The sequence below is a fragment of the Saprospiraceae bacterium genome (genome assembly GCA_016712145.1).
GTDB lineage: Bacteria > Bacteroidota > Bacteroidia > Chitinophagales > Saprospiraceae > Vicinibacter.
The window spans coordinates 2,326,201-3,004,938 of record JADJRO010000001.1 but is presented as its reverse complement, the minus strand read 5'-3'; the positions used below and the strand labels follow the sequence as shown (position 1 = coordinate 3,004,938).

General features: G+C 35.7%; 530 protein-coding genes, 3 tRNA genes and 15 pseudogenes (1 of these 548 only partly in view). 263 read left to right on the top strand and 285 right to left on the bottom strand.

Annotated features, from left to right (window positions below):
* The 6 genes and pseudogenes from IPK91_12340 to IPK91_12315 all read left to right on the top strand — a co-directional run bounded on the left by IPK91_12340 (position 1) and on the right by IPK91_12315 (position 4,386).
* Positions 1-1,429: pseudogene (locus IPK91_12340) on the top strand (N-6 DNA methylase).
* A complete protein-coding gene (locus tag IPK91_12335) occupies positions 1,393-2,232 on the top strand; it encodes a hypothetical protein (GenBank protein ID MBK8298041.1) in 840 nt (279 codons plus the stop codon). The pseudogene IPK91_12340 and the gene IPK91_12335 overlap by 37 nt, the downstream one beginning before the upstream one ends.
* 245 nt (positions 2,233-2,477) lie before the next feature.
* Entirely contained in the window at positions 2,478-2,795 is a 318-nt protein-coding gene (locus IPK91_12330) for a GNAT family N-acetyltransferase (GenBank protein ID MBK8298040.1), read from the top strand.
* A gap of 25 nt (positions 2,796-2,820) precedes the next feature.
* A complete protein-coding gene (locus tag IPK91_12325; GenBank protein ID MBK8298039.1) occupies positions 2,821-3,042 on the top strand; it encodes a DUF4238 domain-containing protein in 222 nt (73 codons plus the stop codon).
* Positions 3,043-3,210: 168 nt separating this feature from the next.
* On the top strand, positions 3,211-3,546 hold the full coding sequence (locus IPK91_12320; protein MBK8298038.1) for a hypothetical protein: 336 nt from the start codon (positions 3,211-3,213) through the stop codon (positions 3,544-3,546).
* A gap of 294 nt (positions 3,547-3,840) precedes the next feature.
* On the top strand, positions 3,841-4,386 hold the full coding sequence (locus IPK91_12315; protein ID MBK8298037.1) for a hypothetical protein: 546 nt from the start codon (positions 3,841-3,843) through the stop codon (positions 4,384-4,386).
* Positions 4,387-4,493: 107 nt separating this feature from the next.
* Here the strand turns inward: IPK91_12315 and IPK91_12310 are convergent, their stop codons facing one another.
* From IPK91_12310 to IPK91_12290, 5 genes are all read right to left on the bottom strand, one after another.
* Positions 4,494-4,709 carry a hypothetical protein gene (locus IPK91_12310; protein MBK8298036.1) on the bottom strand — a complete coding sequence of 72 codons (216 nt, stop codon included), beginning with the start codon at positions 4,707-4,709 and terminating at the stop codon, positions 4,494-4,496.
* 53 nt (positions 4,710-4,762) lie between these two features.
* Positions 4,763-5,119 (bottom strand): hypothetical protein, encoded by a 357-nt coding sequence (locus tag IPK91_12305; protein MBK8298035.1) that lies wholly within the window; start codon positions 5,117-5,119, stop codon positions 4,763-4,765.
* A 1,084-nt stretch (positions 5,120-6,203) separates the two neighbouring features.
* Entirely contained in the window at positions 6,204-6,518 is a 315-nt protein-coding gene (locus IPK91_12300) for a hypothetical protein (GenBank protein MBK8298034.1), read from the bottom strand.
* A 569-nt stretch (positions 6,519-7,087) separates the two neighbouring features.
* Positions 7,088-7,720, bottom strand: a complete 633-nt coding sequence (locus IPK91_12295; GenBank protein ID MBK8298033.1) for a hypothetical protein — start codon at positions 7,718-7,720, stop codon at positions 7,088-7,090.
* Between the two features lie 1,902 nt (positions 7,721-9,622).
* A complete protein-coding gene (locus IPK91_12290; protein MBK8298032.1) occupies positions 9,623-10,666 on the bottom strand; it encodes a T9SS type A sorting domain-containing protein in 1,044 nt (347 codons plus the stop codon).
* A gap of 264 nt (positions 10,667-10,930) precedes the next feature.
* On the opposite strand from IPK91_12290, the gene IPK91_12285 reads away from it, so the two are divergent.
* From IPK91_12285 to IPK91_12250, 8 genes are all read left to right on the top strand, one after another.
* Positions 10,931-11,533, top strand: a complete 603-nt coding sequence (locus tag IPK91_12285; GenBank protein ID MBK8298031.1) for a histidine phosphatase family protein — start codon at positions 10,931-10,933, stop codon at positions 11,531-11,533.
* A gap of 321 nt (positions 11,534-11,854) precedes the next feature.
* Positions 11,855-12,628 (top strand): hypothetical protein, encoded by a 774-nt coding sequence (locus IPK91_12280; protein ID MBK8298030.1) that lies wholly within the window; start codon positions 11,855-11,857, stop codon positions 12,626-12,628.
* A 624-nt stretch (positions 12,629-13,252) separates the two neighbouring features.
* On the top strand, positions 13,253-14,116 hold the full coding sequence (locus tag IPK91_12275; GenBank protein ID MBK8298029.1) for a tyrosine-type recombinase/integrase: 864 nt from the start codon (positions 13,253-13,255) through the stop codon (positions 14,114-14,116).
* Positions 14,117-14,242: 126 nt separating this feature from the next.
* Positions 14,243-15,301 carry a hypothetical protein gene (locus IPK91_12270; GenBank protein MBK8298028.1) on the top strand — a complete coding sequence of 353 codons (1,059 nt, stop codon included), beginning with the start codon at positions 14,243-14,245 and terminating at the stop codon, positions 15,299-15,301.
* Positions 15,302-15,341: 40 nt separating this feature from the next.
* Complete coding sequence (locus IPK91_12265; protein MBK8298027.1) at positions 15,342-17,447, top strand: hypothetical protein; 2,106 nt, start codon at positions 15,342-15,344, stop codon at positions 17,445-17,447.
* A 42-nt stretch (positions 17,448-17,489) separates the two neighbouring features.
* The gene (locus IPK91_12260) at positions 17,490-18,092 is read left to right on the top strand and encodes a hypothetical protein (GenBank protein MBK8298026.1); all 603 of its coding nucleotides are present in this window, start codon (positions 17,490-17,492) and stop codon (positions 18,090-18,092) included.
* 205 nt (positions 18,093-18,297) lie between these two features.
* Positions 18,298-18,642: a hypothetical protein gene (locus tag IPK91_12255; GenBank protein MBK8298025.1), complete on the top strand. Its 345-nt coding sequence runs from the start codon at positions 18,298-18,300 to the stop codon at positions 18,640-18,642.
* Between the two features lie 141 nt (positions 18,643-18,783).
* Positions 18,784-22,905, top strand: coding sequence for a gliding motility-associated C-terminal domain-containing protein (locus IPK91_12250; GenBank protein ID MBK8298024.1), 4,122 nt, complete (start codon positions 18,784-18,786; stop codon positions 22,903-22,905).
* A gap of 185 nt (positions 22,906-23,090) precedes the next feature.
* Here the strand turns inward: IPK91_12250 and IPK91_12245 are convergent, their stop codons facing one another.
* Entirely contained in the window at positions 23,091-23,504 is a 414-nt protein-coding gene (locus IPK91_12245; GenBank protein MBK8298023.1) for a hypothetical protein, read from the bottom strand.
* A gap of 302 nt (positions 23,505-23,806) precedes the next feature.
* On the opposite strand from IPK91_12245, the gene IPK91_12240 reads away from it, so the two are divergent.
* The 3 genes from IPK91_12240 to lysA all read left to right on the top strand — a co-directional run bounded on the left by IPK91_12240 (position 23,807) and on the right by lysA (position 27,563).
* Positions 23,807-24,943 carry a hypothetical protein gene (locus IPK91_12240; GenBank protein MBK8298022.1) on the top strand — a complete coding sequence of 379 codons (1,137 nt, stop codon included), beginning with the start codon at positions 23,807-23,809 and terminating at the stop codon, positions 24,941-24,943.
* Positions 24,944-24,966: 23 nt separating this feature from the next.
* Positions 24,967-26,265 carry a hypothetical protein gene (locus IPK91_12235; GenBank protein ID MBK8298021.1) on the top strand — a complete coding sequence of 433 codons (1,299 nt, stop codon included), beginning with the start codon at positions 24,967-24,969 and terminating at the stop codon, positions 26,263-26,265.
* Between the two features lie 62 nt (positions 26,266-26,327).
* Complete coding sequence (gene lysA, locus IPK91_12230; GenBank protein ID MBK8298020.1) at positions 26,328-27,563, top strand: diaminopimelate decarboxylase; 1,236 nt, start codon at positions 26,328-26,330, stop codon at positions 27,561-27,563.
* Between the two features lie 113 nt (positions 27,564-27,676).
* Here lysA and phoU read toward each other — a convergent pair whose 3' ends face one another.
* From phoU to IPK91_12200, 6 genes are read right to left on the bottom strand one after another with little or no spacing between them, the layout of a single operon-like run.
* Positions 27,677-28,351, bottom strand: coding sequence for a phosphate signaling complex protein PhoU (gene phoU / locus IPK91_12225; GenBank protein MBK8298019.1), 675 nt, complete (start codon positions 28,349-28,351; stop codon positions 27,677-27,679).
* A gap of 11 nt (positions 28,352-28,362) precedes the next feature.
* Positions 28,363-29,121: a phosphate ABC transporter ATP-binding protein gene (locus IPK91_12220; GenBank protein MBK8298018.1), complete on the bottom strand. Its 759-nt coding sequence runs from the start codon at positions 29,119-29,121 to the stop codon at positions 28,363-28,365.
* A 4-nt stretch (positions 29,122-29,125) separates the two neighbouring features.
* On the bottom strand, positions 29,126-30,007 hold the full coding sequence (gene pstA / locus IPK91_12215) for a phosphate ABC transporter permease PstA (protein ID MBK8298017.1): 882 nt from the start codon (positions 30,005-30,007) through the stop codon (positions 29,126-29,128).
* A gap of 3 nt (positions 30,008-30,010) precedes the next feature.
* Positions 30,011-31,213 carry a phosphate ABC transporter permease subunit PstC gene (gene pstC, locus IPK91_12210; protein MBK8298016.1) on the bottom strand — a complete coding sequence of 401 codons (1,203 nt, stop codon included), beginning with the start codon at positions 31,211-31,213 and terminating at the stop codon, positions 30,011-30,013.
* Between the two features lie 4 nt (positions 31,214-31,217).
* Positions 31,218-32,066, bottom strand: a complete 849-nt coding sequence (locus tag IPK91_12205; GenBank protein ID MBK8298015.1) for a phosphate ABC transporter substrate-binding protein — start codon at positions 32,064-32,066, stop codon at positions 31,218-31,220.
* Positions 32,067-32,077: 11 nt separating this feature from the next.
* Positions 32,078-33,313, bottom strand: a complete 1,236-nt coding sequence (locus IPK91_12200; GenBank protein MBK8298014.1) for a hypothetical protein — start codon at positions 33,311-33,313, stop codon at positions 32,078-32,080.
* A gap of 120 nt (positions 33,314-33,433) precedes the next feature.
* Between IPK91_12200 and IPK91_12195 the strand changes: the two genes are divergently transcribed.
* Entirely contained in the window at positions 33,434-34,795 is a 1,362-nt protein-coding gene (locus IPK91_12195) for an FAD-dependent oxidoreductase (GenBank protein ID MBK8298013.1), read from the top strand.
* Positions 34,796-35,007: 212 nt separating this feature from the next.
* Here the strand turns inward: IPK91_12195 and IPK91_12190 are convergent, their stop codons facing one another.
* From IPK91_12190 to IPK91_12175, 4 genes are all read right to left on the bottom strand, one after another.
* Positions 35,008-35,424, bottom strand: a complete 417-nt coding sequence (locus tag IPK91_12190) for a hypothetical protein (GenBank protein ID MBK8298012.1) — start codon at positions 35,422-35,424, stop codon at positions 35,008-35,010.
* Positions 35,425-35,761: 337 nt separating this feature from the next.
* Entirely contained in the window at positions 35,762-36,511 is a 750-nt protein-coding gene (locus IPK91_12185) for a hypothetical protein (protein ID MBK8298011.1), read from the bottom strand.
* A gap of 141 nt (positions 36,512-36,652) precedes the next feature.
* Positions 36,653-38,269: a hypothetical protein gene (locus tag IPK91_12180; protein ID MBK8298010.1), complete on the bottom strand. Its 1,617-nt coding sequence runs from the start codon at positions 38,267-38,269 to the stop codon at positions 36,653-36,655.
* Between the two features lie 178 nt (positions 38,270-38,447).
* A complete protein-coding gene (locus tag IPK91_12175; GenBank protein MBK8298009.1) occupies positions 38,448-38,723 on the bottom strand; it encodes an HU family DNA-binding protein in 276 nt (91 codons plus the stop codon).
* Positions 38,724-38,775: 52 nt separating this feature from the next.
* Between IPK91_12175 and IPK91_12170 the strand changes: the two genes are divergently transcribed.
* From IPK91_12170 to IPK91_12155, 4 genes are all read left to right on the top strand, one after another.
* A complete protein-coding gene (locus IPK91_12170) occupies positions 38,776-39,117 on the top strand; it encodes a hypothetical protein (GenBank protein ID MBK8298008.1) in 342 nt (113 codons plus the stop codon).
* Between the two features lie 83 nt (positions 39,118-39,200).
* The gene (locus IPK91_12165; protein MBK8298007.1) at positions 39,201-39,605 is read left to right on the top strand and encodes a hypothetical protein; all 405 of its coding nucleotides are present in this window, start codon (positions 39,201-39,203) and stop codon (positions 39,603-39,605) included.
* Between the two features lie 212 nt (positions 39,606-39,817).
* Complete coding sequence (locus tag IPK91_12160) at positions 39,818-40,105, top strand: AraC family transcriptional regulator (GenBank protein MBK8298006.1); 288 nt, start codon at positions 39,818-39,820, stop codon at positions 40,103-40,105.
* 247 nt (positions 40,106-40,352) lie between these two features.
* Positions 40,353-40,658 carry a cupin domain-containing protein gene (locus tag IPK91_12155; protein ID MBK8298005.1) on the top strand — a complete coding sequence of 102 codons (306 nt, stop codon included), beginning with the start codon at positions 40,353-40,355 and terminating at the stop codon, positions 40,656-40,658.
* A 113-nt stretch (positions 40,659-40,771) separates the two neighbouring features.
* On the opposite strand, the gene IPK91_12150 is transcribed toward IPK91_12155, so the two are convergent.
* Positions 40,772-41,644 (bottom strand): hypothetical protein, encoded by an 873-nt coding sequence (locus tag IPK91_12150; protein MBK8298004.1) that lies wholly within the window; start codon positions 41,642-41,644, stop codon positions 40,772-40,774.
* Between the two features lie 859 nt (positions 41,645-42,503).
* Between IPK91_12150 and IPK91_12145 the strand changes: the two genes are divergently transcribed.
* From IPK91_12145 to ric, 16 genes and pseudogenes are all read left to right on the top strand, one after another.
* A complete protein-coding gene (locus IPK91_12145; GenBank protein MBK8298003.1) occupies positions 42,504-43,886 on the top strand; it encodes a hypothetical protein in 1,383 nt (460 codons plus the stop codon).
* A gap of 14 nt (positions 43,887-43,900) precedes the next feature.
* Positions 43,901-44,230 (top strand): DUF4286 family protein, encoded by a 330-nt coding sequence (locus IPK91_12140; protein MBK8298002.1) that lies wholly within the window; start codon positions 43,901-43,903, stop codon positions 44,228-44,230.
* A complete protein-coding gene (locus tag IPK91_12135) occupies positions 44,196-44,708 on the top strand; it encodes an isoprenylcysteine carboxylmethyltransferase family protein (GenBank protein MBK8298001.1) in 513 nt (170 codons plus the stop codon). The genes IPK91_12140 and IPK91_12135 overlap by 35 nt, the downstream gene beginning before the upstream one ends.
* On the top strand, positions 44,705-45,124 hold the full coding sequence (locus IPK91_12130; GenBank protein MBK8298000.1) for a hypothetical protein: 420 nt from the start codon (positions 44,705-44,707) through the stop codon (positions 45,122-45,124). Before IPK91_12135 ends, IPK91_12130 begins: the two co-directional genes overlap by 4 nt.
* Positions 45,125-45,133: 9 nt before the next feature.
* Positions 45,134-46,243 (top strand): PrsW family intramembrane metalloprotease, encoded by a 1,110-nt coding sequence (locus tag IPK91_12125; protein ID MBK8297999.1) that lies wholly within the window; start codon positions 45,134-45,136, stop codon positions 46,241-46,243.
* A gap of 118 nt (positions 46,244-46,361) precedes the next feature.
* Complete coding sequence (locus IPK91_12120) at positions 46,362-48,785, top strand: heavy metal translocating P-type ATPase metal-binding domain-containing protein (GenBank protein ID MBK8297998.1); 2,424 nt, start codon at positions 46,362-46,364, stop codon at positions 48,783-48,785.
* 77 nt (positions 48,786-48,862) lie between these two features.
* Entirely contained in the window at positions 48,863-49,024 is a 162-nt protein-coding gene (gene ccoS / locus IPK91_12115) for a cbb3-type cytochrome oxidase assembly protein CcoS (GenBank protein MBK8297997.1), read from the top strand.
* Positions 49,021-51,144: a cytochrome-c oxidase, cbb3-type subunit I gene (gene ccoN, locus IPK91_12110; protein ID MBK8297996.1), complete on the top strand. Its 2,124-nt coding sequence runs from the start codon at positions 49,021-49,023 to the stop codon at positions 51,142-51,144. Before ccoS ends, ccoN begins: the two co-directional genes overlap by 4 nt.
* Positions 51,145-51,149: 5 nt before the next feature.
* Positions 51,150-51,329, top strand: a complete 180-nt coding sequence (locus IPK91_12105) for a CcoQ/FixQ family Cbb3-type cytochrome c oxidase assembly chaperone (protein ID MBK8297995.1) — start codon at positions 51,150-51,152, stop codon at positions 51,327-51,329.
* Entirely contained in the window at positions 51,326-51,844 is a 519-nt protein-coding gene (locus IPK91_12100; GenBank protein MBK8297994.1) for a hypothetical protein, read from the top strand. The genes IPK91_12105 and IPK91_12100 overlap by 4 nt, the downstream gene beginning before the upstream one ends.
* Positions 51,845-51,988: pseudogene (locus IPK91_12095) on the top strand (cytochrome C oxidase subunit III).
* Positions 51,968-52,459 carry a c-type cytochrome gene (locus tag IPK91_12090; protein MBK8297993.1) on the top strand — a complete coding sequence of 164 codons (492 nt, stop codon included), beginning with the start codon at positions 51,968-51,970 and terminating at the stop codon, positions 52,457-52,459. Before IPK91_12095 ends, IPK91_12090 begins: the two are co-directional and overlap by 21 nt.
* Positions 52,460-53,863 carry a cytochrome c oxidase accessory protein CcoG gene (ccoG, locus tag IPK91_12085; GenBank protein MBK8297992.1) on the top strand — a complete coding sequence of 468 codons (1,404 nt, stop codon included), beginning with the start codon at positions 52,460-52,462 and terminating at the stop codon, positions 53,861-53,863.
* A gap of 5 nt (positions 53,864-53,868) precedes the next feature.
* Entirely contained in the window at positions 53,869-54,312 is a 444-nt protein-coding gene (locus IPK91_12080) for a FixH family protein (protein ID MBK8297991.1), read from the top strand.
* The gene (locus tag IPK91_12075) at positions 54,309-55,022 is read left to right on the top strand and encodes a sulfite exporter TauE/SafE family protein (protein ID MBK8297990.1); all 714 of its coding nucleotides are present in this window, start codon (positions 54,309-54,311) and stop codon (positions 55,020-55,022) included. The genes IPK91_12080 and IPK91_12075 overlap by 4 nt, the downstream gene beginning before the upstream one ends.
* A gap of 21 nt (positions 55,023-55,043) precedes the next feature.
* Positions 55,044-55,755, top strand: a pseudogene (ric, locus tag IPK91_12070) (iron-sulfur cluster repair di-iron protein).
* 187 nt (positions 55,756-55,942) lie between these two features.
* On the opposite strand, the gene IPK91_12065 reads toward ric, so the two are convergent.
* Both IPK91_12065 and IPK91_12060 read right to left on the bottom strand, forming a co-directional pair.
* Positions 55,943-56,722 carry an undecaprenyl-diphosphate phosphatase gene (locus IPK91_12065; GenBank protein MBK8297989.1) on the bottom strand — a complete coding sequence of 260 codons (780 nt, stop codon included), beginning with the start codon at positions 56,720-56,722 and terminating at the stop codon, positions 55,943-55,945.
* A gap of 430 nt (positions 56,723-57,152) precedes the next feature.
* The gene (locus IPK91_12060; GenBank protein MBK8297988.1) at positions 57,153-57,815 is read right to left on the bottom strand and encodes a hypothetical protein; all 663 of its coding nucleotides are present in this window, start codon (positions 57,813-57,815) and stop codon (positions 57,153-57,155) included.
* A gap of 158 nt (positions 57,816-57,973) precedes the next feature.
* Here IPK91_12060 and IPK91_12055 point away from each other — a divergent pair, with 158 nt between their 5' ends.
* The 5 genes from IPK91_12055 to IPK91_12035 all read left to right on the top strand — a co-directional run bounded on the left by IPK91_12055 (position 57,974) and on the right by IPK91_12035 (position 67,272).
* Positions 57,974-61,351 (top strand): methylmalonyl-CoA mutase family protein, encoded by a 3,378-nt coding sequence (locus IPK91_12055; protein ID MBK8297987.1) that lies wholly within the window; start codon positions 57,974-57,976, stop codon positions 61,349-61,351.
* A gap of 177 nt (positions 61,352-61,528) precedes the next feature.
* The gene (locus IPK91_12050) at positions 61,529-63,985 is read left to right on the top strand and encodes a TonB-dependent receptor (GenBank protein ID MBK8297986.1); all 2,457 of its coding nucleotides are present in this window, start codon (positions 61,529-61,531) and stop codon (positions 63,983-63,985) included.
* 410 nt (positions 63,986-64,395) lie between these two features.
* Positions 64,396-66,078, top strand: coding sequence for a gamma-glutamyltransferase (ggt, locus tag IPK91_12045; protein ID MBK8297985.1), 1,683 nt, complete (start codon positions 64,396-64,398; stop codon positions 66,076-66,078).
* Between the two features lie 124 nt (positions 66,079-66,202).
* Complete coding sequence (locus IPK91_12040) at positions 66,203-66,688, top strand: hypothetical protein (protein ID MBK8297984.1); 486 nt, start codon at positions 66,203-66,205, stop codon at positions 66,686-66,688.
* Positions 66,689-66,753: 65 nt separating this feature from the next.
* Positions 66,754-67,272: a hypothetical protein gene (locus IPK91_12035; GenBank protein MBK8297983.1), complete on the top strand. Its 519-nt coding sequence runs from the start codon at positions 66,754-66,756 to the stop codon at positions 67,270-67,272.
* Between the two features lie 172 nt (positions 67,273-67,444).
* On the opposite strand, the gene IPK91_12030 is transcribed toward IPK91_12035, so the two are convergent.
* Genes IPK91_12030 through IPK91_12015 form a run of 4 tightly spaced genes read right to left on the bottom strand, consistent with a single transcriptional unit; the run spans position 67,445 to position 70,941 of the window.
* Positions 67,445-68,788, bottom strand: coding sequence for a hypothetical protein (locus IPK91_12030; protein MBK8297982.1), 1,344 nt, complete (start codon positions 68,786-68,788; stop codon positions 67,445-67,447).
* Between the two features lie 56 nt (positions 68,789-68,844).
* Entirely contained in the window at positions 68,845-69,204 is a 360-nt protein-coding gene (gene vanZ, locus IPK91_12025; protein ID MBK8297981.1) for a VanZ family protein, read from the bottom strand.
* A 12-nt stretch (positions 69,205-69,216) separates the two neighbouring features.
* A complete protein-coding gene (gcvH, locus tag IPK91_12020; GenBank protein ID MBK8297980.1) occupies positions 69,217-69,609 on the bottom strand; it encodes a glycine cleavage system protein GcvH in 393 nt (130 codons plus the stop codon).
* 15 nt (positions 69,610-69,624) lie between these two features.
* Entirely contained in the window at positions 69,625-70,941 is a 1,317-nt protein-coding gene (locus IPK91_12015) for a citrate (Si)-synthase (GenBank protein MBK8297979.1), read from the bottom strand.
* 164 nt (positions 70,942-71,105) lie between these two features.
* On the opposite strand from IPK91_12015, the gene IPK91_12010 reads away from it, so the two are divergent.
* A complete protein-coding gene (locus IPK91_12010; GenBank protein MBK8297978.1) occupies positions 71,106-71,684 on the top strand; it encodes a DUF3109 family protein in 579 nt (192 codons plus the stop codon).
* A 175-nt stretch (positions 71,685-71,859) separates the two neighbouring features.
* Here the strand turns inward: IPK91_12010 and IPK91_12005 are convergent, their stop codons facing one another.
* A complete protein-coding gene (locus IPK91_12005) occupies positions 71,860-73,038 on the bottom strand; it encodes an aspartate aminotransferase family protein (protein ID MBK8297977.1) in 1,179 nt (392 codons plus the stop codon).
* A 235-nt stretch (positions 73,039-73,273) separates the two neighbouring features.
* Here IPK91_12005 and IPK91_12000 point away from each other — a divergent pair, with 235 nt between their 5' ends.
* Positions 73,274-74,467, top strand: a complete 1,194-nt coding sequence (locus IPK91_12000) for a thioredoxin family protein (GenBank protein ID MBK8297976.1) — start codon at positions 73,274-73,276, stop codon at positions 74,465-74,467.
* Positions 74,468-74,512: 45 nt separating this feature from the next.
* On the opposite strand, the gene IPK91_11995 is transcribed toward IPK91_12000, so the two are convergent.
* From IPK91_11995 to IPK91_11985, 3 genes are all read right to left on the bottom strand, one after another.
* Positions 74,513-74,959, bottom strand: a complete 447-nt coding sequence (locus tag IPK91_11995; protein ID MBK8297975.1) for a hypothetical protein — start codon at positions 74,957-74,959, stop codon at positions 74,513-74,515.
* 350 nt (positions 74,960-75,309) lie between these two features.
* Complete coding sequence (locus tag IPK91_11990; protein MBK8297974.1) at positions 75,310-76,836, bottom strand: aldehyde dehydrogenase family protein; 1,527 nt, start codon at positions 76,834-76,836, stop codon at positions 75,310-75,312.
* A gap of 2 nt (positions 76,837-76,838) precedes the next feature.
* The gene (locus IPK91_11985) at positions 76,839-79,169 is read right to left on the bottom strand and encodes an immune inhibitor A (GenBank protein MBK8297973.1); all 2,331 of its coding nucleotides are present in this window, start codon (positions 79,167-79,169) and stop codon (positions 76,839-76,841) included.
* 56 nt (positions 79,170-79,225) lie between these two features.
* Between IPK91_11985 and IPK91_11980 the strand changes: the two genes are divergently transcribed.
* Both IPK91_11980 and IPK91_11975 read left to right on the top strand, forming a co-directional pair.
* On the top strand, positions 79,226-79,825 hold the full coding sequence (locus tag IPK91_11980; protein ID MBK8297972.1) for a ribonuclease HII: 600 nt from the start codon (positions 79,226-79,228) through the stop codon (positions 79,823-79,825).
* Positions 79,822-80,340: a hypothetical protein gene (locus IPK91_11975; GenBank protein MBK8297971.1), complete on the top strand. Its 519-nt coding sequence runs from the start codon at positions 79,822-79,824 to the stop codon at positions 80,338-80,340. Before IPK91_11980 ends, IPK91_11975 begins: the two co-directional genes overlap by 4 nt.
* A gap of 171 nt (positions 80,341-80,511) precedes the next feature.
* Here IPK91_11975 and IPK91_11970 read toward each other — a convergent pair whose 3' ends face one another.
* From IPK91_11970 to dnaE, 6 genes are all read right to left on the bottom strand, one after another.
* Complete coding sequence (locus tag IPK91_11970; protein MBK8297970.1) at positions 80,512-83,742, bottom strand: type I restriction endonuclease subunit R; 3,231 nt, start codon at positions 83,740-83,742, stop codon at positions 80,512-80,514.
* A complete protein-coding gene (locus tag IPK91_11965; protein MBK8297969.1) occupies positions 83,739-84,704 on the bottom strand; it encodes a virulence protein RhuM/Fic/DOC family protein in 966 nt (321 codons plus the stop codon). Before IPK91_11965 ends, IPK91_11970 begins: the two co-directional genes overlap by 4 nt.
* Before the next feature lie 44 nt (positions 84,705-84,748).
* A complete protein-coding gene (locus tag IPK91_11960) occupies positions 84,749-85,933 on the bottom strand; it encodes a restriction endonuclease subunit S (protein ID MBK8297968.1) in 1,185 nt (394 codons plus the stop codon).
* Positions 85,930-88,002, bottom strand: coding sequence for an SAM-dependent DNA methyltransferase (locus IPK91_11955; protein MBK8297967.1), 2,073 nt, complete (start codon positions 88,000-88,002; stop codon positions 85,930-85,932). Before IPK91_11955 ends, IPK91_11960 begins: the two co-directional genes overlap by 4 nt.
* Before the next feature lie 307 nt (positions 88,003-88,309).
* Positions 88,310-89,275: a hypothetical protein gene (locus IPK91_11950; GenBank protein MBK8297966.1), complete on the bottom strand. Its 966-nt coding sequence runs from the start codon at positions 89,273-89,275 to the stop codon at positions 88,310-88,312.
* Between the two features lie 2 nt (positions 89,276-89,277).
* Entirely contained in the window at positions 89,278-92,826 is a 3,549-nt protein-coding gene (gene dnaE / locus IPK91_11945; protein ID MBK8297965.1) for a DNA polymerase III subunit alpha, read from the bottom strand.
* A 220-nt stretch (positions 92,827-93,046) separates the two neighbouring features.
* On the opposite strand from dnaE, the gene IPK91_11940 reads away from it, so the two are divergent.
* The 4 genes from IPK91_11940 to IPK91_11925 all read left to right on the top strand — a co-directional run bounded on the left by IPK91_11940 (position 93,047) and on the right by IPK91_11925 (position 99,721).
* On the top strand, positions 93,047-96,094 hold the full coding sequence (locus IPK91_11940) for a T9SS type A sorting domain-containing protein (protein ID MBK8297964.1): 3,048 nt from the start codon (positions 93,047-93,049) through the stop codon (positions 96,092-96,094).
* Positions 96,095-96,306: 212 nt separating this feature from the next.
* Positions 96,307-97,767 (top strand): T9SS type A sorting domain-containing protein, encoded by a 1,461-nt coding sequence (locus tag IPK91_11935; protein ID MBK8297963.1) that lies wholly within the window; start codon positions 96,307-96,309, stop codon positions 97,765-97,767.
* 196 nt (positions 97,768-97,963) lie between these two features.
* Positions 97,964-98,590 (top strand): hypothetical protein, encoded by a 627-nt coding sequence (locus tag IPK91_11930; protein ID MBK8297962.1) that lies wholly within the window; start codon positions 97,964-97,966, stop codon positions 98,588-98,590.
* Positions 98,591-99,046: 456 nt separating this feature from the next.
* On the top strand, positions 99,047-99,721 hold the full coding sequence (locus tag IPK91_11925; GenBank protein MBK8297961.1) for a glucosaminidase domain-containing protein: 675 nt from the start codon (positions 99,047-99,049) through the stop codon (positions 99,719-99,721).
* An 81-nt stretch (positions 99,722-99,802) separates the two neighbouring features.
* Here the strand turns inward: IPK91_11925 and pdxA are convergent, their stop codons facing one another.
* A complete protein-coding gene (gene pdxA / locus IPK91_11920) occupies positions 99,803-100,861 on the bottom strand; it encodes a 4-hydroxythreonine-4-phosphate dehydrogenase PdxA (protein ID MBK8297960.1) in 1,059 nt (352 codons plus the stop codon).
* A gap of 123 nt (positions 100,862-100,984) precedes the next feature.
* On the opposite strand from pdxA, the gene IPK91_11915 reads away from it, so the two are divergent.
* Both IPK91_11915 and IPK91_11910 read left to right on the top strand, forming a co-directional pair.
* Complete coding sequence (locus IPK91_11915) at positions 100,985-101,824, top strand: transketolase (GenBank protein ID MBK8297959.1); 840 nt, start codon at positions 100,985-100,987, stop codon at positions 101,822-101,824.
* A 100-nt stretch (positions 101,825-101,924) separates the two neighbouring features.
* On the top strand, positions 101,925-102,875 hold the full coding sequence (locus tag IPK91_11910) for a transketolase family protein (GenBank protein MBK8297958.1): 951 nt from the start codon (positions 101,925-101,927) through the stop codon (positions 102,873-102,875).
* A 355-nt stretch (positions 102,876-103,230) separates the two neighbouring features.
* On the opposite strand, the gene IPK91_11905 is transcribed toward IPK91_11910, so the two are convergent.
* Positions 103,231-104,229, bottom strand: a complete 999-nt coding sequence (locus IPK91_11905; protein ID MBK8297957.1) for an IS110 family transposase — start codon at positions 104,227-104,229, stop codon at positions 103,231-103,233.
* Between the two features lie 204 nt (positions 104,230-104,433).
* Here IPK91_11905 and IPK91_11900 point away from each other — a divergent pair, with 204 nt between their 5' ends.
* Positions 104,434-106,227: a CHRD domain-containing protein gene (locus IPK91_11900; GenBank protein MBK8297956.1), complete on the top strand. Its 1,794-nt coding sequence runs from the start codon at positions 104,434-104,436 to the stop codon at positions 106,225-106,227.
* Positions 106,228-106,351: 124 nt separating this feature from the next.
* Here the strand turns inward: IPK91_11900 and uvrA (IPK91_11895) are convergent, their stop codons facing one another.
* The 5 genes and pseudogenes from uvrA (IPK91_11895) to IPK91_11875 form a co-directional block, all read right to left on the bottom strand.
* The gene (gene uvrA, locus IPK91_11895; GenBank protein ID MBK8297955.1) at positions 106,352-109,195 is read right to left on the bottom strand and encodes an excinuclease ABC subunit UvrA; all 2,844 of its coding nucleotides are present in this window, start codon (positions 109,193-109,195) and stop codon (positions 106,352-106,354) included.
* Positions 109,196-109,232: 37 nt separating this feature from the next.
* On the bottom strand, positions 109,233-109,631 hold the full coding sequence (locus IPK91_11890) for a GNAT family N-acetyltransferase (GenBank protein MBK8297954.1): 399 nt from the start codon (positions 109,629-109,631) through the stop codon (positions 109,233-109,235).
* A gap of 3 nt (positions 109,632-109,634) precedes the next feature.
* Positions 109,635-111,180 (bottom strand): annotated as a pseudogene (locus IPK91_11885) (glycine--tRNA ligase).
* Between the two features lie 52 nt (positions 111,181-111,232).
* Positions 111,233-113,167: a DNA topoisomerase (ATP-hydrolyzing) subunit B gene (gyrB, locus tag IPK91_11880; protein MBK8297953.1), complete on the bottom strand. Its 1,935-nt coding sequence runs from the start codon at positions 113,165-113,167 to the stop codon at positions 111,233-111,235.
* Positions 113,168-113,297: 130 nt separating this feature from the next.
* Positions 113,298-113,789: a TlpA family protein disulfide reductase gene (locus IPK91_11875; protein MBK8297952.1), complete on the bottom strand. Its 492-nt coding sequence runs from the start codon at positions 113,787-113,789 to the stop codon at positions 113,298-113,300.
* A gap of 80 nt (positions 113,790-113,869) precedes the next feature.
* On the opposite strand from IPK91_11875, the gene IPK91_11870 reads away from it, so the two are divergent.
* The 4 genes from IPK91_11870 to IPK91_11855 all read left to right on the top strand — a co-directional run bounded on the left by IPK91_11870 (position 113,870) and on the right by IPK91_11855 (position 120,102).
* On the top strand, positions 113,870-115,516 hold the full coding sequence (locus IPK91_11870; protein ID MBK8297951.1) for a hypothetical protein: 1,647 nt from the start codon (positions 113,870-113,872) through the stop codon (positions 115,514-115,516).
* A 183-nt stretch (positions 115,517-115,699) separates the two neighbouring features.
* Positions 115,700-116,530 carry an Omp28-related outer membrane protein gene (locus tag IPK91_11865; protein ID MBK8297950.1) on the top strand — a complete coding sequence of 277 codons (831 nt, stop codon included), beginning with the start codon at positions 115,700-115,702 and terminating at the stop codon, positions 116,528-116,530.
* 133 nt (positions 116,531-116,663) lie between these two features.
* On the top strand, positions 116,664-118,457 hold the full coding sequence (locus IPK91_11860; GenBank protein ID MBK8297949.1) for a tetratricopeptide repeat protein: 1,794 nt from the start codon (positions 116,664-116,666) through the stop codon (positions 118,455-118,457).
* 226 nt (positions 118,458-118,683) lie between these two features.
* Positions 118,684-120,102 carry a hypothetical protein gene (locus IPK91_11855; GenBank protein ID MBK8297948.1) on the top strand — a complete coding sequence of 473 codons (1,419 nt, stop codon included), beginning with the start codon at positions 118,684-118,686 and terminating at the stop codon, positions 120,100-120,102.
* Here the strand turns inward: IPK91_11855 and IPK91_11850 are convergent.
* The 4 genes from IPK91_11850 to IPK91_11835 form a co-directional block, all read right to left on the bottom strand.
* Complete coding sequence (locus tag IPK91_11850) at positions 120,073-120,735, bottom strand: DUF937 domain-containing protein (protein MBK8297947.1); 663 nt, start codon at positions 120,733-120,735, stop codon at positions 120,073-120,075. The two genes, IPK91_11855 and IPK91_11850, sit on opposite strands and share 30 nt — an antisense overlap.
* A gap of 254 nt (positions 120,736-120,989) precedes the next feature.
* Complete coding sequence (locus IPK91_11845; protein MBK8297946.1) at positions 120,990-121,334, bottom strand: alkylphosphonate utilization protein; 345 nt, start codon at positions 121,332-121,334, stop codon at positions 120,990-120,992.
* Between the two features lie 470 nt (positions 121,335-121,804).
* Complete coding sequence (locus tag IPK91_11840; protein ID MBK8297945.1) at positions 121,805-123,073, bottom strand: hydroxymethylglutaryl-CoA reductase; 1,269 nt, start codon at positions 123,071-123,073, stop codon at positions 121,805-121,807.
* Positions 123,074-123,160: 87 nt separating this feature from the next.
* Positions 123,161-124,171 (bottom strand): type 2 isopentenyl-diphosphate Delta-isomerase, encoded by a 1,011-nt coding sequence (locus tag IPK91_11835; GenBank protein ID MBK8297944.1) that lies wholly within the window; start codon positions 124,169-124,171, stop codon positions 123,161-123,163.
* Between the two features lie 214 nt (positions 124,172-124,385).
* Between IPK91_11835 and IPK91_11830 the strand changes: the two genes are divergently transcribed.
* The 5 genes from IPK91_11830 to rsgA are packed head-to-tail and all read left to right on the top strand — an operon-like array spanning position 124,386 to position 128,843.
* Positions 124,386-125,837, top strand: a complete 1,452-nt coding sequence (locus tag IPK91_11830) for a S8 family serine peptidase (protein MBK8297943.1) — start codon at positions 124,386-124,388, stop codon at positions 125,835-125,837.
* Complete coding sequence (locus IPK91_11825) at positions 125,815-126,012, top strand: T9SS type A sorting domain-containing protein (GenBank protein ID MBK8297942.1); 198 nt, start codon at positions 125,815-125,817, stop codon at positions 126,010-126,012. Before IPK91_11830 ends, IPK91_11825 begins: the two co-directional genes overlap by 23 nt.
* A gap of 13 nt (positions 126,013-126,025) precedes the next feature.
* Complete coding sequence (locus IPK91_11820; GenBank protein MBK8297941.1) at positions 126,026-127,075, top strand: rhodanese-related sulfurtransferase; 1,050 nt, start codon at positions 126,026-126,028, stop codon at positions 127,073-127,075.
* A gap of 51 nt (positions 127,076-127,126) precedes the next feature.
* Entirely contained in the window at positions 127,127-127,894 is a 768-nt protein-coding gene (locus tag IPK91_11815) for a geranylgeranylglyceryl/heptaprenylglyceryl phosphate synthase (protein ID MBK8297940.1), read from the top strand.
* Between the two features lies 1 nt (position 127,895).
* Entirely contained in the window at positions 127,896-128,843 is a 948-nt protein-coding gene (gene rsgA, locus IPK91_11810) for a ribosome small subunit-dependent GTPase A (GenBank protein MBK8297939.1), read from the top strand.
* A 146-nt stretch (positions 128,844-128,989) separates the two neighbouring features.
* Here the strand turns inward: rsgA and IPK91_11805 are convergent, their stop codons facing one another.
* Positions 128,990-129,670: an Abi family protein gene (locus tag IPK91_11805; protein MBK8297938.1), complete on the bottom strand. Its 681-nt coding sequence runs from the start codon at positions 129,668-129,670 to the stop codon at positions 128,990-128,992.
* Between the two features lie 523 nt (positions 129,671-130,193).
* Here IPK91_11805 and IPK91_11800 point away from each other — a divergent pair.
* The gene (locus IPK91_11800; GenBank protein ID MBK8297937.1) at positions 130,194-131,363 is read left to right on the top strand and encodes an acyl-CoA dehydrogenase; all 1,170 of its coding nucleotides are present in this window, start codon (positions 130,194-130,196) and stop codon (positions 131,361-131,363) included.
* A gap of 8 nt (positions 131,364-131,371) precedes the next feature.
* A complete protein-coding gene (locus IPK91_11795) occupies positions 131,372-132,457 on the top strand; it encodes a site-2 protease family protein (GenBank protein ID MBK8297936.1) in 1,086 nt (361 codons plus the stop codon).
* Positions 132,458-132,641: 184 nt separating this feature from the next.
* Here IPK91_11795 and IPK91_11790 read toward each other — a convergent pair whose 3' ends face one another.
* The 10 genes from IPK91_11790 to uvrB form a co-directional block, all read right to left on the bottom strand.
* Positions 132,642-135,083, bottom strand: coding sequence for a phenylalanine--tRNA ligase subunit beta (locus IPK91_11790; protein MBK8297935.1), 2,442 nt, complete (start codon positions 135,081-135,083; stop codon positions 132,642-132,644).
* Between the two features lie 348 nt (positions 135,084-135,431).
* Positions 135,432-136,745 (bottom strand): UDP-N-acetylglucosamine 1-carboxyvinyltransferase, encoded by a 1,314-nt coding sequence (murA, locus tag IPK91_11785; protein ID MBK8297934.1) that lies wholly within the window; start codon positions 136,743-136,745, stop codon positions 135,432-135,434.
* A gap of 114 nt (positions 136,746-136,859) precedes the next feature.
* A complete protein-coding gene (locus IPK91_11780; GenBank protein MBK8297933.1) occupies positions 136,860-137,474 on the bottom strand; it encodes a CoA pyrophosphatase in 615 nt (204 codons plus the stop codon).
* A 63-nt stretch (positions 137,475-137,537) separates the two neighbouring features.
* A complete protein-coding gene (locus tag IPK91_11775; GenBank protein ID MBK8297932.1) occupies positions 137,538-138,326 on the bottom strand; it encodes a uroporphyrinogen-III synthase in 789 nt (262 codons plus the stop codon).
* 12 nt (positions 138,327-138,338) lie between these two features.
* Positions 138,339-139,262: a DUF4271 domain-containing protein gene (locus tag IPK91_11770; GenBank protein ID MBK8297931.1), complete on the bottom strand. Its 924-nt coding sequence runs from the start codon at positions 139,260-139,262 to the stop codon at positions 138,339-138,341.
* Positions 139,253-139,942, bottom strand: coding sequence for a response regulator transcription factor (locus tag IPK91_11765; protein ID MBK8297930.1), 690 nt, complete (start codon positions 139,940-139,942; stop codon positions 139,253-139,255). The genes IPK91_11770 and IPK91_11765 overlap by 10 nt, the downstream gene beginning before the upstream one ends.
* Entirely contained in the window at positions 139,939-141,210 is a 1,272-nt protein-coding gene (locus tag IPK91_11760) for a HAMP domain-containing histidine kinase (GenBank protein MBK8297929.1), read from the bottom strand. The genes IPK91_11765 and IPK91_11760 overlap by 4 nt, the downstream gene beginning before the upstream one ends.
* A gap of 54 nt (positions 141,211-141,264) precedes the next feature.
* A complete protein-coding gene (locus tag IPK91_11755; protein MBK8297928.1) occupies positions 141,265-143,124 on the bottom strand; it encodes an ABC-F family ATP-binding cassette domain-containing protein in 1,860 nt (619 codons plus the stop codon).
* Between the two features lie 402 nt (positions 143,125-143,526).
* A complete protein-coding gene (locus IPK91_11750; GenBank protein MBK8297927.1) occupies positions 143,527-144,453 on the bottom strand; it encodes an MBL fold metallo-hydrolase in 927 nt (308 codons plus the stop codon).
* Positions 144,454-144,455: 2 nt separating this feature from the next.
* Positions 144,456-146,474 carry an excinuclease ABC subunit UvrB gene (gene uvrB / locus IPK91_11745; protein ID MBK8297926.1) on the bottom strand — a complete coding sequence of 673 codons (2,019 nt, stop codon included), beginning with the start codon at positions 146,472-146,474 and terminating at the stop codon, positions 144,456-144,458.
* A 26-nt stretch (positions 146,475-146,500) separates the two neighbouring features.
* On the opposite strand from uvrB, the gene IPK91_11740 reads away from it, so the two are divergent.
* Both IPK91_11740 and rsmA read left to right on the top strand, forming a co-directional pair.
* Complete coding sequence (locus IPK91_11740) at positions 146,501-147,280, top strand: alpha/beta fold hydrolase (protein ID MBK8297925.1); 780 nt, start codon at positions 146,501-146,503, stop codon at positions 147,278-147,280.
* A 12-nt stretch (positions 147,281-147,292) separates the two neighbouring features.
* A complete protein-coding gene (gene rsmA, locus IPK91_11735; GenBank protein ID MBK8297924.1) occupies positions 147,293-148,054 on the top strand; it encodes a ribosomal RNA small subunit methyltransferase A in 762 nt (253 codons plus the stop codon).
* Between the two features lie 32 nt (positions 148,055-148,086).
* Here the strand turns inward: rsmA and IPK91_11730 are convergent.
* Together IPK91_11730 and IPK91_11725 are read right to left on the bottom strand one after the other, a co-directional pair.
* Positions 148,087-148,160: transfer RNA gene (locus tag IPK91_11730), tRNA-Pro, on the bottom strand.
* 267 nt (positions 148,161-148,427) lie between these two features.
* Entirely contained in the window at positions 148,428-149,009 is a 582-nt protein-coding gene (locus tag IPK91_11725; GenBank protein MBK8297923.1) for a sigma-70 family RNA polymerase sigma factor, read from the bottom strand.
* A 258-nt stretch (positions 149,010-149,267) separates the two neighbouring features.
* Here IPK91_11725 and uvrA (IPK91_11720) point away from each other — a divergent pair, with 258 nt between their 5' ends.
* Entirely contained in the window at positions 149,268-152,087 is a 2,820-nt protein-coding gene (gene uvrA / locus IPK91_11720) for an excinuclease ABC subunit UvrA (protein MBK8297922.1), read from the top strand.
* A gap of 87 nt (positions 152,088-152,174) precedes the next feature.
* Here uvrA (IPK91_11720) and IPK91_11715 read toward each other — a convergent pair whose 3' ends face one another.
* Entirely contained in the window at positions 152,175-154,367 is a 2,193-nt protein-coding gene (locus IPK91_11715) for a T9SS type A sorting domain-containing protein (GenBank protein MBK8297921.1), read from the bottom strand.
* A 348-nt stretch (positions 154,368-154,715) separates the two neighbouring features.
* On the opposite strand from IPK91_11715, the gene IPK91_11710 reads away from it, so the two are divergent.
* From IPK91_11710 to IPK91_11690, 5 genes are all read left to right on the top strand, one after another.
* Positions 154,716-155,534: an ABC transporter ATP-binding protein gene (locus IPK91_11710; protein ID MBK8297920.1), complete on the top strand. Its 819-nt coding sequence runs from the start codon at positions 154,716-154,718 to the stop codon at positions 155,532-155,534.
* 18 nt (positions 155,535-155,552) lie between these two features.
* The gene (locus tag IPK91_11705; protein MBK8297919.1) at positions 155,553-156,329 is read left to right on the top strand and encodes a hypothetical protein; all 777 of its coding nucleotides are present in this window, start codon (positions 155,553-155,555) and stop codon (positions 156,327-156,329) included.
* A gap of 1 nt (position 156,330) precedes the next feature.
* A complete protein-coding gene (locus IPK91_11700) occupies positions 156,331-156,702 on the top strand; it encodes a GntR family transcriptional regulator (GenBank protein ID MBK8297918.1) in 372 nt (123 codons plus the stop codon).
* Positions 156,699-157,451, top strand: a complete 753-nt coding sequence (locus IPK91_11695) for a DUF2807 domain-containing protein (GenBank protein MBK8297917.1) — start codon at positions 156,699-156,701, stop codon at positions 157,449-157,451. Before IPK91_11700 ends, IPK91_11695 begins: the two co-directional genes overlap by 4 nt.
* A gap of 408 nt (positions 157,452-157,859) precedes the next feature.
* Entirely contained in the window at positions 157,860-158,657 is a 798-nt protein-coding gene (locus tag IPK91_11690; GenBank protein MBK8297916.1) for a hypothetical protein, read from the top strand.
* 196 nt (positions 158,658-158,853) lie between these two features.
* Here IPK91_11690 and IPK91_11685 read toward each other — a convergent pair whose 3' ends face one another.
* The 4 genes from IPK91_11685 to mfd all read right to left on the bottom strand — a co-directional run bounded on the left by IPK91_11685 (position 158,854) and on the right by mfd (position 165,990).
* Positions 158,854-160,233 carry an acyloxyacyl hydrolase gene (locus tag IPK91_11685; GenBank protein MBK8297915.1) on the bottom strand — a complete coding sequence of 460 codons (1,380 nt, stop codon included), beginning with the start codon at positions 160,231-160,233 and terminating at the stop codon, positions 158,854-158,856.
* Positions 160,220-160,777, bottom strand: a complete 558-nt coding sequence (locus IPK91_11680) for an RNA polymerase sigma factor (GenBank protein MBK8297914.1) — start codon at positions 160,775-160,777, stop codon at positions 160,220-160,222. The genes IPK91_11685 and IPK91_11680 overlap by 14 nt, the downstream gene beginning before the upstream one ends.
* 28 nt (positions 160,778-160,805) lie before the next feature.
* Positions 160,806-162,554, bottom strand: coding sequence for a hypothetical protein (locus IPK91_11675; protein MBK8297913.1), 1,749 nt, complete (start codon positions 162,552-162,554; stop codon positions 160,806-160,808).
* A gap of 82 nt (positions 162,555-162,636) precedes the next feature.
* A complete protein-coding gene (mfd, locus tag IPK91_11670; protein MBK8297912.1) occupies positions 162,637-165,990 on the bottom strand; it encodes a transcription-repair coupling factor in 3,354 nt (1,117 codons plus the stop codon).
* Positions 165,991-166,162: 172 nt separating this feature from the next.
* Between mfd and IPK91_11665 the strand changes: the two genes are divergently transcribed.
* Entirely contained in the window at positions 166,163-167,026 is an 864-nt protein-coding gene (locus tag IPK91_11665) for a hypothetical protein (GenBank protein MBK8297911.1), read from the top strand.
* A gap of 137 nt (positions 167,027-167,163) precedes the next feature.
* Here IPK91_11665 and IPK91_11660 read toward each other — a convergent pair whose 3' ends face one another.
* The 14 genes from IPK91_11660 to IPK91_11595 form a co-directional block, all read right to left on the bottom strand.
* Positions 167,164-167,721, bottom strand: coding sequence for a methyltransferase (locus tag IPK91_11660; GenBank protein MBK8297910.1), 558 nt, complete (start codon positions 167,719-167,721; stop codon positions 167,164-167,166).
* Positions 167,718-169,841, bottom strand: coding sequence for a PD40 domain-containing protein (locus IPK91_11655; GenBank protein MBK8297909.1), 2,124 nt, complete (start codon positions 169,839-169,841; stop codon positions 167,718-167,720). The genes IPK91_11660 and IPK91_11655 overlap by 4 nt, the downstream gene beginning before the upstream one ends.
* Before the next feature lie 71 nt (positions 169,842-169,912).
* Entirely contained in the window at positions 169,913-171,217 is a 1,305-nt protein-coding gene (locus IPK91_11650) for a 2-oxo acid dehydrogenase subunit E2 (protein MBK8297908.1), read from the bottom strand.
* Positions 171,218-171,395: 178 nt separating this feature from the next.
* Positions 171,396-172,643 carry a CinA family nicotinamide mononucleotide deamidase-related protein gene (locus tag IPK91_11645; protein MBK8297907.1) on the bottom strand — a complete coding sequence of 416 codons (1,248 nt, stop codon included), beginning with the start codon at positions 172,641-172,643 and terminating at the stop codon, positions 171,396-171,398.
* A gap of 10 nt (positions 172,644-172,653) precedes the next feature.
* Positions 172,654-174,327: a hypothetical protein gene (locus tag IPK91_11640; GenBank protein MBK8297906.1), complete on the bottom strand. Its 1,674-nt coding sequence runs from the start codon at positions 174,325-174,327 to the stop codon at positions 172,654-172,656.
* On the bottom strand, positions 174,324-175,379 hold the full coding sequence (lpxK, locus tag IPK91_11635) for a tetraacyldisaccharide 4'-kinase (protein MBK8297905.1): 1,056 nt from the start codon (positions 175,377-175,379) through the stop codon (positions 174,324-174,326). Before lpxK ends, IPK91_11640 begins: the two co-directional genes overlap by 4 nt.
* A 2-nt stretch (positions 175,380-175,381) precedes the next feature.
* Entirely contained in the window at positions 175,382-176,047 is a 666-nt protein-coding gene (locus tag IPK91_11630; protein MBK8297904.1) for an outer membrane beta-barrel protein, read from the bottom strand.
* Positions 176,048-176,074: 27 nt separating this feature from the next.
* Positions 176,075-177,373: a DUF2851 family protein gene (locus tag IPK91_11625; protein ID MBK8297903.1), complete on the bottom strand. Its 1,299-nt coding sequence runs from the start codon at positions 177,371-177,373 to the stop codon at positions 176,075-176,077.
* A gap of 53 nt (positions 177,374-177,426) precedes the next feature.
* Positions 177,427-177,918, bottom strand: a complete 492-nt coding sequence (locus IPK91_11620; GenBank protein ID MBK8297902.1) for a dihydrofolate reductase — start codon at positions 177,916-177,918, stop codon at positions 177,427-177,429.
* On the bottom strand, positions 177,915-179,762 hold the full coding sequence (locus IPK91_11615) for a penicillin-binding protein 2 (protein MBK8297901.1): 1,848 nt from the start codon (positions 179,760-179,762) through the stop codon (positions 177,915-177,917). The genes IPK91_11620 and IPK91_11615 overlap by 4 nt, the downstream gene beginning before the upstream one ends.
* A gap of 5 nt (positions 179,763-179,767) precedes the next feature.
* Entirely contained in the window at positions 179,768-180,292 is a 525-nt protein-coding gene (locus tag IPK91_11610) for a hypothetical protein (protein MBK8297900.1), read from the bottom strand.
* Positions 180,285-181,112, bottom strand: a complete 828-nt coding sequence (gene mreC / locus IPK91_11605) for a rod shape-determining protein MreC (protein MBK8297899.1) — start codon at positions 181,110-181,112, stop codon at positions 180,285-180,287. The genes IPK91_11610 and mreC overlap by 8 nt, the downstream gene beginning before the upstream one ends.
* Positions 181,113-181,164: 52 nt before the next feature.
* Positions 181,165-182,196, bottom strand: coding sequence for a rod shape-determining protein (locus tag IPK91_11600; GenBank protein ID MBK8297898.1), 1,032 nt, complete (start codon positions 182,194-182,196; stop codon positions 181,165-181,167).
* Positions 182,197-182,307: 111 nt separating this feature from the next.
* Positions 182,308-183,588 carry an insulinase family protein gene (locus IPK91_11595; protein ID MBK8297897.1) on the bottom strand — a complete coding sequence of 427 codons (1,281 nt, stop codon included), beginning with the start codon at positions 183,586-183,588 and terminating at the stop codon, positions 182,308-182,310.
* Positions 183,589-183,722: 134 nt separating this feature from the next.
* Here IPK91_11595 and dnaN point away from each other — a divergent pair, with 134 nt between their 5' ends.
* From dnaN to IPK91_11570, 5 genes are all read left to right on the top strand, one after another.
* Positions 183,723-184,838: a DNA polymerase III subunit beta gene (gene dnaN, locus IPK91_11590; GenBank protein ID MBK8297896.1), complete on the top strand. Its 1,116-nt coding sequence runs from the start codon at positions 183,723-183,725 to the stop codon at positions 184,836-184,838.
* Between the two features lie 4 nt (positions 184,839-184,842).
* On the top strand, positions 184,843-185,421 hold the full coding sequence (locus IPK91_11585) for a nicotinate-nucleotide adenylyltransferase (protein MBK8297895.1): 579 nt from the start codon (positions 184,843-184,845) through the stop codon (positions 185,419-185,421).
* A 989-nt stretch (positions 185,422-186,410) separates the two neighbouring features.
* Complete coding sequence (locus IPK91_11580; protein MBK8297894.1) at positions 186,411-187,184, top strand: hypothetical protein; 774 nt, start codon at positions 186,411-186,413, stop codon at positions 187,182-187,184.
* Between the two features lie 51 nt (positions 187,185-187,235).
* Entirely contained in the window at positions 187,236-188,744 is a 1,509-nt protein-coding gene (locus IPK91_11575; GenBank protein MBK8297893.1) for a T9SS type A sorting domain-containing protein, read from the top strand.
* 142 nt (positions 188,745-188,886) lie between these two features.
* Complete coding sequence (locus tag IPK91_11570) at positions 188,887-192,873, top strand: gliding motility-associated C-terminal domain-containing protein (protein MBK8297892.1); 3,987 nt, start codon at positions 188,887-188,889, stop codon at positions 192,871-192,873.
* 217 nt (positions 192,874-193,090) lie between these two features.
* Here the strand turns inward: IPK91_11570 and frr are convergent, their stop codons facing one another.
* The 3 genes and pseudogenes from frr to serS form a co-directional block, all read right to left on the bottom strand.
* Positions 193,091-193,654 carry a ribosome recycling factor gene (gene frr / locus IPK91_11565; GenBank protein ID MBK8297891.1) on the bottom strand — a complete coding sequence of 188 codons (564 nt, stop codon included), beginning with the start codon at positions 193,652-193,654 and terminating at the stop codon, positions 193,091-193,093.
* 128 nt (positions 193,655-193,782) lie between these two features.
* The gene (locus tag IPK91_11560; protein MBK8297890.1) at positions 193,783-194,463 is read right to left on the bottom strand and encodes a zinc metallopeptidase; all 681 of its coding nucleotides are present in this window, start codon (positions 194,461-194,463) and stop codon (positions 193,783-193,785) included.
* Positions 194,464-194,551: 88 nt separating this feature from the next.
* Positions 194,552-195,831: pseudogene (serS, locus tag IPK91_11555) on the bottom strand (serine--tRNA ligase).
* Between the two features lie 263 nt (positions 195,832-196,094).
* Here serS and rho point away from each other — a divergent pair.
* The 3 genes from rho (at position 196,095) to rnpA (ending at position 198,434) form a co-directional block, all read left to right on the top strand.
* The gene (gene rho, locus IPK91_11550; protein MBK8297889.1) at positions 196,095-197,807 is read left to right on the top strand and encodes a transcription termination factor Rho; all 1,713 of its coding nucleotides are present in this window, start codon (positions 196,095-196,097) and stop codon (positions 197,805-197,807) included.
* A gap of 64 nt (positions 197,808-197,871) precedes the next feature.
* Positions 197,872-198,027 (top strand): 50S ribosomal protein L34, encoded by a 156-nt coding sequence (rpmH, locus tag IPK91_11545; protein ID MBK8297888.1) that lies wholly within the window; start codon positions 197,872-197,874, stop codon positions 198,025-198,027.
* A gap of 20 nt (positions 198,028-198,047) precedes the next feature.
* Positions 198,048-198,434 carry a ribonuclease P protein component gene (gene rnpA / locus IPK91_11540; GenBank protein ID MBK8297887.1) on the top strand — a complete coding sequence of 129 codons (387 nt, stop codon included), beginning with the start codon at positions 198,048-198,050 and terminating at the stop codon, positions 198,432-198,434.
* A gap of 7 nt (positions 198,435-198,441) precedes the next feature.
* Here rnpA and IPK91_11535 read toward each other — a convergent pair whose 3' ends face one another.
* The 3 genes from IPK91_11535 to IPK91_11525 all read right to left on the bottom strand — a co-directional run bounded on the left by IPK91_11535 (position 198,442) and on the right by IPK91_11525 (position 200,504).
* Positions 198,442-198,744 (bottom strand): hypothetical protein, encoded by a 303-nt coding sequence (locus IPK91_11535; protein ID MBK8297886.1) that lies wholly within the window; start codon positions 198,742-198,744, stop codon positions 198,442-198,444.
* Positions 198,745-198,753: 9 nt separating this feature from the next.
* Positions 198,754-199,596, bottom strand: a complete 843-nt coding sequence (locus IPK91_11530; protein MBK8297885.1) for a T9SS type A sorting domain-containing protein — start codon at positions 199,594-199,596, stop codon at positions 198,754-198,756.
* A gap of 359 nt (positions 199,597-199,955) precedes the next feature.
* Positions 199,956-200,504, bottom strand: a complete 549-nt coding sequence (locus tag IPK91_11525) for a 1-acyl-sn-glycerol-3-phosphate acyltransferase (protein ID MBK8297884.1) — start codon at positions 200,502-200,504, stop codon at positions 199,956-199,958.
* A gap of 62 nt (positions 200,505-200,566) precedes the next feature.
* Between IPK91_11525 and IPK91_11520 the strand changes: the two genes are divergently transcribed.
* The 5 genes from IPK91_11520 (at position 200,567) to IPK91_11500 (ending at position 205,304) form a co-directional block, all read left to right on the top strand.
* Positions 200,567-201,502, top strand: coding sequence for an Inward rectifier potassium channel Irk (locus tag IPK91_11520; GenBank protein MBK8297883.1), 936 nt, complete (start codon positions 200,567-200,569; stop codon positions 201,500-201,502).
* A gap of 31 nt (positions 201,503-201,533) precedes the next feature.
* Entirely contained in the window at positions 201,534-202,103 is a 570-nt protein-coding gene (locus tag IPK91_11515; protein MBK8297882.1) for an RNA polymerase sigma factor, read from the top strand.
* Positions 202,104-202,105: 2 nt separating this feature from the next.
* The gene (locus IPK91_11510; GenBank protein ID MBK8297881.1) at positions 202,106-202,735 is read left to right on the top strand and encodes a hypothetical protein; all 630 of its coding nucleotides are present in this window, start codon (positions 202,106-202,108) and stop codon (positions 202,733-202,735) included.
* 21 nt (positions 202,736-202,756) lie between these two features.
* On the top strand, positions 202,757-203,248 hold the full coding sequence (locus IPK91_11505; protein MBK8297880.1) for a hypothetical protein: 492 nt from the start codon (positions 202,757-202,759) through the stop codon (positions 203,246-203,248).
* 163 nt (positions 203,249-203,411) lie between these two features.
* On the top strand, positions 203,412-205,304 hold the full coding sequence (locus IPK91_11500; GenBank protein MBK8297879.1) for an amidophosphoribosyltransferase: 1,893 nt from the start codon (positions 203,412-203,414) through the stop codon (positions 205,302-205,304).
* Between the two features lie 7 nt (positions 205,305-205,311).
* Here the strand turns inward: IPK91_11500 and IPK91_11495 are convergent, their stop codons facing one another.
* The 9 genes from IPK91_11495 to IPK91_11455 form a co-directional block, all read right to left on the bottom strand.
* Positions 205,312-205,902, bottom strand: a complete 591-nt coding sequence (locus tag IPK91_11495) for a hypothetical protein (protein MBK8297878.1) — start codon at positions 205,900-205,902, stop codon at positions 205,312-205,314.
* Positions 205,903-205,916: 14 nt separating this feature from the next.
* On the bottom strand, positions 205,917-207,074 hold the full coding sequence (locus IPK91_11490) for a DUF4153 domain-containing protein (GenBank protein ID MBK8297877.1): 1,158 nt from the start codon (positions 207,072-207,074) through the stop codon (positions 205,917-205,919).
* 67 nt (positions 207,075-207,141) lie between these two features.
* Complete coding sequence (gene rfbA / locus IPK91_11485; GenBank protein MBK8297876.1) at positions 207,142-208,032, bottom strand: glucose-1-phosphate thymidylyltransferase RfbA; 891 nt, start codon at positions 208,030-208,032, stop codon at positions 207,142-207,144.
* Complete coding sequence (locus IPK91_11480; protein MBK8297875.1) at positions 208,029-208,373, bottom strand: hypothetical protein; 345 nt, start codon at positions 208,371-208,373, stop codon at positions 208,029-208,031. Before IPK91_11480 ends, rfbA begins: the two co-directional genes overlap by 4 nt.
* Positions 208,357-208,740, bottom strand: a complete 384-nt coding sequence (locus IPK91_11475; protein MBK8297874.1) for a hypothetical protein — start codon at positions 208,738-208,740, stop codon at positions 208,357-208,359. The genes IPK91_11480 and IPK91_11475 overlap by 17 nt, the downstream gene beginning before the upstream one ends.
* Positions 208,737-210,143 (bottom strand): 23S rRNA (uracil(1939)-C(5))-methyltransferase RlmD, encoded by a 1,407-nt coding sequence (rlmD, locus tag IPK91_11470; protein ID MBK8297873.1) that lies wholly within the window; start codon positions 210,141-210,143, stop codon positions 208,737-208,739. Before rlmD ends, IPK91_11475 begins: the two co-directional genes overlap by 4 nt.
* Positions 210,140-212,068 carry a PD40 domain-containing protein gene (locus tag IPK91_11465; GenBank protein MBK8297872.1) on the bottom strand — a complete coding sequence of 643 codons (1,929 nt, stop codon included), beginning with the start codon at positions 212,066-212,068 and terminating at the stop codon, positions 210,140-210,142. Before IPK91_11465 ends, rlmD begins: the two co-directional genes overlap by 4 nt.
* A 45-nt stretch (positions 212,069-212,113) precedes the next feature.
* Positions 212,114-213,148, bottom strand: coding sequence for a tetratricopeptide repeat protein (locus tag IPK91_11460; protein ID MBK8297871.1), 1,035 nt, complete (start codon positions 213,146-213,148; stop codon positions 212,114-212,116).
* Between the two features lie 315 nt (positions 213,149-213,463).
* A complete protein-coding gene (locus tag IPK91_11455; GenBank protein ID MBK8297870.1) occupies positions 213,464-214,480 on the bottom strand; it encodes an SPASM domain-containing protein in 1,017 nt (338 codons plus the stop codon).
* Between the two features lie 303 nt (positions 214,481-214,783).
* Between IPK91_11455 and IPK91_11450 the strand changes: the two are divergent.
* Positions 214,784-215,369 (top strand): annotated as a pseudogene (locus IPK91_11450) (aminoacyl-tRNA hydrolase).
* Positions 215,370-215,783: 414 nt separating this feature from the next.
* Here IPK91_11450 and IPK91_11445 read toward each other — a convergent pair.
* Complete coding sequence (locus tag IPK91_11445) at positions 215,784-216,371, bottom strand: hypothetical protein (protein ID MBK8297869.1); 588 nt, start codon at positions 216,369-216,371, stop codon at positions 215,784-215,786.
* Positions 216,372-216,520: 149 nt separating this feature from the next.
* Positions 216,521-217,114, bottom strand: a complete 594-nt coding sequence (locus IPK91_11440) for a hypothetical protein (protein ID MBK8297868.1) — start codon at positions 217,112-217,114, stop codon at positions 216,521-216,523.
* A gap of 400 nt (positions 217,115-217,514) precedes the next feature.
* On the opposite strand from IPK91_11440, the gene IPK91_11435 reads away from it, so the two are divergent.
* Positions 217,515-219,632 (top strand): peptidylprolyl isomerase, encoded by a 2,118-nt coding sequence (locus IPK91_11435; GenBank protein MBK8297867.1) that lies wholly within the window; start codon positions 217,515-217,517, stop codon positions 219,630-219,632.
* Positions 219,633-219,728: 96 nt separating this feature from the next.
* Here IPK91_11435 and IPK91_11430 read toward each other — a convergent pair whose 3' ends face one another.
* Genes IPK91_11430 through IPK91_11420 form a run of 3 tightly spaced genes read right to left on the bottom strand, consistent with a single transcriptional unit; the run spans position 219,729 to position 222,257 of the window.
* Positions 219,729-220,778: an endonuclease/exonuclease/phosphatase family protein gene (locus IPK91_11430; GenBank protein MBK8297866.1), complete on the bottom strand. Its 1,050-nt coding sequence runs from the start codon at positions 220,776-220,778 to the stop codon at positions 219,729-219,731.
* A 3-nt stretch (positions 220,779-220,781) separates the two neighbouring features.
* The gene (locus IPK91_11425) at positions 220,782-221,651 is read right to left on the bottom strand and encodes a rhomboid family intramembrane serine protease (protein MBK8297865.1); all 870 of its coding nucleotides are present in this window, start codon (positions 221,649-221,651) and stop codon (positions 220,782-220,784) included.
* Positions 221,652-221,654: 3 nt separating this feature from the next.
* Positions 221,655-222,257, bottom strand: a complete 603-nt coding sequence (locus tag IPK91_11420; GenBank protein ID MBK8297864.1) for a rhomboid family intramembrane serine protease — start codon at positions 222,255-222,257, stop codon at positions 221,655-221,657.
* Positions 222,258-222,639: 382 nt separating this feature from the next.
* On the opposite strand from IPK91_11420, the gene IPK91_11415 reads away from it, so the two are divergent.
* The 3 genes from IPK91_11415 to nadB all read left to right on the top strand — a co-directional run bounded on the left by IPK91_11415 (position 222,640) and on the right by nadB (position 228,442).
* A complete protein-coding gene (locus IPK91_11415; protein ID MBK8297863.1) occupies positions 222,640-225,195 on the top strand; it encodes a hypothetical protein in 2,556 nt (851 codons plus the stop codon).
* A gap of 20 nt (positions 225,196-225,215) precedes the next feature.
* On the top strand, positions 225,216-226,706 hold the full coding sequence (locus IPK91_11410; GenBank protein ID MBK8297862.1) for a T9SS type A sorting domain-containing protein: 1,491 nt from the start codon (positions 225,216-225,218) through the stop codon (positions 226,704-226,706).
* 131 nt (positions 226,707-226,837) lie between these two features.
* Positions 226,838-228,442, top strand: coding sequence for an L-aspartate oxidase (nadB, locus tag IPK91_11405; protein MBK8297861.1), 1,605 nt, complete (start codon positions 226,838-226,840; stop codon positions 228,440-228,442).
* A 479-nt stretch (positions 228,443-228,921) separates the two neighbouring features.
* Here nadB and IPK91_11400 read toward each other — a convergent pair whose 3' ends face one another.
* Both IPK91_11400 and IPK91_11395 read right to left on the bottom strand, forming a co-directional pair.
* Positions 228,922-229,374: a RecX family transcriptional regulator gene (locus tag IPK91_11400; protein ID MBK8297860.1), complete on the bottom strand. Its 453-nt coding sequence runs from the start codon at positions 229,372-229,374 to the stop codon at positions 228,922-228,924.
* Between the two features lie 6 nt (positions 229,375-229,380).
* A complete protein-coding gene (locus IPK91_11395) occupies positions 229,381-229,986 on the bottom strand; it encodes an HAD family phosphatase (GenBank protein MBK8297859.1) in 606 nt (201 codons plus the stop codon).
* Between the two features lie 483 nt (positions 229,987-230,469).
* Between IPK91_11395 and IPK91_11390 the strand changes: the two genes are divergently transcribed.
* Positions 230,470-230,543 (top strand) — tRNA-Ile (locus IPK91_11390).
* 376 nt (positions 230,544-230,919) lie between these two features.
* On the opposite strand, the gene IPK91_11385 is transcribed toward IPK91_11390, so the two are convergent.
* The 3 genes from IPK91_11385 to IPK91_11375 all read right to left on the bottom strand — a co-directional run bounded on the left by IPK91_11385 (position 230,920) and on the right by IPK91_11375 (position 235,716).
* Positions 230,920-232,542 (bottom strand): T9SS type A sorting domain-containing protein, encoded by a 1,623-nt coding sequence (locus IPK91_11385; protein MBK8297858.1) that lies wholly within the window; start codon positions 232,540-232,542, stop codon positions 230,920-230,922.
* A 130-nt stretch (positions 232,543-232,672) separates the two neighbouring features.
* On the bottom strand, positions 232,673-235,057 hold the full coding sequence (locus tag IPK91_11380; GenBank protein MBK8297857.1) for a T9SS type A sorting domain-containing protein: 2,385 nt from the start codon (positions 235,055-235,057) through the stop codon (positions 232,673-232,675).
* Positions 235,054-235,716, bottom strand: coding sequence for a hypothetical protein (locus IPK91_11375; GenBank protein ID MBK8297856.1), 663 nt, complete (start codon positions 235,714-235,716; stop codon positions 235,054-235,056). The genes IPK91_11380 and IPK91_11375 overlap by 4 nt, the downstream gene beginning before the upstream one ends.
* Positions 235,717-236,453: 737 nt before the next feature.
* On the opposite strand from IPK91_11375, the gene IPK91_11370 reads away from it, so the two are divergent.
* Both IPK91_11370 and IPK91_11365 read left to right on the top strand, forming a co-directional pair.
* Positions 236,454-236,930, top strand: coding sequence for a JAB domain-containing protein (locus IPK91_11370; GenBank protein MBK8297855.1), 477 nt, complete (start codon positions 236,454-236,456; stop codon positions 236,928-236,930).
* A gap of 30 nt (positions 236,931-236,960) precedes the next feature.
* Positions 236,961-237,299, top strand: a complete 339-nt coding sequence (locus IPK91_11365) for an ArdC family protein (protein ID MBK8297854.1) — start codon at positions 236,961-236,963, stop codon at positions 237,297-237,299.
* 281 nt (positions 237,300-237,580) lie between these two features.
* On the opposite strand, the gene IPK91_11360 is transcribed toward IPK91_11365, so the two are convergent.
* Both IPK91_11360 and IPK91_11355 read right to left on the bottom strand, forming a co-directional pair.
* Entirely contained in the window at positions 237,581-239,035 is a 1,455-nt protein-coding gene (locus tag IPK91_11360; protein ID MBK8297853.1) for an MBOAT family protein, read from the bottom strand.
* A 42-nt stretch (positions 239,036-239,077) separates the two neighbouring features.
* Complete coding sequence (locus tag IPK91_11355) at positions 239,078-240,121, bottom strand: hypothetical protein (protein MBK8297852.1); 1,044 nt, start codon at positions 240,119-240,121, stop codon at positions 239,078-239,080.
* 298 nt (positions 240,122-240,419) lie between these two features.
* On the opposite strand from IPK91_11355, the gene IPK91_11350 reads away from it, so the two are divergent.
* A complete protein-coding gene (locus IPK91_11350; GenBank protein ID MBK8297851.1) occupies positions 240,420-241,871 on the top strand; it encodes a T9SS type A sorting domain-containing protein in 1,452 nt (483 codons plus the stop codon).
* 191 nt (positions 241,872-242,062) lie between these two features.
* Positions 242,063-242,671, top strand: coding sequence for a hypothetical protein (locus IPK91_11345; GenBank protein MBK8297850.1), 609 nt, complete (start codon positions 242,063-242,065; stop codon positions 242,669-242,671).
* Between the two features lie 28 nt (positions 242,672-242,699).
* Here IPK91_11345 and IPK91_11340 read toward each other — a convergent pair whose 3' ends face one another.
* Positions 242,700-243,980: an acetyl-CoA hydrolase/transferase family protein gene (locus tag IPK91_11340; protein ID MBK8297849.1), complete on the bottom strand. Its 1,281-nt coding sequence runs from the start codon at positions 243,978-243,980 to the stop codon at positions 242,700-242,702.
* 126 nt (positions 243,981-244,106) lie between these two features.
* Between IPK91_11340 and IPK91_11335 the strand changes: the two genes are divergently transcribed.
* Positions 244,107-244,697 (top strand): methyltransferase domain-containing protein, encoded by a 591-nt coding sequence (locus IPK91_11335; protein ID MBK8297848.1) that lies wholly within the window; start codon positions 244,107-244,109, stop codon positions 244,695-244,697.
* Positions 244,698-244,721: 24 nt separating this feature from the next.
* Here the strand turns inward: IPK91_11335 and IPK91_11330 are convergent, their stop codons facing one another.
* From IPK91_11330 to IPK91_11280, 11 genes are all read right to left on the bottom strand, one after another.
* Complete coding sequence (locus IPK91_11330; GenBank protein ID MBK8297847.1) at positions 244,722-245,258, bottom strand: dCTP deaminase; 537 nt, start codon at positions 245,256-245,258, stop codon at positions 244,722-244,724.
* Positions 245,259-245,260: 2 nt separating this feature from the next.
* Positions 245,261-246,115, bottom strand: coding sequence for a hypothetical protein (locus IPK91_11325; GenBank protein MBK8297846.1), 855 nt, complete (start codon positions 246,113-246,115; stop codon positions 245,261-245,263).
* Between the two features lie 89 nt (positions 246,116-246,204).
* Positions 246,205-246,867, bottom strand: coding sequence for a nitroreductase family protein (locus tag IPK91_11320; GenBank protein ID MBK8297845.1), 663 nt, complete (start codon positions 246,865-246,867; stop codon positions 246,205-246,207).
* A gap of 12 nt (positions 246,868-246,879) precedes the next feature.
* Positions 246,880-247,581: an SDR family oxidoreductase gene (locus IPK91_11315; protein ID MBK8297844.1), complete on the bottom strand. Its 702-nt coding sequence runs from the start codon at positions 247,579-247,581 to the stop codon at positions 246,880-246,882.
* A 19-nt stretch (positions 247,582-247,600) separates the two neighbouring features.
* Entirely contained in the window at positions 247,601-249,571 is a 1,971-nt protein-coding gene (locus IPK91_11310; protein MBK8297843.1) for a T9SS type A sorting domain-containing protein, read from the bottom strand.
* Between the two features lie 805 nt (positions 249,572-250,376).
* Positions 250,377-251,294, bottom strand: coding sequence for a tRNA epoxyqueuosine(34) reductase QueG (gene queG, locus IPK91_11305; GenBank protein ID MBK8297842.1), 918 nt, complete (start codon positions 251,292-251,294; stop codon positions 250,377-250,379).
* A gap of 169 nt (positions 251,295-251,463) precedes the next feature.
* Positions 251,464-252,504, bottom strand: a complete 1,041-nt coding sequence (locus IPK91_11300; protein MBK8297841.1) for a hypothetical protein — start codon at positions 252,502-252,504, stop codon at positions 251,464-251,466.
* A 43-nt stretch (positions 252,505-252,547) separates the two neighbouring features.
* On the bottom strand, positions 252,548-253,483 hold the full coding sequence (locus tag IPK91_11295) for a hypothetical protein (GenBank protein ID MBK8297840.1): 936 nt from the start codon (positions 253,481-253,483) through the stop codon (positions 252,548-252,550).
* Positions 253,458-254,090, bottom strand: coding sequence for an RNA polymerase sigma factor (locus tag IPK91_11290; protein ID MBK8297839.1), 633 nt, complete (start codon positions 254,088-254,090; stop codon positions 253,458-253,460). The genes IPK91_11295 and IPK91_11290 overlap by 26 nt, the downstream gene beginning before the upstream one ends.
* A 43-nt stretch (positions 254,091-254,133) precedes the next feature.
* On the bottom strand, positions 254,134-254,826 hold the full coding sequence (locus tag IPK91_11285; GenBank protein ID MBK8297838.1) for a hypothetical protein: 693 nt from the start codon (positions 254,824-254,826) through the stop codon (positions 254,134-254,136).
* Positions 254,827-255,006: 180 nt separating this feature from the next.
* Complete coding sequence (locus IPK91_11280; GenBank protein MBK8297837.1) at positions 255,007-255,912, bottom strand: TIGR01777 family protein; 906 nt, start codon at positions 255,910-255,912, stop codon at positions 255,007-255,009.
* Positions 255,913-255,970: 58 nt separating this feature from the next.
* On the opposite strand from IPK91_11280, the gene IPK91_11275 reads away from it, so the two are divergent.
* Entirely contained in the window at positions 255,971-257,704 is a 1,734-nt protein-coding gene (locus IPK91_11275; GenBank protein ID MBK8297836.1) for a hypothetical protein, read from the top strand.
* A 79-nt stretch (positions 257,705-257,783) separates the two neighbouring features.
* On the opposite strand, the pseudogene IPK91_11270 reads toward IPK91_11275, so the two are convergent.
* Together IPK91_11270 and IPK91_11265 are read right to left on the bottom strand one after the other, a co-directional pair.
* A pseudogene (locus tag IPK91_11270) lies at positions 257,784-258,208 on the bottom strand (hypothetical protein).
* Between the two features lie 391 nt (positions 258,209-258,599).
* Positions 258,600-260,012, bottom strand: a complete 1,413-nt coding sequence (locus IPK91_11265) for a hypothetical protein (protein MBK8297835.1) — start codon at positions 260,010-260,012, stop codon at positions 258,600-258,602.
* A gap of 147 nt (positions 260,013-260,159) precedes the next feature.
* Between IPK91_11265 and IPK91_11260 the strand changes: the two genes are divergently transcribed.
* On the top strand, positions 260,160-262,370 hold the full coding sequence (locus IPK91_11260; protein ID MBK8297834.1) for a T9SS type A sorting domain-containing protein: 2,211 nt from the start codon (positions 260,160-260,162) through the stop codon (positions 262,368-262,370).
* Between the two features lie 722 nt (positions 262,371-263,092).
* Here IPK91_11260 and IPK91_11255 read toward each other — a convergent pair.
* Positions 263,093-264,316, bottom strand: a complete 1,224-nt coding sequence (locus IPK91_11255; GenBank protein MBK8297833.1) for a redoxin domain-containing protein — start codon at positions 264,314-264,316, stop codon at positions 263,093-263,095.
* Positions 264,317-264,551: 235 nt separating this feature from the next.
* On the opposite strand from IPK91_11255, the gene IPK91_11250 reads away from it, so the two are divergent.
* Entirely contained in the window at positions 264,552-265,436 is an 885-nt protein-coding gene (locus tag IPK91_11250) for a GHMP kinase (GenBank protein MBK8297832.1), read from the top strand.
* A gap of 35 nt (positions 265,437-265,471) precedes the next feature.
* The gene (locus tag IPK91_11245) at positions 265,472-266,233 is read left to right on the top strand and encodes an FAD-dependent oxidoreductase (protein ID MBK8297831.1); all 762 of its coding nucleotides are present in this window, start codon (positions 265,472-265,474) and stop codon (positions 266,231-266,233) included.
* 357 nt (positions 266,234-266,590) lie between these two features.
* On the opposite strand, the gene IPK91_11240 is transcribed toward IPK91_11245, so the two are convergent.
* On the bottom strand, positions 266,591-267,943 hold the full coding sequence (locus IPK91_11240) for an FAD-dependent monooxygenase (protein MBK8297830.1): 1,353 nt from the start codon (positions 267,941-267,943) through the stop codon (positions 266,591-266,593).
* Positions 267,939-269,201 carry a kynureninase gene (gene kynU, locus IPK91_11235; protein MBK8297829.1) on the bottom strand — a complete coding sequence of 421 codons (1,263 nt, stop codon included), beginning with the start codon at positions 269,199-269,201 and terminating at the stop codon, positions 267,939-267,941. Before kynU ends, IPK91_11240 begins: the two co-directional genes overlap by 5 nt.
* Positions 269,202-269,452: 251 nt before the next feature.
* Here kynU and xerD point away from each other — a divergent pair, with 251 nt between their 5' ends.
* Positions 269,453-270,361 (top strand): site-specific tyrosine recombinase XerD, encoded by a 909-nt coding sequence (gene xerD, locus IPK91_11230; protein ID MBK8297828.1) that lies wholly within the window; start codon positions 269,453-269,455, stop codon positions 270,359-270,361.
* 653 nt (positions 270,362-271,014) lie between these two features.
* On the opposite strand, the gene IPK91_11225 is transcribed toward xerD, so the two are convergent.
* Entirely contained in the window at positions 271,015-271,449 is a 435-nt protein-coding gene (locus tag IPK91_11225; protein ID MBK8297827.1) for a hypothetical protein, read from the bottom strand.
* A 48-nt stretch (positions 271,450-271,497) separates the two neighbouring features.
* Between IPK91_11225 and mtgA the strand changes: the two genes are divergently transcribed.
* Positions 271,498-272,265 carry a monofunctional biosynthetic peptidoglycan transglycosylase gene (gene mtgA, locus IPK91_11220; GenBank protein MBK8297826.1) on the top strand — a complete coding sequence of 256 codons (768 nt, stop codon included), beginning with the start codon at positions 271,498-271,500 and terminating at the stop codon, positions 272,263-272,265.
* Positions 272,266-272,354: 89 nt separating this feature from the next.
* Here the strand turns inward: mtgA and IPK91_11215 are convergent, their stop codons facing one another.
* The 4 genes from IPK91_11215 to IPK91_11200 form a co-directional block, all read right to left on the bottom strand.
* On the bottom strand, positions 272,355-272,894 hold the full coding sequence (locus IPK91_11215; GenBank protein ID MBK8297825.1) for a GNAT family N-acetyltransferase: 540 nt from the start codon (positions 272,892-272,894) through the stop codon (positions 272,355-272,357).
* Between the two features lie 56 nt (positions 272,895-272,950).
* On the bottom strand, positions 272,951-274,375 hold the full coding sequence (locus IPK91_11210) for a T9SS type A sorting domain-containing protein (GenBank protein ID MBK8297824.1): 1,425 nt from the start codon (positions 274,373-274,375) through the stop codon (positions 272,951-272,953).
* Positions 274,376-274,568: 193 nt separating this feature from the next.
* Positions 274,569-277,115, bottom strand: a complete 2,547-nt coding sequence (locus IPK91_11205; protein ID MBK8297823.1) for a tetratricopeptide repeat protein — start codon at positions 277,113-277,115, stop codon at positions 274,569-274,571.
* A 324-nt stretch (positions 277,116-277,439) separates the two neighbouring features.
* A complete protein-coding gene (locus IPK91_11200; protein ID MBK8297822.1) occupies positions 277,440-278,051 on the bottom strand; it encodes a hypothetical protein in 612 nt (203 codons plus the stop codon).
* Between the two features lie 251 nt (positions 278,052-278,302).
* Between IPK91_11200 and IPK91_11195 the strand changes: the two genes are divergently transcribed.
* Positions 278,303-280,603, top strand: a complete 2,301-nt coding sequence (locus IPK91_11195) for a tetratricopeptide repeat protein (protein MBK8297821.1) — start codon at positions 278,303-278,305, stop codon at positions 280,601-280,603.
* Positions 280,600-281,328 (top strand): response regulator, encoded by a 729-nt coding sequence (locus tag IPK91_11190; GenBank protein MBK8297820.1) that lies wholly within the window; start codon positions 280,600-280,602, stop codon positions 281,326-281,328. The genes IPK91_11195 and IPK91_11190 overlap by 4 nt, the downstream gene beginning before the upstream one ends.
* 160 nt (positions 281,329-281,488) lie before the next feature.
* Here the strand turns inward: IPK91_11190 and IPK91_11185 are convergent, their stop codons facing one another.
* From IPK91_11185 to IPK91_11150, 8 genes are all read right to left on the bottom strand, one after another.
* Positions 281,489-283,012 carry a hypothetical protein gene (locus IPK91_11185; protein MBK8297819.1) on the bottom strand — a complete coding sequence of 508 codons (1,524 nt, stop codon included), beginning with the start codon at positions 283,010-283,012 and terminating at the stop codon, positions 281,489-281,491.
* Between the two features lie 34 nt (positions 283,013-283,046).
* Positions 283,047-283,649, bottom strand: coding sequence for a caspase family protein (locus IPK91_11180; protein ID MBK8297818.1), 603 nt, complete (start codon positions 283,647-283,649; stop codon positions 283,047-283,049).
* An 8-nt stretch (positions 283,650-283,657) separates the two neighbouring features.
* A complete protein-coding gene (locus tag IPK91_11175; protein MBK8297817.1) occupies positions 283,658-284,431 on the bottom strand; it encodes a tetratricopeptide repeat protein in 774 nt (257 codons plus the stop codon).
* A 6-nt stretch (positions 284,432-284,437) separates the two neighbouring features.
* Positions 284,438-286,078, bottom strand: coding sequence for a caspase family protein (locus IPK91_11170; protein ID MBK8297816.1), 1,641 nt, complete (start codon positions 286,076-286,078; stop codon positions 284,438-284,440).
* Between the two features lie 48 nt (positions 286,079-286,126).
* Positions 286,127-288,304, bottom strand: a complete 2,178-nt coding sequence (locus tag IPK91_11165; protein MBK8297815.1) for a caspase family protein — start codon at positions 288,302-288,304, stop codon at positions 286,127-286,129.
* A 111-nt stretch (positions 288,305-288,415) separates the two neighbouring features.
* Complete coding sequence (locus tag IPK91_11160) at positions 288,416-290,317, bottom strand: caspase family protein (protein MBK8297814.1); 1,902 nt, start codon at positions 290,315-290,317, stop codon at positions 288,416-288,418.
* Between the two features lie 198 nt (positions 290,318-290,515).
* A complete protein-coding gene (locus IPK91_11155) occupies positions 290,516-291,154 on the bottom strand; it encodes a hypothetical protein (GenBank protein MBK8297813.1) in 639 nt (212 codons plus the stop codon).
* A gap of 262 nt (positions 291,155-291,416) precedes the next feature.
* Positions 291,417-292,871, bottom strand: a complete 1,455-nt coding sequence (locus IPK91_11150) for a hypothetical protein (protein MBK8297812.1) — start codon at positions 292,869-292,871, stop codon at positions 291,417-291,419.
* Positions 292,872-292,886: 15 nt separating this feature from the next.
* Here IPK91_11150 and ftcD point away from each other — a divergent pair, with 15 nt between their 5' ends.
* Positions 292,887-294,572 carry a glutamate formimidoyltransferase gene (gene ftcD, locus IPK91_11145; protein MBK8297811.1) on the top strand — a complete coding sequence of 562 codons (1,686 nt, stop codon included), beginning with the start codon at positions 292,887-292,889 and terminating at the stop codon, positions 294,570-294,572.
* Between the two features lie 47 nt (positions 294,573-294,619).
* Here the strand turns inward: ftcD and IPK91_11140 are convergent, their stop codons facing one another.
* From IPK91_11140 to IPK91_11095, 10 genes are all read right to left on the bottom strand, one after another.
* Positions 294,620-298,717, bottom strand: coding sequence for a gliding motility-associated C-terminal domain-containing protein (locus IPK91_11140; protein ID MBK8297810.1), 4,098 nt, complete (start codon positions 298,715-298,717; stop codon positions 294,620-294,622).
* An 88-nt stretch (positions 298,718-298,805) separates the two neighbouring features.
* On the bottom strand, positions 298,806-299,786 hold the full coding sequence (locus tag IPK91_11135) for a M28 family peptidase (GenBank protein MBK8297809.1): 981 nt from the start codon (positions 299,784-299,786) through the stop codon (positions 298,806-298,808).
* A 34-nt stretch (positions 299,787-299,820) separates the two neighbouring features.
* Positions 299,821-301,305 carry a cysteine--tRNA ligase gene (locus tag IPK91_11130; protein MBK8297808.1) on the bottom strand — a complete coding sequence of 495 codons (1,485 nt, stop codon included), beginning with the start codon at positions 301,303-301,305 and terminating at the stop codon, positions 299,821-299,823.
* Positions 301,306-301,402: 97 nt separating this feature from the next.
* Complete coding sequence (locus IPK91_11125) at positions 301,403-301,762, bottom strand: four helix bundle protein (GenBank protein ID MBK8297807.1); 360 nt, start codon at positions 301,760-301,762, stop codon at positions 301,403-301,405.
* A gap of 58 nt (positions 301,763-301,820) precedes the next feature.
* Positions 301,821-303,377 carry a YifB family Mg chelatase-like AAA ATPase gene (locus tag IPK91_11120; GenBank protein ID MBK8297806.1) on the bottom strand — a complete coding sequence of 519 codons (1,557 nt, stop codon included), beginning with the start codon at positions 303,375-303,377 and terminating at the stop codon, positions 301,821-301,823.
* 287 nt (positions 303,378-303,664) lie between these two features.
* A complete protein-coding gene (locus tag IPK91_11115) occupies positions 303,665-304,207 on the bottom strand; it encodes a GNAT family N-acetyltransferase (protein ID MBK8297805.1) in 543 nt (180 codons plus the stop codon).
* A gap of 802 nt (positions 304,208-305,009) precedes the next feature.
* Positions 305,010-305,480, bottom strand: a complete 471-nt coding sequence (locus IPK91_11110; protein MBK8297804.1) for a DUF1572 domain-containing protein — start codon at positions 305,478-305,480, stop codon at positions 305,010-305,012.
* A 107-nt stretch (positions 305,481-305,587) separates the two neighbouring features.
* Positions 305,588-307,027 carry a hypothetical protein gene (locus IPK91_11105; protein ID MBK8297803.1) on the bottom strand — a complete coding sequence of 480 codons (1,440 nt, stop codon included), beginning with the start codon at positions 307,025-307,027 and terminating at the stop codon, positions 305,588-305,590.
* Positions 307,028-307,141: 114 nt separating this feature from the next.
* The gene (locus IPK91_11100) at positions 307,142-308,200 is read right to left on the bottom strand and encodes a toll/interleukin-1 receptor domain-containing protein (GenBank protein ID MBK8297802.1); all 1,059 of its coding nucleotides are present in this window, start codon (positions 308,198-308,200) and stop codon (positions 307,142-307,144) included.
* Positions 308,201-308,369: 169 nt separating this feature from the next.
* Positions 308,370-308,900, bottom strand: a complete 531-nt coding sequence (locus IPK91_11095) for a hypothetical protein (protein ID MBK8297801.1) — start codon at positions 308,898-308,900, stop codon at positions 308,370-308,372.
* Between the two features lie 259 nt (positions 308,901-309,159).
* Here IPK91_11095 and IPK91_11090 point away from each other — a divergent pair, with 259 nt between their 5' ends.
* The 7 genes from IPK91_11090 to IPK91_11060 all read left to right on the top strand — a co-directional run bounded on the left by IPK91_11090 (position 309,160) and on the right by IPK91_11060 (position 315,642).
* The gene (locus IPK91_11090; GenBank protein ID MBK8297800.1) at positions 309,160-310,392 is read left to right on the top strand and encodes a YHYH protein; all 1,233 of its coding nucleotides are present in this window, start codon (positions 309,160-309,162) and stop codon (positions 310,390-310,392) included.
* A 157-nt stretch (positions 310,393-310,549) separates the two neighbouring features.
* Complete coding sequence (locus IPK91_11085) at positions 310,550-311,317, top strand: outer membrane lipoprotein-sorting protein (protein ID MBK8297799.1); 768 nt, start codon at positions 310,550-310,552, stop codon at positions 311,315-311,317.
* Positions 311,314-312,528 carry an ABC transporter permease gene (locus IPK91_11080; GenBank protein ID MBK8297798.1) on the top strand — a complete coding sequence of 405 codons (1,215 nt, stop codon included), beginning with the start codon at positions 311,314-311,316 and terminating at the stop codon, positions 312,526-312,528. The genes IPK91_11085 and IPK91_11080 overlap by 4 nt, the downstream gene beginning before the upstream one ends.
* Positions 312,529-312,537: 9 nt before the next feature.
* Positions 312,538-313,035, top strand: a complete 498-nt coding sequence (locus IPK91_11075) for an ABC transporter permease (GenBank protein MBK8297797.1) — start codon at positions 312,538-312,540, stop codon at positions 313,033-313,035.
* 122 nt (positions 313,036-313,157) lie between these two features.
* Positions 313,158-313,748 carry an ABC transporter permease gene (locus IPK91_11070; protein ID MBK8297796.1) on the top strand — a complete coding sequence of 197 codons (591 nt, stop codon included), beginning with the start codon at positions 313,158-313,160 and terminating at the stop codon, positions 313,746-313,748.
* Positions 313,749-313,751: 3 nt separating this feature from the next.
* Positions 313,752-314,462, top strand: coding sequence for an ABC transporter ATP-binding protein (locus tag IPK91_11065; GenBank protein MBK8297795.1), 711 nt, complete (start codon positions 313,752-313,754; stop codon positions 314,460-314,462).
* 10 nt (positions 314,463-314,472) lie between these two features.
* Positions 314,473-315,642, top strand: coding sequence for a hypothetical protein (locus tag IPK91_11060; GenBank protein ID MBK8297794.1), 1,170 nt, complete (start codon positions 314,473-314,475; stop codon positions 315,640-315,642).
* A gap of 66 nt (positions 315,643-315,708) precedes the next feature.
* Here IPK91_11060 and IPK91_11055 read toward each other — a convergent pair whose 3' ends face one another.
* A complete protein-coding gene (locus IPK91_11055; protein ID MBK8297793.1) occupies positions 315,709-316,137 on the bottom strand; it encodes a DUF1761 domain-containing protein in 429 nt (142 codons plus the stop codon).
* A 26-nt stretch (positions 316,138-316,163) separates the two neighbouring features.
* Positions 316,164-317,402: a hypothetical protein gene (locus IPK91_11050; GenBank protein ID MBK8297792.1), complete on the bottom strand. Its 1,239-nt coding sequence runs from the start codon at positions 317,400-317,402 to the stop codon at positions 316,164-316,166.
* 112 nt (positions 317,403-317,514) lie between these two features.
* Between IPK91_11050 and IPK91_11045 the strand changes: the two genes are divergently transcribed.
* Positions 317,515-317,997 carry a serine/threonine protein phosphatase gene (locus tag IPK91_11045; protein MBK8297791.1) on the top strand — a complete coding sequence of 161 codons (483 nt, stop codon included), beginning with the start codon at positions 317,515-317,517 and terminating at the stop codon, positions 317,995-317,997.
* A 374-nt stretch (positions 317,998-318,371) separates the two neighbouring features.
* Complete coding sequence (gene aspS / locus IPK91_11040; GenBank protein ID MBK8297790.1) at positions 318,372-320,126, top strand: aspartate--tRNA ligase; 1,755 nt, start codon at positions 318,372-318,374, stop codon at positions 320,124-320,126.
* 58 nt (positions 320,127-320,184) lie between these two features.
* Here the strand turns inward: aspS and IPK91_11035 are convergent, their stop codons facing one another.
* Entirely contained in the window at positions 320,185-321,996 is a 1,812-nt protein-coding gene (locus IPK91_11035) for a sulfatase-like hydrolase/transferase (GenBank protein MBK8297789.1), read from the bottom strand.
* A gap of 52 nt (positions 321,997-322,048) precedes the next feature.
* Here IPK91_11035 and IPK91_11030 point away from each other — a divergent pair, with 52 nt between their 5' ends.
* From IPK91_11030 to IPK91_11020, 3 genes are all read left to right on the top strand, one after another.
* Positions 322,049-323,131, top strand: a complete 1,083-nt coding sequence (locus IPK91_11030; protein MBK8297788.1) for a VWA domain-containing protein — start codon at positions 322,049-322,051, stop codon at positions 323,129-323,131.
* Between the two features lie 62 nt (positions 323,132-323,193).
* On the top strand, positions 323,194-324,408 hold the full coding sequence (odhB, locus tag IPK91_11025) for a 2-oxoglutarate dehydrogenase complex dihydrolipoyllysine-residue succinyltransferase (GenBank protein ID MBK8297787.1): 1,215 nt from the start codon (positions 323,194-323,196) through the stop codon (positions 324,406-324,408).
* 256 nt (positions 324,409-324,664) lie between these two features.
* The gene (locus IPK91_11020; GenBank protein ID MBK8297786.1) at positions 324,665-324,919 is read left to right on the top strand and encodes a hypothetical protein; all 255 of its coding nucleotides are present in this window, start codon (positions 324,665-324,667) and stop codon (positions 324,917-324,919) included.
* Between the two features lie 9 nt (positions 324,920-324,928).
* On the opposite strand, the gene IPK91_11015 is transcribed toward IPK91_11020, so the two are convergent.
* The 4 genes from IPK91_11015 to IPK91_11000 are packed head-to-tail and all read right to left on the bottom strand — an operon-like array spanning position 324,929 to position 326,790.
* Positions 324,929-325,273, bottom strand: coding sequence for a TfoX/Sxy family protein (locus IPK91_11015; protein ID MBK8297785.1), 345 nt, complete (start codon positions 325,271-325,273; stop codon positions 324,929-324,931).
* A gap of 2 nt (positions 325,274-325,275) precedes the next feature.
* A complete protein-coding gene (locus IPK91_11010) occupies positions 325,276-325,506 on the bottom strand; it encodes a hypothetical protein (protein MBK8297784.1) in 231 nt (76 codons plus the stop codon).
* A gap of 6 nt (positions 325,507-325,512) precedes the next feature.
* Positions 325,513-325,974, bottom strand: coding sequence for a tRNA (guanosine(46)-N7)-methyltransferase TrmB (gene trmB, locus IPK91_11005; protein MBK8297783.1), 462 nt, complete (start codon positions 325,972-325,974; stop codon positions 325,513-325,515).
* Between the two features lie 6 nt (positions 325,975-325,980).
* Positions 325,981-326,790: an alpha/beta hydrolase gene (locus IPK91_11000; GenBank protein MBK8297782.1), complete on the bottom strand. Its 810-nt coding sequence runs from the start codon at positions 326,788-326,790 to the stop codon at positions 325,981-325,983.
* A gap of 180 nt (positions 326,791-326,970) precedes the next feature.
* Between IPK91_11000 and IPK91_10995 the strand changes: the two genes are divergently transcribed.
* A complete protein-coding gene (locus IPK91_10995) occupies positions 326,971-327,783 on the top strand; it encodes a tetratricopeptide repeat protein (protein ID MBK8297781.1) in 813 nt (270 codons plus the stop codon).
* 52 nt (positions 327,784-327,835) lie between these two features.
* Complete coding sequence (locus tag IPK91_10990) at positions 327,836-328,903, top strand: anhydro-N-acetylmuramic acid kinase (GenBank protein MBK8297780.1); 1,068 nt, start codon at positions 327,836-327,838, stop codon at positions 328,901-328,903.
* On the opposite strand, the gene IPK91_10985 is transcribed toward IPK91_10990, so the two are convergent.
* On the bottom strand, positions 328,891-329,139 hold the full coding sequence (locus IPK91_10985; GenBank protein MBK8297779.1) for a DUF2442 domain-containing protein: 249 nt from the start codon (positions 329,137-329,139) through the stop codon (positions 328,891-328,893). The genes IPK91_10990 and IPK91_10985 overlap by 13 nt on opposite strands.
* Before the next feature lie 188 nt (positions 329,140-329,327).
* Here IPK91_10985 and fabG point away from each other — a divergent pair, with 188 nt between their 5' ends.
* Positions 329,328-330,074, top strand: a complete 747-nt coding sequence (gene fabG, locus IPK91_10980) for a 3-oxoacyl-[acyl-carrier-protein] reductase (GenBank protein ID MBK8297778.1) — start codon at positions 329,328-329,330, stop codon at positions 330,072-330,074.
* A gap of 37 nt (positions 330,075-330,111) precedes the next feature.
* Here fabG and IPK91_10975 read toward each other — a convergent pair whose 3' ends face one another.
* Positions 330,112-330,423, bottom strand: a complete 312-nt coding sequence (locus IPK91_10975; GenBank protein MBK8297777.1) for an antibiotic biosynthesis monooxygenase — start codon at positions 330,421-330,423, stop codon at positions 330,112-330,114.
* A gap of 343 nt (positions 330,424-330,766) precedes the next feature.
* Between IPK91_10975 and IPK91_10970 the strand changes: the two genes are divergently transcribed.
* The 8 genes and pseudogenes from IPK91_10970 (at position 330,767) to IPK91_10935 (ending at position 337,370) form a co-directional block, all read left to right on the top strand.
* Positions 330,767-331,750, top strand: a complete 984-nt coding sequence (locus IPK91_10970; GenBank protein MBK8297776.1) for a PhoH family protein — start codon at positions 330,767-330,769, stop codon at positions 331,748-331,750.
* Positions 331,737-331,931, top strand: a complete 195-nt coding sequence (locus IPK91_10965) for a hypothetical protein (protein ID MBK8297775.1) — start codon at positions 331,737-331,739, stop codon at positions 331,929-331,931. The genes IPK91_10970 and IPK91_10965 overlap by 14 nt, the downstream gene beginning before the upstream one ends.
* 77 nt (positions 331,932-332,008) lie before the next feature.
* A complete protein-coding gene (locus tag IPK91_10960) occupies positions 332,009-333,223 on the top strand; it encodes a right-handed parallel beta-helix repeat-containing protein (GenBank protein MBK8297774.1) in 1,215 nt (404 codons plus the stop codon).
* A gap of 174 nt (positions 333,224-333,397) precedes the next feature.
* Complete coding sequence (locus IPK91_10955) at positions 333,398-334,279, top strand: putative sulfate exporter family transporter (GenBank protein MBK8297773.1); 882 nt, start codon at positions 333,398-333,400, stop codon at positions 334,277-334,279.
* 238 nt (positions 334,280-334,517) lie between these two features.
* Positions 334,518-335,864: a hypothetical protein gene (locus tag IPK91_10950; protein ID MBK8297772.1), complete on the top strand. Its 1,347-nt coding sequence runs from the start codon at positions 334,518-334,520 to the stop codon at positions 335,862-335,864.
* Between the two features lie 116 nt (positions 335,865-335,980).
* Positions 335,981-336,332 (top strand): annotated as a pseudogene (locus IPK91_10945) (type II toxin-antitoxin system RelE/ParE family toxin).
* Complete coding sequence (locus IPK91_10940; GenBank protein ID MBK8297771.1) at positions 336,316-336,618, top strand: helix-turn-helix transcriptional regulator; 303 nt, start codon at positions 336,316-336,318, stop codon at positions 336,616-336,618. Before IPK91_10945 ends, IPK91_10940 begins: the two are co-directional and overlap by 17 nt.
* 260 nt (positions 336,619-336,878) lie before the next feature.
* A complete protein-coding gene (locus IPK91_10935) occupies positions 336,879-337,370 on the top strand; it encodes a hypothetical protein (protein MBK8297770.1) in 492 nt (163 codons plus the stop codon).
* Between the two features lie 57 nt (positions 337,371-337,427).
* On the opposite strand, the gene IPK91_10930 is transcribed toward IPK91_10935, so the two are convergent.
* Positions 337,428-338,942 (bottom strand): polysaccharide biosynthesis C-terminal domain-containing protein, encoded by a 1,515-nt coding sequence (locus IPK91_10930; protein MBK8297769.1) that lies wholly within the window; start codon positions 338,940-338,942, stop codon positions 337,428-337,430.
* 49 nt (positions 338,943-338,991) lie between these two features.
* Between IPK91_10930 and IPK91_10925 the strand changes: the two genes are divergently transcribed.
* Genes IPK91_10925 through IPK91_10915 form a run of 3 tightly spaced genes read left to right on the top strand, consistent with a single transcriptional unit; the run spans position 338,992 to position 341,483 of the window.
* Positions 338,992-340,035 carry a M42 family metallopeptidase gene (locus IPK91_10925; GenBank protein MBK8297768.1) on the top strand — a complete coding sequence of 348 codons (1,044 nt, stop codon included), beginning with the start codon at positions 338,992-338,994 and terminating at the stop codon, positions 340,033-340,035.
* 26 nt (positions 340,036-340,061) lie between these two features.
* On the top strand, positions 340,062-340,307 hold the full coding sequence (locus tag IPK91_10920; GenBank protein MBK8297767.1) for a 4a-hydroxytetrahydrobiopterin dehydratase: 246 nt from the start codon (positions 340,062-340,064) through the stop codon (positions 340,305-340,307).
* 15 nt (positions 340,308-340,322) lie between these two features.
* On the top strand, positions 340,323-341,483 hold the full coding sequence (locus IPK91_10915; GenBank protein MBK8297766.1) for an aminotransferase class I/II-fold pyridoxal phosphate-dependent enzyme: 1,161 nt from the start codon (positions 340,323-340,325) through the stop codon (positions 341,481-341,483).
* Between the two features lie 44 nt (positions 341,484-341,527).
* On the opposite strand, the gene IPK91_10910 is transcribed toward IPK91_10915, so the two are convergent.
* The 15 genes from IPK91_10910 to IPK91_10840 form a co-directional block, all read right to left on the bottom strand.
* Positions 341,528-341,601 (bottom strand) — tRNA-Met (locus IPK91_10910).
* A 124-nt stretch (positions 341,602-341,725) separates the two neighbouring features.
* The gene (locus IPK91_10905; GenBank protein ID MBK8297765.1) at positions 341,726-343,216 is read right to left on the bottom strand and encodes a tetratricopeptide repeat protein; all 1,491 of its coding nucleotides are present in this window, start codon (positions 343,214-343,216) and stop codon (positions 341,726-341,728) included.
* An 18-nt stretch (positions 343,217-343,234) separates the two neighbouring features.
* Positions 343,235-343,993 carry a hypothetical protein gene (locus IPK91_10900; GenBank protein ID MBK8297764.1) on the bottom strand — a complete coding sequence of 253 codons (759 nt, stop codon included), beginning with the start codon at positions 343,991-343,993 and terminating at the stop codon, positions 343,235-343,237.
* 2 nt (positions 343,994-343,995) lie between these two features.
* A complete protein-coding gene (locus tag IPK91_10895; GenBank protein ID MBK8297763.1) occupies positions 343,996-344,781 on the bottom strand; it encodes a Nif3-like dinuclear metal center hexameric protein in 786 nt (261 codons plus the stop codon).
* Complete coding sequence (gene rfaE2, locus IPK91_10890; protein ID MBK8297762.1) at positions 344,781-345,266, bottom strand: D-glycero-beta-D-manno-heptose 1-phosphate adenylyltransferase; 486 nt, start codon at positions 345,264-345,266, stop codon at positions 344,781-344,783. Before rfaE2 ends, IPK91_10895 begins: the two co-directional genes overlap by 1 nt.
* On the bottom strand, positions 345,253-346,299 hold the full coding sequence (locus IPK91_10885; GenBank protein MBK8297761.1) for a flippase-like domain-containing protein: 1,047 nt from the start codon (positions 346,297-346,299) through the stop codon (positions 345,253-345,255). Before IPK91_10885 ends, rfaE2 begins: the two co-directional genes overlap by 14 nt.
* A 6-nt stretch (positions 346,300-346,305) precedes the next feature.
* Positions 346,306-346,653 carry an aspartate 1-decarboxylase gene (locus IPK91_10880; protein ID MBK8297760.1) on the bottom strand — a complete coding sequence of 116 codons (348 nt, stop codon included), beginning with the start codon at positions 346,651-346,653 and terminating at the stop codon, positions 346,306-346,308.
* Positions 346,654-346,704: 51 nt separating this feature from the next.
* Complete coding sequence (locus IPK91_10875; GenBank protein MBK8297759.1) at positions 346,705-347,562, bottom strand: pantoate--beta-alanine ligase; 858 nt, start codon at positions 347,560-347,562, stop codon at positions 346,705-346,707.
* A gap of 155 nt (positions 347,563-347,717) precedes the next feature.
* Entirely contained in the window at positions 347,718-349,901 is a 2,184-nt protein-coding gene (locus tag IPK91_10870) for a TonB-dependent receptor (GenBank protein MBK8297758.1), read from the bottom strand.
* A gap of 396 nt (positions 349,902-350,297) precedes the next feature.
* Positions 350,298-351,044 (bottom strand): class I SAM-dependent methyltransferase, encoded by a 747-nt coding sequence (locus IPK91_10865; protein ID MBK8297757.1) that lies wholly within the window; start codon positions 351,042-351,044, stop codon positions 350,298-350,300.
* A gap of 613 nt (positions 351,045-351,657) precedes the next feature.
* Positions 351,658-352,704, bottom strand: coding sequence for a recombinase RecA (gene recA / locus IPK91_10860; GenBank protein ID MBK8297756.1), 1,047 nt, complete (start codon positions 352,702-352,704; stop codon positions 351,658-351,660).
* A gap of 1,359 nt (positions 352,705-354,063) precedes the next feature.
* Positions 354,064-354,918, bottom strand: a complete 855-nt coding sequence (locus tag IPK91_10855) for a T9SS type A sorting domain-containing protein (protein MBK8297755.1) — start codon at positions 354,916-354,918, stop codon at positions 354,064-354,066.
* Between the two features lie 82 nt (positions 354,919-355,000).
* A complete protein-coding gene (locus tag IPK91_10850; protein MBK8297754.1) occupies positions 355,001-355,678 on the bottom strand; it encodes an SOS response-associated peptidase in 678 nt (225 codons plus the stop codon).
* A 13-nt stretch (positions 355,679-355,691) separates the two neighbouring features.
* Entirely contained in the window at positions 355,692-356,459 is a 768-nt protein-coding gene (locus tag IPK91_10845; GenBank protein MBK8297753.1) for an SPOR domain-containing protein, read from the bottom strand.
* A 410-nt stretch (positions 356,460-356,869) separates the two neighbouring features.
* Positions 356,870-358,063, bottom strand: a complete 1,194-nt coding sequence (locus tag IPK91_10840; protein ID MBK8297752.1) for a class I SAM-dependent rRNA methyltransferase — start codon at positions 358,061-358,063, stop codon at positions 356,870-356,872.
* A 45-nt stretch (positions 358,064-358,108) separates the two neighbouring features.
* Between IPK91_10840 and IPK91_10835 the strand changes: the two genes are divergently transcribed.
* Complete coding sequence (locus IPK91_10835; GenBank protein MBK8297751.1) at positions 358,109-359,068, top strand: c-type cytochrome; 960 nt, start codon at positions 358,109-358,111, stop codon at positions 359,066-359,068.
* A 28-nt stretch (positions 359,069-359,096) separates the two neighbouring features.
* On the opposite strand, the gene IPK91_10830 is transcribed toward IPK91_10835, so the two are convergent.
* From IPK91_10830 to gcvP, 11 genes are all read right to left on the bottom strand, one after another.
* Entirely contained in the window at positions 359,097-359,312 is a 216-nt protein-coding gene (locus tag IPK91_10830; protein MBK8297750.1) for a hypothetical protein, read from the bottom strand.
* Positions 359,313-359,614: 302 nt separating this feature from the next.
* Entirely contained in the window at positions 359,615-359,773 is a 159-nt protein-coding gene (locus IPK91_10825; protein MBK8297749.1) for a hypothetical protein, read from the bottom strand.
* Positions 359,774-359,984: 211 nt separating this feature from the next.
* Positions 359,985-360,740: an rRNA maturation RNase YbeY gene (gene ybeY / locus IPK91_10820; protein MBK8297748.1), complete on the bottom strand. Its 756-nt coding sequence runs from the start codon at positions 360,738-360,740 to the stop codon at positions 359,985-359,987.
* Between the two features lie 158 nt (positions 360,741-360,898).
* Positions 360,899-361,285, bottom strand: a complete 387-nt coding sequence (locus IPK91_10815; protein MBK8297747.1) for an ATP-binding protein — start codon at positions 361,283-361,285, stop codon at positions 360,899-360,901.
* Entirely contained in the window at positions 361,282-364,626 is a 3,345-nt protein-coding gene (locus tag IPK91_10810) for a DUF4175 domain-containing protein (GenBank protein MBK8297746.1), read from the bottom strand. The genes IPK91_10815 and IPK91_10810 overlap by 4 nt, the downstream gene beginning before the upstream one ends.
* Positions 364,627-364,746: 120 nt before the next feature.
* Positions 364,747-365,562, bottom strand: a complete 816-nt coding sequence (locus IPK91_10805; protein ID MBK8297745.1) for a 2,3,4,5-tetrahydropyridine-2,6-dicarboxylate N-succinyltransferase — start codon at positions 365,560-365,562, stop codon at positions 364,747-364,749.
* A 2-nt stretch (positions 365,563-365,564) separates the two neighbouring features.
* The gene (locus IPK91_10800) at positions 365,565-366,227 is read right to left on the bottom strand and encodes a hypothetical protein (GenBank protein MBK8297744.1); all 663 of its coding nucleotides are present in this window, start codon (positions 366,225-366,227) and stop codon (positions 365,565-365,567) included.
* Between the two features lie 156 nt (positions 366,228-366,383).
* The gene (mutL, locus tag IPK91_10795) at positions 366,384-368,174 is read right to left on the bottom strand and encodes a DNA mismatch repair endonuclease MutL (GenBank protein MBK8297743.1); all 1,791 of its coding nucleotides are present in this window, start codon (positions 368,172-368,174) and stop codon (positions 366,384-366,386) included.
* 54 nt (positions 368,175-368,228) lie between these two features.
* Positions 368,229-369,902 carry an MFS transporter gene (locus tag IPK91_10790; protein MBK8297742.1) on the bottom strand — a complete coding sequence of 558 codons (1,674 nt, stop codon included), beginning with the start codon at positions 369,900-369,902 and terminating at the stop codon, positions 368,229-368,231.
* A 331-nt stretch (positions 369,903-370,233) separates the two neighbouring features.
* Complete coding sequence (gene rfaD / locus IPK91_10785) at positions 370,234-371,196, bottom strand: ADP-glyceromanno-heptose 6-epimerase (GenBank protein MBK8297741.1); 963 nt, start codon at positions 371,194-371,196, stop codon at positions 370,234-370,236.
* Positions 371,197-371,229: 33 nt separating this feature from the next.
* Complete coding sequence (gene gcvP, locus IPK91_10780; GenBank protein MBK8297740.1) at positions 371,230-374,103, bottom strand: aminomethyl-transferring glycine dehydrogenase; 2,874 nt, start codon at positions 374,101-374,103, stop codon at positions 371,230-371,232.
* Between the two features lie 1,110 nt (positions 374,104-375,213).
* On the opposite strand from gcvP, the gene IPK91_10775 reads away from it, so the two are divergent.
* The 3 genes from IPK91_10775 (at position 375,214) to IPK91_10765 (ending at position 377,268) form a co-directional block, all read left to right on the top strand.
* Positions 375,214-375,795, top strand: a complete 582-nt coding sequence (locus IPK91_10775; GenBank protein ID MBK8297739.1) for a Crp/Fnr family transcriptional regulator — start codon at positions 375,214-375,216, stop codon at positions 375,793-375,795.
* A gap of 104 nt (positions 375,796-375,899) precedes the next feature.
* Positions 375,900-376,775: an NmrA/HSCARG family protein gene (locus IPK91_10770; GenBank protein ID MBK8297738.1), complete on the top strand. Its 876-nt coding sequence runs from the start codon at positions 375,900-375,902 to the stop codon at positions 376,773-376,775.
* Positions 376,776-376,782: 7 nt separating this feature from the next.
* Entirely contained in the window at positions 376,783-377,268 is a 486-nt protein-coding gene (locus IPK91_10765) for an SgcJ/EcaC family oxidoreductase (GenBank protein ID MBK8297737.1), read from the top strand.
* Between the two features lie 518 nt (positions 377,269-377,786).
* Here the strand turns inward: IPK91_10765 and IPK91_10760 are convergent.
* Positions 377,787-379,793: a hypothetical protein gene (locus IPK91_10760; GenBank protein MBK8297736.1), complete on the bottom strand. Its 2,007-nt coding sequence runs from the start codon at positions 379,791-379,793 to the stop codon at positions 377,787-377,789.
* Between the two features lie 140 nt (positions 379,794-379,933).
* Here IPK91_10760 and IPK91_10755 point away from each other — a divergent pair, with 140 nt between their 5' ends.
* Positions 379,934-381,190, top strand: coding sequence for a pentapeptide repeat-containing protein (locus IPK91_10755; GenBank protein ID MBK8297735.1), 1,257 nt, complete (start codon positions 379,934-379,936; stop codon positions 381,188-381,190).
* Between the two features lie 114 nt (positions 381,191-381,304).
* Here the strand turns inward: IPK91_10755 and IPK91_10750 are convergent, their stop codons facing one another.
* A complete protein-coding gene (locus IPK91_10750) occupies positions 381,305-382,315 on the bottom strand; it encodes a hypothetical protein (protein MBK8297734.1) in 1,011 nt (336 codons plus the stop codon).
* Between the two features lie 157 nt (positions 382,316-382,472).
* Here IPK91_10750 and IPK91_10745 point away from each other — a divergent pair, with 157 nt between their 5' ends.
* Positions 382,473-383,975, top strand: coding sequence for a right-handed parallel beta-helix repeat-containing protein (locus IPK91_10745; GenBank protein ID MBK8297733.1), 1,503 nt, complete (start codon positions 382,473-382,475; stop codon positions 383,973-383,975).
* A 129-nt stretch (positions 383,976-384,104) separates the two neighbouring features.
* On the opposite strand, the gene IPK91_10740 is transcribed toward IPK91_10745, so the two are convergent.
* The 7 genes from IPK91_10740 to IPK91_10710 form a co-directional block, all read right to left on the bottom strand.
* The gene (locus IPK91_10740) at positions 384,105-384,872 is read right to left on the bottom strand and encodes an ABC transporter permease subunit (protein MBK8297732.1); all 768 of its coding nucleotides are present in this window, start codon (positions 384,870-384,872) and stop codon (positions 384,105-384,107) included.
* Positions 384,856-385,584 carry an ABC transporter ATP-binding protein gene (locus tag IPK91_10735; GenBank protein ID MBK8297731.1) on the bottom strand — a complete coding sequence of 243 codons (729 nt, stop codon included), beginning with the start codon at positions 385,582-385,584 and terminating at the stop codon, positions 384,856-384,858. The genes IPK91_10740 and IPK91_10735 overlap by 17 nt, the downstream gene beginning before the upstream one ends.
* Positions 385,581-386,849, bottom strand: a complete 1,269-nt coding sequence (nosD, locus tag IPK91_10730; GenBank protein MBK8297730.1) for a nitrous oxide reductase family maturation protein NosD — start codon at positions 386,847-386,849, stop codon at positions 385,581-385,583. Before nosD ends, IPK91_10735 begins: the two co-directional genes overlap by 4 nt.
* Entirely contained in the window at positions 386,824-387,852 is a 1,029-nt protein-coding gene (locus tag IPK91_10725) for a nitrous oxide reductase accessory protein NosL (protein ID MBK8297729.1), read from the bottom strand. The genes nosD and IPK91_10725 overlap by 26 nt, the downstream gene beginning before the upstream one ends.
* A gap of 83 nt (positions 387,853-387,935) precedes the next feature.
* Positions 387,936-388,493: a fasciclin domain-containing protein gene (locus IPK91_10720; protein MBK8297728.1), complete on the bottom strand. Its 558-nt coding sequence runs from the start codon at positions 388,491-388,493 to the stop codon at positions 387,936-387,938.
* 38 nt (positions 388,494-388,531) lie between these two features.
* A complete protein-coding gene (nosZ, locus tag IPK91_10715) occupies positions 388,532-390,526 on the bottom strand; it encodes a Sec-dependent nitrous-oxide reductase (protein MBK8297727.1) in 1,995 nt (664 codons plus the stop codon).
* A gap of 31 nt (positions 390,527-390,557) precedes the next feature.
* A complete protein-coding gene (locus IPK91_10710; protein ID MBK8297726.1) occupies positions 390,558-391,031 on the bottom strand; it encodes a cytochrome c in 474 nt (157 codons plus the stop codon).
* Positions 391,032-391,822: 791 nt separating this feature from the next.
* Between IPK91_10710 and IPK91_10705 the strand changes: the two genes are divergently transcribed.
* The gene (locus tag IPK91_10705) at positions 391,823-393,388 is read left to right on the top strand and encodes a GMC family oxidoreductase N-terminal domain-containing protein (protein ID MBK8297725.1); all 1,566 of its coding nucleotides are present in this window, start codon (positions 391,823-391,825) and stop codon (positions 393,386-393,388) included.
* Here the strand turns inward: IPK91_10705 and IPK91_10700 are convergent.
* The 7 genes from IPK91_10700 to IPK91_10670 all read right to left on the bottom strand — a co-directional run bounded on the left by IPK91_10700 (position 393,385) and on the right by IPK91_10670 (position 401,985).
* Positions 393,385-394,206, bottom strand: coding sequence for an energy transducer TonB (locus IPK91_10700; protein MBK8297724.1), 822 nt, complete (start codon positions 394,204-394,206; stop codon positions 393,385-393,387). The two genes, IPK91_10705 and IPK91_10700, sit on opposite strands and share 4 nt — an antisense overlap.
* Positions 394,207-394,291: 85 nt before the next feature.
* A complete protein-coding gene (locus tag IPK91_10695) occupies positions 394,292-397,228 on the bottom strand; it encodes a DNA polymerase III subunit alpha (GenBank protein MBK8297723.1) in 2,937 nt (978 codons plus the stop codon).
* Between the two features lie 403 nt (positions 397,229-397,631).
* Positions 397,632-398,102 carry a DUF456 domain-containing protein gene (locus IPK91_10690; GenBank protein ID MBK8297722.1) on the bottom strand — a complete coding sequence of 157 codons (471 nt, stop codon included), beginning with the start codon at positions 398,100-398,102 and terminating at the stop codon, positions 397,632-397,634.
* Between the two features lie 836 nt (positions 398,103-398,938).
* A complete protein-coding gene (locus IPK91_10685) occupies positions 398,939-399,430 on the bottom strand; it encodes a macro domain-containing protein (GenBank protein ID MBK8297721.1) in 492 nt (163 codons plus the stop codon).
* Between the two features lie 153 nt (positions 399,431-399,583).
* Positions 399,584-399,985, bottom strand: coding sequence for a TerB family tellurite resistance protein (locus tag IPK91_10680; protein ID MBK8297720.1), 402 nt, complete (start codon positions 399,983-399,985; stop codon positions 399,584-399,586).
* Positions 399,986-399,993: 8 nt separating this feature from the next.
* Positions 399,994-401,019, bottom strand: coding sequence for an outer membrane beta-barrel protein (locus tag IPK91_10675; protein MBK8297719.1), 1,026 nt, complete (start codon positions 401,017-401,019; stop codon positions 399,994-399,996).
* A gap of 48 nt (positions 401,020-401,067) precedes the next feature.
* Positions 401,068-401,985 (bottom strand): M23 family metallopeptidase, encoded by a 918-nt coding sequence (locus IPK91_10670; GenBank protein MBK8297718.1) that lies wholly within the window; start codon positions 401,983-401,985, stop codon positions 401,068-401,070.
* Positions 401,986-402,053: 68 nt separating this feature from the next.
* Between IPK91_10670 and IPK91_10665 the strand changes: the two genes are divergently transcribed.
* Positions 402,054-404,975 carry a hypothetical protein gene (locus IPK91_10665; protein ID MBK8297717.1) on the top strand — a complete coding sequence of 974 codons (2,922 nt, stop codon included), beginning with the start codon at positions 402,054-402,056 and terminating at the stop codon, positions 404,973-404,975.
* 202 nt (positions 404,976-405,177) lie between these two features.
* On the opposite strand, the gene IPK91_10660 is transcribed toward IPK91_10665, so the two are convergent.
* The 4 genes from IPK91_10660 to IPK91_10645 all read right to left on the bottom strand — a co-directional run bounded on the left by IPK91_10660 (position 405,178) and on the right by IPK91_10645 (position 408,736).
* On the bottom strand, positions 405,178-405,894 hold the full coding sequence (locus tag IPK91_10660) for a ComF family protein (GenBank protein MBK8297716.1): 717 nt from the start codon (positions 405,892-405,894) through the stop codon (positions 405,178-405,180).
* Positions 405,895-406,091: 197 nt separating this feature from the next.
* Complete coding sequence (locus tag IPK91_10655) at positions 406,092-407,306, bottom strand: trypsin-like peptidase domain-containing protein (GenBank protein MBK8297715.1); 1,215 nt, start codon at positions 407,304-407,306, stop codon at positions 406,092-406,094.
* Positions 407,307-407,678: 372 nt separating this feature from the next.
* Positions 407,679-407,993 carry an antibiotic biosynthesis monooxygenase gene (locus tag IPK91_10650; protein ID MBK8297714.1) on the bottom strand — a complete coding sequence of 105 codons (315 nt, stop codon included), beginning with the start codon at positions 407,991-407,993 and terminating at the stop codon, positions 407,679-407,681.
* Positions 407,990-408,736 (bottom strand): biotin--[acetyl-CoA-carboxylase] ligase, encoded by a 747-nt coding sequence (locus tag IPK91_10645; protein ID MBK8297713.1) that lies wholly within the window; start codon positions 408,734-408,736, stop codon positions 407,990-407,992. Before IPK91_10645 ends, IPK91_10650 begins: the two co-directional genes overlap by 4 nt.
* 88 nt (positions 408,737-408,824) lie before the next feature.
* On the opposite strand from IPK91_10645, the gene rsfS reads away from it, so the two are divergent.
* Positions 408,825-409,193: a ribosome silencing factor gene (rsfS, locus tag IPK91_10640; protein ID MBK8297712.1), complete on the top strand. Its 369-nt coding sequence runs from the start codon at positions 408,825-408,827 to the stop codon at positions 409,191-409,193.
* 61 nt (positions 409,194-409,254) lie between these two features.
* Positions 409,255-411,246 (top strand): ATP-dependent zinc metalloprotease FtsH, encoded by a 1,992-nt coding sequence (gene ftsH / locus IPK91_10635; GenBank protein MBK8297711.1) that lies wholly within the window; start codon positions 409,255-409,257, stop codon positions 411,244-411,246.
* A gap of 157 nt (positions 411,247-411,403) precedes the next feature.
* Here ftsH and IPK91_10630 read toward each other — a convergent pair whose 3' ends face one another.
* Both IPK91_10630 and IPK91_10625 read right to left on the bottom strand, forming a co-directional pair.
* On the bottom strand, positions 411,404-411,649 hold the full coding sequence (locus IPK91_10630; GenBank protein MBK8297710.1) for a DUF2442 domain-containing protein: 246 nt from the start codon (positions 411,647-411,649) through the stop codon (positions 411,404-411,406).
* Between the two features lie 59 nt (positions 411,650-411,708).
* Positions 411,709-412,326, bottom strand: a complete 618-nt coding sequence (locus IPK91_10625; protein MBK8297709.1) for a DNA-3-methyladenine glycosylase — start codon at positions 412,324-412,326, stop codon at positions 411,709-411,711.
* Positions 412,327-412,387: 61 nt separating this feature from the next.
* On the opposite strand from IPK91_10625, the gene IPK91_10620 reads away from it, so the two are divergent.
* From IPK91_10620 to asnB, 3 genes and pseudogenes are all read left to right on the top strand, one after another.
* Complete coding sequence (locus tag IPK91_10620) at positions 412,388-413,407, top strand: hypothetical protein (GenBank protein MBK8297708.1); 1,020 nt, start codon at positions 412,388-412,390, stop codon at positions 413,405-413,407.
* A 103-nt stretch (positions 413,408-413,510) separates the two neighbouring features.
* Positions 413,511-414,537: pseudogene (locus IPK91_10615) on the top strand (NAD-dependent epimerase/dehydratase family protein).
* Positions 414,538-414,565: 28 nt separating this feature from the next.
* Positions 414,566-416,455, top strand: a complete 1,890-nt coding sequence (gene asnB / locus IPK91_10610; protein ID MBK8297707.1) for an asparagine synthase (glutamine-hydrolyzing) — start codon at positions 414,566-414,568, stop codon at positions 416,453-416,455.
* 31 nt (positions 416,456-416,486) lie between these two features.
* Here asnB and IPK91_10605 read toward each other — a convergent pair whose 3' ends face one another.
* The gene (locus IPK91_10605) at positions 416,487-417,026 is read right to left on the bottom strand and encodes a hypothetical protein (GenBank protein ID MBK8297706.1); all 540 of its coding nucleotides are present in this window, start codon (positions 417,024-417,026) and stop codon (positions 416,487-416,489) included.
* A 184-nt stretch (positions 417,027-417,210) separates the two neighbouring features.
* Here IPK91_10605 and IPK91_10600 point away from each other — a divergent pair, with 184 nt between their 5' ends.
* From IPK91_10600 to IPK91_10580, 5 genes are all read left to right on the top strand, one after another.
* The gene (locus IPK91_10600; GenBank protein ID MBK8297705.1) at positions 417,211-420,108 is read left to right on the top strand and encodes a T9SS type A sorting domain-containing protein; all 2,898 of its coding nucleotides are present in this window, start codon (positions 417,211-417,213) and stop codon (positions 420,106-420,108) included.
* Entirely contained in the window at positions 420,093-422,765 is a 2,673-nt protein-coding gene (locus tag IPK91_10595) for a T9SS type A sorting domain-containing protein (GenBank protein MBK8297704.1), read from the top strand. The genes IPK91_10600 and IPK91_10595 overlap by 16 nt, the downstream gene beginning before the upstream one ends.
* 43 nt (positions 422,766-422,808) lie before the next feature.
* On the top strand, positions 422,809-423,426 hold the full coding sequence (locus IPK91_10590; GenBank protein MBK8297703.1) for a toxin-antitoxin system YwqK family antitoxin: 618 nt from the start codon (positions 422,809-422,811) through the stop codon (positions 423,424-423,426).
* On the top strand, positions 423,396-424,454 hold the full coding sequence (porQ, locus tag IPK91_10585; GenBank protein MBK8297702.1) for a type IX secretion system protein PorQ: 1,059 nt from the start codon (positions 423,396-423,398) through the stop codon (positions 424,452-424,454). Before IPK91_10590 ends, porQ begins: the two co-directional genes overlap by 31 nt.
* Positions 424,455-424,590: 136 nt before the next feature.
* Positions 424,591-427,938, top strand: coding sequence for an isoleucine--tRNA ligase (locus IPK91_10580; GenBank protein MBK8297701.1), 3,348 nt, complete (start codon positions 424,591-424,593; stop codon positions 427,936-427,938).
* Positions 427,939-428,226: 288 nt separating this feature from the next.
* Here the strand turns inward: IPK91_10580 and IPK91_10575 are convergent, their stop codons facing one another.
* The gene (locus IPK91_10575; protein ID MBK8297700.1) at positions 428,227-428,496 is read right to left on the bottom strand and encodes a zinc ribbon domain-containing protein; all 270 of its coding nucleotides are present in this window, start codon (positions 428,494-428,496) and stop codon (positions 428,227-428,229) included.
* 402 nt (positions 428,497-428,898) lie between these two features.
* Between IPK91_10575 and clpB the strand changes: the two genes are divergently transcribed.
* Positions 428,899-431,622 (top strand): ATP-dependent chaperone ClpB, encoded by a 2,724-nt coding sequence (gene clpB, locus IPK91_10570; GenBank protein MBK8297699.1) that lies wholly within the window; start codon positions 428,899-428,901, stop codon positions 431,620-431,622.
* 94 nt (positions 431,623-431,716) lie between these two features.
* On the top strand, positions 431,717-431,926 hold the full coding sequence (locus tag IPK91_10565; protein ID MBK8297698.1) for an alkylphosphonate utilization protein: 210 nt from the start codon (positions 431,717-431,719) through the stop codon (positions 431,924-431,926).
* Between the two features lie 78 nt (positions 431,927-432,004).
* On the opposite strand, the gene IPK91_10560 is transcribed toward IPK91_10565, so the two are convergent.
* Entirely contained in the window at positions 432,005-432,844 is an 840-nt protein-coding gene (locus IPK91_10560; GenBank protein MBK8297697.1) for a formate/nitrite transporter family protein, read from the bottom strand.
* 109 nt (positions 432,845-432,953) lie between these two features.
* On the opposite strand from IPK91_10560, the gene IPK91_10555 reads away from it, so the two are divergent.
* The 5 genes from IPK91_10555 (at position 432,954) to IPK91_10535 (ending at position 441,900) form a co-directional block, all read left to right on the top strand.
* The gene (locus IPK91_10555) at positions 432,954-433,838 is read left to right on the top strand and encodes a YitT family protein (GenBank protein MBK8297696.1); all 885 of its coding nucleotides are present in this window, start codon (positions 432,954-432,956) and stop codon (positions 433,836-433,838) included.
* Between the two features lie 65 nt (positions 433,839-433,903).
* On the top strand, positions 433,904-434,758 hold the full coding sequence (locus IPK91_10550) for a class I SAM-dependent methyltransferase (GenBank protein MBK8297695.1): 855 nt from the start codon (positions 433,904-433,906) through the stop codon (positions 434,756-434,758).
* Positions 434,759-434,765: 7 nt separating this feature from the next.
* The gene (locus IPK91_10545) at positions 434,766-439,871 is read left to right on the top strand and encodes an AAA family ATPase (protein MBK8297694.1); all 5,106 of its coding nucleotides are present in this window, start codon (positions 434,766-434,768) and stop codon (positions 439,869-439,871) included.
* Positions 439,872-439,944: 73 nt separating this feature from the next.
* Positions 439,945-441,255 carry a DUF2236 domain-containing protein gene (locus tag IPK91_10540; protein ID MBK8297693.1) on the top strand — a complete coding sequence of 437 codons (1,311 nt, stop codon included), beginning with the start codon at positions 439,945-439,947 and terminating at the stop codon, positions 441,253-441,255.
* A gap of 57 nt (positions 441,256-441,312) precedes the next feature.
* Complete coding sequence (locus IPK91_10535; GenBank protein ID MBK8297692.1) at positions 441,313-441,900, top strand: HD domain-containing protein; 588 nt, start codon at positions 441,313-441,315, stop codon at positions 441,898-441,900.
* A gap of 89 nt (positions 441,901-441,989) precedes the next feature.
* Here IPK91_10535 and IPK91_10530 read toward each other — a convergent pair whose 3' ends face one another.
* The 9 genes and pseudogenes from IPK91_10530 to IPK91_10490 form a co-directional block, all read right to left on the bottom strand.
* Positions 441,990-443,603 (bottom strand): T9SS type A sorting domain-containing protein, encoded by a 1,614-nt coding sequence (locus tag IPK91_10530; protein MBK8297691.1) that lies wholly within the window; start codon positions 443,601-443,603, stop codon positions 441,990-441,992.
* Between the two features lie 105 nt (positions 443,604-443,708).
* Positions 443,709-444,671, bottom strand: coding sequence for a T9SS type A sorting domain-containing protein (locus IPK91_10525; protein MBK8297690.1), 963 nt, complete (start codon positions 444,669-444,671; stop codon positions 443,709-443,711).
* Entirely contained in the window at positions 444,646-445,302 is a 657-nt protein-coding gene (locus IPK91_10520; protein MBK8297689.1) for a hypothetical protein, read from the bottom strand. The genes IPK91_10525 and IPK91_10520 overlap by 26 nt, the downstream gene beginning before the upstream one ends.
* 59 nt (positions 445,303-445,361) lie before the next feature.
* A complete protein-coding gene (locus IPK91_10515) occupies positions 445,362-448,388 on the bottom strand; it encodes a hypothetical protein (protein MBK8297688.1) in 3,027 nt (1,008 codons plus the stop codon).
* Between the two features lie 488 nt (positions 448,389-448,876).
* Positions 448,877-449,089, bottom strand: a complete 213-nt coding sequence (locus tag IPK91_10510) for a hypothetical protein (GenBank protein ID MBK8297687.1) — start codon at positions 449,087-449,089, stop codon at positions 448,877-448,879.
* Positions 449,090-449,342: 253 nt separating this feature from the next.
* Positions 449,343-450,582, bottom strand: a pseudogene (locus IPK91_10505) (MFS transporter).
* A 51-nt stretch (positions 450,583-450,633) separates the two neighbouring features.
* Positions 450,634-451,197 (bottom strand): GNAT family N-acetyltransferase, encoded by a 564-nt coding sequence (locus IPK91_10500; protein MBK8297686.1) that lies wholly within the window; start codon positions 451,195-451,197, stop codon positions 450,634-450,636.
* 4 nt (positions 451,198-451,201) lie between these two features.
* On the bottom strand, positions 451,202-451,714 hold the full coding sequence (locus tag IPK91_10495; protein MBK8297685.1) for a DinB family protein: 513 nt from the start codon (positions 451,712-451,714) through the stop codon (positions 451,202-451,204).
* Between the two features lie 20 nt (positions 451,715-451,734).
* Positions 451,735-451,974: a (4Fe-4S)-binding protein gene (locus tag IPK91_10490; protein ID MBK8297684.1), complete on the bottom strand. Its 240-nt coding sequence runs from the start codon at positions 451,972-451,974 to the stop codon at positions 451,735-451,737.
* 155 nt (positions 451,975-452,129) lie between these two features.
* Here IPK91_10490 and IPK91_10485 point away from each other — a divergent pair, with 155 nt between their 5' ends.
* Complete coding sequence (locus IPK91_10485; protein MBK8297683.1) at positions 452,130-452,351, top strand: hypothetical protein; 222 nt, start codon at positions 452,130-452,132, stop codon at positions 452,349-452,351.
* A gap of 302 nt (positions 452,352-452,653) precedes the next feature.
* Positions 452,654-455,260: a fibronectin type III domain-containing protein gene (locus tag IPK91_10480; GenBank protein MBK8297682.1), complete on the top strand. Its 2,607-nt coding sequence runs from the start codon at positions 452,654-452,656 to the stop codon at positions 455,258-455,260.
* Between the two features lie 274 nt (positions 455,261-455,534).
* Here the strand turns inward: IPK91_10480 and IPK91_10475 are convergent, their stop codons facing one another.
* A complete protein-coding gene (locus IPK91_10475) occupies positions 455,535-455,945 on the bottom strand; it encodes a MaoC family dehydratase (protein ID MBK8297681.1) in 411 nt (136 codons plus the stop codon).
* Between the two features lie 98 nt (positions 455,946-456,043).
* Here IPK91_10475 and IPK91_10470 point away from each other — a divergent pair, with 98 nt between their 5' ends.
* The gene (locus IPK91_10470; protein ID MBK8297680.1) at positions 456,044-457,486 is read left to right on the top strand and encodes a hypothetical protein; all 1,443 of its coding nucleotides are present in this window, start codon (positions 456,044-456,046) and stop codon (positions 457,484-457,486) included.
* Between the two features lie 71 nt (positions 457,487-457,557).
* On the top strand, positions 457,558-458,610 hold the full coding sequence (phaC, locus tag IPK91_10465; GenBank protein MBK8297679.1) for a class III poly(R)-hydroxyalkanoic acid synthase subunit PhaC: 1,053 nt from the start codon (positions 457,558-457,560) through the stop codon (positions 458,608-458,610).
* Between the two features lie 664 nt (positions 458,611-459,274).
* On the opposite strand, the gene IPK91_10460 is transcribed toward phaC, so the two are convergent.
* Positions 459,275-459,910: an MBL fold metallo-hydrolase gene (locus tag IPK91_10460; GenBank protein ID MBK8297678.1), complete on the bottom strand. Its 636-nt coding sequence runs from the start codon at positions 459,908-459,910 to the stop codon at positions 459,275-459,277.
* On the opposite strand from IPK91_10460, the gene IPK91_10455 reads away from it, so the two are divergent.
* A complete protein-coding gene (locus tag IPK91_10455) occupies positions 459,905-463,132 on the top strand; it encodes a hypothetical protein (protein ID MBK8297677.1) in 3,228 nt (1,075 codons plus the stop codon). The genes IPK91_10460 and IPK91_10455 overlap by 6 nt on opposite strands.
* Positions 463,133-463,219: 87 nt before the next feature.
* On the opposite strand, the gene IPK91_10450 is transcribed toward IPK91_10455, so the two are convergent.
* Together IPK91_10450 and IPK91_10445 are read right to left on the bottom strand one after the other, a co-directional pair.
* Positions 463,220-464,458, bottom strand: a complete 1,239-nt coding sequence (locus IPK91_10450) for a hypothetical protein (protein ID MBK8297676.1) — start codon at positions 464,456-464,458, stop codon at positions 463,220-463,222.
* A 32-nt stretch (positions 464,459-464,490) separates the two neighbouring features.
* Positions 464,491-466,566 carry a hypothetical protein gene (locus tag IPK91_10445; GenBank protein ID MBK8297675.1) on the bottom strand — a complete coding sequence of 692 codons (2,076 nt, stop codon included), beginning with the start codon at positions 466,564-466,566 and terminating at the stop codon, positions 464,491-464,493.
* Between the two features lie 191 nt (positions 466,567-466,757).
* Between IPK91_10445 and IPK91_10440 the strand changes: the two genes are divergently transcribed.
* Entirely contained in the window at positions 466,758-468,245 is a 1,488-nt protein-coding gene (locus tag IPK91_10440) for a T9SS type A sorting domain-containing protein (GenBank protein MBK8297674.1), read from the top strand.
* A 473-nt stretch (positions 468,246-468,718) separates the two neighbouring features.
* Here the strand turns inward: IPK91_10440 and prfA are convergent, their stop codons facing one another.
* Complete coding sequence (prfA, locus tag IPK91_10435) at positions 468,719-469,786, bottom strand: peptide chain release factor 1 (GenBank protein ID MBK8297673.1); 1,068 nt, start codon at positions 469,784-469,786, stop codon at positions 468,719-468,721.
* A 168-nt stretch (positions 469,787-469,954) separates the two neighbouring features.
* Here prfA and IPK91_10430 point away from each other — a divergent pair, with 168 nt between their 5' ends.
* Both IPK91_10430 and IPK91_10425 read left to right on the top strand, forming a co-directional pair.
* A complete protein-coding gene (locus IPK91_10430) occupies positions 469,955-470,413 on the top strand; it encodes a GNAT family N-acetyltransferase (GenBank protein ID MBK8297672.1) in 459 nt (152 codons plus the stop codon).
* 253 nt (positions 470,414-470,666) lie between these two features.
* Complete coding sequence (locus IPK91_10425; GenBank protein ID MBK8297671.1) at positions 470,667-471,659, top strand: glycosyltransferase; 993 nt, start codon at positions 470,667-470,669, stop codon at positions 471,657-471,659.
* Positions 471,660-471,683: 24 nt separating this feature from the next.
* Here the strand turns inward: IPK91_10425 and IPK91_10420 are convergent, their stop codons facing one another.
* Both IPK91_10420 and IPK91_10415 read right to left on the bottom strand, forming a co-directional pair.
* Positions 471,684-471,926 (bottom strand): hypothetical protein, encoded by a 243-nt coding sequence (locus IPK91_10420; GenBank protein MBK8297670.1) that lies wholly within the window; start codon positions 471,924-471,926, stop codon positions 471,684-471,686.
* An 83-nt stretch (positions 471,927-472,009) separates the two neighbouring features.
* A complete protein-coding gene (locus IPK91_10415) occupies positions 472,010-472,615 on the bottom strand; it encodes a sigma-70 family RNA polymerase sigma factor (protein ID MBK8297669.1) in 606 nt (201 codons plus the stop codon).
* 621 nt (positions 472,616-473,236) lie between these two features.
* On the opposite strand from IPK91_10415, the gene IPK91_10410 reads away from it, so the two are divergent.
* Entirely contained in the window at positions 473,237-473,689 is a 453-nt protein-coding gene (locus IPK91_10410; GenBank protein MBK8297668.1) for a peptide-methionine (S)-S-oxide reductase, read from the top strand.
* Between the two features lie 118 nt (positions 473,690-473,807).
* On the top strand, positions 473,808-475,151 hold the full coding sequence (mtaB, locus tag IPK91_10405) for a tRNA (N(6)-L-threonylcarbamoyladenosine(37)-C(2))-methylthiotransferase MtaB (GenBank protein MBK8297667.1): 1,344 nt from the start codon (positions 473,808-473,810) through the stop codon (positions 475,149-475,151).
* On the opposite strand, the gene IPK91_10400 is transcribed toward mtaB, so the two are convergent.
* Positions 475,148-475,714 carry an outer membrane beta-barrel protein gene (locus IPK91_10400; GenBank protein ID MBK8297666.1) on the bottom strand — a complete coding sequence of 189 codons (567 nt, stop codon included), beginning with the start codon at positions 475,712-475,714 and terminating at the stop codon, positions 475,148-475,150. The genes mtaB and IPK91_10400 overlap by 4 nt on opposite strands.
* Before the next feature lie 93 nt (positions 475,715-475,807).
* Between IPK91_10400 and IPK91_10395 the strand changes: the two genes are divergently transcribed.
* The 5 genes from IPK91_10395 to IPK91_10375 all read left to right on the top strand — a co-directional run bounded on the left by IPK91_10395 (position 475,808) and on the right by IPK91_10375 (position 480,532).
* The gene (locus IPK91_10395; protein MBK8297665.1) at positions 475,808-476,965 is read left to right on the top strand and encodes a prolipoprotein diacylglyceryl transferase; all 1,158 of its coding nucleotides are present in this window, start codon (positions 475,808-475,810) and stop codon (positions 476,963-476,965) included.
* 3 nt (positions 476,966-476,968) lie between these two features.
* Positions 476,969-478,036: an A/G-specific adenine glycosylase gene (gene mutY, locus IPK91_10390; protein MBK8297664.1), complete on the top strand. Its 1,068-nt coding sequence runs from the start codon at positions 476,969-476,971 to the stop codon at positions 478,034-478,036.
* 3 nt (positions 478,037-478,039) lie between these two features.
* Positions 478,040-478,471, top strand: a complete 432-nt coding sequence (ssb, locus tag IPK91_10385) for a single-stranded DNA-binding protein (protein MBK8297663.1) — start codon at positions 478,040-478,042, stop codon at positions 478,469-478,471.
* Between the two features lie 16 nt (positions 478,472-478,487).
* A complete protein-coding gene (gene gldE, locus IPK91_10380) occupies positions 478,488-479,891 on the top strand; it encodes a gliding motility-associated protein GldE (protein ID MBK8297662.1) in 1,404 nt (467 codons plus the stop codon).
* Positions 479,892-480,022: 131 nt separating this feature from the next.
* Complete coding sequence (locus IPK91_10375) at positions 480,023-480,532, top strand: hypothetical protein (GenBank protein ID MBK8297661.1); 510 nt, start codon at positions 480,023-480,025, stop codon at positions 480,530-480,532.
* Here IPK91_10375 and IPK91_10370 read toward each other — a convergent pair.
* The 4 genes from IPK91_10370 to IPK91_10355 form a co-directional block, all read right to left on the bottom strand.
* Positions 480,526-481,932, bottom strand: coding sequence for a hypothetical protein (locus tag IPK91_10370; protein MBK8297660.1), 1,407 nt, complete (start codon positions 481,930-481,932; stop codon positions 480,526-480,528). The two genes, IPK91_10375 and IPK91_10370, sit on opposite strands and share 7 nt — an antisense overlap.
* Positions 481,933-481,946: 14 nt before the next feature.
* On the bottom strand, positions 481,947-482,483 hold the full coding sequence (locus tag IPK91_10365) for a sigma-70 family RNA polymerase sigma factor (protein MBK8297659.1): 537 nt from the start codon (positions 482,481-482,483) through the stop codon (positions 481,947-481,949).
* Between the two features lie 76 nt (positions 482,484-482,559).
* The gene (locus IPK91_10360) at positions 482,560-483,327 is read right to left on the bottom strand and encodes an alpha/beta hydrolase (protein MBK8297658.1); all 768 of its coding nucleotides are present in this window, start codon (positions 483,325-483,327) and stop codon (positions 482,560-482,562) included.
* Positions 483,328-483,387: 60 nt separating this feature from the next.
* Positions 483,388-484,491 carry a COX15/CtaA family protein gene (locus IPK91_10355; GenBank protein MBK8297657.1) on the bottom strand — a complete coding sequence of 368 codons (1,104 nt, stop codon included), beginning with the start codon at positions 484,489-484,491 and terminating at the stop codon, positions 483,388-483,390.
* A gap of 406 nt (positions 484,492-484,897) precedes the next feature.
* Here IPK91_10355 and IPK91_10350 point away from each other — a divergent pair, with 406 nt between their 5' ends.
* The 16 genes and pseudogenes from IPK91_10350 to IPK91_10275 all read left to right on the top strand — a co-directional run bounded on the left by IPK91_10350 (position 484,898) and on the right by IPK91_10275 (position 499,179).
* Complete coding sequence (locus IPK91_10350) at positions 484,898-485,350, top strand: D-tyrosyl-tRNA(Tyr) deacylase (GenBank protein ID MBK8297656.1); 453 nt, start codon at positions 484,898-484,900, stop codon at positions 485,348-485,350.
* Positions 485,351-485,694, top strand: a pseudogene (locus IPK91_10345) (nucleotide pyrophosphohydrolase).
* Positions 485,695-485,834: 140 nt separating this feature from the next.
* Positions 485,835-486,638 (top strand): ABC transporter permease, encoded by an 804-nt coding sequence (locus IPK91_10340; GenBank protein MBK8297655.1) that lies wholly within the window; start codon positions 485,835-485,837, stop codon positions 486,636-486,638.
* Positions 486,635-487,858 carry a SpoIIE family protein phosphatase gene (locus IPK91_10335; protein MBK8297654.1) on the top strand — a complete coding sequence of 408 codons (1,224 nt, stop codon included), beginning with the start codon at positions 486,635-486,637 and terminating at the stop codon, positions 487,856-487,858. Before IPK91_10340 ends, IPK91_10335 begins: the two co-directional genes overlap by 4 nt.
* Entirely contained in the window at positions 487,855-488,445 is a 591-nt protein-coding gene (locus IPK91_10330) for a TM2 domain-containing protein (protein ID MBK8297653.1), read from the top strand. The genes IPK91_10335 and IPK91_10330 overlap by 4 nt, the downstream gene beginning before the upstream one ends.
* A gap of 29 nt (positions 488,446-488,474) precedes the next feature.
* Positions 488,475-488,630 (top strand): hypothetical protein, encoded by a 156-nt coding sequence (locus tag IPK91_10325; protein ID MBK8297652.1) that lies wholly within the window; start codon positions 488,475-488,477, stop codon positions 488,628-488,630.
* A complete protein-coding gene (locus tag IPK91_10320; protein ID MBK8297651.1) occupies positions 488,627-489,283 on the top strand; it encodes a CBS domain-containing protein in 657 nt (218 codons plus the stop codon). Before IPK91_10325 ends, IPK91_10320 begins: the two co-directional genes overlap by 4 nt.
* A gap of 104 nt (positions 489,284-489,387) precedes the next feature.
* On the top strand, positions 489,388-490,686 hold the full coding sequence (locus tag IPK91_10315) for a hypothetical protein (protein ID MBK8297650.1): 1,299 nt from the start codon (positions 489,388-489,390) through the stop codon (positions 490,684-490,686).
* Positions 490,686-491,567, top strand: coding sequence for an NAD kinase (locus tag IPK91_10310; GenBank protein MBK8297649.1), 882 nt, complete (start codon positions 490,686-490,688; stop codon positions 491,565-491,567). Before IPK91_10315 ends, IPK91_10310 begins: the two co-directional genes overlap by 1 nt.
* Position 491,568: 1 nt before the next feature.
* A complete protein-coding gene (locus tag IPK91_10305; protein MBK8297648.1) occupies positions 491,569-492,324 on the top strand; it encodes a cyclase family protein in 756 nt (251 codons plus the stop codon).
* Positions 492,321-492,971: a hypothetical protein gene (locus IPK91_10300; GenBank protein MBK8297647.1), complete on the top strand. Its 651-nt coding sequence runs from the start codon at positions 492,321-492,323 to the stop codon at positions 492,969-492,971. Before IPK91_10305 ends, IPK91_10300 begins: the two co-directional genes overlap by 4 nt.
* 321 nt (positions 492,972-493,292) lie before the next feature.
* Positions 493,293-494,696, top strand: coding sequence for a hypothetical protein (locus tag IPK91_10295; GenBank protein ID MBK8297646.1), 1,404 nt, complete (start codon positions 493,293-493,295; stop codon positions 494,694-494,696).
* Positions 494,697-494,822: 126 nt separating this feature from the next.
* Positions 494,823-495,884 (top strand): hypothetical protein, encoded by a 1,062-nt coding sequence (locus tag IPK91_10290; GenBank protein MBK8297645.1) that lies wholly within the window; start codon positions 494,823-494,825, stop codon positions 495,882-495,884.
* Positions 495,885-496,150: 266 nt separating this feature from the next.
* Positions 496,151-496,531 (top strand): BlaI/MecI/CopY family transcriptional regulator, encoded by a 381-nt coding sequence (locus tag IPK91_10285; protein MBK8297644.1) that lies wholly within the window; start codon positions 496,151-496,153, stop codon positions 496,529-496,531.
* Positions 496,531-497,970 (top strand): M56 family metallopeptidase, encoded by a 1,440-nt coding sequence (locus tag IPK91_10280; GenBank protein ID MBK8297643.1) that lies wholly within the window; start codon positions 496,531-496,533, stop codon positions 497,968-497,970. Before IPK91_10285 ends, IPK91_10280 begins: the two co-directional genes overlap by 1 nt.
* A 27-nt stretch (positions 497,971-497,997) precedes the next feature.
* Positions 497,998-499,179, top strand: coding sequence for a PDZ domain-containing protein (locus IPK91_10275; protein ID MBK8297642.1), 1,182 nt, complete (start codon positions 497,998-498,000; stop codon positions 499,177-499,179).
* Positions 499,180-499,647: 468 nt separating this feature from the next.
* On the opposite strand, the gene IPK91_10270 is transcribed toward IPK91_10275, so the two are convergent.
* Positions 499,648-500,067: a S24 family peptidase gene (locus tag IPK91_10270; protein ID MBK8297641.1), complete on the bottom strand. Its 420-nt coding sequence runs from the start codon at positions 500,065-500,067 to the stop codon at positions 499,648-499,650.
* 32 nt (positions 500,068-500,099) lie between these two features.
* Positions 500,100-500,417, bottom strand: coding sequence for a helix-turn-helix transcriptional regulator (locus IPK91_10265; protein ID MBK8297640.1), 318 nt, complete (start codon positions 500,415-500,417; stop codon positions 500,100-500,102).
* A gap of 115 nt (positions 500,418-500,532) precedes the next feature.
* Between IPK91_10265 and dinB the strand changes: the two genes are divergently transcribed.
* Positions 500,533-501,678, top strand: coding sequence for a DNA polymerase IV (dinB, locus tag IPK91_10260; GenBank protein ID MBK8297639.1), 1,146 nt, complete (start codon positions 500,533-500,535; stop codon positions 501,676-501,678).
* A 384-nt stretch (positions 501,679-502,062) separates the two neighbouring features.
* Here dinB and IPK91_10255 read toward each other — a convergent pair.
* The 3 genes and pseudogenes from IPK91_10255 to IPK91_10245 all read right to left on the bottom strand — a co-directional run bounded on the left by IPK91_10255 (position 502,063) and on the right by IPK91_10245 (position 507,513).
* Positions 502,063-502,487, bottom strand: a pseudogene (locus tag IPK91_10255) (methylated-DNA--[protein]-cysteine S-methyltransferase).
* 207 nt (positions 502,488-502,694) lie between these two features.
* Positions 502,695-504,926 carry a CRTAC1 family protein gene (locus IPK91_10250; protein MBK8297638.1) on the bottom strand — a complete coding sequence of 744 codons (2,232 nt, stop codon included), beginning with the start codon at positions 504,924-504,926 and terminating at the stop codon, positions 502,695-502,697.
* A 358-nt stretch (positions 504,927-505,284) separates the two neighbouring features.
* On the bottom strand, positions 505,285-507,513 hold the full coding sequence (locus IPK91_10245; protein ID MBK8297637.1) for a VCBS repeat-containing protein: 2,229 nt from the start codon (positions 507,511-507,513) through the stop codon (positions 505,285-505,287).
* 362 nt (positions 507,514-507,875) lie between these two features.
* Between IPK91_10245 and IPK91_10240 the strand changes: the two genes are divergently transcribed.
* Positions 507,876-508,856 carry a hypothetical protein gene (locus IPK91_10240; protein ID MBK8297636.1) on the top strand — a complete coding sequence of 327 codons (981 nt, stop codon included), beginning with the start codon at positions 507,876-507,878 and terminating at the stop codon, positions 508,854-508,856.
* 32 nt (positions 508,857-508,888) lie between these two features.
* Here the strand turns inward: IPK91_10240 and IPK91_10235 are convergent, their stop codons facing one another.
* The 12 genes from IPK91_10235 to IPK91_10180 all read right to left on the bottom strand — a co-directional run bounded on the left by IPK91_10235 (position 508,889) and on the right by IPK91_10180 (position 521,985).
* A complete protein-coding gene (locus IPK91_10235; protein ID MBK8297635.1) occupies positions 508,889-509,818 on the bottom strand; it encodes a 2-dehydropantoate 2-reductase in 930 nt (309 codons plus the stop codon).
* A gap of 46 nt (positions 509,819-509,864) precedes the next feature.
* Positions 509,865-511,910 carry a S9 family peptidase gene (locus IPK91_10230; protein MBK8297634.1) on the bottom strand — a complete coding sequence of 682 codons (2,046 nt, stop codon included), beginning with the start codon at positions 511,908-511,910 and terminating at the stop codon, positions 509,865-509,867.
* Between the two features lie 40 nt (positions 511,911-511,950).
* Positions 511,951-512,139 carry a hypothetical protein gene (locus tag IPK91_10225; protein ID MBK8297633.1) on the bottom strand — a complete coding sequence of 63 codons (189 nt, stop codon included), beginning with the start codon at positions 512,137-512,139 and terminating at the stop codon, positions 511,951-511,953.
* Positions 512,114-513,985, bottom strand: coding sequence for a T9SS type A sorting domain-containing protein (locus IPK91_10220; protein MBK8297632.1), 1,872 nt, complete (start codon positions 513,983-513,985; stop codon positions 512,114-512,116). The genes IPK91_10225 and IPK91_10220 overlap by 26 nt, the downstream gene beginning before the upstream one ends.
* Positions 513,982-514,566 (bottom strand): hypothetical protein, encoded by a 585-nt coding sequence (locus tag IPK91_10215; GenBank protein ID MBK8297631.1) that lies wholly within the window; start codon positions 514,564-514,566, stop codon positions 513,982-513,984. Before IPK91_10215 ends, IPK91_10220 begins: the two co-directional genes overlap by 4 nt.
* A gap of 90 nt (positions 514,567-514,656) precedes the next feature.
* Positions 514,657-516,069, bottom strand: coding sequence for a hypothetical protein (locus tag IPK91_10210; protein ID MBK8297630.1), 1,413 nt, complete (start codon positions 516,067-516,069; stop codon positions 514,657-514,659).
* Between the two features lie 4 nt (positions 516,070-516,073).
* Complete coding sequence (locus tag IPK91_10205) at positions 516,074-517,210, bottom strand: glycosyltransferase family 4 protein (GenBank protein ID MBK8297629.1); 1,137 nt, start codon at positions 517,208-517,210, stop codon at positions 516,074-516,076.
* Between the two features lies 1 nt (position 517,211).
* A complete protein-coding gene (locus IPK91_10200; GenBank protein MBK8297628.1) occupies positions 517,212-518,645 on the bottom strand; it encodes a glycosyltransferase family 39 protein in 1,434 nt (477 codons plus the stop codon).
* Between the two features lie 21 nt (positions 518,646-518,666).
* Positions 518,667-519,158, bottom strand: a complete 492-nt coding sequence (locus IPK91_10195) for a CHAP domain-containing protein (GenBank protein ID MBK8297627.1) — start codon at positions 519,156-519,158, stop codon at positions 518,667-518,669.
* A 14-nt stretch (positions 519,159-519,172) separates the two neighbouring features.
* Entirely contained in the window at positions 519,173-519,730 is a 558-nt protein-coding gene (locus tag IPK91_10190; GenBank protein MBK8297626.1) for a GNAT family N-acetyltransferase, read from the bottom strand.
* Complete coding sequence (locus IPK91_10185; GenBank protein MBK8297625.1) at positions 519,727-520,014, bottom strand: TfoX/Sxy family DNA transformation protein; 288 nt, start codon at positions 520,012-520,014, stop codon at positions 519,727-519,729. The genes IPK91_10190 and IPK91_10185 overlap by 4 nt, the downstream gene beginning before the upstream one ends.
* Positions 520,015-520,020: 6 nt before the next feature.
* Entirely contained in the window at positions 520,021-521,985 is a 1,965-nt protein-coding gene (locus tag IPK91_10180; GenBank protein MBK8297624.1) for a sulfatase-like hydrolase/transferase, read from the bottom strand.
* 91 nt (positions 521,986-522,076) lie between these two features.
* On the opposite strand from IPK91_10180, the gene IPK91_10175 reads away from it, so the two are divergent.
* From IPK91_10175 to IPK91_10165, 3 genes are all read left to right on the top strand, one after another.
* Entirely contained in the window at positions 522,077-522,631 is a 555-nt protein-coding gene (locus tag IPK91_10175; protein MBK8297623.1) for a hypothetical protein, read from the top strand.
* Positions 522,632-522,791: 160 nt separating this feature from the next.
* A complete protein-coding gene (locus IPK91_10170) occupies positions 522,792-523,475 on the top strand; it encodes a hypothetical protein (protein ID MBK8297622.1) in 684 nt (227 codons plus the stop codon).
* Between the two features lie 7 nt (positions 523,476-523,482).
* Positions 523,483-524,928, top strand: a complete 1,446-nt coding sequence (locus tag IPK91_10165; GenBank protein ID MBK8297621.1) for a hypothetical protein — start codon at positions 523,483-523,485, stop codon at positions 524,926-524,928.
* A gap of 46 nt (positions 524,929-524,974) precedes the next feature.
* On the opposite strand, the gene IPK91_10160 is transcribed toward IPK91_10165, so the two are convergent.
* The 4 genes from IPK91_10160 to IPK91_10145 form a co-directional block, all read right to left on the bottom strand.
* Complete coding sequence (locus tag IPK91_10160; GenBank protein MBK8297620.1) at positions 524,975-525,547, bottom strand: hypothetical protein; 573 nt, start codon at positions 525,545-525,547, stop codon at positions 524,975-524,977.
* A gap of 105 nt (positions 525,548-525,652) precedes the next feature.
* Entirely contained in the window at positions 525,653-526,018 is a 366-nt protein-coding gene (locus IPK91_10155) for a VOC family protein (GenBank protein MBK8297619.1), read from the bottom strand.
* A gap of 232 nt (positions 526,019-526,250) precedes the next feature.
* The gene (locus tag IPK91_10150; GenBank protein ID MBK8297618.1) at positions 526,251-526,586 is read right to left on the bottom strand and encodes an MmcQ/YjbR family DNA-binding protein; all 336 of its coding nucleotides are present in this window, start codon (positions 526,584-526,586) and stop codon (positions 526,251-526,253) included.
* Between the two features lie 4 nt (positions 526,587-526,590).
* On the bottom strand, positions 526,591-528,096 hold the full coding sequence (locus tag IPK91_10145) for a right-handed parallel beta-helix repeat-containing protein (GenBank protein ID MBK8297617.1): 1,506 nt from the start codon (positions 528,094-528,096) through the stop codon (positions 526,591-526,593).
* 247 nt (positions 528,097-528,343) lie between these two features.
* Between IPK91_10145 and IPK91_10140 the strand changes: the two genes are divergently transcribed.
* From IPK91_10140 to IPK91_10110, 7 genes and pseudogenes are all read left to right on the top strand, one after another.
* Positions 528,344-529,306, top strand: a complete 963-nt coding sequence (locus IPK91_10140; GenBank protein MBK8297616.1) for a hypothetical protein — start codon at positions 528,344-528,346, stop codon at positions 529,304-529,306.
* A 104-nt stretch (positions 529,307-529,410) separates the two neighbouring features.
* Positions 529,411-529,608, top strand: coding sequence for a hypothetical protein (locus IPK91_10135; GenBank protein ID MBK8297615.1), 198 nt, complete (start codon positions 529,411-529,413; stop codon positions 529,606-529,608).
* The gene (locus tag IPK91_10130; protein ID MBK8297614.1) at positions 529,605-529,820 is read left to right on the top strand and encodes a type II toxin-antitoxin system RelE/ParE family toxin; all 216 of its coding nucleotides are present in this window, start codon (positions 529,605-529,607) and stop codon (positions 529,818-529,820) included. Before IPK91_10135 ends, IPK91_10130 begins: the two co-directional genes overlap by 4 nt.
* 377 nt (positions 529,821-530,197) lie before the next feature.
* Positions 530,198-533,134: an amidohydrolase family protein gene (locus tag IPK91_10125; protein ID MBK8297613.1), complete on the top strand. Its 2,937-nt coding sequence runs from the start codon at positions 530,198-530,200 to the stop codon at positions 533,132-533,134.
* A 15-nt stretch (positions 533,135-533,149) separates the two neighbouring features.
* Positions 533,150-534,436 (top strand): annotated as a pseudogene (locus tag IPK91_10120) (amidohydrolase family protein).
* A gap of 30 nt (positions 534,437-534,466) precedes the next feature.
* On the top strand, positions 534,467-535,069 hold the full coding sequence (locus IPK91_10115; protein ID MBK8297612.1) for a DUF4294 domain-containing protein: 603 nt from the start codon (positions 534,467-534,469) through the stop codon (positions 535,067-535,069).
* A gap of 2 nt (positions 535,070-535,071) precedes the next feature.
* Positions 535,072-536,109: a diphosphomevalonate decarboxylase gene (locus IPK91_10110; protein ID MBK8297611.1), complete on the top strand. Its 1,038-nt coding sequence runs from the start codon at positions 535,072-535,074 to the stop codon at positions 536,107-536,109.
* An 84-nt stretch (positions 536,110-536,193) separates the two neighbouring features.
* On the opposite strand, the gene murI is transcribed toward IPK91_10110, so the two are convergent.
* The 3 genes from murI to IPK91_10095 are packed head-to-tail and all read right to left on the bottom strand — an operon-like array spanning position 536,194 to position 538,079.
* Positions 536,194-537,000: a glutamate racemase gene (murI, locus tag IPK91_10105; GenBank protein ID MBK8297610.1), complete on the bottom strand. Its 807-nt coding sequence runs from the start codon at positions 536,998-537,000 to the stop codon at positions 536,194-536,196.
* A gap of 3 nt (positions 537,001-537,003) precedes the next feature.
* Positions 537,004-537,513 (bottom strand): OmpH family outer membrane protein, encoded by a 510-nt coding sequence (locus tag IPK91_10100; GenBank protein MBK8297609.1) that lies wholly within the window; start codon positions 537,511-537,513, stop codon positions 537,004-537,006.
* Between the two features lie 50 nt (positions 537,514-537,563).
* On the bottom strand, positions 537,564-538,079 hold the full coding sequence (locus IPK91_10095) for an OmpH family outer membrane protein (GenBank protein MBK8297608.1): 516 nt from the start codon (positions 538,077-538,079) through the stop codon (positions 537,564-537,566).
* A gap of 263 nt (positions 538,080-538,342) precedes the next feature.
* Here IPK91_10095 and IPK91_10090 point away from each other — a divergent pair, with 263 nt between their 5' ends.
* From IPK91_10090 to IPK91_10075, 4 genes are all read left to right on the top strand, one after another.
* Positions 538,343-539,782: a T9SS type A sorting domain-containing protein gene (locus tag IPK91_10090; GenBank protein MBK8297607.1), complete on the top strand. Its 1,440-nt coding sequence runs from the start codon at positions 538,343-538,345 to the stop codon at positions 539,780-539,782.
* A 119-nt stretch (positions 539,783-539,901) separates the two neighbouring features.
* On the top strand, positions 539,902-541,389 hold the full coding sequence (locus tag IPK91_10085; protein ID MBK8297606.1) for a histidine ammonia-lyase: 1,488 nt from the start codon (positions 539,902-539,904) through the stop codon (positions 541,387-541,389).
* 1 nt (position 541,390) lies between these two features.
* The gene (locus tag IPK91_10080) at positions 541,391-542,533 is read left to right on the top strand and encodes an acyloxyacyl hydrolase (GenBank protein ID MBK8297605.1); all 1,143 of its coding nucleotides are present in this window, start codon (positions 541,391-541,393) and stop codon (positions 542,531-542,533) included.
* 11 nt (positions 542,534-542,544) lie between these two features.
* Complete coding sequence (locus IPK91_10075) at positions 542,545-543,465, top strand: M48 family metalloprotease (protein MBK8297604.1); 921 nt, start codon at positions 542,545-542,547, stop codon at positions 543,463-543,465.
* A gap of 101 nt (positions 543,466-543,566) precedes the next feature.
* Here IPK91_10075 and IPK91_10070 read toward each other — a convergent pair whose 3' ends face one another.
* Positions 543,567-544,466 (bottom strand): prohibitin family protein, encoded by a 900-nt coding sequence (locus tag IPK91_10070; GenBank protein ID MBK8297603.1) that lies wholly within the window; start codon positions 544,464-544,466, stop codon positions 543,567-543,569.
* Positions 544,467-544,629: 163 nt separating this feature from the next.
* On the opposite strand from IPK91_10070, the gene IPK91_10065 reads away from it, so the two are divergent.
* The 7 genes from IPK91_10065 to tmk all read left to right on the top strand — a co-directional run bounded on the left by IPK91_10065 (position 544,630) and on the right by tmk (position 554,043).
* Complete coding sequence (locus IPK91_10065) at positions 544,630-545,544, top strand: glycosyltransferase family 4 protein (GenBank protein ID MBK8297602.1); 915 nt, start codon at positions 544,630-544,632, stop codon at positions 545,542-545,544.
* A gap of 214 nt (positions 545,545-545,758) precedes the next feature.
* Complete coding sequence (locus IPK91_10060) at positions 545,759-547,312, top strand: T9SS type A sorting domain-containing protein (GenBank protein ID MBK8297601.1); 1,554 nt, start codon at positions 545,759-545,761, stop codon at positions 547,310-547,312.
* 216 nt (positions 547,313-547,528) lie between these two features.
* Positions 547,529-547,894, top strand: coding sequence for a hypothetical protein (locus tag IPK91_10055; protein ID MBK8297600.1), 366 nt, complete (start codon positions 547,529-547,531; stop codon positions 547,892-547,894).
* The gene (locus IPK91_10050) at positions 547,876-549,390 is read left to right on the top strand and encodes a T9SS type A sorting domain-containing protein (protein ID MBK8297599.1); all 1,515 of its coding nucleotides are present in this window, start codon (positions 547,876-547,878) and stop codon (positions 549,388-549,390) included. Before IPK91_10055 ends, IPK91_10050 begins: the two co-directional genes overlap by 19 nt.
* 54 nt (positions 549,391-549,444) lie before the next feature.
* The gene (locus IPK91_10045; protein ID MBK8297598.1) at positions 549,445-550,995 is read left to right on the top strand and encodes a T9SS type A sorting domain-containing protein; all 1,551 of its coding nucleotides are present in this window, start codon (positions 549,445-549,447) and stop codon (positions 550,993-550,995) included.
* Between the two features lie 247 nt (positions 550,996-551,242).
* Positions 551,243-553,300 (top strand): T9SS type A sorting domain-containing protein, encoded by a 2,058-nt coding sequence (locus IPK91_10040; GenBank protein ID MBK8297597.1) that lies wholly within the window; start codon positions 551,243-551,245, stop codon positions 553,298-553,300.
* A 122-nt stretch (positions 553,301-553,422) separates the two neighbouring features.
* Entirely contained in the window at positions 553,423-554,043 is a 621-nt protein-coding gene (gene tmk / locus IPK91_10035) for a dTMP kinase (GenBank protein MBK8297596.1), read from the top strand.
* 623 nt (positions 554,044-554,666) lie between these two features.
* Here tmk and IPK91_10030 read toward each other — a convergent pair.
* The 6 genes from IPK91_10030 to secA all read right to left on the bottom strand — a co-directional run bounded on the left by IPK91_10030 (position 554,667) and on the right by secA (position 562,681).
* Entirely contained in the window at positions 554,667-555,203 is a 537-nt protein-coding gene (locus IPK91_10030; protein MBK8297595.1) for an RNA polymerase sigma factor, read from the bottom strand.
* A 176-nt stretch (positions 555,204-555,379) separates the two neighbouring features.
* Positions 555,380-556,489: an LptF/LptG family permease gene (locus IPK91_10025; protein MBK8297594.1), complete on the bottom strand. Its 1,110-nt coding sequence runs from the start codon at positions 556,487-556,489 to the stop codon at positions 555,380-555,382.
* Complete coding sequence (tgt, locus tag IPK91_10020; protein MBK8297593.1) at positions 556,483-557,619, bottom strand: tRNA guanosine(34) transglycosylase Tgt; 1,137 nt, start codon at positions 557,617-557,619, stop codon at positions 556,483-556,485. Before tgt ends, IPK91_10025 begins: the two co-directional genes overlap by 7 nt.
* Complete coding sequence (rodA, locus tag IPK91_10015) at positions 557,620-559,008, bottom strand: rod shape-determining protein RodA (GenBank protein ID MBK8297592.1); 1,389 nt, start codon at positions 559,006-559,008, stop codon at positions 557,620-557,622.
* Positions 559,009-559,013: 5 nt separating this feature from the next.
* Entirely contained in the window at positions 559,014-559,400 is a 387-nt protein-coding gene (locus IPK91_10010) for a hypothetical protein (GenBank protein MBK8297591.1), read from the bottom strand.
* Positions 559,397-562,681, bottom strand: a complete 3,285-nt coding sequence (gene secA / locus IPK91_10005; protein MBK8297590.1) for a preprotein translocase subunit SecA — start codon at positions 562,679-562,681, stop codon at positions 559,397-559,399. The genes IPK91_10010 and secA overlap by 4 nt, the downstream gene beginning before the upstream one ends.
* Positions 562,682-562,913: 232 nt before the next feature.
* Between secA and IPK91_10000 the strand changes: the two genes are divergently transcribed.
* The 13 genes from IPK91_10000 to IPK91_09940 all read left to right on the top strand — a co-directional run bounded on the left by IPK91_10000 (position 562,914) and on the right by IPK91_09940 (position 577,825).
* On the top strand, positions 562,914-563,348 hold the full coding sequence (locus IPK91_10000; GenBank protein MBK8297589.1) for a DUF2062 domain-containing protein: 435 nt from the start codon (positions 562,914-562,916) through the stop codon (positions 563,346-563,348).
* Between the two features lie 7 nt (positions 563,349-563,355).
* Complete coding sequence (locus tag IPK91_09995) at positions 563,356-564,540, top strand: hypothetical protein (protein ID MBK8297588.1); 1,185 nt, start codon at positions 563,356-563,358, stop codon at positions 564,538-564,540.
* A 510-nt stretch (positions 564,541-565,050) separates the two neighbouring features.
* Positions 565,051-567,306 (top strand): hypothetical protein, encoded by a 2,256-nt coding sequence (locus tag IPK91_09990; GenBank protein MBK8297587.1) that lies wholly within the window; start codon positions 565,051-565,053, stop codon positions 567,304-567,306.
* A 342-nt stretch (positions 567,307-567,648) separates the two neighbouring features.
* Entirely contained in the window at positions 567,649-568,200 is a 552-nt protein-coding gene (locus IPK91_09985; protein ID MBK8297586.1) for a hypothetical protein, read from the top strand.
* Positions 568,201-568,232: 32 nt separating this feature from the next.
* Positions 568,233-569,450, top strand: coding sequence for a hypothetical protein (locus IPK91_09980; protein ID MBK8297585.1), 1,218 nt, complete (start codon positions 568,233-568,235; stop codon positions 569,448-569,450).
* A gap of 167 nt (positions 569,451-569,617) precedes the next feature.
* Positions 569,618-570,172: a hypothetical protein gene (locus IPK91_09975; GenBank protein MBK8297584.1), complete on the top strand. Its 555-nt coding sequence runs from the start codon at positions 569,618-569,620 to the stop codon at positions 570,170-570,172.
* Positions 570,173-570,225: 53 nt separating this feature from the next.
* Positions 570,226-570,816 (top strand): hypothetical protein, encoded by a 591-nt coding sequence (locus tag IPK91_09970; protein MBK8297583.1) that lies wholly within the window; start codon positions 570,226-570,228, stop codon positions 570,814-570,816.
* A 9-nt stretch (positions 570,817-570,825) separates the two neighbouring features.
* The gene (locus tag IPK91_09965; protein MBK8297582.1) at positions 570,826-571,467 is read left to right on the top strand and encodes a hypothetical protein; all 642 of its coding nucleotides are present in this window, start codon (positions 570,826-570,828) and stop codon (positions 571,465-571,467) included.
* The gene (locus IPK91_09960; protein ID MBK8297581.1) at positions 571,440-572,228 is read left to right on the top strand and encodes an ATP-binding protein; all 789 of its coding nucleotides are present in this window, start codon (positions 571,440-571,442) and stop codon (positions 572,226-572,228) included. Before IPK91_09965 ends, IPK91_09960 begins: the two co-directional genes overlap by 28 nt.
* A gap of 69 nt (positions 572,229-572,297) precedes the next feature.
* A complete protein-coding gene (locus tag IPK91_09955; protein MBK8297580.1) occupies positions 572,298-572,615 on the top strand; it encodes a hypothetical protein in 318 nt (105 codons plus the stop codon).
* Between the two features lie 41 nt (positions 572,616-572,656).
* Positions 572,657-573,283: a response regulator transcription factor gene (locus tag IPK91_09950; GenBank protein MBK8297579.1), complete on the top strand. Its 627-nt coding sequence runs from the start codon at positions 572,657-572,659 to the stop codon at positions 573,281-573,283.
* Between the two features lie 124 nt (positions 573,284-573,407).
* The gene (locus tag IPK91_09945) at positions 573,408-576,803 is read left to right on the top strand and encodes a T9SS type A sorting domain-containing protein (protein ID MBK8297578.1); all 3,396 of its coding nucleotides are present in this window, start codon (positions 573,408-573,410) and stop codon (positions 576,801-576,803) included.
* Between the two features lie 110 nt (positions 576,804-576,913).
* Entirely contained in the window at positions 576,914-577,825 is a 912-nt protein-coding gene (locus tag IPK91_09940; GenBank protein ID MBK8297577.1) for a hypothetical protein, read from the top strand.
* 195 nt (positions 577,826-578,020) lie between these two features.
* On the opposite strand, the gene IPK91_09935 is transcribed toward IPK91_09940, so the two are convergent.
* Both IPK91_09935 and IPK91_09930 read right to left on the bottom strand, forming a co-directional pair.
* Positions 578,021-578,737 carry a hypothetical protein gene (locus IPK91_09935; protein MBK8297576.1) on the bottom strand — a complete coding sequence of 239 codons (717 nt, stop codon included), beginning with the start codon at positions 578,735-578,737 and terminating at the stop codon, positions 578,021-578,023.
* A complete protein-coding gene (locus IPK91_09930) occupies positions 578,734-579,318 on the bottom strand; it encodes a sigma-70 family RNA polymerase sigma factor (protein MBK8297575.1) in 585 nt (194 codons plus the stop codon). The genes IPK91_09935 and IPK91_09930 overlap by 4 nt, the downstream gene beginning before the upstream one ends.
* A gap of 119 nt (positions 579,319-579,437) precedes the next feature.
* Between IPK91_09930 and IPK91_09925 the strand changes: the two genes are divergently transcribed.
* The 8 genes and pseudogenes from IPK91_09925 (at position 579,438) to IPK91_09890 (ending at position 600,167) form a co-directional block, all read left to right on the top strand.
* Complete coding sequence (locus IPK91_09925; protein MBK8297574.1) at positions 579,438-582,056, top strand: CHAT domain-containing protein; 2,619 nt, start codon at positions 579,438-579,440, stop codon at positions 582,054-582,056.
* Complete coding sequence (locus IPK91_09920; GenBank protein MBK8297573.1) at positions 582,053-583,477, top strand: hypothetical protein; 1,425 nt, start codon at positions 582,053-582,055, stop codon at positions 583,475-583,477. The genes IPK91_09925 and IPK91_09920 overlap by 4 nt, the downstream gene beginning before the upstream one ends.
* Positions 583,478-583,556: 79 nt before the next feature.
* The gene (locus IPK91_09915; GenBank protein MBK8297572.1) at positions 583,557-583,940 is read left to right on the top strand and encodes a LytTR family transcriptional regulator; all 384 of its coding nucleotides are present in this window, start codon (positions 583,557-583,559) and stop codon (positions 583,938-583,940) included.
* 361 nt (positions 583,941-584,301) lie between these two features.
* Positions 584,302-594,756, top strand: coding sequence for a PKD domain-containing protein (locus IPK91_09910; protein ID MBK8297571.1), 10,455 nt, complete (start codon positions 584,302-584,304; stop codon positions 594,754-594,756).
* A gap of 947 nt (positions 594,757-595,703) precedes the next feature.
* A pseudogene (locus IPK91_09905) lies at positions 595,704-596,390 on the top strand (hypothetical protein).
* An 826-nt stretch (positions 596,391-597,216) separates the two neighbouring features.
* Positions 597,217-597,636: a hypothetical protein gene (locus IPK91_09900; GenBank protein ID MBK8297570.1), complete on the top strand. Its 420-nt coding sequence runs from the start codon at positions 597,217-597,219 to the stop codon at positions 597,634-597,636.
* A gap of 126 nt (positions 597,637-597,762) precedes the next feature.
* Entirely contained in the window at positions 597,763-599,190 is a 1,428-nt protein-coding gene (locus IPK91_09895; GenBank protein MBK8297569.1) for a caspase family protein, read from the top strand.
* A gap of 269 nt (positions 599,191-599,459) precedes the next feature.
* Positions 599,460-600,167 (top strand): hypothetical protein, encoded by a 708-nt coding sequence (locus tag IPK91_09890; protein MBK8297568.1) that lies wholly within the window; start codon positions 599,460-599,462, stop codon positions 600,165-600,167.
* A gap of 45 nt (positions 600,168-600,212) precedes the next feature.
* Here IPK91_09890 and IPK91_09885 read toward each other — a convergent pair whose 3' ends face one another.
* Entirely contained in the window at positions 600,213-600,926 is a 714-nt protein-coding gene (locus IPK91_09885; protein MBK8297567.1) for a hypothetical protein, read from the bottom strand.
* A gap of 269 nt (positions 600,927-601,195) precedes the next feature.
* Between IPK91_09885 and IPK91_09880 the strand changes: the two genes are divergently transcribed.
* Genes IPK91_09880 through IPK91_09850 form a run of 7 tightly spaced genes read left to right on the top strand, consistent with a single transcriptional unit; the run spans position 601,196 to position 606,106 of the window.
* Entirely contained in the window at positions 601,196-602,200 is a 1,005-nt protein-coding gene (locus IPK91_09880) for a hypothetical protein (protein MBK8297566.1), read from the top strand.
* On the top strand, positions 602,200-602,925 hold the full coding sequence (locus IPK91_09875; protein ID MBK8297565.1) for a hypothetical protein: 726 nt from the start codon (positions 602,200-602,202) through the stop codon (positions 602,923-602,925). Before IPK91_09880 ends, IPK91_09875 begins: the two co-directional genes overlap by 1 nt.
* A gap of 6 nt (positions 602,926-602,931) precedes the next feature.
* A complete protein-coding gene (locus IPK91_09870) occupies positions 602,932-603,099 on the top strand; it encodes a hypothetical protein (GenBank protein MBK8297564.1) in 168 nt (55 codons plus the stop codon).
* On the top strand, positions 603,096-604,100 hold the full coding sequence (locus tag IPK91_09865) for a patatin-like phospholipase family protein (GenBank protein MBK8297563.1): 1,005 nt from the start codon (positions 603,096-603,098) through the stop codon (positions 604,098-604,100). Before IPK91_09870 ends, IPK91_09865 begins: the two co-directional genes overlap by 4 nt.
* Positions 604,101-604,103: 3 nt before the next feature.
* Positions 604,104-604,760 carry a toll/interleukin-1 receptor domain-containing protein gene (locus IPK91_09860; GenBank protein ID MBK8297562.1) on the top strand — a complete coding sequence of 219 codons (657 nt, stop codon included), beginning with the start codon at positions 604,104-604,106 and terminating at the stop codon, positions 604,758-604,760.
* Between the two features lie 9 nt (positions 604,761-604,769).
* The gene (locus IPK91_09855; GenBank protein ID MBK8297561.1) at positions 604,770-605,642 is read left to right on the top strand and encodes a hypothetical protein; all 873 of its coding nucleotides are present in this window, start codon (positions 604,770-604,772) and stop codon (positions 605,640-605,642) included.
* The gene (locus IPK91_09850) at positions 605,642-606,106 is read left to right on the top strand and encodes a toll/interleukin-1 receptor domain-containing protein (protein MBK8297560.1); all 465 of its coding nucleotides are present in this window, start codon (positions 605,642-605,644) and stop codon (positions 606,104-606,106) included. Before IPK91_09855 ends, IPK91_09850 begins: the two co-directional genes overlap by 1 nt.
* A gap of 510 nt (positions 606,107-606,616) precedes the next feature.
* On the opposite strand, the gene IPK91_09845 is transcribed toward IPK91_09850, so the two are convergent.
* The 4 genes from IPK91_09845 to IPK91_09830 all read right to left on the bottom strand — a co-directional run bounded on the left by IPK91_09845 (position 606,617) and on the right by IPK91_09830 (position 613,427).
* The gene (locus IPK91_09845) at positions 606,617-607,660 is read right to left on the bottom strand and encodes a fatty acid desaturase (GenBank protein MBK8297559.1); all 1,044 of its coding nucleotides are present in this window, start codon (positions 607,658-607,660) and stop codon (positions 606,617-606,619) included.
* A 128-nt stretch (positions 607,661-607,788) separates the two neighbouring features.
* Positions 607,789-609,996 (bottom strand): carboxypeptidase-like regulatory domain-containing protein, encoded by a 2,208-nt coding sequence (locus tag IPK91_09840; protein MBK8297558.1) that lies wholly within the window; start codon positions 609,994-609,996, stop codon positions 607,789-607,791.
* A gap of 149 nt (positions 609,997-610,145) precedes the next feature.
* On the bottom strand, positions 610,146-611,345 hold the full coding sequence (locus IPK91_09835) for a tetratricopeptide repeat protein (GenBank protein MBK8297557.1): 1,200 nt from the start codon (positions 611,343-611,345) through the stop codon (positions 610,146-610,148).
* Positions 611,346-611,405: 60 nt separating this feature from the next.
* Positions 611,406-613,427, bottom strand: coding sequence for a DUF4331 family protein (locus tag IPK91_09830; protein MBK8297556.1), 2,022 nt, complete (start codon positions 613,425-613,427; stop codon positions 611,406-611,408).
* A gap of 90 nt (positions 613,428-613,517) precedes the next feature.
* On the opposite strand from IPK91_09830, the gene IPK91_09825 reads away from it, so the two are divergent.
* Entirely contained in the window at positions 613,518-614,081 is a 564-nt protein-coding gene (locus tag IPK91_09825; GenBank protein MBK8297555.1) for a sigma-70 family RNA polymerase sigma factor, read from the top strand.
* The gene (locus IPK91_09820; GenBank protein MBK8297554.1) at positions 614,078-614,869 is read left to right on the top strand and encodes an anti-sigma factor; all 792 of its coding nucleotides are present in this window, start codon (positions 614,078-614,080) and stop codon (positions 614,867-614,869) included. The genes IPK91_09825 and IPK91_09820 overlap by 4 nt, the downstream gene beginning before the upstream one ends.
* Before the next feature lie 173 nt (positions 614,870-615,042).
* Here the strand turns inward: IPK91_09820 and IPK91_09815 are convergent, their stop codons facing one another.
* Together IPK91_09815 and IPK91_09810 are read right to left on the bottom strand one after the other, a co-directional pair.
* A complete protein-coding gene (locus tag IPK91_09815) occupies positions 615,043-615,564 on the bottom strand; it encodes a nuclear transport factor 2 family protein (protein MBK8297553.1) in 522 nt (173 codons plus the stop codon).
* Positions 615,565-615,770: 206 nt separating this feature from the next.
* Complete coding sequence (locus tag IPK91_09810) at positions 615,771-615,941, bottom strand: hypothetical protein (protein MBK8297552.1); 171 nt, start codon at positions 615,939-615,941, stop codon at positions 615,771-615,773.
* Positions 615,942-616,079: 138 nt separating this feature from the next.
* Here IPK91_09810 and IPK91_09805 point away from each other — a divergent pair, with 138 nt between their 5' ends.
* The 5 genes from IPK91_09805 (at position 616,080) to IPK91_09785 (ending at position 624,131) form a co-directional block, all read left to right on the top strand.
* Positions 616,080-618,035 carry a sensor histidine kinase gene (locus IPK91_09805; GenBank protein MBK8297551.1) on the top strand — a complete coding sequence of 652 codons (1,956 nt, stop codon included), beginning with the start codon at positions 616,080-616,082 and terminating at the stop codon, positions 618,033-618,035.
* On the top strand, positions 618,032-618,664 hold the full coding sequence (locus IPK91_09800) for a response regulator transcription factor (GenBank protein ID MBK8297550.1): 633 nt from the start codon (positions 618,032-618,034) through the stop codon (positions 618,662-618,664). The genes IPK91_09805 and IPK91_09800 overlap by 4 nt, the downstream gene beginning before the upstream one ends.
* A gap of 891 nt (positions 618,665-619,555) precedes the next feature.
* Entirely contained in the window at positions 619,556-622,861 is a 3,306-nt protein-coding gene (locus tag IPK91_09795; GenBank protein ID MBK8297549.1) for a glycosyl hydrolase, read from the top strand.
* 239 nt (positions 622,862-623,100) lie between these two features.
* Positions 623,101-623,628 (top strand): DinB family protein, encoded by a 528-nt coding sequence (locus IPK91_09790; GenBank protein MBK8297548.1) that lies wholly within the window; start codon positions 623,101-623,103, stop codon positions 623,626-623,628.
* Positions 623,629-623,663: 35 nt separating this feature from the next.
* Positions 623,664-624,131, top strand: a complete 468-nt coding sequence (locus IPK91_09785; GenBank protein MBK8297547.1) for a GNAT family N-acetyltransferase — start codon at positions 623,664-623,666, stop codon at positions 624,129-624,131.
* Positions 624,132-624,189: 58 nt separating this feature from the next.
* Here the strand turns inward: IPK91_09785 and IPK91_09780 are convergent, their stop codons facing one another.
* The 8 genes from IPK91_09780 to IPK91_09745 all read right to left on the bottom strand — a co-directional run bounded on the left by IPK91_09780 (position 624,190) and on the right by IPK91_09745 (position 638,466).
* Positions 624,190-625,689, bottom strand: coding sequence for a T9SS type A sorting domain-containing protein (locus IPK91_09780; GenBank protein MBK8297546.1), 1,500 nt, complete (start codon positions 625,687-625,689; stop codon positions 624,190-624,192).
* Positions 625,664-625,837: a T9SS type A sorting domain-containing protein gene (locus IPK91_09775; GenBank protein MBK8297545.1), complete on the bottom strand. Its 174-nt coding sequence runs from the start codon at positions 625,835-625,837 to the stop codon at positions 625,664-625,666. Before IPK91_09775 ends, IPK91_09780 begins: the two co-directional genes overlap by 26 nt.
* Positions 625,838-627,396: 1,559 nt before the next feature.
* The gene (locus IPK91_09770; GenBank protein ID MBK8297544.1) at positions 627,397-628,710 is read right to left on the bottom strand and encodes an agmatine deiminase family protein; all 1,314 of its coding nucleotides are present in this window, start codon (positions 628,708-628,710) and stop codon (positions 627,397-627,399) included.
* 456 nt (positions 628,711-629,166) lie between these two features.
* Positions 629,167-630,774 carry a hypothetical protein gene (locus IPK91_09765; protein ID MBK8297543.1) on the bottom strand — a complete coding sequence of 536 codons (1,608 nt, stop codon included), beginning with the start codon at positions 630,772-630,774 and terminating at the stop codon, positions 629,167-629,169.
* A gap of 68 nt (positions 630,775-630,842) precedes the next feature.
* Positions 630,843-633,857: a T9SS type A sorting domain-containing protein gene (locus tag IPK91_09760; GenBank protein ID MBK8297542.1), complete on the bottom strand. Its 3,015-nt coding sequence runs from the start codon at positions 633,855-633,857 to the stop codon at positions 630,843-630,845.
* Positions 633,858-634,630: 773 nt separating this feature from the next.
* Positions 634,631-635,785 carry a T9SS type A sorting domain-containing protein gene (locus tag IPK91_09755; protein MBK8297541.1) on the bottom strand — a complete coding sequence of 385 codons (1,155 nt, stop codon included), beginning with the start codon at positions 635,783-635,785 and terminating at the stop codon, positions 634,631-634,633.
* A 42-nt stretch (positions 635,786-635,827) separates the two neighbouring features.
* Positions 635,828-637,726, bottom strand: coding sequence for a tetratricopeptide repeat protein (locus IPK91_09750; protein MBK8297540.1), 1,899 nt, complete (start codon positions 637,724-637,726; stop codon positions 635,828-635,830).
* Positions 637,723-638,466, bottom strand: a complete 744-nt coding sequence (locus IPK91_09745) for a response regulator transcription factor (protein MBK8297539.1) — start codon at positions 638,464-638,466, stop codon at positions 637,723-637,725. The genes IPK91_09750 and IPK91_09745 overlap by 4 nt, the downstream gene beginning before the upstream one ends.
* Positions 638,467-638,722: 256 nt before the next feature.
* On the opposite strand from IPK91_09745, the gene IPK91_09740 reads away from it, so the two are divergent.
* From IPK91_09740 to IPK91_09710, 7 genes are all read left to right on the top strand, one after another.
* Positions 638,723-648,343 carry a hypothetical protein gene (locus IPK91_09740; GenBank protein ID MBK8297538.1) on the top strand — a complete coding sequence of 3,207 codons (9,621 nt, stop codon included), beginning with the start codon at positions 638,723-638,725 and terminating at the stop codon, positions 648,341-648,343.
* A 1-nt stretch (position 648,344) separates the two neighbouring features.
* Positions 648,345-649,310, top strand: a complete 966-nt coding sequence (locus tag IPK91_09735) for a hypothetical protein (protein ID MBK8297537.1) — start codon at positions 648,345-648,347, stop codon at positions 649,308-649,310.
* Positions 649,311-649,745: 435 nt separating this feature from the next.
* Positions 649,746-650,630 carry a 4,5-DOPA dioxygenase extradiol gene (ygiD, locus tag IPK91_09730; GenBank protein ID MBK8297536.1) on the top strand — a complete coding sequence of 295 codons (885 nt, stop codon included), beginning with the start codon at positions 649,746-649,748 and terminating at the stop codon, positions 650,628-650,630.
* A 68-nt stretch (positions 650,631-650,698) separates the two neighbouring features.
* Positions 650,699-651,172, top strand: a complete 474-nt coding sequence (locus tag IPK91_09725) for a hypothetical protein (protein ID MBK8297535.1) — start codon at positions 650,699-650,701, stop codon at positions 651,170-651,172.
* A 17-nt stretch (positions 651,173-651,189) separates the two neighbouring features.
* Entirely contained in the window at positions 651,190-651,519 is a 330-nt protein-coding gene (locus tag IPK91_09720) for a hypothetical protein (protein ID MBK8297534.1), read from the top strand.
* Between the two features lie 120 nt (positions 651,520-651,639).
* The gene (locus IPK91_09715) at positions 651,640-652,059 is read left to right on the top strand and encodes an SRPBCC family protein (protein MBK8297533.1); all 420 of its coding nucleotides are present in this window, start codon (positions 651,640-651,642) and stop codon (positions 652,057-652,059) included.
* Between the two features lie 18 nt (positions 652,060-652,077).
* Complete coding sequence (locus tag IPK91_09710; protein ID MBK8297532.1) at positions 652,078-652,509, top strand: VOC family protein; 432 nt, start codon at positions 652,078-652,080, stop codon at positions 652,507-652,509.
* A 1-nt stretch (position 652,510) separates the two neighbouring features.
* Here IPK91_09710 and IPK91_09705 read toward each other — a convergent pair whose 3' ends face one another.
* Positions 652,511-652,954: a GNAT family N-acetyltransferase gene (locus IPK91_09705; GenBank protein MBK8297531.1), complete on the bottom strand. Its 444-nt coding sequence runs from the start codon at positions 652,952-652,954 to the stop codon at positions 652,511-652,513.
* A 12-nt stretch (positions 652,955-652,966) separates the two neighbouring features.
* A complete protein-coding gene (locus IPK91_09700) occupies positions 652,967-653,539 on the bottom strand; it encodes a hypothetical protein (GenBank protein MBK8297530.1) in 573 nt (190 codons plus the stop codon).
* 115 nt (positions 653,540-653,654) lie between these two features.
* Between IPK91_09700 and IPK91_09695 the strand changes: the two genes are divergently transcribed.
* Positions 653,655-654,077 carry an SRPBCC domain-containing protein gene (locus IPK91_09695; protein MBK8297529.1) on the top strand — a complete coding sequence of 141 codons (423 nt, stop codon included), beginning with the start codon at positions 653,655-653,657 and terminating at the stop codon, positions 654,075-654,077.
* Positions 654,078-654,099: 22 nt separating this feature from the next.
* Here IPK91_09695 and IPK91_09690 read toward each other — a convergent pair whose 3' ends face one another.
* From IPK91_09690 to IPK91_09675, 4 genes are all read right to left on the bottom strand, one after another.
* A complete protein-coding gene (locus IPK91_09690; GenBank protein ID MBK8297528.1) occupies positions 654,100-654,651 on the bottom strand; it encodes a cupin domain-containing protein in 552 nt (183 codons plus the stop codon).
* A gap of 20 nt (positions 654,652-654,671) precedes the next feature.
* Positions 654,672-655,664, bottom strand: a complete 993-nt coding sequence (locus IPK91_09685) for a cytochrome c (GenBank protein MBK8297527.1) — start codon at positions 655,662-655,664, stop codon at positions 654,672-654,674.
* A 562-nt stretch (positions 655,665-656,226) separates the two neighbouring features.
* A complete protein-coding gene (rsmG, locus tag IPK91_09680) occupies positions 656,227-656,856 on the bottom strand; it encodes a 16S rRNA (guanine(527)-N(7))-methyltransferase RsmG (protein ID MBK8297526.1) in 630 nt (209 codons plus the stop codon).
* Positions 656,857-657,882: a glycosyltransferase gene (locus IPK91_09675; GenBank protein MBK8297525.1), complete on the bottom strand. Its 1,026-nt coding sequence runs from the start codon at positions 657,880-657,882 to the stop codon at positions 656,857-656,859.
* Between the two features lie 148 nt (positions 657,883-658,030).
* Here IPK91_09675 and IPK91_09670 point away from each other — a divergent pair, with 148 nt between their 5' ends.
* Positions 658,031-663,019, top strand: a complete 4,989-nt coding sequence (locus tag IPK91_09670; protein MBK8297524.1) for a hypothetical protein — start codon at positions 658,031-658,033, stop codon at positions 663,017-663,019.
* Positions 663,020-663,182: 163 nt separating this feature from the next.
* On the opposite strand, the gene IPK91_09665 is transcribed toward IPK91_09670, so the two are convergent.
* Positions 663,183-664,265, bottom strand: coding sequence for a hypothetical protein (locus tag IPK91_09665; GenBank protein ID MBK8297523.1), 1,083 nt, complete (start codon positions 664,263-664,265; stop codon positions 663,183-663,185).
* 70 nt (positions 664,266-664,335) lie between these two features.
* Between IPK91_09665 and IPK91_09660 the strand changes: the two genes are divergently transcribed.
* The 5 genes from IPK91_09660 to IPK91_09640 are packed head-to-tail and all read left to right on the top strand — an operon-like array spanning position 664,336 to position 670,590.
* Positions 664,336-665,307: a hypothetical protein gene (locus IPK91_09660; GenBank protein MBK8297522.1), complete on the top strand. Its 972-nt coding sequence runs from the start codon at positions 664,336-664,338 to the stop codon at positions 665,305-665,307.
* Positions 665,291-666,724, top strand: coding sequence for an oligosaccharide flippase family protein (locus tag IPK91_09655; protein MBK8297521.1), 1,434 nt, complete (start codon positions 665,291-665,293; stop codon positions 666,722-666,724). The genes IPK91_09660 and IPK91_09655 overlap by 17 nt, the downstream gene beginning before the upstream one ends.
* Complete coding sequence (locus IPK91_09650) at positions 666,724-668,388, top strand: 7-cyano-7-deazaguanine synthase (protein ID MBK8297520.1); 1,665 nt, start codon at positions 666,724-666,726, stop codon at positions 668,386-668,388. The genes IPK91_09655 and IPK91_09650 overlap by 1 nt, the downstream gene beginning before the upstream one ends.
* A complete protein-coding gene (locus IPK91_09645) occupies positions 668,378-669,505 on the top strand; it encodes a glycosyltransferase family 4 protein (GenBank protein MBK8297519.1) in 1,128 nt (375 codons plus the stop codon). The genes IPK91_09650 and IPK91_09645 overlap by 11 nt, the downstream gene beginning before the upstream one ends.
* Positions 669,502-670,590 carry a hypothetical protein gene (locus IPK91_09640; protein MBK8297518.1) on the top strand — a complete coding sequence of 363 codons (1,089 nt, stop codon included), beginning with the start codon at positions 669,502-669,504 and terminating at the stop codon, positions 670,588-670,590. Before IPK91_09645 ends, IPK91_09640 begins: the two co-directional genes overlap by 4 nt.
* Before the next feature lies 1 nt (position 670,591).
* Here IPK91_09640 and IPK91_09635 read toward each other — a convergent pair whose 3' ends face one another.
* The 4 genes and pseudogenes from IPK91_09635 to IPK91_09620 form a co-directional block, all read right to left on the bottom strand.
* Positions 670,592-673,012, bottom strand: coding sequence for a copper-translocating P-type ATPase (locus IPK91_09635; protein MBK8297517.1), 2,421 nt, complete (start codon positions 673,010-673,012; stop codon positions 670,592-670,594).
* A 92-nt stretch (positions 673,013-673,104) separates the two neighbouring features.
* Positions 673,105-673,666, bottom strand: a pseudogene (locus IPK91_09630) (helix-turn-helix transcriptional regulator).
* Positions 673,667-673,739: 73 nt separating this feature from the next.
* Positions 673,740-674,147 carry a hypothetical protein gene (locus IPK91_09625; GenBank protein ID MBK8297516.1) on the bottom strand — a complete coding sequence of 136 codons (408 nt, stop codon included), beginning with the start codon at positions 674,145-674,147 and terminating at the stop codon, positions 673,740-673,742.
* 189 nt (positions 674,148-674,336) lie between these two features.
* Positions 674,337-676,538, bottom strand: a complete 2,202-nt coding sequence (locus IPK91_09620; protein MBK8297515.1) for a T9SS type A sorting domain-containing protein — start codon at positions 676,536-676,538, stop codon at positions 674,337-674,339.
* A 228-nt stretch (positions 676,539-676,766) separates the two neighbouring features.
* Between IPK91_09620 and IPK91_09615 the strand changes: the two genes are divergently transcribed.
* Both IPK91_09615 and IPK91_09610 read left to right on the top strand, forming a co-directional pair.
* Complete coding sequence (locus IPK91_09615; protein ID MBK8297514.1) at positions 676,767-677,945, top strand: T9SS type A sorting domain-containing protein; 1,179 nt, start codon at positions 676,767-676,769, stop codon at positions 677,943-677,945.
* A gap of 14 nt (positions 677,946-677,959) precedes the next feature.
* Positions 677,960-678,547: a T9SS type A sorting domain-containing protein gene (locus IPK91_09610; protein MBK8297513.1), complete on the top strand. Its 588-nt coding sequence runs from the start codon at positions 677,960-677,962 to the stop codon at positions 678,545-678,547.
* A 25-nt stretch (positions 678,548-678,572) separates the two neighbouring features.
* Here the strand turns inward: IPK91_09610 and IPK91_09605 are convergent, their stop codons facing one another.
* Positions 678,573-678,738 carry the 3' end of a nuclear transport factor 2 family protein gene (locus tag IPK91_09605; protein ID MBK8297512.1) on the bottom strand. 245 nt of this gene lie beyond the right edge of the window, so 166 of the gene's 411 nt are visible here — the last part of the coding sequence; its start codon lies off the right edge, out of view; it ends in the stop codon at positions 678,573-678,575.

Below are 678,738 nucleotides of genomic sequence, written 5' to 3'. Positions count from 1 at the left end.
ATAGAAATTTCATTGTACGATAGATTTAAAAAGTATTTTGAATATCTAAACACTGGTTATAAAGGTTCACGATATGAAGTATACGCTTATAATGGAGGTCTATTTAAACATGATGAAATTCTGAATTCGTAAAAATTGATGATGAATTATTGTACAAACACACTTTAAGGCTCTCAGAATATAATTTTGAAAGTGAAGTGGATGTGAAGCATTCTTGGCCACATTTTTGAAAACTCCCTTAATCAAATAGATGAAATAAAAGCTAAATCTGAAGGAGAGGATTTTGATAAAATAAAAAGTAGAAGAAAAAAAGATGGTGTTTTTTATACACCAAAGTATATTACAAAATATATGGTGGACAATACCATCGGAAAGTTGTGTACTGATAAAAAAATTGATCTCAAAATAAGTGAAGAAGAATATATTTATAATAAGTCAAGAAAGAAGATAACTACCCAAGAATTACTTAATAAGATAACTGATTATAGAAATTGGCTTTTGCAGATCACCATTTGTGATCCTGCTTGTGGATCAGGAGCATTTTTAAATCAGGCTTTAGATTTTTTAATTAATGAACATAGAAATCTTGATCAGCTACAAGCTAAACTCTTTGGAGATACTCTGATAATCAGTGATATTGAAAAAAGTATTTTAGAAAATAATTTGTTTGGAGTAGATATAAACGAAGATGGAGTTGAAATAGCTAAGCTCTCTCTATGGCTTAGAACTGCTCAACCAAATAGAAAAATTAAATGATCTAAGTAATAATATCAAATGTGGCAACTCTTTAATTGATGACTCAGAAGTTGCAGGTGAAAAAGCATTTAATTGGAAAAAGGAATTTCCACAAGTTTTTGAAAATGGTGGCTTTGATGTTGTCATTGGTAATCCTCCTTATGGTGCTTTTATCGATAAAGCATCCAAAGAGTTTTATCAAAGTAAAATGAAATCTTTCCAAGGAAATTTTGAAATTTATTTCTTTTTTATAGAATTAATAAGTCTCATTTTAAAAACCAATGGTAAAATTGGATTTATTACTCCTGATACCTGGATAAATATACCGCAGGCCAAAAAATTAAGGGAGCATATATTAATTAATTATGGGATAAATAATTTTGTCATTTTTAAAAACTCAGTATTTGAAGACGCAAGTGTTAATGCAATTATTTTCATTCTTACTTACAAAAGACTCAATGAAGTATGCGAAATTATCTTATTTGATTCAAAATCTAGTGGTTCAATTAATGACATCAAAAATAAAAAATCTGGACTGATTGAAAATTGGAAAAATTCAGAAGATAAACAATTTCAGGTTATCCAGAATGAAATAGATATTCAAATTATTGAGAAAATAAATTCTGTTTCAATTAAAGGAGAAATCTTTCTTGACGTTTGTCAGGAATTGTTCCATATTCAACTGAGCATTTAACTAAAGATGAAGTAAAAAGCAGAATTTATCATAGTGATAGAAAAATAGATGATAATTATGGATTATGGATACAAGGTAGGTCAATAAAAAGATATGGAATAAGTATAATTAGGGAAGAATATTTAAATTATGGAAAATGGCTTCATAGAGCAAGAAAGTTTAAGTATTTTTTTGAAGATAGAATATTAATCCAAGAAATCACAGGTGGCAACCCTCCGAGAATTTCAGCAGTAAACTATTCTGGAAAACTATTTCATGACCCAGGAATAATTTCTTGTTTGAATATTTCTAACTTAAACACAAAATATTTATTAGCCCTCATAAATTCAAAGTTGATTTCTTGGTACAATTATATGACTTCACCAAAAGGAAATAGATTGACATTTCCGAAAATATTAATTGGGGATATTAGAAAACTACCAATTATTGAATCTAATTTGGAAAAACAACAAGCATTTGTTGAAAAAACAGAAGGAATGCTTTCTTTGAATAAAGATTTACAGAAAGTTTCTCTTGATTTCCAAAGAACTTTACTGAGGAAATTTAATTTCGAATCATTATCCAATAAGATAGAAGAATGGTATATGTTAACTTATTCAGAATTTATTAAAGAGTTAGGTAAAAAGAAAATAAAACTTTCTTTATCTGAAGAAGTTGAATGGGAAGAATACTTTTTAAAAGAATCTGGTAAGGCATTTGACATAAAATCAAGACTTGAATCAACAGATAAGGAAATTGACCAAATGGTTTATCAATTATATGGATTAACAGAAGATGAAATAAAAATAGTTGAAGGCAATTGAAGATATTCTCCATTATCAGAAAATCATTGTTGCTTTATCAGAAACAGATAGGATAATGAAGGAGATTGATTTGATTAAATTTTGAATTATTTTAATAATGAATAAGACTTTAAAATATTGAAATATTAATTCACAGATATTTTCAAATATGGTTATAATTAAAAAAGCAACAAGAGAATTACTTAATTCAATTATTTAAAAATATTCCTTTTGACCCAGTAATTATTGAGGCACTTGATAAACAATTGGAAGGAGACATTATTAACTGTATAGTTGAAAATAATAATGCGGTTGGGTATTGCATCTACACTAAAAATGATGATAATAATCAATTAATAATTGGCATAAATCAGGAATTCACAAGGAAAGGTTATGGTTTTTCTCTTGCAAAACAAACAATTGAAGAAGCATTTAAAGTCTCCAAGGTGAATGTCATAAGAATTAAAACATTAATTGAAAGACCTTCTAATAAATTAGCTTATAAATTAGGATTTGTTGAAACCAAAAGAGATGCTAAAGAAATATTTTATGAACTTAAAATGAAAGAATTTTCTTTAAATTGAAAATGCTTTATTTAAATTGAACAAAATGAGTGAGCCAAAAAATTCACATTTCGTTTCAAAAGTTTATCTTAACAATTTTTCTTTTGATGAGAATGGAAATTTATATTCCTTGTCAATTAAATCACCCTATCCGAAAATAAAAGTTAAAGAGCGCAATATATCTCAAATTTGTTATGAAGAAGATATTTATAAAATTAAAACTGATAAAGTTTTAAAAGATATTTTAGTACTGATCCTAATTATATAGAAAAGAATCTTTCAGTTATGAGACTAAATTTTAAATAGCATTAAATCTAAAATTGAAAATTGTGATAATCTTGAGATTGAAGATGCCAGAAACTTTATAAAAGCAATTACAAGCATTAAGTATAGAAATACATCTGTAAAAGAGAAAATATTTGATCAAGATTTTTTAATGAATTCTAAAAATAATAATTTCAATCTCTTTAAGGATCATTTAAGGACAAATGGCATTCCAATTGATGAAAACCCAAATTTTATTAGATTTTTTGAATTAGCTGAAGAAGCCGTTTCTCATCAATTGAAAAATGAAAATGTTGTTTCTGATATTTATAATCAAACAATAATTGAAATAGAAACTGGTACAAATAGTATTAATAATTATGTGGTTGATGAATTGTTAAAGTGCCATATTACAATTTTATGTACTTCAAAGTTAATGCCATTTATTACAAGCGATAATCCAGGTTTTGTATTGCATCCAAATGGAAAAATAGAAACACCATTTTAACGAACGCAGAGGCATTTGTTTTTCCCTTAACTCCTACAAGGTTAATAATAATAAATCTTAAGATTTAGATTCATCTAGCTCTACAATAAAGAAAATCACTTATACAGATACAAATGAAGATGAAATAAAAAAGATTTATATAGCATCTATCAATGTTGCCAAAGAAAAATATTTTCAAACAATTTTGATGTTTTGGAAGGGCTTAAACTAAAATATCATCATAATTTTATTCTCAAAAATAGCCATGAAAAACTATTTTAAATTATAAGTTCAAATCTATATTAAACCTAAATCATGGTTAAAGAAGAAACAAAACTAGATTTATTTCTACTTGCATTATATAATGCTTCAAAAAATTCAGAAAAGAATGAACACTTTTATGCCTTTAGCCTGATTGATAAATATAATCTACCTATTGAAAAAAGAGAAGTTCGAAGAATAGTTCAAGCTCTTGAAAATAAGGGTTTATTACATCCATTCTATATTGTTGACAATGCAAACGTAAAGTTGTTGTCTGGTGGTTATATTTACTGTGAGAAAGATTCATTTACTTCACCAAATACTCCCACTAAGGATCTGTATATTTACATAGTTGAAGAGAATAAAAATAGATTTGAAGCTTATACACATGAAATAAGATTATATTTTCAAGCAATCAAAAATCTTATTGCAGAAGAGCAAAATAAAAATGATCAGAATATTTTAGAATTAGCAGATTTTCTTGATGAAATGAATTCTGGAAGAGCTGAAAAAAATAAATTAAATATGTTTTTGGAAAAATTTAGAGAATATGGATCTTACTTTTCCATTTTGAAAAACATATCTGATGCCATTACTTAAAATTAGATATTAAATTTCATCGCCAACACAACTCCAAATAGGAAGTCACTTTCTGGATGATATGATTTTTTGGGATACTGGTATTAGATTTAGTACTATAAATGAATTCACTTAAACTTTTGTGATTTTTTCAAATATCTTTTTGCTGTTCTTTTAAAATTTGAATCATTCCACCAAGCATCATAATGTTTATAAAATACTTTAATAAAATCAGATCCTAATGCATTTTCAGCAAAGACAAAAGTTAAATCCTTAAAGTAATAAGCAGCATTATTATACTTAGTTTTAAAGATTTTATCTTTTGATTCAATGATTTCACTCACTTTAGACATTAGGCCCTCTGCTTCATTTTCTTCCAGGTTTTTATATGAATATCCTAAATACTCTTGATCATAATTATTGTTATTTGCATATTCATTAAAAAATACAAATAATAAACCTTTTTCTTTAACTCATCACATTGATAAAATACAGTTGTCAATTCACCGCTTTTTGATGCAGTCAGAGCATCAATTTCAACTTTAACCAATTGTCCTTCAGGAATATTAAGAATTTTTTGACAAACAAATTTTTTACTTACTTGCTCCGCAATGTCTTTATTAAATTCCCTTCTAAAAAAAAGCCCACCCAAAGAACCTCCTTCATCCTGTGCTTTCATTACTTGAGAACTCAGAGGAGAAATATTTATCAATATTAAAATGTCAAGAATCCAAAATTTTAAAATCCTTTTCATACCTAAATTTTTGATTTAACAATAAGCTTAAAACGTGCCTAATTATAATTGTACCTTGAACAAGTGAAGAATTGACATAAATATAGTAAATTCTATTTGGAACTAGTCACAATTCAATTCTATATTGAGTACTTGGAATCAGTATCCATCACTAAATTCTGACTAGTGATTTGTTCCCTAGACAGGTATTCAACTTTGAAAAATTGTCCCCACTATCACAATCTTTATAAGGAGTCAAACTTCAAACTGAAGACACTTTGCCATTCCAAAATTGCATCCAACCCTATTAAGGAATGCTGCAAAATTGGAATTCCTAAAGTCCTAAAAGTCAACAATCTAAATAGAAAATAGGTATTCAAATTATACCCATAAAAACTATCTTAAAACGCATTTATAAACTCAACAAGCGACGATCTTTTCCTTCAGGGCCAAACCTCATTTCGGAATAAAGTCCTCTTAAAATGCAGATAATCAGCTATTTAGGTTTGAACTTTGAATCTCAAAAAACTACCCCTAGCTTTAATCATATTATAGGTATCAGAAAACAAGTTGACCACCAGAGAATGCTTAACTTTATGAGATAAACCAACTAAAAATGCCTCAGATAAATCCCTACCGGATAAAGCAAGCATCAAACAGGAAAGTCTCCAATCTAGAAAGTGAAAGTTTATGTGTTGCCATTTAATAATTATCAAAGTTTAGTTCGTAAATATCGGAATTTATATTGGTGTGTTGGATAAAAACGGCTCTTCTGCAAGCTTGAGTTGTGGGTCGGCTTATGCGGCTTGCAAATGTGCCGTTATGTCTACCGTGTCGTTGTCTTTTACGCTTTTGACTAACGTCACCAACTAAGCTTGAAAATCAACAAGATGTAAATCCAAGATATTCTGATTACAGATCAAATTTAGTTATAGATTTTAGAATTCGACTTACTAATCCAAGTTTTCTTTTTTGATCCAGCATCAGACACTCTTTTGGTGGGTTATATTAAATTTCTTTAGTAATCATTGTCCATATTAATTACTGCTAGCTTTGTCGCCGTAGCTGAAACGGCATATGATGATTTGTCTATATAATTATTTCTTCATTCATTATTATTTTTTCGCTTAATAAATCCTAATATTGATGCAGTAATTAAAATTCCAATCAAATTTAGAAATGCATTCATTTTTAAATCCGAATAATATATAAATTTTACATTAAGTCCATTAACAAAAACTCTTCCAGTTAAACTTAAGTTTTTAGTTTCACAAAGATCTTCATCAGATCCGTAAAGATTTAATGTTGAAGAATGTTTATAAAATGTATCTATTTTATCAATAATTACTTCTGAAGCTGGGTGGACATTAATACTTGCATTTTCATAATAAATAATACCCTCTGAATTTGTTGCTTTCAATTTATTAAATCCTCCAAATATCTTAACCGAACTACAGTCAAATACTTTAGGTATATTATAAACAATATTTGGGCATTCCTTGGTTAGACGATCAAGAAATCTTGAATATTTTCATCATGAAATTGACACAATTTAAAGGTGTCAGGTGTATTAAAGTTGTATTTATGGATTTTATACCTTTGGAATACATTCTGAGCGTTAAGAAATGAATCAAAGAATACCACAGGGTGAGATATCTTAAGATTTAACAAATTTGACCATTCATCAAACTCTCGAATTTTTTGGATTCCTTTCGAATTGCACTATTGAAATAGAGCTCATTTTCGTAATTTTGTTCCTCTGAATATAATCTAATTAGATATTTTTTATAATAAAATTCATCTTGCTTTTCACGATATATATTATAATTGCAACTGTCCAAATTATTTTCATTTGAGAATGTCTTAACTAATAGCTTCCTGTATACCATTTTAATCCACCATAATTAGGTATAAGATTCTTTTCATATAAATCCTTTTGCAAAAAGATACCAGCAAATGACATTGATTTAATACTTAAGTAATTAATTATCATATTACTTGTGTCTTCTTTTTTTTTGGAACTTTAACTCCATTCTTTACCATATTCGCAATGACGGAATTTACCTTGTCGTGGCTTAATTTGGGAAAATCCTCATCAAAAAGAAAATTACTTGATTCCGAATTTTCTTTCTTTTCCGATTCTAAAACAGTACCGATTGAATCAGTATTTATATTTTTTAACATAGAAGCAAAGACATCAATATCAAGTGATCCTCTTCGTCCCTCAAAATTAAAATTAAGTACATTCTTTAAATCGCTTTTAGCAAGAACGCTTGAGCTAATACGGCATGAAAATGGAGTTTTTGTTTTAATAATAACTCTACAAGATGGAGCAATTTTAATAATTGTGTCTTCTAGTATTAAATATTGCGAATTATTTGAACTAAAAAAAGTTGTTCCTGACATAATATCAAGATGTGGTAGATCAAATAAATCCAGTGTTATGTAATCTTCCATTTCAACAGTGTCACCAAATTGATCCAAAAACAATCTATCATAGGCCAACCAAGAATATTTTTGTTTGGGATTAGCATGATTTAACAAACTTAGACCAGTGCTTGCATGAGTATAACTCATTTCATAGTTTGTGTATTGAACATCATTTGAAATTTGCTCTCTCATTTGAGATACTTTATACTTAAGGAGGATAATTATGAAGTAAGGCAATAGAAGAACATTTGTTTGAAGTATAAATATCAATTTTTTCATTTGTAATTATTGAAACAAATGGTTGATTATAAAATATTCCTTTTTATATATCACATATAAATTTGAATCTTCAACAAATGTATGGAGAGTAAATATTTTATTTGTACTATCTAATATAAATATATCACAATCAAACAGTATTTGCGGTATCCAATTTTGATGCTGAAGAAATGGACAAACTATATTATACGAATTAATAGTTGATTTATCGAATTTACTAGTATCAATAAGTACATTTTCAAGGCTTGCCTTATTATTATTCCCTAAAATACATGAGTATTCATTAATGGGAAAATCCCCACGACATCCACAAATTGGGCTTAAAGAAACCGGCTTTAGCTCATTTTGATCTATTTCTATATTTCCTGAAAAATTTAAATTTTAATGTAATCGTTGATTTTGGAAAGAAAATAGTAAATATGTATAAAACTAAATAATATGCTGGTACTGCCAAAACAAAACTCAAGACACCATCACGAATTAATTCCAATTTAGTATTGTTTCCATGTGAATCACTTTTGTCTATTAAATCAGGCATAATATAATTATTTCATGGTATTAATAAATTACTTAAAATTACTCAAAAGTAATCTTCTTTTGTCTTAATCCTCAATTAACTGGACATTTTTTTCTAAAGCATTTTGCTACTATTTCATAATTGTCCTGATCCTCTGTAAGGTGGAAAAACGTTGAAATTGACTGCCCTAGAACGCTTTAAAACAGCTTGTTTGATTGTAACAAAGTGAAATTAGGATAATTACTAAAAATTTCGAACTACTTAATATTGTCAGGATAAAAGAAAGAATCGCAAATTTATTTTTGTTTTAAAAGTTTATATTCTGAATAGCAATTAAATATTAATTATTGATGTTTTTGGTTTTTATGTACAATACAATATTCACTACCCTAATCTGGAGAATAATTTCATCTTCGTCCGGTTGATCTTGCTATAGCTTCATACCTTAAACTTTTTGGTTCATGCCAAATGCAATAGTTGCTACCAATATTAGCAGAATTTCCGCATTGTTTGTTTTTTCTGTTTATCCCAATGCATCTTTTAGTTTCTTGAATTATTTGCTTTGATAATGTGAATCCGTTATCAAGACTTAGGTTTAGTCTTTGAATTCCAATGCCCCCAAAGGCAATTAAAAAGCTCAAGAGGATAGTCTTCATAATAGTTGGACAAATCTTTAGCTACGAATCAAATATAAGTAATTTTCCTTAATTTTAAAAATTCAGGCTGCTTGAATGAACCGATTAGACTCAAGAGTGCTTTTTATCATAATTTCTTAATTCACATATTCTGGTAGAGGGTATAAAACTTATCAGAACGTCCAGAATCAGAAGATTTGGTGAAATCAAGATAATTTGATGTTAGGTTTAAGAATTGAACTTGGTAATTCATTGGAATCGTGTTATAAAATCGAAGGTATTGCTATTTCAAATTGAAATTGAGCATGGCTTTCTGAGTTAAACCCTTTCTATTATAAAGTGCATAGGGTATCTTTTGAATTACCCCTCCCTATTTAATACTAATTCCAAAATGTAGGTTACAAGATTTTGATATCAGATGAATGCATTGCTATCATTTGATAACTTAAACTGAAAATGGAAAATTGCCATAAAATAAATGCTCTATCCTTAAAAACCGCACCTCTTAACGCACCTATAAATATAAAATATTATATTATATTGTTAATCAATATATATTTTCAAGTCCGCTCTCGACCTCAACAATCACAAATCCCCTTATTCTCCCGGATAAGGGGATTTTTATTTTAGGTTACATAGCTTTAAGGAACAGCAAAATTCCTTTTATTTTACCAACAACAATTTATTGCTAATTGCCTTTCCATTAAATTGGATTAAACAGGAATAATTACCGGCAGGCATATTGCTTGCATCCCATTCCACTTCATGCGTTCCACTTTCCTCAATTTTATTAATTAGCTCAGCGCATTGAATTCCATTCGTATTGTAAATGGTAACTTTTACCCATCCTTTTGCAGGTAGCTGATAGCTGATTTTTGTATTGTTTTGAAATGGATTTGGAAAATTCTTGTTTTTCAAATCATAGATTGATTTTTCATTGTCAACTGATGTCAATACGGCCAACACGCTGGTTTCCCATGATGTGCCTACCCGAATTCCGTCGATTTTAATGTCACAACCATGCATCCCTGTTTGTGCATAATTATTGCTTAAACAAACAAATGCTTGCCCTGTGAAATCATCCCCATCGATGGTTCCTGCCAGTGGAATATTCGGTTCTACAGGGGGTACTCCATTTGTAAATACATACAATCTGGAGGAATCATTGCTTGTGCCTGGATAAATGGCATATTTTAATACCACAAGGTAGGTTTTATGTATTTCAAAAGTCGAAGTACTAAAATCTACTTTTCCAATCTTCCGAACGCCCATGTTAAAGCTGGTATCAGATAGCCTTTTAATATGTAAAGCAGTATTAAGATTGGTGCCACCGGTATTTGGATTGAATGAAATACAGTATCCTTGTGTAAGTGTTGTAGGCAGGCTATCAACTTTAAATAATAAAGACATGTATGCTGCACCTGAAGTAATGTCTGAACTAAATCTTCTCAAAATGACATCCCCTTCACCCGCATTTTTGATTTGGCTGCAATTCCCACGACCCGATCCAACATAACCATCATATTCAAGTCCAGGAGAAACTACTTTAATATTGAAATCTGAATTTATACCACTGCGATACCAATTGCCTAAATTTTCTAAACTATCAATAGGATCAAAAATAAAATCTTCTGTAAGCACATTTTGGGAATACAAACTGAACCCACCAAGAAGGGTAAAAAATAAAGACAGATAGACATTTTTCATTGCAATATGTTTTTTAATTAATTTTTTGTTAAAAGCCGATTTAAGGTCACTATATAATTCATTTGAAATATTAAAGAACAAAATTAAAAATCTTTTAAATAAACACTAATTTTTATTAAAATTCTAATCTTAAGAATTCCGCATCCGTTCAATGACTTATTTAATAAAATGAGTCCTATTCTAACAAATTGATTCTACGCTGATCTTGTTACAACATACCTAGTGACTGATATTTAATTTTTACCTTTACGCAAATCTTTTGCCATGCCTTTATATAAATTAACCATGTATTTGGTATCCTTAATGATATCCTCCTTTTTCCTTTCATGCGAAAAAGATCCGGAAACGATTATAAAAACAGTAACCGTGACCGATACCTTAGTGATCCATAAAACAGATACGGTAATTCTAAAACAATACATTGAGGATTCTGCAACGACGTTTATTTTATCTCGGCATGCTGAAACTACTGGGATCGGTACAGATCCAGCTCTCAGCGTTGTAGGACAAGAGCGAGCCACTGAATTGGCCCGAGTTTTAAAAAATACTAAAATTCAGGCTGTGTATTCTACAAACTACAACCGCACCAAAGAAACAAGTTCAAAAATTGCATCCAATAATGCAGTGTCCACTCAAATTTATGACCCTGCTAAATTGGATGAATTGGTAAATACCCTTTTGAATCAATACCACAACCAGGTTGTTTACATTGCAGGACATTCAAATACCACCAATGTCTTACTCAATATTCTGACAGGCACGAATGCATATAGCAACATTCCAGATTCTGAATATGACAATCTTTATATAGTCAATGTTAGTTCTAAAGGACGTGCAAAGGTTTTGCATTTGAAATATGGAAAATAATTTTAATCCCTTTTCTTAATGCTTGCTGTTTTAAAATTGAATCCAATTGATTCAATGGTCTATTTAAAATTCAAATTAATAGTGTCAGTACATTTATAAACATTCCCAGTAGAAGTTATAACAAGATACTTCTGTTTATCCTAATTAAAAAGATTAAGTCTCACTCTATATAATTTAATGCTGAATTATGTAAAATGCTGCATTAAACCTTTTGTTACTCGTTAAGTCTAATCGAAAGATACAATTTTATAAACCGTATTGATAGAAATTATGAAACACAACGCAATCTTTATTCTGTTCCTTGTTATTAATTTAGTCTTCATGAATTCCTGCGTTAAGGACCGGGACGAATTAACCAATAATTTTGTCCTGGCTTCAGAAGATCTCACTGCTCAACAAGATCTATTAGATGCCAATGAACTAGAAATAACTGAACAAATTGATTTGGGTCTGATCGCAATGACCACCCGATCGTTTCCTACCCGTAGCTGGGCCAATCCCAAAGGCAGCTATCCGAATACACTGACCATTGACTATGGTCCCACTGGAGTTAAAGATGCGTACAACCGAATCCGAAAAGGCAAACTCATTATCTTTATTTCAGCTCCTATCCACAATGCCGGTTCCGTTCGTGAAGTGCAACACGAAGATTTTTATATAGATGATGTAAACGTTCAAGGCAAGGTAGTTTTACTAAACCAAGGGCCAAATAATGCGGGTCAAAATGAATTTCTTCGCACAGTATCAGGAAGAACCTTAATTTTTCCTTCCAATAAATCAATTGGCTGGAATGCCACTCAAATTATTACTCAGTTGGATGGAAATGCAACTCCTGAACTGCGGCTTGACGATGTTTGGTCCATTCTAAGTGCCTCCTCAGGAGTAAATAGAAATGGAACAAATTTTACAGTTACAAGCTCAAAAAAATTGATTTACAAATTTACCTGCCCATGGATTGTTGAAGGCTCAATTACACTATCAATAGAAGGCAAAACACTGAGCATCGATTATGGAAATGGCATTTGCAATAATATTGCTATACTCACCTTACCCGATGGCAATACCCGAGAAATTTTAATCCGTAGATGGTGGTAATCAACTATATGTATTCATAACAAAGCCAATGAACGTTTTTTCATTGGCTTTGTTATGAATACCTGTTGCAGTTCAATTCAATCTGAATATTCAAATTCAGAAATTAACATATTACTCAAATGTATATAATCGTTTAGGGGATCTGCAAAAAAATAAAATTAATACAATTTCATTTTTTTATAGTAATTTAGATACTTGAATTGAGCTTCATCGGCTTTTATAACTAGTTAAATATCAGGAAATTAGCTGTTTTTTGCTTCCTGCCATGAATCAAGTTATCTATCCGACTTAATTAAAGTCTGAATACAAACTTCTCTTTCAATATTCAATTACCTTTTAAACGCTAATTAGCAGAAACCTTGTGTGCTACTAAAGTTTCAATCTGCTACTCCTAAATGAGCATTTTAAGGTGCATAATTTTAGATTAATGGTTTGATTTTCAACAAATTAGAACCTTATACCCATTCTAAAACTACTGGGCTTCTCAGTATCCTCGTGAATAGGAATTTAATTTTGATTTGTTCAAACCTTCTTCAAAAACAAAAATAAATACCTATGATTCTTTTACACATGCCAGGTATAGGGCTCACTCATTCAGAAATGGAATCCCTAAAATCCAAAAAAATGCTCAATCAGCTTTTGGATACTATTGAAAACGAACTGTCTTGCAATAACTACAGTTGGCGCACTATAAAATCGTATCGCTCCCATCTATTTCAGTTTATAAGTTATCTTATTGAAACCTCAGAACTAAATTTAAATGAGCAAATCATTGAACAATATCTTAAATCAAAGCAACGTCAAAAAAAATGGTCCGTTTCAACCCAACAACAGGCACTCAATGCAATTTTATACTATTCTAATACCATACTCCAGAAACCTTTGAATGTCTCCAACATCCGCCCAAAAACTACATTTAAATTACCTGAACTCCTCAATAATAAAGAACTCGAACTGGTTCTCAATGAAATGCATAATCTGAAACACCGATGCATGATTCTGTTGACTTACTCTTCTGGCCTTCGATTGAGTGAATTAATCAACCTTAAACTATCAGATATTAAATTCAATCTCAATAGAATCTTGATACGGAGTTTTACGAAAGGTCCACACTACTCCATACTGTCTCCAAAAATACTGGAACTGCTTAAGCAATATATTTATGAATACTATGTAAGCGATTGGCTTTTTGAAGGTCGAAATGGAAATGCATGCTCCGGTAGAAGTGTGGAATCCATGTTTAAAAAATTCCTTACTAAACTTAAAATACAAAAACGGATCACCATCCAAACCCTTAGACATTGTTTCGCAGTACATCTTTTAGAATCCGGACTTGGTATCCAGGAACTTCAATCACTTATGGGACACCAAAGTAAAAAAACCACTACCATGTATTTGCATCTAGCCAGAAAATCCAATCTAACTATTTTAAGTCCATTAGATCAAATACAACTAAAAAAGTTCGTTAACTCATCCGAAATTGAATAGATTAACGAACAATAAGAAAAATGTAATCCGAATATTTGAATTTTAAACTCAAATCAAGCCTAAAAATTGATTCACCAGGTCCACATTGGACATTAATTTTTACTAATTATTAAAATATTTATTCATATGAAACCAACAATGTTAATTGCATTTGTATGCTGCTGCATTACACTAAACGCACAAGAAAAGCTAAGCGTAAAATATCAGGCAGACAAGCATTTGCTTACGGTCATGGCACAAAATGCTGAAATCGCAGATTTTTTAGAGGCTTTATCGAAGGAAAATTTTCAACTCTTTATTGTTGATCTTGACCGACCGTTCAAGGTTAGTGGTAATTTCAATGCAGTACCTGTTGATGAAGTACTGGAGAAGTTAATCCCCTCACGATACCATTATTATTACCGGCTCTCTGAAGAAGCAGAAAAAACAGCTTTTGAGCAAAATAACTTCAAGAAGTTTCAAAGCACCGACCTAAAACAGGAAGGAGATATGACAGGTGGAACTGCTGGACCCACCACCATTCTTGTACCTCCTGGACAACTACAAAATCTAAATGATAAACTAAGAATTAAACCAGTTGTAGGCAATCGGGATGATGCCTTAAGGACAAAACCTAAATTGATTGGAACAGGAAGTATGATGGCCGCAACTAAAGTCAAACCAGGCATCCCTCCAATTATCGATAAAGAAGAAATTCTTAATCCGCCAGTTAGCATCCCTGAACATTTAGTTGTAACTTTTAAAATTACAAAGACAGGAATCGTCGCTGTTGCTGCTTCATATGAAGCGGGTGCGTATGTCGCTCCGGATGAAAAGTCCGCTCGTGGCGATCATGCATTAATTGGAATTGAAAATGAAGACATCGTATTGGTAGAACCTTTGGACGATCCCTTAGAAGCTCATTCCATTTTTGATCCGGAAAAACAAATTGAACATGGATCCTTTAAACAAGATGAAAACTACATAACTGTAAAAATGCCTAAAAAATATGATCAACTTATAAATTCAAACCGTTTAAAACTGCAATTCGGAAAAATAAATGAGATGGATAAAGAAAGAATCTATTTAAATACCCGATTAAAAAAATTAAAACTTAGCGACTTGAATAATGCATTTGAATTAAAACGCAGCTCATCAAAATTAGACCTTGGCAATATCCGAATTCAGAAAAGAAAATTAAATTAAAAATACCCATTACGTATTACTGATATCTAAAACTAAAAAAATGAAAACAACAGTTTGTTTCCTCATACTAATAATTGCCTGCTTTTTGAATTCAACTTTATTTTCACAAAGCAAAACTACTTTACTTTATAACGGGCCCTCAGCAGATAAATTTGACATTGTCTTTATGGGAGATGGGTTTACCTCAGCACAACAAGGTGATTTTAATACTTTGGTTGCAGATTATTTTAAAGCGATGTTTACTTATGAAAATGGTGCATTAGACAATGTTCTTGCAGAATTACAAGACGCATTAAATGTGTACCGGGTAAATATGAATTCAACAGATTCGGGAGTAAGTGTTTATACCTGCGGAGAAAATGCTTCTTGTACTTCGCAAACAACAGTCAATCGCAATACACCCTTTAAAATGCGGTATTCCGGTTGTTGGGATTGTTGTTGGATGACCAAATCCGCCGATACTGATTCAAAAATAAATGCTGCATTGACAGCAGTTGGCTTGGCCGGAGCAGAATACGTCGTTATGATTTTAAATCAATCTGGATTTGGTGGATGCTCATATGGAAGTGTACTCAGCGTTACAAAATCAACTTCCAACAACGTGTTGTTTCATGAGTTAGGACATTCCGTGGGAGGACTGGCGGATGAATACGATAAAGCAGGTTGTTATTCTGGAAGCGAACCCAGTCCACGCAATGTAAGTACCAATGTGGCTACTGATAAATGGAAATTATTTGCAAGAAATCCAATCACAACTGGAAACCCTCCTGAATACAATGTAAGTCAAACCGGTGCATTTGAAGGGGCTCGTTACAAAGACCAATGCATTTACAGGCCTTCAACTAATAGCACCATGCGTGGAAATACCAGTTTACACAATCCTCCGAGTTATGATGAATTTTGGGTTCGCAATAAACCCAATAGCAATTATAATTTTAATAAAGTATATGTAGCAAACTTTGGTGGTACGAATTACTCAGATGTTGTAGTTCATTATGGAAATCACATTTCAGCTTATTTGGTCGGAACACCACCTGATGGATTCACAGGAGATGGAATTGGCACTCGTGTGATGAGTTCTTATGTTACTACAAAAAAAATAAAGGGCCCGGGAGGTACCTGGAATGTTTCAACCACGGATAAATTTTTCACCGGTGACTTTTCCGGTGATGGTTTAGATGATCTTATCGCCTTTTATCCAAATGGCGCCAATTCCAGATTGGGCTTACTTAAATCCATACCAGGTGGTTTTGAATGTGTAAAAAAATACTACAATACCTTACCAGGATGGGAAATGCGAAATGGTGACCAATACTATGTCGCTGATTTTAACGGAGATTCTAAAAAAGATATTTATGTAGTCAATACAGCAAATTGGTCAATGGGTTATGTCGGTATGTTAAGATCAAACGGTGCTGCTTTAGAATTTACCAGACGTTATGATCAATATCTTCCAGGTAATTATCTGACCAGTTCGGATAAGTTTTACATTGCAGATCTCAATGGTGACCATAAAGAAGAATTTGTATTGTATAAAACCAATACACAGACTACCCGGCTTTATCAAAGTTCAGGAACAAGCCTGAGTATAGAAGCAGAATATTTTGGCAGTCTCCCAGGTTGGACCAGCAAAGCCAATGACCAGTATTACATAGCTGATTTTAATAATGATGGAAAGGATGATCTCTATGTATTTAATGGAATTAACTGGGGGCCGGAATATATGCTGATGTTAAAATCAAATGGCAGTAGTTATGATTATGTGATTCGTTACGACGATCATTTGCCAAATTGGAATATGAATAATAATGATAAATACTTTGTTGCAGATATTAATGGTGATGGAAAAGAAGATTTGTATGTTTTCAATACCAGCGATTGGGCCACCCAATGGTTAGGGACTGCAATCTCCTCGGGTACCGGTCTCAGTGTAGCCACAAAACAAGGTGACTGGATCGGTGGATGGAACTTAGGAGGTGTAGATAAAATTGCAGTGGATCGCAGAGCAACTGGTAGAGATCATTTGTTTATTTATAATACCAATTGGTTTGGCTATTTGTGGTCAGGTTCTTCTGGACTTTACCAAAAAGCTATGTATTACAGCTACATCCATGCATTTAAACACCACGATTATGGATGGTACTAATAAAATACCTGAATGCTACGTTTAAATAGGACATACTGAATTATGTACACCTTTATTGTAAACGTATTGATACTTAGCCTGACCTGTTTTAATTCTTCTTGTCATACCCTCAATAAACAGGTCAGGGAAGGTATCCCAACGGAAGTTGGAATAGATAGCAGTTATACGGATCAAAAAGAAGTGGATCCGGATCCTCCAGGAAATAATAATTCAGAGTCTTACCATTATGTAGCACTGTGCAAGTTTACAAAACAATCGTTGGAAATCATTTCCGTTAAAAAGCAAGCAGGTGAAATGAATCTAATCGTTTCCAGTGCAAGCGAATTGTTTTTAGCAGGCTTTGTCAATAATCAATTAGTTCATTATTATCGATTTGCTGATCCCTTAGAATCCCATGGCATTGATCAAGAAAGCAATCCGAATAAATTAAATGCAGCTGAAGCATTTATCCTGTTTCCAAAATCATTAGAAAATTATTTAAATAACAAGAGCTACTTCTCTGCGATCTACAGAGTAGATGCATATATTAATTCTTTTGAAGAGCAAATTGGAACTGCCACCTCGATAAAACAGGCAATTTCTGATCATAAACTTACAAAAATCTATGAATTAAATCTTGATGGAATGAGCGCATTAATTAAGTAGTAGCTCAGTTCCAGTATTGCGATCAAAATTATACTAGATTCACGGTTAAGCTTGAAAATTTAACACCGGTATATTTATAAGCTATGATTTTTTAAAAAAATTACCAAATAAATTGATTTCTTTTGTCGTGTAGAAACAGTGTGAAATTGCTGTTTTCTTATTGCTTATTTAATTCCATTAAATTATTCTTTTTATGAAACAAAGCATGTTTATTGCATTATTTTTAATCACAATGAATGTCATTCATGGTCAAACAGTGAATGGCGTTCCTATGGATTCAATTAAAACTGATTATGTTGAGATTGTCGGTACTGAAAAATTTCTCTCTACCAAAATGAACGTTGAAATCGATTTTGGCCAGCGACAAAAATACTGGTCTCAAAAGGATACCCGGTTGGTTGATGAACATGGTAAAAGTCTGGAATTAAACAGCATGATCGATGCGCTCAATTTTATGTCCAAACATGGTTATTCATTTGTTGATTCGTACATCGTTACTAAAGATGGAATCAATGTATATCACTATTTACTTAAAAGAATAAACCAGTGAATCCGTTTAACATGATTTAAAATCCGATCTGCAACTTCATCTTATATTCACAGGATTTCAATTGTGTGTTGAAATTGCATTCAATCCAACTAAACTATTTTCCACAAATAGTGATTGAATTTTGTTGTACTTTTATAGGCAATGGAAATCTCTAAAACCTTTTGTATTAATATATTACGTATAGAAAAAAACATCCAAATACTTTCGGTATTTCTAATTTGTAGCTTCTTTTCTATACAAACGCAGTCCCAATGCACAGGCTTAGTAGTAAGTGCAGGTCCAGATCTGGTTAAATGCGATTCGAGTCAAACCCTCCAATTGCAAGGCAATGTGCAAGGAAATTACACTAAATTTTATTGGACCCCCACCGGTGGGTTGAGCAATCCAAATATTTTAGATCCTATTGTCACCCAAAAAATTCCAGGCCGATATACCTATAAACTAACTGCAGAAGGCATTTCTACCACCAATCTCATTAAAAACGGTGACTTCGAAAGTGGTAATTCAAGTTTTAGTTCAAGCTATACGTTCACACCGGTAAATACCACCGAAGGAGAATACATTGTTATACCCAATCCTTCTTCGTGGAATGGAGGTTTTACCAATTGCGGAGACCATACCACCGGGAGTGGAAATATGCTCTTGCTAAATGGACATCCAGTAGCCGGTACGAATTTCTGGTGCCAGACCATTCCTACTGTAATTGGAAGAATTTATCAATTTGAATTTTGGAGTCAGTCCGTGGTTGCATTTAACATTGCACAAATAAATGTGAAAGTCAATGGAAATTCTATTGGTACCACTACAGCAGGTGGATTGTGTAATTGGGTCCTATACACCATTCGATTTACAGCAACATCAACCTCTACACAAATCTGTTTAAGTGAATCCACTGGCATTCGGGGTGGCAATGATTTTGCTGTGGATGATATTGCATTGTTTGAAACGTGTATGGAAATGGATCAAGTGGTTGTTGAAATTGTAAACCTGGTTGCCAGACTTGACATTTTGAATCCACCTAAATGTTCTTCTGATCCATTTGACTTATCTGCCATTGGCTCGTCAGCAGGCCCCAACATTCGTTATGAATGGACAACTGACATTGGAAAAATTATTTCTAAAAATGGATTAACCGCTAAAGCCAAAGGTTCTGGTATTTATACTGTAAAAGTCATCTATACCAATGGGGCAGTTATGTGCGAACAGGAAGCATCTATAGAATTTAATGCTCCTGATGTGCTGGCAGGTATTTTGGATATCAATGGGAAAGAAAATTGCCGGAAAGATTCTATGCGTCTTAAAGCCTTGATCAATACAGGAAGTGGATTGTACAGTTATACATGGAGTCCGGATTCCAGCATACTTAGAGGCCAGTCAACTGAAGAAATAATTATAAATACCGCTAAAAAATATTCCGTTACTATTACAGATCAAGGCTCTGGATGCACACTTGTATTAGATTATGATGTTCCGGCAGATACCTTGAAACCCATTGTTGGAATATTTGGGGACAGCTTACTTAACTGTAAGAAAAAAACAATTAACATTCATGCAATACCTTCTGACAGCATTAACTATGCTATAGTCTGGACCAAACCTAATTTAACAAACATTTCAGGTATTGCTACAATTTCTGATTCCTCAACCGGAGTTTATAAATTAAAAATTACTGACAATAGAAATTTCTGCAGCGACAGCACCAGTTGGGTTATTAAGATTGATACCCTAAAGCCGCTTATAGAATTAGGCCCAGATTTGAATATTAATTGTAAAAACAATACAGTTCTTGTTACTAATTTTCAAAATAATAATTCAGCCAACTTAAATTATTTTTGGAACTTTAACAATCAGAATGGACCAAAAGAAGATAGTCTAATAAATAAACAATACAGCCAATCTGGAATTGTACGTCTTAAGATACTAGATACCATTAATGGATGTTTCACAACAGATAGTCTGAATGTAATAGACCTAAGAACGTTACCACAACTTGATGCCGGTACAGGTGGAACGATAAATTGCAAGACCAATCAAATTCAACTACAAGCACAAATTAATCCAAAAGATTCTTTAGCCATTTTATGGTCGAGTCCAACCGGGAGCATCGTCTCTGGACATAACAGCATCAACCCTCTGGTTGATAAAAAAGGATGGTATTTCATTCGCATAGTAGATACCACAAATGCTTGTGAAAATATGGACTCGGTTTTTGTCGATGAAAATATTTTAAAACCCATTGCGAATGCAGGACCTGATTTAGTTTTTAGTTGCAAGGATAGTTTGAAAATTATTGACGGATCTCTTAGCAGTTCTGGTGCAACTATTTTATACAATTGGTCTACAGCCAATGGCATGATCCGCAATGGAAATTCTACAAATAAAATTGAAGTAACAACTCCAGGAACTTACAAATTAATTGTAATTGATACGATGAATGGCTGCAAAGACAGTACATTGATACAAGTTAATCCGGATTTAAATAAGCCAATAGTTCAATTACTCAATCCAGATACCTTGACGTGTGTTAAAAAAAGCATTCTGCTATCTGGAGTTGCAAGTTCACAAACTGGAAATCCCTTGCAGCTAATTTGGTCAAGCACAAATGGAAACTTTATCAGTAAAGTTGATTCCGCTTCAGTTTTAATTGACAAACCTGGAACTTATTTATTTACAGCCACTGATCAAATCAATGGTTGCCAGACAAGCAGTCAACTGCTTGTCCATATGGATACCATTGCACCGATTGTTAATGCTGGAGTAGACCAATATTGGAATTGCGAAACAACACAAATTCAATTAACAGGTTTTGCATCCGGTGTTACGAATAACTTTTTATGGCAAACCAGTACCGGTCAATTATTAGGAAATCCTGCCAATGCTTCGATTCAAATTGGAGGTCCCGGTTTATACATCTTACATGTACAAAACGTAATTAATGGTTGCAGTGCGAATGATTCGATCCATGTCATTCCAGATCTTGTCAAACCACCCTTGGTATTATTACCTGCCGGAATCCTCAATTGCAAAGTAGATACTTTAACTTTAAATGCACAAACCATAAATCCATTAAACAGGTTTAACTATAAATGGTTAAACGGTTCCGGTGGAATCCTTAGCAATCCAAATCTACCTGTAATTCAAATCAATAAACCCGGTTGGTATTATTTTACTGTTATTGATACCGTAAATAAATGCAGCTCAGAAGATAGTTTGTTGGTAAATGAGGATCGAATACAACCCATTGTAACTATTTCAAAACCATTGGAACTTACTTGTTCTAGAATAACGACACCACTCGATGGTATTATAACAAATGCAGGTGCGAATTTTTCTACAATTTGGACCACATCAAACGGAAACATTGTTTCAAATCCCAATGATATTCATATAGATGTAAATAAAGAAGGCCGTTACTATGTTCAAGTGACTAATCTTATTAATGGATGTACGAGTCAGGATTCAGCAGATGTAATTGAAAATAAAAATCTCCCAACAGATTTTCAATACATAGCGCAGCAACCAAAATGCCAGGGTGAAACTGGCACAATAACAATATTGGGAGTGACCGGAGGTCAATTCCCATTGAGCTATTTTATAGACAATGTTCTGATTACTGGAAGTAGTATTTCAAACTTAAGTCCAGGATTGAAAATGATTAAAATTGTAGATTCAAACGGTTGCGTACTTGTAAAAGATATTTTTATAAATCAGGCCACTCCTGTTGGTGTAAGTTTGCCTCCGAGTGTAAAAATAAATCTGGGGGATCAGTTAACATTAAATCCAATATTTACAAGTCCTCTGGATTCCATAGCAAGCATACTCTGGAGTCCTGCAGATCATTTAAGCTGTACAGATTGTCCAAATCCTACTATTAAAAACCTGGAAAATGAAACTTCTTTTACAGTTAGCTATATCACAAAGAATGGTTGTACAGCAAGCGCCACTATATTAATACAGATAATAAAAAGAGGTATTTGGTTACCAAATGCTTTTAGTCCTAATGGGGACAATATCAATGATTGGTTTTATCCAATTGTTGTTGAGGACAGTTATAAACAGATTAATTACATGAGCATTTACAATCGTTGGGGTGATCAGGTTTATTATAAAACAAATTTCCAACCAAATGATCCTTCACAAGGCTGGGATGGAACTTTCAAAAATCAAAAATTAAATCCTGGCGTATTTGTTTATTTGATTGAAGTGGAATGGACCAACGGAGAAACAAAAAAGTTATGGGGCGATTTGAGTTTAATCCGTTGATTTAATTCAAAATGAATAAAATTTAACACAAATTTTATTCACCGGGATTTTTCAAAATAGTTCAGGATTATCACTTGATCTGGAATTGTAAGTATATTTAATCCACTACAAAAAAAAAAGGATCCAGTTGACTGGACCCTCTTTTTCTTGCGAATGAAATATTCTAAAACAAAATTTGCTTTAGTTTATTTCTTCATTTTTAATGATTTAGTCTCACCAGCAGCTGGTTTTGTATCATCAGAAGTTGTGGTAGGTGCACCTACTGGTGGAGGTGTAGTTGTTGTAGAGCTGCTTGAAGTTTTCTTAGGAGCCATTTTAGTTGACTTTGCAGATTTCATTTTCTTACAAGCTTCACCGCATGTGTGACCTTTTTCACCATGAGCATAAACGTGTGCTCCATCCTTACAAGCAACTGTACAAACGTGATCTTTCATTGCAACTGGAGCAGTTTCAGCTGTTGGTTTTACAGAAACCGCACCTGTTTTTTCTTTAGGAGTTGCAGTTTTTGGAGCTTTTTCAGTTGGAGTTGAAGTTGATTGTGCATTTGAAGAAACGGCAACGCATGCAGCCAAAGAGAAGAATAATACTAATTTTTTCATTTTAAAAGATTTAAGATTAAATAAATTTATTTCTATGAAGTACCAAAATTTCGTAAAAGGTTAGCAGGCCTTAGTCCAATTTATTTCCTGATTTTTCCTGAGTGGTCTCTGCCGTTTTATTTAGACTACAAAAGAACGAAAGCGCTACCTATACATTATAATTCCATTGAATATTATAACAACTTTAACATACCGCTATTTTTAAGCCATAATTTCTATTCTTTTAGCCATTTATAAAGATTTTAGCGCAACGAAATTAGTGAGAATTTTAGGAATTTAAATTATTTTCGCATCCTGCACAAATGTCTACAGAATTAATATATAAAACCCTCATTAAAAATCGTTTAGTAACAGGAAGACCCATTTTTTTACGCGCGCCTGGACGCGTTAACTTAATTGGCGAGCATACCGATTACAATCAGGGCTTGTGCTTACCGGGTACATTTCAAAAAGCCATCTACTTTGGTTATGTTCCTTCCGGAGAATCTGAAATCATCAGTCTAAAGTATAATGAATCCTGGTTTCCAAAGTCGCAACATCGAATCCCCGATTGGGCAATCTATTTTAAAGGGGTTTGGGATCTATTGAGACAAAAAGGATATTCCTGGCCTGATTTTAAATTGGCCTTTGATGGCGACCTGCCTGGTGGTGCAGGTCTTTCTTCTTCCTCTGCCATCACTTGTGGATTCATTACCGTATTAAATGAGCTTGGATCTTTAAAACTTTCAATTGAAAAATTAACGGAGTTTGCCGTTACTGCTGAAAAAGCTTCCGGCCTCGAAGGGGGTATGATGGATCAAATCAGTATATTTAATGGCAAGAAAAATCATGCCCTTTTAATTCAATGCAGTGATTGGAATTTTAAATACATACCCATTCCGGAAGGTCCGGTTTGTTGGTTTGTAATTGACACTGGTGTCAAACACCAATTGATTCATACCGATTACAACACCCGATCGCGATCCTGTAAAGAGCTTTTAAAACTCGTCAAGAATTCAATTCCAGAAATTAACCATTTGAGTGATCTCACTTGGGACCAAATTCAGACCTTTGAAAAAATCTTGAGTAAACAATTTTTTAATTACCTTATATATATTAATGAAGAAAATCAACGGGTCCTTGAAATGATTGATTTGTTGGAACTCAAACAATTTGAAAATATCGGACGTTGTTTATTAAAAGGTCATGAAGGACTGCGTAAATTATACAAAGTGAGTTGTCCAGAATTGGATTTTTTAGTGGATTTTGCAAAAAATAGCCAAATGGCCTACGGTGCCCGAATGATGGGGGGAGGATTTGGAGGCGCTACTTTGCATTTGATCCCTGAAAATTTAAAACATAGCTATACTCAAGGCATAAGCAACGCTTATGCAAATAAATTTGGCTATCAACCCGATGTATTTGAACTCAATCTTGAAGACGGCATTCAATTTATTTAATACACAATTCAATCTTGGTTTTTATGAATAAATATATTTTTATTTTAATGATTCTTTCTGCTTCAACATCAAGCTTTGCTAAAAAGAAAAGTGATGCCGAATTATTAAAAGCCTATTTGAAAGAAAGTTTTCAGGGAATTCAAATTAATGAATTAGATCCGAAAGATAATTTTCAATTTTTTTGGGAGCTTATTATTCAACAAGAGTTAGATCATTCAAATCCATCAAAAGGTCACTTTCCACAAAAAATACTTTTATATCATAAAGGATTTAAAAAACCAAATGTTATAGTAACAGAAGGATATCAAGTGACCGATCGAATTTATGAAGCCAGTTTAATTTTTGATGCCAATCAATTTTCAGTGGAATACCGATTTTTTGCTAATTCAAAACCTGCAATTATTGATTGGTCGCTGCTCAATCAAAAACAGGCATTAGAAGATTTAAATTTCATTCAAACTAAATTGTCTGGCATTTATAAAAAAGCCTGGATTGCAACGGGAATTTCAAAAGGCGGCACGACAGCTGCATTGTACAGTTTAAACTATCCAAAAAACTTAAAAGCAAGCATTGCCTATGTTGCACCATTTCCTCTGGCGCAGGAAGATCCACGAACGGTAGTGCATTATCAATCAAAAGTCGGTACGCCGGAATGCCGAATGCAAGTCAGGGATTTTCAACGTAGGATTTTAAAACATCGGAAGGAATTAAAACAACTGTTGTTGGAAATGGAACAACGAGATGGAGTTGTTTTTGAAATAGATAAAGACCGTGTAATTGATTTTGCTGCTATGGAATATCCCTTTTCATTTTGGCAATGGGGATTTGGCTGCCAGGAAATTCCAGGTACGCAGGCTAATGCTAAAATTATTTTCGAACATATAGAAGAGGTCATTGATTTCAATTATTACGATAAAACTTCCTGCACCGAGTATTTGCCAGCTTATTACCAATTTATGACCGAATATGGTTATTATGGATTTGATACAACCGGGGTAAGTGATTTATTAATTAATAAGCAATTGTCCAACTTGGAATTTTGTCCAAAAAATACGAATCTTAGTTATCAAGGGGACTACATGAAAACAATGCATGAGAAAGCTACCCATGAAAGTCACAACATTTTGTATATCTATGGAGGCTTAGATACCTGGACCTCATGCGCTGTAAATCCTGATCCAAAAACAAATGCACTCAAGTATGTCAAATATAATGGTGGGCATCGGACAAGAATTCGTGATTTCGGCGAAGTAGAAAAACAGAACATGTTAAAAGCTCTTAAGAAATGGACAGGATGCAAAACAAAAAGCCTTCCTTATTAAAATTCGAATACCCAATCACCCATGGGTTGATTTTTTGCTTATTATTGCAAAAAAAATAATTTATGGACTTAGTTGATGGTCAATACAGCATTCAGAACATTCCGGTTTCTGAGTTAATTGAAACCTACCATACGCCGGTATATGTATATGATTCTTCAATAATTAAAAGACAAATTGACCGTCTAAAAGCAGCATTTGATGTGCCGGAGTTAGGAATTCACTTTGCCTGTAAAGCGCTTAACAACATAAACATTCTGAAGTTGATTGAACAATGGGGTGTTGGATTGGATTGTGTTTCTGTACAAGAAATCTGGACTGGATTAAAGGCAGGTTTTAAACCTTCGGAAATTATTTACACCCCAAATTGTGTGGCCCCTGATGAAGTTGAAATGGCCATTCAATTGGGAGTTCAAATCAACATCGATCACATTGAAACCCTAGAATATATCGGCCACCATCATCCAAATGTAAAAATTGGGATCCGCATCAATCCGCATGTGATGGCTGGTGGACATGAAAAAATTTCAGTCGGGCATATTGACAGCAAATTTGGAATTTCAATTTATCAAATGCCCTTGGTGTTGCGATTGGTTGATACGCTTAAATTAAAGGTCAATGGATTGCACATGCATACAGGTTCAGATATTCTGGATGCCGGTGTATTTGCTTTTGCATCAGAAATCATGTATGATACTGCTAAAAAATTTCCAGATCTGGAATTTATTGACTTTGGTAGTGGAATTAAAGTTCCATACAAACCGGATGACGTTTGTACCGATGTTGAAGAACTGGGTCAGGTACTTTCAAAATCTTTTAATCAATTTTGCAAAGACTATGGTCGAAAATTAAAATTGTATTTTGAACCCGGTAAATATCTGGTGTCTGAATGCGGTTTCTTTTTTGTAAAAACCAATGTGATTAAGCAAACTCCTTCTACCGTTTTTGCCGGAGTTGATTCCGGATTAAATCATTTAATCAGACCCATGTTTTATGATGCGTACCATCACATTCTTAATATTTCCAATCCAACCGGAAAACCGCGTGTGTATAATATTGTAGGTTATATCTGTGAAACAGATACATTTGCCAATAACCGGGTTGTAGCTGAAATTCATCCCGGGGATATTTTATGCTTTAAAAATGCCGGAGCCTATTGTTTTACTATGTCCTCTAATTACAATTCGCGATTTCGGCCTGCGGAGGTACTCATCCATGAAGGAAAACATTATTTAATCCGTCAACGCGAAAGCATGGAGGATTTATTGAAAAATCAAGTGATGGTGGAAATGAATGGCTAAAGACTAAAAAGCTTTGTTATATAAAACATCCTCGAATTCATAAGTATTAACTACTAATTCCTCCCGCGGCTACGCGGGATGTCCACTACGCTCCCATAATTATTAATTCTTAATTAATTAATTTCTTTCTCTTTTTTCTTATGCTTTAGGATTTTAGCATCCAGATAAAATATGATTTCTTCTGCTATGTTTTTAGCCTGATCACCGACTCGCTCTATTTTTCGAATGATAGAAAGCACGTGTAAGGTTTGACGTTTCTCATCCGGAAATTTATCCAAACATTCCAATGCTTTATAACTGGCAACATCGTTTAACTTGTCGAGCATTTTGTCCTTTTTATAAACAGTTCGAGCCAATTTGGTATCTTCTAAAATATAGGCTTCCCGTAATTCTTTAAGCATTTCAATTGACAGCGCAAGCATCTTATCGGCATCCATCAATTTAATAATTTCAGCATTAAATCGATCGTCTGAATCGGATACAAATTCCGAAATTCCGCAAGCAATATCTGCTATGCGCTCCAGATTGGTATTTATTTTTAAAGTGGACAAAACAAAACGAAGGTCTGTGGCCACTGGTTGAAACAAGGCAATAAAATTTTCGCAAGCACGATCTATCGTTAATTCAAATGCATTAACCCGACGCTCTGTTTGTTGAACTTCCAACGCAAGATCGCGTTCAAAATTTTTAAAAGCACTTTCGGTATTATCCAACTGCTTAATGGTGAGATCCCACATTTCAATCAGTTGATCTCTCAGTTCCTGTATTTCATTTTCAACTTGCAACATAGTTTAATTTTTTAACCAAAACGTCCTGTAATGTAATTCTCGGTCTGTTGTTTATCGGGATTTGTAAATATCTTTTTAGTTTCATTAAATTCAATCAATTCACCCATTAAGAAAAAACCCGTATAATCACTAACACGACTTGCCTGCTGCATATTGTGGGTTACTATTAAAATGGTGAAGTTATTCTTTAAATCATATATTAATTCCTCAATCTTACTGGTAGAAATTGGGTCCAATGCCGATGCCGGTTCATCCATAAGCAATACAGAAGGTTCAATTGCCAATGCGCGTGCAATACAAAGTCTTTGTTGTTGTCCACCAGAAAGGTCGAAAGCCGATTTTTTCAATTTGTCTTTTACTTCATTCCACAGGGCCGCCTGGTGTAAAGCTTTTTCAACCTGTTCTTCGATCAATTTCTTATCACTAATCCCATTGACACGCAATCCATATGCAACATTTTCAAATATACTTTTTGGGAATGGATTTGGCTTTTGAAACACCATTCCGATCTTTCTGCGTAAGGCATCAATGGCTGAAGTACGGATTTTATAAATATCTTTTCCATCCATGAGAATCTCTCCTGAAATTTTAACCCCTTCGATCAGATCATTCATTCTATTAAATAATCTCAAAAAAGTTGATTTTCCACAACCTGATGGACCGATTAAAGCGGTTACCGTCTTTTCTGAAATTTGAACAGATACATTCTTCAATGCGTGAAAATCAGAATAATATAATTCAGCGTGTTTTGTTTCTAATTTAGCGTGCATGCTTTTATTTCATTTTTACTTTCTTCCCAAAATGATTACGCAAATAATTTGCTGATAAATTTACTATAAAAACGATTCCAATTAAAACGACAGCAGTGCCATATGCTATAGGCCGACTTGCCTCTACATTTGTACCGCTGGTAGCAACCACATACAAGTGATAAGGCAGAGCCATGCATTGATCGAAAACGGATTGTGGTAATTTTGGCAGAAAATACGCAGCTACAGTAAATAAAATTGGAGCTGTTTCACCGGATACCCTTCCGATTCCTAAAATTAACCCGGTAATTATATTTGGAAATGCTATGGGAATTACTATTTTTCGTATGGTGTAAAATTTTGAAGCTCCAAGAGCATAACTCGCATGGCGAAATGTGGAATCAACCGCTTTTAAACTCTCCTCTGTTGTCCGAATGATTAATGGCAATGCCAATAAAGCCAGTGTAAGTGAACCAGCTAGTATAGAAGCACCAAAATTGAGTTTGTTTACAAACAAAGCCATACCAAATAATCCAAAAACAATGGATGGGATTCCTGCCAGATTATTCGTCATCATTTTAATAAAGAGCTTCAACTTTCCTTCCTGTGCATATTCATTTACATAAATACCCGATAATACACCAATTGGAAATGCAAAGAGCATGCTGCCCAATACCAAATAGACGCTACCAACAATTGCTGGAAATATCCCTCCTTGTGTCATTCCTTCGGTAGGCATTTCAGAGAAAAAATTCCAGGTAACTACAGGCAAGCCTCTTTTTAGAATAAAAAACAAGATTAAAAAAAGGATTCCGATAATAAGAACGGAAATAATTCGTGCCAGCCAAAAAAATATATTTTGCTGCAATTTTTTACGCCGGTCAATATGTTTTGGAAATACCAGCATATGCTAACTTGTTTTTCGTTTCAGAGTAATACGCTCCACGATTAAATTTGTCAATAGGGTTATTAAAAATAACATGCATGCAAGCGCAAATAAGGATTTAAAATGCAATCCACCAAATGCGGCTTCTCCTAACTCTGCTGCAATGGTTGCAGGAATGGTTCGTACCGGTTGCACAAGACTGTGTGGCATAATTGCTGCATTTCCGGTTACCATTAAAACAGCCATTGTTTCTCCAATAGCCCGTCCGATACCTAATATGGCCGCAGCAGTAATTCCCGAAGAAGCATTGGGCAGAATTACCTTCCAAATTGTTTGCCAATGCGAGGCTCCTAAAGCAAAACTTGCTTCCTTCATAGCTTGTGGTGTTGTTCGGATGGCGTCTTCTGAAACCGTTATGATCGTTGGTAAAGCCATTATTGCCAATAAAATACTTCCAGCTAAAGCAGTTTCTCCAACGGGCAAATGAAATACATTCTGTATCATGGGTACTATAATAACCAATCCAAAAAATCCATAGACCACAGAAGGTATTCCTGAAAGCAACTCAATAATAGGTTTTAAAATGTTGCGGACTCGATGGTTTGCTATTTCAGCTAGATAAATTGCTGCAGCCAATCCAAGAGGTAATGCAAAAAGAATTGCAAAAAAACTAACAACTAAGGTTCCCAGCAGTAAAGGCAAGGTTCCCATTACCGAAGCAGGATGTGCAGTAGGAAACCATTCACGCCCACTTAAAAAATCCCATAAACCGATTGACTTGATTTCAATTTCGCGGGTGGATCCTATCAAACTCAATTGTCTCTCAGAAAAAAAAGCAACAGATCCCGGAATGCTGTCTAAAAAATGATTCACACAAATACTGAGGTATTCATAATTAGGTCCAAGCTGTTCCTTTGTAAAATGATCTTCCAGATCATTTACAGTAATTGTAATAATGGGATCTTTGGTACCTCCTAAAGGTTCCCAAGTTTTAATCTTTTGATCGAATATATCTTTTATCTGGACTGCGGTCAGCTGTGATACCGGATTTCCTTTTCCAGTAAATAAACCATAATTCTTTTCAATGGGCGAAGAATCAATGAAAGAGATTCCTTCTTTAAACAAAAACAATACAATCAATAAAACAATAAAGGCTGATATATATCCGCAGCCTTTAATGATCCACTCCATGAGTGTTTCAACATATTTATTGAGAGGTGTTCTCATTACATTAGTTCAACGGAATATAACCGACTTCTTCAACAAGTTTTTGACCTTCAGGAGAAATACAATAATCAATAAATGGTTTCACCTTACTTTCTATTTTTACATCATAAATATAATAGAGGGGTCTGGCTATAGGATAGGTTTTATCTTTTGCCGTTGCTATCGAAGGAGCTACAAATGTTTTCCCCTCATCGTAAGAAACCTTAAGTGCCTTCACTCCACTCGACAAATAAGCCACTCCAATATAACCAATTGCTCCTTTGGTTTGGCCAACCGATTGTACAATGGCTCCCGTTGCTGGCATATTTAAAACGGTACTTGCATAATTCTTTTTACTCATTACGTGCTCTTTAAAAAACTCATAGGTGCCAGAGCTATTTTCTCTTGAATAAACTACAATCGTTGCATCTAAACCACCAAGCTCTTTCCAGTTTGTAATTTCACCAGTAAATATTTTTTCCAATTGTTCGCGTGTCAATTGCTCTACCTTATTTTCAGGATGAACAATAACTGCCAATGCATCAACAGCAATTGTTTTGACTTCAATTTGAATTTGTTTCTCTTGAAATTTTAGTTTTTCTTCTCCTTTAATATCTCTGGATGACATAGCAATGTCTGTATTTCCGTCCATGAGTGCAGTAATACCGGTTCCACTTCCACCACCAACAACTGCAATGGATTGGTCTGTATGTGTTTTCATATATTGCTCTGCCGATTTTTGCGCTAATGGTAAAACCGTATCGCTTCCTTTAATATTTAAATTTTTTGATCCTGCGGCTTCTTTCTGCTGGTTTGCATTATTACAAGCGCCAAAAAATAAAATACTCAATAATAAAATACTTTTAAAGTTCATATCAATTCGTTTTAAAATTTAAATTGTGTTCTAATTGTCAATACATTGTCTTTTATATCTTCTGCATATCCATTTAAATGGGTGGCTTTCTCGTTTTGAATAAATTCATAGTACAGCATAATTCTCATATTGCTCAAATAATAATTAAAACCAAGTCCCAAGGTATTGTATTTGATATCGGTAGCATTCAATTTATTTAAATTTCCTATATCATCCGCTTCAGCATCTGTATTCGGGTCAAACCAATCATACTTTACAACCAACTGCAAATTGGTTTTACCAATATTTTGCAAAAAATAAGTTGAAAGTGAATTAAATTTTCTGGAATAGGTATCATAATTAGCAAGCGTTCCACTTCTTGGGCTATCCGAAGTTGAAGAAGAAGCCGGCTGGGTCCCATTAATCCATTCCGCTCTCAAGGTTGTGGTTCCTAAATTGGAGTTTATTGCATATTGAATATCTGCCCCAACATACTGTCTGAGAGCACCATCTCCTTTTTTATTCTCAAGGGTATCTTGCAATACATATCCAACTAAATTATTTTGAAATCGAACTGTTTTATATTGATACGGAGTGCCTTGAATCACTTTGCCATGATAAAATGAAACTCCCCCACTCAATTTTGTAGCTTTTATTTTTTTATCAATCGAAATTCTTGCAACTAAATCCTTATAAGAATCAAAATCCGCTACGGTGGCGTTACCATTATAAACTCCAAATTCGAAATTAAAGGGTTTCAATTTGAAATAGTTAACTTTAAATCCAAGATCCGCTTCAGCCGGTAACATGATTGTAGAAAAACGGGCACGTTCCGGGCCTTCATGTACTAAAGTAGAATACGATTGTTCAAAGCCAAAAGGCCTTGGAAAAATCCCTGCTATATATTTTAATCCAACTTTCTCCATGGTATATGACCCGTATACATCGTGTAATGAGATGCCTTTTTCTGTATTTTCAGTTACCAGGACCAATTCAAATGGATCTGCATGATATGCAATTTTCACTCGAGCCCTCCGCACACTAAAGCGGTTGTCAACATTCGAAGCAAAATCCCCTCCCGGATATTTAATTCCTTTGGATTGAGCCCATTGAAATTCAGGCTGGAAATACCCACTGATTTTAACTTTTTTAATACTTTTAATTTCATTTTGCTGAACATTCAGAATGGAATCAAGATTCTCATGATTCTGAGCATGAGCTAGGAAATAACAATGCATGAGCATTAGAAAGACAAGTATGTTTTTCATTTCAACTTTTTACAAAACAAAATTAGAACGAAGCAATGGGCCCAATATTAAGCCAATGTTAAGAAAACCAAATCCTCCAAAAATTGGAGCATTTTTCTATTTTTACCTTAAATAAGAATGATGAAACGCAGAGATTTTCTCAAAACTGGGAGTTTTTTAGGTGGAATGGCGCTTGCAGGCCCTGATTTATTGCAGTCCACATTCAATACAAAGAAAAAACCTAAAAAAGTATTGATCCTTGGAAGCGGTTTTGCCGGATTGGCTGCTGCATATGCATTAAAAAAGAAGGGAATTAAATACCAAATTCTTGAAGCCCGCAACCGAATTGGGGGCAGGGTATATTCTTTTAAACCAAATCCGGAATTAAATCTAACCATTGAATTGGGTGCAGAATGGGTTGGGGAATCGCATGTCCGAATAATAGAATTGTGCAAAGAATTTGGTTTAATACTTGATAACAATCAGTTTGATACCCATCTCAGCTTTGAAGGCAGTTATTTTAAAGCCGGGGGATGGAATTTGAGTCCGGAACTGGAAAAATTCTGGAATTCCAAAACGACCTTATGGAATGCTTTGACTCCTGTACAAAAGCGCAAATTAGATAAACAGGACTGGTGGCGTTACCTATCCAATAAAGGATTTTCAGATCGCGATTTATTGTTGCGAGAATTAGCAGACAGTACTGACTTTGGAGAGAGCATTCGACATACTTCTGCCTATGCAGCATTTGCAGAATATGCTGAAAGCAGTGAAAAAAATGAAATGGATTATAAAATCAGAGGAGGAAATGGATTGTTGGCTGAAAAATTAGCCGATGCAGTTGGAAGAGAATTTATATTAACTCAACACAAAGCGGTACAAATCAATCAGGATGCCAACGGAGTTAAAGTGATTTGTGAAAATGGTCAAAGTTTTTCCGCAGATCGACTCATTTGTACGGTTCCCCTTTATGCACTTCAAAAAATAAAATGGAATCCAGGTTTGCCATCATACCAACTTGATGCCATTAATTCGTTACAATATGCTCGTATCGGAAAATTTCCAATGGTATTTAAAGAACGCTTTTGGAAAGAGGAAAATTTTGATATGATAACCGATACTCCAACCCATTATTTTTATCATGCAACTAAAAATCAAGCAGGCCCCTCTGGAGTATTAATCTCTTACGCCATCGGTGAAAAAGCGGATTCTCTTGCATCTGTAACCAAACAACAACGTGAAGATTTAATTTTAAATGCACTCAAGCCCGCTTTTGGTGATGTTCGAAAATACCTGAGTGAAAGTTTGATGTACTATTGGGGTGTTGATAATTATTCTAAAGGCGCCTATGCATTTTATGGCAAAGGCCAATGGTTTGGTACAATGCCAATTTTAAAACAAGCGCATTTAAATACTCATTTTGCAGGAGAGCATCTGGCAGATTGGCAAGGATTTATGGAAGGCGCGATCAACAGCGGAGAGGAAGCAGCGGAAGGGATGTGATTCAATTACGAATTACAAATTACGATTTACGAATCATGATTTATAGGATTCCGTTTACAATTGATCAGATTTATGGATGTGCGAGGGCATCACTTTTAGAATTAGAAAAAAGTTATATTTTGAAAAAAAAAAAAAAATTGAAGCAGTTTTGCAACTGCTTCAATTCAATCTAGGACAAAGATTGCTTATTCAGCAATATCAATTTTCAGTTTTTACAGTTTGATCGTTTCAGTATCGTTTCCGGCTTTTACACGTAAGCTGTATTTTTTTCCTTTAGCTAATTTTCCTGCATCAATAACAATATCACCTGTTGCATTTTGGCTGATTGCACTTTGTCCGTTTGGCACGACTGCACCAGCAGGATCCAATACATCAAAACTTAAGTCAATGCCTTGGTTTCTACCTTTAAATAAATTGGATGAAACCAATTTTGTAGCTGGCTTAGCACCTTTTTTAATAGAAGGGGTACTAACATAAATTTTTGGACAGCAATGCACATGTGCAAGTGCTGAACCTGCGGATCCTTGGCTACCGGCAGCAGTTCCACCATCTTTTGGTGGTTTGACTTCAGTTTGAGCATACAATCCAGATGCTAGAATAAATGAGCAGAATACTAATAGTTTTTTCATGTTTTTAAAAAATTTAATAGTTAATAATATACGTTAATTTTGTTTTAGAACTGATTCCTACACATAGGGTAGTCTTCAAATTCTAATTTAGGTTCCATATTTGAAAGATGGTTATCAGGTAATTCGATTTTTTATTTAAACCAGAATTCTCATTAGAATTCTGGGTCAATTTTATTTATAATTTGTGTTTGTTATTCATTTTACTTGAATACAGCCGCTAAATATAGCTGTAATCCTCTAACAATTTAGAAGGGTGTAATAAAAATAGAAGCAGTACCCTGTACTGCTTCTATGATTCACCCGAATCAAATTTCAGAACGCTTGTATTTTAAGTTAATCAGAGCACGCTCACCTGATAGGTGACATCCACCACAAACTCATATTCCTGAATTTCTCCATGAAAATGGAGCAGGTGGCTTCCTTTGGATAGGGGCTTCAATAGAATCCAATATCCATCTGATACGGCATCTTGCTTGGTTCCTAAAATACAAGGATCCACACAAGTGCTTAGGTCCGGATCTCCAATAAATGTAAATAAGTTAGTTGGTACGCGGAATTGTTCTAGTCCACCTATGGACTTCCCGTCCAATTCAACTGCAAGGTTTCCAGCCATATCTATCGCAGTTTTAGCTCCGTCTTTCAAATAATCTTCCAGGGTTTGTCCGGGAGCCAGGGTGTAATCCAAGTTTGGGCAAGGAGCATCATTGATTACATTAATAATTGGAAACAAAATTCCTTTTCCATAGGGTATCACCACTTTTCTGGTTGAAACTCCACCAGAATTGCCTACCAAAAAATAAACCGGTCCTTTTTGACCTTTGTCTGCATGGATTCCGGTCTCATCCATCAAGGGGTTAATCTCGCAAGGCAAACTAAATGCATAGCGCCACCAGTCTTCGGTCCAAGAAGCCAGTGGCTTTCCAAAGGCAAGTGCGTTTACCGGAAATACTTTGTTGTTTGCTTGTGCTCGACCATCCAAACCAGTAACTACAGGCACTGGTTCTAACTGCTCTTCATCTTTGCAGGCAGTGACACTAACAGCGAGGAATGCTATGACAGCAATTCCCCAATTTAAAAACTTTTTCATAGGGTGTGAAATTTTAAATAATTGCCTACTCTAGCGGATTTTCGGCATCCTCCGCATTCTGATAGAACTATTTAAATTTAATTACACTATTTTTGAAAAGTGATCATACAAATTCTACAGAAATTCGATTCATAAAATAAATCATTTCAAAAATTTTAAAAATATTCTCAAGTTTTTTTGATATTCAAACACATTTTGAGATTTTAACTCAGAAAGTTCAATGGCCATTTCGTAAGCATCCATATTTTTTAGTTTGTAGGCTGCACAAATTAAAGCGAAATCAATAAATGCTTTTTGAGATTTATCAGAAATCGTTTTACTCTTTCCAAATAAGTTGTTGAACTTCTCAATACAATCCATTTCTGCTAATTGTCTGTCATTTTTATAATTTGTATGAATCATAGCTGTAACCTTGTTTCGAACTTGCCACATCGCTAAAGGTGTATTGCTCCCTAAATTAAATGCAAGATTTGAATCTGTAAAGCGAACTAAGATATTCGATGAACTTCTATAGGCTTTATTTCTTTGCATTTTATCGGCCTCGCGTTTTGCCAGTTTATTAAGTTCACGATCCAAAGGTCTAAAACCAAATCGATAATAAAACCAAAATGCACCGGATGCAATGCCTTCTGGATTATTTAATCCATATTGATACGGTTCAATTTCAAAATAATCTATAGAAAATAGTTGTCTGTAGGTCCTCAATAATTGCGCCATCATAAATCCGGACTCTCCACCCCGAAACCAATCAAAAATATTTATCCCAAATAAAGCCCGGTTGCCCATAATCCAGGCTCCTCCATACGCTGCAGGATACCCATTTTTAAATAAAGTATAACCCACATAGGATTCAAGGGGAAGTTGCCTTTCAGGAACCATTGTAAACACTGCAATAGAAATTCCTCGTTCCAATATATAATATCGAATGCTGTTTTCATCTAGATAGGTTACAGGATCCGTTTCCCGTTGCAAAAGCAACAATTTAATTTTAGAAACCATGATAATCTGCTGTTTCCATGCCGAATCAGACAAATGAACTTCAGGCAAGGCCGTATTTAAAATATCCGTGTAATTCCACTTTTTTCGAATTTCTTGTTGATAAAATATTTCTTTAACCGGTAAGACGTTATAAGTTTTGCTCAGTTTTTTATTTCCAGTTGTGTGAACATGAAAATTTAATTGAAGTTTATCAAATAAATAATCTTTAATTAATGGCGTATTGTTGAACTGCTTGAATTGATTTAATAGAAATGCAAGTAATTTAGTATTACGGATTTGCAGCGCATCCAATAAAGATTCATTCGTATCACAAATTGCTGTAAATTCCTTTTCAATATCCGGTAAACTTAATTTTAATAAGTCAATCAATTCAGTTCCATTTTGATCTGGCAGATCCCAATTGACTTTAATTTTAGAATCTACTAACCAGGAAACCAATTCGCAGGAAAGACTTGAATACAAACCCGTATATGGAAGGCCTGTATTTTCAAAATGCAATTTTTCATGTGGTCTCAGGTTTCTTAGAAATTTTGTTATTCGTAAAATTTCCAGCTTACAACAATTTTTTAATTTTTCATTTTCCGGATGGGCCTGAAGAAACAACAACAAATCGTGATATTTTATAAGCAATTTAGTTTTGGGAAGTTGTTGCTTATTCAGAATTTTAAGTAAGTGAATTTTTTGTATTGCAGAGTCCTGAGAAAATTGGGTTTGAATTTTAAGTAAATTCTTGAGTGTTGATTGGAACGAATGATTCATATTATGAATTTCAAATTTATACTATAAATTGGTAATGCTTCGTAAATGGTTTAAACAATAACACAATTCAAAGATCCTCCACAGTTTTGTAAATATATAAAACCAAAGCTTTTAAAAATGGCAAAAAAAAACCCGGAAGTTAGTACTACCGGGCTTTCATAATTCAAGTGAGAATGAATTACTTCTTTACAGCATCAGAAAGGCCTTTGCCCGCTTTGAAGCGAACAACTCTTCTCTTAGGTATTTTGATTGGTTTGCCGGTTGCAGGATTTCTTCCGGTTCTTGCTTTACGTTCTGCAGTAGAGAATGTACCAAAACCTACCAAAATTACACTTTCAGCTTTTTTCAAACTTTTTTCGATAGAAGTAAGAACTGTATCTAAAGCGGTACCTGCCTGTGCTTTAGTAACTTCTGCTTCTTTTGCGATCGCACTGATCAAATCAGATTTATTCATTGTTTTAAAGTTTTAATGGTTAATTTTACGACACAAATATATATTACATTTTTTGTTTATACAATACATATATAAAAATATTTTATGCTTCAAGAGCTTTAAATTCAGGCATCCCGGCGCTGTGGTCGTTGTAAATGCCTGTAAAATAAGCAACTCTACACTGAAATTAGATATAACAGCCCGTAAAATGGAGTACTTTTTAATGCAAATCCGTACAAAAATAGGCCTATTGGCATTACTCATTATTGTCACTTTCACTGCTTGTCACCGGGGAAGTGGTTGTCCGTCTGAAGATGCACAGGTTAAAACGAATAAGAAAGGGATGCCAACCAAAAAATCTGAATCAGGCCTTTTTGACAAAAAAACATCTAAAAAAATGCGTCTTAATAAGTAAGAATTCGGTTCAGGAATCTTAAATTTTAATTAAAACATTCTGATTTATAAATTCATACATTTGAATTGTTAATCCCATTCCAAATGGAAAAAAAAGATGTCTTATTAATAAAAGATCTTGCTTCTTTTGAAAAATTGGTAAACAAGGACCATCAAGCATATGATATTAATATGATGCTTATGCCTGGAACCCTTGAAGATAAACATAAGGATGTCGATTCAACCAAAGGGATTCGTGCGCTCAGACGACAATTTAATTTAATCTACATCCTTACCGAAGGAGAACATGATGTATTATTAGGGGCGGACTATCGATGGCTCAAACCAAATGATCTGGTGATCGTTCCGGAAAATATGGTGTATGCTTCCAAATTTATCCGAAATTGTAAAGGCTATTGCCTGCATTTTAAAACAGAATTCATTCAAAATTTATTGAATGGTCCATTGACAGAAGAATTTCCCTTTTTCATTTTGATGCTGAACACATAATTAATTTAAATGATGCGGATACTAAAAGTATTCAACAGGCATTTCAGGATATTATTCGCGAATACCAATCCTTCTCCTATGAAAAAGATTTTATTCTTCGCAATTTTTTATTAATCTTACTCCATCGAATTCGTGAAATATACCGACCCTATATTCACAAATTAAATGAACAAAGCAGCAGAGCCTCCCGCCTTGCCAATAAATTTAAACATTTGGTAGAAAAGGAATTTATCAACAACCGATCCGTTCAAGCTTATGCTTCGCAACTTGCTATCAGTCCAAAATATTTATGCGATGTAGTTAAGCAAACTTTTGGTAAAACGCCACGTGCCTTTATTAATGACATGCTTTTACTAGAAGCGAAGGTTCAATTGGGATCCACCGATAAATCGGTATCGGAAATCGCTTACGCATTACAATTTGAGGACCAATCCCATTTTAGCCACTTTATAAAGCAACAAACCGGGATGAGTCCGCTGGCATTGCGTCAGATTCTCTGATTTCTACATGAGAAGGTGTGTTTTATACACAAAGCTTGTATCATAGCGCATTTACCTTTGCATTATCAATTTTTTTATTAATTTTTTAAATCAATTTATTATGCAAATCAAATTATTTCTATCCATTGTTGCGTGTTTAGGTTTTGTTTATACAGAAACTTTTGCTCAAGCGCCTACGGAACCTACAAGCCACGCAAAAGCTGAAAAAGTAAATTTTTCAAAACCAACAGATGTACGAAGTTTTCCATTGGGAAAAGTTGATCTGGTTAATGTTGGTGGTGCGACCATTGGACGCGCTGTTTTTCAACCTGGCTGGAGATGGTCCAAATCAGTAAAACCATTGGCAAAGACTGAAAGTTGTGAAGCTCCTCATTTTCAATATCACATTGCAGGTACCCTGCGCATAAAAATGGATGATGGAACTACATTTGATTGTAAACCAGGGGATGTATCTTATTTACCCATGGGACACGATGCTTGGGTTGTTGGAAAACAAGCTGTGGTGGTTGTAGATTTTCAAGGAATGATCGACTACGCAAAATCTTCAAAATAAATTTCGCTATTAAACTTAGCGAAATTGATTTAAAAAAAATCACCCCGCCTGAAAACATTCAGAACGGGGTGATTTTTTATTTCATAGAGCCTTATATCAAGCTCTGAATCATTTTATCTGCGTTTGACTCTTGTGGTAGTTCGTGTAGTCTTGGTTTTACCTCTTGGACCTGTAACCGTAGTTTTGGTACGTGTAACCCGATAGGATTTAACATGAGCCCCATGACGTCTGTTGACTGTAACGGATGTCGTTCTCACAGGAGTATAAACACGGTGGGCATGAACCACCCGATGCGTATGAACTACAGCAAATCCAGGACGGTATCTCGCTCTGAATGGATGAAAGACCCTCCAGCCTAATGGCCTCCAGGGACGCCAGTAACTTGGATACACGCGCCATCTCCAGGGTGAAACCCAAGGTCTGTAAGCAGGAGCATAAACAAAACGTACACAAGACCAGGGCCAAACATTAATGACTATAGCATCCTCTTCTTCAAAATTTATTGCAGAAGGCCCGCTTTTGGTTCTGGGTTCCATTTTTACATCATCTTTCTGGTCATTCCCATCTGAAGGTTCAACAATTTGCTGAATTCCGAAAATATCCTCATCTCCTATAATTTGTATTACAGCAGATTCTTTACCATCTTTCTCTAATTCAATGACGGCAATATCTTGACTCTCCGTTTCAGAAATTGGAACCTGAAGTATAAATGCATGTGCATCTTGATCCATTTTGCTGATCACCCGAATGTAATCGATGTCTCCATCTTCATTCAAATCCAAATTGTTGACATGATTGCTTTCCGTATTCAATAATTTCTCAAAATCCTCCGGTGAACTGGCCATTTTAAATAAATTTAAAGCGCCTTCCAGACTAAAATTGTCACCCGGCAGTCCCGTAGAATCGGACACCTCTTGAGCCTTACTCATGGTACTAATACTCATAGCACTCAAAAATAAGCTTAGGTATAAAGTTGTTTTTTTCATATGATTGATTTTTATGTAAGACTGCGAAGTTAACGAAAAGTTTAATATGCTTTGTAGGTATAATTATAATTTTTTATTGCCACGAATGCACGAATTAAGGACTAATTGAAATATGAATTATTGCCACGAATGCACGAATTGTGGACTAATGAAATATTTTATTCGTATTTAATTCGTGGCATTTCTTCGTGACTTCATTCGTGCATTCGTGGCATTTCTTCCCACTTCTTCATTCGTGCATTCGTGGCATTTCTTCCTCCTTCTTCATTCGTGCATTCGTGGCAACTCTTCCTCCTTCTTCATTCGTGCATTCGTGGCAACTCTTCCCACTTCTTCATTCGTGGCAAAGATTTATTTTACAACCAGCATAAGACTCGATAGATCCTATGCTTTTAATCATTTCATAAAATCCACCTATCGATTTAATGGTTTCAGTAAAACATGTTGCGTTCATTGGTATTTCATTATTTCAAATTGAATTTAGAACTGAATAAATTTTTAAACTTAGATGCACAGGCAATCTATTAGATATATAGGATACTTATCTGTTAATAACGTATTATAATCCACCATATCCGACGAAATAGAATCCAAGCTTAGCTCACAATAAGCAAACAACTCAATATACCTAGATGTATTCTTAAATGCATAAATTCAAATTTGTAACTTCCTGTATTACTATATCTTATATATTTCCATCTTAATTAAAACTCCTAAATTACAGTGCTTAGAATCCAGTTTAAAATACTAAAAACTGCTTATTAAGCAAACTTTAGCTTTATTTTATTAAATATCAAACGACCCATGCTTAATCCCCTTACCCTCAGCTATTTCTGGCAGAATCTTTGCTATGAAAGGTATGGACTACCTCAAGATTATTGAAACCTACAAACATCAACCTATGAAATTGCTGCTTGGCTCCATTTTATTCGTTCCTTTCATACTGAATTCTCAAGTTACCGATGGTGAATTTATCAGTGTGTACAAATCCATTCAAAATAAATCTCGCAATGCATTTGTATTAAAAGCAGAAGATTCAACCAGCTATAAAAATTTTGAATTGCTGAAAGAAACCAACCAGCTCTTGGACTTCTTATACGAATACATCGATAGCGAACATCGCCTGAATGGTAAAGGGGGATTTAATTTTGCGGGGAATCAAACTTCAAAAAATAATCTCTTTAAAGTAGGTGCCGGTGTAAGTATTGACCAAGGTGTATATCCCTACGAATTGGATTTTTCCGCAAATGTGCAATCCCTTTTAAAAGATGGCGACTTTCAGGAAAACTTTTCTGACCTGGATATCTCGTTCGATTTTCACCCTTATACACCCAGTGCATTTTCAAAACAAAAAAAATATGAAGCCAAAATAAATGAACTGGAACACGAAAAAACCACCAACTCAACTGAAGAAGAAAACAAACAATACCTACTCAACAAGTACATGGCTAAAATTGAAAATGTACAAGATATCAACGGACTTTGGCTTGAAAATTATGTAATACTGAAACGCAGCAGTGACAGTTATCTTGGATTAGATCAGGCTTATAATCTAGGTGCAGGTTTTATATTCAGTTTCTATTCAAAAGCCATGACAAAAAAAGGACGAGCAAATCAGGAAGAAATGAATCGCAAACCTACCTACGAAATGCATGGCAATGATTTAATCCGATGCCTTACCAATTGTGCTCCCATTAATAATGTTCTGCAATTAAGCGCATCAGAAATTGAAACATTGATGTCCGGCCGTTATCGGTTTTTGATTTCAAATCGAAAACAATACAGCCAATTGCGCTTATCACTATTAGTTGGTGCTTATTATGAACTGGAAAAATCAACCATAAGCAATACCATCAATTTTAATGGAAAAGATACTACCATGAGTTTTCCTTTTAAACCAACCAATCGGCCCTATGGCGAAATACGTCCAGGCATCGTCTGGAAACCAAAAGACAAATACAAACTAAAAATTTATCCATTTCTAAAAATTCCATTAGATCGAATTAAAGACAAAGTAAGTGAGGGGGCGCTATCTGATATACGCACCGATTATTTTATTGATTTCCAAAGTTCATTTACAATTGGAATTGAAGATAATTTTGAAATAGGCATCTATTACAACATGCTTTATGACAATACGCCCTATCGGTTATATTTAAAGCAACTAGATAATAGCTTTATCCTGTTTTCAGGAGAAAATAAACGAAGCAGTTTCGGAATTAATTTAAGTTTTGGCTTTTAATTTTAAAATTAACCATGATCATTTACAATGTATCCGTTAAAATTAATCCAGAAATTCAATCAGATTGGATAAACTGGATGCGAACCCACCACATTCCTAAAGTTTTAGCTACGGGTTGCTTCCTTAAATCCAGATTGTCAAAACTGGAAATCCAGGAACAAGATGGAATCACCTATATCATCCAATACGAATTGTTAAATTCCGATTTGCTAAATCAATACATGATACACTACGCACCAGCTCTCCAAAAGGAACACATCGATCGCTATGCAAATAAATTTATTGCATTTCGAACCATCCTGGATGTTCTTGAAGAATTTTATCCAAACGAACGGAATTCCTGATTTTCCAATGGGGTCACTTTTTCTAAGAAATCTGATCTTCACACTATTACAACCAGGAGTTGTTTGTATTGGGATTCCCTGGTTGATTTTGGATAAAGTACCGGAACTTCTTTCAAAAACTCCCAGCTATATCCTCATTGTAGCCTGTGGATTCATACTTGTGGGAGCATGCATTTTATGCAATTCAATCTATTTATTTGCTACAGTAGGGCGTGGCACGCTTTCGCCATTAGATCCAACGAAAAACTTGGTACTCAATGGACTTTATAAATATACCCGCAATCCTATGTATGTGGGTGTTATGCTGATTCTCCTGGGTGAAAGCTTTCTTTTTCAAAACCAACAATTATTAAATTATAGTTTAGCAGTCTTTATCTTGTTTAATATATTTATCATCTTTGTGGAAGAGCCTCGCCTGGTTCGAGAATTTGGCCATGAATATTCTAATTATTGTAAACAAGTCCGACGTTGGTTATGACCTATAAAATATGGAATTATAAAGCATTCACTGTGCTATTTCTCACTTTACTATTATGCGCATGCAGTTCGCCTAAGAAAGCTATTTACGAAACTACTGCAAATGATGTAGCACAAATTGAATTAGTACTCCGTAAAAATCAGAAATTCGAATTGTACTTCAAGGATCTGAGTGAACGTCCTGAGAAACGTTACAAATTTAAAGGGAGTTGGTCTGAACGCAAAGATCGGATCCAGTTAAACTTTCACCTTGATAAAAACGGTTTACCTGATATCAAAGCGCTGTTTGACCCATCACTTACAGAAGTTAAATCGGTTCGAATCATAGATGTTAAGACCGTAGAATTCAAGAAAACTGATAAAATGATTTATATTTGGGGATTGTCTTGCCCAAAATCAGATCTGGATAAAAAATAAACCCTGCTTATGATAAAGATAAGCTGTCCACAATGCAAAAGCATTTTAGAGTTCGAGCATTCAGCTTCTGGCTCCCAACGATTTTGTTCATCTTGCGGTCTTTCATTAATCATTCCGATTATTGAATCCCAAGATCATGCTAAAGATTCAGAAACTGATTCAGAAAAAATTCAAACCATCAATGAGTCTTTCCAAAATATCATTGAAAAGAGTTCGAAACAAGCTCAAACGATCTTAAGAGATCTTCAGCAAATTCCCTTAAAACAGGAAATCATCCCCATAGATCAAAGCAATATTAATTTGTTGTTGAAAGATTTTATTTTCTGGGCTGTTAGTTTTTTAGGGATTATTCCCTTATTAATTATAACTGTAAATCAGGTTTCTACGCAACTCACCATGTTTGCACTTTTTTTTGCATTTGTATGGGGTGTGATCTTTAAAAAATTTATACTCAATGATGGAGGAAGTAAGCGCCTTGCAGTTCCAGCCCTTTTTTTTACAGGTATCATTGGCATTTGGTTGTTGTTATTTATCTATAGATTCTTACCTGCCTTCTATTTGAATCTTGCAGATCATTCCAATTTAATTGTTTCGCTCATTGGATACATTTTTCAAGTTGGAATTTGTGAAGAATTAATAAAAGCATTGCCAATTTACATTGCTATTAAATGGTTTCGCAAAGATTTAAACATACTTTCCCTGGTTACAATTGGTGTATTTAGTGGCTTGGGATTTGCAGCTTTTGAAAATTTACACTACGGTGAAAATGCCATTGGTTCCGCTTATACAAAAACAATAAACTATGGAGTCGAAGGTCTGGTGTCGGGAGTTCAAAATGCCATGGTTTTGGTGATGTTGCGCTCGCTGTCATTGGTTTTTTGTCATGCAGTGTTTTCTGGTATTGTGGGTTACTTTATTACTACAGCACTGATCCGTAAAGAAAAAAAGGGTGCATTGATTGTCATTGGATTTGCAACGGTTTCTATCTTACACGGAGTGTACGATTGGCTTGCCGGATTACAACCTACATTAGCAGCGCTGTTGGCAGGATTTTCATTTGCATTATTTTATGGGTATCTCATGAAATTAAAAAATTCAGACAGGCAGTTTGTGTTTTAAATTTCGCATTCACTATATTAATTAAGACTTAAAAGGGAATTTGACTTTAGTATCATTGACTAAAGTCACTAGATCCAATGAGCAATATCAAATCCGAAGGTAGGCTGCTTATCGACTTTTGCATGCGAATCGCCTTATTCTGGAAAACAAAACACAAATCCAAACCCTTTGCTATCACTGCGGAAGTGAATGCCCAAATCAATCTATTGAAATTGATGACCATTATTTTTGTTGCGAAGGCTGCAAAACGGTTTTTCAGGTTTTAAATAACAATCAACTTTGCGACTATTATGCATACAACTCCCAACCAGGAATTAAGCAAAGCAATTCGCAATGGGCTGAGCGGTATGCCTTTTTGGATCGACCAGAATACTGGGATGAATTCATAAGCTTCAAAGAAAAGGACCAATGCAGGGTCCAATTTTACATTCCCCAAATGCATTGCAGTTCGTGCATCTGGTTATTGGAAAATTTATTTAAACTCAATGATGGGATCATTAGCAATCGGGTTAATTTTTCCACCAAAGAATTGTTTTTGGTCTTTGATGCAAAAAAAATAAGTCTGCGGCAGTTGGTTGAGTTGCTTACTTCTATTGGCTACGAACCAAAATTAGAAATCCAGGATCTGAAAATGGGACTTCAACTTCCAAAAAGAAACCGGGTTTTGAAAATTGGGATCGCAGGATTTTGCTTTGCCAACATTATGATGTTTTCGTTACCAGAATATTTTAATGGTGGCGAATTGGTTGAACAAGATCTTGCAATCCTGTTCCGATTGTTTATTTTCTTACTTTCATTACCTGTCTTGTTTTTTTGTGCTACTGAATTTTTTTCCGGTGCCTGGAATGGACTGAAGCTTAAAATGATTACGATTGACCTCCCCATTGCTTTGGCTTTAATTTTAACATTTTCAAGAAGTGTTTATGAAATGCAAATCGGATTAAGCAATGGATATCTGGATAGTTTTTCCGGTATCGTGTTTTTTATGTTATTGGGTCGATTTATTCAGGATAAATCATTTACATCTTTATCCTTCGACCGAAACTATAAATCATTTTTTCCAATTGCCGTAATGGCTATGAAAAAATCCAAATGGATATCCACACCAATAGAATCCATTGAAAAAAATGATCGCATCCTCATCCATAATGAAGAAATTATTCCAGTTGATGGCTTATTATTGAATGGCAAGGCTTCCCTCGATTACAGTTTTGTAAGTGGCGAAAGTCAACTGAGTTTTCCAAACTGTGGGGAACGGGTTTATGCAGGAGCCCGACAAACCGGAGAAGCCATTGAAATTAGCGTGATTAAACCCGTTTCACAAAGTTATTTGACCAATCTTTGGAATAATGAAATTTTTAAAACGGAAAAAGCAAAAACATATAAGGAAATTGATCTCATTGCACAATATTTTACATTGGTAGTTATTGTATTGGCCTTGGCTGCCGGCATCTTTTGGTACACACAAAATCGTCCGGATCTCATGTGGAATGCGGTAACTACCATATTAATAGTTGCTTGTCCTTGTGCGTTATTGTTGGCTGCAAGTTTTACAAATGGAAATTTGCTTCGAATTCTTTCCAAAAATAAATTGTATTTAAAGCATCCTTCTGTTTTGGATCAATTGAATCAAATTGATCATCTGGTTTTTGATAAAACGGGTACACTCACCAAAAATGGAAGTCTTAAAGTATCATATTGTGGAACGAAACTGAGCCAGGAACAGGAAATTCGATTCTATTCCTTAGCTAAACAATCTACACATCCTTTAAGTCATTCTGTAGCTCAGTTTATTCAGGCAAATCAAACGATTCCGGTACTCGAATTTAAACAAATCGCTGGAAAGGGAATTGAAGCATGGATTCAGGAACATCATGTTAAATTGGGCTCCGCTGATTTTGTACATGCAATCGATCCAGAAAATGTTGATCATTCTAACGTCCATATCAAAGAAGATGGAAATTATCTCGGATATTTTTCCATTGCTCAAGAATTCAGATCAGGTCTTGATGTATTATTTGATAAGCTGAAGTCAAAATACAAACTGTCCATGTTAACGGGAGATCAACCCGGAGCTACCACAAAATTGCTTGGCTTATTTCATCATAAGAACGCCATGCATTTTGGATTAAAACCCATTGATAAATTGGATTTCATTAGTAATCATCAACAAAAACAGGGCGAAAAAATACTCATGGTTGGCGATGGACTCAATGATTCCGGTGCATTAAAACAAAGTGATGTAGGGATTGCCGTTACAGAAAACCGCAATAATTTTACGCCGGCCAGTGATGGTATCCTAGATGGAACTTCTTTGCAAAAATTGGCTGATATGCTCCTTTTTGTCAGAGATGGAAAACGTACCATTTATCTGATCTTTGTATATTCCATTCTTTACAATATAATAGGCGGTTATTATGCCTTAAACGGAATCCTTTCTCCGCTCATTGCAGCTATATTAATGCCAATCAGCTCGATTTCAATTTTAATACTTTCCTACGGAATAACAGCTTTTTTAGCCTGGCATCACAGGCTTTCCTAATTGATAAAAATCATTTAACTGGATGACCATGGTCTAAGAGATGGTTTTCCCCTGCTTTTAATTTTGCTCATCAAATTATGAGCGTATTAATTATTTTAATTTGTGTCAGTGTCTGTATTGCCGGTGCTTTTCTAGTGGCATTTATATGGAGTTCAAATGACGGACAATTTGAAGATTTATACGCATCAGCCCATCGTATTTTATTTGAACGAAAAGAAAAAATCAAGAAAGAAGAATGAATGCACAATTAGAAACCGTTTACTATGACAATAAAATGCCAAGACTTTTTGCAATGGCAACCATTTTATGGGGTGCTGTTGGTATGTTGGTAGGAGTCCTGATTGCATTTCAACTTGTATTTCCCGCTCTAAACTTTGATTTATCATTTACTACCTATGGCAGATTAAGACCCTTGCATACCAATGCAGTGATTTTTGCATTTGTAGGAAACGGTATTTTCACCGCCATCTATTATTCGTTGCCCAGATTACTGAAAACGTCCATGTGGAGCAGCAAATTAAGCAAAATTCATTTTTGGGGATGGCAATCCATCATTGTATTGGCAGCCATAACCTTGGTTTGCGGTATCACAACGGGTAAGGAATATGCAGAATTGGAATGGCCCATTGATATTTTAATCACTTTAATCTGGGTGGTCTTTGGTATCAATATGTTTGGAACCATTTTAACCAGAAGGGAACGGCACTTGTACGTTGCGATTTGGTTTTACATTGCCTCATGGGTAACTGTTGCCATGCTTCATATTGTCAATTCCTTGGAATTCCCAATCAACTTGTTCAAATCATATTCCTGGTATGCTGGAGTTCAAGATGCTTTGGTTCAATGGTGGTATGGTCACAATGCGGTTGCATTCTTTTTAACAACCCCGTACTTGGGTTTGATGTATTATTTCTTACCAAAAGCTGCCGATCGTCCGGTGTATTCTTACCGCTTAAGCATTGTGCATTTTTGGTCTTTAATTTTCATATATATCTGGGCCGGTCCGCACCACCTTTTATATACTGCATTACCAGATTGGGCACAATCATTGGGAACCGTTTTTTCAATCATGCTAATCTTACCCAGTTGGGGCGGAATGTTGAACGGACTGTTCACTTTAAGGGGAGCATGGGATAAAGTTCGTGAAGATACGGTATTGAAATTTTTTGTAGTTGCAGTTACCTGTTACGGTATGTCAACATTTGAAGGCCCGATGATGTCGCTTAAAAATGTGAATGCAATTTCACATTACAGTGACTGGACAGTTGCACACGTTCATATAGGAGCCTTAGGATGGAATGGATTTTTAACATTTGGAATGCTGTACTGGTTATTTCCAAAAATGTACAATGTCAAATTGTATTCTCAAAAATTAGCATCCACACACTTTTGGATTGGCACCTTAGGTATTATACTCTATGCAATTCCAATGTATTGGTCTGCTTTCCGGACTTATTTTATGATGAAAACATTTACACCGGAAGGTCAATTGCAATACCAGTTTATGGATGTTGTACAAACTGTAATGCCTTTTTATTTATTGCGGGCATTGGGTGGAACCATATTTCTGATTGGTGTATTCATTATGGTTTACAATTTAATAAAAACAGTACGTTCTGGAAAATTTATTGAAACCGAATCAATTGAGGCTGCACCTTTAAGTAAAAATTACCAGGCACCAAAATCTGCTTTCTGGCATAGTGTCATCGAACGCAAACCCGTATTATTGCTTACTATGAGTTTAATCGTTGTCGGTATCGGAGGTTTAGTTGAATTGGTTCCAACATTTTTAGTAAAATCAAATGTACCTACCATTTCAAGCGTAAAGCCATACACCCCTCTGGAATTGCAAGGAAGGGATATTTACATTCGCGAAGGATGTTATAATTGTCACTCCCAGATGATTCGACCTTTCCGATATGAAGTGATGCGATATGGGGACTATTCAAAAGCAGGAGAATTTGTGTATGATCATCCATTTCAATGGGGAAGTAAGCGAACAGGACCGGATCTCGCACGGGTAGGTGGAAAATATCCGAATAGTTGGCATTTTAATCACATGTTAGATCCTCAATCGGTTTCACCAGGGTCGAATATGCCAAGTTATGTTTGGCTGTTTGGAAACGATTTAAATACGTCCACTACACCATCAAAAATTCATGCCATGCGCAAAATGGGGGTTCCTTATCCGGCAGGATTTGAAACTACGGCGAATGAGGATTTGAAAAAACAGGCAGAACAAATATCCAACAACTTGCGTGAAGATAAAATCGGCATACCTGCTGAAAAAGAAATTGTTGCACTCATTGCATACTTGCAAAGATTAGGAAAAGATACACGTGTTAATTCAAAACGATAAGAATTATGAAATTCAATAATTATTTGGAAAAAATTACCGGAATTGAAATTTATCCTATGATTTCATTACTGGTCTTTATACTTTTTTTTATTGCTGTTACCATTTATGCATTTAAAGCAAACAGTGAAATGATTCGTACCATGGAAGAATTGCCATTAGATAAATCTGATACTAAGACTTTATGAAAGCATTACACTTTATAATTAGACCCTTTTTATTCCTATTTATAACGATAGGATTCGTTTTACCAATTGATGCTCAGGGAACCACTGCCGTTGCAACACAAGCACCTTCAACTGGAAGTGGATTTTACCTGGATTTAGATACTGCACTTTTTGCTATAGCATTTACATTAGCAATCGTTATTATTGCCCTTTTAGGGGTGTTGCGCTCATCGATTCGTTTTTATATAGATAAAAACAACAACACGTTAAAAGCAATATTATGGATTGTTATGATTTTCTATAGCAGTCAGGAGGCATTTGCTCAACAAGCCAATGCCGTTGCAGGCAATCCACAAAATTTTACTTTCTTATTAAGCGTTCAAGGTTGGCTTATGCTAATCATAATTGCTGTTGAAATCTATGCGCTGATATTAATTAGAAAATGGATTCGTTTTTATACGGGAATTGAGAAATTTGAAACCCGAACTGTAGAAATCAAACCAAGTTGGTGGGATCGCATCAATGTATTTAAATAAATTGAAAGCGAAAGCGATCTAGATACCGGTCATAATTATGATGGAATCCGCGAACTGGATAACATTACACCTCCTTGGTTTACTGCTGCATTTCTTGGAACCATTCTATTTGCTGCAATTTATTTGTATCGGTACCACATCGCTGAATCTGCACCGCTCCAATTAAAAGAATATCAAAATGCCATGAAAATTGCAGAACAAGAACAAGCACTCTATTTAAGTGAAAAAGGAGATCAGATTGATGAAAATAATGTAGAATTATTACCTGCAGGCCAATATGAAGAGGGTAAAACCATCTTTAAAGCTACTTGTGCAGTTTGTCATGGAGACAAAGGACAAGGATTGGTTGGACCAAATTTGACTGATGAATATTGGATTCATGGTGGCTCTGTAAAAGAAATTTTTACGGTAATAAAATATGGTGTGATGGATAAAGGCATGCGAAACTGGAAAGATGAATACGGTCCAAATCAAATTGCACAATTGTCGAGTTATATAAAATCTTTAAAAGGAACGAATCCTCCCGGTGCTAAAGCTGCTCAAGGAACTTTATATACAGAAGCAACACCTGGTAATACGGATGCAAAACAAGATACTTTGAAAACTACTAAGTAGATGAACCTCGATGATCTACAGGAAGGATCCGGATTTAGAGACAGAATCAGTTCGGTTGACGAGCAAGGCGGCCGAAAATGGATCTTTGCCAGTAAGGTCAATGGACGATTTTACAATTACAGAAATTACAGTTCGTTTGTATATCTGATTCTCTTTTTTACCATTCCATTTATTTGGGTACACAATCAACCTTTGGTATTATTCAATATACTTGAAGGAAAGTTTATATTATTTAGTAAGATATTTTGGCCAAATGACTTTTTCATTTTTGCAGTGGCCATGATCACTTTTATCATTTTTATTGCATTATTTACAGTTATTTACGGTCGTTTGTTTTGTGGTTGGGCTTGTCCACAAACCATTTTTATGGAAATGGTTTTCCGAAAAATTGAATGGCTGATTGAAGGTTCACCCGGACAACAAAAACTGCTGCAGTCAAAAGCATGGACGAGCGAATGGTGGCTTAAAAAATCTTTGAAACATTTTATTTTTTTGGCATTTTCCTTTCTTATAGCCAATACGTTTTTAGCTTATATCATTGGAGTGGATCAGTTATATAAAATTATACTGAAACCCATTTCAGAAAACATTGGCCTCTTAAGTGGATTAATTGTATTTACGCTCTTATTTTATGGAGTGTTTGCATTTGTCCGTGATATTATTTGCACCACCGTTTGTCCCTACGGACGCCTTCAGAGTGTGCTTTTTGATAAAGACACCATGCAAATTTCATACGATTACACGAGAGGCGAACCAAGAGAACGCATCCATAAAAATCAACAACGAACTCAAGGCGATTGCGTGGACTGTATGAAATGCGTTCAGGTTTGTCCAACAGGCATTGACATTCGCAATGGGGTGCAAATGGAATGTGTTGGTTGCACTGCATGCATAGATGCCTGCGATGAAGTAATGGATAAGGTAGGTTTCAATAGAGGGTTAATCCGATATGCATCCGAAAATGAAGTGTCTGGAAAAACCCGCTTTAAATTCAATAACCGCATGAAGGCCTATACGGCCTTACTCAGTATTTTAATCCTTGCGATGGTCGTTTTAATTGCAACTCGAAATACTATTGATGCCTATGTTCAACGCGTTCCAGGACAATTATATCAGGAGGTTAGTGAATCCCAGATCACAAATTTATACACTATAAAGTTTATAAATAAAAGCAGGGACACACAAAAAATGGATATCAAATTAGCTAATCAGAACGGAAGCATTCAACTCATAGGAAATCACGAAATTAAAATTAACCCTGAATCTGTTTCTGAATATGAATTCTTTATTGGCTTATCAAAAGATCAAGTGCTTAAAAGAAGCAATGAAATCAAATTAAACATTTTCCAAGGGAGTGATTTGATCCATACATTAAAAACTAATTTTCTAGGACCATTTAAATAATCATTATGAGTTGGGGATATAAAATTTTAATAGCTTATGCATTATTCTTTGTAATGATAATCAGTTTCTTATATATAGCATCTCAACAAACCAATGAGATGCTGGAAACGAATTACTATGAAAAAGAAATTCAATTTCAAAAAATTCTCACCGGATCAGATAATCTCAATGTTTTGAATGAGACTATCAATCTAAAGTTATCCAGTGAGCATCTTGAAATCAACTTCCCAAAAGAAGGCATAAAAGACCAGCCCCTTATTCATTTGGAATTTATTAAAATGTCGGATCAAAGCAAAGATTTTAACTTAGATATCAAGACAAATGAAAACGGTAAAATTATAATTCCCACCGAAAAATTCAGTAAAGGCTATTACAGACTTCAGATGCAATGGGAATCAAATGGAAAACCCTATGTGTATAGGGACCAATTTAAATTTTTAGAAGCATGAACATTTACGAAGCACTGGTAGCCGGTTTTTTAATGGGCTTAATGGGAAGCTTACATTGCATCGGGATGTGCGGTCCATTGGCTTTAGGTGTTGTCGGGTTGCAAACAAATCCGAAGAAAAAACTCCGGACGGCCTTAGAATATAATTTTGGTCGGGCTGTTTCATATACAGCAATGGGTGCAATCCTTGGTTTAATTGGTAATCAGGTTTCAATGGCAGGATTTCAACAATATCTTTCCATCGGGTGTGGACTTTTTATTTTGCTACTTTTTCTTTTGCCCTATATTTCAAAAAATAAATCCAGTATACTTCAATCCTGGAATCATAAAATCCAAAACTTGCTTAATGTACAATTTACCAAAAAACAAAGTCCCCTATTCCATTTTGAATTAGGCCTTATCAATGCCTGGTTGCCTTGTGGGCTGGTATATCTCGCATTGGCAGCTGCTTTAGCTTCGGGAACGTTTATTGCATCCTGTACCATCATGTTTTTGTTTGGGCTGGGCACCATTCCTTTGATGTTAAGCTTGCAACTTTTAGGAAATTACATAAACCAGCAATGGCGTCAAAAATTAACGAAAGCAATTCCGGTATTCATAATAGTGTCTTCCTCTTTATTAATACTACGAGGCATGAATCTCGGAATTCCTCTTATTAGTCCGGTTGTTGAAACATCTGGAACCTGCATTAAACACTGTTGCAAAAATTAATTAAATCTAAAAATATACATCATGATAGAAATATTAAAAGAAACAAAAGTAGGCGAAGTAGTCGCTTCTAATTTTAAAGTAGCTGAAGTCTTTGAAAAATACGGCATTGATTTTTGCTGTAAAGGAGGTATGAGCCTGGATGCAGCTTGCCAAAGTAAAAACATCGATTCAGAAACGTTTATCAAAGATTTGAAATATACTTTATCAATTAAATCCGATTCAACACAAAATTTTTTGGATTGGCCACTGGATTTATTGGCGGATTACATTGAAAAAAAACACCATAGATACATTCGTTGAGAAAACGCCTATGATCCAAACGTATTTGACCAAATTGGTAAATGCACATGGAAGTCGTTACCCTCAATTGATAGAGGTTCAAGAACTCTTCGATCAATCTGTTCTAGATATGCATGTCCATATGCGAAAAGAGGAAATGATCTTATTTCCATATATTCGTAATAAAGTACAAACCATTGTAAATTCAGGATCAGACAATGTGTTTTCCAGCATACAAACACCTGTGAATATTCTTATGCAAGACCATGAAATTGAAGGATCCCGTTTTGAAAAAATTTCAACACTTACCAATCACTACGAACCCCCTACAGCTGCTTGCATAACCCATAAGGTGTGTCTTTCTATGTTAAAAGAATTTGAAATGGATCTCCATCATCACATTCATCTTGAAAACAATATTCTGTTTCCGAAAGCAATTGCTTTGGAAAATTGAGTAATAAAGCATTAATAGTATTAATACAAGGATTCAGTTTGCAATAATTCTAATACCTTTAGTTTTATAGAGCGAAAAAAAATTGGCTTACAATTGAATCCTCAAGAAATGATTAATACTTCACAATGCTTGCATTTGAAGATTGAAAGATTCTAAAAAAACGGATTTTATAGAATTAGCAAGAATTTTAAATCACCGAACAAGAAAGTAAAATCAAAAACACCAGTCCGAGGGCAATTCGATACCAACCAAACACCCCAAAGCCATGATGTTTCAAATACCTGATTAAAAAGCGAACCGTGATCCAGGCAGAGACAAATGCACCTATTAATCCAACACTTAACAAAGTGAATTGCTCACTGCTAAAATGTAAAGGAGTTTTTAATAAATCGTATGTAGTTGCAGCCAACATGGTTGGAACTGCTAATAAAAATGAAAATTCGGTGGCTTGATTTCGATCCAAGCCATTGAAAATTCCACCTATAATGCTGGCGCCAGCCCTGGAAACACCCGGTATAATTGAGATACATTGAATAAAGCCAATGTAAAATGCATTTTTATAAGAAATGGATTCTAATTCAACCACAGTAGATTTAGCTTCTTTCAATTTTTTATCCCAGATGATTAATAACAATCCGCCAAGAATCAAACTAAAGGAGACTACCCAGGAATTAAACAAATAGGCTTTAATAATTTTATACATTAAAAAACCAATGGTTGCAGTTGGAATGAATGCAACGAACAACTTCTTATAAATTTCTATTCCATTAAAAAACCGTTGGATGTACATGACAGCAATTGCCAGAATAGCACCCAATTGAATTGAAATTTCAAATGTTTTAAGAAATTCTGAATTTTCAAGGCCCAAAAGATGAGCAGTTAGGATCATGTGCCCGGTAGAGGATATTGGAAGAAACTCTGTTATTCCCTCTACAATTGAAAGTATCAAGGCGTCCAATAAATTCATAGCAAACTAATTTCAAAAATAAGCGACAAACATAAGAAGAAATTCATTAGTTTATTAAGAGTTATGGTATATCATACATTTGCGAAGGTACCAGGGTCTATAGTCTATAGAAAAGAAGTCTGAAGAGAAATGCTACAAATTTGCGATGCTGCAATCTTTCAATGCACGACAGCTGATCCAGGATATATTTCCAAATAAAAATGAATCATCAGACGGCTTAGGCGGGGTACTATGCTCCAATGTAAGAATCTGCTTAGTATGCTTATTAAATGATGTTATTTTCAAATCAATTTATAACAAAGTTTCCATTGAACCATTTCTTCCTATCAGACTTCTTTTCTACAGACTTCTTTTCTACAAACTTCTTTTCTACAGACTTCTTTTCTACAGACTTCTTTTCTACAGACTACAGACTCGGTACTTCCTATTTCTAAATCTTGGTGAGCGTTTCCTTCTTATTCTTTTTGGTTACAAAATCAAACCAAGCTTTTTTACGAAGTGGATGATCTTTGGGCTTTGAATACATTTTCGCCTTTTTCATTTTTACTACATAAGCTTTTGGAAGTATGTTATTGATCCGGCCTTTGTATTCAATATCCCGATTGTTATTACGCAGCGCATTTAAATAAGAAGAGGGTAATAAATACCGACCTTCGGGCAATTTGATTCTGGAGATGATCTGTCCAAAATTTCGTAAAAAATGAAGGCAGTTATTGGCCCTTAATGAATACGCTTTGTGTTCCCATAATTTTTTTAAATGTAAACAGGCAATAAGTTCAAATTCAGAAATTTCCACAATGAAACTGTGCTCACGTTTACTATTCCAGTCATTTTTAATGGATCCATTCATATAACCTACGATCCCCGAAGTTTGCAAACCTCCTTTCGGATAAAAACCCCAGCATGCTAATAACAGGTTTTGTTTACTGGCTGTATCTTCCTTGATCAAGCCAACATAGGCATGACCAAACGACTGACGTAAAACCCCATCAAAAAATCCATCCTTTGCAAAAAAGACCAACCATTGGCGGGCATTGGATTCCGGATTCCAACTCAGGAATAGCATCGCTAATATGAAAAATTTCTTTAACATCTCTTGTATTAGACTCCAATTGCTAAGTTATGTTAAATTTTCGACAATAAAAATTGAATTTTTTTAAAATCCATATTCAGTCCGAAGCTCAGGATTCTTAGAATTCGACCAACAGGTATAGGCCTCTTTCATTAATTTTGAGTCCTAAATTGGAGCTTATGGTCACAGAAGTTGCTGTATATCAGCCAAAACATAAAATACGCATCCTGACGGCAGCTTCCCTGTTTGACGGGCACGACGCAGCCATTAATATCATGCGTCGGATCATGCAGAGCAGTGGGGTAGAAATTATTCACCTGGGTCATAACCGATCTGCCCTGGAGATTGTAGATGCAGCGATTCAAGAAGACGTACAAGGCATTGCTATAACGTCCTATCAAGGTGGACACAACGAGTTTTTTAAATACATTTTTGACTTGTTAAAAGAGCGTAACTGCGGTCATATCAAGCTATTTGGTGGAGGAGGTGGCACCATTTTACCTTCTGAAATTGCGGATTTACATCATTACGGCATTAACCGGATTTACAGTCCGGATGATGGCCGTCACATGGGTTTACAGGGCATGATCAATGATTTAATATCTCAATGTGATTTTGCTACCGGCAGCTCTCTAAATGGGGAAGTCAAAGAAATTGCCAATCATGATTTCCGTGCCGTGGCTCGAATGATTTCTGCAGTAGAGAATTTTCCAGATCAAGCTGCCACGATTCTTAAAACCATGCATCAAGCAAATCCACATAAAAAAATACCTGTTTTAGGAATCACAGGAACTGGGGGAGCCGGGAAATCCAGTTTAGTTGACGAACTGGTCCGGCGATTTATCTTAGATTTTAGTGATAAGCGGATCGCAATTTTGTCAGTTGATCCCTCCAAACGAAAAACAGGCGGCGCACTCCTTGGGGATCGCATCCGAATGAATGCCATTCACCCTGAATTTCATGGAGGAAGGGTGTATATGCGCAGTCTGGCAACCCGTCAGAGTAATCTGGCACTATCTCCTTATATAAAAAATGCATTACTCATTTTAAAAGCTGCTGATTTTGATTTGATTTTGCTAGAGACTTCCGGTATTGGTCAAAGTGATACGGAAATTGTAGATTTTAGCGATGTTTCGATGTATGTCATGACTCCGGAATACGGGGCAGCCACCCAATTAGAAAAAATTGACATGCTGGATTTTGCCGACATTGTGGCTATCAATAAATTTGATAAACGCGGTGCTCAGGATGCCATTCGCGATGTGCGCAAGCAATTTCAACGCAATCACAAAGCATTTGATAAAGCAACCGATGCCATGCCGGTTTATGGCACAATTGCATCCCAGTTTAATGATCCTGGAACCAATCTCCTCTATCAAAAATTAATCGAGCTCATAAGTACTAAAACTCAGATATCGCTAAAGTCCAATCTAAATTTAGCTACAGGAGAATCAGAAAAAATATTCATCATTCCACCTGGAAGAACCCGCTACCTCAGTGAAATTTCAGACAACAATCGTCAATATGATGAATGGGTTAACCAACAAGCACAAATCGCACATGAATGGCAAGCGTTAAAAACCAGTGCCAGTCTTATTGAAGATAGCACCTTACAAAATGCCATTAAAAAATCTGAAGAACAAATTCAGTTAAAACTTGACGGTGAGTCAAGAATCATATTAGAAAATTGGGACGAATTAAAAAAGGCATATGCATCAGATGAATTCATTTATAAAGTTCGAAACAAAGCCATACATGTTCCTACCTATACAAAATCGCTTTCTCATACCCGAATTCCACGAGTTGTTTTACCAAAATACAAGGATTGGGGTGATATCTTAAAATGGAATTTACAGGAAAATGTACCGGGCACGTTTCCATATACTGCAGGCGTTTATCCATTTAAACGCCAAGAAGAAGATCCGACACGTATGTTTGCCGGTGAAGGAGGACCGGAACGCACCAATCGCAGATTTCATTATGTAAGTTTGGATATGCCGGCCAATCGCTTAAGTACAGCATTTGACTCCGTTACGCTATATGGAGAAGATCCGGATTATCGTCCGGATATTTATGGAAAAGTTGGAAACAGCGGGGTAAGTGTTTGCAGTTTGGATGACGCAAAAAAATTATACAGCGGTTTTGATTTGTGCAATCCAAAAACTTCAGTCAGCATGACAATCAATGGTCCTGCTGCAACCATTTGTGCATTTTTTATGAATGTAGCCATTGATCAACAATGTGAAAAATACATTCATGAACATAATCTGGTTTCAAAAGTAGAAGCTGCATTAAAAGCTAAATACGATGATCAAAACATCCCAAGGCCAAAATATCAAGGAGAATTGCCACCCGGAAATAATGGATTGGGATTATTGCTTTTGGGTATTACAGGCGATGAAATTCTGGAACCAGCAGTTTATGAAGAATTAAAAACCAAGGCTTTGCAATCTGTACGCGGAACCGTACAGGCCGATATTCTAAAAGAAGATCAAGCACAAAATACCTGCATCTTCAGTACAGAGTTCTCATTAAAATTAATGGGCGATGTTCAAGAGTATTTTATCACACGGGGCGTTCGAAATTTTTATTCGGTTTCCATTAGCGGATATCACATTGCTGAAGCCGGAGCCAATCCAATTTCACAATTAGCATTTACCCTTTCAAATGGATTTACATTTGTGGAATACTATTTATCAAGAGGAATGCACATTGATGATTTTGCACCCAATCTTTCATTCTTCTTTTCAAACGGAGTTGATCCGGAATATGCAGTGATTGGTCGAGTTGCCCGACGCATATGGGCAAAGGCTATGAAGATCAAATACAAAGCAAACGAACGAAGTCAAATGTTAAAATATCACATCCAAACTTCCGGTCGTTCATTGCATGCTCAGGAAATTTCTTTTAATGATATTCGGACGACCTTGCAAGCATTGTATGCAATTTACGACAACTGCAATTCCTTACATACCAATGCCTATGATGAAGCCATAACAACTCCTACAGAAGAATCTGTAAGACGCGCCATGGCCATTCAATTAATTATCAATAATGAATTGGGTTTGGCAAAAAACGAAAATCCATTACAAGGTTCCTTTATTATTGAGGAACTAACAGACTTGGTAGAAGAAGCGGTTCTTTCTGAATTTGATAAAATAAGCGAACGAGGAGGCGTATTGGGTGCTATGGAAACGATGTACCAGCGTAGTAAAATACAAGAAGAAAGTCTTTATTATGAAACGCTCAAACATACGGGCGAATATCCCATCATAGGAGTCAATACCTTTTTATCCAAAGATGGTTCTCCAACCGTTTTACCAAGAGAAGTGATTCGGGCAACTGAAGATGAAAAAAATGATCAGATTCATTCGCTGGAAAACTTGAAAGATGCGCATAAAGAATCCGGTGTAATGAGAATTAAAAACTTACAATTGGCAGCATTACACAATAAAAATATGTTTGCCGAATTGATGGAAGCCGTAAAATCATGCTCTCTGGGACAAATTACCACCGCACTGTATGCCGTTGGAGGTAAATACCGGAGAAATATGTAATTTCAAAATTGAATTTTGAAATTTAAATATCCTAAAGCAATCCTGTAGGGATCACTAAAAAATTAATATTTTAAGGAAAAAATAACTCAATGTCTACGAATACTTTCGTAGGTTTGCAGTGCATTTGTTTTGCTTCTGAATTAGAAGCACTATTTTTTCATATTAAATTATAATATCATGATACGCGTCATGCTTATGGCTTGGCTTTGGCTTTGCCTTGACTCTTATGAATCCACTGCGAAACCTTTGTATACCATTATTGGAAAAATTACCGGAATCGATAAACAGTCTATTCCATATGCATGGGTCGGATTATATGCTGTAAAAGACAGTAGTTTGATAAAGGTAACAGCCTGTGATGAACAAGGAGTCTTTAATCTGGAATTTGAAACCTTAAATCCCGAAGCATATTATATCAAAGTATCTATGACCTTTTATGAAAATTATTATTCCAACGCCTTTTCCTTTATCAATTCAACTGAACCCATTGACTTAGGATCAATACAAATGTATGAACGAAATCAATCCATGAACGAAATTACAGTGACAGCAAGCAAACCCTTTATAGAACGCAAATCAGATCGCTATGTCATGAATGTTGAAAGCAGCATCACGGCTGCAGGAAGCAGTGCGTTTGAATTATTGGAAAAAGCACCGGGTGTGACCCTCAATTATTTGGATGCTCTTTCTATGAAAGGAAAATCCGGTGTTCAGGTATTGATCGATGGAAAACCAATTGTATTGTCTGGTAGCGAACTTGCCAATTATTTAAAAGCACTCCCTTCAAATATGCTGGATCGAATTGAAATCATTAGCAATCCTCCTGCGAAATATGAAGCTGCCGGCAATGCAGGTATTATTGATATTCGCTTAAAAAAGAATCAGGCTTTTGGAACCAATGGATCTGTTAATGCAAATTATGGGCAAGGTGTTTACTCAAAATCTGGAATTGGATTAAATCTCAACCATCGAAACAAACGATTCAATTGGTTTGGAAATTCGAATTACAGTTATCGAAAAGGATTAAATAAACTCATATTGTATCGTGAATTCTTTGAAAACGGACAGCGGACTGGTGCGTATGATCAATATAATTACCTCGTCTTTCCATTTCACTTTGCTTCGCTTCGAATGGGAACAGATTATACATTGCCCAACAACAAAACGACTCTTGGTTTTATCATAAACAGTTCATTAAATCGTTTCAAACCACATGGACAAAACAATTCCATTGTTGAAAATGAACAATCTTTACCAGAATCCAGCTTTTCGACCAGCAACCAAAGTAAAGATGTTTGGCCATCTTATTCATTTAATATCAATGGAAAACATGTTATGGATAGTTCCGGAATGGAATTGAGTTTTGATTTAGATTATGCACAATTTAAAAACACCACCGAACAAAATTTTCTAACCAAATATTTTGATTTAAATCAACACGTTTTGAAGCCTGACTATTACCTATATGGTGATTTGAAAGGTAATTTAGATATTAAATCCATAAAAATTGATTTGAGTAAAAAAATTTCCAACAACAGGCAATTCGAAAGTGGACTGAAATCAAGTGTCGTTTCTGCAGACAACAACCTGGCTTTCTTTGACAAAAGCAATGCTCAACCCGTTTATGACAGCAGTAAAAGCAATCACTTTTTATATAAAGAACAAATTCATGCGGCATATTTGAATTATAAACAAGACTGGACCCACTTGAGTTTGCAAGCTGGATTACGCAGCGAATTCACCAAAGCAAATGGAAATCAACTTGTCAATAATTTTACTTTCGAAAAAAATTATGTCAATTTATTTCCTTCGGTTTTCCTAAATTATAAGTTCACACCCAATTATGACATGGGTATCAATTTAAGCCGGAGACTGGATCGGCCGAATTATCAACAATTAAATCCATTTAAATTCTTCCTGGATCCCAGTACCTATCGGGAAGGAAATCCATTCCTCAATCCTCAATACAGTTGGATTTTTGAATGGAATCACACCCTCAATAAAAATTACGCTTTCTCAATTTCCTATACACAAACGCTTGATAACATTACAGAAGTTATCGGACCTGTGGAAGGCTTGGATCGTGTTACAGTCCAAACTCATGAAAATCTGACACAATTTGAAAACCTTTCTGTTAGCGCAAATGGTACGATTGACATTTTAAAGAATTGGAGCAGTGTGATCAATGTGAGCAGCTGGATAGGAAAGTATACTGGAACCTTTGCAAATACCCTTCTTCAAGACGGAAATTTAGTAGTGAATCTCAGTTGCAACAATACGATCAAACTTTCAAAAAACTGGAATTCTGAAATAAATTTTAGTTATCAGTCGCCTGAAGTTTATGGTTTTATGAAAGTATATTCAATGTGGGGATTGTCTGTTGGCATCCAAAAGCAGTTTCTTAATAAAAAACTCAATGCTAAATTATCTGTTAGTGATCTGTTTTGGACTAATTTACCGGAAGCCGATATTAATTACAGAGATTATTATGAGCACTTTGATGTTAAAAGAGAAACGCGTGTGGCTTCCCTTTCTTTATCCTATCGTTTTGGTAGTTTAAAACTCGGAAACGCACCCCGCAAAGCTGGCGGTGTAGAAGAAGAAAAAAGAAGGGCAAGTAATGGACAAGGATAATTTGTGGAAAATAAATTCTTAAAATAAAATTGAATGCTAAATTAATTGTTGGCAAAAAAATCACTTAACTTGTTTTAATACTTTCGCTAAATCAGTTTAGCATATAGCTGATTACAAAATTATTTTATTCGAATTAAATTACGCTTGGAGAGAAATTAAAATTTATTTCCGATTAAACCCATTATTTGACTTTCCGATTTGTTTTTCATTTTAAGTAATTTTTAAAACGCTATTAAAGCGATTTGCATTCTTACAAACACCTGAATTCATGTTGTATTTGGGTTGTTATAAACAAACTGTGGACCAAATTATTCGATGCCTAAAAAATTACCCCAATGATTATTTAAAATGCATTGCTTATCTTTAATTCTGTAAGTGAATCAGGAATGAAACAGAATAATTTAAGCTTAATGTGTTTTTTAACCATTGCGTTCGCATGGTTCTTTTCAATGAATCTATCAATAAGCCATGCACAGACTTATGGTCAAAAGGGAATGGTGGTGTCTTCTAATGTAATCGCCTCAGAAATTGGTATCGAAATATTAAAAAAAGGAGGCAATGCCGTAGACGCCAGCATAGCCACAGCCTTTGCATTGCAAGTTACACATCCAACAGCAGGAAATATTGGGGGTGGTGGTTTTTTGGTTTTCATGAATGCCGTAGGAATGGTTACTACCATTGACTTTCGTGAAAAAGCGCCTCTTACCGCAAGTCCAAACATGTTTTTAGACAACAAAGGCCAATTGATTCATGAAAGCAATCATGAAAGCATGTTGGCCGTTGGTGTGCCTGGAACCGTTGCCGGTTTGTATTTAGCACATCAAAAATATGGGACCCTTGCCTGGAAGGAGTTAGTACAACCTGCAGTGAATTTAGCTCAAAAGGGATTTATCATGCCCTGGGGTCTCTATTTAGATGCCCTTGAACTAATTGCTTCAGAACCATCAAATGATTATATGAAAAACTATTTTAACAATGCGCATGGAAAAATGACCCGACCAGGTGAAACCTGGAAGCAACCAGCTCTTGCAAAAACATTGGCATTGATTCGAGACAAGGGTCAGGATGGTTTTTACAAAGGATATGTTGCAGAAGAAATCGAACAATTCATGAAAAAAAATGGCGGCATAATAACAAAAAAAGATTTAGAAAAATACACTCCAATCGAACGGCCGCCAATCAAAGGAAGCTTTAAAAACTATGAAGTATATTCAATGGGTCCTCCCAGTTCAGGTGGAGTTGCACTTATAGAAATGTTGAACCTCATGGAGCTATCGAATTTCGACTCCATTCCCTTTAACTCAACGGCCTACGTTCACTTGATTGCTGAAGTAATGCGCCGGGCTTTTGCAGATCGTGCAGCTTATTTAGGGGATCCAGATTTTAATCCGGATATGCCCTTGGAAAAATTGTGCTCTAAAGAATTTGCTAAAAAGCGCTTTTCTTCAATCAATTCAAATAAAGCTTCTGTAAGTGATCCATCAAAATTTGGCCACCCCTATGATGGCTCCAATACGACTCATTTTTCAGTCGTTGACAAAGATGGCAATGCAGTTTCATTGACTTACACCTTAGAATACGCTTATGGATTGAGAAGGGGTTCCGAAAAATTAGGTTTTATATTCAACAATGAAATGGGCGATTTTAATGCCCTGCCTGGTGCAACAAACCAAAATGGTCAAATTGGATCCCCCGCAAATCTGATTGCTCCTGAAAAACGAATGCTATCGAGTATGACACCAACGATCGTCACAAAAAACGGTAAAGTGTATTTAATCATTGGTTCGCCGGGAGGAAGAACCATCATCAATACGGTCTTTCAAACTGTTTTAAATGTGCTTGCCTACAAGATGCCAATTGATCAAGCCATTGAAGCAATGAAAATTCATCATCAATGGTTGCCTGATCTCATTCTTTATGAAAAGAATCTGATGTCTCCCGATACAAAAACTGCATTGGAGGCTTTAGGACATAGACTTTTTCCAGTGGATAATTTGGGTTCACTCATGGGCATCTTATATGATGAAAAATTTAAAGTGTATGTTGGCGCCGCCGATTCCTCCAGTCCGGATGGTGGAGCAGTAGGATATTAAAAAAGTTTTGATAAATGTATTAGTTTAAATTTGTTAATTATATTTTAGACATTAGCATACCGCAAGAAATTAATAAATTCTATTCATGCAGTAACACATTCATTTCAAGCAATAAAACAAAAACATGAAGACCACGTATTTTGTATCAGGATTAATTATCGGAGGAATTCTTGTATTCCTGTTTATTAACTTAAAAAATGAACAGAAACCATCAGAAGCTCCGAAACAAGCTAAAACAGAAGATGCCTGGAATTGGCCAGACAGCTTGGATGCGTTGATTGCGGCTAAAGAATTTCATAAACTTATTTTCCAAACACCTGAATTTAGAATCCTGGAAGTAACTGTACCTCCAGGCCAATTAGATCCCATCCATACTCATAAAGGAAAAAGCATTGTTTGGGTTGTAAATAATTCGCCTCTTCTTTACAATACGTTTGGTTTGGATGACAACAATAAACTAAGTCTATTAAAACAAGATACGATTCGAATCAAACAGGAAGAATTAAATATTGGTTCCTGGGAAAAACCTGAACCACCTCATTCAGTGGAAAATATTGGAAAAGAACTTTTTAAATTATATAGATTGGAGTTTTATCCTAAAACAAATTAGAAGTAATTTTAAATTTGTTATATTTTGATTTTAAAAAATAATTTATCACATAAAAAATAGCATCTATGATAAGTTTCAATGAAAAACAAAAATTCACTCAATGGTGGTTTTGGGTATTAATAATTGGAATTACCGCTTTGTTTTTATATGGATTATATCAACAAATTATACTAAAAATACCATTTGGTGACAAACCGGTAAGCGATACTGTTTTATTATTGATTTCAATAATTCCAATATTAATTATTATACTGTTTTTGGTATCCACTCTTGAAACTGAAATCAACGAACTTGGAATATCCTATAAGTTTTTTCCTTTTCATCTAAATAAACAAACGATAACATGGGATTCAATAGACAAAGCCTACATTCGGAAATACAATCCAATCACAGAATATGGTGGCTGGGGGTTTCGATTGGGCTTATTTGGAAAAGGACGTGCATTAAACATGTCCGGAACTATGGGCTTGCAATTAGTTTTGAAAAATGGTACCAAGTTATTAATCGGAACTTTAAAATCAGACGAACTAGAACAAATTTTACAAAAATTGACGAAGAATAATATTATAAACAAGCCAGATTAATAATCAATTTGGATAGAAGAATGCTTTTTTAATTTAATTCAAAATAAGCCCAGCAACTAATCGCGACGCCCATAAAGCTCTCTTAATTATTAATTCTTATTTCTTCCCGCGAGTAAGTGGGATACGCTACGCTCCCATAATTCGTAATTCGTAATTCGTAATTCTTAATTAATTAATCTCCCTTTTTCGCTTTCTCATAATCCGGTTGGATTAAACTATTCTTTATAGCATCATCAAATTTTGTTTTACCAAAAGAAGCTTTGTATGCATTCCAGTTCATGCTGTCAAAATGCAACATCCCATTCCGGTATTGCCAGGATTGAAATTGAGAAAATAAAATCAATAATATAACGAAACTGAGAATTGGTATTTTAATTTTTGAAGACTTGTTTAAAATGAAACCCATTGCTGCTGCAAATGGAATGGCCAAAAAAGCATATAAGTCAATCATACCTCGGTTGCCAAATCCAACATACCACCAACACCACCATGAAAATACAATGTAACTATAGACTATAAAAAATCCAAGTATAGTCCATTTTAAACTATGTTGTGTGCGAACCAAATGATACATTCCATAAATAGCAAAAATAAAAATTGGGGTATAAATCAACCAGCCATTCCGGAAACTAAACATCCCTAATAAAATATGCGGGTCCAGAAAAAAGAAACGCTCGTCTTGGTAAGAGTAATAAAATAAACTCCCTGTAACAGCCTTCCAATACATAAGTTGTGGCAACCAAATCAATGCAATTATCAAACAAATGCCAAGAAAATGTTTGTATTGATTTATAAAAAGTAATGCATTTTTTTGTAAATCTTTAATAGAATGCACACCATATAGTAAAGGAAACAAGGCAAAAGATAAATTGATAGGCCGAATTAAACTCATTATTCCCAAACTGATTCCAATCAGGATTGCATAGTTCCATTTGGGCAATTCAAACCATTTGCAAACCGAATATAAAAAAATGGCAGACAAGGAAAAACTATAGGCATGACTCATGGCTGCTTCCGAACTGGCGTAATAAAATAAATTAGTTCCCAAACTGATAGCAAGAATACTAACAGCCACAGCCCATTCAGAAAACCAACGCAATAATAATTTTCGTAAAAAAACTAAGCCAATGATCAGATAAAATAAACAAGACAGATGGATGTATTTGTGATAATACCAACTAAAACCATTTGGGTTTGAATGTGCAGCTTGAGATTTTAAATGAGCGACAAAGAAAAAAGGAGCATACATTATGGACATGCCCATTGTATATTTATTTACCAAATTCCCATTTGGTGCTGGAACTGGCCAAAACATATGCTGCTCTGCGTACTTGGCATCTGTTTTAACAAAATCCATATAAAAATCATGATAAATAAAGCTTGCAGGCAAATAATCGTAATAACCAATAACATCCCAATCGATTGTGCCAAAATTTTTCCATTTTTTAATATTGAAATTGGCAAAACTTAAAATTGCGATGCTCAATATCAGGCTAAGCAGTGAAATAGATTTCAAATTCGTCATTGGAATCAAAAATAGTGTAAAAGCTGAATTCCAACGAACAATCTCTTTTAAGGTCTTTTTATGAAAGCAACTAAGCCTACACCAAAACTATTGGCCACCACATCAAAAACATCAAAATGTCTTCCTAATTGCATAATTTCCTGAAAGTATTCTAGTGCAATGCCCATTAAAATTAGAGCGATGTAAATAAATGAAATCCTGGATGGGTCGGCTTGTTCTAGTTTATATTTTTTAAAACACCAGGCAGTAGCTCCATAAAATAAAATATGCCCAATTTTGTCTACTTGAATGTGATCCCACCAATTGAGCGTTGGCAGATCATTTCCAGGCAATAAGGATAAAATTATAATGGCTCCTACAAGCGACCAGGCCAAAATAAAATAATACTTTGGCTTCCTGGAAAACATGGACTGATTAAATTACTTACCGATTAGGCTGCGGTAGGATGCCGCATCCAGCAATTGATCCAATTCTTCTGTATTGCTGAGTTCAATTTTAATAATCCAGCCTTTACCATATGGATCAGAATTAATCAAAGTCGGATCATTTCCATCTTTTTCATCAAGTTCCGGGTTAAATTCAATGACTTTACCGGATACTGGCATAAATAGGTCAGAGGTTGTTTTTACTGCTTCCACAGTTCCGAATATATCGTCCTTTGAAACTTCATCGCCGACAGATTCTACTTCAACATAAACAATATCACCCAATTCGGATTGAGCAAATTCAGTAATTCCAATGGTAGCTTGATTGCCTTCGAGCAATAGCCACTCGTGTTCTTTGGTATATTTCAGATTGTCTGGAAAATTCATAAAACGAAGATCGGATTAATTATTTGAATTTGATAAAAAGCCTTTAATTTCTTCAGTGGTCATTGATTTTGGTCGCTCTAAGGGTAGATTTAATGCGCGATCCCAACACAATTGGGCCAATACACCTAAAGCTCTTGAAACTCCAAACATGACTGTATAAAAATTATGTTCTTTCACTCCATAATGCTCCAGCAAGGCTCCAGAATGTGCGTCTACATTGGGCCAGGGGTTTTTTACTTTACCTAAACTTTCCAAAATCGGTGGAACTTCTTCAAATACGTGCCAAACGATTTGGACCATTGGATCATCTGCACAATGCCTTTCTGCAAAATCCTTCTGAGCCAAAAACCGAGGATCCGGTTTTCGCAATACCGCATGTCCATACCCAGGTACAACAACGCCATGAGAAAGCGTTGTTTTCACATATTCTGCGATTTGTTCTTTAGTTGGTGTGGGTGTACCAAGATCCCGGATCATATCATAAATCCAGTCCATCACTTCCTGGTTTGCCAATCCATGTAAGGGTCCGGCAAGTGCATTCATCCCTGCAGCTAATGACAAATAGGCATCACTGAGTGTAGAACCAACCAGATGCACCGTATGGGCGGAGGCATTTCCCCCTTCATGGTCTGCATGGATGGTCATATACAAACGCATCAAATCTTTAAATGCTGGTTCATCTTTACCTAACATATGGGCAAAATTGGCACTCCAATCTAACCCAGGATCTGCTTCAATGTGTTGATTGTTGTAAAAAGACTTGCGATAAATAAAGGCTGCTACCAGGGGCAATTTAGCGATGAGATTCATACAATCTTCATACATAATTTCCCAATAACTGGCCTTGGTCATCCCATTTTCATACTCTTGGGCAAATACACTTTCGGATTGCATAGCCATAATTGCAATGCTAAACTGGGTCATTGGATGTGTTTTTTGGACATCCAGATGGTCTAAAAGATCTTTTACCGTTTCACTAAGTATGGCCCGTCGCTGCCATTCCTGGCTTAGCCACTTGACATCATCTTCAGTGGGCAAAATTCCAGTCAACATTAACCAGAAAAGGCCCTCCGGAAGGGGTTCCGTTGCTCCATTTATTTTAGGAAGCAGTTCGCGAAGTTCAGGTATTGAATAACCCCGAAACCGAATGCCTTCAGTAGAATCCAAAGAAGAGGTCTCCCAAATCATACTTTGGATACCACGCATACCCCCGTAAACCTGCTCTATTTGTACATTGTCGATAATTCTTGTACCGTGTGACTTTACAAGGGTTTTAATTTCTTCTACTGAAGAAATTAATTGGGATTTAAATAATGTTTTAAGGCGATCCATCCTACTTACTGTAACTATTCCTGTCGAAAAACAAAGCGCAAAAGTATAATGTTTTTGAATTACGAAAAGAAAAAGATTTTTTTTGTGAAATAGCCCAATTTTAACCGGTTGGATGGAATCTTCCTGATTTTCTAAAATTAATACAAGCTGCTTAGCTTTGCAGGATGTTGATGATCGATAACATCCTGATCAGTGACGAAGTCCTGGAAAATCAATTTATCTGTGCCTTGGATAAATGCAAGGGCGCTTGCTGTTATGAAGGGGATTTTGGAGCTCCACTAACACTGGCAGAAAAAACGATTCTGGAAAACTGCTACGAGGACTTTAAGCCTTTTTTGAACACCGATTCTCAAAATCAGATTGAAAAAGTAGGACTTTATAGCTATTATCGAGAAAATAAATCCTGGGGTACCAGCCTCATGGAGGATGGCGCTTGCGTTTTTATGAATAAGGATGAACATGGAATTGCTGTTTGTGGTATAGAACAAGCACATAAAGCAGGCGCTTGTGAATTTCAAAAACCCATTTCCTGTCATTTATATCCCATTCGGATCAAAGAAAATAAATCCCAGGGGTTTATTGCGATCAACTACGATGAATGGGATATCTGTAAAGCAGGATGTAAACTCGGCCAGGAACATAAAATGCCTCTTTTCCGGTTTGTAAAAGCTGCACTTATCCGCCGATTTGGAGAGGCTTTTTACAATCAACTCGATGCGGCTTACGAAGCTTTGAAAAAATAATAAATCTTGCCATACTTCGATTTTAATAGGCTGCAATGATTGCCGGAGCTTAATATGTATTAGCTTTTTGTACCTAAAATACTTATTTGACGAGGGCAAACGATTTGCTTTGATTTAAAATTAAAAACCTCGCATTGTTTATTAGGTTTATCATTTAGGATTGGTTCCCGTTTGCCTAAAAGTTGCAGGCTTCCTTAATATGATCACACACCCTATTAATTTCATTTAGCTCAATGACCAGGGGAGGTGCGATTCTCAAAGCAGTCGGACAAAACAAAAAACTTTCTGCAAGTATTTTGAGATCAAATAATTTTTGAATCGCCTTCATAAGTTTGCTGGTTGATCCGAGTTCAAATGCAAGCAACAAGCCAATACCACGCAGTTCATTCGACGCTTGAGCATTTAATGCTTGCCTGAAAAGTTGCTCTTTTTCATTGACAGAATCCAGAATATTATGTTGCAATAAATAGTTTAATCCGGCCAATCCAGCTGCACAACAAACCGGATGTCCTCCAAAAGTAGTGATGTATCCCAGAGGTATTTTTTTGGAAAAATGTTGGATCAACTTTTGATTACAAATCAAAGCGGAAAGTGGCATTCCTGCACCCAATGCCTTTCCACATAACAACATATCCGGAATAAATTCATATGCCTGAAATGCAAAAAGAGTTCCTGTTCGACCCATTCCGGTTTGAATTTCATCTACCGCCAGTAAACAATGTTGATCATCACAGGTTTTTCGGAGTTTTTTCCAATAGTCCGGAGTTGCCATCTTGACACCGGCTTCTGATTGAATTACTTCTGTAATAACTAGTGCAGTTTGACTGGTAATTTGCTCAAGATCTGCTTCTTCATTGAATCGTATAAATCGAATAGCAGGAATTAGAGGCAGAAATCCCATTTTGTGATTTGCATCACTACGCAACGACTCTGCACCGAGTGTACTTCCATGATATGCCTGGCTGCAAACTATAATCTCAGTTCGTCCGGTTGCCAATCGTCCCAACTTAATTGCTGCATCAACGCACTCACTTCCTGAATTTAAAAAATAACATGCGTTTAAAGGCCCTGGCAACAAAGAAATTAATAGCTCAGCAAATTGAATTTGTGGACTTTGAATATGTTCTCCATAAACATTGGTATGCAAATACGCATGTGATTGCTTATGAATGGCGTCAATAACTGGAGTAACTCCATGTCCAATATTATTGACCCCAAAACCAGAAAGTAAATCCAGAAACTTATCTCCTGATTTGGTCTCTAAATAACACCCGTTTGCTGAAGACACCTCAAACTGTTGTGAAATATCACTGGTTTGAGCAATGCGTTCTAAAAATTGGTGGCGTATATACATACTGTCAGTTGACCCTGTAAATGTATGCAACCTTGACTATTCGGAAATTTAAAAATAGAAGACTTAAGCACAAGTAATCAACACGAAGTTGCTGCTTAAACCCCAGTTTAATGTTGAACTTATCGAAGCGAGGTTTAAACTCCTCAAAATTTTAAATTAAATTTTTCCTAATTTCTCCAACAATTCCCCTGCAACTAAATTTATTAAGATATTTGTGTTCTAATTCAAAGAATTTATGTTAAAAACACTTAAGATCACCTTCCTTTTTGCCTTGATTGGATTAAGTCAGGGATTTTGTCAAACAGAAGGAACCGGTTTAAAGGGAATCAACTTTTTTCACGGGACCTTTGCAGAAGCCTTGGAAAAAGCTGGAAAAGAGGATAAGTTAATCTTTATGGATGCTTTTACAACCTGGTGTGGCCCCTGCCGCAGAATGGCTTCAACTGTCTTTGTAGATGAAGCGGTGGGTAATTATTACAATGCCAATTTTATCAATGTCAAAATGGACATGGAAAAAGGCGAAGGTCCGGAATTAAGCAAGCGCTATTCGGTTCGTTCCTATCCTACCTTGCTTTATATAAATTCTGAAGGAAAAATCGTACACAACAGCAGCGGTGCACGTCCAGCGGAGTCATTTATCGAATTAGGACAAGACGCCATTAAAAAATTTGATAAATCTGGAAATTGGGCCAAATTGTATGATGAAGGGAAACGAGATCCTGCTACCGTTCTGGCTTATATAAAATCACTGAATCAGGTTGGAAAGCCTTCTTTGCGAATTGCCAATGAATATTTATCCAGTCAAAAAGATTTAACGACTCCGGAAAACCTCGAAATCATTTTAGAATCAGCCACTGAAGCAGATTCCAGGATTTTTGATTATCTTGTAAAATACAAAGAGCCTATTTCAAAATTAAAATCGAAAACTGTTTACGAAAATAAAATTTGGATGGCTTGTACCAAGACCATTAAAAAAGCCATGGAATATCGAAATGAAAGCTTACTGAATGAAGCACAGGAAAAAGCTAAAAACATACCAGATCGATACGACGAATTTAAAAGCACCACCGACATGGATTACTATGGTGCTACCGGTGATGCAGACAAATTTTTAGTTGCTGCAAAACTTTACAGCAATAAGGTTGCTAAAAACGATGCAGCAAAAAATAAAATACTTTCACAACTGTGTTTGAAAAATTTTAAAGACAATAAAAAGATCATGGATTTTGCTGAGAAATCTGCAAAAAAAGCTCTTGATCTGCTTGAACAACAAGACCACTATATTAATTACGGTCGCATCTTGTTTTACAATAACAAAAAAGAAGAGGCGATATCTGTTGTAAAGAAGGGTCTTGAAGTTGCCAAACAAAAAGCTGAACCTACTCAAATGCTGGAAGCCATGCTCCGTGATTGGGGTGTGACAATTTAAGTTGATTCGTGTAAAACGCTATCTAGTTTTACTATATTGACAATACTAGGTTCTTCTAAATATAATTAAATCCGTTTTTGGTGGTTCAATACCACATTCCCGAAGGCTGCGTGCTATTTGACCCCGATGATAGGCGTAATGATGACTTACATGTGAAAGGATATCGATAATTTTACTTGAAAAGGATTCGCCCAGTTGATTTTTATAATCAAGTTCATCTTGCAAATCAAATTGATTCAAAATTTGAGCAGTCTCTTCTTTGTTTTGAATCATCAACTGTTCTAATTGGATTTTACTCAAAGGCTCCCAGAATTCATGGTCATATGCTAAATCTAACATGCGGTGATTCCACACATGATGAGCCATGATGGAATGTCGAAACATTTTGAAAGCATATTCATCAATAGGCTTGTTTTCTGAATACAACACATCCAGAAAAAGCTCATTGGCCCGAACGTGGTAATCAAAGAGTGAGCGAAAATAGTCTTTCATAATTAATAAACTGCTGTTAATAATTTAAATTGAACTTGATACTGTATGGGTTAAATTATAACAATAAAACCAACAATTTACAATACTAATCAAACACTCCGGTTTCAATAAGCTGCATATATTCTTTCATTTACTTATTTTAGAGAACCGAAATTCAAATATAAAGCTAAATAATATCTGAAAAGAAATTACAATTTAAAAATAATCGAATGTTATAAAACAAACGATTAAGGAGATCTCTAAAAATGCCTTAGACGAGGCTTTCAATTTTTTAAACTCCGAGTTTACTTCTGTAAATGAGAAGTTTAAAAAATTGTTTAACGAAGTATAAGGGATTTTTAGAGATCTCCTTAAATCTCAAATTTAATTCCCTGAGCTAAAGGAACCTGAGTAGAATAATTGATGGTGTTGGTTTGGCGTCTCATATACGCTTTCCAGGCATCAGAACCGCTTTCGCGGCCACCGCCTGTTTCTTTTTCTCCTCCAAAAGCACCGCCGATTTCAGCACCACTGGTTCCTATGTTTACGTTTGCTATGCCACAATCCGAACCTGAACAGGATAAAAAGAATTCTGCTTCCTGTAAATCTTTGGTCATTATGGAAGATGATAATCCCTGAGGTACTTCATTTTGAATTGCAATTGCCTCTTCGAGTGTTTTGAATTTGATCAAATATAAAATGGGTGCAAAGGTCTCGTGATGTACAATAATAGCTTCGTGGTTAATTTCTGCTACACAGGGTTTGACATAACAACCACTTGAATACGATTCACCTTCCAACACACCACCTGCTACCAAAAAGCTACCACCTTGCTTGCTAATTTGATCTAAAGCCGCTAAATAATTAACTACCGCATCCCGATCAATCAAAGGGCCTACATGATTGTTTGGATCTAATGGATCGCCAATACGAAGTTGTTGATACGCATTTGAAAGTTTTTGTTTTAAAACGTCATAAATGCTTTCATGAATTAGCAATCTTCGGGTTGTTGTACATCGCTGTCCGGATGTGCCCACCGCTCCAAATAACACAGATGTTAATACTACATTCATATCTGCACTTGGACAAACAATGATTGCATTGTTGCCTCCCAATTCTAAAATAGATTTTCCAAAACGTTTGGCAACTTCAGCACCTACCGCTCTTCCCATTCGTGTAGAACCTGTAGCGGATATCAAAGGAATGCGTGGATCTGCACTCAACCATTGTCCGACGGTATAATCACCGTTGACAATGTTTGAAATCCCATTTGGCAACTGGTGTTTGTCAAATACTTTTTGTGCAATCTGTTGACAAGCGATACTACAGAGGGGTGTTTTCTCAGAAGCTTTCCAAATCACTACATTGCCGCATACCCAGGCTAATGCAGCATTCCAGGACCAAACAGCAACCGGAAAATTAAATGCTGAAATGACTCCAACAACACCCAAAGGATGCCATTGCTCATACATTCGGTGCAGCGGCCTTTCTGAATGCATTGTTAAACCATAAAGTTGACGAGACAAGCCTGCAGCAAAAATGCAGATATCTATCATTTCCTGAACTTCACCGAGTCCTTCTTGTAGACTTTTTCCCATTTCATAAGAAACCAACTTGCCCAATGCCGTTTTATGCTTAGCCAATTCATCACCGATTTCTTTAACAAGTTCTCCCCGTTTTGGGGCAGGAACGGATCGCCATATTAAAAATGCTTCTTGAGCTTGCTGCATGATGGCTTCATAATCAGAAGCACTGCTTATTCCAACAGTTCCGATTTGTTTGCCGTTGACCGGTGAATTGGAAATTAGATATGATTCTGGAGTATATGAAATACTTCCACACCAACTTCCCGGATTTGCTTCGCGGAGTTGGAGTTCTTGAAGAAATGATAAATCCATGCTTACTGAATTAGAACCTTGTAAATTTCAGGTTTCTTGTTTTGTTGTTCAATGCTTAGGTAATACAAACCAGGAACACAGGCATTTGTTTTGATTTCCAATAAGTCTTTGTTTAACACATACTGGATAACTTGTTTTTTTCCTGCTAATGAAACCAATTCGATTTTCGCATCACTGCTTAAGGTTTCTTTGTTATTCCATTGAACATGAATCTGATCATGTGCCGGTATTGGAAAAACCTGTGAATGCCATTCGCTGGCATCATTTAAGTTACGGGTTGTGAGATCTGTGAATACTTCGATTTCATCAACATAATATCCATCCAGGTTTTGATCATTTATACCGGTGGAAATATAAAATTGGAGATAAATTTCTTTTCCAATATAATCTTTCAAATCGATCCATTCAGAAACCCAGTTGCTTTGTTTGCCACAATAAACCGGTTCACCCAGATCTTGAAACTGACTGCCTGATTTAGTATACCGACCACACAAAGGGATAAAATGATTGGCATCTTCTGAAACGCGCACTTGTGCATAATCCACATCATCTGCCATTTCCCAGTGTGCATTAAATCTCAAATAAGCCACTTTGGCCGTTGTTAAATCGATTGCATTGGTATTTTGAATCAATTTTTGAGAATTGGGATCCATAGGTTTTAATGGTGAATCCGTTAATGAGTTTGGTGGTGTGAAATAACTTTCTTCTGTAAGATTCCACCGTGTATTCAAATTCCCAAACCAATTCTGATCTGTATTAAACCGCTCATGAAAATAGCTTCCAGCAACATACGATTTTTTAACCACGGATGACTCTGTATAAAATCCTGTAGTCAAAACAGCAGTAAATTGAATGCTGTCTCCCTTTATTGGATTTCCATTTACCAGATAAGGAATCGAAATTTGGCGTATTTCACCAGGTTTTAAGTTTATGGAAATATCATTGTCCAAAAATTGCACTCCTGCAAAATCTGCATCGAGATGAATCTCAATGGGTGCATTTAAAATACCGGTGCGTTGGATATTGTAATTAAGATAATTGGTGTCTCGATTGATGGCTATTGCAGATTGCTCTTGAATTTTTGCACACTCCCCAGCATTCCAGGCAGCTGCAAAATTCATATATTGGGTAGATTGATTGAGTGGTAAAATGTCTTTACGCTCAGGCCAGAAACTACCACCCACTTCTGGAGTAAATGCAAAGGTCTTGTGTTTGAATACTTGTTCACCATACATCCAATCATCGGCAACTCCATTCACTTCATAATCCAGTGTTTGTTTTGAAGTACCGATCCTGAAATTGTTATAACGGGTCATATCCTGCGCCATTGCTAAATAATGGGTAGAATCTGCTGTAGGCTTATCAAGATAACCCCATGGAATAATCAACAAATCACCAAAACTATGGTAATTCATAGCTATTGAGAACGGTCTGTTTTCACAAAAATCACGCATGGCTCCTGTTTCTGCTTCAGAAAAAGGTCTCACGCCACGATAAACATCTGAACTACCCAATGGACTGGATCCGTCATCATTAAATCCCCATCCGGTTTCATAATTACGGTTTAAATCGGTGCCTATACCATCTGCATTTGGATTCCGGTTTTTTCTCCAATAGCCTCCTCCATTTGGATTGGTCAGGCTATTGTAGCTGTAGCCATCTGGATTTACACAGGGTATAAAAAAGAGCTCCCGGTTATTGATTAGTTGGGTTATTTCTGCCTTCTTGCCATAATTTTCAAGTAAAGTCCACATAAAATACATCATTTGTGTCATGCTTATGGGTTCTCTGGCATGATGCAAGGCTGTATATAATACTTCTGGCTCATTTTCATCCTGATTCGGATTGTCAGATATTTTGACATAATAAATCGGATTACCATTTTTTGTTCGATACGAACCAATCGCTTTTTTAACTGTAATCAGGTTTGGAAACAAATCATTCATGATTTCCAAACTCTCATAGATTTCTTCCAGGGTCAAATAACCATTCATCGAACCGTATTGGTAATTGCTCGGTAAAGGATACTCGGGTTGACTTAATGTTATCGGGTTGCAATCTGTAGGGCCCGAACGGCTTTCCAGATCCTTTTTTGGGCTTATTTCAATTTTAAAGCCTGCTTTTTGGATGATAGCTAATTCCTCCAAGGTAAAATCACCATCAAAGGATTGACCTGGGTGCAGATGCCCGTGATCAAAAGCGATACCGGTTTTTATTAAATCTTTGATACTTTTATCCTGCAATAAAATACGAGCAGACTGCCAGTGTGTCTGGCTTTGTATTGAAATAATAAAAAAACTGAATATGAATACAGGGACTAACCAAAAACGCATACTTTCTTACTTTGCGACCCGCAAATCTAAAAAAATTAATGGAAAATTGATTGAAATTGCAATCATATTATAAAAATAGTTTATATGAAGCTGGCTGCGATGAAGCCGGACGAGGTCCATTAGCCGGTCCGGTGTATGCAGCGGCCGTAATGCTGCACCCGGATCGGCCCATTATTGGTTTAAATGACAGTAAAAAATTAAATGAAAATCAACGCGCTAGCCTCCGTCTTGAAATCGAACAATATGCAATGGCCTGGGCTGTAGAAAGCATCGATGTGGAAACAATAGACCGAATTAATATTCTTCAGGCAAGTTTAGCTGCCATGAGAAATTGTATCAGCCGATTGAAAACCAAGCCTTCCCTCATTTTGGTAGATGGCAATAAAAAAATCCCCTACCTTTCAATTGAACAATATTGCATTGTAAAAGGAGACGGTTTGTATGAAAGCATTGCTGCAGCGTCCATTTTAGCAAAATGCTATCGGGATGAATATATGTTGAAAATCCATGAAGTGTTTCCACAATATGGCTGGAATGAAAACAAAGGATATCCTACAGAAAAGCACCGGCAAGCAACTTTAAAATATGGAATATCGATTTACCATCGGAAAAGTTTCAAATTCAAATCACCTCAAGCTACCTTGTTCGAAGAATGATTTTTAACGGACCCCTCTTATTTGCATCTCCAGTAAAGGATCTGACTATAGCCCGCTATTTGGCAGCTGTAGAAGTAGATTTTATTGGGATCGACTTAGATGAAGCGGATCCAAAAAAACTAAATACACTTATCAAACAATTAAATGAATGGATAGAAGGACCCAAACTAATTGGCGTCAGTGCATTTCCATTACAACTACAACATTTGGATTTTGGATTGCATGGATTTTATGCTGATTCTGATTTATCCGGTTTTAATATGGAATGTCGAATGCATAGTCTGGAGTATTACAAAAATCAAAAGCCTGAACACTTTGATTTTATTCTTATTAATCAAATAGAACAAGCTATCCAAAATATTCCGTACTTGCTAAAAAGCTCTATCAAAAAAATTCCTGAATCCAATCCTTCTGTGGATGGCTATTACTTCGCTCCTGGAATTGAAGAAAAAACCGGTTTGTTTGATTTTGAAGAAATGGATACGTGGATTGAGCATGTAAAAGCTTTACATTGAAATTTGTGGGAATATTTAAAATTCAAACAATTTTAATCCATTAAATTTTAAAGCATTACTTTTTTTGAAAATACTTTAATAACTGGATCCGTTTATCAAATTCAATTAAACTATTTATTTTGTGCATTTGAACTTGTTTGACTTTAGGAATCTGTCAGTAATTAGTTTGAGTTAATAGTTCCCATATATACTTCTGCCTCCTCCAAAATACTGATGCTTTAAATGTTCATATACTAAATTCGTTTTTAAGTCTATGTCGTTTGTTTGATAAGTCGGATAGGGCAAAGTCTCAAATAGTGTTTTGCTTACCGTATTGAAGACTGCTGCTGCTGTTACAGATTTGTCTGCCCATTGCTCAACTTTCAATTTTTCTTTTTTAAGTTCATTAAGTAGCTCAATTGAAATTTTTTTGACTTCTTTTTTTTCTTTTTCTGCTAACTTTTTACCGTGTCTGAGAATGTCGAAAATTGCTTTTTGCTCGTCAGTCAGTCCTTCTCGTTTGGTTTCGGCTTCTTCTTCTGAGTAGGAGTTTACAAGCTCAATAAGTTTTCTAAAAGTTTCTTTAATTGTGGTTTCGTCTTTTCCTCTGTTGTATTCTACAATGATTTCCTGATAGCGTTTGTAATAGTCAACTGTCAATGGATTGCGTTCAACCATTTGTTTCAGTTGCGTTTCAATTTTGTCTTTTAGAGATTGAACTGTAGCATTTTTGTTTTTAGTTTTCAAAAAGTATTGCTCCAACAAGTCAAAGTCTAAGACGCTTAGGTCAATTATTTTCCCTTCATTGTGGCTTAGTTCAGAAACCATATTTTCAATGGATTCATCCACCACATTTTGAATTTTTCGCATGATGTCTGCTACATCCGCACTTTCAATATTGTCTTCAATGGCGGTGTAGATTACATCAATGGCGTTCTTTCTAGGAGCAAATTGATTTAATACTTTGTCGGGTTGCAGGGCTTTAAATTTCTTAAAAACCTCTCTTGCCAAAATTTGAAATTTCCGTTTGGTTTCGTCATTGGTGTATACTGCATTAATGGCTTTCTCCATTGCAGCCAATTTGTGTAAACCGTCTGCTTTGATGAGTTCCTGCAAATTAAAATGTACTTCATCTTGCAAAAATGTTTCTGTGGCTTCTAACGCTTCTTCCAATTGCTTGATGAGTTCTTCTTTCGGCTTAACTGGTGGCTCTGGTTTTTCACCTCCACCGTCTTCGCCATCTTCTCCACCTGAACCATAAATTGCCAAAGCGTCTAACAGCGCTGTGTAAGTTTCAATATAGTCCACTATCAACCCGTTGTTTTTGCCTTCGCTGATACGGTTGGCTCTTGCAATGGCTTGCATAAGCGTATGAGATTTTAAAGGCTTGTCTAAATATAAAGTGGAAAGGGTAGGAACATCAAAACCAGTAATCCACATTGCACAAACTATAACGAAACGGAAAGGGTCATCTTCATCCTTGAATCTTGTTTCAAGGTCCTGTGTATTCATTTTATCCCGGTGAGGTTCAATATCCAAATCCCATTTCTGAAATTTCTGAATTTCGTTTTGCTCTGAACTCACTACTACACAAATTTCCGTTTCATTTATCCATTGCAGTTCTCGGCTTTTCTCCAACAATTCCTGGTCACCATATTTTCCTTTGGCAACTTCCTTTTCCAATTGCTCAACGGTCAGTTTCCAATGATGTGTGATTAAATCATACATTCTTACGGCCGTAAGTTTATCCAAAGCGATAAACATTCCTTTGCCTTTGTAACCCCTATTGCAGAAATGCCAAACAGCATCTTTGGCTATGGCATCAAGTCTTTTCTTGGCGGTAAGTATCGGATATTCTCTTGCAAACAATTGTTCAACCCTGCTACGTTGGTCGCTGTCTAAATCTTCACTTTCGGCATCAATTACGGCTCTGATTTGTTCATTGATAACTGGATTTTTCAATCCTAAATATTCGCCTCTGTTTTCGTAATACAACGGAACAGTTGCTCCATCATCTACACTTCGTTTAAAATCGTATCGGGAGATATAATCACCAAAAATCCGCTTGGTAATTTCATCATCTTTGAAAAGTGGTGTTCCTGTAAAGCCTATGAATGAAGCATTGGGTAAAGCATTTCGTAAATTCAAAGCTAAATTTCCGCCTTGTGTTCGATGGGCTTCGTCTGAAATGACTATGATATTATCCCGCTTGGTTATTTCTTCTTCAAAATTGAATTTGTGAATGAGGGTAAACAAATAGCGATGTTCTGAACTTAGCAATTCTCTTAAATGCTTTCCGCTGTTGGCTTTGAGTGAATCTTTTGAACCTGCTTTAACTTGTGGTACTGCACCAATACCACTGAATGTGCCGTAAATCTGTGTGTCTAACTCGTTGCGGTCAGTTACGATGAGAAACGTGTAACTGCCTGTAAACTTATGGTGGATTTTTTGGCAGAAGAAAACCATTGAGTAGGATTTCCCGCTTCCTTGCGTATGCCAAAATACACCAAGTTTTTGTTTTTCCTCTAAACTGATTTTTCCCAGTTTATAGAGTTGTTCTTTATGCTGAATGTTTTCAATGGCCTTGTTTACACCAATGAACTGATGGTTTCGGGCAATGAGTTTTACCACTTTGCCCAATGAATTATCAAACAGAATGAAGTTCTCGAATAAATCTAAAAAGCGTTTCTTTTCGCAGACGCCAACAATGATTCTATCTAAGGCAACAATGCCTTCATCTTCTTCGGTAATGCGTTTCCATTCATGAAAATGCTGATACTTGCCTGTCACACTTCCAATGCGGCTTTCAATGCCGTTACTCAGCATTACAAATGCGTTGTAATAAAACAGTTTTGGAATTACGTCTTTGTAATCGGTGAAATTATCGTTGTAGGCGTTTTCTAATTTGAGATGTGCTGCTTTTAGTTCAATAAATAACAACGGAATGCCATTTACAAAACCGATGATGTCGGGTCTGCGTTCTCGGTTGCTTTTACCCTGTAACCATAACTGACGAACTGCCAAAAAGCTGTTGTTGTCGGCATTTTCAAAATCAAAAACCTTAAGTGTTTTATTTTTGACCTGCTCGCCTTTTTCATTGATGAAATCAACGGGAATGCCATTACGAAGCAATTGGTGTTTTTCGTAATTGATTTCCGCTAATGACTTGGTAATGCTTTCTTCAATGAGTTTTTCGTATGCCTGATTGTATGCTTGGTCGGGTAAGTTGGGATTGAACTGTTTAAGTTTCTCAAAGAAGATCATTTTGAGCACTACTTCTTTTTTGTTCAGTCTGCCCAAAGTGCTGCCTTCGCCAAAATTTTCTTTATTGTAAGCCAATAGTGTATCCCATCCCAAAGATTTGAAAAATAAATCAATCGCTGTTTGTTCTATTAAATTATCTTCTGAGTATTCCCAGGTCATTGGTCTGCAATTAAGTTAATAATGAGCTGAATCATCAATTCTTTTTCTTCTGGCTTACTTTGTGCAACGAGCAGTGAAATTGCTGTTAATCCGTTATCATTTATTTTTAGCTCACCAGATTTTTTGAAACGGTGTTTATTTTTCTCCAGGAACCAAACAAACAAGAATGCTCCTATACGTTTATTTCCATCGTTGAAAGAATGATTTTTAATAACAAAATACAACAAATGTGCGGCCTGCGCTTCAATGCTTGGATAGAGGTATTGCCCATCAAAAGTTTGCACAATACTTTGAAGCGAGCTAAGAAAACTTTCGTCTTTTTCATTACCAAATAGTTCAGTGGCTTCCTTTTTTTCCACCAGTTGTTTTTTGAGTTCTACAATGGCAGTTTTGGCTTCGTCATACTGAATTTCATAGCTAATATTTTCGTTCAGCTTACCGATTTTGATACTGTGGCTGTCGTATTGGTTGAGTAATACAAAGCTTTTCGTGTAGTTGCTTAGAATTTCCAACAAACCTTTGGCCTCGGTCAGTTGAAGATTTTCGGATTTACCGCCTTGGTCAATCAATTGCACTATTTTACCCAACTCCTCTAATCGTTTTTGATTAATCGCATAACCCTGTACCAGATAATTCTTTAGTTGTTGGGTAGCCCATTGGCGAAATTGAGTACCTTGAATGGACTTAACCCTGTAGCCAACTGAAATAATTACATCCAGATTATAGAATTTTGTCTTATACTTTTTACCATCTGCTGCAGTTGTCAAGGAATCCTTGACAACTGAAATCTTACGTAACTCCTTCTCTTTAAAGCAATTATTGATGTGTAAACTTATGTTTTGCTTTGTTTGCCTGAACAAAACAGCCATTTGAGCTTGCGTAAGCCAAACGGTATCATTTCCAAACCGAACTTCTACTTCAGTTTTCTTATCAGGTGTTTTGTAGATCACTATTTCATTCATTTAGCAACATGTTAGTTTTACTTACAAGTTCATTTTTTCATCTCTCATACTTCTATTTGTCCACTCATCAATTTAGGTAATAAAATATCCCTTGCCTCTCGGAGTTTGTTGTTTTGTTCTTTTAAATTCCAAATCAATTCAAAATGTGATTTTATAGAATTACCAAATTCGGTAACAGTTTCAATTTTTGGATAATATAATTTTATACTTTCAAGTTGACCTCCGCTAATATTTGGTTGTGCTGCTCCTGAAGCTAAACTTTCAACTGCATTTTTGGCTGTTGGCTCATTAAAGAAACAGAATAAAAACAATTCTGCATTTTCAACCTTCGGCTTGAAAATTCCAACACGTTGGTTCAAGTAAAAAGAAGTTTCGGTTTTTGGCATCATTCCAATTTTTCCAACTGTTGCTCCTGTCATTGCGATTAATAAATCACCTGCATTCAATTTGAACTTGTTTGCCACCTCTGCAATACTCTCTGGAATAAAACTGCAATCGGTTAATTCAATATCGTTGTTACCTATGTTCTTAATCTTAATAACTGGAAAACCTTCTTCTGACCAATCTCGGCTTTTGAAAGCATAACCTGACTTAACATCTGCTAAATCGCCAACTTTTCCCTCTATTAACTTTTCACTTTTCACTATCAACTTATAGCTTGCAAACGCCCTCTCCTCCAACAACTTTATCCGCTTCAAATTATTCTCTATCAAATCATCATAAGCCGATAAAATGGATGCGATTTTGCGTTGAGTGGGGAGAGGGGGAAGATTGATTTTTAAATCTTCAATAATTCCTTTTGTTAAAGCATTTCTTGTTGCTCCTGCTCCTTCTGCATATGAAAGCATTGTGTTCTGCATAAATGGAGAAATGAGCTGATACATTAGGAATTTAGAATGTAATTTTTCCTTATCAGCTCTAACAATTGCAACGTGTTGGTTAACTCTCCCTGGAAGAAAATCAACAGGAGCATAACAACATCGAGCAACAGAATCACCTGTAATATTTAGCAGAACATCTCCTTCTAATACTTCAACTGATTTCATTTTTTCAGCAATAACTTCATTAATGAAAGCTAAGCCCTTATCGAAAAAACTACCGTTATAAATATTTTGACTTCTGAATAATGCAACACCACTATCTTGATAAACACTTGCCCCACCTTTAGGTGTTACGCCACTACCAATTTTAGTAGTATAATCTCTTAAGGAAACTTTCTCCCACTTCATATCGCCAACTCTTTAAAGTTTTCAGAAATGGTTTTTGCCAAGGCAATGGCTTCTTCATTCAATCCTTCCAACTCAATATGTATTTCGTTCAGGCGTTCTTCGTAGTCAAAGTCCTCATCGGTGGCGGTGTCCACGCCTACATACCTGCCCGGGCTCAAACTCCAGTCTTTGGCTTCTATTTCTTTTTGGTTGACTACTTTGCAAAGTCCTTCCACATCGGTATAAATGCCTCCGGGGAAACGGCTTGTGAGCCAATGGGCTTGTTTGTAGAAATATTCGGTTTCGTGCAGCAAGCCGGGTTCTTCTTCATCGGGGTTGCCGCTGAGTTGCTGTTGCAGGGTTTTCAGTTGGTCGAGCTGTTCTTTTAAGTTCAACTCTTTCCAGTCTTTGTTTTTGCTCAGTTGGTATTCTTTGGCGGCTGTGCTAATGGCATCCAATAATTGCTTAATGAGTTTGTCTTGCGGTTTGCGTAATGCTTTGCACAAGTGGGCAATGCTTTCTAAAACTTCAATATCAGCTTTTGCCTTTTTCGCTTCTGCAATCAGCTTATTTTGTTGTTCGTAAATGCTACCAGTTTCTTCAATGTTCAGGGCATCTACAAATGCTTTGGCTTCCTTGTTTTCTTTGGCGTATTTGGTAGCAAAGTCGCTAACGGTTTTCAATACCTTCTGCAATTGCTTTTGCAGTTCGGTGATTGCTTCGGCAGTTTCTTTGGCTAAATCGGCAGCCGTTTGCAAATAGCTTTTTACAGTGCTTTCAAACTTCGTTGGTTTGCCTCTATACAGGTTTACAATACAAATCAGGTTTTGCAATTGCTCGGGGCTAAAGTCATTTACTTTGCTCGTTACTTTGCGGTAAATCTTCCTCGCATCAAGCATCAACACTTTATCGCTTTTGGTTTTGTCTTTTTCTTTGGCACGGTCAAAAAACCAAAGGGTGCAAGGCAATGAACGGGTATAGAAAAAGTTGTTGCCAATGGCCATCATCACATCTACTGCGCCAGTTTTTACCAACTTCTCCCGAATGTCTTTTTCGCTGTGTCCGGCATCGCTGGCAGATGAAGCCATTACAAAACCTGCTCTGCCTGTTGGTTTCAGGTAGTTGTAGAAATACTGAATCCACAAATAATTGGCATTGTCGTTTTTCGGCAGATTTACTTTGCCGTCTAATATCAGGCGTGGGTCGCGTTTAATGGCATCTTTAGCTTTGTCCACACCATCCACATTAAATGGAGGATTGGCCATTACAAAATCAGCACCGCCTACCAGGTCGTGTTTGTCTTCGTAAAAAGTATTGCCTTCCTGTATGTTGCCTTCCAAACCGTGAACGGTTAAGTTCATCTTGGCCAGTTTGGTATTGAGGTCTGCTTTTTCCTGTCCGTAAAAAGTAACTTTCTCAGCAGGTTTCAGTCCTTCGCTTTCTATAAAATAACCCGTTTGCACAAACATACCTGCACTACCGCAGGCAGGGTCGAACACAATGCCGTGGTCGGGTTCTATTACGTTTACTATGGTTTGTACCAGACTCATAGGTGTAAAAAACTCTCCGCCTTCCTGTGCTCCGGTCATGGCGAATTTATTGAGGAAGTATTCATAAATCTTTCCGAATAAATCGCCTTCGGCTTTTTGTAATACTTCTTTATTGAAAATACGGATCAATTCACGCAATAGGTCTTTACTGAAAATGGTAAAGTTTTTGGGCAATACGCCTTTGAGATTGTCGTATTCGTCCTCAATCAGTTTCATTGCGTTATCAATTGCTTCGCCTATGTCGGCACTTTCGGGCAAAGAAACGAGATAATCAAACTGAGCCTTCTCGGGCAGGAACATGGAGTTTTGCTCTTCAAAGTCTTTTTTGGTCAATGGTCGTTTACCCCGTTGCGGATGTACAGGTAATTCCTTTTCTACTTCCACTTTGACTTTTTGAAAGCGGTTATAGGCGTGCCGTAAGAATATCAATCCTAATACAGGCATAGAATATTCCGAAGCCGTCAGTTTACTATTAGCCCGGAGTTGGTCTGCGGCTCTCCACAGTTCTGCTTCTAATTTTCTGAGTTGTTTTCCTTGCATGTATTCTTTCCGTATATTTCTAAAATGTCAAATTTAACATTCGTTATGGTAGCTTGGCAAATAATAATTTTTGAATTTGATAAGGCTTGGTTACTTTTACTTTTTCCATTTTTTTAAGCTATAAAAAATATATTAAATTTAAAAACCAAGCTGACATAACGATAAGCTTAACATGCAGTTTCTATTTACAATTTTATTCTTGCTTTGTTATTGAACCATTATTTTGAAAAAACAATCCAAATTAAAAACTTCTTAAATTAATTTAGACAACCCATAGGCATCATAGAAAATGAAACCTTATAAATTTTTACTCTTGTTTAAATTCCCATGAGGCAGCTTCCTTGGCTTTCACCATCAAATCATACAATCGTGAAATTCCCAAACTCGCACCTTGTTCGTAATCATACCAGGTTTTAGCCGAACCATCCTGATACGCAATTATCATTGTGAAAGTTTTATCTGCACTTTCTTCACCAAATACCTGATTTGTTTTTTGCAATTTCAGATAATTTGCCAAATCAAATATTTGTTTGAACAAGGATTCGTCACTTGTTGCGATGTATTTCCCCGGTTCTTCTTCGTTATTTTTAATATTGGCCAATATCATATTGGATGCACTGTCTATTTTTAATTTGTAATCCGGACAACCCCCAAACTGACAATAGGAATGCAATTGAATAAAACGAATGTCTTTTTTTTCTGGTCGTGGATTGTATTCCAGAATATTACCAAATTTATAAATCAAGGTATCTTTTTTAATCAATCCCAGTTTATAATAATCATTATACGTTCGGGGCAGTTTAATTTCTTGCCCATCCCGAATTGATGTAGTTGTTTGTGTTTTAAAATGCCTGAATAAAATCCACAATTCCTTTTTACGTTCTTCAATAAATGGAATAATTAAATTTCCCCGTTCTTTAGGTGGATACACAGAAATCATGGAGAAATTACTCTCCTCATCCAATTCATCTTTACCAAAAACCAGGTAACTCACCTGGTCCTTTTTTTTAGTCCCTGTTACAAATAAATCTGGGATTTCATCGCCATTAAAATCTCCTACATACCAGGGTGAATATTCCAAAGAATCCAGATACCATTGATTTTCTTCTTCCGGACATTTAATTCCTAATTCAAAGTTTTTTAACTCATCAAATGTCTTTTTTAAAAAAATAGAAACTTCTTTATCTAAGGTGAATTCATCAAATGCCTGGGAAAAACCTATGGTAGCTCTTCCAATCAACAAACCGATTACAGCAGCTTTATAAAACGACATGGTTAATTCAATTTATAATTTAATCCCAACTCTTCCAATTCAGCCAACAACTCACTGCTTACTGATACCTTTTTAGTAGATACAAATCCAAGTTGTTGTTCTTGCGCCATGTCAATCACTTGCAATTTGAGGGGCATCGTTCCTTTGTGTGCTTTAAGTGATTTATCCATTCGTTTTATTAATTCATCTGTAATGGCTTCAAGTCGAATAAAAACTGTAAATTTTTTAGTGATGAAAGGAATTGCTGAAGATAACAACATCATATTTACTACACGAAATACAATTTCATCATCATTTTGACGGTATTTTGATTTTTCAAAAAACCCATCAACCATAACTGCTTTCCCGTTTTCAAGCAAGCCTTTGTATTGGAGATATTGTTCTTTAAATAATCTGATGGTAACACTGCCAAAATAATCCTGCAATTTAAATAATGCAAATCCATCTCCTTTTTGAGTGGTGCGGTGTTGCACCTCAGCCATCAAACCACAAATTCGCAGCCTGTTTCCCAATTTGGATTCTTCCATAAATGATTCAATCTTATCGAGACTGATTGAATTAATATTCCGAATCTCAAGTTGATAATCATCTAAAGGATGTGAACTTAAATAAATACCTGCAATCTCTACTTCGTGAGCTAATTTTTCAATACTTGTCCAAGGTGCGCACTCCGGTATTTTTGGAATCGATATATCATTGGCCAGTGAATTTCCAAACAATGATGCCTGTTGTGAATTAATGGAAGCCTGGTATTGACTCCCCCAGCGAATCATACATTCAATATAGCTAGGATATTTATCAATAGGGGCAAAATATTGAGCTCGATGCATGTTGCTAAAACAATCAAATGCGCCACCATAAACAAGACTCTCAATCACTTTTTTATTAAATACTTTTGAACTGAGACGTTTCGCTAAATCTGCGAAATCTTGAAACATCCCACTTTCATTTCGCTCAATCAGAATGTCTGTTACAGGTCCTTCTCCAATCCCCTTTAATGCAGAAAGTCCAAAACGAATCTGCCCTTTTGCATTTACAGTAAATTCCATTTCAGATTCATTAATATCAGGACCCAATACCGTGAGTTTCATTTTCTGACATTCATTTAAATAGACTCGCAAATCGGAGACATTGCTTTTATTAGCGGTTAAAACTGCAGCCATATACTCTGCAGGATAATGTGCTTTAAGATAGGCCGTTTGAAATGCCAATACAGAATATGCAGCAGCATGCGAACGGTTAAATCCATACGCTGCAAATTTTGCCATCACTTCGAAAATATCTTTTGCTTTAGACTCTTCAATTCCCTTTAAACCGGCTCGTTCAACAAACAAACTACTTTGTTTGTCCATTTCTTCCTTTTTCTTTTTACCCATGGCTCTTCGCAACACATCGGCTTCACCAAGTGAGTAATCAGCCATGATCTGTGCCGTTTGCATAATTTGTTCCTGATAGACCATAATGCCATAGGTAGGTTGCAACAAAGTCTCCAACCAGGGGTGAGGGTATTCTATTTGTTGTTTTTTATTTTTTCGGTTTATAAATTCATCAATAAAGGCCATGGGACCGGGTCGGAAAAGTGCATTCATGGCGATGATATCTTCAATCCCATTCGGTTTTAAACTTTTGAGATTAGAACGCATGCCCTCACTTTCAAACTGAAATATACCGGTTGTATTTCCTTTTTGAAAAAGCTCTAATGTTAACGGATCATCTAAAGGAATTTGGTCCAGTTGAATTTGCTTTTCTGAACCATGGCGTTTAATAATATTACTTAATGCATCCTGGATAATTGAGAGCGTATTCAATCCAAGAAAATCCATTTTGAGCAAGCCGGTATATTCAATGACATTCCCTTCAACTTGGGTGACCAATAAATCGGTATCTTTTGCAGTACATACCGGAATGAATTTGGCGATGTCATCAGGAGCAATAATAATTCCGGCTGCATGAACTCCGGTATTACGCACTGAACCTTCTACTTTCATGGCCATTTCCAAAACCTCTGATTCAAGATTTTTTAATTTTAAAATGTTACGCAAATCTTGAACCTTGCTTTTTTCCTCAGGTGTAAACTCTTCTAGATTATTGGCTTTATCATCTAAAATATTTTTTAGATTAATACCGGGTCTGGTTGGGACCAATTTTGCAAGTCTGTCAGAAATTGAGAGATCTAATTTTTTAACACGGGCCACATCACGAATCGAAGATTTGGCAGCCATGGTTCCAAAAGTTACGATTTGTGCTACCTGATTTTTTCCATATTTCTGCACGACATAATCCAAGACCTTTTGTCGGCCGCGATCATCAAAATCAATATCAATATCAGGCCATGAAATCCGCTCCGGATTTAAAAATCGTTCAAAAAGTAAATTGTATTTAATTGGATCAATATCTGTTATCGTCAAACAATAAGCAACCGCAGATCCTGCGGCACTTCCTCTGCCAGGTCCAACACTAACTCCCAATTCTCTTGCTGCACGAATAAAATCCTGAACAATTAAAAAATATCCAGCAAAATTCATTTTCTCAATAACCGATAACTCAAATTGCAAGCGCGTTTCCAATTGAGAATCAATCTGACCGTACCGTTTTTTAGCTCCCGTAAAAACTAAATGTTCGAGGTATTCATTTTGAGTGGTGAATGGCTGTGGAATTGGAAAATTAGGTAACAACACATCCCGTTCGAGGTTTGGATAAAAACAACGACCTGCAATTTCAGCAGTTTGTTCCACCGCAAACGGAACATCCTTGAATTGCATCAACATTTGATCGGTTGTCTTAAAGTAAAAATCAGAACTTGGAAACTGAAAACGATCTACTTCTTCAACATTGGAGTTGGTATTAATACATAACAAAATATCATGAGGTAGGTAATCGGCTTCTTCAAGATAATGTACATCATTGGTTGCAATGACTTTTAAATTGTATTTTTTTGCAAATCCCAATAAGGTTTGATTGATTTGCTCCTGACTGACACCGGATCCATCAATATCTTCACAGCCTCGATGCCTCTGCAATTCGATATAAAAATCTTCTCCAAATAAATCCATCCACCAGTTAAGTTTCGATTCTGCCAAGGCCAGATTGCCTTTGACGATCGCTTGTGGAATTTCAGCTCCCACACAACAACTGGTTGCAATCAATCCTTCATGGTATTTCAGTAATAATTCTTTATCGATTCGTGGAAATTTGCCATAAAGACCTTCGATAAAACCCAGAGAGCATAATTTTGAGAGGTTTTCGTAACCCGTTTGATTTTTTGCCAGTAATAGCTGATGGTAACGTTCATCCTTTTCGCCAGCGCTTTTAGCAAAACTATGTCTGTGACGATCCGGAACCAGGTAAAACTCACAACCAAGGATAGGTTTTAGTCCATTGGCTTTGGCTTCTTTCACAAAACTGAAACAGCCAAACATATTGCCGTGATCGGTTAAGGCAACTGCCTTTTGACCATCGGATGCTGCTTTTTTCATTAAAGAAGCTATATCAGTAGCCCCATCCAGCAAAGAAAACTGGGTATGGCAGTGTAAATGGCAAAATTCAGGCATGATTCAAATTCTGGTCAAGTTGGCAAAGGTAGGCAATGGAATGAGGCTTGAATATTCTGTTTAAGCAAATTAATTATTTTTAAAGCATATATTACAAAATAAACATATAAATTGCTCCATGATTCCCCTCTACTGTATCTGAGTTAAGTTTTACTATTATAATTTGCTACTATCAAATTCTTTTTATCAATAATCATTTTTTACACATTAATTCAAACTTATGAAATTCAATTTAATTAGAAATTTGCATTTTCCAAAAGTGCACATATTCATGTGCCTAATTCTGTTTCAATTTCTATTCGTACCATTAATTCAAAGTCAAACAACTGTTACATTTAATTATACGGGTGCGCCTCAATCTTGGACTGTTCCCGCAGGTATTACATCCATCACTATTAAAGCTTATGGTGCTCAAGGGCAAAACAGTGCTTGTGCTGGCAATTTTGGCGGTTATGGACTTAACGGAGGATATGCCACCGGTGATTTAGTTGTTACACCTGGTCAAGTTTTAAATATTTATGTCGGTGGTCAAAGTGGCTATAATGGTGGCGGTTTGGCCTATTGTTGCCCTGCAGCAGGATGTAAAGGTGGCAATGGAGGAGGCGCTTCTGATGTCAGAGCAGGAGGAATTGCTCTTGCTGATAGAGTTATTGTTGCAGGTGGCGGCGGCGGCGGCGGCGGCGGTGAAAATCCATATCAAGGCGGTGATGGCGGAATTGGAGGAGCTTTAAATGGCAATAACGGAACTGGAAGTACTGGTAGCTGTGCCCCATGGAGTGGACAAGGAGGATACGGTGGATCTCAATCTTCTGGCGGTGCTGGTGGTTGCGGAGGCTTATTCCCCACTAATTGTATGTTTAATGGTTATCCTGGGTCTTTGGGCTTAGGCGGTGATGGTAATAATCAAGATTGGAGAGGCGGCGGCGGCGGCGGCGGTGGATATTATGGCGGCGGCGGCGGCGGCAGTTATTGTGCTAACGGCGGTGGTGGTGGTGGTTCCAGTTATATAGGTAGCGTAACTAACGGCACAACAACAGGTGGTTTAAATACTGGTGATGGCATTTTAATAATTACTTATGAATGTTTAATAAGCTTGACCTGCCCAGCTGATATTTCAGTTAATTCTTTACCTGACTTATGCAGTACTATTTATAATTTTCCTTCCGAATTGGTACTGCAATATAATCCCACAGGTATAGTTTGCGGAAATACGCCAATTCCTCCCTCAAATGTTGGTTTGGGGTATTCAGCGAATAATTTAACCACTGTTGGCTTATCAAATGCTTGCAATGGAGGCACCCTGCCTGTCGGTCGCATTACAGGATCCCCAACGGTTCCTACGGGTCAATATTTGACCTTTAATGTCAATGTTCCTGGAGGAACTCGATTTGAGCATCTAAGCTATGACAAAAGGTCTTATTTAGATCAAGGTCCAACCAAAGCCAGCATTCGATCAAGTTTAGATGGTTTTAGCGCTGATATATCAACCATTTCAGTGAATCCTAGCGGATTTCAATCTTTAAATTTTAATTTAAGCGGTATGGCACCGGTTAGCGGTTCCATAACTTTTAGAATCTACTTTTATGGTGCACCGGTTGACTTAGCGGATTGGGCGGACTTAGACGGTACAGAAAGAGGAAAAAATGGACTTCGTTTGTATGCATTCAAAATTGCTAGTGCAGTTGATTGTGTTGGAGATATTCCTAGTATAGTTTACACGAATATTTCACCTTCAGCAACGTATCCGGTTGGAACAACGACTATTACTGCAACAGCTACCGATCAATTCGGAAATACGGCAGAATGCAGTTTTAATATTATTGTGAAGGATGTTCAAGCTCCAAATATTACTAAATGCCCGGATAACAGAAGTTTTGTTGCTTGTAACACCAATGCAATTCATTCTCCGGCTTATAATGAGAATGAAACTGGATCTAGCTATGCAGTTTATTCCAATGCTCCAAATAATGGGACTGGCAATGATAATTGTGGAATTACAAATGTTACCTATAAAGATTCTAAATCCGGAACTTGCCCAATTGTAGTTACCAGAACATGGAAATTAACGGATAACGCAGGCAACAGCAAAACCTGCTCACAACAAATCAATATTACTGAACCTTCGGTCAATTTTAGTTGCGGAAGTTCAGTTACTATGAGTTCGTGTTCTTCTAGCTCTGCGATTGGCTCAGCATACGCTTCATTTTTAACTTCTACAACTGGAAGTGGAGGTTGTAATGGTTCCTTTACAACAAATGCCCCAAATAATCCTCCAGGTATATGTGGTGGAATGGCAACAGCCATCTGGACGTATACGACCGATTGCAGTTCAAATTCTTGTTCAAGAACATTTACTGTAAATGCACCAGCAACTGTATCAGTAACCTGCCCAGAAAATAAAAATGAAGATCTCTGTCATACACAAGCAGAAATAGACAATTCATATTCCAATTGGTTAAATTCATTTCAATATACAGGTGGTTGCAATGGTTCAGTGAGTCACAATGGAGGTTCCGCTCCAAGTAGATATGGTGGAACTAAAACCGTTACCTGGACAGTTACATCTACTTGTCAGGGACCTGTGACTTGCAGTGCAGTTTTCTCCGTTTCAGGAGCTGATGATGATTGCGATGGCGTTGGAAATGGATGTGACCAATGCCCCGGTGGCAATGATAAAATAGACAACAACAACGATGGTAAGCCGGATTGTAAATTTCCACCTTCCAACATCAATCAAATTATCAATGCATGGAAATGCAGTGGCAATACCAAAGTACAAGTCTGTAGCAAATCATCTGGAGGTTATAAAACAGTTTGTACCTATCTTTCTGCTGTACAAAATCACATCAACGCAGGTGGCTATCTAGGCCCATGTGGAAATTCCGGCTGCGGCGGCGGTAACTTGACCCGATTGGAAAAAAATGTATTCATGACCGGTGAAGAAGTTGTTTATCAATATGATTTGACAGCTTCCGATTATCAGGGAATCGAACTCTATCCAAATCCAGCTCAAAATGTATTGTATGTTAAAGTGCAATCCAATACAGGAAATCCTATTGACCTAGTCTTATATAATAACATTGGACAAAAATTGTTTGCAGAAACCTATTCCATGAATCATCAACAAGAATTGGTGATTCCTATTGGAATTAATCAATTTTCAAATGGTTTGTATTTTGTGAAAATCATGAATGGAATTGACCGTGAAGTAAAATCATTTACCATTCAAAAAATAAAACTGATTTTTTTTCGGATTTATTTAAAATAAAAAGCAAAGGAGGCATAAATTGCCTCCTTTTTTATTGTGTTCCATAGAAACCAGTGAAATCAATTAATTTTTACGCCAGGTAGAAAAGTGAAAACCCATAAAAAAAAACTTGCATTTAAAAAATATTTCTGATATTTATTGGAAATTAATTGATTGAAGAATTCAATTAATTTGATTTGTTTTTATTCTATTACCAAATTAAAATTAATTCAATGGAACAATTTACCAATGTACCCAACCATCCCAAATTCCTTGATTTTCTTTTGATTTTGATACTTTTTATCCCAGTTGGATTCTCGGCCACACCCCTGGCTTTAAATGCAATCCTTACTAAAAATGCCACCGGTTTGAATTACTTACCTCCCGGCTGTCCTTGTAGTTCAGGCTCATTCAATGGAAGCTTTGAAACAACTTGTGTGCCTGGAAATTCCATTTCCTTTCCTTCACTTTTTAATGGCTGGTCAACCAATGATGGGAATTTTGAAATTTGGGGAAATGGGAACGAAGGGGTTGCTCCATATCATGGTTCCAATTACATTGAAATAAACTCCAACTTCCCTAGCACCGTACATCAGGATTTTGCCACCTGCGATGGGGAAATTTACTATTGGCAAATAGCCCACAGAGGAAGACTTGGAGTCCAAAATGCTGTTTTTGAAATTGGACCGATTGGTGGTCCGTATACCACACTGGCCTCAATGACAGATGGCACCAGTTGGAATCTATATACTGGCAGCTATGCAATTCCCGCAGGGCAAACCACCTCAAGATTAAGAATCCGTGGAGTGAGTGGTGGCTCAGTTGGTAATTTTGTAGATGCAGTGGCATTTGTACCCACTGCTTCCTGTGTTTCACTTGATAACGACGGAGATGGCTTTAGTTATGCTTATGGTGATTGCAATGATACTAACAATGCGATTTATCCATGCCGGACTGAAGCTTGCAATGGATACGATGATAATTGCAATGGAATAGTGGATGAAAGTGCTGATTCAGATGGCGACGGAATTTCGAATTGCAGTGACAACTGTCCTTATGTTTACAATCCTAGTCAAGCCGATGCTGATTGCGACAACGTTGGAGATGCTTGTGACCAATGCCCCGGTGGCAATGATAAAATCGACAACAACAACGATGGCAGACCGGATTGTAAATATCCACCTTCTAACATCAATCAAATCATCAATGCTTGGAAATGTAGCAGCAATACCAAAGTGCAAGTATGCAGTAAATCACCTGGAGGATATAAAACGGTATGTACCTATTTATCAGCAGTTCAAAACCATATCAATGCCGGAGGTTATTTAGGCCCATGTGGGAATTCCGGTTGTGGCGGTAATTTGACCCGATTGGAAAAAAATGAATTCATGACTGGTGAAGAAGTTTATTATCAATATGATTTGACTGCTTCCGATTATCAAGGCATTGAACTCTATCCAAATCCAGCTCAAAATGTATTGTATGTTAAGGTGCAATCCAATACCGGAAATCCTGTTAACCTAGTCTTATACAATAACATTGGACAAAAATTGTTTGCGGAAACCTATTCCATGAATCATCAACAGGAATTGGTAATTCCTATTGGAATTAATCAATTTTCAAATGGTTTGTATTTTGTAAAAATCATGAATGGAATTGACCGTGAAGTAAAATCATTTACCATTCAAAAATAAAACTGATTTTTTTTCAGATTTATTTAAAATAAAAATAAAGGAGGTACCAATGTGCCTCCTTTATTTTTTAAGTCAAATGCTTTTATTTTCGAACCAAAATTCAAATCAAATTCGAGTTCAAAACCTATAGGTTCTGTTCAAAGACAATTTAGATTTTTTGTAGTATCTTTGGAAACAAACTGTTTAATCAAACACAATGAAAATTAAATTTGTACTCTTTTTACTATCGCTTGTTTGCTATCAATCCTTCAGCCAGGATCCTGTCCAAAATTACCTGAAAGAAGCTACAGATTTTTATAGCCAAAAAAATTACAAACAAGCCCAAATGAGTTTGCAAGATGCCATAAATGAGCTCAATAAACTCATGTCCGAACAAATCGGCAATGTACTTCCTATAGAAATTAACGGACTAAAAGAAGTTGTTGACGGATCCTCAAATACAAGTTTAGGTGCTATGGGCGGTAGCCAAATCAGCAAACAATATAAAAATCCAACGCTTGATGAAAATGAAGCAGAAATTCAGATTTTAGCCAACTCGCCGATGATGAGTGCTATGAATATGTATTTATCCAACCCCGCACTAATGGGCGAAGGTGCAAAAAGTGTACGTGTTGGAACGCAACGAGCCATATTAAAAACTGAAATGATGGATTATTATGGCAACAACGATGTTTCAAAAAAAATCAGATCTACGCAAATTCAAATTCCACTGAGTCAAACCTTAATTACCATCCAGGCAAAAGGGTTTGCAAACGAACAGGCTGAATTGGCTTTTGCAGCGAAACTGGATCTTGCCAAAATCAAACAAGCTGTCGGAGAATAAGAGGAAGTGGAGAAGCTATTAAGCTATTAAGCTGTTAAGCCTAAAGTAGTTTCAAGGGATTTAGTCCTCCAAAATCAACAAGTAGGAATTAGAAAAGAAGTTGTTAAGCTATTTGGCTGAAAAGCTATCAAGCTGAAAAGCTATTAAGCTGATAAGCTATTAAGTTGTTAAGCTTAAATATGTTTTTTGTGGGTTTCCAGCCTATCAGCCATACAGCCTCTCAAGCCTCTCGGCTTTAACCTTCAGACTTCCTTTCTACAGACTAATCCAGCTTCTTCCCTCCTCAATTTACATATTATAAAATAAATCACTTTATAATTAATTGTAATATAACATTATATATATTACTACCCCCTTGGTGGTTTCAAAATTGGTATTATTTTTGCATCTGTAAAGCGAATCGTTACCAAAATGAAATTAGTGCCCCCACATCATCCCATTTTAAGGCTATTGGTTATGCCTTTCGTTTTATTCCTGATGGTCTCTGCCCGTCCGGTTTCTGTCCAGGAAAAATACATCGAACAATTTAAATTTCTCGCTATCAGCGAAATGGATCGCAGCGGCATTCCTGCCAGTATTAAAATGGCACAAGGGCTGCTTGAATCCATGGCCGGTCGAAGTGAACTTGCCATTCAGGCAAATAATCATTTTGGCATAAAATGTAAAAACAATTGGAATGGGGAAACCTATCAATACGAAGATGATGATTACAATACTTCAGGGCAATTGATTGCTTCTTGTTTTCGATCCTATTCTTCAGCAATTGATTCCTATAAAGACCACAGCGATTTTTTAATGAATCGCCCTCGATACAAAGAATTATTTAGTCTTTCCAAAACAGATTATACTTCATGGGCCTATGGACTTAAAAGGTGTGGATATGCAACCGATCCCAATTATGCCGAACGATTAATCCGTACAATACAAAAATACAATCTGGATTTATTGGATTATAAAACGGAGTTAAAAGAAGAATTGATTGTTGAAACTCCTAAAAGAGAAATTCATACTATGGAATCTCTTCAAAATAAAATGATTAAACCGATTTTTGTTTCAAACCCGGTTAAAAAATCTATTCCTGCAAAAACTATAAAAGGAGTACAAAAGAAGAAACGCAAGTCAAGAATTTAGTAACTTTGCCCCAGCCAAAGTTGTCGGGGTCTAAGTAAACCAATCTCAAACCTAGACGAATGATATTAGAGTGATTTTAACCTACTCGCTCGATTCTTCTGATAGCTTTGGCCTTTTCTTTAATACATTTTCACGCATTTCATGAAAGCCTTTACGTTGTAAGTAAATGTCTTTTGCTGTATATATTGCATGGATCATAGAACGGGGATCTGCTTCATTCTTTCCTGCAATATCAAATGCAGTTCCATGATCCGGCGAGGTGCGTACAAAATTTAAACCCGCTGTATAATTAACGCCTTCATAATAAGACATGTTTTTAAATGGAATCAAACCTTGATCATGATACATTGCAAGAATCCCATCAAATTTACTAAAATGGCCACTGCCAAAAAATCCATCCGCAGAATAGGGTCCAGCAACAAATAAACCTGCTTTTTTGGCTTCTATGATTGCAGGTCGGATTATTTCTTCATCTTCAGAACCAATGAGTCCTTCTTCACCTGCATGTGGATTTAATCCCAATACTGCAATGTGGGGTTTTTCAATTCCAAAATCTGACATCAGCGATTGTTCCATGATCCGCAACTTACTCAATACACTTTCTTTAGTAATTTGAGAAGCGATCGAAGACACCGCCACATGATCGGTAACCAAACCGATTTTAATCCGGTCTGAAACCATAAACATCAAGCAATCATTTACTTCTGCCTTGTCTTTTAAATAACCCGTATGACCCGAGTAATTAAACCCGGCCATCCGCATAGACAATTTATTTACAGGACCCGTAACCAATGCGTCAATTTCAGATTTCAACACATCATCCACAGCTCGTTCCAAAGCAATTTGGGCAAATTTACCTCCATCTGGACTTGCTTTCCCTAAGGTGATCGTTACATTATCACTCCAGCAATTGACCAGATTGATTCTACCAGGGCGTGGTTTTTCCCCCTGGCCAATAATATTGATACTTAAATTTTCAAGCAGTGCAATGTTTTTATGATACGATACAATTTTAATATTCCCATAAATGATAGGGATGATGCTCTTAAAAATTTGTTCGTTGTTGAGGGCTTTAAGGATTACCTCCAAACTGATACTGTTGATATCCCCACAGCTGATCCCAATTTTTACTTTGTCCATGAACGGAAAATTTGATAGACCGCGAAGATAATGCGGATTTGCCAAGCCTCGCTTGTCAGAAATCAGTCTGGATTTTAAAAACATATAGAAAAATTCTTTATTTAATCTACTTTTGCCTGCGAAATGGAGATAGGAGAATTAAAGCGTATGGCATCCCAGGTTCGAAGGGATATCATCAGACAAACCCATCAATGCGCCAGCGGGCATCCGGGTGGTTCCCTGGGTTGTGCTGATTTTCTGACAGCTTTGTATTTTAATATGCTCCAAAAAAAATTACCCTTTCAAATGGAAGGCATTGGTGAAGACCTTTTTTTCCTTTCCAACGGTCATATTTCTCCGGTGTTTTATTCTGTATTGGCACGATCTGGTTATTTTCCAATTGATGAATTGAATACGTTTAGAAAGATAAATTCCAGATTGCAAGGGCACCCAACTACCCACGAGCACCTGCCAGGTGTTCGAATTGCCTCAGGTTCTTTAGGACAGGGTGTCAGTGCTGCATTGGGAGCTGCTTTGGCCAAAAAATTGGATTCAGATCCGGGTTTAGTATATGTTTTAACTGGTGATGGTGAATTGCAGGAAGGCCAAATCTGGGAAGCCGTATTGGCTGCCGCACATTATAAAGCAGACAATCTGATTCTTACCGTTGACTGGAATGGCCAACAAATTGATGGTCCAAACGACAAAGTAATGTCATTGGGAGACCTGCCTGCAAAATGGAATAGTTTCGGTTGGGATGTATTGCAAATGAATGGCAATAATATGGAAGAGGTACTTAACATGCTTGCAGTGGCAAAATCAAAAACCGGAAAAGGAAAACCAATTGTGATCCTTATGAAAACAAGTATGGGCTTTGGTGTTGATTTTATGATGGGCTCTCACAAATGGCACGGAGTCGCTCCCAATGCTGAACAAACCGCTATCGCCTTAAGTCAATTGGAAGAAACTTATGGAGACTATTAATCAATTTCAAATTTTCAATTACGAATTACGAATTGAGAATTTAAATAATAATCTTAGTACTGCATTCGTAATTCGTAATTAATAATTCGTAATTAATAAAATGTCCTGGGATCTCTACCAATCAACTAAAAAATCTGCAACCCGAAATGGTTTTGGAGAAGGTTTTCTTGAAGCCGGTCGTTTAGATTCCCGGGTCGTCGGATTGTGTGCTGATTTGGTTGGATCATTAAAAATGGATGCATTCGAAAAAGAATTTCCAAACCGTTTTTTTCAAACAGGAATTTCTGAAGCGAATATGATGGGGATGGCTGCCGGCATGGCGACGATTGGTAAAATTCCATATACCGGAACTTTTGCGAATTTTAGTACCGGTAGGGTGTACGATCAGATTCGTCAATCCATAGCATACTCTGATAAAAATGTAAAAATTTGTGCGTCTCATGCCGGTGTGACTTTAGGTGAAGACGGAGCAACACATCAGATTTTAGAAGACATTGGATTGATGAAAATGCTTCCGGGTATGACCGTTATCAATCCGGCAGATGCTCACCAAACCAAAGAAGCTGCCAAAGCAATTGCTCATTGGAAGGGACCGGTATATCTTCGATTTGGTCGTCCGGATTGGCCCGTATTTTTAGAAAATCAGCCGTTTGAAATCGGTAAAGGACTGGTCCTGAAAGAAGGAAACGATGTGAGCATTTTTGCAACAGGACACATGGTTTGGCAAGCACTCGAAGCCTGTCGTGAACTGGAAAAACAAGGCATCGATTGCGAACTAATCAACATTCATACGATAAAGCCACTCGATGTGGATTGTATATTGAAATCCGTTCGCAAAACCAATAAAGTAGTCAGCTGCGAAGAACACCAACGCAATGGGGGCTTGGGCGATTCAATTGCTCAGATCCTTGTGCAACATCACCCTTGCCGACAGGAATATGTTGCAGTAAATGATTCCTTCGGTGAATCCGGAAAACCGATGGAATTGTTATTAAAATATGGCTTAGGCGTCGAGGATGTCGTGAAAGCAGCAAAAAAGGTTTTGGGATAATCATCAATTACAAATTAATGTAAGCCTAAAGTCAATAGACTATAGACTCCTATGAATAAAATATGCAGGAGGTTGCCAATTCCCTTGTTTTCTAATAAATTCCTTTGAAAGTAGAATGGCATAAATTAACCATTCCACTTCCTTTGGATTTTTGTTGTCTCTTCAAATAATCTTTTCTTTACTCATCAAACTCCTATTAGTAGTCGAAAATCTCTCTTCGCTACAAGAATCTTAATTAGTTATGTAAAGAAATGGTAAGCCGCAATCTTCATTGCGTAGGTTAAACTACAGTCTATAGTGAGCGGTCTTACCATTTTTTAACTTTTATTCATTTCTGGGATGGTAAAGCTAAGATTTATTTTTTACTGTTTAATTTGATTGTGTTTTTTTCTTTAGTTTCACTATAATATAACAGCAGAGCGGGGTCATTACGAATGGCTATCCAGGCATTCTCAATTAGCAATGAGCGGAGTCTTTTGTGCTGTCTAAAAGACATTCTTCCTTTGCGTTCTTTGTCTCCGCTGGAATATTCATTTGGACAAAATCCTATAAAACTATTTAATTCATCAAAATTGTTAAATCGTTTCATGTCCACAATTTCAGTTAGCAAAGTAATTGCTGTCATTGGCCCTATGCCTGGAATACTCGTTAATAACTTAAATAATTTTGAATACCGATCCTTGTTCTGTAGCCTCCGAATCTGTCGCAAAGCATTTAGCTTTTCTTGTCGCAAGTTAAGTAAGGTTTGAAAGTATAGGTCTAAAGCTAGTCTGGTTGATTCATTTTCAAAGCGAAGATCCTTTAACCATGTCATAAATTTATTACTCCAGTTTCCATTATTATATTGTTGTGGTATTGATATTCCAAGTTGGTATAACATACTCTTGATGCGATGCTTACATGCTGTAACATCATTTCCCAATTTTACATTACATCGAACTAATTGACGGTCTGATTCTGCTTCTGCTTCGGGAATGTATATACCTCGCAACATACCGCTTCCCAATGCAGCTCCAATCCTTTTGGAGTCCATTTTGTCTGTTTTAAAATGCTTTCCTTTGTTCGTCTGGGGTACATCTGCTGCATGAACCACAATACACTCAATTCCTAACTGCTCCAATTGACGCTGTGCCCAAAATCCACTAAATCCGGATTCATATGCACATACATATTTCGCACCTGGATAATGCTCATTTAAATAATTTGACAACGTCTTTGGACATCCTTCTTGCCGGAAACTCTTTATAAGTTTCTGCTCATAATATAATGAAACATGCCAATTTTTTAAATGTATGTCGATACCGATAAACATAATGCGGCCAGTAAAGTCCGCTTTTACTTGTAAATTTGTCATAGGCTTGGTTTTAAGTTGATTATTAAATTGAGAATTTTCAACCCTAAACTAAGCCTTATTTTATTACATGGATTCTTTAGACTTTTTTCTCCATTTTGAACGAAACATTTCTTAAGTTTGTTCGATATACATTATAGGCCCATTTTTCAATTCCCGATTTCCCGACCATCTGATATTAATTTACTAATCATAAATGTTTCTACTATGAACAAAAATTTTACCTATTTATTTAGTTTTTTATTTTTCTGCCTCACTTTGCAACCTGTAAGTTTGCTTGCTGAAAACGGACAAATGATGTTCGTTGCAGAAATGAATACTTCGAATGAAGTTCCACCCGTACGTGGAGATGCATTGGGACTGATGACGTTTCTGGTATCTGAAGATCGCAGTGAAGTGTATGTCCATGGTGCTTTTACCAATTTGACTGGAAATATCATTGGCTGCCACATCCATTTAGGAACGAGTGATACGACTGGCCCTGTTTTTATAGATTTAGGAACTATGATTACCGGAAGTCGTATTAAAGGGGTCTTTAAGACACCTCCAGGATTTTTAGCTGCTTCATTTTTTGGAGAACTTTATGTAAATGTGCATACCACCGGGTTTCCAAATGGAGAAATCCGAGGACAACTCAATTGGAAATCTGAAATTATTTTATCAACTGTGATCTCTGGTGCTTCCCAAATTCCACCGGTCCCAGGACAAGCATTCGGATTGGGTGCTATACGGCTCTCTCCAAATTTAACCAGGATGGAATACAAAATCATGTATTCCGGACTCAGCGGTCCGGTGACAGCTGCACATATTCACGCAGGAGATGCTTTCAGCACAGGTCCTGTAATTACCGAATTGCAAGATGGCATCGTACTTTCCGGAACCATTGAGGATCCCAATGTGGTTCAACAGGTTTTATTTGCTGCCTTTTTTACCGGAGCCTATGTAAATATTCATACCACTGCACATCCCGATGGCGAAATTCGAGGGCAATTGCAACTGGATGCGTTAAATAACGGATATGGTGTGATGAATGGAAGTCAGGAAAATCCACCGAACAACAGTACGGCCAAAGGATTTGGATATGCTGCGCTTAATTATCCGGATATGGATACTTTGTTTTATTTAGTTGGATTTGATGGATTGGTTCCAACGGCTGCACACATCCACAATGGTGCTGCAGGAAAAAATGGTCCTGTCTTTACTGCATTAACTCCTTCTAATTTTCCAGGAATTTATTTTGGTCAAGCTGCAATCAGCGGAGATATGTTGACCGCCTTTTTTAAAGATGAATTGTATTTTAACATTCATACCGCAGCAAATCCAGGAGGTGAAATTCGTGGACAAATTGAAAATAATCTTTTAAAATCATTTGCTTTTGATCTGTGTGGTGACCAGGAAATACCAGTAAAAAATGTTCCTGCCTATGGAGCAGCTTATGTTGCGGTAAACAAAGCCAATACAGAATTAGATTACGGAATGATTGTTCAAAATTTAAATGGAGATGCAACGGCTGCACATATTCATGATGCAAATTTTGGTGCAAACGGAACTGTTTTAGTTCCTTTGGATTTACCCAATCCGTTTACAACCAATGTGATTCCGATTACCGGAACGGTTGCTGGCAAAATTGATAAAGACGGAGCATATTTTAATGTACACACCGCTGCAAATCCTGCCGGAGAAGTGCGCGGTCAAATTCGCAGAACCCTTTCGTGTAAAATCAATACCTCCATTATTGAATCTGTTATCCAAGAATTAAATTTGAATAATAATTTCATTACTCAAGAATTGTTTTTAGAAGCGACTTTAGATAAATCCATGAGCATTGATTTATTTATAAATGATGCCCAAGGCAAACTAATTCGAAAATGGAAACAATCTTTCTATCCGGGATTTAATAAAATCAGTATTCCGATCGAGCAATTAGCTTCCGGTTTTTATTTATTAAATGTTGTTGAAGGGAATAATCCTTTGAGAAGCTTGAAATTTATTAAAAATTAATAGAAAGAATCGCCACGAATGCACGAATTAAAGACGAATAATTAAATTAAATACTTCGAATCTCCATTCGTGCATTCGTGGCAACTCTTCCTTTCTTCCATTCGTCTTCCATTCGTGACAATTTTTAATTTAACAATTCAGCCAATTCAGTTTTCAGAAACTGACCGGTATAACTTTCTTTCACAGTGGTCAATTGTTCCGGTGTACCAAATGCAACAATGTTACCACCGTATTTTCCCCCATCAGGACCTAAATCCAATACATAGTCTGCAACTTTAATCACATCCAGATTGTGCTCAATCACCATTACGGTATTGCCCCGATCTACTAATTTTTGTAATACAAGAATTAGATGTTGAATGTCTTCAAAATGCAATCCGGTTGTTGGTTCGTCAAGAATATATAAGGTTTGTCCGGTATCCCGTTTAGATAATTCTTCCGATAGTTTTACCCGTTGCGCTTCTCCACCTGAAAGCGTTGTTGCTTGTTGTCCTAAAGTGATATATGTTAACCCAACATCACAAAGGGTTTTTAATTTTCTATAAATTGCCGGAACATGCTCAAAAAATACAGTAGCCTCTTCAACCGTCATATCCAGAACATCTCCAATGGATTTGCCTTTATATAAAATTTCCAGGGTTTCCCGATTGTATCGCTTTCCATTGCAAGATTCGCAATGTACATAGACATCCGGCAAAAAATTCATTTCGATAACTTTCATTCCACCACCTTCACAAACTTCACAACGACCGCCTTTTACATTAAAGGAAAAACGTCCTGGCTTATAACCCCTGATTTTTGCTTCTGGCAATCCGGTAAATAAATTTCTAATCTCTGTAAAGACTCCGGTATAGGTTGCTGGATTTGAACGCGGTGTTCTGCCAATAGGTTCCTGATCTATTTCAATTACTTTATCTAAAAATTCAAGCCCTTCAATTTTCTCATATTGCAATGGGCGTTGCAAACTCTTGTAAAAATGTGCTCTTAAAATTGGATACAGGGTCTCATTTATCAAACTGGATTTTCCACTACCGGAAACTCCGGTTACACACATAAAACATCCCAATGGAAATTTAATGCTCAGGTTTTTTAAATTGTGACCACACGCTCCATATAAAACCACATAGTTTCCGTTTCCCTTGCGTCTTTTTTCTGGAATGGTAATATTTTTTCGACCAGATAAATAATCCGCAGTCAAAGAGTTCTTTTTTAAAAACTCTTTAGGACTTCCTTCGGCAACCAATACGCCTCCATGAACACCTGCACCAGGTCCCAGATCAATAATATAATCGGAGGCCATCATAATATCTTTGTCGTGCTCTACTACCAACACCGTATTGCCTATGTCCGTAAGTTCACGCAAGGATTTTATCAATCGATGGTTATCCCGTTGATGCAATCCAATAGACGGTTCATCCAAGATGTATGTGATACCGGTTAATTGCGAACCGATTTGTGTTGCTAATCGCGTACGTTGCGATTCACCTCCTGATAAACTGATGGCGGATCGGTTTAAATTCAAATAATCCAATCCTACGTATAATAAAAATCCGATGCGGGCTTTTATTTCTTTTAGGATATCTTTCGCAATAATTTTTTGCTTTCCTGACAATCGATCTTCCAGATTTTTTAACCAATTATCCAAATCCGAAATATCCATTTGTGCCAGTTCAGAAATATTTCGCTCGTCAATTTTAAAGTAGAGACTCTCTTGTTTTAATCTGCTTCCTTTACATACTTCACAATCGGTAACTACCATAAAGTCTTCAGCAAATTGCCGAATTTTCTCCGAACTGGTGTCGCGATACCAACGTTTGAGCATATTAGTCAAGCCTTCAAAAGCCAAATGGTATGATCCTTCAAACCAAACATTTTCTGTAGGTGCCGGATACGAATCGTCCCCTCCGAATAAAATGGTATCCAGAACTTTCTTTGGTATTTTCTTTACAGGTGTTGAAAACGAAAATTTATGACGGTCTGCAATTTGCTTTAACTGCTTAAACAAATAATTTTCTCGAACTTCACCTAAAGGCACAATGCCACCTTCATGAATTGTTTTAGAATCATCCGGAATCACTTTGTCCATATCTACCGAATGCATAACTCCTAAGCCTTTACACTCAGGACAAGCGCCATAAGGTGAATTAAAAGAAAAGCTGTTTGGTGAAGGTTCATCATAAGACAAACCTGATTCTACATCCATCAATCGCTTGCTGAATGGGATTAATTTATTTTCATCTTGAACAAGTATAAACAAAACATCCTGACCAATTTTTAATGCAGTCTGAATGCTATAACTCAGTCGTTCCGATTTTTCAGGATTAACCTGGATCCGATCAATCAATACCTCAATGTCGTGAATTTTAAAACGATCCACTTGCAATCCAGGTTTTAATTCCTGAATAACACCATCTACTCGTACTTTATTAAATCCCTGCTTCCGAATTTGATCAAACAATTCACGGTAATGACCTTTCCTGGATCGCACCAAAGGCGCAAGAATGCTTATTTGTTTATGGACAAACTGTTTTTGGATTAACTCCAACATTTGATCTTCAGAATAACGAACCATCTTATTACCCGTTACATGGGAATACGCATCCGCTGCGCGGGCATAGAGTAAACGAAATAAATCATACACTTCAGTAATGGTTCCAACGGTTGAACGTGGATTCCAACCGGTTGTTTTTTGTTCGATAGAAATCACCGGACTTAATCCATCAATTTTTTCTACCTGGGGCCTTTCAATATTTCCTATAAACTGCCGTGCATAATGGGAGAATGTTTCCATATAACGCCTTTGCCCCTCAGCATAAATCGTATCAAATGCCAGGGAGGATTTTCCACTACCTGAAATCCCAGTAATCACAACCAACTGGTTGCGTGGAATTTTTACAGACACTTCCTTCAGATTGTGTTCTGATGCGCCTATAATATCTATAAATTCCTGATCGTAATTGAAGTCCATGAAAAATATATCAAGGGGTAATCATGTAAGCTTGCAGTTAAATACTCCGCTTAATTATAAATCCGTTATCTACTGCTTCCATTCCTATTTTCGGATAATATTCAATTGCATTTGCTGCAGCCAAAAGTAACAACATACACTGATCTCCAACAAGATTTTTTGTCAACGAGATCAATTGTTTTCCAATTCCAGCAGATTGAAATTCTTTGCGCACTGCCAGATCTGACAGATAACAACAAAACCCATGATCTGTCAAGGCACGAGATACTCCAATAAGTTGTCCATTCATCCGTGCCGTAACAATCAAATTGGAATTTGCATACATCCTTGCAATTCGCTCGGTATCTTCTACGGGTCGTTTAAGTCCTGCGCTTAAATACAAATCAATAATTTCTTCCGTTGTGGGTCGGTCTTGATCCGTGTAAAATATTTCCATTCACTAATTTTCAAATAAAGTCTTCCAGGATATTTTGTCTGCAATTATTTTTTCAATCGCTGCAATGGATACGCGTTCTTGTTTCAAACTATCCCGATCCCGAATGGTGACTGTATCGTTTTCCAAACTTTCAAAATCAATCGTAATACAAAAAGGAGTTCCAATGGCATCCTGGCGGCGATAGCGTCTGCCAATTGCATCTTTGTCATCGTATTGGCATAAAAAAGAAAATTTTAAATCCTCAAAAATTGCCTTTGCTTTGTCTACCAGTTCTGTTTTGTTTTTTAACAAGGGCAAAATGGCACATTTTACTGGAGCGATGGCTGGATGCAATTTTAATACCACCCGTGTAGAAGCATCGCCTTCAGCATCCGGCACGGATTCTTCAGTATACGCATTACTCAAAATGGCTAAAAACATCCGGTCACATCCTATAGACGTTTCAACAACATAGGGGATGTAATTTTCATTTGATTCCGGATCAAAATACTGCAATTTCTTACCAGATAATTCCTGGTGGCTTTTTAAATCAAAATCTGTACGGGAATGGATTCCTTCCAGTTCCTTAAATCCAAATGGAAAATCAAACTGGATATCAACGGCTGCATTTGCATAATGAGCCAAATTTTCATGGTTATGAAACTTTAATTTTTTTGCAGGCGTACCCAATGCTAAATGCCAGGCCATGCGCTTGGATTTCCAATATTCGTACCATTGCATTTCTTCTCCCGGCTTAACAAAAAACTGCATTTCCATTTGTTCGAATTCACGCATTCTAAAAATAAATTGGCGTGCAACGATTTCATTTCTAAACGCCTTTCCAATTTGCGCAATGCCAAATGGAATTTTTAAACGACTGGGTTTTTTGAACATTTAAAAAATTTACAAAAATGCCCTGTGCCGTTTCCGGTCGTAAATAGAGTTTACCTTCCTCTCCTGCAATGTTTCCCAATTGCGTATTAAACATCAGATTAAACTGACGGACTTCCGTCCAATTTCTCGAACCAGAATCAGGATCTGCAATTTCACAGTCTTCTATCAGTTGTTTGAGTCCGGCCATGTCGTTTGCAGACATCGTCTGGACCAGGCGATCATTGACTTGATTCCATTTGGTCTTTATTTCCTGAATCCTTGGATTGGTTTCACGATATAAATTTTCATCGAAACTTTCTCCAAAACGCTTCTGCGCTTTTTCAACTTCTTTATTAATTTTTTCGTCCAGTTTATCAAGATAATTTTCGATCAACTGATCGGCGCGGTACCTTTTTTTTGAATCCTTATTATCGACTAAAGGATCATTAAATGCATCGATGTGACCGGAGGCTTTCCAGGTTTTAGGGTGCATAAAAATGGCAGCATCCAGACCTACAATGTGTTGATGCATTTGCACCATGCTTTTCCACCAATACGTTTTAATATTATTTTTTAATTCAACGCCATTGGGTGCATAATCATACACAGCGCTTAAACCATCATAAATTTCAGATGAAGGATAAATGAATCCGTATTCCTTGCAATGAGAGACCAGCTTTTTAAATAAATCGTCCACACAAAAAAATTAAAACTGTAAAAATGAATTTCAAACTTAAATTCAAGCCAAACTAGATATCAATATTTGCATATACCGCATGTTTTTCAATAAAATCCCTGCGGGGTGGGACATCTTCTCCCATTAAAATTGAAAAATAATAACTTGCATTGGATGCATCTTCGATATCTACACGACTTAATATTCTTCGAGCAGGATCCATGGTAGTTTCCCATAATTGTTCGGCGTTCATTTCACCTAAACCCTTATATCGCTGAATGTGCACACTGTCTTCTTTTCCTTTGCCCAATTCTTCAACAATGGCTATACGCTCTTTTTCATTCCATGCATATTTTGCTTCTTTTCCTTTCTTTACTAAATACAAAGGAGGTCGTGCAATGAATAAATGTCCATTCTGAATTAATTCAACCATGTACCTATAAAAGAATGTAAGTATCAGCGTTGTAATATGCGAACCATCTACGTCCGCGTCGCACATGATCACCACTTTGTGGTACCGAAGTTTATCAATATTCAATTTCCGCTGACCGTCTTCATCTTCAATGATGTGGACGCCCAAAGCAGTAAACATATTCTTGATCTCCTCGTTTTCATAAATTTTATACTCCAATGCTTTTTCAACATTCAGAATTTTACCTCGCAAAGGAAGGATGGCTTGAAAATTTCGGTTACGCCCTTGTTTAGCTGTTCCACCTGCACTGTCTCCCTCAACTAAAAACAATTCGGATTCAGCTGCAGAGCGAGACGAACAATCTGCCAATTTTCCCGGAAGTCCGCCTCCGGTTAATACATTTTTCCGCTGCACCATTTCACGTGCTTTGCGAGCAGCATGTCTGGCCGTTGCAGCTAAGATGACTTTATCAATAATACGGCGAGCTTCTTTTGGATTTTGTTCAAGAAAAGCCATCAGGGCATCTCCGACAATTCTTGAAACCACCCCAACAACTTCAGAATTACCCAATTCTCCTTTAGTTTGCCCTTTAAACTGGGGTTCAGGAACTTTAACAGATACTACGGCTGTCAATCCTTCCCGAAAGTCTTCTCCACTGATTTCCATTTTCAGCTTACTGAAAAATCCATTGGAATCTCCATATTGCTTAAATACACGTGCTAGTGCCCGGCGATACCCACTTAGATGGGTTCCTCCTTCTCGCGTATAAATATTATTTACATAAGACAATACATTTTCCTGAAAACCAGTATTGTATTGCATGGCAATTTCCACTTCTATATTTTCCTCCTTTCCTGTCACATAAATCGGATTTTCTGTTAAAGGTGGACGCCCTTGATCTAAATATTGTACAAACTCTCTAAGACCTCCTTCTGAAAAGAATCGCTCTTCCCGTTGGTGCCCTTCCCGTTCGTCTTTTAGATAAATCGTCAGTCCATTATTTAAAAAAGAGAGTTCACGGATCCGTTGAGCCAGTGTATCAAAACTATAAATCAGGGTTTCGAAAATTTCATCATCCGGTCTAAAAATCACGGTAGTCCCCCTGGAATTTGTTTCGCCAATTTCACGAACAGATTCTCTTGGCTTTCCACGTTCATATTCCTGCATATAAACCTTCCCCTCCCGGCGAACTTCTACTCGAAGGTATGCGGACAAGGCATTCACACACGATACGCCGACTCCGTGCAAACCGCCTGAAACTTTATACGAATCTTTATCAAATTTACCGCCCGCATGCAATACGGTCATAACCACCTCAAGGGCAGATTTCTTCAATTTCTCATGCATATCAACCGGAATTCCCCGTCCATTGTCTTCAACACGGATGGAATTATCAGGTAGGATATTAACAAGAATATGACTGCAATGACCTGCGAGGTGCTCGTCGATCGAGTTATCTATTACCTCCCATACTAAATGGTGTAAGCCTTTCACATCGGTACTTCCGATGTACATTCCAGGACGTCTTCGTACAGCTTCTAATCCTTCTAATGCCTGTATACTCGATGCACTGTAATCACTGCCTTTTTGCGTCATATTTTTTTATTGAAAATGGACTGCAAAGATAGCAATTTTAAGCCGCATTTTCAGGCTTTTAAATGCATTAAATTAGCTGAAAATTCAGGGTTTTCCAGCGATTTGGTAAAATGAAAATGGAAGTAAATTTTTACTTCAAAAATGACTTGAGTTTGTTCTCAAGTTCGTATTCATCTCCAGGGGTATACCCATTGTGTGTATAAAGGATCGTGCCGCTTGCATCTACCACAAATGTTTGCGGAATGGATTGAAAATTTAAATTGCGGAGCATGTCTTTATTTGCATCTGAAAGAATCGTATAATCCCATGCTTTTTGACTAACCAATGGTTTCACCTTATTTAAGGCCTGTGCATCATCGATCGTTACAGCCACTACTTCAACTCCCATTTTCTTCCATTCAGGGTAAAGTGGCTTGATTGCATCCAGTTCTTTTTTACAAGGGGAACACCAGGTTGCCCAAAAACTGATAACGGTCAATTTATTTTTTGCAAAGCTCGCATTTAGGTTTACCGCTTTCCCATCCAGTGATTTCAAATTGGCTGCAGGAAATTTCTTATCGCCAATTGTAAAGGATAAAAGTGCAAAACTCAAGATGAGGCCAAAGGCTGAAAAGGTTTTCATTTGATTTATTAGTTTTTTTTGATGCTGTAAAATTCTTTAAAATATTCCGTTACTTTATCCCAGCATAAATCAATTAACGAATGTTTAACCAGAGTATAAAACTAGCCCTGATTTGTTGTATTGTATTCAATATCAAGCTTATACATGCACAAGACCAACTGGTTTTGGGTGGAGGATTTCAAACAAATGCCAACTTGTTTATACGGGATAGTTTGAGGGAAGCCTATAAAAGTCCGCAGTATTCACATCAATTGTTTGGTTCGGAATCCTGGTTGGATCTTACCGCTTCCTATCAGGGTTTTACCGGTGCCATCCGTTTTGATGCATTTAATAATTCCAATTTACGGAATCCGGTTGCTTCTCATACAGATTTCGGGATCGGAAAATGGTATATCCAAAAAGAAACCGATCAGTTTGAAGTCGCTGCCGGTTATCTCTACGATCAAATTGGCAGTGGAATTATTTATCGTGCATATGAAGAACGTGCCCAACTCATAGACAATGCGTTAATTGGTGTATCCGGAAAATACAAATGGAATGACAATTGGTCGGTTCGTGGATTTGTAGGCAAACAAAAAAATTTGTTCGACTCTTACAATGCCGTATTAAAGGGCGTCGCCGTTTCGGGATTCTATAAACCAACCGATAGCAGCAGTTGGAGTATTGCCCCTGGTTTTGGATTTGTAAATCGCACGTTTGGTGAGGCCATTGTAAACCAATTAACGGGAATTCTTTCAAACTACCATCCGGTAGATCAATTTAATCCCTATTACAACAGCAATGCAGTTAGCATTTTCAATAATTTAAACTGGAAAGATTTTTCCTGGTATTTTGAAACTGCATATAAACCAAAAGATCTATTTGAAGACGACAAAGCCATCAAACGGGATCCAATTGATACCATTAAAACAACTACCATCGGTAAATTGGTTTCCAAAGAAGGCACCGTATTTTATACCAGCTTGTCTTATGCCAAACATAAACTCGGAATCACTGCTGAATTCAAACGCACGGATGGATTTTTATTTCGTACCGAACCACTACTCAGTAAAAACAATGGTTTGATTGGATACATTCCACCCATGGCTAAAATCAACACCTTTCGTTTGACTTCCTTTTATTATCCTGCCACCCAATTTTTAGATGAAATGGCTTATCAATTTGATATCAAATACGGATTGGGAGAGCACTGGAATTTATCTTTAAATTATTCAGATATTCGCGATAAAAAGTTTGATAAACAATATTACAGGGAGATTTATGCGGAAGCAATTTATAAACACGATCAAAAATGGCAACTGACAGGAGGTATCCAACATCAGTTTTTTAATTTGGATTTATACTATCAGAAAGTTGGTGAAGCCGATGTAAAAACCATCACACCGTTTGTTGAATATTTATATCGCTTTACACGCAAAACATCCTTGCGTATTGAATCACAATATATGAATAACGACCATGACACCGGTTCATGGATCTTTGGTTTGGCAGAATTGGGCATTGCGCCGCATTTCCTATTTGAAATTTCTGATATGTACAATGCAAAACCTACAAAAGGACATGATGATCTGCATTACATTTCAGGTGGAATGGTTTACACAAAAGGATCCAATCGATTCGGACTGCGATACGTTCAGCAACGGGAAGGCATTATTTGTTCCGGCGGTATTTGCAGATTGGAACCTGCATTTAGCGGCATGCGATTGAGTATTACGAGTACGTTTTAAGATAGTTGATAGGTGATAGTTGATGGTTGATAGGGGATGGTTGATAGGTGATGGTTGATAGTCAAGTTTTTTCTTGCTTTGCGACTTTGCGTCTCTGCGAGAAACAAATTTTAATTAAATGGGTATTAATATTCGTATTTGCTACTTGCCTAAATTGTTTTGAGTCAAATAATAATTTCTTATATGAAAAAAATACTTTTCATCTTAATTTCAATTTCTGTTCTCTTTTCTTGTTCGGATTGGGAAGTCGAAATTCCTTTAAATAACAATACGACCCCTCCTGAAAAAACGAAACGCGTGGTGTTGATTGAAGAATTTACAGGCGCTTCCTGTGTCAATTGTCCAAAAGGAATTACACAAACCACAGCGATCCGCAATGCGTATCCCGACAATGTAGTCGTTGTTGCGGTGCATTCAAATTTTCTAGGCGCACCTGCCACCGCCGGCCAGGTCAATTTAAGAACTCCCGATGCACAAGCCATTGAAACTTTTTTAGGCAGCTGGTTTTCAAAACCAGAAGCTGCTTTCAACCGTGCTTACGATGCTACCAATCAAACCTACCGATACGGTTCACCAGATAGTTGGCGGGGTATTGTAGAAGAAGAATTAAAGAAAGATCCTATAGTCGAATTGATTATAGATAAAAGCTATAATGAAACCACCCGAGAATTAAAAGTAACATTAAAAGTAAAAGGTTTAGCAGCACTTTCTAAACCATTGCACATCCATTGTGGCATTACAGAATCCGAAATCATTGCAGATCAACTAGATAATACCGGTAAATTAATTGACTTTGTACACAACCATGCCTTGCGTAAAATGCTATCCCCAATTCCTGGTGATAAAATTGCTGATGGGATCACTGTGAATCAAGCCCTAGAGAAAGAATACAGCTTTACTTTACCCCTAGACAACATCCTTTGGAAACCGGAGCATTGTGAGATTTTTGCCTACGTTTCTTTGGATGAAGTTGAAAAATATGTACTCCAGGCTGCTGAAGTTAAATTGAAATAATCTTTCCCATCCCCTTCCCAAACCTGGGTTTTAAACCCCAGGTTTGGGAAGGGGATGGGAATGGGACGCTTGGTAGACGTAACAATCCATCAAAAACTATTTACCTTAAAAATTCGTTTTAGACCATATGCGCATGTTTCTTTTGTTTTTTGTTTTGTTTTTGAATTCGACATTGCAAGCCCAGGATCCACGCCTGGCTCAACAGTATTTTAATGATGGTGAATATGAAAAAGCGGCCAGCCTGTATCAATCCATGTATCAAAAAAATCCAGGAAATGACAATTTTTTCAGTCGATATCTGGATTGCCTGATGTTATTGAAACGCTATGAAGAATGCGAAAACATTGTACGCACAGAAATAAATAAGAGACCCAGAGAAGTGAGTTTATATGCTACCTATGGCAATCTGTTAATCAATCGAAATCAACCGGAGAAAGCTGAAAAACAATTTAATGAGGCCATCGATAAATTGGGACCGGATGTGTCGGTAATCCACCGGCTTGCAAATGTATTTATCCAAAATGCACGATACGACCTGGCAATTAAAACCTATGAGAAAGGAGAGAAAATTTTAAAACCCCAGGCCTATTTTACCTACAATCTTGCAGATTTGTATCGGCGGAAAGGAGATATCGAAACGATGGTCCGGTATTTATTAGATGGAATCGAAAACAATTCCGTTCAGCTCATGAGCGTCCAAAGTTTATTGATTGCCTATTTAAGTCCGGAACAATACCAAATTCTGACAGAACAAATTTATCAACGACTTGAAAAAAATCCGGAAGCAATTCCTGAAGCTGAGTTGCTTCAATGGGCCCTAACTCAAATGAAAGAATATCCCGGTGCTTTGCGTCAGGCAAAAGCATTGGATCGAAAACTTAAAGAAAATGGTACCCGTGTTTTTAATTTGGCGATGGCCGCAGCGGTTGATAATGATTTGCGAACTGCAATCGATGGTTTTAATTACATTAAGGAAGCTGGACCGTCGGGTTCATATTATCACGATGCCAATCGCCAGGTCTTGGCATGCAGACGTCGTATGATTGTAGATCAGAATGATTATAAAACCCAGGATCTGTTGTCGCTCGAAGCGGATTATCAGAATTATAAAAATGAATTTGGCAGCAATTATTTATCTGCATCCTTATTGATAGAATACGCTGAATTGGAAGCTCGCTATTTAAATAATTTGCCAAAAGCAATCAGCATTCTATTGGAAGTTGTCAACAGCAATTACATTGAAATGCATTTAAAAGCGCAAGCCAAACTGGATTTAGCAGATTATTATTTAATCAGTGGAGAGCGTTGGGAAGCCAGTTTATTGTATTCACAAGTGGACAAAGATTTTAAGGAAGACGAGTTGGGTGAAATGGCACGTTTTCGGAATGCACGACTGTCCTATTTTGCAGGAGATTTTAGTTGGGCACAGGAACAGTTTAGTATTTTAAAGCGTGCTACCAGTAAACTGATTTCAAATGATGCCATTGATTTATCTGTATTTATCCAGGACAATTTAAACCAGGATACCACCGGTGAATCCCTAATGTTGTATTCACAAGCAGAACTCAAAGTATTTCAAAATCAATACGATTCTGCTCTGGTTAAATTGAATCAAATCCCCTTCACCGATCCGGATTCAAAATATCTGGAAGATGATGTTTGGTTTTTGGAAGCGCGTATTTATAATCATCAGAAAAAAACCGAATTAGCTATTCAGAAATACGAGCTCATTCTTGAAAAACATAAAGAAGAAATTCGTGCTGACAATTCCCTCTATGAACTTGCAAAAATTTACGACTACCAACTCAACAATAAAGAAAAAGCCAAAGAGCTTTACGAAAAATTATTTGTGGATTTTAGTAATTCTGTATTAGCAGTTGAAGCCCGTAAACGCTATCGGGTTTTGCGCGGGGATAAGGTGCAATAATTAGGCTTTGTAAATCTTAATTCAAAAGACATATATGTCCTGTTAGATATAAAGTCGCTTGCTTTTAGTAATGGTCAAATCCGCAGTAGAAATTCTCAATATCTTACATTTTATTGCAAAACATAATAGCAATCCCTTTACATTTGCTATTATAAATTGATTGATACTTTTGAGTTGATACAATTTTCAACTATATTTGCTTTAAATAATCATCCTTTTCTTTCCTATGAAAAATTTACATTTTCAAAAACGCTTGACTGTTTTTGGAATTATAGTTCTCGGAAGCATCATTCTTTTAAGATTAGCTTGTTACAATTCGTATCCATTTGTTTACCCAGACACAGGAACTTATATACGATCTGGATTTGAAGTCTTCGTTCCGATTGATCGGCCTATTTTTTATGGCTTATTTGTTAGAATTGTGAGTTTTTCAACTTCACTATGGAATGTGGTTTTTGTACAAAGTTTTATACTCGCTTACCTTGTGTATTTAATTCTAAAAGAGTTTATAGGTTCAACCTATTTTAATTTTTACTATTTTTTTATTTTAACATTTTTATGCTTGACAACGGGTGTTAGTTTTAATGTAAGCATGATTACTCCTGATATTTTTACCTCTTTTCTATTTCTAATAGTTTTCATTCTCTATGCTATGCCCGATTTGAATATTTTTCACAAGTTTATTTTGTGGGTTTTATTCATTGCGAGTATTTTAACTCATCATTCTCATTTGCTTATCTCGATTTTTATTTTTGGATTTTTTTTAGTTTCTATTATTTCAAAAATTTATTTCAAAAATTTATTTCAAAAATTTATTTCAAAAATTTATTTCATACAAAAATTACTCTTACTTATATTAATTAGTGTAGGTTTTTCTTTGGTTATAAATTTTTACTTAAGTAAGAAATGGAGCCTTTCTCAAGCATCTCATGCATTTATTTTAAATAAAATCCACGATAACGAATTACTGGTTCCTTTTTTAAATGAATACTGTAATAAAGCACCATTCTATTTATGTCAATTTAAAGACAGCCTTCCTTGGGATCTGATATGGGATATGAAAAGCCCTATTACTAATTCAGGGGATTGGAACTTACATAAATCAGAAGATGAACATTTAATAAAAGAAATAGTGTTTTCTCGAAACTACGGTCCCTTGTTTGTTTTAAAGAGTATTCAACAAACTTTTAAGCAACTATTCAAATTCAATACTGGAGATGCCCCGAACGGAGAAATGATTAATCCCCCATTAATAGAAATCAGAAAATACATGCCATCAGAACGAAAAGAGTTTCTGGCGGCTCATCAATTTAACCATTTGCTGGACTTTGAATTTTTAAATACCATACAAATTATAATTGTTTATCTCGCATTGTGCATACTTACATTGCCTTTTGTAATAAATACTATTGAATGGGATTATAGGATCAAACAAGGCATTTTATTATTGGCAGTATTTGAAATAAGCAATGCATTTATTTGCAGTACATTTTCAACGGTATTAGACAGGTATCAAAGTAGGGTTATTTGGCTCATACCCTTTTTTGCAACTATAATTCTATTACAACTTGTGTTGAAATATTGGGAAACTCAAAACAATTTTTCCAAACAGGAATTATCTTCCTTTAAAAATACTTCCGAGTAATTTACCAAACAAGCCACCAGCCTGAGGGGCTTGTGATTGAGCCGTTTGTTGTTCTTGAGGAGCGGATTGTGCACCTCCTAGCACGCCACCCAATACGGTGCCGATCAGATCCCCAAATCCACCACCCTGTGCAGATTGTGCTGATCCCATCAAAATAGAAGCAAGATCAAATAAACCTCCACCAGAACCCTGTCCCTGTGTGGTATTTGAATTGCGCATTTTTCCAATCAATCCCATGACAATGGGAGCCAAAATGGGCATTAACTTCATGATTTGCCCCATATTCAACCCGGAACTCTGACTGACTTGTTGAGCAACTTGTTCTTGTTTGCCTCCTAAAATATGATTTAAGATGCCTAAACCATTGGTTGCAGGCGATGCACCTTGTGCCATACCGCCTACCAATCCCATAATATCATCCAAAACCGAACCGTCATGATCCCGATCCAATGCGGCTGATAATGCAGATAATCCAGAAGGGCTGGCTGCATTGTTTGCCAAACCACCTACCAAAGAAGCAAAAATACCTCCAGCAGCCTGAGCCGTTTGCTCTTCGCTGGCACCAATTTGTTCACTTACTTGGCTTAAAACAGTTCCGCTTAATTGCTCTTGAAGCAGTTGCATTAAATCCATACGATTGCATATTTAATTTAGGAATACAGGGGAAACAAATTATCAATGAAAAGGTTTAGTTTTAATTGTGATTTGTTTTGCCTTAATGAAGTCGTAATTTCAATTCATCCCACCCTGTCAGCATTGTAACATCGTAAAATTGCAGCATTGTTGCATTGCAGTATTAAAGCACTGCATTATTGTAACATGGTAGCATTACAGTATTGTAGGATTGCAGCTTTACTGCATTTCCCATCTTTCCAACAGACTATAGACTAAATCACTTTCTTCACAAACTCAGATTTCAATGCCATAGCACCAAAACCATCAATCTTACAATCAATGTTATGGTCGCCATCCGTCAATCGAATTTTTTTGACTTTAGTGCCTACTTTGATGGATTGAGAACTTCCTTTTAAGGGTAAATTTTTGATGGTTATAACGGTATCTCCATTTTGCAAAACAACACCATTTGCATCTTTTACAACCAGTTCTCCAGACTCTGGGGTTTCAATTTGTTCATGAAGGCTCCATTCGTGAAAACAATCAGGACAAATGTAATTATCTTCAAAAGGATAAGTGTTGCCACTTTTACATTTGGGGCAAATTGGATATTCCATAATTAATTGAATTTAAGAATGCAAAGTTATAAAAATATCACACGCTAACTAGAATTGAAAACTTGCAGTCTGCAGTCTGTACGAAAAAAGCTAACAAGTTATTAAGGTTGGCTGAAAGGCTGGAAGGCTGATTGGCTTAAGGAAAAGAGGAGTCTAGAGTCTGTAGTCTGAATGGAACAAAAAGCTAATAAGCTATTAAGCTGATAAGCTATCAAGAATTCTCGCAGAGTCGCAAAGACGCAAAGAAATGCTCAATTTTCATTTTTAATTGTAGCATTTTAGCATTGCCGTATTGCAGCATTGCAGCATTATAGCATTGCACCATTGTAGCATTGCACCATTGTAGTATTGCAGCATTGTATCATTGCAGCATTTCTCTTCAGACTTCCTCGCTAGAGACTACAGACGCACTCCTCCATTGCAGCATTGCAGCATTACAGAATTGCAAAATTCCTACAGACTCTTCCTTTCTATAGACTATCCCCCTTCCACATTTCCAGGAAACTGCGCACATCATGAAAGCTCACTTTGTTTTTTGAAAAATAAATTTTGGCTGCTTCGATTTGCTGTTCATTTGCTTTGAAGTGATGTAAAATATTGACCAGATGCATTTTCATATGGCCATATTGTATCCCTGTTGTTATCAAGGATCGGACTGCTGCAAAATTTTGTGCGAGACCCGTGGCTGCTGTAATCATCATTAAAGATTCAGCTGAAGGGTTTTCTAATAATTCTAAAGATCGTTTAGCCATTGGATGTAATGCTGTCAATCCACCGACAGTTCCCAACGCGATTGGGAGTTCTAATGAAAAATAAAACATGCCATCTTCAAGCCTGCAATCGCTTAAACTGCTGTAGCTTCCGTTTCGCGCTGCGTAGGCATGACCGCATGCTTCTACTGCCCGAAAATCATTTGCAGTAGCCAATACGACCGCATCTATGCCATTAAAAATTCCTTTGTTGTGTGTGACTGCACGATAAGGATCTTCTTTTGCAATTTGCACTGCTGTATAAAATCGCTCCGCAAATTCAGCCGCCTTGAGATTTCCAGCAAATTCACCCAATTCAGATATAGGACATTGCACCCAGGCACGTACCAAACATTCCGGTGTATAATTGGATAAAATACTCATGATAATTTCCGCATCACGCAAATCATCAGGCAGTGAAACCTTATTTAAAAAATAATTTTCCAAACTACTACTGAAAGATTCTAAACAGGAATTAATAAAATTAGCTCCCATTGAGTCACAGGTTTGAAAACCAATCAGCAATTGAAAATAGTTTGGGATCCCATCCAATTGTTTTAATTCAAACGATTCTACACCACCACCGCGCTGAAACATATTTTGTGTGACATCTTTTGCATTTGCCAACATCAGTTCCTGAATATCCGGAAGAAATTGTTTTAATTGTTCTGCCGTTCCCTTCCACTTAAAATGAATCTGTCCTAATTTCTTTGTATTTAATACTTCAGCATAAAATCCACCACGATCCATCCAAAATTTTGCTGCTGATGCTGCTGCAGCTACTACACTGCTTTCTTCAGTTACCAGGGGTACACAATAGGTCTTTCCATTGATTAAAAAATTGGGCGCAACACTGTATGGCAAAGGAAAATTCGTGATGGTGTTTTCACTAAACCCATCCAATATTTTTTGTTGGTCTTCATTGTGATGCCAGTAACTCATGAGTTCGTGCATCACATTTTCAGGATCTTTAAAAAAATGCTCTACCATCCATTTGATTTTACCTCGCTTGGATAGTTTTGAAAATCCGGATATTTTTTTTCCAGATTCCGGAGCCGTTTTTTTAGTGTCCAATGATTATTTAACTTTTAAAAAAGAAAATGCAAGATTTAAACCACGAATTTGTTGTTGAACAAAATATCGCAACTCTTCATAAGATCCTTGTGCGTATTTTAAAAAACCAGAAGCTTGGCCGTAAAGTGCCGGTATCTTGCTTTTACTGATGTAGTAATACCCATCGAGATAATCGCGGACCCCTCCTGATACAATCAATTGTTTGCAGGAAATGACTTCATTTGCAGCAAGGACATTGCAATAGTGCATCATTTCCTCAGCGGAATGTCCAATTTGAGCCAATCCGGCCAGAAGACTTGGTGAACCTTCCTTGCGATTCAATTCAAGCAATGCAAAATTGGTTCCTCCAAATGCTCCAAATTCAATTGCCTGTAAGGGCAGTTGCAACAATGCTTTTAAACTTTCAGGTCCCATGCCTTGTCCAACTTCTTTAACAATCACCGGAAAACTAAATTGATCCAATACTTTTTTTATGGTGTCGATGGGCGGATTTTTAAAGCGGTCTCCTTCAGCCTGCATAAACTCCTGCAATGGATTGACATGAATAATCAATCCATCAGCACGCAGCATATCCACCAATTTTTTAATTAATTCCTGTTTGGATTGCATAAACCATTGCTCAATTTGAGCAATCCCTAAATTGATATACAAAGGCAAATCATTTCCAATAAGTTCCCGCATATCAAAATCCGGTAACAATTCAGGGTGTTCTATTAATTTTCGACAAGAACCGAGCCCCATGCCTAAACCAAATTCCCGGCATGCCAAAGCCAGATTTTCATTTATTTTTTTTGCTTGCGCTGTGCCACCGGTCATGCTGGATACCCAGATCGGATAGGATAGGGTCTTATTGCCAAAAGCAATGGCTTGAATTTGATTTTCAGATGGATGCTTGCTTAAAACGGGCTCATAATAAAAACGGGCATCCAAATCCGGAATTCCGGTTTGTGACTTAAAAGCCAGCTCGATATGATCTTTTTTACGGTCGGATCGGTTTTCTGGAAAACTTGCCATTTAGTGATTTGTACATGAATAACAAAACCGTGTAAAATTAGATTAATTAACCCAGAGCCTGGATTTTACGTTATATGTTTACAACAAGAATTTGAACGCCAACAAAATATTCAATAAATTTGCAAAAAATTCAGCGATGAAGCCTTATATATTATTATTTATTTTAATATCTTCTTCCAGCCAGTCACAGATTTCGTCTGCTTTGTTAAAAAAAATGGAAACAAACCAAAAAATACCGGTTTTAATCCAATTTAAACAACAAGCAGATCTTTCTGGTATCAATTACAATTGGAGTAAAGAACAAAAAGCAGCTTATGCTTATCAGGTCTTAAATCATACCTCGGGATTGAGTCAAAAAAAATGTCAGGAATTACTCCAATCAAAAAACATCTCCTTCCGATCCTTTTATCTGGTGAATGCGCTTTGGACTGAACTAACAAAAGAAACTATCCTTCAAATTGCTGCTCTCGAAGAGGTCGACCGGATCAGTTACGATTCTCCTCAACGGGGGGTTCCTCAACAGGATCCAAGCATTCATTTAACTCAAAGGGCTCCAGAGATTACCTGGGGCATTAAACGAGTCGGTGCTGACCAGGTATGGGATTTGGGAATTAAAGGTCAGGGCATTGTTGTAGCCGGTGAAGATACTGGGGTACGCTGGGATGTCGCTGCTATCAAAGCGCGTTATCGTGGAAATACCAATGGACTGATAGATCACAATTACAATTGGCACGATGCCATTCATCAAATCAGTCCCTTGAGTGGCAATCCAAACAATCCTTGCGGACTGAATCTTAAAGAACCTTGCGATGACAATTCACACGGTACCCACACCGTAGGGACCATGGTCGGTGAAACCGCAGAACATGCTATTGGTATGGCTCCGGAAGCTCAATGGATTGGATGCCGGAATATGGAACAAGGAAATGGCGCTCCTTCAACGTATATTGAATGTTTTGAGTTTTTTCTGGCGCCTTATGACTTAGATGGAAAAAATCCTAAACCTGAATTGGCACCGCATGTCATTAACAACAGTTGGTATTGCAGTTTAGAAGAAGGTTGTGACACCACTGTATTTCCAATTATGGAATTGGTCGTAGAAAATTTACGTAAAGCCGGAGTCGTGGTCGTTGTTTCAGCGGGCAATGACGGTGCCGCTTGCAATACTTTGCGACATGTTCCAGCCATTTACGATGGAAGTTTTTCGGTTGGTGCTTTTCATCCTGACAATCACATCAGCAATTTCAGCAGCAACGGTCCGGTAAATAATTACAAAGCAACACGAATCAAACCCAATGTAGTGGCACCGGGTTCAGATGTATTGTCAACCCTGCCCGATGGCCAATTTGCATCCTGGAATGGAACCAGTATGGCCGGTCCGCATGTCGCTGGCTTAGTTGCTTTGATGATTTCAGCCAATCCACTTTTAGCTGGACGGGTTGAAACCATTGAAAGCATTATTGAAGAAACCGCCGAACCTTTTGTAGCTGATTTTGATTGCTTTCCATACTCTGGAACCCGCATTCCAAACAATACTTACGGTTACGGTTTGATTGATGCGCTGAAAGCAGTAAAAAAAAGCACAATTGTATGTGGGTACCATAGAAAACGAAGCCACTGCATTTCAAATTTATCCAAATCCGGTGTACGATGTATTGCAAATTGAAATTCTCAAAGGAATGCAAACTGAATTTGTACTTATGGACGCTTTGGGAAAAGAGTTAAAACGCATTTCGTTTAATGACAAACAACACACTGAAAATTTATCGGAGCTGAAACCGGGAGTTTATTTTATCCAATCTGTTTCCGGAACAGAAAAAAGGTCTTTTGTAAAAATGTAAGGCTTGGTTTTTTATGAGAAAACTTTACAATACCATTGACCGGGAAATCTTGATTGAAAAAATGCGGAGCAGTCAAGAAGAACGCATCACCATTTCATTTTATAAATATTGTAAAATTTTAAATCCGGATTTTTTTCGAAATTACTTATTCGAAAAACTGGATGATCTGGGCACCTTGGGAAGAATTTATCTGGCACACGAAGGAATCAATGCACAGATTTCTGTTCCAAAAGAAAATTTAAATTTGTTTATAAGTACTCTGGATGAGATCGAATTTTTAAAAAACATCCGTTTGAATTATGCTATTGAAGATGATGGAAAATCTTTTTTCAAACTCGTCATCAAACGACGTACTAAAATCGTTGCCGACGGCATTGAGGACCCTGAATTTGATGTAACCCAATGTGGAGTGCATGTCGATGCAGCAGATTTTAATAAGCTGTGCAATCAACCCGATACACTCATTGTTGACATGCGCAACCATTATGAATCAGAAATTGGTCATTTTGAAAATGCCATCACCCCGGATGTCGTTACGTTTCGGGAATCTCTTCCGATCATTGCCACTCAGTTGGAGGAATACAAGGATAAAAACATACTCATGTATTGTACCGGTGGCATTCGCTGTGAAAAAGCAAGTGCATTTATGAAATACAAAGGCTTTAAACATGTATTTCAATTAAATGGCGGCATCATTGAATATGCCAGACAAGTAAAATCACAAAATCTTGAAAATAAATTTTTAGGAAAGAATTTTGTATTTGACGAACGATTGGGCGAGCGGATCACCGATTCAGTAATCAGTCATTGTCATCAATGTGGTGCTGTTTGTGATCATCACGTCAATTGCAAAAACGATCAATGCCATATTTTATTTATACAATGCCCGGAATGTGCAATTAAATACGAAGCGTGTTGTTCGAAGCGCTGTGCAGATTTTATTAAACTCGATGCCATCACACAAGAACAAATCAAACCAACGCTTGAATTTAATGGAAGTAAATTTTCAAAAGGCCGTTACAAAGCTTTGGGAAAAGACGAAGCCCTCAATTTGAGTGAATAATTTGCAGCTATTGGCTAAAGCTTCTAAAGAACCCATTATTAAATTGCAAACATGTCAAAACAGCTGTTAAAAGGAATCTTGAAAAAAAAATCACTTGGCATTAAAAGCCTGGCTGTTTTAATTGATCCCGATTATCTGAAATTAAAAAATCTCGAACAAACCCTTGCATTGTCACAAAAGCAAGGCGTTGATTATTTTTTTCTGGGCGGCAGTTTAATCTTACAGGATCGGATGGATGAAACCATCAAGTTGATTCGAGAGATGACCAATATTCCTATTGTACTCTTTCCCGGAAATAGTCAACAAATACATCCCGGAGCGGATGCTATTTTATTATTGTCATTAATTTCTGGAAGAAATCCCGACTATTTAATAGGTAAACATGTTGAATCGGCCATGCGACTCAAAGCCAGTCAACTGGAAGTCATTTCAACCGCTTACTTATTGATAGATGGTGCGCAAGCCAACACAGCAGCTTATATCAGTCAAACCCAACCCATACCTGCCAATAAGCCGGATATTGCTCTGGCTACAGCCATGGCAGGCGAGTTGCTCAATATGCAACTGCTTTATCTGGATGCAGGAAGTGGTGCCAGAAAACCAGTTCCGGAAACCATGATTCAAAAATTGAGTGCCCACATCCGTTTGCCAATCCTTGTAGGTGGTGGAATTCGCGATGGGGAAACCGTTTACAACATCCTTCAGGCAGGAGCAGATCTGATTGTAGTTGGAAATTTATTGGAAGAAGATCCCAAACAACTCAAAACCATTGCAGAATTGGTAAAGAACCATTCACCGCTACAAGTAAAAAAATCCTGAAATGCATGGATTGATTTTTCGCTCCACAGGAAGTTGGTATGAAGTCTGGGTAAATGAAATTCAAAAAACCATTCCCAGCAGGATTGTTGGAAAACTAAAACTTGACAAAGAAAATTTAACCAATCCCGTGGCCGTAGGAGATGAAGTGGAAGTCGAATTGGAAGATGAAATCAATGGTTTAATTAAATCTGTACTTCCCCGTAAAAATTACATCGCCCGGCAATCGCCGAAATCCCGCATGCAATTGCATTTAATTGCCTGCAACATTGACCAGGCCATTTTAATTACCAGCATTCGCGAACCCGATTTGAAAGCCGGATTTATCGATCGTTTTTTATTGACCACAGAACCTCAAAATATTCCGGTCCTTCTTGTTTTTAATAAATGGGATATTTATACAGAAGTAGATCGCATGATCTACACGGATATTAAAAATTTATATGAAAGCATTGGCTACAAAGTTTTAGCGGTTTCATCCAAAGATCAAACCGGCATTGCTTCATTAAAACAATGCATCCAAGGAAACGTAAACTTACTTTCCGGACAATCGGGCGTAGGTAAATCATCTATAATTAACAGTTTGCAACCAGATTTAAAATTAAAAACCAGTCAGTTGTCCGGTTATAGCGGCAAAGGAATTCATACCACCACCTTCGCAGAAATGTTTCCGGTAAATGAACAAACATTTATCATTGATACGCCCGGAATTAAATCGCTGTCATTTAATAATCTGGAAATTATGGATGTTGCACACAATTACCGCGAATTTTTTGAAGCATCTGCATCCTGCAAATTTGGCTCTCAATGTACGCATCGCAACGAACCCGATTGCGCTGTAAAAGAAAAAATGCTTGCCGGAATTATCAGTGAAGTCCGTTATAAAAATTATCTGAATGTATTAGAAGAAATCGAAGCTCAGAATTATTGGGAACGGAATAAGAAATATTGAAAGCGTATTTATTTAGTTAATCATTAAAACAGATTACAAATTTTAATCCTGGATCTAATTTAAAATTAAATTCGTAATAATTGAATTAAATTATTTTGAATTTTTTTATGCAGGTAGGAATTAAATTCAATAAAAATTTGATCAATTTATATTAATTGAGCATCTGAAATGGCTAAGTTGACAAAGTCAATTGGGTTGGTAAATGGAATCAATTTTGGTTCCATCCAATTTAATATATTAATAATTGATGTGTAAACTTCATTTGCACTCGTAAAATCTATTGAACTGCCATTAAAACAAACAGGTTCATTATGGTTAATCCTATTCCTAAATTTTCTAATAGTTTTAAGTTCCATCGATATTTGTTTTCTTTTTATGTTTGTGGGTAAGGAACTAAAAATCTGTATTGGTTTTCCGGACAATAATCTATAATGATATATTTCAAATAACTCTGTCCAAAAGCTGAATGTTAATTCTCCTATAATTTTACCTGGAGTAATTGGAATAAAATATTTGTTTAATTTATTTTCTGCATTTAAGATTTGATTTTTTAAATAATAATTATTTCCAGACAGAACGCTGTTACTCATAAAACCTTTTTTCTGATTAATGATCCAATTTGAATCACTAAAATGGGCAATTAGAATTTCATTGAGTCTATTTCTTAAGACAACTTCTATGACCCCTAATAATGGATGAAAGGACTGTGAAATTCTTAAATTTGCTATATATAATCGCTTAGTTTTATCAAACAGATTACCAGTGGCGTTATAATACCTTGTAATCCGCGCCGGAGAGAAATTATAGGTAAATTCAGAGTAAAGCATTTTATTTGAAAAATTAGAGATTTTATACGATATTTGTTCCGTGATGCTTGGTAAAGCCTCTTGCGTAAGCAACGTAACCAAGTAAAAGATAAAAGCCCAACAATTGTTGGGCTTTTTTATTTGTGCTCAATTGTTTGATAGCTAATCATTTAGATAATATTGTTTCATTAGAATTCTAGGATAATTCTTTAATCCTCGATATTAAGTTACCTAAAATTAAATCCGTAGAAATGGAATAATTTTTTTTGAATTATATATTTAACAAGAGGGAACTAAATTTGAAAATCAGGAGAATAAATCCTTTTTAATTAACTATATAAGATTAGACTTTTTATTGGTTTGAAAATTTCATTTATAACAATCGCAAATTTGCATTTATCCAGATTGTAAATTAAAAGGAGTATTCATCTAGAATTATACTTAATTGCATTTATCTTCATTAAGCAGTACGTAGGACTTTCTAATTAATCCAATTTTTCACCCGCCTCCCCGCCTTTTAGTATCTTCGCAAAAATTTTAATCCATGTATTTTACATTGACCGAAGAACAGATAGCTGTACGGGATGCAGCCAGGGATTTTGCCCGCAGGGAGCTGTTACCGGGCGTTATTGAGCGGGACGCCAAAATGCAATTTCCCAAAGAGCAGGTCCAGAAAATGGCCGAAATGGGCTTTTTGGGCATGATGGTCTCCCCGGAATATGGCGGTGGCGGCATGGATACCATCTCCTATGTCCTTGCCATGGAAGAAATCAGTAAAATCGATAATTCCTGTTCGGTGATCATGTCAGTAAACAACAGTCTGGTTTGTTGGGGACTCGAAAAAATGGGTACTGAAGAACAAAAACAAAAATACCTCCCCCGATTGACCAGTGGGGAGTGGATCGGCTCATTCTGTTTATCAGAACCGGAAGCAGGCAGCGATGCCACCAGTCAAAAAACAACTGCCGAAGATAAAGGAGATCATTACCTGCTCAATGGTACTAAAAACTGGATCACCAATGGGGGAAGTTCCAGCTTACACCTGGTAATGGCCCAGGCCAATCCGGAAGCCGGTAGCCGGGGCATATGCACGTTTATCGTTGAAGCAGGTTGGAATGGCGTAACAATCGGAAGTAAAGAAGATAAATTAGGCATTCGCTCGTCCGATACAACCAGCATCATGTATAATGATGTGATCGTACCAAAAGAAAATTTACTGGGCCCTCCGGGGGATGGTTTCAAATTTGCCATGAAAACACTTACCGGTGGCCGGATTGGGATTGCTTCTCAAGCTTTAGGGATTGCTTCCGGGGCTTACGAACTGGCTTTAAATTATAGTAAAGAGCGCAAAACCTTTGGCAAACCAATATCCAGCCACCAGGCCATAGCCTTTAAACTGGCGGATATGGCAACCGACGTGGAAGCAGCCCGACTCATGGTATTGCGCGCCGCCTGGATGAAAGACATGGGTCTTGATTTTGGTACAGCCGCAGCCATGGCCAAATTATTTGCTTCCGATGTAGCCATGCGCCATACGGTAGAAGCCGTTCAAATTCACGGTGGCTATGGTTTTGTAAAAGAATACCACGTTGAACGCCTGATGCGCGATGCAAAAATTACACAGATCTATGAAGGAACTTCTGAGGTACAACGCATTGTTATATCCAGAGCAATCCTCTCCGGGCAATTGTACCAACCCATGTGGATTGAATAAATAAAACTATGTTCGAACAAGCTTGGCATGTCGGGACTTTTGCCAAAATACCGGTAAAAATCCATTGGACCTTTATTCTTATATTAGTCTATGTTGCATCTACTTCTTTTTCACAGGGAGCAGGCTACGAAGCCATTTTTATTGAAATCTGTTTTGTGCTGGCCATGTTTTTTTGCGTCGTCCTGCATGAATTTGGACATGCCCTGACTGCCCAACGCTACGGCATCCGCACAGAAGATATCATCTTATTGCCCATTGGAGGGGTTGCCCGTTTGCGCAACATGCCGGAGAAACCTATCCAGGAATTGATCATCGCCGTTATGGGCCCAATGGTAAATATCATTATAGCAATTGCAGTTTTTATCAGCTTACTGAGCCTTTATGGAATTCCTTATTTTAGTTTGGATAATTTTCAAAACCTCGATTTTTCAAACTGGAAAGGCTTTCTTCCCCTGTTGATGATTTCCAATATCATGCTGGTGGTTTTTAATATGATCCCTGCATTTCCAATGGATGGCGGGCGGGTCTTGCGCGCCCTACTGGCCATGGGATTTGGTAGATTGAAAGCAACTCGCATCGCTTCGATTGTCGGACAAATTATTTGTGTTTTCTTAATTATAGTTGGTTTGTATTATGAAGCATATACCCTTGCCATTATTGGTGTGTTTATCTTTCTGAATGCTACACAGGAATACAAAAGTGTAGCACTCGACAGTGTTTTAAAAAATAAAACCATTCAGGATTGCTATCGAAAAGACTTTCACAGTTTCACAGATTATACAACGGTTAAAGATGCACATGATTTTATGATGCATCAAACCAACAAACATTTTATGGTGATCAATTTGTATGGTCAATACTGTGGCACGGTAACTGCAAAAGCCATCAAAGCAGCATATAAACTCAATCCGGAAACACGGATCTCAGAAATATATCAACCCAAAATTTTAAGTTTAAATTCAAGTACTTCCGTTGCGCATGCCTTGTATGCATTGCGCGGTCAGACCAATTTAATTTTAGTCACAGAAGCTGATGCCGTTGTCGGCGTTTTGGATCAGGAAAGCGTTCAGCAGCTCATAGATTTGGAGGGCTGAAGGCTAAAGGCTAGAGGCTTAATTGCTTATCCACATTCACTGACTACTGACTGTTAACTACTGACTACTGATTTTGGGGCTAGAGGCTAGAGGCTAAATTAGCTTGTTAGCTTGATAGCTTATCAGCTTTTTCCCCTTCAGACTAAACAAAGCTTGTCAGCTTAATCGCTTAACAGCTTCCTCACTAACTCCTAACAACTGCATTTGCTTCATTCTTATAAATTTGAATGAGTTCGTTCATAAGCGTTTCCATTTCTTCACTACTCATTTGACGGTCGTGATTTTCAAAAGTAAAACTTAAGGCATAGGATTTTTTACCAGGACCTATTTGTTCTGCATTTTCATAAATATCAAATAGCTGAACTGATTTTAATAAATTCTTAGAATGTTTAATTGCAATATCTTTTAATATATTAAATGGAACGCTTTGATCAATAATTAAAGCCAGGTCCCTTTTAATCGGTAAAAATTTACTAAACTCTGAAAACACTACCGGCTTATTTGAAATCAATGCAGCCAATGCTTCCAAATCTATTTCAGCGTAATAAACTTCTTTTTTAATATCAAAAATAGCAAGCAATTTAGATTGCAATTTTCCAAATTGAATGATGTCCGTGTTTGCGGATTTATATTCAACACCCCACTCAAATACGTGCTTGTTTTCAAAAGATTCAAAAGTTGGGATTGGCAATTGCAATTGCTTTAATATACTTTCAACAACTGCTTTGATCTGATAAAAATTTTGTGCGGCCGGTTTTGGATCAGACCAATGTGCCGCATGTTGCAAACCACATAACCAGATTCCCAGTTTTGATTTTTCTTGAACCTGGTCTCCATTCCGGATATAGGTTTTAGCCATTTCATAAAATGCTAAATCTGTTTGTTGCCGGTTGCTGTTGTATTGAATCGCTTCCAGTCCACCAAAACAAATGCTTGGCTTCATCGCATTCAAATGAATATTGGATGTGTTGTGAATAATTACCAGATCTTCTTCCCGATATAAACCAGACTGTATGCAAATCCCTGAACGCATCAAGGATAAACTCATAATCTCCTGTAAATTATTTGCACTCAGAAAACCTGCAATTTCTTTTCGGATCGGATACAAGGATCCTTTGGATTTTGGAAAAGAAACTTGCATTTTTTCCGGAATTGGAATATGCTCAAATCCATATACGCGACATACTTCTTCTACCACATCCGGCATTCGTAAGACATCGGGTTTATTGGTAGGAACAAAAACATGGAGGAATCCATTCTGTAAATCTTCAATCTCCATTTCCAATGCAAACAAGACCTGCTTTAATTTTTCCAAATCCAATTCCATTCCAGATAATTGGATGGCTTGATTTACATTTAATTTTATTTTAGCTGGTGTTATGGGTTCAGGATATAAATCGATCAAAGCCGAGCTAATTTGTGCATCACAGGTTTTTTGCAAAAGATAAATTGCACGCTGCAATGCAAAAATCGTTAGATTTGGATCGGAGCCTTTTTCAAAACAACGGGCAGATTGGGTTCTCAAATTGTGTGACATGCTGGACTTTCGTACCGCGCTGGCATTGAAATGAGCAGATTCCAAAAAAATAGTTTTTGTTGAATTACTAATTCCTGAATTCATCCCTCCAAAAACACCGGCCATACACAATCCTTGTTTGCTGCTATCGCAAATCATCAGATCATCCGAACGCAGACTGCGTTCAACTCCATCCAAAGTCACAAATTTGGTATCTGCCTCCAGGGTATCTACCAATATGCGGTGCTCTTTTATCCTATCGTAATCAAATGCATGCAAGGGTTGACCCAATTCATACAAAATATAATTGGTCACATCTACAACATTGTTTATAGGATTTAAATCCATGCTGCGAATGGCAGTTTTCAGCCAATCAGGAGATTCCTTTACTTCTATTCCTGAGATACAGATCCCACTATAGCGCGGACATAAAGCCGAATTTAAAACCTGGACCTTCATGTCCAATGATTTTACCTGCGTTTCCAACGTTCCCAATTCGATTTCGCGAAGTTGCTTTGTAGGATCTTTATGCACGCGGTACCAGGCTAATAAATCTTTAGCTACACCCAAATGACTCATGGCATCAGCCCGGTTGGGTGTCAAACCGATTTCAAAATAAACATCTGTTTTTAAATTCAAATACTCTGCTGCCGGGGTACCTGGAACGGCATTTGGATCGAGTAGTAACAATCCTTCGTGGTTGTCACTCAATCCCAGTTCGTCTTCTGCACAAAGCATGCCTTCTGAAGCTTCCCCCCGTATTTTTCCAGCTTTAATCACAAAAGAATCTCCATTTTTAGGGTACATGGTAGCCCCAATCTGGGCAAGAAACACTTTCTGACCTGCTGCAACATTTGGTGCTCCACAAACTACTTGCAATGTCGTCCCATTTCCGGGATTAACTTTTGTTAAATGCAATCGATCTGCATTTGGGTGTTTCCAGCACGCTAATATTTCCGCAACTACAATATCTTTTAAACCCCCTTTGAGCGCTTCTACTGTTTCGACGCTTTCTACCTCTAAACCCAAAGAAGTCAAGATGGAAGCCAATTCATCCACGCTTTCTGAAATATCAATGTATTGCTTTAACCAATTTAATGAAATACGCATAAATTCATGAGAATGAGGGGCAAAATTAATCCAGATTTTTGGTTAATGGATAGTGGATAATTATTTATAAAAACGGAGTTGAGGAAGTCTGAAGGTCTGGAGGTCTAAACGTCAGGAGGTCTGAACGTAAGGAGGTCTGAGGACCTATTTTATGATGTGTGGATGAATATTAATTACATAATTGTATTTAACTCAGAACTTGGTTTTCCACCCGTCCAGACCTTCAGTCGTTCAGACCTTCAGTCGTATATTTTTTCATACTCGTAAAGGTGGAAAGAGGCAAAGAAGAAAAGAAGTAAAGAAGTAAAGAAGATGCATCCTACTATCAACTGACACCTATCACCTAATTCATAATCTTGTAATTTCAGCTCCTACGGCATTCAACCGTTCATCGATGCGCTCATAGCCACGATCAATTTGATGTATGGAACGGATCGTGCTTTTTCCAGCAGCAGATAATGCAGCAATAAGAAGGGCTACACCTGCTCGTATATCTGGTGAGGTCATATCAATGCCTCGCAAGCTAAATTTTCGATTCAGTCCGATGACGGTGGCTCTGTGCGGATCACATAAAATAATTTGAGCACCCATATCAATGAGTTTATCTACGAAAAACAATCGGGACTCAAACATTTTTTGATGAATAAGGACACTGCCTTTTGCCTGGATGGCCATGACTAAAAGCGCACTCATTAAATCCGGAGAAAATCCCGGCCAGGGTGCATCGTAAATGGTCATTATGGACCCATCCATAAAACTCTGTATGGTATATTCTTCTTGTTCCGGAATCAGAATATCGTCTTGTTCGAATACCATTCGAACACCCATACGCTCAAATACAAAGGGTATTATTCCTAAATGTTCAATCCCTGCATTGGTAATGCGCAATTCTGATTGGGTCATTGCCGCCAGGCTGATAAAGCTGCCAATTTCAATCATATCCGGCAATAAGGTATGTTCGGTACCCTTAAGTTTCTCTACTCCTTCAATAACCAATAAATTAGAACCCAATCCGCTAATTTTGGCACCCATGCGGATTAACATGTGACATAATTGCTGAATGTAGGGTTCGCAGGCTGCATTGTAAATGGTGGTCGTGCCTTTTGCAAGGGTTGCAGCCATCAGGACATTGGCTGTTCCCGTTACAGAAATTTCATCCATCAAGATGTAAGCTCCCTTTAACTGATCTGCGGTAATCCGGTACTCAGATTTTGAATCATCAAATTGAAAATCAGCATTGAGCTTTTGCAATCCTAAAAAATGGGTGTCCAATCGTCTCCGACCGATCTTATCTCCACCTGGTTTAGGCAGTACAGCCCGTTTGAAACGAGCCAATAAGGGCGCCAACAGCATGACAGAGCCCCTAATTTTTCTGGCATTGTTTTGAAATTCTGGTGTACCGAAATAGTCTAGATCTACGGTGCTTGCTTCAAAGGTATAACTGTGGGCATCGTGCTTTGTTACGCTTACTCCCAATCCGGCAATTAATTCAATCAAATGACGAATGTCAAGGATATCCGGGAGATTATTAATTCGTACGGGTTGGTCCGTTAAAAGCGTTGCACATAAAATTTGAAGGGCTTCGTTTTTTGCACCCTGTGGTTGCAAACTGCCTTTTAATTTCTTACCACCAATAACTTCAAAACAATCGTTTCCTGACATACATTAAAATTCAGCTCCAAATGTAAGTATTGTCTAACAATTAACTTGCCGGCTCATTGAAGCCAAGGATTTTTGATAGGGCCACCTAATGGAAGTTTTTTTGAAAGAATGGCCTTAAATCAATAAATCGGTAAACTCTTCCAAAATCATTCCGGTTGCTCCCCAAATGACCAATTCGTTGATTTGAATGGTTGGTACCGTCATAATGGGCCCATGGCTTGTTTTAAGTTCCTGATTTTTTCGATTCTCGACCAATGGCAATTGATCCAGTTCGATTTCATGAATACTTAAAATTTCTTGTTCTTGAATTTCAAATACCGGCAATCCTTCAAAATATGCAACGTAGGGATAGACCAGGTAATCACTTACCGGAATGTATAACGAACTCAAGGCTCCAATTTTGTGAATTCGATCTTTGGCAACTCCAATTTCTTCTACCGTTTCTCGTAAAGCAGTATCCCAAGTATCCTGATCTGTGGGGTCTACTCGCCCTCCTGGTAGTGCTATTTGCCCTTTGTGCTTATCCTGAGGATGGTTGGACTGGCGGGTTATTAAAGGAAAATAGAACTTCTGATTTTTTTGGTAAAGTAGGATCAGCACTGCGGCCTGCTGAGCATTTGCCGGAATCTTATAGTCCAGGCGGGACGCAAAAGGTGCCAGCCTTTGGTGTGCCGCCTTACCTGGAAGTCCAGACAGGATATTATTTGAAATTTTGTGAATTCGATCCATGAATAAAACAAGAACCCGGCAAGATGCTACCAGGTTTAAATAAAAGACAGTTGTTGAAAATTATTATTTATTGCTGAGCTTTAAATACTCTTCCAAAGCCATGGTCATGGAAGGCGTTTCGACTGTAGGTGCCTGAATATCGAGTATCAATCCGGCATCAACGACTGCTTTCGCTGCAGCATTACCAAAAGCGGCAATTCGGGTATCTCCTTGTACAAAATCGGCAAAATTGTCAAACAGGGATTTGATTTCTAATTGACTAAAGAAAACAATGATATCGTATTTAATTTCCTTCAAATCTGAAAGGTTTGCACTCACTGTGTGATACATGGGGGATTCATGAAATTTTACTTTCAATGATTTTAAATAATTGGCAACTTCGGGATTACCCGTTTCGGAGCAGGGTATTAAAAAGGGTCCTGTTTCTTTATGTTTGTTGAAGTAGTTGGTTAATTCAGTAACCGATTTGGTCCCATTAAAAACTTTCCTTTTTCTAAAAATAATAAATTTTTGTAAGTAGTTTGCAATGGCTTCCGTTGCGCAGAAATACTTATTCATTTCATTGATTTTGAAACGCATTTCTTCTGCAAGTCTGAAGTAATTTTCTATTGCACTCTTACTGGTGAAAATGACATTTGGGTATTCATCATGCCGTATCCGTTGTCTCCTGAATTCTTTTTCAGTATAGCCTTCCACTTGAATAAACGGACGCCAATCTACAATGACATTAAACTTAGTTTCCAATTCAAAATAAGGAGATCGTTCTGGCTTAGGCTGAGATAATAAGATGGATTTAACCTTCTTATACCTATTTGTTTTTTTTGCAACGATGGCAGTCGGTTTGGTCGGCATTTCCTTCGGCATTCAAAACACGCCCTGCCTTTCCAGAAATTTGAACATTAAGACAAGGGGTGCAATTTCGAAGGTGCAAAGATACAATAAAAAATGAAAAATGTGCTCCCGCCAAATATTTGCCGAAAAGATAATCTCCCGCAATTGCCGGTACAGGTACAGGAAAGCAAACAGACTGATAATGATATAGATAGACTTCTGGGCGATCGCCGGACTGACAAATGTAATCACAAAATCTGCCGGAATTAGAATAATTGCCATGATACAGGAAAAGATCACTATGCTAAATAAATATCGGTCCGCTTCCTTATAAACGCCATAAATCAAGCCCAATACTTTTAAACTGATATGCCTTATGCTGTAGATCGTTAAAACAAACAGGGTAATATATAGAATGTAGACAGGTTCTCTTAGGCCTTTAAAATGGATAATAGATAGATATAAAAACAGACTGATGCCAATAAAGTATAGTCCGTACAACAGATAATAAATTAAAAAATTCTCCTCTTTACTCTCCCGATATAACAAACTCAGAAAATTGAGATTTAATAAGCTCCGATATAACTTAATCGTAACATTCCGGTTGATGTTTAATGCAATGGCCAAAAGAAAACTTAAAAACAAGAGTGCCCAAAAAAGCAAGGATTGTACATCCGTTGTATTGATTCTGCTGTTGTTTGGTTCCTGAATCCATTTAAAATATTGGATATCCGGCGCACCGGGGGAGCCTTTTATTTTTTGAGTTTGACCCGGTCTTAATTCAAACGGGTTTATTAAATTGCTCAAGGGTGTTGTATCTGCAATTTCTGCAGGGATCTCAGATGGGCTCTTGCTTTTTATTAATTCAAATGGATTTTGGGTCTGTCCGTAGATTGGTTGGACAGTCTGAATCAAGGTCAAACAAATTAGTACGCTTAAAATTCGGATCAGGGGCATATAAATTTAAATCCGATTCCGTGTATATTATCAATTTTAATGTCCAGGTCTTCACTTAGATATTTTCTCAATCTGGAAATAAATACATCCAGACTTCTGCCCATAAAATAGTCATCTTCACCCCACAAGGTTTCAAGAATTACTGAACGCTTAATGACTTTGTTTTTATTTTTTAATAGAAAACTAAGCAATTCACTTTCACGCTGGGTTAAAATTCTTGCATCCTCATTAAGGACCAGTTGATATTCAAGTGGCATGTAAATATATTTGCCAACCTGAATTTCCTTTTCTTCAGAAGGCGCTTCAAATACTTTACTTCTTCTTAAAAAGATTTCTATTTTAAGGATGAGTTCCTCAATACTAAATGGTTTCGTCAGATAATCGTCCCCTCCTAATCGTAGGCCATGGATACGATCCTCTTTTAATGATTTTGCAGTTAAAAATAAGATCGGTACCTGATGGTCCTTTTTACGGATATTTTCTGCAATAGTAAACCCATCCATTTCTGGTAACATGACATCTAGAATGACCAGTTCGAATTTCTCATTTTTAAATTTTTCGAATGCAGCGGCTCCACTGGAACAATGCACAACTTCATAACCCTGAAGCTCCAGGTGGTCTTTGGTTATGAATGATAAGGTTTCGTCATCTTCTGCATAAAGTAATCGCGCTTTTTTCATCGATAAGAATTTTTGAGCAATATACGTACAATTGTGCCTTTGTTGTATTCGCTGTCTATACTAAGTTCAAAACCATGTTCGTCACAGATCCTTTTAACGTAATACAGACCAATTCCAAAGCCTTTTACATTGTGAACATCTCCTGTTGAAACTCGGTAAAATTTTTGAAATAAATACGGAAGCTCGTCTTTTTGAATTCCAATCCCTTGATCTTCAATTTCTAATAAACAGCTTCCATTTTGGTCCACCGTACGTACTTTAATATGCGGTTGGTCCTTGCTGTATTTGACTGCATTATCCAATAAATTTGAAAATACATTCATCATATGAAAACGATCTGCTTTTATTTTATGGTTCAGGGCTTTTAAATCATACTCCATAGTGCCTCCGGTGTCCCGGATTCGCATTTGAAGTTGGTTGCAAATTTCTTTTAAATTTTCATGAATATCCATTTCTTCTTTACGCAAACTAAATGAAGATGACTCCATTTTTGCAATTTGCAATACCTTTTCTACCTGATCATTCAATCGTTGATTTTGATCTTTAATAATATGGGCATACTGCAACAACCGTTTATCATCTTCAATTAATGGATGATTTAATAATACATCGGCAGAAATTTTTATGGAAGATATCGGCGTTTTAAATTCATGCGTCATGTTATTTACAAAATCCCGCATGAGATCAGAATATCTTTTTTGACGAAGAATAATAAAAATAGCACCTGCCAATGTTAAGCACGCTGCCAGAATCAATCCTGAAAAAAAAATAACATAGCCTAATTTTTGGTATACAAATGAATCTTTGTCAGGAAATCGTACCACAAAATAATTGGTGATATCTGTCTTGCTTGCTTTTTTCTTTTTAGTGGTTATTTTCTTTTTACCTGGAACATTGCAACAATCACTATAGATTAATTCATTTGTCGAACAATCATAAACACCATATTCGAATGGGATGCTGATGCCTTGTTTATCAAATTCTGTTTCCAGTAAAACAGCCAGTACCGATTGGTCGATGGGTGTATTTACATTAACAAGATAAAAGTTGCCTGATTCTCTAACGATCAGCCCTTTTTCTGTCAATTTGGCTTTATTGTATTTTGCAATCCCATTGGCTGCATTTCGCAATGCAATGCTTACCGATTGGTGAAAGGTAGCCTCTTCCTTATTAAAATTTTGTTTAATAAAATAAGCCTGCATTCCTAAAATGCCCAGAATGATCAACACACTCAGGATGATTATCGCTGTAATTTTACCAGATGTCAATGCGCTGTTTTATTAATCAATAACTAATTTAGGCCGAATTGGTTTAAAAATGAATCAAGCTCCCGCATCCACTAATTCCATCCAACGGGCCTCTTTTTGTCGAATGATCTCCTGAATTTCTGTCAACCGCTTGTTGACCTCAGCCATTTGATCAATTTGTAAGGTGCCATCAGAAAATTTGTTAACCAAAACATCCCGCTCTGTCAATAATTTTTCCAGCTCTTTTTCTATTTTAATTAACTCTTTTTTCTCTTGTTGGCCAGTCCGTCTATCTCGGCTTACAGGCTCTTTTGGAATATCAGAATTCTTAGTTGATTGTTCCTGTTCCTTAGCTGCATCCTGCACATTTCGATAGTTGGAATAATTTCCAGGAAAATCTTCGATCACCCCTTCATCCTTTAATACAAAAATATGTTGGACAATCTTATCCATAAAATATCGATCGTGACTGACTACCAAAACACATCCCGGAAAATCTTGCAAGTATTCTTCCAATACGTTTAAGGTAATAATATCTAAATCATTGGTAGGTTCATCCAGTATTAAAAAGTTCGGATTGGAAATAAGAATTGTCAATAAGTACAATCTGCGCTTTTCACCTCCACTTAATTGAGAAACAAAAACTTGTTGTTGTGGTCTTGGAAATAAAAAACGCTCGAGCAATGCTTCTGCAGATAGCTTATGGCCTTTCTTTAATGGAATATAATCAGCAATGTCTCGAATGACATCAATGACGCGTTTGTCTTCAATGATCTGCAATCCATCTTGTTGATAATATCCAAATTGAACGGTCTCTCCTAAAATTATTTTACCCTGATCCACTTTAGCAGTCCCGGTAAATAGTTTCAACAAACTCGTTTTACCGGATCCATTTGGACCAATAATTCCAATTCGATCGGTAGGTTTAAATTTATAACTGAAATTTTTTGCAATCCATTTATGATCATAGGATTTGGAAATATTGTGCAACTCCAAAACTTTAGTGCCTAATCGTGGTTGTTCAATTTCAAATTCAATAGTTCCTGCTTCTTTAGGTCCAACCAATGATTCTTTCAGATCATAAAAACGATCTACGCGTGCTTTATTTTTAGTTGTTCGGGCTTTCGGCATTCGTCTAACCCAATCCAACTCCTTACGCAACAATTTTTCAGTTTTATCCCGGTAACTTTCTTCGTTTTGCATACGAATCGCCTTTTTCTCCAAAAAGCTCTCATAATCTCCTTGGTATTTGTATAAAACACCCCGATCCAGTTCATAAATCTGATTACAGACATTATTTAGAAAATAGCGATCGTGCGTAACCATCAGTAGGGTAATTTGGGAACTTTCCAAATATTTTTCCAACCATTCGATCATTTCCAAATCCAGGTGATTGGTAGGTTCATCGAGAATTAAAAATTCAGGTTTTCCACATAAAATCCGAACCATGGCCAAACGCTTTTTTTGTCCACCACTTAGATTTCTTACTTTAAAATTAAAATCCGGTAATTGAAATTTTCCAAATAATTCCCGCATGGTTGTATCCAATTCCCAGGCATGATGTTCATCCATTTGGGCCAATGCCTCTTCCATTTCCTTTTGATCGTGGGTGTGTTGCGCATGATACAGGGCTTTCAGGGGAGCCATCCAGGCTTCATTGGCATTCAATATCGCATCTAATAAACTGTCATCCGGGCTAAAATCAGGGTCCTGACTCAAATAGCCGATCCGAATGTCTTTATTGATATACATGCTTGCCAAATCACCATCCGGACTATCAATTCCGGCAATGATTCGAATCAAAGATGACTTTCCGGATCCATTCCGGGCTACAATTGCTGCTTTGTCACCCTGACTGATCGCAATTGCCAGATCTTCAAATAAAGTCTTTTCACCAAATTTTTTAGTGATATGTTCAAAATTGAGATAATTCACGGCTGCAAAGAAAAGAAAATCCTCGTTAAGAAGATTGTTATGAGTTGTAAATAGGATAAATGAATGCTGTTTGCTCTAAAAGAATCCAAAAATTAAAATGTAGCTTCTTCCTTCTATGTTTTCTTTATACCTATGTGCCTATGTGGTTCAATTACATTTTTTTTTTGAAACACATAGAGACATAGGAACATAGATACAGAGAATTGATTTACTTCTTGATTAACTATTGTTTCCTAAATCCCTATGTACCTATGTGGTTCAATTACAATCTTTTTTGGAACACATAGGGACATAGAAACATAGATGCATAGAATTGATTTCTTTTTAATTAACTATTGTTTCCTAAATCTCTATGTGCCTATGTGGTTCAATTACATTTTTTTTTGAAACACATTGGGTTTTCTAATAACGATGCCCTTGAAACCCGATTTTAAATCCTTCGTTTAAAACTTCTTTTTGGTAACGCTTTGACCAAATTAATGGATTGGTATGATTCATATGAATGAAGACAATTTTGGATTTGCTTGCTTTCGTTTCAGCGTGAAACAAATCCATGGTTTCTTTAACCGTTGGATGCGGTACCTCCTGAATATTTCGCGATTTTAATTCATCCATTGAATAAAAAGTAGCATCTAAAAATGCAAGGTCAACTTTATTTACTTCATCCACAATGTTGCGATTCCATAAATTCCACTTGTCAATATCAGGAATAAACAAATACGTTTTAGCACCACTTGTTATTTTAAATCCTGCGGTCTCTGAAAATTCATCGCGATGGGGAACAGTAAATGCCGTTACAGATAAGGAAGCAGAAAGTACGATTTTTTGATCCGGATTAATCGCTTGGATAACGATGTTATTAAGTTTTATTAATTGACTCCAGGGACCATTCTCTTTAATAAAATTGCAAAAGCGTTCCAATCCAAATACAGGAATTTCTTTTGAATTTTTTACTTCCCTTCCCAATTGCATCAATCCACTGTAATGACCGATGTGTGCATGCGTGATAAAAATGCCATCAGGCATGAGTGGGTATTGATTGCCTGTTAGTTTATTGAATAAATGAATTTGTTTTGAAATATCTGGAGTCGCCTCAAACAAATACCACTTTTTATTTTGTGGATCGATTACAGCCAGTGACACCACCATGTGAGCTTTTTTCAAGTCTTTCCAGGCAGGTTTACAACAATTGGCCTCACAACCCATGTGAGGATAGGATCCATCTTGAGAAATTCCTAATAAGAGTACGGTTGAACTATCTTGAGCGCTTAGGTTCCAATTAAAAAATAATATATAATGCAGAAACAATAATTTATAAAACGACTTCATAGTTAAATTTCTTTCAATCGTTTTTTTAATGCATTCATTTCATCCCGATGGGAGGCAGCCTGAATGAAATCAAGATCTTTCGCTGCTTGTTTCATTTTTAATTCTGTTTGTTGAATGAGTTTTTCCAATTGATCCCGATTCATATAAGCAACCAATGGATCGGCTGCAATATTTGTTTCATCTTTTTCAAAATAAACTTTTGAATGTCCCCTCATATCCAAAATCGAACTCTTATGCATGATTTCTTCCCGCGTTTTACTCAGGGTTTGAGGGGTAATCTGATGTTCTTCATTATAAGCCATTTGGATAATGCGACGTCGATTGGTTTCGTCGATAGTCCGTTGCATAGAATCCGTGATTTTATCAGCATAAAACAACACCAGACCGTTGACGTTTCTTGCTGCACGTCCCGCAGTTTGTGTCAGGGATCTGTCATTTCTTAAAAATCCCTCTTTATCTGCATCTAAAATTGCAACTAAAGAAACTTCAGGCAAATCCAAGCCTTCCCGCAACAAATTAACCCCCACCAGTACATCAAATTCACCCAAACGCAAATCGCGCAATATTTCCACACGTTCCATGGTATCTATTTCTGAGTGGATGTATTTACACAAAATATTCAATCCTTGAAAATATTTACTCAATTCCTCAGCCATTCGTTTTGTCAGTGTTGTTACCAACACACGTTCCGATTTTGCCTTTCGTTGCTGAATTTCATGCATTAAATCATCAATCTGATTAAAAGATGGGCGTATTTCAATTGGAGGATCCAATAAACCCGTAGGACGCACTACTTGTTCGACAAATACACCTTCGGTTTCTGTTAATTCATAATTACCGGGTGTTGCACTGACGTAAATAACCTGATTGATTTGTTGTTCAAATTCATCAAAATTTAATGGCCGGTTATCCAGAGCAGATGGAAGTCGAAATCCAAATTGCACAAGGTTTTGTTTTCGGGCTCGGTCGCCTCCCCACATTCCCCGTATTTGAGGGATTGTAACGTGGCTTTCGTCAATAATTAGTAAATAATCATCTGGAAAATAATCCAACAAGCAAAAGGGTCGGGTACCCGGTACCCTGCCATCAAAAAAGCGGGAGTAGTTTTCAATTCCACTGCAATAGCCCAATTCGCGAATCATTTCCAAATCAAATTGGGTTCGTTCTTCAATCCGCTTCGCTTCCAAATATTTTCGCTCAGATTCAAAATAAATTTTTTGAGCCTGCAATTCATCTTCAATAGAATAAATGATGTTTTTCAGTCGGTCTTTAGGTGCAACATATAAATTAGCTGGAAAAATGGCCGCATGGTCCATACTGGTGACTCGTTTGCCGCTGCTCAACTCAATTTGATCAATGTTTTCAATTTCATCTCCAAAAAAATGGATGCGGTATCCATAATCGGCGTAGGGTAAATGGATGTCCACCGTATCGCCTTTGACCCTAAACTCTCCCCTGTTTAATTGGGTTTCTGTGCGGCTGTATAAACTGTCCACGAGTTTGTATAAAAATGCATTTCGAGGATACACCTGTCCTTTTTGAATTCGAATGATGCCTGATTTGTAATCTTCAGGATTTCCCATCCCGAAAATACATGAAACGGTAGCCACCATGATGATGTCCCTTCGTCCGGAAAGCAAGGAAGACGTTGCTTTTAATCGCAATTTATCGACCTCCTCATTGATCATTAGATCCTTTTCAATAAATGTATCAGTAACTGACAGGTAGGCTTCCGGTTGGTAGTAATCGTAATAGGAAACAAAATATTCAACCGCATTATCCGGAAAAAATTCCTTGAATTCTCCGTACAATTGTGCGGTCAAGGTTTTATTGTGCGTCATCACCAAAGTCGGTTTATTGACCTGGGCAATTACATTGGCAATGGTGAATGTTTTACCAGATCCTGTTACCCCCAATAAAACCTGTTGACGTTCCTGCTTGTTAATCCCATCAACTAATTGTTCGATGGCCTGGGGTTGATCACCGGTAGGTTTGTAAACGGATTCTAGTTTAAACGACATAACAAAACGGTAAAAATAAGCCCCATTTGGAACAAGCTGAAATTATAAATTTACATAACAAGAAAACAGGTCAGGGTCCGGCTTTGATCATCCTGCATGGTTTATTTGGGAGTTTGGATAACTGGCAAAGTATCGTGCGTTTATTAAGTACCGATTTTACTGTTTACAGCCTGGATTTAAGAAATCATGGCAAATCGCCTCATACGACCACATTTTCTTTTGAAAGTATGGCTCTTGATGTTTTTCAATTTATTGAAAAACATCAATTACAAGCCCCAGACCTTATAGGACATAGTATGGGAGGCAAGGTCGTGTTGAAAATGCTCAGTATGCAAGCCCAAAAACTAGGGCGAGCTATGATTCTGGATATTTCCCCTAAAGTATATAACCGTGGTCATGATTCAATATTTAAAGCACTGTTTAAAATAAAGCTTGAAGCACTGCAAAGACGGGATGAAGCTGATTTGATCTTGCAATCTGAAATTAGCGATTTGGTAGTTAGACAATTTTTATTAAAAAATTTAGACAGACAGTCAACTGGAGGTTTTAACTGGAAATTTAATTTAAAAAGTCTTTTTGAAAATTACCACCACATTTTAGAAGAAATTAAATTTAATCAGATCATATCCAATGAAGTTTGTTTTGTAAAAGGCGAACACTCGAATTACATTGAGGCAGAAGAAATGGAAGAATTAAAAAAAACTTTCATACATGGACAATTGATAGAAATAAAAGATGCCGGACATTGGATCCATGCAGATCAACCCATGAAGTTGTTGGAAGTAATTAAAACATTTTTTTTATAAAAACTCATTCACGTGTTTGCAAAAAAATCATTTGGCCAACATTTTCTTCATAACAAACATGTGTTAGAAAAAATTGCTGCACTGATAGCTGCAACACCAGGAGATTACTTATTGGAAATTGGTCCCGGCAAAGGAGCCTTAACCCGTTATCTGAAAAACCTGAAAGCAAACTTTATTGCCGTGGAAGCAGATCGGGACATGCAGGATTATTTATTGCAACATGATTTGTTATCGGAAGATCAATTGATAAAACAGGATATTTTAAAACTTGATTTTAAAGATGTGTTTGATGCGCATCCGTTTGTATTGTGTGGAAATTTTCCATACAACATATCGTCTCAGATCATTATCAAAACATTGGAAAACGCAGATCGGATACCCTGTATGATTGGAATGTTTCAAAAAGAAATGGCCATGCGCATTATTTCACCCCCTGGTTCGAAAGAATATGGTGGATTGAGTGTAATTACCCAACTCTTATATCATACCAAAAAGTGTTTTGACATTTCACCCAGTTCGTTTAGTCCGCCTCCCAAAGTGATATCCAGTGTTTTGCAGCTTACACGCAGACAGGATGCCATTTCAAACACAACTTATCATGCGGTTCAAAAATTGGTGCGGCAATCTTTTCAATATCGGAGGAAAACTTTAAGAAATAATTTAAAGTCCTATGTTCAAAACCAAGACCTGCTTCAAGATCCATTTTTTGACAGGCGGCCGGAAGATTTGGCACCTCAAGAGTATGTTCAACTCTTAAAAAACTTAGATTTATAGCTTAAACCAGTAGCGCTAAATTAGCCAGGCTGTCGGGATGACTGGATTCGAACCAGCGGCCTCTTCGTCCCGAACGAAGCGCGCTACCAGGCTGCGCTACATCCCGAATGTAAATTGAATCCACGGTGCATGTGCACACACGGCTGGGTTAAACCCATTTTCAAAGATAAAAAGAAAGGAAATGTAGGGGTTAAAAAACAGAAAGGTCGCATCAAGGCGATGCGACCTTTCTAATCCCTGTGGGAATAAAATCCCGACTTTAACGAAGCTTAAAAACTCTCACTTATTATCTAAAACGCAGCTTCCATGCGCTTGGTTTCAATTTCCTGTTAAGGTTTTGCTAAAAATGAATGCTAACTGATGAGGCTGTCTGCTATTGAAGCACCATGGCCTGCTCCTCCATCATTTTCCGGATATTGATGAGGGCGTAACGCATCCTGCCCAAAGCTGTATTGATGCTTACTCGAGTCAGTTGGCTGATTTCTTTAAAACTCATATCGGCATAATGCCTTAACACAACCACTTCCCGTTGCTCATCCGGCAGTTGATCTACTAAACTGCGAATTCTGTTGTGGGTTTCTGAACGGATCATTTGATCCTCCCGGTTCTCATCTGGCAATTCCAAAACATCAAAAATGTCGAAATCATCGCCTCCGCTTACTTTAGTCCGCCTTTTATTGCGTCTAAATTGATCCACACACATATTGTATGCAATCCGGATAGCCCATTGGCCAAATTTACCTTCGTGGTTGTAACTCCCTTTCCGAAGGGTGTCAATAATCTTAATAAAGACATCCTGAAAAAGGTCTTCTGCCAACTCCCGGTCCTTGACGAACAGGTAAATAGACGTATAGATCTTTTGCTGGTGACGCTTTAATAATTCGGAGAAAGCGGACTCGTCGCCTTGAAGATACAGATCAATTAGGGCTTGATCTGTTAGATTAATTACTTGCATACCCTTATTTTTAAAGATGAATAAAGTGTAGAAGTTTTAATCTATAGGCTTTTTTTTTGTGAGCTGTTAATTACGTGATAAAGATACGATAGCCATCGTAGTCGTTGCATGCTTGCCTTCGTTTTAACGAAATTTTAACCGGCTACGCTGATTACCTAATACAAACATATCAAAAAAAATGCCAATCACAGGTAGTATTTTGAATCTTATTTAAATAATTGCTTAAAAAACCTTCTTTTTGCAGGTTCATTCGGATTCATGTCAAAAACCCAAAACCCAAAATCCAAACAATTTATTGAGATTAAAGGAGCCCGATCCAATAATCTTCGGAATGTGGATGTCATGTTGCCTAAATCCAAACTCATTGTGGTAACCGGAGTGTCTGGTTCCGGAAAATCATCTTTAATCATTGATACGCTCTATGCAGAAGGGCAGCGTCGGTATGTGGAAAGTCTCTCCGCATATGCCCGTCAATTTTTGACCCGAATGAAAAAGCCTGAATTGGATTATATCAAAGGCTTGTGTCCTGCAATTGCAATTGAGCAAAAGGTTACCTCAAGCAATGCCCGCTCCACGGTGGGTTCTCTTACTGAAATTTATGATTTTTTAAGGCTCTTGTATGCCCGATTGGGAAAAACCTATTCTCCGGTTTCTGGTAAAGTAGTTAAAAAACATGAGGTAAAAGATGTGGTTGATTTTATTGGTCAACAGCAAATGGACACTAAAATTTATATCTCCTTTAATTTACAACAAAATTATCCCGACAGAAGCCTCCAACAGGAATTAGAAATTTTACTTCAAAAAGGCTTTAACCGCATTTTTTGGAATCATGAACTCTACCTGATCGAAGATTTACTGGTTTCAAAAAAAAATATTAAACATAAAGTCACACATTCCGATTATAAATCCTTCTTTATTGTGGTGGATCGTTTAAAATTGGCTGCAATGGATGAGGATATGCAAAAGCGAATTGCCGATTCTATTTTAACCTGTTTTTCTGAAAGTCTGGGAGATTGTACGCTTATTTTTAATGATGAAAAAATCCACCATTTTTCATCGCGCTTTGAGTTAGATGGAATAAAATTTCCTGAACCAAGTCCTCAGTTGTTTAATTACAACAACTCGTTTGGTGCATGCCCTGTATGCGAAGGGTATGGACGCATTATTGGAATAGATGAAAATAAAGTGGTGCCCAATAAATCGAAAACAATTTATGAAGGAGCCATCGCTTGTTGGTCTGGTGAAAAATCCAGTGAATGGCTTACACCTCTGATTCAAATAGCGGCTAAAATAAATTTTCCGTTACACCTTCCTTATCGTGAACTAAGCGAGGCACAAAAAGAAATTTTGTGGAATGGCATTGAACAATTTCAAGGGATCTATGCATTTTTTAGAGACCTCGAAGAAAAACTTTACAAAATTCAAAACCGGATTATGCTTGCCCGCTATCGCGGAAAAACACATTGTACGGCATGCAAAGGTGCCCGATTAAGAAAAGAAGCTTTATATGTAAAATTTGCCGGAAAAAATTTCAGGGATCTGATGTTTATTCCAATTGAAGATTTATTAAAATTTTTCAAAACTTTAAAATTAGATCCAGGCGATTTTGAAATTGCAAAGCGCTTACTGCTTGAAATTACAAATCGTCTCGAAGTGTTGGATAAAATCGGATTGTCTTATTTGACTCTGGACCGACTTTCAAGTACCTTAAGTGGCGGTGAATCGCAACGAATACATCTAACACGTACATTGGGTTCAAATTTAACTTCTTCTTTGTATATATTAGACGAACCAAGTATTGGTTTGCATCCAAAGGATACCGCAAAATTAGTTGAAGCCTTGCATCATCTTCGTGACTTGGGCAACACGGTCATTGTAATTGAACACGAAGAAGAAATAATAAAAAATGCAGATGAAATTTTGGATATCGGACCAGGTGCCGGAATCCATGGTGGAACCGTGGTTTATTCTGGATCGTATAAAGAATTTTTAAATCAAAAAACAAAAAATCTTACAGCTTCTTACATTACTGGAATTAATAAAATACCGATTCCACTAATTCGTAAAACCAATTCAGATCAAATTATACTGGAAGATATAAATTTACACAATCTACAAAACCTAAAAGTTCATTTTCCACTTCAATGTATGATTTGTGTTTCAGGAGTTTCGGGTTCCGGAAAAACCAGTCTGATCAAACATGTTTTTCATCCATTACTCCAAGCAAAATTGACAGATGATTTTCAGGAGGACCAAAATCTTGGAAAATTAAGTGGCGCGTATAAGCGAATTAAGCAGGTGGAATTGGTAAATCAACAAGCCATCGGTCGTTCTTCACGGAGCAATCCAGCTACTTATGTAAAAGCCTATGATGAAATACGGGATATTTTTAAACAACAACCCTTATCTAAATTACGTCAGTATCAACCTAAACATTTTTCATTTAATGTAGAGGGGGGTCGATGTGAAACCTGCAAAGGGGATGGTGAAATTATCGTTGAAATGCAATTTTTAGCAGATGTTAGTTTGATTTGTGAAGATTGCAATGGCAAACGATTTAGCAATGAAATTTTGGAAGTCAAGTACAAGGATAAAAATATATTTGACATCCTTGAATTGAGTATTGAGGAATCCTTGAAGTTTTTTTCAGATAGAAAAGAACTGGTAAAAAAATTAAAGCCACTCAATGATGTGGGATTAGGATACTTAAAGCTTGGACAATCCTCCTCTACTTTGTCTGGTGGAGAAGCTCAACGATTAAAACTGGCCTATTATCTTGGTTTGGAAAGCAGTTCGGATCACATCTTTTTTATTTTTGATGAACCAACTACCGGCTTGCATTTTGACGATGTAAAAAAATTATTATTTGCATTGCACAGTCTGGTAGAAAAAGGGCATACGGTTTTAGTCATCGAACACAATATGGATGTTTTAAAAACAGCCGATTGGATTATTGATCTTGGGCCAGGTGGAGGCCGTCACGGCGGACAATTATTATATGAAGGCACTCCTGAAGGTTTGTTAAAAGTAAAAAATTCACATACCGCAAGATATTTGAAAGCGAAATTAAACGGATAATCAATTAAAAATTAAGAATTAAGAATTAAATTAGGAATACAAATTTCGAATAAATGAGGCGAATAATTTGAAAACACGCATGCAGAATTAATAGGTACGTATAAATTTTGCAAGCAATTTTTTTTGAGCGTCTGTATAACTTATAAAATATATTCCTGCAATTAAGCCTTCTGAATATAATTGAACTCGATACGAAGCATTGGATAGTTGAATGATTTCATCAATGCATTGAATGGTTCTTCCATGCAGGTCCAATATTTGAAAGCCTTTTGTTGATTGTACCGGTTGTGTCAGCTTTAAAATAAATTCATCATCTACTGGATTTGGAAAGATTTCAATGCTTTGCATACCTGCTTTATTCAAGTCTTCATTTTTAGTTGGACCAGGACTAAACTTTAAAATGCGTGAGGAAAATTTAAACTCACCCACCCAAAGCTCATTATCCAGTGCCAGTAACGTTGAAGGCATAAATAATCGATCGCTGCCAATGGCTGGTTGAATATTTTGCAAACTGGATTGACCCAAAACAATCACTTTGGAAAAATCGCCTGCTTCCTCTATGTTTTTCCATAATAATACCTGGTGAAGTCCCCTGTTGGCGATTGCTAAACTGCCTTCAAAGGAAATTGCAGATGCAACAAGATTCAATCGATTGGTTTGAGAAGCGCTTATTTGTTTCCAGGGTGTTTTTATTCCATTTCTTAAATCACTGATTCTAAAAATTAAAACTTGAGACGGCGGACTTTCAGAGCAAACAATCAGATATTTTCCGTCACTGTGCATTTGATTAAATTGAAAACCTGGAAAATCTAAAGATAAAAATGGATTTTCGTTTGAAGATTTTGGTATCCCATTCCAGATCCAGATTTTTCCGTCCCGGTCTGCTAACGAGAAGAAATCCGAATCCAATGCAACGCCTCTTAAATCCTTGAAAATTGCAGTGCCCAAATTTTTTTGAAAAATCTGTTCTGGTTTTAGATGAAGTTTTCCAAGATCATTCCAAATACAAATTTTTTGGACTCCGACCGTGATGAACTGATTTTCAAATAAAGCATGGTCCCAACAAAATCCATCGTAAGAAATCATGGAATATTTATGATCCGGTAAGATTCCGGATTGGGTTGGAATCTGATTATAAATATAAATAGCACGGTCAAAATCAGAAGTGACGATCAATCTGGATCCGTCGCTGGTAAGATTTGGATTCTGGATATAACCAAAACTATCCAGAGTATTTATATTAAAATCATAGGAGCCCAGGGCCCAATCCGGTGATTCTTTATCGTTGCTGGGAATTTGATTGTACACGAGAATGTTATTGCCGTTGTAGTTATTTATATAAATGCGACCATCTGCTTCCGCGATGTCTGGTCCGTCCCCATTTTTATAATATGGAAATTGAAAACTTAAGTCGGGCTGTTGATTTGTTAAACCTGGGATTTTATTGTAGAGGTAATAATTTAATATCCCTCCGGAAATAAATTGACCACTAGAAGTTTGAATTCCTTTTATCCATTCGTCTTGATAGTAATCGTAGGTTTGATTTGATTGCTTAGGATAAGAATACCAAAAAAAAGTTCCAGGTTTTCCATTCACTTTTGCATTATGGTCTCCTACAAAGAAATAGGTTTTGCCATCCGTGCTGACATTTCTTGGGGTTCCAAATTCATTTAAAGCAATGGTATAATCCGGTGTTTGAGCGCTGTGTGTTGGCAAACTATTCCAAAAGAGGATTGCCGCCCCTGTGGTAGCTACTACAGCCAGGCGAGTCCCGTCGGTCCAAACTCCCCAGGGCCATTCATAGTGTTTTGAACTGCCATTGGGCGTTAAAGATGGCAAGTAAATTTCAAGATCAGCCGGAGCCCCGTTAGATTGTGGGAAAGAATTCCAAATCAGAACCCGGTCATTTTCTGTATCTGCAACAGCGATCACTTGATTTCCAACACTGATATTTCCCGGCCAGTTTAATTGATGTAAACCCTTACCCGGATTATTTGATCTAAAGTCGGGCTGTCCCAATACCAAATCGGGCTCCTGATTCCAATGGTCCGGGGCATTCTTCCAAATTAAAACCCGGTTGTTAAACCGGTCGCACACCAGCAAGTTCGTACCATCACTGCACAAACCGCTTGGATGATTAAATACCAAAGGACCCATACAATCATTAAATCCAGCGCCACTAATCATTAAATCGGCAGATTGACCGGTTGTATACCAGTTTTGTTGAGTAAAACTAACAATCGTGACAAAGCAAAAGGCAATAATAAATGGACTTTTCATAATCATTGTATAGAAATCAATTGATCTAACAGTTAATGTCAAGTACGAATCAAAATGAAGCTGGGTTGGTTTAAGAATTTAAATCACCCTGTTTGATATACTTCTTCTCTAGTTATGTTTGACTAAAATAGTATTAAGTAGAAGAATAAAATAGACAGGTAATAGCAGTAGCCGACTTTTTAGAAAAATAATTTAAAGCTAATTATTACTTATTTAATTGTTATTTAATCAATTATATATTACAATAATAAAAATGTAAAATATTTTTTTCAAAAAACTTGAATAATTTGAATGCTCTATTATACCTTTGTGGTGTACTATTAAACTAATACACTAAAACAATAGGATATGATACAAGTAAATGATCTGAGTTTCGGTTACCGCAAAAAACAAGCGCCTTTGTTTGATCATCTGAATTTGGATATTCAGGCTGGGACGATTTGTGGCATTTTGGGTAAAAATGGAGCTGGCAAAACTACTTTACTGCGTTTGATTTCAGGTTTGTTGTTTCCAACTACGGGTACCAGCAGCATTCATGGATTGGAAAGTCGTGAACGACCGGTTTCGATGTTGGCAGATCTCTTTTATGTACAGGAAGAATACGTGTTTCCGGAATTGACTATGTATAAATACGTAGAACTCAATGCGCCTTTTTATCCAAGATGGGATCAACAAAAATTTATTGAAATTTCATCGGACTTTGAGTTGGGTGGAAATCGCAAAATCAAAGAACTGTCTTTCGGACAGAAGAAAAAATTTCTCATTGCTTTTGCTTTAGCTACCGGTAGTAAATTACTTATAATGGATGAACCTACCAATGGTATGGATATTCCTTCTAAAACAATCTTTAGGAAAGTAGTATCTGCATCGCTGGGAGAAGACCAATGTTTTTTAATTTCTACCCATCAGGTTAAAGATGTTTCCAATTTATTAGATCGCATTGTTGTGATTGAAGGAGGTAAAGTCATTTTTAATCAAGACGTATTTTCCATTAGTTCGAAATATCGTTTTGATTTTCAACCCGGTAATGCCTTGCCTGCACAGTATCTCTATGCAGAAACCGTCCCCGGTGGCCACATGCTATTGAATCCACAGGAAAATCAACAACAAGCAACAGATATCGATCTTGAAATTCTGTTTAATGCCATTATTTCTAAAGCAATTTAATCCGTTAAAATACCTAATATGAATTTATCATTCAATTTAAAACGAATAGGCTGGTTATCGAAAAAAGAATTTTTCGAATCCTTTTTACCACATTTTAAAATCATGACTATTGTAGTAAGTTCCTTGGTTCTGATCAGATGCATCGTTGAATACTTTCAAAAAGATATGGGAAACCGCGTGGTTACTTTTGACTATGAAGGAGTCTATATCGTATTTGGTTTTATATATACGATTAATTTATTTAGCGAACTCAAACTATTGTCAACCCGAGCTGATTTTTTAAGTTTACCGGCCAGTACCGAAGAAAAAGTATTTACCAAATGGCTATTTGGAAATGTATTGTATTGGCTTGGAGTAATTCTTGTATTTACTGTATTCTTCCTGGTTCAAAAATTGATTATTGGCTATGGAATGAACAAAACCACAGAGTCCTTTAATCTATTTTCGAAAACAAATCTTACGGGTTTACATTATCTGATTGTAATCTTCAGTGTTTACTTCTTTGGAGCAGCTACTTTCAATACCGGAGCCTGGTACAAAGTAATCCTATGGGGCATCGTATTGAGTCTTGCTTACATGCTGCTGGTCTTTTTATTTGCCTATGCTTTATTTCCGGAAATGCGCGCAGAATTACACGGCACTACCCATGTAAACTATGGGGTCAACAATGCACCGATTGATTTAATGCTTGAGGATTTCTGGATTATCAAATTTGCGAAATTCTTTATCCAATATCTTGCTGCACCTTTCTTTTGGTTTATGACTTATTTAAAAATTAAAGAAAAGGAGGTTTAATATGGAATTCAAAAAATCATTATCAATATTCGAACAAATAGGTATGTCTGTTCAGGAAAATATTATCAATCAGGATTGGCAAGAAGGAGAACGCATCCCATCTGTTAGAGATTATGCAACCAGCATCCAGGTCAACCCCAATACCGTCATGCGCACATATACCTTATTACAAGACCAGGGAATCCTGGAAAATCGCAGAGGCATTGGTTTTTTTGTCGCTCTCGGAGCTAAACAAAAATCAGTACAACATCGCAAAGATCAATTTGCTGAAGAGTTTTTACCAGAATTATTTAAAAATATGGATCAACTGGGAATTAATTGGGACGAAATGAAAAATTATTATCAGAATTGGAAAAATCAAAAGATATCATGAAACTAAGTACTAAACTTTTATTGTCACTTTTTGGGTTGACTATCCTGTTGAGCTTTATCACGATGTTTAGAATTCAACAATGGCATCGGGAATATGACAAAGGAATTTATAAAGGCAATGAAAACTGGATTGAAAAGGAATTTCCACTACAGGAATTTAACAGTCTGGAAGTTGGAAACCATTTTTCAGTAGTCTGGCATCAAGGCGCACCACTGGTTAAAGTAAAAATTGAAGAAAATCTTAAATCTTTCATCAAAGTAGATCAAACTGGAAAGCACGTGATCATAAAATTTGATAGTCTTCCAAATTACCGGACGAATGGAAAGATTATTATTGATGTTTATTCACAATCATTGGAAAAAATTCACCTAAAAGATTTTATGGAATTTAAAACCGTTGATAGCATTCAGGGATCTAAACTCGAATTGGAATTGGAAGACCATTGTGAAGTCAATATGTATATTAAAACCGATACCCTTGTAATTAATATGTATGATTTCTGTGAGTTAAACCTTGCTGGTAAATGTTCTACAACAAACATTCACCTGAACGGTCACTGCCAATTGGATGGAGAAGACATCCAATTCGAACAGGTTGAAATGCAAATGGATGATTTTTCAAATGCAGACATCCGGGTAGGACGGTTTATTAAAGCGGCTTTAAAAGACCATGCGCAACTAAACTACAAAGGGGATTCTGTGGTAGCTGATATCAAAACGCGCGATTTCAGCAATGTCAATGAAGACTAAACTAATATCACAAAATTCTTCTTTAAAAATGCCTGAAATTCAAAAATATTATTGGGAAGCCGGCACAAAACTAGAATATTTGAAATTTGGCAAAATTGATTTTTACAGTATTTTATTTTGTATAATCACATAATTATAGGTCTTAACAAAATTTTAGCACTTAAATAATCGATTTTAAAAAATAAATAATAAGCTATTACAAAAACAATTTCAGGGGTGCAACGTTTCTTTATTGTATCAATCTTTTTAAAGACTTGGTACTGAAACCCTGAGAAATGAAACGCCTGGTTAACTGATTAAATCAGTGCCAGTTTTAAAAAAAAACGAATTATATCAATCCGGATTGGAATAGAACGTCTATTTCGAATAGGATTCTTTACAAAAATTTTAAATATTAAAAATAGATTTATGAAAACTCAAATTACAAAAATTGCAATGATGTTAGGGGTCTTTATGATTAACTTCGGAATGCATGCCCATGCAGCAATTTTACCTTTAAATGGTCCTGAAATCCTTAAAGGTGCAGAACTCACTTTTGCAGAAAACAAATGCCAGATCAAGGATTTTTCTGGAAAATTAAATAAGAAAGTACTCTTTTTAGCACAGGCTGACAATATGAAGTACTTATTTCGTAAAGATGGGATCTCTATGCAACTTGCTAAACCTGCCCAAACGATGGAAGTATTGTCTGATGATAAAGTAATCAGCATTCAGTCTCCGGCAGTATATCAAAAATTAGAAATCAGTTTTGAAGGGATGAACCGCGATGCAGATTTGTATGGTGCTGAAGAATTCAGAACGGTTACATTTAAAAATGATATCAGCAACTGCCAAACCAGAAATTTCCGTAAATTATACTATACTGAAATGTATCCCGGAATTGATTTAAGATACAGCGATTTTGATGCTCGCTTAAAATATGAATTCATCGTACAGCCTGGTTTTAATTATCAGGAAATCCGAATGAAAATTGATAGCGCAAAAGAAATCAGTATTAACAACTTAGGCCAGTTAGTTATCAATACTGCCACCGGTGATTTAGTTGAAGATGCACCGATTGCAATTCAGGAAGGTAAACCGCTATTGGTAAAATGGGTCGTTGACCAACAGACAGTAAGCTTCCGGGTTTTAAATCCTGATTCATCTAAAGAACTATACATACAATCCAGTTTTCAATTCAACAGAAGTCTGGAACCAAAAATCTAATTGCATTCATTCAGAATTTAGATCTGAACCCAAAGCCTGAAAATTTAAAGGTGTAGCAAAAAAAGGCAGCGTGCTGAAAAGTGGGCTGCTTTTTTAATTTTGCAATCCGGCAATTTTGGAATGCTACAATTAACCAATTAGTTTTTAATCAGTACACTCTTTCAAATAAATTCTAAAAAGTAAAATTAAAAATTCACTAGAGTCTGAATTTGTAACTTAATTGACCACCTAATAAATTGTATTGTTCGTGGATGCCTTGATTTCGATTGAAAGAATTGAAATAACTGCAATAGTTCATATCTAAGGAAATGGCACTTCGATTCTTTAATAAATAAGAAAGTCCGACTCCCCCGCTGATGGAAAATCCCAAATGGGTTTTTATTTCCTTTTGAATATCAGTATAGCCATTTTCCTTTGTCAGATAATTTCCACTGGCTTTTGAAAATACATTGCAGGCTGTAGCTGCATTCACAAAAATGGCCCAGGAATTAATTGGTTTTGAATAATTCACTCCTAAACTCCAATCCATCAGATACATTCTCTGATAACTGGTATTGTATATCGTGGTAACCCGCCTTAAATGAATATCTTCTTCAGAAAAACTGCTAATCCCTTCCAAACTAATATGCTCAATGATTTGACCCTTTGGTTTTACCAACTCTTCCGAACTTCTAAAACTGCCCTTGTTTTGGGATAAAATATGTGTGTACCGAATTCCTGTAAATATTTCAAATTGTTTGCTTAATGCCCTAGATAAATTAATTTCTGATTTGAATGCATAAAGGACCTTTGTATTTCGAGTCGGAAATGAATCTGAATTTGCATTAAACCTTCTATCAACCAAAGATTGGCCAAAGCCCATCTGCAAAAACCAGGGTTTTTCCATTGTTTGTGGCTTAAGTCTAACTGCAGGATTTGGTATCGTATTGAGGTGGTCAACCAACAATTTCGAATGAATGATTAATTGTTTAAGTAAAACGGGCAGTGCCAGTACTTCTTCTAAATGTTCATTACCATATAAATTTACTCCATTCATTGCTTGTGGATCAGCCTTTTCAGGTTCCAAGGATTGTAATTCATTTACTGAATTTGGCTTAAAATAAGTATTTGCAGATTCAGTAAGATCAGAAGACTCATGAAAAACAGTTGGCTGAATTTCCATTGTATTGGAATTAATCTGATTCAGTGGTTTCAACTTGCGAGAAGATTTATGTTTTTGTTCATTTGCATTTTCTCTGTAAAAATTTGGGTCAACGGAAGCCTGTTTAGATTGAAATAATGCATCTTTATCATTCTTAATCGACAGCATTTTATTGCTGTCTGAATCTGATTTTCTATCTGCAATAACAGGCTGTGTGTGTAGAAGTCCTTCAGAATTTCTGTCATTTTTAAAAGTGGGATTTAAAAAGTAATAGAGACCTGCGGTTATTATTAGCAGACCAATACCAGTCCACCAAAATATGAAACCACGTTTTGTGCGTTTCTTTTTCTGGATGTCCTTCCACAGTTGTTCTGTATCAACCGGCGAACTGTGTTTTTTCATCCGTTCCTTATATTTTAAATCAAACAGCTTCATATTTTTTTATTAGAACGTGATCCATTGTTTTAATTTTTTCCATCAGCAGTTTTCTGGCTCGATTCAGCTGGCTTCTGGAAGTTCCTTCGTTTATACCTAATTGCTCAGCAATTTCCTTATGAGAATATTCATCAAAAACATACATATTAAATACCTCCCTACAGCCTTCTGGTAATTCGCACACGTATTTAAATAAAAGTTCTAATTGTAGGGTATCCAGAATTTCTGGTGCTATGCCTTCTGGCTCTAAGGCAAATTCTGCAACAAATTCTATTTTCCGTTTACGCTTTTTTAGTTCTTTTAGGGATTGATTGACTACAATCCGATAAATCCAGGCTTCAATGGGAGCTATTTCTTCCTTGTAAGTTTTTATATTATTAAAAATAGCGATCCAGGATTCCTGCAAAACATCATAAGCCAAATGATCATCTGCAAGATACCTCCTTGCTATGCTGAGCATTTTGCCAGAAAAGAAATCCACCAGCTCTTTTTGAACTGATGGATTTCCCTTTTTTAGATCTTCTATATAATGGCTATCAAACAAGTTAATTTTTTAATACTTGACTAACAATTTAAGTTTTAAACCTGAACTTACCTGAAACTGTATTTGGTCCTGTTGTGCCCCAATATTTACCAATAATATATCCTCCAGTTAAATCAAACTGGCTCATTTCTATGTTTAAACATTGATTACATCCGAAGTTTAAACCAGTGCCATTTATCAATGAGCCCTGAAGCATGAAATTTTGAAATGGGACAGCAGTATTTAATCCGTTATAGATAAATCTACTTGAACATTCTAAACCGGATCCATAAAAGTAAAAGATATAATCATTCATACTTGAGCTATCTTGAAAAATTCCGGTATAAAACATCCTTCCATCTTTTTTATAATAATATTCCTGAGAACCGTTATACGAAATACTAACATATTCATCAAATGCAGTACAAATCGTTAAATTGGAAAGCTGTACATTTTTTTGACTTGTTAAGGTAATGGTTGTTGGGCCTGATTCCAAACCATTGGTATAATCAGCTGCTTCAAAGCTGACTGTCTCTCCGCTGTTTAAACAGCTGCTTGTAAAGCTATAGCTGCTGTCCGGATTTACAATCAAATACCTGACACCCTGATTGGATGTGAATTTTACATAGCTCGTTCCCAAATTATTGGGTGGACAAACCTCTACCTTTCCTGTAAATGTATACGTATTTATGTTTTGATTATCAACTTGAATGATTCCCAAATCGGTATCAGACGTTAATACTCCCAAATTTGCTTCATACAATTTTACTTGCATAAACGTATCACAGATTTCATTAATTTGAATTTTTAAGCCAACTCCCGATGGGACTTTCCCTTCAAATTTACCATTTCCATCGGTAACGGCATAACCAGATGGTCCTCCATTCACAGTCACGGTTACCCATAGATTTGCAACCGTTGCTCCTTGTAAGTTTTTAACTTGTCCTTTTAGATTAACGTAATTTCCAGGGACATCACAATTCCAAAAAGAGAAGTGTGTTACTTCAAACTCATAATTTGAATTAACTTTAATTGCTCTTCCTTCTTCTTTCCAAATTCCGGTACTGCTTTGCTCAGAGATATACCAAATGGGCAAACTATTCGGTGCATTTGAAACGATGCTGTTATCGAGATGCATAGAAATTTTAACTTTTTTACCGGAAGCTATTTGAAGAGATTGACCATTGCTACCATACAATTCAGTTGCAACCATTCCAAAAGAAGTTAAGTAAACGGAATTCCCATCAATGTCATAGGCTCTTAGGTCTGCTGGCATCATTGCGCCAAAAAGTGGACTGGTTGGATTCAAATGTCGGGCAAATATATTTACATCGCCCTTGTATTCCAATCCATTGGCATCCACTAAAGAATTTGCAGGGAATTGATAATTGATACCACTAAAAGTAACGGTAGATGCACTTTGTGATGCAAATTGCACAGAGGCTCCTTTAGAAATTAAAAAGAGTTCGATAATCCCCTTATTTGGGTATATCCTTTTGCCCGTTTTAAAATAAGCCGGATGCGAAATTTGCACCAGGTGGCCGGTATTTTTGAGCGGCACATTTTTCAAAAAAATCAAACCTTCAGAATTACTGGTGTGTTGTGTCCCATCTAAAGTCATGACAGCACCAGAAACCAAATCGTTTTTTTCATTTCTAAGTACAATGATTGAATTTGTAGCAATGAGCTGCGTATACTTCTCAAATTCATCATTTACGGTAACTGATTTTTCATCTTTTCTGCATGAATCAAAAATCAGCAAGCAAGCTAAAAAGCAAAGACATTTCCATGTTTTCATAATGTATTTTAATAATAATACCCCCAGCACCCTTAAAACGTTGGAATGAATTGAAAAAATAGTTTATTTTTTTTCTGCGTTTTTACCTAACCAACAAGCTATCAAGGAGTTGGATAGATTTTAAAAACCCATATACATGCTCAGCAATTAAAATAAGATTGGTATTTGATTGCTTAATACTAAAGGCACTGCCAGGTTCGGCTACACGTGCTAGCAGACTTTTAAACAAATCACTTTCATAAAATGGAGAAGTCGGATTGCTAATAAAATAACACTGCAGCTTTTTCTTTTTTAATATAACTCGTTCGAAACCCAATCGTTTGGAAATCCATCGCAAGCGTAAACCGTTTAATAATTCTTCAACTTGGGTTGGAATCGGACCAAAACGATCTTTAAGTTGATTGCAATAATTTTGAATGCCTTCTTCATTTTCAATTTTATCCAAAGCCTGGTATAAATTGAGGCGTTCCTGAATGCTTGCAACATAAGCATCCGGTATTAGCATTTCAATGTCGCTATCGATGACTACATCCCGGATATAGGTCTTGTCGGGTTTATTTTCGTCTTCAAATAATTCGCGGAATTCATTTTCCTTTAGTTCAAGAATTGCTTCCTCCAAAATTCGTTGATAGGTTTCATATCCAATATCCGCAATAAAACCGCTTTGTTCCCCTCCCAATAAATTGCCGGCTCCTCGAATATCCAGATCTCGCATAGCCACATTGAAGCCACTGCCCAAATCAGAAAATTCCTCAATGGTTTTAAGTCTTTTACGTGCATCCATCGTCAAAGTTGAAGATGGCGGTGCCAATAAATAACAATAAGCCTTTCTGTTAGAACGACCGACACGTCCCCGGAGTTGATGAAGATCGCTCAAACCAAATTGGTGTGCATTATTAATTAATATGGTATTGACATTGGGTATATCCAAACCGGTTTCAATGATATTGGTACAAACCAACACATCAAATTTATGATCGATAAAATCTAAAAGAACTTTTTCAAGTTTTTCTGCTTCCATTTGTCCGTGTGCAGCTGCAATTTCTACAGAAGGACATAGTTTTTGTAAAATAGCTGAGACATCTGCCAGACTTTTCACTTTATTATGTACGAAAAATACTTGACCTCCGCGATAAACTTCATGAAGTATTGCTTCTTTTATCAAATTGTCATTATACACCCTCCGTTCAGTATGAATGGGTTGTCGATTTGGAGGAGGCGTTTGAATGACACTTAAATCTCTTGCAGCCATTAAAGAAAATTGCAGGGTACGTGGAATGGGAGTAGCTGTCAAGGTAAGTGTATCTACATTATGCTTTAATTGCCGTAATTTTTCTTTAGATGCAACGCCAAATTTTTGTTCTTCGTCAATGATTAATAATCCAAGATCTTTAAATTTAATTTTCGAATTCAGCAAGCTGATGGTTCCGATAACCAAATCAATTTTGCCTTCTTCCAATTGCTTCATAATTACATTCTTTTCCTTCGTAGTCCTAAACCTGGATAAATAATTAACATCCACCGGAAACTCTTTGAACCGATCAGAAAACGTACGAAAATGTTGCAATGCTAAAATGGTTGTTGGGACCAGGATAGCCACTTGTTTACCATCTTGTATGGCTTTGAATGCTGCTCGCACTGCGATCTCAGTTTTTCCAAAGCCAACATCTCCGCAAATTAAACGATCCATTGGATGCGGTTTTTCCATATCCCCTTTTACATCTACGGTAGCTTTAAACTGATCTGGAGTATCTTCATACATGAATGAAGCTTCTAATTCAGCCTGCAAATAATTATCCGGAGAAAATGCATATCCCTTTGATGCTTTACGAACACTGTATAACTTAATTAATTCCTGGGCTATGTCTTTTACTTTCTGTTTGGTTCGCTGCTTTAAAAGTTTCCATTGATCTGAACCTAATTTACTTAGTGAAGGTTCGGTTCCTTCATTCCCAACAAATTTTGAAATTTTATGCAAAGAATGAATGCTGACATATAGAATATCGTCATTTCTATAAATTAAACGAACGGCTTCCTGGAGTTGACCGTTAATATTAATTTTCTCCAATCCGGCAAATCGGCCTACTCCATAATCCAGGTGGGTGACATAATCTCCTGATTGCAATTCGCGTAAAACCTTTAGACTTAATGCCTGGTCTTTGGTATACCCTTGCTTGACTTTATAACCATGAAAACGAGAAAAAATCTGATGATCTGTATAACAAGCCACCTTCAAGTCATGATCAATAAATCCTTCGCGCAAGGATTTAATTTCCGGAATATATTGAATTGCTGCTTTTAAATCTTCAAAAATATTATGAAATCGTTCGATTTGCGCTGCACTGTTCGTACATATAAATGCTTTATAAAACCTGGAATTTAATTTTGAAATATTTTCAATAAGCAAATTGAAATTTTTATTGAAACTGGGCTGTGCCTCACAATTCACTCGTAAAATTGCCGGCTTTACTGCTGAATCCGGTTTGCAATTATAAAATACTAGTTTGAACTGTTCCAGGCTTTCAACTAAAACGGATGAATCAATGAATTCTCGGTTTTGAACCATTGAAATAAATCGATCTTCGTCATAGTGTTTCATTTTATCAGCCTGGCGGTTGGCTGCTAAAAAACATTTTTCAAAGGTCTCAAGACAGGTATGAATATCTTTTACCCAAATCAGAGTATTCTCAGGAATAATTTCAAAAATATTTTTTCGAACTTCTGATTGAAATTCAGAATAAATAGTTGGTACAATAGAAAAATGTGAAATATTTTGTTTTGACAATTGCGATTCCGTTTCAAACTTTCGAATACTTTCAACTACAATATCATTTAATTCTATTCGATACGGCAAATCAGATGCGTAAGAAAATACATCCAGGATACCCCCTCGAATAGAAAACTGTCCAGGTTCATAAACAAAATCCGTTCGATGAAATCCAAAATCATTTAGTTGAATCAATATTTCATCCAAATCTATGAGACTTCCTGTTGAAAATTCAAGCCTGGAACTCTCAATGACCGTACCAGGAATCATTTTTTCAAATATGGCTTCCGGATAGGTTACAATAATTCGAGCTTCCTTTTTTCCAAATCGGTAAATAGCTTCTACCCGCTGTTGTACCTGGAAATTGTCCAATTCTTCATATTGACCGGGCCGCCTGAATGAATCAGGAAATAAATAAACAACATCCTGGCTAGAAAACTGCTCTAAGTCATTCAGAAGATATGCAGCTTCTTCTTTGTCATTGCAGATTACTAAAGTTGGAATTTTGGATTGCAGAAAGCTAGAAAAAATCAAAAAGCTATCCCTGGATCCACACAGACCCTCTATAATAATTTTTTGATGCTTGTTTTGATCCAATAAGCCAACAAGTTCGGTTGCTTTTGGATCCCGGGTTAAGAAATCATTAACCCGGATTATATCCTGCTCCACACTGCGAAGGTAATGAATTAATTAAAATGAACGAATCCAAATGAACGGTACAAGACTATTAATTGCATATGCTTTATGAATTTAGCTAATTTATAATTTCAATTTTTTAATCCGTTGATTTAATCTGAATGTGGCCTTATCTTTGAACACCGATTTAGATTGGCTTAATTTCATGGATTCAACAAATTTCTATCCTTCAAAAATTCTTTTAGTAGGAGAATATACCATTCTTTCTGGTAATGCCGGACTGGCAATTCCATATATTAAAAAATTCGCTCACTGGAAAAAAGAAAGTAGTTCGGAGCATGAAATTTTGAAGAACTTAATCTTGTATATTTCAGAAAATCCAACGTTATCAAAATACATTAATCTGTCAGAATTCAGAATTGAAATTGATAATGGCTTGTATTTAGAAAGCTCTATCCCATATGGTTATGGCTTGGGAAGTTCAGGGACACTTTGTGCAGCTATTTTGGATCGTTTTGGAATCAATTTACCACTTCAAGTAGCTGAAATCTTTTCCTTACTTAAAGAACTGGAACATTTTTTTCATGGTCAAAGTTCAGGAGTAGATCCTGCAGTAGCTTATTTTAAAAAACCCATTTACATAGAAAACAATCAGATTCAAATTTTATCATTAAATACAGCAGATTTTATTGAAAACCATCACATTCATTTATTAGATAGCAAATTGGGAAGAAATACAGAAGCGCTTGTAGAAGTTTTTAAAGAAAAATTAAAAAGTGAATCTTTCAAACATTCATTGATTCAAGAACTTGTGCCGGCCAATAAAAATTTAATCAATGCAATTCTTCACAATCAGGCCGATGCAATTTCAAGTAGCTGGGAACAAGTAAGTCGCAAAAGTTTTACACTTTTTGAGGAATTAATACCAGAAACAATAAAATCCTACTGGGAAGAAGGCATGCGAACAGGTGCTTATTATTGTAAACTTTGCGGTGCAGGTGGTGGTGGGTATTTTTTGGTTAAAGAAACGAATGAAGCTGAAAAGCTAATAAGGGAGGAGGGAAAGTGAAGGGCTGAAGCGGCTAGAGGCCAGAGGCTTTAGGCTTGAGATTAAATCTTCAGCTTACCAGCTTTATAGCTTGATAGCTTAACAGCTTAATAGCTTAACAGCTTCTTTGTATCACTTCAGACTACAGTCCATAGCCTTTAGTCCATTTTTTTTGAATGTATAATAAATACCGGTGGAATATTAAATGCTGCAAATTCAAATTCCACATTTCCAAAGACTTGATTGTATAAATTTTTCTGAAAAAGGGAATAATGTATCTGGAGAAATGAAGCACCGGGTTTAAGTAATTTATTACACAGCGTTAATATTTGCAGATGAAATGTTTCCGGCATAATGGCAAAAGGAATTGAAGAAACAATTGCGTCAGCCTGTTGGATCCCCAATTTTTTAAATTGCTCTTCTAAATTTTCTGCTGAATCTAATATTACATGTAATCGATCGTCGTTTAATTCTTTTAACTTAGCACAAAAAGTTTCATTGACTTCAAAAACATACAAACGTGCATCTTTTTTAAGTTTTTTTAATAGATGTTTGGTAATTGCTCCATCTCCGCCTCCCAATTCCACAATAATAGAAATTTCACTAAAATCAAGCATTCCAGCAAGCGCTTTTCCTGCATAATTCGAAGTTTGAATTACGGTGCCCATCGTTTTCATATTTCGGAGGCTTTCCTGTAAAAAACTAAACTTGCTCATTTTTTAAGCCCATTTAAATAGTTAAGATACCGAACTAAATCGGCATTTTCAACTACATGATCGATAATTTGCGTTCTGCTCAATTTGATACCGTCCTTAAAAACAAAAATTTCAGGCTTTTCACTATTTGAAACTTCTAAATTGGAAATAGCTGCAAACGCCTCATCAAAGCTTTTATAGATTCCTAAATAATAATTATAAGCTGCATCTTCTGAATCTTGTTCCATAAAAAATTGTGCATCCGGATTTTTCATATATGGATGATTTAAAACAGCCTGAGATTTTCCTAAAAATAGAGAATAGCTAATCCCTTTTCGCAAGTTATTAAAATTCATTTCCTGGTCCGGAATTAATGCAGCTGGCATGGGCACTTTTACATAATTAATTTGAATTGGATGCTGCTCAGGTACCGCAATATGATATTCGATTCTCTTATTGAATTTTTCTGAAAGCAAAGAGGGTTTCCCATTGATTCTTACTTTTGCTTTTGGAAAAGAAGCACCTAAACCAAATACTTTTATTCTGGTTTTTTCAATACCATTTGATTCCAAATAATTTTTAAGTTCATTTGCTTTTTGAATTGAAAAATAAAGGTTTATGGGCGTTGGAGATTCTTCAAAAGCATGGCCAAACAGTTCAACCGTCAAACCGGGATAAATTCTCATCCATTCAAGTAATTGGGATCCAATTTTTTGATTTTTAGGATCAGAAAATAGCTCTTGTTCTTTATAATAAAAGGGCTCAGCATTTAATTCCTTCCATTCCTGCTCCTTACTAATTTTATATGCCCTGGCATTTTTTCCAAACAAGGCATTTTGGTCATTTAATGCAATGTCTACCAGGATGGTCAAGGGACTTCCTTTAGGCAACTGCAATTGTTCTTCCAGTTCATCGTGAAAAAATGCTTTAAACAAATCGAATCCACCCAGGCTGTTTGATTTTCTATTCGAACTAAAAAAACCTGTCAATCCATCGGTGCTTAATATGAACTGCTTGTCATCTCCTGCAGAATTAATAGGAATTCCTAAATTGATTGGTTTTTCCCATTGTTCTGCTTCAGGATGAAACTTAGTTTTAAAAATATCATAACCACCAATTGCATTTAAATTGTCAGAAGAAAAATAAAGCGTTTGTCCATCATTTGCAAGAAAAGGATTCTCTTCATTAAAAGGACCATTTACAGTCGCTCCCAAATTAATTGCAGTGGTCCAAATAGAATCACGCAAAATTGATAGATACAAATCATAACCCCCATATCCACCCATTCTGCAACTTGAAAAGATCAAAATGCTGTCTTGAAACAAGGTCATGGAATGATCCCCAATTTCTGGATACAGTGGTCCTGTAAATTCTGGATATTTTAAATGCAATTCATCATCATGGAATGGATCATAAATATAATTGCATTTTTGATTCGTGCGGTATTGAATTATAATTGGAGAATTATCAATAAAACCTACTACTGCATCATGCATGCTGCTGTTCCACCCTGCTTGTAAACGAGACATTACGGTCCAAACTTCCCCATGTTCTGTTAACTTAAATACATCTGAAAAATAAAAACCATTTTTGTCATCTACCAGTCCAAGTTCATTTCGTTTACCGCCTACATTTCCTGTTCGCGTGGCACTTAGAAAATAAATTCCATTTTGTGTTTTATGCGGAAAAATTGAATATTCATCATCTCGCGAATTGATGGTAGTACTTAGAGGCACTACAAATGCCATTGCGGGTTTTCTTTTTAATAATTTTCCAGATTTACAGCGTAACAATTCATTTTTGCAAAATGAAACATCTTTATGTTGTTTTGAAATTTGTTGCAGATATTTCTTATAGTATCGTTGTGCTTGATCAAATTCATTGAGTTGTTGAAAAATTTGAGCCTGGCAGAATAAGAGTTTCTTATCATCCGATAATTTTTCAAGTTGTTCAAAGCATTTTGATGAAAATTCAAGATCATTGGCATGATAACTACTCATTGCCGCTTCCAATAAATCATCCTTGTTTTGAGATTGGCTTACCGCTGTGTTTCGGAAAGCTGATGTAGCAGCATAGTAATCCTTAATTTTATAAGCCACTCTGGCCTGCTGCAACAAATTGTTATCTTTCTGAGCGATCAAAGAAGTTAAATTGCTTGTCAAAAAACAAAGACAGGCAATTTCAACTAAAATTCGTTTCCAAAAATAACACATTAAATAGTTTGCTTAAAATCAAATTGCTCAAGATAATCCGCAACTCGCTTGATAAATGAACCCCCTAAAGCACCATCAACCACCCTGTGATCATAAGACATGGATAAAAACATCATGTGCCGGATGCCAATGGTATCTCCCTGTGGCGTTTCAATTACTGCCGGCTTTTTTCGAATTGCACCCGTTGCCATAATGGCAACTTGGGGTTGGTTGATAATTGGAGTGCCCATCACATTACCAAAAGTACCTACATTGGTAAGGGTAAATGTACCCTCCTGAATTTCATCCGGTTTTAATTTATTATTTCGTGCACGTTCAGCCAGATCATTTACTTGATAGGTTAAGCCTGCTAAATTTAAACGATCTGCATTTTTAATTACCGGTACAATTAAATTTCCAGTTGGCAGTGCAGCAGCCATTCCAATATTTATATCAAGTTTTCGAATGATTTGAGTTCCCTGAACAGATATGTTAATCATTGGAAAGTCTTTAATAGACTTTGCAATCGCTTCTATAAATATTGGAGTAAAAGTGATTTTCTGGTTGTATTTCTTTTGAAACAAATCTTTAATCTTGTCTCTCCATTGCACTAAATTGGTAACATCCACTTCCACAAATGAAGTAACATGTGGAGAAGTTTGCTTACTCATTACCATATGATCCGCAATCAATTTACGCATTCTGTCCATTTCAATGATTTCAACATTGCCCGAAATGGATTTTGCTGATTGAGGTGCTACGGGTGAAGCGGTTGGAATAAATTGACTGGGTTGTGAAGGAGCTTGAACTGTTTTATTTTGGGCAATAAAATTCATTAAATCTCTTTTTGTCAGCCGACCTTCCAATCCGGAGCCTGTAATGCCTTCCAGTTGTTGCATAGTAATGTGCTCCTCTTTTGCAATGTTTCTAACAAGTGGCGAGTAAAATCTGGTGGATTCAGATTTTTGAATGCTCTGGGACATTTGCGGAGTTGGCTGAGTTATTACCGAACCAGCTTGTTGAGGAGCTTCCTGGTTTAAATTGGGGACAATGGCCGGAGAATCCTTTATTGTACTTGCAGCTCCGGCGGTTTCAATAACCGCAATGACCTTCCCGATGGCTACCACATCATTTTCTTTAAAAAGTAGTTGGGATAGGATCCCTTTTGCTGGCGAAGGAATTTCACTATCTACTTTATCTGTAGCGATTTCAAGGATGGTTTCATCCAATTCCACTGGATCTCCTGGCCTTTTAAGCCATTTAAGTATGGTGGCCTCCATGATGCTTTCGCCCATTTTAGGCATGATAAGTTCGACTTTCGCCATTTTAAAAATTTGGGTAAAAATAAAACAGATTTGGCGGATTCTGAGAATGCAATTCCTTAATTTAGAAGCTTTTAAAATATAACGAAGCCATAATACAGCTTATAAATATTAATTTTATTAATATTTGATTTTTAACAAGCACTAAGGCCAATTAAACTTCAGCTAATTATTGAATGCTTTAGAAGGTTTGCTTTTTTAAATATTTCCAAAATAAGATCAAGGCAAACGTCGAACTGGCTTCTATGTTCCGGATCCGGTCCCGGGTGAACTGAAATTTTTTAGTTTCAATGGAATCTTTGGTACCATAGGCGATCCAAACAGTCCCAACTGGTTTTTCAGGAGTCCCGCCACCAGGACCTGCAATGCCACTTGTAGCAATGGCAAAATCAGAATTAAATTTCTCGCAACTCCCCTTTACCATTGCAATTACACAGGCTTCACTTACAGCTCCACTGGTTTCTAAAATTTCTGGAGCCACATTTAATAAAGTTTCTTTAATATGATTTTGATATGCCACTACAGCGCCTAAAAAATAATCGGAAGCACCTGGTACGGAACTGATTTGATGCGCTAAGTGGCCTCCTGTACAACTTTCTGCGGTCACTAAGGTCTTTTTACCAGTTCTTAGTAAATTGCCAATTTCTCTTTCAAGACTTGTTTGACCAATTCCGATAATTGCGGTTTCCAGTTCGGTTTGAATCATTTTGATAAAATGATTTAATTCTACTTGAAGGAACTCTTTATCATTTCCAAATGTAGTAAGTCTAACTTTTACTTGTCCTTGAGAAGGTAGATACGCAATCGAAATATGATCCGGCATGTTGCTTAGCAAGGGTTCAATGCGCGAAGCAATTTCTGTTTCTCCCATTCCAACAGTATACACCGTTTGATGTATCATATGCTTACCTGATCGAAATGATCTTAATTTTGGAATTACTGCATGTTGCATAATAAATTCCATTTCATAAGGTACACCGGGCATAGAAATATAAATTTTTCCCTCTTGTTCAATCCACATACCTAAAGCAGTTCCCATTTGATTATCTAACATTAAAGACCGTTCCGGTATATAACATTGATGCAATTGCCGTTCTGTAACTTCTATTCCCCGGGACTTTAAAATTTTTTCGAGATGTTCATTTTGAATCTCATTAAACACAAGAGGCCGATTTAAAAAATCTGCAAGTGTTTTTTTTGTTATATCATCCTTGGTTGGACCCAATCCACCGGTCATTAAAATAATATCAGACTGCTGTGTACTTTCTGCAAGTGCACGTTGGATTTCGTCCTCTTGGTCTGCAACCGTCCACTTTTTAAAAACTTGAAGGCCTTCCTGATACAATATTTTAGCTATGGATGAAGCATTGGAATCAATAACTTGTCCTAACAATATTTCATCACCTATGACTATTAAAGAAATTTTCATTTGCTTATGATTAAAATTCGAATCGCAATCGATCCAAATTCATTCGAATCCCTGTTGTGAACCAAAAACCTGATTGTTTTTTTAAACTGCTGTTTGACGATCTGTAAAATATATTTAAATCAATATAAGATTCAGGAAGAAGCTCATAAGATGTTTCCAAAATAAATGAACTTACTTTTTCCAAAATGCCTTGTGTTAATTCATTATTGAAATCCTTTATGCGGCTGTTGTAATTTTTTAAAATATTTCCTCCATAATTTAAATTATTTTCATCCTGACCCTTGTGAAAATAAATCCATCTGGCTTCAAGACTTAATTTTTCGATTGGTTTATAATTCATTCTAATAATAAATTCCTTAAAATTTGCTCCCAGAGGATGCGCTAAGGCCTGATTAAAATGACTGTAGTTTGCAAAACTATCCCGGAAAGTATAGGTATATGGTCGAACCAGGTTACACTCAGTTTGTAAGTTGAATCTTTCAATACCAAATGCATTCATATACTTGACACCAAGTTGGATACCATACTTATTTCCCCACCAACCATTTTGCTTAATTAATTCCTTTAAAAGAAATTCATCAAACAAGATTTGCCCATATACTGAAACGGTCTTTCTAAGAAGGATCTGTGATTGAAATCCCAGAAACACATTGTCTGGGCTCCCCAGTGAATGCTCAATAAATCTATACAGAATTACCGGATTTAAATATTGCAATTCAAATCCTTTGCTCCGTTCAAATACAACGGATTCAAAGAATCCTATATTCCAATTTTTTGTCAGATTTGCGCTTAAATAATGACTCGCTGTATACTTTTTGGGTAACAACCGATTTCCTTGGCTACCTATTGTTTCCGGACTTAATTCCATAAATAAATTCTGATAATGCAATCTCCAAATATTTGTATTAAACCGGAGATAGAATTGTGGCGCCGAAAAGTCCGATAAAAATAAACTCCGTAAACCATTTCCAATAAAATGCTTGCCATGGCCCAGGCTCATCTGTATGTGTTTGCTGAGATTAAAATTAACTGCTCCTTCTGCAAGCAAATAATCATATCCATGATGAATATTTAATAATTTACTGTTATAAGACTTATATAAACCAGTTCCGGGAATCGCATCGTATAAATTAATAAAACTGTCTACATAATTTGGGACTTTAATTTGATTGTCCGTGATATCTGAATAAATACTAACTTTTTTATCAATTGTGAGCTTTAAACGAATTCCATGCCGGTTTGTAAACAATGTATTACTTTCCTCATTTTGCCAACCACCATGAATGTCAATCAATGGATTTATAGAAAATTGAAAATCCTTTTTATACACGCTAAAAAAATTGCGGCCATCCCGATACAAATAATTCATACGAGATTTTTCCCTAAATTTTTGAAAATAAATTTGGACAGCAGAATCTTTACTTAGGCTTAGCTCATCTACATGTTTACTTAGATAGCTTTCTGCCATCAAAAGTATGTTTTTCTGATCCGTGTTTAAATATTTAAAAACCTGTTCGACGGTCTGAAGCGGACTTGCTGGAATGATAGCAGTGTGGGTGTTGAATAAATTTCCTGTGAGTAATTCAATTTGAGCTATTAGCTGCTGATCAGATTTTAAAGGAAAAACCTGAGCATTCATATGCAGTCCCTGAAAAATCAACCAGACTAACAGATACTTTTTCATACCTTATATTCCAGGAGGTAATTTTTTATATACTGATCGAATTCAAATTTGTTAAAAAAATCTACCTCAATTGGAATTGCATATACTTCTATATGGCTTGTTTCAAAATAATCTTTAAATCCAGTCAAACGGGTTGCATCTTTTTGAGTTGTCAACAACATCTTATTCGGATGTGAAATCTGTTGATGTTTCAGCAAAATTCCAGAAAGTTCAGTTTGCGTAAAATAATGATGATCCTCAAAATTAAAATCAGTTACAGAAGCAACTTCTTTGGATAAATAATTAAGAAGATAAAATGATTGTGCAATTGCACTAATTAAGGTAATATGCAATCCAGGATTTAATACAAATTTTTGTTCAGGCTTTAAAATATTATAAGGGACCCCATATTGAATCTTTGAGAAAAAAAGTTTCTGATGTGGTTTTAGTTGCAACTTCTCCCTCCAAACGGTTTCATCGGGCATTTCATCCGGACATTTGCTTACAATAATACAGTCCGCTCTGGCAGCTCCAAACCGCCATTCTCGCAATCGCCCACTTGGCAACAGATAATCCTCTGAAAAAGGTTTATTGTATTCAGTTAACAGAATAGAGAGTCCGGGTTTAACTGCCAGGTGCTGAAAAGCATCGTCTAATAAAATCAATTTAAGATCCGGTAGGTTTCTCAACAATCTTGGAATCCCAATGGCCCTGCTTTCAGAAACTGCAACCGGGATTTCCGGAAAATTTAATTTGATCTGTTTCGGTTCGTCCCCGCATTCTAAAACACTGGTATCTGATTCCAATAATAAAAATCCCGCTGTTTTACGTTTATATCCCCTGCTTAATACTGCGAGTTCTATATAGTCTTGCAATAAGCGAATTAAATATTCAATGTGAGGTGATTTGCCTGTGCCTCCAATTGTTAAATTGCCAACGGAAATTACAGGAAAACTAAATCGCACAGGCTTAATGAGTCCTGAAAAAAATAAGGCCTGATACAGACTGACGCCAATACCATATAGAAATGAAAAAGGACTTAATAAAATGGCTATCAGTTTCTGCAAAATCAAATTTATAGTTTAAAATGAAAACCTACTTGGGGCAAGCCAAAGGTAAAATTACTTGACGGGCTCCGTAATCCTGGTTTTTTATCTGTTTTTTCTATATCTGTCAATGAATAATCTGGTCGAATCAATAATCGAATCGCGTATTTGTTAAAATTCATTTGAACTCCTAATCCAAGGACCAGCTCAATGGGTAGCGAATTGTAAAAGTCTTTAACATCCACAAGTTTCGGACTATATGGACCAAATACATGAGATCTGGAGCTTTCAGCATTCAAAAGGATGCTAAACTGGAATCCAATTTGACTGATAATCGAAAACTTTTTAGATGGATCCGTTTGGTAATTAAATAATAATGGAATTTTCAGATATTCCAAATCTGTTTTGTAATTAGCCAACGAGTTGCCTTCCGTTACATAGCGTTGTCCCTGAAAACTATATATAGCTCCAGATTCCAGACCGAATTTAGCGTTTAACTGGTAGCCAGTATATAAACCATAAGCTGACTTTATCGTACTTTCAAAGTTAAGCAAGCCCCCTTCATCAAAATCCGTAGATGAAAAAATCCAAGTACTTTGCAATGCAGCGTTTGCCCCAATAAAAAAACGCTGTCCGATACCATTTTGGGTACACCATAAGCCAAGAAGGCAAATAAAAAAGAATGTGTTCTTCATATGAATTATTTATTTAAAAAATCAAGTTCAACAAGAGCGATGAACATGTTTCATGGGGTGATTGAGGATTTCATTTCCGATCAGACAAGAACTGCATTTTTTTTCCATGCAATAACAGCGGTATAATTGAATTCCACCTTGACTCTGACCGGCGTGATCCATTGCAAAATTAAAACTTTTCCACATATATACAATATTGTTTTTCTCTGCTTTAAGACTTTGCAGCCAATCCAATGCCCGTTGGCAATAGGCAGGTTTTTGCTGAACCGTGCCATATGCAAATAAAAATGGAATGACCACGTTAATTATCAATATTTCCTTTGTTTGTTTGCCAATAGCAGCCAAATTTCTATACTTTGAGCGTTTTGAGAATCCAACATGATCTTGCCAGTATATTCCTGGCGAAACATCCAAAATCAAATAAATTGATTTTAAATCTCTGGCCTCTACTATGTGTGAAAATAGATGGGGCATTTTATACAACAAAGCAGTCAATTGTGCAATGCGTAAGGATGGAAAATGCGCTGGTCGCAAGCGCAATAATTTCCATTGAAATGCATCCATAGCTTGTAAATCAAATTTCAATTGCTGATGTGTAAAGTTCCTGGAAAGCATCTTGAAATAATCATCCTGACATGGATCCGAGAGCAATCCGGACACACCAAAAAACAAAGATTGCAATTCAATTAAATCCGAACAGTTTTTTAACACAAGCTGGCGTGAAATTTTTGTGGTCAAACTATCCATGGCACCAGAATTTACCGGCGCGACCATATAATGAGCCAGTTTCTTATAGAATAAATCTTCCCAGTCCCATTGATTTTGTAATAAATCAGCATTGATATTTTCTGTTTTTAGCTCCAGTCGCTCCACCATCATTCGCTCAATCTGTATGGATTTCAATTGAGCTGAAATGCCATCAATAAATGAATGACAAGCGATAGAATGGTTTTGATTCATTAAGTTTTCATACCGATCCAATAGTTCCTGGTCTACATAGTTTTTTAATTCAAGACAGGGTAAAATACGCTGCTTAAACTGCACATCTTTGTCGTGGTCCCAGACGATGTGCAAGATTATATTTTGATAATTTGGATCATTATCATGTTGGTGTGCAAGCCAATCAGATGACTTGATATGAATTTCAACATGGCCATTCCAAATAATTCCATCTATTTGGATTTTGGCAAATAAAAAATCAGGTCCCTGGTTTGTGTTAAGCAAGCCCGGATTTATCACAGCCACAGGAAGTCCATTGGATAAAAACAAGGGCTTATCCAATACTGTTTTAGACCTCCAAATGAATTGGATCAGGTCTTCTCGCATAGATTAGAATTTAGGTGTTCTTAAAAAATCGTGTTATCTGTTTACATGTCCATTTATTTTTTATCAAATACTAAAAACGAATAATTCATTTCATTTAAATCATCTTTTGTGTGATGCTGCTCAGAAATCAAGGTCCACTCATTCATTTCCAATTCCGGAAAAAATGTATCGCCTTCACAATCGATAGCTACTTTTGTTATATAGAGCCGATTCCAAAGATGCGCAGTTTGTTTGTAAATTTCACCTCCGCCGAGAATAAATAATTCCGATTCCCCTGATTTTTGAGCGAGATACAGGCCTTCATTGATTGAATGAGCTATTAAACAATTTGAAACAATAAAATAAGGGTCCCGTGTAACGATAATATTGGTTCTCAATGGCAATGGTTTTCCAATACTCTCATAACATTTTCTTCCCATGAGGATACAATGTCCTTTGGTAACTTTTTTAAAATACTTTAGGTCAGCAGGCAAATACCAGGGGATTTGATTTTCAAAACCAATAATCCCTTTAGGATTCATTGCAACAATACTCGAGATTTTCATGTCTTGGGTTTTTTGGAAACGAGGTCTATTTTCATCATCTTTTCCTGTAAATCCATTCTACTAATTTTACGTTTCAAGTATTTTTCAATCATCAAAGATGCGATCGGTGCTGCTACGTTTCCTCCCCATCCTGCATTTTCGACATAAACTGCAATGGCTATTTTCGGATTTTCACGTGGCGCAAATGCAAAAAAAACAGAATGGTCATCTCCATGTGGGTTTTGTGAGGTTCCCGTTTTTCCACAAGTAACAATTTCAGGATTGTATGCTTTGGATGCAGTCCCTCCCCGAATTGCAAGTTCCATCCCTTCAACAACGGGTTCAAAATAGTTTTTGTCAATTGGAACCGTATTTGGGGTTCGGTATTTTTCTGGAATTAAAATAGATTCACTATTAAATCCTTTAACCAGATGCGGTGTAAAAAAATACCCTCTGTTGGCAATGATCGCGGCTAAATTAGCCATTTGAATGGTGCTGAGCAGCAATTCACCCTGACCAATTCCTACGGAAACAAAATAGGTGGAACGCCATTGATCTGTTTTATACAAACGAGTATAATATTCTGACGTTGGAATAAATCCACCGCTTTCTGTGGCCACATCGGTGTATAAAGGTTTGCCCAATCCAAATGCGTTTAAATACTTAACCAAAAGATCCAATCCAATCTGCGGTTTATTAAAGCCTTTGATTTCTATTAAATCTCTGAATGTTTGTATAAAATACGAATTGCATGAATGCTGAAGTGCTACCGAAAGTTTATATGGAGCTGGATGATTGTGACAACCATAAGATACATTTTTATAATAATAAGCACCCGAACAAGGATGCGCAGTGTGTTCATTTAACACGCCTTCCTGTAATGCAATTAATGCCAAAATAGGTTTGAATATAGAACCGGGTGGATATTTTGCATTAGAAGACCGATCAAATAATGGTTTAAGAGAATCTCTAAGCAGATAAGCATACGCTAAACCTCTGTTGTTTTGAATGGAAAGTAAATTTGGATTATACGTCGGTGCAGTAATTTGGCATAAGATTTCACCTGTGGAGGGTTCGATAGCAACGATACCCCCAACTTTATTTTTCATCAGGGTATCTCCAAATTGTTGTAATTCCAAATCAATCCCTAGAATCGCATCCAATCCTGAATTTGCTTTTCGGTCCAACTTGCCGTATTCAAACGGTCCGACTTCTCGTCCCAGATTATCTTTTAATACAAATTCGACCCCATTGGTGCCCCGAATTTCCTCTTCGTAAAATTTTTCAAGTCCTGCAGTCCCGATATAATCACCCGGCTTATACAAACCATCCGATCGATCAATATCATCTTTATTTACTTCACTGATATATCCTAAAAAATTTGAGCCATGTGGCTGAGGATACTCACGAATGGATCGGAGCAATCCATCAAACCCCGGAAACCGAAATGCATTTTCCTGAAATGGAAGAAATACATCCAGCGGAATGCTTTTCAAAAAAACAAATGGAATCGATTTACTGTATTTTCCTGACTTCCAGTCTTTTTCCATATTTGACTGAAATGTTTCTTTGCTTATGTGCAAGAGTTCACAAAACATATTGGTATCCATCGATGGACTAACGTCCTTATACGTAACATACAAATCATACGTCGGATAATTTATAACCAAAATTTTACCATTTCGGTCATAAAACAATCCTCTTGGTGGATAGATAATGTTTTGATTTAATGTTATTGAACTTGCCTTATTCGAATAATAAGGATTGAATAATTGAATTTTAGCCAGAGTGAAAATCAAACCAATTGCACTGCAAATAAGAAATCCCATAAGGATTTGGTAGCGCAAAACTCGTTTATCTTCCATGGGCATCAATTGGATTTAAAACTATAAAACAATTGAAGTAAGAAAATGATAATCGTCGATACAAAAAAACTTAAAATAGTTTTCACCATGATTTCTCCAATATAAACAAAGGTGAATACCTGTAAAATAAAATAAGAAAGGAAATAAACCAACAACAAGCTACTTGCATATTTTGCAAACCATATAATTCCTAAATCACTGATTGTTGGACTCATATCCAATTGATAGCCATTTTTAGGTTCAAAAATCCGAAACATCAATGGCCTTAGAACCACCATCCATAAACATGCACCTGCGTGTACACCGGGTGACATGTAAAATAAGTCCACAATAAAACCAACGATAAAGGCTATCAATATTATAAAAAACTGTGGGATTCGAAATGGCAAAGTCAACAAAACAACCGGATAAATAAGAATAAATATAAAATTTTGATTACTTCCACTTAAATGAATTTCTTTTAAAACGAAAACCTGCAATCCTATATAAAACAGGAATCGAAGCGCCGTTGCCATCCAGATATTATTCATAGTGCAGGGATTTTTTTTCCAGTCCTTCCTTCTCCCCTTTGTCTTTATTTAAAACGACATATACCTGATCCAGATTGGTCATTGACTGACTGAGTTTAACATTTATTTTATAGGTGAAGGATCCTTCCTCTTTTTTATATACATCTACGACACCAATCATTAAATCCTTTGGAAAAATCACTGAATAGCCGCTGGTTACTACCGTATCACCCAATCGTACATCCGCATAATTTTGAATGGCCATCAAATTCATAATAGCGGGATCCTTTCCATTCCAAACCAAGGGTCCGAAAAATCCACAACGCTTTAATCTGGAGCTGATGTTGGAACCACTATGAAGCAAAGACATGACCAAAGCATAAGATGCACTGGTATCTGTTACAATTCCAACAATTCCTTTGGATGTAATCACTCCCATTCCGGGTGCAATGAGATCCTTGCCCCCTTTATCGAGTGTAATCATATTATTTCTTTTCTCGAGTGAATTGTTAATTACCCGAGCTTGTATGAGTTGATAGGAGGCCAGCACATTTTCAATGAGGCTGTCTGGGTTTTGATTTTTATACGGTCGATTAATTTGTTCACTTAAAAGACGTGCATTTTCATTTGCTATGCTATCATACCGTGCGCGCAATCCAAAATAATCAATGGTCTTTTGATATTTATTTTGAATTCCACTGGCCATCAGTTGATATGAATGGAGGTAAATTTTTTGTTGACTCTGGTTAAATTTTACCACCCAAAACAGACAGAGCGCCTGTAGGAGTACAAACAATACTGCTGAACCGTTTTGGACAATTATATTTAGAATTCTCCACATGGCTTATCGCTTAGCTCATTGCTAGATCAATAATAAATGGCAGACATTGCAGTTAAATGCTCTTCCGGTCAATGAGAAATGAAAACCGGTCTGTATTTTTTAATGCAATACCAGTTCCTCTCACAACGGCTCTTAAGGGATCTTGTGCTACAATTACAGGAAGTTTAGTTTTTAATGACAAGCGTTTATCCAAACCTCTTAATAAAGCCCCCCCTCCTGTCAAATACAATCCGGTGCGATAAATATCTGATGAAAGTTCTGGTGGTGTTAATTCAAGTGCCTTCAAAACAGCCTCTTCAATTTTCATGATTGATTTATCAAGTGCTTCAGCTGTTTCTTCATATTTAATAATAATCTGCCTTGGGATCCCAGTCATTAAGTCCCGGCCATTAATTGGATATGGATCCGGAGGGTTATCAAGCGTTTTCAAAGCAGAACCGATGTGGATTTTCATTTGTTCAGCCGTACGTTCTCCAATCAACATATTATGTTCCCGGCGCATGTAATCTATGATATCTCCGGTAAATTCATCTCCTGCAACCCGTATGGATTGGTCGCAAACGATGCCCGATAAGGCAATTACGGCAATTTCTGTTGTTCCCCCTCCAATATCAATCACCATGTTCCCGATAGGCTCTTCCACGTCGAGGCCAATGCCAAGAGCTGCTGCCATGGGTTCATGTATTAGATAGGTTTCTTTAGAATCTACATGGTCTGCTGAATCAAAAACCGCTCTTTTTTCAACCTCGGTAATCCCGGATGGGATACAAATGACCATTCTGAGATGGGTGAAAAAGCGACGTTTGGTTCCGATCATGTTGATCATCCCTTGAATCATTGCTTCGGCTGCCTGAAAATCGGCAATAACACCATCTTTCAAAGGTCTGATCGTTTCAATGTTTTTATGGGTTTTTTCATGCATTTGCATGGCTTTATTGCCCACTGCGATTACTTCGCCTGATTTTTTATCTATAGCAACAATCGAGGGTTCGTCTACAACGACCTTATCATCTTGTATAATTAAGGTATTGGCAGTTCCCAGGTCAACAGCCAATTCCTGAACAAATAAATTAAATACTTTCATTTATAATAAACTGGTCTAAAAAATAAACAATAATCAATCCAAAAAAGGGTAAAATTAAAAATCGTGATGATTTTCAGGGAAAGTCTGCAAAATTACAACAAATTCAGCAAATCAAACAGCTCCAGCTGTTACCAAACTCATGGTTTCAGGATTCAAATAGCGCTGCCCCAATTCTCTTAGTTTTTCTGAGTCTACCGTCAAAATAGAATCCATCAATTCTTCCATTGAAGCAGTTGAACCATACTCTGTCACCAGAATTTTTATAAAAACCATGGTTTGAAATGGACCATCCAATAAACGCATGATATTTCCACACAAATAATTTCTCACCAATTCCAATTCCGGTTTAGGTATTTTCTGCTCCTGTAAAAGGATTAATTCCTGATGTATGTTGTGAATGGCATCCTGCATTTTTTCAGGATTCAACTCAGCACTGATATAAAAACACCCATCATATACTTGTGCGTCCAGGGTTGAATGAATGTCATAGGTATATCCTTTATCTTCCCTAATATTTTTCATTAAACGAGAACCGAAATAATCCCCCAAAATGGTATTTAAAACATACATACCAAAGAAATCAGGATCTTGTTTTTTGAACATGCGTTTGCCCATTTTAAGGCTACTTTGGGCACAATTGGCAATGGGTATCTGTTTTATAAGTCTTTCTGTTGAAGCATGATTTGGCATTGAAATCGGCCCTTTATTTTTAAGTGGAAACCATTCACCAATTTTTTGAAATAACCGGTCCGTTTTTGAATTGAGTTCGCCACAGTAAAATACATTCATGTAGTCAGCAATATAATTTTCCTGCTGGTACCTAAACAAATCAGCTGGTTTAACATCATCTATTAAATCTGCTTGTGTATTATAGCCATAAACGGAATCACGCCCATAGATCAATGAGGTAAATTCTCTGTAACTGACATAATCTGGCTCTGTCAATTGGTGCTGTAATTGAGATTTGAGAACTTTCTTGGCCCGGTTGAGGTCTTCTTCCCGGAATGCAGGATTAGCGATCAAATCACAAATAAATAAAGCCAGGTATTCAAAGTGCTTTTGAAGGCAACTCATAGAAATGACCGTAAAATCCAAATCTGCAAAAATGGCCAATTGGGCTCCATAAAAATCAATAATATCCGCTACTTCTTCAGAATGCAGCTTTAAAGTACCTTCCTGCAATTGATTTGCGGTGAGGCGTGCTACCAATTTTTTATGTTCGGAACATCGGCCATTTCGAAACACGATTTCCATCGAACAAAGGCCTTTTTTGTTGGTTTGGATTTGGTAAAGTCCAAAACCCGATTTCCATTCAGTATATTGAAATTCAGGCAGTTTGAGACTTTTCCAGTCCGTTTGAACCTGGGGCAATGTTAAAAAAGCATGATTCATAAGATTGATCGCGAATATGGCTTCATAAAATAAACGTATTTTTGTGTTCCAAACCCATTTTAAACAGAAAAAAGGTCGCTAAGTTGCACCTTAAATCCTATAGCGCCATTAGAAAACAAGCTTAAATTAAACAAATGAAATTTACCATTTCTTCGGGTCATTTCCTGGAAAAACTAAATAAAGTATCTGCTGCTTTAGCTTCAAACCCGGTGATTCCGGTGTTGGAAGATTTTTTAATTACATCCAAAGACGGGAGTTTATCAATTACCGCTTCAAATCTTGAATTGACCATTACCACACAGGCGGAAGCCCAAATTTCCAAACAAGGGACCATAGCCATCCCAGGCCGTACCTTGATGGATACTTTGAAATCTTTGGCTGAACAACCTGTTCAGATCGATGTAAATCCGGATACCAATGGAATTGAGATCACGTCTCAATCCGGGAAATACAAATTGGTAGGTGAAAAATCGGATGATTTCCCTGAATTGAGCCTGCCTGCCAATGAAGATCAGATTACAATGTCTGCTGAAAGTTTGTTGAATGCGATCGACCGCACAGCCTTTGCAACCAGTAATGATGAAATGCGTCAGGCTATGAAAGGCATTTGCTTAAATATTGATTTTAACAGTCTGACTTTTGCCGCTACAGATGCTCATAAATTGGTGAAATATACCTTTTTGAATAATCAAAGTGAAGCCTCCTCTACTCTAATCTTAACAAAAAAATCTTTATTGGCTTTAAAATCGATTTTACCTAAAGATGGAGACATTACCATTCATTTTGGCAGAACCAAAGCGTTTTTTAGTTTTGATAATACCGTGTTATCTACTCGCTTGATTGAAGCAAAATATCCGGATTACAATGCAGTAATTCCTACCAACAATCCTTATTTATTGCAAGTCAATCGGATTGAATTGTTATCGGCATTGCGGCGTTTGGTTGTCTATGCAAATAAATCAACCAACCAGGTTGTGTTTAATATATTAGATAAAAGTTTGACGATTTCTTCACAAGATGTTGATATGTCAAACGAAGCTACCGAACAATTGAGCTGTACGTATCAAGGCGAACCGATCACTATTGGTTTTAATGGTAAATTCTTAATTGAAATGTTGTCCGTAATGAATTGTGAAAATATACACATTGAATTATCACAGGCAAATAAACCCGGTATCATTTTACCTGCGGAACAAGCTACGGGCGAACAACTCCTGATGTTGATTATGCCGATTATGAGCAATTACTAAACGCATGACCATTGGTTTGTTTTTTGGTTCATTCAATCCAATTCATACAGGACATTTAATTATAGCGCAACACATTGCAAATTTTAATGAAATCGACCAGGTTTGGTTGGTGGTAAGTCCTCACAATCCATTAAAATTAAAAAGCAGTTTAGCCAATGATTACGATCGCTTGCATTTAGTTAATCTCGCATTGGAAGACAATCCGAAAATAAAAGCGTCGAGTATTGAATTTAAATTGCCACAACCTTCTTATACGATTGATACGTTGGCGCATCTTAAAGAAAAATATCCGGAACACGAATTTGCACTCATTATGGGTGCTGACAATTTACAGAGTTTGCATAAATGGAAACATTTCGAATTGCTTTTACAAAATCATACCATATACATTTATCATCGCATCAACAGCAGCCAAATACAAAATCCATTTCCCAATGCAAAATGCATTGTATTTTGTGATGCCCCGCTTTTAGATATTTCATCAACGTATATCAGAGCAAGTATTAAGGAGGGAAAATCTATAAGATATCTCGTACCTGATGCAGTTTTTGAATATCTGGAGGGAAGTACATTGTATAAGTGATATAGTCATTAGAGAAATGCTGCAATCTTGCAATGCTACAATGCTGCAAAGTGAGGAAGAGTCTTTAGAAAAGAAGTCTATAGTCTGTAGGAAATGCTGCAATCATCTATCTATAGCAACAAGTTACCGACGGCGTCCCCGCCGAGGTTAGAGGGGATACGCTTAAGGGATTGAAGCAGTGGATCGATGCTGCAATTCTACAATCCTGCAAGGGTTCAATGTGAGGAAGAGTCTGTAGAAAGGAAGTCTATAGTCTGTAGGAAATTCTGCTATTCTATATTCCTGCAATAGTTCAATATTATTGCCACAACAATATGAATAAGTGTACACCTAGGTACATTTTAAATTTAATCTATATCAAATCTGTAATTAAAGTAAATTGTATTTTCACTCAAGCCAAATATAAAATTATATTAGTAAGTAAATGGATCAATCACCACTTTGTTAATGTTTGCAAAGTAATTTGTGTATTTTAATCAGGGTTCACCCTGATCCGGACTAAGGGTTTACCCTGATTTTTAATGATAAACCAAAACTTTAACTATAAATATTTGGATTAAAATATCCATTGTAGTACATTTGAAATCTCGTCTTCATATTTCCCATTTTCATTTCTGATTTCTTATCGATTTCATTAACTTTTGTTTGATGAATTTCATTAAATGAAACAAAACAATAACAAAAATGAAATAAATCATTAAGAAAAACGGAACTCACTAGTTGAAATTGAATTTATTAATACCTTAAATTACAAAAAATGGAAACTTTAGATTTTACTCCGCCAGACTGTTCAATGCTCATTTAGAGCTACTGTTTATTTGAATTTTTATTGGGAACTCACCCGAATAAATCTTAAGCAATAAGTCTTAATTTAAAGACAAGAATCATTCGTTTTAATTTTACTGAAATCGCCGCAGGTTCTGCTGATTGTAGAATCATAAAGATTGCTATGACAATTTTATTATTTTATCAAATTTAAATATTTTATCATGACACCATTTAATTCAAATATTTTATCTCAATCGTTTCATAATGCATTGTTATTTCTCAAGCCCCTTTCATACACTCTGATCTTTAACTTGATCTTGCTTATTTTGCCGTTGTCAATTAAAGCCCAAACAGACACCTTAATTTGCGATAATGGTGGGTTTGAAAGTGATTTTTTATACTATTTTGGGTATTCCACTTCTTCTTCGGATTTCCATGGAAGTGATAATTGTTTTCCTATAGTTGATATTACAAATCAACCAGTAGTATGGAACTCTTCCTCTTTACCTAGTTTCCGAAATTTTGCAATAGTTTCAAGCGGTATCGATACATTAGTTGGATTCAACAGAACTAAATTTGGTAGCAAAGCGCTTTTATTGAATAACCGCTATGATGTTGCCGCTGATGTTTGTGACGGAAACTTTGGCATCAATAAAATTGTTAAAAGGTTTAAGGTGACTGAAGCAAACAGAGATTTTACAGTTTGGTTTGCTGCTATTTTAGAAAATCCAGGTGATGATCATACAAATACGCAGCCCTTTTTTAGCATTTCGTGCGATCGAGCACCTGGAAGTAATTTGTGTTTTGATGCATCGCAATTAGCTTGTGAGGATGATTATTACGATAATTTATGTGGAGTTAATTTTGATCCAATAGATGCTGTTGATTGGACTTGTCACCGAATTAAAATCCCTAAAAATATGGTAGATAGTATAGCAACTATGGAAATTATTGCTGCCGATTGTGGTGAAGGTGCACATTTCGGTTATGCTTAAATTGATGGAATTTGTGAGGAATGTACTGGCAGTACATTAGGGTCCTCAAAATTGTATGACTATACTTTTAACTCTACGGGACTGGGAATAAAATACAAATCTTGTTATGGAGATACCATTACAATTTGCGGCGATTATACCTTGCCGACAGTTTGTGGAACTTGGGCATTGGATTCAATTGAAGTACCTGGCTTTACAGTTCTCAATCTAGAAATAAATCATACTTCGCATACTTATTGTTTTGAATTGGCAAAACCTGAGTTTCCTGAAGATAGCTGCAGCGAATTATACGCCATTTCCTATTTTAGCTCTAACTTAACTGGGTTTACTTCAAATGCAAGTAACTCGATTGTAATTTGCGATGACGAATTTGAATCGTATATTGCATTTGACACAGTAGGTATTTGCCAAAATAACAACACGTCCACCTTAATTTCAGATGATTATTACTATCTTAAGATTGATCTCAACGTAAACTATGGCGATACATGGTCAATGCAAAGAATACTAGACAACCCCTACCCAAATGAATCGGGTAGTTATGTTATTAAAACAGGTACCGGATCTGGAATTATAAATTTAGGTCCATTACTTATTCAGGAAGGAACTTGGGAATTATCTATAACAATAGGTGGCTGCATACTTAATTTTGAAATAATTCCACCGGACTTTTGTTCAGGTTGCAGCAAATTTTATAGAACAAAGATATTTGATTTTACTTGTTCTGATAATAATGGAGGAACAGCTACTTTAGATCCATCTGATGACCACTGGTACTTTATAATTAATGTTCCAGGATTGACGGGTAATTATACATTAACTAAAGCAGGAGGTTCACCTGGAACTTATTCTTACGGTTTAAGTCCAACCCATAATCATATAATTCATGTGGGAGCTATTGGTCATGAATGTGTGAAATATACTCTAAAAGATGCTGTACTAACTCAATGCATTGCAGAATTTTATGTTTGTCCTCCAAAGCCTTGCTCCGATGATGACGAATGTGAATTAGAGTTTTATATTACAGATGTAAACTGCGAAGAAGGGAATTCTCAATTTTATGTTGAATTAGACATAACTGGTGGTTCATCATATTTGTGTTATAAAGCATCAAAAGCAACCGATGGTTCAACTATTTCTCAGGGCGGATTTAGTAGTATATTAGGGCCATTTACAGAGGATATTTGGTTGGATGTTAAAATCTGCACTACAGCAATTTGCACTTGTGCAGCACCTTATTGTTATAAAGTAATCTATGTTCCTTTTCCGGATTGCGAAAACCTTGAATTCAGGTCTAAAGAAACTAGCTATTCTGGATTTAATTCTAATTCAGAACTTATTGTCCTACCTAATCCAATTAACGGCAATGAAATGATTCTTTTGTCTTCCATGAAGTTTACTAGATTTGAGCTTTACAATGCTTCCGGCAAGCTTATTCATTATTCAAGTTTCTCGGGTCCAGAATATAGGTATAATCAGGCAATTCCAGTTGGGTTATATTTTGTTAAATATAAAAATAGCAAAGAGGAATACAGAATTATCAAAATCGTTAAAATGTGAGCTAAAATTTGACTACTTACAAGGGCCAGTTTATGACCCTTGTAAGTTTTTTTAAAAAAACATCGAAACTTATTAAAAGGATTTTTATTAGTTTTGTATTTATTAACTTCTAGAATATAATATTAAATCTAAAAATTTTAGTTTGACTAGATTATATATATTATTACTATTTTTGATTGGATCCAGACTAGTTTTTGGGCAAAGTAAATTTTGTATAAAGATTGATTCAAACTTCTGTTACATCAAAGAAAAATTCCTTTCATCAACAATAGTTATTGATAAGAAAATTGAAAGCAAAGAAGATGTTGAAGCTACAGAACATATTTTGTTGGCGGATATGGATGGTGATTGCATACCTGAATTAATTATAACAGCAAGTAATTACGAAAAAATTCTAATAATTGATTCCAAAACAGGATTGACTAAATGGGAAATTAATACTCCAAATTTGGATCGGTTTAGGCATAGTATTGCAATTGCTGATTTGAATGATGATGGCATACCGGAAATATTCCATAAAGATAATAATGGAAAACTTAGGTGTTACAATCCTGATGGTAGCATCTTGTGGATTTCTGATCAAACTGTTGAATCAGATATTCGCAACCAAAAGGGCGGTAACATTGCTTTTGCTGATTTTAACCAAGACGGGATTCCAGAGCTTTATATTAACAATAAAATTTTTAATGCCAAGACAGGTATAAAGTTGGCAGATGGAGGAGTAAATGGAATCGGAGGTGGATGGGATATAAATGGTTATACTTTTCTACCACTCACTATAGCTGCTCAACTTGACAATGATACAACAGATTTGGAGTTGGCTGCAGGTTATACTGTTTATAAAGTGATCATTAGAAATACCAATGGACTAGTAGGTAACAGTATGATAGCAAACAATATTAAAATAAATAATGAATTCCGAGATGGATACACTGCAGTTGCAGATATCAACTCTGACGGAAAACTTGATATAGTGGTTGAAGCTATGGCCCTCAGTAATAATGTCCTTTTATATGCTTATACCCTATCTAACGGAATTCCACAACTTTTAGCAAAAGTGTCATTCAATGCAGGCATTGAAGCAACATTTGCCCCACCTTGTATTGGTGATATTAAAGGGAATGGCAAAGCTTCGATACTTTTTTCCAGGACATCAATTTTAAACTCGTACTCTTATGATGGAACAAGCACCTTTCAATTAGATTGGTCAACGAATACGAATGACCAAGGAAGTCCAGCAATACTAACAATGTTTGATTTTAATTTTGATGGCATTCAAGAAATTGTATTTCGTGATGATACATTTCTCCGGATTTTTAATGGTTCGGTAATACCTCCAATAGAAATCTCAAAGTCTTTGTGTTATTCCAATACTTATTTGGAACAACTTGTAATTGGGGATATTGATCATTCTGGTCTCGCTAAGATTTGTGTTCCGTGTGGTTCTTTATCTAATGTCGCAATTGGAAAACTTACAGTATTTGGCTCCCCCGATAGCCTTCCCGGCTGGGCTCCCGCCCGTGGCATCTGGAATCAATACAATTATCATGTGCTTAATATCAACGATGATCTTACAGTACCTCGAGTGCAAAAAAACAATGCGACGTATAAGAATGGAAAATACAATAATTTTTTTGTGCAAGAATCACTGCTCGATAGCAATGGTATGTATTTAAAAAGAGCTGCAAGTCTCACAGGAAAAATCAAATGCATTAATTATGATCCAAAAAATGATGAGTATACAGTAATTTTTGATATCTACAATCGTACCGATGCTTCTTTTAATGCAGATTCTAGTCTACCCGTTTCATTTTACAATGGAGATCCTGCAACAGGAGGTATTTTAATTGGGACGTATTATACTCTTAAAAAATTATTTAGTGGAGATAGCTTACTGAATCTAGAGTTTAAATTTACTGTGGCCAATCTTACAGATCTTTTTATGGTGATCAATACTAAACGAAATGCATCTGGACAATTTGATCCGTCTGATTTTTCTATTGCTGAATGCGATTATACCGATAATATATTTCGTACGCTTAAATTGCCAAGGATTGAAAAATTAAATGCAAGCATATGTAAAGGAGATACATATAATTTCTATGATTCACTAATAAATGATGCTGGAATTTACTATCACAAACTAAGTTCAGTAAATGGATGTGATAGTTTGATTTTTAATTTGGAATTAACTACTGTGGATACCATTCATATAAGACAAGCTATAAATGCTTGTGATAGCTATTCTTGGAATGGACAGACCTTAACTCAAAGCGGAACATTTATTTATGACACGCTAAACCAATTTGGTTGCGATAGCATTACGACTCTCGATCTGGTGCTCAACAAGTCAGATCATATAAACATACAGCATACTGCGTGTGATAGTTTTATTTGGAATGGAACTACCTATGATAAAAGTGGGAGTTATCCATATCAAACTGTGAATAGCTCAGGTTGTGATAGCATAAGCACCTTAGAGCTCGTCATCAACAATTCCGATGATCAAGTAATTAATCATACTGCTTGTATTAGTTATACCTGGAATGGACAAATTTATACCCAAAGTGGTACTTACAAATTTGACACGGTAAATAGATTTGGCTGCGACAGTACCATCTCATTAAATCTTACCATCAATTCAGTCATTAACGTTAATTTAGTAGATGCAACCTGCGATACGTATACATGGAATGGGAATACCTATACACAAAGCGGTACTTACCAATACAAAACAATAAATCAACAAGGCTGCGATAGCATTACCACCTTACAACTGACAATTAATAAATCAAACAATTCAACTACATCACTGACGACTTGTGACAGCTACAGCTGGAACGGAGTTACCTATAGCCAAAGTGGCACTTATCTACACAAGACACTAAACACAGCAGGATGCGATAGCACGGTTACCCTGCAACTCACTATAAGCAAATCAACTAACTCAATTACAAACAGTACGAGTTGTGATCGGTATGTCTGGAATGGTAATACGTACACTCAAAGTGGAATTTATCAATTTCAAACATTGAATGCAACTGGATGCGATAGCCTTGCCTCGCTAAACCTGATCATCAACCAGTCTGATACCCTGGACCTTAATCAAACTGCATGTGATACTTTTAGTTGGAATGGAAATACCTATGACAAAAGCGGTTATTATCCATATCAATCAATAAATAGTCTTGGCTGTGATAGTGTCATCAATCTAAATCTTACTATTAATAAATCCACTAAAGCAGATTTGGCATTATCCGTCTGTGATAGCATAAATTTTCTTGGCACTATTTTAAAAACAAACGGAATCTATCCATTTAAAATCCAAAATTCCGAAGGATGTGATTCTGTAATTAATTTAAGTTTGAATATCCGCTCAGAGAACTATAGCAATGCAGTAAACAGATGTGATTCATTCACCTGGAATCTAACGAGCCTTTCCTATAATCAATCTGGAGTTTACATACAAAAATACGTCAACAGCTATGGCTGCGATTCCACTTACCTGCTGGATTTGACAATTAATAAAAGCTATGAAGAGTTGCAGCTAGCACAAGCCTGCAAGGAGTATGTATGGAAGGTAAACAATAACCTGCTCAATCAATCTGGGGAATACCGTTATCCATTGAAATCAAATGCTGGTTGCGATTCTATACTCATATTAAACCTAAGCATCTATCAGGATTTTGAAAAAACCGATACAGTAATCACTGACTCAGTCTATACTTGGCCTATAAATCAAACAACATATACCAAATCCGGAATCTATCGGGAAGTATTCTCAAGTCATGCAGCTTGTGATTCGATACGCACACTCGTTTTAATCATTAAAAAGACTCGCGGAATTTATTATCCCAATGTCATCCGTCCAGGTGGTCCCAACGGTTGGTTTACAATTTTTGATAACGGTTCAACCATCGAACAAATAAATTCTTTATCCATTTACGATCGCTGGGGAGATTTGATCTGGCAAAAACATGGATTCGCAGCCAATACAACAGCCCTTGGTTGGGATGGAAGCAGTAAAGGAAAATCGGTCTTACCAGGCGTATATGTTTGGCATGCACAACTGGCCCTACGAGATGGTTCGATAACTACCGAGAAAGGGGATGTAACGGTGCTTCGGTAACGGGGAAAAGTCTTTAGAAAGGAGTCTATAGGCTCCAGAGAAATGTTGCAATGGAAATATGTTCCAATGCTGCAATTATACAATTTTGAAATATTGAAAATATTTATTGCATTTCAAAATTGATTCATTGAACAATTGAATGATTTATATTTTTGTCTTATTATCCTTAACCCTTAACAGCTTAACAGCTTCTTCCCGAGACTCTCTTTCGAAAAATTTACACGGTCATAATTTCTTTATCCTTGGTTTCTACGATTTTATCAATTTTAGCAATAAAATTATTGACTTGATTTTGGATTTCTTGTTCTTTGCTTTTGGCAATATCTTCCGATAAGCCATTCTTTTGTTCCTTCTTTATAACATCTAAAATTTTATGGCGGGATGAACGAACGCTGACTTTAGCTTCTTCGCCATAATGCTTAACTTGCTTTACATATTCCTTGCGACGATCTTCTGTCAATGGGGGAATTGCAATTCGAATTAACTCACCATCATTTTGAGGGGTTACACCAAGGTTAGATGCAAAAATTGCTTGTTCGATATCACCAATGATCTTTTTTTCCCAAGGTTGGATCGTAATGGTTCGCGCATCTGCCAAACTCATATTGGATACCTGGCTGATCGGAACCGGCGCACCATAATAATTTACCATTACACCATCCAGCATCGAAGTCGACGCTTTTCCTGTACGCACTTTCACCAACTCTTTTTGAAGATGGTCAATGGCACGTTCAAACTCATCATGACATTTTCTTAGTTGCGATTCTAATTCAGCCGACATAGATTCTATTTTAAAAGGATAATTTAATTTTTTAAATGAATGGTAATACTCTGGAATACTAAAATTTCTTAATTAACAAAATTACAAACAGAATTACAGCTGTTGTAATTCAAACTAATTTTATTTGATTAGTCTCTGTTAATTCCCATATAACGCAAAACTAAATAAAGCAACATGACCAAAGAAGATAAAGCCTGTGCTAAATAAGTTAATCCAGCCCAAGTCAATGCATCTTTCGCTCCGGTATATTCCCGTCCACTCACAACCCCCTGTTCGTTAATCCAAACCAAAGCTCTTTTGCTGGCATCAAATTCTACCGGCAACGTAATCAAACTGAAAATCGTAGTGATTGCAAATGTGAAGATGGTAATTAAAAGCAAAGAAGGAAATGTATTGGCCAACATAAATGCAGCCAACAATAAAAATTGTTGTGCGGTGGATGCAATTTTAACAACCGGAACAATTTTCGAACGCAATTGCAAAAATGCATACGCCGTATCGTGCTGAACAGCATGTCCGCATTCGTGAGCGGCAACGGCAGCAGAAGCTACACTTCTACCTTGATATACATCCGGACTTAAATTTACGGTTTTATCGAGGGGGTTGTAGTGATCACTTAAAAAACCCTGAGATTCCTGTACACGGACATCATGGATGCCGTAATACTTTAACATAGATTCTGCTACTTCTTTACCCGATAAATTGGACCTCAGTCCCATCATGGAATAGGTTTTAAATTTGGATTGCAGCCTGTTGGAAACAAACATTCCCACTAAAGACAATGCAATTGTCAAAATATACCAAATCATGTAATCAGCATTTAATACCATATGTGTTTTTTGTATTTATAAACAATAAAGCAAGACAAGAGATTCCAATTTAAAATTTAAATATTTCTTAATTGATCCGGTCAAACCCTGTATAGGGTCTGAGTGCTTCGGGAATTACGATTCCATCGGCATCCTGGTGGTTTTCCAATAAAGCTGCCACAATTCTGGCCAAAGCCAATGCTGATCCGTTGAGCGTATGTGCCAAAACGGATTCACCTTTTTCATTTTTAAACCGGAGCTTCATTCGGTTGGTTTGAAAGGTTTCAAAATTAGAGACCGAACTCACTTCCAACCAACGCTCCTGGGCTGCTGAATAGACCTCAAAATCATAGGTCATGGCAGAAGCAAAGCCCATATCCCCGCCACAAAGCCTTAAAATCCGGTAGGGCAATTCCAATTTAATCAATAAACCCTCCACGTGCGCCAGCATTTCTTCCAAAACACCGTACGAACGGTCTGGATGCTCGATCCGCACAATTTCAACTTTATCAAACTGATGGACGCGATTTAATCCTTTTACATGTGCCCCATATGATCCTGCTTCGCGGCGGAAACAAGGGGTATACCCACACATTTTTATAGAAAAATCGTCCTTTTTTAAAATTACATCCCGGTAGATATTGGTAACAGGGACTTCAGCAGTCGGAATCAGGTAAAGATTGTCTTTTTCTGCATAATACATCTGGCCTTCCTTGTCAGGCAATTGGCCGGTCCCACGGGCGGAATCTGCATTGACCAACAAAGGAACCTGAATTTCTTCATAGCCGGTTTTCGTGGCCTCATCCAGAAAAAAATTGATTAAAGCTCTTTGGAGTTTGGCTCCTTTGTTGCGATATACGATAAAACCAGAACCGGAAATTTTCACTCCCAATTCCATATCAAACAAATCATACTTTTTTGCAAGCTCCCAGTGGGGTAAAGCTCCCGCCGCTAATTTTGGCAAATCTGCCGTCCAGGCTTTATACACCAAATTGTCTTCCGGGGTTTTCCCTCAGGCACAAGCACATAGGGTACATTGGGCAATACCAATAAACGTTCTTCGATTCCCAATTTGGCGGCTTCCAGGGCTTCTTCCAGTTTTAAATTGGCTTCTTTTATTTGCACCACCTCAAGTTTTCGAGATTCGGCATCGGTGGCTTTTCCGCTCTTAAAAAATTCGCCAATTTCCTTAGAGAGAATGTTCAATTTCTCCAGATTTTTATCGACTAAAAGCTGGCTGGCTTTTCGGGTGTCATCCAAGGCGATTATTTCAGGAATCAATGCCAAAAGCTCTTCTGGAAGATTTCGTTTTCGATACCCTTCCAGGACACGTTCCATTTCATTTCGAATTATTCGGAGCTCAAGCATATCTCGGTGTTTCTATTGGGCAATGTTACTGCAAAAAAGTAAATTTTATTAAAAAAGATGAAAAATCAATAGGTCGTAGTATATTTGCAGGGCGAAACCGATAGTTTTTCAATTCTTCGCATCTCCAGAGTTTTTCCTTAGTCTTTTTCAAAAATTAGTTTTGTTATTTGGTTTTTGATTATTGGAAGCCTCTGAAAACAAATCGTTTTTATTCAAATCATTATTTATTTACTTTTTTCCACCTTCCCATCAATTCAATATTTATGTACGACATTTTGCAGCTAAATGACATGCTGGTTCCTGAACTTCGCGAATTAGCAGAAAAAATTGGCTTAGAAAATTCTAAAAAATTAAGTAAACAGGATTTAATTTATAAAATCCTTGATCAACAAGCTTTAAATAAAAGTACCGTTGCAACCGATACCAATGTGGATTCTAAAGAAAATGCTCAAGCACCAGGTTATGAAATTCTGGAAGACGAACACAATGTTCGTCATCGCAGAAGACGCGTAATTAAAAACGCAGATGCCGCTGTAGAAGAAGAATCTGAAGCTCCAACAATTAATGAAATAAAACCTGAAGTGATTCAAGCACCTGAAGTAACTGCTGTTGAAACAACCGAACCTGCGAAAGAAAGGGTCGTTGGACAAGAAGACCAGAGACCGCCCTATCGACACAGAGATCAACGTCAAGGAAATTATCGCCAAAATAATTACAGAAGACCGAATCGCTATGATTCCAGTGGAAATGATAATCCAGAAGGGCAAACTGAAAATGGTGATAATTCTGCTCAGCAACATGCAGAAGCCGGAGAATTTCAAAAGCCTGCTGAACCTTTATTTGTTGTGGAACTTGAAGGTGTGATTGAAGGAGCGGGTGTATTGGAAATGATGCCGGATGGATTTGGGTTTTTGAGAAGTGCAGATTATAATTATCTATCATCTCCGGATGATATTTATGTATCTCCTTCACAAATAAAATTATTTGGATTAAAAACAGGCGACTCGGTTGTTGGTGCAATTCGTCCACCAAAAGATGGTGAAAAATATTTTGCATTATTAAAAGTTTCAAAAATTAACGGACTGGATCCGATTATGATTCGTGACCGCGTTCCGTTTGATTATTTGACGCCCTTGTTTCCTAATGAAAAATTTAAATTAACGACCAGCCCAAGTGGAAGAGATTACGGCAATCGGATGATTGATTTATTTACACCGATTGGAAAAGGTCAAAGAGGCTTGATTGTAGCTCAACCAAAAACGGGTAAAACCTTTTTATTAAAAGATATCGCCAATGCCATTTCAACCAATCATCCGGAATGTTTCTTATTGATTTTATTGATTGACGAAAGACCGGAAGAGGTTACTGACATGAAACGCAATGTAAATGCGGAGGTCATTTCTTCTACTTTTGATGAACCGGCAGACAATCACGTGCGCGTTGCAAATATCGTGTTGGAAAAAGCCAAACGGATGGTTGAATGCGGTCATGATGTCGTCATTTTATTAGATTCAATTACCCGATTGGCCCGGGCTTATAATACGGTTGCGCCTTCATCAGGAAAAGTACTTTCTGGTGGGGTGGAAGCCAATGCACTCCAAAAACCAAAAAAATTCTTTGGAGCTGCTCGTAAAATTGAGCATGGGGGTTCGCTTACCATTATTGCGACTGCTTTGATTGACACCGGATCTAAAATGGACGGGGTTATTTTTGAAGAATTTAAAGGAACGGGCAACATGGAATTGCAATTAGACCGGACTTTATCAAATAAGCGATTGTATCCTTCCATTGACCTCACCAAATCCAGTACCCGACGAGAAGACTTATTGCTGGACGATGGGATCATTCAAAAAATGTTTGTACTCCGTAACCACCTCGCCGATATGAAACCTGAGGAAGCCGTAGAATTTGTTAAAAAACATATGGTTGGTACCAATACCAATGAAGAATTTTTGATTTCTATGAATAGTCGGTAATAATTTAATAAATCATCGTATATTTGCAGTCCATTTTAATTAAGGCCTTGATAATCATCGAATTATGAAACGTACATTTCAACCTTCCAGAAGAAAAAGAGCCAACAAACATGGCTTTAGATCCCGTATGAAAAGCAAAAACGGAAGGAAAGTGCTTGCCCGTCGTCGTGCTCGTGGAAGACTTCGTCTGAGTGTTTCTGATGAAGGTGGTTCAAAATAAGCCGTTTATCCTAAACAAATGTGAGCCCAGATCATAAATTTCCTGCCAGGCTCCGGATTAAGTCTCAAAAGCAAATTGATTTATTAATTGCGGAATCAAGTTCGCTGTTTGCTCATCCATTAATTTTAAAATATCATATTTCAAAATTGCCCGAAGAAGGTGAAACTGCACCACAATTAGCAATTTCTGTACCTAAACGCTTATTTAAAAAAGCACACGACCGAAATCTGATTAAACGGCGAATCCGGGAAGTCTATCGAACCTGTTGGAAAGAATACATTCCTGAATCCAGCAATTATCAAGTCTTGTTGTTGCTGGTTTTAATTGGGAAAATAATACCAGAATATTCCGAATTAGAAAAAGCCATTCATCAATTGTTGAAGAAATTAGGAAAGCTGAATGCATAATATGGGTTTAAAAATCAGAATCCAAAATCCATCCTTGCGGATTGTTTTTCCGACTCATGATTCTTGCTTTTTGACGTTTCCATATTTCCTCTGAAATGGCGGTTGGAAGCTGATCGGATGACACATTTTTTAATATTGTTTGCAGAATGGATTCTTCAACATCCAGTCGATACAAATGACTGAATAAAAGCCCCGGATCTTTCTCCAATAACTCTTCTACGCGTTGCTGAATAATTGCCAACCATTTTTTTTCATGATCGGCATCTTCAAGAAATTGTTCGCTGTATTCAGGAAACAAATTGTCTCCCATATGAATTGGTTAAGGTCTTACAGTACGTTTTAAAACTTTTTGTGTTTTGATAATTTTTTGATTTGCATCTAAAAATTTTACAAAATAAATTCCATCATTTAATTCCGATAAATTAAAAAACTTGCTGGATTCATTTACTTGAAATCGTTGCAAAGTTTTTCCAAATAAATTTACCAAATCAATTTGTTTGAGATCAGGACCTGCGCCCTGCAAATAAAATTTATCAGAAAATGGATTGGGGTAAACGCTCAGCGCAGAGGCCATTCCAGTTTCTGTTGAAGAAGTTAATTTTTCTTCCAGTTGAACCGAATTTTTTGCAGATCCGTCTCCACTGTCATCTCCATTGGAATTCACTCCATTTCCTGAAGCATAGATTGTAACCGGTCCGGAACCTATACCAGGTGCCTTCCATTGTATTTCAAATAAATTTGGGGTACTTCGCTCTGGATGTTCGGCATACAAACGACCGTTGCGTACGGAAACTAATTTTACATTTGAACTCAATGGTAACAAATCCTTTAAATCCGGTCCATTGACTCCTTTCGGAGCATTTAATACCGTCATTTGGAAGCCATGCGCTTTAGGGATGGTGCCACCTGTATGATTTACGCGAACATGTATTTGGTAGGTTTTATCAGGCTCATAAGCTAAAATGGTGTCTCCTTGCTCCAAAACCGTAATCTGAACCCCTACTTCAATTGGACCGTTATGGCAGGATTTACAAACCGTTGCATCATCTCCCGGTGCACCGGTACTTCCTAAGCCTACCGTTGTGGCCCTTCCTTTTCGATTTGACATCGTCAAAACACCCAAGGCAGTCATTAAAAATAAAAAGTAAACGTATTTTTTCATAGTCCAAAAGCTCTTCAAAGGTACAATTAGTATTAAGACTCGGATTTTAAAGAAAGGTTAAATTGAGGGAAGAGGGAATAAGGGGAAAAGGTTAGAGACTAGGATAGAGAATTGACAATCGACCATTGACTAGAGGCTTTTTGACCATTGGACCATTAGACCATTGGACCATTAGACCATTAGACCATTAGACCATTGGACCATTAGACCATTGGACCATTAGACCATTGGACCATTAGACCATTGGACCATTAGACCATTGGACCATTAGACCATTGGACCATTGGACCATTGGACCATTAGACCATTAGACCATTGAAACATTGCAGCATTGCACCATTGCAGCATTTCCCTGTTATTTAAAAACAGAGTTCCGGATATTTTCCAGGTTTGTTTTTGAAAAAATTCGTAAGAAAATCAAGATCTTTTTGCTCGTTATCTGTTGTATAAAATGGAGATCCAAAATCTACTGATTTGGTTTGGTAATTCATGATCGTTGGAATGATTGGAACGCCCGCTCCCCTTGCTATGAAATAATATCCCGTTTTTAATTTATGGACTTTTTTTCGGGTCCCTTCTGGAGCAATTACAATGGCAAATTCATTGTGTTCATTAAAAGCTTGAATGTATGCATCGACCTGATTGTGATGCTGTTGACGATTGACTGGATAGCCTCCTAAGGCACGAAAAACGAAACCGAATGGGGGTTTAAACAAACTGTCTTTTCCTAAAAACCGCACCTTATTAATTCCATAAGCCGACCGGACCAGGATTCCAACAAGAAAATCCCAATTTGAAGTATGCGGACCAATTGCAATTACAAATTTGGGCAATTGGTGTAGTGATTCGAAACCTGTAGATTTCCATCCCCAGATTTTGAGTACCCATGCAGCCAACTTTCGTAACATTTCTGAAATATCTTTAGGTTTGCAAATCTAATGGATTCGTTTGTTAAAGAGTAGGGTTAAATATGGCTGAAACAGCAAAAACCGGCGTTCAATTGGACCCAAATAAAGAGGATTTTGGTTTTGGAAAATCGTATTCCCAAACTAAGAATCGAATGATTACGGACCAAGGTCAATTTAACATTGAACGGATTGGTGTTTCTGCTAAAAGTTGGTACCACGAATTGATTGAAATGCGTTGGCCCATTTTTCTAAGTCTTATTTTGGCTTATTATGTTGCGATAAATCTAATTTTTGGATTTATTTATTTCATGGCAGGCTCTTGGCGTATCGTAGGAATTACCAATGAAACGATTTGGAAAGAATTTTATCAGTGCTTTTTCTTCAGCGTTCAAACATTTACAACCGTTGGGTATGGTGGCATGCATCCTGTCGGATTCCTTGCCTCGGGTATTGCAGGATTTGAAGCTTTAGCCGGCTTACTTACCTTGGCAATTATAACCAGTTTGGTCTATGCAAAATTCAGTAAACCCCGCGCTAAGATTTTGTATTCAGATCATGTTTTGATTGCCCCCTTTAAAGGAACTTACGGCTTGCAAATGCGAATCGCCAATGCCCTAAGCAATACCCTCATTGACATGGAAGCTACCATGATCGTAGGCTGTACCCCAGAAGAAACCAACAGTCGCATTTTAAGAAATCTGAGCTTGGAAATCAGTAAAATTGCCCTATTTCCATTAAACTGGACCTTAAATCATATTATTGATGATAAAAGTCCGCTGCATGGATTAGACCTCGCTAATATGGAGAAATACGATTTGGAAGTTATGATTTTACTGCGTGGCTTTGACGAATCCTACAATCAAAATGTACATTCGATGCAGTCCTATAGTGCTGAACGCGTGGTTTTTAATGCCAAATTTAAACCCATGTTTGAATTTAAAGAAGGGCGCACCCAATTGTATCTACACAAAATTGGAGAATACGAATCACTGAATTAAACGAATTACCTAAAATAAAGTCTACATACTGATGGCCGCAACAAAACAAGTGGAGGATTCACAACTCCTGGACTGGATCAAAAAACCGGAAAGCCTGGAAAAAGGATTCAGAGCCCTTGTTGAAAAATATCAACAAAAATTGTATTGGCATATTCGTAGAATGGTTTTGTCGCATGATGATGCAGACGATGTTCTTCAAAATACATTTATCAAAGTGTATCGGAGCATTGGACAATTTGAACAAAAAAGTAGTTTGTTTACCTGGTTGTACCGGATCGCTACCAATGAAAGTTTAACATTCATCGAACGGAATAAAAAATTCCAATATGATTTTGTCGAGGATCAGGATGAACATCCAGCAATCAGTCAATTGAAAGCAGATCCCTATTTTGATGGGAATGAAATTCAATTGGCATTACAAGATGCCTTGAGCCGATTGCCGGATAAACAGAAACAGGTTTTTTTGTTGCGCTATCATGATGAAATGTCTTATCGAGATATGTCTGAAGTATTGCAAACTTCAGAAGGAGCTTTAAAAGCTTCTTATCATCATGCAGTTAAAAAAATTGAAGACTATTTTAAACAAAAAGAATTAATCTAATAATGAACCACCTAACCAATCCAGAATCAGATCCTAAGTTGCCTATGGAGGACTTGCTAAAAGGAAGTTCGGGATTTGTTATTCCTGAAAATTATATGGACCAGGTTGCTGATTCTATCATCAATCAAATTCGGTTGGATAATAAATTTGATGAATCACAAAATGATCTTTTTAAAGTTCCAGAAAATTATTTTGAAGAATTTCCAAATCGAATTTTAAATAAAATTGAAAGCGGTCAAATACCAGAATCGTTACACCAAAATCCATTTAAAGTTCCAGAAAATTATTTTAATACTACGATCCAAAACATTCTTGAAAAAACATCGGATTCAGAATCTAAAATAGTAGTAAAAACAAATTTTAAACAAGTTTGGTCTTATGCCGCAACAGCCTGTGTCCTGTTGGTAATTTCCTGGTTGGGATTCCGTTTGTATAGCGACCCGAAACCGGTGGATTATTTTAGCAATATAACTGAAGATGAATTATTGGAATATGTTTCAACCTATGCAGTTGATTTTGATCAATCCAGTCTTGCAAGTGTAATCAATGAAGAAGAAATTAATTCACTTGAAATCATGGATGATGATATCGATGACGAAACCTCAGATTTATTAATTCAAATTTTAGAATAAAATATTAAAACGATAGAATCTATGAAACGCTTTTTAATTACCATTTTAATATTCAACGGACTGGCTACATATAGCTGGTCACAAGTTGATCCGGAGAAACGTCCTGAAGGAAGGGAACGTATGTTGGAAAAAATGGAATCCATGCGCGTTGCTTTTCTAACCAATAAATTAGATCTTACTACGGATGAATCCACTCGCTTTTGGCCGGTTTACAATGAATTTTCCCGTAAACGAATGGAATTGCGAAAAGATATGGTCATGCAAAAACGCGATGCCCGGAACAAAGAAATGAGTGAGGAAGAATCCAATAAAGTACTCGAAGAGCAATTTAGCATCCAGGAAAAAGAACTCAGCCTAAAGAAAAATTATTACGAAAAATTTAAAGCCATCCTTCCACCTCAAAAATTAGCACAACTGGAACCGGCAGAAATGGAATTTAACCATGAAGTCATACGAAAATTGAAAGAACGCCGCGAAAATAGAATGGGCGGAAAAGGCATGAACAGGAGGTAAATTTATTAATCCTGCAATACTGCAATGCTGCAATTTTACAACACAACAATCCTTCAATTTCACATTGTAACATTGTAGTATTGAACCATTGGAACATTGTAGCATTGGAACATTGGAACATTTCTTCCAATATATGTCGTAACTTTGCAGCTTATTATCCTTCATGAGCGACCAAATCAAGCATGAATGTGGACTTGCCTTTGTACGCCTGCTAAAGCCTTTGGATTTTTATCAAAAAAAATACGGAACCTGCTTTTATGGGTTACAGAAACTGCATCTGTTACTCCAAAAACAACGAAATCGGGGCCAGGATGGGGCCGGTCTGGCAACCATAAAATTGCACGTGGAGCCCGGTAAAAAGTATATATCCAGACGCAGAAGCAATTCCTCAAATTACCTACAAGCCTTGTTTGAAGGCGTTATGCACCATTTTAATAATCTGACCGACGAACAATTGAATGATGCCCAATGGATGAAAGACCATAAACCGTTTATGGGTGAAGTACTTTTAGGCCATTTACGATACGGAACTCATGGAGACAATACCATTGAAACGGTCCATCCATTTATACGGGAAAACAATTGGATAAGCCGAAATCTGGTTTTAGCCGGGAATTTTAATATGACCAATGTGGAAGAACTCTTTGAAAAATTGGTTTCATTAGGTCAATTCCCTAAAATTAAAGCAGATACCATTACCGTACTTGAAAAAATCGGTCATTTTCTGGATGAGGAAGTACAACAATTGTTTAATTGGTATAAACCAGAAGGATTAAGTCAACAACAAATAAATCCACTGATTTTTGAAAATCTGGATGTTTGCAATGTCTTAAATAAAGCTGCTAAAAAATTTGACGGAGGCTATGTCATTGCGGGCATGATAGGTCATGGAGATGCCTTTATTTTAAGGGATCCTAATGGCATCCGCCCGGCGTTTTATTACCAAGATGACGAAGTAGTAGCCATGGCATCTGAACGTCCGGCTTTGCAAACAGCCTTTGAATTGCAATTAGAAGATATCAAAGAATTAAAACCTGGAAACGCACTCATCGTTAAATACAATGGTCAGGTTAAAGAAGAATTATGCCTCGAGCCACAGGAAAAAAAGTCCTGCAGTTTTGAGCGCATCTATTTTTCAAGAGGCAATGATTCCGATATTTATCAGGAACGTAAAAATCTTGGACGGGAATTAGCCGGGCCAGTCATCAAAGCCATAAATGAAGATTTTGAAAATACCGTTTTTTCATTCATTCCGAATACGTCTGAAACGGCTTTCTATGGATTGATGGAGGGTTTATACGATCATCTCAACCAACGCAAGGCAAAACATATTTTAGAGCTTCCACAACCCATTTCTAGCGATTCTCTGAATAAAATTTTATTCAGTAAGCCGAGAATCGAAAAATTAGTAGTTAAAGATGATAAAATGCGGACGTTTATTGCAAACGATAAAGTCCGAGGTAAAATGGTATCGCATGTTTACGATGTAACCTATGGGGTTGTCCGGCCTGGAATTGATACCCTGGTGGTTTTAGATGATTCTGTAGTAAGGGGAACTACATTACGAGATAGCATCATTCATATTCTGTCTACTCTTAAACCTAAGAAAATAATTGTGGTCTCTTCAGCTCCACAAATTCGCTATCCGGATTGTTATGGAATCGACATGTCTCAAATTGAAAAATTTGCAGCCTTCAAGGCCTTAGTAGAATTGTTGCAAGAACAAAATAAAGAAGATCTCTTGGAAGAAACGCTTGAAAAGTGCCTTGCACAACAACATCTACCCATTGAAAAAATGACTAATTATTTGGCAGATCTTTATGATGTCTATAGTTATGAAGCAATTTCTAAAAAGATCGGACAAATGCTTACTCCTGAAAATGCACCTTCTGAAGTTGAAATCATTTTTCAAAAAATTGAAGGTTTGCATAAATCCTGCCCACATCATACCGGAGATTGGTATTTTTCAGGCAACTACCCGACTCCAGGTGGCTACCGCGTAGTCAATACGGCTTTTATTAATTATATGTTGAAAAATGATGTTCGGGCTTATTAAGCTTTTATCATTTTTTTGAACACAATAGAAATCCGTTTAGATAATTAATAACATAGGCATCCCGCTTTTTTTCGTAGTTAATATTTTTTAGAAAAAAACGATATTTAAATCGGCTGGACTCTAAGTCAACTGGTTTTTCTAAAAGTGTATTCGCATGTTCATCTGAATAATTAGCCTCTAATTTTGATACAAGGGATTCTAAAGAAATTGAATCCTTTACAACAGTATTTAAAATAAGACATTTGCAAAGCTGTCCTTCCAACTGAATACTGTCTTGAATTGATCCATCACTTAAATCCACAACAAATAACCATTCCGCAGGTATTAATGGAATGCTGTTGCGATCATAATAAGACAAATATCGGGTTTGTGATTGCGATGCGTCCATTTGGGTGCTATCTATTAAACCCAACTTTTCAAACAATGCATATTCATCCTGATTGATTTTTAAACTGTCCATCACAATTTTCGAAGGTATGATATCAGACAAATCTTCAAGTGCTCCGATGCTTTTGATTTCACGCATCATTTCCTTTATTTGCTCTTTGTCATTAACCGACAAGCTGCTTAAATCAGATTTCATTCGACCGGCTTCCATCAATTGCAAAGCTTCTAACTTTTTTTGATTCGATGCTTCTGATTGCGGACTGTAGTTTCGAAAGCATCTATTGGACTCATGGTTCCAACGATTAAAAATCCCATTAAACTTAATGGAATCCATTTGATATTATCTTTTTTTGAAAATATAAAATAGACACAAATTCCTAACAACCAAATCCCTGTTATGAGTACAAAATATCGGGGCGGCGTAAACCCATAATCTGAAAGTCGCCGATAGATAGCTACAAAAAGCAAGAAGACCAGGGGTAATAGTCCGTAATAAAAATATTTTTTATAAAAACGAGATAACTTGTTTTCATATAAATCTGCTAATTTAAAATTTAAAAGAAAACTGAATATTCCAACTCCAGAAAAACCAAGGACCAGAGAAGAAACCCATCCATGAGGCAATTGCCAGTTTGCTAAAATTTTAAATCCAAAAGCATATAATATTACAAAGTAAAGCATGCTCATTGGAATCAGAATGTAATTGACCAAAACCTTTAGCGCTTTGATCCATTCTACTTTGTCTTCAGTTTTTAAATTAAATACTGGGTAGCCGCTTAAAAAAAAGAAAGGATGGTAAAAAAAAGCAATAATAAAGAAGATATAGATATACAATTTTCCATCAATATGAATTTCAAACAACTGATCCACTGCAACCAATGCAATGGCAAGTCCTGAATAAATTACCAAGGTATAAAATGCACCGATATACCATTGGATTAGTAAATTTTTATTGTATTCCCAAAACTCAAATGGAGCATTTGGTTTTAAAAATGGGACTACCGATACGAACAGATGAAAAATTAAAAATATTGAAAGAAAACGAATCGGACGTCGCAAATGCTCAAATTCAAAATCCGGAGCAATTGCAAAATAAATTAACAACAACAAAGCAATTCCTGAACCTAAGATCAGGTATTTTTGAATGACTGATTTTGAATACAATTCACAACAGGCATGCAGTCCAATCATCAGGGGCAAACCGGTACCCAGCGTAAACATCAGTCGCTGTTTCCAAATTGTAGAATGATCCACTCCAGTATCAATTTGGTTAATTGCTAACAAAGTAAATCCAACAGCACACAGTGCAGCAAGTGGAAATCTTAAAATAACATCTTTAGCATTATCCCAAATGACTGGAATTGAAAAATCTGACCATTTCATAAGAATTCCATTTAAGTAAATAAGTAAATTCGTCCAAATCTACTATAAAAACGGTATGCCAAATTGCTTATTCCTGGGTCGGAAATACATATCCGGTCATTTTTATGATTTTCATGAGATATTCCCCATAGGTACTTTTGCGCAATAAATAGGCTTGCTCATACAATTGTTCAATATTTATAAAGCCCATGAGATACGCTACTTCTTCAATACATCCTATTTTTAATCCTTGTCTTTGTTCAATAACCTGAATAAATTGCGATGCCTGCATGAGCGATTCATGGGTCCCTGTATCTAACCATGCAACCCCACGACCCAGCACAGAAACTTTAAGTTTCTTTGCCTTCAGATATTCTATATTGACATCAGTAATTTCATATTCTCCCCTGGCAGAAGGTTTTAAATTTTCAGCAATGAATACCACGCTGTTATCGTAAAAATAAATTCCGGGTACTGCAAAATGTGATTTTGGATTCTCAGGTTTTTCTTCAATTGAAATGGCGTTGAGATCATCATCAAATTCAACAACTCCATAACGCTCCGGGTCTGCAACCGGATACGCAAAAATTACCCCACCGCTAGGATCAGAACTTGCTTTTAGTAGATCTGGAATTTTATGGCCGTAAAAAATATTGTCTCCCAAAATCAAACAAACCGGGTCTTTCCCAATAAATTCTTTACCCAAAACAAAAGCCTGGGCCAAACCATTTGGCACTAACTGTTCTTTATAACTAATTTTCATACCCAACTGGGAACCATCTTTCAATAGTTCTTTAAAATGGGGCAAATCCTTTGGAGTTGAAATGATCAATACTTCCCGGATGCCGGCCAGCATCAGGGTTGACAATGGATAATAAATCATCGGTTTGTCGTAAATAGGCATTAGCTGCTTACTCATCGCCAATGTAAGAGGATATAAACGGGTACCCAATCCTCCAGCTAGTATAATTCCTTTCATTTTATGTGTTCGATTTGATTTAGCAATTGTTTTTTTACATTAGATAGAATCAACTTAAGTTGATTTAATTCTAAAGTATCTAAAGCATCTTGTCTTTCTATGAATCCAATGATCTGTTCACAACTTTGAATTCCCTGTGGACAATGAATCATAGAAAAATTGGTCTTTAATTCATGAATCTTATTAAAAAGTCTTTCAGTATGATTTGCTTTTACCATTTCCAAAATTGCATTCATTTTTAAATCTGAATCTTGAATCCATTCATCCAACATTTCCTTCAAAAGTTGATCATCTCTGAAAACAATTTCCCGAATGAGTTTCAGATCAATTAAGATTTCCATATTCTGTATAAAGTTGATCTGTACGTGGATAATAAATAAACTGCGCTCCTAATTCGGATAAAACAAAAATGCAAAAGTGATTAGAATGATTTTTATAAATTTTCTGGAATTCTGAAATTTTTTCTTCTTCTATAAGGCTTTTCACTACAAATTCTTCCAGGCTGGACGCATGCACAGACCAAATTCCGGTTTCGGGTCCGGCTTCAATCAATTTGACCCCCATTTCTAATTCCTGTTGGTGAATTATAAAAATCGGATAGTTGCTGACTTCCTGGTCAAGCATGATTTCAAGGGCTTCGTTTAAAGCTTTTCGGTATCGCCTTAAATCGTCCTCAAGTTGAAGGTATTTTTCAAAATCTACATTCATTTGTGCAAAGATAATAAGGCCACACTTTCTATATGGTTGGTATGCGGAAACAAATCAACTGGTTTAATTTTTATAACTTGATAATTTTCCTTCAATAAAGCAAGATCACGAGCCTGTGTCCCTGGATTACAGCTGACGTATACCAAAGTTTCAGGCTGTAATTGCTTGAGATGTTCAATAACTTTTTCATGCAATCCGGCCCTGGGTGGATCGACGATAACTACATCTGGTTTTCCATAAGATGCTACTAGATTTTCAATTGAAATATCTTTTGCGTCAGAATGAAAAAAACTGCAATTTAATAATTGATTGGCGTCTGCATTTAGACGAGCATCTTCAATTGCTTCGCCAATTTCATCCACTCCAACAATTTGTCGCGCAGAATTTGCCAAATAAATGCCAATACTTCCAACTCCACAATACCAGTCATACACAGTTTCAGTTCCTTTTAATGAACAAAAGTCTTTAACGATTCGATACAGTTCAGTTGCTTGACGTGTATTTGTCTGAAAAAAGGATTTTGGACCAATTAGAAAATTTACATGGTCCATTTGTTCAGTCAGGTAATCTTGTCCAAATACTTTTACAAAATTCAAGTCAAACAAACTATCGTTTCGTTTTGGATTAATAACTTTATAAAAACTTACAATTTCCGGAAATTTTTTAGGTAACACCTCAAGAAGGGCATCCAATTTTTCCTGGTCATCAAAAGCGGTTACCAAAATACACATGATGTTATTTTGAGAATTGCTTCGGATAATCAGGTTTCTCAAATATCCTTTTTGCTCATGAATATTGTAAAAATCCCATGCTTGCTGGACTGCAAAATCTTTAATAAAATTTCTTATATCATTCGAGCGATCAGATTGCAAATAGCATTTCTGAATGTCCACCACTTTATTAAAATTACCCGGTCGATGAAATCCCAGAGCAAGTTTATCTGAATCTGCCAGTTCGGTATGCAATTCCTCTTCTGTAAGCCATCGTTTATTAGAAAACGTAAACTCCAGTTTATTTCGATAAAATTCGGTTTGAGATGCACCTAAAATGGGTTCAAATAAGGCCTGATCAATCTTTGCAATGCGGGTTAATGCATCATAAACAACCGTTTGCTTTTGATTCAATTGTTCTGCATAATTCAAATGCTGCCAACTGCAACCTCCACAAATTCCAAAATGGGCACATACAGGCTCTACCCGATGAGGTGATGGCATTAAGATAGTTTCTGTTTTACCCTGCCAAACCCCCTTGCGCTTTTTTGTGAGTATTACTTCTACCTGATCCCCCGGAATTGCGTGGTCCACAAAAACAACCAGGCCTTCTGCAGTGCGACCCACAGCAGCTCCTTTGTGTGCAATTCCTGTTACATGCACGATTTCTCTTCGGATTGATTTTTTTCTCATGGTTGAAGTATTTCAAATTCAATCCTTCGGTTTTGGTAACGTCCAGCTTCCGTGTCATTTGGTTCGATAGGATTTGATTCCCCTTTCCCATCAAAAATCAGCCGTCCGGATTCGATTCCATTTTTAATTAAATAATTGGTTACCGATTGTGCCCTGTTCTTAGATAATAGCAGGTTATCTTCAACAGAACCCACGTCATCTGTATGGCCAGTTATTTTCAATTTCATGTTTTTCTGGTTTCGCAAAAAATGAATGAGTTCATCCAATTCAAAAAAACTTTCATGCTTCAATTTATCAGAACCTGATTCAAAAAAGATATTTTTCAGAACGATTGGTTTTGAGTTTGTTTGATCCACTTTTCTAAGCTTTTTATAGATTACTAATGGATTATAAATTAAACGAACTTCACTGCATCGAAATTGATCCGGTTCAAAGACGTAATCCGGATTTGAAACGTGCAAGGCATAGTCCGCTCCAGTAGGAACAGAAATTAATACATGACCTGTTGTTTCAAGTTCCTTGCTAAAATAAATTCTTTTGTTTTTCAAATCAAATACATTTATGGTTGTAGCAACGGGTTTATTGGTATTGATATCACTTATAAACAGCTCAACATAACTCGAAGGTGTTACATGCAAATGCTCAGGCAATTCCAATTCAAATAAGTCTAAATTAAACCGGAGTTTCTGATCAACTTGATTAAAATGATTTTGGTCACTTGCAAAGCAAGCATGTTTTCCATCAGGATACACAATAAAAGAAGATTCGTCTCCTTTTGAATTGATAGGATATCCCAGATTTACTGGACCTTGCCACTGGCCCTGTTCAGAAAGTTTTGAATAAAATAAATCTTTACCACCCATGCCCGGATAAAAATCACTTGAATAATATAAAATTCCTCCATTGGGATGTACAAAGGGACAGTCTTCATTGCCGGTAGAATTGATCGCATGGCCTAAATTTTTTGCCATAGACCAGGACCGGTCTTCTTTGCGTTTGCTGTACCAAATATCAAATCCACCCAAGGTGCCTTTTCTATTGCTGGTAAAAAAAATACTGGATCCATTCGAACTAAAACAAGCCTGAGATTCGTAAGCTGCTGTATTAATTTTTTCACCCATATTAATTGGTTCTGTCCAATGATCAGATTTAAAATAGCTGATGTATAAATCGCAGCCTCCATATGAATTGATGCGATCACACGAAGTGAAAACTAAACTTAATCCATCCGGGGAAATTGCAGGTGAGCCTTCATTATTTGGTGAATTCAATTCATCAATCGGTTCCGCTGGAGTCCATTCATTATTTTCAAAATGACTGATATATAAATCTTCATCATTAAATTTTGTTCTTCGTGTAAAGACCATCATTTTAGCATCCGCAGTCAGGCTTGGAAGATACTCTGAGAATTCTGTATTAAGTTTAATGATCGGTTTTGGAACGAGTTTCAACGGATATTTGAAAGCAGAATCAGCGAAATGCAATTTAGGTAACAGCATGCGTGCTTTTGACAACAACTCTTTATGGACTGTATCCAGTTCTATAAAACGAAGTAAATTTTGTTCAGCTTCATTAAATAAATCCAATTGGTATTGACACAATGCCTGGGTATAATAAACTTTAGGATTAAACAATGAATCCAAAGCTAGCACCTGATTAAAATGCGTTGAAGCGCAGGAATAATCTTTGATATCATAACAAACAGATGCTAATTGCAACTGTGCATCAATAAATTTAGGATTTTGAACAATTAATTTTTCAAATAACTTAATTGCTTCTTCAAACTGGTTGCTTTGATAATGCTGTACAGCTTTTTGATATAATTTTAGCTCTGACTTGCTTGCATTCTTTGAAGTGATCACATCCTGCGCAGGCAGATTGTACAATAAAATAAAGTGGATCAAAAAAATAAATGAAAGTTTCATCTCAGAATGGTGAAACGAATAAACCTAAAAATTTGTTATAAAAAATTACGCTTGCTCTGCTAATAAAAGCGAGGCTGATTGGGAACCCAGTTCAGCTGCTTTTTGAAGATCGAGAATGTAATCGGCCTTTCCTGCTGCTTTACGAGCCATGCCACGATGCATAAACACTTCAGCTTGATTGGTTTCTGGATTTAATTCTGCCTTTTCAAGCGATTTATCAAATGCATCCAATGCAGCATCTACCTGACCTAATGCGAATAGCGACTTCCCATAATTAAACCAAGTCTTAGACAAGTATTTAAGATTTGGATCATTCTCAGGAAAATTCCTGGTTATAAATAATTTGTATTCAAATGCGGCTTTTTCAAATTGATTCAATTCGAGATGACAATTCCCCTTTACGCGACGCGATGCCCAATAAAGCGGTTGCAGTGCGATTGATTGCTTGGTAGCTTCTTCCAATGCAGAAATGGCTCCTTCCAAATCATTTTTTATCATCAGACTCCGCGCAAGACCGTAATGCGAGGATGCATTCATAAAATCATACTTGATGCTCTTTTTGAAATCATAAATGGCATCATCATAATTTTTAAGATGAAAATTGATGTAAGCTCTTTTTTCATAAGCTTGTGAATGCCGGTCGTGTTTTTCAATTGCTTCTGTTAATAATTGAATGGCTTCTTGCTCTTTTCCAATTTGTTCAGCCATTTTCTTACCTTCTTGATAAAGCATCACAGAGGTTTTATCCCCTAATGGTTCAAAATGACAGTAATGCAAAATTTTACCATTATCCGTCATCCAGGCATTGATGCTGCCGGAAAGTGAAAATTGAGCACAATATTCAATTAAACTGATTGTGTTTTTCCAAACCTTTTCTGATGAATTGCCGATAAACCGACCAATATTTAAGGATTTGTCTTCCGGGAAAAAGATTGTTTCAGGGGTTTTAAAGAGAATTTCTTTCTTATAAAGTGTCTCTGAGCGTTGATTAAAAAGTTGATAAACCTTTTGAAATGAACGTTCAGTACCAAATTCAAACTTTCCCTGTATGATCACTTTGTAAAACGTGCCATGCATCATAAATATCCTGTTTTTCAGCCCATCCGTAATTATTTATATTGTTTTCACTCAATTCAATTAAGTAAAAGCAAATAAAATTCCGGTATTTGAAATATTGAAATATGTAGCTGCCTGTATTAAAAGCAGCTAACAAAGATCGTAAGAAATTAATGATAAACCAATTAAAACTGGCTCTAATTGATTAATAATCAAAGAATTAATTTTTTTATATGTATATAATTATGATTTCTTGGTGTTTATATATAGTCTTTAGACTTAATCAATGCTAAAATAAGTCCTGAGAATGAGCCAATTCTTTCATTTACAGTCTGTTAATCAAATCCAAACGCGTGTACCTTCCGTACAATTCTTACAAATGTCTACGGATTTTCTGGAGGACCAAATTTGCTTTCTGAAATTCTTGTAAGCGCCCCCATTCCAAATTGTTTGAAAATTATCATCTTTCAAACTTCCCAATGGGTGACTGGCATCTTTATCAAAACAACAGGGTACGACTTGCCCATCCCAGGTAATTACAGGGGCATGCCAAAGTTTCCAACACCCGTTTTTCAATTTATTTTTAATTTGAAATTGGCCTGTTTCATTTTTCTGGTAACGGGAATAAACTTGTGATTCTGGAATAAAATCCGAACCATTTTCAAAATCATAAATTTGGGCCGTTTTTAATTTAAGTTCATCTACCCCCAGTGAAGCTGCAAGTTTTTTTAAATCCGAAATCTGATGTTCATTTGATTTCATAACGATAAACTGTATGATAACATACGGAGTCGCTGAATTCAATTGTCGTTTCATGGTTACGAGGTTTTGAATTCCAGCTGTTACCTTATCTAAATTGCCTTCCTTTCTATAAATTTCATAGATATCCTGGGTGGTGCCATCCAAAGAAATGATCAGTCGGTCTAAACCGGATTGAATGATTCGTTCTGCCCGCTGTTTATCCAGAAAATGCCCATTGGTAGAACTCATGGTGTACAAACCAAATTTATGTGCAATGGAAATTCCTTCTTCAACATCCGGGTGTATAAAGGGCTCCCCCTGAAAATAGAAAGTGACTGCCCAAACTTTATTCTTTATTGGTTCAAGCCATTTTTTAAATTCCTGAATTTTAAGATTTCCGGTTGGTCGATTGAAACTCCGCAATCCAGAGGGACACTGTGGACACCGCAAATTACAAGCTGTTGTCGGTTCAACAGCGATTGCAATTGGAAGTCCCCAGTGAATAGGCCTTTTAATAAAATTAGAGAGATAATATGAAATGAATACCTTGCCTGCATTCCAAAGTCTTTGCAGACGGAATGTTTTTATAAATAATTTAAACTCCTTAATTTTCAAATTGCGAATTATCTTGCAAAGTTGCTCGTTTCTAGATGGAATCCTATAAATTAGAACCAATATTTAAATAAAATGCTACGCATTAAAAATCATTGCGTTTTGATTCATCCGAATTAAATGGCAATTCTACATCTGATTGGACAGTTTTAAGAATTTATAAATAGAAGTTATTCAATTTTTTTAATACCTAAGTTCGTATACCAGGCTAAATCAATTTGGCAACTTAAGCAGAAGCGCTTAATTTTGATCGAAATTTCCAATTCAATTTTAAGAAATACAAACCAAACCAGGAAGAAAGTCCATATGAAGTTTTTAATTGCAGGTTTAGGAAACATGGATTCAGACTATTTTGGAACCAGACATAATGTTGGATTTGAGGTTTTGGATTATATAGCCTCTAAATTAGGAGCTACGTTTAAAGTTTCCAGTCTTGCACATGTTGCCGAAGCTTCTTATAAAGGAAAAAAATTAATTTTAATTAAACCAAGTACATACATGAACTTAAGTGGCAAAGCCTTAAAGTTTTGGATGGAAAAAGAAAAAATAGAGCTCCAAAATTGCTTTGTCATATTGGATGATTTGAATTTAGATTTTGGCAGCATTCGGATTAGACCAGAAGGTACTGATGGCGGTCATAACGGATTAAAAGATATCCAGGAAAAATTAGCAACTAATAAATATCCACGACTTCGAATTGGAATTGGCAATCAATTCTCAAAAAGGCAAACAGGTCGATTACGTATTGGGGAAATGGAACGAAAAGGAATTAAATTTTCTTCCTGAAATAATAAAATTGTCTGGAGATGCTGCATTAAGTTTTTGCTTTGCCGGCTTAAGCAATACAATGAATCTTTTTAATTCAAAAAAGATTGTGACTGAAAGCATTTAACTTACCAATCTTTAACTAATAAATTAATTTTAATTCCTCGATCCAAATGGAATAATTAATTAATTCAACACGGTTCGTTTAGAATTTAATATTAATTAAATGAATCTCCAATATAACTTTTATAAGACTTTATCTTATTTAAATTTTACTGATATAAATAAGTTTCTAACAAATTAATTTTTTAATGTAAAGAATGAGTTGATAACTTTAAATAGTAAGAAAGTTATTAAAACACCATTCCAATGATTGCGATTTTATAAAACGTAGCAATTAAACAACACATAGGATGTTTAATAAATTTTATAAAAAAATCAACAACTACATTTGAAGAAATTCCCAAGTATTCCGTGTATCAAGAAGTTTCCATAAAAAAACAGCCATCCCCGGCGTTCGGGGATGGTCTGTTACAAGGGCTTACTTATTACAACAAGAATAATATCCCGAAGCACAGTTCACTGAACATTTAGAACCAATTTGATTCCCGCCAACAACCTGATATCTTGAATCGACCGAACAATTGGAAGATCCAATCCCTCCATTCGCACATTCTGCCGGAATTCCCTGCTGCACACAGGTGCAACTTATCCATGAAACATCCGGATCTGCCTTTGGCAAGCCATTAGAATAGAACGCAAACTGATTAGCTGCATCCGAAACGGTTACAAGGCTATGACCAACAAAATCAGCTCCTGCATGTAAGCTAAACGATTTAGATGTCCCGTTTATCAAATTCACAACCAGCCGATCCCCAAAATCACTCACACTTTTTACAGAAATCGATTGCATTCCACGATCAACAAAAGTTCCCCGAAGCATATATACCTTATTATCTGCCTGATAAAAACCCGGAACCAACAAAACATGGTCCGACTTTTCAATCAAAGCATAAAGCAAAGCACTCGCACGTTCCGATGTTTTTAATGTCAATGAATTATTAGATTTGTCACAGGATGCCATTAAAAACATCCCTACAAAACAAAAAAGAAATAAAATTACTCTCATGATGATACCATTTAATAGATGAAAGGATCTCTAAAACCATTGAAGAAAATTTTAAATAATTTATACCTGAACACTCACTAAATGAATATCAGAATTGCTATAAAAAATTCTACAATAAATTGTCAGTTTGTTAGAAGGTCCTATTAAAATTATTTTTTACAACAAGCGTAGGTCCCTTCTCCGCATTTTACACTGCAACGCTCTGTCACACCGGATCCTGCGACGGTTCCGGAAACTTCGACCGAACAATCTGTTGCGCCCATACCGCCTGAATCGCAGGTTTCTTTTTGTGGTAAGGTTTTGCAACCGCATTTAACGGCATCAACATCAGGGTTTGAATTTGGTAAACCATTCCGATAAAATCGCTCCTGATTTACAGATCCACTCAATGTAGCTAAACTATAGCCATGATAATTCGCAGGGATATCTGCACGTGTGGATAATATTAAATGGGAACCGTCAGATTTTAAAACATCCAATCCATCCTGGAATTCAGTTACAGCAACTGCATGTATCGTTTGATTGATTGAATTGTTTTCGTGATTCCGAAATACATAAATAAGATCCTGTGCCATTCCAGATTCTTTTAATAAAACCAAATAGGTATTGCCTCCAAGCAATCTGTAAGGTACTGCTGCTGCACTCAGTGCAGAACTCGTTGAAATGTGTTCTTCGGTTTCATTTTGACAAGCACTCCATAAAATGCCGCTGCATACCGCTAATAAAAATAGGTGTTGTTTCATAGTTAGTATTTAGGTATTAGAAATAATCCTTACTCACGCAGTTGGACGCCTGCGATTTGAATAGCCATGCATGGGTTGTTCTCAAATAGTAGCTCAAAGCAAAAACATCCTGGTGAAATTATCACCAACTTTATGCGCTTATTATTCGCTAATTTATTGAATGCGCTTATTTCATTATTGAAAACGCATAAAGGCCTTTTTATTGAGTTTTACAGCCAAGACTTCCTATTCTGAAATTTACCAATTCGACCTATTTAAACTAAAGTTCTAATTTTCAGCCCTTAAGATTGAAAATAAAACGGAATCCTATTACCTTTGCAATCCTTTTGAATAGCCCTTGTTGGGCTGTTTTTTATTTATAACTATTTGATATTAAATAAGTTAACTATAGATTATGGGAATGATTACCAGTATCCGCAAAAGACTTTGGGTCGTAACTGTCCTGATGGCGCTCGCTTTGGTCGGATTTATTGTTATGGATATGTCCTCCGGGGGATCCGCAAGCCTTTTTAATAATCCGGATACCGTTGGCAAGGTTGCCGGACAAACTTTAAGTTGGGCTGAGTTTCAAAACACCGAGCGGGTGTTGTATGCCAACTCTGAAGTTGACTACTTTGGTCGAAAAGATTATATGTGGAACCAATTTGTTGAAAAGGCCATTTTAGATAAAGAGGCTGGTTACAATGGAATTGGAGTCAGTCCTGCGGAAATTAAAGAACTTGAATTTGGGTATAACTTGTCCCCAGTAATTCAAAGAAATTTTAAAGATCCCAACACAGGTCAAATAAACCGTGAGCAATTAAATACCTTCAAACAAGGAATCGAAGATGAAAATTTGGATCCCCGTCTCCGCGATTTCTGGCTGGTTCAGGAAAAAGAAGTCATTAAAGACCGTATGTATAATAAATTGGGGGCCCTCGTTTCCAAATCTTTGTTCATGCCTAATTTTGCCATCGAACGGAATCAATTTGAAAGTAATTTCCGCTTGGATTTTAATTATGCAATTATCCCTTATCAGGCGATTCCAGATGAAGAGATAAAAATTGAGGAATCAGATTATTTAGAAGAAGTCAATACTAAAAAATCCATCCTTAAAACAGATGAAGAAACTCGTTCTTTAAAATACGTGGTATTAGATATAATTCCAACTGCTGAAGATTCCAGTCTTGCTAAAACTGCCGTTGAATCAAAAATAGAAGGATTTAAAACCAGTACGAATGATTCAAGCTTTGTGGTAAGCAATTTAGGAACCTGGAATGATGCTTATTTAACACAAGCTGAATTAAGTCCCGCATTAAGAGATACGATTTACAAATTTCCAAATGGTTCTGTTTATGGTCCTTATATAGATAATGGTGAATACCGGATTGCAAAAGTGTTGGATAAAAAAGTAATTCCAGATTCTGTAAAGTCAAGTCATATATTAATTCAGGTTAAAACCCGGGAGCAATATGTTTCTGCTGTTCGTTTATTAGACAGTCTGGGGAATTTAGTTAAAACCGGAAAAGCACGTTTTGATTCTTTGGCTATGAAATTCAGTCAAGACCAGGGATCTGCCGTTAAAGGTGGAGATCTTGGTATGGTTGCACTGGGTAGAATGGTTAAACCTTATAATGATGCAATATTTTACAGTTTAAATAAAGGTGAAATCAAAACCATTCTTACACAATTTGGAGTCCATTTAATTCAAGTTACCGATACGCGTTTTACTACAAATAAAAATGCAATTCATCTTGCTGTAATTGGAGAATCCATATTACCTGGGGAAACCATCACCAACTCCATTTATGATGAAGCACAAAACCTGATTCAAACCAATCGGAATCTTGAAAGTTTAGAAAAGGCTATAAAAGAAGGTGGAAAATATACCATGGAGTTGGCTGGTAATTTATTTTTAAACTCGTATCAAATTCCTAAATTAGGTCAAAACTCAAACAATACATCCAGAGAAATGGTGCGCTGGGCTTATGCTAAAGATACTAAGGTCGGGGATGTCAGTACAGAAGTTTATAGCTTACAGGAAGAACAGAAAAAATACATCAACAAATATTTAATCGTTGCCTTATCTCAAATCCAAGCTAAAGGAATCGCATCCTATGAACCTTATAAGGAACAATTAAAGGGTGATATCATAAAGCGCAAAAAATTTGAAAAAATTAAAGAAAAAGTTGGACAAATTGCTGATTTAACGATGGGTCTTGGCGGCTATGTATATACCATAGATACAGCAAAAGATATTTCTCCATTTAGTGGTTACATCACCAATCTTGGGGAAGAATCAAAAGTTGTATCAAACTGCTCAAAACTAAGCGAAGGACAAACTTCACAACCTATTATGGGAGAAAAGGGAGTTTTCATTTGCAAATTAAATAAAAAAGTAATTCCACCCGTTGAACCAAATTTAGATCCATTCCGTGCATTCTATGTACATCCGGCTAAAAATGTGGCCATGAGTTATCTCATGAAAGCATTGCAAAAAAAGAATCCGGTTAAAGATTATCGAAGTAAATTTTTCTAGTTAATAATATTAAGGCCCTTTTTAGGGCCTTTTTTTTTTACAAGAATGTCATTCCAGGATAGTCATTGGAATCCTATTTTTAATCCATTCCCATTGCTACCATTTGATAAAACTCTTTACCAGTATTGGATTGTGATCAGAATAAGACGTGTGTAAAACCCGATGGGTACAAAACTGAACCTTATCGGTGTCCCCTATTATAAAATCTATTCGCAAACCCGGTAGTGCCCCGATGTAAGTTGTTCCAAGTCCATTGCCACATTTTAGAAAACTGTCTGTGCGTCCCTGGACCAGGAGTTTATAACTATAGGAAAACGGAGTGTCGTTAAAATCACCCGCAATCAAACAGGGATAAGGAGATTGTGCCGCATGTTCTTTCAACATACGAGCTTGCTTTGAACGAACAATTGCAGTGTTTTTATATTTACGAAACATTTTCCGAAGCGTACTGATTTTTTCACTGTTTTTGTCATCTTCATCATCGGTAATTTGCTCCAGCTCTTTTGCAATCCGGTTACTTTGCAAATGCACACTGTACACCCGTAACTTTCTACCTTGTACTAATAAATCTACCCACAGACAGCTGTTGGTTTTAGTTCCAAATTCAACCAGCCCTTTGTCAAGTATTGGAAAGCGTGAGTAAATTGCTGCACCGTGTTGAATTAAGTAATGAAAGTAGGGATACAATCCAGTTTTGTTTATAATATCATCTGAGAAAAAATTATTCTCCTGTACACACAAAATATCGGGTTCATGTTCTCGAATAAAAGCAGTAAATTTTGCTTTTTTGATTTGCATTTTTGAACTGGAGGTGTCTTTCAATTGCTTTAATCCATATACATTGTAGCTCATTACAGAAATGGCTTCTTGTTTGCATTTTTTATTAGAAGATTCTTCACCAAAAGCAAACATCTTTTGCCAACAAGTCCATCCAATTAATAAAGTAAGTATGGGAAGCCAGCTATTTTTTATTTGAAAAACTACCCAAAATAGAACAAATAAAATATTAATTAAAAACAGTGCTGGTATGAATAAACTGCTGATTGAAAACAACCAGAATCGTGCAGGATCCAGGCCTACAATAAAATAGCAAATAACGCAAAGTACAGACCAGACAATGTTGACGGATAACAAAAACCGCAGCATCGCTTAGTCTTTACCAAATTGATCCAAAAATTCTTTTTCTTCCTGACTTAATTTTTCAATGCCTTGCAATCTAATTTTATCCAAAATGGCATTCATCTTTTCTTCTTTTGAAATTGTCGGCTTAAATTGAGTACGCTTTTGAACAGGAGGTCTTTTCTGTTGCATCTTGCTCGCACTTTTTGAAAAGAGGTCCAACCAGCTATCCATAGCAACTCCTTTTCGAAGTAAATTGATGTACGCCCATCCCCAAAATGCACCTCCAATATGTGCAAAATGTCCACCACTGTTGTTGTTTTGACTGGCAAACACTAAATCCAAAATCAATACAGCCAAGGCCAGATATTTTATAGGTATGTTTCCTATCAGTAACAATCGGATTCCGTAATCTGGTGAAATGGTAGCAGCTGCAAACAAGAGTCCGATAACCGCTGCAGAAGCCCCCTGTGCATGTATTTCAATGCCTTGATACCACGGCAACACGAGAGTACTTAACAAGAAAAACAAACCACCAAAAATCGCCGCTTCAAAAAATATAATGATGGCCCGTTTTCGACCAATCAGATCCTCCACAATGGTGGATAAGCTGTATAGCCACAGCATATTCCAAAGCAAATGAAAAAAGCCTTCGTGCACGAATACATGAGTAATCCACACCCAGGGAAATTTGATATTATGCCAAATGTCAGATGACAAACTGATGCTGTTGATAATGTCATAATAGACTTCCCCGGGAAAACCCGAATTGGAAAAACTGAAATAGCCTTTCAATAAATTGATTGCAATAAAAACCAAGGTACACAATACAATCACCCGCAACCAGAAACCTCCAGTTCGAATCCGATAGTTGAGATCCTTATAAATGGAATCAAACATGGGTTACCATTTTTTTCGCCAATAATGGAGCATTAAAAATCCAAATAGAGCACCACCCAAGTGCGCATAATGGGCTATACCGGTATTGTAACCGCTAAGTCCCCAGATTAAATCTCCGCCAATAAAAAACAGGGCCAGATATTTTGCTTTAATCGGAATGGGAATGAACATCAAACTCATCGGTAAATTGGGATACAAATAGGCCAATCCGATAAACAAGCCATTGATAGCTCCGGAAGCTCCAACTACCGGAATGTTCATTTCTTCTACATTTCCAAAATAATGGATCAAAATGAACTTAGAAAGGATATGCAAAATCGCACCTCCCAATCCACAAGCCAGGTAATATGACAAAAACCGTTTCGTCCCCAAATCATTTTCCATCATCGGACCAATAAAAAACAAGGTCAGCATGTTAAACAGGATGTGATTGATATTCCCATGCATAAACATGTGAGTAATCGGCTGCCAGGGCCTAAACATTGGACTTTCTGGATAAAACAGGTATAAAAAATACTTGTAATCTCCCATCAAGGTCGAAGCAGCTAAAAATAAGATGACATTGATAATGATCAGGTGTTTAACGGCTTCAGTGAGGCGAATCATGTAATTGAATCCAATTTAAGTTAATAAGGAGCTGTAAAGATATTTTAAAATTATTAATATATGTTTTGGATGCCTTAAAACTTAGTATAGTTGACTTACTCCATTTTAGTTTTTAATTCATATTAATTTGGAGATTCATCCCATTAAAATTCATATTAGCAAAAAATAAATATGTTAAAATATTTGGTAATCAAAATAATTACATTAAATTTGGTAAATAATAAATTATTTCTAAAATGAAAATACACGTCCACACGTCCACACGTACATACGTACATACGCACATAAACACTTTAAGAAGTTATTAAAATTAACTCTAATTAATTCTTTACTGCTTTTAATATTATCTGAACTTAAATCACAAACTTATACAACTTGTGATTTGTCTGACGGGTATGATTTCGAGATTGACTGTGGAGGGGGTGTAGTTGACTTTTCCACTGTAGGAATACCTTCAAATTTAAATAATGCAAAAGTATATGTTACAAATGGCACTTTGTCAAATGATTATGCAATTTCGGTAGACAATGTAACATTTACTTTTTCAACCACAGGAAATTTATGGCTTTATTATAATGCATCCTTTAAAAATTGTTGTTTTATTGCTGAAAGTACTAATTGGAATGGAATTCATATTTCAAATTTAAATGAACAATTAAATATCGATTTTAGTTTATGTTATTTTGAAAATGCAGGTACTAGTACGACTGCAGCCATTTTTCAAGGACTCCCTCAAGAATTTAAATTGTCTGTAACACAATGCGAATTTATAGATTGCAGAAGAGCCATTTCTGTATCAAATCATCAATTTAATAATATTTCAATTTATAATTCTGATTTTCACATTAATAATAGTCAACTTCAAAATACAAACGGAACAATTGCAATTTATGCCAATAATTCACTTATTACTATTTATGGATGTGAATTTAGCGGATATCGTACCGGCATTAGAAGTCTGGCTTCAACAAATGCCACAATATTAGGTAGTGATTTTACAAATTGCATAACTGGTATCTTTTCTGAATCAAACTCAATTGCATTTGTTAAAACGTCCACTTTTTATTTAAATGGAATGTCAAGTACAGGAATTAATAGTTTTGATTCGTATCTTAATTCAAGCGGTAATGATTTCCAAAATTGCAAATATGGTATAAATATTACCAGTAAAAAAGGTAAGCTAGCATCGAATGCCTTTAATATTTGGAAGAACACTTTTGGAATGAGTAATAATGCATTTGGACTGATCGGTATTAATGTTTTCAATTTTGGAAATTCTGTAAGCGGATTCACTAAAATTCATAATGATAATCAAATCGGTTATTATAATCCGGTAAATAGTGATCCATCGGGCATTTACATAAGAAATATAACAGCTACTAATTCAATCGAAATAAAGAATAATACAATTATTGGCAATCATAATGGTATTGTTGTTGAAGGGGCACATTCCACTTTAATTGAAGGAAATACAATCTATGCAAACCCCTTATATGCTAGCAATGCACCGTTTGATCCTTGGTCCTGCATTAGATTAGTTAATAGTGTAAACTCTTTAATAAAAGGCAATACAATTTCAAGTACAAATTTATATGCAAATGGTCTAAATACTAAAGCAGGAAGCTACAATAAATTTTGTTGCAATACTATTAATCAAGCTAAAAAAGGGGTCACTTTTGATGAAATGTCAACTGCTGAGCTCAAAGGAACTGAAATAAAAGCTGGTTTAAATTATGAAGGACTTTACTTGGGTGAATTTGGCATTATTGGTCCGCAATATTACAGTAACAACACTTGGTTGCAAAATGGATCTAATGGAGCTAAAGCTGAAGGGAATAATTCAAATTATCTTAGTTCAAAATTTACTGTCCAAAATAGTTCAAGCCCCATCCACCCAATAAATGTAAATAAATCAGGGTGGTTTGATATTATTAACTCTGCAAATATTACAGAATGTTCAAGCTATTTAGGTTCAAATTGTGATATAAGTTGGGTTCCGAATAAGATAAATAAATTTTTAAATCTTGATAGTTTTGTTGTTACGGATAATTTTAATGATACATTTGGAATTGATCAAGCCAATCAAGTCCGTTTCAATCTGTTCTATAATTATTTGACCGACTCCACAATTTATTTGAATGATACCCCTATATTAAATTACGTTCATGAAAATATAAACTCAGAATTGTATCAATTGTCTGAAATTAAATATGAAATCAGTAAATTGTTATTTGCAAATACATTTTGGAATATATATGAAACTTTTCAATCTGAATACTTACATTTTAGTGATACTCTTTCAGAGAAATTAGCGGAGCGACCTTTAAAATTGGATTCTATTTATTGTGAAACGAATTGGAATCATTTATTGGAATTAAAATACAGTGCTGATACCAGTTTAATAAATGCAACAACCGATTTCGAAACCAATATTGTCACTTTACAAAGCCAAATTAGTTCATTTAGTCCAGCTTCTATTTGGGCATTCCGTTACAAACAATATTATGAGATTTTGAGCTCAATTATTGATAGAGATAGCCTATATATAGAATCGGCCGAAATTGATACATTAACAATTATTTCCAGTCTTTGTACAGTGGCTTATGGTGAATTGGTTTACAATGCCGCCAATATATTGAACTTTTTTGGAGATAGCATTGTCCCTTCTCAAAATGCATGTTTCGAACCTGTGGAAATTGCTAAATTTAAACATGCGGGATTTAAAGAAAATAAAATATTTAACAACTTTCTAGATAGCCAAAATTTAATTGAAAACACTCCAGTTGAAATTTACACTATTGATGGCAAATTAATTTACATAGGTAATTACAATCTGGATCAATTAATGTCTAAATTAAATTCAGTCCCAAGCAATTTTGTAATAGTTAAGAATTTAAAAGACTCAAAATTTTTCAAGTTGTTTTTAAATTATAAGTAGTATAAATGAGGTATATTGGATTGAATATTATTTTAACCATATATTGGTTATTTAATACTGTACTTTTATTATCTCAAGATAACATTTGGCCAATTGGTAAAAAAAACGAATTTCCAATTGGAGTTGATACTTTTGGAACTGAATTCTTATATTTTAATGGTAATGAACTTGAACATTTCTATATTAGAAAATTCATAAATTTTGCAAGCTGTGTCTCTAGTATAAGTTTGGATTCAAAACTTATCTACTTTTCAAATGGAATTCATATTTATAATAAGGAATTGGATATTATGGAAAATGGCAATGATATTAATCCAGGTCAAGTTCAAAAAGATTTTAGTAAGGAAGGCTATCCATCACTCAATTCATTTTTTAGTGTATTTAGCCCAGGAAAAGAAAATGAAGAAGTTGATTTGATTCACATGCAACAAGAATATCAGGGTGGTAAATGGAAAGATTGCATAGGTTCCTTTTTATACCATACAAAAATTGATATCAAAGCCAATAATGGATTGGGTAAAGTTATTTTTAAAAATAAAATAATTGGAAGGGGACCATTTAAGAGGGGTAGCCTAGCAGCTTGCCGCCATGCCAATGGACGGGATTGGTGGTTTGCAATAAATCCCTGTAACGACTCTTTGCAAGTCTATTTGATGTCTCCCGAAGGACCTAAAATTCATCATTTTGATTCTTTATCTTACAAAATACCCGAAGCAGAAGGACAGGGTGTATTTAGTCCGGATGGCCGGTTTTTTGCAATAAATACGAATAATTATAAGTTGAATCAAAGTGAAATACATCTCTTTGATTTTAATCGTTGTACAGGGCATTATACAAATCATAGATCCTGGCAATATTCAGATATACCACAAGATCATACCGCCGGAGTTGCTATTTCTCCCAATTCCAGGTTTATGTATGTTATTTCACGAGAAAAAATTCATCAGTACGATCTGTGGGTCAGCGATATTAAAAATTCTGATGTGGTGGTAGCAACTTATGATGGATATCAGGACATTTATGGTCCTACGGTTTTTTTTACAGCCCAGTTGGCTCCAAATGGTAAAATATACATTACTGGAAGGCTCCCAATATTTAATTTAACTATAATTGAATACCCTGATTTATTAGGTAAAAATTGCAATGTAATACAACATGCATTACCACTATTATTTCAAAATACATTTTCAATGCCTTACTACCCAAATTTTCGATTGGGTTCAGAAAAAAACAGTAATTGCGATTCATTAATGGTTTCAACAAAATACGTTTCTGCATCAGAGAAATTAGAAATAAATCCATCCCCTGCACATTCTAAAATTTATATTAAAAATTTGAATGATACCCATATTGAACATATCGATATAATAAATTTGGAAGGAAATTCAATAATTAACTTACAGGGGCAATCAATTCGTGAAATAGATATCAGTACCCTTCAAGCTGGAATTTACTTTTTACGCTATAGAACTAAGAACAGCAGTGGTATTGAAAAATTTTTAGTTGATTAATTTCCCTTGTTTCTTAATGAGTTTTCTATATTAATCTCTTCTCTTTATTTTTTTAAAAAATAGTTTGGTTTCTTTGAATTCAGTTTGCTAAGATTATTTTAATCTTACCTTTGTATCTTAATGTATAAATTTTGATTCAATCAGACGTTTTAATATTAGGAAGCGGAATTGCCGGATTAAGTACTGCCATTCAATTAGCTGAAAAGAATCCAGAATTGGTAATCCGGGTTGTAAGTAAAACAACTCAGGAAGAATGCAATACACGCTATGCGCAAGGAGGAATTGCAGCTGTTTGGGATCGCATCAAAGATGATTTTCAAAAACATATTTTGGATACCATGGATGCGGGCGATGATCTTTCAGATGAATCGATTGTAAAAATCGTTGTCGAAGAAGGTCCGCAACGGGTTCAGGAATTGATTGACTGGGGTGCCCGTTTTGATAAGGTACCAAATGATAAAGATTATGATCTGGCACGGGAAGGGGGGCATTCGGAAAAACGAATTTTACATTATCGGGACTTGACGGGTGCAGAAATAGAACGGGCGCTGTTAGAAAAAGCAGCCAGTTTTCCAAATGTAATTCTTCTCGAACATTATTATGCCATTGATGTCATTACTCAACACCATTTAGGGTATAATGTAACGCGCATCATGCCCGACATTGAATGCTATGGAGCTTATTTACTCAATCTCCAAAACCTGGAAGTCGAAACCCATTTGGCAAAAATTACTGTACTCGCAACCGGCGGTGCAGGCCAAATCTATAAAACGACTACCAACCCAATTATTGCTACCGGCGATGGAATTGCCATGTTGTATCGTGCTAAAGGGCATGTTGAAAATATGGAATTTGTACAATTTCATCCGACCGCCTTGTACCAGGCAGCCGGTGAAAATCCAGCTTTTCTGATTTCAGAAGCGGTGCGTGGTTTTGGAGGAATTCTTAAAACCAAAGATGGACAGGAATTTATGCACAAATACGATGATCGACTTTCCTTAGCTCCCAGAGACATTGTAGCAAGAGCCATCGATAGCGAACTAAAAGCACGTGGAGAAGATTTTGTTTGTCTGGACTGCCGACATTTAGACAAAGAAGAATTTGTCAATCATTTTCCAACGATTTATGAAAAATGCGTAAGCATTGGGATCGATCCTATGAAACAAATGATTCCTGTTGTGCCTGCATGCCACTATATGTGCGGGGGAATCAAAGTAGATGCATTTGGTAGAAGTTCGATAAACCATTTGTATGCCTGCGGTGAGTCTACCTGTACCGGTTTGCATGGTGCAAATCGTTTGGCATCAAATTCTTTACTGGAGGCTGTTGTTTTTGCATATCGCATTGCCGAAGCGATTGCACAAGAAATCTCTCAACTTAAAATAAATTATAAAATTCCAGAGTGGGATGCTACGGGTACCGCTCATCCAAAAGAATTGATCTTGATTACACAAAGTATCAAAGAACTCAAAGAAGTGATGTCTTACTATGTGGGTATCGTCAGGAGCAATGTCCGGATTGATCGTGCTCTTAACCGTTTGCATTTATTGTATGAGGAAGCTGAGGATTTATATAATACCACTACCTTATCCGCTGCACTCTGTGAGTTACGAAATTTGATTACCATTGGTTATTTAGTAACTCGATCTGCAAGCATGCGCAAAGAAAGCAGGGGCTTGCATTACACCACAGACTATCCGGAAAAAAATGATTTTAAACAGAGTAGTTTGTTGTAATGGTCTATAGTCTATAGAAAGGAAGTCTTTAGAGAAATTCTACAATGGTTCAAACCTGCAATGGTTCAATTTTAACAAATAAAACTAACTATATAACTAGTTACCGACGGCGTCACGCCAAGGTCAGAGGGGATTTGCTACTAAAGAAAATTAAGGAATGAAGTCTGATGGGAAATTCTATAATGGTTCAAACCTGCAATGGTTCAATTTTAGTAAATAAAACTAACTATAAAATTAGTTACCGACGGCGTCCCGCCGAGGTCTAGAGGGGATTTGCCAAAGAAAGTGCTGCAATAATAAAATGCTGCAATGGCTAAATTCTGCAATCCTGTAATTAATTATTACTTATCCTTTGAAAATTTGAACAATGAATCATAGTAGCATTTCCTAAAGACTATAGACTTATTCTCTATAGACTTCCAATCTATAGACTTCCTCACATTGTAGCATTGGAAAATTGAACCTTTGCAGCATTTTCCTCATTCTGCTTTCAATTTCAAATCATCTGCTGCCTGATAAATTAAATCAAGTTCATAACCTTTAGAAATTAGATTATTTATAGCTTTTGATTTGTTTTTATAAGTGGAATAAATTTTTTGGAGTTGAATTTTCAGTTGCTCGTAATATTCATCCGGATCAATCTCGTTGAGTGCTATGGATAATAAAGGTTCCCCGATTCGTTTAGCTTTAAGATAGGTTGTTATTTTAATTTTTCCCCAGTGATGGATTCTAAATTTTCCTCGGGCATACGATTTAGCAAATCGCTCTTCATTTATAAATCCGTCCTTTAATAATTCAAGAAATATCTCATCAGTGTATTCCGGATCTACGCGCAATTGTTTTAATTTTTGCTCAACTTCCATTTGGCTGCGATCCTGGTATGCACAGTAGTGTTGAAGTTGTTTGAGTACTTTATCTTTTGTGGAATACATCTTTGATTACAAAATGGAATGAATGGAACGTGCTATTTCATCAGCAGGATTGTGAAGATGAGTATGAATTCCTAATTGAATTGCAGCATCAATATTTTCTTGCCGATCGTCAATAAACAAACATTCATCAGCAATTAGATGTTCTTGTTGAAGTATGAATTGGAAAAATTCAAGTTCAGGTTTGCGCATTCCACATTCAAAAGACAGGTACACCTTATCAAACAAGGTTTCAAATTCAGGACTTTGATCATGCAATTGAAGCATTCTCTTGATATACCTCAGGTGGGTAATATTTATATTGCTCATCAGCAATAGCCGGTATTTTGATCGAAGTTTACGCAACATCTGGATTCTGTTCTCCGGAAAATCAAGGATCATTTGATTCCAGGCACTGTAATAATATTCCCCTTCGAGTATTTGCTTTGAGCGTCTTTGCAGACGGTTAAAAAAAGCTTCTTCTGAGATTTGCCCTTTTTCAAATGGGAAAAGGGCCATTTCAAAGAAATCGGCCATTTTTTCAGGATCTAAAACCGCCATAAGTGCTTCCATGGTAGCCTGTTCGTCCAGGTTTACCAGCACATTACCAAAATCGAAGATGATATTTTTGAGCATTCCTTAGCTTAGAACCTACAAATATGTAAATTTGCCGACTCATTTCAAACCGGGCAGTCCGGAAAAGAAATGTATACATGGCTCTGCCGGTTAGAGCCCAGTATTTTACCGGATTCTGATTAACGTATCAGATTTTTAATTCTTCCCGCCAGTACGCGGGATTTACGCTGCGCTCCAATAATTTTTAATTCTTAATTGATTTTTGGTTCCATAGCTCAGCCGGTTAGAGCATGGCGCCCAAAGCGCCAGGGTCCCTGGTTAGAGCCCAGCCATTTACCGGAATCTGATTGAAGTATCAGATTTTTAATTTTTAATTCTTAATTTATAATTCTTAATTGAATTTTGGTCCCATTGCTCAGCCGGTTAGAGCATGGCGCCCAAAGCGCCAGGGTCCCTGGTTAGAGCCCAGCCATTTACCGGAATCTGATTGAAGTATCAGATTTTAATTTTTAATTCTTAATTTATAATTCTTAATTGAATTTTGGTCCCATAGCTCAGCCGGTTAGAGCATCTGACTCATAATCAGAGGGTCCCTGGTTCGAGCCCAGGTGGGACCACAATTAACCCTTCTAACTAATTGATTTACAAAGGATTTGCTTTTTTGTGCCTCCTTTTTTGCCTCCTTTTCTATTAAACAAAGTTGAACTTTAATAAACATATCCGAAGGTAAATAGAATTTTATTTATTACTTGAAATTTATAGCCAATTGCTTTTAAACCTCGAAATTGTTTCTAAAATTCATTACAATTTATCTGTATGGGAAGACATAGGCACAGAAGATGCAATGTTGATGGTAAAAGAAATGCATACGGAATTTGAATTCGAGAATTTTATTAATCTCTCAAACTATAAGATTTATTTAAAGTAAATGATTGATGGCAAGCCCAGCAGGATGTTTAGTGCAACTACTTTATTAAATGGGTAATTAATCATTTATTCTTTAAAAAATATTTTAGATACAATATGTCCATTTTGAAAGCTAGCTTTTATAAAATAAGCTCCTGTCAAGTAATTGGAAAGAGGGATAATTATTTGTTCCCCCTGCTGTTGTGAACTAAATTTGTCAACAAATTTTCCTTCTAAAGTATATATACTATAAATAACATTAATTTCACTTGAATTTAAAATAACAATATATTTACTCGCCGGATTGGGATAAAATATTATCTCATTATCTATCTGAGATTGAAAATCAATATTATTTACTAAACCACATCCTGGGATAAAGCATCCGTCATCATCAACCTTAATTAGCCAAGGCATCCAATAAGGCTCTTTATATTTTTCATAAGCATCATCTAAATATGAAGAAGCCGCTAAAATATACCCGCCGGTTGGACAAGATTTTATATCATAAATATATCCGTCATCTTTGCCATTTCGTATGCGATAAGTTCTTTTCCATTCAATTTTACTTGTATCATTTATTTTGACTAAATTTAAAATATGGTGACTCCAATAAATTGTGTCATAACTCTGAGTGGAATCAATATATTCAAATATTGTATCCCTAAATGGAAGTGAACCAGCTAATAGAAACCCATCTTTATTATTAGTTCTGATTATTTTATCAAAACTGGCATTCCAAGATGGACCTCGATAAAGAGGATCAATATTTAGTTTAATAAAACCTTTAAATTTAAGAGTGGAATCTAAAATTTGGACAATACCATAACCTCTATTTCCAGTAGGAAAGGTTGGAGATTCATTATAATTATAATTTGACGAAAGGTAAAACCAGCCTTTTTCATTTTGAGCTATATCATAAATTTCAAAAAACCCTTGTGATGGTTTGGAATTAATACTATTTACCAAATTTCCATCAGAATCCAATTTATAAAATATACTTTCATAAGTTGAAGGAGATCCTAACCCAAAGTCATCCGTGTAACCAACTCCAACATAAATAAAACCATCATTATCAACATAAGTAGAATTAGGGTAATTGGTAAAAGTAGTAATAGGTTCTTTACCAATGATTGTATGCCAAATAATTTTTCCTGAAGTATCAATTTTTGTTACTTGAACTTTTCTCCATTGATTTGGAATACCTGTTTCTACCCTACTTGCAGTTATTAAATAACCTCTTGGATCTGCTGATAGGTTATTGTCTAGTATCGCGCCATTATTATAAAGAAGATTTTTTATTTCAAAAACCTTTTGTTCTCTCGTAATACGATTAAATTTTAAAATTGACTCTTGCTTATTTCTAAGATTAAAACCAGTGTAAAAAGTGATTCCATCCCAAGTTTGTATTCCTTCTGGATAAAAATAATTATAAACATCGTCGTCTTTTATGTGATAATAATCCAACAAATTACCATGCCAATCAAAAACATAAAATGCTGTGCCATATATTTCTTTGTAAGTAGTATCTGCCGAATAACCAAAAGCATAAATTAATGAGTCTGTGGGGAAAATGGCACTTAGCCAATTTGGCCATTGATTTACAAACCCTGTTCTATCCTCTGGTACCGTATATATACGACTAAAGAAATCTTGACTCTGGATAGTTCCCAAAGAAATAAATAATAAAATAATAATTTTTAGGTTCATCGTTCCTTAAAATAAATTAAATCGGGATAAATATAAGCTATTGTATCCAATTATTTATCCCGATCTATTGGTATTTAAGTATTTTATATTAAGCGAATATATTTATGCGATTATGTTCAAAGTAATTTCATTACTTGAAGATCTGGATTCTACGACTAATATTTTCTCCTTTTCCATTGGTTAAACGGATTAAATAAACACCAGTTGTCATTTTAGATAGATCAATTATATGATTAAATGAACTTGTAATTGATTTCGATAAAATTACTCCATTTAAATCAAGTATAACTATTTCCCATTCTAACTCATTTGTTGGTAATGAGATTAATAATTCGTCTTTACTTGGATTCGGATAAATATTTACTCCATCTGAAACGACTTTTACTTTTGATATTGTTACATTGTCCTCAGGTATTCCATGTTCATTAACATGCGATCCCCTAAGATTTTCAAAACCGTTAATATCAATATCATAATAGAATTTCAAAAGAGATTTAACCTCGTCTCCAGCTTGATTTGAGTTGTCATTTACAAAATCAATCATCCAAACTATTTCGGTATCATTTAGAGTTCCTTCATACCTATCATCATTCCGAACATCAATCAAATATGGGAGAAGATCGCCAAGTCCTTCGACATCGGAAGTTTGCGCTTCAGTTAATCCATTTAATCCTCCTAAATCGGAAAGTGCAGAAGACGCATTTGTAAAATCTCCATTCAAATAATTCACTTCAACCAGCTCTCTTCGAGATCCATAATCATCTGCTCTCTCCAACCAAACAATTATACTATCTGAATTATCTATCGTGTCCATTTTAAGTTCGTTTAATTTATCAAAACATAGGGCACTCATCTCTTGGTGTAAGTCAGATATTTCAGTCTCAAGATTGGTTCTTGATGTGGTATAATTAGTCAATGTATCTAACGCTTCTAATGATGATGTGGGTAAAGGATTAGATGCATTGGCTACAGCTGACCTAAAAGTACCTGATCTAAACAAGTCTGGATTTTTATACAATATCTGAGCTCTCTTTGAAGAATCATAAAGGTCATTTCGATTGTATAAAGCAAGTGCCACATCCGCGCTAAGCCAAGGAGATTTTGATATCACTCCAAAATATACACTATTAGCTGTTCCAATAGTTGCATTAGCAATGTTAGAAAGCAAAGTAGATGTATTTCCGCCATCAATTGAATCAACATATAAATCTTGCCTAATAATTACAGTATCCTTAAATGGCGTATATACTTGGAAATGATTCGCGCTGTCAGGCTTTCCAATCAATTTACAATTAAGCGTATCTGTAATTACTTTGTTCATTTTACTTGATGGAGTAGAAGTAGGTCTCTCCCCAGAAATGTCTCGATAATAGTAGTTAATTTTACTTACATCAGGGCTAGTCAGATCAAATGAAACATAACCATCAGAGGTATTTCCTGCAGCATTAAGTCTTGAACCCTGGAATCCTGAAACCTTTCCTTGGAATAAAAAATCTTTTGAAATGCTATTGAAATGAGTATTACACCGATACTGTAATCCAAAATTGTCATCTCCATTTAGACCTTGAGCAATATCGCCATATTTAAGATAAGAGAAGACATTCTTTTGAATATAATTCTCAGCCGTTCCTGATTCCTGCATTAAAATTCCCACAGAATTGTTATAGAAACCAGAATTATTAAATAAATTGTTATTAATATTATACCCGGTGCATCCGGTACTAAGGATTCCATATTTCCAGGATGTATCAAAAGTGTCTTTTGTTATTGAATAATTGTTAACACCAGCAGTAGTATTAACTCCTACAAACATATTACTAAACTTACTCTTGGTTAAATTTACTGTTACTGGTGAGATTGCCGAAAGAACCTGCACACCATATAAGCTATCTTTAAAGGTTGTTCTTTGAATTTCTAATGTAGCCCCCATTGCTTTGATGCAATAAGAATTAGAATCTAGTGGGTGCTTGGTAGAAGGATTATCAAATTTACAACTATCAAAATTAATTTTAGAATTATCAATTTTCACTTGCGTATAGTAATAAGAGAGTGGAAAAGAATTATCAATGTAAAACCTTGTCTTATTAATAAAAATTGGTGTTGCGCCAATATATGGCCCTCTAAGAATATGAATGCTATGTTTGTTATTCCTAAATGTCCCATTTGATATATTAACAAATAAGTTGCCTGCTGCTCTACTAGAATCATTATGAATTCCCATTTCTGAAAACTCGATGGTCCCATTTGTGCAATACAATTTTGGGTATGAACTAGTCGTAGAAAGCTGCATTTCAATACCATACCAAAATCTAGGGTCTCCTGTTCTTTCATTGCATATATCAGGGAAAGTACCTAAAGTGATAGAACCACCATTTATATTCAAAATGGCTCCAGGTTGTAAAATAATTCTACCTTTCTGTGGCATATAAACAGTTGACTCAATAACAAGAGCAACTTTGGGTTCAACAATTACATTTCTAGCGAATCGAGTTGGGGTTGAAATAGTGGTATTCACTGAGATAGTATCATCGGCATCCTCCAGATCAAAAAAGTACCGTTTGTGTTATTTATGATACTCTTTTTCATTCTGCTAGCTTGTCCACTTGTAAAATGATCAGTACAAGAGTAATCAATATTAGACATAATTATTGTTGGATCAACATCAATTAAGAATCCGCCACAACTATCTAAACAAGGATTTGGAAATCTGTTTCTACATTGAGCCGTATCCCACGCACAAGACACTACTGGCTCTGAATGCTTATAATCAATTGGTGTATCTGCTACTAAATCTCCCCTAGTTGTATCATGCACGGTAATTCCAACGCAAGGTTTATTGAAACCCATAAAATCTGTATGATAAAGATTTAAAGTGTGGCCAATTTCATGGGATGCAATATTGGTATTAGCCGCATATTTAAACCAACAATATGGTTGAGGAAAAACAGGATTTGTTCCAGCTTGGCCCTGTATATTATCACTACATTCACAGTCTTCCTTTTGAATAAAAACTGTAATACCTAAACCAGTTCCATACTTTACACCAAATGTTGTCAAATGTCCTGCCAATATTGATCCATCTTCATACATCGCAGTGCTATCAATAAATTGAGTGCAGCCTTGTACAAAAGTAATGTTATAAGGAGTTGTGTAATTATTCGCTAACTCAGACATAATTCCAGGCAAAATTGACTCTTGAATATCACCCTATCCGTCATTTTTTCTTATAAGTACGAAATATACTCTTATCGTAAGAGATGAAAATGTCAAATCCTCAGTGGTTCCATCCGGTGAGACTTCGGAAATTGTATTATTTCCACACTGAGCAAAAATATCCATTTGCATTTGAAGACCAAGAAATAGAATGTAAAAAAGAAGTCTAATAGACTTTGAAAATATTTGTTTCATATCGTATAACTTTAAAATAATAAATTAAAACGTTCTAACCACTTAATTGCCTAACTTTTTTAACTCGAAAATTATTTGTTCCATTTATAATTATTCAAGTCAAACCTATCTAAGCCAGACAGGAGCTAAAAAGTAAATTCTGAATTAGTTCAGGGTATAAAATAGCAATTGTTGTTCTCTAAATTCTTGAGGTGTTTCTGACGCTCTAATTACTATCCGATTTAATATTCCATTATATTCCTTGTTAAGGCAAATCTAATAATTTAAAATTAAAAAGCAAATTTTTTAACTAAAATTTTTAGATTGAGGAAATAATTTTTTAAGTATCCCTATTTATTGATTGAATTATTGCATTTTATGATTGAATAACTAGAAATTATCCTAGGAGCCATTCTTGACCTGTGCTTTTGTTTGTCATTCTGGCAATTTCTGTCGTCTCGGTCTTTTAATCCAACTCCTATACACTGGCTTTAAATGTTTTTTGACAATTAAAACCAGTAAGAATGAAAAAGAAACTCAATCAAGAGTCCGGCCTTGTATGGCAAGTCGCCGAAATTGGAATTGTGTACCGGAATAAGATTCCAATTTCAGAGCAACCAACCATTAGTTCATCCAAAGATGCCGAAAAGGTATTTCGGGAACATTGGAGCAATGACATTGAAGTGCTGGAGGAATTCTATGCTATTTACCTAAATAGAGTAAATAAACCTAAAGGGATTTTTCATGCTAGTAAAGGTGGACTTGCTGGAACAGTAGCAGATCAAAGAATCATCTTTGGAATCGCTGTTCAAATTTTTGCAACATCCATCATAATTGCACATAATCATCCATCAGGAAATCTGAAACCAAGTAATCAAGACTTGGAATTAACTCTAAGACTCAAACAAAGTGGATTGATATTGGAAACTCCAGTAGTTGATCATTTAATCCTTGCTCCACAACAAGGCTTCTATTCCTTCTCAGATGAAGGCAGACTCTAACAATTTTTTTCAATTTTAAAATTTACAAAAATGAAAACAACAACTGAACCAAAGGTTCAACAGATTTCATTTTATGAAGAAGTGACCAACCGAATCATTGCCTTGATTGAAAAAGGAGTAGTTCCTTGGAAGAAACTCTGGTCAAGCTATGGCCTAGCCCGTAATTATTTATCCGGTAGAATTTATACCGGCATAAATTACCTTCTTATGAATAATACCGGATATCCGATACCATACTTTTTGACATTCAACCAGGTTAAAGAACTTGGAAGAAGTAATAAAAAAGGATCAGAAGCTGTTCAAGTAGTATTCTTTAAAGTTGTCTATAAAGACATTGACGACAATACCCTTGATCAAATAGATGCCTAGTCAAGATTGCTAAAAGGAGAGGATATTAAGGTTTGCGATTCATAAGGTATTACAATGTCTTTAATATTGAATCCATTGATGGAATTGATCCTGATTTAAGCAGGTATATGGAAACAAAACTCTCAGATAATCAAAAAATCGAGGAATGTGAGCAAATCATCAAGAATATGCCATTTAAAATAATATATAATTATTTAACAATGTGTTTATTAATGTTCAATGCTGTTTATTTAAGTTTAGTGGTTCGAGCCCAGGTGGGACCACTTTAAACAGAATCAATCCTAAAACTGAAAATAAATAAAACTGCTGGTACTTTCCTGACTTAATAAGATCATGCACACTAAAAATGCCCAAATAAATCCGGAAAACCACCAGGGCCATTTTTTAAATTCTGTTAGAACGTTTGTATTTCTAAATAACCAATGTGTGATGAGCATGCAAAAGGTAATAATCGATACTTTACTGAGATCAATGGCATTGATCAGTGCTTTTGCTTCATGACTAAATCCAAACATAGATTGCAACATCATCCAGGCACCACTAAAATCCTGCTCCCGAAAAAAGACCCAGGTAATGTTGATTAACATAAAAGTACCCAGCGCCTTTAAAAAATTTAAACTGAAAAATTGATGGGTATTTAATTGATCGGATTGCACTTCATGAAGAGCATGATGGTTGTGATTGTGTGTTTTAAAAAATCGCTCCACTGCTAAATAAATCCCATGCAATCCACCCCAGACTACAAAGGTCCAGTTGGCACCGTGCCATAGACCACCTAACAACATGGTCAACATTAAATTGATGTAGGTTTGCATTTTGCCGTTTTTATTTCCTCCCAAAGGGATGTATAAATAATCACGCAACCATTGGGATAAGGTAATGTGCCAGCGTTTCCAGAAATCTGAAAAACCAATTGCAGCATAAGGGTATTTAAAATTTTGTGGGAGTACAAATCCTAAACAAGCGGCGACTCCAATTGCACACGTTGAATATCCGGCAAAATCAAAAAAGATCTGACCTGAAAAAGCAAAAACACCCATCCATGCATCTAAAAACAGCAGACTTTCTTTTGAATCAAATACATCGTTGGCTGTTGGTGCCAAGAAACTATCTGCTAATACCACTTTCATAAATAGACCTAAAGAGAGTAAAAACAAACCATCAATAAATTGGCTTCGGGTAGCGGCTTTCGGATTTTCAAATTGAGGCACTAATTGCGGGGGTCTTACTATTGGACCTGCAACTAAATGCGGAAAAAAAGTAACGAATAATGAAAAATCCAAGAGAGATTTAACCGGTTGACTTTCCTTTCGGTACATATCTATGGTATAACACAAAGTAGTAAACGTATAAAAGGAAATACCTGCCGGTAAAATGATGTTTGGCTTGGCAGGATGAAAATCCCATCCAATCAAATTGACCAGATCTACAAAATTATCCAATAAAAATCCACCGTATTTAAAAAAACAGAGCATCCCTAAATTACCAATCAAACTAATTACTAAAAGTAATTTCTTCTTTACCGGATCGTTTTGTTCATACAAGGCCCTGCCAACAAAAAAATCAACTACCGTTGAAAGCCATAATAACAAAATGAAAACAGGATTCCAGGCTGCATAAAAAATATAACTGGCAACAAGTAAATTGACTTTTTTTACTTTCCAAGAAAAAGGTGCATAATGCAAACCCAACAGAATAATAAAAAAAACTATAAAAGTGAGCGAGTTAAAAACCATAAATTGTTAGATTAATCGTGATGAATTGTTGTAATGAAATTGCTAATTAACTTTTTGGAATTTCCATCCACAATCTTGCCTCAATACATCACTTAATTTTTTAGTAAAAACCTTTCCACCAGCCAAATCCAAATGTGAATATTCCGGACAACGAAGGCTGGTCAATTCCGGATAATCATAAAAATGAATTCCTTTTAGCTGTGTGGTATCCAGAATACGTTTCCAAAATTTCTCCCTTGGAAAAATTATTTTTTCAACATTCCATTCATCTCCGGTTGAAGGGGTACGTGTTATAACGATCTCAACTCCTCTGCTCTTCAATTTATCTACGCAGGTTTTAACAATACCTAACAACGAATCAATTTGAAATGCAGTTGGTGGTGGTTTTTTCTTTCCCATATCTCCGTACAATTTCCAAATGTTTTGCACGACTTTTGTTTCTGCTGTGTCTGCCGCAAATCGATCTGTCATATAGGATTGACGATGTGAATTGACTCGCTCAAATTCTCTTGGAAAAACCGGAAGTACAAAAACATCCTTTCTTCTTGGAATGGGTAATTTATCAATCAAGGGATTGAGTGTAAAGCTTTCCTTATCTAAAAATACCCAATACGATTGCAAGGCCTGATCAACATAAAAAGACATTTTTTGAGCATACGTCTCGTCACTTAAATAACTAATTCCATCCTGGGGCCTTTTATAAGGATTGGTTCCAAAATTAAAAAACAATTTTTCGGTGATATCAAGAATCAGTTTCCCTTTAAAATTTTCATCATTTGCCAGATCCTGCAAAACTGGCAAAGGAGTAGATCCAACATGCGCTAATTGTACCGGAATCTCACCGGTTTCCTGAAACCAGGTCTCAGCATCTAGATCATATTTAATACGGGAAGACCCTATAAAAACAGTTGTTTTGTCTTTGGGTTGATATACTTTACGTCGTTGATGCGCCCAAAATTCTTTGCCGTCATCGTATGAAATAGTATAGCCACTTTTACGCAGATAAAATTCCCAGCTTGAAATTGCTGCTACCACAAGGAACAGCGCCCATAAAAATGATTTAACCAGTATCGCTTGAGTTTTCATAAGTTTGTTAAGATCGGCTAAAATAAGCTAATTGAATTTATTCATGGAATTTTATTCAAAATCAGAATTAAAAATTAGCCTTGATAATTTATCAGTGTGCTGTTGAAACTATTGAAATTAATAAATACTTAAATAAATTCATTCCATTCATCATCAAACAATAGCTAACTTTTTACAACAACCCAACTTAATTTAATAAACATGAAACGATCCTAAGCAATCTTTATAAATCCAATAAATACCTTTGTACTTCCAGGTTTCTCTTATTATTTATATCTTGTGAATTAAATCTCTTGGCGTGCGCTACATCTTCCTCAGTTTAATATTTATAGTAGGCTTTTTTAGAGTGGGTTTCGCACAAAACCCCAGTTGGCGCTTATGGGCAGATGGATTACCCACCGGGGTTTATCCAAGAATGGTCGTTGCACCAAATCACGATATTTTTTACAGTTTATTAGGAGCCGGTACCAATTTAGGCCTCGTTTTTAAAGCCAACACACAAGATGCTATGGGTCAATTTACTGCATTGCCTAAAATTCCCAGACCCAGTACGATTCAAAATAATATTGTTGCACTTGGTTATAATAGAAAAAATGAAGCGATTGTAGGAATATACAGAAGTGATAATACACAGCCCTGGTTGTTTAAATATAACAAACTAACGGATCATTGGGATACTGCTACTTCAACTGTTACTCCTTCACTTGGTGGACATTGCATAGCAACCTCAGAAAACGGAACTATTTATGTTGGAACTCGTTGGGCTTATATCTATAAATCAACAGATGATGGAAATACTTATGAAGTTCTTTATGACAGCAAGTCAGTAAAATCCGCGCATCCGTGTTATTATCCATCTGCTTTAAATAATTCCGATTCCAACGGGGCTATTTTTTCAATTGCAATAGATCGCAATGGCAGAATTTATGCCGGTACCGAAACAGCCGGTGTAATTTTTTCTGATGATGAAGGAAAGTCCTGGCACCCTGCTGATATTTTTACATGTCAGACAAATGATCCCAATCAAAAAGATACTACCAGTTTATATTATCCCCTTTCCATAAGTGGAAATGTAGCCGCCCTTGGATTTACGAAAGACAATGCCCTGATTTGGTCCGGCGTAAATATGTGGGCACTCAACTGGAAAAATAAAATGGGATTTGCCGATTATAAATCACAAACTGTTACTGAAATTAAAGGACTTCCGGACTATTTAATTCAAACCGGACAGCAGGTTTCTAAAATAGTTACTACAACAAATGGTCAAATCTTTTTTCATTCCGGATCATCAACAGGTGCCTCTCAAATTGGAATTTATACATCTTTCGATGGCATCCACTGGATCCCATTTAATATTGGCATTACAGGACAAAATGATGGTACCTCCCAGGGATCTCTTGCCGTTGACGGCAATAAGGTTTTTATGGCAACACGAGATGGTAAAGTTTGGATTTACGAAGACAGTTTAGTAAGTAATTCCGATCAGTTTGTTTTGAAAAATAAATCTAAAATTAAATTGAGCCCAAATCCTGTTAAAAACTTACTGCAAATCGAACTAGATCCCTCCATTCAAAACGAGATTTTAGCATTTATTCTTTACGATGCAATGGGAAAAAGAATAAATTCAAAACAGCTTAACAGTTTACAAAAATTGGAATTGGATGTTTCGCAATTTGCATCCGGGCTGTATTACATTAAGTGGATAGGGAGGAATCAAACTTTTTTAAACTCTTGTTTTATTAAAAACTAAGATTGATTTGAAAAAGGATCCGATCTTCAGTATTAAATTGAGCATTTCTGCATTTTAGAAATACTTAAAATGTTTAAGTTTTATTAGATAATATAAAACAAACACAAGTAATTATTATAATTGAAATTATGCAATCCCAGCTTTAAAAAATGATAAAACATTAATTTCGAAATCCTTTATTATTTCAATTGATGGTGAAATATATTGTTTTAATTATACTTTCGTTTAGTTGTTATACAACAATATGTCAAAAAATAGTAGGTATAAATTTTAGAATTGGGGAATCAATGTTGAAAGATCAAAATTCAACTGGGACACTGAAGAAGATTAACTCATATGGTTTCGGTTTAGGCATAAAATTTCCAATAAATTCTTGGAATCAGCTAAATGTCCAATTAAATATTGATTCAAAAGGAGCATATTTACATATAAAAGATATTTACTTTAAATTGAAATATTATTCAATTCCGGTTTATTATAGTTTTCAGTTTTACAATAAGAAGGTTTCCATTTCTCCCGGAGTGTATTTCGGATTTTCAATTCAATCTTATGGCTTTCTTGCCAATACTAGGCCAAGATTTTTTTATCATTTTAAAAGAGTAGATTATGGACTTACATATTTATTAGAATGGAATATTTTCAATTCTAATAAATTTAGATTAGATTTACTCCATTCTCTAACTTATGGGGTACCGAGTGCCTATAATATTGAGAACAGTCCTAGAATTACTTTAGGTCCAACGAATTGGATACGAAATTTTACATATGATTTCGGAGTAGGTATTGGATTTAAATTATAAGTCCATTTTAAAATCCAATTATAATTATTTAATTTTTCCCAAATCGCTGAAATGCATAACGATTTAATTGCTCCTGATGATCCGGGTGTGCAATTTTAATCAGCGCTTTTGCTCGTTGTTCCATGTTCATTCCAAATAAATTGACAAGACCATTTTCTGTTACCACCCAATGGATATGCCCGCGTGTTGTAACCACGCCAGCCCCTTCTTTTAAAACCGGGACAATTCTCGAAAGCCCTTTGGATGTTACTGAAGGCAGTGCAATAATTGGTTTTCCTCCTTCAGAAAGAGCCGCACCGCGAATGAAATCCATTTGGCCGCCAATGCCTGAATATTGCAGTGTCCCTATAGAATCCGAACAAACCTGTCCGGTGATGTCAATTTCAATGGCACTATTAATTGCTGTAACTTTTGGATTTTGTGAAAGGATGTATGGATCATTGACATAATTTATATCCAGTGCTTTTACAATTGGATTATCATCAACAAAGTCATATAATTTACGGCTCCCCATGATAAATGAAGTTACATTGTAGCCATGGATGATTTTCTTTTTACTGTTATTAATAATTCCATTTTGAATTAATGGAATCACCCCATCTGAAAACATTTCGGTATGCAATCCGAGATCCTTGTGATTTGCCAAATTGTTTAATACGGCATTGGGTATATTCCCAATCCCTAATTGCAAGGTGGCCCCGTCTTCAATCATGCCAGCAACCAGCTTTCCAATTTTCTGATCTGTTTCACTGGCCGTTAAATCATAACGCACTTCCGGTAAAGCATCTTCCACCCAAACCAGGGCATCAAAACGACGTATGTCGACAAATGCATCCCCATGCACCCGTGGTATGTTTGGATTTACCTGGGCGATTACTTTTTTAGCATTCTGTACTGCTGACCTGGCTATATCTACAGAAGGACCCAATGAACAATACCCATGTTTATCCGGGGGAGAAACATGGACTATAGCCACATCCAATGGAAGAATATTTCGGGTAAACAATTGAGAAATTTCACTTAAAAAAACCGGAATGTAATCTCCACGATTGCTATTAACAGCGATTCGATTGCTTTCAGATACAAATAATGAATTAATATAAAAATGACCTTCAAGAGCAGGATCATTTAAATCAACTTCCTTCAATGAAATGCTGACCAATTCCACTTGCTGTAACCGCTCTTTTTGTTTGATAAGAGCATTTATCAAGCAAACCGGTGTCGCTGCACTGCCATGCAAATAGACGCGCTGGTTGGATTGAATGCATTGCACCGCTTCGTCAGCCGTTATATAATTTATTGGATTCATAATTAAATTATTCTTTAGGTTTACTATCAAAGCAATTCCATAAAGCTACATGATAAATAAAAATCATGTAATATTGTTTTCAATTTCAGATAAAAAGAAAAACTCCAATACATTCTAAATATCAAGATGACGAATATAGACCAAACATTTTGGCAAGATCGATGGGAAAACGGACAAACCGGATGGGATGTTGGTTACGCCGCTCCCGCTTTAGTAGAATACATGAAGCAATACCCCAATAAAAATGCAAAAATTTTAATCCCGGGATGTGGAAATGCGTATGAAGCCACAGCACTTTTTGATTTGGGATTTACCAACATTCATCTACTAGACATTGCTCATTATGCAGTCGAAAATCTAAAAGAAAAATTTAAAGCTATTCCACAAATTCACATTTGGTATGGAGATTTCTTTCATCATGAAGAATCTTATGATCTTATAATAGAACAAACTTTTTTTTGTGCATTGGATCCTTTACTTCGACCTGACTACGTCCAAAGCTGTTCTAAACTTCTCAAACCGGGTGGCAAAATAATCGGCCTTCTCTTCAACATTCATTTTGAGAAAGAAGGTCCGCCTTTTGGTGGAACGCTCCTTGAATACCGTGAATTATTTTCCAAGAATTTTAACATTCAAAAAATGGAATCGTGCTATAACAGCATTCCGCCCAGAGCAGGAAATGAATTGTTTATTATAATAAAAAAAGAAAACGCTTAGAAAGGCAAAAGTTAAAAACTGATTTTAAAATTTATTTTTCCACATCATACTTTCCACCGGTTTATTGGTGCGTTCTGTATATTTTGCATTCTGTTTTTTATTGTAGAAATTTTCTATTTCACCATCGACCATAAAGTAAATTAATTGCCCTATGGGCATCCCGGCATAAATTCGAACGGGTTGGACACAACTGATTTCTAAAGTCCAGTTGTTACAAAATCCAACATCTCCTTTGCCGGCTGTTGCATGAATATCGATTCCCAAGCGACCTACGCTGGATTTTCCTTCCAGAAAAGGAACTGCATGATGTGTTTCAGTATATTCTTCTGTAACGCCCAGATACAGGGTACCGGGTTGAATGATATAACCTTCTGCCGGAATTTCTATATATTCAATGGCATTGTGTTTTTTAGCATCTAGCATTCGTTCGGTATAAACAGCCAGGGTTTTACCTAAATGCACATCGTATGAATTGGTACCTAAACAAGATTTATCATAGGGCTCTATGATAATATTCTTTTGCTCAATTGCTTCTAAAATTTTCTTATCGCTTAATATCATCTTTAACTTGTAATGTGCCAACCGTAAATCATTCCATCGTCTCCTGCGGAAAATAGTACTTGGGATTCCTTAAACCAACACAAACTATTCACACTGTGCGAATGGGCGGCAAATTTAGGTCGGGAAATCTCTTTCACCAAGTCCAATGTTTGTCTTTGCCAGATTCGGATGCTTTTATCTCTGCTTGCTGTTGCTATAAAATCAGTTCCCTCCAGAAAAATAATGTCATTAATCGCAAACCAATGCGCTTTATGTTCAATTTTATTGTTTAGATTGTTGTCCCAGGTTTTTAATCGTGCATCGATTCCTCCTGTAATAACTAGTTCGGGATTTTGCAAACAAGCCATTGAAAAGACCGTTTTATCATGGGCAGCTATTTTTTTTTCAATCAATTTGAATTCAGGTAATTTTAATTGATACAGATTGCCATTACCATCTCCAACATACACCATATTGTTTACTTCATCAACAGTCAGACTGCGCAACTTTGCTGGACTGAGATGCAAATGATGCACCCATTGTCCATCGGCGGTATTCCAAAGGGATATGATTCCATCTCCGGAAATCGAAATCAGAAAATCATTCCACAAGGCAAGTCGATAAATAGATTTTGTATGAAATCGAAAACGCCTAACGAATGCGCTTCCATCTAAACGGATGCTGTATAGATCCCCTGACATCGTGCCAACATACAGTGTTTGGGCTTTGGCATCCAACAACAAACAGAAAATTTTATCCTCCATCCTGGCGATAGAAACGCCATCCTTCTCTTTCCCAATTTGCCAATGGGTAATCAACCCGTCACTTCCACCACTCAATAAATCATTTGGTTTCAGACCCTGGCAAATTGCATACACAGCACCCTTATGGCCTTTAAATGTATATGTTAAGTCAATGTTGATAGCAGATAGTTAAAGTTTAAAATAAGGATTGCTCGCAATTTCCATTAATAATAACAAGCGATCTCGTTTAAGGATTTCCGATTTAATGCAGGAACCATTGCAGCATCTGATGCAAATCCAACAGGGATTAATAAATATGGCTTTTCGTTTTCAGGTCTGTTTAAAATTTCCTGTAAAAAATTCATCGGACTGGGTGTATGTGTCAGACATACTAATCCGACATAGTGAATGGCTGCAATTAAAAATCCACAAGCTAAACCGACGGACTCCTGGACATAGTAATTTTTCTTTTTTATGCCATTGACCAAATCATAGGATTTTTTAAATACTACGATCAAATAGGGTGCAGTTTCTAAAAATGGTTTATGCCAATCTGTACCCAGTGCAGCTAAATCATCCAACCAATCCTTTGGCATTCTTCCATGATAGTTTTCATATTCTTCTTTCTCCGCGGCTTCACGTATTTGCTTTTTAATTTCAGGATTGCTTACGACACAAAAAGTCCAGGGTTGTTTATGTGCACCTGAAGGAGCGGTGCTGGCAATTTTTAATATCATATCAATCAACTGCCGGTCAACCGCTCTGCTTGATATATCCCGTACGGTTCGACGGTGATCCATGAGTGCATAAAAGTCATCTGCCCGAGCAAACATTTTTTGCTCAGTGAACAGCAACGGTTGGTAACTGACAAAATTTGGAACTGACATAAACTATTTAATTTATAAATCTCCTTTCTGTGGCCTTAGGATTATTTCTTCGAGTACTGCGGAAGGACTCATTTCTATTGCGCATACGACTGCTTTTGCAACATCTTCTGCCTGCATCAAGCGGTCTTCCGGCAGGTTAACTCCTTTCCAGGAATCAGACCATGCGGCTCCAGGTAAAACTGCTGTAACTCGAATGCCCTGATCTTTTAACTCCAATCTCAAAGACTTACTAAAACCCAAAAGCGCAAATTTGCTGATTGAATACGAACTGCCACCCGGATATGCATCCAGGCTTGCAATCGAACACATATTTATGATGTGTCCAGTTTGCCTTCGCAACATATTTGGTAATAAGCCTCGAGTCAAATGATATGCACTCATGAGGTTGCAATCCAACAAATAGTTTAGCTGACCTTCTGGTTCATCTACCATCGAACCCCCTAAATAATTTCCGGCATTATTTATTAAAATATCTACTTCCCGAAATACGGTCAAAATGGATTTTATCAAGGTATCCACTTGAGTTCGGACGGAAATATCACAGGCAAAATAATAAACTTTAATTTCTGAATTTATTTCCAGCAATTCATTCTTTAATTGTTCTAAATCAGATTCAGATCGTGAATGAATAAACAAATTATAATTTTTACGGGCTAATGAAATAGCAATGGCTTTTCCTAAACCCTTACTGGATCCTGTAATAACAACATTCATAATTTACAATTAAAAGCTCCTATTTAATTAGTAGAAGCTCTGTGCCAAGACTATTTGAATTTCCCATGCAATTTACCAAATACATTCCACTTGATAAATTTCGGATGTCTAGTTGTTCTCCGGAACGAATAAACTGACTTGTAATTAACTTCCCAAACAAATCATATAATTTTACTTCGCACATTTCTTCATCAAAATGAATTTGTATCTGATCGTTCGCAGGATTTGGATTTATATAAAAGCTTGCCTTATTATTAGTGAAGGTTTGCTTTACATATAAAGGCAATTGATACACCACTAAATCCTGGTCATACCATTCTGCTGAAAAATCTGGATGAAGCTCCAGATTGCGTTGATCATCTGAAGCGATGTAAAACAAAGGCAATTCCGGATTCCAATTCAGGGTGTTTCCACGACTCCAGCTGACCCGCAGCTTATTTTTTTCAGAGTTGTATGCTGATTCATCCAATTGCACATTTTTGATTTGAATTGCTGCATCAATTTTGTTTATTAAATCAAATTGGATTCCCAATACAGCATTTTTTGATTTCAAATAAACTGGTACCCAGGTTTTTCCATTTTCCACAATGGAATTTTTTAACTCCAGGTACACTTCTTCTGATTGTTTTCTGGATTCCAGGTTTTTTGACTGCAATCCATTATAACTTAAATCAATATCACCCATTTTAAGAGCAAATACATTTACATTGGTCAATGGTAAGTTGGTTACTGCAACGCCTTTAAATTCAATTTCTGCAATTGGTCTGTTGGGTTTTGCAACACTTCGCCAGTCGCTGCGTAAAAAATACCAGGGTTTTACAATGCTAAAATTTTCTTTGACACCTAAAATCAATCTTCTCAATTCAGTAATATCTGAAGCTGTAATGTTAAAATTGTAATTGACATCGGCAGCAATGTATTGAAGCGTATCTGTAAATTTTGCTAAACCTAATATATGTCTTTGGATCAATACAATATCTTTTGTTGATATGGCCTCGCGTGCACCGGTATTTTTTACAAATCGGTAATTATAGGTTCCAGCCTTACGGGTCTTCAGGGTAAAGCCATAATGAATACCGCTTTGTTGAGAGATACAATATTTTGAAATCAGGCTTTCGTTTTCAAAAATCAGTGAATCTGGAATCACACGAATGCCATCATCCGTAGTGATTTTTCCCCCGATGTCTGCACGCTGTGACATGGAAAGTAAATTATATACAAAATTTCCAGAACACCCAAAACGATCTGTAATCGTTACGGTATAGGCACCTGCACCTCTGTTATTAATGGAAGGAAGGCTGTCGCCGGTGCTCCATTTGTACTTGTAAGGTAAAAATTCACCAACTGGAGACAATGAAATAAAACCTTCCTCAGCACACACCACATCACTTTGTTGGTTGAATTGCTTAAAGCTGTTAAAATATTTATGCACATTTATAAATGTGGTTCCACTTCTAATTTGTCCGTTACATACATCTTCTAAATTCCACTGTCTTCTGATTCGTACCGGAATGTTACAATTTTGAGAAATCCTCGTATCAAAATAGGTAATTTTAACAGAGCCCAAATTGCTCGGAAGTTGTAATAATTTTTTCTGAAATGAATTCAGACTATCCGGATAATCCATTGTAGTATCTGATGGCATATAAATATCATCAACACTTAAATGTTTAATCGTTATATATTGGTTGCAACGAACTTGTTCACCCATTGCATTGGTAATCGTAAAAATACGGCTTACTAAATCGGCACGATTGCGGCAATCGCCTTTCTGATACACTTCCAAATAGGAGATCGTCACAGCACCTCCTGTATTTTGAGTCACTACCGGAACCCCAGTAACGGTGGTGTCAAATTTAGATCCTTCAATCAAGGTGATTGGAGCCGGACAATCGACTGTCAGTGTTGTTGGACTTTTAGGGTTAATAAAAGAACAAAGGATACACGATAAAGGCAGAAAAACCCAATTCCATGAATTGCTACGTCTCATTTCTCTGGTTTAAAACAGTTTAAAAATAGTAAAGCTTGGCTGAATATCAAAATGTCCTGGCCTGCACTTTGGTTAAATACAAATATTACAAATTAATGCCATCTGTAATTTAAGCTTGTGACGAGGATTATCCGCAGAGATAATTTGTATATAAACAATAAAAATCTAAGAAAAGTTCCTTGAGGAAGGGCGGAAGGGCTGGAGGACTGAGGGGCTGAATGCCAGTAATTTGAATTTTTGACTACTGACTCCTAACTGCTGACTACTGATTTTAGGGCTGTTGGGCTTTGGGACTGAATGCCAGTAATGGAATTTGAATTTTTGACTACTGACTCCTAACTGCTGACTACTGATTTTGGGGCTGTTGGGCTTTGGGACTGAATGCCAGTAATGGAATTTGAATTTTTGACTACTGACTCCTAACTGCTGACTACTGATTTTGGGGCTGTTGGGCTTTGGGACTGAATGCCAGTAATGGAATTTGAATTTTTGACTACTGACTCCTAACTGCTGACTACTGATTTTGGGGCTGTTGGGCTTTGGGACTGAATGCCAGTAATGGAATTTGAATTTTTGACTACTGACTCCTAACTACTGACTACTGATTTTGGGGCTGTTGGGCTTTGGGACTGAATGCCAGTAATGGAATTTGAATTTTTGACTACTGACTCCTAACTGCTGACTACTGATTTTAGGGCTGTTGGGCTTTGGGACTGAATGCCAGTAATGGAATTTGAATTTTTGACTACTGACTCCTAACTGCTGACTACTGATTTTGGGGCTGTTGGGCTGGCAGACTCTTAGATTATTGAATAAATCGGATGTTTCTTTGCAGGCCTTTCAGTCCGCTACGTTTAAGTGGGGAATGCATGAACAAAAGATTAAATGCAACTTCGTCCATTTCAAGAAGTTCTTGATTTGTAAGTTGTTTAATGGTATCTGAACTGAAAAGCGCTTCGACTTCTGTTGGCTTAGAAAAACGATTCCAAGGACAAACATCCTGACAAACATCACAACCAAAAATCCAATCATCCATTTTACCTTTAAACTCCTCTGGAATCTGCGATTTTAATTCAATTGTCAGATAGGAAATACATTTAGATGCATCCAGTAAAAAACCGTCTTCATGAATTGCTTGAGTCGGACAAGCATCGATGCATTTTTTACAAGTTCCGCAATACGCTTTAATGGGTGTATCGGCTTCAAATTCTAAATCGGTTAGAATGCAGGAAAGAAAAAAATAAGAGCCCGTTTTAGGATTAATAGACAAGGTGTTTTTTCCAGTCCAGCTTATGCCGGATTCTTTTGCCCAAACACGTTCTAATACCGGACCTGAATCTACAAAGGCTCGTGCTGCTATGTCGCCATATTGATGCCGCATCCATTGAATGATGGCCTTAGTTTTTGATCGAATAATCTTATGATAGTCCTTGCCCAAGGCATACATGGAGATTTTACTTTGATTTTCATTTGTTGCTCTTGGTTCTTGAAAATAGTTCATTGCCAACACTATGATCGTTTTACATCCTGGCATTAATTTTTGAGGGTCAAGACGAAAATCAAAATATCGTTCGAGATAATTCATTTCACCCTGATACGATTGATTGAGCCAATTTTCAAGACGATCTGCTTCTTCTTCAAGGTAACGGGCACGAGCAAATCCTACATGGAAAAATCCAAGACTGTTGATAAAGTCGCTTAATGGTTTTTTGTCTAAATGCAATGGGTTATATTAGAAAACAAAGATAGAAACAACCCGGTCTATTGATTCATCCATCACTTCAGATGAATTGTAAAAAAAAGAGCCTGCAGCTCCATCGAACTACAGGCTAACCACATTATGAAGAAAGTCAAACGTTTAAACTGATTTTACTCAGGTTGGTATTTCATTTTTAAAAATCAAACCAAAGTCCGCATTCAATATTTCTGATATCATGATCCTTCCATAAATCATTCATATCCATATTTGCAAATAATTTTAAAGCTCCAACATCGATACGAGCTGAAAGACCATATCGAAAATCTTCAAAGCCAAAATCTTCTTCTGTTTCAATTGAACGCTTAGGTTTTTCAGTATCCGTTTCCAACTCTTGATGAATTAATAATCCTGCATATCCACCAAAGCCTGCACCGATGCGGCCTAATCCTTTTATTTTATTACTTTGAACATAAACACTCAAAGGGATTTGCAATTGGTGAATTACAAACTGGGATTTCTTAATATTATCAAACTTAGCATATAAAAGGGTTTGATTTGGTTCGAAATCCAATTTTTCTTTAAACTCAAATTGACCAATACGCCATCCAAATCCGGTCATCAACATCAGATTCGGAGTTCCCAAATATATTTTAGTTGGTAAAAAAGTAAAAGTTGTACTCCAGGAGCCCCAGTATTTTAATTTCAAATCATCTTTGGTAGATTCGGCAATATCATTTCCAAATTTTAAAAAATTTACTCCCAAATCAATGTCGATAAAATCTACGTTTGCTGATTTGTTTTTCTTTTCAGTTTTGTACTTACGTTTCTCACCTGGTGCTTTGTTTTCATTATGCTTGCCCCCTTTGTGCTGTTTTTCTACTTCCAATTCCATGTTTTGCTTTTCGCGTTCCATTTCCAATTTCTCTTCGTCTAATTCCCTTTTGGCAGCCTCCAATTCATCTTTTACATCATCCAATTGGTCTTCCAGTTCGCGTTCTGCTTCTGTTTGTTCATTCGGATCTTTTTTTGATTTTTTGTTAATAATTAAAATTTGTTTATCCCCCAATGAGATCCTGGTTGTATCCTCATTTTCCACAACCGGAGGCTTTGGTGGAGCTGGAGGAATGATTGATTCAGCAGGCGGTGGAGCAGGTGGCTTCGGAGATTCCTGGGCCTGAAGGAAGCCTATAGTACAAACCATAGCTATGGCTAATAAAAACATGTTGCTTTTCATTTTTGCTAATTTATATTGTTAAATAATAGATTCTTTTTGAAAACTAAAAGTGGATTGCTTTTGAAAATTCAAACTTTTCATTTTTAAAATGCAAGGCTAAAATAGTTTCATCTTTCTTGCCCTGATTTTCAATGCTCAAAGCATCGCCTGACCATTTTTTTGCTTTCTTAGATAGAAAATTAAAAAATCCTTTCTTTATAAAACCTTTCAAATCTTGATTTTCAGAATCAGATTCATTTTCTATAGCACCCTTTTGTGTATCAACCAATGCCTGGGGAATTACATTACCTTCTTTTACATTTCCCTTATCAGTTAATGATTGTGTATTTGGTGTAATCATTAATTTTTCTGAACTGTTACTCCTTTCATTTGCAGCAATTTCTTCTTTATGCACTATTTGTTGTCCACTAATTTCATTCACATGATTTTGGGAATTCTCCACATTGCTTGCAACATCTGATACTCCAGTTGCCATTTTTAAAGGATCACTGATTGTATTTAATTCGGTTGTTGGTTGATTCTTCTCACCAAGATTTACCAAATTGCTCCGTTCATTCTTTGTACTTGCAATCAATGCCTTTGAGCTTGCTTCCGATTCATTTAAAAGCAGCCCTTTGCTTTGTGAATCCGATGTATTTTTATAATTAGATGCATCCTTACTATTTGTTGCCAATTGTTGATCAGTATTTGCTATCGTTGCTGGCAACCTTTCATTACTTTGAGATCGGTTGGATGTGTGATTTTGTGCTAGTTCAGGATTTGTAGTACTTTGAGTATTAAACAATAAAATACCACAAACAATCAGCAAGACTAAGGAAGCGGCCACTGCCAACCATTGAAATGAATAGCTAAAGTTTCGTTTCACCGGAAGTGGTTTCATTTCTTCCTGTTCAAGCTGAGCCAGAATTTTTCCAAACAAATCCGGATCCGGCTGCTCCACATCAAATTGATGTTTAGCTTGCTGAATATACTTTTTCAAAGGATCTGACATTGTTTTTATTTTTTTTAATAAGTTCAATCAATTTTTGTTTAGCTCTTAAATATTGGCTTCTAGAAGTTCCAGAAACGATGCCTAACATCTTTGCAATTTCCTCATGTGAATAATCTTCCAACACATGAAGTGAAAAAACAATGCGGTATCGATCCGGTAATTTTTTAATTGCTTCATGAATTTCATGAATGTTTTGTTCGAATGCCGCCTCTTCAACCAGTTCCTGTTCGTCCTGGAGATTGATCATTCCTGGCACATCATCCCATTCTTCCAGGATCATTTTCTTTTTTGTTTTTACTGCTTGAATGGCCGTATTAACACAAATTCTTTTAATCCAAGCTGGAAACAATTCCGCTTTTTGCAATTGATGAATGTTCTGAAACACTTTTACAAAACTCTCCTGCAATACATCATGTGCATCCTGTTCATGGTTCATAATTCGAAGGCAAATGTTGTACATAGGCTTGGCAAAGAGATCATAGAGCTCCTTAAACGCCCTTTGATCCTTTTGTTTAACCCGTTCCACCAAATGCTCCATGCCGGTATTTCGTTTGCTTTCTGAATAAAAGAGAATCCAATGGCGGATTCGTTGCATAATTATTCAAAAAATAGTAAAATTTCTACAAAAATATTATAATTCATTGGTTTTCAAGGGAAAATCTGGGTATGAATGCTGGAAAAAGGAGGTCTGGAGGTCTGATGGTCTGGAGGTCTGGAGGTCTGGAGGTCTGGAGGTCTGGAGGTCTGGAGGTCTGGAGGTCTGGAGGTCTGGAGGTCTGATGGGCTGGAGGTCTGGAGGTCTGGAGGTCTGGAGGTCTGGAGGTCTGGTGGTCTGGAGGTCTGATGGTCTGATGGTCTGATGGTCTGATGGTCTGGAGGTCTGGAGGTCTGATGGTCTGATGGTCTGATGGTCTGGAGTTCTGATGGTCTGATGGTCTGGAGGTCTGGAGGTCTGATGGGCTGGAGGTCTGGAGGTCTGATGGTCTGATGGTCTGATGGTCTGGTGGTCTGGAGGTCTGATGGTCCGGAGGTCTGGAGGTCTGGAGGTCTGGAGGTCTGATGGTCTGATGGTCTGATGGTCTGGAGGTCTGGAGGTCTGGAGGTCTGGAGGTCTGATGGTCTGGAGGTCTGATGGTCTGATGGTCTGATGGTCTGGAGGTCTGGAGGTCTGGAGGTCTGATGGTCTGACGGTCTGATGGTCTGATGGTCTGGTGGTCTGGAGGTCTGGAGGTCTGGAGGTCTGGAGGTCTGATGGTCCGGAGGTCTGGAGGTAAGAACAAAGCTTGAAATAAATTTTTGAATAAAATGCGATTGATACTAAAATCATTCATTCAAAATAATGATAGCTGCGGTAATAATGCAATTTTTGTTGCCATGAATTAGGTACAAATGAATTTATGATATTTAGTTTGCCAATTGAGATTGGGTTGAACATTCTATTATTATGATTTGTATCAATTGCAACATTCCAGAATTGCAGCATTGTAGGATTTTCCCTACAGACGTCTTCTCTATAGGCTTCCATTCAATTCCTCAATCGCTTGTTCAATAGAATTAAAAGAAAATTTAAAGCCTGCATCCAATAATTTTTTAGGATAAACATTGTTAGAATTTAATAATAAATTTGCTTGCTCACCTAGAATTAGCTTTAGCATAAAAGCTGGAACTGGAAAACAAATACAAGTATGCTTGCTTAATTTGCAAATCGTTTTTACCAGATTCTTATTTTTAACAGCATGTGGTGAAGTAAAATTAAAAATTCCGGATGCATTTTGTTGAATGATAAATTCAATGGCCCGATTGTAATCTTGTACATGAATCCAGGAATAAAATTGTTCACCCGAACCAAAGTAATTTAAAAAACGCAACGCCTTCGTTTGGATAAGCTTTGGCCAAACGCCCCCTTTAGAATTTAAATATAAACCGGTGCGAATGATGCTCATATTTTCAACAAATTCTTTCAATTGGGTCGCTTCCTGCTCCCATCGTGCACAGGTTTGGGATAAAAAATCTGGTACACAACAATCTGAATCTTCATTCAAAGCTTGATCGCCACAATTCCCATAATATCCAATAGCAGATGCTTGAATCAACAGCGGAATTTTATTATTCAAAGTACTTAAATGCTGCTTCAATGTTTTTATGGATGCAGTTCTTGAATTTAAAATTTGCATCTTTCGATCGGAAGTCCATCGTCCTTCTCCAATTGAGCTCCCTGCCAGATTGATTAGGACATCCAGATTTTGGAGTGCCTTGCTGTCCAACTCCATTTTTTCCGGATTCCAATAAAAAGTTGGAAACGTTTGGTGTGCAGTCTTCCTGCTCAACCAGCTTACCTGATAATTTTTTGAAGCTAAAAAATCAGACAAACTCGTGCCAATCAAACCACTTCCTCCTGCTATTAAAATCCTTTTCATTTCATTTGTATCTTTGTCGGGTACCCCATTGTTAGTCCAGCCTTTAAACAATCAAATTATGAAATGGATGAATGTTTTGAAATGTATTTTGCTCCTAACTATCATTTCAGGTTTCCATGCTTGTCAGTCAGGTTCCAAAGTGGAAGGATTTCATTTGCGGATTCGGTTGAAGGAAGATGTTGATTGTTTGCAACCAATCGTCTCTCAAACCCGCTCTGCAACACAGATAGAAGCATTGATCATGTTCCCTCTGATTGAGTATAACATGGATAAAATTGAACTTACGCCGCTCTTGGTTAAAGCGATTCCTGCCCTTCTTTCTTCAAATGATAGCAGTGATGTATATGCCAGTGATATTTTGCCAGAAGCTGTTTGGGATAATGGCACCGCCGTTACAGCAGCCGACTATGCATTTTCAGTAAAGGCGGCATTAAATCCATTTATTAAAAATACCAATTGGAAAAGTACTTTAAAAAATATTCGCGACATCCGCTGGAATGAAGCTGATCCAAAACATTTGGAAGTAGTGGTTTCAAAAAATTACTTATTAGCGAAAGAACTCAGTGGAAACATAAATGTGTATCCAGAATATGTTTATGATCCTGAACGCATCATGCAGAAATATACCATTCGGGATTTATTGACAAAAGACAGTAGCAGTTGGACGACTGCAGAGTGGACCGGACTTCAAAAATTTGCAGATCAATTTCAATCCGCAGATTTTTGCAAAAAAATAATTTCCGGATGTGGGCCCTATCGTTTAACATCCTGGGAATCGGGATCCAAAATTATTTTAGAAAAAAAGAAAAACTGGTGGGGGGAGAAATATGCAAGCAATCAAGCAATGCTTCAGGCCAATCCGGATAAAATCAGTTATTTAATTATTCCGGATGAAGCTACTGCTGTATTGGCTTTGAAAGATGGAAGTGTGGATATCTGTACAGATATCTCACCCAGACAGTTTGAAGCTTTGCGAATGGACAGCAGCTCTAAAACCAAGTTACAGTTTTTTACACCGGGTATATTTCAATACAATTATATTGATTTCAATACCCGCACGGATATACTTTCGGATTTAAATGTAAGAAGGGCTCTGGCTTATCTTGTAGATATTCCATCCTTTATTCAAAATGTCATGCAAGGCTTAGCGCAACAAGTAGTTGGACCCGTGCATCCTTCCAGATCCTATTACAATCAACAATTGAAACCCATCGTATTTTCAATAGATTCTGCACTTAGTTTACTACAGAAATCCAGTTGGAAGGACAGTGACAAAGATGGTATCCTGGACAAAATGATAAAAGGCAAACATACTAAGCTTTCATTAAATTTAATGGTGAGCAGTGACGGTGGTAAAAAGCTTGCCCTTTTATTACAAGAACAAGCAAAAAAGATTGGCGTTGAAATCAATCCGGTCAATAAAGATTTTTCACTTATACTGAAAGATTTAAATGCCTTAAATTTTGACATGGTTGCCTTGAATATCAGTCAGCAACCATCTTTATACGATCCATTTCAAAACTGGCATAGCAGCAATGCAAAAGCCGGTGGTTCCAATCGATGTGGATTTGCAACTCCAGAAACAGATAGTTTAATTCAAATAATCCGCACCAGTGCAACAGAAGATCGTCGCAATCAAGCTTACCTTCGATTTCAGGAAGTTTTATACGAAGCGCAACCGCAAATCTTTTTATTCAGTCCAAAAGAACGATTGATTGCATCTTCACGCATTCAATTAGAACCCAGCAATCGCAGACCAGGCTATTTGGAGAATATGGTTAAAGAACGCTAAAAGGCAATTACGAATGACGGATTACGAATGACGAATGACCGATGACGAAGGTCGATGTAAGATGGACGAAATTATCCCTTTAGCCCTCTAGCCTATTAACCTCTAGCCTATTCCCAAATTTTCCACCGAGATAGGCCATTGGGATGTATGCACCCAATAAGTCAACTAATGTAAACCACAGTGGGGAAGGGAGCATCATAAAATTCCACCGGCTAAGAAAATCAGACCTATTAGCAGGGCGAAACGCATGTTGTTGTTTGCTGCGAACCGGGCAGCTATATAAGCTCCGACCAAGGTACCCAAAGCATGCGCCAAAAAAGGCATTAAAAAATGTTTGGGTTGAAATAAGTGCATGGCTGCTTTAAGTCCTTCCATTGTAGTGACATCAGCGCCTTCAGGGGGAGGTATTACGGACCCACTCATCATGATGATACTCATATTTACCACACTGCCAATAACAGCTCCGGCTACAACTGCCAAAATATTTCTTAAAATTGGATTCATCGTTTTTGTTTAAAATAAATAATGTAATGATGCAAATTTATTAAAAACTTATGGGAACGATTTGTATTTAGTTTATGATTCTTTTGGTTGGGAACCTTAAGGTTTTTAGATTAACAGAATTGCAGATGTGTGCTATTATAAAATTTCGCAAAAGCCTTCCTTTATAAAGACAAGCCCCCTTTATGTATGTCAAAGCAAATCCCCTCTGACCTCGGCGGGACGCCGTCGGTAACTAGTTATTTAGTTAGTTTTATTTGTTAAAATTGTACCATTGCGGGGTTGAACCATCGCAGAATTTCTTTAAAGACTTCTTTTCTATAGACTAAATACCATTGTACCATTGCAGATTTGTACCATTGCAAAATTTCCTTAAAGACTCCTTTCTATAGACTTAGTTCGTCTTCAAACGATCTACCATTAAATACAACCAGCTTTTCTCAATGAGCCGGTTGTCCATTCGAATGTCCTCTAGCCATTTTTCCTTTTCAATCTTCTGAATTTGTTTTGTGGAAAACAATCTATTGGCCGTATTTAAAAAATTATTGTAATACTCTCTGTGATAGCCCAATTTTTTTGAACGCTTCATAAGATTAGCGGTCGCCTTAATCTGATTATGCATTAATTCATCTTCCTTTATTTCATAATAAATTTTAATCATTTCCACACGAGCATTTAATTCGATCAATGGATCACGAAATACACTGGTGTTTAATAAATACAATGCTTTGGCATATTCTTTTTGCTCTTTATAAATTTTAGCAAGATTAAAACTGTATATCGGATTTCGTTCTTTAGGATTAACCAAATTTTTATAATCCTCCAGAAGTTTGATGGCTAAATCCAAATCATTCATCCGAATGCACAAAGAAATAATGTTTTTATATGTAAGCGAACTCATGACTCCATAATCCAGCAGCCAACCAAATTTAACGCAATGTTGAAATAGTTGAAGCGTTTGTCCAAAAAAACGAGGATCGTTTTGATTGATTTTCCGAATGCTATAATTTAATGCAGTTAAATAAATTTCACGGCCTCGTTCAAAATCAAAGTCCTTTTCATATCGGCTAATTAAACTGAGATAGTCTCTGAAATACTGCTCTTCTGTTGGATAACGGTACATTTTCAAAGCCATCATGTAAATACCCAATTCCGGCTTTTGATCCCAAGCGTTTTTTTCGGCTAATTCAACCCAGGCATCAATTAATGGATATTCAAAACTACTGGCGCCAATGGCCTCATGTGAAAGTTGTTCCAAATAGATGCGCAGTCGTTTTATTAAGGAATCAATTTCCAGGATTTCTGAACTTTCCTTAAAATCAAAATAACTAAAACGATTTTTAAACGATTCATAATGCAATAATTCCATATCCAGCTGATGCCGGATCTCATAAATATCAGGATTCCAGGTCTTAGTTCCTTTTAATTCATTCCGAAAGCTTTCTGTTTGATTTTCAAAAAGTTTGATTTGCTTGGTCTTCCTCAGAAATCGAATGTAGAAAAGTTCTTTTTCATATTCATTTTGTTGTTTTTCCTCAATAAAAAGGAAATTTTTTAACTGTTTTAATAGTTCAGAAAACAATAAACGCAATTTGACATCAGAATAGGCTTCACCAGGATACAATTTGTCGAATAAGGCTGGTTTTAGCAATTCAATTTTTAAATCTGTCAAGTGGTCTAAATAATCAAAACTTAGGCTTAGTTTTTTGTTGGTATTATAATAAGGTGAAGCCAAATACCTTCTAAATCCTGCTTTTTGCTTCAGATTTAAGTTAAGATAAAGCTCTAAAAATTGAGGATTCTTCATTTTTTTATACAAATTAATATCTTATAATATTGTATATCAATGTATTATAGTTTTTTATTTTTGTTAATTAGGCTACAAATTACAATATTTTTATTTTTTAAGGGCAATTGATTCAGATACTTTTGTATTGAAATAATGGCCAAAGCCATGAATAGATATATCAGAATTATACTAAGTACAAGTGTTTTAATTTTTGGGATTTTCGGATTTCAAAATGCTTTAATTGCACAAAACACCGTAAGTCTTTATTTAATAGATAAGGGTTGGAATTTAGATACCAATATCATCGAGTTACGAGCTACCCATTTTCAACGAGTGGGAACGATGCATTTTTCTCTTAAAGAAATTAACAATCAAGGTGATTTTGCAGGTGTAGATCAAATTCAATTAATGAATTTTCAGTCGGGTGTGAATATTACTTACAATTCCATTTCAAAAACGATTTCTGTAAGTTGGGATGTTTTATTTATAAATGGATTCAATATACCAGATGGACAATTGGTATTTCGGATACTTTGGAAATCCAATCCAAATTTCTCCCATTGCTATGAATTTGTACAATCCCCGCTTCCAACGGAGATAAAAGATCCAAACTTAATTCCACAAATTGTCAAACTTTATAATTCCTGTGATGCATTGTTGAATGTTCCAAGTTTTTTTAATGCCTATATTGATATTAATAAAAACTGTAACTACGAATTTCAGGAAGACTTATTTACGCAATATACCATTTTAGATAGTTTTAATAATCAAATCAACACGTATAAGAATCCACAAAACTTGTTTTATACGAAACAAGAATTTGGATTGCATTATTACAAAATACTTCCGGTTACTTCTCTTTGGACTTCTTGTACAAATTATCAAATGGTGTTGATTGATTCAACTACAAAAATTATCGGTTTGAGTTATGGCATGCAATCCGTGGTTGATTGTCCGGAATTATCTGTTGAAATAAACACCCCTATTGTCCGCAGATGTGTGGACTACTCGTATTATATACATTATGAGAACATCGGCACCCTGGCAGCTGATTCTGTTAAGGTACTTATTAAATTAGATCCCTTTATGAGTTTGAAGGGTGCCAGCATTCCGATTTCAAATTTTCAAGCGCCCTATGCAGAATTTCTAATAGGAAAGCTTGATATTTTTAAACATGGAAATTTTACGATTACCGTAAACATAGACTGTGATTCTACAAGTATTGGTCAAACGCATTGTGTCAGTGCAGAAATACTGCCTCATAAAGATTGCATTATTCCGGCAAACTGGTCCGGTGCCAGTATAAAATTAGATGCCAAATGTGAAAATGGAAAAAATAAATTCCGTATTCAAAATATTGGCACACAGGATATGCCTGATCCGGTTCAATATTGGATTGTGGAAGACGATATCATGCCTGGTTTAAAGAAGGATATCAAATTAAATAAGGCCAGTTTTTTTGATATTGAATACCCAGCAAATGGAAAAACCTATCGACTGATTACAGATCAGGTTAAAAATCATCCTGGCTTATCTTATCCTTCTATAGCCTTGGAAGCCTGTGGTAAAAATGGTTCCGGAGGAATCAGTACCGGTTATTATTTAATGTTTCCGGAAGATGAAGAAGATCCCAACATTGCAATTGATTGTCAAGCTTCCAGATCTTCATTTGATCCCAATGATAAAACGGCAAGTCCTTTGGGATATCAATCAGATCATTATATTGAATCCCAACGAACCTTAGAATATAAAATCCGTTTCCAAAATACTGGAAACGACACTGCATTTAAAGTAGTTATTGTTGATACCTTAAGTGAATGGATGGATCTAAGTACGCTTAAGATCCTGAATGCATCGCACCCTTTTAGTTTTAGTTTGATAAATCGGGTATTAAGCTTCCGCTTTGACCCGATTTATCTCCCTTACCAATCGATTGATGATGCCAATTCACAAGGATTTGTTCAGTATTCCATTCGACCCAATTCCAAAGCGCCTTTAGAAACCAAATTATCCAATACGGCTTCAATTTATTTTGATTTTAATGCACCGATTCAAACGAATACAACAATACATACAATAAACAGGGACTTTATTATTGTTTCAATTAAAGTTGCCGATCCTTCAATACTAAATGTGAACATTTATCCGAATCCGGGGACAGACTATCTGATCTTGGAAACTGACATGCTGTCTCCGGAAAAGGATATTCAATTGTGTGATTTAAATGGTCGTGTTTTGTTATCACAAAAGTGGATCGGTCAACAAAGCATCCTTCAACTGAATGATCGCTTTCAATCTGGTACTTACATTTTAAACATATATGAAAAATCTAAACTTCTTTATCGAGCAACCATTGCTCTAAAAACTAAAAATTAGTGGCAGCCTGGAACGCTAGGGCTGTAATATTGAAATTTGTGACGAGAAAATCCCGGTATTTCCTTATGGATCTATCGGGATTTCATTTATAAATCTATGTTATGAAATTTAATAAAGTTTGAAATAATAATACGAGCTATTTTAGAAGGTTTGCTTGGATTAAAAAAATTATTCCTTGCTTAGATTGATAAATTGGGATCTCTTTTGATATGAATAAGAAATGTCTTTTCTAAAATATACTTACCTATTTTAATGGTTCTCATATATTGGCTCTGAGAACCTCTTCATATTGTGAACGGAACCGGTTGACTTTGTTGACCGGTTTTTTTATTAAACCCAGAAGCTCTTTTGGTTCTATCATATTAATCTTAGATAAATTAGAAAGCTATAAGTATCCATTCCAAATCTGGGGTTTCAACCCCAGATTTGGAATGGGCAAATTTTATCAAACTAGTGAGGGAGTATCATTTTGAATATCAATGCAATATGCCCCGTTTATAAACAATGGGTTTCAACCCATTGTTTTTGAACGGGATCCCTCATTTTGATCTGCTGGCCAGATCTTTCTCAATAATTAATTTAATTTGATCTGGTTTTAAATTTTTACCAATGATTTTACGCTCTTTATTCAAAACATAAATTTCAGGAGTGATATCAACAAAATATTTAGCATATATGCTTCGATTGGTTGGATCGTGAACATTGATCCAAAGATCCGTTTGCTATTTTTTTACAAAGTCGCGCCATTTTTGATCTGTTGAATTTAATACAACCGCAAATACTTCGACTCCTTTAGCTTTCCATTCTTTATAAAACTGAATCAGCTGGGGCGTTTCTTTCTGACAATGGTCGCAGTCCGGATCATACATATACACTATCACAAAATCTTCTTTCAGCTCATAAATGGAACGTGTTGCTCCGTTTAAATCTGTTGAAATAATATCTTGTCCCTGACAACCCAAACAACTGGATTGCATTTCATATACTTTTTTCTTTATTGCAGCTAATTCTTTTTCATCCATCCAAAATGCATTTTCCTTTGTAAAGTATTTATCCAAAATAAATACAAAAACGGCTTCCCCGTCCATTACCTTCGTCTTGGTTGGTTCATAGTTTAACGCAATCCAGTTACTGACAAACTGAAATATTTCTTTATTCACCAAAGATTTCTTAATAATATAATCAGCTTGTCGAATGATAGAATCCGGATGTTGTGGTGTTAACTCCAATATAAATTTCTTCAACTTATTGACCAATACCGGAGTGTACAAAAGACGCGTATCACTTAAATCAACATTATCCCAAAAGGCAAGCCGATACATTTCCAGTTGTCGGTCGCGATCGACTTCTCCCTTAGCATTACGAAGATTCATCAAATCAGGGTTTTGTCCTGCCCGTTTAAATTTTACAAAAAAAACATCAGGATATTTTTTTATGAACCCCTCCATTTGTTGTTTCTTCTCATCAATAATTTTTTTAATACCCAAATCAAATTTATCTAAGGTCAAATTGTCATTTGGAGCATTATTTTTCATGGTATTCAGAGAATCCATGGCTATTTCATGTTTTAATTGAAGTTTGAGTGACTCGTACAGCAGCTGGTTATCAATACAATCCTTAACCCGCATGTTGCCAATTAGATCTTCCTTGGTAGTAACCATTGAAAAATGTTGATCGGCATCCAAAATCATATGAAAGTTTGTGTAATCCGGTAAAATCAAATAATAATAACCTGGATGGTAGGGTTTTTTACGAATCCATTCAAATTCCCCTTGTTCGTTTGAAAAGGTAGAATCCACAAATAAATTCTGGTCGCCAAACACACTTATTAATTTGACCGTTCCGCTTTTAAGGCCTTGGACCTTGCAGCGAATTTCAACACTGTCTTTTTGGCTAAAAAGCCACGTTGAACCAAATAGTAACAGCAAACAGGTTATTTGTCTCATGGCAGTATTTTGTATTCCAATTTAAAATGCAAAGTAAAATAAACTAACGCACTCCAAGCCTTGTAGCCATAGCTGACGGGCCATTTTAGCCTTATTTTAGGATAATTTTAATACTTCTAAGTACTTGGCACCGCAAAATCATATTAAAAATACATATATATAAACAAATTCCTATCTTCGCCAGGATTTCGAAAATCCAATATTTATTAAAGCTGAATTTTACGCCCGGGGCAAAGTGTTATTAAGTTCAGAGTACCTTGTACTTTTTGGTGCTACCGCTTTGGCTTTGCCTACCCGTTTGGGCCAGAAAATGAAGGTACAGGAATTGAACGGTTCCGAAATTATTTGGAATTCTTACGGACCAGATGGCAAAAAGTGGTTTTCTGCAGAAATTGACCTCATGGGATTTGATGTGACGGAATCCAGTCACCCTGAAACCGGAAAATTTCTTAGAAAATTATTAAAGGCCTGTTGTCAAAACAATTCAGAATTTTTATCTCATTGGAAAAAATATAAAGTAGATCACTACCTCGAGTTTCCTAACTCCTGGGGACTTGGATCCAGTTCGACTTTAATTTTTAATATGGCTTCGTGGGCTGATGTCAATCCATACCATTTATATTTTGACGTTGAACAGGGCTCCGGCTATGATGTTGCCTGCGCCGGTGCAGAAGGACCCATACTTTATACCTTAGGAGATGGCTCCATTGATTTGGAAGAAATTGATTTCAAACCTAGTTTTCAAGACAAATTGTTTTTTATACCCCTTAATCAAAAAACAAGCAGTAAAGAAGCTGTAGAAAAGGCTAAACAGCAAAAACCTGATAAAAAAATTATCCAGGAAGCCAGTGATCTTACGAATAAATTACTTGACATACACTCATTAACACAATTTGAAAACTGGATTGCACAACATGAGTCTTTGATTTCGAATTATACGGGCATCCAACGCATAAAAGACCAAAATTTTCCGGATTTTCAAGGCGAAATTAAATCATTGGGTGCCTGGGGTGGAGATATTGTACTGGCTACAGCAAGCAACGGCAAAGAAGCACTTGAATCTTATTTTAAAGCTAAAGGCTACGAAAAGGTAATTCCCTATGCTGAATTAATCCTTTAGGCTGCTTTCCTGTTATATATTCTGAAACCTAAACAATGCCCTCGGCTATCTGGTATCCTCTGCAATTAGATAAAATTATCCATGAAACGGAATTTACCCGTCGATTCATCTTTCGTATAGAATCTGATAGCTTATTTGAATATGAGGCCGGTCAATTTTTAACCTGTGATCTTCCCATTGGAGAAAAAAGAGCACAACGCTGGCGTAGTTACAGCATTGCAAACTGGAATCCAGGAAATCACGAAATTGAATTTTGCATTTCCTATAAGGAAGGGGGACCGGCATCTGAATACTTTTTTAAAAACATTTCAATAGGAGATCAATTTAAATGCAAAGGTCCGGAAGGTACGTTTATCCTTCCCGATCAAACTTCTCAAAATTTAATTCTAATTTGTACGGGCACCGGACTTGCCCCTTTTAGAGCCATGATTCAAAAAATCATAGAACAAAAAATCACATTTGATTCCATCCAGCTAATTTATGGAACCAGAACCCTGGAGGATATCATTTATAAATCTGAATTATTGCAATGGCCACAGGATGTTTTAAATTTCAGTACCCATATTTGCCTATCACGTGAATCCAAATTGGTTGAATTTAATTCACCATCAGTTTTTATCCATTCCGGATATGTACACCCAGTTTATAAAACCTTGCTTCAAAACAATACTATAGATTCAACAAAAAGTACTTTTCTTATTTGTGGCTGGAGTGCCATGATTGATGAAGCTGTGTTAAATTTATTTTCTGAATTTAAAGTCCCACGAGAACACATACGGTTTGAGTTGTATGGATGATATTGGGAATAGGGGATAGGCTGTTGGGCTGTTGGGCTGTTAGGCTGTTAGGCTGTTAGGCTGTTAGGCTGTTAGTTGATAGGAGGAACACTTGCAATTCTTTGCGCCTCTGCGAGAAATTAATTAGTTGATAGGTGATCGTTGTTAGTTGATTGTCTGTCCTTATCTAAAACAGGTTGACTTTTTTAATAAATTAAATTCGTGTTGATGAAGGTTGAAGTTTTCTTTTGGGAGCATTATTTCTCCAAAGCACGTATTAAATGTTCAATGAGCAATGCTCAATGAGCAATTTTCAATGAAAGATCCCATTATTCATTGAACCATTGGAACATTGGACCATTGGAACATTTCCCCAAATTATTCAATCGATTTAAGTTGTTGATAAATTTCTTTTAGTTCATCTGGGGTCCAGTCTGTTTTTTCTGAACTGCATAGGTTCATTAGCAAAGCATCTTGAAGGCGGCCTTTTATCATGGCATCGCGATAGGATATATCCGGCCTGAAGGTAACCATTGCATATTTAGAATAATATTCGGGAAATTGTTTTTCCAATTGCATCTCGAGTTTGCGTTTTCTTTGAAAAACAGGGTCTGCAACTTTATCGCGCATTTCTATAAAATTATCTTCCGCCAAATCGGCTATTGCATCCGAATTTGGTTTTCTAATTTCTGAAAATGTTTTACAAATTGATTGCCAATCCATTTTCTCATCAAGCAGTTTATCAAATACGAAGACATCTTCGAAACCACAATTCATTCCCTGGCCATAAAAAGGAATAATGGCATGAGCCGCATCTCCCATTAAAAGAATTTTATCTTCATCATGCCATGGTGAACATTTTACTGTATAAAGATGTCCGGTAGGATTGTGGAAAAACTCACTCGTTAATTGGGGAATTAATGAAATGGCATCTTTAAAATAGGTTTCAAAAAAGTTTACTAACTGATTTTCATTATTTAAAACTTCAAAGCTTTCAGATCCGTGATAAGGCAAGAACAAGGTTGCAGTGAATGTTGCATCGGGATTTGGAAGTGCAATCATCATAAAATGGCCTCGTGGCCAAATGTGTAACACATTTTTTTCTAATAAAAATTCGCCATTTGCTCCTGGAGGAATCGTTAATTCCTTGTATCCATAATTTTGAAATACTTGTGAATAATTAAAATGCAAACGGGCAGATTGTTCCATAAAATATTGCCTGCATGCCGATGCAGCTCCATCGGTCCCAATTATTAAATCAAATAATCGTTCTTCTGAAATTTTAGATTCATTTTCAAAAAAAGCTTTATTTGTTTGAGTATTAATTTTTTTTAATTGGGTATTAAACTGAATCGCATTCGGTTTTATTTTTTCAATGGCATCCATCAAGATCACATTGAGGGTGCGTCTTGAAATGGAATTTATATATTCACCAGGTCTTGAACTATATGCCTGATATACCAATTGACCTTCCAGGTCGTGTATTAAACGGCCTTCCATTTTTATAGCGTTTGCCAATAATTCCGTTTCGAGTCCTGCCAGTTTTAATGTTTGGATTCCCCGATGAGAAAGTGCCAGATTGATCGATCGTCCTGCACTGATTGTTGCTTTGCGCATATCTGGTCGGGATTCGTACACGGTAACATCAAATCCTCGTTGCAATAAACGCAAGGCAAGTAAACTTCCCACCAGACCACAACCTGCAATTTGAATGGTTTTATTTTGATCAATCATTTAGCGCTTGCTTTAAAATTTGAATGAAATCAAAAATGTCTGTAAACCTATTGTAAAGTGGAACCGGTGCAAGACGAATTACATCTGGTTCGCGCCAATCTGCTATGACACCAGCTTCTGTAAGTTTATTAAAAATCGTTTTATCGGCATCTTTCAATTGAATGGAAATTTGGCATCCTCTTTCTGCTTCTGAACGGGGTGTAATTATGTTCAGTTTGGGGTGATCCATTTCATCCATTAAATTAAACAAGACATTTCCCAATTGCATGGATTTCAATCGCAAATTATCCATACCGGCATCATCAAATAATTCAAAGGATGCACGCAAACATGCCATAGGTAAAATGGGAGGATTGCTCAACTGCCAACCTTCTGCACCGGACATGATTTCAAAATGCGGACTCATTTTAAATCGTGATTTTTTGTTGTGTCCCCACCAGCCGGTAAAACGCGGCATGTCATAACTGTAAGCATGTCGCTCATGGACAAAACACCCGGCAAGACTCCCTGGACCCCCATTCAAATATTTGTAACCACACCAGATTGCAAAATCAGGACCATCGTCATGCAATTTAAGAAGAAGGTTACCGGCGCCATGTGCCAGATCAAATCCAACCATACAACCGCTTTGATGCGCCAATTCGGTTATAAATTTTATAGGATATGCTTGTCCGCTGTAGTAATTTACAGAACCAATTAAAGCCAATGCAATTTCATCGCCTTGATTTTTGAAAACGTTTTCAATGGTTTCTCTTGAAACATAGGCTTCCCCTGGTTCTGGTTGGAGAATCATCAACTGAGTGGCTGGATCATAGCCATGAAATCGAATTTGAGATTCTACAGCATAGCGATCTGAAGGAAAGCAACTGTGTTCAATCAATATTTTAGTTCGTTTTCCTTCCGGTCGGTAAAAGCTAACCAACATTAAATGCAAATTGACGGTAAGTGTATTCATCACCACCGTTTCAATTGGCTTTGCACCTATAATACGGGCCATAGAATCAGTAAGAAATTCGTGGTAAGGCAACCAGGCATGTTTTGCCTGATGATGGCCGTGGACACCAAAATTTGCCCAATCTGTTAGTTCTTGTTCGACATAAGCTTTGGTCTTAACCGGTTGAAGCCCTAATGAATTTCCACAAAAGTAAATGGCCTCTTTTTCAGTTTTGGTTTTTGGCAACAGGAATTGAGTCCTAAAATGCTTCAATGGATCCTGTTCGTCCATTTGTTGAGCTGCTGTTCGGTTTAAATCCATACAAATTAAAAAGCCAAAAATAAGCGATTTGAAAGGAAAGAGACTTTCGATTTGATAAATTTTACTAAATCATAAGAAAATAGCGCTACATAAATTAAAGCCATTTATGTAAAAATCTAAACGAGCATTTGAAAATCCCAAACTTGGGGTTTAAACCCCAAGTTTGGGATTTTCAACAATAATAGAACTAATTATAAATGTTCACACAAACGACTTAACGCTTTAATTGATATTCCCTTTACTTTTACCGTATGGATTGGCATTCTGCACGGGAAGGATTTGTAAATTATTTGAAATTGGAGCGTTCTATGGCCATTCATTCCGTAGATGCATACCTGCGTGATTTAGATAAATTACAACATTATGCAGAGTCAAAGACCCCTCAGTTAAGTCCAGAGGTGATTCAGATGGATGATGTCGAAGATTTTTTATCCTGGTTACAACAATTTGGTTTAGAAGAACGATCGCAGGCCCGAATCCTTTCAGGCATCAAAGCGTTTTATAAATATTTATTGATTGAAGAGCTCATACAAATAAATCCAACTGAACTGATTGAAGGGCCTAAACTTAAACGAAACCTTCCTGATGTCTTGCACATTGAAGAAATTGAAGCAATTTTTGCCGCAGTAGATTTAAGTAAGGATTTTGGACATCGGGACAAGGCCATTTTAGAAACTTTGTATTCGTGTGGCCTTCGTGTCAGTGAACTGGTCGAACTCTTGTGTTCCAATATTTTTGAAGAAGAGACCATGATTAAAGTGATTGGAAAAGGCAATAAAGAGCGATTGATTCCGATTGGTCAAAAAGCATTAAATCAAATTAAATTATATAAAATATCCTATCGAAACACCTTGCCGGTTGTAAAAGGTTATGAAGATTATTTATTTTTAAATCGGTTTGGAAAAAAATTATCCCGCACGCTGGTATTTCAAATGGTCAAAGAAAATGTTGCAAAAGCCGGAATAAAAAAACATGTAAGTCCACATACGTTTAGACATTCGTTTGCAACCCATTTGGTTGAAGGTGGAGCCAATTTAAGAGCTGTTCAGGAAATGTTAGGACATGAAAGTATTACGACCACAGAAATTTATACGCATTTAGATTTAAATTACTTACGTGAAACGGTATTGCAATTTCACCCGATGAACAGGAGGAATTAGAATGGTTCAATCCTGCAATGGTTCAAAGGTTCAATAAGGAAGAAAGGAAGGCTAGAGGCTAGAGGCTAGAGGCTGACTATTAATTACTGACTACTGATTTGCGGCTAGAGGCTAGAGGCATTTTTTTTTGACTACTGACTATTAATTACTGACTACTGATTTGGGGCTAGAGGTTAGATGCATTTTTTTGACTACTGACTATTAATTACTGACTACTGATTTGCGGCTAGAGGCTAGAGGCATTTTTTTTTGACTACTGACTATTAATTACTGACTACTGATTTGGGGCTAGAGGTTAGATGCATTTTTTTTTGACTACTGACTATTAATTACTGACTACTGATTTGCGGCTAGAGGCTAGAGGCATTTTTTTTGACTACTGACTATTAATTACTGACTACTGATTTGGGGCTAGAGGCTAGAGGCATTTTTTTTGACTACTGACTATTAATTACTGACTACTGATTTGGGGCTAAAGTAAAAATTATACAATTGTATAAAAAAATAAAATTATAAATAATTTTAAATACGCTGAATTTTATAGAGCATTTACATTGTAGCATTACAGCATTGTAGAATTGTAGAATTGTAGAATTGCAGAATTGCAGAATTGCAGAATTGCAGAATTGCAGAATTGCAGAATTGTAGAATTGTTAATTCCGTTTTCTTATAAAAGTAAGAATCAACAATAGGATTGAACATAGTTTAACCACATTTACCATTAAAAACAAAATAAAGGAGGGACGTTCAGCATCCATGGGTTCGCTCCAGAATCTGAAATAAGGAAAGTAGCGAATGTCGATATCAACTTGTGGAAATACGGTTCCTTTGCAACGAATGTTTTCCGGAATTTTATAATCCAGTATTTCATTATATCCATCGTATCGCTGTTGGAAGCTATCGCTATTAAAACTGTATTCATATAAATACACACGATCTCCTTCACAGCTGTGATTATAAATTTTGGCTTTGCCTGGAATTGAAAAGAAACGCAAGGCAATCGAGCGGAACGGATCTTCCACTCTGAAAAAAGGCAATAAAAAGAAACAAGCACCAAAAAAGGCAATTACACGTAATAGCCAAATCATACAATTGATTTTCTGCCAAATGTATATAAATTTGAGCAGAGAATATTTATGAAAACGATTCCGAAGAAAATACTCTATTCTGTTAAGTATCAATTGCTTCGGTTCTACCATGCTTACAAGTCCTGGGCCTGGTACTACAAGATATTGACTTGGGTATTGACCCTTGTGTCCCTCCATTTTTTATATTTCTTCTATTTGATGCTATTTTTTCCACCGATTACGGCCACCCAGTTTGGGAGTCTGGTAAGTGGCCATGGATTAAAAAGGGAATACGTCTGTCTTAAAAATATTTCAAGCAATGCTGTACTAGCGGTTATGGGAGCAGAAGATCAGCTATTTGCTGAACATTATGGATTTGATTTGGAAAGCATTGAAAAAGCACTGGAATACAATAAGCGAAAACCAAAAAAGATGCGTGGTGCTTCAACCATTAGCCAACAAGTTGCAAAAAATGTTTTTTTATGGCAAGGCCGCTCCTGGATCCGAAAGGGATTGGAAGTATATTTCACCTTAATGATAGAAACCTTATGGAGTAAGAAAAGGATTATTGAAACATACCTGAATATTGCAGAAATGGGGGATGGTGTATTTGGTATACAAGCTGCTTCCAAAAAATATTTTAATAAAGATGCCAAATACCTGAGTCGGGAAGAGGCTGCTAAAATTGCTGCTTGTCTTCCCAATCCGAAGCGTTACAAAGTAAAACCAGTTTCACCCTATGTTTCTTTTCGCATTCCCTGGATCATGCAACAAATGGATCAAATTGAGCCGGATGAAGACATTCAATTGTTGTTGAAAAAAGCATTCCAAAAGTAAGGTCCTAAGAAAGTTGGAGACGTGGCTTTTAGAAAAACTTTAAAGAACTTTTCTGCTTTTTTATACAATCAATGGTAATAAAAAATCAATCATGCATTAATTAAATTTAGGAACATGATATGATTTGGATTCACATGATTTTCTGAAATTCTAAAATCCGCTTTCCCGACAATTTTAAAACCGAATTTATTATAAAATGAAATGGCCCTGTGATTTTCAATCCATGTAAAGAGCCATATCCCCTTCTGTTGACCATTGCGTGCTAATTGCAAATTATAATCCATGAGTTGATAACCCAGTTTCTGTCCGTAATACGATTGCAAAAGATACAAGCGATCGAGTTTGGCTATTGCTCTTATTTGAACCCAATCGCATGCAGTGTTGAGTTTGATTTTAGAATATCCGGCCAATTTTGATTGGTAAAACAAAAGATGGTACATATTGGATGGATCATTCAGCTCCGACAGTACCGTATTTTCATCGTATACAGTTTCAATGTAGCAGTTAATATCTTTTAGGGAAGCGCTGTGGCCATGTGATTCTATAAAACTTGTTTTTCCAATAATACCAATTGCAGAAACGTCTGAACTAGTTGCTGGTCTTATTTCAATTTCAGTTTGCAGTTTCATAGAAAATTAGATAAAATGTAGGCAAGCATTTAATTTTGAAAACTTGGATTCCAAATTTAAATTTTTACAAATTTGTATGAACCCATATAAGAGATTGAATAACAACCAACTTGCAAGTCACTGATATCAAGATCAAATTCAAGTTTGTTTTGAATGGAAATTTTTTTCACAATTTGACCCATTGCATTTGTAATAAACAAGTCTGCCGGAGTTGAATTCTGGGACTTCAATGTTATGTGCAGCATATCCGAAGCAGGATTCGGATACAAAGAAAGGGAAAGCGTTTTATAAATCTCATTGTTATTACTGATGCCAAGGCTGTCTTCATAGATCCATACCAAACCGTCTTGAGTAGCCATGAATACTTTATTTCCATCAACTGCCAATGAACCTTGAGAGCGTCCATCGTTTTGACCGGTGATGCCATCATTAAACAATTTCCAATTGATGCCATCGCGGGATGTATAAATACCAACATCACTTTGATTGGTTCCATTAGAATTTCCTGAATGAAAAAACATTTGTCCGGAATTTGTAGTAACGATTTTTGAAATTTGCTGACCCGTTTGAACTAAGTAATCTGGCAATCCATTAAGTTCCATAACAGATTTCGAAATAAAATTGGCAAAACCCATCTTGTTTTTCCAACCCAATGACCACATGTCTACTCCTGACCAAACCAATTGTTGATCCTTGGTAAAACCCAATGCTGCTACATTTCCACTAATTGATAATGCCTTCATACTGCTGCTGGTATCTTTTTGTGTATTATCGTTTGCTTGACAAGCCATTAAATCGGCAGGGTGCCAGCTAATTCCTTCATCATCAGAATAAATGACCCCAGCTGTTTCTGTACCAGCATATACTCTACCATTGCGATCTATTGCAATAGAAAAGATAGCACCATTGTATACCGATCCGTTGAAACTTGGTAAATAACAAGGATATGCATCCTTTATTAATTTGCTATCGTCGATTGCTGTAAAGGTTCTTCCGTCATCTGTAGATTTATAAATATAGGCCCAACGGGTACCCACATAAATGGTTCCATTGGAAGCTGTAGCAATGCAATGCCCTCCCAATGAAGGAATGGTTTGCGATGTAGCGGTGTCCCATATCATTTTTTGTGTATCAAATCGAAACAACCAGGGTTGTGATGCATCCGTGCGATAAATTCCTGCTATGGGTTCACTGAATTTATTGTAACCAAGGGCAACGATATTGTTTTGTATCGAACTTGGTCTGGGTACTTGAGGCAATGGCACAAAAGCAGGTATTTTATCTCGTGTGTTTGCTTTATAGATTAAGCCCAATTGGGTACCAGCTCCTAACAATGCATAAAATATATCATGATTGGGTGCAACTGCCATTCGAGGATACACACCCGTAGGCAAGCCGCTTGCCCAAAGTTTCCAGGATGGGGATTGCGCCTTTGGTTGACCAATTGAAACAACTAAAAATAATACTACTAAAATTCTCATTGCGTGTTGAATTTAATACGTATACATTCTATTACTAAAATAATTCGATCGGTTCAAAAATACAAATTAATCTTTGAAATGGAATTTAATGCATTTGATTCCACATAGTAATATTCCATACTTTTATTAATTAAACACAACGAATTTAAATAATAAGTACCCTTAATAAAATAACATTTAACGCTATCATGTACTATTTTACTTTATCCGGAAAATACTTCTTCATCAACTCGTTCCACTCTGGCAAACTGCGCAGCGTCAAGAGGTCTTCGTCATTTTCAAGCTGATCCCATGTGCTTCCTTTGTTGATAGTTTTTTCAATCCAATTCATGGCTTCTTCTGTTTTCCCTTCGGGTGTAAGGGTGTATGCCATGCCGAGCATGGCTCCTGCGTAATTGGGATTAAGCGCAATAGCTTTAAGAAAATTTTTACGTGCCTCGGCGGGACGATTTGTTTTGAAATAAGCCATACCAAGATGTTTGTAAGGATTTGCAAACAAAGAATCGAGAGAAATGACTTTTTTGAAAATCGGCTCCGCTTCAGAATACCGATGGGTAATTATATACAAACCCCCTAAGTTGTTCCAAGAAAATGTATAAGTAGAATCCAGTTTAATAGCTTTTAGTAATGTGAGCTCTGCTTCAGCATAACGTTGCGTTTGGATATATAAAAAACCCAGATTGTTCCATGCTTTGTATTGAGACGAATCAAGCATGAGGGTTTTTTTAAAAATCGGTTCGGCTTCCACATAACGACGGGTTTGATTGTATAAAGAACCTAGGTTGTTCCAACTTACGATTTGCGTTGGATCAATCGAAACAATTTTTTTAAACATGGGCTCTGCTTCTTCAAATCGACGGGTTTGATTGTATAAAGATCCAAGGTTATTCATTACAGAAATATTGGATGAATCCATTGCCAAAGCTTTATGAAATTCTTCTTCTGCTTCTTTGAATTTACCTGACTCTAAATAAATCATTCCTAAATCATTGTACCAACATGGATAAACAGGACCTCCGGATTCCTTGTATTTATTCATCAAGGTCAATGCCAGTTCTTTATTACCTAATAACCTATTCAACAAAGCCCACTGATTTATTACATATGGATGTACTGAATCTATTTTTTCTGCTATAAGCAAAGCTTTTCTTGCAAGTTCTAATTTTTTTTGAGCGCAGAAAATACCCGCAAGATCAGAATAAGGAAGAACCCAATTGGAAGCTAGATTGCGTGCTGTTTCAGCGCAAATAAAAGCTGAATCAGCTTTACGCAGTTGATTTATATAGAGCATGCACATTCGATGCAATGGAAGCGGAGATTGAGGTTCTAATTCCATTGACTTCTCGAATAAAGGCAGGCATTTTCTTGCAAGGTCTTCATCCGGATTTACATGATGCAACAAATTGATTCCCTGAAAAAGAAATTTTCGCGCTTGCAAAGATCGATGCATATAATGTTCCTCCCCCAGCAGTGTAGATGCTCTATCTAATAAGCGAGGTATTTGTTCGAGATTTATGCTTTTGCCGATACATTGTAATTGCTGGACGTCAGCAGCTAACCAAATGTTTATGACCTGTTGTGCATCGTCTTGCAGTGCAGCGGCATAATTTCGCTTCATGGTTGCATGCAAACGCTCCAGTTTGGGCTCATTGATTAATTGATTGTAATAGTATTCTGCACATGCATAATCCGGTTCTCCCGACGCTGTCGGACCAGGTAAATAATTTTTATTTTTTAATGCAGTTTTGAAAAGTTGATAGGTAACTTTAGTGTTTGTATCCAATTTAGCCAATACATCCTCTTCAATACCTCTTGCTTCTATAGCCGACAACATCATCTGGTTGGTTTTGCCGGATTTTATGGAGGCTGCTAATTTTTCGTTTACGCTAGCCAATCGTTCGTTGCGATTTCCTACAATCATGGGCACCTGACTGACAGGAGCCACTTCATTGGTTACATGGTCCTCAAGATATCTTCCAACTTCCTGTAAGGTCACCCATAAATCTTTGTTGTTATCTGCCATTCCGTAAAGTGCATCGAGAAGATGATAAGAAAATGCTCCACGTCCTCCGCCCCATTGTTCGCCTTCAATGCTATATTCATTGGGTTGACAAGACATGATTTTGATTTCATTGCCAAATTGTTTGGCCAGATTGGCAGCCGTGGCTTGTGATCCACCCACCGAACTTCCTGCCAATGTTCCTGAACGACAAGCGTCAGTGATCACTATGACCTTGGCTTTATTTTGTATCGAAAGAGTAGATACAACTTCTTGCAACATCGGCAATGCAAATGCGCCGCCTGCCATATACACCCTCGCAGGTGCATCCCAACACAATAAAAATCCGGGTTGGGTCAAACTTTTTTTCTCCACATCACCATGTCCGGAAAAATAAATGATCGCTTGATCGCCTTCTTTACATACTTCCCAGAGCCAATCCAGTGCATTTGCAAATTGGGCCATGGTAGCATTGGAGTTGATCAGGACTTTTAAATGGTCGCTGTCGAGCTTACCGCCAGCGTTGGATCTTAAATAATTGGCAAATGCCTCTGCATCTTTATCTGCAAAACGAAGATCAGGAATTCCTGGATCTTGATAATCGGAGATGCCTACGACGACGGCATACGTATTAGTTGATAGTTGTTGGTTGATAGTTGATAGCCCAATAACACCTTTTTGTTGCGCAAATAATGATTCAATTAAATAAGCAAATGAATAAATTAAAATCAGGCGTTTCATTTGTACGATTTGAAGTAATGTTGGTAGTTATAAACTCAAAGATTGTAAATTTAAGGTCTATATAAACTTTAAAAATACTTTAAATCGAAATAAATTAAAGTAAAGATCTTAAATTTTTATTTTAAAAAAATCATTTTTTTTTAAAGTATCCTAACCAATTAACGTCAAATCTTGATTTCCGCATCAATTTGTGCATAAAACTTAAAATGCCCAGCATGATATATATTAGTTTTATGCCAAATAAAAAGAGTTTATTGAAACTAAATCCAATAAACTCTTTTTATCAACTCTTTATGAGTGCGAATCCTAAAAAAATAATATTTACTATTTAATTTGTCCGGACCAGCCTTCTCCTTGAGGATACCAGGAAGCTTTGCCGTTTAATAGTTTCTTTGTTAATGGATCATAGATCGCTGAATAGGTTCCATTATTGCTGGGACGATCAAAAACAACCTCTCCTGTCATTGTATTAAAGGACTTCAGATTCAAAATATCTGTACTGAATCCTTGTTGTTCTGGATGCCACCATTTAGCTTCAAATGTATCATTTGTCTTGTTGGGTGTCCAAGTTCCATTCCAACCACAACATTCCTTAACATATATAATATCATCAAAAAAGCTCATAATACCTCTTACTTGACCTTCAGGACTGGTTAATTCCTGATAAGCTGCACCTGATGCTTCTGCGTTATTACTTAAAGTAAGAGGAATAGTCGACTGATTCATTAATTGTCCTGTCCAAGTTACCTTGTCGTACTGTATTGTGGAGGGCAATTCAGAACTTCCGGCTTCAAAGAAAATAGTTTCTAAAGTTGAAGATGCTGCTCCACCCGCCGGATTGGTATTAGCTGGTACAATAATTTTAACTTTCCCCGGTTGTGCTTGTAAAATTGATGTTATCGAACACAAGGCGATAAAAAATAAATTTAGTTTCATTTTTTTTAGTTTTAATTTTAATTAAGAACATAAAGTTAAATATGGTAAATAGCTCCGATGATACAAAGGGTGTGAAAGCGTCCATTTTGGTTGCGAACATTAATAAATCAAGGTGTGAATGTTTGATAGTGGCCTCTTCATTCCATTGATTCGTATCTTTGTCTTGATAAGTCCATGAAATGAGGCAAGTTATTCTCTATGTTTTCTTCCACCTAATCCTGCACTTAGTATTGAATAGCCAATCTGTGAGCGTGGACAGCCTACAAAATCGAATATCGGAACTGAAGACCGGTGCTGAAAAAATTAAAGCGCAGTTTGAACTATCTAAACTTTTGTCAAAGGACGACCTTCCCTCTGCCCATATTGAAGCAACTAAAGCATTATATCTAGCCAGACAATTAAAGGACACTGTGAATGAAGTCCATGCCTTGCTATTATCATGTGAATGGCATCGAAAACAGTATAACTACTTAGCCATGTTTGATACTGGCAAGGAGGCCTTGCAATTAGCTCTAAAAACTAAAAATAATTCTTTAATAATTGAATCCTATATTCATCTAGCAGATGGCTTTGCTGCTGAAGGAAAGCATGTAGAAAGTATACCTTATTTAGTGCACGCTCTGGAATTTCAAGAACTCATTATAAATGATCCGGTCTCTTTAGCCAATCTGCTTTGTAAGTTAGGACGGAATCTCCGCAATACCGGTGAATTCGATCGTGCTATTTCAGTTTGTGAACGAGCATTGAAATTAAGTCAAGAAGCGAGGAACCCAACGGGTGAGGCTTTTGCCTTAAGCACCTTATCCTTAATTTATGCTAAAAAAGGGGACAACCAAAAGGCCCTTGCATTTGAAGAAGATGCATTAAAATTAGCACAACTCAACGGAGATCAGTATCGCGAAGTAGTATCTCTGCACAATATTTGTGATTGGAATTTACGTCTGGGAAATCTCTCAAAGGCACTTGAACTTACCCGAAAAATAGAACCCTTGAATCATGTACTGGATGACCCTAATGCAGATATCGAATTGTATAAATTAAGAGGGCGTATTTTTTTTTCTATGAAGGATACCGAACAAGCTCTTGTAAATTTTCAAAAAGCATTGGCCATTTCTAAAAAAGTAAAAAATCCATATTATCAACTTGGTGTGTGGGAAGATATGATTCCGGCACTTATCATTTTTAAAAAAACAAATCAGGCTGGCAACGAATTGAAAATATTGGAACAAGAACTTATTAACAACCAAGACTCCATTCATTTACCAAAAGTATGGTTGGCCTTAGGCCGATTGGAAATGGCAAATAACAATGTAAAAAATGCAATACCTCATTTTTCTAAAACTGCACAATGGTATCAATCAAAACAAATGATTATCGAGAGTGCAGAAGCTCAACAGGAATTGTCCAGCATTTATTTAAAGAACAATCAGATTGATGAGGCCCTTCAAACAGCAATGCAAAGTCTGTCTTTGAGTCAACAGTCACATTCTAAATCATCGATAGCAAAAGCACTTTTTACTTTAAAAGAAATCTATTTAAAAAAATCCGATTACTTGAATGCATTAACTTATTTTGAGCAGTACAGCTTGTTTAAGGATAGCCTGATTTCACAAGATTTACAACAAAGACTTGCTGAAGAAAGGATTCGACAAAATATTGGGGACATTGAACAGGAAAATAATCGTACCCAACAAGCAAATAAATTGTTGGGTACACAAAACAATCTTTACATAGCACTTGGAGTTTCATTACTGACTTTACTATTCGTTGGCATCTACTTTTATCAAAAACTACACAACACTAAAAATCAACTTAATGATAAGAATCAAGAACTTGTCAAGCTAAGTCAAACTAAAGATAAGTTCTTTGGTATCATAGCACACGATTTGCGGGGTCCACTTGCCTCTTTCCAAGGAATAGGTGCTCAGCTAAGTGATTACCTCGCAAAAGGAGATACTCAAAAAATAGCAAATATCACCGGGCTGCTTACAAAAAGTGCAACGAACCTTCGCTCGTTACTTGATAATTTACTTTCATGGGCACTCATGAATCGAGGTGAAATTCCTTATCTTCCAGAAATGGTTATTTTGAATACTCGTGTTAGAGAAAATATAATGTTGTATGAACAAACATTAGAAAACAAAGGAATTCAAATTATAAATAAAGTAGCTGATGATTTAAAGGTGTGGGCAGATTCTAATGCAATTGATACCATCCTACGTAATTTAATTGGGAATGCTGTTAAATTTACGTCTATAAATGCTTTAAATACAATTCAAATTTCATCCGAAATAAAAGAGGATATGGTTCGATTGACCATTTTTAATTCAGGCAAAGGCATAGCTCCAGAAAAGTTATCACAAGTATTCAATTTTAAAAAACAAACCGAACGTGGTTCTCAAGGCGAAAAAGGTATTGGACTTGGACTTATTCTGTGCAAAGAACTTGCTGAGATGAATCAAGGATGGATTGAATTAAAATCTGACGAAAATGTTGGAGTTTATGCAATTGTTTTTATTCCTCATTATAAAATTATTAGCCAAGCCTTATGAAAATTTTAATTGTAGAAGATGACCCACTATATGCCGCCCAATTGGAATGGTTGGTAGGAAGCTTGAGCTATGAGATTGCAGGAACTTGTACCAATGCATTTGATGCCATCAATCTTTTTCATCGAAAAAGTCCAGATTTACTCTTATTGGATATTCACATTATTGGAGAAATTGATGGAATCCAATTAGCATCCCATATCAATAAAATTAGAAAAACACCGGTAATTTTTATTACCTCCTTATCAGATGATGAAACGTTTAACAGAGTCCAACAAATTGGACCTGCGGGTTTTATTATCAAGCCATTTAATCCATTACAATTGCAACGGGTGATCGAATTGACCGTAGCAAAGTTGGGGGAACTAAATCAAAATCATTCCTTTCAAGACAACGATTTGATTTTAAGTGATTGCTTTTTTATCAAAGTTCGTGAAAAGCTTGTAAAAATAGTTTTAACTGAAATATTTTATATCGAAGCTGACGACCGCTATTCTATTATTCATACTATTTCCGGACACAAATACATCATTAGGATCCCTTTAGGAGAATTGGAAGAAAAATTGCCATCATCGGCTTTTATAAGAACGCATAGAAGTTATATCATTCAATCAAAATATATACAATCTGTAAATGTACAAGATGAAACTATACAATTGAATCAAATAAATATTCCTATGAGTAAAACGTATCGTGAAAAAATACTGGATAAAATAAAGCGACTTTAAAAAAAAATAATGGATAGATTTATTTTATCAAGGCATTGAAATCTGAATCAAGATAAATCAATAATTTGCTAGTGTGGCCTGAAAGAAGAAGCTTCCTTTTGTTGAGTATTTATACAAATTTTCGATAGGCAGTATAATAAATAAGCAATTCTTAACTGGATTATTTTATTTTTTCGGGAAAATATTTTTTCATCAATGCATCCCACTGCTCTGTGCGCTCCCTAAGAGGGGCGATCTCGGGGTCTGTTTGTAAACCGTCGTAATAACTATAATTTAAGCCATTTTTCATTGCAAGCTCCAGGGTTCCAAAAGCTTGATCTATATGGTTTTGAGTTGTTTGGAAATAGGCAATACTCAAGTAAACATTTGAATTGGTAGGATCCAACAAAATGTATCTTTTTAATATCTGTTCCCCTTCTTTGTAATGCCTCAGTCTGCTATACATCTCAGCCAAAGTCCAATAAGTTAATAACTCTTTGGGATCCAAGGCAATGTATTGTTCTATAAGCTTCTCTGTTTCAATACCCCTATTCAATCTGTAAAGAGATATGAGAAGTGAAAACCATTCCTCATGTGCAAGTGATTTTACATTTTTTTCTACTTTTCTCAATGCAATACGCACGATCTTCTCCCTATACTGGGTCGCTTCTTCATGACGTCCAATAGTATCAAGTAACAGAGCAAGCCTGTTTGATGCTTTTAAGTATGTAGAATCCAATGTGATAGCTTTTTGATAAAAACCAACTGCCCGTTCAGGATTAATTTTCTCAAACCTCCACCCAATCATGCCATTCCAAACAGGCCAATTCGGTACCAGTTCGTTGAGTCTATCGATATAAAAATCTAGACTGTCAGTCGTCACAAAAAACGCAAGGTTATACCAGAGAATAGGTGAATCTGGATCCAACGAAATAGCTTGCTTCATCAGTCTTATGTCCAACACGTTTGCCGAATCCCAGGATATGGGAAGGTGATATACTGTAAATGCTTCAAAATAAAGTGCTTTTGCTTTTACTTTTGAATAGAGGTAATGTTTTTCACCCAAAAGTGCTGCTGCTCGGTAAAACTTGTCTGCCGTCTTTCGATTGCTAAATCCTATTTCTTCTTCCATTTTTTCCCAAGCTTTCACGTTCCCTGTCACAAAATCGTTGATAGCCTGTTGACCCTCATCCATAAGTGCGGCTGCATAATTTCTTCTCAAAGTTGAATGTAAACGTTCTAATTTAGGTTCTTTGATTAATTGATTATAATACATTTCTGCACATGCTGATGCCGGTTCCAAAAAGATCTTATCCTTTATAGCTTGTTTAAATAGTTTATAAGTCAATCGTACTGAAGTATCTACCAAGGCCAATACATCTTCCTCCATTCCTCTGGTATCAATAGATGATAAAAAGCCCATCTGACTTGATTTTCCTGATTTAATTGAGGCTAGCAAGTTTGGATCTACTTTAGACAATGCTTCCGTTCTATTACCCAATACCATCGGCACCTGACTCACTGGTGCAACCTCAGCACTCACATGATCTTCAATATATCTTCCTGCTTCCTGAAGATTTACAATCAGATCATTATTGTTATCGGCCATGCCATATAACGCATCAATCAAGTGATAACTAAATGCTCCACGTCCTCCACCCCATTGTTCCCCTTCGATAGAATATTCATTGGGTTGACAGGACAAAATTTTGATCTCATTGGAATATTGTTTCGCAAGATTAGCACCGGTTATTTGCGATCCACCTAACTGAACTTCCTGCTAATTTTCCAGAACGACACGCATCAGTAATGACAATTACTTTGGCTTTATTCTGTGCAGAAAGCGTTGTAATAATATCTTGAAACATAGGAAGGGCTAATGCGCCTCCTGCTAAATAAACTCTTGAGGGTGCATCCCAACATAAAAGATAACCTGGTTGGGTAATGGTCTTTTTTTCTACATCTCCATGACCTGAAAAATATATGATAACTTGATCATTTTCTTTCACTACTTCCATTAACCAATCCAACGCAATAGCAAATTGAGCCACAGTTGCTTTTTCATTTAATAGTACTTTTAAATGGTCAACATCTAATCTTCCTCCAGCACTTGATCTTAAAAAATTCGCAAAAGCTTCCGCATCTTTGTCAGCGAACCTCAAATCAGAAATGTTATTATCCTGATAATCGGAGATACCAACGACGACAGCATACGTATTAGTTGATAGTTGTTGGTTGATAGTTGATAGGGGGGAGTTGGTAGTTGATAGTGGGGATGTCCCTTTTTGTTGTGCACAAAGTATCGTTGCTAAAAAATTAAATGCTATACATAATCTTCTCATTTTTCATTCTACTTTTTATCCGGGAAGTATTTACTCATTAAATCGTTCCACTTGGGAAGAGTACGTAAGGGGGCGATATCTGGGTCTTTTTGAAACCATTCATAATTCTTGTCAATTTCGAGCAATTGTTCGAGGGCTTCAAACGCATCATCAATCTTATTTATCATCGTCAATATGGAGACTAGCAAGCAATAATTTTCGATTGTAGGTTTCAGTTTTACAGCTTTTCGTCCATAAAATTCTGCTTCGATTGGTCTATTGGTTTTTACACATAAAAGTCCTAAAAATCCAAAACCTTCAAATACCATCGAATCTAACTTTATTAAGTCTCTGCAAAACAATTCAGCCTTTGCATATTCTCCTTTTTGCTCGTAAAGTATGGCCAGGTTCCAATAACCATTGATATTAGACGAATCAGCTTGTAAACATTTAAGATAGAAAGATTCTGCTTCCGGCATACGACCCATTTGCCATTTTAGGTTTCCAAGTTCATTATAAGCCATACTGCGGTCTCTTTCACTTTTGGATAGGCGAATTTCCTTCTTAAATGTTTCTTCTGATTCCTGAAATCTATTTGTTAACCAGTACACTTTCCCAAGTCGATTGTACATTCCTCCAAAAGTAGAATCTCGTTTTATTGCAGCAAGCAATATTTCTTCTGCTTCTTTATAGCGTCCAGCTTCTATATACGTATCACCTAAATTTACTAGTGCGCAACTAAAACAAATCTCATCTCCAACCTTAGCAAGTGCTTTTTTATACCAGTATATTGCTTCTTCCAAGTTCTCTTAGTTATTATAAAAATTGGCTTTTTCATACCAAACCAATACAGAATTAGAGTCTATCTCACCTGCTCTATTTAATAGTTCCTCTGCTTTTTTAAAGTCTCTAAATCGAGATTCATAATAATTTGATAGTCTAGTATATGGAACAACCCATTGTGGTGCAATTTCCATTGCCTTTTTTGCGTAATATTCTGCGGAATCTTTATTTTCTGATTTAAAGGTTGAAATAAGCTCAATTTGTGCATGCGGAAAATCTGATTGCCAATTCAGTGCTTCATAAAAATATTTTTGTCTATTTTTTCTCAAAGTCTGAATCATTCCTTCAAAAAATGATTTACGGGCTTTCAATGCCTTATACATGTAATGTCCTTCACCCAACAATTCTGCAGCACGCTCAAGTCTTTGAGGGTATTCGCTATAAATATCCTTTGCTTTTATACCAGCAAGCACATTGAGAGTTAAACCTGTTTTAAGCATCGTATTCAATACCTGCTGTGCATCATCTTGTAAAGCCGCTGCGTAATTGCGACGCATAGTGGAATGCAATCTTTCTAATTTTGGTTCATTAATTAGTTGCTGATAATAAAAATCTGCACAGCTGTTTATAGGTTCTAAAAATATTTTATCTTTTAGAGCTTGTCTAAATAAGCTATAGGTCCTTTTTATAGCGATATCTAAATTTACCAATATTTCATCTTCAAATCCTTTTGCATCGATTGCAGATAAAATGTCTTTATGATTTGTCTTTCCTGATTTTATTGAGGCGAGAAATTTTACATCGACACGTGCTATTTTTTCAGAACGATTTCCGACAATCATTGGGACTTGACTTACTGGAGCAACTTCAGCCGTTACGTTATCTTCTAAATATCTGCCAGCTTCTTGCAATGTAATGGATAAATCATTGTTTTGATCCGCAAATCCGTATAATGCATTTACAAGATTAAAACTAAAAGCACCTCGACCTCCTCCCCATTGCTCCCCTTCAATACTGTATTCATTTGGTTGACAAGAAAGTATTTTTATCTCATTGGCAAATTGTTTTGCCAAATTAGACGCAGTTGCTTGTGAACCATTTACGGTACTTCCGGCTAATTTTCCTGAACGGCAAGCATCTGTAATCACTATAACTTTTGCTTTGTTTTGGATAGAAATAGTCGATACTACTTCTTGCAACATGGGCAGTGCAAAAGCACCTCCTGAGATATAGACTCTTGCAGGAGCATCCCAACACAATAAGAAACCCGGTTGTGTCAAGGTCTTTTTTTCAACATCCCCATGCCCGGAAAAATAAATGATTACTTGATCGCCTTCCTTTGCAGATTCCATTAACCAATCCAATGCAATTCCAAACTGAGCCATGGTTGCTTGCTGATTGATCAAAACTTTCAGATGATCATTATCCAATTTACCACCTGCATCGCTCCTCAAATAATTAGCAAAGGCTTCTGCATCCTTATCAGCAAAACGAAGGTCGGGGATGCCTGGATCCTGGTAATCAGAGATCCCAACCACAACAGCATACGTATTACTAACTACTGATTGCTGACCGCTAAGAACTGGTTTTGGAGAAGCACCTTTTTGTTGTGCGTTAATTGCCTCAATAAAAAATGTAAATGCTAAAATTAAAATCAGTTTTTTCATTTATTGTTCTTGTTGTAAAATAAAATCAGGATTGCATTTCATCAGTAATCACTTTCTCTCTACCTTCTCAGGAAAGTATTTCTTCATCAATGCGTCCCACTCCAAACTATGTTGACGTAGTGCGACGAATTCTGGATCAACCTGCATCCAACTATAATCATCGTAACCAAGTTTTATTGCCTTTTCAAATGCTTCAAATGCATTTTCAATTTGATCTTGTTCGAGGTAGATATAAGCTTGCCAATAGTTAATAAAAATTTCCTGGTTTGTGTTGTTTGCAGAAAGTCTCCCTGAAATTCTGAATTCTTTTTCAGCCTCTACAAACCTACCCAACTTTGTCAATACAATTCCCATTGTACTGTGTGAAGTAGCATTTGTGGAATCAGAATTTATCAATTTTTGAACTAAATCAAAAGCTTCAGTCAGCCGTCCAGTCTTTAAATAAATTTTTACCAATAAATTTTGTGAACAAGGCAGGCAAGTTGAAGAGGAAGCATTTTCTATGATTTTTTTAAAAATAACTTCTGCTTCACTGTAGCGCATTTGTTCAAAATAATAACTTCCTTCAGCTTCCCAATATAAAGGAGATGTAGAATCTATCTGAGCAGCAAGATCAAGATATTTTTTTGAATTTACAAAATCCGACAACATGGTCGAATAGATTTGCGATTGCCGAACACATGGAAGAATCCACGTGGGAGAATTTATAATCGCCTTTTGAAAATAATATTCCGCAGAGTCGGCTTGTGCCCAGCCAAAGCCATGTATCCATTGCATTCCGAAAAGTGCGAGTGGCATATCCGGATCCCAAGAAATGGATTCCTGGAATTTTACAGCTGCTCTTTTAATCATTTCTTGGGTAAACTCTCCACCATAAATCAATGGAAATCCTTCAAAATAGGCACTTCGAGCCCGTAATGTTCGATATAGATAATGGTTTTGCCCCAATAAATTAGCAGCTCGAGTTAATTGGCGTGGGAAATGGCTATAATTGTTGATTTTATTTTTTTGAGAAAGACTCAGTTCATGTACATCTGCTTTCATGTACCTGTTTATGGCTTGTTGGGCATCATCCTGTAGAGCAGCAGCATAATTTCGTTTCATAAATCCTAACAATTGAGTTAATTCGGACTCATTCGAAAGCGATGCATAATAATACTCAACACAGTCATTTTCCGGTTTAAAAAATCTTTTTTCAACCAAAGCCTTTTTAAAGGCATAATACTTCATTACGCTATTCGAATCAAGTTTAGCTAATTCCACATCCTCAAATCCGCGGCCCTCAGTTGCTGCAAAAATGACTTGTCCGCTTGCCTTTATTTTTTTTAATTCTTTTAATAAGGATTCATTTACAGTAGCCAATTGCTCTGTTTTGTTACCAAGGACCATTGGTACCTGCGTTTGTGGTGCAGCTTCAGAAGTTACATGATCTTCTAAATAACGGTCTATTTCTCCGACCGAAACGATGCCATCTGCATTTCGGTCTGCTAAACCATATAATCCTTCTACCAAGTGGTAACTAAAAACACCGCGACCTCCTCCCCATTGTTCACCTTCCAAACTGAATTCCCCAGGTTGGCAGGATAAAATCTTAATCTCATTAGAAAATTGTTTAGCAAGGTTGGCTGTTGTTAATTGGGATCCTCCAATTTGATTTCCGGCTAGTTTCCCTGCATGACATGCATCAGAAATTACAATCACTTTTGCAAGATTTGATGTTGACAAGGTGCTTACTATTTCCTGTAAATAGGCTAAAGAATAAGTTCCCCCTCCCATATAAACTTTTGCCGGTGCATCCCAGCACAATAAAAAGCCCGGCTGTGAAACGGTCTTGCGTTCGACATCACCATGACCTGAAAAATAGATAATGATCTGATCACCTTCTTTTGCTTGTTCCAATAACCAATCCAGTGCTGCGGCTACTTGCCCTGCAGTTGCTTGTTGATTGATTAAAAGGCGTAAATGGTCTGGATCTAATCCGTCGCCATTTACAAATACCGAACTTCGTAAAAAATTTGCAAAGGCTTCAGCGTCTTTATCTGCATAATGCAAATCCGGAATACCCTTATCTTGATAATCCGAAATACCAACTACAACCGCATAGGTATTTTTAGTTGATAGTACTTTGTTGGTAGTTGAATGTGCAATGACACCCTTTTGTTGACCAAATAAACCCAAAATAAAACAAAGCTGAAGCAACAACAACACATATTTACCTTTCCTCATAATCATAATCAAATGAAACTAAATAATTATTTGCAAATAAAGCAACTCATTAAAACAAAGATTAATAATAAACCTTATTCTATAAAATCTATCATGATGTTCAATAAAGTATTATTTATCTTTAAAATACTTTTTAACAAGTTCAATCCATTGAATTTGTTTTCGGAAAGCTTCCAAATCCGGATCTGATTTCGCATGATTGAAATCCCAAAACCCATTTTGAATTGCTAATTCCAAATAAAAATTTGCCATTTGAAAATCTGACTGTAAGGATTTAATACATGCTAAATTATAATAGGCCTCCTGAAATTTACCATCCATTTCAATGGCTTTTAAGAAAGATGATTCTGCTTTATTATAATTGGCTGCTTCCAAATAAACCAATCCTTCTACATTGTATCCATAACTGTTTTTTGGACTTAAACGGATGGCATATTTTGCCAATCGTTGCGCCTTATTTAAATCCTCATCCAAATACAATTGACTTAAATTAGCAAAGGGGATACTCCAGCTGGGAGAATTCTCAATTGCTTTTTCAAAATTAATTCTGGCATCATCCTTTTTTCCAAGAAGGCTGCAATTAATTCCAATTTCATTATATATAAATGCTGCTTGTTTTTCATATTGTAAACTTTGCTTTTGCAATTCAAGTGCTTCTTCAATTAATTGATTATTATAAGTTCGTTCACCATCTATTCGCTTCTGAAGGCCTTGAAAATACAAGTCTTTTACGGTCAACATTTTATTCAAAAAGTGATCTTTTCCTAAAAGCTCAGAAGCCCTTTGACAATAGTTAGAATAAATTAGATAAGCTCCTGTCTTGTTTCTTCTTTTTGCAATTTCTTGGTTATCAAAATTTAGATAGGCATTTAAAACTTGTTGTGTCTCGTCTTGCAGCGCAGCGGCCATTCGCCTTTTAATGGCTCCCTGATAATTTATAAAGGGTGACAAGCTTAACATAGAATCCAATAACATTGAAGCATTTCGATCAGGCGGCATCATTAAATGTCCTAATTGAATGGCTACTAAAAAATCCTGATACAGTGAACGATCCCTTTCCGCCAGTTGATTTAAACTGAGCTCATTTCGCTTGGTTTCATTGGGTTCCAAAATGGTAGCAGTTAGATGCTTCTCTAATTGTATTAAATTTGTTGAGAGCTTTGGATCTACACGGATATACCCTTTTTTCCTTGATGAACTGCCTGCAAATAAAAAACCTGGTGTATGTTCTTCTGACCATTTGGTTTTATTTAAATACGCATTGAGTTCATTAAAATCTATACTCAGGTCTTGATTAAAATCTGCCTTTCCAATTAAAGCTTCAAGTAAATAATGATTAAAACTTTTCAATTCAACAGAAATGGATCGCGTTTGTACTTCTTCTGTTGAATTTAAAAAACTACTTATGGAAAATTTATTTGGAAACGGCTCAACTTGAATATTCCAAGTTTTGGTTTGGATGGAATCCTGTGCTAAAACCGAAGGTGAAACCAAAGGATATAAAATTCCGAAACAATAAAAATTAAGTTTTTTTGATTTTACATTCTTATTAAATTGCTTGAACAAATCAAAAGCATTGGATGTAGATTGTGATGCCGGACTATCGTAATAATATATCGGTGCATTGGATTCACTTTGTCGAAATTGATAGCCTGCATATCCGGAGAAATACAATATCACAGTGTCTTTGACTTTGGTATTCTCTGACAGCCAATCTAAAGCGGATGCAACGCCAGCAGCTGTAGCTTCTTTACCAACCAAAACCATTAAATTTTCTTTATCCAGCTTAAACGTATTATTTGCTAACAGATAGCTTGCAAATAATTCAGCATCTCGTTGTGGAAATGGAAGTTCCTTAATTTCAGGATCTTGATAGTGTGACAATCCAATGACCAGGGCTTTGGTATTCCCGGAAACATTTTGAGTAAGTCCGGATGCAGTTGAAAATAGAAACCAGCAAAGTAGGCATCCCGAAGTAAAAAGCGAGCTGGAATGTATCAGTTTGTTTTTCAACTTTACATGAATTTTATATTAGTCCACAGTTAAAATTAATTTGGCTATTTAAATAGGTATTTTAGATCCGTATATTAAGAACAATACGTTATACACCAAAACTTTAAAATAATTTACACTTAAAAAATATTTCAGGAAGTCTACTTAAATAAATAAAAATAGACCTCCTGAAAAAAATTCATTCAACTATGTTTTAAATTAATCCATTTTCTTCTCAACAGCAGTTTTGTCTTGCTTGCGTTCTGCTTTTACTCCTTCTGCACCACCCATTGTCTTGAGTTTTACAATTGGTTTTTTAGTTCCACAATTTGCTTTGCAAACCGGCTTTACACCTTCTGCAACTATTGCCAATGACCCTTTAGGACTTGTAGTTTTTTTGGCTACCAATCCAGCAGCACTTCCGGCTTGTCCACTTCCCATATCTATCGATGTAAGGTCACCTATCATCAATAAATCTGCAGTTGCTTCATCCGAAACTGGATAAAATGCATTATTTACTCCACAATAAACTACAGGCGAACCCGCTAAATCAAACAGTGGAGTTCCCTTTGCTGTAGGGGGCCACATCCCAGCACTCAGTGTTTTTTGATTGTTGCAGGCTGCAACAGCAAAAGCTGGCCATTTATACATTTGGGCCAAAGGTGCCGGGTCAAATCCCAATACAGAGGCAGCTCCAGTAGCTGGCTTTTTTAAATTGATGGCATTCAAGCTGTTGGCTGCATTAAAGGCGGCTGTGGCGGCTGTTTTATGTGCAGCACTTCCAGGGATATAGCTAGCCTGTGATTGGCCATTCAGGATAGCAGCTGATACTAGTAATCCGATAAATAAGCTTTTCATAAATTTAAAGACTTGTTTTTTTTTAAAAATAATTAGATAGGTTAACATTTAAAGGTACACTTTTTAAGAAAAGCTCATCAGCAATTTGAAAAAATTTTAAAAAATATTTGAATTTCTTAAAAAAAAAAAAAACCGTCAAATCAGATTTATATTAATTAAAATCTTCTAGATCATTATTTGAAAATGAAATAAAAACTGATTGGGGGAATCGTTTAGGCGACTCTAACTATCCAATTACACAGTACCATTCAAGGAAAATGGATCAATCAAATACAATTTTCACTAAATTCAACTTTCCATTGTTTTCACTTGGCACCAAAAGACTTTGAGCATCTAATTCCATAGCATCCTTAAATCGAAGGTTTAAATTCTTATAACTGGTATTTAATATGCTTTTCCGAATGAATTCACCGCCAGGTTTTAAAATGTATTCAGACACCGTACCTTCCGAACTGATGGCATCATTAAATATAATTCGTAAAACAGAATTGGTATGGAAAATAAAAAATGAACTGAATAGCCCTTGATCATCCTGAGAATATTGGCGTTTGTGAAATACCTTTTCCCATAACAAGCCCCCCTTTTTATCAAAGGATGCTACAATGATATCATCAAAATAATAATCATACCAACGCGTTGTATAAGCACCCGTTGGATCTGTTGCACTAAAATAGGGTCTTCGACTTAACTCCTTGGTGTTTTCATAAAATATTAAACACCCACTATCTGATTTAAATTCTATGGATCGGGTGTTTAATTCACTATTTGATAAAATTGATTTTTTAGAATTACCAGACCATTCTTTTAATAAAGATGTAGAAAATTGAATAAAATTTATCTCTGACATCTGATTCTCATCATTTATAAAACCAATTGCATATCCTTCCGGTGGTGTATTGCTCCTTTCAGAATACAATCCTCCATAAGCCAAACTCCCGGCAACATTATCAATTTTAGCCATTCCGCTTGTGAAATAATAATCTTTCAAAGGCAATTCCTTAGCCTCCAATAAATTACCATCTAAACCAATTTTTGTAATCAGGGTTTGAACTTTCTTTCTATTGGATTCACTTGTTCTGCCAAACAAATAAACAAATCCCTGATCCGAAATTTCAACATCGTAAATATGTTGGCGCTCTTCTTGAAATTGTTTAGTCAAGTTAAGTGTATAATAGATTGAATCTGCTTTCCGGTTATATAAAACCATCAATCGTTCGTCCGATAAATTTTGAAACCCGATGGCCATCCAATTTTTATTTGATGCATATTTTATTTTAATGTCATCATTCGAACTGACCGCAACGCCATCGTAAATTAATTTTTCATGAATTAGCGAAGGTTGACTATTGTATCTGTTTAAATAAATTCCATAACTAGTTTCCATTTTACTAACATAAAAAATGTCGATATCATTATCCCATTCAAACAAATCAATAATTCTCCATTTTCGACCGGGTAATTCTATAGATTTTTCTACACCCCATTGAAATTCCGGAGATAAAGTTTGCAAACTTATTTTAAAGGACTTATCTCTTAAGAGAGAAATAGTACCGTTTGGATGAGGCAATATAAAATAGGAAAAATCATTTTTAATATTAATGTCCGGGGAGATATAAATGGATTGCGCTGTTACCAGTTTGCACTGCAAGCCAAACAAGCAGATAAAACAGCATGTTACTATTAACTTTCTAAGTGATAAGCTCTTAATTTCGCACATATTTACAAAGAACGTATGAAAGCACTTAAAATCATAGAATGTGTCCCAAATTTTAGTGAAGGCCGGGACGAAAAGCTTATTGAGGCCCTTTCGAAGGCAATCGAACATACGGAAGGCGTCCGCTTGCTCCATGTAGATCCAGGAAAATCTACCAATCGGACTGTAGTCACTTTTGCAGGGAATCCTGAGGCCGTTATAGAGGCTGCATTTCAAGCTATTAAACTGGCTTCAGAATTGATCGATATGCGCTTTCACAAAGGGGAACATCCCCGAATGGGAGCCACCGATGTTTGTCCGCTGATTCCAATTTCCGGCATCAGCATGGAAGAAACGGTTGCCTTTTCTAAAAAATTAGCTGCTCGAGTTGGTTCTGAATTATCCATTCCGGTATATCTCTATGAAAATTCAGCTACACATCCAAGTCGCAAAAATTTAGCAGACATACGAAGTGGAGAATATGAAGGCCTGGAAGAAAAAATGAAAAATCCGGATTGGGAACCTGATTTTGGCCCTAAAACGTTTAATCCAAAATCGGGTGCTACTGTAATTGGTGCACGAGATTTTCTAATTGCTTATAATGTCAATCTCAATACAAAATCCGCAAAACTTGCCAATGAGATTGCGTTCGATATTCGTGAAAATGGCCGCCCGGTTAAAGATCCGCAAACTGGAAAACTCATAAAAAACCAACATGGTGAAATTTTAAGAACTCCAGGTACTTGTAAATCTCTTAAAGCCATTGGGTGGTATATCGACGAATACGGGCAAGCACAGGTTTCTATGAATTTAACCAATATGCAGGAAACACCGCTGCATAAAGCATTTGAAGAATGCAGAAAATCTGCCGATCGATTGGGTTTAGTCGTAACGGGTTCTGAATTGGTTGGTCTGGTTCCAAAGAAAGCACTATTGGATGCAGGCGTTTATTTCATGAAAAAACAAAATCGCTCCCTTGGTATTTCCGAAGAAGAACTTATTGATCTAGCTATACAAAGTTTGGGATTAAATTCATTGGCTTTGTTTGAACCTCAAAAGAGAATTATAGAATATATGTTGGAAGATAAAACAAACAAACTTGTTGATCTCAGTTTAAAAAAATTCGCAGATGAAACTGCTTCTGAAAGTCCCGCACCCGGTGGGGGCTCTGTTTCTGCTTATTTGGGTGCATTAGGAGCTTCACTTGGTGCGATGGTTGCTAATTTAACCGCTCATAAAAAAGGCTATGAAGATCGATTGGAATTTTTTTCTGAATATGGGGTTCAGGCTCAGGTAAAAATTAAGGAATTGCTTTTTCTGGTTGATGAAGATACCAAAGCATTTAATGCCATCATGGAATCGTTTCGTTTACCTAAAAACACAGCCGAAGAAAAATCGATCCGTAAAAAAGCAATACGTAAAGCAAATGTTTATGCTATTGAAATCCCTTTGAAAACCATGGAAACTGCTGCGTCTTGCTTGCCTTTGCTAAGAGCGATGATTGAAAACGGAAATCCAAATTCAATCAGCGATGCAGGCGTTGGTGCATTGTGTATACAAGCTGCCGTAAGTGGCGCTGCTCTAAATGTCCAAATCAATGCTGCAAATCTGGATGATGAAGTAAGAAAAGCGGCTTATTTTGAAAAAGCAGAAACCATTGAAACAAAAACAGGCATTGAAGTAAAGGAGTTAATTATTACAATTAAAAAGAAAATCATTTCATAAGAAAACTTAAAATAATTCAGACCCATACAGAAGTACTGAATTATTTTTTATCTTAGTAATTGTAAATCACCTTTTATTTTTATTTCGGGGCCTTTTTCAAAACCCACAATAGCATAATACACATAGACTCCTGGCAAACAGTACTGATCATTAAACCGTCCATTCCATCCACCACCCAAACCATTTGCTTGAAACTCTTTGTTTGAATAGACTCGATTGCCCCATCGATCAAATATTTCCAATAGTTTAATAGTGCTTGCCGTTCCAAATACAGTAAATACATCGTTGATATTATCGCCATTTGGGGAAAACACATTGGGTACATACACCTTGTTATCAATGATTCGGATACTAATGGAATCTATTGCCGTACAACCATCTGCATTGCTTATCAAACAGTAAATAATCATGTTTTGCTGAGGCTGCAATCCAGGATTTGTACAATTTGTACACGATAGATTTTGACCAGAAATCCAATCAATTAATTGATAATTTCCACTTATCAAAGCATTTAAAGTTACAGATTCCCCTTTGAAAATTTCCAGGTCGGGACCTAATTCAAGAGTCGGGACTTCCGGTGCATTCCAGACCATCAAGGTATCGGTTTGGCAACCCAGACTGTCGATGATGCTGAATAAATGACTTCCAGCTGTAATTTGTTGAAAGGAATTGTTTAACGAAACATTGCCCCCATCTATAGCATAGCGCAAGGGCAATTTGGAACTCAGAATTTTTCCGAATGTCAACGTACCGGTTTGTGGGTTTGGGCTACAGGGTATATTGGTACGAACCAGTTCGCTGATTACAGGAGATGCATGAATGGAAAGTTGAATGGTGTCTTTATAGCTACATCCAAAATCATTGGCTTCAAGTATATAATGGTGCGTTCCCAATTTTAAACGCTGTGTATTTACTTGACCATTCATAATAAATTCGCCGGTCCACTGACCATTAACTACTGGATCTTTCAACCAGTTTTTTAAATCAAATAAAACAGGATTTGAAAAACAAATTTCAATACTGGTATCAATAGCAATATTCTTCGGCGGACAATCAGGCGACTTGCACCAGGCGATATCTGAACTTATTTCACTGCAAGGTCCTGAATCTTCCAGTGTGAGTTGTATGCTTGCGCTGTCATTAAAAAATCGTTTACGAATTAGATATACAGTATCATTGATGAACATACCCGTGTTTCCATTTAAAACATTGATTCTGTATTTTTTTACCCGTGCTTCTTTGTTCCATTTAAAGGTAATGGTGGTATCTGTTGATTCGCAATCGATAAGGGGTTTGGGTAGATGTTCTAAAATTTCAATAGTTCTAAATGATTCACTCAAACATTTATTAAAATTCAATTCTAATTTTAATTGTTTTAATCCCGGAGAATGCCATGAAATCGCTAGTTCCTTATCCGGTACAATAAATTTGAACAAGCCGCCATCCAATGCCCAATTAAAACGCGCTGAATCTGCGTTATTTCCTGTAAATCGAATTAAAATACTAGAATCCTGGCATGCCACGGAATCCATAAGAAAATCAGCAAAAGGATTTTTTCGTACAACGATCCATTGGCTATCAAAATATTTGCATCCATTAATATCCAATATTGAAAAAACGCGATGATATCCGGCACCTGAAATGATTGGGTCAAAAATGCCAGCAATTGAATCAATAATTCCCGGACCTCTCCAGATGTATGTTCCAATCTGACCGCTTGGATTTGTTTGCGTCGTAAGTTGGATGGCTTTACTCGAGTTACTCAAACAAATGGTATCAACAGGATCAATCGATAGTTGTATGGGCGGACAAGTTTTGGATTGACATTCTATTTCTGAAATAACTTCATTACAATAGGGATTGCTGGCATGAATTCGGATTTTAATAGTTTCTCCCCGATTTAAGTTTGGAAAAAATACACTGGTATCTGTAACTTGTATATAAAAGCCTCCCTGCAACACTTCAAGCCTGTATGTCTCGTTGGTGTATTGACTCCAGGTAAACAAAATGCTGCTATCCGTTGAAAAACAATCTGGAATAGGAATATTTGGTGGAGCATGAACAAAAACTGTGCTGCAGCTGCTGTCTATGCAACCCAATCGATCTGCAGTCAGACATAAGGAATGTATGCCTGTGTCTATCCATTGTGTTAAATAGGATTTGTTGCCTGAATTTAATAAAATATTTGTTTGATCTATTTGCAGTTTATAGGTAGTGCTGCTATCAAATTGAATCCATGAAATTTGTGCGGTATCGCCTAAACAATAGTCCTTGGAATCCGTGATGAACCCAGCAGATGGATATGGTTTGGCAAACAACTTTACTGTAGTAATTTCCGGACAACGAGCACCATCCGGTAAAATGTATAGAATGGTATCCTGGTTTAATTGAACAAGCTTGTTTTGAATCAAACAATTTGAATCAGCTTCAGGACAATTATAAAACTGCGGACCTCCTAAAAATTGACCTTGCTTTTTAAAATTCAAATTCAACAGATTAACCATGCTCCCGGCACAAAATGAACTGTCTGTGAATATAAAATTTTCTTTGTCATTTATTTTAATTGGTAGCGGAAGCAAATCTTCACAAGTTCCATTAAATGCCTTTAAATAAATGGTAGTATCCCGATTTAATAGAATAAAAGTTGAATCAATCCGTTGGGTTGCACTTGCCGATTGATTCCAATAATAATTATAGGAAGCATTGGTATTATTCAGATCTGCAAATCGGATCGTATTGAAAAAAATGGTATCTCCGATGCAATAGGACAAGGAATCCTGTAAAATCAAATCCGGATTGTTTTTAGAACCTTTTACCAATATGGACTGAATGGAAATGCATGAATGAATGGAATCGACTTCATTAATTAAAACAAGCTTGTACATTCCAGCCTGACTGACTACAATTTGGTTTCCGGTACCTAAGGTGTCATTGAGATCATTGAGCCAATATCGTTTGATTGGAACGTTTTTAGGAATTAAAGATGAATCTGCAAATAAAGTCACCAGGGTATCTATACAACTAATATCATTGGATTTATTGGGAATGGATTTAAGTTTGCTGTATAGTAGATTGATATATAAAATACTATCGCAGTATGGTGACTTCTTTGACTTGAGAATTTGCTTATACACTCCGGTACTATCATAACGGGTGGATCCGAGTTTAAAGCTATCCGGATAACAAACAAAGGTGTCAATAAATGTTTGTATCTGATCAAATTCTTCTACAACTACAGTAATATTACTATCACAACCAAATCGATTTTTATTAAAATAATTCCAGGTTCCTGCGGTTAAAAAAAGATTTTTAAATTTATAAGTTTCCCCAAAACAAATATAAAATGGACCAAATTCCTGTAAAGGCGTTTCTTCTCCGATTTCAACATCCAGGCATACTTCATTCCCGGTATTGCAAATATTCGAACCCATTACACAGATTTTTCCCTTTCCAGGTTGATCCCAGGTGACTTGTGATTGATTGTCTTTTGCAAAATTGAGTGTCCCGTTTTCAACACGCCATTCATAAGCACATGCACCATTTATGGTTGCAATCATGTAATCCACTGTTTCTCCTTTGCAGACCAATTTCTTACCACTTATTTTGGCAGAAGTATTCGGAACAGGAGCTACAGTACTTCCTGCTGTGACGACAAAGTCCACATTGCATTCATTGGGTCCATTTCCATCAAAAACAAGATAATAAACACATCCAATCTTAAGGGGTTCTGTAGTTGAAAAAGACCAGGTCTGATTTGCAAACATATTGGTATTGCAATTGCTCACCAGTTTAAAAGTCTGACAATCATCCGATGCATAAATTCCCATTTCTACCCCATTTGCTTGCATGCAAGACGATACTGCGACATTGATACTTAAATTGGCAGAGGCCGCTATAAATGCAAGCCACTGCATGCTGTGCTGAACCATCGTACAAAAACCGGGAGGCATTTGGCCTGGTGTGATATTAAGTGTTCTCGCTGAAACGCCATTTAAATCACAAACCACACAAGCATCCATACAATTACTGGATAAAGAAACCGGATTGCTACCACATTTGGAATGTGTTTGACTATAAACAAGCTTATGGCTTATTAATATAAAGAAAAAGACTAATGTGAAATGTAAAATGCGTGATGGTCGCATTTGACAAATATAGCCTTTCTTACAAAGAACTTAAAATGATTTTAATTGGCCTTGAGCTGCTCAAATAAAAATCACATGATGATTTTTTTTAAATTGTACCAGCCTCTTCTCGATAAATCAGGCGAATTAATAATTTGCCGACCATTTGCAATGTATATGGATCAATGACGTTCATGTTGTCCTTTAATGTATGGTGATAAAATGGAAATTTCTTCCCATCAGGCTTATTGATAATGTCAATCATTTTAATCTTTGCAATTTCATTGACAAAATAATGGTCATCCGTTACACCTCCTCCGGATGTTTTTGGAAACGAGCCCCCATAGCCTTCTGATGCAGCAAGATTCCAAACTTTTTCTACAATATCCTTGGCATAATACATAGAATAATCTTCAACATAAAAACCAGGATTTGCCGCGCCTACCATGTCAAGCAATACACCATATTGAGCGCGATATCCAGAAACATGTGGATTTCTAGACCAGTGTTGCGAACCCAATCCCCAGGATTCAATGTTTGCCTCTTGTCCATAATCCTCGAGATCAAAAAGTACAAAATCAATACCTAAACCTCTTATTGGTTGGGATTGAATTGCACGTGCGAGTTCTAATAAAACGGCAACCCCGCTTGGTCCATCATCCGCACTGTCAAATGATTTCTTACGATTGGCAGGATCCGGATCAGCATCTGCCCAGGGTCTGGTATCCCAATGTGCTGCAAAAACCAAACGCCTTTTGATGTTTGGATTGATCTGAGCAATTATATTTCGCCCATTTAATAAGGTCCCATCAAATGCCTTGACCTGAAATTTTTGATCAATAACTTCTGTGCCAAACGATTTAAATTTTTCAACAAACCAATCGGCGCATTTCTGATGTGCAGGTGTATTTGGAATTCGAGGACCAAACATCACTTGTTGTTTTACATACTGGAATGCACTGTCTTTATTAAATGCAGGAAAGTTAATTTCTAACTTAGCATCCCCAACGGTTTTTGTCTTGTTATCGGATTTGCATCCATACAAGCCAATTAAAATTACAACAGCGATTTTTACCCAAATATTCCTCATTCCCAATTATTAATTCTTAATTCCTAATTTTTAATTAATTCAAATGCATCCACTCTGTTCCATCTTTACCGTCTTTCAATTGAATGCCGGCTTCTTTGAGCATATCCCTTATTTTATCTGAACTGGACCAGTCTTTATTCTCACGTGCCGTTTTCCTCAGTTCGATAACCAATTTCATAAGTTGATCAATTGTATTGGAATCGTTGGTATCATTCTCATCTTTCAAACCAAAAATTTCAAAAACAAATTGATCTAAATGTTGAACCAGATCATTCCAACTTTTAACAGAAATTGCATCCGCAGAAATATGCCCATCTTTTACGGAATTGATAATCGTACACAATTCAAATACGGAAGCCAGTGTTTTTGGAACATTAAAATCATCATTCATATCCAGATACATCTGTGCTATCAATGAATTAATGGCTTCATCTTTTAGTCCAGATTCTTTTGAAAAATCAGCTTGAAATGTTTTAAGCGTGCGCATACTTTCCATCAGTAGGCGATAGGCTTTTTCAGCTGCCTGCAAGGAATCATCTGTGATATCTAAGGTTGAGCGGTAATGCGCCTGCAAAGTAAAAAACCTCCAAACCATAGGTGAATACGCTCTGGAAGTATGTGAACTATTTCCAGTTATTAATTCAGTTGGGGAAATCGTATTCCCATCACTTTTGGACATTTTTTTGCTATTCAGCAAGAGCATATTCGTATGAAACCAATAATTTGCAGGTGAAGTTCCACATGCCCCCATATTTTGTGCAATTTCATTTTCATGATGAGGAAATTTTAAATCATTTCCACCACCGTGAATATCAAATCGCTCTCCTAAATATTTAGTACTCATGGCCGAACATTCCAAGTGCCATCCAGGAAAACCAACACTCCATGGTGAATTCCAACGCATGATATGTTCATTGCTCGCTTTTATCCACAATGCAAAATCCGAAGGATGATTTTTTTCATCCTGATTTTTTAAATCATCCCGTGATTCTGAAAGTAAATCTTCTACAATTCTTCCAGATAATTTACCATAGGGATTTCCGTCTTTTATAAATTTCAACGTATCAAAATAAACAGACCCGTTTTTCTCATAAGCATATCCCCTTTTTAATATATCAGCTACCATTTCAATTTGCTCAATAATGTGTCCGGTTGCTCTGGGTTCAATGGAAGGAGGTAATACATTAAACAAACGCATCATATCATGAAATCCGTTACTATACTTTTGAGCTACTTCCATGGGTTGCAATTGCTCCAACCGGGCTCCTTTCATCATTCGATCTTCCCCATCATCCAACAAATGGCCTACATCCGTAATGTTTCTAATGTATCGTACTTTATATCCCAAATGCATCAAATAACGATAAATAACATCGAACGAAATGAAAGTTCTGCAATTTCCAAGATGCGCATCGTAATAAACCGTTGGTCCGCAAACATACATTCCAACACGACCTTCTACAATCGGCTTAAAAAGCTCTTTCTCTCCGGATAAACTATTGAAAACGAATAAATTCATAGCTCGCAAAGATAATACAATTACGAATTTTTAATTACGAATTACGAATGAAGTAAGTTCAAAATCGCTTATTAAAATTTTATTACAACAAACAATACTATACTCCCTTGATTTTTAATGTAGTTTGAATTTTACCAATAATCCTACAGCATTCATCCGCTATTTTCCAAATACTTTCAAATTCATCTTTTGTTAACAAATCTGTTCCATGAAGCAATTTAATCCAATAAATAGTTTCTCTTGCTTCTTTATAAGCTATAGAAATTTTTGCTAAAAAATCTTTTCTTGATTGCCCCCCAATTGATTCTTCAATATTTGCTCCAACAGAAGTTGCAGCTTTTAACAATTGATTTGATAATACAAACTCATTTTTCTCTGTTTGTAATTTACGTACTATTTTTATTGCTACAATAGCTAAGGCAAATGATTTTTCCTGAATTATATTTCCACTTTTCATCCATGAAACTTTTTCAAAATTGATTTCGTAATTCGTAATTAAAAATTCGTAATTGATCTCAACCCGCCCATCCCTCACGATCCAGACTTCTGAAATGAATGGCTTCAGCAAGATGTTCAATTTTAATTTCGTCGCTGTCTGATAAATCTGCTATGGTTCGTGACACTTTTAAAATGCGATCATAGGCACGTGCCGACAATTGCAGTTTAGTCATTGCTGTTTTTAATAAACTCATACCGGCCGAATTAATAACACATATTTCACGAGCCATGCTGGAAGGAATTTGAGCATTGCAATAAATATTTTGATTTTCATGATATCGTTTTTCTTGTCGAATTCTTGCAGCCATGACACGATCTCTTATATTGGAAGAGTTTTCCGAACCTCGTTTGTACTCCATTAATTCTTCAGAAGATACCGGCGTTACTTCAACATGTAAATCGATTCGATCGAGTAAGGGACCACTGATGCGACTTAAATATTTTTTAACTGCGCCCGGTGCGCAAACACATTCTTTTTCAGGATGGTTAAAATAACCACAGGGACATGGGTTCATACTTGCAATCAACATAAAACTAGATGGATACTCTATTGAAATTTTAGCTCTTGAAATAGTCACTTTTCGTTCTTCAAGCGGTTGGCGTAACACTTCCAAAACTGCACGTTTAAATTCAGGGAGTTCATCTAAAAACAATACGCCATTGTGTGCCAATGAAATTTCTCCAGGCATGGGATTGGAACCGCCACCAACCAATGCAATGTCACTAATCGTATGATGTGGTGAACGAAACGGTCGACTGGTCACCAATCCCGAATCTGCTGCCAAAATTCCTGCAACTGAATGTATCTTGGTAGTTTCCAAGGCTTCATTGATTCCCAATGGTGGAAGGATCGTTGGCAAGCGTTGTGCCAGCATGGTTTTCCCGGCTCCTGGTGGACCAATGAGGATCACATTGTGTCCTCCAGCTGCTGCTATTTCTAATGCGCGCTTGATGTTTTCTTGCCCTTTAACATCGGCAAAATCATGTGCATAATTTCCTTGCTGTTGTTGGAATTCTTTCATAGAATCCGCTTGAAGGGGTTCAATTTCCAAACGCTTATCAATAAATGCTGCTGCCTCAAAAAGATTTTCGACCGGAATGATTTCCAATCCATCAACGATAGCAGCTTCACGAGCATTAATTTTGGGGACAATGATTCCTTTGTAATGCTCTTTTCGTGCAAGCAAGGCGATGGGCAAGACTCCTTTAAATGGACGTAAGCTTCCATCCAGACTCAATTCACCCATAATTAAATAATCCTGAAATCGATCTTCTGAAATTTGCCGCGTGGCAGCTAAAATTCCCAAGGCAATGGGGAGATCATAATACGATCCTTCCTTTCGAATATCGGCAGGAGCAAAATTGATTACCAGTTTTACACGTGGAAACTGATAGCCAATATTTTTAATGGCCGACTGAATCCGTTGGTACCCTTCCTTAATGGCATTATCTGGAAGCCCAACCATCCAATAACTAATTTTACCGGAAATAACATTCCCTCCGGCATTTACTTCCACTACAATGGTAGAAGCATCCACGCCATGCCCGGCCGCGGAAAACAATTTGACTAACATAGTACAATAATTTTAGGTGTTCCATAAAAAATAAATATTTCAAGTATAAACTTGAACGGAATCTCCCCAAACCACTTAGACTAAGCTTGCATTAATTTTAAATCTTTAGGTACTGCTTCAAAAAAAGACAAATAAATGCATAGCGAACTATCAGGAGTTTTTAGAGCTTCCTTAAATTCATAGTGTTTTCGGCAGCAAGATAAATAAAAAAATTTAAAAAACTTAGGGTTTAAACCCTAAGTTTTTTCACTTGGAAAGATGTGAATGTGTCAATTTTTAAACATCATCTATGCCTCAGGAGATCTGTCTGCTGTAAAACTCAATTGATAAAGGTTTAACTCCTTTAGATCATTTGCTAATTGAATGGTCCGAACAAATTCCAGTCCCAATTTTGCTAAAACTTTTTGTGAGGGTATATTTTCGGGTGTTGTGATGGCAAATACTTCTTGTAAACTAAAATGATGTTCAGCAAGATCTAACATTTTTGAAGCAGCTTCAATGGCATATCCCTGCCTTTCAAATTGAGGCATCAACGCATATCCTATATCAATACCCTCTAATCCTTCTCGGTCATACAGTCCACAGGATCCAAGTTTGATTCCGTCTGATTTGCGAATCATGATGTAATTACCATAACCCAATCGCTCAAACTGGGGTCGCATTTTTGCTTCAATATAAGCTTCAGCCTCTTCTACACTGTGTACATTCCGGTCGCCAATATTGTTTATCCATTGAGGGGTGTTAAACATTTCTAAAATAAATGCAGCATCTTCTTTCCCTACCGGCTTTAATAGGAGCCGCTCTGTTTCAAATGAATCTAGTGTTTTCATCACAATGAGCAAAAATAGAAAATTACACCATGCAGCAGCCATTTCTTTTCAATAGTAATAAAAAAATATATCCGAGATAAGCTAACGATGTTCCTTTGTTCTTCAAGAAAGATTCTGATTGAACCACATAGAAACATAGATATTTAGAAAACAATAGTTTAATATTTAGTAATCCTTCCTATGTCTCTATGTACTTATGTGTTTCAAAAAAAATCCTCAATTGAACCACATAGAAACATAGATTTTTAGAAAACAATAGTTTATTATTTAGTAATCCTTCCTATGTCTCTATGTCCTTATGTGTTTCAAAAAAAATCCTCAATTGAACCACATAGAAACATAGATATTTAGAAAACAATAGTTTATTATTTAGTAATCCTTCCTATGTCTCTATGTCCCTTTGTGTTTCAAAAAAAATCCTCAATTGAACCACATAGAAACATAGATTTTTAGAAAACAATAGTTTATTATTTAGTAATCCTTCCTATGTCTCTATGTCCCTATGTATCTATGTGTTTCAAAAAAAATTATGATCGAACCACATAGATACATAGATTTTTAGAAAACAATAGTTTATTATTTAGTAATCCTTCCTATGTCTCTATGTCCCTATGTATCTATGTGTTTCAAAAAAAATTATGATTGAACCACATAGATACATAGGAATTTAGGAAACATAGTTTAACAATTAATAATTCGTTCTATGTCCCTAATTAAAGGTATTAAAAACAAACTATCCAATTCATTAAAAGCTTTAATTAATTCAGTTTAGGATACCGTATTAGAATAGTTTGATATTTTATTACACCTGCTCTGATAGTATCTTTTTTATTACTGCAATCTGTCCTAAATGATAATGTGAATGTTCTATGATCCCATGTAGATTTCTATAATAAATCCCATACTTCTCCTGTTCAAAATATTCCCAAAGCTTCTCATCCGGTATATGTTCGATAAGTTCAGCAAACAACGCAGCTTCCTCCCAAAGTGCGTTTAAAAATTTGTCCCAATCCTCTTGAGATTGAATGGGTGGATGGTCAAAACTATAACTGTCTTTTGAATCTAATATTCCTCCTTGCAAAACCTTGAGGACTGCCTGCACAAAATAATGTATGTGATAACTCAACGTGGCTATGGTGTTTAATGAATAAATTTTCTGAGTTGCCTGCTTCCAAGTGACATCTTTTAATTGGTCTTTTAAATTTGAACAGGTCCAGTTCCCACCAAAATAGACCTCTCTAAAATGTTTTGCAATTTGATTACTTAGCTGCATAGAGTATACAAATAAATTTTAGTGCAATTAATTAGCTTACACAAATATATTCTAAATCTTTAAAACAATGGATTGCTGACTAAATTCTAGAAACCATTGTATCCATGTCAATGGCTTCCTCCAAAACCAATACTCACGCCGGTATATAAAGTCCCATTGAAAAGGCCTATTTTTGATTTTCGGAAATCATGTGCTAAAAAATTATTGTCATTGATATAGCCAATCCGGAAATACTTCATTTTAAAAGAAAGTGAAAAAGCAGTTTGCTTAAATGCAAAACCGGCTGCAATAAGTGCATTATTAAAGGGTACATAATTAATTCCAATGCTGGCGTCGTAGAGTCCATCGCCATTCATCAACAAATCACTTCCTAATTGAATGCGTTTTATTTTATAGTGAACTCCTAAACCAAAAGCGCGTTGATTCTGTATGGGTTTATCATTCTGATTTTGAACAAATGCATCTCCATACAACTGACTTCCTGCCAGATTCATAAAATTTAGACCTAAACTCCATTGCCTGTTTATCTTATAAACTGCCGAAAGATCCGCATCATAATTCTGTACTTCCACAAGTTTATCTGTAAACGCCCGCGTTTTAATGGTATCAATTTGCTCAACAAACAATCTACTGGGATTATTAAATTTTTGCCAAACGGATTTAATACTTATTCCGAGAGAAATTTTATCGCTCAATTTCCACGACGGACTCAAATATAAAGCAGATTCTTTCAAACTAAATTTAAAATCTTTCACTGTAAAATCAAGTGGATCATTATCAAAACGGTACAATACCGTTAGAAAAGCATCTTGTTTTGTATAAATGAAGCCCAAACCCAAACTAAATTTTGGTGTGAGTTTATAATAGACCGATGTTTTATAATTGTTTTTTAAATTAGCTAAGAAACTAAATAATCCCCTCGTTCTGGAAGATTGTAAAGCAGCCGGATTCCAAAATACCGCTTCACCCAATTCGCGATACGGATTAAAATTAAAACCGGTATTGGCCGAATGATATAATGGAGAAGCCAATAAAAACTGTCCGGTTGTGTTGTTCCCACCTATAATGCTATCAGCCCCATAAAAACCAACCGGTAAAGCTGGGCTTGCAACTGACACCAGGCTGCTAATAAAATTTAAAAAAGATGGTGTACCAACCAATGCACTTGCATTCGATACCTTATCTAGATCTTCCATTTCTTGCTTAATGGCTACACGTAATACACTATCTGCTTTAAGAGCTTTAAACTCAGTATTTTGACAATTGGCATCCAACACCCAATCTTTAATAGTACAATACGACAGTTGATCTGCTTTAAACTGGCGGTCATTGTCCTCTGTAATAAAAATCCTGCGGGCCAATAAATTACAATCCTTACACTTTGAAACTGCATATAAAGTCACTGTTTTGTCTTCTAGCTTTGAATAAGGTACATTGGTGTTTATTTCAAAATACCCTGTGGGTGCTGAGCTTGTTATTGTGGATTTAGAAGGAATGAAGTTTGGTACAATGACTACGTTTTCAGCTCCTTTGGTTGTATTTGGCATTTGGAGAATGCACTTCACCTTTCCCTTTAATACTAAGATTTGGCCTTTATTTTCCGAAGCAAGAAATATGCAACATACAATCCAAAGCAATCGCGTATTCATATCAATTAATTATTATTTTGGAACTGGATTTAAAAAAATGTCCTGACTTAATAGTTCAGGTGCACTAATTTTTAAATTAAAACTTTTGTCTTCAAAATCTTTATGTGATGTAGTAATCGTTATATCATCTCCTAAAGTATATTTCTCGAGTCGGATTTTATATGATCCGTCTGTTTTTGATCGATCGAAATATTTTGTTCCATCTACGTTAACTTCAACGCCCCGGATAGGAACTTCGGCAGCTGTCTTTACTTTCCCAGAAATAATTACTTCCGTTGAAAACGCCAGGCTTAACTCCAAAGGATTGGATACATCCACCATCGTATCAAAGGTGAGACTTACAAAACCAGGACTGTTCACTTCGATTTTCATCTTATTCTTTATTGTGTTTTGAGGTATCCCGCTAAAAAAAGCCTGACCTGTTTTATCAACAGATTGGGTACGTATATATTGCGGTAAATAGATTTTGATATCACCTTGCGGGATTGGTACTTTTTTCCAGTCGAAAATTCGGATAGTTAAACTGGATTCAGTAGGTTTATTGACAAAATAAAATACAAAAAATAACAATACAGAAATGGAAAGAAAAGCGAGTGCAGGTTTTAAGCTCTTATTTAAAATGCTTTTAAATTCTGAATGTTTGATTTTATTTTTAAATGGTTCAATCGTTCCTTCATTCTGATTTTGAAGGATGGAATGAATCGAATTAAATAACAATTCCAATTCTGGATGCGACGAATCCCCTTCCCAGTTGTAAAGTTTAGCTGTTTCAATCCGTTTAAATGCTAAAGGGACTTCCAGCTTTTCCAAAAGTACCGGCACAAGTTTTTTTACATGAGCGGCTTCTAATGCTTCGTTTTTAACCCATTCCGAATTAACAGACTGCTGCGTCCATACCACAACCACACAGCGCGCTTGCTTTAATTCATTTTCTATAACCGTATCATAATGTTGGCCAATCGGTATCTGTCGATCCCACCAAACGGACCAACCTTGTTGTTCAAATAAACTTGCCAAGGTTTTTATGTGCTCCCGATCCGCACTTGAATAACTAATAAATATATCCGCCATTTAAATTCCGTTGCATTAAAAAATTAATTTTGGGATTGATGGTATTTTGGGTACATTCAACTCTTATGTTAAACCATTAGATATCTTTGGTATTAGGTTCTTTAATTTTTAAAGTTTACTATTAAATTTACACATGATAAATTTCTGAATTTAATTAATGGCCATTGCATCAATTCACATCAACACCAAATGAAAGTTTTACCACTGGGATTCCGGGTATCTCCAATTGAATGCTTTCAAAATAAATTGTACTGCCTGCTTGCAAATTTTGCATTGCTTGCATAATTTGATCACTAAAATTCGGACCTTTATTGGTATATTTAGTGAGTGCTTGTCCTTTTAATTGAACGGCCATGTTGAATGAATGTATAGTCCAGAATTCCAATTGACCGGTGGGTTTACAATTTATATACATACTGCTGCAATCAAGCAATTCATTTGCAGGGATCTGAATCATTCCTAATGAAACATCTGAACCCAACTCCTTGCAATTATTTAATTCCAAACTGATGCTTTTATTCTTACTAATTCTTACCGTTTCAATCAATGTTGCCGGATCAAATACAATCATCGTATCAATGATCTCTTTCACACGTATTTGATTTATCGTGCTAAATGTTAGCGCAGGTTGATCCTGTGCTTGTAGGAAAAAAGCACTGCAAACAAAACCCAATCCTAAAGAAACAAGTTTGTTTTTCATATTAAACTAATTTATAATAAAAAAATAAGATATCCTTTCAAAAATACTAAATATACTTGAAAGGATGGAAAATTAGTCTACAGTCTTTAGACTATGAGTCTATAGTTTAGATTTTATCAAGTCTGTGTAAAGCCAGCACGAAGCTAAACAAACGATGCTTTTGAAGATTTCGCTCCGATCGGTCATATGCCATAGTTTCAGATTAACATTGCAGTATGTTATCAATAAAACATTTCTTTATCTTTACAAAAATTAAAAAATGAGACCCTCTTGGATCCTGCTTCTCCTTTGCATAACTTTTGTAGCGAATGCACAAATAACTCCTGAAATTTCATCCTGGATTTTAAATACAACGGGGGCAACTGGTTATAATAACATTCCTTCAAATGTTCAAAAAGTTCAATATTCTGATAGCAATGTATATGTGAGTGCATCGTGCATTCCCGGCTATGATATAGGTCCCTGGCAGGGAAATCCGAACACACCGAAAAATCAAAATTTTGTATTTAAAATTACCCGATTTCCTCAAATGAATCCAGCAACTCCAATTAACACGGGTCTTGGGCATATTGGTGTTTGGACAAATGGTGTTTCAATCTACAATCCAAAGGATGGCATGAGCTATAATAACCAAAACGTTTGGAATCAAAATGCGATTGTAGTGGAAGGTCCTTCCTTTGATAATTGTTTAGGACATCCTGCACCCAATGGGGAATACCACCATCACCTGAACCCTACCTGTTTATACAATGACAGCCTTACTACCAAGCATGCTCCAATTCTTGGATATGCATTTGATGGTTTTCCTGTTTATGGTGCATTTGGTTATGCAAATCATGATGGAACCGGTGGGATTAAAAGAATGCAGAGTAGCTTTCATTTAAGGAATATCACAAAACGGACAACGCTTCCAAATGGCTTGCCTGCTGCCTCTGCTGGTCCAGATGTTTCAACCCGGTTTCCACTGGGTTATTACGTAGAAGATTTTGAATACCTGGCTGGTTCCGGTGATTTGGATGAACACAATGGGAGGTTCTGCATTACGCCCGAATATCCTAATGGCATCTATGCCTATTTTGTTACTTTAGATAGCAATCTCAAAGCAGCATACCCTTACGTTCTGGGGATCAGTTATTATGGTTTGGTTCCAGCTGGCAATACCGGTCCTGGCAGCGGGCACAACACGATTCGGGAAACGGTAATCACATTCAATGGAACTACCGAAATAAAAGAAACTAAATTAAATCTTGATGCTTCGATCTTTGGAAATCCAGCAAAGTCAATAATTTCCATAACCATCAATGAAAACGCTCCAAATAATTTGAAAGCAGTCCTCATAAATTTAAATGGACAGCCAATTCAGCAATGGAAATACCTTCAACCAGGTTTTCATTATTCATTTGATATTTCTGAATTTGAAAATGGACTGTATTTCATTAAAATATTTAATGATACGTTTCAACAAACAAAAAAAATACAGATAGCACATTAAGCTGAATTCAATACATAACCAATCCAATCCTTAGTTTTTTGCTCTATTGTTTCTATTTCTGATCCTTTGAGACAACTCTTACTGATTGTAATTGTTGTTTTTAAAGGAAGTTTTAACAACTCCAATTTGCTTACTTAAATTTAATGTAATTTTTAGAATGCATTCTCTATCAATCCACTTTAAAAAATCAATTTTTTTCTGTTTCATTCAGTTAAGTATATTTTCATTCGGTTTTTCACAGGATGCCATGTCTATTGTCCGTAAAGCGGATGAACATGCTCGCGGGAAGACTTCCATCGCACAAATTACAATACAAACTATCCGACCCAACTGGACGCGAGAACTCTCTATGAAATCCTGGAGTAAAGGAAATGGCTTGGCAGCGATTTTAATTACTGCACCAGCTAAAGACAAAGGCGTAGTTTTCCTGAAACGATTTAAAGAGGTGTGGAATTGGATTCCATCCATTGACAGAAATATTAAAATGCCTCCTTCCATGATGAGTCAAAGCTGGATGGGAACAGATTTCACCAACGACGATTTGGTAAAAGAAGCTTCCATTCTTGAAGATTATACACATACCTTGTTAAAAGATACCTTGATTGATAAAAATCCTTGTTACCAAATTCGATTAATCCCTAAATCAAATGCAGCAGTTTTATGGAGTCGTGTGGATATGTGTATAACTAAGATGGATTTCAACACAATTTATGTAACATATTTCGATGAAGATGGTCAATTGGTGAACACCCTTCATGCCAGCGAGATTAAAAATTTAGGTGGACGCATGTTGCCATCTCGTTTAGAAATGATTCCAGCTGATAAAAAAGGAAATAAAACGATATTAATTTATAATTCATTGCAATTTGATATCGAATTAAAAGACTCTTTTTTCAATACGCAAAATATGGCTCGCATTAAATGATCTTAAAGCTCATTTGGAGAAATTTATGGCGCAATCACCGGCGCACGCTTATTACAACTGCCTCCATAACATTCGCTGTATTATTTTGCATTCTGATGCAGTCATTCCAGAAAGGTGCATTTGACAATTTAATAAAAAATGTTGTTGGTTATTATTCCGGATATGTCCAAATTCATAAATCAGGATATTGGAATGAACGCGTCTTGGATAATTGCTTTGAATTGAATGATTCCCTAATTCTAAAAATTCGCCAACAAAAAAATATCCTTGATTTTGTTCCAAGATTGGAAACGTTTACACTGGCATCTTTTAATAATACCACCAAAGCTTGCTTATTGGTTGGTACCGATCCAATTAAAGAAAAACAACTAACGCATTTAGATGAGAAATTAATTAATGGAACTTATTTTAAGCTTGACGACGAACACGCTTTAATTGCAGAAGGATTAGCGAAGCGATTAAATATTAAACTCAATGATACCCTGGTCCTGTTTGGCCAAGGATTTCAAGGCACTTTGGCTGCAGGTAAATATAAAATAAAAGGAATCGTCCATTTGGCATCTCCGGAAATGAATAATAGTTTTGTGTATCTTCCTTTAAAAGCTGCCCAAAATGTACTCAACGCGGAAAATCGAATCAGTACCATGGCCTTAATCCTTTCCAATCCTTTAGAAAAATTATCAATTGTTACAATTTTACGAGCCCAATTGACTGCTGATTATGAAATCATGGATTGGGAAGAAATGATGCCTGAAATTTCAAACCATATTAAAGCCGATGGAGCTTCATTTTATATCTTTTCCGCTGTGCTTTATTTAATTATCGGATTTGGATTTTTTGGTACGGTTTTGATGATGACTGCAGAACGAAAACGTGAGTTTGGAATGCTGATTTCAATTGGATTAAAAAAATTAAATCTTGGTTTAATCCTTTTAGGTGAAACGGTATTGATTACTTTACTTGGTGTATTGAGTGGTATATTGCTAAGTTTTCCTTTAGTACTTTATTTAAATAGAAATCCCATTCGATTTACAGGTGAAATGGCAAAAGCATATGAAAAATTTGGATTTGAACCTGTTATTCCTACTGCCATGGACAGCAGCATCTTTTTATCACAATCAAGTTTCGTCTTACTTTTAACATTTGTAATTGGAATGTATCCCATTTGGCATATTCATAAATTGGATGCCGTTAAAGCCCTTCGCAATTAATCTCTACCCATGTTGATTAAAATTGCAAGAAGAAATATCTGGAGAAGTAAAAAGAGAAGCATTACGCTCTTAATAGCAATCAGTTTAGGTTTATGGTCTGGAATGTTCTTAATTGCATTTTATAATGGCATGATAGAACAACGGGTGGATGCAGCAATTCGCGATGAAATTTCACATATTCAAATACATCATCGTGAATTTTTAAATGACTTTGATTCTGAGTTTGTGATTCCGGATGCTTCTAATACCCTTCAATCCATAAATGAAAATCCTGCTGTAAAAGCATCTGCTGGACGGGTTATTTTATATGGAATGATCGCATCTCCTGCAGGTAGTACCGGTATAAAAATAAATGGTATTCAAGCTGAATCTGAAAATAAACTGACACAACTTTCAACTAAACTTATTGAAGGTCATTATTTCAATCCGTTAAAATCAAATGAAATATTAATTGGTCAGAAACTTGCGAATAAACTTAAATTAAACCTAAATAAAAAACAATTCTGACATTTCAGGATACTTCCGGCAATTTAGCGTCTGCTGCATTTCGAATTGTCGGAATCTTTAAAACACAAAACACGCCATTTGACGAAGCCAATGTATTTGTAAATTACGCAGCCATCGATTCATTGGCTGGCTTGCATGGAGGCATTCATGAAATCGCTGTATTACTGCATTCAAACAGTTCATTGGATTCATGCTTGTCCCAATTTAAACAATTATTACCAGATGCGGACGTAAAATCCTGGGTAGAAATTTCACCTGAAATAGGCATCACTGTGTCTGCAGGCACCCAAATGGTTTATATCTATATGGGTATCATTTTACTGGCCTTGACTTTTGGAATAATTAATACGATGATGATGTCTGTATTAGAAAGAACCCGTGAAATAGGCATGTTGCTGGCACTCGGAATGAACAAATTTAAAATTTTTACGATGATTCTTTGGGAGACCTGCTTTTTAATTTTAGCAGGCTGTCCTGTAGGAATGTTGCTTGCACTTCTTACAATTTCCATTACACACCATTACGGAATCCATCTTGACAGTTATTCAGAAGTCTATTCAAATTTTGGATACAGTCCGATCGTATATCCAAATTTAAATGGCGATCAGTTAATTAAAATAATAATCATGGTAACTATTACTGCTTTAGTGTCTTCCATCCTTCCTGCTCAAAGAGCACTTAAAATAAAACCTGCAACCGCCATAAAAAATTAAACTATGAGGGAAACTGTTATAGATGCACATTCACTATCTAAAATCTACGACGAAAAAACAATTCCCGTTGTTGCTTTAGACCGGGTGCATTTACACTTGAATCGCGGAGAATTTACTGCCATTAAAGGGCCTTCCGGGTCCGGAAAAACAACTTTGCTAAATATGATTGGAGGATTGGATCAACCCACTTCCGGATATGTTGAAATCAATGGAACGAATATCACCAAACTTCATGGAAATGCTTTGATAGATTTCAGGTTAAATAATATTGGATTTGTATTTCAATCTTACAATCTAATTCCAGTTTTAACCGCAAAAGAAAATATTGAATTTATCATGCTGCTTCAAAAGCTACCTGCTAAACAAAGGGAACTCCGAGTTATGGAATTGCTAAAACAAGTTGGTCTGGAAAATAAAGGAGATAAACGACCGGGAGAATTATCAGGTGGACAACAACAACGGATTGCTGTAGCTCGCGCTTTAGCATCCAAACCCCAATTTATACTTGCTGACGAACCGACTGCCAATCTGGATTCTGTTTCTGCATCCAATTTACTGGATATGATGCTCAAATTAAATGAAGTTGAAAATATGACCTTCGTTTTTTCAACCCATGATCAACGGGTAATCAGCCGCGCACGAAGAGTCATCACATTGGAAGATGGAAAAATTGTGGATGACACTGCGCCAACACAAATTCCAGTTGAATTGTAAATTGGAACAGTTGAAATTTTTTAAACAACTTTTGGTTTTTTATTTGGTATTTAGTTTCAACAATGCCTATGCCCAAGATCAAATAGAGAAACTACCCTGGATCGAATGTTCAGGTTATTTAAAAGATCTCGAGTCGTTTAGTTTTTCGGATGGAATTACTACCAGCTATTCCAGCAATTTGATTCATAACAGGCTCAATTTTAAATTCAATTTTTCTGAACAACTGATTGCCAAACTTGAATTAAGAAATCGGATTGTTTGGGGAAATCAACTAAAATTAATACCGGATTACGGCAAGTACATTAACGCATATGATGGATATTTCAATCTTTCAAAACTTTGGATCAATCAATCTTCATTTGTTATGCATTCGGTCGTTGACAGATTGTATTTTCAATTTACACCCGAACATTGGGATCTTCGAATCGGTCGACAACGTATAAACTGGGGATTGAATACCATTTGGAATCCGAATGATATTTTTAATGCTTACAATTTTCTTGACTTCGACTATGAAGAAAGGCCAGGAAATGATGCTATCCGAATACAACGTTTTCTAAATGAGCAAAGCAAACTGGAGTTTGCATACAAACCAGGAAAAAATAAGCATGCGCATATAGGAGCATTTTTATACAAATTCAATAAATGGACTTACGATATACAAGTACTTGCTGGTTTGCATCAGGACGATCTTGTCGTTGGGGGCGGATGGGCCGGAAATCTTCTAAACGCAGGATTTAAATGCGAGCTTAGTTACTTTCACCCAAAAGAAGATATTTCAAACCATAAAGGAGTATGGACTGCTTCCTTTGTATTGGACCAAACCTTCAAGAATGATTGGTATGTTTCATTTTCAAGTCTATTTAATAGCAAACCATCGGGATTGCAATCTGGAGGTCTTGGGTTTTTTGATTCCCAACTTTCTGCTAAATCATTGTTCCCATTTAAGTTTAGTTTTTATTCGGCAGTTTCAAAATCATTTACTCCTATATTCAGAAGTAGTTTAGCACTTATCTATTCACCAAGTTATAATTCTTTGATAACAGTCCCTACAATCGGTTGGAATGCTCTTACGAATATTGACTTAGATTTAACCATACAAGCTGCATTTGCCGACACAGGCTCAGGCTATCAAACAGCAGGAAATCTGTTTGTATTGCGAGGTAAATGGTCTTTTTAAAAAAACTAAAAAAAATAGCCTTGACGTGTTTCCAAATCAAGGCTATTCTATTCGTGAATTTAAAATTTATTTTGTCCTCCAGGCACCTATGATCGCTCCCATTACTGTAAACAATAAAAATGTATAAAAACCATCGACCATTGATAAACTTACTGGATTTCCTGCAAAGCGGTTTCCAGTATAAATTCCAAAAAGATGAATGACGCCAATCACTGCACCCAGTGTAGCTCCAGATTTTAAATCAAACGAACTGGTTTTATTAACCAACCAATTCATCAGATAAGCATACACCAACATGGAGACGGCATTAACAATCATAGGCAATGCCGACATAGGTAATTCTGCACCATTTTTCATCATTTTTTCTCCAGCCATGGTAATGCCATTTCCAGCCATCCATTGATTTGAAAATAACATACCATACCATAAAAAGCCCATCGCAATGCCAACCAAAGCTGCCACTACAAGGGCTAACCAATTTGTTTTTGTTTCCATTTTTTGTTTTGTTTTATTGTTAAAAATTAATTTGAAGCATTTTGTATATAAACAGGTAACACTTTATTGTCCTTATTAAAGTGAATTAATAAATTGTGAAACCCACTCTTTTCAAAACTAAAATCCAATTCCAATTGGGAATTATTTAATTGAACGGCTTGCATAGGTTTGCATTTGCCATCTAGTGTACACAATTCTATGTTATTAATTTCTTTTAAATGATCTTCTTCTAAACTAAGTATCGCCTTGTTTACTATGGGATTCGGATAAATGTGTGCAGTTATAGTTTTTCTAAATTCGTTTTTAGCTGCTGATGCCATATCCAATTTTAAAATATGGCCCGTATGCGTACAAATATATCCAGTCGTTTTTGAAATCATGTCAATGGAATACAGGTGCTCCGTTCCAAGTGGACTTACAACTTTAGTCCAGTCTTGTCCACCATTGGAAGTTTGCAAAATAATACCATTGAAACCACAAATAAAGCCATGTTGCTCATCTACAAAGTCAATATCAAATAAAGGATCTTCCGTTCCAGAATCCAACCGTTCCCAGGAATTTCCTCCGTCCGTTGTTTTATAAATTCGACCTATATCTGCACAGGCATAACCAATGTTTTCATTCACCATTTTGATACTGCGAATCCAATCTGCCGGAGCTTGAAACGGAAAATTAGAAACCGGATCCCAGCTTGCTCCCATATCGGTTGATTTATACAAAGCATTCGAACCGGATGCAAAACCAATGCCTTGTTGAGTAAAAAACACATCATAAAATAAATTTGAAATGCCTGACGGAATTTGATCCCAATCCGCTCCCCCATTGATCGTTCTAATTATTATTCCATTCGAACCAACTGCAATCCCAATGTTTGCATTCAAAAAGTGAATGCCCCACAATTGCTCTTTAGTCCCGGTATTTAATGTTTCCCAATGCGCACCCCCATCTGTTGATCGAATGATGATTCCTTCATTGCCGCTCATAAAAATTGTCTTGGAATCCAATATAAAAATATCCATAAATCGCATGGAGGTATATCCGGAATTTGCATTTACCCAGGTTTTACCCCCATCATGGGTGATGTGAATATTTTCAAAAGAACCGTTGTATAAACTTCCAGCAGTAAATCCTGTTTGGTTGTCTAAAAATTTGATCTTACTGAGTGTCTGAGCAGGAGTAAATCGATAAATATCCTTCCAGTCTTGACTTTGTGCAGAATGAAAATATAAAAAGGATGCTAAAACTATTAAAAAACGAAGATTCATACAGGGAATTAATTTAAACACAAGCCCTAAAGTACAAAAATTCAACAATTTCATAAAAATTGCCTCAAAAGACTTGCCTCTTGACAGTCTCTTATATTGTAGTAAAAACTTCATGGCTCGAAAACTTGCAATTGGAGACATTCATGGCTGTAACAAGACTTTTAAGATGCTGCTCATTGAGGTCTTAAAAATTAAAAAACAAGATCAATTAATACTCTTAGGAGATTACATTGACCGGGGGCCCGACAGTCTGGGCGTCATTCAAACCATTTTAAAACTTCAAAATGCGGGATATACGGTTCATTGCCTCCGAGGAAATCATGAACAATTGATGATGGATTCAACTACCAATGTGACCGCCTATTTTCAATGGCTCTTCAACGGCGGCGAACAAACAATTACTAGTTTTAATAAAACACGTTTTCAGGATTTCCCGGAAGTTTACATTGATTTTTTTAACAGTACGAAGCACTATCTAGAAATGGATCAATACATCCTTGTCCATGCCGGACTAAATTTTAAAAATGAAGATTTATTTAAAGACCAGGAAGCCATGTTATGGATCAGAAAATTTAAAATTGATGCGGATATTTAGGATCCAGAATCCTGGTCCACGGGCATACTCCTCTTTCTCTCGATAAAATACAAACTCAAAAAATAAATTGTTTTAACATCGATGGGGGTTGTGTATTTAAAAACTCAAAGAAAAATTTAGGAAAGTTGGTTGCCTTGGATTTGGAAAGTTTGGAGTTTTATTATACAAGCTGTATTGATTAGTAAAATTAAATAGATAGCAAAAACTATAATTAACTAACTATATAAAAGAAAATGTTTAATTTAATGTTTTAGAAGTATTGACAATCATCTCATTAGAACCAGTACAATTTAAATCTTCAAAACCATTAAATAACATCCTGTTTATTCAATTTCTATCTTCTCCGGTTATCTTTGTGCTCTAATTTTAAAAATATGTATCGATCGCATACTTGTGGTGAATTAAGAATAGGAGATGTAGGGAAATCTGTTAAGCTCTCCGGTTGGGTTCAAATTGTACGGAATCTGGGTGGAATGAGTTTTATTGATCTTCGCGATCGTTACGGCATTACCCAGCTTGCATTTAATATGGAAGAAAATGCTGCCGCTTGTGAAATAGCACGCAGCTGCGGTCGGGAATATGTAATTTCCGTTCAAGGGAAAGTCAGAGAACGCAGCAGTAAAAATCCAAACAGAGCCACCGGGGATATTGAAATTGCCGTTGACAAGCTTTCCATACTGAATGAATCTCAGGTTCCTCCCTTTACCATTGAAGATGAAAGTGATGGTGGAGAAGAATTGAGAATGCGCTATCGATATTTGGACATTCGCAGAAATCCGGTAAAGGAAAAAATGATCTTTAGGCATCAGGTCGCATTGGAAACACGTAAATATCTTAGCGAACATCATTTTCTAGAAATCGAAACGCCGTATTTAATTAAATCAACTCCTGAAGGAGCCCGTGATTTTATTGTACCCAGCCGAATGAACCCGGGCCAATTTTACGCACTTCCGCAATCGCCACAAACCTTTAAACAAATTTTGATGGTTGCTGGAATGGATCGTTATTTTCAAATTGTGCGTTGCTTTCGCGATGAAGATTTACGTGCAGATCGCCAACCGGAATTCACACAAATCGATTGTGAAATGGCATTTGTTGAACAAGAAGATATTTTACAAACATTTGAAGGTTTAACTAAATCCTTGTTTAAAAATTGTTTGAATGTTTCATTGCCAGACTTTCCAAGAATGGACTACGATGATGCGATGGAATGGTATGGTTCAGACAAACCGGATCTCCGCTTTGATTTAAAATTTGTGGAATTGAGCCGCATGAAAGGCAAGGGATTTTCAATCATTGATGGTGCAGAATCGGTTTACGGTTTTATTGTAAAAGAAAAAGAAGCTGCATTTAGTAATAAAGACATCAACGATTTAACTGAATGGCTTAAAAGACCTCAAATTGGTGCTAAAGGTTTGATCTATATTAAATTCGGCGCTGAATCCATTAAATCCAGCATTGGTAAATTTTACAGCGACGAGGAACTAAGAACACTGGGCAATGATATTGGCGCAACAAGAGGCGACGTTGTTTTTATTTTATTGGGTGAAAAAGATAAAACCCTGAAACAATTGGGCGATTTCCGTTTGGAAATTGCAAGGCGTTTGAATTTAATTCCTGAGGGAGTTTTTAAACCCCTTTGGGTATTAAATTTTCCATTGCTAGAATGGAATGAGGAGGCACAACGCTTTTTTGCCATGCACCATCCGTTTACCAGTCCATTACCTGATGATATGCCTAAAATGCAAAGCACCGATAAAAATACCTTATCATCCATTCGCGCAGCTGCCTACGACTTAGTAATCAACGGTGCAGAAATTGGAGGGGGTTCCATACGGATACACGATCGTACCATGCAATCCAAAAATTTTGAAATCCTCGGTTTTAGTTCAAACGAAGCGGAAAAGCAATTCGGCTTTTTGTTGGGAGCATTCGAATACGGGGCACCCCCACACGGTGGTATTGCATTTGGATTGGATCGTTTGTGTACCATCATGCAGGGCAATACCAGCATTCGGGATTATATAGCTTTTCCAAAAAACAATACCGGTCGGGATACGATGATTGATGCTCCTTCAAGCATTGATGATAAACAATTGATGGAATTAAACATTCAACTTAAAGTATAAGAGACATTATAACTCTTTTCGTTTTGTTTACTGGCTATATTATAAAACAAATCGAATGTTACTTACTTTCAAAAACAGTCAGTACTTTTTGTAAAAATGCTTTTGCTGTATTAAACTCCGTTTGAGGGCTTCCTTCTGTTAAAATAATTTCCATTTTATCATTAGAGAAAACTCTTGTACCGGATGGTTCTATCCATCCAAATCCATTGTTGTATGCATAATAAGCAGACGGCTTGTAATCAGCAGAAAAAAAATTGCGACTAAATTCAAAAGCCTCATTGTTGATATTTAGTTCACCCAATAAGCTTGCAGCAATATCATTCTGACTCACGATGGTTTCACTCGTACTGTCAAATGCAACCGCTCCGCCCCCAAACCACATTGGGATATGAAACTTTTCAGGAATATGGTATGCACTGTTTCCAGGAAAGCGACATCCATGATCTGCTACCAGAATCACCAGCAAATCATCCCAAATTGGACGTTGCGATAAACTATCTAAAATTGCTCCAACATATTTATCTGTATAATGCGCTGTATTTAAAAATTGTACTTCTTCCTTTGTTTCAAACCAGGTTCTGGATTCTGGAATATCATAAGGAGGATGACTGCTTAAACTCAAACACAATTTTAAAAAAAGACTGGTATCCGCAATAATATCCGCAAACAATCGCTGAAATAAAATATGATCGTGCACACCCCATTTGGCATTGTAGCTTTCTTTTGGAAAATGGGTTTTATCAATAATTGCATCGATCCCACAATTGTATAAATAACTGTTCATGCTAGCAAAACTGATATCCCCACCATAGTAGAAACTGGTAGTGTACTGTTCGTTTTTAAGTGAACGAATCAGTGAAGGTAGTTTTTCTGTTTTTCTAGGATGGTGAACGATCGACGACTGTGGCTGTGCTGGAAATCCACTCAAGGCACATGCCAAACCGATTTCTGTTCGATCACCGGTACTGTATGCATTTTTGAAATACATTCCCCGTTTAAACCATTCATTTAATCTGGGTGTAATTTCCTGGTCTTTGTAATTTGCGCCAATCATTTTAGCTGTAAAGCTTTCTAGAAGAAAAAATAAAATTTTAGGCCGCTTCTTTTTTAAAATACGTGGTTCTGGATTGTCTTTTTGCAATCTCCAGGAATCAAAGAGTTGATTCATTTCTGCATCCTCCATAAAATGCAAACGTGCATTTACTTTCCGGGCTTGTGAAAAACTATATGCTAAATTCCAACAGGTATTTAAGGCACAATGATTGGCAAAAGGATTGGTGCTGAAATAAACTTTCCCAGGATTCATAGGAATGATTCCCAATCCGCCCCGCATTGGGATAATTAAAGCTGGCAATAAAATTAAATGCAACCAGATACTCGGTGATTTCAATTCAAATTTTCGGATGGTGAAAATTTTCTGAAACAGCAATGTGCCAGTGAAAGCTATTAAACAAAAGAAACAAACTACCAAGAGAATATTAAATACAGATACGAAACTGCCTGCTTCCTGGAATTTATCTAAATAACTAAACGCGGTCTTATCTAAACGAAATCCCCATTCCCGGTATAAACTGATATCTCCAGCATATATCCCTGCAATAATTGCAATCAATACGGTTGAATACCAATATAAAAAAGTTCGATAAGGAATCCATTTATTAATAAAATAAATTAAAAATGGAATTGCAACAATAAATGAAGCAAAGGCCAAATCCATATACAAACCATAAAACATGGAACCCACGAATTCATTTGCAGTCAAACGATATCCAAAAAAATGTTGAAATACGATAAAATAGCTACGCAATACACCAAAAAAGATAAGCCAGAAGCCATAAAATCGAATAATAAACTGGAAATAATTTTTCATGTGTCTGGCCGGAATTTGGCTGGTGCAAAAGTATTATTTTTACATCCAATAAATGCGGGATCTTTCAAGGTGGAAATTAGTTTTAGGCTCGGATTCAGATCCAGAGGATGCCATTGTATTAAATAATTCTCAAGATGAAGCGGATGAACTCTTAAATGCCATTTACGGAACTACTAAAAAACCTGGTTTTGGTCGTTCAAGTCATAAAATCCGCAAATGGTTGGATGCCATTCGACTTAAATTTCCATCCGATATCGTCCAAATCTTGCAGGAAGATGCTCTGACCCGGCAAGGAATTCAGGAAATGTTGCTCGAACCTGAACTTTTAGAAAAAATTGAACCTTCTTTAGAATTAGTAGCTGCTATCTTACAATTACAGCAACTTATGCCTGATAAAAGTAAGGCAGCTGCAAAATCACTCGTGCTAAAATTAGTTCGTGAAATTGAAAAAAAATTAAAATCCAGGCTACACCTTGCCGTACAAAGAGCCGTTCGACTCCATTCTAAAGCGGGTGACCCGAATAACAGTCAAATTGATTGGAAAAAAACCATCTACCGCAATTTAAAAAATTACCGGCCAGAAGTTAATACCATCATTCCAGATAAATGGTTTGGTTTTAAAAAAACACACCAACTTCCTCAAATTATTTTATTGGTTGATAAATCTGAATCAATGGTTCAAAGCATGATCTATGCTTCCATAAGCGGTTCGATTCTAGCTTCTTTGAAAAGTATCCAAACCCATTTGATTTTCTTTGATACTGAAATTACTGATCTAACAAATGCATACCAGGATCCGGTAGATATTCTATTCAGTGTTCCTTGTGGCGGTGGAACCGATATTGCTCGAGCCATGCAATACACACAACAACAGATCCGAAATGTAAAGGAATGCATTATTTTTTTGATCAGCGATTTGTATGAATATGGAAATAAAAATGAACTGTATGCAACTTGCCAGCAAATTCTACAAGGTGGAAGCAAAATTATAAGCTTACTAAGTTTAAGTGATGAAGGGACTCCAGATTACGATTTACAAATTGCAAAAAACCTGTCTGCTTTAGGCATTCCTTGTTTTGCTTGTCCGCCGGAAAAATTTCCCGACTTGCTTCCTCGTTATTTAAATGAATTTTAGACCGATCTAAACCTTGGTTTTTTCTTGCTCAAATTGAAATACCTTTGAGTACAATTTAAAAAATGAGTCTTATTGACCTTAGGGTACCCGCAATTGGAGAATCCATTTCAGAAGTGACCCTTTCTAAATGGCTAAAAGCAGATAACAGCATCGTAAATCTCGATGAAGCATTGTGCGAATTTGAATCCGATAAAGCCACTCTCGAATTTCCATCAGAAGCCAGCGGACGATTAATTCACAAAGCCAAGGAAGGCGAAGATTTAAAAATTGGTGCTTTGGTTGCACAAATTGATACAAGTGTACTAAACGAATCCATCTCTTTACCGGAAATTGAGAAAAAAGCAGTTAAAACTGAATTGCCTAAAGATCCAAAAGCAGAATCCTCGCATTATGCAAAAGGACTTGCATCTCCTTCGGCAGCCAAAATGATGGAGGAAAACAATTTAAAAACCGAACAAATTCAGCCTAGCGGTAAAGACGGGCGCATAACCAAAGCCGCTGTTATTCAGGGTCTGGAGTCTAAACAAAAAGCTGAAAAAATTAGTTCCAACATCCTGACAAATCCTGCTTTGTTTTCCAGAAATACTAGGGTAGTTAAGATGTCACGCATGAGGCGCAGCATTGCAAAACATTTAGTGGCTGCAAAAAATGAAACTGCCATGTTAACAACTTTTAATGAAGTGGACATGACGGCCTTGATGGAATTGCGCAGTCGATACAATGAAGAATATCTAAAACGCTATGGGGTTAAAATCGGATTCATGTCCTTATTTGCTAAAGCCTGTAGTGCTGTATTATTACAAATGCCTGAGGTAAATGCTCAACTAGTTGGTGAAGATTTAATTTACCATGATTTTACGGATATTTCCATTGCAATCTCAACACCTAATGGTTTAGTGGTTCCACCCATTCGCAATGTAGAATCTTTAAAATTTTATGAAATAGAATTACAATTAAAAAACCTTGCGGAAAAAGCTCGCAATAATAAATTGAGTTTAGATGAAATGAGTGGTGGTACCTTTACAATAACCAATGGAGGTATTTTTGGTTCCTTGATGAGCACTCCAATAATCAACGAGCCCCAGTCTGCAATTTTAGGCATGCACAGCATTAAAGACCGGCCAATAGCAATCAATAATCAGGTAGTGATTCGACCCATGATGTATTTAGCAATGTCTTATGATCATCGGGTTATAGATGGTTCGTCTTCAGTTACTTTTTTAGTGAAATTAAAAGATTTATTGGAAGATCCTGTGAAATTATTTTTAGAAATTTAATCCAACTGGAATGACTTTACAACAATTCTTCGAATGGGTCCAATTGAAGCCCATGTTCATTTTGTATTATTTTGGATTGTTCTTCTTGTTGACCTTATTGATCTGTGCGGTCGCAGGAAAAGATCTGCAAATGCCACCCTGGAATACTTTTTTATCCGGAATTATTTATGCAGTTTGTATTCCAGGAATTTTTCTATTACCCTTAATGTGTATTTCTTTTGTTTGAAAAAGAAGCATCCTTGAAACAGATTTATTATTGCAAGTATTACCAGTTTTTATGATGATTTTAACATTGTACATAATAAAACGAAATGTTGATTTAGATTATATCCCTGGTTTCGATCGACTCGGAAATTTGATGTGGATCATTGGAATTGTATTCAGTCTGATGTGGGTTATTGACCGAACACATCTTTATGCAATCAGTTTTGTGCCTTTCTATTATGTGTTGCTATTCTTGATTGGAGCCATTGTAATTATGCGCTTTTCATTCAAAAAAATGATTCGCTAATACCAGGAGTTAATTTCTTTTTTTTGATGCCTTTGCGCTTGGATTAAAATCGAGACAGGTTTGAATCCAAAATATCAAGTCTTGATCTTGATCGACTGCCGAAGGATGTACAAATAGATATCCCTTCATTGGTTTGCCTGTAAAATCCATCGGACGAACACCAGATTTTTTTAACAAAATAGGCTCTTGCTCAGGATCAATCCGACACATCAATTCATTTTTTACGATCCCTAGGCACATTTTATCATTGACCATAAAACACAGTCCCCCCATCATTTTTTTTGCTTGATAGTTTACAGCGTGTTGATCCAATGAAATTTGAATTCTCTCTGCTAAGGATTCATCATATGCCATAGTTACTTTTTAATACTCTGAAATTGAATATATTTTATAAGCCGCCCATCTTCCAGATGTTTCATTTCATAATGTGTTTTAAGCTGCAGGATGGCTGGAATTTCGGTTAGCTTATAAATATCATTAAAATGTTCCAAAATTTTATAATCCGTGCGGTTTTTCAATACCTCTAAAGTAAATTCATACAAAGTTTGATCATCTGTTTTTAAATGAAGCGTTGCATTAGGCTTCAATATTTTTTAATAGATATCAAGAAAAAAATCAGAAGTCAGTCTTTTTATTGATTTGCTATTTTTTAAAAACGGATCCGGAAATGTAATCCAAATTTCATCTACCTCCTCAGATCCAAAAAAATTAGAAATCAATTCAATTTTAGTTCGTACAAAAGCAATATTAGAAAGATTTTTTTGAATAGAATTCTTAGCACCTCGCCAAATACGTGCCCCTTTGATATCGATACCTATATAATTGCGTTCCGGATTCAGCTGTGCCATTCCAATACAATATTCTCCTCCACCACATGCCAACTCCAATACAAGTGGACAGTTCCTCTTAAAATAATTTGAATTCCAGCAAGCTTTAAAATCAACTTTTTGATTGACATTTTGGTATAATTGCACTTCTTTGAAACTGAAATTTTCAAATACATTAGGAAAAGATAAATTCTCAGAAAATTTTAACAGCTTATTACGCTTGCTCATAGTAAATTAAAAACTTAATAATTGATCCATCAACTGTTGGTATTGTTCAAGTTCATAAATCGGCTGACCCTTGGTTTTTTCAAATTGAATCAATCCATTTGGATCTTTTAAGAGGTGTTGCATTTTAATTGCATCTTTAGCATTGCAATTGCTGCTACCCTGAGGTCTTAAAATATAAACTGGGACTAAACTGTTTGGCAATACATCTGCAATTGTAAAATCATATTTCAATTCATAAGGGAGAATCAGTGCATTGAAGCGATCTCGCATCCAGCTTCGTAATGAAAAAACAGGATCCTCCAATATCAATAAACGACATGGATACATACTGGCTACATAACATGCTGAAGAAGCTGAAAAATCTTTTGCATAAATAATAATACTATCTTCCCGGTAGCGCTTTCGGATCCAATCCATGCTGGCCAATGCATCTTCTTGCAAGGTATTCTCATTAACCGAACCCTTTGCCTTTCCAAACCCTCTGAATTCAGGCATCAACACGTTAAGGTTTCTCTGCTGAAATTGTTCAATTAATACCAGATGCCGATCCAGATTGCCACCAGCACCATGCAATACCAGAACGATCCCCGATTCACTTTCATTGGGTTTAAAAAAGAGTGCAGGGATGCTCTGTTGATCCGGTAAACTGATCGTAACTTCTTCCAGTGATTTTGTGGCTTGAAACTTGTAATTACTGACACGCTCTGTCTTAAACAAAATCCCATTGATAAAAATATAGATTGACAGTACACCTACACAGTATAAAATAAGCAAGGTAGCTGCAATACTCAATATATTTTTAAATGTCCAGTTCATCCGTTGGCAAGGTACTTAAAAACACTGAAATCATAGGAAGCTATGCATACCCAAAATGTTAAAAACTTCTAAACGATAAATATACTTTTTATTAAAATTCCTTGGGGTCAATGACAAAAAATAGCAGACCTTTACATTGCTTAATACACATTTCAAACTCGAGCAAGAATTAATAAAACCATGCAGGAAACAGCCTTTGATTTTAAACGCGATGTCGTTGATCTTAGTTTTGAAAAACCCGTTTTGATTGATTTTTGGGCAGAATGGTGTGGCCCCTGCAAAATTTTAGGTCCGGTTTTAGAAGCACTTGAACAAGAAGACCTGGGTAAATGGGCTTTGGTTAAAATAAATACGGAAACTGAACCGGAAATTGCTGCTTATTTTAAAATCCAGAGTATTCCCAATTGTAAATTGATCTATGAAGGTAAACTGGTTGGTGAATTTACCGGAGCAGAATCGAAAACCAATGTTCAAAAATGGTTGGCTGATCAATTTCAAAAATTAAATTTGCCAGAAACCATTGATGCACAAAGTGATGATTATGAAACGCTGATTCAGGATTCAAATCAGTTTCCGGATCAGCAATTAATCCCTAAACTTGAACTCTTCTTATTGGGAAATCCAGATCATGAAGAAGCACAATTACTTCTAACAAAACATGAAATCTTTTTTAATCCGGAACATGCAATTCAAAGATTGCATGCAAAAAAGGATTTAAAAGAATATATAGATCATCTTGAAGATTTACAAACCATTTCCACTTGGGTTCAGTTAAATCCTAAAGTAAAACACCCTTTGCAAATCGCTAAACAAGAATTATTCTCTAATAATTTAACCGGATGTATCGAACAAATTATTGAGGGTTTGCAAAAAGATCCAAAATTTGAAAATGAATTATGTCGCAGAGTTGGTATAGCCTTATTTCATTTTTTAGGTAAACAACATCCGGTCACTAGGGAATACCGGAAACTTTTTGATATGAACATTTATTAATGTTGCAAAATTCTTTAGATTGAATTTTCCAAGTCTAAATGTTATTGGACTTATGTCAGGCACTTCAATGGATGGATTGGATATAGTCTGCGTAGAATTTACTTATACAAATCGTTTAAATTACCGTGTAATTGCAAGTCAAACCCTTGCCTATACACCTGAGTGGAAATCCAAACTCTCAAATGCATATCACCTAAATGATTCCCAATTAGCTATGTTAGATCTAGAATACGGAATCTGGCTTGGAATCAAGGTAAATGATTTTATTAAAACAAAAAACCTATCAGCCCATTTGATTGCATCCCATGGACATACCGTGTTTCACCAACCAAAAAACAAAATCAGTTTACAAATCGGAAATGGACAAAAGCTATTTGAACAGACAAAAATACCGGTAGTAAATAATTTTAGACAACAAGATGTGATGTTGGGCGGACAAGGTGCACCCTTGGTTCCAATGGGGGATGAACTCCTTTTCTCTGAATTTAATTATTGTTTAAACCTTGGTGGCTTTTCAAATATCTCATGGAATCATTCCAATCAACGCAGAGCTTGCGATTTGAGCCCTTGCAATATTCTTTTGAATGCAATATGCCAACGCATTAAAATAGACTATGACAATCAGGGATTGTTGGCGACTAAAGGAACCATACTTAAAGAACTGCTCAACAAATGGAATGCCATTCCATTTTACACACAAGCTCCTCCCAAAAGCTTAGGACGTGAATGGTTTGAACTAAACTTTTTATCTGATATTCAAAATACCAATTACAAGGTAGAAGATTTGTTAGCTACTGCGGTTCAACATATTAGTTTTCAAATTAATCAATTCATCCAACACACTCAGCTAGAAATTTCAGCAATAAATACGCATCCAAAACAATTAACGTGTTTGGTTACTGGAGGTGGAGCTTACAACCAGTATTTGATGAAGCAATTACAAGAAAATTCAATAATCGGATTGAACTATGTACTGCCAAATAACGAACTTATTGATTTTAAAGAAGCCATTTTGTTTGCACTCTTAGGCTATCTCCGTTGGAATGAAAAAATCAATGTATTAGCTTCTGTAACAGGTGCAATTAAAGATCATTGCAGTGGAGATGTTTATACCAATTGAGTGTGACTTGCCAAATTGTATAAATATTCAGGTTTAAAATCTGCTCCATTTGGCCATGCGATCGTCCAACTATTCAAACTGAATTTTTTAAAATAAGCTAAATCCTTTAATGGTTCATAAATAACACCATTCAACGAATTACTTAAATCAACGACCCCTTCAGTATCATCATTGAAAACCAGTTTAATTTTAAAGGCAGATTTATATTCTGCTTTTACAATCCAAAAGATGCTCATAGTGTGAATTTTAATTTCTGGAAATTGCAGACAATTTTCTCAAATTTAATCATTTTAAACCACATTTTAAATTTAATAGGAGTTAAGATGCTCCTAACACCATTTTAAATGGAGCAATTCAATCAGTTTAATCAATTTTATGAGCTTGGTGAATGTTGTTATATTTGCACAAATATCAATTGTATTATATGTGTAAGATTCCGGGAAAAATAAGTTTAGTAACAGGAGGAAGCCGTGGCATTGGTGCAGCCATCGCAGAAAAACTAGCTAAAAACGGTTCGCATGTTGCCATCACCTATGTGTCATCTCCGGATAAAGCTCAGGAAGTCGTTCAACGTTGTGAAGCATTTGGTGTTAAAGCCAAAGCATATCAATCCAATGCAGCCATTTATACAGAAGCCGAACAATTGATTCAACAAGTTATATCAGATTTTGGCGGACTGGATGTCCTTGTAAATAATGCAGGCATAACCAAAGACAATTTAATCTTAAGAATGACTGAAGAACAATGGGATCAGGTGATTACCACCAATTTAAAATCCTGTTTTAATCTTACAAAACACGTTGCCAAACAAATGATGAAATCCCGAAGTGGTTCAATCATAAATATTTCTTCAGTTGTTGGTGAATTTGGAAATGCAGGTCAATCCAATTATGCAGCCTCTAAAGCCGGCATGATTGGATTTACAAAATCCATGGCTAAAGAATTGGCATCGCGCAACATCCGATGCAATGCCATTGCACCTGGATTCATCGAAACTGAAATGACCCATGTGCTGGATGAAAAAACCAAAGAACTCTTTCTTAAAAACATTCCATTAGGCAGACTGGCTCGACCCGATGAAGTGGCCGATGTTGTTACATTCCTTGCTTCCGAACAATCAAGTTATGTTACCGGACAAGTAATTAGCGTGTGCGGAGGCTTGAATATATAATTACGAATTACGAGGGATCAATTACGAAGGAAAGAAATTAATTCGTAATTCGTAATTGATCATTCGTAATTTCCACAAAACTCCAAGCTTCAGGCTTTGCATTAAATAAAATTTTTGTTTTGGCCCAGGTCGTTTTAAATAATTCTGATTGTCGATACGATTCAAGATCGTTTACAGAGTTCCATTTGCTAAGCGTTGCTAGAATAGATGGATTGCGATCTTCTTGCAATAATGATAATTCAATACAACCCTTACTTTGACGAATGAGTGGTGCAGCTTCGTTAAAAATTGCAATGAATTCTTGCAACTGTTCTTCAGGAAATGACATTTTGACGATGCGAAGAATCATGTGAAACAATTTAGTAAGTTCAAAAATAAATCATTGTTTACATCTCAAACTCAAATTAATTAGAATTGTATTGATTCATCCCTGATTCGAACCTGTTCGCAAGGATTTTGGCAATTATGGTAGTTATTCCAGCTATTATGAAAACTAAACAATTAATTAATACTATATTAATTTACCCAGCAATTTAATTAATCAGTCGATTTTGTAAGGACGCTGTTTGGGGCTGACATTTGAAATGAGCTCATTATTGCAATTTTTCAAGGTCTGCATAGTAGATTTGTAAATCCAGAAAATACCAACTAAATTTGTAACACATTATTCCTAATACCAAAATCCTAACTATTTGTCACAAAGTGAAATCATCCTAACCGTCGAAAATGTCGATCCGGTTGCCTTGTTTGGAGAAAACAACAATAAACTCAACCTCATTCGAAAATCCTTTCCTGAAACCACCATTACGTCTCGGGGTTCCCTGTTAAAAATCATCGGTAAGAAAAAAGATACCCAGGCCATTAAGGAAAAAGTTGAATGGATGGTTAAGCTTTTAAAAGAACGCAAAGAACTTAGTTTGCAGACCGTTGAAGAATTGCTTTTGGGTGAAAATCCCTTTCAACAAGTCGCAACACCCCAGGAAAGTAAAATGGTGTTGGTACATGGGCGCGATGGACGCGTCATATTTGCAAAAACAAAAAACCAACAACTCCTCGTTGAAGCCAGTTCGCAAAACGATGTTGTTTTTGCCATTGGCCCTGCCGGTACCGGTAAAACCTATACAGCAGTTGCTCTTGCAGTCCGCGCACTTAAAAACAAGGAAGTTAAAAAAATCATTTTAACCCGTCCGGCAGTAGAAGCCGGCGAAAGTTTAGGTTTTTTACCCGGAGATCTGAAAGAAAAAATAGACCCCTACCTGCGTCCACTCTATGATGCTTTGGATGACATGATCCCTGCTGAGCGACTCCAACACTTTATGGAAACCCGCGTTATTGAAATTGCCCCATTGGCTTTTATGCGTGGACGAACCCTCGATCATGCATTTATCATTTTGGATGAAGCCCAGAATTGTACTCCATTACAGATAAAGATGTTCCTGACTCGTTTAGGTCCCTCTGCTAAATGCATCATTACAGGTGATTTATCCCAAATTGATTTGCCATACAACCAAATTTCCGGATTGCGTCAGGCAACCAGGTTGCTGCAAAATATATATGGCATCACCAGTATTTTTCTGACCCGTGACGATGTAGTTCGACATCGTTTAGTCAAGGATATATTAAAAGCTTATGAAAAATCTGACAAAGCAAATCGCAGATCTGATGAAGAAGAATAAAAACTCGCTTTTATCCTTGTGTTTACTTTTACAAATTTCTATAAATGCACAAACGGTTTTACGAGTAGGACCCGGACAAATTTATACTAACCCAGTTCAGGCTGCTGCAGTTGCAAAACCCGGAGACACCATATTAATTTATCCGGCTGTTTACACCGGAGCTTTTTTATTGAAAATCTAAAAGGAACGCATGAAAAATGGATTACACTGAAAGGATTAATCAAAGAACAGGTCATATTTCGTGGTGGATCTGAATCCATGCATTTTACAGATCCCAATTACCTGCGCATTTCAGATTTAACCATCGAAAGACAAACTGGCAACGGGATGAATATAGATGATGGTGGAACATTTAATACCGTGGCCAAGCAAGTGATTGTTGAAAATTGTACATTTCAGGACATGGCTGCAAGTGGAAACAACGATATGTTGAAACTTTCAGGATTGGATTCCTTTAACATCACAAAATGCAATTTTATTAATGGTTCTGCTGGTGGATCCGGAATTGATATGGTTGGTTGTCATGCAGGCAAAATCAACAAAAATACGTTTACAAATCAAGGCAGCAACAGCATTCAGATGAAAGGTGGGAGTTCAAATCTCCATATAGAAGCAAATTATTTTATAAACGGTGGACAACGTGCATTAAATCTTGGCGGCAGTACAGGAGCTGCTTTTTTCCGGCCGGCTGGAGCTGATTACGAAGCAAAAGATCTATTGGTAAGTGCCAATATATTTGAAGGCGCTTTTACTCCCATTGCATTTGTTGGTTGCCGCAATGCGCAGGTGATCAATAACACCATCATACGGCCTCAAAACTGGATCATGCGCATTTTACAAGAAAGCAGCGACACCAGTTTTTACAAATCATGTGCAAATAATACATTTAGTAATAATATCGTAGTCGTTACAAATAGTTTATCGACTGATGTCAACGTGGGTCCTTATACTTCACCAGCCAGTTTTACATTTTCAAATAATTTGTGGTATCATTTAGATCGAAGCAATTGGACCGGACCAAATTTACCTAAACAAGAAACAAATGGCATTCGACAACAAAACCCCTTATTTGTTGATCTCAACAACAAAAATTATCATTTGCAAACCAATTCTCCAGCTATAGCAAAAGGTATAAGTTATCCAGGGGTACTATTTGATTACGAAGGTAAATATTTTAAAAATCCACCAGCCATTGGTGCATATGAAACCGGAATTATCATCTTCAATAAAGATTTAAACAAATTGGATTCCATTCATTGGGCTTACAATTCAAACAATCGGACTATTTCGATTTTTAATATTCAACATGTATGTCAAATACAACTGCTTGATATGAATGGAAACTTTTTAAAATGCTTTAATAATTGTTCCAACCAAATCCATTTGGATGTAATGGATTTTATTCCAGGTTTGTATTTTATCCAACTTATCAATCAGAAAGAGCAAAAGTTTATTAAGTTATTGATTCATTGATTTGGAGGAATTTGGAATTCATTTATTCAATAAAAGGTGCTAAGTAGAATCGTTTTAATTTTTGTTTGAAGTGTTAAATTTAAAACGATCATCAAAAAATAGTTATTCATCTTCCTTTAGAATAGAATTTATTTAGTGAATACCCATCAACGAGGTCTATTTATCCTGGCAGCCATGCTCTGCCTGACTCCATACATTCAGCCTCCGGTTGCACTCTTAATTGGAATTATTTGTGCACAGACCCTTCATCACCCTTTTCCAGAAATGAATTCCAAAATAATCTCCTGGCTACTAAAAACTTCAGTCGTCGGTTTGGGTTTTGGCATTAATTTATATCAAGCAATTCAAGCCGGAAAAGAAGGTTTCCTATTTACAATTTGCTCTATAAGTTTAACAATCTTATTGGGTTGGATACTATGTCGTTGGACTAACATGGAATCCAAAACTTCTTATTTGATTTCTTGTGGTACAGCAATTTGTGGAGGCAGCGCCATCGCTGCCATTTCTCCCATAATCAATGCCAACGAAAAACAAATGAGTATCTCATTAGGTACCGTATTCATTTTAAATGCAATTGCGCTGTTGATCTTTCCGGTAATAGGACACTATTTAAACATGAGTCAACACCAATTCGGACTTTGGTGTGCCGTGGCCATTCATGATACCAGTTCGGTAGTTGGGGCAGCTGTAAAGTTTGGAAACGATGCCCTCCAAGTAGCTACTACAGTAAAATTAGAACGTGCATTATTTATTATACCACTTTCTGTTTTCACAATACTAATCACCAAACAAGCGACAAAAAAAATAAAATTTCCATACTTCATCGGTCTGTTTACTGTTTCCATTTGTATTGCACATTATTTTCCTCAATTCGACAAAGCATATACTTTGATCGTTTGGTTGGCAAAACGCGGACTTAACTTAAGCTTATTCCTAATTGGATCAGGACTGAGCTTGGAAACTATTAAATCAGTTGGTCCAAAGCCATTTGTACAAGGATTAATTCTATGGTTAATCATTAGCATGATCTCGCTGCTATTTATTATTAAAACTTGATTTCAATCAAATATTTAATAGTATTCAGGTATGCTGTTCTTTGATATAAAATAAGTTATGGGACGCTTTGTAAAATATTTTTTACTTAAATCTATTAGTAATTTTCCAGAAATTCTGTTTCTTAGCGATGAAAATTGCCTTAATTTTATAAACCGAAAATTATTTTTACCCAATGATTTCTAATCTTAAACCCGTTTATTTGTTAGGCTTAGGAATCCTAAGCATTTCATTGGCTCACATGAATGTTTCAATGGATCTTGCAGGATGGATTGCTTGTGTTCCATTTTTAGTCTATCTGCGACAAACTAAAGGGGCTAAATCAAAATGGTTGTTTGTAGTTGGACTCATCGCGGCCTGGTCTGTATGCATTGCAAAAATTGTCTCTCCACCAATACCGTTTGCAATGATCTTTTTATTTTCCATACCCATCAGTTTATTTCAGTTGCCCGCATATTTAATTTGGGATCATTACAAAGACCGTTCCTGGGCTTTGCTTCTGTTTCCGTGTGTGCTGGTCATCATGGAATGGATTCAATACAGTTTTACACCGTTTGCGAGTTGGGGTGTTGCAGCTTATACCCAATCACACAGTTTAAACATTATGCAAAGCCTTTCAATCTTTGGAATGCCCGGATTAAGTTTTCTTATTTATTGGGTGAATGGTTCATTTGCAGAATGGCTTGTGAAAAAAACTACTACAAAACTTAGTTTTGAATTTCCACTTACCCTCCTTCTGTGCTTGCTTTTATTTGGTTCTTTACGATTTGAATTAAATAAAGCAAAATCTAAAGAAATGATCAAAGTTGCAGCTATAGGAACGGATTCTGATGTAGGAGGTTATCCGTTACCTTCAAAAGAACGCAATGATTCCGTCAAACAAAACTTATTTCAGCGCAGCACATTAGCTGCTCAAAATGGAGCCAAATTGGTTGTATGGAATGAAGCAGCAACATTCATTTTACCAGACGAACTTCCACTGTGGACCGATTCCCTTTCTGAGTTGTCAAAGCGACTGGAAGTTGCATTGGTTGCTGCTTTTATTATCCCATTTTCGGATTCTCCCATTCAGTATAAAAACATCTATTTATTCTTTGACAACAAAGGCAATTTACTTTATACTTACAATAAACATCAACCCGTTCCTGGCGAGCCTGCAGTAAAAGGAGAAGAACCATTAAAAGTCTTTAACATTTCAGGAGTCAAAACGTCTGCGGTAATTTGTTATGATTATGATTTTCCATACCTGGCAAAAGCTTATGGTGATTTAGATGCAGATCTCATAGCGGATCCATCTTCAGACTGGAGAGGCATTGATCCGCTCCATTCAAGAATGGCTGCATATCGTGCAGTAGAGCAGGGCCATTCCATAATTCGTTCTACAAGATTTGGCATGTCCGCAGCGATCAGTCCGTATGGTGAATTTCTTGCTCAAATGAGTAGTTATGACATCCACGACAAAGTGATGATGGCTCACCTACCAGCTCAGGGAGTCAAAACCATTTACAGTGTGATTGGCGATGCATTGGTCTATTTGTGTTTTGGATTTGTCTTTTATTTCTTTTACAAACAAAGAAGCAAGATTTAATCGTCAAGGGATATTAGTAGATAGTTATAGGAGGCTTCAAAAAAAAACGAAAAAATTGAACTAAGTTTAAAAATTCAGGTTGTTCTTTCGGACAACTTTTATTACCTTTGCAGCTGATGAGCAATAGTAAGGTTAGAACGATCTATATCTTCAAAGAGTACTTTCCTAACTTCTAAAATAAGCAAAGTCAAAAAGTAAAAGAGAAGATTATATGGACCTTTAAGCTAATTGAACAAATAGAACAAGTCCCAGAAGAATATTTCAAACATCTTGAAGGAACTAATGGACTTTATGAAATAAGAATTAAACTTGGAAGCAATATTTTTAGAATCCTTTGTTTTTTTGATAAAGGCAAGATTCAAGATTATTGTAATAGGCAATGGCTTCCAAAAAAAGTCCCGTAAGACTCCAAAATCAGAAATTCAAAAAGCTTACAAAATAAAAGATGAATATGAAAAAGATGAATAATGTAAAATCCTTAGATCAATTTGTGAATGAACAATATGGCAAGAAAGGAACTCCAAAAAGAGATAAGCTTGAAAAAGGGTATGAATCATTCAAGCTTGGAGTCATATTGCAACAAGCAAGATTAAAAAAAGGACTAACTCAAGAAGAATTAGCCAATAGATGTGGTACTAACAAAGGCTACATTTCCAAAATTGAAAATGATATCAAAGAGGTTAGAATTTCTACGTTACAAAAAATTGTTGAAATGGGCCTGGGCGGTCAACTTAACCTTTCTATAAAACTTTAAGAAAACAACACCCGCATAAGAAGTCTCCTCTAACATGAGATTAATGCAAGCAGCGCAAGAATTTTTCATTCAAGAAAAATCCATAAATTAGGTCTAGGTTTGAGACTTTTTGCTATCATCTAAAAATGCTCTGCCAGCATCAATCTCTGAACCGTATGCGCGAAGATTCAACGATACTTCGCCTATGCCCAATAGATATTGGTTCAAAGTTTTACGTTCCTCCTTTATCCAATTTTTAAAAAAATACTATTTTTGCTAGCATGAACAATCCAATTGACCTAAATTACTCCACATACTGGCAGCGCCTCCGGTATTATTTTTCCATTGCACCAATGGAATTGAAAGTATTCTTTGCTTTTTCAATAATAACTGTACTCACATACTTGATTGTTATCTTATTTTTTAACAGTATACTTAGTGAGTCTTTAAAACCAATTGTTGGAAATAATATATTTATTCCGTATTTATTGACTTGTAGTTTTATAGCTGAAAGTATGGCAGGAAAAAGCTTTCTACATCCAAATCTAAGATCCAACTATACTTTAGTTATATTTCTTCTCATTTATACAGCATTTAAAATTTATGATTTTGTGGCATGGAATGGTGAAGATTTTGGAAACCCATATCTTATGAAAAATGAAGGTCAACCGGTTTGGACTATTCTGATTCCTGCTTTCTGGATTTTAGTGTTGTTGTCTCCTAGAATTAAAAAATATTATCAGAACTTAAGGCTTGCATATGAAAAACTTTAATTGAGTTTTTCCTAGCATTTCAAGATTTAAAATAAAATGAATTAAATTCCAAATAGTTTACCAGTCCCTGGATTGTTGGCCCTTTAATTTATTAATTCCATTAAATTCCAAAGTATAAACTACTCCTACAAACAACATTAAAATAACCAGCGAACCGAATTGCCTAAACCAGAAACTCAAATCCATCAGTGCATAGACCTTTGGGATTGCTATACTGATTAAAACACAAACGATGAGGTAACTACTCATCCTCCATAATTTATACGGTATCGGAAAATACTTTTGTCCCTGATAATACGACATTGCACAAATAAATAAATAGCAAGCAAGATTTGCATATGCTGCCGAAGCATTGCCTAAATAAGGGATTAAAATAATGTTTAATAAGATCATTAAAAGCATTCCTGAAAAACTAATCCAGGCAGCCAGATAATTTTTATCTGCCAATTTATACCAACTTGAAAAATTAGAATAAATCCCTGCAAATATGTTGGCAAGTAATAAAATATTAATTAAAAATAATTCGCCCCGAAAATTCTTATCGAGCAAGTATGCAAACAGATCGCGGTATAATACAGTAAACAAATACACAAAACTGCAACTGATGACAAAATACAAGGACAAACGAGCGAAATCTGTTCTGGAATGCTCAGCATGTTTGTGCCTGAAAAAAAATGGCTCCGCTGCATAATTAAATGCAGTGACAAATAAATTCATAATAACCGCCAGTCTCGCAGCTGCATTGTACGTACTGCTCTTGTCCAGATTTTCCAGAATACTTCCCGGCAAAAAATACTTTAACAAACTGGTTGCACCGTATTGGATAATAATAAATGAAAAACTCACAATGACTAATGGACTTGCATAGCGCATTACTTGCTTAGCCATTGTCCAATCTGCTTTCTGAAAACTTTCCCTGATTTCTGGAATCAAAAAGACAAAACTGATCATCGAAGCAATGAGGTTAGCCAGCAACACATATTTTAATTGTTCTGCCGGACTTCCGGCAAAATAGCTAACCATGCCAATGACTAAAATAACATTTAATAAAATGCTGGATAATTTAATCCAAGCATATCGTTGCGCTTGTTTTTGATAGCGAATTTTCGAAAAGGGAAGTGCACTGATAACATCTAAAACACAAATCCATGCTGCCAAATAGATATGCATTCGCAAATCAGGATAATTCAATAATGTTTCTATAGGTTCAATAAAAAGATAAACACCTGCTATAAAAATAATACAAGCAATAAAAACAACCTGACTGGCTAATGGATAAATCTTTGTCTTTGAATCTTCATCTGATACAAATCGGAAAAAAGTAGTTTCCATTCGTAAACCTAAAATTCCAAGAAACAAGGCAATAAAAAAATAGATCTCTGTATAAATTGAAAAGTATGCACGATTATCAGAAAAAACGCTGGTAAGGAAATTTGTGACCAATAAAAAATTAATCAATCTTCCCAATGAATAACTCATTCCATAGATAAGTGTTTCCTTTGCCAGAGATCTCAAACTTGTCATAATACAAAGGTCATAAAAATCAATCGAATACATAGTACGAAAAGGCATATTTATTGTTTTAGCTCAGATCCTTTATTTTTACATTTCGGAGAATGTTATGGTGGATATTAATTTATTAAAGCAAATTTGTTCTTATCCGGGTGCTCCGGGTTTTGAACATGCCATTCGCAGTTTTTTAAAAGATCGCTTGGTTAACTATTGTGATGATTTGCAAATCGATCCAATGGGTAATTTAATTGCTTTTAAAAAAGGACGAACCGACCATAAACTGATGATTTCAGCACATATGGACGAAATTGGCTTCATTGTCCAACACATCGATGAGGAAGGCTTTATCCGCTTTCTGCCTTTGGGTGGATTTGATCCAAAAACATTGACAGCTCAACGAGTAATCATACATGGGAAACAAGATGTTATTGGAGTCATGGGATCAAAACCCATACATTTAATGACACCGGATGAACGTTCCAAGGCCCCTTTATTAAAAGATTATTTTATAGATACCGGTTTGGAAAAATCAGTACTACAATCTTTAATTTCCGTTGGAGATCCGATCACACGCGAACGCGAATTAATTCAAATGGGTAAGTGCATTAATTCAAAATCATTAGACAACCGAATTTCTGTTTACACCTTGGTTGAATGTTTGCACAGTCAGGAAAAAACAATACCAGAAACGGATTTGTATTTTGTCTTTACCGTTCAAGAAGAACTCGGATTGCGTGGTGCAAAATCAGCAGCACATCGCATCGCACCAGATTATGCAATAAATGTAGATACAACCATAGCCTTTGATGTGCCCGGTGCTCAACCACATGAAATGGTAACAAAACTAGGTCATGGCGTAGCTATTAAGTTATTTGACAGCAGTGTGATTCCAGATATTCGCATGGTTAATTTTTTAAAAGACTGTGCTTATAAATCAGATATTAAATGGCAGGCCGAATTATTGACTGGAGGTGGAACAGATACAGCTGCTGTACAAACTTCCGGAAATGGTTGCATTGCAGGTGCAATATCAATACCAACCAGGCACATTCATCAAGCCATCGAAATGGTTCATGAAGAGGATGTGTATGCTGCTTTAAATTTGTTGAATTCAGCCATTCGGAATTTAACAAGTTTTAATTTCAATTTTTAAACAAACGAAAAATTAAATAGAAAATTATGTGGCATGAACACAACAACAAACTGGAAGCACGATTAGAATTCAGAGATTTTGGTGAAGCATTTGCCTTTATGACAGAAGTAGCATTTCAAGCTGAAAAATTAAATCACCATCCAATATGGACCAATTCCTGGAATATTGTTGATATCACGTTGACAACACACGATGAAGGAGATACCATTACCGAAAAAGATCATCGAATGGCCGGTGAAATAGATCGAATTTATAAAAAATATACAAAGTAATTTGATTTCTTAAGCATGCCCTTCACCAACGAAAGTAAATTGCCGCTGTCTGGCGTTTCTATTTTTGCGCAAATGACTGCAGCTGCTATTCGCAATCAGGCAATTAATTTAGCTCAAGGATTTCCCAATTTTAGTCCACCATCGGAATTATTTGAATTTCTTAACGAAGCAGTAAGCAATGGATACAACCAATATGCAGCAATGCCCGGATTGGATTTGTTGCGAAATCAAATTGCTCAACGAATTCAACGTGATTATCAATTTAATGCAAACCCGGATACAGAAATCACGGTAACAGCAGGTGCAACTCAAGCAATCTACACGATCATTTCGAGTATCATCCAACCGGGAGAAAAGGCACTTATATTCGAACCAGCTTATGATTCGTACGGTCCTTCTGTTTTGGTCAATGGTGGCATTCCTGTTTATTTGCGTTTGGAATTACCTGATTTTAAAATTCCCTGGGATGAATTGGAAACCATTTTGAAAAAGGAAAAAATAAAAATTATTCTGATTAATAATCCGCACAATCCTGCCGGTCGGATTTTAACAGCGGAAGACATTACACGCATTCATCATCTCACCAAAGATTTAAATACTTTAATTATATGGGATGAAGTGTATGATCTGTTGATATTCGACCAACTTAAACATCAAAGTGCTTTGTTGTATCCAGAATTAATGGATCGTTCGGTCATTGTTTTTTCAATGGGTAAAACGTTACACAATACCGGTTGGAAAGTAGGCTATACCATAGCCAATCCCAAAATCACCGATGAAATTCGAAAACTCCATCAATTCACCGTTTTTTCAGTCAATACACCAGCCCAATATGCGATCGCAAAATTTATGGAAACTCAATCCACATTTTTTAATTCGCTTCCTGCATTTTACCAAGAAAAACGAGATTACTTTTTCCAAAAAATGAAAGTGCTTCCATTCAATTGGCTTTCCTGTGAAGGTTCTTATTTTGCATTGGCCGATTTCAAACACCTGAGCAATCTGAGCGACCGTGAATATGCTATGGAACTCGTTGAAAAATATAAGGTAGCTGCCATTCCACTCTCTCCTTTTTATCATGATGGCTTTGATCCAAAATTACTCCGATTCTGTTTTGCTAAAACTAATGATACCATTGATAAGGCAGCAAACCAATTACGAATTACGAATGATTAATTAGGCATTCGTAATTCGTAATTGAAAATTCGTAATTGAATGAGTAGCGTGGGGGAGGGTTGAACTCCCGACCTTGTGATTATGAATCACACGCTCTAACCAGCTGAGCTACCACGCCATCAATTCGGATACGTCTAAGCCTTTTATAGGGTTAAACGCTTTATAAACCTGTAATAATCAGTCCTTTGTAAAACATTTGCTACAAAACGGGTTGCAAAAATAGGGGTTTTTGTGAATTTTCTTTAATTTAAACGTGACAATCCTGCTTTGGCTTTTTGGTGGATGGATCGTTGGTATTGATCCGGTTGTGTCCCTAATGCTTTTTGATAATATTGAATGGCCTCTTGTTTTTTACCTTGATTCTCATAAATGATTCCTATTTGCAATAACGCATTGCAACTCATGTAAAATGTATTGCTTGGATCAAATTGCAATACATCTTCAAATTGATGGATTGCTTCTTTAAAGTTTTGTTGCAGCTGAAAAATTCTACCGAGGCGGTAGGCATATTCCAATTTTAATTGAACGTTTTGATAATAGGTATTTTTAAAAGGAGCCAAAACCTCTAAGGCTTTATCAGGAAAATTACCATCTGTTAGCAATCGGGCTCTCAATAAAATGGAATCGGGGATCACTCCAGATTTTGCTTCAAAATAGGCTTGCTTATCTTCATCTAATTGTACATTTCCTCGGTTCAAACATTTTGTAATGTGCAATCGGTACATTCCAATATTTCCCCGCATGCGTGAACACCATGCCAACTTTTGATAACTTTCTTTAAGATGATTTTGTCCCTTATAAACTTGTAGGTATTGATAAAAACTTGCTTCTGCACTAAAGTCAAGTTTATTCAATTTACATAAACCAAGTAGATAATGCAAATAAGGAAATTGATCGCGTTCATAAATTGGTAAGGATTGCAAAATATTAATTGCAGCATCTGTATAACCACATCGAATGGCTAATCTGGATTGTACATAAGCATATAAGGGATTGGGATCTGCATATCCCATTTTCTTAACCCAATACGCATAGGCGATTTCTGGTTTGTTTTCCAGATAGGCCGTGATAAATGCCAACGCTGCATAGGATTCTTCTAAAAAAAGATCTTGGGTCTGCTCTGCATATTTAATAAATTTCTCTAATTCTTGTTTACCCTGTACGATTTGTCCTTTCAGTCCGATCAATCGGGCCGCCCACTTGTAGGTATCTGGAATTCCTGCTAATAGAGCATGCAGAATTCCTAAAGATTTATAACTGTAAATAAAATCAGGAAATTCTTGGATATTTTTTTCCAAGAGCGAGGATGCACTATAAAAATCTTTAAACCCTGAAAATTGTTCGCCTGATTTAAACGACATCATTGCGCTGTGCAATAAGAGTTCGGATTCTAAAAATCGTCGCCACTGAATTGGCAATTCTGATTTCTTTACTGATTCAATAAATTGATCCCGTTGCAGATTCAATGTTTTGGAATCAATCCATTCTTCCAAAATAAAAAAGCGATAAAAACGTAAACTGCTGCGAAGTAATAAATACGCATTGTTCGCTAAACTGTCTGAACTTGCATCTAAATGCATTTTTGCTTTTGAAAGTTCTAATGAAATAATTTGACGGTAAATGGATTTTACCTTAGGACTAAATACACAATAGGCTTGTGAATGAACTGAAAGCGATCCAATAAATAATAAAAAGTAACTTAAGGCAAACCGGCAGATGCTGCTCAGGTTCATAATACCTTATGAAAATTCCTAGCCTTCAACTTCCATGATCTGGTCATCGACCAAAACGCGTCCACAATGTTCGCAGGCAATGATTTTCTTACGCAGGCCAATTTCGAGTTGAACTTGAGGTGGCACTTGGTTAAAACATCCACCACAGGCATTTCTTTTAATGGGTACCACTGCCAAACCATTGCGGTATCTTTTCCGAATGTTGTTATAGGCAATCAACAAACGAGATTCTATGACTTTTCTGAATTTTTCAGATTTCTTACTCAGGGTAGCTTCCTCTTTTTCAGTTTTTTCAATGATTTTACCGAGTTCCTCCCGTTTTTCTTCCACTTCCTTCTGCTTTCCTACAAAACGTTCTTTAACTCCTTCTAAAGAAGCTTGTTTTAATTTTATTTGCTCTACCATTTCTTTAATTTTCTTCTCAGAAAGTTGAATTTCAAGACGTTGTAGGTTAATTTCCTTATTCAAAGCATCATATTCACGGTTATTTTTAACCCCGTTCAGCTGCTTTTCATATTTTTTGATGTTTTCTTCATATTGTTTGATGTTTGTCTTATGGTTGACATGGTCTTTCTCCATGTCCACAATAGAAGACTCCAATTTGGTGATCCGGGTGGTCAACCCAGCGATTTCATCTTCCAAATCACTTACAGCCACAGGTAATTCACCTTTAACGATATGAACCTGATCAATTTCAGAATCAATTTGTTGAAGCTCATATAACTGCTTCAATTTCAAGCCAATAGATATTGTTGCCGGTACAGTTGCTTTAGACATAATTAATAATATTGGATTGGATTTGTATTAATTTTCGTACAATGGGTCGCAAAATTACGGAATTTTTGTGAAATTAGCCCGTATAAAAGTTCAATTGTAAATTGCTCACTTTCAAAATGTCCGATATCGGCCAAAATGATCTGGTCATTGGATTCAAAAAATTCATGGTATTTCAAATCAGCCGTAAGAAAGAGGTCCGCTCCCTTAGAAATAGCTTCCTGAATTAAAAACGAGCCCGCACCACCACAAACTGCAATACGCTGGACCATTGGCTTTATAATTGCACTGTGGCGAATTGTGTGGCACTGCATTCGCACTTTCAGACTGTCTAAAAAATCATAACTCGCTACCGGCTTTTTAAATTCACCCAAAACACCGCTTCCTATCATTGTTTGAGTGTCTTTAGGTTTAAGTATTTCAAGATTTTTCAAGCCAATACGCTGGGCAATTTTCTCATTCACCCCATGGGTCAATACATTGTCCAGGTTGGTATGGATGGCATACAGTGCAATGTCATTTTTTATAGCTTTTATGAGTGCCTTTTCAACATAATGAGATCCATTAATTTTTTTAAGACCATAAAATAAAATCGGATGATGACTTACAATTACATTGCATTTTAAATCAATTGCTTCCTGAATCACCGCTTCTGTACAATCCAATGAGCACAGTACGCCTTTAATTTCCATTGCAGGGTTTCCAACAATCAAGCCACTGTTGTCATAGGCTTCTTGCAACTGGATTGGAGCGATGCTCTCTAAGTACTCGGTTAGTTCATGTACAGCCATTAGGATTGGTTTTTAATTTTTTCTTCAATGGAAGTTGTTGAAAATCCATTGTAAAACGGCAATGAGTATACATGCCCACCCTGTTGTATCACAAAATCCGATCCAACAATTTGCTTTACATCCCAATCACCTCCTTTCACCAATACATCGGGAACAATGAATTGAATTAATTGCAAAGGGGTATCTTCTTCAAAAACGATGACAGCAGAGACACATTCCAATCCTGCCAGTACATATGCACGGCTTTGTTGAGGATTGATCGGTCGTTGAGGTCCTTTTAACCGGCTCACCGACGCATCTGCATTCAATCCTACTATTAACCGATCTCCTAAATTGCTTGCTTCATTCAAATAGCGTACATGGCCTTCGTGCAATATGTCAAAGCAGCCATTCGTAAATACCAGTTTCAATCCTTCTTTTCTCCATTTTGAAATTAATTCCAAAACAGCAGTGTCTTGTAATATTTTAGAATCAGGTTTGCGCATTTGAAACGGATGTTTTATTAAACCAACTGATGGCAATTAAAGATACAAAACCAAAAATGATTAAAGCAAAAAATTGTCCGAATGCAAATGCAATGTTTGCAAAAGAAAATGAATCTGCTTGATTCAATCCGTACAATCCAAGCCCAATGATAACCATAAAATGATAGGTTCCCATGCCTCCTGGAGATGGAATAAATACACCAAAACTACCAAATACATAAACCACAAGTATTTGAATAAGACTTAATTCAGATGTCGGGCCATAAGCTTTACAGGCAAATACAAACATGAAATAAAACCAAAACCAAATCAGAATGGTGTGTAACAAAAATAAATTTCTGTTTTTTAAATTTCGAATGGAAACAATGCCTTCCCAAATTCCAGCCAGCATGTGCATGAGCTTTTTTACAAATACCCAATTCCTTATGATGGTTCTGAAAAAATAAATCGCTGCAAATAGGATCCCCAGCGAAATCAAATAATAAACATTAAAATTTATAGTTGGTACTTGTGCATAGTTTGTAAAAAAATTTTGAAAGCTTGCAGTATCCAATGCAAGTGCTACTAAGACCAACACAAGAAAAGAAATCATATCAGCAATCCGATCCAATACTACGGTACCAAACACTTTGTCAAAGGGCAGTTTTTCATATTTGGCGTAAATAACTGCGCGAACAAACTCCCCGATTCGGGGCAATCCCAGATTGGCCAAATAAGCAATATTAATACTCAGATAGGCATTTCTGAATTTGGCATCGTGTCCAATGGTATTCAAAAGGATTTGCCAGCGCTTGGTTCTCGAATAATTTGTCATAAAAAATCCAACAAACACCAAACAAATCCAAAAATAATTTAAGGTGCTAAAATCAGATTTTAGTTTATTTAATAAACTGCAATCCGTTAAAGAAATCTGGTTTGCTTCACAATAAACTAAATAGGATTCTTGATTTTTTTGGTATAAAAAATACATGATTCCTAAGCCAACACTTAGAAATACAATTAGCTGCAAAACTTTTTTAATGGTAGATGACAATCCGTTTTACTTTATTCGGTTCTTCTCATCTACATGAATAGATACCGGATGAAAATGTTGTGCTTCTTCTGGACTCATAAAAGCATAAGATATCACAATTATTATATCCCCAACTTCCGCTTTACGTGCAGCTGCTCCATTCAAACAGATCACTCCTGAATTTGGCTCTCCTTTAATAACATAAGTTTCAAATCGTTCGCCATTATTATTATTGACTATCTGCACTTTTTCTCCTTCATACAAATTTGCGGCTTGCATTAAGGATTCATCGATGGTGATGCTCCCAACATAGTTTAAATTAGCTTCGGTAACGGTTGCTCGGTGAATTTTTGACTTAAAAAACTGAAGTAACATGGGGCAAAATTAGCGTATTTATAGAGTAAATCCATATTCACCCTAAATAGTTCATTGCGGGGGCCCTTTTAGTACCAAATTATCAATTAATCGAACATCTTCTGCCCAACAGGCTACACATGCCACGATATACACATGTTTTTCAGGATTTTTTACGTTTTGAAGGCTAATTCCATCTACAATTCGCAAATATTCCATTCGTAAGCCTGCATTCGTCAATTTTTCCATTTCTTGAGCCAACAAATGATCTAGATCCTTTATATATAATTGTTGCTTTAATTCTTGTAAAATGGTATAAATAATCGGGGCAATTTTTCGCATACGTTCTGACAATCTCAAATTTCGTGAACTCATTGCCAATCCATCCAGCTCTCTCAGTGTTTCTCCTACAATTAATTTGACTGGAATTTTTAATTGTTCAATCATATGATACACTAAGGTAAATTGCTGAAAGTCTTTTTGCCCCATAACCAACACATCCGGCTTAACGATATCTAACAGTCGGTAGACAACTTCCAACATCCCTTTAAAATGCCCGGGACGAAATTCTCCCTCAAGAACTTCATCCAAAATACCCAATTCGATAGTTATTGCCGGATTCAAGCCGGGTGGATAAACTTCTGAAACAATTGGAACAAATAATACATCACAATCGACCGCTTCTAAAAGATTGGCATCTTGTTCAAGCATGCGAGGATATTTTATTAAATCCAATTGGTTGTTAAATTGACTGGGATTAATAAAAATACTCACTACCACGGTATCCGCATGTTCCTTCGCTTTTTGGACCAAAGACAAATGGCCTGCATGCAATGCGCCCATCGTGGGTACAAAAGCAATTTTTTTTCCGTTGAGCTTACTTTGAGAAATTGAATCTTGAAGATTCCTTACTGTGGTAAATAGCTGCATATGAACTCCAAAGATAGGATTGGAATTTTTATTTAACCACGAAATTGAACTAACAAACCGAATTTATATGAAATCGAATAAATTAAATTATATTTCTTTAAACACGCTATTAAAAACTTGCGGACGATTGCAAATATGGGGTATTAAAAAATCTCCTACAGCTTAATTGCAATCGTTGCAGACAAGGTTCTTCCATCAGACGGCCAAATGCCTGGACCAGGATAAAATTGAGGTCTTTTTGTAAAGTAATCTTTGTCTAAAACATTGTTGCAATTCAACTGAAGGCGAATCTGATCATTGAAATAGTAGCTAACATTTAAATCCAATAAAAAATAGGATGGAACCAAACCCGATGCAGCATTTGCTGTTGGTTTGACCGTGTTGATTGCATCTGCAAACGTACTGGAGGTAAAGCTTCCCAAAATTGATGTGCTCCATTTGCTGTATTTAACATTCAAACCATTGCGACTGATCCATTCTGGTACACTTTCTACTTTATTGCCACTTAAATCAACATTTTCATTTCCATTTCGCAAACTCGCTTTTTTATACCGGGCATCCATGTAAGACGTTGAACTAAAAATACTGATGGCCAATTTTTTACCTGGATAAAAATCCGTTTGAACAAAACATTCTATGCCCTTTGTTTCAGAGTTTCCAATATTGGTTCTGAATATAATTAAATTACCTGCACTGTCTTTTTGTGCAATCGTACCCAATCTGTTATCGTACTCAATTAGAAATGCACTTAAGTCCCATTTCAAAAATTTCCAGTTCCCTCTGAAACCCATTTCTATATTGTATCCATGTGCATCTTTCAAGTTTTTATCTGAGATTTCATACAAAGATCCAGGTATGATATCTTTTAAGATTACAGGTCGATAAGCCTGTGACCAACCTGCATAGATATTATTGTATTCATTGAATTTATATTCTGCATTCAATCCAAACAATGGAAAAGAATGCTTAATTTGATTGGGAAGTTGGTCATCCGGATAGTAATTAATTTTCCCGCTTAAGTCGCTTTGACCGGTTTCATAACGCATACCAGCACTGATAGAAAAATCAGTTAAAGGATTCCATTTGTTTTCAACAAAAAGAGCCAGATTGTTTGTTTTAAAATGTAAATCCCGTCCCCATCCAGGTGTAACTAAACTGAGGTCAAAATCACTTCCGGTACTGCCCTTCCCCAATTGCCTGCGGTTTAAATCATTTCGGATTAATTGAAAACCTGTGGCTAAATTGCTGTGTGTTTTTCCTATTTTATAATGCTGCAACAAGCGGGCTTCTGAAGTAAAACTATTAAAATTGTCAATATCAACTTGACGGTTGTTATATTGTAAAGTTTGTGCATTGATTGTGTCTTTAATATTGGTTGGTTTATCAAATAATACACTGTTTCTTTGCCCAAAAAGATAGGCATTGGTAAAACTTAAATGGGTATTTTTCGAAAGTTTCCATTCCAACCTTAAAGACGGAATGTGAATGTTAGGATTATAATAATTTCGGTTCCTGGTTGCTTGCCTTGGATCTTCTTCAAATTGAGCATCTGTCAATGCACCTGCTAGATGAATCGTATAATTTGAATGCGTCCATTCTAATTTTATTGAAAGATTTTCACTGGCCTGATACTTTAAACTGATTCCTTCCGCATTGTATTTTGAATCTCCTGATTTTCGATATCCATCCAAAGATTTTTTTACAAACCATCCGCTGTAAGTCCATTTAGAATAATTTCCAGAAAACATATTGAAACTACTCAACAAACCATAAGAACCCGCAGTGTTTATAGATTCAAATCCAAAAGTATCTTCTTTCTTAGGCTGCTTGGTTACATAATTAATCATTCCACCAAACTGTGCGCCATATTGCAAAGATCCTGTACCTCTAACCAATTCAATATGATCTATGGCTTCCATAGGCACATTGTAATGACTGGCAGGATAACCATACATATCTGAATTGGTCATGATGCCATCTTTGCGAATATTAAATTCCCAACCACGGTGTGGATCCAAGCCTCTTGTTGAAACATTTAATTGATTTCCGGTTCCGTCCATATCATATACAAACACACCTGGAATTTTAGCAAAAATCTGACGACCGTATTTTTCTGAAACTGAAAAATCTTTGCGACTTAAATCAATCCATTCATTCTTTTTTCCTGAATAAATAAAATTGTCTTGAATTCCCGGAAGTCGTTTAATATCCAATTCCGTTCTGGTTGCTTCTATCGTAATTCCTTCCAGCAATACTTTTTTAAGTGTATCACTTAATTGCTGTGCTTTATTTTGAAAAGAGATTAATATAAAAAAAGTAAAAATCAAAGTAATTCTCATCGTAACTATTTACATAGCAAAAATACTAAGTTTAAATACCAATTACTATAAACAATTTAAAACAATTATTTATAAACTGTTAATTATTATTTAAACAGTTTAATTAATCGGGTGTATTAGATAAAATACAATTTGTAATCTATTCAATTAGGCTTACTTATACATTAACTTAAGAAGCGCTTAGAATGCAAATAAAGTCTACTCGTTAAATAGTTCGAATCCTAAAAATAAAAAATCATACTAAAAAAGAAAATGAAAGCGTGATTTCTCAAATCTATTGCAAAGAAATATAAAGAATTATTTTAAAAAATCGCATTTAAAAAATCAATTTTAAATAATTCCAGCTTCATAAAATTGATTTTAAAAATTTCCTTTTTTAGAACAAAAGTCTTGGCTTTAGGAAATTAATTTAACAGTACCCATCCGCAAATGGCATGGAAAATAGACCGATTTCATTGTTTGATCTGGCCATTCAACTTTCAGTTTTTCATCTATCCAAGGCAATAGATCTGTAGTGTTTTTTGCCCTATAGTGTTTCAATGCAGACCAGGTACTGATATACCCTGTAAAATGTTCACGCGTCCATTTGTATGCTATGCTAAAGGGTGGGCAATGAATTGCATCAAATGGAAATGGAATGGTTGTATATGCATCTGTGATATATTGTCTTTCAGGATCCCAATAAGCACCCAGCGCATCTTCATAAATTTCCATAATAACATTATTGAGATTCCCTTCTAATACCGGATTATTATAAGCCCACGCGGCCAAAACTCCATCAGGCTTCAAAACTCGATGTACTTGTTTGTAAAACACATTAAAATCAAACCAATGAATCGCCTGCGCAACGGTAATTAAATCAATGCATTTATCTTCTATTGTACTTTGTTCTGCTGATTCTAAACGGTATTCAATATTTTCTGATTTAAAAGCCTGATCCAATTGCTGCCTGCTGATATCCGTAGCAATAATTTTTTTAAAATGAAGCGCTAGCTCCATTGCAACTTGTCCATTACCCGTTCCACAATCCCAGGCAGTTTGTTTAGTCTTGCAATGATCTAGGATAAAGCGTATCAGTTCCTTTGGATAGCTTGGTCTGTATTTTGAATAATCTGCTGCAACTTCTGAAAAATTATCTTTCATAAAACTAAATTAGTCAATTTACTGGTGAATAAGAGACAAACAGTGGATTACTTTTTATTGGTGCTTTTTAAATGCATTCTGGAAATAAACTGATGTCAGATAGTTCGTTAGTTCATTTGAGATTCAAATGAGCATTAAAGATAAAATTCCTTTAAGCAATTTGCATGGAGCTTATTAAAAATTTCATTGTGTACAAATTTCAAGAAGGATATTGGATTTGAACGGATGTTGGCTCCTAATGAAATTTACAGAATTATTACTTTCAATTCATTCAAATAATTTCATATAAATCCAACGAACCAAGGAATGACTATATCCCAAGCGGTAACTTATGAATAAATTTTATTTTTGACTAAGATAGGCTATGCACTTGAACTTCCATTCTACTTAAAATAAGAATAGCGAGACTATGTATTCATCTCGCTATTTCGGATATATATGGGAAATTAAGAATAAAGCAGAAATACTGCTTCTTTTTTTGATTCAATTTAGTACAACAAAATTAAGAATTGATTTTAGAATGCCAAATTTAAATCATGAATAATTTTAAAATTATTAAATTCGTATTTTATAATTGCACATTCCCCCATTCGTAATTCGTAATTCGTAATTATTAACTCTCCTCCTCTTCTCCAGCTGCAACCTTTACCAATTTTCCGGTAGCTAATTTCAATTTGATTTTTTCTTCAATTTCTTTAGAAAGTTCAGGATTGTCTTCAATAAATTGCTTTGCAGAATCTCTACCCTGTGCAATTTTTGTGCCTTCATAACTAAACCATGAGCCACTTTTTTGAATGACTCCCATATCGGAACCCAAATCCACGATTTCACCTGATTTTGAAATTCCCTGGCCATACATAATATCAAATTCTGCAGTTCGGAACGGTGGAGCCATTTTGTTTTTCACCACTTTAACTTTTACCCGGTTCCCCAAAATATTACCATCCTTATCTTTTATTGCATTGCTGGTCCGACGAATATCCATCCTCAAAGACGCATAAAATTTAAGCGCATTCCCACCGGTGGTTGTTTCCGGATTTCCAAACATGACACCTATTTTTTCACGCAATTGGTTGATAAATATGCAGCAACAGCCCGTTTTTCCGATGGTGCCTGTAAGTTTACGCATAGCTTGAGACATCAGACGCGCCTGTAAACCCATTTTGGATTCTCCCATTTCACCTTCAATTTCACTTTTTGGAACCAGTGCAGCCACAGAGTCGATCACAATGATATCAATAGCACCTGAGCGAATCAGATTTTCAGCAATTTCCAGTGCTTGCTCGCCATTATCAGGCTGTGAAATCAACAAATCTTCGGTATTAACTCCCAATGCTTCGGCATAGGCCCGATCAAAGGCATGTTCTGCATCAATAAATGCGGCAATTCCTCCTTTTTTCTGTGATTCAGCAATCGCATGAATGGCTAATGTGGTTTTTCCGGAACTCTCAGGTCCGTAAATTTCTACAACCCGCCCTTTTGGCAGGCCTCCAATTCCAAGTGCGATATCCAATCCCAACGAACCGGTAGAAATGGAATCAATTTCATCCAAAACCGGCTTATCGCCAAGTTTCATAATACTGCCCTTTCCATAGGTTTTCTCCAAACGGTCAACGGTTAATTGCAGGGCTTTTAATTTTTCATCTCTTTCTTTAGACATATTGTAATTTATTATATAGATGCAAATTTAATATATATCTTGATAGTTGGTAGGTGTTAGTTGCTGGTTGTTAGGTATTGGTTGTTAGGTGTTAGTTGCTAGGTGTTAGTTGCTGGTTGTTAGGTGGTAGTTGCAGGTGTTAGTTGCAAGGTTGTTGATTGATAAAATAAATTAACATTTCAGGACTAATCAATCTTCGAATATCTTACTTTCGATTCCTGACGGCTGACTTTCGAATTATGGCAGAGAAGTTGTAATTAACTCACCAACTAGTTTTAGCTGAATTACACTCTTTTGCTAACAGCTTTTCAGCTTAATAGCTTATCGGCTTCTTCTTTTTTGACTCTTGACTCCAGATTTGCAGCTTAAAGGCTGTAACACACCAAAATCTTCTTTATGCTTTTCAGCTTATTAGCTTATCAGCTTTTTTGACTCCTGACTCCAGATTTGCAGCTTAAAGGCTGAAATACACCAAAAACTTCTTTATGCTTTTCAGCTTATTAGCTTATCAGCTATTTTGACTCCTGACTCCAGATTTGCAGCTTAAAGGCTGAAATACACCAAAAACTTCTTTAAGCTTTTTAGCTTATTAGCTTAACAGCTATTTTGACTCCTGACTCCAGATTTGCAGCTTAAAGGCTGAAATACACTAAAAACTTCTTTAAGCTTTTTAGCTTATTAGCTTAACAGCTATTTTTTTTCCTGTTTCATTTCCAATTGTAAATAATTTGCAAATTCCGAACAAAAAATCAGGGTTTACCCTGATTGGGCACTCAGGGTAAACCCTGATTTTTCATCTCAGACTTGGAAAATTCAATATTCTACCATAACATTGTAATATCATTTTACGTAATAGTACTATGAGAACACATTTTCGAAAACCGGTTTACCAAAAATGGTAAACGTTTCATGAGATAATTTTTCACAGGGATTATGAACCGCCTTCGTTGACAGCAATGAAGGCGGTTTCATTTAATGCAATTGGCTTCTGATTTCCAATTCTAAAATCCCCTCTTCACTTCGTAATTCGGTGCTGAAGTATAGCAACCAACCATACATTGGATCCTATTTTTAAACAAAACAAACAATGCTATACAATAACCAAGTTGATAAACCCAATACAGCCTTTCAAAATCCAATCTTCAACTTCCGAATCAATTGCAAAGAAAATTCAAATTTTTATTCACGTTAAATTTCTTTCTTTTCTCCTCATAGTTTTTAAGTTTATGTTAAACAAAATGTGCTTTAGGGTATAAATTAAATTCTAAAGCTAATGTATAACAGAATACACACTAAATACAGCCAACTTATTGAATGAACAGCGATAATTATTGAGTTCAGCGATTGACTGATTCTAATCTAATGCAGCAGAATAAATCGCTGGTAGATGGTTTGCTTATTTGATTTATATACTAAAAAATAATAACCAGCTGGCAGCTGATCCAATATTAAATGCAGTTCATTTGAAGGCAATTCTTTTTCAAGGCTAAAATACCTTCCACTTAGATCAAATAACAACAATTCCTGATTCGATTTATCCAAATTATTAAAATCCAAATGCAGGATATCATTGGTAACGAAAATCGTTTGTGCCCATTTTGAATCCTCAGCATTGTTTTGCACGCTGCTTATGTTGCAAGTCACATTATAAATGATCAGCCAGTATTGCTGCAATTGCTTCAAATACAATAGCACGTAATCCTGTCCTGCAAATTTTGATTCCGATTGATATAACAAGTTGTCTTCTGGCACACCGATCAATAAGCTGGCTTGTCCATGAATGTGTCTCTCTGCAATTTCTGCTTCGTAAGAATTGCTTATTTTAAATGTATCTACCTCATTGCACTTCAAATTAATACTTATGAATGAATCAATGTGGGCATTGCAGGAAACTTCTATAATATAAATTCCCGTATCACAGGTGATTTGTGTTGCTTTTGCGCACAAGACCATCAAGGTATCAAAACCATGAAAATATTTTGGAGGTCTGTAATACAAGGTTTGGCGAAGCGATGAATCTTCAAGAATTTCTGCATAGCCAAAATGTGGCTTTTTAAATATTGTTGCCGGATTCCAGGTCGGATATCCTAAATTGCTTCGTATAACGCTGTCGTCACAATGCAATTTAATATGTTCAGTAAATGCATGCTGTGTATTTGCTAATATGCTGTTGAATAAAAAGAAACCGATTGTAATAATATTCCTTAATTGCATAAAAGACCCTTAAATCAATGCAATTTAATAAAATCAATCCAATTATGCCAATAAGGATTTAAGTCTATTAGACTTCTAGGTTTTAAATCGGTACAACCAAACTGGCATCATTATTCCTCACATTATTAACCATTGAAGAAACTTCATACGCACGCATCCATTCATCGGGATATGGTTTTAATAAATGCAAGCTGTCTTGAATCGACATACCTTCTTCCAACCAGAGCCTTTCTTCCTCTGGCAATAAGATGCAGGGCATTCGATCATGGATTGGTTTCATAAATTCATTAGCGGGCATGGTAATAATACTGAAACTTGGAATGGCTTTTCCCTCCGGATTTTTCCAACTGTCATAAATACCTGCCATAAAAAACACCTCTTGATTGGTGGTCTGAATACGCAATGGGGTTTTTATTTTTCCAACTCCTTTTTTCCATTCATAAAATCCATCCATGGGTACCAAACAGCGTCGTTTTTCCAATGCAGATTTGAAGAAGGGTTTTTCCAGCAATCCTTCTATGCGGGCATTGATCATTTTACTGCCAATGCTCATATCTTTTGCCCAAAAGGGGATGAGTCCCCATTTCAAATAATTGTAATGTTGCTTATCTCCCTGTGTAATTACAGGATGCCAGTGTGTTGGTGCTATATTAAAACTGGGTAATGGATTGTAACGCTCTAAATCTTCCGAATAAAAATCGGCATCAAAGCGTTCTTCCAATTCGGATTCCACTTTGGTAAGTGAACCCCTGCCACACATACTTTAAAGGGTCTTACTTTGCTTTTAGAAAGGCTTTTTCTCCTTTCGCATTTAACTTGCTGACAATTTTATCTGCTTCCTGCCGACTCGCATATTGGCCGACTACTGCGGAATAATATTCTGATGAGCCAAAGACTTTTTTCGTCGCTCCTTTGTAGCCCATTTTCTTCAATTTTACAACTTGCTCATCTGCATGTGCCGGTACGATGAAGCTTCCGGAAACCACATAAAATCCAGCGGAACTTGTGGCATTGACCTTCGTGCTTTTCTTTTCATCAGCATGCTTTGTTTCAGCTTTTGTACTTGCTTTGCTTGTTGTACTTGTATTGGATTTTGTACTTGGATTCGATTTTACTGCTGCAGTTTTACTACTAGGAACAGCCACGGCTTCCGTTTTTTTGGATTCTACTTTTTCCGATACTTTTTGAGCTTTCGGATTGGTATTTACCGCTGCCGAAGGCTCCGGTGCCGCTACTGGCTGACTGTAATCAACCGCTCCATTTAGGGTTTTATTTGCTTCTGTTGTGCTACCTGCTAAAGGCTTGGATTCGGCAGGTGCCCCCACTTTTTCCGGTAATTGACCGGTTAAGTCCATTATCATACTATCTTCTGATGTAATTGCAGTTTGATTTTGTGGATCCATAAACAAACTGTCTGTCATTTCTGAAGTCGGCGGGATATCATCCGATGGGGTTTTACTCCGCTTGTAAATCATGACCGCTATAGCAACGACCAATAAGACCAATAAAAGGTATAAAAGGATGCGAATTAGGTTTTTCATTGGGGGTATATCTATTTAAAGGCAAATATACAATTATTTATAAATTAAATAAAATTATTATATATAAATAGGTGTTAGTTGATAGGTGTTAGTTGATAGGAGGAGGGGGGATAGTTGGTGGGGGATAGTTGATAAGAGGAGGTAGGTTGTGGGTGAAAGTTGGTAGGTGTTCGGTGACAGGTAATCGTTGTAAGTAGTTGGTGAGTGAATCTGCTGTCATTTAATAATTATCCTCTACCTAATAGATTAGCTTGACAATTTGACCCTATTTAGGTCAAGCTATTTCAGGCAGGATCTTTCATTGAACATTGCTAATTGAGCATTGCTCATTGAACATTAAAAAAAGTCAAGCTATTTTAGGAAAGGACAAACCAACAACTATCAACTAACAACTATCAACTAACAACTATTTACCCTATCTCCAAAACCATTCCCTTCAAATAAGATCCTTCAGGATGAAATAAACTGACTGGATGATCCGGTCCTTGGCTTAATTTATGCAAAACCCGGATTTCTCGTCCGCTTTCTATTCCGGCGGAAACGATGGTATGATAAAATAATTCTTCTGTAACAACTTGCGAACAAGAAAAGGTGAATAGGATTCCTGCGGGCTTGATTTTTTTCATTGCCAGTGCATTGATTCGTTTGTAGGCTTTCATGGCGGTGTGTCGCTTACTCATGTTTTTTGCAAATGCCGGTGGATCCAATATGATCAAATCATACAAACCTGATTCCATTTTTTCAAGATAATCTATAACATCCAAACACATGGATTGATGCTTGTCACCATTGATTGCATTGAATTCTAAATTGCGATTTAATATATCCAAAGCTTTGGATGAAATATCAATAGAATGGACTTCTTTCGCACCAGCGGCTAATGCATAAATACTAAATCCACCACTGTATGAAAATGCATTGAGTATGGTTCGGTTTTTAGAATAAACCCCTAAGAGCTTACGATTCTCACGTTGATCTAGAAAAAATCCTGTTTTTTGACCTTCGAGTGCATCGATATAAAATTTATATCCATGTTCCATACATTGAATTTCAAGGGTATTTCCATAAACAATTTTATTGCTGATCCCTCGTGCATATTCTTTTGGAAGACTGGATGCACTTTTGTCAATTATGCATAGTTCTGTATTGTTAATCACTCTGGGAATGCATTTCACCAAACTTGCGACTATTTTATGCATACCTATAGTATGACATTGTATCACAATTGTTTGATCATACACATCGATAATTAAACCGGGCAATTGATCTCCTTCTCCATGAACCCATCGATAACAGTTGGTGTCTGCATTTGGAAACATTAAATTCTTTCTGGTTTGTAATGCTTTTCTCAGTTGTTGTTCCCAAAATGCTTCCTGATATGCTTCCTTTCCAAAATGCAACATTTTAATTGCAATCGAACCGTGATGAAAATGTCCAAAACCTAAACGATTGTGGTTCGAATCTTCCACATAAACTAATTGCCCATCTTCGAGTGCATTTGTATTCGTATGTATAGCCCCGGAAAATACCCACGGATGCTTGCGCAACAAGCTTATTTCTTTTGATTTTTTTAATTCTATGATAGTTTCTTTTGTAAAATCCATTTTCTGTTTAATTTCGTAATAACTAATAAGTAAATTATTCTTGTTATGAAAAAAGTATTGAAAGCAGTTTTATATATCGTGCTGGTTTTAATAGTGCTTGTGGTATCTTTTGCCGCGTTTATTTATTTTAGAGGCATTCCTACGTACGATCCGCCCCAAATTAAGGAATTTACCTTATCCCCAACAGAACAAAAAATTGAAGAGGGTGCTCGTATTTCAGCTTTAATCTGCAGTTCCTGCCACATGGGCACGGATGGAAAACTCAGTGGAGGACTCATGAAAGACCTCGATCCAGTTTTTGGTATGGCATATATAGCCAATATCACCAACCATCCGGTTTATGGAATTGGAAAATGGACCGCTTCCGAACTTGCCCATTTTCTTCGCACAGGTTTACGTGCAGATGGACGGTATGCCCCACCTTGGATGCCAAAATTTAACCATTTGTCTGATCGTGATCTTGAAGCTGTCATTTGCTTTTTAAAATCCGACAGACCTCAGGTACAAGCATCTGAACGGGTGCACCCTGCAAGTCAGCCAAGTTTCTTTGCAAAGTTTTTAGGAAATACTGTTTTCAAGCCTTTAGCGTATCCAAATGCCCCAATCATGGAACCCGATACCAATGATCTCGTAAATTATGGTAAATACATTGCCCAAGGTAAGATTGAATGCTATTCCTGTCATTCCGCTGATTTTTCTAAAATGAATCTTGAATTTCCAGAAAAGTCGCTGGGTTATATGGGTGGAGGAAATACCCTAATTGATCTGGATAAAAAGAAAATATTCTCAGCAAATATCACCATGGACACTGAAACAGGAATTGGAAGCTGGACCTATGAAGACTTTTACAAAGCCCTCAAAGAAGGTAAACGACCTGACGGGAAAACTTTAAGGTATCCTATGCTGCCCTTAGGCAACCTAAAAGATTTTGAAATTAAAGGCTTATGGGCTTATTTGCAGACTGTTCCTAAAATTAAAAATCCTGTAAACAGAACCTGGAACTAAGCCAAAAGTAAAGCCTTAAGGTCGAATCCTAAAATCGACTGTACTCCAATATATTTTGTAAACTGGCAGGATGCGCATTAAACATCGCCTTTGGGAGAAACTGTTTAGCTTCTCTTAATAAACGTTGTTCTTCCTGCAATTCAATATCATTGATCAAACACTCTTCAAGCATTTGATTTTCTGTGACGCTGCATTCTTGATAAACAAAACGGAGTAATTGAAATGATGTAAACGTATCTACCATAGGCTTTTTTGTTATTTTAAAACAAGATTTTACAGCCTTTTATTGTTTCGGTTTGCTTTTTTTTAATGGAAACCCATGAATCTGCTTTGTACCATGCAATCCCTGCTTATATATTAATTCCAAATAAAATCTCCGGCTCTGCTCAAGTCCCCGTAAACATTGGGCTTTCCATTGATTTTAAAATTTATTTATCCGATTTTTTAAAAAATTGGCATAGTATTAGAATAATATACAATATGTAACGTAAAAATGATTATCACTAAAAAAGATATAAAAGAAGTAGTTTTCTTTATTTGAGACCTTTAGTCACCTGTAAATACGATGGTATTTACAGGTGCTATATTTATATATATATGGATATTTATTTTAGCCAAACATCTCAGAATTGCCTTACTAAATTCTGAATTGCAGATCGGCACAAACTGATTTCCAAATCCATTTAAAAGTAGTTGGATTTTCAATGCCCCTTCCAAATTAGAACCGCGGGTACGCGGGATGTCCACTCCGCTCCCATAATTCTTCCCGCAGGTACGCGGGATATCCGTTCCGCTCGCATAATTCGTAATCCGTAATTCGTAATTACTAATTGACCTCCCCCTCCCACAATTCTTCCCGCGAGTACGCGGGATGTCCGCTCCCCTCCCATAATTCGTAATCCGTAATTCGTAATTACTAATTGACCTCCCCCTCAGGGTCCCAAAAATACTTTTCTAAATGCTGCACCTTATCATCTTTAACCGGAACTCCTTCTGCGCGAAGTAAACGAGCCATGCGTTTTCCGGCTTCCCCAAACATCAGGCGGCCACTTAATTCACCCTTCACATTAACCACACGATGTGCCGGGATATCATGAACATCGCCTTTTAATTGATTCAGCGCCCAACCTACCATTCGTGCTGAACCTAATGAAAGATAATTCGCAATGGCTCCATAATTGCATACACGACCTTTTGGGATTAAACGAACCAAATCATAGACTTGATCAAAATAATGATCCTGTTTTAAAAATTCATTCTTGTAACATGTTAGGGCCTGGTCTTCCGCATCTCGCATTGCGGATTTATCTACTTCAGATTTATCTTTAAAACCTATAAAATGCAAAATCCCATGGATGATGACTCTTAGCAATTCTAAGGTTTCATCTTCTTTAAATTTCTTTGCATTGTCTCGTACCCGATCGATGCTGATATACAATTCACCTGAGATCGGTTCAGCACTGAATGGAAAACTAATGATGTCCGTATAATAATCATGTTGCAGGTATTTCTTATTTAAATCTAAAAGAAATGTATCATTGCAAAAGATGATCGTGATCGTATCGGCTTTCTTATCATACTGCTGGATTGTTTTTTCAATCCATTGCCTTACTTTTCGAGAATTAAACTCAAAGGGATCTACTTGATATTCAAATGCTATCTTAGCCTTCATACGTTCTTCAAACAAAGGTATAAAGCTTCTGCAGATCTGCGAATGAAGACTAATTTAGAACGGGTAAATTTTACAACGAGTCGTTAAACACGGAATTTACCAGGGTGTGCTTTAAAATAAAATTGGATTACTCCGTAAAATTTGTTTGGCGAGCTTCCTTAAACGATAAACTTAATTTCTACCGTACGCCCATTGTCAGAAAAAACAACGCGATCCGATAATTTTTGCATTAAGAAAACACCTCGTCCGCCGCAGGTTTCAATATTTTCAGGAAGCGTCGGATCTGGAATAGCGGCAGGATCAAATCCTTTCCCTTCATCAGAAATTCGAAAACAAATGTGTTTTCGCTGACGCGTTGTTTTTACACAAACAAACTTCCGTGCATCGGATTGATTTCCGTGTAAAATCGCATTATTAACAGCTTCTGTAATGGATACCAATACATTTGGGTATAAGGTATGATCCAATTGATATTCCTTGAATATCTGTTCCAGGTATTCTTCTATTTTGGCAATGTTATCCGGTACAGAAGAAATTTTAATCATCCCTGCTTTTTGAGATTTTGATAATACTGCTCGACCAGTTTCTTGTAAAAAGGTTTTAAATCCGGTGAAACTTGTTTGAACCATTCTGTTTCAGCCTGCCTTTGTTTTAAATATTCTTCAAGGGCAGCTGGCATTTTACGCACAATATTCGTACCAGTTTCAGATTTTCTTTTTTCGTCCCAGTCACGCTCACGTTCTGCGCGATCCGCTTCAAGCAATCGGGTTGTGATTTCCTGTTGTCTGCGCAGCATATCATTGTTCAGCTGCTTGTTGACCAATTGCTTTTCCATTTTCTCCATTTCATCTAAAATTTCCTGGGCCTGCTTGGTCCCGCCACCATTTTGCTTTTTCTGATCTTCCTGTTCTTGCAATAGCTTCTTCAGCTTTGCTTGCTTGGCAGCCAACTCTGCAAATTCCTGAGCAGTACCTGATTTTCCATTCTGCATTTTTTGCATTTGTTCCTGCATCCCTTTCTGCATGTTTTTCTGACCTTCCGTTATTTTATCGGATGGGACTTTGCCTTTCTTACCACTCTTGCCGCTTTTATTTCCGGGTTTCTTGCATGCTTTCTTTCCGGGTTTATCGCAGGAACTGTTGCATTCCTTTTGTTTTTCATCCAATGATTCAGAGAGCATTACCGCCAGATCATTCAGATTTTTCATAATCCGCCGTTGATTGTTAGAAGCTTCACCACTTCTTCGCTCTTCCAATAAATCAATGCCCTTTTTAAAGTTCTCATTGATCTCGCTGATCTTTTCCATAACAAAGGATTGAATATCAACTATCCGTTGGCTAAGCACTTCAAGTGTATCCTGAACAATTTTAAAATTATCCTTAATCTTAAACTGATCTTGTAATAAAGTCAGGTAATGCGGTGTTTGCGGATTTAAATTGGCCATTTCATTAGTCACCTGTTCCTGATCAAAAGACAGTCCCACTAAGTTTTCAAGTAACTGTCTTAACATGCGCGCATCTTCTTCTGCTTGCTCCTGATCTGATTCTTGCATCTCTCCCTCCATTTTACTGGCCATCTCCTTCATTTTATCTGAAGCTTGTTTTTGTTTTTTGGATGCACCGCTGTTATTGGATTTACTCAATTCATTTTTTGAATCGTTCAAATCATTTTTAATATCCTTTGATTGCTCTTTTTGGTCTTCCAGTTTACGAGGTGCCTTTAATTCCTCGTTTTTCTTTTTGATCTCCTCTTGCTTTTTAGCAAGTTCATCAAATTTCTTATTGATGGAATCTTGTTTGTTTTTCAATGACTCCTGATCTTCAGATTTTTTTTCTGTCTTCTCTGCCAATTGCTCTTGCTTCTCAGCAAGTTTATTTAATTCATTGATCTGATCTTTCAGATTTTTCTCAACTTCCAATTGTTTAAATAATTGAAGCAGTCGATCCATTTCTTTGGTTAGATCTGTATTTTGTTTTTCAAATTGCTCAGACATTTGAATCGCCTGATCTTTATTGAGCTCATTCATTAAACTTTGAATTTGCTCCATGAGTTTTTTAATCTCATCATTGCCGGTTTCATTAAACAGTTTTTGCAATTGCTCTTGCTTCTCCTGTAAATTCTCATCCGCATTGCGTTGTTTCTTTAAATTTTCTTCCAGCTTCTTTTTTGCTTCTTCGAATTGTTCCTGCAATTTTTTCTGCTGCTCGGTCATTTTCTCAAGGTCTTTCTTGGTTTGCCAATCCAGACTTTTCTTTTGCCGAAGTTTATCTTTGTAGTCTCCTAATTTTTCTAATAATTTTTTAGATTGTTTAACCGCATCTTCCAAATTGTCTTTAATGGCTTCATTGTTGATTTCTTCCTTCTGTGCCAATTCTTCGTCAGAAGCTTCCTTGTATTCTAAAAATTGACTTCTGGATGATTTACTGCCATTGATTCCGTCATTATCCCAAACTTCAAAATAATAATGGATGGATTCTCCGGGTGCTAATTCAAATTGACTTGCATCAAAAACATAATTAAAACTACCGCTTGCTTTATTAATGGTAGCTTGAACCGCTTTTGTTTGAAGCGCTGTTTCCGTTCCGTCTTTTTTCTTAATGGAATAGTTAAAATTCAAATTGCGAATTCCATAATCATCTGAAAAATCTCCGCTATAATAACGAACTTTCCAATCGGTACTGTCTTCAAATTGTTCGACTTGAATTTGAGGAAACTGATCAGGAATTATACTGATCTGATAATTTACTGAATCGGTATTTTTAAGTTGATTGTTTTGCAGATAAAGTGAATACGATTGATCTTTCAGTACTTTTTTAGAAAATTGAAAATCGTGTTCACCCTGGCGTGAAATCTCAAGTTGTGATTTATCTTCACTGGATTTAAAATACAGATGATCAGTATAAGCCATATTAAAATTCCATCGAATTTTTGTGCCAACAGGTATAATTAGATCGCCTGTGTTTTCCAGAATTTCATTTTTCTTTCCAATATAAGCTGGATATTCCAAGTGCACTTGAAACGATTGGATCACCGGTTTCATGATTACTTTCAAAGTATATTCCGGCGAAACGATAGTGCCCGCAAACAATTTAAAAGGAAGATCTTTCTGAACATTGCTAAACGTATAGCTAAATTCATCCGGACGATCTTTCTTTAAACGATATTGGAAATGATCTACATCAATATAAGCTTCAGCGGGCGTTGTACTTCCATCAATTTTTATTTTTAATTCAAACGTGCCGTTTTGTTCGACATGTAATTCTTCCGATTCCAATTTGAAATGAAAGGGTGCTTCCTTTTCAAAATCCTTATTGATTTGAATTAATCGCTGTGTAGGTTTTTGTATCATTCCGGGAGCCCACACCAGCAAAGAAAATAATATTAATAATGGAGCGATTGCATATTGGATGTATTTGCGGTTTTTTTGCAAGTCAATTGCCTGAACAAACGGAATGGGATTTAACTCAACTGATTTTTGTTGAATGCTTGCTTCAATCAAACTCCGATCCGAATAATTAACCGATTGTGATTTAAGCTGAAGTACATTTAATAATTTATCCTCGACATCAGAAAAATGCGTACCTATAATTTTTGCAGCTTCTTCGTGTGAAATCAATTTACCCAATTGGAAATAATGCATCAGTGGCGTAACGATCCAATACCACAAGCTAAATCCAAACAATCCGAGGTATGAAAAACTTAAAACCGTTCGGACCGATTTACTAAAATAAAATTGATTTTCCAGCAGGTTGTAAGCCAGAAATACCAGGGTAAGCAATCCGGTAAAATACAGGGCACCCCGGATCAATTGATTGATATAAAATTTCCGGGTAAACTGATCAATTTTTAAAATGAGCTGATCGTAGTAATTTTCATTCCATAGCATAACGAAGCATAAATTATATAAAACGCAAATTAGGTCTAAATAATTTCAAAATTGAATTATTTAACGTTTTGAAATCAGGCACTCAGACAATAGCAAGAACAACTAATAAGCCTCCCGGGTTTAGCCGGATACATCAAAATCGCGAAGGGCACTATTCAAGCTAACTTTCTTATCGGTAGATTCTTTGCGTTGTCCAATAATTAAGGCACAGGGAACCTGGTAATTGCCTGCCGGATACTCCTTGGTATAAGAACCCGGAATCACCACAGCCCTTGGAGGCACATAGCCTTTATATTTTACTGGTTCTGAACCAGTTATGTCAATTATATGGGTAGATCCGGTGATTACCACGTTGGCACCCAAAACGGCTTCTGAGCCGATATGGGCTCCTTCAACGATAATGCAACGAGAGCCAATAAATGCATTGTCTTCAATAATATTTGGTTTAGCCTGTGGGGGTTCCAATACGCCTCCAATTCCGACTCCGCCAGCCAAATGCACATTTTTGCCGATTTGGGCACAAGAACCAACCGTAGCCCAGGTGTCAACCATGGTTCCGGACCCCACATAAGCTCCAATGTTGACAAAACTTGGCATCAAGATGACCCCGGGTTCGATAAATGAGCCATACCGGGTAATTGCTCCTGGCAAAGCACGAATCCCAAGTTTTTCAAATTCCCGTTTAGGCATGATCTTATCATAAAACTCCAAATCGCCGGCCATGATCACTTTATTTTCAGAAATAGGAAAATAAAGCAAAATGGCTTTTTTAATCCATTCGTTGACAATCCATTCTTCTCCTTTCTTTTCCGCCACCCGAAGCTTTCCAGTATCAAGCATGGCAATAACCTGGTGAATAGCCGCTTTTACTAAAGGATCGCTTAAAAGACTCCGGTCTTCCCAGGCATTTTCTATGGTTTGTATGGTTGCATTCATGATTAAAAAATGTATGTAAAGGCCAATATAGAAGAAATTATCCCAACGAAATAACCTAAATAAATTTCTTCTGCGGAATGTGCATTTAGATAGAGGCGACACGTACCGATCCAGCCTCCGACCACACAAGAAACTGCTATCAAATGATTGACATTAAAAGCGGACAAACCGCTTTTTAGAAATCTAAAATTAAGCAGCGAAGCATCTGAATGATTAAAGCGAAGTAAAACCCAAAAAGCAATAAATGCACCGAAGGCGATGCTGTGTAAACTGATTTTGAATTTAGTATTAATAGCGAATGCCATAAAAATGGAAATAATCGAAGCCAACATAAAGCAGATCATCAATTTGGGAATTTGCCCCTGGGATTTTAGATTGACATACATCCAAAGATAAAACACGGCACATATAATCAATGGACCAAAACGATCCGTACGCTCCCGCATTTCAAAACTTTGGATAAATCCGGTAAACCGAAGCAAGGCAAAACCGATTGCAGGTACAAAACAGGTATAAATAAATAATAAAATCAACAACAAGCTTTGTTCACTCCAATGCATGGATCCAAACAAATGTGGATTCAGACATAATAATAAAAATAAGGAATAAAACAAAACCAGCAATGGGTGAAACAGGTAAGAAGATATGTTGGCGAGTATGCGCATTAATTAATGCAAAGCTAATTATTTTTTATCGCCACGAATGCGAAGAGTTGCCACGAATGCACGAATGAATGCACGAATGAAGATTCGAAGTATAATTTAATAATTCGTCTTTAATTCGTGTATTCGTGGCATTTCTTCCCATATCCATTGTAAAACTTACCTGAATTTTTTAAACAATTCCTCCAGACTTAAATGAAAAATACATTTTTTACCCGACGGACTGGCATACGGTATTTCACACAAAAACAATTGTTCCACCAGAGCTTGCATTTCCTCCTGTGACAAATTTTTTCCACGCTTAATAGAGCTGCTGATTGCCATGGAGCGCGCAATATTTTCCTCCAATGCCAATTCAAACTCCAGATTGGCTTTATACTGATTTAATATCGTTAGAATCAATTCGTGCTCGTTGTATTTTCCTTCAAGCAATGCAGGAATGCCATGTATCACAAAAGAATCGGATCCAAAATCTTCCATGTCAAATCCCAATTTCTGCAAATAAGGAAGTAATTCTTTTAATTGCTGTGCATCAACCGTACTCAAATGAAGATTCTGTGGAAAAAGCAAGCCTTGCGTTTGCCGATTTTCAGACTTTAAAAGCAATTTGTAGTATTCATACAGCACACGCTCATGTGCTAATTGCTGATCGATGATACTTATTCCTGATTTCAATTGTACTAATAAATAACAAGCATGAAACTGTACAATTTTAATCGATTCCGGAACATCTTCTGCACTTGGTTGAACCATCGTACTAAACGATAGATCCTTGTTTATTTCCGAAGAATAATTGTCCTGTGAAATACCAGAAAGATTTCCTTGCGGACTCAATTGTTCCCATGAAGCATAGCTGCTGCTGCTTTGCATTGGACTTCTGTTACCAAATCCAAAATCCGGACCATCCATAATCTTGCGAATGCCCACATCAGAAGAATCAAAATCAATTTGTGGTGTGAGGGAATGTTGTGCCAGACTAAATCGGACTGCCGCTTTTAAAAACTGATAAATCAGACGCTCGTCTTCAAATTTAATTTCATGTTTGGTGGGGTGGACATTGATATCAATTTGAGTAGGATCAATATTTAAAAACAGAATATAAAAAGGTAAATTTTCAGCTGGAATAATATTTTCAAAAGCTGCTTTCACTGCATGTTGTAAATAAGCACTTCGAATAAAGCGTCGGTTTACAAACAGGATTTGTTCACCCTTTGCCTTTTTGGATAATTCAGGTTTACCAATAAATCCACTGATTTCTACAACATCGGTTTGCGGAGAAACCGGTATTAAAAAATCCTGATATTTTTTTCCATAAATGCCTAGAATGCGTTGCTTTAAACTTCCTGCGGCCAATTGATAAACCAATTGATCGTTGTTAAAAAAACTAAAGGATAATTCCGGATATGAAATCGCCTGATAAATAAATTCTTCGTGAATATGACGTGACTCAATGCTATCGTTTTTTAAAAACTTGCGTCTTGCAGGAAGATTGTAAAATAAATTTCGCACCTGAATTTGTGTACCCGTCGGACAAGCACAAGGTTCCAGGGACTTTATTTTAGAATCAGAAATTAATATTTTGGTACCAGTTGCATCTGCTGCCGGTTTGGTTCGCAATTCCACTTGAGCAACCGCTGCAATGGATGCAAGCGCTTCTCCCCGAAATCCTTTGCTTTGAATGTGAAATAAATCTTCCGCAGTATTTATTTTAGAAGTTGCATGACGTTCAAATGACATGCGTGCATCGGTTGGCGACATTCCACAGCCGTTGTCGTTGATTTGAATCAGTACTTTTCCTGCTTCGCGAATAAATAATTTGATGTCTGTTGCTCCAGAATCTATCGCATTATCCATCAACTCCTTCACAACGGAAGCCGGACGCTGGATGACTTCACCGGCCGCAATCTGGTTTACAATGTGATCTTTAAGTAAATGAATAATATCGGGCATAGCGCATTCGGAAAGAGCCCAAAGGTAGAAGAAAATAGCTATTTACGGATCCCCTTAATGACCGCCTGCTATCTGTTTGTCATAATCAATCCCCTGCTTAAGCAAGATCGATTTAACACGCCAGGCGAAAAAAGCCAGGTAGCCAAAACATGCTACTGTAATCCAATAGGATTGATGAATGCCAATACTGGATAAATCCGCCAATTTTCCCTGAATGGGGGGAATGATCCCTCCACCCAAGATCATCATAATTAGAAAAGCAGCACCCTGGCTCTCATATTTTCCAAGGCCCGCTATGGATAATGAAAAAATACATGGCCACATTACAGAGCAATACAAACCTCCACTTAAAAAAGCGTAAATTGAAATCGTGCCTTGGGTCATGAGTCCAATGATCATGGCCAACATCGCCAAGCTGGCAAACAACATTAAGGTATAAACCGGTTTATCGCCTGCTACAAAAAAAGCTGCGATTAAAACTGCCACACAGGCAATGTAATTGTAAAGTGGACTCATATCTCTTGCAGCGATGGTATTCACTAAAATCACAACTGCAAATGCTAGAATCGGAATCACAAGCATCATTATTTTTTTCAACTTTGCTTCCAACTTAAAAACAGGAATGGCACCGGTCCATCGCCCGATCATCAAACTTCCCCAGAACATTGAAATGTAAGGTGGAATTGCGGACGTTTGTAAACTTCCATATTCAACGCTTTTGAGCAATTCACCCATGTTACTTTGAATGGTAACTTCAACACCTACATAAACAAAAATTGCAAACATGCCCAATTGGATTTGTGGAAATTGCAAAGCACCCCAGGAAGCTGTATTTTTTTTCGAACTAAAATGAACATATACTAAACCTGCTATCAAAACCAGTAGCGCCGATAGCAACCATTTCATGCGCGTCCACTCCAAATCTTGTAAAGCACTTTCGGATAAACCATCTGTCATATTTCGGTAGCTATTAAAAACAGGAATAAAGCAGGCGATCAATCCGATGGTAATTAATACCATGGTCCAAATCGCTTTATTCTCCGGTTCAATCATAGCCGAATTAATACTATCCGGAACTTTCTTTGAAAAATAGAACAGTGCTGCAGCAAATAAAAATAAAAATCCAACACCGATATATAAAAAGGTAACCCGATTCAAACTTAAAGATTGAATGGCGCTGTCATCATAATGCGTTGCACCAAACAATGCCAATGCAACTACGATGGGTCCAATGGCTGTTCCAAATGAATTAACTCCTCCTCCAAAATTCACTCTGTGTGAACCGGTAGCGGGATCTCCTAAGGAGATTGCAAAAGGATTGGCGGCAGTTTGTTGCAATGAAAATCCTAAAGCCAAAATAAAAAACGAAATAAGAAAAAAACTAAATCCATTTTCAGGGGTCCCTACATTAACAGAAACAATCATAGCGATTGCTCCAAGCAATGAAAACAACAATCCATACACGATACTTTTTTTATATCCCCAATTCGAAACAATGTCGCGACGTTTAAGTGCTCCAAATACAAACAATGCCAAAGCACCAATATAATATGCTCCATAAAATGCAAAATCAACCAACTGACTTTGAAACTGGTCCAATTGAAAATAATTTTTACAAAATGGAATGAATACACCATTGCCCGAAGCAATAAATCCCCAAAAGAAAAATACAGTAATTAAAATACTTAAAGCACCATAATTCGTTGGCTTCGTCTGATTAGAATCCATTGTATATTGTTTGAATGGTAAAATTAGAATTATTATTGGAAAGGAGGGAAGTCTGTTGTCTGTAGAGAAGAAGCTTATAGGCTAGAGGCTGTAGGCTAGAGGCCAGAGGCTAGAGGATTGAGGCTGAATGGCTGTTGGACCAAACAGGAGTCAGGAATTAGTAATCAGCGGTCAGGAGTCAATGAAGAAGCTGTTAAGATTCTTCTCCTATCAGCCATGCAGCCGCAATTCAGGAGTCACCAGTCAGAAGTCAATAAAAAGAAGCTGATAAGCTAAATCATTCAGTTCCAGCCTCTGGTCTCTAGCCTCTAGCCTTCAGCCTATCCGCCTTTCAGTAATACTCGCCATGTACCAAATAATTACTAACATAATCCTGAATCGCATCTTTAAATGGCAACATCGGCGTATTATATGAAATAGAATGCAATTTCCTCATATCCGCACAAGTATAATTTTGGTAGGTCTTAATCAAGTCTTCGGGCATTGGAATAAATTCAATGATCGGATGCTTTTCCAAAGCCTCAAACGTATGTTGGACCAGATCTATAAAACTGTTTGCTTGTCCACTGCCAAGATTGTAAATTCCATTTGGGCGCGGATTTTCAAAAAAGAAAAACAGTACATCTAATAAATCACGAATGAAAATAAAATCCCGTTTCTGTTCACCGTCTTTGATCTGTGCATCATTCGATTTAAATAAACGCACGCATCCCTTCTCCTGAATTTGATTGTAAGCATGAAATATCACAGAAGCCATTCGCCCCTTATGATATTCATTCGGACCAAATACATTAAAAAATTTAAATCCAGCCCATTGCGAAGGATGTTGTTTTTGCAACAAAACCCATTCATCAAAAATTTGTTTGGACTGACCATATGGATTCAAAGGTTGAAGGCTTGGAATCAGCGATTCATCATCCGAATATCCTAAAACACCATTCCCATAAGTAGCTGCACTCGATGCATATAAAAATGGAATATCATGTTGCGCAGCAAGATTCCATAAATTTTTGGAGTATGAAATATTTAATTCTTCAAATATTTGCACATCCATTTCCGTAGTATCGGTGCGAGCTCCGATGTGAAATATAAAATCAATGTCCGAATGATTTTTTTCCAACCAGGCGATAAATTGAGTTCGATCCAGAAACGAATGAATGTTTTTATTTACTAAATTGGGATGATCCTTTTTATAAATGGCATCGACAGCTATTATATCTTGAAACCCTTTTTGGTTTAGATAAGAAACCAAACACGAACCAATAAATCCGGAAGCACCCGTTACAACAATCATACTGCGAAGATATAACGGGGAATCATGACAAGCTTACATATAACTTTCCATGGGCGGACAAGTACAAACTAAATTGCGATCTCCAAAGGCATTGTTTACACGACCCACACTCGGCCAAAATTTTGACCCATGTTTCAAATAAGCCAATGGATAGGCTGCTTTTTCACGAGAATATGGCCGTTCCCACACATCTGAAGTAATGACAGCGGCTGTATGAGGCGCGTTAGATAAAACATTATTTTCAGCCGGATAGTTCCCCAAAGCGACCTCTTGGATTTCTTCATGGATCTGTAACAAAGCATCACAAAAACGATCCAGTTCATCCTGATTTTCAGATTCTGTTGGTTCGATCATAATGGTACCCGCGACTGGAAACGATAAAGTAGGTGCATGAAAACCATAATCCATCAAGCGTTTGGCAACATCTTCAGCGCTGACCCCGATACTTTTAAACGGACGAAGATCTAAAATCAATTCATGCGCAACCCGACCCATTTCGCCCGTGTACAATACCTTAAATTTTTCTCCCAAACGAGTCGCCATGTAATTTGCATTTAATATCGCATGAGAAGTTGCTGATTTCATTCCATCGGGACCTAACATTCGAATGTATGCATAGGAAATTAATAAAATACTGGCACTGCCATAGGGCGCAGCTGAAACCGGTGGCGTTGCACCTTTTTCCGGATTTACATTTAAGTAAGGATGTGATGGCAAGAAAGGTTTCAGATGATCGTTTACACAAATCGGACCAACCCCCGGACCACCGCCACCATGTGGAATTGCAAATGTTTTATGCAAATTTAAATGACAAACATCCGCACCAATCCGAGCCGGACTGGTTAATCCTACCTGCGCATTCATATTGGCACCGTCCATATACACCATGCCCCCATTGTCATGAATAATTTGACAAATATCTTGTATAGAAGTTTCAAACACACCGTGCGTTGATGGATAGGTCACCATCAAACAGGCAAGATTTGATTTGTGTTCTTCTGCTTTTGCTTTCAATTCAGAAACGATGATGTTTCCTTGTTCGTCGCAAGGAGTTACCACCACATCATAGCCAGCGATGACTGCACTTGCCGGATTGGTACCGTGCGCTGAAGAAGGAATGATTGCAATGGTGCGATGATGATCTCCGCGCGATTCATGGTATCCGCGAATTGCCAATAAACCTGCGAACTCACCTTGTGCACCAGAATTCGGTTGTAAGGAACAAGCAGTAAAACCTGTAATGTTGCAGAGATAAGCTTCCAGTTCTTTAGCCATTTGGATGTAGCCGGATGTTTGCGATGCTGGAGCAAACGGATGGATGTTTGCAAATTGAGGCCAGCTCACTGGAATTAATTCCGTTGCGGCATTCAACTTCATAGTACACGAACCTAAAGAGATCATGGAATGCACCAAGGAAAGATCTTTGTTTTCTAAACTCTTAATGTAACGCATCAAGGAAGACTCCGTATGATGCATGTTGAAGATCGGATGCGTAAGATATTCTGATTGGCGCACCAAAGCCAGGGGCAATTTTACTTGCGGTGAAACGGATAGTGCAGCAGCCGTTTTTTGTGTAGCCTCTGCAATAATATTTATAATCGTTAATAGATCTTCTTCAGTACTGGACTCATCCAAATTGATTTGGATTGCGTTGTTTGCGTACCAAAAATTGCACTGATATTTTTCAGCAACGGCCTTGATTTTACTTTGTGTGTTCTGATCCGCTTCAATGGAAATCAAATCAAAGAAATGTTCGTTTGACACCTTACATCCCATGGCTTGTAAGGCTTGTGACAAGGCACAAGACATATCGTGTACCCGACGTGCAATTGCTTTTAAACCAATCGGACCATGATACACAGCATACATGGAAGCCATGATGGCCAAGAGCGCTTGTGCAGTGCAAATATTTGAAGTTGCTTTTTCGCGCCGGATGTGCTGCTCACGTGTTTGGAGTGCCATGCGCAAGGCACGATTACCATGGACATCAATAGAAACTCCGATAATTCTTCCCGGAATATCCCGTTTAAAGTCTTCTTTCGTTGCAAAAAAAGCGGCATGCGGGCCGCCATAGCCCATGGGCACACCAAAACGTTGGCTATTGCCAAACGCGATGTCGGCACCCAGTTCGCCCGGACTTTTGAGCAAGCACAATGCAAGCAAGTCCGTTGCCATGGCTACGAATATTCCGGCTGCTTTTGCTTTTTGGATAAAGTCTTCATGGTTGATAACGCCACCTGATTTGTCGGGATATTGAATCAATGCTCCAAAGCAGTTGTTTGGGATGGCATCGGTTTGACAGTTGCCGGTGACAATCTTTATGCCTTGTGGCCAGGCACGCGATTGGAGGACGGCCAAGGTTTGATCATAGACTTTATGATCCACAAAGAAAACATTAGCAGAATCCTCCTTGGTCTTTTTTTCTTTTTGGTGGTAAAAAAGCATCATGGCTTCTGCAGCAGCAGTTCCTTCATCCAGTAGCGAAGCATTTGCAATCGGCAGTCCAGTTAGGTCAGACACCATGGTTTGAAAATTGAGCAAAGCCTCCAGGCGACCCTGAGCAATTTCAGCCTGGTAGGGTGTGTATTGTGTGTACCAGCCCGGATTTTGGAATACATTGCGCAAAATGGCACTCGGCGTCACCGAACCGAAGTAACCTTGTCCAATAAAATTGCGCGTACAGCTGTTTTTATCCGCCAGATCTTTGAGCATCAGCAAATAATCGTATTCCGAAAGCGCTTCAGGGGTTTTAAGCTCCTCCTTCAGTCGAATCTTATCCGGAACCGTCTGTTGAATCAATTCATTCAGACTGTTTACCCCAACTGTTTTCAACATCGGAGCCAAATCCGTACCCAAAGTCCCGATATGACGGGATTCAAAACGATCGAAACGAGGAAACAAAGCCATACTGTGGTTTTAAAATTGGCTGCAAAAATAGGCCTAGCCGCTTGAATAAATAAGAATTGGGATTAAGAATTAAGGACCGGGAGCGTTTTATTTCAAAAAACCTAAACTATCTTAATTTGGTAAACTTTGTTTAAAAACCAATTTTTTGTAAAGTTTTACACACCTTCTTATGATTTTTAGCTAATAATTTGAAACAATCACTATAAAAACCAATCAATTTAGATATGTTTATATTTGTAAAAGCTGATGCAAAAATTCAAGAATCCATCTAGTAAGTCGGGATTTGGGAAGTTTTGTGGCGGGGATAAATGAGTTAGCGCACATGATGCAAGAATTTTTTTAATCTGATTTTGTGGTTCGATTAATGTCGTTATTGCTTGGCCTTTAAAAATAAATTGCAGCGGATTTTTTTTGGCGGTTTAAAATGTTTCACTTGTTGGGACAGCATCACGTGACCCTAACAGGCATTACACGCTACCCCGCTATCAACTTTAGGTTTTACTCTTAATTTTTTTGGTGGTTTAATATATAATTTTTACTTTTGGTTGACATCACTTTGGCGGTGCAGCGTTTACTGCCAAAACGTTCGTCCGTCCACCGACCGCTGTCCCCAACCTGCCATAAATAAAAAATAATTTGATCCAATACAATTGATCTTTATTTTAATTATCTTGTATTAAATTTAAAATCTTGCAGTATGAAACTCTTGTCTTTATTTTCATTATTTACGCTATTTACATTTGCTTGTAGTAAGGAATTAACTAGCTCTAAAAATATCGCGTATTACTATTGTACTTCTCATAAATGGACAAAAGAAGATTCTACAATAAATCATATACTCTACACAGATATTCTAAAGATAACTATGGATGAACAAGTTATTAAAGAAAAACTTCGGAGTGGCATAATTTAGTAACAGTTCGATGCAAAAATATAACAGGCTGTACTTCTGATTTAAACTATTATTATTCTGCTGAAGAAGCAATTGCAAGCAGAAATAAAATGTTGGCTATCTTTAAGAACCCCGAAAAATATCAAATCGAGAAAATAGAATTCAATTAAAAAAGCACGGCAGACAACAGCTAGACTGGCTACTGACAACAAATTTAAATGAACACACAAGCTCTAATAGAATATTTCAATCGCATGCTTCCTTTGGACGAAGAGGAAATTGCTTTTGTTGAAAAAGTTTTCAAAGAAAGAAGAATAAAAAAAAGACAATTTATCCTTCAAGAAGGAGAAATTTGCAAACATATCACCTATGTGCTTGAAGGTTGTTTCAGAATGTATTTGGTTGATCCTAACGGAAAAGAACACAACTTACAATTCGCTATTGAAAATTGGTGGATTGGTGATATTGGAAGCTTTCACAGTAATATCCCAAGTAAACTAAATGTTGAAGCTATTGAAAACTCAATTATTCTTCAAGCCAAGAAAGAAGATCAACTGAAACTTTACACAGATTATCCTAAATTCAATCAAATTTTTAGAGTACTCGCAGAAAATGCGATGGTAGGTCTTCAGCGAAGAGTTTTACAAAATATTAGTTCAACAGCAGAAGAACGATATATAGATTTTCTTGAAAGGCATCCTTATTTATTTAATCGCATCTCTAATGTGCAAATAGCCTCTTATCTGGGCGTAACCCCTGAGTTTCTTAGTACTATTAGAAAAAAAATCGCAAAATCTTAATATACATTAAGAGCATTTCTTAAACTACCTTATAGGCATGGGAAATTCATTCATCGTACCTTTGTTTTGTCAATATCGACAAACAATTTTAAAAGCCAAAGAAAATGGAAAAGAAAATTATTGCCGTAATAGGCGCAACGGGCTCACAAGGTAAAGGGGTTATTAATTCAATAGTTAAAAATGGCACTTTCAAGGCCAGAGCAGTTACAAGAAACCCAGAAAAATACAGTGGTAAGGCTGACGAGGTTGTAAAAGCTGACCTTACAGACTTAGCATCGTTAACTGAGGCATTTAAAAATGCGCATGGCGTTTTCGTTGTAACTAATTTTTGGGAAGGCGCTGACGAAATTGCACAAGGTAAAATAGCAATACAAGCAGCTAAAGATGCAGGAGTAAATCATTTTATATGGTCAACACTTCCAAATGTAGAAAAGATAAGTAATGGCAAGTTTGATGTTCCACATTTTACAGTTAAAGCAAAGGTTGACGAACTGGTGAAAAACGCTGGATTCAAAAACTACACATTTGTACAAGCTCCTTTCTATTTCCAAAACCTAACAGGACAAATGGCTGCACAAACACAACAAGACGGTTCTTTAGGTTGGACACTTCCTATTAATCCTACTGTAAAAGGAATTCATATGTCGGATATCAACGACTTAGGGAAAGTAGTTGCAGGTGCATTTTTAAATCCTGAAAAAGTTGGAAATGGAAGTTATTTATCACTCGCCACAGAACTCAAAAGCTTCAATGATATTTTGGATACTTTCAAAGCAAATGGGAAGGAATATAGCTTTAATCAAGTTCCTATGGAAGTATTCTCAAGCTTTTTTCAAGGTGCTGGAGAAATAGCACAAATGCTTGCTTATTTTGAAGCTCACAGCTATATGGGGCCAAATTCGGAAACACAAATTCAATTGGCTAAAGAAATTGCAACGGAAGAATATACTTCTTTAAATGATTGGATTAAACAAAACTAATTTATATATGAAACAGTTAGCATTATATTTTTTTGCGGCCACTATAATAGTGTCATGCAATCAAAAACAAGAATCAGTTGAAACAACTAAAGAAAAAACAGAAATCATGATAAAAGAAGAAAAACAAAAAATTGAGGTACTTCTAAGTGAGTACAAAAAATCATTGAACACTTCAGATGCTAAATTAGCTCAATCTCTTTATACTAAAGATGGAATATTCATGCCAACACAGGCACCATCAGGAATAGGCTCAGAAGGAATTCTAAAATCCTATGAATTTGTATTTTCTCAAATTCAATTGAACATTGAGTTTTTTATAGAAGAAATTGAAGTAGAAGGAAACATGGCTTTTGCAGTAACCAGTTCAAAAGGATCAGTTAAAATACTTGCAAATGGAGTTGAAGCACCAGAAGCCAATAGAGAACTTTTTGTATTTGAAAAGGTAGACGGAGAATGGAAAATTGCTCGATACATGTTTAATAAAACAAAATAAACAGACAGAAGGGCCGCCTATAAAAACTAAGTTTTCATTGCGCACGCAGTACGAACTGTCTTAGCCCCCAATAAACTGGACTAAATATAAAAATCAAATTAGTCCAGTTTATTGGGGGACAAGACAATTGATCTGATAATGAAATATACCTTCTTTGTTTTAAGCGCTGGATTGTGATGGTGGTTTTAAGAATTGGACTTTGTGCAATTGCTCATCCTCCCATTCTGCTTCCCAACCGTTCCGGTTCCTTCTCTTCGATGTCCGCTAGGACAACTATCCGCTAATTGCAGATTCGTTCGGTCATCGATGTATCTGTAAAGTCGACGCCGAGTTGGTTGGATTAGATTCTTTCTTTTCCTTTCCGGATTCTTCCAATCATGCTATATTCAGTATTGAAGTCGTTTACGCAACCATCCAACTAATTCACGGAGTTTTCCAAGGAAAAGGTGATAAATTTCATTTCTATTTTCAATTTAAATGAGAGCTGCTTTGACTGTCATCATAAATAGAATGAATTTTTAAAAATACATCTTCTGAACTTCCCGAGGTCGCACAATAGGAGTTTTTGGTAAAAATGAAATATCAACAAATTCAATTTTTCCCTTGGGAGTGATTTTTAGCATGACAGATTGATTAGGTTTAAACTCAATATTTGTTTTTTGAGTTTTTCCATTGAAGTTTAATTTAAAGTCCATTTTTTTAGATTCTGTTGCCAGAGATTGTCCAGAATAAATTGGATACTGCAAATTTTTAGAAGCCCATTGCGCTAAAAATAAATAATGGGTCCCATCTTTTGTAGTCCGACACCAATATTCTGGCAAGCTATCGCCTTGAATTAGGGCAGGATGATCTATTAACTTCACAAAACTTTTTGAAACCCCATTCAATGCTAACAATTGCTTTAACAGGTTTGAATACGCTCCTGATTTGGATTTACCAGGTTGATTGGGTAGTTGTTTAATACAAACCTTTAAACCTTCTTTGGCTAATTCTAAAATTCGTTTAAGCGCACGAAGATCCATGTACTTAACATCGACATATAACAAAGAAAAGGCGGCATCCCCAACTACTAATTTATTTTTTACCATCTTTGCCTTTTCTAAAAAATGCCGATTAATCCATAAGGGATGATAACCTACAACTTCTGCAGGTGGAAAGATATAGCGCATCTCATATTCTCCCCAAACCCAAACACGTTGCTTTTCTGGTGGGTAAGCACCTTTCATCAAAGCATCTTCATATGGAATATACACCGCAACATCGCTATAGGTTTTCCCTTCTTGTAATATCCCTGACACCTTTTCAACATACGCATTAAAGGCAGGTAGTTCATCGGTTAGACTTCCACCTGGGCCAAAATAACAGGTCGCAAAAAAATCAATGCTGTCTGACCCTGCCGGATTAAATGGCGTACCACAATAAACATGCTGATTGACTCCATGTGCAAACAAAGCATCAGCCACCATTTTTAAATCGGCAGTTTGCTCTTTTCGAAGATAAGTCGCAGGAAATCCATACATGCAGGTGAATGATTCAGATGAAACCATTTTTTTGGAAGCTAAACAGGCAGCTGAACTTACAATTTCAGAATAATTTGGATTGTTTAGCATGGCCTCTGTTTCAGGAATATCCACCAGAGAATAGGTGGTCATCACATCAGTTGGTGCTCCCAAACATTGGACCCTTGACCAGGCTCCCATCGCTTTACATTTTTTAACATAGGGAATATAAAATCCATTGGTAACGTATTCATCCAGATGCAACATATAATCATACCGTACATCCGGAAAAGAATCAATCCCTAATTTCATAAAAGGGAGGATATCATATCCAAATTTTAACATAAATGTTGAATCAAAACCTGGCGTCCAAATTTTATTTTTTTTATTCAGTTTGATTTCCCACGAATCTGTAAAAAGGATCGCTTTAGGACCTTTTAATACATCCTTCATCGCAGCTTGAAATGGCTTTGCAAATAATTCAAATGCATTTGGATCCAGATGATTGATTACCCGCATCGTCTGGGGCCATGCCCAGGAAAAAGTCAAGAGTTGACTGAATGAAGTATCCCCATAAATTTGAGTACCATATTGTTTCTCAATATTGAGTCCTGCAACCGGCCAGGCACTCCCGAATGTGAAATCACAAGCCATCCCAATGGAATCTGCATAGCGCTTCGTATATGCAACAATCTCCACCCATTCGCTGCTGAGCCACTTTTGTGCACTCGTGTCTACCGGATAATGCCGATTGTAATCTTTTGCATACCATTCCTGGTAGCGATGCAATGGATAAAGCCAGGCAATCTCAACGCCTCCAAAATTATTTTTCTTTAACCAATCCAATTGAAATTTAACATCGGATTCTTTTATTTTTGAAGCAAACCAAAACCAACGGGTCAGGGGTTTTGAAGAATTATAGAATTTGCTAACGGGCTTAACTTTATCAGGCTGTGGTTCGGTTGGATAAATTCTACTTACTAAAGGAACGAATAGTAAAAGAATAAACAATTTTAACAGGTTCATTCTGCAAAAATAATAATTAGAGGTAGATTATATAAGTGTTCTTTTTGATTTGCTATGAGAATTAAAATTTACGATTAGAAACTAGTACTTTTGCAATGTTAATCTTGCGCACAATTTAAAATTATTTATTAATTTAATCCATGACATTTAAACCGATTCGCTTGATCTTACTTTTCATAAGTATGCTTATAGGCTGGGTCTTTGGTTATATTAAAGTGCCTTATATAGAAATAAATAATTCTTTTTGGATTGGCTTTGCAGGATGTATTGGAATCATTGCTTTGGTAATTTCGCTTTATTGGATCTGGAATCATAATAAGTCGGCTAATAATTTTGAATCTGTCTTCAACTTAGGATCTAATCAAATTAAACAAAAGTTTTTCAAATTTACAGTATTGATTTCTTTCGCTTGTGCTGTACTTTTTTCCTGTTTTTTATTCTCTTATTTGTTCAATAAAAATCTTTATGAAAATCTAAATCTTGCCAAAGAGGAATTAAAGGAGTTCAGGAATAGTATTAATCTTGAACAACAAAAAAACAATATTGCATTAATACTTGAATTGATACACAAACTAGATTCTACTAAGGAAAATTCTCTAAATACATCTGAAATGGATGATATGGTTGAACGTATCGCAGCACTAAGCTCTTCGTTTAAAATAACCAAAGAATGGGATATGGAGAATAAAGTATATCAATCTTTAAGTTCAGAAAGAGGGCTCTTGTTACTTGTATTAATTACTACCATACGCGACTCCAATTATTTTAAAAAAATAAAGCAAAACGTTAGTTTTTATGGTGCTGATCTGCGAAACGCTGACCTGCATGACCAAAATTTAAGTGGCATAGACTTGACATATGCCAATTTACAATACGCCAATCTAGAAGGTGTTAATTTAAATCATGCAAACTTAACAGGCGCAAACATGATCGGAGTAAATTTAAACAAAGCAAGGCTTGTCGGAACCAAATTAATTTCAGCAAAATTAAATTGGGCAAAAATAAATGAAGCAGATTTACACCTAGCAAAATTAGATACTGCTGATTTAACGAATACCACGATTCAAAATTCCAAGCTAAATCACTCAACACTTATTCAAGCGGTCCTGTGCAATGCAATCTTGCATCAATCGGATTTAAGTTACAGTGTCATGTCAGGTACTAATATGTCGAATGCAAATCTCTCTAAAACTAAATTAAACTTTGCAGACATTTATAATACCAATCTCAATGATGCCATTTTAGAGGATGCAATCATTCATGAAAAATGGATCGAACGCTTAAACGAACGAAATAATTTTGGGGTGAATGGCTTGCTCGATAAGTATCAGATGGTTGCCGACAGCACAATTTATAAAGATTCGTCATTATACCGTCTTATAGTCAGAATAAATTAGGAATTTTCTAAATAATTATCAAACCAATTTGTATTTTTTAAATTCAAATTTAATGTAAGTGATTTAAAAATTTAAATATAGAAGTATGAATGTTAATAATGATTTGCTAAATGTTTAGGATCTATTTAATAGCACATTAATCTTATTCGAAAATTTAATAATCATTTCGTCTTTAGATCTAAAATTATCCAACCCAATTTCCAATGCCCACATATAATAACTTTGAATATCATTTAAGTAGGCTGAGAATAGATCTGGTGTGCATACCGTTTTCTTATTCAATTTATATTTCTCCTTTAGTTTAGATCCAAGTTTCTGTCCGATCTCATTATTAATAATATCTATATAATTATCTTCCGGACTATTGATTGAATCCTTTAGTTGATGCATACTAAATCTTCCGGAAGTAATTTCTGGCATATTATTTCGTTCGTGTAAATCTCCAATGAAATCCGCCAATTCTTCTGAAAAAAATGAGGTAATTATGGCCTGTGCTGTTATATGATTAAATGTGTTGATGTACCCTTTTTCCGAACTATCCCGGGCACTGAAATAAGCCAAATGGGGTGTATTAATATGTCGGAATGATTCTTCAGCAAGATCATAGAAAGACATATCACCCGGTCCAAAAAATGCAGGTCTTCTGCGCGAAAGCATATAAATATGGTCTAGTTCACCTCGCTGCCTAATGGCATCAGGATTGGACAAAACAAATCGAGTTCGGGTAAACAAATCTGCTTTTTGAAGTTTTAATATTTCGTTTTGACTTACACCTGAACGCATCGTCCGAGTGATAGTTTCTCCATTACTTTTATAAGAAATTTTGACAACACTATGAATACATTCCATACTGTCCATACGACTATAATCTTGATCGTATTGTATTGACACCACCTTTTTTAAATGTTCTAAATTTTTGAAACGAGTGGATAATAAGGCTTTGCTTCTAACACCTAAATTGCAACAATATTTATTTTCAGATACTTGATGACTTGAAATAAATGAAGACTCTGATTTTGAATTAAAACCGTTTTTTAAATTGATTTGAGTACATGAACTAATACTGTAAGCGAGAATAGCCGGAAACAAAATAAAAAAAAGTGGCTTATACATTGATGTACTCATCCAATTCATTTGAATTACCAAAGTTATTCAAATTTGATAATATGCTATTGGATTAAATTACCAAACAACCTATTAATTGTAATTAAAACCAAAACAGTCTAAAATAGGATCTATTAATTGCAGGCTTCTAATTATGTTTGTATTGCTATTTATAAATATGAAACATTACATCCTGAGTTTTATTCTTATTTCTTCAATAACGTGTTCATTTGGTGCCAAAATTTTTAACATCAAATCATTTGGCGCCTTGGGCGATGGGCTATCGATCAATACAATAGCCATTCAAAAAGCTATAGATCAAGCACATGCAGCCGGTGGGGGGATTGTTCTTATCCCTGCGGGGAAGTTTGTTTCAGGTTCCATTGTTTTAAAAAATGGTGTTGAACTGCATCTCGAAAAACAGGCATTCCTGCTGGGTAGCATTGAGATTGCAGATTATATAAAACTCAATAGATGGAAAGCTTTAATCATGGCTGATGGCGCTTCAAATATATCTATTTCAGGAAAAGGGATCATCGATGGAAGAGGCGCAGAACTTGCCTTACACATCGACAGCCTTTTTTATGCCGGAGTAATTGATAGTTTCAATTATTATTTATCTGAAAGAAGACCCTGGGCTGAATTGAGACCACAGATAATTGAATTCAATCGTTGCAGTAATATTAAAGTTACAAATGTCACGATAAAAAATGCTGCCTGTTGGGTTCAAACGTATGAAAAATGTAAAAATATTGTAATCGACCGCATTCGGGTAGACAGTGATTCTTATTGGAATAACGACGGGATCGACATCGTTGATTGTCAAAATGTACAAATCACCAATTGTGATATCAACGCTTCAGACGATGGGATCTGTATAAAATCAGAAGATTTCAGTTTATCACAAATTTGCGATAGCATTTATATAGCAGATTGCACCATTCGCTCCAGTTCGTGTGCAGTTAAATTTGGTACGTCCCTGGTAAGTGGTGCCAGAAATGTAGTCATTAAAAATATTAAAGTGTATGATACCTATCGATCTGCGATTGCCATTGAATGTACACAAGGAGGATTTATAGAAAATGTACTTGTTGAAAACATCGTTGCAAAAAATACCGGAAATGCCATTTTTATGCGCATAGGGAAAGTACGCGGTGCACCAAAAGCCGGACCTTTGCGAAATGTTACCATAAGAAACATGCATGTTTCCGTTCCGTTTGATAAACCGGATAAAAATTATATCATTCGGGGTCCTGATTTAGCAAGCTTCCACAATATATTTCCATCCTCGATAACCGGAAATCCTGGCGTGTATGTTGAAAATGTCCATCTCGAAAATATTACGATCAACTATCCGGGTAGGGGTAATAAAGCATACGCAAATCTTCCATTATATCGAATCAAAGATGTTCCTGAGCTCGAAACTTCTTATCCAGAATTTTCAATGTTCGGTGAGTTGCCGGCATGGGGTTTTTATGTAAGGCATGTAAAAGGTTTAAGTTTTAAAAATATTAATATTAAAATAAAAGATCCGGATTACCGCCCTGCATTTGTTTTTGATGATGTGCATGGTTTAAAACTTGAACAAATAAGAGTGAGAGGAGACAACAAATCTTCACCAATATTTTACAAAGACAGCAGTTTGGTGGAATGTGTTGATTTAAAAGTTTATTTAAAATAACTTTTACAGATTCTCTTCTTTACAACTTCAAAATTATTAAGTTCAATCTTATTTATCCTCAAGCTACAATATCTGTGTTTGGTGGATTAAAATAAATAGGATTAAATAGTAGGCTAAGACTTTCAATGACTACAAATCTTTTCGATTAAATCCACGGATTGCATAAAGTATTGGAATTAGCATCCAAAGGAACATAATACCACCGGAATATAATATTCCTTGTACACTTCCAAAAAACTCCTTGTATAAAGCTCCGGTATAACCCATCAATGCACTGACATCCATTTTAAGCATAACTGAAACTCTTGCTAAATCAATGGGATTTAATGCTGTCAACAAAAGCGTAATTTTTTCAAGTGGATAATCACTGAAATTAAATAAAATCATCAAGACCAGGCCGTCATAAATTAAAGCAAAATAAAACCATAACAATAAGACAATTCCGATTCCTCTGGCCTTATCCCTCGAATGAACGGATGCAAAAAAAGCCAGGGAAGTACATACGCTTGTTAAAGCAATTCCTGTCCACAACAAGGTAAGACTGCTCTCATTCGGATTGTAAATTAAAATTGGGATTCCCATACCTAGCAACAGGGCCAAAATCAACGAAGAGGCCGTACTCAGAAATTCACTCCACAGTACACGACTCCTGCTAAGGGGTTGCGATAACAACATTTCAATAAATTCGTATGAGTTGTAATAATGTATGGTCGCAAATATCATACTAATCAATGGGATGGTAACCAACTGAATGTTGAGTAAACTCAATATGGCTTTACTTGAATTTTCCTCGAGATTAAATAATAACATACTGACCAAAAAAAGGAAAACCGTATAGGCCAATATTACTTTATTGCGGACGATATCGTAAAATATGTATTTAGACAATTTCCACATGCGTTGCTTCATTTTTAGTTTTCATAAACCGGGCAATTGCCTTTCCAAATTTTTCCTCTCCGGTTTGTTGTTTCAACTCATTTAAATTACCATTAAACTGAATGGCGCCTTCCTGTAAATACAAAACATGCGTGGTTAAATCATCGAGATCACTTAATATATGAGAGGTAATTAAAATCAACTTTCCCTTTGCTTTTTCTCGTTGTATTTTTTCTTTAAGCAACTCGGAAGACAGTGGATCAAGTCCGGCTGTGGGTTCATCCAAAATTAGAATTTCAGGATCAAATAGAAATGCGACTGCTGCGCTCACTTTTTGCCTGGTCCCACCGCTCAAACTTCTCATGGGTTTTTCCCAAATTTCATGCAATTTATAAAGCTCCAGCATTTCTTCATCTAAATTCACCGAACTGCGAATGGACTTTAATAAACTAAACAACTGACCCACTTTCATTTGATCCGGGTACCTCCCAATCTGAGGCATATACCCAATTTTTTTACGATAGGTTTCATCTTTAAAAATAGATTCTCCATCCAATTCGATTTGACCCCGGTCTGGCCTAACCAATCCAAGGATGCATTTTATCAAAGTGGTTTTACCAGATCCATTAGGACCTATCAACGAAATAACCTGGCCTTTATTGAATTGGACATGAATGTCGGTCAATGCAACTAATTTTTTAAATCGCTTCTCTAAACCACTAATCCGAATCATAATTTATTGGGAACAATTTTGGGTTGTAAGTCAATTAAATTTTCAGGTGTAAGACTTGGAATAGCCTTTTCCGCTTTATCTAATGTTGCGATTAAAATACTTCGCAATAAAATTAATGCACTCGGATTTTGCTCTACGATCATAGAATACATACTTACCGGATGATATGGGATATCACCAAAACCATCTTTGGTTCGGTCGTAGCCTTCGTATTTATCCCAGTAGTTTTGACTAAATCGACTCAACACATTGCTTCCGTTGGTGGCAACGTCGAAGGTATTTCCTATAAAATTGTTGTGCTGAAACTGGATGTCGTTGCAACTGGCTTGGACTTTTAAAGCCCAGCCATTTTCTTTAAAACGATTTTTTTCCACAACCATCCTACTGCTGCCTTCCATGTGGATGCCTACCGTGTTTTGATCAAACGTATTGCCATAAACCCAACTATCTGAAATATCTTTTAATAAGATGCCGTAAGATGAGGCACCCCAGTTATTTTCAAAGTGATTGGATTCCATCGTAACTTCGTGTGAATACATCACTGCAACGCCAGCCCCGTTTTTAATAAATGTATTGTTTGCATAATAATCTTTATGTGAAAACATAAAATGCAATCCATATCGTACATTTTCTGTGCTGTAATTGTAAAGAATACTGGATTCTGTTACAAACTCAAAATAAATTCCATCTCTGTGTCCACTGATGTGATTGTTTTCAATTAAGGCATGGTTGCATTTCCAAAGGTGAATTCCATTGCCTGAAGTTTGTTCGCTTTCCGCCTGTCCGGAAATCCAATTGTTTTTAATATGAATTTGGCTGGTATTTGAAATATGAATTCCAAAATAAGAATTCTCAATTTTATTGTTTTCAATTCGAATATTTTCAGCATCTATACATTTAATAGATGCAAAATCACGGGTTGCTGATTTTCCACAATTTATAAATGTAATTCCTGAAACGACAATATTTTTTCCACTAATTGTAAGAATTTCAAATTGCAACTTTCCGTCTAAGACCGGATAGTTAATACCTGTAAAAACCATTTCTTGTTGAATGATCAGATTTCCTTCTGAATAATGCCCACCATCCACAATCAAGCTATCGCCCGGTCGGATATTTTGAAGTCCTTCCTTGATCGTTTTAATTGGGTGATTGGGTCCAACATAAATGCTGGAAGCGTGCAATGAAGAATTTAAAAGAACCAAACATAAAAATGCACCACAACTTGAAATTTGAATCTTATTCAATACTTTTATAAACAGCATTCCAGTCAAAGAATTTTGCAGTAGAATTTTCAGGATTTTTATTAGCATTTAATTCATTGGTAAAAGCAGCAAGGTTAAAATTCATCGGGCTTTTGATTCCATCTCCAAAAACAAATGTACATTGATTTACAGATATGAAAGCATTAGGATTGTTATAATCTGCAACCACCATGGTTTTAATGGTATTGGAATCAAAAGTTCCGGATTTCAATAAACGGATCATGCAACCAATATCATCAAACTTATAAAGTTTTCCTTTATTGGTTATTATCTGTGAACCAAATTTTGGATCAACAATACCCATTTTACACATATAGCAAACATCCGTTCCTAATTTAAATGGTTCGGGTTGTACATTGCAGGATGAAACTGACAAGACTACTGGAATAACGAGTATTGCTGAAAATTTTATTGGAATTTTAAATGGAAATTTGTGATGTCTGTAATATTCATAAATCCATAGAAGGATCATGATAGCTGCTGCAATGATAACAATCCATCCTCCTATATCCGGAAGAGAATAGGCATCAAAATTTAACAGACGTTTATGACCTAACAGCGGTGGTTGATAGGAAAGTCCAGGCACTTTAATTGCTGCCGTTTCATCCAGATTGTGTCCATAGTCATAACCCCATCTGTAAAAATCAAACATAGCAAATACACCACCAAATGCAGTAAAAACAATATACCAAAATAAGATTGCCAATCGGCCAAAATAGGCTACTAACAAACCTAACAAAATATAAAATCCCACTACATAAATTAAAAATTCAAATTCAGGAAACATTTCTACTTTGATATGACGCATTCCAATATAATGATTTAAACCATTGATAATTTCTACATCTCCTTTTAAAGTGTTTAGCCAGATTTTCATGGTTAAACCTTCAGGATACTGCGGTGCAAATAAGTCAATTCTCCAAATTGGAACAAAATAAGTGACAATCAATGCAAGCGAAGTTAAGGCTACAATGATCCTGGATCTATTTGTAATTTTTGTCATAGTATAATATTTGAAAAAAATACGGGCCGGGTAATTAATACACCGACCCGTTTACTCAAATTAAATGCTTCTGGAACTCTATGTTATTTGGTAGGAGGCAATAAAACTGCATCCACGATATATATCAGTCCGTTGGTTGCGGGAACCGTTGCTACTACATTTGCATTCCCGTTAACCATCATCTTCCCATCTTTCAGTTGAATGGTAATGTTATCACCACTGGCCATGCCAATGGTTTGACCATCTTGTAAATAATCCTGTTTATATACACCAACGGCAACATGGTATTCAAGAATTCCCTTAAGAGCTTCTTTTTGATCTGGCTTCATAAGCCCATCAACGGTGCCTGCGGGAAGTTTATCAAACGCAGCATTGGTAGGTGCAAATACTGTAAACGGCCCTGCATTCGCTAAATCATTTACATATTCTGCTTGCTTAAGCGCTGCAACCAATGTGGTATGATCAGGAGAGCCAACAGCAATTTTCACAATATCCTTTTGTGAATCATTGTCCTGTACCCCTGCTTGTCCTAAATCTGCTTCTGCAGAAGGAGTAGCAGCAGCTTGCGTTTCTGTTTTTGTTGGTGCATTGCATGCACTAAATAATGCTGCACCCAGTATAATTAATTTATAAATTTTCATATGGATTCGATTTTGAATGAAATATTATGATGACTTAATTATTTAGCTACAGGAGCTGCTGCCTCAACTTTTTTACCAGTGCTAAATGTAATTGGTACATTGGATCCAGCAGGACTAACCCGTATGTAGCCTTGCATTTCCTGGTGCAATGCTGAACAAAAATCGGTGCAATACATTGGAAAAACACCAATCCGATCTGGTTTCCATAACAAGGTTTGTGTTTCTCCAGGCATAATTAATAACTCAGCATTGTTAGCGCCTTTCACTGCGAATCCATGAGGTACATCCCAATCTTGTTCGAGGTTGGTTACATGGAAATAAACTGCATCTCCTAATTTAACACCTTCTATATTGTCTGGAACAAAGTGTGAACGAATGGATGTCATATAAACATGTACTTCGTTTCCTTTGCGTTCTACTTTCGCATTTTTTTCACCCATGGTTACATATGGATTTTTATTTTCTTCTATTTTAAAAACTTTTACACTGTTTTTAGAAATAAGTTCTGCAGGAATTGCTTCTGCATAATGCGGCTCGCCAATAGTTGGAAAGTCCAACAACAATTTCATTTTATCACCATCAATAGAATACAATTGCGCACTTTGTGTTAACTCCGGACCCGTTGGTAAATAACGGTCTTTCGTAATTTTATTATAAGCAATCACATATTTCCCCCATGGCTTTTTAGTAGGTCCACCTGGGACGCACAAGTGACCAATAGAGTAATAAGTTGGTACACGATCCAATACTTGCAAATCACTGACTCTCCATTTTACAATTTCAGAAGAAACAAAAAATGAAGTATAGGCATTTCCTTTATCATCAAACTCCGTATGCAAGGGGCCCAATCCTGGTTTTTTAACTTCACCATGTAAAACTGCTTCGTATTTCAATACTGGAATTCCTTCATAATCTCCATCAAAATTTTTAGCTGCAATAGCTTCTTGAATTTTTGTGAATGAAAATACAGGAATCATAGCCGCTAATTTTCCACTACCCACTATGTATTCTCCTGTTGGATCGGTATCACAACCGTGTGGAGATTTCGGACAAGGCATAAAATAGACCATGTCTGGACAATCTTTTGGATCCAGAACAATCACTTCAGTTTCAATTTTTGATGTTGCACTGTGTGTTTGTTCGCTGTATGTATTGTGCGCATATTTAACTGCTTTTTTCATGCCTTTGCCCTGAGCGAGATATTCTTCAGCTTTTTTCCAATTAACAGCCATTATAAAGTCCTTATCCTTTTGACTGGCATTTACTTCCAACAGGGTATTCGCTCTTTCAGAATTATAACAGCTAAAGAAAAACCATCCATGAGATTTTCCTTTACCAGCACGCGCTAAGTCAAAATTGATACCAGGCAATAATATTTGAAATGCAATTTTCATAGCTCCATCATTCTTGTCAATGCTAATAAAACTTACGGTCCCTCTAAAGTTTTCTTTATAGGTTGAAATTGCTACGTCTTGCTTGTCTCCCATGGGTACGCTGAATCGGGTTCCTGCAACAACATATTCTGTATTCTCCGTAACAAAAGGAGAGGAGTGATTTCCACCGCTATTTGGAATTTCAATTATTTCTGCGGTACGGAATGTCTTTAAATCAAGACGTGCAATACGCGGAGTATTGTTTGCATTTCCAAATGCCCATCTACCATCATGCACCCCATCAGTTACAGACAGTGCTGGATGGTGTAAATCATCCCAAGGCACAAATCCATGAGAAGTATTCAGCATGGGTTTGGTTTCTTCTGAGTATCCATAACCTTTCTCTGGATCAACAGAAAAAACTGGAATCACTCGGAATAATCTTCCAGAAGGCAATCCATAAACTGCCATCTGGCCACTAAATCCTCCTGAAACAAAATTGTAAAACTCATCATATTTCCCAGGGGGTACATAGGCTTTTACTGCCGCATCACCGCTTACAGCAGTTTGAATTCCTTTTGGCTTGCAAGCATTCATACACATTGCAAGTGAAAAGAGTCCCAATAAAATGGGAAGGTATTTTAGCTTTCTTAGTTTCATTTTAATAAATTTTGTATGATAGATTGTATATTTATTTTTCACCATCATTGGATCTCATAAACTCAATCACCTGGCGTGCTTCTTCTTTACTTACATTTTGATTGGGCATTCTTACCAGACATTGCTCGAGTAATTTTTGTGCTTCCTCATCTTTTTCCAACATCATATCGACATTGGTAATCATATTCATAATCCAGGTTGGATTTCTTCTTTTTGTTACACCCGCCCAACCCGGTCCAACCAATTTTTCGTCTGTGAGCTTATGGCAAGCCAAACATTTGAGGTCATAAATATTTTTTCCTCCACTAACCCATTCGGCATTCAATGGGCTAGCAAAGGCTATTTCACCCTCTTTTACTTCTGTTCCATGAACTTCTGGTTGATTTTTGGTTAATTCTTGTACATCATACATCTTGGCGTCTTTTTTAACACCTTCACTACAACCGAGAGGAAGCCAAATGAGGCCTAGAATAAGAGCCGGATAAATTAATAATTTAGTTTGCATGGTCCAGAATTTTTAAATTAAGATAATTTTGTCTTAAATAATTGATAGTACAAAAATATCCGAATGGCAAATTTGGTATTATGACCATTGTCAACAGGAGCCATGATTTTTGTCACTTGGGTTTGAATGCCGTGATCTTGTTTTGGAATTTATTCTGGGTGCCTCCCTATTTCTGCCTTATACCCATGTGGAAATTTTTTAATTCGTTCCGGATTAGTAATTTGCCTCCTAGGGATGCTTTTTTTTGAAACAAATAGGCATAGGGACATAGATTACATAGAATTTAATTATTCTCATCCTATGTGTTCCCTATGTTTCCTTTATTCCTATGTGGTAAAAAAAAGCCTTTTAGGAGATCTAATGTTTTCTTTTATAGTGTGATTTTTTCTGAACCACATAGGCACATAGGGACATAGATTACATTGAATTTAATTGTTTTCCTCCTATGTGTTTCCTATGTTTCCTTTATTCCTATGTGGTAAAAAAAAGCCTTTTAGGAGATCTAATGTTTCCTTTTATTTTGTGATTTTTTCTGAACCACATAGGCACATAGGGACATAGATTACATAAAATTTAATTATTTTCTTCCTATGTGTTCCCTATGTTTCCTTTATTCCTATGTGGTACAAAAATGGCTCTTTTGTAGAGTTAATGATTCTCCTCCTAGCGTGATTTTTTTGAATCACATAGATACATAGGGACATAGAACACATAGAAATTAATTCTTTTATTCATATGTTATAAATATTTGAATTTATATACGGGTTCTTTTCCTAGATTGCAAGATGATTTTGAAGTCTTTTGATTATATTATTGTGGGTGCCGGATCGGCAGGTTGTGTGCTAGCCAATCGGCTCAGTGAGAATCCTGTTATAAAAGTTGCGCTTATCGAAGCCGGGGGTTTGGATCGACATTTTTTAGTCCAAACACCTGCAGCGTTTTCAAAACTATTTAAAACCAAGAGAGATTGGGCATTTGAAACGACTCCTCAAGTTGGATTAAACAAGCAAAAGATGTTTAGTCCACGTGGAAAAATGTTGGGTGGTTGCAGCAGTATGAATGCCATGATCTATACCAGGCCCCATCCTTTGGATATGGAAGCATGGCGCAAATTTGGAGTTCAGGGTTTTGAATGGGAAACTTGTTTACCCTATTTGATACAAGCCGAACAGCAAATGGGATTTTATCATGAAGATACCAGTGCCTATTCAAATGAGACTATGTATATACATCCCTTAACCGAACAATTTGTGCAGGCTACTCATGAATTTGGTTGGCCGATCAACAAATCAAGTTCAAGCATTCAAAGGGGTTCGCAATTTTTTTTAAAGAACATCCGGAATGGAAAACGCTTCAGTGTAGTTGATGCATACCTTCGACCAATTTCCGATCGTAAAAATCTGAGCATTATAAATCATTCACAAATAAGCAAGCTACTTGTAAATAAACATGAAGTAACTGGGATTGAATTTTTTCAAAATAAGAAGTTGAATCAATTGCATTGCAATCGTGAAATCATCTTATGTGCTGGCGCGTTTCAATCACCCCATCTTTTAATGCTATCAGGAATTGGAAACAGTCTTGAATTGGAACCACACGGCATCCAAACAATCCTGGATTTGAAACCTGTTGGTAACCATTTGAAAGATCACTTAATCTGTGGTATGGCATTTCGTTTAAAAAAAGGAATTCAATCTTTGGATTCCCTCAACCAGCTGGTTCCGGCAGTTTCAAGTTTAGTTCAGTATCTTAGACACAATACCGGCCCATTATGCAGCAACGTTGCAGAAGCCGGTGCTTTCATAAATACAAAAGGGACCAGTGATCGTCCGGATTTGGAATTTCATTTTGGTCCGGCGTTTTTTATTCAACATGGTTTTATTCAACCAAAACCTCATGGGATTAGTTTTGGACCTAACTTATTACATCCAAAAAGTGAAGGCACGATTCAATTGCAATCAAACAATCCGCTGGATGCTCCAGTAATAAATCCAAATTATTATCAGGATGAATCCGATCTGCAACTCATGGTGGAAGGATTAAAAATAACACGTGAAATCAGCAAGCAAAAAGTTTGGGAACAAACCATTGATGCTCTTGAATTTCCAGCATACGAAGCGCAATCAGATGATGATTACATGAGCCACCTTCGTCAATACAGTCAAACGCTTTATCATCCAACTGGAACTTGCAGAATGAGTGCTTTAGAAGATGGGGTGGTTGATTTTGAATTTAAAGTTAAAGGCATTTCCAATCTTCGAATCGCTGATGCTTCGGTGATTCCAACAACAATTAGCAGCAATACACAAGCAACGGTATTCATGCTTGCCGAAAAATTAGCAGCTCAAATGGTTTAATTCAATTTAAATCCAACTGGCAATACCATCTTTACTGAAACGTTTTTACCATTGTGTTTTCCGGGCGTCCATTTTGGCATATTGCTTAAGATCCGGTTTACCATTTCATCACATCCACCACCTAAGCCTCTTAAAATTTTAACTTCCCGAACTTGTCCGTGTTTATCAACAATAAATTCAGCGGTTACGCGGCCTTCAATGCGGTTTTCCTTTGCCATTTGTGGATACCGGATGTTTTTGGATAAATAATCCATGAGATCTTTTTCGCCTTTACCAAACTTTGGCATTTCTTCTGCAAACCGAATAGGCTCTTCCTTCGTGTTGGTTCCGGTTTCTGTATTAATTGATTCAGTACCTGATGAAGATCCGCTTGAAATGGTTTCATTTGTCAGGCTCAGGCCTTCTTCCTGAGTTTGATTGCCTGTGTTGTCTGGAATTTGTTCGACTTCTTTTTTTATATCAAGCGTACTGTCTTTTACAACTTTAAATCCTTCAGCATTGCTTGCTTTTTTTACTGTTGCGGCCTTCAATTCTTTTGCGGGTGGTTTTACTTCCATTGGTTTTTCAAAGGGTAAATCGGTTTTCCATTCATGCCAGATTTCCTCCGGACAATTTTCTTCAGCGATCGAAGCATTTTTCTTGTTTGCCAAAATAGACGAACTAAATGCAGCCAGTACAAACAAGAAAAAAGCAATCAGCATGGCTTTCGTCATATTACTGGATTGTGTTTGCCGGATCCGGTAAGCTCCATATGCTTTGTTGCGATGCTCAAATACCAATTCGAGCCATTCAAAATCAGAATTCATTGGTGATTTCATGGTCTGTAGGTTTTGTATACTGGGGTAACGTATGGTCAGATATTTTCGTGATCAAATAAAAATTATTTTCATAAAAATTTACAGACTAATACCTCCCATCCTTTACATAAGCCAACTTTTTCATAAACTTCACTTCGATACTTGCAAAATCAAAATCGTCAACGACTTTTCCAACAATCAGGTAACAGCCTCTTCCCTGAAAAGGAGATTTTTCCAATTCGGGTGGAAAGTGCGTGGTATCAAAAAATTGTCCTTCGCGATCCAGCCAGGTACCGAAGGCCATGAGCTTGCCTTGCTTGGTGCGTACCGGTTTTTGCGTGACATAATAACCCAGCAACTGAACGCTGCGGTTCATGTAATTTTTCAACTCTTTGGATAATATACAATTTGATACATCTGCTTCCAACAAGTCAAAGGGATTGCATAGTGGAAATCCCAACAACTCAATTTCATCAAAGCGCTGATCAAAAGCTCCTTCTTCCAAACCAGGCATAACAAACGACTCGCTCTCATCCTGAAACAAATAAGAATGGACGAATTGTGTTTTTCCCATTTCGGGCACCGCATTTTTTTCCCACATCAATTCGCCTTTACTTAATCCGGTAAAGCGCAAAGCATTAATCCGTATGAGTAATTGCAATTGCTCACGTCCCATCGGCACCCTGCGTATAAAATCTTCCAGGTTTTGATACGGACCATTGCGCTCGCGTTCACGAACAATGCGCTTTGCGCTTGCCTGCTCAAGGGATTGTATATGAATAAAACCAATCCATACTTGCTCGCCTTTGATATCTGTAAGGTAATTGCTGTTATTGACACAGGGTGCGTGAATCATTGCACCACACATCCGGGCTTCGTGCACATACAATTCCGTATTGTAAAATCCGCCGAAATTATTAATCACCGCTACCATAAATTCTAATGGATAATGCGATTTTAAATACAAACTTTGAAAAGATTCCACAGCAAAAGATGCAGAATGTGCTTTGCAAAATGAATAGCCGCTAAAACTTTCAATCTGTCGCCACACTTCATGTGTTAATTCATCTGAATAACCGCGCTCTTTACAATTTCTAAAATACTTTTCCATCAACAATCGAAATGTATCCGAACTTTTGCGTTTGCCGGTCATGATGCGTCGCAAAACATCCGACTCATCCAGATCCAATCCGGCAAAGTGATGGACAATTTTCATCACATCTTCTTGATAGACCATCACACCAAATGTTTCCCGAAGGTTTTCTTCAAACACCGGATGCAGGTACTGTACTTTATCGGGTTGGTGAAAACGTTCGATGTATTCCCGCATCATTCCGGATTGTGCAACACCCGGTCGAATGATGCTGCTGGCAGCAACCAGATGTACATAGGTATCACAACGCAGCTTATTTAATAAACCACGCATCGCAGGAGATTCAATATAAAAACAACCAATGCAATGACCTGATCGCAATTGCTTTTTTACGGTAAGATTATTTTTTATCGCTGTAATATCATGGATTTCTACAGATTTTCCCTGGTTGCGTCGCACCAGATCTACCGCATCTTTTATATGTCCCAGTCCACGTTGACTCAGAATATCGAATTTGTGAAAATTTAAATCTTCCGCACCATACATATCAAAATGGGTAATCGGAAATCCCTTAGGCATTTGAATCAATGCCGTATGATAACTCAAGGGGCGTTCAGAAATAATAATACCACCTGCATGTATAGATAAATAATTGGGAAATTTTTCAATGGCTTTTCCGTATTTAAAAATGTGTTTGGCGTAGGCATGGTGTTTATTACTGGCCAATGGCTGATCTACGATGCAATCAATATCTGCTTTGGGCAAACCAAACACTTTTCCCAATTCGCGAATGATGGATTTTCCTTTGAAGGTGTTATAAGTTGCCAATAAAGCGGTGTGCTCGCGACCATATCGCTCAAAAATATATTCCGTAACATCGTCACGGTCACTCCAGGAAAAATCAATGTCAAAATCCGGCGGACTCGTACGATGCGGATTGATAAATCGTTCAAAGTAAAGATCCAATTCAAGTGGATCCACATCGGTGATGTACAAACAAAAAGCAACAATGGAGTTGGCACCGCTTCCGCGACCCACATGATAATACCCGGCACTTTGTGCATAGCGTACGATATCCCAGGTAATTAAAAAGTAAGCACTAAATCCCATGCGGTAGATGACTTGCAATTCACGACGCACACGATCTTCCGCACGATCCTGATGCGGACCATACCGTCGGCGACAACCCTGGAATGCCAGTTTGGCTAATAATTTATAATCGCCTTCGGCATTTCCTGTAAATGTTTTGCGGTTGTTGTCATTGTGAGCGGGCATTTCAAAATGACAGGCTTCTAAAATGGCTTCTGTATTGCGGATAATTTGTGGATACTGCGAAAACCGATCGCGCAAAATTTCCGGATCAATAAAGAATTCGTCCGGATCCGCACAATCCCCGGTTTCTAATTTCCCGAGAACAATATTGAGATCAATGCAGCGAAGTAATTTATGGATGCGAAAGCCCTGCCCATTAAGGAAACTGACTGGGCTGAAAACTACGAGCTTGTCCACGTGAGGACGCAAGACTGAAGAATAAAGGGCAGGTACTTCCGCAGGCCTTATACCTATATACTCATGGGTAAAGAGATCTTCAATTGCACAGGGTGCTTTTTTATAGATGACGAAGCAGTGCTTCCATTGTGGAGCTCTTGCGGACAACTCGCTTCCGGATAAAGAAGTTTGGGTGAGCTGTTCGTTGATCTCACGGATTCCATCTGCATTTTGAGCCAGGGCGGTGTAACGGAATTGATTCCCCTGACGGAATTCCAGTCCATAGATGGGCCGGATGCCGTACTTTTCGCAAAGTTGAGCAAAAGCATAGGCTGCCGAGCAATTGTTGATATCGGTAATCGGCAATATGCGAATACCCTTTTGCGCAGCTTCTGCGACCACTTGCTCCGGAGCAAGGGTACCATAACGAAGGGAAAAATAAGTGTGTACAGACAGATGCATAACGAAACCCTGGTTAAACTTATCATAGAACGTGTTTTTGATTTAAAGCCGATGGAAGTCCTGGCTTGCCTTCAGGATCCGGCAGGTTTTTTCTGAAAAACCCACCAAATCCTCTCAGCTATTTGAAATAATCTATTCGTTTTCAAAGACTTAAACACTAAGAAGGTCTTTCCCGTGTTTCATAATAACTCGTCAAAGATAGACGAATATTTCGACAATGCAAATTATTTGAAAAAATATTTCCGGGTGGGAAGTCTTTAGAGAAGAGTCTATAGGCTTAATAGCTTAAACCTTTATAGCATTAGACTTCTTTGCTTTGACCTTCTTTGCTTCAGACTTCCTCTCTACAGACTCTTGCTCAGTAATAAACATTAAACCATTTTAGCATTAAACCATTGCAGCATTATATCACAGCGGCCACAGCAATCCAAATCATAGCAACACAAAGGGCAACTTTTAAAACCACTCCAAATAAAAATCCTATAAAAGTTCCCCATGCTGCTTTGCTGGCCTGAGCAGATGTTTTACCAACCAAAAGTTCACCCAACAAGGCACCGGCAAACGCACCTATAAAGATACCCAAGGGCCCTAATCCCATACCCAGTATAAGTCCGATCATACTTCCCCACATCCCTGCTTTCGAACCACCGTATTTCTTTAATCCCAATGCAGGAATTAAATAATCCAATACCGTAATCACGACAGTCAAAATGATCAAAACCCATAAGGTATTTGATGAAAACTCATACGTTTTAGTCCAGTGAATCAATAAGATTCCTAATAAACTAAGTGGCGGACCCGGAAGCGGCAATACCGCTCCTATTAAACCAATAAGTAAACACGCAAAACCCAGAACTAATAAAAGTATATCCACAATTGCTTTCAATCATAAACCAAAAATTTAGAAAATTGGTTCGCGGAAATTGTAGGGGATTAGTCTGTAGAAAAGAGTCTGTAGGGAAATTTTCCAATGCTACAATGTTGCAATGCTTCAATCGTTTAATGGGTTAATTCTGTAAATAATTTTTAGAAATAAATTTGAATAGACTGGCAAGTTACCGAAGGCGTCCCGCCGAGGTTTGAATGAATGAATTTCGAAGGACATTTGTAAGAAAGGAGTTTAGTCTATAGAGAAGAGTCTTTAGGGAAATGGTACAATGCTGCAATCGTTCAATGCTGCAATCGTTCAATGGGTTAATTCTGTAAATAATTTTTAGAAATAAATTTGAATGGACTTACAAGTTACCGATGGCGTCCCGCCGAGGTTTGAATGAATGAATTTCGAAGGACATTTGTAAGAAAGGAGTTTAGTCTTTAGAGAAGAAGTCTTTAGGGAAATGGTACAATGCTGCAATTTTGCAATGCTGCAATCGTTTAATGGGTTAATTCTGTAACTAATTTTTAGAAATAAATTTGAATAGACTGGCAAGTTACCGAAGGCGTCCCGCCGAGGTTTGAATGAATGAATTTCGAAGGACATTTGTAAGAAAGGAGTTTAGTCTATTGAGAAGAAGTCTTTAGGGAAATTTTCCAATGCTGCAATGCTGCAATGGTTCATTGATTATGCAATGAACGAATTTTCGATTATTATTCAGATAAGCAAGGCCGACATTGCAGCATTGAAGAATTACACCATTATAGAATTGCAACATTGAACCATTGCAGCATTGCAACATTGCAGCATTCTCCCTAAAGATTCCTTTCTACAGACTATAACCTCCCCTCTTCCGCCGCTACATTCTTATGATAAACACTGTACACATAAACCGGAATGCCTAATTCATTCAAATGCTCTTCAAGTATTGGTTTTACTTCAGACCATTCCATACCTCCAACACCGGTTGATAATTTGGTAATGGCTAAACTTTTAATGCCTTCTTTCTGAATTTGTTTAACCATGTTTTTTAAACAATGCCTGATTGCGGAAGCAGTTGCACGTCCTGGATGGGCTGATGCAGCGGGTGCTGGTTCCTGGGTTAACAAATTAAAAATTTTACGCTTGTCTGCACTTTGCCAAAACCAAACTTCACCGGGTTTAGGATGAAAGGTTTGACAATAATGTCTAAAATCCTTATACATCGATGGGTAATTCTCCCGAAGACTCAATGAAAATCCGGTATCAAAATGATCCATCGGTGCTACGCCATGTGCAATTGCATCTGCATTACTTAAAAGGATATCTCCTTCAACTTCTTTTATCATATCGTTAAATTATACACCAAGGTAATGGGTCCTCGACCTATAATTCGTGATCCCTGTCATAGTTCGATATGACAAAAATCAAACTTAGCTTTAAAACTGAAGAATTTGTTTAGGGTATTTCGAAAATCTCCATAAAAAATCATGCATTTGAAATCAATGAGCAATAGAATTTAATAAACTTTCAAGTTGATGAAGTAAATTTTCTTCATCGTGATTGATACTTTTAAAAACATGGGCAATTGCCATTGAAGTATGAAGTATTTTTTGCTGGGTTTCCTTATCAAATAAAGTTTTATGACTCAGAGCAAAATCTTTAAAATCATTAAACGCATCCTTTGAATCATAGCGATTGTCTTCCAACCATTCAAAAACAGCTTCTACCTCAAATACTAAATCCGTATTAAATTCGTCAACGGGATCATCTTTTTCTTTCCAAATGGTGTTGATCTCCTGATGCAACATCTGCAATTCCTGCTTTTTCACGCGACCATCTGCATTTGCAATCGCATAAAAAAGATAGGCTAATTTCTCATAAAACAGTTCCGGTTTCGTCATGGGATGTATTAATTAAAAAGTAGGATGCCTACTCTCCAGGCATTGTATTCGTAATCTTTTGATTTATTAAACAAGGTACTAAGATCATAATTAAATCCGATATGAATTCTATTGTAACCAATTGAAGTACTTATACCATAAATCGTCTTTGTAAAGTCATAATTTTTATCAAGAATTAAATTTGCTTCTTCTTTATTAGCCGTTTTAAATTCAAGAGATTGTTCATGGCTGGTTAAAAATCCAACATAGCCTCCCAAATTGACCGCAAGTTTTTTCTTTTTGAATTGCAGTCCAACCGGAATTCGTAAATAGCCTAAATGAATGGTTGATTCTTCATAATTTGGAACTGAATCCGTACGAAAGATAGCTTCATCACCTGAAGTAGTTAAGATTTGGACTTTATCCGTTTGTGTAAAATGCCTTCTATCGAATCCAATTCCATAATATACAGAAAAAGGACCTTTATTCTTACCCAATTTTGTTTGCAATAAAATATCAAATTCTCCAAACCAATTAAATGAAGATCCCGTTTTAAATTCGGGGTAATTTATCGCTGCATTTTTAGCACCTTGACTGAGTCCATTCCAATACATCCCGTAACGCAACTTAAATCCAGTTCGACGTCCGGATCCGGTAATCAAACTCATGGGATTCATTGGAGCTTTAAATTCAGGCATTTCGGGCATTGTTTCCGGAACGGTATCTTGTTGACCTTGATAGACTGCATCCACCATAGCTCCCAGTGGTGGTGTTGGCGGTGGTGCTACCGTTTCCTCTGTATTAAAATAATCCAACCGGGCATAATTATCATAATTGGAATAAGCTAATGAACTTAACTGCGTTAATAATTCGCCACTCATTTCTACAAACTGAAGCGTGTCAATTCCCCCTCTGCTCATCAATCGTTCTAAATTTCTAAGGCTGTCTGAAAGCTGAAATAAATCCTTGTTTGCATCTCTTAAAGATTGTAACGGATTTTGAGCCTGCACCAGGCAAGTTCCAAATAAGAATAGACAATAAATTAGATTTTTCATGAAGGACAATTAGTATTTAAATTGGATACAAAATTGAAAAAATATAAATTAAAAACGAATATACTCTACAGGATTCACAGTTTGACCTTTGTACCACAATTCGAAATGCAAATGCGGACCATTGGTCAGGGTCCCGGTATTTCCTATAATAGCAATGGCCTCTCCGGCTTTAACCCGTGATCCTGTTTTTTTTAGCAAGGCTGAATTGTGCTTATACATGCTTACTAAATTGTTGCTGTGCTGAATGGCTATGGTATGTCCATTTTCTATAGACCAATCGGATTGAATTACAGTTCCTGACAAGCAGGCTTTAATAGGTGTATTTTTTGGCGCGATGATATCGACTCCTAAATGGCCTTTGGCAGGATCGTATGCGGCCCCTAAGGGACCCCGTATTGGGCTAACAAAATTCAGGTCCGTAAAACTTTCCCGTTCACTGGTTTTCATGTTTACCGGACTGGCTTGGGCCCGATTGCCACTATTTTGTGTTTTTGATCGGGCTTCAAGGGCCTGATTGGTTTCAAATTCAGCTCGTAACATGCTGTCTTCCCGCACTTTAGGTAATGGTTCAGGTTTTTCCTGCTTGATATGGATGTTTTTTGTAACGTCATCCGTGGTTTCAGGATTTCCAGTTAAAATACGCTGAACGCTCTGAATATAGGTATCCCGCGCTTTCAACTCCTCTTCCATGCCACTAATCTTTTTTTCCAGCTTTATAAATTCACTCTGTGAACGTAGATCCCCGTATCCGGGAACGTAGCGTTTGATCGGACTAAAGGCAATTAATAAGAAGAGGAGGATGCCCAGGCCCAATAGGAGCGTGCACACCAATAAATAGATATTTTGAAGGGTTAAGCGGTAATTTGCCGTTTCTTCGAAGGTTTCTTCATTGCGTATAATAATTAAGAATTTCTTCTCCAAATGTTCCCGGACCCATTTCTTCGTTTTATTCCAGTCAAAAGCCATCCTTAAAAGTAATTAATTTACAATAAATTTGCCCAATTTTAGTTATAGTAGACATTCCCCGGAAATTCATGAGTTATTCAAGTAGAGTCCTTTGTAGCATTGTTTTTATTTGCCTGTTATTGTCAAATTCCTGTGTCACCCACAGAAAAAAAGGGCATACCTCCGCCTTAGGCCGGTTTTATCACAACACGACCGCAAAATACAATGGATATTTTAATGCCAATGAAATAATGGACGAATGTTTATTGGAAATTGATCAATCTTATAAAGACAATTACAGTAAAACACTTCCGGTCTTTACCTACATCGCTACTGAAAGTGTAGACCCTCAAAAATCAAAACTGGATAAAGCAATTGAGAAAGTTTCAAATGTTGTGTTCTCGCATCGTGTCAGTCATTGGGCTGATGATTGTTATCTGGTTCTTTGCAAAGCGCAATTTCTTAAAAAGGATTATGAAACTGCTGAAAGTTCGTTTCGTTTTTTTATCGAAGAATTTGACCCGATAAAAAATAAAATTAAAGCAAAAAAAATTAAGGAAAATACCGTAAAAGAAAAGAAAAAAGATGCAGAGGATTTAAAAAAAGAACGTAAAAAAGCAGCCGAACAAAAAGCAAAAGAAAAAAAGCAATTACAAAAAGATCGGGCTAAAGCCAAAAAAAATAGTTCAAAAAATAGTAAAACAAAAACCACTACAACTACTCCATCAACTCCAGTTGAAACCAAACCACAAGCACTTAAGAAAACGGATTCCGAACTAGATAAAACCAATAAAAAAATTACCAATGAAGGTTCCTGGTTGGTACCACATTATCCAGCTTTTTGGGAAGGATCGATTTGGGCTGCAAAAAATTTAGTCGAACGTGGAAAACCATTTGAAGCAGAACAATTATTAAAACGGGTTGAATCTGATCCATTAGCTCCTAAGAAATTAAAAGGTGAATTGTATGCATCCTATGCTGATTTATATTTAAAAACGGGTAAACAGGAGAAAGCAATTTTAGCTTTGAAAAATGCTGTTGAACATACTAAAAAGAAGCGAATCAAAGCGCGTTATGCATTCATTCTTGCACAGCTTTATCAAAAAGAAAATCGCCTGGAATCTTCCAATACCTATTTTAAACAATGCATGGATTGGAAACCGGGTTATGATTTAGCATTTCATTGCAGAATGAATTTATTGTTGAATGAAGCGGCAGAAGGTGCAGATCCTGAAAAAATTGTCGCCGGCATTGAATCGCTTTTAAAAGATCCAAAAAATAAAGATTTTCAAGGGGAATTGTATTACGCTTTAGGATTGATCAGTTTAAAAAATAACAAAAAACCTGAAGCTCTCGAACAGTTTAATCTAGCATTGCAAGCGCCAAATACAGGCAATTCACAAAAAGCAGATGTCTACAGTAAATTGGCCGATATCTATTTTGATGATCAGGATTACCTTAAAGCCAAATTATACTACGACAGTACCTTAACGATGCTGGGTAAAAATGATGAACGCCGGATTAAAGTTTCCAGATTGGTTGCAAACCTGGAAGAAATAGCCCAACATTTACAGCAAATTGCATTGCAAGACAGTTTATTAAAGATATCAGGACTTTCAGTCAAGGACAAACGTGCATTGGCAATCCAACTTAAAAATGCACGCAAAGCAAAAAATGCAGAGCCAAATGCAAACAATCCCAATCGGGATTTGCGAAATCGTTTTGCAGAAATGGAAGCTTTGTCAAACGGTCCGTTTAATCGAGAAATGGAGAAAAAAGCCGATGCCAAAAAACAAACCAGCAGCTTTTTTGCATACGATCAACGATCTATCAATCGAGGTCGCTCTGAATTTGAACAGATATGGGGAAGTCGGACTTTAGAAGACAATTGGCGTCGTAAAAACAAAAATACCTTTTCAATAAATGAAATAAAGGTTGAACGTACAGAAGAAGAATCTGATACCCTGGAATCCGATTTAGCGCAAATTTTAAGTACGATTCCTGATAGTCCGGAAGAAATCGCAATGGCAAAAAACAAAATTGCAGAGTCTCTCTATGCTTTAGGCATTTTGTACCGCGAAAAACTTGAAAATTATCCTAAGTCAACAGGCAGCTTAAAAAAATTGTTGGAAGCCTATCCAAAACACGAGCGACGGATTGATGCCCTCTATTATTTATATTTAAATTGCCTTGATCTGCGGGATCAGGCTTGTGCAAATTCGTATTCCGATCAAATTATTTATGAATTTCCAGGAAGTCACTATGCAAAAATTTTATCTGATCCGGAATATGTAAAAAGTTTATTGGCAAAACGGGATGAGATTTCAAATGATTACATCAGTGCCTACAAATTGTATTCTGATAAAAATTTTGCGGATGCATACAGTGCGTTACAAATTTTAAAGAATAAAATTAAACCACCCCATGTCCTAGAAGCAAAGGTTGCTTTATTGTCAGCTTTATGTTTAGGCAATACGCAAGGCAAAGATGTTTATATCAATGCATTGCGTGATGTTGTCGCGAATTATCCGTCTTCTGCCGAAGAAGTAAAAGCAAAAGAAATTCTTCGGTTTTTAAAAGGAGACCAGGATGCATTTATAGAAATCAGTCAAAATACATTGGATCAAACCAATTTTAAATTAGAAGATGATAAAATGCATTTCGTATTGATCGTACTATTTGATCCTCAAGATAAAGTAGTGGATAAAGCAAAAATTTCTATTTCTGATTATAATCAAAATTACCACAAACCGGAAAATTTAAAAATGACCAGTGTTGAATTGGATATTGAAATTAATCAGCCATTAATCCTCATCAGAAAATTTGATACCCGCTCTGCAGCTATGAAATATTATGAAGGCATTCAACGCAAACCAAAAGAATTTATCACCGGATTTGATAATTGGGAATCTTTTGTCATTACACAAAACAACTATCGCGAAGTATTACGCCTCAAAACCCTGACTGAATACAAGAGCTTTTTCAAGAAAAATTATTTAGAAGGAAAGTAGTTGCTTGAGGGAAAAGGCTAAATAATTCTGCAATCCTATAATTTTGCTATCCTGCAATTGGGGCAAGAGGCTAGAGGCTAGAGGCTAGAAGCTAGAGGCTAGAGGCTAGAGGCTAGAGGCTAGAGGCTAGAGGCTAGAGGCTAGAGGCTAGAGGGGAGAAGACCATGGAACCATTTGGAATATAGACTATAGACTCCTCTATTCAGCTCGTCATCGCTATGGTTGCCATACTGATAACAACTTGTTCAGCTTGCTGTAAAGTCAATGCACAAGACTCCAGAGTTGCGCCTGTAGTCAAAATATCATCAACTAATAAAATGTGTCTTCCTTTAATCAAATCCGGTCGTTGCAATTTAAAAGCGGACTGGATGTTTTGATTTCGTTCAATTCGGTTTTTAGTGGTTTGAGTAATGGTTTCTTTGGTACGAATTAAAATATCTTCTCGGGTAGGGCATTCTAAGGATTCGGAAAGTCCAATGGCAAATTGGGCACTTTGGTTATAACCCCGTTGATTTTTTCTGTTTGGGTGGAGTGGCACCGGAATGATATAATCCAGATTCTTAAAATTTGCTGCGTTTTTTAATAAGGTTCCAAAATGTTGACCAATTCGGATCCCGATTTCATATTCTCCGCGATATTTTAACAGTTCCAATGCTTTTTGAACCTTGGAGCCTTTTGAATAATAATACAAGGAGGCACCTGCAACTAAGGAAATTCTTCCTTTGAAGTGATTCGTAAATTCATTTTCAGGCCTAAGGTGCATTTGGGTGGGGTAAACCTGGTATTGACAAGTCAGGCAAAAGAGCTCCTCCCGAGCATGTGTTCTCCCGTCACAAGCAATGCACAAATTTGGATAAAGTAAATCCAAAAAACAATTGAAAGCATGAGGAAGATCCTGTTTGAAAAACGACAGATCCATAATAGGGTGTTATAAATTATTAGATCAGAATAAATTATATAATGTTAAATAATTTATCTGAAAGAAAATTTAAGAATCTATCCTTCTTGTAAAAAGTAAGCTTGAGAAATAAAAAATCCCGACCACGAATGGCCGGGACCTTCAAACAAAACGAAAAACCAACTTTATAGAAAGCTACAAATGGCTACCTATTTCTTTTATAACATTTTCTTGATTTTGACGGGTATCTCTTTTGCCTGACCATCCCGGATGATCTTGGTATAGAGTGTCTCACCAATCTTGGACAAAGCTACAACTTTTTGTAAATCTTCAACAGTTTTTACAGGCTTATTATTTATTTCAACGATCACATCGTTTGGAAGTAATCCTGCAAATTTAGCCGAACCTTTATCCTCTAATTCTGTAATTACAACGCCGTAATCAACATTTAAGTTCAATTCTTTTTTAATTTCTTCATCAACATTTACAACACCAACTCCAAACCGTCCGCGATCAAAACTTCCAGTGTTTATAAGCTCTTTAACTATTTTAGACATGAGGTTGGATGGGATGGCAAAGGAATAGCCGGAATAGTACCCCGTTTTAGAAGCAATGGCCGAATTAATTCCCACCAAACGACCTTGTACATCTACGAGCGCACCCCCGCTATTGCCTGGGTTCACTGCGGCATCGGTCTGTAAATATTCTTCAATTCCCGGTGGGTTTGTTTGGGTTTTCCGCTCAAATGGATTGTAATAGTTTTCTTCATTTTGCTGATCCAATAAATTTAAATCCCGGCCTTTTGCACTCACAATTCCGGCGGTTACCGTTGAGGTAAGGTATCCAAAAGGGTTACCTACTGCAAGTACCCATTCTCCCACTCTTAATAAATCTGAATTGGCAACCTGCAGTACCGGAAGATTGCTTGCTTCTATTTTCAAAACAGCTAAATCCGTTCTGGGATCTGTACCTACTTTCTTTGCTTTAAATTTTCGTCCATCTTTTAGAATGACTTCTATGTCATCGGCAAATTCAACTACGTGATTATTGGTTACAATGTATCCATCGTTGGAATAAATCACGCCACTGCCACTACCTTTTTTCTGTTGATAAAAAGGTGCCCCAAAGCCAAAACTTCTTAAATCAAATTCCTGAAAAAAGGGGTTGTTGCCAAACGGATTGTTCTGATCCATTTTTTGCCGCGCCAGTTTCTCACTTTCCTGGGCATTAATCTGTACCACTACATTGAGTGCTTTATCCGCAGCATCTGAAAAATCAGGTCCAACCGGAACAGCCAGGCTAGAATTTACCGCATGGACCATTGAATTCGATTCCGGTAAATCAGATGGTGTTTTTTGAAGCCAAATAAATACCGCCATGACCAAAAGGCCTCCTGTAATACCTGCTAAGAAAGGGTGGATGTATTTTTTCATACGTATTGTTTTTGCGTTACAAATTTAAAACGTGAACAGGCCTTGATAGGTCTTAATAAATTTCAGTTTAACATGGATTTAACGCTCGGAGGAAGGATGGAAGTCTGAAGATTTTGGATTAAAACCTATTAAGCTGTTAAGCTAACAAGCTAATAAGCTGAAAAGCTGTTAAGCTGTTAAGCTGTTAAACTGAAAAGCTGTTAAGGTTGATGCAAGGTACGTGTGATTCGAATTGATCATTAATTTGCATCCAAAATTTCTTTTGGCTTTTTAGCTATTTAGCTGACAAGCTGTTAAGGTTGATGCAAGAAAATTTTATTAGCTTATTAGCTTGTTAGCTTATTAGCTTGTCAGCTTAACAGCTTCTTAATTTCAGACTTCCCTTTCCATACCATATTCACGTTCCACTTTGCAAATTCGCAAACGATACGATTGATACCAACGTTTGCGTCCTTCGGTTTGTGCTAAAAGATGTTCTTCATTTTGCTTCCATTTTTTAATGGATTCTAAACTATCCCAATAACTTACTGTGATCCCAATTCCATCCCGGGCACTTTCATGTCCGAGATATCCTTCTTGTTTCTTTACCAGCTCAAGCATTTTTTCTGACATGGCTTCATACCCTTCTATATCATCGGATAGATAGGAACTAAAAATGACCGCGTAATAAGGCTTAAAGGAATTCATGTAGCGAGGTATTTTATTTCTCCAAATTTAAATTCACGCCGTTGCTGTTTGTTATCTATTAGGATAATCATGCCGGAAGGATCTACTTCCTGGATGATCCCATGTAGCGTGCTTCCATCGAATAAAACAAATTCAGTTGAAATTCCCTTCAGATATAAAATCTCATTGTATCGTTTTAACATATCATCCCAAACTGCGTCTTCGGTTTCCTGTATATTTCTCAATAACTCCTGGCGTAGCTTAATCACCAGAGACTCCCTTGAAATGGATTTTCCTGTTTCAAGTTGGATTGAACTTGCATTCAAACTTTGTGGAAATTCGGTTTGATTTACATTGATTCCTATGCCCACAACGGATCCCTGAATCTTGCCGGCCTTTAGGTTGTTTTGAATTAAAATTCCGGCTATTTTATGGGTACCTGAATAAATATCATTGGGCCATTTGATCCGAAGCCGGGGTAAGGAAAATTGTTCCAAACTATCAACAATTGCAAGGCTGCTTGCCAAATGAAGTCGAAAAATCTGCTCCAGCTCGATGTGATGCGGATAAATTATAAAACTGGCTAAAATATTTTGTCCGGCAGTACTTTGCCAAAATCTGCCATATTGGCCTTTTCCATCTGTCTGATAGTCAGTTATAACTAAAAATCCATGCTCTGGATTGGTTTTTGATAGTAGATCCGATGCAAGCCGATTGGTTGAATCAATTTGATATTCATATATATGTGGAAATTCAAATTCCATCCTTTATAGAAAACTTGTATATATTATAAATTGTTTATATATTTACTTTATCTTAAATTTACCCTACACATTGCCACGTACTAAAGCCATTACCTCCGATTCTGCAAAAAATACTGCAGAACTTATTGCCTTAATTATTGACAGCATCACAGATATCAAAGGTAAAAACATCGTCCAATTAGACCTTCGGCATTTACCGGATGCCCCAGCCAGTTATTTTATAATTACCGAAGGAGAAAGCAGTACCCAAATAAAAGCAATTGCAGGCAATGTTGAACGTAGAGTGAAAACGGAAATGGGACAGCGTGCCCATTCTGAAGGACAAATCGGTGCTCGTTGGGTGTTGGTTGACTTTTTTGACGTAGTGGTCCATGTGTTCGATAAAGACACCCGGAAATACTACGAACTCGAAGATTTATGGAGTGATGCAAAGTTTACTGAGTACAAGAATATCTAATAAAAGCAACTAATTGAATTTATAATCGTTATTAAATTTCAGCGTAACATAATAGAAATTAATGGAACAACAACCCACTCCCAATAATAATCCGAATAAAAAAAATAATGAAGGCTTCAATGCGTATTGGATTTACGGGATCATCTTATTGATCATCATCGGCGTAAATTTATTTTACATGGTATCTCCAGGCAAAGGAAATATTAATTCCATTCGCTTTGAAGACATGGCAACCAAAGGGGATATTGAAAAAATTGAAGTAGTCAATTTAAAACAGGCTTACGTTTATTTAAATAAAGATGCTATCAATAAAGAAGAATACAAAGACAAACTCAGTTCTTCTTTAGGTGTCAGACCTAATTTTTATTTTAACATTGGACCTGCAGAAAAATTTCAGGAAAAGATTGATAAATACAACGAACATCTTACCAATAAAATAAGTATCAGCTACGAAGAAAAACAAAACTGGTTGGGACCCATCCTGTCTTTTGTTGTACCCTTTCTAATCATTCTTGGTATCTGGATGTTTTTAATGCGTCGTGTTGGAGGCGGTGGATCAGGACCCGGAGCGCAAATTTTTAATATTGGTAAATCGAAAGCGACCCTATTTGAAAAAAATCAAAATACCAATGTGACTTTTGCCGATGTAGCTGGATTGGAAGAGGCAAAGGAAGAAGTCATGGAGGTTGTTGATTTTTTAAAGAATCCAAAAAAATATACCGCATTGGGCGGCAAGATTCCTAAAGGAGTTTTATTAGTCGGACCTCCCGGAACCGGTAAAACGCTCCTGGCAAAAGCTGTAGCGGGTGAAGCGGGTGTTCCATTCTTTACGATCTCAGGTTCTGACTTCGTAGAAATGTTTGTAGGGGTTGGTGCGTCTCGTGTACGGGATTTATTTCGTCAGGCTCGTGAAAAAGCGCCTTGCATCGTTTTTATAGATGAGATAGATGCAGTAGGCCGTGCCCGTGGAAGAAATACATTCCAGGGCGGAAATGACGAGCGGGAAAACACACTCAATCAATTGTTGGTGGAAATGGATGGATTTAGTACCGATGCCGGTGTTATCCTTATGGCTGCTACCAACCGACCGGATGTGTTGGATTCTGCTTTATTGCGTCCCGGACGTTTTGATCGCCAGATTGGCATCGATCCACCAGATTTAAAAGGCCGTGCAGAAATATTTAAAGTCCATTTGAAAGCTTTAAAACTGTCTCCTACCGTAACGCCGGAAGCACTCGCAGAAATGACTCCGGGTTTTGCCGGTGCTGATATTGCAAACATTTGCAATGAAGCCGCCTTAGTTGCTGCCCGTCGGGATAAAAAAGAAATTGACATTGATGATTTCAATTATGCACTGGACCGGGTGATTGGTGGATTAGAAAAGAAAAACAAATTGATTTCTCCTGAAGAAAAAGAAGTTATAGCCTATCATGAAGCTGGTCATGCAATTATAGGATGGTATTTAAAATTTGCATCTCCCTTGGTTAAAGTAACCATTGTCCCACGTGGCTTGGGTACCCTAGGTTATGCACAATATTTACCTAAAGAAGAATACATCACAAGAACGGAAGCGCTTTTAGATCGCATGTGCATGACCATGGGAGGTCGTGCATCCGAACGAATTGTTTTTGATAAAATATCAACCGGTGCACAAAGTGATTTAGATCACGTAACTAAAATGGCTTACAGCATGGTCAGTGTATTTGGATTGAATGATAAAGTTGGAAACGTATCTTATTATGGCTTGTCACAGGAAGGATTTCAAAGACCCTATAGCGATGAAACAGCTCGTATCATGGATGAAGAAGTTCGCAAGCTGATCGAATCTCAATACAGCCGGGCACAAGAATTGCTTAAAGAAAAACGCTCGGAATTGGAAATACTGGCACAGGAACTTTTGAAGAAAGAAGTACTTCATAAATCAGATGTTGAACGTTTAATTGGTCCTTCTCCATATCATAAAGACAAATCATCCGAACCCATTCCACACAGCGGACAACATGTTTCAGATGAAAAACCGGTAGCGGAGAAAGAACCTGAAAAAGAAGTATGATCCAGGTTTTTCATGCTGACAAGCGGAGCTTCGTCATGTATGAAAAACCGGTAGCGGAGAAAGAACCTGAAAAAGAAGTATGATCCAGGTTTTTCATTATAAAAAAAAATAAATGAGAATGATTTTAGATGCTTGGTGGGTTAGAGTATATGCCATCTTAAGAGCCGTGCATTTTGCTTTTTAGGTGTCCACTTAATGAAATATCTTCATCCAAGGCTGGCCAATGAATTCCATATCCAGAAGGGGAAATTATAAAATTATTTCTATCCGCTTCGGATGCACTTGATAGTCTACCAGATACTTCTTTTACATTCCAATTGTATTTTATCCCATCTGCTATGACAATGAAAATGTCTCCATTAAATGAGACAGAAGTAATTTTTGGAACATCTAATATTTCCATGATCTATTTTTTAAAACAAGTATTCCAATCTTATACAATATAATCAAAATGTTCAAAAATTATTTGGGGCTTTGCACGCCACTAACAAATCGATTCCCTTTTATATAAAATCGGTATGGCAAATGAGCCGAATCTCCGGATGATTCAACCCCAATCCGTTTTGAAATTCCAATTTGTGAATCTGAATACATTTGATTTGATTCAAACAACTGAATAGGACTTTTTCTATCATACAATTTTGTTGCATTTAAATTTTGTGTAATTCCCATGGCTTGACTCAAACTACCGGGTCCTTTTGTGATGGTGTGTTTTAGGGATGATATTCTTCTTCGAATGAGCATGTGATCCAATCCATCCAGGGGTTCAAGAGCCCGTATCAAGACAGCATGCGGAATTCCTTCAACCGCAGTGATTATGTTAAACAAATGATGAATTCCATAACAAATATATACATAGGCATGGCCACCTTCCATAAACATGGTGCTGGTTCGAGGAGTCCGTCTGTTATTAAAAGCATGTGAGGCTCTGTCTTCAGGTGCTTTGTAAGCTTCTGTTTCAATAATGATTCCTGAAGTTATATGATTATCCACCTTTGATACAAGTATTTTTCCCAATAAACTTTTTGCCAGTCCGACGACATCCGGGCTTAAATAATATTCTCTGTCAATGAGTTTCATTGCTACAAAATTAACTGGAATCCATGTATTCTATGAATGATTAACTTTGTTAAAAATTAATTTGCGCACCATAATTTATAGTTTATCAGGGATGTTGGTATTATACTTAATACTGACCTTGGTACATACTAATAAACCCCTCCAAAAAATAAAAGGGATCAGCATGGTTGCTCCTCCGGAGGTTTTTCCTGAAGATCCGATGCCCTCAATAAAAAACACCGGTGCAAATTGGATTGCGTTGATCCCTTATGCATTCTCTTCTCCTCAAAAACCGGAAGTCCGATACCATGGACTGGATTGGCAATGGTGGGGCGAACGGGAAGAAGGGATTCGTGAAAGCATTCGTTTAGCGAAATTGCAAAACATGCATGTGATGTTAAAACCACAGGTGTACATTCATAAATCCTGGGTAGGCAGCATGGATTTTCAATTAGAATCCGATTGGTTGATATGGGAACACGATTATCGTGATTACATCTTAAAATTTGCCAAACTCGCTGCAGAATTGAATGTAGAAATGTTATGCATCGCTACAGAATACAATATCGCAGTAATCAAACGGGAATCCTTTTTTAGAAAACTGATTCTTGAAATAAGATCCTTGTATAAAGGAAAATTATGTTACAGTGCAAATTGGGATCACTACTCAGAAGTCCCAATTTGGGATGCATTGGATTATATTGGAATTAGCGCATATTTTCCATTAACTGAACAACAGACACCAACGGCCATTGAACTCAATAAAGCCTGGCAGAATTATCTAAATCATCTGGAAAGTATTTCCAGAGAACTCAATAAACAAATTCTGTTTACAGAGTACGGCTATCTGAGTGTTGATGGAAGTGGTGGAAAAGGATGGGAAATTGAAAAAAATATTGAGGCTTACTCCGTCAATCAACTGACTCAAGCAGCTGCTTACGAAGCATTATTTAAAAATCTATGGGAACATGACTGGTGGGCAGGTGGTTTTTTATGGAAATGGTTTCCTAATGGACAAGGACATGAGGGTTATCCTGAAAAAGATTATACACCCCAAGGGAAAGCTGCTGAAAGGGTATTGAGGTCCTGGTATTCCAGGTAATTCGCATTTCAATTTAAAGTAGAATTCTGCCAGAATCCTTTACTTTTGCAAAAATTATAATTTGACGCCCTAATTTTATTGCATCTATTATAAAGTTTCCAATATGAATTTAGAGAATAGTAAAGTAGTTGTCATCGGAGGCAGTGGTTTTATCGGCAGTTTTGTTGTTCAGGAATTGTTAAAACATCCCGTTGCTGAAGTGGTCATCTATGATAATTTCACTCGGGGAAAAAAAGAATATTTAACAGATTCACTTAAAGATCCACGTTGCAACATCTTTTCACATGGCGGTGATATCCGGGATGTAGATATTTTGGATGCTGCATTAAAAGGAAAAGATTATGTAATTTGTTTGGCTGCTATGTGGCTTCTGCATTGCAAAGATTATCCCCGGACCGCATTTGAAGTCAACATTGCCGGAACCTTTAATGTATTGGAAGCATGTAAAAAATAATATTAAAAAATTAATATGGTCTTCATCCGCATCCGTTTATGGTGATGCAGTCGAAATCCCAATGACTGAGTCACATCCCTACAACAACAAAAATTTTTATGGTGCGACAAAAATAGCAGGCGAAGCGATGTGTACAGCCTATAACGATCGTTATGGTTTGCAGGTTATTGGTCTTCGCTATATGAATGTGTATGGTCCTCATCAGGACCAAACTGCTGCATATACAGGAGTCATTCCAATCATGCTCAATAAAATTGATGCCAACGAACAACCGATAATAAACGGTGATGGTTCCCAGGCTTATGATTTTATTTATGTTGAAGACGTTGCCCGTGCCAATATCTGCGCGCTGACAAGTGAAACTCCCTTCGGCTTTTATAATGTCGGTACTGAAATCCAAACATCCATTCGCGAATTGTGTGACACCATTCTTAAATTAAAACAATCTGATTTAAAAGTTCAATACAAACCTTATTCAGCAGATGATGCGCGAGCCTTGGTTCAAAATAGAATCGGATCCAGACAAAAAGCAGAATCCGATCTTGGATTTAAATACGCTATTGAATTAGAAGAAGGATTGAATAAATTGATTGAATGGCGTAAGAAAAATGAAGAATTAAAATTAAGAATTAAGAATTTAATCATGAAACATTTTTCGAAATTAACTTTTTCTTAATTTTTAATTCTTAATTCTTAATTACAATATGTGTGGTTTAACCGGTATCTATAATCTAAATGAATCCGCAGTATCGGAAGAACTGCTTAAAAAAATGTCTCATCAGCTGGCACATCGGGGTCCGGATGGAGAAGGGATTTTTTGTGAACAAAATATAGGATTAGGGCATCAACGACTATCCATTTTGGATTTAAGTGAGAATGGAAAACAACCCATGTTTTCCAATAATAAAAATTGGATTGTAGTATTTAATGGATGCATTTACAATTATCAAAAATTAAAAATCGATTTACAGGCAAAGGGGCATCATTTTAAAAGTACCTGCGATACAGAAGTTATCTGTGAAGGACTGGCAGCGGAGGGTCCTGATTTTTTCAAGAAGATGGATGGTATGTTTGCCATAGCAGCCTGGAATCGAGAAACAAAACAATTATGGCTTTCTAGAGATCGGTTTGGTGTAAAGCCTTTATATTATTTTCAAAAGGAGGGTGTTTTTCTGTTTGCTTCCGAAATTAAAGCCTTCTTTGTTCATCCGGTTTTTAAGTCTGAACTTGATCAGGAATCACTCAATGAATATTTTACTTTTCAAAATTTATTTAGTTATAAAACACTGTTTAAGGGAGTACACATGCTCCCTCCTGCAAATACGGTGTGCGTTGAAATTCACAAAGAGCTTCAACACAATTCATGGTGGGATTATAATTATACAGCACCCGATGAAAGCATTAGTTTAAACGATGCCGTTGAAGAAACAAAACGCTTGTTGGATTTAGCCGTACAGAAACAAATGATTGCCGATGTACCGGTAGGATCCTATTTAAGCGGTGGGATGGATAGCGGTTCGCTGAGTGTATTGGCGAGTCATAAAGTAGATCGCCTTTATACATTTACAGCAGGATTTGAGATGAGTGAGGTGCATGGAAATGAAATGGGTTTTGATGAACGCACCGACGCAGAAATTACTGCAAATTTCATCAAGTCTGAACATTACGAACAAGTGCTGAATGCAGGTGATATAAAATGGAGTTTACCGAAAGTGGTCTGGCATTTAGAAGATTTGAAAGTGGGCATGAGCTATTCCAATTATTACATCAGCCGACTTGCTTCAAAATTTGTAAAAGTCTGCTTGCAGGGAACCGGAGGCGATGAAATTTTTGGTGGATATCCCTGGCGATATTATCGCGTATTTAAATCATTGGATCGAAAAGAATTTTTTGAAAATTATTACGGATTTTGGCAACGTTTGGTGACAGATGAACAAAAATCAAAATTGTTTCATCCACATATTTCCAAGAACTTTGACATGAATTTACCACGTCAGGTTTTTGAAAAAGTCTTTCTGTTTAATCCAAAACTAAAATACAATACTCCGGAAGAACACATTCAAAACAGTTTGTATTTTGAGAGTAAAACATTTTTACCTGGACTGTTATTGGTCGGTGATAAACTGGCAATGGCCAATGGTTTGGAAGAACGTTTTCCATTTTTAGATAATGACCTGGTTGAATTTGCACAAAAAATACCCATCCGGTATAAACTTGCAAATTTGGAAGCCATGAAAAAATTGGATGAAAACACTGCCGGTAATAAACGGGTTTTATATGGAGATTATTACGATGGTAAAAATGTATTGCGTCAGGCTATGAAAGATATTCTACCTGAACGAATCATTAATCGTAAAAAACAAGGATTTAGTTCGCCAGATGAGTCCTGGTACCGCGGTGAAAACGCTGCCTACGTAAAGGAATTACTATTGGGTAAAAATATTGCCTGCCATGAATTTATCGAACCTTCATTTATACAAAACATAATCCACGAACATTGCGATCAACGCATCAATCACCGCTTATTGATTTGGAGTTTACTGTGCTTTGAATGGTGGTGCAGACTGTTTTTGAAAGGAGAAAGTTTAAAATAAGATAGCTAACACGTCTTGTTAAATTGAATTTTTATACTGCTTGCAAACTGCTCTTATAATCTTTATAAATATAATAAGACCAGATTAAACCCAATAATTGAATTCCTGAAAAACTTATATAATTTATCCAGTTCGTAGATTGATAAGTTCCAGAAATAATATTTACATACATAATAAAAAATGGTATGCAAATTAGAACGGCCAACATTCTTGTCCAAAAAGGAAATAATTTACACAGACTGACCAATAATGCAGCGGGAATCATTGGAATTAATAAGGTGGCCATTTTATCTGCATTCAATTGGGTAAAAGAAAACGAACCAAATGAAATTCCATAAACGATACCCAGCATGTTAAAACTTGCTGCCGATAAATGAAATCCCTTTGCACCTACATATCGACTTGCCAAAATGGATGCAGTGATCCCTCCGGTATCTCCAATTTGCCATAACAAGATCTGCAAATAAGAATTTGTTTCAAAACAAGCACCTACAAATCCTAAAATAAAATTTATGAGGTATCCGATAATTATAATTAGTACCAATAACTGCATGTCTCTTTTCTGATTCATATGGAAGCGATCTAAAGTTTATTACGTTTAAAAAATGCTTGACCAATATCATATACACTAATATTGAATATGTTATGATCCCATTGCAAAATTCTAATCCTCAATACAAATTTGGCATTTATTCTTTAATTTCTTAAATTTGTTAGCTTTTGGGTATTGCTCAAGGTATAATTGCCTATTACAAATGCGGAATGTCTATATATTACTATTCCTCTTAGTTGGATATAAGTCTTTTTCTCAGCTTCCCAATGGGAGTATTGCGCCAGACTTTACAGTAACTGACCTTAACGGACAAAGCTATAACCTGTATTCTAAAATGGGTTCAAATAAAGCAGCTTGCCTTCATTTTGCTGCTACCTGGTGTGCCTATTGCTGGGGAGTTCATCAAGACCACATTTATGCGGATCTTTACAACAATTTTCCTTCAGAAGTTACGGTCTTGTTCCTGGAGGCTGATTTTGCAACCAACACGCCTTGCTTGTATGGTCCTAACAATTGCAATAAATCTACACAAGGAAATTGGGTGGAGGGTTCTCCATTCCAAATGTGCGATTTGTCTGCAAGCAATGGACCCAATGTAAAAGATAATTTTGGAGTTACATATTATCCTACACTTTTTGCTATTTCCCCTGATAAGAGAATCTGGGAAGTAAAAACCAGAACCTACGATTCATTTGTGAGTTGGTTGACTAAGAGTTTTAAATTAAGTGCAACGGCTACTGTATCCCATTGTAATTGTGGAGACAATGGAAAAATAGAACTAGACGTAAAAGAAGGGTATGGAAATCTCAGTTATAAATGGAGCAATGGAGCCACCACTAAAGATTTAAACTTAATAGCTGCAGGCACTTATTCTGTTACCATTTCTGATGAAAATACCTTCTTTAAAAAATTTGGTCCCTGGACGATTAATGCTGCACCAAAAAAAGTTGATGTCACAAAATTGGAAATTTCACATGTGCAATGTTTCAATGAATTAAATGGTAAAATTGATTTGGATGTTTCTTACGGAACTCCCCCTTATCAATACAATTGGTCAAATGGAAGCAGTACAGAAGATTTGAATTCATTAAAAGCAGGTATTTATAACTTAACCATTACAGACATCGTAGGATGCAGCCGAACAAAATCATATACGGTCCAACAGCCCAATGATCTGTTTTTGAGTACATCCGGGACTAAGGATGAATGCGAACAACATAATGGTAGCATTTTGGCAAAAGCCAATGGAGGAGTCGCTCCGTATGTTTATGATATTGGAAATGGCCCTCAGACTGTTTCCCTTTTTTCCAATTTATCCGGAGCAAAAGATTATACTGTCACCGTTACAGATAACAATGCCTGTACTGAAATTTCAAAAGTAAGTATTGAACAAACTAAAAAACCAAAAGCAGAAGCAGGAGATTCAATTGCTTTAGATTGCAAACAAGATTCGTTAGCACTTAATGCCAATGCATCCAGTAGAGGAGTAAACTTTAACTACTTGTGGACCAATGCAGACAACAAACCAATTCGAAATAAAGAATCCTTAATACCCTATATTTTTGAACCCGGTATTTATAATTTAAAAGTACTTGATCTGATTAATGGCTGCATCGCAGAAGATTCTGTTTACATTCTCAATAATAGAATATACCCTGATATTTCCGTAAAAGGTGATTTGGTTCTAAATTGTAAAACAATTTCTATCGAATTATCTGGTATGAGTCGTTCTGATTCCATCCGTATACATTGGAATAAACTTGAAGACAGTTTATTTTATGAAAACAAACCAAGGATTTCAGTTTCATCTCCCGGAACTTATATTTTTAATGTACTGGACACAACGAATTCATGTTTTAGCAGAGATACCTTAAGCATTATTTCTGACCAGAAAATTCCAGAAGTTATTACTGAATTAAAACAAGATCTAAGCTGCAAAATATTGGAAACCACCATAGATGCTGGGGCATCTTCTCAAGGTCCTGAATTTGAGTTTGTTTGGATTACAGCTGATGGAAATATTCTACGTGGTGAAAATACCCTACAACCCCTTATTAATAAAGCTGGCAATTACTTGCTTCAAATAAAAAATACACGCAACTTTTGTTCGAACGAAAAATCTACAACAGTACATCAAAAGTCAATACCAATTGCTGGATTTTCACAATCCATTCTGGATCATACCGTGTTTTTTATAAATGAATCTTCCGGATTTCCAGATACATACAAATGGACTTTTGGCGATGGAAGTGTTTCAGATATTCAGAATCCCATTCATGTATATCCGGACTATGGTGAATATACCGTTTGCCTGGAGATTGAAAATGATTGTGGTTCAAATCGTTTCTGTAGAAAAATCAATCTCGGTGTTTCAGGGCTATTGACAATTCGTTCATTTGATATTCAGAACATTAAATGCTATGGCGACTCAACGGGATCTATTTCAATTTCAATGGAGGGTGGTTCGCCTCCTTATAATTATCTCTGGAACACATTCCAAACTACGAAGGATTTAACGAATGTACCTGCCGGAACTTATTCTGTAAAAATTACAGACCAGTTGAATAATACGGTTGAAAAAGAATTTATTATTCACCAGGCAGAAGAATTAAAAATAGATAAAATTGAAATTACACACGCAACATCCGGTCAGGCTACTGGAAGTATCCATCTTGAACTAACTGGTGGTACAGCACCATTTCAATATAACTGGTCTAACGGAATGCTTGGAAATCCAATCAGTCTTTTGGATCCTGGAGAATACATCACAACAATCACCGATGCAAATGCATGTGTTAAACAAATTGGACCCTTTGTAATTAAAGAACTTACTGCATTAAACTACACAGATGAAATTAAACAATTTAGCTGTACACCTAATCCGGCAAATGGAAAAGGATTCATACATCTTGATTTAAAAAACGAACAATATCTTCAACTCAATTTATTGAACTTGTTTGGACAAAGTATATGGAATAGAAAACTTACTGCTAAACATCTTACAATAGAACTGGAAACGGCTGATTTACCAAAAGGCATTTATTTTGTTGAATTACATCTTGCGCAAACTAAAAAAACAATAAAATGGCTTTTGCTATAACTAAATTAAAATATTTATTTCTTGGTTTATTGATAAGTTGGATTTCAGGATTTGGCTTAAACGCACAACTCAACAACGGATCAGTTGCTGCAGATTTTAGTTTAACCGATGTCCATAATAATAGCTATAATTTATATTCAAAAATGGGTTCCAACAAATCAGCTGTAGTTGAATTTGGTGTAACCTGGTGTCACTATTGCTGGGATTTTCATCAAAGCCATGTAATGCGTGACATCTATAACAATTATGCTTCCGAAACCACCGTCATTTTTATGGAAGCTGATTATGCCACCAATACAGAATGCTTATTTGGTCCTGCAAATTGTAATTACTTGTCTCAAGGAGATTTTGTAACAGGCATGCCTTATACCATTGCCAATTTAAGTCCGACAAATGGTTCCAATGTGATTGCAGATTACAATGTGATTTATTATCCCTTACTCTATACCATTTCACCGGATAAAAGAGTTTGGGAAATAAAAACACAAACCTATCTCGAAGTAGAGAATTGGATTCGATATAGTTTTAAATTAAATGCTACCGCAAATCTTACGCATTGTTTTTGTGGATTTAATGGAAAAATTAACCTAAACACGATCGGTGGTTTTGGGAATCTTAAATTTAACTGGAGCAATGGACAAACAAGTCGCAATTTGGAAGATTTAGGTCCTGGCAGCTATCAAGTTACCATTACTGACGATAACGGTTATTATAAAAATTTTGGTCCCTGGATCATCATTGCTCCACCAAAAATGCTTGAAATTTCTAGTAATAAATTAAATCATGTTAAATGTTATGGTGACAATACAGGATCTATTGAAATACAATCCAGATATGGTGTTGCACCCTATTCATATTCCTGGTCAAATGGAAATTCCACTTCAAAAATAGATCAATTAAGTGCAGGTCCCTATAAAGTGACTGTGACGGATCATGTGGGTTGTAGTGTTACCGGTTTTTATGTAATAAATCAAACTTCCGCTATAAATTTCTCGGCAATAACAACTCCCGACATTTGTGAAACAACAACCGGCAGCATTCAATTGCTTGCACAAGGAGGAACGCCTCCCTATAAATACGATATCGGGAATGGATATCAAAATAAAGCACTGTTTCAAAATCTAATTGGTGGAAAAACGTATCCAGTTCAACTTTTAGATGTCAATAATTGCAGAGATTCTCTAAAAACATATGTCCCACAAACGATTAAACCGATTTTAAATATTATCGGAGATTCAATTCTTAATTGTAAAATTAAAAATTCAAAACTTCAAAGTAAAGGACTTGCAACAAGCGTAAAATACAATTGGAAAAATTTAGAGGATTCTGCTTTTCATTCCAAGGATAGTTTTATTCTGGTTGCAAAAAGTGGACACTATATTTTATCAGTTAAGGATACCCTTACTTCCTGTATAAATGAAGACAGTTTTCAGTTAAGTGTAGATCAAGTAATTCCAAGCATCACAATTCAAAATCCAGATACTTTGAGTTGTTTTATAACACAGACCCAGCTGGATGCTTCTGCTTCATCAACTGGGGCAAATTTTTTGTATCGATGGAGCACAACAAATGGTCTGATTAATGGTCCGTTAGATAGTTTGTTAGTCAGGGTTTCAAAAGCTGGAAATTATGAGTTGGAAATTACCAATAGTGTTAATCATTGCACCAATAAAGCGGGCATCAAGCTTCTTGAAAAAACAAAACCAATTGCTGATTTTATATCTAAAACAGACAATCTTGAAATCGAGTTAATTAATACATCTTCTGGATTACCAGATCAATTTTATTGGGATTTTGAGGACGGTCATCATTCTTTTGAACCAAATCCCAAACACAGCTATCAAAATTATGGAGAATACAATATCTGCCTTAAAGTTGAAAATGAATGTGGCAACAATACGATCTGTACACCCGTATTTATTTTTAAACCCGGCATCTTATCAATAGCATCTAGCGAGTTAAAGCATGTAAGGTGTTATGGAGAAGCTACTGGCTCCATACAAATTAAAACCGAAGGAGGCCAGCCTCCCTATCGTTACCTGTGGAACAATCAGGATACTACCAGCACCGTCAAACAATTAACAGCAGGCAACTATCAAGTAAACATTACAGACCAATTACATAATACAATTGAACAGGAATTTACCATTTTACAACCATATGAAATCGTTTTAGATCAAGCTGTAATAAGTCCAGCAAGCTCAGGATTAAATAATGGAAAAATAGAACTGGTTAATTCTGGAGGCATAAATCCCTATCAGTACAATTGGTCGAATGGAATGACATCCAATCCCATTGAATTGATAAGCGCAGGGACCTATTATGTGGAAGTGACGGATGCAAATTTATGCGTGAAAGAATTTGGACCTTTTGTTGTTAAAGAAGTGACTGCTTTAGATGAAAATTATGGGTTTGAATTGATAAAACTCGTAGCAAATCCATATGAGAAACTAATTTATATAGAACTGCAATCAAAAACCAATGAAAACCTTACTATTTCAATTAAGGATGTATATAACCATAGTTGTCTGCTAAAGCAATTTACTGAAAAACAAATTCAATCAAAGCTGGATGTCCGGAATTTACCTGCTGGTATCTATTTTATTTGCATTCAATCAGGGAACCAACAAAAAGTTATTAAATTTCTTTGGTATTAAGCCACAGCTTACAATTTTTAATCTAATGATTCGTTAAAAGCCCATGAAGTTCCCTGTCATTTTCATACTCACCTTACTGCTTTCGATATCCTGCAAGCAACTGAAAACTGTTGAAAATAAAAATGCGGCTGGCAAGCTGATTGAAAAATACAGTTATAAAGTTATTGAAGGGAAGGAATTAAAAGAAGGCCTTTATGAAAAATACGATGATGATGGCAGGTTGCTTGAATCAGCTACCTACACAAATGGTAAATTAAATGGCATTCGAAAACTATATCGGGAAGGAAAACTGGAAAGCGAAGAAACTCGTGTAGATGATAAATACGAGGGCCCCTTTAAAGCGTATCACCCGAATGGAAGTCTGCAAATTGAAGCAAACTATACCAATGACATCATGGCTGGAGACGTAAAAGTATATTATCCCAGCGGCCAATTAAAAGAAATTGTTAGGTTTGCAGATAATGTGGAAGATGGACCGTTTGTGGAATACCATGAGAATGGAAAATTAAAAGCAGAAGGCAATTATAAACAATCTGATGGCGCTGTTGAGGATGGTGAATTAAAGCTCTATGATACAACAGGCACTTTAATAAAAATAATGAATTGCGAACTTGGCAAATGTTTTACAAAATGGGCAAAAGATACTACGGCTGTTCAATAGTCTTCTTAATATTCATCCAGTCACTTTGTTCTCAAACAGGCGGCAGGCAGATTTTTCAGTTTCTTAATTTATCTTCCGGAGCACGAATTGCAGCACTTGGAGGAATGCCGATCGCATGGAGAGCAAACGATCCGGGTATTGCTTTTTATAATCCTTCTACGTTAACCAAAGAAATGAGTGGGAAAATTTATTTCGCCCATCAATTTTATTTTGCTGATATTTCAAATGGACATGCAGCTTATTCTTATCATGCAGCTAAACCGGATTTAAATTTTCAACTGGGTGTTCACTACATTAATCATGGGGACTTAAATCGAACCGATGTGTATGGAAATTCCTTAGGATCATTCAAAGCCAAAGAAACTGATTTTTATATTGGGGCATCTAAAATCATAAAGGAACGATTGAGTGTGGGCCTTAATATGCAAATGATCTTTTCAAATTTAGATGTTTACACTTCCAGTGGTTTGGCATTTAATTCAGGAGTCAATTATTTTAATCCTGAAAAAAATTATACGCTGACCTTATTATTTAAAAATGCCGGCTTCCAATTGAGTAAATACAATAACGAATCTGAAAACCTTCCCTTTGAAATTCAATTGGGATTTGCCAAAAAATTAAAACATCTTCCATTGATTTATCACATCAGCCTTCAACATTTGGAAAAATGGAATGTGCGTTATGATGATCCGGATCTCAATGACAATTCCAACTTATTTGGAGATGTTACAAAAGACAAGCCCTTTGAAAAAGCGCTCGGAACGATGTTGAGACATGTTGTGATTGGTGCTGAATTGAATGTCGGCAAAAAGGAAAATTTCTCCTTACGTCTGGGTTACAATCACCTTCGCAAAAGCGACCTTTCTGTAACTGATTATAGAAGCTTCTCAGGACTTTCTGCAGGCTTTGGAATTAAAATCTATAAATTTAAGTTTGACTATTCGTATGCCGTTTACCATTTGGCAGGTGGTACCAGTCAAATTACAATCAGTACAAACCTGAATTCCTTTGTTAAAAAAGAGCTTTAACGCTGGTTCCCTTCAATAATGGGATCGTTTTTCTTTAATTTAAGATGCACATTCTGTATAATGATCCAGCTTTAAACTTCAAATTCTCAAATCCCTTCTTCTAATTTTTATCTTTGCGGACTAATTGTCCATAATGATCTATAAGGAAGTAAAAGGTTTGAATTTGCCGGAAATTGACCGAGAAATCCTGGCGTATTGGCAGGAAAACGACATTTTTAAGAAAAGTATTGAAAACAGGGAAGGTCAGGATTCCTTTGTGTTCTACGAAGGACCACCCTCAGCCAATGGCAAACCTGGTATTCATCACGTGATGTCGCGTGCTGTAAAAGACCTTTTTTGTAGATATCAGACCCTAAAAGGTAAAAAAGTGCATCGAAAAGGTGGCTGGGATACCCACGGTTTACCTATCGAACTCAGTGTAGAAAAAGAACTTGGAATTACTAAAGAAGATATCGGAGTAAAAATCTCCATTGATGATTACAACCATAAATGCCGGGAAACCGTCATGCGTTTTAAAAATGAATGGGATGATGTCACTCGGAAAATGGGATATTGGGTTGATCTGGATCATCCCTACATCACTTTTGAAAACGAATACATTGAATCTGTTTGGTATCTTTTAAAAGAAATCTATAAGAAGGGGTTTTTATACAAAGGCTATACCATTCAACCTTTTTCACCAGCAGCTGGTACCGGACTCAGTTCGCATGAATTAAATCAACCCGGTGCGTATCGTGAAGTCAAAGATGTTTCTGCGGTTGCTTTGTTTAAATTAAAACCTGAATCCTATAATGCGGCTCAACAAGCAGTTCTAAATGTTCCAGGTATTTTAGTTGCAGCCTGGACCACTACGCCATGGACCTTACCCAGTAATACTGCATTGGCAGTAGGAGAAACAATTACTTACACTATTGTCGAATGTCATAATCCATATACACACGAATTAAATAGAATTTTACTTGCAAAGGATCTAGTCTATAAATGGTTTAAACCAGAACATGAAGTATTTGATCAACTACTTCCAGCGAATGAGGATAAAAAAATTCATTTTAAAATTCTCATTTCTGAAATTAAGGGAAAACAATTAGAAGGCATTCGGTATGAAGCATTATTTGATTATGCTATACCAGAAGAAGGAGATGCTTACAAAATTCTATTAGGAGATTTTGTTTCTACTGAAGATGGAACTGGTATCGTTCACATTGCTCCCTCTTTTGGTGCGGATGATATGCGGGTTGCAAAAAAATACAGCATGGGTACCTTAACTTTGGTAGATAAGCAAGGTCGTTTTACAAAAGAAGTGTATGATTTTGCCGGTGAATATGTAAAAGAAGATTATCTCAGTCCGGAAGAAAAAGCCAAAGAAAAAATCCGACTTGGACTTGAAAAATATTTATCGGTTGACGAACGACTCGTTATCAAATTAAAAAAGGAAGGCAAGTTATTCAATTCACAAAAATATCAACACAATTATCCACATTGTTGGCGTACAGACAAACCAATCTTGTATTATCCATTAGACAGTTGGTTTATTCGGGTCACTGCTGTTAAGGATCGCTTGATTGCATTAAACAACACCATAAAGTGGAAGCCCGCAGCAACGGGAACCGGACGTTTTGGAAATTGGTTGGAAAATCTTCAGGATTGGAATCTTTCCCGTTCAAGGTATTGGGGAATCCCATTACCCATTTGGAGAAATGCGGAAAATACAATTGAAAAATGCATCGGATCCTTACAAGAATTACAAGCTGAAATTGAACTGGCAAATAAAGCATTTGGACTAAATCAAATGTTACCAAAAGACATCCATCGACCTTATATCGATGAACTCATTTTATCGAGTCCGGATGGAAAAGAAAAACTAACGCGTGAATTGGATTTAATTGATGTATGGTTTGATTCGGGTTCTATGCCCTATGCTCAAATCCATTATCCGTTTTCAAATAAATCTTTAGACGGTTTGTTTCCTGCTGATTTTATTGCCGAAGGCGTTGACCAAACGCGTGGTTGGTTTTACACCTTGCATGCCATATCAACCATGGTATTTGATAGTGTAGCTTATAAAGCCGTTGTTTCCAATGGACTGGTATTGGACAAGAATGGTGAAAAAATGTCCAAGCGAAAAGGAAATGTAGTAGATCCCTTTTTAACTTTAAATCAATACGGCGCAGATGCAACGCGATGGTATTTAATCAGCAATGCAGATCCTTGGGAAAATTTAAAATTTGATTTGGATGGTATTACGGAAGTTCGCAATAAATTTTTTGGAACGCTTTATAATACCTATTCCTTTTTTGCTATTTATGCCAACATCGATCAGTTTCAATACGATGCATCAAAAGCATTGCCCCTGTCAATTCGCTCAGAAATGGATCAATGGATTATTTCGCGATTACAATCCGTAATCATTTTGTATCGGGAGTATATGGATGATTTCGAACCAACACAAGCAGCACGCGTTATAGAAAGTTTTGTCTCCAACGACCTCTCCAATTGGTTTGTGCGATTATCCCGTCGCCGTTATTGGAAATCTGAATCCTCGGGTGACAAACAAGCTGCATTTGAAACCTTGTACGAATGTCTTTTTAATACATCCATTTTAATTTCATCCCTGGCGCCGTTTTTCTCTGATTGGCTTTATAAAAATTTGATTGCCGGATTTATTGGATCCGTTAAAGCTAAAGAATCTGTTCATCTGACAGACCTACCGAATGCGGACTTATCATTAAAACAACCAGATCTTGAGCGACGCATGGACATCGCTCAACGCATTTGCTCACAGGTTCTTTCTTTACGGAAGGCTCAAAAAATCAGAGTGCGTCAACCTTTAAAACAAATTTTAGTACCGGTATTAGAAGATTCGATGAAATCAGATCTTCAATTGGTAGAAGAAATTATTAAATCAGAAGTAAACGTTAAAGAAGTCAATTACATTTCAGGTGATGCCGGTTTAGTAAAGAAAAAAACAAAGCCCAACTTCAGAACACTGGGTAAAAAACTTGGTAAGCACATGAAAGAAGCGGCAGAGCTTATTCAAAATTTTAATGAAGAAGAGATTTCACAACTGGAAAAAGATTTAAATGTCAAACTCGATATTGACAATCAGCCGTATTTAATTTCAAAAGAAGATGTAGAAATATTATCTGAAGACATTCCAGGATGGCTGGTAAGTCATGATGGTGAATTGACCGTAGCACTAGATATCAATTTAAGTGACGAATTAATTTCTGAAGGCAATGCAAGGGAGTTGATCAATCGGATACAGAATTTACGAAAAGATAAAAATTTTAATGTCACTGATAAAATTGAAATCAAACTTCAAGAACATAAAGACATTATAAACTCTTTGAACTTATTTAAAGAATTAATAAGCAGTGAAGTGCTTGCAAACGCTATTGAAATCTCTAATGAACAATTTATTGAACATTTTGATTGGTTGGAGGATGAGAAAATAGGATATCAAATTCATGTAATTGCAATCTAATAAAAGTAACATTTAATTGAGCACGAACTCTCGCCATAAAGCAGCAAATGTTCTCTTTGAGGTATCTTTACATAGATGCAAAACCAATTAATTTTTAATAACTACGAATGATCTGACTGGAGTGCGCAAATTGGAGGTCAAAATTTGGCTTATAAGGTTTGACCAATTTAACTTCACACTGGAATCATTTAATTTATCTAGAATTAGCTACCTGATATAATTGCACCTTGGTTTTTATATTATAAAGCATTCGTGCTTTTCGTCTAATATTTCAAATGGACTTTTTAATCATACTTTATTCTTCCACCGCTCCAAATTTGGAATACCTTTCGTAAATAATCTCGCTATAAATCCGGGAAAACCCATTTCTTTTAATTTACCGGTTGCAAATTCCTGCATTTGAGTTGCAGTCCAATCCGCTTGTTTAAATTTCCCATTTTCATAACAATACGCACAGTATTTTGTGCTGATACTTTTATCTGCATTGCTTCCACCTCCATTGGGTGATTTTTTTAATGGCATTCCACAACTCTGACAGTTTTTATACGTTTGATCCATTTTAATAAAGTTTACTCAATTTAATATACCAAATATAATACGTTTTGAATTGCCGTGCACCGATTCACTATTGTTTCTCCTTGTTCAAAAAAGAATTACATAGGACTATCCAAATTAAATATTTCAACAGGATGTCTTAAACTTCAGATTAAAAAGTGGCTGAATTAAAAGCTGGTTCCTTGCAATATAAGGTTCTTCATTAGATTCTGTTCCACCGAATTCCTGATATAAAAATTCACTTTCTATTTCCATAAAAACACTACGCAGCTAAGTTTTTACTATTTTAGACTTTTTGTCAGAAATTAAATCAAATTATAAGTCATTTCGACCGAAATTCTGCTAAATTGGCATTTATTCAGCTTTGGAAAAGGATTTGATGTATACCTATTAATTAAATAAATTATGACATACGAAAATTTTACAATAAAAGCCCAAGATGCCATTCTTAAAGCACAGCAAATCGCTGCAGGTTTAGATCAACAGGTAGTTGATAGTTCGCATCTGGCAAAAGCCATCATCGAAACAGATGAAAAACTGGTTGAATTTATGATTGGCAAATTGGGAGCCAACCTTCAAAAAATCAAATTTGAACTGGATACTGAAATTCGAAAAATTCCAAGAGTTCAAAATGCAGAAAAACAATATTTATCCAGTGAAGCCAATGCGATTTTATTAAATGCAAAAAACATCAGCAAGGAATTTGGAGATGAATACATTTCATTGGACTCCATGTTATTGGCGATTTTAAAATCCAACGATGCGGCATCCAAAATTCTAAAAAACAATCAAATAAATTACGATGCACTCAAAGCTGCAGTCCTTGAATTGCGAAAAGGAAAAAATATCAAAGACAGTGGCGGCGATGAATCATTCAACGCCTTAAATAAATATGCTTTCAATTTTAATGCAGCAGCAGAAAGCGGAAAACTCGATCCAATCGTCGGACGGGATGAAGAGATTCGTAGAATCCTGCACATTCTATCAAGGCGGAAGAAAAACAATCCCATTCTAATAGGAGAATCTGGTGTTGGAAAAACAGCCATCGTAGAAGGCATCGCCTGGCGTATAGTTAAAAACGATGTACCGGAAAATTTGCGAACTAAAAAAATATTCTCTTTGGATTTATCTGCATTGATCGCAGGTGCTAAATACAAAGGTGAATTTGAAGAACGGCTCAAGGCCGTTATAAAAGAAGTCAACGAATCCAATGGCAATATCATCTTGTTTATTGATGAAATTCATACACTCATTGGTGCAGGTGGCGGTCAAGGTGCTATGGATGCGGCCAATATTTTAAAGCCAGCTCTTGCCCGGGGTGATTTACATACTATTGGTGCAACAACCCTGGACGAATACCAAAAATATTTTGAAAATGACAAAGCACTTGTCAGACGTTTTCAAACGGTACTCATAGATGAACCCTCCGTTGAAGATACCATTTCAATACTTCGGGGCGTTCAGGATAAATACGAGGTATTTCATAAAATTGCAATTAAGGATGAAGCTTTAATTGCTGCAGCTGAATTATCCCATCGTTACATTTCTGATCGCCAATTACCAGATAAAGCCATTGACCTGATCGATGAAGCCGCTGCCCGTTTGCGTTTGGAATTAGACAGTGTACCGGATGAAATCGATGAAAAAGAACGCAAAGTGCGTCAACTTGAAATCGAACGCGAAGCTGTTAAACGCGAAAAAGATGATAAAAAAGTAAAATTGATCGAAGCTCAATTGGCGAATGCAAAAGAACATCTTGAATCTTTAAAAGCTGCCTGGAAAACTGAAAAAGAAATTGTAGATCATATTCAATCCATAAAAAAGAAAATGGATGAGTTAAATGTTCAGGCTGATAAAGCTGAACGTGAAAGTGATTTTGGCTTAGTTGCAAAATTAAAATATGGAGATCTAAAGGAACAGGAAAAACAATTAAAAGAAGCCGATGATAAATTAAATGCATTACCCGAAGGGAGCCGCTTTACTTCAGATACCGTAACTGCGAATGATATCGCGGTGGTCGTAAGCAAATGGACTGGAATACCGCTTACAAAAATGATGCAGAGTGAGAAAGAAAAATTGCTTCATTTGGAAGATGAGTTGGCAAAACGGGTGATTGGACAAAAAGAAGCAGTTACTGCAGTTGCAGATGCAGTACGTCGCTCCCGTGCTGGATTACAAGATCCAAACCGTCCGATCGGTTCATTTATCTTTTTAGGACCAACCGGGGTTGGAAAAACCGAATTGGCCAAAGCATTGGCTGAAGTAATGTTTGATGATGAAAAAGCAATGACTCGCATCGATATGAGTGAATTTATGGAAGCACATGCCGTTTCCCGCTTGGTCGGCGCGCCACCGGGATATGTTGGGTATGATGAAGGCGGTCAATTGACTGAAGCGGTTCGCGTTAAACCCTATTCCATTATTTTGCTTGATGAAATTGAAAAAGCACATCCGGATACCTTTAATATCTTATTACAAGTATTGGATGACGGTCGACTGACAGACAACAAAGGGCGGGTTGCAAACTTTAAAAATACCATCATCATCATGACCAGTAACATGGGTTCTGATTTGATTTTGGAAAATTTTGAAGACCTCGAATCCTTAGGCGATAAACACCGTTCGGAAATTCTTGAGACAACTAAATTGGAAGTGTTTGAAAAATTGAAAGAAAATCTAAGACCAGAATTTCTAAATAGAATTGATGATAAAATTATGTTTTTACCACTCAATAAAGTAGAAATAAAAACGATCGCAGGAATTCAATTAAAAAGTTTAACCAAAAATCTATTAAACCAGGGTATCACATTTGAAGCAAGCGATAAAGCACTAAGTTTATTGGCTGATTTAGGATATGAGCCACAATTCGGTGCCAGACCACTGAAACGGGTTATCCAAAAAGAAGTTATCAATGAGTTGGCAAAACTATTGCTTTCAGGTGATTTAATACAAGACGGTATCATTCATTTAGATACAGACAATAAGGGCTTCACGTTTAATGGAAAATCTTCCGGTTCAGTCATTGAAATTCCATCCGATCGTCAGAAAAGAATTAATGAATTAACAAAAGCTGCTAAAGAAGTGGAAGATTCAACTAAAAATTTAAAAAATAAATCTTCTGAAAATTAAACTGGTTCAATCAACTATTAAATAGTTATTATAAGGTATTAAATTTTGTTTTAATACCTTCGCCGTTTCAATAATAATTTTAAAATTAATAGTGATGGAAACAAAAGATAGCAACGGAAATATTCTTCAAAACGGCGATGCTATTTTACTAATTCAAAATTTAAAAGTAAAAGGATTTTCAAAAGATCTAAAACGAGGTACAGTTGTAAAAAACATCCGTCTGACAGATGATCCGGATGTCATAGAAGGCAAAGTAGAAGGCAGCGTACTGGTTTTAAAAACTTGTTACCAGAAGAATAAGTAAATTTTTATCGCCTCGAATGAATACAAAGAGTTGCCACGAATGCACGAATTAAGGACGAATGGTAATGGGTAATAAAATTTATTCGTCTTTCATTTGTGCATTCGTGGCATTTCTTCTATAGATTAAGTAGTAAATCAATGCAACAATCACACTTCCACCAGTAAGATTTCCTAAAATTACCGGAATTAAATTTTTTGCAAAACCATACCAGGATATTACATCTGTATTTGATAAATCATGATAGGATTCTTTAATTAACATGCCCATAGGAATCAAATACATATTGGCAATGCTGTGTTCATATCCACACGCAACAAATGTTGTAACCGGAAAAACAATTACAAAAATTTTATCGATGATACTTCTTCCGGCCATGGCCATCCAAACAGCCAAACAAACCAGTACATTGCAAAGCATCCCACTAAAAAATGCCTGTTGAAATGAAATGCTGCATTTTGTTATTGCAATTTTTACGTATAATTGACCAATCGCCCCTTCATTCATCTGTGGGTGCTTAGACAAATAAACCAAACAAGCCAATCCGCAGGCCCCGACAAAATTTGATAAACAGACGATTGCCCAATTACGCAGCAACTCTTTCATGCTTAGTTTCCCATCTGCCCATGCCATAACCAGCAAATTGTTTCCAGTAAACAACTCAGCACCGGCAACAATCACCAGAATCAAACCCAATGAAAAAACAAGGCCGGAAAGGAGTCGAGCAATTCCAAAACTTATAGCAGGATCTGATAATATGAGTATATAAAACATGGCTCCCAAACCAATAAAGGCACCTGCCAGAATGCCTAACATCATCATCGAAACTAAAGGAAGTCTTGCTTTAACAACTCCTAAATTTTCAACACGCTCGGCAATTTCCTTTGGTGAAAATGCATCAAAACCATAAATTTCTTTCATAGCTACTTATTTATTCCTCATTTTGTACACATCAAACGTGCATTCATTTGGATGATAAAGAAAATCAAAGCTAAATTTACACGAATATTAATTTAAAACGATTCAGATTATGGCTCATGCTGAAAACATAGATTGGAAACGCATTTTCTCCCTGCATTCCTTGTTGTTTATGGCATTGGGTGTATTCCTCGCTGCAATAGCATTCAAAGGATTTATGATTCCCAACCGTTTTTTGGATGGAGGCGTTACCGGATTATCCATACTATTACATGAATGGTTTCATTTGGATATTAGTATTTTCCTGATTTTATTAAATATCCCTTTTGTTTATATCGGTTACAAGAAAATTGGCAAAACCTTTGCCATTCAAACTTCCATGGCCATCTTACTCATGGTATTTTGTATAAACTTTATAGAAATTCAACCCATTACACACGACAAAGTACTCATTGCACTGTTTGGTGGCTTTTTTATAGGCCTGGGAATTGGATTTGTTATAAAAGCAGGCGGGGTCATTGATGGGATGGAGATTATTGCAGATTACACCAATAAAAAATTAGGACTTTCAACCAGCGAAATTGTCATGTTTATTAATTCTGCTATTATACTTGCTGCAGCATTTACATTTGGAATTGAAGTTGGCATGTATTCCATTTTAACGTATTTCACTGCAATGAAAACATCGGACTATGTAGTGGATGGCTTTGAAGAATATACAGCCATGACTATAATTTCGGCAAAAGACGCAGAAATTAAATCCTGCATTGTAAAAGATTTTGACAAAGCTATTTCAGTTTATAAAGGAGAACGAGGTTACTTGCCAGGAAGTTTTGATATCAAATACGACTGTGAAATCATCGTCACCATTTTAACAAGACTCGAAATTCACCGCATCAAAACGGCCATTCTGGAAATTGATCCGAATGCGTTTTTATATATCTCCTCGATTAAGGAAGTCAAAGGGGGTGTAATTAAACAAAAGTTAAAAAGATAATTAATCAATATCCTGCTGCTAACGGATCTCATTTCCTGTAATATTTTATTACTTTTACAAAACCTATGCCGCTTACGATTACCAATCAGGATATTATCAAGTATTACGATGAATGCGAAAGTGACTACAAACTGCTTTGGCATTTAGGAGAGCAATCTGCCTTGCACTATGGCTTTTGGAAAGAAGATACCCGCTTGCTCCGGGAAGCACTTCGCAATATGAATGATTATGTTTTGGGCATTCTGAATCTGAAACCAGGAAATACATACCTCGATGCCGGTTGCGGCATTGGCGGAACGGCCATGTATGCAAGTTCCCTCTGTAAATGCACAGTCCATGGAATCTCATTAAGTGAAAAACAAATTAATACCGCTAAAACTAAATCCGGATCTAAAAATTTGATTGGTTCCGTTGATTTCTCTGTTCAAGATTTTTGTAACACGTCTTTTGGGTCGGCCACGTTCGATGGGGTCTATGGCATAGAAAGCATTTGCCATGCCTTTGACAAAAAATCCTTTTTTCGTGAAGCACATCGTCTTTTAAAACCAGGCGGGTATTTGGTGGTTGCTGACTTTTTTGAGTCAAAATCCGATATGAACCCGCATGAACAAAACCTCATGGCCAAATGGGCTGAATCCTGGGCTGTTCCCTCTTTTTCCAATTTTGAAAATTTTATTCAGGATGCTGAAAATATTGGCCTGAAACTTGTTGAAAACAACAATATCAGTCAGGCAATCCAAAAAACTGCCCGTAGGCTCTATTATTGTTTTTTTCCAGGACTCATTTGTCACGGATTTTTAAGAATGTTTGGTCTTCGAAAAAAATCACAGGGAAGAAATGTATGGTCAACCTATTATCAATATATAAGCTTACAAAATAAATTGTGGGATTATCGTGTGATGAAATTTGTTAAAAATTAAATGCAACATGGCATCGTTTAGTTTACCAAGCAATCCCAAATTCGAAACCTATAATTGTAAATTTTATGAATTCAAACCACCGGGATTTGAGTTAAAAGTGTTTGCTCAGGTTCTAAAAGAATCAATCCCTTCTTTGGATGATATGGTCTATCTTAAAAACGACTACGAACTGGCTCATGAATTGAGTTCAAGCTCTGCTTTGAAAGCAATTGAAATGGTTCGTTCGGAATCCGGATTTATCATTTACAAAGAATATTTTGATGGAATCCCATTAGAAAGTTATTTGACAAATAAAGAATTTAGCATCCCCTTATTTCTTCAACTCGCCATTCGGATTACTTCGCTTTTAAAAGAATTACACAATAAAAAAATAATTGTAAAGGAATTTACGATTGAAAATATTCTTATTTCACCTGAAAGCCAGGAAATGAGAATTTGTTGTATGGGTTCTTGCAGTAAATTAAGCAGGGAACGCATCGAATACAATTCGGAGTTTAATTATTACGGTCCACTTTGGCACGTTGCCCCAGAACAAACCGGACGCATAGGACGTACCGTTGATTATCGTTCAGATTTTTATTCATTAGGAGTTATCCTCTATCAACTTTTATGCTGGCGAAAACCTTTTAATTACACCGACAGTCTGGAATTAATTCATGCGCACATTGCTAAAAATCCGGTTGAACCAAAAGTAATTCAACAAAGCATCCCGGGTCCGATAAATGACGTCGTCATGAAATTAATGTCCAAAAATGCAGAAGATCGTTATCAAAGCGAAGAGGGCATTTTAGAAGATCTTGAGCATTGCATCCAGGATTGGCAATTGCATGGAAGTATAAAACCTTTTGGTCTTGGTGAAAAAGATCAATCCAGTATTTTTAGTCTCTCAGAAAAAATGTATGGTAGAAATCAAGAACTAAAACAATTGATTTCTGCATGGGACCAAATCAAAGAAAATAAACTTGAATTATTTTTAGTTTCTGGTTATTCCGGAATTGGTAAAACGCGGTTAATTAATGAAATACGCAAACCGGTTCTTGAATCAAACGGCTATTTTATCAGTGGAAAGTTTGATCAGTTTAATCGTGAAACTCCTTACAGCGCTTTTGGAATGGCCTTCAATGGTTTTATCCAACAATTGCTTTCCGAACAAGACGAACAAATCGCATTGTGGAGAAATGCAATTAAAGAAAGTTTGGGTGATCATGTAGGCTTATTGTTGGGAGTGATTCCTGAATTGGGCATTCTGGTTGAAAATCAAGAAGCAATTTATGAAATTAGTCATGCTGAAGGAAAAAAGCGTTTTTACAATGCCTTCGTTCAATTTTTAAATATACTTGAAAACGAAAATCGGACCCTGGCTCTTTTTATAGACGATTTGCAATGGGCAGATTCCGGATCCTTAGAACTTATTCAGCATATTTTAAACAGTTCGCTGAAAAATATCCTTGTAATAGGTGCCTATCGTGACAATGAAGTGGATGAATCACATCCATTAATGATGACCTTAAAAATTCTGGAAAAAGATTACAAAAAGCAAATTATCACCTTGCATTTGACAGATCTTTCTCCATTTGATGTAAATAATTTAATTGCAGATTCATTGCATTTAAATACAAAAATTACAGAGGAGTTATCAAAAGCCATTCTAAGTAAAACCCGGGGAAATCCATTTTTCATCCGGCAGTTTATGGAAAAAATGGTAGATGAAAAAAGAATCTACTACGATCGCAACATCAGGACTTGGCTCTGGGAACTAAAATCAATCCAATCTCTTGATATAACTGAATACGTTGTTGACTTAATTCTTACTAAACTTAAAAAATTAAGCGAACCAGCCCAGGATGTAATTTGTCTTGCAGCGTCTATAGGCAATTCTTTTGATTTTGATACGCTGGTTATAATTTCTGATATGCCAGAAAGTGACGTTGCAGAATTGCTTTGGGAAATTGTTGAAGCAGATTTTATAAATCCGGTTGGACAATGGAGAAAATATCACAGCAACCAGTTATGGAAGGATTTTGCATTAGCTGAAAATTCCAAAACAAATTTCTCATTTCGATTTCAACATGACCGGATTCAGCAAGCTGCATATGCAATGATTCCTGAATCTGAAAAACATGCAACACACCTCCGGATCGGTCGTACGCTCTTAGTGAAAATGCCTGAAGAAGAATTTGAAGAAAATTTATTTGACGTTATCAATCATATAAATATTGGCCGGGATCTTATTGTATCCAAAAATGAAATTCAGGAACTGGCCGGTCTAAATTTAAGAGCTGCCAAAAAGGCATTTCGGAATAACGCAATTCGCCCTGCATTAAATCACTATGCTATCGGCATGGAATTAATGAATGATGACCAAAATTCTGAATTGTTTAAAAATTTATTGATAGGTCGGTCCGAAAGCGAGTATTTATTAGGAAATTACTTTGCTTCAGAGGAATTGTTTAATAAAGCCCTGATTAATTCTGATTCTAAATTAAATCAAGCTGACATTCTTTGTAGAAAAATGGCGCTCTATGAAAACACACAACGCCATGAAAAAGCTTTGGAAGCAGCACAGCAAGGATTAAAATTATTGGGAATGCACCTGCCACTCAATGCAGGTCCGCTAACGGTAATGAAGGAACTGCTTACGGTGAAATTTTTATTGCGCAATAAATCTACTTCTGATTTACTGTTTAATAAGAATATGGAATCTCCTGAAAAAATCATGATGATGAAAATTCTCATGAATTTATGGGGTCCTGTTTATTTATTGCAACGACAAAATTTATTGGCCTTTAAAATTTTGCGGATGGTAAATCTTTCCATCCGATATGGCAATTCAGTTGAATCTTCATTGGCATTTGCATTTTATGGTTATGTTATCAGCGCGCAATTAAAAGATTATAAATCTGGTTACGACTTTGCGAAACTAGGGATGACCCTGAATGAAAAATTCAATGACAAAACCTTACGATCCAAAGTACTGGTAATTGCTGAAGGTTGTGTAGCCCATTGGCAATTGCCATTTTCAAAATATTTGCAAAATTTGCGTGAAGCGCATCAAGTAGGAGTTGAATCCAATGATATCATCTATGCCGGTTATGCCATTACCTTTTTAAATCGAGCGCAATTTTTAATGGGCGAAGCTTTAGACAGTGTCTATGAAAAAATGCTTGGCTACATGCAATTTGCCAACAAAATTCAATCGCTGATTTCGTTGCATCAAATGATGGCCTGGATGCGAATAACAACAGACTTACTCCAAAAACCAGCCACTAAATCCGTTTTTGGGGATTGGGTTGATGATAAAGCACAGGATGCTTTTTATGAGCAATTGCTCATGGAAAAAAATATTCCTTTGACTCTTGTAAATTATACAATAGCAAAATCATTTTACTTTTATATTTTAGCTGACTACAAGCAAGCATTGGCTTTCACCGAACGTTCAGTACCTCATTTGCCTGCTGTCTTGGGTCTTCCGGAATGGCCGGAACATTTTATTATAAATTGTTTATCTTCATTAGCTATTCAATTAGAAGGGCATCCCTTAAGCAAAGCCCAATTAAAAGCATTTAAACAATCTTTTAAATTGCTTGAAGTTTGGGCACACGAATCTCCTTTTAATTACGAATCAAAATATTTACTTGCCCTGGCTGAGTTTCAATTACTCAAAAATAATAAAACAGAAGCAAAACAAAATTTCAATAAAGCCTTGGTGTCTTCTCAAAATGCCGGTATGAAATACATGACCGCCCTTATATATGAGCGGATAGCGGCAATGTATGAACGAGAAAAAGAAACAGAATTAGCAGAGCGAAATTTAAATTTTGCAGTTCTGGAATATCAGGATTGGGGTGCACTGGCAAAAGTACATTCTCTTCAAAGAAGATATTCGTTTCTTGAAGCCAAAACTGCTACAAAAGATGCTGCTAAAAAACCAATCAGCTCAAGTTCTCTTGATCTACAAAGTGTTTTAAGAGCTGCCGCTTCGCTTTCTGAAGAAGTGGTGCTTGAAAAATTACTGGAAAAACTATTGTTGATTGTAATTGAAAATGCTGGTGCACAAAATGGGTATCTGCTGCGTCCAAGAGAAAATAAAATATTTCAGGATGCGAATAGCAAACTGGAAAACAACAATGTGTGCCTTATTAAGTCAATTCCACTTGACGAAGTCAGGGATGTTTCACATGCTATTGTTCGAAAAGTACACAACACACGAACTCCCATTAGCATTGATGATGTAAGGCAAGATCCACTTTATTCAAGTGATAAGGATCTCATTCATTTAAAATCAAAATCCGTTTTATGTTTTCCAATTATGAGTAAAGGGGAAATGACGGCAATTCTTTATTTGGATAATGCTGCAAGCACACATGCATTTACTCGAAATCGTATGGAAATTCTAAATTTACTCAGCGGGCAAATTGCAGTTTCCATTGAAAATGCACAGTTATATCAAAATTTGGAACAAAAAGTATTGGAGCGTACTTCTACTATTGAAAAACAAAAAGTGCTGCTCGAAGATGAAAAGCAAAAAAGTGAGTCTCTCATTTTAAATATTTTACCTGATGAAATTGTTGCAGAATTAAAAAATAATGGAAAATCTAAACCCCGTCGTCATGAAAGCGTAACCATCATGTTTACCGATTTTGAAAAATTTACCATGATGTCTGAAAAATTGACTCCGGAAGAAATTGTTGAAATTGTGGATCATCATTATAAAGGTTTTGATAAAATCATTGAAAAATATAAAATCGAAAAAATTAAAACGATGGGAGATGCTTACATGTGCGTAAGTGGTTTACCCCGTTTCAATGAAGAGCATGCTGCAAATGCAATAAAAGCAGCCATTGAAATTCTAGAATTTGTAAAGGAATATAACCATCAAAGGGAACTTCAAAATTTACCCTACTGCCAAATTCGGATTGGACTCCATACAGGGCCTGTTGTGGCTGGTGTTGTGGGTCTTTATAAATTTGCATACGATATCTGGGGAGATTCCGTCAACACGGCATCCAGAATGCAAAGTGTGGGTGAACCCGGAAAATTAATATTTCATCTACAACGTACGACCTGGTTAAAAATCAATTTGAATGCACCCATCGTGGAAAAATTAAAGTAAAATACAAGGATGAATTAGATATGTACTTTGTTGATGATTCTAAATATTAATACTCAATTTCAAACGGATAAATATGGCAACTTCTAAATGGACCGATGAATTACTGGACCGGATGCGTCATCAAGGCGACCCTTTGGCTGATCGTGCAGCAAAATTGTTATGGGAAAATCGAAACAGCAAAGAAATTCTTGAAGAATTAAGAATCATCAGTCGAAATCACAATGTAAATAATTTAAAAAATGTCAAGCCACTCCTAGACTATTTTCAGGAAACAGAAGATGTTAAAGTGAGCACTGAAGAAATTGAAGCTTTCCGGGTTTCAGCCAAATTATTTAATAATTATGGCTTTCGGTTTTGTGGTTTGTTATTTTTTAAAGCCCTGCCAACAGGATATATGTGTCCAAAACCGGGGCATGTATTAGAAAGTACCAAATTGTTAGTAAATTATGCTGCACGCCGCGTAATGGAAACTGCACAATTTGTATTTGCTGTCAATAATGCAAATTGGTACCAATCCGGAAATCCCGGTTTAGAGTCCATTCAACGCGTGCGTTTAATGCATGCAGGCATGCGTATGGCTCTATTAAACGATTCCAGACCTGATAAGAAATGGAATATGGAATTGGGTGTTCCGATCAACCAGGAAGATCTGTGTTTAACAAATCACCTGTTCTCATTGGCTATGATTGACGGTTTGGATCAAATGGGTGTTCATCTTACTTACGATGAACGCAATGCCATTTTTATAACTTGGCAACGCATAGGCCAAAGTATGGGTATTAGTCCTGAATTGTATTCTAACAACATGGAAGATGGAATGGACCAATTTAAAACCATCCTTAAACGTCAATCCGCTGCTGAAAACCCAGATGGTCCCATCCTGACAAAGGCATTGCTTGAAAGCATGAATGAATTGCTTAGAACCAATATTTCATTAGAACGATTAGAAGACCTAACCATTTATTTTTTAAATGATAAGAGGAGTTGGAGATCACTCGGCATGCATAAACCAACAATATTTGATCGGATTTTTGATGCCGTCGTTCATTTTTTAACCTCACTCAAAATCTGGCAATGGATTTTTAATCATAACAACAGTTCTATAAAAGGGGGATGGTTTACACGAATCATAAATTATTTTTTAGCGAAGCGTTTTAATCTTCAGGAACATTTAAGCCGATATCCAAAAACGAATTTGTTAGAATCCATCACTAAAATAATATTGGTCGAATTGTCAAAAAAGGATTTACAAAATCCCAATCAGCCAGGATCTGGAGATTTGGATACCTTAATTCCTGGTAAAAAATTTTTTATGTCAGACGAGCTTTATAAAGAATGGGATTTAGGTTCCTATGAAATGGATGTCAATCCCAAAGATCTTTAAATTAAAGCAAGACTACAAACGAATCGATTTATAAATAATGAGTAATGCAATATCTAAATGAACATCAGTAAACTAAAAAATTATCTGACAGCTAAACTCAAATCTGAATTGCCAAAGAATCTTAGCTACCATGGTTTACATCATACGATGGAAGTGCTGGATGTTTGCAATCAATACATCAAGAGATTGAACATAAATGCGCAAGATGCATATCTCCTCCGCACAGCTGCCCTCATTCACGATATTGGGATTATGTGGACATACAATGGACATGAAGAAGAATCGGTACGTTACTCAAAAGAAATTTTACCCTCATTTGGATATTCTAAATCAGATCTAATAAAAATTGAGCGAATGATATTAGCTACTCAGATACCTCAAAAACCTAAAAACATCTTGGAAAAAATAATTTGCGATGCGGATCTTGATTATTTAGGTACCAAAAACTTTTATAAAACAGGGGAAACGCTATTCAAAGAATTTATAGCTTATAAGGTAATTGCAAATGAAAAGGAATGGGATGCACTTCAGATTCGTTTTCTTACAAACCATCACTATCATACCGATTTTGCAATAAAAAACAGAGAACCCAAAAAACAAGCTTTTTTAATGGAATTAAAATCAAAGTGGAATATTGCTGAATAAAGAAGAATTACTAAGAGTTATAAATCTAAACTTAATATGATTGAGTAAAGTTTCAGTTTGATTTCGGTTTAAAAATGGAATAATTTTAACTATTGCTTTATAAAAACCTTTGAACTAAATTCGTTTTTACTTTCAGCTTTAACAAAGTAAGGCCCCGGTTTAAAATTATTAACCAGAACAATTATCTGCTCGCCTTCAAAAAATGAATAAAAATCATCAATAATTTTTCCTTCAGCAGATACAATTTGATAGCGAGTTTTTTCAGAACCAGAATGAAGGATTACAATGTAATCGGTTGCGGGATTCGGGTAGATGAATATATTGTCTCTATTGTCCAGTAATTCTTTATTGCTAACCGTTCCGCATCCAGGGACTAAACATCCATCATCGTCGACTCTTAGAAGCCAGGGCATGTAATATGGCTCTTTAAAATTTTCATATGCCAGCCCTTCGAAAGATTGAGCTCCGATAATATAACCTCCACCTGGGAAAGATTTAAGATCGTGTAACCATCCATGATCATATCCATTTCTAATTCTATAATATCTGACCCATTCAATTTGCTTATCATCATTGAGCTTAAAAAAGTTAAGAACATAATGGCTTACCCGAATTGTATCAAAACGATTCAAAGAATCAATATAAGTTATTATTGAATCTGTCTGCCCTAATTGACCACCAATTATAAAACCTTTATTATCATTTGATCTGATGATTTTTTCAAAACTTTTAATATAAGCTTGGGTCATAAATGTATCAAAGTTCAAATCAATATAACCTTGATAGTTAAGATTATCGTCCAATATTTGTAGTACACCATATCCCCTATTAGCATAAGGATATTTCTGTTCATTCCAATTATAGTCTGATGAAAGATAAAACCAATTTTTTGAATCTTGGGCTATATCATATATTTGATTAAATCCAACTTTGGCTAACTTAGTACTATACACTTTATTAATATTTCCCTCTGAATCTAATTTATAAAGCAAGCTTTGATAGCTTCCTCTCCTTCCAACGCCTGAATAGTCATTAAATCCAATACCTGCATAAATATTTCCTATGGAATCAGTATATGTAGAAAAACAATAATTACTGAACGCATTGCCTGGTTCCTTTCCAACAATGGTTTGCCATTTAATTTTACCAGTAGTGTCAATTTTTGTAACTTGAGTTTTATAATTGTATCCTGTCGAATCAATAGCTATACCACTAGCAGTTACTAAACAGCCATCAAGTGTAGCTATCATATTGCCTTGCAAAATATGACCATTGTATATTATACTGTTCCTGATTTCCAAAACTTCTTGCTCTTTACTTATTCGGTTAAATTTTAGAATTGAAACTTCACGAGAAAAATTATGAAAGGAAGTGTAGAATGTTATACCATCCCAAGTATGAATTCCTTCTGGTTCAAAAAAATTATATCTTTCTGAATCTTCTATATGGTAGTATTCTTTTAAATTACCGTTTAGGTCAAAAACGAAAAAAGCACTTCCGTAAATTTCTCTATATGTTGTATCTGCTGAATAGCCAAATGCATAAATGAGTGTGTCAGTTGGGAAAACGGCTTTTAAGTAATTAGGCCAAATATTTAACAACCCTGTACCATCTTCTGACACCGTGTAAACTTTGCTAAAAAACACCTGTGATTGTACTTGAAGGGCGCCAAATAAAATTATATACAAGAATATTTGTTTCATTATCCAAATAAGTAGAAATCAAGACTAATATACGGCATTACCATAAATTACTTTTTTAATTGTCAAAAAATATTATTAAATTATTGGGGATGGATAATAATAACGCTACTGCTTTTGAATAATCAATTTTTCTTCCTGCAACAAGCTTCCTTTCTCATCCGAAATACTAAGTATATAATTTCCCGATATGAGGTCATCTGGAATCATATATATGCATTGCAAACCAAGTTCTGGCTTTAGGTTTGTTTGCTTAATTTTCTGGCCTTGAAGATTGTAAATTGATAGTTTATAATTCTCATTGGATGAAATCCTACTAAGAAGATAAAATTTATCCTGAACTGGATTTGGATAAATTTTAAAAGCCTTTTCTTTGCCATTTTGAATGTCTTCATTCTTTACTATTTCACCACAGCCTGGAACTAAACAACCATCCTTGTCAAGTTGAAGCAACCAAGCTTTAACAACTTGATCCTTAACATCTGAAACTCTTCCGCAAACGATAATGGTATTATGAGGCGAAATGGCTACCTGATAAAAGTTCATCCATAAGGCTCTATCAGTTCCAAATCCAGCAGGAAGATATTTTCTTGTCCATAAACTATCTCCGTTCTTTGTTACCTTAAATAGCAAACCGTACGAATTCTGAGTTCCTTGTTCATTTATATCCCCAGAGGTTACAAAGCTTGTATCAAAAGGTGAATAAGCCATGTGGTTAAGTAAGTATTGAGGATTTTCCATTTTAATTTCTGGATAATCGTAAAATCTTTTTATCCAATAAATTGTATCAAACTCAGGACTGACATGAAAAGCCCAGGGAACGGCTTTTTCTAGCTTTACATCATATTGGTGAGCGCTGATATTAAAAGTTTTGTCGTTATTCCTATAAATAGTATAAGTTTCACCGGAAACTATGCCAATAGGTTGTGAGACATTTAAATCTTTCTTTTTAAGTACTTTTCCAGTACTATCAACATTAATAAAGGTAATTTTTATTAAACCCGTAAGATCTCCATTTCGAATTTCATATGAATCACATATAAGATCATATGTTCCGTCCGATTTTTTCAATCCAATCAGGTATGGTTTGCAAAGGAAATTTTGGTAGACTAAACATCTTCAAGATATTAAAAGAGGAATCCAACTCATAAATATATGCGTAGGCATATTCACCGATGTATGTTTGGAAGCCAATAACACAAGAATTGGTTAACAAATCATATGATAATGCTCTAGGGGCAAAACCTTGATCAAGGCCGTGTGGATGTCTAATAATCTTACTTTGTAGTATAGTTTTAGTTCTAATATTGAATTTTATAATAGTAGGATCTAAATATCTTCTTGATACATCGTTTTCAGTACCTAAAAAGATATAATAAATACTATCACTCACTTTTACCGGTGGGAAAGCTGCTAATAAATATATCTTTGAAAGGGTTGTGTCTTCAAAAAATGAAGTGTTTACCAATTCACCTAAGTAATCAAATTTAGTATAATGGTTTCTAAATTTTAAAACTCCCGGTGTACTTTCATCTTTTTTAACTCCGAAAATATAAATAGAATGAGAATCAACAATCATTGAAATAAATTCTGAAGTTTGTTGATATGCACCAATATCAGGAGTTAAATTAAAAGTTTGATACGCTTGAGAGAAAAGCATATTATTGAAAATTAGATTGAAGATAAAAAACAAATTTTTCATAAGTTATAAAGGTAAGACCAGTCTTGGAAAGCGACTCCAAGACTGGTCTTTATTAATTTCTAATCTTTATTTAAAATAAGTTTCATTGACTCCTTATGACCGGATTTTTGGTCTTCCAATCGTAGTATTATACATTCATTACCTTTAAACCCAGTAAGATAAATCGACTCGCCTGTACAGTTTTTCATTGATTTCAGCTTTTTTCCATCCAATGAATAAAATTCGAGGTTTAAAGTATATTTTCTACCATCAAGCGAATATAATCTAACAAAACCATTTGTTGGGTTTGGGGACACAAAAAAGTTTGTTTTTTGATTATTTGTGATTATGCTACCTGAAATCTTATTAGAATATTCTGCCATTTGATCGTTGTCAATGTAGCGATTATAGTACATATTGAGAAAAGCTCTTAATATGCCTGTATAATCTTCAAAAGAAGTAGATGCTAGTTCCTCCAAATATTCAATTAATGAATCAGGCAAATTATAAAGGTCATAGTCTACTGATTTTAAAGAATCCAAATATTCAGTTGCCAATTCAAGAATACCTTTGTCAACCAATTCTGCCGAATCTGCTATACTTAAGCCTCCTAAATAAGTGAGTAGGGTATCTAAATATAACTTATGCCAGTAATTTTGAATTATAGTAAGCTCTTCCGCTTTAGGATTGGTTCTTGATAGCCAAGTCTCGAAACTTTCCTCATTCATTTCTAATGAATCTGAATGTTGCATTGCAGATAAAACACATAATTCCATACCCACTTTATAATCTGCAATTTGTTCTTGCATTATCTTTCTCATACTATCAGAAGCGTATTGCATAGCAGTGGTCAGCAATTGTCGCATAGAATCGAAAGTCGTCCATGTAGCATGATTTTCATCATCATCGTATGTTTCTTCTTCAGCAGGGTTACCACTTGTTACAGTTGTGGGAGAAAGTGTATCTTTACAGCCAGCTCTATTGGCTGCCGCATTGCCACTTTTAAATTGATATTCGCAAGTGATATGAGTCTTGGGGTCAAGTGTAAAGCGATAGTTTGTAATTTCACTAGTTCTTATAGAAACAAAACGATAGTTAGAAATAGTATCGGCACGTTTGTTTCCAGATGCAGTACTCGGGTTGCCCCAACTTGGCTTTATAGGAATATTTGAACCCGAAGTATTATTGTCATAAACACATTCATCTGTATTTTTCCATGTGTTACAAATTGCATTTGTCAATGATTGATCGCCAGGAATTTTCAAAGTGCTTTGATAAAAATAATTCTCTTCAAATTGTTGCGTGGTAGTCGGAGCTTTAATTATCAATTGTTTTCTAAAATTATTTGAATGCCACAATCCATAACTTTCCATCTCTTGATCAACTTCTCCATCAATCCAGTTATGTTTGACACTTGCATACATACATCTATTACGAATCGCTATATCGCAATTGATAAACCTACTATCTTGAATTCTTAAACCATTTAGGCCTTGCTTGTATGTTCCATCTGTCTCTTTATTGATACCTCTTCCCATGTTTTCAATGATAGATCCATTTTTAATCAAGACAGAACCAGCCATTGACTTTATTCCGGTAATTAAATTATTTCTTGTACTTTTAGTCAACGTGCTTTTGTCTAATGTAATAGATGCACCTTCTATTTGGATTTGAGTATTAAAACAATCTTCTGGAACCACTAACGTACTACCATTTCGAATTACAATTCCCCCAACTTCATCAAATGAACTAAAATTCTTTTGTCCCTTATCTTTTACATTAATCATCTTAAAATTATTCTGCATGTTACTACTGTCTATCAGAATGCCGCCAGAACCATTTGGTGCTTGAATTCCATTATTGGAAAACTCTATTTTTGATCCAGATCTAACATGCAAAAAACCTCTGGGATTTATAGATGGGCCACCTCCAAGTGGTGGTGGAATTGATTTAGCATTACCTCCTAAAATATAAATACCATCCCAATTTCCTATTAGATCTGTACAGGCTGTATCAATCAAGCCTTTTGTAATTGTAGAATTTACTAAAGTTAATGATCCAAAAGGTGTAATTGTGATTTTAGAACCGGGACACATTTTTTTTACCACGTTTGTCCAAGTCGTAGCGCTTGAAATTAAAATATTGCCAGTGCAAAAACTGGTATCATATTCACAATTGGTAATATAGGCTTCAAGGTTTTCATCTATTTCTCTGTGCATGGCAGAAAATTGGCCTTGTGTAAATGAATTCCAACAAGATCTTGAATATCCATCTGCCATTAGGTTTTTGAATGGAATTTTCCACGGTAAAGTACCATTACCACATCCATCCCTAATTGATGGAGTTAAAGTACCTAATTGAGTACAATTATTCACCCATTTCGTTCCATCTACAGTACCATCACGATCAGCATCCATTCTTATTGGATCTGCGTCGGTATCACTAATTCTGTCCCCTTTAATTGCCGAGCCTCCTTTGCATTCCCAAGTCGTACTGTCTAAAAGGATATTAAAAGCCGAAGTATGCCAAAGAGATAAGACATGCCCAATTTCATGTGCAAGAACTTTGGCATCAAGGATAGAATAAACATATTTATTAATGGTATCCTGTTGTCCATATCCAAAGCCGTCGCTATTATTAAAGCTCTGCTGAAATATAAATACATTGATTGCATTTTCTACATAATTAAACGGAGGCCATGTTTTGCCCTTACCGTTTTGATCAATAATTGCACTGTCTACATTATTCACTGCTGTAATAACTTTTATAGAATCATGATCTTGAACATTTACACATTCGTCAACAAGATGAAATTGAATATTACCAGGTAGATAATATTTGTTTAAATCACCTAGTAGGTTTCTAATAAGTTCATCAGCTGGCACATTGATTGGGTTATGAGTATTGTTAAAATAATGAAATTTAATTTTCATGCATTTTGGATCTGTCAATTCTAAGCCTTCATAAGGCTCAGGAGCATGGGATTCATCTTCAATCATTGGACACAAAGATTGGGCATAGGCAATACGATTGCTAAAAACCAATAAAACAATAAATAGAATTGCCTTAAATATTAACAGTAATTGATTTAATATAAAGTGTTTCATTTTTATGTAATTTATAAGTTAAAAATTCAAATAAAGTCTAATTGCATACATGAATCACGTATGCATTTTTAATTTCAATAAAGTCAAAGCAAAATTTTTTATGCAAACTTAAATGATGCAGAATTTAATAAATCTATTTCAATAGGATTGCATTCTACATTCGGCTTAATTCTTTCTGTTAAGAGATAAAGATCTTTTGAGAAGTAATTATCGCTATCTAAGAATTCAGCCATTAAAATCCTGGTGGAGTAAAATCTTGATTTTCCATGTTTCAATTTTTAAGTTTAAATAATAATCGTTGATTCTATTACTACAGAATCAAATAAATCCTTGGTCAGCTTGATACAAATTGCTGTTATCGAAAATGGATATAATTCAGGGTTTCAAAGAATCAAAGAAAGTACAATACAAAATTAGATAGATTAATAAATAGGATGTGAGGGACAAATTTGGACAAAACAATACAAAATGAGACAAAACGGGACAGGTTAAGCCTCAATATCAAACCCTAATAGTTGACGTATGCTCTTTTGATCCTCTGGCGAGATCAATCCTGGCTTTAAAATAAAACCCTTGGCTTTCAACTTGCGTATAAGTGTTTTTGGTGAAAAGCTCAAAGAATGAGCTAACGCATCCCGAGTGGTAGCTAAATGAAGAAAATGCTCTTCATCATTTAATATCGGCAGATGAAATGGTTTCATAGCATTGAATTATCATATGACCGCAATTAATACTTTGCAGATCAAAATAAGAAAATATAAAATTGGATTATTTAATTAAATAGCGATACTGCTTGATTTGAGTAAGGATTACTCTATGGCAAATTTAATCCGAATTTTCAATTATCAAATTATTTTAGTTAAAAATTTAGAGAAAATCAGAATTAAGCCATAACATAATCCTGGTTTAATAATATTAAAAATTTTATACGTTTCGTTTACAACAATTTATAAACTAATTGGTCTCATAGTAATTTAAATCCTTAGCAAAGCTCTCTTTTAAATACCAGGTTGATAATGCACTTAATAGCAAACATGCAATTCCTACGATCCAACTTGCCAAGGTAATGTTGTATTGACCCATTAAATAGTTAAATGTGAGTGTAATAGGTATCACAGCGCCTCTAACAAAATTTGGTACCGTTGTCGTGACAGTAGCTCGGATATTGGTTCCAAATTGCTCAGATGCAACGCTAACAAAAAGTGCCCAAAATCCGGTAGCAATGCCTAACATAAAACTTAAAAAATAAAACTGCTGGGCACTAATACCTTTAACGTTTAAATAAATTAGCATTAAAATAAATGTAAGGAAGAGATATGTAAATATAACTTTTCGCCTGCTTCGCCAAACCTGACTCAACCAACCGGAAATAAAATCGCCAATGGATAATCCAATATAAGAATACATAATTGCATCCCCCGTTGAAATTGGATCTGCAATTTGCATCGTTGCCGCAAACTTCGCAGAAAACTTTACAAGAATACCAATTACAAACCAAACCGGTAAGCCCACTAAAATACAAGCTAAATATTTAAAGAAGATTTCCCTTTTGGAATAACATTAAAAAATTTCCCTTCTTGATATATTTTTCATCTCGAAGCTTTTCAAACAAGCCACTTTCAAACGTTCCAATTCTGAAAACCAATAAAACCAATCCTAAAACACCTCCTACAATATAAGAAATTTGCCAATCCCATTGTTTAGCGACAAGATTTCCTGCAACAGCACCCAATGCGCCTGCAGATACTACAATCATGGTACCCCAACCTCGGTTTTCTTTATCAATAATTTCTGATATTAAAGTGATTGCAGCTCCCAATTCACCACTCAATCCAAATCCTGCAATCAATCGCACAAATTGGTATTGGTAAATGTCTGTAACAAATGCATTTCCAATGTTTGCTAATGAATAGATAAGTATAGATGAAAATAAAATAGACTTTCTACCTAGCTTATCTCCTAAAATACCAAATACAACGCCTCCCAACAACATACCACCCATCTGCCATAAAAATAAAATATAATCATAGCGAATCACATCCTCGGGAGATAAGTGCAATCCCTTTTCTAACGACTCCTTTCCAATAATATTAAATAATTGCAAATCGTAGATATCAACAAAATAACCCAATGCAGCTACCAATACCGGAATATTGAACAGGATACTTCTTAATTTACTTTTTTGATGCTGCATTACATGTTGATTTGCTTTTATTAAATTCGTTGACTTGTATAAACTATAAATTTAAAGGCTGGGAAAATCCTCTTTCAACAGACAATATATTAAACTATCTAAAAACTGCCCGTTATAAAAATAATTTTCTCTGAAATACGCTTCCTGAACAAATCCATGGTTTTCCAATAAAGTTTTTGAAGCAGTATTTTCAGGATTGACATTTGCTTCGATGCTATGCAGTTTGAGCCCATCAAAACCAAATGGAATAATTGTCCGAAATGTCTCTTTCATATATCCCTGTTGCTGAAACTTTGGTGCAAGCATATAGCCAATTTCACCTCGGTGATTTTCAGCATCAATACGCCAAAAGCCTATAGTGCCTATTAGTTCGTTTTCTGGTTTTAGAGTTATTCCCCATGAAATGCCTTCATTTAGTACTAAGGAATCATCAATCTTTTTTATTAATTCCAATCCGTCTTTTTCACTTGTTGTATACGGTCTGTCAATGTATTTCATAACTTGTGGGTCGGATCGCAGTGCATGAATTGCTGCTGCATCTCTTTTCAAAATTCTCCTGAAAATCAATCGCTCAGATTCTAATTCAGGAAAGGGATAAAAATTGAGCTCAAGCATGTTTTTAATTCAAAGCTTTGTAGCGTTCGTTTAAAATATTTAAATGATGCATGGTATGACCCAATAAAATATAAGCAATTGCTCTTGCTGAAACCGGACCATTTGCTATAAACTTGCTGGCCTCCTCAGATACGGATTCAAAAAATTTCAAATTGCTTTCTCGGACGGCTTTAAATTCTTCTAAAATATTTTCAAGGCTTCTTGAACTTACATCTGCATTTGCAGCATACAAATTTTCATCCACACTGGGTAATGGGGACTTGTCATCTCCACGTGCAGCAACCAAGGCTCGATATCCCATCACCCGTTCGGTATCAACAATATGTAAGAGCATTTCTTTCACCGTCCACTTTTCCGGAGCATAGCGGTAATTTTCCTGCACTCCCTCAAATGTCATAAATTGCTTGAAAGTGATCTCAGTATTTGCTTTAGTTAATTGAATAATTTCTCCTTCAGGAACGAGTTGAATGTATCTTAAAAAATAATCTCTGTGTTCATGTGCTTGCGGTCTTTGCATATTGAAAATTATAATTTTAATTAAATGTCTTTATTCGATTCAAGGTTTGAGTTCAATCGATAACTCAACGCGCCACTTGGACAACAATTAATTTGATTTACCAGTGCTTCGGTATCTGCATTCGTTGCATTTATCCATGGCTTTTCTTTTGGATGATAAACAGCCGGTAACATGCGTACACAAATACCTGAATGCATGCATAGATCCGGTTTCCAAATAATCGTAATTTCATTCGTGCTATATTCAAGTTTCTTCTCCATTTCTGAATTTTAGTTTCTTATTAAATTCGTTGAAATTTTTAATTTCGATACATTAATTCAATAATTTAATAAAAGTAAGTTTTAAGCTTGCTACAAAATAAGGAAATTTTAAATGCATCTCCTGCGTTAATTAATTTTGATAACTATTTACCAGTATGAAAAACATCTCAAATATATTAAGCTACCTATTATTTTTTAGCTTATTTAGTTCTTGTTCTAAAAATGCCCCAATCTGTAAAGAGCAAATTAAAACTGATTGCATTTGTACGATGGATTACAATCCAGTTTGTGGCTGCAATCTTAAAACTTACCCAAATGCATGCTCAGCTCAATGTTCGGGTATTTATGAATTCAAAGCTGGAGAATGCCCTCAATAAAACATATTACAGATATCTTTTTATACTTATAATAGATAGTCTAAGTTTTATATATAGGACTGAATAGCATATGATGGAAGAATTTTGTACAGGCTATTGAATCATAAACTTTTACACATAATAAATTTAAAATGTAAAAAAAAAGATAAAAATTAACAAAAAATCAGGGTTTACCCTGATAAAAATCAGGGTTTACCCTGATTGACAATTGAAAAACTACTCGTACTTTTGCCTTATTCTTCCCCGCACATATCCGTCCCGTTTTTAGGAACAGATTAATACATCTTTTAAATATACCGCTAATGCATCTCTTAAAAAACCATTTTTGGGCATTATTATGCCTCGTATTCAGTTTCGAACTACTCGCGCAGCAAGTTCCTGAATTAAAAGTCCAGTTTAAGGACTTAAGCAAGTACTCTAAAGTGGCCCTTCAGGTAACTGAAGCCCGCAATTCCGTAGGGGTATTCCAAAACACACAACCCCTTCGCCTGAGCAATAGCTCTGAAACTCATTTTAAAACCAGTCTGGACGGTAAGTACCAGCTTTTAGATGTTCTTCAAACAGAAACGCAAAAATTACTTTTAAATAGACCTGAGCAACTTACGCTGGTAATCCCAACCAATTCACAGGAATTTATTAAGCTGGACCTTGTACGTGTAAATATTCTGGCTGAGGGATTTCATGTTTTTACATCAGATCAGCAAAAGCTGCCATACAATTATAAAGAAGGTGTTTATTACCGCGGTATCATTCAGGGTCGTGTGGAAGGAACCATGGCATCCATTAGTATTTTTGAAAACCAAATCATCGGTAGTATTTCTGATGATTATGGCAATTTGGTAATTCAGCCAAATAAAGATACTCCGGGTCAAATGATTTTATTTTATGATCGCGACATCAAGCAATCCTTTAATTATGAATGTTTGACGGATGATGCAAATACAATCGATAAACCAATCGAACAAAGAGGCATACAAGCCGCTGGTGATTGTGTTAGAGTATATGTAGAATGTGATTATGCCTTGTATGTAAATAAAGGAAGCAGCACGACGGAAACCGTAAACTGGATTTCAGCCGTATTTAATAATCTTGCAACTTTGTATGCAAATGAAAGTATCAATACTGCAATTTCTGAAGTGTTTGTTTGGACTAGCCAGGATGGATATAGTAAAACTGATTCTTATACAGCATTGACACAATTTAGAAATGCCCGTTCAACTTTTAATGGAGACATCGCGCATCTTGCTGCCTTAGGTGGAAGCAACATTGGAGGAATTGCCTGGTTGGATGTTTTATGTTCTTCTTATAAATATGCTTACAGCAATATTTACGCTTCGTATTCAAATGTACCAACATATAGTTGGACTGTAGAAGTTATGACGCACGAGATGGGTCACAACCTGGGTTCAAATCACACGCATTGGTGCGGATGGACCGGAGGCGCTTTGGATAATTGTTATACTCCTGAAGGAGGTTGTGCAAAAGGTCCAGCCCCAACCAATGGTGGAACGATTATGAGTTATTGCCATCTTACTGGTTATGGAATTAATTTCAATAATGGCTTTGGTACACAACCGGGAAATAAAATCCGTGCTGAAGTTGCAGCTGCTACCTGCCTTGGAACCAGTTGTGGCGGCGGAGGGGGTTGTAATGCTCCAACCGGATTGAATATTACCAATATTACACAAACAACCGCAACTGGAAATTGGAATGCCGTATCCGGTGCAACCTCTTATACATTTGAATATAAAACAAATGCTGGTACTACATGGACCACTGCAAATACCAGTAACACGAATTACAACATGACTGGTTTGACTGCAAACACGCTTTACAATACGAGAGTAAAAGCAACCTGCTCTTCTGGTTCATCTAATTACAGTTCAACAGTAAATTTCACAACCAGCAGTTCTGGCTGTGGAACTCCTACTGGTTTAGCCGTTACCAATATTACACAAACAACCGCAACCGTATCCTGGAATGCAGTTTCCGGAGCCTTGTCATACAATTTTCAATATAAACTTACATCCAGTCCAACCTGGAGTCAATCAAACTTTACCAGTACCAGTGTAAGCTTGACTGGTATGTCTCCAGCTACAAGTTATGATGTTCGTGTTCAAACTGTTTGTGCCGGATCAACCAGTGCATTTAGCAGCACAGTAACATTTGTGACCCAATCCAGCGGTGGTTATTGCACATCAAGAGGAAATAACTCAAATTACGAATGGGTAAAACGTGTCAACTTAGGAAGCATTGATCGCAATTCAGGTAAAGACGGTGGTTACTATAATGCAACGGCTTTAAGTACAGATGTAAGTAAAAGTTCTACATACACCATTAATTATCAAGCTGGATCAACCGGTGCATCCGGAACATTGTATTGGAGAGTTTGGATCGATTTTAACAACAACAATTCGTTTGCTGATGCCGGCGAACAAGTTGTATCCGTTGCTTCCAGCAGTTTGAATTTACTCAGCTCAAACATAACCATTCCAAGTGGAGCTGCTACTGCAAAAGTGCGTATGCGTGTTTCTGTAAAATATGGTGGTTACGCCAGTTATTGTCAAACCTTTGCGTATGGTGAAGTTGAAGATTATTCTGTAAATATCAAAGCAGCAGGTACTTCAATAAATCCAAACAATGTCCAAAATGTAATCGATGAAATTTCTTTGTATCCAAATCCATTTTCAAACAATTTCAATTTGGAATTTAATGCAAATGTGGATCAGAAAGTTCAATATTTAATTCTTGATCCTCTTGGACGTTTAATTAAAGAAGAGGCCATGGATGCTGTTCAAGGTCGCAATACATTTAAAATTGAAACTGGAAATTTAGTTCCATCAACGTATCTCATTCAAATAAAATCATCCAATGAAAGCTATTATCGCAAGATGATGAAACTTGAATAATCAGATTTAAACAGGGATTTTTTTATCTCATTTCTGAAAATCTGTTCGTCCCAAACGAACAGATTTTTTTTTATATTTAAATTAGCTGAAGGTTTGTAGGCTGTAGGGAAAAGCTGTTAAGCTGTTAAGCTATTATGCTGATAAGCTGATAAGGCAAATACATAAATTTTGCATTGGTTCATTATTCCATTATTGCAGCATTGTAGAATTGTAGAATTGTAGAATTGTAGAATTAGAATTACCCTAAAGACTCTCTACAGACTACACCCTCCTCCTACCACACATACTGTTTCTTATTCATCAAAAGGGCCTCACCGGTAAAACACTGCTCCCCTGTGGCTTTATCAAAAATTGCGCAATCGTATAAGACGCGGTTTTTTTCTGGGAATACTTCCTTTACTTTAATAATGGCTTCATAATCTGTCTCAACAAACATGGGTTTTAACCACTGCATGCTTTGTTTCAAATAAACATGTCCGTCAGCTTTCCAAAGTGCGCCAAATATTTTTGTAAAAACAGATCCACCTAAAAAACCGTGGATAATGTTTCTTCCAAAAATGCTGGCTTTTCCTGCTTCCGGATCAATATGCAAAGGATTTACATCTCCTGAAACTTTTGCATATAAATTAACATCTTCCTGAGTATATCGGAAAATATGGCTGAATTGATCTCCTATTTGTAGCATTTTAACGTTTATTAATATATTCTTTACAGTCGCACCTCGCTGTTGTAGTAAATTTGCAGTGCAATAATAAGAATTCTAAAAAATAAAATTAACGTATCATGGCAACTAACGGAAACAATTCAAAAAACATGGTAGATTTAATGGTAGAAAACCAAACAAAATTGGTAGATCAAGCCGTTGAAGCAACCAAAAAATTAACCAAAGACATCCCATTTGTAAACGAAACACTGGATAAGGGTAATAACTTGTTCAAGACGAATTTACAAAATCAGGCTAGCTTTATTGCTAAAACAACTGAAACTATTACAGATAGTAGCAACGAAATGAATAAAAATACTGAATTTGCGAAAAACTATTTCGAACAATGGTTTGATAACCAAACAAACTGGGCTAAAAACATGTTTTCAACAAATCCTATTTCGTCAAATGGTTTCAGTGCCAACCCGACCGAATGGATGAATTCATGGCAAAACTGGATGACTCAAGCTCAATCCAATATGCAGACAAATCCATGGAATCAGATGATGAATCATAACAACTTCATGAATTTTCAAGGTAAAATGAATGATGGGGTTCATCAGTGGGGTCAGTATGTTAAACAATACATGGATTTAATGAACAGTGGCAATGGTGACTGGTGGAAAGGAATTTCAAATATCACTGCAGCTGATTCTTATAAAGGAATGAATCACATGGCTGATAGTCTGAATAAATTCTATGAAATGTGGCTTCCAATGTTTAAAAGCATTCAGGAAAAGAATTTCAATTTGGATGTATTTAATCAAAATTTAAGTCCAGAAAAATACAAAGAGTTTATCGATAAATTTTTCAGCTTTATGCCAGAAGATTCTCGCAAAGCATTTGACCAAATGAATCACAATTTCGTTTCTTACATGAAACAAATGAGTGAAGCAGGTTTAAAAAATTATCAAGGTTTTAAAACTGGTTTGAATTCTAATCCATTTGCAAATACAAATCCATTTAATCAAATGATGGATATGTATGTGAACTGGAGAAATGCCATGTCAGAAGCGGTTTCACCATTATCTAAATTGGTTGAGGAAAACAGCAATGTAAAAAATGCGAAGGTTTGGAATGAAATTTATGACCAAATGATGCAATTCAACATTAAGAATAATGAACTGCAATACATGATGTACCAACACGGTATGAAAGTAATGGAAGACGTTGCAGTTGGTGTTGCACAAAAAATAGAAAAAGGCGAAAGTTTTGACAGCATCGTTAAAGTTTACCAGGATTGGTTAATGAAAGGCGATGAAAAATTCAGCAGCTTATTTAACAGTGACGAATACAGTAAATTGATGACTGAGGTAAGCAGCCTTCAGTCAAAAATTAAAATGGAAATCGATAAGCAAATGGAAAAAATGTTTTTTGTAAATCTTCCAGTAGCAACCCGTACTGAAATGGATGAAGTATATAAAAACATTTACGATTTGAAAAAATGTATAGAAATTTGGAACGTACAATGGGTGCTGAACAAACAGAAGAAGCAAAACCTGTTTCCAAGAAAAAATAATTGATTCTTAATGAATTTGAAAAAAGCCCGGCCATTCATCCGGGCTTTTTTATTTTTGCACACTAATTTAAAAACATGATCAATTCAACTGCGATTTATGAAGAGCTTCTTTCAGTAAGCGGCAAAATTCAAAAAGGTTATGATACCTTAAAAGATATTGATGCCGTTGAAGTGGGGACCACCCCTAAAGAACTCGTATGGGAATGCGATAAGGTTAAGCTCTATCATTATATTCGGGAATCTCCTGCTAAATGTAAAATTCCCGTACTCGTTTCATTTGCCATCATGAATCGTCAGGATGTATTGGATTTACAGCCAGATCGATCCTTGATTAGAAAATTAATGGAAGAAGGATTGGATATCTATATTATGGATTGGGGATATCCTACTCGTGCTGACCGCTATTTAACGATGGAGGATTATATTTTGGGTTATTTAAATGATGCAATTGATTTTATCCGCAAGCGTCACAAAGTGCCTAAAATTCACAAAATGGGAATTTGTCAAGGTGGTTTGTTCAGTATGATTTATGCTGCAATTCATCCGGAAAAACTTCAAACACTGAGTACCTATGTCGCTCCTTATGATTTTAGGGATGCGAATTGCAATATGCTGTATAAGTGGACCAAATATGTGGATGTGGACACCATGGTGGATTCAAATGGCTTGATCAGTGCCGAAATGCTCAACAGTGCATTCAGTATGTTAAAACCCAGCATGGAATTATCTAAATTTTTTGGAGTCATGGACATGATGGGCGATAAGGATAAATTAATGAATTACCTCCGCATGGAAAAATGGAAAAATGATTGTCCAGACCTTTCTGGTGAAATGTATCGGAAATACATAAAGGACCTTTTCCGTGATAATAAATTGATTAATGGCAATTTCGAGTTGGATGGCAAAAAGGTAGACTTAAAGAAAATGACCGTTCCCTTCTTGAACATCTATGCGACTGAAGATAATATTATCCCAAATGAGTCTACAAAAGCAGTAATGGATCATATTGGAAGCACTGACAAACAGCTTTACGCATTTCCAGGTGGGCATATCGGGGTATTTGTTGGAGCAAAGTCACAAAAAGAACTGGCACCCAGTGTTGCAAAATGGGTGATCGAACGATCTTAGGTTCGCACCCTGCTGTGTGGTAAATTCGCCTTCTGCCTTAAATTCTGAAAAAGTATTTTCTCGCATTGAGGCTAAGCCGCAGAGGACCACCCAGGTTCCTGCTAACACCTTTCAACCAATAACTATCAACTATTTTATTGCACGCAAAGACGCAGAGACACAGAGCACCACACAAATTCCTTCTAACAACTATCAACCAACAACTATCAACTAATTTATTGCTCGCAAAGAGGCGGAGACACATAGGACTATTCAAATTCCTCCTAACAACTAACAACTATCAACTAATTTGCTTCTCGCAAAGAGGCGGAGACAAATAGGACTATTCAAATTCCTCCTAACAACAATCAACTAACAACTATCAACTAATTTGCTTCTCGCAAAGAGGCGGAGACACATAGGACTACTCAAATTCCTCCTAACACCAATCAACTAACAACTATCAACTATTTTGCTTCTCGCAGAGACGCTGAGACCCAAAGGACCACCATTGTTCCTTCTAACAACTTTCAACCAACAACTATCAACTAATTTCTTTCTCGCAAAGACGCGGAGGCGCAAAGGAGGACACATGCTCCTACTAACACCTATCAACCAACAACTATCAACTAACAACTATCAACTAATTTCCCAAAATGTTCCACGTGGAACATTTTGTCAGACATTAATTTAAAAAGGGGTTTGTCAGCTTCTCCTGACCGATGGTTGTTGCTCCCCCGTGTCCAGGATATACCATGACCTGATTTCCTAAGGGATACAATCTCGTTTTGATACTTGTAATCAATGTATCGTAATTGCCTCCAGGGAGATCCGTCCTTCCAATACTCCCTTCAAATAAAACATCACCCCCAATAACATAGTTCCTCTCTTTATTGTAAAAACACAAACTCGCTGGACTGTGGCCCGGAGTTAAAATACAGGTAAGATTTGCATCTCCAAGCGTAATTATTTGATTATCAACTAGATAAACTGATGAATGCTGTGTTTTTTCATACGGAACGCCATACATTTTTGCCACAATCTCAGCAGATTCCAGCACCGGGAGCTCACCAGAATGCAATTCGGCCAATAAACCATATTGCTCAGCAACAAATGAGAGTCCTAAAATATGATCTATGTGCGCATGGGTTAATAAAAGTCTCTTCAGAGTAATCCTGGTATCACTTATAAATCGTTTTAACTCCAGTCGCTCCGATGTATTTGAACAACCTGGATCAATAACGATCCCATCCAAAGCATCGTTATATAAAATATATGTGTTTTCAGAAAATGGATTAAAGCAGAAAGATTTAATATGCATCGAACTAAGTATTTTGCATCAGTAATGAAAATCAATTGTAAAATAGTATTAACGATTCTGGGAATGATAGTGTTCAGCACTGTATCGAAATCCCAGAATGCGGCTGAAGTATTTGGCAAAAATAAAGTCCAATACAATGAAGATCAATACGACTGGTGGATTTATGAAACAAACAACTTTGTGTATTACTGGTATGGCAAATCAAGAAACCCCGCTCAATTTATTATTGAAATTGCTGAATCAGAAAATAACTATGTACAGAAATTATTTGAATACCATTTGAAAGATAAAATTGAAATTGTTTTATATGCTGATGCATCTGATCATGCGCAGTCTAATATTGATTTAACCGGGATAATAAATGAAAAAAATTGGAGTTCATCTCCTAAAATAAAAGATCAAAAAATATTGCTTTATTTCACAGGCAATCATCAACAACTAAAAAAAGATCTCCGAAGTGGTATTGTGCAAATTTATTTCAATTCCATGTTTTCCGGAACGGCCTTGCAAGAAGTCGTTCAAAAAGTGATTTCATTAAAATTACCGGAGTGGTTTGAAAAAGGTTTGATTGAATATCTTGCTGAAGGATGGTCTGCAAAAGATCAATTAGAATTATCTGAAAAATGGAAACAACGAAATTTTAAAAAATTCTCTTCTAAATATCCAGAATTGGCTGGCAAATCCTTTTGGAACTTTCTTACAAATACTTATGGCGAACAATCTATTTCAAACTGGTTGTACATGACCCGAATCCAAAAAGAATTGGGTGAAGCCGCTCAAGCCGTTTTCTCTCAAAGTTTTTCGGATCTCCAAATGGAATGGTATAACTATTATAAAAATAGCAGTGCTGGAAAAAATACAGATGAAACAAAACAAACTGCAAATTTTAAATTGCATTCTGAAGAAAAAATAATTTCACTCTTCGATGCTGAAAATCAACTTATGCTTGCTACTCAGCAAAATGGAAAAGCACGGCTCTTATCATACGATCTGATCAATAAGGATAAAAAATGTCATTTTAAAAAAGGCAGCCGGTCAAAACTATATCAATCAGATTATAATTACCCGCTGTACACTAAATCAATTGAAGGCGAGAGAGAATTCTACTTTTTTGAAAAAAGAAATCGCGTGTATGTAAGAATCGTAGATAGCAAAACAAAAAATAAAACAGATCTTAAGCTTCCCGAAGACATCCAACGCATTTATGCAGCATCTGTATTAAATAAGAACGAACTCTTGCTATCTGCTAATAATTCAGGTTATTCTGATATTTTTATTTTTAATTTAAAAACCAGACAATATAAAAAAATTACTGATGACATTTGGGATGATCTATCAGTGAAGAAAACGAATAAATCAAATAAAATATACTTTTGCTCAAACAGACCTGACTCCAATGTTATGGTAAAAAAAGTGGATAGCATCCTGCCCTTAGATAATTTTAAATTATTTGAAATTGACTTAAGTCAAGGACCAGATAAACCACAAATTAATAAGCTCCTCGATTTGCCAGACTATTCAATTGAATATTGGCAAGAGTTTAATTCAGACCTAATAATTAAAGCAAAACATGGACTTGAAACCAATTGGTTTCTATTTAAAGAAAATAAACTTTATAACATCAACTTCAATGAATCGGTAGACTTCTTATATACTTTAGATGCAGAAAGAACAGTTTTAATAATCCCTATAAAACCTTCCCAATACTCTTTTAAAATAATTCCAACAGCTGAAATTCAATTGAATCCTTACTCAAGCAATGAACTAATATCTAAAAAAAATAGCCTTGATAAATCAAAGGATACCTTAGTTGAAACCAATGCTTCCCCAATTTCATTCCAGTCAAAATTTGGAGATCCACCAACAATTAAAAATATTTTATCTGAATTTTATACAAAAAAACTTACGGCAACAAATCCTGGTAAAAGAACCATTCAAACTATTTTATCAGATAAATATCCAAACATAATAGATTTCAATTCAAATCTTGCCATTGCATATCGTAAACGATTTACCATTGAAGAATTGAGTTCTACGGTAAATAATGAAGTTCTTTTTTCAGGATTAAATACCTTTAGCGGATCTTCAGCAAATTATGAACCCCCCACAATTGGAATTTTATTAAAAGCCAAAATATCCGAAATATTCGAAAACCATTCTTTCGAAGGTGGAATTAGAATTCCTACAAATTTCAATGGCATTGAATCCTATGTGCTTTTTGAAAATAGAATCAAGCGAATGGATCAAAGCTATGCGTTCTATTATAAAACCAATACAGATCTTTCCGGTAATGGATTTGGCTCTAATATTAAAAAACAAACGAATACCGTTTTGTTAAATCACCAATTAAAATTTCCCTTTGATCATTACAACGCTTTAAAAGCAATCTCAACAATTAGAAACGATCATACCCAATATTTATCGACAAATCCTGCAACATTAGAAGACAGCATTGATCAATACCAACAACGAATTGGTACCCGTCTTGAATATGTATACGATAATGCGATTGATGTCTCCTTAAATATAAGAAATGGGTGGCAAGCAAAATTCTTCCTGGAGTTTTCAAAAAGATTTTCTCTAAACGCTCAAGATAATACTAAATTTCATTCAGGTGCATTGTGGCTTAGTGGCTTTGATATCAGATACCACTTGCCTGTATTAAAAAAATCCGTTTTCTCCAACAGAATTTATTCAAATATTTCTTTTGGTAAAGAAAAAATTCTTTATCATGTAGGCGGTACAGAAAATTGGATACTCGCAAAATACGAAGAACAAAATGCACTACAAACTACTGGAACGTATGTCTATTCGGCATTAGCAACTGAAGTAAGATCCTATGGTTATGGTGCATTGAAAGCAGGCTCTGTCTGTGGTTTTAGTTCCGAACTTAGGATTCCATTTCTTCAATATATTTTAAATCAAAATTGGAAAAATAGTATTTTAAGAAATTTTCAACTCATTCCATTTCTGGATGCAGCTTTTGTTTGGGACGGTTTATTACCAGATTTTAAAAATAGTTCTACCTTGGATTACCATGCTGAAAACCCTGCAGTCATCATCGATTTACAATATACTCGCAGACCCTACATTGCTGGAACTGGATATGGCTTACGGACTTCCTTGTTTGGATATTATATCCGCTTTGATCAAAGCTGGAAAATAAATGATGCCAAAAAAAGTAAAGCGCGCTATAGCTTTTCACTTGGCTTAGATTTTTAAAATGCTATTATTATTTGAACTAATAATAATTAATAAAGCTGCACTCACATTCCTATTGAAATATCAATGCAGTAAAAAATATACTAATTAAAAAGCTAGACGTACTGCTGCTCCACCAATGAAGGTATAAGGCTCTTTACTTGTTACCAGGCTATTCAGCGAACTAAAATATGCTTCAGCAAAAAGGTGATTAAATAAATTCAATCCCGCCTTTACCCCACCGTTAAATTTTCCATAACCACCATATGAAAGTTCTGCTCCTAGAATCAACTTTGGAGTTAATTTTATATCTACCAAACCTGACCACAAAGCGTCAGCATAATCAGATTGAATGTATTGATACTTAAAGCCTAAATCTAAAAATCCAGGAACCAACTCATGATAAATTCCAAAATTGAAAAGTACTGGTAAATTTACACGCTTCGACAAACCTGTTTTCTCATTAATAAACCTGCTTCTTAAATCTTCTGCATCTTTTATGTCCAAAGAAAACGAATCCAATATACCCGATATAACCACACCTTCAAAAACATAGGATGTATCTACGGTTCGTTCTTTTAGTTGTCCATTCCATTTCAAATATCCAAGATTATCCAAACTAAAATAGAATCCAAAACGATTCGAAAATTTATAATCAAATCCCAATTCAGTCTGAATACCAGAACCTGCAAAATTTAAAAAACCACCTGATGCTGCAGAAGCATCCAAAGAAACTAAATTTAAAGTGATATCAACAGCTCTTCCATCTTGTGCAGTGTAAAGCAACCCGTTCGTACTTTTTAAGTCCAAATAGTTTTTACTTCCTAAATATGCAAGCTTACAATAAAAAGAAAATCGATCTGTTTGTTTGCTTATCCCAACCTTAAAAGCTGAGTAGTGAAACAACTTAATATCTAAAGGACTTAAATTGGCTGTTTTACCTTCAAAACTTTTATTCCCTTTAAACAACAGACTAAATAAATCATTATGAACCCGTGTCTCATAAAAAATGTTTTCTGAAAATTCTAAACCAAAAAAATAGGGTCCGCTTCCTAATTTTTTATAAATGGAGAATCCTGAATTAAATCGTTCACCAACTCGAATTTGCTCACTGTTAAAATTAGCAATGCACTGATTCTTTTCTGCCTCACTAATAAAATTTCCTCTCAAATAATTCCAAGCGAATGAAGAAACAATTGTATTTGATGCAAAATGATTGTCTACGTTTACACTAACTATTTTATCTTTTTCTTTGTAATTCTGTATAAAATAATCACGAGAATTCCATTGCGCTGAAATTGCGTTAATACAAATTAGTAGCGTCCAGACTATATTAATTAATTTCATTTAGTATTGTTGTTTAAAAACTGAAAAAGATATTAATCTACTCTATAAATAAAATCTGCAGTCATTTGGAAGTCCAATTTTCCAGTATCATAAATGCGGGCACTCTGACCCGTTGGCTGTGTATCTAATACAGCAATTAGAAGTAATTTTCCAGAATTTAACAGTCGATCTATTGATTGCTTATCAACTGGAATATCGATTCGACTCAGCTGAGGATTGTAATTTGAACCGGGTAAAATATTGCTTGCTGCTAAAATCTTATGGCTTCCGTCCAACAGTGTATCAATGATAACATTGTTTTGATCCAAAACAAATAACTGCGCCTTTAATTCAAATGGAAATCCGTTGTTAAAAAACGTATGCAGATTGCCACTTTGAATTCCACTTAAGTCCCCTTTCGTCAAATCCATTTCTAAAGTATCACAAATTGTCAATCCCTGTGATTGTAATATCAATGGCAATTCAAGATTCATATTTAAATTCATAAATTCATTCTCATAAATAAAATCTCTATGATTGCTGACATTCCCTAAAGGATTTGCTTTTAATTGCAATGCATATGAAATTTGATCCGGAAGATTATTTATAAAATTCGTCAGATTGGAATTGTTTTCATCCAGTCTTATATTGGTATAGGTTGCACTAATTGGTAGTTGGCCATTTTGATCTGTTGCTCTGGGAATAAAAATTGGCTTGTTAATCTCCGTTGAACTTAATGCAATGACTTGATTTGTTTTATTGTTTATCGAATTAAACTCATTTAATTTAAATTCCAAATCAACTCCAACTTTGTTTTCAAAATCAATTGACAATTTTGCCTGATCTAATAGCAATTTACCGGATTTTAAACGATTAAAAAAATCTAAATCAATCAAACTTGGCCCAGCAAATAAGGTGGTATCTCTAAGATAGCCACGTGCATATTCAGGTCGTAGATCTATAAAACCCAATTCAATATAAATACTGTCTTCTACAGAAAATGTCTTCATCACGCCGGTGCTATCAACTGAACCGATAACTTCATTAAATGCTAGATTAAATGAATCTTGATTTTGACCTGAAAGGTCCCAGGTATAACCACTTAAATCCTCATCTCGTTCAAACCGTGAACTTCCTCCCGGAGGCGCCGGATCAAGTACTTTAAACGCTTTTAAGGGAACTCCATTTTTAATGGCTCCTGGCAAACTATACGAAAACCGAACAGAATCCTGTAAGGTGCTATAAAGAATAATTCGTGCCTTTCCAGATTTAATACGAGTTTCCTTTAACTCAACGGGAAGATTTCTTAACTGAAAATAATAAGCCGAGTTAATCAAATTTTGTTTCGGCCAAATAGCAGTAGCTGTTATAGGGTGCAAATCATAAACTTTTAAAGTAGCTTTTATTGAATTGGCGGTATCAATTAATACCGGCACACCTTTACTGCCTGGAGAAGACAAGCTGATTAATTGTGCAATTAATTTACCTTCAACCGTCTTGCCTGCCAAATCAAAAGTCTGGCTTACTTCTGAATTTACAGCTATTAATGGAAATATACCGGTTACAACGACATCTCCTTTTTGCTCATTCTTCAATTCAAATTTAACATCTGTGATATCAATGGGCAGTCCATTAAACAATCGTACATCAAGCTTTCCATCCCTTAATGACATGGTGGTAAATAATGTGTCTGCATTGATATTAATGGCACCTGAACTAATCGCCGGTATTGCTGGAATCACCTGGGTACTGCCTTGTAAAAATAAAATCAACTGTCCTGTAGAACCGGCATTTCTGGCAATAGCTCCCAAAGTGATAGGATATTCAACGGTAGTACTATACAATGAAAGAGAATCTATTTTAAAGGTTTTCCGGGCACTGGTATCCGTAAAATTAATTAAAGAGTCAATGGATAAATCATACAAACTCTTTGAAAAAACCAAATTTACCAAATGACTGCTGTCCGTTTTATATAAATCTGAATCCAATAGATTATGGATGGTCAAACTGGATTTAACCAAAGGGGTCAGCAATTGGGTATCCCAGGAAGGCTCCTGAAGCTTACACGACCCAAGAATCCAAAAACAAGCTAATAGTAAAATAAGGGCATTCAGTTTTCCAAAGTTCATAGAAACATCATTTGTATAAAGGTAAATTTGCTAAGCCAGATTTCAAAATATGCAGCCCAAATCATCGCATCAAACAGGCCGGAATGGCATGATCAAACAAGATTCACTACAATTAATCTATAGTTGAAGGTAACAAGCAGCAGAAAATCAACGTATAGGGTCCTAATATCACATCAATTAACGATTTACTTATGAAAACTATTGCCTTTTTCTTTTTATCCCTTATATCTGTCGGAAGTCTTTTTGGAGCCTGTGAACTTTGGGATCTACAAGTTGAAAAAACGGATTGTAACCATGAAAAAAAGTTTATGGTCATCATCAATTTTAAATACAAAGACGTTGGCGAATGCTTTACTATTAAAGGCAATGGAAAAAATTATGGTAATTTTAAATACAATCAGCTACCGGTCAAATTAACTCTCAACGGAGATTGCCATACCGAATATGAATTTGTAATTCGCGATTGTCACACCGAATCTTGCAGGTTAGAATATTTTCTTGGAAAAGAATGTTGTGAGGTAGATTGTGAATTATCAGAAATGCGCATTGAAAAAACGGAATGTGACGATGATCAGAATTTTTGTGTTTTTATTAATTTTAATCACGTAGGGAATTCCTCTTGTTTTAAACTCAGTGGAAACGGTCATGAATACGGTCGCTTTAGTTATTCTCAATTGCCTGTAAAAATTTGCGGATTAAAAGCTAATTGTGAAACAGAATATGAATTCACTGCACAAGATTGCGAATTTGAAGCTTGCAACATTACTAAAGAATTAGGTATCGTCTGTTGTGAAAAAGTTTGTAAACTATCAGAACTCAAACTAGAAAAAACGAAATGTGATGATCATGGAAAATTCTACGTGTTTATTAATTTTAAAAGTTCAAATACCAGTGAATGCTTTAAAGTTAAAGGGAACGGTAAAGATTATGGCACCTTTAATTACAATCAATTACCGATTAAAATAGGACCTCTTGATGGTGATTGTAAAACAAATTATGAATTTAAAATCATTGATTGTCATGATGAGCATTGTCAAATAACTGGTAATTTAGGCATTGTTTGTTGCGAACGAAAACAGTGCAGTATTCGCGATTTAAGAATTAATAAATCAGCTTGCGACGAACATTTAAACTTTTACGTTACAATCAATTTTAGATATAGTGGTACTTCCACTTGCTTTAAAGTACGTGGCAATGGTGTAAATTATGGAACATATAATTATACCCAATTACCCATTCGCATTGGTCCGGTGAAAGGAGATTGCAAAACCGCCTATGAATTTGTAGTATCTGATTGTGAAAATGAGGCCTGTAAAGCCTCAAAGAGCATTGGCAGGGTGTGTTGCGAGGAACACAAAAGGGAAGAGCTTCAAAATCAGGATACGGAATTTCAAGAATTGCCATCACAAATCACTAATTGGAATTTAAACTACCGTATTGAACAGCCAAATGAGTATCAATATTCACAGACTTCCAATCAATTTATCGTGAGATTTAATGAAACAATTCACACGAAAGCCTATTTATACAATGCTATGGGGCTGATTATCCAATCTGTTCCAATAGCTTCAACAGAAAACCGAATTGAAATAAATAATTCGAATCTATTACCAGGGATTTATTATTTACGATTCGAATTGGAAGGAAAGCAAACCTTATTAAGATTTGTAAAAATGTAGTTGAAGGATGAAGCTTTATAACAATAAAGCTTAAAAGCTATTAAGCTGACAAGCTATTTAGGTAAAAAATATATTGACGCTATCTTAATTAGCATTTCGATTTTTACATTCCTCACTTTTGCCTTATCAGCTTTTTAGCTTATTAGCTTGTCAGCTTATTAGCTATTTAGGTAAAAAATATATTGACGCTATCTTAATTAGCATTTCGATTTTTACATTCCTCACTTTTGCCTTATCAGCTTTTTAGCTTATTAGCTTGTCAGCTTATTAGCTATTTAGGTAAAAAATATATTGACGCTATTTTAATTAGCATTTCGATTTTTACATTCCTCACTTTTGCCTTATCAGCTTATTAGCTTTTTAGCTTTTTAGCTATTTAGGTAAAAAATATATTGACGCTATCTTAATTAGAATTTCGATTTTTACATTCCTCAATTTTGCCTTATCAGCTTTTTAGCTTATTAGCTGTAGAGCTAATCCTCCATTTCCCCTTTCAATCTTTCTGCCTGATCTGCTACTTGAAGGGCCTGAATAATTTCATCCAAATCGCCATTGACGATATCATTGAGATTATAAAGCGTCAGATTGATTCTATGATCTGTAACGCGGTTTTGAGGATAATTGTATGTGCGGATTTTGTCGGATCGGTCACCAGAACCCACCAACGAGCGCCGTTTTGAAGCGACTTCATTCTCATATCTCATTATATGAGCATCTTGCATTTTTTGAAGCATTCTATTAAAGGCAATTTCCCTGTTTTTGTGTTGACTTCTGCTATCCATTGATTCTGCAACGATTCCGGATGGAATGTGCGTAAAACGAACACCCGATTCTGTCTTATTGACATGCTGACCTCCTGCACCACTGCTTCGAAATGTGTCAACCCGTAAATCAGCTTTATTGATATTAACTTCTTCCATTTCCATCTTAGGCATAACAACCACCGTTGCAGCGGAGGTATGGACTCGACCTTGTGCTTCTGTTTTAGGTACCCGTTGTACCCGATGTGCTCCAGACTCAAACTTTAATTTACCGTACACATTTTCACCGGTAATCTCCATCACCACTTTATTATAACCTCCCACATTGCCTTCATTAACATCCAGAATTTCAAATTTAAGACCGTGTGTTTCAAAATAGCGTGTATACATTCGGTAAAGGTCACCAGCAAAAATAGAAGCCTCATCGCCGCCTGTGCCGGATCGAATTTCTAAAATAACATCTTTTGAATCTTCAGGGTCTTTAGGTATTAACAGGATTTTTAATTCCTCTTCCATACGCTCCAGCTCCGGCTTTAACTGTTCGAATTCCAATTGTGCCATTTCCCGAAACTCAGGATCTGAAAGCATTTCCTTAGCTTGCTTAAATTCTTCAGATTTCTTATTGTAAACAAGGTAAACACCTACAATTTCCTTTAAATCCTTGTACTCTTTACTAATTTTACTGTACTCAACCATATTGCTCACCACAGAAGGATCAGACATCCGTTCCTCCAGATATTGGTAGCGATCATAAATAGAATGTAATTTATCTAACAGCATGGTTTTTTTCTAAAGCGCAAAGATAGAAGGAATTGTGAATAGCTGAAATGCAGACCTGCAAGCCTACTTTATAAAGATAAACGTCCATACAGAATAAAAAAATCATATTTTGAAAAACCAAAATAAAATACTTAATTTGTAATTCACTTAATTTAAAACATACACATTTTGAAAATCACATGCTCCCTTTTAAGGACCACCGTTGACAACACAGATTTTCAAAAACTTGCCTTAGCATTAGATAAAGAATTAGCCATACGAGATGGTGATTTACATGCCTTTTATCACCAGTACAATGCATTAAAAGTACTTGATTATGTTGTTGTAGCTTATTTTTACGACAACGCGATTGCTTGCGGTGCACTTAAAAAGTATCATGAAAATATTGTAGAAATAAAAAGAATGTTTGTCCTTGAATCCGAACGGGGTAAAGGTATCGCATCATCAATCCTATCAGAATTGGAATTTTGGGCTAAAGAACTTAAATACGATCGGTGCATTTTGGAAACAGGTATTAATCAACCGGAAGCTATAAATTTATATAAAAAAAATAATTACACGATAATTCCAAATTATGGCCAATACGAAAATATTTACAACAGCATTTGTTTTGAAAAAATACTTTAACATTATTTAAACCGAAGTTACATTGTTACTCCACAATTAAGACAGATCCATTAATAACATAAAATCAAAGCGTAAAATAGAAACACTCGTTACAAGAATATTTAGAGAAACCCTTCATCTTGTACGTTTAAAATTTATTTTAAATAAAATGAAAAAAAGAAATGAAAATTTTACCGAATACTAAGCAATGTTTGAAGTTCCAAGGCCCAAAGCTTTAACTTAATTAATAGAAATCGCGAATAAAAAAAACATTTTGAAAATAGTAATAGCCATTAACTCTAAAATACCCGTCAATTTATATGGAGGAACGGAACGTGTGATCTGGTACCTCGGTAAGGAGCTCAGCCAAATGGGGCACACGATTTCGTACCTGGCTCCAGAAGGTTCTCACTGTAATTTTGCAAAAATAATTCCATTACTAAAATCGAGATCGATTCAAGAACAAATTCCACGAGATACAGATCTGGTTCATTTTCATTTTAGCTCTGAAGAAATTGATCAAATAAAAACTCCCTTCCTAATAACCATGCATGGCAACACAAATGATCAAAAACCATTGCATTCCAATACCGTTTTTGTATCATCAAATCATGCTGCCCGATTTGGATCCTCTTGTTATGTTTACAATGGTTTGGACTGGAATGATTATCCTTTGCCGAATTTTAAAAAGGAGCGAAGCTATTTTCATTTCTTAGGAAAAGCTGCCTGGCGAATAAAAAATGTACAAGGAGCCATCGATATAATCCTTGCAACTCCGAAAGAAAAATTAAAGGTATTGGGTGGATACCGATTTAATTTTAAAATGGGTTTGCGATTTACCTTTTCCCCCCGAATTTTATTTTATGGAATGGTCGGAGGAACGCTCAAAACAAATCTATTAAATGAATCAAAGGGTTTGATCTTTCCGGTGAGATGGCACGAACCCTTCGGTTTAGCAATTATAGAAAGTCTTTACTATGGTTGTCCGGTATTTGGCACACCTTATGGTTCTTTGCCTGAACTGATCCCAAAAGATTTTGGATATTTATCAAATCAAAAAAATAAATTGGTAGATGCTATATTAAATTCAACCGATTATTCTTCCGAAGCCTGTCACGAATATGCCTTAAATTCTTTTAACAGCAGAAAAATGAGTTTGGCGTATTTGGAAAAGTATAAAATGATTTTAGATCGGCAAGACTTGAATTTAAACCAACCTATCTTACAAGAAATACAAAAACAAAAGTTTTTAGAATGGTTGGATTAATAAAATGTAATAACGATTTGGATGTTATTGTCCTGGATACTTTTTAATTCGATCCTTTATTTGATCTGCAAGGATATTGCTACGGGTGGGTTTATATAGGTTTTCTTTAATTTTTTCACGAATAGATTTTTCTTTTAGAAACGCTTGATGACCTGCTGGATTTGATTGAATTTGTTTTAGAAATTCAAGTTCGTCATCCTGATTCATTTGGTGATCAAAAAAGAGAGCGATTCTTTTGTTTAAATCATTTCGCAAAAAATCTTTCATAAAAAACCATTTTAAATAAATTAATAGCTAAAAAATAGTGGATTCAGGCCTCAGCTTAAAAAATGCTGCATAAACTTAAACGTTCAATCCTCAAATACATCCTCCGCTTTAGACCGATCTCCCCTTAAATCTTTATAACCTATGCTCGAAGCATATTTCACCAATTTTTCTTTTAACATATTTCTGGCCCGAAAAAGTCTGGATCTTACCGTGCCAATAGGAATGTCAATAATTTTAGAAATTTCCTCGTAACTAAATCCTTCAATATCACAAAGCAAAATGACCGTCCGAAATTCCTCTGGCAATAAATTCAATGCAGTAGAAACTTCATCTCCTATCATTTTCTCAAAAACATCTTCCCGAAGGTCATAATAACCACTGACCTGCCCTTCTTCTTCCTCATTATATACAGCTACATCCTCATAATCTACCCGGGTAGGACGTTTACTCTCTTTCCGGTATTGATTGATGTAAGCATTCTTTAATATTTTAAACAACCAAGCCTTCGCATTAGTTCCTTCTTCAAACTTATCTATAAATCTAAAAGCTTTAAGGAAGGTCTCCTGAACCAGATCATCGGCATCTTCTTCATTATAGCACAGGTGGAAGGCAAATGAATGCAGTGCTTCTAAATGGGGTAGAAACTCCTTTTCAAAACGCTCGTGTAATGGACTGTTATGCTGGGGCATTCAAAAATTTCAATCTGCAAAGAAAACAAATTCTTTGGGCTTGATAAGCCTGGATTTTATTCGGAAATTTGCCTTCTATTCAAGATTATGACACAATTTATCAAAATAAGCATCCTGGGACTCTTCTTCTTTGGACTTGGAACTACGTTCACCAGGGCTGGCGACATCGAACTGGGACGCGTCAATTGGCTTCGCAGCCTAAAAAAAGGACAAGAACTCGCTAAAGAATCTGGAAAACCTCTGTTAATCCTGTTCCAGGAAGTACCAGGCTGCAGCACGTGCAAAAATTATGGAAGTGGTCCACTCAGCCATCCATTGCTTGTGGAAGCCATTGAGCAGTATTTTATTCCCGTATGCATTCATAACAATAAAAATGGTCCTGATAAAGAAGCGCTTCAGTTATTTCAAGAACCATCCTGGAACAATCCGGTTATTCGGATTGTCGATAAAGATTTTAAGGACATTCTTGGGCGATTGGCGGGAGATTATAGTGCATACGGACTTGTTTCTAAAATCAACTCGGCACTCGTAGTACGCGGTATAAAAATACCCGGTTATTTAAATTTACTAGAACAAGAATTCAGGGTAAATCAATTTGGTAGCTCCCAGGCTACTTTTGGAATGTATTGCTTTTGGTCTGGCGAGAAAACATTTGGAAAGTTGGACGGAGTCATCGCTACGAATGCTGGATATATGGGTGGTTCTGAGGTCGTGACGATCCAATATGATCCATCTAAAATCGGGCTCGATGAACTAATTAAAATAGGCAAATCACAAAACAATGCTGATCGATTATTTACCAATGAAAATATAAAAAATAATTCGATCCCAATAAAAAAACCAAGTGCTTTTAAACAAGATGCTGAAACAAAATATTATTTGTATAAATCAGATTACAAATATATTCCCATGACGGATATGCAAGCCACTAAATTGAATGCTGCTTTAGGCAATGGATTGAAAGATGATTCCATGTTATCACCCAAACAAATCCAATATTACAATTCAATTAAAGACAAAGACAAATCAAAACTAAAAAACCAAATCGGGAAAGGAATAGTTGATGGTTGGTAGTTGGTAGTTGATAGTTGATGGTAGTTACTATAGACTATAAAGCTACAGACTATAGACTACAGACTTTCTTCTCTTTATTTTATTTCAAGCTAAAAAGTCAAAAGATTATCTTTGCAAAATGTCCACACATCGTACCGTTGCATTTCATACGCTGGGTTGTAAATTGAATTTTTCAGAAACTTCTACAATTGGAAAACTATTCGAACAAGCCGGTTATCAGGAGGTTGATTTTAATTCGCCAAGTGATTTGTATATTATCAACACGTGTTCGGTAACTGATGAAGCGGATCGGAAATGTAGAAAGGCTGTCCGGGCTGCAGTTCGACAAAATGTGGAAGCGCAGATTATTGTAATTGGTTGTTATGCACAACTCAAGCCACAGGAAATTTCTGCAATACCTGGAGTGAGTATGGTTTTGGGAGCTACGGAGAAATTTAGAATTCTAGATTATATTCACAGAAACGATTTGGCTTCACCACATACTGGAATTTACCAACAATCTATTGAAGAAGTCAGTCAATTTGTTTCAGGTCATTCAATCGATGATCGTACGAGAAGTTTTCTAAAAGTTCAGGACGGCTGTGATTATAAATGCAGTTTTTGTACCATTCCACTTGCAAGAGGCCGTTCTCGAAGTGGAGAAATTCCAACAATTGTAAAAGCTGCTTCTGATTTAATTGCACATGGAATTAAAGAAATCGTTTTGACTGGTGTTAATATTGGAGATTTTGGAAATGGTACCGAAGTCCTGGAAGGAATTAAACCAAAAAAACAAGCGTTGTTTATCGATTTGGTAGAAGCTTTGGATGCATTGGAAGGTGATATCCGGTTTCGGATTTCATCTATTGAACCCAATCTTTGTACTTATGAATTGATAGATTTTGTTGCAGGTTCTAAACATTTTATGCCTCATTTTCACATGCCTTTACAATCAGGGGATAATGAAATTTTATCTTTGATGCGAAGACGTTATAAACGTGAACTCTATGAAGATCGTGTGAATTATATTAAATCTAAAATGCCCCATGCTTGTATTGGTGTTGATCTAATCTGTGGATTTCCCGGCGAAACAGAAACGCATTTCGATAACACCTATCATTTTATTGAAAAATTGGATATAAGCTATCTCCATGTATTTACATACTCTGAAAGGCCAAATACAGCAGCCTTGGAACAAATGGGTAAAGTAAGTCCTGAAGTCAGACACTTGCGATCTAAAAAATTAAGAAATTTATCTGATCAAAAAAAGCTGAACTATTATTTAAAGTTCGAACAAAGTGAGCAAGAAGTCTTGGTAGAAAATAAACTTGACAATGGATATATCAGCGGTTATTCAAAAAATTATTTACGCATCCATTTAAATAAAGAAATTGCCCAAGTAAATCAAGTGGTTGCTGTAAAATTGGGGTCTATTAAAAAAGAACCAAGTAGAGAGCTTAGTTTCTACGCTGAATTGGCTTAAAAGAAAAACCCAATGCTTACGAAAATATAGTCTGCTTTATAGTCGGTGTTATGGTATAGCGCAGTAAGACCTTTTTCGAAATTGAAATCAACCACCAAAGGACCAAAATCTACTCCTGCACCAACCAAGGCCCCAAAGCTTGCATCATTTATACTGTTGTGGTCCAATCCTAGTTCGTTTTCTTCAATAAAAGCAGTGTAGCTAAACTGGCCACCCCCCATAAGACGAAGCTTAAAAGCCTCCGTATTGATCAATTTGAATCCTATTTGCAAGGGAATCTTAAGAAAATAAGCTGCCGGCAAGTTAGAAAATGGATCCAACATTTCTTTAGACTGTAACTTGACCTTATGTAATTCTAAACCAGGGCGCAAAAATAAATTTTTACTACCAAGGCGGCCCGATAAGCTAGCATGCCACCCGCTCATAACTTCATCTGGCTTATTTACAGCTGGATTGTCTGAAAAAGCCATGCTGACGCCGACGGATGCTACCATTCCGGATTGAGAATAGGACCCCAAACTTAGCATGCTAAGCAGTCCAATGAATATAAATCGGTTAATCATAAGGTCAAAAATTAGAAAAAGCCTACATTTATGCATACAAAGATAATTATTATATTTATATATTATAAATTTTTATAATTTGTAATTAACATTATGTGGCCTGATTTTTCATACATTCTTCATAGCCTGATTGGCACAGAACCCGACAATGCGTTTTCGGTTATTAAAACTTTTGGTTTCTTTTTAGGCATTGCATTTATTGCAAGCGCTTCGTTGTTATACATTGAGCTTAAAAGGAAAGAAGGACAAAATCTAATCACCGGAATGGTGGAGACCGTTATTGTCTATAAACCCATTGATTGGCAAGACATATTAACTCAGGCTTTTATCAATTTTGTAATTTTTTATAAAATTGGATATATCGTCAGCCATTTTGAATCTTTCAAGATAGATCCTGCGGCAGTTATTTTTTCCACAAAAGGAAACTTTACAGCTGGCCTGGTACTTTTTCTGGTTACTGCAATATATCTTTTTTATAAAATGTCTGGAGAAACAGATAAACAAATTAAAACAGCAGAAGTATTTATACATCCACACCAGCGCCTTACAAACATTACGATTGTTGCTGCTATTTATGGTTTGATTGGTTCAAAATTATTTTCAGTATTAGAAAATTGGAATTCCTTTATTAAAGATCCGATTGGCGAATTCTTTTCTGGCAGTGGCCTTACAATTTATGGTGGTTTAATACTTGCATATATAATGGTTTACCGGTATGTCGCTAAGCGCGGGATTCATCCAATCCATATGATGGATGCCGTTGCTCCTTCCTTAATGATTGGATACTGTGTTGGAAGAATGGGTTGTCATTTTTCAGGAGATGGCGATTGGGGAATCATAAACGAATTGAGTAAACCGAATTGGTTTATTTTTCCTGATTCCTGGTGGGCTAACTCCTATGCACATAATGTATTGAATGAAGGTGTTAAAATACCAACATGCCAATGGCGCTATTGCAGCGAGTTATACCCAAAAGTATTTCCAACACCCTTGTATGAAATTATACTTGCAGGAATAATTACTATAATCTTATGGCTCTTACGTACCAAACTGCATCGTGCCGGCCTGTTGTTTTTTGTTTACTGCTTTCTTAATGGACTTGAACGATTTTTTATAGAATTTATCCGTGTGAATCCGCATTATTCAATTTATGGTTTTGATCTTTCTATGGCTCAATTTATTGCGCTTGGGCTTATGCTAACTGGTATTGCAGGATTTATCTTTTACTGGAAAAAAAACATACCTGCGTGATTCATGATTAAATCCGGATCATTTGCAAAAAAAATAATCCAATGGTCTACTGAAAATCCGAGAAATTATCCCTGGATCGGTGAACGAGATCCATACAAAATCTGGATATCAGAAATAATATTACAACAAACCAGATCAGAACAAGCAAAACCATTTTATGAGAACTTCATTTTGCAATTTCCCACATTACAAGTCTTAGCAAAATCATCTGAAGATGAAGTTTTAAATCATTGGAAAGGACTCGGATATTATTCGCGGGCAAGAAATTTATACCAAACGGCGCAAATAATCCAAACACAACACCAAGGACAATTTCCTGAAGAATACCATGATATTCTGAAACTTAAAGGAATTGGTGTTTATACTGCTTCAGCGATCTGTAGTTTTGCATATAATCAAGCGTATGCTGTGGTAGATGGAAATGTGATTCGCTTACTTTCCAGAGTATTTGGAATCAATAAATCTGCTGTCGATGCTTCTGGTAAGAAATACTTTCAAAATTTAGCTCAACGTTTAATTGATACTAAGAATCCTGCATCCTATAATCAGGCTATTATGAACTTTGGTGCCATGATTTGCCTTCCACAAAAACCACTGTGTCAAGAATGCACTTTTCAAAAAAATTGTGTTGCATACAAGTTAAATGAGATTTCAAAATATCCATATAAGCCGAAAAAAATTAAATTAAAAGAACGATACCTGCATTTCTTTCTATTTAAAAATAAACAAGGTAAAATACCAATCAGAAAGCGCACAGCTAGCGACATTTGGAAACATCTTTATGAATTTCCAATGATAGAAACAAATCAAGAGCATCATTTTAAAAAAGCGGATGTTCAACTCATTCAGAAGCTCGGACTCATAATTCAACCTGATTTTAAATTGATCAATTTAGGTCAAAAAAGGCACAAACTGAGTCATCAGGATCTTAAAATAAACTACTACTTGCTTCAAAATGTTGACTTTAATCCCAAAATAAAGCCCATGTTTTCCTTTGTTAAACCAGAAAACTTGGTGAATTTTGCATTTCCAAAAGCTACCGATCCATTATTAGCGTATATTAAGCCTTGAATCATGTTAAACAAAGTTACTTTAATTGGAAATTTAGGAAAAGACCCTGAAATACGCGCCTTAGAAAACGGGGTCAACCGTGCAAATTTTACATTGGCTACAAATGAAAATTATAAAGACCGCAATGGAAACTGGCAAAAAAGCACAGAATGGCATGAAATAATCATGTGGCGCTCTATGGCAGAGCGGGCTAAAATTTTGAAAAAAGGAATGCTCGTATATGTAGAAGGAAAATTAACCCATAGAAAATGGGTAGATAAAGAAGGCAGAGATCATTACACAACTGAGATTACTGCTGATGTTTTAAAAATTCTTGAAAAAAGAGATCATTCCGCATCAACGCACTCCAACCCTAACACAAGCACCGAAGAAAAAAAATATGACTCCACAACAACCAACCATCTCGACAGTGAAGAAGATGATTTACCTTTTTAATTAAAAGGTTCAATTCGTGGAAGCTGACCCTTACTATTCGACCCCTTTTGCTTTTATAATAAGCACGTTACTTTTCATACCATTTGAAGAGTTGAGCTATCTATTTACACTAATTATCTTATTGCTTTGCTCAGGAATCTTTTCTGGAACTGAGATTGCTATGTTTTCATTGAAAAATGAAGATATGGATGAAATTGCCGAATTAAAAACACCTGCATCCAAAGCATTAATCTATCTAAAGCATCATACCAAAAAACTATTGGCCCTCATTTTAATCTGCAACACCTTTGTAAATATTGGGATCGCTTTAATTTTAGAACGTTTACTAGCAATTTGGTTGCCGGTTTCAAAATGTACCATCTGGGCGCAAAATGTAATTAGTGTTTTTAATTTACAATCTTCTAATCCAGAAGAACTTGGCAGCATAATTTATTTTAGCATTGCCGTTGTCGGTTCAACGACCTTGATCTTGTTTTTCGGTGAAGTTATGCCTAAAATATATGGACGACTTAATCCAATAAGTCTTTCTTTAATGTTAGCACTGCCCATTCGAACATTAGATATAATTTTTTCGCCTATTACGCGGGTGATGGTAAGTATGACCAATCGTGTTGAAAAAAAATTATTGGAAAAAAAAGTTGGTTTGCAAACAACCAGCAAAGAAGATTTGGATACAGCAATTGATTTGGCAGTAAGTCAGGATATAAATTCTGAAAAGCAGGTTGATATTTTAAAAGGGATTATTAAGTTTAATGATGTCTCTACAAAACAAATTATGACACCCCGTACTCAGGTGTATGGATTGGACTTTAATTCAAACTATGCTTCCGTTTTAAAAATAGTTCGCGATTGTGGATTTTCAAGACTCCCGGTTTACAATGAAGATTTTGATCAAATTACTGGAATTATATATGCTAAAGATCTTATCGGCCATCTAAATGAATCCGATGATTTTGAATGGCAAAGCTTGATCCGTACCAATACTTTGTATGTACCAGAATCCCGAAAAATTAATGACACTTTAAACGACTTTCGAGAAAAACACGTTCACATGGGTTTTGTGGTTGACGAATACGGAGGTACAAACGGTATTGTCACCTTAGAAGACATTATGGAAGAAATCGTAGGAGAAATTAAAGATGAATTTGATGAACAACACGAACTCAATTTTGTAAAAATAGATCCTAACACCTATTTGTTTGATGGGAAAACCTTGATCAATGACATGTGTCGCGTTATTGGCATCGATATATATCGATTTGAAGAAGCTCGAGGTAATTCAGATTCCATTGCAGGATTATTATTAGAGCAATCGGGAGAAATGCCACGAAAAGATGAAGAAATCCAAATAGAAAATATTAAATTTAAAGTAACTGCTGTAAATAAAAGACGCATCGAACAAATTAAAGTAAGTTTATAAATACAGAAGCTTAGATTCCACGATACACCTGCCATTACATGAATTACAAAATTCTACGATACTTTTTTTCAATATCAATTTGCCTGGCTTTAAGTAGCTGCAAAGATTCTGTTTTTACTCCAAAGCCCCGGATGTATCCAAAAATATCCTTTCCCGAATTTACTTTAGTAAAATATGAAACTGCGGCTTGCCCATTTACATTTCAATACGCATCCTATGTCAAACCAATAAAAGATACATCCTTTTTTGGTGAAAAGCCCTTAAACGATTGTTGGCTCAATTTACAAATGGAAATTTTTAATGGTACCATTTACTGTTCATACCTTCCTATCACTAAATCAGAAGATTTGACAAAATACATCAAGGATTCTTATAAACTAGCTCGTGAACATCAAGTAAAAGCAAACTTTATTGATGAAATTCCTATTCACAAATCAAACCAGGTGAATGGAATGCTTTATAATTTAGAAGGGCCTACGGCTTCTTCTTTTCAATTCTATCTTACGGATTCTACAAAGCACTTCTTGCGTGCATCCTTATATTTTAATGCGCAAACCAGGCCAGACTCACTGAGTCCAATCATCGAATTTGTAAAAAAAGACCTGATGACTATTATAAATTCCTTTGAGTGGCGTTATTGAATTCTATAACTCAATCCGATATTTAATCCAATGAAAACATATTTTTGGCTGATTGGATTTTCAGTATTAGATAATGAATGCAAATAATATCTCATGGATGGCTCTAACAATAATAGAATCCGCTCATTGTACTTATAATTTAAACCAACACTGGTTATTAAACTAAGCCCAGCATTTTTTCTAAAAAAAGAAACGCCTGCTTCTCCTCCGTTTTTAAGGTCATAAACATTTTTAATATCTTCCTTGTAAATTTTACCACTTTGACTTGACCAAAGATTTAAACCGATTCCACCATTAAGAGAAAGAATAAAGTCTTTCAGGTCTTTTTCAAAACCAATCGTAATCGGTAAATCCAGGTAATTATATTGATTGTAGATTTTATCAAGAATCACTTTCTCTTCAACTTGGGTACTCACCACATTTCCATCTTTGTCTTTTATTTCTTTGGTAATTTTTTGCCGTTCTTTTACAAAATCGAAACGCTCCTTATTTTTTGCATAAGCTATTCCTCCACGGAATGTCAATCCATTTGCAGCAACAAAAGATCCACGTACTCCAATACTATAAGACATAATAGGTTTCTCTGAATTGGACCGCTCAATAGCATATTTAACCAAAGAAGGGTCATTTGTGCTTAACGTGCGGTTTGCTAATTCTGGAGAAAAATAAACATCCATAAAAAAGTGTGGCTTCCTGCTTTTATAAACATTACATCCATCCAACACACTGGATGCTTTATTTTCTGTGCTTGATATTAAAGATTCTTCATTGCTTTTTTTAGAATCTTGCAAGATTAGATCAGGATAAATTGCGCTATTGGGCCCTGAAACAAGCGTTTCTAAAAAGATTGGATCTGCAGATGCGGTTAAATTTTCCGCAGTATATGCTGATACACCTTGTGTAATGACTTTGTTGAATTTCGTCTCTGATTCAATTAAAAAATTAGAAGGCGTTTCAATGTCCGTTAATTTATTCTGTTCAACGCGTCCTGCTTTATTTTCTGAAATGAACTTGTTTGTAGATATGTTTTTTGTATGAATTGCTGTACTTGGATTGCTACGCTTTCTTTTATTAAGATTTAAATCTTTGATCGCAAGAGGCGCTTTATTTGAGTTTGTTGAACTAGCAAGAGAAGAATAATCAACCGTTTCAGGAATCATTGGAAGATCCTTATTGCGCTGTTGTTCAAGTTTTTGGAATTTCAACCACTTTGTAACGATATAGGTTCCGGCTCCAATAACCATAAAAACGATGAGAGAAGACAATAAGATTGTCCACCAGCTGCCCAATAAATGAGGTCTGCGTTTATCTTCATCGAGTTTTTTGGCTATAGTTTCCCAAACGTGCGGATTAACCTGCATTTCAAAATTTTGAAGTTTCTTTTGAAATAGTTTATCCATCCAGCCCGAATTAATCATATAGTAGTTTTTTGTAGCTTTAATAATTTATCTTGTAATACTTTCCTTGCTTTAACCAATTGAGATCTTGAAGTGCTCTCCTCAATTTTTAAACTTTCGCTTATTTCTTTATGAGAATACCCTTCTATGGCATAAAGATTAAAGACCATCCGATATCCATCCGGTAATTCACTAATCAGCCCGAGTAATTCCCGTTCACTCATACTATCAATTGCTTCAGGATCTTCAAACGTTTCCGGAAGCTCATCACCCACGGAGTATTCATTTTGAAAACTCTTCCGGTGACAATTTTTAATAGCATTGTTGATCATGATTCTCCGGATCCATTGCTCGAATGGACCTTCAAACTTATATTGTTCCAGGTTGGTAAATACTTTTATAAAGCCATCCTGTAAGAGGTCTTCAGCTTCCATCAAATGTCTTGAATAGCGACTACAGACCGCCAACATTTTCCCTGAATAGCGATCAAACAATGCCTTTTGACTGATGCGATCTCCCTTTAGGCAACCTTGTATGATCTGTTCTATTTCCACGAGACCACTAGCTTTATGTTAAGACGCTCTTTCTTTTCAAAACGCTGCTTTCAAAGTATTTAAACCTAATAATCAATTAGTTAGCACTTTCTTTGGTAAGAAATTCATCTAAAATACGGTTAAATTCAACCGGTTTTTCCATCATTGGAGCATGTCCACACGAATCAAGAAAAAATAAACTGGCATTTGGAATCAACTCTTTAAACTTTTCGGCTACAAATGGCGGCGTAACTCCATCGTTTTTACCCCAAATCAATAAAGTAGGTGCATGAATATTTTGGAGTTTATCCCCTAAATTGTGTCGAATCGCTGATTTTGCAGTGGCTATTACCCGAATTGCTTTTCCGCGATCATTTACAATATCATATACTTCATCAACCAATTCTTTAGTTGCTACACTTGGATCAAAAAACGTCTCTTCCGTCTTATTCTTAATGTACTCGTAATCTCCCCGTTTAGGGAAACTGCTTCCCATTCCACTTTCAAACAGACCGGAACTGCCTGTTAAAGTAATTGAATTGATCTTTTCGGCATCTGCAAGGGCATATAATAAGGCAATATGACCTCCTAAACTATTTCCAACTAAGTTGAGCTTTACAAACTGCTTAAACTTGACAAAATCCAAAACATGCTCTACCAAACCATTTAAGGACGCTTTAAAAATAGGAAGTTCGTAAATCGGTAAAATGGGTATGATCACATTATACCTGTCTTTAAAATGATTAAGAATCCCTTCAAAATTACTTAAAGCACCAAAAAGACCATGCAAAAGCATCAGATTAGGCCCTGATGTGTTTGTCTCTATATATTTAAATTTATCCTCTTCTATTAATTTAAATTCCATATAATGCTTAAGGTTCCGACAAAAATAATCTAATTCCAATAATAATGAAATGCAATTTATCTATTTCGCTGAGCTGGTAGCGTTTGAAACTATACTTAAAAAATTAATACTGGCCAATAATAATACAATTCCGGTTAATTGATGCAATGAACCCAGCCAAAGTGGAACAGATCCATGACTGTTTATCAAAGTAAATATCCCCAATAAAATTTGTGCTACAACTAAAAACAAAATGAGGTATAACGTACTTCTAAATTTGGAATGATACTTATAAATAATTAACAGAAATAAAATAAAAATTAAATAAGCAATCACTCTATGAAAAAATTGAATAATAACAGGTGCGGTATGTGAAATTTCATACTCAGAAAATAAAAAATTTGAATAATTAGAAAACTGAAAAATTTCTTTTGGAAGCCATTGTCCTAATAACAAAGGCCATTCAGGAGAAACCAATGCGGCTTTCATTCCTGCCATAACTCCACCCAAATAAATTTGCAAAAAAATCAAGAGTGAAAAAATAACAGGCAAATTAATAACCGTTTTAAATTCATTCCATTTAATTTGATTTCCTTCTGCAAACAGAATTGAAGTATAAATATACACCAGTAACAACACAGCAACACTCAGGTGAAATGACAATTTATAAGCATTTACCCATGGATAATTCACCAATCCGCTTGCAACCATAATCCATCCTAAAGAAGCAACTACAATAGCTAGTATAAAAATTACAAGCACTTTAACTTTTAGTTGTTTGCTAAGTAATCTCTTAAATAAAAAGTAACTAAGGGGTACAATAAAAACGAGTCCCATTAAACGCGCCCAAAGCCTGTGGAAATACTCCCAAAAAAAAATAAATTTAAAACGCTCCAGATCCATCCAGGCATTTACCTTGGTATATTGAGGCGTTTGCTTATATAAATCGAAATAGTGAGTCCATTGTTCTTCGTTCAGTGGATACCAAATTCCGGTTATGATATCCCAACGGGTGATACTTAAGCCGCTACCTGTCAGCCTGGTAATACCGCCTAAAATAATTTGGATTAACACAAGCACTAGGCCAGCCCAAAGCCATTGTAAAATAAATTTATTGTTTTTAGGCACTTCCACCGCACAAAATTGAGTATTTCCAAGCGGTTTTTCTTCAATTAAATTTTCCACTTCTTATATATCTTTATTTAAATATAAACAATAGGATGAATATGAATAAGGCTCTGTTAATATGTTAAATGGTCCATATTTTCTAGTTTTAAACATCTTTTAAACAAATATTTTAGAATACTAAATAAATGATTTAGAAGGATTAAAGAAGTTTTATTACACATGTTTAAAATACAATTGTTTAAAACAGGTTTGTAAAAAAATGTTTAAAACAAGCGATACAACCAGTATTTATTCACAATTGAATTAAAAATTAGATATAATTGAGGCAAAAAAGAGGAGCTTATTAAAAAATGGAGTCCAAATGTTTAAAAGCCAATTCAATACCTGCGAAAAAATAGATTTTTAAATATTGATAAACAGTGGATTAAGCTTTACAATTAAAATATATGTTTATAAAAAAATTATGAGAGTTTTAATTCAACGGGTTCTTTCGGCTTCTTTATGGATAGAAGGCACTAAATATTCAGAGATTCAAAAAGGACTTCTGGTTTTTTTAGGGATCGGACAAAATGAACAACAAATAGATGTGGATTGGCTGGTTAATAAAATTTGCCAGTTGCGAATTTTTTCAGACGAAAAAGATCAGATGAATTTGTCAGTACATGATATTAATGGAGCTATTTTGTTAGTAAGTCAATTTACGTTATTTGCGAGTACTAAAAAAGGGAACAGACCCGGATTTACTGCGGCAGCACTCCCATCAGAAGCAAATAAATGGTATTTAGCTTTTATAAAAGCACTCGAACAAGCAAGCCATAAAGAAATTAAAACAGGGGTATTTGGTGCTGATATGAAAATTGAATTGATCAATGATGGTCCAGTAACTATTTTTATAGATTCTAAACAACGGGAATAAATGAAATCAGAACAAGAACTCGTAGATACGTGGATTCAAAAATTGGGTGTACGTTATTTTAATGAAACGACAAACACGCTGCTATTAATGGAAGAAGTTGGGGAATTCACCAGACTTATTGCCAGAAAATATGGAGAACAATCCTTTAAAAAAGCAGAATCAGAGATCGATTTAAAAGCACAATTAGAAGATGAACTTTCCGACATCTTATTTGTGGTGATCTGTCTTGCAAATCAATTGAATATTGACTTGGATCAAGCATTTAAAATAACATGCTTAAAAAAACAACACGAGATAACAAGCGGCATACTGAAAATCCAAAACTTAAAAAATTGAAAAAGTAAGTTTTTATTGTGCAATTGTATTCTTGTCTGGATGTTGTGTATTCGCGTTTTTAGCTTACCTGATAATTCCAGACCAAAGCAGGTTTGCCAATAATCAAATTCCAGAATTTGCTTTGATGAATCCAGGCCAAACATATTGTTTGAATAAGCAATTGATTACCCAATCCGACCAAGGTTTCGTTGATAGATTTTTAAGCGGAAACAGGTCTGTTTATAAAAACCAGGTCGTTGCATTCAAGCAAAACAAGCAAACGATCTGCTCCTGCTTTTGGTTTGGTACCGACAAGTTTGGCAGAGATGTCCTAAGCCGAATTGTTGTTGGTCTGCGGTATACACTGATTATAGGGTTTGCTTCTGTGGTTTTGTCCTTAATCATTGGATTGGTATTGGGTGGATTGGCAGGATTTTTTGGTGGAAGGACGGATGCATTTATTTCAATTCTAATAAATGTCTTTTGGTCATTACCCACTATTTTATTGGCATTTGCTATCATTTTAAGCTTTGGAAGATCCTTTAGTTCAATTTTTATAGCTATAGCACTTACCATGTGGGGAGATGTAGCCCGATTGGTTCGGGCCCAGGTGCTGTATTATAAGGAGATGTTATTTGTTCAAGCTTCTAAAGCGATGGGATTTTCTGAATTTCGGATCTTATTTAAGCACATTATACCCAATTTAATGGGACCGGTATGGGTCAGTGCTGCTGGAAACTTTGCTTTAGCAGTTTTACTGGAATCGGGTCTTTCCTTTTTAGGTTTTGGGCTTCAACCTCCGATTCCCAGCCTTGGAAATATACTTCAGGAACAATATTCGTATGCAATATCAGGAAAACCCTTATTGGCATTGATTCCTTCGATTGTTGTAGTTTTGCTGATTCTGTCTTTTCAGGTGATAACCGCTCATCTGCGGGATTTAACCGATGTCAGAATGCAAGAAATCAGATGAGCCGGGAAGAAGCAATTTTAACGAAAATGGAAAATGAGCTGAGTTTAAAACAACTTCAGATTACCTCATTATTAAATATTACCCAGGCAATTAACGAAAATCTACCCCAGGAGGAACTTTTCAATATGTATAAAAGTTTTTTGACCTGGGAACTCAGCATTGAGCGTTTAGCACTTTTTATCAGAGAAGACGATAACTGGCAACTCGTAGTTACACACGATTTAGATCCTGAATTAGACTTAGCCAGTTTACCCCAATTGTTTATTAAATACAATCGATTGCACACGATTAAAAAAGCGGATAATGCCAAACTACAAGGTTTTGAATTTATTATTCCAGTCTATCATAAAACGGAACCCATTGCATATTCGTTAATTAGTGGTGTAAAAAGAGGTGATCAGATTTTTAATAATATTCAATTTATTACATCCATTACAAATATTGTTGCAGTAGCTATTGAGAACAAGCGCTTGGTTAGAAAGCAGATCGTACAAGAAAAAGAATGGGAGCTGGCAAAAGAGGTAACCCAAATGTTGATTCCAGAAGAAATGCCATGTGGAGCAAACTTTTCTTTGGCCAATGTCTACAGGCCCCATTACAAAGTAGGAGGTGACTATATTGATTACTTATGGTTTTCCGAACATAAAATATGTTTTTGCATTGCAGATGTATCTGGAAAAGGAATTGCAGCGGCAATGATTATGGCAAATTTTCAAGCCTTGTTGCAAAATCTTGGTCAACAATACAAAGATCTTGAAACCCTGGTTATGGTTTTAAACCAAGCGGTTATGAGAATTACAAAAGGAGAGAAATATCTAACTTTTTTTATTGCGGTGGCAGATTTAAAAAACAAGAAATTGTATTATGTAAATGCCGGCCACATACCACCCGTTTTATTTCAAGATGAAAAGTTTATTGACCTCAAGGCAACGACAACGATTATCGGTCATTTTGATCAATTACCTGAAATTCATGAAGGAATTATAGATTTAAAAGAAAATACGATATTGGTCGCATTTACCGATGGATTAATCGATTTAAAAAACAGCTTAGGGATAAATTTTACTGAAGACATGCTGCGCAGTTATATCTTAGAACATCGAAATGCACCCGCCAAGGAAATGTGTAATTCCATTATGGACTATATAACAGATTTTAAAGGAAAAGAGGAAATTCCTGATGATATTGCACTGGTTACGTTTAAATTTTCAGAAACATGAAGAAAAAATTTGTAGCCATACTTTTGGCAGTCATTGCAGGCGGATTTGGAGCTCATAAATTTTATCTTCGGCAACCAGAATTGGGTATATCCTATATAGCACTTTTTATATGGTTGGGTCGTATTGCAGGAATTCCATTGACTGCATTTTTAGGATGGTACGATGCATACAAACTTTTAACCATGGACAATGCTGAATTTGATAGACGGTACAACAGTTATTTTTTCAGAGACCGATTTGGAAGAAGACTTGAAAAATCAAAAGAACGAACGATTAATCGTGGAGGACGCTACATCATGATAGATGATGATTCACCTAAAAGCAGCCGGAATTATCCAACTGTTGTGAATTTTAAAAAACGCAAAGAAGCTGAAAACCTCAAGCAATCCGGAATAAAAAAATTCAAAGATTTTGACACGAAAGGGGCCATTGCAGATTTTAAATTGGCATTGGAAACTAGCCCCGAAGATTTTGCCATTCACTTTAATATTGCATGTGCATATTCATTAGAAGAACAAGCAAAGGAGGCTTTTACACATCTGGATTTGGCAGTTGCAAATGGTTTTAAGGAATATGAAAAATATTAAACCACGAAGCCCTGGCGTATATTCGTGTTTTGCCAGTATTTGAAGATTTTAAAAAGAATCAATTCCGTTTGAATGAGCAATTGAAAATGCAACTTCAAAATAGAATGCAAGAAAAGCATGAAAAGCAAGAAGAGCAACTTGTTTTAGTAAATAAAGTACCCATCGAACTAATAAAAGATAAATGATAGCACTCAATTTTATAGACAAGAATTTAACTGCGTTTTCGGTTAAAGATTCGGCTGGAACTGCAAGAAATTATCTCCAACAGGCGGGTTTGACTGAAGCAATTGTTTTGGATAAGCAACATTTTGAAGGAATGATTTCGAAAGATGATTTATTTGAATGCGATGAATCAACACGTTTAAATGAAATCCCATGCCAAATTCACGATTCGGTCGGACCCCAGAGTCATTTTTTTGAGATTTGGACCCGGATCGTTGAAAACCACCTCAGTTGTATTGCAGTTGTTAATGATCACGATGAATTTATTGGTATCATTTCCAAGCAAAGTCTCATTCAATTTTATGGCCAGTGTTTTGCAATGTCTGAACCAGGCTGCATAATCGTGTTAAGTCAACGGAGAATGGATTATTCCTTAAGTAAAATTGCGCGAATTATAGAAGAACAAGATTGTAATGTATTAGGAACGTTTGTAAGTGATGCATCTGATGCTGGTAGTTTATTTATAACGCTAAAATTAAATTGTCAGGATGCTCAAGGCATTGTTAATTCGCTTCAGCGTTATGGGATTGAAGTAGTTGAACTATTTTCGGAAGAGCGATTTAATGATCCTTTGCAGGATCGATTTAATATGTTGATGAGTTATTTAAATCTGTAATTATTTTCAGGCTACCCATTATCCTACTTTTTATATTCCTTAATCTAAAAGGAATTTCCCAAAATTTTGATACACTGGTTATCCATGGATTTGAATTTAATGGATTGAAAAAAACCAAGGAATGGTATGTAAGAAGGGAGCTCCGATTTACTGAAGGAGATAAAATTCTTCAAGACGAAGTAATTCAAACCATGGAGTTAATTACATCAGATTTAAGAAAGACAAATTTATTTTTAAAAATTGAAGTTTTTCCAATTTATTTATTTGAAGAAACCGGTGGGGTCCGGTTTAAAGTTATCCTGCAGGAAAACTGGTATATTTATCCTTCGGTTATATTTGAAATTTCTGACCCTGATTTTAATGTTTGGTGGAATGAACACAATCGGTCATTGAAACGGGTAAATTATGGTCTTGGTTTAAATCATGTAAACTTTACAGGTGTTAGAGACCAATTTAAATTCAAATTGCAAGGTGGTTATGTGCGAAAGTTACAATTCTTATACAATCGCCCGGCGCTATTTTCCAATTCGAAATTTGGATTGTATTCTGCATTAAATTATATTGAACACAAAGAAATACCAATCCAAGTCAAGAACAACAAATCAGTTTACAAGAAAGTAGGTGATACTAAAATTTATTTTAATAAAGAAGTGGTGGTTGGTTTAAATTATAAGCAAAATAAGTTTTGGAATTATACATTTGAGATTCATTTTTTTAGTAACAAGCTTAACAAACAGCTTGCAGTGGAATATCCAGACTATTTATTGACAGGAGATTATTTACAAAATTTTGGTCTTGGAATTGCAACGGCAAGTTATTTTGATATGGATCATATTTTAAGACCAACAAGAGGCTTGCAATTAAACTGGGCGATTAAGAAAGCCGGATTATTTATGCACGATGATTTAAACTATTTAAATTTTATTCAATCAATTAAAGCCTGTAAAAAATTATTTAATCATTGTTATATACAGACAAATATTACAGGAGAACTTGCATTAATCCGAAAGAAAAAACCGTTAAATATCTATAAAGGATATGATTACAATGATACCGGGATATCGGGGTATGAATTCTATAGTATTGATGGATTGGATTTTATTTACAATCACAACGAGTTCAGATATTTTATTGGTTCGTATACAACGGATTTTTTTAAAAGAATCTTGCGAATTAATAGTTTTTTAATAAAGACCGATTTGGATCTTAGTTTACAACTCAATACAGCCTATGTAAATGATCCATTTTATTTTCAATCCAATGATTTAACCAATAAAATTTTGTTTAGTCTGGGTCCAGGACTTAACTTTACAATCAATGAAGTTTTTCAGTTTAATCTTAATTACAGTGTGAACCATTTGAAGGAAGACGGAATCTATTTTCATACAAGAAAGGCATTTTGATGAAAGTTTTATTGTTTGGTCAGAAAATCAAAGCAGACGATATATCAAATATCCAGTCTTTACTTCACCATTTGGCGGGAGCCAGAGCAGAAGTTTATATAAAGGATAGTTTTCTTGAGCTATGCGAAGAAATGGGGATAAAACCGTCTAATCTTCCTACTTGGAATGATTACCAGGATGTGCTGCGGTTGAAGCCTGATTGCATGATTACTTTGGGGGGAGATGGTACCATCTTGAATGCCTTGACATTTATTAGAGAAAGCCGAGTACCCATTTTAGGAATAAATTTGGGGAGATTGGGCTTTTTGGCCAGTATTGAAAAACGATTGATCGCAGATGCCGTACATAATTTGATGAACGGAATGTATGAATTGGATGAAAGAACCCTGATTCAATTGGAATGCAATGTGCCACTTTTCGGAGAAACCCCTTTTGCACTTAATGATTTTTCAATTTTAAAGAGAGATAACTCCTCCATGATTACGATTCACACCTATGTCAATGGCGATTTTTTAAATTCTTACTGGGCGGATGGATTAATCATAGCGACGCCAACAGGATCTACCGGGTATTCTTTATCCTGTGGAGGTCCAATTTTGTTTCCACAAGCCCAAAATCTTATAATAACGCCAGTTGCACCCCATAATTTGAATGTACGGCCTGTGGTGTTGCCGGATGATGCAATTCTTAGTTTTGAAGTGGAAGGGCGAACGGATAATTTTCTGTGTACGCTAGACTCAAGATATGAAGTTATAACGGCGGATTATCAATTAGGAATTAGAAAATGTGACTTTTCCATTCGTTTAATCCAATTGCAACCATCAAGTTTTTTGAAAACAATGCACGATAAATTAAACTGGGGTTTAGATCAACGCAATTAAGATGAAAATTCAATTTAGCCGGGAACACAAAGTCTATACGTGTGATTTAAACCAAGGCATTGATTTGTCTATATCTTATAAAGAAGGAAACCAACAAGTGAATTGCTTTTATGCCAATTTATTTAGTAGCCAAGCGGTGAAACAAGGCGATTTTATAGGTTCTGTAAAAGAAGGAGGTCCGGTAAACTTTTATAACACGTTTATAAATATACACGGTGGAGGGACTCACACAGAAGGGGTCGGTCATATTTCAAAGGAACGACATTCTGTTAATCAAATCGTGAAACAGTTTTTTGGAATAGCCTATTTAGTTTCCATTTATCCAACTAAAATGGAGAACGGAGATCGAATCATCCAAGCAGAAAGTCTTGAACGATTCTTAGAGGATATTGACATCCCGGAATTTTTAATTATCCGAACGCTTCCTAATGATATTTCAAAAACGAAGCAGCATTATTCTGGAACCAATCCACCCTATTTATCCAAAGAAGCCATGGATTTTATCGTATCAAAAAAAGTTAAACATTTATTGATTGATCTTCCCTCTGTAGACCGGGAACAAGATGGTGGAAAATTGGCGGCCCATCATTGCTTTTGGGAAGGGAATCGAGCCCTGGATTGCAGTATCACAGAATTGATTTATATACCGGATCACCTGGAGGATAACTATTATTTAATTAATTTGCAGCTTGCTTCAATGGAACAAGACGCAGTGCCTTCAAGGCCATTATTGTTTCGATTGGAAGAACTCGTATGATCACGAATTATAAACAAATCGGCAGCAAGGTTTTTTCCAGATTTAAAAACATTCCGGAAAGAGCATTTTACGATTTTTATTATTTTTACCAGCATTATTTTGATCAAATTGTAAAACTGGAATACGATGAGTATATCGAAATAAAATTCAATTACATTGAAGCCTTATATAAACTAGATAAATACAGCTTATTTTATACGCAGGCTGATTCATTTATATCAGAACTCATCAACCACCAGCTATTTAATGAAAGGCAACAAGCAATTTTTGAAAAAATATTATACTATAAAGCTGAGGCATATAAAAATGAAAACAAAATCGAAGAAGCTTGTAAAATTTATGCAGAATTAGTAAAGTGGAAATCAGAAAATAAAGAGTACAGCAGAAAATTATTTTCAAATTTATTTCAGACCGCCCAGATAAATCAACAAGATAAAATTGCATTTGTAGTCGCCTTTTTACTTAGCTCACTGGTAATAACTGGAATAAGTATCTTTATAATTAACCCATTTTATCCACAGTTCAAAGAAACTATGAATTCTTTTAGAAATCTTGCGTTTGCAGGAGGAATTATTTCATTCATCGGATTGCAATTGATGTATTTTCGGAAAGCAAAACTGCAAATGATTCAGATGTTGAAGAAATAGGATGAATTTAGCCAATGGAAGCTCTAAAAAAGTCACTTGCAGGAGTATACAATTCTTTAATCACTTCATATGTAGTTTAAACCGGAATTAAAAAATGGATCCTGCAATTTAACTGTGCTAAAGACTTTTTAAAAAAATTCATTTTACCTGAATTTGGATGCAGCGTATGATATTTAATAATATATTTAATATATTGATAATTAACCGGCAATAAGATAATTAAAAATTCTCCATGCGAATTGGTAAGATTTTATAAGTCTTGCAAGAAATCAACTTTGATTAATCCATAATAAGTTTATAATTTAGAGTAAAATTTCAACCATGCGTTTTTCAATCCTTTTATTTTTTGTTCTTTGTACCGCATTTTTAAAGGCTCAAAATTACAGTATAAAAGCCTCTGTACTTATCTGGGTAGAGACTCAGGAAAGTCCTGCAAGCATTACACTTAATTGGATTGCAGATCCCGATGCTACAAATTATTATGTTTTCAGAAAGACAAAATCAGCAACAAGCTGGGGTAGTTTTATTGCCAATGTATCGAAAGATTCTACCAGATATGTAGATAAAAACGTTGAAGTGGGCAAAGGCTATGAATATCGGGTATCTAAGGTAAGTTCCGTTTCAAATGGATTCGGATACGTGTATGCCGGGATCAAACTTCCTGAAACAGATAGTCGTGGAAGCATCTTATTGTTGGTTGACAGTTTAGTCAATGTCAGGTTGAAAACAGAAATTGATATTTGGAAGGCAGACGTTTCCAATGAATCTTGGAATGTATTGACTTATGTGCCTGCTTCTAAAAATACCGTAGTAGAAATTCGAACAAAAATTGCAGATTTGAAACGATCCAATCCGGATTTAAAGTCTGTATTCATTTTGGGGCATGTTAAAGTACCTTATTCCGGAGACATAGCACCAGATGGACATACAGACCATGTAGGAGCCTGGCCTTGTGATTCTTACTATGGTGAATTGGATGGTACCTGGACCGATGTAATTGTTGATGATGTGAGTGCAGGAAGAGCAGCAAATAAAAACATACCAGGTGATGGAAAGTTTGATCAAAGCAGCTTGCCAAGTGATGTTGATCTAGAAGTAGGTCGTGTAGATTTTTTTAATATGCCTGCATTTTCAAAATCGGAAATAGAATTGTTGAGAAGTTATTTAAATAAAAATCACAGATGGCGTACCGGACAAATAAACGCAGTCAGAAGAGGCATCGTTTTAGACAATTTTAATTTTGCCGGGGAAGCATTTGGACAAAGTGGCATGAAAAATTTTTCCGCATTTTTCGGACCGTCAAATGTTGAATACGGTAATTATAGAGATAGTTTATTAAAAAAATCGTATTTGTGGTCTTTTGGAGCAGGTGGAGGTTGGTATGAAGGCGCAGGAGGGATAAGTACCACACAAAACATGGCCGTTGATAGTTTACAATCCGTATTTACATTTTTATTTGGCAGTTATTTTGGTGATTGGGATAGTCCAAATAATTTTTTACGTGCAGCACTGGCCAGTGGAACCATCCTTAGCAATGCATGGTCAGGCAGGCCTTTGTGGTCTATGCACTACATGGCGATGGGTGATCCCATCGGACTGTGTGGCAAATTAAGTATTAATAATTCCAGTCTGTATCAGGCAGGATTTGGTGCACGGTCCACTCATGTTGCTTTAATGGGTGACCCAAGTTTAATTATGTATCCTATTGCAGCGCCCGAAACATGAGAAGCAGTTGAAACGGGTCCGCACATCGATTTAAAATGGAGAAAATCAATTGAGGCAACACATGGATATAATGTATATCGCAGAATAACTGGAAATTCGATCTATGAAGTTTCTGCAAGAAATGTAATGGATACTTTTTATAGAGATCTGTGCCCTTTTAATGGATTTAAATATGAATATCTTGTAAGGGCCGTTAAACTTGAAACAACTGCAAGCGGTAGTTTTTATAATTTATCTTCAGGGGTGAGGGATACGCTTACAAAAGTTTTAAGTGTGACTCCAAAAGCAGATTTTACTTTTACTAAAGATTATGAATTTGTACATCTAAAATCAGAATCTAAAAATTCACGCAGTGTCAAATGGATTATCGGAAAAGATACTTTAGCAGCATCCGAAGTAGATGCCGTTTTGGATTGTGATAAATCCCCGCAAAGTATTTGTTTGATTGCAATTGGTGATTGTGATGAAGATTTTACCTGCAAATCAATAAGTTTTGAATGCAGCATACCTAAAATTTCAAAAATTAAAATTGATAGCATATTGTGTATTGGTGATAAAGCTGCAATTGAAATAGAAGACTTAATAGGTGCGGATCCGTTTAGTTTTAAATGGAGTACAGGTGAAACCAGTAATAAAATTGCAAATCTGGTAGCAGGCAATTATGATGTGACGATCACCTCAGCCAAGAATACCAATAAAGTGTATAGCTTTAATATAGTTGAACCTGCAGCGTTGAATGCAAATTATAGTATTCGATCTGCTACACCCGGTAAAAATGATGGTGGAATTAGTAATCTTATCATCACAGGAGGTGTTGCACCCTATACTTTTAAAATTCTAAATGAAAACCCGGATTCTCTGAAGGCTGGTGATTATAATTTAATCATTACAGACGCAAATAATTGTACAACAACCATTAAAATTACGATTCCGGTGCGGACGGCAACAATTAATCCAGATGCATCCTTTGAGATATATCCTACTATAGCCAAAGAGTATCTTTATATTAAGTATAAAAACCAATCTGCTATACACAAGATGCGCTTATTAAACATTCAGGGAATCCCATTACGAGATGTTTCGACATCGGAAAGCAGAATCTATATTGGCAAACTAAGTCCGGGTTGGTATGTCATTCAATGCATTACCGCTAAAGGAACAGAGGATGTACGTTTTGAAAAGATGTAAGGGATCCCTTTAACGCACCTACAGTAAATTTCAAAATATTATTTTGATAATCCATAAATTTATCTAAAATATCAAATTTTTATTTGGCAAAAATAGATGTTTAGGTTAAAATAATTAGCCTGAAAGAAGAAATTCATTCGCCTTAGAAAATCTCAACAGGTCCTTGTTTAAATTGGGGTACGTTAAAAAAATATTAAATAGTACGAAATATTTCGTAGATTTGTATAGTGTTTTAATATTTGTATCACCAATTGTATAAATGACCCATGAATAAATTAATTCATAAACCCACTGACGGCGAATTAGAGATCCTGCAGATTCTATGGAAATTAGGACCTTCTACCGTTAAAGCGGTGAATGAGCTTTTAAATGAGCACAAGGATGTTGGTTACACTACAACTTTAAAGATGCTTCAAATAATGTTTGAAAAAGGACTTTGTGTTCGGGAAGCAGAAGGAAAATTGCATATTTATAAACCAGCCATTAAGGAGCAACAAGTAAAAAAGAATTATTTAAAAGATATGATAGATCATGTTTTTGATGGTTCACCGATGGAAATGGTTATGCAGACATTAGGAAACTATAAAGCTTCTCCTGATGAAATCAATGATCTTAAAAAATTATTAAAAGACCTGGAATCTAAATAATGAAAACAAGCGCCCACATTGAAGCGACTCCATGGCATGAACTTTTTGCCTCAACCTTAATGCATTCATTATGGCAAGGTGCATTGATCGTATTATTGATGTGGTTATTGCGTATATTTTATCGAAAGAATCCAAAGGTTTTATATACGTTGTCCCTTTCAGCATTGATTTTAATTGTTATTACAAGTGTTTTAACTTTTGTAAGTTTGGTTTACAAACCCTCCTTGCAATTAATATCAATTACTGCTTTTATTCCAAATTTAGACCAGAACCTTGTACTCCAATATATAAATCAAATATGGTTAATTGGTTGCATTGTTTTTTGCATACGTTTTGTTTGGAGTCATATTTACATTAAGCGATTGATTCATGTATCGGATCACTTAGCAAGCGATTTATGGTCCCATGCTTTCCAAAAAGTATGCAAGCACTATAAAATACAAAAAAATATTGTACTCCTACAAAGTGAGAAAATCGGAAGTGCTTTTTTAACAGGGGTCATTAAACCAGTAATTTTAATACCAACCGCCTGGATTAATCAGTTATCAGCAAAGGAAGCTGAATGTATTTTAGCTCATGAAGTTTCCCATGCATTGAATAAGGATCATTGGGTCAATTTAATGATGAATTTAATTGAAATCGTTTATTTTTATAATCCGGCAGTTCATATTTTGCTCAGTCACTTAAAACTGGAACGCGAATTATTGGCAGATGCATCAGCTTCCAATTATATTAATTCCAAATTGGAGTATGCTAAATTAATTATAAGAATTGAAGAGAGTTCTGGTTTAATCCCAGCATTTTCACTTCCATTTTTTAGACAGAAAAAACAATTGCGTAAACGAATTGAAACCGTATTAAATATTTCAGGTACCCAAAACGAGATGTATTCCGGATTTGCAATTATGTTGCTTATGACGGGAATGGCTTTTATAAAAATGAATCCATTAACACAAGATTTAGTTTGTAATGAGGTCGTTAATAGAGAAGCACCTATGCAAAATATGGTCTGTCTTGACAACAAAATATTATGCAATAAGCAAGCAGATAAAACTACTAAACCTCAGAATGCAAATATTAAAAAAAGGGTGATTAATAAACGCATTTATAAATACGAGCCATTAAATACAAATCAGGACTTGGTTTTTGAGGATCCATCAAATCATGGCTTTAATGTTGAACTAGAGAAAGCGATTCGGAATGAATTGAATCAAAAAACAAAAACGCTACTTAAAATAAAACAAATTGGTTCTGAACCAAATCATATAACAGATGGAGGATCCTGGATAGTCACAAAGCAAATTCGCTGTTATGCACCTGAAGATGATCGTACCATTATCATTATACGCATGAATAAGAATTCAGAAAGTCTCGTTGAGCCTGAGCACGAAATGATGGATCCTGGAACGATTCAGCACGATAACAATCAAATAAACTAATTTTTTTCATTAATAAAATAATTGCATATGAAACAGTTAAAATTATTTTACCTAATCATGTTGCTTCCATTAACGGCATTAATAGCACAGGGGGAGCAAGGTAAATCGAAAACAAAGTATATTATTAAAAAGGTAACCGTTGAGAATATTGACGGAAAGGAAACGCAGAAAGAAGAAATTGATACGGTTGATTTTATGTCAATGGATCCTTCAATGGATCCTTCAATGGATAAAGACATTCAGGTAATAATTAAAGATGGAAAAGGAAATACATTATCTGACGGGGAAGCTCATGAAATGATGTTTCATGGAGCGCCGGAAATGGGTAATCAAATGGCGTGGCATGAACTTGAAATGGAAAAAAATGTAACACCACCAAACAAAGCCGTATTAGGGGTTCAACTAGAAAATGTAAATGGAGAAAACGGAGCCCAGGTAATTGAAGTATTCGAAGGATCTGCTGCAGAGAAAGCAGGAATTCTAGAAGGAGATATAATTTTAGCAATTAAGGGCAAGGAAACGAAAAATGTAGATGCCGTGATAGAACAACTTTCAGATAACAAGCCTGGCGATAAAGTAAAAGTCAATATCTTGAGAGGAACGAAAGTTAAAAACTTAAATGCCAAGTTGCAAGAGCGCAAGGAAGAAGCTATCAGTATGAAAAGCTGCAGTCCAGGGATGGCTAAAATGAAATGTTGCAAACCGGGAGAAGCTGGTTCTGGTGAGCGGAAATGCATCATCATTAAGAAAGATAAAGATGGAAAAGAAGTGATTGAAGAAATTAGAGGCTTGCCTGGATCAGGTAGTAATATGAAAAAAATGATCATTATTAATGGAGATGATAAAGATGTTAAAATAATTAATGGTGAAGGCGCCAACCAGCAAATCGAGATTATTAAAAGCGAGGGTGGTGAATCAAAAGATGTTATAGTCCGTAAAGAAAATCAACAGTCTTTAAATGTTGAATATTTAACCAGTAGTCCAAATCCTAGCAATGGACAAATGAAAATTAACTTTTCCGGATTGAAAGTTCCAACAACGATACAGGTTCTTGATTTAAATGGAAAAGAAGTCTATAATGAAAAACTGGATGTATTTGACGGAACTTATAATAAGGAAATAGACATAAAAAACGAAGCGAAAGGAACTTTAATTCTAAAAATAAAACAAGGGGATAAAGTTTTAACTCAAAAAATTATTGTAGAATAAAATTTGGCTTTCTTCTATCTTTGTTTCAGTAGCATAGTTTAATAAAATTAAACGAAATCCGGGAGGGAACTTCCGGATTTTTTTTTTAATACAAGCGGAGCAAATTGGTTTGAAGTGTTCAATTCAAAATGATGGTAATTACAATTGGTATTGGACCTGTAGGATTGGAATTAAATTGTTTAATAACTGCTTACTCCTTAGCTTCACGGATTCTGTTCCAGCGTATTTTTGTATTGTAGATTAATTCTGTTGAACTAATAATTAAAAACGATGCGAATAGAACTTAGGAGGAGAATGCGAATCGTAGCAATTGTCTTGGCTTCGATAAGTTTTGCAATTCTGTGTGTAGCGATTTATAAATTGTTTATTTTAAAATAAGCGAATCGTTTATTTATAGCCAGCAAAAATATTTTAATTTCTATTCTGTAGCTAGCTAGCTATTAGCTTGTGTAACATTGAAAGCGAATTTTAATTTCCTTCAGATTTTCCGATATAGTGTTTATGTAATTCAGTGACTTTTTTCTGAATATCGCCCATTCGATCTTCGTTCCAATTTTCAAAACTGGTTTTGGGTTCAGTGAATGCCAGATGGGCGTGGTATTCCCAGATTTCTCTAACATCTTCGTAGCCCAATTGAAAAACCGGGTATTGAATATTATCTGAAATGCAGTTGATGGCCTGATGTTCTTGATTTAATTGCAGTCGCTTATAGACGACACCGTCTCTTTGTGAAACTACGATGTAGGGTTCGTCGTTTTTAATTTCATTCAATCGCTCGACGTATTTACAGATCACGATTGATCCTGATTCCATTGGCAGCATGGAATCCCCTTCAATTTCAAAAGCCCTGTAAAAGCCTTTTAATGCCGGGAAATGCAAACGTGGCAATTCACTGACGAATTCTGGATCTTGAAAATTTTCTAAATATCCTGCGGCGGCTTTGGTACGGACCAGTTCAATATTTCCTTTTTCTTTTGGTCAATGGTCATTGCCAGGATTTTGACATTTTTAGTACTCACTTCATCCCAGCTTAGTTTTTCCATTTGCCGGGTGAGCAGGGCTTCAATTTGGACCTCATAGGCTTTTGCAATTTTAATCAACAGGGCCATATCGGGTTCAGTATGTCCTCGTTCATAATCTCCGAGGGTTGTCCGCGGAATGCCGATTTTATCGGCTGCCTGTGCTTGCGAATAGTCCATTTTTTGACGAAGGAAGCGAAGATTTTGTACCAGAAACATGTAGTTAAACTTTAGTACGGCTCAAGTTAAGGCAAATTTGACAAACAAAAAACTTTTTAATAAAATATCGACTATATTTGCCGATATAATCGTCTGATTAATTTAATTATTAGCTATGTACGACCGTGCGATCTTGCACATGGATTTGGATGCTTTTTTTGTCTCAGTGGAATGCATCAAAAACAGCAGTTTGCTGGGTAAACCAATTATAGTGGGAGGCTATAGCAATCGGGGTGTAGTAGCGGCCTGCAGTTATGAAGCCCGTGCTTTTGGGGTGCATTCGGCCATGCCTATGAAAATGGCCTTGCGACTTTGTCCGCAAGCCCAGGTTATCCGGGGAGATATGGATTCCTATTCCAAATATTCGGGGATGGTAACCGAAATTATATCGGAGGAAGCGCCGATATTTGAAAAAGCCTCCATTGACGAATTTTACCTGGATCTCACCGGCATGGATCGCTATTTTGGCTGTATGAAATGGTCGGGAGAATTAAGGCAAAAGTTAACCCGGGAAACAGGACTTCCGATTTCATTTGGACTATCCGTTAATAAATTGGTTTCTAAAGTGGGGACCAATGAAGCGAAACCCAATGGGGCCATTCAAATTGAGAAAGGAACGGAACGTTCGTTTCTTTCACCCCTCAGTACTGCAAAAATTCCGGGAATTGGAAAAGAAACCTATAAACGTTTAAGTTTTATGGGTGTGCGGACAATTCATATTTTAAGTCAGATACCGGTACCCTTGCTTCAACGGGAATTTGGCAATGACAGTGGCCGTCATTTATGGGAACATGCCAATGCAATTGACGAACGACCGGTTTTACCTTATCACGAACAAAAATCCATTTCAAAAGAGCGCACCTTTGAACAGGATACACTCGATATTAAACGGATTAAAATTTTATTACTGGATATGTGTGAAAAACTGGCATTCGAAATGCGACAAAGCAATCGGGTGTGTTCCTGTGTAACAGTTAAAATACGTTATGCAGATTTTAATACCTATTCCAAACAACGGCGCATTGCATATACTTCACAGGATAATACCCTGCGACGTGTGTGTTATGAATTGTTTGACAGCCTTTATGAAAAAAGACAACTGATTCGATTGGTTGGATTAAAATTTAGCGGGTTGGTACACGGTCATTATCAAATCAGTTTATTTGAAGATACAGAAGAACAAATAGCCTTGTTGCAACAACTCGACCACATTCGCAAACGTTGGGGATCCGGATCGGTAATGCGTGCTGCAGTGCTGTGAGGGAACAATGCTACAATGGTACAATCCTGCAAAGCTACCATGTTATAATGTAGGAGAGAGTCTGTAGTCTGTAGAGAGGAAGTCTGTGGTTATGAATTTAATTGACTGTTAACTTCTGACTGTTGACTCCTGATATAGAGAGGAAGTCTGGAGGTTTTAAGAATTCTACAATCTTGTAATGCTGCAATTTTGAAATAAAAATTGAAAATTGTATTTTGGACTTCGAAGAGAAAAAAGAAATGTTCATTAACCATTTATAATTAACCAGTAACAACTTACAATTATCACCTAACACCTAAGCCGGGATGGAAAGCCAAATTAATTTTCTTTTAGACTTCTTCTCTATAGACTACAGACTTCCTCTCTACAGTCTCTCCAAACGAATCACGAAGAAAAAAGGGCCAATTGTTTTGAATTCGATTGCTCGAGTTCTAATAAAAATTTCTTTCGCCACAGTCCGCCTGCATACCCGGTAAGATTTCCATCTGAACCGATGACCCGGTGGCATGGAACCAGTATAGCAAGTTTATTGGTGCCATTGGCATGAGCGACGGCACGAATGGCTGCAAGATTCCCCAAACGAATCGCTTGTTGTTGATAACTGCTGGTTGTTCCAAATGGAATTTTTAACAATTCATTCCAAACCTTTTTTGAAAATCAGTACCATAAAAAGACAAGGGAACCGTAAATGATTTTCTTAGTCCGGCAAAATATTCATTCAATTCAAGAATGAGTTGATTCAACAAATCAGAAATATTAAAATGAATATCATGCGGATCTTTCTTTAGCCGAAAGCTTAATTCATTCATTGATAGCTCGGTGCCATCGGTAAATTCTAAAAAACAAATTCCGGAATGATCAGCACCAGCTATTAATTTTCCAAGTGGGGATTCAATATAACAAAAGTCTATTTGCAAATCTTAAAAGTCTAAGAAAATTGCAAATATAAACTGAATGGAATGGTAAATAAAATGAATCTAATTGAAATAATTAATAAAAATAGATTCAGAACACCCTTAAATAATAGCTGGTTTGCACATAGGTATTTTTGTACTATCACCAAGAAAGCGAAGTGGCGCTAATTCTATTTTTGTAATCTTATTTTCGCCTTCTTTAATTTTCAATCGTTGATTAACAGGTATATTATGAAAGACTTCTTGTTTCTGAGATTTCTGCCAGGTTATTGTAAGTTCATCAATAATTGCAGCACTGCCCAAACCAATATCTTTTCTTAAAGAAGACGAACCAAAGCTTCCACCGGAATTTACATCTCTGTATATATCCCGTTTCGTTCCATTTTCAGTGATGCTGATTTTAATGCGGGATCCAATAGCAGCTTTATTGGAATCACTCCCTTCCAAAAGGACTTGAATCCAGTTGTTATTATTTTGCCCCGGATTAAGATAAAAGGAATTGTGAAAAAAATCACCCGGAAATGCACCGCCGATTTCAACAAAAATATCCTGATCTCCATCATTATCCATATCTGATATTGCAACGCCATGGCCTTTTTGTAAGTTTCCAACACGGGCAGCTACCGTTACATCGGTAAATTTTCCATCCGCAGAATTTTTAAACAAACGATTTGGTACTAAGGATTCAAATTCCGGATTTCCTGTTGCTAAATACAAATCTAAATATCCATCATTGTCTACATCGCCAAAATTTGCACCCATTGCATACACTGCATGTTTCAGACCGGCTTCATTCGAAACATTTGTAAAACTACCGTTTTTATTGTTTCGATATAAATGCATTTGACAAATCGTTTGTTCTATACCAAGTTCTTCCATACAAGTGGTTGTCGCAATGGATTTTCCAAAATCATAACCACTCACAAAAATATCTAACCATCCATCGTTGTTATAATCCCAAAACCAAGTAGGAAAAGTTTTTGCTTTAATATCATCTAAACCAGCTTCATGAGTTACATTTTGGAAAATTGGAATGTTATTTTTTACACCCATATTTTTTAGTAATACCTGTTGACCTGTTAAACTTGAAATGTAAATATCTTCAAACCCATCATTGTTATAATCACCTGCAGTTACACCTTTGATAAAATCAATTAGCTGACAACCGGCTTGTTCTGCAACCTCTGTAAAGTGACCCTTTTTATCATTGATAAATAATTGGCTGGGATAGTCGGTCGTATTTGGAGTGGCTTCATTGCCAATAAATAAATCAAGCCAGCCATCTTTATTAAAATCTCGCCACACCGCGGCCTGCGTTGGACGCATGGAGATCAATCCACTTTCTTCGGTAACATCAGTAAATGTAACATCCCCGTTATTTCGTAACAAGGATTTGGGTTGTTCTCCATACTTATTCATCCACGCACCCCTTGCAACGAAAATATCAAGATCACCATCATTATCATAATCTGTTTGCATAATATTTAATCCACCGGTTAATTGAGATAAATTAGAAGATTGGCTTACATCTGAAAAGCTGCCTTTGCCATCATTGATATAACAATGCATAGTTCCTTTTAATGACCAGTCAGAAGTAATGATATCTAAAAAACCATCTCCATTAAAATCATCCGTTATTGCACCACCTGCGAGATTACTGGAAATAATCCCAAGCATTGGAGCGATATCCACAAATGGTTTAAAATTTTCTTCGGTAGGATCTTTGTCTAAATTGGGTATCAGGAATTTAGTAGGAACCTGGGTCGGATATTCTCCAACCGTCATATAAGCAATATTGAGTATCCAACGACTTTCAAAATCCATGGGTTCTTTTTCAAGTATTTTATTTAAAATCGTGATGGCATTTCTTGAATTGGATTGATCTTTATGAATGCCAGTACCACGAATTGGCAACAAACAAGATTCTACTGTATGATTTGTTACACAGTTTTGTTTTTCACCCAAACGCAAATAAGATATTGACAGTTTTTTCATTAAAATAATGGTACTGGGATCATATGGATCGGTCAATCTTTGAGATAAAAATTCTAATTGTTGTACAGATTCAGCTTCTCTGCCCATTGCAAGCAAAGCAAAACCTCTTCTAAACAGGAGCTCCATCCGATCCATTTCACTTAAATTCTGTTTTAAAATGGAATCATATAATTTTAATGCAGCAATGGGTGCAAATGGATTATCAGGTGCTAAATTTTTCTGATAAATGGACTGAAGCATTTGACTCATCTTTTGAGTTGAATCCTGGGACGTTGAGCACTTAAAGAAAGCAAAAGCGATTCCAAGGAGTGCAACAACTAAATACACGATTGTTTTCATTGATAAAATCGTTTTAAAATTTTCAATTTTTATTTAAAAAATTTCAGGTTCATTCAATTCAACCGATTCAAATCTGATTGATCTATTCGTTAGATTAAAGAAATAGGACAGCCCTGCAAATGATTTAACATTTGCCCCCAATTGGTAAAATCATGTGTTTCTTAGAAAATTCTTAATGTGTTCTACACATAAATGGTAATTCCAGTTCTTTAATTCCTGGGTCAAGATTAGATAGGAAAAGCACTAAGACTTCTTAAAATTTGTGTATTATGAAATAGACAGGATGAATAGGTCTAATAAAAGGATAAAAATTAATAAGTCAATAAAAGGTTGATTAAAAATTAGCTTTCTTATTTTATTACAATGGATTGCACATTGGAATTTTAGAACTATCCCCAATAAATTTAAGGATTGGTAATTCTAATTTCATTAAAGTGCCTTGACCTTCTATTAATTTAAGGCTTTGATTGACCGGGACATTATAGAAGGATTGGGTTTTTTGAGTTCTTGGCCAGGTAATGCTTAATTCGTCAATAATATCAGCCTGACCCAGACCGATATCTTTACGAAGGGATGTACTTCCAAAGCTACCTCCTGAATTTACATCCCGATAAATGGAACGTTTAACTCCATTTTCAGTTATTACTACTTTAATTCTGGCCCCAATTGCAGAGCGATTCGATTCTTTACCTTCTAGAAGCAAGTGAAACCAACGGTTGGTATTCTGACCAGGATTTAAATAGAGTGAATTATGAAAATAATCACCGGGATAAGCACCCCCAATGATCACATAAATATCCTGATCACCATCATTGTCTATATCAGTAATTGCTACGGCATGTCCTTTTTGTAGATTCGCTACGCGGGCAACCACAGAAATATCCATAAAACTGCCATTACCAGTATTTCTGAATAATTTATTAGGAACAATTCCTTCAAATTCGGGATTACCTGTAGCTAAATACATATCCAGAAAACCATCATTGTCAATATCACCAAAATTGGAACCCATAGTAAAAACGGGAAAATCAAGTCCAGCCGCTTTTGAAACATTGGTGAAGGTTCCGTTTTTATTATTTTGGTACAAATACAATTTGCTCCCTGTGTGTGGAATTCCTAATGCATCAGAACACATTGTATGTGCAATAGATTCGCCAAAGGCATATCCACTAACAAAAATATCCAGCCAACCATCATTATTATAGTCCCAAAACCAGGTAGGGAACGTTTTGATTTTAATATCATCTAAACCTGCCTGTTGTGTTACATCTTTAAATTGTGGAATTCCATTTTTGATTCCGGTATTTCTAAATAATCTTTGATTTCCGGCGGCGCTGGATATATAGATATCTTCTAAACCATCATTGTCATAATCACCAGCACTAACTCCTTTTGTATAATCTATAATACGGCAACCTGCTTTGGCAGCGGATTCAGTAAACGTACCATCCGTATTATTAATAAAAAATTGACTTGGATACGTAGCCCGTTGATTGGATGTTTCATTACCAATAAATAAATCCAACCAACCATCTTTGTTGAAATCTCTCCAGACAGCTGCCTGTGTTGGAAAATAACACAACAAACCTGCTTGAACGGTAACGTCTGTAAACGTGCCATCCCCATTATTTCTTATTAATGAATTTGGTTGTTCGCCAAACTGCTCCATCCAGGCACCTCTTAAAACAAAAACATCCAAATTGCCATCATTATTATAATCAACTTGCATAATGTTTAGTCCACCATTTAACTTGCCTAAATTGGAACTGTTAGACAGATTATTAAAACCACCTTTACCATCATTGGTAAAAAAATGCATGGGTTCAGTTAAACTCCAGTTAGAAGTTACAGCATCTAATAAATTATCATTATTAAAATCATCGACGATTAAACCGCCTGCCATGTTTTTTGTATTCAAACCAAGAAAAGGAGCAATGTCAACAAAGGGTTTAAAAGAAACCGTGACTGGATCTTTATCAAGGTTTGCGATTAAATATTTTTTAGGTACCGAAGCCGGATATTCCCCAACAGTCATGTAGGCAATATTCAATAACCAACGAGCGGATAAATCATCCGGGGTACGATCTAAAATTTTTGTAAATAATTTAATGGCCGTTTGAGAACCCGATTGATCTTTATGGATCCCGGTGCCTCGGATTGGTAACAAACAAGATTCAGCGGTATGATTGTTGATACAATTTTGACGCTCTCCCATTCTTAAATACGCCAAAGCCAATTTACTCATTAAGGTAGCCGTTCCACTGCCATAAGGATCTTTCAATTTACTTGCGACCAATTCAAACGCCTGAATTGCCTCCCGTTCTCTGCCCAAAGCCAATAGGGTGATTCCTTTCCCGTAGAGGCATTCCATTTTCTCTTCAAAACTTAAATTAATATTTAATAATGAATCATAGTATACCAAAGCAGAATTTGGAAAGTAAAAATTTTCTTTGACTGAATTCTTTTTGAATGTTTTTTCCAAAAGCCCGACCATGTTCGTGGTGGGATCCACAGTCGGTTTGCAAGCCATTACTGAGAGAAAAAGAAAAAAAGAAAGTCCAATTTTAAATTGAATTGACTTAATCATATTTGATTTAATTAAATATAAACAACATTACTACCTAAACCCGAAAACATACCAAAGAAAGTCTAAAGGTATTTAATAATATAAAATTCAAATTTAAGATCTGTTAGAATGTAAATAAATTAAATTAGAATCTGTTTAATACCATTCAAATTAAATAAAATCAGTATATTTAACTGTGTTTAGTAATTCTAAAATTGAATTGATTTAACATTTTACTTAGGTCCCTCAAATTGTTTATTTTATTAAATACTGGATTGGTTTTTAACATTTTTTATAACTAAACATATTAAATTAAATGTAATAGAATTTATATATTACCTAGAGATATATGCTTTATAACCTTCTATTAATTCTTAATTAAAATGAATAAGCAAATTGCAAAATGGAAAGCCTTTTTTAATCCGGAACACTATCAGGGCTGGAGCAAATCCAAAAATTATTTTGAAGGGTGGTATTTTAAAATGCTAAACGCAGCTTGCGATCAGGCTTTGGCTATTATACCGGGTATATCTATGGATCCGGAAGGAAAGCAAGAAGCTTTTATTCAAGTTTTAAATGGAAAATTGCATCGCTCGGAATTTTATCGATTTAATGGAGCGGCTTTTAAGGCAAAACCTGGAATATTTGATATACAAATTGAAGAAAATCGCTTTTCAGAAACCGAAATTATCCTGAATTTGCCCGAAATTAAAGGGAGGCTCCAGTTTGAAAATTTGGTTGGCTGGCCAAAACCCTGGTATTCTCCAGGAATTATGGGACCTTATGCATTTGTACCCTTTATGGAATGTTATCATGGGATTGTTAGTATGGATCATACAGTTTGTGGACAACTAATTTACCATTCAAAAGCACTCGATTTTCAACATGGAAGGGGGTATATTGAAAAGGACTGGGGACATTCGTTTCCTTCGTCTTATGTTTGGATGCAATCCAACCATTTTAGTAAACCGGGAATTTCATTTAAGGCATCTGTAGCAAACATACCTTGGGTACGAAATTCTTTTGTTGGGTTTATTGCCGGATTGTGGTATGAAAATCAGCTTATTCGATTTACTACGTATAATAATACAAGGCTTCGAAAATGCAACATCACATTGGATCATGTTGAAATAATATTAGAAAATAAAACGTTCCTGTTGGAGTTAGTTGCGTACAGAAGTCAAGCAACCAAACTTGCATCACCAATTCAAGGTATAATGGATGGAAGAATTGAAGAAAGTATGAGTTCCAAAATCAACGTGCAATTGTATTCAAAAAAAGAAAAAAGAATTGTATTTAATGATATAGGGTATCACGCAGCAATGGAAGTAGCCGGAACAATTGAGGAGTTACTAATAAACTGAAAAATTGAAATTCAAAAGCGTATTACTTAAATCTAAGAATTATTTTTTAAGCTTAATTCCTTGTAAATTATTTCATAGGTAGGAACTGGTATATGATGTGATTTGGCCAGTCGGACTATATATCCAGTAAGAGATTCCAATTCTGTTTTCGATTTTTTTATAAAATCTGAATGCATTGATGAAGTTGTTTCATGTGGTAAAAAGCTTACACGATCTAATACAATTTTTTCAATATGAGAATCAACAGGAATTTCTAATTTCTCTGCTACGGAATTAAGTTCTGAAATTAATTGTAAGAGCGTTGCCATATGTTTGGGTATTATTCTGAATTCACCTATTGTAAGATTGAGCCAACTGGTTAAACTGGCAACTGGAGAAATGAAAAAATATTTTTCCCACATTGCCTGAAGAATTTCTCTTGTATAAATTGCGGGAATGGAAGCATCATGCATCCATTGTTTAAAGAATTCCACCGTGTCATCATTTGTTTTTTCAGAGCCAAAATATAATTTTGGTTCAATTCCAGAAACTAAAATTTGACCAGGGGCAATCAGCCTTGAAACAATATAAATACACGCATTCCAAACAGGATTGTCGGGATAGATTTTTTTAATTTCATCATAGCTGTCCACACCATTTAAAAGAGGGATAATAATGCTATCTGGATGCATGCAAGATTTAAGCGAAAGCAACGCATTTTTTAAATCATAACTTTTGGTACAACAAAAGAGAAAATCAATTGCCTTCAATGATGCAACTTGATCCGTTGCCTGATCGGGTGTAACTGTAAAATCAAGGCTGGGTGTTTTTACATGCAAACCAACGTCTTGTATTTTTTTTAAATGCTCACCACGACAGATAAAACTTATTGAAATACTTGCATCATTAGCAAAGTTACGGGCAAGCATACCACCCAGGTAGCCTCCAACGCCTCCCAAGCCTAAGATAGCGAGGTGTTTCATTATATTAAGAATTAATAATTAAAAGGTTAATAGTAATTTTTGGTGCTCATTTCAAATATTTTTCAAGCCAGGCTTGAACTTCCTGATAAAAGAATCTGCTGTTTTCTGCTTTTAATATCCAATGATTTTCTTCTGGGAATACAATTAATTTACTGGGAACTTTTTGGCGTTGTAAAATATGCCAGTTTTCGATTGAATTATTAACAGGCACCCGATAATCCATTTCACCTACTGTTACCAACATGGGTGTTTTAAATTGGTCTGCATACATAAATGGGTTTTGTTCTTTCCATGTTTTTGAAGCACTCCAAGGTGTTCCACCATTCATGGTTTCACGGTTGAATATTGCATCACTGGTTCCCCATTGTGAAATACTGTTTACCAATCCGGCATGACTGATCAAACATTTGTAATGGGATGTAGTAGCTTGTAACCAATTGGCTAAATGTCCGCCGTAGCTGGCACCTCCAGCAGCTTGTTTTGTACCATCGATAAATGCAAATCGGTTTATGGCATCTGCAGCTGCTTCATTGATTTCATCACCAGGACCTTTAAAAGGATCCAATGCAATGTCTTGAGAAAATTTTTCTCCATAACCGGTTGAACCTGTAAAATCTGTTGCCAATAAAATATATCCTGGTTTTGCTAAAAGCTGATAGTTCCAGCGATACGACCAATTATCCAGCCAAGCGCCAGCTGGCCCCCCGTGAATTAATACCAGCAAAGGATATTTTTTTGAAGCATCAAAACCTGCTGGCTTAACGAGGACACTTCGAATTTGTTTACCACGACTTGATTTAAACCAAATTTCTTCAATTGGATTTAATTCCAGTTCGGAGAGTTTTACTTTATTAAAATAACTTAGACTGTAATGAGATTTTTCTTCAGTAATGCGAACTACTTCGGGAGGCATGGTAGCCGATTCATAATTTCCAACAACAATTTCAGGTGTGGTTTTAGAGCAAGACAAATTTGAATACGAGCCAATCGATTCTTTACTCTGTTTCGTGAGCCCTGAATTTGAAATGTTTATAGTATAAATTACATTATGTCCGCGGTCTTCTACTGCTAAATATAATTTATTCGGTGCAACACTATAACTTTGAATGGGTCTGTCCAATTTTGAATTCAAAATTATTTTATTTTTCATTGAAGGCCAATCAAATCGGACAATTCGATTTTGATTATATACTTTATTATTATTATTCTGACTGTAAATACAAATTAAATAATTACCATCTAAACTGAAATCAGGATTTTCATAATTTTCCTGACTCGAAGTAATTTGGTTTGCATCACCTCCTGATATTGAAATGCTAAATAACTGAGAAGTAGGTTCTTGATAAGCTGCGGTGTTGTTGTTTGTTGATGCTGCGAATACAATGTGTTTGCTATCTGGAGTCCAGGATGCACTGAAGAAAGAAAATCCGGCTTCTTTACTTATAGCTACATTTGAAAAAAGATTTAGCGCCATGCTGTCTGGATGTACAGCCTGAACAAACACATGAGTTTGTTTTTCATCCAGCCAGTGGTCCCAATTTCGAATTGGAAAGTTTGTATATACCCGTGCTTTATATTTTATTTTTTTCTTCTCTTCAATCATTTTCTTATTTGTAGAATCTGCATAACATAAAGGATAGACCTCACTGGTAAATAATATTTTTGAACCATCGGGACTCCACTTCGGACCGGATGCACCGCCTGATAATTTTGTTAGTTTTTGTGCTTCACCGCCTTGAGCTAAATTAAGTGTATAGACCTGAGACTCCTCTTCTCCATCTCGCTTGGCTACAAAGGCGATAAATCGACTGTCAGGGCTCCAGGAATACGAACTTTCTGCGGCTTTTCCAGCAGTAATTTTACGAGGCGGTGCGGATGCATCAGATGGAACGATCCATAAATCATTTATTTGTTCTTTGGAATCATAAGATGGTTCCAATACACTAAACACAACCCATTTTCCATCCGGACTTATGGCAGGCGTACCGACTCGTTTTAACAGCCACATGTCTTCATGTGTAATGGCATGTTTACTTTGAGCAAACATTAAATGGAAACTAAATAGTAATAAATAGAATGCAATTCTTTTCATATTGTAAATCTAAATTAATATCTAAGGGAAAAAGTATAAACTACTTCGGATGTTTATTATAACTGTTTTTGATACTATCAACTTCATGTTGATCCGGTGAATTATGTTTTGGTGCTTCTTCTACTTTTTTATTTGAAACACCGCCTACAGTCTTATTTTTGGTACATTGGCATGAATGCTGCAACATGCCAACCAATAAAATACTAAAATATAATAATCTTCTTTTCATCTTTGAATTTTTTGTTGCCTACAACTTCCAATAAATAATTTCCAGCGATCAGATTGGTCTTATTAAAACTTAAATTGTGAATTCCTGAAACTAAAAAATCATTGTAAAATACTTTTACGGTTTTTCCTTGATTGTCTAAAAGTCTTATTGATATTTGTTGCGCAACATTTAAATTGAAACTGTAATTAAAACTATTGTTAACTGGGTTTGGAAACACAGTTGAATTTAATTCTTTGCGTGTTTCATTTTCGGTTGCACTAACAATGGTATAAATTTCAGCTATAGCACTTCGGTAGGTGTCGTAACGACTTTCACTAGGTACATCGCTTCCATAGGATCCATTGATCCAAATTCTTGGGTAGGTAGAATTACTATATTGCCTGCAAGAACCGATATAATCTCCCCATCGCTCGGTGGTTCCATTTAATAGATCAACATAAGATTCACCAGAATTGACTAATACGGAAGCAGACCAATCCATATTCTGATCACAAAAGACAACCCGAAATTGTGGATAAATATCATCTCCACTACGTAAAAATCCAATCATAACAGATAAGTCATTTTTATTGTTAGCATAACAGGTAAGGCAAGGATACGCATAGTCATAACTTCCTTGTAAACCAAAGGTGCTTGATTGTGCTTTTAAAGTTTGCACTGTAATTCTATGATAATTAATATATCCCCATCCATTTCCTTCACTGGTATTGTGAGCGACGTGTACAATTCCATTTAAATAAAAAGCACCTAATATCCTGCTGTCTCCAGAATCCAATACATCATTGGTTCCAAGTTGTCCGGCATTGCCTGCAGGGGCATAAGCGGGTACTGTGATCGTATAACTGGATAGATTTGGATTACCGGTAGTCGCATCATCAATATACCAGAGTCGTAATTTATCAGATCCTCCAGATTTTGCATTTACAAGATAAATTCCCGGACCATAATTACCTTTTAATCCATAGGAAACTGGATAAAGTGAAAACGCATTGATAGGGGTATTGCTTAATCCGGAATAATAGTAATATTTCATAGTACCCCTGTTATACACTGATGTTTTATCAATTTGATAAATGATGCTTTCATTTGAAACGCCATCGTCGCTAAACAGATTTCCAGTAAGAACAATATCGCCGGTTGATTGACCCAAACCCGGATAATCAAACCAGGAATTGCTATTGGTTGGATCCCCATCAAGCGTATAATAATACCAACCATCGATTCTTGGATTATCAGAATAAGAAATTGCCAATAATACTTTTGAAACATCGGCTTTACTACCATGAAGTACAACCAGGATGAAACGATTTTTATCTGAATCGAAGATTACTTTAGGATCATACAGTTTACTTGTTATATCATTTCCTGTAAAAAAATCAGACCAATATTTTCCGGAGAAGTAGGTACCCGTTGAGCTGTAATATTCAATTCCATCATTATTAACGGCAACAATATTTCCACCGGTAGAGATAGCCAATGAATTATCCGGAGGTGTTCCGTTAAGCATCCAGGGACCTTCAAATTTTCTTGAAATTACAGGATCAGGAGTTAATAATGTCGGCTCCTCCGCTGGGCCTTTATACGTTTGTTTTTTAGTTTGATTCCATAGTTCTTTAATGGCTTTAACATCCGGACTCTCGTGTTCGGTTACATTAAAACGTGTATTAATTTTAAACCTCCAATCGCCTTCCGGTTTATTGTTTGCATCGTATGCAACAAGTTCTTTTTTACTTGAATTCCTTTGCCCTGATGGTGCAGATGGAGCCGTTGGTGTAATAATCAATTCCTGACTATTGGCTATTAAATTATAAAAACAAAATAATGCCAGCGTTAAATAATATTTCATTTGTTGAAATTATATAAAATTAATTTATTAGATTTATTAAAATACCAGGCTAACCAAAGGGAACTTAATGTCCAACCTAAAAGTAGGTCAATCATTTCAGCTTTAATATAATGCCATGGAAAAGAAAACCAATTCATATCATCCAGTATGCCTTGAAATAGTGCAAACAAAGCAAAGCAGATGGAAACAGCAAATCGTATAGAATAATGCTCAAATGCACCATAATATAAAACAAAAGCAACCAAAAATCCCGAAAGCATTGCATACAGGACACCGAGGAGTAAATAAGACGCAGACATACCGTCCATTTGTTGATGATAAAAGATCATGGCCCAGGGTTTACCCAAATTATTTGTCATGAGTTCTTCTTCTTCTTTTTCTTTAGTTGGACTATTTGGGTCGGCACTTGGGATCATATAGAGTCCGTCTCCGGTTAAATTTTGATTTAATACATCCAATATGGCCTTGCTGTTGGAGGTGTATTGACTGAAGTCATTGTGAAAACCACCCATCCACATGATGGATTGAAAGGCAAAATAGATAAAGCCAGCTACTAAGCCACCAAGGGCTATTTTTTTCATTTGTTTGAATTTTCGATTAAAAATAATAAATTCTATCTGAAACCTAAAATACTTCTATTTGGATGGACAAAAAGTATCAATTTGATAGCCTTATTGAATGCTTAAAACATGTGTTTTATTTCCGATTAATTTTATTTCTGAATAACTTATAAAAATTTTTTTAAGCATCGTTGAATCTGTAATCGGTTCTTTTATTAATATATATCGTGGTTTAGATTCTAAAATTCGATCTGCTTCGTCATTTAAATTAAGTTGAAGTGCTTCCAAATGTTCCGGATTCCAAAGCAAAGAAGCATGAATGTAAGGACTAGGACTTTTTAAATTTAGTAGATAATAGAGAATGTGAGCAGAATTGCCAGTGTATATCCGTTCTCCAGGTTTTAGTTCCTTACTTAAGAAGGTGTACAGTTCGGTAATATCTGTTTTACGATTATAATAACTTTGTTTTTGAAAATAGAATATCAGTGGAATTAATATTAAACAAACAGATACGATCCGTCTTTTATTTTTAATTAATGCTTGCATTTTAAAAAGCTCAAGACTACCAAAACCTGCTAAAAGACTTATTGGAATCATCAACTGAATAAAATAATGACTGAATCCTTTTCCAGGTAAAACGATGATAATTAAATCATACAAAATCCATATATAAAATAAAATAGATAATAAATCAGAACGTTTTTTTAGTTGAAGTAGGCCGGCAATTGCAAGTAAGATCCAAATAAAATAACGGCCACAAAAATCTCCAATAAATATCAGGCTGTTGGATATAGTAATATCTGAAGGATATCGACTCAAAACATCAAAATTGAAATAAAAGAATTGATCCAATAGTTTATAATTATAGAAGTAAGTCAACATCAGACATATCGGTACAATAAAACCAACTAGTAATTTAAGAAGCTTGAAAAGGAGTTGGCGATTCAAATTATTTTGAAGACTTGCTTGAATGATTAAAAACGACCCAATAACCCCAGCTTCTGATAAGGCTACATATTTTGTTATGAAAGCAAATCCCAACAATAAACCAGATATAATTTCTATGTGTTTGGTTTTATTAAATAAAGTCAAATAGATTGCAGCTAGCGTAAACAGATTGAAATAAATTTCTGTATTTGGGCTTACGCCCCAGTTTTTGAAAATTGAAACGATTAAAATGTAGGAAATACTTCCAAACCATGACGCATTAACGTTCTGTGTACTTTTAATAATAAATTTAAATATAAAAAATGCAGTGATTCCAATCCAAACCGATGCAACGAATCGCGTCATACCAATTGATCCAAAACTTAAAAATTCTAACAACTGATAGATCCAGAAGATACCGATGGGTTTGGTGTCAATGACATCTTTTAGATAAATGGATCCTTGTGAAAGATCCCTGGCAATAATCAGATAGGTAGATTCGTCGTGATCAATGACCGGCGGGAAAAAACTCCAAAACCTGAAAAAGATTGCTAAAAGCGGTAATATAAATCCAGGATGCTTAATAAATTTTTTCAAAGGATCAAATTTCTAATAAGTTTTTATAATATTGGATCAATTGATTCTGAATTGTAGCATTATTGAAATGTAATTCAGCATGCTGGTAGGTTTTTTCAATGGATGATTTTTTGAATGCTTCATCAGTAAGTATTTTTTCAATTTGAAAACAAAGCTCTTCCGAATTATCAGGATTAAAATAGTTACAATGAGGTCCACCTGCCTCAGGTAAGGAGGAGCTTTTGCTCGTAATAATTGATGTTTTACTAAATGCTGCTTCCAGTATCGGAATGCCAAATCCTTCATATCGGGATGGATAAATAAATATTTCGGCAGATTGATATACAGCACTCAAGTCTTGAACACTTTTTAAGTCATGTACAAATACAATTTGATTTAGTAGTTGAAGTTTTTCGGCTTTCTTTAGTAATTCATGTTTGAAGGCAGCGTTTTTTCCAACAATCACCAAAGGAATTTTCAGATCATTGTGCAGTTGAGCGTAGGCCTCAATTAAAAGCAATATATTTTTTCGGGGCTCAATAATACCCACATATAGGTAAAATTGATTCGGTAGCTTGTATTTATCTAGTATATTTTTTTTATGTGCGGAATTTTTTTGAATTTTAAATTCCGGGTTGCAACTTTGATAAAGCACTTTAATTTTATCAGGATTTGTTGAATAAAAGTTGCAAATATCGTTTTTAGAACTTTCTGAACAAGCCAGAATTAAATCAACATGCTTACAAGCGTATTTGCATTTTAGATTGTAGATTATTCGGTCCGTTAAGGGGTAGGTGTTAGGATATATTTTAAAAATTAAATCATGAATTGTTACAACCGATTTTATTTTATTTTTAGGAAAGTTAAATGGAATTTCATTGCTTAAACCGTGGTATAAATGAATTTGATCCTTAATTAAATCTGTGGTGATGCCAAAAGACCTCCAAAACGCTTTTAAAGAAGTGGAAGGGAGGTGTATATTAAATGATTTTGAATGAAAGGAATTTAATAGGTCTTCTTGTTTAATGAAAGGAGTATATAAATGAAAGTTAAAATCAGGATTCTGTACAGGCAGGCCATCCAACAAATTCCTGCTGTAATTTCCCAGTCCGGTAAAGTTATTGAACAATCTTTTAGCATCAAATCCAATATTCCACTGCATATTATTTACTGTTAGGAGAATTTTGATCTGACACTTTATAAATCGCATAGTCCTGCGTATTAAATATGCAAGGATAATCTAATTTAATTTCTGTGCCCAATGCTCTTTTAAGAATCACCACATATTTTAGACCCAAATTTATAGCGGCATCCATATAGTCTTTATTAATTATTTTGTCATTGCTTTCAACCCAACCCTTTCGGTGAGCAAAATACATAGGCGTTGGAAATAATCCGCTATTTATCATAATTAAATCTGTCCTTATAGAAAACTGATCCAAGTCTTTCTCAAGAAATATCAAGTTGCCAAATGGTTCTTTGATTCTAAAATCGTGTTTTTGATTAACAAAGCCTTCGAATCCAATGGCAATTAGAATTAAATATTTGAAAATACTGTTTTTTATCAAACTCAATCCAGATGCAGCAAATAAACACATTACAGGTACAAATGGTATGATGTAATATTCGTGATGTGCGAAAGTCCAGCCGGATTTGCACATGACTATAAAAAATGCACTTAAGCAAATTGAAAACACATAGAGAAGTAATTGATTTTTTTCAAAAATAGATTTAATCAAACCGATTGTAAAAAATCCAAATGCAATGTATTTAATTCCTGAGGAATAAAACTTTTTTATAGATTCTGACCAATCAATAAGCAATTCCCTAAAGCCCTCCACAATGGGTTTTCCCATAAAAAAATGCCAAAAACCATACTCACTTACTAAGTTTGGTACCCAATAAAAATACCAAAATGCAGGAAAAACGAGCACCAACAAACTGGTAAGAATGAAATTAAGTTTAACCCAAAACGAATGGTTATCCTTGAAAATAAATACCAGAAAAAGTACTAATAAATATCCAGAAGTTAATTTACTAAGAATCCCAATACATGCTAATAGGAAATAAAGTAGTAGATTTATTTTTTTTGCAGGATTATCAAAATAATTTGTACCGTAGTATAATGCTGCCAATATAAAAGACATTGAAAATGTATCTGGCATAAGTTTTCTGGAGTAACTAAACCAAATAGAAAAAATTAAGATGAATGTTGCATTTTTAGCAATTTCTATTGTAAAATATTTTTTAAGGAGGAGGTAAAAATACCACATTCCAATGCTCGAAATAATTAAGTTTATAAGCCGGCCATACCAATGTTCGTAACCAAATATTTTAGATACTAAAAAAATTAAATAATTAAATATTGGAAACTCCATTCCTGTAATTCCAGTTTTTTCACCTGCTATATCTAATCTTGGATAGAAAAGATTCGCATCGGTTTCAAGGAAATTTCTAGAAACCATGCAAACGGTGGTTTGTCTCCAATTATGAGCAAACTCAAGAGGAGGTCTTGTAATTCCATGAAGACGAACCACAAAGAACAATACAATCCAAAAACGAATGTCTGTAAGTATATATAAAAGATTAGTTTTCAATAGACTCCCATATTACAAAATTCAAGGTGTGGGTCTATAGAGTTTAATTCGCCCTCTTTTAAGGGTTTCCAGATCAATTGGGCTGAGGCCAACTTTTTTTCCTGAGAATCCTGTATTTTGGTGTGCCAATGTAAAAGCGGTATTTGATAGTACTTCATAAATTATGGCAGTATGATGTTTCATTTCTTCATGAAAGGTGATGCCATTTTTGACGTACTTGAGTTTTACGCGTTCAAATTGAATGATATCTCCAGGATAGATGGTATCTGTTTCTAATTCAAGTAGTTTTCCAAATTTGTATTGATGATTCCACGTGGCCCCAGCAAGGTCTAAAGCTTGAGCAGCCAGGTCCCAACATTCACCACGGTCTACTTTTTTTCCGATTTTAGATTGAACAAATTCCAAAATTTTTAAATTAAGTGGCGGAATCGAATCAGAACGCAACGAATCATCCTGCTGTGCTGAAAGTCCAATGGGAATCCAGGTGCAGATTAGAAGTAAAATTTTTTGCATGATTTTTAAACCGGTTACCAATTATTTTTCAAATTTAAATAATTTTCTTTAGTCAATTGCCAAAGGTTTACCGCTTGTTCGAAATTTAGCCAACCAGGGACTCCGATGTATTGATGGACAAAATTAAATCCAATTTTTTGCAAGAGTTTGTTGGGTCCCGGATTTAAAGCATACGGTTCACAATACAATTCTTTCAATTCCATGTTCTTAAAAAAGACGGGAATGCATTTTTGTACAAATTGGATTCCAAGTCCTTTTGTTCGATGATCCGGTTTCCATAAGTGAAGATGCATAAACGCATTCTCACCAAAACTTATTTTACTGATATTGGAATGTCCAACTGCTTTATTATTTAATAACCAAATTAAGCAATAGGATTCTTTTTCGTAATACGTTTGGGTAAGTTGTTTGGATAGAAATGCTCGCCATTCTGATTCCTTCGGCATTTTGGTAAGATCAACACCCATATTTGTTAAAAAAGCGGGATCTGCCTGAGTCCAATATGCAATCAGCGGATCAAGGTCCTCAGTTTGTAATTCACGAATACTTAGATCAGCTGCTTTTGGGTTCATTCATTGTATTTTTTGTCCTTCCAGTACCACCAGTTTAATTTTTGGGCTTCGTGTGTTTTTTCAGAAGCAAAGTAAACGGCGCACCGAAAGGTGTAGAGCATACAAATATCATGTGTTTGTTCTGTAATTTCATTGAGCCGAAGGTATAATTCCAAGGGATTTTTATCTTTTAAGTCCGACTGTTTCCGTATGCCAATATTCCATAAGTCCAATGCACAGGCTTTGCCAATCGATGGTATTTTTTGTAATTCTATTAAGGTTTTATGTTTTATATCGGTATCCATTTGCTGTTATTGTTTCATTTTTCCATATTTATATCGATAACTGGCAGTTTGATAATAGGAAATTATTTTAAGCCTGTTAAGTGAATTCACCGGACTTATTTCTTCTAAATTTTCCGGATTGTCTTTATAATTCCATTCATAGCTTTTCTTTCGGTCATTTAAAATTAAAAAATTTGATGGACTTAAATATCCAAGCGTTCTGTAATTTCCAAGCAATGCCCGATTTTCAGTTTCTTTCATTTTATAAATATCCTTTCCATAAAATTCAGACTGATAATTCCAATTTAAAATTCCAAACAAAGTGGGAATTAAATCAATTTGTGAAACCAATCGCGTGATTTTTTCGGCTTGTTTACCGCTATTATAAATCCAGGCAGGAATTAAATATTTTGAAATGTTGATATCCCACTTTCCAGCGCTGCTTGCACAGTGATCAGCAACAATAAGAAAGACGGTATTTTTAAACCAAGCTTTTGTTTTTGCTTCTTCCAGATATTTTGCAATTGCATAATCTGTATATTTTACTGCCGCATCCCGGCTTCCTTGAGGTAAATCAATTTTATCCTTTGGAAAAGTATAGGGTTTATGATTGGAAGTAGTCATTACAAAATAGAATCCCTTCTGTTGCTTTTTATAATTTTTATCTTGTTCCTTGAGGAGGCGATTATAAATATCCTCATCAGAAACACCCCAGGCATTTTCAAATTGAACTTCTTCATCAGGGATATTTTGCCGGCTTGTTTTAATTTTATCTGTCAATGGATTTCCGCGGTTTCTGTCAATGATGTTGAATCCTTGTCCACCAAAAAAATTGTTCATATTATCAAAATAGCCATCTCCTCCATAGACAAAGTAAGATTCATAATTCTTTTTTTGTAAGACCGTGTTAATGGAGAAAAGATTTTGATTGTCTGGTCTTCGAACAATGCTGTTTCCAGGGGTTGGTGGCACACACAAAGTCAAAGCCTCCATACCACGTACGGTGCGAGTTCCGGTGGCATACAAATTGGAAAAGAAAATACTTTCACTTACCAATTTATCTAAGTAGGGCGTTATATTTTTAGAATTTCCAAAGCTGCCCATGAAGTCCGCACTAAAGCTTTCAAGGCAAATTAATACAATATCCGGATTTGTTTCCGCGCTATCTTGTTTTACATCCCGTTTTAAATCCCAAAATTCCGTCCCAATATATGTTTGATTTTCTTGTTTAATTTCTTGTTTAATTTCTGTAAAAGCCTTTTCAACTTGGATCGTATCGTAAAATGTTTCATAATCCAATTCATTGGATCTAAATGCTGCAAAAAAGGAATATACTCCATTTTTTGATAGTTCGTTGTTGTATATATTTTGACTCCAATCGGCTTGTTTATTTTCTATAAAATAAATATAGAAACTAGCTATTATCAATACAGGAGCCAAAACTTTTAGCCGATTTATAAAATTAACTTTGGATTGAAATGTACCACTAGATAAGCGTAATTTATAAGCAATATAAAAAAAGGAGAAAATAATTGAAAAGACGGTACCAAATATCAGAGGCAATGGATAAGATTGTTTTATATTCTCTACCACTTCAAAGGTGTAAATCAAATAATCAACTGCTATAAAATTGAATCGTGTATTAAATTCAGCCCAGAATGGAAATTCAGCCAGAAATCCAAATACAACAATAAACAACAAAATAAAAAGTAGAAAATAGCTTATAATTTTATCTAGAAGTGTCCCAATTAAAAATTTTGGAAATAACAATAGATAAACCGTGTAAACTAAGCTCATAAAGATTGCTGCACCTAGATCAAATACATAACCATAGGTAAATATTTTAAAAAAATTTAAAAAACTAAGTTCCAGCTTATCAAATGAAAGAAAGATGAATGAAAAGCGAATGAATAGACTAAAAACACAAAAGAAGATTATATATGAAAAAAGTAAACCATATCTCCCTAAGTTCATTTTTAGCTTTAAGTCCATAGTAAGTGATTGATTGAGTTGATTTTAATCTGTTGAGATATTCACGCAAATTTATTAAGTTTGCTATATAAAGCTCAATTAATTCGAACCAATGAAGGGAGTAGAATTCATTTTCATTGTTATCTATCTTTTTCTGACTGTAAATTCATCAGCACAAGCCAGCTGGGGGCTCTGGACAAGTGGATTGCCGGCTGGTATTTTTCCCAAATTGGCCATTGCACCAAATCATGATATCTTTTATGGTTTAACTGGAACACCTGGAACGAAGGGAATCGTATTCAAAGGGAACACCACAGATCCAATGGTTATATTCAAGCAACTCCCAACAATTCCTGTGTCAGCAAGAATTACAAATAATATTCAAACGCAGATATGCAATCAAAAGAACGATTTAATTGCCGGCATCTTCAGAAGCAATGCAGCGGATCCGTTTCTTTTTTTATTTGATCAAGCGAGTCAAGGATGGAAATCGGTTGTGGTTGACTTCTTGCGAAATTTAGGTGTATTTTGTGCAGCGAGGGGTGATGATGGACCTATTTGGATAGGTACCAAATGGTCGTATATTTATAAAAGTACGGATCATGGAAGCTCATTTAATCGGATAGGTGAATCAGGCCTTGTTAAAAGTAACTATTTAATGGCTTGAATGTAATTACTATTATAGATTGTGAATCGTATTTCTTCATTCGTATTTAATTCGTGCATTCGTGGCTAAGAAAACAACTAGGAAAATATACATTTTACAAATTCTAATTATATTAATTTTATTTTACTATATTATTTTATAAATATCAAATAAAAATAAAATGGAAAACAAATCCCTTGCTTTTGACTATATGCAGAAAGCCTTGTTTGAAAACATGAACATTGGAGCTACACTGGATCAGGAATCCTTGTTGAAACCCGAAGATAAAAAGGAGTTGAAATACATTTTGGATGCTATAAAAGGACTGGGTACACAAGCTTTGCAAAATCAGGCTCCGCAGGAAAATTACATGAAAGTACAATTTGATGCTATGAATCGAAGTGTTTTAAATACCTACGATACTATAATTAGCCTCAAAGAATCTTTACAAGACGTTATTAAAGATGCCAAAAGTGCTTATCAATATGTCTTATTAATGTATTTGTTTGCATTTTATCTCGGAGTTGCATTAATAGTAACTTCAATTATTTTTGCGGCCCAGGACAAGGTTTTCTTTTCTATGGCCTTTGGTGCCATTGGTTTGATTGATATAGTCACACATTTTATCTATAAGCCTCCACTTGATTTACAAAGCAGTCGGGCAAATTTGGCTCAATTGATGGTCATACTTACCAATTGGTTTTCAGATGTAATGAATCTAAATACATTTATGGCACAGCAAGGCCAAAATCTAAGTTTAGATCAATTGAAGGAACTATCAGATAAACAAAATGCAAATACTGAAAAGATGTTGGGTTTGATTGAAAAATATTGTGAACCATCAATTTCGGGAGATAAAAAGTAATGATGTAATGAAAAACATTCAATTATTCATTTTTACATTATTTTGCGTTTGTTACATTCAACATTCCATAAAGGCACAATGCAATCCACCTACATCCTTAGTTCAAAGGGATGAATTTTTTTCAAATCCAGCATTTGGTATTCATATTTCAATTAAAAAGGATCGATTGGATCGTCCGTTTGTTTATATTACCAGTAAAAATGCAGGACTTAAAATATTTGATATTTCATCGGTTAATAATCCGACACTAGTAGCAACTATTTCACCGACTCTTTTTGGAAATTTGGATGCCATTCAAGTCGTACAAGAAGGTCAATTACTTTACTTGACATTGGGAGATATTTGGAACACCAATCAGGAAGCAGGTTTAGCAATCATTGATGTGAAAAATCCATTGCAGGCAAAGGTCACGGATTATTACGTTCATCCGGGGAGTATCGGCGGAGCTGGAAGTGTTTTTATACAAAACGGTTTAGCGTATTTAGCTGCTATGCGCAATGGGTTGATCATTTTAGATATCCAAGACAAAAACAAAATTGTTTTTAAGAGCCAAACCAAGCTTAACAATTCCTTTCCGCATAAAGATTCTTCTAATGTGGCTGCTTATAATGCAAGGGGGATTTGGGTACAAGATTCCATTGCTTATATATGTTATGATCGTGGCGGACTGCGATTGTTAGATGTTTCCAATCCATTGAAAATTCAACAAATAGCACAATACTGCTTTGCACCCCTAATTGATAAAGCTACTGCCTACAATGCAATATGCATTTATAAGCACTATGCGTTTGTAAGCTTGGATTATTATGGAATGGAAGTATTGGATATTTCGAATCCTAAAAATCTAAAGCAAGGCAGTTGGTGGCATCCTATGACCTGGGCAGATACCAGTACTAATTTTCAAACCTGGGCTAATTCCAAAGGGCATGCCAATGAATTAATTTATGATAGCAGCTGTCACAAAATCATTATGGCTTGTGGCCGTACAGATTTGGTTGTGCTTGATGTTGCAGATCCAATGCATCCAACGACGTGTGCTCTGTTTGGTTCTGATAGTGATGATTATGGAAGCTGGGGAATTGATTTTTATAAACAAAAGGCCTATGCAAGTTATATCTGGTCTCCTTTTTTTCCACCCTATTCAAATTATACCGGATTCCGGATTGTAGATGTTAAGGATTGTCAGACAACTAGAACAAAGCAGTTTTTTAAGGGATCGCTTATTCAACAGTTTCAGGATCCTGTTGCAGATGAATCCATTCAGATAAATTTGACAGATGTATTTCAAAAGGGTCAGCTGAGTATATACACTATAGAAGGTTTAAAATTAATGGAGTATTCTTTTCAAAACAGACAACAACTAAATATTTCATTTCAAGCTAAGCAAGGAATTTATTGGCTTATTGTACAAGCAGGAGATCAACAAGAAGTTTTAAAATTTTTCCATCCTTAATTTTGTTTCCGAAATTGAGTCTAAACCTATAAAATATTTAAGAACGCTAGTTTGATATTATATTGATACACGCTTCTCGAAGCTCCCAAACTTGCTGCTGGTTTAAATGACTTATTTTATTTACCAAAAGCCATTGAATAAGAAAATTTTTATGTATTTCCTGTTTGCGGGTGAAAATATCACTTGGATTAATTTCATATTCTGCAATAATTTCTTTTTCAATATCTAATTTTATTTTATCGTTACCTGTAAAATCAAATCGACGCTTATCATATTTTAAGTAACAATGTGCTTCAGGAATTGCTTGTAGTTGTTTTTCTTTGAGTAGCGGGCTTAATACGGGTGTATTGTTTTCATTCATTTCAAAAATTCCGAGTTGCAGCGTAATTTTCGTTTGATTCTGTTCATCTGCAAGTCGTTTTAACAGGGCATGTTTGGTACTGCAAGTTCCATGGGCTTCGACAAGCACAGCCAGCGGATCTGTTTTATCTACATTACGCCGGTATGGTAATAAACTTACAAACTTACAAGCATCCTTAAATTGAAAAATCTGTAATTTTTTAAAAGCATTTGAGCAAATGCCATTTAAAATTAAGGGAAAATCAGGTAAACCAAGCATTAGGAATCAATTACGATTTTCAATTACGAATTACGCATTCAATTCGTAATTGAAAATTCGTCCCGCCATTACGCGGGATTTACGCTACGCTTCAATAATTCGTAATTAATTTGCGTTTCCATCTTCCTGATACAATCCATGAATATTTCCTTCAGGATCTGTAAAATAGGCAAGCCAACCGACAGTGGGAATGGGCATTTTTGGAACAACAATTTTTCCTCCGAGGGATTCAATTTTAGAAATGCTTTGTTCTAAATTTTCAACCTGAATTGAATTTACGATGGGTTGGCCCGGTTGTTTTCTCTTCATAAAACCACCATTAATTCCTGGTGTAGTAGCATCACCTGAGCTGCAAGTCCAGTATTCATCTGATAAAAAAGATTCAAATTTCCAATTAAAAGCTTCTTTAAAAAAATCCATCTGTTTTTGAGGATTGTCACAAGGAATTTCGAAGTGGACGATGCGATTCATGGAGATAGATGATAGTTGTTAGATGATAGTTGTTGGTTGATAGTTGTTAGATGATAGTTGTTGGTTGATAGTTGTTAGATGATAGTTGTTAGATGATAGTTGTTGGTTGATAGTTGTTGGTTGTGCTTATTCAATGTTTTACGGAAGTTATCTCTCGCAAAATTGATTTTGATAAACAAAAATAAGAGTTAATTGCGAATTCATTTCGTAATTCGTAATTGAATATTCGTAATTAATTAGTTTCGTGGGGATGGGTTTTTGGACTGGATAAAGAATAGGCTTTCATGAGAATCTCTAAAAAAGCATCTTTTTCTATGGCGTCTATTTTTACCTGGGTCCAACCGAGACTTCCCCATTTGTTAGAAAGGGGCCAGTAGATATCCGGATTTAATTTATTGTAAATGTATTGATCTGCTTCTTCTAATTTAACACAGGCCAGATTGGTTTTAGCATCAAAAGTGGCAAAAATTCGTTTCTTGGTTCGGAAGGATGTTTTTTCAAAATGTGCTTGTTCGGATACATCTTCTAAACTACCACAAATAGAACGCAAGTCATCAATACTAATCATATTTTTATTTAATCAAAATCTTTTTAAATCCAAATGGGATTTTGCTTTTGGAATTGTAAAAACGCAACAGATATATACCCGTGGGAAGATTCGTTTTTTCAAATACAGTACCACTCGAAATATATCTGCCTGTAAATGTAAACAAATCGGCTGTTAAATCAGCATCTTCTGATTGAATTTGCAGAATATTTTCAGTTTCGATAAAAATATAATCTAATTGATTCGTAAACTGCTTGGTTTTAGTTGCTTCCGCTTGTTCGTAGCAACCGATATCAAATGCGCTCCCTTGCGGACGCATGCGACCATCGAGATCAAATTGTACGAGTGTGGCAACAAGATTGCTGCCTGCATTCCATGCCGGACTGTTATTCGCCAAATGAAAGTCATTGGCAGCAGCATTTAAAAATACGCTGTTGTTATTACTGATCAAAATGGAATGCGCATCGTAGCCCAAAGCTTGCCAGCTTGCAAAATTTATGTAAGAACTTCCTTGATTGATGGTCATTTTATCATTGAGCAAATTGTAGTCGCCAAAGTAATTTGTACAAGTAATTTCAATATCCAGGCTGCCTTTAGGAGAGGCGCTTAATAAAATATTATTCATAACAAACAAACTGTCACTTTCAATGGCGAGAATGGCCCACTGGGAACCAGCAGGAACCAGGACCGTATTGTTAAATACTTTTACGTTGTTGCAACCTGTGGCAGCATCTCCATGAAACAAAGTGATGCCATTGCCCCCATTTCCGGATCCATTATTATAGAGCAGATTGTTGTAAACCTCACTGTCATAAATCCCTTGCAAATTGAGTCCGATGCGGTTGTTGTAACAGGTATTGTTATAAATTTTTACGTCTACAGAAATCCCAGGAGCTCCGCTGCTGAGATCCGGATTGAGTTGAATGCCGGCTGCTTTATTATTAAAACATTGGTTGTATCGAATGAGCACCCGGTCGCTGTTGTTGGACACATAAATGCCATGTTCGCCATAGGAGCGTTTGCAAATATTGTTTTCGGCAAGAAAATCATCGGTGTATCCGGTAAAAATGCCACGGTAACAGCTATCCACTATACAATTTCGAACCGTTATGTGGTTGGCAAGCACCGCACGAATGCCATCTTCCCCGGATCCATTGGCATCGGCAATCGCGGCTACTTTAAAACCATTTACTTCGATGTAATCGCTGCCTTCTACATTCAAACCATCAAAACCCCGGCCGCAGGATTGATTAATCACAACGGCATTGCCCATAGCAAAATAGACAATCTCTTTACCGGGACTGCCACTGGCTTTATAAAAATGATCAAAGCCCTTATAAAAACCATTGTAAACCAAAATACTGTCACCAGCCTTTGCTTTATTAGTAGCAGTCTGGATGGTTTTAAAACCCTGCGCAAAGCTCAAACCGGAATTGGCATCATTGCCATCGGGTTTTACATGGTAGTTAATGGCAAGCAGTGGGTTAGTAAAAAAGCAGGTAGTAAACAAGCAGTAAAGCAGGTATTTCATTGTTGGAAATTTGATTTGCAAGATAGGGACCCAGAGTGAAATTATTTTCAAGATTTTACCGGCGGGAGTATGTTGAAGTAAATGTATTAGAACAAACCAATATTAACTAAAGTAAATCTAGATAATTCGCCTAAAATTTGAGAAAACAGACTTACTTTTGTCATAAGTGGTTTGTTAGATGTGCAAGCCTAAATTATGTACTTAAACTATCCGCTTACATTTTATTTTGAACATGTGTATTTTAAAATTGAAAATAGTATTCTTACTTATTCTTCGAATAGCGCTTGTTTCTTGCTGTTTTCTCGGACAAATTGTTTCTCAGTCAATATGGTTGCCAGCTAAGGCACCAAATGTCTCAGAAGAAGAGTACAACATGCATTGTATTTTAATTAAAGCAGGGCTTAATGAGCTTGAACTCAATGAAAAAAGATATACTTTAAATAATATTGCCGCTAGTTATGCTAAGTTAAGCAGTCCCAGTGATACCGTGTTTAAATATTTAAATCTAGGATTGGTACACTTCCCACATGATGAATGTTTGACTTTGTTTGATAGTATTGAGCATAATTCTTTTGTTAAATCAGTTGAAAGAACGTATTCAACAAGTAGTTCTTCAAATTGGAAACAAGTAAAGCTATTTTGTGATAGCATACTTTCAAGTTATAATCGAGAAGTTCAAGAACTGTTACTTGCAATGGAAGATGATGATCAAAAAATACGAGATCGGCTTGATGAATTGTATGGTTCCAGACAATTTGATCGTTCGAATCATTCTGCAATGAATTTATGGGATATACAGGAGAAAAAGGATTCCTTGAATCAAAAGAAACTGGATCGTATTGTAAGTAATTTTGGATTTCCTGGCAAGAGTTTAGTAGGAAGCAAACTAAGTAAAGTAGCGATTTCAATAATTTTGCATGGAAATATTGAATTTCAGGAAAAGTATTTAGATTTTGTAAAAAAGTTTATTGAATTGAAAGAGTTGGATAAAGAGAATTATCCTTATTTGGTAGACAGGATTTTAATGAGTAAAGGACAAAAGCAAGAGTTTGGAACCCAATTTCGTTATGATGAGAAACTTAGAAAAGTGAGCTTGTATCCGATAAAAGATCCTATTAATGTTGACAGATGGAGAGCTGAATACAACTTGTTACCACTTAAATACGATATAGAATTTTACAATAACATTTATGAAAAATTGGGTAAGTAGTTGGGGTTTGAGAAATTCAATAAATAAACAAATAGTCCACCAACTATAGATTTTTAATTATTTGAGTATTTGCAAATTTTTGTATCTTTGTTTAAATTTAAAGCATGAGTACAATAATGATAAAAACCGACAAGCAAAGCAGTAAAATTCTTTCTGAACTTGCTAAGAAACTTGGCGCAAATGTGATTGATATTAAAGATGCGCAATTTGAAGATTTTATGTTAGGTAATTTAATGGACTCCGTCAAGACTGGTAAAAACGTTTATAGAAATGTAATTTTTAAAACATTAAAAAGTAAATGATTGTTGAATTCGACAAATCATTTGAAAAATCACTTGAAAAACTAAAGGACCTATCCTTGCTTTCAAAAGTAGAGAGAATAATCCTTTCTCTTGAAAGTACTGATTCTCTGAGGCAATTAAAAAATATTACAAAACTAACTGGATATAAAGTATATTACAGAATTAAAATTAATGAGTACAGACTAGGATTTGAGATGATTAAAGAAGATTGAATAAGATTAATCATTATAGCCCATCGGAAAGATATATACAAACGGTTCCTATAGTCTGAGGATTTGTTTTTTATTAGTATTCCAGAAAGGCTTTTAACTTTAGGAGCAATTTCCACCTGTTGTGTTCTATTATTATTTGTAATGTGTTCCAAATACGATTCAATTAATTTAGAAAGGCTGGTATTTCTTTTTCTAGCATAGGATTTAGCTTTCTCAATGACTTTTTCATCCAGTCTTAATGTTAAATTACGATCCATCTTTTTATAATTTAACGTATAAATTTACATGGTATATCTAATTCATCATTTATTTCTCCATTCCCCTTTTTCTAACGACTTTTGCATTCTTTAATTCAAAGCATGTTTAAATTAAGTTGCATGGTCCTGTTTGGACTGCTGGTTTTTCAAATCCAGGCTCAAATTAGTTTTCCGGTTAATGGAGTGAGACTTCCGGAAAATCGAATTGTATTAATTCAAAATGCAATGTTGCATCCCGACACTTCAACTAAGGCCTATTTGGGTGAGATTCTGATTAAAAATGAATGGATCTTAGAAATTGGAGCTACCGTCAGCCATCCAGAAGATGCTGTTCGCTTTGATTTTCAGGGCAAACATGTCTATCCTTCCTTTATCGATCCGATCAGCGATTATGGTATGGCCGAAGTCAAACGCAGTTCGTCCAGAAACAATATGCTGAGTTCAAAGGAGGGTGCTTTCTCCTGGAATGAAGCCTTGCGTTCAGAAATCAAATCCGCGCAATTCTTTGTTTATAAAGACGAACAGGCTGTTAAATTACGCGAAGCGGGCTATGGGATTGTTCAAACGCATATTCCAGATGGTATTTCAAGAGGCAGCGCTTGTATAGTAAGTTTAAAACAAGCCAACGAACACGAAGTAATGCTAGTCCCGGAATCAGCGCATTGTTTGAGTTTTAATAAAGGGAGTTCGACGCAAGAGTATCCAAATTCACTCATGGGTTCGATCGCTTTAATGCGTCAAGCCTATTTAGATGGATTAAATTATGAACTTGCCATCAAGCCCAAAGAAACGAATTTGAGTATCGAAGCCTGGAACCAAATACAGCCACTAAACCAGTTGTTTATTTGTAGTAATCCACTGGATATGTTACGAGCACAAAAAATTGCAAAAGAATTTCATAAAAGCTATCAAATTCTTGGAAGTGGCAAAGAATATCAAATTTTGGAAGCACTAAAAAAGGATTCCTTTCGCATCATCGTCCCTGTCAATTTTCCTCCGGTGTATAATGTCGATGATCCCTACGATTTATTGCGCATTGATTTATCAGATCTCAAACATTGGGAATTGGCAGCTTCTAATCCAGCCATATTGGCTAAAGCGGGCATCTCATTTGTCTTTACAGGACAGGATTTAAAAGATCGCAAAGACATACTAACTAACGTACGTAAGGCTATCCAACGGGGTTTATCTGAAGGGCAGGCTTTGTACGCTTTGACCCAGGGGCCCGCCGAATATCTAAACATACAATCTAAAGCAGGAAGTCTTGCTAGCAATAAATTGGCTAATTTTATTGTTAGCGATCTTCCAATCTTTCAGGAAAAATCAAGTATCAAAGAAAATTGGATCCAAGGTTCGCGCTACCATTTTTCAAAAACAAAAATAGACAGTATTTCAGGAACGTATGAACTTCAATTAGAGCCTAGTTTGTTTACGCTTATTATAGAAACAGACGGAGAGAAAATGGATTTTAAACTTAAATCTAAAGATTCATTGAAATTGAGTCTGAATGCAAAAATTCAAGAAGGGTACATTACTGGTAAACTAAATCGGGGCAACCCAAGTGGGGATGTACTTTTTTCTTGTTACAAAACAGAAACAGGATGGAAAGGAAATGCACAATTAGAAAATGGATCCTGGCAATCCATGAGTATTTTGAGAATGAAGCCGTCCACTTCAAGCATTAAAAAAGATAGCATTTCAGCTAAAACAGCAGACAGCATCGGAGCGCTGTTTTATCCTTTAGGTGCCTATGGATGGAAATCAAAACCACTTGCAAAAACGTATTTAATTAAAAATGCAACTGTTTGGACCAATGAAAAAGAAGGCGTCTTAAAAAATACAGACGTCCTGATTCAAAATGGTAAAATCACTGCTTTTGCAAAAAATTTGCAATCTGCGCAAGCCATCGTTATTGATGGCACCCATAAACATTTGACGGCAGGAATTATTGACGAACATTCGCACATTGCAGTCAATGGCGGCGTTAATGAATGTTCGGAATCCAATACATCAGAAGTTCGAATTGGGGATGTCATTAATAGCGATGACATCAACATTTACAGGCAGCTATCCGGCGGCGTTACAACCGCCCATATATTACATGGTTCCTGCAATCCGATTGGTGGACAAACCGCGCTTATCAAATTGCGATGGGGCTATCTTCCTGAAGAAATGAAATTTGAAAAAGCAGATGGATTTATAAAATTTGCATTGGGTGAAAATGTCAAACGAAGTGGTGGAAATCAAGGCGGCCGTTATCCCGATTCGCGGATGGGTGTCGAACAAGTTTACCTCGATGCATTTACGCGGGCTAAAGAATACGATGCACTTCGCAAAGCAGATCCTACACATACCCGGCAAAATCTAGAACTGGATGCGATTGCGGAGATCATTAATAAAAAGCGATTTATTACCTGTCATTCGTATGTGCAATCTGAAATCAATATGTTGATGAAAGTTGCCGAACGATTTAATTTTAAGGTCAATACGTTTACACATATACTGGAGGGTTATAAAGTGGCCGATAAACTCAAACAACATGGAGCTGGTGCTGCAGGATTTTCAGATTGGTGGGCTTATAAATACGAAGTATATGAAGCCATACCTTATAATGGAGCCTTGTTGCATGACCAGGGCGTTGTAACAGCTTTTAATTCCGATGATGCCGAGATGGCGAGAAGACTTAATCAGGAAGCTGCAAAAGCCGTGATGTATGGAAATGTATCTGAAGAGGAAGCTTTAAAATTTGTAACACTCAATCCTGCAAAACTTTTGCACATTGATGACCGGGTAGGAAGTATTAAAAAAGGAAAAGATGCAGATTTGGTATTGTGGAATGATCATCCATTATCCATTAAAGCATCGGTCGAAAAGACATTTGTAAATGGCATTTTATTTTTTGACAAAGAGCAGGATTTAATTTTACGCGATGAAATTAGTAAGGAACGAAATCGCATCGTACAAAAGATGATCAAAGCTAAAGCAGCTGGTGAAGGAGCCGAGAATTTCAGTTCGAGACCACGCCGATTATACCATTGCGATTCTATTGGTGAATAATTTTAAAAGCAGTACATGAGTAAATTAATTTTTATAAGTTTCATAGTATGCATTTCAGTAAGTGCGTATTCACAACCAGCACCTGCTGCTAAACAGCGAGAAGCTATTGCAATTGTTGGCGCTACGATTCATGTTGGAAATGGTCAATCCATTGCAAATGGAGTACTTGTATTTGATAAAGGGATCTTGCAATATGTTGGAACCGATTTAAGCAAAGCCGCTACCATTAAAAATCGCATCGATGCAAACGGAAAGCATATTTACCCCGGCTTTATCTGTATGGCAACCAATTGAGGCGTGGCAGAAATCGAGCAAGTAAAAGCTACGATTGATTACGAAGAATTTGGATCCATGAACCCTAACGTACGTTCGTTAACCTCCTACAATACAGATAGCAAGATTATTCCAACGGTGCGCAGCAATGGCATGTTGCTCGCACAAGTGATCCCCAACGGCGGGATTATTTCAGGACAATCATCGGTAATGCAACTCGATGCCTGGAATTGGGAAGATGCAGTTGTAAAAGCGGACGAAGGCATTTTTTTAAACTGGCCCTCACCCAATCCGCCCCGTCGTTTCGGACCGGATGCCGATAAAAATCAGCAAGATCCGGATCGCTATCAAACAGAAATGAATGCGTTGAAAGCGTATTTTGATGAAGCCTTCGCCTATTCTAAAGTTCCACATACTTCTAATATCAATCTTTCATACGAAGCCATGAAGGATTTATTTAATGGAACAAAAAAACTATACATCCGCACTCAGGCAGCTAAGGCAATCATTCATTCCGTTCAATTTGCAGAAAAGTATGGTTTGAAGCCGGTTCTGGTTGGCGCCAATGAAGCCTGGAGAGTGGTTGATTTTTTAAAAGAACATCAGATTGCATTAATTTTAGGACAAGTGCATAGTTTACCGGCCCGCGAAGACGATGATTACGATCAACCTTTCAAGAATCCAAAAATTTTACAGGATGCTGGCATTTTATATTGTTTTTCTATTACAGGTTTTTGGGAGCAACGGAACTTGCATTTTCAGGCAGGTCATGCCCTGGGTTTTGGATTGGATTATGAACAAGCAATTGCAGGTTTAAGTCTGAATCCTGCCAAAATATTAGGCTTGGATCATCGGTTAGGAAGTTTGGAAGTAGGAAAAGATGCAACTTTTATAATCAGTGACGGGGATGTTTTGGATATGCGAACCAGTCATGTGAGTCGTGCCTTTATCCAAGGAAGAGCCATTGATTTAGATAATAAGCAAAAAGAATTGTACCGCAGATTTTACAGTAAGTATCATCCGGAATAAGATGCAAGCAGTCATTCACGTTTAATGGGTATGTATTTACGCCATCTATTTTTTCTGGTATTCTTTCCGGTTTTTCTGATTGCTCAGGAAGCACCCAAGGAATTTCAAACAATAATTGATGGACAACCCGTGAAAGTAATTGTAAACAATGGCGATACCCTATTTGAAATTTTATTAGAAAAAGCAGTCGTCCGACCCGTCATCGTATTTGATGATTATAAATCAGAGAACCTGTATCATAAATATAGACGCTATGCAGCGGTGGTTTATCCATACGCTGTCCATGCAGTCCGTTTATATATGCAATTGCAAATACTTACAGAAGGACAATCAGATAAAGAGCGAAGAAAAATCGTAAAACAAATCAGCAATACCCTGGAAGAAGAATTTGAATCTCCTTTAAAAAATCTGACAAAAACCCAGGGGCTCATTCTTACAAAAATGATCGAGCGGCAATTGGATAAACCCTTTTATGGAATTGTAAAAGAATTGAAAGGAGGATTCTCTGCATTTATGTGGAATGAAGTGGGGAAGATGAACGGATATAAACTGAAAAATAAATACGAAAAAGGACAAGACAAAATTATGGATGCGGTCCTGGAAGAATTTGATATGACTATAGATTTAAAATAAGTATGAATACAATCATAAGCTGGGAAGCGCCTTCCAATATTGCCATTGTAAAATATTGGGGTAAGCGAGAACAACAATTGCCGATTAATCCTTCGTTAAGTTTTACTTTAAGTTATTGTAAAACAAAAACAAGCATCCAATGGGAACAGCGCAATGGACAAGATCATTTGGATTTTGAATTTTTTTATGATGGCCAAAAGAAACCACGTTTTGAATATAAGCTCAAAACATTTTTCAATCAAGTTGAACTACTTTATCCAGAATTCAAGTCTGTTTATTTAAACATTGATTCCATCAACAGTTTTCCACATTCTGCAGGGATTGCTTCTTCTGCATCGGCTATGGCTGCTCTTGCACTGGGTATCATGAGCATTGAAAATAAAATCAAAGGCCTTGTGATGCCGCAGGATGAATTTTTAAATAAGGCATCTTATTTGGCTCGATTGGGATCTGGTTCTGCTTGTCGATCTGTTTATCCGATTGCAGCTGCCTGGGGTGAATCCTTAAACTTACCAGGTAGTTCGGATGAATATGCAATTCCGATGGCAGATTCCATTCATGAAGATTTTAAAAGCATTCAGGATTATATTTTTATTGTCAGTCGTGCTGAGAAAAAAGTTTCTTCCAGTGCCGGACATCAATTGATGGAAAGACATCCTTATCGGGAAGCACGAATTCATCAAGCGCATGAAAATTTCAATAAGTTATTATCGGTATTAAAAGCAGGAGACTGGATTGCTTTTGCAAAAATTTGTGAAACGGAAGCATTGAGTTTACATGGATTGATGATGAGTTCAAATCCATCTTATATATTATTAGAACCGGAATCCATTCATATAATAAATGAATTAAAATTATTTCAACAAGAATCTAAATTACCCATCACCTTTACAATTGATGCGGGTCCTAATATTCATGTGTTATTTCCTGAGCGAATCAAAGAAGCAGTAGATGCATGGATTCAACAAAGCTTAAGCAGGTATTGGGAAGAGGAGCACATCATTTTTGATGAAGTTAGTCATCCCAGATTTGGTACTTAGAATCTCAAGCCAGGTTCTCCTTTCCCTTCCTCTTCCCAAACCCAGGGTTTAAACCCTGGGTTTGGGAAGAGGAAGGGAAGTTTCTCACCAAATATTTTTTTGTTCAAGATTTACTTTTTCTGGATAGAACAGTTTAGTTGTTCGAAGAAAATTTTCAGAAAAATCGGATACATAAAATTGATCGCTGCCCGATTTTTGATCACTTAGTAAGTTTTGTTCTGCCAGGGCCGTTTTCAATGCGGCTGCAGTGACATCGGTGGAATCGAGTACCGGCATTTTATTTTTAAAGAAATCTGTTATTTCCTGTTTAATTAGGGGATAGTGTGTACAAGCAAGCAAGAGGGCATCAATATTATTTAAATGTGGATCACTCAAATACGTTTCCAGGACAGAATGGCTGATGGCATTGTTTACAAAGCCTTCTTCAATCATGGGAGCTAATAAAGGAGTAGCTAAAGAATACAATTCGACAGATTTTTTTCGAACATGAAATTGTTTGTCGTAAACACCTGATTGAACGGTTGCATGCGTCGCAATCAGTCCGACGCGATGGTAATCGTGTTGGCAACAATAGTCAACCAAGGGATCGACTACATTTACAAAGACTGCTTTGTCTTTAAAAAATTCCAATAAAACTTCGTAGGCTGCGGTGGAAGCAGAATTGCAAGCAACTACGATCGCTTTGCAATCATTTTCTAAAAGAAAACGGCAGATTCTTAATGAATAATAGCGAATGGCATCGTGAGATTTTTCACCATACGGTAAATGGGCGGTATCTCCAAAATAAATAAAACGTTCGTTGGGTAAATTGTAATGAATAGCAGAAGCAACCGTAAGACCGCCGACTCCGGAATCGAATATTCCAACAGGCCGTCTGGCATTGCTATTCACAAATCAGATTCCTAGTTTTAACTTAACGCTGGCTGTAACATCCATTGAGTCTGCTGCATAGAGTAGAATTCCCGTACTGGAATCAAAGATGTAGGTAAACTGACCTTCTGTTGCCACTTGTTTGATGGCATTATTTACTTTGTCAATTAAAGGCTGCAGCAATTCTTGTCTTTTGGTAGCCAATTGTTTTTGAACTTCTTGCTCGTATTTGGACAATTCGCCTTCTTGTTCTTTTAACTTTTTCGCTTCTTCATCCAATGCTTTTGGGCTAATTTCTCCGGATTGTTCACGGCGTTGGAGGTCCTTGTATTTTCCTTCCAATTCCTGTACCATCATTTGGCCTTTTTTCTCCAATTGGGTTTGAAGTGCTTGTAAGTTGGCATCGGCTTGTTTGACTTCCGGCAATTCGGCCAACAGTGCTTGTGAATTCAAGTAACCAAATTTTTGAGCCTGAAGGCCGGTAAAACTGATCAAAAGACTGAGTACTGATAAATATAAAAGCTTGATATTCATTCGTTTAAAAATTTAGGAATGCAAAGATAGGACAGCTGAGCGGATCCTTATTATTTCGATTTTAATTTTTTGATGATTGCCTCTGTCTTATCCAGGTCTTTACTGTAATAAATGATTCCGGCAGAGCCACTGGTATCAAACATCGCTTCCAAACCACTACCGGAGGCAAACTCCTGTATGGCTGCATATACGCGATCCTGAATGGGTCTCACAAGGTCTTGTCTTCTTCTAAAGAGTTCCCCTTCTTCACCAAAGCGATCTTTTTGAAGCTTGCGGACTTCCTTTTCTTTATTGGTAATTTCCTCTTCTTTTTGTTTGCGTTGTTCTTCGGTCAACAAGACTTGTTCAGCCTGGTATTTGTTATACATGGCTTTAATTTTATCGTATTCAATTGAAATCTCTTGTTTCCATCCGGCTGCTACCCGATCCAATTCATCCTGGGCTTTTTTGTAGTCATCCATATTATCCAATACCTTATTGACATCCACAAGGGCAAAACGTTGGCTGGAAACAGTACTTTGAAGGCCCAAGGCCAGAAATAACAAAATGCAGAGTCTGGAAATCATATTTTTCATTTTAATGCTTAGTTTAACGTGTTTGTATTTAATAAATTGCGTAAAAGTAAGGTTTTTGCTGCTTTGGCATGACCTTGTTTTATAATCAAACTCTAATTTAATTCCTTTCGTTTCTTCAAATGCGTATTTAACCTAAACTTAACGGCAGTATAAGGAATTCTTTGCCTCTGGAATTCAGAGAGGTTTCCTTTGATTTCTGCAATACAATTTGTATTTTTGATTTGATATTCTTATAATAAACTAAAATCCATATTGTGAATAAAAATCTCCTGTTCCTATTTATTGCAATTATTTTACAATTTGATTTTTTAATTGCACAATCACCTCGGTCGATTCACACAAACAAATTTAGTAGCAATTTAAAAATACCAAAAACTAAGATTACAAGTTTTGCAAATTATTACATTCATGCTGATTTTAATAATTTAGAAAATAAAAAGGAATCACAAGCTGTGCCTAAAAGAAAATTAGATAGCATTGTGAATGTTGGGGTCTCAATTCGAGATTTTTTAGGAAAAAAAAGATATGTTTATAATGATCACGGCAATTTAACTGAAGTTGAAGATTTGGAATGGGATCCCAATTTGAATTCCTGGGTAAATGTTTTTAGGAATGAAAATATCTATGATTTAAAGAATAATTTAGTAAGCAGTTTATTTTATCAGGGAGATCAATTTCAATGGGATCAATTTGCTAAATCGACCTATGAATATGATATAAACAGCCGCATACAGAAAGTAGTATCCTATAATTGGGATGAAATTAAAGCACAATGGATTCCGGAGTATAAAGATACACTGATCTACAATCAAAAAAATCAAATCACTCTTGTTGAAAGTTATTCATGGAATGACAATACTAAAAAATGGTTAATACAAAATAAAGCAGACGAAGTTTACAATGCTTTAGGTCAGTTGATTATGGAAACAGGTTATCAATGGGATGCTAACTCAAAACTGTGGATTAATTCGTTTCGTACGGAATGGACGTATCATGCAACTGGCAAAACGTATCAGATAATTTCAGCTATTTGGGATGATACTGCCAGCGATTGGTTGTATCTAGGCAAGACGGAGGATATTTATAATGGATCAAATCAATTAATCAATTATTTAGACTACAATTTTGATGCGAATCAAAACAATTGGGTGAATAATATAAAAGGCGATTTGATTTATGATGCAAATGGAAATGTTATTTCAGAATTGTACGCAATCTGGGATTCAGGCAATTCGAAGTGGAATGTTTTAGTTAAACTGGAAAATATGTTTAATAACAGTTTTAAGTTGAATGATTTGGTATTACCTTATACAGATGATTACAACTTAAATAATTTTAATCACATGTTGTTAAAAACAGCTTATTTTGATAATTCACAGGGAAACTTCGTTAATGATGCAAATGATTTATTTTATTATTCACCCATAGATGTCGTAAAGACACAGAATGCAGATCAGTTGGATTTTCAAGTTTCTCCAAATCCGGCTCATGATGTAGTAAAATTTAATTTTAGCAATGAATCGAATGCCTATCAATTTGCTGTTTATTCCATAGACGGTCAGTTGGTTCAATCAGATGAAATAAAAAGCAACAGCATTCTTGATATTCATAATATACCGGCAGGAATTTATTTCTATCATATCAGGGAGAATCATCAGGAACGAGCAACTGGAAAACTAATCATACAAAAGTAAATTGATATTCTTCAAGCAATCGTAGGAATACTTTTAGATAGTTTCAGAGCGTTTCGATCGTAAGGAATATTTTAATGAACATTAATAGCTAATTTAAACGCTGACAGTATCTTTAGGCCATGAATTCTGTTTACTTATTGGGAACCGGTGATTGCAGCATCCAGGATATCAAAAAGATATTGCATGGGGAGTTAAAACTGGAAGTTGAGCCAGCTTTAAAATTAAAGTTGCAACAACAACGAACCAAACTGGAAGCAATTCTAGATGAAAGTGACCAGGCAATTTATGGAATTAATACAGGATTTGGTGCACTTTGCAATACCATCATTGCAGACGACAAGCTTAATGAATTGCAATCGAATCTCGTGAGATCCCATGCCTGTGGTTTTGGAGCATTGGTTCCAATCCCAACGGTTCGATTGGTATTATTATTAAAAATCATTTGCCTTTGTAAAGTATATTCTGCAGTTCGATGGGAATTGATTGAATTTTTAATTCAGTTATTCAATCAGAAGATTACTCCACAAATTCCAGAAATGGGATCTTTAGGAGCTTCCGGAGATTTAGCACCTTTGGCACATCTTTCATTGCCCTGTATCGGGGAAGGAATTTTGAATTACGAATCAAAAGAGTATCCAAGCTTTGATTTGTTGTCGAAACTTAACATTCCAATCCCTTATCTAAGGGCAAAGGAAGGCCTGGCGTTATTAAATGGTACACAATATTCTCTGGCTTTATTATTTACTGCATGGGATTCAGCTGAACGGTCTTATCACAACAGCAATTTAAATGTAGCCCTTTCCATGGAAGCATTTAATTGCAATTTAGGATTTTTACATCCGAAGATTCATGAGATACGAAAACAAGCCGGACAAATTCATGCTGCCAATGAAATTTCAATTTGGTTGGATGGAAGTGATTTAAATACAAGAGATCAAAAATCAGTACAAGATCCGTATTCTTTTAGATGTGCACCACAGGTACACGGAGCAAGTTATGATGTCATACGCTATTGTAAATCCATCATAGAGAATGAAATCAACAGCGTTACAGACAATCCGCTCATGCTTTCTGAAACTGAAATTGTATCGGGTGGAAATTTTCATGCGCAGCCTTTGGCACTGGCATCAGATTTTTTATGTTTGGCTGTAGCGGAATTAGCAAATATTTCTGAACGGAGATTGTATCAATTGGTTTGTGGTTTGCGCGGACTGCCGGATTTTTTAACTTCAGAAGCTGGCTTAAATTCTGGGTATATGATCGTTCAGTATGCTGCCGCTGCCGCAGTCAGTTTAAATAAGCAGTATTGCAGTCCGTCATCAATCGATTCAATTATCAGTTCGAAGGGCCAGGAAGATCATGTAAGCATGGCAGCAAATGCGGGCATTCGATGCAATAAAATTGCGCAACAAACCGAAATGGTATTGGCAATGGAATGGCTTACTGCAACACGCGCTATGCATTTCAGGCAGAACTACAAAACGGGTGCTGCATTAAAAAATCTTATAGCAAAATTTCAGGAGATCGTCCCATTTCAAGCGGAAGATCATATTCCCTCCTTATATTATCAGAAGTCCATTGATTTTCTAAAAACCATAGCTCATTAATTTGAAAATCGGCATTCTGTTTATTCATTGCATTTTTAGTTGTCAATTGATAGCGCAGGTTTCAAATTGGACCATTCAAGCATCATACCTTCCTGGAAAATTATCGAAACACACTGAAAAGATGTTGTATGATCCAAGAGGAATTGCAAATTTCGCAGAATTGGATTTCGTGTATCAAACGCAGGGAAGCTTTGCATGGGAACGCTATTATAAATTACCCAGATACGGTGTTTCGATGCGTTATCTGGATCTTGGAAAACCGCATGAAATTTTAGGAAATGGTTTTTCAATTACTCCATACATGGATTTTGGAATTCTGCAACACCAATCCTATTCTTTTCATTTTATGATTGCATGTGGATTGGCGTATTTGAATTTACCTTATGACATCAAAACAAATTCATTACAGACAGCGATAGGATCTCATTGGAATAATCATACCAGTTTTCAAATCCGATTTGAACATACCCTGATGAAAAAACATGCTGTTTTCTTTGGGATGAGTTTAAGTCATACCAGTAATGGTGCTTTTAAATCACCCAATTTAGGATTGAATTATTTATCAGGTGTCCTGGGGATTGGATTGGAAACTCAAAAACAAAAGACGTATGAACGACTTAAAAATATCCAGGTTTCAGAATCTGAAAAGGGAAAGGATCATTTTTCATTTCAGTTGGAATGGGGAGCCACCTGGAAAGAAACACGCATACCCAATGGTCCGAAGTATTTGATCAATTTCTGGACTTCAGATATTGGATACCAATATACTAATTATAAATCCTGGAGGCTTGCAGTTGATATTGAAAACAATCATTTGGCTTCTTATTTTAGTGATTATACAGAATTAAGAAAGAATAAGAAACAGGCAGCTAAAGATGGCTTGCGTTTAAATGTGTACGGAGGTCATCAATGGTTGTTTGGCGGAATCAGTTTAAGTTTAAAAGCAGGATATCAATTTTTAAGAAATATCAGTTTAGACGATTATCCCGTTGTAACTAAGCTGGATCTTTGTTATCTTGTGCCTCATGCGTTTCTAAATCGAGTCAAGCCCTATGTAGGAATAAGTTTGAAAACGCATTTCGGTACTGCGGAATATATTGGCGTAATGGCTGGCTTTCGATTGGATCGTTTTACAAATAAATGAAACTAATAAATATGAAATACCTGATTTTAACTATGTTTTTGTTTTTGGAATTCAGTGCATGTAAATCTTTGAAAAAGGGTTGGGATAATTTAAATTTATTTCCTGTCAGTCAGGATGTAGAATTGGGAAAACAGGTGTATGGAGAGATCATTGCAAATGAAAAAGACTTTCCAAAATTACCGGAAGCAGGAAATGAAGAATTGTATAAATACATCAATGCCATCGTTCACAAAATACTTTTAACCGGTAAAGTGGATTATGCCAAAGATTTTCCCTGGAAGATTACCATTATCAATGATGCTAAAACACAAAATGCATTTGCAACACCGGGTGGTTATATTTTTATATATACCGGCCTTTTAAAATTTTTAGATTCAGAAGATCAGTTAGCGGGAGTTCTTGGTCATGAAATTGCACATGCTGCCAACCGACATAGTACCAAACAATTGACTAAAATAGTGGGTTTGCAGGTGCTTGCAGATGCTGCCTTGGGCAATAAAGAAACGATCAAGCAAGTGGCTACAGCAATTATTGGTTTAAGTTTTAGCCGTGCTCATGAAACGCAGGCAGACACAATGTCTGTAATTTATTTGTGTCAAACTGATTACAATGCCAATGGAGCATCGGGTTTTTTTAAGAAAATAAAAGGCCAGGGTTCAACTCCCAGTTGGCTAAGTACGCATCCAAATCCGTCCAACCGGATTGAATCAATAGATGGAAAACAAAAAGCAATGGGTTGTAAGGGAAATCAAGCTTATGAAAAACCCTATGCAAAAATGAAATTATTGTTGGATAAAATTGAACCACCTATTGTACCGGGAGAAAAAACAATTCCGAATACGAATGCTAATTCGACAAAGAAGGATAGTAAAACGCCTCCACCGGATACCGTCGTACAAAACAAAAATAAAGTAATAGTCAAACCGAAATAAAGTCTAATAGTCTAATAGTCTAATAGTCTAATAGTCTAATAGTCTAACAGTCTAACAGTCTAACAGTCTAATAGCCTAACAGCCTGCTTCTCACCAACCCTCTATTTAGAATCGAGAATTACCGGTGCGTGTTTATCCATCACGATCACTTTTGCATTGGTAGAATGGACTAATCCCTGGTAGGCTTTGATCCATTCGTATTGCAATTGTTTGTCTGTAAGGGTTGCATTGATGATTTTTTGATAATCAGCGATCCCTTGTGCTTCGACGCGTTTCCGTTCAGCTTCTTGTTTTTCTTTTTGCAGCACGAAAGTCATTTTTTGTGCATCTTGTTCGGCATTAATTTTTTCTTCAATAGAATTTCTAACGGATTCAGGTAAAGTTATATTTCTTACCAATAATTGTTCGAGTTCCATTCCTCTGGCTAAAAAATCAGCTTCAATGCTTTTATAAATGCGTTGTTGGAATTCATCCCGTTTTATTGAAAACAATTCAATAGCCTGATAGTAAACAGCATTGTCTCTGATTTTAGTCCTGGAGATGGGTCTTACAATTTTATCAACGTAATCCGCACCGATTTCCTGGATGATTCTAGGGGCTTCGCTCTTTTTCAAGCGAAATAAAACGGTTAAATCAATAACGACCTCCAAACCATCGGAGGTAAGCACGCGGATTGCATCATCTCCCGACTTCAAACCTTCATCATGCACGCCGCTCATGGTATAGTTTTGGGTTTTAACATCGAGACGTACAATTTCCAACAAGGGGTTGATAACATGTAGACCACTTTCCAAAATGTCAGGTTGTACTTTACCAAATAACTTCTTAACTCCAATTCGTCCAGCATCAATTTGAACGACGGCAGAAAACAGGAAGCCAAAAATTATTAAAGCGGCACCGAGGGTGCGCAGGATTCGGTTAAACCGGTTCATGGTGTTATCCGGATTGCGAAGAAAAAAACTGACAAAAAGCAAGATAATTCCAATCGACATTAAAGCCATAATCTGTGTATTTTGATTTAACAACGCTAAGATACTCCCAGGAGTTCCTTAATGTACCGATCTATTTGGATTCGACAGCATGCTTTTGGCTTACCTTTGGGCTTTTAATAGGCGAGGCTGTTGATAATTGCTGTAAATGCACGGTTTTTAATTCAGGGAAAACTTGAAGGAAAGGTTTGAAAAGGCAATCCCAAGAGCATTAAAAGCATTCAAAGCAGACGTTTTTTTGAGTCCTGACGGTTATTTGTCCTTGTCAGTGGATATACCACAATATTTAGTGGTACACGATTTAGCTTACATTCATTTCCCAAAACAAGTACCTTTTCTTGTGAGGACGTATTATCAATATTTTGTTCCCAAACACATTGAAAAAGCGAACCATATTTTTGCCGTTTCTGAAGCAACCCGAAAAGACATTTTGACACAATTTGGATGTGCTCCTAACAAAATCAGCATTGCTTACAATGGGGTTCGGTCTTTGTTTAAGCCAATGTCTGAAGAGATTCAGCAGGAGGTTCGTGCACGTTACAGTCAATCAAAAAAATATTTTTTATTTGTTGGAGCGATTCATCCAAGAAAAAATGTAGCAAAGCTCATCCAGGCATTTGATTTATTTTGTTTAAAAACGGATGCAGATTTTCAGTTATTAATTGTTGGAAGAAAGGCCTGGATGACAGATGAAACAGAAGCAGTTTGGCAAAACAGTCCAAATAAAAGTCGCATTCAATTTTATTCGTACATGGATACTGAGCAATTGGCTTTGGTGACAGCATCTGCATTTGTAGCAATCAATCCATCATTATTGGAAGGATTTGGCGTTCCGGTTTTAGAAGCCTTAAATTGTGATGTTCCGGTATTGGTATCCAATGTGTTTTCACTCCCTGAAGTTGCGGGTCCGGGAGCTTATTTGTTTAATCCAATGGATGAAGAATCAATTGCCCAGCGTATGACGGAATCAATAGATGATCCAAATCGCACACTGCGAATAGACCAGGGACGGGTGCATAAAAATCTGTTTGATTGGAAGAAAAGTGCAGAACATATTTATCAATTCATGAAAGGTAATTTGAAAATCTGAAGGATTTAAAAATAAAAGTTGAGGAAGCTAATACTGATTTTCTTGGAAAGAAAGTTATATAGTATAATTTGGCGGGCCAGAGTCTTAAATTGGAATTTTCTAATATTGAGTCTTTTATTGATGTAGAGCATCTGCAGCCAGGTTTTTGGTTGTTTAGAACCGTTAGTAAAAGTGGGATTATTACTGGCTCATTCATTAAAAGTTAGATAATTGAATGGTACCATTTCATCATGGATTAATACTAAAGTTTGGATTTGTAATTTTTTTACAAATTTTACTTTTTCCGCAGTTGTCTTATCAACAAAATATGGGAAGTACATGGATTATTGGGTTTGATAACAATCAAATTTCAGACCCAAAATTTGGAATGACTACTTTGGATTTTAGTGAACAACCACTAAAACAAACTTATATGCATAATGAATATCATGCGAGTTCAGGTTTTATCAACACATCCATTTCTGAAATTAAAGGAAAAATATTATTATTTACAGATGGATTGAATATTTATGGAAGAAATCTTGATATTATTGAAAATGGGGAAGAATTGAATCCTGGTGAAGTAAGGAATGATTTTAGCTCAGCATTTTACCCTGTTGCATATAATCATATATTGTTGCCCAGGCCGGGATATGACGATCAATATGTTTTATTTCATTTTTCTGTTAGTTATAACAGAGACCCAGGAGATCAGATTCGTTCTGTTGTTGCCGATAAATTTTTATTAACTTCAATTTATAAGGACAAATTATTGGATGATTTTAAAGTAGGAGAAAAAAACAATCTAATATTGGCTGGAAATTTTAATAATTCGCATTTAGCTTATTGCAGACATGCCAATGGTAGGGATTGGTGGCTTGTTTTTGAAAAGTATAATTCAAATAAACACTATATTTATTTATTGGATCCTTCAGGTATAAAATTATATGCTGAACAAGAAATTGGTATAATCGGAGGAAAGTATGATTGGAGTGGAAATAGTATTTTTAGCCCTGATGGAACTATGTATATAAAGTATTGTTTTGATTACGGAATTCAGTTATTTAATTTTGATAGATGTTCGGGGTCATTATCTAATTCCATTCAGTTGAAAACCTATGTAAATCCTGAACTTAAAGAGGCAAGCATTGCTGTCTCATCTAACTCAAGGTTTTTATACATTAATGATTATACCCGAATATGGCAATACGATTTGGACCAAATTAATGTTCCTGGTTTTATTGATACCATAGGTTTTTGGGATGGATATTTTATTAAGGATGTTTTGACAACTGGGTTTTATCAAATGGCTCTCGCAGATGATGGTAAAATCTACTTAAGTTGTCACTCAGGAAACATTTATTTACATTGTATTGATAAGCCAAATGAGAAGGGACTCGCCTCTAATTTTAAATTGCGAAATATTATACTTGAAAGTTGGATGGCTGGTGGACTTCCAATTATGCCAAATTATCAATTGGGGGTTGTAAGCAATAGCCCTTGTGATAGTATAAGTTATCTGGCCGTGCATGATTGGACTACCACTTTTAAAGTATATCCAAACCCAACATCAGATGAGATTTATTTTAACAATAAGGATACCACACTTTTCCCGGATTTGTCCATTGAAATCTATGATGGCTTAGGAAAAAGAGTGAAATCACAAATATTGCGAAGTAGTATATCACAAGTCCCTGTTTCTATGGTTGACTTGCCAGATGCAATTTATTTTCTACATGTTTCCGATTATAAGGGCAGAACTGTAACTAGAAAAATAGTAAAACTGTAAGTGTCATCAGGCTCCCTTTTTATACGAACCCATTTTCCATAAAGAACCAATTGAAGCAATACGTCCGGCATTTAAATAAATGCTGGTAACCTAAAACAGAGCATTATATAGATCTATTTAATATAAATATTAGTGAAAATCAATTTGAATAATATCAAAATAAAATTGTTAAAAAATGAGTTACTTAGTTTCAATGATAGTACATTTCTTCGATCTGTGTCAGTAATTTGTGGATTAAATGAAGGAAATAATGATGTTATTGCCAGATCTATTCTTAGAAGCTATTTTAATGTTGACCTACTTCCAAGTTTAGAATGCGTTGAAGAATCGTTAATTGATAATAAAAGTGATTTTAATAAAATATTTAATAAGTTAGATGAACTCATTCACCCTAAAAAAGTAAATGGTGATATAAGTTTAAAGTCAATTGAAATATTTGATTTATTGTACAGGAAAGTGAATATATACAAGAGCTATGAAGAGTTAACAAATGCATTACTAATTCCTGGACTGTATATACTAAGGTATAATTTGAAAAATGGAGAATTAAAAACTACCAAATTATGGTTACCAATAAATTAGTTTGCATTTTTTGTATTGCTTTTAATTTTTCATTTATTTTAAGCATAGCATCGCAGGGACATGCAATTAATTGGATATTAGGGTATGGTATCAACAACGATACAAGTTTTTATGGTAGGACAATTTTAAACTTTTCTAATCCTACTTTAGCAATAATTAGAAATTTTGGAGGATTTAAATTTGAACTAGGATTTGAAAATAATTCTTTTTCGGATGACCTTGGAAAATTAAGATTTTTTTATGATGGATTTAGACTGGGAAATGCAATTGATTACAATATCATTGAAAATGGGGATACTTTAAATCCAGGGAAAATTTGGCTTGCTTATCAAGGGGGATTTTACCCTATAAGTGATGCTTCAGTTTTTATACCCCCTTTGAAATTTGATAGTATATTAATGTTGATTCATTTACCGATTGATTTCTACAATGGTCAGCCTTACCCTTATTCTCCAAGTATTTATGAGACAAGAATTAATATGAATTCAAATGGTGGAAAAGGTAAAGCTATTTCAAAGAACAAAGCTATATTTAAGGGCAATATTTCACCAATTGTCTTTAGCGGATGTCGGCATTCAAATGGTAGAGACTGGTGGTTAATCTTCAAAAACAATCAAGGTCCAAAATACTATAAATTTCTTTACTCAAATTCTCAAATTTATAAAATTGATTCTCAAGAATTAGGGAGTTCAGTTATTGATTACTCGTCGGTTGGTAATGCAGTTTTCTCACAGGATGGGAAAAAATTTGTTAGGATTTCAAATCAAGATGGTATCCAAATTTTTAATTTTGATAGATGCGATGGAAATTTGTCAAACTTTGTTCAAATTGAGAATGATTCCATAAAACCTTCAATTTGGGTAAATGTTGCACTATCTGCCAATAATAGATTTTTATATGCATCAACAAACACGAAAATATTTCAATATGATTTAGAAGCTTCAAATATTCAAGCAAGTATGGAAATTGTCGGCAATTGGGATGGATTTATCTATGATAGATTTTTTACAACAAGTTTTTGTGATATGCAACTAGCTGCAGATGGAAAAATTTATATATCATGCGCAAGCGGAAATATTTTTTTGCATGTAATTAACGATCCAGATTTAAAAGGTAAAAGGTGTGATTTTCAATTACGAGCTGTTACTTTACCTAGCTATATTGCGTGCGGCTTGGGAAATTATCCAAACTACTTGCTTGGACCAGAGGAAGGTAGTATTTGTGATAGTTTAACGTCTAATAATAATATTTTCTATAATCATTATTTTAACGTTTATCCAAATCCTGCAAAAGATCTATTGCGTGTTGTGATTATAAAGGATAATCTGCCAATTAATTATACTATTTATAATCAAACTGGTGATTTGTTGCAAAAAAGTAGTTGGGATAGGCAATTAGAATTCGATTTGAATATAGAGCGACTCAATAAGGGCCTTTATTTTTTGCAACTAAATTTTTTAGATGGAAGCGTTGTTAGGAAATTTGTTAAAAATTAGGAAATGAACTCTTAAATTTGAATAATTTATTTTCTCTGGAATACTTATAAAAAAATGAAGGAAATATTTTATTTTAATAGCAAGTTTAAATTTATATTAATATTACCCATTTTATTATTGCCAATTGAATCTTTTCAACAATATCAGAGTAAAACATGGATTGTTGGTTATGATAATAATGTGGGAAAGAATCCTAAATTTGGAATAACTACTTTGGATTTTAGTGGGAAACAAATAGAACAAGTTTTTTTAAGAAATGAATTTCATGCTAAAACAGATCTTATTAACACATCAATTTGTAATAAATTTGGTCAGTTAATATTATTTACTGAGGGGTTGAATCTTTATGGCAGCGACCTTGCAGTTATTGAAAATGGTGACGAATTGAATCCAGGAGAAGTTAGAAATGATTTTAGTCCTGAGTATTATCCTGCTGCATTTAATCATATTTTGTTGCCAAAACCCGGACACGACGATCAATATATTTTAGTCCATTTATCATTAATCTATAATAGAGATCCGGGAGACCAAATTAGATCTGTAGTAGCAGACAAACTATTAGTATCTATAATTATAAAAGATAGTTTGGATTATAATTTCAAGGTAGTAGAAAAGAACAAGCTTCTATTGAAAGATAATTTCAATAAAGCTCACTTAGCATATTGCAGGCACGCCAATGGGCGGGATTGGTGGCTTATTTTTGAAAAGTATAATTCAAATAGACATTATATTTATTTATTAGATCCTTCAGGGATGCATTTGCATGCTACGCAGGATTATGGTGAGGTTGGCGGAAAATATGACTGGAGCGGAAATAGTATTTTCAGTCCGGATGGAACTAAATTTATAAAGTACTGCTTTGACTATGGTATCCAATTGTTTGATTTCGATCGATGTTCTGGCAAATTATCAAATACATTGCAACTGAAAACGTTTGTAAATCCTGAGATTAAATTAGCCAGCATAGCTGTTTCACCAAATTCTAGATTTTTATACCTGAATGATTATACCCGTATTTGGCAATATGACTTAGAACATATCAATAAGCCTGGTTATATTGATACGATAGGTATTTGGGATGGTTACTTTTACCAAGATGTATTTACTACCGGATTTTATCAAATGGCTCTTGCAGATAATGGAAAAATTTATTTAAGCTGTTATTCAAGTAATATTTATTTGCATGTAATTAATAATCCAAATGAAAAAGGCTTATCCTCAAGATTTAAACTGCGGGACTTGATTTTGGAATCATGGATGATCGGTGGACTTCCAATCATGCCAAATTATCAATTAGGTCCGGTGAGCAATAGTGTTTGCGACAGTTTAAGTTATCTTGCTAAGCATGACTGGACAAATACATTCAAAATATATCCAAACCCAACAACGGATGAGATTTATTTTAGCAATGCTGATACCACTCTTTTTCCTGATTTAATTATTGACATTTATGATGGCTTGGGAAAAAAAGTGAAGTCACAAACCTTGCAAAGGCCTACATCCCAACTGTCTATTTCTTTAATAGATTTACCAGCTGCTCTCTACTTTATGCATGTTTCAGATTATAAAGGGAGATCTGTTAATAGAAAAATAGTAAAATTATAGGCAAGCTTAGGCCTCCGTTTACCTTGATTTCGCATTTTTATAAACAATCAGTTACAGTTATTAAATTTAGTATATAATAATTTTTAAACCTAGAGTAAGTAGTTTTATAGTTTCCATTAATGTAAATTGTATTGAATATCAATTTATAATAAATACATTTTATGTACATGTGTTAATAACAATCCGGTTAATAAATTGAGAATAAATTAAGTTATAAAATTATTATGTTTGTCTAAAATTTATTCAAATGAAGCGACTTTACCTTTTTCTCACATTTTTATTTTGTTTGAGCATCGTAGAAGCTCAATATTATTACCTGCCTTATCCAAAAATTGGAAAAAACCCAGGTGAATTAAACAAGGACAACGAGTATCCTCCGGGTGGTGGATTGCCAACGGGATGGACTACGATTATGACGGGTCCTCAGGCATCCGGTAACTGGACTGCAGTTATTAATTTGCCAATTACCTTTTATTTTAACGGAGCGTTGGTTACTAAATTTAAAGCAAGTAGCAGTGGCGTTGTAACTTTTAATACTAAAACAGCTTTAAAAGTTGATTCTAATAATGTTGCATTACCAAGCGCACTGATTCCTGACAGTTCTATATGCATTTGGGGATTGCGTTGTGCAACCGGGGATTACATTGTTACCAAAACTTTTGGAACAAAACCGAATCGTCAATTTTGGATTCAATACAATTCTTATAGTGAACCCAATCTAAAAGCTGGATGGATTTATGCATCGGTTGTATTGGAAGAAACCACCAATAAAATTTATATAGTAGATCAAAGGACGCAATGTGTGTTTAACAGTGCAGTGTGTCAGGATAAAACAAATATTACTTTGGGCGTTCAGGTGGATGCAAACTACGCGGTCATGGTGGATGGATCTCCTGATTATAAAAGTGATAATCTGAATAACTTTTTAGTTGATGATAATACCTATTTTGAATTTATTCAGGGTACTCAATCGCAAGAAGATGTCCTTGGGTTACAACATGATTTTAAAAAATATTATCTGACCAAAGATTTTCCATTGACAGTAAACGGAACATTCCGCAATACAGGATCAACGATTGTTTCAAAAGTAGTATATAACTACAATGTAGACAATGGTCCAAGTGTTTCAAAAGAAATTACCGGATTGAATGCAGCTCCTTTAGCAGATTTTCAAGTGAGCCATCCGGATGTTTGGGCTTCCGCAACAAAAGGAGTCTATACAGTGAAATCCTGGATTAGTTTGGTAAATGATAATCCAACAGGAACCATTGCTGATGATACCATCCGTACGATTGTAAATGTGAATGACACATCAATAACTCGTAAATTAATGCATGAGAATTTTTCTTCTTCAACCTGTCCACCTTGTAAGCCAGGCAATGAAACCATGCATGCGGTGCAGAGTAATTTTCCGGAATTGTATACTGAGTTAAACTATCATTATTATTTTCCAGGAACGGGAGATCCTTATTACACACAAGAGGCACGTGACCGTGGAAATTATTACGGTGGCGTAAATGCAATTCCTGCATTGTTTTTAGATGGAACAACCAATATTAATCCGAATGGTTATACTGTTCCTCAATTTGCTGAATTGCAGGAAATTCCTGCTTTTTATCAAATCAATCCAAGTGGTACTGTAAATGGTCAAAAAATTGATGTAAGCATCGAAATCCAAACCATAGCACCGATAACTGCAACGACCCGTTTGAATGTTGCGATCGCAGAAAAGAAAACGGTAAAAAATGTTAAAACCAATGGAGAAACTGAATTTCCCCATGTAATGAAAAAATTAATACCCAGTTCTGCTGGTTCTTTGGTTGGTGCAGTGCCAGCAGAGTCCAGTAAAACCATTAATTTAACTTGGACTGTACCAGGAGCGTATCGATTGCCATTGGATGCGCAAACAGCCAATATTATTAATTTAGCAACAGAACATAGCATTGAAGATTTTGCTAATTTGGAAGTGATTGCCTGGTTACAGGAAAGTGATAAGAGCGTTTTACAATCCAATTCAGCAGATCTTGTGTTTGTGGTTGGTACCAATCAAAAAGTTGAGAAAAAAGAAATCAGTGTAAATCCAAATCCTGCGAGTTCTTACTTTTTTATCAATATGAGTTCTTTCAATCGCGATGAATTGCTCCGCGTATTGGTTGCAGATGAAACTGGAAAATTGGTTTATGCTGAAAAGACAGATTTGGGTTCTTTATTTGTTAATACATCCGGATGGAAACCCGGAATGTATCACATTAAAGTTGTTGGTAAAAACCAAGAGGCTAATCAAAAAATTGTTGTGATCGAATAATTATATTTAGAGAAACACATAACTATCCAAAAGCCATCGGCAACAAACCGATGGCTTTTGTTTTTTAGCTGATTATTGAAAAACACTTTAAACCAGACGTAATATTTTATTTTTGTCTTGAAATGATTAAAAAACCAAAGTTTATTGCTTTTGAAGGAATCGATGGTTGTGGCAAAAGTACCCAGGCGAAACGATTGGCAGATCGATTGATTCAGCAGGGAGATACAGTACACTTAACGGCTGAGCCAAGTACACGCCCTATTGGAAAAATGATCCGTGATATTTTTGCACACAAGCTTGATGCAGACGATCGAACGATTGCAGCATTATTTGTAGCTGATCGTTTGGACCATGTTATAAATCATGAGGAAGGAATACTGGCTAATCTGGAAAAAGGAATTACTGTCATCTGCGACCGGTATTATTTATCATCCTATGCCTATCAAGGAAGTTTGGTTCCATTGGATTGGGTAATGAATGCCAATGCGCTTTGTGTAGAATTAGCGAAACCTACCATACATATCTATATTGATATTCCTGTTGAATTAAGTTTTGAACGATTGCAAAATTCCAGAGCTTTCTTAGAACGTTATGAAACGATGGAAAACCTTAAGCGGGTACGGGATATGTATTTTGAAGTTATTACACTTTTAAAGGAACAAGAGCATCTTGTTATTTTGGATGGTACCCAATCGATTGATGCTATTGCTGAGGATGTTTGGGAGGAGGTGAGGAGATTGTAGGAAATCTTGCAATGCTGCAATGTTGCAATGTTGCAATGGTACAATGTTGCAATGCTGCAATGTTGCAATGGTACAATGTTGCAATACTGCAATTCTAGAATGTTGCAATGCAAAGATTAAATTATTTAAATGGTAAATATAAATTTGCGGTGGTTCACTCCAAATAAAAAGTGTTCGATTCATTGAACATAATTAATTTCAAATCCAAATTTGATATTCAATTAAACTGCATTCAAACCTCGGCGGGGACGCCTTCGGTAACTGTTTTTTATAAACAAATACCAATGTTATAGAAAGGAGTCTTTAGAAAGGAAGTCTATAGAGAAATGCTGCAATCTTGCGATGTTTCAATCTCTTTAATCCAAAAATCCTGTAAATCCTGATTCAGACAAAAGGAGGGAAGTTTATTGCGAAGAAGTCATTAGAAAAAAAGTCTATAGAAAGGAAGGCTATTGAGAAATGCTGCAATCTTTCAATGTTGCAATGCTGCAATGTTACAATGTTGCAATGTTACAATGTTACAATGTTTCAATCTTGCAAAGTTATAATGCTGCAATCTTGCAATGCTGCAAGTCAACCATGGTAATAATTTTTGAACTATTTAGAAATCAGCTATAAGGATTCTAATTTTCCAAAGCAGCAATGTCCTCATAAATTGCATAATGACCTGCGATCATATTTTTAAGGGCTTTACGGGCAAAGAAAATACGACTTTTTACGGTACCAAGCGGTAATTTGAGTTCATCAGCAATTTCCTGATATTTATAACCGTGATAATAGCGAAGGAATGGGATTTTCAAACTATCGTCCAGACTTTCTACCATACCATTTAACTCCTTCATCATAATATCAGAGTCAGCTCTGTTTAAAACAGAGTTATTGATTGAGTTGAGATAGTATTGATTATCGCTATGATCATTAATAACACCCCCTTTCACTTTCCGGCGATAATTATTAATGAAGATATTCTTCATAATGGTAATTAACCAGGCTTTAAAATTGGTACCGGGTTGAAATTTATCTTTATTTGACAATGCCCGGAATGCGGTTTCCTGACAAAGATCTTTGGCATCTTCTGAATCTTTGGTTAGACTATAAGCAAAATTCTGAAGGGTTTGGGTCTGCTTATCCAACAAATTATAAAACTCTACAGTCGACATATCTACTATTTTCTCTACAAATTTATTATTTTGTTTAATAAAAATGAAATTTTACTTAAACAAAACTTGTTAAAATTTTGATAAATTGTATAAAAATTGCATAATTAATTGAAAATCAATTATTTTAAAAATTCTTACATTTTATCATCCGTTCAATAAAAAATGAAACAAGCGATTTATTGCTGGGCTTTTCCCATTAGATAAGCCGCAATCGCCAGAAATACGAAATTGGGTAACCAGATTGCAAATATGGGAGGAAGCAGGTCATTATTGGCAAAAGTGAGGGACATTTTCGACAAAAAGATGTAAACGACCCCTAGAATGATGCCTGCAGCCAGATGTAATCCCATTCCGCCTCTAACTTTCCGGGTTGCAATACATGCCCCAATAAAAGTTAAAATCAGAGTAGTAATCGGATCAGCGGTACGGCGTTGGCGTTCCACTTCGTATAATTTGCTGATTCCGGAACCTTTTAGCTTTTCTCTTTTAATAAAACGTCCCAATTCGGAAGTTGTCATCATGTCTTTTTGATTGGATATAAAAACAAAGTCTTCCGGATGTAAATTGAGTGCGGTATCTATAGAAACGCCCGTTTTTACCTCAATATTTTCTGTACTATCCCCAAAATTCCGGATGGTAATGTCTTTTAAAGTCCAAATATTGGGTTCACTTTTCCACTTGATGGTTTTTGCTTCAAGGGTTTGTATAATTTTTTCTTTTTCAAATTTCTCCATTTGAAAATCAATTCCACTGCTATCAGCTCCTTGATAATATCGCAAATAAGCGCCTACATGTGGACCAATAAAAAAATGAATGTTTCGGTCTCTGGATTTAATATTTCCAGGTCGTATGTACTTGTTATCAAAATCACGCAATACTTTATTTGATTTTGGAACGTAATAATGATTTCCTATCAAATGTATGGTTGTAAAAATTGCACCGGCCAATAAAAATGGTTTTAGCAAACGCTTAAAAGAAACTCCGGAACTAAACAAAGGAATAATTTCTGTTTGTCCGGCCATTCTTGAGGTAAAAAAAATAACTGTAATTAGTGCATACAAAGGAAATAAAAGTGAATTAATCCAGGGAAGGAAATTGAAATAATATTGTGAACTCACTTCCCAAAAACTTAAACCTCTTGAAATAAATTTATCGATGCGTTCACTTACATCAAAAACAACTGATAATAATGAAAACATCAACATGATAAATAAAAAAGTCCTTACATATTTTCCAATAATGTAACGGTCTACAATTTTAAGTCGCAACAAATCCCACATCAGCATCTAGAACTAATTACAGGAAGAATTTGATCTTTCCAATGTTTAAAATTATTTTTTAAAATTTGATTTCTGGATTCTTCCATCAACCACAAATAAAATCGCAAATTTTGCAAGCTTGCCAATTGAGCTCCCAATATTTCGTTTGACATAATTAAATGTCTAAGATACGATTTACTGTGTTGTTGGCTGGTTTCAAGATCCAGCTTTGCATCAATAGGACTGAAATCATCTTTCCATTTTAAATTTCGGATATGAATAATGCCATTACTAGTGTAGATGATTCCATGACGGGCGTTGCGTGTAGGCAAAACGCAATCAAAAAAGTCGATACCCCGTTCGATAGAATTCAATAAATTTTGAGGCGTTCCAACTCCCATCAAATAGCGGGCACTTTGCACCGGCATGTGTTGACAACAAATCGCTACCAGTCGATTCAATTCTTCTTCTGGTTCGCCAACACTCAATCCGCCAATTGCGTAAATCGGATTGTTGTATTGCCTAATTGCCTGGATTGATTCAATGCGAAGGTCTTCATAAACGGAACCTTGTGATATGGGTACATAACATTGATCGTGTCCGTATAAAGAATTTGTTTTTTCAAAATGATTAATGCCTGCTTCCAGCCAACGATGTGTAATATTCATCGAACGTCGCGCATAATCCCGTTCGGAGGGATAAGGAGGACATTCATCTAATGCCATCATAATGTCTGAACCTAAACTGCGTTGGATATCAACCACACTGGCAGGTGTAAATAAATGCTTGGAACCATCGATGTGTGAAGAAAATAGCACTCCTTCTTCTTTTATTTTTCGATTGGCGCTTAATGAAAAGACCTGATACCCTCCGCTGTCTGTAAGCAAGGGTTTATCCCAATTCATAAATCCATGCAAACCTCCTGCTTTTTCAATAATTTCAGTTCCAGGACGCAAATAAAGATGGTAGGTATTTCCAAGTATAATTTGTGCTTTTACTGCATGCTTTAATTCAGTTTGGTGAACCGCTTTTACAGTAGCCGATGTTCCAACCGGCATAAAGATTGGTGTTTCGATTATACCATGATCTGTATAGAAGCTTCCAGCGCGAGCCTGGCAATTTGTATCTGTAGCAATCAGCTCAAAGCGAGATTTCATTTAAGCTTTTCTTTGCATTTTTAATAAAACACCGATCATCAGCGAAAACCCAATAAGGGCCGATCCTCCTTTACTTATGAAAGGCAATGGAATCCCGATGATGGGCACCAGACCCATGGTCATTCCTATATTAATGAGCACGTGAATAAACAATAGACCCGCTACACACAAAGCATAATTTGAAAAAAACTTTTTTTCGCTTCGCTGACTCATCAGAATGATTCGAAAAATTAAAATAAAAAAAAGGATGATGACCGTTAACGAACCTAAAAACCCTTGTTCTTCTCCGATGGATGAAAAAATAAAGTCTGTAGATTGTTCCGGAACAAATTTTAGTTTGGTCATATTTCCATTTAAGTAGCCTTTGCCAAAAAATCCACCGGCACCAATTGCTACTTTGGATTGCAAGATGTTGTAAAGGGATCCTCTGGGGTCACATTGAGATGGGGTCAGCCAAACTTTGATCCGCTCTTGTTGGTGTGGTTCCAATCCATTGAAAAAATTTATAGAAGTATAACTAAACAAGGCAAGTATGCCAAAGCCAAATGCTACGATCAAACTCAGACGTTCTTCTTTTGATTTCCATAAGTAAATTAGAGAAACAAATAGTAAGGCTCCGGCAATTAATAAAACCTGATAAAGTGGAATTATAAAGTTAAGTCCAATTAAACCGGAAATAAAAAGTAGAAATACGATCCACTGAAATTTAAAGGGTTTAAAATAATACCAACATAACAAAAGCGATAAAAGCAATAAGCCCAATAATATAAACGGAATGGGAAATAAAAAGGAAAAAATAAATACTGCAAAAAACAATACTATAATTAAATAATAAAATTCATTGAGTCCTTCAATAAAAAGCAAGACAAAAAATGAAAGAAATGTCAAAGCAGAGCCGGCATCTGGTTGGAGTAGAATAAAAAATACCGGTGCGAAAATAATTCCAAAGGAAATTAATTGGTAATTGACTTGTTTAAGATTTGTTTTGAAATAACTGAGATACGAACTTAAAGCCAGTGCGGTTCCAAATTTAGCAATTTCAGCAGGTTGAAGTGAAAGTCCAGCTACATTTAACCAGGCTTTGGCGCCTTTAACCTCTACACCAAATATTAGTACAATAAGTAATAGAAAAAGTCCAAATCCATAAATGATATAAGCAAAGGTGTGCCAAAATTTTTCATCAATCCATTGACTTATAAAAAAAAGTATTAAAGCGATGCCAATGTATAATGATTGTTTGGTAATTGGCACAGACAAATCAAATAAATCCCGATTAATATTTTGAGAATAGGTAACGGAATAAATTGAAAGCCAACCAATAATTATTAAGCTGAAATAAATTCCCAGTGTAATCCAATCATAATTTGCAGCCCGTGGTTTTCGAATCATGGGTATTAGAATTCATCATAAGCAATTTTATCAACTGATAAAAAAGCACTGGGAAATTTCTTTTTTATTCCTTCAAGTGTTGCTGCAGCTTCAGCACGGGATAGAAAGGCCCCTGCCTTTAAATAATAGTAGGGTTCTTTATATTCCCATTTACTTTTCAAGCTAAATTGTTGTTGAAAACTGGATTTAGTATTTTCCATCAACCGGCGGTCGGTTGTTGTAATAATCGTTATTCTCCAACCCGTAATGTGGGTGATGGCACGGTTGGCTTTCATATATTGATCCATGATTAAACTGACCTTAGGATCTTCATGAATGGTGATGCTTTCCTGTGCATGCAAGGCAATGCTAAACAATAAAAAAAAGCAAGCAATTAGCATTGTATGTTTCATTCAGCGCCGTGACAATTTTTAAATTTTTTACCGCTACCGCATGGACAAGGATCGTTTCTTCCAATTTTTGGTCCGGTATTCCGAACCTGTTGGATGGCTGGTTGTTCAGCACGACCTGCAGATTCTGCTGCCCTCCGCATGGTTTCTTCAGAGCGGTTTGTTTTGGTTTTACTATAATCTGTTCGTTGCGAACGAGCTTCCCGCACTTCCTGGTTTACATTAATCTGTAATTTTCCTTTTGAAAGATAGGAAGTAATATCCTGATTCATTTTATAAACCAGGGTTTCAAATAATTTATAAGCTTCAATTTTATAAATGACCAAAGGATCTTTTTGTTCGAAGCTTGCAGCCTGAACCGATTCTTTTAATTCATCCATATTTCGAAGGTGTTCTTTCCATTCGTAATCGAGCCTCACAAGGGCTACGGAACGTTCGATATCCCGCATGATATTGGAACCATTTGTTTTAATAGCCGTTTCAATATCAGCTGCGATTGGAAGCGGTTCGGAGTGACCGTCAGAAAATGGAATTGCAATCCGTTGATATTTTTGACCCTCGTTTTGATGGATGTTTTTTATAAAAGGCATCAGGACTTCTTTAATGCCTTCTTCCTTTCGGTTATAAAAACTATAAAACTGTTTTGCAAGTTCGTTGACAACATCCTGATCTTTGGATTCACGGAAGAAGGCAGGGCCCATTTCTGGTTCGATTCCAAGCGTACTGATGCATTCAAATTCAAAACCTTCGTAATCTCCGGTTGATTTAAAACGACTTACTGTATTTTCAATCGTTGAATGAAACATATAACTTAAATCAACCGAAAGACGATCGCCATACAATGCATGATCCCGTTTTTTATAAATGGCCTCCCGTTGAATATTCATTACATCGTCATACTCTAATAAGCGTTTACGAATGCCAAAATTATTTTCCTCAACTTTTTTCTGTGCGCGTTCGATAGATTTAGTAACCATGGAATGTTGCATAACCTCTCCTTCTTTATGGCCGAGTTTATCCATGATGCCAGTAATCCGATCGGAATTAAATAATCGCATCAGATTGTCTTCAAAAGAAACAAAAAACTGACTGGAGCCAGGGTCCCCTTGACGACCGGCGCGACCTCGCAGCTGGCGATCCACCCGACGGGATTCGTGACGTTCAGTACCTATGATAGCAAGTCCACCAGCCTGTTTAACCTCCTCTGTAATTTTAATATCCGTTCCCCGACCCGCCATATTGGTTGCGATGGTAACTTTTCCTGGTTTACCTGCTTCGGCAATGATTTCGGCTTCACGCTGATGTTGTTTTGCATTTAATACATTGTGTGCAATGCCACGCAATTGCAACATACGGCTTAGTTTTTCTGAAATATCAACAGAAGTCGTACCTACTAAAACGGGTCTTCCTTGATTGGTGCAAACCGCAATTTCATCAATAACCGCATTGTATTTTTCGCGGGCAGTTTTATAAACTAAATCTTCGCGATCATCACGAATGATTACTTTATTGGTTGGAATAACAACCACATCCAATTTATAAATTTGCCAGAATTCACCCGCTTCTGTTTCGGCTGTACCGGTCATACCAGCCAGCTTATGATACATTCTAAAATAATTTTGCAGGGTGATGGTTGCATAGGTTTGTGTTAACTCACCTACTTTAACCTGTTCTTTTGCTTCGATAGCCTGATGCAATCCATCTGAATACCGGCGGCCTTCCAACAAACGACCTGTCCCTTCATCTACAATTTTTACATGGCCATCAATTACAACGTAATCCTCATCGATTTCAAAAATTGCATATGCTTTTAAAAGTTGACTTACACAATGCAATCGTTTTGATTTTGTAGAATAATCTTCTAGTGCTTTTTCTTTTTGACTAATGATTTCATCTTTATTTAAAGAAGGATTCGTTTCTATTTCATGAATGACCGAAGAGAGATCAGGTATAATATAAAAAGTTGGATCAGACTCCCCTTTAGAAAGAAAATCAATGCCCAAAGAAGTTAATTCTACCTGACGATTTTTTTCATCAATTGTAAATAACAAAGGAGCATCAGCAATCCGCATGTTTTTAGATTGCTCCTGCATATAATAATTCTCTGATTTTTGAAGGACGTTTCGGATGCCGTCTTCACTCAGGTATTTTATTAAGGGCCTTGATTTTGGAAGTGCACGATAAGATCGCAACAGCGACATCCCACCTTCACCTTCCGCATAGCCCGTTTTTCCTTCAGAAATTAATTTGCGGGCTTCAGTTAGATAATGATTGGCTAAGCGTTTTTGTTCGTTGATCAGTCGTTCGACTTTTGGTTTAAGTACATTGTATTCTTCACTTTCTTCATCAACGTCAACGGGACCAGAAATTATCAATGGAGTTCGTGCATCATCAATCAACACACTGTCTACCTCATCCACCATGGCATAATGATGTTTGATCTGTACTTTTTCATCAACAGATCGAACCATATTATCACGCAGGTAGTCAAAACCAAATTCATTATTCGTGCCGTAGGTGATATCGCAATTATAGGCTTTGATACGCTGCGGAGAATGCGGTTTGTATTTATCAATACAATCAACCGTAAGCAATAAAAATTCAAAAATCGGAGCTATCCATTCAGAGTCCCTTCGTGCCAAATAGTCATTGACGGTAACGATATGAACCCCTTCACCGGGTAAGGCGTTGAGGTAGGCTGGCAGGGTTGCCACCAGGGTTTTTCCTTCCCCTGTACCCATCTCTGCAATTTTACCATCATGCAAGACCATTCCACCAATGAGTTGAACGTCGTAATGGATCATGTTCCAGGTAATATCCCCTCCCGCAGCGGTCCATTTATTTGCATATACCGCCTGATCGCCGTTCAGGGTAATGTATGATTTATGGATGGACAAATCGCGATCGTGATCCGTAGCTTTAAGGATTAAGCTTTCATTATAAAAGAAGCGGCGGGCAGTTTCTTTGACCACGGCAAATGCTTCCGGAAGCAACTTATTGAGAATTTCTTCTATCTGCTGGTTTCGTTCTTTCAGCTTTTTGTCAATTTCATTATAAATATCCTCCTTGGTAAACACATCCGGTTCTTGTTCGGCTTGTTCTTTTAAATTACTGATTTCCAGATCAATAGCACTTAAATAGTCTCCAATCCGGGCTCGAAATTCAAGTGTTTTATTCCTAAGCTCGTCATTGCTGAGTTGCTGGTAAGCGGTGGCAAAATGGTTAATTTCCTCAATACGAGGGCTATAGGCTCTAACATCTTTATCCTGTTTGCTGCCAAAAATCTTTTTAGTACTCCGAACATAAATGAGGGTCAAAATTACATATTTCAGTGCCAACTCAGCCTGAATTCCGTGATGCGGGAACACAAATCATACCATCAAAGAATTAATGACAGAATGGCAGGGGAAATTGTATGAGTTTAGATATTTCGTGTAAAGCTACTGGTAAAATAGGGAGAGAAATACTATGTTTGGCCCTTTGAGATCTTTTATTGAAAAAAACCGTTTCTATTAAATGTTCCGAAGAATCCGATATGAACTTATTAAAGTGTTGCGCTCTCATGGTACCAGTCATGAGATCGCATTTGGCGCAGCCATTGGAGCGTTTATAAGCATTTTCCCTACGTTTGGTACCGGTACCTTATTGGTATTGTTGGCATATCGGTTTTTTAATTTCAATTTAGTATCAGCCATCAGTGGCAGTTTGATTTCAAATGTGTTTACCGGACCCTTTTTTATGGCATTGAGTTATAAAATCGGAGCCTTGTTGATCAATAGCAGTTTTGAATTTAATTTTAAAACCTGGTATAAACAATTGGATCAAGTAGGATTAAGTTTATTGATTGGATCCACCTTATTAAGTACAGCATGCAGTGTGGGAATTTACTTTTTAGTTAAAAAAATTGTAAGTAATTATAAAAACCGCTTTCCAAAAAAAGTCATTACTTAGTAATTTTATGAAATTTGAAAAACGAAACGCACAAAAATATCTCCGAAGTTTTGCAAAAGCAGATCGTTTAACATTTTTACAAAGCGGCGAAACTTTTTTTAAAGAGTTTATTAAACAAATTGAACATGCACAAAGTACCATATCGATTCAGACCTACAAACTGGATGATGAGATTACAGGGCAAAAAATTGCAGATGCATTAATTCGGGCCGTAAAGCGCGGAGTAGATGTAGATTTGGTAGTTGATGGATTTGGGTCAATTGAATTAAGCAGTGATTTTGAAAAGTATCTGATTGAAAACGGAATTCAATTTCGTTTTTTCTCAAAAATTTCCTTGTTCAAAAATTTAAGGATTGGTAGAAGGCTTCACCATAAAATTGCAGTATTTGATCAACAAGCAGCCTTGGTAGGAGGCATTAATCTGGCTACCAAGTATGAAGGAACTGAATTTCATAAACCCTGGTTGGATTTTGGTGTATTGATCGAAGGAAGTATCTGCAAGCAATTTGAAAAAATATGTTTTCTAATTGAAGAGAAAGCATTTGTTGGCATGCCTAAGCGATTGGCAGGAATCCCCACAAATTTATCTGCAATTCATATCAATATCCGGCAAAATGACTGGTTACGTAAGCGAAGTCAAATTTTGCGATCCTATTTAATGGCTGTACAGAATTCAGAGAAATCTATTATTTTATTTGCAAGTTATTTTTTACCGGGATTTAGGTTAAGAAAAGCTTTAGAGAATGCCTCCAGGCGAGGCGTGAAGATTAAAGTTGTTTTATCCGGGATCTCTGATATTCCTTTTTTTCACCATGCGAGCAAGTATTTATACAAATGGTTACAAAAAAATAATATAAGAGTTTACGAATGGACGCCCACCGTATTGCATGCCAAATTGGCCGTAATTGATGGTGAATGGATGACGATTGGTTCATTTAATTTAAACCATTTGAGTGCCTATGCAAGCATTGAATTGAATGTTGATATTTTATCCAAGCCATTTGTGCATGAAGTTACCCAACGATTGCAAAAATTGATTGACAGTGGATGTCACGAAATTGTCAACGATCCAAATACCCGATGGTTTGTTAAAACGAAGCAAGCAACTGCGTATTATTTAGGACGTGTGTTAATGAACTGGATTACATTCTTTCCAAATATCAGGAATTATTATTCGAAGATGGTTGATTGAAGTCAATTACGAATGTTCAATTACGAATTACGAAATTAATTACTGAAAATCAATATATCAGGAATTATTATTCGAAGATGGTTGATTGAAGTTAATTACGAGTGTTCAATTACGAATTACGATAGCAATTGCGAGTTTTCAATGATGAAATTCAGAATATTAGCACAAGAAGTATAGCGGGAAGGATATAGTTTATTGGATCTCATTTTAGATGAATGGAGCGTTTTTTTTGAAAATTGAAATTTGTGTGTTTGTGTAAATTATTTTAGGAAATTGGGTTGTTGTGGAAATAGTTTTATAGATTTGATAACCAATCTTAAATTCCGGTCACTAAAAGTAGAATTTGATTTACATACAAGCAATAAGGAGCTTAGAAAATAGAGCATGAATTTTAATTTGTTTCCCAAACCTAGGGTTTAAACCCTAGGTTTGGGAAACAAATTAAAACAGAGATTATTCAGACAGAGTTTACCTACAAACCGATTCTATTTTAATTAAAAATTAAATGCAATGGCTGCAAATGGAACTGTATTGGCTTATTTCAGGAAGCTGTATTATACATTTACCAAAAACTGGTTTTACATTGTATTGGCATTTCTTACCCCAATGTTGTTATACTATGTATCTCAAGGGACAGAGATCATTGCCATTTTATTTGACGGGGGTAATTTTTGGAATGTCTTCTTAATACTGATTAGTTTTCAGTTATTATTTTATGCAATTTGGGTAATACCACCCTATTCGCTTTCAATAACCAGACGACTAACAAACCGAAAGAGTCCAGACGATCTTTTTACCAAAGACGGAATCTATATTTTGTTTTCTGCTCTGGCTAGAGCATACAATACAGCAATGGATGGGAAGGCTGTATTTCCGGTTCGGCATTTTGCCGGCTTGCCTCTATTGATTTTTACCTTGATGCTGATGGAATCCTATTTAGATACCAATACAGGAGTAATTGGTTTAATTGGATTTCTAATTTTAGGATTGTATTTATCAAAGTGGACCCAAGATCCAATTGAAAACTTAATTACATCCAAAATTAAAAAATGGCCGGTAGAACATGCGGGTTATTTATTTCATTTCGTATTTATAGTATGCATTGCTGGAACGTGGTTGATCGGTTTATTCTGGTGTTCATTTATTTTAATTATACTATTATATCTGATTAATAATGCATTCTATTCTTATATTGAACGTAACAGTGATTTAGAAGTAATCAGAGCAAACTATAATGCAAATAAAGTAAAGTACTTGATTTTTAGCGGTTTGCTTTTAGGATTTTTATTGTTTTTTTCCTGGTTAACTTTTTCTGATCACATGCATCATTTTTCTTCAGTAATTGTAATGAATGTTTCGTTTACTGTATTTATAGCAACCATAGATTTGTGGATAAAAACACCCAATGATGCATTTAAAATGCTTGAAACAGATAAAGAATTGCGTGATCAGGTCATCGTAGAAACGAAAATACATAATGAGCAAAAATTTGTTTCTAAATTAAGTTCAGCGTATGAATTTTTCCAGGCTGCGAAATTTGTAGCCATTTTTGGCATGTCATTTTATATATTTTTTGATGCGTTTAATAAGCACCGGGTGCGGGTAGAGTCAGTAGATAAACAATCGCATTACAGTTCGTATCAACGCGATAGTTTAAAAAACTATTTTAAGCGATGGGCAAAAGGAATTGATTCTACCAAGCCCATCATTTTAATTGCAGGTCAGGGAGGTGGTTCCCGTGCCGGAGCCTGGATGGTGATGAATTTAGATACCCTTGAGAAGCAGGATTCATCGTTTGTTCGAAATGTATTTGCCATATCCACTGTTTCGGGAAGCAGTTCGGGTGCCAATATGATGCTCAATAAATGGAGTTTGGAACAGGATGGTATTCAAGTTGAAACCAATAGTAATTTAGAATTGGCAGAAAGACTTTATACTTATAATTATTTAACTGCTGCCACCTGGGGTATGCTTTGGAGTGATGCCTTGCGAAATTTGACAACGTCAAAAGACAAGCCAGCCCGTGACCGCAATCTGTATCGGCAATATGATGAAGGTCGAGCATTTAGTTTGTGTTATCCAAAGGACCGACAAGATACAGCCAGTAATTTTTTCCAGTTGGATCTCATGACGAATTGGGATACCCTGAAAACCCATAAAAGATTGCCATTACTATTTTTGAATACAGCAACAACCCAAGCCGGCAAGCGAGCGATTTCAGCGCCGGTAATTATTGAACAAAAAATATTTGGTACTGCCATAGACTTATACCATAAAGTCAAACATCAAAAAACGGGAGCGGATACTTTATATAATTTTCCGTTGGTAACTGCAGTTAATTTAAGTCAGGCGTTTCCATTTGTCTGTGCCTACAATTATGTAGAAGGAGTGGGCAACATGATTGACGGAGGCTTGTATGAAAATTCCGGTTGTAATACGCTGTTTGAAATTTACAGATACCTGACTGAAAATTTTCCAAATCTTCAATATAAACTGTTATTGATTCAAAACAGTGACAACGATAATGACAAAACAGCATCCAACAGTTCGGTATTGTGGAATACCTTAACTTCAGCTGCAGCTTCTCCCTTTTCAGGACACAGCCATTACTGGGAGCAAAAATTAATTTTATCTAAACGCGATACCGATCTGATAGAAAAAATTTACCCAAAAATCGGAAGCCAATGGACGGATACGCCATTGGGAATTTTGTTGAGTAAAAAATCGGTTGATACGTTGTGGGAGTATGTGGGGAGGAGGGAGTAGGAATTAAGAATTAAAAGTTAAGAATTAAGAATTGGGAGGAATCAATTACGAATTACGGATTACGAATTACGGATAGTTGTGAGTTGGAAAATGGGGATGGAAGAATTAAGAGTTAAAAATTATGGGAACGGAGTGGACATCCCGCGTACTCGCGGGAAGAATTAAGAATTGGAGGGAAGAGGAAATATGTTTAAGTTTGGAGGGATGATATGCAAGGAATCGTAGAATGATAATAGATATTAGAATGGGTTGGGGAATGCAATTTATCGAGGGATATAACAAAAGTTATATGTTAGGAATTAATAGTGAATGTAAATTTGTGAATTGTAAATAATTTAATTTATGAAAAAATTGATTTTCCTTCTTTTAGTAGTGATAGTGTATCAAACTTCTTTTGGACAATCAATTTATTATGAGACACTTTTTTATTTAAATAATAAAAATGATTTAGTAAAAAAACAAGAATGTATTAGCGAAATTAGTAGTTATAGTTCGCCTACGGTTAAATCAATTAATCAAAGCAATATTTATGAAGGAATAACTAAATTTGTTATTGAACAATTTAAAACAGATTTAGTAAATATATATTTAGAGCGTTTTGAAAATCGAATAAATAAAATTGGAGAACTAAAAATTATTTTTCAAGAGACTTTTTCAGTATTAGATAACTTTAATCAAATTGAAACATCAGATCTTGGCAATCAGCTACGGTCTGCTTTTTATAAAGACCTTTATTTATTGCCATCTAAGATTTCCGAAATTTTAGATAACCCAAGTAACTTGAATAGCACAAATCTAATATTAAATAAAGCAAATATTGACGCTTTTAAATCGAGTAATAAAAATGAATATCAGTATTTAAAATTTCCCTTGATTTATTTGATAAATTGCTAAATAATTATCATCCACAAAACATTATTGAATATTTGGCATTAAAAAAGGGAGGTTTAGGTAAACCTGGTAAAATATTAAAAGTATTGAATTATGTACAAGGTGCATTTCGTGACAGCTCAAAAATTGTAAATGGACAATTGGATAATGTTTGGATAAATTTTGAACAATTAAATAAAATTAATACAAAAGAAGGAAGAACTAAATTTGCTGAATTATTATGTAAGTTGGATTCGGAGTTGTTTAAGGATTTAGTCAATTTGGATGATCAAAGTTCTGTTAATTCCTTTTTCACTAAATGTGTTTCAATTTTAGAAATATGTCAGTCTTTGCAAGAGCTAGGAAGACAAACAAATCAAGAGCAAAAAAATTATATTGCATATATAAATCTAATATGTAAATTAGTTAGATATTCGGAATTATTTTATCCTAATATTGATTTAAAATTTGATAGCATTTTACAACATGTTGGTGGTTTGTATTCATCAATTGGTGAAGGTAAATTTGATTTGGTATTTTCAAATGCGTGTGACATAATTCAAATTATTTTCCCAACAGTATATAAAAATGAAAATTGGGTAAGGTTACAGGGTATATTGAGTAAGTATATTTCTTTCTCGGTTGCAATGGTAAATGCAAAGAGTAGCGATGAAGTTAAAGATGTCATTAAAAACCATGTAAAAGTTGCTGCAAATCGGACACTAAAGAGGAACTCATCTTATGGAATGACTTTGAATTTTAACCCAGGATTAATATACGGTGTAGAGAATTATTCTGAAGGACCAAATAAGCAGCTTCATAGTAATTATGGTTTGACTTTACCTATTAGTTTGGAATTTTACTTTAATTGGATGGGAAAAAAACTAAGTGACAAAAATTTTACAAAAAATTATATTTGGGCTAAAAGTAATGCTAGAAAGCCATGTACTTATTATACTAGTATTTGTTTAAGTTTTTTGGATCTTGGTGCTTTTTTAAATTATGGACTTGGAAAAAGTCCTTGGGATAATTTAGTGATAAAAGAGGATATTAGTTTTTTAAGTGTCTTTTCTCCAGGACTTGCAATTAATCAATCTTTAGGTAAAGTTCCATTTGCTGTTGGCTTAGCCTATAGATATACACCTAAACTTCGAAAACTAACTGAAGAAGTTTATCCAAGGGCTAATCAACTTTCGGTGGGAGTGTACTGGGATATCCCTGTAATTTCAATTTTTAATAAAAGTTATGTTAGAAAGAAGTTGATTGTACCATAAAGTGATATACCAAAATAAATGAAATTTATTTTTTGCACGAAATCAATATTATGTATATTGTATAGGTAATGTAAAAATATTTTTAGGTTGTCTTGAAATATATATTGGAAGTTATAATAGTGTTATTTATTTTACTAATATTAGATTGAATTATTTAAAAAAAAAAAATGAAAAAAATTATTGCATTATTAATCCTAATTATTTTAATTCTTCTATTTTATTGTATTAAGCAAAGAAATCAAATAGTAAAATTAAATGAATCAAGTGAGCAAGCCGAAATGTTAGCCAGCCCCAAAAAGCTTGAATTTGGCCAGGATAAGAATTTTTCTGATGTGTCATATGAAAATGCTAAAAAGCTTGTAAAAGAATATGTACGTACAAATGGAAAATCAAATTGGTATGTATATTTTAAAAAAGATGATTTACCTGGTATAGCAGAGCTAATAAATAATTCAAAGGAATATGGTATTAAAGTGTATTTTGGAAGATATTATGATGATGATAAATTAAAGGAGTATATCAAAGTTTTATTTGATAATGATCCTGATAAGGTGAAAGATTTTTTAGACAATTATACAATGAACACGACAGCAATTTTTGCCCAAGTTAAGGATGAAAATGGAACTATTGACCGAACAACTCTAAAAAACTTAGGCGGTTTATGTCCTCCAAGGTGTAAGCCTACTACAGACATTACTATGGATGACTTAGTTCATAAATAAATCTGTGACATGATTGGTTTTTTATTTATAATTTTATTCTAATTGTTTGTTTTATGAAAAATTTGAGTGCAATATTATTGGTTGTTATTTGTTTGTTGATATTTTATATTTTTTATTTGCATCGACAGTTTGGTAAATTAGCAATTGATAACAAAGCATTGTTAACTACAAAGGCAGCTTTTGACTTTAACAAAAGCTTTGATGGGAAAACTGGTATTTATAAAATACCAGGAACTACAGCTAAATTGATGGTGAAAAAATATATAAATGGTGATGAATTCTTACCAAGGTCTGTTTACTTTTATGGAAATAATTTTAATGAATTTAAAGAGTTTTTAGCAGATCCTAAAGTTCAAGGTGTCAAAATATATTTAGGTCGATATTATAAAGGAGAAGCAACATATGATCGAGAAGTTTATAACTACTGTAAACTATTATTTGATAATAATACAAATGAGGCAGATCGTTTATTGTCAATGGCTAGTAGTAATGTAACTACTATATTAGCAGTTACTGATTCGGAAGGAAATGTAAATACAAATAAGCTGATTAATCTGGGAGGGTTATGTCCGCCTAAATGTATACCTTCTAGCTATGGCAATGAAGCTGAAAATAGAAAAGATCCATTGTATTATGATTTTTAATTATATTTTGTGCTAATATTAGCAGTCTATAAAACAATTCTATTTATTACATTTATAACAGGATTGTTACTAAAAAACAGAGTAAGCTTTGAAATTCCTTACTTTTTGATGTTTCTAGGTATAACAAATTTGTTGGATGTATTTAGTGGGAGTATTTTAACGTATTTGCAACTTTATAATACATGGATTTATAATTTGCTTATTTTAATTCAAGTTCCATATTTTATTTGGTTGTTTGTAGATTACTTAATTTCTATTGGATACTCTGATCGATTGAAAAAATTAGTTTGGATTGTGACATGGATATCAATATTCAATTTCATGTTCTTTCAAGGCCCAAATCATGTGAATAATTTTAGCTATTTATTAGGTATGTCTGTTTTAACGGTGTTGATAATTAAGTATTATTATAATCTATTAGCAAATGATTCCTCAAAGTCATTGTTCGGACTTCCATTATTTTGGCTTTCAATTGGTATTTTAATATTTTTTACTGCAAGTTTTCCAATTTTGGCTTATTTAAATATAATTATTGATTCAAATTCATTATTAACTGATCCATTGTATGATTTGGTTGGGATTGGGAATATTTTTCTTAGTTTAAGTTATCTAATGGTAGTGCTATGTCCCTTGATGATCCCAAAGTCATAAAACTCATTATTCTGACGGCATTTTTAATGCCCGTATTGTTGTCGGGATTATTAATTTGGTTTTTGGTTTTTTACCAGAAGAAGAAATTGGCTCAACAACTTGAAAAAAAGGATAGTCTATTACGTGAACAACAACTCATTATCGAAAAACAAGAATCCATCCAGCATGAGCGCAACCGAATTGCAGCGGAGATGCATGATGATTTGGGATCTGGATTGACGACGATACGATATTTAAGTGATCGCGCCTTACAAAAAGCTGGTTCTGAAGAAGAGCGAACTCAAATTGGCCGGATTGCATCGCAAAGCAATGCATTGATCCGGAATATGTCTGAAATTATTTGGGCACTCAATGTTCGTTATGATACCTTGGATAGTTTATTGGCTTATTTAAGACGGTATGCAGCTGAATTTTTGGATGAACATCAAATAGTGCTTTCCTGGAATCAGAGTGATTTGTTAGAAAATTATCAACTTAGTGGTGAAGTTCGAAGGAACATTCACCTTACAGTAAAGGAAGCCCTAAATAATATTGTAAAACATTCTGGAGCAAATTCAGTGGAGATACATTATTCAACCGAAGGAGATACTGCTGTATTAAAGATTTATGATAATGGTAGGGGATTTATCCCGGATTTAATATCATCTGATGGAAATGGACTTTTCAATATGGAAAACAGGATGAAATCAATACACGGATGTATATTAATATTCCACAAGCAACCTGGAACTGAAATCGTACTTCAATTTCCGATTAAATAGAAACTAGCTATAACAAAAGTTATATTTTCTTGCATTTGGATCTATAGGATCTTTGTAAGAAATTAATTTATGAAACTTATAACAATTTATCTTGATGAGCATACTACTATCGAAATTGAGTTGTATCTTTTATTAGTAGAGCGTATACGTATTAACAATAAACTCGTCAGTTCAAAATTTTCTATTCTAGGGCGTGTTCACCATTTTCATCATGAAGGTCATGATTATAAAGTTGTATTGACCGCTGGTGCATTTGGTTGGTGGTTGGATCTTTACAAAGATGGTTCAGCAATCATAGAATCTGCAAAACATGGATGTTTGATCTTATTGAGTATTTTTATTGCGGTTTTATTCCTGTTAGATTTATTGTATAAATACATGAATTAGATTATTTTTGTTGAGAATGTATCATCCTTGTTTAAAATTCTATGAAAATAGCTATTCTTGAAGACTTGAAAGATGTTGCCCTGATGTTGCAGGAGCTCTTTAAGGATCAAGGCGATATGAGTTGTACTCAAGTTTATCATACTGCGGAAGACGCGATGCAGTTTTTAAAACATCATCCCGCAGATATTTTAATTGTTGATATTGGACTGCCCCGAGCTTCTGGTATTGATGCTATTAATTATCTGATTAAATATTGTCCGGCCATGCAGTATTGTATGTTTACGGTATATGAAGATGATGAAAAAATATTTAATTCATTGCAAGCCGGTGCTAAAGGATACATACTAAAAGGGTCTGAACCTAAAAAAATTATTGAAGCAGTCCGCGAATTGCATGAAGGCGGATCACCCATGAGTCCTAGTATTGCTCGTCGAATTCTGGATGTTTTTCAAAAAATGAATTTAAATCCTACTCCTTCTAAATTACCGCTTACATCCCGTGAATTGGAATTGCTAGATTTACTTGCAAAAGGACTCCTTTATAAAGAAATTGCTGATCAATTGGGTATTACTACGGGAACTGTCAAACAACACATTCATAAAATATACGATAAGCTTCAGGTTACCAATCGGACAGAAGCCATTAATTTATACCGTTTCGGTAAATAATCATTTCTGTAATCTATCTTTTTATTTTCTGATATCTATAACAAAGGTTATATTTTATTAGGTTTTGGCATGCGATACTTTTGTTTCATTATTTTTTATTATTAATTTTTAAATCATTAAAAAAATGAAAACAATTTTATCGGTAATTATTTGGTTTGGATTTTTTTATTCCAAACTCTTTTCGCAAGTTGATTGTGAATCTAGTTGTCCAGTTCCTTTTGTAAATTGGGATGCTGTGCAATGCGAACATTATGAAAATTTTAATCCGGGAGATCCTCTTCTCACAACAGATTGGAAGGTTTTTCCAAGCGGATCCAATCCACCGTATTATCCAATACCAGCTAATGTGCAACTTGGACATGTAGGCCAAGGCTGGACTTTCTTTGCTGATTTTACGTGTGCAAGTAGTTCAAAGCCGGTTGATAATTTGTATTATTTTAGAATTCCACCAAAGGACTATCGCTTTAGTTGTTCGGTATATTTAACCAATGGCAATTCAGGTTATTTTTCATTGTTAAATTCAAGTTTAGGGCGTGTAATAGATTTTTATTTTACAGGCACTAAAACAGTATCAATATACAATGCAAGTAAAACGTATTTGGGAAGTTTCAGCTATCCGGAAGGAGAGTGGTTCAGATTAAATTTATTCTATCACGCTGGCGATGGTCGCGTTGAAATCTTTCGCAATGATTACAAAGTTTTTGAAGTCAAGAATGTGGCAACTTCTTCTGCTGGTTTTCCATCTGTAGCAAACTTCTTTACACATAAATTAGGAGAAGCTTTTTTTCTCGGAGGAGTCTGTTTGGTAACAAGAAATTCAATTTTAGTAAATTGTACGCAAAATATTGAACCGGTTTGTTTGAATGGAACCAATGAGACTGCTGCAGACAATTCTTGTTATGCAGGAGAAAGAGGCTATTTAAATAGTGAATTGCATGCTTGTTCGATTGCCAACGATCCTTGCGATGATTGTGATGAATGCTTTACTTACAGGTTTGATTGTGGAGATCCAAGAACAATTTATTTGACGAGCAGTTATTGCAGAGAGATTATTCCTCAATTTCAATCAGGCGATAGTCATCTAGCAGATGAATTGGAATGGGAATTTAAAAACAGTTCAAATGCAATTATCCAACCAGAATTTTTGGGTGCAACCTCATACAATTCTGTTAATCCTGTTTGTAAATTACCTGCGCCGGGAAGTTATACAATTTGTTTCAGAGTTTACAAATACAATGCTAATGGCCGCTATAAATTTTATGAATGTTGTTACGTTGTGAAAGTGGCTGGCCCATGCACCAAACCACCAAGTTTATATATTACCGCGAGCAATCCTAATGCTAATTCTGAAGTTAATTTTAGCACAACAGGTTCAGATGCGGAAACGTTTTCCTGGCGAACCGATGATCCCCAAGCCTATTTAAGCAATGTTTCGACTACAGGAAGCACATTCCGTTGTGGAATTCCCAGTGGGAAGGAATGTATTACAGTTTGTTTGACAGTTGGAAATGGTTGTGGTATGCTTTCCAAGTGTTTAAAAGTGTGCAGACCTAGCAGCAATTGTGGAAACAAGCCAACACCTCATCCACCAATAACCTATACAGTAAGTCAATCCGGTGAATTGAGTTTTCAAAACGTCCCATCAATGGATAGTTACAATTGGACGCTACCAGCGGGTTGCACTTTTACCGGCGGAACAAATGCCAATTCAAGAGTGCCTATTTGCAAATTGCCGGATTTAAATTGCAGTTATATTATTTGTTTGCAGATGCGCATTGGAAACTGTTATACGTATTGCTATTGTTTTACAGTAAAACCACAAATTAGCGGACCTGTAAGTTTAGACCCGGAAGAAATGAGCTGTGGGAATAGTGGCCAAGAAATATTAGTACCAGTGCGAGTTAAGAATTTTATTACTATGACCTCTCTGGATGTCACTGCTTTATTAAATCCGACAACGGTTGCTGACTTTACAGGTGCAGTTGCTGGACCAAATATCAATCCGAATGCATTTGTTTATCAGATAATTTCTACATCTAAAATCAAAGTAGCCTGGGCTGGAATTTCAAGTAGTGCCACTTCGCTAGCGGATAATGATATTTTCTGCTATTTAAAAGTTAAATTGAAAGGTGCTGCCAATACAACTGCAATAATTTCATTTGAGGCAAGCAGCGCCATTGTAAAGCAAAATAGAAATACGGTCATACCTGATTTTAAAACTGGAAGCGTATGTGTGAATGGTTCATTTACTATTTGTGGAAAAATCCTTACCGAAGAAAACAAACCAGTTAAAGAAGTAAGTGTTGAATTAATTGGACAGAATACCCAAACGGTAAAGACAGATGCAACAGGAAATTATTGCTTTTCGAATGTTCCGGCCGGAACTTTTACAATTAAACCAAAGAAATTAACTTTTCCTGGCAATGGAGTGGAAATTGCTGACATTGCAGATATTCAAGGTCATATATTAGGAAGTTTTATTTTGGACTCTCCGTTTAAAATAATAGCTGCAGATGTAGATAATAATAAATCCATTAATTCAGTGGACATTGCCCGAATTATTTCGGTTTATTTTAATAAAAATCAAGCCTTTGCGGCTGTTGAAAGTTGGCGATTTATTCCAAAATCATTTAATTTTCCAAATGCCAATAATCCCTTTCAATCAACGTTTCCGGAAATACGAACTATTCAAATAAGCAAGAACGAAACCAACCTAGATTTTACAGGTATCAAAATGGGAGATGTTGATTTGGACAGAGATCCCCAGAAATTTGGAGAACCAGTTGAGATTTCAACAATGAATACCAGAACAAAAGTTCAGCAACCAATTCTTGATTTAAAAATAAATAACACCCAAGTCATGCCAGGAAGAAAAATTAAGGTACCTGTGTATGCAAAAGGATTCAAAAATGTTAGCTCATTTGGCTTTTCATTAGGTTGGAATGCCAATAAACTGAAATATGCATCATTGACCGATTTTAATCCGGCATTGAATATGAGTACTTCTAATTTCAATACATCAAATATTGACAAAGGAAGAATAGGTGTTTCCTGGTATGTTTTAAATTTAAATGGAACCAGTCTGAATGATACGGACACCTTATTCTCAATTGAATTTAATGCAGTTGGTCAAGATGGAGATTCAACATTATTAAGTTTTATTGACAATCCAATAGCAACAAATTTTTCAAATCAAACTGAAAATTTTAAATTAAACATTTCAAATGGTGTTGTAAAAATTCGTACCGTTTTAATTGGTGTAAATTCAAAACAACTTCCGGAACATATTTCCTTGTATCCAAATCCATCAAGCAACGTGATTCATTTAGACATGGAAGGCAAGAATTTAAATAAAGCATCTGTAGTAATTGTTTCAAGTGATGGTAAATTGTATTCTGTATCACTTGAGACTTATAAGGAACATGGAGTAATGGACATTAGCCATTTACCCAATGGATTATATAATTTAAGAATTGTTTATCAAAACAAAAATTACAGAATCCCTTTTAACAAATTTTGATGATTTGGAATTGATAAATGGGAGTGAGCAGCAATGCTCGCTTCCATTTTATTGATACAATCATTTTTAAGTATTCATTCATCATTGTTATCACTATTAAAATTAATATTATGAAAAATACATTTTATTTATTTTGTACATTATTCTTGCTTTTTGGATCCAATCGTTGCTATTCAAATTATATTGCAATGAATCAGACTAGAACTATTATTGATACCGGAAAGGTTTCATTATCGCTTGGTGCAAATTTAGATTTGTCTGATGGGATTACATTAAATACTTTTTATGGTAGAATTAGTTTTCTTTGTCATAATGTCTGCAAATCTGAAAAGGGGAGATTGAGGAGAAATATACTCTCAAAAATGGGAATTTATGCTGGACTGTATCAGTCTAAATATATATCAACTGAAGGCATTCCTTCTGGTTTAAATTATTATTATAATCAAATTGGCCGTATAGATCAATCCAATTATCTGGTTGAAAGAAGCTATTCTAGTTTAAATTCGAATAGCTCATTTAATAATTATGGTTTGGTATTGACCTTGCCGTTTAATATAACAAATCAGGGTTTATTTGGAGACGGTATTAAACACAATGTCTATTTTACACCGTTTGATTTTGAAGCCGTAATGACAAAAGAAACTATTGCATATACATTTGAAGATATTCACAAGGATACTATTTCAGTAACAGGACCTGTATTGGATAGTTTGCATGTGCCGTTTACAGTCAATAGGAGTTTTGTTAATTATTATTGGGGATTTACTAATTTCCAATATAATTATGAAGGTAATAAATATATTTTTTTTATAAAGGCGACCCCTTTGGGTATAAGTTGGATGGGTGGAGCATCCAGACCATGTTTTAATTACAGTTTCTATTTTGGAATTTCAGAAAACAAATTCGGGATACGAATTGGAGGAGAATTTAAAGGTAATTATGGTAGTCCAGACCCATATTTTAATTTATTTATTACAAAGTCCTTTGATTTTTCAAAATTTGGCGATTTAATGAAACCATAAAGGCATGGTTATATAATATTGTTTTTATTTTTATCTGATAGATAGTAAAGTTATCGTTTGATTAATTAAATTTTACTTATCTATCAGATTAAAGTTTAAGAAGAATTCCAAATTGAAATTAGAAACTTTAGTTTATTTGGATTTGATTAGAAATTTGAAATGTATAAATTACAGGTTGATGGTTTTTATCAAAGATCATTTCAAATAGTTTTCGATTGCAGTAATTTTATTGCGAGCAATCAGAGAATTATTTTTAATCTGTTCAAATTTTAATTTTGCATCTGAAATATTATTATTCATCAGTTCCAACATACATAAGTAGTATAATGCTTCTGTTTTGAATGCTTCTTTGTTTGAGTTAGAAAGTTTTTCTAATGCTATTTTAGCTTCGTTGTAATTCTTTTTTTGCAGTTGAATGTGTGCAAGGTATTTTAATGCCAGTTCATTGGTGGTATCGGATAAGCGAATGTTTGAAAAATAGTGTTGACTTTGGTCTAAATTTCCTAAATCAAACTGGTAAATGGCTGAATCCATATTATTTTTAAGTACTGTTTCAGAACGATAAGCTGTACTGGCTGGTTTTTCATAAAGACTGGCGAAAATTTGATCGGGATTGGATTTGGAATAAGTTGATTTTGGATATAGGTAATAAATGCATACAAAACCCAAAATCAAACCAGCTGCAATTCGAAGCATCCAATTGAATTTTACTTTTTTAGTTTTTAATGCGTTTAAATGTTGCCGGGTTTCAAGTTCTATGAATGATTTTGATATATTTTTTGCGAACTTAAACTCATTTACAGTTTCCTGTAAGGCTTGATCTGCTTTAAGAGCTTCTTCAAAGTCGTGAAGTTCCTTTGGGGAAAGGGTCCCATCCAGATAAGCTTCGATTTGTTCGTAGTAGGGACTCATGATGACAATGCCTTTTTAATTTCTGGTCGTAGTTGGATGATGGTAGTCAGTTCTTTAAGACAGACACTTTTCTTTTTACGCACCATGCCTTCTGATTTATAATTAAGCTTTTGAGCAATTTCATCCATTGCGTAACCATTTGCCCAATACATTAGGACTTCTTTGCAATTTTTACCAATGTGGCTCAGTACATTTAGCAATAAGGTTTTTTTCTCGTCACTTAAAATTTGGTCAATACTGATGATATCCTGATCTACAAAATCTTTATTTTCAATTGAATCCCATTGTTTCATTTTCATCCTCTTTTTAGATTCAGCATACCAAAGATGTTTTGCGATCCCCATTAAATAAGCTGATAATTCACCTTCTAATTTAAAGTCTGGTTTTGAAAAGACCGATTTAATAAACTGGACAATCATGTCATCAAATATAATAATTACATCGTCTTCATTGCCATAGTGATTTAAAACATAGGACTTAATTGACTTTTTTAGACTGGAGTCCTGATAAATAAGGCTTACTACAGCGGCACGATCTTTTTCGGTACCCCGGATTTTTTCAATAAGTTCCTGAATCAGCAAGCGAATTACTATTTGTTTGTGAGTCCAAAGTTAAAATAAGTTACCTCTTGTTTAAATTTTTTGTAATTTAATTTTGATTTAGATAATTTAGGTATATTTGCTTGAGACCTAACCAACGTATGTTCCAATTTTCAAGATTTCTGCTTATTCTATGCGTTTCTTTTTATTGTTTTAACGATGTCTTTACCCAAATAACACAATCAGATCGGGATTCACTTAAATTGTTAGTTAGCCAGAAAAATTGGGAAATTTATAATAAAAAGCTTTTTAGACTGGGTAAACGTATTTCTGAAGATAGTTTATCGGCAAAACATAAATCGGAATTACTTTATTGGATTGATTATTTAGTAAAGCAAAATCCAGGTCGTAGTGCCATACGAGTTGCCTATATGAATTTTGCTAATGTAATTAAATATGCAGAAAGTTTTGTTGAAGCAACTCCCTATTTATTAATAGCTCATTCGTATGTAGACGATCCATTTTGTTTGGATAAACATGCCTGGTATATAGAAAACACATTGGCAATTAATTACAACCAATTGGATGAACTTGAAAAATCTGAATATTATTATAGCCTGGTTGCAAATGCTTTAATTTATTTAGGGGATTCCAAAAATCTATCAAGGACTTATACTAATTTAGGAACACTTAGACAGACAAAAGGTAAACAAAAAGAGGCGGAGAATTTTTTTAAGTATGGCCTCAGAATAGCCAGCAGTATGAATGAGCCCCAATCAATTTTTGCCAACGCTACAGGCTTGGGAGGATTGTATACGCTCATGGATTCTATGCAACTTGTCAACAGGTATCTAGAGATAGCTTTTGAGCAATTATATAATACTCCGGAGAAAAATATTGAAGAGAATAAAAGAGATTGGCATAGGACTCAGGCAAATTATTTGGTTAAGCTGGGTAATTTTGATGAGGCTATATGTTATTTTAATACTGCTTTAGAATATTATAGGAGCAGGGATTGTGACAGGGATTTTGCAAAAATTTGTATCGATTTTGCAACTGCCTACCTCCAAGTCAAAGATTTAGAGAATTCCAGAGAATTTTTAGAGAATGGGATTCAATGCCTGATACCATCATTCAGGAGTTTGGATACCCTTCCAAATCAAGTGGATCTCTATCAGGAGAATACACTTACTGAAGCATTTTCGCTAGCTTCAAAGTGGTATTCTCTTCGCTATGAACAGGATAAGCAGACGGATCTGTTATTGAAATCACTTTCTTATTTGGAGCTTGGGTTATTTGGTTATGAAATTATACAAGGATCAATCTTAACGGCTCCATCCAAATTAAAAATCATTGGATCCAATAGAAGCCTGGTGGATCGGGGAATTGAGCAACTGTACCAATTAAAGAAATTGGGGATTCAGTCGGAGGTTTTATTTGTAAAATGCAGACAATTTTTTAATTATTCCAAGGGGATCTTATTGGGAAACAAAATTTTCGAAATGATGGTTATTAGCCAATTTTCGAAAGCTGATAAGTTGCAAATCAGTGAGGTGGAGCGCCAAGAGTTTAAACTTTCGCAATTGAATCCAAAAGAAATCAATGAGTCCAATTTTATTTTAGGTCAGCGCATTCATTTGCAACAACAGAAACGAGATTTATTCGGGAAGTATTCAATTCAAGAGCCGGTGGTTAGATATCCTGAAAATTATATAGAGTACCAGATTATTCATGATACAGTCTATGTGATGGCGCAACTGAAAGGCGAAAGCTATTTTGAACAAATTGGAACGTATGGAGATTTGCAGAAAATTATAAAAGGTATAAATTCCAATTTTAATCAAAGGGAATTTAAACTGGATGAGGCGCTTTTAAAGCAAGCGTATCATTTTCTTTTAGCTTTTGTGAAAAATCCTTTGCCCAAAAGATTGTGTATCATTCCAGATGGGCAAATTCAATTTATTCCTTTTGATGCTTTAATTCATCCTGATGGTCAATTTCTTTTAAGTCATTGTAGTATTTATTTTGCACAACGATATGGCGAACCCGAATTTGAGTCAGATTATTCTGATAAGCCTAGCTTCATATTGGCCATCCGACCCGAATATCCTGAAAGCAAGGAACAAAATTTAATTGCCACTCGAGGTAACGTTTCAGCCTTATTGCATACACAAGAAGAGGTAGATAGCATTCAAATGCATTATGGCGATCAAGTGGAGATTTCAAAGGAAATCACTGTAGATGAATTGCCGGCCCGCATGCAGTCGGCAGAAATTGTACATTTTGCCGGCCATGCCAAAGCAAGCGGAGATTCTGCTTATTTGATTTTACCAGGAGATCCGTCACAATTTGGACTGGCTCAATTGGCAAGTTTGCACAGTCCGTGGCGCATGGTCGTATTGAGTGCCTGCGAAACCGGATTAGGTGAATGGGAATACGGAGAAGGCATACGCAGTTTGGGAAAAAGTTTCCAGGAGGCGGGAGCAGAATCCGTGATTATGTCTCTTTGGTCTGTTAATGATGAATCCAGTGCAAAAATTATGTCCGGATTTTACAAAGAGCTCAAAGAAGGAAAATCAAAAGACGAGGCCCTTCGGAATGCTAAAATGGAATATTTACAAGAAGCAGGATTTGAAAAAAAGCATCCGTATTATTGGGCTGGATTTGTGGGGTATGGGGAAATGGAAGGGATTGAAACCAATTCACGGAATTTGTTATATTTATTAATTGGATTGTCAATTTGTTTTTTAATTTTTATTTTTAAAAAAGTACCAAAATGAATTTTAAGTTAATTGTTTTTTTATTTTTATCAATTTGTACTATTAATATTCTTAATTCGCAAATTAATTTGGATTATCAATGGTATGTAAAAAATAGTAAGCTTAAAAACGCTTATTCTTACTCAACACAAACTAATCTGAACTCAATTAATGCTTCTGGAGTATATCCAAATTGTAATTATTGTAGTCCTAATAAGGGAAGAAAGGATTTTTTTATAATATTTGAAAATGGCGAGTGTATTAATACGCGTCCGCCTGCAAATATTGATAATTATCCAATTACGGAAAATAATTTTAAAATTATATCTAATAGTGGCCTTATAAAATATTTTTATGCTACAAATATTTATCAAGGGGATGATCCCCCTGGATTGGTAACTATTTCTGATGGAGCAGGATACAGTTGTACTAATGAATATACTTTATCTGCAACTACGGAATCATTTTCAGTTACACATGATTTTGTTCCAGGGAAGGATGTAACTGTAATTTTGCCAATGGAAAGAATTACAACATGTACAACATCAACAATAAGTTTGGAATATGATAAAAGTTTATTTCCATTTAGTGATGTTTTTATTAAAGATGACAATATTAATTATTCTTGGTCATATTTAAACAATTCAAGTATTGTTGAAACTCCGCTTGGAATTACTGGTATACCCATTGACAATTCTAAGCCTTACCATTATTTTAACTTAAGGGTTCAAAGTCCATTGCCAGCAGGTATAATTATAGGTGAGCAAAAAGCAATTACTTTAAAATGCGGAACTCAGGAAATTGGTAAAATAGTAGAAACAGTTCGAGACAAACACGATCCAAATTTTATAGAAGTGAAGTGTATTTACAAACAAGTAAGATCCTGGTATAACCCTTGGAGTAAAGATCGATATTTTGTAAAATATAAGATTCAATTTATGAATGATGGGACATTGCCAGTTGAAGATGTAAAAGTTAATTTTACTTTACCAAGTGTTGTTAAAGCAAATACTTTAAAAGTTGGAAATTGGTCATTTGGTGATAAAACTGGATGTGGAAGAGGACCATGCTTAGTATATACTCCATCATTTCCAAATATTGAATTTAATTTTAATAAATTTTGTCCTCATTATTTAACAGCAGATGACTCTGATCCTGCTACTGTCCCTGATATAAAGCAATATGGTTTGATTGAATTTTGTGTAGAAATTAATACAGATCCAAGCCACTTTAATAGTGTTAGTTTACAACCTACAAACCCTACAACAAATTTTGGCATGAATCACATTTATAGTATTGAGCATTATATAGATAATTGCACGCCTAATCCAAACAACAAAGCTGATTGTATAAGACCTATATATTCTTCAATCATTAATGCTACTTGTAGTTGTGATTGTCCTTCAGACTTTGATTTTAAAAAACCAAAGAAAGGTTTATAATAAAAAATTATTTATTTTAAAGTTTCTTGATTATTCGCTTAAGTTCAACAGTTAGCGAGTTCCATTTTATTTAAAAAACATGAAATCATTCAATGCACATTTGTTGCAGCTAGTTGATACAACGAAGCAGATCCTCTTGCTTCCGAATAGAGAAGGATTTGATTTAGTCCGCACGTATGATATTTGTTACGTTGAAGCTGCGCGGGCTTATTGTACGCTTTATTTTTTTAATGGGCAGTCGCTTTTAGTTAGCAAGCCATTGAAGGAGATTGCCGCTCAATTGCATTCAAAACGTTTTTTTAGAGTGCATCATTCGTATTTAGTAAATATCAGTGCAGTGCAACGAATCGTAAAAAATGATGGGGAAGCATTGGAACTATTGGATGGAAAGCATATCCCGCTGGCCCAAAGACGTCGTGAGGCTTTTTTGCGATTTGTATCAACCAAAGGAAGACGCAGCTAAATTTTTATTTCTTAGTTATTTTCTAACAATTTATTGACTTTTTAATAATACTGGATTTTAAATTCCAAAGTAAGCAATTCCTATAAGTCAACAGACCTTCCCATATCCCACATTTTATTTACAAACCCTGATTTAGAGGTAACGATTGTCTTGAGCTTTATCACATACCATGTATGTATAAAGCCAAAGACAGCTTCCAATCACATGATATCAAGGGATGTATGGATCATTTCATACATAATTACTTAATCATATATCTCAGTATTTGCCTGCATTGGGAAATCTATACACTGCGGAAGGAAACTCGAGGGCCTGTTCAGGATGTACATGAAATACTTTCACCATATTAAACCAATCTTACATGAACACCTTTGTCCTTTTTATTAGTTTGCTTCTTGGAAATTTTAATTTTCAATTTTGGCAGAGACCTGTCGAGAAGAACGTAAGCTGTTCCGCTATCTGTGAAGAATCACTTCCATTAAAGCTTCCGGTTTCCGGCTTTCAACTGCTTTCCGGAAACGCATTGGATAATACTTTTAAAAAAGTGTTATTTCACCAAAACAATTATTATGTTATTGGGAGTAATGGCAAGCGAGCCTGCCTGCATAAATTTGATTTAACTGGGAATCATATTTGGTCCAGTGAAGTTGCTGATACCTCCTCCTGGAATGATTTTATTGTAAATGCTTCAAATAATTTACTGCTGGTTGGTTCAAAGGATCTCAATGCCGGACTTCCAAAAGATGTACTGATGGGTGTTTATGATCTGAATGGAAATGCATTGAATTTATTTTCATACGATTATGGGATCAATGAATCTTACAACAGCATCGTTGAGAATCCTATCATAGCGAATGCCGCAACCCGATATGTTGTTTTAGGATCTATCAATCTTACAAACAATAAAAATGACGACGACGTAATCTTAACTGCTGTAAATGAATGGGGAGCCGCAAATTGGAGACGAAAATATGGAGCACTCAATCAGGATGATGAATATCATACCAAACTTTCGGTTTATAATCCGATCAGTGGACAATTGGCTATGTCGGGTCACCTGGCAAATTTTGGATGTTATGTGGTTGTCAATTTAAGTACAAACGGTATTCCAACAAATTTAGGCAGATCCTTTAGTGCCAATTCAAGAATCAATGATTTACAGCGGACAGCAAATGGAGAATTTCTATTAGCAAGTAGCATTTTAACTGCACCATCACAGGCACAAGTGATAAAGGTATCAGCTACCAATCCCAATAACTTTATATATAGAAATCTAAATTATTCCGGAATTCATCAAATTGTTAGTATTAATGCCAATTCGTTTTATGCGGTGGGTACCGGAATTTTTAGCGGAGTCGTTCGACCTATGCTTTTTCAATTTATAGATAACGGAAGTTCATTGAGCCTGAATTTAATTCGTTATTTCAGCAATGGTGAAACGAACTTTAATCAAGGTTCCTTGACTAAAATTGGTACGTCTGATTTTGCGTATGCAGATGGCAGAGTCAACCCGGGTTCTGGGATAGGTTTGTCTGATGGTTATCTGGCCATTCATGCGGGAAGTCTGGATGAATGCGGATTAAAACAATTGGACAATTCTTTTGACAAATTAAGTTTCACCCCGGTTATTGTACAACCAAGTTCGATAGCTCAAAACCTGAAAGAACCTACACCGCTTGGTACCGCGTCCTTAAACTATACCGTAAAGGGGCAATGTGTCAATACGTGTATCGTTGAGTTTAGCAGTCATGCATTAGACAGTTGTGGCAATTTCCAATTTAATGCCATGACCAATTTAACTGGTGCCGTAACTTATTGTTGGAATTTTGGAGACGCACCGCCTTGCGGCAGTACTCAGCAAAATCCGATTCATCAATATGCGACTACAGGAAATTATAACGTTTGTGTAACTGTTTCCAATGGTTTTACAAGTTGTCAAAGTTGTCGATCCGTACATGTAAGTTTCGCAGATAAGATACCGCCTACTATTGTATGTCCACCAAGAATCACGGTGGATTGCAGTCAGCTAACCAGTCCACCTACTACCGGATACCCTACAGTTTCAGATAATTTTGATCCGAATCCGTTTGTGAGTTACACAGATTTTATAATTCAAATGACACCTTGTTATAAAGAAATACTTCGGGATTGGTCTGCAAGAGATTTTTGTGGAAATATCATTCATTGTCAGCAGAAAATTATTCAAAATGATACCATAGCACCAACAATTGTTTGTCCTCCCGATATCACTATAGCATGTAATAATCCTATTACTCCTGACCAAACTGGATTTCCAACAATTACTGACAATTGCCAAAGCGTGTTTATTCCAAGCTATAGGGATTCAATTCTCAATCGTCAATGCCCTTTACATATTTTAAGAGAATGGTTGGTAAGAGATTCTTGTGGTAATTCAAGCAATTGTTTTCAAAATATTTTTCAAATTGACACAGTTGATCCCGTTTTGATTTGTCCTCAAGATGTACTGTTGATTTGTGGCAGTCCTACGGAACCAGAATTTACTGGATTTCCGTATATATTAGAAGCATGCAGCGGAATTTTAATTTCTTTTTATGAAGACAGTGTTTTAACAGACACTTGTCCTTCGACCATTTATAGAGAATGGACTGTGGTTGATTCTTGTGGAAATACTTCTGAATGTCTACAACAAATTTTATTAAATGACATCTTGGCACCAATTTTTAGAAATTGCAATCGGAAAATTGTTGTTCAGGGTTTAGGCAACCATTCGAGTAGTTGTGAGGCCCTTGTAGAATTTTTGTCGCCGGATGTTGAGGATGATTGTGATGCAAGCCCAATTATCGTAAATAATTATACAAACACAAATAATGCATCTGCAATTTATCCAGAAGGTACTACGCTGGTGATATGGACCGCAACAGATGCTTGTGGAAATAGTAGCACCTGTGTTGATACTATTTGTGTGCTGCCTTGCGGTTGTCCGGATAGTTGTGTAACGAATACACTTTACATTAGTACAGGCTATGATCCTATAAATGATGTGTTATTGCCTCCGGGATCTGCTACGAGTCAATGGACATTAGTAGAATCCCCCTTATGGGGAGGTGCAGGGTCTGCACCTGCTTATGTTATTTCGCCAATTTCTGGTTGGGCTTTGACTCCAGGATCTGCAAACTGGATCTCTGCGCATCCTTTTGCCGATTGGATACAAAATAATCCGGCTCCAGATTTTATTCCTTACACTTTTCAAAATTGTTTTTGTGTTTGTGAAGATTCGTCACTTGTTGGAATAAAAATGAAAGCGTATGCAGATGATGCGGTTGAGATTTGTTTAACGGATGCATCCGGTAATTTAATTAGTAATTTATTGAGTATTACTTCATCAAGCAGCGCAGATCATACTCCATTTGATGGCTCAGTAGATCATTCCAGTTCCAATTTTTTTACCTTGGATGCAGGAGAATATTGCATCCGTGCAAAGCTCAGAAACTTGCATGGTGTTGCTATGGGTTTAAACATACAAGGATTGGTTTATGGAGTTGGCTTATTAGAATCAGCCTGTTGTAATCAGAATAATTTTGTAACGGGTTATAAATTTTTGGATAAAAAATGCGATGGCGAAAGAAGTTCTGGTGATCAGCCTGGTGTGGGATGGAATATTCTATTAAAAGATGCAATTGGAAATGAAGTTGGCAATGCTATCACACTGGGAGATGGTTTTTATTCTTTTCAAAATGTTCCAATTGGTCATTATACAGTATGTGAAGTGCAACAATCAGGATATATTCAGAGTTATCCTCCAACGGGTAGTTATGAAATTGATGTTTTAGATGGACACTCGGTAATTTCAGGATTAAATTTTGGGAATTGTCCATTGGATAGTTGTTGCGTCAATGAAGACGCATTTCTAGCTATAGCAGCAACACAGGTTGAAGTTATCAGAGATTCCTGTATGATTTGTATAAGCCATCCGTGCATTGGTTGGTGTCAGCGGATGCTGATTGATTGGGGTGATGGCACTAGCAGTGGATACTTTGAAGGGATTGGACCGGTTGATGCTTCACATACGTATACACAATCCGGACAGTACACCATTTGTTTAAAATACGAGGAAACAGGTGACAATGGCAACGTATGTTTTCAGAAGGATAGTTGTTTTTCAGTTTGTGTGCAGTGTGGGATTTGTGATAAAACGGAAATTGCTCTTAATTGTTTTAACATGTTTGGTGAATCTAAAGTTCCGATTGGTTTAGATGGCTTACCAAATCATTCAGATTTTTATATAGATTCAGACCAAGGAGGAAATTATTATTGTACTGGACATTACAACGGTGGACCAATAACTGGTCATTTAAATTCTGCTGCAATAAACAACGACTGTTTCGTTTCAAAATACGATGAAAGTTGCGGCTTATGTTGGAATTTTTCAATAAGTGGCGAAGCAGATGACCAGGGACTTGTAATAAAACATTTCAGTGGTGGATTCTATGTAGCCGGTGTTTCAAATAGTAAAACAATCACCATTCCAGGGGGTGGTGGTACAAGTAATGTTCATACAAATAATTACAATGGTCAAGTTATATTTTTAGCAAAATACAGTGTAACGAATACTTGTGACTCTTACTACATTCCAGCATTACAATGGTCTCTTATCTATGGTAATGGTGAATACAGAACGCTGTTGTCCGATATGGATTTGGATGCAGATAACAATCCAATACTTGTAGGAATTTTTACAGGTTCAATGGTTTTTGATGACAATGAAATTCCAAATGTGTCTTCACCAACAGCCCCATTAATAAGTGGTGGTAATCAAGATTTTTATATGGTGAAATTTAACTATGTTAATGGTAGTCATGTATGGTCAACATCATTGGTTCCGTCCTCGACTAACACAGGTGGCGCTTATCCACTTGGAGTGAGTGTGGGGTCATCTGGAGAAATCTATGTCGCTGGGCATTATTCACAACTTGTTGATTTTAATAATGACAATAATCCCGATTTACCATTAGGCCCACTGACTTCACCCATTTCTTCCAATAGTGCACCATTTTTTGCAAGATTTGATGAACCAACTCCAGGGGCACTCATATTTAGTTGGGCATATGCCTTATTAGGTTCCCCGCTATCTCCAACTGATCTTCAAGGTAATGTAACAGATATTGAGGCAATCAATGGCGGGTTTGTAATCAGTTTTGATAAATATGCACCCAACTTAATTTATTACGATATAAATCCAAAAGGTCCTCCATATCCAATTACTGGTCCAAATGAAACAAGCTTTCTTGTAAAATATGATAGCGACGGGGATCGTATATGCCAAAAGGAAATACCCAATCACAACTACATCAATGAACTTTCAGTTGATGTTAATGATAATGTATATTTTATTGGTGGAAATAATTTTTTTGCATCAGGTTATACTTTTGCAAATACCTATTTTGGAGTTTTTGGGAATGATTGTAATATCAAAGATTTTAATATTAATGGATCCGGAAATGATGATGGATGGTCCATTGCTCCTGACAATAACGGAAGTTTTGTGATTCTAGGAAGAACGAATTCGATTAATTTTAAACCAGATACAAATTCAAGTGGTCTAGTTTATACTGCTGGTGGTTATGATCCAGATATTTTTATCGGAAAATATTCTTGTGAATGCATACGAACAGCTGATACAATTAATTGTTGCGACAATATTTATATAACTGCTGAAAAGTATTCTGATTCTATTATTAATTGTACCGACAGCGCCTGTTGTTATTCTGTAGATCTAAATAATAATGCTGGTTTTAGTATTAAAAAAGCGGAGGTAAATATTTTAACTCCTGGATGGACTTTTAGTTCTACAAGTGTTGCTTCTGGTTTATATAATTCCGGAACTTCAACTTCACAATATATCGAATATCCGGGAGGTAATTTGCCTGGTGGACTAACAACTGATTTTTTTACTTTTTGCCTCAGCGGTCTCATAGGATCAGCTAGCGTACAAGAGATTGAATTTGTATGGTATGAAAAAACAAAATCTGGTGGTTGTATTGCCATATGTAGAGATACTATTCTAACAAATTGTATAGCTCCGAGTTGTGGGGGTAACTGCATCACACCAATAGACATGCGTATTGTTTGCGACAGTACAAATTCAAATCAATACTGTTTATTTTTTAGTGTACAAAATCTGTCACCATATCCTGCAACAGATGTAAACATTGATGTGACCAGTCCAAATTTTGGATTGCATGCATGCGGAAGCAGTGGATATCAGGATCCATTAACGATTGATCTGGGCGGTGTACTTCTACCGGGAGCTATTTCTGGCAATTTATGTGTTAAAGTGGTAAGCAGCATTCCAATTACCAATCCTCAAGATTTTTGTGTAAGCTTTGGATTGGTTTTCGCTGACAGTTCGGTTTGTTTTCAAGATACCAGCTATTGTTTACAGATTACACCTTGCTGTAATCCCTGCGAAGAAATTCAAATTGTTGCACGTGAAATTCAAGTTGATAGTTCTTCTTGTTGCTATGCATTGGATTTAATCAATAATTGCGAAATAAATTATTTTGGAAAAATAGAAATTGAATCTCTGACACCTGGTGTTTCTTTCGGATCTGTTATAAAAGATCCATCATGGATTTATTGTACGCCTCCAACACCTGATTTGGTGTGTTTGGACTATCCGGGTGCGTACTTGCCAACAGGGATTACGACAAACCTATTGCAATTTTGTATTGATAGTTCAGTGATTGAAGAAAACTTGGGCTGTTGGAGAATGCTTGCTGTTGGAGGCCAACACACTTTAGCTATAAAGAATGATGGAACCTTGTGGGCATGGGGCGATAATTTTAGTGGACAGTTAGGTGATGGTACGACTATAGCAAGAAATATTCCTATTCAAGTTAGTGGAGACACAAATTGGAAATATATATCTGCTGGTGGACATTTTTCAATAGCACTGAAAAACAATGGAACTTTATGGGCTTGGGGCGGAAATTATCAAGGACAATTAGGTCAAGGAAATTTTATCAATTCTAGTACGCCACTTCAAGTAGGAATAGATTCAGATTGGGACAAAATTGATGCTGGAGGATATATGGTTCTTGCAACAAAAATTACTGGAACCTTGTGGGCATGGGGTGAAAATCAATATGGACAACTTGGAGATGGTACTTTTATAAATAAGACAACACCAGTTTTAGTATCATCAGGAAATTGGAAAACAATTGATGCTTCAATTGGTCATCATTGTTTTGCAATTGATATTGCTGGTAATCTTTGGGGCTGGGGTAGAAATAACCATTATCAATTGGGTGAAGGTTCAAACATAAATAGGAATTCAATAACCTTAATTAGCTCATCAGGTGATTGGAAGTTAGTAAAAGGAGGTTGGGAACACACTACAGCAATAAAAAATAATGGATCACTTTTGAGCTGGGGGCGAAATCAACTTGGTCAACTTGGTAATAGCTATGCAACAGCATTAATACCTGCAATGGTTGGTACAGACCTGCAATGGGATCAATTATCTACAGGTGCTAATTTTTCAATTGCAACAAAGCAAGATGGTAGCTTGTGGTTGTGGGGAAATAACAATCATGGTCAATTAGGAAATGGAACGACACTAAGCAGTGCTGTGCCATTTCAATTAGTTGGTGCAAACAATTGGCATACTATATTGGCAGGCTATGAACACGCCTTAATATATGATCAAAGTGATCAACTATCTATCTGGGGTTTAAATTATTGGGGTGAAGTTGGCGATGGATCAAATATTGACAAATTGAATCCAACTTTTATTCCATGTCCAAACCAAGGAACCCTAACATCAAGTTCTCAATCAACATCATTAATTGCAACAGCACTCAGCTCTATGTTTAAAATTCGTTTTTACGAATTTGATGATCAAACAGTTGCATGTGATACCATGTTGCAGTTTGATTGCGCTCCAGATACTGTAAACAGATGTTTGTTGATTACAAATACTTTTGCAGAGTGTTTGAATGATAGCGGAGGCTATAAAATTACTTTTACAATAGATAATATTTCTTCTCCGGGATTTGATGCAACTGATCTAATAATCAGTTCGCCGGATGCGAATGTTGTCAGCATTTCTCCAAATACAATTTCTTTATATCCTGCATTAGGACCTGGAGATCCACCTAGAATGGTCATGACATTTGTTGTTACGAGTCCGTTCCCGGATCCAGATGGAATCATTCATTTGCAAATGCAATTGTCTGATGCAACAGGAAATTTCTATTGCAATCAAGTTTCAGAAATCAGTATTTCTTTACCTGATTGTCCTTCAGAATGCGATTGTGAAAAATTGTCAGATATAAATGTATTTAATAGTGAATTCAATCATTCAATAAATTGCAACACTACTCCGAAATCTTATATTATTAAATGTCCTAAAACAGCAACCGAATTTTTCATTGATGGAAATTTAAATTGCTCGGATAGTTGTAATGGAGTTTTAAACTGGGAAATAATTGATGAAAATGGATCACTAGTCTTATCGGGAAATGAGTTGACCACTCCTGCTAACACACTCTGGTCAATTCAATTATTATACAGTCAATTTCAAAAGGATAAACCTTACACTGTAAATCTTAACGGCATTTGTGGAAAGGATACCTGTTTTTGCAGTTTTAATTTATTTTTCCAAGCTTGTGATAGCTGTTGTCTTAAACAAGATCAATTTATACAGATGGTTCAAAATGCAATCCATATAAACGTAGATCAATCCTATTGCAAGGCTACATTGACTTTCGATAGTCTTCCTTGTGATATCCGTATATCATCCATTAATTGGAAAGATGGAACAATAAGCACAGGTCCATTTTCTCCGGGAAGTATGATTATGCATTCGTATACTCCAACTCAAATGAGCTTCTTGATTGCAATCACTGTAGTGGAATATGATGAAAACGGAATTAAATGTAATAATATAAGCTTGTTGTTGCCAGTCGATCTGAATTGTAAAAATTGCTGTAAGAAAGGAATCGGTGCTTATTTTCAATGGCAAAATCTTATTGCACAAGGTATTCCAATAAAGGTTTCCGGATGTTCTGTTAAAGCGGCTACTCCGCAATTTGGAGATTGTTATTTTTATCAAACCAGTCCAGATTGGGGAGATGGTAGTACCATTTTAACGGGTCCTTTTCCAGCTTCAAATAGCTGGACACATACCTATGCAAGTTCTGGTAGCTATACTATTTGTATAACGGTAGCAGAGTATCCATTTGGTGACCCAAGCTTAGTCCCATGTAGAATTCATAGATTCTGTGAAACAGTTGTAGTTGATTGTGATGGTCCCTGCATTTGTGAAGGGTTTTCAGATCTAAGCTTCTATTACGACAAACAACATAAAGTCATGGCAACATGTCGCGATACCTTGAAATTAGATTGTCCACCAGATGATTGTGCCTGGACCTTTAGTGGAAACCTATTATGCAAAAATGATTGTCCGGAAAGCCTATTAAGTTGGCAATTGGTAAATTCAAATACCGGTATTCCAGTTGCATCAGGCACTAGTGTTGCATTTCCTGGATTTGGAATTTATATTCCGCAAGCTATTGTATCGATGGGTGGCGAATATGATCTACTCCTAAATGGACAGTGTGATGTTAATGTACAATGTCCATGTACAATTCATCTGATTTTTCCAGGTTGCAATGAAATTTGCCCTTGTGATCCCGACGTTCTAGTGGAAGATGTTGAAAAAGGAATTAGTAAAATTACCATATTAAATAATTGCACAGCTTGTTTCAGTCCAGTTGCTCTAGGTGAATGCGATATGGTAAGTTGGTATAGTTTGCCAAATCTTACAACACCTTTTGCTGTCAGCGTTGGAAATCAATTGATTTGTCACAATTTTAAATTACCTGGTAACTATCTCATTAAAATGCTAGTGACCAGAAAAAATACAGATGGAACTATTTGTGCAGTCTATGAAAAAATATTCAGTATCAGTGTTAATTGTTTTACGGAACCCACATTTGGCACATCAGAAGCTCTGTGTATTATTAATGCAAATCGGTTCTCAGCATTAGATGAACCAGAACAAATTTCAAATTGGGAACCAATTAATGGAAATCCAATTTGGAAGCTATCTCAAGATGAAAACTCAATTATTTCTTTGAAAGGACATCTTGGTGCTTCTGATGCAGTAATAAATTCTGAATCAGTTTGTTTGAAAAATACTGCTCAAGATATGCGATTGCGATTCATAATTCCATCAAAAGAAACGTCCAAACATGGAAGTAGATTGATCGTTGGTCTCAAATCAGCACAGATTGAAGAAACGCAAAGCTCAATTAAGGATTGGAATAGTGGTTTAGTGAAAATTGCGCAAATTAATTTATGTGATTTGCCAGTTGGAGAGATTGATTTTAAGTTTAGCTTTAATTTAATTAAAGACTTTATTGTAGCGAATTGCACAGCTGACTCTAGTATTGCGGTTCGTTTTGTTGTGTATTTAGAAAATGATCTTGATGATGAAGTTCTAAATTCAAATTCAGAAGTGTATTTGAAAAGTTTATGTATGCTAACAAATGAAATTTCGAAAAGCATTTCAGAACTTAAGCCTGCCATTTGTGAGGTGTATCCAAATCCAAGTAATCAAAGTTTTCAATTGAATTTATTGACCCCCCCAGTAGGAACGGCAAGGATCGAAATTTTTGATCAATTTGGAAATTCTATTGAAAAAATCCAAATGAAAGGTCAAGAGACCAAACTAAGTTTTGGGGAGATTTACCCACCTGCACTTTATTTTCTACGGATAAGCATTCAAGATCAGTCAGAATTTATTAAATTAATTAAAGTTTCGAAATAGACTTCAAAGTTGGATTTCATGGGAACTTATTCTCATGAAATCCATTTTGTAAACCCTTAAAATTTTATTTTATGAAAAAATTAGTTACGTTGTTAGTAGTTTTAGTTTCATTTATTGAAACGGGATTTTCTTCATTCTGTTCGGGTGGAATCACATTAACCACCCAGGAAGAAATCGATAACTTTAGTATAAATTATCCCGGGTGTACAGAAATAGAAACTTATCTTAATATTGGCCCATCGAACGATATTACAAACCTGGATGGTTTAAGTCAAATCACATCTATTGGACAAAGCTTGAATATTTATTCTTGTAATACCTTACGCTATTTGGATGGATTGAATAATTTGGAATTTGTTGGTCCAGGTTCAATATCGATTTATGGAAATCCAATATTGGAGCGTATTAGTGGATTTAATGGAACGCTTAATTCTCCCACGAATATCATTGTTTATGATAATCCAGCTTTATTGCAAATTGACGCTTTTAACAATTTTGCGGAAGCCGGTTTATTATCATTTTCTAGAAACACGGAATTAATTGAAATAAATGGATTTTCATCATTGACAAAAGCGGCTGATGTCCAATTTGATACAAATCCTCATTTAGAATATTACAGTGGATTTAGCAATTTAAAAGAATCCAATGGATTCTATTTTATATATACTGGTATAAATGATTTTAGTTCGTTTCACTCTATAACAAAATTAGGGTATTTGATAGTTTATTTTTGTGATTCGATAATTAATTTTAATGGCCTCGAGCAGCTTCCGAAAATTGGAAGGGATTTAGATATAGCTTATAATAATAATTTAACTTCTTTGTCAGGATTTTCAAGTTTAGCGGAGATTGGTGGGAATTTTAATATTGGCTTATGTCCGAATGTAGCAAATTTAATGGGAATGGAATCTTTATCTCAAATTAGAGGTGGTTTAGCAATTGGAGCAATGGATGGACTAAGCTCAATAAATGGCCTAAACGCACTGAGTGAGGTTGGTACTTATTTTATTATTTCGTATTGCCCGATTTTAACAAGTTTAAGTCCTTTGAATAATTTAAACTCAACAGGAGGACTTCAAATAAATCAATGTCCTTCGTTGTTAAGTTTTACTGGATTGGAAAATCTCGAAACAATAAATGGCGGTGTTTATTTAGAGCAAAATGATTTAATTGTCAACTTTAACGGATTCCAAAATTTAAAGACAATTCGTGGCGATTTTAATGTTTTATATCATCCAAAATTGTTAAATTTTAGTGGATTAGAAAGTCTTACTACGCTTGATGGTAATATTTTTATTCTTTGGAATTCAGAATTACAAAGCTTATCGGGTTTAGATAATATTTCTTCTGGATCGATTGACTTTATTGGAGTTGAAAACAATCCCAAGCTCTCGTATTGTTCTGTACGTAGTATTTGCAATTTTCTGTCACAGAATGGATTTGCGGATATAGAATATAATTTAATAGGTTGTAATTCAAATCAGGAAGTTAGTGATGCCTGTAATAGTGATATTGATGGAGATGGATTCACATTAAGTAATGGTGACTGCAATGACTTCAATGCTCAAATTCATCCAGCAGCACTTGAAGTATGCAACGGATTGGATGATAATTGCAATGGGATTGTAGATGAAGGATTTGATCCAGATCTAGATGGAATTGCTTCTTGTTTTGATAATTGCAGTACTGTTTATAATCCGCAACAAGTGGATAGTGACTGCGACGGTGTAGGGGACGCTTGCGATCAATGTCCTGGTGGGAATGATTTAGTTGACAATAATCATGATGGGAAACCTGACTGTAAATATCCACCGGGATATCAAAATTTGATAGCAGCCTGGAAATGTGGTGCACCATCTTTACAAAAATGTATAATTAGTGTTAAAACACCTTCCGGTGGATACCAATCCGTTTGTACATATTATTCAACTGCCCAAACTCATATTAATAAAGGAGGTTTTATTGGTCCCTATGGCAATGCAAATTGTAACGGAAATGGTGCATTGATAGGATCAGGAGCCGAGGAATTAATTCCTACAAATTATTTTCCTGCGTTTGATGATGGTGAGTTTTTAACAGAAATGGTAATAAACCCCAATCCGGTGTATGATCATCTTGAGGTTGATTTGAATTTTCCTTTGACAAATGCGAATATTAAAATTAAAAATATTTTGGGAAAGACCCTGTGGTCTTCTCATATAGTTGAAGCTACAACTAAAATTAGTATTGGGCCAAGTATTCTAACAACTTTATGTAAAGCCGGTCTCTACATAATTCAAATTGAAAAAGACGGACTTGTACTAAATGGTAAGTTCACTTTAATCAAATAACTAATTCTATAATTATAAATAAGCTGAGAAGTTCTTAGGAATTCAATTTAAGAGGTTTCGAAAATCTTTAAAAGAGTAGAGCAGGGATGCTGAAAACTGGATAGAGTAGGCAAAATATAAATTTATTTTTATGAATATTTCAATTAAAATTTTATTAGTTACATGTGTTTTATTTTCTTCTAAATTATTTGGTACTGTTAAATTATGCCATTTAGTAACTAGACAATGTAAAATTGTTTATGGAAGTTGTGATGACTGGGCTGATGTATGTAATTCTGGACCAATAACATGTGAAAGCTTGAAAAAGACACCTGGTAAGCCAGGAGGAGGTATCCAATGTTATAAAAACGCAAAAGGCATTGCTTATTTAGTATACAATGGTAGTAAATTTGAAATTGCATCAGATCAATATATTAATGATATTAAAGCTGGGAAGTTTAATGAAGACCCTAAAAAATATGCAAAGGATGTATCCAGTACAAAGGTGATCAATGAAATTTGTAAAGAATATAATATTAAAATGGAAGTAACGGAAAATATTGGAATGTAATGAGAAAACTAATTTTTAATTGTTTTTAAACTAGAGAATTGAATACGAGTAGATAAAGTCAGGGTGACAATGTAATTTCACCCTGACTTTAATCATTATTTCCCATTCTAGCAATCATAATTAACTATGATCAGTAAATTTCATTATCAAATTAGTTGGATTCATCTTTTCAAAGATTGGAATATAGTATGTTGTCTCCCAATTATCTTATTATTAGGTGCTTCTGGAATTTGTGCCCAAACAAAAGGAGTGGTTCAAGCTAATAAACAAGTTGAAAACAAACTAACGAATACCTATGCAGTAATTGTAGGAATTTCAGATTATCAGAATCCTCTAATTCCCGATTTGAAGTTTGCCGACAAAGATGCTATTTCCTTTGCTCAATATCTGCAGTCAGCTCCTGCAGGTGCTATTAAGCAAGATCATATGCGATTATTACTTAACGATCAAGCCACCATGGCCCATTTTGCAGTAGCGCTGGATTGGCTTTGGGAGGTGTGCAAACCTGGTGATCAGGCAATTATTTATTTTTCAGGTCATGGCGATGTCGAACGGAGGAGTTTGACGCAACCAGGATTTTTGTTGTGCTGGGATTCCCCGGCAAATGTGTACATGTCTGGTGGAGCCTTTTCATTATTTATGCTTCAGGAAATTATCTCAACCCTTTCAGTAAAAAATCAAACGCAAACCATAGCCATCATTGACGCGTGCAGAAGTGGAAAGCTGGCAGGTTCTGCAATCAATGGCAGTCAATTGACAAATACGAATCTTGCAAAACAATATGCCAATGAAATTAAAATTCTATCCTGTCAGCCGGATGAATACAGCATGGAAGGGGAACAATGGGGAGGAGGCAGAGGTGCTTTTAGTTATCATCTGATCAAGGGTCTTTATGGTTTGGCAGATGAAAACGAAGATCTTGAAATCAATTCCTATGAAATAAGCAGGTATTTGGAAGACCGGGTCAAAAAAGATGTTGCACCCATCCGGCAAATACCCATGGTGATTGGTCCAAGAGATTACATTTTGTCTAAAGTATTTATAAAAGACCTGGATTCTATAAATTCAATAAAAACATATGATCAGGTATTGTTTTCAGGAATTGATCCCCGCAGCATTGATTACCTGGTTGAAAATAGTACAGATCCTTTGCTTTATGAAAGTTATCAGAACTTTAAGAAAAGCTTGATTGAAAAACGTTATTTATCACCCGATGCCAATTGCGCTGAATCCTATTATTCTCAATTGCTCGCTTCTGAAAAACTAAAATCTTTACACAGCACCTTCACAAGAAATTACGCAGCGGCACTTCAGGATGAAGCGCAACAATTTATAAATGGTATCCTGCAAACGGACATCAAAGAGCTTTCACAAAATAGAAAGGTTCGCATAGAAAAAGTAAAATCATCCGATTGTACCTTGAAAGAAGCATCCAACTCCTGGGAAATAAGCATTATCTGTATGAGACATTGGTTTCCCGATTGGAGTATTTTAAAGCTTTCGAACTATTATATCAAAGCAATAACCAAAATACCGAACTTGGTTTGCAGATAAATAGCTATTTGCGAAATGCTTTGACCCATCAAAATGAAATGCCGCTATATTATTATTCTTTGGGACTAAACTATTCTTTGCATTTAAAAAATTTGGATTCATGTGTATTCTATTTTAAAAGGGCGATCCAGACGGCACCAAGTTGGTTGCTACCCAGAATCATATTCCCAAATAATTTAAATACTAATTTTAATAATGATTCACTGGCTTTAATATATTATATGGAGCTGTTACAACTATTTCCAGAATCATCACCAGCCTTAAATGCATTGGGTCTTTATTATTTAAATAAAAAAGAATATAAGGAATCAGAGCATTATTTTTTAAAAGCATATCAAAAAGACTCTTCTTATATAGATCCAATGATTAATCTTTTGAGCCATTTTACTGCGATTGGGGACTTTCAACAAGCACTACAATGGGGAGAAAAAGCTTTATCTAAAGATTCAATGAGATCTTTAACCTACACTAATATTGGTGTTGTGCATTATCGTTTAAAGCAATTTAATCAAGCTGAATATAACTTTTTAAAATCCATCCAACGTGATAGTTTATTTGTATTACCCTATATTCAATTAGGAAATCTTTACATCCAGATGAAGAAATTTAAAGAGGCCGAAGCCATTCTCAAAAAGGGAATGGTCTTAAATCCTGAAAATAGTTACATTCATCTCAATTTAGGAAATGCTAGTTATTTTTCAAACAAAATAGATCAAGCTTTAGAACATTGGAAAATTAGTTCTCAAAATTCTCAAATTGATCACAGGGCTTCATTTAATCTAGCTTGCGTGTATAGTAGTGAAAAAAGTTTCGATCAAGCTTATCAGTATTTAGAAAGGGCTATTCAACAAGGTGCTCCTTACAATGAACTTATTAATGATAATGATTTGGCATTATTGAAAGTTGAAACCATGCGATGGGAATCTTTACTCCAAAATTATTATAATCCTGATGGCACGAGGAAGCACGCAAAATAGTTTAGCTAAATTTTAATTCACGCAAATAAATTCAAAATTTTTACATCACCCCCTATTCCCTTCAATAAATTTTTTCAAGCTATTCAATTCATATCTTTTGAAATTAATAGTTGAACCTCCCCGATTGGTGTAGATTCTAAATTTGAATTCGCTTGCTTTTAATATTAAATTGATATCATCTTGATTTAATTTGATGTAAATGCTTACCATTCGAAATGGAGTTGTTTCAATCTTTGTATGTGTTGTTGGCACAGTTACGTTTTCAGAATAATTTTTAGAAGGTATTGTTACTTCTGTTTTATTTCCATTGGCATCGGTAACCGTTTCTGTAGTAGCTGGAGTTGCAACCATTACAGTTTCTGTACTTGTATTGGAGCTTGAACTTGATATGGTTTGGGTACCATACAGGTATTCAATGTTCCGGGCATGCATTTTTATAATGGAAGAATCTGCTTTGTAATACATATCATCATTTATGGAAAATTCTTCTGGCCTTAATTGAAATTCCATCCTAAGAAGAAGGGAATCCTTGATGAATTTATCGTTTTGAAGAAAGTATTTTAAATTAACAATTCTTTGATTATAATTATGTGAATTGTATATATCATCTTCCATACTTGCATTTTTATTATAGACAAGTTCATGCGTTAATTTAAATTCATCAAAATGCAAATAGGGATTTTTCTGACTTTTAATATTAAACTGAAATAACAATAAAAACAACAGATTGAATAGCATTGGTTTGGAATAATACTTCATTGTCAAAGGATTTATTTAATTATTGTAAATTTTATACAAAGAGATCGGCTTTTCTACTGGAATGATCAAATTTGTATTTTTTTTAACATATTTTTTGATTTACCATACATTCGTAATAACTTCACCTCAATTCCAGCATTTCGTTCCGTTTTTATAGGCTCAATTTAAAGAAATATTCCGTTTTCCGGGTGTTGTATGATAAGCTTTGGCTGCATTTGCAATATTCCGAGAGATCCGACTGCTAATTTCTTAACGCTAATCTAAGCTTCATGGTAAACTGTTTGCGATTCTTACTGGGATTTTTTCCATTCTTGCTATTTGGTCAGGAACAATTGGGCTTTAGTAATCTCTATTTTAATATAGGGACTACCATAAATATCTATTACTGGGGTGGAACTAATTTTCCCGGGATTAAAGCTTTTGTAGGTGTAGGAGGCATTAAACAAATCGATTCAAAGTATGGAAACTACATGATGTCAGTTGGCATGAATGTAGGAATCTATAATAAATCCTTAGGAAATAGTTTGATTTTGCTTAAGCAGGATAATCAAATTGATTTTACATCCAGTTTATTTTTTGGTCCGGCTTCCAGTCATATCAATGAAAAATTTCCCCTATATAAAAACCTTCGTACGATAAATAATTTACCGTTTTATAATTTGCGATTTGGAAATGAAGGACTCGCCATGTTGGGTGTCAATTTTATCATGAACAACCACCTACGGCATCAAACGGTAGGCGCCATTGTACTCAATTACAAAAACCTAAGCATCAATTATTATAATGATGGAGGAATGCCACTCAATTTATTGGGACTGGGGGATAGTTTTGACCGATGGTGGACAGGAGGAGGGGGTATTTATTACCATTCTATTCATAAAAACAATTTATTTGAATTAACATTTGATCAGTTTACAGGGTATGAACGTCAGTATTTTGAATTAGCAACCCGCCTTGGGATGGATGTACAGGATTATAGCATCTTTTCAGATATAAAGCCTGACACCATTGGTACCCGATACAATGTTACCGGTTTTAGAAGCGGAAATAATTACAATTCGTCCTCTTATTCTCTGCGTTGTTTTATCAATGAATCATTAGCAATAAATGTTGGAGTCATTGGATCTTTAAGAGGAACAAACAAAGAAGGTGAGCGACTTTGGGGAGTACAGGATCTCATTCACAATGCCATGAAAATTGCCATTCATCCAAATTTTGATGCCAATCGCATTTTAGTCGGATTGACTTTTAATCACTTTAATCCCATCAAGTAATGTATAAATACCTATTGCTCTTAGCGGTGCTTAGTTCCTGCTCCAGGAAATATCATAAAGTGGAGGATTTATCTAAAAAATTGGAACAATATGTTCATACATTTTCACCTGGAGATACCTTCACTAAATTTGAAATGAATTTAACGCCTTATGTATTTTTTAGAAATAAAGTTTCCGAAAAAGTCATGATGACTGAAAAATCGAGAATTCATGATATGGATATTTATTTGATTAAAGATACCAGCAGTATAAAACATCAACGATTTCAATTTTATATTCCATTTAAAAATGATAGTATCCCTTTATTAAATCATGAGGTTTATTTTTTCTCTATAAAAGGACTTTCGGATCCAAACGATCGCAATCAGGTAAATCGGTTTGAATTGTTGAAAATATATAAAGGAATGATTACCTCCATTGATCCGTGTAAAAGACCTACTGATACCTGTGAAAATATTTTTAAACTTTATATTTCAGCTGGATGTGATATTTCTTGCATTAAACAGTTTAATAAACATATAAAAAAACAATTGACAACCTGTCCACCGGAACTATGTAAAAAGAATAAAGACAATTTTGAAGTTTTTATGAGCCGTAAAAAGGATGTATTAAAAGTACATGCCTTAATAGATTATGGGAAAGCTCATAGAGATAATATTAAATCAACCGTTTATGATTTTAATGAATTGTATAAAGAGGTACTTTTTTTTATAAAAAACAATTGAACGTATATGGCCCATTCATTTAAAAACCTTGAGCAAAAACTGGATGCATCATCAGGCTCCAAGCGGATTCTTGCATTGGATGGTGGAGGAGTCCGTGGAATCCTAACCTTGGGTTTCCTGGAAAAGATTGAATCCATGCTTCGAAACGGTATGCTAAACCGGATTTGGTGTTGAGTGACTATTACGATATGATGGGAGGAACCAGTACCGGGGCCATTATGGCAACTGGCCTTGCATTAGGCATGGAAGTGAAACAGATCATTCAGTTGTATTTGGATTTAGGGGAAGTTATTTTTGGCAAACGAAGTTATTCGCTGATTCCCAGAGACTGGACTGGATTTAGGGCAATATTTAAGGAAAATTACAATTCAGAAAATTTAGAAAAACAATTGCAGAGTACTTTTGGCGAAATTGTTTTTGGAGATACACAAGCCATTAAATGTGGATTGGCCATCAATACCAAACGCGCAGACACCTATAGTTTGTGGACTTTTGCAAATCACCCGGATGGGGTTTATTACAAAGCAAATAAAGACATTAAATTGTGGGAATTGTGCAGAGCCAGTTCAGCTGCTCCTTATTATTTTAAACCCAAACAACTCCCAATTAAAACACGTAAAGGCCAGTTGGTTAAATCGGGTTTTGTTGATGGTGGTGTCAGTTTGGCTAATAACCCTGTTTTCCAACTTTTTCTTACCGCAACGGTACCGAGTTTTGGATTTAACTGGAAGTCTGGAGAAAATGATTTGTTTCTGACATCATTAGGAACCGGGAATGGCCTGCTTTTAGAGGATCCAGAGGTTTTGGTTGAATCACGGGCCGTAGCCTGGGCTTCTAAATTGCCCAACCTTTTTATGATAGATGCACTTGAGATGAATCAGATATTATTGCAATACCTTGGTAAGAATTTCGGTCCCTCAGATTTTATCGATAATCAGTTTGGTCAATTGGAAGAGCTAAAATATTTAAAAGAAAAATTATTTAGTTTTACAAGGCACAATGTAAGATTAACCCAAGACGCATTGACAGCACTTGGATTTAAATTTGATATGAATAAGGTTCGCTCAATTGCTGAGATGGATCATTATGAAAATATTCCGGACTTATTGGCTATAGGTCGAAAAGCGGCTGAACAATTTACTGAAACCCATTTACCGACTTCTTTTGATGTATAAAATATGAAGAAAATTTATTTTTCCTATTCTGACAAACCAGAAGATCAAACCTTGTACAAAGATCTAAACAATCACTTGCAACAATATAAACGCAAGGGATGGATTGAAATTTACGACGAGCAGGAATTATTTAAACAAAACGGAGATCTTACTAAAAATGAAGAATATTTAAAATTATCTGATTTAACCATCCCATTAATAAGTGTAGATTATTTAAACAATAATGAATGTATAAAGATTTTAAAACTGGCAGATTCCCAACACATTAAAATCGTTCCTATACTTTTAAGAGAATGCGACTGGACTACCGATGACATTTTAAAAAAATACAGTAGTGAAGTGCTTCCTGAAGAAAAAAAATCAATTGAGCACTTAAGTAAAACCTTGCCGGACAAACAAACTATTTTTAAGGAAATAGGCGATGAAATCAAGTGTTTTATTTTTCCGGAATTGCAATCGGTTAAAATTGCAAGTACCAGTACCTCTTTTTATTGGATTGTTGCAGGAATTGTGTTGCTGATTGGAATTTTTGCATCATTTTTTATTTATGATAAAACACATGAAATTTTATTGGCGGTGCTCAGTTTTTTGTTATTCGGTTTGATCGCATTAATTTCTGTGAAGAATGTTTTATTTCCCACCAAATTGTCAACCATTTAATTCAGTACTATGAGTTCAGAATTTAAAGAAAAAAATCTGCAGAATATTCGTGTATTGGAGAATCTTTTGGAGAATGAGCAAAAGTCTAAGATCTATACGGTAATTGTTGTACTGGGTTTTTGTATTTTAGGTGGTTTAATTCTTTATTTAGGATTGGAACTCTCTAGCAAAGCCAATGAATTAAAAAAGCAATTGCATGAAAAGGAATTGCTCATCGCTGAAAAAAGCGGTTTGCTTTCAGAAAAAGAAAAACTAATTGCTGAGCGAGATTCCGCATTGATTCGACTCGACAGTCTTCAGACTTCACTGGTTAATACAAATAGTCTGTTAAGTCAAACTGCTTTAGAAGCAGATTCTATCAAGCAGCAATCCTTGAATTTATTAACACAAGTTCAACATGAGTTTGAAAAATTGAACAATGATTATATTCAAGTACAAAAAAAGTATAAACTTGAGACCAAACCTGTTGAAGAAGAAAAGATAAAAGATCAAGTTCAGAAAATTGATAAATTATCCAAAAAATATAAATGTTACATCCAGTACATGCCAGGTTTTGAGGCCGATGCCAAGCGCGCTTATCTTGCATTGGATCAGAAAGAGTGGTATAATCAATTTAGTGCGAGTATTGATAAAATTGAAGATCAATCATTTGATACCTATATTAAATATTTTGATAAATCTGATCAAAAATTGGCAAATGAAATGTACCGTACCCTTATGAATGCAAAAATTGAAGTCACCCGCGAACCGGTACTTGTAGATGCACCGGGGGCAGTAAATAAATTTGAAGTTTGGATTGGAAAACAGAAACGCAAATCTGTAGAAGATGTATTAAACAATCCCAGATATCAAAACAAGTTGAACATGATGAATAGGAAATAATGAGTAAACTAAAAGTCTTTATTTCCTATGCGCATGAAGACGAGGCGATTAAAAATCAACTCGATAAATTTTTAATTACTCTTAAGCGATCCAATAAAATTGAAGTCTGGCAGGATCGGCAAATCATGGCGGGAGATCAATGGGATGAATTAATTAAAAAAGAGCTTACTACGGCAGATATCATTATATTATTGATTAGCATTGATTTTATTGCCTCGGATTATATCTGGAGAAATGAATTGGACATTGCGATGCAAAGGCACGAGTCTGGAACTGCCAGGGTCATTCCTATTATAGCCAGAGCCTGTGATTGGAGCGGCATGCCATTCAGAAAACTGCAAGCCCTTCCCAAAGGAGGTATTCCAATTGAAAATGCAGTAAATTCAGATGAAGTTTATACAGAAATTTCCAAAAGCATCCGGGATGTGGTTGATTATTACAATCGAAAAAAGGAGGAGGAATAATTGTCGTCTATTCGTCGAATCGTCTGATGGTCTGTTCGTCGAATCGTCTGGTGGTCTGTTCGTCTGAAGGTCTTAAAGGCTGATTGGTAAGAATCCTTGTATAAATGAGAAATTAATTTCCTATCCTTTAGCCCCAAATCAGTAGTCAGTAATTAATAGTCAGTAGTCAAAAAAAAAAGTGACTCCAGCCTCAAATCAGTAGTCAGCAATTAGTAGTCAGCAGTCAAAACCTCTAGCCTCTAGCCTCTAGCCCCAAAATCAGTAGTCAGCAATTAGTAGTCAGCAGTCAAAACCTCTAGCCTTTAGCCTCTAGCCCCAAAATCAGTAGTCAGCAATTAGTAGTCAGCAGTCAAAACCTCTAGCCTTTAGCCTCTAGCCCCAAAATCAGTAGTCAGCAATTAGTAGTCAGCAGTCAAAACCTCTAGCCTTTAGCCTCTAGCCCCAAAATCAGTAGTCAGCAATTAGTAGTCAGCAGTCAAAACCTCTAGCCTCTAGCCTCTAGCCTCTCCTCTACACTTTCACCAATCCCAATCGTTCCATGCGGTAGTATTCCCGAAACGTGATCATGCGCTCGGTATTTTCATCCCACAGTTTATGGGTTGCTAATTTTAAACTTTGAAAGAAATTTAACTCTGTGGTGTATTTGTGAAACCAAGGAATGGCATCTACACATTTTTTTAAATTGTAATTGGGAATAGCCGGATTTAAATGATGGATGTGGTGAATTGCAATATTCCCAGTAAACCAATTAAATAGAGCTGGTAATTTATAATAGGTACTTCCTTTAATGGCTGCATACATAAACTCCCATTTATTCCTCCAGTGTTTGTAACCATGTTCGTGTTGATGTTGAACATAAAAAAACCAGATGGCAATGATTGCAAAAGATGAAAGAATTATTAAATGCATGGTTATGAAACGCTTCCAATCCAATATGAAACAAAGTGCTATAAATACGGCTGCATAAATAATATTATTTAAATACAATCCTGGTTTTGCTTTTTTGAACTCTTCTAAATTCACAAGCGGTAAACGATTGTGTATAAAAATATAATAGATCGGACCTAATACAAACATTACAAGTGGTGTCCGGTATAAACGGTACTTAAAGCGTTCAAATTTACCAAGTTTTGAATATTCAGCAACCGTAAGTGTATTGATATCACCAATATCCCGAACTTCCAGCATGCCATTATTCATATGGTGAAAATGGTGGGATTTTGCCCAGTATGAATAAGGTACTGAACTTAACATGCTGCAACTATAACCTATGATTTTACGCCAGCGGGAAGATTCTACAAAGGTGTTGTGGCCACAATCGTGTTGTATGATAAAAATGCGTACTAAAAAGAGTGCATTTAATAATGCCAACAAGCAAGCAGCTAAAACGCTGTAATCCCATAAAAAATAAATAGCTACCCAGACCGCAAAAAAAGGTCCGATGCTATTTAAAATTTGAATGATTGCTTTGAGATTATCCGTTTTTTGGTAAGGCTTTAATGTTTTTAGCGCTTCTTTAACTTTTCCGGTAAATTCCTTTACTTCAGGATTCATCACTACGGTTTGATTTTAGGGTGCAAAGATATGAAAAACTACAGAATGAATTTAAAATTAATTTCAGATAATAAATTTAAAATCAACGATTTACACGATAAAAAAATGCCTAATTGATAAGCCCTTGATTAAAAATCAATTTGAAATTTAAACCTGAAATTAATTGGACTGCCGGGTGTAAAATGAATTTCTTCGACAGCTTTTGGTTCATCCTTTAATCTTGATAACGTTAAAAATTGTGCTTCGTTCCATTTTTGATTGAAAATATTATCTACAATCAAACCGATATTTATGTACCGATACTGATAATTAATTGTCGCGTCCACAAGTTGGTAGCCAGTTGCTCTGATGCTATTGTCTTCATTTGCAGGTCGATCTGACAGCATCCGGAAACGCAAAGCTGCTGAAAATTGCTTGTAATTTTTTAGGGTCAGGCCTCCAATATGGGTCCAATTTGCAGCAAGTGGTATAAAATTTTGCTTTTCATCAGCGGTAACGGCGCGAGCATGGGAATAGCTTGATTCTGCATCTAAAAATATATATTTGTTTAACTGGAAACGAAACCCTGCTTCGATGCCCTGACGGTTTGTTTCTCCGCTGTTTTCTACGATGGCTTCATCACCAACATAGACCAATTCATCTTGCAGGTTCAAATACCAAAGTCCTGCATGGAACAATATATTTTTTCCAAGCTTTGTTTGCATTCCTAAATCCAAACTGTTGGTTGTAGGTAACATGGATGTATTTGTATTTTGAAGTAACAAGCGGGTATCATTAGAGTGAAAACCACGACCCATCTTTGCAAGCAATTGCAATCCTGGTTTTAAATTGTATCTCAAATGAAATTTTGGAGAAATTTTTAATTCTGTTTTGTTTAATTTGTCTGGCGATAAAAGTACCTTGTCTTTATAATTAAATTGAAATATATCCATTCTGCACTGTACAGATACTTCCCATTTATTCCATTCATAGTTTGACTTAATATAGGCATACGCATTGTGTTCATTTACATTGCCCAAGGCAAGATGATTAAGTAGCAATAATCTATCTTTTGTGTGACTTAATTCAATATTGTGTATCAAATCTAAACGATTGCCAATTGCAGATGTAAAATTAATTCCATACCATTTTGAAAGCCATTGGGCATCTAAACCAAAAATAGTTCTGTTTTCTTTTTGTTTGATTTGATCTCCGTTTATTGAATCATTTAGAAAAAAAGTAAAGTTGGAAAACAGTTCAAAATTGTAATATGAACCGAACGCGCTTAATTTTAACTGTTGATATGAAGAAATCGGTTGAATGAATTGCATCAAGAGATTGGTTCGATCTGTTTTTCCACCTTCATTAGGGTCAATAGCACCAAAACGATTGATCAATCCTTGATCTATAGCTCTTTGAGGAATTTGTCCCGATGCGTTCCACTTGCTGTTAAAATGACTGCCTGTAAATTTTAATTCGGCACCGGATTTTAAATTATGATTTAATTTGAAAAGACCATTGAATCGTTTGAAATCTTGTGGATGTTCGAAATATCCATCCGTTGAAACAGATTCTGCAGCTATATAGGAATTGGTGTGTGGAGTTTTTAAAAGTTTAAACATTCCAGCAAATCGGTGCGCATCAAATTTTCCGGTTTCAAAGATGATGCTATTGTTTGCTATTCGATCTTGTAAAATAAAATCAACATAGCCTGCATTGGCAAAATTACCTTTGGCAGCATTGTAACTCCCTTTTTCAAAATCCAGTCGTTTTACGGTTTCTGGTATGATAAAATGTAAATCTGCATACCCTTGTCCGTGAGCATGTGAAACCATATTGACCGGAATCAATTGATCAACCGTAATTTGAATATCTGTACCATGATCTAAATCAAATCCTCTTAAAAAGATTTGTTCGGCTTTTCCTCCGCCTGCATGTTGTGCAATAAACAAACCGGGCACCAATCGCAAAAGTTCCTGACTGCTTTGAACCGGTCGGATATGATTGTCTATTAGCTGTAGATTGTATGGCAGGGATTCGGTAATGTTAATTTGATTCAATGACACAGAGGTTTCTGATAAATGGATAGTAAGATTCCTGTTTAAATCAGATTCTGCTATTTGGTATGTAGTTGATTTAAATCCTATAAAGGAAAATTGAAGACTGTCCCCAAGTTTTGCATTCGGATCTTTAAAATATCCGTTCCCATCGCTGTGGGTATGAGTATTTGATTTTTTATTTAGAATCGTTACTTCCTGAATTGGATTTTGAAATTCATCTAAAACAAACCCACTGATTTGTGCATAACTTGAAATGTTTATAAGAATCAAGAATGCTATATGATTAAAATATTTCATCTGAATTTATATTTTATTGCCACGAACTAAAATCAATTACGAATGATCGATGACGAATTACGAATTGAAGGAATTTAATAACAATTTATAGCCACGAATCGAAGAATTGACATTCATCTTTAATTTCCTTTTAGTTTTATAGAGTAAAATTAGATTTTGAGATGCTGTTTTAATTCAATTAGCTCAGGATGCTTTGAATTGGTACTGCTTGCTTTTTCTAAATACTTGAGGGCATTTTGCGGATCTTTTTTCATTTGATATATTTTGGCAAGACTTCTATTTATATCAATATTATCAGGTCGCATGGCCACATCTTCTTGTATGTATTTTAAAGCTTTATCCGGATCATTCAATAAAGCTGAATAGACTGCTGCGTACTCAAGACTCATATTATGGCCATGTTGCATATCGTCATTCAGCATCGCCAGGATTTCAGGAATGATTGTGTTAAACGCTTCTGTTTGATTCGTCTGCTTATACAATTCTGCTAAATGAATATAAAATGAAACTTCAGGAATGATGGCACAGGCTTCTTTTAATTCTTGTTCGGCTTCTTTAAATTTACCCTGACTCATATACACGGTTGCCAGGTTTGCTTTTGCAAAAGGATAATCAGGACGTTCTTCCAGAATTTGATTTAGTATAGAAATTCCTTCTGCTGTTTTATTATAGCGTATGCATAATTGAGCCAATTGTAAAGCGGCCCATGCCTTTTCTTCGCTACCTGGACTGCCGGCTTCCACTGCCATTTGCATCGCTTTAATAGCATTTTCCGGCATACCATATATTTCACGCAAATAAGAGACTCTGGAGTAAGAACGTAAATCTGGACGCATGGATACCATTTTATCGGCAAGTGAAACTGCATTCTTGTAATCGCCCAATTCAACGTGCGCATCGATCAATGCTCCATATATCAATGCATTGTATGGATTTTTTTGTTGAGCTATTTCAGCAGTTTTCAGCGCATCTTTAAAATGGTGCAACGAAAGTTGTACACTGGCTTTAGCACTTAAGGCAAGAAATTCCTGATCTTTATTAAGGTTTTTTTGCTGTATAGCATGTTCGATTGTTTTTAATGCAGCTGGATAATAATGTCCGTGTTCCCCGGTAATTCTAGCTTCAGCAATAAAGAGATTTGTAATTCTAATTAAGGCATCTATATTGTCAGAATTTTTTGTCAATAAATGTTTGAGATCTGCATAGCTTGTTCGCACTTCAGTCCATTCATTAAAATATTGCATTTTTTCTGATCGTTCCAGTAATGCTGGAATTTCAAAACTTGTTTTTGGTTCTTTGACACAGGATAAAATAAAAAGAGTACAAATGAGGTAACTTAATTTTTTCATGGTAATTTTTTTTAATAAAATACCTTGACTCCTAAGAGCCAAGGTATTTTTAAATTGATTTTAGTTTTTGATTAATTTGGTGTAGCCCACAACTGCACCGCGATCTGTAACAGCACTAGCAAGATAAATTCCTGCTGGAATTTTACTTAAGTCTACAGTGAATTCAAACAAACCCTTGCCAAAGTATTCAGGATTTAAAATTTGAATTGTTTTACCGTCATTCGTTTTTAAATCGAGTCGTACGCTTGTTTCTAACTGATTGTTTATTTTAAATGTAGTTAGTGTGTTTACAGGATTTGGATAATTGATCATGGATATTTGTGGTCCATTTAATCCAATAATTCCACCACCGCCTTTATTAACTGCACTCACAATTTTTCCTCCGCATTCTCCATCTCCTGACCAGGGTGCTGCAAGATTTGGAAAGCTATTTGAAAACAATGCATCGTTTTTCTCGACGCCTGTTGTATAGGTCAACACGCCTACTAAATTGGGAGTAACTGGATTTGGTGAACCGGCAGTATAATCGTCATACCAGAGTCCGATTGCAGCCAATACAATTCCAGAGACCGCTTGCAATTCAATGCGGGTTACATCATCTTCTAAGCGTCTTCCATTGGGAAAACCATCCATATTGGGTATAAATTCAATGTTTGTGTTTGCAAATTTCGGATCGGTTAAACCGAGAACACAAGCTTGAACCAACCCCAGGGTACTAAAAGCAGGATCGTTTCTTGGGGTGACCGGAACCGCCATATTTAATCGCAACATATCCCCTCCGTTTGGAAGGAAATTGTGTATAAATGGTTTTCCTTCAGCAAGCGGATTTCCATTTTTTCCAGTTGCTAATTGATAGGGTTTAAAATTTGGAACGCCGGTATGGAATGCAGGCCAAAGGTCTACAGAACGTGCTTTTCCTTTACCCGGTAACAACAAGGTTCCAAAAATGGCATCGTCTAATGCGGTTCCAGCAACTGCAGGATTTCCCTTTAAACCATACAGTCCATCTTTACCATAACCAAAATCAAATCCTTGTAATGAATTTCTTTGGATGCGCAACTTAGCCATAGCGGGTACAGCTCCTCCAAAAAGCGCATCATCCATGTATAGTGCTAATTCCGGATTGAAAAAGAAATTGTCCATTAATGTATCGGCCAACTCCTGATAAGGTGTTAAAGAATTCCAATAGTCTTTATATCCAATTGGAATTACGGCTTCATTGGTCAGAGGCATACCCAATCTGGAAACCTGAATCCAATCACCGGAGTGATTTTCTCCACCCGGAGTTAAAGTGCGGATTGCTTGTCTGCTGGCAGATGCCCAAACGCCAATCACATAATCCGGATCCAAAATGGTACGTGGAGCGGCTGGTGCACCCGTTTTTAGTAAAGTGCTGATTGGAATTTGAATCGCAATGGCACTTACATTTAAGCAGGCAATTCCATCGCGAGCTTTACCGTTTTGACGTGGTAAATTTCCTAAATCAAATACACCGCCCAAATCCACAAAGAATGGATCATCGGTTGGTCCACAAAACACGCGTTCGCCGGTGTTTGTGTTGCGGATTGCGGTCTGCATAAGATTTAAATACGTGGTTCCTAAACCAACTCCTGACTCAATGGAGCGAGCACCAATGTTATTGGGTGGCACCGGACCATTGTCAATTAAGGTAATAAAACTCAAACCTCCGTCAATGCTGCGTTCAAGCGTGTAAGTAGTTTTTAAATTCTGCTTACCTAAACGGATGTTAAAGAACGTTGTTGGGTCTTCGTTTACTTGTTTAAACGTAAATCGGTAGGTGATTTCATCACCAGGTCTGGATGCATCGTTATCCACATGAATTTCATAACGAATGTTTTGTCCAAAACTGTAATAGTTTGGTCCACCGTGCGGAAATTGAAGCGGAACATAGGTAGCAATAATCGTAATCATATCCGGATTGTCCGGACTCCGGAATGCATACAAATCCACATTGTCGGCAAGTGGATCATTTGCAATTAGTGGCGCTTCCCGATGGCTGGAAGCCATCAAAAACGCAATAAACATGCTAAATAAGCTGGAAAGTACAATTTTTAATTTCATAATTAATGATTTTACTTAGTTACGTCTGGAGTATGCGTTTTGGATTTCGTTTATGTAAATTCTTTTTATAAATTATCTTAGCCACTCGATTTGGCAACAACAGAACAGATACGGACCCAATTTTTAGAACTTCGCAAAGGACCACCGGAGCGGGCTCTAAAATTTTTAATGGATCAGTATGGCGATACCCTCTATGGAATTGTCTTAAAAATTGTTCGTGAGCAGCATTTGGCCGAGGAAGCGATACAAGAAGGATTTGTTAAAGTATGGAAGAATCTGGCCGAATATCAATCTGAAAAAGCTTCTTTATTTACCTGGATGTTGACCATTGTCAGAAACACAGCATTGGATTTATTAAGACAAGAAAATCGACATAAAAACCAAAATATCAATCCGGGCGTATATGATAGTATAAACTATAGTGTCGAATCACAGATCTCAGATATTGGATTAATGAATAAAGTCAATAAGCTGGATTCAAAATATAAGGAATTGATTGATTTAATATATATACAAGGTTATACACAACAAGAAGCAGCAGATCATCTGCAAATGCCTTTGGGGACTGTTAAAACACGGATCAATGCAGCAATTAAAATGTTGCGTACGATGTTAGCAACTTTTTTCATTTTATTAATGAATGTTTTTAAATGAATCAAAAGATTAACATACAAGAAATCAAAGACTCTGGAATTCTGGAGCAATTTGCATTGGGATTAACAGATGCCAGACAAAATGAAGAAATAAACAGTTGGTTAGCAGCATCACCGGAATTGCAATCAGAATTAAATGAAATTCAAAATAGTTTGGAGGTTTTTGCTTCGCAATATGCAGTTGCGGTTCCAGATCGCGTTAAAACCAACATCATTCAACGAATAGAACAAGAATCAAAATTCCTGGATCTTAAAAAAAGCTACCGCAACATGCTGTATCGAAGCATAGCCGCTGTAGCCATCCCATTCATTATTATTTCTTCTTATTTATGGATGAACTTTCAATCCAGCCAAAGAGAAGTTTTGCAATTAAATCAAAAGTTAAATGAGCAAACAGCCTTGCGTGTGCAGGATAGCTTGAATTTAGTGGATTGCAATAGCCGTTTGGAAATTTTACGAAATAAAGATGCAAAGAAAATATTGATGAAAGGTACGCCGGTTGCACCACAGGCTTTTGCAACTATTTATTATGATACCCTATCACATAAGACCTATTTAGATGTCGTGGATTTGCCAAAGCCACCTACGCAGAAGCAGTATCAATTATGGGCTATTGTAGCCGGCAAACCGGTAGATTTAGGAGTATTTGATCTGAATGATAAGCAAACTGCATTTAAAGAAATTGAATTTGTACAGGATGCGCAGGCTTTTGCAATTACCCTTGAGCCGTCAGGCGGGGTGGCATCTCCAACGATGGATCAGATGTATGTGTTGGGAGCGGTGAATTAATTAAAAATTAAAGATTAAGAATTAAAAATTAAGAATTTGGGATTTCGAATGGTTAGTGACTTATTTTGCATTGCTCGTTGAACATTAAAAATGGTACTAAAAAAGAAAATGCTCAATGACTATTTTTAATCATTGAGCATTGTCCAATAGAAATTTTTTCAAAGCATAAATAATTATTTTCCTTCGCTTGCTGGAGCTGCTTCTGGAGCAGGCATTGGCATAGCCATTACCGGAGTCATGGTATCAAATTGAATTTGCCAGCCGTTTCCTTTCTTTTTAAGGACAGCCATTCCGGTTGCTTTGCCACCCATTTGTTGGCCTTTAATCACAATATCAGCATCTGAATCCCAGGTAATGATTGCGATTTCCGGGGTTACCATACGAGAAGAAGTAAGTTGATACGTAAATTTTGGAGTACCATCCACCATGCCATCAAACATTTTCCAGGATGCTTCCAGATTTTTAATACCCATGATCAACATGCCATCAGGACCAATTTCACCTGCTTGCCGATCGTAAATGTTTTTTAATGCTTTATAATCGTGTTTTTCATAAACCGTATAAACATCTTTTAGAAAAGTTTCAAAAGTTGTTTTGTTCTCCATAGGCAATTTGGCTGGTTTAGCTTGTGCAGAAATCCAACAGGTTGTAAACAGAAACCCGAAAACAAATAAGGCTGTAATTAAATTTTTCATACGTTTTTTTTAAAAATTATTTATTGTTATTAATTTGTTTCTAAGAATTAATTAAGCGGATTCAAATATAGATAAAATTAAGTGTAATTCACATCAGAATGTAATTCTGGGATTTTATTTTTCATTTAATATTAGAACTGCTTTTAATACATTTTTTATCTGTCATTTTTCATAATTAATTGCAAAGGTAAGCTCCTTTGTAATTATTAAAAATTGGATGCCCATTCAGAATAATTCTGTTCAGTTTGCAATAACTCCGAAGCCAATTTTTCAACCAGATCCAATGCCGGATTTGTTAAATATAAAAGCAAAAGGCTTAATGCAATTGCCAATCCGATAAGACTCATTAACTGAACGATTGATTTTCTAATTTTCATGATTTTTTATTTTGATGGATCAAAGGTATAGCCGCCAACTGCCAAAAGAAATCCGTATGAATTCGTAATTTGACTACGCAGATTAGCGTATTATTTCAGTAATTCTATATTTTTACAAGATCTGAAATAGGATGGCTGATGGATAGAAGGATAATTTTGACTTTCTTACTTGCATTTGGAATGTTTGCTGCAACGAGTTTGATTCTAGCACAAACACCGACAACAGATAGCATTCGACAAAAACTGGGAGCAGAAACAGATCCAGCGAACCAAACCAGGTACTATTACCTGATAGCGAAAGAGTTGTTGGAAAAGCATTTTGATCAGGCAGCATTCTATACAGACAGCCTCGAGCGATATGCCCAACATTCAAAAAGTCAGGCCAGCAAAGCCTATGTCCTCAATTTTAAAGGGCTGATAGCCAAAGAATCCGGAAAATTACAAGAAGCATTGGACTTGTTTTATCAGGATTATCAAATCCGCCTACAAGATCCGGATGTTCATACACTTGCCATAACCTGCAACAATTTGGGAGGTACCTATGCTGAAATGTATAAGTCGGATTCTGCCATTCACTACTATTTAAAATCGCTCAAGATTTTTGAAGACCTTAAAGAATACAGCAACCTCGCTTCGGCATACAGCAATATAGGCAATCTCTACAATGATCAAAAAATTCATGATAAGGCAATCAACTATCTTGAAAAAGCATTGGCCATTCGACTGGAGCACGGTGAAGAAAAAAAATGTATGTTCACTTACAACAATCTGGCAGTAGCCTATGGCACCAGCGAAGGAGATGACGACCATAATTTATCAAAAGCATTGGAATATTCAAACAAAGGAATTGACATTGCTTTAAAGTATAAAAATAATTACGTAGCGGGCGTGATCGATGGTGGAATCTGCCATATTTTATTGGAGAAAGGAAAATATCAGGAAGCCATTCCGCATTGTGAGCAATCGATTAAATTATTGACTGAAGCTAACCGACTGGTGAATTTGGTCTTTCCGTATGTCAATCTGGCATCTGTTTATAACCGGTTGAATCAACCGCAAAAAGCCCTTGATTTTGCGATGAAAGGCTTTGCCATTATGGAAGCAAATAAATTGCTGGATCCCATGGAAGTGTATCTGGAAGAAATTGGAATGGCTCATGAAAAACTGGGAAATCATAAAGAAGCTTTGGTTTCGTTTAAAAAATTTATGAAACTGGATGATTCTTTATTTCGTTCAGAAAATGTGAGAAGCCTTGCAGATGTTGAAACAAAATATCAAGCAGAAAAAAAGGAAAAAGAACTTATTATTGAACGGGAAAAAAATTTTAAAAAAACCAGTTGGCTGATTGGTTTTGGAATTTTTTTAGTTGCGTTTGTTTTGATAACTATCTTATTGTACAAAAGATATCAATACAAGCAGGATCAAAAATTGCAGGAAGCTGTTATAGCCGAACAACAATTGGGATTAAATGCAGTCATTGAAGCACAGGAAGCAGAGCGAAAGCGCATTGCCAAAGATTTACACGATGGGATTGTTCAAGAATTGGTTGCGACTAAATTGGGTTTTGATGCATTACATAATTCAATTCAACATTTAGAAGAAACGCATTCTGTTAAGATAAAAGACTTGAGTAATCAATTGAATGAAGCTTGTACCGAGTTGCGCAATATTTCACATGTCATGTTGCCGCCTACCCTTGAAACAAAAGGTTTAGTACCCAGCCTGGAATTGTTATTGCGAAATTCAATTAATCAGGCCGGCATTCAGAGTGAATTTGAGCATTTTGATATTCCAGTTAAGCTGGATGAAAAAATTGAATTGGGTTTATACCGCATTGCCCAGGAATTATTAAATAATATATTGAAACATGCAAAAGCTCATAAGATTGTAATGCAATTATACCACGCAGGCAATTTTTTAATTTTAAGAGTGGAAGATGATGGCGTTGGATTTGATTTTAATGAAGCGAAACATTCCGGCAGCATGGGTTTATTAAATATATTAAGCAGGGTTCGTACGATGGGTGGAAACTATTTTTCAGAAAAAGGCGATCTCAGTGGAACCGTTTCAACCGTAAGAATTCCTATAGGATGAGAGTAAAAATTATTTTAGCAGATGATCATCATCTGGTGCGACAAGGATTTCGATCATTACTTTCCGGACATCCCGGTTTTGAAATCATAGCAGAAGCAGCCAATGGAAATGAACTCATTGCTTTAGTAGACCATGGGATCAAGCCAGACATTGTGCTCATGGATGTTGAAATGCCCGAATTAAACGGAATTGAAGCATGCCGTATTTTGAGCAGAGACCATCCTGCTATCCGGGTCCTCATGATCAGTATGCTTAATGATAAGGATGTAATTCAAGAGGCCGTTGATGCAGGCGCTAAAGCCTATTTATTTAAAAATACATCCATTGAGGAACTCTCACAAGCCATTCAACAAGTTATGAATGGTTCGACTTATTTTGGAAAAGAAATTGCCTTGGCTATGTTGAGTAAAAGTAAAAAAGAAGATGCATTTGCATTGTCTCAATTAAGCGATCGCGAAATAGAAATATTAAAGTTGATTGCTGAAGGATTTTCAAGTACAGAAATTGGCTCCAAATTATTTATCAGCCCGCGAACAGTTGATACGCACCGTAACAATCTCATCCAAAAATTAAAGGTAAATGGAATTGCAGGATTGATCCGTTTGGCTATCCAGAATAAAATTATCTAAAATAAAAAAATACTCTGCAAAAATCCATCTTACCAAGGAGCATGAAATTCTGTCCCGCAGATTACGCAGATTGACGCAGAGAAGAAAAAATTACTTCTACGAAAATCTGGGAGATCTGTGGGAGATTTTTCTTGATACTGATTACAATTGCATATGAAGATCATAAAATGTTATCTGCGAAAATCTGCGAGATCTGCGGGAGATTCTTCTTCATACTGATTACAATTGCATATGAAGATAATAAAATGTTATCTGCGAAAATCCATCTTACCAAGGAGCATGAAATTCTGTCCCGCAGATTACGCAGATTGACGCGGAGAAGAAAAAATTACTTCTGCGAAAATCTGCGAGATCTGCGGGAGATTCTTCTTCATACTGATTACAATTGCATATGAAGATAATAAAATGTTATCTGCGAAAATCCATCTTACCAAGGAGCATGAAATTCTGTCCCGCAGATTACGCAGATTGACGCAGAGAAGAAAAAATTACTTCTACGAAAATCTGCGAGATCTGCGGGAGATTTTTCTTGATACTGATAACAATTGCATATGAAGATTATAAAATGTTATCTGCGAAAATCTGCGAGATCTGCGGGAGATTCTACTTGATACTGATTACAATTGCATATGAAGATTATAAAATGTTATCTGCAAAAATCCATCTTACCAAGGAGCATGAAATTCTGTCCCGCAGATTACGCAGATTGACGCAGAGAGGAAAAAATTACTTCTACGAAAATCTGGGAGGTCTGGGTGAGATTTTACTATAAGCTGAAAAAAATAGATAAATCCATTCTCCTAAGGCGATTTATCAATACGAAGTCTTTCGTAATAAATGATTTTTCCTTATCTTGAGCCCCATTAAAAAAACCATCTTTATTTTTACAACATGTCAAAGAAAATCTGTTTAGTAAGTGTTCTGATTTGCTTTTATAGCTTATCCACTTTTAGCCAAAAGAAATCAAATCCAATTGCTCCTGCGGCAAAAGTGGAAACCAAAGAGTTTATCAATTCCGGATTATTTGGAGAATTGGGATTCCGAAGTGTAGGACCCGCATTAACCTCCGGTCGGATTGCCGATCTTGCAGTCAATCCAACGAATCACAGTGAATATTATGTTGCAGCGGCTTCCGGTGGAGTTTGGAAAACGACCAATAATGGGATCAGTTTTAATCCGATTTTTGATGGGGAAGGATCTTATTCCATCGGTTGTCTGGCCATTGACCCTAAAAATCCCAATGTAGTTTGGGTAGGTACCGGAGAAAATAATAACCAACGCAGCGTTGCCTACGGGGATGGCATTTACAAATCAGAAGATGGTGGCAAGTCATGGAAAAACATGGGATTAAAACAATCTGAACACATCGGGCGAATCTCCATTGATCCTTCCAACTCGGACATCGTTTATGTAGCAGCTTACGGTCCGCTGTGGACGAATGGTGGTGAGCGGGGAATTTATAAAACCACCGATGGCGGAGCGAATTGGAAGCAAGTTTTAAAAATCAGCGATTATACAGGTTGCAATGAAGTTTTTGTTGATCCAAGATTCCCAAACATTGTTTATGCAGCTGCGCATCAACGTCAACGGAAAGTTTACAGTTATATCGGTGGTGGTCCCGAATCTGCTTTATATAAAAGTACCGATGGCGGAAGCAATTGGAATAAAATAATGAGTGGGATGCCAGGTGGAGATATAGGAAGAATTGGATTAAACTATTCACCTGTAAATCCGGATGTATTGTTTGCTGTAGTGGAAGCTGCTGATGGAGAAGGTGGTGTATATAAAAGTAAAGATCGTGGTGCGAGTTGGGAAAAGCAAGGTGGCTATTCAACCTCAGGAAATTACTATCAAAAGATTTATTGCGATCCAAAAGACATCAATAAAGTATTTGTAATCAACACCTATTTTGGAGTTAGTAAAGATGGAGGTAAAAATTTTGCAATTCTTGGAGAAAAGAGCAAACACATTGACAATCATGTGATCTGGATAGATCCAAGCAATACCGATCATTATCTGGTAGGATGTGATGGAGGTATATACGAAAGTTTTAATTCCGGAGAAGACTGGGCTTATAAAGCCAATTTGCCGGTAACCCAATTTTATAAAGTTTCCACAGACAATGCATTTCCTTTTTATAATATTCACGGAGGGACTCAGGATAATTTTAGTATTGGTGGACCATCACGCACCACCAGCATCAATGGCATCGTCAATTCAGATTGGTTTTTTACCAGTACTGGTGATGGATTTGAAACGCAAATTGATCCCTTAGATCCAAATATTATTTATGCGCAATCTCAATACGGCGGATTGGTGCGCTACGATAAAAAGAATGGTGAATTTGTAGATATCAAACCAATAGAAAAAAATGTTGTAGCCGCCTATAGATGGAATTGGGATGCGCCGCTTTTAATTTCCAAATACAACAACAAGCGTTTGTATTTTGCTGCCAATCGTTTATTTCGTACCGATGATCAGGGACACAGTTGGAAAACAAGTTCGCCTGATTTAAGTAGAAATATTGACCGCAACAAATTACAAGTCATGGACCGGGTTTGGAGTGTTGATGCCATTGCGAAAAATGGTTCGACCGATATTTATGGAAACTGTACTTCCATTGCAGAAAATCAATTTGATGAAAACACCTTGTATGTTGGAACAGATGACGGCTTGGTTCAAATTACCACAGATGGTGGAAAAAATTGGAAGCAAATAGATAACATACCCGGAATTCCGGAACGCAGTTACGTACATCAGATTGTCGCATCGCAACACGATCGCAATACCCTGTATGTAATTTTTAATCACCACCGATACGGTGATTTTCATCCGTACATTGTAAAATCAATAGATGGTGGAATGACCTGGAAAGCCATTCAATCTAATTTGCCGGAACGGGGATCACTTTATTGCATGGCGGAAGATCATATCAATAAAAATTTATTATTTGCTGGTACCGAATTTGGTGCTTTTTGCAGTATAGATGGTGGCGCAAAATGGATCGCATTAAAATCAGGTTTGCCAACGATTGCTGTACGTGATTTGGAAATTCAAAAACGTGAAAACGATTTGGTATTAGGAACATTTGGCAGAGGATTTTATGTATTGGATGATTACAGTCCACTGCGTTTCATTAAGAAAGAAGATTCAGCACAAATTGCAAAAATCTATCCGATTAAAGATTCCTGGATGTTTGTACCATCGGTGCCCCTGGGAGTGCGTGGAAAAGGATTTCAAGGCGAAGGATTTTATACTGCTCCAAATCCAAAAGTAGGGGCTGTGTTTAGCTATTATTTGCGGGATGATATCAAAACGATTAAAGAAAAACGCCGTGAGCAGGAGAAAGAAAAAATTAAAAACAAAGAAGCTATTTATTATCCAAGTGCCGATTCACTGCGATTGGAAGATGAGCAACCGGCACCACACATACTATTTACCATATCAGATGCATCCGGAAATGTAGTACGTAAATTAAAAGCGGCTGCTAAAAAGGGATTGCACCGGATCGTATGGGATTATCGCTATGCACCTTTTGGTCCGATTGATCTGAGCAGCTTTGATGAGTCATTTGTATTTAATGCACAGGAGACCGGTTACATGGCAATACCTGGCATGTATCGGGTAGCTATCAGTAAATTTGAAGATGGAGTTTATACAGATTTGGGATTGAATGAAAATTTTAAAATTCAGGCATTGAATCAATCCAGTTTACCGGCAGCTGATAAAAAAGCAGTGGATGATTTTTGTAAAAAAGTTGCTGAACTTCGCAGAGTGACCGGAGCAACGGATGCGTATCGATCAGAGCTCCAGGAAAAATTAAAATACATGAAGCGAGCGGTGATTGATGCACCTGCATTGCCTACAGCTGTTTCAAAAACCATCGCAGATATTGAGTCTCGTATGAATGCTGCCAACCTTCAATTAAATGGCAACGGAAGTCTGGCCAGGCGCGAATTCGAAACCTTGCCATCCATCAATGGACGCATTGGTACCATTGTTGGCGGCTTGTGGAGTACAACCGTTGCGCCCAGTGAAACGTATTTACAATCTTACCAAATTGCTTTGACGCAATTCAATGCTGTGTATAAAGAAATTAAAAGTATAGATGAAGCCATGACGCAATTGGAACAAAAATTAGAGATGCATTCAGTGCCATTTACACCGGGTAGATTGCCAGAATGGAAGACGAATTAAAGAGGAAGAGGAAATGCCACGAATGCACGAATGGAAGACACGAATGAAGAAACGAATTGAAGAAGGAGGAAATGCCACGAATGCACGAATTAAGGACGAATGGTAATCGAAATATAAAATTTATTTGTATTTCATTCGTGCATTCGTGGCAACTCTTCGCATTCATTCGTGCATTCGTGGCGATAAAAATTCTTCTTTATTGATAGATCATAAAATGTGAAGTATAAAAAAATCCCAGAATGTATCAAGAACAAATAAAAACTGAATTGCAAAATAGGCACCAAGGGTTTATAAATTATATCAATGAGCTCAATGAAGATACTTTCAATTTTAAATTTCAAGAGAAGTGGACAGCGGGACAACAATTAGCGCATATTGTAATGTGTGTCAAACCGTTGGTTGCTGTTTTTGGTTTAGATAAATTACTTATTGAACAAAAATTTGGCAAATTGGATCGGGAAGGTTTGAGTTATGATCAGTTGCTTACATCCTATTTAGAAAAATTCACAGCGGGAGGCAAAGCACCGGCAAACTATTTTCCGGATGTAATTCTTTTTGAAAGGCGAGAAAGTTTAGGTCAAAATTTAACGGAGCTCATTGCTGATTTGTGCTTGAAGATGGATAATTATTCTGAAGCAGATCTGGATCGTTATTGTATTCCCCATCCTTTATTGGGAATGCTCAGTTTGCGGGAGATGTTGTACAATGCCATTTACCATGTGGAGCACCATCACAAAGCGGCCATTCAAAATTTGCAAAACCGCTAACTTATACGTATTCGATTCTACTTATAATCAATATCATGAGCGAGACCATTATCCTAAAGGAATATGCTCCAGGTTTGGAGGATGCCATTAAAAGACTAAACTATGAATGGTTGGAGCGCTATTTTAAATTGGAAGCCTCAGACATCCGTTCGCTATCAGATCCAAAATCAGAAATTATAGATAAGGGGGGTTTTATTTTTTATGCTTTGCTAAATGATGAAATCGTAGGAGCTGCCTCCCTGTTAAAAAAATCGGAATCTGAATTTGAGTTGGGTAAAATGGCAGTAACTGCAAGTGCACAAGGCCTTGGAATAGGAAAACGCCTAATGGAGCATTGCCTGGATTTTGCTAAAAGACAAGGTATAACAAAATTAATATTATACAGCAATACAAAATTGGCATCTGCAATCCATCTCTACCGTAAATATGGTTTTGTTGAAGTTGAATTGGAATCGGGATTTTATGAACGTGCAAATATTAAAATGTCATTAGACTTGAAATGAAATAATAAATTCATTAGCTTATTAATCAAACTAATCTATTAATATAATGGGCTGCTTATTATAATTTAATAATTTTTTCTATATACTGTCTGTTATTACAGACAATTTTTACTATAAAATATCCATTACTTAAAAATTCAATATTTATTTGCCCATTTGAATTCGTTAATTCTATTAGTTTAATCAGCCGTCCAGACAATTCATAAAAAGATATACTTTTAGGTTTACTGGATTTAAAATCATAGGTGAGAAAACTTTCTTTAAACTCAATTTTATAATTTGATTCGCTCCATTCAATGGTCTTATCCGGAGGACACTCTGGAACATCTTTTCTATCTCTAAAATGAGGGTAATTTGGTACACCCCAGGAATTTTTAGTTGGCAATGGAATTGCTTGTTGGACCAGATCACATAATTTTCCTTTACAATTGGGACTATTGATTACATTAAGATATTTGCTATCCCAAATACCACTAATATAAATCCGTCCATCAGGAGCTAATAAGCCATGATTGAAACTTGCTATATATTCCTTACCACTTGTTAAATCTAAAGTATCTATTAATACCTTAGTTGATTCCACATCAGGATTGCTTACATCTAATTGATATAACAGTTTATCGCAAAACACATATAAATATTTTGAATTGGGTGAAAAACATAAGCCTCCAGATATATTGCCTGGAGGTACGCTTAATTTAATCAATCGTGGATTCAATAAAGATCCGCTTTTGGAGTCAAAATCAAATAAATGTAATCCATTCGCTATATTAAATCTTGCATACTTAGTTCTATCAGGACTAAAGCTAGCTTGACCTTCGAAATCAATATTGTTAAATCCGATCTTGCCTAGACAATCCTTTTTAAAAAATTCTATTGTATCAATGGAATACGAGAGAATACTATAGCGCGGTCTTCCATCCATTGGCAGAATGATCCACCAATCTTCATTATTATCTTTTTTGCACGCCGTAATGTGAGAAACGGTAATTGTATCATTATATAAACGTTGCCATACATTTATTAACTCACCATGTTCTTTTTTACTAAAATCAATCACGGCCCCATTCAAGTAACTATAAAAAAAAGATCTTAGGCTATCTTGTTCTGTACTAATACTTTGTGTATTCGTAAACAAAATCCGGAATTTATTTTTATCTCCAATAAAAGGTAAAACCAGAACGGATTGCTCGAAGGGCCAAAAAGCTCCATTTCTCTCTTGACAATAATTCAAATATCTATCTTTTAATAAGTTTGAATTTGAAACAGTATCAAAATTAGAATTCATTACAGCACAGTTGGTTGCAATTACTTTTAAATTCCCATCAGTATCACAAATTAAGCCTGCATCTGTATAAACTGAGGCATCCCCTTTAACTGCTGATACACTTAAGATAGTATCAGAGTTGAATTTAATGATTGTTATATTTGGATTTTCAAAGTTATACGTACCTAATATCCACGAATAATCCACTTTATTTTGGCATTTAATAGAAGTGCAACAGCTCATAAAAATACTCAGTATGAGCAGGCTAATTTTTGTAAATTTTTCGAACATTATTCAAATTTTTAATAAAATAAATACCTGATGGAATTTGTAAATATCTTATCAATTCATCACCGATGGTTTCCTGACTTTTATAGATTGAACGACCAAATATATCAAAAATCTCAAATACTTTACTGTCATCATTGCAAAATTGCAATTTAAAAATGTTAAAAAATATCCTGTCAAACTAGTATTTTGAGAATAGACTCCAGCCACTCTAATATCATTAAATGTGCAGTTTGTTAAATTAACTGATTTTGTACTTCCCTCTTGATAAACACCATATAAAATACCAGTAAATAAATTTGTAAAACTGGGAGACAAGCTATTCCTTAATCCAACACCTGCATTTCTTAGGTATATTCCAGAATGGGTAATTTCATCCGTTGTTCCTTTCAAAAAGCCATTACACATAAATGTATTTTTATTGAAAGCTGAAATAATAATAACTAAATTAAGGCTCATAGGGTTTTGCTTGTCAATTACAACACATTTTCTATTCTTATTGAATGTAGTATTTGAAATGTTAAGTACCACTTTAGACTGATCTATTACTTGAATAGCTCCTTCGGCATCTTCAATTAGACTATTAGATTTAGTTACAATTTGTGACTTATATTCTAATAATATTCCCTTCCAAAGCAATGCACATGTGAATAAATGGCTTCCATCAATTGTGAACACTTTTTCGCTTTCAATAGTAATTTTAACACCTGGATCAATTTTTATCTTGCTATTTAAAAAGGTAAAATTTTTATCAATTATTAAATCTCTTTGAATTCGAAAGTTACCAGTTAATGAGCTTACCGGTAGTTCTGTTACTCTATCAATATTTAAATAAAGATAATTAAGACTACATGGGTCTGGTTCCAGGCTTGTTGTGTCAGAAACAACTGTAATTATTGATGGATTGCAGTCATCCTGACTAAAATTTTGTTGGAATAAACTAATCACTATTAATGTGATAATTAATACTCTTTTGAAAATAGTTGTACTGGAAGTGAATAGATTTTTCATATTAAAAAGTGTTAATTAAAGAGACATAATTTCATTATTTAATTCAATATTTTTTGCATCAAATATTTATAAAAAGTAAAATCAGGTGGCTCATTATATAGTTATAAGCCTTTTTCAGAAATTAAAATATTAATTTTACAATGACCATAGAAATCACTAAACCTTGAACTGGCCTACTATCTATGCTGTTTCGAATGAATGTAGCCTGAAACTAATTGCCTGGAACTAAATTACAAATGCAATTCATCCAATCTAATGTTGATCAGGAAATTTGTTGATAGGGTGCTGATTTTTTTATTAGGTGATCTTCATAAATCGTATTACCTATATTCCATTGCGGATAAAAAAAATCAGCTGAAATAAACTGGCGGAATAGATTGTTCTGGTATCATAGCTATACTATTTTAATAATGAAATAATCAAATGGTCCTATTTCGGAAGCTATGTGACGATATAATATCTAATTATCCTATTGAAATGTTTTATAGTACAAATGTTGAAAAAGGAAAAAAACCATTTCCAAATTTTTAAGCAATTATTTTTTGAAAAATTCAAACTTTAACATATTAGGAAAAATCTAATATTAATTATTGAGATCACAAATAGATTGAAATCTGAGATTAAAAGGTAGTTATGTAGCCAAGCAAATTTCTACTGAGAAATAGTTTAATTACAACTGTAAATTGTGGTTTTAAAAAATCAAGGCAAATACTTAGATTTTCCGGGTTGTTCCATGGTAAGGCAATGTAATCCGCCGCCTTTCCAATTTAAGGGCATGGCGTCTATAAAAACAATCTGACTGTGTGGAAATTCAATTTTAAAAATTAATCTAACCAGGTCTTCTTTTGATTTAGAAGAGCCCATGTGTGTATAAGTAGGAAGTAAAATCATTCCATTGGTAATCACAAAATTTAAATAACTCGCATTGGCCACTTGAAACAATGTTTCACCTTCATTCGGCATTTCAGAAGGAATGAAGCCTTGACATGAAATGACTTCCATATCAAAGTTTGTTTGTTGAAAACAGCGCGCAGTTAATTTTTTACTGATTAAATCCGGCATGGGTACTTTAATGATATTAAAGGGCCGACCATCCTGATCCAATGCATTTTGAAGTATGGTATAATTTTCCTTCATGCGATCATGGTTGATTTGAAGAATGGGATTTCCTTTTATTTCGGATTCGTCAATCCAGGCAATAAAAATAGTGCTTGCATCTACAAATCGGACAAAACTGTCTGTGTGTCCACCCGTACCACAGGCAATGTAATTTTGATGAATTCTTCTAAAACAATGCAGTGGATCTTCAAGGAGTCCTTGTTTCAACCAAATAATATTTGTCACACCTAACAATCGTTTAAATTCAGATTCAATGGACCGTTTGGATAAAGCTGGATTTCTATCCATCACTGTGGATTCACATAAAATCAAGGATCCTTTTCCATTGGCTTCTGTGCCACCTCCTTCCTGAACGATCTTGGTTTTAATGATAGAAGCACCTTGACTGAGTGCAATCAAGCTGCTTACCTTATTGGTTTCTCTTACTTTTAGTTCCATAGCATCCAGGATGGCTTTTGTCTGTGCATTTTCACCAAACTGCCTCTTTAAAAAATCGGGATATCCATATCCATTAAAAATGAAATCGACAATTGCCAATTCACCCAGATCGTTTACTAAAAACTGTGCTCCAAAATCACGAATCCAAAATTGGGAACCTTTTATTATCTGAAAATGAATTAAATCCGGATTAATGCCTTTAGATTTAAAATAATGAGATGCCTGTAGTTTCAAGCTATCAGAATCAACAGCCAGATTTATCTGAACTTTATGACTGATTGCTTTAATAATTGACACGAGAACAGATTGATATCCGTAGGAAGTATCAGCTTCCCAACCCAACCACATGGCGTCCTGGTGCTCCCATGCAGCGGGAATATGAAATACTTTTTCCTGATTGTTACAAGCACACAACAAAAGCGTGGCTATACCAAAAGCAAATACTTTTAGATACATTTTATACAAACTAAACTACTACCTACAATATACAGCTTATAAATCGGAACTGTCAAATCCAATCCATAACTGTTTGAAATTCAATAATTAATTCACTCAGGCAAAGTATCGCAATATTTTACAGCGCAAAAAACTTTAACACTACTTAGAAAGTGCTTAGAAATCCATAATAGCTGTGTTTAGGCATGGGTTTAAAGAAAATTTGGGTTTTTGGCTGGTTTAAATTGAAGAATTGGGGAATATTGATTTTGTATTTTCTGTTTTTGGTTTAATTTGAATGATCATAATAATTTAGTGCATTTCTTAGGCTATGCACATGGCAAAAGAGATGTATCCTGAATTTGATGTCGAGGATTTTATAAATCTTCCGAATTACAAGATATATCTAAAACTTATGATAGATGGAAAGCCGAGCAGACCTTTTAGTGCTCAAACATTGAACTATAATTTTAAGAATTAAGGGACGCTAATTCTATCGTACTGAATCAATTCATTTTTATCGTTATAAATATATAAAAAGTAGTTCCCCGATAATAGACCGAGGGGTAACTCCAAAATATATTGCATACCTTTACTTGGTTTGAAAGGAATCGTCTTAATCATTTTTCCATTTAGATCAAGCAATGATAAATTATAAGTATTCTTTGAATCAATGTTGGAATGCATGTAAAATATTTCTTTGACTACATTCGGATATATATTAAAGATTTTAGATTTCGTTTTTTCATAATTAAAATTCTTTACAATTTCATCACAACCAGGAACCAAACATCCTAAGCTATCTATGTGTAATATCCATGATTTAAGCACTTCGTCCTTAATATCCGCCACCGTTGCCGCAACTGCATAAGTATTAAAAGGAGTTGAAGTTATTTGTTGAAATTCCATCCAATAAGCGCGATCAGATTCAAATGATATTGGCTTATATTTTCGGAACCACAAACTATCTCCAGAGAAGGAATTTTTGAAAATAAAGCCTCTGCTGCTGCCTAATACATCGCCCAACATTTCTCCACAGGTTAAATATCCAGAATTATCAATGGAAGCAGTCATTGTTCCTAAAGTATAATTCGGGTAATATTTGATGGGATTGGGTTCAGAATACATTTTAACTTTATTATACACAGTATCTAATTCAGGGCTTAAATAAAAAACATAGGGAATAGATGCAAAACAATCATTACATTCATTAGTCAATATAAGTTCATTCAATGTAATAATAAAACGATTTGAAGAATCACGCATAATGGTATATGTATCTGTTAAATAAAAACCGAAATCACCATTAAGTTCAAGCGGTTGGCGTTTAATGATATTTCCAACAGAATCGATTTTTAAATAAGCAATAGTAGTTACTATGTTGCCTTGGCGATTCTTATATTCCCTTACCTCATTAATAAGTTCATAATTATTACCAGTTTTACCAACCCAATAACAATATTCCCTATACTTGGTGTCTGGAACTTTAATGACCTTTATAATATTAAGAGTTGAATCAAATTCCCATATTTCCGTGGTTACTACTTTATTATTATTTTGATAATAAAATACCGAAGCGATTAATTCGCCAACGTCTGTTTTAGAAATGAATTCAATATAATGATGTTGATTCAATGAATCAATTTTTTCAATTAAATTATTACTTTTCAAAATTTTACCCATCTTTAAATCCAATAAGACCAAATATTTGTCAGCATAGATGGCTCCATTATCTCTAAATGAATGAAACACAATCGTACTGTCATTTATCCTATAAATTTTTGACGTTCTGATTCGAAATGATTTTTGATAATTACTATCAATTAACAAGGAAGTATCAAGCATTTTGCCAGAATAGTTAAATTTTGCCATGTACGGCCAAATTCCAGGCTCAAACCCCATTACCGTACTATCTTTTCTATCTCCTAAAAGATAAATATAATTTGAATCTGCATAGACCATAAATCCTCTTGACTGCGATCTCAAACCTCCAACATTTGGAATCAAATCAAAAGTCTTTATCTGAGCGAAAAGAAATTCAGATATATTAATCAATAATATTATTACAAGTATGATTTTTTTCACTGGCATGACAAAAAGCAAAGGCTATCAATAGCCTATAGCAAAGATAGCCTTACTCCTTAATATTCTATCTATTTTATTATTAGTTTTTTCTGAATTAGTTCATGACCAACAGTATCTGAAACTTTTAGTACATAAAGTGAAGGTGGCAAAACATCATCCAGACAAAATTGCTCATTGTCTTTAATTTCGGTATTCACAATTTCGACCCCATTAATATCAATTATTTTAACCCTAAAATTAATCCCTCGATTTTGTGATTCTATATGCAAACAATTTTGAACAGGATTAGGATAAATAAGAATCTCCTCCTGTATTTCTTCTTTATTTGTTTCTTTAAATTTATTCACATATTGTTCCAATTCATCTTCAAAGGGACTAATTCTGATTCCATATTCTAGGTTAAGAAAAGCCCGAATTATGGAAGTATAATCACCAAATGATAACCGGGCATATTCTTCCAATTCTTTAATATCTTCAACATTAAGATTTGTTAGTAAATAATTTTCGTCAACAAAGTCATTAACCCAGTCTAAACAATCTAATAAATTATCTTTATCCAAGATATCCAAAGTATCCGATGGATTTAAATTATTCAGGTAGGTAATCATTCCATCATAATTGTCTTGGTATAGTAGTTCTAATAACACTAATTGATTTACAAGTTTTGGGTTTGCTTTACTTTCCCATTCTGTAACAAAAGTTGTGTCAGTTATATATGCAGTATCAATAAGAGAAAAGAGGACAGCCTGTCCCATTTTTACTTTCGTATCACTCATTCTTTCTTTAATCATAACACTTTGGGCGGAATCAGCATAGAGCAATTGGTTTTGTAAATAGTCGTATAAGCTATCGTTAACAGTCCAAATTGAATCTCGATATTCCTTATTAACAAATTGGGATTCATTCTCATTTGGATTAGACAATGCTGTTGGGTAGTCATTTGTACAAGTTTCATTTTCGTTCCCCCTAGCTTCTTGAACTCCCAAAACATAATCGAATCGTTGCTGTGTTTCATCAGGTTGAAAATTTCTAGTGGGTCCACCTTGGGTTATAGCTATCACCATTCGAGGCATATTTCCATTTTCCCATTTATTGCCAGAAGATTGTAATTGGTTTCCCCAGTTTGGTTTTAGCTCTTTTACAGGATTGGTAAATAATGCTCTAATCGCATCATTGGTATCATCCCATAAATTACAAAGGACATTAGTATTTTTATGACTCCCTGAGAATATCGCCTTATTTTTATCAAACAGATTGTTTATTAGATTCATAGATTCAGAGGGGTTATTCATTGCAAGTCCTTTCAAATATCCGGTAAAAGTATTATTATCCCATGTTCCGTAGCATAAAGATAAACTTTGAACTGCTCCCTCTAAATAATTATGAAGCGCTGTAGTTTTATTGGTATTGTTCCTAACGGCAATTTGAGAATTATATATTTTATTGTTCTTTAATATTAATCCACCTAAAATACCATCGCTTTCTTTATCAATAGCGACATCAAAGTTTCGAAACTTGGAATCGTTAACATCTAATTTGCCATTTAAATGTTTTATTCCCGTTCCAAATTTATCAATTCCTGATGCAATTGTAATGTTCGATTGACCCATATCAAGATCAGCACCACGAATAGTAATCTGGGTATTTGAATTCTCATTTTCAACATTTATAGTAGATTGCTTAATTATAATTTTGCCATCCGGATACGCTGTATAATATGGCGGGGTACTACTCGTACTGCTTTTGTCTTTAACATTCATGACCACTCCATTATTAATAAAATTGGAGTGATCTATTAAAATGCCATTTGTTCCATTTAACGCTTGAATTCCATTAAGTGAGTATTCAACCACAGAATTATCTGTTATTAATAAATAATCTCCTCCACTTTGTAAAGAACTCGGACTTAAACCATCACCTGTGATATAAATTCCATCCCATTTTCCAGAAAGGCCTGGACATGCGCTGTTGGCGGCATCAGTTGTTATTTTTGTCCTTACTAGTTTTAAGGAGGCACCATGAAGTATGTTTATTTTTTTTCCAGCACACAGCTTCACAACATCGTCAGTCCATTCTTCCTCCTGATCAATAGTTATATCGTCACAATTTTGGTTAAGATTCGCGTATGGATCTTGACTACAATCTAGTAGGTAATTAGGGTAAATATTCTGATATTCTCCTTCCAAAGCTTCATGCATTTTAGCAATCTGACAAGCTGTAAATCGGCTATGACAATTATAATAATAAGACATATAGTTATCATAGGGGATGTCCCATTCGGTGGAGGTATCGTTGTACCCATCCGGACAATTGGAATAATAATTGTTATATGTACTACAACCGGGCTTAAGTGTGCAGTTGGCAACATAACTTTTTAAATATGGATCTAATCCAGTATCGCAAATTCTGTCACCTGTATTTTGGCACAAAGGTACATTATTACCATCTACCTTATTGTGATTTTTGGGTTCATGTAAGAATGTTGTTGTTCCGTCAAAATGAAATTTTGTTTCAAAAGTATGAACCAATGAAAGAGAATGTCCCAACTCATGGACAAATGAGCTAATAATGTTGCTATTATCATAAACAAAATATGGGTTTGCATACGGAGCACCATCTAAAGGAGTTTGAAATTTATAAAAGTTAAGCGAATTTTCATCAACATCCATAAAGTCTTCTGGATCCAAAGGGTTTTGCGTGCCTTCAAAGCCCAAATAATCTTCGAATTTATCTTTGGTTGTTAAATCATTAGGTATATCACCTTCCTTCCCATAATGAATGCAGTTATAATCAAAAGTGAACCTGATTTTTGCATCAAAATATAGATTATTTATTTGGGCTAACCAACTCCTAAACTGTTCTTCGGGAGGAAAATCGTCGGGCTGTCCATTTGTGTTATTCAAAAAATGAAACTTAATTCTAATACACTTCCAATCTCGTGTGGCTTGACAATCGGGATATTGATAATTCGGTTCATTTGGATCAGGAGCGAAACCGCATTGTCCAAACAAAAAGAAAGGAAATGATACCAAAAATAAAATGACCCAGATTACACTGGCTAATTTGAAATTTAAAGATTTCATAAAATAGAATTTAAAGTGAATTAATAATATCTTGACTAAAATTCTGTTGGAATAAACATATCACAATTAAAGTGATAGTTAATACTTTTTTGAAAATAGTTGTACTGGAAGTGAATAGATTTTTCATATTAAAAAGTGTTAATTAAAAAGAAATAATTTCATTGCTTAATTCAAGTTTTTATTCCATAGAGTATTTTTTAAATAGTAAAACCAGATGGCTCATTAAATGACTATAAGCTATAATCTGTATATATAATTAATATTTTACAAAAGCAATAGAAATCTCTAGACCTTGAACCGGTCAATTATCTAAGTTGCTTCGAATGATTGTATCCTGATTGCATTGGCTTGTAACTAAATTACAAACGCAATTCATCCAATCTAATGTTGATCAGGAAATTTTTTGATTGGGTGCTGATTTTTTTATTAGGTGATCTTCATAAATCGTATTACCTATATTCCATTGCGGATAAAAAAAATCAGCTGAAATAAACTGGCGGAATAGATTGTTCTGGTATCATAGCTATACTATTTTCATAATGAAATAATCAAATGGTCCTATTTCGAAAGCTATGTGACGATATAATATCTAATTATCCTATTGAAATGCTTTCTAGTACAAATGTTGAAAAAAAAAAAAAAACATCTCCAAATTTTTAGGCAATTATTTTTTGAAAAAGTCAAACTTTAACATATTTCGGGAAAATTAATATGATAATTATTTGGTAAAATAGCGAGTTAAAATAAATACAGACAAAAGACAGCAAAACAACTTATTCCACCTTCAAAACTCGTTTCACAATAAAGCGATTCATTTTTTTTGAATAGGCTCTTATAAAATAAATTCCATTGACTAAATGTTCGATTGGAATTAGAGTTCGCATTTTATCTAGACGGGTTTGTAACAGGATGCTGCCCAAAGCATCGTATAAAATAAGTTGGTCCGGATGATCCGGATTTATTTTGGGAATGAGTATTTCTAAAAAACGTTGTGCCGGATTGGGAAATACAGCGAATTCAATTTCAGAATCTGATTCCTCGATTTTTGTAGGTTCCAATTTCATCTCGTAGAGATTGCCACCGATGCGCAGGGTGCTAAAATATTCGTCAGTTAAATACCAGGTATTTTCTTTAGCATAGCAGATTCCTTCTTTTTGGGAGTAGGTCGTCAAGGTAATTAAACTGTTTTTTCCACTAAAAAACCGACTGCCATCAAATCCTGAAAATTTCCAGAGGCGGTCGTGGGACAATAAAATTAACTCTGTATCAATCGGATTGAATGCTGCACCGGTTATCCAAAAAAATAGATCCGGACCATCACCGGTTTTGAAACTATCCGCTGGATTCACTGCGTAGGTTCCAGGAATAGCTGGAATTTTATATTGGTAGGTATAGCCTGTAAATGGATCGGTTCTGTTTTTTGAAAATAAATGCAGCGTATCCTGATACCAAACCATGGCTTCCATATCAAAATTGCGGTAGGCCGCAGCCGGAGGAAATGCGGTTTGATTATTATAGTTAAATTGAATCAGCTCCGGACGAATGCTGTCACTTGAATTGTTTGCTATTGCGCGTAAGATGTAAATTTTTAAATCTTGCCTGCTGTTGTTGTTATTGCCAAAATCTCCCAGATAAATGTTACCTTGATAGTCGGTGGTTATTTCTTCCCAGTCGGTCTTAGAAACACCTATGATTTTAACGGTCCTAAGAATCTTGCAATTGAGATCGATTTCATAAAGTTCGGCGGGACTGCTGTTGTCAACCTGTGTCCAAAATGTTTGCCCTTCATTGAGCGTAAGGATTCCCGAACTGTGTTGGAGTTTGCTTTCTAAAATGCATTTTAATGTCCAGGAGGTAGTTTGTGATTTTAAGCTCAATGACAAGATCATCAACAATAAAATACTATTTATTCGGATTAAATGCTGCATGTTAAAATTTTACATTTTCCATTTAATTTGATGAATAGTTATTTAGACGTCCTGAGTTTCTTTCCAAAAAACAATAAACTTACTTCCAATTCCTAATTGACTTTCAATAAGTAATTGTGCATTAATTTTTTTGAGCATTTGCATCACTAAAAACAAACCCAAGCCACTGCCTTTTTCGCCCTTGGTACCAAGGGTGGAATCATTGGTACTGCTTAAAATAGCTTGAATTTGATCGCTACTGAGTCCTTGTCCGAAATCCTGCACGATCAATTGAATTCCCTGTTCATTTTGATTGCTTTCAAGAATGATAGCCTGTTTTTCTTTACTAAACTTAATCGCATTGGTAATTAAATTTCTGAGTACAATGGATAAAACATCTGAATTACTGGGAAAAACTATGGCTTGAATTCGTTGGATGATTTCAATTTCCTTTTGTTTTGCTTGAACACTTAAAATGTTTACCACATCTGAAACACATTCATCCAAGGCAATTGGAACCAGGGGTGTTTCAACATTTTTCAGTTGTAGGTTTGCCCAGGTCAATAAATTATCCAATAAATCGCCGGTTTGATTTACGGCTTCCATGGTTTGGTTTTTAAAAAGTATTTTTTTATCCGCACTGATGCTTTCATTATCCGATAGCATCAAATAACTTCTTAATGTAATCAAAGGATTTCGCAAATCATGGCTTATGATGCCAAACAGGCGATCTTTAATATGATTTAATTGTTGCAGTTCGGTTTTTTGATTTTCAATAAGGGTGTTTTTAATTTCTAAATCTTGATTCTTTTTTTGAATTTTTCGGTAATAGTAAAATAATCCGGATAATAAGATAAGGGCGAATCCAGAAAAAAGCAATGAAAGATTGCGGTTATTTTTTTGTTTAATGACTTCCAGATTCTTTTTGGTGATTAGTTTATCTTTTTTCTCTAATTGGTAATCTGTTTCTAATTGATTCAACTGATTTTGTTTATCGGAATTAAACAGGCTGTCTTTTATGTTGTAATATTTAGTGAGATATTGAATTTGTAAACCATATTCTTTTTTTAAGCCATACATCTCTGCAAGGTTTCTGTAATTTTCTATTTCAAGTAATACATCATGCTTGTCTCTAGACTGGGATATGCTTTTCTGGAAATATAAATTTGCCGAATCAAATTGATGTTTTGCACTATATATACAGGCCAGATTATTGTAAATGCCTGCAAGTAGAAAATCTAAGTCACCTGATATTTTAAGTAAATTTAATGCACTATCAATATAGTGATGAGCCTCATCCAACTTACCCATTTTTTTATACACCAATCCAATATTGGATAAGGAATTTGGAATGGAATAGTTATCATTGTTTAATAGTGCAGCGAGTCGATTTGACTCCTTAATACATATAATAGCAGAGTCATATTTAGCTTGTCTGTAATAGAAGTTCCCTTTTTCCTGAAAGTAATAATTTAATTCAAAGGTGTCTTGTGTTTGATCTATTAACAATTTAGTTTTTTCAAAATATTCATGTGCTTTAGTGTAATATGAATATTCTGTGTATAAATAGGCAATGTCGATATAGGTTTTCGTAAGCCTACGTTTAAAATTTAGTTCTTCATAGAGTCTTACTGCTTTTAAATAGTTTTCAAGAGACAAATCAAAATTTCCTTTAGTTAAAAAGCAACTGCCAAGAATATAGTAACTGGAGGCTATTTGGGATTTATTATTTAGTTTTTCTGCCAGATATTTAGACCTTTCATAATAATCGATTGCTTTATTTAGATTCAAGTTAATATAGTAATCAGCTATAGCCTGATTGATGGATAACTGATTGGAATCAATCTGCTCGTCATTTAACAATTTAAATAGACTATCAATGGCTTGATTTTCCTGAGCACAAACACAATTTAAATAAAGGGCAAGCGCAAGAAAAACTACTAATTTTTTTATCAATTTCATAAAAAGCGCTTTATTGCATTATTGCCAAGGACAGCTTGCAGCACGCTGTCTGAGTAGGACTTTCCAATGAGCAACTTAATTTTACCAAGACTAAGCATGCTAGGATCCAGCGATGTTATTTTTTGGATGTTAACGATATGGGTTCGGGATATGCGTATAAACGAACTGGCAGGTAATTGCATTTCCAGGTTTTTCAAACTTACCAGAGCAGTTTTTTTTGTTCCATCCAATAAAAAAATACTGACAAAATCTGCTAGGGACTCAATGTAATTTACATCTGTAAAATGAATTCGTACAAATGCACTTTTTTCCCGGATAAAAAAGCTATCGCCATTTTCAATTTTTAAAGCTTCTTGATTTGTAATACTTCGCTTTAAATCCAATAGATTGCGCACTTTATCAATAGCCTTAATTAAACGTTCAGCTTGAATGGGTTTCGTCAGAAAATCTACCGCATCCACTTCAAAGGCATCCACAGCATATTGTTTATGAGAGCTAATAAAAATCATTAAGGGAAGCTGACTCATACTTTTAGCCAATTGCATCCCATTTAAATTGGGCATTTCAACATCGCTGATCACTAAATCAGGGTGTGTGTTTTGAATTCCAGCAATAGCAGACAATCCATCATTAAATTCACCGAGACATTCAAGGTCTGGGATTAAATTCAAATACTGAAGCGTAAGCGTTCGGAATAGATCGTCGTCATCGGCAATAATGTATCGGATTCGATTAGGCATATACTTAGGTAAAAGTATTCAATTTTCAGGACCGAAATATAAGTTTTTTCAATGAACCGAGGGTATTAAAATATAGTTAAAATACACATTATCAATTGATTAGATATAATTTTAAAACTGACCAATTCCTTCTACCGCAAATAATTAGTTCTTCTACCTACAAAGTAGATTGATCGACTTATTGGTTTCATACATCTACTTTGACCTGAGATTGAGGAAAGCTTAAAATAGTTTTGAATTCAAATCTGTAAAAATTATGAAACTTCGATTAAATGCCACAATTTCAATTTGGATGTTTTGCGTTGCTTATTTATTAAATATCCATACAGCAAAAGCAGATCCTTATTCTGAGTCAAACTGGAGAGTCACTTACGATAATTGCAGTGCAACCATAACTATAAAATTTTGGATTTTAGATGGCCGGGGAGAGGATGATTATTTTTATTACATGTCCGTTTACTATTATGATAAAAACAATGTACGGCAAAGAATTTTTAAATTACAAGATGGACCTAAATCTTCATGTTCTTTTTGTGAATCTGAATTTACCAGAGATGGTGGGACCCAAAATAGAACGTTTGCATACATTACGGATGTAGGAAATCCATCATTTTCTGTAACGGACGTATCAGGATTAGACAATGTTTATGAAGGGACATTAACTTTAAGAAATTTTGATTTAAACTTGGTGGGAGGAAGCATTGACCTTCAAATGACGGGGCTGTGGTTTAATAACGATGCAGGAAATAATGACACCAATGTAGATTATACAAAAACCATAAATTCTACCACAACCATACCAGCCAGAAGCAATTTAACAAACACATTTGATTGCAATTCCATTACACTCAATTGGACCAACCCAAGTTGGGATTGCAGTTCCCCAGCTAGCAGTTGGAAGACTAAAATATACAGAACAGATGACCTGGGCAATTCTAAATATTATGAATTGTTTGGTAGTGCGAATCCAAACAATCAATTTACAGATGTTGATGTGGTTACAGGTCGTTTATATAGTTATTCATTAAAAACCGGTTGGTTTCCAGGGTATTCAAGGGAGGTGATTTCTGATGTATCCAATACAATAACAACGCATGTAACTGATCTTCCGTTAGCGCCTGTAAATTTACATATTGAGAGCAATCCTGTACCCTGTGATTCTTTAATTGGAATTAGCTGGGATCAACCCGATATCCAGCCAGAGGAATATTATATTTCGAAAAGACGATCTCGACCAAGTTTTAGTTTTTGGACGGTGATTGATACTATTGATGGTTCATTAACCAGTTATCTGGATTCTGTAGATGTGTTATCAAATAAAACTTACCAGTATAAGATTCAAGCAGTTTCAGATTGCGGTGCGTCAAGCTATTCAAATACAGTAACTGGAACTGGCGTTTTTGAACCTCAGATTCCTGGTAATTTTACAGCAATACCAGATGGGAATCGGATTTTACTCAGCTGGAATGACAATAATTCAAATGAAACAGAGTATGTAATTGAAAGGACGGGTGGAGTGAGCAAGACCATTACCCTGCCAGCAGATTCAGAAACTTATATAGATGTTGATGTAACATATTGCCAAGCCTATCATTATACGCTTCGCGCCAATAACTCTTGTTTTAAAGCAAGTGCTTTCAGGGCTTCAGCAGATACCATTTTAACCTATGATGTTTCAGCAGTGTTCAATGATCAAACATTTAGCGCTTCTAAAGGTTATTTTTCAGACAAAGTAGTACTGGAATGGTCCTATAATTTTGGAGCAGATCTTAGTGGATTGCGGATTTTTAGAAGAAGGTTACAGGATACCGGATTTATACAAATTGCAAATGAACAAAGTGGTTCTAATGTTTATGTAGATGTGTTTGCAGAAGCCGGGCAATTGTATGAATACAAGATTTTTGGTGAATTGGATTGTGGAAATCAAATCTATATAACTAATGAAGCCACTTCCATTGGATTCAGAACTCGCACCGGAACCATTACGGGCCAAGTCAGCTATGGCGGCGGTATTGCTGTAAAAGATGTTCAGATCAATGCATCATCAACTTCAGGTATCACAAATAAGAGTATAGATTTTACATCTGGAACCATTGTAATTGCTCCGCAGGATAATTTAAATTTGGATACTGCCTTTTTGTTCGAATGTTTTATACAACCAGAAAGTTATGCAAATGCAATGACAATCATTGAAAAACAAAACAATTATAAATTAAGGATCAACCTTAATAATAATTTGGATTTTACAATTTATGATGCTAACACGAGTTACAATTTTGTTTTAAGTGCTACGAATATTCCACGGAATATTTTCAGTCATATTGCTGTACAAGTAAAATCAGATACAGTTCGTTTTTACGTCAATGGCATTGAACGAAAGGTTTCCGCAATTGCTGTGACTGGGGGTGGTGAATTTTATTTTAGAAATACAAGTGACAGTATTGTTATCGGTTCTGGTTTTGACGGTAAACTAGCAGAACTTCGTTTATGGAATATTGGAAAGTCAGCTACACAAATTGTACAAGACAGCAGACGCTTTTTGTCAGGTAGTGAAACGGGATTGCTAATTTATTACAGAACCATTGAAGGAATTGGAAATGCTGTTTATGATTTTTCTAAGCAAGCTCTTGAATTTAATAAGAATCACGGGATCTTTCGTGGATCAGGAATTGGTTGGACAGATGCATATCCTACTTCCAGTCAACTATCCTTGCTGGCTTACACTGATGAAATTGGAAATTATATTTTGAATACCCCGTTTCAAGGTTCAGGTGAAGTTTTTATTGTGTCTCCAAGTTATTTAACGCACACCTTTAATCCTTCTTCTTCTGCTTTGTTTATTGGCGATGGAGCAACCATACACAACAACATTAATTTTACAGACCTTTCATCATTTACAGTAACTGGAGATGTGTATTATAAGAATTCCAGTTGTGGCGTTGCAGATGCACCCATATTAATTGATGGGGTTCCTTTAATTGTCAATGGGGCTGTAGCCAAAACAGATCCAACAGGCTCTTTTTCAATTCAAGTTCCAATTGGAAATCACTTCATAGAAGTCAGACAAGAAGGACATGTATATGTAAACAGTCGATTTCCTAGTTCGGGTAGCTATAATTTTCAAGCTGCTTTAAGCGGAATTCATTTTATTGATTCCACCTTACTCAAAGTGGTAGGAAGAGTTGTTGGTGGTTTGCGGGAAGCTGCAAAATTTCCTGGTTTGGGGAAATCAAAAAACAATATTAGGGTTTCAAAACTTATTTTTATTTCTCAATTAGGATCTGGTTGTCGAAAGGACACCGTATTTACCAATTCAAGCACCGGTGAATATACGTTGTGGTTGCCTCCTTTAAAATATGTAGTTTCAGTCACTGTACCCAGTAATCCGCTTGTTAATTTTGGTGTAATCGATTTACTGGATTTAAGTTCAGCAACAAATCTAATTAGTAAAATAGACTCTACTTTTGATATTAATGGCAATTTTTTGATCAATAGCCCATCCATAAGCTTCCACAAACAATTGGATTTTATTTGGCGGGAAAAATCAGTAGTAAGTGTTGTTGATAAAGATGGTAGCAGCAGTTTTATTGGAGAGGACAGCTATACTGACACTTATGGGAATACCAGAAACCTACGAACCAATCCTTACTTTTGGCCTGTTTTTCTACAGGGTGATGATGAGCAATTGTATCGTTGTTTAATAAAAATCTATGAGCCTTATAAAAATTATACAACTTCCATAACAGATAGTGTACCGACAACTGAAGGAACACTAAAAATTAGCAATGATCTTGCTGAAGAAAGTTTTGCAGAAATTAATGTCGCGGATTTTGCAAGTCTGGATTCCTTTAGAAATTTAATTTATACGTTTAAACCTGGATTCCCAAATTTTAGTGAAAATGTAGCGATTCCGGAATACAGTTTTACCGGCAAAATCGAAATGGTTTTGGAAACTGCCGCTGGTACCATAGCATGGTTGCCTGCTGCCAATAAAGTATTTAGTATTCCAAATACAAATACAGGCGTATACCATTATTATTTATTGGGTAAGCGATCCAATGGACAACAATTTGTAACCTTGGGTCCACAAGTACCAGAATATGTGTTGAGAGATCCACCGGGAACAGCAAGTACTGCAAGTCGAAGTATTGGAACAACCAAAGTTGATAAAACCAGTTGGTCCTGGAACTTAGGTGAAGAAGCCCACACTTCTGATCAAATTTATACAGGAGTAAAAGTAAGTGTTGGGGTAGGCGTAGAAGTTGATAATGAAACAGAGAACAACCTCACTGCAGGATTTAAAGCTAAAATTAGTGGTGGAAGAACTGGGTCACAAACCATTGAAACAACCAATACAAACTCCTGGTCAACCTATGGAGAAACAGGAATCCCTCCGGGCGCAAGCAGTGATTTATACATTGGTAAATCTCAAAATGTGCAATTTGGAGTAAGTGAAGAATTAGTAATTATTTCAGATCAATTATGTGATACGATACCCTGTCTAGCAGGTAAAAAACCAGCAACCAATTTATCATTTGCAAAAAAATATGGATTGTCTATTGTTCCGGGAGGATACAGCACCCAATTTATGTTTAATGAATATGATATTAAAAATTTGATTATTCCTAATCTGATTAGTTTGCGAAATAAAATATTACAAACCAATCCAAAATATACCAGCAAACTTTCAGTAAATGATGAAAATTATGGAAAAAATAATGATGACCCTGTTTTTGGCGCAGCTGCATCAACCTATACGCCACGAACCGGAGATTTTGAAGATTATGATGGACCTAGTTATAAACTTTTTGTAAATGCAAATCCGAGCTATTTGGATTTAATGAATACAGTGGACTCTGTTAGATATGTAAATAATCAAGTGTATCAATGGGAACAAGCAATCTATCTCAACGAATGGGAAAAAGTAAATATTGGAAATAAGGATACCATTGAGGCCTATAGACAAAAGGAGTTGTCTGATTTGGATAAACAATATGCGGGTATTATTATTGCTTATGCTGCGTTATCTATTGCATCAGCAACTGCAATATATTATTCTTACGGAGCCATAGCAGTTCCAATTGTTGGCTCTGCCTTTCTTGGATATGCAACGTTTGCCGCAACTACTGCATTTGGAATTGGAGAGGCAGAAGTTATTGATGAGTATTTAGAATATAAAGCAAAAAGAAATCGCATTGTTGAGAAATTTGAGAGCTTGGGCAGTCCAGCAAATTTTACATTTACCGGTGGAACCACTTACGAATCAGAAGTTTCTCATAGTACCGCTGTAGAGCATGGTTCAAGTATTGAATATGAATTGACTGCAGAGTTGGGTTTTGAAATATCAGGTAAAATCAATAACAATGGAGTTGGTATTGAAAAAGGTTTAGAAATCAGTTTTACAAATTCTCATGAATGGGCTTTGGAAGAAAGCGAAACGGAAACGGTGACATTCAATTTAAACGATCCGGATATCGGTGATTTGTACTCCGTAGATGTTTATCCTTCAATATTGGGTTGGGGACCTGTTTTTAAAAATAAACCGGGTTGCGCTACAGCCTGCCCTTTTGAAGATGAGACCGTTACAGAATATTATATGCCCGGAACAGTGGTTAGTCCACGAACGCTGCAAATTGATAAACCTAAAATGGAGGTAAGTCCTTATTTAATTACTAATGTGCCAGTGGATGAAGCCGCAGTATTTAATCTAACGATTTCTAATGAATCTGAAATTGGATACATCATGCCGTATGATATCAGTGTTGCCAGTGAAACCAATCCTTTTGGAGCGATTGTAAGAATTGACGGTCTGCCTGGTGCATCGGTTATTGTAGCGGGCGGAACATCTATCAATAAGGTTTTAACCATTGAAAAAGGGCCTGGTCCGGTTTATAATTATGATAATATATTGGTTTTGGTGCATTCACAATGTCAGTTTACGAGGGGAGCTGGATTTATTTCTGATATTGTCGATTCTGTTTATGTTTCTGCACATTTTCTGCCTTCATGTACCAAAGTGCGAATTGCAAATCCAGATAATCAATGGGTATTAAATAACAGTTTTAACGATACCCTTCCAATATCCATCGTTGATTACAATGTAAATTATTTTGATTTGGAAAATTTGCGTTTGGATTACAAACCATCGAGTTCAGCAAAATGGATTGGATTGCAAAGATTTCATGCTGATACCAATGGCTTAATGGATCCCAACGCGGTGCCTATACCACGCGATAAGCCATTTTCATTTTACGAATGGGATGTTAAGCAATTGTCAGACGGTGCGTACGACCTTCGAGTGACTTCTGATTGCGAATTGTCCGAACTAAATTCTGAAATTCATTCCGGAATTATCGACCGGATCAATCCGCATGCATTTGGACATCCATCGCCAGCGGATGGAATCTTATCACCCAATGATGAAATCAGTATTAAATTTAATGAACCCATTGATTTAGGGTCTATTAGTTCTGGTGTAAATTTTGATATCCGCGGTGTATTAAATGGTGGCCCGGTTGAACATGCAACTTCTTTGAGTTTTGATGGCGTGGATGATTTTCTCGAATTGCCGGATGGAATTGCTTTGGATCGACGAGATTTTACCATAGAATTTAGTTTTAAAAGGGATTCTTTTGGTGAGCAAACACTATTTAGTCAAGGTGCTGTTGCAGGCGAACAAATTTATTTAGGGTTTAGCTCCAATCATAAATTGATTTTTAAAATAAATGGGACATCAGTCAGCTCAACAAAATCATTCAATGACAATATTTGGCATACGGTAGCTATTAGTTACAAATACCTTGCTGAAACTGTTGAAATGTTTTTAGCAGATGAGCAAACCACTGCCAGTTTAATTAATATAGGGGCAACCAGCATTCAACCTGATTATATTGGTGGCAATACAAAAGCCTTGTTTGGTAAAAATTCAGCAACAGCTACACAATTTTTAAATGGAAATTTACATGAAGTCAGGATTTGGACGACCGCGAGAAGTTTATCTCAGTTTTCTATTTATAAATCCAAATTATTAAGTGGAAATGAAGCCGGATTGCTTTACAATTGGAGAATGGACGAGGCAACGGGTTCAACAACCATTGATATAGCAAAAGGAAGAGAAGCGCTCATTAAAGCAGCTACCTGGCAAATTACTCCATCCGGTAAATCAGCTGATTTTAAAGCTGCCAATTCAAATTATTTAAAAGCAAGTACCGGAAATATTGTAATTACAGACGAAATGGATTTTACCACTGAATTTTGGTTTAAATCCGGTCAAACGGGAAATGCATGTTTCTTATCGAATGGTACCGGGACCGGATTGAGTTCTGATTCATTGCAATCCTGGAATATCGATAAAGTAGATAGCCTTATTCATATCAAGCACAATAAAATAGATTTTACTGCAACGACTAAAAATTATTTTGACAACAACTGGCATCATTTTGCAATGGTTTTAAAACGCAATGGAAACTTGAGTGTTTACGTGGATGGTTTATTTGAAAATTCTATTTCAAGTGATGGATTTCGTGAATGGAGTGGTTCCAATATGTGGATTGGAGCGAGAGGATTTAAAATAGCAACTCAAGATAATGTAAGCAATCATTACAATGGTTTACTAGATGAATTCCGTTTCTGGAATGTGGCCCGGAGCTATGAGCAAATAAAACGGGATAAACAAAACAGAATGATAGGCGATGAATCCGGATTGCAATTTTATTTGCCATTCGAACATTACAGCACAGATGCTAGTGGTATAAAAATACTGACAGGTGTCATAGCAGATCAAATCAGTGCACCACACACCATTGATTCCATTAAAGCCAGTTTGTCGAATGCCACACCAACCATTAAGCTACAAAGACCTGTAGAACAAATTGCTTTTAATTATTCTGTCAATAATGATCAAATTATTCTTACGCCCATAACAGCAGCGGAATTAATTGAAAACGTAACCTTGGATGTTACGGTTCAGGGTATTCATGATTTGCATGGCAATACCATGCAATCACCTGTTAGTTGGATTGCTTATATTGATAAGAATCAAGTGGTATGGCAAGATGAATTGTTAAAGTACAGCATTCTAAAAGGCGAGACCTTGAGTTTTAAATCGGGAATTTACAATCGCGGAGGTGCTGCAAAAAAGTTTAATATATTGGATCTTCCTTCCTGGTTGAGTGTCAGTCCAAGTTCAGGTGTTATAGCACCAAACAGTTTTGTTGAAGTAATTTTTACTGTTAATTCATCTATAAATTTAGGTACGTATGCTGTTGGAGTTAGCTTGTTGACTGATTTTAATTACCGCGAAAAATTAAATATTGAGTTGGATGTAAAAGCAATTGAACCCAATTGGACTGTAAATCCGGCTGCTTATGATAATACCATGAATATTATCGGAACTATAAAAATAAATGGTATATTTTCTGCGGATGTAAGGGATAAAGTGGTGGCTTATGTTGGTTCCGAAGTTCGTGGGGTTGCAAACTTGGAGTACGTTTCAAAATTAGATGCATACCGTGTATTTTTAAATATCTACAACTCAACAGGTAATCCGGTTTTGACTTTTAAAATCTGGGATGCCTCAACTGGTAAAGTTTATAGCGATGTAGTAGGAAATGGAATTACGTTTACTTCTGATTCTGTGAGAGGAAGTTTTTCAAATCCGGTAGTCTTTGAATCTGGAACAATTGTCAGTTTGGAAATTCCGGTATTTAATGGTTGGAATTGGATTTGTTTTTATCTTGACAATATTGCGACAACAACGGATGGAGTATTAGAAAGTGTTGCGGAAAAGGATGCAAGCATTAAAAATTTAACCGAATCCAATACGCACAATGGTTCTACCTGGAGTGGAAATAAAATTAATGGATTTTATCCAACCCAGTTGTGGAAATTAAAGAAGCTTACAAATGACACTTTGATATTAAGAGGCACCGTTGTAAATCCTACTACGCGACCTGTAACTATAAATTCAGGTTGGAGCTGGATTGGTTTTATCTCATTAAGAAGTCAGGAAATCAATCAAGCACTGGCCAACTTAATACCTGCGACTGGTGACATCATTAAAGGCAAATACAATTTTGCAGTTTACAATGGCAGCGGAACAGGTTGGTTAGGTAGTTTAAAAACCATGGTTCCTGGCGAAGGATATATGTATAAATCCAAAAGCAATGGTCCCAGGACCTTTACATATCCTATTGCAGGCATGTTTGAAAATTTTGATGATTTAGTGGTGCGGACAAATGAAGAGGACTTATGGCAGGTCAATCATCAAAAATTCAATAATAATATGACGGCAATTGCTACCTTAAATACCAGTTGTCAGGATTTAATTCATGAGAATGGATTTGGGATTGGAATCCTTGATGCAACTGGAAACTGGAGGGCTAAGGCTACATTGGAAACAGAGGCACAACAGGAAATTGCATATTTAACCATTGCTGGAGATGAATCTGAAAAACTGCACTACAAATTAATTCATCCTGCAAAGAACTTGCAGTTTGATTTAAATTCAACTTGTCAGTTCATTGCAAATGAACATATTGGAAGTGTCAATTTTCCCTTTGTACTTAAAATGGATGAATCTATTTGCAAGAACATCAAGTATAGTGATGAAGTTTACAACGAACGTTATGAAGTGTTTCCACAAGTTTTTCAGGATGTTGTTCATATAGAATATACAGCGGAAGCAGCTGAAACGAATGCAACTATTCGAATTACAGATATCTTGGGTCAAGAGATCCTGCAATACAGATTAAATTTGGAGAAAGGGTTTAATGAATTATTGGTTGATGCAGAGCAAATTCAAATCCCTGGTAGCTATTTTATTAGTTTGGTTACACAACAAAAGCAATTTACTAAACTAATTCAAAAAGTAAATTAATATGAAGGCAATTGATTGTTTTAATTTGGGTATTGCGATAGTAATAATCATTGGCTTTACCAATGTAAGCGGTTGGTCCCAACCTGATTGGAAGATTGATGCTTCAAGTTTTGAGTATAATATGAATGTTATTGGAGTAGGATATATTGAATGCGATGAGATCCGGGATTCAAATGATATGATTGCTGCATTTGTGGGTGATGAGCTAAGGGGAGTTCAGTATTTTAATGTGGAGAGCAATCAACGGATGTATGTATATATGTTTATTTATAGCAACCGGTATTCCGGTGATACCATTCAATTTAAAATGTACGATGCATCAAGAGACAGCATCTATGAAGTATCGTCCATTGTAGTATTTTCAGACAATTCAATTCTTGGTTCTGAACATGCACCTAAGGAATTTATAACAGGGTATCAGACTTTGCAAGTGGAGCCTGTTACCAATATCTTGTTACGTCAATCCAATGCAGGAGATCATGTTACAAAATTCATGGTTAAAAACGTATATGGGCAAGAACTAAGTGCAAGTTTTGAATGGATACATGATGCAGCCGGGATGGATAACCATTATTTTGAATTTGTTGGACAGGATCTATACATTCGCGAACGCATAGTTAATTTTCCGCTCAATGAAATCAGCATACACTTTAAAGTGTCCGTTCCAGGTAGTTGTGAGAAAAGTCAAATTGTACAATTTAATATCAATGATTTAACTTCATCGGAATATAATTTGGAGCAGATTTCAATTGAGGTTTTACCAAACCCAGTAGTTGAATTTTTTCAGGTGAAAAGTAATACCACATTTGATCAATTGTACTTATTAAATCCTATACATGGCAGTTTACAGGAAATCGAACTAAGCAAACAAATTGACGTGTCATCTTTTGCACAAGGTATTAATTATTTAGTCTTTAAGAAAGGAGCAAGATTTTGGAAAAAGTCTTTGTTGATCGTACCCAAATAGTAATTAATACGTAAAGAGTATTAATATTATTTGGGATTTATACTTCAAATAGTGTAAGCCATCCAAAATTTTACTTGCTGCTGATAAATTGTTGTAAATCTAAATTTAATTTATTTGGTTAAGGCAATTTGTTCATAGGATAAATTTAATGAATCAGCGATTCTAATTCAAGTTAATTTTTTTTTACTGATTGCATTTTTGTGGTATTCCAATGAGATAATTTTGGCCATAACTGTTAGTAGAGCGCTTATCGTTTTTCAAATAGGAAAATTGATAGGATTGAAATACAACAAGGAATAAATGGTCGTGTTAATAATTTATGGATTTAAATTTGGCATAAGAAGGCTTGGGAGGGGAGAACTTTGTATCATTTAAACTGTTATTACTGAGTATAGGATTTGACTATATGTATGTATAAGTGAGATTCAAATATATATGAGGCGAAAACGATTTTTGCAAGCGTTAACACTATTACCCATAGCAGGTGCAGTTATGAAACTAAGTGAATTATACAAGGCTTCTCAAGAATTGGACAACACAGAAAAAATGCCTGTATTGTTTTTAGGGCATGGAAGTCCGATGAACGCCATTGAAGAAAATGAATTTGTAAAAGGTTTTCGGAAAGTTGGTGCCAGTTTTCCAAAACCTAAAGCCGTTTTATGTATTTCTGCCCATTGGGAAACCAAAGGAACATTTGTGACGGCTATGGACAAGCCTGCCACCATTCACGATTTCGGCGGTTTTCCTCAAGCTTTATTTGACGTGCAATATCCAGCGCCTGGTAGTCCGGAGTTGGCACAACAAACCAAAGAAATAGTAAGCAAAACCCAAATTGGCTTGGATAACAAATGGGGATTGGATCATGGTGCCTGGAGCGTGATTAAACATTTGTATCCACAGGCAGACGTGCCGGTAATCCAAATGAGTTTGGATTATACACAAAATGGCCAGTATCATTATGATTTGTCAAAACAATTATCCAGTCTACGTCAAAAAGGAATTTTGATTCTTGGCAGTGGCAATATGGTTCATAATCTTGGAATGATTGCCTGGGACAAATTAAATTCGGACTCATATGCATTTGACTGGGCATTGGAAGCCAGCGATAAAATGAAAAACGCCCTTTTAAGTGGAAATCATCAAACACTGATTGATTTTCGTTCGCAAGGAAAATCATTTGATCTTGCCATTCCGACACCCGAGCATTATCTGCCTTTACTATATGCATTGGCTTTGCAAGATAAGACCGATTCGATCGAATTATTTAATGATAAGGCTGTTGCTGGTTCACTGACTATGACTTCTGTAAAAATAGGATGAAGAGGCTTCAATATTTTATAGACTTTTCATCCAATTTAAAAACCAATTTGTATCTTTGATAAAAGGAAATGATTAATTCAAGTACAAATCGGATCATTTTATTCAAACATGGCTTTTCGCTAAATGCCTTTTTTCTTATTTGTGTTTTATTTTTTTCGCACTGCAGGGTGCATCTATTGCCTGAATTTGATGCCGCCATTTTAGAACAAATAGATCAAACGGCAAAACGAGTAGATAAATTTTATTTAGAATTATTGGAATTGGATCCCGCAAATTTACACAAGCGATCGTATTCAAGTTGTAGCGATAGTTATATCACTATTCAGTCTGAATTAAACTCCCTTTACATTAAAAATAAAATTCGCCCGCTAAATAAGAACACGTTGCGAATCGTAGAAATTACACGAGATCTTTGGATTAAGTATAAAAGTGAACACAAGCAAGCCCAGACACTAACGAATGGTGTCATTGAACTCAACAGGCAATCCATGGAAGAATTGTTTTATACCATGCGGATTGCAGAAAAAATAAAAAAGCAATAAATTAAGGCATACAATTTATGGCAACTATAAATATAGATGAGCTAATGACCGATATGCTTTCTGCTATAAAATCCACCGTATCAAATCACTGGAAAGAAATTAAGGATAGCATGCAACAATTTTTAATTGCAAGAAAAGCTCGTTTTGAATTATTAGCAGAATTGCGCATTTCCGGAGAATTGAGTCAAGAACATTTTGAATCAAGACTGGAAGACGAAAAGCGAATTGCTGAAGCAGAGATGCAAGCTTTGGAAGTCATTTCAAAAGCCATGGCACAAAAAGCTGCCAATGCAGCTATTGATATATTTCAAAAGGCAGTAGGGGCTGCCATAAAAACGGTATTGTAGTTAGAATAAATTTAATTCTTGATTCAATAACTCGTTTACTTATTTCAATCATTTTAGGAACTAGTGGAAATCAATTTACTTTCATAATTTATTTTTATTTTTACGGCCTTAATTTAAATTATGGAAAAAATATTTATTGAAGTCAGCGTAACTGTAAAGTCAAGCCTTGATACTATTTGGGAATGCTGGAATGACCCAAAGCATATTGTAAACTGGAATTTTGCTTCTGATGATTGGTGTGCGCCTCGAGCAACAGTAGATTTAAGATCTGGTGGCAGCTTCTTATGCAGGATGGAAGCCAAAGATGGAAGCATGGGTTTTGATTTTAATGGAATTTATGATCTGGTACAACCAAAAGATCGCATAGAATACACCCTGGAAGACGGACGCACGGTCAGCATACATTTCATGAAGGATAATGAAGGAATCCTTGTTGTTGAGAAGTTTGAAGCCGAAAATGAAAACTCTTTGGAATTACAGCAAACAGGATGGCAAGCCATCTTAAATAATTTTAAACAATACGTAGAATCTATTTCTTAGAAACGATTAATTCAAAATATGACTGACCAATTATATCCTTGTTTATGGTTTGATGGCAATGCTAAAGAGGCTGCCAGTTTTTATTGCAGTATTTTTAAAGATGGCAAAATTACTGCAGATACTCCCATGGTTGTAAATTTTGAAATTATGGGTAAAAAATTTATGGGACTAAATGCAGGACCCATGTTTAAATTTAGTGAAGCAATATCTTTTGTGATTGACTGTGATACGCAGCAGGAAATTGATTATTATTGGGATCAATTAACCAAAGATGGCGGATTGGAAGTAGAATGTGGTTGGGTAAAAGATAAATTTGGGCTCTCCTGGCAAATCGTTCCAAAAATCTTAGGTACCCTGATGCAAGATCCTCAAAAAGCGCCCCAAGTCCTTGCAGTTATTATGAAAACCAAGAAATTTAATTTGGAGGAACTAGAGGAAATTCGTAATTGATTCAAGTTTCCCATTCATAAAAATTATGATCTGTATCTAACACAAATCCGGTTTTAGGATATAATGCATTTCCAATAGTATTTAATTTAGCTGTTTCTAAAGTAATTGCTACTGCATTGGTTTCGCGAGCGAGTTGTTTGGCCCGATCAATCAATAACACGGAGATTCCCTGACTGCGATATTCCGGGGCTACAAACAGATCATTCAATAGCCAAAGTCTTTTTAAACGGGTGGAAGAAAACAATGGATACAATTGAACAAATCCAATAATTTTGGAATCATTCGTTTCTGCTAGATATAGTTCTGATTCGTTGTTTTTGATTCGATCTCCTAAGAATATTTTTGCGGCATTCAAGTCACTTGATTTATTGTAAAATACACGGTAGGCATCAAACAACATTGAAAGCGCATTTAGATCATCAAGAGTAGCTTTTCTAATAATCATTTTAAACAAAAATTATTTTACAAATTTAAAGATCCCCTTAGAATTCAAATACATATTAATTTTTTGAATAGCAAGTAATATATGTACGAATGCAAATAAAATCGAACCAGGTAAAACCAAGCGTATTAATTTTTCAAAAACTTGGAAGTTGTTTGAATTATTGAAATCGTGTACCAAAACAAATTGATGTTCAATAATATTAATTTTAGTGGCTAAAAATACAGCGATCAGCGCAAAGTGAAATCCATTGACAAATAAGTGCAAGATGTATTCCCAGCGAGGAAGTCCACCCATGAATGCGCGACTATCTTTCTCTGAATAAGCATCAATTCCTAATACAATACTATCCAAAATAACAATCAATAAACCAATGAACAATCCTGTTGTATTCAGATGGTTTAGAAACAGAAAGTACAAAATTAAAGGAAAAAATATAGCCCGCAAGGTATGTGTTAAATGTTCTATGCGGCTGTCCGGTTGATTTTGAAGTTGGTAGCGTATAAGATGTAGGTATAATCCATCAAAAAGAGCTAACAGCGCAACCACAACGAGTAAAACTGATAAAGTTAAAAATGACATTTCCATATTGAGGTAAAAATAGTACATTTTTATTTTACATTCTGAAAGCTCCCATTTAGTTTAAATGTTTTATTGAATCTAATTCAAAGTCTTGGTGTATTTTAGTGCTTTTAATTTACGTATGATTCGAATAGAGAAACAATTTCAAGCGCCCATTTCAAAAGTTTGGGATGCGATTTCCAATAAGAATACTATGAAAAAATGGTATTTTGACATTGCTGATTTTGAACTTGCTGAAGGGCATGAATTTAATTTTTGGGCAGGACCTCCTGATGGGAAGGAATGGCATCACCGTTGTGTTATTCAAGAACTAATCCCTGAAAAAAAACTGAGTCATAGCTGGACATATCCGGGATACGATGGGGAAACTTTGGTTAGTTGGGAATTGATTAAGATATCAGATGAACTAACCCAAATTAACTTTAGCCATGAATTTATAAAAGCATTTCCTGACGATGTCGAGGAACTAAAGCTAGAAAATTTTCAAGAGGGTTGGACTTATATTATTAATATTGGTTTGAAGGAATTTTTAGAAAACGAATAAGCTTTATTTATTTAGCATTCGATCATTTAATAGGCTTAGGTGCATTCTTGAATTTCTTGTACTTTCCAAAAAGATGTCCAAGGAAATAGGTGATTGGAATGATAATTTTTTTCACAATAAGAGGCATTTCGGGCATACCGTATTCGTTTTTGTATTTAACCAACAAAAAGGCCGCATCGAAAGCTTCTGGTCGGCTTGAACCTGAGTTCCGTTGTGCTGCATAAAGGGTATCCAGGTAAAAGATAAGACTATTTACGGGTTTAACCCAGGCATCAATTATGAGTTCTTCCGATCCTGCATTCCAAAATCGATGTGCTGTATTTTTATTGAAAAATAATGTTTCTCCTTTGGAGTAGTATTTGGCTTCCTGTCCGGCAATTTGGCAACCAGCCTTTCCTTGAATAATAGTAAACCCTTCATCTTGAAGATAGTGAATATGCATGGCTGGACCTGCGTTTGATGTACAGCGTCCTTCGATAAGAATTTTTGCACCATCGGGTTCCTGGATAATTTCCTTGAATGTTATTGTCTCTCCTTGTCCATTCTCAATGGTATGTGGTAACGTAAAGTTCATAGTATACTATTTATAAAATATTAATGGGTTGTTTTTGTATTAGCAAGTAGTACGGTTTTTTCAATTTTATTATCAACGGGTTCTAAAGAGTTTAAATAACGGTATAGTGCTTTTAAATCCAAATCATCCATTCGACTGAATGAGCCCCAAGGCATTGGACTTGTTTTATGAACACGTCCAGCTCTAAATCGTGCAACAAATGCATTTTCTCCCCATTCAGACATGATTCCGCTTGTTGGATGCGGTGTTAAGTTAGGAGAGATAAATGCGACACCCTCACTCAACGCATCTGCTTCATAAAACATTCCACCAGCAAAAGGTTTTCCAATAAATTCACCTGTTTTCAAGTCCCGGTTTGTATGACAGCCAACACAATCTGCAACAGAATTGGCCAGGTATTTCCCATAGCTAATACTGGTATCTCTAATTATTGATTTGGGTGGTATTCCATCGGGCCCTTCAGCCTTGATTAAATTGAATGCTGCCAATGCTTTGCCAAGAAAAGTCAATTCACTGCGTTTTACCTGATGCTTCACGGGTGTTTGTGATTTTAAAAATGAAACAATAGCCGTTAAATCTTCATCACTCAAATTGCGAAAAGACATAAACGGGGCAATGAAACGATGATCATATCCTACCATGTAGCGCAGTGTTCTTGCAATTTCACCATCGGTTAAATTTCCGATACCTGTTTCTTTATCAGGTGTAATATTTGGCGCACGAAACGTACCCGGAGGAATTGATAATTCCCATCCACCACTCAAAGGAATTAAATCCCCTTTTTCAACTTCCAAATATTTGTCCATGGGAACATGACACGTGCCGCAATGTGCAGGCCCATAAGCCAAATATTTTCCCCTGGCAATGACTGCAGAATCTGTGCTGGCAGCTATTTCTGGATAGGGAGCATTAAGTGTTTTTTGCCAATTTAATTGGACATAAACAATCAAACCTATGCAGATTAACAACAGGATCAGACCTGTCCATTTTAGCGTTTTGATTATTTTTTTCATATGTGCCTTTTTTTGGTGAAAATTGAATTGTTTTGAGTAACAAAATTACCACCAAGTATTTCCCAAATTAATAGGCAAATCTGCTGAAATGTACTACGCAGAACTGCGTATTTCATGTTGGTATTCTATTGGATTTTTGCGTGGAACCCTTATTTATAAGTTCATTGAATATGCGGTTTCCTAATTTAGTTTGTAGTCTTTAGTCTGGAGTCATAAAGCAGATAAGGCAAATTCACAAATTTTGCATAGGTTCATTATTCAATTTTTTTCAGAATTGTAGCATTGTAGCATTGCAGAATCAACCTTCAGACTTCCAATCAATAGTCAACAGTTAGTAGTCAGTAAAGTAGATAAGGCAAATTCACAAATTTTGCATAGGTTCATTATTCCATTATTTCAGAATTGCAGCAATGTAGCATTGCAGAATCAACCTTCAGACTTCCAATCAATAGTCAACAGTTAGTAGTCAGGAGTCAGTAAAGCAGATAAGGCAAATTCACAAATTTTGCATAGGTTTATTGTTCCATTATTTCAGAATTGCAGCATTGTAGTATTGTATTAATCAATGCAATTGCAAATACACTAATTTTTTTTCCTGAAAGTAAGCTTCAGGAAATTTTTGATGGATGTCATAGGTTTCAAAATAAGCCTTCTTTTTAATTTCACGAATTTCTTCCGTGAGATCACCGCCTTTATATGCCAGGACTCCATTGGGTAAGGCAGTTACAGCATCACGCAACAATAAAGGTTTTGAATATTGAATCAATTGATCCAAACTGCAAACGGCTCGACTCACAATAAAATGAAATTTTTCCTTGCAGTCTTCAGCGCGAAGATGCATTGCTTTTAAATTTTTTAATCCCAATTGTTCCGCAATTTCAGTAAGCACTTTAATTTTTTTACCAGTACCATCTATTGCAGTAAACTGTATTTCCGGATAGTAAATTGCCAATGGAATTGCAGGAAATCCGCCGCCGGTACCTAAATCCAATAGTCTGCATTTGGAATTCCAATTTACGAATGCAGTTATCGTTAAGGAATGCAATACATGATGCAAGTAGAATGACTCCATATCTTTTCTGGATATGACATTAATTTTAGCGTTTTGTTCCTCGTACAGCACTTTTAATTTCAAAAAATTCGAACGCTGAACACTTGTAATATCCGGAAAATAGCGATCAATCGTATCCATTTACCAATGCTTTTTTTTGATCCAAAGAAATGGAAATTGTAAAATTAAATGAATGCAATATAAAACTTGCAATATAGGAAAATAGCCACTAAGTCCTTTTTCTTTAATAATTTTCAATTTAGTATAAAATACAGGCCAACTCACAAGCAAGTGACAAACATACAACGAAGATGCTGTGAAATAGTTTTTATAATAAATCAATAGGATAATACAAAAGTATAGACCAATAAAAGAGCTGAAATATATCAGTAACAGCGTGCTCGATATCAAATTGTAATGAAGCGATGCTGCATAATGCCGCCATCGTTGTTTAAAATACCTTGCGTACGTCCTTTTAGCTTCACTGCAAATAAATGAATCCGGTATTAAACAATTCGTTGTATTCTTAGAATCAGAAACAGCATTGATTAAAAGGTCATCGTCACCATAGATTTTTTCGTTTTGCAAAGCAATAGGGTTGAAAACAGTTTTGTGATACATTAAATTTCGACCGCTACCCATATATGGAAAACCAGCTTGAGATGCAGACAAATACTGTAATGCATTGAAACAGCATTCGAAACGAATGAATCGGTTTAAAATACCCGGTGTAAATTGATAGGGTGCATAGCCAAGAATGATTTTTTGATTGTTATTTAAACAAGCTACCATCGATTTTAACCACATAGGTCCAGTAGGTTTACAATCTGCATCTGTCAGTGCCAACCAGTCAAATTTTGCATTCGAAATGCCTAAAGTAAGTGCTTGTTTTTTCCCTTCCTGTGTTTTTTGGTTTTTAAAATAACTGATTTTATCAGTGAATTTAGAAATTTCATGAATCCAGGCTTCTAATCCGTCCGTTGAATCGTCATCAACGATCAAAAGTTCGAAATGAGGATAATCCTGTTCCAGAAACAAATGAACGTTGTGTTTAAATTCTGATAATTGATTTCGAACACAAATTATAATACTCACAGACGGCCAATTCTCTGGAATTGGTTTTTGATGTACTTGAGTTAATCTATTGTAAATCAATAACCAATACATTGAGAAAATTCCCAAACATCCAAAACCAACATAGACTAGCAAGGCTTCCAACGGAATAAAGGTAAAAAATTCAATTCTAGCTTTAAATATTATAAAAATATTTAATATGTTTGCAGTTGATTATCTACCCAAAAATTCAATTTTATCTATGATTCGTTCAATTTTATTGATTTTTTTACTCTTTGCTGCGAACGCTGTTTTTGCTCAAATGCAATTTCAGGGTCAAGCCCTTTATGGCAATGAATGGATCCGTTCCAATCAGACCTATCTTAAATTTAAGATTACCGAAGATGGGGTTTACAAAATCAGCTATCAGGATTTGCATCAGGCCGGTTTTCCACTTGGAGCAGTTGAAATCAACAGATTGCATTTGATCTGTTTAGCTCAGGATGTGAAATTAATTCGCTCAACCGAAGGCTTGATGGGAACGGATGATTACCTCTTATTTTATGGAAAGAAAAACAGAGCTGAATTGGATGCGCCTTTGTTTGCAGATCCAACTGTCTTAATGAATCCAGAATACAGTATGCACAATGATACGGCATCGTATTATTTGACTTGGGATCATACAATCAATTCCAATGTAGTTGAAAAAATTGAAAATGATTTATCAGCACCTTTGCCAAAAGATTTGTATTATTTAAATACACATTTAGATGTTTTCACTGAGATATCATTTAAACGAGGAGTTGGTTATGGCAATGCACAAAAATTTCCTTTATTTGATGGGTGTCAGGGATTTGCTACAGATCATTTCAAGAGTCGTGAATTTGACTTAAAATTTAAACATTTATTTAAAGCAGGACCTAATACAAAGATTACAGCGCGCATTGGAGGTTATGGAGAGGATAATTCTGCACATAAATTAAATTTTTTACTTGATGGACAAGCCATTGATGATGATTTGTTTGCAGGATATAAGGTTCGTATAAAAGAAATTAATCGTAGTACTGCAGACTTAAATGAATCCATGCGCCTGGGTATAGAGGCCGTTTCAAATCCAGAAGACCAAATAGTAGTTGCTACCCTTGAATACACCTATCCTGCAGAATTCGTTTTTGACCAAAATAAATATGCAAAAATTAAAATTGGTCCTGGTCCAATACGAAAATATCTTGAAATTGAAGATTTTGATGGTGGAACTGAAATGTTTGTATACGATATTACAAATAATTTTTATTTAAAAAGTATCCGGGAAGCAAATGGTATCTATAAAATTACCATTCCGGAATCAGCTACCGAGCGCGAACTGATATTATTTAATACTTCATCCATCAAATCGATTTCTGGTTTGCAAACAATGGATTTTTTGGATATCAAACCTGGAGACTATAATTATTTAATACTCTATCATCCTAACTTAACGGATGATGGCCACGGATCGAATTATGTGCAGGAATATGCAGATTACAGGGCATCACAGGCAGGGGGTGCTTACAAAGTGGCTCTAATAAATGTTGAAGCATTATACGATGTATTTGCATATGGAATTCATACACATCCATTGGCTGTAAAAAACTTTGTGCAGTTTGCAAAAACGATCTGGTCAAATTTAAATTATTGTTTGGTTATTGGAAAAGGTTTGGAGTATCCTTATTACCGTAAAAATGGCGTGGACCCCAATTTCTTTTTTGTACCAACTTTTTCTTCACCAGCTGCAGACATTATGCTGGTCACAAATAGCCAAAATGATGCACTTTGTTCATTTGGAAGATTGCCGGTTATCAATGGCACAGAAATTAAAAATTATTTAAACAAAGTCAAGTCTCATGAAAATTATTTGCGTACTGCAAATCATACCATCGAAGAAAAAGAATGGGAGAAACGCATCGTTCATTTATCAGGAGGTGATCCAAGTATCTATACACAGATAAGTGGCCAGTTAAATGGTATGGAACAAGTAATTGAGGATAATTTATTTGGAGCCAATGTTCAAACATTTTATAAACAAAGTAGCAGTACCATCGAGGTAGCTAATAGTGAGAAATTGAAAAATTCAATCAATGAAGGAAGCTCGATCATTGCATTTATGGGACATTCAGCGGCAATCCGTCTGGATTTTAATTTGGAGAATGTAGATTCATATAAAAACAAGGACAGATATCATTTATTTATGGCTATGGGTTGTTATGCTGGTTCGATGTTTGCACCCAATCGATCCATCAGTGAAGATCACAACCTTGCACCTGAAAAAGGCTCCATTGTTTATCTGGCAAATACCACTGCAGGTTTTCCAGATATTTTGGGAGTTTATGGTTCGGAATTTTATAAGCAAATTGGTACTAAATTTTATGGCGGTACGATCGGAGATGCCATCCGAGAGACCTATCACAATATGAGGTCCCAGGGCGGAGAACGATTATTGACTCAAGCCTATTCTACAAGTTTTAATGGAGATCCGGCTGTAAAATTGAATGTGAATACATTCCAGGATTATACCATTGATGCTAAATCGGTCCGAACGAATCCTGCACTCGTATTTAATAATCAGAAAGAATTTGAAATTAATTTTGAAGTTGTCAATTTGGGCGCTTATACAAAGGATAGCATTCTGATAAATATTGATATCCGTCAGGCAAATGGTAAAATTGTTCCTGTAACCGTTTTCAAAATTGCCACTCCATCAACCCGTCGCCTTGTTAGTGTTAAAATTCCAATGAATGGTGAAGAATCGATAGGTTACAATAGTATTTATGTTAAATTGGACGGAGCCAATGAATTGGCTGAAGGACCTTTAGCCGATGCAGAAAATAATAATGAATTAATTATTCAAGGACAACGCGGATATAGTTTGTATATTTTTGGAAATGAAGCTCGTCCAGTTTTTCCTCAGGAATTTTCAATAGTCAGTGAAGACAATTTAAAATTGATTGCTTCAAATGGCAACACACTGGCTGCAAGTGGAAGCTATTTTATTGAATTGGATACTACAGAATATTTCAATAGCGCATTGAAACTGTCAACACAAATTCAACAAACCGGTGGAGTAATTAGCTGGACACCCAATGTTAATTTAATGCCAGACCGCGTGTATTATTGGAGAATTGCACCCGACAGCACTGGATCAGGAGTCTTCGCATGGAGAAATTCATCATTCATTTACGTACCGGGAAGTTCAGCTGGATGGAATCAATCGCATTATTTTCAACATAAGAAAAACGATTTTTATAAAATGAATTTAAACGAACCGGATCGCCAGTTTAAATATGCTGAATCCTTTGTAGAAATTCGTGCAAATAATGGATACATTGAATTGCCAACGTACATCAGACCTCGAGTATATGTTGGCACCGATGTAGCAGCTGATTATGATTATTGGAATTACAGTTCGGATTTTTCAGGGATTGTTGTCAATGTATTTGATCCAATTACCGGAAAAATGTGGATTAATCAAAGTGGTGGAGATTTTAATAGTTTGAATCATCCTGGTTATATAAATAAACCATTTTTTGTATTTAAGACTTCCAGTCAGGCAGAACGTGCTGCATTAATTCAATTTTTAGAGCAGTATATTCCAAACGATCACGTTGTGATTTTTAGCACAATGACACAATATCAAAATTCATATTATCCAGAGTTATGGGAATCGGATGGCCCGAATAATTTATACACCGTATTGGAACGTTTTGGTGCAAAGGAAATTCGAAGTTTAAGATCTTTCAGCTCTGTGCCGTACATCATGTTATTCCGAAAAGGAAGACCAGAGTTTGAAGTAAAGGAAAGTATTGGAAACTTTATGGATGAAAATGAAATTTCTCATTCTTTTACCATTCCGCAAACTTCAGGATTTGTGCAATCCAGAATTATTGGTCCTGCAAAATCCTGGTCAAACTTTTTGTGGGATTATAAAAACTTTAATGGAGCTGAAGATGTACAGGAAATAAACATTTATGGTGTTGATGCTTTTGGAAATGAAACCAAACTCGTGGGTCCAATAACAGATAAATTATATGATTTATCGAGTGTAAGTTCTGCACAGTTCCCCAAATTAAAACTTGAATGGAAAACGTCTGATACCCTTAAGCGATCAACCCCGGAATTGGATTATTGGCGTGTGCTTTACAAGGGGCTGCCGGATGCGGCCTTCAATCCAAGTAAATATTATAAAAAAGCGAAGGATACCATTAATCAAGGGGATGTATTGGATTTGGAAATTCTGGCACAAAATATCGGTGCAGCAGATATGGATAGTTTGTTGGTAAAATTTACGGTTGTAAGTCAAAGCAATCAGCAAATAGTAACTTACAAACGGTTCGCCTCCATGGCAAGTTTGGCTTTCCAAAAAATTCCGTTTAGTTTTAATTCTTCAAAAATATATGGCGCTTATAAATTGTTTATTGAGTTAAATCCAAACAATGATCAGGCAGAGTTGAATACCTTTAATAATACTGCCATTATCCCATTTTTCGTACGGCGTGATAAGTTGAAACCTTACATGGATGTTACTTTTGATCGATTAAAAATATTTAATGCTGAAATCGTTTCCAGTAAATCACATATTGAAATTAGTCTGCAAGATGAAAACAAGGATTTGCTCTTAAACGATACCAGTGTGTTTACAATTCGGATTAAGGAACCAGGTGCCACACCACAACGTGTTTATTTTGCAAATCAACAAGTGCAATTTGTACCTGCAGGAGGAAACAGTAAGACCGTAAAAGCTATAATCCAAGGCGACTTTAAATTGGATGGAATCCACACCTTATATGTCAATGCAATTGACGGTTCTGGAAATTCAGCCACGGATCAGGATTATCAAGTGGATTTTACAATTGTAAAAAAATCATCGGTTGGAAATTTATTTAATTATCCCAATCCGTTTGTGAATAAAACACGCTTTGTGTATACCTTGACAGGGGATGCGCTTCCTGAAAATTATATGATTCAGATCCTTACGATTTCTGGCAAATTGGTTCGTGAAATTACCAAAGATGAATTAGGTCCGCTAGCAATTGGAACGCACATGACCCATTTTGAATACAATGGCACAGATCAATTTGGTGAAAAATTGGCGAATGGAGTTTATCTATACCGTTTTATTGTAAAAGAAAGAAATAACAAATCCTGGGATAAATTTGATACCCATACAGATCAGTATTTCAAAAATGATTTTGGTAAAATGGTCATATTGAGATAAGACAAAATCAGTATTCAGCCAAAATCAATAGTCAGGAATTAGTAGTCAGAAGTCAGTAAATGTGGCTTGTAGCCCTTAAGCTAACAGTCTAATAGTCTAATTGTCCAATAGTCTAATAGTCTATCAGTCTAATAGTCTAACAGCCCTCCAGCCCTTCAGCCTTTCAGCCCTCTTCCCTGACATCTATTTCATCCCAAAGTTGACATAGATCCAGAAAAAATTTTACCGTCCAATTGGTATAGCGAAACGGAAAATAATTTTTCCAAATGGGTATAGAGGATGGAAACGCTCCTTTATGTTCTGCAGATCCTGATTTTATTTGCCATTGAAGTATGGATGGAATAAGTTGTTCGGCTGCTTCTTTATAGTGATTTTGATAGGTCCTTTGATATGCTTTTAACAATAATATACAAATTTGAATTTGGCCGGTAACACAGATAAATGAGTAATCACCTGTTATATTATTTTCATAATAAGCTGGGATCTTATGATGTGAATGGATTTGATCGCAGATTCGATTTAATATTTCAAGTATATATTTTTCAATGTGTTGATCATTTAGCAGGATGGCAGATTCCAGAAATCCTTCCAATGCATAGGCTACTGGATGGCTCAGTGCACGTTTATTCGGTTCAAAACCACAGTTATTAAAAAATCCGAATTCGTTTTTATTTTTAAATAAATAATTCAAGGATTTATTTAAATGCTCTTGTTTCGTATTGTTAAAGTATGTTTGATCAATTTGTAAAAGAGGCCAAATGCTACGACTGTAATAGCTTGCAAAATAGCCGGGTTGATATAAGTGAGATTTAAAAATACCCTGCGCATCATCAATGTTATTTAGTAATGCATCATACGATTTTTCCAAGGTAAGAAAAATACCAGGATCGGGGGAGAATTTATAAGCCGCGTCAAGACCAAATAAAATTTGGGCAGTGTTAAAAGCACTTTTAGTTTTAAAGTCAACACCCGAATGATAAAATCCATCTTTTGATTGGATGGATTGCAACCAATGAGTACATGCAATTCCTACGGATATTGCTTCTGCATTTTTAGTTGAAAGCAAATTTTCAATAAGGTAACCACTTGTTTCTGGATAATCCTTTTGCCAAGCTAAAAAAGACGGTAGGTACATCCAACGACTGTGTGGGAACCCACCTTGTCCAAAATGATGGTAACTTGTAAGGAGCCAGTTTAAACTGTCCTGAGCAGCCTGTTTGAGTTGATCGCGAAACGCTGGATCCATTTATGCAAAGTAAATCTTTTTATTGGAATTGTCAGGTGCTGTGTACTACTTTTGATTTTCAATTATAGACTTGGGACTCATTCAACAACGTACAACAAATACAGTAAAAAGGGCATACATAGGCTGTCCGGATAGTTATTTTACAAAAACATTTGTTCCAAAACTAGTAGAGCAAGGGCCATTTCTATTGATTTTTATAAGCCAAAAACCATTTGTTTTAAAACCTTCAAATGCATCATTTTTTCTGCGTTTTGTTTTGAGCTTAAAGGCCAATCCGCTACTAAAAACTGCAAGTTTAGTTTATTGGAAATATTATACCCATCGCCACCACATTCCATTTTTAGTTTTTGATTCAGTAAATAATCCTGAGCTAATAGAATACTTGAAAGATAAAGAATTCATTTTATCGGCAGGATTGCATGAAAAAGTAAGTGGTGATCTCTTACGGGCCTGCCCTAATGGATTGATCAATTTTCATTATTCATTATTACCGAGATACCGAGGTTGTTTTCCTGTTTTTTGGCAATGTGTTCAAGCTGATTTGGAATTTGGTTATACCTTTCATAAGATGAATGAGCTATTTGATGCGGGTCCAATTTTGTTTCAAAATAAAATGAGCATTTCAAAGGAAAGCTTGAATTCAGAAAATCCGGTAGCGGCCATCTCAGATGAACTCACATTGCATGCTTCCAATCAAATTTATAAATTAGTCCATGTAGTGAAAGAGTTTGTTGCTGAAAACAAGCCTGCCAGTTTATTTACAAAAAGGGACTTTGTAAATTTCCACAAATTGAATTGGGATCAAAGTGGATTGGATTGGTTTGAAAAGTGTAAGTTTTCAAAGAGGTTTATATTACAGGATCGCTATTTGATTCATTTTAAGCCAGCTGGTATTTCAAAAAATTCAACGAATCGGATACGAATCAAAGGAATCTCACTTATTATTAGTAAAGATTACCGTAATTTTATCATTCAAAGCATCAATTACCTTCCAGCCTTTTTTTATTATTTTCAAATAAAGAAAATTGTCCGTAATTCCTGATCAAAATACAAGCCCTCAACATACTTTAAACCATCTGTTCAGATGGCAATTTGCCAGTTCGCTCTATATGAGCTTATTGCAATTAGCAAGTCTTGTATTTCTTGGACAATTTCTAGGGTATAAGGAGATGGGAATTTATACCATATTTCAAATAGTATTCAGATTGGCAATGGCTTTACTGGATCCTGGGATGTTTGTTTCTATCATTCAAAAAGCTGAATTTACTAAGGAAATACTTACTAAATTGAGAAACATACAGTATTTACTGTTGTGTATTTGTATTGGATTGCTTATAGGATTTTATTTATGGGAGTATACCTATCTTATAAATTACCCATATGTTGTAATAATATCCTTAGTACTTTTTTGTACTATAGGTATTGGAAGTATGTATCCTTCTATATTGCAACATCATTTAAAACAAAAACAAATTAGTTTATTTCTAATTTTATCTGGAACAGCAGAATTTATTTGGATTCTACTTGCAATTTGGTATGTTGATCCAATATTGGTATTTTGTATTGGCTTGTTTTTAAGATTTAGCATTTTTTATACCCTTTCATGGATTTATACCAAACTCCTGATTTATAACGATCAAATTAATGAATCAGTTCAGGAACATGTTTCCTTTTCAGCTTATCAGGTTTTGAATCAAGGTATCAGTTTTGTACAGGGTAATTTTGATACGGTATTAGTTGGTTCCGTCTTTGGCTTGTTGGTTTTGGGTCCATATAATATTGCTTCTGAATTTAGCTATCTTTTATTTTCTAAAATCAATCCAATATTTAATAAGGCGATTTTTCCATTGTTGGCAAAGTACCAGAATGATGTTAAACACCGACAGGATATAATTAAAGAAAGTTTATTAAGTCATGCCCTGGTATGTATTACCATTTATTTAATTGTTTATTCGCATTTGTCTGATATCATTCCACTACTTTTTAAAGATCCTGAATACAGCATTTTGCAGTTTTCTAGATTCATTGTAATCATGGCAATGATTCGTTCGATCAATAATATAGTTTTCAATCAATTATTAGCTTTAGGAGAATCTTCAAGACTTTTAAAATGGAATATTGCAGTACTAATTATAAATTATGTATTTATTGCTGTAGTTTATTGGACACAAACAGATATTTATAAATTTTTATTAATTAATATATTTCTCAGCTTCTCGGTATTAGTATATTCAATACACCGTCTATTAATTTATTTTGAAGATGTCAAATTGTTTTATAAAGCGCTACTAAAATATACGATCTATTTAATGTGTTGTTGCATCGTTTTGTATTTGATTCATTTGATGAATCCGAAATTTATTAGTTCTTTGCTTTGTGCAGTTGCAGGCTTATTTAGTATCAATTTTATTTTTTATCGCGATAAAATAATTGAATTGTTCCGTTTGAAAATTATGTGATGGCAAAGTTGTTATTTATATTTTCGAAGAACAATTCTTTTCAACAATGGAAATTAAAATCAACAGCTTTTAATACGAGCGTGTCAAAGGATCTGAATCTTGTGATTGAAAAAAATCATTGGGCTCTATTTTATGATCATTTGACTCCAGTAAAGCCAATTAAAATTCAGACACCAGACGCCACTGCATTTATATTAGGGAATTTTTCTTTCCAGAAAAACACATTTAATGAAAGGAAAGAAGGAAAAAACTGTCGAACGATATTCTATAAGGAGCTCCCTGACATAAAAACAGTGTTCAATCAATTGAATGGAACTTATTGTTATATTGGTTTCAATGAAATAAACAACAAGGTTTCTATATACACCGATTATCTGGGTTTTTTTCCCTTGTATTTATATCAGGATGAACGACAAATTATTGTTTCCAGTGAAATCAAACTTATTAAAGAAGTGGCTGATGGAAATTTAAGCTGGAATACGCAGGCAATGCAGTCTTATTTAGATAATGGACATTTAATTTCAAACCAATCCTGGTTTACTGAGATCGTCAGGATGCGTCCAGCCAGTATGTATTCACTTGACTGCGAAACGAGTCAATTAAATAGAACCTATTATTGGACCTGGTCTGAAGTATCAAAAACAACAAGACCCATTGAGGAAATGTTAGATTCGTATTATCAATTATTTAAATCAGGAATTTCACAGTTAGATCAAGAAGATTGTAATTCATTTGGAGTAAGTCTCAGTGGTGGATTAGACAGTCGTTTGATTGCATATATTGCTTCCAAAACCTGCCATCTTAATTCATTTAGTTTCGGAAATGCGGTAAATTATGAAATACAAATAGCTCAAAAAGTTGCAAAGACTCTTAGTATAAAACATGAATTTATACAGATAGGAATGTCTAATTGGTTAGAAAATCGATTGGGCGCCTTTTGGAAAGTGGATGGCTTGCTCCATTTAGGACATTTGCACGAGGCACCTGTCCATAAATATATTGCAGCAAGCTATCCTGTTTATTTTCATGGATTTTTTGGTGGTGGAATCTATGCGAATCGGAGCGATGCTAATTCAGCAATGAAGCCTTCTTTGATAGCTAAATATCTTAAATTAGGAACCAGCCCGGATGAAAGTGAAGATGTTTTTTATTCTAAGCAATGCATAGATTCGTATTTAATCGATCAAAAAATTCGCAATCAGTCTGCGCATAGTGTTTATTTGTTGTCTTCTCATTGTAAATTAATCCTTCCATATTATAATATGAACTGGATGGCTTTAAATTATAGTATCGATGATTGCTTGCAATTGAACCACAGGTTTTACTTAAAATTTTTAAATAAATATTTACCGAAACAATTGTTAGACATACCCTGGCAACGAACAGGAATCCCTCCTCAATACATTTTTTTAAATTTATTAGCAGTTTCTTCCAGATTACCATCTATTAGAGAAAAAATAGCTCAATTTTTTGGCTCCTCAAAGCATTTTATCAATTATAATGAAATTGACCGGGAATTAAACCAATGGCTTTTGCATTTTAAGAGTGAAATTAGGGATTTGGGAATTAGTAGAATTCCGAATTCAAGAGAATTAAAATTCAGAGTAGTGTCTCTGGTGCTAATTATAAAAATGATGAATAAGAATACACAGCATGTTCTTTAAGGTATTGCATATATTGGATAGCTATTTGCCTGAAACTATGAATTGGATTGATTCTATTCTGCAAAGTACTGGGTCAAACTGCGAACATCATATAGCCGCCCGATATCACATAAATGATTATAAACTAAAGTATCCGATGGTTCCTGGCAGTCTTACGAGTACATATCCGGTTCCAATTTACAATAAAGTGTTATGCTCATTATTGGATTTAAGCTCATCAAGCCGTCTTTATAACTATGTAATCAGAGAATCCATCGATATCATTCATTTTCATTTTGCAAATACTGCAATTAGACAGATGCAATTAATTGAGAAATTAAAAATTCCAGTTTTGATTTCATTTTACGGATTTGATTATGAATTTCTGGTTAAGAGTAAATCAGGAACTTTAAAAGCTTATCAAAATTTGGCTCATTTAGGGTGTCGATTTATCGTAGAAGGAAGGTATTCAAGAAATGTATTGTTGGAATATGGAATTCCATCAAGGCAAATCAGCATCTTGCATTTACTATTTTCAAGAAATGGAATTTTAAAACCGATAAACTGGCAATCCCCGATTCGATTGATACAGGCAGCAAGTTTTACAGAGAAGAAGAACCAATTGGCATTATTGGAGGCATTGCAGGATCGCCATGCGGGTCGACTTAAAATAGTTATGATTGGGGAACCGGTAGATAAAAATTACTATGCTGAGATTCAAAAACTATTAGTAAAGAAAGTAAATCATTCGATACGTATTCTGGATAAAATGACTCCGGATCGTTATTTAAATCATTTAATGAAGCATCATTTTGCGGTTAATTTAAGTAAGCGTTCCAAAAGTTATGATACGGAAGGAGGATGTCCCATTTTTATTAAAGACAGTTTAAATTTAGCTAAACCGGTTATTAGCACTTCACATTGTGATATTCCTGAATCGGTTATCCATGGGTTTAATGGATATCTTACAGACGCAACTAACTTAAAAGCAATTGAAGATACATTGGATAGGGTATTAAAATTGTCTCAAAAAGCATATAATGGATTATGTATAAATGCATTTCAATCGGTTAATGTAAATTCCATAAATAATATAACTGGAGAAGAATTGAATAATATTTATACTGCTTGTTTATGAGGATTGTAATATTTAGTCACAATTACCCTCCTAAGAGAAATCCCCGGTCGTTTCGAATTCAGAATTTGGAGCAATCGGGTTTTTTTGGAAAAGAGTATTTGATTATTTCTACATCTAATCAGCAGTCAAGTCAAAGCATACCTTCGACTGACAAATTATTCATTAATAAGTGGAATTATAATAAACTCGAATTCCTATTAAGTATAATAAAAAGGATTCGGTACAATCAATTAGCTGATTTTATAAGTAAATGCATCATTCCGGATCGCTATGTATTTATTCAAATTTATTATTTGATACTGTATTTGGTTAAATTTAGAAAGGCGGATGATTTAATCTATACAGTTTCAAATCCGTTTAGCAGTCATTTGATAGGTATCGTGCTTCAAAAATACTTTAAGCATGAATGGCATGCAGATATAGGCGATGTTTACTTTTCGCCTATGACATCGAATTGGTGCATTCACCAGACAATCGAACGGAAGGTGCTGGTATCAGCAAATCGGATCATTTTAAATTGTGAATCTATTAGGAATCACTTTATCAAAGTTTATTCAATTAATAAGGAAAAAACTCAACTTGTACCCAATGGAGTTAATATCAAATTTGAAAACAGCAAGCCTATTTCCTCTCCAATACTAAGATTTAGTTTTATTGGAAATACATACCATCCGGTTCGCCCCGGCATAAGAGAAGTTTATTACATTTTAAAATATATTCAAACACATTCAAAGAGACCTATGATTTTGCAATTATTTGGGAATCAAGATCAGCCGATTGTAAAATTAGCTAAGCAAAATCCACTATTAATTAAAATCAGCTATTGTAATTCGGATCAAGAATTAGAAGAAGCATATGCGAATAGTGATATATTAATAAATTTTGCAAACGTAAATCATCCGGGATTACCAAGTAAATTGGAGGAGTATGTCGCTAGTGGAATTCCTATAATTAATTTTATACATACTGAAAGGGATTCTAGTTGTGAATATTTAAGTTCAAAACAAGCTAAGTGTTTGCATATAAATTGTTCAAATGATGTTAATCAGGATTACTCTGTTCTTGAAAGTTTTATTTCAAATTAAATCAATTCAGTTTTTTAGATCGTAATCTTAAGCTATTACTGACTACAGATACCGAACTAAATGCCATTGCAGCTCCTGCAATCATAGGATTTAATAGAAACCCATTCACTGGATATAATATGCCAGCCGCAATGGGTATTCCAATTATATTATAGATAAAAGCCCAAAATAGATTTTGACGTATGGTAGTTAGCGTGTATTCAGATAATTTAATTGCTTGGGGAATTTTTCTTAAATCCGATGAAATAATTGTAATTGAGGAAACGTCCATTGCAATATCACTGCCCTTCCCCATTGCAATGCTGACATCAGCAAGCGCCAGTGCAGTACTATCATTAATTCCATCACCCACCATTGCGACTACTTTGCCTGATTCTTGTAATTTTCGGATGTATGCAGCTTTACTTTCTGGTAGCATTTCAGCTTCAAAATGTTTTATTCCTATCTCTCTGGCTGTAGTCTCTGCTGTTTTTTTAGCATCGCCTGTCAACATATGCACTTCAATATCTAATTTTTGTAAAGCCTGAATTGCTTGTTTTGAACCAGGTTTAAGCTGATCACTTACAGAAAGTATTGCAAGACTTGTTGTTTCATTTGCATACCAAATTATGGATTTGGCTTCTGATTCCCATTGATTAAACTTAGATAGCAAGCGTTCTGAAGTATCAATTCCTTTTTCTTTCAGATAGTTTTTCGTCCCTATATAATACCAGACATTTTGAAATTGAGCACGTACACCTTTACCCGTTTCACTTTCAAAGGAGGCAATGGGTTTAGATTGTATTTCCGGGAAGAATTTAACAACGGCATCTGCCAAGGGATGTTCTGACTGTTTTTCTATGGAAACCAATATTTCTTTAAGTTCATTTGTTTCTTGATGCCATACGATTTGATCTATAGAAGGAGTTCCTTCAGTGATTGTTCCGGTTTTATCCAATATTAAAACATCTATTTTTTTTGCTAATTCCAGACTTTCCGCGTCTTTAATAAGGATTCCTAGTTCTGCAGCTTTACCGATACCCGCCATTAATGCAGTAGGAGTAGCTAGTCCTAAGGCACAAGGACATGCAATAACCAAAACGGTTACAAAGGCGAGTAAGCCGTGACTTAAAGCATTGCTTCCACTTAAGATCAACCAACTTATAAAACTCAACACGGCAATGCCAATGACAATAAAAACAAAGACACTGGAAATTTTATCCACCAACTTTTGAACGGGTGCTTTACTTCCTTGGGCTTGTTGCACCATTTTAATGATTTGATCAAGAATTGTATTTCCTGCCGTTTTTTCTGCAATGAAACGAATGCTCCCTTTTTGATTAATCGTACCTGCATAAACAGCATCCCCTATTTTTTTTTCTACAGGTATCGGTTCGCCACTCAGCATGCTTTCATCAACAAAACTTGTTCCATAGATAATTTTTCCATCTAAAGCAATTTTTTCGCCGGGTTTTACTAATACAATTTGACCTGCTTTTATCAATTGAACAGGCATTTCCATATGATGATCACCTTCATGTATGACATGAACCGTTTTAGGTGCGAGACTCATTAATTTTTTAATAGCAAACGAAGCTTTTCCTTTTGCCCGCTCTTCTAAAAACTTTCCTAATAATATAAAACTGATTACAACCGATGCGGCCTCAAAATAAACATGAGCATGCAATCCTTGCTCATGCCAAAATGAAGGGATCAGGGTATTAAATACACTAAACAAATAAGCAACACCGGTGCTCACTGCTACCAGTGTATCCATATTGGCAGATCGGTGTTTTGCCTGTTTCCAGGCATTGATAAAAAATTGTTTTCCAAAATAGGCAAGTACCGGTGTTGTTAAAATCCACATTATGTAATTTGCATACGGGATGTCCATAAAAAACATGGCAATTACAAAAACAGGAATGGAAAGACCTATAGAACCAATGGTTCTATATTTGAGCGATGTATATTGAGTTGCTTGTAATGCTTCGAGTTGGTCTTTGGCTTCCTCTGATTCATCAATAACTAATTCATATCCTATATAGTATAAGGTATCTTTTAATTTTTGTGAACTGATCAGTCCAGGTATAAATTTTATATGCGCTAAATTATTCGCAAAATTGACCGAAGCAGACAAAACACCGGGTAGTTTTTCCAAAACGGATTGGATGTGCGCTGCACAAGCGCTGCAACTCATGTTACGAACAGGATAATCTTTAGTCAATACAGGGACCTTGTATCCCAGGGATTCAATGGTGTTCACTGCAAGTTGGATAGCTTGTACAGGATTTTCAGTTTCAATTAAAACCCGTTTATTATTCAGTTCAACTTTGTTGTTTTGCAGTCCTTCAACTTTTGACAAATTTGAATGAATAAGTAGCGAACAGTGTTCACTTTCCATTCCGTCAATGGGTAGTATTAATTGTTCTTTGATTACAGACATATCGATTAGAAATAATAGACAAAGTTCTATTAGAAATTCTATAACTGATTATACTATTTTGGTAAAGGTTTACAAAATTTTGTAAATAGGACCTATCCTACCTGATCTAAAGCCAGTCTTTTGTCTATTCCTAGGTTTTTGAAATGGCTGGGTGTCAATCCGGAAATTTTTTAAATTGACTGGATAAATGAGCTACACTGCTGTAATGAAGCTTATTTGCAATTTCACTTAAACTTAATTCATTATAAATTAGAAGTTCTTTGGCTTTCTCTATTTTTGAAGAATTAAATATTTCTCAATGGTAATTCCTTCAACTGCTGAAAACAAATTGCTTAATAGACTGTAGTCTTTGTTTAATTTTTTTGTCAAAATATATGAAAAATTTTGATGTGCATAGTCTGTATCGAGTTGAATGTACTCAATAATTGCAATTTTGATTTGTTCGATGAGTTGCTGTTTGGAATTGTCTAATATCTCAAAACCCAGAGCATTTAGATTTTTCTTAAATTGGGATAGAATTGAATTGGTTGGTTGAGTTTTTAATTTCAATTCACCTAAATGCAATGAATCAATTTCAAGATCTAAATTTTTAGCTTCATGCTCAACTGCCAGAATGCACCGATGACAAACCATATTCTTGATATATAAGACCATTCGTGAAGCGTTGAAAATAAATAACAGGTACCCCAGGAAAAAGGTTTATACAATCCGTTTTGAATGCAGTTTCTTAGTTTAATTTTCTTCGGTAACTATGGCCATAACCATCGGAAATCCAATCATACAACATCAATTGCTGATCATCTATCCAAATGCTTTGATTTGGAATTCCATTTGGAAATTCGAGATAATAACAACACTTCCACATAGTACTGTCTGTATTAATTTTTAATTCGTAGGTAGTTGAAAATTGCAACTTGTCATCTTTATACTCCTTTATGGTATTTGAACTGATATAAAGCGTTTTAGTATAGTTTTCAGATTGCGGTGTCAGGGTCCATCCTCCAATTCCACCAACAGATTTTTCCCAGTTCCAGACGCCCAGTATTTGTTTTGCAAAGTCAGTTTCATCCTCCTTCTGACAAGAAATTAAAGGCAACATGAATAGGCATGCTAAATAGTATATGTGTGTTTTCATATCATGGAAACGCCTTAGTTAATTTAAAATTGTATTTATAACCTGATTTGAAAATTTATTTGAAATTTGAATTCATTTTTAAAATGAATTTTACAGAATTAACCCGAAACGCTTAATGTTAAGAAAAAGAAACGATAGAATTAATAGGAAACAGCATTCAATAAACTAGCTCTCGAAATTAGAATTACATTATTGCTTAAAAAATTTATAAATATTTATGCTTTCCTGATGTTCTGTTCTAATAAAGTAAATTCCGGAAGCCAGTTGTTCTAACTGCTTCAGTGATTTTGCAACAAGATGGCCTTGCAAATCGTAAATACTTGCTTTTGTTTCATGTTGTATCAATTGTTGAAGCGTATAATTTTCCAGTGGACCAGAATTGAGTTGGAGTTCTCCTTCTGGATTCCTGGCTTTTTTATATTGTTGACAACTTTTCCAATAGCGACCTCTCCATATACAATCTCCTTTACGAACCTCCACGGTAAGCGTATTGAAATAGGTACCCATCATCATTACATATGCACCGGAAGAACCAGTTGACCAACGTATTTGATATTGACTGGGATCAATAAGCTGTCCATTGGTTTCAAATAGTCCGACAATAAACATGCAGGAACTACTGCAAACGGATTGACAAATGATATCCGGATAGACTAATTGATGTTCAACATCATAATCATCTTCACACGAAGAAAGTATAAATTCCAATTCCTCACAATGACCACTGCATTCTATATCAAGAGAATCGAAAACAGTGCGCTTACAGATATCTGCAAATTCAATGGTTTTAGGTAATCCACTTTTCCAGGAATACATTTTAGACGTTAAACTAAATACATCTTTTTTAAATAGTAAAATTGGATTTTGATTAATGAGTGTGTACTCGGGATGATTAGAACTTGCGGGGATTTGCCAAAACAATTCTTGATTTCTGTTTTTTGGCTGAATTATTTGTTTAAAGGCATTTAAAGCAGTTACTTCAACCATACCATTTGGCAAACATTTTTGAATGGTAGTAATGCCGCAAGAATCCAGAGTACAATTTGTTACATTTATATATATCGTATCTGTGTGTTCACACAATGCATCTTCATAATGTACCAAATATTTTGTAGATTGACTTGGACTTGCTTTTGGATTTGGGCACGTAACACAACTTAATCCAATGGAGGGGGACCAGGTATAATTGATTGCAGGGTTGTACGATTGAATTAATTCAATGGTATCTCCTCTACATATGAGATGATTCTTTGCAATTAATTCTGGTTTTATAGTTTGAATTTTAATCGATTTAAAAATCGTATCGTAGCAAGATTCTTTGGAATGGATTACCAACCTGACTTTAGCAATTCCTGAATCTTGCAAAGAGAAAATGGGATTTTTGGTATTTGATTGCAATTGATCGGTATTGTAAAAAACCGTCCATTGCCAAAAGTCAATTGTAGAAAACTGATCGGTCGATTCATCAATTAATTGCAACTCAACCGGATTTTTACAGGTATTGATTGAATAGTTAAAAGCAGCTTCCGGAACGGAATTACACAAACGAACATTAATTTGAAAATCACGGCGCAATACAGAAAGTAATTTACCATTTCGATATTCTTCCACGCAATATGCAACGAGGTATTGAGCAATGATTGGAACGGCAAATCCGCGCATAATTCCAGTTTTGGAATCAATATGCAAGGCAGGCGACCCGCCAATCATATCATTCAAAGTATAATTTTGGCTGAAAAGTACAGGATCGAAAGGTGGTTTTGAAGGAAAAGTTGGTCTTGGATTTTGAGGTGTGGCACCTGTGTTGGGATTGCATAAGGCATATACCAGAGAATCACCTTCTGCATCTTTAGCAGCTAAATGAAATTCTATGGGCTGATTTCCACAGATATAAATTGGAGGATATGGACTTAATACCGGACTCGAATTGCACGATAATAAAGCGGATTCTGTAATCTGGGCCGTATAGGTCGCTCCGGTATTTTCAGGATCCACAATGTTTAGGATGGTTCTATTTCTGCAACATCGTTGATAAGCCAGGATATATCCTCCAGCTAAGAAGGGCAACTCCAGCGTGTCTTTATAGGTAGTGGTATGGACACAAACATCACCACCGACGATTCCACAATTTTTAAAAGCAACTTCATTTAATGTATCATCGGCTCTGTATAGCATATCCAGACGACCATTGTTTGCAACATTAATTTGACGGACTCCTCGCGAATCATAAACGCCTAAATAAGCAGGATCATCAAAGGGTGGTTGGCCGTTAATACAGTCTCGTCTCACGGTCATCGTAATTTCATATTGATTATTGCCCAAACAGCGATAACTGATATCACCCCCAATAATATGGGTTGCTTTCAAATTATTACCAATGCTTAAAAACATTAAAATCAGGAAAATTGAGTGCAAATTTTGAGGGAGTCTGTTGATAAGCATACTATAAGAATTTGATTAAGAGCCTATAAAGTTAAACGAACTAAATGAAGATTTGTGCAATTGCAACTAGATAAATATAGATCCTTTTCCTTTGAGGATTGTTGCCTGTAATTAATTTTATATGATCTTCACATAGAAATAATAGTAGAAATTGTAACTTAGAGCATATTCCATAGTATGAAGATTATAAGCATAGGATGTTTGTTCTGGTTTTTGCTAAATGGTTCACATGGACAAGGGATCGTGGTAGATCACAATTCTGTTGAATTATTTGACAGCATTCCACAACAATATAAAGACGCTGCAGCCCAATTGCATATGATTTTTATGGACCGTTCGGTTGGCGGAAATATCGACGAATATTTAAATTGTCTCGCATCACCCTGGAGCAGTGCCCGAAGTTTTTGTAAAAAATACGATCACAGAGATTCAAATTATGCAGTCTCACCTAAAGAGGTATTTTGGAATGGAATCTGGGATCGAAGCCGTTGGCGTTATGAATATTGGCCTACTGCTTGTTCGGAAGATGTCCAGTGTTTTATAGATTTTATGCAAGCCCGAATGGATTCTTTTGATGTAATGGGATGCCAGTTTAGTTATTTGGCTGTTACTCCAGGTTCAAAAATTGCGGATCCGGTCAATGGATTTTTTGGAAGTAAAATTTCCAGAAACCATGCAAGCGTTTATTCCAAATTTGCAACGGATAATCCAAACAAAAAAATTATTTGGTGGACCAGTTCCCTTGCACGCGGGATTGGTAGTTTAGAATCTGAAGCGTTTAACGATCAAATGCGCAACTATACCCAGAAAAATCAACAAATACTTTTTGATGTGGCAGATATTTTGTCTCACAATCCGGATGGAATCCCTTGTTATGACAATCGGGATGGCATAGCCTATCAAACGGAAAATAATCCAGACGATGGTTTAAATATACCGGCCATTTGTCCTCAGTATACTACTGAAACCGAAGGGGGACATCTAGGATCCATATCGGCAGGTGGTATTCGTGTTGCAAAAGCGTTTTGGGTTTTGATGGCTCAAATTGCAGGTTGGCAAAGAATCACCAGTAAGGCAGAAGAATTCGATACTATTAAAATAAATTATTTTCCCGTACCGACACGGGATAAATTGATATTCAATATTAAGGGATTGAATTCAAACAGTCTTTTGGAATTTTCCATAATTGATTTAAATGGAAACTTGTTAAAATTTCAAACAGAAAATTATTATGTAAATCCAAAGTCCTATGAATTGTTAAGCATCCCATTACATGATCTGGAGAATGGTATGTACATTTTTAAAGTGAGAATTGGTAATTTTTACAAATCCATGAAGATTGTTGTACTTCATTAATTCGTTTATTTAGTATGCGTATTAAATTCGTTTTTCTGTTTTTGATTTCTTGTAGTTTTGGAGTATTAAAATCCCAAACCATTTTAAATTATTTTAATGCACAGGTATTAAATGGCCAGGTTATTTTAAATTGGGAAATTCAAACTGGGAATACCTGTGATGGAATTGAAATACAACATAGCACGGACAGCATTTCATATTATAAAATTGGAGAAATAAAAGGAGTTTGTGGCAGCAAAACAGAAAACATATCCTATGAATTTAAACATCTGTTTCCTCAAAAAAACAGGAAAAATTATTACAGATTGCAATTGGGAGGATTTGCATTTTCTGAATTGGAAACCGTGGAAGTATTAGATTTTAAAAATGGATATCTCTTAAGACCCAATCCAGCTCAAGACAAGCTTCAACTTAAATTTGATCGTGATTTGGGAAGTTTTCAAATACGAATCATTGATTTGCAGGGACATGCGGTTGTAAATACCCAAGGAATGGGGTCCGGGATTTATTTAGATGCCAGTGATTGGAGTCCCGGGGTCTATGTATTTATGATACAAACAGAGGATATTTTACCTATTAAAGGTCGTTTAATCAAATTATAAAATTTACTTCGGATCCTAAAGCATACTAGCCAATTTTAGTACTTTGGCGAGCCAACAGCTTCCAGCGTTTATGAGATTTAATCCATACCTGGCAAACATGTAAATTCAATCGGATGGCTTTACCTTGTAAAACAACTTCATGAACAGCCTGAAAGCGGACAATGGCAAATTTTTTTGAAACCTGGCAGTGC

What these genes read in the sequence shown, in the direction of transcription:
- IPK91_12325 (MBK8298039.1), top strand. Translation starts at nt 2,821, where the DNA reads ATGAGTGAGCCAAAAAATTCACATTTCGTTTCAAAAGTTTATCTTAAC.
- IPK91_12320 (MBK8298038.1), top strand. Translation starts at nt 3,211, where the DNA reads ATGAATTCTAAAAATAATAATTTCAATCTCTTTAAGGATCATTTAAGG.
- IPK91_12315 (MBK8298037.1), top strand. Translation starts at nt 3,841, where the DNA reads ATGGTTAAAGAAGAAACAAAACTAGATTTATTTCTACTTGCATTATAT.
- IPK91_12305 (MBK8298035.1), bottom strand. Translation starts at nt 5,119, where the DNA reads ATGAAAAGGATTTTAAAATTTTGGATTCTTGACATTTTAATATTGATA.
- IPK91_12295 (MBK8298033.1), bottom strand. Translation starts at nt 7,720, where the DNA reads ATGAGAGAGCAAATTTCAAATGATGTTCAATACACAAACTATGAAATG.
- IPK91_12290 (MBK8298032.1), bottom strand. Translation starts at nt 10,666, where the DNA reads ATGAAAAATGTCTATCTGTCTTTATTTTTTACCCTTCTTGGTGGGTTC.
- IPK91_12285 (MBK8298031.1), top strand. Translation starts at nt 10,931, where the DNA reads ATGCCTTTATATAAATTAACCATGTATTTGGTATCCTTAATGATATCC.
- IPK91_12280 (MBK8298030.1), top strand. Translation starts at nt 11,855, where the DNA reads ATGAATTCCTGCGTTAAGGACCGGGACGAATTAACCAATAATTTTGTC.
- IPK91_12275 (MBK8298029.1), top strand. Translation starts at nt 13,253, where the DNA reads ATGCTCAATCAGCTTTTGGATACTATTGAAAACGAACTGTCTTGCAAT.
- IPK91_12270 (MBK8298028.1), top strand. Translation starts at nt 14,243, where the DNA reads ATGAAACCAACAATGTTAATTGCATTTGTATGCTGCTGCATTACACTA.
- IPK91_12265 (MBK8298027.1), top strand. Translation starts at nt 15,342, where the DNA reads ATGAAAACAACAGTTTGTTTCCTCATACTAATAATTGCCTGCTTTTTG.
- IPK91_12260 (MBK8298026.1), top strand. Translation starts at nt 17,490, where the DNA reads ATGTACACCTTTATTGTAAACGTATTGATACTTAGCCTGACCTGTTTT.
- IPK91_12255 (MBK8298025.1), top strand. Translation starts at nt 18,298, where the DNA reads ATGTTTATTGCATTATTTTTAATCACAATGAATGTCATTCATGGTCAA.
- IPK91_12250 (MBK8298024.1), top strand. Translation starts at nt 18,784, where the DNA reads ATGGAAATCTCTAAAACCTTTTGTATTAATATATTACGTATAGAAAAA.
- IPK91_12245 (MBK8298023.1), bottom strand. Translation starts at nt 23,504, where the DNA reads ATGAAAAAATTAGTATTATTCTTCTCTTTGGCTGCATGCGTTGCCGTT.
- IPK91_12240 (MBK8298022.1), top strand. Translation starts at nt 23,807, where the DNA reads ATGTCTACAGAATTAATATATAAAACCCTCATTAAAAATCGTTTAGTA.
- IPK91_12235 (MBK8298021.1), top strand. Translation starts at nt 24,967, where the DNA reads ATGAATAAATATATTTTTATTTTAATGATTCTTTCTGCTTCAACATCA.
- lysA (MBK8298020.1), top strand. Translation starts at nt 26,328, where the DNA reads ATGGACTTAGTTGATGGTCAATACAGCATTCAGAACATTCCGGTTTCT.
- phoU (MBK8298019.1), bottom strand. Translation starts at nt 28,351, where the DNA reads ATGTTGCAAGTTGAAAATGAAATACAGGAACTGAGAGATCAACTGATT.
- IPK91_12220 (MBK8298018.1), bottom strand. Translation starts at nt 29,121, where the DNA reads ATGCACGCTAAATTAGAAACAAAACACGCTGAATTATATTATTCTGAT.
- pstA (MBK8298017.1), bottom strand. Translation starts at nt 30,007, where the DNA reads ATGCTGGTATTTCCAAAACATATTGACCGGCGTAAAAAATTGCAGCAA.
- pstC (MBK8298016.1), bottom strand. Translation starts at nt 31,213, where the DNA reads ATGAGAACACCTCTCAATAAATATGTTGAAACACTCATGGAGTGGATC.
- IPK91_12205 (MBK8298015.1), bottom strand. Translation starts at nt 32,066, where the DNA reads ATGAACTTTAAAAGTATTTTATTATTGAGTATTTTATTTTTTGGCGCT.
- IPK91_12200 (MBK8298014.1), bottom strand. Translation starts at nt 33,313, where the DNA reads ATGAAAAACATACTTGTCTTTCTAATGCTCATGCATTGTTATTTCCTA.
- IPK91_12195 (MBK8298013.1), top strand. Translation starts at nt 33,434, where the DNA reads ATGAAACGCAGAGATTTTCTCAAAACTGGGAGTTTTTTAGGTGGAATG.
- IPK91_12190 (MBK8298012.1), bottom strand. Translation starts at nt 35,424, where the DNA reads ATGAAAAAACTATTAGTATTCTGCTCATTTATTCTAGCATCTGGATTG.
- IPK91_12185 (MBK8298011.1), bottom strand. Translation starts at nt 36,511, where the DNA reads ATGAAAAAGTTTTTAAATTGGGGAATTGCTGTCATAGCATTCCTCGCT.
- IPK91_12180 (MBK8298010.1), bottom strand. Translation starts at nt 38,269, where the DNA reads ATGAATCATTCGTTCCAATCAACACTCAAGAATTTACTTAAAATTCAA.
- IPK91_12175 (MBK8298009.1), bottom strand. Translation starts at nt 38,723, where the DNA reads ATGAATAAATCTGATTTGATCAGTGCGATCGCAAAAGAAGCAGAAGTT.
- IPK91_12165 (MBK8298007.1), top strand. Translation starts at nt 39,201, where the DNA reads ATGGAAAAAAAAGATGTCTTATTAATAAAAGATCTTGCTTCTTTTGAA.
- IPK91_12150 (MBK8298004.1), bottom strand. Translation starts at nt 41,644, where the DNA reads ATGAAAAAAACAACTTTATACCTAAGCTTATTTTTGAGTGCTATGAGT.
- IPK91_12145 (MBK8298003.1), top strand. Translation starts at nt 42,504, where the DNA reads ATGGACTACCTCAAGATTATTGAAACCTACAAACATCAACCTATGAAA.
- IPK91_12140 (MBK8298002.1), top strand. Translation starts at nt 43,901, where the DNA reads ATGATCATTTACAATGTATCCGTTAAAATTAATCCAGAAATTCAATCA.
- IPK91_12130 (MBK8298000.1), top strand. Translation starts at nt 44,705, where the DNA reads ATGACCTATAAAATATGGAATTATAAAGCATTCACTGTGCTATTTCTC.
- IPK91_12125 (MBK8297999.1), top strand. Translation starts at nt 45,134, where the DNA reads ATGATAAAGATAAGCTGTCCACAATGCAAAAGCATTTTAGAGTTCGAG.
- ccoS (MBK8297997.1), top strand. Translation starts at nt 48,863, where the DNA reads ATGAGCGTATTAATTATTTTAATTTGTGTCAGTGTCTGTATTGCCGGT.
- ccoN (MBK8297996.1), top strand. Translation starts at nt 49,021, where the DNA reads ATGAATGCACAATTAGAAACCGTTTACTATGACAATAAAATGCCAAGA.
- IPK91_12105 (MBK8297995.1), top strand. Translation starts at nt 51,150, where the DNA reads ATGAAATTCAATAATTATTTGGAAAAAATTACCGGAATTGAAATTTAT.
- IPK91_12100 (MBK8297994.1), top strand. Translation starts at nt 51,326, where the DNA reads ATGAAAGCATTACACTTTATAATTAGACCCTTTTTATTCCTATTTATA.
- ccoG (MBK8297992.1), top strand. Translation starts at nt 52,460, where the DNA reads ATGAACCTCGATGATCTACAGGAAGGATCCGGATTTAGAGACAGAATC.
- IPK91_12080 (MBK8297991.1), top strand. Translation starts at nt 53,869, where the DNA reads ATGAGTTGGGGATATAAAATTTTAATAGCTTATGCATTATTCTTTGTA.
- IPK91_12075 (MBK8297990.1), top strand. Translation starts at nt 54,309, where the DNA reads ATGAACATTTACGAAGCACTGGTAGCCGGTTTTTTAATGGGCTTAATG.
- IPK91_12065 (MBK8297989.1), bottom strand. Translation starts at nt 56,722, where the DNA reads ATGAATTTATTGGACGCCTTGATACTTTCAATTGTAGAGGGAATAACA.
- IPK91_12060 (MBK8297988.1), bottom strand. Translation starts at nt 57,815, where the DNA reads ATGTTAAAGAAATTTTTCATATTAGCGATGCTATTCCTGAGTTGGAAT.
- IPK91_12055 (MBK8297987.1), top strand. Translation starts at nt 57,974, where the DNA reads ATGGTCACAGAAGTTGCTGTATATCAGCCAAAACATAAAATACGCATC.
- IPK91_12050 (MBK8297986.1), top strand. Translation starts at nt 61,529, where the DNA reads ATGATACGCGTCATGCTTATGGCTTGGCTTTGGCTTTGCCTTGACTCT.
- ggt (MBK8297985.1), top strand. Translation starts at nt 64,396, where the DNA reads ATGTGTTTTTTAACCATTGCGTTCGCATGGTTCTTTTCAATGAATCTA.
- IPK91_12040 (MBK8297984.1), top strand. Translation starts at nt 66,203, where the DNA reads ATGAAGACCACGTATTTTGTATCAGGATTAATTATCGGAGGAATTCTT.
- IPK91_12035 (MBK8297983.1), top strand. Translation starts at nt 66,754, where the DNA reads ATGATAAGTTTCAATGAAAAACAAAAATTCACTCAATGGTGGTTTTGG.
- vanZ (MBK8297981.1), bottom strand. Translation starts at nt 69,204, where the DNA reads ATGTTTTCCAGGAAGCCAAAGTATTATTTTATTTTGGCCTGGTCGCTT.
- gcvH (MBK8297980.1), bottom strand. Translation starts at nt 69,609, where the DNA reads ATGAATTTTCCAGACAATCTGAAATATACCAAAGAACACGAGTGGCTA.
- IPK91_12015 (MBK8297979.1), bottom strand. Translation starts at nt 70,941, where the DNA reads ATGGATCGCCTTAAAACATTATTTAAATCCCAATTAATTTCTTCAGTA.
- IPK91_12010 (MBK8297978.1), top strand. Translation starts at nt 71,106, where the DNA reads ATGTTGATGATCGATAACATCCTGATCAGTGACGAAGTCCTGGAAAAT.
- IPK91_12005 (MBK8297977.1), bottom strand. Translation starts at nt 73,038, where the DNA reads ATGTATATACGCCACCAATTTTTAGAACGCATTGCTCAAACCAGTGAT.
- IPK91_12000 (MBK8297976.1), top strand. Translation starts at nt 73,274, where the DNA reads ATGTTAAAAACACTTAAGATCACCTTCCTTTTTGCCTTGATTGGATTA.
- IPK91_11995 (MBK8297975.1), bottom strand. Translation starts at nt 74,959, where the DNA reads ATGAAAGACTATTTTCGCTCACTCTTTGATTACCACGTTCGGGCCAAT.
- IPK91_11990 (MBK8297974.1), bottom strand. Translation starts at nt 76,836, where the DNA reads ATGGATTTATCATTTCTTCAAGAACTCCAACTCCGCGAAGCAAATCCG.
- IPK91_11985 (MBK8297973.1), bottom strand. Translation starts at nt 79,169, where the DNA reads ATGCGTTTTTGGTTAGTCCCTGTATTCATATTCAGTTTTTTTATTATT.
- IPK91_11975 (MBK8297971.1), top strand. Translation starts at nt 79,822, where the DNA reads ATGATTTTTAACGGACCCCTCTTATTTGCATCTCCAGTAAAGGATCTG.
- IPK91_11970 (MBK8297970.1), bottom strand. Translation starts at nt 83,742, where the DNA reads ATGACCTGGGAATACTCAGAAGATAATTTAATAGAACAAACAGCGATT.
- IPK91_11965 (MBK8297969.1), bottom strand. Translation starts at nt 84,704, where the DNA reads ATGAATGAAATAGTGATCTACAAAACACCTGATAAGAAAACTGAAGTA.
- IPK91_11960 (MBK8297968.1), bottom strand. Translation starts at nt 85,933, where the DNA reads ATGAAGTGGGAGAAAGTTTCCTTAAGAGATTATACTACTAAAATTGGT.
- IPK91_11955 (MBK8297967.1), bottom strand. Translation starts at nt 88,002, where the DNA reads ATGCAAGGAAAACAACTCAGAAAATTAGAAGCAGAACTGTGGAGAGCC.
- IPK91_11950 (MBK8297966.1), bottom strand. Translation starts at nt 89,275, where the DNA reads ATGTCGTTTTATAAAGCTGCTGTAATCGGTTTGTTGATTGGAAGAGCT.
- dnaE (MBK8297965.1), bottom strand. Translation starts at nt 92,826, where the DNA reads ATGCCTGAATTTTGCCATTTACACTGCCATACCCAGTTTTCTTTGCTG.
- IPK91_11940 (MBK8297964.1), top strand. Translation starts at nt 93,047, where the DNA reads ATGAAATTCAATTTAATTAGAAATTTGCATTTTCCAAAAGTGCACATA.
- IPK91_11935 (MBK8297963.1), top strand. Translation starts at nt 96,307, where the DNA reads ATGGAACAATTTACCAATGTACCCAACCATCCCAAATTCCTTGATTTT.
- IPK91_11930 (MBK8297962.1), top strand. Translation starts at nt 97,964, where the DNA reads ATGAAAATTAAATTTGTACTCTTTTTACTATCGCTTGTTTGCTATCAA.
- IPK91_11925 (MBK8297961.1), top strand. Translation starts at nt 99,047, where the DNA reads ATGCCTTTCGTTTTATTCCTGATGGTCTCTGCCCGTCCGGTTTCTGTC.
- pdxA (MBK8297960.1), bottom strand. Translation starts at nt 100,861, where the DNA reads ATGGACAAAGTAAAAATTGGGATCAGCTGTGGGGATATCAACAGTATC.
- IPK91_11915 (MBK8297959.1), top strand. Translation starts at nt 100,985, where the DNA reads ATGGAGATAGGAGAATTAAAGCGTATGGCATCCCAGGTTCGAAGGGAT.
- IPK91_11910 (MBK8297958.1), top strand. Translation starts at nt 101,925, where the DNA reads ATGTCCTGGGATCTCTACCAATCAACTAAAAAATCTGCAACCCGAAAT.
- IPK91_11905 (MBK8297957.1), bottom strand. Translation starts at nt 104,229, where the DNA reads ATGACAAATTTACAAGTAAAAGCGGACTTTACTGGCCGCATTATGTTT.
- IPK91_11900 (MBK8297956.1), top strand. Translation starts at nt 104,434, where the DNA reads ATGAACAAAAATTTTACCTATTTATTTAGTTTTTTATTTTTCTGCCTC.
- uvrA (MBK8297955.1), bottom strand. Translation starts at nt 109,195, where the DNA reads ATGGACTTCAATTACGATCAGGAATTTATAGATATTATAGGCGCATCA.
- IPK91_11890 (MBK8297954.1), bottom strand. Translation starts at nt 109,631, where the DNA reads ATGGAAATATTTTACACGGATCAAGACCGACCCACAACGGAAGAAATT.
- gyrB (MBK8297953.1), bottom strand. Translation starts at nt 113,167, where the DNA reads ATGACGCAAAAAGGCAGTGATTACAGTGCATCGAGTATACAGGCATTA.
- IPK91_11875 (MBK8297952.1), bottom strand. Translation starts at nt 113,789, where the DNA reads ATGAAAACCTTTTCAGCCTTTGGCCTCATCTTGAGTTTTGCACTTTTA.
- IPK91_11870 (MBK8297951.1), top strand. Translation starts at nt 113,870, where the DNA reads ATGTTTAACCAGAGTATAAAACTAGCCCTGATTTGTTGTATTGTATTC.
- IPK91_11865 (MBK8297950.1), top strand. Translation starts at nt 115,700, where the DNA reads ATGAAAAAAATACTTTTCATCTTAATTTCAATTTCTGTTCTCTTTTCT.
- IPK91_11860 (MBK8297949.1), top strand. Translation starts at nt 116,664, where the DNA reads ATGTTTCTTTTGTTTTTTGTTTTGTTTTTGAATTCGACATTGCAAGCC.
- IPK91_11855 (MBK8297948.1), top strand. Translation starts at nt 118,684, where the DNA reads ATGAAAAATTTACATTTTCAAAAACGCTTGACTGTTTTTGGAATTATA.
- IPK91_11850 (MBK8297947.1), bottom strand. Translation starts at nt 120,735, where the DNA reads ATGGATTTAATGCAACTGCTTCAAGAGCAATTAAGCGGAACTGTTTTA.
- IPK91_11845 (MBK8297946.1), bottom strand. Translation starts at nt 121,334, where the DNA reads ATGGAATATCCAATTTGCCCCAAATGTAAAAGTGGCAACACTTATCCT.
- IPK91_11840 (MBK8297945.1), bottom strand. Translation starts at nt 123,073, where the DNA reads ATGGTAGAGCATTTTTTTAAAGATCCTGAAAATGTGATGCACGAACTC.
- IPK91_11835 (MBK8297944.1), bottom strand. Translation starts at nt 124,171, where the DNA reads ATGGCAAGTTTTCCAGAAAACCGATCCGACCGTAAAAAAGATCATATC.
- IPK91_11830 (MBK8297943.1), top strand. Translation starts at nt 124,386, where the DNA reads ATGGAAACAAACCAAAAAATACCGGTTTTAATCCAATTTAAACAACAA.
- IPK91_11820 (MBK8297941.1), top strand. Translation starts at nt 126,026, where the DNA reads ATGAGAAAACTTTACAATACCATTGACCGGGAAATCTTGATTGAAAAA.
- IPK91_11815 (MBK8297940.1), top strand. Translation starts at nt 127,127, where the DNA reads ATGTCAAAACAGCTGTTAAAAGGAATCTTGAAAAAAAAATCACTTGGC.
- rsgA (MBK8297939.1), top strand. Translation starts at nt 127,896, where the DNA reads ATGCATGGATTGATTTTTCGCTCCACAGGAAGTTGGTATGAAGTCTGG.
- IPK91_11805 (MBK8297938.1), bottom strand. Translation starts at nt 129,670, where the DNA reads ATGCTTTACTCTGAATTTACCTATAATTTCTCTCCGGCGCGGATTACA.
- IPK91_11800 (MBK8297937.1), top strand. Translation starts at nt 130,194, where the DNA reads ATGTATTTTACATTGACCGAAGAACAGATAGCTGTACGGGATGCAGCC.
- IPK91_11795 (MBK8297936.1), top strand. Translation starts at nt 131,372, where the DNA reads ATGTTCGAACAAGCTTGGCATGTCGGGACTTTTGCCAAAATACCGGTA.
- IPK91_11790 (MBK8297935.1), bottom strand. Translation starts at nt 135,083, where the DNA reads ATGCGTATTTCATTAAATTGGTTAAAGCAATACATTGATATTTCAGAA.
- murA (MBK8297934.1), bottom strand. Translation starts at nt 136,745, where the DNA reads ATGTCAGGAAACGATTGTTTTGAAGTTATTGGTGGTAAGAAATTAAAA.
- IPK91_11780 (MBK8297933.1), bottom strand. Translation starts at nt 137,474, where the DNA reads ATGGATCGAATTCACAAAATTTCAAATAATATCCTGTCTGGACTTCCA.
- IPK91_11775 (MBK8297932.1), bottom strand. Translation starts at nt 138,326, where the DNA reads ATGCCGACCAAACCGACTGCCATCGTTGCAAAAAAAACAAATAGGTAT.
- IPK91_11770 (MBK8297931.1), bottom strand. Translation starts at nt 139,262, where the DNA reads ATGCCCCTGATCCGAATTTTAAGCGTACTAATTTGTTTGACCTTGATT.
- IPK91_11765 (MBK8297930.1), bottom strand. Translation starts at nt 139,942, where the DNA reads ATGAAAAAAGCGCGATTACTTTATGCAGAAGATGACGAAACCTTATCA.
- IPK91_11750 (MBK8297927.1), bottom strand. Translation starts at nt 144,453, where the DNA reads ATGAAGTCGTTTTATAAATTATTGTTTCTGCATTATATATTATTTTTT.
- uvrB (MBK8297926.1), bottom strand. Translation starts at nt 146,474, where the DNA reads ATGTCGTTTAAACTAGAATCCGTTTACAAACCTACCGGTGATCAACCC.
- IPK91_11725 (MBK8297923.1), bottom strand. Translation starts at nt 149,009, where the DNA reads ATGCAAGTAATTAATCTAACAGATCAAGCCCTAATTGATCTGTATCTT.
- uvrA (MBK8297922.1), top strand. Translation starts at nt 149,268, where the DNA reads ATGTCAAAAACCCAAAACCCAAAATCCAAACAATTTATTGAGATTAAA.
- IPK91_11715 (MBK8297921.1), bottom strand. Translation starts at nt 154,367, where the DNA reads ATGAAAAGTCCATTTATTATTGCCTTTTGCTTTGTCACGATTGTTAGT.
- IPK91_11710 (MBK8297920.1), top strand. Translation starts at nt 154,716, where the DNA reads ATGATACAAGTAAATGATCTGAGTTTCGGTTACCGCAAAAAACAAGCG.
- IPK91_11705 (MBK8297919.1), top strand. Translation starts at nt 155,553, where the DNA reads ATGAATTTATCATTCAATTTAAAACGAATAGGCTGGTTATCGAAAAAA.
- IPK91_11700 (MBK8297918.1), top strand. Translation starts at nt 156,331, where the DNA reads ATGGAATTCAAAAAATCATTATCAATATTCGAACAAATAGGTATGTCT.
- IPK91_11695 (MBK8297917.1), top strand. Translation starts at nt 156,699, where the DNA reads ATGAAACTAAGTACTAAACTTTTATTGTCACTTTTTGGGTTGACTATC.
- IPK91_11690 (MBK8297916.1), top strand. Translation starts at nt 157,860, where the DNA reads ATGAAAACTCAAATTACAAAAATTGCAATGATGTTAGGGGTCTTTATG.
- IPK91_11685 (MBK8297915.1), bottom strand. Translation starts at nt 160,233, where the DNA reads ATGAAGCTGTTTGATTTAAAATATAAGGAACGGATGAAAAAACACAGT.
- IPK91_11675 (MBK8297913.1), bottom strand. Translation starts at nt 162,554, where the DNA reads ATGAAAACATGGAAATGTCTTTGCTTTTTAGCTTGCTTGCTGATTTTT.
- IPK91_11665 (MBK8297911.1), top strand. Translation starts at nt 166,163, where the DNA reads ATGGATTCAACAAATTTCTATCCTTCAAAAATTCTTTTAGTAGGAGAA.
- IPK91_11660 (MBK8297910.1), bottom strand. Translation starts at nt 167,721, where the DNA reads ATGAGCAAGTTTAGTTTTTTACAGGAAAGCCTCCGAAATATGAAAACG.
- IPK91_11650 (MBK8297908.1), bottom strand. Translation starts at nt 171,217, where the DNA reads ATGGCGAAAGTCGAACTTATCATGCCTAAAATGGGCGAAAGCATCATG.
- IPK91_11645 (MBK8297907.1), bottom strand. Translation starts at nt 172,643, where the DNA reads ATGAAAATTTCTTTAATAGTCATAGGTGATGAAATATTGTTAGGACAA.
- IPK91_11640 (MBK8297906.1), bottom strand. Translation starts at nt 174,327, where the DNA reads ATGAAAAAGTATCTGTTAGTCTGGTTGATTTTTCAGGGACTGCATATG.
- IPK91_11630 (MBK8297904.1), bottom strand. Translation starts at nt 176,047, where the DNA reads ATGAAGAACACATTCTTTTTTATTTGCCTTCTTGGCTTATGGTGTACC.
- IPK91_11625 (MBK8297903.1), bottom strand. Translation starts at nt 177,373, where the DNA reads ATGCGAGAAGACCTGATCCAATTCATTTGGAGGTCTAAAACAGTATTG.
- IPK91_11620 (MBK8297902.1), bottom strand. Translation starts at nt 177,918, where the DNA reads ATGAAAATCTCGAGTATTGTTGCAATGAATCCTAAAGGGATTATTGGT.
- IPK91_11615 (MBK8297901.1), bottom strand. Translation starts at nt 179,762, where the DNA reads ATGGAAGATAAACGAGTTTTGCGCTACCAAATCCTTATGGGATTTCTT.
- IPK91_11610 (MBK8297900.1), bottom strand. Translation starts at nt 180,292, where the DNA reads ATGAATAATATCTGGATGGCAACGGCGCTTCGATTCCTGTTTTATATA.
- mreC (MBK8297899.1), bottom strand. Translation starts at nt 181,112, where the DNA reads ATGTGGAGAATTCTAAATATAATTGTCCAAAACGGTTCAGCAGTATTG.
- IPK91_11600 (MBK8297898.1), bottom strand. Translation starts at nt 182,196, where the DNA reads ATGAAAGTATTTAATTTATTTGTTCAGGAATTGGCTGTTGACCTGGGA.
- IPK91_11595 (MBK8297897.1), bottom strand. Translation starts at nt 183,588, where the DNA reads ATGAATCATGCTTTTTTAACATTGCCCCAGGTTCAAACGGACTGGAAA.
- dnaN (MBK8297896.1), top strand. Translation starts at nt 183,723, where the DNA reads ATGAAATTTACCATTTCTTCGGGTCATTTCCTGGAAAAACTAAATAAA.
- IPK91_11585 (MBK8297895.1), top strand. Translation starts at nt 184,843, where the DNA reads ATGACCATTGGTTTGTTTTTTGGTTCATTCAATCCAATTCATACAGGA.
- IPK91_11580 (MBK8297894.1), top strand. Translation starts at nt 186,411, where the DNA reads ATGACACCATTTAATTCAAATATTTTATCTCAATCGTTTCATAATGCA.
- frr (MBK8297891.1), bottom strand. Translation starts at nt 193,654, where the DNA reads ATGTCGGCTGAATTAGAATCGCAACTAAGAAAATGTCATGATGAGTTT.
- IPK91_11560 (MBK8297890.1), bottom strand. Translation starts at nt 194,463, where the DNA reads ATGATTTGGTATATTTTGACAATTGCATTGTCTTTAGTGGGAATGTTT.
- rho (MBK8297889.1), top strand. Translation starts at nt 196,095, where the DNA reads ATGTACGACATTTTGCAGCTAAATGACATGCTGGTTCCTGAACTTCGC.
- rpmH (MBK8297888.1), top strand. Translation starts at nt 197,872, where the DNA reads ATGAAACGTACATTTCAACCTTCCAGAAGAAAAAGAGCCAACAAACAT.
- IPK91_11535 (MBK8297886.1), bottom strand. Translation starts at nt 198,744, where the DNA reads ATGGGAGACAATTTGTTTCCTGAATACAGCGAACAATTTCTTGAAGAT.
- IPK91_11530 (MBK8297885.1), bottom strand. Translation starts at nt 199,596, where the DNA reads ATGAAAAAATACGTTTACTTTTTATTTTTAATGACTGCCTTGGGTGTT.
- IPK91_11525 (MBK8297884.1), bottom strand. Translation starts at nt 200,504, where the DNA reads ATGTTACGAAAGTTGGCTGCATGGGTACTCAAAATCTGGGGATGGAAA.
- IPK91_11520 (MBK8297883.1), top strand. Translation starts at nt 200,567, where the DNA reads ATGGCTGAAACAGCAAAAACCGGCGTTCAATTGGACCCAAATAAAGAG.
- IPK91_11515 (MBK8297882.1), top strand. Translation starts at nt 201,534, where the DNA reads ATGGCCGCAACAAAACAAGTGGAGGATTCACAACTCCTGGACTGGATC.
- IPK91_11510 (MBK8297881.1), top strand. Translation starts at nt 202,106, where the DNA reads ATGAACCACCTAACCAATCCAGAATCAGATCCTAAGTTGCCTATGGAG.
- IPK91_11505 (MBK8297880.1), top strand. Translation starts at nt 202,757, where the DNA reads ATGAAACGCTTTTTAATTACCATTTTAATATTCAACGGACTGGCTACA.
- IPK91_11500 (MBK8297879.1), top strand. Translation starts at nt 203,412, where the DNA reads ATGAGCGACCAAATCAAGCATGAATGTGGACTTGCCTTTGTACGCCTG.
- IPK91_11495 (MBK8297878.1), bottom strand. Translation starts at nt 205,902, where the DNA reads ATGGAAGCCGGTCGAATGAAATCTGATTTAAGCAGCTTGTCGGTTAAT.
- IPK91_11490 (MBK8297877.1), bottom strand. Translation starts at nt 207,074, where the DNA reads ATGAAATGGTCAGATTTTTCAATTCCAGTCATTTGGGATAATGCTAAA.
- rfbA (MBK8297876.1), bottom strand. Translation starts at nt 208,032, where the DNA reads ATGAAAGGAATTATACTAGCTGGAGGATTGGGTACCCGTTTATATCCT.
- IPK91_11480 (MBK8297875.1), bottom strand. Translation starts at nt 208,373, where the DNA reads ATGGAAATCTTAATTGATCTGAAACTCATTCGGGAAATTGTTTTCAGA.
- IPK91_11475 (MBK8297874.1), bottom strand. Translation starts at nt 208,740, where the DNA reads ATGAATGTAGATTTTGAAAAATACCTTCAACTTGAGGACGATTTAAGG.
- rlmD (MBK8297873.1), bottom strand. Translation starts at nt 210,143, where the DNA reads ATGAGAAAAAAATCAATCCGAAGAGAAATCGTGCATGTAACAGGAATT.
- IPK91_11465 (MBK8297872.1), bottom strand. Translation starts at nt 212,068, where the DNA reads ATGAAACTTTCATTTATTTTTTTGATCCACTTTATTTTATTGTACAAT.
- IPK91_11460 (MBK8297871.1), bottom strand. Translation starts at nt 213,148, where the DNA reads ATGATGCATGGCACGTTTTACAAAGTGATCATACAGGGAAAGTTTGAA.
- IPK91_11445 (MBK8297869.1), bottom strand. Translation starts at nt 216,371, where the DNA reads ATGAGAGTAATTTTATTTCTTTTTTGTTTTGTAGGGATGTTTTTAATG.
- IPK91_11440 (MBK8297868.1), bottom strand. Translation starts at nt 217,114, where the DNA reads ATGAAACAACACCTATTTTTATTAGCGGTATGCAGCGGCATTTTATGG.
- IPK91_11435 (MBK8297867.1), top strand. Translation starts at nt 217,515, where the DNA reads ATGATTACCAGTATCCGCAAAAGACTTTGGGTCGTAACTGTCCTGATG.
- IPK91_11430 (MBK8297866.1), bottom strand. Translation starts at nt 220,778, where the DNA reads ATGCTGCGGTTTTTGTTATCCGTCAACATTGTCTGGTCTGTACTTTGC.
- IPK91_11425 (MBK8297865.1), bottom strand. Translation starts at nt 221,651, where the DNA reads ATGTTTGATTCCATTTATAAGGATCTCAACTATCGGATTCGAACTGGA.
- IPK91_11420 (MBK8297864.1), bottom strand. Translation starts at nt 222,257, where the DNA reads ATGATTCGCCTCACTGAAGCCGTTAAACACCTGATCATTATCAATGTC.
- IPK91_11400 (MBK8297860.1), bottom strand. Translation starts at nt 229,374, where the DNA reads ATGTATTCCACAAAAGATAAAGTACTCAAACAACTTCAACACTACTGT.
- IPK91_11395 (MBK8297859.1), bottom strand. Translation starts at nt 229,986, where the DNA reads ATGCTCAAAAATATCATCTTCGATTTTGGTAATGTGCTGGTAAACCTG.
- IPK91_11385 (MBK8297858.1), bottom strand. Translation starts at nt 232,542, where the DNA reads ATGAACCTAAAAATTATTATTTTATTATTTATTTCTTTGGGAACTATC.
- IPK91_11375 (MBK8297856.1), bottom strand. Translation starts at nt 235,716, where the DNA reads ATGTCTGAGTTAGCGAATAATTACACAACTCCTTATAACATTACTTTT.
- IPK91_11370 (MBK8297855.1), top strand. Translation starts at nt 236,454, where the DNA reads ATGAAAAAGAAACTCAATCAAGAGTCCGGCCTTGTATGGCAAGTCGCC.
- IPK91_11365 (MBK8297854.1), top strand. Translation starts at nt 236,961, where the DNA reads ATGAAAACAACAACTGAACCAAAGGTTCAACAGATTTCATTTTATGAA.
- IPK91_11360 (MBK8297853.1), bottom strand. Translation starts at nt 239,035, where the DNA reads ATGGTTTTTAACTCGCTCACTTTTATAGTTTTTTTTATTATTCTGTTG.
- IPK91_11355 (MBK8297852.1), bottom strand. Translation starts at nt 240,121, where the DNA reads ATGAAAACTCAAGCGATACTGGTTAAATCATTTTTATGGGCGCTGTTC.
- IPK91_11345 (MBK8297850.1), top strand. Translation starts at nt 242,063, where the DNA reads ATGGTGAAATATATTGTTTTAATTATACTTTCGTTTAGTTGTTATACA.
- IPK91_11340 (MBK8297849.1), bottom strand. Translation starts at nt 243,980, where the DNA reads ATGAATCCAATAAATTATATAACGGCTGACGAAGCGGTGCAATGCATT.
- IPK91_11335 (MBK8297848.1), top strand. Translation starts at nt 244,107, where the DNA reads ATGACGAATATAGACCAAACATTTTGGCAAGATCGATGGGAAAACGGA.
- IPK91_11330 (MBK8297847.1), bottom strand. Translation starts at nt 245,258, where the DNA reads ATGATATTAAGCGATAAGAAAATTTTAGAAGCAATTGAGCAAAAGAAT.
- IPK91_11320 (MBK8297845.1), bottom strand. Translation starts at nt 246,867, where the DNA reads ATGTCAGTTCCAAATTTTGTCAGTTACCAACCGTTGCTGTTCACTGAG.
- IPK91_11315 (MBK8297844.1), bottom strand. Translation starts at nt 247,581, where the DNA reads ATGAATGTTGTTATTACAGGATCCAGTAAGGGTTTAGGAAAAGCCATT.
- IPK91_11310 (MBK8297843.1), bottom strand. Translation starts at nt 249,571, where the DNA reads ATGAGACGTAGCAATTCATGGAATTGGGTTTTTCTGCCTTTATCGTGT.
- IPK91_11300 (MBK8297841.1), bottom strand. Translation starts at nt 252,504, where the DNA reads ATGAAAAGCAACATGTTTTTATTAGCCATAGCTATGGTTTGTACTATA.
- IPK91_11290 (MBK8297839.1), bottom strand. Translation starts at nt 254,090, where the DNA reads ATGCAACGAATCCGCCATTGGATTCTCTTTTATTCAGAAAGCAAACGA.
- IPK91_11285 (MBK8297838.1), bottom strand. Translation starts at nt 254,826, where the DNA reads ATGAATGATTTTAGTATCAATCGCATTTTATTCAAAAATTTATTTCAA.
- IPK91_11280 (MBK8297837.1), bottom strand. Translation starts at nt 255,912, where the DNA reads ATGAAAAGGATTTTAATAGCAGGAGGAAGTGGTTTGATTGGCACGAGT.
- IPK91_11275 (MBK8297836.1), top strand. Translation starts at nt 255,971, where the DNA reads ATGAAATGGATGAATGTTTTGAAATGTATTTTGCTCCTAACTATCATT.
- IPK91_11265 (MBK8297835.1), bottom strand. Translation starts at nt 260,012, where the DNA reads ATGAAGAATCCTCAATTTTTAGAGCTTTATCTTAACTTAAATCTGAAG.
- IPK91_11260 (MBK8297834.1), top strand. Translation starts at nt 260,160, where the DNA reads ATGAATAGATATATCAGAATTATACTAAGTACAAGTGTTTTAATTTTT.
- IPK91_11255 (MBK8297833.1), bottom strand. Translation starts at nt 264,316, where the DNA reads ATGAGACAAATAACCTGTTTGCTGTTACTATTTGGTTCAACGTGGCTT.
- IPK91_11245 (MBK8297831.1), top strand. Translation starts at nt 265,472, where the DNA reads ATGCCCTCGGCTATCTGGTATCCTCTGCAATTAGATAAAATTATCCAT.
- kynU (MBK8297829.1), bottom strand. Translation starts at nt 269,201, where the DNA reads ATGGATTTAAACCGAACAGCAGCTCAACAAATGGACGAACAGGATCCA.
- xerD (MBK8297828.1), top strand. Translation starts at nt 269,453, where the DNA reads ATGGATTGGCATTCTGCACGGGAAGGATTTGTAAATTATTTGAAATTG.
- IPK91_11225 (MBK8297827.1), bottom strand. Translation starts at nt 271,449, where the DNA reads ATGATTTGGCTATTACGTGTAATTGCCTTTTTTGGTGCTTGTTTCTTT.
- mtgA (MBK8297826.1), top strand. Translation starts at nt 271,498, where the DNA reads ATGAAAACGATTCCGAAGAAAATACTCTATTCTGTTAAGTATCAATTG.
- IPK91_11215 (MBK8297825.1), bottom strand. Translation starts at nt 272,894, where the DNA reads ATGAAACTGCAAACTGAAATTGAAATAAGACCAGCAACTAGTTCAGAC.
- IPK91_11210 (MBK8297824.1), bottom strand. Translation starts at nt 274,375, where the DNA reads ATGAGAATTTTAGTAGTATTATTTTTAGTTGTTTCAATTGGTCAACCA.
- IPK91_11205 (MBK8297823.1), bottom strand. Translation starts at nt 277,115, where the DNA reads ATGAAACGCCTGATTTTAATTTATTCATTTGCTTATTTAATTGAATCA.
- IPK91_11200 (MBK8297822.1), bottom strand. Translation starts at nt 278,051, where the DNA reads ATGAAACTAAATTTATTTTTTATCGCCTTGTGTTCGATAACATCAATT.
- IPK91_11190 (MBK8297820.1), top strand. Translation starts at nt 280,600, where the DNA reads ATGAAAATTTTAATTGTAGAAGATGACCCACTATATGCCGCCCAATTG.
- IPK91_11180 (MBK8297818.1), bottom strand. Translation starts at nt 283,649, where the DNA reads ATGAGAAGATTATGTATAGCATTTAATTTTTTAGCAACGATACTTTGT.
- IPK91_11170 (MBK8297816.1), bottom strand. Translation starts at nt 286,078, where the DNA reads ATGAAAAAACTGATTTTAATTTTAGCATTTACATTTTTTATTGAGGCA.
- IPK91_11165 (MBK8297815.1), bottom strand. Translation starts at nt 288,304, where the DNA reads ATGAGGAAAGGTAAATATGTGTTGTTGTTGCTTCAGCTTTGTTTTATT.
- IPK91_11155 (MBK8297813.1), bottom strand. Translation starts at nt 291,154, where the DNA reads ATGAAAAGCTTATTTATCGGATTACTAGTATCAGCTGCTATCCTGAAT.
- IPK91_11150 (MBK8297812.1), bottom strand. Translation starts at nt 292,871, where the DNA reads ATGTGCGAAATTAAGAGCTTATCACTTAGAAAGTTAATAGTAACATGC.
- ftcD (MBK8297811.1), top strand. Translation starts at nt 292,887, where the DNA reads ATGAAAGCACTTAAAATCATAGAATGTGTCCCAAATTTTAGTGAAGGC.
- IPK91_11140 (MBK8297810.1), bottom strand. Translation starts at nt 298,717, where the DNA reads ATGCGACCATCACGCATTTTACATTTCACATTAGTCTTTTTCTTTATA.
- IPK91_11135 (MBK8297809.1), bottom strand. Translation starts at nt 299,786, where the DNA reads ATGAGGAATATTTGGGTAAAAATCGCTGTTGTAATTTTAATTGGCTTG.
- IPK91_11130 (MBK8297808.1), bottom strand. Translation starts at nt 301,305, where the DNA reads ATGAATTTATTCGTTTTCAATAGTTTATCCGGAGAGAAAGAGCTTTTT.
- IPK91_11125 (MBK8297807.1), bottom strand. Translation starts at nt 301,762, where the DNA reads ATGAAAAGTGGAAATATAATTCAGGAAAAATCATTTGCCTTAGCTATT.
- IPK91_11120 (MBK8297806.1), bottom strand. Translation starts at nt 303,377, where the DNA reads ATGTTAGTCAAATTGTTTTCCGCGGCCGGGCATGGCGTGGATGCTTCT.
- IPK91_11115 (MBK8297805.1), bottom strand. Translation starts at nt 304,207, where the DNA reads ATGAAAACACTAGATTCATTTGAAACAGAGCGGCTCCTATTAAAGCCG.
- IPK91_11110 (MBK8297804.1), bottom strand. Translation starts at nt 305,480, where the DNA reads ATGCAGCTAAGTAATCAAATTGCAAAACATTTTAGAGAGGTCTATTTT.
- IPK91_11105 (MBK8297803.1), bottom strand. Translation starts at nt 307,027, where the DNA reads ATGCCAAATACAACCAAAGGAGCTGAAAACGTAGTCATTGTACCAAAC.
- IPK91_11100 (MBK8297802.1), bottom strand. Translation starts at nt 308,200, where the DNA reads ATGGCGGATATATTTATTAGTTATTCAAGTGCGGATCGGGAGCACATA.
- IPK91_11095 (MBK8297801.1), bottom strand. Translation starts at nt 308,900, where the DNA reads ATGAAAAACAAACTTGTTTCTTTAGGATTGGGTTTTGTTTGCAGTGCT.
- IPK91_11090 (MBK8297800.1), top strand. Translation starts at nt 309,160, where the DNA reads ATGAGACCCTCTTGGATCCTGCTTCTCCTTTGCATAACTTTTGTAGCG.
- IPK91_11085 (MBK8297799.1), top strand. Translation starts at nt 310,550, where the DNA reads ATGCATTCTCTATCAATCCACTTTAAAAAATCAATTTTTTTCTGTTTC.
- IPK91_11080 (MBK8297798.1), top strand. Translation starts at nt 311,314, where the DNA reads ATGATCTTAAAGCTCATTTGGAGAAATTTATGGCGCAATCACCGGCGC.
- IPK91_11075 (MBK8297797.1), top strand. Translation starts at nt 312,538, where the DNA reads ATGTTGATTAAAATTGCAAGAAGAAATATCTGGAGAAGTAAAAAGAGA.
- IPK91_11065 (MBK8297795.1), top strand. Translation starts at nt 313,752, where the DNA reads ATGAGGGAAACTGTTATAGATGCACATTCACTATCTAAAATCTACGAC.
- IPK91_11055 (MBK8297793.1), bottom strand. Translation starts at nt 316,137, where the DNA reads ATGGAAACAAAAACAAATTGGTTAGCCCTTGTAGTGGCAGCTTTGGTT.
- IPK91_11050 (MBK8297792.1), bottom strand. Translation starts at nt 317,402, where the DNA reads ATGAATCTTCGTTTTTTAATAGTTTTAGCATCCTTTTTATATTTTCAT.
- IPK91_11045 (MBK8297791.1), top strand. Translation starts at nt 317,515, where the DNA reads ATGGCTCGAAAACTTGCAATTGGAGACATTCATGGCTGTAACAAGACT.
- aspS (MBK8297790.1), top strand. Translation starts at nt 318,372, where the DNA reads ATGTATCGATCGCATACTTGTGGTGAATTAAGAATAGGAGATGTAGGG.
- IPK91_11035 (MBK8297789.1), bottom strand. Translation starts at nt 321,996, where the DNA reads ATGAAAAATTATTTCCAGTTTATTATTCGATTTTATGGCTTCTGGCTT.
- IPK91_11030 (MBK8297788.1), top strand. Translation starts at nt 322,049, where the DNA reads ATGCGGGATCTTTCAAGGTGGAAATTAGTTTTAGGCTCGGATTCAGAT.
- odhB (MBK8297787.1), top strand. Translation starts at nt 323,194, where the DNA reads ATGAGTCTTATTGACCTTAGGGTACCCGCAATTGGAGAATCCATTTCA.
- IPK91_11015 (MBK8297785.1), bottom strand. Translation starts at nt 325,273, where the DNA reads ATGGCATATGATGAATCCTTAGCAGAGAGAATTCAAATTTCATTGGAT.
- trmB (MBK8297783.1), bottom strand. Translation starts at nt 325,974, where the DNA reads ATGAGCAAGCGTAATAAGCTGTTAAAATTTTCTGAGAATTTATCTTTT.
- IPK91_11000 (MBK8297782.1), bottom strand. Translation starts at nt 326,790, where the DNA reads ATGAACTGGACATTTAAAAATATATTGAGTATTGCAGCTACCTTGCTT.
- IPK91_10995 (MBK8297781.1), top strand. Translation starts at nt 326,971, where the DNA reads ATGCAGGAAACAGCCTTTGATTTTAAACGCGATGTCGTTGATCTTAGT.
- IPK91_10990 (MBK8297780.1), top strand. Translation starts at nt 327,836, where the DNA reads ATGTCAGGCACTTCAATGGATGGATTGGATATAGTCTGCGTAGAATTT.
- IPK91_10985 (MBK8297779.1), bottom strand. Translation starts at nt 329,139, where the DNA reads ATGAGCATCTTTTGGATTGTAAAAGCAGAATATAAATCTGCCTTTAAA.
- fabG (MBK8297778.1), top strand. Translation starts at nt 329,328, where the DNA reads ATGTGTAAGATTCCGGGAAAAATAAGTTTAGTAACAGGAGGAAGCCGT.
- IPK91_10975 (MBK8297777.1), bottom strand. Translation starts at nt 330,423, where the DNA reads ATGATTCTTCGCATCGTCAAAATGTCATTTCCTGAAGAACAGTTGCAA.
- IPK91_10965 (MBK8297775.1), top strand. Translation starts at nt 331,737, where the DNA reads ATGAAGAAGAATAAAAACTCGCTTTTATCCTTGTGTTTACTTTTACAA.
- IPK91_10960 (MBK8297774.1), top strand. Translation starts at nt 332,009, where the DNA reads ATGCATTTTACAGATCCCAATTACCTGCGCATTTCAGATTTAACCATC.
- IPK91_10955 (MBK8297773.1), top strand. Translation starts at nt 333,398, where the DNA reads ATGCTCTGCCTGACTCCATACATTCAGCCTCCGGTTGCACTCTTAATT.
- IPK91_10950 (MBK8297772.1), top strand. Translation starts at nt 334,518, where the DNA reads ATGAATGTTTCAATGGATCTTGCAGGATGGATTGCTTGTGTTCCATTT.
- IPK91_10940 (MBK8297771.1), top strand. Translation starts at nt 336,316, where the DNA reads ATGAAAAAGATGAATAATGTAAAATCCTTAGATCAATTTGTGAATGAA.
- IPK91_10935 (MBK8297770.1), top strand. Translation starts at nt 336,879, where the DNA reads ATGAACAATCCAATTGACCTAAATTACTCCACATACTGGCAGCGCCTC.
- IPK91_10930 (MBK8297769.1), bottom strand. Translation starts at nt 338,942, where the DNA reads ATGCCTTTTCGTACTATGTATTCGATTGATTTTTATGACCTTTGTATT.
- IPK91_10925 (MBK8297768.1), top strand. Translation starts at nt 338,992, where the DNA reads ATGGTGGATATTAATTTATTAAAGCAAATTTGTTCTTATCCGGGTGCT.
- IPK91_10920 (MBK8297767.1), top strand. Translation starts at nt 340,062, where the DNA reads ATGTGGCATGAACACAACAACAAACTGGAAGCACGATTAGAATTCAGA.
- IPK91_10915 (MBK8297766.1), top strand. Translation starts at nt 340,323, where the DNA reads ATGCCCTTCACCAACGAAAGTAAATTGCCGCTGTCTGGCGTTTCTATT.
- IPK91_10905 (MBK8297765.1), bottom strand. Translation starts at nt 343,216, where the DNA reads ATGAACCTGAGCAGCATCTGCCGGTTTGCCTTAAGTTACTTTTTATTA.
- IPK91_10900 (MBK8297764.1), bottom strand. Translation starts at nt 343,993, where the DNA reads ATGTCTAAAGCAACTGTACCGGCAACAATATCTATTGGCTTGAAATTG.
- IPK91_10895 (MBK8297763.1), bottom strand. Translation starts at nt 344,781, where the DNA reads ATGGCTGTACATGAACTAACCGAGTACTTAGAGAGCATCGCTCCAATC.
- rfaE2 (MBK8297762.1), bottom strand. Translation starts at nt 345,266, where the DNA reads ATGCGCAAACCTGATTCTAAAATATTACAAGACACTGCTGTTTTGGAA.
- IPK91_10880 (MBK8297760.1), bottom strand. Translation starts at nt 346,653, where the DNA reads ATGTTACTTCAGTTTTTTAAGTCAAAAATTCACCGAGCAACCGTTACC.
- IPK91_10875 (MBK8297759.1), bottom strand. Translation starts at nt 347,562, where the DNA reads ATGCAGCTATTTACCACAGTAAGGAATCTTCAAGATTCAATTTCTCAA.
- IPK91_10870 (MBK8297758.1), bottom strand. Translation starts at nt 349,901, where the DNA reads ATGAGAATTACTTTGATTTTTACTTTTTTTATATTAATCTCTTTTCAA.
- IPK91_10865 (MBK8297757.1), bottom strand. Translation starts at nt 351,044, where the DNA reads ATGAAAGATAATTTTTCAGAAGTTGCAGCAGATTATTCAAAATACAGA.
- recA (MBK8297756.1), bottom strand. Translation starts at nt 352,704, where the DNA reads ATGTCTAAAGAAAGAGATGAAAAATTAAAAGCCCTGCAATTAACCGTT.
- IPK91_10855 (MBK8297755.1), bottom strand. Translation starts at nt 354,918, where the DNA reads ATGCAATTAAGGAATATTATTACAATCGGTTTCTTTTTATTCAACAGC.
- IPK91_10850 (MBK8297754.1), bottom strand. Translation starts at nt 355,678, where the DNA reads ATGTGTGGCAGGGGTTCACTTACCAAAGTGGAATCCGAATTGGAAGAA.
- IPK91_10845 (MBK8297753.1), bottom strand. Translation starts at nt 356,459, where the DNA reads ATGAAAAACCTAATTCGCATCCTTTTATACCTTTTATTGGTCTTATTG.
- IPK91_10840 (MBK8297752.1), bottom strand. Translation starts at nt 358,063, where the DNA reads ATGGATTTTACAAAAGAAACTATCATAGAATTAAAAAAATCAAAAGAA.
- IPK91_10835 (MBK8297751.1), top strand. Translation starts at nt 358,109, where the DNA reads ATGAAAAAAGTATTGAAAGCAGTTTTATATATCGTGCTGGTTTTAATA.
- IPK91_10830 (MBK8297750.1), bottom strand. Translation starts at nt 359,312, where the DNA reads ATGGTAGATACGTTTACATCATTTCAATTACTCCGTTTTGTTTATCAA.
- ybeY (MBK8297748.1), bottom strand. Translation starts at nt 360,740, where the DNA reads ATGAAGGCTAAGATAGCATTTGAATATCAAGTAGATCCCTTTGAGTTT.
- IPK91_10815 (MBK8297747.1), bottom strand. Translation starts at nt 361,285, where the DNA reads ATGATTAAAATTTCTTCTGTACCGGATAACATTGCCAAAATAGAAGAA.
- IPK91_10810 (MBK8297746.1), bottom strand. Translation starts at nt 364,626, where the DNA reads ATGCTATGGAATGAAAATTACTACGATCAGCTCATTTTAAAAATTGAT.
- IPK91_10805 (MBK8297745.1), bottom strand. Translation starts at nt 365,562, where the DNA reads ATGAATGCAACCATACAAACCATAGAAAATGCCTGGGAAGACCGGAGT.
- IPK91_10800 (MBK8297744.1), bottom strand. Translation starts at nt 366,227, where the DNA reads ATGCGCATACTCGCCAACATATCTTCTTACCTGTTTCACCCATTGCTG.
- mutL (MBK8297743.1), bottom strand. Translation starts at nt 368,174, where the DNA reads ATGCCCGATATTATTCATTTACTTAAAGATCACATTGTAAACCAGATT.
- IPK91_10790 (MBK8297742.1), bottom strand. Translation starts at nt 369,902, where the DNA reads ATGGATTCTAATCAGACGAAGCCAACGAATTATGGTGCTTTAAGTATT.
- rfaD (MBK8297741.1), bottom strand. Translation starts at nt 371,196, where the DNA reads ATGATTGTTGTAACGGGTGCTTCCGGATTTATTGGTTCGTGTTTGGTT.
- gcvP (MBK8297740.1), bottom strand. Translation starts at nt 374,103, where the DNA reads ATGGCTTTGTTTCCTCGTTTCGATCGTTTTGAATCCCGTCATATCGGG.
- IPK91_10775 (MBK8297739.1), top strand. Translation starts at nt 375,214, where the DNA reads ATGAACACACAAGCTCTAATAGAATATTTCAATCGCATGCTTCCTTTG.
- IPK91_10770 (MBK8297738.1), top strand. Translation starts at nt 375,900, where the DNA reads ATGGAAAAGAAAATTATTGCCGTAATAGGCGCAACGGGCTCACAAGGT.
- IPK91_10765 (MBK8297737.1), top strand. Translation starts at nt 376,783, where the DNA reads ATGAAACAGTTAGCATTATATTTTTTTGCGGCCACTATAATAGTGTCA.
- IPK91_10760 (MBK8297736.1), bottom strand. Translation starts at nt 379,793, where the DNA reads ATGAACCTGTTAAAATTGTTTATTCTTTTACTATTCGTTCCTTTAGTA.
- IPK91_10755 (MBK8297735.1), top strand. Translation starts at nt 379,934, where the DNA reads ATGACATTTAAACCGATTCGCTTGATCTTACTTTTCATAAGTATGCTT.
- IPK91_10750 (MBK8297734.1), bottom strand. Translation starts at nt 382,315, where the DNA reads ATGAGTACATCAATGTATAAGCCACTTTTTTTTATTTTGTTTCCGGCT.
- IPK91_10745 (MBK8297733.1), top strand. Translation starts at nt 382,473, where the DNA reads ATGAAACATTACATCCTGAGTTTTATTCTTATTTCTTCAATAACGTGT.
- IPK91_10740 (MBK8297732.1), bottom strand. Translation starts at nt 384,872, where the DNA reads ATGTGGAAATTGTCTAAATACATATTTTACGATATCGTCCGCAATAAA.
- IPK91_10735 (MBK8297731.1), bottom strand. Translation starts at nt 385,584, where the DNA reads ATGATTCGGATTAGTGGTTTAGAGAAGCGATTTAAAAAATTAGTTGCA.
- nosD (MBK8297730.1), bottom strand. Translation starts at nt 386,849, where the DNA reads ATGCTGTTTATAAAAGTATTGAATAAGATTCAAATTTCAAGTTGTGGT.
- IPK91_10725 (MBK8297729.1), bottom strand. Translation starts at nt 387,852, where the DNA reads ATGACAAAAATTACAAATAGATCCAGGATCATTGTAGCCTTAACTTCG.
- IPK91_10720 (MBK8297728.1), bottom strand. Translation starts at nt 388,493, where the DNA reads ATGAAAATTTATAAATTAATTATACTGGGTGCAGCATTATTTAGTGCA.
- nosZ (MBK8297727.1), bottom strand. Translation starts at nt 390,526, where the DNA reads ATGAAACTAAGAAAGCTAAAATACCTTCCCATTTTATTGGGACTCTTT.
- IPK91_10710 (MBK8297726.1), bottom strand. Translation starts at nt 391,031, where the DNA reads ATGCAAACTAAATTATTAATTTATCCGGCTCTTATTCTAGGCCTCATT.
- IPK91_10700 (MBK8297724.1), bottom strand. Translation starts at nt 394,206, where the DNA reads ATGAAATCACCAATGAATTCTGATTTTGAATGGCTCGAATTGGTATTT.
- IPK91_10695 (MBK8297723.1), bottom strand. Translation starts at nt 397,228, where the DNA reads ATGCATCTGTCTGTACACACTTATTTTTCCCTTCGTTATGGTACCCTT.
- IPK91_10685 (MBK8297721.1), bottom strand. Translation starts at nt 399,430, where the DNA reads ATGATAAAAGAAGTTGAAGGAGATATCCTTTTAAGTAATGCAGATGCA.
- IPK91_10680 (MBK8297720.1), bottom strand. Translation starts at nt 399,985, where the DNA reads ATGACGAAACCGGAACTGTTTTATGAGAAATTAGCCTATCTTTTTTAT.
- IPK91_10675 (MBK8297719.1), bottom strand. Translation starts at nt 401,019, where the DNA reads ATGAAAAATCTAATTTATTGTCTATTCTTATTTGGAACTTGCCTGGTG.
- IPK91_10670 (MBK8297718.1), bottom strand. Translation starts at nt 401,985, where the DNA reads ATGGCTTTTGACTGGAATAAAACGAAGAAATGGGTCCGGGAACATTTG.
- IPK91_10665 (MBK8297717.1), top strand. Translation starts at nt 402,054, where the DNA reads ATGAGTTATTCAAGTAGAGTCCTTTGTAGCATTGTTTTTATTTGCCTG.
- IPK91_10660 (MBK8297716.1), bottom strand. Translation starts at nt 405,894, where the DNA reads ATGGATCTGTCGTTTTTCAAACAGGATCTTCCTCATGCTTTCAATTGT.
- IPK91_10655 (MBK8297715.1), bottom strand. Translation starts at nt 407,306, where the DNA reads ATGAAAAAATACATCCACCCTTTCTTAGCAGGTATTACAGGAGGCCTT.
- IPK91_10650 (MBK8297714.1), bottom strand. Translation starts at nt 407,993, where the DNA reads ATGAATTCCTTTAAGCCTTATTACGCGGTCATTTTTAGTTCCTATCTA.
- IPK91_10645 (MBK8297713.1), bottom strand. Translation starts at nt 408,736, where the DNA reads ATGGAATTTGAATTTCCACATATATATGAATATCAAATTGATTCAACC.
- ftsH (MBK8297711.1), top strand. Translation starts at nt 409,255, where the DNA reads ATGGAACAACAACCCACTCCCAATAATAATCCGAATAAAAAAAATAAT.
- IPK91_10630 (MBK8297710.1), bottom strand. Translation starts at nt 411,649, where the DNA reads ATGGAAATATTAGATGTTCCAAAAATTACTTCTGTCTCATTTAATGGA.
- IPK91_10625 (MBK8297709.1), bottom strand. Translation starts at nt 412,326, where the DNA reads ATGAAACTCATTGACAGAGAATATTATTTAAGCCCGGATGTCGTCGGA.
- asnB (MBK8297707.1), top strand. Translation starts at nt 414,566, where the DNA reads ATGTGTGGTTTAACCGGTATCTATAATCTAAATGAATCCGCAGTATCG.
- IPK91_10605 (MBK8297706.1), bottom strand. Translation starts at nt 417,026, where the DNA reads ATGAATCAGAAAAGAGACATGCAGTTATTGGTACTAATTATAATTATC.
- IPK91_10600 (MBK8297705.1), top strand. Translation starts at nt 417,211, where the DNA reads ATGCGGAATGTCTATATATTACTATTCCTCTTAGTTGGATATAAGTCT.
- IPK91_10595 (MBK8297704.1), top strand. Translation starts at nt 420,093, where the DNA reads ATGGCTTTTGCTATAACTAAATTAAAATATTTATTTCTTGGTTTATTG.
- IPK91_10590 (MBK8297703.1), top strand. Translation starts at nt 422,809, where the DNA reads ATGAAGTTCCCTGTCATTTTCATACTCACCTTACTGCTTTCGATATCC.
- porQ (MBK8297702.1), top strand. Translation starts at nt 423,396, where the DNA reads ATGGGCAAAAGATACTACGGCTGTTCAATAGTCTTCTTAATATTCATC.
- IPK91_10575 (MBK8297700.1), bottom strand. Translation starts at nt 428,496, where the DNA reads ATGGATCAAACGTATAAAAACTGTCAGAGTTGTGGAATGCCATTAAAA.
- clpB (MBK8297699.1), top strand. Translation starts at nt 428,899, where the DNA reads ATGACATACGAAAATTTTACAATAAAAGCCCAAGATGCCATTCTTAAA.
- IPK91_10565 (MBK8297698.1), top strand. Translation starts at nt 431,717, where the DNA reads ATGGAAACAAAAGATAGCAACGGAAATATTCTTCAAAACGGCGATGCT.
- IPK91_10560 (MBK8297697.1), bottom strand. Translation starts at nt 432,844, where the DNA reads ATGAAAGAAATTTATGGTTTTGATGCATTTTCACCAAAGGAAATTGCC.
- IPK91_10555 (MBK8297696.1), top strand. Translation starts at nt 432,954, where the DNA reads ATGGCTCATGCTGAAAACATAGATTGGAAACGCATTTTCTCCCTGCAT.
- IPK91_10550 (MBK8297695.1), top strand. Translation starts at nt 433,904, where the DNA reads ATGCCGCTTACGATTACCAATCAGGATATTATCAAGTATTACGATGAA.
- IPK91_10545 (MBK8297694.1), top strand. Translation starts at nt 434,766, where the DNA reads ATGGCATCGTTTAGTTTACCAAGCAATCCCAAATTCGAAACCTATAAT.
- IPK91_10540 (MBK8297693.1), top strand. Translation starts at nt 439,945, where the DNA reads ATGGCAACTTCTAAATGGACCGATGAATTACTGGACCGGATGCGTCAT.
- IPK91_10535 (MBK8297692.1), top strand. Translation starts at nt 441,313, where the DNA reads ATGAACATCAGTAAACTAAAAAATTATCTGACAGCTAAACTCAAATCT.
- IPK91_10530 (MBK8297691.1), bottom strand. Translation starts at nt 443,603, where the DNA reads ATGAAACAAATATTCTTGTATATAATTTTATTTGGCGCCCTTCAAGTA.
- IPK91_10520 (MBK8297689.1), bottom strand. Translation starts at nt 445,302, where the DNA reads ATGAAAAATTTGTTTTTTATCTTCAATCTAATTTTCAATAATATGCTT.
- IPK91_10515 (MBK8297688.1), bottom strand. Translation starts at nt 448,388, where the DNA reads ATGAAACACTTTATATTAAATCAATTACTGTTAATATTTAAGGCAATT.
- IPK91_10510 (MBK8297687.1), bottom strand. Translation starts at nt 449,089, where the DNA reads ATGAAACCATTTCATCTGCCGATATTAAATGATGAAGAGCATTTTCTT.
- IPK91_10500 (MBK8297686.1), bottom strand. Translation starts at nt 451,197, where the DNA reads ATGCTTGAGCTCAATTTTTATCCCTTTCCTGAATTAGAATCTGAGCGA.
- IPK91_10495 (MBK8297685.1), bottom strand. Translation starts at nt 451,714, where the DNA reads ATGCAAAGACCGCAAGCACATGAACACAGAGATTATTTTTTAAGATAC.
- IPK91_10490 (MBK8297684.1), bottom strand. Translation starts at nt 451,974, where the DNA reads ATGGAGAAGAAACTTGAATATAGCACGAATGAAATTACGATTATTTGG.
- IPK91_10485 (MBK8297683.1), top strand. Translation starts at nt 452,130, where the DNA reads ATGAAAAACATCTCAAATATATTAAGCTACCTATTATTTTTTAGCTTA.
- IPK91_10480 (MBK8297682.1), top strand. Translation starts at nt 452,654, where the DNA reads ATGCATCTCTTAAAAAACCATTTTTGGGCATTATTATGCCTCGTATTC.
- IPK91_10475 (MBK8297681.1), bottom strand. Translation starts at nt 455,945, where the DNA reads ATGCTACAAATAGGAGATCAATTCAGCCATATTTTCCGATATACTCAG.
- IPK91_10470 (MBK8297680.1), top strand. Translation starts at nt 456,044, where the DNA reads ATGGCAACTAACGGAAACAATTCAAAAAACATGGTAGATTTAATGGTA.
- phaC (MBK8297679.1), top strand. Translation starts at nt 457,558, where the DNA reads ATGATCAATTCAACTGCGATTTATGAAGAGCTTCTTTCAGTAAGCGGC.
- IPK91_10455 (MBK8297677.1), top strand. Translation starts at nt 459,905, where the DNA reads ATGCATCGAACTAAGTATTTTGCATCAGTAATGAAAATCAATTGTAAA.
- IPK91_10460 (MBK8297678.1), bottom strand. Translation starts at nt 459,910, where the DNA reads ATGCATATTAAATCTTTCTGCTTTAATCCATTTTCTGAAAACACATAT.
- IPK91_10450 (MBK8297676.1), bottom strand. Translation starts at nt 464,458, where the DNA reads ATGAAATTAATTAATATAGTCTGGACGCTACTAATTTGTATTAACGCA.
- IPK91_10445 (MBK8297675.1), bottom strand. Translation starts at nt 466,566, where the DNA reads ATGAACTTTGGAAAACTGAATGCCCTTATTTTACTATTAGCTTGTTTT.
- IPK91_10440 (MBK8297674.1), top strand. Translation starts at nt 466,758, where the DNA reads ATGAAAACTATTGCCTTTTTCTTTTTATCCCTTATATCTGTCGGAAGT.
- prfA (MBK8297673.1), bottom strand. Translation starts at nt 469,786, where the DNA reads ATGCTGTTAGATAAATTACATTCTATTTATGATCGCTACCAATATCTG.
- IPK91_10420 (MBK8297670.1), bottom strand. Translation starts at nt 471,926, where the DNA reads ATGAAAGATTTTTTGCGAAATGATTTAAACAAAAGAATCGCTCTCTTT.
- IPK91_10415 (MBK8297669.1), bottom strand. Translation starts at nt 472,615, where the DNA reads ATGCCCCAGCATAACAGTCCATTACACGAGCGTTTTGAAAAGGAGTTT.
- IPK91_10410 (MBK8297668.1), top strand. Translation starts at nt 473,237, where the DNA reads ATGTATTGCTTTTGGTCTGGCGAGAAAACATTTGGAAAGTTGGACGGA.
- mtaB (MBK8297667.1), top strand. Translation starts at nt 473,808, where the DNA reads ATGTCCACACATCGTACCGTTGCATTTCATACGCTGGGTTGTAAATTG.
- IPK91_10400 (MBK8297666.1), bottom strand. Translation starts at nt 475,714, where the DNA reads ATGATTAACCGATTTATATTCATTGGACTGCTTAGCATGCTAAGTTTG.
- IPK91_10395 (MBK8297665.1), top strand. Translation starts at nt 475,808, where the DNA reads ATGTGGCCTGATTTTTCATACATTCTTCATAGCCTGATTGGCACAGAA.
- mutY (MBK8297664.1), top strand. Translation starts at nt 476,969, where the DNA reads ATGATTAAATCCGGATCATTTGCAAAAAAAATAATCCAATGGTCTACT.
- ssb (MBK8297663.1), top strand. Translation starts at nt 478,040, where the DNA reads ATGTTAAACAAAGTTACTTTAATTGGAAATTTAGGAAAAGACCCTGAA.
- IPK91_10375 (MBK8297661.1), top strand. Translation starts at nt 480,023, where the DNA reads ATGTATCCAAAAATATCCTTTCCCGAATTTACTTTAGTAAAATATGAA.
- IPK91_10370 (MBK8297660.1), bottom strand. Translation starts at nt 481,932, where the DNA reads ATGGATAAACTATTTCAAAAGAAACTTCAAAATTTTGAAATGCAGGTT.
- IPK91_10360 (MBK8297658.1), bottom strand. Translation starts at nt 483,327, where the DNA reads ATGGAATTTAAATTAATAGAAGAGGATAAATTTAAATATATAGAGACA.
- IPK91_10350 (MBK8297656.1), top strand. Translation starts at nt 484,898, where the DNA reads ATGAGAGTTTTAATTCAACGGGTTCTTTCGGCTTCTTTATGGATAGAA.
- IPK91_10335 (MBK8297654.1), top strand. Translation starts at nt 486,635, where the DNA reads ATGAGCCGGGAAGAAGCAATTTTAACGAAAATGGAAAATGAGCTGAGT.
- IPK91_10330 (MBK8297653.1), top strand. Translation starts at nt 487,855, where the DNA reads ATGAAGAAAAAATTTGTAGCCATACTTTTGGCAGTCATTGCAGGCGGA.
- IPK91_10320 (MBK8297651.1), top strand. Translation starts at nt 488,627, where the DNA reads ATGATAGCACTCAATTTTATAGACAAGAATTTAACTGCGTTTTCGGTT.
- IPK91_10310 (MBK8297649.1), top strand. Translation starts at nt 490,686, where the DNA reads ATGAAAGTTTTATTGTTTGGTCAGAAAATCAAAGCAGACGATATATCA.
- IPK91_10305 (MBK8297648.1), top strand. Translation starts at nt 491,569, where the DNA reads ATGAAAATTCAATTTAGCCGGGAACACAAAGTCTATACGTGTGATTTA.
- IPK91_10300 (MBK8297647.1), top strand. Translation starts at nt 492,321, where the DNA reads ATGATCACGAATTATAAACAAATCGGCAGCAAGGTTTTTTCCAGATTT.
- IPK91_10295 (MBK8297646.1), top strand. Translation starts at nt 493,293, where the DNA reads ATGCGTTTTTCAATCCTTTTATTTTTTGTTCTTTGTACCGCATTTTTA.
- IPK91_10290 (MBK8297645.1), top strand. Translation starts at nt 494,823, where the DNA reads ATGGATACTTTTTATAGAGATCTGTGCCCTTTTAATGGATTTAAATAT.
- IPK91_10285 (MBK8297644.1), top strand. Translation starts at nt 496,151, where the DNA reads ATGAATAAATTAATTCATAAACCCACTGACGGCGAATTAGAGATCCTG.
- IPK91_10280 (MBK8297643.1), top strand. Translation starts at nt 496,531, where the DNA reads ATGAAAACAAGCGCCCACATTGAAGCGACTCCATGGCATGAACTTTTT.
- IPK91_10275 (MBK8297642.1), top strand. Translation starts at nt 497,998, where the DNA reads ATGAAACAGTTAAAATTATTTTACCTAATCATGTTGCTTCCATTAACG.
- IPK91_10265 (MBK8297640.1), bottom strand. Translation starts at nt 500,417, where the DNA reads ATGTTTCTGGTACAAAATCTTCGCTTCCTTCGTCAAAAAATGGACTAT.
- dinB (MBK8297639.1), top strand. Translation starts at nt 500,533, where the DNA reads ATGTACGACCGTGCGATCTTGCACATGGATTTGGATGCTTTTTTTGTC.
- IPK91_10250 (MBK8297638.1), bottom strand. Translation starts at nt 504,926, where the DNA reads ATGAAAACAATCGTGTATTTAGTTGTTGCACTCCTTGGAATCGCTTTT.
- IPK91_10245 (MBK8297637.1), bottom strand. Translation starts at nt 507,513, where the DNA reads ATGATTAAGTCAATTCAATTTAAAATTGGACTTTCTTTTTTTCTTTTT.
- IPK91_10240 (MBK8297636.1), top strand. Translation starts at nt 507,876, where the DNA reads ATGAATAAGCAAATTGCAAAATGGAAAGCCTTTTTTAATCCGGAACAC.
- IPK91_10235 (MBK8297635.1), bottom strand. Translation starts at nt 509,818, where the DNA reads ATGAAACACCTCGCTATCTTAGGCTTGGGAGGCGTTGGAGGCTACCTG.
- IPK91_10230 (MBK8297634.1), bottom strand. Translation starts at nt 511,910, where the DNA reads ATGAAAAGAATTGCATTCTATTTATTACTATTTAGTTTCCATTTAATG.
- IPK91_10225 (MBK8297633.1), bottom strand. Translation starts at nt 512,139, where the DNA reads ATGAAAAGAAGATTATTATATTTTAGTATTTTATTGGTTGGCATGTTG.
- IPK91_10220 (MBK8297632.1), bottom strand. Translation starts at nt 513,985, where the DNA reads ATGAAATATTATTTAACGCTGGCATTATTTTGTTTTTATAATTTAATA.
- IPK91_10215 (MBK8297631.1), bottom strand. Translation starts at nt 514,566, where the DNA reads ATGAAAAAAATAGCCCTTGGTGGCTTAGTAGCTGGCTTTATCTATTTT.
- IPK91_10205 (MBK8297629.1), bottom strand. Translation starts at nt 517,210, where the DNA reads ATGCAGTGGAATATTGGATTTGATGCTAAAAGATTGTTCAATAACTTT.
- IPK91_10195 (MBK8297627.1), bottom strand. Translation starts at nt 519,158, where the DNA reads ATGCAAAAAATTTTACTTCTAATCTGCACCTGGATTCCCATTGGACTT.
- IPK91_10190 (MBK8297626.1), bottom strand. Translation starts at nt 519,730, where the DNA reads ATGAACCCAAAAGCAGCTGATCTAAGTATTCGTGAATTACAAACTGAG.
- IPK91_10185 (MBK8297625.1), bottom strand. Translation starts at nt 520,014, where the DNA reads ATGGATACCGATATAAAACATAAAACCTTAATAGAATTACAAAAAATA.
- IPK91_10180 (MBK8297624.1), bottom strand. Translation starts at nt 521,985, where the DNA reads ATGGACTTAAAGCTAAAAATGAACTTAGGGAGATATGGTTTACTTTTT.
- IPK91_10175 (MBK8297623.1), top strand. Translation starts at nt 522,077, where the DNA reads ATGAAGGGAGTAGAATTCATTTTCATTGTTATCTATCTTTTTCTGACT.
- IPK91_10170 (MBK8297622.1), top strand. Translation starts at nt 522,792, where the DNA reads ATGGAAAACAAATCCCTTGCTTTTGACTATATGCAGAAAGCCTTGTTT.
- IPK91_10165 (MBK8297621.1), top strand. Translation starts at nt 523,483, where the DNA reads ATGAAAAACATTCAATTATTCATTTTTACATTATTTTGCGTTTGTTAC.
- IPK91_10160 (MBK8297620.1), bottom strand. Translation starts at nt 525,547, where the DNA reads ATGCTTGGTTTACCTGATTTTCCCTTAATTTTAAATGGCATTTGCTCA.
- IPK91_10155 (MBK8297619.1), bottom strand. Translation starts at nt 526,018, where the DNA reads ATGAATCGCATCGTCCACTTCGAAATTCCTTGTGACAATCCTCAAAAA.
- IPK91_10150 (MBK8297618.1), bottom strand. Translation starts at nt 526,586, where the DNA reads ATGATTAGTATTGATGACTTGCGTTCTATTTGTGGTAGTTTAGAAGAT.
- IPK91_10145 (MBK8297617.1), bottom strand. Translation starts at nt 528,096, where the DNA reads ATGAAATACCTGCTTTACTGCTTGTTTACTACCTGCTTTTTTACTAAC.
- IPK91_10135 (MBK8297615.1), top strand. Translation starts at nt 529,411, where the DNA reads ATGAGTACAATAATGATAAAAACCGACAAGCAAAGCAGTAAAATTCTT.
- IPK91_10130 (MBK8297614.1), top strand. Translation starts at nt 529,605, where the DNA reads ATGATTGTTGAATTCGACAAATCATTTGAAAAATCACTTGAAAAACTA.
- IPK91_10125 (MBK8297613.1), top strand. Translation starts at nt 530,198, where the DNA reads ATGGTCCTGTTTGGACTGCTGGTTTTTCAAATCCAGGCTCAAATTAGT.
- IPK91_10115 (MBK8297612.1), top strand. Translation starts at nt 534,467, where the DNA reads ATGTATTTACGCCATCTATTTTTTCTGGTATTCTTTCCGGTTTTTCTG.
- IPK91_10110 (MBK8297611.1), top strand. Translation starts at nt 535,072, where the DNA reads ATGAATACAATCATAAGCTGGGAAGCGCCTTCCAATATTGCCATTGTA.
- IPK91_10100 (MBK8297609.1), bottom strand. Translation starts at nt 537,513, where the DNA reads ATGAATATCAAGCTTTTATATTTATCAGTACTCAGTCTTTTGATCAGT.
- IPK91_10095 (MBK8297608.1), bottom strand. Translation starts at nt 538,079, where the DNA reads ATGATTTCCAGACTCTGCATTTTGTTATTTCTGGCCTTGGGCCTTCAA.
- IPK91_10085 (MBK8297606.1), top strand. Translation starts at nt 539,902, where the DNA reads ATGAATTCTGTTTACTTATTGGGAACCGGTGATTGCAGCATCCAGGAT.
- IPK91_10075 (MBK8297604.1), top strand. Translation starts at nt 542,545, where the DNA reads ATGAAATACCTGATTTTAACTATGTTTTTGTTTTTGGAATTCAGTGCA.
- IPK91_10070 (MBK8297603.1), bottom strand. Translation starts at nt 544,466, where the DNA reads ATGGCTTTAATGTCGATTGGAATTATCTTGCTTTTTGTCAGTTTTTTT.
- IPK91_10060 (MBK8297601.1), top strand. Translation starts at nt 545,759, where the DNA reads ATGGTACCATTTCATCATGGATTAATACTAAAGTTTGGATTTGTAATT.
- IPK91_10050 (MBK8297599.1), top strand. Translation starts at nt 547,876, where the DNA reads ATGGTTACCAATAAATTAGTTTGCATTTTTTGTATTGCTTTTAATTTT.
- IPK91_10045 (MBK8297598.1), top strand. Translation starts at nt 549,445, where the DNA reads ATGAAGGAAATATTTTATTTTAATAGCAAGTTTAAATTTATATTAATA.
- IPK91_10040 (MBK8297597.1), top strand. Translation starts at nt 551,243, where the DNA reads ATGAAGCGACTTTACCTTTTTCTCACATTTTTATTTTGTTTGAGCATC.
- tmk (MBK8297596.1), top strand. Translation starts at nt 553,423, where the DNA reads ATGATTAAAAAACCAAAGTTTATTGCTTTTGAAGGAATCGATGGTTGT.
- IPK91_10030 (MBK8297595.1), bottom strand. Translation starts at nt 555,203, where the DNA reads ATGTCGACTGTAGAGTTTTATAATTTGTTGGATAAGCAGACCCAAACC.
- IPK91_10025 (MBK8297594.1), bottom strand. Translation starts at nt 556,489, where the DNA reads ATGCTGATGTGGGATTTGTTGCGACTTAAAATTGTAGACCGTTACATT.
- tgt (MBK8297593.1), bottom strand. Translation starts at nt 557,619, where the DNA reads ATGAAATCTCGCTTTGAGCTGATTGCTACAGATACAAATTGCCAGGCT.
- rodA (MBK8297592.1), bottom strand. Translation starts at nt 559,008, where the DNA reads ATGATTCGAAAACCACGGGCTGCAAATTATGATTGGATTACACTGGGA.
- IPK91_10010 (MBK8297591.1), bottom strand. Translation starts at nt 559,400, where the DNA reads ATGAAACATACAATGCTAATTGCTTGCTTTTTTTTATTGTTTAGCATT.
- IPK91_10000 (MBK8297589.1), top strand. Translation starts at nt 562,914, where the DNA reads ATGTTCCGAAGAATCCGATATGAACTTATTAAAGTGTTGCGCTCTCAT.
- IPK91_09995 (MBK8297588.1), top strand. Translation starts at nt 563,356, where the DNA reads ATGAAATTTGAAAAACGAAACGCACAAAAATATCTCCGAAGTTTTGCA.
- IPK91_09990 (MBK8297587.1), top strand. Translation starts at nt 565,051, where the DNA reads ATGGCTGCAAATGGAACTGTATTGGCTTATTTCAGGAAGCTGTATTAT.
- IPK91_09985 (MBK8297586.1), top strand. Translation starts at nt 567,649, where the DNA reads ATGAAAAAATTGATTTTCCTTCTTTTAGTAGTGATAGTGTATCAAACT.
- IPK91_09975 (MBK8297584.1), top strand. Translation starts at nt 569,618, where the DNA reads ATGAAAAAAATTATTGCATTATTAATCCTAATTATTTTAATTCTTCTA.
- IPK91_09970 (MBK8297583.1), top strand. Translation starts at nt 570,226, where the DNA reads ATGAAAAATTTGAGTGCAATATTATTGGTTGTTATTTGTTTGTTGATA.
- IPK91_09960 (MBK8297581.1), top strand. Translation starts at nt 571,440, where the DNA reads ATGTCCCTTGATGATCCCAAAGTCATAAAACTCATTATTCTGACGGCA.
- IPK91_09955 (MBK8297580.1), top strand. Translation starts at nt 572,298, where the DNA reads ATGAAACTTATAACAATTTATCTTGATGAGCATACTACTATCGAAATT.
- IPK91_09950 (MBK8297579.1), top strand. Translation starts at nt 572,657, where the DNA reads ATGAAAATAGCTATTCTTGAAGACTTGAAAGATGTTGCCCTGATGTTG.
- IPK91_09945 (MBK8297578.1), top strand. Translation starts at nt 573,408, where the DNA reads ATGAAAACAATTTTATCGGTAATTATTTGGTTTGGATTTTTTTATTCC.
- IPK91_09940 (MBK8297577.1), top strand. Translation starts at nt 576,914, where the DNA reads ATGAAAAATACATTTTATTTATTTTGTACATTATTCTTGCTTTTTGGA.
- IPK91_09935 (MBK8297576.1), bottom strand. Translation starts at nt 578,737, where the DNA reads ATGAGTCCCTACTACGAACAAATCGAAGCTTATCTGGATGGGACCCTT.
- IPK91_09925 (MBK8297574.1), top strand. Translation starts at nt 579,438, where the DNA reads ATGTTCCAATTTTCAAGATTTCTGCTTATTCTATGCGTTTCTTTTTAT.
- IPK91_09920 (MBK8297573.1), top strand. Translation starts at nt 582,053, where the DNA reads ATGAATTTTAAGTTAATTGTTTTTTTATTTTTATCAATTTGTACTATT.
- IPK91_09915 (MBK8297572.1), top strand. Translation starts at nt 583,557, where the DNA reads ATGAAATCATTCAATGCACATTTGTTGCAGCTAGTTGATACAACGAAG.
- IPK91_09910 (MBK8297571.1), top strand. Translation starts at nt 584,302, where the DNA reads ATGAACACCTTTGTCCTTTTTATTAGTTTGCTTCTTGGAAATTTTAAT.
- IPK91_09900 (MBK8297570.1), top strand. Translation starts at nt 597,217, where the DNA reads ATGAATATTTCAATTAAAATTTTATTAGTTACATGTGTTTTATTTTCT.
- IPK91_09895 (MBK8297569.1), top strand. Translation starts at nt 597,763, where the DNA reads ATGATCAGTAAATTTCATTATCAAATTAGTTGGATTCATCTTTTCAAA.
- IPK91_09885 (MBK8297567.1), bottom strand. Translation starts at nt 600,926, where the DNA reads ATGAAGTATTATTCCAAACCAATGCTATTCAATCTGTTGTTTTTATTG.
- IPK91_09880 (MBK8297566.1), top strand. Translation starts at nt 601,196, where the DNA reads ATGGTAAACTGTTTGCGATTCTTACTGGGATTTTTTCCATTCTTGCTA.
- IPK91_09875 (MBK8297565.1), top strand. Translation starts at nt 602,200, where the DNA reads ATGTATAAATACCTATTGCTCTTAGCGGTGCTTAGTTCCTGCTCCAGG.
- IPK91_09870 (MBK8297564.1), top strand. Translation starts at nt 602,932, where the DNA reads ATGGCCCATTCATTTAAAAACCTTGAGCAAAAACTGGATGCATCATCA.
- IPK91_09860 (MBK8297562.1), top strand. Translation starts at nt 604,104, where the DNA reads ATGAAGAAAATTTATTTTTCCTATTCTGACAAACCAGAAGATCAAACC.
- IPK91_09855 (MBK8297561.1), top strand. Translation starts at nt 604,770, where the DNA reads ATGAGTTCAGAATTTAAAGAAAAAAATCTGCAGAATATTCGTGTATTG.
- IPK91_09850 (MBK8297560.1), top strand. Translation starts at nt 605,642, where the DNA reads ATGAGTAAACTAAAAGTCTTTATTTCCTATGCGCATGAAGACGAGGCG.
- IPK91_09845 (MBK8297559.1), bottom strand. Translation starts at nt 607,660, where the DNA reads ATGAATCCTGAAGTAAAGGAATTTACCGGAAAAGTTAAAGAAGCGCTA.
- IPK91_09840 (MBK8297558.1), bottom strand. Translation starts at nt 609,996, where the DNA reads ATGAAATATTTTAATCATATAGCATTCTTGATTCTTATAAACATTTCA.
- IPK91_09835 (MBK8297557.1), bottom strand. Translation starts at nt 611,345, where the DNA reads ATGAAAAAATTAAGTTACCTCATTTGTACTCTTTTTATTTTATCCTGT.
- IPK91_09830 (MBK8297556.1), bottom strand. Translation starts at nt 613,427, where the DNA reads ATGAAATTAAAAATTGTACTTTCCAGCTTATTTAGCATGTTTATTGCG.
- IPK91_09820 (MBK8297554.1), top strand. Translation starts at nt 614,078, where the DNA reads ATGAATCAAAAGATTAACATACAAGAAATCAAAGACTCTGGAATTCTG.
- IPK91_09815 (MBK8297553.1), bottom strand. Translation starts at nt 615,564, where the DNA reads ATGAAAAATTTAATTACAGCCTTATTTGTTTTCGGGTTTCTGTTTACA.
- IPK91_09810 (MBK8297552.1), bottom strand. Translation starts at nt 615,941, where the DNA reads ATGAAAATTAGAAAATCAATCGTTCAGTTAATGAGTCTTATCGGATTG.
- IPK91_09805 (MBK8297551.1), top strand. Translation starts at nt 616,080, where the DNA reads ATGGATAGAAGGATAATTTTGACTTTCTTACTTGCATTTGGAATGTTT.
- IPK91_09800 (MBK8297550.1), top strand. Translation starts at nt 618,032, where the DNA reads ATGAGAGTAAAAATTATTTTAGCAGATGATCATCATCTGGTGCGACAA.
- IPK91_09795 (MBK8297549.1), top strand. Translation starts at nt 619,556, where the DNA reads ATGTCAAAGAAAATCTGTTTAGTAAGTGTTCTGATTTGCTTTTATAGC.
- IPK91_09790 (MBK8297548.1), top strand. Translation starts at nt 623,101, where the DNA reads ATGTATCAAGAACAAATAAAAACTGAATTGCAAAATAGGCACCAAGGG.
- IPK91_09785 (MBK8297547.1), top strand. Translation starts at nt 623,664, where the DNA reads ATGAGCGAGACCATTATCCTAAAGGAATATGCTCCAGGTTTGGAGGAT.
- IPK91_09780 (MBK8297546.1), bottom strand. Translation starts at nt 625,689, where the DNA reads ATGTTCGAAAAATTTACAAAAATTAGCCTGCTCATACTGAGTATTTTT.
- IPK91_09770 (MBK8297544.1), bottom strand. Translation starts at nt 628,710, where the DNA reads ATGTATCTAAAAGTATTTGCTTTTGGTATAGCCACGCTTTTGTTGTGT.
- IPK91_09760 (MBK8297542.1), bottom strand. Translation starts at nt 633,857, where the DNA reads ATGAAATCTTTAAATTTCAAATTAGCCAGTGTAATCTGGGTCATTTTA.
- IPK91_09755 (MBK8297541.1), bottom strand. Translation starts at nt 635,785, where the DNA reads ATGCAGCATTTAATCCGAATAAATAGTATTTTATTGTTGATGATCTTG.
- IPK91_09750 (MBK8297540.1), bottom strand. Translation starts at nt 637,726, where the DNA reads ATGAAATTGATAAAAAAATTAGTAGTTTTTCTTGCGCTTGCCCTTTAT.
- IPK91_09745 (MBK8297539.1), bottom strand. Translation starts at nt 638,466, where the DNA reads ATGCCTAATCGAATCCGATACATTATTGCCGATGACGACGATCTATTC.
- IPK91_09740 (MBK8297538.1), top strand. Translation starts at nt 638,723, where the DNA reads ATGAAACTTCGATTAAATGCCACAATTTCAATTTGGATGTTTTGCGTT.
- IPK91_09735 (MBK8297537.1), top strand. Translation starts at nt 648,345, where the DNA reads ATGAAGGCAATTGATTGTTTTAATTTGGGTATTGCGATAGTAATAATC.
- ygiD (MBK8297536.1), top strand. Translation starts at nt 649,746, where the DNA reads ATGAGGCGAAAACGATTTTTGCAAGCGTTAACACTATTACCCATAGCA.
- IPK91_09725 (MBK8297535.1), top strand. Translation starts at nt 650,699, where the DNA reads ATGATTAATTCAAGTACAAATCGGATCATTTTATTCAAACATGGCTTT.
- IPK91_09720 (MBK8297534.1), top strand. Translation starts at nt 651,190, where the DNA reads ATGGCAACTATAAATATAGATGAGCTAATGACCGATATGCTTTCTGCT.
- IPK91_09715 (MBK8297533.1), top strand. Translation starts at nt 651,640, where the DNA reads ATGGAAAAAATATTTATTGAAGTCAGCGTAACTGTAAAGTCAAGCCTT.
- IPK91_09710 (MBK8297532.1), top strand. Translation starts at nt 652,078, where the DNA reads ATGACTGACCAATTATATCCTTGTTTATGGTTTGATGGCAATGCTAAA.
- IPK91_09705 (MBK8297531.1), bottom strand. Translation starts at nt 652,954, where the DNA reads ATGATTATTAGAAAAGCTACTCTTGATGATCTAAATGCGCTTTCAATG.
- IPK91_09700 (MBK8297530.1), bottom strand. Translation starts at nt 653,539, where the DNA reads ATGGAAATGTCATTTTTAACTTTATCAGTTTTACTCGTTGTGGTTGCG.
- IPK91_09695 (MBK8297529.1), top strand. Translation starts at nt 653,655, where the DNA reads ATGATTCGAATAGAGAAACAATTTCAAGCGCCCATTTCAAAAGTTTGG.
- IPK91_09690 (MBK8297528.1), bottom strand. Translation starts at nt 654,651, where the DNA reads ATGAACTTTACGTTACCACATACCATTGAGAATGGACAAGGAGAGACA.
- IPK91_09685 (MBK8297527.1), bottom strand. Translation starts at nt 655,664, where the DNA reads ATGAAAAAAATAATCAAAACGCTAAAATGGACAGGTCTGATCCTGTTG.
- rsmG (MBK8297526.1), bottom strand. Translation starts at nt 656,856, where the DNA reads ATGGATACGATTGATCGCTATTTTCCGGATATTACAAGTGTTCAGCGT.
- IPK91_09675 (MBK8297525.1), bottom strand. Translation starts at nt 657,882, where the DNA reads ATGTATTGGTTATTGATTTACAATAGATTAACTCAAGTACATCAAAAA.
- IPK91_09670 (MBK8297524.1), top strand. Translation starts at nt 658,031, where the DNA reads ATGATTCGTTCAATTTTATTGATTTTTTTACTCTTTGCTGCGAACGCT.
- IPK91_09665 (MBK8297523.1), bottom strand. Translation starts at nt 664,265, where the DNA reads ATGGATCCAGCGTTTCGCGATCAACTCAAACAGGCTGCTCAGGACAGT.
- IPK91_09650 (MBK8297520.1), top strand. Translation starts at nt 666,724, where the DNA reads ATGGCAAAGTTGTTATTTATATTTTCGAAGAACAATTCTTTTCAACAA.
- IPK91_09645 (MBK8297519.1), top strand. Translation starts at nt 668,378, where the DNA reads ATGTTCTTTAAGGTATTGCATATATTGGATAGCTATTTGCCTGAAACT.
- IPK91_09640 (MBK8297518.1), top strand. Translation starts at nt 669,502, where the DNA reads ATGAGGATTGTAATATTTAGTCACAATTACCCTCCTAAGAGAAATCCC.
- IPK91_09635 (MBK8297517.1), bottom strand. Translation starts at nt 673,012, where the DNA reads ATGTCTGTAATCAAAGAACAATTAATACTACCCATTGACGGAATGGAA.
- IPK91_09625 (MBK8297516.1), bottom strand. Translation starts at nt 674,147, where the DNA reads ATGAAAACACACATATACTATTTAGCATGCCTATTCATGTTGCCTTTA.
- IPK91_09620 (MBK8297515.1), bottom strand. Translation starts at nt 676,538, where the DNA reads ATGTTTTTAAGCATTGGTAATAATTTGAAAGCAACCCATATTATTGGG.
- IPK91_09615 (MBK8297514.1), top strand. Translation starts at nt 676,767, where the DNA reads ATGAAGATTATAAGCATAGGATGTTTGTTCTGGTTTTTGCTAAATGGT.
- IPK91_09610 (MBK8297513.1), top strand. Translation starts at nt 677,960, where the DNA reads ATGCGTATTAAATTCGTTTTTCTGTTTTTGATTTCTTGTAGTTTTGGA.